Origin of the sequence: Saccharothrix espanaensis DSM 44229 (assembly GCF_000328705.1) — a bacterium.
Taxonomy (GTDB): domain Bacteria; phylum Actinomycetota; class Actinomycetes; order Mycobacteriales; family Pseudonocardiaceae; genus Actinosynnema; species Actinosynnema espanaense.
In genome coordinates, this window is sequence record NC_019673.1 from 4,408,106 (window position 1) to 5,330,851 (window position 922,746).

Annotated in this window: 746 protein-coding genes, 14 pseudogenes and 1 riboswitch (2 of these 761 only partly in view); of the genes and pseudogenes, 356 read left to right on the top strand and 404 right to left on the bottom strand. The window is 73.8% G+C overall.

Features of this window, described 5'->3' with window-relative positions; genetic code table 11:
- From BN6_RS19480 to BN6_RS49670, 4 genes are all read right to left on the bottom strand, one after another.
- Positions 1-2,032 carry the 5' portion of a YbcC family protein gene (locus BN6_RS19480; RefSeq protein WP_015101425.1) on the bottom strand. The gene continues 665 nt to the left of window position 1, outside the view, so 2,032 of the gene's 2,697 nt are visible here — the first part of the coding sequence; the start codon lies at positions 2,030-2,032; the stop codon falls past the left edge of the window.
- A complete protein-coding gene (locus BN6_RS19485) occupies positions 2,029-3,648 on the bottom strand; it encodes a SulP family inorganic anion transporter (RefSeq protein ID WP_015101426.1) in 1,620 nt (539 codons plus the stop codon). The genes BN6_RS19480 and BN6_RS19485 overlap by 4 nt, the downstream gene beginning before the upstream one ends.
- Positions 3,649-3,718: 70 nt before the next feature.
- Complete coding sequence (locus tag BN6_RS19490; protein WP_015101427.1) at positions 3,719-4,012, bottom strand: hypothetical protein; 294 nt, start codon at positions 4,010-4,012, stop codon at positions 3,719-3,721.
- Positions 4,013-4,447: 435 nt separating this feature from the next.
- The gene (locus BN6_RS49670; protein ID WP_015101428.1) at positions 4,448-5,977 is read right to left on the bottom strand and encodes a sigma-70 family RNA polymerase sigma factor; all 1,530 of its coding nucleotides are present in this window, start codon (positions 5,975-5,977) and stop codon (positions 4,448-4,450) included.
- Positions 5,978-6,200: 223 nt separating this feature from the next.
- Here BN6_RS49670 and BN6_RS19500 point away from each other — a divergent pair, with 223 nt between their 5' ends.
- Positions 6,201-7,166, top strand: a complete 966-nt coding sequence (locus tag BN6_RS19500) for an aldo/keto reductase (protein WP_015101429.1) — start codon at positions 6,201-6,203, stop codon at positions 7,164-7,166.
- Between the two features lie 29 nt (positions 7,167-7,195).
- Complete coding sequence (locus BN6_RS19505; protein ID WP_015101430.1) at positions 7,196-8,125, top strand: alpha/beta hydrolase; 930 nt, start codon at positions 7,196-7,198, stop codon at positions 8,123-8,125.
- A gap of 136 nt (positions 8,126-8,261) precedes the next feature.
- Here BN6_RS19505 and BN6_RS19510 read toward each other — a convergent pair whose 3' ends face one another.
- Positions 8,262-8,855 carry a TetR/AcrR family transcriptional regulator gene (locus tag BN6_RS19510; RefSeq protein WP_015101431.1) on the bottom strand — a complete coding sequence of 198 codons (594 nt, stop codon included), beginning with the start codon at positions 8,853-8,855 and terminating at the stop codon, positions 8,262-8,264.
- A gap of 484 nt (positions 8,856-9,339) precedes the next feature.
- Here BN6_RS19510 and BN6_RS19515 point away from each other — a divergent pair, with 484 nt between their 5' ends.
- The 4 genes from BN6_RS19515 to BN6_RS19530 all read left to right on the top strand — a co-directional run bounded on the left by BN6_RS19515 (position 9,340) and on the right by BN6_RS19530 (position 12,904).
- Positions 9,340-10,398: a sensor histidine kinase gene (locus BN6_RS19515; RefSeq protein WP_015101432.1), complete on the top strand. Its 1,059-nt coding sequence runs from the start codon at positions 9,340-9,342 to the stop codon at positions 10,396-10,398.
- Complete coding sequence (locus BN6_RS19520) at positions 10,386-11,531, top strand: hypothetical protein (protein WP_231905342.1); 1,146 nt, start codon at positions 10,386-10,388, stop codon at positions 11,529-11,531. Before BN6_RS19515 ends, BN6_RS19520 begins: the two co-directional genes overlap by 13 nt.
- Positions 11,516-12,166: a response regulator transcription factor gene (locus tag BN6_RS19525; RefSeq protein WP_015101434.1), complete on the top strand. Its 651-nt coding sequence runs from the start codon at positions 11,516-11,518 to the stop codon at positions 12,164-12,166. The genes BN6_RS19520 and BN6_RS19525 overlap by 16 nt, the downstream gene beginning before the upstream one ends.
- Before the next feature lie 90 nt (positions 12,167-12,256).
- On the top strand, positions 12,257-12,904 hold the full coding sequence (locus BN6_RS19530; protein WP_015101435.1) for a hypothetical protein: 648 nt from the start codon (positions 12,257-12,259) through the stop codon (positions 12,902-12,904).
- 74 nt (positions 12,905-12,978) lie between these two features.
- On the opposite strand, the gene BN6_RS19535 is transcribed toward BN6_RS19530, so the two are convergent.
- Complete coding sequence (locus tag BN6_RS19535; RefSeq protein WP_015101436.1) at positions 12,979-13,575, bottom strand: phosphoribosylanthranilate isomerase; 597 nt, start codon at positions 13,573-13,575, stop codon at positions 12,979-12,981.
- Positions 13,576-13,867: 292 nt separating this feature from the next.
- On the opposite strand from BN6_RS19535, the gene BN6_RS19540 reads away from it, so the two are divergent.
- From BN6_RS19540 to BN6_RS19550, 3 genes are all read left to right on the top strand, one after another.
- Complete coding sequence (locus BN6_RS19540) at positions 13,868-16,282, top strand: DUF7617 domain-containing protein (RefSeq protein ID WP_231905343.1); 2,415 nt, start codon at positions 13,868-13,870, stop codon at positions 16,280-16,282.
- A gap of 290 nt (positions 16,283-16,572) precedes the next feature.
- Complete coding sequence (locus BN6_RS42140; RefSeq protein WP_051075649.1) at positions 16,573-17,109, top strand: GrpB family protein; 537 nt, start codon at positions 16,573-16,575, stop codon at positions 17,107-17,109.
- Positions 17,110-17,220: 111 nt separating this feature from the next.
- A complete protein-coding gene (locus BN6_RS19550; RefSeq protein WP_015101439.1) occupies positions 17,221-17,817 on the top strand; it encodes a hypothetical protein in 597 nt (198 codons plus the stop codon).
- Between the two features lie 9 nt (positions 17,818-17,826).
- Here BN6_RS19550 and BN6_RS19555 read toward each other — a convergent pair whose 3' ends face one another.
- The 4 genes from BN6_RS19555 to BN6_RS19570 are packed head-to-tail and all read right to left on the bottom strand — an operon-like array spanning position 17,827 to position 22,970.
- Positions 17,827-20,322 carry a CHAT domain-containing protein gene (locus BN6_RS19555; protein ID WP_231905344.1) on the bottom strand — a complete coding sequence of 832 codons (2,496 nt, stop codon included), beginning with the start codon at positions 20,320-20,322 and terminating at the stop codon, positions 17,827-17,829.
- A gap of 5 nt (positions 20,323-20,327) precedes the next feature.
- Positions 20,328-20,810 (bottom strand): hypothetical protein, encoded by a 483-nt coding sequence (locus BN6_RS19560; RefSeq protein WP_015101441.1) that lies wholly within the window; start codon positions 20,808-20,810, stop codon positions 20,328-20,330.
- On the bottom strand, positions 20,807-21,418 hold the full coding sequence (locus tag BN6_RS19565) for an RNA polymerase sigma factor (protein WP_015101442.1): 612 nt from the start codon (positions 21,416-21,418) through the stop codon (positions 20,807-20,809). The genes BN6_RS19560 and BN6_RS19565 overlap by 4 nt, the downstream gene beginning before the upstream one ends.
- Positions 21,399-22,970, bottom strand: coding sequence for a S8 family serine peptidase (locus tag BN6_RS19570; protein WP_015101443.1), 1,572 nt, complete (start codon positions 22,968-22,970; stop codon positions 21,399-21,401). Before BN6_RS19570 ends, BN6_RS19565 begins: the two co-directional genes overlap by 20 nt.
- 195 nt (positions 22,971-23,165) lie before the next feature.
- Here BN6_RS19570 and BN6_RS19575 point away from each other — a divergent pair, with 195 nt between their 5' ends.
- The 3 genes from BN6_RS19575 to BN6_RS19585 all read left to right on the top strand — a co-directional run bounded on the left by BN6_RS19575 (position 23,166) and on the right by BN6_RS19585 (position 25,994).
- The gene (locus BN6_RS19575; RefSeq protein ID WP_041313318.1) at positions 23,166-24,905 is read left to right on the top strand and encodes a LamG-like jellyroll fold domain-containing protein; all 1,740 of its coding nucleotides are present in this window, start codon (positions 23,166-23,168) and stop codon (positions 24,903-24,905) included.
- An 85-nt stretch (positions 24,906-24,990) separates the two neighbouring features.
- A complete protein-coding gene (locus BN6_RS19580) occupies positions 24,991-25,548 on the top strand; it encodes a CGNR zinc finger domain-containing protein (protein ID WP_041313322.1) in 558 nt (185 codons plus the stop codon).
- The gene (locus BN6_RS19585) at positions 25,545-25,994 is read left to right on the top strand and encodes a protein-tyrosine phosphatase family protein (RefSeq protein ID WP_015101446.1); all 450 of its coding nucleotides are present in this window, start codon (positions 25,545-25,547) and stop codon (positions 25,992-25,994) included. Before BN6_RS19580 ends, BN6_RS19585 begins: the two co-directional genes overlap by 4 nt.
- Here BN6_RS19585 and BN6_RS19590 read toward each other — a convergent pair.
- On the bottom strand, positions 25,982-27,154 hold the full coding sequence (locus BN6_RS19590) for an erythromycin esterase family protein (protein WP_015101447.1): 1,173 nt from the start codon (positions 27,152-27,154) through the stop codon (positions 25,982-25,984). The two genes, BN6_RS19585 and BN6_RS19590, sit on opposite strands and share 13 nt — an antisense overlap.
- Positions 27,155-27,286: 132 nt before the next feature.
- Here BN6_RS19590 and BN6_RS19595 point away from each other — a divergent pair, with 132 nt between their 5' ends.
- Entirely contained in the window at positions 27,287-27,841 is a 555-nt protein-coding gene (locus BN6_RS19595) for a sugar O-acetyltransferase (RefSeq protein WP_041313325.1), read from the top strand.
- A gap of 16 nt (positions 27,842-27,857) precedes the next feature.
- Here the strand turns inward: BN6_RS19595 and BN6_RS19600 are convergent, their stop codons facing one another.
- Positions 27,858-28,076, bottom strand: a complete 219-nt coding sequence (locus BN6_RS19600) for a hypothetical protein (RefSeq protein WP_148302934.1) — start codon at positions 28,074-28,076, stop codon at positions 27,858-27,860.
- Positions 28,077-28,326: 250 nt separating this feature from the next.
- Between BN6_RS19600 and BN6_RS19605 the strand changes: the two genes are divergently transcribed.
- Positions 28,327-29,274, top strand: a complete 948-nt coding sequence (locus BN6_RS19605; protein WP_148302935.1) for an AraC family transcriptional regulator — start codon at positions 28,327-28,329, stop codon at positions 29,272-29,274.
- Here BN6_RS19605 and BN6_RS19610 read toward each other — a convergent pair.
- Positions 29,167-30,036 carry an NAD(P)-dependent oxidoreductase gene (locus tag BN6_RS19610; protein ID WP_015101451.1) on the bottom strand — a complete coding sequence of 290 codons (870 nt, stop codon included), beginning with the start codon at positions 30,034-30,036 and terminating at the stop codon, positions 29,167-29,169. The genes BN6_RS19605 and BN6_RS19610 overlap by 108 nt on opposite strands.
- Positions 30,037-30,220: 184 nt before the next feature.
- Here BN6_RS19610 and BN6_RS19615 point away from each other — a divergent pair, with 184 nt between their 5' ends.
- Positions 30,221-30,964, top strand: a complete 744-nt coding sequence (locus BN6_RS19615) for a polysaccharide deacetylase family protein (RefSeq protein ID WP_015101452.1) — start codon at positions 30,221-30,223, stop codon at positions 30,962-30,964.
- A 76-nt stretch (positions 30,965-31,040) separates the two neighbouring features.
- Positions 31,041-31,430: a hypothetical protein gene (locus BN6_RS19620; protein ID WP_015101453.1), complete on the top strand. Its 390-nt coding sequence runs from the start codon at positions 31,041-31,043 to the stop codon at positions 31,428-31,430.
- A gap of 115 nt (positions 31,431-31,545) precedes the next feature.
- On the opposite strand, the gene BN6_RS19625 is transcribed toward BN6_RS19620, so the two are convergent.
- Positions 31,546-32,274: a TetR/AcrR family transcriptional regulator gene (locus BN6_RS19625; protein WP_015101454.1), complete on the bottom strand. Its 729-nt coding sequence runs from the start codon at positions 32,272-32,274 to the stop codon at positions 31,546-31,548.
- 62 nt (positions 32,275-32,336) lie between these two features.
- On the opposite strand from BN6_RS19625, the gene BN6_RS19630 reads away from it, so the two are divergent.
- A complete protein-coding gene (locus tag BN6_RS19630) occupies positions 32,337-33,905 on the top strand; it encodes an MFS transporter (RefSeq protein WP_015101455.1) in 1,569 nt (522 codons plus the stop codon).
- A 3-nt stretch (positions 33,906-33,908) separates the two neighbouring features.
- On the opposite strand, the gene BN6_RS19635 is transcribed toward BN6_RS19630, so the two are convergent.
- From BN6_RS19635 to BN6_RS19655, 5 genes are read right to left on the bottom strand one after another with little or no spacing between them, the layout of a single operon-like run.
- The gene (locus BN6_RS19635; RefSeq protein WP_015101456.1) at positions 33,909-34,799 is read right to left on the bottom strand and encodes a PaaX family transcriptional regulator; all 891 of its coding nucleotides are present in this window, start codon (positions 34,797-34,799) and stop codon (positions 33,909-33,911) included.
- Between the two features lie 4 nt (positions 34,800-34,803).
- Positions 34,804-36,444 (bottom strand): AMP-binding protein, encoded by a 1,641-nt coding sequence (locus tag BN6_RS19640; RefSeq protein ID WP_015101457.1) that lies wholly within the window; start codon positions 36,442-36,444, stop codon positions 34,804-34,806.
- Positions 36,445-36,492: 48 nt separating this feature from the next.
- Positions 36,493-37,263, bottom strand: coding sequence for a maleate cis-trans isomerase family protein (locus BN6_RS19645; protein WP_015101458.1), 771 nt, complete (start codon positions 37,261-37,263; stop codon positions 36,493-36,495).
- Positions 37,260-38,150, bottom strand: a complete 891-nt coding sequence (locus tag BN6_RS19650) for a fumarylacetoacetate hydrolase family protein (protein WP_015101459.1) — start codon at positions 38,148-38,150, stop codon at positions 37,260-37,262. The genes BN6_RS19645 and BN6_RS19650 overlap by 4 nt, the downstream gene beginning before the upstream one ends.
- 37 nt (positions 38,151-38,187) lie before the next feature.
- The gene (locus tag BN6_RS19655; protein WP_015101460.1) at positions 38,188-39,306 is read right to left on the bottom strand and encodes a cupin domain-containing protein; all 1,119 of its coding nucleotides are present in this window, start codon (positions 39,304-39,306) and stop codon (positions 38,188-38,190) included.
- 98 nt (positions 39,307-39,404) lie between these two features.
- Between BN6_RS19655 and BN6_RS19660 the strand changes: the two genes are divergently transcribed.
- The 8 genes from BN6_RS19660 to BN6_RS19695 all read left to right on the top strand — a co-directional run bounded on the left by BN6_RS19660 (position 39,405) and on the right by BN6_RS19695 (position 47,766).
- A complete protein-coding gene (locus tag BN6_RS19660) occupies positions 39,405-39,824 on the top strand; it encodes an acyl-CoA thioesterase (RefSeq protein ID WP_015101461.1) in 420 nt (139 codons plus the stop codon).
- Positions 39,821-42,142 carry an oxidoreductase gene (locus BN6_RS19665; protein WP_015101462.1) on the top strand — a complete coding sequence of 774 codons (2,322 nt, stop codon included), beginning with the start codon at positions 39,821-39,823 and terminating at the stop codon, positions 42,140-42,142. Before BN6_RS19660 ends, BN6_RS19665 begins: the two co-directional genes overlap by 4 nt.
- 24 nt (positions 42,143-42,166) lie before the next feature.
- The gene (locus tag BN6_RS19670; protein ID WP_015101463.1) at positions 42,167-43,186 is read left to right on the top strand and encodes a carbon-nitrogen hydrolase family protein; all 1,020 of its coding nucleotides are present in this window, start codon (positions 42,167-42,169) and stop codon (positions 43,184-43,186) included.
- 28 nt (positions 43,187-43,214) lie between these two features.
- Positions 43,215-44,312: a hypothetical protein gene (locus BN6_RS19675; protein WP_015101464.1), complete on the top strand. Its 1,098-nt coding sequence runs from the start codon at positions 43,215-43,217 to the stop codon at positions 44,310-44,312.
- Positions 44,313-44,392: 80 nt separating this feature from the next.
- The gene (locus BN6_RS19680; RefSeq protein WP_015101465.1) at positions 44,393-45,037 is read left to right on the top strand and encodes a hypothetical protein; all 645 of its coding nucleotides are present in this window, start codon (positions 44,393-44,395) and stop codon (positions 45,035-45,037) included.
- Between the two features lie 104 nt (positions 45,038-45,141).
- Positions 45,142-46,368 (top strand): amidohydrolase, encoded by a 1,227-nt coding sequence (locus BN6_RS19685; protein WP_015101466.1) that lies wholly within the window; start codon positions 45,142-45,144, stop codon positions 46,366-46,368.
- 10 nt (positions 46,369-46,378) lie between these two features.
- Positions 46,379-46,603: a hypothetical protein gene (locus tag BN6_RS19690; RefSeq protein WP_015101467.1), complete on the top strand. Its 225-nt coding sequence runs from the start codon at positions 46,379-46,381 to the stop codon at positions 46,601-46,603.
- 71 nt (positions 46,604-46,674) lie between these two features.
- On the top strand, positions 46,675-47,766 hold the full coding sequence (locus BN6_RS19695) for a MerR family transcriptional regulator (RefSeq protein ID WP_015101468.1): 1,092 nt from the start codon (positions 46,675-46,677) through the stop codon (positions 47,764-47,766).
- An 8-nt stretch (positions 47,767-47,774) separates the two neighbouring features.
- Here the strand turns inward: BN6_RS19695 and BN6_RS19700 are convergent, their stop codons facing one another.
- Together BN6_RS19700 and BN6_RS19705 are read right to left on the bottom strand one after the other, a co-directional pair.
- Positions 47,775-48,824 carry an amidohydrolase family protein gene (locus BN6_RS19700; protein ID WP_015101469.1) on the bottom strand — a complete coding sequence of 350 codons (1,050 nt, stop codon included), beginning with the start codon at positions 48,822-48,824 and terminating at the stop codon, positions 47,775-47,777.
- A 46-nt stretch (positions 48,825-48,870) separates the two neighbouring features.
- Positions 48,871-50,043: an MFS transporter gene (locus BN6_RS19705; RefSeq protein WP_041317412.1), complete on the bottom strand. Its 1,173-nt coding sequence runs from the start codon at positions 50,041-50,043 to the stop codon at positions 48,871-48,873.
- A gap of 171 nt (positions 50,044-50,214) precedes the next feature.
- Between BN6_RS19705 and BN6_RS19710 the strand changes: the two genes are divergently transcribed.
- Positions 50,215-51,372: an ROK family transcriptional regulator gene (locus BN6_RS19710; RefSeq protein ID WP_015101471.1), complete on the top strand. Its 1,158-nt coding sequence runs from the start codon at positions 50,215-50,217 to the stop codon at positions 51,370-51,372.
- 52 nt (positions 51,373-51,424) lie between these two features.
- On the opposite strand, the gene BN6_RS19715 is transcribed toward BN6_RS19710, so the two are convergent.
- Positions 51,425-52,375 (bottom strand): cytochrome P450, encoded by a 951-nt coding sequence (locus BN6_RS19715; RefSeq protein ID WP_231905345.1) that lies wholly within the window; start codon positions 52,373-52,375, stop codon positions 51,425-51,427.
- Between the two features lie 330 nt (positions 52,376-52,705).
- Between BN6_RS19715 and BN6_RS19720 the strand changes: the two genes are divergently transcribed.
- Positions 52,706-53,215 (top strand): MarR family winged helix-turn-helix transcriptional regulator, encoded by a 510-nt coding sequence (locus tag BN6_RS19720; RefSeq protein ID WP_015101473.1) that lies wholly within the window; start codon positions 52,706-52,708, stop codon positions 53,213-53,215.
- Positions 53,216-53,519: 304 nt separating this feature from the next.
- Here the strand turns inward: BN6_RS19720 and BN6_RS43930 are convergent, their stop codons facing one another.
- The 6 genes from BN6_RS43930 to BN6_RS19750 all read right to left on the bottom strand — a co-directional run bounded on the left by BN6_RS43930 (position 53,520) and on the right by BN6_RS19750 (position 60,584).
- Entirely contained in the window at positions 53,520-54,158 is a 639-nt protein-coding gene (locus tag BN6_RS43930) for a restriction endonuclease (protein ID WP_015101474.1), read from the bottom strand.
- Between the two features lie 71 nt (positions 54,159-54,229).
- A complete protein-coding gene (locus tag BN6_RS19730; RefSeq protein WP_041313336.1) occupies positions 54,230-54,547 on the bottom strand; it encodes a hypothetical protein in 318 nt (105 codons plus the stop codon).
- A gap of 82 nt (positions 54,548-54,629) precedes the next feature.
- Complete coding sequence (locus BN6_RS19735; protein ID WP_015101476.1) at positions 54,630-55,568, bottom strand: PLP-dependent cysteine synthase family protein; 939 nt, start codon at positions 55,566-55,568, stop codon at positions 54,630-54,632.
- 64 nt (positions 55,569-55,632) lie between these two features.
- Positions 55,633-57,462: an ABC transporter ATP-binding protein gene (locus BN6_RS19740; RefSeq protein ID WP_015101477.1), complete on the bottom strand. Its 1,830-nt coding sequence runs from the start codon at positions 57,460-57,462 to the stop codon at positions 55,633-55,635.
- Between the two features lie 132 nt (positions 57,463-57,594).
- A complete protein-coding gene (locus tag BN6_RS19745; protein WP_015101478.1) occupies positions 57,595-59,907 on the bottom strand; it encodes an ABC transporter permease in 2,313 nt (770 codons plus the stop codon).
- Positions 59,904-60,584: an ABC transporter ATP-binding protein gene (locus BN6_RS19750; protein ID WP_015101479.1), complete on the bottom strand. Its 681-nt coding sequence runs from the start codon at positions 60,582-60,584 to the stop codon at positions 59,904-59,906. Before BN6_RS19750 ends, BN6_RS19745 begins: the two co-directional genes overlap by 4 nt.
- 204 nt (positions 60,585-60,788) lie before the next feature.
- Here BN6_RS19750 and BN6_RS19755 point away from each other — a divergent pair, with 204 nt between their 5' ends.
- Together BN6_RS19755 and BN6_RS19760 are read left to right on the top strand one after the other, a co-directional pair.
- On the top strand, positions 60,789-62,081 hold the full coding sequence (locus BN6_RS19755; protein WP_051076008.1) for a sensor histidine kinase: 1,293 nt from the start codon (positions 60,789-60,791) through the stop codon (positions 62,079-62,081).
- Entirely contained in the window at positions 62,078-62,734 is a 657-nt protein-coding gene (locus BN6_RS19760) for a response regulator (protein WP_015101481.1), read from the top strand. Before BN6_RS19755 ends, BN6_RS19760 begins: the two co-directional genes overlap by 4 nt.
- A 132-nt stretch (positions 62,735-62,866) precedes the next feature.
- Here the strand turns inward: BN6_RS19760 and BN6_RS19765 are convergent, their stop codons facing one another.
- The 4 genes from BN6_RS19765 to BN6_RS42145 form a co-directional block, all read right to left on the bottom strand.
- Positions 62,867-63,073 (bottom strand): DUF4287 domain-containing protein, encoded by a 207-nt coding sequence (locus BN6_RS19765; RefSeq protein WP_015101482.1) that lies wholly within the window; start codon positions 63,071-63,073, stop codon positions 62,867-62,869.
- Entirely contained in the window at positions 63,070-63,885 is an 816-nt protein-coding gene (locus BN6_RS19770) for a siderophore-interacting protein (RefSeq protein ID WP_015101483.1), read from the bottom strand. The genes BN6_RS19765 and BN6_RS19770 overlap by 4 nt, the downstream gene beginning before the upstream one ends.
- Before the next feature lie 327 nt (positions 63,886-64,212).
- Positions 64,213-64,620, bottom strand: coding sequence for an MmcQ/YjbR family DNA-binding protein (locus BN6_RS19775; protein WP_015101484.1), 408 nt, complete (start codon positions 64,618-64,620; stop codon positions 64,213-64,215).
- A 133-nt stretch (positions 64,621-64,753) separates the two neighbouring features.
- Positions 64,754-65,734 (bottom strand): peptidoglycan-binding protein, encoded by a 981-nt coding sequence (locus BN6_RS42145; RefSeq protein ID WP_015101485.1) that lies wholly within the window; start codon positions 65,732-65,734, stop codon positions 64,754-64,756.
- 287 nt (positions 65,735-66,021) lie between these two features.
- Here BN6_RS42145 and BN6_RS19790 point away from each other — a divergent pair, with 287 nt between their 5' ends.
- Complete coding sequence (locus BN6_RS19790; RefSeq protein WP_041313340.1) at positions 66,022-67,107, top strand: tetratricopeptide repeat protein; 1,086 nt, start codon at positions 66,022-66,024, stop codon at positions 67,105-67,107.
- Positions 67,108-67,163: 56 nt separating this feature from the next.
- Here BN6_RS19790 and BN6_RS19795 read toward each other — a convergent pair whose 3' ends face one another.
- Entirely contained in the window at positions 67,164-68,234 is a 1,071-nt protein-coding gene (locus BN6_RS19795) for a Fic family protein (protein WP_015101487.1), read from the bottom strand.
- Between the two features lie 671 nt (positions 68,235-68,905).
- On the opposite strand from BN6_RS19795, the gene BN6_RS19800 reads away from it, so the two are divergent.
- The 18 genes and pseudogenes from BN6_RS19800 (at position 68,906) to BN6_RS19880 (ending at position 96,549) form a co-directional block, all read left to right on the top strand.
- Positions 68,906-69,754 carry a DUF4132 domain-containing protein gene (locus tag BN6_RS19800; RefSeq protein ID WP_015101488.1) on the top strand — a complete coding sequence of 283 codons (849 nt, stop codon included), beginning with the start codon at positions 68,906-68,908 and terminating at the stop codon, positions 69,752-69,754.
- Positions 69,751-74,550 (top strand): hypothetical protein, encoded by a 4,800-nt coding sequence (locus tag BN6_RS19805; RefSeq protein ID WP_015101489.1) that lies wholly within the window; start codon positions 69,751-69,753, stop codon positions 74,548-74,550. Before BN6_RS19800 ends, BN6_RS19805 begins: the two co-directional genes overlap by 4 nt.
- The gene (locus BN6_RS19810; protein WP_015101490.1) at positions 74,547-75,689 is read left to right on the top strand and encodes an ATP-binding protein; all 1,143 of its coding nucleotides are present in this window, start codon (positions 74,547-74,549) and stop codon (positions 75,687-75,689) included. The genes BN6_RS19805 and BN6_RS19810 overlap by 4 nt, the downstream gene beginning before the upstream one ends.
- A complete protein-coding gene (locus BN6_RS19815) occupies positions 75,670-79,623 on the top strand; it encodes a vWA domain-containing protein (protein WP_015101491.1) in 3,954 nt (1,317 codons plus the stop codon). The genes BN6_RS19810 and BN6_RS19815 overlap by 20 nt, the downstream gene beginning before the upstream one ends.
- Complete coding sequence (locus tag BN6_RS19820; RefSeq protein ID WP_015101492.1) at positions 79,620-81,485, top strand: hypothetical protein; 1,866 nt, start codon at positions 79,620-79,622, stop codon at positions 81,483-81,485. The genes BN6_RS19815 and BN6_RS19820 overlap by 4 nt, the downstream gene beginning before the upstream one ends.
- Before the next feature lie 645 nt (positions 81,486-82,130).
- The gene (locus BN6_RS19825) at positions 82,131-83,426 is read left to right on the top strand and encodes a putative glycoside hydrolase family 15 protein (RefSeq protein ID WP_015101493.1); all 1,296 of its coding nucleotides are present in this window, start codon (positions 82,131-82,133) and stop codon (positions 83,424-83,426) included.
- A gap of 31 nt (positions 83,427-83,457) precedes the next feature.
- Positions 83,458-84,414, top strand: a complete 957-nt coding sequence (locus BN6_RS19830) for a VOC family protein (protein ID WP_041313349.1) — start codon at positions 83,458-83,460, stop codon at positions 84,412-84,414.
- A 235-nt stretch (positions 84,415-84,649) separates the two neighbouring features.
- A complete protein-coding gene (locus BN6_RS19835; RefSeq protein WP_015101495.1) occupies positions 84,650-85,921 on the top strand; it encodes a helix-turn-helix transcriptional regulator in 1,272 nt (423 codons plus the stop codon).
- 619 nt (positions 85,922-86,540) lie between these two features.
- Positions 86,541-87,992, top strand: coding sequence for an FAD-dependent monooxygenase (locus tag BN6_RS19840; protein ID WP_015101497.1), 1,452 nt, complete (start codon positions 86,541-86,543; stop codon positions 87,990-87,992).
- A gap of 15 nt (positions 87,993-88,007) precedes the next feature.
- A pseudogene (locus BN6_RS50255) lies at positions 88,008-88,559 on the top strand (TcmI family type II polyketide cyclase); the annotation flags it as partial.
- A 35-nt stretch (positions 88,560-88,594) separates the two neighbouring features.
- Positions 88,595-89,179, top strand: a pseudogene (locus BN6_RS50260) (FAD-dependent monooxygenase); the annotation flags it as partial.
- A gap of 52 nt (positions 89,180-89,231) precedes the next feature.
- Entirely contained in the window at positions 89,232-90,209 is a 978-nt protein-coding gene (locus BN6_RS45820; protein WP_015101500.1) for an SDR family NAD(P)-dependent oxidoreductase, read from the top strand.
- 66 nt (positions 90,210-90,275) lie between these two features.
- A complete protein-coding gene (locus BN6_RS19855) occupies positions 90,276-91,262 on the top strand; it encodes an LLM class flavin-dependent oxidoreductase (RefSeq protein WP_015101501.1) in 987 nt (328 codons plus the stop codon).
- A 36-nt stretch (positions 91,263-91,298) separates the two neighbouring features.
- Positions 91,299-92,147, top strand: a complete 849-nt coding sequence (locus tag BN6_RS19860) for a TIGR03621 family F420-dependent LLM class oxidoreductase (protein WP_015101502.1) — start codon at positions 91,299-91,301, stop codon at positions 92,145-92,147.
- 62 nt (positions 92,148-92,209) lie between these two features.
- The gene (locus tag BN6_RS19865; RefSeq protein WP_015101503.1) at positions 92,210-93,037 is read left to right on the top strand and encodes an SDR family NAD(P)-dependent oxidoreductase; all 828 of its coding nucleotides are present in this window, start codon (positions 92,210-92,212) and stop codon (positions 93,035-93,037) included.
- 100 nt (positions 93,038-93,137) lie between these two features.
- Positions 93,138-93,935, top strand: coding sequence for an SDR family NAD(P)-dependent oxidoreductase (locus BN6_RS19870; protein WP_015101504.1), 798 nt, complete (start codon positions 93,138-93,140; stop codon positions 93,933-93,935).
- 43 nt (positions 93,936-93,978) lie between these two features.
- Complete coding sequence (locus BN6_RS19875) at positions 93,979-95,037, top strand: methyltransferase (RefSeq protein WP_051075653.1); 1,059 nt, start codon at positions 93,979-93,981, stop codon at positions 95,035-95,037.
- Positions 95,038-95,115: 78 nt separating this feature from the next.
- The gene (locus tag BN6_RS19880; RefSeq protein ID WP_015101506.1) at positions 95,116-96,549 is read left to right on the top strand and encodes a LuxR C-terminal-related transcriptional regulator; all 1,434 of its coding nucleotides are present in this window, start codon (positions 95,116-95,118) and stop codon (positions 96,547-96,549) included.
- Here BN6_RS19880 and BN6_RS19885 read toward each other — a convergent pair.
- The 4 genes from BN6_RS19885 to BN6_RS19900 form a co-directional block, all read right to left on the bottom strand.
- Positions 96,521-97,663, bottom strand: a complete 1,143-nt coding sequence (locus BN6_RS19885) for an AraC-like ligand-binding domain-containing protein (RefSeq protein ID WP_015101507.1) — start codon at positions 97,661-97,663, stop codon at positions 96,521-96,523. The genes BN6_RS19880 and BN6_RS19885 overlap by 29 nt on opposite strands.
- A gap of 199 nt (positions 97,664-97,862) precedes the next feature.
- On the bottom strand, positions 97,863-100,070 hold the full coding sequence (locus BN6_RS46805) for a glycosyltransferase family protein (protein WP_015101508.1): 2,208 nt from the start codon (positions 100,068-100,070) through the stop codon (positions 97,863-97,865).
- Positions 100,067-100,483, bottom strand: coding sequence for a GtrA family protein (locus BN6_RS19895; protein WP_015101509.1), 417 nt, complete (start codon positions 100,481-100,483; stop codon positions 100,067-100,069). Before BN6_RS19895 ends, BN6_RS46805 begins: the two co-directional genes overlap by 4 nt.
- A complete protein-coding gene (locus BN6_RS19900; protein WP_015101510.1) occupies positions 100,480-101,505 on the bottom strand; it encodes a glycosyltransferase family 2 protein in 1,026 nt (341 codons plus the stop codon). Before BN6_RS19900 ends, BN6_RS19895 begins: the two co-directional genes overlap by 4 nt.
- Positions 101,506-101,702: 197 nt before the next feature.
- On the opposite strand from BN6_RS19900, the gene BN6_RS19905 reads away from it, so the two are divergent.
- Positions 101,703-103,532, top strand: a complete 1,830-nt coding sequence (locus BN6_RS19905) for a PIG-L family deacetylase (RefSeq protein WP_158509412.1) — start codon at positions 101,703-101,705, stop codon at positions 103,530-103,532.
- Between the two features lie 119 nt (positions 103,533-103,651).
- Here BN6_RS19905 and BN6_RS19910 read toward each other — a convergent pair whose 3' ends face one another.
- Complete coding sequence (locus BN6_RS19910; RefSeq protein ID WP_015101512.1) at positions 103,652-106,294, bottom strand: CHAT domain-containing protein; 2,643 nt, start codon at positions 106,292-106,294, stop codon at positions 103,652-103,654.
- Between the two features lie 110 nt (positions 106,295-106,404).
- On the opposite strand from BN6_RS19910, the gene BN6_RS19915 reads away from it, so the two are divergent.
- From BN6_RS19915 to BN6_RS19925, 3 genes are all read left to right on the top strand, one after another.
- On the top strand, positions 106,405-107,565 hold the full coding sequence (locus BN6_RS19915) for a S8 family peptidase (protein ID WP_015101513.1): 1,161 nt from the start codon (positions 106,405-106,407) through the stop codon (positions 107,563-107,565).
- 23 nt (positions 107,566-107,588) lie between these two features.
- Positions 107,589-108,011 (top strand): hypothetical protein, encoded by a 423-nt coding sequence (locus tag BN6_RS19920; protein ID WP_148302937.1) that lies wholly within the window; start codon positions 107,589-107,591, stop codon positions 108,009-108,011.
- Between the two features lie 107 nt (positions 108,012-108,118).
- Positions 108,119-109,099: a pirin family protein gene (locus BN6_RS19925; RefSeq protein WP_041317448.1), complete on the top strand. Its 981-nt coding sequence runs from the start codon at positions 108,119-108,121 to the stop codon at positions 109,097-109,099.
- Positions 109,100-109,141: 42 nt separating this feature from the next.
- Here the strand turns inward: BN6_RS19925 and BN6_RS19930 are convergent, their stop codons facing one another.
- On the bottom strand, positions 109,142-110,746 hold the full coding sequence (locus BN6_RS19930) for a sulfatase-like hydrolase/transferase (RefSeq protein ID WP_015101516.1): 1,605 nt from the start codon (positions 110,744-110,746) through the stop codon (positions 109,142-109,144).
- Between the two features lie 77 nt (positions 110,747-110,823).
- Between BN6_RS19930 and BN6_RS19935 the strand changes: the two genes are divergently transcribed.
- Positions 110,824-111,507, top strand: coding sequence for a RibD family protein (locus tag BN6_RS19935; RefSeq protein ID WP_015101517.1), 684 nt, complete (start codon positions 110,824-110,826; stop codon positions 111,505-111,507).
- Here the strand turns inward: BN6_RS19935 and BN6_RS19940 are convergent.
- Together BN6_RS19940 and BN6_RS19945 are read right to left on the bottom strand one after the other, a co-directional pair.
- On the bottom strand, positions 111,477-111,896 hold the full coding sequence (locus tag BN6_RS19940; RefSeq protein WP_015101518.1) for a DoxX family protein: 420 nt from the start codon (positions 111,894-111,896) through the stop codon (positions 111,477-111,479). The two genes, BN6_RS19935 and BN6_RS19940, sit on opposite strands and share 31 nt — an antisense overlap.
- On the bottom strand, positions 111,889-112,638 hold the full coding sequence (locus BN6_RS19945; RefSeq protein ID WP_015101519.1) for a CDP-alcohol phosphatidyltransferase family protein: 750 nt from the start codon (positions 112,636-112,638) through the stop codon (positions 111,889-111,891). Before BN6_RS19945 ends, BN6_RS19940 begins: the two co-directional genes overlap by 8 nt.
- A 36-nt stretch (positions 112,639-112,674) precedes the next feature.
- Between BN6_RS19945 and BN6_RS19950 the strand changes: the two genes are divergently transcribed.
- Both BN6_RS19950 and BN6_RS19955 read left to right on the top strand, forming a co-directional pair.
- On the top strand, positions 112,675-113,655 hold the full coding sequence (locus BN6_RS19950; protein ID WP_015101520.1) for a zinc-dependent alcohol dehydrogenase: 981 nt from the start codon (positions 112,675-112,677) through the stop codon (positions 113,653-113,655).
- Entirely contained in the window at positions 113,645-114,334 is a 690-nt protein-coding gene (locus BN6_RS19955; protein ID WP_015101521.1) for a creatininase family protein, read from the top strand. Before BN6_RS19950 ends, BN6_RS19955 begins: the two co-directional genes overlap by 11 nt.
- On the opposite strand, the gene BN6_RS19960 is transcribed toward BN6_RS19955, so the two are convergent.
- From BN6_RS19960 to BN6_RS19975, 4 genes are read right to left on the bottom strand one after another with little or no spacing between them, the layout of a single operon-like run.
- On the bottom strand, positions 114,263-115,231 hold the full coding sequence (locus BN6_RS19960) for a lysylphosphatidylglycerol synthase transmembrane domain-containing protein (RefSeq protein WP_015101522.1): 969 nt from the start codon (positions 115,229-115,231) through the stop codon (positions 114,263-114,265). The two genes, BN6_RS19955 and BN6_RS19960, sit on opposite strands and share 72 nt — an antisense overlap.
- A 22-nt stretch (positions 115,232-115,253) precedes the next feature.
- Positions 115,254-116,030 (bottom strand): class I SAM-dependent methyltransferase, encoded by a 777-nt coding sequence (locus BN6_RS19965; RefSeq protein WP_015101523.1) that lies wholly within the window; start codon positions 116,028-116,030, stop codon positions 115,254-115,256.
- The gene (locus tag BN6_RS19970; protein ID WP_015101524.1) at positions 116,027-117,022 is read right to left on the bottom strand and encodes a glycosyltransferase family 4 protein; all 996 of its coding nucleotides are present in this window, start codon (positions 117,020-117,022) and stop codon (positions 116,027-116,029) included. Before BN6_RS19970 ends, BN6_RS19965 begins: the two co-directional genes overlap by 4 nt.
- Positions 117,019-117,417, bottom strand: a complete 399-nt coding sequence (locus BN6_RS19975; protein WP_041317455.1) for a 6-pyruvoyl trahydropterin synthase family protein — start codon at positions 117,415-117,417, stop codon at positions 117,019-117,021. The genes BN6_RS19970 and BN6_RS19975 overlap by 4 nt, the downstream gene beginning before the upstream one ends.
- 92 nt (positions 117,418-117,509) lie before the next feature.
- Here BN6_RS19975 and ribA point away from each other — a divergent pair, with 92 nt between their 5' ends.
- Positions 117,510-118,154 (top strand): GTP cyclohydrolase II, encoded by a 645-nt coding sequence (ribA, locus tag BN6_RS19980; RefSeq protein WP_015101526.1) that lies wholly within the window; start codon positions 117,510-117,512, stop codon positions 118,152-118,154.
- A gap of 52 nt (positions 118,155-118,206) precedes the next feature.
- Here the strand turns inward: ribA and atpB are convergent, their stop codons facing one another.
- A complete protein-coding gene (atpB, locus tag BN6_RS19985) occupies positions 118,207-118,974 on the bottom strand; it encodes a F0F1 ATP synthase subunit A (RefSeq protein ID WP_015101527.1) in 768 nt (255 codons plus the stop codon).
- Between the two features lie 221 nt (positions 118,975-119,195).
- Here atpB and BN6_RS19990 point away from each other — a divergent pair, with 221 nt between their 5' ends.
- From BN6_RS19990 to BN6_RS20020, 7 genes are all read left to right on the top strand, one after another.
- A complete protein-coding gene (locus tag BN6_RS19990; RefSeq protein WP_015101528.1) occupies positions 119,196-120,641 on the top strand; it encodes a phenylacetate--CoA ligase family protein in 1,446 nt (481 codons plus the stop codon).
- A gap of 90 nt (positions 120,642-120,731) precedes the next feature.
- A complete protein-coding gene (locus BN6_RS19995; RefSeq protein WP_015101529.1) occupies positions 120,732-121,241 on the top strand; it encodes a GNAT family N-acetyltransferase in 510 nt (169 codons plus the stop codon).
- A 297-nt stretch (positions 121,242-121,538) separates the two neighbouring features.
- Complete coding sequence (locus tag BN6_RS20000; RefSeq protein WP_015101530.1) at positions 121,539-122,288, top strand: AfsR/SARP family transcriptional regulator; 750 nt, start codon at positions 121,539-121,541, stop codon at positions 122,286-122,288.
- Positions 122,289-122,371: 83 nt separating this feature from the next.
- Positions 122,372-122,563 (top strand): DUF6229 family protein, encoded by a 192-nt coding sequence (locus BN6_RS20005; protein ID WP_015101531.1) that lies wholly within the window; start codon positions 122,372-122,374, stop codon positions 122,561-122,563.
- Positions 122,564-122,570: 7 nt separating this feature from the next.
- The gene (locus BN6_RS20010; protein WP_015101532.1) at positions 122,571-125,414 is read left to right on the top strand and encodes a type 2 lanthipeptide synthetase LanM family protein; all 2,844 of its coding nucleotides are present in this window, start codon (positions 122,571-122,573) and stop codon (positions 125,412-125,414) included.
- Positions 125,411-127,336, top strand: coding sequence for an ABC transporter ATP-binding protein (locus BN6_RS20015; RefSeq protein ID WP_015101533.1), 1,926 nt, complete (start codon positions 125,411-125,413; stop codon positions 127,334-127,336). Before BN6_RS20010 ends, BN6_RS20015 begins: the two co-directional genes overlap by 4 nt.
- Complete coding sequence (locus BN6_RS20020; protein WP_051075654.1) at positions 127,329-128,654, top strand: FAD-binding oxidoreductase; 1,326 nt, start codon at positions 127,329-127,331, stop codon at positions 128,652-128,654. Before BN6_RS20015 ends, BN6_RS20020 begins: the two co-directional genes overlap by 8 nt.
- A 59-nt stretch (positions 128,655-128,713) precedes the next feature.
- Here the strand turns inward: BN6_RS20020 and BN6_RS20025 are convergent, their stop codons facing one another.
- Both BN6_RS20025 and BN6_RS20030 read right to left on the bottom strand, forming a co-directional pair.
- Positions 128,714-129,577 (bottom strand): geranyl diphosphate 2-C-methyltransferase, encoded by an 864-nt coding sequence (locus BN6_RS20025; protein ID WP_015101535.1) that lies wholly within the window; start codon positions 129,575-129,577, stop codon positions 128,714-128,716.
- A 430-nt stretch (positions 129,578-130,007) separates the two neighbouring features.
- A complete protein-coding gene (locus BN6_RS20030) occupies positions 130,008-130,841 on the bottom strand; it encodes a class I SAM-dependent methyltransferase (RefSeq protein ID WP_041313365.1) in 834 nt (277 codons plus the stop codon).
- A 131-nt stretch (positions 130,842-130,972) separates the two neighbouring features.
- Here BN6_RS20030 and BN6_RS20035 point away from each other — a divergent pair, with 131 nt between their 5' ends.
- Complete coding sequence (locus tag BN6_RS20035) at positions 130,973-131,938, top strand: hypothetical protein (RefSeq protein ID WP_015101537.1); 966 nt, start codon at positions 130,973-130,975, stop codon at positions 131,936-131,938.
- A gap of 307 nt (positions 131,939-132,245) precedes the next feature.
- On the top strand, positions 132,246-135,560 hold the full coding sequence (locus tag BN6_RS20040; protein ID WP_015101538.1) for a DUF4082 domain-containing protein: 3,315 nt from the start codon (positions 132,246-132,248) through the stop codon (positions 135,558-135,560).
- Positions 135,561-135,675: 115 nt separating this feature from the next.
- Here BN6_RS20040 and BN6_RS20045 read toward each other — a convergent pair whose 3' ends face one another.
- Together BN6_RS20045 and BN6_RS20050 are read right to left on the bottom strand one after the other, a co-directional pair.
- Positions 135,676-136,101 carry an Hsp20/alpha crystallin family protein gene (locus tag BN6_RS20045; RefSeq protein WP_015101539.1) on the bottom strand — a complete coding sequence of 142 codons (426 nt, stop codon included), beginning with the start codon at positions 136,099-136,101 and terminating at the stop codon, positions 135,676-135,678.
- A 99-nt stretch (positions 136,102-136,200) separates the two neighbouring features.
- Positions 136,201-137,400, bottom strand: a complete 1,200-nt coding sequence (locus BN6_RS20050) for an MFS transporter (protein ID WP_015101540.1) — start codon at positions 137,398-137,400, stop codon at positions 136,201-136,203.
- Between the two features lie 458 nt (positions 137,401-137,858).
- Here BN6_RS20050 and BN6_RS47920 point away from each other — a divergent pair, with 458 nt between their 5' ends.
- Positions 137,859-139,364, top strand: coding sequence for a hypothetical protein (locus tag BN6_RS47920; RefSeq protein ID WP_015101542.1), 1,506 nt, complete (start codon positions 137,859-137,861; stop codon positions 139,362-139,364).
- On the top strand, positions 139,361-140,539 hold the full coding sequence (locus BN6_RS48940; RefSeq protein ID WP_041313371.1) for an FAD-binding protein: 1,179 nt from the start codon (positions 139,361-139,363) through the stop codon (positions 140,537-140,539). Before BN6_RS47920 ends, BN6_RS48940 begins: the two co-directional genes overlap by 4 nt.
- 73 nt (positions 140,540-140,612) lie before the next feature.
- Here the strand turns inward: BN6_RS48940 and BN6_RS48945 are convergent, their stop codons facing one another.
- On the bottom strand, positions 140,613-141,230 hold the full coding sequence (locus tag BN6_RS48945; protein ID WP_015101544.1) for a sigma factor-like helix-turn-helix DNA-binding protein: 618 nt from the start codon (positions 141,228-141,230) through the stop codon (positions 140,613-140,615).
- Between the two features lie 28 nt (positions 141,231-141,258).
- Entirely contained in the window at positions 141,259-143,166 is a 1,908-nt protein-coding gene (locus BN6_RS48950) for a Crp/Fnr family transcriptional regulator (protein WP_015101545.1), read from the bottom strand.
- A gap of 523 nt (positions 143,167-143,689) precedes the next feature.
- Between BN6_RS48950 and BN6_RS20075 the strand changes: the two genes are divergently transcribed.
- On the top strand, positions 143,690-146,767 hold the full coding sequence (locus BN6_RS20075; RefSeq protein WP_041313373.1) for a BTAD domain-containing putative transcriptional regulator: 3,078 nt from the start codon (positions 143,690-143,692) through the stop codon (positions 146,765-146,767).
- 143 nt (positions 146,768-146,910) lie between these two features.
- Here the strand turns inward: BN6_RS20075 and BN6_RS20080 are convergent, their stop codons facing one another.
- The gene (locus BN6_RS20080; protein WP_015101547.1) at positions 146,911-147,717 is read right to left on the bottom strand and encodes an ABC transporter permease; all 807 of its coding nucleotides are present in this window, start codon (positions 147,715-147,717) and stop codon (positions 146,911-146,913) included.
- On the bottom strand, positions 147,714-148,664 hold the full coding sequence (locus tag BN6_RS20085; protein ID WP_015101548.1) for a daunorubicin resistance protein DrrA family ABC transporter ATP-binding protein: 951 nt from the start codon (positions 148,662-148,664) through the stop codon (positions 147,714-147,716). Before BN6_RS20085 ends, BN6_RS20080 begins: the two co-directional genes overlap by 4 nt.
- Positions 148,665-148,855: 191 nt before the next feature.
- Here BN6_RS20085 and BN6_RS49680 point away from each other — a divergent pair, with 191 nt between their 5' ends.
- The 5 genes from BN6_RS49680 to BN6_RS20105 all read left to right on the top strand — a co-directional run bounded on the left by BN6_RS49680 (position 148,856) and on the right by BN6_RS20105 (position 154,307).
- A complete protein-coding gene (locus BN6_RS49680; protein WP_269454346.1) occupies positions 148,856-148,990 on the top strand; it encodes a hypothetical protein in 135 nt (44 codons plus the stop codon).
- A gap of 70 nt (positions 148,991-149,060) precedes the next feature.
- Positions 149,061-149,831, top strand: a complete 771-nt coding sequence (locus BN6_RS20090; RefSeq protein ID WP_015101549.1) for a VOC family protein — start codon at positions 149,061-149,063, stop codon at positions 149,829-149,831.
- 318 nt (positions 149,832-150,149) lie between these two features.
- A complete protein-coding gene (locus BN6_RS20095; protein WP_015101550.1) occupies positions 150,150-151,214 on the top strand; it encodes an ACP synthase in 1,065 nt (354 codons plus the stop codon).
- A 3-nt stretch (positions 151,215-151,217) separates the two neighbouring features.
- On the top strand, positions 151,218-152,612 hold the full coding sequence (locus BN6_RS20100) for an acyl-CoA reductase (RefSeq protein WP_015101551.1): 1,395 nt from the start codon (positions 151,218-151,220) through the stop codon (positions 152,610-152,612).
- A gap of 87 nt (positions 152,613-152,699) precedes the next feature.
- The gene (locus BN6_RS20105; protein WP_015101552.1) at positions 152,700-154,307 is read left to right on the top strand and encodes a methyltransferase; all 1,608 of its coding nucleotides are present in this window, start codon (positions 152,700-152,702) and stop codon (positions 154,305-154,307) included.
- A gap of 187 nt (positions 154,308-154,494) precedes the next feature.
- On the opposite strand, the gene BN6_RS45830 is transcribed toward BN6_RS20105, so the two are convergent.
- Positions 154,495-154,683, bottom strand: a complete 189-nt coding sequence (locus BN6_RS45830) for a hypothetical protein (protein ID WP_015101553.1) — start codon at positions 154,681-154,683, stop codon at positions 154,495-154,497.
- Between the two features lie 128 nt (positions 154,684-154,811).
- Between BN6_RS45830 and BN6_RS20110 the strand changes: the two genes are divergently transcribed.
- The 3 genes from BN6_RS20110 (at position 154,812) to BN6_RS20120 (ending at position 157,502) form a co-directional block, all read left to right on the top strand.
- Positions 154,812-155,990, top strand: coding sequence for a sugar efflux transporter (locus tag BN6_RS20110; RefSeq protein ID WP_063641820.1), 1,179 nt, complete (start codon positions 154,812-154,814; stop codon positions 155,988-155,990).
- A 129-nt stretch (positions 155,991-156,119) separates the two neighbouring features.
- Positions 156,120-156,806, top strand: a complete 687-nt coding sequence (locus BN6_RS20115; protein ID WP_015101556.1) for a hypothetical protein — start codon at positions 156,120-156,122, stop codon at positions 156,804-156,806.
- 42 nt (positions 156,807-156,848) lie between these two features.
- Entirely contained in the window at positions 156,849-157,502 is a 654-nt protein-coding gene (locus BN6_RS20120) for a maleylpyruvate isomerase N-terminal domain-containing protein (protein WP_041317478.1), read from the top strand.
- A 48-nt stretch (positions 157,503-157,550) separates the two neighbouring features.
- Here BN6_RS20120 and BN6_RS50400 read toward each other — a convergent pair.
- From BN6_RS50400 to BN6_RS20145, 6 genes and pseudogenes are all read right to left on the bottom strand, one after another.
- Positions 157,551-157,640, bottom strand: a pseudogene (locus tag BN6_RS50400) (IS982 family transposase); the annotation flags it as partial.
- On the bottom strand, positions 157,641-158,459 hold the full coding sequence (locus tag BN6_RS20125; RefSeq protein ID WP_015101558.1) for an ECF transporter S component: 819 nt from the start codon (positions 158,457-158,459) through the stop codon (positions 157,641-157,643).
- Complete coding sequence (locus BN6_RS20130) at positions 158,456-160,075, bottom strand: ABC transporter ATP-binding protein (RefSeq protein WP_015101559.1); 1,620 nt, start codon at positions 160,073-160,075, stop codon at positions 158,456-158,458. The genes BN6_RS20125 and BN6_RS20130 overlap by 4 nt, the downstream gene beginning before the upstream one ends.
- Positions 160,072-161,148: a CbiQ family ECF transporter T component gene (locus BN6_RS20135; RefSeq protein WP_015101560.1), complete on the bottom strand. Its 1,077-nt coding sequence runs from the start codon at positions 161,146-161,148 to the stop codon at positions 160,072-160,074. Before BN6_RS20135 ends, BN6_RS20130 begins: the two co-directional genes overlap by 4 nt.
- Positions 161,145-161,972, bottom strand: a complete 828-nt coding sequence (locus BN6_RS47930) for a hypothetical protein (protein ID WP_015101561.1) — start codon at positions 161,970-161,972, stop codon at positions 161,145-161,147. The genes BN6_RS20135 and BN6_RS47930 overlap by 4 nt, the downstream gene beginning before the upstream one ends.
- A 22-nt stretch (positions 161,973-161,994) precedes the next feature.
- On the bottom strand, positions 161,995-163,314 hold the full coding sequence (locus tag BN6_RS20145) for a prenyltransferase/squalene oxidase repeat-containing protein (protein ID WP_015101562.1): 1,320 nt from the start codon (positions 163,312-163,314) through the stop codon (positions 161,995-161,997).
- A gap of 115 nt (positions 163,315-163,429) precedes the next feature.
- Positions 163,430-163,500: riboswitch (cobalamin riboswitch) on the bottom strand.
- A gap of 137 nt (positions 163,501-163,637) precedes the next feature.
- Between BN6_RS20145 and BN6_RS20150 the strand changes: the two genes are divergently transcribed.
- Complete coding sequence (locus tag BN6_RS20150) at positions 163,638-164,891, top strand: cytochrome P450 (protein ID WP_041313377.1); 1,254 nt, start codon at positions 163,638-163,640, stop codon at positions 164,889-164,891.
- A 45-nt stretch (positions 164,892-164,936) separates the two neighbouring features.
- Here the strand turns inward: BN6_RS20150 and BN6_RS20155 are convergent, their stop codons facing one another.
- Complete coding sequence (locus tag BN6_RS20155) at positions 164,937-165,857, bottom strand: cobalamin-binding protein (protein ID WP_231905349.1); 921 nt, start codon at positions 165,855-165,857, stop codon at positions 164,937-164,939.
- Positions 165,858-165,951: 94 nt separating this feature from the next.
- Here BN6_RS20155 and BN6_RS20160 point away from each other — a divergent pair, with 94 nt between their 5' ends.
- The 3 genes from BN6_RS20160 (at position 165,952) to BN6_RS20170 (ending at position 170,580) form a co-directional block, all read left to right on the top strand.
- Entirely contained in the window at positions 165,952-166,878 is a 927-nt protein-coding gene (locus tag BN6_RS20160) for a DMT family transporter (RefSeq protein ID WP_041317487.1), read from the top strand.
- Between the two features lie 114 nt (positions 166,879-166,992).
- Entirely contained in the window at positions 166,993-168,171 is a 1,179-nt protein-coding gene (locus BN6_RS20165; protein WP_015101566.1) for a S8 family peptidase, read from the top strand.
- Positions 168,172-168,285: 114 nt separating this feature from the next.
- Positions 168,286-170,580, top strand: a complete 2,295-nt coding sequence (locus BN6_RS20170) for a PEP/pyruvate-binding domain-containing protein (protein WP_015101567.1) — start codon at positions 168,286-168,288, stop codon at positions 170,578-170,580.
- 184 nt (positions 170,581-170,764) lie between these two features.
- Here BN6_RS20170 and BN6_RS20175 read toward each other — a convergent pair whose 3' ends face one another.
- Positions 170,765-171,931 carry a 4-hydroxybenzoate 3-monooxygenase gene (locus BN6_RS20175; protein WP_015101568.1) on the bottom strand — a complete coding sequence of 389 codons (1,167 nt, stop codon included), beginning with the start codon at positions 171,929-171,931 and terminating at the stop codon, positions 170,765-170,767.
- A 208-nt stretch (positions 171,932-172,139) separates the two neighbouring features.
- On the bottom strand, positions 172,140-172,886 hold the full coding sequence (locus BN6_RS20180) for an IclR family transcriptional regulator (RefSeq protein ID WP_015101569.1): 747 nt from the start codon (positions 172,884-172,886) through the stop codon (positions 172,140-172,142).
- A gap of 204 nt (positions 172,887-173,090) precedes the next feature.
- On the opposite strand from BN6_RS20180, the gene BN6_RS20185 reads away from it, so the two are divergent.
- Positions 173,091-173,903 carry an RNA ligase family protein gene (locus BN6_RS20185; RefSeq protein WP_197540289.1) on the top strand — a complete coding sequence of 271 codons (813 nt, stop codon included), beginning with the start codon at positions 173,091-173,093 and terminating at the stop codon, positions 173,901-173,903.
- A gap of 73 nt (positions 173,904-173,976) precedes the next feature.
- On the opposite strand, the gene BN6_RS20190 is transcribed toward BN6_RS20185, so the two are convergent.
- Positions 173,977-174,807, bottom strand: coding sequence for a siderophore-interacting protein (locus tag BN6_RS20190; protein WP_231905350.1), 831 nt, complete (start codon positions 174,805-174,807; stop codon positions 173,977-173,979).
- Positions 174,808-174,833: 26 nt separating this feature from the next.
- Positions 174,834-177,098, bottom strand: a complete 2,265-nt coding sequence (locus BN6_RS20195) for an ATP-binding cassette domain-containing protein (protein WP_015101572.1) — start codon at positions 177,096-177,098, stop codon at positions 174,834-174,836.
- Positions 177,099-177,170: 72 nt separating this feature from the next.
- On the opposite strand from BN6_RS20195, the gene BN6_RS20200 reads away from it, so the two are divergent.
- Together BN6_RS20200 and BN6_RS20205 are read left to right on the top strand one after the other, a co-directional pair.
- Positions 177,171-177,959, top strand: a complete 789-nt coding sequence (locus BN6_RS20200) for a TetR/AcrR family transcriptional regulator (RefSeq protein ID WP_015101573.1) — start codon at positions 177,171-177,173, stop codon at positions 177,957-177,959.
- A 164-nt stretch (positions 177,960-178,123) separates the two neighbouring features.
- Positions 178,124-178,906, top strand: a complete 783-nt coding sequence (locus BN6_RS20205) for a putative protein N(5)-glutamine methyltransferase (RefSeq protein WP_041313383.1) — start codon at positions 178,124-178,126, stop codon at positions 178,904-178,906.
- Here the strand turns inward: BN6_RS20205 and BN6_RS47935 are convergent.
- Together BN6_RS47935 and BN6_RS20215 are read right to left on the bottom strand one after the other, a co-directional pair.
- Positions 178,881-179,804, bottom strand: a complete 924-nt coding sequence (locus BN6_RS47935) for a GNAT family N-acetyltransferase (protein WP_197540290.1) — start codon at positions 179,802-179,804, stop codon at positions 178,881-178,883. The genes BN6_RS20205 and BN6_RS47935 overlap by 26 nt on opposite strands.
- On the bottom strand, positions 179,801-180,955 hold the full coding sequence (locus BN6_RS20215; RefSeq protein WP_015101576.1) for a winged helix DNA-binding domain-containing protein: 1,155 nt from the start codon (positions 180,953-180,955) through the stop codon (positions 179,801-179,803). The genes BN6_RS47935 and BN6_RS20215 overlap by 4 nt, the downstream gene beginning before the upstream one ends.
- 61 nt (positions 180,956-181,016) lie before the next feature.
- Here BN6_RS20215 and BN6_RS20220 point away from each other — a divergent pair, with 61 nt between their 5' ends.
- The 3 genes from BN6_RS20220 to BN6_RS20230 all read left to right on the top strand — a co-directional run bounded on the left by BN6_RS20220 (position 181,017) and on the right by BN6_RS20230 (position 185,402).
- On the top strand, positions 181,017-181,598 hold the full coding sequence (locus BN6_RS20220) for a PadR family transcriptional regulator (RefSeq protein WP_015101577.1): 582 nt from the start codon (positions 181,017-181,019) through the stop codon (positions 181,596-181,598).
- Between the two features lie 142 nt (positions 181,599-181,740).
- Positions 181,741-184,308 (top strand): DEAD/DEAH box helicase, encoded by a 2,568-nt coding sequence (locus BN6_RS20225; protein WP_015101578.1) that lies wholly within the window; start codon positions 181,741-181,743, stop codon positions 184,306-184,308.
- A complete protein-coding gene (locus BN6_RS20230) occupies positions 184,305-185,402 on the top strand; it encodes an SWIM zinc finger family protein (protein WP_015101579.1) in 1,098 nt (365 codons plus the stop codon). Before BN6_RS20225 ends, BN6_RS20230 begins: the two co-directional genes overlap by 4 nt.
- Before the next feature lie 54 nt (positions 185,403-185,456).
- On the opposite strand, the gene BN6_RS20235 is transcribed toward BN6_RS20230, so the two are convergent.
- Positions 185,457-185,669 carry a DUF5703 family protein gene (locus BN6_RS20235; RefSeq protein WP_015101580.1) on the bottom strand — a complete coding sequence of 71 codons (213 nt, stop codon included), beginning with the start codon at positions 185,667-185,669 and terminating at the stop codon, positions 185,457-185,459.
- Positions 185,666-186,655 carry a YncE family protein gene (locus BN6_RS20240; RefSeq protein ID WP_148302939.1) on the bottom strand — a complete coding sequence of 330 codons (990 nt, stop codon included), beginning with the start codon at positions 186,653-186,655 and terminating at the stop codon, positions 185,666-185,668. Before BN6_RS20240 ends, BN6_RS20235 begins: the two co-directional genes overlap by 4 nt.
- Positions 186,656-186,831: 176 nt before the next feature.
- On the opposite strand from BN6_RS20240, the gene BN6_RS20245 reads away from it, so the two are divergent.
- Positions 186,832-187,902 (top strand): M48 family metalloprotease, encoded by a 1,071-nt coding sequence (locus tag BN6_RS20245; protein WP_015101582.1) that lies wholly within the window; start codon positions 186,832-186,834, stop codon positions 187,900-187,902.
- 58 nt (positions 187,903-187,960) lie between these two features.
- Here BN6_RS20245 and BN6_RS20250 read toward each other — a convergent pair whose 3' ends face one another.
- Complete coding sequence (locus BN6_RS20250; RefSeq protein WP_015101583.1) at positions 187,961-188,926, bottom strand: aldo/keto reductase; 966 nt, start codon at positions 188,924-188,926, stop codon at positions 187,961-187,963.
- A 215-nt stretch (positions 188,927-189,141) separates the two neighbouring features.
- On the opposite strand from BN6_RS20250, the gene BN6_RS20255 reads away from it, so the two are divergent.
- From BN6_RS20255 to BN6_RS20265, 3 genes are read left to right on the top strand one after another with little or no spacing between them, the layout of a single operon-like run.
- Entirely contained in the window at positions 189,142-190,191 is a 1,050-nt protein-coding gene (locus BN6_RS20255; RefSeq protein WP_041313390.1) for an LLM class F420-dependent oxidoreductase, read from the top strand.
- A complete protein-coding gene (locus tag BN6_RS20260; protein WP_015101585.1) occupies positions 190,188-191,012 on the top strand; it encodes an undecaprenyl-diphosphate phosphatase in 825 nt (274 codons plus the stop codon). The genes BN6_RS20255 and BN6_RS20260 overlap by 4 nt, the downstream gene beginning before the upstream one ends.
- Before the next feature lie 9 nt (positions 191,013-191,021).
- Positions 191,022-191,732 (top strand): histidine phosphatase family protein, encoded by a 711-nt coding sequence (locus tag BN6_RS20265; protein WP_015101586.1) that lies wholly within the window; start codon positions 191,022-191,024, stop codon positions 191,730-191,732.
- Positions 191,733-192,089: 357 nt separating this feature from the next.
- Here the strand turns inward: BN6_RS20265 and BN6_RS20270 are convergent, their stop codons facing one another.
- A complete protein-coding gene (locus BN6_RS20270) occupies positions 192,090-193,262 on the bottom strand; it encodes a site-specific integrase (protein WP_015101587.1) in 1,173 nt (390 codons plus the stop codon).
- A 68-nt stretch (positions 193,263-193,330) separates the two neighbouring features.
- On the opposite strand from BN6_RS20270, the gene BN6_RS20275 reads away from it, so the two are divergent.
- Positions 193,331-193,639 carry an ArsR/SmtB family transcription factor gene (locus BN6_RS20275; protein ID WP_015101588.1) on the top strand — a complete coding sequence of 103 codons (309 nt, stop codon included), beginning with the start codon at positions 193,331-193,333 and terminating at the stop codon, positions 193,637-193,639.
- A 79-nt stretch (positions 193,640-193,718) separates the two neighbouring features.
- Here the strand turns inward: BN6_RS20275 and BN6_RS20280 are convergent, their stop codons facing one another.
- The 4 genes from BN6_RS20280 to BN6_RS47940 form a co-directional block, all read right to left on the bottom strand.
- Positions 193,719-194,441, bottom strand: a complete 723-nt coding sequence (locus BN6_RS20280; RefSeq protein WP_015101589.1) for an MBL fold metallo-hydrolase — start codon at positions 194,439-194,441, stop codon at positions 193,719-193,721.
- Positions 194,438-195,412 carry a hypothetical protein gene (locus BN6_RS20285; RefSeq protein ID WP_148302940.1) on the bottom strand — a complete coding sequence of 325 codons (975 nt, stop codon included), beginning with the start codon at positions 195,410-195,412 and terminating at the stop codon, positions 194,438-194,440. Before BN6_RS20285 ends, BN6_RS20280 begins: the two co-directional genes overlap by 4 nt.
- Positions 195,413-195,704: 292 nt before the next feature.
- Positions 195,705-196,886, bottom strand: a complete 1,182-nt coding sequence (locus tag BN6_RS20290) for an RNA polymerase sigma factor (RefSeq protein WP_015101591.1) — start codon at positions 196,884-196,886, stop codon at positions 195,705-195,707.
- A complete protein-coding gene (locus BN6_RS47940) occupies positions 196,883-197,254 on the bottom strand; it encodes a YciI family protein (protein ID WP_015101592.1) in 372 nt (123 codons plus the stop codon). The genes BN6_RS20290 and BN6_RS47940 overlap by 4 nt, the downstream gene beginning before the upstream one ends.
- 107 nt (positions 197,255-197,361) lie before the next feature.
- Here BN6_RS47940 and BN6_RS20300 point away from each other — a divergent pair, with 107 nt between their 5' ends.
- Positions 197,362-197,796: a YybH family protein gene (locus BN6_RS20300; protein WP_015101593.1), complete on the top strand. Its 435-nt coding sequence runs from the start codon at positions 197,362-197,364 to the stop codon at positions 197,794-197,796.
- A gap of 38 nt (positions 197,797-197,834) precedes the next feature.
- On the opposite strand, the gene pdxR is transcribed toward BN6_RS20300, so the two are convergent.
- Positions 197,835-199,214, bottom strand: coding sequence for a MocR-like pyridoxine biosynthesis transcription factor PdxR (gene pdxR / locus BN6_RS20305; protein WP_015101594.1), 1,380 nt, complete (start codon positions 199,212-199,214; stop codon positions 197,835-197,837).
- Between the two features lie 46 nt (positions 199,215-199,260).
- Here pdxR and BN6_RS20310 point away from each other — a divergent pair, with 46 nt between their 5' ends.
- The 3 genes from BN6_RS20310 to hrpA all read left to right on the top strand — a co-directional run bounded on the left by BN6_RS20310 (position 199,261) and on the right by hrpA (position 204,407).
- Positions 199,261-199,701, top strand: coding sequence for a carboxymuconolactone decarboxylase family protein (locus tag BN6_RS20310; RefSeq protein WP_015101595.1), 441 nt, complete (start codon positions 199,261-199,263; stop codon positions 199,699-199,701).
- Positions 199,698-200,438 carry an isocitrate lyase/PEP mutase family protein gene (locus tag BN6_RS20315; protein WP_015101596.1) on the top strand — a complete coding sequence of 247 codons (741 nt, stop codon included), beginning with the start codon at positions 199,698-199,700 and terminating at the stop codon, positions 200,436-200,438. Before BN6_RS20310 ends, BN6_RS20315 begins: the two co-directional genes overlap by 4 nt.
- A gap of 66 nt (positions 200,439-200,504) precedes the next feature.
- Positions 200,505-204,407, top strand: a complete 3,903-nt coding sequence (gene hrpA / locus BN6_RS20320; RefSeq protein WP_015101597.1) for an ATP-dependent RNA helicase HrpA — start codon at positions 200,505-200,507, stop codon at positions 204,405-204,407.
- On the opposite strand, the gene BN6_RS20325 is transcribed toward hrpA, so the two are convergent.
- From BN6_RS20325 to BN6_RS20340, 4 genes are all read right to left on the bottom strand, one after another.
- On the bottom strand, positions 204,404-204,967 hold the full coding sequence (locus tag BN6_RS20325; RefSeq protein ID WP_041313396.1) for a GNAT family N-acetyltransferase: 564 nt from the start codon (positions 204,965-204,967) through the stop codon (positions 204,404-204,406). The genes hrpA and BN6_RS20325 overlap by 4 nt on opposite strands.
- 54 nt (positions 204,968-205,021) lie before the next feature.
- Positions 205,022-206,473 (bottom strand): amidase, encoded by a 1,452-nt coding sequence (locus tag BN6_RS20330; protein ID WP_015101599.1) that lies wholly within the window; start codon positions 206,471-206,473, stop codon positions 205,022-205,024.
- Positions 206,474-206,576: 103 nt separating this feature from the next.
- Positions 206,577-207,062 (bottom strand): MarR family winged helix-turn-helix transcriptional regulator, encoded by a 486-nt coding sequence (locus BN6_RS20335; protein ID WP_041313399.1) that lies wholly within the window; start codon positions 207,060-207,062, stop codon positions 206,577-206,579.
- A 351-nt stretch (positions 207,063-207,413) separates the two neighbouring features.
- Positions 207,414-207,896 (bottom strand): MarR family transcriptional regulator, encoded by a 483-nt coding sequence (locus tag BN6_RS20340; protein WP_015101601.1) that lies wholly within the window; start codon positions 207,894-207,896, stop codon positions 207,414-207,416.
- A 58-nt stretch (positions 207,897-207,954) separates the two neighbouring features.
- On the opposite strand from BN6_RS20340, the gene BN6_RS20345 reads away from it, so the two are divergent.
- Positions 207,955-208,809: an SDR family oxidoreductase gene (locus tag BN6_RS20345; RefSeq protein WP_015101602.1), complete on the top strand. Its 855-nt coding sequence runs from the start codon at positions 207,955-207,957 to the stop codon at positions 208,807-208,809.
- A 58-nt stretch (positions 208,810-208,867) separates the two neighbouring features.
- On the opposite strand, the gene BN6_RS20350 is transcribed toward BN6_RS20345, so the two are convergent.
- The 8 genes from BN6_RS20350 to BN6_RS20385 all read right to left on the bottom strand — a co-directional run bounded on the left by BN6_RS20350 (position 208,868) and on the right by BN6_RS20385 (position 218,294).
- Positions 208,868-209,554, bottom strand: coding sequence for a S1 family peptidase (locus BN6_RS20350; RefSeq protein WP_015101603.1), 687 nt, complete (start codon positions 209,552-209,554; stop codon positions 208,868-208,870).
- A gap of 116 nt (positions 209,555-209,670) precedes the next feature.
- Positions 209,671-210,318: an FHA domain-containing protein gene (locus BN6_RS20355; protein WP_015101604.1), complete on the bottom strand. Its 648-nt coding sequence runs from the start codon at positions 210,316-210,318 to the stop codon at positions 209,671-209,673.
- Complete coding sequence (locus BN6_RS20360; protein ID WP_015101605.1) at positions 210,318-211,613, bottom strand: vWA domain-containing protein; 1,296 nt, start codon at positions 211,611-211,613, stop codon at positions 210,318-210,320. The genes BN6_RS20355 and BN6_RS20360 overlap by 1 nt, the downstream gene beginning before the upstream one ends.
- Positions 211,603-212,721 (bottom strand): PP2C family serine/threonine-protein phosphatase, encoded by a 1,119-nt coding sequence (locus tag BN6_RS20365; protein ID WP_148302941.1) that lies wholly within the window; start codon positions 212,719-212,721, stop codon positions 211,603-211,605. Before BN6_RS20365 ends, BN6_RS20360 begins: the two co-directional genes overlap by 11 nt.
- Positions 212,722-212,723: 2 nt before the next feature.
- Positions 212,724-214,955: a serine/threonine-protein kinase gene (locus BN6_RS20370; protein ID WP_015101607.1), complete on the bottom strand. Its 2,232-nt coding sequence runs from the start codon at positions 214,953-214,955 to the stop codon at positions 212,724-212,726.
- Entirely contained in the window at positions 214,952-216,088 is a 1,137-nt protein-coding gene (locus tag BN6_RS20375; RefSeq protein ID WP_158509413.1) for a hypothetical protein, read from the bottom strand. The genes BN6_RS20370 and BN6_RS20375 overlap by 4 nt, the downstream gene beginning before the upstream one ends.
- Positions 216,040-217,020: a glutamate ABC transporter substrate-binding protein gene (locus BN6_RS20380; protein ID WP_015101609.1), complete on the bottom strand. Its 981-nt coding sequence runs from the start codon at positions 217,018-217,020 to the stop codon at positions 216,040-216,042. The genes BN6_RS20375 and BN6_RS20380 overlap by 49 nt, the downstream gene beginning before the upstream one ends.
- Entirely contained in the window at positions 217,017-218,294 is a 1,278-nt protein-coding gene (locus BN6_RS20385; RefSeq protein ID WP_041313402.1) for a hypothetical protein, read from the bottom strand. The genes BN6_RS20380 and BN6_RS20385 overlap by 4 nt, the downstream gene beginning before the upstream one ends.
- Positions 218,295-218,426: 132 nt before the next feature.
- Here BN6_RS20385 and BN6_RS20390 point away from each other — a divergent pair, with 132 nt between their 5' ends.
- Positions 218,427-219,167, top strand: coding sequence for a metallophosphoesterase (locus BN6_RS20390; RefSeq protein WP_148303361.1), 741 nt, complete (start codon positions 218,427-218,429; stop codon positions 219,165-219,167).
- 15 nt (positions 219,168-219,182) lie between these two features.
- On the opposite strand, the gene BN6_RS20395 is transcribed toward BN6_RS20390, so the two are convergent.
- Positions 219,183-219,683 (bottom strand): NADAR family protein, encoded by a 501-nt coding sequence (locus tag BN6_RS20395; RefSeq protein ID WP_231905351.1) that lies wholly within the window; start codon positions 219,681-219,683, stop codon positions 219,183-219,185.
- Positions 219,684-219,736: 53 nt separating this feature from the next.
- Here BN6_RS20395 and BN6_RS20400 point away from each other — a divergent pair, with 53 nt between their 5' ends.
- The gene (locus BN6_RS20400; protein WP_015101613.1) at positions 219,737-220,426 is read left to right on the top strand and encodes a hypothetical protein; all 690 of its coding nucleotides are present in this window, start codon (positions 219,737-219,739) and stop codon (positions 220,424-220,426) included.
- Between the two features lie 257 nt (positions 220,427-220,683).
- Here BN6_RS20400 and BN6_RS20405 read toward each other — a convergent pair whose 3' ends face one another.
- Positions 220,684-221,262: a pyridoxamine 5'-phosphate oxidase family protein gene (locus tag BN6_RS20405; protein ID WP_015101614.1), complete on the bottom strand. Its 579-nt coding sequence runs from the start codon at positions 221,260-221,262 to the stop codon at positions 220,684-220,686.
- Between the two features lie 114 nt (positions 221,263-221,376).
- On the opposite strand from BN6_RS20405, the gene BN6_RS20410 reads away from it, so the two are divergent.
- Positions 221,377-222,420, top strand: coding sequence for a threonine aldolase family protein (locus BN6_RS20410; RefSeq protein WP_015101615.1), 1,044 nt, complete (start codon positions 221,377-221,379; stop codon positions 222,418-222,420).
- 151 nt (positions 222,421-222,571) lie between these two features.
- Here BN6_RS20410 and BN6_RS20415 read toward each other — a convergent pair whose 3' ends face one another.
- From BN6_RS20415 to BN6_RS20460, 10 genes are all read right to left on the bottom strand, one after another.
- Positions 222,572-223,534: a zinc-binding dehydrogenase gene (locus tag BN6_RS20415; RefSeq protein ID WP_041317505.1), complete on the bottom strand. Its 963-nt coding sequence runs from the start codon at positions 223,532-223,534 to the stop codon at positions 222,572-222,574.
- Between the two features lie 5 nt (positions 223,535-223,539).
- Positions 223,540-223,980, bottom strand: coding sequence for a MarR family winged helix-turn-helix transcriptional regulator (locus tag BN6_RS20420; protein ID WP_041313412.1), 441 nt, complete (start codon positions 223,978-223,980; stop codon positions 223,540-223,542).
- Positions 223,981-224,005: 25 nt separating this feature from the next.
- The gene (locus BN6_RS20425; RefSeq protein ID WP_015101618.1) at positions 224,006-224,623 is read right to left on the bottom strand and encodes a GyrI-like domain-containing protein; all 618 of its coding nucleotides are present in this window, start codon (positions 224,621-224,623) and stop codon (positions 224,006-224,008) included.
- On the bottom strand, positions 224,623-225,183 hold the full coding sequence (locus BN6_RS20430) for a PadR family transcriptional regulator (protein ID WP_015101619.1): 561 nt from the start codon (positions 225,181-225,183) through the stop codon (positions 224,623-224,625). The genes BN6_RS20425 and BN6_RS20430 overlap by 1 nt, the downstream gene beginning before the upstream one ends.
- Positions 225,184-225,225: 42 nt before the next feature.
- Entirely contained in the window at positions 225,226-226,311 is a 1,086-nt protein-coding gene (locus BN6_RS20435; RefSeq protein WP_015101620.1) for a winged helix DNA-binding domain-containing protein, read from the bottom strand.
- Entirely contained in the window at positions 226,308-227,396 is a 1,089-nt protein-coding gene (locus BN6_RS20440) for an epoxide hydrolase family protein (protein WP_041313415.1), read from the bottom strand. Before BN6_RS20440 ends, BN6_RS20435 begins: the two co-directional genes overlap by 4 nt.
- Positions 227,397-227,511: 115 nt before the next feature.
- Positions 227,512-227,988 carry a GNAT family N-acetyltransferase gene (locus tag BN6_RS20445; RefSeq protein ID WP_085983511.1) on the bottom strand — a complete coding sequence of 159 codons (477 nt, stop codon included), beginning with the start codon at positions 227,986-227,988 and terminating at the stop codon, positions 227,512-227,514.
- A complete protein-coding gene (locus BN6_RS42160) occupies positions 227,985-228,578 on the bottom strand; it encodes a DUF4328 domain-containing protein (RefSeq protein ID WP_148302942.1) in 594 nt (197 codons plus the stop codon). Before BN6_RS42160 ends, BN6_RS20445 begins: the two co-directional genes overlap by 4 nt.
- A gap of 40 nt (positions 228,579-228,618) precedes the next feature.
- On the bottom strand, positions 228,619-229,434 hold the full coding sequence (locus BN6_RS20455) for a nitroreductase/quinone reductase family protein (protein WP_015101624.1): 816 nt from the start codon (positions 229,432-229,434) through the stop codon (positions 228,619-228,621).
- Positions 229,435-229,626: 192 nt separating this feature from the next.
- Entirely contained in the window at positions 229,627-230,214 is a 588-nt protein-coding gene (locus tag BN6_RS20460; protein WP_015101625.1) for a TetR/AcrR family transcriptional regulator, read from the bottom strand.
- Positions 230,215-230,303: 89 nt separating this feature from the next.
- Here BN6_RS20460 and BN6_RS20465 point away from each other — a divergent pair, with 89 nt between their 5' ends.
- A complete protein-coding gene (locus tag BN6_RS20465; RefSeq protein ID WP_051075657.1) occupies positions 230,304-231,515 on the top strand; it encodes an MFS transporter in 1,212 nt (403 codons plus the stop codon).
- Positions 231,516-231,569: 54 nt separating this feature from the next.
- Here BN6_RS20465 and BN6_RS20470 read toward each other — a convergent pair whose 3' ends face one another.
- The 4 genes from BN6_RS20470 to BN6_RS20485 are packed head-to-tail and all read right to left on the bottom strand — an operon-like array spanning position 231,570 to position 233,846.
- Positions 231,570-232,358, bottom strand: coding sequence for a hypothetical protein (locus BN6_RS20470; protein ID WP_041313419.1), 789 nt, complete (start codon positions 232,356-232,358; stop codon positions 231,570-231,572).
- A gap of 11 nt (positions 232,359-232,369) precedes the next feature.
- Complete coding sequence (locus BN6_RS20475) at positions 232,370-232,684, bottom strand: hypothetical protein (protein WP_015101628.1); 315 nt, start codon at positions 232,682-232,684, stop codon at positions 232,370-232,372.
- 18 nt (positions 232,685-232,702) lie between these two features.
- Positions 232,703-233,422: a hypothetical protein gene (locus BN6_RS20480; protein ID WP_041313422.1), complete on the bottom strand. Its 720-nt coding sequence runs from the start codon at positions 233,420-233,422 to the stop codon at positions 232,703-232,705.
- A 34-nt stretch (positions 233,423-233,456) separates the two neighbouring features.
- On the bottom strand, positions 233,457-233,846 hold the full coding sequence (locus tag BN6_RS20485) for a hypothetical protein (protein ID WP_015101630.1): 390 nt from the start codon (positions 233,844-233,846) through the stop codon (positions 233,457-233,459).
- A gap of 446 nt (positions 233,847-234,292) precedes the next feature.
- On the opposite strand from BN6_RS20485, the gene BN6_RS20490 reads away from it, so the two are divergent.
- The 3 genes from BN6_RS20490 to BN6_RS20500 all read left to right on the top strand — a co-directional run bounded on the left by BN6_RS20490 (position 234,293) and on the right by BN6_RS20500 (position 236,970).
- Complete coding sequence (locus BN6_RS20490) at positions 234,293-234,514, top strand: hypothetical protein (RefSeq protein ID WP_015101631.1); 222 nt, start codon at positions 234,293-234,295, stop codon at positions 234,512-234,514.
- Positions 234,515-234,602: 88 nt separating this feature from the next.
- A complete protein-coding gene (locus BN6_RS20495) occupies positions 234,603-235,607 on the top strand; it encodes a hypothetical protein (protein ID WP_041313427.1) in 1,005 nt (334 codons plus the stop codon).
- A 256-nt stretch (positions 235,608-235,863) separates the two neighbouring features.
- Positions 235,864-236,970 carry a S1 family peptidase gene (locus tag BN6_RS20500; RefSeq protein ID WP_015101633.1) on the top strand — a complete coding sequence of 369 codons (1,107 nt, stop codon included), beginning with the start codon at positions 235,864-235,866 and terminating at the stop codon, positions 236,968-236,970.
- Positions 236,971-237,126: 156 nt separating this feature from the next.
- On the opposite strand, the gene rox (BN6_RS20505) is transcribed toward BN6_RS20500, so the two are convergent.
- The 3 genes from rox (BN6_RS20505) to BN6_RS20515 form a co-directional block, all read right to left on the bottom strand.
- The gene (gene rox / locus BN6_RS20505; protein ID WP_015101634.1) at positions 237,127-238,554 is read right to left on the bottom strand and encodes a rifampin monooxygenase; all 1,428 of its coding nucleotides are present in this window, start codon (positions 238,552-238,554) and stop codon (positions 237,127-237,129) included.
- A 226-nt stretch (positions 238,555-238,780) separates the two neighbouring features.
- A complete protein-coding gene (locus tag BN6_RS20510; RefSeq protein ID WP_231905352.1) occupies positions 238,781-239,155 on the bottom strand; it encodes a type 2 periplasmic-binding domain-containing protein in 375 nt (124 codons plus the stop codon).
- 69 nt (positions 239,156-239,224) lie between these two features.
- Positions 239,225-239,806 (bottom strand): YbhB/YbcL family Raf kinase inhibitor-like protein, encoded by a 582-nt coding sequence (locus BN6_RS20515; protein WP_015101636.1) that lies wholly within the window; start codon positions 239,804-239,806, stop codon positions 239,225-239,227.
- Between the two features lie 305 nt (positions 239,807-240,111).
- Between BN6_RS20515 and BN6_RS20520 the strand changes: the two genes are divergently transcribed.
- Complete coding sequence (locus BN6_RS20520; protein WP_015101637.1) at positions 240,112-241,272, top strand: hypothetical protein; 1,161 nt, start codon at positions 240,112-240,114, stop codon at positions 241,270-241,272.
- On the opposite strand, the gene BN6_RS20525 is transcribed toward BN6_RS20520, so the two are convergent.
- From BN6_RS20525 to BN6_RS48955, 4 genes are all read right to left on the bottom strand, one after another.
- A complete protein-coding gene (locus BN6_RS20525; RefSeq protein WP_015101638.1) occupies positions 241,269-242,432 on the bottom strand; it encodes an FAD-dependent monooxygenase in 1,164 nt (387 codons plus the stop codon). The genes BN6_RS20520 and BN6_RS20525 overlap by 4 nt on opposite strands.
- A complete protein-coding gene (locus tag BN6_RS20530) occupies positions 242,429-242,950 on the bottom strand; it encodes a TetR/AcrR family transcriptional regulator (protein WP_015101639.1) in 522 nt (173 codons plus the stop codon). Before BN6_RS20530 ends, BN6_RS20525 begins: the two co-directional genes overlap by 4 nt.
- Positions 242,951-243,007: 57 nt before the next feature.
- Complete coding sequence (locus BN6_RS20535) at positions 243,008-244,078, bottom strand: winged helix DNA-binding domain-containing protein (RefSeq protein ID WP_041313435.1); 1,071 nt, start codon at positions 244,076-244,078, stop codon at positions 243,008-243,010.
- Positions 244,079-244,227: 149 nt separating this feature from the next.
- A complete protein-coding gene (locus tag BN6_RS48955; RefSeq protein WP_158509414.1) occupies positions 244,228-244,365 on the bottom strand; it encodes a hypothetical protein in 138 nt (45 codons plus the stop codon).
- A gap of 459 nt (positions 244,366-244,824) precedes the next feature.
- Here BN6_RS48955 and BN6_RS48960 point away from each other — a divergent pair, with 459 nt between their 5' ends.
- Positions 244,825-245,430: a helix-turn-helix transcriptional regulator gene (locus BN6_RS48960; protein WP_051075659.1), complete on the top strand. Its 606-nt coding sequence runs from the start codon at positions 244,825-244,827 to the stop codon at positions 245,428-245,430.
- On the opposite strand, the gene BN6_RS20545 is transcribed toward BN6_RS48960, so the two are convergent.
- Positions 245,411-246,745, bottom strand: a complete 1,335-nt coding sequence (locus BN6_RS20545) for a serine hydroxymethyltransferase (RefSeq protein ID WP_015101642.1) — start codon at positions 246,743-246,745, stop codon at positions 245,411-245,413. The two genes, BN6_RS48960 and BN6_RS20545, sit on opposite strands and share 20 nt — an antisense overlap.
- Positions 246,746-246,819: 74 nt before the next feature.
- Here BN6_RS20545 and BN6_RS20550 point away from each other — a divergent pair, with 74 nt between their 5' ends.
- Positions 246,820-247,662, top strand: a complete 843-nt coding sequence (locus BN6_RS20550) for a PucR family transcriptional regulator (protein WP_015101643.1) — start codon at positions 246,820-246,822, stop codon at positions 247,660-247,662.
- Between the two features lie 48 nt (positions 247,663-247,710).
- On the top strand, positions 247,711-248,340 hold the full coding sequence (locus BN6_RS20555) for an AAA family ATPase (RefSeq protein ID WP_015101644.1): 630 nt from the start codon (positions 247,711-247,713) through the stop codon (positions 248,338-248,340).
- Positions 248,341-248,371: 31 nt separating this feature from the next.
- Here BN6_RS20555 and BN6_RS20560 read toward each other — a convergent pair whose 3' ends face one another.
- On the bottom strand, positions 248,372-248,905 hold the full coding sequence (locus BN6_RS20560; RefSeq protein ID WP_041313438.1) for a hypothetical protein: 534 nt from the start codon (positions 248,903-248,905) through the stop codon (positions 248,372-248,374).
- 593 nt (positions 248,906-249,498) lie between these two features.
- Between BN6_RS20560 and BN6_RS20565 the strand changes: the two genes are divergently transcribed.
- Positions 249,499-249,936, top strand: a complete 438-nt coding sequence (locus BN6_RS20565; RefSeq protein ID WP_041313440.1) for a MarR family winged helix-turn-helix transcriptional regulator — start codon at positions 249,499-249,501, stop codon at positions 249,934-249,936.
- 10 nt (positions 249,937-249,946) lie between these two features.
- Here BN6_RS20565 and BN6_RS20570 read toward each other — a convergent pair whose 3' ends face one another.
- From BN6_RS20570 to BN6_RS20600, 7 genes are all read right to left on the bottom strand, one after another.
- The gene (locus BN6_RS20570; protein WP_015101647.1) at positions 249,947-251,233 is read right to left on the bottom strand and encodes a M20/M25/M40 family metallo-hydrolase; all 1,287 of its coding nucleotides are present in this window, start codon (positions 251,231-251,233) and stop codon (positions 249,947-249,949) included.
- Entirely contained in the window at positions 251,226-252,053 is an 828-nt protein-coding gene (locus tag BN6_RS20575) for a M55 family metallopeptidase (protein WP_015101648.1), read from the bottom strand. Before BN6_RS20575 ends, BN6_RS20570 begins: the two co-directional genes overlap by 8 nt.
- A 332-nt stretch (positions 252,054-252,385) precedes the next feature.
- Positions 252,386-253,609: an alpha/beta hydrolase gene (locus BN6_RS20580; RefSeq protein WP_015101649.1), complete on the bottom strand. Its 1,224-nt coding sequence runs from the start codon at positions 253,607-253,609 to the stop codon at positions 252,386-252,388.
- A 128-nt stretch (positions 253,610-253,737) separates the two neighbouring features.
- Entirely contained in the window at positions 253,738-254,319 is a 582-nt protein-coding gene (locus BN6_RS20585; RefSeq protein WP_231905353.1) for a GNAT family N-acetyltransferase, read from the bottom strand.
- A gap of 18 nt (positions 254,320-254,337) precedes the next feature.
- Positions 254,338-255,549: an acyl-CoA dehydrogenase family protein gene (locus tag BN6_RS20590; protein ID WP_015101651.1), complete on the bottom strand. Its 1,212-nt coding sequence runs from the start codon at positions 255,547-255,549 to the stop codon at positions 254,338-254,340.
- Complete coding sequence (locus tag BN6_RS20595) at positions 255,549-256,583, bottom strand: phosphotransferase family protein (RefSeq protein ID WP_015101652.1); 1,035 nt, start codon at positions 256,581-256,583, stop codon at positions 255,549-255,551. Before BN6_RS20595 ends, BN6_RS20590 begins: the two co-directional genes overlap by 1 nt.
- Positions 256,580-257,227, bottom strand: a complete 648-nt coding sequence (locus BN6_RS20600; protein WP_015101653.1) for an HAD family hydrolase — start codon at positions 257,225-257,227, stop codon at positions 256,580-256,582. The genes BN6_RS20595 and BN6_RS20600 overlap by 4 nt, the downstream gene beginning before the upstream one ends.
- A gap of 136 nt (positions 257,228-257,363) precedes the next feature.
- Between BN6_RS20600 and BN6_RS20605 the strand changes: the two genes are divergently transcribed.
- Positions 257,364-258,194 carry an NmrA family NAD(P)-binding protein gene (locus BN6_RS20605; RefSeq protein WP_041313445.1) on the top strand — a complete coding sequence of 277 codons (831 nt, stop codon included), beginning with the start codon at positions 257,364-257,366 and terminating at the stop codon, positions 258,192-258,194.
- A 75-nt stretch (positions 258,195-258,269) separates the two neighbouring features.
- On the opposite strand, the pseudogene BN6_RS50045 reads toward BN6_RS20605, so the two are convergent.
- A pseudogene (locus BN6_RS50045) lies at positions 258,270-258,884 on the bottom strand (DUF6886 family protein); the annotation flags it as partial.
- Here BN6_RS50045 and BN6_RS20610 point away from each other — a divergent pair.
- From BN6_RS20610 to BN6_RS20620, 3 genes are all read left to right on the top strand, one after another.
- Entirely contained in the window at positions 258,846-259,955 is a 1,110-nt protein-coding gene (locus BN6_RS20610) for a hypothetical protein (protein WP_015101655.1), read from the top strand. The pseudogene BN6_RS50045 and the gene BN6_RS20610 overlap by 39 nt on opposite strands.
- A gap of 4 nt (positions 259,956-259,959) precedes the next feature.
- The gene (locus BN6_RS47945) at positions 259,960-260,463 is read left to right on the top strand and encodes a hypothetical protein (RefSeq protein ID WP_051075661.1); all 504 of its coding nucleotides are present in this window, start codon (positions 259,960-259,962) and stop codon (positions 260,461-260,463) included.
- 193 nt (positions 260,464-260,656) lie between these two features.
- Positions 260,657-262,228: an outer membrane protein assembly factor BamB family protein gene (locus BN6_RS20620; RefSeq protein WP_148302944.1), complete on the top strand. Its 1,572-nt coding sequence runs from the start codon at positions 260,657-260,659 to the stop codon at positions 262,226-262,228.
- 76 nt (positions 262,229-262,304) lie between these two features.
- Here BN6_RS20620 and BN6_RS20625 read toward each other — a convergent pair whose 3' ends face one another.
- Both BN6_RS20625 and BN6_RS20630 read right to left on the bottom strand, forming a co-directional pair.
- Entirely contained in the window at positions 262,305-263,174 is an 870-nt protein-coding gene (locus tag BN6_RS20625; protein WP_015101657.1) for a S66 peptidase family protein, read from the bottom strand.
- The gene (locus BN6_RS20630) at positions 263,171-265,087 is read right to left on the bottom strand and encodes a dipeptidyl-peptidase 5 (protein WP_015101658.1); all 1,917 of its coding nucleotides are present in this window, start codon (positions 265,085-265,087) and stop codon (positions 263,171-263,173) included. The genes BN6_RS20625 and BN6_RS20630 overlap by 4 nt, the downstream gene beginning before the upstream one ends.
- Positions 265,088-265,217: 130 nt before the next feature.
- Here BN6_RS20630 and BN6_RS20635 point away from each other — a divergent pair, with 130 nt between their 5' ends.
- The 8 genes from BN6_RS20635 to BN6_RS20670 all read left to right on the top strand — a co-directional run bounded on the left by BN6_RS20635 (position 265,218) and on the right by BN6_RS20670 (position 271,545).
- Positions 265,218-265,784, top strand: coding sequence for a DUF3090 domain-containing protein (locus tag BN6_RS20635; protein WP_015101659.1), 567 nt, complete (start codon positions 265,218-265,220; stop codon positions 265,782-265,784).
- A gap of 7 nt (positions 265,785-265,791) precedes the next feature.
- Positions 265,792-266,586, top strand: coding sequence for an SCO1664 family protein (locus BN6_RS20640; RefSeq protein ID WP_015101660.1), 795 nt, complete (start codon positions 265,792-265,794; stop codon positions 266,584-266,586).
- A gap of 19 nt (positions 266,587-266,605) precedes the next feature.
- Entirely contained in the window at positions 266,606-267,082 is a 477-nt protein-coding gene (locus tag BN6_RS20645) for a GNAT family N-acetyltransferase (protein WP_015101661.1), read from the top strand.
- A 62-nt stretch (positions 267,083-267,144) separates the two neighbouring features.
- Positions 267,145-267,924 (top strand): aminoglycoside phosphotransferase family protein, encoded by a 780-nt coding sequence (locus tag BN6_RS20650; protein WP_015101662.1) that lies wholly within the window; start codon positions 267,145-267,147, stop codon positions 267,922-267,924.
- 19 nt (positions 267,925-267,943) lie between these two features.
- Positions 267,944-268,762 (top strand): DUF3097 domain-containing protein, encoded by an 819-nt coding sequence (locus BN6_RS20655; protein ID WP_015101663.1) that lies wholly within the window; start codon positions 267,944-267,946, stop codon positions 268,760-268,762.
- Positions 268,763-268,796: 34 nt separating this feature from the next.
- The gene (locus BN6_RS20660; protein WP_015101664.1) at positions 268,797-269,222 is read left to right on the top strand and encodes an NfeD family protein; all 426 of its coding nucleotides are present in this window, start codon (positions 268,797-268,799) and stop codon (positions 269,220-269,222) included.
- Between the two features lie 23 nt (positions 269,223-269,245).
- The gene (locus BN6_RS20665) at positions 269,246-270,499 is read left to right on the top strand and encodes an SPFH domain-containing protein (protein WP_015101665.1); all 1,254 of its coding nucleotides are present in this window, start codon (positions 269,246-269,248) and stop codon (positions 270,497-270,499) included.
- Between the two features lie 158 nt (positions 270,500-270,657).
- On the top strand, positions 270,658-271,545 hold the full coding sequence (locus tag BN6_RS20670; protein WP_148302945.1) for a hypothetical protein: 888 nt from the start codon (positions 270,658-270,660) through the stop codon (positions 271,543-271,545).
- A 38-nt stretch (positions 271,546-271,583) separates the two neighbouring features.
- Here BN6_RS20670 and BN6_RS20675 read toward each other — a convergent pair whose 3' ends face one another.
- Both BN6_RS20675 and BN6_RS49685 read right to left on the bottom strand, forming a co-directional pair.
- The gene (locus BN6_RS20675; RefSeq protein WP_015101667.1) at positions 271,584-272,960 is read right to left on the bottom strand and encodes an amidase family protein; all 1,377 of its coding nucleotides are present in this window, start codon (positions 272,958-272,960) and stop codon (positions 271,584-271,586) included.
- 24 nt (positions 272,961-272,984) lie between these two features.
- A complete protein-coding gene (locus BN6_RS49685; protein ID WP_015101668.1) occupies positions 272,985-273,371 on the bottom strand; it encodes a DUF1707 SHOCT-like domain-containing protein in 387 nt (128 codons plus the stop codon).
- A gap of 101 nt (positions 273,372-273,472) precedes the next feature.
- Between BN6_RS49685 and BN6_RS20685 the strand changes: the two genes are divergently transcribed.
- Positions 273,473-274,345 carry a pentapeptide repeat-containing protein gene (locus BN6_RS20685; RefSeq protein WP_148302946.1) on the top strand — a complete coding sequence of 291 codons (873 nt, stop codon included), beginning with the start codon at positions 273,473-273,475 and terminating at the stop codon, positions 274,343-274,345.
- An 87-nt stretch (positions 274,346-274,432) separates the two neighbouring features.
- On the opposite strand, the gene BN6_RS20690 is transcribed toward BN6_RS20685, so the two are convergent.
- On the bottom strand, positions 274,433-275,068 hold the full coding sequence (locus tag BN6_RS20690) for a TetR/AcrR family transcriptional regulator (RefSeq protein ID WP_015101670.1): 636 nt from the start codon (positions 275,066-275,068) through the stop codon (positions 274,433-274,435).
- Positions 275,069-275,267: 199 nt separating this feature from the next.
- Here BN6_RS20690 and BN6_RS20695 point away from each other — a divergent pair, with 199 nt between their 5' ends.
- Positions 275,268-275,783 (top strand): CGNR zinc finger domain-containing protein, encoded by a 516-nt coding sequence (locus BN6_RS20695; protein ID WP_041313450.1) that lies wholly within the window; start codon positions 275,268-275,270, stop codon positions 275,781-275,783.
- Positions 275,784-275,823: 40 nt separating this feature from the next.
- Here BN6_RS20695 and BN6_RS45855 read toward each other — a convergent pair whose 3' ends face one another.
- The gene (locus BN6_RS45855) at positions 275,824-276,126 is read right to left on the bottom strand and encodes a hypothetical protein (protein WP_015101672.1); all 303 of its coding nucleotides are present in this window, start codon (positions 276,124-276,126) and stop codon (positions 275,824-275,826) included.
- Complete coding sequence (locus BN6_RS20705; RefSeq protein ID WP_015101673.1) at positions 276,123-276,788, bottom strand: PadR family transcriptional regulator; 666 nt, start codon at positions 276,786-276,788, stop codon at positions 276,123-276,125. Before BN6_RS20705 ends, BN6_RS45855 begins: the two co-directional genes overlap by 4 nt.
- 62 nt (positions 276,789-276,850) lie before the next feature.
- Between BN6_RS20705 and BN6_RS20710 the strand changes: the two genes are divergently transcribed.
- The gene (locus tag BN6_RS20710; protein WP_015101674.1) at positions 276,851-277,549 is read left to right on the top strand and encodes an alpha/beta fold hydrolase; all 699 of its coding nucleotides are present in this window, start codon (positions 276,851-276,853) and stop codon (positions 277,547-277,549) included.
- Positions 277,534-278,250: an SDR family oxidoreductase gene (locus BN6_RS20715; RefSeq protein ID WP_015101675.1), complete on the top strand. Its 717-nt coding sequence runs from the start codon at positions 277,534-277,536 to the stop codon at positions 278,248-278,250. Before BN6_RS20710 ends, BN6_RS20715 begins: the two co-directional genes overlap by 16 nt.
- A gap of 91 nt (positions 278,251-278,341) precedes the next feature.
- On the opposite strand, the gene map is transcribed toward BN6_RS20715, so the two are convergent.
- Complete coding sequence (gene map, locus BN6_RS20720) at positions 278,342-279,136, bottom strand: type I methionyl aminopeptidase (protein ID WP_015101676.1); 795 nt, start codon at positions 279,134-279,136, stop codon at positions 278,342-278,344.
- Between the two features lie 47 nt (positions 279,137-279,183).
- Here map and BN6_RS20725 point away from each other — a divergent pair, with 47 nt between their 5' ends.
- Together BN6_RS20725 and BN6_RS20730 are read left to right on the top strand one after the other, a co-directional pair.
- A complete protein-coding gene (locus BN6_RS20725) occupies positions 279,184-279,447 on the top strand; it encodes a helix-turn-helix domain-containing protein (RefSeq protein WP_015101677.1) in 264 nt (87 codons plus the stop codon).
- A gap of 2 nt (positions 279,448-279,449) precedes the next feature.
- The gene (locus BN6_RS20730) at positions 279,450-280,064 is read left to right on the top strand and encodes a class I SAM-dependent methyltransferase (RefSeq protein ID WP_015101678.1); all 615 of its coding nucleotides are present in this window, start codon (positions 279,450-279,452) and stop codon (positions 280,062-280,064) included.
- A gap of 89 nt (positions 280,065-280,153) precedes the next feature.
- Here the strand turns inward: BN6_RS20730 and pip are convergent, their stop codons facing one another.
- Positions 280,154-281,110, bottom strand: a complete 957-nt coding sequence (gene pip / locus BN6_RS20735; RefSeq protein WP_015101679.1) for a prolyl aminopeptidase — start codon at positions 281,108-281,110, stop codon at positions 280,154-280,156.
- A gap of 46 nt (positions 281,111-281,156) precedes the next feature.
- On the opposite strand from pip, the gene BN6_RS20740 reads away from it, so the two are divergent.
- The gene (locus tag BN6_RS20740; protein WP_041313454.1) at positions 281,157-281,639 is read left to right on the top strand and encodes a MarR family winged helix-turn-helix transcriptional regulator; all 483 of its coding nucleotides are present in this window, start codon (positions 281,157-281,159) and stop codon (positions 281,637-281,639) included.
- Here BN6_RS20740 and BN6_RS20745 read toward each other — a convergent pair.
- Entirely contained in the window at positions 281,627-282,589 is a 963-nt protein-coding gene (locus BN6_RS20745; protein WP_015101681.1) for a helix-turn-helix transcriptional regulator, read from the bottom strand. The genes BN6_RS20740 and BN6_RS20745 overlap by 13 nt on opposite strands.
- Positions 282,590-282,705: 116 nt before the next feature.
- Here BN6_RS20745 and BN6_RS20750 point away from each other — a divergent pair, with 116 nt between their 5' ends.
- From BN6_RS20750 to BN6_RS20785, 8 genes are all read left to right on the top strand, one after another.
- A complete protein-coding gene (locus BN6_RS20750; RefSeq protein ID WP_015101682.1) occupies positions 282,706-283,137 on the top strand; it encodes a VOC family protein in 432 nt (143 codons plus the stop codon).
- Between the two features lie 671 nt (positions 283,138-283,808).
- Positions 283,809-284,810: a tyrosine-type recombinase/integrase gene (locus BN6_RS20755; RefSeq protein ID WP_051075663.1), complete on the top strand. Its 1,002-nt coding sequence runs from the start codon at positions 283,809-283,811 to the stop codon at positions 284,808-284,810.
- Positions 284,811-284,886: 76 nt separating this feature from the next.
- Entirely contained in the window at positions 284,887-285,681 is a 795-nt protein-coding gene (gene ku, locus BN6_RS20760; RefSeq protein WP_015101684.1) for a non-homologous end joining protein Ku, read from the top strand.
- Between the two features lie 119 nt (positions 285,682-285,800).
- Positions 285,801-286,697 (top strand): non-homologous end joining protein Ku, encoded by an 897-nt coding sequence (gene ku / locus BN6_RS20765; RefSeq protein WP_015101685.1) that lies wholly within the window; start codon positions 285,801-285,803, stop codon positions 286,695-286,697.
- Between the two features lie 11 nt (positions 286,698-286,708).
- A complete protein-coding gene (ligD, locus tag BN6_RS20770; RefSeq protein WP_015101686.1) occupies positions 286,709-288,187 on the top strand; it encodes a non-homologous end-joining DNA ligase in 1,479 nt (492 codons plus the stop codon).
- Positions 288,159-289,058: a non-homologous end-joining DNA ligase gene (gene ligD, locus BN6_RS20775; RefSeq protein WP_041313457.1), complete on the top strand. Its 900-nt coding sequence runs from the start codon at positions 288,159-288,161 to the stop codon at positions 289,056-289,058. Before ligD (BN6_RS20770) ends, ligD (BN6_RS20775) begins: the two co-directional genes overlap by 29 nt.
- 261 nt (positions 289,059-289,319) lie before the next feature.
- Positions 289,320-292,304: a BTAD domain-containing putative transcriptional regulator gene (locus BN6_RS49690; RefSeq protein ID WP_051076015.1), complete on the top strand. Its 2,985-nt coding sequence runs from the start codon at positions 289,320-289,322 to the stop codon at positions 292,302-292,304.
- Between the two features lie 31 nt (positions 292,305-292,335).
- Entirely contained in the window at positions 292,336-293,862 is a 1,527-nt protein-coding gene (locus tag BN6_RS20785) for a DHA2 family efflux MFS transporter permease subunit (RefSeq protein WP_041317535.1), read from the top strand.
- A gap of 59 nt (positions 293,863-293,921) precedes the next feature.
- Here the strand turns inward: BN6_RS20785 and BN6_RS20790 are convergent, their stop codons facing one another.
- On the bottom strand, positions 293,922-294,764 hold the full coding sequence (locus BN6_RS20790; protein WP_041313462.1) for an alpha/beta fold hydrolase: 843 nt from the start codon (positions 294,762-294,764) through the stop codon (positions 293,922-293,924).
- 27 nt (positions 294,765-294,791) lie between these two features.
- On the opposite strand from BN6_RS20790, the gene BN6_RS20795 reads away from it, so the two are divergent.
- Positions 294,792-295,313 carry a PPOX class F420-dependent oxidoreductase gene (locus BN6_RS20795; protein ID WP_015101691.1) on the top strand — a complete coding sequence of 174 codons (522 nt, stop codon included), beginning with the start codon at positions 294,792-294,794 and terminating at the stop codon, positions 295,311-295,313.
- Here BN6_RS20795 and BN6_RS20800 read toward each other — a convergent pair.
- The 3 genes from BN6_RS20800 to BN6_RS20810 form a co-directional block, all read right to left on the bottom strand.
- A complete protein-coding gene (locus BN6_RS20800) occupies positions 295,310-296,017 on the bottom strand; it encodes a VOC family protein (protein WP_015101692.1) in 708 nt (235 codons plus the stop codon). The two genes, BN6_RS20795 and BN6_RS20800, sit on opposite strands and share 4 nt — an antisense overlap.
- Positions 296,018-296,068: 51 nt before the next feature.
- The gene (locus BN6_RS20805; protein ID WP_231904714.1) at positions 296,069-298,099 is read right to left on the bottom strand and encodes a putative bifunctional diguanylate cyclase/phosphodiesterase; all 2,031 of its coding nucleotides are present in this window, start codon (positions 298,097-298,099) and stop codon (positions 296,069-296,071) included.
- A gap of 112 nt (positions 298,100-298,211) precedes the next feature.
- The gene (locus BN6_RS20810; RefSeq protein ID WP_041313464.1) at positions 298,212-298,568 is read right to left on the bottom strand and encodes a hypothetical protein; all 357 of its coding nucleotides are present in this window, start codon (positions 298,566-298,568) and stop codon (positions 298,212-298,214) included.
- A gap of 67 nt (positions 298,569-298,635) precedes the next feature.
- Here BN6_RS20810 and BN6_RS20815 point away from each other — a divergent pair, with 67 nt between their 5' ends.
- Together BN6_RS20815 and BN6_RS20820 are read left to right on the top strand one after the other, a co-directional pair.
- Entirely contained in the window at positions 298,636-299,412 is a 777-nt protein-coding gene (locus tag BN6_RS20815) for a glycerophosphodiester phosphodiesterase family protein (RefSeq protein WP_041313467.1), read from the top strand.
- Positions 299,413-299,473: 61 nt separating this feature from the next.
- On the top strand, positions 299,474-300,871 hold the full coding sequence (locus tag BN6_RS20820; protein ID WP_015101696.1) for an MFS transporter: 1,398 nt from the start codon (positions 299,474-299,476) through the stop codon (positions 300,869-300,871).
- Between the two features lie 36 nt (positions 300,872-300,907).
- Here the strand turns inward: BN6_RS20820 and BN6_RS20825 are convergent, their stop codons facing one another.
- Together BN6_RS20825 and BN6_RS20830 are read right to left on the bottom strand one after the other, a co-directional pair.
- On the bottom strand, positions 300,908-301,606 hold the full coding sequence (locus BN6_RS20825) for a hypothetical protein (protein WP_015101697.1): 699 nt from the start codon (positions 301,604-301,606) through the stop codon (positions 300,908-300,910).
- A complete protein-coding gene (locus BN6_RS20830) occupies positions 301,603-301,917 on the bottom strand; it encodes a PadR family transcriptional regulator (RefSeq protein ID WP_015101698.1) in 315 nt (104 codons plus the stop codon). The genes BN6_RS20825 and BN6_RS20830 overlap by 4 nt, the downstream gene beginning before the upstream one ends.
- Before the next feature lie 253 nt (positions 301,918-302,170).
- On the opposite strand from BN6_RS20830, the gene BN6_RS20835 reads away from it, so the two are divergent.
- Both BN6_RS20835 and BN6_RS20840 read left to right on the top strand, forming a co-directional pair.
- Positions 302,171-302,488: a hypothetical protein gene (locus BN6_RS20835; protein ID WP_041313472.1), complete on the top strand. Its 318-nt coding sequence runs from the start codon at positions 302,171-302,173 to the stop codon at positions 302,486-302,488.
- Positions 302,489-302,601: 113 nt separating this feature from the next.
- Positions 302,602-303,318, top strand: coding sequence for a thymidine kinase (locus BN6_RS20840; protein ID WP_041313475.1), 717 nt, complete (start codon positions 302,602-302,604; stop codon positions 303,316-303,318).
- 43 nt (positions 303,319-303,361) lie between these two features.
- On the opposite strand, the gene BN6_RS20845 is transcribed toward BN6_RS20840, so the two are convergent.
- Positions 303,362-304,438 carry an SGNH/GDSL hydrolase family protein gene (locus BN6_RS20845; protein ID WP_197540164.1) on the bottom strand — a complete coding sequence of 359 codons (1,077 nt, stop codon included), beginning with the start codon at positions 304,436-304,438 and terminating at the stop codon, positions 303,362-303,364.
- 249 nt (positions 304,439-304,687) lie between these two features.
- Positions 304,688-304,840 carry a hypothetical protein gene (locus BN6_RS46815; protein WP_158509415.1) on the bottom strand — a complete coding sequence of 51 codons (153 nt, stop codon included), beginning with the start codon at positions 304,838-304,840 and terminating at the stop codon, positions 304,688-304,690.
- Positions 304,841-305,139: 299 nt separating this feature from the next.
- Between BN6_RS46815 and BN6_RS20850 the strand changes: the two genes are divergently transcribed.
- Positions 305,140-305,607, top strand: a complete 468-nt coding sequence (locus tag BN6_RS20850; protein WP_041317547.1) for an NUDIX domain-containing protein — start codon at positions 305,140-305,142, stop codon at positions 305,605-305,607.
- Positions 305,608-306,088: 481 nt separating this feature from the next.
- Positions 306,089-306,433 (top strand): RNA polymerase-binding protein RbpA, encoded by a 345-nt coding sequence (locus BN6_RS20855; RefSeq protein ID WP_015101702.1) that lies wholly within the window; start codon positions 306,089-306,091, stop codon positions 306,431-306,433.
- Between the two features lie 63 nt (positions 306,434-306,496).
- Here BN6_RS20855 and BN6_RS20860 read toward each other — a convergent pair whose 3' ends face one another.
- The 3 genes from BN6_RS20860 to BN6_RS20870 form a co-directional block, all read right to left on the bottom strand.
- Positions 306,497-307,288, bottom strand: coding sequence for a polyprenol monophosphomannose synthase (locus BN6_RS20860; protein ID WP_015101703.1), 792 nt, complete (start codon positions 307,286-307,288; stop codon positions 306,497-306,499).
- Positions 307,263-308,882: an apolipoprotein N-acyltransferase gene (lnt, locus tag BN6_RS20865; RefSeq protein ID WP_148302948.1), complete on the bottom strand. Its 1,620-nt coding sequence runs from the start codon at positions 308,880-308,882 to the stop codon at positions 307,263-307,265. Before lnt ends, BN6_RS20860 begins: the two co-directional genes overlap by 26 nt.
- A 174-nt stretch (positions 308,883-309,056) precedes the next feature.
- A complete protein-coding gene (locus BN6_RS20870) occupies positions 309,057-309,533 on the bottom strand; it encodes a GNAT family N-acetyltransferase (protein ID WP_015101705.1) in 477 nt (158 codons plus the stop codon).
- A 230-nt stretch (positions 309,534-309,763) separates the two neighbouring features.
- Between BN6_RS20870 and BN6_RS20875 the strand changes: the two genes are divergently transcribed.
- Positions 309,764-309,940: a PspC domain-containing protein gene (locus BN6_RS20875; protein WP_015101706.1), complete on the top strand. Its 177-nt coding sequence runs from the start codon at positions 309,764-309,766 to the stop codon at positions 309,938-309,940.
- On the opposite strand, the gene BN6_RS20880 is transcribed toward BN6_RS20875, so the two are convergent.
- Complete coding sequence (locus tag BN6_RS20880) at positions 309,934-310,686, bottom strand: TetR/AcrR family transcriptional regulator (protein WP_015101707.1); 753 nt, start codon at positions 310,684-310,686, stop codon at positions 309,934-309,936. The genes BN6_RS20875 and BN6_RS20880 overlap by 7 nt on opposite strands.
- A 16-nt stretch (positions 310,687-310,702) precedes the next feature.
- Entirely contained in the window at positions 310,703-311,056 is a 354-nt protein-coding gene (locus BN6_RS20885) for a GntR family transcriptional regulator (protein WP_015101708.1), read from the bottom strand.
- Between the two features lie 109 nt (positions 311,057-311,165).
- Between BN6_RS20885 and BN6_RS20890 the strand changes: the two genes are divergently transcribed.
- On the top strand, positions 311,166-313,130 hold the full coding sequence (locus BN6_RS20890) for a UvrD-helicase domain-containing protein (RefSeq protein ID WP_015101709.1): 1,965 nt from the start codon (positions 311,166-311,168) through the stop codon (positions 313,128-313,130).
- Between the two features lie 157 nt (positions 313,131-313,287).
- Here BN6_RS20890 and kal read toward each other — a convergent pair whose 3' ends face one another.
- From kal to BN6_RS20920, 7 genes are all read right to left on the bottom strand, one after another.
- A complete protein-coding gene (kal, locus tag BN6_RS20895; RefSeq protein WP_015101710.1) occupies positions 313,288-313,680 on the bottom strand; it encodes a 3-aminobutyryl-CoA ammonia lyase in 393 nt (130 codons plus the stop codon).
- Positions 313,677-314,429, bottom strand: a complete 753-nt coding sequence (gene kamE, locus BN6_RS20900; RefSeq protein ID WP_015101711.1) for a lysine 5,6-aminomutase subunit beta — start codon at positions 314,427-314,429, stop codon at positions 313,677-313,679. The genes kal and kamE overlap by 4 nt, the downstream gene beginning before the upstream one ends.
- Positions 314,426-315,991, bottom strand: a complete 1,566-nt coding sequence (gene kamD / locus BN6_RS20905; protein ID WP_015101712.1) for a lysine 5,6-aminomutase subunit alpha — start codon at positions 315,989-315,991, stop codon at positions 314,426-314,428. Before kamD ends, kamE begins: the two co-directional genes overlap by 4 nt.
- A gap of 18 nt (positions 315,992-316,009) precedes the next feature.
- Positions 316,010-317,590 carry an amidohydrolase gene (locus BN6_RS47950; protein ID WP_041313484.1) on the bottom strand — a complete coding sequence of 527 codons (1,581 nt, stop codon included), beginning with the start codon at positions 317,588-317,590 and terminating at the stop codon, positions 316,010-316,012.
- Between the two features lie 5 nt (positions 317,591-317,595).
- Positions 317,596-318,609 (bottom strand): L-erythro-3,5-diaminohexanoate dehydrogenase, encoded by a 1,014-nt coding sequence (kdd, locus tag BN6_RS47955; protein WP_015101714.1) that lies wholly within the window; start codon positions 318,607-318,609, stop codon positions 317,596-317,598.
- A gap of 166 nt (positions 318,610-318,775) precedes the next feature.
- Entirely contained in the window at positions 318,776-318,943 is a 168-nt protein-coding gene (locus tag BN6_RS43965; protein WP_015101715.1) for a DUF397 domain-containing protein, read from the bottom strand.
- Complete coding sequence (locus tag BN6_RS20920; protein WP_041313487.1) at positions 318,912-319,790, bottom strand: helix-turn-helix domain-containing protein; 879 nt, start codon at positions 319,788-319,790, stop codon at positions 318,912-318,914. The genes BN6_RS43965 and BN6_RS20920 overlap by 32 nt, the downstream gene beginning before the upstream one ends.
- Positions 319,791-319,913: 123 nt before the next feature.
- On the opposite strand from BN6_RS20920, the gene BN6_RS20925 reads away from it, so the two are divergent.
- Positions 319,914-320,264, top strand: a complete 351-nt coding sequence (locus tag BN6_RS20925) for a hypothetical protein (protein WP_015101717.1) — start codon at positions 319,914-319,916, stop codon at positions 320,262-320,264.
- On the opposite strand, the gene BN6_RS20930 is transcribed toward BN6_RS20925, so the two are convergent.
- The 3 genes from BN6_RS20930 to BN6_RS20940 are packed head-to-tail and all read right to left on the bottom strand — an operon-like array spanning position 320,201 to position 323,197.
- Positions 320,201-321,682 carry a tripartite tricarboxylate transporter permease gene (locus BN6_RS20930; RefSeq protein WP_015101718.1) on the bottom strand — a complete coding sequence of 494 codons (1,482 nt, stop codon included), beginning with the start codon at positions 321,680-321,682 and terminating at the stop codon, positions 320,201-320,203. The two genes, BN6_RS20925 and BN6_RS20930, sit on opposite strands and share 64 nt — an antisense overlap.
- Entirely contained in the window at positions 321,675-322,223 is a 549-nt protein-coding gene (locus BN6_RS20935; RefSeq protein WP_015101719.1) for a tripartite tricarboxylate transporter TctB family protein, read from the bottom strand. The genes BN6_RS20930 and BN6_RS20935 overlap by 8 nt, the downstream gene beginning before the upstream one ends.
- A complete protein-coding gene (locus BN6_RS20940) occupies positions 322,220-323,197 on the bottom strand; it encodes a Bug family tripartite tricarboxylate transporter substrate binding protein (RefSeq protein WP_015101720.1) in 978 nt (325 codons plus the stop codon). The genes BN6_RS20935 and BN6_RS20940 overlap by 4 nt, the downstream gene beginning before the upstream one ends.
- Before the next feature lie 154 nt (positions 323,198-323,351).
- Between BN6_RS20940 and BN6_RS20945 the strand changes: the two genes are divergently transcribed.
- Together BN6_RS20945 and BN6_RS20950 are read left to right on the top strand one after the other, a co-directional pair.
- A complete protein-coding gene (locus BN6_RS20945) occupies positions 323,352-324,926 on the top strand; it encodes an ATP-binding protein (protein ID WP_231904715.1) in 1,575 nt (524 codons plus the stop codon).
- Positions 324,923-325,594, top strand: coding sequence for a response regulator (locus BN6_RS20950; RefSeq protein ID WP_015101722.1), 672 nt, complete (start codon positions 324,923-324,925; stop codon positions 325,592-325,594). Before BN6_RS20945 ends, BN6_RS20950 begins: the two co-directional genes overlap by 4 nt.
- A gap of 4 nt (positions 325,595-325,598) precedes the next feature.
- On the opposite strand, the gene BN6_RS20955 is transcribed toward BN6_RS20950, so the two are convergent.
- Positions 325,599-325,901, bottom strand: a complete 303-nt coding sequence (locus BN6_RS20955) for a hypothetical protein (RefSeq protein ID WP_015101723.1) — start codon at positions 325,899-325,901, stop codon at positions 325,599-325,601.
- Between the two features lie 221 nt (positions 325,902-326,122).
- On the opposite strand from BN6_RS20955, the gene BN6_RS20960 reads away from it, so the two are divergent.
- A complete protein-coding gene (locus BN6_RS20960; protein WP_148302949.1) occupies positions 326,123-326,335 on the top strand; it encodes a hypothetical protein in 213 nt (70 codons plus the stop codon).
- 280 nt (positions 326,336-326,615) lie between these two features.
- Here the strand turns inward: BN6_RS20960 and BN6_RS20965 are convergent, their stop codons facing one another.
- Positions 326,616-327,152 (bottom strand): FxsA family protein, encoded by a 537-nt coding sequence (locus tag BN6_RS20965; protein ID WP_015101725.1) that lies wholly within the window; start codon positions 327,150-327,152, stop codon positions 326,616-326,618.
- 107 nt (positions 327,153-327,259) lie between these two features.
- On the opposite strand from BN6_RS20965, the gene BN6_RS20970 reads away from it, so the two are divergent.
- Positions 327,260-328,642: a KamA family radical SAM protein gene (locus BN6_RS20970; RefSeq protein ID WP_015101726.1), complete on the top strand. Its 1,383-nt coding sequence runs from the start codon at positions 327,260-327,262 to the stop codon at positions 328,640-328,642.
- 20 nt (positions 328,643-328,662) lie between these two features.
- Here BN6_RS20970 and BN6_RS20975 read toward each other — a convergent pair whose 3' ends face one another.
- Both BN6_RS20975 and BN6_RS20980 read right to left on the bottom strand, forming a co-directional pair.
- Positions 328,663-329,913, bottom strand: coding sequence for an MFS transporter (locus BN6_RS20975; RefSeq protein ID WP_015101727.1), 1,251 nt, complete (start codon positions 329,911-329,913; stop codon positions 328,663-328,665).
- 57 nt (positions 329,914-329,970) lie between these two features.
- A complete protein-coding gene (locus BN6_RS20980; RefSeq protein WP_051075666.1) occupies positions 329,971-330,771 on the bottom strand; it encodes a CPBP family intramembrane glutamic endopeptidase in 801 nt (266 codons plus the stop codon).
- A gap of 133 nt (positions 330,772-330,904) precedes the next feature.
- Between BN6_RS20980 and BN6_RS20985 the strand changes: the two genes are divergently transcribed.
- A complete protein-coding gene (locus tag BN6_RS20985) occupies positions 330,905-332,152 on the top strand; it encodes a sensor histidine kinase (RefSeq protein WP_041313494.1) in 1,248 nt (415 codons plus the stop codon).
- Positions 332,143-332,772: a response regulator gene (locus tag BN6_RS20990; RefSeq protein ID WP_148303368.1), complete on the top strand. Its 630-nt coding sequence runs from the start codon at positions 332,143-332,145 to the stop codon at positions 332,770-332,772. Before BN6_RS20985 ends, BN6_RS20990 begins: the two co-directional genes overlap by 10 nt.
- A 7-nt stretch (positions 332,773-332,779) precedes the next feature.
- On the opposite strand, the gene BN6_RS20995 is transcribed toward BN6_RS20990, so the two are convergent.
- Positions 332,780-333,997 (bottom strand): MFS transporter, encoded by a 1,218-nt coding sequence (locus BN6_RS20995; RefSeq protein ID WP_015101731.1) that lies wholly within the window; start codon positions 333,995-333,997, stop codon positions 332,780-332,782.
- 294 nt (positions 333,998-334,291) lie between these two features.
- The gene (locus tag BN6_RS21000) at positions 334,292-335,092 is read right to left on the bottom strand and encodes an isocitrate lyase/PEP mutase family protein (RefSeq protein WP_015101733.1); all 801 of its coding nucleotides are present in this window, start codon (positions 335,090-335,092) and stop codon (positions 334,292-334,294) included.
- Between the two features lie 151 nt (positions 335,093-335,243).
- Between BN6_RS21000 and BN6_RS21005 the strand changes: the two genes are divergently transcribed.
- Positions 335,244-336,617, top strand: a complete 1,374-nt coding sequence (locus tag BN6_RS21005; protein WP_148302950.1) for an AlkA N-terminal domain-containing protein — start codon at positions 335,244-335,246, stop codon at positions 336,615-336,617.
- Here the strand turns inward: BN6_RS21005 and BN6_RS21010 are convergent.
- Positions 336,568-337,761, bottom strand: coding sequence for an esterase-like activity of phytase family protein (locus tag BN6_RS21010; protein WP_015101735.1), 1,194 nt, complete (start codon positions 337,759-337,761; stop codon positions 336,568-336,570). The genes BN6_RS21005 and BN6_RS21010 overlap by 50 nt on opposite strands.
- Positions 337,762-338,015: 254 nt before the next feature.
- On the opposite strand from BN6_RS21010, the gene BN6_RS21015 reads away from it, so the two are divergent.
- Positions 338,016-338,957 (top strand): alpha/beta hydrolase family protein, encoded by a 942-nt coding sequence (locus BN6_RS21015; RefSeq protein ID WP_197540165.1) that lies wholly within the window; start codon positions 338,016-338,018, stop codon positions 338,955-338,957.
- 17 nt (positions 338,958-338,974) lie between these two features.
- Here BN6_RS21015 and BN6_RS21020 read toward each other — a convergent pair whose 3' ends face one another.
- From BN6_RS21020 to BN6_RS21035, 4 genes are read right to left on the bottom strand one after another with little or no spacing between them, the layout of a single operon-like run.
- Complete coding sequence (locus BN6_RS21020; protein WP_015101737.1) at positions 338,975-339,565, bottom strand: hypothetical protein; 591 nt, start codon at positions 339,563-339,565, stop codon at positions 338,975-338,977.
- The gene (locus tag BN6_RS21025) at positions 339,562-341,178 is read right to left on the bottom strand and encodes a vWA domain-containing protein (protein WP_015101738.1); all 1,617 of its coding nucleotides are present in this window, start codon (positions 341,176-341,178) and stop codon (positions 339,562-339,564) included. Before BN6_RS21025 ends, BN6_RS21020 begins: the two co-directional genes overlap by 4 nt.
- Entirely contained in the window at positions 341,175-342,329 is a 1,155-nt protein-coding gene (locus BN6_RS21030) for a toxic anion resistance protein (protein ID WP_015101739.1), read from the bottom strand. Before BN6_RS21030 ends, BN6_RS21025 begins: the two co-directional genes overlap by 4 nt.
- Positions 342,329-343,414: a hypothetical protein gene (locus BN6_RS21035; RefSeq protein WP_041317567.1), complete on the bottom strand. Its 1,086-nt coding sequence runs from the start codon at positions 343,412-343,414 to the stop codon at positions 342,329-342,331. Before BN6_RS21035 ends, BN6_RS21030 begins: the two co-directional genes overlap by 1 nt.
- 852 nt (positions 343,415-344,266) lie before the next feature.
- Here BN6_RS21035 and BN6_RS21040 point away from each other — a divergent pair.
- Entirely contained in the window at positions 344,267-344,881 is a 615-nt protein-coding gene (locus BN6_RS21040) for a flavodoxin family protein (protein WP_041313498.1), read from the top strand.
- Positions 344,882-344,993: 112 nt separating this feature from the next.
- On the opposite strand, the gene BN6_RS42175 is transcribed toward BN6_RS21040, so the two are convergent.
- Positions 344,994-345,500 carry an SPW repeat protein gene (locus BN6_RS42175; protein WP_015101742.1) on the bottom strand — a complete coding sequence of 169 codons (507 nt, stop codon included), beginning with the start codon at positions 345,498-345,500 and terminating at the stop codon, positions 344,994-344,996.
- A gap of 162 nt (positions 345,501-345,662) precedes the next feature.
- Between BN6_RS42175 and BN6_RS21050 the strand changes: the two genes are divergently transcribed.
- From BN6_RS21050 to BN6_RS21060, 3 genes are read left to right on the top strand one after another with little or no spacing between them, the layout of a single operon-like run.
- Positions 345,663-346,217, top strand: coding sequence for a nucleotidyltransferase family protein (locus BN6_RS21050; protein ID WP_015101743.1), 555 nt, complete (start codon positions 345,663-345,665; stop codon positions 346,215-346,217).
- The gene (locus BN6_RS47440; RefSeq protein ID WP_015101744.1) at positions 346,214-346,462 is read left to right on the top strand and encodes a BON domain-containing protein; all 249 of its coding nucleotides are present in this window, start codon (positions 346,214-346,216) and stop codon (positions 346,460-346,462) included. Before BN6_RS21050 ends, BN6_RS47440 begins: the two co-directional genes overlap by 4 nt.
- Entirely contained in the window at positions 346,459-347,190 is a 732-nt protein-coding gene (locus BN6_RS21060) for a metallophosphoesterase family protein (protein ID WP_015101745.1), read from the top strand. The genes BN6_RS47440 and BN6_RS21060 overlap by 4 nt, the downstream gene beginning before the upstream one ends.
- 12 nt (positions 347,191-347,202) lie before the next feature.
- Here BN6_RS21060 and BN6_RS21065 read toward each other — a convergent pair whose 3' ends face one another.
- Both BN6_RS21065 and BN6_RS21070 read right to left on the bottom strand, forming a co-directional pair.
- Positions 347,203-347,511: an STAS domain-containing protein gene (locus tag BN6_RS21065; RefSeq protein ID WP_015101746.1), complete on the bottom strand. Its 309-nt coding sequence runs from the start codon at positions 347,509-347,511 to the stop codon at positions 347,203-347,205.
- A complete protein-coding gene (locus tag BN6_RS21070) occupies positions 347,508-351,680 on the bottom strand; it encodes a SpoIIE family protein phosphatase (RefSeq protein ID WP_015101747.1) in 4,173 nt (1,390 codons plus the stop codon). The genes BN6_RS21065 and BN6_RS21070 overlap by 4 nt, the downstream gene beginning before the upstream one ends.
- Positions 351,681-352,010: 330 nt before the next feature.
- Here BN6_RS21070 and BN6_RS21075 point away from each other — a divergent pair, with 330 nt between their 5' ends.
- On the top strand, positions 352,011-352,367 hold the full coding sequence (locus tag BN6_RS21075; protein WP_015101748.1) for an STAS domain-containing protein: 357 nt from the start codon (positions 352,011-352,013) through the stop codon (positions 352,365-352,367).
- Between the two features lie 139 nt (positions 352,368-352,506).
- Positions 352,507-353,094, top strand: a pseudogene (locus BN6_RS48985) (AraC family transcriptional regulator); the annotation flags it as partial.
- A 62-nt stretch (positions 353,095-353,156) separates the two neighbouring features.
- Here the strand turns inward: BN6_RS48985 and BN6_RS21080 are convergent.
- The 3 genes from BN6_RS21080 to BN6_RS21090 all read right to left on the bottom strand — a co-directional run bounded on the left by BN6_RS21080 (position 353,157) and on the right by BN6_RS21090 (position 357,966).
- Positions 353,157-354,161: a LacI family DNA-binding transcriptional regulator gene (locus BN6_RS21080; RefSeq protein ID WP_041317575.1), complete on the bottom strand. Its 1,005-nt coding sequence runs from the start codon at positions 354,159-354,161 to the stop codon at positions 353,157-353,159.
- A gap of 392 nt (positions 354,162-354,553) precedes the next feature.
- Positions 354,554-355,693, bottom strand: coding sequence for a trypsin-like serine protease (locus BN6_RS21085; protein ID WP_015101751.1), 1,140 nt, complete (start codon positions 355,691-355,693; stop codon positions 354,554-354,556).
- A 269-nt stretch (positions 355,694-355,962) separates the two neighbouring features.
- Positions 355,963-357,966: a neutral/alkaline ceramidase gene (locus tag BN6_RS21090; RefSeq protein ID WP_015101752.1), complete on the bottom strand. Its 2,004-nt coding sequence runs from the start codon at positions 357,964-357,966 to the stop codon at positions 355,963-355,965.
- A gap of 339 nt (positions 357,967-358,305) precedes the next feature.
- Between BN6_RS21090 and BN6_RS21095 the strand changes: the two genes are divergently transcribed.
- From BN6_RS21095 to BN6_RS21105, 3 genes and pseudogenes are all read left to right on the top strand, one after another.
- Positions 358,306-359,466 (top strand): MFS transporter, encoded by a 1,161-nt coding sequence (locus tag BN6_RS21095; protein ID WP_041317578.1) that lies wholly within the window; start codon positions 358,306-358,308, stop codon positions 359,464-359,466.
- A gap of 148 nt (positions 359,467-359,614) precedes the next feature.
- Positions 359,615-360,574, top strand: a complete 960-nt coding sequence (gene ligD / locus BN6_RS21100; RefSeq protein ID WP_041317581.1) for a non-homologous end-joining DNA ligase — start codon at positions 359,615-359,617, stop codon at positions 360,572-360,574.
- A gap of 185 nt (positions 360,575-360,759) precedes the next feature.
- Positions 360,760-360,971, top strand: a pseudogene (locus BN6_RS21105) (IS481 family transposase); the annotation flags it as partial.
- A gap of 47 nt (positions 360,972-361,018) precedes the next feature.
- Here BN6_RS21105 and ppk2 read toward each other — a convergent pair.
- The gene (ppk2, locus tag BN6_RS21110; protein WP_015101755.1) at positions 361,019-361,843 is read right to left on the bottom strand and encodes a polyphosphate kinase 2; all 825 of its coding nucleotides are present in this window, start codon (positions 361,841-361,843) and stop codon (positions 361,019-361,021) included.
- A gap of 84 nt (positions 361,844-361,927) precedes the next feature.
- On the opposite strand from ppk2, the gene BN6_RS21115 reads away from it, so the two are divergent.
- Both BN6_RS21115 and BN6_RS21120 read left to right on the top strand, forming a co-directional pair.
- Positions 361,928-363,412 carry an AAA family ATPase gene (locus BN6_RS21115; RefSeq protein ID WP_015101756.1) on the top strand — a complete coding sequence of 495 codons (1,485 nt, stop codon included), beginning with the start codon at positions 361,928-361,930 and terminating at the stop codon, positions 363,410-363,412.
- 121 nt (positions 363,413-363,533) lie between these two features.
- Positions 363,534-364,751: a cytochrome P450 gene (locus tag BN6_RS21120; RefSeq protein ID WP_197540166.1), complete on the top strand. Its 1,218-nt coding sequence runs from the start codon at positions 363,534-363,536 to the stop codon at positions 364,749-364,751.
- Positions 364,752-364,856: 105 nt separating this feature from the next.
- Here BN6_RS21120 and BN6_RS21125 read toward each other — a convergent pair whose 3' ends face one another.
- Positions 364,857-365,384 (bottom strand): flavoprotein, encoded by a 528-nt coding sequence (locus BN6_RS21125; RefSeq protein ID WP_015101758.1) that lies wholly within the window; start codon positions 365,382-365,384, stop codon positions 364,857-364,859.
- Complete coding sequence (locus tag BN6_RS21130) at positions 365,381-366,592, bottom strand: helix-turn-helix domain-containing protein (RefSeq protein ID WP_015101759.1); 1,212 nt, start codon at positions 366,590-366,592, stop codon at positions 365,381-365,383. The genes BN6_RS21125 and BN6_RS21130 overlap by 4 nt, the downstream gene beginning before the upstream one ends.
- Positions 366,593-366,751: 159 nt before the next feature.
- Here BN6_RS21130 and BN6_RS21135 point away from each other — a divergent pair, with 159 nt between their 5' ends.
- From BN6_RS21135 to BN6_RS49695, 3 genes are read left to right on the top strand one after another with little or no spacing between them, the layout of a single operon-like run.
- A complete protein-coding gene (locus tag BN6_RS21135; RefSeq protein ID WP_148302952.1) occupies positions 366,752-366,991 on the top strand; it encodes a hypothetical protein in 240 nt (79 codons plus the stop codon).
- A gap of 7 nt (positions 366,992-366,998) precedes the next feature.
- Entirely contained in the window at positions 366,999-367,286 is a 288-nt protein-coding gene (locus BN6_RS21140) for a hypothetical protein (RefSeq protein ID WP_015101761.1), read from the top strand.
- Between the two features lie 31 nt (positions 367,287-367,317).
- Complete coding sequence (locus BN6_RS49695) at positions 367,318-367,452, top strand: hypothetical protein (protein ID WP_269454267.1); 135 nt, start codon at positions 367,318-367,320, stop codon at positions 367,450-367,452.
- 553 nt (positions 367,453-368,005) lie between these two features.
- On the opposite strand, the gene BN6_RS21145 is transcribed toward BN6_RS49695, so the two are convergent.
- Positions 368,006-368,932 carry an AraC family transcriptional regulator gene (locus BN6_RS21145; RefSeq protein ID WP_051075668.1) on the bottom strand — a complete coding sequence of 309 codons (927 nt, stop codon included), beginning with the start codon at positions 368,930-368,932 and terminating at the stop codon, positions 368,006-368,008.
- A gap of 94 nt (positions 368,933-369,026) precedes the next feature.
- On the opposite strand from BN6_RS21145, the gene BN6_RS21150 reads away from it, so the two are divergent.
- Positions 369,027-369,851 (top strand): NmrA family NAD(P)-binding protein, encoded by an 825-nt coding sequence (locus tag BN6_RS21150; RefSeq protein ID WP_015101764.1) that lies wholly within the window; start codon positions 369,027-369,029, stop codon positions 369,849-369,851.
- 258 nt (positions 369,852-370,109) lie between these two features.
- Positions 370,110-370,685: a helix-turn-helix domain-containing protein gene (locus BN6_RS21155; RefSeq protein ID WP_015101765.1), complete on the top strand. Its 576-nt coding sequence runs from the start codon at positions 370,110-370,112 to the stop codon at positions 370,683-370,685.
- A 32-nt stretch (positions 370,686-370,717) separates the two neighbouring features.
- On the opposite strand, the gene BN6_RS21160 is transcribed toward BN6_RS21155, so the two are convergent.
- From BN6_RS21160 to BN6_RS21170, 3 genes are all read right to left on the bottom strand, one after another.
- Positions 370,718-371,344, bottom strand: a complete 627-nt coding sequence (locus tag BN6_RS21160) for a class I SAM-dependent methyltransferase (protein ID WP_015101766.1) — start codon at positions 371,342-371,344, stop codon at positions 370,718-370,720.
- A 67-nt stretch (positions 371,345-371,411) separates the two neighbouring features.
- Positions 371,412-371,936, bottom strand: coding sequence for a hypothetical protein (locus tag BN6_RS21165; protein ID WP_015101767.1), 525 nt, complete (start codon positions 371,934-371,936; stop codon positions 371,412-371,414).
- 36 nt (positions 371,937-371,972) lie between these two features.
- Complete coding sequence (locus BN6_RS21170) at positions 371,973-372,908, bottom strand: FAD-dependent oxidoreductase (protein ID WP_041313512.1); 936 nt, start codon at positions 372,906-372,908, stop codon at positions 371,973-371,975.
- A gap of 308 nt (positions 372,909-373,216) precedes the next feature.
- On the opposite strand from BN6_RS21170, the gene BN6_RS21175 reads away from it, so the two are divergent.
- Together BN6_RS21175 and BN6_RS21180 are read left to right on the top strand one after the other, a co-directional pair.
- Positions 373,217-374,272, top strand: a complete 1,056-nt coding sequence (locus BN6_RS21175; RefSeq protein WP_015101769.1) for a chitinase — start codon at positions 373,217-373,219, stop codon at positions 374,270-374,272.
- 122 nt (positions 374,273-374,394) lie between these two features.
- Positions 374,395-375,063, top strand: coding sequence for an HNH endonuclease family protein (locus BN6_RS21180; protein ID WP_015101770.1), 669 nt, complete (start codon positions 374,395-374,397; stop codon positions 375,061-375,063).
- A gap of 304 nt (positions 375,064-375,367) precedes the next feature.
- Here BN6_RS21180 and BN6_RS21185 read toward each other — a convergent pair whose 3' ends face one another.
- From BN6_RS21185 to BN6_RS21195, 3 genes are all read right to left on the bottom strand, one after another.
- The gene (locus BN6_RS21185; RefSeq protein ID WP_015101771.1) at positions 375,368-376,999 is read right to left on the bottom strand and encodes an amidohydrolase; all 1,632 of its coding nucleotides are present in this window, start codon (positions 376,997-376,999) and stop codon (positions 375,368-375,370) included.
- Positions 377,000-377,186: 187 nt separating this feature from the next.
- Positions 377,187-378,353 (bottom strand): MFS transporter, encoded by a 1,167-nt coding sequence (locus BN6_RS21190; RefSeq protein WP_015101772.1) that lies wholly within the window; start codon positions 378,351-378,353, stop codon positions 377,187-377,189.
- Positions 378,354-378,389: 36 nt separating this feature from the next.
- A complete protein-coding gene (locus BN6_RS21195) occupies positions 378,390-379,160 on the bottom strand; it encodes a nucleoside phosphorylase (RefSeq protein WP_015101773.1) in 771 nt (256 codons plus the stop codon).
- Positions 379,161-379,290: 130 nt separating this feature from the next.
- On the opposite strand from BN6_RS21195, the gene BN6_RS21200 reads away from it, so the two are divergent.
- From BN6_RS21200 to BN6_RS21220, 5 genes are read left to right on the top strand one after another with little or no spacing between them, the layout of a single operon-like run.
- Positions 379,291-380,037: an FCD domain-containing protein gene (locus BN6_RS21200; RefSeq protein ID WP_015101774.1), complete on the top strand. Its 747-nt coding sequence runs from the start codon at positions 379,291-379,293 to the stop codon at positions 380,035-380,037.
- 54 nt (positions 380,038-380,091) lie between these two features.
- Entirely contained in the window at positions 380,092-381,135 is a 1,044-nt protein-coding gene (locus BN6_RS21205; protein ID WP_015101775.1) for an ABC transporter substrate-binding protein, read from the top strand.
- Between the two features lie 25 nt (positions 381,136-381,160).
- Positions 381,161-381,988: an ABC transporter ATP-binding protein gene (locus BN6_RS21210; RefSeq protein WP_015101776.1), complete on the top strand. Its 828-nt coding sequence runs from the start codon at positions 381,161-381,163 to the stop codon at positions 381,986-381,988.
- Complete coding sequence (locus BN6_RS21215; RefSeq protein ID WP_015101777.1) at positions 381,985-383,580, top strand: ABC transporter permease; 1,596 nt, start codon at positions 381,985-381,987, stop codon at positions 383,578-383,580. Before BN6_RS21210 ends, BN6_RS21215 begins: the two co-directional genes overlap by 4 nt.
- A gap of 48 nt (positions 383,581-383,628) precedes the next feature.
- Positions 383,629-384,831, top strand: coding sequence for an amidohydrolase (locus BN6_RS21220; protein WP_015101778.1), 1,203 nt, complete (start codon positions 383,629-383,631; stop codon positions 384,829-384,831).
- A gap of 51 nt (positions 384,832-384,882) precedes the next feature.
- On the opposite strand, the gene BN6_RS21225 is transcribed toward BN6_RS21220, so the two are convergent.
- Both BN6_RS21225 and BN6_RS21230 read right to left on the bottom strand, forming a co-directional pair.
- Positions 384,883-385,254 carry an STAS domain-containing protein gene (locus BN6_RS21225; RefSeq protein WP_015101779.1) on the bottom strand — a complete coding sequence of 124 codons (372 nt, stop codon included), beginning with the start codon at positions 385,252-385,254 and terminating at the stop codon, positions 384,883-384,885.
- A 189-nt stretch (positions 385,255-385,443) separates the two neighbouring features.
- Complete coding sequence (locus tag BN6_RS21230) at positions 385,444-386,550, bottom strand: DUF4037 domain-containing protein (RefSeq protein WP_041317593.1); 1,107 nt, start codon at positions 386,548-386,550, stop codon at positions 385,444-385,446.
- Positions 386,551-386,892: 342 nt separating this feature from the next.
- Between BN6_RS21230 and BN6_RS50270 the strand changes: the two genes are divergently transcribed.
- The 10 genes from BN6_RS50270 to BN6_RS21275 all read left to right on the top strand — a co-directional run bounded on the left by BN6_RS50270 (position 386,893) and on the right by BN6_RS21275 (position 395,264).
- On the top strand, positions 386,893-386,970 hold the full coding sequence (locus BN6_RS50270) for a putative leader peptide (protein ID WP_360946510.1): 78 nt from the start codon (positions 386,893-386,895) through the stop codon (positions 386,968-386,970).
- A gap of 122 nt (positions 386,971-387,092) precedes the next feature.
- Positions 387,093-388,109: an NrtA/SsuA/CpmA family ABC transporter substrate-binding protein gene (locus tag BN6_RS21235; RefSeq protein WP_015101781.1), complete on the top strand. Its 1,017-nt coding sequence runs from the start codon at positions 387,093-387,095 to the stop codon at positions 388,107-388,109.
- A gap of 11 nt (positions 388,110-388,120) precedes the next feature.
- Complete coding sequence (locus BN6_RS21240; RefSeq protein WP_197540167.1) at positions 388,121-388,951, top strand: ABC transporter permease; 831 nt, start codon at positions 388,121-388,123, stop codon at positions 388,949-388,951.
- A complete protein-coding gene (locus BN6_RS21245) occupies positions 388,948-389,685 on the top strand; it encodes an ABC transporter ATP-binding protein (RefSeq protein ID WP_015101783.1) in 738 nt (245 codons plus the stop codon). Before BN6_RS21240 ends, BN6_RS21245 begins: the two co-directional genes overlap by 4 nt.
- Positions 389,666-390,688 carry an ABC transporter substrate-binding protein gene (locus BN6_RS21250; RefSeq protein ID WP_015101784.1) on the top strand — a complete coding sequence of 341 codons (1,023 nt, stop codon included), beginning with the start codon at positions 389,666-389,668 and terminating at the stop codon, positions 390,686-390,688. Before BN6_RS21245 ends, BN6_RS21250 begins: the two co-directional genes overlap by 20 nt.
- The gene (locus BN6_RS21255) at positions 390,685-391,587 is read left to right on the top strand and encodes an LLM class flavin-dependent oxidoreductase (RefSeq protein WP_015101785.1); all 903 of its coding nucleotides are present in this window, start codon (positions 390,685-390,687) and stop codon (positions 391,585-391,587) included. Before BN6_RS21250 ends, BN6_RS21255 begins: the two co-directional genes overlap by 4 nt.
- A 1-nt stretch (position 391,588) precedes the next feature.
- Entirely contained in the window at positions 391,589-392,770 is a 1,182-nt protein-coding gene (locus tag BN6_RS21260) for an LLM class flavin-dependent oxidoreductase (RefSeq protein ID WP_015101786.1), read from the top strand.
- Between the two features lie 27 nt (positions 392,771-392,797).
- Positions 392,798-393,556: an IclR family transcriptional regulator gene (locus BN6_RS21265; RefSeq protein WP_015101787.1), complete on the top strand. Its 759-nt coding sequence runs from the start codon at positions 392,798-392,800 to the stop codon at positions 393,554-393,556.
- 67 nt (positions 393,557-393,623) lie between these two features.
- On the top strand, positions 393,624-394,565 hold the full coding sequence (locus tag BN6_RS21270; protein ID WP_015101788.1) for an ABC transporter substrate-binding protein: 942 nt from the start codon (positions 393,624-393,626) through the stop codon (positions 394,563-394,565).
- A gap of 93 nt (positions 394,566-394,658) precedes the next feature.
- Positions 394,659-395,264, top strand: coding sequence for a nitroreductase family protein (locus tag BN6_RS21275; RefSeq protein WP_231904717.1), 606 nt, complete (start codon positions 394,659-394,661; stop codon positions 395,262-395,264).
- A 92-nt stretch (positions 395,265-395,356) separates the two neighbouring features.
- Here the strand turns inward: BN6_RS21275 and BN6_RS21280 are convergent, their stop codons facing one another.
- A complete protein-coding gene (locus BN6_RS21280; protein WP_015101790.1) occupies positions 395,357-395,863 on the bottom strand; it encodes a hypothetical protein in 507 nt (168 codons plus the stop codon).
- 328 nt (positions 395,864-396,191) lie between these two features.
- Here BN6_RS21280 and BN6_RS21290 point away from each other — a divergent pair, with 328 nt between their 5' ends.
- The 5 genes from BN6_RS21290 to BN6_RS21310 all read left to right on the top strand — a co-directional run bounded on the left by BN6_RS21290 (position 396,192) and on the right by BN6_RS21310 (position 400,806).
- Positions 396,192-397,187 carry a hypothetical protein gene (locus tag BN6_RS21290; protein ID WP_015101791.1) on the top strand — a complete coding sequence of 332 codons (996 nt, stop codon included), beginning with the start codon at positions 396,192-396,194 and terminating at the stop codon, positions 397,185-397,187.
- A gap of 248 nt (positions 397,188-397,435) precedes the next feature.
- Positions 397,436-398,896, top strand: a complete 1,461-nt coding sequence (locus tag BN6_RS21295; RefSeq protein ID WP_015101792.1) for an aldehyde dehydrogenase family protein — start codon at positions 397,436-397,438, stop codon at positions 398,894-398,896.
- 331 nt (positions 398,897-399,227) lie between these two features.
- Positions 399,228-399,566, top strand: coding sequence for an ArsR/SmtB family transcription factor (locus BN6_RS21300; RefSeq protein WP_015101793.1), 339 nt, complete (start codon positions 399,228-399,230; stop codon positions 399,564-399,566).
- Positions 399,566-399,850, top strand: a complete 285-nt coding sequence (locus BN6_RS21305; RefSeq protein WP_015101794.1) for a hypothetical protein — start codon at positions 399,566-399,568, stop codon at positions 399,848-399,850. Before BN6_RS21300 ends, BN6_RS21305 begins: the two co-directional genes overlap by 1 nt.
- Positions 399,847-400,806, top strand: coding sequence for an NAD(P)-dependent alcohol dehydrogenase (locus BN6_RS21310; RefSeq protein WP_015101795.1), 960 nt, complete (start codon positions 399,847-399,849; stop codon positions 400,804-400,806). The genes BN6_RS21305 and BN6_RS21310 overlap by 4 nt, the downstream gene beginning before the upstream one ends.
- A 145-nt stretch (positions 400,807-400,951) precedes the next feature.
- On the opposite strand, the gene BN6_RS21315 is transcribed toward BN6_RS21310, so the two are convergent.
- Together BN6_RS21315 and BN6_RS21320 are read right to left on the bottom strand one after the other, a co-directional pair.
- Complete coding sequence (locus BN6_RS21315) at positions 400,952-402,256, bottom strand: RNA polymerase sigma factor (RefSeq protein WP_015101796.1); 1,305 nt, start codon at positions 402,254-402,256, stop codon at positions 400,952-400,954.
- Positions 402,257-402,347: 91 nt separating this feature from the next.
- On the bottom strand, positions 402,348-402,707 hold the full coding sequence (locus tag BN6_RS21320) for a YciI family protein (protein WP_041317599.1): 360 nt from the start codon (positions 402,705-402,707) through the stop codon (positions 402,348-402,350).
- Positions 402,708-402,825: 118 nt separating this feature from the next.
- On the opposite strand from BN6_RS21320, the gene BN6_RS42180 reads away from it, so the two are divergent.
- Positions 402,826-403,344: a DUF6069 family protein gene (locus tag BN6_RS42180; protein WP_015101798.1), complete on the top strand. Its 519-nt coding sequence runs from the start codon at positions 402,826-402,828 to the stop codon at positions 403,342-403,344.
- A 38-nt stretch (positions 403,345-403,382) separates the two neighbouring features.
- On the opposite strand, the gene BN6_RS21330 is transcribed toward BN6_RS42180, so the two are convergent.
- Positions 403,383-404,450 (bottom strand): serine hydrolase domain-containing protein, encoded by a 1,068-nt coding sequence (locus BN6_RS21330; protein WP_051075670.1) that lies wholly within the window; start codon positions 404,448-404,450, stop codon positions 403,383-403,385.
- Positions 404,451-404,711: 261 nt separating this feature from the next.
- Between BN6_RS21330 and BN6_RS21335 the strand changes: the two genes are divergently transcribed.
- The 4 genes from BN6_RS21335 to BN6_RS21350 are packed head-to-tail and all read left to right on the top strand — an operon-like array spanning position 404,712 to position 408,615.
- Positions 404,712-405,710, top strand: coding sequence for a protein kinase family protein (locus BN6_RS21335; RefSeq protein ID WP_015101800.1), 999 nt, complete (start codon positions 404,712-404,714; stop codon positions 405,708-405,710).
- Between the two features lie 3 nt (positions 405,711-405,713).
- On the top strand, positions 405,714-406,703 hold the full coding sequence (locus tag BN6_RS21340) for a hypothetical protein (protein WP_015101801.1): 990 nt from the start codon (positions 405,714-405,716) through the stop codon (positions 406,701-406,703).
- Positions 406,700-407,950: an adenylosuccinate synthetase gene (locus BN6_RS21345; RefSeq protein ID WP_015101802.1), complete on the top strand. Its 1,251-nt coding sequence runs from the start codon at positions 406,700-406,702 to the stop codon at positions 407,948-407,950. Before BN6_RS21340 ends, BN6_RS21345 begins: the two co-directional genes overlap by 4 nt.
- Before the next feature lie 20 nt (positions 407,951-407,970).
- Positions 407,971-408,615, top strand: coding sequence for an NUDIX domain-containing protein (locus tag BN6_RS21350; protein ID WP_015101803.1), 645 nt, complete (start codon positions 407,971-407,973; stop codon positions 408,613-408,615).
- Between the two features lie 138 nt (positions 408,616-408,753).
- Here the strand turns inward: BN6_RS21350 and BN6_RS21355 are convergent, their stop codons facing one another.
- Positions 408,754-410,244, bottom strand: a complete 1,491-nt coding sequence (locus tag BN6_RS21355) for an amidase (RefSeq protein ID WP_015101804.1) — start codon at positions 410,242-410,244, stop codon at positions 408,754-408,756.
- Between the two features lie 514 nt (positions 410,245-410,758).
- Here BN6_RS21355 and BN6_RS21360 point away from each other — a divergent pair.
- From BN6_RS21360 to BN6_RS21385, 6 genes are all read left to right on the top strand, one after another.
- Positions 410,759-413,395, top strand: a complete 2,637-nt coding sequence (locus BN6_RS21360) for a LuxR C-terminal-related transcriptional regulator (protein WP_015101805.1) — start codon at positions 410,759-410,761, stop codon at positions 413,393-413,395.
- Positions 413,396-413,583: 188 nt separating this feature from the next.
- On the top strand, positions 413,584-414,483 hold the full coding sequence (locus tag BN6_RS21365) for an ANTAR domain-containing protein (RefSeq protein WP_015101806.1): 900 nt from the start codon (positions 413,584-413,586) through the stop codon (positions 414,481-414,483).
- A gap of 476 nt (positions 414,484-414,959) precedes the next feature.
- Positions 414,960-415,763 carry a PP2C family protein-serine/threonine phosphatase gene (locus BN6_RS21370; protein WP_041313531.1) on the top strand — a complete coding sequence of 268 codons (804 nt, stop codon included), beginning with the start codon at positions 414,960-414,962 and terminating at the stop codon, positions 415,761-415,763.
- A 589-nt stretch (positions 415,764-416,352) separates the two neighbouring features.
- The gene (locus BN6_RS21375) at positions 416,353-418,854 is read left to right on the top strand and encodes an HAD-IC family P-type ATPase (RefSeq protein WP_084672912.1); all 2,502 of its coding nucleotides are present in this window, start codon (positions 416,353-416,355) and stop codon (positions 418,852-418,854) included.
- 257 nt (positions 418,855-419,111) lie between these two features.
- On the top strand, positions 419,112-420,707 hold the full coding sequence (gene rox, locus BN6_RS21380) for a rifampin monooxygenase (RefSeq protein WP_041313534.1): 1,596 nt from the start codon (positions 419,112-419,114) through the stop codon (positions 420,705-420,707).
- A 401-nt stretch (positions 420,708-421,108) separates the two neighbouring features.
- A complete protein-coding gene (locus tag BN6_RS21385) occupies positions 421,109-423,178 on the top strand; it encodes a diguanylate cyclase (protein WP_015101810.1) in 2,070 nt (689 codons plus the stop codon).
- On the opposite strand, the gene BN6_RS21390 is transcribed toward BN6_RS21385, so the two are convergent.
- Positions 423,175-423,837 carry a thiaminase II/PqqC family protein gene (locus BN6_RS21390; RefSeq protein ID WP_015101811.1) on the bottom strand — a complete coding sequence of 221 codons (663 nt, stop codon included), beginning with the start codon at positions 423,835-423,837 and terminating at the stop codon, positions 423,175-423,177. The two genes, BN6_RS21385 and BN6_RS21390, sit on opposite strands and share 4 nt — an antisense overlap.
- A gap of 92 nt (positions 423,838-423,929) precedes the next feature.
- Here BN6_RS21390 and BN6_RS21395 point away from each other — a divergent pair, with 92 nt between their 5' ends.
- Positions 423,930-424,370, top strand: a complete 441-nt coding sequence (locus BN6_RS21395) for a GNAT family N-acetyltransferase (protein ID WP_015101812.1) — start codon at positions 423,930-423,932, stop codon at positions 424,368-424,370.
- Positions 424,371-424,636: 266 nt separating this feature from the next.
- Here BN6_RS21395 and BN6_RS21400 read toward each other — a convergent pair whose 3' ends face one another.
- On the bottom strand, positions 424,637-425,233 hold the full coding sequence (locus BN6_RS21400; protein WP_015101813.1) for a TetR/AcrR family transcriptional regulator: 597 nt from the start codon (positions 425,231-425,233) through the stop codon (positions 424,637-424,639).
- An 87-nt stretch (positions 425,234-425,320) separates the two neighbouring features.
- On the opposite strand from BN6_RS21400, the gene BN6_RS21405 reads away from it, so the two are divergent.
- The 3 genes from BN6_RS21405 (at position 425,321) to BN6_RS21415 (ending at position 430,148) form a co-directional block, all read left to right on the top strand.
- On the top strand, positions 425,321-427,051 hold the full coding sequence (locus BN6_RS21405) for an ABC transporter ATP-binding protein (RefSeq protein ID WP_041317605.1): 1,731 nt from the start codon (positions 425,321-425,323) through the stop codon (positions 427,049-427,051).
- Entirely contained in the window at positions 427,048-428,898 is a 1,851-nt protein-coding gene (locus tag BN6_RS21410; protein WP_015101815.1) for an ABC transporter ATP-binding protein, read from the top strand. Before BN6_RS21405 ends, BN6_RS21410 begins: the two co-directional genes overlap by 4 nt.
- A 206-nt stretch (positions 428,899-429,104) precedes the next feature.
- Positions 429,105-430,148, top strand: a complete 1,044-nt coding sequence (locus BN6_RS21415) for a serine hydrolase domain-containing protein (protein WP_015101816.1) — start codon at positions 429,105-429,107, stop codon at positions 430,146-430,148.
- 48 nt (positions 430,149-430,196) lie between these two features.
- On the opposite strand, the gene BN6_RS21420 is transcribed toward BN6_RS21415, so the two are convergent.
- A complete protein-coding gene (locus BN6_RS21420) occupies positions 430,197-431,111 on the bottom strand; it encodes an SDR family oxidoreductase (protein ID WP_015101817.1) in 915 nt (304 codons plus the stop codon).
- A gap of 75 nt (positions 431,112-431,186) precedes the next feature.
- Between BN6_RS21420 and BN6_RS21425 the strand changes: the two genes are divergently transcribed.
- Positions 431,187-431,744 carry a TetR/AcrR family transcriptional regulator gene (locus BN6_RS21425; RefSeq protein ID WP_015101818.1) on the top strand — a complete coding sequence of 186 codons (558 nt, stop codon included), beginning with the start codon at positions 431,187-431,189 and terminating at the stop codon, positions 431,742-431,744.
- Positions 431,745-431,850: 106 nt separating this feature from the next.
- Here BN6_RS21425 and BN6_RS21430 read toward each other — a convergent pair whose 3' ends face one another.
- From BN6_RS21430 to BN6_RS21440, 3 genes are all read right to left on the bottom strand, one after another.
- On the bottom strand, positions 431,851-432,267 hold the full coding sequence (locus BN6_RS21430; protein ID WP_015101819.1) for a nitroreductase family deazaflavin-dependent oxidoreductase: 417 nt from the start codon (positions 432,265-432,267) through the stop codon (positions 431,851-431,853).
- On the bottom strand, positions 432,264-432,809 hold the full coding sequence (locus tag BN6_RS21435; RefSeq protein WP_197540168.1) for a TetR/AcrR family transcriptional regulator: 546 nt from the start codon (positions 432,807-432,809) through the stop codon (positions 432,264-432,266). Before BN6_RS21435 ends, BN6_RS21430 begins: the two co-directional genes overlap by 4 nt.
- Before the next feature lie 80 nt (positions 432,810-432,889).
- On the bottom strand, positions 432,890-433,645 hold the full coding sequence (locus tag BN6_RS21440; protein WP_063641821.1) for an SDR family oxidoreductase: 756 nt from the start codon (positions 433,643-433,645) through the stop codon (positions 432,890-432,892).
- A 273-nt stretch (positions 433,646-433,918) separates the two neighbouring features.
- Here BN6_RS21440 and BN6_RS42185 point away from each other — a divergent pair, with 273 nt between their 5' ends.
- Together BN6_RS42185 and BN6_RS21450 are read left to right on the top strand one after the other, a co-directional pair.
- A complete protein-coding gene (locus BN6_RS42185; protein WP_051075672.1) occupies positions 433,919-434,635 on the top strand; it encodes a peptidase inhibitor family I36 protein in 717 nt (238 codons plus the stop codon).
- A gap of 259 nt (positions 434,636-434,894) precedes the next feature.
- Positions 434,895-435,281 carry an SH3 domain-containing protein gene (locus BN6_RS21450; RefSeq protein WP_015101823.1) on the top strand — a complete coding sequence of 129 codons (387 nt, stop codon included), beginning with the start codon at positions 434,895-434,897 and terminating at the stop codon, positions 435,279-435,281.
- Positions 435,282-435,344: 63 nt separating this feature from the next.
- On the opposite strand, the gene BN6_RS21455 is transcribed toward BN6_RS21450, so the two are convergent.
- Both BN6_RS21455 and BN6_RS21460 read right to left on the bottom strand, forming a co-directional pair.
- Complete coding sequence (locus BN6_RS21455; protein ID WP_015101824.1) at positions 435,345-435,968, bottom strand: helix-turn-helix domain-containing protein; 624 nt, start codon at positions 435,966-435,968, stop codon at positions 435,345-435,347.
- A 42-nt stretch (positions 435,969-436,010) separates the two neighbouring features.
- A complete protein-coding gene (locus BN6_RS21460) occupies positions 436,011-436,463 on the bottom strand; it encodes a GNAT family N-acetyltransferase (RefSeq protein ID WP_015101825.1) in 453 nt (150 codons plus the stop codon).
- Positions 436,464-436,609: 146 nt separating this feature from the next.
- On the opposite strand from BN6_RS21460, the gene BN6_RS21465 reads away from it, so the two are divergent.
- Positions 436,610-437,887, top strand: coding sequence for a sensor histidine kinase (locus BN6_RS21465; protein ID WP_148302955.1), 1,278 nt, complete (start codon positions 436,610-436,612; stop codon positions 437,885-437,887).
- Positions 437,875-438,525 carry a response regulator transcription factor gene (locus BN6_RS21470; RefSeq protein ID WP_041313543.1) on the top strand — a complete coding sequence of 217 codons (651 nt, stop codon included), beginning with the start codon at positions 437,875-437,877 and terminating at the stop codon, positions 438,523-438,525. Before BN6_RS21465 ends, BN6_RS21470 begins: the two co-directional genes overlap by 13 nt.
- 91 nt (positions 438,526-438,616) lie before the next feature.
- Here the strand turns inward: BN6_RS21470 and BN6_RS21475 are convergent, their stop codons facing one another.
- Positions 438,617-439,483: an SDR family oxidoreductase gene (locus BN6_RS21475; RefSeq protein ID WP_015101828.1), complete on the bottom strand. Its 867-nt coding sequence runs from the start codon at positions 439,481-439,483 to the stop codon at positions 438,617-438,619.
- Between the two features lie 182 nt (positions 439,484-439,665).
- Here BN6_RS21475 and BN6_RS21480 point away from each other — a divergent pair, with 182 nt between their 5' ends.
- Positions 439,666-441,387 carry a hypothetical protein gene (locus BN6_RS21480; RefSeq protein ID WP_015101829.1) on the top strand — a complete coding sequence of 574 codons (1,722 nt, stop codon included), beginning with the start codon at positions 439,666-439,668 and terminating at the stop codon, positions 441,385-441,387.
- Between the two features lie 42 nt (positions 441,388-441,429).
- Here the strand turns inward: BN6_RS21480 and BN6_RS21485 are convergent, their stop codons facing one another.
- Complete coding sequence (locus BN6_RS21485) at positions 441,430-442,644, bottom strand: MFS transporter (protein WP_015101830.1); 1,215 nt, start codon at positions 442,642-442,644, stop codon at positions 441,430-441,432.
- Between the two features lie 104 nt (positions 442,645-442,748).
- Here BN6_RS21485 and BN6_RS21490 point away from each other — a divergent pair, with 104 nt between their 5' ends.
- A complete protein-coding gene (locus BN6_RS21490; RefSeq protein ID WP_015101831.1) occupies positions 442,749-443,711 on the top strand; it encodes a LysR family transcriptional regulator in 963 nt (320 codons plus the stop codon).
- Here the strand turns inward: BN6_RS21490 and BN6_RS21495 are convergent.
- Both BN6_RS21495 and BN6_RS21500 read right to left on the bottom strand, forming a co-directional pair.
- Positions 443,647-444,663 (bottom strand): NAD(P)/FAD-dependent oxidoreductase, encoded by a 1,017-nt coding sequence (locus BN6_RS21495; RefSeq protein ID WP_015101832.1) that lies wholly within the window; start codon positions 444,661-444,663, stop codon positions 443,647-443,649. The genes BN6_RS21490 and BN6_RS21495 overlap by 65 nt on opposite strands.
- Positions 444,664-444,739: 76 nt before the next feature.
- Positions 444,740-445,318: a TetR/AcrR family transcriptional regulator gene (locus BN6_RS21500; RefSeq protein ID WP_015101833.1), complete on the bottom strand. Its 579-nt coding sequence runs from the start codon at positions 445,316-445,318 to the stop codon at positions 444,740-444,742.
- A gap of 57 nt (positions 445,319-445,375) precedes the next feature.
- Between BN6_RS21500 and BN6_RS21505 the strand changes: the two genes are divergently transcribed.
- From BN6_RS21505 to BN6_RS42190, 4 genes are all read left to right on the top strand, one after another.
- Positions 445,376-446,329 (top strand): SDR family NAD(P)-dependent oxidoreductase, encoded by a 954-nt coding sequence (locus tag BN6_RS21505; RefSeq protein WP_015101834.1) that lies wholly within the window; start codon positions 445,376-445,378, stop codon positions 446,327-446,329.
- Positions 446,326-447,453, top strand: a complete 1,128-nt coding sequence (locus tag BN6_RS21510; protein ID WP_015101835.1) for an FAD-dependent oxidoreductase — start codon at positions 446,326-446,328, stop codon at positions 447,451-447,453. The genes BN6_RS21505 and BN6_RS21510 overlap by 4 nt, the downstream gene beginning before the upstream one ends.
- 192 nt (positions 447,454-447,645) lie before the next feature.
- Entirely contained in the window at positions 447,646-448,473 is an 828-nt protein-coding gene (locus BN6_RS21515) for a DUF4253 domain-containing protein (protein ID WP_015101836.1), read from the top strand.
- Positions 448,464-449,150 (top strand): pentapeptide repeat-containing protein, encoded by a 687-nt coding sequence (locus BN6_RS42190; protein ID WP_148302956.1) that lies wholly within the window; start codon positions 448,464-448,466, stop codon positions 449,148-449,150. Before BN6_RS21515 ends, BN6_RS42190 begins: the two co-directional genes overlap by 10 nt.
- Here BN6_RS42190 and BN6_RS21525 read toward each other — a convergent pair.
- Positions 449,077-449,598: a winged helix-turn-helix transcriptional regulator gene (locus tag BN6_RS21525; protein WP_015101838.1), complete on the bottom strand. Its 522-nt coding sequence runs from the start codon at positions 449,596-449,598 to the stop codon at positions 449,077-449,079. The genes BN6_RS42190 and BN6_RS21525 overlap by 74 nt on opposite strands.
- 90 nt (positions 449,599-449,688) lie before the next feature.
- Between BN6_RS21525 and BN6_RS21530 the strand changes: the two genes are divergently transcribed.
- On the top strand, positions 449,689-450,468 hold the full coding sequence (locus BN6_RS21530) for a DUF899 domain-containing protein (protein WP_015101839.1): 780 nt from the start codon (positions 449,689-449,691) through the stop codon (positions 450,466-450,468).
- 23 nt (positions 450,469-450,491) lie between these two features.
- Here the strand turns inward: BN6_RS21530 and BN6_RS46820 are convergent, their stop codons facing one another.
- Entirely contained in the window at positions 450,492-451,373 is an 882-nt protein-coding gene (locus BN6_RS46820) for a hypothetical protein (protein ID WP_015101840.1), read from the bottom strand.
- Between the two features lie 106 nt (positions 451,374-451,479).
- On the opposite strand from BN6_RS46820, the gene BN6_RS21540 reads away from it, so the two are divergent.
- From BN6_RS21540 to BN6_RS21560, 5 genes and pseudogenes are all read left to right on the top strand, one after another.
- Positions 451,480-452,019 (top strand): RICIN domain-containing protein, encoded by a 540-nt coding sequence (locus BN6_RS21540; protein WP_015101841.1) that lies wholly within the window; start codon positions 451,480-451,482, stop codon positions 452,017-452,019.
- A gap of 99 nt (positions 452,020-452,118) precedes the next feature.
- Positions 452,119-453,034, top strand: a pseudogene (locus tag BN6_RS21545) (nucleotide disphospho-sugar-binding domain-containing protein); the annotation flags it as partial.
- A gap of 88 nt (positions 453,035-453,122) precedes the next feature.
- A complete protein-coding gene (locus tag BN6_RS21550; protein ID WP_015101843.1) occupies positions 453,123-453,752 on the top strand; it encodes a class I SAM-dependent DNA methyltransferase in 630 nt (209 codons plus the stop codon).
- Between the two features lie 187 nt (positions 453,753-453,939).
- The gene (locus tag BN6_RS21555; protein ID WP_015101844.1) at positions 453,940-454,800 is read left to right on the top strand and encodes an NYN domain-containing protein; all 861 of its coding nucleotides are present in this window, start codon (positions 453,940-453,942) and stop codon (positions 454,798-454,800) included.
- A gap of 27 nt (positions 454,801-454,827) precedes the next feature.
- Entirely contained in the window at positions 454,828-455,793 is a 966-nt protein-coding gene (locus BN6_RS21560; RefSeq protein WP_015101845.1) for a glycosyltransferase, read from the top strand.
- 148 nt (positions 455,794-455,941) lie between these two features.
- On the opposite strand, the gene BN6_RS21565 is transcribed toward BN6_RS21560, so the two are convergent.
- From BN6_RS21565 to BN6_RS44945, 8 genes are all read right to left on the bottom strand, one after another.
- Positions 455,942-456,484: a dihydrofolate reductase family protein gene (locus BN6_RS21565; RefSeq protein ID WP_015101846.1), complete on the bottom strand. Its 543-nt coding sequence runs from the start codon at positions 456,482-456,484 to the stop codon at positions 455,942-455,944.
- A 119-nt stretch (positions 456,485-456,603) separates the two neighbouring features.
- Positions 456,604-456,789 (bottom strand): helix-turn-helix domain-containing protein, encoded by a 186-nt coding sequence (locus BN6_RS48990; protein WP_084672913.1) that lies wholly within the window; start codon positions 456,787-456,789, stop codon positions 456,604-456,606.
- Positions 456,790-456,813: 24 nt separating this feature from the next.
- Positions 456,814-456,942 (bottom strand): hypothetical protein, encoded by a 129-nt coding sequence (locus BN6_RS49700; RefSeq protein WP_269454268.1) that lies wholly within the window; start codon positions 456,940-456,942, stop codon positions 456,814-456,816.
- Entirely contained in the window at positions 456,939-457,592 is a 654-nt protein-coding gene (locus BN6_RS21570) for a hypothetical protein (protein ID WP_231904719.1), read from the bottom strand. The genes BN6_RS49700 and BN6_RS21570 overlap by 4 nt, the downstream gene beginning before the upstream one ends.
- A 130-nt stretch (positions 457,593-457,722) precedes the next feature.
- Entirely contained in the window at positions 457,723-458,013 is a 291-nt protein-coding gene (locus tag BN6_RS21575; protein ID WP_015101849.1) for a DUF4235 domain-containing protein, read from the bottom strand.
- Positions 458,010-458,456 (bottom strand): DUF3618 domain-containing protein, encoded by a 447-nt coding sequence (locus tag BN6_RS42195; protein ID WP_015101850.1) that lies wholly within the window; start codon positions 458,454-458,456, stop codon positions 458,010-458,012. Before BN6_RS42195 ends, BN6_RS21575 begins: the two co-directional genes overlap by 4 nt.
- Positions 458,453-458,839: a phage holin family protein gene (locus BN6_RS44940; protein WP_231904720.1), complete on the bottom strand. Its 387-nt coding sequence runs from the start codon at positions 458,837-458,839 to the stop codon at positions 458,453-458,455. The genes BN6_RS42195 and BN6_RS44940 overlap by 4 nt, the downstream gene beginning before the upstream one ends.
- A gap of 89 nt (positions 458,840-458,928) precedes the next feature.
- Positions 458,929-459,855, bottom strand: coding sequence for a DMT family transporter (locus tag BN6_RS44945; RefSeq protein ID WP_041313557.1), 927 nt, complete (start codon positions 459,853-459,855; stop codon positions 458,929-458,931).
- A gap of 37 nt (positions 459,856-459,892) precedes the next feature.
- Here BN6_RS44945 and BN6_RS21595 point away from each other — a divergent pair, with 37 nt between their 5' ends.
- Positions 459,893-461,293 carry an aminotransferase-like domain-containing protein gene (locus tag BN6_RS21595; protein ID WP_041313561.1) on the top strand — a complete coding sequence of 467 codons (1,401 nt, stop codon included), beginning with the start codon at positions 459,893-459,895 and terminating at the stop codon, positions 461,291-461,293.
- A 175-nt stretch (positions 461,294-461,468) separates the two neighbouring features.
- Here the strand turns inward: BN6_RS21595 and BN6_RS21600 are convergent, their stop codons facing one another.
- Together BN6_RS21600 and BN6_RS21605 are read right to left on the bottom strand one after the other, a co-directional pair.
- The gene (locus BN6_RS21600) at positions 461,469-463,061 is read right to left on the bottom strand and encodes an amidohydrolase (RefSeq protein ID WP_015101854.1); all 1,593 of its coding nucleotides are present in this window, start codon (positions 463,059-463,061) and stop codon (positions 461,469-461,471) included.
- Positions 463,058-464,587: an APC family permease gene (locus tag BN6_RS21605; protein ID WP_015101855.1), complete on the bottom strand. Its 1,530-nt coding sequence runs from the start codon at positions 464,585-464,587 to the stop codon at positions 463,058-463,060. The genes BN6_RS21600 and BN6_RS21605 overlap by 4 nt, the downstream gene beginning before the upstream one ends.
- A gap of 131 nt (positions 464,588-464,718) precedes the next feature.
- Between BN6_RS21605 and BN6_RS47970 the strand changes: the two genes are divergently transcribed.
- The 5 genes from BN6_RS47970 (at position 464,719) to BN6_RS21625 (ending at position 470,025) form a co-directional block, all read left to right on the top strand.
- Positions 464,719-465,075, top strand: a complete 357-nt coding sequence (locus BN6_RS47970; protein WP_197540169.1) for a PucR family transcriptional regulator ligand-binding domain-containing protein — start codon at positions 464,719-464,721, stop codon at positions 465,073-465,075.
- Positions 465,006-466,223, top strand: coding sequence for a helix-turn-helix domain-containing protein (locus tag BN6_RS21610; protein WP_197540170.1), 1,218 nt, complete (start codon positions 465,006-465,008; stop codon positions 466,221-466,223). Before BN6_RS47970 ends, BN6_RS21610 begins: the two co-directional genes overlap by 70 nt.
- A 147-nt stretch (positions 466,224-466,370) precedes the next feature.
- Entirely contained in the window at positions 466,371-467,666 is a 1,296-nt protein-coding gene (locus BN6_RS21615) for a flavin monoamine oxidase family protein (protein WP_015101858.1), read from the top strand.
- Complete coding sequence (gene speB / locus BN6_RS21620) at positions 467,666-468,604, top strand: agmatinase (protein ID WP_015101859.1); 939 nt, start codon at positions 467,666-467,668, stop codon at positions 468,602-468,604. The genes BN6_RS21615 and speB overlap by 1 nt, the downstream gene beginning before the upstream one ends.
- On the top strand, positions 468,601-470,025 hold the full coding sequence (locus BN6_RS21625; RefSeq protein WP_015101860.1) for a gamma-aminobutyraldehyde dehydrogenase: 1,425 nt from the start codon (positions 468,601-468,603) through the stop codon (positions 470,023-470,025). Before speB ends, BN6_RS21625 begins: the two co-directional genes overlap by 4 nt.
- A 23-nt stretch (positions 470,026-470,048) precedes the next feature.
- On the opposite strand, the gene BN6_RS21630 is transcribed toward BN6_RS21625, so the two are convergent.
- The gene (locus BN6_RS21630) at positions 470,049-470,438 is read right to left on the bottom strand and encodes a bacteriophage spanin2 family protein (RefSeq protein ID WP_015101861.1); all 390 of its coding nucleotides are present in this window, start codon (positions 470,436-470,438) and stop codon (positions 470,049-470,051) included.
- A gap of 220 nt (positions 470,439-470,658) precedes the next feature.
- Between BN6_RS21630 and BN6_RS21635 the strand changes: the two genes are divergently transcribed.
- A complete protein-coding gene (locus BN6_RS21635) occupies positions 470,659-471,813 on the top strand; it encodes an epoxide hydrolase family protein (RefSeq protein ID WP_015101862.1) in 1,155 nt (384 codons plus the stop codon).
- Between the two features lie 324 nt (positions 471,814-472,137).
- Here the strand turns inward: BN6_RS21635 and BN6_RS21640 are convergent, their stop codons facing one another.
- Together BN6_RS21640 and BN6_RS21645 are read right to left on the bottom strand one after the other, a co-directional pair.
- A complete protein-coding gene (locus BN6_RS21640; protein ID WP_231904721.1) occupies positions 472,138-472,701 on the bottom strand; it encodes a M15 family metallopeptidase in 564 nt (187 codons plus the stop codon).
- 177 nt (positions 472,702-472,878) lie between these two features.
- Positions 472,879-474,279, bottom strand: coding sequence for a serine hydrolase domain-containing protein (locus tag BN6_RS21645; RefSeq protein ID WP_231904722.1), 1,401 nt, complete (start codon positions 474,277-474,279; stop codon positions 472,879-472,881).
- A gap of 86 nt (positions 474,280-474,365) precedes the next feature.
- Between BN6_RS21645 and BN6_RS21650 the strand changes: the two genes are divergently transcribed.
- Positions 474,366-475,043, top strand: coding sequence for a TetR/AcrR family transcriptional regulator (locus tag BN6_RS21650; protein ID WP_015101865.1), 678 nt, complete (start codon positions 474,366-474,368; stop codon positions 475,041-475,043).
- A gap of 17 nt (positions 475,044-475,060) precedes the next feature.
- Here BN6_RS21650 and BN6_RS21655 read toward each other — a convergent pair whose 3' ends face one another.
- Positions 475,061-475,309: a hypothetical protein gene (locus tag BN6_RS21655; protein ID WP_041313565.1), complete on the bottom strand. Its 249-nt coding sequence runs from the start codon at positions 475,307-475,309 to the stop codon at positions 475,061-475,063.
- Positions 475,310-475,556: 247 nt separating this feature from the next.
- Between BN6_RS21655 and BN6_RS21660 the strand changes: the two genes are divergently transcribed.
- Positions 475,557-476,156: a helix-turn-helix domain-containing protein gene (locus BN6_RS21660; protein ID WP_041313568.1), complete on the top strand. Its 600-nt coding sequence runs from the start codon at positions 475,557-475,559 to the stop codon at positions 476,154-476,156.
- A 9-nt stretch (positions 476,157-476,165) separates the two neighbouring features.
- On the opposite strand, the gene BN6_RS21665 is transcribed toward BN6_RS21660, so the two are convergent.
- Positions 476,166-479,678: a tetratricopeptide repeat protein gene (locus BN6_RS21665; RefSeq protein WP_015101867.1), complete on the bottom strand. Its 3,513-nt coding sequence runs from the start codon at positions 479,676-479,678 to the stop codon at positions 476,166-476,168.
- 368 nt (positions 479,679-480,046) lie between these two features.
- Here BN6_RS21665 and BN6_RS21670 point away from each other — a divergent pair, with 368 nt between their 5' ends.
- The 4 genes from BN6_RS21670 to BN6_RS21685 all read left to right on the top strand — a co-directional run bounded on the left by BN6_RS21670 (position 480,047) and on the right by BN6_RS21685 (position 485,316).
- Entirely contained in the window at positions 480,047-482,620 is a 2,574-nt protein-coding gene (locus tag BN6_RS21670; RefSeq protein ID WP_015101868.1) for an XRE family transcriptional regulator, read from the top strand.
- A complete protein-coding gene (locus tag BN6_RS42200) occupies positions 482,617-483,495 on the top strand; it encodes a hypothetical protein (RefSeq protein ID WP_015101869.1) in 879 nt (292 codons plus the stop codon). The genes BN6_RS21670 and BN6_RS42200 overlap by 4 nt, the downstream gene beginning before the upstream one ends.
- A gap of 109 nt (positions 483,496-483,604) precedes the next feature.
- Entirely contained in the window at positions 483,605-484,690 is a 1,086-nt protein-coding gene (locus BN6_RS21680; RefSeq protein WP_015101870.1) for an S-(hydroxymethyl)mycothiol dehydrogenase, read from the top strand.
- Positions 484,687-485,316 carry an MBL fold metallo-hydrolase gene (locus BN6_RS21685; protein ID WP_041317628.1) on the top strand — a complete coding sequence of 210 codons (630 nt, stop codon included), beginning with the start codon at positions 484,687-484,689 and terminating at the stop codon, positions 485,314-485,316. The genes BN6_RS21680 and BN6_RS21685 overlap by 4 nt, the downstream gene beginning before the upstream one ends.
- Before the next feature lie 234 nt (positions 485,317-485,550).
- Here the strand turns inward: BN6_RS21685 and ligA are convergent, their stop codons facing one another.
- Positions 485,551-487,542, bottom strand: coding sequence for an NAD-dependent DNA ligase LigA (gene ligA / locus BN6_RS21690; RefSeq protein ID WP_015101872.1), 1,992 nt, complete (start codon positions 487,540-487,542; stop codon positions 485,551-485,553).
- A 106-nt stretch (positions 487,543-487,648) separates the two neighbouring features.
- Entirely contained in the window at positions 487,649-488,386 is a 738-nt protein-coding gene (locus BN6_RS21695) for an acetoacetate decarboxylase (protein ID WP_041313571.1), read from the bottom strand.
- Between the two features lie 124 nt (positions 488,387-488,510).
- Here BN6_RS21695 and BN6_RS21700 point away from each other — a divergent pair, with 124 nt between their 5' ends.
- Complete coding sequence (locus BN6_RS21700; protein ID WP_041313573.1) at positions 488,511-489,380, top strand: 3-hydroxyacyl-CoA dehydrogenase family protein; 870 nt, start codon at positions 488,511-488,513, stop codon at positions 489,378-489,380.
- Between the two features lie 10 nt (positions 489,381-489,390).
- Positions 489,391-489,990 (top strand): TetR/AcrR family transcriptional regulator, encoded by a 600-nt coding sequence (locus BN6_RS21705; protein ID WP_041313576.1) that lies wholly within the window; start codon positions 489,391-489,393, stop codon positions 489,988-489,990.
- 70 nt (positions 489,991-490,060) lie between these two features.
- On the opposite strand, the gene BN6_RS21710 is transcribed toward BN6_RS21705, so the two are convergent.
- From BN6_RS21710 to BN6_RS21720, 3 genes are read right to left on the bottom strand one after another with little or no spacing between them, the layout of a single operon-like run.
- The gene (locus BN6_RS21710; RefSeq protein WP_015101876.1) at positions 490,061-490,582 is read right to left on the bottom strand and encodes a (2Fe-2S)-binding protein; all 522 of its coding nucleotides are present in this window, start codon (positions 490,580-490,582) and stop codon (positions 490,061-490,063) included.
- Positions 490,579-491,424, bottom strand: a complete 846-nt coding sequence (locus BN6_RS21715) for an FAD binding domain-containing protein (protein WP_015101877.1) — start codon at positions 491,422-491,424, stop codon at positions 490,579-490,581. Before BN6_RS21715 ends, BN6_RS21710 begins: the two co-directional genes overlap by 4 nt.
- Positions 491,421-493,769: a xanthine dehydrogenase family protein molybdopterin-binding subunit gene (locus BN6_RS21720; protein WP_015101878.1), complete on the bottom strand. Its 2,349-nt coding sequence runs from the start codon at positions 493,767-493,769 to the stop codon at positions 491,421-491,423. Before BN6_RS21720 ends, BN6_RS21715 begins: the two co-directional genes overlap by 4 nt.
- A gap of 278 nt (positions 493,770-494,047) precedes the next feature.
- Between BN6_RS21720 and BN6_RS21725 the strand changes: the two genes are divergently transcribed.
- Complete coding sequence (locus tag BN6_RS21725; protein ID WP_015101879.1) at positions 494,048-494,419, top strand: hypothetical protein; 372 nt, start codon at positions 494,048-494,050, stop codon at positions 494,417-494,419.
- Between the two features lie 578 nt (positions 494,420-494,997).
- Positions 494,998-495,234: pseudogene (locus BN6_RS21730) on the top strand (catalase/peroxidase HPI); the annotation flags it as partial.
- Between the two features lie 72 nt (positions 495,235-495,306).
- On the opposite strand, the gene BN6_RS21735 reads toward BN6_RS21730, so the two are convergent.
- The 4 genes from BN6_RS21735 to BN6_RS21750 all read right to left on the bottom strand — a co-directional run bounded on the left by BN6_RS21735 (position 495,307) and on the right by BN6_RS21750 (position 498,735).
- The gene (locus tag BN6_RS21735; protein ID WP_015101881.1) at positions 495,307-496,323 is read right to left on the bottom strand and encodes a DUF2330 domain-containing protein; all 1,017 of its coding nucleotides are present in this window, start codon (positions 496,321-496,323) and stop codon (positions 495,307-495,309) included.
- Positions 496,324-496,393: 70 nt separating this feature from the next.
- Positions 496,394-497,236, bottom strand: coding sequence for an SMI1/KNR4 family protein (locus BN6_RS21740; protein WP_015101882.1), 843 nt, complete (start codon positions 497,234-497,236; stop codon positions 496,394-496,396).
- Between the two features lie 21 nt (positions 497,237-497,257).
- Positions 497,258-497,764 carry a hypothetical protein gene (locus BN6_RS21745; protein ID WP_041313579.1) on the bottom strand — a complete coding sequence of 169 codons (507 nt, stop codon included), beginning with the start codon at positions 497,762-497,764 and terminating at the stop codon, positions 497,258-497,260.
- Between the two features lie 125 nt (positions 497,765-497,889).
- Positions 497,890-498,735, bottom strand: coding sequence for a siderophore-interacting protein (locus tag BN6_RS21750; protein WP_015101884.1), 846 nt, complete (start codon positions 498,733-498,735; stop codon positions 497,890-497,892).
- Between the two features lie 305 nt (positions 498,736-499,040).
- Between BN6_RS21750 and BN6_RS42205 the strand changes: the two genes are divergently transcribed.
- Entirely contained in the window at positions 499,041-500,408 is a 1,368-nt protein-coding gene (locus BN6_RS42205; RefSeq protein ID WP_015101885.1) for an oxygenase MpaB family protein, read from the top strand.
- On the opposite strand, the gene BN6_RS21760 is transcribed toward BN6_RS42205, so the two are convergent.
- Positions 500,356-501,687, bottom strand: coding sequence for a cysteine desulfurase (locus BN6_RS21760; RefSeq protein ID WP_015101886.1), 1,332 nt, complete (start codon positions 501,685-501,687; stop codon positions 500,356-500,358). The two genes, BN6_RS42205 and BN6_RS21760, sit on opposite strands and share 53 nt — an antisense overlap.
- On the bottom strand, positions 501,674-503,053 hold the full coding sequence (locus BN6_RS21765) for a family 2B encapsulin nanocompartment shell protein (protein ID WP_015101887.1): 1,380 nt from the start codon (positions 503,051-503,053) through the stop codon (positions 501,674-501,676). Before BN6_RS21765 ends, BN6_RS21760 begins: the two co-directional genes overlap by 14 nt.
- Positions 503,054-503,454: 401 nt before the next feature.
- Between BN6_RS21765 and BN6_RS21770 the strand changes: the two genes are divergently transcribed.
- On the top strand, positions 503,455-504,612 hold the full coding sequence (locus tag BN6_RS21770) for an ABC transporter ATP-binding protein (RefSeq protein ID WP_015101888.1): 1,158 nt from the start codon (positions 503,455-503,457) through the stop codon (positions 504,610-504,612).
- 10 nt (positions 504,613-504,622) lie between these two features.
- Here BN6_RS21770 and BN6_RS21775 read toward each other — a convergent pair whose 3' ends face one another.
- Complete coding sequence (locus BN6_RS21775; RefSeq protein WP_015101889.1) at positions 504,623-505,015, bottom strand: hypothetical protein; 393 nt, start codon at positions 505,013-505,015, stop codon at positions 504,623-504,625.
- Positions 505,016-505,169: 154 nt separating this feature from the next.
- Between BN6_RS21775 and BN6_RS21780 the strand changes: the two genes are divergently transcribed.
- Positions 505,170-505,559 (top strand): hypothetical protein, encoded by a 390-nt coding sequence (locus BN6_RS21780; RefSeq protein ID WP_015101890.1) that lies wholly within the window; start codon positions 505,170-505,172, stop codon positions 505,557-505,559.
- Positions 505,560-505,638: 79 nt separating this feature from the next.
- Here the strand turns inward: BN6_RS21780 and BN6_RS21785 are convergent, their stop codons facing one another.
- The 3 genes from BN6_RS21785 to BN6_RS21795 all read right to left on the bottom strand — a co-directional run bounded on the left by BN6_RS21785 (position 505,639) and on the right by BN6_RS21795 (position 507,609).
- Complete coding sequence (locus BN6_RS21785) at positions 505,639-506,631, bottom strand: glutathione S-transferase family protein (protein ID WP_197540368.1); 993 nt, start codon at positions 506,629-506,631, stop codon at positions 505,639-505,641.
- Between the two features lie 140 nt (positions 506,632-506,771).
- Positions 506,772-507,152 carry a hypothetical protein gene (locus BN6_RS21790; RefSeq protein WP_148302959.1) on the bottom strand — a complete coding sequence of 127 codons (381 nt, stop codon included), beginning with the start codon at positions 507,150-507,152 and terminating at the stop codon, positions 506,772-506,774.
- 82 nt (positions 507,153-507,234) lie between these two features.
- On the bottom strand, positions 507,235-507,609 hold the full coding sequence (locus tag BN6_RS21795) for a hypothetical protein (protein ID WP_015101893.1): 375 nt from the start codon (positions 507,607-507,609) through the stop codon (positions 507,235-507,237).
- A gap of 956 nt (positions 507,610-508,565) precedes the next feature.
- Between BN6_RS21795 and BN6_RS42210 the strand changes: the two genes are divergently transcribed.
- Both BN6_RS42210 and BN6_RS21805 read left to right on the top strand, forming a co-directional pair.
- The gene (locus BN6_RS42210; RefSeq protein ID WP_051075675.1) at positions 508,566-508,955 is read left to right on the top strand and encodes a tyrosinase family oxidase copper chaperone; all 390 of its coding nucleotides are present in this window, start codon (positions 508,566-508,568) and stop codon (positions 508,953-508,955) included.
- A gap of 25 nt (positions 508,956-508,980) precedes the next feature.
- Positions 508,981-509,799, top strand: coding sequence for a tyrosinase family protein (locus BN6_RS21805; protein ID WP_015101895.1), 819 nt, complete (start codon positions 508,981-508,983; stop codon positions 509,797-509,799).
- A gap of 117 nt (positions 509,800-509,916) precedes the next feature.
- On the opposite strand, the gene BN6_RS21810 is transcribed toward BN6_RS21805, so the two are convergent.
- The 3 genes from BN6_RS21810 to BN6_RS21820 all read right to left on the bottom strand — a co-directional run bounded on the left by BN6_RS21810 (position 509,917) and on the right by BN6_RS21820 (position 514,414).
- The gene (locus BN6_RS21810; protein ID WP_041313584.1) at positions 509,917-510,852 is read right to left on the bottom strand and encodes an ankyrin repeat domain-containing protein; all 936 of its coding nucleotides are present in this window, start codon (positions 510,850-510,852) and stop codon (positions 509,917-509,919) included.
- Between the two features lie 139 nt (positions 510,853-510,991).
- Entirely contained in the window at positions 510,992-512,608 is a 1,617-nt protein-coding gene (locus BN6_RS47975) for a putative Ig domain-containing protein (RefSeq protein WP_015101897.1), read from the bottom strand.
- A gap of 480 nt (positions 512,609-513,088) precedes the next feature.
- Positions 513,089-514,414: a cytochrome P450 gene (locus BN6_RS21820; RefSeq protein WP_015101898.1), complete on the bottom strand. Its 1,326-nt coding sequence runs from the start codon at positions 514,412-514,414 to the stop codon at positions 513,089-513,091.
- 157 nt (positions 514,415-514,571) lie between these two features.
- Here BN6_RS21820 and BN6_RS21825 point away from each other — a divergent pair, with 157 nt between their 5' ends.
- Positions 514,572-515,225 (top strand): hypothetical protein, encoded by a 654-nt coding sequence (locus BN6_RS21825; protein WP_041313587.1) that lies wholly within the window; start codon positions 514,572-514,574, stop codon positions 515,223-515,225.
- Positions 515,226-515,265: 40 nt separating this feature from the next.
- Here the strand turns inward: BN6_RS21825 and BN6_RS46825 are convergent, their stop codons facing one another.
- The 5 genes from BN6_RS46825 to BN6_RS21850 all read right to left on the bottom strand — a co-directional run bounded on the left by BN6_RS46825 (position 515,266) and on the right by BN6_RS21850 (position 519,546).
- A complete protein-coding gene (locus tag BN6_RS46825; RefSeq protein ID WP_015101900.1) occupies positions 515,266-515,886 on the bottom strand; it encodes a hypothetical protein in 621 nt (206 codons plus the stop codon).
- A gap of 30 nt (positions 515,887-515,916) precedes the next feature.
- On the bottom strand, positions 515,917-517,290 hold the full coding sequence (locus BN6_RS21835) for a permease prefix domain 1-containing protein (RefSeq protein ID WP_015101901.1): 1,374 nt from the start codon (positions 517,288-517,290) through the stop codon (positions 515,917-515,919).
- Positions 517,287-517,661 carry a PadR family transcriptional regulator gene (locus BN6_RS21840; RefSeq protein WP_015101902.1) on the bottom strand — a complete coding sequence of 125 codons (375 nt, stop codon included), beginning with the start codon at positions 517,659-517,661 and terminating at the stop codon, positions 517,287-517,289. The genes BN6_RS21835 and BN6_RS21840 overlap by 4 nt, the downstream gene beginning before the upstream one ends.
- Positions 517,662-517,876: 215 nt before the next feature.
- Complete coding sequence (locus BN6_RS21845) at positions 517,877-518,743, bottom strand: Vgb family protein (RefSeq protein ID WP_015101903.1); 867 nt, start codon at positions 518,741-518,743, stop codon at positions 517,877-517,879.
- A gap of 35 nt (positions 518,744-518,778) precedes the next feature.
- Positions 518,779-519,546 carry an SDR family oxidoreductase gene (locus tag BN6_RS21850; RefSeq protein ID WP_015101904.1) on the bottom strand — a complete coding sequence of 256 codons (768 nt, stop codon included), beginning with the start codon at positions 519,544-519,546 and terminating at the stop codon, positions 518,779-518,781.
- Positions 519,547-519,711: 165 nt separating this feature from the next.
- Here BN6_RS21850 and BN6_RS21855 point away from each other — a divergent pair, with 165 nt between their 5' ends.
- Positions 519,712-520,638, top strand: a complete 927-nt coding sequence (locus BN6_RS21855) for an RNA polymerase sigma-70 factor (RefSeq protein ID WP_015101905.1) — start codon at positions 519,712-519,714, stop codon at positions 520,636-520,638.
- 43 nt (positions 520,639-520,681) lie between these two features.
- On the opposite strand, the gene BN6_RS21860 is transcribed toward BN6_RS21855, so the two are convergent.
- Genes BN6_RS21860 through BN6_RS21875 form a run of 4 tightly spaced genes read right to left on the bottom strand, consistent with a single transcriptional unit; the run spans position 520,682 to position 525,918 of the window.
- Complete coding sequence (locus BN6_RS21860) at positions 520,682-522,454, bottom strand: dipeptide ABC transporter ATP-binding protein (protein ID WP_015101906.1); 1,773 nt, start codon at positions 522,452-522,454, stop codon at positions 520,682-520,684.
- A 1-nt stretch (position 522,455) separates the two neighbouring features.
- Positions 522,456-523,313 (bottom strand): ABC transporter permease, encoded by an 858-nt coding sequence (locus BN6_RS21865; RefSeq protein ID WP_015101907.1) that lies wholly within the window; start codon positions 523,311-523,313, stop codon positions 522,456-522,458.
- Positions 523,310-524,302: an ABC transporter permease gene (locus BN6_RS21870; protein ID WP_015101908.1), complete on the bottom strand. Its 993-nt coding sequence runs from the start codon at positions 524,300-524,302 to the stop codon at positions 523,310-523,312. The genes BN6_RS21865 and BN6_RS21870 overlap by 4 nt, the downstream gene beginning before the upstream one ends.
- Positions 524,303-524,358: 56 nt before the next feature.
- Positions 524,359-525,918, bottom strand: a complete 1,560-nt coding sequence (locus BN6_RS21875; protein ID WP_015101909.1) for an ABC transporter substrate-binding protein — start codon at positions 525,916-525,918, stop codon at positions 524,359-524,361.
- A 206-nt stretch (positions 525,919-526,124) separates the two neighbouring features.
- Here BN6_RS21875 and BN6_RS21880 point away from each other — a divergent pair, with 206 nt between their 5' ends.
- Positions 526,125-526,589 (top strand): cupin domain-containing protein, encoded by a 465-nt coding sequence (locus tag BN6_RS21880; RefSeq protein WP_015101910.1) that lies wholly within the window; start codon positions 526,125-526,127, stop codon positions 526,587-526,589.
- Between the two features lie 102 nt (positions 526,590-526,691).
- Here BN6_RS21880 and BN6_RS21885 read toward each other — a convergent pair whose 3' ends face one another.
- From BN6_RS21885 to BN6_RS21895, 3 genes are all read right to left on the bottom strand, one after another.
- Complete coding sequence (locus BN6_RS21885) at positions 526,692-527,708, bottom strand: LacI family DNA-binding transcriptional regulator (RefSeq protein ID WP_015101911.1); 1,017 nt, start codon at positions 527,706-527,708, stop codon at positions 526,692-526,694.
- A gap of 192 nt (positions 527,709-527,900) precedes the next feature.
- On the bottom strand, positions 527,901-528,485 hold the full coding sequence (locus BN6_RS21890; protein ID WP_015101912.1) for an isochorismatase family protein: 585 nt from the start codon (positions 528,483-528,485) through the stop codon (positions 527,901-527,903).
- Positions 528,486-528,594: 109 nt separating this feature from the next.
- On the bottom strand, positions 528,595-529,227 hold the full coding sequence (locus tag BN6_RS21895; RefSeq protein WP_015101913.1) for an HAD family hydrolase: 633 nt from the start codon (positions 529,225-529,227) through the stop codon (positions 528,595-528,597).
- A 235-nt stretch (positions 529,228-529,462) separates the two neighbouring features.
- Here BN6_RS21895 and BN6_RS21900 point away from each other — a divergent pair, with 235 nt between their 5' ends.
- The 9 genes from BN6_RS21900 (at position 529,463) to BN6_RS21940 (ending at position 539,750) form a co-directional block, all read left to right on the top strand.
- A complete protein-coding gene (locus tag BN6_RS21900) occupies positions 529,463-531,526 on the top strand; it encodes a M6 family metalloprotease domain-containing protein (protein ID WP_408005248.1) in 2,064 nt (687 codons plus the stop codon).
- Between the two features lie 772 nt (positions 531,527-532,298).
- On the top strand, positions 532,299-533,048 hold the full coding sequence (locus BN6_RS21905; protein WP_231904723.1) for a YqcI/YcgG family protein: 750 nt from the start codon (positions 532,299-532,301) through the stop codon (positions 533,046-533,048).
- Between the two features lie 55 nt (positions 533,049-533,103).
- A complete protein-coding gene (locus tag BN6_RS21910; protein WP_015101917.1) occupies positions 533,104-533,925 on the top strand; it encodes an arginase family protein in 822 nt (273 codons plus the stop codon).
- Positions 533,922-534,764 carry a diaminopimelate epimerase gene (gene dapF, locus BN6_RS21915; protein ID WP_015101918.1) on the top strand — a complete coding sequence of 281 codons (843 nt, stop codon included), beginning with the start codon at positions 533,922-533,924 and terminating at the stop codon, positions 534,762-534,764. Before BN6_RS21910 ends, dapF begins: the two co-directional genes overlap by 4 nt.
- Positions 534,751-535,728 (top strand): cysteine synthase A, encoded by a 978-nt coding sequence (gene cysK / locus BN6_RS21920; protein WP_015101919.1) that lies wholly within the window; start codon positions 534,751-534,753, stop codon positions 535,726-535,728. The genes dapF and cysK overlap by 14 nt, the downstream gene beginning before the upstream one ends.
- Positions 535,729-535,778: 50 nt before the next feature.
- Positions 535,779-536,936 carry a homoserine O-acetyltransferase MetX gene (gene metX / locus BN6_RS21925; protein WP_015101920.1) on the top strand — a complete coding sequence of 386 codons (1,158 nt, stop codon included), beginning with the start codon at positions 535,779-535,781 and terminating at the stop codon, positions 536,934-536,936.
- 27 nt (positions 536,937-536,963) lie between these two features.
- On the top strand, positions 536,964-537,710 hold the full coding sequence (locus BN6_RS21930) for an SDR family oxidoreductase (RefSeq protein WP_015101921.1): 747 nt from the start codon (positions 536,964-536,966) through the stop codon (positions 537,708-537,710).
- Positions 537,707-538,606, top strand: coding sequence for an ATP-grasp domain-containing protein (locus BN6_RS21935; RefSeq protein ID WP_015101922.1), 900 nt, complete (start codon positions 537,707-537,709; stop codon positions 538,604-538,606). Before BN6_RS21930 ends, BN6_RS21935 begins: the two co-directional genes overlap by 4 nt.
- 235 nt (positions 538,607-538,841) lie before the next feature.
- Entirely contained in the window at positions 538,842-539,750 is a 909-nt protein-coding gene (locus tag BN6_RS21940; protein ID WP_015101923.1) for a DMT family transporter, read from the top strand.
- A gap of 4 nt (positions 539,751-539,754) precedes the next feature.
- On the opposite strand, the gene BN6_RS21945 is transcribed toward BN6_RS21940, so the two are convergent.
- On the bottom strand, positions 539,755-540,303 hold the full coding sequence (locus tag BN6_RS21945) for an ArsR/SmtB family transcription factor (protein ID WP_051075676.1): 549 nt from the start codon (positions 540,301-540,303) through the stop codon (positions 539,755-539,757).
- A 446-nt stretch (positions 540,304-540,749) separates the two neighbouring features.
- Between BN6_RS21945 and BN6_RS21950 the strand changes: the two genes are divergently transcribed.
- Positions 540,750-541,505: a hypothetical protein gene (locus BN6_RS21950; protein ID WP_015101925.1), complete on the top strand. Its 756-nt coding sequence runs from the start codon at positions 540,750-540,752 to the stop codon at positions 541,503-541,505.
- Here BN6_RS21950 and BN6_RS21955 read toward each other — a convergent pair.
- Positions 541,474-542,679: an MFS transporter gene (locus BN6_RS21955; RefSeq protein WP_015101926.1), complete on the bottom strand. Its 1,206-nt coding sequence runs from the start codon at positions 542,677-542,679 to the stop codon at positions 541,474-541,476. The two genes, BN6_RS21950 and BN6_RS21955, sit on opposite strands and share 32 nt — an antisense overlap.
- 375 nt (positions 542,680-543,054) lie before the next feature.
- On the opposite strand from BN6_RS21955, the gene BN6_RS21960 reads away from it, so the two are divergent.
- The 3 genes from BN6_RS21960 to BN6_RS21970 are packed head-to-tail and all read left to right on the top strand — an operon-like array spanning position 543,055 to position 546,027.
- A complete protein-coding gene (locus tag BN6_RS21960) occupies positions 543,055-543,927 on the top strand; it encodes an LPD16 domain-containing protein (RefSeq protein WP_015101927.1) in 873 nt (290 codons plus the stop codon).
- A gap of 13 nt (positions 543,928-543,940) precedes the next feature.
- The gene (locus BN6_RS21965) at positions 543,941-545,083 is read left to right on the top strand and encodes a cysteine desulfurase family protein (protein WP_015101928.1); all 1,143 of its coding nucleotides are present in this window, start codon (positions 543,941-543,943) and stop codon (positions 545,081-545,083) included.
- 2 nt (positions 545,084-545,085) lie between these two features.
- Positions 545,086-546,027, top strand: coding sequence for a D-alanine--D-alanine ligase family protein (locus BN6_RS21970; RefSeq protein WP_015101929.1), 942 nt, complete (start codon positions 545,086-545,088; stop codon positions 546,025-546,027).
- 288 nt (positions 546,028-546,315) lie between these two features.
- On the opposite strand, the gene BN6_RS21975 is transcribed toward BN6_RS21970, so the two are convergent.
- A complete protein-coding gene (locus BN6_RS21975; protein WP_015101931.1) occupies positions 546,316-548,616 on the bottom strand; it encodes an excinuclease ABC subunit UvrA in 2,301 nt (766 codons plus the stop codon).
- A gap of 118 nt (positions 548,617-548,734) precedes the next feature.
- On the opposite strand from BN6_RS21975, the gene BN6_RS45885 reads away from it, so the two are divergent.
- Positions 548,735-549,067: a hypothetical protein gene (locus BN6_RS45885; RefSeq protein ID WP_015101932.1), complete on the top strand. Its 333-nt coding sequence runs from the start codon at positions 548,735-548,737 to the stop codon at positions 549,065-549,067.
- A gap of 27 nt (positions 549,068-549,094) precedes the next feature.
- On the opposite strand, the gene BN6_RS21985 is transcribed toward BN6_RS45885, so the two are convergent.
- On the bottom strand, positions 549,095-550,108 hold the full coding sequence (locus BN6_RS21985) for a helix-turn-helix transcriptional regulator (protein ID WP_015101933.1): 1,014 nt from the start codon (positions 550,106-550,108) through the stop codon (positions 549,095-549,097).
- 272 nt (positions 550,109-550,380) lie between these two features.
- On the opposite strand from BN6_RS21985, the gene BN6_RS21990 reads away from it, so the two are divergent.
- Positions 550,381-551,259, top strand: coding sequence for an alpha/beta fold hydrolase (locus BN6_RS21990; protein WP_231904724.1), 879 nt, complete (start codon positions 550,381-550,383; stop codon positions 551,257-551,259).
- Positions 551,260-551,385: 126 nt separating this feature from the next.
- Complete coding sequence (locus BN6_RS49705) at positions 551,386-551,514, top strand: hypothetical protein (RefSeq protein WP_269454270.1); 129 nt, start codon at positions 551,386-551,388, stop codon at positions 551,512-551,514.
- Between the two features lie 86 nt (positions 551,515-551,600).
- On the opposite strand, the gene BN6_RS47980 is transcribed toward BN6_RS49705, so the two are convergent.
- Both BN6_RS47980 and BN6_RS22000 read right to left on the bottom strand, forming a co-directional pair.
- Complete coding sequence (locus BN6_RS47980) at positions 551,601-551,855, bottom strand: hypothetical protein (protein WP_015101935.1); 255 nt, start codon at positions 551,853-551,855, stop codon at positions 551,601-551,603.
- A gap of 611 nt (positions 551,856-552,466) precedes the next feature.
- Positions 552,467-552,655, bottom strand: coding sequence for a hypothetical protein (locus BN6_RS22000; RefSeq protein ID WP_041313603.1), 189 nt, complete (start codon positions 552,653-552,655; stop codon positions 552,467-552,469).
- Positions 552,656-552,862: 207 nt separating this feature from the next.
- Here BN6_RS22000 and BN6_RS22005 point away from each other — a divergent pair, with 207 nt between their 5' ends.
- From BN6_RS22005 to BN6_RS22025, 5 genes are all read left to right on the top strand, one after another.
- A complete protein-coding gene (locus BN6_RS22005; RefSeq protein ID WP_015101937.1) occupies positions 552,863-553,546 on the top strand; it encodes a response regulator transcription factor in 684 nt (227 codons plus the stop codon).
- Entirely contained in the window at positions 553,543-554,913 is a 1,371-nt protein-coding gene (locus BN6_RS22010) for a HAMP domain-containing sensor histidine kinase (RefSeq protein ID WP_015101938.1), read from the top strand. The genes BN6_RS22005 and BN6_RS22010 overlap by 4 nt, the downstream gene beginning before the upstream one ends.
- Entirely contained in the window at positions 554,910-555,119 is a 210-nt protein-coding gene (locus BN6_RS22015; RefSeq protein ID WP_041313605.1) for a hypothetical protein, read from the top strand. Before BN6_RS22010 ends, BN6_RS22015 begins: the two co-directional genes overlap by 4 nt.
- Before the next feature lie 83 nt (positions 555,120-555,202).
- Positions 555,203-555,427 (top strand): hypothetical protein, encoded by a 225-nt coding sequence (locus BN6_RS22020; protein ID WP_015101939.1) that lies wholly within the window; start codon positions 555,203-555,205, stop codon positions 555,425-555,427.
- Between the two features lie 370 nt (positions 555,428-555,797).
- Positions 555,798-557,288, top strand: coding sequence for a SulP family inorganic anion transporter (locus BN6_RS22025; RefSeq protein WP_041313608.1), 1,491 nt, complete (start codon positions 555,798-555,800; stop codon positions 557,286-557,288).
- Between the two features lie 75 nt (positions 557,289-557,363).
- On the opposite strand, the gene BN6_RS22030 is transcribed toward BN6_RS22025, so the two are convergent.
- A complete protein-coding gene (locus BN6_RS22030) occupies positions 557,364-558,458 on the bottom strand; it encodes an acetate/propionate family kinase (protein ID WP_015101941.1) in 1,095 nt (364 codons plus the stop codon).
- A 51-nt stretch (positions 558,459-558,509) separates the two neighbouring features.
- On the bottom strand, positions 558,510-559,478 hold the full coding sequence (locus tag BN6_RS22035) for a Ppx/GppA phosphatase family protein (RefSeq protein WP_015101942.1): 969 nt from the start codon (positions 559,476-559,478) through the stop codon (positions 558,510-558,512).
- Positions 559,479-559,709: 231 nt separating this feature from the next.
- Between BN6_RS22035 and BN6_RS22040 the strand changes: the two genes are divergently transcribed.
- The gene (locus BN6_RS22040) at positions 559,710-559,955 is read left to right on the top strand and encodes a hypothetical protein (RefSeq protein ID WP_015101943.1); all 246 of its coding nucleotides are present in this window, start codon (positions 559,710-559,712) and stop codon (positions 559,953-559,955) included.
- 5 nt (positions 559,956-559,960) lie between these two features.
- Here the strand turns inward: BN6_RS22040 and BN6_RS22045 are convergent, their stop codons facing one another.
- Entirely contained in the window at positions 559,961-560,719 is a 759-nt protein-coding gene (locus BN6_RS22045; protein ID WP_408005249.1) for a GAF and ANTAR domain-containing protein, read from the bottom strand.
- Between the two features lie 75 nt (positions 560,720-560,794).
- On the opposite strand from BN6_RS22045, the gene BN6_RS22050 reads away from it, so the two are divergent.
- Positions 560,795-562,420: a RecQ family ATP-dependent DNA helicase gene (locus BN6_RS22050; RefSeq protein ID WP_015101945.1), complete on the top strand. Its 1,626-nt coding sequence runs from the start codon at positions 560,795-560,797 to the stop codon at positions 562,418-562,420.
- 89 nt (positions 562,421-562,509) lie between these two features.
- Here BN6_RS22050 and BN6_RS22055 read toward each other — a convergent pair whose 3' ends face one another.
- Positions 562,510-562,986 (bottom strand): MSMEG_6728 family protein, encoded by a 477-nt coding sequence (locus tag BN6_RS22055; RefSeq protein WP_015101946.1) that lies wholly within the window; start codon positions 562,984-562,986, stop codon positions 562,510-562,512.
- 282 nt (positions 562,987-563,268) lie between these two features.
- On the opposite strand from BN6_RS22055, the gene BN6_RS22060 reads away from it, so the two are divergent.
- Together BN6_RS22060 and BN6_RS22065 are read left to right on the top strand one after the other, a co-directional pair.
- Entirely contained in the window at positions 563,269-564,048 is a 780-nt protein-coding gene (locus BN6_RS22060; protein WP_015101947.1) for a class I SAM-dependent methyltransferase, read from the top strand.
- On the top strand, positions 564,045-564,548 hold the full coding sequence (locus tag BN6_RS22065; protein WP_015101948.1) for a pyridoxamine 5'-phosphate oxidase family protein: 504 nt from the start codon (positions 564,045-564,047) through the stop codon (positions 564,546-564,548). Before BN6_RS22060 ends, BN6_RS22065 begins: the two co-directional genes overlap by 4 nt.
- 7 nt (positions 564,549-564,555) lie before the next feature.
- Here the strand turns inward: BN6_RS22065 and BN6_RS22070 are convergent, their stop codons facing one another.
- Positions 564,556-565,911: a hypothetical protein gene (locus BN6_RS22070; RefSeq protein WP_015101949.1), complete on the bottom strand. Its 1,356-nt coding sequence runs from the start codon at positions 565,909-565,911 to the stop codon at positions 564,556-564,558.
- A gap of 480 nt (positions 565,912-566,391) precedes the next feature.
- On the opposite strand from BN6_RS22070, the gene BN6_RS22075 reads away from it, so the two are divergent.
- The 3 genes from BN6_RS22075 to BN6_RS22085 all read left to right on the top strand — a co-directional run bounded on the left by BN6_RS22075 (position 566,392) and on the right by BN6_RS22085 (position 576,192).
- Positions 566,392-572,613 carry a non-ribosomal peptide synthetase gene (locus BN6_RS22075; protein WP_051075678.1) on the top strand — a complete coding sequence of 2,074 codons (6,222 nt, stop codon included), beginning with the start codon at positions 566,392-566,394 and terminating at the stop codon, positions 572,611-572,613.
- 19 nt (positions 572,614-572,632) lie between these two features.
- A complete protein-coding gene (locus BN6_RS22080) occupies positions 572,633-572,851 on the top strand; it encodes an MbtH family protein (protein ID WP_015101951.1) in 219 nt (72 codons plus the stop codon).
- A gap of 1,079 nt (positions 572,852-573,930) precedes the next feature.
- Positions 573,931-576,192, top strand: coding sequence for a hypothetical protein (locus BN6_RS22085; protein ID WP_041313618.1), 2,262 nt, complete (start codon positions 573,931-573,933; stop codon positions 576,190-576,192).
- A gap of 317 nt (positions 576,193-576,509) precedes the next feature.
- On the opposite strand, the gene BN6_RS22090 is transcribed toward BN6_RS22085, so the two are convergent.
- Positions 576,510-577,625: a Dyp-type peroxidase gene (locus tag BN6_RS22090; RefSeq protein WP_015101955.1), complete on the bottom strand. Its 1,116-nt coding sequence runs from the start codon at positions 577,623-577,625 to the stop codon at positions 576,510-576,512.
- Between the two features lie 82 nt (positions 577,626-577,707).
- Here BN6_RS22090 and BN6_RS22095 point away from each other — a divergent pair, with 82 nt between their 5' ends.
- The 4 genes from BN6_RS22095 to BN6_RS22110 all read left to right on the top strand — a co-directional run bounded on the left by BN6_RS22095 (position 577,708) and on the right by BN6_RS22110 (position 582,630).
- A complete protein-coding gene (locus BN6_RS22095; protein WP_015101956.1) occupies positions 577,708-579,018 on the top strand; it encodes a right-handed parallel beta-helix repeat-containing protein in 1,311 nt (436 codons plus the stop codon).
- Positions 579,015-579,743 carry a hypothetical protein gene (locus tag BN6_RS22100; RefSeq protein ID WP_015101957.1) on the top strand — a complete coding sequence of 243 codons (729 nt, stop codon included), beginning with the start codon at positions 579,015-579,017 and terminating at the stop codon, positions 579,741-579,743. Before BN6_RS22095 ends, BN6_RS22100 begins: the two co-directional genes overlap by 4 nt.
- A gap of 1,141 nt (positions 579,744-580,884) precedes the next feature.
- On the top strand, positions 580,885-582,168 hold the full coding sequence (locus BN6_RS22105; RefSeq protein ID WP_197540171.1) for a hypothetical protein: 1,284 nt from the start codon (positions 580,885-580,887) through the stop codon (positions 582,166-582,168).
- A gap of 33 nt (positions 582,169-582,201) precedes the next feature.
- Complete coding sequence (locus tag BN6_RS22110) at positions 582,202-582,630, top strand: hypothetical protein (RefSeq protein ID WP_015101960.1); 429 nt, start codon at positions 582,202-582,204, stop codon at positions 582,628-582,630.
- Between the two features lie 746 nt (positions 582,631-583,376).
- Here the strand turns inward: BN6_RS22110 and BN6_RS22115 are convergent.
- Positions 583,377-584,261: a DUF2268 domain-containing protein gene (locus BN6_RS22115; RefSeq protein ID WP_015101961.1), complete on the bottom strand. Its 885-nt coding sequence runs from the start codon at positions 584,259-584,261 to the stop codon at positions 583,377-583,379.
- A 312-nt stretch (positions 584,262-584,573) separates the two neighbouring features.
- On the opposite strand from BN6_RS22115, the gene BN6_RS22120 reads away from it, so the two are divergent.
- On the top strand, positions 584,574-586,097 hold the full coding sequence (locus BN6_RS22120) for a spherulation-specific family 4 protein (RefSeq protein ID WP_015101962.1): 1,524 nt from the start codon (positions 584,574-584,576) through the stop codon (positions 586,095-586,097).
- Positions 586,098-586,106: 9 nt separating this feature from the next.
- Here BN6_RS22120 and BN6_RS22125 read toward each other — a convergent pair whose 3' ends face one another.
- From BN6_RS22125 to BN6_RS22145, 5 genes are read right to left on the bottom strand one after another with little or no spacing between them, the layout of a single operon-like run.
- On the bottom strand, positions 586,107-586,883 hold the full coding sequence (locus tag BN6_RS22125) for an ABC transporter ATP-binding protein (RefSeq protein ID WP_015101963.1): 777 nt from the start codon (positions 586,881-586,883) through the stop codon (positions 586,107-586,109).
- The gene (locus BN6_RS22130; protein ID WP_015101964.1) at positions 586,880-587,929 is read right to left on the bottom strand and encodes a FecCD family ABC transporter permease; all 1,050 of its coding nucleotides are present in this window, start codon (positions 587,927-587,929) and stop codon (positions 586,880-586,882) included. The genes BN6_RS22125 and BN6_RS22130 overlap by 4 nt, the downstream gene beginning before the upstream one ends.
- A complete protein-coding gene (locus BN6_RS22135; protein WP_015101965.1) occupies positions 587,926-588,924 on the bottom strand; it encodes a FecCD family ABC transporter permease in 999 nt (332 codons plus the stop codon). Before BN6_RS22135 ends, BN6_RS22130 begins: the two co-directional genes overlap by 4 nt.
- Complete coding sequence (locus BN6_RS22140) at positions 588,921-589,922, bottom strand: ABC transporter substrate-binding protein (RefSeq protein WP_015101966.1); 1,002 nt, start codon at positions 589,920-589,922, stop codon at positions 588,921-588,923. The genes BN6_RS22135 and BN6_RS22140 overlap by 4 nt, the downstream gene beginning before the upstream one ends.
- Positions 589,923-589,974: 52 nt before the next feature.
- Positions 589,975-590,898 (bottom strand): siderophore-interacting protein, encoded by a 924-nt coding sequence (locus tag BN6_RS22145; protein ID WP_015101967.1) that lies wholly within the window; start codon positions 590,896-590,898, stop codon positions 589,975-589,977.
- Between the two features lie 337 nt (positions 590,899-591,235).
- Here BN6_RS22145 and BN6_RS22150 point away from each other — a divergent pair, with 337 nt between their 5' ends.
- A complete protein-coding gene (locus BN6_RS22150) occupies positions 591,236-591,781 on the top strand; it encodes an isochorismatase family protein (protein WP_084672723.1) in 546 nt (181 codons plus the stop codon).
- A 68-nt stretch (positions 591,782-591,849) separates the two neighbouring features.
- Here BN6_RS22150 and BN6_RS22155 read toward each other — a convergent pair whose 3' ends face one another.
- From BN6_RS22155 to BN6_RS22175, 5 genes are all read right to left on the bottom strand, one after another.
- Entirely contained in the window at positions 591,850-592,452 is a 603-nt protein-coding gene (locus BN6_RS22155; protein WP_015101969.1) for a hypothetical protein, read from the bottom strand.
- A complete protein-coding gene (locus BN6_RS22160) occupies positions 592,449-593,189 on the bottom strand; it encodes a hypothetical protein (protein ID WP_015101970.1) in 741 nt (246 codons plus the stop codon). The genes BN6_RS22155 and BN6_RS22160 overlap by 4 nt, the downstream gene beginning before the upstream one ends.
- 3 nt (positions 593,190-593,192) lie before the next feature.
- Positions 593,193-594,701: a WXG100 family type VII secretion target gene (locus tag BN6_RS22165; RefSeq protein WP_015101971.1), complete on the bottom strand. Its 1,509-nt coding sequence runs from the start codon at positions 594,699-594,701 to the stop codon at positions 593,193-593,195.
- A 28-nt stretch (positions 594,702-594,729) separates the two neighbouring features.
- Positions 594,730-595,302, bottom strand: coding sequence for a YbaB/EbfC family nucleoid-associated protein (locus tag BN6_RS47450; protein WP_015101972.1), 573 nt, complete (start codon positions 595,300-595,302; stop codon positions 594,730-594,732).
- Positions 595,303-595,466: 164 nt separating this feature from the next.
- The gene (locus tag BN6_RS22175) at positions 595,467-596,363 is read right to left on the bottom strand and encodes a LysR family transcriptional regulator (RefSeq protein ID WP_041313626.1); all 897 of its coding nucleotides are present in this window, start codon (positions 596,361-596,363) and stop codon (positions 595,467-595,469) included.
- Positions 596,364-596,519: 156 nt separating this feature from the next.
- Here BN6_RS22175 and BN6_RS22180 point away from each other — a divergent pair, with 156 nt between their 5' ends.
- Entirely contained in the window at positions 596,520-597,965 is a 1,446-nt protein-coding gene (locus BN6_RS22180; RefSeq protein WP_015101974.1) for an MFS transporter, read from the top strand.
- Positions 597,966-597,978: 13 nt separating this feature from the next.
- Here the strand turns inward: BN6_RS22180 and BN6_RS22185 are convergent, their stop codons facing one another.
- Positions 597,979-599,226: an MFS transporter gene (locus BN6_RS22185; protein ID WP_051075681.1), complete on the bottom strand. Its 1,248-nt coding sequence runs from the start codon at positions 599,224-599,226 to the stop codon at positions 597,979-597,981.
- Positions 599,223-599,573: a ClpX C4-type zinc finger protein gene (locus tag BN6_RS22190; protein WP_041313628.1), complete on the bottom strand. Its 351-nt coding sequence runs from the start codon at positions 599,571-599,573 to the stop codon at positions 599,223-599,225. The genes BN6_RS22185 and BN6_RS22190 overlap by 4 nt, the downstream gene beginning before the upstream one ends.
- A gap of 671 nt (positions 599,574-600,244) precedes the next feature.
- On the opposite strand from BN6_RS22190, the gene BN6_RS22195 reads away from it, so the two are divergent.
- Genes BN6_RS22195 through BN6_RS22220 form a run of 6 tightly spaced genes read left to right on the top strand, consistent with a single transcriptional unit; the run spans position 600,245 to position 615,173 of the window.
- Positions 600,245-606,937 carry a type I polyketide synthase gene (locus tag BN6_RS22195; RefSeq protein WP_015101977.1) on the top strand — a complete coding sequence of 2,231 codons (6,693 nt, stop codon included), beginning with the start codon at positions 600,245-600,247 and terminating at the stop codon, positions 606,935-606,937.
- Positions 606,934-611,154, top strand: coding sequence for a beta-ketoacyl synthase N-terminal-like domain-containing protein (locus BN6_RS22200; protein ID WP_015101978.1), 4,221 nt, complete (start codon positions 606,934-606,936; stop codon positions 611,152-611,154). The genes BN6_RS22195 and BN6_RS22200 overlap by 4 nt, the downstream gene beginning before the upstream one ends.
- The gene (locus tag BN6_RS22205; protein ID WP_041313631.1) at positions 611,151-611,453 is read left to right on the top strand and encodes an acyl carrier protein; all 303 of its coding nucleotides are present in this window, start codon (positions 611,151-611,153) and stop codon (positions 611,451-611,453) included. The genes BN6_RS22200 and BN6_RS22205 overlap by 4 nt, the downstream gene beginning before the upstream one ends.
- Positions 611,453-612,250 carry an alpha/beta fold hydrolase gene (locus tag BN6_RS22210; RefSeq protein ID WP_015101980.1) on the top strand — a complete coding sequence of 266 codons (798 nt, stop codon included), beginning with the start codon at positions 611,453-611,455 and terminating at the stop codon, positions 612,248-612,250. Before BN6_RS22205 ends, BN6_RS22210 begins: the two co-directional genes overlap by 1 nt.
- The gene (locus BN6_RS22215; protein ID WP_015101981.1) at positions 612,247-613,416 is read left to right on the top strand and encodes a glycosyltransferase; all 1,170 of its coding nucleotides are present in this window, start codon (positions 612,247-612,249) and stop codon (positions 613,414-613,416) included. The genes BN6_RS22210 and BN6_RS22215 overlap by 4 nt, the downstream gene beginning before the upstream one ends.
- Before the next feature lie 23 nt (positions 613,417-613,439).
- On the top strand, positions 613,440-615,173 hold the full coding sequence (locus tag BN6_RS22220; protein ID WP_015101982.1) for an ABC transporter ATP-binding protein: 1,734 nt from the start codon (positions 613,440-613,442) through the stop codon (positions 615,171-615,173).
- Positions 615,174-615,237: 64 nt separating this feature from the next.
- Here the strand turns inward: BN6_RS22220 and BN6_RS22225 are convergent, their stop codons facing one another.
- The 14 genes from BN6_RS22225 to fabD (BN6_RS22290) form a co-directional block, all read right to left on the bottom strand.
- The gene (locus BN6_RS22225) at positions 615,238-616,053 is read right to left on the bottom strand and encodes an SGNH/GDSL hydrolase family protein (protein ID WP_015101983.1); all 816 of its coding nucleotides are present in this window, start codon (positions 616,051-616,053) and stop codon (positions 615,238-615,240) included.
- Positions 616,054-616,566: 513 nt separating this feature from the next.
- The gene (locus BN6_RS22230; protein ID WP_148302962.1) at positions 616,567-618,483 is read right to left on the bottom strand and encodes a KedN5 family methylcobalamin-dependent radical SAM C-methyltransferase; all 1,917 of its coding nucleotides are present in this window, start codon (positions 618,481-618,483) and stop codon (positions 616,567-616,569) included.
- Between the two features lie 41 nt (positions 618,484-618,524).
- Positions 618,525-619,265, bottom strand: a complete 741-nt coding sequence (locus BN6_RS22235; RefSeq protein WP_015101985.1) for a class I SAM-dependent DNA methyltransferase — start codon at positions 619,263-619,265, stop codon at positions 618,525-618,527.
- Positions 619,266-619,441: 176 nt separating this feature from the next.
- A complete protein-coding gene (locus tag BN6_RS22240) occupies positions 619,442-620,992 on the bottom strand; it encodes an ABC transporter ATP-binding protein (protein ID WP_015101986.1) in 1,551 nt (516 codons plus the stop codon).
- Positions 620,989-621,780, bottom strand: a complete 792-nt coding sequence (locus BN6_RS22245) for an ABC transporter permease (protein WP_015101987.1) — start codon at positions 621,778-621,780, stop codon at positions 620,989-620,991. Before BN6_RS22245 ends, BN6_RS22240 begins: the two co-directional genes overlap by 4 nt.
- Positions 621,777-622,733, bottom strand: a complete 957-nt coding sequence (locus BN6_RS22250; RefSeq protein WP_041313635.1) for an ABC transporter permease — start codon at positions 622,731-622,733, stop codon at positions 621,777-621,779. The genes BN6_RS22245 and BN6_RS22250 overlap by 4 nt, the downstream gene beginning before the upstream one ends.
- A complete protein-coding gene (locus tag BN6_RS22255) occupies positions 622,730-624,223 on the bottom strand; it encodes an ABC transporter substrate-binding protein (RefSeq protein WP_197540172.1) in 1,494 nt (497 codons plus the stop codon). Before BN6_RS22255 ends, BN6_RS22250 begins: the two co-directional genes overlap by 4 nt.
- Positions 624,224-624,374: 151 nt before the next feature.
- Positions 624,375-625,589: an NAD(P)/FAD-dependent oxidoreductase gene (locus BN6_RS22260; protein WP_015101990.1), complete on the bottom strand. Its 1,215-nt coding sequence runs from the start codon at positions 625,587-625,589 to the stop codon at positions 624,375-624,377.
- A gap of 6 nt (positions 625,590-625,595) precedes the next feature.
- Positions 625,596-626,825, bottom strand: coding sequence for a beta-ketoacyl synthase N-terminal-like domain-containing protein (locus tag BN6_RS22265; RefSeq protein WP_015101991.1), 1,230 nt, complete (start codon positions 626,823-626,825; stop codon positions 625,596-625,598).
- Positions 626,822-627,052: a phosphopantetheine-binding protein gene (locus BN6_RS22270; protein WP_015101992.1), complete on the bottom strand. Its 231-nt coding sequence runs from the start codon at positions 627,050-627,052 to the stop codon at positions 626,822-626,824. The genes BN6_RS22265 and BN6_RS22270 overlap by 4 nt, the downstream gene beginning before the upstream one ends.
- On the bottom strand, positions 627,049-628,005 hold the full coding sequence (locus BN6_RS22275) for a chlorinating enzyme (protein WP_015101993.1): 957 nt from the start codon (positions 628,003-628,005) through the stop codon (positions 627,049-627,051). The genes BN6_RS22270 and BN6_RS22275 overlap by 4 nt, the downstream gene beginning before the upstream one ends.
- Before the next feature lies 1 nt (position 628,006).
- Complete coding sequence (locus BN6_RS22280) at positions 628,007-629,809, bottom strand: non-ribosomal peptide synthetase (RefSeq protein ID WP_015101994.1); 1,803 nt, start codon at positions 629,807-629,809, stop codon at positions 628,007-628,009.
- A gap of 3 nt (positions 629,810-629,812) precedes the next feature.
- Complete coding sequence (locus BN6_RS22285; RefSeq protein WP_015101995.1) at positions 629,813-630,754, bottom strand: DUF6039 family protein; 942 nt, start codon at positions 630,752-630,754, stop codon at positions 629,813-629,815.
- Between the two features lie 58 nt (positions 630,755-630,812).
- Complete coding sequence (fabD, locus tag BN6_RS22290) at positions 630,813-633,110, bottom strand: ACP S-malonyltransferase (RefSeq protein ID WP_231904726.1); 2,298 nt, start codon at positions 633,108-633,110, stop codon at positions 630,813-630,815.
- 114 nt (positions 633,111-633,224) lie between these two features.
- On the opposite strand from fabD (BN6_RS22290), the gene BN6_RS22295 reads away from it, so the two are divergent.
- Both BN6_RS22295 and BN6_RS22300 read left to right on the top strand, forming a co-directional pair.
- Positions 633,225-639,896 carry a non-ribosomal peptide synthetase gene (locus BN6_RS22295; protein ID WP_015101997.1) on the top strand — a complete coding sequence of 2,224 codons (6,672 nt, stop codon included), beginning with the start codon at positions 633,225-633,227 and terminating at the stop codon, positions 639,894-639,896.
- On the top strand, positions 639,893-640,624 hold the full coding sequence (locus BN6_RS22300; RefSeq protein WP_041313638.1) for a thioesterase II family protein: 732 nt from the start codon (positions 639,893-639,895) through the stop codon (positions 640,622-640,624). The genes BN6_RS22295 and BN6_RS22300 overlap by 4 nt, the downstream gene beginning before the upstream one ends.
- A 122-nt stretch (positions 640,625-640,746) precedes the next feature.
- On the opposite strand, the gene bioA is transcribed toward BN6_RS22300, so the two are convergent.
- The gene (bioA, locus tag BN6_RS22305) at positions 640,747-642,111 is read right to left on the bottom strand and encodes an adenosylmethionine--8-amino-7-oxononanoate transaminase (RefSeq protein ID WP_041313641.1); all 1,365 of its coding nucleotides are present in this window, start codon (positions 642,109-642,111) and stop codon (positions 640,747-640,749) included.
- A 411-nt stretch (positions 642,112-642,522) separates the two neighbouring features.
- On the opposite strand from bioA, the gene BN6_RS22310 reads away from it, so the two are divergent.
- The 3 genes from BN6_RS22310 to BN6_RS22320 all read left to right on the top strand — a co-directional run bounded on the left by BN6_RS22310 (position 642,523) and on the right by BN6_RS22320 (position 645,606).
- Positions 642,523-643,761 carry a cytochrome P450 family protein gene (locus BN6_RS22310; RefSeq protein WP_015102000.1) on the top strand — a complete coding sequence of 413 codons (1,239 nt, stop codon included), beginning with the start codon at positions 642,523-642,525 and terminating at the stop codon, positions 643,759-643,761.
- Positions 643,762-643,855: 94 nt separating this feature from the next.
- Positions 643,856-644,806 (top strand): daunorubicin resistance protein DrrA family ABC transporter ATP-binding protein, encoded by a 951-nt coding sequence (locus BN6_RS22315; protein WP_041313644.1) that lies wholly within the window; start codon positions 643,856-643,858, stop codon positions 644,804-644,806.
- Complete coding sequence (locus tag BN6_RS22320) at positions 644,803-645,606, top strand: ABC transporter permease (protein ID WP_015102002.1); 804 nt, start codon at positions 644,803-644,805, stop codon at positions 645,604-645,606. The genes BN6_RS22315 and BN6_RS22320 overlap by 4 nt, the downstream gene beginning before the upstream one ends.
- 270 nt (positions 645,607-645,876) lie before the next feature.
- On the opposite strand, the gene BN6_RS22325 is transcribed toward BN6_RS22320, so the two are convergent.
- The 7 genes from BN6_RS22325 to BN6_RS22355 form a co-directional block, all read right to left on the bottom strand.
- A complete protein-coding gene (locus BN6_RS22325; protein WP_015102003.1) occupies positions 645,877-647,127 on the bottom strand; it encodes a zinc metalloprotease in 1,251 nt (416 codons plus the stop codon).
- Positions 647,128-647,291: 164 nt separating this feature from the next.
- Positions 647,292-648,455: an alpha/beta fold hydrolase gene (locus tag BN6_RS22330; protein WP_148302963.1), complete on the bottom strand. Its 1,164-nt coding sequence runs from the start codon at positions 648,453-648,455 to the stop codon at positions 647,292-647,294.
- Positions 648,452-649,690, bottom strand: a complete 1,239-nt coding sequence (locus BN6_RS22335) for a hydroxymethylglutaryl-CoA synthase family protein (RefSeq protein WP_015102005.1) — start codon at positions 649,688-649,690, stop codon at positions 648,452-648,454. Before BN6_RS22335 ends, BN6_RS22330 begins: the two co-directional genes overlap by 4 nt.
- On the bottom strand, positions 649,687-649,965 hold the full coding sequence (locus BN6_RS22340) for an acyl carrier protein (protein ID WP_015102006.1): 279 nt from the start codon (positions 649,963-649,965) through the stop codon (positions 649,687-649,689). The genes BN6_RS22335 and BN6_RS22340 overlap by 4 nt, the downstream gene beginning before the upstream one ends.
- Positions 649,965-650,903 (bottom strand): LnmK family bifunctional acyltransferase/decarboxylase, encoded by a 939-nt coding sequence (locus tag BN6_RS22345; protein WP_015102007.1) that lies wholly within the window; start codon positions 650,901-650,903, stop codon positions 649,965-649,967. Before BN6_RS22345 ends, BN6_RS22340 begins: the two co-directional genes overlap by 1 nt.
- Positions 650,900-670,984 (bottom strand): SDR family NAD(P)-dependent oxidoreductase, encoded by a 20,085-nt coding sequence (locus BN6_RS22350; protein WP_148302964.1) that lies wholly within the window; start codon positions 670,982-670,984, stop codon positions 650,900-650,902. Before BN6_RS22350 ends, BN6_RS22345 begins: the two co-directional genes overlap by 4 nt.
- Before the next feature lie 28 nt (positions 670,985-671,012).
- On the bottom strand, positions 671,013-676,745 hold the full coding sequence (locus BN6_RS22355) for an SDR family NAD(P)-dependent oxidoreductase (RefSeq protein ID WP_148302965.1): 5,733 nt from the start codon (positions 676,743-676,745) through the stop codon (positions 671,013-671,015).
- Positions 676,746-676,943: 198 nt separating this feature from the next.
- Here BN6_RS22355 and BN6_RS22360 point away from each other — a divergent pair, with 198 nt between their 5' ends.
- Genes BN6_RS22360 through fabD (BN6_RS22375) form a run of 4 tightly spaced genes read left to right on the top strand, consistent with a single transcriptional unit; the run spans position 676,944 to position 682,050 of the window.
- Positions 676,944-677,837, top strand: coding sequence for a DUF6039 family protein (locus tag BN6_RS22360; RefSeq protein WP_041317703.1), 894 nt, complete (start codon positions 676,944-676,946; stop codon positions 677,835-677,837).
- On the top strand, positions 677,830-679,068 hold the full coding sequence (locus tag BN6_RS22365) for a hydroxymethylglutaryl-CoA synthase family protein (protein WP_015102011.1): 1,239 nt from the start codon (positions 677,830-677,832) through the stop codon (positions 679,066-679,068). Before BN6_RS22360 ends, BN6_RS22365 begins: the two co-directional genes overlap by 8 nt.
- The gene (locus tag BN6_RS22370) at positions 679,068-679,823 is read left to right on the top strand and encodes an enoyl-CoA hydratase-related protein (protein WP_041317707.1); all 756 of its coding nucleotides are present in this window, start codon (positions 679,068-679,070) and stop codon (positions 679,821-679,823) included. The genes BN6_RS22365 and BN6_RS22370 overlap by 1 nt, the downstream gene beginning before the upstream one ends.
- 1 nt (position 679,824) lies before the next feature.
- Positions 679,825-682,050 carry an ACP S-malonyltransferase gene (gene fabD, locus BN6_RS22375; RefSeq protein ID WP_015102013.1) on the top strand — a complete coding sequence of 742 codons (2,226 nt, stop codon included), beginning with the start codon at positions 679,825-679,827 and terminating at the stop codon, positions 682,048-682,050.
- A gap of 37 nt (positions 682,051-682,087) precedes the next feature.
- Here the strand turns inward: fabD (BN6_RS22375) and BN6_RS22380 are convergent, their stop codons facing one another.
- Complete coding sequence (locus BN6_RS22380) at positions 682,088-682,627, bottom strand: DUF1697 domain-containing protein (protein WP_041313647.1); 540 nt, start codon at positions 682,625-682,627, stop codon at positions 682,088-682,090.
- A gap of 239 nt (positions 682,628-682,866) precedes the next feature.
- Between BN6_RS22380 and BN6_RS22385 the strand changes: the two genes are divergently transcribed.
- From BN6_RS22385 to BN6_RS22400, 4 genes are all read left to right on the top strand, one after another.
- Positions 682,867-684,369: a class I adenylate-forming enzyme family protein gene (locus BN6_RS22385; RefSeq protein WP_015102015.1), complete on the top strand. Its 1,503-nt coding sequence runs from the start codon at positions 682,867-682,869 to the stop codon at positions 684,367-684,369.
- Between the two features lie 133 nt (positions 684,370-684,502).
- Positions 684,503-685,315 (top strand): Crp/Fnr family transcriptional regulator, encoded by an 813-nt coding sequence (locus BN6_RS22390; protein WP_015102016.1) that lies wholly within the window; start codon positions 684,503-684,505, stop codon positions 685,313-685,315.
- 73 nt (positions 685,316-685,388) lie between these two features.
- On the top strand, positions 685,389-685,754 hold the full coding sequence (locus BN6_RS22395) for a VOC family protein (RefSeq protein WP_015102017.1): 366 nt from the start codon (positions 685,389-685,391) through the stop codon (positions 685,752-685,754).
- 39 nt (positions 685,755-685,793) lie between these two features.
- The gene (locus tag BN6_RS22400; protein ID WP_015102018.1) at positions 685,794-686,204 is read left to right on the top strand and encodes a DUF3224 domain-containing protein; all 411 of its coding nucleotides are present in this window, start codon (positions 685,794-685,796) and stop codon (positions 686,202-686,204) included.
- A 126-nt stretch (positions 686,205-686,330) separates the two neighbouring features.
- Here the strand turns inward: BN6_RS22400 and BN6_RS22405 are convergent, their stop codons facing one another.
- Positions 686,331-687,275: an RNA polymerase sigma-70 factor gene (locus BN6_RS22405; protein WP_015102019.1), complete on the bottom strand. Its 945-nt coding sequence runs from the start codon at positions 687,273-687,275 to the stop codon at positions 686,331-686,333.
- Positions 687,276-687,447: 172 nt separating this feature from the next.
- On the opposite strand from BN6_RS22405, the gene BN6_RS22410 reads away from it, so the two are divergent.
- Complete coding sequence (locus tag BN6_RS22410) at positions 687,448-687,933, top strand: carboxymuconolactone decarboxylase family protein (RefSeq protein WP_041313650.1); 486 nt, start codon at positions 687,448-687,450, stop codon at positions 687,931-687,933.
- Here the strand turns inward: BN6_RS22410 and BN6_RS50050 are convergent.
- Entirely contained in the window at positions 687,872-688,321 is a 450-nt protein-coding gene (locus tag BN6_RS50050) for a hypothetical protein (RefSeq protein WP_331712588.1), read from the bottom strand. The two genes, BN6_RS22410 and BN6_RS50050, sit on opposite strands and share 62 nt — an antisense overlap.
- A gap of 301 nt (positions 688,322-688,622) precedes the next feature.
- Between BN6_RS50050 and BN6_RS22415 the strand changes: the two genes are divergently transcribed.
- Positions 688,623-689,333 (top strand): Crp/Fnr family transcriptional regulator, encoded by a 711-nt coding sequence (locus tag BN6_RS22415; protein ID WP_015102022.1) that lies wholly within the window; start codon positions 688,623-688,625, stop codon positions 689,331-689,333.
- A 185-nt stretch (positions 689,334-689,518) separates the two neighbouring features.
- Here BN6_RS22415 and BN6_RS49710 read toward each other — a convergent pair whose 3' ends face one another.
- A complete protein-coding gene (locus BN6_RS49710; protein ID WP_015102023.1) occupies positions 689,519-691,153 on the bottom strand; it encodes a hypothetical protein in 1,635 nt (544 codons plus the stop codon).
- Between the two features lie 244 nt (positions 691,154-691,397).
- Between BN6_RS49710 and BN6_RS22425 the strand changes: the two genes are divergently transcribed.
- The gene (locus tag BN6_RS22425) at positions 691,398-692,309 is read left to right on the top strand and encodes a PfkB family carbohydrate kinase (protein WP_084672728.1); all 912 of its coding nucleotides are present in this window, start codon (positions 691,398-691,400) and stop codon (positions 692,307-692,309) included.
- Complete coding sequence (gene surE / locus BN6_RS22430) at positions 692,306-693,043, top strand: 5'/3'-nucleotidase SurE (RefSeq protein ID WP_015102025.1); 738 nt, start codon at positions 692,306-692,308, stop codon at positions 693,041-693,043. The genes BN6_RS22425 and surE overlap by 4 nt, the downstream gene beginning before the upstream one ends.
- 129 nt (positions 693,044-693,172) lie before the next feature.
- Here the strand turns inward: surE and BN6_RS22435 are convergent, their stop codons facing one another.
- On the bottom strand, positions 693,173-694,999 hold the full coding sequence (locus BN6_RS22435; protein WP_015102026.1) for an ABC transporter family substrate-binding protein: 1,827 nt from the start codon (positions 694,997-694,999) through the stop codon (positions 693,173-693,175).
- A gap of 656 nt (positions 695,000-695,655) precedes the next feature.
- Here BN6_RS22435 and BN6_RS22440 point away from each other — a divergent pair.
- Positions 695,656-696,471 carry a metalloregulator ArsR/SmtB family transcription factor gene (locus tag BN6_RS22440; protein ID WP_015102028.1) on the top strand — a complete coding sequence of 272 codons (816 nt, stop codon included), beginning with the start codon at positions 695,656-695,658 and terminating at the stop codon, positions 696,469-696,471.
- Positions 696,468-697,067 carry a dihydrofolate reductase family protein gene (locus BN6_RS22445; RefSeq protein WP_015102029.1) on the top strand — a complete coding sequence of 200 codons (600 nt, stop codon included), beginning with the start codon at positions 696,468-696,470 and terminating at the stop codon, positions 697,065-697,067. The genes BN6_RS22440 and BN6_RS22445 overlap by 4 nt, the downstream gene beginning before the upstream one ends.
- 6 nt (positions 697,068-697,073) lie before the next feature.
- Here the strand turns inward: BN6_RS22445 and BN6_RS22450 are convergent, their stop codons facing one another.
- Entirely contained in the window at positions 697,074-698,036 is a 963-nt protein-coding gene (locus tag BN6_RS22450; RefSeq protein ID WP_015102030.1) for a helix-turn-helix transcriptional regulator, read from the bottom strand.
- Positions 698,037-698,098: 62 nt separating this feature from the next.
- Between BN6_RS22450 and BN6_RS22455 the strand changes: the two genes are divergently transcribed.
- Positions 698,099-699,310, top strand: coding sequence for an epoxide hydrolase family protein (locus BN6_RS22455; RefSeq protein WP_015102031.1), 1,212 nt, complete (start codon positions 698,099-698,101; stop codon positions 699,308-699,310).
- Positions 699,311-699,430: 120 nt separating this feature from the next.
- Here the strand turns inward: BN6_RS22455 and BN6_RS22460 are convergent, their stop codons facing one another.
- From BN6_RS22460 to BN6_RS22475, 4 genes are all read right to left on the bottom strand, one after another.
- Positions 699,431-699,922, bottom strand: coding sequence for an RICIN domain-containing protein (locus BN6_RS22460; RefSeq protein ID WP_015102032.1), 492 nt, complete (start codon positions 699,920-699,922; stop codon positions 699,431-699,433).
- Between the two features lie 14 nt (positions 699,923-699,936).
- Complete coding sequence (locus tag BN6_RS22465) at positions 699,937-700,461, bottom strand: RICIN domain-containing protein (RefSeq protein ID WP_015102033.1); 525 nt, start codon at positions 700,459-700,461, stop codon at positions 699,937-699,939.
- Between the two features lie 17 nt (positions 700,462-700,478).
- Positions 700,479-700,979 carry an RICIN domain-containing protein gene (locus BN6_RS22470; RefSeq protein ID WP_015102034.1) on the bottom strand — a complete coding sequence of 167 codons (501 nt, stop codon included), beginning with the start codon at positions 700,977-700,979 and terminating at the stop codon, positions 700,479-700,481.
- Between the two features lie 369 nt (positions 700,980-701,348).
- Positions 701,349-701,684, bottom strand: a complete 336-nt coding sequence (locus tag BN6_RS22475; protein WP_015102035.1) for a cupin domain-containing protein — start codon at positions 701,682-701,684, stop codon at positions 701,349-701,351.
- A gap of 71 nt (positions 701,685-701,755) precedes the next feature.
- Between BN6_RS22475 and BN6_RS22480 the strand changes: the two genes are divergently transcribed.
- The gene (locus tag BN6_RS22480) at positions 701,756-702,691 is read left to right on the top strand and encodes a GlxA family transcriptional regulator (protein WP_015102036.1); all 936 of its coding nucleotides are present in this window, start codon (positions 701,756-701,758) and stop codon (positions 702,689-702,691) included.
- 105 nt (positions 702,692-702,796) lie between these two features.
- On the opposite strand, the gene BN6_RS22485 is transcribed toward BN6_RS22480, so the two are convergent.
- The 5 genes from BN6_RS22485 to BN6_RS22505 all read right to left on the bottom strand — a co-directional run bounded on the left by BN6_RS22485 (position 702,797) and on the right by BN6_RS22505 (position 707,753).
- Positions 702,797-704,413: a thiamine pyrophosphate-binding protein gene (locus BN6_RS22485; protein ID WP_015102037.1), complete on the bottom strand. Its 1,617-nt coding sequence runs from the start codon at positions 704,411-704,413 to the stop codon at positions 702,797-702,799.
- Complete coding sequence (locus BN6_RS22490) at positions 704,410-705,171, bottom strand: cyclase family protein (protein WP_015102038.1); 762 nt, start codon at positions 705,169-705,171, stop codon at positions 704,410-704,412. The genes BN6_RS22485 and BN6_RS22490 overlap by 4 nt, the downstream gene beginning before the upstream one ends.
- Before the next feature lie 298 nt (positions 705,172-705,469).
- On the bottom strand, positions 705,470-706,171 hold the full coding sequence (locus BN6_RS22495) for a cupin domain-containing protein (protein ID WP_015102039.1): 702 nt from the start codon (positions 706,169-706,171) through the stop codon (positions 705,470-705,472).
- Positions 706,168-706,599, bottom strand: coding sequence for an OsmC family peroxiredoxin (locus tag BN6_RS22500; protein WP_051075682.1), 432 nt, complete (start codon positions 706,597-706,599; stop codon positions 706,168-706,170). The genes BN6_RS22495 and BN6_RS22500 overlap by 4 nt, the downstream gene beginning before the upstream one ends.
- Before the next feature lie 2 nt (positions 706,600-706,601).
- Positions 706,602-707,753 (bottom strand): aminotransferase class V-fold PLP-dependent enzyme, encoded by a 1,152-nt coding sequence (locus tag BN6_RS22505; protein ID WP_015102041.1) that lies wholly within the window; start codon positions 707,751-707,753, stop codon positions 706,602-706,604.
- Between the two features lie 137 nt (positions 707,754-707,890).
- Between BN6_RS22505 and BN6_RS22510 the strand changes: the two genes are divergently transcribed.
- Positions 707,891-709,309 (top strand): amino acid permease, encoded by a 1,419-nt coding sequence (locus tag BN6_RS22510; RefSeq protein ID WP_015102042.1) that lies wholly within the window; start codon positions 707,891-707,893, stop codon positions 709,307-709,309.
- Here the strand turns inward: BN6_RS22510 and BN6_RS22515 are convergent.
- Genes BN6_RS22515 through BN6_RS22550 form a run of 8 tightly spaced genes read right to left on the bottom strand, consistent with a single transcriptional unit; the run spans position 709,290 to position 716,706 of the window.
- Positions 709,290-709,823, bottom strand: coding sequence for an XRE family transcriptional regulator (locus tag BN6_RS22515; protein ID WP_041313659.1), 534 nt, complete (start codon positions 709,821-709,823; stop codon positions 709,290-709,292). The genes BN6_RS22510 and BN6_RS22515 overlap by 20 nt on opposite strands.
- A 46-nt stretch (positions 709,824-709,869) precedes the next feature.
- Positions 709,870-710,868 (bottom strand): LLM class flavin-dependent oxidoreductase, encoded by a 999-nt coding sequence (locus BN6_RS22520; RefSeq protein ID WP_015102044.1) that lies wholly within the window; start codon positions 710,866-710,868, stop codon positions 709,870-709,872.
- The gene (locus BN6_RS22525; RefSeq protein WP_015102045.1) at positions 710,844-711,746 is read right to left on the bottom strand and encodes an ABC transporter permease; all 903 of its coding nucleotides are present in this window, start codon (positions 711,744-711,746) and stop codon (positions 710,844-710,846) included. The genes BN6_RS22520 and BN6_RS22525 overlap by 25 nt, the downstream gene beginning before the upstream one ends.
- The gene (locus BN6_RS22530) at positions 711,743-712,738 is read right to left on the bottom strand and encodes an ABC transporter permease (RefSeq protein ID WP_015102046.1); all 996 of its coding nucleotides are present in this window, start codon (positions 712,736-712,738) and stop codon (positions 711,743-711,745) included. Before BN6_RS22530 ends, BN6_RS22525 begins: the two co-directional genes overlap by 4 nt.
- A gap of 3 nt (positions 712,739-712,741) precedes the next feature.
- The gene (locus BN6_RS22535) at positions 712,742-713,128 is read right to left on the bottom strand and encodes a hypothetical protein (RefSeq protein WP_015102047.1); all 387 of its coding nucleotides are present in this window, start codon (positions 713,126-713,128) and stop codon (positions 712,742-712,744) included.
- 2 nt (positions 713,129-713,130) lie between these two features.
- Positions 713,131-714,738 carry an ABC transporter substrate-binding protein gene (locus tag BN6_RS22540; RefSeq protein WP_015102048.1) on the bottom strand — a complete coding sequence of 536 codons (1,608 nt, stop codon included), beginning with the start codon at positions 714,736-714,738 and terminating at the stop codon, positions 713,131-713,133.
- Entirely contained in the window at positions 714,735-715,724 is a 990-nt protein-coding gene (locus BN6_RS22545; RefSeq protein ID WP_015102049.1) for an ABC transporter ATP-binding protein, read from the bottom strand. The genes BN6_RS22540 and BN6_RS22545 overlap by 4 nt, the downstream gene beginning before the upstream one ends.
- The gene (locus BN6_RS22550) at positions 715,717-716,706 is read right to left on the bottom strand and encodes an ABC transporter ATP-binding protein (protein WP_015102050.1); all 990 of its coding nucleotides are present in this window, start codon (positions 716,704-716,706) and stop codon (positions 715,717-715,719) included. The genes BN6_RS22545 and BN6_RS22550 overlap by 8 nt, the downstream gene beginning before the upstream one ends.
- Before the next feature lie 340 nt (positions 716,707-717,046).
- Between BN6_RS22550 and BN6_RS22555 the strand changes: the two genes are divergently transcribed.
- Positions 717,047-717,760, top strand: a complete 714-nt coding sequence (locus BN6_RS22555; RefSeq protein WP_015102051.1) for an aminoglycoside phosphotransferase family protein — start codon at positions 717,047-717,049, stop codon at positions 717,758-717,760.
- Positions 717,761-717,863: 103 nt separating this feature from the next.
- Here BN6_RS22555 and BN6_RS22560 read toward each other — a convergent pair whose 3' ends face one another.
- A complete protein-coding gene (locus tag BN6_RS22560; RefSeq protein WP_231904728.1) occupies positions 717,864-718,835 on the bottom strand; it encodes a serine hydrolase in 972 nt (323 codons plus the stop codon).
- Positions 718,836-719,104: 269 nt separating this feature from the next.
- Here BN6_RS22560 and BN6_RS22565 point away from each other — a divergent pair, with 269 nt between their 5' ends.
- The 5 genes from BN6_RS22565 (at position 719,105) to BN6_RS22585 (ending at position 723,691) form a co-directional block, all read left to right on the top strand.
- On the top strand, positions 719,105-720,277 hold the full coding sequence (locus BN6_RS22565; RefSeq protein ID WP_015102053.1) for an ATP-binding protein: 1,173 nt from the start codon (positions 719,105-719,107) through the stop codon (positions 720,275-720,277).
- 5 nt (positions 720,278-720,282) lie between these two features.
- Positions 720,283-721,035, top strand: coding sequence for a response regulator (locus BN6_RS22570; RefSeq protein WP_148302968.1), 753 nt, complete (start codon positions 720,283-720,285; stop codon positions 721,033-721,035).
- Positions 721,032-721,460 carry a hypothetical protein gene (locus BN6_RS22575; RefSeq protein ID WP_015102054.1) on the top strand — a complete coding sequence of 143 codons (429 nt, stop codon included), beginning with the start codon at positions 721,032-721,034 and terminating at the stop codon, positions 721,458-721,460. Before BN6_RS22570 ends, BN6_RS22575 begins: the two co-directional genes overlap by 4 nt.
- 134 nt (positions 721,461-721,594) lie before the next feature.
- The gene (locus tag BN6_RS22580; RefSeq protein ID WP_015102055.1) at positions 721,595-721,981 is read left to right on the top strand and encodes a hypothetical protein; all 387 of its coding nucleotides are present in this window, start codon (positions 721,595-721,597) and stop codon (positions 721,979-721,981) included.
- A gap of 150 nt (positions 721,982-722,131) precedes the next feature.
- Positions 722,132-723,691: an MFS transporter gene (locus tag BN6_RS22585; RefSeq protein ID WP_015102056.1), complete on the top strand. Its 1,560-nt coding sequence runs from the start codon at positions 722,132-722,134 to the stop codon at positions 723,689-723,691.
- Positions 723,692-723,749: 58 nt separating this feature from the next.
- Here the strand turns inward: BN6_RS22585 and BN6_RS22590 are convergent, their stop codons facing one another.
- Positions 723,750-724,106: a VOC family protein gene (locus tag BN6_RS22590; protein WP_041313664.1), complete on the bottom strand. Its 357-nt coding sequence runs from the start codon at positions 724,104-724,106 to the stop codon at positions 723,750-723,752.
- A gap of 125 nt (positions 724,107-724,231) precedes the next feature.
- Here BN6_RS22590 and BN6_RS50055 point away from each other — a divergent pair.
- Positions 724,232-724,285: pseudogene (locus BN6_RS50055) on the top strand (hypothetical protein); the annotation flags it as partial.
- Positions 724,286-724,322: 37 nt separating this feature from the next.
- On the opposite strand, the gene BN6_RS45905 reads toward BN6_RS50055, so the two are convergent.
- A complete protein-coding gene (locus BN6_RS45905; protein ID WP_015102058.1) occupies positions 724,323-724,613 on the bottom strand; it encodes a hypothetical protein in 291 nt (96 codons plus the stop codon).
- 322 nt (positions 724,614-724,935) lie between these two features.
- On the opposite strand from BN6_RS45905, the gene BN6_RS46830 reads away from it, so the two are divergent.
- Together BN6_RS46830 and BN6_RS22600 are read left to right on the top strand one after the other, a co-directional pair.
- Positions 724,936-725,103, top strand: a complete 168-nt coding sequence (locus tag BN6_RS46830) for a hypothetical protein (protein ID WP_015102059.1) — start codon at positions 724,936-724,938, stop codon at positions 725,101-725,103.
- A 468-nt stretch (positions 725,104-725,571) separates the two neighbouring features.
- The gene (locus BN6_RS22600; protein WP_015102060.1) at positions 725,572-726,732 is read left to right on the top strand and encodes a hypothetical protein; all 1,161 of its coding nucleotides are present in this window, start codon (positions 725,572-725,574) and stop codon (positions 726,730-726,732) included.
- Positions 726,733-726,826: 94 nt separating this feature from the next.
- On the opposite strand, the gene BN6_RS50060 is transcribed toward BN6_RS22600, so the two are convergent.
- The 6 genes from BN6_RS50060 to BN6_RS22635 form a co-directional block, all read right to left on the bottom strand.
- Positions 726,827-727,027, bottom strand: a complete 201-nt coding sequence (locus tag BN6_RS50060; RefSeq protein ID WP_331712589.1) for a hypothetical protein — start codon at positions 727,025-727,027, stop codon at positions 726,827-726,829.
- Between the two features lie 305 nt (positions 727,028-727,332).
- Entirely contained in the window at positions 727,333-727,827 is a 495-nt protein-coding gene (locus BN6_RS22610) for an RICIN domain-containing protein (RefSeq protein ID WP_148302969.1), read from the bottom strand.
- A 637-nt stretch (positions 727,828-728,464) separates the two neighbouring features.
- A complete protein-coding gene (locus BN6_RS22615; RefSeq protein WP_015102064.1) occupies positions 728,465-730,003 on the bottom strand; it encodes an FAD-dependent monooxygenase in 1,539 nt (512 codons plus the stop codon).
- A gap of 448 nt (positions 730,004-730,451) precedes the next feature.
- A complete protein-coding gene (locus tag BN6_RS22625) occupies positions 730,452-731,744 on the bottom strand; it encodes a tetratricopeptide repeat protein (protein WP_015102066.1) in 1,293 nt (430 codons plus the stop codon).
- Positions 731,741-733,369: a hypothetical protein gene (locus BN6_RS42225; protein WP_015102067.1), complete on the bottom strand. Its 1,629-nt coding sequence runs from the start codon at positions 733,367-733,369 to the stop codon at positions 731,741-731,743. The genes BN6_RS22625 and BN6_RS42225 overlap by 4 nt, the downstream gene beginning before the upstream one ends.
- A 105-nt stretch (positions 733,370-733,474) precedes the next feature.
- On the bottom strand, positions 733,475-735,424 hold the full coding sequence (locus BN6_RS22635) for an FAD-dependent oxidoreductase (RefSeq protein ID WP_015102068.1): 1,950 nt from the start codon (positions 735,422-735,424) through the stop codon (positions 733,475-733,477).
- Between the two features lie 319 nt (positions 735,425-735,743).
- On the opposite strand from BN6_RS22635, the gene BN6_RS22640 reads away from it, so the two are divergent.
- A complete protein-coding gene (locus BN6_RS22640; protein WP_015102069.1) occupies positions 735,744-736,538 on the top strand; it encodes an SDR family NAD(P)-dependent oxidoreductase in 795 nt (264 codons plus the stop codon).
- Between the two features lie 29 nt (positions 736,539-736,567).
- Here the strand turns inward: BN6_RS22640 and mmsA are convergent, their stop codons facing one another.
- From mmsA to BN6_RS22660, 4 genes are all read right to left on the bottom strand, one after another.
- Complete coding sequence (gene mmsA / locus BN6_RS22645) at positions 736,568-738,067, bottom strand: CoA-acylating methylmalonate-semialdehyde dehydrogenase (RefSeq protein WP_015102070.1); 1,500 nt, start codon at positions 738,065-738,067, stop codon at positions 736,568-736,570.
- On the bottom strand, positions 738,064-739,017 hold the full coding sequence (locus tag BN6_RS22650) for an alpha/beta hydrolase (RefSeq protein WP_015102071.1): 954 nt from the start codon (positions 739,015-739,017) through the stop codon (positions 738,064-738,066). The genes mmsA and BN6_RS22650 overlap by 4 nt, the downstream gene beginning before the upstream one ends.
- 65 nt (positions 739,018-739,082) lie before the next feature.
- Positions 739,083-740,426: an amidohydrolase family protein gene (locus tag BN6_RS22655; protein ID WP_015102072.1), complete on the bottom strand. Its 1,344-nt coding sequence runs from the start codon at positions 740,424-740,426 to the stop codon at positions 739,083-739,085.
- A 23-nt stretch (positions 740,427-740,449) separates the two neighbouring features.
- Positions 740,450-741,961 carry an FAD-dependent oxidoreductase gene (locus BN6_RS22660; RefSeq protein ID WP_015102073.1) on the bottom strand — a complete coding sequence of 504 codons (1,512 nt, stop codon included), beginning with the start codon at positions 741,959-741,961 and terminating at the stop codon, positions 740,450-740,452.
- Between the two features lie 252 nt (positions 741,962-742,213).
- Here BN6_RS22660 and BN6_RS22665 point away from each other — a divergent pair, with 252 nt between their 5' ends.
- Positions 742,214-743,074: an IclR family transcriptional regulator domain-containing protein gene (locus BN6_RS22665; protein ID WP_015102074.1), complete on the top strand. Its 861-nt coding sequence runs from the start codon at positions 742,214-742,216 to the stop codon at positions 743,072-743,074.
- On the opposite strand, the gene BN6_RS22670 is transcribed toward BN6_RS22665, so the two are convergent.
- The 3 genes from BN6_RS22670 to BN6_RS22680 all read right to left on the bottom strand — a co-directional run bounded on the left by BN6_RS22670 (position 743,017) and on the right by BN6_RS22680 (position 745,906).
- Positions 743,017-744,075: a maleylacetate reductase gene (locus tag BN6_RS22670; RefSeq protein ID WP_015102075.1), complete on the bottom strand. Its 1,059-nt coding sequence runs from the start codon at positions 744,073-744,075 to the stop codon at positions 743,017-743,019. The genes BN6_RS22665 and BN6_RS22670 overlap by 58 nt on opposite strands.
- Entirely contained in the window at positions 744,072-744,974 is a 903-nt protein-coding gene (locus tag BN6_RS22675) for an intradiol ring-cleavage dioxygenase (protein WP_015102076.1), read from the bottom strand. Before BN6_RS22675 ends, BN6_RS22670 begins: the two co-directional genes overlap by 4 nt.
- Before the next feature lie 152 nt (positions 744,975-745,126).
- Complete coding sequence (locus BN6_RS22680) at positions 745,127-745,906, bottom strand: IclR family transcriptional regulator (protein ID WP_041313672.1); 780 nt, start codon at positions 745,904-745,906, stop codon at positions 745,127-745,129.
- 175 nt (positions 745,907-746,081) lie between these two features.
- Here BN6_RS22680 and BN6_RS22685 point away from each other — a divergent pair, with 175 nt between their 5' ends.
- From BN6_RS22685 to BN6_RS22700, 4 genes are all read left to right on the top strand, one after another.
- On the top strand, positions 746,082-747,296 hold the full coding sequence (locus BN6_RS22685) for an FAD-dependent monooxygenase (protein ID WP_015102078.1): 1,215 nt from the start codon (positions 746,082-746,084) through the stop codon (positions 747,294-747,296).
- A 148-nt stretch (positions 747,297-747,444) separates the two neighbouring features.
- Positions 747,445-748,059 carry a hypothetical protein gene (locus BN6_RS22690; RefSeq protein WP_015102079.1) on the top strand — a complete coding sequence of 205 codons (615 nt, stop codon included), beginning with the start codon at positions 747,445-747,447 and terminating at the stop codon, positions 748,057-748,059.
- Positions 748,056-749,051, top strand: coding sequence for an amidohydrolase family protein (locus BN6_RS22695; RefSeq protein ID WP_015102080.1), 996 nt, complete (start codon positions 748,056-748,058; stop codon positions 749,049-749,051). The genes BN6_RS22690 and BN6_RS22695 overlap by 4 nt, the downstream gene beginning before the upstream one ends.
- A gap of 10 nt (positions 749,052-749,061) precedes the next feature.
- Positions 749,062-750,288 carry an MFS transporter gene (locus BN6_RS22700; protein ID WP_015102081.1) on the top strand — a complete coding sequence of 409 codons (1,227 nt, stop codon included), beginning with the start codon at positions 749,062-749,064 and terminating at the stop codon, positions 750,286-750,288.
- 30 nt (positions 750,289-750,318) lie between these two features.
- Here BN6_RS22700 and BN6_RS43010 read toward each other — a convergent pair.
- From BN6_RS43010 to BN6_RS22765, 13 genes and pseudogenes are all read right to left on the bottom strand, one after another.
- Positions 750,319-750,851: pseudogene (locus BN6_RS43010) on the bottom strand (rRNA adenine N-6-methyltransferase family protein).
- A 148-nt stretch (positions 750,852-750,999) separates the two neighbouring features.
- Entirely contained in the window at positions 751,000-751,860 is an 861-nt protein-coding gene (locus BN6_RS22710; RefSeq protein ID WP_063641825.1) for a hypothetical protein, read from the bottom strand.
- Positions 751,861-752,106: 246 nt separating this feature from the next.
- Entirely contained in the window at positions 752,107-752,994 is an 888-nt protein-coding gene (locus tag BN6_RS22715) for a lipase family protein (RefSeq protein ID WP_015102085.1), read from the bottom strand.
- Between the two features lie 219 nt (positions 752,995-753,213).
- Positions 753,214-754,674, bottom strand: a complete 1,461-nt coding sequence (locus tag BN6_RS22720; RefSeq protein WP_015102086.1) for an alpha-amylase family glycosyl hydrolase — start codon at positions 754,672-754,674, stop codon at positions 753,214-753,216.
- The gene (locus BN6_RS22725) at positions 754,671-757,388 is read right to left on the bottom strand and encodes an MGH1-like glycoside hydrolase domain-containing protein (RefSeq protein ID WP_015102087.1); all 2,718 of its coding nucleotides are present in this window, start codon (positions 757,386-757,388) and stop codon (positions 754,671-754,673) included. Before BN6_RS22725 ends, BN6_RS22720 begins: the two co-directional genes overlap by 4 nt.
- The gene (locus BN6_RS22730) at positions 757,385-757,816 is read right to left on the bottom strand and encodes a DUF7144 family membrane protein (RefSeq protein ID WP_015102088.1); all 432 of its coding nucleotides are present in this window, start codon (positions 757,814-757,816) and stop codon (positions 757,385-757,387) included. The genes BN6_RS22725 and BN6_RS22730 overlap by 4 nt, the downstream gene beginning before the upstream one ends.
- Positions 757,817-758,039: 223 nt before the next feature.
- Entirely contained in the window at positions 758,040-758,870 is an 831-nt protein-coding gene (locus tag BN6_RS22735) for an ion transporter (RefSeq protein ID WP_015102089.1), read from the bottom strand.
- A gap of 52 nt (positions 758,871-758,922) precedes the next feature.
- Positions 758,923-761,175 carry a COG1361 family protein gene (locus tag BN6_RS22740; RefSeq protein ID WP_015102090.1) on the bottom strand — a complete coding sequence of 751 codons (2,253 nt, stop codon included), beginning with the start codon at positions 761,173-761,175 and terminating at the stop codon, positions 758,923-758,925.
- A 258-nt stretch (positions 761,176-761,433) separates the two neighbouring features.
- Complete coding sequence (locus BN6_RS22745; protein ID WP_148302970.1) at positions 761,434-765,528, bottom strand: CHAT domain-containing protein; 4,095 nt, start codon at positions 765,526-765,528, stop codon at positions 761,434-761,436.
- Positions 765,529-765,539: 11 nt separating this feature from the next.
- Positions 765,540-766,043: a hypothetical protein gene (locus BN6_RS22750; RefSeq protein ID WP_015102092.1), complete on the bottom strand. Its 504-nt coding sequence runs from the start codon at positions 766,041-766,043 to the stop codon at positions 765,540-765,542.
- On the bottom strand, positions 766,036-766,215 hold the full coding sequence (locus BN6_RS22755) for a hypothetical protein (RefSeq protein ID WP_015102093.1): 180 nt from the start codon (positions 766,213-766,215) through the stop codon (positions 766,036-766,038). The genes BN6_RS22750 and BN6_RS22755 overlap by 8 nt, the downstream gene beginning before the upstream one ends.
- Positions 766,216-766,293: 78 nt before the next feature.
- Positions 766,294-767,379: an AI-2E family transporter gene (locus tag BN6_RS22760; protein ID WP_015102094.1), complete on the bottom strand. Its 1,086-nt coding sequence runs from the start codon at positions 767,377-767,379 to the stop codon at positions 766,294-766,296.
- A 129-nt stretch (positions 767,380-767,508) separates the two neighbouring features.
- Positions 767,509-767,730, bottom strand: coding sequence for a hypothetical protein (locus BN6_RS22765; RefSeq protein WP_015102095.1), 222 nt, complete (start codon positions 767,728-767,730; stop codon positions 767,509-767,511).
- Positions 767,731-768,079: 349 nt separating this feature from the next.
- On the opposite strand from BN6_RS22765, the gene BN6_RS22770 reads away from it, so the two are divergent.
- The gene (locus BN6_RS22770; protein ID WP_148302971.1) at positions 768,080-769,021 is read left to right on the top strand and encodes an alpha/beta fold hydrolase; all 942 of its coding nucleotides are present in this window, start codon (positions 768,080-768,082) and stop codon (positions 769,019-769,021) included.
- Positions 769,022-769,058: 37 nt separating this feature from the next.
- Here BN6_RS22770 and BN6_RS22775 read toward each other — a convergent pair whose 3' ends face one another.
- The 7 genes from BN6_RS22775 to fes all read right to left on the bottom strand — a co-directional run bounded on the left by BN6_RS22775 (position 769,059) and on the right by fes (position 776,162).
- Positions 769,059-770,306: a styrene monooxygenase/indole monooxygenase family protein gene (locus tag BN6_RS22775; protein ID WP_015102097.1), complete on the bottom strand. Its 1,248-nt coding sequence runs from the start codon at positions 770,304-770,306 to the stop codon at positions 769,059-769,061.
- Between the two features lie 37 nt (positions 770,307-770,343).
- The gene (locus BN6_RS22780; protein WP_015102098.1) at positions 770,344-770,934 is read right to left on the bottom strand and encodes a GTP-binding protein; all 591 of its coding nucleotides are present in this window, start codon (positions 770,932-770,934) and stop codon (positions 770,344-770,346) included.
- Positions 770,915-771,274 (bottom strand): DUF742 domain-containing protein, encoded by a 360-nt coding sequence (locus BN6_RS22785; protein ID WP_015102099.1) that lies wholly within the window; start codon positions 771,272-771,274, stop codon positions 770,915-770,917. Before BN6_RS22785 ends, BN6_RS22780 begins: the two co-directional genes overlap by 20 nt.
- Before the next feature lie 19 nt (positions 771,275-771,293).
- Complete coding sequence (locus BN6_RS22790; RefSeq protein ID WP_015102100.1) at positions 771,294-771,737, bottom strand: roadblock/LC7 domain-containing protein; 444 nt, start codon at positions 771,735-771,737, stop codon at positions 771,294-771,296.
- Complete coding sequence (locus BN6_RS22795; protein WP_015102101.1) at positions 771,734-772,915, bottom strand: sensor histidine kinase; 1,182 nt, start codon at positions 772,913-772,915, stop codon at positions 771,734-771,736. The genes BN6_RS22790 and BN6_RS22795 overlap by 4 nt, the downstream gene beginning before the upstream one ends.
- 245 nt (positions 772,916-773,160) lie before the next feature.
- Positions 773,161-774,804: an ABC-F family ATP-binding cassette domain-containing protein gene (locus BN6_RS22800; protein ID WP_015102102.1), complete on the bottom strand. Its 1,644-nt coding sequence runs from the start codon at positions 774,802-774,804 to the stop codon at positions 773,161-773,163.
- A 176-nt stretch (positions 774,805-774,980) separates the two neighbouring features.
- Positions 774,981-776,162 (bottom strand): enterochelin esterase, encoded by a 1,182-nt coding sequence (gene fes, locus BN6_RS22805; protein WP_051075685.1) that lies wholly within the window; start codon positions 776,160-776,162, stop codon positions 774,981-774,983.
- A 334-nt stretch (positions 776,163-776,496) separates the two neighbouring features.
- Between fes and BN6_RS22810 the strand changes: the two genes are divergently transcribed.
- A complete protein-coding gene (locus BN6_RS22810; RefSeq protein ID WP_015102104.1) occupies positions 776,497-777,036 on the top strand; it encodes a hypothetical protein in 540 nt (179 codons plus the stop codon).
- 104 nt (positions 777,037-777,140) lie between these two features.
- On the opposite strand, the gene BN6_RS22815 is transcribed toward BN6_RS22810, so the two are convergent.
- Together BN6_RS22815 and BN6_RS22820 are read right to left on the bottom strand one after the other, a co-directional pair.
- A complete protein-coding gene (locus BN6_RS22815; RefSeq protein WP_015102105.1) occupies positions 777,141-777,500 on the bottom strand; it encodes a hypothetical protein in 360 nt (119 codons plus the stop codon).
- A gap of 31 nt (positions 777,501-777,531) precedes the next feature.
- Positions 777,532-778,212 carry an SRPBCC family protein gene (locus BN6_RS22820; RefSeq protein ID WP_015102106.1) on the bottom strand — a complete coding sequence of 227 codons (681 nt, stop codon included), beginning with the start codon at positions 778,210-778,212 and terminating at the stop codon, positions 777,532-777,534.
- A gap of 260 nt (positions 778,213-778,472) precedes the next feature.
- Here BN6_RS22820 and BN6_RS22825 point away from each other — a divergent pair, with 260 nt between their 5' ends.
- Positions 778,473-781,088 carry an ATP-binding protein gene (locus tag BN6_RS22825; RefSeq protein WP_041317751.1) on the top strand — a complete coding sequence of 872 codons (2,616 nt, stop codon included), beginning with the start codon at positions 778,473-778,475 and terminating at the stop codon, positions 781,086-781,088.
- Between the two features lie 21 nt (positions 781,089-781,109).
- Here BN6_RS22825 and BN6_RS22830 read toward each other — a convergent pair whose 3' ends face one another.
- The 8 genes and pseudogenes from BN6_RS22830 to BN6_RS22865 all read right to left on the bottom strand — a co-directional run.
- Positions 781,110-782,261 carry a S8 family peptidase gene (locus BN6_RS22830; RefSeq protein WP_015102108.1) on the bottom strand — a complete coding sequence of 384 codons (1,152 nt, stop codon included), beginning with the start codon at positions 782,259-782,261 and terminating at the stop codon, positions 781,110-781,112.
- 220 nt (positions 782,262-782,481) lie between these two features.
- A complete protein-coding gene (locus BN6_RS22835; RefSeq protein WP_015102109.1) occupies positions 782,482-783,669 on the bottom strand; it encodes a cytochrome P450 in 1,188 nt (395 codons plus the stop codon).
- Between the two features lie 37 nt (positions 783,670-783,706).
- Positions 783,707-785,041, bottom strand: a complete 1,335-nt coding sequence (locus tag BN6_RS22840; protein ID WP_197540173.1) for a flavin monoamine oxidase family protein — start codon at positions 785,039-785,041, stop codon at positions 783,707-783,709.
- A 336-nt stretch (positions 785,042-785,377) separates the two neighbouring features.
- On the bottom strand, positions 785,378-786,271 hold the full coding sequence (locus BN6_RS22845; RefSeq protein WP_015102111.1) for an NAD(P)-dependent oxidoreductase: 894 nt from the start codon (positions 786,269-786,271) through the stop codon (positions 785,378-785,380).
- A 112-nt stretch (positions 786,272-786,383) separates the two neighbouring features.
- On the bottom strand, positions 786,384-786,812 hold the full coding sequence (locus BN6_RS22850) for a YybH family protein (protein ID WP_197540174.1): 429 nt from the start codon (positions 786,810-786,812) through the stop codon (positions 786,384-786,386).
- 202 nt (positions 786,813-787,014) lie between these two features.
- The gene (locus BN6_RS22855) at positions 787,015-788,274 is read right to left on the bottom strand and encodes an FAD-dependent oxidoreductase (protein ID WP_015102113.1); all 1,260 of its coding nucleotides are present in this window, start codon (positions 788,272-788,274) and stop codon (positions 787,015-787,017) included.
- 7 nt (positions 788,275-788,281) lie between these two features.
- Positions 788,282-793,816, bottom strand: a pseudogene (locus tag BN6_RS22860) (thioester reductase domain-containing protein); the annotation flags it as partial.
- A gap of 66 nt (positions 793,817-793,882) precedes the next feature.
- A pseudogene (locus BN6_RS22865) lies at positions 793,883-798,520 on the bottom strand (type I polyketide synthase); the annotation flags it as partial.
- Positions 798,521-798,814: 294 nt separating this feature from the next.
- Here BN6_RS22865 and BN6_RS22870 point away from each other — a divergent pair.
- From BN6_RS22870 to BN6_RS22880, 3 genes are all read left to right on the top strand, one after another.
- A complete protein-coding gene (locus BN6_RS22870; protein ID WP_015102116.1) occupies positions 798,815-800,404 on the top strand; it encodes an aspartate aminotransferase family protein in 1,590 nt (529 codons plus the stop codon).
- Positions 800,405-800,461: 57 nt separating this feature from the next.
- Positions 800,462-817,171, top strand: a complete 16,710-nt coding sequence (locus tag BN6_RS49005; RefSeq protein WP_051075686.1) for a type I polyketide synthase — start codon at positions 800,462-800,464, stop codon at positions 817,169-817,171.
- A gap of 174 nt (positions 817,172-817,345) precedes the next feature.
- Positions 817,346-817,702, top strand: coding sequence for a nuclear transport factor 2 family protein (locus tag BN6_RS22880; RefSeq protein WP_015102118.1), 357 nt, complete (start codon positions 817,346-817,348; stop codon positions 817,700-817,702).
- Here BN6_RS22880 and BN6_RS42240 read toward each other — a convergent pair.
- The 14 genes and pseudogenes from BN6_RS42240 to BN6_RS22945 all read right to left on the bottom strand — a co-directional run bounded on the left by BN6_RS42240 (position 817,689) and on the right by BN6_RS22945 (position 858,866).
- Positions 817,689-819,893: an AfsR/SARP family transcriptional regulator gene (locus BN6_RS42240; RefSeq protein WP_015102119.1), complete on the bottom strand. Its 2,205-nt coding sequence runs from the start codon at positions 819,891-819,893 to the stop codon at positions 817,689-817,691. The genes BN6_RS22880 and BN6_RS42240 overlap by 14 nt on opposite strands.
- Before the next feature lie 692 nt (positions 819,894-820,585).
- Positions 820,586-822,340, bottom strand: coding sequence for a dipeptide ABC transporter ATP-binding protein (locus tag BN6_RS22890; protein WP_015102120.1), 1,755 nt, complete (start codon positions 822,338-822,340; stop codon positions 820,586-820,588).
- Positions 822,337-823,152 (bottom strand): ABC transporter permease, encoded by an 816-nt coding sequence (locus tag BN6_RS22895; protein ID WP_015102121.1) that lies wholly within the window; start codon positions 823,150-823,152, stop codon positions 822,337-822,339. The genes BN6_RS22890 and BN6_RS22895 overlap by 4 nt, the downstream gene beginning before the upstream one ends.
- Before the next feature lie 5 nt (positions 823,153-823,157).
- Positions 823,158-824,093 (bottom strand): ABC transporter permease, encoded by a 936-nt coding sequence (locus tag BN6_RS22900; protein WP_015102122.1) that lies wholly within the window; start codon positions 824,091-824,093, stop codon positions 823,158-823,160.
- Positions 824,090-825,760 (bottom strand): ABC transporter substrate-binding protein, encoded by a 1,671-nt coding sequence (locus tag BN6_RS22905; protein ID WP_015102123.1) that lies wholly within the window; start codon positions 825,758-825,760, stop codon positions 824,090-824,092. The genes BN6_RS22900 and BN6_RS22905 overlap by 4 nt, the downstream gene beginning before the upstream one ends.
- A gap of 172 nt (positions 825,761-825,932) precedes the next feature.
- Entirely contained in the window at positions 825,933-826,385 is a 453-nt protein-coding gene (locus BN6_RS22910; protein WP_015102124.1) for a nuclear transport factor 2 family protein, read from the bottom strand.
- Positions 826,382-826,780, bottom strand: a complete 399-nt coding sequence (locus BN6_RS22915; protein ID WP_015102125.1) for an ester cyclase — start codon at positions 826,778-826,780, stop codon at positions 826,382-826,384. The genes BN6_RS22910 and BN6_RS22915 overlap by 4 nt, the downstream gene beginning before the upstream one ends.
- 31 nt (positions 826,781-826,811) lie before the next feature.
- Positions 826,812-827,603, bottom strand: coding sequence for an SDR family NAD(P)-dependent oxidoreductase (locus BN6_RS22920; RefSeq protein ID WP_173430494.1), 792 nt, complete (start codon positions 827,601-827,603; stop codon positions 826,812-826,814).
- Positions 827,604-827,686: 83 nt separating this feature from the next.
- Positions 827,687-833,701: pseudogene (locus tag BN6_RS22925) on the bottom strand (SDR family NAD(P)-dependent oxidoreductase); the annotation flags it as partial.
- Position 833,702: 1 nt separating this feature from the next.
- On the bottom strand, positions 833,703-841,934 hold the full coding sequence (locus tag BN6_RS22930) for a type I polyketide synthase (protein WP_015102128.1): 8,232 nt from the start codon (positions 841,932-841,934) through the stop codon (positions 833,703-833,705).
- Positions 841,935-841,964: 30 nt separating this feature from the next.
- Positions 841,965-846,734: pseudogene (locus BN6_RS49715) on the bottom strand (type I polyketide synthase); the annotation flags it as partial.
- Between the two features lie 60 nt (positions 846,735-846,794).
- A complete protein-coding gene (locus tag BN6_RS22935) occupies positions 846,795-854,735 on the bottom strand; it encodes a type I polyketide synthase (protein ID WP_015102130.1) in 7,941 nt (2,646 codons plus the stop codon).
- Positions 854,736-854,825: 90 nt separating this feature from the next.
- Positions 854,826-857,078 carry a helix-turn-helix transcriptional regulator gene (locus BN6_RS42250; protein WP_148302973.1) on the bottom strand — a complete coding sequence of 751 codons (2,253 nt, stop codon included), beginning with the start codon at positions 857,076-857,078 and terminating at the stop codon, positions 854,826-854,828.
- Positions 857,079-857,783: 705 nt separating this feature from the next.
- Positions 857,784-858,866 (bottom strand): FAD-dependent oxidoreductase, encoded by a 1,083-nt coding sequence (locus BN6_RS22945; protein WP_041313685.1) that lies wholly within the window; start codon positions 858,864-858,866, stop codon positions 857,784-857,786.
- Between the two features lie 144 nt (positions 858,867-859,010).
- Here BN6_RS22945 and BN6_RS42255 point away from each other — a divergent pair, with 144 nt between their 5' ends.
- From BN6_RS42255 to BN6_RS22960, 3 genes are all read left to right on the top strand, one after another.
- On the top strand, positions 859,011-859,391 hold the full coding sequence (locus BN6_RS42255) for a hypothetical protein (protein ID WP_051075688.1): 381 nt from the start codon (positions 859,011-859,013) through the stop codon (positions 859,389-859,391).
- A gap of 103 nt (positions 859,392-859,494) precedes the next feature.
- Complete coding sequence (locus tag BN6_RS22955) at positions 859,495-860,169, top strand: DUF6766 family protein (protein WP_015102134.1); 675 nt, start codon at positions 859,495-859,497, stop codon at positions 860,167-860,169.
- A 51-nt stretch (positions 860,170-860,220) separates the two neighbouring features.
- Positions 860,221-860,592, top strand: a complete 372-nt coding sequence (locus BN6_RS22960) for an STAS domain-containing protein (RefSeq protein ID WP_015102135.1) — start codon at positions 860,221-860,223, stop codon at positions 860,590-860,592.
- Positions 860,593-860,747: 155 nt separating this feature from the next.
- Here BN6_RS22960 and BN6_RS22965 read toward each other — a convergent pair whose 3' ends face one another.
- The 3 genes from BN6_RS22965 to BN6_RS22975 all read right to left on the bottom strand — a co-directional run bounded on the left by BN6_RS22965 (position 860,748) and on the right by BN6_RS22975 (position 863,191).
- The gene (locus BN6_RS22965) at positions 860,748-862,376 is read right to left on the bottom strand and encodes an MFS transporter (protein ID WP_015102136.1); all 1,629 of its coding nucleotides are present in this window, start codon (positions 862,374-862,376) and stop codon (positions 860,748-860,750) included.
- A gap of 100 nt (positions 862,377-862,476) precedes the next feature.
- Positions 862,477-862,950 carry an STAS domain-containing protein gene (locus tag BN6_RS42260; protein WP_015102137.1) on the bottom strand — a complete coding sequence of 158 codons (474 nt, stop codon included), beginning with the start codon at positions 862,948-862,950 and terminating at the stop codon, positions 862,477-862,479.
- Between the two features lie 43 nt (positions 862,951-862,993).
- Positions 862,994-863,191: a hypothetical protein gene (locus tag BN6_RS22975; protein ID WP_041313688.1), complete on the bottom strand. Its 198-nt coding sequence runs from the start codon at positions 863,189-863,191 to the stop codon at positions 862,994-862,996.
- A 152-nt stretch (positions 863,192-863,343) separates the two neighbouring features.
- Here BN6_RS22975 and BN6_RS22980 point away from each other — a divergent pair, with 152 nt between their 5' ends.
- Both BN6_RS22980 and BN6_RS22985 read left to right on the top strand, forming a co-directional pair.
- Positions 863,344-864,534 (top strand): cytochrome P450, encoded by a 1,191-nt coding sequence (locus tag BN6_RS22980; protein ID WP_015102138.1) that lies wholly within the window; start codon positions 863,344-863,346, stop codon positions 864,532-864,534.
- A 70-nt stretch (positions 864,535-864,604) separates the two neighbouring features.
- Positions 864,605-865,921 (top strand): sodium:proton exchanger, encoded by a 1,317-nt coding sequence (locus BN6_RS22985; RefSeq protein ID WP_041313690.1) that lies wholly within the window; start codon positions 864,605-864,607, stop codon positions 865,919-865,921.
- A 31-nt stretch (positions 865,922-865,952) separates the two neighbouring features.
- Here BN6_RS22985 and BN6_RS22990 read toward each other — a convergent pair whose 3' ends face one another.
- On the bottom strand, positions 865,953-866,915 hold the full coding sequence (locus BN6_RS22990; protein WP_015102140.1) for a DNA topoisomerase IB: 963 nt from the start codon (positions 866,913-866,915) through the stop codon (positions 865,953-865,955).
- Positions 866,916-867,054: 139 nt separating this feature from the next.
- Positions 867,055-867,339: a hypothetical protein gene (locus BN6_RS48020; protein WP_197540175.1), complete on the bottom strand. Its 285-nt coding sequence runs from the start codon at positions 867,337-867,339 to the stop codon at positions 867,055-867,057.
- A gap of 131 nt (positions 867,340-867,470) precedes the next feature.
- Here BN6_RS48020 and BN6_RS48025 point away from each other — a divergent pair, with 131 nt between their 5' ends.
- On the top strand, positions 867,471-867,857 hold the full coding sequence (locus BN6_RS48025; protein WP_015102141.1) for a hypothetical protein: 387 nt from the start codon (positions 867,471-867,473) through the stop codon (positions 867,855-867,857).
- 29 nt (positions 867,858-867,886) lie between these two features.
- Positions 867,887-868,393, top strand: coding sequence for a GNAT family N-acetyltransferase (locus BN6_RS23000; RefSeq protein ID WP_015102142.1), 507 nt, complete (start codon positions 867,887-867,889; stop codon positions 868,391-868,393).
- Between the two features lie 46 nt (positions 868,394-868,439).
- On the opposite strand, the gene BN6_RS23005 is transcribed toward BN6_RS23000, so the two are convergent.
- A complete protein-coding gene (locus BN6_RS23005) occupies positions 868,440-869,261 on the bottom strand; it encodes a S1 family peptidase (RefSeq protein WP_015102143.1) in 822 nt (273 codons plus the stop codon).
- A 331-nt stretch (positions 869,262-869,592) separates the two neighbouring features.
- Between BN6_RS23005 and BN6_RS23010 the strand changes: the two genes are divergently transcribed.
- Together BN6_RS23010 and BN6_RS23015 are read left to right on the top strand one after the other, a co-directional pair.
- On the top strand, positions 869,593-870,021 hold the full coding sequence (locus BN6_RS23010; protein WP_051076023.1) for a GtrA family protein: 429 nt from the start codon (positions 869,593-869,595) through the stop codon (positions 870,019-870,021).
- Between the two features lie 54 nt (positions 870,022-870,075).
- A complete protein-coding gene (locus BN6_RS23015; RefSeq protein ID WP_051075689.1) occupies positions 870,076-871,506 on the top strand; it encodes a hypothetical protein in 1,431 nt (476 codons plus the stop codon).
- A 3-nt stretch (positions 871,507-871,509) separates the two neighbouring features.
- Here BN6_RS23015 and BN6_RS23020 read toward each other — a convergent pair whose 3' ends face one another.
- Positions 871,510-872,184, bottom strand: coding sequence for a TetR/AcrR family transcriptional regulator (locus tag BN6_RS23020; protein ID WP_015102146.1), 675 nt, complete (start codon positions 872,182-872,184; stop codon positions 871,510-871,512).
- 103 nt (positions 872,185-872,287) lie between these two features.
- On the opposite strand from BN6_RS23020, the gene BN6_RS23025 reads away from it, so the two are divergent.
- The 3 genes from BN6_RS23025 to BN6_RS23035 all read left to right on the top strand — a co-directional run bounded on the left by BN6_RS23025 (position 872,288) and on the right by BN6_RS23035 (position 874,920).
- A complete protein-coding gene (locus BN6_RS23025) occupies positions 872,288-873,013 on the top strand; it encodes an NAD(P)-dependent oxidoreductase (RefSeq protein ID WP_015102147.1) in 726 nt (241 codons plus the stop codon).
- A complete protein-coding gene (locus BN6_RS23030) occupies positions 873,010-873,681 on the top strand; it encodes a DUF4386 domain-containing protein (RefSeq protein WP_015102148.1) in 672 nt (223 codons plus the stop codon). Before BN6_RS23025 ends, BN6_RS23030 begins: the two co-directional genes overlap by 4 nt.
- Positions 873,682-873,873: 192 nt before the next feature.
- Positions 873,874-874,920, top strand: coding sequence for a S1C family serine protease (locus BN6_RS23035; protein WP_231904729.1), 1,047 nt, complete (start codon positions 873,874-873,876; stop codon positions 874,918-874,920).
- A 229-nt stretch (positions 874,921-875,149) separates the two neighbouring features.
- Here BN6_RS23035 and BN6_RS23040 read toward each other — a convergent pair whose 3' ends face one another.
- The 4 genes from BN6_RS23040 to BN6_RS23055 form a co-directional block, all read right to left on the bottom strand.
- Positions 875,150-876,382, bottom strand: a complete 1,233-nt coding sequence (locus BN6_RS23040) for a macrolide family glycosyltransferase (protein WP_015102151.1) — start codon at positions 876,380-876,382, stop codon at positions 875,150-875,152.
- An 8-nt stretch (positions 876,383-876,390) separates the two neighbouring features.
- A complete protein-coding gene (locus BN6_RS23045) occupies positions 876,391-877,611 on the bottom strand; it encodes a DegT/DnrJ/EryC1/StrS family aminotransferase (protein WP_015102152.1) in 1,221 nt (406 codons plus the stop codon).
- The gene (locus tag BN6_RS23050) at positions 877,608-878,792 is read right to left on the bottom strand and encodes a cytochrome P450 (protein ID WP_015102153.1); all 1,185 of its coding nucleotides are present in this window, start codon (positions 878,790-878,792) and stop codon (positions 877,608-877,610) included. Before BN6_RS23050 ends, BN6_RS23045 begins: the two co-directional genes overlap by 4 nt.
- Positions 878,793-878,950: 158 nt before the next feature.
- Positions 878,951-882,592 carry an nSTAND1 domain-containing NTPase gene (locus tag BN6_RS23055; protein WP_015102154.1) on the bottom strand — a complete coding sequence of 1,214 codons (3,642 nt, stop codon included), beginning with the start codon at positions 882,590-882,592 and terminating at the stop codon, positions 878,951-878,953.
- 99 nt (positions 882,593-882,691) lie between these two features.
- On the opposite strand from BN6_RS23055, the gene BN6_RS23060 reads away from it, so the two are divergent.
- From BN6_RS23060 to BN6_RS23080, 5 genes are read left to right on the top strand one after another with little or no spacing between them, the layout of a single operon-like run.
- Positions 882,692-889,606, top strand: a complete 6,915-nt coding sequence (locus BN6_RS23060) for an amino acid adenylation domain-containing protein (RefSeq protein ID WP_041317784.1) — start codon at positions 882,692-882,694, stop codon at positions 889,604-889,606.
- Positions 889,603-890,688 (top strand): FAD-dependent monooxygenase, encoded by a 1,086-nt coding sequence (locus BN6_RS23065; RefSeq protein WP_015102156.1) that lies wholly within the window; start codon positions 889,603-889,605, stop codon positions 890,686-890,688. Before BN6_RS23060 ends, BN6_RS23065 begins: the two co-directional genes overlap by 4 nt.
- Positions 890,685-891,959, top strand: coding sequence for a phthiocerol/phthiodiolone dimycocerosyl transferase family protein (locus tag BN6_RS23070; protein ID WP_015102157.1), 1,275 nt, complete (start codon positions 890,685-890,687; stop codon positions 891,957-891,959). Before BN6_RS23065 ends, BN6_RS23070 begins: the two co-directional genes overlap by 4 nt.
- Positions 891,956-892,801: an SDR family NAD(P)-dependent oxidoreductase gene (locus tag BN6_RS23075; RefSeq protein ID WP_015102158.1), complete on the top strand. Its 846-nt coding sequence runs from the start codon at positions 891,956-891,958 to the stop codon at positions 892,799-892,801. The genes BN6_RS23070 and BN6_RS23075 overlap by 4 nt, the downstream gene beginning before the upstream one ends.
- A gap of 24 nt (positions 892,802-892,825) precedes the next feature.
- On the top strand, positions 892,826-894,100 hold the full coding sequence (locus BN6_RS23080) for a cytochrome P450 (protein ID WP_015102159.1): 1,275 nt from the start codon (positions 892,826-892,828) through the stop codon (positions 894,098-894,100).
- Positions 894,101-894,208: 108 nt separating this feature from the next.
- Here BN6_RS23080 and BN6_RS23085 read toward each other — a convergent pair whose 3' ends face one another.
- Positions 894,209-894,643, bottom strand: coding sequence for a hypothetical protein (locus BN6_RS23085; RefSeq protein WP_148302974.1), 435 nt, complete (start codon positions 894,641-894,643; stop codon positions 894,209-894,211).
- A 452-nt stretch (positions 894,644-895,095) separates the two neighbouring features.
- Between BN6_RS23085 and BN6_RS42265 the strand changes: the two genes are divergently transcribed.
- The 5 genes from BN6_RS42265 to BN6_RS23110 all read left to right on the top strand — a co-directional run bounded on the left by BN6_RS42265 (position 895,096) and on the right by BN6_RS23110 (position 901,589).
- Positions 895,096-897,288 carry an RICIN domain-containing protein gene (locus BN6_RS42265; RefSeq protein ID WP_015102161.1) on the top strand — a complete coding sequence of 731 codons (2,193 nt, stop codon included), beginning with the start codon at positions 895,096-895,098 and terminating at the stop codon, positions 897,286-897,288.
- Between the two features lie 337 nt (positions 897,289-897,625).
- Positions 897,626-899,134, top strand: coding sequence for a methyltransferase domain-containing protein (locus BN6_RS42270; protein WP_015102162.1), 1,509 nt, complete (start codon positions 897,626-897,628; stop codon positions 899,132-899,134).
- A 408-nt stretch (positions 899,135-899,542) separates the two neighbouring features.
- Positions 899,543-900,193, top strand: coding sequence for a hypothetical protein (locus BN6_RS23100; RefSeq protein WP_015102163.1), 651 nt, complete (start codon positions 899,543-899,545; stop codon positions 900,191-900,193).
- 176 nt (positions 900,194-900,369) lie between these two features.
- Positions 900,370-901,002 (top strand): ClpP family protease, encoded by a 633-nt coding sequence (locus tag BN6_RS23105; protein ID WP_015102164.1) that lies wholly within the window; start codon positions 900,370-900,372, stop codon positions 901,000-901,002.
- Positions 900,999-901,589, top strand: a complete 591-nt coding sequence (locus BN6_RS23110) for a ClpP family protease (protein ID WP_015102165.1) — start codon at positions 900,999-901,001, stop codon at positions 901,587-901,589. Before BN6_RS23105 ends, BN6_RS23110 begins: the two co-directional genes overlap by 4 nt.
- A 10-nt stretch (positions 901,590-901,599) precedes the next feature.
- On the opposite strand, the gene BN6_RS23115 is transcribed toward BN6_RS23110, so the two are convergent.
- The 4 genes from BN6_RS23115 to BN6_RS49030 form a co-directional block, all read right to left on the bottom strand.
- Positions 901,600-901,959, bottom strand: coding sequence for a helix-turn-helix domain-containing protein (locus tag BN6_RS23115; protein ID WP_015102166.1), 360 nt, complete (start codon positions 901,957-901,959; stop codon positions 901,600-901,602).
- A gap of 152 nt (positions 901,960-902,111) precedes the next feature.
- Positions 902,112-902,678, bottom strand: a complete 567-nt coding sequence (locus tag BN6_RS49020) for a flavin monoamine oxidase family protein (protein ID WP_015102167.1) — start codon at positions 902,676-902,678, stop codon at positions 902,112-902,114.
- Positions 902,578-902,949: a hypothetical protein gene (locus BN6_RS49025; protein WP_015102168.1), complete on the bottom strand. Its 372-nt coding sequence runs from the start codon at positions 902,947-902,949 to the stop codon at positions 902,578-902,580. Before BN6_RS49025 ends, BN6_RS49020 begins: the two co-directional genes overlap by 101 nt.
- Positions 902,950-903,110: 161 nt before the next feature.
- On the bottom strand, positions 903,111-903,326 hold the full coding sequence (locus tag BN6_RS49030) for a hypothetical protein (RefSeq protein WP_051075692.1): 216 nt from the start codon (positions 903,324-903,326) through the stop codon (positions 903,111-903,113).
- A gap of 557 nt (positions 903,327-903,883) precedes the next feature.
- Here BN6_RS49030 and BN6_RS23125 point away from each other — a divergent pair.
- Entirely contained in the window at positions 903,884-904,429 is a 546-nt protein-coding gene (locus BN6_RS23125) for a DUF4360 domain-containing protein (RefSeq protein ID WP_051075693.1), read from the top strand.
- A gap of 225 nt (positions 904,430-904,654) precedes the next feature.
- On the top strand, positions 904,655-905,737 hold the full coding sequence (locus tag BN6_RS23130; protein WP_015102170.1) for a branched-chain amino acid aminotransferase: 1,083 nt from the start codon (positions 904,655-904,657) through the stop codon (positions 905,735-905,737).
- Between the two features lie 32 nt (positions 905,738-905,769).
- On the opposite strand, the gene BN6_RS23135 is transcribed toward BN6_RS23130, so the two are convergent.
- The 10 genes in view from BN6_RS23135 to BN6_RS23180 are tightly spaced (at most 26 nt apart) and all read right to left on the bottom strand, a layout consistent with a single transcriptional unit that may run on beyond the window.
- Positions 905,770-906,903 carry a hypothetical protein gene (locus tag BN6_RS23135; protein ID WP_041313693.1) on the bottom strand — a complete coding sequence of 378 codons (1,134 nt, stop codon included), beginning with the start codon at positions 906,901-906,903 and terminating at the stop codon, positions 905,770-905,772.
- Positions 906,900-907,541, bottom strand: coding sequence for an HAD family hydrolase (locus BN6_RS23140; RefSeq protein ID WP_051075694.1), 642 nt, complete (start codon positions 907,539-907,541; stop codon positions 906,900-906,902). The genes BN6_RS23135 and BN6_RS23140 overlap by 4 nt, the downstream gene beginning before the upstream one ends.
- Positions 907,542-907,548: 7 nt before the next feature.
- Positions 907,549-908,748 carry an ATP-grasp domain-containing protein gene (locus BN6_RS23145; protein WP_051075695.1) on the bottom strand — a complete coding sequence of 400 codons (1,200 nt, stop codon included), beginning with the start codon at positions 908,746-908,748 and terminating at the stop codon, positions 907,549-907,551.
- On the bottom strand, positions 908,745-910,256 hold the full coding sequence (locus tag BN6_RS23150; protein ID WP_041313695.1) for an AMP-binding protein: 1,512 nt from the start codon (positions 910,254-910,256) through the stop codon (positions 908,745-908,747). The genes BN6_RS23145 and BN6_RS23150 overlap by 4 nt, the downstream gene beginning before the upstream one ends.
- Entirely contained in the window at positions 910,253-911,578 is a 1,326-nt protein-coding gene (locus BN6_RS23155; RefSeq protein WP_231904730.1) for an enoyl-CoA hydratase/isomerase family protein, read from the bottom strand. The genes BN6_RS23150 and BN6_RS23155 overlap by 4 nt, the downstream gene beginning before the upstream one ends.
- Before the next feature lie 26 nt (positions 911,579-911,604).
- Positions 911,605-914,496, bottom strand: a complete 2,892-nt coding sequence (locus tag BN6_RS23160; RefSeq protein WP_015102176.1) for a non-ribosomal peptide synthetase — start codon at positions 914,494-914,496, stop codon at positions 911,605-911,607.
- Entirely contained in the window at positions 914,493-915,716 is a 1,224-nt protein-coding gene (locus BN6_RS23165) for an MFS transporter (RefSeq protein ID WP_015102177.1), read from the bottom strand. The genes BN6_RS23160 and BN6_RS23165 overlap by 4 nt, the downstream gene beginning before the upstream one ends.
- Positions 915,709-919,662: a non-ribosomal peptide synthetase gene (locus BN6_RS23170; protein WP_051075696.1), complete on the bottom strand. Its 3,954-nt coding sequence runs from the start codon at positions 919,660-919,662 to the stop codon at positions 915,709-915,711. Before BN6_RS23170 ends, BN6_RS23165 begins: the two co-directional genes overlap by 8 nt.
- Positions 919,659-920,846, bottom strand: coding sequence for a MupA/Atu3671 family FMN-dependent luciferase-like monooxygenase (locus tag BN6_RS23175; RefSeq protein WP_041313697.1), 1,188 nt, complete (start codon positions 920,844-920,846; stop codon positions 919,659-919,661). Before BN6_RS23175 ends, BN6_RS23170 begins: the two co-directional genes overlap by 4 nt.
- On the bottom strand, positions 920,839-922,746 hold the 3' portion of the coding sequence (locus BN6_RS23180) for a type I polyketide synthase (protein ID WP_015102180.1). Its footprint extends 2,277 nt past the window's final position; the window shows 1,908 of its 4,185 coding nt (coding positions 2,278-4,185); the start codon falls outside the window, past its right edge — the gene reads right to left on this strand; its stop codon occupies positions 920,839-920,841. The genes BN6_RS23175 and BN6_RS23180 overlap by 8 nt, the downstream gene beginning before the upstream one ends.

Sequence of the window (922,746 nt, forward strand, 5' to 3'; positions counted from 1 at the left end):
GGGCGTCTTCCGGCGCCAGGTCCGGCGGCGCGGACTCGAAGCGGCGGCACCGCTCGTGCGCGGCCAGCGCGCACGCCTCGGCGAGCGCGACCTTGGCCGCCCGCAACGGTTCCGCGTGCCCGGCGGGCACCAGGTCCTCGTCGTAGTAGGTCATCGTGTCGTCGCACGTGTTGTGGTAGCCGCCGACGAACCACGTGCCCTCAGGGATCACGGTCCCGCGTTCGGCCAGTCCTCTCCGGACGGCGGGGTCGTTGGCCATGGCGGCGAACGCCCGCGCGTTCGGCCCGCCCCGACCGCCGCCGGTCGCGCCGCAGTCGTGCGCCGACTCGTGCGGGTTGTTCAGGCTGGACGACCCGTGCCCGACGATCAGCACGACGGGCGCGAGCCCCCGGCTCAACCCGGTGGTGCGCAGCACGGTCGAGACGATGTCGGTCATCTCGGCGGGCGGGAACTCCATCACCAGCCGGGTCGGCGCGGCCGGCGCGGGCCGGTGCGACCAGCGGTGCGCGGCGCGCGGGAACAGGCAGCGCCCGACCAGCGAGGCCAGCCCGGTGACGCCGAGCGCGACACTGGCCAGCCCGCCCCGGGCCAGGGTCCGGCTGCCGACCGACACCGACCGGGTCCACCGGGCCTTGAGCCGGCGGGGTGCGCGGCCGGGGGTGATCGGCTGCTCGACCACCGCGTGCCGGGGCGTGACCACCACCGGGCACAGCGGGCGCGGGCGGACGTCGGCCACGCCCCGGTAGTTCATCGCCACGCCGAAGAACCCGGCGAAGCCGAAGGTCTCCACCGCGGGGCAGCACTCCTCCAGGTGCCGGCGGACCGACTCCTCGCGCTCGTCGAGGCAGAACACCGCCTGGAACGCGGGCGTCCCGGCGGGCACGGCCAGCCGCTGGTGGGCGGCCAGCCCGTCGAGCACGCCGATCCGGTGCCGCCGCTCGTAGGCCAGGTGCAGCAGCCGGCGGCGCTCGACCTCGTCGCAGCCGTCCACCACGCCGAGCCACGTCGCGGCCCGGTCGTGGTCGGCCAGCGGCACGTCCATCAGCCGGGCCAGCGCGAACGCCTCGTAGACCAGCTCCAGCCCCGGCCGGGGCGCGGCGTCCTCGACCGGGGCGGCGGTGGCCAGGACGTGCCGGGTGGCGAACACGTCGAGGGTGAGCTGCACGGCCAGGTAGTCGGCCAGTGCGGCGGGCCGGGGCCCGACCGGCGCGCGGTCGGGCCGCACCTCGAACTGCCGCACCATGCCTGCCCAGCCCCGCAACGACAGCAGGGTGGCGGTGACCACCGCGCCGCGGTCCTGTTCGGACACCCCGAGCGCGTCCAGCGCCCAGGCGACCGTGCGCTCGGCCGACCAGCCGGCCTGGTCGCGCAGGCCCGCCGGGAGGCCGCGCAGGAACGGGTCCGGCGGGCCGCCCGCCCGGCCGTAGAGGGCGCGGAAGGCGGCCAGCAGCCCGCTCTCGCGCTCGGGCATCGACCAGGAGGCCACGCCCTGGTCCAGGAATGCGGCGGTGAGCCGGATCAGCAGCGGGTGCACCAGGTGGTCCGGGTCGACGCCGGTCCGGGCGACCACCCGGTCACGCGGGCGCGGCGGGCTCGCCGGCACGGCGGGTTCGGGTGCCGCCCCGCGTAGCAGGTCCCAGCGCGGGTCCACCGCGTCCACGGCGTCGGTCTCGGCCAGCAGCCAGTGCAGAGCGGGGCCGCGCGGCACCTCGACGTGGTGGCGCAGCCGGGTTTCGTGGAAGCGGCGCAGGGTCGGCCCGCCGGGCACCACCGGCACCCCGTCGTCCACCACCTCGGCCGCCACCACGGCGTCCAGGTCGTCGGGGGTGATCCGGCCGGCCGCCAGGAAGCCGTGGAACGCGGCCTCGCTCAGGTACGGCTCGGTGCCGAACACCTCGGCCGCGCGGGTGACCGCGTCGGGGAAGGGCAGGTGCTCGAACGCGTGCAGGGTGTTGTGGTGCACGAACGCCTGTAGCGGTCCCTGCTCGGGCAGCAGCTCGGCGGCGCGGGCCACCAGGTCGGCGATGGTCATCGCGGCCGCCGGCGGGTGGCGTGCGGATCGTCGGAGGCGGCGGTCAGCCCGTCGAGGCCCTCGACGGTGAGCGTCGCCGAGGGCAGCTCGCGGGCCAGTTCGTCCAGCCGGGCCAGGAAGGTGTGGTCGACCAGCGCGACGTCCCGGACGTCCACGACGACCTCGGTGATCTCCGGCCCGGCCTGGCCGATCAGCCTGCGCACCGGCAGCAGCGCGGGGAAGATCGCCGCGTCCCGCAGCCGGATCCGCAGCACCGACCCGACGGTGGTGGCCTGCGGGCGGGGCACGAACGCGCCCGGCCGCACGCCGCGCGCCAGGTGCAGCACCAGCTTGAGCGCCAGGCCCGAGGCCACGCCGACCAGCAGGTCGGTGGCCAGTGTGACGACCAGCGTGGTGAGGAACAGCACGAGCTGGTCCCAGCCGATCCTGGCGACGTGCCGGATCTCTCGGGGGGAGGCCAGCCGGAAGCCGGTGTAGACCAGCATGGCGGCCAGCGCGGCGAGCGGGATGGTCTGCACCACGCCGGGGATCAGCGCCACGAACAACAGCAGGATCGCGCCGTGGCAGACGTTGGACCAGCGCGTCTTCGCGCCGGAGTCCAGGTTGGCCTTGCTGCGCACGATCTCGGAGATCATCGGCAGGCCGCCGATCAGCGCGGAGGCGAGGTTGCCGGTGCCGACCGCGAGCAGGTCGCGGTTGACGTCGGAGGTGCGCTTGGCCGGGTCCATCGCGTCGACCGCGAGCACGGTCAGCGTCGACTCGATGGTGCCGATCAGCGAGAACATCACGATGTACTGGAGGGACGTGCCGCTGAACACCTGGGAGAAGTCGGGGAAGGTGATCGCGTCCAGCAGCGAGCCCGGCAGCCGCACCAGGTGCTCCGGCCCGAGGTGGTGGTCCGCGCCCAGGAACGTGTAGTCGTGCGGCCGGTCCAGGTGCAGCCAGAGGCCCAGCGGGATGGCCACCGCCGGCACGACCAGCGGCGCGGGCACGAGCTTGCTCCACCGGGCGCGCACCAGCGGCAGCCCGAACAGCAGCAGCAGCGACAGCGCGCCGACCAGCAGGATGAGCGGGTTGGCGTGCACCAGGCTGTGCGGGATCTCGGCGAGCAGCCCGAACGGCGAGTCGGCGGTGGGCTTGACCCCCAGCGCCACGTGCGCCTGCTTGGCGATGATGATCACGCCGATCGCGGCGAGCATGCCGTGCACCACCGAGGGCGACATGGCGATGCCGACGCCCGCGGCCCGGAGCAGGCCGAACACGATCTGGACCAGCGCGGCGACCACGCCGACCGCCAGCGCCCGCCGGTAGCCCGCGACCAGGTCGCCCTGGCCCAGGTCGTGCACGCTGCCGACGGCGATCACGATCAGCCCGGCGGCCGGGCCCTTGATGGTCAGCGGCGCGCCGCCGAGCAGGCCGCCCAGGACGCCGCCGATGATGGCCGTGACCACGCCCGCGATCGGCGGGAACCCGCTGGCCACCGCGATGCCCAGGCACAGCGGGAGGGCGATGAGGGCGACCAGGAAACCGGACTTCAGGTCGGATTTCGGTGGTCGGCGGGTCGCCGGGGCGGGCGGTCGACCGGTTTGCCTGGTTCCACGGGATTGGCCCGGCATCGGATTTGTCCTTTTTTGGGCGCGTCAGGGACACCGCGGTCGTCCTTTAGACGGCGGTGAGGTGGGGGATTCAGCGCCCGGTCGGCGGTCCGCGGGCGACCCGGCTGTCGACGCGGGTGGCGGTCGGCGTCACGGGGACGGCGACGGCCGAGCGGACGTGATTCCGCTGGAGCGCGACGGCGGGTGCGGCGGGGGTGACCTCGTCCGCGAAGCCCAGGTCGAGATGGGGGTGCGGGAGGGTTTTGACCTCGACCTGGAGGTAGTGCCCGGCGGCCGCGGGGGATCCGGCGGCGGCCGCGTGCCCGACCCCGACCACCAGGAAGGTCCCGAGCAGCGCGGCGACGAGCAGGGCGAGAGCGCGCACGAAAACCTCCCCTGGAGATGTCGGTGATTTGGCAGTGCGGTCGCGCGGAATCGCTGACCGCAATCCGGGCAAGCCGTTCGATCATCGGGGACGCGCGGAACGGCCGTCAAGAGCCTGAAGTCGTCAATTGACAGAAGGCGACGGTACTACTGCGACAGGCGTAGTCCGGAACAAAGCCGATTGTTACGGCATTGGGTGGAACGCGTCGGAAATCTGCCCTGTTTCGTTTTCGGTGGGCCGGATCGGCCGGTTGGCGCACGCCGATCGGCGGCCGGTCAATGGGAGGCGAGAGGACCCCGAAGAACTTTCACGTGCTGGGAAAACGCATTCCCGGACCGCGACCTGCGACGGCGTTGCGAACCGTGTGCATTCCGGCCGATCAAGTCGCTCGGCGCGCGTCGATTCGCCGGTCGGCGCTCGGAATCGGTCGGCCGGCTACTTCGGGCGGATCTCCAGCGGGATCGAGACCGGCGCGGACACCGGCCCCGCGCCGACCGTGCCGGTGACCGGTCCGCCGGTCGCCGTCGGCCCGGCCAGCAGGCGGAACACGAACACCACCGATTCGCCGCCGGCCAGCGGGCGACCGGCCGAACAGGTCACCGTGCCCCTGCCGGCCGGGCAGCCGACGCGGGCCTGCGCGCCGTCCAGCCCGACCAGCGGCCCGTGCCGCAGGGCGTTGCCCGGCCCGACCACCTGCACGCCCTCGGGCAGGTCGAGCACCAGCGCGGGCGCGGGCACCGGGGTCGTCCCGGCGTTGCGGACGGTGATCGGCAGGTCGGTCGGCGGCCCTCCGGTGCCCAGCGCGAACCCTTCCGGCGCGGTCGGCACCAACTCCGGCGCGGTCGGCACGACGGTCGTGGTGGTGGGCGGTCCGTCGGACGCCGTGGGGGACGCCGTGGGGGACACCGTGCCCGAGGCCGGCGCGGACGTGGTCACGCCCGCCGATCCCGTTGTGGGCACCGGGTTCGCGGACGTCGGCGCGGTCGTGGTGGGTCGCGCCGACGTGGACGGGCGGTCCACCCCGGCCTCCGGCAGCACCGGCTCCGGGCCCGCACCCCACACCAGCGCGGTCACCACCGCCGTCGTGGCCGCGCCGGCGGCCAGCCAGTGCGACGTCGCGGCCACCGGGCCCGCCTTGGCCGCCCCGGTGGTCGCGGCCAGGTAGCCGGCCGTCCCCGCGCCCAGCACCAGCGGCGCGACGACCGCGCGCAGCGTGCCGTTCACGTCGGCCAGCTCCGCGGCCAGCGCCCGGCACTGCGCGCACCCGTCCAGGTGGGCCTCGACCTGGGTGTTCTCCCTCAGCGTGAGGCCGCGCCGGGTCCACGCGCCCAACCTGGTCACGGTCGCCCGGCAGCGGCCCGACGGGTTGTGCGCCAGGTGCGCCTGTAAGTACGCCTTCTTCAAGCCCTCACGGGCCCGGTGCGCCAGCGCGGAGACGCCGTTGCTGGTCAACCCGAGCAGCGGCGCGACCTGGGCGGGGGACTGGCCCTCGATCTCGGTCTGCCAGAGCACCGCCTGCCACCGCTCCGGCAGGCTCGCGAACGCCCGGGACGCCAGGAACCGCTCCAGCGTCGCCACCGCCGGGTCGTGGAACGGCACCGAGGTGGTCCGCTCGACGCCGGACACCGCCGCCACGTCCTCGGTCAGCCGCAGCGGCCGGTCCCGCCGGGTCCGGTCGTAGGCGGTGTGCCGCAGCGCGGTGAGCAGGTAGGCGCGGAACGCCTCGTCCGGGCCGCCCCCGGCGCGCAGCACGTCGAGCACCTTCGCGAACGCGTCGGAGACCAGGTCGTCGGCCTCGGCGGCGGAGCGGGACAGCGTGCGGGCCAGGTTGCGGGCGGCGTCCACGTGCCGCTCGAACAGCTGCCCGTAGGCGCTGATCGTGCCGGTGCGCACCGCTGTGATCAGCTCGGCGTCCGAGGCGGTCGGCCCAGGCCGCGGGTCCTGCTCGTCTGGCTGGCCGATCACCGGACGTCTCCCTCTGGGCACCTTGGGTGAGCGATGTCCTTCGGGACCATATAGACCCCTGCCCGCGCCGGTGTGGGGTACTCGGGAAAACGGTGCGGCGCGGGCTTCCGGGCTCGTCGGGGCCGGGCGGCCGGCACCGGGGGTGAAGTCGGCGGCGGTCTGCCGCTTTTTCGTCTATGGGTGTAGACTAAACCCACTTTTCGGCCGCTAGTGAGGAGTGTCCATGGGCGAGGCGTCCCGCGTTCCGGTCCGTCAGCTGGGTCCCGGCGGCCCGCAGGTGCCGCTGTTCGGCCTCGGCTCGTGGAACACCTGGGACCGGATGGAGTTCGACGACGCGGTCGCCCTCCTGCGGCACGCGGTGGACGCCGGCGTGACCCTGTTCGACGTCGCGCACTACAACATGGGCCCGCACGCCGAGCAGGCGCGCACGGACATCATCTTCGGCGAGGCGGTGCGCGCCGCCGGGATCGCCCGCGAGGACTACCACCTGTGCGGCAAGCTGTGGCTCTGGGAGTACCCGACCACCAGCTTCGCCCAGCAGATGGACACCTCGCTGGAGCGCATCGGCGTGGCGAAGGCCGACAGCGTCGTGGTCGGCGACTACATGTCCCCGCCCGACATCCCGTCGATCGTCACCGACGTCGAGGAGCAGCTCCAGGCCGGCAGGTTCGACACCTGGGGCGTGAACAACTGGGTCGCCGGCGACCTGGAGGCGGCGCTCGCGTTCGCCGACAAGGAGGGCCTCACCCCGCCGTCCTTCGCGCAGCTCAAGTACAGCATCGCCCGCCGGTCCATGGCCGAGGGCCCGTTCTACGCCGAGCACTTCACCTCCGGCCGGCTGGTGCTGCAGGCCTCCGACGTGTTCGAGGGCGGCATCCTGGCCGGGCGCAAGTTCCCCGAGCGCAAGATCGGCGCGGACCCCGGTGGCATCCGGGACGCCATCCGCGAGGCGGCCGACCGGGTGGCCGAGGTGGCGCGGCGCTACGACGCGACCGCTGCCCAGGTCGCGGTCGCCTTCTGCCTGACCAACCCGGCCGTCGCCAACGTGCTGTTCGGCGTCAGCAGGCTCGCCCAGCTCGAGGACAACCTGGGCGCGCTGCGCCTGGTCGCCGAGCACGGCGCGGACCTGCGCGCCGAGCTCGACCCGCTGTGGACCGACCGCGAGGTCAACGCCGACGGGTCCTGGTGACCACCTACCGCACGAGGAGGACCGGTCCGATGCCCCTCGACCCCGCGGTGGTCGAACTGCTCGCGGCGGCTCCCGAGCCGCCGGCGGGCGCGGCCCCGCAGACGCCGGCCGAGATCCGCGCCGCGTTCGACGCGATGGTCGTGGTGCCCGCGGACCTGCCGCGGGTGCGGTCGGTCACCGACCTGGCCGTGCCTGGCCCGGCCGGCGACCTCCGGGTGCGCCTGTACCTGCCCGAGGTCGCGGGGCCGGTGCCGCTGTTCGTGTGGATGCACGGCGGCGGCTGGACGTTGGGCGGCATCGAGGAGAACGAAGCGGCCAACCGCCGGGTGTGCCGCGACGCGGGCGTCGCGGTCGCCTCGGTGGAGTACCGGCTGGCCCCCGAGGACCCGTACCCGGCCGCGCCGGAGGACTGCTACGCGGTGCTGACCTGGTTGGCGCGCAACGGTCACCGGCACGGCGTCGACGCCTCCCGGATCGCGGTGGGCGGCGAGAGCGCGGGCGGCAACCTGGCCACCGTCCTGACCATGCTCAGCCGGGACCGGGGCGGGCCCCGGATCACCGCGCAGGTGCTGGTCTGCCCGGTGACCGCGCACCCCGCCGACGACGGGCTGGCGTCCTACGCGGACTGCGCCCGGGGCTTCGGCATGACCGCCGACTCGATGCGGTTCTTCTTCCGGCAGTACCCGTCCTCGCCCCGGGACCTGGACGACCCGTACCTGCTGCCGTCGCGCTCCAAGGACCTCACCGGCCTGCCGCCGGCGCTGGTGCTGACCGCCGAGTACGACGTGCTGCGGTCGGAGGGGGAGCAGTACGCCGACCGGTTGGCGCGGGCCGGCGTGCCGACGACCTACAAGCAGTACGACGGCCAGATCCACGGTTTCTACGGCCTGTACCCGGATCTGCCGGCCTCCCCGCTGTCGCACGCCGACGTGGTCGAGTTCCTGACCGGCGTGTTCTGAGCCGACGGCAGCGGGCCGTCCCCCCGACCCGGCCCGCTGCCGTCGTTCCACCGCCTCGCGAGGACCGGGCCTGCGGGATCGGGCCTGCGGGATCGGGCCTGCGGGATCGGGCCCGAAAGGATCGGGCAGCGCGGGATCAGGCGGCGGCGAGCCGGGCGAAGAACGTGTCCAGGTGCTGCCGCTGGAGCTTGCGGGTCGAGAACTTCGGTCCCACCAGGCTCATCACGTTGGCCCCGGCGGTCACCAGCACGATCTCGTCCACCAGTTGGTCGTCCGGCGTCGCGGTGCGGATGTCGCCGTCGGCCCGGCCGCGCCGGATGTGCTCGTGCAGGAAACCCCGCCACACCTTGAGGTGCTCCTGGTAGCGGGCGTTGAGGTGCTTGTTGGACAACGACATCTCCCAGAACGCCATGAGCACCCGGCCGGCCGTGACGCGCTTGGCGTCCAGCGGCATCGAGCCGTAGCACATGGCGCGCAACGCCTCCACGCCCGAGCTGTCGGTCAGCGAGCCGGCCATGTGCTTGTGCATCATGGACAGCGCGCGGTCGAAAGTGGCCTCCACCAACGCGTCCTTGGTGGCGAAGTACCGCTTCAGCGCGCCGTTGGCGAACCCGGCGGCGGTGGCTATCTCCCGCATCGTCGCGGCTTCCAGTCCGCCGCGGACGATCAGGCCCCAAGTCACGTCCACGATGTGCTCGCGGCGTTCGTCGTGGTCGATGACCTTGGGCATCGGGCTCCTCCGAGTGCGGCGGTTTAGTCTACGGGCGTAGTATATCCGGCGGCGGGTCGGTCTCCCGCTGGGTGGAACACCCGGTGGGACCGGGAGTGCGGCGGATCAGCGCGGCGGGCAGGCCATCTCCACGCCGCCGAGCGCGACCCCGAGGAGTGAGGACCCCGCCGGCACGCTGCGGCCGACCAGTTCGCAGCCGGCCATGCCGGCGATGGTGACCTCGGTGACCGACTCGGCGTCGGGCGCGCTCGGCGGCTTGCCGGATCGCTGCTCGGCGTTCCGCCGGGCGTCGGTGATCGTGGCCGGCAGGCAGCCGACGTGCCGCAGGTGGCGAACGTCCGTTGTGGACGGGACTGCGACGGTACAGGGCGACGATCCGCCGTGGCGTCGTGCAATTCGCGCGTGACTGGCTGGGCACGGGCGGCAGTGGTGAACCGCACCGGTGGATCCGAGGGTCGTTCGGCTCCTGGGTTAAAGTCTGCCGGTGGCGGGGCAGGTCGAAGCGGAGTTCCTGGCGGCTATCGGGCGGTTCGCCGGACCCGTTCGCGGGGCCGGTGTGGTGCTGCTGAGCGCTTTCGGCGTGGCCTCGGCCGCCGACGACGGGCTGCCGCTCGCGTTCGCCCTGCTCGGGCTGATGGTCGTGGGCGCGGTCGCGGACTTCGTCGGCGGGCGCCGGGTCGCGCTGGTGTTCGCCGTGGTCCGGGTGGTCGCGGTGGTCGCCGCGCAGGGCGAACTCGGCGGCGAGGCCCGGCTGTGGGCGCTGAACGTGCTGACCACCACCGCCATCACCCTGCAGTGGGAGTGGGGGCCGGAGGTCGCCGTGCCGGTCACCGCCGCGCTGCTCGGCGGGTGGCTGTGGTGGGCCGGGTTCGACGGCGCGGTGGTGCTGCGGGTGGTCGTGGAGTGCTCGCTGGCCCGGCTGGCGTTCGTGGTGGTCCGGCGCTCCACCCGGCGGGTCGACGTCTCGCGCGTGCGGCGGGCCGAGGCCGAGCGCGCCGAAGCGCTGGCCGCCGAACGCCGGGCGCGCGAACGCGAGTACCTGGCCCTGCTGCACGACACCGCGTCCGCCACGTTCCTGGTGGTCGCGACGGAGGGCATCGACCCCGACGCGGTCGCCGGCTACGCGCGCCGCGACCTCGCGCTGCTGACCGGCACCGCCGAGGCCCAGGACAGCCTGGTCGACGTCGGCACGTCGCTACGAGCCGTAGCCGACCGCTCGCCACTGCGCGTCGACACCCGCACCGAACCCGCCACGGTTCCCGCCTCGGTGGCGTTGGCCATGGTCAGAGCCGTGCGCGAGGCGCTGGTCAACGTCGAGCGGCACGCCGGCACCGGGCACGCCGAACTGGCCGTCCGCGCCGCCGCCGACCGGGTCGTGGTCACCGTCGCCGACCGGGGCCCGGGGTTCGACCCCGACCGGGTCTCCGGGCACCGGCGCGGGATCAGCGGGTCGATCGTCGCCCGGATGGCCGGGGTCGGCGGCGTCGCGGCGGTCACGTCGGCGGCGGGCGGCACCACCGTGCGGTTGGCGTGGCCGGCGTGACGGCGGGCGAGCAGGTCTTCGCGAGCATCCGGCTGGTGCTGCTCGGCGCCGTGGCGGTGCTCCAGCTCGGGTTGTCGTTGCCGCCACTGCTGGCCTACGAACACGGGCCGGGCGCGTCGGTGGCGTTCGTGGTGCTGGCCCTGGTCCCGCTGGTCTGCGCGGGCTGGATCACGCGGCGGCGTCCGCTGCCGCGCGTGGTCGTCGCCGGCGGGGTGGTGGCGGTGCTGGGGGCGTCGGTGCTCGCCACGGCCGCGCTGCCGGCCGACGGGCACTTCGGGGCCGCGCACTGGTCGTTCGGGCTGGTCGGGTGGCACCTGCTGATGCTGCTCGCGGACCGGGTGCCGGCGCTGCTGGCCGCGTTCGGCGCGCACCTGGCCGCCGGGATCGCGCAGTTCGTGCTGGCCGGCCCGCCGGACCGGGTGTCGATCGGCGCGGCGGGCGTGGTCGTGCTCGGCGTGACCAGCTTCCAGCTCGGCGTCCTGCTGCTGGCCCGGGTGCTGCTGCGCACCGCGCGGCAGGCCGCCGAGCTGGCGGCGGAGCAGGAGCGGGCCGCCACCCGGGCCGCGCTCGCCGAGCAGTGGGCGCAGGACCTGCGGGCCGGGTTCGCGGGCGGGCTGGGCACGACGCTGCCGCTGCTCGCCGACCTGGCCGACGGCGTGCTGGACCCCCGGGCCGAGGACACCCGGCGGCGGTGCGCGTTCGCGGCGACCCAGTTGCGGCGGCTGTTCGCCGAGCACGACGAGGTGCCCGACCCGCTGGTGCACGAGGTGGCGGCCTGCGTGGACGTGGCCGAGCGGCGTGGTCTGTCGGTGTCGCTGGCGGTCAGCGGGTCGGTCGTGCCGGTGCCCACGGAGGTGCGGCGCGAACTGACCGGACCGGTGGCGTCGGCGCTGTCGGCGGCCCGTCGACGCGCGCGGGTGAGCCTGCTGCGCACCGACGGCGAGGTGCGGCTCGCGGTGATCGCCGACGCGGCCCCCGAGGCCGGTCCGGGCCCGGCGACGGGCACGGGGACAGACCCGGAAGTGGACCCGAAAGTGGACCCGGGCGTGGACGGGGTGTCGGGGCGGGTCGACGTCCGGTCCGACACCTACGGTGGGCAGACCCGGATGGAGGCACGATGGCGGACGAGCTGAGCGCGGTGGTGGTGGACGACCACCCGGCCGTGCGCGCCGGGGTCGCCTACTGGCTGTCCTCCGGGGACCCGCCGGTCCGGGTGGTCGCCGAGGGCGAGGACGTGCGGGTCGCCTGGCTGGACGAGGGCGCGGACGCCGACGTGGTGATCCTCGACCTGCACCTGGGCGGGCCGACGCCCGTGCTGGGCGACCTGCGCCGGCTGGTCGAGGCGGGCCGGCGGGTGGTCGTCTACTCGATGCGGGCCGACGACGAGATCGCGCTGCAGTGCCTGGAGCTGGGCGCGCTGTGCTACCTGACCAAGGCCGAGGGCGCGGACCACCTGGTGCCCGCCACCCACGCGGCGGCGCGGGGCCGGCCCTACACGCCGCCGTCGCTGGCCGGCGCGCTGGCCGGGGACCGCTCGGAGACCCGGCCCGCGCTGTCCGCGCGGGAGGCCGAGGTGCTGGTGGAGTGGTTCCAGTCGGAGTCCAAGGACTTCGTCGCCCGGCGGCTGGGCATCTCGGTCAGCACGGTCAACTCGCACCTGGAGCGGATCCGGATCAAGTACGCGCTGATCGGCCGGGAGGCGCCGACCAAGGCGGCCCTGGTGGCGCGGGCGATCCAGGACGGGCTGATCGGCGTGGACGACCTGTGACCGGCTTGTGGTGCGAACGACCGACAGCGCGGACCGGCCGACGGGGCTAGCTTGCGAGGCAGGTCCCACTAGTCCATTAGGAGTCATGCCTTGACGCACGCCCGTGGCGCCCTGTTCATCGCCGCCGGAGCGGCGGCCCTGCTGCTGTCCGCCTGCGGCAGCACGACGGACGGTGTCGCCACGCCCGGCACCACCGCGGCCACCGCGACCTCCGCCGCCGAAACCTCCTCCGCCGCCGCGAGCACGACCAAGAGCGGCTCCGCGGACATGACCGCCGAGGTGTCCGAGGACGTCACCAAGCCCGGCACCAAGCTCAAGGTGGGTGACCGCGCCGTCGTGCCGTTCAAGTACGGCACCCAGAAGACCGGCACCATCGCCCTCACGGTCACCGCGATCGAGGAGGGGTCCAACGCGGACCTGGCCAAGTTCGGCGACAAGGCCAAGGGCATCACGCCGGTCTACATCCGGGTGACGGTGGAGAACGTCGGCGGCACCGACCTCGCGCACAGCTCGCTGAGCCTGCGCGCGCTCGGCGCGGACGGCAAGGGCACCGGCGTGATCATCAGCGGCGACACCGACCAGTGCGAGTCGGAGACCGCCGGCAAGGACTTCACCAAGGCGGGCGCGAAGTACGAGACCTGCGTCCTTCAGGGCACCCGTGAGGGCACCAAGGCCCCGTCGGCGAGCTACAACAACGGCGACGGCTACGACAAGTCCCCGCTGGTCTGGCAGGGCTGATCCGGCCGGCGCGCGGGCGGTCCGGGCCGAGACCGGTCCGGACCGCCCGCGTCGTCGTGCGGGGGAGTCCCGGCTCAGGCGCGGGCGGCGGCGACGAACTCGCGCATCAGGCCGTGGTCCTTCACGCCCCGGCTAGACTCGATGCCGCTGGACACGTCGACGCCCCACGGCCGGGCTTGCGCCACCGCCGCGCCGACGTTGGCCACGCCGAGCCCGCCCGCGAGCAGCCACCGCCCCGCGGGCCTCGCCCCGTCCAGGGCCGCCAGGTCCCACCGGTGCCCGGACCCGGCCACCGGTGAGTCGAGCAGCAGCATCTCCTCGCCGAACGCGCCGACCCGCACGTCGGTGCCCGGGATCAGCGCCACCGCCCGGACCAGCCGGGTGCCGGCTGCCGCGACCTCGTCGAACGCCTCTCTCGGGTACTCGCCGTGCAGCTGCACCGCGCCGACCCCGGACGCTTCGGCCACCCGGCGCACCTCCGCCGCCGGCACACCGCTGAACACGCCCACCGTCAGCACGCCCTCGGGCACCTCGCGCACCAGCCGCCGCCCGGTGTCCAGGTCGACCTGGCGCGCGCTGGTGCTGAACACGAACCCGACCGCGTCCGCCCCGGCTGTCACGGCGACCTCGACATCGGCGGCGGTGCGCAGCCCGCACAGCTTCACGTACATGCGCCGAACCCTATCGCCGCCGGCCGGGCGGACGGCGGGTTGCTCCGCATCGCGACGCCGGCCGCACATCGCGTGATCGTCCTCGCCCCACCGTAGAGAAAAGTGTCGCGGTCCCGCGAATTCGGGTCTGCGGTTGCGCCGATGGGGCATCGCCGATCGGCACCGGAGTGAGGGCGGTTGTCCTGCCCGCCCCGCCGTTCCTACGTTGCCACTGGGGAGTGCGGGTTCCGTCCGGTACGGCGAGAAACGAGGCATGACCATGCGAAGAGGCAGGTCGAGAACGTTCCGGATAGTGCTGGTGCCCCTGTTGGCCGCGGCCGGAGTGGTGGTGCCGGCCGCCACACCGGCGAGCACGCAGCCGCTCGCCGCGTCCACCCTGACGAAATCCGTGCGGACCGCGTCGAGCCCCGCGGCCCACGGCGCGACGGCGTCCTGGACGCTGTCCTACGACAACAACTCGCCCGCCGTCGGCGCGGCCACGATCACCGACCCGATCACCGCCGGGCACACCTACGTCCCCGGCTCGCTGAAGGCCCCGCAGGGCTGGACGCCGCAGTGGTCCACGAACGGAACCGCCTTCCAGGACACCGAGCCCGCGTCCGGCACGGTCGCCGTCCGCGCGGCGAACCCGGTCGCCCGGCCGGACGGCACCGCCCTGGCCAGCGAGCTCACCCCGCCGGTCCAAGCCGCCGCCACCGCGACCGGCGGCGACGGGTTCACCCCGCTGCTGCACCGCACGGCGACGGGGTCGTTGCAGGCGTGGAACATCTTCCACCACGCGGCCACCACCCAGCCGAAGGTCGTGTGCAGCGAACCGGCCACCGGCGCCCTGTGCGCCGGCGGCCCGTGGCCCAAGACGCTCAACACGGCGGTCGGCCCGTTGCAGGGCGGCTCCGCCGGTGACATCGCCAGCCCGCTGGAGCCGCAGTACGTGCGCGACCCGGGCAACTCCGCGCTGGTCTACTACGCGGCGGTCACCGAGACGTCGGTCGGCGTCGGCTGCCTCGACCTGGAGAACGCGGCGAACTGCGGCTACTGGCCGCTGCTCGCGTCCGGCGGCTCGCCGGTGGCGGTGAACAACCTGGCCGGGCTGGTCGAGGTCGCCGGCAACCTCTACGGCGTCGCCACGACCGGCGCGGTGACGTGCTGGACGATGTCGTCCAAGACCGCGTGCCCCGGCCAGCCGTTCGCGCCGATCGTGCCGCCCAACGGCTCGAACCCCGGCCTGCCCGCCTCCCTCTACCTCGGCGCGATGACCGTGGTGTCCGGCAAGGTGTTCGCGTCCTCGTCGCCGCAGGCGGGGCTCGCGCCCGAACTGGGCTGCTTCGACCCGGCGACCGGTTCCGCGTGCTCCGGGTGGGCGTCCTCGCGGCCGGTCGGACCGGCGAACAACTACACCTACAACGCCTACACCGCCTACAACACGGCCGGTGCGCCGGTGGGCGCGTGCGCCAGCACGACCGGCGGCACGAACGTGACCACCTGCTTCACCACGGCGGGCGGCGCGCTGGCGTCGCCGCCGTCGATGACCGGGCTGGCCGGCGGCGTGCTGGTGTTCAACCCCGAGGTCGTGGTGGGGCTCGACGGCCACACCCGCGGCTACTTCGGCATCTGGGGCGGCCCGTACGCGGGCGCGACCATCTGCCACGACTGGACGACCGGCGCGGGCTGCGCCGGCTTCCCGAACCCGGCCTCGCACCCGACGGTCAACGGCGGCGCGACCCGTGACTACGGCTACGCGTACGACTCGACCACCCAGTGCCTGATCGGGCTGGGCGACGCGGGCGTGCTGTTCTCGCTCGACCCCGCCACGGGCGCTTCGCCGTGCGTGCGCAGCGGCGCGGCGGTCACCCTGACCCCGTCGTCGTACTACTGCGACGGCGGCACCGGCCATGTCACCGGCTACCTGTCGGCGAAGCTGGCCGGCATCACCCCGGCGAACGTCGACTTCGCCGCGTCCAGCGTGACCGTGGTGAACCAGAACGGGACGACCGTGCCCACGCCCGGGTTCGCGCCCGACGGCTCGGTCGACCTGACCGGCGTCTCGGCGAGCACCCACACGTCGTTGACCGTGACCGCGAGGCTGGTCCTCACCAGCGGCGCGGACTTCGGCGGCGGGGCGCGGCCGAACCTGGTGGTGGACTTCGCGGGCGACGACCCGCAGGTGTGCTTCCAGACCACGCTGGCCACCACGTGCACGGTGACCGACGTGGCGAACACGGCCAACGGCACCGACGGGGCCGGCGCGTTCACGTCGAACGCGGTGTCGGTGCCGATCGCGCCGGGACCGGCCTGCCAGCCGGTGGTGCGGGTGGACAAGGAGATCTGCGCGTCGCACACCCCGTCGCACTGCGGACCCGGCGGAGTCGGGCCGTGGGTGAAGCAGACGCCCGTGGGCCTGCTCGGGGCGTTGTTCGGCACGGCCCGGTGGCGCATCACGATCACCAACGACGGCCCGGTGCCGATCGACAACGCGACCGTGTACGACGCGCAGGAGCCGTCCTGCGAGACGGCGGGCGGCACGTTCAGCCTGGCCCCCGGCCAGTCGAAGCAGGTGTACTGCTCGACCTACGCGGTGCTGACGCTGTTCCCGGTCGAGAACTACGCCAAGGCGCAGTACACCCCGCGGAACTCGCCGCCGGGCACCCAACCCACCTACTCGCCGTACTCGTCGGCGAAGGCGTGCGCCCTGCTCTGCAACCTCTGACCCGCCCCGATCCGCTGCCCCACGGCCGGCCCGCGACCCTGCACCGCGGGCCGGCCGCGGCGCGTCGGCCCGTCGAGTCCACGATGGACGGCACCGCTCGCCGGCGAGCCCGCTCGGCCCTCCACAGCCCCGGTGATCCGCGGTGCGGTGCCGGCAGCGCCGGTCGACCGGGGAGCACGCCCGGGAATCGTTGGTATTTCTGCTTGTCGCGTGCCGCTGACCGGCCACAATGGTCGCCGGCCGCGATATTGCGGGGTGCGCCCCCGGGCGGGCTGCCTACGATGGATCGGGTGATCCCCGTGCGCGGCCGCTACGACTACACCGTCGAACTCGTGCCCTACGACGACGGGGTCGTCGCGCAGTACGAACAGGACCGGGCGGTGGTGTCCGGGGTGCTCGGCCTGCTGGCGCGGGAGATCGAGCCGATCGGCAGCAGGCTCGTGCCGGGCATCTGGGCGAAGCCGATCATGGACTTGCTGGTGCTCGTCGGCGACCGGGACGCGCCGCGCGCGGCGTCCCGCCTCGCCCGCCGGGGGTTCCACAAGATCCCGCTCGCCGAGCTGTCCCGCACCATGCTGCGCCGCTACCGGCTCGGCACCGGCGAACCCGACCTGCACGTCCACCTGGTGGGCCCGGCGGTCTGGGCGGCCAGCCCGGAACGGGAGTTCTACCGGCTGCTGCGCGAACGCCCGGCCGCCGCCGAGGCGTACTCGGCGGTCAAGCGCCTGGCGCTGGAGATCAGCGGCGGCGACCCCCAGCGGTACAGCGCGGTGAAGGGCCAGTTCATCGAGTGGTTGGCGACGACCGTGCACCCCGGCCGCCCCTGACCCGCGCGTGGTCGAGGCGCGCCGGTCGGGGAGCGGCTACCGTTTCCCGCAGTCGTCGCGGGGCCGGCACGTCGCCGCGGGCTGACCGTCCACTGCGGATCGGAGGGTGCGGTGCTGTTCTCGGCGGTGGTGCTGGACGGGATCGTCGCGGGTCGGATCGACCTGGCGTTCCGGCGGTGGCGGCGGCCCGACGTGCGGGCCGGTTCGCGGATCACCACGGCCGCCGGTGTGGTCGGGATCGGCGAGGTGGCCGTGGTGGAGCCCGCCGACGTGCCGGACGCGGACGTCGCGCGGGCCGGGTTCGCCGACCGGGCGTCGTTCGAGCGCAGCCTGCGGGCGGGGGAGGACCGGCGGCTCTACCGGGTCGAGGTGCGGCACGTCGGGGAGGACCCGAGGGTGGCGCTGCGCGACGCCGACGACCTGGCCGACGACGAGCTGGCCGCTGTCGTGGCCGGGTTGCGCGGGCTGGACGCCCGCAGCGGGCGCGGCGCGTGGACCGCCGACGTGCTCGCGCTGATCGCCGACCGTCCCGGCGTGCGCGCGGCGGACCTGGCCGAACAGGTCGGCCGCGAGGTGCCGAAGTTCAAGTCCGACGTGCGCACTCTGAAGTCCCGCGGCCTCACGGAGAGCCTGGAGACCGGCTACCGCCTGTCCGCACGCGGCCGGCGCGTGCTCGACCACCTGCGTCGAGCCGACCAGCCCGGGTGAGAGGCGGGTTCAGCCGCCCCAGCCGTGGCAGACGAACGGCATCAGCCACTCGGCCTCGGTGGCGTCGGCCAGCGCTTTGCCCGGTGGGACGCCACGGGTGAGCGCGTGGTGGTAGGAGGTCATCACGTCGACGGCCGCGTGGTCGTCGACGCGGGCGACGCTGGAGACCACGGTCCGGCTGCCGCTGTAGAGCAGGGCGGCGGTGAAGCCGAGGATCTCGTCACCGGTGCGCACGACCGCCTGCCCGATGTCGCACGAGGACAGCACGACGTGGTCGGGCACCGCGGCGAGCTGGTGCACGTCGTGCGCCATCAGCGGCCCGTCGACCAGGTCCAGCCGGGAGAACAGGACGTTCTCCTGCTCATGGTGGCCGTGCGAGGCGAAGTGCGCCAGGCCGCTGCGGTTGACCGCGTGCAGGGTGTTGGCGACGGTCGCGTCCGCGCCGTCGAGCACCGTGCTGTCCGGGTAGATCCGCGCCAACCGGTGCACCTCGTCCGACGAGTGCTCCAGGTTGGGGCCGCTGACCAGCAGGACCGGGCCGGTCGGCCGGACGGCCCGTTTCGCGGCCACCCACGCCGACGGCGACGGGGTCACCGTCACCGGCCGCCCGCGCAGCGCGTCGAGCAGGCTCCACGGCATCGCCGACAGCGCGCCGGTGGGCACCAGCACGAGGTCGCGGTCGCCGACGACGGCGAGCAGCGGGGTGAGCACGTGGTCGGTGACGATCGCCAGCTGTCGCCGGATCGAGGTGTGGATCACCCGTTCGATGGTGGCCGGGAGGCTGCGCCCGCAGGCCGCGTCGAGGTCGCTGCGCAGCCGGGCGATCGCCTCGAACACCGTCCCCGGGTCGCCCAGGCCGAGCAGGTCGGCCTGCCGGTCGCCGATCACCTGCGCCAGCAGCCGGTCGCCGTGGGTCAGGAAGACGACCATCGCGCTGCCCGCGTCCGCCAGTTCCGCCTTCACCTCGGCGAACCCGACCTCGGCGTGGCGTTCGCCGGAGCCGTCCGTGCGCCAGCCCTTGGCCCGGATCTCGCGCTCGATCTGCCGGGCCCGCCGCAGCGCGTCGAGGTCGTGGCTGCCGCGCAGCTCGGCGGTGCGCACCTCCCGGGCGGCCGCGCGCAGCTCGGCGACCGCGTCCACGGTCTGCTCGTCGGCGGGCGTGCGGACCGGCGGGAACCGGAACGCCTGCGCGCGGGAGCGTTCCAGCCAGCGGTAGACGACCTCCGGCCGGCCGTTGTCCAGCGCCGCCGCGAGGCCGACCCGGGCCAGTTCGCCGCCCAGCGACGTGGTGCCGGTCTGCAGGTCCAGGCTGCCGAACCGGGCGCGGTGCTCGCGCAGCAGCTCCAGCCCGGTGCGCGCCTCGGCGAACGTGCGCCGCTGGTCACCCTCGGCGGCCCCCAGCTCGGCCAGCGCCAGCCGGCGCAGCAGCCGGGTGGCCAGCGGCGCTCCCGGCCGGTCCCGCCCGGCCAGCTCGGCGCGGGCCAGGTCGGCCCGGCCGCAGGCGGTGTGGGCCCGCGCGGACAGCAGCGCGGCCTCGTCGGCGTCGTTGCGCAGGCCCAGCGACCGCAGCCGCCCGGCCAGCCGGGACGCCGCGCGGGCCACCCGGACGGTGCCGCGGCCGGCGGTGAAGTCCGCGCGCAGCACGGCCAGCTCGGCGACCCCGGCCCAGGTGTCGTTGCGCCGCCGCCGGAAGTGCAGCCGGGCCCGCGCCGCCCACCGGCGGGCCTCCGACGGGTCGCCGGCGGCCAGCTTCGCCCGCGCCATGGTCAGCTCGGCCTCGGCGTGCTCGTGGCCCATCCGCAGTTCGGGGACCTGGCGCAGGAAGGTGTCCAGCTCGGTGGCCGCCTCACTGGGCAGGCCCGCCGCGAGCAGCGCCCGCGCCCGGTCGCCCGCCAGCACCGCGAGCATCCCCTGCCCCTGCGCCGCGTACACCTCGGCGGCGATGTCGAAGTCCCGCAGCGCGCCCGGGATGTCGCCGGTCAGCACCCGGCACTGGCCGCGCCCGTGCACGGCTTTCGCGACCGTGCGCGGCATCCCGTCGTCGGGCCCGAGCGAGCCGCCGATCCGCGCGCACAGGTCGAGGTCGGCCAGCGCGAGCCGGACCCGGCCCGCGATCTGGTGCAGCATCCCGCGGTTGAGCAGCACCCGGGCCAGCGCCGCCCGCTGGTCGGTGCGCCGCAACCGCTGGATCGTGTCGTCGAACAGCGCCAGCGCGTCGTCCAGCCGGCCGGTCATCAGCAGCACCAGGGCACGCTGCGAGAGCAGCAGGTGCCGGTCGTCGGCCGACACGACCTGCTCGGCGTCGTCCAGCAGCTCCAGCGCGCGGCCGGTGTTGCCCCGCGCCACCTCGGCGGCGGCGAGCGTGCCGAGCATCCGCGCGGTCTGCGACGGGGTCGCCTCGCCCAGCCGCAGCGCGTCCCGGAGCCGACGCGCCCCGACCGCGGGCCGACCGCTGTTTATCTCCTCGATCGCGCGCTCATGCAGTGTCCGCACACGGTCGCTCACCGGGCCTATAGTGTCATTGTCGGTGTGCTCACGGCACCGGACCGCCCTTCCGGCCGGATCACGAACTGCATCAGCCCCGAGGGCACCCGGTCCAGCGAGAACCGGCCTTCCTCGTCCGAGCGCGTCCGCAGCGGCCCGGCCGCGGTGCGCACCTCCACCGGGTGCGCCGCCGGCGGCGAGATCCACCCGTCGATGCGCACCGTGCCGTCGCCCCGCGCCTGCACGTTCACCAGGAAGTCCAGCGTCTCGCCGGTGAAGGTGATCAGCCGGGACCGCACGTCGCCGCGCGCGCCGGCGAGCTCGTGGTGCTCGGCGATCCGCACCACCTCGACGTCGACCTCCTCCAACTGGACGGCGAAGCGCACCAGGTCGACCAGGTCGCCGGGCACCGGGTCGAGCGACTCGTAGAGCCAGCGGACCTCGCGCAGGATGCCGAGGTCCAGTTCGTCCAGTTCGCCGCGCGGGCTGTCCGGGTCGACCGGGGTCAACGCCAGCTCCCCTCTTGGTCGGCCAGGAGTTGCTTGCGGAGCTGGGCCAGGCACCGGCCGCGGGTCGGGCCGATGCTGCCGCGCGGCATCCCGAGCGCGGCGCTGATCTCGGAGTAGTCCGCGCGGCCGACGAACGCCACGACCCGCAGCAGCTCGCGGCAGCGGTGCGACAGCCGCCCGACCGCCGCCCACAGCCGGGTCCGGCGGTCGGCGAAGACCGCCTCCTCGTCGGGCCTCGGTCCCGGGTCGGGCAGTTCCTCGTCGGGCGCGATGCCGACCAGGTCGTGGCCACGCTGCTCGTCGCGCAGGCTCCAGGACTCCCGCTTGGTCACGGTGACCAGCCACGCGGTCAGCGCGCGCGGCGACTGGATGTCGGCCATCGCGCCGAGCAGCCGCAGCCACGCGGTCTGCACCGCGTCGCCGGCGCGCTCGCGGTCGAGCCCCTGCGCCCGCGCCACCTGCCACAGCACCGGGGTGAGCACCTCCACGATCCGGCCGAGCGACTCCCGGTCGCCGTCCCGGGCGGACACGAACAGCCCGGCAAGCCCCTCGTAGTCCTCGAAGGGCTTGCCACCCGCCGGGTGGCGGTCAGACCTCGTACTGCTCATAGCACCGTTCCAGTGCCGCCCAGGCCCGCTTGACCACGGTCTCCTGGTCGACCGCGGCCAGGCTGAGCCCGGTGTCCGCCGCCGCCACGTCGATCAGCGCGTTGGCCACCGCCGCCGCGGCCAGCGGCGTGGCGAAGGACGTGCCGTCCCACACCGCGAACCCGCTGCGGAAGTCGTCCGGGTCCAGGCCGCTGCGGTGCTCGTCGGCCAGTTCCGGCTGGCGCGGCCCGCTCACGTCGGTGGGGAACGTGCTGACCACGCCCGCCCCGGTGGCCCAGCAGGTGACCCACGCGCCGTCGTTGGAGAAGCTCGCCTTGGTGTCGTTGGGGTTCAGCGCCCCGACGCTGATCACGCCGGGACCCGCGCCGGGCAGGTCCGGCAGGTCGGCGAACGCCGCCGGGTAGAACCGCCGGCCGGTGGAGTTGTTGCCCGACGCCGCCAGCACCAGCACGCCCTGCTCGGTGAGCCGGCGCACCACCTCGGCCAGGTGGGTGGTGTAGCGGGAGTCGGCGGGCGACTCGTCGAGGTAGCCCAGCGACAGCGACACCACGTCGACCATGTCCCCGGGCCGGTCCTCGCGGCGCGCCCGGTCGACCCGCCGGGAGATCTCCTCCAGCGCGGCGATCACGTCCGAGCCGTAGGCGACGCCGTCGCTGTGCATGACCCGGATGGCCAGCACGTCGGCGTTCGGCGCGGCCTGCCGGATGATGCCCGCGATGAACGTGCCGTGCCCGGTGTTGCTGTCCACGTCGCGGATCAGGCTCTCCGAGACGACCGGGCTGTCCCAGTAGTCCAGCAGGGACGGGGCGGCGACGGCGTTGTCCCGGATCGCCCGCTGGGCCTCGTCCAGCACGGAGATGAAGCCGTCGGCCGGCGGCGGCGCGGACCGGTCGGCGATGTCGAACCACGGGTGCGGTCCGATGCCGGAGTCCAGCACGGCCACCACGGGCCGGCGGGTGAACCGGTCGCCGAGTTCGTCCCGGCGCGGCGGCTCGACCGCGATCGCGACCGGCACCCGCGACGAGCCCGACGGTGAGCGGCGGTAGGAGCCGGTCACCTGGTCGCTGTTGGTGTCCCACGGCGTGCCGTTGATCGTCACGGCGCTGAACACCAGGTGCTCCAACGAGATCCGGCGGACCAGGTCCCAGTCGAGCACGTCGTCGGCGGCGGCCCGCAGCCGTTGCAGCGCGGCCCACGAGTCGACGTCGTGGTCCCGTCCGGTCAGCGCGCGCAGCGCCACCGGGCGGGCCGACGCGCCACCGCCGGACCGCGGGACCTCCAGGTCGTACCCCGCGGCGTTGAGCACGGCGCGGACCGCGCCGATCGCGGCCGGGTCGCACAGCACGTCGTCGGGGACGAGCAGGACCCGCGGCCGGTACGCGGTGGTCCGCGGCCGGGCTCCACCGGCCGCCTCGGCCCGGCGCGGGTCCAGGACGCGGCCCTCGTGCCGGTCCAGCAACTCCGCCGGCACCCGCAGCTTGACCGCGGGCTCGTAGTCGGGTCCCCCCACCTGCCGCGCGCCCAGCCGCCTTCGGATGAACTGGATCGCCACTAAGCCCCTCCTGTCTCGCGGTGACACCTTCCCCCGTTCCTGTCCGACACGTGTGCCGTTCGGCCCTCTCGAATACGCCTGGGTGATAACGAACGGGTAACGGGCGTGCGTGGGGGTGCGCCCGACCGGCAGGTAGTGAGGAAGATTCACGTCTGGTTCGCCGGGCGTTGTCGAGGGCTGCCTAGCATCCCGCCCATGACCACCCGCCGCACGTTTCTGCTGGGTACCGGGGCTGCCGCCGCGGGAACACTGGTCGCGACTACCGCGACCGCGCCCGCCTCCGCCGAGCCCGAGACGCGGTCCGCCCGCCCGGACGCCGACCGCGACCGGTTCACCATCGCGGTCATCCCGGACACCCAGTACCTGTTCGACCAGGACCGGGGCGACGCCGAACCGCTGGACGCGGCGCTGCGCCACCTGGTCAACCGGACCTCGGCGGACAACATCGTGTTCACCGCGCACCTGGGCGACCTCACCGAGAACGGCTCGAAGAGCGAGATCGAGGACGTCGGCCGGTCGTTCCGGGCGCTGGACCGGCGGCGGGTCGGCTACAGCGTGCTGGCCGGCAACCACGACCTCGACTCGCGCACCGACGACCAGCGCGGGCGCACGCCGTACCTGGACGAGTTCGGGCCGCGCCGGTTCCGCGACTCGCCGACCTTCCGCGGCGCGAGCCCCGACGGCTACAACAGCTACCACGTGTTCCGCGCGGCCGGCCGGGAGTGGCTGGTGCTCGCGCTGGACTGGCGGATGTCGGACAAGGGCTTCGCCTGGGCCCGGGGCGTGCTGGCCCGGCACCCGAAGCTGCCCGCCGTGCTGACCACGCACGAGTTCGTGCACGCGGGCGGCGACGGCAAGGCGGAGCTGTCCGACTACGGCCGCCGGCTGTGGGAGGGCCTGGTCAAGGACCACGACCAGATCTTCCTGACCCTCAACGGCCACTTCTGGCCGCCCGCCCGGTCGGTGCTGACCAACGCCGCCGGCCACGACGTCCACGTGCACATCACCAACTACCAGGACCGCTACTACGGCGGCAGCGCGATGATCCGGCTCTACGAGTTCGACCTGGCGCGCAACACCATCGACGTGCGCACCTACTCGCCGTGGCTGCTCGGCAAGCGCTCGCTCAACACCTTGGAGCGCAGGGAGGTCGAGCTGACCGGCGACGCCGACCGGTTCAGCGTCCCGATCGACTTCGAGCAGCGGTTCGCGGGCTTCGCGCCGGTCCCGGTCCGCCCGGAACGGCCGGTGCGGCAGCTGCTCGTGCCCGGCACGGTCGCCTACTGGCGGGCCGACTCGCTCAAGGACCTGTCCGGCAACGGCAACGACCTGCGCCAGGTCGGCACGCTCACCGCGACCACCGAGCACCACCGCGACTCGCCCAGCCGGGCCAGCCGGTTCTTCGGCAAGGAGGGCTACCTGTCCACGGTGGACAGCGCCCCGCTCAACCGGCTGACCTTCGAGCGCGGGTACACCGTCGAGGCGTTCATCAAGCTGCCGGCGGGTTTCGACCACCCGTGGTGCGGTCTGCTGACCAAGCTCGCGCCCGGGGCCGCCGCCGGCAAGACCGGCGACGACCCGAAGGAGCCGCTGTGCACGCTGAACGTGGCGGGCGGCGGCGGGCTGCAGTGGGCGGTGTTCCCGAAGAACCGCGACGGGATGTCGACCAACTGGGGTCACGAGCTGGCCGAGGACACCTGGTGGCACGTCGCGGTGGTCAACGACGGCCGGCACACCAAGCTCTACGTCGAGGGCTCCGAGCTGCTGCGCAACCCGTCGACGCCGGCCACCGGCATCGCCACGGCGGGCGACCCGTGGCTGGTCGGGGCGTACGCGTACGACCGGATCGTGGAGAAGTCATTCCACGGCTGGCTCGGCGAGGTGCGGATCGTGGACCGGGCGCTGCCCACCGAGCGGTTCCTCACCGCGCGCTGACCGTCGCACGGATCGGCGCACGAATCGGCGCACGGTCCGTCGAGTAAGGGCTATAGTCCTCCTGTATCACTTACAGGGGGTGTTTGTGGAAGTGCCTATCGCGGACTACCCGGCGGGGGCGGCGCTGGCGACCGACCTGGTCACCACGTCGCCCACGGTCCGGGGCGTCGACGCCCTGCCGGACCCGGACGCGCTGGCCGGCCTGCTCGCCCGGCACGGGATCGACGCGGAGCCGCCGACCGCCGACGACGTCTTCGCGGTGCGGCTGCTGCGCTTCGACGTGCGCGGCATCGTGGAGACCGAGACCGTCGAGCAGGCCGTCGCGGGAGCCGGCGTGCTGATCGGGCGTGCCGCGCTCGGTCCCGTGCTGCGCCGCGACGCCGAAGAGCGCTGGCAGTGGCACGTTCCGACGGAACCCGGCGCGCCGCTCGCCGACCGGCTCGCCGCCGTCATCGGCGTCGCCCTGCTCGGCGTGGTCCGCTCGCTGGGCCACGACCGGTTCCGGGCGTGCGCCGCGCCGGGGTGCCGGGGCGTGTTCGTCGACGCCAGCCGCGCGGGCCGCCGCCGGTACTGCACGCCGGAGCTGTGCGGGAACCGGGTCAACGTGGCCAACCACCGCAGGCGCCAGGAGGCGACCCGATGAGCACCCCACCGCTGACCGGCTCGTTCGCCCTGCCCGACGGCACGCGGGTGCGCGGCCGGGGCCTGCGCCACCCGCGCCCGGCGGGCCCGTTGCCCGGCTACGGCCTCTACCTGGGCACCGACCGGCTGCGCGCGCGCCACGACGACGGTCTGACCTGGCCGCACGAGTGGCTGGACTGGCCGGACTTCCGGCTGCCGCGCGACCGGGACCTGGCGGTCCGCCGGATCCGCGCCCTGCACGACCGGGCCCGGTCCGGCGAGCCGGTGGAGGTGGCGTGCGACGGCGGGATCGGGCGCACCGGCACGGTCGTGGCGTGCCTGGCGGTGCTGTCCGGCGTCGACCCGGCCGACGCGGTCGCCTGGGCCCGCGAGCACCACCACCGCCGCGCGGTCGAAACGCCGTGGCAGCGGCGCTGGGTGGCCGGGTTCCCCGCTCAACCGGAGTGAGCGGCTTCGCGGAGCATGAGCACGGCGTCGTAGTCGTCCGGCCGCGCCGGGTCGAGCGGGAAGTGCGAGTGGTTGCCGGTGCTGCGCGGCCGTGCCGCCCGGGGGAGGTCCCGGGCGGCGACGAGCCGGGCTGTTCCGGGCAGCGCCGCGAGCACGCCCTCGACGGTGTCCGGTTCCGGCGCGGGGATCCCGTGGTGCTCGGCCGTGCCGATCGCGGAGCCGATCACGGCGTAGTCGTCGCCGAGGCGGTGCGCGACCAATGCGCCCGCGCTGTGCCAGCGCAGGTCCAGGTCGCCGAGCCGCCAGTGCACCACGCCCCGGTGCAGGTGCTGGTTGTGCGCGAAGACCAGCGTCGGCGCGTCCAGGGCCAGCAGGTTCTCGGCCATCATCGTGTCCCGCACCGACAGCAGGCGGGCCACCCGGTCCGGCGAGTCCTCCGCCATGCCCGCGTGGTAGGCGAGCAGGCCGGCGGCCGTGCGGGCGGCCAGTTCCGCGTCCCGCAGGTCGTCGGGCTCGGCGGCGGACTCCGGGGTTCGGCCGGCCAGCAGCCACCGCAGGTCGTCGGTGATCAGCCGGAGTTCGCGGGCCTCGGCGGACCCGCCGACCGAGCGCGCCGGGTCCAGCGCGGCGGCCGGATCGTTCCAGCGGGCGTCCGCGCCCAGCAGGGCGTCGATCCGGTCCCAGGTCACCGGCAGGTGGTCCACGCGCGCGTCGAGGAAGCGGTGCAGCGCGGCCAGCGCCGTACGGGGGCTGTCGGCGCCCATCATCTCGATCGGCGCGTCGAACCCGTGGAACCGCACCGGTTCGTCGGCGGTCCGGTTGTGCTCGGCGAGCAGCCGGACCAGTTCGCGGTTGGCGGGACAGCCTCCGAACGTGTGGGTGAACCCGTGCCGCATGACGTGGTCGAGGTCGCCTCGGCCGTGCCGGACGTAGTCGTCCACGAGCCTGGCGTGCAGGCAGCTGCTCTCGATCGCGATGGCCCGGAAACCGGCGTGCGCGACGAGGTGGGCGAGCAGGGCGTTGCGGTAGCGGAGGAACTCGTCCTCGCCGTGCATCGGCTCGCCGAAGGCCAACAGGCGGGGCAGGTGCGGGAGGACCCGTTCGACGGCGGGTCCGAATCCGTGCGGGCCGTCGACCGGGACGCCTGCCGGGTGGGTCATGAGATCTCCGATCGTGAAGGACTCCTTTCACCGTATCGTTGATGTTTCTGTTGAAGCTTTCGTCCGCGGTGCAGGGCTTGTAGCGGCTCAACCCTCAACCGCGGGTGAAGACCGTCCGGAAAGGACAGTGGTGTGGGCGAACAGCGGGACCGGATGTTGCGCGGCGAGTGGTACCTCGACGAACCGGACCTGGTCGAGCAACGCCGGAACTGCCGGCGCGTGCTCGACCGGTTCAACGCGACCGGGCCCGACGACGACGCCGAGCGTGGGCGGATCCTCGACGGCCTGTTCGCCGCGTTCGGCCCCGGCTCCGTCGTGCTGCCGCGCTTCCAGTGCAGCTACGGCTCGCTGATCGCCATCGGTGCCGACACCTTCGTCAACACCGACGCCCTGTTCATGGACGACGCGCGGATCACGATCGGCTCCGACGTCCGGATCGGCCCCCGGACGCAACTGCTCACGGCGCTGCACCCGGTGGAGGACCACGAGCGCCGCCGCGCCGGGTGGGAACGCGCCGCCCCCATCACGATCGGCGACAACGCGTGGCTCGGCGGCGGTGTGATCGTCTGCCCGGGTGTGACCATCGGCCCGAACACCGTGGTCGGCGCGGGCAGCGTCGTGGTCCGCGACCTGCCGGACCACGCGCTGGCCGCCGGCAACCCGGCGCGGACCATCCGACGGCTCTGACCCGCGCCCGGCCGGATCAGGTCATGGGTAACTGGAAGAACACCAGGTAGAGCAGGACCAGCAGACCGATCACCCCCACCGTGGCGCGGACCAGTTGCCGCATCCACGTGCCGAACACCTTGCCCAGGCGGCTGCGGGAGTGGGAGAAGTAGGCGTGGGCCTCACTGGCGCTGTTGAGGCGGATACCGACGAACAGGCCGGCGCCGAGGACGAGCAACAAGACGAACGTGGACACGATCAACCTCTTCCGGATGACGATCGGCTGGAACGCGCGCTGTGCGGCGGATCGGCACAGTCGCGTGCCGACCGCTCGGCCACGGCCGGGGGACACCGTCGTCCAGGGACCTGTGGCCCGATCAGGGGGGCCACGCCGGGAATGGCGTCGGTGGGGAAGTCGACGCCACGGTCGACACCTCGCCTAGTCTGACCCGCATCGGGAGGCTGGTATGCGTAATTTCGCGGTGTCGGGGCAGAAGACACCCCTGATGTCGGGTATCGGACACGCCGCGCGGCTGCGCTTCGGCGGCGGGGCGGCCGGCATCGAGCGGATGGAGGCCGCGCTGGTCGGCACCGCGTTCGAACCGCACCGGCACGACACCTACGCGATCGGCGTGACGCTCGCGGGCGTGCAGACCTTCCGCTACCGCGGCGAGCAGCGGCACTGCCTGCCCGGCCAGTGGCACGTCCTGCACCCCGACGAACCGCACGACGGCGCGGCGGGCACCGAACTCGGGTTCGGCTACCGGATCCTGTACCTGGACCCGGCGCTGGTGCAGGACGCGCTGGGCGGGCGGCCGCTGCCGTTCGTGGCCGATCCGGTGATCCGACCGGCGCGGGTGGGCGCGGCCGTCGCGAACTGGCTGCGGCACATCGACGACCCGCTGGACGACGTGGAGGCCGCCGAGATCACCGCGTCCGTCGCGGACCTGCTGCGCGCGCACGGCACCGACCCGGTGCGCGGCCGGGCGGCGCTGGACCTCGACGCGGTGCGCCGGGTGCGGGCGCTGCTGCGCGACGACTTCGCCCACCCCCACCGCGCCGCCGACCTGGAACGGGTGTCCGGGCTGGACCGGTGGTCGCTGGCCCGCCAGTTCCGCGCGGCGTTCGGCACCAGCCCGACCCGGTTCCGCACCATGCGCCAGCTCGACGCGGCGCGCCGGTCGCTGGGCGCGGGCGTGCCGCCGGCGGAGGTCGCCGCGGCGGTCGGGTTCGCCGACCAGAGCCACCTCACCCGGATGTTCAAGCGCGCCTACGGGGTGACGCCGGCCGCGTGGACGGCCGCCGTGCGCGGTGGAGCGGCCCGGGTCGGGCCGGTGCCGGGCGGGTCAGCCGCGGGCCCGGATCGCGTGCACCACGCCGGCCATGTCCTCACCGCCGCGGCCGAGCGCGACGGCCTCGCCGAACAGCGCGTGGCAGACGTCCAGCAGCGGTGAGGCGACCCCGGCGGCGCGGGCGGCCTCGGCGATCAGCCGGTTGTTCTTCAGCACGTCGGTGATCGAGGCCTGCACGGCGAACTCGCCGGCCAGCAGCTTCGCCGCCTTCGCCCGCGACACCGCGGACGCCATCGGCCCGGCGTCGAGGATCCGGGTCAGCAGCGCCGGGTCCAGCTTGTGCGCCTCGGCGAACCCGTACGCCTCGGCCAGCCCGGTGACCATGGTGATCAGGAACAGGTTGACCGCGAACTTCATCAGCAGCGCGCCCGGCACCGGCCCGCAGTCCACCACCTCGGCGCACATCGGCGCGAGCAGCGGCCGGACCCGGTCCACGTCGGTGTCCGCGCCGGACAGCATCGCCACCAGCGAGCCCTGCTCGGCCGGCCCGCGCGACCCGGAGACCGGCGCCTCGACGTACGCCCCGCCCGCGGCGGCCACGTCGGCGGCGAGGGCGTGCGAGTAGTCCGCCGGCATCGTGCCCATCTGCACGACCGTCCGCCCGCGGCACCGCGCGCCGAACCCGGCGCCGCCGCGGTCCAGCACCGCGTCCACCGCCGCCTCGTCGGCCAGCATCAGCAGCACGACGTCGGCCCGGCCGAACACCTCGTCGGGTCCGGTGGCGACGTGCGCGCCGGCGTCGGCGAGCGGGGCGCACCGGGCGGCGGTGCGGTTCCAGACGGTGAGCGGGACGCCCGCGCGGGCGAGGTTGAGGGCCATGGGCTGTCCCATGACGCCCAGTCCGATGAATCCGAGTTCGACCACGGGGGAGTTCTAGCCGCCGCCGGCGCGGCCCGTCTTGAACGTTTGTGCGCGCCCGACCCGCGCCAGACCTGCGCCAGACCTGCGCCAGACCTGCGCCAGACCTGCGCCAGACCCGCGCCGGACCCGCGTCGGACCCGCGCTGGACCCGCGCCGGCCACGGACCGTGATCCGCCAGGATGGCTCGATGCGACTGTTCCCGCGCACCCCGAAGGCCCGTCGGTGGGCGGTGGCCCTGCTCGTGGTGGCCGTCCTGGTGCCGGTGGGCGCGGTGGGGCTGACGGTGGTGGTCAACGCGCGGTCGTTCCAGCTGTTCGGCGAGATCACCCACCGCGTGGAGACCGATGCGAAGGTGGTCGCGCTGACCTTCGACGACGGACCGGACCCGGCGGGCACCCGGCCGATGCTGGCGGTGCTGGCGGCCAAGGACGTGCGCGGCACGTTCTACCTGACCGGCCGGGAGCTCTCCGCGCACCCGGAACTCGGCCGGGCGGTGGCCGAGGCGGGCCACGAGATCGGCAACCACTCGTACTCGCACGAGCGGATGGTGTTCGTGACGCCGGGGTGGGTGGCCGAGGAGGTGGAGGAGACCGATTCGCTGATCCGCTCCACCGGCTACACCGGCCCGATCACCTTCCGCCCGCCGCACGGCAAGAAGCTGATCGCCCTCCCGCGCTACCTCGCCGAGCATGGCCGCCGGACCGTCACCTGGGACGTGGAGACCGACTCGGGACCCGACCAGCCGGCCAGCGCCGACGAGCTGGCCCGCCGGACCGTGGAGCAGGTGCGGCCGGGGTCGATCGTGCTGCTGCACGGCATGTACGCCGGTCGTGGCGTGACCCGGGACGCGATCGGCCCGATCATCGACCTCCTGCGCGACCGCGGCTACCGGTTCGCGACGGTCTCCGAGCTGCTCGCGCGGGCGCGCTGAGCGCAGGCGGCACTCCTTCCAGGCCGGCCGCCGCCCGCGTGCCGGGCGGTGATCATCCGGAACGTAGGGTTGTTCCATGAGCGGATACACCGACCAGGAGAGCCGGACTCTGCGCACGGCCGTCTACGGGGCGATGGTGCTCGTGTCGGTGGCCGAGGAGGGCGCGCTGGACGAGGAGAGCCACGCCGGCATCAGGGCGATGGCCGCCCTGCCGCCACGGGTGCGCGACGCCGTCGACTCGGGTGCGCCGGAACTGCCCCAGGGCTCGATCGAGGACGTGGAGGCCGGCGTGCTCGCGGCGTTGCGCGGGTCCATGGCGTTCCTGGCCGCCCAGTCCCCGGACGAGGCCGACGCGTTCGCGCTCGCCGTCGTCACGATGTGCGAGCGGGTCGCGTCGGCGGACGGCGATGTGGGCCGGGCGGAGAGCGCCGTGGTCGGCCGGGTCCGCGCCGCGCTCGGTCGCTGAAGATCGGTCGCTGAAGATCGGTCGCTGAAGATCGGTCGCTGAGGATCGGTCGCTGAGGATCGGTCGCTGAGGATCGGGTGCTGAAGATCGGCGCTGAGGGGCCGGGGTTCGGGGGTCAGTCCGGTGTGCGGTTCGCGCGGGACTCGACCAGGGTCTGGATGCCGTCCAGGAGGCGTTGCAGGCCGAACTCGAACTGGTCGCCCGACCACGGGGCCACGCCCGCTTGGAGCACCCGCAGCAGGCTCGGGTACTGGGTGAAGTCGACCAGTTCGCCCAGCACGCGGTTGCGCTCGGCGGTCTGGTCGGGTGACCGGGACCCGTCCTGCTCGTCCTCGGTGCGCTGGCGCGCCAGGCCGCGCACGTAGGCGTCGACCGACTCGATCACGGCCATCTTCTCGGCCTCGGTCAGCCCGGTGTCCGCCAGCACGGCCAGCGCGGAGTCCATCCACCGCAGCATGTTCGGGCCCGGCGCGGCCACCGTGCTCACCAACCGCAGGGTCCACGGGTGCGCCCGGAACGCGACCCAGTCGGCGCGCGCCCAGGCTTCGAGCTTCGCGCGCCAGTCGCCCGGCCAGTCGTCGGGCAGCGGGTCCTGCGCGCCGATCGCGTCGAGCATCAGGGCTTCGAGCTCGGCCTTGCCGGGCAGGTAGGTGTAGAGCGACGCGGTGCCGACGCCGAGGGCGGTCGCGACCCGGCGCATGGACAGCGCGGCCAGGCCCTCGGTCTCGGCGACCTCGATCGCCACCGCGACGATCCGGTCCATGGACAGGCCGCGCTGCGGGCCGCGACTGGGCCGCCGGCGGTCGCCCCACAGCAGCTGGAGGGCCTGGTTCTTTGCGTTCATGGCGAAACTCAGTATACCGTTCGGAGTAGGTCGAACGGTGTTCGGAGTTTGGGGGGCGAGAGGTGACTGCGGGGGTGGTGCGCCGCCGGCGGGAGCGGCAGGCGCTGTGGGCGGCCACGTTGACCAACGGGCCCAACGAGCTGATCGACTTCGTGCTGCCGCTGTGGGCAGGGGCCGCGCTCGGCCTCAGCGCCACCGAGGTCGGGGTGCTCACGGCCGTGGAGATGGCGGTGTCGGTGCTGGTCCGGCCGGTCGCCGGGGTGCTCGCCGACCGGTACGAGCGGAGGTACGTGGCGGCGCTGGGCGCGTTGCTGTACGCGGTGTCGTGCGCCGGGTACGCGGTGGCGGGCGAGGTGGCCATGGCCTACGGGGCGGCGGCGGTCGGCGGCGCGGGCGGCGCGCTGCTCTGGGTCAGCGTGCGCGCGATGGTCAGCGAGCGGCTGGACGAGGACTCCGGGGTGTTCCCGAGGCTGCTCTCCGCCGAGGAGACCGGCTCGTGGGTCGCGTTCGTGGCCGGGCTGACGCTGCTCGGCGTGATCGGGTTCGGCGGGCTGTTCTGGCTGTGCGCGGCGGCGTGCCTGCTGGCCGCCGGGCTGCTGCTGGCCGCGCCGAAACGCCCCGGACGGGTCGGCGCGCCGGTGGCCGGGGGACTGGGCGCGGTCGGCCGGCGGCTGCGGCCGATGCTGTTCGCGGTGGCGATGACCATGGCCGCCGAGGCCGCCGTCTCGCTGCTGTTGCTGCTGCACCTGCAACGCGGGTTCGGCCTGGAGGTCGTCCAGATCGCGTACGTGTTCCTGCCCGGGGCCATCGCGATGAGCGTCGCGGCGGGGTACCTGCACCGGTACGTGGTCCGGTTCGGGCGGTCCCGGGTGCTGACGGCCGCGTCGCTGGCCAGTTGCGCGTTCGCGGTGAGCCTCGCCTGGGCGCCGAGCCCGTACGTGATCGCCGGGCTGTGGGTGCTCAGCGGGCTGGCGTGGGCGGCGGTGATACCGGTCCAGCAGGCCGTGATCGCCGAGGCGTCGGGCGACCAGGTCGGGCGCGGCATGGGTGTCTACGAGTCGGCGTGCCTGGTCGGCGCGCTGGTCGGCAGCCTGGTGGCGGGGGCGCTGTACGACGGCGCGAACTGGGCGGTGGCGTGCCTGGTGGCGGCAGGGCTGATCCTGGCGGGCGCGGTCGTCGTGCCCCGCGCGGTGCGCCGGCTCGGCGTCACCGAGTTTCCGCCACCGGCCGAGAACAACGACGACGAGCCCGCGTCCGGTCCGGTCGAACAGGACACCGGGGACACGTCGGCGGACGAACCCGGCGTGGCGAAGGACGAACCCGGAACGGCGGTGGACGAGGTCGGTGGGGCGAAGGACGAGCCCGCCAAGCTGTGGGCCGACCTGGCGGTGCACGCGGTCCTGTTCGCGGCGACGCAGGCCGGGTTGGCGTTCTACGACTTGTCGTGGGTGCGCGACCTGGTCACCCGCGACCTCGGCACGGTGCTGCTCGGCCAGGTCCCGCGTGACGGCGTGGCGGCGTTCGTCTACGGCGCGGGCCGGTTCTGGGCGATCGTCCTGCTGATCGATCTGGTGTGGACGGTCTACCGAGCACTGCGCCGCCGTTCCACGACGGACCGGGGCACGGGCTGAGGCTCAGCCGGAGACCGTGCGCTCGCCGAACGCGCGGGCGGGCCCCTCCAGCCGGTCCTGGAGGCTGAAGAACAGGTCCGCGGCGCGGATGCCGATCCACTCCGGCGGCAGCAGCTCCTCGGGCAGGCCGGGGTCGAGGTAGGGCAGTCGCCGCCAGTCGGTGAGCAGCCGGACGTAGTCGGCGAACGCGGCCCGCTCGTCCACCGCCGGCCCGCCCGGGGCCGACGCGTCCCGCGCGGGCAGGTCGCGCCACCGCCGCAGCGAGGGGCCGTGCTCGGTCAGGAACGCCGAGTACAGCCCCTCCAGCTGGTCGAGGTCCCACCACCGGCGGACCTTGCCGGCCAGGTCGCCGAACGCCAGGTGGTCGGCGCGGAACAAATCGGCGTAGCCGTGCAGGTCCTGGCTGCGCAGGATGTCGGCGGTCGGCTCGTGCAGGTGCGCGGGCGCGATCCACACTCCCGGCGCGGCGGTGCCGAACCCCAGCCTGCTCAGCTGGGAGCGCAGCAGGTGCCGCTTGTGCCGCTCGGACTCGGGCACCGAGAACACCGCGAGCAGCCAGCCGTCGGCCGGCGTCGCCCGCTTGCGCCGGAAGATCCGGTGGTCGCCTTCGTCCAGGATGGCCAGACCGCCGGGCGACAGGGCGTACCCGGCCGCGCCGTCGCGGCGCTGCGCCAGCAGCACGTCCCGCCGCTTGAGCCGGGAGATCGACGACCGGACCGCGGCCTCGTCGATGTCGAGCAGGCCGAGCAGGCCGACCACCGAGGCGACCGACAGCCACCCGCCGTGGTCACGGGAGAACAGGCCGTAGAGCGTCACGATGAACTGCCGGGGCTGGGCCGCCTTCGCGTAGCTCTCGCCGTCGGCGAACCCGGCCTCGCCCGATCCCGTCGTCACGGCGTCACGGTATCAGTGCGTCACCGGCGGTGATCGCGCCCGGCGACCGCTCCCGGACCTGCGCGCGCAGCTTGAACCGCTGCACCTTCCCGCTCGGCGTCTTGGGCAGCTCGGCCACGAACTCGACGCGCCGCGGGTACTTGTACGGCGCGATCACCGACTTCACGAACGCCTGGAGCTCGGCGGCCTTCGCCGGGTCGGCCGGCGCGCCCGCCCGCAGCACGACGAACGCGTGCGCGATCGCGCCCCGGTCGGGATCGGGCGCGCCGACCACGGCGGTCTCGGCGACGTCCGGGTGGTCCAGCAGCGCCGCCTCCACCTCCGGCCCGGCGATGTTGTAGCCCGAGGAGATGATCATGTCGTCGTTGCGGGCCTGGAACCAGAAGTAGCCGTCGGCGTCGCGGACGTAGGTGTCCCCGGTCAGGTTCCAGCCGTCGCGCACGTAGTCGAGCTGGCGCGGGTCGGCCAGGTACCGGCACCCGGTGGGCCCCTTCACCGCGAGCCGGCCGGGCACGCCGTCGGGCGCGGGGTTGCCGTCCTCGTCCAGCACGGCGGCCCGGAACCCGGGCACGGCCTTGCCGGTCGCGCCGGGCCGGATGTCGTCGTCGGCGGCGGAGATGAAGATGTGCAGCAGCTCGGTGCCGCCGATGCCGTTGATGATCCGCAGCCCGGTCTCCCGGCGGAAGTGCTCCCAGGTGGACGGTGGCAGGTGCTCGCCCGCCGACACGCAGCGCCGCAGCCCGGCCAACTCGCGGGCCTTCCCGGCGGCGAGCATCGCCTTGTACGCGGTGGGCGCGGTGAACAGCACGGTCACGCCGTGCGCGGCGACGGTGTCGGCCAGCTCCTCGGGCGTGGCCCGCTCTACCAGGAACGTCGACGCGCCGAACCGCATCGGGAACACCACCAGCCCGCCCAGCCCGAACGTGAAGCCGATCGGCGGCGTGCCGGTGAACACGTCGTCCGGCTCGGGCTTGAGCACGTGCCGGGCGAACGTGTCGGCGCACGCCAGCACGTCGCGGTGGTAGTGCATGGTGGCCTTGGGCCGGCCGGTCGTGCCGGAGGTGGGCGCGAGCAGCGCCACGTCGTCGGCGGCCGTGTCGACGCTCGCGAAGCTGTCCGGTTTGGCCGTGCAGCGCGCGACCAGGTCGTCCGGCCCGTCGCCGCCGTAGAGCAGGCTGGGCACGCCGTCGGGCAGGTCGGTGGCGAACCGGTGGTCGGACAGCACCAGCCCGGTCGCGGTCAGCGCGACCAGTTCGGCGATCTCCTTGGCCCGCAGCAGCGGCATGACCGTGACCGCGACCCCGCCCGCCTTCACCACGGCCAGCCACGCGGCGACCGTCCACGGGTTGTTGGGGCCGCGCAGCATCACCCGGTTGCCGGGGCGCAGGCCGAACTCGTCGACCAGCACGTGCGCGATCCGGCTGCTGCGCGCGTCGAGCTCGCCGTAGGTCCAGGTCTCGTCGGTGGTGCGCAGGCACGGGCGGTCCGCGCCGAAGCGGGCGATCGCGCCGTCGAGCAGGGCCACCGCGCAGTTGAGCCGGTCCGGGTAGTGCAGTTCGGGGAGGTCGAACACGAAGTCCGGCTGCTGCGCGGGCGGCGGCAGGTGATCCCGGCAGAACGTGTCGACGTGGGCGGATCTGTGCATCGGCAGCACTCCTTTCCGGAGTGTCGGGACGCTGAGCGGGAGGGTACGTCAGGACAGCCGGGGCGCGTCGGCGTAGCCGCCGGCGAGCAGCGTGCCCGCGCCGGGGGCGTGGGCGGGCAGGTCGAGCGCGCGCATGAGCTGGTGGGCGGTCGCGATCGAGGCGGAGAGCACCGGTTTGCCGAGCTCCTGCTCCACGATCTCGACGGTTTCCAGCGACGGCATCTGCACGCACGCCGAGAGCACGATCGCGTCGGCGTCCCGGTGGTCGAGCGCGGCGGCGATGCCGACGAGGTTCTTCGGGTCGTGCGCGGCGACGTCGAGGTTGTCCGGGATCTCCAGCGCGGTGTAGTCGGCGACCTCGACACCTTCGTCGCGGATGTAGCCGACCACGGTCTCGGTGAGCGGCTTGAGGTACGGGCAGACCACCGTGATGGACCGCGCGCCGATCAGGTGCAGCGCGGTGACCAGGGCTCCGGCGCTGGTCACGACCGGTGCCGGCGCGCCGTTCTCGGCGGCGATCGCGGCCAGGTTGCGCTCGGAGGTGCGGTGGTAGCCCCGGCCGAGGCTCATGATCGCGACCAGGCACGCGTAGCCGAGCACGTCCACCCGCGCGTCGGACAACTCGGCGGCGCAGCGCCCCGAGTCGGCGTCCATCGCGGCCAGCTCCTCCTCGCGCACGTGCTTCATGCGCATCCGGCTGGAGTGGAAGGTGAACCGCTCGGGCGCGACGGCCTCGCGCGCCCGGAAGATGGCCGGGATCTCGGTTTCCATGGTCACGTTGGAGCTCGGCACGATCTGGCCGATCCGGAAGGTCCTCATCGGACGTCCACCACCGGGTTGCGCAGCGTGCCGATCCGCTCGACGGTCGCCTCCACCACGTCGCCGGGCCACAGCCACACCTGCGGCGTGCGCCCCGCGCCGACGCCGGCGGGCGTGCCGGTGGCGATCACGTCGCCCGGTTCCAGCGTGATGCCGGCGCTGATGTCGGCGATCAGCTCGGGGATCCGGAACAGCATGTACTTCGTGCTGGACTTCTGCCGCACCTCGCCGTTGACCTTCAACGACAGCTCCAGCGCGTGCGGGTCGGGGATCTCGTCGGCGGTGCGCAGGGCCGGGCCGAACGGCGCGTAGGTGTCCTGGCCCTTGGAGAAGAACCACAGCCCGCCCCGGCGCTGGTCGCGCGCGCTGATGTCGTTGAGCACGCTGTAGCCGAACACGTGCTCCAGCGCGCGTTCGGCCGGGACGCGCTTGGCGGTCCTGCCGATCACCACGGCCAGTTCGCACTCCCAGTCGAGCTGCTGGGTGAGGTGGCCGTTGTGCTCGATCGCCTCTTCGGGGCCGATCACGGCGGTGGCGGGCTTGGCGAACAGCACCGGCCGCTGCGGCAGTTCCTGGGCGGTGTCCAGCGCGCGGGCCGACTCGGCGACGTGCTCGGTGTAGTTGAGGCCGACCGCGACGATCTTGCCGGGGCGCAGCGGGGCGTGCAGCGCCACGGCGTCGAGCGGGTGCGTGGCGGCGGCCGGGACCGGCCCGTCGAGCAGGGCCGCGACGGCGCCGGCCGCGTCCTGGCGCACGACGTCGAGCAGCCCGCCGGGGTCGGGCGCGGACCGGGCGGCGGCGAGCGCGCCGACGTCGACGACGTCGGACTCCCGCTGTACGCCGAGGCGGTGCGGCCCGCCGTCGGTGGAGAAGGTGACCAGCAGCATGGGGGTGTCCGTCCTGGAACGTCTCTGGTGGGGGTGCTCAGGCGACCGGCTGGTGGCCGTCGTTGTCCTGGTAGGCCTCTTCGCGGAAGAACCCGAGGGCCCGCATGACCGGGAAGTCGTTGAACGAGAACAGGCAGGCGTCGTCGGACCGGCTGGCGTTGGCGTGCTCGTGCCACGCCCAGGACGGGACGCAGAAGATGTCGCCCTCGGTCCAGTCGATGCGCTGCCCGGCCACGATCGAGGTGCCGCTGCCCTTGGCCGCGGTGTAGATCTTGGAGCCGACCTGGCGGTGCGCCAGCGTCGACTCGCCCGCCCGCAGCAGCTGCATGTGGGCGCTCATGGTCGGCATGACCGAGCCGCCGGTCAGCGGGTTGCTGTACTCCATGATGATGCCGTCGTACGGGGAGCCGTCGGTGGCCTTGGCGGCGTTGAGCAGCGCCTCGTAGGTGGTCTCCCACGGGTAGGCGAGCAGCGGCGAGTGGTTCTTGTGCCACGTGTCGCCGAACGGTCGCAGCTGGCCCGCGCCGTAGACGTGCAGGGAGGAGTTCGTGATCCCCTCCTGCTTCTGGTAGATGTCCGGGTGCACCTCGTAGAACGGCGCGTCCAGGGCGTTGACCAGCGGGATGTCCAGGCCGTCCTGCCAGATGACCGGCCCGTCGGTGCCCTCGGTGCCCTCGTTGCCGTGCTCGTGCCAGGTCCAGTTGGGCGTGATCGCGAAGTCCCGCGGCCCGACCTTGAGCTTCTGGCCGTCGACGATCGTCCACGCGCCGGTGCCCTCGATCACGAACCGGAGCGCGGCGGCCTGGTGCCGGTGCGCGGTCATCGACTCGCCGGGCCCCATGATCTGCAGACCGCTGTAGAGCAGGCCCACGGTCGCGGCGATGTCGCGGCGCTGCGGGTTGTACAGCGCGACCACGCGGCGGCCCGCGTCGTCGCCGCTGACCAGCCGCAGCGCTTCCAGCACCAGCGGGCGCAGCTCCTGGTAGCTCCACTTCACCGGCACGGACTGCGGCTGCGGGTACCACGGCTCGATCTTGTTCGCGATGGTCCACAGCGCGCCGGCGTCGAGGCGCTCCAGCTTGTCGTAGTAGGCGTGCAGGTCGGCGGTGTCGGTCACGCGAGCGCGGCCAAGCACGTCATCGCTGTAGGTCGTCATGGCAGCTCCTCGCCACTCTGAGCGATATCTCGTTGTCTTGACGAGCGTCAACATTCCGCAATACGGTTCGCGGTGTCAAGAGTCCTGGAGGAGCAGCCATGGCGACACCGGATCTCCGGCCCGAGGTGACGATCGAGCGCCGCGTCGAGTGGCACGACACCGACGCCGCCGGCCACCAGCACCACTCCGCGATCCTGCGCTGGGTGGAGCACGCCGAGGCGGAACTGCTGCGCGGCCTGGGCCTGGCCCGCCTGTTCGGGCGCTCGCCGCGGGTGCGGCACGAGGTGAACTACCGGTCCCGGCTGTGGTTCGGCGAGACCGTCCGCGCCCGGCTGGCCGTCGTCCGCGTCGGCCGGACCTCGCTGCACTACGAGTTCACCGTGCACGGCGAGTCCGGCATGGCGGCCGACGGCACGCTGGTGATCGCCCACGTCGAACCCGACGCGCCCGGCGCGACGCCGTGGCCCGACGACGTGCGCTCCGCCCTGGCGGGCCCCGTGGAAGCGGGCCGCCGATGAGGATCGCGGTCATCGGCGGCGGCCCCGGCGGGCTGTACTTCGCGGCGCTGGCCAAGCGGCTGGACCCGACGCGGGAGATCACCGTGTGGGAGCGCAACGCGGCCGACGACACGTTCGGCTTCGGCGTCGTGTTCTCCGACGAGACGCTGGACGGCATCGCCGGCGCCGACCCGGTCATCGCCGCCGCCATGGAAGCCGAGTTCGCGCGCTGGAGCGACATCGACGTCCACTACCGGGGCGTGGTGCGGACCTCCGGCGGCCACGGGTTCGCCGCGATCGAGCGCAAGCGGCTGCTCCAGCTGCTCCGCCGGCGCTGCGCCGAACTCGGCGTGGACCTGCGGTTCTCCACCCTCGCGCCGGACGTCGACGCGCTGCGCCGCGACCACGACCTGGTGGTGGCGGCCGACGGCGTGAACTCGGCGACCCGCGCCAAGTACGCCGACGTGTTCCGGCCGTCGCTGGACGAGCGCCACTGCCGGTACATGTGGCTGGCCACCGACCGCGTGCTGGAGGCGTTCACGTTCCTGGTGCGCGAGACCGGGCACGGCCCGGTGCAGGTGCACGCCTACCCGTTCAGCGCCGACCGCAGCACGGTCATCGTCGAGCTGACCGAGGGCACCTGGCGCGCCGCCGGTTTCGCCGGGCTCGGCCGGGACCTGCCGCCGGGGCGCAGCGACGAGGAGAGCGTGGCCCGGTGCGCCGCGCTGCTCGGCGACTTCCTCGACGGGCACGCGCTGCTGACCAACAACTCCAAGTGGGTCCGGTTCACCACCGTGCGCAACGCGACCTGGCGGCACGACAACCTGGTGCTGCTCGGCGACGCCGCGCACACCGCCCACTTCTCCATCGGCTCGGGCACCAAGCTCGCCATGGAGGACGCCCTGGCGCTGGCCGCCGCGCTGGAGCACACCGCCGGGACCGGGGCCGCGCTGGAGCGCTACGAGGCCGAGCGCCGCCCGGTCGTGGAGTCCACCCAGCGTGCCGCGCAGGCCAGCCTGGAGTGGTTCGAGACCATCGACCACGCCGTGGGCCAGGAACCCGACCAGTTCGCGTTCAACCTGCTCACCCGCAGCCGCCGGGTCACCTACGACAACCTCCGGCTGCGCGACCCCGACTACATCGCCGCCCTCGACCGCTGGTTCGACACCGGCCAGGACGTGCCGACCCCGCCGCTGTTCCAGCCGTTCGCGCTGGGCGGGCTGACCCTGCGCAACCGGGTGGTGTCCGCGCCGGTCGCGCTCTACCACGCCGCCGACGGCGTGCCGGGCGACGCGGAACTGCTGCACGTGGCCGGGAAGGCGTTGGGCGGCAGCGGGTTGGTGCTCGCCGGCATGACGGCGGTCAGCGCCGCCGGCCGGGTGACGCCGGCCTGCCCCGGGCTCTACACCGACGAGCAGGTGGCCGCCTGGCGGCGCGTCACCGACGCCGTGCACGAGCTCAGCGGGGCGCTGATCGGCGTGCAGCTCAACCACGGCGGCCGCAAGGGGTCGACCGCCGTGCCCACCACCGGGTCGTTGGGCGGACCGCTGGCGGACGGGTGGGAGACCGTCGGGCCGTCGCCGCTGGCCTACCGGGGGCTGCCCGCACCGCGCGAGCTGACCGAACGCGAACTGCACGTGCTGGCCGAGGAGTTCGCGGCGGCCGCCGCACGGGCCGACGCGGCCGGGTTCGACGTGCTGGAGATCCAGGCGGGGCACGGGTTCCTGCTCTCGACGTTCCTCTCCCCGCTGACCAACCAGCGCACCGACCGCTACGGCGGCGGCCTCGACGGGCGGCTCGCGTTCCCGCTCGCCGTGCTCGACGCCGTCCGCGCGGTGTGGCGCAAACCGCTGCTGGCCAGGATCTCCGCCTGCGACTGGGCACCCGGCGGGACGACCGTCGAGGACGCGGTGCGCGTCGCCGCCGCGTTCGCCGAGCACGGCGTGGACGCGGTGGACGTGTCCAGCGGCGAGGTCGTGCCGCACGAGCGGCCCGCGTACGGGCGCGGCTACCAGACCCCGTTCGCCGCGCGGATCCGCTCCGCCACGGGCGTCGCGACGATCGCGGTCGGCGGCATCTCCGGCTACGACGACGCCAACTCGGTGCTGCTGGCCGGACGGGCGGACCTGGTCGCCGTCGGCCGCGCCCACCTGCACGACCCGGCGTGGACCCTGCACGCCGCCGCCGACCTCGACTACACCGGCCCCGGCGCGCCCTGGCCGCCGATGCACGCCGCCGGCCGGGCGAAACCGCCCTCGGCGGGCCGGGCCCGGCCCTCGCTCGCGCTGCGCCCCGCCGAACCCGAACCCGTGCACCAGCGCTGGCTGCCCGGCCGCTAGGGACGTCTCAGGCAGGAGAGAACCATGGACGACTTCCCGTGCTTCACGGCCGCCGCGGTCCAGGCCGCCCCGGTCTACCTCGACCCGGCCGCCACCGCGGCCAAGGCCGCGTCGATCATCCACGAGGCCGCCGGGCGGGGCGCGGAACTCGTGGTGTTCCCGGAGGTGTTCGTCGCCGGATACCCGTACTGGAACTGGACGATGAACCCGGTCGCCGGGTCCCCGCTGTACGAACGGCTCTACCGCGCGTCGATCGACGTGCCCGGACCGCACGTCGACACGCTGCGCGCCGCCGCTGCCGCCACCGGCACGACGGTCGTGATCGGCGTCAACGAGCGCGGCCGGCACAGCCTGGGCGTGCTCTACAACACCGTGCTCACCATCGGCCCGGACGGTTCGCTGATCGGCCGGCACCGCAAGCTCGTGCCGACGTGGGCGGAGAAGCTCACCTGGACACCGGGCGACGGCAGCACCGTCGTCGTGCACCGGACCCCGATCGGCCCGCTCGGCGTGCTGGCGTGCGGCGAGAACACCAACACGCTGGCCCGGTTCTCCCTGCTGGCGCAAGGGGAGCTGGTGCACGCGGCGAACTACATCGCGCTGCCGGTCGCCCCCGCCGACTACGACATGGCCCAGGCCATCGCGATCCGCACCGCCGCGCACGCGTTCGAGGGCAAGGTGTTCTCCGTCGTGGCCTGCTCCACGATCACCGAGGAGATGATCGAGGTCGCGGCCGGCGACGACGCGGAGACCGCGCGCCGGATGCGCCGGCCGAACAGCGCCCTGTCCGGGATCTTCGGCCCGGACGGCAACCCGGTCACCGAACCGCTGGTCGACGACGAGGGCATCGTCTACGCCGAGATCGACCTGGCCCGCTGCATCCAGCCCAAGCAGATGCACGACATCATCGGCCACTACAACCGGTTCGACGTGTTCCGCCTGCACCACAACACCTCCCCGACCACGCCGCTGGTCCACGAGCCGGTCCCGCCGGTCCCGCTGCAAGGTCCGTGGACGCCGGACGAGCCGGACCGGACTGGCTAACCTGGGGCACGACGAAGGGGGAGCGGTCGTGCGAGTCCTGTACGAGGGCCAGGTGTGGGTGCACTACGGGCAGTTCTCGGTGGAGAGCACCGACGGGTTCCCGGAGATGGGGGAGTGCTTCGGCGGGCAGCGCAACGGCCTGTGCGGGGCGGCGTCGCCGGGCAACCTGTTCCTGATCACCGGCACCCACACCGGCGAGGTGGGGTTCGTCGTGGAGTCGCACGACGGCCCGCCGCCGCTCGACGAGGGGTGGGAAGAGGTCGTGGAGGTGCCGTTCCGGCCGGTCGGCGAGATGCACCTGGTCGGCTGGGCGGCGGAGTGGTCCGCGCCGCTGGACCTGCCCGTGACCGACTACCGGGTGCGCTACAGCGCGATCGGCATGGACCGCGAGCAGAACGGCCTGGAGGAGGACCCGGAGCGGGAGCGCTACCTCCTGCAGTTCTGGCCCGCCCCGCCCGCGCCCGACGAGGTCGTCCGGCTCACCGGGGAGCAGGCCGCCTACTGGCACCGGTTCGCCAGTGAACAGCCGCCGCCGCCGACGCCCGAGCAGAAGGCCGAAGCGCTGCGGGCCGCCGAAGCCGAACGCCGGCGCGCGGCGGAGGAAGCCCTGCTGGAGACGGAGAAGCGCGACTGGGGCGGCACGCTCCCGGCCGACGACCTGCGGGCGTTGCGCGGCCGGTCGGCCAAGGGCCTGGCGGCGTACGACCGGCCGCTGGTGGACGCGCTCGCGGCAGCGCCGGAACCCGACCAGCGGGCGATCGCCCGGTGGGCGGTCCGCCGGGCCTACGCGGAGGCGGGGATCGCCGGGCTGCCGTGGATCGCGTCGGCGTTGGACGTGCTGGACCGGGGCGGACCGCCGCCCGCGCCGTTCGACGACGACCGGGCCGCGTGGCAGGCGCTGATGGACGATCCGGCCCGGCCGTCGACGGTCATCACCACGCTCGACGGGACCAGCGACAACTTCCTCCAGCAGGCCATGGCGTTCCCGGCGATCTTCCACGCCACCGGGGACGACCCGCTGTCCGCTGTGGTCGAAGCGGTGTGGACGGCGGCGTCGACCATGGGGCGCGGACGGCAGGACGTGCTGTTCGCCGACCTGCGCGCGGCGTTCCCGACCCTGGGCTGAGCGGGGTTCGTCCGCGCCGGTGGAACCGTTGTCGTGAAACGGGATCGGCGGCGCGGACAGCCGGGCTAGGGTGCCTGGTTGTGAAGCCGGATCTGAGCACCCTGCGGGCCGCGGTCGTCGCCTTCGGCGGCGGCACCGAGCCGGAGAAGTCGTGGACGGTGCTGCTGGCCGCCACCGCACCGGCCATCGACCTCGCGCTGCCCGCGCACCGCGAGGCCGCGCACCGCTGGCTCAACGCGTGGGGCTGCCGCATCCGCTACCCGAAAGCCGGCGAGCCGCCGGTGTTCGACACCGCCCTCGCGGCCTGGTGGGAAAGGTGGCACGCCGCGCTGCCGACCGCGCGGACCCGGCTCGGCGGCCTGGCCGACGAGCAGATCGCCGAACTCGGCGCGTGCTTCGCCGACCTGGTCGCCACCCCGGCCGCCGCCACCCGCTCACTCGGCCCGACCGCCGCCGCGAAGCTGCTGTTCGCCCTGCGCCCCAACAGCTTGATGCCGTGGGACGACCTGATCGCGCAGAAACTGCACGGCGCACGCGACGGGACCGCGGACGTCGCGCACCTCACCCTGGGCCGGACCTGGGCGGTGGAGCTGCTGGCCGAGGCCGGCACCGACGAACCCGACCTGGTCGCCCAACTCGGCCGTCCCGGCCGCTCGCTGGCGAAGGTGCTCGACGAGTACTGCTACCTCGTGCACACCCGCGAGTGGTCGGCTGCGGCCGGCTAGTCGCACTGCCAGCGCAGGATCGTGCAGCTCCGTCTGGCGCGGCGGCCACCGCCGCGCCGGTCCGACATGTTGCCGGCCGGCCGGAACACGCTGATAGTGATCGGGTGAACCTCGATGATCTCTACCGCGACCTGCACCAGCACCCGGAACTCGGCTTCGCCGAGACGCGCACGGCGGCGATCGCCGCGCGGGAACTGCGCGCCGCCGGGTTCGAGACCACCGAGGGGATCGGTGTCACCGGTGTCGTGGGGGTGCTGCGCAACGGCGACGGGCCCACCGCCCTGCTGCGCGCCGACATGGACGCCCTGCCGGTCGCCGAGCGCACCGGGCTCCCGTACGCCAGCACGGTCGTCGTGGACAAGGACGGCCACTCGGTCCCGGTGATGCACGCCTGCGGGCACGACGTGCACGTGACCTGCCTGGTCGGCGCGGCCCGCGAGCTGGCGGCCTCCCGTGAGACGTGGCGCGGCACCGTGCTCGCGGTGTTCCAGCCCGCCGAGGAGCTGGGCGGCGGCGCGCAGGGCATGGTCGACGACGGCCTGTTCGACCGGGTCGGCACGCCGGACGTGGTGCTGGGCCAGCACGTCGCGCCGATCCCGGCGGGCATGATCGGGCTGCGGCCGGGGCCGGCGTTCGCCGCCGCGGACACCCTGAAGGTGACCCTGTACGGCGAGGGCGGGCACGGGTCGCGGCCGGAGGCGGCGGTCGACCCGGTGGTGATGGCGGCGGCCACCGTGCTGCGGTTGCAGACCGTGGTGTCGCGGGAGGTCTCCGGCCTGGACACGGCCGTGGTGACGGTCGGGGCGATCAAGGCGGGCACGGTCGCCAACATCATCCCGGACTCGGCCGAGCTGCTGCTGAGCGTGCGCTCCTACACGCCGGCCGTCCGGGACCGGGTGCTGGCCGCGATCGAGCGGATCGTGCGGGCCGAGGCGGCGGCGTCCGGCGCGACCCGGGACCCGGAGATCACCTTCGTCTCGGGCTACCCGGCCGTGGTTAACGACCCGGCCGCGGCGGCGCGCACCCGGACCGCGCTCGCCTCGGTGGTGACCGACCCGCGGGTGGTCGACCCCGGCCCGGTGACCGGCAGCGAGGACGTGGGCGTGTTCGCCACGGCCGCCGGCGTGCCGCTGGTCTACTGGCTGCTGGGTGGCGCGGACCCGGCCGCGTTCGCCGGCGCGACGTCGGCCGGCACGCTGCGCGAGATGGCCGCGGGCCTGCCCGCGAACCACTCGCCGCTCTACGCCCCGGTGATCAGCCCCACGCTGGAGATCGGCGTGGCGGCCCTCGTCTCGGCCGCCCGCACCTGGCTGCCGGTGACCGCCGGCTAGGGTGGGCGGCATGGGGGAACGAGAGATCCAGGAAATCCGGATCGGCGTCTACGCCACCGAGGAACAGGCCCGGGAGCTGGTCGAGCGGTTCATGCTCGTGCTCTGCCCGGACCCGGAGCACGCCGGGCCGTGCCCGGTGCCGTGGAGCATCGGGCTCGCACCCGGCGAGGCGCTGACCGACGACCCGTACCCGGGGCTGGTCGAGCAGTTCCGGATCGAGCACGGCGAGGGTTGACCTTCACCCCGGGGCAAGCCGCACGGTGGTGGCAGCCGGGCGTGGCGCCCGGTCGGGGAAGGGGTGGGGGAGTGGAACTGCTCACCATCGGCGAGTTCGCGCGGGCGTCACGGCTCTCGCCCAAGGCGTTGCGGCTCTACGACGAGCTGGGGCTGCTGCCGCCGGCGCGGGTGGACCCGCGCTCGGGCTACCGGTTCTACTCGCCGGACCAGTTGGAGCGGGCGCGCCTGGTGGCGTGGCTGCGCCGGCTGGGGATGCCGCTGGCCCGGATCCGGTCGGTGTGCGCACTGGACCGGGCCGGGGCGGCGGCCGAGGTGCGGGCCTACTGGGCGCGGGTCGAGGCCGACACCGCCGCCCGGCGCGACCTCGCCGCCTTCCTCGTGGCCCAGCTGTCGGGGGCCCGGGACCCAGGGGAGGAACCTGCCATGACCGTGGCACTGAAGTACGCGCTGCGCACCGATCGCGGCCTCGTCCGCGACTCCGACCAGGACTTCGGCTACGCGGGCGAACGCCTGCTGGCCGTGGCCGACGGGTTCGGTTCGCGAGGCGGGCCGGTGAGCGCGATGGCCATCGACGCGGTGGCCCCGCTGGACACCGCGATCCCGGTGGACGACCTGCTCGACGCCCTGTCCGACGCCGTGCGGCGGGCCGGGACCGCCGTCGGCGACTACCTGTCGGCGCACCAGGAGCAGGAGTGCAGCGGGACCACGTTGACCGCACTGGTGCTGTCCGGTTCGCGGCTCGGTCTGGTGCACGTCGGGGACGGGCGGGTGTACCTGCTGCGCGGCGGCGACCTGTTCCTGATCACGCACGACCACACGGCCGTGTGGTCGCTGATCGCCGAAGGCCGGCTCACCGAGGAGGAGGCGGCCGGCCACCCGCAGCGGTCGCTGCTGGTCCGGGCGCTGCACGGCCGGGCGGTGGAGCCGGACCTGGCGCTGCACGACGCCGTGCCCGGCGACCGGTACCTGCTGTGCTCGGACGGCCTGCACACCGTCGTCGCCCGTGACGACCTGCGGGACGTGCTGCGCGAGGCCCCCGACCCGCAGGAGGCGACCCGCCGGCTGGTGGACCTGGCCAACGCGAACGGCGGCCCGGACAACGTGGTGTGCGTGGTCGCCGACGTGGTGCCCGGAGTGGTTGCGGACGTGGTGGCGACCTAGTCGTTGCGTCAGGGGCGCACGCGCACGGGGCGTCCGCGCAGCACCACCGCGATCGGGTGTTCCAACTGGTCGAGGTCGCCGCGCGGGTCCTCGGCGTACACCACGGCGTCCGCGGGCGCGCCCGGCACCAGGCCCGGCAAGCCCAGGTAGGCGCGGGCGTCCCAGGACGCGGCGGCCAGTGCGTCGTGCGGGCGCACCCCGGCGGCGGCCAGCGCGCGCACCTCGTCCGCGATCCGCCCGTGCGGCACCGAATCCGTGCCCGCCAGCAGCCGCACGCCCGCCTCGGCCGCGGCGGCCACCAGACCGGGGTGGGCCCGCGCGGCGGCGACCCGCGCGGGGTTGCGGTCAGCCTCCGGGCGTTGCAGCATCCGGTGCAGGCCCGCCTGGGCCAGCGACAGCGTCGGTGTCAGCGCGATGCCGCGCTCGGCGATGCGGGTCAACAGGTCCGGGTCGAGCGCCGTGCCGTGCTCGATCGAGTCCACGCCGGCCTCGACCGCGGCCGCGCCGCCCTCGGCGTGCTGGCTGTGCACCGCCAGCCGGCCGCCGACGGCGTGCACCGCCTCGGCCGTCGCGGTCAGCACCGAGACCGGGACGACCTCGTCCTCGGCGCGCCAGTCGGCGACGACCTTCGCCCACCCGCTCCGGGCCGCCTGGGCGGCCGCGACCGAGGGCAGGTCGGCGTGGTCGACCCGGCGGCCCCAGCCGTCGATGAACTGGCCGTTCTGGGCCAGCCACGGCCCGGCGTGCCACGCGCGAGGCGTGTCCGGGTCGGTGCCGAACCAGTCCGGCGGGTCGCCCGCCAGGCCGGGGGCCCGGATCGCCGTCACGCCCGCGTCCACGTGGCGTTCGAGGTGGTCGCGCAGCATGTCGTCGTCGAACCGCTGCCCGAACTCCTCCACCCCGGGGTGGGTGTGCGCGTCGACCAGGCCCGGCAGCAGCCAGCCCTCGGCGACGAGCACGGCGTCACCGACCGGCTCGGTAGTCCACCGGTCGCCGTCCGCGTACAGGTCGACGTGTTCGCCGTGCGGCAGGGCACGGCCCCGAATCCGGATCACCACCCGGCCACTCTAGGACCGCCTGGAGAAGATTTCCGTTGGTATGGCGTCACTTACGTCGATCGCCGGGGCGCAGCACCCCCGCGAACGCGACCAGCCCGCACGCCAGGACGGTGACCACGATGAACGACACGGTCAGCGACGTCGCCTGGGCTATCCCGCCGATCAGCGACGGGGCCACCAGGCTGGAGGTGTAGGTGACGGTCGCGACGCCCGCGATGGCCCGGCTCGGGTTCGACCCGCTGCGCCCGGCGGCGGCGAACGCCAGCGGCACCACCACCGCGATGCCCAGGCCCAGCAGGCCGAAGCCGCCGATCGCCGCCGCCGGGTTCGGCGCGAGCACCACCAGCAGACCGCCGGCTGCGGCGACCAGCCCGCCCGCGCGGACCGCGCGCACCGCGCCGATCCGGTCCACCACCGCGTCGCCCGCGATCCGGGCCACCGCCATGGTCAGCGCGAACCCGGTGGTGGACGCGGCGGCCAGGCCCGCCGACGTGCCCAGCACGTCCCGCAGGTAGACCGCCGACCAGTCCAGGCTCGCGCCCTCGGCGAACACCGCGCAGAACCCGACCGCGCCGATCAGCAGGGCGGACTTCGGGGGCAGGGTGAACCTCGGCGGCGGCTCCTCGTCGACCTCGGGCCGCACGTCCAGCACCCGCCGGGTCACCGCGAGACCGACCGCGGTCAGCACCAGGGCCGCCACCAGGTGGTGCAGCGGCGCGGCGACCTCGAAGTGCGCGGCGGCGGTGCCGGCGGCCGAGCCGAGCAGCGCGCCGACGCTCCACATCCCGTGCAGGCCGGACATGATCGAGCGGCCCAGCCGGGCCTCGACCTCCACGCCGATGGCGTTCATCGTGACGTCGGAGGTGCCCGCGCACGCGCCGAACACGAACAGCGCCAGGCACAGCGTGAGCAGGTTCGGGGCCAACGAGGGCAGGATCAGCGCGAGGGTCCACAGTGCGAGCAGGCCGCGCAGGGTCGCCTTGCTGCCGAACCGGTGGCCCAGCCGCGCGGCGAACGGCATGACCAGCGCCGAACCGATCGCCGGGAACGCCAGCGCCAGCCCGAGCTGCCCGGCGCTGAGCCCGGCGTGCTCCTGGATCCACGGCACCCGCGTGGCGAACGACCCCAGCACCGCGCCGTGGACGCCGAACACGGCCCCGATCGCGACCCGGGCCCGCCGCGCCTCCTGCGCGCCGCCGACCGCCACCGTCTCGTTCACGTAGCCACCCCTCCCCAGAGTGTCGACCGCCACCCGCCCGCCGAAACCCGTGCGGTCCACGAGCGGTCGCCGCGGGCACCGTGGAACCGGCGCGGGCGACGGGTGCCGAAATTATCAGGAAGGTTTCCTGAAAGAAAGGTCGACGGCCTCCGATCTGCGAAGATCGCCGGTATGCCCGCATCACCGAGCGCCGCTCGTGCGATCAACGACCGGGAGGCGCTGCGCCTCCTGCGGTCCGGCCCGCTGACCGCCGCCGACCTCACCCGGCTCACCGGCCTGTCCCGCCCCACCGTCGCCGACCTGGTCCGCCGGCTCGGTGACGCGGGCCTGGTCACCGTGGTCGGCGAGGCCGACGTGCGCCGGCGCGGGCCGAACGCCCAGCTCTACGGCATCGTCCGGACCCGCGCCCACGTCGCCGCGCTGGACGTCCGCACGCACAGCGTCTCCGTCGTCGTCGCGGACCTGCTCGGCGAGGTGCTGGCGGAGGCGTCGACGCCGATCGGCCCGGCCACCACCACCGAGCACGCCGTGGCCCGCACGCTCACGCTGCTCACCGACACCGCGCTCGAAGCGGGCGCGCCGACGCTGCACTCCGTCGGCATCGGCGTGCCCGGCCTGGTCGACCCGCGCACCGGCGACCTGCGCGGCATCGCGGGCCTGCCCCGGTGGCACGGCGAGGTACTGGCCGAACTACGTGCCCGACTGGCCGGCCGGCTCCTGGTGGAGAACGAGACCAGCGTGGCCGCCGTCGCCGAACACCGCCTGGGCGCCACCCGCGACCTAGACACGTTCGCCCTGCTCTGGCTCGGTCACGGCACCGGCGCGGCGCTCGTGGTCAACGGCGGCCTGCACCGGGGCGCGTCCGGCGGCGCGGGCGAACTCGGCTTCCTACCGGTCCCCGGCCGGCCCTGGCCCGCCGGCGGCGGCTTCCACGGCCTGGCGTGCTCGGCGGCCATCGCCGAACTCGCCACCGAGCACGGGCTGGTGTCGTCGTCGCTCGTGCCGTCGTCGGACCTGCCGGGCGCGGCGGCGGTGCGCGACGCCGTGACGACCGGCGCGGACGGTTTCCTCGACGCCCTGGCCGACCGCGTCGCCGTGGGCGCGGCGTCGATCGCGGCCGTGCTCGACCCGGGGTGCGTGGTGCTGGGCGGCGAGATCGGCCGGGCGGGCGGCGAGGACCTGGCGGGCCGGGTCGCCGACCGGCTGTCGGCGGCCTCGCCCATCACCACCACCGTGCGGCCCAGCGCACTGGGTGGCGAGGCGGTGCTGCGCGGCGCGTTGCTTACCGCGTGCGAATCGGCACAGGATGACGTGTTCGCGACGGTCTGACCACCCCAGCACCCCCCTGCTCCAGCACCCCCCGGGCCCTATCAACACCCCCTTACTCCAACACCACCGGCAGCGCCGTGAGCCGGCTGCCCAGGATTCCGCCGGGGCCGGTGTGCCGGAGGTCGTCGAGCGGCACGGCCAGGCGCGCGCCGGGGTAGTCCGACCGCAGCACCGCCACCACCGCGCGCAGCTCCAGCAGGGCGAGCTGCGCGCCGACGCAGAAGTGGGGACCCGCGCCGAAGGTCAGGTCGTCGGCGCGGGTCGGATCGGCGTTGACGGCCTCGACGTCCACCAGCACGGGGGAGTGCGCGGGCAGCCGCTCGCCCGCCAGGTGGAGTTCGGCGGTGGTGAACCGCCACAGCGTGTACGGGGCGGGCGGGTGCCGGCGCAGGACGTCCCGGACGAAGTCGGCTTCCGTTGCCGCGCCGGGCTTTTCGGCGAGTGCGTGGGCGATGGTGAAGCCCAGCGAGGCGTCCGTGGTGAGCTGGCCGGCGAAGATCAGGCTGAACAGGTGGTAGCGCACCTGCTGCCGGGTCGTGCCGGGCGGGACGCGGTCGCGCAGCTCGGCAGCCAGGCCGTCGTGGGCCAGCCCTTCCTCGGCCACGGCCTCCAGCTCGGCGATCGCCGTGGTCGAGTCGCCGGTGACCAGCAGCCGGCACGCGGCGGCGGCCCGGTCGACGTGCGCGAGCGGGACGCCGAGCAGGTCCAGCAGCACGGTCAGCGGGTAGCGGGTGGTGAAGTCGGCCATCAGGTCGACCTCGCGAGGCAGGTCCGCGAGCAGCTGGCGGGCGGTGTCGTGGACGCGCTCGGCGTTGTCAAACACCCGCTTCGCGCTCAACAACGGGGCGTGGGCGCGGCGGAGCAGGGCGTGCTCGGCCCCGTCGAGCGTGGTCAACGCGGGCTGCTCGGCAGCCGTCCGCTCCAGGCCGGCCAGGTGGGGGTCCCACGGCGCGGCGGCCGGGTCCTTGACGATCCGAGGATCGGCGAGCACAACCCGCGCCAACTCGGCATCCCGAACGATCCACACCGACCCGCCCGCCGGCGCTTCGACCCGAACGACAGGCCCGGCACGGCGCGAAGTGCGCTCCGGGTCCGTTTCGGTGATCCCGCGATTCACGGCGGCGAAGTGGCGCACCAGAACTCCCCCAATGGTAGCTTCATTCTGAAGTAGCTTCATGATGAAGCTAATCTGCCCGCCGGTACGTTGTCAACGCACGCGATCAAGCACACGCGTCCAGGCGCACACGTTCAGACCCACGCCTTCAGACACACGCGATCAGGCGCACACGTTCAGACACACGCGATCAAGACACATGCGAACAAGGGATTGGCGATGGACGAGCCCGGCGAACGCGCCGCGCGACTGCTGGACGGCCTGCGCACGTTCGGCGCGAACTACACCGACTTCACCGCCCGCTTCGCGACCTGGCTCGGCCTGCACGCCACCGACGCCACCGCGCTCGCCGAGATCCTCTACGCCGAGGACCAGGGCACCCCGCTCACCCCGACCAGGCTCAGCGAACGCCTGGCCCTCACCACCGGGGCGACCACGAACCTGCTCAACCGGCTGGAAAAGCTCGGCCACGTCGTACGCACCCGCGAGCACACCGACCGACGCATGGTCACCCTGCGCAGCAGCCCCGACATCGAAGCACCCGCCCGGCAGTTCTTCGGCCCGCTGGCCGGCCACCTGGACACCCTCGTCGCCCAGTACCAACCCGACCAACTGGACCTGATCGAGAACTTCCTCGACCGCCTGCGCGACACCATGGCCGCCGCCGTCGCCGACCCACCCCCGGTCCGCCCGTCGATCGCCGAGCCGAACACCACCTCCCGGCCGTGACGACGCGGCGCCGGATGCGCAACGTGGGCCGACACGCCCGCCCCGTCCGCACCGCGCCCCTCCGCGCTGGTCTCAGACGACCGGTGCCGAAGCGTTGGCGCGGGGCGTTGCGGTGTGGCGCTGTGGTGTGGCGCTGTGGTGGGTCGCCGGAGTCGCCTCCGTGCCTATTTAGGCTCATGCTGCGAACCCATCTCCAGGTTGTCACGATCCACGCGCTTCACCTGAACGAGCGACGAGTTTCTAGGCGGTGGTGGGGTTGTGAGGTTCGTGGGGGCGGCAACCGGTGGGCTGGGGTGCGTTGGGGTCAGAGCAGGTGTTTGCGTCGGGGTGTGGGTGGGGATGGTAGGCCGGTGGCGCGGGGTGCTGTTCCGGAGTGGGCCCATCTTGCCAGTAGGGTTCGGTCTACCAGGGTTATCCCGGTTGCCTGGGCCACGTCGCGGGCCGGTCTCGTGTAGCTCGTCGTGGTGATCATCAGGGCGTGGTGGGCGCCGTGCAGGGCGCGGGCGGTTCCGGCGAAGCGTTGTACGTCCGGGCTTCTTACCTTCGAGATCTCCGGGTTGTAGCGCTTGCACTGCACCACGATCCGCCGGCCGAGTGGACATCGGGCCACCACGTCCGCGCCTGCGTCACCCGATCGGCCGACTACGTGGACGTCCGTGCACCCCGATCGGCTCAGCAGCCGTGCCGTCCACTGCTCGAACTCGGGCCCGCTCATCCCGTCGGTCGACGCGATGTGCCTGTCCCGCTCCGCCTGCACCCTCCGCCGCTGCGCCCGGTCGCGCCACCACCACACGCCGAACCCGACCGACGCGAGCACCACCAGGCCGCCGCCGACCGCGAACGGCACGGGGTGTTCCGCCGCCAACCTGAACAGCACCAGCACGGCCGCCACCATCGCGGCCGCCGCCCAGCCCGATCTCCGCTTCTTCTTCCGTCGCCCCATCTCGCCCCCCGACCTCCCAGCGTGGACGGTGGTCGCCGACCACCACCAGATGCCGTTGGGGTGACACGACCTCACGGTCGGTCGAGGACGTTCGGGACGGAGAGTGCGGCTCCCCGGCTCAGGACGGCGTACCGGGCACGGGCACCGAGCCGAGCGGTCACTTCGGTGTGCAGGAGTTCGACTTCGGCCACTTCGACGGTCGGCACCGGCACGCCCAGTGCGTGACACAGCAACGTCGCCGCGAAGACGGCATCCTCCTGGTCGTATAGATCGGAGTGCCCGTGCAATGCCCTGTCCAGCAAGGTTCCTCCTGGCACGACCGACGCGACCGACGCGACGGACACGGCGGACACGGCGGACACGGCGGACACGGCGGACGCGACCGACACCGCGATTCCCAATAGCGGCGTTGCGCCCTCCACGGTGTCGTGCCTGCGGGAGAGCGGAGTCCGGTTGTCGCGTCGACCGGTGTCAGGCCCGCCAGTCCCCGGTGCGGGTGAAGTGCTCCAGTACGGCGGCGTGCGGGCTCGGGTCCAATCCCTTGGCCGACACCCACTCGTCGTCGTAGTACGTCGTCGCGTAAGGAGTTCCCGAGTCGGCCGCGACCAGCACCACCGGGCCAGGCGTGCCCTCGTCGCGCATCCGGTGCAGCAGGTGGCACGCGCCCCGCAGCGCCGCGCTGGTCGACGGTCCGGCCCGCAGTCCGGCGGCCGCCAGGTGTCGCATGGCCGCGATGCCGACCGCGTCCGGCACCGGGATGACCAGGTCGACCACCGCGGGCTCGATCTGGGGCCGCCCGATGCCCTGGACCCTGGAGGGCATCCCTGTGCCGTAGTCCGGACTGTCGGTGACCCAGCCCGGGAAGTAGGCCGAGTTCTCCGGGTCCACCACGGCGACCCGGGTGGTCGCCCCGCGCCGCCGCAGGTGCCGGCCGACCACGTGGGAACTCGCGCCCGTGCCGACACCGAGCACGATCCACGCCGGCTCCGGCACCTCGTGCAGGATCTCGGTGACCAGGTCCGCCGGCTCGTGCGCGTCGACGGCGGGCCCCAGCCGCGCCAGGTGGTCGAGGTAGTGGCCGCCGGCCGCGAGTTCCCGGGCCCGGTCGTAGACGGCGAGCGGCGGGTCGACCGCGACGCAGACCTCGCCGTGCTGCTCGATCCGCGCTCGCTTGGCCGCCGACGTACGCGCCGGCACCACGGCCGTGAACGGCAGTCCGAGCAGCCGCGCGAAGTACGCCTCGGCCACCGCGATGTTGCCGCCGGCCGCGTCGACCAGCGGTGTGTCCTCGGTGATCAGCCCGCGCGTCAGGCCGTCGGGGAACAGGCTGCGGGCGAACCCGTGCTTGACGCTGCCGGTGGGCCGGTGCGACTCGTCCTTGGCGAACAGCCCGTCCACCAGCACCGGCACCAGCGGGGTCCCCGCTCGGCGGCCCGTTCCGCGCTCAGTGCGGCGAGCGCGCGGTCGGCCCAGCTCACGTGACGACGTCGGTCAGCTCGTCGTCGTCGGCGAGGAAGCCGCCCGACTGGTGGTGCCACAGGCGGGCGTACGGGCCTTGGGCGCGGAGCAGGTCGTCGTGCGTGCCCTGTTCCAGGACGCGACCCTCGTCCAGCACGATCAGGCGGTCCATCCGGACGACGGTGCTCAGGCGGTGGGCGACGACCAGCGCGGTGCGGTCCTCCATCAGCCGCCACAGGGCTTCCTGCACCAGGATCTCGTTCTCCGAGTCCAGGGCGCTGGTCGCCTCGTCGAGCAGCAGGATCGGGGCGTCGCGCAGGATCGCGCGGGCCAGGGCCACCCGCTGGCGCTGGCCGCCGGACAGCTTCACGCCGCGTTCGCCGACCAGGGTGTCGAAGCCCTCGGGCAGGTTGTCGGCGAACTCCGTCACGTGCGCGGCCTCGGCGGCGCGGCGGATGTCGGCCTCGGTCGCGCCGGGCCGGGCGAACGCGATGTTCTCGCGCAGCGTCCGGTGGAACATGGCGGGCTCCTGCGGCACGTACGCGATCAGGCTGCGCAGGTCTTCCTGGCGCAGGCCCGCGATGTCCTGGCCGCCGACCAGGATCCGGCCGCCGTCGACGTCCATCAGCCGCAGCAGCAGGCGGGTCAGCGTGCTCTTGCCGCCGCCGGACCGGCCGACCAGGCCGACCCGGTGCCCGCTGGGGATCTCCAGCTCCAGGCGGTCGAACAGCGGGCGGCCGGCGGTGTGGGCGAAGGTGACCCGGTCGAACCGGACGTCCGCGCCCTGCGGCCGCAGCGGTTCGGGCGCGGGCGGGTCGAGGACGGTGGGCGGGCTGAGCAGCAGTTCGGTGAACTGCGCGGCTTCGGTGAGCGAGCTCTCCAGCCGGCGGTAGACCTGGTTGAACTCGAACATGATCCGGGTGGCGTTGGAGAAGTAGGCGAAGGTCACCATGATCGCCTCGACGCCCAGCCGGCCGTCGGCCAGCCCGACCGCGACCAGCAGGCCCAGCGCGTTGGTGAGCACCGACATCGGCGCGACCACCGTGTCGATGCGCAGGTTCCCGTAGTCCCACGACCGCAGCGTGAGGGTGCGCTGCTCGGCGACGCGGGCCCGGTGCTCGGCGGCCTCCCGGCGTTCGGCGGCGAACGCGCGGACCGTCTCCATGTTGGTCAGCGTGTCGGCGACGTGGCCGGACACGCGGGCGATCGCGGCTTCCCGTTGGTCCACCAGCTGCTGCCGGCGGCGCACCAGCGGCGCGATCACCAGGCCGGTGAGCGCGAGCAGGCCCAGCAGGATCACCACCAGCAGCGGGTCGTAGCGCCACAGCACGACCGAGGCGAACACCAGCGGGACGACGTTGGCGATCACCGAGAACGCCAGGGTGTCGACGAACTCCTCGAACCGCGAGGAGAAGCTGAGCACCCGCTTGGTCAGCGAGCCCGCGAAGTTGTCGTGGAAGAACGCCGCGTCCTTGGCCAGCAGCTCCTCCATGCCGTCCACGCACAGCCGCTCGATGCCCCGGCCGTCGGTGCGGTTGAGGCAGTGCAGGCCGACCCGCCAGAGCACTTCGGCGAGCAGCAGCAGGCCGGCGAAGCCCAGCACGTAGGGCAGGACGGTCGCCAGGTCGCTCGACGCACCGCCGGCCAGCGCCCCCACCAGCGAGGCCACCACCAGCGGGGCGAGGTAGTGCAGGGCGGTGTTGCCCAGCGCGGGCAGCAGCAGGCCCGGGATGGAGTTGCGCCGCTGGCGGGCCAACTCCCGGGTGTAGCGGCGCAGGGCGAGCAGCACCGCCTTCCGGCGGGCGGGTGAACCACGATCGGCGCCGGAGATTCCGGGCACGGCCATTCGTCGCCCTCCAGGACGTGGGGATGCGGGTGCGTCCCCCATGCTGCCCCAGCGACGGCGAGCGCGGCGATCGAATATCGGTTCGGTCCTCTGTGGACGGTGCGGTGCCGGGTGGGTGCCCGGCACCGCCGCTCACTCGGCGCGCAGCGCGTTCGCGGTGCGGGTGCGCGCGGCCCACCCGGCGGGCAGCAACGACCCGAGGACCGCGATCAGCAGGCCACCGACCACGAACAGCGCGAGTTCGGCCGGGTGGTACACCGCGTACGCCGACGCCGGCAGTTCGGTGCCGGCGCTGCGGCCCATCGCGGGCACGATCGCCTCGTGCAGCGCCACCCCGACCGGCACGCCGATGACCCCGCCGACCAGCCCGGTCGGCACGATCGAGCACACCACCATCAGCACGGTCTGCCGGGGCGTCATGCCCAGTGCCTTGTGGACGCCCAGGTCGCGCACCCGTTCCCGGGTGTCGAGCAGCACCGTGTTGAGCACGCCCAGGCCGGCGACCACGACCAGCATCAGGGTCAGCACCGCGGTCAGGCCGCCGATCAGGACCAGCGTGTCGCTGAAACCCGCCGTGCGGCCCGGCCGCGCGTCCGAGCCCAGCGGTGCCAACGCGGCGTTGAGCCCGGCCAGGTAGGCGTCGAGGTCGGTGCCGGGCTCGGTGGTGACGTGGAAGCTGGTCGGCCGCGTCTCGCTGAACGACGCCGCGTCCGCGAACACCTGGAGGCCGTCGTGGCGGGTGTCGAACACCTCGCCGACGATCCGCAGCCGCACCGACCGGTCCCGCTCCCGCACCGTCAGCGTGTCGCCGACCCGCTTGCCGCTGGTGAACAGGAACGCCGAGGGCACCACGGCTTCGCCCGGCGCGCGGAACCACGTCCCGGAGATCAGGTGGTAGTTGCTGTGCGAGGTGTCGCCGGAGAACCCGAGCGCCAGCACCGATCCCGCCACGCCGGGCACGGTCGCCCGGGTCCGGGTGATGCCGTAGCGGGCGGCGGTGCCGGGCTGGGCGTCGATCGCGGCGGCGACCGCGCCGGCGTCGACCGCGCGGGTGGCCGGGGGAGCCGTGCCGGGCTCCGGGCGCGCGGTGGGCGGGGTGGCCAGGCCGCCCGGTCCCGACCCGCCGATCGCCACGTCGGTCGCGTCCGGCCGCCGGGCGGTCTCCAGCGCGCTGAGCGACGAGCCGAGCCCGACCGCGAACGTGACCGCCGTCGTCCCGAACACCACCGCCGCGACCAGCCCCAACGCCCGCGCGGGCCGGGCGAACGGGCGGACCAGGCCCAGCCCGGCGGGCCTGTGCAGGGGCAGCCGCGCGGCCACCCGGCCGGCCCACCGGCCCCGGCCGGGCCGGGGTGTGCGGCCGACGGCGAGCGCGTCCACGGTGCGCAGCCGCCCGGCCCGCCACGCGGCGGCCAACCCGGTCACCGCCACCACGCCCAGCGCGCCCACCACGACGAGCGCGTCCACCAGCGGGTCGACCGGCCGCACGGTCGTCCCGAACACCTCGCCGGTGTCCGCCAGCACCGGGAGGGCCAGCAGGTTCCCGGCGACCACGCCCAGCGCGGTGCCGATCGCCGCCGGGATCAGCGCCTGCCCCAGGTACGCCCGCACCACCTGCGCCGGGGTGAACCCGAGCGCCTTGAGCACCCCGATCCGGCGGGTGCCCGAGGCGACCGCGCCCGCCACCACGTTGCCGACCACCAGCACCGACATGACCAGCCCCAGCACCCCGAACGCGACCAGGAACGGCACGAACACGGCCGTCTCGCGCACCAGGTCGTGCCGCACGACCAACCACGACCGGCCCTCGACGAACCCACCGCCGGCGGCCTTGATCGCGGCGATGCCGGCGTCGACCCGCTCGGTGGTGTCGGCCGCCGCGAGCCGGTACAGCACCTGGTAGCCCTCGGGGGTGGCCAGCACGTCGGGCAGCACCCACGCCTCGGCGGTCCGGCCCACCGACCGGGCCACGCCGACCACGGTCAGCGTCGCGTCCAGCTCGGCGAACCGGATCTCCTTGCCCAGCAACCGTTCCGCGCCCGTCCCGCCGCCGGCCAGCACGATCTCGCCCGGCCCGGACACCCACCGCCCGGCCGACACCGCGACCACGTCGACCGGCCCGCCCGGGTCTGCCCGGCCGACGACCGCCAGCGGCGCGCGGTCCGTCCCGAGCCCGTCCGGGGTGGCCGTCACGGTCGGGAACGGCCCGGCCGTCGCCGTCACCTCCGGCAGCGCCGCCGGCCTCGGCTCCCCGGTGTACTGGGCGGTGACGTGCGCGCCGCGCTGCTCGGCGAACGCCGTGTCGAACGGCGCGCTGGACGCCACCAGCAGCGACCCGCCCAGCACCGACGCGGTCACCGCCATCATCGTGGCCAGCCCGATCACCACCGCCTGCACGCGGCGGCGTCCCACCCCGGAGCGCACCACACGACCCAGCGCGCTCATCGGGCGTCCTCCTCGGTGACGCGCCCGTCCACGATCCGGATCGTCCGGTTCGTGCACGCCTTGGCCAGCTCCAGGTCGTGGGTGACCACGACCAGCGTCTGCCCCTCGGCGTTGAGCCCGGCCAGCAGCGCGCTGACCTCCTCGCCGGACGCGGAGTCCAACGCCCCGGTCGGCTCGTCGGCCAGCAGCAGCGCGGGCCGGTTCACCAGCGCGCGGGCCACCGCCACCCGCTGCCGCTCGCCCCCGGAAAGCCGGCCCGGGTAGGCGTCGGCGTGCCGGTCCACGCCCAGCGCGGCGAGCAGCTCCGCCGTCCGCCGGCGGGCCTCGGCGCGGGAGACGCCCGCGAGTTGGGCGGGCAACGCCACGTTGTCCGCCACGGTCAGGTCGTCGAGCAGGTTGAAGAACTGGAACACCAGGCCGACCCGCTGCCGCCGGTAGCGGGCGGCGGCGGCCTCGCCCAGCCGGTCCACCCGCACCCCGTCGGCGGTCACCGTGCCCTCGTCCGGCCGGTCCAGTCCCGCGATCAGGTTCAGCAGGGTCGACTTGCCGCTGCCGGACGGCCCGAGCACCGCCACCGCCTCACCGGCCCGGACGGTCAGCGCCGCGTCGTGCAGGGCGGGCGGTCCGCCGTCGTACCTGCGGCTGACCTCCCGCAGTTCGATCACCGGCGTGGTCATGCGCTCTCCTCGGTTCGAGCCGTCCTTCGGTGCGGTCGAAGCTAGGAGCGCGGCCGGTCCGGCCGCGTCGGTCGCCGGAGCGGTTTCCGGTACCGCGCCGGGATGATGGCGGGCGGCGTCATCCTCGCGGCGTAGTCCGGGCGAGTAGCCGGACCGGCAGCGGTGCCGATGCCCGGCCGGGTGGGCGTCGGCGAGAATGGCCCGGTGCGCGAGTGGCTGGTGGACCGGGCGAGGGCCGGGTGGGCGGCGTTGTCCCGGACGACCGGGCCGCCGCCGCTGCCGACCACCCGCAACCGGGTGTTCGACGCGCTGCTCGCGCTGCTGGTGGCCCTGCTGTCGATCGAGTACGCGACCTCCGGCGTGGACGTGCGCGCACCGGTGATCTTCCTGCCGGAGCCGCTGCTGCCCGATTTCCGGGTGCTGCCGCCCGACCACCCGGAGGAGCGGGTCGGGCCGGTGCTGCTCGCGCTGGTCGCGTCGGTGTCGCTGACCGCGCGCCGGCGGTACCCGCTGGCCGTGCTGTGGGTCGTGACCGCGATGACCGTGCTGGCCTCCGGCGACGAGGCCCGGCTGACGTTCTACGCCGTCGTGATCGCCGTCTACAGCGCCGCCCTCTACTCGCAGTACCGGGTGGCGACGCTGCTGGGCGTGGGGTCGGCGGTGGCGGCGGCCTACGCGCTCGGCGACTCGCGGCTGCCGGCCGTGCCGCAGGAGTACCTCGCGCTGCTGATCGTGGTGCCGATCGCGTTCGCCGCCAACGGGATGCGCACGTGGAAGCTGCGCACCGACGAAGGGCTGGCGCAGATGTCGGCGCTGGAGGAGGAGCAGGCGGAGGCGCTGCGCCGCGCGGTCGAGCACGAACGCGCCCGCATCGCCCGCGAGCTGCACGACGTGGTGACCCACAACGTGAGCGTGATGGTCATCCAAGCCGGCGCGGCGCGCAAGGTCATGGCCGCCGACCCCGACCAGGCCCGGGAGGCGCTGCTCGCGGTCGAAGCGGGCGGCCGGGCCGCGATGTCCGAGCTGCGGCACGTGATGGGCCTGCTCGCCCCGGACGACGAGGCGGCCGACCCGCTGGCCCCACAACCCGGCCTGGAGCAGGTGGCGGCGCTGGTGCAGCGGGTGCGCGGCACCGGCCTGCCGGTGGAACTGGACGTCGCCGGCACGCCGCGCGCCCTGCCGCCCGGGATCGGGCTGGCGGCCTACCGGGTGGTGCAGGAGGCGTTGACCAACACCGTGAAGCACGCCGCCGGCGCGTCCGCGTCGGTGCTGGTCGAGTACCGGCCGGACCGGCTCAGGGTCGAGGTCACCGACACCGGCGGGCGGCCGGGCGCGGCGACCGGCACCGGGCGGGGCCTGATCGGGCTGCGCGAACGGCTCAGCGTCTACGGTGGCACCCTCCGGACCGGGCCGCGCACCGCCGGCGGGTTCCGGGTGACCGCCCTGATCCCCTTGGACCTGATCCCCTCGGACCTGATCCCCTTGGAGGAGTCGTGACCCGCGTCGTGATCGCGGACGACCAGCTGCTGGTCCGCACCGGTTTCCGGATGATCCTGACCGCGGACGGCATCGACGTCGTGGGCGAGGCCACCACCGGCGCGGAGGCCGTCGACGCGGTCCGCCGCACCAGGCCCGACGTGGTGCTGATGGACATCCGGATGCCCGAGCTCGACGGGCTGGAGGCGACCCGCCGCATCCTGACCGGCGCGCCGGGGGAGCCCCGCGTGGTCATCCTGACCACCTTCGACCTGGACCACTACGTCTACGCGGCGCTGTCGGCGGGCGCGAGCGGGTTCCTGCTCAAGGACGTGACGCCGGAACACCTGGTCTCGGCGATCCGCATGGTCCGCGCGGGCGACGCGCTGCTCGCGCCGACGATCACCCGGCGGCTGGTGGAGCGCTTCGCCCACCGCGACACCGGTGTCGTGCACCGCGACCTGGCCTCGCTCACGCCGCGCGAGCTGGAGGTGCTGCGGCTGCTGGCCCAGGGGTTGAGCAACGCCGAACTGGCCGCCCGGCTGCACCTGTCCGAGGCGACGGTGAAGACGCACGTGGCGCGCATCCTGGCCAAGCTCGACCTGCGCGACCGGGTACAGGCGGTGATCGTCGCCTACGAGACCGGCCTGGTGAGCCCGACCGCGCCGGCCTGAAGCCCCTGGTGGCTGACGGAGAAGGCTTCGGTGGCGTGCGATTCCGGGACGCGGTCGGGGAAACCGCCGTCCTGCCGGTCACCCGTCGCCTCCCGTTCGGATCCCGCCCCGGTGCCGGATCCGAACGGGGTCCTACTTGCCTTCGGCGAGCGTGTGCGCGACCAGGGCGTTGGCGTGGCCGTGGCCCAGGCCGTGCTCGGTCTTGAGCCAGGAGACCAGCTCCAGGTGCTTGGTCAGCGGGGAGGACCGGATGAGGTCCTGCCACTCGGCGATCGGCTTGCCGTACTTCTTCTCGATCGACGGGAAGTAGCTCGCCGGACCCCGCACCGCGTCGCTCACGCCGGCTTCTCCTGCTCCTGCTCGACCTGCCGGTTCCAGTCCGTCTTGGTGGACTGCCAGCCGTCCTCGTCCTTGCCCAGCCGCCAGTAGCCCGAGATGGACAGCTGGTCGCGCTCCAGCCCGCGCTCCAGTCGCAGGTGGCCGCGCAGCCCCTTGACCATGTTCGCCTCGCCGTGCACGAACACGTGCGCCCGGCCGGGCGGGAACTCCAGCGAGCGCACGGCCGCCACGACGGCGTCGCCGCGCGGACCGCCGGCCCGGTGCAGCCAGACCACGTCGAACGGCGCGTCCTGCTCGTCGTCCGGGCCCTCGACCTCGGCGAACACCCGCACGACGGCGTCGGCGGGCAGCGCGTCGAGGGCGGCGGCGATGGCCGGCCAGGCGCTCTCGTCGCCGGCCAGCAGGTGCCAGTCCGCGGCCGGATCCGGTGCGTAGCCGCCGCCGGGGCCGGCGAAGTGCAGCACGTCGCCGGGCTGGGCCTTCCGCGCCCACGGCCCCGCCACGCCGGAATCACCGTGGGTGACGAAGTCGATCCACAGCTCGCGGGCCTGCTCATCCCAACGGCGGATCGTGTAGGTGCGGGTGCGGGGCCACTGCTCGCGCGGCATCGTCTCGCGGATGGTGTCCGGGTCGAACGGCTCGGGGTAGGTCACGTCCTGTTGCGGGAACTGGAGCTTCACGTAGCTGTCGGTGTGCGGGCCCACCGCGAACTCGGCCAACCCGTCGCCGCCCAGCACCACCCGCACCATGTCGGGTGCGATCTGCTCGGTCCGCACCACGCGACCGCTCTTCACCCGTGATCGCTCGGCCATCGGCTCTCCTGCTCCTGTGCGTCCCAACACTCCCGGTGTCCACCGTACGTCGGACGTCCACCGTCCGGCGTAGCGCCCGCCGTTTCCGGCACCGCGCGGTTCCTGCCGTGAGTCTACGGTCGTAGCCTCACCGGACGTAGTTTGTGGCTGCCAGGCTGTCGGCCCCCACCGGCGGATTTCGGCCAGACCTCGGACCCGACCCGCGCGGCCGGGAAGCCGGCCGGCTCGTCGTCCAGCCAGGCCGGCGGCCGCGCGCGGGGTACCGCAACGTTTACGTCCGACAGCAGGAGCCCGCGTGCCATTTCCCCCGTTGAAGGGACCGGCTCGTCAGGCCGGTCGGTCCACCCGGTCGGCGAGCTTCTTCGGCGCGGACGCGCAGAAGCTCTCCACGAGCAGTTCGCCGACCTCGTCCCAGTCGGTGTCGGCGTCGAGGACCAGGCCGACCACGTTCGCCGCCCACCGCGGCTTGAAGAACGGGTGCGGCGCGATGCTCAACGCGACCAGTTCCGGCCCGGTGGCCCGGAAGGTGAGCACGCTGCCCGAGTCCAGTCCCGACGCCTCGGCGTAGGACGCGGGCTTGCCGCCGTCGACCTCCAGCAGGTGCGCGAACGTCCGCTGCCCGACCCGCCACCGGGTGCCCCGCCAGGCCCGCTCCTCGACCGCCTCCGGCAGCCCCGCGCACCGCGTCCGCACGCGCGCCAGGAACTCCTCCGGCACGTCCGGGTAATCCGCCACGTCGATCCTCCCCAGGTTCCGAACGCCGATTATCCCCAGTGGACGGTCGATTCGGGAGAGGGCGGAACTGTCGGTCCACGACGACCCGGACGTAAGGACCTCGCGCCACACGGCGGCCTCACGACGTGCGTGGTCACGTGATGGGTTGTTCGCAGTGCCATCGGCTGAAGTCGCCGGTCCGCCGCCACACCGCGCGCGCCATCTGGATGTTGCGTTCCGGGTCCAGCGCCGCGTTGTGGTCGCTGCGGAAGTCGAACAGCACTTCGTGGTCGTTGAGCTGGAACAACCCCCAGTCGCGGGTCTTGTCGGGGCGGCCGTAGATCCACATCGGGTCCAGCCGGGACAGGCAGTTCGCCAGCCGCACCGCTTGGTCGGGTTGCTCGGCGAACACCTCGCGCAGCCGGTGTTCGACCTGCTCCGGCGACCACGACGTGATCGTGCGGTGGCGGGCCAGCTCGTCCATCGTCGGCTGGTCGGCGATCCCGGTCGGTGGCAGCCCGGAGAGCTGCTGGAACGCCACCACCCGCATCTTCGTGTACGGCCCGAAGCGACCGTCGGCGGGCAGCGCGAACCCGGTGCGCTGGAGGGCGACCTGCAAGTCCTTGACGCACAAACCGTTGTCCCCCATGCCCAGCGGGTCGGCGCACCGCTCCGGCGAGCCGGCCGCCTGCAACCCGAACGACAACACCCCCGCCACCACTGCCCCGATCACCGCCCGCCGCGCCCGGGAACCCGCCCGCCGAGGCTCGGCCGGGCGGACGTCCGCTGTCCGTGGGCTCACTGTCCCCGAGCTGGTCTTCCGAGGACTGGTCTCCTTGGCGGCCGCGTCACCGACGGCGAGCCGCCGCCGCGCCGCGACCCACCGCGCGACCTCGGGTTCGTCGGCACCGCACGCCCGGACGTACGTCGTCACCAACGCCTCACGCGGCAACGACTCCCGGCCGAGCGCGGTGGCGATCGTGGTGTGCGGCAACACGTCCCCACGCGCCCGTGCGGCGGCCTCCACCTGGCGGAACGTGAGCCCGCACCACACGCGCAAGACCCGCAGGGCGGCCATGAACTCACTGGCGGTCGCGGCAGCGGCAGGGTCGGGCCTCGACTCGTCATCCCCCATGCCGCGATGTTGTCAGCACGGGACAGGCGCCTCCAGCGGCCGAACGGTGGGCCTGGTGCGGCCGCCATAGCACCCGCCGGCACTAGGCCGGATGGTTGAAGTTGGGGGTATTCCACGTCGGTAAGCCGATCGGAAGCGCTGGTCACGGTGGGTGCCGGGGCGAGGCGGTCCGATCGGTGCTCCACGGGGCGGCGCCAGACTGCATGATCGGGGCGGGTCGGCGGAGCGGAAGGCGGCGCCGGACGGCTGAGGAGTGGTTGCGGGTGGCTGGAACGTCGGACGGACCGGTGGTCCGGAGCGATCTGCTGTGTGCCTTCCAGGTCCTCGGTGCGGACGTGCTGCCGGTGCGGGTGCTCGCGGTCGGTGCGGATGTCGACCTGTGGCAGATCGACGACACCCTCGCCGCCCGCGAACCGACCGGCCCCCTCCACGCGGTCGACGGCGGCCGGTTCGCGGTGCGGCCCGCGCTGTCACTGGTCGCCCGACCTCGGGACGACCGCGCGGTGCGGGTGGCCCGGCGGATCGGCGACGACTTCCTGGTGGCCCTGGACACCTGCCGGGACGTCGTCGGTGGGGCGCTGTTCGGGTTCGACCACGAGCCGGCGCGGCTGGTCCTGCCCGCCGTCGGGTTCGCCGACCGTGCCGCTGCGAAGGCGTGGCTGTCCGGGCACCGCGACCTGCTCGCGGCCGCGGTCCGGGCGTGTTGCCGGGCGGGCTGCCATGACCTGTCCGTCGCGCTGGCGGCGCGGATCTGGGCCTTGCCGGCACCGGACCCCGACCTGGAGTGGGCGCACGAGGTCTCGCGGTGGGGCGCGGAGTCCGCGATCGAGGCGCGCCGGCCCGACGCGCTGGCCGGGCTGCTCGCGGCGGGTGCCCGGTGGTTCGCGGACGCGGGCGACTTCGTGACGGCCGAACTGCACGGCATCCGCGAGTCGCGGACCCGCCGGCGGATCGGCGCGCCGTTCGGGATCGCCGACGCGCTGTGGCGGCGGGCCGCGATCTACCGCCGCTGGGGCCGCCCGCACTTCGCGCTGGACTGCTACCGCGAACTGGCGGCGGACTACCAGGAGCAGGGTGACCGGCAGGGGTCGGCGCGGGCGTCGGCGGCGACCGGCGTGACGCTGCTGGAGTCACGCCGGCCGGAAGCCGCGACCGAGCAGTTCGAGCAGGCGCTGCGCCTCTACGACAGGGTGTCCGGCGCGCCACCGGCCGAACGCGCCTCGGTGCTGGAGCACCTCGGGCGCGCGCTGTGGGCGTTGGGGGAGCACGGGACGGCGCTGCGGCGGCTGGACCAGGCGTTGAGCCTGCTGGCCCACGTGGACGAGCCGGCCGCCGACCGGATCCGACGACTCCGCGCCGACCTCGAGCGCTGACCGGACAGCGCAGACCGGAAAGCACTGACCGGGCAAGCGCTGACCGGGGGAGCGCGTCAGCCGAACACGGCACCGTCGCGTTCGGACTGCTCGACCGGGCGTTCCGTGGTGAGCAGCCGGACCACCGGGCGGCACACGAAGACCTTGTTGTACAGCCGGTCGTCCAGGCTGGTGAGAACGCCGAGTTCGACCAGCCGCCGGGTGACCTGGGTGGCCGTCTTGGCGGTGACCCCGTAGCGGTCGGCCAGCGTCCGGTGGGTCAGCATCGGCGTGGTGACCAGGTCGCCCGCGACCCGGCGCAGGCTCGGCGGCTTCGGCGCGACGGCCAGGTGCGCGCGGCGCAGCCCGTCCAGCTCGTCCACCAGGCTGAGCTGGGCGAGCGCCTGGGCGCGCAGGCCGTCGGCGAAGAACCCGATCCACTCGTGCAGCGGCCCGCCGCGCACCACGGCCCGGACGCGGTCGCGGTACTCGCGGTGGTGCGTGTCGAGCCAGAACGACATCGGCAGGATCTGGTCCCGGAGCAGGCCGGTGCGCACCATCTCCAGCGAGCTGAACAGGCGTGCCACGTGCCCGTTGGCCTCGGGGAAGGGCCGCAGCCGTTCGAGGTGCAGGTGGGCCAGGGCGATCCGGGCCACCCGGGACAGCGGGCCCGGCGCGCGCACGCCCGCGGCCCAGGCCGCCAACGCGGTCCGCTGCGGCAGCGCCGCCCCGCTCGGCTCGGAGCTGGTCAGGATCGCGCTGATCTCGCCGAGCAGCGCCGGGTCCACCGGCCCGCCCGCCGCGACCCGTTCGGTGCCGTGCGCGGAGGCCAGGACGAACCGGCCGATCGGGTGCCGGCCGAGCAGGTCGGCCAGGGCGACCCGGTCGCCGGGCGCGCGGGGGACCAGCAGGTGGAACATCAGCGCCTCCACCAGGTCGGCGTCCTCGCCGGCCAGCGCGCCGGAGCTGCGGGCGTCGCGGATCCGGGTGCACAGCACGAGGGTGGAGCGGTCGGTGAAGCGTTGCGCGCTCTCGTTGAGGCTGCCCAGCGCGTATTCGGCTTCGGCCAGCGCCCGGTGGGTCCGAGTGGGGAGCACCAGGTCGAGGGGTTCCACCCGGGCGCGGTCAGCGGGTGGTGCGGTGTTCATGGCGCGCAGACTGGCCTATGTGGAGGGACCGCATCAAATGCCGGGAAATGGGCGCGCGGAGGTCCGATTCGCTCTCGGTGCACGTGCATCAGGGCGTGCAAATGCACGTGCATTTCGTGCCGTTCTTGATCCGGCCCTGGTCGGCGCGGGTGTGGTCGGCGGACGCTGGTGGGCGGCGGCCCCGGCCGGCCTTCGTTCCGACCTGGTCGTGACCGGGCCCCAGCGTCCCTGCCGGCGCCGTTCGTCGCCGGATCGGCGCTCTCTCTTCACTCGGTCGAGTGTTCATCCGATCCTCGATTCGGTCCATAGTGGAATATCGTCGAACGGCTGACCGCAAGGCTGCGGGAATTGCCCGGATTCCCATTCCGACAAATCGCCGGACGTGCTGCGGCCGCTGCGGAATGCCGTTGCCGAAAGGACTCCAGGGTTCCCGGCTTCGTCCCGGGCGGCCCGGGTCGGGCGACGGCCGCCCGGACGACGGTCGCGAACTACGTCCGGCTCCGGCGAAACCAACGGCCGCGCGGCTGCGTCGAACCCGCGCGCGGCGGGTGCCGCGGGCCCCGCCGGTGATCACGGCGGGGTTGCGAAACGGCTGGTACGCGGCTTTTGTCGGTGCTCGTCGTTAGCCTCCGCCCATCAAGTTCGATCACGACTTTTTCGCAGGAGGAAACGTGGGCTGGCTCGCCGCCGCGTCCGGGTACCAGGTGCGGCTTGGGGAAGGGGGGCGCGTCCAGGCCCGCAACGCCAAGGGCAAAGCGCTGTCCTCGGTGCCCGCGTCCATCAAGGACGATCCACAGGTGGTGCAGCTGCGCCAGCTCGCGGAGTGGCTGGCGCGGCACGAGGCGGAGTGCCTGTCCGCTGTGGACGGCTGGATGGTGCGGTCGCTCCCGGTGCCCAGCGCCCTGATCGTCGAGGTGTGGCCGGACGAGGCGTGGGCCGCCGCGCTGCGCGACCTCGTGGTGGTGGCCGACGGCGAGGTCGGCTTCCTGCGCGACGCCGACGCCGAGCGCGGCCTGGGCGTGGTCACTGTGGACGGTGACACCGTGCGGCGGCGTCCCGAGACGGTGTCCATCCCGCACCCGGTCCTGCTGGAGGACTTGGAGGAGCTGCGCGAGTTCGGCGCGGAGCTGGGCGTCGAGCAGAAGGTCCAGCAGCTGTTCCGGCAGACCTTCGCGCGCCGGCCGCACGCGGCCGGCAAGACCTCCGTGGACGATTTCTCCGGCGCCAAGTTCGAGCAGCTCAACCACGCGCTGGGTCGGTGCCGCACGCTCGGCTACCCGGTGCGCGGCGGCGACGCGGTGTACTCGGCGTTCGAGGACGGCCGGGTGGTCGAGGCGCGGTTCTGGATCGGCTCGGACTACCCCGAGGGCGAGACCTGGACCGGCGGGCTGAGCTGGACGCTGGACAACGGGGTGGGGCTGCCGCTGTCGGAGGTCGGGCCGGTCGCGTGGTCCGAGGGAATGCGCATGGCCTCGGCGGTCCACGCCGGCCGCGTCGTCGAGGAGGCGGTGTCCCGGTGAGTACGGACGAGAAGGCGCTCATCGGCGCGGGCGCGGTGCTGCCGGGCACGACCGCCGAGGGCGAGGACCGCGACACGATCACCGCCCGCCGGTACCGGCACGCGGCGCTCGAAGACCGCGTCGTGGTCCGCCTGGTGCCCGCGGTCCTCGGTCGCGCCGAAGACCTGACCTGCGAGTTCCTCGGGTTCGGCGAGCCGGAACGGGTCGCCGAGGTCGGCACCGGCCGGCGCGAGGCGCTCGGCTTCCCGGCCTGGGCCCTGGTCAACGACCCGGCCAACGCCCACCACGCGCTCAACCTGGTCAAGGACGTGGAGCGGCTGGCCCGCACCGCCAAGTCCCGGGCCGGTGCCGCCAAGGACGGCTTCACCGCGCTGGGCGAGATGCTCGGCCGGTCCGCGCCGCACTTCCTGCCCACCTTCTACGAGCAGGCCGGCCGGATCTTCCTCCAGCACGGCAACCACACCTACGCCGCGAGCATGTTCGGCAAGGCGCGCGAGGCGGAGGAGGTGCACGACCTCCAGGCCGACCCGGAGCGCATCCGCGAGGTGTTCCTGGAGTTCGCCTTCGCCGGCGCGCTGACCGCGAAGGCGCTGTCCGCGCACTCCAAGGGCCTGGCCCGCAAGTACGAGCCGGAGCCGGCGTACGAGCTGTTCGTGACGCTGTGCGTGGAGCGCACCCGCGGCGGCCTGCCGCCGTACACCGGGATGCCGGAGGACCTGCGCCGGCTCGCCAAGGCGGCCAAGCGCGACCTGAAGGAGGAGGACGAGCGGCTGCTGCGCGCGGTCCTGGAGAGCGCGTCGGTGAGCCGCGCGGGCGTCGCGTTCTGGAAGTCCTACCGGGAGTCGCTGGTGCGGCTGGCGACCCGGGACGAGGAGATCCGGGCGACGCTGCTGACCTTCGTGCCCGCGTCGGTCGCCGCCCTGGACACCTGGCTGGAGATCCTGGCCGCGTGCGGCGCGACCCGCGCGCTGGTCGAGCCCGGCACCGAGGTCGACGCCGCGGGCTGGCTGGCGTCGGTGATCTCGGTCCGCGACAGCGGCTGGCGCTCCACCGGCCGCTCCACCGTCGTGCTCGACCTGGTCGAGGCGATGGCGCCCCGGCTGGCCGCCGACGGCGTGCCGGTCAAGGCGCTGGTCGGCTGGCGGCAGGACGAGCTGGACCTGCTCGACGTGCTGGTGGCGCACGGCGTGCCGATCCAGCCGATCGACCGCGACGAGGTCAGCGTGAACGTGTCGGACTGGCTGTCCGACGAGGGCGAGGGCCGCCGCGACCTGACGGCGCTGGCCGGGGACGATTTCCTCGGCCGCGGCCTGGGCCAGGGCCTGGTCGACTACCTGCGCAACGCGGCCCGCAAGAACGTCGTCGCCGCCGACGTGCTGACCGCCGCGGTGTCCGTGCCGGGCCTGCGCCGGGCGCTGCGTGACTGGATCACCCGCAAGACCGCGACGTCCGCCGCCGGCCTGCCCGCGCTGGGCGACCACCTCGACGCGCTGACCGTGCTCCGGCTGCCCGAGGCGTTCGCCGACGTCCCGGAGGCCGCCGACGCGCTGGCCGCCACCGACGTCGCCGCCGCCCTGCACCACACCCTGCGCACCGGTCTGTTCGACGAGCTGGGCTGGCCCGCGCTGGAGGAGGCGGTCGCCCGGCTGTCCGCCGAGAAGCCGGCCAAGGACGAGGAGACCGCGATCGCCGGCGAGGGCTGGCCGGCGCTGGTGCTGCGGCGCGGCGAGACGTTCGTGGTGGCCGGTCCCGACGGCGTGCTGGCCGAGCACGTGGCGCGCATCCCGGCCGACGACCGGCACTCGTGGGGCTACAGCCCGAACGCGGTGTGGTTCGACGGGACGCTGCTGGTCCGCTGGCACGGGTCGGACGACGGGCGGGCGTACTGGAGCGACGCGCCCGACCACGTCTTCGACCCGGACCCGGGCACCAGCCCGTACTACCGGCGCGAGCAGGCCTTCCCGTCGATCGCGCTGCCCGACGGCTCCCGGTTCGCCGGCCGCCGCGCGGCGCGGCCGGGCGACACCGTGATCACCCAGGGGCGTCAGGCTTACGGTGACGGCACGTCGCAGTGGACCTACGTGTGGCGCGAGAACGAATGGCGCTGGAGCGAGGTCGACCCGGCGACCGGCGAACTCGGCCGGTCGAGCCTGCCCCGCTTCCTGGAGGACTTCGCCGCCGACGGCGCGAAGCTCGAACTCGCGCGGTGCGACCTGCGGCCGGCCGACCCGGCGACGGCGGGCAGCCCGCTGGGCGCGGCGGGTGGTCTGCACGGCTGGCGGGTGCGGAAGGAGGCCGACGGCTCCTGGCTGGGGGAGGGCGTCGACGGCCGCCGGGCCCGACTGCCCAGGGGGTCGAGCAGGCCCGCCGGCGTGCTGACCGTGCCGGGTGGCCGGCTGGTGCTGGCCACCGACGACGACTCGGCGAACCTGCTCGACGACGAGGGCGTCCTGCTCGGCACCGTCCGCTACGGCGACAAGCACGACAAGTACGCCGCCGGCACGCCGTTGGTGCCGCCGCTGGACTGGTGGCACCTGCTGCGACCGCGTGACGAGGCCGGTTCCGCCGCGCTGCGCGCGGTGACCCGCAAGGCCGTGGACTCGATGCTCGCGGCGGCCCTGGCCGAGCAGGGCGAGAAGAAGAGCCGGCGCAAGCGGCTGCTCGCCCTGGTCCGCGGCGAGCGCGACGACCTGGCGGCGGCGGTCGGTGACGCGCTGCCCGGCCTCACCGACCCGGCGCTGCTCGCGGGCGTGCTGGACGTGGTCCGGCGGGCCGCGAAGCTGCTGCGCGGCTACCGGGCCTACGCCGAGATCGCGGCGGGCGCGCGCAAGGTCGACCCGGCGATCTTCGCCCCGGCCGGCGCGGTGGTCGGCGAGGACGACGTGACCGCGGCGTTGAGCTGGTTCGGCAACAACCGTTCCAGCCGCACGAACCTGCGCACCACCCTGCCCGAGCTGCTGGCGGCCCTCGCCGAGACGGCGGCCCGGCCGAAGCCGGAGGAGCGGGCCCTGCCCGAGACGACCGCCGCCGGGTGGGTCGACCTGCTGCCCGTGCTGGGCTCGGTCGCGCACCGCGCGGCGTCCCCGCTGACCTCGGACGAGGTCCGCGAGGCGGCGGTGCTGGTGCTCCGGTCGGTCGCGGACAGCGGCCTGGCCGCGGGCACCGGCCACTGGCGTCGGGTCGGCGTGGTGGTGCCGAACGGCGAGGCCAAGCCGCTGCACCGGGTCATCCCGGTCAAGGACGGCTTCCTCGCCCTGGTCGCCGAGCAGTGGCGGCGCGACGCGCCCAACCGCTACGACGGCGTCCAGTTCACCCGCACCCCCGGCACGTTCGACCTGCCGCGCAAGTGGAAGATCGACTACGCCGAGGAGATCCGCCCGGGCTTCGGCCCGGAGCGGATCACCAGGTTCCTGGCGGTGCTCGCCGAGCGCGGCCCGGCGCCGTGGCACCCGGAGGCGGTGCCCGCGCTGGCGGAGGCGACCGGCCTGGGCACGGCCGTGGCCACCGTGCTGCTGGCGGGCATGTCCGGTGTGGACCGGTGGGACGCGGCGTACCTGTCCGCCGACGAGCGGCGGCGGATCGACCTGTCCGCGGCGGGGGCGAAGACCGCCAAGGAGCGGCTGCGGCCGCTGTCCGACGACTTCCGGCACCGCCTGCTGGACGCGTCGGTGCCCGCCGACCCGGCCGACCTGTGGACCACCGGCCCGGACACCGCGGCCGTCGCCGAGGTGTGGATCGCGGCCCAGGGCCGCCGCCGCTCGGTGCCCGACGACGTGCTGGCCGACGCGTCGAAGCTGCTGACGGTGTCCGACCCGGGCGAGTACGTCACCGCCCTGCTCGACCCGGAGAACGTCGTCTGGCTCAACGAGGTCAGCGAGACGCGGATCAAGGGCGCGGCCATGGAGGGCTACCACCGCGACGGGTTCAGCGAGTTCAGGCTCAGGGCCGTGCCGCAGGCGTTGTTGTGGCTGGCCTACCGCCTCCCGGCGGGCTCGCCGCTGCGCACCGGCCTGACCCGGGCGCTGGCGCTGGCCCGGCAGGGGGTGGCCGACCCGAAGTTCGGCCTCGACCTGGGCGGCTGGGTCCACCACGAGGGGCTGCACGCCCTGCTCGGCTTCGCCATGCCCGCGGTGGGCGAGGCCGTGCACCACAAGGACTGGCTGCACCTGCTGGGCACGTACGAGGAGTACTGCCGGGTGGTGGTGCGGCCCGGTCGGGTCGGGCCCGAGGACCGCGACGTGCTCGCCGCCCTGATCGAGCTGACCAGCTCGCAGGAAGTCGGGCAGGCGCTGGCCCTGCTCGGCGACCCGGCCGTGGCGGCGGCGTGCGCCGTGCCGCCGACCGGTGACCCGCAGGCCTACCACCAGGTCCCGGCCCCGGAGCTGGTGGCCGAGGTGGTCGGGAGGTTCGGCCTGGGCGAGGACGCGGCCGCGCTCTACCTCCAGCTGCTCGCGCTGCCCGACCCGACCGACGCGAACGTGGCCCGGTGGACCGGCTGGAAGCCCGCGCGGCTGCGCAAGGCGCGGACCGAGCTGGCCGAGACCGACCTGGTGCTGACCGCGAAACGGGCCCGCGCGGGCCGTTCGCTGTTCCTGCCCGGCGGGTGGCTCGCGCTGTCGAGCCCGCACCTGCCGCTGGAGTCGTGGAAGGCGCCGATGTTCGGCTTCACCCGCCACCCGCAGGGTGTGGTGGTGCCCCGCGAGCCCGTCGCCGACCTGTTCGTTCGCGCTTGGCGGCGCGTGCTGGACGGCGACACGCCCGCCTACGAGGAGCTCAAGACCGGAGGACGCAGGTGACCGCCGCACGGCAGATCGACCCGGCCGAGGACGCGCACGCCGAGGAGCTGGCGTTCCTGGCCGCCTACGACGACGGCCGCAAGCCGCCCGGCTGGCGGCTCACGCCACGCGCGGTCGTCACCTTCATCACCGGCAGCGCGGGCGACGCGCTGGCGCTGCCCAAGCCGGTGGCGGGCCTGCCGACCCGGTTGGTGATCAGCGCCAAGTTCGTCGGCGAGCGGGCGCTGGTGGAACGCGCGGTCGTCACGCTGGCGGGCGAGCGCGGGCTGCTGCTGGTCGGCGAGCCCGGCACGGCCAAGTCCATGCTGTCCGAACTGCTCGCCGCCGCCGTGTGCGGCAGCAGCCAGCTCACCGTGCAGGGCACCGCCGGCACCACCGAGGACCAGCTGCGCTACGGCTGGAACTACGCGATGCTGCTCGCCGAGGGCCCGAGCCCGCGCGCGCTGGTGCCCTCGCCGGTGCTGACCGCGATGCGGACCGGCGGCGTGGTGCGGGTGGAAGAGGTCACCCGCTGCCTGCCCGAGGTGCAGGACGCCCTGGTGTCGATCCTGTCCGACCGGCGGATCTCGGTGCCCGAGCTGTCCGGCACGGACGGCTCGACGGTGCACGCCGCGCCGGGCTTCACCGTGATCGCCACCGCGAACCTGCGCGACCGGGGCGTGTCGGAGATGTCGGCCGCCCTCAAGCGCCGGTTCAACTTCGAGGCGGTCGGCCCGATCGGCGACCTCGCCGCCGAGACCGACCTGGTCCGCCGGCAGGCCACGGCGGCGCTGGACCGCGTGCAGGCGCCGTTCGCGGTGGACGACGTGGTGCTGGAGGTCCTGGTCACGGCGTTCCGCGACCTGCGCAACGGGATCTCGGAAGAGGGCTGGGCGGTCGAGCGGCCCTCCACCGTGATGAGCACCGCCGAGGCGGTGTCGGTGGCGACCTCGCTGGGACTGGCCGACGCCTACTTCCCCGGCGACCGCGACCCGCTGTCGCTGCTGCCCGGTCACCTGCTCGGCGTGGTCCGCAAGGACGACCCGGGCGACGCGGCCCGGCTGCTGGGCTACTGGGACGGCGCGGTGCGCCGCCGCGCCGAGACCGGCGCACGCACCTGGCGCAGGCTGTGGGAGCTCCGTGACGTCCTCGACGCCTGACCCCACCGTGGTCCGGAACGGTTCGTGGTCCGCCGACGCGCACTCCGCGTCGGCGGGCCCGCCCGCTACCGTTGCCGCGCGAGCCTTCCCGCCCGATCCCGCGCCTGCCGCCGCCGTGCCGTCGTCGCGCCGTGCCCTGTCGTCCTCGGTCCGCACCGCTGAGAACAACAGCGCTGGGAACAACGGCGCCGGGGACAACAGCGCTGGGAACAACGGCGCCGGGGACAACAGCGCTGGGGATAACGACGCTCAGCACAATGACGCTGCGGCGGAGTCCGGCGGGGCGTCGGCGGGCGGCGTCGGGTCGTTCGTCAGCGGGCCGGCGGAGGACGACCTGGCCGTCGCCGAGCGGCTGGCCGGTCACCGCGAGCCGTACCTGATCGGGGTGCGGCACCACTCGCCTGCCCTCGCCGCCGTGGTGCCCGAGCTGCTCGAAGCGGCCGATCCCGAACTGCTGCTGATCGAACTGCCGGAGGAGCTCGGCGAGTGGCTGCCGCACCTGGCCGACCCGCAGCTCACCGCGCCGGTCGCGCTGTCCGGCGCGCGGCGCGGCGGGGGGAGCCTGGCGTTCTACCCGTTCGCCGACTTCTCGCCGGAGCTGGCCGCGATCCGCTGGGCCTACCGCAACGGTGTGGAGGTCCGTCCGTGCGACCTCCCGCTGGCGGCCCGTGACGGCGGCCACTCGGGCTCCGGTCCGGGGGTGTCGCCGCTGGCCGACGCCCTGCGCCGGTCGGTGACCGGCCGCGACGGCGACGACCTGTGGGACCGGCTGGTCGAGGCGTCCGCACCGGGTCAGACCGCCGAGGCGGTCCGGCGGGCGGCGCTGCTGGTCGGGTGGGCGCTGCGCCGGGACGCCTCCGGCGGGTCCGGTGTGGACCGGTTCGACCTGCGCCGCGAGGAGTGGATGCGGCGGGCGGTGGCCCGTGCGGACGGGCGTCGGGTCGCCGCGGTGATCGGGTCGTTCCACGCTGCCGCCCTGCTGGACGGCCCGGCCGCGCCGGACGACGTGCCCGCCGACCAGGACGTGGTGACCTCGCTCGTCCCGTACGGCTTCGCGCTGCTCGACGAGCGGTCCGGCTACCCGGCGGGCATTCGCGACCCGGAGTGGCAGCAGGCGGTCCTGGAGGCCGGGGGCGATCCGGCGGCGGTCGAGTTCGCCGCCGCCTCGGTGATCGTGCGGATCTGCTCGCGTGTCCGGGAGCTCGGCCACCCGGCCGGGCCCGGCGAGGCCCGCGAGGCGCTCCGGCTGGCGATCGACCTGGCCCGGTTGCGCGGGCTGCCCGCGCCGGGGCGTGGCGAGGTGGTGGAGGCGGTGCAGAGCGTGCTGACCCACGCCGAACCGCTCGGCCGGGGCCGGGTCGTCGCCCGCGCCGCCGGCGACGTCCTGGTGGGCCGCCGGTCCGGCGTGCTCGCCCCGGGCACGCCGCGATCCGGCCTGGCCCCGGCGGTCGAGACCGTGCTCGCCGAGCTGCGGCTGCCGGGCCCGGACGCGCGGGAACCGGCGACGCTCCGCCTCGACCCGCTGCGCTCGGACCTGGACGCGCGCCGCGAGATCACGTTGCGCCGCCTGGGGGTGCTGGGTGTGCCCTACGCCGAGCACACGGCGACCACGGGTGTCGGTGGCGGTGACGCGTTGACCACCCGCTGGACCGCGACGTGGACCCCGTCCACGGCGGCAACGCTGCCGGTGGCCGGGCTGTGGGGCCCGACGCTCGACCAGGCCGCCCTCGGGCGGTTGCGGGCCCGACGGGCGGAGCGGGAGCGGGTCGCCGGCCACACGCCGGCCGACGTGCTGGCCGACCTGGCGGACGCCGCCGCGTGCGGCCTGCCCGAACTGGTGCGGGAAGTGCTGTCCGACGTCGGGACGGTGCTGCCGGGTGCCGGGACATTGCGGGACCTGCTCGCGGGCCTGGACCTGCTGGACCGGTTGCGCGCGGGCCACGTGCCCGGCACGCCGGCGGGTGTGCTCGACGAACACCCGCTGCTGGCCCGGGAACTGGAGACGGCGGCGGTCGCCCAGGTGGCGGGTCTGGCCGGCTCCGAGGACCCGGCGGACGCGCACGCCCTGGTCGAGCTGGGCCAGCGGCACGACCTGCGCGGGACCGGCATCCGGCTGGCCGCGACCCTGCGGCACCTGGCCGACGAGGGCGTCCCGCTGATCGCGGGCGCGGCCGGTGCGGCCCGGGTCCTGCTCGGGCTCGCGACCCCCGCCGAACTGGGCGGGCGGATCGCCTCTTGGATCGACACCGCGACCACGCCGGACCGCCGGCTGGTGCTCAAGCAGGGGCTGACCGGCGTCCTGGCGGCGGCGACTCCGCTGCTGGAGACGACCGAAGCCCTCGAACCGCTGCTGGCCCGGGTGGAAGCGCTGGGGGACAAGGACTTCCTGCAACGCCTGCCCGCGTTGCGGGGAGCGTTCACCTCCATCGGCCCGGCCGCGCGGGGCCGGGTGCTGGCGGTGGTCGAGCAGCGCACCGGTGACCGCGTGGACGCCCACGGGGCCGTCGACCCGGAACTGCTCGCCGTCTGGCTGGACGCCGAGCACACCGCGGCGCAAGCGCTGCGAAGCCACCACCTCACGCGCCCGAAACTGTCCACAAAGGATGAAGAATCGCCGCCCGAAGCGCAGATGACGGCCAGCGGTGACACGGACATCACGACCACTGCCGAGTCCCGTCCGCCGACCACGGACTCACCACACACTGCGGATTCACCACCCGCTGCGAACCCTTCGTCCACTCTGGACAAGGCGGTCGCTGTGGACGGTCCTTCCGCGGCGGAGGGTGCGGCCGGTGTCGACGGGCCGATCGTGGATGACGGCGTTGCGGAGCCGGGGTCGCTGACCGCCGCGCTGCGGTGGCGGCTGGTCCTCGGCACGCGCGGCGACCGCCCGGCCGGGGGTGCGCGGTACGCCGCCGCCCTGGACGAGCTTTACGGGCTGGAACGGGGCGAGGGCGCGGTGACCGGCGGCGGTCTCGGTGCGGACTTGTCCGCTCCGTTCCCGGACGTCCGGGAGTGGTCGGACGAACTGGTCGCCCTGTTCGGCGACCGGGTCCGGGAAGAGGTGCTGGCCGCCGCCGCGGAAGGCGGTCGGCTGGAGGCCGCGCTGGAGATCGACGCGGCGTCGGTGCGGCCGTCGGTCGAACTGCTGCGCAGCGTCCTCTCGCTGGCCGGCGGGCTCTCCGAACACGCGCTGGCCCGCCTGCGGCCGTTGGTGGAGCGGCTGGTCCGGGAGCTCACCGCGCAGTTGGCCAACCGGGTGCGCCCGGCGCTGACCGGCATCCAACTGCCGGTGCCGACCCGCCGGCCGGGCGGCAAGCTCGACCTGCCGCGCACCCTGCGGGCGAACCTGGCCACGGCGCGCCGCGACCAGGACGGCCGGGTGCTGGTCGTGCCGGAACGCCCGGTGTTCCGCACCAGGGGCCGGCGGTCGGCGGACTGGCGGCTGGTGCTCGTGGTGGACGTGTCGGGCTCGATGGAGGCGTCCACGGTCTGGTCGGCCCTCACCGCCGCGGTGTTCGCCGGGGTGCCGTCGCTGTCGACGCACTTCCTGGCGTTCTCCACGGAGGTGGTCGACCTGACCGACCGGGTCTCCGACCCGCTGTCGCTGCTGCTGGAGGTGCGGGTCGGCGGTGGCACGCACATCGCGGGCGCGCTGCGGCACGCCCGCTCGATGGTGACCGTGCCGGAACGGACGATGGTCGTGCTGGTCAGCGACTTCGAGGAGGGAGGGCCGGTGTCGTCACTGGTCGGGCAGGTGCGCGAACTGGTGTCCTCCGGGGTGACGGTGCTGGGCTGCGCGAGCTTGGACGACAAGGGCGTCGCGCGCTACTCGACGTCGGTGGCGGGCGCGCTGGTGGCGGCCGGGATGCCGGTCGCCGCGCTGAGCCCGCCCGAACTGGCCCGCTGGGTGGGGGAGAAGGTGCGCGGATGACCCTGCCCCCGGTGGCACCCGCGGTGGTGGCGGACGTGCTCGACGCGCTCCCACCCCGGCTGCGCAAGCGGATCGACACCGCGCTGGACAAGGCGGCGGCGTGGGAGGTGACGGCGTCGGGCGAGTCGGCGCGAGCCGAACTGGACGCCGACACCACCTTGACCTGGACCCTGGTCGCCGGCGCGTTGACCACCGCCGACGACCTGGTGTGCAGCTGCCTGCTCGCGCCTCGGTGCCTGCACCGCGGCGTGGCGGTGGCGGCCGCCCCGATCGCGGCCGACGCACCGGCCGACGACCCCGCCGACCCGCCGCCCGACCAGGTACACGACGGGCCGCCCGGCTCGACACCCGGCGGCACCGCGACGGCTGGCGGCACCGCGACGGCCGGCAGCACCGCGCCAGGTGCGATGACCGGCCTGGCTGGGACGGGCGTGGCAGGCGGTGTGGCGGAGGCGCTGCCCGAACTGCCCGTCGCCGTGACGGCGGGCGAACGTGGTGCCGCGACGGCGTTGTGGGAGGCGTGCACAACGGTCCTGCGCGCGGGTGCGCAGGGCAGTGGCGCGGTGGTGCGGGCCGAGCTGCTTCGGGCCGTGCACACCGCGCGGGTCGTCGGCCTGCACCGGGCGTCGGCGGCCGGGCTGCGGATCGCCTCGGCGCTGGCCGGGGCGCGGGCGGGCGACTCGACGTTCGACCGCGAAGTCCTCACCGCCGAACTGGTGGACCTGCTGCTGCTGTGCCACGACCTGCGCACCGCGCCGGAGGCCACGTCCGAACTGCGCGGCACGGCCCGCCGCGAGTACCGCCCGATCGGCTCGCTGCGGCTGTACGGGCTGTGCACCGAGGCCGTGGTCACCACCTCCGGCTACGGCGGCGTGGTCACGCACCTCGTGGACGACGCGGGCGGGCTCTGGACCGTCCCGGCGATCATGCCGGGCGGGCCGGAGCGGGTGTCGGCTGCCGCCGGTGGCCCGGTGGCGGTCGGCGAGTCCGGGCTCTCCCACCGCGAACTGGGTCGGGTGGGTCTGCTGCTGGCGGGCGGCACGGCCTCGCCGGACCGGCGGCTCGGCGCGGGCAAGGCGGTCCGGGCGGTGCGGGCGTCCGGCGTGAGGTGGGACGCCGACCCGCCGGCGCGGCTGTGGGCCGAACCGGTGGTCGACCAGGTGACCCGCGCCTTCCAGGCGGGCACCCGGCCGGACACCCACCGCCCGGCGGGCGCGGACCTGCTGTTCGTCGAGGGCACGGTGCTCGGCGCGGCGGGCAGCGCGCTGCGCCTGGCGACGGCGGCCGGCACGCTGGACCTGATCGGCGACGGCGACCGCACGCGGGAGAACCTGCGCGTGCTGGCCACCGCCGGCGGCGTCGACCTGCGGTTCGTGGCCCGGCTCCGGCCGGACCGGCCGGGTACCGCGGTAGCCCTGGCCGTCTCCGGCGACCTGGCGCTGCCCGCCGACCTGCAAGGGCACGTCGACCTGGGGCTGGACCGGCTGCAACGCTCGCACGTCAGGGGTGACGCGCGCGACCTGCCGCCGCGCCCCGAGCCGACCGACCGGGTGCCGCCGCCGCTGCGGCCGCTGGAGAACGTCCTGCACCGCGTGACGTTGGGCGGCCGGGCGGTGGCCGCCGTCGCGTCGGCCTCGCGCGACATCGCCACGTTGTCGCGCAACGGTCTCACCACGACCGCCGACCTCCTGGCCGACCTCGCGCTCTCCGCCCGCGACCGGGAGCGCGACGCGTTCGGCCGGGTGGTGCGCGACGCCGGCGACGCGTTCCCCACGGCGTGGCTGCGGGCCGGCCTGCACGTCCGCGAGTTCACCCGCACCGTCGCACGCCGATCGTGGCTCGACGCGGTGAGTCCGGTGTAACCCGACCTCGGCCCCGGTGCGCGCCGCCGATCCACCGGCGCGCCCCGGGCATCCGGCCGGTTGGACGTCGGCCGGATGCCGGCGGGCCGGTCCTGGCGTGGATCGGGGTGCATCGGCGTCCTCCTGCGGGAGGCCGACTCCTTATCCGCTGTTCGCGTGTTCGCTTCGGCCGCCTGTCCTCGCGCATCCGTGTCGGGTGGCGTGTCGAACGCGTCGAACGCACTGCCCGACACCACCGCAGTGGGCCGAACGTGGTAGTCCGGTCCGCGCCGGGGTTCGCGATCCCACTCCCCGTAGGCACGCCCGATCCGTGCCCGCCCATCGCCGCGGTTTTGGCGACCCCGTCATACCAGGCGTTTTCCCGGATTGAGCTTGCGGGATGCCCCTGATTCACGGTTCAAACCGCATTTCCGGCCTTTGTCCACTGTCGTGGGAATTCTTTCCACGGTGCCGCGCGCAAGGTTCGGCGAAGGTGGCTCGGGTATCCGCAGCACAGTGGACAGGGCGGGTTCGACCGCGCCGGGCTGTGAGGATCGCCACGCTCCCGGGGCCGCTGACCTGCGTCATCGGCGAAAGCGGACACAGTCTCACATTCGGCGGCCGCAGTCGCCGGGATCGGGTGGCGAGCGTTCGGCGAGGTGAACCATGACCAGTTTCCAATCCGAGTCCATGGGCGGGCGGCGTGGCCGTGGACGGTTGACCGGGCTGCTCGGGGTGGTCGCCGTCACGGCGGCACTGGTGGTCGTGCCCGGCACGACGGCGAATGCGGTAGGAACTCCTACCGTGGACGGACGCGCGGACAGCTATGGCGGAGTGGGGGACGCGCAGTCGTTCTGGCTGCACCTCAACAGCACGCCGGTGAGCGATTCGATGGCGGCGACCGAGGCGAAGCGGCACAAGTACGTCGTGCTCAACGCGTGGGAGGGCGGCCTGCTCAAGAAGCTCAAGGCGAGCAATCCGAAGGTGCAGGTCTACGTCTACAAAGACCTCTCCTCGACCCGCAGTTACGCCTGCAAGGGCGGCGTGGACGACAAGTACCTGCCGGCCGGGGTCGGCTACTGCGCCGCCGACCAGAACCACCCCGAGTGGTTCCTGCTCGGGCCGACCGGCAAGCGGTTGGAGTACAGCGGGTACTCCGGGCACTGGCAGATGGACGTCGGCAACACCACCTACCAGAACGCCTGGGCGGCAAACGTGATCGCGGACGCCCGGGTGACCGGGTTCGACGGCGTGTTCATGGACAACGCGCTCTTCCCGTGCGACGCCTACCACGAGGGTGTCTGCCCGCCGAAGTACCCGACCGACGCGAAGTTCCAGAGCGCCTACAAGTCGATGCTGGCCAACCTGAAGGCACGGTTCGCCGGGGCGAACCTGAAGACGGTCGCGAACCTCTCCAACGCGCGACTGCACAACGGGGCGTGGGACGCCTACACCGAGCACCTCGACGGTGGTTTCGACGAGTGGTGGCTGACGTTCGACAACAGGAACCTGCTGCCCGAGTACGACCAGGGCTGGAGCCGCCAGGTCGCGGAGATCGCCTCGAACGAGGCGCGCGGCAAGATCACCCTGGTCCAGCCGCACTTCAGCCCCGGCCAGGATCGGCCGCAGCGCTACGCGATGGCCAGCTACCTGCTGGCGCTGGGCGACAAGGCCGCGATCTCCGAGATCGAGAACACCGACGACTACGGCGACCCGACCGCGCGCAGCGCCATGTACGACTGGAACCTGGGCAGGGCCTCCGGCGCGTACCGCTCGGTGTCGCCCAACGTGTTCCGGCGCGATTTCGCCTGCGGCACGGTCATCGTGAACGCCAACAAGGACAAGACCGAACCGGTGCGCCTCAAGCTCGGCACGAGCTACACCGACGAGCGCGGCGCGAAGGTCTCCTCGGTGACCTTGGCCGGCACGTCCGGAACCATCCTGCGCAAGACCTGCGCGTAGGCCGGCCGCGGGTCGGGATACGTTGGTCCGCATGGCTTCCGACATCACCGGTCTGCACCACGTCGGGCACGTCGTGCGGGACTTGGCCGAGGCGCTGGACCTCTATCGGCGTCTCGGCTTCGACGTGCCGCCGCCCGCCTACCCCGCGATGGTCCCGCCGGGCGGTTCCGCGCCGGAGCCGTTCGGGGCGGCCAACACGCACGCCGACTTCGCCCGTGACTTCGTCGAGGTGGCGACCTGCGTCGGCGAGGGCGCACGGATTCCCGAGGACGCGAAGATCGTCCCGCTGCAGGCCCCGCCGGACGTGCTGCCGGTGCTCCTCGACCGGATCGCCGCGACCAGCGCCAACCTGGCGGTGTGCCTCAAGCGGTTCGAGGGTCTGCACATCCTGATGTTCTCCTCCTCCGACGTCGACGCCACGGCCGCGCGCCTCGCCGACGTCGGCGTGCGCCACGGCGGGGTCAACACCGTGCGACGGCCGGTGCGAGCCGACGTGGTGGAAGCCGTGCGGTACTTGGAGATCGACGGTGACCAGCCGGGGCTGGAGGCGGAGGGCCGCATCGGCGTGGTGGCCGACCTCGACCAGGAGATCCAGTCGACCCGCGTGCGGGAGCACCCCAATGGCGCGGTGGCGTTGCTGGAGGCCGTGCTGTGCGTGCCCGAGGCGGACCTGGACGCGGTGGAGCGGCGCTATGCCCGGTATCTGGACGTCGAGCCGGTGCGCGAGGGCGTGACCCGGGTGTTTCCGCTCGGCGCGGCGCGGTTGAGCTTGGTGGCGGACGGCGATCTCGGCGCGCTGCTTCCGGGCGAACGGCCGGTGGCATCCCCGGCTGTCGTGGCCTTCACGGTGGGGGTGGCGGACCTGTCGGTTACCGCCCGCCACCTCCGCGCGCAGTCCTGCCCGTTCCGGATGGCCGAAACGGGTGACTTGTTCGTGCCGGCCGAGTCGGCGCTCGGGGCGGCCGTAATCTTCCGGGAGATGGCCTGAGATCGGCCGCGCACCGCCCGGCCGGGCCGCGGCAGGCATCGACCCTGCCGTCCGGCACCGACCGGCGACCACGTTCCCACCAGGCTGCCGCGGGCCTGGTCGCGCTGGAACTCGGTGTCCGACCGATCTACGGTGAGTTGTACGGGGTCGACTGAGAGTGACCGCGCTGGGTGGGTGGGCGTCCTGGCCCGGCACGGCGCGGACGGTCGGCCGGACCTGTGCGAGGGGGAGCGCGATGGGTGATCCGGGGGTCCGGCCACCGCTGTGGGGAGCCGGCGGGGCTGTGCCGTTGGACGAGTTCCTCCCGTTGGGGCGACCTCGGAACCGCGCCGCCGGCCCGGTCGGACCGGCCCGTCCGCCGCACCGCTGCGCCGCCGAACAGGCGCTGTGCCTGTTGATGGCCGGGCGGGACTGGGCGGCCGCGGTCCGGTGCGCGGAGGAGGCGCTGGCCGACGACGTGTGCCGGCGCGCCGAGCTGTGCGTGGCGCGGGCGCTGTCGACGCTGGTCTACGGCGGGGAGCTGGTGACCGCCGACGAGCACAGCCTGGCGCTCGCGGCCCGGCCGGAGACCGCCGGGGTGGTCGCCCTGCTGCGCGCCCGGCTGGCCCGGCTGTGCGGTGACGTCGACCGGGCGCACGACCTGCTGGGCGCGCTGGCGGGGTCCGACGCGGGGCTGGGCACCCGGGTCGTGGCGGCCTGCTGGGCGGTCGAGCTGCTGGCCGAGTGCGGCGAGGTGGATCGCGCGCGGGCGTTGGCGGCCGAGCACGGGCTGGACCGGGTGCCGGCCGCCGGTGCTGCGTGCCGCCCGGTGCTGCTGGCCGCGCGGGGCGCGCTGGCGATGGCGGCGGACCGGTACGACGCCGCGGCGGCGGACTACCTGGAGTGCGGGCGCGAGCTGACCGCGCGGGGCGTGCTGAACCCGGCGGTGCTGCCGTGGCGCGGCGAGGCGGCGCTGGCTGCGTTCGCCGCCGGGCGGTGCGGTCTGGCTTCTTCACTGGCCCGGCAGGAGTACGCGGCGGCGGTGTCGTGGGGCGAGTCGCGGACCGTGGGACGCGCGCTGTCGGCGGTGGCGATCGTGGACGCGCGCGGCCGGGAGGTGGAGCTGCTCGGAGAGGCCGGCCAACTGCTCGAACTCGCGCAGGCGTGGCCGGAACTGGGCCGGGTGAGCTACGAGCTGGGCGTCCGGCTGGCCGCCCGCGGCGACGTGCCGGCGGCCCGGCAGCGGCTGGAGCGGGCGCGGGGGCTGGCGCTGCGGGTCGGTGACGCGGGCCGGGCCGCGCGGGCGGAGCGGGCGCTGGTCGACCTTGCGCCGGCCCGCCGCCCGGCGCTGACCCGACAGCAGGCCCGAATCGCCCGACTGGCCATCGCGGGTTACTCCAACAAGGAGATCGCGGCGAAACTCTTCCTGGCGCTGCGCACCGTGGAGTTCCACCTTTCCAGCGCCTACGACAAGCTCGGGATCGCCGGCCGGCGGGAACTGCGCACGGCTCTCGTCGACTGCGCCTGAACACCTCGGCGGTCGGTCCGACAAGCCGCCGACTTCGGGTTCGCGCAATACCGGCGCGCCCCGCACCGGCGGGCTTGCGCTATTTGCGCGCGCCCGCGTGGCCGGTGCCACAATCGTGCCGCCACCGGTTTGCGGGTGACCCGTAGGTTCCCGGTCGGACCCTTGTCGCCGGCCGATCGACCGTGCCAACATCGATGTCAGGGAAAACCAGGTCCTGGCGAAGTTCATTCCACTGCGGCGCGGTATCGGCGCTCCGCGAAAAACAGCGGAAAGGGTCGGCGATGTCCGACGAACCGGATCTGACCACTCGGCTGGAACTGCTCGCCGAACGGGTGCGCGACCTGGAGGACGGGCGCGGCCACGCACGACCGCTCCGGGCCGCCGGTCGGCCCGCGCGCCGGCGAACCGCTTTCCGGAATGCGCCGGGCGGGGCTTCCGGCCGCCGCCGGGTCCCGCGTCGGGTCGCCGGCGTGCGGGCGGCAGAACAATCCGGTTGATTCGCCGGGTGGCCTTTGGACACCCGTCGGGGATGCCCGGTCGTTCGGTCGGGAAGAAGTGCCCGGACGACCGCCGTGGTGAATCGCCCGGTGCTGCGCGGACTGTTCGAAGGGAGGGTGGAATGGACGCTTCGGTGGTGGTCGTCGGGGCCGGTCCGACCGGTCTCGTGCTGGCCGGGGAATTGCGCTTGGCGGGCGTCGACGTGATCGTGCTGGAAAAGCTGCCGGCGCCGACCGGTGAATCGCGCGGAATCGGGTTCACCATCCGCACCGCGGAGGTGTTCGACCAGCGCGGCCTGCTGCCCCGGTTCGGGGAGGTGGAGACCGGGGAATTCGGGCACTTCGGCGGTGTCCCGCTGGACCTGGGGGTGCTCGGCACGGCCCGGCGGGCGGCCAAGACCGTCCCGCAGGCCACGACCGAGGCCGTGCTGGAGCGCTGGGCGCACGGCCTGGGCGCGGACATCCGGCGTGGCGTGGAGGTCGTCGGGTGCACCGAGGACGCGGCCGGCGTGGACGTGCGCGCGGCGGGCACCGACCGACCGCTGCGCGCTCGCTACCTGGTCGGCTGCGACGGCGGCCGCAGCACGGTCCGCGCGCTCGCCGGGTTCGACTTCCCCGGCACGGACGCCACCACCGAACTGCTGCTGGCCGACGTGCGCGGCGTCGAGGTCGAACCGAGGATGGTCGGCGAGCAGGTGCCCGGCGGCGTGGTGCTGGCCGCGCGGCTGCCCGACGGCACCCACCGGGTCGTCGTCGGCGAGCACGGCGCGCCGCCGCGCCGCCGGTCCGACCCGCCGGACTTCGCCGAGGTGGCCGAGGTCTGGCAGCGGCTCACCGGCACCGACATCGGGCACGCCGAACCGGTGTGGGTGAGCGCGTTCGGCGACGCCGCCCGCCTGGTCACCGAATACCGGCGCGGCCGGGTGCTGCTCGCCGGCGACGCCGCCCACGTGCACCTGCCCGCCGGCGGCCAGGGCATGAACACCGGCATCCAGGACGCGGTGAACCTGGGCTGGAAGCTCGGCGCGGTCCTGCGCGGCGCCGCACCACCGTCCCTTGTGGACACCTACCACGACGAGCGGCACGCGGTGGGCGAGGCGTTGCTGGCCGACGCCCGAGCGCAGGGCGCGCTCATCCTGGGCGGTGAGCGGGTCGCTCCGGTGCGCGACGTGCTGGCCGAACTGCTGCGCTACCCGGAGGTCGAGGCCCACCTCGCCGCGCGGGTCAGCGGCCTGGACATCCGCTACGACGTCGGTGGCGGCCCGAACCCGTTGCTGGGCCTGCGGATGCCGCACCTGGACCTGTCCCGCGACGGCCGCCGCACCGGTAGCACCGAACTGCTCAGGACCGGCCGCGGTGTGCTGCTCGACCTGGCCGACAACGCCGTGCTGCGCGGCCGGGCGCGGCCGTGGGCCGACCGGATCGACATCGTCACCGCGACACCGCTCGCACCCGTCGCCGGTGACACGGCGGCTGTGCTGCTGCGGCCCGACGGTCACGTCGCCTGGGCCGCGCCCGGAAGCCACCACGACCTGCCGATGGCCCTGGACCGCTGGTTCGGGCCGGCCGGCTGACCCGACGGAGGGACGATGCACAGCACCCTGATCGTGGCCCGGATGCGGCCGGAGTCGGCGGACGAGGTCGCCGCCCTGTTCACCGAGTTCGACCGGTCCGGGATGCCGCACCGGATGGGCAGCCGCCGCATCACCTCCTTCGACCCCGCCCCGTTCCGCTCGCGGGTGGCGGCCGAGGTGGACTTCGACCCCGAGGCGCACGGCCTGACCCCGCGCGAGATCCGCCGGATGGACCGCGCGGCCCAGTTCGCCGTGGTCACCGCGCGGGAGGCGGTGCTCGACAGCGGGCTGGACCTGGCGGCGCCGGCCCCCGGCCGGATCGGCGTGACGATCGGCGCGACCACGGGGCTGGACCACGAGTACGCCGTGCCGCACCTCTACAACTACCTGGTGCCCAGTTCGTTCGCGACGGAGGTGGCGTGGGCGGTCGGCGCGGCAGGGCCGGGGGCGGTCGTGTCCACCGGCTGCACGTCCGGTCTGGACGCGGTGGGGTATGCGGCCGAGGTGATCCGCGAGGGCGCGGCAGACGTGGTGGTCGCGGGCGCGACCGACGCCCCGCGCCCACCACCGAGTCACGCGCCTCGATCCTGCACACCCGCACCATGGAGCTGTTGGCCGACCGGCACGTCCTGGGCGGGCCGGGCCGGCTGCCCGGCGGCGGACCGGGTCACTTCGGCGGCCTGCCGCTGGACCTGGCCGAGGCCGACCCCGGCCACCGGTTCGCCGGCCGGTGGAAGTGCCCGCAGACCGTGCTGGAGCGGGTGTTGGGCCGGCGGGCCGCCGCGCTGGGCGCGCGGGTCCGGCGCGGCGCCGGGCTGGCCGAGCGAGGCGACCACGTCGAGGCCGAGGTGGTGGTGGCCGGGGAGCGCCGCCGGGTCGCCGCGGCCTACCTGGCCGGCTGCGACGGGCAGGACAGCGCGGTGCGGGTGCTGGGCGGCTTCGACTTTCCCGGCGCGGACGCCGCCCGTGAGCTGCTCCGGGCCGACGTCGAGGGCCTGGCCATCCCGGATCGCCGGTTCGAGCGGCACCCGCACGGCCTGGCCACGGCGTGGCGTCGGCCGGACGGCAGCACCCGGGTGATGGTCCACGTGTTCGGCGCGAGCCCGCGCCCGCGCACGCCGGACTTCGCCGAGATCGCCGCCGCCTGGCGGCACGTGACCGGCGAGGACATCGCGCACGGCCGGCCGACGTGGCTCGACGCGTTCGACGACGAGCACCGGCAGGCCGCCGGCTACCGGCGTGGCCGGGGCGCGGACCCTGGCCGGCGTCCGGGCCCAGGCACTGCTCCTGCTCGGCGGGCCGGAGGTCGAGCCGCTGCGCGCCGCGTTCACCGACCTGGTGCGGTTCGACGTCGTCCGCGCGCACCTCGCCCGCACGATCAGCGGCCCCGACCGGCCACACACCCCCGGCGTGACCCCGGGCGTGACCGCAGAGGTGGAGGAGACCGGCATGGGCAGGCTCGACGGCAGGACCGCGCTGGTCACCGGCTCCAGCCGGGGCATCGGCCGGGCCACCGCGCAGCGGTTGGCGCAAGAGGGCGCGCTGGTCGCGGTCCACTACGGGGTCGACGGGGACGCGGCGGCCGAGACCGTGGCGCGGATCGAGAAGGACGGCGGGCGGGCGTTCGCGGTGCGCGCCGAACTCGGCCGGCCGGGCGACGTGCACGAGCTGTTCCTCGGTCTGGAGCAGGGGTTGCGCGAGCGCACCGGCAGCACCGCGCTGGACGTCGTGGTGAACAACGCGGGCGCGCAGACGCCCGCCGGGGTCGCGCCCGAGGACGTGACGCCGGAGGAGTTCGACCGGCTGTTCGCGGTCAACGCCAAGGCCCCGTTCTTCCTCGTCCAGCGGGCGTTGCCGCTGCTGTCCGCTGGCGGCCGGATCGTCACCATCTCCTCGGGCCTGACCCGGGTGGCCAATCCCGGACAGGTGGCGTACGCGATGTCCAAGGGCGCCGTCGAGCAGCTCACCCTGCACCTCGCCCGGCACCTCGCGCCGCGCGGCATCACGGTGAACACGGTCGCGCCGGGCATCACCGACAACGGCAGCGCGGTGTTCGACGACCCCGAGGCGGTGGGGGCGATGGCCCGGCTGTCCGCGTTCAACCGGGTCGGGCAGGCGCGTGACGTCGCCGACGTGGTGGCGTTCCTGGCCAGTGACGACGCCCGGTGGATCACCGGCGCGTTCATCGACGCCACCGGCGGAACGCTGCTCGGCTGACCACCCGTCCCGACGGCGCGGACCCCGCGCGCCCGCCTCCAGCGCCCACCCTGAACGGAGACCACGATGGACGTCGGATTCCTCTTCGACCTGCGCAACCCGGCCCGGTGGGAACGGCCGTGGGCCGACCACTACGCGCGGTCGCTGGAGCTGTGTGAAGAGGCGGACCGGTGCGGTGCGGGCGGGGTGTGGTTCAGCGAGCACCACCTGTTCGCCGACGGCTACCTGCCGCAGCCGCTCACGTTCGCGGCCGCCGCGGCGGCCCGGACCCGCAACGTCCGGATCGGCACGGCCGTGGCGCTGCCCGCGCTGCGCGCACCCGCCCAGCTCGCCGAAGAGGCCGCGGTGGTGGACCTGATCAGCGGCGGGCGGCTCGAACTCGGCGTCGGCGCCGGGTACCGGGCGCCCGAGTTCGCGCTGTTCGGGGCCGACCCCGGCCGGCGGTTCGCCGAGACCGAGCGGGTGGTCCGGGAGGTGCGCCGGCTGTGGGAGCCCGGCGGCGTCACGCCCCGGCCGCTGCAGGACCCGGTGCCGCTGTGGGGCGGCTTCTACGGCCCGCGCGGCGCGCGGCTGGCCGGCCGGTTGGGCATGGGCCTGCTGCACATCTCGGCGGAGGTGTTCCGGCACTACCGGGTCGGCCTGGTCGAGGGCGGCCACGACCCGGCGACCGCGCGGGTCGCCGGCCTGCTGCCGGTGCTGCTGGCCGACGACCCGGACGCCGCGTGGCACCGGGTCGCGCCGCACCTGGCGCACCAGCAGGACACCTACCGGCGGGGCTCGGTCGAGGGCACCGGCCGGCCGGTGCCGCCGCCGGTCGGGATCGGCCCGACCCGCGAGCGGCGGGCGGACGGCCCGTGGGGCGCGCTGGAGGTGATGACCCCGGAGGAGGCCGTCGAGCGGATCCACCAGCGCACCGAGGGGCTCGCGGTGCGGCACCTCGTGTTCTGGGCGAGCGTCGCGGCGATGCCGGACGACCTGGTCGTGCGGCACGTCGAGCTGGTGAGCCGACGGCTCCCGCCGCTGCTCGCCGCCCGGGAGCCCGCCCGTGCCTGAGCGCGTCCCCGTGCCGATCCCCGAGAGGCGGGTTCCGTGACCACTGACGACCTCCGACCGTTCCGGTTCGCCCTGTGCCTCTACACGCCCGTCGAGCGCGCGGATTGGGTGCGCAAGGTGAGGCTGGCCGAGGAACTCGGCTACGACGTGGTGTCCGTGCCCGACCACCTGGGCAGCGCCGCCCCGCTGCCGACGCTCGTGCTCGCGGCCGAGGCGACCGAACGGGTGCGGCTCGCGACCCACGTGCTCAACACGACCCTCTACCGGCCCGAGGTGCTGGCACGGGACGTCGAGGCCCTCGACCGGTACTGCGGCGGCCGGGTCGAGATCGGGTTGGGCGCGGGCTGGGCGCGGGCCGAGTTCGACGCGGCCGGCCTGCCGTGGACACCAGCCGCCGAACGGGTCGCGCACCTGGAGCGGACCGTCGCGCTGCTGCGGGCGCGGCCCGGACCGCCGCTGATGATCGCCGGCCGGGGCGACCGGGTGCTCCGGCTGGCCGCCGCGCGGGCCGACGTGGTCGCGTTCACCGGCACCACCCGCGTGCCCGACGGCGAGCGGCTGCGGCTGGGCGGTCCGGCGGAGGTCGCGGGCCGGGTCGAATTCGTCCGGGAACTGCTCGGCGAGCGCATCCGCGAGGTCGAGCTGAACATTACCGTGCACCGCGTCCTGCCATCCGGACCAGGGCACCGGATCACCGATCTGTGGCAGAATGATCTCGACCTCAGCGCCGCCCAGTCGGTCGAATCACCGTCATTGCTGGTCGGCCCGCCGGATGAATGCGCGGAGCAGCTCCGCGCGGCGCGGAAGAGATTCGGTTTCAGCTACTTCACCGTCCTGGAACCCGAGATGATGTCGTTCGCCCGGGTCATCGAGGCACTGCGGTGAACGGCCGATCACGGCCACCGGGATGACACCGATCCACCGCGATCACCACCAGGGAGCACGGCTTGACCAAGACCTACGTGATCACCGGTGCCACCGACGGCATCGGTGCGGCGGTGGCGCGCGAGCTGTTCACCCGAGGGGACCACGTGGTCGCCCTCGGGACGAACCCGGCGAAGGGCGCGGCGCTGGTCCGCGCCGCCGAGGGCGCACCGGGCACCGTCGAGTTCGTCCAGGCCGACCTCAGCCTGGTGGCCACCAGCCGGCGGGTGGTCGCCTCGATCCTGCGCGACCACCCGCGCGTCGACGGCCTGGTGCTGTGCGCGCGCCACTTCCGCAGCTACCGGTCGGTCACCGCGGAGGGCTTCGAGGACAACTTCGCGCTGTTCTACCTGAGCAGGCTGCTGTTCGGGTACGGGCTGCGGCCCGCGCTGGAGCGGGCCGACCGCCCGGTGATCGTCAACGTCGCCGGCCCCGGCCACGACACCCCGGTGACGTGGGACGACCTGCAGAGCGCCCGGGACTACGACGGCGTGCGGGCGATGTTCCTCAGCGGCCGGCTGGACGACCTGCTCGGCGTGGAGTTCGCCCGGCGGCACGGCGACGGGCCGGTCCGCTACGTGCTGTTCCACCCGGGGACCACGGCCACCGGGTTCGTCGGCGAGTTCGACCCGGCGACGGCGGCGTTCGTGGAGCAGCAGAAGGCATTGGCGAAACCGGCCACCGAAGTGGTGCCGCCGATCGTCCGTTTGCTGGACGACCCGCCGGCCGCGCCGTTGACCGCCTACACCATGTACCGCGAACTCCCGCTGACCGGCGGGCTGTTCTCGCCGGCCGATGCGCGGCGGCTCGCGGAAATCACCGGACAACTGCTGGACGCGGTGCGCGGATAACGCACCGAGCCCTCGGGCGCGGGCCGCGCGGGCAATTCCGCCGGCCCGCCCGGGGACGCCCCGGAGAGCTCCGGGCACCGACACGACAGGGGGTTTCGGCGTGGATTCGGGACTGATCGGGCGGCGCGCGCTGGTGACGGGGTCGAGTTCGGGGATCGGGGCCGCGATCGCCGAGGTGCTGGCGGCCGAGGGCGCGGACGTGGTGGTGCACGGCCGGGACCGGGCCCGCGCGGAGGAGGTGGCGCGCAGCGTGCGCGGGCACGGCCGGCGGGTGGACGTGGCGCTCGGCGACCTGGCCACCGACGAGGGCGCGCGGGAGGTGGTCCGCGCGGTGGCCGCGGGCGGTGTCGTCGACGTGCTGGTCAACAACGCGGGCGGCAGCGACCTGGTCTCCTGGGACGCCGCCACGCCCGAGTTGTGGGCGCGGTCGTACCAGGTCAACGTGGTGTCCGCGGTGCGGATGATCCAGGCGTTCGTGCCCGGGATGCGGGAGCGCGGCTGGGGCCGGGTGGTCCAGGTAGGCGGCGGGCTGGCCGTGCAGCCGATGCCGGTGCAGCCGCAGTACTGCGCCGCGCTGGCCGCCCGGCACAACCTCGCCGTCTCGCTCGCCCGCGACCTCCAGGGCACCGGCGTGACCTCGAACGTGGTCTCGCCCGGCGCGATCCTGGTCGACTACATGCGCGAGTGGCTGCGCGAGATGGCGCCCGAACGCGGCTGGGGCACCGAGATCGCCGAGATCGAGCAGCGGGCCGCGCGGGAGTGGGCGCCCAACGACATCGGCCGGTACGGGACCCCGGCCGAGGTGGCCGGCGCGGTGGCCTACCTGGTGAGCCCGGTCGCCGACTACGTCACCGGCGCGGTGCTCCGGGTGGACGGCGGCTACGTCAGGTCGTGCTGAGCTCGTGCCGGGGTGTCGCCGGAGCAGGGGAGTGGAGACCGCAATGGGTGGCGAACAGCAGTCGGAGAACACCGGGCCCGCGCCCGTGCTGCCCCGCGCGGCACTGGCCGACCCGCGCGGCCTGGTGCTGCACCTGGCCGCGGTGAAGTGGGCGCTGGGGGCGATCCGCGCGTTCGTCCGGCTGGGCGTGGCCGACCACCTGGTGGCGGGCCCGGCCACGGCGGCCGACCTCGCCCGCGCGGTCGGCGTGGACGCGTCCCGGCTGGGCCGGGTGCTCGCCGCCGTCGCCACGGCCGGCGTGCTGGACGAGGACGCGGGCGGCCGGTTCGCGCTCACCCCGGCGTCGGACGGGCTGCGGACCGGTGGCGCGGGCGGGTTCCGCGACATCCTGCTGTTGCTCACCGACCCGCTGCTGTGGCGGCCCCACGAGGACGTGGCGCACACCGTGCGGACCGGTCAGACCGCGTTCGAGCACCTCTACGGCGAGCCGTTCTACGACCACCTGCGCGCCGACGACGCGGCCTCCGCGCTGTTCGACCGGGCGATGGCGCAGATCGACGGCCCGGAGACCTTCGCGCTGTTCGACGGCGTGGAGTTCCGGCGGATCGCCGACGTCGGCGGCGGGCGCGGCAGCTTCCTGGCCGAACTGCTGCGGCGCAACCCCGGCCGCGAGGGCGCGGTGTGCGACCACCCGCTGGCGATCGCCGGCGCGGCCGAGGAGTTCCGCCGGTGCGGGGTGGCGGACCGGGCGGTGGCGATCGAGGCCGACTTCTTCCGGGCGGTGCCGCCGGGGTTCGACACCTACCTGGTCAAGCGCTCGCTGCAGAACTGGGACGACCCGGCCGCGGTGCGCGCGTTGCGCACGGTCCGGGCGGCGGTCGGGGACGACGCCGGGGCCCGCCTGCTGATCGTCAACCACGTCCTGGCCGGACCGGGCGTGCCGGACCCGGGCAAGCTCTCCGACGTCGAGATGATGGCCGTGCTCGGCGGCCGGGAGCGCACGTGGGCGGACTGGACCCGGCTCGCCGCCGACGCCGGGTTCGCGCCGCGCGGCGAGCCCGCGCCCGGCCGGCTGACCCTGCTGACCTTCCGCCCGACCTGATCGCCCGCCGCGAGCCCAGACCGTCCCGACACACCGAAACCCCCGGCCGGCGGTGCGCGGCCGGGGGGATGGGGGTACGTGGTGGAGCACGACGTCCAACCGGTCGGCCCGGGAGCGGGACCGGTCGAGCGCGGGCTGCCCGCCGCCGGCCGGGGCGTGCCGTCCCTGGACCAGGTGCGCCGGGCGCGGGCCGAACTGGTCGAGCGGGGCCGCTGGGGCGAGGCCGACGAGATCGTCCGCGAGGTGGTCGAGGTGGTCCTCGCCGGCGGAGCCCCGGCCGACCAGTCCGGCACGCACCTGGACGGCCTGGTCTACCTGCCGGGCGGCCCCGCGCCCGACACCGCGCCGCGCGGGGGGATCCCCGAGGAGCAGCGGCTGGCGGTCCGGGCCGTCCAGCTCGCGAACCGGGGCACGGACCGGGCGCGGACGCTGGCCACCGCGCGCCGGCTGCTCGCCCTGCCGGGGTGGCGCGGCGCGGGCGCGTTCTGGTGCGGCGTCCTGGTCCTGGGCTACGGCGGCCGGCTCGACGAGGCGCGGGAGCGGTGCGCCCGCGCCCTGCGCGACACCGGGGCGCCGGGCGCGCGCGGCGTGGTCGCCCTGCTGGCCGCCCGGCTGACGTGGTCGGCGGGCGACCCGGCCGGCGCGGCCCGCGAGCTGTCCCAATCGGTACGGCGCGAGGTCGGTGAGCAGGTCCGCGGCGTCGCGGTCGCCTGGCTGGTCGCCGCCCTGGTCGACCTCGGCGAACTCGACCGCGCGCACGACCTGCTGCTGGAGCACGACTTCGGCGGCGGTCTGACCGGCGTGCGGGACCGCGCGGAGCTGTTCCTGGCGCGCGGCGGCCTGCACGTCGCGCGGGGCCGGCTCGACCGCGCCCTGGAGGACTACCTCGACTGCGGCCGGGAACTGGCCCGGTGGGGCGTGAGCAACCCGGCCGTCGCCCCGTGGCGGTCGCGGGCCGCGGTGTGCGCGAACGCGCTGAACCGCACGGACCTCGCCCGCGCGCTGGTGTCCAAGGAGCTGGCGGCGGCGCGGCGCTGGGGCAACCCCCGGCTGATCGGCCTGGTGTCGCACGCGGCGGCGGTCGTGGCGGGGTCGGACCCGGAGGCGTTGCGCGCGGCGGCGACCGCGCTGGAAGGCGACCACGCGCTGGGCGAATCGCTGTACGCCCGCTACGACCTGGCGCTCGCGCTGGGCACCCGGGACCGGTACGCCGAGGCGCGCGAGACCCTGGAACAGGTGCGCGACACGGCCCGGCGCACCGGCTACCGGCTGTGCGCCGACCGCGCCGAGGCCGCGCTGACCCGGATGACCACCCTCGACGGGGCCGGTGGGCTGACCCGCCAGGAGCGCAAGATCGGCGAGCTGGCCCGCACCGGGCGCAGCAACCGGGAGATCGCCGAAGAGCAGTACCTGACCGTGCGGACCGTCGAGTTCCACCTGTCGCGGGTCTACCGCAAGCTCGGCATCGCCGGCCGCCGCGACCTCAGGACGATCCTGACACCCCTGACCTGACCTCGGTTGTCCTGACCTCTGGCGCCCTGGTCCCGGGTGCCCTGGTCCCGGGTGCCCTGGTCCCGGGTGCCCTGGTCTCTGGTGCCCTGGTCTCTGGTGCCCTGATCCCGGCAGCCCTGGCCTCGGTGCCGAACGCCGCCCGCGTGCGCAGCGCGTGCCGCCGGTACTCGGCCGGGCTGATCCCGTACGCGGCGCGGAAGGCGCGGCTGACGTGCGGCGCGTCCAGCAGCCCCCACCGGGCGGCGACGGCGGCCACCGTGCGGCTCGCCAGCTGCGGGTTCTCCAGGTCCTGCCGGATGCGGTCCAGCCGGCGGGCCCGGATCCACGACGACAGCGGCTGGTCCTGCCCGGAGAACAGCCGGTGGACGTAGCGCACCGACACGCGGTGGGCCCGCGCGACCGTGCGCGGCGACAGGTCGGGATCGGACAGGTTGGCCTCGCAGTAGGCGAGCATCCGGTCCAGCAGCGGCGCGCGACCGGCCACCGGCACCTCCCGCCCGGCGAACACCAGCGCGATCATGTCGACCAGCGAGTCGGCCAGCCGGAGCCCGCCCTGCCCGGACCCGGCGGTCGCGACGCCGTCGAGCTCGTCGGCCAGGCCGGTGAAGAAGCCCGCGACCAACCGCCGCACGCCCCGCCCGGTCGCCTTCGGCGTGGCGACGACCTGTCGCAGCACGTCGGCGTCGGAGGCGAAGTACGAGCGGGGGCAGGTGACCACGATGGTGCGGAAGTCGTCCTGGGGGCGCAGCGCCGGGTCATGGTGCACCAGCGTGTAGGGCCGGGTCGTGTCGTAGATGGCCATGTCGCCGGGCAGCATCACGTTGCGCCGGCCGTCCTGCGCGACGACCATCCGGCCCGAGACCTGCAGGGCGACCTTGTACACGTCGTTGTCGGTGGAGCTGATCTGCCGGCGGTCCCGGCGCACCGTGCACGCCGACGTGCGCAGGTCCGACACCAGCAGCCCGCCGACCTGCTCGGCGCGGATGCCCGCCCACATCCGGCCGGGGTCGTTGGCGGTGATGGCCAACGGCGCGAACGCCGTCGACGCGGCGGTCTGGAACTCCTCCAGGCGCTGTTCGGGCGTACCGGTGGGATCCGTGGCGAAGTGGGCCAACTCGTCACCTGCCTCCGTACCGTCCTCACCACGGTACTGCGCGTGCCCGGACGAGTACGCGGAACGACAAGAACGGGTGCGCCGGCAGGCGGTCCGGCGGCGCGAAGCGGCCGTACGGTGGCCACGCGGTCGCGCTGGGGGTGGCCGACCGGGCGGGCGGCACCGGCGGTGGAGGGGTGCGCCGGTGCCGCCCGCCTGGCTACGCGTCGGCCCGTTCCCGGCCAGTGGGCTCGCGATCAGCGGGCTCGTGGTCGGCGGGCTCGTGGTCGGCGTCCACCAGGGGCGCCGGGTCCGGTCGGCGGGAGCGCCACCGCAGGAACCCGGAGTACGCCACGACGGCCAACAGGCCCAGCAGGGCGAGCGCGGTGCCCAGCGGGAGACCGGGCGGCGTCCACCGGAGCGTGACCTGCCCGGCCTCGACGTCGGCCGGCAGGTCGACCACGAGCAGGCCCGCCGGACCCTGCCGCCCGGTCAGCTCCCGCCCGTCCAGCTCCACCCGGTAGCCGGGCCACGCCAGCCGCGCGAACACCAGCGACCCGGCCTGCCCGCGCGGCTTGGTGAACCGCACCGACTCGTCCCGGTCGTCCGGCGAGGTGTCCTCGGTGACCCGCACCCCCGCCGTGGCGTGCGAGAGTCGCCCGTCCGGCCAGGGCAGCGGCTGCTCGCGGCTGAGCACGGTCACCGTCTCCGAGCGGAAGGACACCCGCCAGCCCGGCGGCGGCTGGACGTCCGGGCGGACGGAGTTGTCCACGCCGACGCTGCCCGCCCGGATCAGGTCGACCAGCGGCCGGCCGTCCAGGTCGGTCGGCGCGAAGATCCGGTCGAAGCTGCCCGCGCACGTGTTGCCGTGGTAGACCATGCAGGTCGCGCTCGCGAAGTCGCGGAACTGCAACCCGGTGTACGAGCCGACCGACGACAGCCCGGCGACCAGCCCGACGTTGCCCGGCAGCACGCTGCCCACCGGGAACGTGGTGCCCTCGTGCGGCGGCGTCTGCGCGCGCAACTCGGTGATCGACCGCGGGTAGTTGTGCACGGCCACGTCCCCGTTGAACGGGAACCACGCCGTCTGCGCCACCAGCCCGGCGGCGACCCCGACCACCAGCACGCCGTACATGGCGGCCAGCCGTCGCCGCGCCAGCCAGAGCGCGAGCACGATCCCGACGACCAGCAGCGCCAACGAGATCACGTGGTGCCGCCACTGCCACGGCCCGGCCGAGAACGTCAGGTACGCGGAGAGCACCAGCGCGCCCGCCGTGAGCAGCGCCCGCCGCCGGAAGTGGTCGAGCTTCGGCCCGCCGGTCAGCACGACCGCGAACAGCACGCCCAGCGCGAGGTAGACGACCTCCAAGTGCCGCAACGGGAACCGGAACATCCACATGTTCGACGGCCCGACCGCCAGCAGCACGTACACCGCCGCGACCGCGAACACCCCGGCCAGCGGCCGCCACCGCTCGCGCAACCGGCTCCAGTGCAGCCACGGCAGCAGCGGCACGATGAACCACGCGAAGTACACCGACGGCGTGATCATCCGGATGCTGTGGCCGAACCCGCGGACCATCGGCTGGTGGCTGGCCATGCTCAGGCTCAGCAGGTCCGACAGCCGGGGCATCAGCACACCGTCGCTGGCGAAGCCCTGGCCCGCGCGGGTGGTCACCGCCGAACTGCCCAGCAGCGGCAGGTACACCAGCGGCACCAGCAACGCCACCAGCCCGCCCACCACGAGCAGCCGCGGCAGCGCCGGGCGGTCACCCCTGACCCACGACTCGACCAGCAGCGCCGCCATCACCACGCACACGCCCAGCAGCCCGTACGGGTTGCCCGTGGTCACCGCGAGCGCGCCGAACAGGAACGCCCACAGCGGGCTGCCCGCGCCGCGCGCCATCCGCCGCGCCGCCCACCAGGTGAACGGCAGCCAGGTGAACGCCATCAACCCGGCCGCCCACGTCGCGGCGTCGTAGTAGAGGGTGAACCCGCTGAACGGCAGTGCGATCGCGATCACCGCGGCGGGCCCGCGCCCCGCGCCGTACTCCCGGCACAGCAGGTACGCGCCCAGCGCCAGCAGCACCAGGAACTCGGTCTTCACCACGACCGCGGCCACCGCCAGGTCGTCGAACTGGTTGACCAGCACGAAGTTCGCCAGGTTGACCGGGTTCCAGATGCCGAACAGCGCCTCGGCGGCGAAGTTGCCGCCCATCCAGTTGTCCACGTCCAGCAGCGGCGGCCAGTCGCCCTCCAGCAGCCGCCCGCCCAGGTAGTGCCAGGTGGGCAGGAACTGGACCGCGCTGTCGTCCCACACGTAGAACAACCGGTTGCGCAAGAACGGGATCTGCGCGATCAACACCACGGCGGCACACACACCGAACGCGACCAGCGGACCCCGCGCCGATCGTCGGACGAGCGTCGTCACGACGTCCGTTCCTCTTCCTTGACCAGTGGCGCGGCCTGCCCGGGACGACCCAGGAGCACGAACTGCGCGACGATGAACGTGAACGGGATCGCCACCACCGCCGCGAGCAGCGGTGCGATCCGCTGGTCCACGTGCAGCCACGTGACCAGCGCGTACAACCCCGCCGTGGTGACGACGAAGTTCGTCACGTTGGACAGCGGGAACAGCAGGAACGTCCGCAGCGACGGCGTCGTGCGGAACGTGAAGTAGCAGTTGAGGAAGTACGACCCGACCATGGCCAGCAGGAACGCGGCCACGTGCGCGGCCAGGTACGGGAACGCCAGGCCCAGCAGCAGGTACAGGCCGTAGTAGACGCCGGTGTTGACCACGCCGACGAGTCCGAAGCGGATGATCCGGCCGAGCTTGCCGGTCACCGCGCGGTCCGCTCGGTGAACGGACCGGCCACGACCTCGCCCATGACCTCCACCGCGTGCTCGGCGACGTCGCGGCCCAGCGGCAGGGTGACCGGGGTGGGCCCGGTGCCCGCGGACTCCTTGACCAGGAAGTGCGGCCGGCGCTTGGACTCGGAGTAGATCCGGCCGACGTACTCGCCGATCACGCCCAGGAACAGCAGTTGCAGGCCGCCCAGCACGAGCACGCCGCACATCAGGGTGACGTAGCCGGGGACGTCGACGCCGTGCCACACCGCGTTCACCAGCACCCAGATCGCATACCCGAACGCGATCGCGGTGACCAGCGCGCCGAGGTAGATCGCGACCCGCAGCGGTTTGGAGTTGAACGAGACCACGCCGTCTATGCCGTAGTTGAACAGTTTGCGCAACGTCCAACTGCTGTTGCCGTTCCGGCGGACCACGTTGTCGTAGTCGATGACCGCGGTGTCGAAGCCGATCCAGGAGAACAGCCCTTTGGAGAACCGGTTGTACTCGCCCAGCGACAGCAGCGCCTGGACCGCGCGCCGGCTGAGCACCCGGAAATCACCGACGCCGTTCTGGAGTTCGACGTCGATCACCTTGTTGATGAGCTTGTAGTACACGGTGGACACGAGTGTGCGCACCCGCGCCTCACCTCGCCGGGTGCGCCGCGCGATCACCTGGTCGTAGCCGGTGCCGATCAGGGCGACCATCCGCTCCAGCAGTTCGGGCGGGTGCTGGAGGTCGGCGTCCATGATGGCCACCAGGTCGCCGGTCGCGTGGCCGAGGCCGGCCAGCATGGCGGCCTCCTTGCCGAAGTTCCGGCTCAGCGCCAGGTACTTGAACCGCTGGTCGCGTTCCGCGAGCAGGCGCAGCCGGGGCAGGGTGCCGTCCGTGCTGCCGTCGTCGACGAGCAGGACCTCGAAGTCCTCGCCCACCGACGGGAGCGTGCGCATCAGCGCCGCGTAGAGATCTTCCAGCCCGGCTTCCTCGTTGAAGCACGGGACCACCACCGAGATGCGCACAAGTCCCCTCGAAACCCCTCAAGACACCGCTGTGCCGATCCGACCGATCGCCGCTCGACCCCACCTGTCAACGACGCTCGGCAGCGCGGTCGCGTTGCAAGACGTCGCGTTGGTCACCGGTTTCCGCGCTATCGCCTTCCTGTCGGTAGCCTGTCCGTCGCAGCAGGGGTGGAATGCGACTTGGGGGCAGTGGTTTCATGGCGCTTGCAAGGCCGTTCGCACTGCTCGTGGCTTTGGCGCTGGCGGTGCTGGTGGCCTGCGGCGACCCTACCGCACCGCCCGCGACGGCCGACGAGGTCGCTTACCTCCAGGTCGTCGCGCACCACGACGACGACCTGTTGTTCATGAATCCCGACGTCCGTGACGGGGTGCGTTCCGGGCACCGCCTGATGACGGTGTTCCTCACCGCCGGCGAAGCCGAGGAACCGGACGCGAACGGCTACTCGGCGGCCCGCCAGGCGGGTGCCCGCGCCGCCTACGCGCGGATGGCCGGCGTGCCCGACGAGTGGGACGGCTCGGCCATGGCGCTGGCCGGCGGGCGCACCGCCGAGCGCTACTCGCTCAAGTCGCGGCCGCGGGTGGCGCTGGTCTTCCTGAACCTGCCCGAGGACGCCGACCCGCGCGCGGCCGGCGGCCGGGGCGCGTTGAGCCGGCTGTGGCGGGACCGGGGCGGCTGGGTGTCGGTGGACACCCTGGTGCCGACCGGCGGCCAGGTCGCGGAGCCGTCCCGGTACACCGGCAACGGCTTGGTCAAGGTGCTGGCGAAGCTGATGGAGGGGTTCCGCCCGACGGTGCTGCGCACCCAGGACCCCGACCCGGACCCGGACTACCCGTTCTGGTTGCCCCTGCACGACCACCCCGACCACGTGATGAGCGCCCGGTTCGCGGAGGCGGCGGCGCGGAGCTACCGGCGGTCGCCGGACCGCCCGGCGCTGTCGGTGGTCGGCTACCGGGACTACAACATCGAGGACGCCCCGGCGAACCTGGGCCCGGAGCAGCAGAACGACAAGATCGGCCACTTCGGCGAGTACCAGAAGCACGACAAACTGGCGCACGGCCCCGCGTACGACCGCTGGTCGCGCCGCATGTACTACCGGTGGGACCGGGGCACGGCGTGGGTGGGGCAGGCGCCGGACGGGCGGCTGCACGCGTTCGCCGTGCGCGGCAAGGACGTCATCGGGTGGCGGCAGGCCGGCGACCGCTGGGAGAGCGCCGCCGTGGACCGCCCGGACGGCCCGCTCGCGGCGGGTCTGGCGGTCGGTCGGGGCGTCGGCGGGCTCACGGTGTGCGGGCGGCGGCTGGACAACGACGGTATGACCTGCCGCGACGACCGGGGGTGGGTCGGCCTGGGCAGCCCGGACCCGGGTGACGCGCGGGTGGGCGTCCCGGCCGTGGCCGCGCACCGGGACGGGCGGCTGGCGCTGTTCGTGCGGGACGCGCGGGGCGGGGTGAGCCGGGTCGAGCAGGACGGCGACGGCCGCTGGGGCTCGTGGGACCGGCTCGGCGGCGCGGACGTGCGCGACGGGTTGAGCGCGGTGCCCGGCCCGGACGGCGCGCCGGAGGTGTACGCGGCCACGGCCACGTCGGTGCTGCGGTGGGCGGGTGGCTGGGACTCGTCGTTCCCGGCGGTCGCCCCGGCCGGCGCGCCGGTCGCGGTGGCCGACGCCGGCGGCACGACGGTCGTGGTGCCGGTGGCCGACACCGGCGAGGTGCTGCGCGCCACCCGCACCGGCGGGGCGTGGTCGGCTCCGGTGCGCGGCCCGGGACCCGGTGGTCCTGGCCGGCCGGCGGCGGTGTCGGCGGACGGTGCGGTGGTGGTGGTCGGGCGGGCCGGCGACGGCGGCGTGACCACGGACGCGTCCGGCGCGTGGGCCGGGATCGGCGGCACGCCGCTGGACTACCCGGCGGCGGCGGTGGACCCGGCGGGCCGGCTGGTCGTGCTGCTGGTCGGACCGGACGGCCGGCTGCACACCTCGGTGCGGGCCGAGCGGGGCGGCGCGTTCGGCCCGTGGCAGGCCACGCCCTAGCCGGCGCGGCCTCCGAGCCCTCGGCCAAACCGGACAGCAGCCGGCCCGAACCCGGTTCGCCCCTGAGGAGCGTTGCCCCAGCCGGTGCAGGAGTGCGGCCAGGGCGCGGTCGAACGCCCTCAGCCCGCGCCGACGCAGACGAAACCGGCGGCGGCCGGGTTGTCGGCGGCCACGGCGAGTTGAGCCGAGGCGAGGGCGTTCGCGGGCGGTTCGCCGGCCGCCAGGCCGCGGTGCACGGCGGTCATCAGAGCTTTCGTGTCCGCGTCCGGCACCGGCACGGCGGCGGCGATCACCCGGGCCGCCCCGCGTTCGATGAACGTCGCGGCGAGGCCGAGCAGCTCGTCACCGGAGCACACCACGGACCGGCCGACGTCGCACGCCGCCAGCACCACCGTGTCCGGCACCCGTTCGAGCTGTTGCACGTCATGCACGATCAGCTGCCCGTCGTGCAGTCGCAGCGCCGAGAACAGCGGGTTGTCCACGGCCAGCACGCCGTGTGTGGCGAGATGTGCGGTCCGGGCGCCGGCCAGCGCGGCCAGCACCGCGTCCACCGTGGCCGCGCCGTCCACCAGCGCGGTGACGCCGTGCACGGCCGCGACGCCCAGCGCCTCCTCGCGCGCGCCGGGCAGCCCCGGACCGGCGGCCACCACCACGCCGCCGGTGCCGGGCGTGCGGGTCGCCGCCCGGTGCCACAGCGCGGCCGACGGCGACACCGAGACCGGGCGGCCCGCGCAGGACGGCAGCACCGACCACGGCAGGCTGTGCAGGACGCCGGTCGGCACCACGACCAGCGGCCGGTCGCCGACGCCGACCGGGTCGAGCAGCAGGCGCTCCAGCCGGGCGGCGGTGTCGCGCAGCAGCCGGGCCGCGCGCGGCCCGGTGCGGCGCAGCGCGAACGGCACCCGGTCCAGCAGGTCGGCGACCTCCGCCGCCGAGCCCAGCGGGTGCGCGCGCAGCCGCCCGGCCACCAGCGACACCGCCAGCAGCCGGTCGTCGACCTGCACGTACTCCACCAGCGCCCGCTCACCCAGCGCCCGGCCCAGTTCGGCCGGCGACACCAGCCGGCCCGGGGTGGACTCGGCGCGCAGCAGCCGGCTGCGGTCGCGGACCTGCCGCTCCAGCGTGACCTGGCGGGCGACCAGCCGCGCGGTGGGCGTGCCCTCGGTGCGGGCCCGTTCCAGTTCGCCGGTGGTGGCCCGCAGGCGGGGCAGCAGCGCGGCGAGCCCGGGATCGGCGGGCGGGCGGACCGGGCGGTGCAGCAGCCGGCCGGCCCGGCCGCGTTCGGCCCACTGGAACACGGCGCCCGCCCCGCCGCCCGCCAGCGCCACCCGCAGGCCCAGCTCGACCAGGTCGGCGCGGTGCGCGGCGGAGTAGGCGCGCAGGTCGGACGCGCCGAGCGCGGCGTGGTGCTCGTCCAACACCCGCAGCCCGGCCCGTGCGGCGGAGGCCGCGCCGCGCCGGTCGCCGGAGCGCTCGCGCAGCAGCGCCTCGGCGTACCAGCCGCGGGCGCGCAACGCGGCCGGGCCGTGCCGGCGGGTGCGGGCCGCCTCGGTCAGGTGGCCGACCGCGAGCGCCGGGCGGCCCCGCAGGTCGGCGAGCCGGGCGGCGTCCAGCCGGGCCTGCGCGGCGGCCGACGGGCGGCCGTTCGCGGCCAGCGTCACGACCATCGCCTCCGCCTGCCGCACGGTCGTCCGGCCGCCGCCCGGTCCGGTGCCCAGTTCCGCGCCCAGTCCGGTGCCCAGTCCGGTGGCCAGTTCTGCGCCCAGTTCTGCGCCCAGTTCTGCCCGCAGCACGGCCGACCGGGCCAGCGCGGCCCACCCCGGCCGGTCCTGCCGGGTGAACGCGCGCAGCGCGCCCGAGCCGTGCCCGGCGGCCGTCGCCCAGTCCCGTTCCAGCAGCGCGGCCTGCGCCAGCAGCAACAGCATCTCCGGCACCCGCAGCCGGCGGTTCTCCCGGTGGAACGCCTCGGCGGCGCGCTCGGCGGCGACCCGCGCCTCGGCCACCAGCCCCACCGACAGCAGCAGCTCGGCCCGGTCCTGCAACACCGGGGCGGTCTGCCCGCCGTGCCGGCCGATCACGTCCTCGGCGCGGGCGAGGTGCGCCAGCGCCGCCGGCACGTCACCGCGCAGCCCGGCGACGAACCCGAGGTTCTCCGCGACGATCCCGACCACCAAGTGCCGGCCCAGCTCGCGGGCCAGCGCGCCGGCCTCGGCCAGGTCGCGCTCGGCGGCGTCGAAGTCGTGCCGCTCGGCCTGCAGGATGCCCCGGTTGAGCAGCACCCGTTGCAGCGCCAGCCGGTCGTCGCCGCGCCGCAGCACCGCCTCGGCCGCCTGGTAGTCGGCGAACGCCGCGTCCAGCCGGCCCGCGTGGTAGCGGATCACCGCCCGCTGGGCGCGCGCCTTGGCCCCGGCGTGTCCGGTGAGGACGGTCAGCGCCGCGTCGATCTCGCGCAGCGCGGAGCGCGTGTCACCCCGCTGCGCCAAGGCGAAGGCGAGCTTCATCCGGCTTTCCGCGGCGAGCTCGGGCCACCTCGGCGCGCCGTGCCGCACCGAGCTGCGCAGGTGCCGGATCGCCGAGCCGACCTCGCCGCACTGCTGCAGCGCGTGCCCCCACGCCTGTTCGGCCAGCGCGGACGCCTCGCCGTCACGTTCCCGCACGGCGCGCAGCAGCGCCTGCTCGGCGGCGGCCGCGGCCCGCGCCGGGTCCCGGTCGGCCAGCCCGACCGCGTCGTGCGCCTGCTGGAGGGCGGAGTCCGGCGGCATCCGCCAAGACTGCCCCGCGCGAATCCCGGCCGCCAACGCATTTCGGCGAGACCATGCGGCATCCACACCACGTGGACCCCGGAACAGACGCCGAACCCGAGAGGACAGCCATGGACGACCTGCGGCCCGACATCCCGCTCGCCACGGTGCCCGACGAGCTGATCGTCGACCTGCGCGAGATCGACCTCGTGGAGGCCGCCCTCACCGCGCTGCACCTCGACTCGCTGCGGGTGGCCGAGTTGGCGGTGTTCGACCTCGCCCGGCTGCGGCTGTGGCACCGGTCCCAGCAGGCCGGCGGCGAGCCGGTACCGGTGACCGACGTCGACCCGCTGCTGGCGGAGCTGCGCCGGCTGTTCGCGGCGGAGTGCGGCGGCTGGAACCCCGTGCTGGGCAAGAACCGGTTCGTCAGCAGCCAGTTCGGCGCCTACCCGCAGACCCAGTCGATGGCAGGGGAGTTCGAGCCGGAGCCCGCCGACCGGCCGGACCCGGTGCCCGAGGCGCGACCGGACGGCGGCGCGGGCGTGCGGGTGGGCGTGCTCGACACCCGGCTCTACCGCCACCCCGACCTGGCCGGGCACTACGAGACCCCGGACGCCGGGACCGGCTTCGACCAGCACGACGCCGACCCGATCCCGTGGGAGGACGGGCACGCCGCGTTCGTCACCGGTCTGATCGCCGCCCACGCGCCCAAGGCCGAGATCGTCGTGCGGGACGTGCTGGACTCCGACGGCCGGGCCACCGCGTGGGACACCGTGGCGGCGATGGCCCGGTTCCGCAAGGACGGCATCCACATCCTCAACCTCGCGCTGGGCTGCCGCGCGCACCACGGCCCGCCGCTGGTGGTGCAGCGGGCGATCGAGCGGCTCACCCCGGACATGCTGATCGTGGCGGCGGCCGGCAACCACGGGCAGGTCGACGGCCTCTGGCACGACATCACCCGGCGCTCGGCGACGTGGCCGGCGGCGTTGCCGGGCGTGGTCGCCGTCGGCGGTCGCACGGCCGACGACGCGCTCGCGCCGTACAGCCCGCTACTGCCGTGGGTGACGTGCACGGCACCGGGCAACGCGGTCAGCACCTACCTGGACGGGCGGGTGCGGCGGCGGCACGACTTGGCGGACTTCCACGGCTACGCGAGCTGGAAGGGCACCTCGATCGCCACCTCCGTGGTGAGCGGGATGGTCGCGGCCCGGACCAGGCCCGGCGAGGTGTCCGCGGCGCAGGCGTTGGCCGCGCTGCTCGCGGAGGCAACGGTGGTCCGCCCGGCCGGCTGAGGTCGTTCTGCTAGACCAGTGGTGTGGATGCACGGGTGTGGCGGGCGGTGGCGGGCGGGTGCACGGTGGCGGCGCTGGTGGTGCCGTGGGCGTCGGTGGGGCAGGTGCCCATTCGGTTGGTGCACCTGCCGTGGTGGCCGGTCTACGTCGGCCTGGCGGTCGTTATGCACGTGGTCGTGGTGCGGTGGCCGAGGGCGGTGGCAGGCGGCCTCGTCGCCTGCGCCGCCTCGGCGTCGGCCGCGCTGGTCGTGTTGTCCGGCCACCCGCACGCGCGCCCGCTGCCCGAGGGCTCGGTGAGTTCGCTGCTGTTCAGCCGGCCGGGGGTCGGGTGGATGTTCGCCGTGGCGGCGGCGATCGTCACCGCCTGGTCACTGCTGCGCTCCGCGCGCCACCCGCGCGGAGTGGACCCGCAAGCGCCGTCGGAGGACGTGGACTTCCCGGTCTGACCCGACGTGCCCGGGACGGGTGGAGGTGCCTGCCCATGGAAACGCCTGGAGGTGCTTCTACCCGCAACTACAGTGGGTGGGGTGACGTGCCGAGCGGGGACGACCCGATGAGCAACACCGAGACCGACCCCGCCGAGGTGGTGTGCGCCGCCACGGCCGGTGCCGCGGCGCGGGTCGAGGTCCTCGAACCCCGGGACGTGCCGCTGGGCGGCCCGCGTGCGATGACCGTCCGCCGCACGCTGCCGCAGCGCGGCCGGTCCATGGTCGGCGCCTGGTGCTTCGCCGACCACTACGGCCCCGACGACGTGTCGGCGACCGGTGGGATGGACGTCGCGCCGCACCCGCACACCGGCTTGCAGACGGTGAGCTGGCTGTTCAGCGGCGAGATCGAGCACCGCGACAGCCTGGGCGTGCACGCGGTCGTGCGGCCGGGCGAGCTGAACCTGATGACCGGCGGGCACGGGATCTGCCACTCCGAGGTGTCGCTGCCCGGGACGACCGTGCTGCACGGCGTGCAGCTGTGGGTCGCCCTGCCCGACGCCCACCGCGACGCGCCCCGCGACTTCCAGCACCACCGCCCCGAGCCGATCGCCCTGCCCGGCGCGACCGTCCGGGTGTTCCTCGGAACGCTGGCCGGCCACACCTCGCCCGTGCGCACGTTCACGCCGTTGCTCGGCGCGGAACTGGTCCTGGAGCCGGGGGTGGGCGTCGAACTGGCGGTCGACCCGCGCCACGAGCACGGCGTGCTGGTCGACCAGGGCGAGGTCGAGCTGTCGGGCGTCCGGGTGCGCCGCGCCGAACTCGGTTGCACCGCCCCGGGCGCCGGGACGCTGACCCTGGCGAACCCCGGCCCGCAACCGGCCCGCGCGATGTTGCTGGGCGGTGAGCCGTTCGGCGAGGAGATCGTGATGTGGTGGAACTTCGTCGCCCGCGACCACGACGAGATCGCCCACCACCGCGCGGAGTGGCAGGCCGGCACCGAGCGCTTCGGCCAGGTCACCGGCTACCCTGGCGCCCGTCTCCCGGCCCCGCCCCTGCCGACCGGTCGGCTGCGTCCCCGGAGCAACCCGCCGCTGCCCCCACGCTGACGGCCGGTGCCGCGCCGGCCGCCGGGGGATCGGCGACCGCCGCTACCCGGCGGCGGGGCCGAACGCGGTCAGGAACCGGTCGCGGAAGGACTCCATCGGCCACGTCGGGGCGTGCGGGCCGGGTCGGAGGCCGGCGTCCCACCGCCAGTCGGCGATCCGGTCGAGGACCGCCGGGTCCTTCGCCACGACGCCGATCGGCACGTCCCGGCCCGCGCCGCCGCCGGTCACCACCTGGGCCGGCTGGTGGTCACCGAGGAACACCACCACGAGATCGTCGTCGCGGTGGTTCTCCACGTACGACACGAGGGTGCCCAGCGAGTACTCGACCGACCGGCGGTAGTCGGCGCGCACGTCCGCCGGGTCGCGGGTGAAGATCGACTCCGGCGCTCCGGTGCCCGAGGGCATCGAGCCGTACACCGAGCCGTCGCCCAGGTCCGCCCAGTCGACCGGCGAGGGCACCGGCGTCCACGGGGCGTGGCTGCCGACCAGGGCGATGGTGGCCATCACCGGGTCCGGCGACCCGCCCTCGGCGCGGTCGAACGCGGCGAGGGTGAACTGGTCGGGCGTGGTGGCGTAGCCGAACCTCGGGCCCCGGTAGCCGAGGTCGCCGGCCGCCATGATCCGCCGGTAGCCGAAGAACTCGCCTTCCGGCCACGCCTGCGTGATCCCCGGCAGCACTCCGACGGTCCGCCAACCGGCCCGCCCGAACGCCGCGTTGAGCGTCACCCGGTCGCTGCCCACCAGGTTCCGGTACCGCTGCTGGTTGTCGATCCGCAGCCCGGACAACAGGGTCGCCTGCGCCAGCCAACTGCCGCCGCCCGCCGTGGGCGAGGTCAGGAAACCGCTGCGCGCGGAGAACCCGGCCGCCGCCAACCGGCGCGTGCCGGCGTCGAGCACGCCGGCCACCGACAGCTCCGGATCCTCGACGGCCGAGCGCCCGTAGCTCTCCACGAACACCACCACGACCTCCTTGCCCCGCAACGCGGTCAGCAGCCGGTCGCCCGGCACGTCCCGGAACGCGTCCAGCGCGGACTCGGCGGCGAACGCCTCCTGGTCGCCCAACCCGTCACGCACCTGCCGCGCGTGGTCGTAGACGAACTCGGCGGCACTGGTCGAGGTGAGCGGGACGCCCGTCCCGGCCAGCGTGATCCACACCGCGGCCGACACCAGCACGACCCGGGTGGTGACCGCCCGCCGCCGGTCGGCGAGCCGGGCCAGCCGCACCACCGAGCACGCCACCAGCGTGATCAGCCCGAGCGCCACCAGCACCGCCCCGACCACCACGCCGACCGCGCCCGCCGGGCCGCCGGTCACCGCCACGAAGTCCACCGCCGGCCCGAGCAGCGGCCAGTCCAGCACCAGGTCGAACGGCCGGTACAGCACCACGTCGAACCCGATGTCGAGGACCTTCACCACGGCCAGCAGTCCCAGGAACACCCCACCGGCCCACGCCGCGACCCACCGCCACCGCACCGGCAGCACGAGCACCAGCAGCACGCCCAGCAGCGCCTCGACCGGGACCCGCAGGAACGCCGACCAGGTGAACCTCTCCAGGTCCGCCGGCGCGAGCAGGACGACCGCCACCAGCAGCACGGCGCACCCGGTGGCCGTCCACCACCCGACCCGCCGCCACGTGCCACCCGTCATCGCCCGTCCTCCAGTGTCGCCACGACAGGCAAACGCGTGGACGGCCCGTCCGGTTCAGGGGTCGGTACGGTGAACCGGTGATTCGACCGCACGTGCTGCTCAGCGTCGCCGTGAGCGTCGACGGCTACATAGACGACCGGGGCGCGGAGCGCTTCCCGCTGTCCAACGCCGAGGACTTCGACCACGTGGACCGCCTGCGCGCCGAGTCCGACGCGATCCTGGTCGGCGCGGAGACGATCCGCCGCGACAACCCGCGCCTGCTGGTCAACGACCCCGGCCGGCGTGCCGCGCGGGTCGCGGCCGGCCGGCCGGAGTACCCGTTGAAGGTCACCGTCACGCGGTCCGGGGACCTCGCGCCGGACCTGAACTTCTGGCACCACGGCGGCGAGAAGCGGGTCTACACCACCGATTCCGGCTTCCCGGTCGCGTCGGTGGCGCTGGCCGGCCTCGCGTCGGTCGCCGCGCTCGGCCCGGCGGTCGACTTCGCCGCCCTGCTCGACGACCTGGGCGCGCTCGGGATCGGGCGGCTGATGGTGGAGGGCGGCGGGCACGTGCACACCGCGTTCCTCGCCGCCGGCCTGGCCGACGAGATCCGGATGGCGGTCGCGCCGATGCTGATCGGCCAGGCCGCCGCGCCGAGGTTCGTGCGCCCGGCGGCGTTCCCCGGCGGCCCGGCCCGGCGGTTCCACCTCGACGGCGTCGAGGTCCTGGGCGACGTCGCGGTGCTGCGCTACTTCCCGAAGCGGTCCGGCGCGAGCTGAGCGAGCAGGGCGCGGATCGTGTCGCGGCGGAGGAACGCGATCACCGCCGCGGCGGCCAGCAGGATCAGCGGCAGCGTGGCGTCGCCCTTGGCGAGCAGGAACAACTCGGTGCCGACCGCGCCCGCCATCACCCCGACCAGGCCGAGTGCGGCGAGCCCGCACAGCCGGGGCACCAGCAGCCCCAGCGCGCCCGCGATCTCCAACGTCCCGGTGAGGTAGCGCAGCCACTGCCCGAACCCGATCTCCTCGAACTTCTGCACGAAGTCGTCACCGAACAGCAGGTACCCGCTGTAGACGAAGTAGGCGGCGAGCGCTACCTGCGCCACCCACAACGCGATGTCGCCGACGCGCGCGGTCGTGGACCGGGCGGGCGCGGTCTGCTCAGACATGGGAGTACTCCTTCACCACAACGGCCTCAGCGGCCACTCGATCCCTGGTCCGCCAGAGCCCGGCCACGTCCCGGCCGAACGACCACCCCAGCGCGGCCAGCGCGAGCTCCACCAGGACGGTCGCGAACGGCACCGCGCCGGACGCGGCGACGACCAGCAGCACCCCCTGCACAGCCGCGACGGCCTTGCGCGCAAAGCTCGGCGGCAGCTCCCCGCGCAACCACGGCGCCACCCACGACACCGCGACGAACACGTACCGCATCAACCCGATCGCCAGCACCCACAGCCCGGACGACAGCGCCACGTGGACGCTGAGCACGAGGATCAGGAACGCGTCGACCTCCATGTCGAACCGCGCCCCCATCGGCGAGGCGGTGCCGGTGCGGCGGGCCACCCGACCGTCCACGAAGTCCAGCGACAGCGCCACGGCGGCGAACACCACCAGCAGCCCGACCGGGACGTCCTCGCCCATCCGATCGGCCACCAGCGCGGCCACCGCGCCCACCAGGACGCCGCGGGCGAGCGTGACCCGGTCGGCCGGGCCGGGGGAGCGCACCCCGGCGCGCACCATCGCCGCGGCCAGCAGGACCCAGGTCGCCAGGCCGTAGGCGGTGCCCGCCAGCCAGCCCGGCGGTCCGAGCCCGACGGTGCCGCCGAGCACGCCCAGCAGCAGGACCTGCGCGCCCGCCCAGACGGCGTGTTCCGGCACGGCCGGCGCGGCGGTGTGCTGAAGTGTGATCATCGGTGCCCCTCATGACCCGTTTTCGGAGGTTGCCGGATGACACGCGCCGCACGGGCACTGTGGTTCACCTCGGCCGGGAAATGTTCGATCCGGTCCGGGCCGCTGCCCGATCCAGGGCCGGGCGAGGTGCTGGTGCGCACCCTGCACACGGCGGTCAGCCGGGGCACCGAGACCCTGGTCCTGAACGGCTCGGTGCCCGCCAACCAGCACTCCGCGATGCGCGCGCCGTTCCAGGAGGGCGGGTTCCCGTTCCCGGTGAAGTACGGGTACCTCAACGTCGGGGTGGTCGAGCAGGGCCCGGCCGCGCTGCTCGGCCGCACGGTGTTCTGCCTGTACCCGCACCAGACCCGGTACGTCGTCCCGGACCACGCCGTCACGCCCGTCCCCGACGCGGTCCCGGCACAGCGCGCCGTGCTCGCCGGCACGGTGGAGACCGCCGTGAACGCCCTGTGGGACGCCCGGCCGATGGTCGGCGACCGGATCGCCGTGGTCGGCGGCGGCATGGTCGGCTGCTCGGTGGCGGCGCTGCTGGCGCGGCTGCCCGGCGCACGGGTCCAGCTGGTCGACGTCGACCCGGCCCGCCGCACGACCGCCGCCGCGCTCGGCGTGGACTTCGCGACGCCCGAGGAGGCCACCGGCGGGCTGGACCTGGTGGTGCACGCCAGCGCGTCGGAGGCGGGCCTGGAGACGTCGCTGGGCCTGCTCCGGCCGGAGGGGGTGGTGCTGGAGCTGAGCTGGTACGGCGCGCGGCGGGTCGGCGTCGCGCTGGGCGAGCACTTCCACTCCCGCCGGCTGTCCGTGCGGGCCAGCCAGGTCGGCGTGGTCGGCCGCCCGGACCGCACCCACGCCGAACGCCTCGCGCTCGCCCTGGACCTGCTCGCCGACCCGGCGTTCGACGCGCTGATCACCGGCGCGAGCCCGTTCGACGACCTGCCGGCCGTGCTGCCCCGGCTGGCGTCGGGCGACCTCGCCGCGCTGTGCCACCGGATTGACTACGGTCACGCCCATGACCGGTGACCCGCTGCCCCGCGCCACGACCGCCGACGTCCGGGAGCGCGGCGCGCGGGTCGCCGTGCTGCCGGTGGGCAGCTTCGAGCAGCACGGCCCGCACCTGCCGCTGGTCACCGACACCGTGGTGGCCTGCGCCATCGCCGAGCGGATCGCCGCCGAGCACCCGGTGCTGCTGTTGCCGCCGATCACCATCTCCTGCTCGCACGAGCACGCCGCGTGGCCCGGCACGGTGAGCATCTCGGCCCGCACCCTGTACGCCGTGGTCACCGACATCGCCGAGTCGCTGCGCCGGTCCGGCGTGCCGAAGCTGGTGCTGGTCAACGCGCACGGCGGCAACTACGTGCTGTCGAACGTGGTGCAGGAGGCCGAGGGCCTGGCGCTGTTCCCGGAGCGCTCCGACTGGCACGCCGCCCGCGCCGCCGCCGGCCTGGCGACCTCCGGGCAGAGCGACATGCACGCCGGGGAGCTGGAGACCTCGATCCTGCTGCACGTCCGCCCGGACCTGGTCGGTCCGGACCGGGTCGACCACCTGGCCGAGGACCGCCCGCACCTGCTGACCCACGGCCTGCACCGCTACTCCGGGTCCGGCGTGGTGGGCCGGCCGTCGCTGGCGTCAGCCGACAAGGGCCGGCACCTGCTGGACAGCCTGGCCGGCTCGTTCGCGGGCCACCTGGCGGCGCTGTGAGCCGGGAACCAGGGTGAGCACCCCCGGCAGCGCGGCGACCAGCGCCAGCACCCCGTAGACCACGGCGGTGGTCACGCCCTGCGCCGCGCCCAGCCCGGCCGCCCCGAACGCCACCGCCAGGAACGCCTCGCGCGGCCCGAACCCGCCGATGTTCACCGGCACCGCCATCACCAGCAGCGCGAGCACGACCAGCGGGACCAGTCGGCCCAGCGGCGCGGTCGAGCCGGCCGCCCGCGCGGCGACCACGAACAGCGCGACGTGCCCGGCCACCGCCACCGCGGACAGAGCCGCGACCCGGGGCAGCGCGTACCGGGTGAGCAGCGCGCGGCGCGCGTCGGAGAACGTCCGGCCCAGCACCGCGCGGACCTTCGGCACCCGGCTCGCGACCACAGTGCCGGCCACCGCGCCGACCACCGCGCCGACCACCAGGACCGCAACGGCGGACACCACGACACCGGGCCGGACGTCGACCGCCACCGGCCGCGCGACCAGCACCGCGACCGCGACCAGCACCAGCACGACCTGCCCGGCGAACCGCTCGAACACCACCGCCCGCACGCCCCGGCCGACATCGCCGGACTGCTGGCCGTGGGAGACCGCGCGGTGCACGTCGCCGAGCACGCCGGCGGGCAGCACCGCGTTGAGCAGCAGGCTGCGGTAGTAGTCGGAGACGGCGCTGCCGAGCGTGAGCGGCAGGCCGAGCCCGCGCGCCACCACGCACCACCGCCACGCGCCGCACACCGTGGTCAGCAGCCCGATCCCGAGGGCCGCGACCACCGACCACGGGTCGACCGCCCGCAGCCCGTCGAGGAACGCCGCCGACCCCAGCCGCCACCCCAGCACCACCAGGATGCCGACCGCCGCCACCAGCCGCAGCCACGGCCACACCCGCGTCACGACGACCCCTCCGGCCGGGTCGTCACGGCACCGCCAGGAGATCGGTGTGGTGCACCACGGTCCGCAGCCCGCCGGCGAGCCTGCGCCGCAGGTAGTCGGGCGCGTCGGCGGCCAGCGCCGGGTCCTGCTCGACGGCCGCGCCGACCCAGCCGCGCAGCCACTCGGCGGTCAGCGCGGCCTGGTCGGGGCCCAGCCGCCACGGGCTCGGCCTGGTCTCGACCCGCGCGCCGAGCGCCGTGAACGCCTCCTCGGCGGCCGCCGCCGCACCGGGCCCGAGCAGGCCGTCCCGGCGCTGGTGGTCGTTGAACGCGTCGCGCAGCCGCGCGTCGAGCGGCTCGGCCGGGTCGAACTCGACGCGACCGGTCACGGTGAGGGTCAGCAGAGCGGGCACACCCGCTCCTACGCACGCCGCCGCCAACCCGTTCACCTGCTCCCGGGTCAGCACGTCGAGCAGCGCCGACGCCGTCACCAGCGACGCGCCCGCCAGGTCGGCGGCCCGCAACGCGCCGAGGTCGCCCGCCACCGTCCGCGCCGTCACGCCCGGCCCGGTCACCGTCGCACCCGCCACGGCCAGCAGCCGGGGGTCCCGGTCGTGCAGCACCCAGTGCTGCGCGCCGGCCAGCCGCGCGGAGAGCCACCGCCCCATCGATCCCGTGCCACACCCCAGATCACGGACGAGGACCGGGTTCCGGTTCAGCACGATCTCGCGGGCCCGGTCCGCCAGTTCGGCGCTGCGCGCGGCGGCGTCCGCCGGTTCGCGCAGGGCCAGCCACTCCGGGGCGAAACCAGGGGAGGTCATGTCCGCAGACTAGCCAGCACCGCGGCCAGCCCGAGGACCGTTTCCTCCCACGTGGACAGCTCGCGCCGGCGGGCGCGGGCGGCGTCGCGCAGCCCGGCGCGCGTCCGGGCGGAGTCGAACCAGCGGCGCAGCGCGTCCGCCAGCGAGGCCGCGTCACCGGGCAGCAGCCACCCGCCGTCGCCCAAGGCGTCCGGGACTGCGCTGGCCAGCACCGGGATCCCGCGCGCCAGCGCCTCGGCCACCGCCATCCCGTAGGTCTCGGCGCGGGACGGCAGCACGAACAGGTCGGCCGCCGCGTAGGCCGCGTCGAGGTCCGCCCCGAGCAGCGGCCCGACCAGGTCGATCCGCTCCGCCAGACCGTGCCGGGCGATCGCGGCGCGCACCGACCGGGCGTGCCCGGGGTCCGCCGGCCCGGCGCAGACGCAGGTCCACGGCCGGTCGGCGACCCGGGCCAAGGCCTCGACCAGCACGTCGTGGCCCTTGCGCGGGGTGATCGACGCGACGCAGAGCAAACTCGACACCCCGTCGCCGCCGGGGGCGAGCGGCGCGGGGTCGACGCCGGGCGCGACCACGTGCACGCGGCCCAGCCCGTGGTGGGCGGCCAGGCGTTCGCCCGCCGCCGCGCCGGTCGCCACGACCGCGTGCACGGCGCGCAGGCAGGCCCGCTCGGCGGCGTCCAGTTCGGCCGCCACCGCCGGGTCCAACCCGGTCTCCTCGGCCAGTGGCAGGTGCACCAGCACGGCCAGCCGCAGCCGGTCGGCGTGCGGTGTGACGACCTCGGGCACCCCGCACGCCACCAGCCCGTCGAGCAGCACCGGCGCGCCGTCCGGCAGGCCGGCCAACGCCCGGTGCAGCGCCGCGCGGGCGGCGTCGTCCGGGCGTGGCCAGGCACCGGCGACGACGACCGGCCGCAGCCCGCCGCCGGCCCGCCGGTTGTAGGTGTTGCCGCCGCTGGGGGTCCGGCTGTCCGGGACGACGAAGTGCCCGGTCACAGGTCCCGTTCGTAGCTCGCCCAGGCCACGTGCGACTCGTGCAGCGAGACCTCGATGCCGGACAGGCCGTGCGCGCCCACGCCGAGCGCGCCCGCGCGCACCCGGTCCGCCAGCCGGTCGGCGATGTGCTTGGCCAGGAACTCGGTCGAGGTGTTGATCCCGGCGAACTCGGGTACCTCGTCCAGGTTCCGGTAGTTCAGGTCGGCCAGCACCGCGCGCAACTCCTGGGTGGCCAGTCCGATGTCGACTACGATGTTGTCCTGGTCCAGTTCGACCCGTTTGAACCGGGCGTCCACGACGAACGTTGCTCCATGCAGGCGTTGTGCCGGACCGAAGACCTCGCCGCTGAAGCTGTGCGCGACCATCACGTGGTCGCGGACGGTGATGCTGAACAGGGTGACCTCCACGGGGTGAGCGATCCGCCGGTGCAACCTCCGACCCGAGCGTAGCCAACGCCGGGTCGGGAGTCGGGTGATGAGGGGGGCGGATGCACGAGCGAGTCTTCGGCGAGGCCGAGGTCGCCGAGTCGGACCTGGTGACGCGGCGGGGCACGTTCCGGGCGGTGGCGTTCCGGGCGGACGGGCACGAGCACCTGGCGCTGGTGCTCGGCCGGGTCCGGCTGCGGGCGGACGTGCTGGTGCGCGTCCACTCGGAGTGCATGACCGGCGACATCTTCGGCGCGCTGCGCTGCGAGTGCGGCGAGCAGCTGGACGCCGCGATGGACGCCGTCGTGCGCGAGGGCAGCGGTGTCCTGGTGTACCTGCGCGGCCACGAGGGCCGGGGCATCGGCCTGGTCGAGAAGGTCCGCACTCACGTCCTGCAGGACGAGCGCGGCTTGGACACGATCGACTCGGCCACCGAACTCGGCCTGCCGGTCGACGTCCGGGACTACCGGCCGGCGGCGCTGGTGCTGCGGCACCTGCGGGTGCGGTCCGTGCGGCTGCTGTCGAACAACCCGGACAAGATCCAGGCGTTGGAGGACAACGGCATCCCGGTCACCGCCCGGGTGCCGCTGCTGATGGCGCCCAACGAGCACAACCTCGGCTACCTGACGGCCAAGCGCGACCGCCTCGGCCACGACCTGCCGCAGGTCGCCGGCCACCAGGACCTGCTGCGCGCCGTCGACGGCTGAACCCGCTGACCGCTGAACCCGCTGACCCCGGGCCCGCCGAGGTTCGGCGGGTTCAGTGGTCAGCGGCGAGCGCGCGCCCGATGTAGTGGGCGCTGAGCGTGGCGAAGATGTAGGCCTGGAGCACCTGGATCAGCGCCTCCAGCAGGGTGATCGCGATGGCCAGCGCGAAACTGAGCAACGACACCGGTTTCACCAGTGGGCCGGCGTGCAACAGCAGGAATTCGCCGCCGAGCACGAATACCACCACCAGCAGGTGTCCGGCGAACATCGCCGCGAACACCCGGATGGCCAGGGTCACCGGGTCGAAGAAGAACTTCAGGATGATCTCGGTCGGGATCAGCAGGAACCAGAGCACCGGTTTCGGCACGCCCGGGTAGCTGAACTGGTTGCGCAGGTAGCCGCGCAGGCCGTGCCGCCGGATGCCGACCACGTGATAGGTGGGGAAGACCAGCAGGATGGCCAGCGCGGCCGGGAACCCGATGTGCGCCATGGTCGGGAACTGGATGAGCGGGATGATCCCGAAGATGTTGTTGACCAGCACGAACGTGAACAGCGACAGGATGAACGGCACGTACGGCGCGAAGTCCTTGCCGCCGATCTGCTCACGCGCGATGGTGTTGCGGCCGAAGTCGTAGATCGTTTCGGCGGCGAACTGGAGCCGGTTCGGCACAATCGTCAGCCGGCGCGCGGTGATCAGGAAGAATCCGGCGATGATGAAGGTCGACAGGACGACCAGGATCATCGGTTTGGTGACCCACCCGACGATTTCCGGCGGGAACAGGTCCCGGGCTCCGGGTGGGGTGAAGGTGTTGTCGGCCATGGGCGCCCCCCGTCCAAGGTCTTGGTCCGGACTTTACCGGACGGTGATCCGGCGTCCAGGGCCTGCCCGGTGATTTCCCGGTCGGCGGACAAGCCGCCGGAAACGCCCTGGGCACCCCGCCGCCCGGCCGCCCGGACCGGGTCGTCGCGGGTCGTCGCGGGTGCGGTTCGCCGCCGGGCGGGTGATCCCGCGGCGCTCCCCGGCGTTCTAGGGTTGGCGGCATGGACGCCGACAGGCCGGGCCGGGTTGCCGAGGGGTTCCGGTCGTTCTTCGCCGACGACCGGGTGCCGGAGTCGGTGCTGGAGCTGTTCCACCGGGTCGCCGCGACCGTGCCCGCGTACCGGAAGTTCTTGGCGGAGCACGGGGTCGACCCGGAGCGCGTGGTCACCCTGGACGACTTCCGCCGGCTGCCGCCGACCGACAAGGACAACTACCACCGCCGCTACCCGCTGCCGGAGCTGTGCCGGGACGGCCGGCTCGACGGGTGCGACCTGGTCGCGGTGTCGTCCGGGTCGAGCGGGCGGCCGACCGCGTGGCCGCGTTCCCTGGTCGACGAACTGGCCATCACCCGCCGGTTCGAGCAGGTGTTCCGCGACGCGTTCCGGGCCCACGAGCGCAGCACGCTGGCCGTGGTGTGCTTCCCGCTCGGCACGTGGGTCGGCGGCCTGTTCACGACGGCGTGCGTGCGGCACCTGGCCGCGAAGGGCTACCCGATCACGGCGGTCGCGCCGGGCAACAACAAGGCCGAGATCCTGCGCGTGCTGCCGGAACTGGCCGGCCACTTCGAGCAGGTGGTGCTCATGGGCTACCCGCCGTTCGTGAAGGACGTGGTCGACTCGGCGCACTTCGACCCGGCGGGGTTCGACTGGGCGGCGCACGACGTGAAGCTGGTGCTGGCGGGGGAGGTGTTCAGCGAACAGTGGCGCACCCTGGTGGCGGGGCGGCTGGGCATCGCCGACCCGGTGCGCGCCACGGCGTCGCTGTACGGCACGGCGGACGCCGGCGTGCTGGGCAACGAGACACCGCTGTCGGTGTCGGTGCGCCGTTTCCTGGCCGGTCGCCCGGACCTGGCGCGCGAGCTGTTCGGCGGGTCGCGGCTGCCCACGCTCGTCCAGTACGACCCGGCGAGCCGGTTCTTCGAGGAAGCCGACGGGACGCTGCTGTTCTCCGGCGACAACGGCATACCGCTGATCCGCTACCACATCGCCGACGAGGGCGGCCTGGTGTCCTCAGTGGACATGCGGGAGTTCCTGGCGCGCAACGGGTGCACGATCCCGTTCGACAACGAACTGCCGTTCGTCTTCGTGTTCGGGCGGTCGCTGTTCACGGTCTCGTACTTCGGGGCGAACGTGTACCCGGAGAACGTCTCGGTCGGTCTGGAGCAGCCCGGCGTCAGCGACCTGGTGACCGGGAAGTTCGTGCTGGAGGCGGTGTCCGACGCGGACGAGGACGCCGCGCTGCGGGTCACCGTCGAGCTGGCACCCGGCCGCACCGGGGACCCCGGTGTCATCGCGGAGTCGATCCGCGCGCACCTGGTGCGGCTCAACAGCGAGTTCGCGCACTACGTCCCGGCCGAACGGCAACTGCCGCAGGTGGTCCTGCGCCCCGCCGGCGACCCGGAGCACTTCCCGGTCGGGGTGAAGCACCGCTACACCCGTGCCCGCTGAGCGCCGGCGGCCGTCCACAGTGGCCGGGGCGTTCCGGTCTCCCGGTCGACGTAGAGTCGGGGCCTGACTGTTCGAGCGCAGGGGGACGTGGTGGAGATCCGTCGTGGTGGGCCGGCCGACCTGGCCGTGCTGTTGGCGATGCTGGACGGCGCGGTGGCGTGGCTGGACGCCTCCGGGCGCACCGGCCAGTGGGGCAGCCGGCCGTGGTCGGCGGACCAGAAGCGGGCCGGGCGGGTCGCCGACCGGGTCCGCGAGGACGTGGTGTGGGTGGCCGAGGTCGACGGCGAGCCGGCCGGCGTCCTGACCCACTCGGGGCGGGCCCCGGAGTACGTGCCCGCCGCCGACGAGCCCGAGCTGTACGTGCGGATCCTGGTCACCTCGCGCGCGTTCACCGGACGCGGGGTGGGCGGCGCGCTGCTCGACCACGCCCGCGACCAGGCCCGAGCACAGGGCGTCGGCCTGGTCCGGGTCGACTGCTACGCGGGCGGCGACGGCCAGTTGGTCCGCTACTACGAGCGCAGCGGTTTCACGGCGGTCGAGAAGTTCACGGTCGAGGACTGGCCGGGGCAGCTCCTGGCCGACCGGGTCACCGCTTCCTGAGCCGCCGCCCCCGGTCCTGGTCGGCGAATCCCGTTGCGGTCACGGGAAAACCGATCCAGAGCGACGCCCCGTGATGGTCCGGAACCGGTGCGTAGTCGGGCTGGGTCCGTTGGGGGACACCGGTTTCACCCCGCGCTGATCGCCCGGACGAGGTCGGGGTTGAGCCGGTTGGGTGCGCGCCGCGCGGGTTGTGCTTCGTCAGACCGCAGCAACCCGGGCCCGCCCCGTTCCCGTCCGCACCCGTGGCGCGCATCGTCGCAGGACCGAAGTCCCGGCGGGCGAGGGGAGTGGGTCGGCATGGCGGTTCTGGTGCTGGGACGGCCGGCGGTCCGGGTCGGCGGGGTGGTCCGCCACCCGGCGCGGCGGATGGTGCGGATCCTGCTGGGCGTGCTGGCGGTGCGGGCCAACCGGGCGCTGCCGCTGGAGTGGATCATCGACGCCCTGTGGCCGGTCCGGCCGCCCGCGTCGGCCGCCGCGAACGTGCGCAACCACCTCGCGGAGCTGCGCCGGCTGCTGGGCGAGGTCGACCCGGACGGGCCGGGCATCGTCACCTCGCGCACCGGGTACGTCCTCGCCGCCGACCCGGACGTGGTGGACGTGACGCAGTTCCAGGCGCTCCTCGCCGAAGGCCGCGAGCTGCGCGCGTGCGGCGCGGACGCGGCGGCGGCGCGCTGCCTGACCCGCGCGGTGGGCCTGTGGCGCGGCCCGGTGATGGCCGGTGCGCCGGTCCCGGACGTGGTGCGGCCGGACGTGACCGTGCTGGACGAGCAGCGGCTGTGCGCGATCGAGGACCTGGCGGAGGTGCGGCTGGCGCTGGGCTGCGCGTTCGACCTCGTGCCGGCGCTGGCCGGCCTGGTGGTGGAGCACCCGCTGCGGGAGCGGTTGTGGCGCAACCTGGTCGGCGCGCTCGCGGCGGCCGGCCGGCGCACCGAGGCGCTGGCCGTCTACCACCGGCTGGTGCGGGTGCTGGACTCCGAACTCGGCGTGGCCCCGAGCGCGGCGACCGCCGAGCTGTACGAGGCCGTTCGGCGCGACCGGCGCGACTGAACGCCGGAAGGCCACTTCGCCGTGTGCGCTCCCGTGTGCAGAGCATTTCTACACTCGCCGCTCCTGCTGAGGAAGGAGTACGGATGACTGCCGCACTGCTGCTCGACGCCGAGGAGATGGTGGCCCGCTGGCGGGCCGGTCTGGACGAGTCGGACAACCCGGCCGGCCCGCTGTTCGCCAACGGCGAGTTCGCCGAGGGCGACATCGTGGCGTGCAACCCGCCGGGCAGCCGCTGCTCGTCGTGCACGGCGTCCCGCCCGGTGTACTGCTGCTGACCCCGGTATGACCCGCGACGAGGTCGGCGAACTCGACCGAACCCTGGAATGGCTGCTCGGCCCGGCGACGGACCGGTTGTCCCGCCGGCTGGCCGAGGTCGCCGGCCTCGGCGCGCCCGAGGCGCGGGCCCTGCTCGACGCCGCCCGCGAGGTCCTGCTGGACGTGGTGCGGCGCAAGGTGATCCGCGTGCTCGTCCTGGAGCTGAACGCCGCCCGCGTCACCGGCGCGCTGACCGCCGACGACCCGGCCGGCCGGTGGGCGCAGTTCCTCGCGCACGCCGCCGAGGAGTCCTACTGGCACGGTCTGACCCGGCACTACCCGCACCTGGTCGGCCGGCTGCGGGCGACCGTCGAGAACCGGGTGGCCGCGATCGCGACCCTGGCCGGGCGCTTCGCCGAGGACCGGCCCCGGCTGGCCGCGCTGCTCGGCGCGGACGCGGGCGAGCTGCGCAAGGTCGAGTTCGGCGCGGGCGACAGCCACCGCGGCGGCCACTCGGTCACCCTGGTGCACTGCACCGGCGGCACGGTGGTCTACAAGCCACGCCCGATGGAGGTCGACCAGCGGCTGGCCGGCCTGCTGGCGGTGCTGACCGCCGGCGACCGGTACCCGATCCGGGTGCCGGCGGCGGTCGTGCGGGACGGCTACGGCTGGGCCGGGCACGTCGACCACCGGTACTGCGCGACCGAGGACGAGCTGGCCGCGTTCTACACCGCCCTGGGCCACTGGCTGGCCGTGATGCGCCTGGTGTCCGGGACCGACCTGCACGCCGAGAACATCATCGCCTGCGGCCCGGTGCCGGTCGTGGTGGACTGCGAGAGCGTCTTCACGCCCCGCCCGCCGCACCCGCCGACCGGCGCGGGCGAGGCCACCGACCGGGTCGCCGAACAGCTCAACCGGACCGTGCTGCGCACCGGCCTGCTGCCCGGCCGGGGCGCGGGGCTGGGGTGGCGCGGCGTGGACGGCTCGGCGATGGGCGGCCTGCCCGGCGAGCAGCCCGACATCGGCCTGCCGGACCTGGTGGGCGCGGGCACCGACACCGCCCGGGTGGCGATCGTGCCGCAGCAGCTCCCGCCGACCCGCAACCTGCCCAGCCCGCACCCGAGGCTGGCCCACCACTGGCCGCGGGTGGTGGCCGGGTTCGACGCGATGGCCGAGCGGATCACCCGGCTGGACCGGGCGGGCGCGCTGGAGCCGCTGCTGGCGGGGTTCGCCGACTGCGTGGTCCGGGTGATCGTCCGGGACACCGAGTCCTACACCGAGCTGGCCCGGATGCTGTGGCACCCGGCCGGCCTGCACGACCAGGCCGCCGCCGAGGGCAGGGCCCGCGCGCTGCTGGCCCGGCACTCGATGAACACCCGGGGACCCGGCGACCCGGACGTGCACGCCGCCGAGGTGGCCGAACTGCTGGTCGGCGACATCCCGGTGTTCACCACCACCCCGGCCGAGGGCTGGCTGCACACCCCCGGCGGGCTGGTCTGCGGTCCGCGGGTGGACCAGGTCGCGCTCGCGCTGGAGAACTGGCGCACCGCCGACCTGGGGCTGGAGCGCCGGGTCACGCACGCCGCCCTGGTCAGCGCCTACCTCAACCAGGGCGCGGAACCGGAGCTCGGCCGGCTGCCCGCGCCGCCGCCCGACCGGACCGGCCTGGACCGGCGGCGGCGGGCGCTGGCCGCCGGCCTGGTGCGCGAACTGGCCGGCGAGGCGGTCCGCGGCGCGGACGGCACGGCCACCTGGTTCGCGCCGATCCTGGACCGCTCCGGCTGGCAGACCACGCCGCTGACCCCGGACCTGTACGGCGGGACGCTCGGCGTCGCCGTGCTGCTGGCCGGCTACCGGCACGAGGTCGCGGCGGGCCGCGCGGACGCCGTGGACGGGGTGGCGGAGCTGCTGGCCGGGACCGTGCGCACGGCACGGCTGACCCAGCGGTGGTGGGCCGAGCAGGCCGAGCACACCCGCCGCCGACCCGACCCGACCGGCGGCTACATCGGCCTGGGCTCGCAGATCTGGTGCTGGCTCGCGCTGGACCGGCTCGGGCTCGCCGCCGACGACGAGGGCGACCCCGTGCCGGACGCGCTGTTCCTGGCCCGCCAGCTGCCCGCCGCGATCGCCGCGAGCGAAGGCCCGGACCTGGTCGTCGGCACGGCCGGCGCGATCGTGCCGCTGCTCCTGCTGGCCGAGCGGACCGGTGACGACCAGTGGGTCGACCTGGCCGCGCACGCCGGCCGCGCGCTCGTCGCGGACGCGGTGGTGACCGGTGGGCGGGCGCACTGGCCCGCCCCGAACTGGCCGGGCGGCATCGGCGGCTTCGCCCACGGCGCGACCGGCATCGGGTGGGCGCTGGGCCGGCTCGCCGAGGTGACCGGGGAACGCCGGTTCGCCGACCTCGCGCGCGGAGCCGCCGCCTACGAGGAGACCTGGTACAGCGCGGAGCGCGGGGCGTGGATGGACCCGCGCGAGCCCGACACCGTCGCCGCCGCCTGGTGCCACGGCGCGATCGGCGTCGGCCTGGCCACCGACGACCCGGAGGTGCTGCGGCGGGCGGCGTCCTCCGCGCTGCGCGACGGCATCGGCTGGACGCACACCCTGTGCCACGGCGACCTGGGCACCTGGGAGCTGCTGACCGCGGCGCTCGCGGCCGGCGTGGCACCGGACGGGCTGGACCGGGCCGGGCTGGACGCGATGGTGCTGGGCAGCCTGGAGGCCAACGGCCCCACCACGGGCCTGGCGCGCGAGGTGTACTCGCCGAGCATCATGTCCGGGTCCGGCGGCATCGCCTACCAGTTGCTGCGGATGCACCCGGACAGCGACCTGCCGTCCGTGCTGCTGTTGGGCGACGGGCCGGCGCGGTGACCGGGGAACCCGACCCGCGCGAGGGCGCGCTGGTCACCCCGCACTGGCAGTTGGACGATGCCGACCGCGCGCCGCGCCGCACCCTGCGCGGCCTGCCGTCGGCCACCTGGCCGGTGCTGGCGATGATCCGGCGCGCCGCGCCCGGTCCCGCGCTCGCCGTCGTGGTGATGCAGGTGGTGTCCGGGCTGGCGGCGGCGTTCGGCCTGTTCGCCACGACCGGCGTGCTCACCGAGCTGCTGGCGAGCGGGGCGGCCGGGGACCGGATCGTCGCCGCCCTGCCGCAGCTGGTGCTGGTGGGCGCGGCGTTCGGGCTGCGCGGCGCGATGGACGTCGGTGTCGCGCTGGCGCACGCCCGGATCACGCCCGCCGTGCGCCGGCTGGCCGAGGAACGCCTGTACTCGGCGAGCCTGGGCGCGGACCTCGCGTCGTTCGACGACTCCCGGTTCTACGACCGGATGCACCGCGCCCGCGACCGCGGCCTGTTCTTCCTGGAACGCGCCGCGGACAACCTGGTCGAGCTGATCGGGTCGCTGCTGGGCATCGCGGCGGCGGCCGGCAGCCTGGTCGTGCTGCACCCCGCGCTGCTCCCGGTGCTGCTGCTGGCGGTCATTCCGGACGGGTGGGCGGTGCAGCGCGCGGCGCGGCTGGCGTACGCGAGCGTCGGGCGCACCGTGGCGCTGGACCGGCGGGTGCAGATGGTGTCGGACCTGGCCACCGAACGCGAACCGGCCGCCGAGATCCGGGCCTACCGGGCGGAGCCGTTCGTGCTGCACGAGTACCGCGTGGCGGCGGACCCGCTGCGGGACGAGGAGGTCCGGCTGGCCACCGCGCAGGCCAGGGTGCGCGGCATCGGCCGCGCGCTGGCCGGTGTCGGCCTCGCGGTGACCTACGTGGTGCTGGGCCTGCTGGTCCGCTACGGCTGGGTGCCGCTCGCCGTCGCGGGTACCGCGGTGATCGCGATCCGGGTCGCCACCACCGCCCTGAACCGGTTGGTGCTGGCCGCGAACCAGTTGGTGGAGCAGGGCATGTACGTCGCCGACTACCAGGACTTCCTGGCCGCTGTTCCCGATTCCTCAGCACCCGATTCCGCTGCTCCCGATCCCTCAGCCCCCGACTCTGCCGCGGGAAAGCCGCCCGGCGCGGGTCCGCCGCCGTTGGACCCCGGCCGGGTCGTGCTCGACCACGTCACGTTCAGCTACCCGGAGAGCGCCCGGACCGCCGTCCGCGACGTCACCCTGACCATCGAGCCGGGCGAGACCGTCGCGCTGGTCGGCGAGAACGGCTCCGGCAAGACCACGCTGGCCAAGCTGATCGCGGGCCTGTACCCGCCGACGTCCGGCCGGGTGCGGTGGGGCGGGCGGGACCTGGCCGACGTGGACCGCCGGCAGGCCGCCGACCGGGTGATGATGGTGCTGCAGGACCCGATCCGCTGGCCGCACACCGCGCGGGTCAACGTCCGCGTCGGCCGGCACGAGCGCCCCGACCCGGCCGGCGCGGCGGTGCGGTCGGCGGCCGGGCAGTCCGGTGCCGACGAGGTCGTGGCGGGCCTGCCCGACGAGTGGGAGACGTTGCTGTCCAAGCAGTTCCGGGGCGGCGTGGAGCTGTCCGGCGGGCAGTGGCAGCGGCTCGCCGTGGCGCGCGGGCTCTACCGCGACGCGCCGCTGCTGATCTGGGACGAGCCGACCGCGCCGCTGGACGCCAAGGCCGAGTTCGCGGTGTACGAGTCGTTGCGCGCGCTGGCCGCCGACCGGACCGTCGTGCTGATCACCCACCGGCTGGCCAGCGTGCGGCACGCCGACCGGATCCTCCTGCTGCACGAGGGGGAACTGGTGGAGCAGGGCACGCACGCGGCGTTGCTCGCCGCCGGCGGCCGGTACGCCGAGCTGTACGAGCTGCAGAGCCGGATGTACGCCGATGCTTGACCTGGTGACGCCGCGGGACGAGCGCTACGCCCTGTCCCGCACCCAGTTCATCGGCCGGCCGGTCGAGGTGCTGCCGCGCGCGGTGGCCCGGTGCGGGTCGGCCGGCGAGGTGGTCGAGGCGCTGGCTTTCGCGCGCTCGCGCGGGCTGCCGTTCGCGATCCGGGGCGGCGGGCACAGCAACGCCTGCCACTCCAGCACGTCCGGGCTGCTGGTCGACGTGACGCCGGCCGACCGGATCACCGTGGCCGACGGGCTGGTCACGGTCGGCGGCGGCGTCCGGATCGGCCGGCTGGCGCGGGCGCTGGCCCCGCTGGGACGGCTGGTCCCGACCGGGTCGTGCCCCTCGGTCGGGGTGGTGGGGGCGGCGCTGGGCGGCGGGTTCGGCAGCCACGGCCGGCTGCACGGGCTGACCTGCGACGCGCTGGTCGGGGCCGAGGTCGTGCTGGCCGACGGCCGGGTGGTCGGGACGGCCGGCGAGCCGGACCTGCTGTGGGCGTTGCGCGGGGCCGGCGGCGGTCTCGGCGTGGTGACCTCGGCGACCTTCCGCACGGTGGCGGCGCTGCCCCGCACGCACTTCCGCCTGGAGTGGGGGTTCGAGCACGCCGCCGCCCTGGTCGCGTGGTGGCAGCGGTGGGCACCGGGCGCGCCGGACGGCGTCTCGGCCGAACTCGTGCTGCTGGGCCCGCAGTACCCCGAGGAGCCGCCGGTGGCGCTGCTGATCGGCGCGGCACCGGACCGGGCGGCGGTGCAGGCGTTCGCCGACGACTTCGGCCGGCCCGCCGTCGCCGAGATCGCCGACCTGTCGGCGGCCGACGCGGCGCTGCTGCACGCGACCCCGTACTCCGCCGTCGCGCACGACCCGTCGGAGATCCCACTGGTGCACGACCGTCCCGGGCTGTCCACCGCGACCACCGGGTTCTTCGCCCGGCCGCTGCCCGATGACGCGGTGGCGGCGCTGCTGGCGCACTTCACCGCCGACCGGGTGATGGGGGAGTTGCGGGAGGTGGCGTTCACGCCGTGGGGCGGCGGGTACGCCCGGACCCCCGGCGACGCCACCGCGTTCGGCCACCGCGACCCGGCGTTCCTGGTCAAGCACACGGTCCTGGTCGGTCCGGGCGGCGCGGCCCGCCGGGGCGAGGTCGTGCTGGCGCGGGCGCGGGCGGGCCGAGACCTGCTGCGCCCCTGGGGGACGGGCGGCGCGTACGTCAACTTCCCCGAGCCGGGCCTGCCCGACCACGCCTACCACGGGGCGAACGCCGCGCGCGTGCGCGCGGTGAAGGCGCACTACGACCCGGGCGGCGCGTTCCGACCCGGGTGAACCGACTGGGGTGAACCGACTGGGGTGACCGGGGACGGGCCCCGGCCACCCCGGGTGACTCAGCGGCGGCCCGGCACCCGGTCCGCGACGATCATCAGGTAGTGGAAGCTGCCCTCGCGGTACGCGGTCAGGAACGACGACTCGACGCCCGTGGCCACCGACGACCTCTCCCGCAGTTCCCAGTACGGGATGGTGTGCGGGGTCAGGTCGACGACCTCGATCGGCACCAGGTTGTTGGCCGCCATCGCCTTGAAGTACGCGCTGCGCGGGTGGACGCTGCACGTGTACCGCTCGTCGATCTGGCTGACCGCCTTCGACCGGCCGCCGGTCAGGTCGTTGTAGCAGCCGGTGATGCAGACGTACCGGCCACCGGGCGCGACCAGCCGGGAGAATTCACCGAACAGGTCGAACAGGTCGACGTACATGGTGGTCTCATTGGTCCACACCCCGCGGAATGCGCCGGTCTCGAAACCGGTGTCGAGCATGTTCCGGAAGTGGAACCGGACCTGGTCCGCGACACCCCACTTGGCGGCCTGGTTGTTGGCGAATTCGACCTGCTTCTCCGAGATGGACACGCCGTCCACCCGGCAGCCGTACCGCCGGTTGGTCATGATGCTGGTGCCGCCGCGACCCGAACCGCCGTCCAGCAGCCGGTCCTGCGGGCCGGTCCCCGCGAACCGGTCGATCAGGAAGTCGGCCTGGGCGGTCTCCAGCCGGTGCAGCTCGGCGATCACCCGTGCGTCACGGGTCTCCTCGGGTCCTACCAGCACGGACTCGTCGTAGGGGCCGATGCCGTAGTGGTGGTGGTAGATCCCGTCGACCTCGCCGAGCCGGATGTTCACCGGGTCCCGTTCGGCGTTCCAGTACGCCGCGACGGACCGCTGGTAGTCGGTGCGCAGGACACCGGGAGCGACAGTGGTCATGGGCGGGTGTTCTCCTTTTTCGTTCGCGCCGATGCGCAACACGATTGCCGGCGAATACAAATGCGGTGAATCGATGTGGAGTGCTGTTTATTCCTCGGTCGCGACCGTGCTCGACGCTAGCATCGGCTATTTGACCGTGTACAGTCACCCGAATGGGTAAGGCGGTGGGCCGAACCGGCGGCCTGCTCCGGTCGGCGCGCCGGCAATACCCGATTCGGTCAACAGGCCGCATTCCGGGGACGGACCGTATTCGTCCGGCCCGGTCCCGGCGGCCCCCGGGACGCCGCGGCGGCGGCACTGCGGGCGCGGTGCCGCCCGGACGGCCGCGCCGGTGGTGACCACGAGTACCGGCCGCGGCTCGGGGTGGCCGGTGCCGGAAGCACCACCGGCCACCCCCGTCTGCCGCAACGGCCCGGCCCCGGCGGACGGGTCAGGCCGAGCCGGTGGCGGTGAGCAGGAACGCGGGCGAGGACCAGTAGTCGAACAGCGGCGTGATCTCCACGTCGGCGAACCCGGCGCGGGTCACCTGCGCGACCCAGGCGGCGGCCGGCTGCTCCCAGGTGGAGCGCACCGCGCCGGGCAGCAGCTGCCCGGTCAGCACCGGCATCAGGAACCCCTGCGCGACGAGGTCGCGGTCGTCGTCGTACTTGGCCAGCCCGCGCTCGTAGGTCTCGGCGAGGAACTCCAGCCGCCGCTGGGGCGACAGGTCGGGCACGTCGAACTCGACCACGGCCAGCGTCCCGACGTGCGGGGCGAGGGCGGCCAGGACCGCGTCGCGGACGTCGTGCGGGAGCGCGTGCAGCGCGAACGTCGACTGGGCCACGTCGTGCCGCCCGGGTCCGGTCACGAACTCCTCGACCCCGGTGTTGCGCGCGTCCACGACCAGCCCGTCGGGCAGCCGCTCGACGGCGGTCCGCAGCAACGCCGTGGACGGCTCCACCACGGTGACCCGGGGCCGGTGGCCGGCCAGTGCGGGCACCAACGCCCGCCCGTCGCCGCACCCGACGTCCAGCAGCGCGCCGGGCCGCACCCGGTCGTAGAGCGCGGTCAACGCCCCGCTCACCGCTTCGTACAGCCCGACGTTCCCGCCGCCGTCGATGAACGCCTGGAACGCGGCCGGCCGGTCGTACACCGTCCCGTCCGCGTCACTGCCCAGGTACTCCGCCAACGCGGTGCCGAGCGGTGAACCGACCCGGGCCGCGAACTCGCGCGCCCGGTCCCGTTCACCGGCGGTCAGCGCCCCCAACGCAGAAATGATCGTCACCGGCCCAGCTTCGCAAACCCGTCGACCCGTCGTGGCCGGCGGTTGCTCCATCGGTGCGACCCGGTGGAAATCGGGCGGGAGTTGGGGGAACGTCGAAGGGAGTCGGCTCTCGGTCCGTGGAGGTGGCGGTCGTGGCGCGTGTCCGTTTGGTTCCGGGAGGCCGTGAAGTGGACCTCGACTGCCTTTCCGCCGCCGACCGTTGCGCGATAGTGGCGTTGCGCGGCGAAGTGCGGCGCGGTGATCGGGTGCTGCTCTGCCTCGAACAGCCCGAAGACGACGAGTTGTTCGTGCGGGAGGTCGACGGCCGGTATTTCGCGAGCCACTTCGCGGGCGGGCGGCCCGGTTCGCACGGCGCGCACGAGATCGTGGCGGAGACCGACGAGCACCAGCGGCAGCGGGAGTACTGGTACCGCGCGGGGCAGGATGCCGAGTTCTCCAGCGAGAGGTCCTTTCGCACGTCCGCCGGGAACGTGCTCGACGTGGCGATCCACGGCCGGACGCGTACCGGCGTGCAACTCGAACACTCCCGCCTCACCGCGGCGGTCGCGCACCAGCGCACCACGCGTGCGGGTCGGGCCGGCTGGTTGTCGTTGTGGTTCACCGCCGCCGACCGTGTCCCGAAGTGGTTCCACCGGGTGCCGTCGGTGGGCTGCAACCACATCGCGTGGGACGCCCTGCCGCCCAGGGGCACCGCGCAGGCGACGGGGCTGAAGAAGGTGCAGGCCGTCAAGTGCACCGTCCACGACTTCGGCGGCAAGTGCCCGGCCGGGAAGCACCGTCCCTGCGGCAGGTTCCACCCGCAGTTCGTCGCGTGGCACCAGGTCACGTTGGACAAGGTGGCCTACTTCGTCCCGTCCGGGCGCGCGGTGCCGCTGCTGACCCCGCGCCGCGAGGTCGTCCTGGTGCCGCCGGAAGGGCTCGCGCTCTACGAGTCGCTTACCGGACGATCCGCCCGCTACGCCGCCGAAAAGTTCTCGCATTCCGCGGTGCGGTGCGAACAATGCGACAACGCCCTGTTGTGGATCCGTCCGGGCCGGGTCCGCTGCGAACAGTGCGATCCGATCATGAATCTTCCTCGCTCTCCCTACCCGCTCTGACCGCGCGCACGGCGCAGGCCGCAGTTCGGCGTTTTCCGCACTGATGCGGGAGTCTCGCCTCACCTGCGGTTCTTCGCGCGGGGATCACCCGCGCGGTGCCGGCCTGCCGCTGTAGGGGCTAGCGGCCACTGGCGCAGGTGGCCCCGGGAGCCACCGGGGGAATGGCGGAAGTTGCTGTGCCGCAAGTGTTCTCACCCTTGCTGTCCTTTGGTCCAATCGGCCTTCCCGGTAACGGCCCGCACTGCGCCACCGATGCCCGGCGTGGAACCGGGGCCGCGTGGCCTTGGGGGAGAGGCAGGAAAAAGCCATGTCCTTATCCGGTGCCTTCCGGCACAGATCCACCGCGGCGTGGGCACGGCTGCTCGCAGTCGTCGTCTTCGCCGCTGTCCTGGTCCCGGCGGTGGCCGTGCCGCGGGCCGTGGCGGAGGCGGTGGCGGCGGCTCCGGCGGTCGGGTTCACCGAGGTTCCGTCCGGCGCCTCGGTCGGCGAGCCCTACACGTTCTCCGGCACGGTCGGCGAGCCCGCGGCGGTCGCCGCGGTGGAGGTCTCCACGGACGGCGGCGCGCTGTGGCGGCCGGCCGGCTGGTCGGCCGGGGCGACCACGTGGACCTCCCGCTACACGCCCACCACCTCCGGCCAGGCGCAACTGCGGGTCCGGGCGCTCGACGCAGCCCAGGCCACGGTGAGCACCGCGTCGGCGACGCCCTCCGTCGCGCCGCGCACCTGCCCGTGCGGCCTGTGGGGTGACACGGACGCGCCGGGCGTCCCCGACCTCAGCGACGGCGCTGCCGTCGAACTGGGGCTGAAGTGGCGGTCCTCCACGTCCGGGTTCGTGCGCGGCGTCCGCTTCTACAAGGGGCCCGGCAACACCGGCACGCACACCGGCAGCCTGTGGAGCACCACCGGGGTCCGGTTGGCCACCGGCACCTTCACCAACGAGACGGCCGGCGGCTGGCAGACGCTGCTGTTCCCGTCGCCGGTCGAGGTCGAGGCCAACCGGACCCACGTCGTGTCCTACCTGTCGCCCACCGGGCACTTCTCCGCCGACACCGGCTACTTCGCCCAGTCCGCCCGCTACCTGGAGCCGTTGACCGGCGAGCGGTCCACGCCCGGCAACGGCAACGGCGTGTTCCACCCCGGCGGCGGTTTCCCCGACCAGACGGCGCAGGACGCCAACTACTGGGTCGACGTGGTGTGGGCGACCGAGCCCGGCGTCGACACCCGCGCGCCGGCGCTGACCGGCACCTCGCCGGTCGGCGGGGCGGGCAGCGTCGCGCTGTCCACGGCGTTGACCGCCTCCTACGACGAGGTGGTCGACCCGGCCGCCGTCGAGTTCTCGCTGACCGGCCCGGCGGGCCCGGTCACCGGTTCCACGACGGTGATCGGCGGCGGCTCCACCGCGCGGTTCGCGCCCTCCGCCGCGCTCACCGCCAGCACCACCTACACCGCCCAGGCGCGCGTCCGCGACGCCGTCGGCAACCCGACCGACTCGCACAGCTGGGTGTTCACCACCGGCGCGACCCGGCCGGCGGCCTGCCCGTGCACCGTCTGGGACGACTTCGCCACCCCGCTCGAACCGGCCACCGGCGACCCGGCGGCCGTCGAGCTCGGGGTGAAGGTCCAGTTCAACGGCCGGGGCGAGGTGTTGGGCGTCCGGTTCTACAAGGGCGCGGGCAACACCGGCACGCACACCGGCTCGTTCTGGTCGTCGACCGGCCTGCTGCTGGCTACCGGCACGTTCGCCGACGAGACCACGACCGGCTGGCAGACCCTGACGTTCCTCAACCCGGTGACCGTGCAGGCCAACACGACCTACGTCGTGTCGTACTTCGCGCCCCACGGCCGTTACGCGGTCGACCCGGACTTCTTCCGCGACCCGGCGGGCTACGGCGGCATCCGCGCGTTGCAGACCGGCGTGGACGGGGCCAACGGCGTGTTCCGCTACGGCGGCGGCTTCCCGACCGCGAGCCACAACCAGAACAACTACTGGGTCGACGTGATCTACCGCAACGGCCTCAACGGCGACCGCACCCCGCCGACCCTGGTCGCCGGCACGCCCGCCACGGACGCCACGGGCGTGCCCGTCGGCCGGTCGGTGTCGTTGACCTACAGCGAACCGATCGACCCGGCGTCGCCGCAGGTGTGGCTGACCGACCCGGGCGGCGTGAAGCTGCTCGGCACGTCACGGCTGTCCGAAGACCTGAAGACGGTCGTCTGGACGCCCAACGGCCGGCTGGCACCCGGGACGCGCTACACCGTGAACGCGCTCGCGGCCGACGTCAACGGCAACTCCTCCGCCACCACGTCGTGGTCGTTCACCACGCAGACCCGGGCCGACTGCCCGTGCTCGCTGTTCAGCACCGCGACCGTGCCGACCACGCAGTCCGTGGCCAGCCCGGTCTCCTCGGAGTTGGGCGTGCGGTTCCAGGCCGTCTACAACGGCAAGGTGACCGGCGTCCGGTTCTACAAGGGCGCGGCCAACACCGGTACGCACACCGGCACGCTGTGGGCCGCCAACGGCACGCGGCTGGCCACCGGCACGTTCGTCGACGAGACCACCGCCGGGTGGCAGACGCTGGCGTTCGCGACGCCGGTCGACATCCGCGCGGGCCAGGTCTACGTGGCGTCCTACACCGCCCCCAACGGCCAGTACGCCCTGGAGTCGAGCTTCTTCCAGCCGCGCGGCGTCGACTCGCCGCCGTTGTCGGCCGACCGCAACAACGGGGACAGCCCCAACGGCGTCTACGCGACCGGCGGAGCGTTCCCGACCACCAGCTACAACGGCAACCAGTACTGGGTGGACGTGGTCTTCACGTTCAGCGGCGACGTCGTGCCCCCGGTGCACAGCAGCCACACGCCGTTGACCGACGCCACCGAGGTCGACCTCACCGGCCCCGTCACCGCGTCCTTCGACGAGCCGATCGACCTGACGAACACCACGGTCACCGTCACCGACGGCGGTGGCGCGCGGATCGCGGGCAAGCTCACCCGCACACCGGACGGCCACACGGTCGTCTGGACGCCCGACGCGCGCCTGTCGGCCAACACCCGGCACACGGTCGTGGTCCGCGCCGCCGACGAGACGGCGAACTACGAGCCGCAGCCCACGACGTGGCGGTTCACCACCACGTCGACGCAGGAATGTCCGTGCTCGCTGTTCAGCAGCGCGGCCGTGCCCGATCTCGCGTGGGAACCGCTCGTCCACTACAACAACGTCGGGATCAGGTTCGCGCCGACCGTCGACGGCACGGTGACCGGCGTGAAGTTCCACAAGACCGGGTGGAACCCGGGCCCGCACACCGGCTCGCTGTGGGCGGTGGACGGCACCCGCCTGGCCACGGGCACCTTCACCGAGGAGACCGCGACCGGCTGGCAGACCCTCACGTTCGAGACGCCGGTGCCGGTGACCGCCGGAACGGACTACGTCGCGAGCTACACACCGGGCGCGCACCCGTCGCGGAGCAGGACCTACTTCGACGGGTACCGGGTGGACTCACCGCCGCTGACCACCCCGGCGACCGGGCCGACCTCGTACTACGCCGACGACAACGGGATGCCGACGATCTCGGCGGGAACGACGAACTTCTGGCTCGACGTGGTCTTCCGGCCGACCACGCGGTGAGCGACAAGGGATGACGCGCGCGGGCCCCGGAGGACGCTCGTCCTCCGGGGCCCGTCGTCGTGCGGCGTGCCAACCGGTCGTCACGCGGGGCGTCGGCCGGCCGACGCGCGGAGTGTCAGGCGTCGATCTGCTTGGCCTCGACGTCCCCGGTGACCGCGATCTTGCGCGGCTTCGCGCGCTCGGCGACGGGGATCCGCAGGGTCAGCACGCCGGTCTCGTAGTTGGCCCGGATCCGCTCGGCGTCCAGCGCCTCACCGAGGAAGAGCTGCCGGCTGAACTGCCCGCGCGGCCGTTCGGCCACCTGGTACTCGCGGTCGCCGGCGGCGGGGCGCTCGGCGCGCACGGTCAGCACGTTGCGCTCCACGTCGAGGTCGATCGACTCGGCGTGGACGCCCGGCAGGTCGAACTGGACGACGAACTCCTCGCCGTCGCGGTAGGCGTCCATCGGCACGGGGGCGGGACGCGCGGAGGTCCCGTTCGCACCGAAGAACTGCTGGGTGAGCCGGTCGAGCTCGCGGAACGGGTCGGTGCGCATCAACATCGTCACAGGTTCCTTCCACACCAGTCGGTCATGGTCGCGGCGGGTCGTCCGCGCCGCTCGTAGTTGCCAACGACCGACTCAACTTTCTTGTTCCCGTCCTTACAAGATTTTTGCCGACCGCTCTACCAGTACCGATACCCCGGCAACGGCCAGCCCGGCGAGGCTCAGCGCGACGCCGACCCATGCGGTCGACGTGTAGCCCCACCCGGCGGTGATCGCCAGACCGCCCAGCCACGCGCCCGCGCCGTTGGCGATGTTGAGCGCCGAGTGGTTCGACGAGGACGCCAGCGACGGTGCGTCCGGCGAGGCGTCCATCAGCCGGATCTGTAGCGCGGAGGCCAGCACCTGGGACACGAACCCGAGCAGGAACACCAGGCCGAACGCCATCACGGCGTTGGTCGCGGTCAGGCCGAACAGCGCCAGCACCGCGGTCACCGAGACCAGCGCGCCGAACACCGTTCCCATCACCGAGCGGTCCACCAACCGGCCGCCGAGCGTCGCGCCGACCGTCATGCCCAGCCCGAACACCGCCAGCATCCACGGCACCGCGCCGCCGGGCAGCCCCGTCACCTCGGTGGTCAGCGGCGCGATGTAGGAGTAGACGGCGAACATCCCGCCGAACCCGACCATGCCCGTGACCAGCGCGAACCACACCTGCGGGCGGCGGAACGCGCGCAGTTCGGCCCCCACGCCCGCGTTGCGCGCGGCGGGCACGTGCGGCAGCCACCGGGCCAGCGCGAGGGTGGTCACGACCGCGATCACGGCCACCGCCACGTACGCCGCGCGCCACCCGATCTCCCGGCCGGCGGCGGTCGCCACCGGCACGCCGAGCAGGTTCGCCAAGGTCAGCCCGACCATCACCCGGGCCACGGCGGTGCCGCGCCGCTCCGGCGGCACGAGGGAGGTGGCCACTACGGCGGCGATGCCGAAGTACGCGCCGTGCGGCAGGCCCGCGACGAACCGGGCGACCATCAGCAGGCCCGCGTTCGGGGCCAGCGCGGAGAGCGCGTTGCCGGTGGCCAGCGCGACGGTCAGCGCGAGGAGCAGGCCCTTGCGGGGCAGTTTCGCGCCCAGGGAGGCGATCAGCGGCGCGCCGACGACGACGCCGAGCGCGTAGAAGCTGATCGAGTGCCCGGCCGTCGGGATGGAGATGTCGAAGGTGCCCGCCATCTGCGGCAGCAGGCCCATGGTGGCGAACTCGGTGGTGCCGATCGCGAACCCGCCCAGGGCCAGGGCGGCCATCGCGGGCAGTCCGCCCCGGACGGCGGGCGCGGTGGACTCGGCGGTGGTGGCGGTCATCTCGCTCCCGTGGACGTGTCCCGTGTCGGCGCTGACCGCGACCGTTGGCGAATGGTGAGCACGATTGGTTAGCAACTGAAACGATTCTACCGGCCATTTCACCGGCCTCGGCCGTGCCGGTGCTCACAGCGTCGACGCGGTCGAGGTCCTGTCGTCGCTGATCGGCAGGGCGACCTGGTCCGCATCCGCGCCCGCGAGCCGGTCGGCCCGCGTTCTGCCCGGACTCCGAGCACCGCGGGCAACGGCGTCTGCTCCACGGAGAACCCTGCCGCCGCGCTTGGCGTTCGTGCCGTTCGCGCACGGCGCGCGCAAGCGCATCGGCCACCGGTTCAGCCTCGTGGAGGGCACTCTGGCGTCGGCGTCCGGCGTGGCGCGGTGTCCGCCGTGATCCGCCCGCGGCGGCTGCGGATGAGGGCCACCGCCCGCACGGTCGGGTGGTCCACCAATAGGGTCTGGGGGTGCCCATCGCATTCGACACGACCGGCCTCCAGCAGCAGGACCCGACGACCTGGGTGAACCCGGCGACCGGCGACCGGGTGAGCCTCCAGTACTTCGACCTGGTCCCGGACCTGCCGGCCGCGTTGGAGGACCTCCCCGGGCTGCGGCACGACCTGGCGGTGATCTACGGCGAGTCCGGCTGCCTCATCGAGGCGCACACCCTGCTGCTCGGCGGCGTGCCCGCGCTGTTCCAGGTGCTCAAGCTGCCCATCCCGAACCAGCCGAGCGGGCAGGTGTTCGTCGCGTCGTTCACCGTGCCGCGCGCCGGCTCCAGCGCGGTGCTGATGACGCAGGCGGTCGAGCGCGGCACGACCGGCGTGCGCGAGGCCGTCCTGGCGGCCCGGGTCGGCTTCGAGCGGTGGCTCATGCCGCACCCGTACGCGCCGGAGCTGAAGGGCCGGCTGCCATTCCACGCCGGCGACGACCCCCGCTTCGACCAGGAGTTCGCCGACCACCCGCTGACCCGGGTCCGGGCCTGGGCGCACCACGTGATCCGGACCGGCACCGTCGACCCGAGGTTCGCCGCCCTCCCGCCGTTCCCCGGCCCCGCCGCACCACCCGCACCCCCGCAGGCGGCACCGCCACAGCCGCTTGCTCCCCAGCAGCCGCCCGTGCCCCAGCAACCCGTCCAGCAGCAACCCGTCCAGCAGCAACCCGTCCAGCAGCAACCCGTCCAGCAGCAACCCGTCCAGCAGCAACCCGTCCAGCAGCAGCCCGTCCAGCAGCAGCCCGTTCAGCAGCAGCCGGTTCAGCAGGCCGCGCCGGCGACGGCCCCGGTGGCCGGTCCCGGGCCGGCGGTGGGGTCGACGCTGACCACGGTCGTGCCCGGCATCCCGATCGGCGGCTACCTGCCGCTGTGGGTGGGCGCGGAGTGCACGTTCTGGCGGATGCACGACCCGGCCGCCGTGCTCGACCTGCTCGGCCGGGGTCTGCTGGCGCGCAGCCCGTTGGGGGAGACCAGGTTCCGCGACCTGGTGGCGCTCGACCCGGACTCCTCCACCATCGTGCTGCTCAACCGCTACCGCTCCGACGACGGCGACATCGCCGCCGGCGTGGCCGAGTTGAGCCGGGTCAGCGGCCAGGAGGCCGACGACGGGATGAACCAGACCACGCTGGTCGACGCCTTCCAGTGGGTCGGCCAGGTCAGCGCGGCGGCCGCCGGGCGCGGCGAGTGCGTCACCGTCGAACCCGGTCAGCACGACGGCGAGATCCAGGAGCCGTACGTGCTGCTGGTCGTCCAGGAGTACGAGGGGCAACGGCTGTCGGTGGTGCAGACCGCGCCCGCCCCGCCCGCCGACGTGCCGCTGTGGGAAGGCCGGGCGTCGATGAGCGGCCCGGCCACGCCCGAGTCGATCGCCTCCGGCGGCCTGCTCGCGATGTACGCGATGGACACCTGGGGCGTGCACCCGCTGCACCTGTGCCTGACCTTCGGCCCGGTGCCGAACCTGGTGCGCGGAACCGGGTGATCACGAACTGGGCGGGCACGCTCGCCTTCACCCCGCGCCGCGTCGAGTCGCCGGACTCGGTGGACGCGCTGCGCCGGGTGGTCGCCGGTTCCGCCGCCGTGCGTGTGCTCGGCGCGGGGCACTCGTTCCGCCCGCTGGTGGTCACCACCGGCACGCTGATCAAGCTCGACGCCCTGCCGGCCGCGTTCACCGCCGGTCCGCGCGCGGTACGGGTCGGGGCGGGCGTCCGGCTGGCCGAACTCACCGCGCGGCTGCACGCCCACGGCCTCGCGCTGCCCGTCATGCCGTCCCTGCCGCACATCACGGTGGCGGGCGCGGTCGCGACGGCCACGCACGGCTCCGGCGACGCCCTGCGCCCGCTGTCCGACCTGGTCGAGTCGCTCGACCTGGTCACGGCGGACGGCGGCCTGGTCGTGCTGCGCCGGGGCGACCCGGAGTTCGGCGGCGCGGTGGTGTCGCTGGGCGAACTGGGCGTCGTGGTGGCGCTGGAACTCGCCGTGGTCCCGGCGTTCGACGTCGAGCAGCGGGTCTACGAGGACGTGCCGTTCGCCGTCCTGGTCGAGCGGTTCGACGAGGTGTTCGCGAGCGCCTACAGCGTCAGCGCGTTCACCAGGTGGCGGGGCGACGCCCGGCTGTGGGTGAAGCGCCGGGTCGCCGACCCGCCCGCCGACCTGGCGTGGGCCGGGCGGGAGGCGCGCGGCCCCCGGCACCCGGTGGACGGTCAGCCGGCGCGGCACTGCACGCCGCAGGCGGGGGAGCCGGGACCGTGGCACGAACGGCTCCCGCACTTCCGCGCCGGGTTCACCCCCAGCGTCGGCCGGGAACTCCAGTCCGAGTGGTTCGTGGCCCGCGAGCACGCCGTCGCGGCGCTGACCGCCGTGGCCGCGCTGGGGATCGGCGACCTCCTGCTGGTCTCGGAGCTCCGCACCGTCGCGGCGGACGACCAGTGGCTCAGTCCGGTCCACCAACGGTCGAGCGTCGCCCTGCACTTCACCTGGCGGCAGGACGACGCCGTGCCCGCGGAGATCGACCGGGTCGAGCGCGCGCTCGCGCCGTGGACGCCCCGACCGCACCCGGCGAAGCTGTTCCACCGCACTGACCCGACGCCGCGCCGGTTCGCCGACCTCCGGGCCCGGCTGGACCCGGCCGGGAAGTTCCGCGCGTCCGACGGCTGACCCGGCCCGGTGCCCTCGACGCCGTCAGAGGTCCAGCCCGTCAGAGGTCCAACCCGTCTGGGGCCCAGCACGGTCAGGTCGAGGTGCCCGAGCCGGGTGAAGTCGGCCAGGATGTCCATGGCGTTGACCAGGCCGACCGCGCCGTTGACCAGTGCCGGGCGGGCGTACAGCGCGAGCTTGGCGAACATGAGCGCGCGGCCCGCGACCTCCGGTGCGCCGCGCACCACCGAGGACATGTCGGGCTTGAGCGCGTCGAAGTCGCCGCCAGGAACGCGTCGACCACCTCGCGTTGGCGGCTCACGTCGTCCGGCGCCGGCGCGCCGGTCCGCACCCGCCGCCGCGCGCGACTGGCGAGTTGGCGCGCGGCGGTCGGGGTGCGGCCGACGATCGGTGCGATCTCGTCGAAGGAGACGCCGAACAGGTCGTGCAGGACGAACGCCAGCCGTTCGGCCGGTTTCAGCGTCTCCAGCACGACCAGCAGGGCGAGCCCGACCGGGTCGGCGACGACCGCCGCGTGCCCCGGGTCGTCGGCGCTGGTGACCACCGGGTCGGGCAGGTGCACCTCCAGCGGGTCCTCCCGGCGCGACGTGCGCGAGCGCAGCATGTCCAGGCAGACCCGGCCCACCACGGTGGTCAGCCACAGTCGTCTTCCTCCGATCGCGGTGCCGTCACCCCACCTGACGGACGGCACCGCCCCGATGTGACCGGGGGAGATCAGATCACCTGAGCCGGGCGAACCTCCGCAGGTGGTCGAGGTCCGGCACCAGGACGTCCCGCCGGTAGTGGCTGACCACGACGCCGGCCTTGCGCAGGTCGCTGAACGCCTTCTCGGCGGTGCGCGGCTTCATCCCGGCCATCGAGGCGAGCTCGACCTTGGTCAGCGGGATGCCGAGCGTCCAGCCGCCGCGCTCCTCGCGCCCGTAGGAGCCGACCAGCTCGGCCAGCACCCGGGCGACGCGTTCGGCGGCGGTGTGCGACAGGAAGTCCCGGCGGCGCTTGTTGGCCCAGCGGAGCTGGTCGTCGATCACGCTGATCAGCTCGACGAACATGTCGTTGCGGCGGTGCAGGAACGCCATCAGCTCGGCGCTGGTGATCAGCTTCGCCACGACGTCGCCGCAGGTCACGACGGTCGCCGAGCGCGGCTTGTGGTCCAGTGCCGCCATCTCGCCGACCAGGTCGCCCGCGACCCGGATGGCCAGCACGGCGGTGTCCCCGGCCTCGTCGGTGACCTGCACCTTCACCACGCCGTCGAGCAGCAGGAACGCGTGCGTGTCGTGCGCGTCCTGCTCGATGAGCTCCCGGTCGGCGGCGTAGCGCACCACCGTGCCGACGGTCAGCAGCTCCTGCCGGGTGTGGTCGCGCAGCCGGCCGAGCAGGCTGTGGTCGGGCCACTGGGGGTCGGTGGCCAGGCCCGAGCCGGGCGCGAGCAGCCGCGGCGGGTACTGCCGGGGGACCGCGCCCCGGGTCAGCGGGATGGCGGGCTTGGAGCGGGCGAGCAGCCGGGCGGCCTCCTCGACCGGCACGTGCACGTCCTCCAGCGCCCGGCGCGCGCCGAACTCGCCGGCCTGGGCCTCGCACGCCCGCAGCTGGCGGGCCAGCAGCCGGGCCGCCGGGTGCGACGTGCCGTGGATCGCGCAGGCCCGACCGGCCGCCGTGCGCACGGTGTCCAGCGCGCGCCGGGCCTGGGCCGGTGCGCCCTCGACCCGGGCGACCTCCAGTTCGGCGGCGGCCAGGTTCGACTGGGCGACCAGGGCGTTGGGGTGGTCCGGCCCGAGCTTGGCGACCGCGAGGTCGGCCGCGCCGCGCAGGCTGGGCAGCACGAGCTGCGCCTGCGCGGCGGAGCGCCGCACGCGGGCCAGCTCGAACTCGGCGGAGGCCAGGTTGGCGCGCGCCACGAGGGACTGCGGGTGGTGCGGGCCCAGCGCGGAGGTGGTCCGGTCGGTGGCCTCGCGCAGGTCGGCCAGGGCTTCGCCGACGTGGTCGGCCCCGCCCTGGTCGCGGGCGATCTGGAACCGGGCGGAGCGGAGGTTGATCAGCACGGTCAGCGTCTGCGGGTGGTCCGCGCCGAGCGTGGCGGTGGTGCGGCGGAGGTCGTCCTCGAGGGTGTCCGGGTCGTCCCCGAGGTCGGCGAGCAGGTCCGGCGAGGCCGGCAGGTGCTCGCCCACGGCGGTGGGCATGCGCTCCGCGTGGGCGCGCGCGACGCCGACGCCGATCGCGGCCGCCAGCGGGGCGGCGACGGGCTCGCCGGACCACTTGCCGCTCTCGGCGAGGACGTGCGTGGTGGCCATGGTGGCGGCACCGCCGGTCCACGGCCCGGCGATGTGCCGGCCGACCAGGTCGGACCGGCCGCGCGCGACCGCGACCAGCGCGCGCTGGTCGCGCACCTTGGCGGCTTCGTCGCTGCCCGGGTCGACCAGGTCGAGCATCGCGTCCAGCAGTTCCTCGCCGGCGTCGGCCGAGCCGATCCGGGTCAACGCGACCACGCACCGCAGCAGGCGGTCGACGTGGCGACGGGCGGTGATGGCGTCGAGCGTGTCCGCGAGCTCGACCGCCAGGTGGCGGGCCTCCCGCCGGTCCGGTGCGGATCGGGCCAGGACGGTTTCGAGTTCGACCACTCGGCTGTTCATTCCGGCACTCCAGGTGGCTGGTGGTTAGCATCCGGGGGGCATGGGGGCCGAGTCGTACTGCCGGCGTGGAATCGGTCCCCACAGCGCGGATATCGCGGTCTATGACGCTTCGTTAGCCCGACCGGTGACATCGTTACGGTAAGAATGGTCGGACGTTCGCCCGGGGCCGCAATAGTGCGGACGTGATCCCCCGCTATTCGTCGTCTGGGTCTGATATGAGCGATCGGGACGAATACCACGGTCCGCATTGGTAGCGCTCCCATGCAGTCTGCCCTGCGCGGCGTCGAAGCCCCAGCGTCGTGGTCGTGCGTCCAGTCGGGAATGTCGAGCGGGATTCGGCGACTGTAGTCACTGTCCGTGAACCGGGTCGGCGGAAGTGGGGGCGGTCGAGCTATTACCGATAAGTACTCATGAAATTCTCACGTGTTGTGCGTGCGTTGGTCACCCTTGTTCCGCTGCGCCGCGTGATCGCCGAAGACCACCCCGACGGAGCAACGCACCCGCACGTGGCACAGTTGGCCCCATGCGGGTGGGGGTGCTGGGGCCGTTGGCGGTCACCGTCGACGGCGCGCCGGTCGAGGTCGGTGGTTCGCGGGTGCGCGCGCTGCTCGTCCGGCTCGCGCTCGGCGTCGGCCGGACCGTCACCGTGGAGGAGCTGGCCGACGCGCTCTGGCCGGAGGACAAGCCCGCCGACGAGGTGGGCGCGGTGCGCTCGCTGGTCTCCCGGCTGCGCCGCGCCCTGCCCGACCCGGCCGCCCTGCGCTCGGCGCACAGCGGCTACTGCCTGGACCTCCCGCCGGACGCGGTCGACGCCCACCTGTTCGACCGGCTGGCCCGCGAGGCGCGGCGCGCCCTGGCCGCCGGCGACCCCCCGACGGCCCGCCGGCTCGGCCGCGAGGCGCTGGACCTGTGGCGCGGGCCGGCGCTCGCCGACGTGGCGGGCCTGCCGTTCGCGGTCGGCCACGTCGCGGGCCTGGACGAGGCCCGGCTGGCCGCGTTCGAGGACGTCGCCGCCGCCGAGCTGGCCGCCGGCGACGGCCGGCACCTGGTCGCCGACCTGACCGAGCTGGCCGCCCGGCACCCGCTGCGCGAGCGGGTGCAAGCGCTGCTGCTGCGCGCGCTGTTCGCGGCCGGCCGCCCGGCCGAGGCGCTGGCCGGGTACGAGGAGGTCCGCCGCCGGCTGGCCGACGAGCTCGGCGCGGACCCCGGCCCCGAGCTGCGCGCGACGCACCGGGAGCTGCTCCGGGCCGAACCGCCCGACCAGCCCCGCACCGGCAACCTGCGGATGCCGCTGACCAGCTTCCTGGGCCGGGCGGGCGACCTGGAGCGGGTCGCCGACCTGCTGGGCCGGCACCGGCTGGTCACCCTGGTCGGCCCCGGCGGCGCGGGCAAGACCCGGCTGGCCACCACCGCCGCCGCCCGGCTGCCGCAGGTCGTCTGGCTGGTGGAGCTGGCCCCGGTGACCGACCAGGGCGACGTGGCGGCCGCCGTGCTCGGCGCGCTGGGCCAGCGCGAGCTGCGCACCGCGCAACGCCCGGTCGGCCGGCTGGACGCGATGGGCCGGCTGGTGGAGTCGCTCTCGCGCACCGAGGCCGTGCTCGTGCTGGACAACTGCGAGCACCTGGTGGACGCCGCCGCCCGGTTCGCCGACGAGCTGCTGGGCCGCTGCCCGCTGCTGCGCGTGCTGGCCACCAGCCGCGAACCGCTGGGCGTGTTCGGCGAGGCGATCGTGCCGGTGCCGCCGCTGGACGACACCACCGCCGTGCGGCTGCTCGCCGAGCGCGCCGCCGCCGTGCGCCCCGGGTTCGAGGTCACCGACGCCAACCGGCCGGTGCTGGCCGAGACCTGCCGCCGGCTCGACGGCCTGCCGCTGGCCATCGAGCTGGCCGCCGCCCGGCTGCGGTCGCTGTCGCCCGAGCAGCTCGCCGGCCGGCTGGACGACCGGTTCCGGCTGCTCACCGGCGGCAGCCGCACCGCGATGCCGCGCCACCAGACGCTGCGCGCGGTCGTGGCGTGGAGCTGGGACCTGCTCGACGACGCGGAACGCGCGTTCGCCGAGCGGCTGGCCGTCTTCCCCGCCGGCATCGACCTGGAAGCCGCCGAGCACCTGGTCGGCGAGGACGCGTTCGACCTGCTCACCGCCCTGGTCGACAAGTCGCTGCTGCACCCGGTCGACGGCGGGCGCTACCGGATGCTGGAGACGATCCGCGAGTACGGCCTGGAGCGGCTCGGCGAGCGCGGCTGGATCGGCGCGGCCCGGACCGCCCACGCCGAGTACTACCGGGACTTCGCCGAACTCGCCGAACCGCACGTGCGCGGCAAGGAGCAGCTGGCGTGGATCGCCCGGCTCGACGCCGAGCGGGACAACGTGCTGGCCGCCCTGCACTTCGCGGCCGACAGCGGCGACGCGGACACCGCGGTCCGGATCGCGGCGGCGATGAGCATGTTCTGGACCGTGCGCGGCAACCGGGCCGACTCGGTCGGCTGGCTCCGACTGGCGCTGGACGTGCCGGGGGAGTCGCGCCGGGTGGCCCGGCAGGTGGTGGCGGCGTTCCTGCTGCTCAACAACGCGATCTCGGGCGGGTTCCGCAACCTGGACGAGCAGGTGCCGCAGATGCAGGCGCTGGCCGAGTCGGTCGAGCCCGACCACCCGGTGCTGGTGCTGCTGGAACCGCTGGTCGGGCTGTTCCTGGACCGGACCGACCAGGCGCTGGCGGCGATCGACGCCCGGCTGGACCACCCGGACCCGTGGACCCGGGCGATGCTGTGGGCGGTGCGCGGCGCGCTGCGGGAGAACGTCGGCGACATGGCCGGCGCCCGCGAGGACATCGAGGTGGCCATCACCGGCTTCCGCGAGGTCGGCGACCGCTTCGGCCTGTCCCAGGCGCTGACCGGCGTGGCCGAGGCGCGGCTGGCGTTCGGCGACGCGCAGGGGGCGCGGGCGGCGCTGGAGGAGTCCGTGCGGATGCTGCGCGAACTCGACCCCGACGACGACGTCACGCACGAGCGCGTCCAGCTCGCCTGGATCCACGCGCTGCTCGGCGACGTCGAGCGGGCGAAGGAGGAGGGCCGCCGGCTCAGCCGGCCCTCGCCGGGGCCGTGGTCCGCGCGCGGGGCGGCGTTCGCCCGGGTCATGCTCGGCGACCTGGCCCGGTACGAGGGCGACCTGGCGGAGGCGGGCCGGCAGTACGAGACGGCGTCGGTGCTGCTGTCCGAGGCGCCGTTCGTCGTGCCGCAGTTCGTGGCGCTGATGCGCGCCGCGCACGCCCAGTTGGCCGTCGCGCGCGGCGAACCGGCGACGGAACTGGTGCGCGAGGGCGCGGAGCAGGCCCAGTTGTCCCAGGACATGCCGGTGTTGGCGCGGGTGGCGGTGGCGGGCGCGGCGGTGCGGCTGTCCGAAGGCGACTCGTCGGCGGCGGCCACCCTGCTCGGCGCGGCCGAGCAGTTGCGCGGCGCGCCGGACGCGCTGCACCTGGACGTCGTGCGGCTGTCCGAAAAGCTGCGTGCGGACCTGGGCGACGCCGCGTTCGACCTGGCCTACGCATCCGGCCGCGCGATGGACCGCGAGACCGCGATCGCCCTGACCACCCTGCCCGACTGACCTACCCCACGCGCGAGGCCGCGCTTCGGGCAAGAGGTTCGCGCGGCCAGGCTTCGAACCCACCGGCCCGGAGCGGGGGACTCTCGCGCGCAAACACGCGTCGAGCCGGCCCTCAGCGGAAGGCCGGCTCGGACGGGCGCGGGTCAGGCGCGGCGGCGGTACGCGCGGACCGCCAGCGGGGCGAACACGACCACGAACACGGCCGACCACAGCAGCGTCCACAGCACCGGTCCCGCCACCGGGCCGCCGATCATCAGGCCGCGCGCCGCGTCCATCACGTGCGTGATCGGGTTGACCTCGACCCACGACCGCAGCCACGACGGCAGCGTGTCCGCCGGCGCGATCATGCTGGTGCCGAAGGTCAGCGGGAACAGCACCAGGAACGCGATGCCCTGCACCGCCCCCGGCTCCCGGACCAGCATGCCCACCAGGACGAACGCCCAGCTCAGGCTGAACGCGAACAGGATCACCAGCAGGCACGCGGCCAGCGCCGGCAGGAACCCGGTCTCCACCCGGAAGCCCAGGATCGAGCCGAACACCAGCAGCGACACCACCGCCACCACGTACCGGATCAGGTCGCCCAGCACCGAGCCGATCAGCGGCGCGGACCGGCCGATCGGCAGGCTGCGGAACCGGTCGAACACGCCCTTGCCGATGTCGGTGTTCAGGTTCACGCCGGTCGCCATGCCGCCGAACAGCGTGGTCTGCACCATGATCGCGGGCAGCAGCGTCTGGAGGTAGTCGTGCGTGGAGCCCGCCACCGCGCCGCCCAGCAGGTACACGAACAGCACCACGAAGATGACCGGCTGCAACGTGACGTCGAGCAGCTGCTCGGGCGTGCGCACCGTCTTGATCAGGCTGCGCTTGGCCAGCGCCAGGCTGTGCCGGGCCAGCCCGAACCGCCGGTGCTCGACCCGTGCCGGGATGGTGCGTTGCGCGGTCATGGTCATGCCGCGTCCTCCTCTTCGGTGTGCCGCCCGGTGAGCGTGAAGAAGACCTCGTCCAAGCTCGGCAGCCGCAGCGACAGCTCCGTCACCGAGATCCCCAGCACGTCGAGCCGCTTGACCACCTCGGTGAAGGCGGCGTCGCCCTCCACCGGCACGGTCACCACGCCCCGGCTCGGCGACTCGGGCTGGTTGCCCGACACCGCGGCCAGCACGGCGGCGGCGTCGGCGAGCCGGGCCTGGTCGGCGGGGCGGACCAGGATGGTCTGGCCGCCGACCACGCTCTTGAGCGAGGCGGGCGTGCCGTGCGCGATGACCCGGCCGTGGTCGATCACCGAGATCTCGTCGGCCAGCGCGTCGGCCTCCTCCAGGTACTGGGTGGTCAGCAGCACGGTCGCGCCGTCCGCGACCAGCGTGCGCACCACGTTCCAGATGTCGTCGCGCTTGGCCGGGTCCAGACCCGTGGTGGGCTCGTCCAGGTAGATCACGTCCGGCCGGCCGACCAGGCTCGCGGCCAGGTCCAGCCGCCGCCGCATCCCGCCGGAGTAGGTCTTGGCGGGCCGCCCGGCGGCCTCGGCCAGGTCGAAGTCGGCGAGCAGCTCGGCCGCCCGCGCCTTGGCCTCGGCCGTGCGCAGGTTCAGCAGCTGCCCGATCAGCACCAGGTTCTGGGTGCCGGTGAGGTCCTCGTCGACCGACGCGTACTGGCCGGTCAGCCCGATCATCCGGCGCACCTTGGCGGCGTCGCGGACCACGTCGAGCCCGCCGACGGCGGCCCGGCCCTCGTCGGGGCGCAGCAGCGTCGCGAGGATCCGGACCGCCGTCGTCTTGCCCGCGCCGTTGGGCCCGAGCACCCCCAGCACCGTGCCGGTCCGGGCGGCCAGGTCGATGCCGGCCAGCGCGGTGGTCTTGCCGTACCGCTTGACCAGGCCCTCCGCTTCGAAGGCGTAACTCATCTCGTCTGCACGTCCTCTCGTCGGGGGAGAGCGTGCGCGGCGGGCATGTCATCGACCGGGCAGACGCGTGTCAGGCCGTGCCACGACCTGCCCGCGCCCTGGCACGGGGGTCCTCAGTGGACGCGACCCCGCACGTCCGCCCTTCGCAGTGGCCACAGTGGATCCCCCGGCTCCGGTGATCGGGTGCACTGGTGCGCGAGGCTCGCGCGACGATGTCGGCCGTCCTCGCCCTGGCCACGATCGTCGCGCGGTGGGACTCCACCCGGCGCACCCGGACCGCCACCCCGGCCGGCCGGGACCGGAGCGGGGCCGGTCCGGTGAGGTGACCCGTGACCTACGGCCACGGCGTCCCCTAGCGTGGTGCCCGCCCGGAACCTCTCGCAGAGAAGGTGAACCTTGCTCACCACCAACTACACCCCCGGCGTGCCCAACTGGATCGACCTCGGCAGTCCCGACATCGACGGGGCGGTCGCGTTCTACACCGGGGTGTTCGGCTGGGAATTCCAGTCCCTGGGCCCGGAAGCGGGCGGCTACGGCTTCTTCCGGCAGGACGGGAGGACCGTCGCCGCGCTCGGCCCGCTGACCGACGGCGAGGCGGTCGCCGCGTGGACCGTCTACTTCCAGACCGCCGACGCCGACGCCACCGCGAAAGCCGTGGTCGAGGCGGGCGGCAAGGTGCGGGTGGACCCGTTCGACGTGTTCACCAACGGCCGGATGGCCCAGCTCACCGATCCCGGCGAGGCGGAGTTCGCCATCTGGCAGCCCGGCGACACCGACGGCCTGGACCTGGTCGGCGCACTCGGCTCGCTGAGCTGGGTCGAACTCCAGAGCCCGGACGTCGAGGCGGCCCAGGCGTTCTACCGCGCCGTGCTCGGCTGGACCGCGGCGCGGACGCCGGTCGCGGGCGGCCAGTACACCGTGTTCACCCCCGCCGGCGGCGGCGAGAACAGCGAGGTCGCCGGGGTGGCCGAGGTGCCGGAGGGACACCCGCCGCACTGGCTGCCCTACTTCGAGGTGGCCGACGTCGACGCGGCGGCGGTGCGGACCGAGGAGTTCGGCGGCACGGTCGTGCTGCCGGCGGTCGACGTCGACGGCGTGGGCCGGCTCGCGTGGCTGGCCGACCGGTACAGCGCCAAGTTCGCGGTCGTCACCAGCGTCCCGGCCTGACCTGGGACAGCCGGGGACCCGCCGCCGGGGTCCCCGGCGACAGTCGTAGCGCCGGACCCGCGTCCGGCCGAAGCTGTTGCTCTGCGTGACGAACTGAGACGCCTTCGCTACCCGCTGTGTCCGCAATTCCAGGGGTAGTGCGTTCAGGGGACGTTGCTTGTTGGTCGAGACCACCCGTTGCTAGCGTGCCGACGTCGCTGCCCGGCCGGGATGGACACCAGGACTGCGCCACGGCGCCCACCTGGACAGATGTGCCACCACATCGCACCCCCGCGCGTCCGTCGGGGGTTGTTCCCGACCACCGCAGGAAGGCAGTCGATGACCGTCGCGCACGACGACCCGCACGTGACCGGGCTGTTCGAGCGGATGGCCGCCCTGGTCACCGACCAGGCCGGCGATCCGGCCGCGATCCACGAGGAGCTCACCGAACTGGCCGTGGCCAACGCCCCGGACGTGGCGCGGTACTGGAAGCAGGTCGGCACCGGGGTGGGGGTGCCCGACACCGCCTACAAGGACGGCGGCCCGCACCTGTTCCCGGACGAGCCGCCGGTGCGGGTGTTCCGGACCAGCGGGACGACCGGCTCGGTCCGGGGCGTGGTCCGCTACTCCCGGCTCGGCCTGGTGCTCAAGGGTCTGGCGGTCAAGGCCAACGCCCGCCGCCACCTCCTGGTCGACGGGGTGAGACCCGTCGTGGTCCGGTTCGCGCCGACCGAGCGGGCCGCGCCGGACATGGCCATCGCGTTCGACATGGCCCGCATCCAGGAGGAGTGCGGCGACCCGGAGCTGAGCACGGCGGTGATCGGCGCGTCCGGTGTGGACTACCCGCTGCTGGCCCGGACGCTGGACGCGGCGGTCGCCACGGGACGCCCGGTGGTGCTGATCGGCGCGACCTTCGCCTTCGTCAACATCTGCGACCGGCTGGAGGCCGAGGGCCGGCGGTGGGAGCTGCCGGCCGGGTCGCGGATGTACGACGGCGGCGGGTTCAAGGGCCGCTCCCGCGTGGTGCCGGTGGACGAGCTGCGCGCCACCGTCCGCCGGGTGTTCGGCGTCGGGGGCTTCGGCAACATCTTCGGCATGACCGAGCTGGCCAACCAGCACTTCGACGGCGCGGACGTGCCGGTCGGACCGCTGGGGGAGCGGCCCAAGGAGTCGCGGCCGGTCGCCGGGCCCCGGGTCCGCGACCCGCGCACCCGCGAGTACCTCGCGCACGGCCCGGGACTGCTGGAGATCACCGACCTGTCGTTGCTGGACCGCCCGCACGTCCTGCTGACCGGCGACGTCGGCATCGCCACCGCGCACGGCGTCGCGATCGCCGGGCGGATCGCGGGCAGCACCAGCCGGGGCTGCTCGCTGTCGCTGGACGAGATGACCGGGGGCCGCTGACCGATGAGCGTGTCCTGGATCCCCGAGCACGTCACGGGCCCGACCGAGCCGTTCACCCTCACTTCCGGGCCGCACGCGTGGCACGGCGCGCGCCCCACCGACTGGGCCGCAGTCGGAGCCGACCTGCGCCGGGCGCATGAACGGCTGCGCGAACTGCCGGTGCGCCGGATCGTCGACGCCCTCGACCTGGCCGCCGCGCGCTGGGCCGACCGCGACTTCCCGGAGCGCCGCGCGGCCGTGGCCGCCGCCGCGCAGGTCACCGGCATGTCCACCGAGACCGTGGACCGCGCCCTGGACTCCGAACTGGGCACCCTGCGCGCACCGTCGCTGATCGCCGCCCTGCAACGGGAACTGGGCGACCCGGAGGTGCTCGACGGCTTCCGCGCCGGCACCACCGCGATCGGCCCCCGGGTGGTGCTGGCGGTGTTCTCCGGCAACGTCCCCGGCCTGCCCGCCCGGTCGCTGGCGCGGGCGCTGCTGGTGAAGGCCGCGCTGATCGCGAAGATCCCGGCCAAGGAACCGAACTTCACCGCCGCGTTCCTGCGCACGCTGCACGAGGTGCAGCCGCTGCTGGCCGACGCCGTGGTGGCGACCTACTGGGGGCGGGCCGACGACGCCACGATGTCCGCCGCGCTGGAGCAGGCCGACGCCGTCGTCGCCTACGGCAGCGACCAGGCGTGCGCGGCGGTCCGGGCGAAGGTCGCGCCGCACCAGATCTACGAGGAGCACGGCCACAAGCTGTCGTTCGGCGTGATCGGCGACGAGTACTTCCGGCTGCACGGTCCGGTGGAGGTGGCCCGCCGGATCGCCGCCGACTGCAGCGACCTCGACCAGCACGCCTGCCTGTCCCCGCAGGTCTACCTGGTGGCCGCGCCGCACGCCCGTGCGGTGGCCGAGCACGTGGCGCACGCGATGCGCCGCACCGCCGCGGACTGTCCACCCGGGACGGTGGCCGACCACGACGCGACCGTGCTGCAACACCGCAGGCTGGTCGCCGAGTGGCGGGCGGCGAGCACGCCCACCGGCGAGGTGTGGGCCGCCGACGGTCTGGAGTGGACCGTCGTGCTGGACGACGAGCTGCTCCCGCTCAGCGGCGCGGGCAACCGGGTGGCGCGGATCGTCGCGGTGCCCGACGTGGCCGCCGCGGTGGACGTCATGCGGCCTTACGCCCGTTACCTGCAAAACGTCGGATTGGGTGCGGTGGGCGAGGAGTTCCGGCGTGCCGCCGAAGAACTCGCCCGGCTCGGGGCCAGCCGCCTGGCCGAACCGGGCACGATGAGCCGAGCCGGCATGGAATGGCGGCACGACGGCCAGCCGCGCATCGCGGGCCTGCTGCGCTGGTGCGACGTGGAGCACGGCAACTGGTCCACCGCGGTGCCGGCGGGGGTCGTACCCTGATCCCGCAGTCGCACGGAATTTTTCGTCGTGCACGGGTCCCCGCCCCGCGCGGGCGGGGCCCGGTCATCGCTGGGGGAAGGGACGACAATGTCCACATTGGGCACTGGTGCGCGCTTCGGGCTGGGAGAGCAGGACGTCCGCCGCATCGCGGACACCGTGGAGTTCGTCCGCGCGACACCGACCGGTGACGCGCTCGACGCCGTGCTGCCGGGGACGGACCTGGCTCGCCACCTCGACTTCGTGCACAGCGCTTTACTCGTCACCGCGCCGTCGGCCGACGACGTCGTGGCGGGTCTGGTGGAGCTGGGCGTGACGCCGCGCGAGCCGACGCCGAGCGTCGTGGTGCGCGACCGGTTGGCGCGCCGGCTGGGCCGTGCCGACCTGGACGTGCGGATCGTGCGCGGCGAGGTCGGGACCGGGTCGCGGGAGCTGGAGCTGTTCGTGCTGTGCGGCGACTTCCCGGCGGTGCCGGGCGGCGAGGACGAGTCGCACCTGGCGTTCCGCGCGCTCAGCGACGACGACGTGGTGCTGCGCGGGGTGTACGAGTCGCTGGTCGACGCGGGGCTGGTCGCGGACGGCGGCGGGTACAACAAGCACGAGGACGTGACCGTCCTGTACTTCCGCGGCGAGCGGCGGATGGAGCTGACCGTGCCGGGGCAGCGGGAGTCGTTGCTGCTGCGCCACGTCGGCCGGCCCGACCAGGCCAAGCGGGACATGCTGCACCTGATGAGCGGCGCGTGGCGGACCCGGTCGCTGGCCGTCGCGGCGGAGTTGGGCGTGGCCGACCTGATGGCCGACGGCGCGCGCACGACCGCCGAACTCGCCGCCGGGACGGGGTCGGTGCCCGACAACCTGCACCGGGTGCTGCGGTACCTGGCCGCGCTGGGCGTCTTCGGCGTCGACGGCGACTCGTGGACGCTGACCCCGTTGGGCGAGCTGTTGCGCAGCGACGTCGACGGGTCGCAGCGCGACCTGGCGCGGCTGTACGGCGGGATGTTCTACCGGTCGTTCGGCGCGCTGGAGCACACCGTGCGGACGGGGGAGTCGGCGTTCACGCACGTGTTCGGCGCGGACCCGTTCGACCACTTCGCGGCGAACCCGGCGGACGCCCGGCTGTTCGAGAGCGCGATGGCCTCCGCCACGGCGTTCCTCAAGATCGTCCCGGCGGCGCTGGACCTGCCCGCCGAGGGGCTCGTGGTGGACGTGGCGGGCGGCGACGGCCACCTGCTGGGGTTCGTGCTACAGGCCGTGCCGGGGTTGCACGGGGTGCTGTTCGACCGACCGCACGTGATGGAGTCGGCGCGGGCGGTGCTGACCGGCTACGGGTGCGCAGAGCGGGTCGGGTTCGCGTCGGGGGACTTCTTCGCCGACCCGGTGCCGTCGGGCGGGGCGGTGTACCTGCTGTCCCGGATCCTGCACGACTGGGACGACGAGAGGTGCGCGGTGATCCTGGCCAATGTCCGAGCGGCCGCCGAGCCGGGCACGCCGCTGGTGATCATCGAGCGCCCAATCCCGGAATCGCACCTGGAGATGCTGCCGCTGGCGTGGGACGTGCACATGATGGTGAACAACGTCCACGGCCGTGAGCGCACCCTGGGGGAGTACCGGGAACTGTTGTGCGCCAACGGTTTTGAGCTGGTCGAGAGTCGGCCGCTGCCGTTGGACATGGCGGTGCTGGTGGCGCGGGCGATCTGATCTTCTATTCGCTTTATGACTTCAGTGCTGAATAAAAGTGACTACCTGTCGGTCATCGGCTGGTGGTGCTCGTCGTGGGCTTTCCGAACACCGCCCGCATCGATGCGCCTGGTGGTGCGGCAGGGTCCGGTGAGACGTCCGGCGTCACCGGGGGGCGGGCGTGCCGCCACGTCCGGTGCCGGTGGGCCTACTGGCTGTCGCGCTCGGCGGACGGCCGTTCGAAGCGGCTGCCGCGGGTTCTGCGCAGCGACTCGAAGTGGCCGTGGTTGCGCGCGACGGTGAGCCGGTCGCGCAGCCGCGCCACGGCCAGGCGGAGCCGGGACTCGACCTCCACCGGGTCTACTTCGTTCTCCGGATCGGTGCCTCGATGGTTCACCTGGCTGCATTACCCGAGGTTGCCGTGTGCCAAACAGCCGCTCCGGTTGGTCCGGGTGACCGTGCTCACGGTCCAGTGGTCGGGAATGCGTTTCGTCGCGGGGTGGGCGGGTGAGCAGGATTGGCGGCGTGGCCGCTGTGACTGAAACCGTCGTCCCGTCCGGTCCCCGTTCGTTCCTGCCGTTGTTGGCGGTGAGCCTGCTGACCGGGGTCGGGTACGCGCTGGCGGGTCCGTTCCTGTCGTTGTTCCTGATCAAGGAGTTGGGGGCGGGTCCGTTCGCGGTGGGCGCGTTCCTGTTGGCGATGCCGTTGGCGGCGGTGGCGGTGAGCACGGTGCTCGGCCGGTGGTCGGACGGCCGGGCGGTGCGGCGCGACTTGATCGTGTCGGCGTCGCTGGCGGGCGCGGCGGCGTTCGGGCTGTTCGCGGTGCTGCGGAACTACTGGCTGTTGCTGGTGGTGGCGTTGTCGTTGTCGGCGGTGGCGTCGTGCCTGATGCCGCAGACGTTCGCCTACGCGCGGCAGTCGTTGGAGCGGTCGGGTTCGGGGCGCGGGGCGTTCGCGATCAGCGCGGTGCGGACGATGGTGTCGGTGTCGTGGGTGGCGGGTCCGCCGGTGGCGGCGCTGCTGATCGACGCGAGCGGGTTCACCGGGCTGTTCGTGGTGGCGGCGGGGGTGTACCTGGTCGCGGCGGTGGTGACGGCGTTGACGTTGCCGGAGCTGGGGGTCGGCGGGGCGGAGTCGACGCCGGCGGCGGGGTCGGGGCTGCGGCGGGAGGTGGTGCTCTCGGCGGTGGCGTTCGTGCTGTTGCAGGGTGCGACGTCGGTGGGGGTGTACGCGCTGCCGCTGTACCTGACCGACGTGCTGGGCGGGTCGACGTCGGACGCGGGGCTGGTGCTGGGGTTGTGCGCGGCGTTGGAGATCCCGTTCATGCTGGGGTTCGGTGCGCTGGCGATGCGGGTCGACTACCGGCGGCTGGTGTTGGCCGGTGGCGCGTTGGCGTTGGCGTACTACGGGGTGATGGTGGTGACGACGGCGACGTGGCAGGTGGCGGCGGCGCAGGTGTTGCACGCCGTGGTGATCTCGGCGGTGATGGGCGTGGGGATCTCGTACTTCCAGGACCTCGTGCCGGATCGGCCGGGGTACGCGACGACGATGTTCACCAACACGGCGAAGGTCAGTGCGATGCTGGCGGGCCCGTTGTTGGCGTTGTCGCAGGTGCTGGGGTATCGCAGCGCGTACGCGATCGGGTTGGGCCTGTCGGTGGTGGGGCTGGGGTTGTTGCTGGTGGCCCGGCCGCGGTCGGGGTGACGGGGCGGATCGGCCCGCGAGGTTGCCGCCGGCGCGCGTAGTGGTGCGATCGACCCCGGCTTGTCCGCTGTTCGAGGGAGACGCCGGCTGCTCCGGTTGCTAGACCTGTGCCCTCGGGGAGGGGGCGGGATGCCGGGTTCGGACGGTCGGCGGATCGGTGGCAAGGGCGGCGGGAGCAGCAAGGGCAAGCCGAAGGGCGCGGGTGGTGCGGCCGCGGTGGTGCTGGCGGGTGCGGTGGCGATGGGCGCGGTCGGCTCCGGTGGGCTGGGCGGGGCCGGTGGTGGTGCGGGTGGGGGAGTGGCGGACGGTGCGGCCGCGCGGAGCGTGTCGGCGCGGAAGGTCGAGGGGCAGCGGGCGGCGCGCAAGGGTGATGTGGAGGGCGCGTGGCAGCGGCTGGGTATGCGGGGCTGGCGGCAGACCGTGAAGCAGCAGGCGGAGTGCGTGGTTGCGTCGTTCGGGCGGGTGCAGGAGTACTTCCGGGGGACGCGGTGCGCGTCGATGGACCGGGTGTTGTTCGCGGTGGTGGACGGTGCGGGGAACACCGCGGTGGTGTCGGTGGTGTGGGTCGGGTTCGGGTCGGCCGGTGACGCGGCCGGGTTCAAGTCGGTGATCGACCAGCACGGCAGCGGTGACGTGAGGCCGTTGGGCGGCGCGGCGCTGGGGTTGGCGGAGGTGTCGTTCACGGGGCTGAACTACGGGTCGGACCGGGACGGGAAGACCGTGGTGGTGGCGGAGGCGGAGCGGATCGGGGGCTCGGTGGACCCGGCGGTGCTGGACGCGCTGGCGGAGGTGGCGGCCTGCCTGCCCCGGCCGTGAATGCGGTTGTCGGCTGTCGCGGCCCGGCAATACGGTGCCGTGGTGGATCTTTTCGCGGACTCGTGGGCGGCGTTGCTGACGGCGGTGGCCGAGACCCCGGACGAGGACTTCGGCGCGCCGTCGGGCTGCGCCGGGTGGCTGGTGCGGGACCTGGTGTGCCACCTGGTGATCGACGCGCAGGACGTGCTGATCACGCTGGCCACGCCGGTCGACGCGGAGCCGACCGTGGACGCGGTGACGTACTGGAACCTGGTCGCGCCGCCGACCGGCGACGATCCGTTGGACGCGTTGATCCCCCGGCTGGCGGCGGCCTACGGCGACCCGGCGTTGCTCAAGTTCCACTTGGACGACGTGGGGTCGGCGGCCGGGCGCGCGGCGGCGCTCGCGGATCCGGTCGTCCGGGTCGGCACGCGGGACGAGGTGCTGACGGTGGCCGACTACCTGTCGGCGTACGTGCTGGAGTGGACGTTGCACCACCTGGACCTGGTCGCGCACCGTCCGTCGGCGGCGGGCCCGTCGGAGCGGGCGCTCGCCGCGGCCCGGTCGGCGCTGGAGCGGATCGCCGGTGTCACGTTCCCGGCGTCGTTGCCCGACCGGGACGTCCTGCTGGTCGGCACCGGCCGTCGCGGGCCGACGGACGCGGAGGTGGCGGCGTTGGGCGGGATCGCCGAGCGGCTGCCGTTCGTGGTGGGCTGATCAGGTTCAGTCGGCTTTTGACGGCGGGCGGGGTTCGTGGTCGCAGTTGGCCCGGCCGGCCAGTTCGGAGCGTTTGACCGTCGGGCGGGACCGGCCGCACTCGACCGGGGTGGGGTCCACGATCCAGCCCGGGTCGGTTCACCGGTCGGTCGTCACAGACTGATCTTGACCACCCTTCGTCAAGGCGGTCTGGAAGGCGGCTTTGCGGGCGGCGCGGCGCAGGGTGCGCAGCAGGACGGGGCCGGTGACCAGGACCAGGACGGTGGTGGTGACGGCGCGGCCGATGTCCCAGCCCAGCGAGGTGGCGAGGCTGAACGCGACGAGCCGCACGAGGTTGTCGAGGAGGGCGCCGCCGGGCTGGAACGACAGGCCGGTGCTGCCGGCGGAGAGCGCGAACGGCCAGAACGACAGGTTCAGCAGCAGACCGTAGAGCAGGGACGCTAGGGCGGCGTAGCCGGCGAGCAGGGCGAGTTCGGCGCGGCCGGTCAGCCGGGGGAGCAGGCCCGCGCCGAGGGCGACCCAGGCGGCGGCGAGCATCTGGTAGGGCAGCCACGGTCCGATGCCGCCGGTCAGCAGCGCGGAGGCGAACAGCATCGTGTTGCCCAGGACGAACCCGAAGCCCGGACCGAACACCCGGCCGCCGAGGACGAGCAGGAAGAACACGGTCTCGATGCCGGCGGTGCCCGCGCCGAGCGGCCGGATCGCCGCGCCGAGCGCGGAGAGCACGCCGAGCATGGCGATGGCCTTGGCGTCCATGCCGCCTTCGCTGATCTCGGCCAGCACGACGGCCAGCACCAGCGGGAGCAGCAGCGCGAAGGTCCAGGGGGCGTCGGTGCCGTGGGCGATGCCGGCGGCGGGGTCGACCAGCAGCGGCCAGCCGAACGCGGCGACGCCGATGATCCCGGACGCGGCCAGGGCGAGGGTGGCGCGGGGGCGCAGCCGGACGGGGGCGGTCATCGGCCGGCCAGGGCGGTGGCGACGTCGGCGACGGTGAGCCACCGGCCGAGGATCTTGGCGACCTGCGGGGAGAAGGTGGGGGAGGCGGTGACGACGTCGCGGGTCGGGCCGTCGGCGACGGTCTCGCCGTCGGCCAGCACGACGACGCGGGTGGCGTACTCGGCGACGAACTCCACGTCGTGGGTGGCCAGCACGATGGCGTGGCCGTCGTCGGCGAGGGAGCGCAGGGCGTCGGCGAGGCGGGTCTTGGCGGGGTAGTCGAGGCCGCGGGTGGGTTCGTCGAGCAGCACGGCGCGGGGGCGCGGGGTCAGCGCGACGGCGAGAACGAGCGCGAGGCGTTGGCCCTCGGACAGGTCGCGGGGGTGCCGGTCGCCGGGGATGGCGGGTGCGAGCCGGTCGAGCAGGTCGCGGCAGGTGCCGGCGGGGCGGCCGGACTCGCGGTCGGCCTGGTCGCACTCGGCGCTGACGGTGTGCAGGTAGAGCAGGTCGGCGGGCTGTTGGGGGACCAGCCCGACGGCTTGCCTGCGGGGTGCGGGTTTGAGGCGGGCGGGGTCGGTGCCGTCGATGGTGACGGTGCCGCCGGAGCGCTTGCCGGTGCCTTGCAGCGCCCACAGCAGGCTGGACTTGCCGCTGCCGTTGCGGCCCATGACGGCGACGCGTTCGCCCGCGCCGACGCGGAGGGTGACGCCGCGCAGGGCGTCGACGCCGCCGTAGCGGACGCGCAGGTCGTGGGAGTGCAGGAGGTCCGGGCCGGGGTTGGCGGCGGGCGCGGGGGTTGGCACTGGAGCGGGCATCGGGTCGGGGTCGCCGAGCCGGTCGCGCAGGGGTGCGGCGAGGCGGCGGGCGTCGCGGATGGAGACCGGGACGGGGTGCCAGCCGGCGAGTCGGGCCAGCCGGACGACCGGCGGGGCGACCGGGGCGTCGGCCAGGACGGTGCCGGGGTCGCCAGCGACGGGCGGCCGGTCGCCGGGCAGCCAGACGACCCGGTCGGCGTACTGGGCGACGCGTTCCAGGCGGTGTTCGGCGACCAGGACGGTCATGCCGAGGTCGTGGACGAGGCGGTGCAGGGCGGCGAGCACGTCCTCGGCCGCGCCGGGGTCCAGCGCGGAGGTGGGTTCGTCGAGGACCAGCACGCGGGGGTGGGCGGTGAGGGCCGCGCCGACGGCGACGCGCTGCTGCTGGCCGCCGGAGAGCGTGGTCAGGGGCCGGTCGCGCAGGTCGGCGAGGCCGAGCAGGTCGAGGGTCTCCTCGACGCGCTTGCGCATCACCGGGTTGGGCAGGCCGAGCGATTCCATCGAGTAGGCGAGTTCGTCCTCGACGGAGTCGGTGACGAACCCGGCCTGCGGGTCCTGGGTGACCAGGCCGACGACGTCGGCGAGCTCGCGCGGCGGGTGGGTGGCCGTGTCGCGGCCGTCGACCAGGACGCGGCCGGTGAGGGTGCCGCCGGTGAAGTGCGGGACCAGGCCGTTGACCGCCCGCAGCAGGGTCGACTTGCCCGCTCCGGTGCGGCCGACGACCAGGCAGAACTCGCCTTCCGGGACGTGCAGGTCCACCCCGGACAGGGTGGGCGCGGGCGCGTCGGGGTAGGTGACGGTGACGTTCTCGAACCGGATCATGGTTTCTTCCGTTGGGCGATCAGCACGGGCGCGAGCGCGCAGAGCAGGCCGAGCGCGGGCAGCGGCGGGAGGGCCGGTGCCGTCAGCGGCACGGTGGCCGGGGTCAGCGCGTCGCCGCCGAGGTGCGCCGGGGCGAGCAGGGTGGCCAGGGCGGCGGCCGCTCCGGCGGCGACGACGAGCAGTTCGCGCGGTCCCCACGTGTCGGGCCGGTAGCGGCTGCGCCGGACCCGCCGGGACCCGGTCCACAGGCCGGCCACGGCGAGGGCCGCGCCCAGGGCCAGCACGGGCGCGCCGACCAGGGCGGGCGCGGTGCTGTCGAGCAGGCCGTAGGCGCCGACGCACAGCCCGGCCAGGCCGCCCAGGACGAGCGCGCCGGTGAGGATCCGGGCGGACGCGGGCAGGCCGGCGTTGCGGCCGTAGCCGCGCGAGTCCATGGCGGCGGCCAGCACCAGGGACCGTTCGAAGGCGTCCTCCAGCACCGGGGCCATCAGGACCTTGACCGCGCGCACGCCGCGCGGGGCGTCGCCGCGCAGGGTGCGGGCCCGCCGCACCGAGCGGGCGGAGGCCACCAGTTGCGGGGCGACGGTCATCGCGACCACGACGGCGACGCTGACCTCGTAGAGCGCGGCGGGCAGCGAGCGGAGCAGGCGTTTGGCGTTGGCCAGGGCGTTGGCCGCGCCGACGCAGCACAGCAGGGTGGCCAGCTGGAGGCCCTGGCACAGCGCGAACACCAGCCCTTCGGCGGTGACCGGGCCGCCGAGCCGGATGCCGCTCGCCCAGCCGGGCAGCGGCACCTCGGGCAGGGTGAGCAGGGTGGTGGGTCCGCCGACGCCGCCGAGCACGACGTGGAACAGCACCCGGACGGCGATCACGACGAGCCCGAACTTGAGGAACACGCCGTAGGAGTCCGCCCACGGCGTGTCGTCGCGGCAGGTGACGGCGACCAGGCCGGCGACGGCGATCACCAGGCCGAGCAGCAGCGGGTTGGTGGTGCGGCCGGCGACGACGGCGAGCGCCACCGCCCACAGCCACCACGCGCCGGGGTGCAGCGCGCGGCCGCGGGTCCCGCTCACTCGGCGCGTCGGCGGCGCGCGGTCCACAGGCCGAGGCCGGCGAGCACGGCGATCACCGCGATGCCGACGACGAGTCCGGTGGTGCCGCCGGGGGTCGGGCTCTGGTCGGCGACGGGGGTGGTGCCGGCCGTGGTCGCGCCGCCGGTCGGTCGGTCCGACGCGGTCGTGGACGTGCCCGCGGTCGTCGAGGTGGTGCCGGCCGTGGTGCTCGCTGTGGTGGTGGCGGGGTCGCCGGTGGTCGTGGTCGGCGGGCCCGGCTGTGCCGGTGGGGGTGGCTGGGCCGGTTGGCCGGGTTGTGCGGGCTGCCCCGGTGGGGCGGGGGTGCCGGGCTGGGCCGGGCGTGGTTCCGGCTGGGGCGCGGGCGGTTCGGGGCGGGCGGGTGCGGGTGGTGCGATGCCGGGCCGGCCGCCCGCGCCGAACGCCCAGCCCTCGACGCCGCCGGGCGCGGGGTCGTGGGCGGCCGCGCCGGTGTCGCTGTACCCCCACGAGCCGCCCGGCTCGCCGCGCCAGTACGACCAGTAGGCGTCGGTGGGCGCGGGGTTCACGCACGGGTCGGACGTGGGCACGTTGTCGATCCGGCAGACGAACCCGGCGGACCGGCTCGCGAACTGGTAGCCGAACCCGGCCGCGCCCAGGGCCGCCAGGCCGCTGGCCGGGTCGCCGGGGGCGCAGCCGGTGCGCACCCCGCCGCCGAGCGCGCGGAAGTCGACGACCACGGTCACGCCGGAGCAGTCGGCGGCCGCCGCCGGGGCGGGCAGTGCCACGCCCAGTACGGCGAGCACGGCGGCGGCGGACAGGGCGGCGATCCTGGTGGCGGTCCTCACGACGTGGACCGGGTCGCGCCGGTCACCGCCGCACCGCCGCGGCCCGCCGGCGCGCCACGACCAGCGCGAGCCCGCCGGTCAGGACGAGCAGCGCGCCCAGCAGCACCGCCGGGCCGGCCTCGACGCCGGTGCGGGCCAGGGTGCCCGAGCCGGTCACGACGAACCCGGCGGCCGGCGTGGTCGTCGTCGTGGTCGTCGTGGTGGTGGTGTCCTCGACGGGCGGGGCGGTCGTGGTCGTCGTGGTGGGTTCGGTGGTGGTCGTCGTGGGCTCGGCGCACTCCAGGACGGGCGCGGCGGGCTTGTCACCGGCCGAGGAGATCTCGGCGAGTCCGGTGCCGACCAGGCCGAGCACGGCCTGGCTCGTGACGCGGACCGCGATGGCGGGGTTGAAACCCTTGGCGTCCAAGGCGATCGCGCCCGCTGCGGGGTCACCGCAGCCGACCTGGAGACCGGCCAGGTAGCCGGCGGCCTTGTCGGCGGCGGCCGTGCGCCCGCCGACCCGCAGCGCCTGCGCGGCCAGCCCGGTGCTGTTGGCGTTGGAGGCCGCACCCGGGCCGCCTTGGGCGTCGTCGCCGAAGCCGCCGTCGGCGGGGTCCTGCCGCTTGACGAGCCAGTCCAAGCCCTTGGCCGCGGCGGCGATCGCGGTGTCGGTGACGGTGTCGCCGGCGGTGTCGGTGTTGCCGGCGGCGAGCAGCGCCTGCACGGCCATGCCGGTGGCGTCGGCCTGCGCGGTGCAGGTGGGCTTGCCGATGTCGAGCGGGAACCCGCCGTCCGGGCACGCGGTGCCGGCCAGGAAGGTCACCGCGTTCGCCGGGGCGTCACCGTGCCGGGCGAGCGTGATCACCGCGAGCGACTGGGTGAAGGTGTTGCTGTAGTCGCCCCACTGGGACTGGTCGGCGAACCGGCCCGACGCGGTCCGCAGCGCGGTGAGCCCGGCGATCAGGTCGACGCCGCCGACGCTGGTCGGGTCGCCGCCCTGGGCGAGCACGGCCAGGGCGAGCTTCGCGTGCGCCCCGGCGTACTTCGAGGCGGACGGGTCGGTGGTGTAGGCGGCCACGTTCGCGGGCGCGGTCAGCCAGGACAACGCCTTGCCGGCGCCGGCCTGCGCGACGCCGGCCGCGTCGAAGGCCAGCAGGGCGTCGATGGTCAGCCCGTGGTCGGGGTAGGCGACGCCGTTGAACTCGGTCTCCATCCGCTCGCCGGCCACGAGCCGGCCCGACAGCCAGCCCGCGGCGGCTTCGGCCGGTGACTTCGTGGTGACCGGCGCGGCCTGCGCGGCGGGGGCCGCGACGAGCGCGGACAGCGCGACGGCGACTGCGACGGCGGTCCTTCTCAACGGCATGGCCGGCCTTTCCAGCGGTCGGGGCGCGCGCGGCGGACCCCGGACAGCCGTGACCGACCTCCCCAGGCTCCGACCCGGTGACCTCGACGGGTGTCGGGAGCTTCACGCGCACGCAGGGTGGTCGGGCTCGCCCCGATGAGGGGGCCTACCGTTGCGGGTCAGCGCCGGATTTCGACCGGCTTCCCCCGATGCGGGCGCGATTGCCGATCGTCGCCTCACCCGGCCTGACGTGTCAATCCGCCTGTGGCGCGATGCTGCTCACCCGTACGTACGGTTACCGTCGATCAGATCAACCGGGGGAAGAGGGGTGTGGAATGGCGACTATGGCGTCCGTGCGCGACGGCTTGGTGGCGTGGGTCGCACGGCGTTCGGTCACGCGGTGGCTCATGGGCAGGATCGGTTCGCGCGCGTTGTCGCTGCTCCCGGACGGTGCGCTGGTCCCGTTGAAGCGGGACGGGCTCGTCCCGGCGGCCGAGTTGGAGCGGATGCGGGAGGCCGGCCCGATCCACCGGCTGCCGATGCCGTTCGGCGTGAAGGTGTGGTTGGTCACGGGCCAACCCGAGGCCAAAAAAGTGCTTTCCGACACAGATGCGTTCAGCAACGACTACGCGCGGCTGGGCGCGGCGGTCGGCATCGAGCAGACGCCGGGCGGCCTCGGGTTCGCCGACCCGCCCGACCACACCCGGCTGCGCAAGCTGCTCACGCCCGAGTTCACCATGCGCCGGCTGTCCCGGCTGGTGCCCCGCATCGACGAGATCGTCACCGAGCGGCTGGACGCGATGGCCGCCGCGGACGGGCCGGTGGACCTGGTCCGGGAGTTCGCGCTGCCGATCCCGTCGCTGACGATCTGCGAGCTGCTCGGCGTGCCCTACGCCGACCGCGACCGGTTCCAGGAGCTGGCGGCGGCCCGGTTCGACCTGTTCGGCGGCGCGAACTCGGCGCTGGGCGCGATCTCCGAGTCGCTGAAGTACATGGAGCAGATCGTCCGCCGGGAACGCCGCGAGCCCGGTGAGGGCCTGCTCGGCATGATCATCCGCGAGCACGGCGACGAGGTCACCGACGAGGAGCTGGCGGGCCTGGCCGACGGCGTGCTCACCGGCGGGTTCGACACCACCGCGAGCATGCTGGCGCTGGGCGCGATCGTGCTGATGAGCGACCCGGCCGCGCGGGCCGCGGTGAAGGACGACGACCGGGCCGTGGCCCCGGTGGTGGAGGAGCTGCTGCGGCACCTGAGCGTGGTGCAGGTGGCGTTCCCCCGGTTCGCCAAGCGCGACCTGGTGATCGCCGACACCGAGATCGGCGAGGGCGACGTGGTGGTGGTCTCGCTGGCCGCCGCCAACCGCGAGGGGCTCGACCGGCTGGAGTTCGACGCGGCCCGCAAGGTCTCGGCGCACCTGGCGTTCGGCTACGGGGCGCACCGCTGCGTCGGCGCGGAGCTGGCCCGGATGGAGCTGCGCGCCGCCTACCCCGCGCTGCTGCGCCGGTTCCCGGACCTGCGCTTCGCCGAGGACCGCCCGTCGTTCCGCGCGGCGTCCATCGTGCACGGCGTGGACACCCTCATGGTCCACACCCGCTGACCGCCCGGGAGGCGGCCCGTCGTTCGCGGCGGGCCGCCTTTCGCGTCACCGCACCCGGCGGGCCTGCGAGCGGTCGACGGGCGCGCCGACCGACACGCCGTGCAGCACGTGCGCCAGCACCTCCGCGCCGCGCACCACACGCGGGCCGGGCCGGTTGAAGTACGACGGACCGTCGAGCACCCACGTCGGCGCGCCCAGCTCCGCCCACCCCGGCCGCGAGGTCAGCACGGTCAGCTCCGCCTCGGTGCGGTCCGGCGGGAACCCGCACGGCAGCACCAGCACCACGTCCGGCCGGGCGTCGAGGACGGCCCGCCAGTCCACCGCCGAGGTGTGCTCGCCGGGCGCGGCCAGCAGCGGCTCGCCGCCGGCGCACGCGATCTGCTCGGGCACCCAGTGCCCGGCCGGCCACACCGGGTCCAGCCACTCGATCGCCACCACCCGGGGCCGGGGCCGCCCGGCCACCGCCGCGCCCACCGCCGCCCACCGCTCCCGCAGCGCCGCCTCGCGCCGGGCCGCGACCGCCGGCACGCCCAGCACCTCGCCGACCCGGCGCAGGCAGTCCAGCACCTCGTCCACGGTGGACGGTTCCAGGCTGAGCACCCGGGGCCCGGCGTCGAGCACCCGGACCGCCTCGGACACCCGCCGGTAGGACACCGCGCACACCTCGCACAGGTCCTGGGTCAGCACCAGGTCGGGCGCGAGCCGCGCGAGCAGCGCCTCGTCCAGCCCGTAGAGCGAGGAGCCCCGGTGCGCCGGCCCGCCGCGCACCGCCGCCGAGATCTCCCGGCTGCCCATCCGGTCCTGGTCGATCCCGGTCGAGGTGACCACCGGCACCGACGCCACCGACGCCGGCCAGTCGCACTCGTGGGTCCGGCCGACCAGCGCGTCGGCGAACCCCAGTTCGGCGACCAGGTCGGTGGCGGCGGGCAGCAGGGAGACGATCCGCATGACCCCATCCTCGACCATGAAGCAGAGCTTAACGCAGGTGAACAAGCCTTCACTGTTCTTAACATGATTCGTGGGGCACGGTGGAGCCGTGCTGAACCGTTCCGTGGTGCGGATGGGACTGCTGGCCCTGCTGTGGGGGTCGGTGTTCCTGTGGATCGAACTCGCCCTCACCGGCCTGACCCCGGTCCAGATCACCGTGATCCGCTGCGCGCTGGGCACCGCCGTGCTGCTCGTGCTCGCCGGGTTCGGCCGCCAGAAGCTGCCGCGCGACCAGGCGACCTGGGGGCACCTGGTCGTCGCGGCGCTGTTCTGCAACGCCCTGCCGTTCGTGCTGTTCGGCATCGGCCAGCAGACCGTGGACTCCGGCGTCGCCGGCGTCCTCAACGCCACCACCCCGCTGTGGTCGGTGCTCATCGGACTGGCCCTGCGCACCGAGCCCCGGCTCACCCCGGCCCGGGTCGGCGGCCTGGTCCTCGGCTTCGCCGGGGTCGTGCTGATCTTCGCGCCCTGGCAGCGGGACGGCCTGGCGAGCTGGGGCGCGCTCGCCCTGCTCGGCGCGGCCGCCAGCTACGCCGTCGCGTTCACCTACATGGGGCGCACGCTGGTCGGCCGGGCCGGGCCGATGGCGATCTCGGCCGGCCAAATGGCGGCCGCCACCGGCCTGAGCGCGCTCGGCCTGCCGCTGTCCGGGCCCGCCCACCCCAACGCCACCGCGCTGGTCGCCGTCGTGATCCTCGGCGTGTTCGGCACCGGGTTCACCTTCGTGCTCAACTACCGGATCATCGAGGAGGAGGGCGCCACCAGCGCGGCCACCGTCGGCTACCTGCTGCCCGTCGTGTCGGTCGGCCTCGGCGCGCTCGTGCTCGGCGAGCCGCTCACGCCCCGGATCGTGGCCGGCATGGCGGTGGTGCTGCTCGGCGTCGCCCTGACCCGGTCGGCCGCCGCCAAGCCGCCACAAGAAGGGTCCGCTCCGCGCCCGTCGCCGGTTTTGCCCACTGAGCGTGACCAGCCCGGCGGCCATTCGACCGAACCCCGTTGACCATGGCATAACTGCTGGTCAGGCTGCTGTGTTGCGGCTCGTTCGAGTGCCTGTCCGCCCCGTCAACCCTGCGTCGGGGCGCGCTCGGGCGAGCCTCGCCGAAGGAGCCGGACCGTGCGTCCTCCCCTCACGTCCCTCGCCGTGCTCGCCGCCGTCGCCACGACGGCCGGCCTCACCGCGGGCGTCGCCTCCGCAGCACCGCACCAGGCGCCGATCGTCAGCCCGGCGGCCACCGCGACCGCCACCCCCATCCCCGGCAGCTACATCGTCACCCTGAACCGGCAGTCCCGCAGCGCCACCGCCGCGGCCGCCGCGGCCGGCGTCACCCCGACCCGCGTGTACGACTCCGCGTTCACCGGGTTCGCCGCCACCCTCACCCCGAACCAACTGCGCAAGCTCAGCCGCGACCCGGCCGTGCGGCTCATCGAGCAGGACCTGCTCGTCACCGACGCCCTCGACACCACCCAGCCCAGCCCGCCGTCGTGGGGCATCGACCGCGTCGACCAGAAGAACCTGCCCTTGTCTGCCAGCTACACCTACACCGCCACCGGCGCGGGCGTGCACGCCTACATCATCGACACCGGCATCACGCCCAGCCACCCCGACTACGGCGGCCGCGCCACGTTCGACCACAACGCCATCGACACCAACAACACCGACTGCCAGGGTCACGGCACGCACGTCGCCGGCACCATCGGCTCCCAGACCTACGGCGTGGCCAAGGGCGTCCGGCTGCACGGCGTGAAGATGATGAACTGCGCCGGCAGCACCACCACCAGCGCCGCGATCGGCGCGGTCGACTGGGTCACCCGCAACGCCCAGAAACCCGCCGTGGCCAACACCTCCTGGAACTACCCGGCCACCGCGAGCCTGGAGACCGCGATCCGGAACATGATCGCCTCCGGGGTCTTCCTGGCCACCTCGGCGGGCAACACCGGCGGCAACTCCTGCGACCGGCTGCCCCGCAAGGTGGAGACCGCGAGCGTGGTGGCCTCCACGGAACGCACCGACGCCCGCTCGTCGTTCTCCAGCACCGGGTCCTGCGTCGACCTCTACGCGCCCGGCAGCGCGATCATCTCCACCCTGCGCACCGGGGCCACCGGCTCCATGAGCGGCACCTCCATGGCCACCCCGCACGTCGCCGGCGTCGCCGCGCTCTACAAGTCCCGCTACGGCGACCAGCCGTCGGCGACCGTGCACAACTGGCTCACCACCAACGCCACGCCCAACGTGGTCAGCGGCGGCACGACCGGCGGCACGGTCAACCGCCTGCTGTTCACCGCCGGCCTGTGAACCTCCCCGGCGCGCGGGCTCGCTCCCGCGCGCCGGGGCACACCCAGCGCCGGACCCCGTGCGGGACAACGCGACCTGAGCGGGCTCTCAGCGGGAACGTGCCAGGATCGGCGCATGGGGGAACCACCACTCGTACTGCCGCTGGCCGATCCGGCGGCCGAACCCGACCTCGTCGGCGGCAAGGGCGCGTCGCTGGCCCGGCTCGTCCGGGCCGGCCTGCCGGTGCCCGACGGCTTCCACGTCACCACGCACGCCTACCGGCTCGCCGACGAGGGCCGGGAGATGCCGCCCGAGGTCGAGGCGGCGATCCTGGCCGCCCTGCCCGAGGGGCCGCTGGCCGTGCGCTCCTCGGCCACCGCCGAAGACCTGCCGGACCTGTCGTTCGCCGGCCAGCACGACACCTTCCTCGACGTGCGCGGCCCGGACGTGGTCGACGCCGTGCGGCGCTGCTGGGCGTCGCTGCGGACCGACCGCGCCGTGCGGTACCGCGCCCGCAACGGCATCACCGAGACCGCCATGGCCGTCGTCGTGCAGCGCCTCGTGCCCGCCGACGCCGCCGGCGTCCTGTTCACCGCGAACCCGGTCACCGGCGCCCGGGACGAGACCGTCGTCAACGCCGCACCCGGCCTCGGCGAGGCCCTGGTCGGCGGCGAGGTGACCCCCGAGTCCCACGTCGTGCGCCAGGGCGTCGTGAGGTCGACGGGCGACCTGCTCGACGAGGCGCAGGTGCTCGAACTCGCCCGGCTCGGCGCGCGCATCCAGCGGCTGCACGGCGGCCCGGTCGACGTCGAGTGGGCGCGCCACGACGGCCGGTTCGCGATCCTGCAGGCCCGGCCGGTGACCGCCCTGCCCGAGGTCTGGAACGACAGCCTGCGCGGCGACTACCTGTGGACGTGCGCCAACCTCGGCGAAGCCGTGCCGAGCGTGATGACCCCGGCCACCTGGTCGATCGCCCAGGCCCTGGGCCAGCCGCCGATCGCCGGGCACCCCACGACCGGCAACATCGGCGGCCGGTTCTACCTCAACATCAGCGCCGCCCTGGCCGTGGGCACCGCGCTCGGCCTCGGCCGGCTCATGCGCCGGCTCGCCGAGCACGTGTTCGGCCGCCTCCCGGAGGGCGTCGAGGTGCCCCGGCTCCCGCTGTCCCGGGTGGCGACGCTGCGCGCCGCGGTCGCCGCGATCGGCCCGTTCCTCAAGGAGAACCGCGACCACAAGCGGCGCATCGGCGGCCTGCTCGCCGCCGCGCCCGCCCGCGCCGAAGACCTGCGGGCCCGCATCGCCGCCACGGCGACGGCCGCCGACCTGCGCGCCCTCTGGACCTCGGACGTGCGGCGCCTGCTGCACGACGAGATCCGGGTCTACGACGCCGGCGCGCGGATCGGCCTGGGCGCGAACGCGAAGCTGCGCCGCACCCTCGACCGCCTGGTGGGGGAGCGCGACGCCACCGCGCTGCTGACCGGCGCGCACGGCACGTCCGGCGAACTGGCCAGCCTCGGCCCGCTGCTCGCGCTGTCCCGGCTGCGCCGCGGCGAACTCGACCGCGAGAGCTACCTGCGCGACTGGGGCCACCGGTTCGCCGACGAGTTCGAGGTGTCGGTGCCCCGGCCCGCCGAGGACCCGACCTGGCTGGACCGCCGGCTCGCCGACACCGGCCCCGACCCGCACGACCTGCTGGCCGGGCAGGCCGCCGCCCGGGAGGGCGCCTGGCGGCGGCTGGTCGCGGGCCACCCCGCTCGGGCCGCCGCCCTGCGGCGCCGGCTGGCCGCGCTCGCCGAGTCCACCCGGGCCCGCGAACGCGCCCGCTCGGAGATGGTGCGCGGGTTCGCGGTGCTGCGCGCGTTCCTGGTCCGGGCCAGCGAGCTGACCGGCCACGACGCGTTCTTCTTGGCCCTGCCCGAAACCCTCGCGGTGCTGGCCGGCGACCCCGCGCCGGCCACCGCCATCCCGGCCCGCCGCGCCGCCCACCACCGCTACCGGGCCCTGCCGCGCTACCCGACGGTGATCCTCGGCCGCTTCGACCCGGAGTCGTGGGCCGCCGACCCGGACCGCCGCACCGACGTCCACGCGCCCTCGGCCGCACCGGCCGGCGACGGGGTGTCCGGCTTCCCCGGCTCGGCCGGCGTGGCCGAGGGCGTGGCCAGGGTGCTCGCGACCGTGGACGACGGCGACGCCCTGCGCCCCGGCGAGATCCTGGTGACGACGGTGACCAACATCGGCTGGACCCCGCTGTTCCCGCGCGTGGCGGCGGTGGTCACCGACATCGGCGCGCCGCTCTCGCACGCCGCGATCGTGGCCCGCGAACTCGGCATCCCGGCCGTCGTCGGCTGCGGCAACGCCACCACCCGCATCCGCACCGGCGACCGCATCCGCGTGGACGGCACCCGCGGCACCGTCACCACCCTGCCCTGACCCGCACCCCGACCACCCGCACCCCGACCACCCGCACCCCGACCACCCGCACCCCGACCACCCGCACCCCGGCCCGTCGTCACGACGGCCCGCCCACCGCGGCGAGGCGGTCCGACTCCGCCGCGCGGTGGGCGGCCGTCCGCTGTGGGGTCCTGCGGTTCGGGGCGTCGACCGGCGCGGTGGGTCAGGCGGTGTGGCCGGTGTCGTGGGGGAGCCCGACGTAGTTCTCGGCGAGGCTCGTCGCGGCAGCCTCCGAGGAGCAGACGTAAGCCAGTTGGGCCAGTTGCAGCTGCTGGTCCAACTCGTCGCCCGAAGTGTGCAGCATCGACGTCATCCACCACGAGAAGTGCGTGCACCGCCAGACCCGGCGCAGCGCCCGGTCCTCGTACCCGTCGAGCAGGTCCGTCCGCCCCTCGGCGAAGAACGCGCCCAGCGCCTCGGTCAGCACCGCGACGTCGGCCACCGCCAGGTTCAGCCCCTTCGCGCCGGTCGGCGGCACGATGTGCGCCGCGTCGCCGACCAGGAACAGCCGACCGTGCCGCATCGGCGTGCTGACGAAGCTGCGCATCGGCGTGACGCCCTTGTCCACGATCGGCCCCGTCCCCAGGGACCACCCGTCCAGGCCCAGCCGCACCCCGAGCTCGTCCCAGATCCGGTCGTCGGACCAGTCCTCCACCCGCTCGCCCGGTGCCACCTGGAGGTACAGCCGGCTCAACCGCGGCGACCTCATGCTGTGCATCGCGAACCCGCGCGGGTGCCACGCGTAGATCAGCTCGTCGGTCGACGGCGGCACCTCGGCCAGGATCCCCAGCCACGCGTACGGGTACTCGCGCTCCCACGCGCGCCCCGCCGGGATGGTCGGCCGGCTTACCCCGTGGAACCCGTCCGCGCCCACGACCACGTCGGCCTGGACCACCCGGGGCGTGCCCTCGGCGTCCACGAAGGACAGCCGTGGCCGGTCGGTGTCCACGTCGTGCAGCGCGGTGTCGGTCACCTCGAACCACACGTCGTCGCCGCGCACCCCGAGCAGGTCCTTGACCACCTCGGTCTGCCCGTAGATCCACACCGACCGCCCGGTGAGCGCCCGGAAGTCGATCCGGTGCCGCTCGCCCGGCCACTGGAGGTGGATGCCGTCGTGCCGCATCCCGTGCTCGCGCAACCGGTCGCCGAGCCCGGAGGCCACCAGCAGGTCCACCGTGTCCTGCTCCAGCACCCCGGCCCGGATCCGGGCCTCGACGTAGGCCCGCGAGCGGTTCTCCACCACGACCGAGTCCACACCCCGCAACGACAGCAAGTGGGACAGCAACAACCCGGCCGGCCCGGCGCCGACGATGGCGACCTGTGTGCGCATGGGAGAAGGGTGGTGCAGAAGATCGGCCACGAACAGCTTCCGGTGCCACTCAGTGGCAGACTTCCCGGTTCGCGAACCCCGGCCGCGATCCCGCCACGCGATCAGCCCGGTCCGCGAACGCGACCGTCCCGGCCCGCGCGCGGACGGCCCTTCCGGCACGGCGAAGCGTGCCGCGCGGGCGGTGGGGCGACGGACCGGGGGAGCGGGGTCAGCGCAGGGCGCGGGAGATGCCGCCGGCCGCGACGCGCAGCGGGGCCAGGTGGCGGGTCGGGTCCTTCCGGGTCGCCATCACCAGGCCGATCGACGCCACCACCGCGCCCTCGGCGTCGACCACGGGCACCGCCACCGAGCACGTGCCCAGCGTCATCTCCTGGACGGTCCGCGCGTAGCCGCGCCGCCGCACCTCGCCCAGTTCGCGCACCAGCCGACCCGGTTCGGTGATCGTGTACGGGGTCACCTTCGCCGCGCCCGCGACCACCTCGGCCACCACCTCCGGGGGCGAGTGCGCCAGCAGCACCTTGCCGACCCCGGTGGCGTGCAGCGGCAGCCGGCCGCCGGGGCGGCTCACCAGCGGCACGGACGCCCGGCCGTGCAGGCGTTCCAGGTAGAGCGCCGCGTCACCGTCGCGCACCGCCAGGTGCACGTTCTCCCGCGTCGCCTCGTACAGGTCTTGGAGGAACGGCAGCGCCACGTCCCGCAGGTCGCCCTGCACCCGGGCCAGCAGGCCGAGTTGCCAGAGCCTGCGCCCCACCACGTACCGGCGGTCGGGGAGGCGTTCGAGCACTTCCTCCGCGACGAGGTCGGCGGCGAGCCGCCGGGTGGTCGACAGCGGCAGGCCACAGCGCCGGGACAGCTCGCCGAGCGGGAGGCCGTCGCGGGAGCCGTCGAACGCGGAGAGCACGTCCAGCGCCTTGGCCATCACCCCGCGCCCCGGCTGGGTCGAACCTCCGGCCATGAGCGCCTCCCGCCGAAAAACCTACCCCACGCCCAGGTCGTCCGGCACGGACCACGACGTATTCCGCCATTGATCATGATGACTTCAGTGTGGAATAAAATCAATCATTCACTCCGGTGATCAGCCCCGTAAGACCACGAGCCAGCCAGGACAGGCCTGAATATCTGTTTTGCCAACTGGCACAACCGCCGTATGGTTCGGGCCGTGGACGACGGCAGAGGTCGGGGCAGGCCCCGCAAGGACCCGGAACGCCTGGCCCGCTGGACACCGCCCGAAGGGTGGTCCCGGCTGGTCGCCTGGATCTCCCCGGAGGAGAAGCGGGCGCTCAAGCACGCCGCGGCGGACGCGGGCGTGCCGGTCGCCGAACTGGTCCGGTCGTTGGCCGGGGTGCTCGCCTCCGGTGCCGTTACCCACGTCGAACTGATCGACCGAGCGGTGAGAGGCAGACCTGCGATGGAGAAGATCCCCACGTTGTTCGAGCGGGACGACCGGTTCCGCGTCGTGGACCGGCCGCGTGCCGAGTGCGCGTGGGTCTTCGCCGGCGAGGGTGTGGGCACCGAGAAGCTGGACGGGACCAACGTGCGGCTGACCGTGCGCTCCGGGCACCTGGTGCGGGTCGAGAAGCGGCGCAACCCGGGCAAGGAGCAGAAGCTGCTCGGGATCGTGGACGGCTGGTACGTCGACACCTCGCCCGACGCCGCCGACGACAAGTGGGTCCTCGCGGCGGCCGGCAACACCGACGTGACCGGCTGGGCGGACGGCGAGCACTCGTGCGAGGCGCTCGGGCCGCGCATCCAGGGCAACCCGCTCGGGCTGGCCGACCACCTGTGCGTGCCGTTCGACGTGGCCGCGCCGGTGTACGAGCAGGCGCCGCGCGGCTACCGCGAGCTGGCCGCCTACCTGGCGGGTCTGGAGAGCCGGTTCTCGCCGGGGAACCTGGCGGAGGGGATCGTGTTCCACCACCCGGACGGGCGGCGGGCGAAGATCAAGCGCAAGGATTTCCCGAAGGCGGCCTGACGCCCCACGTCCGCACCCCGGGTCGGGGGTGCGGACGCGGCGGCCGGTCAGCCGGTGCCGGCAGCAGTGCCGGTCAGTCGGCGGCGACGCGCTCCTGGGCTTCGGCGAGGTCGTCGTCGGTGGGCGGGTCGTCCTGGGTGAGGGCGAGCCGCCAGTAGCCGGTGAACTCGATCCGGCGCTTGTCCAGGCCCCGGTCGTCGAGCAGGTGGCGGCGCAGCGCGCGGACGGCGTCCGCCTCGCCGGCCAGCCAGGCGTACCCGCTGCCGGCGGGCAGGTCGGCGGCGCGCACGGCGTCGAGCAGGGCCGTGCCGCGGCCGGGCGGCACGGCGGCGCGGTGCACCCAGTGCAGGTCGAGGGTGGCGGCGGTGTCCAGCCGCTGCTGTTCGGCCGGGCCGCCGACTTCGACGTATGCGATGACGTGCGCGCCGGCGGGGAGTGCGGCGAGGTGGCTCGCGATCGCCGGGATCGCGGTCTCGTCGCCCGCGAGGAGCAGCCAGTCGTGCTTGGCCAGTGGCCGCCGGTAGACCGCCGACGGGCCGTAGCGGCCCAGGGTGTCGCCGGGTTTCGCGGTGCGGGCCCAGCGGGTGGCGGGGCCGGCGTCGGCGTGCAGCACGAAGTCGACGTCGATCTCGCCGGTGTCCGGGTGGTGCTCGCGGACGGTGTAGCTGCGCATCCACGGGCGCTCGGCCTCGGGGAGGGCGCGGTAGGCCTGGTACCAGCTCATGCCGTACTTGTCGCCGCGCGCGGTCACCAGGTCGGGGACCGGGTGGCCGGGCTTGGGGAACAGGAGCTTGAGCTGCTGGTCGGGCCAGGTGGTGAAGTCGTCGAGGCCGTCCCCGGTGAACCGCACGCGCAGGACGTGCGGGGTGACCGGGTGGACGGCGGTGACGTGCAGGAGCGGCACGGGCTGGGGGTTCCTCACGGGTCCGGTCAGGGGCGGGTCACGTAGGCGCGCAGGTGTCGGGCGGTGAGGGTATCGGCGTCGGCGACGAGGTCGGCGGGCGAGCCGGTGAACACGATCCGGCCGCCGTCGTGGCCGGCGCCGGGGCCGAGGTCGATGATCCAGTCGGCGTGGGCCATCACGGCCTGGTGGTGCTCGATGACGATGACGGTGTTGCCGTCGTCCACGAGCCGGTCGAGCAGGGCGAGCAGCTTGTCGACGTCGGCCAGGTGCAGCCCGGTGGTGGGCTCGTCCAGGACGTAGGTGGAGGCCTTCTCGCCCATGTGGATGGCGAGCTTGAGGCGCTGGCGCTCGCCGCCGGACAGGGTGGTGAGCGGCTGGCCGAGGGACAGGTAGCCCAGGCCGACGTCGACCAGGCGGTCCAGGACGGCCTTGGCCTGCTTCTCGGTGAAGAAGTCGCGGGCTTCGGCGACGGGCATGGCGAGCACCTCGCTGATGTCCTTGCCGCGCAGCCGGTGGCCGAGGACCTCGGCGGTGAACCGCTTGCCGCCGCACTCCTCGCAGGTGGTGGCGACGCCGGCCATCATGGCGAGGTCGGTGTAGATGACGCCCAGGCCCTTGCACCGGGGGCAGGCGCCTTCGGAGTTGGCGCTGAACAGGGCGGCCTTGACGCCGTTGGCCTTGGCGAACGCCGTGCGGACGTGGTCGAGCAGGCCGGTGTAGGTGGCCGGGTTGCTGCGCCGGGAGCCGCGGATGGGCGACTGGTCGACGGTGACGACGTCGGCGCGGGTGGCCAGGGAGCCGTGGATGAGCGAGCTCTTGCCGGAGCCGGCGACGCCGGTGACGACGGTGAGCACGCCCAGCGGGATGTCGACCGAGACGTTGTGCAGGTTGTGCAGGGTGGCGCCGGTGATGGCGAGCTGCCCGGTGGGGGTGCGGGTCTCGGTGCGCAGCCGGGCGCGGTGGTCGAGGTGGCGGCCGGTGAGGGTGTCGGAGGCGCGCAGGGCGGCGACGTCGCCGGTGAAGCAGATCTCGCCGCCACCGCGGCCCGCGCCGGGGCCGAGGTCCACGACGTGGTCGGCGATCTCGATGGTCTCGGGCTTGTGCTCGACCACCAGGACGGTGTTGCCCTTGTCGCGCAGGCGCAGGAGCAGGTCGTTCATCCGCTGGATGTCGTGCGGGTGCAGGCCGACGGTGGGTTCGTCGAAGACGTAGGTGACGTCGGTGAGGGCGCTGCCGAGGTGGCGGACCATCTTGACGCGCTGGGCCTCGCCGCCGGAGAGGGTGGCGGACTGGCGGTCGAGGCTGAGGTAGCCCAGGCCGATCTCGACCAGGGAGTCCAGGGTGTCGCGCAGGCCCGCGATCATCGGGGCGACCGAGTCGTCCTCGATCTTGGCGACCCAGGCGGCGAGGTCGCTGATCTGCATGGCCGAGCAGTCGGCGATGTTGGCGTCGCCGATGCGGGAGGCCAGGGCGGCCTGGTTGAGGCGCGCGCCGCCGCAGGAGGGGCAGGGGGCGAAGGTGACGGCCCGGTCGACGAAGGCGCGGATGTGGGGCTGGAGGGATTCGCGGTCCTTGCCGAGGTAGAGGCGCTGGACCTTGACCACGAGCCCTTCGTAGCTGAGGCTGTTCTTGCCGATCTTGACCTTGGTGTTCTCCTTGTGCAGGAAGTCGGCCCACTGCTGGTCGGTGTAGTCCTGGAGCTTGGTGTCGGGGTCGACGAACCCGGAGTTGGCGTAGACCTGCACGTACCAGTTGTCCGGCGTGAAGCCGGGAACCGTGATCGCGCCCTCGTTGAGCGACTTGGTGCGGTCGACCAGCTCGTCCACGTCGATGGTGGAGATCCGGCCGAGCCCTTCGCACTCGGGGCACATGCCCTCGGGCAGGTTGAAGCTGAACGCGCCGGAGGTGCCGACGTGCGGCGTGCCGAGGCGGCTGAACAGGATGCGCAGCATGGTGTGGGCGTCGGTGGCGGTGCCGACGGTGCTGCGGGAGTTGGCTCCCATGCGTTCCTGGTCGACGACGATGGCGGCGCTGAGGTTGCGCAGGCCGTCGACGTCGGGGCGGCCGAGGCTGGGCATGAAGGACTGGACGAACGCGGTGTAGGTCTCGTTGATCAGGCGCTGCGACTCGGCGGCGATGGTGCCGAACACGAGCGACGACTTGCCGGAGCCGGAGACGCCGGTGAAGACGGTGAGCCGGCGCTTGGGGATGTCGACGCTGATGTCCTTGAGGTTGTTCTCGCGTGCGCCCCGGACTTCGATCACGTCGTGGCTGTCGGCGGCGGTGCCCATGTCTTGCTTCCCCCTGGTTTGTTTATGCCGTAAAGTCCCGGATAGGTTAGTTTATGGCGTAAGGAGTGGCAAGTGGTGGTGTTCGCCGGACAAGGGGACGCGCGCCGGTCGATGTCGCTGCTGTGGCGGTCGGCCGGGGACGGTGGGACCCGCCCGGGGCCCAGACCCGGGCTCACCGTCGACGCCATCGTGGACGCCGCGATCGCGGTCGCCGACGAGCACGGCATGGCGGCGCTGTCCATGCGCGCGGTGGGCGAGCGGCTCGGGCGCACGGCGATGGCGCTCTACACCTACGTGCCGAACAAGGCCGAGCTGGTCGACCTGATGTACGACAAGGTCCTGGGGCAGCTGCCGGGGGAGTACCCGTCGGCGGAGGGGTGGCGGCCGGCGCTGGCGGCGTGGGCGGCCGACGTGCGCGCCTTCTACCTGGAGCACCCGTGGGTGTTGCAGGTCTCGCAGGCACGGCCGGTGCTCGGGCCCAATGAGTTCGCGATGCTGGAGACGCTGCTGCGGGTCCTGCGCGGCACGGGCCTGGCGCCGTCGGTGCTGCGCGGGGTGGTCGGCGCGGTCACCCAGTTCGTGCGCGGCGCGGCCGGGGTGATCGCCGACGCCCGGCAGGCGGCGCGCGAGACCGGCGTGTCCGACGAGGAGTGGTGGTTCGCCCGCTCGCCGCTGCTGGCGGAGTTCGCCGACGGGCTGGCCGAGCGGTTCCCGCTGTCGACGTGGATCGGCGAGGTCGACCCGCCCGCCGCCGACGACTGCACGCCCTACCTGGAGCGGGACGCCGAGTGGAACTTCACGGTGGGGCTGGGGGTGCTCTCGGACGGGATCGAGGCGACGATCGCCCGGTCGGTCGGGTAGGGGCCGGCCGGTGGGATCGGGCCGGTGGGATAAGGTCCGCGGGCCTGTCGGATCCGAGTGCGGGGAGGTGAGACCCATTTCCGTGGTGACGGTCGGGTCGTCCCTCTCGACGCCGGGGTTGCGCTGAGCGTCGGGGACGCCGTGGATGTGCGAAAGGCGTTCTCTTGTCCGGTGATGATTTCCCGTTGGTGGTCGCGCGGCTGAGGGCCGCCGGGTGCGTGTTCGCCGAGGACGAGGCCCGGTTGCTGCTGGAGTCCGCGGGCCCGGTCCCGCTGGCCGAGCTGGTGGACCGCCGGGTCGCGGGCCTGCCGCTGGAGCAGGTGCTCGGGTGGGCGGAGTTCCGCGGGCTGCGGGTCGCGGTCGAGCCGGGCGTGTTCGTGCCGCGCCGGCGGACCGGGTTCCTGGTGGAGTGCGCGGTCGCCGAGGTGTGGCCCGGCGCGGTGGTGGTGGACCTGTGCTGCGGGTCCGGCGCGGTGGGCGCGGCGCTGGTCGCCGAGTCGGCGGTGCGGCTCTACGCGGCCGACGTCGACCCGGCCGCGGTGCGGTGCGCGCGGCGCAACGTCGACCCGGACCGGGTGTTCGAGGGCGACCTGTTCGCGGCGCTGCCCGACCGGCTGCGCGGGCGGCTGGACGTGGTGGTGGCCAACGCGCCGTACGTGCCGACGTCGGTGATCGGCACCATGCCGCCGGAGGCCCGCGACCACGAACCGCTGGTCGCGCTGGACGGCGGCCACGACGGGCTGGCCGTGCAGCGCCGGGTGGTCGCCGACGCCCCGGCGTGGCTCGCGCCCGGCGGCGCGCTGCTGGTGGAGACCGGCGAACGGCTCGCGCCCGGCACGCTCGCGGCGTTCCGGGCGGCCGGGTTCGACGCCGCGGTGCGCCGGTCGGCGGAGGTGGACGCGACCGTCGTGGTCGGGCGGGCTACGCGCCGACCACCCCGTCGCTGAGCTCGCGCACCACGTCGAGCTGGCCCAGGTGCCGGGCGTACTCCTGCACCAGGTGGAACAGGATCCAGGCCAGCGTGGGCCGGGGGATCGCGTCCGCCTCCCACGACACCGCCACGTCGGCGAGGTCGGCGGCGGCCGCGATCTTTCGGGACCGCTCGCACTGCTCGCGGTAGAACGCCGTGACGGTCTCGAAGGTGTCGCCCTCCTCCAGCACCCACTCGGCGTCGCGCACGTCCGGGTTGCCGCGCGGGTGCTCGACCTCCTCGCCCGCGAAGCACCACCGCAGCCAGCGCAGCTCCACGTACGCCAGGTGCTTGACCAGGGCCAGTGGGGTCCAGCCCGAGGGCACCCGGCTGGTCCGCAGGTCGTGCTCGGACATGCCGTCGAGCTTGCGCAGCAGGGTGTCGCGGTAGAAGTCCAGGTACTCGACCACCAGGCGGGCCGGGTCGGCGAGGTCCGTGGCGGGCTCGTGGGGAACCCGGATCTCGGCGTGCACCCGCTCGCCGGTCACGGTGAGCGCCGCGCCGACCCGGCGCAGCACGGTCAGGGCGCCGGTGTTGCCGGTGGTCGTCTCGGCGTGGACGGTGGCGATCCCCCGGCCGGTGGCCTTCGTCACGACCTTGCACAGCGCGGTCAGCCCGACGCCGCGGCCGCGCGCCGAGCGGGCCACCCACAGGCCGGTCTCGCCGGTGTCGGTCAGCCGGATCATGCCGAGGGTGCGGTCGCCCTCGGTGATCTCGTAGGCGTGCTGCCGGAAGCCCCGGTAGAAGTCGCGGAACTCCTCGGCGCGGTCGGGTCGCCAGCCCGGCGGCATCACGTCCGCCGGGTCGGCGTCGGTCGCGGCGAGCGCGAGCAGTCGTTCCAGGCCGTCGTCGTCCAGCGGGCGCAGGCCGATCACCGGATCAGCTCCTTCTCCAGAGGTGCGGGGAACCGCGAGAGCACGCGGATCCCGTCGGTCCACTCGGCCAGCCGGGCCGCTTCGCGGTCGATCGCGTCGGTGGCCTCGCGGCCCACGTCGAGCAGGGGGCGCCAGACGACCTCGCCGTCCTTGCGCTGCGCCCACCCGCCGACCACGGCGCCGTCCACCCAGACGGTGGGGCCGACGTTGCCCGAGTAGTCGAACAGCGCGGGCCGCAGGTCCGGGGCGAGGTACCAGTCCCGGGCCTGCCAGCCCATCGCGGTCGGGTCCAGGGCGGGCAGCAGCGCCACCCACGGGGCCGGCTCGGGCGCGTCGAGGTCGCCGGGCAGCACGTACCCGGTGCCGCCGGCCAGGGCGACCTGCTCCGCGCCGACCTCGGCCAGCGCCTTGCGGACCGCGCCGAGCGTCCAGCCGGTCCACCACTTCAGGTCGGCCTCGGTGCCGGGGCCGTAGCGGGCCAGCCACCGCCGGACCAGCTCGGCCTGGGCCCGGGACACGTCCATCGCGGGCCACGGCGTGCCGGGCTCCCACCGGAACTGGCTACTGATCCACGTGCCGCGCGGCCGGCCGCGGCGCAGCAGCCCGTCGGCGGCGAGCACCCGCAGGACCCGGCTGGACACGTTCTGCCGCACCTCGTAGGGCTTGCCGGGGGAGAGCACCACCTGCTCCAGCAGCGCGGGCACGTCCTGGCCCAGCTCGACGGCGGTGGCCGTGCCCCGGGCGGCGAGCGCGGCGAGCACGGCCCGCTCGACCTCGGCGAGCCGGGCGGCGTCCCAGCCGACGCCGTCGGCGAGGTACTTCAGCAGCCCGACGCGTTCCTTGGCGGCGATCTGCCGCGCGGCGGCGGCGTCGACCACCGGGGCGGACTCGGCGGTGACGACGAACATGGTCCGCCGCATGCACAGCAGCCGCACCAGCGTGCGGTCCCGGTAGAGCGCGTCCTCCACGGCCTGGACGGACGGTTCGGTCAGGCGGGCGCGCGCGGACAGGAACACCGAGGCGGGGTCGGAGGCGTGCAGCCCGACGAGCGCGTCGGCGACCTCGCGCACGGTCGGCGCGGGCGCGGCGAGAAGATGGCGCGCGCCCAGCCGGGCGCGCCGCTGGTCGTCGGAGATCACGGCGGGGGTCACCCGGACATCCTCGCCCGCCTACCCTGATCGCGGAAACCGGATTCGGCGGGACAGGAACACGATGTCGGCGACGAGGTTGCTGGTCCTCGGGGTGGTGCGCGGGTACGGCCGCGCACACGGCTACCTGATCGGCAACGACCTGATGTCCTGGCGGGCGGGGGAGTGGGCCAACGTCAAGTGGGGTTCGCTCTACCACGCGCTCAAGCAGCTCACCAAGGACGGCTGCCTGACCGACGAGACGGTGCCGCCCGCCCGCACCGACTACACCCTGACCGCCAAGGGCGAGCAGGAGTTCCAGCGGCTGCTGCGCGACGCGCTGCGCCGCCCGGAGACCCGGCCGGACACGCTGGCCGCCGGGCTGGCGATGCTGCCGTCGCTGACCCGCGAGGACGCGGTGGCGCTGCTGCGCGAACGGCTGGCCGCCCTGGAGGCGCGGCGGGACGAGGCCCGCGAGGAGGCGGCGGCGCGGGCCGACCCGTCGCACGTGCGGGAGCTGTTCGGGCTGTGGGAGCACACGGCGGACAGCGGCGCGGAGTGGACGCGGGGGCTGCTGGAGCGGCTGGAGGCGGGCGCGTACCCGATGTCCGGCGAGCCGGACTCGCCCGGAGCACCCGGCAGCTGGGTTATACTCAAACTTGAGTAGCTGAGGGGGAGCGCTGAACACCGGTCTCGAACGCTGCGCGGTCGTCTTCGAACCCGCCGATCCACCCCGCCTGTCCTCGCTGGCCTTCTACGGCGACGACCTGCCCGAACCCGAGCCCGGCGGAAGCCTCGGCGACCTCGTCGTGGCCCGCCCCGACGGCAGCCGGCAGCGCGTCGCGGCCGTGCGCCTGCCGGTCGCGGACGCCGTGCCGCTGCTGTCCCGGGCCCGCCGCGACCCGCACGCCCACCCCGCCGCCGCGTTCTGGGGCGCGGCCGTCGTCGTCGCGCTCCAGCTGGTCGCCCGCGGCCGGGTCCGGCCCGCCGTCACCGAGGGCGACTTCGACGCCTGGCGGCTCGGCCCGTTCGACACCGCCGACACCCGCCGCGTGCACGACCTCGCCGCCGCCATGCCCGCGCACGCCCGTGCCGTGCCGCTGCCCGGCCGCGACCCGCTGGAACTCCCCGAGGCCGAACCGCTGCTGCGCGCCTTCCTCGACGCCATCGCCGACACCATGCCGCGCGGCGCGGCCGCCGTGCACGCCGCCGGCGGGCCCGCGTTCGCCGCCGTGGCCCCGCAGCGGGTGCCGCACCTGCGCGGCTGGGCCGACCAGGGCGTGCGCGTTTCGTTGCGGCTGGAGGGGCTGGAGTCGTTCCGCGCGGTCGTCCAGGTGCACAGCCTCGCCGACCCGACCAGCGTGCTCGACGCCGCGCGGCTGTGGGCCGGGCCGGACCGCCGCGCCCAGGCCGACGCCATGGTCGGCGTCCGCCGGGCCGCCCGCGCCTGGCCGCCGCTGGAACGCCTGCTCGACCTGCCGGTGCCCGACGAGGTGGCGCTGCTGGACTCCGACGTCGAGCACCTGCTGCGCGAGGGCGCGGTCCGGCTGGCCGCCGTCGGCGTCGACGTGCACTGGCCCAAGGACCTGGTGCGCGACCTGTCCGCGAAGGTCGTGCTCGGCGGCGAGACCGGCGACCGGCCCTCCTTCTTCGGCCCGGACCGGCTGACCAGCGTCAACTGGCAGCTCGCGCTCGGCGACGACCCGCTGACCCCCGAGGAGCTCGACCAGCTCGCCGAGGCGCACCGGCCGGTCGTGCGGCTGCGCGACCGGTGGACCCTGGTCGACCCCGAACTGGCCCGCAAGGCCCGCGAACGCGACCTCAAGCCGGTGGCCGCCATCGACGCGCTGGGCGCCGCGCTGACCGGCGTCACCGAGATCGACGGCGAACAGGTCGCCGTGGCCACCACCGGCTGGCTCGCCGACCTGCGCGCCAAGCTGGACCTGCTCGACACCGAACCGGTGGAGCAGCCCGCGCGACTCCGGGCCACCCTGCGCGACTACCAGGTGCGCGGCCTGCGCTGGCTGGACCGGATGACCTCGCTGGGCCTGGGCGGGTGCCTGGCCGACGACATGGGCCTGGGCAAGACCATCACGCTGATCGCCCTGCACCTGCTGCGCGCGCACGGCCCCGGCGGGCCCACGCTCGTGGTGTGCCCGGCGTCGCTGCTGGGCAACTGGCAGCGCGAGATCGAGCGGTTCGCGCCCGGCACGCCCGTGCGCCGCTACCACGGCGCGGGTCGCGAAGTCGCCCACGAGGGGTTCGTGCTCACCACCTACGGCACCATGCGGCTGGACGCGGGCCGGCTCGCCGACGTGGAGTGGGGCCTGGTCGTCGCCGACGAGGCGCAGCACGTCAAGAACCCGTCCTCGGACACCGCCAAGGCGCTGCGCCGCATCCCGGCCCAGGCCCGGGTGGCGCTGACCGGCACGCCGGTCGAGAACACCCTCACCGAGCTGTGGGCCGTGCTCGACTGGACCACCCCCGGCCTGCTGGGCACCCTGCCCGCGTTCAAGGCCCGCTGGGCCAAGCCGATCGAGGCCGACCACGACCACGCGGCCGCCGCCCGGTTCGCCGCGCTGATCAGGCCGTTCCTGCTGCGCCGGCGCAAGTCCGACCCCGGTATCGCCCCCGAGCTGCCGCCCAAGACCGAGACCGACCAGCCGGTCGCGCTCACCCGCGAGCAGGCCGCCCTGTACGAGGCGGTGGTCCGCGAGCTGATGGCCGAGGTCGCCGACGCCGACGGGATGGCCCGCCGCGGCAAGATCGTCAAGCTGCTCACCGCCCTCAAGCAGGTCTGCAACCACCCCGCCCAGTACCTCAAGGAGGGCGAGCCGACGCTCGCCGGGCGCTCCGGCAAGCTCGAACTGCTCGACGAGCTGGTCGACACGATCCTGGCCGAGGGCGGCGCGGTGCTGGTGTTCACCCAGTACGTGGCGATGGCCCGGCTGATCGCCAAGCACCTGGCCGCGCGCGGCGTGGGCAGCCAGCTGCTGCACGGCGGCACGCCCGTCCCGGCCCGCGAGGAGATGGTGCGCCGCTTCCAGGCGGGCGAGGACCCGGTGTTCCTGCTCTCGCTCAAAGCCGCTGGCACCGGCCTCAACCTCACCCGCGCCGACCACGTCGTGCACTACGACCGCTGGTGGAACCCGGCCGTGGAGGACCAGGCCACCGACCGCGCCTACCGGATCGGCCAGACCCGCCCGGTGCAGGTGCACCGGCTCATCGCCGAGGGCACCATCGAGGACCGGATCGCCGAGATGCTGCGCGCCAAGCGCGGCCTCGCCGACGCCGTGCTCTCCCGCGGCGAGGCCGCGTTCACCGAGCTGACCGACGACGAACTGGCCAACCTGGTCGAGCTGAGGGGTGGCGCGTGACCGAGCGGGTCAAGGGGTTCCCCGCGTTCGGCAAGGGCGCGCGGCAGGCCCGCTCCTGGTGGGGCCGCGCCTGGTCGCAGGCCGTCGAGGACACCTCGCTGGACCAGGCCCCGCTGCGGCAGGGCCGCAAGTACGCCAACGCCGGGCTGGTCGGCACCATCACGGTCAGCCCCGGCCTGCTCGCGGCGACCGTCTACGACACCGAGGACACCTACCGCACCACCGTGCGGCTGGCCCCGTTCACCGACGCCGAGTGGGACCGGTTCCTCGGCCAGGTCGCGGCCAAGGCCGGGCACCTGGCCGCGCTGCTGGACCGCGAGATGCCCCGCGAGCTGGTCGAGGCCGCCGCCGACGCCGGCGTGCAGCTGCTGCCCGGCATCGGCGACCTCGACCCGGAGTGCACCTGCCCCGGCTGGGAGCTGCCCTGCCGGCACGCCGCCGCGCTGTGCCACCAGGCCGCGTGGCTGCTCGACGCCGACCCGTGGGTGCTGCTCCTGCTGCGCGGCCGCGCCCAGGACGAGGTGGTCGCCGGGGCCCGGCCCGCCGCCGGCGTCCTGGCCGTCGACGCCTACGCCGCGCCCGCCGTCGACCTGCCCGACGACCCGCCACCGGCCGAGCTGGGCCCGCTGCCCGAGTTCGAACCCGCGCCCGGCCTCGACGTCGAAGCGCTGTCGCTGCTCGTCGCCGACGCCGCCGGCAAGGCCCGCGAGCTGCTGGCCACCGGCCGGCTGCCGGTGCTCGACGAGCGCCGCGACCGGATCCGGATGGCCGCGGGCCACCCCGGGCTGGCCGCCCGGCTGCCCGCCGCGCCGCGCGAGGTCGCCGCGTGGCGGCAGGGCGGGGAGGCCGGGCTGGAGGTGCTGGAGGAGGCGTGGACGCCGGCGAAGGCCGAGGCGAACCGCGCGCACGCCGCGTGGCGCGACGCCGAGCTGCCCGAGGCGCGGGTGTGGCGCAACCGGTGGACCGTGCGCGACCGGCAACTGCGCTACGGCCGGGACGGCCGCTGGTACCCGTACCGCTCGCGGTCGGGCGGGTGGGAGCCCGCGGGCCCCGCCGGACGTGACCCGGCGGCCGCGCTCACCGAGCCCGGCTGAACCACCACACCTGTGGTACCACGGGTGTGGTGTGCGGCACTGACCTGCGGAAATCTAGGTGATCACGTCGGGCAGCGCGGCGGCCGTCCGCTTGCGGCGCAGCCACACCTTGCGGGAGCCGTCGACGAACAGCAGGGTCCGGGCCAGCTCCCACCCCGAGAACTCCGCGTGGATCGCGAGTTGCGTCGTCGCCGTGCGACGGGAGACACCGGCCGGCAGCCGCAACGGCCGGTACTCCCAATCCCCGTCGACCACCGCTTCGGTCATGTTCCGATCACCTGCATCCCTTGGCCGTCCCCGGACGCGACGAACACGCGCCCGCTGCCTGGATCAACCGCCACCGAATCCGGCTGGCGGACCGTGGCGAACCGGTGCTTCTCCACCGGCTCCCCGCCCGCGACGTCGAACGCCACCACCTGGTTGAGCTCGGTGAGCGTGATCCACACCAGGTCGCGTCGCGGGTCGTAGGCCATGCCGTAGGGCGCGCCGGGCACCGGGTAGCGCTGCCGCATGATCAGCGGGTCGACCGAGAACGCCATCAGCTCGCCGCCGCGGGTGTCCACCACCAGCACCCGGCCGTAGCGGTCGGCCACCATCGAGGTCGCGCCGTCACCCGCGCGCAGCCCCGCGCCCAGCTTCGGGCCGCCGTCCGGGTCCGCGTCGGCGGACAGCCGCAGGTCGAACACGGCGCTGCGCGGCCGGTCCAGCACCACGGCCTCGTCGCCCACGCCGACCACCTGGTCCGGGCTGGACACCCCGGTCACCACCCGGTCGTCCACGCCGACCAGCTTGGCGTCCCGGCGGGCCACCACCGTCCGGCCCGCCACCACGGCCACGTCCACCGGTCCGCCGTCGACCTTCCGCTCGGCGGTCGTGCCGTCCGCCCGCACGGTGACCACGACCCCGCTGCCGGGCACCGGGGCCTCCACGGCACCGTCCAGCGCCGTCAGCCGCTCGGCCGGGCCGGGCAGCGGCACCACCGTCGGTCCGGCCAGCGTGTCCAGCGGGTACAGCAGCACCGAGGGCGGCTCGGCCACGGCCACCGCGACCCGGTCGCCGGCCACCACGACCGCCGTCGCGCGGCCCAGCGGCAGCACCGCACCCTCGGGCGTGCCGGACTGCGCGGGCGAGCGCGCGGGCCGGGCCGGTTCCAGCGAGTTCGCTATCTGGAGCGGGTCACCGGAGTTCCCCTCGGTGGAGCAGCCGGAGAGCAGCGCGGTTCCGGTGAGCACTACCGCGGCCAGTCGGCGCAACGTCGAACCTCCAGCTAACCCGAACGCGAATCGTCCTCCCAGCATCCATCACGAATCCACCATCGTCACGCGGGGGGGAGGGTGTTGTCGTTGGTCCGGGAGGGTGGTAGTCGGCCGCCACCCGTACCCCCACCGGCCTTTTCGCGACTATCCCAGGTGAACGGGAGGCGTCGCGGATGACGGTCGAGGAGTTGCGGACCAGGCACGTGGAACTGCTGCGGGACCGGCGGGTGGTGGACCACCTCGACCCGGTGCGCAAGGGGGCCGAACACGCCGCCCACCGCTACCACACGTGGACCCAGGTGGCCGGCGAACCGGTCCGGACCAGGCTGGAACGCCTCGCCGACGTGCGCGACCGGCCCGCCGCGTACCGGCGCGCCCACCTGCACACCCTGCAACGCACGCTCGACGCCCTCCAGCCGGAGGTGCTGCACCTGGCCCGCGCGGCGGGCTGGACGGTCACCACGCCCGTCCTGGCCGGCGTGTTCCCCACCGGCACCCTCGACGGCCTGTGCGTGCCGGTGCCCGGCCGGGGCGTGCTCGTGCTGGTCAACAGCGGGCTGCCGGACCTGGTCGGCGCTGTGCTGAAGATCATGACCGGGGCGCTGCCGAACTACGGCACGCCGCCCCTGCTCAGCTCCGAGCAGGCGTCCTACGCGCTGGCCGAGGCGATCAACGCCTACCTGTACGGCAACGGCGCGGTGGAGGCCCAGCCGCTGCCCGAGCTCTCCGGCCAGCGGCTGGCCCTGGTCGGGCTGATGCTGCGCCGGGCCACCCAGTTCGTCGTCGCCCACGAGATCGGCCACGTGCTGGCCGGCCACCTGGTCAACGCGCGCCGCTGGACCGACCCGAACACCCCGGTCGGGGCGCTGGACGCGCAGTCGGTGGGCTGGCCGCGCGAGCACGAGGCGGACCGGATCGCCGCGATGATCATGCTGCACACCCTGGACGACCTGGCCCCGCGCGAACTCGACGTCCACGAGCCGTGCCTGGTCGCAGCGGTGCTGCTGGTGCTGTTCCTGCACGAGGTGGTGGACCGGCTGGCCGACGAGCGCGGCCTGGTCGTCCCGTTCGCGGGCACCCACCCGCCCCCGGTGCGCCGCATCCAGTCGGTCGTGGAACACCTCGCCGAGCGAGTCCGCACCCCCCGTGCCCTCGACCTGGCCGCCGACGTCGCCACCTGGCTGGAGGACCAGCTCGCCGGCGTCCGCGAGTGGTTCCGCCTGGCCGACGAGGTGCGGATCTGACCGCACGCCCCGCCACCGCCGCACGCCCCGACCCGGAGGACCGCCGCGTGCGGCGGCGCTAGCCCATCGGGCGCTCGGGGTAGCCGAACTCCACCGCGCTCACGTCGTCCAGCGCCGCGCGGATCGCCGGCGGCAGGGTCAGGTCCTCGGCGGCCAGCGAGCCCAGCAGCTGGTTGGTGTCCCGCGCGCCCACCACCGGCGCGACCACGCCCGGCCGGTCGCGCACCCACGCCAGCGCCACGCACAGCGGGGAGGTGCCCAGGCCGTCCGCCGCCGTCGCCACCGCCTGCACGATCCGCGCCGCCCGTTCCGTGCGGTGCTGCTCCACGTACCCGGCGAGGTGCGCCGACGCGCCCCGCGAGTCCGACGGGGTGCCGTTGCGGTACTTGCCGGTCAGCACTCCCCGGCCCAGCGGGGCCCACGGCAGCAGGCCGATGCCGTGGTGCTCGGCGGCCGGCGCGACCTCGCGCTCCACGCCGCGCTCCAGCAGCGAGTACTCGACCTGCGTGGACACGATCCGGGTGTGGCCGGGCAGCGCGGCGGCCGTGCCCAGCTGCCAGCCCGAGTAGTTCGAGACGCCCGCGTAGCGCACCTTGCCCGACGCGACGGCGGCGTCCAGCGCCGACAGCGTCTCCTCCAGCGGCACGGCGTGGTCCCACGCGTGCAACTGCCACAGGTCGACGTGCTCGACGCCCAGGCGGCGCAGGGAACCGTCCAGCGCGGACAGCAGCGCACCGCGCGACGCGCCACCGCCGAACGGGCCGTCGTTGCGCCGGGCCACCGCCTTGGTGGCGATCACCAGCTCTTCGCGCGGCACCACCTCGCTCAGCAGGCCGCCCAGGATCTGCTCGCTGTCGCCTTCGGCGTACACGTCGGCGGTGTCCACGAGCGTGCCGCCCGCCTCGGTGAACGCCAGCAGCTGGGTGGCGGCCTCGTCCGCGTCGGTGTCGCGGCCCCAGCTCATCGTGCCCAGGGCCGTCCGGGACACCCGCAGTCCGCTGCGGCCGAGGTATCGCTGTTCCACACGACGGAGCCTAAAGGGTGATCGTCGCGCGGGTGGCGCGCGGTGCCTTCCCGCCCGCGCGTGTTCACCCGCACGGGTAAGGCCGGGAAAACGGCGTGCGCCATTCCCGGAAATCGCCGGTCGGGGTGACTGCCGGGCGTTCTCGGAAATGCTCCGCCACGCCGTCGGGGACGCCCTCTGGCGCACTCGGTTACCCGCCGGTAGGGTCCGGTCCCGTGCGACTGGGACTGAACCTCGGGTACTGGGGCGCGGGCAACGACGCCGCGAACCTCGAACTGGCCAAGGAAGCCGACCGACTGGGCTACGCGGTGGTGTGGGCCGCCGAGGCCTACGGCTCCGACGTGCCCACCGTGCTGGCCTGGGTGGCCGCGCAGACCGAGCGCATCGACGTAGGCAGCGCGATCCTCCAGATCCCGGCCCGGACGCCGGCCACCGCCGCGATGACCGCCGCCACCCTCGACACGCTCTCCGGGGGCCGGTTCCGGATGGGGCTGGGCGTGTCCGGGCCGCAGGTCTCGGAGGGCTGGCACGGCGTGCGCTTCGACAAACCGCTGGGCCGCACCCGCGAGTACGTCGACATCGTGCGCACCGCGCTGCGCCGGGAACGGCTGCGCTACGACGGCGAGCACTACACGCTGCCGCTGCCCGACGGCCCCGGCAAGGCGCTCACCCTGACCGTGCACCCGGTGCGCGAGCACATCCCGATCTACCTGGCCTCGATCGGCCCGAAGAACGTCGAGCTGACCGGCGAGATCGCGGACGGCTGGCTGGGCATCTTCTTCTCCCCGGAGCACTCCGGGGCCTCGCTGGAGGCGTTGCGGAAAGGCCGGGAGAAAGCGGGCAGGACGCTCGACGGGTTCGACGTCGTGCCCACCGTCCCGCTGTTCGTCGGCGACGACTGGCGGGCCTGCGCGGACCGCGTCCGGCCGTACGCGGCGCTGTACGTGGGCGGCATGGGCAGCCGGGAGAAGAACTTCTACAACGACCTGGCGGTCCGGATGGGCTTCGCCGCCGAGGCCGCCGAGGTCCAGGACAAGTACCTGGCCAGGGACTACGACGGCGCGATGGCCGCGCTGCCGGTCGACTTCCTGGACTCGACCTCGCTGCTCGGACCGCGCGAGCGGATCGCCGAGCGGATGCGGGCCTACGCGCAAGCGGGGGTCACCACACTGACCATCTCGCCCATGCTGCAAGATCTTGAGCAGGGGATCGCGGCACTGCGTACCGCGTCCGAGGCTTTGGATCTGGCAGGAGTGGGTAGTTGAGCTGGTTGCAGGCTCTGGTCCTCGGACTCGTCCAAGGACTGACGGAATTCCTGCCTATTTCCTCGTCGGCGCACGTGAGGATCGTGTCCACGCTGTTCTTCGGCAACGACGCCGGCGCGTCGTTCACCGCGGTGATCCAGCTCGGCACCGAGTTGGCGGTGCTGATCTACTTCGCCAAGGACATCGGCAACTTCATCGCCGCCTGGTTCAAGGGGCTGTTCAGCAAGGCCGCGCGGCGGACCGAGGACTACCGGATGGCCTGGTACGTGATCATCGGGTCGGTCCCGATCTCGGTGCTGGGCTACATCTTCAAGGACGAGATCCGCAGCTCGCTGCGCAACCTGTGGATCACCGCGACGGTGCTGGTGGTGTTCGGCCTGCTGCTGGGCCTGGCCGACCACTTCGCCAAGCACATCCGCACCAAGCTGGAGCTCAAGGACGCGGTCGGCATGGGCCTGGCGCAGGCGCTGGCCCTGATCCCGGGCGTGTCCCGCTCCGGCGGCACGCTCACCGCGGGCCTGTTCCTCGGCCTGGACCGGGCCGCCGCCGCCCGCTACTCGTTCCTGCTGGCGCTGCCGGCGGTGTTCGGGGCGGGCATCTTCTCCATCCCGGACGTGCTGGACCGCTCCGAGCCGAACGCCGCGTCGGTGCCGCAGATGATCGTGGCGACGATCGTGGCGTTCGCGGTCGGCTACGCCACCATCGCGTGGCTGCTGCGCTACGTCTCCAAGCACAGCTACTCGGCGTTCGTCTGGTACCGGCTGCTGCTGGGCATCATGCTCATGGGCCTGCTGTCGATGGGGCTGCTCAACCCGACATAGGGTGGGGCGGTGGCCACCGTGATCCTGCTCCGACACGCCCGTTCCACCGCCAACGGATCGGGCGTGCTCGCCGGTCGCCAACCGGGCGTCCGGCTCGCCGAGCGCGGCGAGGAGCAGGCGGCGAAGCTGGTCGAGCGGCTCGCCGGGATCCCGGTCGACGCGGTGGTCACCTCGCCGCTGGAGCGCTGCCGGCAGACCCTCGCGCCGCTGCTGGCCGAGCGCGGCCTGGACGCCGCGGTCGAGCCGGACCTGGCCGAGGTCGAGTACGGCGAGTGGACCGGCCGCGAGCTCAAGGACCTGCTCAAGGAACCGCTGTGGCAGGTCGTGCAGCAGCACCCGTCCGCCGCGGTGTTCCCCGGCGGTGAGGGGCTGGCGACCGTGCAGGCGCGCGCGGTGGCCGCGATCCGCGCCCACGACGCCCGGGTCACCGCCGAGTTCGGGCCGCGCGCGGTGTGGGTGGCGTGCAGCCACGGCGACGTGATCAAGGCGGTGCTCGCCGACGCCCTGGGCGTGCACCTCGACGGCTTCCAGCGGATCGTGGTGGACCCGGCGTCGGTGTCGGTGGTCCAGTACACCGAGACCCGCCCGTTCGTCCTGCGGGTCAACGACAACGGCGGCGACCTGTCCGGGCTCGTGCCGCCCCCGGCCCAGCCCCACGAGCCCGCGGCGCCGGCCGCGCTGTCCTCGGACGCTGTCGTCGGCGGCACCACGGGGGCGTAAGAGCGCCGTAAGACTCACGTGTGGCCCCCGGACAGTGCAGGGTAGTCCGGGGGCCACCGGTCGGGCGGCGGAACGCCATCGGCCGGGGCGGTCGACCAAGTGAACTGATCGTATGGGCGTTAATGCGGGGGTAAATCCCCTCTTTAGACGCGAACAGTTCTCACATTTAGCCCGGCGGCGCAGGTCAGACTTCTGCGGAACACTCGCAAATCTAGCAAAACCGCAGCTCAAACTATGTGGAAACACCACGGAAACAAATCCTGGCAAGTGCCCTGACGGCCTATTTCGTTGCGCTGTTCGGTTGCGTCCGGATGCAGGGTGGGTGTTTACAGTTAACAACCGGCCGTGCGCTGTGCGTCACAGTCCGAGACGGGTGACAGCGTTGTCCTCCAACGGGTTCGCCGTCCGGATGTAGCGGTGCACGGTCCGCGGGTTGGTCCAGCGGCCCTGGCGCATGATCTCCCGGTCGCTCGCGCCGCCGAGCGCGGCCTGCGTGGCGAACCCGGCGCGCAGCGAGTGGCCGCCGAACAGCGCCGGGTCCAGACCGGCCTTCGAGGCGTACCGCTTCACCACGTCCGAGACCGCCTTGTCCGACATCGACCGCACGCCCAGCCGGCCGTGCCGGCTCACCGCCGGGAACAGCGGCCCGGTGAGCCGCTGCGGCCGGTAGGAGTGGCAGCGGTGGGTGTGCGGGGTCTCCGGCTCGTCCTCCAGCAGGGCCCTCGGGTCGGCCGCGGTCAGCACGTCCACCCAGTCGGCGAACGCGCACACCGGGCACGTCGGCCGGCGCGCGCCGCGCGGCAGCACCACCCGCTGCCGGTGCGCACCGGTCTGGTCGGTCTTGGTGACACCCAGCTCCACCAGCAGCAGCGGCTCGTGCGTGCGCGGGTCGACGTCGACGGTGACGTCCTCCAGCGCCAGTGCGGCGAGTTCGCTGCGCCGCAGGGCGCCCGCGAACCCGACCAGCAGCAGCAGCGCGTCCCGCCGGCGGGCCGGTCCGCTCGGCCAGCCGGGCGCGGGGCGTTCGGCGAGCAGCGCCTCCAGGGTCTCCAGCAGCACCGGGCGCTTGCGGCGGGGCTGCTCGCGGCGGGTCCGCCGGATGCCGCGCAGGGTCAGCCGGACGACGTCGGCGCGGGTGGGGGAGGGCAGGCCGCCGGCGGCGTGCACAGCGGCGATCGCGGCCGCCTTGCGCTCCAGCGTGGACGGGCTGAACGCGGGGGAGCCGTCCGGCTTCACGCCCCGCGCCGCCACCGCCAGGTACACCGCGACGTCCACCGGGTCCGCGGGCAGCGCCTGGCGGCCCTCGCGCTCGCACCACGCGGCCCACGCCACCCAGTCGGAGCGGTAGGCGCGCAACGTGTTGGGGGACTGGGCGGCGTGCAGGTACTCCGCCAGCGCGGCGGCCTGCTCGTCGTCGAAGCGGCGGCGCACCTGGGCCAGCGCGGCCACGTCGACCAGGGCCGGGTGGGTGACGCGATCAAGCCCGGCACGCACCGGCTCCGGCAGGCTCACGCTGATCATCCTGTTCATTCGGTGGAATAAATCATTTCAGTGCAGACTGGAATCAATTCTTGACAGTGGTCGCTACGATCCCGCACATGCGCGCTCTCCAACACCCGGACGTGGAGGACCTGAGCCTGCCCGCGGTGCTGAGCGCGCTGGCCGACCCGGTGCGGCTGCGGATCGTCGCCGAGCTGGCGCGCTCCGGCGGGATCGTGTGCGGGCAGTTCGACGTGCCGGTCAGCATGTCGACGCTGTCGCACCACCTGAAGGTGCTGCGCGAAGCGGGCGTGCTCCGGGTGACACCGCAGGGCAGCTACCGCACGCACGAGTTGCGGATCGCGGACATGGAACGCCGGTTCCCCGGCGTGCTGGACTCGATCACCCGGGCCATCGCGGTCGCTTGAGCGTCGTCGCGTTCGCCGCGGCGGGTTGCCTCATCGCTCCAGTATCGCGCGGGAGCCCGCGCCGTGGCCGGGCCGGTGGTCAGCCGACCTGGTGGGTCTCGTGGTCGTGGGCGGCGGGCGCGCCGGCGCGTTCGGTGGCCTGGGCCTCGGTGAGGGTGTGGCCGATGTGGGTGATCAGCAGCCGGCCGGCCGAGCGGGCGGCGTCGGCGGCGTCCTCCGGGGTGCAGTGCACGGGGGACGGGTCGGTGCCGTCGGCTTCGCAGAGCAGCAGGTCCGCGCCGGCGGCCAGGGCGTGCAGGGCGGGGCACGGGCCGGTGTCGCCGGAGTAGGCCAGGGTGCGGTCGCCGTGGGTGGCGCGCAGGCCGAACGCGGGCAGGCCGTGCTGGACGGCGTGGCTGGTGAGGGTGAGGTCGCCGACGTCGGCGCGGTGGCCGTCGTGCAGTTCGTGGACCTCGAACGCGGCGTGCGCGGGGTTGGGGCCGGTGCTCGCGAGGAACGTTTCGAGGCGGTGGGCGAGTCCGGGCGGCCCGTAGAGGGGGAGCGGCCGGGTGGGGGTTAGGTCGGCGTGCAGCAGGGCGTAGTAGGTGGGCAGCAGGTCGGCGGTGTGGTCGGCGTGGGTGTGCGAGATCCAGACGGCGTCGAGCCGGTCGGGTGTGGTGTGGCGTTGGAGGTTGGCCAGGCTGCCGGGTCCGGCGTCGACCCAGACCCGGGTGGTGGGGGTGCTCAGCAGGTAGCCGGAGCAGGCGCGGTCGGGGCGCGGGTAGGGGGTGGCGGTGCCCAGGGCGGTGAGGGTGAAGGTCACGGGGCAGTGTGCCGCAGGACGTGCACGCCCGCCGCGGTCTTGAGGTAGGCCCAGGTGGTGGTGCCGTTGGTGGCCAGGCCGACGTGCGAGGCCGAGGCGCGGGTGAGGTCGTCGGGCAGGGGGACGCGGGCCCAGTCCTGGCCGGTCCAGCGGTGGTAGGCGGGGCGGGTCTCGAAGCTGCGCCGGCCGGCGCGGACGCCCCAGGTCCAGCCGGGTGCGACGCCGTGCAGGCTGAGCCGGTCGTGGTCGGCGGGTGCGGGCACGGGCTGCCAGCGGTGGCCGTCGTAGTGGTGGATGTGCAGGCCGTCGGTGTCGTGGGTGTGGGCCAGCCACAGGTCGTCGGGCGCGGTGGCGGCGAGGCCGGTGATGTGGCCGTGGTCGGGGCGGGGGCCGTGCAGGTCGGTCCAGGTGGTGCCGTCCCAGTGGATGAGGACGGGGTACTCGTAGGTGGCGGCCCCGGCCCCGGTGAGCCCGCCGCCGCCGGCCCAGACGTCGTCGGGTGCGGCGGCGGTGATGGCGTGCAGGGTTTCCCGGGACGAGGTGAGGGTGCTGGAGCGGGTCCACTCCAGGCCGTCCCAGTGCAGGGTGTCGCTGCCCGCGCCGACGATGTGGACGTCGTCGGGTGCGATGGCGGTGACGGCTTTGGCCCACGGGATGGCGGGGGTGTCGACGGTGTGCCAGCCGACGCCGTCGTAGTGCAGGACGAGGGGGCGGCCGGCGCTGTTGCCGACGGCCCACACATCGTCGGGCGCGGTGGCGGAGATGCCGGCGAGGCTGGCGGCGGAGGGGAGTCCGGGCAGGGTCTCCTCGGTCCAGTCGACGCCGGTCCAGCGCAGGACGAGCGGTGTGGAGGGTCGGCTGGTGAACACGCCGGTGGTGCCGGCGAGCCAGGCGTGGTCGGTCGCGGTGATGGCCAGATCGGCCAGTGCGGTGCTGGGCGGGAGTGCCGGCACCGGCACGGGTCGGAACAACTCGTCTCCCCCTCGATGGGTCCCCCGACGCATCGCAGGCTCCACCTCACCAGGCTCCGGGTGGTCCGGTATCCGCCGAACGGCGGTTTGTGGTTGGGGCGAAAGGCGTGTGGTCCTCACGGACGGTGGTCGTCCGCGGTGTCTGTCGATGCTGTTCGTAAAGGTGCTTGCCTCTACGTGTACTCGGGTCGGCGTGTGGTGGGAGTGGCGTGGTGCACGCGGCGGTGGGGGAGCACGAGCGCGTGTTGTGGGTGAAGGCGGAGTTGTTCGTGGTGCAGGGCCGGGAGGCGGGTCAGGTGCGGGCGCGGGATTCGAGGTAGCGGCGTTCGGGGAGGCTCAGGGTGGCGCGGGCGGCGCGGGCGTAGTGGGTTCGGGCGGTGTCGTGGTCGCCTGCCAGGTCGAGCAGGTGGGCGCGGACGGCGTGCACGCGGTGGTGGTCGGCCAGGGCCGGGTCGGTTTCGGCGTCGGACAGCTGGGCCAGGGCGGTGGTCGGGCCGTGGACCATGGCGGTGGCGACGATCCGGTTCAGGGTGACCATCGGGCCTGGCGTGATGCTGTGCAGCAGGTCGTAGAGGGTGAGGATCTGCCGCCAGTCGGTGTCCCGCGCGGTCGGGGCCTCGGCGTGCACGGCGGCGATGGCGGCCTGTAGCTGGTAGGGGCCGATCGGCTGGGTGGCCAGCGCGTCGGTGACCAGGCGGGTGCCTTCGGCGATGGCGGCGGCGTCCCAGCGGGTCCGGTCCTGGTCGGCCAGCGGGACGAGCGCGCCGTCCGGGGTGGTGCGGGCGGGGCGGCGGGCGTCGGTGAGCAGCATCAGGGCCAGCAGGCCGGCGGTTTCGCCGTCGTGGGGGAGCCGGCGGGCCAGTCGGATGGCCTCGGCGGTGAGGTCGACGCGGTAGAGGGCGTCGCCGGAGCCGGCCGTGTGGCCTTCGGTGAACACCAGGTAGAGCACGTGGCGGACGGCGTCGAGGCGGTCTTCGCGCTCGTCGTCGGGCGGCAGGGCGAACCGCGCGCCGCGCACCTTCTGCTTGGCACGGCTGATCCGCTGGGCGATGGTGGCCTCGGGGACGAGGAACGCGCGGGCGATCTCGGCGGTGGTGAGCCCGCCGACCGCGCGCAGCGTGAGCGCGACCCGCGAGGGCGGGGTGAGCGCCGGGTGGCAGCACAGCAGGAACAGGGTGAGCGTGTCGTCCTCGCCGGACGCGGGTTCCGGGTCGGGCGGGGCGAGGGCGTGCACGGTCTCCTCGCGGCGGCGGCGGGCGGTGTCGGCGCGCCACGCCTCGATGCGCCGGCGGGACGCGACGGTGATCAGCCAGCCCTTGGGGTTGGCCGGGACGCCGTCGGCGGGCCACTGGGTGGCGGCGGCGACCAGCGCTTCCTGCACGGCGTCCTCGCACTCGTCGAACCCGCCGTGGTGGCGGACGACGGCGGTCAGCACCTGCGGCGCGAGGTCCCGCAGGAGGGTCTCCAGGCTCACAGCTCGAAGTCCGCCAACGACATCACCGGCCGCACCTCGACCAGGCCGAAGCGGGCCTCCGGGACGCGCCAGGCGATCTCCACGGCGCGCTCGGCGTTCTCGACGTCGACCAGGTAGAACCCGGCGAGCAGCTCCTTGGCCTCGGCGAAGGGCCCGTCGGTGGTGGTGGCCTGGCCGTCGCGGACGACCAGCCGCCGGGTGAGCGACGGGTCGGCGAGGGCTTCGGAGACGACGAGCTCGCCGCTGTCGGCCAGGTCCTCGTCGAGCCGGGCGTACCCGTCGAGCCCGGCGGCGCGCTCCTGCGCGGGCAGGCCGTCCCAGATGGCGCGGGACTCGGGGTTGCCGTAGATCAGGATCAGGTACTTCACCGGGGCTCCGAAAATTTGTTCGTGGGGTCGTGTCGAGAACCGGCGTCCAGCTTCTACGTCCGGGGTGAGCGGCGCTCGACGGGGGTGCCGGTGCGGAGAGGACGATCATGGCTGACGGGACGCGGATCCGGGAACTGGTGGCACGGCGCGCGGAGGCGATGCGGTCGGGGGACGCGGCGGCGCTGACGGCGGACTACCTGCCGGAGGCGGTGGCGTTCACGCTGGCCCCGCCGTTGCGGCACGCCGCGCCGGAGTTGACCGACCCGGCGACGCTGACGGCGTGGTTCACGAACTTCGACGGCGCGGTGGACTACGAGGTGCGGGACGTGGAGGTCGTGGCAGGCGGCGGGGTGGCGTTCTGCCACTCGCTGCACCGGCTGTCGGCGGTGCCCCGGGGCGGGAGCGGGGCGTTCGTGCTGTGGTTCCGCTCGACGTTGGGCCTTCGCGAGGTCGACGGGCGGTGGCGGATCGCGCACGAGCACGCGTCGACCCCGTTCCACATGGACGGGACGATGGCCGCCGCCGTCGACCTCACGCCCTGACCTCGGTGCTGCCGGCCCGTGCGGCGCACACGTCGGGTTCAGGGACGTGCCGCGAGCACGCGGGCCAGGGCGTGCAGGGCCGGGCGGTAGGCGTGTTCGGCGGGGGTGCCGTAGCCGATGATCAAGCCCTGCGGGGCGGCCGGGTCGCGCTGGTGGTGGTGGTCGCCGAGCCGGCCGAACGCCAGGCCGTGCTCGGCCGCGGCGGCGGTCGCGGCCTGCTCGTCGGGGTGGTGCACCAGGGCGTGCAGGCCGGCGGACACGCCGTGCGCGGTGTGCTCGCGCAGGCAGTCGACCAGCAGGTCGCGGCGTCGCCGGTAGCGCAGCCGGGAGGCCCGGATGTGCCGGTCGTAGCCGTGGCCGGTGATCAGGTCGGCCAGGGTGAGCTGGCCCAGCGCCTCGGTCTGGTGGTCGGCGTGCCGCTTGGCGTCGGCCACCGGGTCCACCAGCCGGGGCGGTAGCACCAGCCAGCCGAGCCGGACGCCGGGACCGAGGGTCTTGGACACGCTGCCCGCGTAGACGACGTGGTCGGGCGCGGTGCCCTGGACCGCGCCCACGGGCTGCCGGTCGTAGCGGTACTCGCCGTCGTAGTCGTCCTCGACGACGACGGCGCCGGTCGCGCGCGCCCAGGCCACGAGGGCGTGCCTGCGGGCGGGGTGCAGGGTGACGCCGGTCGGGTACTGGTGGGCCGGGGTGACCACGGCGGCGGCCACGTCCGGCAGCGAGTGCGCGCCGTCGCCGTCGACCGGCAGCGGCACGACTTCGCGTCCAGCGCGGCGCACCACCTCGCGGTGGAAGGCCAGGCCCGGGTCCTCCATGGCGACCGGCCCGTCCAACACGCCGGCCAGCAGCGACAGGCCCTGCACGTACCCGGCGGTGATCACGATGTGCGCCGGGTCGGCCTGCACACCCCGGGTGCGCCCGAGGTAGCCGGCCAGCGCGCGGCGCAGCTCGATCCGGCCGCGCGGGTCGGAGTAGCCGTGCGCCTCGGCCGGCGCGGAGGTCAGGGCGCGGCGGGCGGAGCGCAGCCAGTCGGCGGTCGGGAACGCGGTCACGTCGGGGTTGCCGGGACGCAGGTCGAAGCGCGGCGCGGTGGCGTCGCGGCCGGGCGTCGGGGCGTTGGTCCGGGGCCGGGTGAGCGCCGCGACCTGGGTTCCCGCGCCGCGCCGCGCGGTCAGGTACCCCTCGGCCACGAGCTGGTCGTAGGCGGCGGCGACGGTGTTGCGGGCCAGGCCGAGTTCGACGGCCAGCCGGCGGGTGGCGGGCAGCCGGGCGCCGGGCGCGAGGCGCCCGTCCCGGATCGCGGCGCGCAGCGCGTGCTCCAGCCCGGCGCGCCGGCCGGTGGCCGGGTCCAGCTCCAGGTGGAGGTCGACCCCCGCGCCCGGGTCCGGCGAACGCTCAGTGGACCAGTCTTGCGGCACGGCATTGGACCCTAGCAAGGAGCCAATGCCGCCCTAGGGTCGGATCATGACGATCCGACTGTCGGTGGCGGACCTGACGCCGACGACGCTGGAGGCGATGCAGGGCCTCTCCACAGCGTCGAAGAAGAACTCGCTCGACCCGAGGCTCCAGGAACTGGTGAAGGTGCGGGCCTCCCAGGTCAACGGCTGCGCCTACTGCGTCGACCTGCACACCGGCGAGGCGCGCGCGGCCGGTGAGCAGCAGCAGCGGCTGGACCTGCTGCCGGTGTGGCGGGAGGCGCCCGGGTTCAGCGACCGGGAACGCGCCGCGCTCGCCCTGGCCGAAGCCGTGACCAAACTGCCCGACGGGGTGCCCGAGGACGTGTGGACCGAGGCGGCCGAGCGGTTCGAGGAGCAGGAGCTGACCGAACTGCTGTGGGTGATCGCCACCATCAACACCTGGAACCGGATGGTCGCCACCACCCGCGCCTGGCAGGTGTCGCGGTGAGCCGCGCCGCTCTCGCCGCCGCGCTGCGCGCCCTGCACGTGCCGGGCGACCCGGTCGTGCTGCCGAACGTGTGGGACGCGGCGTCCGCGCGGGTCGTCGCCGCCGCGTTCCCGGCCGTGGCCACGGCCAGCGCCGCGGTCTCGGCGTCGCTGGGCTTCCCGGACGGCGAGGGGCTGCCCGCCGACGAGGCGTTCGCCGCGGTCGCCCGGGTGGTGCGCGCGGTGGACGTGCCGGTGACCGCCGACGTCGAGCGCGGCTACCGGCTGCCGCCCGCCGAGATCGCGGCGCGGCTGGCCGACGCGGGCGCGGTCGGCTGCAACCTGGAGGACTCCGACCCGGCCACCTCGGCGCTGCTGCCGCTCGCCGAGCAGGTGGAATTCCTGGGCGCGGTCCGCGCCGCCGACCCGGACCTGGTGCTCAACGCGCGGGTCGACGTGTTCCTGCGGCCGGATCCGTCGTTCGAGGCCGGCGTGGAGCGCGGGCGCGCCTACCTGGCGGCCGGCGCGGACTGCGTCTACCCGATCGGGCTGGCCGCGGACCGGGTCGCCGAGTACTGCCGGGCGGTGGCCGGACCGGTCAACCTCGCGCACGTCCCCGGCGGCCCGACGCCCGCCGGGCTCGGCGCGCTCGGGGTGGCCCGGGTCAGCTTCGGGCCCGGCCTGCACCGCCTGCTCACCGCCCGGCTGGAGGCGCTGGTGGCGGGCATCCGCGAGGGCGGTTCGCCCTACCGGCCGTGACCCGCGTCGCGGGCGGGGGATATTCGGGGGCCCCGTCCGCGACGCACCACTATTCTGATCGGCAGCATGAACACCACCGCGCACTCCGACCTGCACCGACGCCTGTCCGACCTGATGTCGGGGGACCAGCGGCGGCTGGGCCGTCGGCTCGACGGGGCGCGCCGGGTCCGCGACGAGCAGGCCCGCGCCGCCGTCCACGCCGAGATCGCCGCCGAGATCGAGCAGGCCGAGCTGCGCGTCGCGCTGCGCCGCGCCGCCGTGCCCAAGATCACCTACCCGGGCGAGCTGCCGGTCAGCGCGCGCAAGGACGACATCGCCGCGCTGATCCGCGACCACCAGGTGGTGATCGTCGCCGGCGAGACCGGGTCGGGCAAGACCACCCAGATCCCCAAGATCTGCCTGGAGCTCGGCCGGGGCGTGCTCGGCCAGATCGGCCACACCCAGCCGCGCCGGCTGGCCGCCCGCACGGTGGCCGAGCGGGTCGCCCAGGAGCTGGGCACCCAGCTGGGCCAGGCGGTGGGCTACAAGGTCCGGTTCACCGACCAGTCCGGCGACGAGACGCTGGTCAAGCTGATGACCGACGGCATCCTGCTGGCCGAGATCCAGACCGACCGGACGCTGTCGCGCTACGACACGATCATCATCGACGAGGCGCACGAGCGCAGCCTCAACGTCGACTTCCTGCTCGGCTACCTCAAGCAGCTGCTGCCCCGCCGGCCCGACCTCAAGGTCGTCATCACCTCCGCCACGATCGACCCGGAGCGGTTCTCCCGGCACTTCGCCGACGCCCCGATCATCGAGGTGTCCGGCCGCACCTACCCGGTCGAGGTGCGCTACCGGCCGGTCGTGGACCCCGACGACCCCGACGCCGACCCGGACCGCGACCAGACCCAGGCGGTGTGCGACGCGGTCCGCGAACTCCAGGCCGAGGGCCCCGGCGACGTGCTGGTGTTCCTCTCCGGCGAGCGGGAGATCCGCGACACCGCCGACGCGCTGGCCGCGCTGGGCCTGCCCCACACCGAGATCCTGCCGCTGTACGCGCGGCTGTCCTTCGGCGAGCAGCACAAGGTGTTCCAGTCGCACCGCGGCCGCCGGGTGGTGCTGGCCACCAACGTCGCCGAGACGTCGCTGACCGTGCCCGGCATCAAGTACGTGGTCGACCCGGGCACCGCCCGGATCTCCCGCTACAGCAACCGGCTCAAGGTGCAGCGGCTGCCCATCGAGCCGATCTCGCAGGCGTCGGCCAACCAGCGCAAGGGCCGCTGCGGCCGGGTCTCGGCGGGCATCTGCGTGCGGCTCTACAGCGAGGACTCCTTCGACGCCCGCCCCGAGTTCACCGACCCGGAGATCCTGCGCACCAACCTCGCGTCGGTGATCCTGCAGATGACCGCGATCGGCTTGGGCGACATCGCCGCGTTCCCGTTCATCGACCCGCCCGAGGCGCGCAACATCAACGACGGCGTGCAGCTGCTCCACGAGCTGGGCGCGATCGTGCCCGCCGAGCAGAAGCTCACCCCGCTGGGCCGCAAGCTCGCCCAGCTCCCGGTCGACCCGCGGCTGGCCCGGATGGTGATCGAGGCCGACCGCAACGGGTGCGTGCGCGAGGTGATGGTGATCGCCTCCGCGCTGTCCATCCAGGACCCGCGCGAACGCCCGTCGGACAAGCAGCAGGCCGCCGACGAGCAGCACAACCGGTTCAAGGACCCGGACTCGGACTTCGTCGCCTACCTCAACCTGTGGCAGTACCTGCGCGAGCAGCAGAAGGCGCTGTCGTCCAACCAGTTCCGCAGGCTGTGCCGCGCCGAGTTCCTCAACTACCTGCGGGTCCGCGAGTGGCAGGACATCTACTCCCAGCTCCGGCAGGTCGCCAAGACCCTCGGCGTGCACGTCAACGAGCAGCCGGCCGAGCCGCGCGCGGTGCACCTGTCGCTGCTGTCCGGGCTGCTGTCGCACATCGGGCTCAAGGACGTGGTCAAGCGCGACCCGGGCAAGCGCCAGTCCTCGGAGTACCTCGGCGCGCGCAACGCCAAGTTCGCGATCTTCCCCGGCTCGGCGCTGTTCCGGAAGCCGCCGCAGTGGGTGATGGCCGCCGAACTGGTCGAGACCTCCCGGCTGTGGGGCCGGATCGTCGCCCGGATCGAACCGGAGTGGGCCGAGGGCCTCGCCGAGCACCTGGTCAAGCGCAGCTACAGCGAACCGCACTGGGAAGCCAAGCGCGGCGCGGTGATGGCCATGGAGAAGGTGACGCTCTACGGCGTGCCGATCGTCGGCGCGCGCAAGGTGAACTACGGGCAGATCGACCCGGGCCTGTGCCGCGAGCTGTTCATCCGGCACGCCCTGGTGCAGGGCGAGTGGACCACCCACCACAAGTTCTTCCACCACAACCGGGCGCTGCTCGACGAGGTCGCCGAGCTGGAGAACCGGGCGCGCCGCCGGGACATCGTGGTCGACGACGACACCCTCTACGAGTTCTACGACCAGCGGGTCGGCGAGGACGTGGTGTCCGCCCGGCACTTCGACACCTGGTGGAAGAAGACCCGGCACACCCAGCCCGACCTGCTCACCTTCGACAAGCAGATGCTGGTCAACGACCGGGCCCAGGTCACCCCCGAGGCCTACCCCGACGAGCTGACCCGGGGCGGCGTCGCGCTGCCGCTGACCTACCGGTTCGAGCCCGGCACCGCCGTCGACGGCGTCACCGTCCGGCTGCCGCTGCCCGCCCTGACCACCGTGCCCGACGACGCCCTGTCCTGGCAGGTGCCGGGGTTGCGCACGGAACTGGTCGTGGCGCTGATCCGGTCGCTGCCCAAACCGGTGCGGCGCAACTTCGTGCCGGTGCCCGACGTGGCCGCCGCCGCGCTGTCGCGCATCGACGCCGACGAGCCGCTGCTGCCCGCCCTGGAACGGGAGCTGCGCGCGCTGACCGGCGTGGTCGTGCCCCGCGAGGAGTGGCAGCTCGACCAGGTGCCCGAGCACCTCAAGCTCACCTTCCAGGTGGTGGACGAGAACAACCGGGAACTCGCCCAGGGCAAGGACCTCGCCGCGCTCAAGCAGCAGCTGCGCGGGCAGCTCCGGGAGACCCTGGCCGCCGCCGCGTCGAACCTGACCCGCACCGGGCTGACCACGTGGGACCTCGACGAGCTGCCCAAGACCGTGCAGCGGCGGCAGTCCGGGATCGTCGTCACCGCCTACCCGGCGCTGGTCGACAAGGGCGACAGCGTCGCGGTGGAGATCCTCGACACGCCCGGTCGGCAGGCCGCCGCGATGCGCCGGGGCACCCGCCGGCTGCTGCTGCTCGCCGTCCCCTCGCCGGTCAAGCTGCTCCAGCGCGGCCTGACCAACGCCGAGAAGCTCACCCTCACCCGCAACCCGCACGGCGGTGTCGCCGCGCTGCTCGCGGACTGCATCAGCGCCGCCGTCGATCACCTGGTCACCTCGGCCGGCGGGCCCGCGTGGAACGCCAAGGGCTTCACCCGGCTCACCGAGTACGTCCGCAAGTACCTGGGGGAGACGGTCTTCGACGTCGTCCGCGAGGTCCGCAACGTGCTCGACGCCGCCCAGGAGGTCGAACTGCGCCTGGCCGGGGTCAAGGGCGCGGTCTACGACGAGTCCGTCGCCGACGTCCGCGCCCAGCTCAAGGGCCTGGTGCACAACGGTTTCGTCACCGAGGCGGGCGCGGCCCGACTGTCCGACCTGCACCGCTACCTGCAGGGCATCGCCCGGCGGCTGGAGAAGCTGCCCGAGAACGTGCGCCGCGACCAGGACTGGATGGACCGCGTCCACCAGGTCCACGCCGAGTACCGCGACCTCAAGGCCCGGCTGCCCGCCGACGAGCCGCACCCCGAGCTCGACGAGGTCCGGTGGATGATCGAGGAGCTCCGGCTGAGCTACTTCGCCCAGACCATCCCCACCCGCTACACGGTGTCCGACAAGCGGGTGTTCAAGGCGCTCGACGCGGTGCCCCGCTAGTGCTCCCACGCGGCCCGGGTGATCGCGTACTCGACCTCGCCGTGCTCCGCGCCGGGCACGGGCTCGTCGTCGTGCCCGGCGGAGGCGAACGCGCGCGTGAACGTGAGCCCCACGGCGGACATCGTCGCGCGTGACGCGGCGTTGACCGCCAGGGTCTGCCCGAAGATCCGGTCCAACCCCACCTCGGCGAAGCCGTAGCGGACCAGTTCGCGCGCGCCCTCGCCCGCGAACCCGCGCCGCCACCTCGCCCGCAGCACCCGGAAGCCGAGATCGGCCTCGCCCGCGACGACGGGCTGGTCCGGCCCGTGCGGCGGCCGCAGCAGCCACCAGCCGACGAACCCGTCCTCGGCGAACCCCACCCAGTAGCCCAGGCCGGGCAGCTCATCGGCGGCGGCCAGCCGCCGCCGATGAGCTGCCCGCGCCTCGGCGCGCGACAGCGCCCGTCCGGTGAGGTGGCGCATCACCTCGGGATCGGCGTCCAGCCCGACCTCCAGGTCGAGGTGCTCCTCGGCCAGCGGAACGAGGGTGAGCCGCGCCGTGCGCAAGGTGGGTTGACCCATGACTCCGATCGTCGCAGCGCGCGCAACCGGATTACTCCCGCGCCGGGGCCGCCGCTACCTCGGTGCCCGGAAGCCGCCGATCCGCTGTTCGAGCAGTTCGGCCAGCCGCAGCGGCGTGCGGTCCTCGAACATCGGACCGACGAGCTGCACCCCCACCGGCAGGCCGTCGGGGGACAGGCCCGCCGGGACGGCGGTGGCGGGCAGGCCGGGCATGGTGGCCAGACCGGCCCAGACGAGCTGGTCGAAGAACGGGTGCCCGACGCCGTCGATGTCGACCCGGCGGCCCAGCAGGTCGGGGTCGTGGTCGTGCGGGAACGCCGGAGTCGGCGTGATCGGGCACACGACGGCGTCGAACTCGGCGAAGAACCGCCGCCAGCCGTGCCGGTGGAGCTCGCGGCGGTTGTTCGCCTCCATCCAGTCGCGGTGGCTGAACACCATCCCGCGCAGCCGCGCCGCGTCCAGCCCCTGGTCGTCCGCGCCCAGGCCGGCGGCGAGGGCGCGCAGCTGGTCGTACTCCTGGACGGGGAAACGTGCGACGGAGCCCGAGAACAGCAACTGCGTGTAGAGCGTCGCGGCTTCGGCCAGGTCGGGCAGCAGCGGGCTGTGCCGTTCGACGCGGGCACCGCCGTCGACGAGCGCGTCCGCCACCCGGTTCACGCCCGCCCGCACAGCGGACCCGGTCGGCAGGAACGGGTGCTCGTCGAGGACCAGGACCCGGAAGTCGCTCAGCCGCTCGTGGCGCGCGGGCGGCAGGGCCAACGCGTAGGCCACGCCGAGCGTGAGCGGGTCCGGCCCGGCCATCACGTCGAGCAGCAGCGCGAGGTCGCGGGCGGTGCGCGCCATCGGACCGGCGACGGCGAGGTCCAGCTCGACCGGCAGCGCCGGCCCGGGAGGCGGGACCATGCCGCGGCTCGCCACCAGCCCGAGCGTCGGCTTGTGCGCGTAGACACCGCAGAAATGCGCCGGCGTGCGCAATGAGCCGCCGATATCGGTACCGAGCGACAACGCGCCGAATCCCGCCGCCAAGGCCGCCGCCGACCCGCCGGAAGACCCGCCCGGCGTACGACCGTGGTCCCACGGATTGTTGGTGGTGCCGTAGATCTCGTTGAAACTCTGCAGATCCTGCAACCCCAAAGGCACATTGGTCTTGCCGAGCACCACCGCCCCGGCGGCCTTGACCCTCGACACCTGCACCGCGTCCTCGGCCGGCACGTGGTCGCGGTGCGCCGGCATACCCCAGGTCGTGGGCAGCCCGGCCAGGTCGTAGGACTCCTTGACCGTCACCGGAACACCCAGCAGCGGTCGATCCTCACCGCGCGCACGCGCCTGGTCGGCACGGCGCGCGGCGGCCCGCGCCCGGTCGAAGTCCGGTACGCAGATGGCGTTGATCGCCTTGTCGTCCCGCTCGATACGGTCAATCGCCTGATCGGTCAGCTCCACCGACGACACGTCACCGGCGCGCATGGCGGCCACGAGTTCTTCTGCCGTCGCAAGATTCCACTCCATGAATCCGACCGTATAGGCGGTTGGAGCGAGCCATAAAATGCCGATTCGCACAACGGGGTGGCGCTGCGGAAAGCCGACTGCCGGCGGTGGCCTCGGGCAGGTGCTACTCGAACCGCTCCAGCAGGGTGCGCAGCGCGCCCGCCACCGCTTCCTGCGTCGGCGGGTCCAGCGGCTCCAGCAACGTCGCGCAGCGCGCCATGTGGGCGGCCAGCATCGAGTCGACCCGTTCCCGGCCCTGGTCGGTCAGCCGGATCCGCACCACCCGGCGGTCGGCCCGGTCCGGCACCCGCAGCACCAGCCCCTTGGCCGCCATCCGGTCGATGCGGTTGGTGATCGCGCCGGCGGTGACCAGCGCGGCGTTGAGGAACGCGCCGGCGGTCAACCCGTCCGCCGCGCCCGCCCGCCGCAACGTCGTGAGCACCTCGAACTCACCCGGTTCCAGGTCGAAGTGCGCCAGGAACTCCTTCATCTCCCGCTCCACCAGCCGGGACAGCCGGGCCACCCGCCCCAGCACGGCCATCGGCGACGTGTCCACGTCCGGCCGTTCCACCCGCCACTGCGCCAACACCAGATCGACCGCGTCGCCCACCGCGAAACCCCTCCCCGTGGCCTCAAGCATTCGACGTCGAATGGGTTCGGCGCAATGAGTTTCGCACGAAACTATCACCGCCGGACACCGGGCCTCCCCACCCGTGCCGGGTGAACCCCGGACGTCCTCACCACCATGTTCCAACCCGCGAGGCCCGCGCGGGCCGTTTCGCCGGGATCCGGCCCCGGCGACGACGGCGCAGGTGGCACGGGGTGGCCGTGAATCAGCGGCGGCGACCCGGACCCGGAAAACCGTGAATGCGACGAAATTCATTCGCCGACCGGCCGACGATACCGCCGAAAAGCGCAACAAATGGAGCCATCCGGCCGAACAGGTGTCCGCGCGGACTCGTCAGCCCTGCCGGCCCAGGTCTTCGGTGGCCGCGCGGCCGGCCTCGGTGGTGCGGCGCAGGAAGTCCGCCAGGAGCGCCAGTTGTTCCTCGTCGTAGTCGGCGAGCAGGTCGTCCATCGCGGTGCTCATCCCCGCGTACAGGCCGTACAGCTCGGCGCTGCGGTCCTTGAGCGCGCGCACGAGCACCGCGCGCCGGTCCGTGCCCTCCGGGTCGCGTTCGCGCGCCACCCAGCCGCCGCGCTGCAGGCGGTCCAGGATGCCGGTCACCGTCGCGGGGTGCAGGCCCGCGCGGCGGGCCAGGGCGGAGGGCGTCAGGGGGCCGTGCTCCAGGACCAGTTCCAGGCAGTCCAGGTCGCCGTCGCGCAGTTCGAGCCGGGCTCCGACCTGGTGGTTGAGCAGCGAGAGCTGGTTGCGCAGGGCGCGCAGCGAACCCTTGATCCCGGTGACCGACCGCCGCCGCCCGCCAGATTCTATGGAACTCATATGATATGTTCTCCGTATCTTATCTCTCTCCGTCGAAGCGTAACCGGGGGACCACCACATGACCGTGCTCGTCACCGGCGCGACCGGAACCGTCGGCCGCCCGCTGGTCCACCACCTGCTCGCCGCCGGGCACCGGGTCCGCGCGCTGACCCGCGACCCCGCCCGCGCCGCCCTGCCCGCCGGCGTCGAGGTCGTGCGGGGCGACACCACCGACACCGGGTCCCTGCACGCCGCGTTCGCCGGCGTCACCGCCGCCCACCTGATCAACTTCGGCCACACCTACCGGCCCCTGGCCAACGGGCCCGAGATCGTGGCCGCCGCCGAAGCCGCCGGCGTCCGCCGCGTCACCCTGCTCGGCGGCTGGGCCGAGGGCAGCCTCGAACCCGCCGTGCGGGCCGGCGGCCTGGAGTGGACGCACCTGCGGCCCGGCGAGTTCATGGCCAACACGCTCGCCGACTGGGGTCCCGTGCTGCGCGCCGGCGACACGATCAGCGAGCCCTACGCCGACCGGCCCACCACCCCCGTGCACGAGGCCGACATCGCCGCCGTCGCGTTCACCGCGCTCACCGAGGACGGCCACCACGGCCGGACCTACGCCCTGACCGGCCCGGAGGTCGTCACGCCCCGGACCAAGCTCGAACTGCTCGGCCGGGCCACCGGCCGCGACCTGACCTTCGACGAACTCACCCCCGACCAGGCCCGCGCCCGCTGGACCGCCCAGCGGCCCGCCCTCCAGATCTTCCAGGTCGCCCCCGGCGGCCCCGCCGACCAGGCCGACTTCGTGCTGCGCCTCTACGGCGACATCCCCGCCGCCGGCCGCACCCCCACCGACACGGTCGAACGCGTCACCGGCCGGCCCGCCCGCACCTTCGCCCAGTGGGCCGCCGAGAACGCCGCCGCGTTCCACGCCTGACGCCGGGCACGAAGGGTGCCGTGCGGGAGGGGAACCGCACGGCACCGGGGCACGGGGGTCAGGACGCCAGTTGGGTGTCGATCCACGCCTTGTGCTGGTGGGTGCCGGTGTAGAGGGTGGTGCCCGCGCACTCCGCGTCCCAGTCGCCCGCGCCGTGCGTCTCGCCCACCAACTGCCACTCCTCCTGGTACCAGACCACCGCCGGGCCGCCCGAATCGCCGTGGCACGCCGAGTGCGCCTTGTCACCCGACACGCACACGTCCTTCGGTCCCGCTCCGCCGCACTCGTCGTAGGCCAGCGCGATCAGGTCGATCTCCTGCAACGCCACCGGCGTCACGCAGTCCGGCCACGACGTGCACCCCCAGCCGAGCAGCCGCACCGACGAGCCCACCGACGGCCACCCCGGCGCGCGCTTCACCGGCGTCTTGGTCGACGCCTTCGCCAGCCGCATCATCGTCAGGTCGGTGCCCGCCCGGTCGACCTTGCGGTCGATCCGGATGACCTCGCCGCCGGAGTCGTTGCGCAGCGAGCCGATCCGGGCCGACCCCGCCGCGCCGCAGTGCGTCGCCGTCACCAGCCAGGTCGGCGACACCAGGCTCGCGCCGCACCCGTTGCTCAGCGCCACCATGAACGAGTAGGCCGTGGTCGCGGCGCGCCCACCGATGATGCGCGGGTCGGCCGCGGCGTTGCCCGCCGTCGCGAACAACGCCACCAGAGCGAGCAGTGCTGACCCGATTCTCCTCATGACACCAGGCTTGCACCCGTCTTGACCTGCGGAAACACTGGTCACCCGGCGGGTCGTCGGAGATGACCGGCCCGGGTGAACCCGGCCGGCCGGCGGTGCCGCACGGTCACCGGCCGCTACTCCGAATGGTGCAACGTGATGGTCGTCCACGCTCCGACGTGGACGCGGTCGCCGGCGGCCAGCCGGCGGGGCCGGTTCGGCTTCACCGGCTCCTCCTCGTCGTTGACCGTCGTCCCGTTCGTCGAGCCCAGGTCCACCACCGACCACTCGCCGTCGGCCGACACCAGCAGCGCGTGGCTGTGCGACACCCCGGGGTCCTCCGGCGGGCCGACCAGGTCCACGGTCGGGAAGATCCCGCGCGACCGGCTGCGCCGCCCGATCGTCACCTGCGGCCCGACCAGGTCGAACCGGCGGGGCGGGCAGAACTCCGGGAACTCCACGGCCGCCGCGTCCGGGCCGCCCACCGCCACCACCCGCAGGTGGTACGCGCGGTCCGCCTCGACCGTCGCGTGCCACCGGGCCCTGGCCGGGGCGGCGACGACCGGCGCCGGCGTCGGGTCGCCGGCGGGCGCCGGGGCCAGCGAGTCGTGCCCGCACTCCTCGCAGAACCGGCCCGGCCGGGCCGCGCCGCACGCCGCGCACGTCTCCTCGGCGGCCGGCGCGGCGCTCGGAGCCGGGCTCGACGCGGCGGCGTCCAGCGGCGTGCCGCACACGTCGCAGTAGTCGTCGGTGGCCGAGGCGTGGCCGGCCGGGCAGGTGGCCATCAGCGGTCCTTCCCGACCCGCTTGGTCACCGTCGAACGGGTGTCCAGCGTCATCTCGTCCACGTCCGCGACCCGCGCCCGCAGCTTCACCGTGCCGGTCGCCGGGTCCTTCACCTCCACCACCTTGGCCAGCAGCTTGGCCGTGCCGGTGTTGCCCGACTCGTGCGCCAGCTTCACCGCGCGCCCCAGCCGGGCCGTCGCGGTCTCCGCGTCGCCGGACTTGCGCGCCTCCAGACCCTCCTGGATCGCCTCCGCCAACTCGGCCTGCCCGGTGTAGTGCGCCACCTCCGGGCTGATCCGGGTGGACAGCCCCGAGTCGTCGGTCCACACCGCCAGCACCCGGCCCTGGCCCAGCACGTCGCCGTCCGGACCCACCAGGCTCACCCGGCCCGCCAGCATCCGGTCGCCGACGTTGCCGGCCTTGACCTCGACGCACAGGTGGTAGTCGCGGCTCTCCACGCCGCTCCACGCGCCGGTCGGGTAGTCGCCGGTGCGCGGCGCGGCCTCCACCCGCCGGTCGGTCAGGTCCAGCAGCCCCGGCGAGGCCTGCTTGAGGAACTTGACCCGCGCCCCCTCCGGCGTCCACAGCTGCAGCGCCACGTCGGCCACCGCCTTGTCCATCGCGGTCGCCGTCATCGCCCGGAAGTCCTCGGCCAGCCCCTCCGGCTCGGCCACGATGTCCACCGTGCCCAGCAGCGCCTCGGAGATCCGGCGCAGCTCCGCCACCTGCCAGTCGGTGCCCACGCCCCGGCAGTCGCCGGTGAACCGGCCCGCGACCTGGTCGAGCACCTTGGTCAGCTGCTGCGGCGACTCGTGCTGGTTCTGCCCGTCGGTCAGCAGGATCACGTGCCGCGGCCCGCTGTCGTGCCCCTCGAACACCCGCTGCGCCAGCAGCAGCCACTGGCCCATCGCCGTGCCGCCGTCGGCCTGGAGCCGGGCGACCGCGCGCTTGGCCGCCGACCGGCTCGCCGCCGACGCGACCACCAGGCCGGCCGCGTGCGGGTAGACCATCTCGGCCTGGTCGGTGCCCGCGACCACGGCGAACTTCACGCCGTCGCGCAGGGTGTCGATCGCCACCTCGGTGGCCCGCTTCGCGGCGGTGAGCTTGGCCGGCGGGTACCGCATCGACCCGGACGTGTCCACGATGATCACCTGCGCGGCGTCCGCGTCCGGCACGACCGGGGCGGCGTCCCCGGCCTGGCCGGTCGCCGACACGGTGAGGATGGCGTTCACCTCCGCCGCGCCCTCCGGCAGGAACTCGTTCTGGAACACCTCGACGGCGAACTCAAGCGCCATGCCCACCCCGCAGTTGAAGGACGACGACCGTGATGTTGTCGTGCCCACCGGATTTCAACGCGACCTCCACCAGCTCGCGCGCCACCTCGACCGGGGCGACCCCGCGCGGCAGCACGGCCAGCAGGTCCTCCGGTTCCGGCAGGTAGTTCCACAGCCCGTCGCTGCACAGCACCAGCAACCCGGGCGTCTGCACCCGGAAGGTCACCGTCCGCGGCGCGTCCAGGCCCGAGTCCGCGCCCAGCCACCGCGACAGCACGTGCGCCCGCCGGTCGGTGAGCGCCTCCTCCTCGGTCAGCACGCCCTCCGCGACCAGTTGCGCCGCCCAGGTGTCGTCCGTGGTCAGCCGCGCCGCGCCGGTCTCGGCCACCAGGTAGGCGCGCGAGTCGCCGACCCAGCCGACCGTCGCGGTCTCGTCGGTCACCACCGCCGAGACGAACGTGCACGAGGGCGCGACCTCCTCGGCGCCCGGTCGGGCCAGCCGGCCCACCGCGGCGTCCGCCGACAGCGCCGCGTCCCCGGTCGCCTCCTCCAGGTCGGCGCCCGACTGCACGGCCGTGAGCAGCACGTCCAGCGCCACGTCCACCGCGAGCTGGGAGGCCTGCTCGGCGCGCTCGGAGGAGGCGACCCCGTCGCACACCACCGCCGCCACGCCCCGGGCGCGGGCCCGGCCGAACGCCATCGAGTCCTCGTTGCGCTGCCGGCGGCGGCCCCGGTCGCTCACCCCGGCCAGGCCGGGCAGCACGAACTCCACCCGGTCGCGCACCGGGTGCCGGGCCCGGCCGCACTGCCCGCAGAACCCCTCCGCGTCGAACGCGCCGCCGCAGCCGCACGTCCGCTCGGCGAGCGAGTCCGGGCCGCCCACCGGGGTCCGCTGGACCCGCAGGTTGCGGCCGCACTCCTCGCAGAAGCGGTCCTGCGCCGAGACCGGTGCCGCGCACGCCGGGCACGCCTCCCGCGACGAGACCTCCCGTGAGGAGCCTTCCCGTGAAGAGCCTTCTCGGGACGAGACCTCGCCCGCGGGGGGCTTGTCGGCGGCGGGGGAGAGGTCGCCGGGGACCTCGTCGGGCGGCAGGTCCCCGGCAGCGGGGTCCCGGGGTGACGATTCCATGTTCACACCAACGTCCTGGGCCGGACCGCGTTCGCGCGGTCGACGAGAGCGATGCGCTCCTCGGGGGTGTCCGCCAGCCGCGCGAGCTGCCGGTAGCAGCGCTCCAGGCCCGAACGCAGCCCGGTCTCGCTGACCTCGCAGTCCAACAGCCGCCCGGCCGGAGCGGAACCGGCGGCGGGCAGCGCGTCCAGCGCCGTGCGCAGCAGCTCCGCGGTCAGGTCCGCGCGGCGCGCCAGGTCGAGCACCAGCCCGGACAGCCGGGTGCCCGCCGCGACCACGTCCGCCAGCGCGCCACCGGCCTGCGCCCGCACCGCCGCCACCTGCGCCGCCACGTGGTGGCTGGAGGTGTCGGGCACCGCGTGCAGCACGTCCACCGCCGCGGCCCGCTCGCCGTCGGCCAGCAGCACCCGCGCCAACCCGAACGCCGCGCTCACGTAGGCGTGGTCGGTGCGCCACACCACCCGGTAGAACCGGGCCGCCTCCGCCAGGTCGCCCGCCAGCTCCGCGCACGCCGCCAGCGCCAGCTTCGGCGCGGTCTCGCCCGGCACCACGTCGCACACCTGCCCGAACGCCGCCCGCGCCTGCGGGAGCCGGTCGCGCACCAGCGCCGCCAGCCCCCGGTACCAGCCGGGCCGCCAGTCGTCCGGCGCGGGCAGTTGCGGGTCGTCCGGGTCGAACAGCGACGGTGTCGCCAACTGGTCCAGCTCCGCCGACGCGTCGTCCACCCGGCCGCCCTCGATCAGCGCCCGCACCACCTGCAACCGCACCTCGACGGTCTGCACCGGGGCCGCCCGCAGCGCCGTCACGAGCTGGTCCGGGTCGCCCGTGGTGGCGGTGGCGAGGAACCCGGCCGCCGGGTCGGCCGCGTCCACCTGCGGCACCGGCAGCCCGGCCGCCACCGACCGCGCGTCCGGCGCGCCGGCCACGCCGAACGCCCGCCGCTCGGGCGTGAACTGGCGCGACAGGCCCGGCCGGGGCACCTCGTCGGACTGCGCCAGCACCTCCCGCAGCACGCCGGTGAGCTGCTCGGCCATCTCCTCGGCGGAGGCGAAGCGCTGGTCCGGGTCGCGGTGGGTGGCCCGCCGCAGGAACCGGTGGAACGAGTCGTGCCGCGCCAGCACCGGCTGGTCCTCCGGCGCGGGCAGCGACTCCTGGTGGGCGCGGCGGAAGTCGAACGGGAAGCTCATCACCGCCAGCGCCCGGCCCACCGTGTACAGGTCGGAGGCCACCGACGGGCCGGTCGAGCCGATCTCCGGCGCCTGGTAGCCGATCGTGCCGTAGATGGCGGAGTGCCGGTCGTCCACCCGCCGCACGGCACCGAGGTCGATCAACTTGAGCTGCTCCTCGGTCTGGATCACGTTGTCGGGCTTGAAGTCGCAGTACAGCAGGCCCACGCCGTGCAGGTAGCCCAGCGCGGGCAGCACCTCCAGCGCGTAGGCGATGGCCTGGGCGACCGGCAGCGCCTCGCGGCCCGAGCCGTCCGCCCGCAGCGCCTTGATCATGTCCTTGACCGACGTGCCGCCGACGTACTCCATCACGATGTAGTCGACCAGCTCGCCGGACTGGCGGTCGGCGTGCCGCACGAAGTTGTGGATCTCCACGATGTTCGGGTGCGACACCTCGGCCAGGAACTGCCGCTCGGCGATCGCCGCCGCCACCGCGTCCGCGTCGTCGGAGTCCAGCAGGCCCTTGAGCACCACCCACCGGTTGCTCACCGCGTGGTCCAGGGCGAGGTAGATCCAGCCGAGCCCGCCGTGCGCCAGGCACCCCAGCACCTCGTACTGCTCGTGCAGCATCTCGCCGGGCGCGAGCTTGGGCGTGAACGAGTAGTGGTGGCCGCAGTGCGCGCAGAACCCCTCCACGCGGCCCGGCCGGCCCTCGCGGCCCCGGCCGACCTCCTTGCCGCAGCTGGAGCAGAACCGCTTGGCCTCCGGCACCTCCGGGTCGGCCAGCACCGCCGTCTTCGGGTCGCGGGCGGGCACCCGGGGCACCTCGACCAGGCCCGCGCCCAGCCGGCCCCGGCTCGACGAGCGGGTCGAGGACCGCCGCGAGCGGCCACCCGACGACGTCGACGTGGACGCCGTCCACGGTGCCGTTCCCGGACCGGTCTCCCGGCCGGTGGCCGCGCCGGTGCCGCTGGTGCCCGCCGGCAGCGGGGCCTCCATGCCGCACCGGTCGCAGAACCCGTCCTGTTCGATCGTGCCGCCGCACGCCGACCGTGCACACGTCCTCATCGCGCAGCCTCCGTCCGGTCCTGCACCGCGCGCTGGTAGCGCGCCACCGCCACCGTGCCGGCCCGCAGGTCGCACGGCACGGCGTGCAGCACGTCCCGCGCCGCCCGGTGCAGCGCGGCCAGCGCGGCGTCCTCGGCGTGCCCGCGCGCGGTCGCCTTCGCCCGGTAGGCGTCCAACCGCCCCCGCAGCTCCGCCCGCCGCTCCACCGATCCCGCCAACTGCGCCGCCACCGCCCTCGTCCGCTCCAGCACCGCGGCCGCCGCCGACTCCACCTCGGTCAACTCCCGCTCCCGCACCTCAGGAAAACGCAACCGGAGCCCGGCCAGCGCCCCCGCCGGCCCGGAAACTTCCGGTGTCGCCGGGTGCTCCCCGGCGATCTCGGCGACCACCACGACCCGCAACGCCACCACCTCGTCCCGCACCGCGCCCGCCTCCGCCAGGACCGCCGTCACCGCGGCCACCCGCGCGGCGAACCCCTCCAGCAGCGCGGCCACCCCGGCCGCCCGGTCGGCCAGCCCGGCGGCGGCCGCGTCCGGGGTCAGCGGATCGGCCACCGCCCGCGCGTGCGCCGCCGCCACCTCCGCCCGCAGCGCCCGGACCGTTCCGGACTCGGCGAGCCCGGCCAGCCTGCCCGCCACCGGGTCCAGCACCGCCAACCGGGCCGACCACGCGGCGTGCACCTCGTCGAACAACGCGGTCAGCTCGGCGTACCGGTGCTTCATCCGGGTGACCAGCTCGGCCAGCGTGATCCGCTCGGCGGCCACCGCCGGGCTGGTCAGCGTGCGCGCCGGCGGTGGTGCGGCCAGCACCACCTCGGGCCCGGTCAGCAGTCGCCGCCGCTCCGCCGCGTCGCGGGTCGCACCCGCCTGCGCCAGCACCGCCCGGTAGGCGTCGAACCACTCCCACAGCCCGACCATCGCCGCGTTCGCCGACTCCCAGCGCCGCGCGGTCTCCCCGGCCAGCGTGGTGCCGCGCAGCAGCCGGTGACCGGGGTGGTCGTCCATGGCCAGCAGCGACTGCGCCACCCGGTCGCTCTCCGCGCGGAGCCTGGCCAGCTCCGCCTCACCGCCACCCGCGTCCACGCTCAGTCCCGGTAGTTCGCGACCGGCGGCGCGGGCGGGTCGCCCAGCCACCGGCCGTGGATCGACGCCCACGTGCCGTTCGCGCGCAGCTGCTCCAGCAGCGCGTTGACGAACCGCACGAAGTCCTCGTCCTGCTTGGGGAACGCCATCCCGTACGGCTCGGCGGTGAACTGCGGGCCGACCACCTTGGTGTACGGGTCCTGCGCGGCGAACCCGGCCAGGATCGTGTTGTCGGTGGAGATCGCGTCCACCTGGCCCTGCTGGAGCATCACCAGGCAGTCGGTCCAGTTCGGCACCGCCACCGCGATCGGCTTGGCCGCCGCGGTGGCCACGTTCACCAGCGAGCTGGACCCCTTGGTCGCGCAGACCCTCCGCCCGCCCAGCGACTCGATGCCGGTCACGTCCGACGTGCTGGGCACCAGCACCCGCTGCCCGGCCTGGTAGTAGACCGACGAGAACGCCACCTTCTGCCACCGCTCGCAGTTGACCGTCATGGTGCGCACCACGATGTCCACCTCGCGGTCCTCCAGCGCGGGGATCCGCTGCTCGGAGGTCAGCACCTTGAAGTTGATCCGGGTCGGGTCGCCGAAGAGCGCCTTCGCGACCTCGCGCGCCATGTCGACGTCGAAGCCCTCCAGCTCGCCGGAGAACGGGTTGCGGAACCCCATCAGGTAGGTGTTCTGGTCCACGCCGACGGTCAGCCGGCCCTTCTCCAGGATCCGCGCCATGGTCGACCCGGCGGGCACCTGCCCGGCGGCCGGCAGCGGACCGGCCGGCCGCAGGCTCGCCGTGGCGTCGCACGACGGGTCGGCCGCCGCGGCCGCGCTCGGCGGCGCGGTCAGCTCCTCCACCCCCGTCGGTTTCGGCGGCGGCGCCGAGCTCCCGCCGATCTCCGGCGCGCCGCTGGGCACCGCGCCGCAGCCGGCCACCAGCGCCAGCACCGCGGCCGCCCCGACGACCGCACGTCCCCACCGCCCGCTCATCGGTACTCCTTCAGCCGCTGCCACAGTCCCGCCGTGGACGCCACCACCGCGATGAGCGCCAGCAGCACCACCGCCGGCACCGCGCCGGACAACGCGCCCCGCGCCCGCGCGATCGTGCCGGTCAGCTCCTCGCGCGACCGGTCCAGCCCGGACACCAGGTCCTTCTCCAGCGCGTTGAACGCGACCGCCGCCTCGCCCTTGCCCAGCGCCAGCCCCACGGCGCCGACGAAGTCACCGCCGTCATCGGCCTCCCGGACCCGCTGGTGGGCCTGCTGCCACTGCCCGAGGTTGGTCGTCGCGGTGCTCGGCAACGCCGAGAGCCGCACCAGCCCGGCGTCGTGCACCAGCCGGTCGAGGTCCTTGGACGCCTGGGCGAACCGCTCCTCGTAGCTCTTCCCGCTGCCGCGCGCCACCAGCGTCAGCGTCTCGTCGCCGCGCGCCGAGAGGGTCGTGATCCGGGCCCGCGCCACGATGTCGGTGACCTTCGCGTCGTCCTCGCTGGCGGACGCCAGCGCGACCACGACCGACGACGCGATCACCACCCACAGCAGCGAGACCACGCACGCCGCCGTGGCCGCGACCAGGCCCACGTTGAACACCCGGTTGGTCTTGCGGGTCAGGTAGCGCTGCACGAGCACCAGGCCGGTGATCAGCAGCGCGCCGAGCAGGAACTCCAGCCACGGCAGCGTCGCCGCGCCGTCCAGGTCGCGCATCACGTTGCCGGTCTCGGCGCTGTAGAGCTGCTGCGCGGCGGGCAGCAACGCATCCCGCATCAGGAACGACGCCTCCCGCAGGTAGGCCGCGCCCACCGGGTTGCCCTGCCGGTTGTGCGCCCGCGCCGTCTCCACCAGTCCGGTGTAGACCGGGAGCCGGCCCGACAGCGTCGACAGCGGGCCGGCGAGCTCGGGGGAGCGGGTGATCTCCCCGGTCGCGGTGGACAGCGCCGCCGCGGCCCGCGCCACGTCCGCCTCGTACCGCTGCCGCAGGTCCGGCGACTCGACACCACCCGACAGGAACGCGCTGGCCGCCGTGGCGTCCGCGTCCGCCATCGACCGGTAGACCTCCTGGGCGGCGTAGGCCAGCGGCTCGCTGCGGTCGGCCAACGCCTCCAGGGCGTCCGACCGGCGCTGCACCGACGCCGCCGTCAACGCGCCCACCAGCAACGTCGCCGCGATCAGCAGCAGCGCCAGCAGGCTCAACCGGCCCGGCGTGCTGCGCGCGAGCCCGGTCACCCGGCTGACCGCCCCGCGGTTCCGCTGAGCTTCGACCAGCACGACCGCCCCCTTTCCGAGGTGATCGGCGCCACTCGCCGCACCGTTAGCGTAGATCGTCAAGGGCGTGCGGGGGGCCGGTTCGCGCGACTGGGGCCGCGATCCCGCAGCCCCGTAACTAGGCTCGACGCCGTGATGGTCATCGCCCACCTCAGCGACACCCACTTCGACGGCGACCCGCGCGCCACCGACCGGGCCCGCCGGGTCATGGACTACCTCGACGCCCTGCCCGGACCGCTGCACGCGATCCTCGTCAGCGGAGACATCGCCGACCACGGCCTCACCCCCGAGTACGAACTGGCCCGAGCACACCTGGTGTCCACGAAGGTCCCCGTGTTGCTGCTGCCGGGCAACCACGACGTGCGGGGAAACTTCCGGGAAGTGCTGCTGGGCGAAGCGCCCGGCGAGGGCCTGGGCGAAGGTCCGGTCAACCGGGTCGTGCGGGTCGGCGGGACGGTGTTCGCGCTGTGCGACTCCAGCATCCCCGGCCGCTCGGACGGGCTGCTGGAGGACGGCACGCTGGCGTGGCTGGACAAGGTGCTGGCGCGCGGCGCGCCGACCCTGGTGTGCCTGCACCACCCGCCGATCACCGTGCACGAGCCCACCATCGACCGGATCCGGCTGGGCCAGGCCGACCGGCTCGCCGAGGTGCTGACCCGGCACGACAACGCGCTGGCCGTGCTGTGCGGCCACGCCCACACCGGCGCGACCTCCACGTTCGCCGGCCGCCCGGTGCTGGTCGCGCCCGGCGTCGTGTCGACCCTGCTGCTGCCCTGGGAGTCCACCCGGGTCGTGGACCGCGACCTGCCGCCCGCGCTCGCGTTCCACGTGCTGGCCGACGGCCGGATCACCACCCACTACCGCGTCGTGCCCTGAGCACCGCGGAGGTGCTCACGCCCGGAGCCGGCGGCGCACCTCCATCAGCGCCTCGCCCAGCAGGTTCAGGCCCTGCCACGCGGCCGGGTCGGTCGCCCGCTCGTCGTCGGCGGCCAGCCCGATGCCCCACACCCGGTCCACCGGGCTGGCCTCCACCAGCAGCCGCTCGCCGGTCGAGAGCAGGAACTCGCGCGCGGTGTCGTGCGCGGTGAACTTCGCCAGGTTCCCGCGCACCACGATGTCCAGCCGGTGCGCCTCCCAGGTGGCCGGGTCGAAGCCGCGGACCTCCCGGCCCAGGGCCTTGGCCTCGCCGGGGGTCCGCGCGGCCAGTACCCGCTCGGCGATCCCGGCGTCGCCGAACAGGTCGGCCTTGCCCGCCATCATGAAGTGCTCGGCGGTCCGGTAGGAGCGGCCGTCGACGGTGAACGCTCCCTCCCACCACTGGCTCAGGCATTCCTTGCCGACCCGGTCGGGCGCGCTCGGCGTATGGCCCCAAAAGAACACGAACTTCGTCACCTGTTCACGATCGCAGATGGCAACCTCGGGCCCGCTCGCGCGTCCTGCTGGTCATGCGAGTGATCATCGTCCTCGTCGCGCTGCTCGCGGCGGGCTGCACGGCCGATCCGAACCGGTTCATCGCGCCCATGACCAAGGAGGACCTGCTGCGCGACCTGCCGCAGCGGATGCGCGACGCGCACACCGTCCGGTTCACCTCCCGCCGCTCCGACGACGCCGACCGCGCGCCGACCACGGGCGCGCTGCGCTGGGACGGCGACGACCTGGACCTGAGCACCGACGACGGCGCCGGCGCCACCGTGCTGCTCGACGGCGTCGTCTACGACCGGCTGCCGCCGACGGTCGACGTGACCCTGCCCGAGGGCAAGACCTGGGTCCGTTCCGACCGCGCAGCCACCGACCGGTTCGCCACCGGCAACAAGGCCGCCCGCGACGCCCTGCCGACGTGGTGGAGCCCGACCCGGGGGCTGGACCGGGCCGGTGACCAGGTCGCCCTCACCGAACGCTCGGACCAGCCGCTGGACAACGAGCACACCACCCGCTACACGTTCGGCCACCAGGACCGCGTGTACCGGCTGTGGATCGACGACCGCGGCCTCCCGGTCCGGGTCGAGGTCGACCGCGCCGCCCAAGACGGCAGCCCGGTCACCGACACCACCGACTACCGGGACTGGGGCGGCGCGGTCGCCATCGACGCCCCGCCCGCCGACCTGACCTGCGGATCGGCCGAGGTCCAGTTCTGACCTGGCGCCCCACGTGACGTGAGGTCCCGCCGTCGCGTTCAGCCGGTACCGAAGCGCCGGCGAGCCGTCCAGGGCCTGCGGGACCACGGTGCGGGCCCTGCGGGATCGGCCTGTTGACGCCCGCCGGGCACACCCCGGCGGGCGTCAGCCGTTACGACGAGGCGTTCCAGCGGGCGACGCCGGCCGGCTCAAGACCCGCGTCGCGGCCGGCCCCGCACGCCCGTCCGAGCCGGTCCCGCCACCGCGGTGGAACGTGCCTACGGTCGGGCCGGCAGCGGGAGGGGAAGGGCGGGCAGGCCGTCGATGCTGTGGCCGTTGTGGTCCTTCTTGTCGCAGTACTCGACGAACTCCTCGTCCGACTTGCGGCCGAAGTAGTCGGCGTGGAGGGTGCGCTCCTCGCGGTAGTCCATGAACGGCACCGCGTACCCGCACGTGTCGCTGACCAGCTTCGCGGTCACCACCACGACCGCGCGCAGCGCCGGCCCGTCGGCCTCGCCGAACCCGGCGACCAGGTCGGCGAAGCGCGGGTCGTCGCGGAACACCGGCTCGCCGGTGCCGTGCACCCGGACGATCTTCGGCGGGCCGTCGAACGCGCACCACATCAGCGTGATCCGGCCGTTCTCCCGCAGGTGCGCGATCGTTTCGGCGTGGCTGCCGCCGAAGTCGAGGTAGGCCACCCGCTGCTCGTCGAGCACCCGCAGCGTCCCGGCCCGGCCCTTGGGCGAGACGTTGACGTGCCCGTCGGCGGCCAGCGGCGCGCTGGCCGTGAAGAACACCGGCTGCGCCTCGATGAACGCGCGCAGCCGGCCGTCGATCCGTTCGTAGGTCTTCCCCATGCCCGCCAGTATCGCCGCCGTCGACCCGGAACACCCCCGGTCGTCCCACGTCTCGGACGCGCGGACCGGAAACCCGTTGCCGACCGGCCCGGGGCCCGGCGAGACTTGCCGATCATGGCACCCGAGATCCGGCGGTCCCTCGTCCTGCACTCCCGGCTGCGCCGCGACCCGCACACCGTGCTGCGCCGGATGCTCGACCGGGTGCCGCCCGGCACCGAGCCGACCGCGCCGGTCGCCGAACTGGAACGCCGGATCGCCGCGCTGCTGGGCAAACCGGCCGCCCTGTTCTTCCCCTCGGGCACGATGGCGCAGCAGACCGCGCTGCGGGTGCACGCCGACCGCCGGGGCCGCCGCACGTTCGCCGCCCACCCGCTGACCCACCTGGCGACGTGGGAGGAGCAGGGCCACGCCGCCGTGCACCACCTCGTGCACCGCCCGGTCGGCGACCACCACGAACTGATCACGCTGCACGAGCTGCGCGCGATCCGGGAACCCCTGGCCGCACTGCTGCTGGAACTCCCGCAGCGCGAGATCGGCGGCCTGCTGCCCGCCTGGGACGACCTGGTCGCGCAGACCGCGTGGGCGCGCGAGACCGGCGCGGCGGCCCACCTCGACGGTGCCCGGCTGTGGGAGGCGCAGCCCTCCTACGGCCGCCCGCTCGACGCGATCGCGGCCCTGTTCGACACCGTCTACGTGTCGCTCTACAAGGGGCTCGAAGGGCGGCGCGGCGCGGTCCTGGCGGGCGAGCAGGACGTGATGGACCAGGCGTCGGTGTGGCGCAGGCGGCTCGGCGGCAACCTGCCCGACGCGTGGCCCGACGCCGTGGCCGCGCTGATCGGCCTGGACGAGACCCTGCCGCGGATGGCCGAGTTCCTCGACCACGCCCGCGCCATCGCCGCCGCGATCAACGCCGACGGCTACGCCCGCACCCGCCCCGAGGTGCCCCAGTCCTCCCTGTTCCATGTCCTGCTGCCGGTGTCCGGGGACATCGCCGCGGCGGCGGCGCGGGAGCTGCTGGCCGAGACCGGGATCGAGCTGCCGACCCACACCCGCCGCACCGGCCTGCCCGACTGGTGCGCGCTGGAGCTGAGCATCGGCGCGACCGCCACCGAGTTCACCCCGGCCGAGGTCGCGGACCTGGTCCGCCGGCTGCGCTGAGTGCGCGCGCCGGCGTGCCCGCGCGGACGCGGCCCCGGGACAGCGCGCCCACCGGGCCCGGCGCGCCCTCCCGCCCCTCGACCCCGGCTGCCGCGCCCGCCCGGTTCGGCACCACCGCGCAACGCGGCGTGATCGCGGGGACAGGCCGTCCCTAGGGGAGCCCGACGAGCTTGCCCACCTGGCGGTTGTGCTCCAGGTCGTCGTGCGCGCGCCGGATGTCTGCCATCGGGTAGACCGTCACCGGGCCGGGGGAGGACGTGCCGTCGACCAGCCGGTCGAGGTACTGCTGGAGGACCTCGGCGGGCAGGTCGGAGCTCTCCCCGCCGTACGCGGTCAGCCGCACGCCCTTGGGCAGGTAGCCGATGGGGTAGAAGTCCGGCACGATCCACTCGTCGGACAGCATCCCGGTGAAGCACACCGTGCCGTGCACCCAGGTGGCGGCCAGCGTGTCCGGCAGGGTCGGCGTGCCGACCAGTTCCAGCGCCGCGTCCACCCCGTCCGGGAACAGCTCGCGCACCCGGGCGGCGACGCGGCCGTCGTCCACCAGCGGGTGGTCGACGCCGTGCGCGCGCAGCGCGTCCAGCCGGCTCTCGCTGCGGGTCGTGGCCAGCACCGTCGCGCCGATCTCCCGGGCCAGCGTCGTGGTGGCGAACCCCAGCGCCGACGTGCCGCCCCGGATCAGCAGCGTCTGCCCGGCCCGCAGGTCCAGGCCGGTGGTCAGCGAGCCGTACGCGGTCTGCAGCGTCTCGGGCACCGCGCCCAGCACCTCCCACGGCAGGTCCGAGCGAAACGGGACCAGCAGGTCGCGCGGCACCACCACGTACTCGGCGTACCCGCCGTCGAACACCCGGCCCATCCCGCCCATCATCGCCGCGACCTGCTGCCCGCGCGGCAGGTCGCAGTCACTGTCCACGACGCCCACCGCCTCGATGCCGGGCACGCGCGGGAACACCACGCCCTGCGCCAGGCCGAGCCGGGTGTGCAGCTCGGACCGGTTGAGGCCGAACGCGCCGACCTTGATCCGCACCCACCCGGCCGGCGGCTCGGGCACCGGGCGCTGCACGACGGACAGGTTCTCCACCGGGCCCGGCCCGCTGAGCACGACCGCGCGCATCACCGTCACGAGTGGTGCTCCAGCACCTTGGTCAACATCCGCACGAGTTCCTCCCGTTCCCCGCCCGCCAGGGGTGCGAGCAGCGCGTCCTGCGCGCCGGCCAGCACGTCGGCCAGGTGCCGCAGGTGCGCGGCGCCCGCCTCGGTGAGCGTCACGACGTTGCGCCGCCGGTCGCCCGGGTCGGGCGCGCGCTGCACGAACCCGCGCTCGGACAGCTCGTTCACCGTCGCGACCACGTCGCTGCGGTCCACCCCGCCGCGCCGGCCGAGGTCGGCCTGGCTGGCCGGCCCGAACTCCTCCAGCGCCGCGAGCAGCGAGTAGTGGTAGCGCCGCGCGCCCTGCGCGCCGAGCCCCTCGGTCACCAGCCGCTGCGCCACCACCGCGACCGAGTTCAGCAGCCAGCTCGGTGTGTCGCGCAGCCGCGCGGGGGCACCCCTGGAATCCATGCGGCGGAGTCTAACCACTTGTTGGTCACGCCAACGATCGAACAGGTTGGCGCAGCACCGTCTTCAGCTTGGCCGGCTCGGTCCGGCGCGGGTCGCCCAGGTAGACCTCGTGGTGCAGCCCGCCGAAGTCCAGCCCGTTCGCCGCCAGGAACCGGTCGTGCAGCTCGGCCAGCAACGGCGCTTCGTCGTCGTAAGGCCCCACGTGCAGGGCCTGCGCGCTGCGGCCCTCGTGCAACGTCAACCAGCGCACGTCGGGGATGGCCGGCAGCTTCTTCTTCGCCGACGCCGTTCGCACGGCCTCCTCGACGGCCGCGGGCGTGATCCACTCGGGCTGGCCGATGAGCATCGTCCAGTGCCACGAGTCCTTCGCGCCCACGGTGAATGCCGTCGGGTCGTCGGCCCACCACAGCCCTTCCAGCGGCCCCACCACGAAGTCTTGGCCCTCGCTCTTGGCCGTGAACTTCAGCGTGTACGCCACGGCGTAGAGCGCCTCCACGGCCTCTATGTACGCGGTCGCGGTGTTGGGGTTGCCGGTCCCGTCGACCGCGATGAACCGCTGTTCGGGCACGTCCACCAACGCCCACGCGGTGTTCTTCGGCGCGTAGAACTCCTTGAGTTCGCGCTTGAGGTCGTAAGGCGGCATCAGCGTTCTCCTGTTTCCAGCGCGGCCCGGTAGTCCGACAGCCAGGCCTGTTCGGCGGCGAGTTGGCGCACCGAGTAGTCGAAGATCGCGCGGACGAAGTCCGGTGCGGGACGCCCGGCGGCGGCCCGCACCTCGCGCTCCCGCTCGGCCAGGGCGGCGGCCCGGCGCTCCAGCGCGGGCAGCAGCCGCTCGCGGGGGACCGCCGGCAGGTTCGCCAGGCCGACCAGCACCGGCGGGAACACCGGTCGCGGCGTGGCGATCGCCTCCTCGGCGGCCTCCGCGCACGCCGCGCGCCCCTCGTCGGTGGCGGCGAACACCTTGCGCCGGCCACCTCCCGAGACGCCCCCCGAGACGCCTTCGGTGCCGGTCGCGGTGCTCGCCTCGGCCACCAGACCCCGGTCCCGCAACCGGCCCAGCAGGTAGTAGATCGAGCTGAACCCGATCTCGGTCCACTCCCGCATCCCGCGCTCGGCGATCACCTCGTCCAGCTCGTAGCCGTGCCGGGGCTGCTCCACGAGCAGGCCGAGCAGGGTCAGTTCGGCGGGTGTCAACGCGACCATGCGGCCTACTCTAGTACTAGAACTCCAGTACTGGAACACCGGTCACGCGTGCGGTCCCGCCGTCACCGGCCCCAGTACCAGTTCCGGCCGCCCCTCCAGGAACTCGCCGACCCGCTCCACCGCCGCGTCCAGCCCGCGCCGCTGCCCGGCCGTCAACCCGACCAACGCCTCCACCGTCACCGTGATCCGACTGCCCGACCGCTTCTGGTGCCACACCCCGGCCACCACGCCGTCGACCAGCAGCACCGGGTAGTTCCCGGCCTGGCCCCGGTTGAGCGCCCGCTCCCACGCCGCCCCGGGGAACAGGTCCGCACGCGGGTGGCTGCCCACCACGAACGCGTCGAAGTACGGCAGCAGCAGCACCCCGCGCGGCGGCTCGTCGGACCACTCCACGTCGTCGCGCACGACGAACCCGCCCGGCACCTCCTCGACGTCGGCCCGCGCGAACACGTCGTTGACCCACCGCTGCGGCGCGCTCAACCACCGCGCGAAGTGCGCGGGCGTCGCCGGGCCGTAGGCGTGCAGGTAGCGGTGCAGCAGCCGCACGGGCCCCTCGGGGTCGGGAGCAACACCGGGCAACCACCGCTGCGGGCTCGTGTACGCCGTCTTACGGCCCTTGTTCGGCGCGAAGCACATCGCGCCCCGATAGGTCGCCGGGACCATGGCCGCCATCCAGCGCGGCCACTTGTCCTGGAACGCCTCCATCACCCGCTCTCCCGCCCACGGGCCGAGCCGCGCCACCACCTCGTCGGTCAGCTCGTCCGCGGTGAGCTCGGCGTCGCGCAGCGCGTCCGCGATCGCCGCCACCACCTCGTCGACCTGCGGGTCGGTCAGCACCGACGTGCGTTCGAGCAGCGGTTCCTGCGCGCCCAGCCACATCGGCAGGTCCTCGGTGGGCAGCAGGTGCACGGTCCCGCGCGGCCCCCGGGTCTTCACCAGCGCCCGGTCCACCCACAGCGCGTCGCGCACCTGGTCGCGGGTGATGCCCGGGATGCGCAGCCCGATCGACAGTTCCGCCGCCGACATCACCTGGGCGTGCGCACCGCACATCGCGCGCACCACCTCGGCGGGCGTGGTGCCCGGGACAGTCAGCGCGTGCCGGGCCATCCTGCGCGCGACGACGTTCACCGGCCCACCTTCGCGAAGAACACCGACAGGTCCGCCGCGAACACGCCCGGCACCTCCATCGCCACGAAGTGCCCACCCGGCCGTGCCTCCGGCCAGTGCACGATGTCGTTGTGCCGCTCGGCCAGCCGCCGGAACCCCGGCGGTCCGCTGTACAGGCCGGTCGGCACCGCGCGCTGCCCCCTCGGCCAGCGGAACCGGTCGGTGCCGTACATGAACCACGACGACGACCCGGACGTGCCGGTCAACCAGTACAGGGTCACGTTGGTCAGGATGAGGTCGAGGTCGATGGCCCGCTCGGGCACCTCCGCGGTGGGCGTGAACTCCTGGAGCTTCTGGGTCAGCCACGCCAGCAGACCCACCGGCCAGTCGTTCCAGCCGTGCGCGAAGGTCTGCGGCGCGGCCCGCAGCAGCGAGTGGTGGTCCACGGCCCCGCGCGACCACTCCGCCATCCGAGCGAAGAACCCGGCCTCTTCCTCGGTCAGGTCGTCGTCGTCATCGTCGGGGAACCCGAGCCCGCCGTTGACGTACACGCCGACCACGTTGTCCGGTGCCGCCACCGCCACCTCCGGCGCGATGTACGCGCCAAGGTCGCCGCCCTGCACCCCGTAGCGGTCGTAGCCGAGCCGCTCCATCAGCGCCGCGAACACCCGGCCCGCCGCCGTCACGTCGAACCCCTCGCCCGGGGCCTGTGAGAAGCCGAACCCGGGGATGCTCGGGATCACCAGGTGGAACGCCCGCAGGTGCCCGATCGCGGCCGCGAACTCCACGAACGAGTTGGGCCAGCCGTGCACCAGCAGCAGCGGCAGCGCGTCCGGGTTCGCCGAGCGGACGTGCAGGAAGTGCACTTCCAGCCCGTCGATCGAGGTGGTGAACTGCGGGAAGGCGTTGAGCCGCGCTTCCTGCGCGCGCCAGTCGAACCCGGTGCGCCAGTGGTCTGCCAGCTCCCGCAGGTAGTCCACCGGCACGCCCCGGCTCCACCCGCCACCGGGCAGCGGTGCCGCCCACCGGGTGCGGTCCAGCCGGTCGCGCAGGTCGTCCAGGTCGGCCTGCGGGATGTCGATGCGGAACGGTCGGATCTCGGTCATGAGGACCACGCTAAACACCGACTAGGGCAGATCACGTCCTAGATCGGCTTCGCTCACCGGGCAGGTGTCGCTGATCTACGACCGGCCCGAGCGGTTGGCGTTCGTCGCCCGCAGCTCACGGCGTTCCTGGCCGGCTGAACTGGGCGACCAGCAGGCCGGGCACCGCCTCGAACGTGCCGGTCGGCCGGAACCCGAGCGCCTCGTACAGGACGATCGCGGGCGCGTTCGCCGCGCCCGTGGCCACCGTCGCCGGGCCGCCCTCAGCCAGCACCGCAGACACCAGCGCCCGGCCCAGGCCGCACCGGAAGTGGTCGGGGTCCACGCACAGGCGGTCGATGTCGAGCACACCGTCCACCCGCGACCACGCGACGAACCCGGCCACCTCGCCGTCGACGTGCGCGCCCAGCCACCGCACCGGCCGGGCGCGCATCTCCTGCCACGTCTCCGACAGCGCCGGGATCGCCGTCGACCCGATCAGCGCGGCCTCCACCCGGTAGGCCCGCAGGCCGATCCAGTGCACGGCCCGCGCGACAACCTCGTCGGTCACGTCCAACTCGGCGAGGTCCAATTCGGCGAGGTCCGGCTCGATCACGCCGCACGCTCCACAGTGGACACATCTTGCCACGACGAGATCCGCCGCACGACGACCGTGAGGCACGCCGCCGCGCCGGCTGCGACCACCGGGAACACCGCCCCGAACCGCACCACGGTCCGCATCGTGTCCGGATCGGACACGGCCAGGATCGAGACCAGGAAGTGCGCGTTCGTGCCCAGGTCGTAGAGCAGCCACAACCCCCACCACCAGTTGACCACCGACCGCCGCGCCCGCTCGGGCGGCGGAGCGGAGGCCGCCCAGACGTCGGCCACGACCCGCCGCGGGACCCACAGGCCGACGACCGGCAGCCACCCCCACACCACCCACCGCTGCCCGTACCGGTGCGGCGAGCCCTCGACGGCGGACCGGGCCTGCCACAGCCACGCCACCACCAGGATCACCGCAGCCGGTCCCGACACCAGCCACACCGCGTTCACGCCGTCCATCAGCGCCGAGAGCACCGGGTCCGGCTCGTCGACGGCGAACAGGAACAGCCAGTCCCAGGCGGCGAACACGACGTCCACCGCCACGACCACCCAGACGGACACGATCACCGCGACGCCCAAGCCGCGCACGTTCTGCAACACCCCGGCCCCCAATGCGAAGGGCCGCACCCTACCCGGGAGGTCAGGAGTCCAGCAGCGGGATCAGCTGTTCCTCCTCGTAGCGCAGGTGCTCCTCCAGTTCGGCGATGAGCCCGTCGACCCGCGCGAGCAGGCCGTCCCCGTCGCCGCCGACGACCTCCCGCAACTCGGTCAGCAGCACCGAGATCCGCTCGTGCTCCTCGTGGAGCCGGTCGAGCACGGCGGCGATCTCCGGGTACCGGCCGCCCAGCGCGGGGAACATCCCGCCGTCCTCCACCCGGTGGTGGAACTCCATGCCCTGGCAGAAGGTCAGGCAGTTCACCCGCAGCTGCGCGCCCAGCCGGGGCCCGGACGACGCCACCTCGGCGCGGATGGTGGCCAGCTCGCGGCGGAACGCGTCGTGCACGACGCGCAGCCCCTCGCCCATCGACTTCACGTCCGGCGGCCCGGGAACGGTCTGCTCCAGCGCCACCACCGGGATCACCCGCCGCGTCTTGGCCTGGTACTCGCCCCAGCCGGGGTCGGCCTCCACCGCCCGCGCGAACAGCCGGTCGCGTTCCTCGCCGGTCAGCACGGTGGCCTTGGCCTGGTAGGTGAACACCCCGTCCTCGACCGTCGCGACCGGGTCGGCGACCAGGTTGTGGTACCAGTCGGGGTGCTTGTCGGCCCCGCCCGCCGACCCGATCACCAGGATCCGGTCGCCGTCGGGCAGGTACCCCAGCGGGTTGGTGTGCGGGCGGCCGCTGCGGGCGCCGGTGGTGGTCAGCAGGATCAGCCGGGCGTCGGCGAACCAGCCGCCGACCTTGCCCCGGTTCGCCCGGAACTCCTCGATGACCTGCTGGTTGAAATCAAGTGCCACAGGTGTTTCCTCCTCCGGATCGACAAGAACGAACGTCGTCCGCGTGCCGGCGCGGTGTCCGGAGGAAAACGGCGGGCCCCTGGCCCGCCCCGTGCTCAAACCTGAGCCGGGTGCCCGTCTCGGTAATGGCTCAAGGCCGACCCGGCAGTCACGGGAGCAACCCTAGCAGGGCCTCGCCGCCCGGTGATCGGGTTACCGCGCGCCGGCGACCAGCGACCGGACCGCCCACGCGAAATCGTCGTCCTCGGGCGTGCGGTCGTGCAGGTGGCCGAACGGGTGGGCGTTGAGCAGGTGGCCCAGCAGCAGGTGCCACAACGCCCGGTAGGCGCGCAGCGCGTCCACCTCGGACAGACCGGTCGCGCGCAGGTCGGCCACGCAGTGCTCGGCGATGGGCCGGGCGTCGTCGAGCGCGTACTCGCCGCCGGCGATGACGTGCGGACCCCACGGGTGCGCGGTGAGGTAGTCGCGCATCGCCTGCCACTGCGCCAGAACACGGTCGACGGGGGCCAGGTCGGCGTTGTCGACCAGCGGGTAGCCCGACGCCAGGTCGCCCGCGAGGAGCGTGAGCAACTCGTCCCGGTCGGCGATGTGGCGGTACAGCGACGCCTGCCCCGCGCCGAGTTCGCGGGCGACGCGGCGCAGCGTGAGCTCGGCCAGGCCCTCCTGGTCGGCCACCCGCCGGGCGGCTTCGACGATGCCGGCGCGGCTGAGCAGCCGGGGCCGGCCGGGCGGACGCGGCGGGTCCGGCGGGTCCGGTGGACGTGGCGGGTCGCCTGGCACGTGACCGACTCCTCTTTGCGAACGCAGTTCGCAAAAGTGTAGCCTCCGATTTTGCGAACGACGTTCGCAAACCTGTGGAGGGGGAGCTCATGGACGTCCCGGCGCACCGGCCCCCGGCGGCCGTGCTCACCGCGCTCTCGCTGGCCGTGCTGTCCTATGGGCTGATGCAGACGATGCTCGTCCCGGCCATCGGCGCGGTGCAGCGCGACCTGGACACCGGCCCGGCTGCGGCGTCGTGGGCGGTGCTCTCCGCGCCGCTGCTCGCCGGAGCCCTGCTCACCCCACCCGCCGGGTGGCTGGCCGACCGGTACGGCCGCAAGCGGGTGCTGCTGTGCGCCCTGGCCCTGCACCTGGCGGGCACGCTCGGCGCGATCTCCGCGCCCGACATCGGCGCCCTCATCGCGTGCCGCGCGGTGCAGGGCGTCAGCCTCGCCCTGCTGCCGCTCTCGCTCGCCGTCGTGCGCGAAGCCGTGCCGGCCGACCGCGTGCCGTTCGGCGTCGCCCTGCTGGCCGGGCTGTTCACCGGCACCGCCGGGGCCGGGCTGCTGCTCGGCGGCCTGCTGTCCGATCACGCCTCGTGGCGGTGGCTGTTCGTCGTCGGCGCGGTGGTCGTGACAGCGGCGCTGGCCGCGACGGCGGCGTTCGTCCCGGCGCGGCGGCCCGCGCCGCGCGCGCCCGGCGGCGTCCGGTCGTTGCTGACCCACCGGCCGCTGGCCATCGCCCACCTGGGCGCGTTCCTGCTGGGCGTCAACCAGTTCATGCTCTACGCGCTGCTGCCCCGGCTCGCCGAGTCCACCGCCGGGCACGGCTTCGGCGCGACCGTCACCGGTGCGGCGCTGATGCTGCTGCCCGGCACGCTGATCACCATCCCGGTGAGCTGGTCGGTGGCCCGGATCGGCCGCGCCGTCGGCACCCGCGTCCCGTTCGCGGCGGGTCTGGCGCTGGCCGCCGGTGGAGCGGCGCTGCTCGCGTTCGTGCACGGCAGCCTCGTGCAGGTCGGCGCGGTCTACCTGATCAGCAGTGTCGGCTACGGCCTGGCCATGGCGGCACTGCCGCGCCTGGTCGACGAGGCCAGCCCGCCGGCGCACTCCGGCGCGGCGAACAGCGTCAACGCCGTCGCCCGCACCATCGGCGGCGCGATCGGGGGACAGGTGGCCGCGTTCGCGCTCGCCGCGTTCACCGTCCCGGCGACCACGATCCCGACCGACACCGCCTACGTGGTCGCGTTCCTGGTCGCCGCCGCCGTCCTGGTGCCCGCCGTCCTGATCGCCCGCCTGCGCACCACGCCGGTGTCGCGGTAGCCGACCACACCGGACCCTCTCGCGACACCGGCGCACCGGTCCCGCGATCCGAGGTCAGCGGTTCAGGGACCAGTCGGCGTCGCCGTCGGCCACCGAGCCGTCGCCGAAGGACGCGGTGGTCGGGTTCGGCCACTTGCCGCCGGGGAAGAAGGAGGTGTCGACCACCTCTCCGTGCAGGCCGATCAGCTGCTGCGCCTGGGTGCCCAGCGCCGCGGTCAGCGCGGCGACCGCCGCCCAGATCAGCCCGCTGTTGACCCCCGCCTCCTCGACCACCAGCGCCGCACCCGCCCACGAGAACACCGCCGAGCCGAACGCCGCGATGGCGGTGATCATCGCGGCGATGAACTTCACCACGATCACCGCTATCGCCACGTAGAAAGTCAGCCCCACCCCGGCGCAGACCTGCAACGCGGTCGCGGTCTTGTCCGCGATCGTGGCGATCTTCGCGGCGGCGTCGCCCTGCGGTTTGACCACGCCCTTGTACGCGGTGGCCGCCGGGCCCGTCCACGACGTGGCCGCCGGCATCGCCTCGGGCTTGAGCTGACCGGTCACGCCGTTGGCCACGCCCCGGACGTCCTGCCAGTCGAAGGCGTAGGAGAAGAACGAGACCGGTGCCGCCACGCCCTTGAGCACGTCGGTGATCTTGTCCCAGATCCACCGCGCCAACTCGGTGATCTTCGTGGCGCACCACAGGATCGCGTCCTTGATGAAACCCGGGAGGTACCAGTGGTCGACGGCCGCGTGCGCCGCCCCGGGCACCTCGCCGATCTTCGTGGACAGGCTCGCCATCCCCTCGTTGATCTTCTTGACCGTCTCGGCGAACTGCGCCTCGCTGAAGCCCACGACCAGCCCTCCTAGTAGATCCCGCGCATCCGGTGCACGCCGGCGGTTTCCTCGTCGTCGTAGGTGTCCGCGACAGCGCGCAGGGTGGTGCCGATGTCGGTCATCGCCCGCGTCGCCTCCCGCGACCGCTCCACGACCTGGTCCATCACCTGGTGGTAGGTGTCGAAGACGACCTGGAAGAGGCCGGCCTCGACGCGGTCGAGGCGCAGCGCGTCGACCATGGGCACGATCGCGCCCATCCGGGCCGACTGGTCGTCCCACACCCCGGCCTCGGCGCGCAGCCCGTCGGTCGCGGCCTTCACCTGCTCCTTGCTCGGCGGTGTCATGCCCGCCCCCTTCCTGCCTCAGTCGGCGAGCTTGCGCGGGTCCGAGAGCAACGCCATGGCCTCGCCGAACAGCCGGTCCAACGGTCCGGTGGACGCCGGGGGCGCGGGCAGGTCGGCCAGGCCGCGCCGGGCGGCGGCCAGCGCCTCGCCGAGCGCGTTCATCAGGCTCGCGGCGCTCTGCGCGCCGACCCAGCGCTCGTCGGCGGTGCACGAGGTCAGGCCGGTGGGCGACAACGTCACCGTCAGCTTCCCGCTGCGGTCCGCGCCGGTCGCGCCCCCGGACGTCGGCAGCCCGGCGAACGCGTCCACGTCGTCGAACGCCTTCAAAGCGTCCTCCACGACCTCGCCGAGCGGGCGCGGCGCGACCTCCGGGACGGGCGCGCGCAACGCGGGCGGGATCCGTCCGGTCGCGGCGGCGTCGACCCGGTCGGCGCGCTGCTGCCACCCGTCGGCGGCCATCGACCTGGTCCACGTCTCCATCCGGTCGGCCACGGCCGCCTGGAACGCCTCCAGCACCGCGCCGCCGAACCCGGCGGGCGTGATCCGCCGGTCCCAGCCGGTGTCGACGCGGAACGACGTGGGCAGGCCGTCCGGCCCGAGCACCACGTGCACGGTGCCGGAGCCGTCCGCCCCCTCGGCCCGCGTCGGGGCGTGTGCCCGCGCGCCGTCGAGCAGTTCGCGCACGGTGGCCGCGTACTCCTGCACGCGGGCCAGTTGGCGCATCAAGTCATCGGTCACCCTGTCCGCCTTTTCGTCGTTCGCGCACCGGCCGTCAGGAACCGGAACGCCTGATCTGAATTCCGAGCGGAACAACCAGCAGCCACGCCGCGAGCAGAACGAATCCGATTCCCGGAGCGCTCTGCAGCTGGATCAGCGCCACAACGCCGACGGCGGCGAACACCACGGCGAGCAGCAGCACCACACCGGACCGGGGACCGCGCGCCAACCGGGCGCCCCGCAGCGCGGCGACCATCGCGCCGAGCAGCACCACCATCGCGGAGGCGATCATCGGCGTCGCCGCCGCCCGACCGAGTACTGCCTGGTCAGCGGCCAGCTGCCCGGTCCACCAGACGAGCAGCGCGGTGGCCAGCAGGACTTCGGCCATCGCCGCGCAGGTCAACGCCGTGGTGAGTCGGTTGCGGTGGTCGCGGGCGCTGGTCATGGAGGACTCCGCTCGGTCCGGCGTGACGGCCACGGAGGAACATAGCGCCGTAGCGCACACCGATTGAGCCTTTCCACCACATCGGGAAGGTGATCACCCGATTGCGTCCGAAGAATGCGGAAGAGCCCGCTCGAATGGTGTACCCGTCGCCGCGAATAAGCCGATGACAAATGCGGTGGAATTGATGGTGCGGCGTCCCCCCAAGTCGCCGGTCAGCCGCCGGCGTCAGGCGTGGCGTGGGCTCGGCGAGGTGGGCCGTCATGGTCGTGTTGAGGTCGGCCACGAACCCCTCGACCCGCTCCAGCAGCTCCGGCGGGTAGTGCGCCATCGCGACGTCCAACCGGCGGGCGAGCGAGCCGAAGAACTCGTCCGCCCGCTGCTGGATGTGCGCGCCGCTGTGCAGGGTGATCACCGCCGGTCGGCGTGCTCGCGGGTGCGGGTTCGTCATGGCGATCGGGGGAGCGGTCAGCGGAGCCCTGCCGGCCGACCGGATCGGTCGCAAGGTGCTCCAGGTCGGGCCGCTGGTCCAGCTGCCGGCGCGGCCCTCCAGGACCGGCGACTTCGCCGGCGCGTTCCAGCGCGCCCTGCTCGTCCAGGCGTGCCTGCTGGTGGCGTTCCTGGCGATCACCTTCCCGCTGCCCCGGAAGGGCCGGTCCGAGGCCGAGTAGCACGGCTCCAGCGCCGCCGGGTGACCCGCGAGCCGTGGCGTCAACGCATCAGTTGACGGATCGACCCGTCAATCGATACGTTGACGCCATGGTCGACCATCTCGACACCGCACCCGAACACGACCCGACGAGGGAACTGGTGGCCCGCTACTTCCACGGCCGGCAGCGCAGCCGCCTCGTGGACGAGCTGCTCCTGGCCGCCACGACCACCGCACCACCCGGCCTGGACTCGCCCGACGGCGAACCCCGGACGACCGAGACCACCGCGGCCGCCCTGCGCCTGGTCCCGACCGTCCGCGGCGACCTCGACCGGGCCGAGGTCACGCTGATCGAGTCGATCATGGATCGCGGGTGGACCTGGGAACAGCTGGGAGCGGCGTACGGCGAACGGTCCAAGCAGGCCATGCAGCAGCACTACCGCCGCAAGGGCGGCCGGCGCAGCTGGCCCGGGACCGAACGGCTGCGCCCCGCCCCCCGGTCGATCGAGTCCTCCCCGCACCGGCTGACCGCCGCGGAGCTGGACCCGAAGGACGTGGAGGTGGTCCGGGCGGCCATCGCGCACCTGATGGCCACCACCTACGACGTCGCCGGCGAGCACGTCGCCGACGGGGCGTGGGCCGGGTTCGACCCGGAGGCCGACGTCTCCGAGCAGATCGCCACGATCGGCCTGGAGGTCCTGCCCCGGCTGGAGGTCGCATGCCGCGCCGTCGCAGAAGGCATCACCGCGATGGTCGACGCGGCCTGGAACCGGCGCGACCCGGACCGCGAAGCGCGCCGACGCCTGTCGTGGACCGAACGGCTCAAGGACAGCCAGCAGGACCTGGCCCAGTGGCTCGAACGGGCCGGCCACGGCGTGCCCCGGGTGGACCGCCCGCTGGTCCTCGGGCAGCGCAACCGGGTCCACGACGACCACGTCGAGGTCGACCCCGCGCACGCCGACGACCTCCGCGCCGCGATCGACCACACCCTGATCCGCCTCCGCCTGCACCGCGACACCGTCGACCAGGTGATGACCGAACTCGGCCGCCGCCAGGCCGAACTCACACCGCCGGAAAGCGACCCGCCGACCGACCGGCCGACACCCCGACCGTGATCGAACGATTCCGCATTCGACGCGAATTCGACGTGACCTAGCCTCCCCATTGGGAGCGGTGGCAAAAGTTTACATTTTAACAGTTCTCGACGGCCGATCGCGTTCTTTGCGACTAAAGGCGGTACCGGGGTGGGGCGCGCGGGGAACAGTCTGGGGTGCGCCGGAATTGTCCGGTGCCGGGCGGCGAACACCACCCGGCACAACCCACTGATCGGCGCGGTCCCCCCGCGCTTCCCTGTGAAAGTGAGTTGCCGGTATGCGCAAGATCGTCAACGGGCGGCGCCTGGCCGCCCGGTCCGCCATCACCCTGGTCGCCGGTGTCCTGACCGCCGGCATCACGGCCGCCCCGGCGGCCGGGATCGAGGGGTACGCGACCGAGGTCGCGCAGTCCGCGATCGCCGACATGAGCACGCGAGAGGGGATCTCGCCCGCCGCAGCGGCCGAGATCCTGCGCACGCAGGACGCCAGTGCGCGCACCCTGGGTCAGCTCAGCGACCGCCTGGGCGACCGGGTCGCGGGCGGCTACCTCGACGCCAACGGCAAGCCGGTGGTGAACGTGCTGGACGCGGCCACCGCCGAGCAGGTCCGCGCGTCCGGGGCCGAGGCCAAGCTGGTGCGGCACTCCAGCCAGGCGCTGGCCTCCGCCCAGAGCACCCTCGAATCGGTGCCCGCGGTGACCCACACCTCGGTCGGCCTGGACCCGAAGACCAACCAGGTCGTGCTCAGCGTGTCCAGCGCGGCCAAGGGCGGCGACCTGGCCGCGCTGCTGCGCACCGCCCGTCAGCTCGGCGACCGCGTGCGGGTCGAGCGGGTCACCGGTGAGATGACCCTGGCCATCCTCAACGGCGAGGCCATCACCGGCGGCGGCACCCGCTGCTCGGTCGGCTTCAACACCAACAAGGGCGGGCAGAACTACATCGTGGACGCCGGGCACTGCACCCGCGCGGTGTCCCAGTGGAACGTCGGGCCGTCGCAGGGGGCCAGCTTCCCCACCAACGACTACGGCCTGATCCGCAACACCACCGGCAGCGCCCCCGGCGCGGTCTCGCTCTACAACGGCTCCAGCCAGAAGATCAGCTCGCACGCGCCGGCCACGGTCGGCCAGCGGATCCAGAAGAGCGGCAGCACCACGCGGCTCACCTCGGGTTCGGTGCAGCGGCTCAACGTCACGGTGAACTACTCCGAGGGCGCGGTGCGCGAGCTGATCCAGACCAACGCGCTGGCCAACCCCGGCGACTCGGGCGGCTGCCTGTTCGCCGGCAGCGTCGGCCTGGGCATCACCTCCGGCAAGGGCAGCGGCACCTCGTACTACCAGCCGGTCGCGGAGGCCCTGACCGCCTACGGCGTCACGCTCAACCCCTGATAGCGGGCGGGTGAGACAAAGCGCGGGTGGAATCAGCCGGGAAAATGGCCGATCCCACCCGCGCTGCGCACCACGAATGCGCGTCCGACCGGGTCGAACCCATTCACGGAATCCGCCGACCGGCGGCGGGGAACACCCCGGACGGCGGCCGGACGATCAGTGGACGGCGGTCCCGAACCACGTCGGCAGGTGGTCGAGCAAATCCTGCTGGTCGTCGCCGACCCACGCCACGTGGCCGTCCGGCCGCAGCAACACGGCGGGCACGTCGAGTTCCTCGCTGACCTCCACCACGTGGTCGACCCGGTCCTGCCAGCCGGCCACCGAGAGCCGCCCGGTCTGGTCGAGCAGCAGCCCGCGACCGGCGTGCATCAGCCCGTAGAGCCGGCCCCGCTTGAGCGCCACGTCCCGCAGCCGCCGGCCGAGCAGCGGATGCCCCGCGCCGAAGTCGTAGCGGACCGAGATCGCGGTGATCTTCTCGATCAGGTACCGGTTGACCTCCTCGAACTCCACCAGCTCGGCCAGCAGCCGGCGCACCGCCTGCGGCCCCGGCTCCAGCGACATCAACTGCCACTGCGCGCGGGTGTTGTCCAGCACGGCGGCCGCCACCGGACGCCGCTCGGACTCGTAGGAGTCCAGCAGCCCGGCCGGTGCCCAGCCGTCGATCTCGGCGGCCAGCTTCCACCCCAGGTTGAACGCGTCCTGCACACCGAGGTTGAGCCCCTGCCCACCGGTCGGCGGGTGGATGTGCGCCGCGTCGCCCGCCAGCAGCACCCGGCCGACCAGGTAGCGCTCCGCCAGCCGGGTGGCGTCGCCGAAGCGCGAGAGCCAGCGCGGCGAGTGCACGCCGAAGTCGGTGCCCGCCAACGCCAGCAACTGCCGCTTGACCTCGTCGAGCGTCGGCGGGACGGCCCGGTCCTCGGCCACCCCCGCCGCGGGCACCAGCACCCGGTACACCCCGTCGCCCAGCGGCATCGCGCCGAACCGCAACTGCGTCTTGCGGACCTCGGCCATCACCTCGGCCAGCGTCTCGGGCGACGCGGTCAACTCCATCTCGCCCAGCAGCGTCTCCTCCCGGGACGGCTCGCCGGGGAAGCCGACGCCGAGCAGCTTGCGCACCGCGCTGCGCCCGCCGTCACAGCCGACGAGGTAGCGCGCCCGCAGCTGCGTGCCGTCGGCCAGGTCGACGGTCACCCCGCGCTCGTCCTGGTCGAGCCCGACCACCTCGCACCCGCGCCGGATCTGCACGCCGACCTCGGTGGCGTGCTCGGTGAGCAGCCGCTCGGTGACGGTCTGCGGGATGCCCAGGACGTAGCCGTGCGCGGTGTCCATCCGCTCGGGCCACGCGGCGCTGAGACCGGCGAAGAACCCGCCGACCATGTGCTTCTTGCCGTGCGCGAGGAACCGGTCCAGCAGCCCGCGCTGGTCCATCACCTCGATGCTGCGCACGTGCAGGCCCAACGACCGGACGTACGGGGTCGGCTCCGGTTCCTTCTCCAGCACGACCACCTCGACGCCGTGCAGCCGCAACTCGCTCGCCACCATCAACCCGGTCGGCCCGCCGCCGGCCACGATCACGTCAAACATGAAACCCCCCGCTCACCACAACCGCGTTCCGGTCGACTGCTCCACCTGCGGCCCCGCGTCCCGCGAGACCCCTGTCGACTGCTTCAGACCTACGTCGCACGTCCCTGATTTCCGCTGGTTCCGGCATCGGCGGGAGATTCTGCGGCACCACCGGGGTCTTGCCGCAAGCCCCCCGGTGCGCTATATGTTGATAGTGGCGGGAAGTGTTCGCACTTCCGGCCATTCTCTATATGCGCGTCGGCTGATCCTCCCGCGCCGGCCGGAGCACCCGGCGCACGGCGGCGCGCAGCCACTGATGCCCGCCGTCGGCGGTGTGCCGCAGGTGCCAGGCCATGCCGATCGTCAGCGGTGGCAACGGAAACGGGATCTCCAGCAGGTGCAGACCCAGCACGCGCGCCGCGTCGCTCAGCGGTGACGGCGGCTCGCCCGGCAACGCCGTCGGCACCAGGCGTCCGGGCAGGACGGCGCTGACCCGCCGGGTGAGCTTGTGCTCGGCCGGGGCCAGACTGGCCACCGGGTTCCGCCCCAGTGGTGCACGCAGACCCTCAACCCCGCCGTGCTCGTCACGCCGCAGGCCGCCGATGCCCACTGATCCCACCACCGAGTCGCCGCACCACCTGACGGCACCGGCGCGCCGCCCCACCGCGATCGGTGGGGCGGCGCCGTGGTGTCACGACTCGCCGGTGATCCTGGCCGAGCCGATCGACGCCGCCGCGATCGCCCTGGCGGCCGTCTGGATGGAGGAGTTGGAGTTCAGGTTGGTCAGCGACGCCCGGTTGAGCGCGTGCACGACGAACTCGTAGGTGTTCACCGTCGAGGGCGAGCACGGGCCCTGGTAGCCGAACAGGCTGGCGCTGCCCCGGTAGTAGATCTGCCGGGACCCCGAGGGGACCGGCGGCTGGTAGACGTGCTGGACGTTCTGGGGCAACGAGGTCGTCGCCACCGGGATGTCGTAGATGATCCAGTGGAGGAGGTTGGCGTTGTCGAGGTCACGCATGACGATCGCGTAGCTCTGCGCGGCCGCCGGCGCGCCCGACCAGGCCAGGGGTGGGGACTCGTTCTTCTTGGCGGGGTCGTTGCCGCCGCCACTGGTGCACTCGTGCACCTTCGGCATGACGCCGCCGTTGGCGAAAGCGGTGCTGGACAGCGCGAACGCGTTCCGGTCCGCCGACGCCGCCGACGCGGCGACGGGGGAGAGGCCGGCGGCCGTCACGACGGCCACGGCGAGCAGCGCGATTCTGGTGCTTCTCACTGGAGGCTCCCGAGGTACTTGTGGTCCCTTTGGTCCGTCCGTGGAGCGGGTTCCTACGCGCGGCGGTCCGACCAGCGTATTCATCCGGCATTCCGGCGACCATCCTCACCGCCCCATCCCCACCGCGATATGGAGCGGCGTACGCGACAGGACAGCAGCTCACCCGCCCGCTGGCGGCCTCCAATCGGACCGAAATGCTGACTTCCGATAAGGTTTACTTATCGAAAGTAAGCATTTCGTCGGTTCATAGCGTTGCGTTGCGTCCGATAACGTTCGAGATGACGTTATTCTGCTACGATATTGCCGTGACGACGACCGAGAACCTCGCCTCGACCTGCAACTACCCCGGCTGCACGCGGCCGGTGCTGCGGGGTGGTGGACCGGGGCGGCCGGCCGAGTACTGCGACCTGGCGGAGCACACCCGGTGGCGGGCGTGGCGGGAGCGGCAGCGGTTGGCCCAGGAAGCGGAGGTGGAGTCCGAGGTCGTCACCGTGACGAAAGGGCCCCATGGGATTACCGCGGGCAAGATCAGGGCTGAAGACTTGCTGGAGCGGTTCCGGGTGCTCGCTGAGCAGATGTCGGCGACGTTGACCGGGGCCGTCGGCGAGCTCTCCGCCATCGCCGATCCGAGCGTGGCCGAGAGTCAGGTGCAGGCCGCGGAATCCGAGGCGGCGCGCAAGGTCGCCGAGGCGGAAGCCGCGGTGGCCAAGGCCGAACGGCGGCGGCAGGCCGCCGAGCAGGCGCGCGCGGCGGCCGAGGCCACCACCGAGGACGCCGTCCGGGCCGCCGAGCAGGCCGAACAAGACGCCGCCACCGCCTACGCGCAACGTGACGAGGCACGCGCCGAGGCCACCGCCGCCGTGCAACGCGCCGAGAGCGAGATCGCCGCCGCCCGGACCGAGGCCGCGACTGCCGTCGACCAGATCCGGCGCGACTGCGCCACCCAGGTCGACCAGGCCCAGGCCGACGCCGTCGCGCACGCCGAGCGTGCCCGACGCCAGGCCGCCAAGGAGATCGAGCAGGCCCAGGCCACCGCCCGTGACGAGGTCGCCCGCGCCCGGACCGAAGCCGAGGCGGCCGTGGCCCGCGCGGCGGCCGACGCGGCCGCGCACGTCGACCGGGCCCGTGCGGAAGCCGACGCGCTCGTCGCCCGCGCCCGGGAGGACGCCGCCGCCCAGATCGAGCGGATCACCGAGATCGCCCGGCGGGACGCCGAGGCCGCGGCCCAGGCCCGTGCCGACGCCGAACGGGCCGGGCAAGCCGCCGCGGACGCCCGTGCCGAACTCGACCGGGCCCGCGGCGAGCTGGACTCCGCGCGCCAGGCCCACCAGGCCCGGTTGGACGAGGCCGAGCGGGTCACCCGGGAACGGGTCGCGGCGCTGGAGGAGGCCCGGGTCCAGACGTTGGCGCGCGCCGAACGGGCCGAGGCGCAGCTGGACCGCGTCCTGGCCGAAACACGCGGCTAGCTGTCGCCGGACCGGGTCCGCTGGTCGCCGACCAGCGCGGTGGGCTTGCCGACCAGGCTCACCGCGATCCGGCGGTCCACCCACGGCAGCTTCGCCAACCGCATCGCGACCCGGCGGGCCCGCAGCCGTGCCTGCGTGGCCGGCAGGAACCACCGCGCCCCGGAGCGGGCGATCCGCTGCTTGTCCAGCACGACCGGACGCCACCGCCGTTCGTAGCCGGCCAGGTCGGTCAGGTTCTCCGCCAGCACGAACGCCCCGCCCATCCCCAGCGACGCGCCCTGCCCGGCCAGCAGTGACACCGCGCCGCACGCGTCCCCGACCAGCACCACCCGGCCGCTGCTCCACCGCGGCATCTCGATCTGCGCGACCTGGTCGTAGTAGATCTCCGGCGGGCAGCGTTCCAGCACCGTCGGCACGATCCAGCCCAACGTCGCGTACGCCGCGCGCACCGCCGCGCGGGGGTCGTCCGGCCGGGTGGGGTCCGGGGTGCGGTGCACGGTGAACGCGGCGACCCGGCCGTCGCGCAGGCCGTAGCAGCCGACCTGCCGGCCGACGGTGTCGGTGAGGCAGAACCGGCCGGCGACCAGGCGGTGGATCTCCGGGTCCTCGAAGACGAACGCCGCGGTGTGGAACCCCAGGTAGCGGAAGTACTCCGCTTCCGGGCCGAACACCAGGCCGCGCACGGTGGAGTGGATGCCGTCCGCGCCGACCAGCAGGTCCGCGTCCAGCGCCGTCCCGTCGGACAGGCGCACGGACACGCCGTCGGCGCGGTTGTCGACGGCGGTGACGGCCGCGCCGAACCGCACCCGGACGCCCGGCGGCAGCGCGGTGCGCAGGACGTGCTCGATGTCGGGGCGCATGATGCTGGTCATCCGCCCGTCCAGGGACCGGGCGAACCGCTCGAAGCTCAGGCCGACCCGACGGCGGCCGTGCTCGTCGTGGTAGCCGGCCTCGATGAAGTGGTAGCCGAGTTCGTGGACGCGGGGCAGCAGGCCCATCCGCTCGGCGGTGTCGTAGCCCGGCCCGAAGAAGTCGATCATGTAGCCCTCGGGGCGCGGGCCGGCGGCCTTCTCCACGACCTCGACGGTGTGGCCGAGCGCGCCGAGCCGGCCTGCCAGCGTGAGGCCGGCGATGCCCGCGCCGCTGATCACGACCTTCATCGCAGCACCCGCCCGAGCACGGGGACGACCAGGTCGACGGTCAGGTCGGGGTCCAGGGCGCGGTGCAGCAGGACGCCGTCGAGGGCGGCGGCGAGCACGGCGGCGGTGGCCCGCGGTGTCGGCACGTCGTGGGCGGCCAGCCAGTCGGCGACGGTGTGCCGGAACTCGGCCAGCACCTCGCCGACCGCCTGGCGCAGGTCGTCGTGGCGGGTGGCGGCCAGGTAGGTCTCGATGAACAGCTCCTGCCCGTCGACCTCGTCCAGGGCGGTGAGGATCGCGGCGAGCGCCTCCTCGGGGGTGGCCGCGGTGGCGAGCAGGGTGGGCAGTCCGGCGAGCGCGGCGCGCAGCGCGCCGGTCGCGGCTTCGACCAGGACGGCCCGCGTCGAGTCGAAGTGGTAGTGCACCACGCCGGACCCGACGCCGGCCCGGTCGGCCAGCACTCTGGTGCTGACCGCCCCCCAGCCCTTTTCCGCGATGAGTTCCGCGGCCGCGTCGAGCAGCCGTTGTCGGACGGTCATCCGCTACCTCCGAACGTCGTTTTGGACGATCGTACTGGACGATCGTCCAAAACGGGTTCAGGCGGCGATCCGGACCTCGCCCCCGACGCCCGCGAACGCCAGCAGCCGCTCGCCCTCGGCCAGCACGTCGGCCCGCTGCGCGTCCGTCAACGGCCGGAAGACCTGCACGTCGAGGCCCTGCGCGAGCTTCCAGACTCCGTTGACGAACCCGTCCACGAGCAGGGTCGCCTTGCCGCCGATCACGATCCCGCGCCGGTAGTCCTCGGTGGAGATGACCCGGGTCCGGTCGTCGTGGCCGAGCAGCACGTTGTCGAACTCGGGCAGGAACCGCACCGGGGCCGGGGTGTCCGGGTCGGGCAGCGGGCCCTCGGGCACGTCGTAGAGCTCGCGGCCCGTCTCGTCGGTGAGCACCCGCAGGCCCAGACCGGGCAGCACGTCTTTGAGCCGGGTCAGCCCCGACCACAGCTGCACGTCCTTCACCGTCGCCGGCCCGAACGCCGCGAGGTAGCGGCGGACGAACCCGGCCAGGTCCTCGTGCTCCCCGACCGCGCCGAGCCACCGCGCCGCCTGCGCCCACACCGCCTGGCCCGACCGCCCCCACACCCCGCGCGGCGGCAGTTGGACCACCGGCAGCAGGTAGGTCACGGCGTGACCGAGCGATTCGGCGTCCAGCTCCGGCCACCGCTCGGCGAGCGCCCGGCCCAGGTCGGGACGGGTGCGGGGCCGTTCGGCGAGCAGCCGCGCGCCTTCGCGCACGAGCTCGTCCGGGTCGAGCCCGGCCAGCACCGCGCGGAATGGCGAGGAGGTGAACCGGCGGCGCAGCATGGCCCGCAGCACGGGTTCGACGCGGGCGTGGTCGGCGGCGGTGACCAGGTGGATGGTGGCCCGTTGCAGCGGGGCGCGCACCACCTTGCCGTCGGCCACGAGTTCGCCGAGCGAGTCGGGCGTGAAGTCCCGCAGGCGCGACCACAGGCCGTAGTACGGCGCGGGCGGCTCCTGGGCCTGCATCCCGACGAGGTGGTCCACGGCGTCGGGCACCGTCAGGTCGGAGCGCTCCAGCAGCAGCTGCCGGTGCAACAGGGCGCGGTTGAGGCCGCGCAGCGTGATCACCGGGAGTCCCCCGGCCACGTGCGGACGTCTTGGGCGTGCAACGCGGGTGCCTCCATCACGGGCGAGTGGCCGCCGGTGGTCGTGCCCGGTCCGGCGGCGTGTCCCCGGGATCGTAGATCGGCCGGGTGCCGGGATCGGCGTGGTCGCGGCAGTTGCCGGCGGGCGGTTCAGGGCCGGGTGTCGGTCGACCGGTCCGCGCGCGTCGCCGCGCGGTGTTCGCAGCGGCGGCGGCGGATCCGCTTGCGCTGCTCGTCGCGACCCCGGCGCTGCTGGTCCCGAGGGGTTTTCGGTTCGGATGGGTGCATGCGACGACGGTGCCGGATGAGGGCGGGCGCGGGACATCCCGAAAACTCGGGGGTCCACGTTCGGGTGGAGTCGCGTGCGGACGACAGCCGGCCGGGCCACACTCGGGAAGGTGACGTCGTGGGGGGAACGACTGTCGTGCGACCTGAGGGACGGCGTTCGGCAACGGGTGGGTGCGGCCGAGCTGGGGCGGCTGGTGTCCGAGGCCGTCGCGCCGTGGGTGCCGCACGACGGGCTGCGGCTGGCGGGCACGACCCCGTCGACCGGGCTGCGGACGGGTCCGTTCAGCTTCTGGCACGGGTGCCCGCCGGAGCTGGGGCGGGAGCTGCTGCTGGGCTACTACCGCGCCTGCCACGGCGGGGTGGTGGTCCCGTCCCGGGCCTCGGTGGCGGAGGCGGCCGGGGTGCTGGAGCTGCGGGTGCTGGTGCAGGACCAGCGCGGGGTGTGGGGCCGCGCTGGGGTTGCTGCGCTTCGGCGGGCGGCCGTTCGACGGCGAGGACGCCCGGCGGGTGGGCGGGCTGGCGCGGGAGCTGTCCGCGGTGCTGCGGGCCTACGTGACCTCCGGTCCGCTGGTGCCCGAGGTCCCGGCGCTGCCGCCGGCGGTGCTGGTGCTCGGCGCGGACCACCGGGTGCGCTCGGCGACGGCGCCCGCGCGGGCCTGGCGGGAGCAGCTGCGGGCCGCGCGGGTGGCGGTGCCGTGGATCGGCGAGGCGTTCCTGGAAGGGCTGTCGCTGCTGGCCCGCCGGGGTGACCCGGTGGTGGTCGCCCCCGCTGTCGGGCACGGCCGGTGGGTGGCCTTCCACGGGCAGCGGCTGTCCCCCGAGGAGGTGGCGGTGGTGTTCGAGACGGCGTCCGGGCCGCGCCTGCTGCCGGCGTTCTGCGAGTGGTACGGGATCACGCCGCGCGAGCGGCAGGTGCTGGCCGACGTCTACGACGGGGCCGCGCCCAAGAACATCGCGCGCCGCCGGGGCCTGTCCGTGCACACGGTCAACGACCACCTCAAGGCCGTGTTCCGCAAGACCGGCGCCGGCGGGCGCGACGAGCTGGTCACGGCGTTCGCCGGGTGACCTCCCGGTCGTTGACCTCGCGGCGCAGCGCGATCGCGTCGGCGCGGACGCGGTCGGGTGCCTCGTGGTCGAGCAGGGCGCGGCGCAGCAGGGCCGCGATCGCCGGCTGGTCGGCGGGGGTGAAGCCGCGCCGGGTGATCTCCTGGGTGCCGATCCGCAGCCCGCGCAGCCCCTCGTCGGGGCGCTGCCAGGGCAGGCCGATGCCGCTGAGGTAGACGCCCGCCTCGCCGAGCAGCAGGCCGGCCCGCTCGCCGCCGCCGAGGTCCAGGGCGTCGACGGCGACGTGGTGCGAGCGGGTGAACTCGCCGTCGCGGCGCGCGACGGTGAACCCGTGGTCGTGCAGCGAGCGGGCCAGCACCTGGGCGTTGGCCAGGCACGCCGAGGCGTAGCCGCCGCCGCGTTCGGCCAGTTCGGCGGCGGTCACGGCGAGCGCGCCCAGCCGGCCGGCGTCGTAGTTGGCCAGCAGCCCCGGGTAGGCGACGGTGGAGACCCGCTCGGCCAGGTCCGGGTCGCGGGTGACGACGCAGCCGCCGGACGGGCCGCCGAAGGACTTGTAGGTGGAGAAGGTGAGCACGTGCGCGCCTTCGTGCAGCGGGCGCTGGAAGACCTTTCCCGCGACCAGGCCGGCCATGTGGGAGGCGTCGTAGAGCAGGATCGCGCCGACCTCGTCGCAGGCCGCGCGCACGGCGGCCACGTCGTGCGGGAACAGCATCATGCTCGCGCCGATGACGACGATCCGGGGCCGGTGCACGCGCAGGAAGCCGGGCAGCGCGGCGTGGTCGAGGTCGAGCCGGTCCGGGTCGTAGGGCAGGTCCACGACGGTCAGGCCGCGCACCGCCGGGACGCCCTGCGCGTGGTGGCTGGCGTGGCCGCCGGCGGCTTCGGGCAGCACGGCGATCTTGTCGCCGGGGCGGGCGAACGCGGTGTAGACGGCCAGGTTGGCCAGCGTCGCGCTCTGCAGCCGGACCTCGGCGTAGGTGCCTTCCATCAGGTCGGCGACCAGCAGCGGGGCCAGGACTTCGAGGGTGTCCAGGTGTTCCAGCCCCACCTGGTACTTCTCGCCCGGCCAGCCCATGCTGGGCCGGCTGGACACGCTGGGCAGGTTCGCGGCGGCCGCGGCGGGGCTGAGCACGTTGGTGCCCGCGTAGAGCACGATGCCGTCGTCGTCGACCTGCGTGCCGTGCGCCCGCAGGGCGTTGCGGACGGTGTCGGTGACGCCGGCCGCGCTCAGGTCGGCGGACACGGCGGTTTCCACCTCGGCCAGGCGGTGTTGCGCGCGCGGCGAGGCCCACGGGGCGATCCTGCTGTTGGTCACGCGTCCGACGCTAGGGTCCGCCGGTGGCGGCCGGCGACCGCGCGAGGTCGTGACTGTTTCCTACAATTGTCGAAATGCAGGAGTTGCTGGACGACTTGTCGCGGGTGCTGGGGCGCGGTGTCTCGGTGGACGACGTGTCCGGCCGGGTGGTGGCGCACAGCGCGCAGACCGACGAGGTCGACGCGGCGCGGGTGCGCGCGATCCTGACCCGGCGGGTGCCGCCGGAGGTGGCGGCGTGGCAGGAGCGGCACGGCGCGTCGTCGTCGGCCGGACCGGTGCGGGTGCCCGCGAACGAGGAGCTGGGCTTCCAGGAGCGGGTCGGGTTCCCGTTGCGGCACAACGGGCTGCTCGTCGGCTACCTGTGGGTGCTGGGCGAGGTGGACCCGGCGGCCGTGGTGGGGCACCTGCCCGCGCTGGCCGCCGGGATCGGGGTGGGGGAGCGCGCGCCGATCCGCGTGGTGGTGGCGTTGGAGCCGAGGTCGGTGCGCACCGTGCCGGCCGCCGAGCCGGTGCCGGAGCCGCCCGGCCCGGTCGGGGTGAGCGACCCGCACCCGCCGGACCGCGCGGGCGAGGCCTACCAGCAGGCGCTGGCGGCGGCGGAGCTGTCGCGGCTGGACCCGGCGCTGCCCCGGGTGGCGCGCTGGGCGGACCTGGGCGCGTACCGGCTGCTGTTGGGCGCGTCGCCGGACGGCGTGCTCGCGGGCCTGTCGGAGGTGCTGCTGACCACCTTGGAGTGCTACCTGGACTCGGGGTGCGACGCGCGGGCCACGGCGGACGCGCTGCACCTGCACCGCACCAGCCTGTACTACCGGCTGGGCCGGATCGAGGCGGTGACGGCGCGATCCTTGTCGGACGGCACGGCGCGGCTGGAGCTGCACCTGGCGCTCAAGCTGGTGCGGTTGGCGCGCCGCCCGTGAGAGCGTCCTGTCCTGAAGTGGCGGGCCGTTTCGTGATAACCAGGAGTCATGCTCCTGTGGATCAACGGCCCGTTCGGCGGTGGGAAGACCCAGACGGCGCACGAGTTGGCGCGGCGGCTGCCCGGCAGCCACGTCTGCGACCCGGAGGTGGTCGGGTTCGGCCTGCACAAGATGACGCCGCCGGCGCTGCGCGGCGACTTCCAGGACCTCCCGGCGTGGCGGCAGGGCGTGTTCGAGGTGCTCGACCTGGCGCTGTCCAAGCAGGACGGCACGGTGATCGCGCCGATGACGGTGATCGAGCCCGCGTACTTCGCGGAGATCGTGGGCCGGTTGCGCGACCGGGGCCACGACGTGCGGCACTTCGCGCTGCTGGCGTCCCGCGAGGTCGTGCTGGACCGGTTGCGGGAACGGGTGTTCGGGCACGTCACGCAGGTGCTGCTGGGCAAGGCCGCGCCGCTGCGCCGGGAGAGCTGGGCGGTGCGGGCGCTGGACAAGTGCCTGGACCGGTTGGCCGGGCCGGAGTTCGCCGAGCACCTGTGGACCGACGACATCACCGTGGCGCAGGTCGCCGACCGGATCGCCGAGTCGGCCGGGCTGGCGCTGACCCCGTACACCGACGGCCCGCTGCGCGGCCGGGTGCGCCGCGCCTGGGTGGGCGTGCGACACATCCGGTTCTAGCCGGTCGCGGGTCCGCCCCGCCCGGGGGTGACTACAGGTGGCGGGCGAGGAAGTCCACGACGTGCCGGCGGACCAGCGGCAACGGATCGCCGGTGCCGACCGGCGCGGCGCAGTCCCCGGCGGTCATCAAGCCCGCGTCGCGCAGTTGCGGGGCGAGCGCGGCGTAGTCGGACAGGCCCCAGTGGGCGGCGTCGGCGAGCCAGACGAGCTCGGTGGTGTCGAGCCGGGCCAACGGCAGCCACGTCCGGTCCAGCCGCGCGTCCCGGAACCCGTCCGTGCCCAGCAGCAGCAACGGCCGGTCGAGCCCGTGCCGCGCGACCGGCAGCAGCTCACCGGTGCCGGCGGGGAGGTGGTCGAGGTAGCCCTCCAGGTCGACCCCGGCCCGGATCCGCCGGTCCCGGGCGTGTCGCCGCCGGCACCTGACGGTCCGGCGGCGCTGTCGCCCGCACGCGCCGGTCGGGCGGCGGCGTCGATGACGAAACCGGCGGCGCGGGCCGGTCCGGCGCACCCGGCCGTCCGGGTACACGATCTCGCTGGAGTCGCCGGGGTGGTCAACGGTGACCACGACCCGGCCGCGGGTGGAGCGCCGGAGTGCGCGTAGTGCCGCACGGACGTCCAGTCGACGCCTGCAGTGGGCAGTTCCGGGTGCAGGTACACGGCGTCGAGCCGGACGAAGATCGCCGCCGCGCTGGCGGTCACGGCGAGTTCGCGCGGCTCCCCGTTCCACGGGTCGGCGCGCAGCGGGTCGAGCAGGGTCAGCGTGGCGACTCCGACCGGATGTGGTCCGGTGGGCGCGGGCAGTGCGTACATGGTTTCCCCGCCGCCCACGGCAGCGCGATCAGCTCCGGTGCAGCACCGCGATTCCCGCCGAAGCCGATGCGCCCCAGGTGGTCGGTGAAGACGCGGCGGGCGTCGGGCGGTCCAGGCCGAGCGGGACGGCGATGTCCTGTTAGGGCACCAAGTCGGCCACAGCCACCCACCGTCCACTCCGGACACGGGGTCGAGTGCACCCGGTGGACGTCGCGAGCAGGTCGGCGCGGCTGCTCCGCCGCTGGTTGACGGCGTGGCATAGGGCTTGGCGATGCAACACCGACCGACTCCGGATTTGGGCCGATACACTGCCCACTTTGATCAGTTTCTCTGACTATCGTCAAAGGAGTGACGTTGGCGGACCCCAACATCGGCCTGCTGCTCTACATCCCCTACCGGGAACTGGAGAACCGGGTGTTCGCGGCCCTGGCGGAGGCCGGGTTCGACGACATCACCACCGCCCAGGCGCGAATCTTCCAGCGGGTCGGCCCCCACGGCTCGCGGCTGACCGAACTGGCCGAGGCGGCCCAGGTCACCAAGCAGACCGCGGGCTTCCTGGTCGACCAGCTCGAACGCGCCGGGTACGTCGAGCGCACCCCGGACCCGACCGACGCGCGCGCCCGGCTGGTGCGGATCGCGCAGCGCGGGCTGACCGCGATGCCGATCGCCGGCGCGGTGATCGCCGACGTCGAGGCCGAGTGGACCGCCCACCTGGGGCAGCGCCGGATGGCGGCGTTGCGCGACGCGCTGGCCAGGCTGCGCGAGGTCACCGACTCGTACCTGTAGCCCTGGTGGGTCAGGAGGACAGGAAGCGGTCCAGCACGCGCGCGCCGAAGCGGAGTCCTTCGACGGGCACCCGCTCGTCCACGCCGTGCGCCATCGCGCGGTAGTCGTAGCCCTCGGGCAGGGAGAGCGGCGCGAAGCCGTAGCAGTCGATGCCCAGGCGGGTGAACGCCTTGGCGTCGGTGCCGCCGCCCATGCAGTACGGCACGACGATCGCGTCCGGGTCCTCGCCGCGCAGCGCGTCGGCCATCGCGTCGAACCACGGCGAGTCGATCGGGGCCTGCACGGGCGGCTGGTCCTCCAGGAACTCCCGGGTCACGTGCGGGCCGAGGACGGCGTCGAGCGAGGCCAGCAGCTCGTCCACGGTGCCCGGCAGGGTCCGCACGTCGACTTCGGCGGTCGCGGTGCCGGGGATGACGTTGACCTTGTAGCCGGCGTTCAGCACGGTCGGCGTGGTGCTGTTGCGCACGGTCGACTCGGCCAGCGCCGCGGCCGGGCCGAGCCGGGCGAGCGTGCCGTCCACGTCGGCCAGGTCGACCTCGACGCCCAGCGCCTCCCCGGTGCGTTCCAGGAACGCCCGCACGGTGGCGGTCAGCCGCACCGGGTGGTCCAGCGCGGCGATCCGGCCGAGCGCGCCGACCAGGTGCACCACGGCGTTGTCGGTGTTGCGCCGCGAACCGTGGCCGGCCCGGCCGCGCGCGGTCAGGCGCAGGTGCGACGAGCCGCGTTCGGCGGTGCCGATCGGGTAGAGCCGCCGCTCGCCCACCCGGTGGGAGAAGCCGCCGGACTCGCTGATCGCGGCCGTGACGCCGGTGAAGTAGTCGCGCTGGTGCTCCACGAGCCAGTTCGCGCCGTAGTCGCCCTTGTCCTCCTCGTCGGCGACGAACGCCAGCACGATGTCGCGGCGGGGCCGGCGGCCCTCGCGGGACCAGCCGCCGATCACCGACAGGACCATGGCGACCATGTCCTTCATGTCGACCGCGCCGCGCCCCCACAGGAAGCCGTCGCGCTCGACGCCCGCGAACGGCGGGACGCTCCACTCGGCCGGGTCGGCGGGCACCACGTCGAGGTGGGCCTGCACGAGCAGCGCCGGCAGTCCCGGTTCGCTGCCGGGCACGCGGGCCAGCACGTTGGAGCGGCGGGGCGCGGGTTCCAGGACGCACGCGGGCACGCCCAGGTCGTCCAGGTGGGTGGCGACGAACTCGGCGGCCTCGCGCTCGCCGGCCGCCGTGCCGCCGCCGTGGTTGGTCGTGTCGAACCGCAGCAGCGCCGCGCACAGGTCGACGACGTCCTCAGCCATAGATGCCCTCCACCGCCGTCCCGGCGATCGCGGTGACGACCTTGAACGCCTGCATCGCCAGGGTCATGGACGCGGCGTCGAAACCGATCCGCCGCGGACTGACGAGCTCCACCGTAGGCACCACGGCGGCAGCCGCCGCGAGGTGGGTGGCATCGAACTCGACCTCGACGCGGTGCGGCGCGACCGTGGTGTCGCCGCGCCCGGCGCGGGCGAGGGCGGACTCGGTCGCGGCGGTGATCAGTTCGGCGGTGACCTGCGGCGGCGCGCACACCGCGGCGTAGCGGCTCACGCAGTCCTTGACCGCGACCAGTTCGGCGGTCGGCGCGTAGTCGCGGGCGTCGTCGCAGGTGCGGTCGTCGCCGGTGACCAGCAGCACGGGCACGCCGTGCTCGCGGGCCAGCGCGGCGTTGAGCCGGCCCTCGCTCGCGGGCACGCCGTCGAGCCACACGCCGGTGACCGAGTTCTCCAGGTAGGTGTGGGCGAGCACGCCTTCCTGGCCCGCGCCCGCGTGGTAGCCGAGGAGCACCACGCCGTCCACGCCGGAGTCGACGCCCTGCATCATCGACAGCGGCTTGTGGCGGCCGGTGAGCAGCCGGGCGCGGGTGTCCAGCTCTTCGAGCAGGACGTTGCGCTGGCTCGAGTGCGCCTCGTTGACCAGGACGTCCGTCGCGCCGCCGGCGAACGCCCCGGCGACGCAGGCGTTCACGTCACCGGTGAGCAGCCGCCGGAACCGCTGCCACGGCTCGGTGCCGGGCACGACGTCGGCGGTGCAGGTGACTCCCGTCGCCCCCTCCATGTCGGCGGAGATCAAGATCCTCATGGCGACACCGTACCGGCGGGAGGTCACCCGTTCGCACGTCCGGGCTTCGGTTCGTCAATCCTTGACCGGTCACGTGCGGGCCGTTCCGAGGCTCCGAGGTGTCGGCCGCCGACACGGCGTTGAGCTGCGGTTGCACCGGCCGCCCGGACGGGCCGGGGCGTCGGTGGTCGACGTCGTCGGAGTGCGTCACGGCGGCGGGCGGGGGTTCCTCCTCGGTGGGATCAGGGACGCGGTGGGCAGCGGTGTTCCTGGCGGGTGGGATCGGGTTGCCGGCGCGCTGGTCGGTCGGGGCGGTGTCCGGCGGTCTTTGGGGCGGATGACGTCCATCGTGGTCACCGGACGAACCGGACGACGCGGTGGCGCGGTGACGGCGCGTCGAGCAGGTGGTGGTCCCGGCCGCGCAGGTGCAGGTCGAAGAACGCCCTGAGGTAGGTGCGGCGGGCGGCCAGGACCGAGGCCGGGTCGGCGGTGCCGAGGGCGGGCGCGAAGTGGTCGGTGGGCAGGTCGAGGCCGCGCACGACCTGGGGCAGCACGGTCTGCAAGTCGGTGAGCCAGGCGTGCCCGCCCTCGCGCACCTCCAGTTCCCGCCGCCACCCGCGCAGCCCGGTCCACTGCCGGTCCCACAGCGGGTCGCGGTCGACCGCGCCGGGCAGCACCGCCAGCACCGGCCCGTCCAGCCCGTCCTCCACGACGGTGGTGATCGGCGCGGTCCCGTCGGGGGTGGGCCAGCCGACGGCGGAGTCGCCGACCGCCGCCGCAGCCACCCTGGGGTCGTCGTGCGCCAGTTGCAGCGCGGCCAGGCCCGCGCCGGTGCCGCCGCCGACCACGCCCACCGGGCCGGTGCGCAGCGACCGGCGCAGCGGCTCGGGCAGGCCCGGCGCGGCGCCGAGGGCGTCGAGCGCGAACCGGGCGTCGGCGACCCGGCTCCGGTAGATGGTGCGGACGTAGGCGAAGAAGGCGGGGCTGGTGACCTCCGCGCCGGGCGGCGGGAGGGCGGCGTCGTGCACGGGGACGAGCCGGTCGGGGAACCGGACCGGTGTCTCGTAGGTCGGGTCGGTCGCTACCACGACGTAGCCGTGACTGGCCAGGTCTTCCATCACGGTGCGCACCGCGCCCAGGCTGAACCAGTGGCCGAGGGTCACCAGCACGACGGGGCCGGGCAGCGGGTGGGCGTCGAACCGGGAGTACGAGCGCGCGCCGGCCCAGTCGACCAGGCCGGGCGGTAAGTCGCCCATCAGGCCCTGCATCACGGTCTCGGCGTGCTCGACCCAGCCCGGGGTGAGCCACGGCGCGGGCGGGCCGCCGCCGCGCGCGGGATAGGTGACGGTGGCCATCAGCTCCCGGTAGGGCTGGTCGGTGACGTACGGGTCGGCCCGGCTGCGGTCGACCAGGTGCGTGCTGGTGGTGCCGACGGCGTACGGGCCGCTCGGCGCGGGCAGCCGCAGGCGGACGCGGTCGCGCGCGGAGGCGGTGGCGGGCGACAAGGCGGTCGCCGGCAGCAGGGCGGTGGTGGCGAGGGCCGCGAGCGCGGTGCGGCGGCTGAGGGTCGGTTCCACGGGTCTCTCCTCGGTTCCGGGGTCGGATTGGTGATCGACACCGAGGATGCCCGTCACAACCTGTGAATGTACTGAGACACTGAGAGACCGCTGAGGGGTGACCGGTGACGCTGAGGGATTTTCGCCTGTTAGGCCGAACAGCTCTCAGTGTTGATCCAAATGGCGGCCGCTGCCCGGCGGCTTGGCGACCGCTGGTGGCGGGCCCCGTGCGGAACGGGAGGACTACGGCAGGGGCTCTCCCACCGCTGTTCGCCGTCCTCGACGGTGTCGGTGAGCAGCAGGCCGACCCGCCGGGCGACCGCGGCCGACGCGGCGTGGTCGGGGTGCACGTGGGCGGTGAACCGGGTGATGCCGGCGGCGCGCAGCGCGTCGACCACGAGCCCGGCCGCCTCCTGGGCGAAGCCGAGGCCCTGGTGGGCGGTGCCGACGACCCACGCGAGTTCGGCGGCGGGTCGTGCGGTGTCGACGGTGGCCTGGACGTACCCGACGGCGTGGCCGGTGTCGCGGCGGCGCACCACCCAGTTGAGCCACCACTGGCCGCCGTCGGCGGATCGGCCCCGCACCTGTCGGGCGTAGGTCCGGCTCAGGTCGTCCACGGTCGGTGGCTCGCCGCCGGTGAACGTGTAGAGCTCCGGCGCGGCCAGCACGACCGCCATCTCCTCGGCGTGTCCGACGCGCAGCGGTTCGAGGAGGAGGCGGTCGCTGCTCACGGGTTCTGCGTGCACGCCTTACAGGTACTTCCTCAGCTCCCTCTTGGCCAGCGACATCCGGTGCACCTCGTCGGGCCCGTCGGCCAGTCGCAGCGTGCGGGCCTGCGCCCACAGGTCGGCCAGCGGGTAGTCCTGGCTGACGCCGCCCGCGCCGTGCGCCTGGATCGCCTTGTCCAGCACCCACTCGGCCATCAGCGGCGTGCCGATCTTGATGGCCTGGATCTCGGTGTGCGCGCCCTTGTTGCCCACGGTGTCCATCAGCCACGCGGTCTTGAGCACCAGCAGCCGGGCCTGTTCGACGCGGACGCGGGATTCGGCGATCCACTCCTGGACCACGCCCTGGTGGGCGAGGGGCTTGCCGAACGCGACCCGTGCGACCGCGCGGCGGCACATCAGCTCCAAGGCGCGTTCGGCGATGCCGATCAGCCTCATGCAGTGGTGGATGCGGCCGGGCCCGAGTCGTGCCTGGGCGATCGCGAAACCCTCGCCCTCGCCGCCGATGAGGTTCTCGGCGGGCACCCGCACGTCCTCGAACACGATCTCGGCGTGGCCACCGTGCGCGGCGTCGGTGTAGCCGAACACGTGCATCCCGCGCTCGACGCGCACGCCCGGCGTGTCACGGGGAACGAGCATCATGGCCTGCTGACGGTGGCGTTCGGCGTCCGGGTCGGTCTTGCCCATGACGATGAACACGGCGCACTCGGGGTTCATCGCGCCGGAGGACCACCACTTGCGGCCGTTGATCACGTAGTGGTCGCCGTCGCGTTCGATCCGGGTGGCGATGGTGGTGGCGTCGGAGGAGGCGACGTCGGGTTCGGTCATGCAGAACGCCGAGCGGATCTCGCCGTCGAGCAGGGGCCGCAGCCACCGCCGCTTCTGCTCCTCGGTGCCGAACATGGCCAGCACCTCCATGTTGCCGGTGTCCGGCGCGGCGCAGTTGAGCGCCTCGGGGGCCAGGTGCGGGCTGCGGCCGGTGATCTCGGCCAGCGGCGCGTACTGGAGGTTGGTCAAGCCGCCGCCGTGCTCGGGGTCGGGCAGGAACAGGTTCCACAGGCCCTGGCGGCGGGCCTCGGCCTTGAGGTCGGCCAGGACGGCGGGCCGGGCCCACGGGTCGGCGGCGTCGGCGAGCTGCGCGGCGGCCACGGGTTCGGCCGGGTGGACGAACTCGTCCATGAAGCGCAGCAGCCTGGCGCGCAGGTCCTCGGTGGTGGCGTCGTAGCCGAAGTCCATCAGTTCTCCCCTGCGGTGGCGGCGAGCCCCTGCCGGACCAGGGGCAGGGTGAGTCGGCCGATCCGGTCGAATCCCGCCCCGACGGTCTTGCCGGTGGTGAAGCGGTAGTGGATGCCTTCGAGGATCACGGCGAGCTTGAAGTAGGCGAACGCGGTGTACCAGCCCAGTCCGGAGACGTCCGCGCCGCTGCGCCGGGCGTAGCGCTCGACCAGGTCGTCGGCGGAGGCGAAGCCGGGCAGCGCGGACACGGTGCCGGTGATCGGGTCGTCGGCCAGGCCGAGCCCGGTCCAGTAGACGCGCAGCAGGCCGAGGTCGGCCAGCGGGTCGCCGAGGGTGGCCATCTCCCAGTCGAGCACGGCGCTGATCGCCGGCGGGTCGTCGGTGACCAGGACGTTGTCCAGCCGGTAGTCGCCGTGCACGATCGCGGCCCGGCGGGTGTCGGGGACGGTGGCGGCGAGCCGGTCGCGCAGGTCGTCGACGCCGGGCAGGTCGCGGCTGCGGGAGGACTCCAGCTGCTTGGCCCACCGGGCGACCTGGCGGCGCAGGAACCCGTCGGGACGGCCGAAGTCGCCCAGGCCGACCGCGTCCGGGTCGACGGCGTGCAGGTCGGCCAGCACGTCCACGAGCCGCGCGGACAGGGCGGCGGCCGTGTCGGGGGTCAGCCACGGGCACTGGTCGCGGTGTCGCAGCGCGACGCCGGGCACCTCCTGCATGAGGTAGAACGGCGCGCCGATCACGTCGGGGTCGGTGCACAGGTGCTCGGTCGCGGGCACCGGCACGGCGCTGCCGGCCAGCGCGGTGATGACGCGGTGCTCGCGGGCCATGTCGTGCGCGGTGGCCAGCACGTGGCCCAGCGGCGGGCGGCGCAGCACCCAGCGGGAGGTGCCGTCGGTGAGCCGGTAGGTGAGGTTGGAGCGGCCGCCGGGGATGAGTTCGGCGGTCAGCGGCGGGGTGCCGAGGTGGGCGGCGAGGCGGCCCAGGTCCAGGCCGGGCAGGCCGGTGCCGGGCTGGACGGGGTCGGTTCGGTCGGTCATGCGGCGGCTCCCAGCAGGGCGGCGAGGACGGCGCGGGTGGACTCGGCGTCGGTGTGCCGGTGGGCGTGCAGGCCGACGGCGCGGGCCGCGTCGACGTTGGCGGGGGCGTCGTCGACGAACGCGCAGCGGTGCGCGGGCAGGCCGATGACCTCGAGGGTGTGGGCGAAGATCTTCGGGTCGGGTTTGCGCAGCCCGACGCGGCCGCTGATGACCACGGTGTCGAACAGTTCCAGCAGGAGTTCCTCGGGGTAGCCCTCGCCCCAGCTGTTGGACAGCAGCACCGTGCGCAGGCCGCGGGCGCGCAGGTCGCGGACGAGGTCGACCATCGCCGGGTCGGTCTGCGCCGCGCCGAACATGCGGCGCAGCAGGCCGTGGGCGGGGATCGCCGCGCCGCCGGGGGTGCGCAGCTCGGCGGCCAGCAGGCGTTCGAACTCGGCGACCGGCAGGTGGCCGGTCTCCAGCCGGGAAACCGGGTTGTCGGGGGCGGCGTCGCGGCCCATCCACGCGCGGATGGTCGTGCCGTAGCGCTCGCGGTCGATGTCCTCGCGGTGCAGCCAGTCCTCGATGAAGGTGGGCACGGAGACGGTGAGCACGCCGCCCCAGTCCAGCACCACCGCGTCGATCGGCCGTTCGGGGTCCGCCACGTCGCGAGGGTACCGACCGGTCGGTATGGAGGCAACCCGCACTGGTCCGGAAAAGTCGCAGAACGTGAATGACTCATTCATGTTCGGAAATGCGAATGGGGCGTTCGCGTTCGACTGGTATGGTTTTGTTGCATTCATGGGTCCAATTTTGGTCACGGGTGCGACGGGCACCGTGGGTGGCAGTGTGGTGCGGCAGTTGTCGGCGGCGGGGGTCGAGGTGCGGGCGCTGACCCGTGACCCGTCCAGGGCGGTGCTGCCGGCGGGGGTCGAGGTGGTGGCGGGGTCGTTCGCGGAGCCGTCGTCGCTGCTCCCGGCGTTACGCGGGGTGTCGCGGGTGCACCTGGTGTCGACCGACGGCGACGGTCCGGAGATCATGGACGTGCTGGTGCGGGCGGGCGTGGAGCGGGTGACCCACCTGGGGCACGACGACCCGTCGCGGTCGGACGACGATCCGTTCGAGTCGTGGCACCGGCGGTACCGGAAAGCGGTCGAGGCGTCCGGGTTGGCGTGGACGCACCTGTTCCCCGGCGAGTTCATGGCGAACACCCGGGAATGGATCGGGTCGGTGCGGGCGGAGAGCGTCGTGCGCGCGCCGTTCGGCGACTGGGCGACCGCGCTGGTACACGAGGACGACATCGCGGCGATCGTGGTGAAGGCGCTGCTGGAGGACGGCCACGCGGGGCGGACCTACCGGCCGACCGGGCCGGAGCCGGTGGTGCGGCGGGACGCGGCGCGGCTGATCGGCGAGGCGGTGGGCCGGCCGGTGCGGTTCGAGGAGCTCACCCCGGACCAGGCGCGCGAGCACTGGCGCGGGGTCTACCCGCCGGAGGTCGTGGAGTGGTTCCTGGAGCTGGGCGGGCAGTCCGACGGCATGGGCTGGGTGTCGCCGGACGTGCCGCAGGTACTGGGCCGGCCGGGGCGGACCTACGCGCGGTGGACCCGTGACCACGCCGCCGAGTTCGCCTAGCCGCCGGTCCGCCCCGGCTGCTCGCGGCCGGCCGGGGCGGGGCGGGGCGGGCGGGGCGGGGCGGGCGTTGCGCAGCCGGATCCCGCTGAATCGCAGGCCGCGGCCGGCGACCTCGTCCCAGAACGGCCACAGGTTGGTCCGCACCCGCAGTTCGATGCCGGCCCGCTCGTGCAGGTCGAACAGGTCGCCGACCCGCTCGGCCGGGCCCAGCGGGCGGACCGGGCGGGTGGCGACCACGGCGCTGTCGCCGAAGGGCCGGAACGCGGCGGCGTCGAACCGGTAGGCGTAGAGGGTGACGGTGCGGATGCGGGTCAGCCAGCCGTACTCGACGGCGTGCACCCGCTCCGCGCCCAGCCACGCCCGGTCCTGCTCCGGGGTGTCGAGGCCGGCCCAGGCCATGACGCGCGGGCAGTCGCGCGGGAACCAGTAGGCGGGCGCGAGGTCGTGGTCGACCGCCCACACGTACGCCTCGGGCTGGCGGGCGGTCGCGGCGACGTGCGGCACGAACCGGGTGATCGTGGGGTCTTCGGAGAAGTGCAGCACTTCGCCGGGAACGGGGCGCATGGTCGGCCAGTGTCGCCGAACCCGCGGCGCGCGGTCGACCGGAAATCCGGTGGCGCGCGGTCCGGGCGGCGCGGTGGGATCGGGTGCGTGCCCGGATCGCTGCTGGTGAACTTCGTGTACTGCCATCCCGTCGGTCACGTGGTGGAGGCGTTGCACCTGTGCCACGGCCACCACCGCGCCGATCCGGGCCTGCGGATCGGCTTGGTGCTCAACGCGGCGACCCCGGTGGAGTTGGCGCGGCTGTGCCCGTTCGTGGCGCAGGCGCACGCGGTCGAGGTCGACGTGGGCGACGGGTCGGCGGACTTCTCCGGGCAGCTCGCCGCGATCGCCCGCGACTGGGACCAGGTGGTGGAGGACGAGCGCGCCGACTCGCAGCGGGAGGTGTTCCCCGGCCTGGCCGCCTACTACCGGCAGTCCCGCCGGCACTTCCGGCCCGCCGGCGCGCGGTTCCCGTACGCGGCGGGCGAGGCGTTCCGGCTGCCGATCGCCCGCGACAGCGCAGACGGCGACAGCGCAGACGGCGATCGGGCGGACGGCGACGGGGTGCGGATCGCGGTGCTGCCGGGCGGTAGCGGACCGCGTCGGCAGTACCCGTCGGTGCGGTCGTGGCGGCTGGTGCTCGACGCGCTGGCCGACCGGTTCCCCGGCGCTGAGTTCGTGCTCGTCGGCAAGCTGCGCGCGGACGGGCGGACCAGCACGTCGTTCGGCCGCGCGGAGTTCGCCGAGCTGTTGGGCGCGGTGCGCTCGGTGGACGCGGTGGACCTGCCGCTGGTCGACCAGCTCGCCCGGGTCGCCTCGTCGGACGTGCTGGTCTCGCCGCACTCCGGGTTCGCGATGGCCGCCTTGGCGGTGGGCACGCCGTGGCTGGCCATCTCGGGCAACCGGTGGCCGGAGTACTACTTCCCGGGCACCCCGTTCTACAGCGTGCTGCCCGACCTGGCCCGGTTCCCCGCGTTCGGCCGGTTCGCCGAGGAGCCCGAGCCGGTGCACGACGACGGGCCCCGGTCGCCGAGCATGTCCTTCGCGCGGATCGCCGCGGACCTGCCGGAGATCGTCGAGGGTGCGGCGCGGCTCGTGGAGCGGCGCTGGGACTTCGACACGGCGCTGGCCGACCACGTGCGCCGGGCGGTCGCGCTGGGGCTGGGGGACACGATGTGGTCGGTGGACGACGTGCACCGCCGGCACCTGCCACAGTAGGCCGGTGATCGGGGACTACGAGACCGTGCGCGAGGCGGTCGACGGCGAGGGCGACGTGCTGGCGGCGCTGGAGCTGCTGCGGCGGTTGAAGGCGGAGCTGACCGGGTGGGAGCCCCGGCTGATCGAGGCGGCCCGCGCGGGGGGCACGAGCTGGGCGCGGCTGGCCCCGGCGCTGGGGGTGGCCAGCCGGCAGGCGGCCGAGCGCCGCTACCTGCGGCTGCGCCAGGACCTGGGCGACACCGCCGAGGGCCGGGTGCGGGCCGAGCGGGACCGGCGGGCCGGTGAGCGGGCGGTGGCCGCGTGGGCGCGGGAGCACGCCGGGGAGCTGCGGGACCTGGGCGGCCGGGTGGCGGTGGTGGACGTGCGGGTGCGGGAGGCGTTGGCGGCGCAGGACGTCGTGGCGCTGCTGGGCCCGCTGTCGGCGGCGGCGGACCGGGTCGGCGACCCGGCGCTGGTCGAGGAGATCCGGGCGCTCGCGGCGCGGGCGGAGCGGGCCCGCGCGCGGTGACCTCCGGGAGCCTCGCGCGCCGAGGGTAGCGGCTGCCGGGGTGGGCGCGGATCAACCGATCGGTGGGCGGCGGGGTCGACCTTCTCCCGACCCGATCCGGTCCTTTCGCTGATTCTGCGGCACCCCGCGCGCTGCCAAGGTGGACGGGACCGGACCATCGACAGGGGGAGTGATGGGTTTTCCCAAGCGTGCCATGGCTTTAGTCGCGGTGGCGTCGGCTGTCGCCCTGCTGGGCGCCGGGGCGACGGCCGCCTCGCCCCGGCGCGACGGCGACTGGGCCACGTGGCAGAAGGACGCGGCCGGGTCGCGGCACAACGCGGCGGAGTGGCGGATCACGCCGCACAACGTCAAGAACCTCAAGCTCAAGTGGGCGTTCGCCTACCAGAAGTCCGAGTCGCCGGTGCGCAGCCAGCCGGCGATCGTCGACGGGGTCGCCTACTTCGGCGGCCCGGACGGCAAGTTCTACGCCCGTGACGCCAGGACCGGCGCGCAGCGCTGGACCACCGACCTGTCCGGCATCGCGCCCGGCCCGCGGGCCGCGGTCCCGTGGGACGGGCCCGCGGTGGCCGACGGCCGGGTCTACTTCGGCGACGTGCGCGGCTACCTGTACTCGCTGGACCAGCGGACCGGCCGGGTGGTGTGGGCCAAGCAGGTCGACGCGCACCCGGCGGCGACGGTGACCAGCTCGCCGATCGTGCACGACGGCAAGGTCTACGTCGGCACGTCCAGCGGCGAGAACGCCGACCCGGACCCCGACCACAGCCGCGCCTACCCATGCTGCACGTTCCGCGGCCACGTCGACGCGCTCGACGCCCGCACCGGCGAACTGGTGTGGCGGCACTACACGGTGCCCGAGCCGAAGCCGGTGGGCACGTGGCCCTCGGGCGCGACCCGCTACGAGCCCTCCGGCGCGGGCGTGTGGTCCTCGCCGACCATCGACCCGCGCACCGGCACCCTGTACGTGGGCACCGGGCAGAACTACACGGGCAGCGCGGGCGACTTCGACACGCTGCTGGCGCTCGACGTCCGGTCGGGCGCGGTGAAGTGGCGCAACCAGGTGACCAAGGCCGACACGTGGCGGGGTCTGTGCAACGACCCCTCGCCGCAGGGCTGGTGCCCGGGTCTGGCGGACGGGTCGGCGCTGGACTACGACATCGGCGCGACGCCGAACCTGTTCACCGTCAACGGCCGCACGCTGGTCGGCGTCGGCCAGAAGGTCGGGGTCTACCACGTGTTCGACGCCACCACCGGCGAGGTCGTGTGGCGGCGGCAGCTGGGCGTGCCGCTGCCCAGCGGCGGCATCTCGGGCATCCAGTGGGGCACCAGCTTCGACGGCCGGCGGCTCTACATCGCGACCTACTTCGCCGGTCCGGGCACGCTGTTCGCGGTGGACCCGGGCACCGGCGCGGTGCTGTGGGAGACCCCGCACCCGGCGGACGGCTGCACCACCGGCGGCGCGGCGGACCACCCCGACGTGTGCACCCTGGCGCACGGCCCGGCGGTCTCGTCCAGCCCCGGCGTGGTCTACGAGGGCAGCAACGACGGCAAGCTGCGCGCCTACTCGGCGCACACCGGCCGGGTGCTGTGGACCTTCGACACGGTCCGCGACTTCGCCACCGTCAACGGGCTGCCCGGCCGGGGCGGGGCGATCTCCGGCGGCGGCGGGGGCGCGGTGATCTCGCACGGGATGGTGTACGTGCAGGCCGGGTACTGGCCCACCTACCCCAACCCGGGCGGCAGCGTGCTGCTCGCCTTCGGTCTCTGACCGGCCGGTGGCCCGCGTCCGGACGCGGGCCACCGGTCACACCACCGGGGTCACGCCCTGGAGTCACTCACCGGAGTCACTCACCGGAATCACTCACTGGGGTGACCACGCCGGCGTCGGCGTCGAGGTCCATGGGCACGCCCAGCGGCACGGTGTGCTGCCCGGCGCAGTGCCCGAACCGGACCGAGCCGAGCACCGGCACGCCGAGCCCGCCCAGCCGGTCCCACAGCACTGCGTCGACGGCCTCGACCGGGCGGCACCCGGTCCACGAGCCGAGCACGATCCCGGCGACCTGGTCGAACCAGCCGCCGCGCAGCAGGTCGGTGAGCAGCCGGTCGAGCCGGTAGGGCTCCTCGCCGACGTCCTCCAGCCACGCGATCGCCCCGTCCGGCGGCGGCGCGCCCAGCAGGCTCACCGTGCCGCCGACCGCGATCCCCCGCGCCCGCCCGCCGACCACGGTCGTCCCGCGCAGGACGGCGGGTTCGCCGAACAGGGCGCGGCGCAGCAGGTCGCGGGCGGTCGGGTCGTGCACGAACGCGGCGGTGGCCGGCATCGGCCCGAACCAGGTCGGCACGCCGGCCCGCCACAGCGGCTCGTGCAGCACGGTGATGTCGCTGGACCCGAGGAACACCTTCGGGGTGCGGGCGGCGGCCGCCCAGTCGATCCGGTCCACGATCCGCCGGCTGCCGTACCCGCCGCGCGCGCACAGCACCGCGGCCACGTCCGGGTCGTGCCACGCATCGCTCAGGTCGGCCGCCCGGTCGGCGTCGGTGCCGGCCAGGTGCGGCAGGTCCGGGTGGACGTCGAGGGCGTGCGGCGCGACCCGCACGTCCAGGCCCCAGGTGGTCAGCCACGCGACCCCGGCGTGCAGCAGCCCGGCCGGCACGGGGCCGGCCGGGCTGACCACGGTCACGCGGTCGCCCGCCCGCAGCGGGCGCGGTGTCACGTGCGCAGCTCCAGCACGGGCACCCCGGCGGGCACGAACCCGAACACCTGCCCGTAGAAGGACAGCTCGGCCTCCAGCGCGGCCACGATCGACTCGGCCTTGCGGAACCCGTGCTGCTCGCCCTCGAAGGTCAGGTAGGCGTGCGGGATGCCGGTGCCGTCCAGCGCGGCGACGAACCGGTCGGCCTGCTCGGGCGGGCAGATCTCGTCCTCCAGGCCCTGCAGCAGCAGCACCGGCCCGTTGAGCCGGTCGACCCGGTTGGACGGGGACCGCTCGGCGTACCGGTCGGCGGTCTCCGGCCACGCCCCGACCAGGCCCTCGACGTAGCGGGACTCGAAGTCGTGGGTCTCGCCGCCGTCACCGGTCCAGCCGCGCAGGTCCAGGATCGGGAACGCCACCATCCCGCACCGGTAGGTCTTGACGCTGGTCATCGACGCCGCCGAGGTCCACCCGCCGGCGCTGCCGCCCCGGATGCCCAGGCGCGCGCCGTCGGCGGTGCCCTCGTCGGCCAGGGCCTGCGCGACCGCGGCGCAGTCGTTGACGTCGACCACGCCCCACTGCTCGCGCAGCCGCTCGCGGAAGGCCCGGCCGTAGCCGGTGGAGCCGCCGTAGTTGACCGACACGACACCGATGCCGCGGCTGGTGAAGTACGCGATGTCGACGTCCAGCGCGGCCACCGACCGGCCGGTCGGGCCGCCGTGGACGTGCACGACGTAGGGCGGGCGCTCGTCGTCGGGGCCGGCGAACCCCGGGTTGGTCGGCGGGTAGACGTAGGCCGGGACGTCCTGCCCCTCGGGCCCGGTGAACACGCGCTCCCGCGGCACCGGCAGGTAGTCGGCGGGCGGCAGCGACGCGGGGTGCTCGGTGAGCCGGGTCAGCTCGCCGGTGGACAGGTCGAGGGTGACCACGGTGGCCTCCTCGCGCGGACCGGCCGCGCCGGACACCACGACCCCGCCGTGCACGGCCAGGTGCGCCTGCCACACCGGCAGGTCGACCTCGACGTCGGTGACGGTGCCGCTGCGCTCGTCGAGCACGGCCAGCGCGCCGGAGCGCAGCACCAGGTAGCGGCCCTGGTCGAGGGCCGCGAACCAGCGGTTGCCCAACCGCCACATCGGGCCGCCGAGCTCCTCCGGGCAGGGCGCGAGGTTCTTCTTCGCCCCGTCCAGCGAGATCCGGAACAGGTTCCACCAGCCGTCGGGGTCGGTCAGCGCGAGCAGCTCGCGGCCTTCCCACTCGACCTGGCAGACGGCTTCGCGCGGCCCGCCGGCGAGCACCCGGTGGGTGTCGGAACCGACCTCGGCGACGCACAGCTCGGTGCCGTCCCACGGCATGTCCGGGTGGTTCCAGCCGATCCACGCCACGTGCGTGCCGTCCGGGGACAGCCGGGGGCCGGTCATGAAGTGGTGGCTGGCGGCGAGCACGCGCGGCGCGGACCCGTCCACGGGCAGCGCGACCAGGTCGCGGCGCACGTCGGTGCGGGCGTCGCCGGTGACGGTCTCGCGCACGCACCACACCTCGCCGGCGGGCCCGGCGGTCAGGTCGGCGTAGCGGATGCCGTGCCGGCGGTCGGGTTCGGGGCTGATCGGCACCGGGTCGGGGTCGTCCGGGTCGAACAGGTAGACGCGCTGGTCGTCCCAGTTGGTGAACGCGACGCGCTCCCCGTCCGGTGTGTCCAGCACCACCCACGGCCGGCCGCCGTACTCGTGCACGCGGTTGCGCACGTTCCACGGCGGGGGCAGCAAGTCCTGTCCGTCGCGCACCAGCGCGACCCGGCCGTCCTGCGCGGGGCGTCCCTCGGCCCACCAGACCCGACCCCGGTGCAGGTCGACCCAGTGCAGGCCGCCACCGGCGGCGGCCGCGTCGGCCGCCCCGATGGGCGATGTCCATGTTCCGTACGGTGCGATCTTCACCACGGACGCGACCCTAGTACCCGCCCCGGCGGCCCGGTCAGCGCCGATCGGCTCCGGGCGGTTCTCCACAGATGACGCAATGCCGGGGGGAGGGCTGCCGATCTTGTCCGCGTGGCCTAGGGTCGTTGGTGTCATGGCACGGGTCATCCACGTATTCCGCCAGCCCGACCGGTTCGTCGCCGGCACCGTCGGGCAACCTGGCGAGCGCACGTTCTACCTCCAGGCCTCCGAGGAGGCCCGGCTGGTCAGCGTGGCGCTGGAGAAGCAACAGGTCGCCGTCCTCGCCGAGCGCATCGGCTCGCTGCTGGAGGAGGTGCACCGGCGGTTCGGCGCGGAGGTCCCCGAGGCGGTACCCGACGACCTCCGGGACACCGAACCCCTCACGCCGCCGGTCGAGGAGGAGTTCAAGGTCGGCACGATGGGGCTGGGCTGGGACGCGGAGTCCCGGGCGGTCGTCATCGAGCTGCTCGCGATCACCGAGGAGGAGGTCGACGAGGCCGTGGTCCTCGACGACACCGAGGAGGGCCCGGACGCGGTGCGGGTGTTCCTGTCGCCGGTGGAGGCGCGGGCGTTCGCCGAACGCGCCGACCGGGTGGTGCGCGCGGGCCGCAAGCCGTGCCCGCTGTGCTCGGAGCCGCTGGACCCCGAGGGTCACGTCTGCCCCAGGCAGAACGGCTACCGGCGCGCGGACGAGGGCTGACCGCGGCGTGCGGCCCGGTGACGAGGGCGCCCTGGAGCTGGTGCGGCACGGCCGGATCGAGGTCCGGGGCCGGCTGGTGGACGCGTCCAACGCGACGCTGCTGGGCACGATCGTCCTGGACGGCGTGACGGCGCAGTGCGTCTACAAGCCGGTGCGCGGCGAGCGCCCGCTGTGGGACTTCCCCGACGGCACGCTCGCCGGCCGCGAGGTGGCCACCTACCTGGTGTCGGAGGCGGCCGGGTTCGGCCTGGTGCCGCCGACGGTGCTGCGGCCGGGCCCGTTCGGCCCCGGCATGGTGCAGCTGTGGGTGGAGACCCGCGAGGACGACGACCTGGTGGACATCGTCCCGGTGGACCAGGTGCTGCCGGGGTGGCGTTCGGTGCTGCGCGCGCACGACCGGTTCGGCGACCCGGCGGTGCTGGTGCACGCCGACCACCCCCGGGTGCGGCTGATGGCGGCGTTCGACGTGGCGGTGAACAACGCCGACCGCAAGGGCGGCCACGTGCTGCACGCGACCGACGGCGCGGTCTACGGCGTGGACCACGGGATCTGCCTGCACTCCGACGACAAGCTGCGCACGGTGCTGTGGGGCTGGCTGGGCGAGGCGCTGCCCGCCGACGCGGCGGAGGCGCTGCGCCGGTTGCGGTCGTGCCTGGACGGCCCGCTGGGCGAGGAGCTGCACGAGCACCTGACCCGCGCGGAGGTGCGCGCGCTGGCCGAGCGGGTGGACAAGCTGCTGGCGGCCGGGGTGTACCCGGAACCGTCGAACGAGTGGCCGTCAATACCGTGGCCGGCGTTCTGACGGTGGTCTAATCGGGCGGGTGAGCAGTGTTCGACTCCGCGAGGTGACCGAGTCCGACGTGCTGGAGTTCTTCGAGCACCAGCGCGACCCCGAGGCCAACCGCATGGCGGCCTTCGGCGCGGCCGACCCGACCGACCGGGCGGCGTTCCTGGTGCGGTGGGCGCGGATCCTGGCCGACGACGCGGTGCTGACCCGCACGATCGAGTTCGACGGCCGGGTGGTCGGGCACGTGGCGCGGTTCCGCCAGTTCGGCGAGCCCGAGGTGACGTACTGGATCGACCGCGCCTACTGGGGGCTGGGGCTGGCCACGGCGGCGTTGACCGAGTACCTGGCGCTGGACCCGGTGCGCCCGCTGTACGCGCGGGCCGCGGTGGACAACCTGGGGTCGTTGCGGGTGCTGGACAAGTGCGGGTTCGTCGCGGTCGGCGAGGACGTGGGGTTCGCCGAGGGGCGCGGCGAGGACGTCGAGGAGTTCATCCTCCGCCTCGACGCCTGACCGGGCTCGACGCCTTGCCGGACCGGTGGCGCTCCGGTTCCCCCGCCTCGTAGGTTGGGATCATGACCTCGACGGTGCGGGCCCGGCTGGTGAAGCGGTTCGGGCCGGGTGTGCGGCCGTGGCTGGACGGGCTGCCGGACCTGGTGGCGACGCTGTGCGCGCGGTGGGCGCTGACGCCGGAGCGGGAGCTGACCGGCAACACCTCGCACACCCTGCTGTGCCGGCGCGGCGGCACACCGGTGGTGCTCAAGCTGACCCCGGAGCCGGAGATCGCGGCCCAGGAGGCGGCGGCGCTGCGCGCGTGGGAGCCGGTCCCGGAGGTGGTGGCGCTGCTGGAGCACGACGTGGCCGCCGGCGCGCTGCTGCTGGAGGGCCTGGAGCCGGGCACGCCCGCCGCCTGCGGGCCCGCCTACCTCGACGTGCTGACCGCCCTGCACGTCCCGGCCCCGGCCGGGTTCATCCCGCTGACCGAACGGCTGGACTTCATGTACGCGCACGCGGCGCGTGGCAGGCCGGGCGACTACTCGGCCGCGCACGCCGCGGCCAGGGCGCTGGCGCTGGACCCGGTGCCGGCCGTGCTGCTGCACGGCGACCTGCACTTGCGCAACGTGCTCGACGCGGGCGCGCGCGGCCTGGTCGCGATCGACCCGCGGCCGTGCGTCGGCGACGCGGCGTTCGACGCGGCCGACTTCGTGTTCGCCGCCCCGGACTGGGAGACCGGCCTGGCGGCGCTGGACGGCGTGGTGGACGTGGCGCGGGCCGAGGCGTGGTGCCACGCGCTGAAGGTGTTCCTGCCCGCCTTCGCCCCGGACGGCGCGCCTGCGGGTCATCCGACCGGGTGAGCGGCTAGCGTCGCGGGTCGTGCGATCACAGGACTACGGGCGGGACGTGCTGGCGGGGCCGAAGAAGCGGAAGGTGCCCTCGGTCGCGGCCGAACCCGGGCTGGTCGTGGAGGACCCGGCGTCGGGGTTCTGCGGCGAGGTGGTGCGCTTCGAGTACGGCAAGGTCGTGCTGGAGGACCGGCACGGCCGGGAGCGGCTGTTCCCGCTGCTGCCCGCCGGGTTCCTGCTCGACGGCAAGCCGGTGACCCTGGTGAAGCCGGTCGCCGCGCCCGCCCCGACCCGGGCGGTGTCGGCGTCGGGCTCGGTCAGGGTCGAGGGGCTGCGCGCGCGGACGGCGAAGGACAGCCGGATCTGGGTCGAGGGCGTGCACGACGCCGAGCTGGTGGAACGGGTGTGGGGCCACGACCTGCGGGTCGAGGGTGTCGTGGTGGAGCCGCTGGACGGCGTGGACGTGCTGGCCGACCGGGTCGCGGTGTTCGGCACCGGCCCGCGCCGCCGGCTGGGCGTGCTGGTGGACCACCTGGTCGAGGGTTCCAAGGAGTCGCGGCTGGTGGCCCGGGTCCGCGACCCGCACGTCATGGTCACCGGCCACCCGTACGTGGACATCTGGCAGGCGGTGAAGCCGTCCTCGGTCGGGATCGCCGCGTGGCCGGTGGTGCCGCGCGGCACGCCGTGGAAGGAAGGCGTGTGCGCGGCGCTGGGCTGGGGCGAGAGCTGGGAGGGCTGGCGGCGGGTGCTGGCCGCCGTGCACGGGTTCCGCGACCTGGAGACGCCGCTGATCGGCGCGGTGGAGCGGCTGATCGACTTCGTCACCGAGCCGGACCTCGACCGTTCGTGACCTTCCCGGGCGCGCGGGGTGCGAGGATGGTCGCGTGGCCGCGTTGATCTGGTTGGTGCTCGGGGTGCTGCTGGTGGCCGCCGAGATCCTGTCCGGCGACTTCGTGCTGGTCATGCTCGGCGTCGCGGCGCTGGGCGCGGCCGGGGTGTCGGCGCTGGGCGTGGGCGAGGTGCTGGCCGCGGTGGCGTTCGGGGTGGCCGCGCTGGGTCTGATCGCGGGCGCGCGGCCGGCGCTCAAGCGCAGGCTGACCGCCGGGCACGAGCTGACCTCGGGTGTGCAGGCGCTGGTGGGCGGCCCCGCGATCGTGGTGTCCACTGTGGACGCGCACGGCGGTAGGGTGCGCATCGGCGGCGAGGTGTGGTCGGCGCGGTCGCTGGACCACACGGTCCTCGAACCGGGCGCCGAAGTCACTGTTGTCGAGATCTCGGGCGCGACCGCCGTGGTGATGTCCGGGTCCTGAAGTGGGAAGGGACGGAACTTGAGTTGACCACCACGTTGATCGTCGTCGCGGTCCTGGTGCTGTTCGTGCTGATCGTCACGGTGAAGTCGGTGCTGGTGATCCCGCAGGCCACCGCCGCGGTGATCGAGCGGCTGGGCCGCTACCGCACGACCGCCGCGCCCGGCCTGAACATCCTGGTCCCGTTCTTCGACCGGGTGCGGGCCCGGATCGACCTGCGCGAGCAGGTGGTGTCGTTCCCGCCGCAGCCGGTGATCACCCAGGACAACCTGACGGTGTCCATCGACACGGTCGTGTACTTCCAGGTGACCGACCCGCGCGCGGCGGTGTACGAGATCTCCAACTACATCGTCGGTGTGGAGCAGTTGGCGACCACGACGCTGCGCAACCTGGTCGGCGGGATGAGCCTGGAGGAGACGCTGACCTCCCGCGACCAGATCAACAACCAGCTGCGCGGGGTGTTGGACGAGGCGACCGGGCGCTGGGGCATCCGGGTGGCGCGGGTGGAGCTCAAGGCGATCGACCCGCCGCCGTCGATCCAGGACTCGATGGAGAAGCAGATGCGCGCCGACCGGGAGAAGCGCGCGATGATCCTGACCGCGGAGGGCCAGCGGGAGTCGGCGATCAAGTCCGCGGAGGGCCAGAAGCAGGCCGCGATCCTCTCGGCGGAGGGCGCGAAGCAGGCGGCGATCCTGTCCGCCGAGGCGGAGCGGCAGTCCCGGATCCTCAAGGCGCAGGGTGAGCGGGCGGCCCGCTACCTGCAGGCGCAGGGCCAGGCGAAGGCGATCGAGAAGGTGTTCGCGGCGATCAAGGCGGGCAAGCCGACGCCGGAGGTGCTGGCCTACCAGTACCTGCAGACGCTGCCGCAGATGGCGCAGGGCGACGCGAACAAGGTGTGGCTGGTGCCGTCGGACTACGGCAAGGCGCTGGAGGGTTTCGCGCGGATGCTGGGCAAGCCCGGCGACGACGGCGTGTTCCGCTACGAGCCGCCCGCCTACGAGCCGCCGACCACCTCGCCGGAGGAGGACGACCCGGCGGTGGCGGACTGGTTCGACACCGCGCCGGACCCGGCGGTGGCCGAGGCGGTGCGCGCGGCGGAGGCGGTGGCGCGGCAGGAGGTGCCCAGCCCGCTGGGCACCCACCGGCCGGCGCCGGTGGAGCCGGGCGCGGAGCGGGCCGGGCTGCCGGGCGTGTCCGGGGTGCCGGGCATCGCGGGCGGGCAGCCGGAGGCGTCGGGCGGGTCGGGTGGGTTGGAGCCGCCGCGGTCGCCGCACGAGTAGCTCTCCGCGTTCTTCGGTGTTCGGGGGCGGTCGGCCGGGTTCGGGCCGATCGCCCCTTTTTGTGCAGCGATGCCGATCACGGCGGGGCACCGGGGTGGAGCATCGCTGCACAGGGGTCGGTGCGGTTGGATGTGCCGGTGCCCCCGTTACCCGATCGAGTGAATTTCTGGTTGGACCGGCCCGATCTTCCGTGGGCGCGGCGCTGGGACGGGCTGACGGCGGTCGTGGCGGACCTGTCGACGCTGGTGCGCACGGGCCCGGGGTCGCGGCGGGTCGTCGAACAGGTGGTGGAGCTGCTGGTGGCAGGCACGGCCCGGCACCGGGCGCACCGGGCGGCGCTGTGCGAGCTGGTGGACCGGGTGCTGGACCTGCACGCGGTGGCGTGCGGCGTCGACCCGCCGTCGCCGGCGGAACTGGCCGACTGGCTGCTGCACGTGCAGACCGGGTTCACCGAGCCGCCGGAGGTGCGGCTGGCCCCGTACGCGGCGGCGCTGGGGCCGACCGGCCTGGCCCGGTACCGGGCGGAGGCGGTGGCGCGGTTCTCGACGCTGCCGGTGATCGGGTTCGGCCGGACCGGCCGCTACGACCGGGAGCGGTGGGCGCTGCTGCGGGTGGTGGAGGAGCTGGCCGAGCACGTCGGCGACGTGGACCTGCAGGTGCTGGTGCTGGCCCGGGACCTGTCGTCGGGCTGGCACTACCTGCAGGTGGCGACCGTGCTGCGGGAAGCCGGGCGCACCGAGGACGCGCTGGAGTGGGTGGGGCGCGGCCTGCGGGCGACCGGCGGTCGGGGCGCGGCGGGCCGGCTGGTGGACCTGGCGGTGGACGAGTGCCTGCGGCTGGGGTGGCGGGAGCGGGCGGTGCGGTGGCGGCGGCGGGCGTTCCTGGCGTGGCCGTCGGTGGAGACCTTCGACCGGCTGCGCGCCCTGGTGTCGGGTTCGGGCGGGTGGGCCGCGCTGCGTGCGGACGTGCTGGCCCAAGCGCGCCGCGACGGCGACCCGGCCGTGGTGGACGAGCTGCTGGCCCGGCTGTCCGAGCACGACCTCTGACCGGTCCGGAACTCACGGACGGTCCGGCGTTGTCGGGGTCAGTCGGTGTAGTCGGGTGGGCGGCGGTCGGTCCACGGGCGGGCGCGTTCGAGCTGGGCGGCGGCGGCCAGCACGGTGTTCTCGTCGTGGGCGGGCCCGACGAGCTGCACGGCCAGCGGCAGGCCGGTGCGGGTGTGCCCGGCGGGGACGGCGGCGGCCGGGTTGCCCGCGATGTTCCACAGCGGCAGGAAGGTGGTCATCCGGGCGGCGGCGAGCAGGGCGGGCACGGTGCCGCGCTGCCGCCACTCGCCGATGCGCAGCGGCGGCCGGGTGAGCACGGGGGTGAGCAGCAGGTCGTGGTCGGCGAAGACCCGGTTGGCGTGGGCGGTGAGCCCGGCGGCCTGGGCGTGGGCGGCGCGCACGGCGGCGGCGGGCAGGGCTCGGCCGAGCGCGACGACCTGGCGGGTGCGCCGGTCGAGCCGCTCGGGGTGGTCCAGGGCGGCCCCGCTGGTGGCGGCGCTGTGCAGGTAGCGGGCGGCGAACCCGGTGGAGCCGGCGAGGTCGTGCATCTCCGGGTCGAGCCGGGTGACGTCGTGGCCCAGGTCGGTGAGCAGGCCCGCGGTGTCCAGGACGGCGTCGCGGACCTCGCCCGCGACCGGGATGCCGGGCCCCCAGGGGCGCAGCGACACCACGACCCGCAGCCGGCGCGGGTCGGCGGCGACGGCGGCGGTGTGGCCGTGGCCGGGGGCCAGCACGTCGAGCAGCAGGGCCGCGTCGCGGACGTGCCGGGTGATCGGCCCGGCGGCGACCAGCCCGCCCCACACCGGCCGGTCCAGCGGCACGTGGTCGCGGTGCGGTTTGAGCCCGAACAGGCCCGTGCACGCCGAGGGGATGCGCACCGAGCCGGCGCCGTCGGTGCCGATCGCGGCCCCGACCAGCCCGGCGGCCACGGCGGCGGCCGACCCGCCGCTGGACCCGCCCGGCGAGTGCCCGGCCGACCACGGGTTGCGGGTCGCGCCGGCCCAGCTGCTCTCGGTGTGCGGCCACAGCCCGAGTTCGGGCATCCGGGTGCGGCCGACGACCACGGCCCCGGCGGCGCGCAGCCGGACGACGATCGTGCAGTCGGCGGCGGCGACCTGGTCGACGGCGGCGGTGCCGGTGGTGGTGGGCAGCCCGGCGATCGCGAGGTCCTCCTTGACCGCGACGGGCACGCCGAGCAGCGGGGCGTGCTCGCCCGCGGCGCGCCGGGCGTCGGCCCGCCGCGCGGCGTCGAGGGCCTGCTCGGCGAACACGACCCGGAACGCGTTGAGCTCCCGGTCGTGGCGGTCGATGCGGCGCAGGCACTCGGCGACCAGGTCGCGGGAGTCCAGTTCGCCGGCGCGCAGCAGCTCGGCCTGTCGGGCGGCGCCCGCGAAGCACGCGTCGGTCAGGTCCATGGCCGCACCCTAGGGCAGGACCGCTCAGGCCGGCCGGTGACGCGCGCTGTGCCTGGCGCGCAGCCGTGCCACCAGCAACGCCACGAGCAGCAGCGGCCACGGGAACGGCAGCGGCGAGGCGATCCAGGCGACGAGCAGCAGCACTGCGAGGACGGCGGGCAGCGGCGGGCGGTGTCCGGACCGGCCGCGCCGGGACGCGGGCTGCGGCGCGGCCGGTGGGGCGTGGTCGGCGGGCAGGTCGAGGGTGAGGGGCGCGAGGTCGGCGCGGTGGACGGCGGCGTAGGCGGTGGCGATGCGCTCGTCGGCTTCGGCGAGGGTGAGCCGGCCTTCGCCGACGGCCTCGCGCAGCCGGGCGACGACGTGCTCGCGTTCGGGGTCGGAGGCCCGCACGGCGGTATCGGGAGTGCTCATGCCACCCGATACTCCGCGCGGGAGCGGCGCGCGGCGTCCGTTCCGAAGCGGTGACGCGGACTACGTAGGCCGACGTACGCGGCCAGGGCATGATCGGTGTCATGCCGACGTGGGTCATGTGGCTGGCGGTCGCGCTGGTGGTCGCCGCCGTGGTGGTGCGGCACCACCGGCGGTCGCAGGCCGACACTCTGCTGGACGAGCACGCCCGTCGCCGCACCGGGGGCGGGCCGACGCCGGTGTCGGTGTGGCGGGAGGCCAACCGGCGGTTCCGGGCGGGCGAGCGGGAGGGGCTGCTGCTGCTCGCCGAGATCGGCCGCACGCTGCCGCGTCGCCGCCAGGACGTGGTGGACACGTGGCTGGCGGCGTTGCGCGGCGGGGTGAGCCGGGGGCTGGACTCGCCGTGGCGCACGGCGGTGCAGCGGGAGCTGGTGGCGCACCTGCGGCCGGGCGACGACTACTGGCCGGGGATGGACGTGCACGCGGCGGGCGCGATCCTGGTGGACTTCGACCTGTCGGGCTGCCGGGTGGGCGCGGTGGACTTCACCGGGGCGGTGTTCGTCGGCGACGCCCGGTTCGCGGCGATGACGGTGACCGGCGAGGCGAGGTTCGACGGGGCCCGGTTCCTGCGGCACGCGGTGTTCACCGACGCGCTGTTCGCCCGCTCGGCGTCGTTGGCGCTGGTGGTGTTCACCGGGAACCTGGCGTTCGCCGGGGTGCAGGTGGCGCGCGAGGCGCGGCTGCGGGCCTCGAAGATCTCCGGTCGCGCGGACCTGCGGCGGGCGGAGTTCGGCGGGTCGGCGGATTTCGCGGAGGTGTTCTTCGGCGGCCGGGCGCTGTTCGGCGAGGTGGTGTTCCACCAGGACGCGGTGTTCTCGCGGTCGTGGTTCCGGGGCTGGACGGACGTGAACTCGGCGCTGATCGGCGAGGCGGCCGAGTTCGGCGGCGTCCGCTTCGGCCACCGCGTGCTGCACTGAGGACGTGCGCTGAGGACGTGCGCTGAGGGCGTGCGCCGCGGTGAGGTCGTGGACGGCTCCGAAGTCGACCGCCGGGTCCTTCCGGGGTCAGCCGGCCTGGGCCCGGCCGTCGGGGCGTCCGGCGCGGGCGACGGCGGGCACGGCGGCCTTGAACAGGCCCAGGCCCAGCGCGTACGGGTCGTCCAGGCCGGTGGCGCGCAGCGCTTCGCCGGGTAGGGCGAGCAGCGATACCGCGACGCCCAGGAAGTAGGCGTCGAGCAGCCCGGCGTCGCGGGCCGAGGACGGCAGCCCGGCGGCCCGGTGCAGGTCAGCGCCCGCTTCGGCGTTGGCGACCACCATGCGTCCCAGCGCTTCGCGCACTCCGGGCCGGCGCACCGCCTCCAGGTAGAGCTCGACCATGGCGAGCAGCTGGGTGGGGTCGTCGGCGACCGCGCGGCGCAGCAGGGCCGGGTAGAGCTCGGCGACCTCGGCCGGCGAGATGTCCTCGGGGGTGGTGGCCGCGAGCCGGGCGACGGCCTCGGCGTGCAGGTCGGTCATCCGCCCGGCCGCGGCGCGCAGCAGGGACTCGCGGGTGGGGAAGTAGTTCTTGGTGGTGCCCTGCGGGACGCCCGCCGCCCGGTCCACCGCGCGGTGCGTGAGCCCTCGACCGCCCTCGGCGGCCAGGACCGAGATCACGGTGTCGCACAGCAGTTCACGGCGGGTCGTCGCGCGGCGGGTCGTCACGGGGACGGGACCTTAGCCGATCTTGGCCGGCCGGCCGTCGCCACCACCCGTCCCGCGTCCAGCACCAGCCACACCCCGCACACGCAGCGCACATAGGCGACGCGGCCGTGGGTGGAGGCGGGGTAGGCGGGTTCGGAGGCGGGCCAGCCGCAGGAGGGGCATCTGGTGGTCACACCGGTCAGCGTGGTGTCATGGTTCAGTGCATTTCAACCCTTACGGCGGGACGGCGGCGCAACTGGCCGCGGCGCTGGTCAACGTCGCCCCCGACAGCACGGCGGACGACCTGGTGGCGATGCTGCGCGAGCAGCGCTACAAGCCGGTCGGGACGCTCGACGCGTTCCAGGCCCGGCAGTTGACGGCGTGGGCGCGCCGGCTGGAGCCGGTGTTCGCGGGCACCGTCGACCGGGTCGCCCACCTCAACGCGCTGCTGGCCGAGACCGCCGCCCGCCCCTACATCTCCACCCACGACGACCGTCCGCCGCACCTGCACTTCGCGCCGGAGACCGAGACGACGCTGGTCCGGGTGCGGGCGTTCACCGCGGCGGGCCTGGCGCACGTGGTGTGCGAGGAGCCCGACCGGCTGGGCCGCTGCGGACGCGAGGGCTGCGGGACCGTCTACGTCGACACCTCCCGCAACGGCCGCCGCCGGTACTGCACCACGCGCTGCGCCAACCGGATGCAGGTGGCGCGCCACCGGGAGCGGCGCGCGTCGTGAGCCGTGAAGTCGGGAATCGGGTGGTGGGGAGTCGGGGCGGTCAGGAGTCGGGGTGGCTCGTGACGCCGAGCTCGGCGGCGATCTCGGCGAGCCGCGCGGTCAGGCCGCGGGCCAGGTTCGCGCGGTAGCCGATGAACAGCCGGTTCGCCAGGGGGACGGCCCACCGGCCGCGGGTGGCGACGTTGTGGACCCGGTGCACGACCCGGGTCCCGCGCGGGTGCGGCTCGGTGACGAACTCGCCCCGGTACCACCAGCCGCCCTGCACGGGTTCGGGCAGGTAGGGGGCGATCCGGTCGGCGGTGGTCGCGATGACGCCGGCGACCTCGAACAGGGGTCTGCTCACCGCTGGTCCTCCTCGTGGGTGCGCGCGGCCGGGGCCGCGGGGGTGTCGCGGAGGTCGCCGGTGGCGTCGCCGCGGTGCAGGTCGTGCCAGAACTCGTGGCCGCCGAGGGTCCCGGCGCGGGCGGAGTCGGCGAACCAGCGGGTCCAGTCGCGTTCGGCGCGCAGCATCGCCTGGCGGTGGTCGAGCTCGATCCAGGCCAGCTGGGGCAGGCCCATCGCGGCGAGGTCGGCCTTGACGGTGTCGAGCGCGGTGACCTGGTCGTCCAGGGTGGCGGCGCGGCGTTCGCACAGCGCGATGGCCTCGTCGGGCGGGAGCAGGCCGATCAGCGCGACACCGGCCTCGAACCGGGGGTACTCCTTGACCGGCACGGCGATCAGGTCGCGCAGCCAGTCGTGCAGTTCGGCGCGGCCGGTGTCGGTGAGCCGGTAGACGGTGCGCTCCGGCCGGTTGCCCTCCCGGGTGGCGGCGCCGGCCTCGAGGAAACCGTGCGCGCGCAGGCTGTCGACCACCGTGTACAGCGACCCGTAGGTGAGTTTGACGCTGCCTTCCTGGTGGCGTTCGCGCAGGGTGGACGCCATCTCGTAGGGGTGCATGTCGCGTTCGCGCAGCAGCCCCAGCACGGCCAGGGCCAGCGGATTCGTCCGTCGGTAGGGCTTGGGCATCGTTATACTCGCTTCCGTATATCCGGTTACGAGTATAGCGCCCGGGACGTAGGTTCTCCGGTATGACGATCACAGGGACCGCCGCCGGTGTGCCGTACGTAGCGCTGCCACCACGCACCGGCGGACGACTGGTACTGGTGTGGCACCTGATCGGCGAGCCCGCCACCCCGCAGGACATGGCGAAGGCGCTGCCGCTGACCGGGGTGGACGCCTGGCGCGTCTACCTGCCGCTGCCCGCGCCCCCGCAGACCGGCGACGCCGTCACCGACTTCTACGCCCCCCTGGTCACCACCGCCGTCGACCAGGTCGCGCCGGTCGTGGCCGCCCTGCGCGCCGAACTCGGCTGCGACGACGGCCCGGTCGACCTGGTCGGCGGCTCCGCCGGCGGCCACATCGCCCTGCTCACCGCCCTCGACGCCGTCGTGCCGGTGCGGCGCGTGGCGGCGCTCAACCCGGCCGTGAGCGCGCAGGCCGTTGTCCAGGCCTCGATCGACGCCGGCCTCCTGGCCTCCTACGACTGGACACCCGCCGCCACCGAGGCCGCACGGCCGCTGGACGTGCTCGCCCGCGCGGACCAGTTGCGCGCCCCGCTGCTCGTGGTCCGTGGCGAACACGAGTACCCCGCGTTCCGGCCCGTTCAGGACCGCCTGCACGCCGCCGTGCCCGGGTCGAAGCTGGTCGACGTCCCGGACCTCCCGCACATGCTCGTGACGCAGCTGGACGTCGTGGAACGAGAGGTCGTGACGTGGCTCAACGCTTGACCGTGGTGACCGGCGGCAGCCGGGGGATCGGCGCGGCCACCGTGCGCCGACTGGCCGCTGCCGGCCACCGGGTGGTGATCGGCTACCGCGCGGCGACCGACGAGGCCGAGGCACTGGCCGCCGAGGTGGGCGGCCTGGCCGTGCGGGCCGAGGTGTCCTCGCCGGCCGACGTCGACGCGCTGTTCGACGCGGCGGCCGCACTCGGGCAGGTGACCGGCGTGGTGGTCAACGCCGGCATCACCAGCCCGGTCGGCACCCTGGCCGAGACCGAGATCTCCGACCTGCGCCGGGTCGTGGACGTCAACGTGCTCGGCGCGCTGCTGTGCGCGCGCCGCGCCGCCCGTGACCTGGTGGCGGGCGGCGCGATCGTGTCCGTCTCGTCCGCCGCGGCGACCCTGGGCAGCCCGGGGGAGTACGTGCACTACGCGGCGAGCAAGGCCGCCGTGGACGCGCTGACCGTCGGCCTGGCCAAGGAACTGGGCCCACGCGGGATCCGCGTCAACGCCGTCGCCGCCGGCACCGTGCACACCGCGATCCACGAACTGTCCGGCGTCCCCGACCGGCCGCAACGCGTCGCGTCCGCCATCCCACTGGGCCGGGCCGGACAACCCGACGAGATCGCCGCCGCGATCGCCTGGCTGCTCGGCGACGACGCCTCCTTCACCACCGGCGCGATCCTCCGCGTCGCCGGCGGCCTGTAGGCGGCAGCGCCGGTGACGCTTGAACGGAACAGGGGAGTGGTCGGCCACCGTCCTTTCCCGCACGGAGCGTGATGCCCTTGAACGTCGTCGGTCAGGACGTGGTGGACGCCGCGGGCAGGCGGGGCGCGGTCAGCACGCGGGGACCGTCGTCGGTGACCGCCACCGAGTGCTCGACGTGCGCCGCCCGGCTGCCGTCCGAGGTGAGCAGCGACCACCCGTCCTCGGCCTCGTAGTACGGGTCGCGGCCGCCGGAGTGGAACATCGGCTCGATCGCGATCGCCATCCCGGCCCGCAGCGTCAGCCCGCGACCCGGCCGGCCCTCGTTCGGCACGCCCGGCGACTCGTGCATGGCCCGCCCGATGCCGTGACCGCCGAAGTCCGAGGGCATCCCGTACCCGGCGGCCCGCCCGATCCGGCCGACCGCCGCCGACACGTCACCCAGCTTCGCGCCCGGCACCGCCGCGGCGATCCCGGCGGCCAGCGCGCGCTCGGTGGTCTCGATCAGCGCCAGGTCCGCCGGGGCGGCGGTGCCGACCACGAAGCTGATCGCCGAGTCGCCGTGCCACCCGTCGAGGTGCGCGCCGCAGTCGATGCTGACCAGGTCGCCGTCGCGCAGCCGGTAGCCGGTGGGGATGCCGTGCACGATCACGTCGTTGACCGACGCGCAGATGTAGCCCGGGAACGGCGTGGTCGCGAACGACGGCTGGTAGCCCAGGAACGACGAGCCCGCGCCCGCGCCGCGGATGACGTCGGCGGCCACCTCGTCCAGTTCCAGCAGCGACACCCCGATCCGGGCGTGGTCGCGGACGGCGGCCAGCGCGTCGGCGACGACCAGGCCGGCCGCGCGCATCGCGTCCAGCTCCGCGGGGGTTTTGAGCTCGATCACCAGAGTGCTCCCTACCGTGATAGTTATACCGGTATTACTATCACAACATGGTGCGCCAACCACTCACCCCGTCCGACCACGCCCGCGGCGAACGACTCGGCGAAGCCCTCCGCCAGGCCCGCGGCGACCGCAGCATGGTCCAGGTCGCCACCGCCGCCGGCATCTCCGTGGAAACCCTCCGCAAGATCGAACGCGGCCGGATCCCCACCCCCGCCTTCTTCACCGTCGCCGCCCTCGCCGACGCCGTCGGACTCTCCCTCGACGCCCTGTGCCGCAACCTCGACGAACCCCGCCAGGCCGGCGCGGCCTGACCGTGCGGGACTTCGTCCACCACCACACCACACCCCGACCCGTCCCGCTCGCGCCCGAGATCCTCCTGCACACCGCCACCGACATCACCGCCCTCTGGGAGAGCACCGGCCGCCCCGAACCACCCTTCTGGGCCTTCCCCTGGGCAGGCGGCCAAGCACTGGCCCGCCACCTCCTCGACCACCCCGGCACCACCGCCGGCAAACACGTCCTCGACCTCGCCGCCGGCTCCGGACTCGTCGCCCTCGCCGCCGCCCGCACCGGCGCGACCACCGTCACCGCCAACGACATCGACCCGCTCGCCGGCACCGCCATCGCCCTCAACGCCGAGGCCAACCACCTCACCGTCGACATCGTCATCGCCGACCTGCTCGACACCGACCCCGCGCACGACGTCGTCCTCGCCGGAGACGTCTTCTACGACCGCGACATGGCCGCCCGCGTCCTGCCCTACCTGCTGCGCGCCCACCGCGCGGGCGCCACCGTCCTGGTCGGCGACCCCCAGCGCGCCCACCGCCCCCGCGACGGCTTCCACCAGGTCGGCACCTACCACGTGCCCGTCCCGCACGACCTCGAAGGCACCGACCACCGCACCACCCTCGTCTGGCGACCCCACTAGACGTAGAGGCCCGGACGTCGGTGACGCCGGTGTGTGTCGGCCGGACGAAGACAGGGGAGGCCCGCCCGGGGCGAACCTCCCCACCACGCCTACCGGCGCGCGAACTTGTCCGTCGCCGCCAGGATCGCCTCCATCATCCCGCCGTCCTGCACGCTGTGCGCCGCGCCGTGCACCACCACCAGCTCCGCGTCCGGCCACGCCCGGTCCAGCTCCCACGCCGTGTGCAACGGCCCCTGCATGTCCAACCGGCCGTGCACCAACACCGCCGGAATACCGTGCAACCGGCCGATGTCCCGCAACACCTGACCGTCCTCCAACCACGCGAAGTGGCGGAAGTAGTGCGCCGTGATCCGCGCGAACGCGTGCCGCCACCGCGGATCCGACTCCCGCGGCGCCGGCGTGTGGTCCGGGTCCATCGACACGATCGACCCCTCCCACGCACACCAGTCGTCGGCCGCCTTCTGCCGCACCGCCGGATCAGCGTCGTTCAACAACGCGTCGTACGCCGCCACCAGGTCCACCGACCCCTCCGGCGCACCCCGCCGGAACCGGTCGTACTCCTCCGGGAAGAACCGCCCCAACCCGCCGTAGAGCCACTCGAGCTCCGAGTACCGGCCCGACGTGATCGCCACCATCACGATCTCCGTCACCCGCTCCGGGAACGACTCCGCGTAGTGCAACCCCAACGTGCACCCCCACGAACCCCCGAACACCATCCACCGCTCGACACCCAGGTGCTCCCGCAACAACTCGATGTCGCGCACCAGGTGCGCCGTCGTGTTCACCGACAGATCCGTACCGTGGTCCGCCGCGTGCGGCAGACTCCGCCCCGAACCCCGCTGGTCGAACAACACGATCCGGTACAGCGACGGGTCGAACCTCCGCCGCATGACGGGGGAGCAGCCCGTGCCCGGCCCGCCGTGCAGACCCACCACCGGCTTGCCCTCCGGGTTCCCGCACACCTCCCAGTACACGAGGTTGCCGTCACCCACATCGAGCATCCCGTGCTCGTACGGCTCAATCTCCGGATACACCCTCGACACCATCCCCACGTCGCGCGGCAAATTACAACAGCGCTGTTACATTAGGGGAGTGGCAGACAACCCCACCACCGACTTCCTCGGCACCCGCCTCCGACACCTGCTCGAACAACTCGACGGCGACGTCGCCCGCACCTACACCGACCTCGGCCTGCCCGGCTTCCGCCCCCGCTACACCCCGATCATCCGCCTGGTCGACACCCAAGGCCCCCAATCACTCCGCCAACTCGCCACCACCATCGGCGTCACCCACTCCGCCGTCAGCCAGACCGCCAACCAGATGCGCCGCGACGGCTACGTCGAACTCCGCACCGGCACCGACGCCCGCCACCGCATCGTCCACCTCACCGACCACACCCGAACCCTGCTCCCCACCCTCTACGCCGAGTGGGACGCCACCAACGCCGCCACCCGCCAACTCGACGCCGAACTCCCACACCCCCTCAGCGACCTCGTCGAACGCACGCTCCAAGCCCTCGCCGACAAATCCATGCACCACCGCATCCGAGACCACCTCCCACCTCACACCCCGTAACGCGCCACCAACTCCGCACCCAACCGCGCCAACTCCACCCGCACCCCCTCCGACTCCACCACCTCCACCACCGCACCCCACCCCGCCAAGTGCTGCGCGATCATCAACGGCGACGGAGCCCACACCCGCACCCGAGCCCGACCCCCGCCCTCCTCCACCACCTCGCAATGCCGCCCGAACTGGCTGCGCAACACCGACACCAACCGCGCCGGCACCACCACCACGGCCACCGACGCCGTCTGCCGCCCCTCCACCTCCGCCACCACACCACCCCACGCCGCCGACAACTCGAACCCCGCCGGACGCACCGCCTCCTCCTCGGTCACCACCACCTCCACCACCCGATCCACCCGGAACGTCCGCCGACCCGCCTCCGTACCCGCGACCAGGTACCAAACGCCCCCCTTCTCCACCAACCCCAACGGATCCACCACCCGCACCGACGCCTCACCCGACCGCTTCGCGTACGACAACCGCACCCGACGCCGCCGCACCACAGCCCCCTGCAACACCCCCACCACCCCCGACTCCCCAATAGCCGACTCCCCAGCAGCCGACTCCTGCGCGCCCCACCGCGCCGGATCCAGCACCACCGCCTCCGCCGCGGCCTGCGCATCCGCCCGGAACGTCTCCGGCAACGCCCGCACCAACTTCCGCAACGCCGCCTTCGCCGCACCCGACACCGCCGCCGCCGGCCCCACCAACAAGAACAACGCCTGCGCCTCCGCCGCCGACAACCCCGACAGATCCGTCCGCGCCCGCCCCACCAACCGCCAACCACCACCACGCCCCGCCTGTGGGTACACCGGGATCCCCGCCGCCGACAACGCCTCCAGATCCCGACGCGCCGTCGCCACCGACACCTCCAACTCGGCCGCCAGCTCCGCCGCCGTCACCCGACCCCGCGCCTGCATCAGCAACAACACCGCCACCAGACGATCCGCACGCATGAACCACAGTCTCCCCGGAAAAGTGCTCAGGAGATGCGCACTTAACCCACCAGGCTGGTCCACGACAGACACCACCGGACCAGCCACGAGGTCCGCCGGACCAGGGGAGACCCACCATGTTGCGAGGCTTCACCACCGTCAGCTACTACGCCGACGACCTCGACGCCGCCGAAGCCTGGTACACCCGCTTCCTCGGCACCGAGCCCTACTACCGCGTCCCCGGCGGCTACCTCGAATTCCGCATCGGCGACTACCAGCACGAACTCGGCATCATCCACAGCGCCTACGCCACCCAGGACGTCGAGGGCGGCCCCGCCGGGCAGATCATCTTCTGGGCCGTCGACGACCTCGACGCCACGCTCGACCGACTCCAGGCACTCGGCGCGACCCTCCACGCCGCACCACGCGACCACGGCGGCAGCGGCTACATCACCGCCAGCGTCATCGACCCGTTCGGCAACATCCTCGGCGTCATGGCCAACCCGCACTACCAAGCCATCCTCGCCAACATCAAAGCGGGCACCCACTTCGCCGAATCGAACACCTGATCGAACAGCGCGGGGGATCCGGCGAACCGCACAACATCACCGAACATCGCCATCAGCGCGCCCACACGACTCGGCACACCGGCCGTGACGAAGAACGACGCGGGGAGCAACAGCGCGACACGGCGGCACGCGCGGGCGGCGGGCGTTGGCCGTCGAGCGTTCGGACCGGAGGCGCAGGAACCCAGGGGGACGGCCGGCGGACCGCTCTCGGACCTCCCGAACGTTCTACTTAACATAATGTCGATTATCGGCGTTACGGCAGGAGCCGCTGACCGGGCCCAGGAAACGTCACGTGACGTTTCTACGGTGGTGTGGCCGGATGGCGGGACAACGCCGTCCCGACGCCCTGGCAGCCGATGATCATGCCTGCGGGCTCCCGGGGCTTGACGTGACGCGTTGTCGAGTCGCCGGCAGCCGCCGAGCCGTCACCAGCGGCACGGGCGTGCGTGACGACGAACGAAGCACGGACATGTCCGGGCGGGCGTCCGGCGAAGTGTCGAGAGCGGTCAGGTCCCCCGGTGAGCCGACTGCGGGCCGAGAGCCGCCTCCAAGCCCCCGTGGACCCTTCCGGACGGGTGTGTGATGGATAATCGGCATTATCCATCACTTGTTGAATATCGGGCGGCGGGATCATCACGGGGGACGGACGGCCGCGCCGGATTGTCGGTGCTGTGCGGTATGAAGATCCAATGCGCGTTCTCGCCGCTCAGGAGTCGTTCTTCCTCGCCCGCCGCCCCCGGAAGGACTCCCCCCACACCACGGCCGCCTACCGGCGCGACCTGGCGGGGATCACGACGCTGCTCGCCGAGGTGTGCTCCACTCCCCCTGACGGGCTGGAGATCGCCCACCTGACGGCCGGGAACCTGCGGGCGGCGTTCGGGGTGTTCGCCGACACGCACGCCAAGAGCTCGGTGTTGCGCGCCTGGTCGACGTGGAACCAGTTCCTGACGTTCTGCGTGGCGGAGGACCTGGTGCCGGGCAACCCGATGGGCGCGGTGGCGCGGCCGAAGACCCCTCCCCTGGTCCCGAAGCCGTTGCGTGGCGAGGACACGCCGGAGCGGTTGTTGACGGCGGCGGCGGAGGGTGCGCGGCAGGGACGTGACCCGTGGCCGGAGCGTGATGTGCTGGTGCTGGCGTTGGGGCTCGTGGCGGGGTTGCGGTCGGCGGAGATGCGGACGTTGACGCTGGCGTCGGTGGTGGGTCGGCCGGGTGAGCGGCGGTTGCACGTGGCGGGCAAGGGGAACCGGGACCGGTCGGTGCCGATCGAGCCGGCGATGGACCGGATCATCGAGCAGTACCTGGGGTCGTGCCGGTCGCGGTTCCCGCAGGGGCGGTTCGACCGGGGTTCGGCGTTGTTGCGGGACCGGCACGGGGAGCCGATCGGGCGGGGTGGGTTGGAGTACCTGGTGCGGTCGTGCTTCCGGTGGGCGGGGTTGCACGACCGGGTGCCGTCGGGGGCGAACCTGCACGCGTTGCGGCACACGTTCGCGACGCGGTTGGCGGAGGACGGGGCGTCGGCGTCGGAGATCATGGCGTTGTTGGGTCATGCGTCGTTGGCGACGTCGCAGAACTACATCGAGGCGACGGCGCGGGAGCGTCGGGCGGCGGCTGCGGGGAATCGGACGTACGTGTCGTTGTCGCGGTTGCCGGGTCAGGCCGTGGAGTCGGAGTAGGGCTGCTCCCCTGGTGTCTGTGGGCTGTCCGGGTGACTTGGGTGTGTCTGGGTTCGCACGGGTGTACGCAGGTCGTATGAGGGCGGTGTGGCGTGGTGCGGTGGCGTTCGGGTTGGTGACGTTCCCGGTGCGGTTGTTCTCGGCTACGGGTTCGCACGGGTTGCGGTTCCACCAGGTGCATCGGGCTGATGGTGGGCGGGTTCGGCATCGGCGGGTGTGTTCGGTGTGCGCGGAGGAGGTGCCGTTGGCGGAGGTGGTGAAGGGTTTCGAGTTGCCGGATGGGCGGTTGGCGTTGTTCGAGGCCGCTGATTTCGCGGGGTTGTCGGTGGGGTCGGGTCGGGTGATCGAGGTGGTGCAGTTCGCGCGGGCGGACGAGGTGGATCCGATTTTTCTGCACCGGTCGTTCTACGTGGAGCCGGAGCGGTCGGCGGTGGGGTCGTACTGCTTGTTGCGGGATGTGTTGGAGCGGTCTTTTCGGGTGGCGGTGGTGAAGGTGGTGATCCGGCGGCGGGAGGCGGTGGCGGTGGTGCGGCCGCGGGGTCGGGTGTTGGTGTTGCAGACGTTGTTGTGGCCGGATGAGGTGCGGGAGCCGGATTTCGGTGTGGTTGACGTGGCGGTGGAGTCGCGGTTGCCGGAGGTGCGGGTGGCGGCGTCGTTGGTGGAGTCGATGACGGCGGCGTTGGATTTGTCGGTGTTCTCGGACGGGTATCGGGATGCGGTGGCGGGGTTGGTGGCGGAGCGGGCGGCGGGTGCGGTGATCCCGGTGTCGCGGGCTCCGGAGGAGACGGGTGGTGGGGAGCTGTTGGGGGTGTTGCGGCGGAGTCTGGAGCGGGTGCGGTCGGGGCGTGGGGGGCGGGATCGGGTGGAGTAGTGGTGGGGCTGTCCGGGGGTGTGGGGCGGGGGTTCGGGTGGTGGCGGCTCGTGCCTGGGGTTGGTCCGTTCGGGTGACGTGCTAGTGCGGAATTCCTCGTGGGCGGGTACGCACGTGGGATGAGGTCCGTGTGGCGCGGGGCGATCTCCTTCGGGCTGGTCACGATCGGTGTCCGGTTGTACACGGCCACGGAGGAGCACGACTTCCGGTTTCACCAGGTGCACCGGGAGGACGGTGGGCGGATCCGCTACAAGCGGGTGTGCCAGGTGTGTGGCGAGGAAGTGGCGTTCGCGGACATCGCCAAGGGTTATGAGTTGGATGACGGCCGGTTGGTCGTGATGGAGAACGAGGATTTCGAGAAGTTGCCGGTCAACACCGATCATGCGATCGACGTGTTGGAGTTCGTGCCGGTGGAGGAGATCGATCCGATCTATTTCCAGAAGTGCTATTACTTGGAGCCGGACAAGGCGGCGGCGCGGCCGTATGTGTTGTTGCGGACGGCGTTGGAGCAGTCGGGTCAGTTGGCGGTGGTGAAGATCACGATTCGTCAGCGGGAGACGTTGGCGATGTTGCGGGCCCGTGAGGATCTGCTGGTGATGCACACGATGTTGTGGCCGGATGAGGTGCGGAAGCCGGAGTTCGATTTCCTGGACGGCGATGTCGAGGTGCGGCCGCAGGAGTTGCGGATGGCGTCGTCGTTGGTGGAGAGCATGGCGGGGTCGTTCGACCCGGGTGATTTTTCGGATGATTACACGGTGGCGTTGCAGAAGATGATCGAGGCGAAGGCGGAGGGTGCGGAGCTGCCGGAGCGGCCGGAGTCGGAGGACTCGGGTGAGGTGATCGACTTGATGACGGCGTTGGAGCGCAGTGTGGAGCAGGCGCGGTCGGCGCGGGGTGAGTCGGGCGGCAAGTCGGGGAAGGCGTCGCCGCGCAAGTCGTCGCGGTCGTCGTCGTCGCGGTCGTCGGGTGGGAAGTCGGAGAAGGCGGCGCCGAAGAAGAAGGCGAAGCCCGCGTAGGGGCGCGCGGGATGTCCGGGGACCTGTCGGAGTACCGGAGCAAGCGGGTTGTGGGGCGGACGCCGGAGCCGTTGCCGGCGGTGGAGGCGCTGCTCCCCCGTGGTTCTGATGACACGTTCGTGATCCAGGAGCACCACGCGTCGAGCCTGCACTGGGATGTGCGGTTGGAGCGGGGTGGGGTGTTGGTGTCGTGGGCGGTGCCGAAGGGGTTGCCGGCGGAGCCGGGGACGATCCGGTTGGCGGTGCGCACGGAGGACCACCCGGTGGAGTACGCGTCGTTCGAGGGGGTGATCCCGAAGGGCGAGTACGGGGCGGGGCGGATGTTCGTGTGGGACCGGGGTCGGTACGAGACGGTGAAGTGGAGTGACCGCGAGGTCGACGTGGTGTTGCACGGGTCGCGGATCGAGGGTGAGTTCGTGTTCTTCCGGCGGGGGTCGTCGGGGGGCGGGGGTTCGGGCCGGGACTGGATGGTGCGGCGGCGGCACGAGGCGGTGCGGCCGGACTGGGTGGCGTTGCCGGAGTGGGTGGAGCCGATGTTGGCGACGGCGGCGTCGGGGTTGCCGGCGCGGCCGGAGGAGTTCGCGTTCGAGTTCAAGTGGGACGGGGTGCGGGCGGTCGCGCGGGTGGAGGGTGGCCGGTTGCGGTTGGTGTCGCGGTCGGGTGTGGACATCACGGCGGTGTACCCGGAGTTGCAGGGGTTGGGTGGGGCGTTGGGGTCGACGCAGGTGTTGTTGGACGGTGAGGTGGTGGCGTTCGCGGGTGGGCGGCCGAGTTTCGGGGCGTTGCAGCAGCGGTTGCAGGCGAGCGCGGCGCAGGCGCGGCGGTTGGCGGCGCGGGTGCCGGTGACGTTCCTGGTGTTCGACGTGCTGCACCTGGACGGGGCGTCGACGGTGGGGTTGCCGTACGCGCGGCGGCGGGAGTTGTTGGAGGGGTTGGGGTTGGTGGGGCCGCACTGGCTGGTGCCGCGGGCTTTTCCGGGTGCGGGGGCGGAGGTGTTGGCGGCGAGTCGGGAGCAGGGCCTGGAGGGGGTGGTGGCCAAGCGGCTGGATTCGCGTTATGTGCCGGGTGTGCGGTCGGCGTGGTGGTTGAAGATCACGGACGTGGCGGCGCAGGAGGTGGTGATCGGCGGGTGGCGGCCGGGTGGGGGCAGGCGGGCGGGGTTGGTGGGGTCGTTGTTGTTGGGGGTGCCGGACGGGGCGGGTCTGGTGTTCGTGGGGTCGGTGGGGACGGGGTTCGGCGAGGCGGAGTTGCCGGGGTTGACCGAGCGGTTGCGGGGGTTGGAGGTGTCGCGGTCGCCGTTCTCGTCGGAGGTGCCGCGGGAGCGGGCGCGGGGTGCGCGGTGGGTGCGTCCGGTGTTGGTGGGTGAGGTGGTGCACCGGCAGTGGACGGCGGAGGGGCGGATGCGGTTTCCGACGTGGCGGGGGTTGCGGCCGGATCGGGTGCCGGAGGAGGTGCGGCGGGGTGGCGGGGACGGTGGTGCGGGTCGGTGAGCGGCGGGTGCGGCTGACGAACCTGGACAAGGTGCTGTACCCGGAGGTGGGGTTCTCCAAGGCGGAGGTGGTGGACTACTACACGCGGATCGCGCCGGTGCTGCTCCCCCACCTGGCGGGTCGGCCGTTGACGGTGCGGCGGTTCCCGGACGGGGTGGCCGGGGAGTCGTTCTTCGAGAAGAACGCGCCGTCGCACGCGCCGGGGTGGGTGCGGACGGTGCGGATCGGGACGCCGGGGTCGTCGCGTGGTGCGGAGTACGCGGATTTCGTGGTGGTGGAGGAGTTGGCGACGCTGGTGTGGTTGGCGAACCTGGCGGCGTTGGAGTTGCACGTGCCGCAGTGGGTGGTGGGTGCGCGTGGGGCTCGGCACTCCCCCGATCTGCTGGTGTTCGACTTGGATCCGGGTGCGCCGGCGACGGTGGTGGAGTGCTGCCGGGTGGCGGAGCGGTTGCGGGTGGTGTTGGTGGGTGACGGGTTGTCGCCGGTGGTGAAGACGTCGGGGTCGAAGGGGTTGCAGGTGTACGCGCCGGTGCGGGTGTCCTCTCCGGGGCGGACTTCGGAGTACGCGAAGGCGGTGGCGCGGCGGTTGGCGGCGGAGTCGCCGGAGGGTGTGGTGTGGTCGATGGTGCGGGCGGCGCGGAAGGGGAAGGTGTTGATCGACTGGTCGCAGAACAACCCGGCGAAGACGACGGTGGCCCCGTACTCGTTGCGGGCGCGTCCGGTGCCGTCGGTGTCGACTCCGGTGACGTGGGACGAGGTGGCGGGGTGTCGGTCGCCGGAGGAGTTGGTGTTCGTGGCGGACGAGGTGCGGGCTCGGGTGGCGCGTGGGGGCGACTTGTTCGTGGTGGGTGATGCGGTGGGGTTGCCGTGACGGGCCGGGTGGTGTTGGTGGGGTACGACTCGGCGTGGCCGGGGTTGTTCGAGCGGGAGGCGGCGCGGGTGCGGGGCGAGCGGGGTCTTCTCCGCTGTCTCGGGGGTGCCGCTCGACGAGGTGGGCGCGGTTTCGGGGCGTGATCGCCGCTTGGGCGGGCTGTGGGTTCGTGATCGTGTTGTGTCGCGGGTCGATTCCGCGTCGGTGGGATGTGTGGGTGGGGAACAATCCTGGCGCGTGAGGTTTGGTGTGCTGGGTCCGATGGTGGTGCGGCGTGCCGATGGGACCGAGGTCCCGGTCGGTGGGCCGCGGTTGCGGGCGTTGTTGGCGGTGTTGGTGATCGACGCCGGGCGGGTCGTGGGGGTGGATCGGCTGGTCGACGCCCTGTACGGGCAGGCGCCGCCGGTGGGGGTGGGCAACGCGGTGCAGTCGCAGGTGTCGCGGTTGCGGTCGTTGCTCGACGTGGAGGTGGAGCGCTCCCCCGCCGGGTATCGGCTGGTGGTGGATCCGGGTGAGGTGGACGCGCTGCGGTTCGAGGAGTTGGTGGCGCGCGGGTCGGCGGGTGAGGCGTTGGCGTTGTGGCGCGGCCCGGCTTTGCGGGACGTGGGTGATGCCCCGTTCGCGCCGGTCGCCGCGGCGCGGTGGGAGGAGTTGCGGCTGCGGGCGGTGGAGGAGCACGACGTCGCGTCGGTGGCGTTGTTGCGGGAGTTGGTGGACGGGTTCCCGCTGCGGGAGCGGCTGGTGGCCCGGTTGGTGCGGGCGTTGCACCGGGAGGGCCGGCAGGCCGAGGCGTTGGCGCTGGTGGAGCGGACGCGGCGGGTGTTGGCCGAGGAGTTGGGTGCCGACCCCTCCCCCGAGCTGGCCGCCGCGCACCTGGAGGTGGTGCGGGGTGAGCGGTCGCCGGCGCGGCACGTGCTGCCCTCCCAGCTGACCAGTTTCGTGGGGCGGGCGCGGGAGGTGCGGCTGGTCGGCGAGGCGTTGGCGGCGGGCCGGCTGGTGACGTTGTCGGGGCCTGGCGGGGCGGGCAAGACGCGGCTGGCGGTGGAGGTGGCGTCGGCGGATCCGGGTGATGTGTTCTTCGTGGACCTGGCTCCGCTGGGGGTGGGTGGGGACGTGCCGCGGGCGGTGGAGGCGGCGTTGGGGTTGCGCGAGGACGGGGTGCGGGCGGGGTCGTCGCCGGTGGACCGGTTGGTGGCGGCGTTGGCGGAGCGGTCGGTGCTGGTGGTGTTGGACAACTGCGAGCACGTGGTGGCCGACGCGGCGGCGCTGGTGGGCCGGTTGTTGTCGGCGTGCCCGGGGTTGCGGGTGTTGGCGACGAGCCGGGAGGCGCTGGGGATCACCGGCGAGTCGGTGCGGCCGGTGCCGCCGCTGCCGGTGGACGACGCGGGGTCGGCGGGGGTGCGGTTGTTCGCCGATCGGGCGGCGGCGGTGAACCCGTCGTTCGTGCTGGACCCGGTGACCGGGCCGTTGGTGGTGGAGATCTGCCGGGCGTTGGAGGGGATGCCGCTGGCGATCGAGCTGGCGGCGGCGCGGGTGCGGTCGTTGCCGGTGGCGGAGGTGGCGGCCCGGTTGGGTGACCGGTTCCGGTTGTTGTCGCGCGGGTCGCGGGCGGCGGCGGCGCGGCACCGGACGTTGCACGCGGTCGTGGAGTGGAGCTGGGAGCTGCTCGACGCGGACGAGCAGGCGTTGGCGCGGCGGATGACGGTGTTCTCCGGCGGGGTGACGGTGGACGCGGCGGCCGCGGTGTGCGGGGTGCCCGACGCCGACGAGCTGCTGCCGTCGCTGGTGGACAAGTCGCTGGTGGAGGTGTCGGGGCGGCGGTTTCGGATGTTGGACACGATCCGCGAGTTCTGCGCGCTGCGGCTGGTGGAGGCCGGTGAGCGGGACGGGGTGCTGCGGGCGCACGCGCGGTGGCTGCTGGGGTTGGCGGTGGAGGCGTCGCCGCACCTGTTGCGCGCCGAGCAGCTGGGGTGGTTGGCGCGGCTGGCGGAGGAGCACGAGAACTTCAAGGCGGCGGTGCGGTGGGCGGCGGGGGCCGACCACGCGCTGGCGTTGCGGTTGACCGCGGAGCTGGGCTGGTACTTCTGGGTGCGGGGGTTGCGCACCGAGGGGTCGGCGCTGGCGGGTGAGGTGGTGGCGGCGGTCGGCGCGACCGCTCCCCCGGGGTTGGCCGAGGAGTACCTGCTGTGCGCGTTGGCGGCGTCGTCGACCGGGACGCGCGAGCAGGACTTGCCGGGTGCGCCGTCGCCGAGGCAGGAGGTGGCGGAGGGCCTGTTCGAGGGGCCGCCGACGCGGCCGTTCCTGACGATGCTGTGGGGCATGTCCTACGGGGTGCCGGACGTGGACACGCCGTCGTTGGACGCGCGGCGGGGCAACCTGATCGGCCCGGACCCGTGGTCGGCGGCGTTGGCGCAGGTGGGGTTGGCGATGCAGTACCTGTACGCGGGGCGGCCGGAGGCGGCGCGGCGGGAGCACCTGCGGTCGCTGGCGGGGTTCCGGGCGTTGGGCGAGCGGTGGGGCATGTCGATGGTGCTGGCGCAGCTCGCGGAGGTGACGCGGGCGGCCGGGGACGGGGACGAGGCGGTCGGCTACCTGGACGAGGCGTTGGAGCTGTCGGGGGCGTTCGGGTCGACCGCGCACACCGCGAGCCTGTTGGTGCAGCGGGCGGAGTGGGCGTGCCACCGGGGCGAGTTCGACGCGGCGTGGCCGGACCTGGAGCGGGCGGCGGGGTTGGCCCGGTCGCAGGGCGCGGTGGAGACGTTGGCGCAGGTCCGGTTGGGGATGGCGGAGGTGTGCCGGTACCGGGGGGACCTGGTCGGGGCGCGGGCGTGGTGCGAGGAGGCGCTGCGGGTGTGCCCGTCGGGGTGGTTCGGGCCCGAGGAGGTGCGGGCGATGATCGCGGTGGCGGTGGGGCGGGTGGCGTTGGCCGAGGGTGATCCGGTGGGGGCGCGGGCGGCGTTGGACCGGGCGGTGGAGTCGGGGGCGGAGTGGGGCAACCCGGTGATCGTGGCGCGGGCGGCGGACGGGCGGGCGGCGTTGGCGTTGGCCGAGGGCGACCTGGAGTGCGCGGCGCTGCTGGTCGGGGCGGCGGCCGGGTTGCGGGGCGCGGTCGCGGTGCTGGACCCGGACGCGGCGCGGACGCGGCGGGCGGTGCGGGCCGCGCTGGGTGACGCGGTGTTCGAGGCGGTGTCGGGGCGCGGGGCGCGGCTGGGCCGGGACGGGGTGCTGTCAGCGCTTCGTGCGTGAGCGGTGCGCGGCCGCGGGCAGGCTGCGGCGCATGACGAGCGAGACCCGCAAGTGGGGCACCTTGGTGTTGGGGTGTCTGGCGATGCTGTTGTTGGCGGTCGACCTGACCGTGCTGCACCTGGCGGTGCCGGCGCTGGTGGCCGATCTGGGGCCGTCGGCCACGCAGGTGCTGTGGATCGCCGACGCCTACGGGTTCGCGCTGGCCGGGCTGCTGGTGACGATGGGCAACCTGGGCGACCGGTGGGGCCGCAAGCGGCTGCTGCTGGTGGGGGCGGCCGGGTTCGGGGTGGCGTCGGTGTGCACGGCGTACGCGCCGACGCCGGAGTTGTTGATCGTGGCGCGGGCGCTGCTGGGGGTGGCGGGCGCGACGATCATGCCGTCGACGCTGTCGATCATCCGCAACGTGTTCACCGACGCGCGGGAGCGCACGACCGCGGTGGGGATCTGGAGCGGGGTGGGCGCGGCCGGGTTCGCGGTGGGGCCGATCGTGGGCGGGCTGCTGCTGGACCGGTTCTGGTGGGGGTCGGTGTTCCTGGTCAACGTGCCGGTGGTGGCGTTGATCGTCGGGTTGGGCGTGGTGCTGCTGCCGGAGTCGCGCAACCCGAGTCCGGGCCGGTTGGACCTGTTGTCGGTGGTGCTGTCGGTGGTGGGCGTGGTGGCGGTGGTGTACGCGGTGAAGGAGGCGGCGCACGACGGGTTCGGCGTTGGGGTGGTGGTCGCGGCCGTGGTGGGGGTGGCGGCGGTGGTGGTGTTCGGGCGGCGGCAGACGCGGCTGGAGGAGCCGTTGATCGACGTGCGGCTGTTCGCGGTGCGGGCGTTCTCGGCGTCGATCGGGGCGACGCTGGTGGCGATGTTCGCGAGCTTGTCGCTGTCGCTGGTGTTGGCGCAGTACCTGCAACTGGTGTTGGGGTGGACGCCGTTGCAGGCCGGGCTGGGCGGGTTGCCGGGCGGGGTGTGCGGCGCGGTCGGCGGCGGGCTGGCCGGGGTGCTGGTGACGCGGTGGGGCCGGGCGGCGGTGGTGGCGTGCGGGCTGGGGTTGACCGCGGTCGGGTTCGGGCTGTTCGCGGCGGTGCTGTCGGTCGACGCGACGTTCTGGGCGATGCTGCCCGCGATGGTCGTCTACGGGACCGGGGTGGGGTTCGCGTTCGCGGTCACCAACGACACGGTGCTGGCGTCGGTGCCCCGGGAGCGGGCCGGCGCGGCGGCGTCGATCGCCGAGACGGCGACCGAGATGGGCGGGGCGTTGGGGATCGCGGTGCTGGGCAGCGTGCTGGGCGCGGTGTACCGGGGTGACCTGGTGCTGCCGGCGGGGGTGCCGGCCGAGGCGGGCGAGTCGCTGGCGGCCACGCTGCACGCGGCGGCGGGCCTGCCGGGCGAGGTCGCGGGGCCGCTGGCGGCGGCGGCGCGGGCGGCGTTCGTGGACGGCGCGGCGACGAGCATGTGGGTGTGCGCGGGCGTGTTGGTGGTGTTGGCGGTGGTCGCGGGCCGGGTGCTGCGCCCGGTGCCGAAGGTGATCGACGACCCGGGTGTCGGGGACCCCCGCCCGGTGGCGTCTTGAGAACGTGACCGGCCGGCCGGGTGCGGGGCGTTCGAGGGGCGCGCCCCGCACCCGCCGGGTCAGCGGGACAGGAAGGCGGCGATCGTGTCGACCAGGCAGCGCGGGTCGTCCAGCCACGGGAAGTGGCCCGCGTCGGGCACCTCGGCGTAGGCCGCGCCCGGGATCAGCGCCGCGAGCTGCCTGACCAGGTGCGGCGGCGACAGCGGGTCGGCGCCGCCCGCGAGGGCGAGGGTCGGCACGCGCAGCGCGGCCAGGGCGGCGCGGGTCCGGTCGGGGTCGAACGCGCCCGGCGCGCGGTAGCCGGCCTGGGCGTCGGGGTTGCGTTCGCTCTCCTCGGCTTCGGCGTGCGCGTGGGCCGCCTCGTCCCAGCGGCCGTAGAACAGCGGCGCGGCGGCCAGCCGGTTCTCGCGGGTGTCCTCGCCGCCGCTCCACGCCAGCAGCGCGCGCACCGCGTCGGCCTGCCACGGCTGGTGGGCGACGGTCGCGGCGTGGTCGGCCCAGTCCTGTTCGGTGGCGGCCAGGCCGACGGCGGACAGCGCCGGGGTGAGCAGGATCAGGCTCGAGGGCCGGTCGGGGTGCTGTTCGGCGTAGGCGATCGCGATCCCCGCCCCGGCGGAGTGGCCGAGCAGGTCGACCCGGTCCAGGCCGAGGTGGGCGCGCAGCGCCTCGACGTCGGCGGCCAGCCGGTCGCGCCGGTAGGACGCCGGGTCGGCCGGGGCCGCGGAGTCGCCGGTACCGCGGTTGTCCAGCAGCACCAGCTGCCGGTGCGCGCCCAGACCTCCGAGGTCGCCGAGGTAGCGGGAGGCGCGGCCCGGCCCGCCCGGCACGCACAGCAGCGGGTCGCCGGAGCCGGTCAGGTGGTAGGCCGATTCGGTACCGTCGTGGGTCGTGAAGCGGGGCACGGCCCCATCCTCTCCTAGGCTGGTCCGATGCCGAGGATCGCCACCGCGCGCACACCGGACCGCGACGGGCTGCTGGAGTTCCTGCGCCCCCGCCACCGCGCCCTGCTGGTCACCACCCGCCGGGACGGGCGGCCCCAGGTCTCGCCGGTGACGTGCGGGGTCGACGCGGCGGGCCGGATCGTGGTGGCCAGCTACCCGGCGCGCGCCAAGGCCCGCAACGCCCGCCGTGACGAGCGGGTCGTGCTGTGCGTGCTCTCCGACGACTGGGACGGCCCGCACGTACAGGTCGACGGCCGTGCGGAGGTGCTGGGCCTGCCCGAGGCGGTCGAGCCGCTGGTGGACTACTACCGGGCGGTCGCCGGCGAGCACCCCGACTGGGACGACTACCGGGCGGCGATGCAGCGCCAGGGCAAGGTCCTGATCCGGGTCGAGATCGACCGGTGGGGCCCGATCGCCACCGGCGGCTTCCCTACCCCGAACCCCGGCACCCCGGACGGTGTGCCGTCGGACCCGAAACCCGGCGACGACGACCCCGACCGGGCCGGTTAGGGCGTGTGCCAGGCGCCGCCCCAGCCGGCCGGGTCCTGCAGGACGGCGAACCGGGCGCCCGACGGGTCCTCCAGCACCGCCACCCGGCCGGTGGGCCGCTCGCCCGGCGGCACGACCACCCGGCCCCCGGTCTCGGCCGCCACCGCCGCGGTCTTGTCCGTGTCGGGCACCGCGAAGAAGCACGTCCAACGCTGGTCGCCCTCGCCCGCCAGCCGGCCCGCGACCGCCCGCTGCTCCGCGGCCGTGTCGTAGACGGTGTACGGCTCGTCCGGGGTGCGGCAGCGCCAGCCCAGCTCCCCGGTCCAGTAGTCGTCGTCGGCCCCGAAGGGCGTGTCCGAGGACGTGCCGGAGGGCGTGTCCGAGGAGACGACAGGGGACGTGGCGGAGAACTCCGCCCAGCACGGCTCCCCCGCGCGCGGCGGCGGCGCCCACGGCCCGTGCAGCACCCGCCCCCGGTCGACCGCCGCGCCGTCGCGCAGCCCGCGCGGGTCCGGCCCGGCGAACACCACCCGGAAGCCGTCGCCGCCCGGCAGCACCCGCACGGCCAGCCGGTCGCCCACCCAGCCGGAGAACACCCCGCCCGGCTCGGCGATGACGACCCAGCCGAGCAGGTGGGCGTAGAAGTCGGCGACCGGCTCGGGGTCGGCGGTGGTCAGCTCGACGCGGCGCACACCGCGCACGGGGCTGCTGGAAGGACCGGTCACGGGATTCCCCTCGGCGGCGGGATCGGGGCGCGGCTGATCACGGCGGGGTGATCAGGAACGCGCCCTATCCTCCGCACCCGCCGACGGTGTCGACAATGCTCCGTTCGGCGTCACCGGCGCGGCCGAAAGGATCTGCGCCAGCGGCACCGGGCGGCCCAGGTGGAACCCCTGCCCCACCCGCACCCCCAGCCCGATCAGCGTGGCGACCTGCGCGGGCCGCTCCACCCACTCCGCCACCGCCGAGAGCCCCAGGCCGCGCGCGATCTCCACGATCCCGGCCACCAGCACCGCGTCCGTCGACCGCTCGTCGATCCCGCGCACGAACTCGCCGTCGATCTTGATCCCGGTGATCGGCAGGTGCTTGAGGTGCACGAACGAGCCGAACCCGGAACCGAAGTCGTCCAGCGTGATCCGGCAGCCGAACCCGCGCAGCTGCACGGCCAACGCGCGCGCCGCGTCCAGGTTCGTCACCGCCGCGGTCTCGGTGATCTCCAGCCCCAACCGGCCCGGCGCCACCCCCGCGGTGGCGAGCCGGTCCAGCACGAACCCGCCGAAGTCCTCGTCCTCCAACGTCCGACCCGACACGTTCACGTTGAACCGCAGGTCCAGGTCGGGGTGCCGGACCAGCGTGTCGATCGCCGTCGACAGCACCCACCGGTCGATGTCGAGCACCAGGTTCGACCGCTCCGCCTCCGGCAGGAACTCCGCCGGCCCCAACCGCGGCTCCTGCCCGTCCTCCAGGCGCAGCAACAGCTCGTGGCCCAACGTCCGACCGGTCGACAGCTGCACCATCGGCATCGCGTGCAACGCCAACCCGCCGCCGTCCAACGCCGCCCGCAGCCGGTCCATCACCGACACCCGCTTCGCGGTGTCCGCGTAGTGCCCCGGCTCGTACACCGTCACCCGGTTGCGGCCCGCCGCCTTCGACGCGTACAGCGCCAGATCGGCGTTGGCCAGCACCAGCTCCCACGTGTCGCCCGACCCGTACTCCGCCACCCCCGTCGACACCGTCACGTGCGCCGACGCCGCCACCAGCGGCAGCGACGCCACCGCGTCGCGCAGCCCGTCCGCCACCACCGCGGCCTCCGCCGCCGAACACCCCGGCAGCACCACCGCGAACTCGTCACCGCCCAGCCGGCCGATCGTCTGCGGCGGCGACAACCGCGACCGCAACGCCCCCGCCAACGTCTTCATCAACCGGTCGCCCACCGCGTGCCCACGCAGGTCGTTGACGTCCTTGAAGTTGTCCAGGTCCAGCAGCAGCAACGCCCCCGACCCGCCCGCGCCCAACCGGCGCTCCAGCTCACGGGTCACCGCGCGCCGGTTCGCCAACCCCGTCAACGGGTCCTGCTCGGCCAACGCCCGCAGCTCGTCGTGCACGCGGCGCGCACCGGTGATGTCGTGCGCCGTGCCCAACGCCCGCACCGGCGTCCCGTCCCCGTCCAGCACGAACTCGCCGAAGCACTCGAACCAGCGCTCCGGGCGCCGGCCGGCCACCACCACCCGGTGGGTGTAGGAGAAGCCCGCGCCCGAGCGCATCGCCTCCTCCAACGCCGCCCGCACCGTCGCGAGGTCCTCCGGGTGCACCAGCGAGGCGTAGGAGCCGAAGTCCATCCTCGTGCCCGGCGGCAGCCCGAACATCTCCAGCAGCGTGTCCGACCACACCACGCAGTCCTCGGCGATGTGCCACTCCCACGTGCCCATCCGGCCCGACACCTGGGCCCGGCGCAACGCGTCCGCCTCGTGCGTGGCCTCCAGCTCTCGGTCCCGCCACGCCGTCACGTCGGCCACCCGGTAGAGCAGCCCACCGTCGCGCTCCAACGGCTGGCAGGTCACCTCCAGCCACCGGTGGTCCTCCCGCACCGCGCCCGCCGCCAACAGCGCCAGCCCCGACCGGGGCCGCTCGGGCACCCCGGGCAGCAACGCGGGCAGCGACCGGCCGGCCACCCGGTCCACCGCGACACCCAGGATCCGCGCCAACGCCGGGTTCACCCAGCGCAGCACACCCTCGCCGTCGGTCACACCGAAACCCACATCGGCCCGGTCGAGCACCTCCCGGTGCAACGCGCCGTCGCCGTCCACGACCCCTCCTCGCCACCCCGCCGGCAATGATGGTCGAGTCCGCGCACCACGGGCAAGCCGACGCCCGCACACCCGCCGCGCGGACCACCGCCGACCCGGCCGCACACCGACCTCAGCGCAGCCGCTCCAGACCACGCGCGTTGTCCACCAGCTCCTGCGCCAACCGCCCCAGCTCCGCCGCGTCCGCACCGTCCGACGCCGCCGTGGCCACGTCCTCCGCCGCGCACCGCAACTGGAACAACCGGTCCTGCAGGTCCGCCAGCTCCGCCGCCGACAACACCACCGCGTCCTCGGGCAGCCCACCCCGCTGCACCGCCGCACGCCGCTCGTAGGCCCGCTGCCGGCACGGCTGCGCGCAGTACCGGCGGGGCCGCCCGATCCGCCCGCTGTCGGGCAGCCGACGGCCGCACCAGGCGCAGTGCCTGGCCTCCTCCCGACGCGACCCGACGATCTCGGTCACCAGCTCCATGGCGCGCGACGGTATCCCGCTACCCACCGGTCACCCCCACGCCACGCCGCCAAGGCAGACTCCACCCGTGACCGCGAACCACCCGTACCTGTCCGGACCGCACCCGAGGCCCTACGCCCACCGCGGCTGGCACCTCGACGACCTGGACGGCATGGAGAACTCGCTCGCGGCGTTCCGGCGCGCCACCACCGAGGGGTACCGCTACCTGGAGACCGACGTGCACGCCACCGCCGACGGTGTCGTCGTCGTGCACCACGACGACACCCTCGACCGCACCACCGACGGCGTCGGCCCCGTCGCCGGCCAACCGTGGTCCGCCGTCTCCCGCGCCAAGGTCGGCGGCCGCGAACCGGTCACCCGGCTCGCCGACCTGCTCGAAGAACTCCCCGACGCGCTGCTCAACATCGACGTCAAGGCCGACCACGCCGTCGGGCCCGTCATCGACCTGCTGCGCGCCACCGACACCCTGCACCGGGTGTGCCTGGCCTCGTTCTCCGACGCCCGCCTGGCCCGCCTGCGCCGGCTGGCCGGACCCGACCTGCTCACCTCCATGGGACCCCGCTCGGCGGGCTCGCTGTGGGCCACCGGCCGGGTGCCCGCGCTGCGCCTGCCGGTCACCGGCCGCATCGCCCAGGTGCCCGCCACCCAAGGCCGCCTCACCGTCGTCGACGAGCGGTTCGTGCGCGCCGCCCACCGCCGCGGCCTGGAGGTCCACGTGTGGACCATCGACACCGCCGAGCAGATGACCGCCCTGCTCGACATCGGCGTCGACGGCCTGGTGAGCGACCGCCCCGACGTCCTGCGTGACGTGCTCAAGGCGCGCGGGGCATGGGCCGGCGACTGATTGGCAACAGCTTGGCGGTGATCACCACGGCGGTGTGGGCGGGGAAGTACAGTCCCCGCCCATGAGCGTGGCCGACAGCCCTGCACCCGCGATCGACCGCAAGCGGGAACAACGCGGATGGATCTGGTACGACTGGGCCAACCAGGTCTTCCCCACATCCGTGATCACCGTCTTCCTCTCCGGCTACCTCACCGCCGTCGCCAAGGAAGCCGCCCGCGAGGACGTCGCCCGCAACGGGCCCGACGCCTGCGCCACCAGCTCGCTGCAACAGTGCGACATCTCGGTGTTCGGCGGGTACGTGCCCGCCGGGTCGCTGTGGGGCTACCTGCTGTCCATCGCCACCGTCGTGCAGGTCCTCGTCCTGCCCATCATGGGCGCCATCGCCGACCGCACCCAGAACAAGCGCCGGATGCTCGCCTGGACCGCGTTCCTCGGCGCGGCCGCCACCGCCTCGCTCGCCTTCGTCGGCGGCACCAACTGGCAGCTGGGCATCGCGCTGTTCATCCTCGCCAACATGAGCTACGGCTCGTCGGTCGTCGTCTACTACGCGTTCCTGCCCGAGATCGCCACCCCCGACGAGCGCGACGCCGTCTCCTCGCGCGGCTGGGCGTTCGGCTACCTCGGCGGCGGGCTCGCCCTGGCCGTCCAGCTCGGCCTGTTCATCGGCCACGACGCCATCGGCATCGGCGAAGGCGTCGCCGTGCGCATCGGGTTCGTCATGTCCGGCCTGTGGTGGGCCGCCTTCACCCTCATCCCGCTGGCCCACCTCAAGCGCCACCGGGAGCCCCACGGCGGCGAGTCCGGCGCGTCGGTGATCACCGCCGGGTTCCGCGAACTGCGCCAGACCCTGCGCCAGGCCAAGACCTTCCCGCTCACCCTCGCCTTCCTGGGCACCTACCTGATCTACACCGACGGCATCGCCACCGTCGCCAACGTCTCCGCCCAGTACGGCCGCGACGAGCTCAAGCTCGACGAGACCGTGCTCATCGCCACCATCCTGATCGTCCAGTTCGTCGCCTTCGCCGGAGCCGTCATCCACGGCCGGATGGCCCGCCGGTGGGGCGCCAAGCGCACCATCATGATCAGCCTCGTGGTGTGGATCGGCGTCATCGGCGCGGCCTACTTCGTCCAGGCCGGCCAGCAGGTCCAGTTCTACCTGCTCGCCGTCGGCATCGGCATCGTCCTGGGCGGCACCAACGCGCTGTCCCGCTCGCTGTTCTCCCAGATGATCCCGCCCGGCCGGGAAGCCCAGTACTTCTCCCTCTACGAGGTCGGCGAGCGCTCCACCTCGTGGCTGGGCCCGCTGGTGTTCGCCGGCGTCGGCCAGGCCACCGGCTCCTTCCGGCTCGCGATCATCTCGCTGGTCGTCTTCTTCGTCGTCGGTTTCGTGCTGCTGATCTTCGTCCCGGTCCGCAAGGCGATCGTCGCCTCCGGCAACCCGGTCCCGGCCAAGGTGTGAACCGGTGGGCTGCCCCGGCAGCCCACCGGCTCCGGCTCACGCCGACGACGTCTCCTCGGGCACGGCCACCCACGGCCGGAACACGACCACCACAGCCGTGGTGGTCAGCCACACGGCCGCCCACGTCACCAGCGACAACGGCACGACGAAGGCGGTCGCCGCGCCCACCAGCACACCCGCGACCGCGGCACCCACCCACCTCGCCTGTGGTACCCGAGGCGCCTCGGAGTGCAGGCCCAGCCACACCGCGGCGGCCGTCACCCACATCGGCAGCACCGTCGCCGCCGCCCACCAGGCCACCCCGGGGTCGGTCAGCGGCAGGGTCGCCACCACGAGCACCACCAGCACCAGCCACCGCGCCCAGCCCAGCCGCCCGGTCACCACCGCCGCGAACACCGCGACCAGCAGCGCGTCGTACCAGAGCACCGGGACATCCCCGGAGCGCGACGTCGACACCGCCGACTGCGCCGAGAGCACCAGGTGCCCGACCAGCCCGGCCAGCGCCACCAGCCGCGTCACGTCCCCCGCCCGGCTGCGCGGCCGGAACCGGACCCGCACCGCCAGCCCCGCCGTCGCGACCGCCTCGCCCCACCCGGGCCAGCCGTGCTCCCGGTCCAGCCCGTCGTCCCGGTCGGTCAGGAACAGCCCGACCATCTCCTCCTCCCGCTCCGCCCGGTACCAGCGGGGCAGCACCCGCAGCAGCGCCCGGTACCGGCGTTCCAGGTTCGACCTCACCGCGCCTCCCTCGCCCGCAGCACCGACGACGCGGCCCGCACGTTCGCCGACAGCCGCGCCACCTCGGCCGACAGAACCCGCACCCCGGCGTCGGTCAACCGGTAGTAGCGGCGCAGCCGGCCCTGGTGGACCTCTTCCCGGTCCCGCACCGCCCACCCGTCGGCGACCATCCGGTCCAGCACGCCGTAGAGCGTGCCGACCCGCAGCACCACCCGGCCCTCGGACAGGACTTCCACCGACCGCACGATCGCGTACCCGTGCAACGGCTCCTCGGCCAACGCCGTGAGCACCAAGAACGCCTGCTCTGACATACCCCTCACACCGCAGGTTATATCGCAAAGCGTTATATCTCGTCCAGACGTGGTCGGTGTCGTGGCTTGGTTGTAGTCGTAACGAGGCTTGTGTTTCGGGCGACAGTTCCTGGAGGTTTATTCTTGGTTGTTACTGAAACAATAGAGCGTAGTAGCAACACGCAGGCCGGTGATCCCGGCTTCGCCGCGGACCGAGGTTCCGCGTTGATGCCCCTACCGACGTCGTCCGACGGCCTGGCTCGACGCGGAGGCAGTGGCGGCGGCCCTGAGCGAGCCGGTGGCCGTGGTCGACTCCCCCGTCCTGGACCGCTGCGTGCGATTCCTGGGGCAGCCCCTGCCGACCGGCACGTACGCGGCCGCCGAGGTGGTGGCCTCGTCGTCGATCGACCGGGTCGACCCGGTCGGCGTGCCGCTGTCCCCCGACGACCCGGTGGAGACGCTGCGCTTCCTACGTCCGCCGCGCGCCTGGACCGGGTCGACACCGCCCGCGAGCACTGCCAGGCCCTCGACCACTACCGTTCGCTGCCTCCAGCGCTGCGGCAAGACCAGCACTTCCACGGCAGCGGTGTAGGGACCGTCCTCCGATTGGGTCTCAGGGTTGTCCCACTGGAACTCGATCACCCGTTCGACCGACTTGCGTCCTTACGTCACCTGGCCACACCACGCCGACTAAGGTGGCCCGCCGTGGAGCCGACGAACCCCCGCACCGACCCGACCGACGCCCTGTCCTCCGTGCCCGCGGCCGGGGCACGACGCGGCGTCGCCCCCACCGGCCGGCTGCGCTTCTTCTTCGGCCCGATGGACTGCGGCAAGTCCACCCTCGCCCTCCAGATCGACCACAACCAGGCCCGCCAGGGCCGCAGCGGCCTCCTGCTGGTCCGCCACGACCGGTCCGGCACCCCCACCATCTCCAGCCGGATGGGCCTGGCCCGCAACGCCGTCGAGGTCCACGAGGACATGGACCTGTGCGCGCTGGTCCGGGAGCACTGGGCGGCCGGCACCCGGGTCGACTACGTCATCGTCGACGAGGCCCAGTTCCTGTCCCCCGGCCAGGTCGACCAGCTCGCCGAACTCGCCGACGACGCCCAGCTCGACGTCTACTGCTTCGGCCTGGCCACCGACTTCCGCAGCGCCATGTTCCCCGGCTCCCGCCGGCTGTTCGAACTCGCCGACGAGCTCAGCGCCATCCAGGTCGAGGTGCTGTGCTGGTGCGGCCACCCCGGCCGGTTCAACGCCCGCGTCCACGACGGCGACCTCGTCCGCGCCGGCGACACCGTCCTGGTCGCCGACACCGCCCAGACCGCCGCCGAGGTCCGCTACCAGGTCCTGTGCCGGCGGCACTACCGCACCGGCGAACTCGGCCCCAGCCCCGTCGACAACCGCCAGCTCAGCCTCACCTGACCCCGGTGCGGGCTGTCGACCGACAGCCCGCACCGGGCGCGGATCACCCGCCGATCGCCGCGCGCACCGCCACCTCGACCCGGATCGCGGTGTCGGCGTGGCTCTGGCGGTTGGGGTGCACGATCGTCGCGCGCGTGCCCTCGGGGCAGGACAGCTCGAACGTCAGCGGCGGGGCAGCCAACTCCAGCGACGCGGGCCAGTAGTCCTCGGCCGCGCCGCACACCCCCTCCACCCACTTCGCGCCGACCGGCGCGCACACGTCGTGCCCCTCGCTCGACGTCGCCGTGTCGACGAACACGTACCCGTGGTCGACCAGGTCGGTGACGTCCTCGATGATCGAGTTCAGCTCCGCGAGCACCGAGTGCAACCACTCGATGTCGCCCTTGGTCATCGACAACGCCGTGTCGTTCACCGTCGCCGAGAACTGGGTGGCGTCCGCCCGGTCGCAGCCGGCCGCGTCCTGCGGGAACACCACCGGGTAGCCGACCGTGACGACCTTCGCGTCCGGCGCCTTCCCGTGCACCGCCTCCAGCAGGTCCACGTACTCCCGGAACACCCGCTGGAAGATCTCCCGGACCGGCTCCGGCGCGAAGATCGGGTGGCCGTTCTCGTAGGCGTCCCGGCACGGGGTCGCGTCGTCGGGCTGGTCGGTGCCCAGCAGCAGGCAGGCCGCCACCATCGACGCCACCGGCAGGCTGTTCCCGCCGACCCCGATCGTGATCACGTCGGTGCCCGCGTCGACCCGGTCGAGCTGGGCGGCCACCGCCGGCCAGCCGTCGGCCGGTGGCCGCACCGGGCTGACCGGCTGCTGGCGGGCGCTGTGCACGTCCTCGATCGTCGCGGCGCCGCAGCTCACGTCGGTCAGCCGCACCTCCCGCGCGCCCGCCGCGAGCCGCCGGGACACCACATCGGGGTAGGAGTCCGCGGTCCGGTCGCAGCCGTCCCGCCCGGCACCGCCCAACGGCGGCGTCGGCGTGCCGACGAACACGCCCGCCGTGTACGAATCGCCCAGCGCCACCCACCGCACCGGCTCCGGCGCGGCCCCCGCCGCGAACGGGCCCACCACCACCAACACCGACACCAGCACGCCCAGCGAGCCCAGCCTGGAACGTCGAGACACCACGGACCTCCGATCACCTCGGCCGACAACGCCGGGCCGGAGACGTGCACCGGCCCGCCCCCATGCAACGGGCCGGCACGGCGACGCGAGGGCCGGCACCCGCGACTCCACCCGGACGTGTCCGCACCGCCCCGACGCCGGGTACCGGCCCGGACGAGAACGCCACGCCGTGCGCAGCGATCGGGAAGACCTCCGGGCACCGAACCGCGCCGGGGACGGGCCACGCCCCCGACGCGTCACCGCTCGGACTCACCTCATCGACGCGTGGCACGCCTCCACCGCGGTCGGCGGCTCCACCGCCGCCACCGCCAACTCGTCCGCACACGCCGGGAAGTCGCCGCCCTCACCGATCCGGCCCGGGGTCGTCCCGTCGACCACGGCCAAGGCACGCACGCCCGTCATCCCAACGACCTCCTCCACGGGACACCCGTCGTTCCGCGGATGTCCACAACAGACTCGGCAGGACGCGGCACCCCCACACCACCCCCGCCCGGCCATCACCGGACCGCGCACGCCGACCACACGCCCGGGGCACGGCGCCCGCCCCCGCCGATCACCGAGCGGATCGCCGTCACCCCGGCGTGCGGTGCGGAAGCCCGAAGCGGCACTCGGCCGGGGCGGGCGCCGGCGACGTCCAACCGCCGTGCACCCCACCGGACTCGCCCGGCACCGCGCCGGCACGACCCGCCACACTGTCCGGCGTGACTGGGAAGATCAGCGCCGGGATCCTGCTGCACCGCCGCACCCCCGACGGCGTCGAAGTGCTCATCGGCCACATGGGCGGCCCGTTCTGGGCGCGCAAGGACGCCGGGGCCTGGTCGGTGCCCAAGGGCGAGCCGGAGGGCGACGAGCCGCTGGAGGCCACCGCCCGCCGCGAGTTCGCCGAGGAACTGGGCCTGCCGGTCCCCCACGGCGACCTGGTGCCCCTGGGCGAGGTCCGGCAGTCCGGCGGCAAGACCGTGCACGTGTGGGCGCTGGAGGGCGACCTGGACCCCGCCCTGGTCGTCCCGGGCACCTTCGAGCTGGAGTGGCCCAGGGGCTCCGGCTCGGTCCGCGAGTACCCCGAGGTCGACCGGGTCGCCTGGGTGCCTCTGGCCGAAGCGGGTCCGAAGCTCGTCACGGCCCAGCGCGTGTTCCTGGAGCGGCTCGCCGACCAGCTCGGAAGCTGATCTTTAAGTCCACACTGAAATCATTGGTGGAATAAAAGAGGCGGGCCAACGTTTGGGTGCGGACCGGACGGGTGACCCCGGGAGATGGTCGCCACGCTGCACGATCGTGCGGGTACGCAGCGTGTCGACTGTGCTGAAGGCCACCGAACTAACTTTCCGTAACCACAAGGATGACAGCCGTCACTACCGCCGAGTTAAACCCGCTGCAACATCGCCCTACGTGTTCGGTCTAAGCTGTCGCAGCCGCACACTTTCTGCCGGTACTGCTCCATCCGTGTGATGAAGTAGCCCGACAGCTTGATAACGCGTCACGATCCAGCCGCGATTGCATCCCTTAGGAGGAAGCCTTCGTTGACGGGTGAAAGACGTCACTGTGGGCGACCATGACCGTAAAGCCGGGAACGAACGGAGCAGTCCGATCGTTGCACTCGGTGAGCACCAGCCTGGGCCCCGGCCCTGAGCCGAGCGAAAGGACACCGCCATGGCCGACCGCGTTCTACGGGGTAGCCGGCTCGGAGCAGTCAGCTACGAGACCGACCGCAATCACGACCTCGCCCCGCGCCGGTCGGTGCGGTACGCCTGCCCCAAGAACCACGACTTCGAGGTTCCGTTCTCCGACGACGCCGAGATCCCGCACACCTGGGAGTGTCGTCTCCACGGGACGGAATCCAAGATCATCGACGGCGCCGAGCCGGAGGCGAAGAAGGTCAAGCCGCCGCGCACGCACTGGGACATGCTCCTGGAGCGCCGCACCATCCCGGAGCTGGAGGAGCTCCTGGACGAGCGGCTGGAGGAGTTGAAGGGACGGCGCACCCGCACCGCCTGACCGCCCGGCACCCGCCGGAAGGGGCCCGCCGAGACGCTCGGCGGGCCCCTTCTCGCACCTCGGCTAGCGGTTCGCGCCGGTCTTCGGCTTGGGCGCGAACAGGTCCCGCAGCTGCGTGTAGCGGCGGCGCAGACCCCACTTCGTGACCCGGAGCAGGGCCTCCCGGACGATGTTGCCGCTCATCTTCGACTCGCCCAGCTCACGCTCGGTGAACGTGATCGGCACCTCGACCACCCGGTAGCCCAGCTCGATGGCCCGCCACGCCAGGTCGATCTGGAAGCAGTAGCCCTGCGAGGCCACCGTGTCCAGCTTCAGCCGGCGCAGCACCTCGGACCGGAACGCCCGGTACCCGCCGGTGATGTCCTTCACACTCGTGCCCAGCGCGACCTGCGAGAACACGTTGCCGCCGCGCGAGATGAGCTGCCGGTGCCACGGCCAGTTCACCGTGCTGCCGCCCGGCACGTACCGCGACCCCAGCACCAGGTGCGAGTCGCGCAGCGCGTCCAGCAGCCGCGGCAGGTCCTCCGGCGCGTGCGACCCGTCCGCGTCCATCTCCACCACGACGCCGTAGCCGTGCTCCAGCGCCCACTTGAAGCCCGCCACGTAGGCAGCGCCCAGCCCGGCCTTCTCGGTGCGGTGCATCACGTGCACGCGGTCGTCCGCGGCGGCCATCTCGTCGGCCAGCTCCCCCGTCCCGTCCGGGCTGCCGTCGTCGACCACGAGGGCGTGCACCTTCGGCAGCGCCGCGTGCAGCCGCTTCACGATCTTCCCGATGTTGTCCCGCTCGTTGTAGGTCGGGATCACCACCAGCACCGGCCCGAGCTCGCGGTCAGGCTGCGCCTGCTGGTCCGCCATCCGTTTCCTCCTCGCCGGTCCCCGCACCAGGGGCCGGACGCGATCCTCGTCGTTGCACTGTTCGTTGCACTGTCAAGCCGAACGCCACGGCCAGCAGGCCCAGAGCGGTCATCACCCACTCGGGCCACGCGCCGAACCGGGTGGCCAGCGTAGCCTCCCCGCGCAGCGGCAGCTCCGCCACCAACGCGTCGGGGGTGAACATCCCGGTACGGGCGGTGACCGCCCCGTCGGGCTGGACGATGGCGCTCACGCCGCTGGTCGCCGCGACGACCACGGCCTTGCCGTGCTCCACCGCCCGCACCCGCGACATGGCCAGCTGCTGGTAGGTCATCTCGGTGAAGCCGAACGTGGCGTTGTTCGTCGGGATCGCGATGAGGTCCGCGCCGGCGAGCACCGAATCGCGCACCACGCCGTCGAACGCGACCTCGTAGCAGGTGTCGATGGCCACCTTCGCCGGGCCCATCGCGAAGCCCTCCGGGTCGGTGCCCGGCTGGAACGTCCCGGCCCGGTCCACCGTCTCGCTGAAGATCCGGAAGAACGACCGCATCGGCATCGTCTCGCCGAAGGGCTGGAGCTGCCGCTTGGTGTAGCTGTCGACCGGGCCCTTCTCCGGGTCCCACAGCACGACGGTGTTGCGCGGCAGGTTGTCCGACCGGTCCACGACCACCGCGCCGACCGCGATCGGGGCCTTGATCCGCTTGGCCGCCCGGTCGATCTGCGCGGCGGCGTCGGCGTTGCGGAACGGGTCGATGTCAGAGGAGTTCTCCGGCCAGATCACGATGTCGGGCTGCCGCTGGGTGCCGTCGGCCACCGCCTGGGCCAGCTCCAGCGTCCGGTCCACGTGGTTGTCCAGCACCGCCCGGCGCTGGGCGTTGAAGTCCAGCCCGGCCCGCGGCACGTTGCCCTGGATCGCCGCGACCACGACCGTGCCCCGGTCGGGCGCGGTGCCGACGAACGGGACCGTCACCAGCGCGCCCGCCAGCGGCAGCACCGCCAGGGGCAGCGCGAGCTTCCAGTTCCGTCCCAGCCACGCCAGCGAGAACCCGGTCAGCGCCACCGCGAACCCGACCAGCGGGGCCCCGCCGAGCGAGGCCAGCGGCAGGTACCAGCCCTCGGGCTGGCCGAACGCGATCTTGCCCCACGGGAAGCCGCCGAACGGCACCACGCCGCGCAGGCACTCGTCACCCACCCACAGCAGCGCCATCCACAGCGGCGCGCCCGGCAGCGTCGAGACCCGCGCCATCAGCATCGTGCCCAGGCCGATCATCACCGCGCACAGCAGCGCCAGCGGCAGCCAGGCGACCAGCCCGACGAACTCCCCGGTCCAGCGCAGCAGCGGCACCATGAACCCCAGGCCCCACACCACCCCGAACCCGAACCCCGCGCGCATCCGCCGGCCGTGCAGCAGCACGCCGAGCACGGCGAACCCGATCGGCGCGAGCCACCACGCGGTGCGCGGCGGGAAGCTGAGGAACACCAGCCCGCCCCCGACCGCCGCGAGCACGATCCGCAGCAGCGTGCCGCGCACGTCACGGCGACGGGCGGGCGGGGTGTCGGCGGCGGACTGACCCGGCGCGATGGGGGGAGCGACCACGCGACCAGCGTACGAGGACGAGGTGAAGTCAGGGACAACGACCGCCGCTAACCCGCCGGCGCCCCTCCGGCTCCTCCCGACTTCCCCCACGATGCCCGATTCGCCCCGCCGCGCCCGCACCCGACCTTCGCCGGACCGAGGGGGCGGCCTCGTCGCGAGGGTCAGTCGCGAGGGTCAGTCGAGGCGCAGGACGGTCTCCTCGATCTCGGCGTCCCGGGCCGACGCGTAGGAGACCTCGGTGCCGATCACCGTGAAGCCCGCCTTCTCCAGGACCCTGAGCGACCCGAGGTTGTCGCTCGCGGCGCGGGCGTGCAAGGGCCGCCGGACCTCCACCTCGTCGAGGAACAGCGCCAGGGCGCGGCCGGCGATCCCCTGCCCCCAGACCGCACGGTCGATCCAGTAGGTGATCTCGGTGTCGCCCTCCACCACGAAGCCGGAGATGGTGCCGACGAGGTGTCCGTCACGGGTCACCGCGCGCAGCACGACGTCGGCGGACGTCCTCACCTTCGCCAGGTGGGCGTCGAACGCCTCGCGGTCGTCGGGGTCCTTCGCGGTGAACGCGGCCATCCGGACCGACTCCGGGTCGCGCAGCTGGTCGAACAGGGCGTCTAGGTCGGAATCCTCGACCGACCGCAGTGCCACCTCTACCACTGACGTCCTCCTCACACCGGCCTCGCGCCGGCCTCGGACCGGCGGCGCAACCTAGCAGCGGCCACCGACAATCCCGGCTCACGCGGCCCCGTCCACGAGCCCCGAAGGTTGCGTGCGGGTGACCAGGGGCACGGGACCCCTGCCGGGGTAGGGGTAGCAGGAGGGCGAAGATCAGGGTTCGCCCCAATGCGGGCGGCGTCGTGATGGCGCATCGTGGAGTCATGACCACGATGACCAGGCCTCGTAACCAGCGGATGATCGCGGGTGTGTGCGCGGGACTGGCCGAGCGGTTCGGTTGGCAGCCGAACACCGTCCGGCTGATCGCCCTGCTCTCCTGCCTGCTGCCCGGACCGCAGTTCGTGCTCTACCTCGTGCTGTGGGTGATCATGCCCAAGCGCGACTACTGACGGGACACCACCAGCGCCTCCACGCCGTCGAGCACGCGCTCCAGGCCGAACTCGAACGCGTGCTCGCCCGAGTAGGCCGACCCGTGCGCCTCCCCCGCCGCCGCGCCCACCCGGGCCGCGGTGGGGAACCGCTCCGGGTCGAACACGCGGGCCAGGAACGGCGCGGCGGCGCGCCACCACTGCTCGTCGGTCAGCCCGGTGCGCTGCTCGACCTGCGCCGCCTCCACCGCGAGCCGCGCGGACGCCCGCACGTGCCCGAGCACCAGGCCCAGCACGGCGTCCATCTCCACGTCGGACAGCCCGATGCCGTCGACCGCGCCCAGCTCGTAGTCGTACTTCGCCGCCACGTTCGGGCCCAGCACGGCGCGGTTGGTCGCGACCTCCAGCAGCCACGGGTGGCGCAGGTGCAGCGCCCAGTTCTCCCGGGCGACCCGGGTCAGCCGGCCGCGCCACCCGCCGGGAACGTCGTGCGGGCGGGCGGTCTCGCCGTGCACGGTGTCCACCATGACGTCGATCAGCTCGGCCTTGCCCGGCACGTAGGTGTAGAGCGACATCGTGCCCACGCCCAGCTTGTCCGCGACCCGGCGCATGGACAGCGCGCCGAGCCCCTCCGCGTCGGCCAGGGCGACCGCGACCGCCACGATCCGGTCCACGCCGAGGTCCTTGCGCGCGGTGGGCGAGGTGGTGCGCCAGAGCACCGAGAGGGTGCGGGCCGGGTCTCCCCCGCCGCTGCGTCCGTTCGCCACCCGACCACACTACTGATCAATCCGCGAGTGCCGCCCGGACGATGTCCAGCGCCTCGTCGGCCGTGAGCCCCTGTTCGCGCGCCGTGGACGCGTACCCGCGCGCCGCGCGCAGCACCCGTTCCCGGCTGCGCTCCCCCGCCGCGCTGACCACCGTCCCGGCTCTGCCCCGGGTCTCGATGAGACCCGCCTCCTCCAACTCGCGGTAGGCGCGGGCCACCGTGTTCACCGCGATGCCCAGCTCCGCGGCCAGCGCGCGGACGGTGGGCAGCCGGGTGCCCACGGCCAGCTCCCGGTCGGTGATCTTGCGGGCGAACTGGGACCGCACCTGCTCGTAGGGCGGCACCGGGGAAACCGGATCGAGACTGATCACGGAGTCGATACTGGCAGAGACCCCGGTGCGCAGAACGACGCCGTCCGGCTGACGGAGCCGAAAAGAACAAGACTGTTTCCCGGCTCCGGCGTGCGGGACGCTGCCCCGCGTGCCGCACGACGACCGCCACCAGGCCGAGATCGCCCACGAGCAGTCCTACCTGGACCTGCTCCACGAACACCTGGACCTGCTGCGGGCCCGGGACCCGGCCGACCGCGACCGCCTGGACGCCGTCGGGCACGGCCTGTGCTTCGGCCGCCTGGACGGTCCGGGCGGCACCCTGTACATCGGCCGGATCGGCCTGTTCGACGGTGACGACCCGCTGCTGGTCGACTGGCGCGCCCCGGCCGCCCGGCCGTTCTACACCGCGACCGCCGCCGCGCCCGAGGGCGTGCGCCGACGCCGCCGCATCACCACCCGGGGCCGCACGGTCGTGGCGGTGGACGACGAGCTGCTCGACGGGCTCGACGGGGACGGCCTGGCCGGGGACGCCGCGCTGCTCGCCGCCGTCACGGCCGGGCGCGGCGAGCGGATGGCCGACATCGTCACGACCCTGCGCGCCGAGCAGGACCGGATCGTGCGCAGCGAGCACCCCGGCGTCCTGGTCGTGGAAGGCGGGCCCGGCACCGGCAAGACCGCGGTCGCGCTGCACCGGGTCGCCTACCTGCTCTACCGGCACCGCCACCTGCTCGCGCGCGGCGTGCTCGTGGTCGGGCCGAGCCCGGTGTTCCTCGACTACATCGGCCAGGTCCTGCCCGGACTGGGCGAGGACCACGTGGTCACCGCGACCGTGGCCGACCTCGTGCCGGGTGTCGTGCCCGTCCCGGACGAATCGGCCGAGGACGCTGAGGCCAAGGGCGACGCGCGGGTGACGGACCTGCTCGCGGCGGCGGTCCGGGACCGGGTGACGATCCCGGACGGGTCGTGCGAGGTCCGGTTCGAGGGGCACGTCGTGCGGCTCGGGGCGGCGCGGGTGCGGCAGGCGGCCGACCGGGCGTGGCGGTCCGGGCTGCCGCACAACCAGGCCCGGCTGGTGTTCGAGCGCGAGGTGGTCGAGGCGCTGGCGCGCCTGCTCGCCGAGCGGATGGAGCACGTGCTGCTGACCGACTCGGGCGAGGCGCTCGACGGCGGCGCGGCGGACGGCTCGCTGAGCGCGGCGGACCTGCGCGCGCTGGCCGCCGCCGGGGTGGTGGTCGACCCGGACGACACCGGGCCGCGGCCGCTGCTGTCCGAGGACGACCTGGCCGACCTGCGGGCGGGGCTGCTCGCCGACCGGGGCGTCCGGGCGCTGGTCGCGGCCTGGTGGCCGGTGCTGACCCCGGAGGAGGTGGTGGGCGGGCTGTTCCCGCCGCGACGCGGGTGGACCTTGTCGGACGTGCCGCTGCTCGACGAGGCGGCGGCCCTGCTCGGCACCGGCCGGCGGGACGGTGGTGGCACGGTCGCCGAGCGCGCGGCGGCGGACCGGACGTGGACCTACGGGCACGTGGTCGTGGACGAGGCGCAGGAGCTCTCGGCCATGGCGTGGCGGATGGTGATGCGCCGCTGCCCGTCCCGGTCGATGACCGTGGTGGGCGACCTGGCGCAGACCGGCTCGCCCGCCGGGGCCACGTCGTGGGCGGACGTGCTGGGGCCGCACGTCGGCGACCGGTGGCGGTGCGAGCGGTTGACCGTGAACTACCGGACACCCGCCGAGATGATGGCCGCGGCGGCGGCCGTCCTGCCCGGGATCACGCCGCCCACGTCGGTCCGCTCGGCGCCGACGCCGCCGTGGCGGGTGCGCGCCGACGACGTGCCGGCGGCCGTCGCGGAACTCGTCGCCCGGCAGGAGGGCCGGATCGCGGTGATCGCGCCGGAGCCGCTCGACGTGCCCGCCCCCGTGTTCACCCCGACCGAGGCCAAGGGTTTGGAGTTCGACGTGGTGATCGTGGTGGACCCGGCCCGCGTCCTGGCCGCGCCGCGCGGCCGCAACGACCTGTACGTGGCGATGACCAGGGCAACCCGCCTGCTGGTGGTCGTCCACCCCGGGCCGCCGCCCGCCGAGATCGCCGCGCTCCCGCTCGCCCCCGGGCGGTGACCGGCCCGGCCGGCCGTTGTCCTTCTCAGCCGTTGTCCTTCCGCAGCAGCGGCCGGCTCACCTCGGCGAACCGTGCCAGGACCGTCCGGTCGCGCCGAGCGCGCCGACCGCGCCACGCCGTTGCTTCACCACGTGGGCCATCTCTGCGGCAGGATGGTCAGCCGCGCGGCGGTGCCACCACGGTCCCCCGGGCCCGGGTGACGACGACCGGCGGGTCCAGCACGTCGGCGGCGGACGGTCCGCGGTCCGGGGCGGAGCGGCACACCACGCGGGCCTCGAAGTCGATCTCGCGGGACCGGGTGCCGACCCGGACCAGGGTCGCGGTCGCCTCGATCACGTCACCGGCCTGGATCGGGGCGGTGAACTCGACGGTCGAGTAGCCCGCGAACAGGCCCTCGTCGGCGTCGGTGCGGATGAGCAGCTCGGTGGCCACGTCGCCGAACAGGCCGAGCCCGTACGCGCCGTCGACCAGGTTGCCGCCGTAGTGCGCGTGCGAGTGCGGCACGTAGCGGCGGTGGGTGACGCTGAACCCCACGGTCGGACCGGTCACACTGTCACTTCCTTCTTGGTCTGCACGGCGTGCACCAGGTAACTCGCCACCTCGCCGGGCGTCGTGCCGCGGCTGAACACGCGGTCCACGCCCAGCTCCCCCGCCATCAGCGGGTCGAACCTCGGGCCGCCCGCGATCAGCAGCGGCCGGCGCGCGCCCATCGCCTCGCGGAACGCCGCCGACATCTCCTGGGTGTTGAGGATGTGCGCGTCGCGCTGGGTCACCACCTGCGACACCAGCACCGCGTCGGCCTTCTCGCTGCGGGCCCGGCGCACCAGCTCCGGCACCGAGACCTGCGCGCCCAGGTTCACCACCTTCAGCTCCCGGTAGTACTCCAGGCCCTTCTCGCCGGCGAACCCCTTGATGTTGAGGATCGCGTCGATGCCGACCGTGTGCGCGTCGGTGCCGATGCACCCGCCGACCACGACCAGCTTGCGGCGCAACAGCTTCTTCACGGTCGTGTTCACCTCGGACGGCGACAGCAGCGGGTACTCCCGCTCGATCACGCGCACCTCGTCGAGGTCCACGACGTGCTTGACCGACCCGTAGACGACGAAGAACGTGAAGTCCGCGCCGATCGGGTGCGAGTGCACGACCATGGCCGGGTCGATGCCCATCTTGTTCGCCAGCTGCTGCGCCGCGCCGTCGGCCTTGGGCCCGAACGGCACCGGGAGGGTGAACGACGTCTGCACCATCCCGTCGCCGGTGGTGTCGCCGTACGGCCGGACGTGGCGCTTGCCCTCGGTCACGGTGCCTCCAGCAGTTCCGCGGCCGGGTTGCAGTAGCCCTCGGCCTTCGCCACCACGCCGTCCGCGCCCTTGCCGGCGTGCGCGGGGCGTTTCATCAGCCCGAACGTGCCGTCCGCGATCGCCTCGAGCAGCCCGTCGGCGACGATCCGCTCCAGCAGGTCGACGGCCTCGCCGAGCACCTGGTGGGCGCGTTTGACGATCAGCCCGTCCGGGGCCGGCCGGAAGTCCTCGCGCAGGCTGCCCGCCGCGTCGAGCACGTACCGGACGTTGGCCAGCGCCAGGTCCCGGTCGGACAGGAACGGGGTCACCACGGCCTCGGTCATCATGCCCACCAGCAGGATGGACTGGCCGGTGAGCACGCCCGCCAGGTTGAAGAACCCGTCGAGCAGGTAGCCGTTGAACACGTCGCCGGTCATGTGCTTGGTCGGCGGCATCCACTTCAGCGGCGCGTCCGGGAACAGCTCGCGGGCCAGCAGCGCGTGCGCCAGCTCCAGCCGGAACGACTCGGGCACCTTCGGGTTGATCTCGAACGCGTGCCCGAGGCCCAGCAGCCGGTCGGGCAGCCCGGCCTCGTGCGCGAAGTGCTCGTTGAGCAGCTGCGAGACGGTGACGGTGTGCGCGGCGTCCACGGCGTCGGCGGTGGTGAGGTAGTTGTCCTCGCCGGTGTTGATGATGATCCCGGCGCGGGCGTGCACCTGGCGGGAGAACCGCTGGTCCACGAACGTGCGGATCGGGTTGATGTCGCGGAACAGGATCCCGTACATCGAGTCGTTGAGCATCATGTCCAGGCGCTGCAGGCCCGCCAGGACCGCGATCTCGGGCATGCACAGGCCCGACGCGTAGTTGGTCAGCCGCACGTAGCGGCCGACCTCCTTGGACACCTCGTCCAGCGCGGCCCGCATGATCCGGAAGTTCTCCTGCGTGGCGTAGGTGCCCGCGAACCCGTGGTGGGTCGCGCCTTCGGGTACGTAGTCCAGCAGCGACTGCCCGGTGGAGCGGATCACCGCGATGACGTCCGCGCCCGCGCGGGCCGCGTTCTGCGCCTGGACCACGTCCTCGTCGATGTCGCCGGTCGCGACGATCAGGTAGATCCACGGTCGTTGCGCGGGGTCGCCGAGCCGGGCCACGAGCTTGTCGCGCTGGAGCCGGTTGCGGTCCACCGTGCGCAGCCCCCTGGTGACGGCCGTGCGGGCGTGCTTCTCGGCGCGGGCCCGGTCCTTGCCGGTCGGGACCGCGTACTGGACCTGGCCGGCGGCGGTGGCCTCGGCCAGTTCGGTGAGCGAGCCGAGGTCGTGCTCCTTGAGGGCGTGGAACGCGGGCAGCACCACGCCGTGCTCCAGCCCGCAGTGCTCGCGGACGGTGTCGACGACCCGGTTGACCCACGGCACGTCACCGGCGCGGTGCGTGGAGTCCGCGCCGGTGATGCCGGCCAACCGCAGCGTCGCGCGCTCGACCGCGACCGTCGTGTGCGCCTTCGCGATGGCCACCACGGGCTCGGCGGCCTTCGCGGCCAGCCTGCGCGCCGTGGCGACCACTGTCGGGTCGAGGTCGAGCAACGCCATCGTCACTCCCTTTCGCGGTTATCGGTCCCGGGCCGGCGGGGCGTCCCGGTCGAAGATCGTCCGGCCGCGCAGCACGGTGCGCCGGCACGTGGGCGGCTCGTCCAGCGACGGCAGGCCCGGCACGCCCGAGCGGGGGTCGGTCGACCAGCGCTGGACGCGTGAGTCCGGGGTGCTGACCTCCAGTTCTCCGGCCTCCCACACCGCGTACGTGGCGGGCGCGCCCGGCTGCAACGTGCCGGTGATCCCGTCGTCCACGCCGGCCGCGCGCCACCCGCCTCGGGTGTGGGCGGTGAAAGCGGCGCGCGGCGAGATGCCGAACCCGTCGGTGCGGTGGTGCACGGCGGCGCGGATCGCGGCCCACGGGTCCACGACCGTCACCGGGGCGTCCGAGCCGAGCGCGAGGACCAGGCCGGCGCTCGCCAACTGCGAGAACGGGTTGAGCGCCGTTCCCCGCTGCACACCCAGCCGCTGGACGTACATGCCGGACGGGCCGCCCCACTCGTGGTCGAACAGCGGCTGCACGGACGCGACCACGCCCCACGAGCCGAGTTTCGCGGCCTGTGCGGCGTTGATCATCTCGACGTGTTCCAAGCGGTGCCTGCGCGCGGCCAGCGCGGGTACGCCGACCACGGCGGCGGCCTTCTCGAAGCCTTCGACCACGGCGTCCACGGCGGCGTCGCCGATGACGTGGAAACCGCCCTGGAGACCGGCTTCCGTGCACGCCACGAGGTGCGCGGCGATCTCGTCGGCCGTCAGGTACAGCGCGCCCGTGGTGTCGGCGTCGGCGTAAGGCGCGCACAACGCGGCCGTGCGCGAACCCAGCGCGCCGTCCACGAACAGGTCGCCGGCCAGACCGCGCACGGGCAGGTCGACGGGCTCCAGCGAACCCCAGTACCCGACCACGTCCGGGCCGTCGGTCCGGGCGAGCAGGTCGGCGAGGTCCTCGACGCTGGAGATGTCCGGCCCGGCGCACTCGTGCACCGACGCGATCCCGCGCGACGCCGCGTGCGCCAGGAACGCCTCCTGCGCGGCCCGGCGCCGCTCCACCGGGATGGCGTCCTTGGCCGCGCCCCGCACGTGGTGGTGCGACGCGCGCGACAGCGGGCCGTCGGGCGTCCAGCCGTCGGCGTCACGTGCGGCGGGCGCGAGGTCGACCAGCGCGGAGGACGCCAGCGCCGAGTGCACGTCGATCCGCGACAGGTAGACCACCGCGCCGCGCGCCGCGTCGTCCAGTTCGGCGCGGGTCGGCGGCCGGTTCTCCGGCCAGCGGGTCTCGTCCCAGCCGTGGCCCCAGATCAGCGGGCCGTCGGCGGCGCGGACGGCGTCGAGCAGTTCGGTCAGCGAACCGCACCGGGTCAGGTCCAGCCCGGTCAGCAGGAGGCCGGCGGAGGTGGCGTGCACGTGCGCGTCCACGAACGCCGGCGCGACCCACGCGCCCGCCAGGTCCACGACCTCGGCGTCGGGGTGCAGCGCGCGGCCCACGGAGTCCTGGCCCAGCCACACCACGGTGCCGTCGGTGACCGCCATCGCGGTGGCGTCCGACGAGGTCGGGGAGTGGATCCGGCCCCCGACGAGGAGGGTGGTGGCAGCGGCGTTCACAGTAGTCACGCCTGAGCAGTCTGCCGGTGTTCGAACAGCGCCCGCACGGCAGGTTCGGCCCGGACCAGGTCCAGCGCGAACGCCGCGTGACCTGGCACATAGCCGTTGCCGACGAGCATCTCCACGTCCGCCGCGAGCCCCTCGGCCCCCAGGGCGGCGGCGGAGAACGACGTGGCCATCGAGAAGAACACGACCACCCCGCCGTTCGCGGTGGCCAGGATCGCGCCGTGCTCGCACCCCGGCACGTCGACGCACACGACGGTCACGTCCACGGGCGTCCCGACCGCCTCCAGCACCGCGACCGGGTCGCGCGCGTCGGCCACCACGACCGCGTCGGCCAGGCCCGACGCGCGGACCAGGCCGGCTTCGGCCTCGGTCGGCACCAGCGCCACCAGCCGGGAAGCACCGGCCCGGCGCGCGGCGACCAGCGACAGCGACCCGGACTTGCCGCCACCGCCGAGCACGAGCACGGACTCCGCCGCCCGCCGGCGCACCACCCGGTCGGTGAGGGCGGGCGCGCCGCACACGTCGAGCACCGACAGGGCGAGTTCGTCGGACAGGTCGTCGGGCAGCACCGCGGCGATGGACCGGCCGAACAGCACGGCCGTGCCCGCGCACGGGACCTGCTCGGTGGTGCCGTCCCAGCCGGCCAGGTCGTCGGTGATGCGCAGCGGCGTGAGGGTGAGCGAGACCAGGGTGGCGATCCGGTCGCCGGCCTTGAGCCCCAGCGGCGAGCGGGGGCCGGCGGCGCGGACGGTGCCCAGCAGCATCCCGCCCGACCCGGTGACCGGGTTCTGCATCTTGCCGCGCTCGGCCACGATCTCCAGCACCGCCCGCCGCACGTCCGCTCCGTGCTGCTCGCGGAGCTGCCGGAACGACGCCGCGTCGAGGTTGAGCCGCTCGACGTCGACCAGGACCTCGTCCGCGCCGCACTCCGGTGTCGCGTCGAGCCGCCACGCCTGCTGCGGCAGCACGCCGACGGGCTCGACGACTCGGTGCAGACCGTACGGCGAGGTCATGGAAATCCTTCGGTCGAGAGCGGCACGACCAGGATATCTTCACGTGGAACATCAAGTTTGCGCAAGTATTGGGACGGATGTGGGCCGGCCACCGGGCGCGGACGAGCCCGCACGGAGCGAGCACTTCCGACACCCGGTGGCCGGGGCACGAGAGCCCGACGACCGCTCAGCGAGCCGCCGACACGAATCGCCGCAGAGCCGCCGAACCGCCGAACCGCAACGCGGGCCCGTGAGGCTGCTTGGAATCCCGGACCGCGCTCAAGTCGCCACGCACTTCCACGCAATTCCCGTTCGGACCGGATCTACTGGACTTGCGCCACCGAGGTGGGTTCACCCGTTCCCTTCCTCTCCTCCGCGTGCCGGGCGATGAGTCCGGCCGTCTCGTCGGCGCTCATGGACACCTCCGCGAGCCGCTCGACCGCGACCTGGAACCCTTCGACATCGGCCTTCTCCTGGGCGAAGACCATGCTCACCCGGTTCTCCAACTGGATGATCGTCTCGCCCTCGCCCACGGTGAGCAATGAGAACGGGCCGGCCATCGAGTCGTTCCAGCCCTCGTCGAGCCGGAAGGCGCGCAGCTCGACGTTGGGCAGTTCGGCCATCTTGAGCAGGTGGGCGAGCTGTTCGGCGTGGTCGGCCGGGTCGCCGAACCGCTGGCGGAAGACGTGTTCGGCGACGTAGGCGGTGTAGCGGACCGGGCGCGCCCTGGTGAGGATGTCGCGGCGGCCCATGCGCAGCGCCACGCGCGGCTCGATCTCGGGTTCCGGGACGGCGCCGCCGCGCATGATCGCGCGGGCGTAGCCGTTGACCTGGAGCAGGCCCGGCACGACGAGCGGGCTGACGTCGACGATGCCGGTGGCCAGTTGCTCGATCTGGATCAGGGCGTCGAGCTGTGCGCGCTGTTCGGGGAGGCTGACCGCGACCCACGTGGAGCCGGTGGCGGGTTCGTCGCGGGCCAGGTCGAGGATTTCCTCGCGGTCCACGCCGTGCACGCCTATCGCGTCGAGGATGGCGGTGACCGCCTCCTCGCTCGGCGGGCGCTCGCCGGACTCGTGCCGGGTCATCGTGCCGGGGTGGATCCCGGTCCTCTGGCACACCACCCGTTGGGTCAGGCCGGCCGCTTCGCGAGCCGCGCGGATCTTCGCGCCGAGCGCCATGGCTTTCGCCGTGCTGCGGATCATGCGGCCCAGCTTAGGGATGGCAAACGGGCCTCCTGGTACACCTGATCGAGGTATTGACACGTCCGTTGCGCAAACCGGACACTGGTCGCGCAAACCGGACGTCACCACCGGAGGATACCGCTCATGAATGCCCACCCCACCACCGCCACCCCTTGCCACGACCCGGGGTTCGCCCAGTTCCTCGCCGCGCTCGCGGTCGAGGAGGCCCCTCGCCTCTTCGCGGTCGCCGTGGAATACGACGACCGCGAAGACACCTACATCGCCGCCTACGGGCTGGCGTTCGCCGACCGCTCGGAGGTCGTCTCGACCGAGGGCGGCTTCTACGCGACCCTCCAGAAACCCGAGAACGCGCTGGTGTTTTTCACCGAACAGGGTGAGGCCACCCCGCACCTGCTCTGGCTGCCGCCGGCTCAGGAGCGCCGCCGCACCCCCACCACCGCCGCCAGTACGAGCACCAGCGCCAGCACCGCGTAGGCCGCTGCCGCGAACGGGCTGGTCACCAACGCCGACAGGTCGCCCTCGCTGATCTGCAACGTCCGGCGCACCTGCTCCTCCGCCATCGGCCCGAGGATCAACCCGACCACCAGCGGCGCGACCGGGTAGCCGTGCCGCCGCATGAAGAACCCGACGACACCGATCACCAGCAGCACCACCAGGTCGTCCACGACGAAGTTCACCGCGTAGGTGCCCAGCGCCGCGAACAGCAGGATCCCCGCGTACAGGTACGGGCGCGGGATCTGCAGCACCTTCACCCAGATCTTCACCAGCGGCAGGTTGAGCACCAGCAGCATCACGTTGCCGATGTACAGCGACGCGATCAGCGCCCAGACCATCCCGGAGTTGGTGGTGAACAGCAGGGGCCCCGGCTGGATGCCGTAGCTCTGGAACGCCGCCACGATCACCGCCGCCGTCGCCGTGGTCGGCAGGCCCAGCGTCAGCAACGGCACCAGAACGCCGGCCGCCGCCGCGTTGTTCGCGGCCTCCGGCCCGGCCACCCCTTCGATCGCGCCCTTGCCGAACTCCTCGGGCCGCTTCGAGAGCTTCTTCTCCGCCGCGTAGGACAGGAACGTCGAGACGTCCGCGCCGCCGGCCGGCACCGTGCCGATCGGGAAGCCGATGAACGTCCCGCGCAGCCACGGCTTCCACGAACGCGACCAGAACTCGCGGGTGAACCACGTGCCGCCGACCGGCACGACCTCGACCGGGCCGTGCCGCAGGCGCGAGGCCACGTACAGCGCCTCACCCACGGCGAACACCCCGACCGCGACCACCACGACGTCGATCCCGTCCGCCAGCGTCGACACCCCGAGGGTGAACCGCTGCTGCCCGGACAGCGTGTCGGTGCCGACCAGGCCCAGGAACAGGCCCAGTCCCAGCGACGCCGGCCCGCGCACCGGCGACGAGCCGAGCAGCGCGGCGACCGTGGTGAACGCGACGACCATCAGCGCCACGTAGTCCGCCGGGCCCAGCGTCACCGCCACGTCGGCGATGATCGGGGCCAGCAGCGTGAGCAGCACCGTGGCGATCGTGCCCGCCACGAACGAGCCGATCGCCGCCGTGGCCAGGGCCGCCGCGCCCCTGCCCGCCCGCGCCATCCGGTTGCCCTCCAGCGCGGTGACGATGGAGGACGACTCGCCCGGCGTGTTGAGCAGGATCGACGTGGTCGACCCGCCGTACATGCCGCCGTAGTAGATCCCGGCGAAGATGATCAGCGCCGCGGTCGGTTCGAGCGTGTAGGTCAGCGGCAGCAGCAGCGCCACCGTCATCGCCGGGCCGATGCCCGGCAGCACACCCACGGCGGTGCCGAGGGTGACGCCCAGCAGGGCGTAGAGCAGGTACTCGGGCTGCGCGGCGGTCGCGAAGCCCTCCAGCAGGGCGGTGAGGCTACCCATCGAGGAGCGGCACCCCTTCGAAGATCCCGGCGGGCAGCGACAGGCCCAGGCCCGACGCGAACACCACCTGCACCACCAGCGCGAGCGCCACGCCGACGGCGAGCGCCTTCCACCACACCGCGCCCAACGTCCACGCCGCGCCGCCGAACAGCGCCGCCGCCGCGACCGGCCAGCCGACCAGGTCGATCAGCGCCAGGTGCGCCACCAGGATCGCGACCAGCTTGGCGACGGTGACCCAGTCGGTGCGCACGCCGCTGTCGACGTCCTCCGCCTCCTCCGCCTCGCCGAGCCGGCCCCGCGCGGTGGCCACGACCGCCGCCACGCCGGTCACCACGAGCAGCGCGCCCACCGCGTACGGGAAGGCCCGGGGGCCGAGCCCGCCGGCCGCACCGCGCGCGGCGATCGTGGTGGCGTCGACCAGGGTGAACACGCCCAGCGCGGTGACCAGGCCGCCGAAGACGTACTCCTCGACCTGCGCGGACAGCGCCCGGCCCGCTCGTTCGGGTCCGGTCGGCTCGGGTCCGGTCCGTTCGGGGGTCACTTGACCAGGCCGATGTCCTGGAGCACCGGCTTGATCCGGCCGATCTCCACGGTGAGGAACTTGGCGAACTCGTGGCCGGTGAGGAACGTGTCGGTCCAGCCCTTCTTCTTCAGCTCCTCCTGCCACTGCGGGCTGCCGTGCATGTCGGTGACCAGCTTGACCAGGCGGTCCTTCGCGGCCGGCGAGATCGAACCCGGCGCGACGACACCGCGCCAGTTGATCAGCTCGACGCCGGTCCCGAGGTTCTTGAACGTCGGCGCGCCGAGGTCGGGGTGCGGCTGCGGGCCGGAGGTGCCCAGGGCGCGCAGCATGCCCGCCTTGATCTGCTCCCGGTACTCGCCGACGCCGGAGATGCCCGCGTCGACCTTCCTGCCCAGCAGCGCGGCCAGCGACTCGCCGCCACCGGAGTACGGCACGTAGTTGAGCTTCGCGGAGTCGATGCCCTTCGCCTTGAGCAGCAGCGCGGCCAGGATGTGGTCGGTGCCGCCGGCCGAGCCGCCGGTGACCGAGACGCCCTGGCCCTTCTCGTCGATCGCCTTGAGCAGGTCCTCGATGGTCCGGTGCGGCGAGTCGGCCGGCACCACGACCACCTCGTCCTCGGCGGTGAGCCGGGCGATCGGGGTGGTGTCCTCCAGCCGCTTGTCCACGCCGTTGGTCTCCACCGCGCCGACCATGACCAGGCCGGTGACCATCAGGAACGTCTCGGACCTCTCGTTGGCGAGCTTGCGCAGCCCGACCGTGCCGCCCGCGCCGCCGACGTTGGCGACCTGCGCGGACCTGACCAGGTCCGCCCCGGTGATCGCGGCCTGCATGGACCGCGCGGTCTGGTCCCAGCCGCCGCCCGGGTCGGCCGGGGCCATGATCTCCAGCTTGGCGATGTCCCCGCCCGCTGGGTTCGCGCCTCCCCCGCCGCACCCCGCGAGCACGAGACCGGCGACCACGGCCGAGACCAGTCGGGTGTGCTGTCCTGCCATCGGATCCTCCACGTTCCCCACCAGGGCTTCGTCGCCCCGGATGGGCGGGAACGGTAGGAGCGCGGAGCGGGTGCGGTAAGGCATCGGTCGTAAGGGTTGTATTGGTCGTTTAGGTCGTGGCCCGGCTCACACGCGATAGGTCAGAATGCGACCCATGCGTCGCCGTTCCGTCCCGTTGGGGGTGTTCCTGCTGGTCTTGCAGGTGGTCATCGTGCTGGCGACCACCTGTGCCGCCGGGCTGCTCGCGGCGAAGCTGCAGAGCGACCGGATCCGGGAGTCCTACAAGGACCGGATGCTGTCGGTCGCGGAGAGCGTGGCCCGGCTGCCGACCGTGGTGCAGGCGTTCGACGAGCCGGACCCGGCCGCGACGATCCAGCCGCTGGCCGAGCTGATCCGCCAGGCGTCCAGCGTCACCTACGTCGTGGTCACCGACCGCCACGGCGTCCGCTACGCCCACCCGGACCCCGACCGCATAGGGGAACGCGTCTCCACCGACCCGGGCTCGGCGCTGTCGGGCACGGTGTTCGTGGGCACCGAGACCGGCACGCTGGGCACGTCGCTGCGGGCGAAGGTGCCGGTCCGGGCCGACGACGGGGAGATCATCGGCATGGCGTCGGTGGGCATCCTGGAGAGCGAGCTGTCCGCCGACCTGGCCGAGGACCTGCCCGAGCTGATCGGCTGGCTGGCCGGGGCGGCGCTGATCGGCGTGCTGGGCGCGGCGCTGGTCACCCAGGCGGTGCGGCGGCGGACGTTCAAGCTCGAACCGGCCGAGATCGCGCAACTGCTGGAGACCCGCGACGCGATGCTGCACGGCATCCGCGAGGGCGTGGTCGCGGTGGACGAGCGGGAGCGGCTCGACCTGGTCAACGACGAGGCGATGCGGCTGCTCGGGCTCCGCGCCGACCCCACCGGGCGGCCCGCCGCCGAGGTGCTGGAGGACGGCGGCCTGCTCGACCTGGCGCGCGGCCGCGACGACGTGGCCGACCGGCTGGTGCTGGCCGGCGAACGGGTGCTGGTCGCGAACCGGATGACCGCCAAGACCCACGGCCGGCCGGTCGGCGTCGTGCTGACCCTGCGCGACCGGACCGAGCTGCACGACGCGCTGCGCCAGCTCGACGGGCAGCGGACGGTGACCGAGGTCCTGCGCGCGCAGGCGCACGAGTTCTCCAACCACCTGCACGTCATCGGCGGGCTGGTCGAGCTGGACCGGCGCGCGGACGCCGTGGCCTACATCGAACGGGTCGGCGGCGCGGGCTCGGTGACCTCGGACATCATCGAGGGGGCGGTGGCCGACCCGGCGCTGGCGGCCCTGCTGCTGGCCAAGTCGTCCACCGCGCACGAGCGCGGCGTGGCGCTGCGGCTGGACCCGACCTCGGCGGTCGACACCCGGACCGGCGACGACGCGCTGACCGTGCTGGGCAACCTGGTCGACAACGCGGTGGACGCCGTGGACACCGGCGGCACGGTCCGGGTGCTGGTGCGGGCGTCGGAGGACGGGGTGCGGGTGGTCGTGGACGACGACGGGCCGGGCGTCGCCGAGTCGCAGCGCGGGCGGATCTTCACCCTCGGCGTGAGCTCCAAGGCACCCGGCGGCGCGCACGGGCGCGGGATCGGGTTGGCGCTGGTGTCCCGGGTGGTGACCCGGCGCAGCGGGCGGGTGGAGATCTCCGACTCGGAGCTGGGCGGGGCGTCGTTCGACGTGTGGCTGCCGGAAGCGGGTGTCCGATGAGCGTGCGCACCCTGGTCGTGGACGACGATTTCGCGGTCGCGGCCGTCCACCGGGGGTTCCTGGAAGCCCTGCCGGAGTTCAGCGTGGTCGGCGAGGCGCACGGTGGCGGCGAGGCGCTGCGCGCGGTCGAGGCGCTGCGGCCGGACCTGGTGCTGCTCGACATCCACCTGCCCGACCTCTCCGGGCTGGAGGTGCTGGCCCGGCTGCGCGGGCGCAGCGGGCCGCCGGTGGACGTGATCGCGGTGACGGCGGCGCGCGAGCGCGAGACCGTGCGCCAGGCGATGTCCCGGGGCGTCGACCACTACCTGGTCAAACCGTTCACCCGGACCGCGTTCCAGGACCGGATGCGGCAGTACCTGGCGCGGCGGACCGAGGTCCAGCGGCTGGGCCAGTGGCTCGACCAGGACGAGGTCGACCGGCTGCTCCAGCACCGGCCCCGGTCGGTCGCCCTACCCAAGGGCCTGTCGGCGGTGACGCTGCGGCTGGTGACCGACGCGCTGCGCGACTGCGCCGGCGACCTGTCGGCCCAGGAGGTCGGCGAACGCGCCGGGATGTCCCGGGTCAGCGCGCGCCGGTACCTCGAACACCTGGTCACGGTGGGAAAGGCGGAAGTCCAGCCGCGCTACGGCATGGCCAACCGCCCCTCCCACGGCTACCGGCTCACCTGACAGGTCAGCCCGTCCGCTCGCAGTCGTACCCGACGATCACGCCCTGGCCGCCCGGGTGGCCGTGCTGGCACAGGAAGGTGCGGTAAGGGCCCTGGACGTAGAACGGCTCCCCGATCGGCCCGTTCGGTTGCGGACGACAGCCGTACGCGGTCAACTCGTCGCCGCGGTCCTGGATCCGCTGGCACTGGAAGGTCGGCTCGTAGAGCCCCGGCTCAGCGGCGGCGAGCGCGGGCAGCGCGCCGAGGGTGGCGGTCAACGCTCCGGCGGCCAGCAGGCCGGCGGTGAGGCGTCGGGTCAAGTTCGACATGGATCACTCCTGGGTTCGTGAGGTGGGCCCCGAACCGGGTCGGGACCCGCCGGAACACCGTCCCGGCCCTTCGAACACACCACCGCCCGCGGCCGGCCGCAGAGTGCGACGCGGCAACCATCCGCGCAGGTGAACGGCCCACTCCCACCAGGTGACCGGAGCTGCCACAGCCCGTTACCCGGATGGCGCGGCCGGCGCGGGGTGGGGCGAGACTGGCGGTCGTGAGCTTCGCCGCCCACGCCCGCCGGGTGCGCGACCCGGGACTGCCGCTGCGTCACCGGGTGTCGGCGCTGCGCTCGTGCGTGGTCGTGCACGGGCCGTTCGGCCACCACGGCACGCTCGCCTTCCTCGAACTGGAGGCCGGGCCGTTCCACCGCGACGAGCGGGCACTGCTGCGGGCACCGGCGGTGCTCGAAGACCTGCGGGCGCGGTGATCCGGCCGCGGGCACGCGCTATCGGCTGCGGCTCTGGGACGCGCGTGGCGGTCGACGCCGACCCGCTGGACCTGGCCGTTCGGCGGTGCGTGCGGGCCTGCGTGAACGGACGGTTCGGCGAGGAGGAGCACGCGCTGCTCACGACGTGCGTCACGGAGATCGGGCGGCTCGCGGACCGGGCGGTCGGCCCCGCCGAGTACCGGCGGGGTGCCGTGCTGCGGGAGGTGACGGAACTGGTCGGCGAGGTCCTGGTCCAGGACGGTTCAGGGGGTCAGGGGGCTCAGGGCAGTTCGGTGCGGGGTGCCGGGCGCACGGCGTCGGGCCGGAGGTCGACCACCGCGCCGTCCACCACGACTCCGTCGACCGTCGAGCCCCCGACCGGGCCGGTGACCACGTCACCGTCGATCACCACGCCGCCGGCGGTCGGCGGGCGGCCGTAGCGCAGGTTCAGCACCATCTCGCGCTCGCGCTGCTCGGCCCGCCGGGCGATGCGCTTGCTGATCAGCCGCCGGGTGGGCGGGAACAGCAGGAACAGGCCCAGGACGTCGCTGAGGAAGCCGGGCACCAGGATCAGGAAGCCGGCCGCGGCGATGAGCACGCCGTCGGCGATCTCCTGGTGCGGCCGGCGGCGGTTGCGCAGCGCCTCGGAGAACGCGGCCATCGTCCGCGCGCCTTCCCGGCGCATCAGCACCGAGCCGACCACCCCGCCCAGGACGAGCAGCCCGAGGGTGGGCAGGAACCCCCACGCCCCGAAGGCCGCCACGAGGGCGGTGATCTCGACGGCCAGACCGATGAGCACTACGGCGAACACGCGCATACCCCCTCAACGAACGAACTGGCCAAAACACTCCCTGCCGAAATATTTACGGCGATCACGGCATCTGGCAGCATATCTTCACGCCACTACTCGGGTAGGGAGCATGGATGACTGCGCTACACGACGTCGTGCCCGCGCTGCACCGGCCTGACCTCCAGCCGTACACCTACGCTCGGCGGGAGCTCGTCGAGCCCGACTGGCGGCGGTTCCCGGGGTGGCGGGACGTGACCGACGCCCAGTGGCGAGACGCCCAGTGGCAGCGCGCCAACTGCGTGAAGAACGTCAAGCAGCTGCGCGCGCTCCTGGGCGACCTGCTCGCCGAGCGGTTCTACGAGGAGCTGGCGGCCGACCAGTCGGACCTGGCCACCATGTCGATGCTGGTGCCGCCGCAGATGGTCAACACCATGGCACCGGACGCCGCGCCGGCCGACTTCACCGACGCGTTCTTCGCCGACCCGATCCGGCGCTACATGATCCCGGTCCGCTCCGACCGCGACCCGGAGTGGCCCAACCACCCGCACTCCGCGCGGGACTCGCTGCACGAGGCCGAGATGTGGGTGGTCGAGGGCCTGACCCACCGCTACCCCACCAAGGTGCTCGCCGAACTGGTGTCGACCTGCCCCCAGTACTGCGGCCACTGCACCCGGATGGACCTGGTCGGCAACTCCACCCCGCAGGTGCAGAAGCACAAACTGCTGCTCAAGCCGGTGGACCGGCAGGAGCAGATGATCGACTACCTCAAGCGCACACCGGGCGTGCGGGACGTGGTCGTCTCCGGCGGCGACGTGGCCAACGTGCCGTGGCCGCAGCTGGAGTCGTTCCTGATGCGGCTGCTCGACATCGACACCGTGCGGGACGTGCGGCTGGCCACCAAGGCGCTGGCCGGGCTGCCCCAGCACTGGCTTCAGCCCAAGGTGGTCGAGGGTCTGGAGCGGGTCGCCCGCACCGCCGCCCGGCGCGGCGTCAACCTGGCCATCCACACCCACGTCAACCACGCGCAGTCGGTGACCCCGTTGGTCGCCGAGGCGGCGCGGACCGCGCTGGAGGTCGGCGTCCGGGACGTGCGCAACCAGGGCGTGCTGATGAAGGGCGTCAACGCCACCGCGGACGACCTGCTGGACCTGTGCTTCGCGTTGCAGGGCGAGGCGAACATCCTCCCGTACTACTTCTACATGTGCGACATGATCCCCAACGCCGAGCACTGGCGGGTCGCGGTGTGGGAGGCGCAGGAGCTCCAGCACGCGATCATGGGCTACCTGCCGGGCTACGCGACGCCGCGGATCGTGTGCGACGTGCCGTACGTCGGCAAGCGGTGGGTGCACCAGCTCGCCGACTACGACCGCGAGCGCGGCATCTCGTACTGGACCAAGAACTACCGGACCGGGATCGAGCTGGAGGACGCCGACGCGCTGGACCGGCGCTACCCCTACTACGACCCGATCGCCACGCTCGGCGAAGCGGGCCGCCGCTGGTGGGCCGCCCAGGAGTAGACCCAGGAGTAGGCCCAGGGTCACCCGGTCGCCGACGGCCCGGGAGCACTCTGCTGCCCGGGTCGGGGCGTGGGCGTGTCGGTCGGTGGAGTCGTTCTGCCGGCTTTGCGCAGCATGACCAGCGCGAGCGCCGCGCACAGCAGCGTCACGCCGCACGCCGTCCAGACCGCCGCCGACCACGAGATGCCCAGCAGCGCCGGACCGGCCAGCGCGCCCGCGAAGGACGCCGCCGCCTCCCCCATGAACAGCGCCGCGCCGACCCGGCCGAGGATCGCGTTCGGCGTGGCCCGTTGCAGGACGGTCTGCGTCCCGACCAGGGTCGTCGACCCGGCCAGCCCGACCACGACCGCCGCCGCGACGGCGTAGGGCACCGAGGTGGCGGAGAACAGCAGGCCGAACCCGGCCGCCGTCACCGCGAGCGCGCCGGCGAGCAGGTGCGCCGGGTGCAGGCGGTCGGTGAGCAGCCGGGTCGCCGGCGCGCCGAGCAGGAAGCCCACGCCCAGCCCGGACAGCACCACGCCGGTCTCGCCGGTACCGCCGAGCACCTGCACGCCGAACGGCACGACCAGGCTGCTCAACGTCGCGTTCGCGCCCAGGAACACCGTGTTGACCAGCAACAACGCCCGGGGGATCGGGGTGCGGCGGAGGAACGCCCAGCCCTCCCGCAGATCCGCCAGGCCGCCGCCGGACCGGCCGGGCGCGCCCCGGCGGGAGGTGGCGACGATCGCGGCGGCCGAGACCAGGTAGCTGACCACGTCCAGCCACACCAGCGGGGCGAACCCGGCCAGCGCCAGCAGCACCCCGCCCAGCGGCGCGCCGACCAGCCGGACCGTGCCGTCGGTGGCCGCGTTCACGGCGTTCGCGCCGGCCAGCAGCGTGCCGGTGCCGACGACGGCCGGGGTGTGCGCCTGGGCGGCGGGCCGGAACGCCACCGAACCGACGCTCTCCACCACCAGCGCCAGGTACACCAGCCAGACCTCGCCCGGCCCGTCCGCGAACAGCAGCGCCGCGATCGCCACCGCGCGCAGCAGGTCGGCGCAGACCATCACCCGGCGGCGGTCCCACCGGTCGACCACCACCCCGGCGACCGGGCCGAGCACCAGCGGCGCGAGGAACTCGGCGGCCAGCGTGAGGCCGGCCGCCACCACCGACCCGGTCAGCTCCAGCACGTGCGCCGGGACGGCCACCACCAGCAGCCACGTGCCGAGCTGACTGGCCGCGCGGCCGAACCAGAGCAGCCGGAAGTCCTTGACCCGTAACGCGTCCAGCACGCCAGACCCCCCGGTCCGTCCGAGGTTCGCGATGCTCCCGGCGTAGGCCGGCCGGTGTCAACCGACCCGGTCGTGCAGCCGGCCGGTGAGCACGATCCAGCCGGCCGCCAGCGCGAGCGGCACGGTCATCACCACCGTGGTCGTGGTGGCGTCCAGGTGCTCCCCCAGCACCGCGCCGGTGAGCAGCGCCAGCACCATGTTGTTGCCCGCGTGCGCCAGGCTCGCCGGCCACACCGTGCCGCTGCTGATCCGCAGCCACCCCAGGATCACCTCCTGGCACAGGAACGACACCGTCCACACCGCCAGGCCCACCACGACGTTGCCGAACTCGATGTACCCGAAGAACGCCAGCGGGTAGTGCCACACCGCCCAGATCAGGCCGGTGGCCAGGGTCGCGGCCACCGGGCGGTCCGGCACCAGGCGCAGCCGCAGGTAGCTGGTCCAGCCGAACTCCTCGCCCCAGTAGACCGGCGTCAGCAGCGGGACGATGAGCACCAGCACGCCGACGAACGCCCACTCGCCGGCGGTCGGCCACGCCGGTTGCCACAGCCCGCACGCCGCCGCCGTCGCCAGCATCACGACCACCAGCGCGAACGGGCCCAGCCACGCCGCCAGGTAGTGCCGCCACGCCTGCCTCAGCCGCAGCGCCAGGCCCGCGTCGGCGAACCCCTCGCGGGTGACCCAGCGGCGCACCACGAACGCCGCGAGCGCCGGCGCGAACCCGAAGGGCAGCTGCACCAACGGGTTGGTCAGGGAGAAGCCCAACAGCCACGCGCCGGCCATGCCGGCCCACGCGAAGCCGAAGGAGATCAGCAAGAACGCCGGGACACCTCGGGTCCCGGCCTGGGTGATCGTCATGCCACCACAAGATCAGCGGGGACCGGGGCGTGGCACTACGCGTGGCGGGTGTCTTGAGGTGGGGGTAGGTCCACCTCCAAGACTCCACGCAGGCCGGCGGACAACGGCCGTGCCGTTGCCTACCGTTGCCCGGGTGAGCGACAAGAACCTGGGGAATGCCTTGCGGCACCGCCGCTTCCTGCTCGGGCGGTGGCCGTGGCGGGCGTTCGCGTACGTGCTGGGCACACCGCTGCTGGTGATCGTCGCGGCCGTGCCGGTCGGGGCGCTCAGCGCGCCGGTGATGGCCACGTTCTCGCCCGGCATGTCGGGCAGCTCCCGTGCGGCGCTGTTCGTCGTGGGACTGGTGGTGCTGTTCCTGGGCCTGCCGTGGGTGGCCCGGCCGCTGGCGCGGGTCGAGCGGCGGCGGCTGCGGCTGGTCGACCCGGACACCCGCGACCGCCCGTCGCCGCGCGGCTACCGGGACCCGGCCACCTGGCTGGAGGTCGGCTACACCGCCCTGCTGGTCACCGTCGGCACCGTGGTCTACGGGGGCGCGTTCCTGCTCGCGGGCCTGCCGCTGGTGTTCCTGTCCGCGCCGCTGGTGCTGGAGATGACCAACGGGCCGATCGCGCTGGGGTTCACGCCGATCGTGACCGTGGAGGACGCGCTCGGGTACGCGGCGATCGGGCTGGTGCTGCTGCCGTTCGTGCCTTACGCCGCCGGGCTGCTCGCCGCGGGGCACGCGGCCGTCGCGCGATCGCTGCTGCTCGGCGACCTGGAACTGGTCGAGGTGACCCGGTCGCGGGCGAGGCTGGTCGACTCGTTCGACGCCGAGCGCCGGCGGATCGAGCGGGACCTGCACGACGGGGCGCAGGAGAAGCTGGTCAGCCTCACCCTGCGGCTGGGGATGGCGCGGCTGGACGTGCCCGAGGACTCCCCCGCCCACCGCAACGTGGTCGCCGCCCACGAGCAGGCCAAGCAGTTGATGGCCGACCTGCGCGAGCTGGTGCGCGGCATCCACCCGAAGGTGCTCGCCGACCGGGGCCTGGTGGCCGCGCTGGAGGACCTCGCGGGCCGCAGCCCCGTCCCGGTCGCGGTCACCGCCGACGTGCGCCGGCTGCCCTCGCACCTGGAGTCGACCGCGTACTTCGTGGTCGCCGAGGCGCTGACCAACGTGGCCCGGCACAGCGGCGCGGACTCGGCGACGGTCACCGCGGCCGAGCGGGACGGCTCGCTGGTGGTCGAGGTGGCCGACGACGGCCGCGGCGGGGCGGTGCCGGGCGGCGGCTTGGCCGGGCTGGCCGACCGGGTCGCGGTGGTGGACGGCAGGATGGCGCTGTCGAGCCCGGTCGGCGGACCGACCCTGCTGCGCGTGGAGCTGCCTTGTCACCGATCCGAGTAGTGCTCGCCGAGGACGGGGTCCTGCTGCGCGAAGGGCTGGCGGGCCTGCTCGACCGGTTCGGCCTGCCGGTCGTGGCGGCGGTGGGCGACGCCGAGGCGTTGGTGGCGGCGGTGCGGCGCGAGCGACCGGACCTCGTGGTGACCGACATCCGGATGCCGCCGGGGTTCGGCGACGAAGGGCTGCGCGCGGCGGTCGCGCTGCGCCGGGAGCGCCCGGGGCTGCCGGTCGTCGCGCTGAGCCAGTACGTCGAGCGCGGGTACGCCGTCGAGCTGATCGACACCCCCGGCGGGGTCGGCTACCTGCTCAAGGACCGGGTGGCCGACGTCGAGGAGTTCGTCGGCGTGCTGCGCCGGGTCGCCGCCGGCGCGACCGTGGTCGACCCCGACGTGGTGCGGCAGCTGCTCGCCCGCAGCCCGCTGACCCGGCTGTCCCCGCGCGAGCGGGAGGTGCTGGCGCTGATCGCCGAGGGCAGCTCCAACGCCGCGATCGCGCGCCGGCTCGTGGTCAGCGACGGGGCGGTGGTCAAGCACGTCGGCAACATCCTGGCCAAGCTCGACCTGCCGCCCGACGACGACACCAACCGGCGCGTCCTGGCGGTGCTGGCCCACCTGCGCGGCTGAGCGGCCGTCAGCCCAACACCCCGGCGGGCAACGTCGAGCGCAGCCGCAGCACCGCCGGCACGGTCGCCGCGCACGCCACCGCCAGGACCGACCACAGCACGGCGTTGCCCGCGCTGAGCAGACCGGCCATCAGCACCGGCGCGGCGACCTGCGCGACACCCCACGACAACTGGAACAGCCCGCTCGCCCGGCCCGCCAGGTGCGGTGGGGCCGCTGCGGCGGCCGCGGCCGTGGCGGTCGGTGCGAAGACCGCCTCCGCCACCGACACCAGGACGCTGAACCCGAGGATGACGACCACCGCCGCCGGGGCCGGCAGCGCGGTCAGCGGGGCCAGCGCGGCGAACGACACCGCGAACAGCACCCCGCCGAACACCAACGCCCTAGCGCGGCTCCACCGGGCGACGAACGCCGTGATCGGCCGTTGCCCCACCACGATCACCACCGTGCCGACCACGACCGCGGCTCCCGGGATCCACTGTGGACCGTGCAGCACGTCGAACACGACCAGCGGCAGCACCGTGAACTTGGCGACGCTCGCCAGCGCGAACAGCACGTGCGTCGCGCAGAACGCCACGTACGGGCGCTCCCGCGCCAACTCCCGCCACCCCGCCTTCACCGGCACGGTCGAACTCGGTGGCCCGATGACGTTCGGCAACCCGAGCAGCAGCAGGGCCGCGACGGCGAAGCTGGCGGCGTTCGCCCACGCCAGCACGTCGTACAGGGCGGCACCCGCGACGCCGGGCAGCACCGCCGCGCAGGCCGCGCCGATCCCCGCTCCGGCGAACCGCGCGACGGTCTGCGTGCCCAGCACCTTCTCCACGTCACGGCCGTTGGTCAGGGCGGTCACCATCGGGGCGTTGGCGGTCCAGAACAGCCGGTCGCCGACGCTGACGGCGGCCGCGAGCACGACCACCTGCCACCCGCCGGACACGAAGGGGTAGCACAGGAAGCAGCCGAACCGGAGCACGTTGCCCGCCACCAGCACCCGCGCGAACCCCAGCCGGTCGGCCGCCGCGCCGACGAACGGCACCGACGCCAACCCGGCGAACCCGCCCGCCGTGAGCGCCGCGCCCGCCTCGACCAGCCCCAGGCCGCGCCCGTGCACGAGGAACAGCAGGGCGAAGGGCACCCACAGCCCGCTGCCGACGGCGTCGATCACCGTCGAGGCGACGAACCTCCGCCGCGCCCCACGCGCGATCACGTCCTCCGGAGCGGCAAAGGACATGGCGAGGGGAAGCCCTTCCGATCGGCCGGTGACCGGGCCGGCGCGCCCGGACGGGAGGACCGCTGAATGATCCGGGGCTCGCGTGGGCGCGCACAACCGCATTTCCGTTCCGCCGGTCAGGCGGTCGCGCCGGTCACCGGGCCGGTGGGCCGGTGGGAAGGACGTGCTGGAGTACTGGATCCCGGCCGAGGACCTGGATGAGTTCGACGCCCACATCGTCGGGCCGATCGTGTGCGAGGCCGAGTACACCGGCTGAGCCTCGGTCCGCCCGGTGTGGGCGGACCAGCGCGTCGGCTACGCGTCGCGGCCGGACAGCAGGCCGTTGAGGCGGCCGTAGTCGATCTCGCCGCCGACCGTGTAGGTGCCCTCGGTGAGCAGCTCGACGGCCGAGCGGTGCGCCGCGGAGTACGCGGCCGCGGCGAGGCCCTGGCCGACGCTGACCCGGGCCACGCCCAGCGACGCCAGCTCCGCGACGGTCGGCGACCCCCCGCCCGCCAGGACGTTGAGCGGCGCGTCGAGGTTCTTGGCCAGCTCCGCGATCGTCTCCGGGTCGGCGACACCCGGCACGAACACGCCGTTCGCGCCCGCCGCCAGGTACGCCTCCGCGCGGCGCAGGGTGTCCGCGACCGACGCGTCGCCGAAGAAGTACACGTCGACGCGGGCGTTGACGAACAGGTCGACGCCCGCGTCCCGCGCGGCCCGGCGGATCGTCGCGATCCGCTCCGCGTGGACCTCGGCGTCCAGCAGGCGGGCGTCCGCGCTGTCCTCGATGTTGATCCCGACCACACCGGTCGCCAGTACCCGCGCGACGGTCTCCGCCAGGTCCTCGCCGTAGCCGCCCTCGATGTCGGCGGTGACCGGGACGTCGACCGCGGCGGTGATCCGGGACAGCGCGGCCAGCGCGGTGGCCCGGTCCAGCCGGCCGCCGTCCGGCTTGCCCAGGCTCCACGAGAGGCCGGCGCTGGTGGTGGCGACCGCGCGGGCCCCCGCGTCCTCGACCAGCCGCGCCGACGCGGCGTCCCACGCGTTCGGCAGGACCAGGACGGGGCCGGTGTGCAGCGCGTGGAAGGCCGTGGCGTTGTCCTGCTGGGACATCAGATTCGCTCCGGTGGTGGTTCGGGGTGTGGCTGTCGCGCACCAGCCTGGCGGATCCGGCGGCGGGCCGTCTGGCCGGATTCGGACATCACCGTCGGCGGTGTCGGTGATCCGGCCGGCGGCGGACCGGGCGATCGGCTAGACCTGGGTGGTGACAACGTATTCGGCGGTGGTGACGACCGGGATCTACTGCCGGCCCGGCTGCGGCGCGGCACCGAGGGCGGAGAACGTCCGCACGTTCGCGCTGCCGGCGGCGGCCGAGGCGGCGGGCTTCCGGGCGTGCCTGCGCTGCCGGCCCTACCGGGTGGCCGGTCCGATCGCGGCGGACGCGCCCGCGCTGGTCTGCCGGGCGGTGCAGCAGATCATCGCCGGCGCGCTGGACACCGGGTCGGAGGCGGAGCTGGCGGGCCGGCTGGCGTTGTCGGCCCGGCACCTGCGGCGGTTGTTCCACGACCACCTCGGGACGACCCCGGACCAGTTCGCCCGGTCGCGGCGCGCGCACTTCGCCCGGCGGCTGCTGGACGACTCGGACCTGACCGTCACCGACATCGCGTTCTCGTCCGGGTTCGGCAGCCTGCGCCAGTTCAACCGGACGATGGCCGAGGTGTTCCGGGCGTCGCCGTCGCAACTGCGGCACCGGCGGCGCAAGACCGACCGGCTCGCGGCGGACGGCGGGCTGACCGTGCGGCTGCCGTTCCCGGCCCCCTACGACTGGGACGCCATGGCGGCGTTGCTGGCCGCGCGCGCCGTGCCAGGGGTGGAGTCCGTGCGGGACGGCGTGTACCGGCGGACGGTCGTCCTCGACGGCGATCCGGGGGTGCTGGAGGTGCGGGCGGGCGGTGAGGACCATTTGTTGCTGCGGGCGCACCTGCCGTACTGGGAGGGCGTGATCCACGTCGTGGAGCGGGTCTCGCGGATGGTCGGGGCCGACACCGACGTGGCACCGGCGGTCGAGGCGCTGTCCGCCGACCCGGTGCTCGGGCCGCTGGTGGCGGCCCGCCCCGGAGTGCGGGTGCCGGGCGCGTGGGGGCCGTTCGAACTGGCGGTCGCGATGGTCGCGCCGGACGCCGTGGGCCGGATCGTGCGGCGGTACGGGCAGCCGGTGGCCGGACTCGGGTACGGGCTGACCCACCTGTTCCGGGCCGCCGAAGTGCTCGCCGGCGGCGATGCGCTCTCTGACGGCGACGTGCCCGCCGTGGTGCGGGAGCTGGCCGGGCGGGTGGAGTCGGGTGAACTGCTGCTCGACGGGCAGGACGACCTGTCCACCGTGCCTGGCGTGACCCCCGACCAGGCGGCGTGGATCGCGCTGCGGCTGGGCGACCGCGACGCGCTGCCCGCCGGCGCCCTGCGCCGAGCCGGTCCCCGCGTGGACGCGCGCTCGGCGCAGGACTGGCGACCGTGGCGGGCACTCGCCGCCGTCCACCTGATCGCCGCCGGACAGCCCCAGCCGGTCCGGGCCGGACCCGCCGGTCGGGCTAGCGACCGAGGACGCGGGGGTCGGCGTGCAGGCGTTCGGCGAGCTTGACGGTGATGAACTCGTTGTCGTCCGCCTTCCCCGCGACCCGGCTGGCGGAGAACGGGAAGTTGTTGTCGTTCAGCACGGCCAACGTCTGGTCGTCGAGCACCAGCACGCTCTCGACGGTCGGGAACGGGAAGCGGAACGGGCTGCCGAAACCGGCCAGGTGGCGCGGGTTGGCCAGGTTGAGCAGGTCGGCGACGAGCGTCTTGTCGAGCTTGCCGTCGCGGTCCCGGTCGCGCTTGTCGGCCAGGTAGACCTTCTTCACCTTCGCGTCGACGCCCGCGTTCGCGTCCCGCTCGATCACCAGCAGGCGGTTGCGGTCCACCGCGACGGCCTCGCCGATGGCGTGCTCGGTCGAGTCCATCGCGTACGCCCACCGGGTGTCGGTGAACCGGCCCGCGGCCAGGTCGAACTCGTACAGGCGCAGCGTGCCCGGCTCGTCACCGGCGACCGTGCCCTCCAGCAGGGCGTTGAGGGTGCGGCGGTCGGGCGAGAGCGCGAGACCCTCGAAACCCTTGCTACCGCCGATGTTCGGGGCGCCCGCCGGGTTGCCGGGCGCGAACACGCCGGGCGTCGGCACCGGCGGCGAGAGCAACCGGCCGGCGCGGTCGAAGTGCAGCAGGTACGGGCCGAACTCGTCGCCGGTCCAGAACGAGCCGTCGGCGAGCCGGACCATCGACTCCACGTCGAAGTCCGCGCCGGTGAGCACCCGGTCGAGGCGGGTCAGCGGGAACGGGACGTGGCCGTTCGGGTCGGTGAGGGTGACGCCGCCGACCACGTCGACCCGGCCGGTGCCGAAGTCCGGCCTGATGCGGTGCACCCGCAGGGCGAAGTCGGCGCTGTTGGCCTTGCTGCCGTAGCCGTTGTCCGACAGCACGTCGTAGCTGCCGTCGCCGTTGCGCAGCACGGCGCTGAAGCCCTGCACGGGCTGGTCGGCGAACGGCGGCGTGATCCCGTTGACCGGGGCGGTGCCCAACGCGGCACCGGACGGTTCACTGGCGGGCAGGTAGGTTTCGGCGGGCAGGGACGCGAAGCGGGTCAGCGTCGCCGGCCCGAAATCGCCCCGGCGGTCGGTCGGCGAGGCTTCGCCGGGCACCGCCACCGCGACCAGTGCGAGCACGGACAGTCCGACGACGAGAGGTCTCCTCATGGGTGTTCCGATCTCCCCGTGGCGCGGCCCTGCGGCACGCGCGGCGGGACGGAACGCTAGGCGGGCGAGGTGAACGCGGAGTGGACGCGGCCCGCGCGCGCCCGAACGAAGGCCACGCCCGGTATCCCGGTTGACCGGCACCGGACACTGGGCGTTGTGCGAGGTGGCGGACCGGTCCGGCACCTCGCGACGCCACCGCCGGCGCTGCGCCGGTGGTCGTCGTCGGGCCAGGGGGAGTCTTGTCAGGGGGAGTCTTGTCAGGGGAAGCCTTGTCGGAGAACGTCACCTTCACCAACGCCGGGGTGGTGCTGGCCGGTTCGCTAAGCCTGCCCGAGGGCGGCGCGCCGGTGCCGGGCGTGGTCATGGTCGGCGGGTCGGGGCCGTCCGACCGGGACAACGACACGCACTTCCCGCCCATCCGACGCCACCTGGTCGACGCCGGGATCGCCGTGCTGTCCTACGACAAGCGCGGCGTCGGCGGGTCGTCCGGCGACTGGCTCGACGCGACGATCGACGACCTGGCCTCCGACGCGGCCGCCGCGCTGGACTTCCTGCGCGCGCGGCCGGAAGTGCGCGGCGAGGCCGCCGGGCTGTTCGGGCACAGCGAAGGCGGCTGGGTCGTCCTGCGCGCCACCGCGCTGCGCGACGACGTGCCGTGGGTGGTCACCAACGGCGGACCCGGCACGACACCGGCCGTCCAGGACCGCTACGACCTGGCCAACGCCCTGCGGCGGACCGAGGGGATCACCGACGACGAGGTGGACGCCGCGCTGGCCGGCTACGACCGGGTCGTCGAGGCCGGGCGACGTGACGCCGACTTCGCCGAGGCGGCCCGGATCGCCCAGTCCCCGCCCACGGCGTTCTCCGAGCACGCCGCCGAGGTGGACGAGCGCCTCTGGCGGTTCCTCAAGCGCAAGCAGGACCACGACCCGATCCCGGACGCGCTGCTGCTGCGCTGCCCGCACCTGGTGATCTTCGGAGCGGCCGACCACGTGGTCCCGGTCGCCGACAGCGTCCACCTGTTCACCACCGCCGCCTGCGACCCCCGGCGCGACCCCCGGGCGACGCTGACCGTCGAGGTGTTCCCCGGTGCCGACCACCGCGTCCAGACCGACGGCGGCACCCGCCTGGCCCCCGGCTACCTCGGTGCCCTGACCCGCTGGATCACCGCTCGTACCGACGAGCAGGCCGCTTGAACCCGTGAGCTGCCGCGTCACTCGCCCTGGTCGCGCAGGTAGCGGGTGTGGTCGGCCTGCTGGTTCACGTCGCCCGCGTAGAACCGCTCGGCCAGCTGGTGGGCCTGCCGCTCCAGCAGGCCGAGCTGGGTGACCAGCTCCTCCCCCGCGCTCGGCTCGCCGCCGGTCCGCCGCTTCACCGCGAACCACCACGGCAGGTTCAGGTAGGTCTGCACCGACAGCGGCAGGTCGGTGCGCGCCAACCGCACCAGCGTGTGCCGCAGGTCCGGGTTGGCGGCCAGCCGCGCGGGCCGGGACAGCATGTCGCCCAGCACGTCGGCGATCCGGCGCACCGCGTCCACGGTGGACTCGGGCATCCGGGACGCCTGCCCGGCCACCTCACCCACCAGGGTGGCCAGCCCCTCCCGGACCTGCCCGGCCTCGGTCGCCGCGTCGACCGGCACCAGCCGGACCTTCTCCGGCGGCGCGACCAGCGCGCCCGCCGCGTACAGGGCGGCCACGACCAGCGGCCACCACGGGCCGACCACGCCGGTCAGGTGCAGGACGACGCCGACCAGCCCGCCGACGCAGCCGACGAGGTTCTTGGTCGAGCCCAGGTAGCGCGTCATTGGTACCCGCGGATCTCCTGGAACACCTCGGACAGCTCGGCCTTGCGGGCGTCGAAGACCTTGCCGCCGGTCATCGTCGCCACCTGCGACAGCTCGTCGCTGCTGCCCTCGCCGAACAGCACGGTGAACACCGGCACCGACCGCACCGCATCCGGCACGTCGGGGAAGTTCCGCCGGAACGCGGCGAAGTCCGAGCCGTTGGCGTTCTCGCCGTCGGTCATCAGCACGATCGAGTTGAACCGGTCCGGGTCGGCCGCGACCACCGGCTCCAGCACCTGGTAGGCCCGCGACAGGCTGTCGTAGATCGCGGTGCCGCCGTTGGCGTCCAGCGACTGCGCGAAGTCCTTGATCTCGGCGAGGGTGACCTCCGGGTGCTGCTCGGGCACGGTGAACACGCGCGGTGGCAGCGGCGCGGTGCTGAACGGCAGGATGGTCACCTCCTCCCGGTTGCGGAAGCCGCGGAACCGGCCGGTCAGCGTGCCGTCCGCGCCGGTCAGGCCGACCAGGGCGGAGCGCAGCGCGTCGATCCGGTCGCCTTCCATCGAGCCCGACGTGTCCACCACGTACAGCGTGCGCGAGGGCCGCCGGATCTTGTTGAAGTAGGCCGACAGCAGCGCTTCCACCGCGTCCTGGGTGGCCGGGAAGGGCAGCTCCACCAGGTCCTTGCGGGCGAACTGGCTGCCGAGTCCGACGCCCGGCACGACCGGGCGGCGCTGGGTGGTCTCCATGATCCGGCGCTGCGCGTCGGGCGTGCGCAGGTGGTCGGAGAGCTTCTGGTGGGCCTGCCGCGCGTCGTCGTTCGCGGCGGTCAGCAGGGTGAGCGGGTAGTCGGCGGTGATCACGCCGTCGCTCGGGTAGACCAGGGTGAGCGGCTCGGGGAGGTTCCCGGCGTTGTTCATCGACAGCAGCACCGACTCGTAGTTGATCAGGCCGTCGATCTTCTGTCCGGCGTCCTGGCCCGCCGCCCGGCGCTGGTAGGCCTCCGACAGCCAGCCCGACGAGCCCGCCGAGAGGGCTTGGGCGCTGAAGAACTCGGTCAGCTTCGGTGTCACCGCGGCGATCTGCGCCGCGTCCACCGCGTTGCCCGCGCCCGCGAGCGCCGACGCCACCCCGACCAGCGCGGAGAACCCGGAGTTCGACGCCGACGGGTCGGTCATGCCGTAGCTGAACGCCTTGCGCCCGGCCTCGGCGGCGATCTCGCCCCAGCCGACCTGCCGGTCGGCCCACCCCAGGCGCTGCGCGGCGGAGGTGGCCAGGCCCAGCACGACCGGCGAGTTCATGATCTTGACCTGGTTGCCCAGCCGCTTGGCGGCGTCCGGGATGCCCGACAGGTACCGGTTGGAGGAGAACCACACCGCGTCGTACTTGCCGTCCACCGAGCCGTTCGCGAGCTGCTCCGCGCCCTCCAGCGTGCCCGCGAAGCTGAACTTCACCGTCACCCCGGTCGCCTTGGCGGCCTCCTCCAGCACCGGCTGGAGGTCGGCCAGCTCGCTGCCCGCGAGCACCCGCAGCACGCCCGGCTCGGGCGGACCGGCCGGCTGCGCCGGGTCCGCGTCGTCGGAGCACCCGGCCAGCAGCAGCGCCGCCAGCCCGAGCGCGAGAGCTTTTCTCATCGGTCCCCCTCGGCGGTGGTCGCGTCGTGCGACCGGCGCAGGTGTTCTTCGGCGCGGCGGATCTCGCCGGACAGCGACTCGACGGTGGCCGACATGGTGCGCACGGCGTCGGCCCGGAAGCCGTCGACGGCGTCGATCGCGGCGTAGATCCGCTCGAACGACGCCCGGATCGTCACCACGGCCACCGCCGGGTCCGCGCTCGCCCGGCGGATCTCGGCGCTCTGCAGGTCGAGCAGCTCGGAGTTGGCCCGGATCAGGCCGTCGGTGGTGGCCTGGAGCGCGGCGACCTCGTCCAGCACGTCGCGCTGGCTGGCCAGCGCGCCGCTGACCAGCAGCGCGACCCGCAGCGCGGCGACCGTCGTGGACACCGCCCGTTCCACGCCCCGGATCAGCTCGTCGTTGTTGCGGCGCACCAGGTCCAGCGCCAGGTAGCCCTGCGCGCTGACGGCGAGCTGGGTCAGCAGGTCCTGGTGGCGCTGCCGGATCGGGTACTGCGCGTCGGCGCGCAACGCCCGCGCCCGCAGCGGGTCGGTCAGGTCGAACACGCCTGCCTGGCGGTCCACCGCGCCGTCGACGGCTTCGGCGAACGCGGCGGCCTCGGTGAGCCGGCCCATCGTGCGCCACAGCCGCTCCCGCTCGCCCTTGATGGCGGCGTTGTCCCGGCGCAGCACGTCTTGGCGCTGCCGCAGGTCCACGACGAGCGCGTTCACCGGCTCGTTCGCGGCGCGGTAGCGGTCGAGGGCCTTCTTGGCGGCGTTGGCGGCCGGGAACATCCCGAGCAGCTTGCGGCCGGTGAGCGGCAGCTTGGCCGGGTCGAGCTCGGCGACCGTGCGGCGCAGCCCGGACAGGCTGGTGGTCACGTGCTCCTGCGGCGAGGCGGTGTCGCGCAGCGCCCGCACCGAGCGGTCCAGCATCGCGCCGGCCACGCCGGCCGCCGCCCGCATGTCGGCCTCGCCGACCGCGAGCAGCTCGTCGAGCGCCTCGGTGAACTCCGGCGACCGCACGTCGAGGCGCTGCAACCGGGTCGCGAACTCGTCGGCGCGGCGCGCGATGTCGTCACGGGCGGCCTGGTCGAGGGCGATCAGGCCCGCCGCGCGCTCGACCGGGATCGCCGCCACCGGCTCCGGCGGGGTCAGGGTGAACTCGTCCATCAGTAGCGCTTCTTCACCTCGTCGAGCAGCCGTTCCAAGGTCTCGAACGACGGCGGCTCGACGGTGTCCACCAGATCGGCCGGGGCCGACGCCCCGGCCTGCGCCACGGCCTCGGCGAACAGCTTCGGGTCGGTGGTGCGGAAGCCGTGCGACGCGGCCAGCCGGCCCAGTCCGGGGTCGGTGGACAGCAACTGCCCGACGCGGTCGCCGTTGCCCGACAACGGGACCAGCGTGTGCTTGGAGTAGACGGTCGGCGCGGGGTAGAGCATCCGCATGTCCGGCCGGATCGAGCCGTCACCGCGCACCTGGCGGCCCAGGAACTGCGACTCGTAGATCAGGGCCAGCGGGGTCTTGCCCATGCCGGCGGACAGGTAGTCCTCGAACGGGCCTTCGGTGCTGTTCTGCGTGTACCCCTGGTCCAGGAACAGCCTGGCCACGTCCGGCAGCACCTTGGCCTCCTGCTCGGGGCTGCTCACCACGGCGTTGCCGTTGGCCACGAACGACGCGATCGCCAGGTACATCGCGGCGGAGTTCGACTCGCGCGGGTCGGTCGTGGTGACCAGGACGTTCTTGCGGGCCGGGTAGGCGGTGTTGCCGGGCAGCTGGTCCCAGCGGGTGCCGGCCTTGGCCAGCTCCAGGTACCGGGGGACGTCGAGGACCTGGTAGTCGCCCGCGCCCTTGCGCACCACGCCGGCGGCGGTGAGCAGCCCGACGATCGGCTCGAACGTGGCGACGGCCATCGGCGACTGGAACGGCGTGTGGACCGCGGTCACCTTGCGGTCGCGCTGGATCTTCTGCGCGGCGGGCGAGGAGGACGGGAACGCGAACTCGTACTTGCCCAGGTCGACGGTGGTGGCGAGCTGGCGGGACCCGGCGGTGTCGACCTCGATCCTCAGGCCGTGCCGGGCGAACGCGTCGACCACCCGCTGATCGGTGAAGAACGCCTGCTTCTCCGACCCGATCACGCCCCGGACGGTGGTCAGGTCGCCGGCGGTCGCGCCGTCGTCCTCCCGGCCCCACACGATCACGGCCACGACGGCGAGAACCAACACCACCGCCAAGCCGACGGACACCTGGCGCTTCACGACGTTCACCTGCCCCCTCGTCCCCCATCCGGGTGTGATCATCCACTTCGCTCCGGTCGTTTGACGCGCCATCGGGACAGCACACCGTGAACGCTCGATGAACAACAGACGTCGATTCACTCGGCGGTGCCGATTCGGTCGCACACCGTGACTCCGATTGGCGGAACCGGTCGCCGCCCCTCCCCCGCCCCCGGCTCCCCGGCAGCGTCGACGCCGAGGAAGGGAGGCCCCGCGTCAGCCGACATGGACACCGACGCCGTGCAGCGGATCGTTCACGCCGGTCAAGGTCGAACCCGCCGACATCCGCCACGCCTGGCGCGACGACGCAGGCACGACCTTCGCCACGCGCGTCACCGAGAGTCCCAGCAGACCGAGGTCGCCCGGGTCAGTGCCTTGCAGCTACAGCGCTTCGCCGACGTCGTCGCCATGTACGGGCGCAAGCGGATCACCGACGCTGCCGGATCCGCGACCTGCCGGCGGAGGACGGGAACCCATTCTCCGCCCTGGCGGACCAGACCCAGGCCGTCCACGACTGGTACCACCTGGTCAAGACCGAGGGGCCGAGATCCGGCTCGACGCGTGATCCAACATCTACTACGGCTACGTCGGCACCCGGGCCGGCTTCGACTCGGCCACCCTGCACGCCGGGGCCGACCTCGCCGACGAGTGGTCGGTCCAACTGGGCATCGACCTGGCCCACCACCGCCGAGAACTACGACGACCTGGTCGCGACGGGCATCATCCGGCCGCTCTGACCCGGCCCGGCAGCGTGGGCGGCCGTCGGGTTACCCGCACGGGTGGCACCGGCGGCGGGCGTGGTTGGGGTGGACGTCGGTGGGTACTGACAAGACCATGAGCGACTCCCTTCGCGCGCTGGCCCTGGTGTGCAGCCTCAAGCCCTCGCCCGCCAAGTCCAGCAGCCAACTCCTCGCCCAGCAGGTCCTCGACGAACTGGCCACCCACGACGTGGCGGGCGAGATCGTGCGGGTGGTGGACCACGACGTCAAACCCAGCGTCGAGACGGACGCGGGCGACGGCGACGAGTGGCCCGACCTGCGTGAACGGGTGCTGAAGGCGGACATCCTGATCATCGCCACCCCGACCTGGATGGGCCACATGTCCAGCATCGCGCAGCGCGTCCTCGAACGGCTCGACGCCGAGCTGTCCGAACAGGACGAGCAGGGCCGCCCGCACCTGTTCGACAAGGTCGCGGTGGCCGCCGTGGTCGGCAACGAGGACGGAGCCCACAAGATCATCGCCGACCTGTTCCAAGCCCTCAACGACGTCGGCTACACCGTGCCGGCGCAGGGCGGCACCTACTGGAACGGCGAGGCGATGGGCTCGGTCGACTACCAGGACCTCGACTCGACCCCCGAAGCGGTCGCCTCCACCACCAAGACCCTGGCCTTCAACGCGGCCCACCTGGCCCGCCTGCTGCGCGCCAACCAGTACCCCGCCTCCTCCTGACCGGTCTCAGGTCTGCCTGGTGGCCGGTCGAACCGCGGATGACGGACCCGAGACGGCGGGTTGGGCCCCGATGTCTGGGCGGGTTCGTGCCCGCCCGGACCGCACCAATGCACTAGGCACGCTCACGACGGCGGTAGGTCCACCAAGCGCTGAGCAGCGACGCCGCGGTGATCACGGCACCCACGGCCACGACGTTCACCGCGGCCGTCGCCGAGCGCGGCCACGTCTCGTAGCCCAGGGTGACCGGCGCGAACAGCAGCCAGATGCCGACCGCCGCGGTCACCAGGCTCAGCCAGGCCAGGTAGCGCGGTGCGACCATCCGGACCAGGGCCAGGACCGCGACGGTGGCCCCCAGCACGATGTCGTGCCAGTAGCCGACGAACCCCCTGGCCTCCGGCGCGTAGTCCAGGGCGACGGGGGCGATGGCCAGCCACGCGCCCGCCACGAACACGACTCCGCTGCACAGGCTGTCGGCGGTGGGCGACTTCGGGTCGTCCAGCAGAGTCTTGCCTTGGGGGTGGGCGATCGGCTGGTGCCCGGCCGCGCTGATCGGTGTCGGGTCGGGCGCGTTGGCGTCCCGCTCCATCGGCAGGCCCCGCCCCGGTGTCAGATCCGTCATCACTCCTCCTCCGTGCGCAGGTCCCCCCGGGGTTTCCCGCCCGGTACGGCCCTGAACCGCACGCCGACGCCCGTCCGGCGGACACGCGCCGAGGCCGAGCCGTCGTGCCTGCCGGGTGCGTGCGCGCGGTGTGAAGCGCCGCCTCTCGGGGTAGCCGGGACCATGAGCGGCGTTCAAGACGAGTTGTTGCGCACGTTGGTCAAGGTGGCCAAAGCACTGCGCGACCAAGAGATCCCGTTCGCGTTGACGGGCGGATGCGCGGTCTACGCGAGAGGCGGTCCGGCGACCGAGCACGACGTCGACATCCTGGTGCGCGAAGAAGACGCCAAACCCGCGGTGAGCGCGTTGGTGGCGGCCGGGATGCGGGCCGCCGACGCGCCCGAGGACTGGCTGCTCAAGGTCTACGACGGCGATTCGTTGGTGGACCTGCTGTTCCGCCCCAACGAACTGGCCGTCACCGACGCCACGCTGGCCCGCGCGGAAGAACTCCCGGTCAGCTCCGCGACGCTGCCGGTGATGCCCGCGACCGACGTGATGATCAGCAAGCTCCTCGTGCTCGACGGGCACCGGTGCGACTTCAGCGAACTGCTGCCCTTCGCCCGTGCGCTGCGCGAGCAGATCGACTGGCCGCGCGTGATCGAGGCGACCGAGCACTCCCCTTACGCCGCGGCGTTCCTCGTGCTGACCGAACGACTCGACCTCAGGAGCACGCCATGACCGCCGAGCAGTACCTGTCCGCCCGACTCCGCCGGGCGTTGGCCGAAGACCCCCGGACCACGGAGCTGGGCGTGCGGGTGACCGTGCGCGGCGACAACGTGCTGCTGTCCGGTGACGTGGCCTGCGCCGAGCGGCGCGCGGAGCTGGAGGCGGTGATCCGCGAGGTGGCACCGGAGCTGACGGTGCTGGACGACGTCCGGGTGGTGCCGGCGGGCGAGCCCGAGGGCCGGGAGGAGCTGCGATGATCCGGGTCGGAGCGGTCGGGGACGTGCACCTCGGCGAGGATTCACGCGGTCTGCTGCGGCCGGCGCTGGAGAAGATCGGCGAGCACGCCGACGTGCTGCTGCTGGCGGGTGACCTGACCCGGCACGGCACGGTCGCCGAGGCGCGGGTGGTGGCCGACGAGTTCGGCGGGCTGCCGGTGCCCGTCGTCGCGGTGCTGGGCAACCACGACCACCACGACGACCACCCGGCCGAGCTCACCGAGGTGCTGCGGGACGCGGGGCTGGTGGTGCTGGAGGGCGAGACCGCGACCTTCGACGTCGACGGGCACACGGTGGGCGTCGCGGGCGTGAAGGGGTTCGGCGGCGGGTTCGCGGGCAAGTGCGGCAGCGCGTTCGGCGAACCGGAGATGAAGGCGTTCATCAACCACACCGCGGGGATCGCCGAACGCCTGGAGAGCGCGCTGGGCAGCCTCGACACCGACGTGAAGGTCGCGCTGACCCACTACTCCCCCGTGCCGGACACCCTGCGCGGCGAGCCGCCCGAGATCTACCCGTTCCTCGGGTCCTACCTGCTCGGCGAGGCGATCGACGCGACCGGCACCGACCTGGCCGTGCACGGTCACGCGCACTTCGGCGTCGAGCACGGCATGACCCCGGCCGGCGTGCGCGTGCGCAACGTCGCCCAGCCGATCATCCGCTCCGCGTACACCGTCTACTGCATCGAACCCGCGGCCGTCGCGAAAGTCTGACGGCGCGAGGGACTACGCGTCCGCGTCCGGCTTCTCCAGGACGCGGACCGTGGTCACCTCGACCAGCCCCGAGACGGTCATGACGGGCTCCAGCAGCGGTGTGGCGACCAGTTCGATGCGGTCGGCGTGGGCGAACAGGACGCTCAAGCCCGCGCTGTCGAGGTACTCCACCCCGGTCAGGTCGACCACCAGCCGGCCCGGGGTGTCGTCGAGGGCGGCGGTGAGGGCCGTGGTGTTGCTCATGTCGATCTCGCCCACGACCTTCAGGTACGCGGTCCCGTCCGGGCGGCGGCCGGGGGTGAGGATGAGCGGTGTCGTCATCGGGGGATCCTCAGGTGCATGTCGACGGTGGTGCCCGCCGGGCCGGGGGTGACGGTGACCTGCTCCATCATCGCCCGCATCACCGCGACGCCGCGACCGCGGTGCGCGTTGAGCTCCGGCTCGGGGGTCTTCCAGCGGCCGGCGTCGGCCACCTTCAGGTAGAGGTCGCCGACCAGCGCCTCCGCCCGCAGCCGGACGGCCTCGCCGGGCGCGCCCCGGTAGCCGTGCTCGATGGCGTTGGCGCACGCCTCGCCGGCGGCGACCAGGACGCTCTGCACGGTCTGCGGGGGCAGGCCGCACTTGGTCAGCCAGGAGCGCAGCGTCTGGCGGACCGGCGCGAGCTGCCCGGACTCGGCGGCGAAGGTCAGGTCGAGCGGCACCGGGTGGCGGTAGAGCAGCAGGGCGACGTCGTCGTCGTAGCCGCCGTCCGGTGCCAGCCGGGCCATCACCTGGCTCGCCAGGTCGTCCAGGGCGGCCTCGCGGCCCTGCTGGACGGCCTCGCCGGCCTCGTCGATGCCGACCGTCAGCGGCCGGCGGCGGCGCTCCACCAGGCCGTCGGTGTACATCAGCAGGGTCGCCCGGGGCGGCACCGTGCACTCGGCCTCCGGCCGCGGCGCCCCCGGCCGCACGGCCAGCGGGACCGACCGCCCCTGGTCGAGCAGGCCGGTGGCACCGTCCGGGTGGGCGAGGATGGCGGGCGGGTGGCCGGCGCTGGAGTAGGTCAGCAGCCCCGTCTCCGGGTTCAGCACGCCGCAGAACACCGTCGTGCACATCGCGCCGGGCAGGCTCGCCGCGAAGTGGTCCAGCGCCATCAGCGTGCGGGCCGGGCCGACCTCCTGCAACAGCAGCGCCCGGCAGGCGCTGCGCAGCTGACCCATGACGGCGGCGGCTTTCAGGCCCCGGCCGACGCAGTCGCCGACGACGATCCCGATCCGGCCCTCCGACAGCGCCACCGTGTCGTACCAGTCGCCGCCGATCTCCAGCGGACGGGCGGCGGGCTCGTACCGGACCGCGAAGCCCTCGGGCAGGCTGGACGGGCCGAGGATCGCGCGCTGCAGCGCCAGGGCGGTCTCGCGCTGCTGGTCGATCTGGTGGGCGCGGGTCAGCCCTTGGGCGAGGTGCCCGGACAGCAGGGACAGCAGCAGTTCGTCCTCGGCGCTGAACGGCCGGTCCTCGTCCAGGTCCAACCGCAGCACCATGGTGCCCTCGGGGTGCTCCAGGGTGATGCCGACGCCGGTCGCGCCGTCGGTGACCGGGCTCAGGCCGGGCCGCTCGCGCAGCGCGGTGAAGCCCTCCCGGCGGTGGTCGCTCAGGGCGTCCCAGGTCAGCTCGGGGTCGGTGGCGGTCAGCGCCGGCGCCCCCCGGTCGGTGAACACCACCGCCGCGACACCCCGGGCGCGCCACAGGTCCCGGAACTCCGCCAGGGCCCCGGCCACCGCCTCGGACAGGCTCGACGCCTCGGACAGCCGGATGCTCAACGCCGCCAGCGCGTTGTCGCGCTGGATCGCGTGGTGCTCGGCGGTGACGTCGCGGAAGGTGCCCACGACGACGGTCCGCCCGGTGTCGGGGTCCTCGGCGGGGTTGAACGTGACGCCGAGCCACAGCCGGCGACCGTCGCGGTGGTTCACCGGGATCGTGTAGCTGCCCGGCCGCCGGGCGCGCAGCCCGCTGAACGCCTCGGCGACCTGCCGGTGCCCCTCCGGGTCGGTCGCGGCGTCCGGCCACCACGGCTGCGCCGGGGCGTAGGGCAGGCCGTCCGGGCCGTAGCCCAGGATGTCGGCGAACGCCGAGTTGACCTCGATCACGGTGCCGTCCTCGTCGCAGACGAAGAACGCCTCCTGCAACGAGTCGATCAGCGCGGTGCGCCACCGCGCGTGGTGGTTGCGCAGCCGGGACAGCTCCACGTTCGCCCGGACCCTGGCCAGCAGCTCGGCCGCCGCGAACGGCTTGACCAGGTAGTCGTCGGCACCGGCCTGGAGGCCCTCGATCGACGCCTCCTGACCGGCGCGGGCGGACAGCAGCAGCACCGGCACCGCCGCCGTGCGCGGGTCGGCCCGCAGCGCCGCCACCAGGGCCAGGCCGTCCAGCCGGGGCATCATCACGTCGCTGACGACCAGGTCCGGCGGCCGGGTGCGGACCGCTTCGAGGGCTTCGACCCCGTCGGCGACGGTGCGGGCCGCGTAGCCGGCACCGGTCAGCAGGCGGGTCAGGTACTCCCGCATGTCGGCGTTGTCGTCGGCGACCAGCACCGTCGCGGGGGCCTTCGGGCCCTGCCCGGTCCCGCTCCCCGCGTGCGGCCACGCGACCTCGTCGATCACCTGGCCGGTGTCCTCCTCGGGCAGCCAGCGCAACGCCTCCCGCAGGTACGGGTCGGCCGTGGCGGACACGGCGGCGGGGGACGTGGCGGGTGCGACGGACCCGGCCGGCAGGTGGGCCGAGCCGAACCGCAGGCGGATGGTGAACCGGGTCCCCCGGCCCTGCTCGCTGTCGGCGACGATCGTGCCGCCGTGCAGGCCCACCAGCTCCTGCACCAGCGCCAGGCCGATGCCGCTGCCCTCGTTGGAGCGCGCACGGACGTTCTCGATGCGGTGGAAGCGCTCGAACAGCCGGGGCATCTCCTCGGCCGGCACGCCGATGCCGGTGTCCTCGACGGTCACCACGGCCTCGCCGCCCTCGGCGCGCACCGAGATCCCGACCGAGCCCGCGAAGGTGAACTTCAGCGCGTTGCTCAGCAGGTTGAGCACCACCTTCTCCCACATGCCCCGGTCGATGAGCACCGGCTCGGGCAGCGGCGGGCAGTCCACGACGTAGGTCAGCCCGGCCTTGTCGATCGCCGAGCGGAACACGCCGGCCAGTTCGGCGGTGGCGGCCGCCAGGTCGACCGGCTCGTAGCGCGCCTGCATCCGGCCGGCCTCGATGCGCGAGAAGTCCAGCAGGGTGTTGACCAGCTTGCCCAGCCGCAGGCCGTTGCGGCGGACCACCTCCAGCTCCTCGCTCGCCCGGACGTCGGTGTGCGCCAACCGGTCGCGCAGCTCCTCCACCGGACCCATGATCAGCGTCAGCGGGGTGCGGAACTCGTGGCTGATGTTGGAGAAGAACGCGGTCTTGGCCCGGTCCAGCTCGGCCAGCTCCTCCGCCCGCCGCTGCTGGGCCTGGTAGCTGCGGGCCGCGGCGATCCCGGCCGCCACGTGCCCGGCGACCAGCTCCACGAACCCGCGGTAGCCCTCGTCCAGGGGCCGGTAGCGGTTGAGCCCCACCACGACGAACCCGTGCGGCGCGGCACCTTGCTGCTGGAGCGGCGCGAGCAGCGCCTGGGTGGGCGGCTCGTCCCAGGCCCCGTTCGGCAGCCCGGCGAACACCGGGCCGTCCAGCGCCACCAGCGCGGACTCGCCGTGCGCCGGCGTGGCGATCGGCCACGGCCCGTCCCGGCCGTCGGCGGCCAGCGTCGCCGGGGCCGCCGGGTGGTCCGGGGCGATCCCGGTCGCGGCGGCCAGGGCGGCGGAGCCGTCGTCCTCGAACAGGTAGGTCAGGGTGAAGGGCAGGTCCCAGCCGTTGCGGTCCAACTGCCGGCCGGAGAACGCGAGGGTCTCCCGGTCGGTGCGCACCACGCTGGGGTCCGAGCCGAGGTCGCGCAGGGTCGCCATCCGCCGCTCGCCGATGACCCGGTCGGTGTCCTCGCTGACCACGCACAACATGCCCACCACGGCGCCGTCGTCGTCGCGCAGGGGGCTGTAGGAGAACGTGTGGTAGGTCTCCTCCGGGTAGCCGGAGCGCTCCAGGAACAGCAGCAGCGCCTCGTCCCAGGTCGCCTTGCCGCTGGTCAGCACGGTCTCGATGCGGGGACCGATGTCCTGCCAGATCTCCGCCCACACCTCCGTCGCGGGCCGGCCCAGCGCCCACGGGTACTTGCGGCCCAGGGTGTCGCGGCGGTACGCGGAGTTGCAGAAGAACGTCAGCTCCGGGCCCCACGCCAGCCACATCGGGAACCGCGACGACAGCAGGATGCTCACCGCCGTGCGCAGGCTCTGCGACCAGGTGCCCGGCGCGCCCAGCGGGGTCGCCGACCAGTCCACCGCGGCCAGGTCCCGGCCGACCTCGTCCTCCACCGCGAACACGTCCACCCCGCCGGCCGCCGGCGGTTCGTGCTCAGCGTCGCCGGACCGCACCACGGGGCACCCCTTCGTCCACACCGGGCCTGGCCAGGGGTCCACGCCCCGGCGCACGTGCCGCCGGGTCCCCGCCGTCGCGGCGGCCCGGTGACATGATCCTTAGAATAGGTGAGCGGTCCCGGACCCGCGCACGACGCTGCACGTGACACCGGGGCGTCGACCGGGCGCGGGAGGGGTTGGGGTCACAATGGCGGACGGGCGGCACCGCGGACCTCCTCCACCGCTCGACGGTCATCGGCCGGTCGCGGTGTACCACCCCCGGCACCCGGGAAACCCAGACCGCGGCACCGCCAGACCGGCACCAGCACCACCCATCGCACAGGAGACCCGGTGAACGATCCCGCCCTTTCCGTCGAACCCGACCGGTCCTGCGCAGGTCTCACCGTGCTGCGGGTGGGCGGCGAGCTCGACCTCGACACCACGCCCCAACTGCTCGAAGCCCTGGACGAGGTCCCGCTCGGCGCCGACGAGGGGCTCGTCGTGGAGCTGGCCCGCCTCGCGTACTGCGACTCCACCGGCATCACCGCGCTGATCACCGCCCACCAGCGCGCGCAGGCGGCCGGCGGCTCGTTCAGCCTGGCGGGCGTCACCCCCGACCTGATGCGGGTGTTCCACATCGTCGGGCTCGACCAGCTGTTCACCTTCCACCCCACCGTCGACGAGGCCGTCCAGTCCCGTCAGGCGTGACGCCGCCCCTGGCCGACGGGGTGCCGCCGGAGTCGTCCCGGGAGTACGGCCGGGACTGGCCGAGCGTCGCGCACACGATGGTCGGCTCAAGCGCTTGGACAACCTCCAGGAGTGCGTCGAGGCGGTGATCCGCGACGGCGTGCCCGGCGACCTGGTGGAGACCGGGGTGTGGCGCGGCGGCGCGTCGATCTTCATGCGCGCGGTGCGCCGAGGCGGTGCACGCCTACCGCGACGTGCACGGCATCACCGAGCCCCTGGTGGACGTCGACGGCGGCGCGGCTTGCTGGCGGCGCGGCTGACCGTTCGGGCGTTCGGCGGGGGTCCCCGGCGCGGTGGAGGTGATGGTCCCCGGCCGGGAGAGCGTCCGCGACTACCGGACGACCCCGTCGTGGAGCAGGTCGTGCGCGCACTGCCCGCCGCCGGCGGCGGGCAGTGCGCGCACGACCTCTGCGCGGAGTCCGCCGCCGCGTTCCTGGTGACGTGGGGTGTGCACGAACGGCCGCCGGGGCCCGAGCACGCGGCGGTCCGCGCGGGCATCGCCGTCATGCGGGAACGACTGGACCAACCGCTGACGCTGGCCGACGTCGCCGCCGAAGCCCACCTGAGCCCGTACCACTTCATCCGGGTCTTCCGGGCGGCTACCGGCCTGACGCCGCGCCGGTACCTCACCCGGCTGCGGATCGAACAGGCCCGGCGGCTGCTGTCCGACAACACCCTCACCGTCGGCCAGGTCGCCGAAACCGACCGGAGGTCACCGAAACTGACGGAGGTCGCCGATCCGCGGGCCGGTCAGCTCGACTCGCGGACGACGAGATCCGGCGTGAACAGGACCTGGCGGTGCTCGTGCTCGCGCGGGGCCATAGTCTCGGCCAGGACCAGGCTCGCCGCCGTGCGGCCGATCAGCTCGCGCGGCTGGTGCACCGACGTGAGCGGCACGGCGGCGGCCGCGGCGAACTCGATGTCGTCGTAGCCGACCACCGCGACGTCCTCCGGGACCCGCACACCGGCCCGCAGCAGCACCTGCAGCACGCCCAGGGCCATCAGGTCGTTGGCGCAGAACATCGCGTCCGGGCGGTGCGCGCGGGCCACCAGGTCCTGGGCGGCGAGCCGGCCCGACGCCACGGTCATCGCGGGCATCCGGACCTCTTCCAGGCACGCCGGGTCGAGGCCCGCCAGCCGCACGGCGTCCGCCGCGCCCCGGTGCCGCTGCCGGGCCTGGTGCTGCCGGGACGGGCCGTTGACCATCGCGATCCGGCGGTGCCCGCGCGCCAGCAGGTGGGCCACCGCGAGCTCGCCGCCGGCTCGGTCGTCGACGGCGACCGAGCACAGGCCCGGGTCGTCGGTCGGGTGGTCCAGCAGCACCACCGAGACGCCGCGCTCGCGCAGCCGGCGCACCGCGGCGAGGTCGGCGTCCACGGGGGTGATCAGCACGCCGTGCACCCGCTGCTCGGCCAGCAGCTCCACGTGCCGGGCCTCGCGGTGCGCGGACTCGTCGCTGTTGCACAGGATCACCGCGTGCCCGGCCTCGCTGGCGGTGTTCTCGACGCCGCGCGCCACGTCGGTGAAGAACGGGTTGCCGACGTCGAGCACCACCAGGCCGATCGCGCGGGGCGTGCCGGAGCGCAGCTGGCGGGCGGCGTCGTTGCGGACGAAGCCGAGTTCGACGATCGCGCCCAGCACCCGGTCCCGGGTCGCGGGCGCGACCACCTCCGGGCGGTTGAGGACGTTGGACACCGTGCCGACCGACACGTTCGCCCTCGACGCCACGTCCCGGATGCTCGCCGCAACCACCACCACGCCTCCTCGCCGGAACTGTGAAAACCGGGAGTGTAGCCACGGGTAGCGCTCCCAGACCGAGTTCCGCCGCACTGCTCGGCGAGGGGGAAACCCGCTGGTCACGCAACGGGGCTCCGGTCGTGCACGTGCATCCGCCCGAGACGTCCGCCGACCCGGCCGCACGCCGGGGCCGGCGACGCTTCGGCCCATCGGCGAGTGGTGCGTCCGGCCCAGACCGGACAGCACTCCACAGCCGCGACGGGACGGCGTCGTCACCGTGCGCGGCGGGGTCGTGACACAGCGCGTGGGAGAAGGCGCGACCCGGCTCACGGAAGGAGAAGGGCGGGTATTTCGGAAATGCCGGAATGCGGTGGCACCGGTCGGTGCCACCGCATTTCACCGGGGGTCGGTCAGGAAGTGGTGAGGGTGACGCCGTAGTAGTTCGCCGCGTCGACCACCGGCTGGTAGTAGGAATACGAACCGGTGGCGTTGGAGCCCTGGTTCCACCCGCAGTCGTGGCCGTCGGACGGGCCGCCCGAGGTCATGCCCTGGGCGGTGTTGCCGGAGATGTACGCGCCGCCGCTGTCACCGCCCTCGGTGCACACGGTCGAGCGGGCCAGGCCCCGGGTGGAGGTGGACTCGCCGGAGTAGCGGACGGTCTGGTTGTAGGCCGACACCTTGCCGCAGGTCCAGCCGGTGGTGTTGCCCGCCTTGCAGAGCGTCGCGCCGACCGCCGCCTTGGACATGCCCTTCACGGCGACCGTCGTGCCCTTCCGGGTGTCGACGTAGCCGCGGCCGGTGTCCTCGGGGTCGATGCTCATCAGGCCCATGTCGTAGGACGGGAACCGGGTGGCGATCCCCTTGCCGATGTGGGTGCCGTTGGCGTCCAGGATGTCCGGGTTGCCCTCGACGCAGTGACCGGCCGTGAGCAGCACCTTCGCCCCGTTGCGGGTGCCCGGGAAGCCGAGCGAGCAGTTCGTGCCGGGCACCAGGTCCATGATCCGGCCGGGCACCACGTCGGCCTGCGGGGCGAGCCGGGCGGCCCCGCGCTCGACCGCCACGCCGTCGATCCGGGACAGCGTCGCGACCAGCGCGGACGTGGCGTCGGGCTCGACGGTGACCAGGACCCGGTCGCCGACCACGTCCGGTCCCCAGGCCTGGACCTGGCCGAGGTCCGCGCCGATGGCCCGCTCGACCCGCGCGGTCAGCGCGTCCAAGGCGCGTTCGCCGCGCGCGGCCGTGCGCGGGGTGAGGCCGGCCGCGGCGACGGCGGCCGGGTCGGAGGTGTTGGCGACGAGCCGGCCGGCCCGGTCGAAGAACGCGCCGTCGATCTGCACGCCCCGCGTGCGGAGGTCGGCCAACGCCCTGGTCAGGTCGTGCTCCCGGTCGAGGCGGGCGGCGGCGTCCCGGGGCGAGGAGCCCTGGTCGGCAGCCAGGGCGGCGAGCATCGCCGGGTCGTACTCGGGTGCCGCGGCGGCGTTCGGGGTCAGCAGGGCAGCGCCGAACGCGGCGCCCACGGTCGCGAGGACGCCAATGGTGCGGATGTTCATTTTTGTCGTCTTTCATCGCAGGGTTGACGAAATTGACATGCGGAACTCAATGCGGAGGTACGCCCGAAACAACTGCGGAGTTCTCCGGGCGGCAGGTGTCCGGCGAATTCTCCGGACCGCCGTCACGCTAGCTCCCGGAAACGGCCACGCCCACCTACGAAAGTAGGCGATTGGTTCCACCGGGTGACCGCGCGCTTTCCCGCCGGCACCGGCTCCTCGCGGTGGCGTTGTGATCTCGTGTCGATGCGAACGGCCGTCGCCGGGGGTGGTCAGCCCACCGTGAACGTGCGGCTGGTGCCGGTGAACGGGCTGATCGCGCCGGTCCAGCCGCTCTTCCAGTCGCCGTGGTGCACCAGCCGGTACCGGCCCGCCGCCGTGCCGGCCGGGATGTCCCAGGTGACGGTGGCCTCCGAGTTCGCCACGCCGACGCGCTTCCACCGGTAGCGGGTGGTCCAGTCGCCGTCGTCGGCGACGCGGGTCCACCGGCCGTTCACGAGCCGCTGCACCTCCAGGAACGTGCCGTTGCGGTGCAGGTCGTTCTTGGGGTGCCCGGTCACGAACACGGCCGTCGCCGTCTCGCCGGGGCGGTAGGACGCGGCGGGTTCGGTGAGCACCTGGCCGAACCGGTGCCACAGCGCCTTGTCGTCGAACACCACGCCGGTCTGCAGGTCGAGGTCGGTGAACGGCGGCTTCCCGGGCGTCGGACCGGCCACGACCGGCGTGCCGGCCCGCAGCGCGGCCGCGAGCCGGCCGAACTCCTGCTGGTAGGCGGGGGTGGTGTTGCGACCGAACAGGGTCGAGCCGCCCTCGTACTGCTGGGCGTCGTACTCCTCGGGCGTGGTGACGTACTGGCTGTAGTCGTTGGCGTAGCCCTGGATCAGCACGTCCTGCACCGGCACGCCGAGTTCGGCGGCGACGCCGGTCCGGATCCGCAGCCCGGCCACGATGGTCACCTCGCCGGGCACCGCGACCAGGTGCAGCTGCCCCAGCTTGACGATCTGCAGCGGCAGCACGTTCGGCGTGGCCTGGACGAGACCGGTCGGCACCAGGGACGCCTTGGGGTACTGGCAGTCCTTCAGCCACTGCGGCACCTCGACGTGCAGCGGTTCCAGCAGCGCCTTGAGCGGGTTCTGCATGCCTTCGGTGAACCCGGGGATCGCCGGGCCGTCCTCGACGCTGCCCGCGATGGTGGACGCGCCGACCACCCCCGAGCACGTGGTGCCCGCGCGGCCGTCCGGGGTGTAGCGGCCGTCGACGGCGACCGAACCCATGTCCACGAACCGCATCCGGTGGTCGACGCTTCCGGTGACGGCGGTCTGCGGGCCGGTGAAGATCTGCTGCGCCTTGCGGTTCTGGCGCTCGCCGATGATCCGGGTGTTGTCCACCTCGTCCTCGGTGGGGCCGGAGCCGGGGCGCAGGTTGAGGTTCGGCGACATGTCGCCGGCGTTGGTGTTGGGGAACGCCGCCACGAACCCGGGCCGGTCGTCGAGGTAGCGCACGCCCTGGTCGTCGTGCTCCCACTGGTAGGAGGCGTACCCCTTGTTGTCCGGGCTGATCAGGGTGTTCTCGTTGGTCATCGACGTGTTGTGGGTGGCGAACCAGCTGATCGCGCCGACGTCGCGGCCGTTCTGGCGGAACTTGAGCACGGTCATCGCCGGGTCGATCGCCGCCGGGAACCGCCCCTTGTCGGGGTTGCGCTCGAACGCGACCCGCGAGCGGTTGACGCTGGCGTCGGTGAGCTCACCGCGCCCCAGCGACAGCGAGCCGGGCGCGAGGTCCTCGTGGGCGGCCACGACCGACTCGGTGATGCCGTCCACGATCGCGTCGAGGGTCTGCCGCTGCATCCCGAGGACGGACAGGTTGTAGGCGAGGTTGTGCGAGAACCCGCCGGGGCCGGCGTGCGTGTGGGTCGCGGAGAGCAGGACGTTCTCCCGCGTGTACAGGCCGCCGTACCGGGCTTGGAGCTTGGTGAGCACGGCTTCCTGCACGGCCCGGAAGATCATGGCCAGGTCGGCGTTGACGTAGGCGACCCGCTTGCCGGTGGACCGGTCGACCACGACGTAGGCGCGGGAGCGCTGGCGCTGGTGGATGCCGCTGGTCTTCTGGTCGAACTTCGAGTAGCCCATCATGCCGTTCTCGGCGGCCGCGCCGGTCACGTCGGAGATGCCCCGGCCGACCAGGTAGGGCTCGGGCCCGGCCTGCGCGGTGGGCGGTCCGGCGAGCAGGAGCGCCCCGGCCAGGCAGGCCACCACCGTCGCGACAGTCGTCCGCATGCACCGCTCCCCGAGTTACGCGAAACCGTTTCACTTTTACTGGACAGTAGGTGATCGGGGCCACAGGGGGCAAGGGCGCGGGCGGCCACATCGGGCGGCAGCGGTGCCGCGGTGATCTCCGGCGGGCCGCGCTGAGCCCCGACGAGCACGACGAGGCCCGGCAGGTGACGTCCGTTCGGTCGGCCTTCATCTACGTCACCCGACCGATGTTTCCGCGCCGCCGCGGATCCATCGTTGGTAGCACGCCTCAACGGCGCACCAGATGCCCGCACAACGTTGTGCGGGGCCTCTCCGGAAGGTGCCGCGCATGATTCTCTCCCCGCTGTGCGCGGTGTCCTGATGCCCGCCGTGTCCCCTCGGACGTACGCGCTCGCCACGGGCACGGTCGCGGCGGGCACCAGCGGGTACGTCGTGGCGGCGGTGCTCGGCGGCATCGCCGAGAGGTTCGCCGTGTCCATCGCGGTGGCCGGGCAGGTGATCACCGTGTTCGCCCTCGCCTACGCGGTGGGGTCGCCGCTGCTGGCCGTCGCGACGGCCGGTGTGGAACGCCGTGCGCTGCTCGTGACCGCTCTCCTGGTCACGGCGGTGGGCAACGCGGCTTCGGCGTGGGCACCCGATTTCGGGCTGCTGCTCGCCTTTCGGGTGGTCGCGGCGTGCGGCGCGGCGTCGACCACCCCCGCGGCGACGGCCGTCGCGGCCTCCCTGCACCCGTCGGGCACGCGGGCGCGGGCGATGGCCGTCGTCACCGGGGGCTTGACCGCCGCCACCATGCTGGGCGTCCCGGCCGGCCGGGCGGTCGCCGGGCAGGGCGGCTACCAGGGGGCGTTCCTGCTGGTGGCGGCGTTGTGCGTGGTCGCCGCGGTGGTGATCCGGGTCGCGGTCCCGGCCGTCCCGCCGGGCCCGGCGGCCGGGCTGCGCGACCGGGTGCGGGCGTTGGGCGACCCGGTGGTGCGGTGGCTGCTGGTGGTGTCGCTGTTGGCGTGCCTGGCGACGTTCGCCGTCTACGGCTACCTCGACCCGGTGCTGGACGACGCCGCCGCGCCGTGGCTGCTGCTGGCCTACGGGGTCGGCGGGGTGGTCGGCAACGTCGTGGGCGGGGTGGCGGCCGACCGGTTCGGGCCGCGCACGCCGCTGCTGGTGGCGCTGGCCGGGTCGTCGGCGGTGCTGGCGCTGCTGCCGACCGCGTTGGCGTCGCCGGTCGGGGCGGTGGCGGCGATGGCCGCGTGGGGCGCGCTGTTCTGGGCGTTCAACCCGCCGTTGATGGCGTTGCTGGTGGAGGTGTGCCCGGAGCGGGCCGGGGTGCTGCTGGCGCTCAACGCGTCGGCCATCTACTTCGGCATCGCGGGGGCGGGAGTGCTCGGTGCAGCGGTGGCGTCGGTCGCCTCCGTGTCCACCGTGCCGCTGGTCGGCGCGCTGCTCGGCGTGTGCGCGCTGCTGGTGGCGGCCGGTGTGCCGGCACCGGTGAGATGCGTGGTCGGGGTGGTCCGGCGGAGCACCTGAGCACCGCCGGACCCGCACGGTGGCCGAGTTCGACTTCGCCGCCACCGTGCCCGACCACGCTCGCAGTAAGGAGTCGGCGCACCGGACTGGCAGCCGGTGCGCCGACGAAAGCGCGCTGACCGGCCCGATCCGGGTTAGGTTTCCCGGCATGGGCCAGTCGCCTGCGGTGGAGTTGGAGGTCGGGGACCGCGCTGTGCGGATCTCCAACCCGGATCGCGTCTACTTCCCGGCGCGCGGCGAGACCAAGCTGGACCTCGCCCGGTACTACCTGTCGGTCGGCGACGGCATCGTCCGCGCGCTGCGCGACCGGCCGTGCATGATGCACCGGTTCCCGTCCGGGGTGACCGGCGAGAAGGTGCACCAGAAACGGTTGCCGGGCGGCGCGCCGCCGTGGGTGCGGACCGTGCGGGTGCACTTCCCCCGGTACAACCGGCACGCCGACGAGCTGTGCGTCACCGACATCGCGGACGTGGTGTGGGCGGTGCAGATGTCGACCGTGGAGTTCCACCCGTGGAACTCGCGGCGGGCCGACACCGAGAAGCCCGACGAGTGGCGCATCGACCTCGACCCGATGCCGGACTGCCCGTTCTCCCGCGTCCAGCGGGTTGCCGGCGTGGTGGAGGAGGTGCTGGCCGAGCTGGGCGCGGTCGGGTGGCCCAAGACCTCCGGCGGCAGCGGGCTGCACGTGTACGTGCGGATCGAACCGCAGTGGGGGTTCCGGGAGGTGCGGCGGGCGGCGTTGGCGTTCGCGCGGGAGGTAGAGCGGCGCGCGCCCCGCGACGTGACCACGACGTGGTGGCGGCGCGACCGCGACCCGCGCAGCCTGTTCATCGACTACAACCAGAACGCCCGCGACCACACGATCGCCAGCGCGTACTCGGTGCGCGGCGTACCGGAGGCGACCGTGTCCACACCGCTGCGCTGGGACGAGGTGGCCGACGTCGACCCGCGCGATTTCACGATCGCGACCGTGCCGGCCCGGTTCGCCGAACTGGGAGACCTGCACGCGGGCATCGATGACGCGGTGTTCTCCTTGGAGCCACTGCTGGAGTGGGCGGACCGGGACGGCGAGGAACCCCCGGAAGCCCAGGACGCCGCCGAGGACTAGGGCGGGTCCACAGCGGCGGCGACCGGCCACTCCGACCGTGCCGCTTTCGGGCCAGTCGCCCCACGCTTGCGGCGCCTGGCAGCCAGCGCACCGCCGGTGCGGACCTGCCAGACGTCGCCGTCACGAGTGTCGCCGTGGCGAGGCGTAGGGGCGGTGTGGAAGCGGCCGGAGGTCGCCAGAGCGCTGCGGGCATGGCTGATCAATCCTCGTGCCCGTTGTCGAGCCGCGCCGGACCCCGGCCCGGACCGAACGGCGGATCGTCAAGGTCCGGTTGGCGCGGCGGCGGGGACCGGCGCGGATCGCGTATCTGCCGGGGCTGGTGCCCTCGACCGTGCACCGGGTCCTGACCCGCTGCGGCATGGCCCGGCCCGGTCACGTCGATCGCGCGACCGGCCGGTACGCCGCTATGAACGCGCCTGTTCCCAACCTCTCCGGTCAGTACGGCTAGCCGGCGTTGTGGAGGACCTTCGCCGCGTGGTCCGGGGCCTCCCTCTCGATCTCGCGCGGCGGCCGGACGTACGTGCCGCGGCCCTTGGGGCGCTTGGGCAGCACCAGCTTCGGCCGCTTGACCGGCTCCCACGGCAGGGTGTCCAGCAGGTGCGCGATCATGTTGAGCCGCGCTTTGCGCTTGTCCTCCGCCTCCACCACGGTCCACGGCGCGACCTCGGTGTCGGTGTGCACCAGCATGTCGTCCTTGGCCCGCGAGTAGTCGTCCCAGCGGGTGATCGACTCCAGGTCCATCGGCGAGAGCTTCCACTGCTTGAGCGGGTTCTCCTGCCGTTCCCGGAACCGCTTCTCCTGCTCGGCGTCGCTGACCGAGAACCAGTACTTGCGCAGCAGGATCCCGTCGTCCACCAGCAGTTCCTCGAAGATCGGGCACTGCCGGAGGAACCGCTGGTACTCCTGCGGCGTGCAGAACCCCATCACCCGCTCGACGCCCGCGCGGTTGTACCAGCTGCGGTCCAGCAGCACGATCTCGCCGGCCGCCGGCAGGTGGTCGACGTAGCGCTGGAAGTACCACTGGGTGCGTTCGCGCCCGGTCGGCGCGGGCAGCGCCACGATCCGGCAGACGCGCGGGTTGAGGTGCTCGGAGACCCGCTTGATCGTGCCGCCCTTGCCCGCCGCGTCCCGCCCCTCGAAGACCACCACGACCCGCGCGCCGGACGCCTTCACCCACTCCTGCATCTGCACCAGCTCACCTTGCAGGCGCAGCAGCTCGTTCTCGTACAGCTCCTTCGGGTACCGCTTCGCCGTGGTCTTCTTCGCCATGGCGGACAGGGTCGCAAACCGTCTTCGCATCGGCCAGACGAGGCCCCGCCGGATGGGCCATGATGGGTCGCGGGGGTGACCGACATGGGGGATTTGACGGGTGACGACGCCCGTGCGCTGGCCGCGAGCCTGCGGCGGTTGTTCCAGGCCACCGCGTCCGTCGTGGACCAGGACGGGGCCGCCGAGCCGCTGGTCGCCAAGGTGACCGCGCACCTGGGCGACGACCTGCGCGACGTGCTGTCGGTGGCGACGAAGTTCGAGCCGTGGGAGCACGTCAACGTGCAGCGCGGGGTGGACGCCTACCTCGCCGAGCACACGCCGGAGCCGGACTGGTTCGGCGTGACCGGATCGCACCGCGGCCACGAGGACCTGCTGTCGCTGCTGGTCACGGCCCGCCACCAGCGGGTGTACCAGCTCGGCGCGCCGGAGTACGCGACGGCCGCGGCGGGGCCCGCCGAGAGCGTGGAGGTGGTCCAGGTCGGCCTGGTCGCCACGCACGCGCCGGACGGCACTCCGGTCGTGCTCGGGATGCGCGGCGCGGTGATGGAGTACGGGCAGCCCGCCTGCCGGCTGGAGGTGCTGGCGACCGACCGGGCGGCGGCCCGCGCGGTGGGCGCGGAGGTCGAGCGGCTGATGCGGGAGCACGACGTGTTCCGCCGCCAGGTCCTGGTGTTCGGGGTCAGCGAGCACCGGGGCAACGAACTGCTCAGCTTCCTGCCCCGGCCGGCGCTGGACGCCGACGCGGTGGTGCTGCCCGACGGCGTGCTGGAGTCGATCGAGCGGCACGTGGTCGGCATCGCCGAGCACTCCGAGCGGCTGCGCGCGGCCGGGCAGCACCTCAAGCGCGGCCTGCTGCTGCACGGCCCGCCCGGCACCGGCAAGACGCACACCGTGCGGTACCTGATGAGCCGGATGGCCGACTGCACGGTGATCCTGCTGACCGGCCCGGCGATGCGGCTGATCAGCCAGGCGGCGGCGCTGGCCCGCCGGCTCCAGCCCGCGCTGCTCGTGGTGGAGGACGTCGACCTGGTGGCGATGGACCGGGGCTACTCCCCCAGCGGCAACCCGATGCTGTTCGCGCTGCTGGAGGCGATGGACGGGGTCGGCGCGGACGCCGACGTGACGTTCGTGCTCACCACCAACCGGGTCGAGGAGCTGGAAAGGGCGCTGGCCGACCGGCCGGGCCGGGTCGACCTGGCGGTGGAGGTGCCCCGGCCGGACGCGGCGGGCCGGCGGCGGCTGCTGGAGCTCTACGGGCGGGGTGTGGACCTGCGCGCCGACTTGGTGCCGGTGGTCGCCGCGACGGAGGGCGTCACGGCGTCGTTCATCAAGGAACTGCTGCGCCGGGCCGTGCTGGAGGCGGTGCGGGCGGAGGGCGAGGCGGGCGGCGAGGCGGGCGGCGAAGGCGTGCCGGTGGTCGGTGACGAGCTGGCCGGGTTGGCGCGCGAGATGACCGACGAGCGGCGGTCGTTGACCAGCGTGCTGCTCGGCGGGAGGCCCGCGTCCGGGCCACCCGGCGCGGCCGGGCCACCGGTGCCGGGACTGGCCGGCGGCCCGGCGTACGGGTAGCCATTGCGGTTGTCGTCGTAGTGGGGGCTGGGATCCGGCCGTGTCCGCTGGTCCGGATGCGCCCGGATTTTCCCTCGTCTGGCCCGCAGAAGCGCGAAGGATGTTCGGCGAGACTGCGATCATGAGCGATTCAGCGATCGCGGTCCCGTCCTACGACCTGTTCGCACCGGACGTGGCCGCCGACCCCCACCCGCTGCTGCACCGCATCCGCGCGGAGAGCCCGCTGAGCTGGGTGCCGGAGCTGCACGGCTACCTGCTCACCCGGCACGCGGACATCGTCGCGACCCTGAAGGACCGGCGGTTCACCAACGCCAACCTGGGCCAGGGCCTGGACCGGCTCAGCCAGGCCGAGCGCGACGAGCTCACGCCGCTGCTCCGGTCGATCGCGCTGTGGATGGGCCACACGAACGAGGACGACCACGTCCGGTTCCAGCAGCTCCTCAAGCGCTACTTCACCCCCGCCACCGTGAACGGCCTGCGGCCGCGGGTGCGGCAGCTGACCGAGGAGCTGATCGACGCGGTGGCCGCCACCGGCCGGATGGAGGTCGTGGCGGATCTCGCCTACCCGTTGCCCGCCAACGTGATCGCCGAGATGCTCGGGATGCCGACCACCGAGCGCGAGCGGTTGCAGGCGTGGTCGAGGGACATCCTGGCGATCTTCACGCGGGCCGACGTCGAGCGGCTGCGGCAGTGCCAGCGCAGCGTCCTGGAGATGCAGGACTACCTGCGCGGGCTGGTGGCGCAGCGGCGGGCCGAGCCGCGCGAGGACCTGCTCAGCATGTTCGCCGCCGCCGAGCGCGAGGGCGTGGTGACCGAGGACGAGATCGTGGCGAACTGCGTGCTGCTGCTGTTCGCGGGCCACGAGACGACCGCCAACCTGATCGCCAACGGCCTGGTGCTGCTGTTCGAGAACCCCGACCAGTTCGCGCTGCTGCGGGAGCGCCGCGAGCTGATGCCGTCGGCGGTCGAGGAGATGCTGCGGTGCGGCGGCCCGGCCACCACGATCGTCCGGGTCACCGCCGAGCCGGTCGAGGTCGCGGGCCACGAACTGCCGCCGGGCGAGCTGGTGTACCTGGCGATGCTCGCGGGCAACCGCGACCCCGAGGTGTTCGACGACCCGGACCGCTTCGACATCACCCGCAAACCCAACCGGCACACGGCGTTCGGGCTCGGCGCGTTCTACTGCCTGGGCGCGGCCCTGGCCCGGATGGAGACCGACGTCTGCTTCAGCACGCTGCTCGACCGCATCCCCGACCTCCGCCCGGCCTACGACACCCCGGACCGCGCCCTCACCCCGCCCCTGGGCAGCCGGCTGGCCACGCTCGACGTGACGTTCTGAGCCGTCCGGTCGGCCCGTGCCGCAACCACCGGCACGGGCCGACCGTGAGGGGCGCTCGCGTACCCGGCCCGGCTACCCAGCCGTGATGCAGACATGTCCGGGGCGCTAGTCGACACTGTCGAGGACCACGTGCCAGGGGTAGTCGGCCATGACGCGGCCCCCGTGCCGAGGCGGATGTGGTTGGAAGCCTCCGTCGCCGAAGAGCACCGTGACTTCGGAGGCTCGCAGGGCGTCGATGCTGCGGTGCAGGACGAGGTTGGCGGCCAGTGCGGTGTTGACGAAGGGCAGGACGGCGATGGGGACGCCGAGGCCGGTGAGTTCGGCGAGTTGGGTCAGGACGTAGGTGTCGGCGATGCCCGCTGCCCATTTGTTGATGGTGTTGTAGGTGGCGGGGGCGACGATGACGGCGTCCGGCTTGGGCAGGGCGGGTTGGCCTTGGCGTTGGTAGCCGGTGCGCACCGGGTGGCCGGTGAGGTGTTCGAGCTTGTCGAGGTCCAGGAAGTGTTCGACGGCTGCGGGTGTGGCTACGCAGTAGACCGACCAGCCCCTGTCCTGGGCCTGGGTGATGGCGACGTCGATGTGGTCGGCCGGGCCGGCGCCGCAGATCATCAGGTACAGGACACGTTCGGTCATGCGGGGACTCCGGCTCGGTCGGCGATCTGCCTGGCCTGGCGGGCGGGCTCGCCCGTGGTGGTGGACAGCAGGGTCCGGAGCAGGTTGTGGACCACTGGGCGGCAGCGGACTTCTTGTGGGGCGGTGCGTTCGGCTTGGGCCAGGGCGCGGGTGGCTTCGGCGTACTTGCCGCGGTGGGTGTTGGCCTGGGCCAGGTCGAGCAGGTGGTTGGCGCGGCGTTCCGGCGAGAGCGCGCTTAGGGCGCTGGTCGGGATGGTGGCGGCGAGGTGGAGGGCCTGCTCTGCTTCGTAGAGGCGGACCAGGGCCGAGACGCGGTGGATGGCCACGTTGGTGCGGCCGAAGTAGGTGCGGTGGTCGTCGTGGTGGGGTTCCATGCGCTCAGCGGCCTGCGTGGCTTCCTGGTGCATGGTCATGGCCAGTGCGGCGTCGTCCTGTTCGGCTGCGGAGATCGCGGCGGCGAGGTAGAGCATCCCGTAGAGGGCCAGCAGGGAGTTGGGGTAGCGGGGGACCTCGGGGCGCATCCGGTCGGTCATGCCCAGGAGGGCGTCGATGGCTTCGGCGCGTTGCCTGGCGGCGGTCATGGCTCGGGCGACGCTGCGGGTGGCTCGGGCCTGAGACCACATGTCGTCCACCTCCAGGGCCGTGTACATCGCGCGGTCGGCCGCCAGCCAGGCCAGGTCGTGGCTCTCGAACTTGAGCAGCATCGACGACGCCAGGCGGTAGGAGGTGACGAGGATGCGGTGGGTGTCGACCTGGTCGGCGGCTGCGGCGGTGAGGGTGGCGGTTTGTGCGGCTTCCAGCAGCGTGGGGAGGTGTTGGGCGATCGTCGTGAAGTGCGACGACGCCCAGGCGTGGTCCAGGTACTCGGCCTGACGGGCCAGGTGGCCTACTGCGGGCGGTTCGTGGGCGGGCCTGACCAGGCTCGGGTAGCGGCCCAGAGCCGAGCGGATGGCGGAGACCTCGGTGGCGTCCACGCAGTCCGCCGCGCGGATTGCCGTCGGGGTGTCGGTGAGGACGTCGGGGTCGACGGAGAGCGCCTCGGCCACCAGTTCGATGGTGGGGATGCGGGTGAGGTCGCGTTCGCCGGTTTCGATCTTGTCGAGCCAGGACGTCGACCTGCCGATCATGTCGGCGAACTGCTTGCGCCCGAGGTTGCGGCGCAGGCGCCAGTAGCGGACGCGCTTGCCGATCTCGCCGGGGTCCGGCATGTGGCCTCCCTGCGGCAGTCTTGGCCTGGCCAGGTCAGGGTAGCTGGCGGAGGGTTACACATTTTGTACGACTTGTGACGCTCAGTCGCTCCTACCTTGGCCACCGCTAGTCGACTTCGAGTGGCGTCGATCCGGATCAGGGCCGGGGTGGGGTGCGCGGTGACCAAGGACGAGTTGCTGTTCAACACCTGGTTGAGCAGCGTGAACACGCGGCTCGGGCGGTACGTCGTGCGATTGATGGAGGAGAGCGTGCACGTCGTGCGGCCTGGTGAGGAATCGCGGTACCGGGATCAGCTGGGAGTGGTTGAGGTCGAGTTGGCCCAGGACCTCACCGAGCTGGCTCGGGCTATCGCAGGCAAAGCCGCAGGCGAGTCGTACTCGCTCGACGGCCGGCGGTGAGGTCGCGGTGGCGCACACGGTTCGGCTGCGGCGGCGGGAGTTCGCCAACGCGGCGAAGCTGGCGGGGTTTCGGTCGGACTACGCGTTGGCGAAGGCGATGGGTGTCAACCGGTCGACGGTCGCCCGCGTGCTGGGCGGCGGGCTTCGGCCTGGGCCGATGTTCATCGGCAGCGCGTTGAACGCTCTCGCTCCGTTGGAGTTCGGTGACCTGTTCGAGGTGGTGCGCGTCGACCCCGTCCCTGTTCCCGGCGTTGATCAGAAGGTCACAGCAGGGAGACAACGCAGTGCCTGGTAGCGCGTCGGACATACCACCGAGCGAGGAACTGTTGGCGGCGTCGGATCACGCCGAGTTGGGGTGGTCGGTCCTCCCCGGCGCGGTGTGGGACGAGGGCCGGTTCCTCGTCGTGGGCGGCGGGCTGGGTGTCGTCTCGGTGTACGAATCGCTGGTCGACCCATCCTGAACCACTCGTGGACGGCACGACGTTCGCGGACGTGGTTCCCAGCCTCGGGAAGGACGCGGCGTGAGTGAGGTGGCAGAGGTCCGGCCGGAGCGTGGCACGTTCGCGGGTCACATGCTCGTCGTTGCGCGCGAGGACACGCCGACGCCAACTCCGTCGAAGGCGACTTCCGGCTGTCGTCGCGGAGTGCCGAGAGCGCCTTGGCCGTGTTCGGTTCGAGCACTGGCCTGGTCGAGGTCCAGCGGCTGCACCTCGTCTGGCTGGATGGTGCGACCTCGAACGTGCCCCGTTCGTAGTCCGCCGCTGCCAAGCGGCGGCCGTGCGCTTGGCATGAGCAAGCTTGTACGGGGGCGGGCGCGCCGGTGCCCACTTCCGCACAACGCGGCTCAGCGACCTCTGCCGTCGGACGGGTATCTGCAGCGGAGCTCGGCGGCGTGCTTGCCCTTGGCCGGAGGCTCGCCGATCACGGGGTCGGTCCGCGTGAGGACTCGGACGGGTCGATCGCCGCCTGCGCTTACCAGCTCTAACGAACCCGCGCACCGGCCGGCGTTCCGCCCTACTGTCGCCGACCGGGCTGCTGCTCTGCAGCGGCGATGTGGTGGCGAACAACCGCAGCGGCGCGAACTGACTCGCGGTGCTCGCTGGGCGAGTGGCCGCGCAGCCGTTTGAACGCGACGCTGAGCGCGAACGTCGTGCCGTAGCCGACCCGGCGGGCGATCGCGCCGACCGTCAGGTCCGTGTCGGTGAGCAGGTCGGCGGCCAGCGAGATGCGCCAGTCCGCCAGGTGCGCCATCGGCGGTTCGCCGGTCCGTGCGGTGAACCGTCGGGCCAGGCCCGCTCGGGACACCTGGCAGCGGGCGGCCAGTTCGGCGACCGTCCACGGGTGCGCGGGGTCCTCGTGCAGCAGGTCCAGCGCCCGGTCCACCAGCGGGTCCCCGGTCGACCGGTACCAGGCCGGTGCCGCGCGGTCGCCGTCGAACCAGGCACGCAGGGCGGACACCAGCACGAGGTCCAGCAGCCGGTCGAGGACGACCTGCCAGCCGGGGCGCGCGGCGGTGATCTCGGCCGACACGGCGGCCAGCAGCGGCGTGGGGCAGTCGGCGTCCGACACGACCAGCACGTCCGGCAGGGCGCGCCGCAGCCGCTCCGGCAACGGCCCCGCGAACGCGCCGCTGACCAGCACCGCCGGCCCGTCACCGGGACCCCAGTCGCAGTACCGGTCCTCCCCCACCACCTCGCTCGGCGGCGTGGTCGGGTCGTCGGCGAGGACGAACGGCGTCCCGCCCCGGACGACCGCGATGTCCCCGGCCGCCACCCGGAGCGGTCGCCCGCGCACGACCCACGCCTCTCCGGCGAGCACCGCGCCGACGGTCAGCTCGGCGCGGGCGGTGAACTTCAGGGACCACGGCGGCACCAGCGCCGAGCGGCTGAACACAGCACCGCGCGCCCGGACACCGTCGAGCAGGTCGGCGAGCACATCCACGACCGCCAGATTAGACCCGAACTTAGACGAACAGACATCGATCTGATTCTTTGAGCCATCGTACGTCGCACCGCGCCGGGTTTGACTGGTCGTCGTGACCAACCATCCGATCCTCGTCCTCGGCGGCACGGGCAAAGCCGGCCGGCGCGTCGCGGCCCGCCTGCGCGCCCTCGACGTCCCCGTCCGCGTGCCGACCCGCTCCGGCCCCCTCCCGTTCGACTGGACCGACGACACCACCTGGCCCGCCGCGCTCGCCGGGGCGCGGGCGGTGTTCGTGGTGCCGTTCGACGGCCTGCTGCTGACCCGGCCGTTCGTGGCCCGCGCGGTGGCGGCAGGCGTCGAACGGATCGTGCTGCTGTCCGGCCGGGGCCTCGACGTGCCCGACTACCCGCAGATCACGTCCGGTGCGACGCACTCCGACGGGGAGGCGGCGGTGCGGGCAGCGGACGTGGCGTGGACCGTGCTGCGGCCGACGTGGTTCGCGCAGAACTTCAGCGAGGGCTTCTTCCGGGACGCGGTCGCGGCGGGCGACCTGCGCCTGCCGGCGGGCGACGGCGCGGTGGGCTTCGTCGACGCCGACGACATCGCCGACGTCGCGGTGGCCGCCCTCACCGGGTCGGGGCACGGCGGCCACACCTACGAGCTGTCCGGGCCGCGCGCGTTGAGCATGGCCGAAGCCGCCGCCGAGATCGCCACCGCGACCGGTCGGCCGGTCCGCTACACGGCACTGGACCTGGCGACCTACCGCGCCGAGCTCGTCGCGGCCGGCTGGCCGGAGTCCGATGCGCGGGAACTCGGCCTGGTGGTGACGGCCGTGCGCGACGGGCTGGACGCCTACCTCTCGGACGGCGTCGAGCGGGCACTGGGCCGCCCGCCCCGGGACTTCACCGCCTTCGCGGCCGCCGCCACCTGGCCGTGAAACCCGCTCGACGGCACGGGCGGGCGGGCTGATGCTGTCGGGCACCCGTACTGGCGGCGCGAGCCGGCGGACGAGGCGACCGCCCGCGCGTGCCACGCCGCGACGACGGACGAGTTCCGGCCGCCCCGCAGCTGCGGGCCGAACTGACCACCGCTCCCCTGCCGGACGTGCGAGTACCTGGGGTGGGGCGTCTTCGCCCTGATCGACCGGGCCTGAGCCCGGTTGCAAGGCGGCTTGCCGGTTCGGCAAGCTGGGGGCATGGACGAGCTGGAGGACGTGCTCAAGGCGGTGGGCCCGCGGCTGCGGGCGATCAGGAGGCAGCGCGGGGTGACCCTGGCCGACCTCGCCACCGCCACCGGCATCTCGGAGAGCACCCTGTCCCGACTGGAGAGCGGGCAGCGGCGGGCCAACCTGGAGCTGCTGCTGCCCCTCGCCAGGGCGCACGGGGTGCCGCTCGACGAACTGGTGGGCGCGCCGAACACCGGCGACCCCAGGGTGCACATGCGGCCGCTGCGGCGCGGGAACCGGACGATCATCCCGCTGACCCGGCGCGCCGGCGGCCTCCAAGCGTACAAGATGATCATCCCCGGCGGCCGGGCGCAGGTGGAGCCGGAGTTGCGCGTGCACGAGGGCTACGAGTGGCTCTACGTGCTCGACGGCACGCTCCGGCTGCTGCTCGGCGACCAGGACCTGGCGCTCAAGCCGGGCGAGGCCGCCGAGTTCGACACCCACGTGCCGCACTACTTCGAGGCCGCGGACGACAAGCCCGTCGAACTGCTGACCCTGTTCGGCCAGCAGGGCGAACGGGCCCACGTCCGCGCCCGCTCCAAGTAGCGCGGGACCGGCTCCGGACAGTGCGGGGCCGGCTAGGGCAGCCGGCGGATCCGCAGGACGTTGTCGTCGCGGTGGCCGGGGTTGCCGTCGGGGTCGGCCATCTCCCGCCGGACGACCTCGTCGGTCTCGACCTGCCAGCCCTCGCCCAGGTCGAGCGACCGGAGCACCTCGGCCGTGGTCGGCAGCACGATGTCGCCGTGCGGGTGCTCGGTCACCCAGGACGGCCAGCCGGCGTGCCCGCCGATCACCAGCACGCCGCCGGGAGCGACCGCGTCGGCCGCGTGCCGCAGGATGCCACCGCGCTCGCCCTCCACCGCCACCGGCGAGTGCAGGTACTGGGCGGACACCAGGTCGAACTCGCCGGCCGGGAACGTCTCGCCGAGGTCGTGCCGCTCGAACGCGACCAGGTCGGCGACCCCGGCTCCGGCCGCGCGGGCGGCGGCCCGGCCGAGCGCGGTCGCGGACACGTCCACACCCAGCACCCGCCAGCCCTGGCGGGCCAGCCAGACCACGTCCCCGCCCTCCGCGCACCCCAGGTCCAGCGCGGTGCCGGGGGTGAGCCCGGCGACCTCGCGCACCAGCAACGGGTTCGGCTCGCCGCTCCACACCTGGTCCCGGTCCAGGTAGAAGCCCTCCCAGAACTGCTCGGTCGTCGTCATGGCCGAACTGTGCACCGGGCCCGCGCGACCGCACCACAAAACTTGCCGGTCCGGCAAGATCGACGCGCTACGGGCGCGGGGTGAGCACCGCGACCTCGGTGATCCGGTGCAGGAACTCCGGGGTCGCCGCGCCCTTCACGTTCTCCGCTTCGGCGACCACGACGGTGGTGTTGAACTGCTCCGAGTCGTAGTGGTGGGCGGTGAAGGTGATGTCGCTCATCAGCAGCAGCCGCGCGGACAGCGGCGTGATGTCGCCGGTCCCGTAGATGTCCTCCACCCGCCGGAACTCGGTGGCCACGGCGCGGTCGCCGAACTCCACCCACGCCACCGACACCGCGACGAGCGAGCCCTTGTCGTCGGCCAGGGTGAACAGCAGCCGGCTCAGCGACCGGCACGGCGCCGCCGTGAGCAGGTCCTTCACCTGGCCGAACGAGTTGGCCACGCAGTCCTGGTCGGTGCGGCTGGTCTGCTCGACGACCTTGAGGCCCAGCTCGCGCCACGCGTCGTCGTCGGGTTGGCCGGCGACGCTGTTGGCGCCCACGGCGACCGCACCGGCCATCGCCGCCGCCGCGACCACACCACCGACGCCCACGCGCGTCCCCTTCCGCCACCCACGACACTTCCCGGGTCAGGGGCCGCTCAAACCGACCACGTCGGCCGCGCAGCCCCAGGACAGTGTCACACCCGCGCCGCCGTGCCCGTAGCAGCTGATCAGGACCTGCCCCGACCGTGTCACCCGGTCGAGGCGCACCGACGGCCGGGTCGGGCGCAACCCGACCGCGCGCGACACGACGGGCGCGTCCCGCAGGCTCGGCACCAGCGCGACCACCCGGTCCAGCACGGCCCGCTCCACGCCCGCGTCGTGGCCGAGCCCGGTCTCGCCGCGCTCGGCGGTGCCGCCGCACACCACGTCGTGGCCGCGCGGGATGGCGTAGGTCATGCCGCCCGGGTTGTCGTCGTCCACCACCCACCGGGTGAGTCCGGGGTTGGCGAGCCGGACGACCTGCCCGCGCACGGGCTCGACGGTGGGGTCGTCCACCAGGTCACCGGAGCGCAGCCCGGCCGCCACCACGACGGTCGGCTGCGGCAGGTCCGCCGGCCGCGACACCCGCGCCCGCCGGAACACCACCCCGGCCCCGGCACACCGCGCGGCCAGCCAGTCGAGGTAGGCCGCCGTGTCGACCACCGGCACCGAGCACACCACCCCCGACACGACGCCGTCGGGCAGTTCCCCGGGCTCGGCGGCGCGGCGGTCCGGCACCAGGGCCGTCCACGACAGGTCCGGGTCGCGGTCCCGGTGCAGGACGATCCCCTCGCGCCACCACACACCGGTTCCCGGCCGGTCGGCCAGCTCCGCGAACCGGGCGAGCGACACCCGCGCCCACCGGAGCACGGCGTCGGCGGGCGCGGCCAGGTAGGGGAACCACAGGCCGCCCGCCACCGCCGACACCGTCCCGCCCGGTGCCAGGTCCGCGACCACCTCCACCCGGTGCCCCGCCTCGGCCAACCCCAGCGCGCAGGTCAGCCCGATCACCCCGCCGCCGACCACCGCGATGTCACCCATGTGACCGTCGTACCAGCCGGGGCGGCCCGCCAGGTTCCGCCGATCGCCGGGTTGTGACCGCCCCCGCCGGCCTGCTTCCATGGGGTTTCCGATAGATCACTTCTGGCGGCGCAAACCAGCGGGCCTCCGCTGGGGGCCAGACAGCGAGAACCCCGGAGGTTCGAGCGCTGCCCAGGAGAACCCCTCTCCGGCACCACGGCACGGCCCGTCGCGTCCCTGACAACGCCGCGGGCGGTCGAACCTCGCCGAAAAACGACCATTGGCGGTGCCGTCCCTGTGCACACGGGCCGCCGAGAAGGAGTCGGGACATGATTCGTCGGCTTGCACGACTGCTCGCCGCCGGCGCGGCGGTGCTGCTCACCGCCTCGCTGACCACCGGGGCGAGCGCGGCGCCGGTGGCCGAGGACACCTGCCCGGTGAAGTCCAGGCCCACCGGCAAGGTGCTGCACGGGTACTGGGAGAACTGGGACGGCGCCAAGAACGGCGTGCACCCGCCGCTGGGCTGGATCCCCATCACCGACCAGCGCATCCGGGACAACGGGTACAACGTCATCAACGCGGCGTTCCCGGTGATCCTCAACGACGGCACCGTGCTGTGGGAAGACGGCATGGACGCCACCGTCAAGGTGGCCACGCCCGCCGAGATGTGCGCGGCCAAGGCCGCCGGCCTGACCATCCTGATGTCGATCGGCGGCGCGACCGCCGGGATCGACCTGAACTCGACCGCGGTGGCCGACAAGTTCGTCAACACGGTGGTGCCGATCCTGCAGAAGTACAACTTCGACGGCATCGACATCGACGTGGAGACCGGCCTGGTGGGCGGCGGCAACATCAACACGCTGTCCCCCTCGCAGGCGAACCTGATCCGGATCATCGACGGCGTGCTCGCCCGGATGCCGTCCAACTTCGGCCTGACCATGGCGCCGGAGACGGCGTACGTGACCGGCGGCAGCGTGGTCTACGGCTCGATCTGGGGCGCGTACCTGCCGGTCATCAAGAAGTACGCCGACAACGGGCGGCTGTGGTGGCTGAACATGCAGTACTACAACGGCAGCATGTACGGCTGTAGCGGTGACTCGTACCAGGCGGGCACCGTGCAGGGCTTCACCGCGCAGACCAACTGCCTGAACAAGGGGCTGGTCATCCAGGGCACGACGATCAAGGTGCCGTTCGACAAGCAGGTGCCGGGTCTGCCGGCGCAGCCGGGCGCGGGCGGCGGCTACATGTCCACCGGCCTGGTCTCCCAGGCGTACAACACCTACGGCGGCCAGCTGAAGGGTCTGATGACCTGGTCGATCAACTGGGACGGCTCGAAGGGCTGGACGTTCGGGCGCAACGTGAAGGCGTTGCAGGGCCGCCGCTGACCCGACCCCGGCCGATCACCGCGCGCCCTTGCGGCGCAACGTGATCGGCCGTTCGGCGGCGTTCGGGGACCGGCTCCTCCGGGAACCCGGTGGGTGCTGAACCCACCCCCTCGGAGGAGCCGATGTCCCGGCGCGCGTTGACCGTGCTGTTCGCCGTCCTGCTGACCGGTTGCGGCACGTTCCCCGCCGCCACCGGCGGTTCCGGCGCGGAGAAGGTCCCCACCGGGACGCCGGACGCGGCGACCGCCCGCGCCCGGCTGGCCGAACTGCCGGTGGCCGAACCCGGTCGTCTCGACGGCTACGTCCGGGACTGCGACAAGGGCGCGGCGTGCGTGTTCGGCCAGCCCTGGTTCGACGTGGACGGTGACGGCTGCGACCAGCGCAGCCAGGTGCTCGCGCGTGACCTGGTGGACGTCAAGGTCAAGGAAGGCCGCTGCGCGGTCACGTCCGGCACGCTGTACGACCCGTACACCGGGGAGACGATCACCAGCGTGTCCAAGATCCAGATCGACCACGTCGTGCCGTTGGCCGAGATGTGGCGCAGCGGCGCGTCCGCGTGGACCCCCGAACGCCGCACGGCCGCCGCCAACGACCTGCGCAACCTCGTTGCCGTGCAGGGGAAGGCGAACCAGTCCAAAGGGGACAAGACGCCGGACGAGTGGATGCCGCCGAGCCCCGGCTACGCCTGCGCGTACGCCCGGATCTACGTGGGCGTCAAAGCCGACTTCGGGCTGACCGTGAGCACCCCGGAACGCACCGCGCTGGAGCAGACCCTGACCCCCTGTCCCTGATCCGCCGCGCCGGCGTCGAACGGACGTGGAGGTTCGGGGGGTCGTGGTTCCGGACGTCCGGGTGGTGCGGGATTCGTTGCGCGAGAAGAGTTTTTTGCCCCGGTCGGCTCGTGTCCCGGTTCGACCAGGTCGCCGAGGCGCTCGCCGGCGACTCCCTGGTGCACGGCGACTTCCACAGCCAATCCGTCCACCTGGGACCCACCCGCTGACCGCGCACCTGGGGCGCTGAGGGGGTAGGACCGGGACCGGGACGTGCTCGGCCGACTCCGGCCACGGGACGTCCCGTGGCCGAAGTCAACCGTGGTCAGCGCTTGAAGACCTGGCGGCCGGCGAACCAGGTCTCGGTCACCGCCGTCGTGTAGAGGTCGCCGATCGCGCTCTCGAACGGGTTGCGGTCCAGGATCACGAAGTCGGCGGACTTGCCGGGGGTCAGCGACCCGGTCACGTCGTCCACGCCCATCGCGCGGGCCCCGGACAGGGTGAACGCCTCGACGGCTTCGGTGAGCGTGATCGCCTGCTCGGGCCACAGCGCGCCTGGGTGCGCGCCCGCCGGGTCCTGCCGGGTGACCAGGCCCTGGATGCCCTCCCACGCGTTGGGCGACTCGCTGACCGGCCAGTCCGACCCGCCCGCGACCAGCGCGCCGCTGTCGAGCAGCGACCGGTTGGGCTGCATCCGGGACGCGCGGTCGGCGGGCAGCACGTTCGCGATCGCCGACGGGATCACCCCGGGCACCCACAGGAACGGCGAGATGTCCGCGGCGACGCCCAGCGCGCCGAACCGGGCCAGGTCGTCGGGGTGCACGAACTGCCCGTGCGCCACCTGGAACCTGGTCTCGGTGTGGCCTTCGCCGCGCAGCTTCTCGACCGCGTCGAGGGTCGCGCGGACCGCGGCGTCGCCGGTGCAGTGGATCTTGGCGGAGAGCCCGGCGGTCGCGGCGGCGCGCAACCAGCCCTCCAGCTCGGCCGGCGGCATGGTCGGCGCGCCGTGGAAGCACGCGCCGTGCACGTCGTCGGGCAGGTAGGGCTCCAGGAACGCGGCGGTGCGGGTGGGCGGGACGCCGTCGAGGAAGATCTTCACGAAGTCCGGCCGGTGGTGCTCGCCGCGGTAGCGCCCGGCCAGCGCCATCAGCTCCGAGCCGATCGGGTCGAAGCCGAAGATGGGGTCGTTGACCAGAAGCGACGACACCACCCAGGCGGCCAGTTCACCGGCGTCGTCCAGCGTCTTGAGCGCGTTGAGGATGTCGACCGAGACGCCGGCGTCCTGGAACGCGGTGATGCCGTAGGAGTGCAGGACGCCGATCGCGTGCCGGGACGCCCGCGCGTGCTGCTCCTCGGTCAGCGTGCCGGTCTTCCGCACCGCCCGCTCGACCTGCACGCCCGCCGCCTCCAGCAGCACGCCGGTGGGCGCGCCGGTGGCCGGGTCGCGCACGATCACGCCGCCCGCCGGGTCCGGGGTCGCCGCGGTCACGCCGGCCAGTTCCAGCGCCCGGCTGCTCACCCACCGGTTGTGCCTGCTGTCGTCGGTGAGCATGACCGGCCGGCCGGCCGCCGCCGCGTCCAGCGCGTGCCGGGCCGACTCCCGCGACAGCGTCTCGACCAGCGTCGACGCCCACGCGCCGCCGACCACCCACTCGTCCGGGCCGAGGTCGCGCGACCAGTCGCGGACCGCGTCGAGGATCGCCTCGAAGCCGTGGTCGCCGCCGAACCCGAGCTCGAACAGCGCGGACCGCCCGGCCAGCGCGTGGTGGTTGTGCACGTCGACCAGGCCGGGCATGACGAACGCGCCGCCCAGGTCGCGGACCTCGGTGCCCGGTCCGGGCACGACCTCGTCGAGCGAGAGCACGCGGCCACCTTCGACGGCCAGCGTCGTGGCGTGGGGGCGCGCGCTGTCGACCGTGTGGACCGTCGCGTTGGTGAGGATCAGATCGGCTGCCAAGGTACGGGCACTCCCGGTCGGGTCGCGGAAAACCGGAGTTCGGGCCCGCACGGCGAGCGCGGCCGGCGCCAACTCCGCTGACCCCGGCAGTCTTGGCGTGCCGCGGCCGCCGCGGAACCGGCGTGCACCGCGCCGTGCGGCACCGGACAAGAAGGATGCACTGACGACCAACCACCCGCCACCCGGGTCAGGCCGACGGTGCCCACCCGCGCCGCCCGGCGGCGAACGACAGGACCACCTGGAGGGCGCACACGCCGATCAGGACCAGGATCGGGACCGACCACGAGCCGGTCACGTCGCGCAGCACGCCGACCAGCAGCGGCCCGCCGGCGGCGAGCAGGTAGCCGCCACCCTGGGCCAGCGCGGACAGCGCGGCGGTGTCGGCGGGCGTCCGGGTCCGCAGCCCGAACAGCGCCAGGGTCAGCGGGAACACCCCGCCGCCCACGCCGATCAGCACCGCCCACAGCCACGGCGCGGTCGCCGGCGCGGTGAGCAGCCCGGTGAGCCCCAGCACCTCGAACGCGGTCAGGACCGCGCCGAGGCAGCCCTGGGCGCGCAACCGGGACGCCAGGACCGGGACCGCGAAGTACACCGGCACCCCGGCGAGCACGCTGACCGACAGCAGCACGCCGGCCTGGCCCGGGGAGAACCCGGCGTCGTGGTAGATCGCGGGCAGCCAGGCCATCACCACGAACGCGAGCAGCGACTGGGTGGCGAACAGCAGCGTCACCGCCCACGCGACCGGGCTGCGCAGCACGGCCCGGACCGACGTCGCCGTCCCGCCGGCCCGGCCGGACCGGCGGGTCTGCGGCAGCCAGAGCAACAGGGCCACGGCGGCGGGCACGGACCACGCGGCCAGCCCGCCGCGCCAGCCGCCGGCGATCGCGCCCACGGGGACGGTCGCCGCGGCCCCGACCGCCGCGCCGACCGACATCACCGCGCTGTACGCGCCGGTGACCTCCCCGACGCGGTGCGGGAACTCCTCCTTGACCACCACCGGGACCAGCACGTTCGCCGTGGCGATCCCGGCGCACGCGAGGACCGTGCCGACCAGCAGCGCGCCCTCGCCGCCGGCCACCCGGACCACCAGGCCGACGAGCAGCACGCCGACGCCGAGCCCGAGCCCGGCCGCCGCGCCGAGCCGCCGCACCACCCGGGGCGTGGCCACCGCCACGACGCCGAAGCACAGGACCGGCAGGGTCGCGACGGTCGACGCGACGACGGACGACATCCCCAGGTCGGCGCGCGCCTGGTCGAGCACCGCGCCCAGGCTGGTGACGGCGACCCGCAGGTTCGCGGCGATCAGCACGACCCCGACCAGGACGGCGAGCACCCCGGCCGGCGGCCGGCTCATCGTCGCCGGAGGGCGGGTCGCCGCGCGCCGACGTGGTCACGCCGCACCGGCGGCACCCGCCTCGACGTGAGCGGCGACAAGCCGGCGCAGCGCCCCGACGGCGGTGGCGAACAGCGGTTCCACGGCCGGCGCGGGCCCGCCGTCACGGATGGCGTCCTCGCTCCACATCAGCACGACACCGCCGGTCCGCACGTCGAGCACGGACCCGACGACGAGGACCGCCGCGGTCTCCATCTCGGAGCTGATCGCCCCGCCCCGGCGCCAGATGTCGAGGCGTTCGACCAGCGCCGCGGCGAGCGGCATCCGCTCGGGTTCCATCTCGCCGTAGTAGGAGTCCTTGGTGTGCACGATTCCGCGCCGGTGCGGCACTCCCCCGGCGACCGCCGCTTCCTGGAGGGCCAGCACCACGTCGATCGACGCCACGGCGGGGAACTCGACGGGCAGGTACTGCCGGGTGGTCCCCTCGTCGCGGATCGCGGCGGTGACGACGGCCAGTTCCCCGTTGCCGATGTCGGGCCGCAGCGAACCGGACACGCCGACGCGGATCATCGTGTGGACGCCGAGCGCGGCCAGTTCCTCCACCGCGAGCGCGGTCGACGGCCCGCCGACGCCGGTCGAGGTGACCACGACGGTCTCGCGGTCGAGGGTCCCGCGCCAGGTCTCGAACTCACGGTTGCGAGCGACGAAGACGGGGTCGTCGAGGTGCGCGGCGAGTGCGGCGACGTGGTCGGGGTTGTTCGGCAGCAGCGCGTAGCCGCCGACGTCCCCGGCGGTGAGGTGCAGGTGGTGGGCGCGGCCGTCGGCCATGGTTCCTCCCAGGGGGTGCGTCACGATCAACTGATCACAGTCAGGATTCACGCACGTTCGTCAGTATTGACGGACACACTAGGCGGCTATTACCTTCCCCACAACAACTTGACGACGAGGGAGCCGGAGCGTGCACCACACGCCACCGATCGAATCCGCACTGCTGGCCGCCATGAGCGCGCAAGCGGGCCCGATGGGCGCCCGCGCGGCGCTGGTACACCTGCGGGACAAGGGGTTCGAGGTCAGCGAGTCGACCATCAGCCGACTGCTGCGGGAGCTGGACGACCGGGCGCTGACCGCGTCGCTGGGCAAGAAGGGCCGGGTGCTGACCGAGGAGGGCCGGCGGGCCGCCGCCAACCTCCTGCTCGACAGCAGGCGGGCGTCCAACTTCGCCGACGCCCTCAACCTGCGCGACGTCCACGACCTGGTGGACCACCTGGCGGGGCGACGGGGGATCGAGCGGGAAGCCGCCCGCGCCGCCGCCCTGCGGGCCCGGCCCGAGGAGGTGGCGCGGCTGCACGAGATGGTCGAGACCTCCGGGTCCGGGCGCTGGCAGGAGCGGCTGGGCTTCCACCGCTCCATCGGCGAGGTCTCGCACAACAAGCAGATCCAGGCCATCACCACCACGTTGTTCGACGAACGCCTCGACCCGCTGGAACACCTGCTGGTGCTGATCGGGATCAAGCAGGAAGCACTGGTGCGCTGGGACGAGGAGCACCGCGCCATCGTGGCGGCCATCTCGGCCCGGGACCCGGACCGCGCCGAGGACCTGATGGTCGTCCACCTCGACGGGATGATCCGGGACACCGAGCTGTTCGCCGACGGCGGCAACGCCCACGTCATCCACGCGGTACTCGCCGAGATCGAGTCCACGTGACCACCGCGTCCCGCCCACCCGGGTGAGCGGGACGCACATCGTTCGGGAGCGCAGATGAACCGGATCCTCTTGCAGCACGGGACGAGCCGCCACGGGATGAGCCGCCGCTCGTTCCTGCGGACCACGGGGCGGGGCGCGTCGGCCGCGGCCGGCCTCTGGCTGGCCGGCTGCGGCGTGGGCGGCGACGGCGGCACCGCCGGGGGTCGGGTGTCGGTGAAACTGGGCTGGATCCCGAACATCGAGTACTCCGGCATCTTCGTCGGCGTCGCGGACGGGCTCTACGCCAAGCGCGGCCTGGAGGTCGAGGTCGTGCCCGGCGGGCCGAACTCGCCGGTGGCCCCGCTGGTCACCACGAGCCGGGTGGACGTCGGCATCGAGGCGATCCCGGAGAACGTGGCCACCGCCGTGGCCGGGGGCGCCAAGCTCAAGATCGTCGGGGCCGGCCTGCGCAAGAGCCCGGAGTGCTGGATCTCGTTGGCCGACAAGGCGATCACCGAGCCCAAGCAGATCGAGGGCAAGAAGCTCGGGATCACGTTGGCGGGCAAGAACACCGCCTTGGTGTTCCTGAAGCGCAACGGCGTCGACCCGGACAAGGTCACCCTGGTGCCCATCCAGTTCGACCCCGCTCCCCTGGCGGCCCGCGAGGTCGACGCGATCTGGGGGTTCGCGTCGAACCAGCCGGTGGCGCTGGGCCTGCGCGGCATCGAGACCCACGTGATGCCGTTGGCCGACTACGGCTTCAACCGGATGCAGAGCGTGTTCTTCGTGTCGCAGGCGACCTTGGACGACCCGGTCGCGCGGGAGAACGCCCGCAAGTTCCTGCTCGGCAGCCGGGACGGCTGGGACGCCGCGCTCAAGAGCCACCAGCGCGCGGCGGAGGTGACGGTCGAGAAGTACGGCAAGGACCTCGGCCTCAAGCTGGACGAGCAGCTCAAGGCGCTGTCCGCGATGGCCCCGTACGTCACCTCGGCCGACCTGGTCGACCAGGGTCTGCTCTGGATGCCCGAATCGCTCGTCGAAGAGACCATCGCCAGCCTGGGCAGCATCGGCATCACCGCCGACAAGTCGTTGTTCACCAACGAACTGCTGCAGGGGTGACGCGGTGCCGGACCGGAGGGAAGCCATGCTCGGAGCCAGGACGCGGGTCGACGCCGGACCCGCCGGCGGCGCGACGCCGGCCGACGGGATCGCCGTCGAGGGGTTGGCCAAGACCTTCCTCGGCGACTCGGCGCCGGTGGAAGCGTTGCGGGACTTCACCTACCGCTCGCGACGGGGTGAGTTCGTCGGCCTGCTCGGCCCGTCGGGATGTGGGAAGTCCACGGTCCTGCGGGTGCTCGCCGACCTGGAGGTGCCGACCGCCGGCACCGTCACCGTCCACGGCGACACGCCCCGGCAGCTGCGCGAGCGGCACGGCATCGGCGTCGCCTTCCAGGACGCCGGGCTGCTGCCGTGGCGCACGGTGGAGGCGAACATCCGGCTGCCGCTGGAGGTCGCGGGCCGCAAGGACGAACAGGAGGTCGCCGACCTGATCAAGCTGGTCGGGCTGACCGGGTTCGAGAAGGCCCGCCCGTCCCAGCTCTCCGGCGGCATGCGACAGCGCGTCTCGCTGGCGCGGTCCCTGGTGACCCGCCCGGAACTGCTCCTGCTCGACGAGCCGTTCGGCGCGCTGGACGACCTGACCCGCCAGCGGCTCAACTTCGAGCTCCAGCGGATCTGGTCGGAGCGCGGCACGACCACCGTGCTGGTCACCCACGGCATCGCGGAGGCCGTGCTGCTGTCGGACACCGTCGTGCTGATGTCCCCGCGCCCCGGCACGATCATGGAGATCGTCCCCGTCGACCTGCCCCGCCCGAGGACGGCGGGAGTCCTGCTGGACAAGGCGTTCCACGCGCTGTGCGACGAACTGGCCCGGAAGCTGTTCGCGGGCGGCGAAGACGGGACGCCGAAGTGACCGCCGCGGTGCTGCGCCGCGCCGCCGCGCCCGTCCTGACGGTGGCGGCGCTGCTCCTGCTGTGGCAGGCCGCCTCGTCGTCGGGCACCCTGGCGGCGGTGGTGCCCTCGCCGCTGGACGTCCTGCGGCAGATGGGCGCCGACGCGGACTACTACCCGCAGAACGCGGCCGCCACCATGGCCACCGCGGGGCAGGGTTACCTGTGGGGCAACGGTATCGCGATCGCCCTGGCGCTGTGCACGCTCCCCTTCCCCCGGGTGCAGGCGTTCCTGGAACGGGTCGCGGTCGGCGCGATCGCGCTGCCGCTGATCGCCATCGCACCGCTGCTCGCGATCGCGTTCCCGGGCAACGTCCCCAGCGTCATCCTCGCCGCGCAGGCCGTCGTGTTCACCACCCTGGTCGCGACCGTGCTCGGCCTCACCAGCGTGGACAAGACGTCGGTCGAGGTGATCCGGGCGTCCGGCGGCTCGGAGTGGACGGTCATCCGCAAGGTCCGGCTGCCCGCCGCGGTCCCGAGCTGCGTCGCCGGCCTCCAGGTGGCCGCACCGAGCGCCATCCTGGGCGCGATCATCGGCGAGTACATGGGCGGCACCCGCGGGCTCGGGGTCGCGATGATCCAGGCCCAGGGCGCGTTCGACATCCCGCGGGCGTGGGGGCTGGCGATCGTCACGTCGGTGCTGGCCGCGGCGGCGTTCCTGGTGCTGCCCGCCGTGACCCGGCTGGTGCTGCCGTGGACCCGGTCCGCCGACACCGTGCTGGGCGCCCGCGCGCAGCGCCGGGCGCGCACCGTGGACGGCCGGTTCTCCGGGCTGCGCCGGCTGGTCGTGGCCGTGGTCTCCACGGTCGTCGGGGTCGTGGTGGCCTGGTGGCTGCTCGTGCTGGTGGTGCCCGGCGGAGCGGCCGTGGCGCGCGGCCCGGTCGAGGTCTACCGCTACTTCGCCGACGGCGCGACGCGGCTGGTCACCTCCGACGGCGAGACCCAGGGCGCGGTGTCGTACCTGCTCTCGTCGTTGGGGCAGACGGTCGTGGACGCGGGCATCGGGTTCGCCGCCGGTCTCCTGCTCGCCGTGGTGACGGCCGTGGCCGCTCACGAGTTCCCGCTGGTCGAACGGGTCCTGATGCCGATCTCGATCGCCCTGCGGTCGGTGCCGATCGTCGCCGCGATGCCGTTGCTGGCGCTGGTGTTCGGGCGCGGCGTGGTCGCGGTGACCGTGCTCATCGCGGTGATGACGTTCTTCCCCGTGCTGGTGAACCTCCTGCTGGCGATGAAGGCCGTGCCGCGCAGCGCCCGCGACCTGTTCAGCGCGGTCGGGGCCGGCCGCCGACAACGGGTCGCCAAGCTGCTGATCCCGTACGCGCTGCCGGCGCTGCTCGCGTCGGTGAAGGTCGCGCTGCCGCTGTCGGTGGGCGCGGCGATGGTGGCCGAGTGGCTGGCCACCGGGCACGGCCTGGGGGCGTCGATGACCGTCGCCGCCACGCTGTCCGACTACGACTTCGTGTGGGGCGGGGTCGCCGTGGTGCTGCTGGTCTCCCTGGCGGCGTACCACGTCGCGAACGCGCTGGAGGACTCCGCGCTGCGCCGACTCGAATGACCCGCCCCCGCCCCCGGACCCGAACGACGCCGGAATGAGGAAACCCGCATGAGCAGAACCTTCCTGTCCAACGGACGGATCAACGGTGTCGGCGACCCGCAGGTCGTCACCGTCACCGACGGCGTGATCACCGCCGTCGGCCCGTCCCTCCCGGCCGACCTCGGCCCCGCCGACCACGTGGAGGAGCTCGACGGCCAGATCGTCCTGCCGGGCTTCGTCGACGGCCACGCGCACGCCGACAAGAGCCTGTGGGGCGAGCCGTGGGCGCGCCGCGACTCCGCGCCGATCACCATGGACCAGATGTTCGAGGACACGGTCCGGCAGTGGGAGGCGACCACGACGCCGGTGGCCGAGCGCGCCGGGGCGTTCCTGGAGAAGTGCGTGACCTACGGGTCGACGTCGATCAGGACGTTCGTCGACGTCGCGCCGGAGATCGGGCTCGACGGCCTGCACGGTGTGCTGGAGGTGCGCGACCGGCTCGCCGGCCTGACCGACCTGCAGGTCGTGGCGTTCCCCCAGCTCGGCGTGCTGCGCCGGCCCGGCACCGCCGAACTGCTCGACCAGGCGCTGCGCGAGGGCGCGAACGCGGTCGGCGGGCTCGACCCGGCGGGCGTGGACGGCGACGCGGCCCGGCAGCTCGACATCGTGTTCGGCCTGGCCGAGAAGCACCAGGTGCCGGTGGACTTCCACCTGCACGAGTCCGGCGAGCTCGGCATCTGGCTCATCGAGCGGATCGCCGAGCGGGTCAAGGCGCTCGGGATGCGGGGCAGGGTGAGCCTGTGCGACGTGTTCAGCCTGGCCGAGCCGACCCCGCCGCAACTGGAGCACCTCGGCACCCTGCTGGCCGACGCCGGCATCACCGTCGCCGTGGGCGTGCACGGCCTGCTCCCGGTGCCGGACGTGAAGCGCCTGCACGCGATGGGCGTCCCGCTGTGCCTGGGCTCGGACTCCTCGCGCAGCCTCTGGTCGCCGTGGGGCGACGGCGACATCCTGTCCCGGGCGATGTTCATGGCCTACAAGTGCTACTGGCGCCGCGACGAAGACCTGGAGTTCGCCGTGGAGATCGCCACCCGCCTGGGCCGGGACGCCCTCGGCTTCGACCGCTGCGACGTCTCGGTCGGCGACCCGGCCGACCTGGTCGTGCTCCCGGGCGAGGCCATCGGCGAGATCGTGGTGAGCCCGCCCCGGCGCACCCTGGTGATGAAGCGCGGCAGGATCGTCGCCCGCGACGGTGAGCTCACGCGCTCGTGACCCACGGCACCGGCTCTCCTCGCGAGAGCCGGTGCCGGCGGGTACCGGCGATCAGGAACCGGGCTCGGCCACCGCCCGGACGGCGTCGTCCACCGAGTCGTGCAACGGCAACAGGGTGGACATCGCGGTGACCTCCAGCGACCGCCGCACCGCGCGACCGGCCACCACGTGGACCGGTGGACAACCGGCGACGGCACTGCGCTCCCGCAGGTGGGCCAGCGCCGCGATCCCGGACGAGGCGAAGAACGTCACCCCCGACAGGTCCACCACCAGCGCCGTCGGCGCGCCCTCCAGCAGCGAGACGCCCCGGTCGCGCAGCCCGTCGCTGTTGGACATGTCCACCTCGCCGACCACGCGCAACACCACCACCTGCCCGCGCTCCTCGACGGATACGCCGGACGCGGACGCGTCAGATCCACTCATGGTGGACATCCTGCCTGCCCGACGCGGCGCAGGCGACACGGACGGACGAAGGCTTCGTCACCCAACGCCACCCACGGTGGGTGTGCGGCGCTACTCGCGACGGCCGGTGGCCGTTTCCAGGAGCAGTCTCGACCCGACGACCACGCCCTCCCGGGAACTTGGAGGTGCCCCATTTCGGCGATGCCGGTATCAGGGCGCTTCGGTTCGGTCGGGAAGGACCGCTTGGGCAAGGCGTCGGGTGAGGGTACGGCGTCCGAGGGCGTCGGTGCTGTCGACGAACTGGTCGATGGCTCCGGTCAACGGCAGGTGGCGCAGGGTCGGGTCGTGGATGGTCGTGATCAGGGCCGCGGTGAAGCGCTCGGCGTGCAGCACCCGATAGGGCCGGTCGTGGAACGGGCGAGTGCGGGCGTCGACCGGTTCGGTGAGTCCGGTCTCGTTGTGCAGGGCGGCGACGGCTTCGTAGGCGGTGGCCAGGTGGTGCTCACGGTCGTGCCAGTCGGTGGCCGCCACGGCGGCGGTGAGGACCGGTGCCAGCCGTTCGGCGCACGGCAGGCGGGCGAAGGCGCTGCCGAGCCACTTGCCGTAGGGCGGGTAGACCTGGTTGAGCAGCAGGCACAGGCGGATCAGGTCGCGGGCCAGGCGTGCGGTGACGATCGCCGATCCGAGGTCGTCGCCGACGTCACCGCAGCGTCCGACGAAGGGTTCTTCCTGGCTGATGCGTTGCCACTGGCAGGCCAGCAGGTAGCGCCACACGTCGTCGGGATACCAGGCCAGCCGGCGCCGGACCGGGTGCAGCTGGTCCAGACCGTCGTGGAAGACCTGACCGGCGGTGAGTTCGGCCAGCGCCTGGGCGGGGGTGGCCAACCAGTCGAGCGTGGTGATCCCGTGCCGGGGGTCGAAGCCGAGGTGGCCGGTCAGCCAGGCACCCGGTTCGGTCACCACGACGCCGTGCTGGATGGGTCCGCGCGCCGGCCGCAGGTGGCGGGTGCCGTGGTCCCCGATCGGGACCAGGTTGGTCGAGTAGCCGGCGATGCCGGTGGGCAACCGTTCGGCGAGCACGTCGGAGATCGCGGCGCCGTGTTCGGCGAGATCGTCGGGGCGCAGGAACAGTTGCAGGCGCGGTCCCCAGTCGTGGTCGGTGGAGCGCGCGGTGTCGAACCCGAGCACCTCGGAGCCGGGACCGATCAAGGCCGCGGTGTGGGTCAGGCCGGGAAAGTGCCGGGACAGCAGGGGACGCACCGCCTCGTGGTAGAGACGCCCCGACAGTTCCACACCCGAGACAAACGCTGGAGGCACGCCGAGAGGGTGCCCGACGAGGTGCACGTCCCGCGACCGGATTTCAGGTCGGGGTGGTCGGGGCGCCCCGACGTGCTGCTGCTGGACGAGGTGACCTCCGCGCTGGACGCGGAGCCGGGGCCCGGGACGTCTCCGACCGGGTGCTGATGTTCAACAAGGGCCGGATCACGAGCGCCGCGCCGGCCGGTCCCGTGCCGGGCGGTGCGGCGCGGGCGTTTACCACCATGTGGAAGGCGAGAGCGTAGACGAGGGAAATATCCCCTGGTCAGAGGTATTTCCATGATGCGGGAAGCTCCGCGGCGCGGTTGACCGGCCGCCGCCGGCGTCCCTAGCGTTCCGGTCATGAGGCTGCCCCGGCTGACCACGCGTCAGCACGTCGACCTGCTCCGGGTCGCCAGCGCGCTGTGTCTGCCGCGCTGAGCGACACCTCCTCCCCCGGCCGCTGAAGGCCGCGCCCGGCCACCGGTTCGCGGCGTCCTCGGCGACCCCCTTTCCCCTTCCCCGCACCGGTTTCCTCCTGACAAGGAGTGGCAGGCACACTCATGGGTTCTTTCGCGCGCTCCAAGATCTCCCGGACAGCCGTACTCGGCATCGCCGCGGTCCTCACGGCCGCGCTCGCGGCGTGCGGCGGCCAGGCCGACGCCGGGTCCGGGCAGGTCGTGGTCAAGCTGGTCGACCCCGGCAACTACGGCCCGCTCGCGTACGCCAAGAAGAACAACAGCTTCGACGGCCCGCTGGCCAAGCTCAACGCGAAGGTCGAGTGGGGCGGCACGTACGCGTCGTTCACCGCGACCACCGACGCGATCCACTCCGGCGCGGTGAACTTCGCCGAAGGGGCCTTCTCCCCCGCGCTGGGCTACCTCGCCACCTCCGACGACATCAAGATCGTCGCGGTGAAGGACGTGGTGACCGACCAGCGGGCCGGGGCCGGTGACGGGCTGATCGTGCCCCCGGACAGTCCCATCAAGACGGTGCAGGACCTGCGCGGCAAGCGGGTGGCGGTGAACAAGGCCGGGCGCGGCGAGTACCTGCTGCTGCTCGCGCTCGAGCAGGCGGGCATCCCGGCCGACCAGGTGCAGCGCGTCCACCTGCAGCAGGACCAGGCCGCGTCGGCGTTCTCCAGCGGGCAGGTGGACGCCTGGGTCGCCATCGTGCGGGCGTTCCCGCAGGCGGTGGCCAAGGGCGCGCGGGTGGTGTTCCGGGGCCGGGACCTGCCCTCGGACGACCTGAACATGTTCGTCGCCCGCACCGACCTGCTGGCCAGGAACCCCGAGGTGGTCCGGACGTTGATCCAGGTGCTGTCCGAACTGGACGAGCGGGAGAAGGCGGAGCCGGAGAAGTTCCAGAACGTCTTCGCCGACCAGGGCCCGGCGGCGGCCACCGGTTTGCAGCTGGAGAACAACATCGCCATCGGCCGCTACGACAACGTCCTGCGCCTGCCCAAGCCCGACGACGAGGTCCGGCTGACCGGTGTGTCCACGGTGTTCACCGAGAACAAGGTGCTGCCCGGCAACGCCGACCCGAAGAAGGCGTTCTACGACTGGGGCGGCGCCAAGTGACGGTGACGCCGGTGCGCCCGGCCCCGGCGGTGGCCGGGCTCGAAGCGCCGGAGTTCCTCGGCGAGAAGACCCGCAACCGGTGGGTGTCGCTGGTGCTGCGGGTCAGCGTTCCCGCGCTGATCCTGGTGGCGTGGTGGTACACGACCAGCCGCGGCCTGGTGTCCACCGAGGTGCTGGCCTCGCCCGGCCAGGTGGTGCGGGCGTTCTGGGAGCTGCTGGACACCGGGCAGCTGTGGGACTACGGGCTGGCGTCGTTCCAGCGGGCCGGGCTCGGCGTCGGCATCGGGGTCAGCGTCGCGCTGGTGCTCGGCCTGGTCGCCGGGCTGACCCGGCTCGGCGAGGAACTGGTCGACGCGACCGTGCAGATCATCCGGGTGGTGCCGTTCCTGGCCCTGGTGCCGCTGTTCATCTCGTGGTTCGGCGTGGACGAGGCGTTCAAGGTGGCGCTGATCGCGGTGTCCTCCGCCTCGCCCATGTACGCCTACACCTACCTGGGGGTGCGCTCGGTGGACCGCAAGGTGGTCGAGGCGGTGCGCGGGTTCGGGCTCGGCGGCTGGCGGCTGGCGCTCGGCGTGATCGTGCCCAGCGCGCTGCCCAACATCCTGATGGCGCTGCGGATCTGCCTGGGCATCAGCCTGGTCGGCCTGATCGCGGCCGAGCAGGTCGGTGCCACCGAGGGGATCGGCTACCTGGTGACGCTCGCGCAGCAGTACTACCGCAACGACTACATGGTGCTGTGCATCGTGATCTACGCGCTGATCGGGATCGGGGTGGACCTGGTGATCAGGTTGGTGGAGCGGACCGCCATGCCGTGGCGGCGGCACGGGACGGCGAGCGGATGAGCGACGCCGTGGTGCGGTTGCGCGGCATCCGCAAGGGTTTCGGGGCCAAGCGGGTGCTCGACGGGATCGACCTGGACATCGCGCCGGGCGAGTTCGTCGCGCTGCTCGGGCCCAGCGGCACCGGCAAGACCACGCTGCTGCGGCTGCTGTCCGGGCTCCAGCGCGCCGACGCCGGAACCGTGCTGGTGCCCCGCGTGCGGACCGTCGTGTACCAGGAGCCGCGCCTGGTGCAGGCCCGCCGCGTGCTGGCCAACGTCACGATCGGCCAGCGCGGCAAGGCGGCCCGCGAACCGGGGCTCGCGGCGCTGGCCGAGGTGGGGCTCGCGGACAAGGCGCGCAGTTGGCCCGCCACGCTGTCCGGCGGTGAGGCGCAACGGGTCGCGCTGGCCCGTGCGCTGGTCCGCCAGCCCGAACTGCTGCTGCTCGACGAGCCGTTCGCCGCGCTGGACGCCCTGACCCGCCTGCAGATGCAGGAACTCGTCGCCGAGCTGTGCGCCCGGCACCGCCCGGCGGTGCTGCTGGTGACGCACGACGTGGACGAGGCGCTGCTGCTCGCCGATCGCGCGATCGTGCTGCGGGACGGCGGTTTCGCGCTCGACCGGCGGATCGACGTGCCCCGGCCGCGCGACCGCGACGACCGCGCCGTGATCGCCCACCGCAAGGACTACCTCGCCGCGCTCGGCGTCTCCGCCGACCGTTCTCCCAGGAGCACCCATGAGCACACCGACGCTTGAGCAGGACCGGATCTGGTACACCCGCTGCCCGGTGCCCACGGCCAGCGGTCTCGCCTACAACCTGGGCTGGCTGGCCGAGGAGTTCGCCGCCGACGGCCTGGAGGTCGGCGTGCTCCAGGACGCGCCGCCGGAGATCGCCGCCCGGCACTTCGACCACCGGCTGGTGGGGCTGTTCCGCGAGGGCGGCAACGTGCCCGCGCTGGTCGCCAGGTCCGAGGGCGCGCCGACCCGGCTGATCGGCCTGACCTGGATCGACGAGTCGCAGGTGATCGTGGTCCGGCCGGACTCCGGCATCACCGCGCCGGATCACCTGGCGGGCCGGCGGGTCGCGCTGCCGGAGTTCGCCGCCGACCGGGCCCGCAGCTTCCCCCGCGCGATGGCGCTGCACGGCTTCGCCGGGGCGCTCGGCACGGCCGGGCTGACCACCGCGGACGTCACGTTCGTGGAGGTGCCGACCGGGCTGGGCGAGGTGGGCCGCGACGCGCGCGGCGGCGGCTCGCTGTTCGGGATCGAGGCGCTGGCCCGGGGCGAGGTCGACGCCGTCTACGTCAAGGGCGCGCAGGCCGCCGAACAGGCCGCCGCGCACGGCCTGGTGACCGGGATCGACCTGGACTCGTTCCCGGACCGGCGGTTCCGGGTGAACAACGGCACGCCCCGGCCGATCACCGTGCACGAGCGGATCCTGGCCGAACGGCCGGACCTGGTGGCCCGGTTCCTGGCCCGGACGCTGCGCGCGGCGGACTGGGCGGCGGGCAACCTCGACCGGGTGCGCGAGATCCTGGCCCGGGAGACCCGGTCCGGCGCGGACGGCGTGGCCGCCGCCTACCGGGACGGGTTCCACAAGTCGCTGCACCCCGACCTGTCCACCGACCGGCTGGACCTGCTGACCCGGCAGAAGGACTTCCTGCTCACGCACGGGTTCCTGGCCCGGGACGTGGACGTGCGGGCGTGGGCCGCGCACGAGCCGCTGGCCGAGGCCCAGGCGCTGCTGGAGGAGCGATGACCCGGATCATCTGGAGCATCCCGACCCGGGGTGACGGCCCGCGCGCCAGGGGGTGGGAGCCCGCGCCGGCGCTGCCGGCGACCGTCCGGGACGGTCGGGTCGGCGGGCCCGCGTTCACCCCGTTCGACTACCTGCACCAGATCTCCCGGGCGGCCGAGCTCGGCGGGCTGGCCGGGGTGTACGTGCCCTACGACCCGCTGGGCGAGGAGTCGCTGGTGGTGTCCGGCTCGCTCGGCCGCGACAGCCGGCACCTGGAGGTGGTGGCCGGGTTCGCCGCGGGCATCGCGACCCCGGTCTACGCGGCGAAGCTCTCCGCGACGCTGCAACGGGCGTTCGGCGGGCGGCTGGCCTGGCGGCTGGCGGTCGACCTCGACGAGCGCCTCCAGCGCACCCAGGGCGACTTCGTCACCGGGACGGACCGCTACGCGCGGGCGGCGGAGTTCCTGACCGTGGCGAAAGCCGTGTGGCACGGGCAGGACGTGGACTACACCGGCCGGTTCTACGAGGTCGTCAAGGGCGGTTTCACCGGGCCGCTGGCCGGGCTGCCGTTCCCGACCGTCTACCTGTCGGGCACGTCCGACGAGGCGTTGGCGCTGTCGGCCGAGCACGCCGACGTGCACGTGTTCGACCTGGCCCCGGACGACGAGCTGGACCGGCACCTGGCCAAGCTCGACGGGCGGGTCCGGCGGGCGTTGCAGGCCACCGTGCACACCCGCGAGGAGGAGTCGGAGCTGTCCGGCGCGCCGGGTCTGCGGGGCACGTACGAGCAGGTCGCGGACCAGGTCCTGGCCTACCGCGACCGGGGTTTCGACACCTTCTTCCTGGCCGCCGACCCCCGGCTCGAAGAGGTGCTGCGGATCGCGCAGCACGTGCGTCCGCTGCTCGTGGGAAGGGCCTGACATGGCGATCGACATCTGGTGGCGGATCGGGATGGCGGGCGACCCGAGTTCGCTGCGCACCGCGCACCGCCAGTCCCGGGGCGACTGGGCCCCACCCGGACCGGACAGCATCACGCCGGGCCTGCGCGACGGCGAACCGGACGGCTACGGCCTGCTCGACTACCTGGTGCAGACCGCGCGGGCGGCGGAGGGCCTCGGGTTCCACGGCGGGCTGCTGCCCTCGTTCCCCGGCACCGACGACCCGTGGGCCGTGGCCTCCGCGCTGGCCCGGGAGACCAAGACCTACAAGTTCATGGTCGCCTTCCAGCCCGGGTTCCTCAACCCGGTGCAGGCCGCGCGGATGACCGCGAGCCTGCACCGCGCCACCGGCGGTCGGGTCACCTACAACATCATCACCGGTGGCGGCGGGCCGCCGCAGCTGTGGTGGGGCGACAAGGTCGCGCACGACGACCGCTACGCCCGCACGTCGGAGTTCCTCGACGTGCTGCGCGGCGTGTGGGACGGCGGGCCGTTCGACTTCGACGGCCGGTTCTACCGGGTCGAGGGCGGCGGGCTGCCCGGCCCGCTGGCCGGGCTGACCTTCCCGGAGGTGTACTTCTCCGGCTCGTCGCCGGCCGCGATCGAGGCCGCCGGGCGTCACGCCGACTACTACCTGTCGTGGCTGGAGCCGGTCGAGGCGCTGCGGGCCAAGTTCGACGCGGTCCGCGCGCGCAGCCTGTCGCCCAAGTTCGCCGTGCGGGTGGACGTCCTGGCCCGGGAGACCGCCGAAGAAGCCTGGGCGGACATCGAGCGCGGCTGGCGGCACGTGCGGCCGGAAGCGGTGCGGGCGCAGCTCTCCCGCGACGGCGGCGACTCGTTCGGCGTGCGCCGGGCGGTGTCGTTCCAGCCGGAGTCGTTCACCGGGTTCCGCGATTTCGAGGTGGCCCCCAACGTGTTCGCCGGGCTGGCGCTGATGCGGCCGGGGCCGGCGTTCGGCCTGGTCGGCAGCTACGAGCAGGTCGCCGAGCGGCTCGACGAGCTGATCGACCTGGGCGTGGACTCGCTCATCCTGGCGGGCGGGCCGCACCTGGAGGAGGCCTACCGGGTCGCCGAGGGCGTGCTGCCGCTGCTGCGGGGCAGGCTGGGCGAGCCTGCCCCGCAGCACGAGCGCGGGCGCACCGAGCCGGTGACGTCGAGTGCGTAGCGCCGGCACCGGCCGGGGAGACCGGTGATGGCGACGAGCGCGGCCGCGCCGGGAGCGCAGGCCGTGCACCGGGCGCTCGGCGTGCTCCAGTGCTTCCGCCACAACGGCCCCGAGCTGGGTGTCACCGACATCGCCAAGGCCATGGAACTGCCGATCAGCACCGCGCACCGGCTGGTGCTCGCGCTGGTCGCGGCCGGGTTCCTGGAGCGCGACCCGGACACCGCGCGGTACCGGCTCGGCACGACCGTCGCCGAGCTGGGCCAGCTGCACTACCTCCAGCACGGCCTGCACAAGCTGGAACCGGTGCTCGACCGGCTGGCCCGCACCACCAAGGCCTCCGCCAGCATCTCGGTGCGCAGCGGGCACGACGCGCTGGTGCTGATCGGCGGCCTGGGCGGCGCGGAGCTCTCCGACGGCGTCCGTGCGCCGCTGCACACCACCGCCATGGGCAAGGTGCTGCTGGCGTGGGCACCGCCCGGCGAGGACGACCTCGACGCGTTGCCCGAGCTGGTCCGGCCGACCGACCGGACCATCGGCAGCCGCGACGAGCTGCGCGGGGAGCTGGACCGCGTGCGCGCGGCCGGGTACGCGCTCAACAACGGGGAGAGCGAGGTCGGCGTCCGGTCGGTCGCGGTGCCGGTGCTCGACGCCGACGGCTTCAGCTACGCGGCGCTGACCCTGCGGGCCACCCCGGAACTGATCACCGACGACCGCGTCCGCTGGTTCGTCGACCAGGCGCTGGCCCGGGTGGACCGGGTCGCCGCGCTGCTGCTCCCCTCGCTCTGACCCCTCTTCCGCTTGTCACCCGGCGCGCGTGCGCCGGGTGTCCACCGCACTCTCACGGAGGTCCGCGATGACCGTTCGGGTGGGATTCTTCCCGCACAACAACTCGCTGTTCGTGCTGCGGCACAACGGCATCCTGGAGCGCAGGCTGCCCGATGTCAGCTGGGTCGACCTGCGCGCGCTCCCGCAGGGCGAGCGGCCCGACCCGCGCTCGGGCCTGCCGACCGTGCACAGCGACCAGTTGTTCGCCGAGGGCGGCTACGACGTGATCGGCACCGGCTTCACCCCGCCGATCACCGCGCTGGGCGCCGGCCACGACGTCGTCTACCTCGGCGTCTCCGGGCCGCGCACGGAGAACGGCCGGATCGTGGTGCGCGCCGACTCGCCGATCCGGGAGGTCGCCGACCTGCGCGGCCACCGGGTCGGCATCGCGCACGGCTCGTGGCAGACCACCCTGCTGCTGTTCGCCCTGGACGAGGCCCGGCTGTCCTGGGCCGACGTCGAGCCCGTCGACACCGGGGCGGACGCGGCGCGGCTGTTCCTCGACGGCGAGATCGACGCGTGGACCGGCTCCTACCCCGACCTGGACCGGGTGGAGGCGCAGACCGGGCTGCGCACCCTGGTCGCGACCGAGGGCCTGTTCAGCCACCCGTCGCTGTGGTTCACCAGCCGCGAGTTCGCCGAGAACAACCGGGACGAGGTGGCGGCGATCGTGGAGTCGTTGCAGGAGTCCGACCGGTGGATCACCGAGAACCCCCGGGCCGCGGCGCAGTACTTCGTGGACGACGCGGCGGCGCGGGGCGTGGACGCCGACCTCGACTCGTGGGAGCGCGCGCTGCGCACCCGGCCGTTCGGGGTGAACCCGGTGGACGAGAAGTTCCTGGACGAGCAGCAGCGGGCCGCCGACCTGCTGGCCGCCAACGGTCTGCTCCCGCGCACGGTGAACGTCCGGCACGCGGTGCTGCCGTGGGTGAACGACCTGGTCGCCGGCACGCTCGCGGCCCGCGCCTGACCGCGCCGGTCCCGGCGTCGGTGGTGCGCCGACGCCGGGACCCGTCGTCCGCTCGCCGGCGACCGGCGTCCGGGGCTAGCGTGGGGTCCCTGGGTGGCGGCGAACGGGGGGCTCGTGGATTTCCAGGACGTGGTGCGGCGCAGGCGGATGGTGCGCAAGTTCACCGAGGAGCCGGTGTCCGAGGAGAGCCTGCGGCGGATCCTGCGCAACGCGACGCGCGGGCCGTCCGCCGGGTTCGCCCAGGGCCAGGCGTTCCTGGTGCTGCGCGGGCCGGAACTGGCCCGGTTCTACGACCGGATCACGCTGCTGACCTCGCCGTCGGTCACGTCCGCGCCGGTGGTCGTGATCCCGTTCGCGGTGAAGAACGCCTACCTCGACCGGTACGAGGAGCCGGACAAGGGCTGGACCGACCGCTCCGAACAGCGGTGGCCGATCCCGTTCTGGTACGTCGACACCGGCATGGCGGCGCTGCTCGTCCTGCAGACCGCGGTGGCCGAAGGGCTGGGCGCGGTGTACTTCGGGTTCGCCGCCGAGGACTTCGCCACCCTCCGCGCCGAGTTCGGCGTGCCGGCCGACCACGAGCCGATCGGGGCCATCGCGATCGGCCACGACGCCGACGAGCCGATCTCCGAGGGAGCCTCCCCGCGCACCCGCGACCGCCGGCCGTTCGAGGAGGTCGTGCACTTCGGGCACTGGTAGCCCTCCCGCGCGACGACGCGGTCCGGCACGCCCGCCGCTGGAACGGTGTCGGGTCCTTCGGGGGTCCGCCGCCGGCGCGGAGGGGCCGGTGGTCAGCCGCCGTGGTCGCGGAGGATCTCGCGGCGCTGGCGGTCGGTCCAGTGGAAGCGGACCGAGGCCAGGGTGTCGTCGGCGGCGAGGCCGAACACGACCGCGTCACCCCGGTGCGTCACGGGTTCGCGGTCGCCGATGCGGATGTCGAACGCGTCCGGGTAGGCGGTGAAGGCCAGGGCGCGGTCGTCGCCGAGCGCCAACTGCGGGCCCAGGGCGGCCAGGTCGCAGACCGGCAGGACGTCGTCCGGCGGCGTCCCCGGGCAGGGCGCGTTCCCTGCGCTCTCGGCGATCGCGGTCACCGAGATGGCCGCGAGCTCGACCAGCACCCCGGACGAGCGGTCGAACTTCAGCTCCAGGTGGGCGTTCATGCCGCCGCCCACCTGGTAGTAGGCGGGGGCGTCGGTCATCCGGCGGTAGCCGGGCCAGGTCAGCGTGAACGGCACGTATACGTCCAGCTCGACGTCCGGAGCGCCCGAACCCGGCGCGAAGCCGGAGACCTTCAGCACCGACGACCACCGCGGCTGTCGACCTCGACCAGCGAGACCCCGCTCATCACCACTCCCGTCCGGTCGAACCGGGCGACCCGGAGATCACCACCGAAGACGTCGGCCACCCGCCGACTGTAGTACCGACCGGCGTGCGGGGTGGCCGGGGCGGTCGCGCCCGGTGCGACCGGCCGGTCCGCCGGTGCGCTAAAGTCGAAGCCCGGCAAGGAGTTCGGGATCGGACCTGGACCACCGCCGGCACTCCTGGGAGCACCTGCCACCGCTCCCCCACCCCCAGCTTCCCGCGCCCGCCGGCGCGCCCTGTCGCGACCGGTCGAAAGGGATCCCCGTGACCATCTACTCCCAGCACCCCAGCCGCGGCAAGATCCAGGTGCTCGCCACCTACCGCAGTCCCGGGGGCGTCGTCTCGGCGACCGTGACCAGCCTCGACGACACCACGCTGGCGACGCCGATCGTCGACGCGCTCAACCGGATCTCCGCCTGCGCCACCGTGCCGGTCGGCGTGCACGACAACCGCGACGGCCGGTTCGAGCACTACCCGTCCGACCACCTGGCCGCGCTCACCGAACCGGGCGTCCGCCGCGACCTGCTCACCGGCGCCCACAGCCTCTGGTACGAGTACGTCAAGGCGCTCCTGCACGACTCCCTGCTCTACCTGGACGAGTGCACCGACCACGTGCCCGACCCGGTGCGGCTGGCGATCAACGCCGAGCTCGAAGCGGAGGCGCGCGGGCTGCGCGAGGCCGTGGCCGAGTTCACCGAGGGGATCGAGCCGTTCGCGGCGCCGAACCGGCGGGTCTGGGACTTCGAGGCCCCGTTCGTGTCGTTCGGCGACGTCGACGGGCTCGGCGGCGAGGCCCGCCGGCGGCTGGACGACGCCGAGCGCGACCTGCACGTCGACCAGGTCCGCAACTCCGCCGCCGACCTGCGGCTGCTGCTGGACGCCTACACCCGCTGCGACAACGACGAGGCCCGGCTGCTGGTCGAGGAGTTCTCGATCACCGACGACCCGTTCGACGAGGGCCCGGACCGCTTGTTCCTCGCCGTGGAGGCACCGCTGCCCGGCGGCGCGCACGGCCGCGCGGACTGGGGCGTCGAGGTCTGCCGGTGGGTGGCCGACGACCCGGAGGACGAGGACAGCGGCGCGACCGGGGAACCCGTCCTGCGCTGCGGTCGGACCACGCCGCCGTCCGCGGCGGAGCTGGCCGAACTGCTCGACGGCAGCGGCGGCAGCACGCGGCGGCTGGCCGAGTGGGCGGGGACGCCCGTCGGCGAGGCGCTCCCGGGCACGGCGTTCGTGGTGACGAAGCGGTACGAGGTCTGACACCCCGTGACCGGTCCGCGGATCCGGTCCACGTCGGCGGGCCCGGCGGCCGGCGTTGGTCGTGGTGGCGGCCACGTCACCGGTCGGCCACGTCACCAGTCGGCTGTGACGGGGTCGGCTATGACGGGAGTCGGCCGTGAAGGCGTGCGCGCAGGGCCAAATGGCGGACGCGTTGGCACAAGTGCGGCGGGGCCTGCGGTCCGTATGCTGGCCGACCAACCCCTGCTGTGGTCCGGAGGCGCTGAACCATGACCATCCACCGTGACCTGCTGATCGCCGGCTCCGACGTGCCCGCGACGTCAGGCCGCACCGTCGAGGACGTCAACCCGTACACCGGCGAGGTCTACGCGACCGTCGCCGCCGCCGGCCCCGCGGACGTGACGGCCGCGGTGGCCGCCGCCGACGCCGCGTTCGCCGAGTGGGCGGCGGTCCGGCCGTTCGCCCGGCGCAAGATCCTGCTCGACGCCGCCGACCTGCTGGACTCCCGCGCCGAGCAGGCCGTGGAGCTGATGGCGGGCGAGGCCGGCGGCACCCGCCGGTGGGCGATGTTCAACGTCTTCCTGGCCGCCAACATCCTGCGCGAGGCCGCCGCGTCGGTCACCGCGCCGCTGGGCGAGGTGCTCTCCGCGCAGGAGCCCGGCGCGCTCGGGCTGGCCGTGCGGGAGCCGGTGGGCGTGGTGGCGGCGTTCGCGCCGTGGAACGCGCCGCTGATCCTGGGCGTCCGGGCGTTCGCCGCGCCGATCGCGGCCGGCAACACGGTCGTGCTCAAGCCCAGCGAGGAGGCACCGCTGGCGTCCGGGCTGTTCCTGGGCGACGTGCTGCGCGACGCCGGGCTGCCCGCCGGGGTGCTCAACGTGGTCACCAACGACCCGGCGGACGCCGCCGAGGTCGCCGAGGCGCTGATCGCCGACCCCCGGGTGCGGGTGGTCAACTTCACCGGCTCCACCGGCGTCGGCCGGATCATCGGCACGCACGCGGCCCGCCACCTCAAGCCCGCCGTGCTGGAACTGGGCGGCAAGAACGCCATCATCGTGCTGGACGACGCCGACCTGGGGCACGCGGTCGACGCGGCGGTGTTCGGGGTGTTCATGAACTCCGGCCAGATCTGCATGTCCGGCGACCGGGTGCTGGTGCACGAGCGGATCGCGGCGGAGTTCACCGAGCGGTTCGTGGCGAAGATCGCCTCGCTGCCGCACGGCGACCCGACCGACCCGGCGACGGTGGTCGGCCCGCTGGTCAACACCGGGTCGGCGACGCGGGTCGCGGCGCTCGTGCGGGACGCCCGGGACAAGGGCGCGACCGTGCTGACCGGCGGCGAGGAGCCCGTCGGCGCGCTGCACCGGGCGACCGTGCTGACCGGGGTCACCGCCGACATGGACCTGAACTACGGCGAGGCGTTCGGGCCGGTGTGCGTGCTGGAGACGTTCGCGTCCGACGACGAGGCCGTGGCCCGCGCCAACGACACCGAGCACGGCCTCACCTGCGGGATCCTCACCGAGAACGGCACCCGGGGGCTGTCCCTGGCCCGCCGGGTGAAGACGGGGATCGTGCACGTCAACGACCAGTCGGTGGGCGACGAGCCGCAGGCCCCGTTCGGCGGGGTGAAGTCCAGCGGCTACGGGCGGTTCGGCGGCCGGTGGGGCGTCGAGGCGTTCACCACGACCCGCTGGATCACCTTGGCGACCGAGCACGCGCACTACCCGTTCTGATCCCGGGCGCACGACAGGCGGGCCGTTCGCTTCGGCGGGCGGCCCGCACGCATGTCCACCGATCGCGCAGTTCGCCGCAGAACTCGCTGGAGCAGGATTCCGGGCCGGCCTGGGCGCGCTGAGCGCCGCCAATGCAGATCTCGGTGCGCCGGCCCAGCACTGCGACACGATCCCCCGCCCTTCGGCGACCCGCGGCCGAACCGGCCGGCGGGCTATTCGGCCCTGTGACGGGCCGCCGACGCGTGGCGAAGAACTTCGGCCCGACCCCTGTGGTGTCGTGCTACGGTTTCACGTGTAAGGAAATTCTGACACGTGAAGGGATACCCTGAACATGACGCGGCCGACCGGTGACGACCTGGTCGAGGTCCTGGCCGCCCTCGCCAACCCGCTGCGGCTGCGGATCGTCGCGACGCTCGCCGGCGGCCGGGACTACGTCAGCCACCTGGCCCGCGAGATCGGCATCAGCCGCCCCCTGCTGCACATGCACCTCCAGCGACTGGAGGCGGCCGGCCTGGTGGTCGGCACGCTCGAACTGTCCGCGGACGGCAAAGCCATGAAGTACTACGAGGTCGCCGAGTTCGACGTGCGCCTCACCGCCTCGACCCTCGCCGAGGCGGCCCAGACCCTCACCGACCCCGAGAAGGGTCCCGGACGCAAGGAGCGTTCCTGATGCACCTCAGCGCGGAGGGGCCCACGACGTGGCCCGACGCGGCCCTCACCATCGGACTGCTGTTCCTGGCCGTGGTCACCGTCCTGTACCTGTTCCAGAGCCTGCTCGACATCCGCAAGACCAAGATCAGGGCCGACCAGGAGGAGCAGCTCAGACAGCTCGTCGGCCGCTACGAGCAGCTTGCCGAGAAGACCCTCGACGCCCAGCAGCGCACCGCCGCCGACGTGGCCGAGCTGCGCACCCGGACGGCGTCGATCGAGCAGATCCTGCGGACCGTCGAGTGAAGGCCGCGACGCAGGGCGCCTACGGCGGCCCGGACGTGCTGGAGCTGACCGACCTCCCCACCCCGACCCCCGGCGACGGCGAGGTCCTGGTGCGGGTGCGGGCGGCGTCGCTGAACTACGCCGACTGGCTGTTCCTCACCGGCACGCCGTACGTGCTGCGGCTCGCGGCGGGCGTGCGGCGGCCCCGCAACCCGGTGCGGGGCACGGACCTGGCCGGCGTGGTCGAGGCGGTGGGGCCGGGCGTGACGGCGCACCGGCCGGGCGACGAGGTGCTCGGGGAGGGTGTGGGCGCGTTCGCCGAGTACGCCGTGGCGAAGGTGGCGAAGCTGGTCGCCAAACCCGCGGCCCTCACGTTCGAGCAGGCGGCGGCGCTGCCGATGGCCGGGCTCACCGCGCTGCACGGCCTGCGCGCGGCGCAGGTCAAGGCCGGCGACCGGGTGCTGGTCAACGGTGCGGCGGGCGGCGTGGGGTCGTTCGCGGTGCAGCTCGCCCGACACCAAGGGTGTGTCGTGACGGCGGTGTGCGGCGGGTCGGACGAGCTGCTGCGATCGGTCGGCGTGGACGACGTGATCGACTACCGCAGCCGGGACTTTACCCGCGAGGACAGCCGGTACGACGTCGTCTTCGACAACGTCGCCAACCACTCGCTGACCAACCTGTGCCGGGTGCTGACCAGGCACGGCACCCTGCTGCCCAACAGCGGGCGCGGCGGCCGGTGGCTGGGCAGCCTGCCCCGGATCGTGCGCGGGACGGTCACCTCGCTGCTGGTCAGCCAGCGGGTGAAGACCTTCCTGTCGACCGCGAACACCGCCGACCTCGCCGAACTCGTCGCGCTGGCCGAGTCCGGCGCGGTCGTGCCGCTGGTCGGCCGGACCTATCCCCTGGCGCAGGTCGCCGACGCGTTCGCCCACCTCGGCGCGGGCCACGCCCGGGGCAAGGTCGTCATCTCCGGCTGACCGGCGCGCGCCGGTCAGGGCCTGGTGACCGGGCTTCGAGCGTGTCTTGTCAGCCGACGGGGACGCGACGCCGTCGGTGTGGCCGTCGTCGGTGGTGGTTCGGCTCCGGCCGAGGTGACCGCTGTCAGTGAGGAGACCACTACCGTCAGTGCGGCGAAGAGCGCGTGTCGTCATCGTCCACCCCCGTGGGTACCAGTCGTCGGGTTCCGGTTGCGGGTTGCGGTCGGTGTGCGGCTTCCAGGCGGTTGGCCTGGTCGGTGAGGTGGCGGCGTTCCGGGGCGCTGGTCGCGCGGCGGGCGGCGTCGCGGTAGGCGGTGGCGGCTCCCCCGTGGTCTCCGGACTGTTCGAGCAGGTGCGCGCGGACGGCGTGCAGGCGGTGGTGGTCGGCCAGGCGCTTGTCCCGGGCCAGGTCGGCGAGCAGGTCCAAGGCCGCCTGGGGACCGTGCACGACCCCGACCGCGACCGCGCGGTTGAGCGTGGTCATCGGGTTGGGCGCGGCCAGTTCGAGCAGCTCGTAGAGCGCCAGGACCTGCGGCCAGTCGGTCTCCTCCGCGCTGCGGGCCTCGGTGTGCACGGCGGCGATCGCGGCCTGGAGCTGGTACGGGCCGACCTGGCCGCGCGGCAGGGTGCGGCTGATCAGTTCCAAGCCCTCGGTCACCAGGTCGCGGTCCCACCGGGTGCGGTCCTGGTCGGCCAGCGGCACCAGGCCGCCGTCCGGCGCGGTGCGGGCCGGCCGGCGGGCGTCGGTGAGCAGCATCAGCGCGAGCAGGCCCGCCACCTCGGCGTCCTCGGGCAGCAGGCCGGCCAGCCAGCGGGTCAGCCGGATGGCCTCGTCGGACAGCGCGGGCGCGGTCAGGTCCGCGCCGTCGGTGGTGGTGTGCCCCTCGCTGAACACCAGGTACAGCACGTGCAGCACGGCACGCAGGCGTTCGGCGCGGTCGCGCGCCGACAACGCGCCGAAACCGGTGCCCTTGATGGTCTGCTTGGCGCGGCTGATCCGCTGCGCCATGGTGCTCTCCGGCACCAGGAACGCCGCGGCGATCTGCGCGGTGGTCAGGCCGCCGACCGCGCGCAGGGTCAGCGCCACCCGGCTGGGGTCCGACAGGTCCGGGTGGCAGCACAGGAACACCAGCGCCAGCGAATCGTCCCGGTCGTGGTCGGCGTCGGCGGGCCGGGCGAGCAGTTCGGCCTGCGGCGTCACGGCCAACTCGCGCTTGCGGCGCGCCTGCTCGGAGCGGACGTGGTCGACCAGCCGCCGCGCGGCGACGGTGATCAGCCAGCCGCGCGGGTTGTCCGGCACGCCGGCCGGCCACTGGGTGGCGGCGTCGAGCATCGCCTCCTGCACGGCGTCCTCGCAGGCGTCGAAGACGCCGTACCGGCGCACGAGCGCGCCGAGGACCTGCGGCGCGAGTTCGCGCAGCAGGTCCTCGACCCGGTGTGGCCCGGTCACCGCGCCCCCGTCACGACATGCCCCATCACGACAACCACATGCCCGGTCACAACGAGCCGAGTCACAGCGAGCCGCGTCACGACGAGCCTGGTCACGGTTGCGGGGACTCGTGCAGGATCGGCCACAGCTCCACCGGGTCGACGTCGGCGAACGGGATGTCGGCGGCGATCTCCTCCGCGCGTTCCTGGCTCGCCACGTCCAGCAGGTAGAAGCTGGCGATGTACTCCTTGGTCTCGATGTAGGGCCCGTCGGTCACGGCGGCGACGCCGTTCTCCCGGCGGACCAGCTTCGCGGTCACCGCGTCGCCCAGCCCGTACGCGCCGAGCAGTTCGCCGCTCTCCCGGTACCGGGCGTTGAACGCCTCCTGCCTGGCGATCGCCTCGGGCCACTCCTCGGCCGGGAACGAGTCCCACTTCTCCTGGTTGCCGTAGATCATCAGCAGGTACTTCACGTCGGTCGTCCTCTCGCTCCGCACACCCCGCGGCGTGCTGTCGACCCCCAGTCGGAGCACACCACGCCGTTCTCGACATCGCCGCCGGAAAAACTGCCCGGAACTTCTTCCCGCCCCGATGTCGAGCGCCGCCGGGTCGGCGACGACCCCTGGTCGACCCACCCGGAACCAACCCCGAGGAGCGACCACGACCACCACCGACGTCCGACCGATCTGGCTGGTCGGAGCACTCGCCGGGCTCGCCGGTGCGGCGGCCGCGGAAGTCTACGGCCTGCCGGCGCGGCTGGTCGGCGTGCCGATGGCGGCGGGCGGTGCGGGCGCGGCGGCGGCCGAGCCGATCACCGTCGGCATGTTCGCGATGGGCACCCTGATCTGCACGTTCTGGGGCACGCTGCCGGCCGTCGCGCTGGGCCGGTGGGCCCGCCGCGACCCGGCGCGGACCTGGACGTGGGTCACCGTGGCGCTGACCGCGGTGTCGATGGCCGGTCCGCTGACCGCCGGTGCCACGGCGTGGTCGACGAAGGTGATGCTGCTCGGCTCTCACATCGTCGCGGCGGCCGTGGTCATCCCGCTGGTGGCACGTCGTCTTCGGACCACGCGGCGCCCTGTGCCGGGGACAGCACAGAGCCCCGCGTGATCGCGGCGGCCACCGCGTCAGCCGTCAGCTGTCGGCCGTCAGCAGAAGACTTCCTCCATCAGGGCTTGCCGGCCGGTGACGGAGCCGAAGTCCCACGCCCAGCTCACCGCGAAGGTCATCCTCGTGCCGGTGTCACGGCTGCTCGCGACCGTGCTGGAGTAGCCGAGGATCCGCCCGTTGTGGCCCCACACCGGGATTCCGCAGGACAGCTCGTAGAAGCTGACGCCCAGCCCGCTGCCCTCGACGGCGGTCAGCATCTCCCGCAGTCGGGCGGGGCGCACCAGGCGGCCGTCGAGCAGCGCGTCCAGGAAGCGGTTCAGGTCGGCGGTGGTGGAGATCATCTCGCCCGCCGCCCAGCTGAAGGACGGGTCGTACTCGGTGACGTCCAGCGCCTGGTCGTCGAACCGGAGGTAGGCGCGGGCGTGCGGGCCGGGGATCTGCGTCCGGGTGCCCGGCAACGACGTCGAGCGCAGACCGAGCGGACGCAGGATGCGCGCGGTGACCGCGTCGCCGTAGGGGCGGCCGGTGATCCGCTCGACCAGCATCCCGGCCAGGACGTAGTTGGTGTTGGAGTAGCCGGAAGCGGTGCCGGGCGCGAAGTCCAGGGGCTCGTCGGCGATCAGCGCGACCAGTTCGCCCGGGGTGAACGGGCGGGTGCCGGCGTCGTCGGGCAGCCAGGCCAGGTAGTCGGGTACGCCGCTGGTGTGCTGGAGCAGGTGCCGGACGGTGACGCCGTCGCCGTGGGCGAGCAGGCCGGGCAGGTACCGCGCGACGGGCGCGTCCAACTCCAGCCGCCTTTCGTCCACCAGCTGCAGCACGACGGTGGCGACGAAGGTCTTGGTGATGCTCGCGATCCGGAACCGGCCGTCGACCGGGACGGGTTCGGGCGAGTCGGCCTCGGCCGTGCCCGCACGGGCGGTGAACTCGCGCCGCCCGTCCGCGATCCGCACCTGGACCCCTTGCGCGCCGGTGCGGACCATCTCGTCCAGCACCCGCTGCACCACCCGGCGGTCGATCCGGTCCTCGTCCGGCGCTGCCCCGGCCACGCCGGTCCCGGCCACGACCAAGCCCACGGCGGCAGCCAAGGCGACAGCTCTGCTGGTCATCAACATCGTCCCCTCCCCAGTCGACGTCGAAGGCTCCAGGTTGCCCTGCGCACCGACCGGCGCGCGTCACCCTCGGGTCGGCGGTCCGGCACGACTTCCGACTGACCTCTTGTGGCCGCGCCCGGCCGAGACCGGACGGCCCACGAGCGGTGGCCGACAACGCCCCTGACTCCCCGTTCGGGTCAGGCGCAGCGCCCGTTCGAGAGCAGTCCCGGTCACACCCGGTTGCCAAACCAGGTTTGAGTCAGTTAGACTCAAACCATGTTCACGAGGGAAGAGGCGCTCGAGCTGGTCGAGGGGACCACACCGGTCGACCTGTTCGGACCGGTCGCCCCGGAACGCCGGAAGGAAGCGCAGCGGCGGTACCGGGGGCTGGCCGCCGCCCTGCACCCCGACCGGGTCGCCCCGGACGACTGCCGGGCGCACGCCGCGTCGGCCGACCTGACCCGCCTCTACCACGAGTGGCAGCACACCGGGCCGGTCGTCCTGCGCACCAGGCGCGGCAGCTACGAGGTCGCCGGGCGGCACGCCGTGGGCAGCGTCGCGAACGTCTACCGCACCGACGGCCCGCCCGTGGTGAAGATCGTGCGGAACCCGGCGATGAACCCGTTGCTGCGCGCCGAGTGGGACGCGCTGCGGGTGCTGCGGCGGTTCACCGACGAGCACGACTGGCTGCGCCCGTACTACCCGCGCCTGGTGGACACCGGGGACGCGCTGCGGGGCGAGCGGGCCTTCACCGTGCTCGAACCGCTGGTCGACGGGTTCGTGACGCTCGCGGACGTGAAGCGGGCGTTCCCGGGCGGGCTCGACGGGCGCGACTACGCGTGGATGCACCGCAGGTTGCTGCGGGCCGTCGCGGGCGCGCACCGCAACGGCGTGGTGCACGGGGCGATCGTCTCCGACAACGTGCTGGTGCACCCCGAGCAGCACGGGATCGTGCTCGCCGGGTGGACCTTCGCGGTGAGCGACGGTCAGCCGCCGCTGGCCACCGCGAAGACGATCGACTACCCGCCCGAGATCAGGGCGGGACGCCCGATGACCACCGCCACCGACGTCCACATGGCACACACGCTCATGCTGGACCTGTTGGCGGGCAACGAGACCCGACAGCGACGGTTCGCCCTCGGGTGCACGCAGGACGACCCGGGCCGCCGCCCGGACGCGGCCGATCTGCTCGGCGAGTACGACGAACTGCTCGATGAACTCTACGGCGCACGGGTGTTCCGCCCGTTCGCGCTGCCGAACCGGACAGGAGCCTGAACCATGGGACACGGCAAGTGGGACGACAACGCCTACGCGGCGGCCAAGACCTTCCGCGCGGCCAAGGGGATCGACGACTTCGGCTACACCGCGAAGCTGCGCTCGCAGCCGGCCGACAAGTGGACCGCCGACCCGTCGATGGACCCGCTGGGCGTCACCGCGCGGGAGTGCCGGGACTCGCCCGACCACGCCGACTCGACGCCCATCGCGGTGCTGTTCGACGTGACGGGCTCGATGGGCCAGGTGCCCAAGATCATGCAGCGCAAGCTCGGCAAGCTGCACGGCCTGTTGCAGCGCAAGGGTTACCTCGCCGACCCGCAGCTGATGTTCGGCGGCATCGGTGACGCCGACAGCGACCGGGTGCCGTTGCAGGTCGGGCAGTTCGAGTCGGACAACCGGATGGACGAGCAGCTGCGCACCATCTTCCTGGAGGGCAACGGCGGCGGGCAGAAGAGCGAGTCCTACGAACTGGCCGCGTACTTCGTGGCCCGGCACGTGGCGACCGACGCCTGGCAGAAGCGGGGCCGCAAGGGCTACCTGTTCCTGATCGGCGACGAGCTCAACAAGCCCCGGCTGGAGGCCCGGCACATCCGCCGGATCATCGGCGACGACGTGCGCCAGGACATCGACCCGGCGTCGGTGTACCGGGAGCTGAGCCGCAAGTGGCACGTCTACTTCGTGCTGCCCAACCAGTCGTCGTACTACAACGACCCGCAGATCGCCGAGCACTGGCGCGACCTGCTGGGCCAGAACTTCCTCAAGCTGGAGGACCCGGGCGCGGTGTGCGAGCTGATCGCCGCCACCATCGGGATGGAGGAGCGCGTGGTGGACCTCGACCAGGCGCTGGTCGACCTGGCCGAGGTCGGCTCGGTCGCCGAGCGGGACGCGGTGGGCAAGGCGCTGGTGCAGGTCGGCGCGAAGACCGCCCTGGCCGGGACCACGTCGGCGCTGCCGCCGGGGCTCGACGGCCCGGACGACGTCACCCTGTCATGACGGCGCTCGGGAGCGGGGGGCACGTCATCGTCGTCGGGCTCGGGTTCGGCGACGAGGGCAAGGGCGCGGTGGTCGACGCGCTGTGCCGGGACGGGTCGGTGTCGGCGGTCGTGCGGTTCAACGGCGGCGCGCAGGCCGCGCACAACGTGGTCGCGGACGGCCGGCACCACACGTTCAGCCAGTTCGGGTCGGGCACGCTCGCGGGTGTGCCCACCCTGCTGTCGCGGCACGTGCTGGTGGAGCCGATCGCGCTGGCCGCCGAGTCGCGGGAGCTGGCGGCACTGGGCGTGGCCGACCCGCTGGGCCTGGTCTCGGTCGACGCCCGCGCGCTGCTCACCACGCCGCTGCACGTGGCGGCCAACCGGGCGCGGGAGGACGCGCGCGGCGCGGGGCGGCACGGCTCGTGCGGCAAGGGCATCGGCGAGACGGTCTGGTACTCGCTGCTCGCCGACGCCCGGCCCGGTGACGTCGTGGAGCACCAGGAAGTCCTGGGCACGCCCGGCGAAGCGCCGAGGGTCGGGGACTGCGCGTCGCCGGGGGTGTTGCGGCGCAAGCTCGACGCGCTGGCCCGGTTCTACGAGCCGCTGGTCGGCGACGGGTTCCGGGTCGACGAACTGGTGGAGCTGTACCGGGCGTTCGCGGACGCCGTGCGCGTGGTCGACGGCGACGAGGTGGGGCGGCTGGCCGATCGCGGGCGGGTGGTGTTCGAAGGGGCGCAAGGGGTTCTGCTGGACGAGACCCACGGCTTCCACCCGCACACCACGTGGTCCACGGTGACGCCGCGCAACGCGCGTGAACTGCTCGGCGGGCGTCCGGCGCGGGTGCTGGGGGTGACCCGCACCTACCAGACGCGGCACGGCGCGGGCCCGCTGCCGACCGAGGACGCGGCGGTGCTGGAGCGGTTCCCGGAGCGGCACAACGGGACCGGCGCGTACCAGGGGGCGTGGCGGGCCGGGCACCTCGACGCGGTGCTGCTGCGGTACGCGATCGGGCTGTGCGGGGTGGACGCGCTGGCCCTCACGCACCTGGACGCGCGGGACCTGTCGGTCGCCTCGGCCTACCGGGTCGGGCGCGGGCTGGTGACCCGGTTGACCTCGTCGGTGCTGCCGGCGGGATCGGTGCCGGTGCTGGAGTCGCTGGCCGACCCGGTGGCGTGGCTGGAGCGGGCGACCGGGCTGCCGGTGGAGGTCGAGGGGCGCGGCCCGGACCGGGCGGACTACCGCGTGCGCGTTCCGGTCGCTGGTTGACGTGCGGGAGAATCGCGCCCATGGCGAGGATCGAGTCGACGTTGGTCTCGGTGGACGTGCTCACCCTGCGGTTCGACGCGCGGGCGCGGGCGGTGCTGCTGGCCGTCGCGCCGCGCGGGTCCGACCCGTTCGCCGGGGCGTTGGCGCTGCCGGGCGTGCTGCTGGGGCGCGGTGAGCGGCTGCGCGACGCGGCGCTGCGGGCGGTGACCGGCAAGCTCGGGCTCGACGGGTCGGCGGTGACCGCCACCGGGCAGTTGGCGACCTTCGACGAGCCGTCGCGCGACCCGCGCGGGCCGACGCTGTCGGTCGCGCTGTGGGCGACGGTCGACCCGGCGGCACCCGCCTCGGGCCCGATCTGGACGCCGCCGGCCGAGGTGCCCGCGCTGGCGTTCGACCACGACCGGATCGTGGCCGACTGCCGGCCGATGCTGGCCGACCGGCTGTGGCGGGACGTGCCGTTCACGGCGGGCCTGCTGGGCCGGGAGTTCACCACGGCGCAGGCGCTGGACGTGACCGAGTCGCTCACCGGCGACCGCCCGTACCCGGCCAACCTGGGCCGCACGATGGACCGCGTACCCGGTCTGGAGCGCACCGAGCAGCACGCGGCCGCCCTGCCCAAGGGCGGGCGGCCACCGCTGGTCTGGCGCTGGACCTCGACCGGCTGAGCCCCATCGACCGGCTGAGCCCCGACGACCGGCTGAGCCCCGACGACCGGCTGGGCCCCGACGACCGGCTGGGCCCAGCCGAACCCGCTGGGCCCCGACGATCAGCTGGGCGCCCCGATGACCGGCGCGCCGGTCGGGTCAGGGCAGGGTGGTCAGGTAGCGCGGGGCCCGGCGGGCGTGGGTGAGCTGTTCGAACGCCGCCGCGAACCGCAGGACCTTCGCGTCGGCGCGGTGGCCCGCCATGAAGGACACGCCGACCGGCAGCGGCCCGGCGAAGCCCGCCGGCACCGACACGTTCGGGTAGCCCGCCGCCGCGGCCGGGGTCGAGGTGCCCAGCACGTAGGCGTCGCCCGCGGCGTAGTCGGTCTTCCAGGCCGGCGAGTTGGTCGGGGCCATGATCACGTCCAGCCGCTGCCCGGCCAGCACCTCGTCGATCGACCGCCGGGCCAGGGTGGTCGCGGTGCGGCGCTGCTCCTGGTAGGCCGGGTCGGTCAGCGGGGGCGCGTCGCGGGCGGCGAGGAAGAGCTCCTGGCCGAACCGGCTCAGCTCGACCGGGTCCCGCTCGTTGAACGCGATCAGGTCGGCGACGGTCCGGAAGCGGCCGGGCCGGGTGGCCAGGTAGCGCTCCAGGTCGTGCTTGAACTCCGCGGTCAGCGCCGGGAACTCGACCGCGTCGATCTGGTCCTGGTAGGGCAGGTCGACGTCGACCACGGTCGCCCCGGCGCGCCGCAGCGCGTCCACCGACCGCTGCACCACCAGGTCGGCCTCCGGGCTGGCACCAGCCTTGCGCCACACGCCGATCCGCGCGCCGCGCAGCGCGTTCCCGCCCGCGGAGCCGGCCGCCGCGTAGTCGCCGCCGCCGAGCGCGGACATCAGGATCGCCGCGTCCACGACGTGCCGCGCCATCGGCCCGGCGGTGTCCTGCTCGGTCGAGAGCGGCACCACTCCCCTGCCGCTGACCAGGCCCAGCGTCGGTTTGAGGCCGACCACGCCGTTCTGCCCGGCGGGGCAGACGATCGACCCGTCGGTCTCGGTGCCGACCGCCACCTGGGCCAGCGACGCGGCGACCGCCGCGCCCGACCCCGACGACGAGCCGCACGGGTTGCGGTCGAGCACGTGCGGGTTGTTCGTCTGGCCGCCCACCGCCGACCAGCCCGACGTCGAGCGGGTGGACCGGAAGTTGGCCCACTCCGACAGGTTCACCTTGCCGAGGATCACCGCGCCGGCCTCGCGCAGCCGGGTGACCAGCTCGGCGTCCTGGCGGGGCGGCACGGTCAACGCGCGCGAACCGGCCGTGCTCGCCAGGCCCCCGGTGTCGATGTTGTCCTTGAGCAGCACCGGGATGCCGTCCATCCGGCTGAGCGTCCGGCCCTGCGCGCGCCGCCGGTCGCTGGCCGCCGCCTGGTCGAGCGCGGTCGGGTCCAGGGCGAGCACGGACCGGACCCGGCCGTCCACCTGGTGGATGCGGCGCAGGTAGGCCCTGGTCAGGTCGACGGCGGTCAGGGTGCCCGCGTCCATCCGGCGGGCCAGGTGCGGGATGGTGGCCCGGTCCAGGTCCAGCACGGGCGCGGCCTGGGCGGGCGGCGCGACGAGGAGCACGGCGACGGCCGCCGCGAGCAGTGATCGCATGGGCTCCAGTCCAGACCTGTCGCCGGCGGCGGTAAACCCGCCATTGGTCGGTGCGTGCGGCCAGGATTCCGGGTGGCGTGGACGGAGACCCGCCGGACGGGCGGCGCGGGCGAGGTGGTCAGGCTCGCCCGGGTCGTGTCGCCCGCCGCCCGGCGGGTCTCCGGGGGAAGCGGCGGGGGTTGCGCGCCCCGCCGCCTGGTCTGTTCACGCTCAAGCCCACCAGCCGCCGCACCGCCGCGCCTCACCTGAGGAGGGTGATGCCGATCAGCACGGCCACCCGGTTCGGTTGAAGATCAGCCGCGGGCGGTCGACCACGATCGACACCGCCCACGACGAGAGGAGTCCACATGGGACACAACGCCCTCTCGGCCCGCTCCGGGGCCACGACCGTGGCCACCGGCCCCCACTTCCCTTGGCACCGCCGGGTTCCCCGTGCCGGAACCCCCCGGACCGATCGTCGTCGGCCCGGGGCCGTCGGGCAGCGGTGCAGCGTCGAATCAGGAGACGAAGGACCATGCCGGAACACGAGCTCACCGCAGCGCCCGACGCGGACCCGGCCTCGCCGCCGGTCGCGCCGCCGAAGCTGCGGGCGCCCGCCACCGCACCAGCGCCCGTCCCCCGCGACCGGCTGCTCGACGCGCTGGACGAGCACACCTCGGCCGCGCACCGCCCGCCGCCGCTGACCGTGGTGTGCGCGCCGGCGGGTGCGGGCAAGACGACGCTGCTGGCACTGTGGGCCCGCAGACTCGCCGAACGCCGCGCGGCGGACCCGCTCGCGCCGTTCCCGGCGTGGGTGACGCTGGACGCGCACGACAACGACCCGGCGCACCTGTGGGCGGCGGTCCGCGAGGCGCTGGCCGCCGCCGGCTGCCACGGCCTGCCGCCCGCCGGCGACGGCTTCCCGGAATCGCTGATCACCGCGTTCGACACCGTCACCACCCCGGTGTGCCTGGTGCTGGACGACGCCCACGAGCTGACCGGGCCGGAGTCGGTGCGCGGCCTGGCGCTGCTGGCCCGGCACACGCCCGACCGGCTGCGGCTGGTGCTCGTCTCGCGCACCCCGCCACCGCTGCACCTGTCGCGGCTGCGCGTCGAGGGCCGGCTGCGCGAGGTGCAGGCCGTGGAACTGGCGTTCACCGCGGCGGAGGCGGCCGTCCTGCTGGGCAACCACCACATCGAGCTCGCGCCGGACGAGCTGGACGTGCTGCTGCGGCACACCGAGGGCTGGGCGGTCGGCCTGCGGCTGGCCGCGATGTCGCTGACCACCCGGGGCCGCCCGTCGTTCCCCGCCGACGACCGGACCGTGGCGGACTACCTCAACGAGGAGGTGCTCGACCACCACCCCGAGCACGTGCGCCGGTTCCTGCTGTCCACCAGCGTGTGCGACGCGGTCACCCCGGACCTGGCGACCGCGCTGTCCGACCGGTGCGACTCCGGCGAGATCCTCGACCGGCTGGACCGGGCCAACGCCCTGGTCAGCCGGGTGGACGAACCCGGCCAGTGGTACCGGGTGCACCCGGTGCTGCGGGCGTTCCTGGGCGGCGAGCTGGCCCGCACCCGGCCGTCGGCGCGGCGCCGGCTGCACCGGGTGGCCGCCGAGTGGCACCGCGACCACGGCCGGCCGCTGACCGCGCTGGAGCACGCCCTGTCCGGCGACCACCGGGACCTGGCGGGCGACCTGGTCGAGCAGACCGGCCTGGGCGTGGTGCTGCGCGGCGACGCCGACCGGCTGCACGACCTGCTCGGCCGGCTGCCCGGCCACCTGCCGGCCCGCCCCGGCGTCGCCCTGGTCGCCGCGACCGCCGCGCTGGAGGAGTGCGACGTGCCGGCCGCCGACCGGGCGCTGGAGCGGATGGACGAGTCGCCCCGGCTGCTGCGCTCGGAGGTGCTGCGGGCGTTCCACAGCGCGGTCCTGGTGCAGCGCGGCAGGTTCCCGGACCCGCCGACACCGCAGGACGGGCCCGGCCGGCCGCCGATGGGCCGCAGCGGCGACCCCGACCTGGACGTGCTCGCGCTGCTCAGCCACGGGGTCGCCGCGCTGCGCCGAGGCGCGCACACCTCCGCCGAGGAGGGGTTGCGGCGGGCGCTGGACCTGGCGCTGCGCGGCGGGTTGGACTACGCGGCGCTGCACTGCCAGGTCCACTTGGCGGTGATCGCGGCGGCCCGGGGCGACCTGCCGCTGGTCGAGGAGCGGGCGCGGCACGCGGTCGAGTTCGCCGCCGAACGGCACTGGGCGGGCCGGCCCGCCCTGGTGATGGCGTACGTGCTCTTGGGGCTGCGCAGCCACTTGCGCTACGACCGCGAACGCGCGAAGCGGTTCGCCCGGTTGGCCGTCGACCACCTGCCGGAGGGCGCCGACACCACCACCGCGTTAGCGGCGGCCAGCCTGCACGCGGTGGTGTCGTTCGACGACGCCGACGACCCGCACGCCGTGGTGGCCAAGCTGCGCGGCCAGTGGGGCGCGGTCGACGACCGGTCGGTGGCCGCTCCCCTGCTGGCCTACGTCGCGCCCACCGCGCAGCGGATGGCGTTGCGGGTCGGGGAACTCGGGTGGGCCGTCGAACTCGCCGAACGGGCGTCCGCCGCGCTGGGCGCGGGCGGCGAGACCGCCCTGTTGCAGGCGGTCGTGCAGGCCCACCGGGCCCGCTCCGGGCAGGCCCGCCGGCTGCTGGAACCGTTGCTGCGCGGAGAGCTGCGGACCGTCGCGGCCACCACGCCGGTCGAGGCGTGGCTGCTGGAGGCGGTGCTGGTGGACCGGGCGGGCGACCGGCACCGGGCGCACGAGGCGCTGGCCAAGGCGCTCGCCCTGGCCGAGCCGATCGGCGTTGTGCGGCCGTTCGTCAACGCGGGTGCGCCGGTGCGCGACCTGCTCGGCGTGGGCGTCGGCCGGTTCGGGCGGCTGGACCGGTTCGCGGGCGCGGTGATGCCCGCGCTGCCCGCGCAGGCGTCCGGGCACGTCGACCCGCTGACCAACCGCGAACTGGATCTGCTGGTGGAACTGCCGTCGATGCGCACCACCGAGGAGATCGCCGACTCGATGTACGTGTCGGTCAACACCGTGAAGACCCACCTGCGCGGCATCTACCGCAAGTTGGGCGTCAGCCAGCGGCGCGACGCCGTGCTCGTGGCCCGGCAGCGCGGCCTCCTCTGAGGGGCACCGCGGCCGGCGGGACGACGAGGTCCCCGCCACGGGCCGCGTTCGGTCAGTCACCCGCCGTGGGCGAGGCGCGGAGGTGCGCGGACCGGGACGGTACGTGTCGAGGCGTCACCCGAGGGGTCGAAGCGCCACCCGGAGGCCCGGGGCGGCAGGTCGGGGCGTCGCTACCCGAAGGAGGAACCATGGACTCGTTCCGGCTGGACGACGTGCTGGGGGCGGTGGTGCGCGGCCTGCGCGGCGCGGTGCCCGGCCTGGTGGGCGCGGACGTCGCCGTGCTGTACCCGTCCCGGCCGCACCACCGGCCGGTGGTGCTCGCCGAGCACGGCGTGGGCGGCGCGCTGGAGGACGTGCAGTCCCGGGTGCGCGGCGGGCCGACCCGGGACGCCGCCGCCGGCGGCAAGCCCGTGGTCAGCGCCGACCTGTGGCGCGACGAGCGGTGGCCGGGGCTCGACCTGGACCGGGCGTGCCGGATGTTCCCCCGTCGCCGCGCCGCGCTGCGCGAGGTGCGCGGCGCGACGGCGCTGCCGGGACTGCGGGACAACGGCGGCCTGGTCGTGCTCACCGCCTACGGCAACCGGCCGGCCGACGACGCGACGCTGGACGTCCTGTCCCGGTACGAACGGCTGGTGGCGTCGGCGATCGCGACCGTGTCCGCGTCGGCGGGCACCGAGGAGCGCACCGGGCGGGTGCTGGCAGTGCTGCACCACCGGGCCCTGGTGGACCAGGCGAAGGGCATCGTGATGGCCCGCTGCCGCACCGACGCCGACACCGCGTGGGCGCTGCTGCACGAGGTCAGCGCCCGCGCCGGGGCCGAGCCGTCGGCCGTAGCGGTGGAACTGGTGGACGAGGTGGTGGACCGGCCGTGCCCGTTCGGGGCGCGCGCCGTGGGCGAACCCAAGGCACGCCGCATCGCACGCGAGCTGTGGGCCGCCATCGGCACCGACCCCGGCACGCCCCACCGCCCGTCCACTCCGGACACGACGGTGGCCTCCGACGAGACGGCCTCCGAGGACGCGACCGATGACGCGACCGATGACGCGCTCGATGACGCGACTGGAGCGATGGCCGTCGAGCACGCCTGATTCCGGTCGTGCTCGACGTCAGACCCGGCCTGGGGCGAGGCTCCCCAGGACCAGGCGGTGCGGGGCCAGGCTGCGCCGGTTCGGGTGGCGCCGGTCCGGGTGGCGCCGGTTCGGGTGGCGCGGTCGAGCAGCGAGCCGTCCCAGCCGCTCGCCGCGCCCGGCAGGTAGCGCAGGTGGTAGCCGGGCGGGCCGGCGCGCAGGGCGGCGGAGTTGAAGTCCGCGTCGGCGGGGTCGTCGGTCAGCGGCGAGACGACCAGGTAGCTGCCGTGGTCGAACGCGAAGTAGTACCGGCGGCCGTCGACCGTCAACGACTCGATACCGGCGACGTGCCCGACACGTCCGTCCAGGGCCAGGAGGTCCACCGGAGCATGATCGCGGGAAACCAAGGGCGACTGACAGGGAACTCACAGGCTGCCCTCAGCATCCGAACGGACCATCGAGGTCAGAGCACCGACTCCGCGCATCGGAGGGCCGCCATGACCGTCCTCGACCACCTGGTCCGTCCCGACGTCCCGACCACCGGCTGGGCCACCGCCCAGGGCCGGCGGCGGGTGGCCGCCGACGCCGCCACCGCACGCACCGCCACGGCGACCGGCAGGTTCGCGATCGCCGTGGCCGACGGCATCGGCGACATCCCGGAAGCCGTGCAGGCCGCCCGTCTGGCCGTGGAGGTCGCCGCCGACGAGGCGTGGGGTGCCGACGTCATGGGGGTCCCGCCCGCCGTCCGCCACGCCTTGGACCGCGCGACGCCGACCGTGCCCATCAGCAGGCTCCCCGACGAGGCAACCGCAGTCATCCCATCCCGGGTCGCTCGTCCGGCACCGCCCTCGGACGCCCGTTCCGGCGACACGACGTACGTGGTGGCGGCGGGCGACCGCCACCACGGCTGGTCGGTGACCTGGGTGGGCGACTGCCGCGCGTACTTCGTCCCCTTGGTCCCGGACACCCCGGCGGGCCACGGACCTGCGGTCCTGCTCACCGCGGACCACACGATCGGCCAGTACCTCAGGGAACGTGGGGTGAACGCGAACCCGAGCCTCGACCGGGTAGTCACCACCACGGCGCGCAAGGGCGTACCGGGCTACGCGGCGGGCCCGCCCGGCGCAGGCCGCCTGGTGCTGCTGACCAACGGCGTCCATCACCAACTCGACGCCGAGGACATCGCCCGCATCGCCGCTTCGGTGGGCGACCCGGCCGAAGCCGCCCGCCTCCTGGTAGCCGCCGCACTGGACTCGGGCGGCACCGACAACGCCGCCGCAGCAGTCGCCGACCTGCGGTGACACCCGATCGGGTGAAGAACCTCAAAATACGTACGGAAACACTGTTCCCGTCACTCGGTTTGAATACCGACCGCCTCGAACCCCACCAGACCATGAACCCCAAGCCCCCACCCTGACGCCACCCCCACCAGCCCACCCCACAGCCCCCACCCCACAGGCCCCCGCCGACACAGGGACCCACTCCGCGATCACCCGGCCTGGTTGCCCGCCACGCGCGATAGCCGCCACGCGCAGGCAGCCGCCACGCGCGACAGCCGCTGCGCGCAGTCAGCGAGCGTGCGCACGGGCAGGGGCCGTCTGCGGGCAGGGGCCATCTGCGGGCCAACGGGTGGGGACGGGTGTGTGAGGCCCGTCGGCACCGCCGATCCGACGGGGATCGACGTGCAGCCGTGCGCGCCTCGTGCCATCGTCCGCCGCAGCCCGTACCGGGCATCGTCTTCTGCTGTCGCCGCATGCCGTTGACGTCCGGCGACGCCTGCGCGCGCGGTGGACCCCGAAGTCACCGGGGGCGGTTGGCGACACGCGCACCCGGCCGGGCGCGATCACCTCCCCGAGGGCAGGATGGCCCTCGGAACTGGTGGAGGTGGGGATGTCCGAGAGCTCCGTGCTGGTCACAGCAGACGCCCGGGAAGGGGGTCTGACGAGCGCTCAGGTCGCCGAACGGGTCGCCGACGGGCGCACGAACGCGGTCGGCGCGCAGACCAGCCGCAGCACGGCCCAGATCATCCGGGCCAACGTCGTCACCCCGTTCAACGGCCTGCTGCTCGCGCTGTTCATCGTCATCCTCACCACCGGACGTTGGCAGAACGGGCTGTTCGGGCTGGTGATCGTCGCCAACACGGCCATCGGCGTGTTCCAGGAGCTGCGCGCCAAGCGCACCCTCGACCGGCTCGCCGTGCTCAACGCGCCGCACGCCCGGGTCGTCCGCGACGGCACGACCTCCGAGATCGAGGTGGCCGGCGTCGTCGCCGACGACCTGATCGAGCTGCGCACCGGCGACCAGGTCGTGGCCGACGGCACGGTCACCGGGTCGACCGGGCTGGAGATCGACGAATCGCTGCTCACCGGCGAGTCCGACCCGATCCACAAAACCGTCGGCGACGAGGTGCGCTCCGGTTCGATCGTGGTCGCCGGCACCGGCCGGTTCCAGGCCACCCACGTCGGCGCGGACGCCTACGCCACCCGGCTCACCGCCGAGGCCCGCCAGTTCACCGTCGTGCGCTCGGAGCTGGTCGCCGGCACGAACAAGCTGCTGCGCTGGATCTCGTTGATGATGCTCGTCGTCGCACCGCTGCTGCTGTGGAGCCAGTTCCGCGTCCCGGACACCGAAGGCTGGCAGGACGCCGCCACGGGCGCGGTCGCCGCACTGGTCGGCATGGTCCCCGAAGGTCTCGTGCTGCTGACCAGTCTCGCGTTCATGATCGCCGCCATGTCGTTGGCGCGCAAGGAAACCCTCGTCCAGGAGCTGCCAGCGGTCGAGGTGCTCGCGCGCGTCGACACGGTGTGCCTGGACAAGACCGGCACCCTCACGCACGGCGACATCGTCTTCGACCGCCTGGTCACAGCGAAGGACAGCAACAACAAGGACAGCGGCAAGGGCAACAGCCACGAGAGCGACAGCGGCAAGGGCGACGGCGGCAGCGGCAGCGGCAGCGGCAGCAAGGACGGTGACAGCAACGACGGCGGTAGCCAGGAGGACCGGGAGGTTCGCGAGGCGCTCGCGCTGTGCGCGGCGGCTCCCGACGCCAATGCGACCTCCAGCGCGCTGGCCGCCGAGTTCACCGACCCGACCTGGCGCAACGCCGGCGGCATCCCGTTCTCCTCGGCCCGCAAGTGGTCCGCCGTCGTCGCCGAGGACCACGGGACGTGGGTGCTCGGCGCGCCCGAGATGGTCTTCCCCGACGCCGGCGACAACCCGCTGCTGGCCACCGCCGCCGACATCGCCGGCGAAGGCCGCCGCGTCCTGGTCCTGGCCCACACCACCGCCCCCGCCACCGGCACCGACCTGCCCGCCGACCTCACCGCCCGCGCGCTGGTGGTGCTCGCCGAGCACGTCCGCGACGACGCCGCCGACACCCTGCGCTACTTCACCGAGCAGGGCGTCGCGCTCAAGGTCATCTCCGGCGACAACCCGCGCACGGTCGGCGCGGTCGCCGTCCAGGTCGGGCTGCCGGGCATCAGCCACGCCACCGAGGCCGTCGACGCCCGCACCCTGCCCGAGGACCCCGACGAACTCGCCGACGTCCTGGAGCACAACGCCGTCTTCGGCCGCGTGACACCGCAGCAGAAACGCGCCATCGTCGGCGCGCTGCAACGCCGCGGCCACGTCGTCGCGATGACCGGCGACGGCGTCAACGACGCCATGGCGCTCAAGGACGCCGACATCGGCGTCGCCATGGGCAACGGGGCCGCCGCGACCCGCGCGGTCGCCCAACTCGTCCTGCTCGACAGCCGGTTCGCGCACCTGCCCGACGTCGTCGCCGAAGGCCGCCGGGTGATCGCCAACATCGAACGGGCCGCGAACCTGTTCCTGGTCAAGAACGTCTACTCGCTGGTCCTCGCGCTGATCGTGGTCGCCACCTCGCTGGCCTACCCGCTGGCCCCGATCCAGCTCACCCTGATCTCGGCGGTCACCATCGGCATCCCGGGCTTCATCCTCGCCCTTGCGCCCAACAGCCGCCGCTACGTCCCGGGCTTCCTCGGCCGGGTGCTCCGGCTCGCGGTGCCCACCGGCGCGGTGATCGGCCTGGCCGCGTTCGCCGGGTACCTCACCATCCGGGGTCTGGAGCCCACCGCGGGCCGGACGGCCGCCCAGACCGTCGCCACGATCGTGGTCGCCATCGCCTCGCTGTGGACGCTGTCCCTGCTGGCCCGCCCGTTCACCGCGTGGAAGATCGCCCTCATCGCCGCGCTGGCCGGCGCGTTCGCGCTCATCCTCGCCATCCCGGTGCTGGGCAACGGCATCTTCCTGCTCGACGTGACACCGCAGCGCCTGGTCGTCGGTGCCGCCATCGGCGCGGCCGCCGCCTTCCTGGTCGAGATCATCGGCCGCGTCATCCTCCGCCCCGTCCAGGACGCCACGACCGCGTGACGCGCCGCGCCGGCCGGGCAGTTCACCCCCGGCACGGCCGGCGCCCTGCTCGTCGTGATCACGTTGACGGGAAAAGGATTCGACGCGGCCGTTGGCGATCTTGTAGCTTGCTGCCGACCGTGACACGGCCCGAGGAGGTGAGACCCATGAACGCAGCAGCGATGTGGGTGCTCCCCCCTGCCGTCACGGTCGGGTGATCGATGTAGGTGTCGCCGGGAGCGCCTCGACAACAGGGCACTCCCGGAAGGCAACAGCTGATGAACCCTCCACAGGTCACCGCCGAACCGTCGTCGGACGACACGGTCGCGCACGACTCCACCGAGCCCAACTCCACCGAGCCCAACTCCACCGGGCCCAACCCCACCGGGCCCAACCCCACGGGGACCAAGCGCGACTCCGCAGCGAGTGAGACCGACCGCCCGCCCCTCGCCTTCGACGTGATCATCGCCGGGTGCGGGCCGACCGGCGCGATGCTGGCCGCCGAGCTGCGCCTGCACGACGTGCGGGTCCTCGTGCTGGAGAAGGAGACCGAGCCCGCCTCGTTCGTCCGGATCGTCGGCCTGCACATGCGCAGCCTCGAACTGATGGCGATGCGCGGACTGCTGGAGCGCCTCGTCGGGCAGGGCAGGCAGCGGCCGGCCGCCGGGTTCTTCGCCGCCATCGCCAAACCCGCGCCGCAGGGCGTGGACTCCGCGCACAACTACCTGCTGGGCATCCCGCAGCCCGTCGTCGTGGACGCCCTCGAACAACACGCGACCCACCTGGGTGCGCAGATACGGCACGGCAGCACCGTGGCCGGGTTCGAGCAGGACGACGAGGGCGTGACCGTCGAACTGGCCGACGGCGAACGCCTGCGAGCGCGCTTCCTCGTCGGCTGCGACGGCGGGCGCAGCACGGTGCGCAAGCTGCTCGGCGTCGGCTTCCCCGGCGAGCCCACGCGCAACGAGACGCTGATGGGCGAGATGGGAGTGGGCGTGCCGCACGAGGAGATCGCCGCCAAGGTCGCCGAGATCCACCAGACCGACAAGGCGTTCAGCCTCGCCCCCTTCGGCCAGGGGGTGTACCGCGTCGTGGTCCCCGCCGCCAGCGTCGGCGACCGCACGGAACCGCCCACCCTCGAAGACTTCAAGCGGCAACTGCGGGCCGTCGCCGGAACGGACTTCGGGGTGCACTCGCCGCGCTGGTTGTCCCGCTTCGGGGACGCCACCCGGCTGGCCGAGCGGTACCGGGTCGGGCGGGTGCTGCTGGCCGGCGACGCGGCCCACATCCACCCGCCGATCGGCGGGCAGGGCCTCAACCTGGGCGTCCAGGACGCGGTCAACCTCGGCTGGAAGCTGGCCGCACAGGTCCGGGGCTGGGCGCCGGAGACCCTGCTGGACACCTACCAGGCCGAACGCCACCCGGTGGCCGAGGACGTGCTGGACAACACCCGCGCCCAGGCGGAACTGCTGTCGCCCGAACCGGGCGCGCAGGCCGTGCGCCGGCTGCTCACCGAGCTGATGGACTTCAACGAGGTGAACCGCCACCTGCTCGAGAAGATCACCGCGATCGGCATCCGCTACGACTTCGGCGCGGGCCACGACCTGCTCGGCCGCCGCCTGCCCGACCTCGACGTGAAGCAGGGCCGCCTCTACGACCTGCTGCACCACGGCCGGGGCCTGCTGCTGGACCGCACCGAACGCCTGACCACCGGCGGTTGGTCGGACCGGGTCGACCACCTCCCCGACGCCACTGCGGCACTGGACGTCCCGTGCGTCCTGCTCCGCCCGGACGGCCACGTCGCCTGGGTCGGCCACGACCAGCAGGACCTGGACGAGCACCTCTCCCGCTGGTTCGGCGCGCCCGTCACCTGATCCCCGTGCTGCCCTGACGCCCGCAGGCGGCCGTGAGCCCTCCTCACGGCCGCTTGTCCGAGTTGAACGCCTGGGGTCGTCGGGCCCACAACCCGTAATTCACTTCATTCTACACTGAAGTTATAGAGCGGAATATTCCACCGGAAGATCAGCCGCTTTCCCGGCGGCCCGGAATTCACGCGGCAATATGAGGAGGCTTCGTAGAATTCGCCCCCTGCGCCCGGTGGACCAGCGCGAATGCCATTACAGCGGGCAATCGGATCCCGGCTGGTTAACACGAATGGACCAGTCGACCGGCTTTCCCCGCATCGCGTGGGTACGGCATGATCCAACGACGGTGGACGCCGCCCCTGCCGCTCCAGGCCGACCACCACCACCCAGGCGACACGCGGAGTTCATCGATGAGTGCGAACGGCCCCCGCCCGACCTCGGGCAGGGCCTGGCTCGGCTACCTCACCGCCGGGCTGGTGGCGATCGCCTGCTACTACGCGATCCCCCGGGAGGGCTTCGGGGTCGCCGCCCGCGTGATCATGTACTGCCTGACCAGCACGTCGGCCGCCGTCGTCGTGCTGTGGACCGCGCTGCGCCTGCGCACCGGCGCGCGCCTGCCGTGGCTGCTGCTCGGGTTGAGCCAGGTCGTCTACTCGATCGCCGACTGCACCTTCTACGTCAACCACTACCTGCTCGGCCTGACCGGCTACCCGTCCCTGGCCGACGTGTTCTACCTGGGGCACTACCCGCTGGCGGTGGCCGCGCTGCTGCTGCTCATCCGCCGCCGCACGCCCGGCCGCGACGTGCAGAGCGCGCTGGACGCCTCTGTGCTGGCGGTCGTCGCCGCGATGCTGTCCTGGCTCTACCTGATCGGCCCTCGCGCCAGGCTCGACCAGCCGGTGCTGGTGACCGCGGCGTCGGTCGCCTACCCGGTGATGGACCTGGCGCTGCTCGCCGTGGCGATCCGGCTGTTCCTGGGCACCGGCAAGCGCTCCGGCTCGTTCGCGCTGCTCGCGACGAACCTGCTGGCCATCCTCACCGCCGACACGCTCTACGTGGTGCAGCAGCTCAACGGCACCTACCACGCGGGCAACTTCCTCGACGCCATCTGGCTGGGCGGCAACCTGGCGCTGGGCGCGGCGGCGCTGCACCCGACCCGGTCGGCGGTCGCCGAGCCCACGGCGGTGCGGGAGGACGTGCTGGGGCCCGGCCGGATCGCCGCGCTGTGCGCCGCCGCCCTGACCGCGCCCGCGATGCTGGTCGTGCGGCACGCCACCGGGAACACCCACGACATCCCGGTGGTCGCCGCCGCGTGCGCGATGCTGTTCGTGCTGGTGATCGCCCGGTTGGCGGTGCTGGTCGCGGACCAGCGGCGGCTGGCCATCACCGACGCGCTGACCGGCCTGCACACCCGGCGGTTCTTCGTCGCCCAACTGCCGATCGAGGTCGAGCGGGCCCGGCGCGCGGGCGGGTCGGTGGCGGTGTTCATCGCCGACGTCGACCGGTTCAAGTCCATCAACGACGGGCACGGCCACCCGGCGGGCGACCAGGCGCTGGTGGAGATCGCCGACCGGCTGCGCCGCGCGGCGCGGGCCGGTGACGTGGTGGCGCGCTACGGCGGCGAGGAGTTCGCCCTGCTGGTGCCCGGCGCGAGCCCGGCCGAGCTGGCCGCCATCGCGCAGCGGCTGCGCGACAGCGTGGCGGGCAGCCCGATCGAGGTGACCGACTCGGTGTGGCTCGCGGCGACGGTGTCGATCGGCGCGGCCTGCTACCCCGAGCACGCGGGCGACCCGGCCGAGGTGATCGCCGCCGCGGACCGCTCGCTGTACGCGGCCAAGGTCTCGGGCCGGGACCGGGCGGTGGTCGGCGCGGTCCGCCCGGAGTCCGACCCGGTGATGCTGGAGCACCTGTGCCGGGTCGCCGACCAGGTCGACCTGAAGCTGTCCGCGCCGCACAACAGCCGCGCGGTGGGCCGGTGGACCCGCCTGCTGGCCGCCGAGCTGGGCCACGACGAGCACGCGGTGAAGGTCGCGGGCCTGGCGGGCCGGCTGCACGACATCGGCAAGATCGTCGTCCCGGACGCGGTGCTGACCAAGCCGTCCGCGCTGGACGGCCAGGAGTGGCAGCTGATGCGCGCGCACGCCGACCACGGCTTCCGGCTGGCCGACACGGTGCCGGGGTTCTTCCCGGTGGCGCGGGCGATCCGGCAGCACCACGAGCGCTACGACGGCAGCGGCTACCCGCAGGGCCTGGTGGGCGGCGCGATCCGCTGGGAGGCCCGGCTGGTCGCGGTGTGCGACGTGTGGGCGGCGATGCTGACCGACCGCCCGCACCGCCGGGCGCTGTCGGTCGAGGCGGCCCGCGACGAGCTCCGGGCCGGGCGCGGCTCGCGCTACGACCCGGACGTCGTGGACCTGTTCCTCGACCTGCACGCGGCGGGCCGGATCGACTCGCCGGCCGCCGGCCGGGTGGCCGGCTAGCGCGCGCTCAGGTCGGCCAGGGTGTTCCAGAACATCAGCTCGTAGCCCTGGAGCAGGCGAACCAGTTCGACCGCGCCGCGGAAGGACACCCCGGCGTCGATCCCGGCCTGCACCGCCGCCAGTCCCTGCTGCGCCAGCTCGGGCGCGGGCGTGCCGAAGAAGTCGAAGAACGCGCGGGCGTCCTCGTCGAAGCCGTAGTGCTCGCGCAGCGCCTCGGCGATCGCCGCGCAGTACTCGCCGAACGCCGCGAAGTTGGTCAGCATGGCCACCGCCGCGACCGCCGGTTCCGCGTTGAGCGCCAGCCACGCCACGTAGGCCGCGTACGCCTGGCACCCCGGCCGGGGCCGGTAGGCGCGCACGGCGACCTCGTCGAACCCGGCCGCCGCGGCGAGCGGGGGCAGCAGCGGCAGGGCGAGGGCCTCGCCCTGGGACAGGCTGGTGAAGAACCCGCGCCCGGCGGGCTCGTCCGCCCGGGAGGCCAGGGTGAGGAAGCTGCGCCAGTCCGCCGGCACGATCCGGCTCTCCTCGGCGGCCAGCGCGCCGATCACCGGCAACGGCACCTCGCCGCGCGCGATCAGCGGGATGAACCGGTTCACCCCGTGCTCGTCCGCGACTTCCTTCCGGATCTTGTCGAGCAGTTCCTGCGCCGAGTGGGCCATCGCTCGCTCTCCCCTGCACACCATGGGTTTCGTCGGGGCCAGCGTAGGTCAAGATCGTTCCCCCGGGACCGCACAACCCGTAGGGTGTCCGCATGATCGGTGTCGGACCGCTGGAGCCGGACGACCGTCCCGCCTGGGCCGAACTCTTCCTCGGCTACAACGAGTTCTACGGCCGCGCGCTGCCGCCCGACGCCCTGGAGCGCGCCTGGCGGGAGTTCCACCTGGGACACCGGATGCACGCGCTGGGCGCCCGGCTGGACGGCGCACTGGTCGGCATCGCCCACTTCCTGGTGCACCCCAGCACCACCTCACCGGACGCCTGCTACCTCCAGGACCTGTTCACCTCGCCGGGAGCGCGCGGCCGGGGCGTGGGGCGGGCGCTGATCGACGCGGTCGAGGAGTGGGCCCGCGCCCACGAGTGCTCGCGCCTGTACTGGCACACCAAAGAGGACAACCACACCGCGCGCCGGCTCTACGACCAGGTGGCCGAGAACCGGGGCTTCATCGCTTACGTGATCCCGTTCCAGTCCTGACCCGGCCCCGTCGCCGACGTCGAGGGCCACATCCGGGCTCGGCGCGCCCACCAGCGGCGGGGCCGGCGTCCCGCGGGACGGGGTGTGGTGCGGCGGGGTCGGGAGCCAGGGTGCCTGGGGTGCACCGGCTCGACCGAGCCCCGCCGCGGACTGGACGACCCTCCCCCGGCCGCCGGTGTCCGGGCCGCGCACGGCCCGCGAGAACTGTGCGGCACACCGCTTGAGAAATTCTTGAATCCCGCGCAACCGGCTCGTCAAGCGGCTCGTCAACCGGCCCGCAGCCCGCGCAGCAGGGGCAGGTAGACCTCGTCCACCAGCTCGGCGATGGTCGTCTCGTCCAGCGTCTGGCCGCACATGAAGTACTCGTTGCGCACCAGGTCCAGCGGCGCGCGCAGCGCCCGCAGCGGCACCTCGACCGGCGGCAGCTCGCCGCGCCGCACGGCCCGGTCCACGACCGTGCGGACCGCCTCGGTCAGCGGCGAGGGCTGGGTCAGGCGCGAGCGGAGCAGTTCGGCGACCTCGGGGTGGCGGAACGCCTCGGCCATCACGCCGGCGATCATCCCGCTCATCATGCTCCCGGTCCGCAACGCGATGCGGTCGAACACGGCTAGCATGTCGGTGCGCAACGACCCGGTGTCGGGCACGCCCTTGGCCGCCGGAACCCGCTGGTTCCACGCGGCCAGGGCGAGTTCGGCCCGGTTCTTCCAACGGCGGTACAGGACGGGCTTGCTGGTGCCGGCCCGCGCCGCGACGCCTTCCACGGTGAACCGGGCGTAGCCGAGTTCGCTCAGTTCGGCCCAGGCGGCGTCGAGGATGGCCTGTTCCAGTTCCGCCCCGCGGCGGCGCGACTTCGGCTCCGACACCCTACTCCTAAGATACGTTGCGTTTCTTATTCGACAGGTCTACCGTGCCCCACCGTAAGACACGGCACGTATCTTATGGGGGAAACGTTGCTAAACCGCCTACTCCGGACATACCTCCGTCCGTACCGGCGTGAGCTGATCATCGTGCTGGTGCTCCAGTGCGTCGGCACCGTCGCGTCGCTCTACCTGCCCAGCCTCAACGCCGACATCATCGACTTCGGCATCGCCCGCGGCGACAACGACTACATCCTGGCCACCGGCGGGTGGATGCTCGGGGTCACGCTGGTGCAGATCGGGTGCTCCGCCGGCGCGGTCTTCTACAGCGCCCGCACGGCCATGGCGTTCGGCCGGGACGTGCGCTCGGCCGTGTTCCACCGGGTGGGCGAGTTCTCCGCCCGCGAGGTCAACGCGTTCGGCCCGTCCTCGCTGATCACCCGCACCACCAACGACGTGCAGCAGGTTCAGCTGCTGGTGGTGATGGTGTGCACGATCCTGGTCACCGCGCCGATCATGTGCGCGGCGGGCATCGTGATGGCGCTGCGCGAGGACGTCGGGCTGTCCTGGCTGCTCGCGGTGTGCGTGCCGGCCATGATCATCGGGATCGGTCTGATCGTGATCCGCATGGTGCCGCAGTTCCGGCTCATGCAGGAGCGCATCGACGCGGTCAACCGGGTGCTGCGCGAGCAGCTCTCCGGCATCCGGGTGGTCCGGGCGTTCGTCCGCGAACCGGCCGAGACCAGGCGGTTCGCCGACGCCAACGCCGCGCTCACCGACACCGCGCTCAAGGTCGGCCGGCTGCAGGCGCTGATCTTCCCGGTCGTCATGCTGATGTTCAACGGCTCCAGCGTCGCCGTCATGTGGTTCGGGGCGCAGCGGCTGGACACCGGGGAGATGCAGATCGGCGCGCTGACCGCGTTCCTCAGCTACCTGATGCAGATCCTGATGTCGGTCATGATGGCCACCTTCATCTCCATGATGGTGCCGCGCGCCTCGGTCTGCGCGGAGCGGATCAACGAGGTGCTCGACACCGACTCCTCGGTGACCCCGCCGCTCGCCCCGGTGCGCGAACTGCCCGGGACGGCCGCCGTGGAGTTCCGGCACGCCGAGTTCCGCTACCCGGGCGCGGCCGAACCGGTGCTGCGCGACATCTCCTTCCGCGCCGAGGCCGGCCGCACCACCGCGATCATCGGCAGCACCGGCGCGGGCAAGACCACGCTGCTCTCGCTGGTACCCCGGCTGATCGACGTCACCGGCGGCGAGGTCCTGGTCAACGGCGCGGACGTGCGCGAACTCGCCCCGGACGTGCTGTGCGACCGGCTCGGCCTGGTGCCGCAGCGGCCGTACCTGTTCACCGGCACGGTCGCGAGCAACCTGCGCTACGGCAAGCCGGACGCGACCGACGACGAGCTGTGGTCGGCGCTGGAGATCGCCCAGGCGCGCGACTTCGTGGAGCAGATGGGCGGGCTGGAGTCGAGCATCGCCCAGGGCGGCACGAACGTCTCGGGCGGCCAGCGGCAGCGGCTGTCCATCGCGCGGGCCCTGGTCCGCCGGCCGGACGTCTACCTGTTCGACGACGCGTTCTCCGCGCTCGACCTGGCCACCGACGCCCGGCTGCGCGCCGCGCTGCGGCCGCACACCGCCAAGTCGGTGGTGATCGTCGTCGCGCAGCGCGTGTCCACCATCATCGACGCCGAGCGGATCGTGGTCCTGGACAACGGGTCCGTGGTCGGCGTCGGCACCCACCAGGAACTGCTGGACACGTGCCCCACCTACGTGGAGATCGTCCAGTCGCAGCTCAGTTCGGAGCAGGCCGCATGAGCGCACCCACCACGAACCGGCCCACCCCCGCCCGGATGGGCGGCGGCTTCCCCGGCGCGGGCATCCCGATGGGCAAGGCCGAGAACTTCGGGCCGTCGGCGAAACGACTGGTCCGCCGGATGAGCGGGGAGCGGGCCGCGCTGTCGGCGGTGCTCGCCCTCGGCGTGATCAGCGTCGCGTTCGCCGTGGCGGGCCCGAAGATCCTCGGGTACGCCACCGACATCATCTTCGACGGCGTGCTGCGGCGGGTCGGCGGGCAGCCCGGCGGCATCGACTTCACCGCCCTGGGCGAGGCGCTCGGCTGGGTCTCCGGCCTGTACCTGGCGTCCTCGGCGTTCGGCTGGGTGCAGGGGCGGATCCTCAACAAGGTGGTGCAGCGGTTCGTCTACCGGCTGCGCGCCGAGGTCGAGGACAAGCTGCACCGGCTGCCGCTGCGCTACTTCGACGGGCAGCCGCGCGGCGAGCTGCTCTCCCGGGTCACCAACGACATCGACAACGTCTCGACCACCCTCCAGCAGACGCTGAGCCAGCTGCTCACCTCGCTGCTGACGGTGATCGGCGTGCTGGTGATGATGGTGACCATCTCGCCGCTGCTGGCGCTGATCGCGCTGGCCCTGATCCCGCTGTCGGTGATCGCCACCAGCCGGATCCGCAAGCGGTCGCAGAAGCTGTTCATCGCCCAGTGGAAGCACACCGGGCAGCTCAACGCGCACATCGAGGAGTCCTTCACCGGCCACCAGCTGGTCAAGGTGTTCGGCCGGCAGCGCGAGTCCGAGGAGGAGTTCCGCCGCCGCAACGACGAGCTGCTGGAGTCGTCGCTGGGGGCGCAGTTCATCTCCGGCCTGATCATGCCGGTGATGATGTTCCTGTCCAACATCAGCTACGTGGCGGTGGCCGTGGTGGGCGGTCTGCGAATCACCTCCGGCGCGATGTCGCTGGGCGAGGTGCAGGCGTTCATCCAGTACTCGCGCCAGTTCGCGCAGCCGCTGACCCAGGTGGCGTCGATGGCGAACCTGATGCAGTCCGGCGTGGCCTCCGCCGAGCGGGTGTTCGAGCTGCTCGACGCCGAGGAGGAGGAACCGGACCCGGCGCAGGCCGCGGTGCCCGGCGAACGGCGCGGCCGGGTGGAGTTCCACGACGTGGCGTTCTCCTACAAGCCGGAGCAGCCGCTGATCCGGGACCTGTCGCTGGTGGCCGAACCCGGCCACACCATCGCGATCGTCGGCCCGACCGGTGCCGGCAAGACGACGCTGGTCAACCTGATCATGCGGTTCTACGAGCTCGACGCCGGCCGGATCACCCTCGACGGCGTGGACATCACCGCGCTGCGCCGCCAGGACCTGCGGGCCCAGACCGGCATGGTGCTGCAGGACACCTGGCTGTTCGGCGGCACGATCCGGGACAACATCGCCTACGGCAACCCGGACGCGACCGAGGAGCAGGTGCTGGCCGCGGCGCGGGCGACCTACGTGGACCGGTTCGTCCGGACCCTGCCGGACGGCTACGACACGGTGATCGACGAGGAGGGCTCGAACGTCAGCGCGGGCGAGAAGCAGCTGATCACCATCGCGCGCGCGTTCCTGGCCGACCCGTCGCTGCTGATCCTGGACGAGGCGACCAGTTCGGTGGACACCCGCACCGAGTCGCTGGTGCAGCACGCGATGGCCGCGCTGCGCTCGTCGCGCACCAGCTTCGTCATCGCCCACCGGCTGTCCACGATCCGCGACGCCGATTTGATCCTGGTGATGGAGTCGGGCCGGATCGTCGAGCAGGGCACGCACGAGGAGCTGATCGCCCTGGACGGCGCGTACCAGCGGCTGTACTCGGCGCAGTTCGCCGCGGTCTGACCCGGCGGGAGTGTCCCGCGTGCGCACGCGGGACACTTCCACCGCCGACCGGTCGGTGCGCCGAAGTGCGCGGCACGTCCCTGAGCCGGCTGGGTGTCTTCCCCGATCCCGGCGAGCCCGATCCCCTAGTCCCCCGGGTGGTTTCGCCGACGCTCGCCGGCGGTGAGGCTGGAGCGACGGATTCGCGTTGCGTGGAGGGGATTATCGTGAAATCAACGATGCTCGGCGTGGTCGTCGTGGCGGCGCTGGCGGTCTCGGGTGCGGGGGTCGCGTCGGCCGCCCCGTCGTCCTGGCAGTCCATGCTGGACGGCCTGGTGGCGGAGGGCGCGGTCGGGGTCACCGCCGAGGTGCGGGACGGCGCGGGGCTGTGGCGCGGCAGCGCCGGCGTGACGGAGGCGGGTGGGCCGCGGCCGCCGGTGGACGGGCGGTTCCGGGCCGGGAGCGTCACCAAGTCGTTCACCGCGACCGTGGTTCTGCAACTGGTCGACGAGGGCCGGGTGGCGTTGACCGACAGCGTGCAACGACTGGTGCCGGGTCTGCTGCCGCCGGGGCGGATCACCGTGCAGGACCTGGTGGGCCACACCAGCGGGTTGCCGGAGTACGGCCTGGCGTTGCTGGACACCGACGGCGTGCCGCTCCAGCGGTGGCGGACGTGGACGCCGGAGGAGCTGGTCCGCACCGCCCTGCGGGTCGCGGATCCCGAACCGCCCGGGAAGTTCGGGTACACCAACACCGATTACGTGCTGCTCGGCCTGGTCATCGAGAAGGTGACCGGCCGTTCGCACCGGCACGAGGTGGAGCGGCGGATCCTGCGACCGCTGGGGTTGGCCGACACCCGGGTCCCGGGGGCGTTCCCGTTCGTGACGGGGCCGCACGCGCGCGGCCACGTGGTGGCCGGCGGGAGGACCGTGGAGTACACCGCCGTCAACCCGACGCTGTTCGGCGCGGCGGGCGAGATCGTCTCGACCACAGCGGACTTGAACCGCTTCTACACCGGGCTGTTGGACGGGCGGCTGCTGCGCGACCCGGAGTTGGCGAAGATGAAGGCGAACGGCCTGGGCATGGAGCACGCGTACTTCGACCGGTGCCGGCAGTCGATGTACGGGCACGGCGGCGGAGTCCCCGGCTACAACGTGGTGAGCTTCCAGAGCGAGGACACCACCCGCCGGATCACGGTGTCGTGGACCGGCCGCACCACCGCCTCGATGAGCCCGCTCCTGACGTCGATGCTGGCGAAGGCCGCCTGCTGATCCGCCGGTGACGCGGCGGCACGGGTGCCGCTCCCCCACCCACGCTGGTCAGGAGTCCTGCACAAGTGACTGACCGGTGGACCTGCTCGCCGCTTCGGTGCCCCGCACGGCGAGCAGGTCCGCGTGGTCGGCGAGGAACCGCTCGAACGTGCGGGGGTCGCGGCCGGTCACGTCCCGCACGGTGGTGGTCGTGGTGTCCTGCGCGCCGGCGCCGACCTCGGCGAACAGCTCGGCGATGTCGGCCGCGAAGTCGGCGGGCAGGCCCTGGCCGGTGAGCCGGGCGGCCAACTCGTCGGGCGGCAGGTCGACGTAGCGGATGGTGCGGCCGGTCACGGCGGAGAGCCGGGCGGCGATGTGGCGGTGGTCGATCGCCTCGGGGCCGGTGAGCGCGAAGTCCTCGTTCCAGCGGGTGCCGGTGAGCAGTTCGGCGGCGACGGCGGCGATGTCGCGGCAGTCGACGTAGGCCACGCCCGCGTCGCCGTACGCGCCGAGGATGTCGCCGTCCTCGGTGACCAGGGCGGCGCCGGTGACGAAGTTCTGCATGAAGCCGGTGGGCTGGAGCACCGCCCAGTCCAGCCCGGAGGCGCGCAGGTGCCGCTCGGCCTCCCAGTGCGCGCCCAGGGCGAGCTTGCCGCCGTGGCGGGGCTTCCAGACCGACACCTTGACCACGGCCGACACGCCGGCCCGGACGGCCGCGTCGATCACCGTGCGCTGCCGGCGGGCGATGGGCTGCTCCCCCGGCCCGGCGGTCACACCGGTGCTGTTGAGGAACAGCCGGTCGACGCCGGTCAGCGCGGCGGTGATCGAGTCCGGGTCGTCGAAGTCGCCGACGACGTGGTCACAGCCCAGCTCCGCGCCCTTGGCCGCGCTGCGCACCAAAGCCCGGAACGGCACGCCGCGACCGGTCAGCTCTCCCACGAGAGACCGACCGATGGTGCCGGTGGCACCGGTGACCAGGATCATCCTCACCACTCCAGTTAAACTCGAGGGCACCTCGACCTACTAGATCGAGGGTGCCTCGACTTGGAGTGGACGTCAATGCCCCAGCCCGAGAAACGTCGTGCCGACGCCCGCCGCAACCGCGAGCGCCTCCTGGCCGCGGCGGACGCGGCATTCGGTGAACACGGCACCACGGCGTCCCTGGAGGCCGTGGCGCGCCGGGCCGGAGTCGCGATCGGCACCCTCTACGGCCACTTCCCCACCCGGCGCGCGCTGATCGGCGCGCTCCTGCACGACCGGCACGAAGCGCTGCTCGCGCTGGCCGGGCACCTGCGGGAGACCGTGCCGCCCGCGCAGGCGCTGGAACGGTGGATCGAGGCGGTGGTCGCCCACGCCGCGACCTACCGGGGCCTGGCCGCGGAACTGACCGGCGGCGCCGACGACACCGCCTCGGAACTGGCCGACGCCTGCCACCGGATGACCGACGCGAGCCAGGCGTTCGTGACCACCGCGCGGGAAGCCGGCGCGATCCGCGCGGAGGTCACCGGGGCGGACGTGTTCGCGTTGATCAACGCGGCGGCGTGGCTGCGCGAGCACACCTCGGCCGAGCGGTCCGAACGGTTGGTGCGCTTCACCGTCGACGGCCTGCGCCCGTGAGGCCGGCTACCGGGCTCGCCGACGGCAGCTCGCGCTGACACCGTCGCACCCCACTGCCGGCCGGCTCCGGACCGCGAGTCTCCGGAGTCGGCGGCGTGGGGTGGGATCAGCGTTCGAGGACCACGACCGGGATCAGGCGATCGGTCTTCTGCTCGTAGTCGGCGAAGCCGGGCGCGTGCGCGACCATGCCGGCGTAGAGGCGGTCGCGTTCCGCGCGGTCCTCGACCACCGAGGCGGTGGCCTCGAACTTCTCCTCCCCCACCTCCACGATCACCTTCGGGTCGGCCAGCAGGTTGTGGTACCAGGCCGGGTTCTTCGGCGCGCCGGCGTACGAGGCCGCGACCACCAGGCGGTCGCCGTCGCGGGTGTAGACCAGCGGCGTGAGGCGCGGCTCGCCGCTCTTCGCGCCCACCGTGGTGAGCAGCAGGAGGTCTCGCCCCTCGAACGGGCCGCCCACCACGCCCTTGTTGGCGCGGAACTCGGCGGCGATCTGCTGGTTGAAGTTGCGGCGTTCCTCGGTCATGCGGAGTCGTCCTCTCGTGGTGGTGTCGTGTGGCGCAGGCCGTCGCGGAGCACGCCGATCACCGGTTCCAGCGGCCCGCCTTCGTGGACCATGCAGCCGGTCAGCAGCGCTTTCACGTCGGCGTAGCAGACGTCCGGCCGGACCGCCCCGGCCTCCTGGGCACGGGCGAGCAGCGCGCGGGTCCGCCCTTCGACGTCCCGCCGCTCCCCGCACCCGCCGGTCAGCTCCCGCGCCAGCCCGCGGTGCGCCGCGCCCGACCGCACCAGGGACCCGAGGAACGCGAAGAACGCGCCACCCGGGTCCTCGCTCGCGGCCAGGGCGTCGGCCTCGGCCACCAGGTCCGCCGTGAGGGTCCGCAGCACGGCGGTGACCAGGTCGTCCTTCGTGGGGAAGTGCCGGCTGACGGTCCCGGTGCCGACGCCCGCGCGCCGCGCGATCTCGTGCACCGGCACCGACAAGCCCTCGGTCGCGAACACGTGCGCCGCGACCTCCAGCACCCGAGCCCGGTTGCGCCGCGCGTCGGCGCGCAACGGTCGTTCCACCACGCCCTCCGACGGCTGACACGGCTAACCGGGACACTCGTCCCGATTGTACCGAGCGATTCGCACGTCCCACCCCCCGGTCACCCGGCCGGGTAGCGCTCGTCCAGCCACTCGCCGAAGGACTCGCCGGCGATCACGGCGTCCGGCCCGGGGAGCAGAGCGCCGGCCGCCAACCGCGCCTGGTCCGGGTCGTCCCCGGCGGGCACCTCCTCGACCCGCATTGCCGCGCCCCGCCGCTCGACGAGCAGGCGCACCGCGTCGACCAGCCGGAACTCCTCCGGCCCGGCGATGTCGACCAGCGCCGGCACGTCCTCCACCAGCACTGCTTCGACCACCTTCTCGGCCACCGCGCGGGACGAGACCAGTTGCGCGCGCACCTCCGGCACGCGGGCCACGTCGCCCTCGGTGGTCCACTCCAGCACCATGCCGGGGAACTCGTGGAACTGCGCCGCCCGCACGACCCGCACCGGCACCCGCCCCTCCGCCAGCGCCCGCTCCTGCGCGAGCTTCCCGGCGTAGTGGCCGGAGGTGAACGGGTCGATGCCGATGATCGAGACCAGCACGATCCGCCGCACCCCCGCCGCCGCGCCCTCCCGCTGGAGGTTGCGCGCGGACGTGCCGAAGAAGTCCACCACCACGTCGGTGTCCTGCGACGACACGTTCACCGCGTCCACCACGACCTCCACGCCGGCCAACGCCGCCGCGAGCCCTTCGCCGGTGTAGACGTCCACCCCGGCCGAACGGGCGATCGGCACCACGTCGTGCCCCCGCCGCCCCAGGACGTCGACCACGACCGCGCCGATCCGCCCGTTCGCTCCCACAACCGCGACCTTCACCGTCACTCCTCCGGATTCCCGATGCTCCCGCGAACCCGACGAAACGGGAGGACGCGGCGTGACAACGGAACCAGGTGATCGCGGTCACCCCCGACGGATCGCCGGTTCAGGTGAACCGCTTGTCAACGTGTTCCCGTGGCACACCTTCCCTGTCACCGTTGCCGCACGCGGTCCGACCCTGCCGGTCGAGGCGTACGACACCGCCCGGCCGGCCAACCCGTCGCGTGGGAGAACGATGGGCAACGAGACAACCGGAACCGGGCGCCGGGGCGGGTGGCCAAAGCTCCCGAGGGCGCCGGCCCGGCGGCCGTCTTCGCCCGGCGGTTGTGGGAGCTCAAGCAACGCGCGGGTGACCCGTCCTACGACTCCATGCGCAAGGACCACGGCGCGCTGGCCTCGAAATCGGCGTTGTCGGCGGCGGCGCGCGGCGCGCAGCTGCCGTCCTGGGAGACCACCTGGGAGTTCGTCCGATCGCTCGCGGTCGGCGTGCTCGGCCAGGACGAGCAGCGCGTTCACGCGACGTGGCGACAGCGGTGGGACCAGGCGGCCGCCGCGGTCCTGGCCCAGGCCGCGCCGGTGGAACGCCCGCCGGCGGCACCGTGGATCAGGCGGCGCAAGTGGTGGCTGCTGGGCGCGGTCGCCGCGATCGTGATCGGGGTGCTGCTGGTCACCGCGTCGCGATCGCGGCCGGAACACCCGACGCCGACGACGATCGCCGAACCGTGCGAGGCGACGTGGCTGTGCCTGTACCGGAACACCGGCTTCGACGACATGAACTTCCGGACCCAGCGGCAGAACATGTGCTGGCGGCTCGCCGACTACCACTTGCAGGACGCGGTCTTCTCCTACGACAACAACCTGCCCATCACCGCGCACTTCTACGACTCGGCGAAGAACCGGGTCGGGGACATCCGCGCCGGCGACAGCAGTCCGGACAGCTCGGCCCTGCCCGGCGCATTCTGGTTCTGCACCGGCTCCGCCCGGCCGTGACGTGACTGCCCACTGCTCCAAGCCAAATCGCTGAACTGCGTTTATACCGGGATTTGGCCATAGTCGAAACACCGCCGGGAAGTGCTCTTCCCCCACCGTCGGAGCGCGTCATACGGTTGGCCGGCCGGATACCCCGGCGATGAATGGGCCACCGACAGGACCGGCCCTGGACTTTATCACCGCCGGGACAGCACAACGGCGACGAGCCGCCCGAAAAGGCGCGGCCATCGGGAACGACCATCCGAAAATGGTGACGACGATGAACAAGACACTGTCCGCGATCACCCTGGCGACAACCCTGTTCGGCTGCGCGACGCTCGGCGGCGTCGCCGGAGCGGATCCCGCTCCGGCGGCCGGCCTCCAGTCCCCGGCCGACCGGACCTCGATCGCGGCGGCGCGCTGCGCCGGCTACGGCTGGGTCATCTCCAACACCGACGGGCTGCACGTGCGATCCGGCCCTGGTACCAACTACGACATCCTCGTCACGGTGAACCGCGGCCACCGGCTGTCCTGCTTCCCGGTGGTGGCCGGTGGGCGGTACACCGCCTGCGGGACGACCGACGCCAACGGCTGGATCCCGGTCGACCGGGACGGCAACGCCCGTATCGACGGCTACGTGGCGAGCACCTGCGTCCGGGACGCCTGACGACCTCCGCGAGAAACCCGGGACCCGGGCGGGGATACGGCCACAGCGCGATCCCCGTCCGGGCTACCGTCCACTGTGGACTTGACTCTGCGGCACGGCGCCGGGCTGACGGGCGGTGCGCGCCCGGACGTGGGCGCGCTCGCCCTGCGGTCCGAACAGGACGAGCGTCTCCACGGCGCGGCCGTCGGACGAGCCGAGCCAGTGCGGCAGCGCGGTGTCGAACTCGGCGGCCTCGCCGGCGGCCAGCACCAGGTCGCGGTCGCCGACCACCAGCCGCAGCCGGCCGTCGAGGACGTACACCCACTCGTAGCCGCCGTGGGTCTGCGGCGTCGGTTCGGCCGGCTCCCGCCGGCTCGGGATGAGCATCTTGAACGCCTGCACCCCGCCCGCCCGGCTGGTGAGCGGGATGAACGTCATGCCGTGGCGGTGGATCGGTCGCAAGTGGATCCGCGGGTCGCCGGTGCGCGGCGCGCCGACGAGGTCGTCCAGCGGCACCCCGTACACGCGGGCCAGCGGCAGCAGCAACTCCAGGGTGGGCCTGCGGTCGCCGCTCTCCAGCCGGGACAGGGTGCTCTCCGACGTGCCGGTCTCGGTCGACAGGTCGGCCAGGGTCAGCCCGCGCCGCTTGCGCAGGGCGCGCAGCCGGGGGCCGACCGCCGCGAGCACCGGTTCCGTCTCGTCCGCCACGACACCCGATCCTGCCACGCCGGGGCGCGGCCGACCGGGCGGTCAGCGCGGCCCGACGTCGAACGCGAGCTCCGGCCGTTCCCAGGTGACCTTGGGCGGCCGGGCCGGGACCACGCCCACCCGGCGGGCGCCCATCCGCCGGTAGAACCCCTCGGCCGGCGGGTGCGACACGACCTTGACCGTGGTCAGGCCCCGCGCGCGGGCCTGCTCCAGCAGGTGGCCGACCAGCCGCGCGCCCAGGCCCGCGCCCTGCGCCCGGTCCGCGACGAACAGCATGTCCAGCTCCGCCGGGTCGGTGATCAGGCTGTAGAAGCCGAGCACCTCGCCCGCCGCCCCGGCCAGGAACGTCGGGTGCGCGCGCACGTGCTCGGCGGTCACCCGGAAGTCGTGCAGGATCGAGGCGTACTCGCCGCTGTAGGCGGAACACCCGTGCATGAGGGTGGTCAACGCCTCGGCGTCCTCCGGACCGGCCGGCACGATCTCGACGGTGCTCACGCCGCCACCCTAGCGACGTGGAGCCGCGGCACGGGTGGCGAACGCCCGCCGGTCCACAAGGGAGTGACCGCCCCCTCGTCCGCCGCACCCCCTCCGCCGGGTTACCCTGGGTCACCTGGAGTTTCGAGGAGACGGGCGAGCACGGTGTGAGCGGGGAGAACGCGCGGGTCGGCCGGTGGGCCGGTCTTCGGCACCGCCTGCGCGACGCGATCCGCTCGTGCGGCTACCTGGTCGTCGGGTTCGGCACCTCCCTGGTCTCGCTGCTCGCGCTGACGGTGCTGCCCGCACTGACCGTCGTGCTGGGCCTGCTGCTGGTCGGCGTGTTCGGCATCCCCCGGCTGGCCGGCGCGCTGCGCGTGCTGATCGGCTTCGACCGCCGCCGGGTGGCGCGCTACCTCGGCGTCGAGGTGCCCGTCCCCTACCGCCCGCTGGAGGGCCCGGCGTCGGTCCGGCTGGCCACCACCCTGTCCGACCCGGCCACCCGCCGCGACCTCGTCTGGCTGCTGTTCCACGCCGTGGTCGGGATTCCGCTCGGCATCATCGGGCTCACCCTGTCGCTGGGCACCGTGTTCGGGCTCACCATCCCGCTGTGGTGGTACCTGCTCCCGGCGGACAAGCCGGTCAGCATGATCCACCAGATCACCTCCTGGCCCACCGCGCTCAGCTCGTTCGGCCAGGGCGTCGCGTACGTGGTGATCGCGCTGCTGATCGCGCCACCGCTGGCCCGGCTGCACGCCCGGGTCGGCCGGCGGCTGCTCTCACCGGGGCGCGGCGGCCGGGTCCGGCTGGCCGAGCAGGTCGCGCGGCTGTCGGTGAGCCGGGCCGCCGCGCTCGACGCGCACGGCATGGAGCTGCGGCGGATCGAGGGCGCGCTGCACGACGACACGCAGAACCGGATCGTCGCGGTGTCGATGCACCTGGGCATGGTGGAAAGCGCGTTGCGCCGCGATCCGGAGACCGCCCTGCCGCTCGTGCTGCGCGCGCAGGACGCCGCGACGGACGCGCTGGCCGGCCTGCGCGAGGTGGTGCGCGGCATCTACCCGCCGATCCTGGCCGACCGGGGCCTGGACGGGGCGCTGACGTCGCTGGCGTCGCACTCGGGGGTGCCGTGCGAGCTGGACGTGGTGGACGTGCCGCGCGCGCCGACGGCCGTGGAGGCGGCGGCGTACTACGTGGTGTCGGAGGCCCTGACCAACGTGTCCAAGCACAGCGGCGCCCGCTCGGTGCGGGTCCGCGTGGCCGGCGCGAAGGGCAACCTGCGGATCACCGTCACCGACGACGGGCTGGGCGGCGCGGCCGAGGGCCAGGGCCGGGGGCTGACCGGGATGCGCCGCCGGGTCGAGGCGTTCTCCGGGGCGATGTCGCTGACCAGCCCGCCCGGCGGCCCCACCGTGCTGGAAGTGGTGCTGCCGTGCGCGTCCTGATCGTCGAGGACGACGCCCTGCTGCGCGAAGGGCTGACCCTGCTGCTGCGGTCCGAGGGGGTCGAGGTGACCGGCACCGCCGAGACCGCCGACGACTTCCTCGACGCGCTGGCCGGCGGGCTGCCGGACGTGGCGGTGGTCGACGTGCGCCTGCCGCCGACCTACCGCGACGAGGGCCTGCGCGCGGCGGTCGAGGCCCGTCGCCGGCACCCGGGCCTGCCGGTGCTGGTGCTCTCCGCGCATGTCGAGCACAGCTACGCGTTGGAGCTGCTCTCCGGCGGCGGCAAGGTCGGCTACCTGCTCAAGGAGCGGGTGGGCCGGGTGGCGAAGTTCCTCGATGCGCTGCACCGCGTGGTCGGCGGCGGCACCGCCATCGACTCCGAGGTGATCGCCCAGCTGCTCACCCGGCGGCAGCGCGGCACCGAGCTGAAACGGCTGAGCAACCGCGAGCGCGAGGTGCTGGCGCTGATGGCCGAGGGCCAGGACAACACCGAGATCGCCGGGTCCCTGGCGGTGTCGGACACGGCGGTGGCCAAGCACATCCGCAACGTCTTCGCGAAGCTCGACCTCCAGCAGAGCGAGGGCGGCCACCGCCGCGTGCCGGCGGTGCTCGCCTACCTCCAAGGCGCACCGCGCTGACCCCCGACCAGTCAGGTCAGCGCAGTGTCGACCGGCTCTGGGCAGGTCGGTTTTGGGCAGGTCGGCGCAGTGTCGGTCGGTTTCGGGCTTGTCAGCTCTGGGCGGCGCGCACCACGTCGGCCAGGGGCGTGGCGGGGTGGCCGGTGAGGCGTTCGACGTCCTTGGTCACCTCGGCCAGTTCGCCCTTGGCGATGGCGGTGTAGGTGGAGACCCACGCGTCGAGCATCCAGTCCGGGGCCTTGTACGGCGCACGCGACAGGTACGCCTCCTCGACGGTTTCCCGCTCGTAGACCGCCGGGCGGCCGGTGACCTCGGTCAGGATCGCGGTCACCTCGTCCAGGGTCAGCGCCTGCGGCCCGGTCAGGCTGTACACCGCGCCCGCGTGCTCCGGGGCGGCCAGCAGCACGGCGACGGCGGCCTCGGCGATGTCGTCCAGCGCGACCACGGAGACCCGGCCGTCCTCGGCGGGACCCCGGATCACCCCGTCCTGGCCCGCCATCGACGGCATCAGGTCGGCGTACATGTTGTCCCGCAAGAACGTGTGCGCCAGACCGCTCGCCCGGATGTGCTGCTCGGTCGCGTGGTGGTCGCGCGCCAGCGTGAAGGTCGCGTCCGGCGACGCGCCGAAGAACGAGATGTAGACCAGGTGCGCCACGCCCGCGTCGACCGCCGCGTCCACGAACGCCCGGTGCAGGTCGACCCGGTCGGCCGTCTCCGGTGCCGACACCATCAGCACCCGCTCGACGCCCTCCAGGGCGGCCCGGACCGCCGCGCGGTCGCCGTAGTCGCCGGGCACGGCCGTCGCGCCCGGCAGTTCCGGCGCACGGGCCGGGTCGCGCAGCAGGAGTCGTTGCGGCACACCGGCTTCGGCGAGCCGGCAGGCGACGCGGCCACCCAGCCGTCCGGTCGCGCCGGTGACCGCGACGGGGGCGTCGGAACGGGTGGGCTGCTCGGTCATGCGGGCTCCCTGCGGGTCGTGCGTCGGCGGTGCGCCCGTCCGGGCGGGCACACCGAGCAGGCTAGTCGGACCGACCGGTTCCGGCAGGGCCGGTCCACGTCCCGCCGATCCGGCGTTGTGCGCCGGTCCCGAGAGGAGAACGCTGGGTGGCTCCCGCGGAACCCGACGAGAGGAACAACCGCATGTCCCGCTTATGCCAGTCGACCGGAGCGCTCCTGCTCACCGCCCTGCTGGCCCTGGGGGTGTCGGTGGGACCGGCCGCCGCCCAGACCACCGACCCACCCGAGACCTCCAGACCCGCCCCGACCGACACCACCACCCCGCAATCCCCCACCACCGAAACGCCGATCCCGGTACCCACGACCCCGGCACCGACGCCCGCGCCCCCGTACCCACCGGACCCGGCGCCACCGGGATCCACGCCGACCGCGCCCGTCGAGCCGCCGACCGCGGCGGCCCCGGAAGCCGGCGTCGACCTGCGGATCGCGGTGGTGTACGACAAGCCCGCCTACTACGCGCACGAGGTCGTCCGGGCGCGCGCGACGGTGACCAACGTCGGAACGGCGACCGCCACCGGCGTGGGCGTCACGTCGACCGGCAACATCGACAGCAACTACTGGTCCGGCTTCGGCTGGCCGGGTGTCACGCTGGAACCGGGCCAGTCCGCCCAGGGCACGGCGAGCGGCTACGCGCACTACCCGGAGCGCGGGGAGGTCCGGCTCGTCGTCACGACGACCGCCGCCGAGCCCGACGCCTCCCCCGCGGACAACACCGTCACCGCCGCGGTCCCGATCAGCATCGTGCGCGGCACCTACTCGGGCGTCGTGTACCTCGACACCAACGGCAGCGGCACGATGGACCCCGGTGAGCGGGCGGCCGGCTTCGGGATCCGGTTGCAGGGCGGCCACCCGTGGGGTTCCTACACGGTCCACACCGATTCGAACGGGCGTTTCACCGCCACCGTGCCGGTCGGTCGGTACGTCGTGGAGTTCGCCGGCTCCGAGTGGTGGTTCCCGCCGACCGGGGTCGAGATCGACGACGTCGACGACCCGGACGTGCTGCTCCGCGGCGCCGGCCGGGTGGAGGGGCAGATCACCGCGACCGCCGCGTTCACCAAGCCGGCCTACGCCCAGGACGACATCTCCGTCCTCGCGCTGACCTTGACCAACTCCGGCCCCACGGCCGTCCCCGAGCTCAAGGCGACCTGCTGGTCCATCTACGGCGTGCTGGTCGACCTCGGTGAGCTCGGCAGCGAGCAGGGCACCAGCGTGCCCGGCGGCACGTCGCGGACCTACCCCGTCACCTTCCGGGTCACGCCCGAGGCGGCGCGGGCCGGGCACCTGCGGGTGGACTGCACCGTCGGCGCGCCGCCGAACGGCAACGGCGCGATCAGGGTCGAGGCGGTGGCCCGGGTGCCCGGCGCGCACGCGGACCGGGCCGTCGGACGCCTGCTGCGCCTGCTGCCCCGCGGCGTCACGTGCGCCATGTGCCCGCCGGCCGCCGAACCGCTGACCGGGGTGAAGGTGTACCTGCGCAACCAGGTCACCGGCCAGGTGGTCGCCCGCGCGGTGAGCGGTCTGCAGGGCAGCTTCGAGTTCCACGACCTGCCCGCCGACCTGTACGACTTCGGCGTGGTCGGCCCGTGGAAGGCGACCGGGCCGTTCGAGGTGCGGGCCGGTGACAACGGCGGGAACCCGACGATCGTCTACGTCGAGTCCGCTCCCGACCAGCCCGACCCGGACCAGCTCGACCCGGGTGCCGGACCTCCGCCGGGAGGCGCGCCCGCGCACGACCCGGACGCCCTGGCCGCGACCGGCGTCGGGGTCGGCTGGCTCGCGCTGTCCGGCCTGCTGTCCCTGGTGGCCGGTGTCGCGCTGGTGAGCCGGCTCGGCAGGCGCGCCTGACCGCACTCCCGCCCGGCCGGTCGACGCGGCCGGGCGGGGGTGTCAGTGCCGCCGCGCGAAGTCGGGCTCCGGCACGGGGTCCGCGCGGGGCAGCAGGAACGGGGTCGCCAGCAGCAGGATCCCGGCCGTCAGGACCGCCTCGCGAACACCGACCATCGCCGCCAGCACGCCCCACAGCGCCGTCAGGGCGGCGGTGGTCAGGGCGCTGGTGACCGACCACGCCGCCAGCGTGCGGGCGACCCGGTCCGCGCCGGTCCGCTCCAGCCGGTGGGTGGCGAACACCGGGTTGAACACGCCCACGCAGGTCACCAGTCCGAACTGGACGACGAGGACGAGCACCAGCCCGCCCGGTCCGGGCCCGACGAAGGCCAGGCCCAGCGACCAGCACGCGCGCAACGTCCCGGCGACGCGCAGCACGCGGTGCGCCCCGAACCGCGCGACCAGCGGCCGGGCCAGCCGCGCGCCGACCAGCCCGCCCAGGCACGGCAGCCCGAACGCGAGCCCGTACTCCCAGGCCGAGAACCCCAGCGGGCCGAGCATGAGCAGCGCGACCGGCGGCGCGATCGCCATGATCAGGCCGTTGACCAGCAGGGTGTTGCCGAACAACGGCCGCAGCGTCGGGTGCCGCAGGACGTGCCGCCAGCCTTCGAGCAGGTCGCCGACGCGCAGCCGCTCGCCGGCCCGCGCCGGCGGCGGCTCGGCACCGCCGATCGCCCGGATCCCGATGGCCGACAGCAGGTAGCTCGCAGCGTTCGCGGCGACCGTGACCACCGGGCCGAACACCCCGACCGCCAGGCCGCCCAGTGGCGGCCCCAGCGCGGTGGCGGTCCACGTCGTGGCCTCGAACCGGCCGTTCGCGATCAGCAGGTCTTCCTTGCCCACCAACGACTTCAGGTAGGCGCCACTGGCCGCCCGGAACGCGATGTCCGAGGCCGCGACCACCACCGACACCACCACGAGCTGACCGAAACCCAACCACCCGGCCAGGTGTGCCACCGGCACGCTCGCCACCGCCGCGAACCGGACCAGGTCGGTCGCGACCATCACCGGGCGCTTGCGGCGGAACTCCACCCACGGCCCCAGCGGCACCGCCACGACCGCGCCCACCGCACGTCCGACCGCCGCCAGCGCCGACACCTCGACCGGCCCGGCGTGCAGCACCAGGACCGCTATGAGGGTGAAGGCGTCGAACGCGAGGCACGCGCCGAACGTGCTCACCGCGAACGACGCCCACAGCCACCCGAACCGCCGTCCCATCCCCCACCTCCGGACGAGATCCAAGCGACCGGACGGCCGGTGCGGCAAACAACCCCGCGGGCACCGGGGCACAACCGGCGGTTGTGCGGCTAGGGTCCTGCGGCGTGGATCTCGCTGCCGTGCGCACCTTCGTCGCCGTAGTGGACGAGGGCCGGTTCCAGCGGGCCGCCGAGGACCTGGCGATCAGCCAGCAGGCGGTGTCCAAGCGGATCGCCGCGCTGGAGAAGGAACTCGGCGTGCGGCTGTTCACCCGGACCGCGCAGGGCGCGCGGCTGTCGGCGGACGGCGAGGCGTTCCTGCCCCACGCCCGGGACCTGCTCGACGCCGCCGGGCGGGCGGTGGCGTCGGTCCGGCCCGAACGGCGGGCGCTGCGGGTGGACGTGATCGGCCGCAAGCTCGCGCCGGCCGACCTGCTGCGCGACTTCCACCGCGCGCACCCCGAGGTCGAGCTGCACGTGGTGACCCTGCACGACGCCGACGCCGCGACCGCCGCCCTGCTCGCCGGCACGGTCGACGCCTCGTTCCGGGCGGCGGGCGCGCTGCCGCCCGGCATCGAGGCGGTCCGGGTGCTCGACGAGCCGATCCAGCTGCTCACCGGCCCGCGCCACGAGTTCGCCGAGGCGGGCGCGGTGCGGCCGGCCGACCTCGCCGGCCGGCGGATCTGGATGCCCGGGATCGCGGGCACCGAGTGGGGCGAGTTCTACGAGGGGCTCGCCGCCGAGTTCGGGTTCACGCTCGACCCGGTCGGCCCGCACTACGGCACCGAGCCGCTGCTGGACGTGATCACGCGCTCGGCGGACCTGGCGGCGTTCGTGGGCGGGCAGACCCGGCTGCTCCGGGCGCCCGAGCACGACCTGCGCCGGGTCGACCTGCACCACCCGACGCCGGTCTACCCGCACTCGGTGCTGTGGCGGGCGGGCAACCCGCACCCGGCACTGGCCGCGCTGCGCGGGTACCTGGGCTCCCGGCCCGCCCTGCCGGACAGCTGGGCGCCCGGCCCGCTCAGCGGCCGTGCGGACGCTCGCCCGGCACCGCCGCACCCTCCCGGGCCCCGGAACCCGCGGTGACCGGGTCCCGGTAGGCGTCGACGGCCAGTCGGGTCTCCTCCGCGACCAGGTCGGCGTTGATCTGCGCGCCGGCCATGGCACCGGCGGCGGCGGCCGCGCCGACCTGCGCGGCCAGGTCGGCCGAGTTTCCCGCGACCCAGACACCGTGCACGTCGGTCCGGCCCGTCGGGTCGGCGGCCAGGTGCTCGCCCGCCCCGGACGGGTGCTCGACCGGGTGCAGCCCGATCGCGCGCAGGAAGCCGACCCGGGCGACCATGCGCGGCGCGACCACCAGCGCGTCGCGGGCGACCACCGTGCCGTCGGCCAGTCGCACGCCGGTCAGCCGGTCGTCGGCGACCTCGACGGCCGCGACCTGCCCGGCCACGATCCGGATGCCGCGCGCGGCCAGCCGTTCGGTCTCGTCGGCAGCGGGTTCCGCGCCGTTGGCGAAGTAGGTGACGTCATCGGTGAGTTGCCGGAACAGCAACGCCTGGTGGACCGACATCGGCCCGCCGGCCAGCACGCCGACCGCCCGGTCCCGGACCTCGTAGCCGTGGCAGTACGGGCAGTGCAGGACCTCGCGCCCCCACCGCTCGCGCAGCCCCGGCACGGCCGGCAGCTCGTCCACCAGGCCGGTGGCGACCAGCAGCCGCCGCGCGCGGACCGCGCGCCCGTCGGCCAGCGTCACGGCGAACCCGTCGTCGGCGAAGGCCACCGCGTCGACCCGGCCGGGCACGACGTGGCCGCCGTAGGATCGGACCTCGTCCCGTCCGCGCGCCAGCAGTTCGGCCGGCGGGGTCCCCTCCCGGCCGAGCAGTCCGTGCACGCCGTCGGCGGGGGCGTTGCGGGGCTCGCCGGCGTCGACCACCACCACCGAGCGCCGCGAGCGGGCCAGCATCAAAGCCCCGTTCAAGCCGGCCGCCCCGCCGCCGACCACCACCACGTCATAGCTGTCACCCAGCTGATCGGTCATCACGACCACCTCCGCGACCCACCTTGCGACCCGGCCGCGAGTTCCGCACGTTTTGTTGCCGTTCCGGCAAGTGGCCTCAGAGGTCCGGCCACCCCGCGCGGAGGTGGGCGAAGGCGGTGCGCAGCGCGGCCCGGGGGTCGGGCTCCAGGGCCGCGAGGTCCGGGACCTCCAGCACGAACCGGGCGAGCAGGCGCAGCGAGAGCTCCGCCGGGTCGCCGCCGGTCTCCTCGGCGATCACCCGGGCGAGCACCGCCTCGTTGTCGGTCCAGAGCTTGCGGGCGTGGGCGCGCAGCGCGGGGGTCTCGACCACGAGCCGGGTGCGCCGCCGGTGGTCGGGGTCCAGGTCTGCCGCGAACGGGCCGCGGGTGGCCAGGAAGTCGCGCAGGGCGTCGAGGACCGACCCGCCCGCGGGCCGGTCGCGCACCGCCGCGGTCAGCGCCTCGGCGCGCTCGCCGCCGTCACCGAGGACGAGCGCCTCCTTGCCGCCGGGGAAGTGCACGAACAGCGTGGAGACGGCCGTGTCGGCGGCGGCGGCGATCTCGGCGACGGTGACCTGGTCGAACCCGCGCTCCAGGAACAGCCGCAGCGCCGCGTCGGCCAGCGCCTGCCTGGTCGCCGCCTTCTTGCGCGCACGCCGGCCCGGGATCTCCGCCATGCCGACCACCCTAACAAACCCGAGGCGCTCCAAAATCATACTGATTGCAAACTCGGAATGATTCCGACTATGGTCGGTGGCGTGACCAGAGCAGACAGCGTGTGGGACGTCCACCGACTCCCGCGCGCCGACGACCGGACGTTCCTGGTGACCGGGGGCAACGCGGGCATCGGCTACTTCGTCGCCGAACAGCTCGCCGGGACCGGGGCGGAGGTGGTGCTCGGCAGCCGGGACCCGGCGAAGGCGCGGGCCGCGATGGCGGCGATCCGCGCGCAGGTCCCCGACGCGCGGCTGCGGCACCTCCCGCTCGACCTCGCCGACCTCCCGCGCACCACCGGGTGGCCCGACCGGCTCGACGCCGTCGTGCTCAACGCCGGGGTCCTGCTCGACGACCCGCGCCGCCGGGAGATCCCGGACGGCCACGAGCTGATGTTCGCGACCAACCACCTCGGGCACTTCGGGCTGACCGCCCTGCTGGCCCCGGTGCTCACGCCGGACGCGCGGATCGTCACCACCGGCAGCTTCACCGCGAAGTCCGAGCACCTCGACTTCGCCGACCTGGAGAGCACGCGGGACTACCGGCCCAAACCCGCCTACGCGCGGTCGAAGCTCGCGCAGATGCTGACCGGTTTCGAACTCGACCGCCGGCTGCGCGCCGCCGGGTCGGCCGTCCGCAGCGTCGTGACCCACCCCGGCGGGGCGCTCGACGGCCTCACCCCGGCCCGACCGGCCGTGCACGCCGGCCGGTCGGCGCGCACCCTGCCGGCCGCCCTCCTGCTGCACGGCAAGCACGCCGGCGCGTGGACCTCGGTGCGGGCCGTGCTGGACCCGACCGTCGAGGGCGGCGACCTCTGGGGCCCCCGGTTCCTCGGGTTCCGGGGCCGGCCGCACCGCGAGCGCGTGCGCGGACCGCTGGCCGACCTCGACGCCGCCGCCCGGCTGTGGGCGATCAGCGCCGAACTGACCGGCACCGACCCCGACTTCCCCGCACAGACCGGAGCCCCCCGATGACCCACCACAACGTCGCCGTCGTCGGTGCGGGCCTGAGCGGTCTCACGCTCGCCCGCGTCCTGCACCGCCACGGCGTCGACGCCGCCGTCTACGAACAGGAACCGTCACGGCACACCCGCGCACAAGGCGGGATGCTCGACATCCACGACGACACCGGAGCCGTCGCGCTGCACGCCGCCGGCCTGCACGACGAGTTCCGCGCGCTGGTGCTGCCCAAGGGCCAGGAGACCCGCGTCCTGGACCGGCACGGCGTGGTGCACCTCGCCGAGCAGGACGACGGCACCGGCGACCGGCCCGAGATCGACCGGGGCCACCTGCGCGACCTCCTGCTCGACGCGCTGCCCGCCGGCACCGTCCGCTGGGGCGCGAGAGTCCGCACCGCACAACGGATCGGCGACCACCACGAGGTGACCCTGGCGGACGGCACCACGTTCAGCACCGACCTCCTGGTCGGCGCGGACGGCGCGTGGTCCCGGATCCGGCCGCTCGTCTCCCCCGCGACGCCCGCCTACACCGGTGTGTCCTTCGTCGAACTCGACCTGCCCGACGCCGACGCCCGCCACCCGGCGGCGGCGGCCCTGGTCGGCGGCGGCATGATGTTCGCCCTCGGTGCGGGCCAAGGCTTCCTGGCGCACCGCGAGTCCGGCGGCGACGTGCACGTCTACGCCGCGCTCACCGTTCCCGAGGAGTGGATCGCCGGCGTCGACTTCGCCGACACCGCCGCCGCCAAGGCGGTGCTGCTGGACCGGTTCGCCGACTGGGACGCGAGCCTGCGGGCGGTGATCGCCGACGCCGAGGGCGACCTGGTCCCCCGCCCGATCCACGCCCTGCCGGTCGGCCACCGCTGGGACCACGTCCCCGGCGTGACCCTGCTCGGCGACGCCGCGCACCTGATGTCGCCGTTCGCCGGCGAGGGCGCGAACCTGGCGATGCTCGACGGTGCCGGACTCGGCCTGGCCCTGGCCGCACACCCCGGCGACCCCGACGAAGCCGTCACCGCCTACGAAACCGCGCTGTTCCCGCGCGGCGAGTCCTCCGCCGCGGCCTCTGCCGCAGGGCAGGCCGCCTGCTTCCGCGACGACGCACCGCAGGGCCTGCTCGACCTGTTCGCGGCCCACCGCTGACGCCGGCCCGTTCAAGCAGTTCCACCAGCGCCGAGCCCGGTGCCAGCCAACGAGTTCAGGGTCCAGTCCACCGGATCGGCTGCGCCGCGTCGCGCTGCGACCGGTTCTCCACGCCGAGATCGCGCGTCCGTCCACACGTGACAGCAGGGGTGCCACGCGGGGCACGCCGCACGGCCACCTAACATCCGTGAGGTGACCTCGGAAACATCGCCCGACCTCGCCGCCTTGTTCCCCGACGCGGACGCCCGTCGACCGCTGTCGATCCCGTTGCCGCCGGGGCGGCTGGTGGTGCCCGAGGACGAGGAACGCCCGGTGCTCTGGCTCAGCGACGCGCCTCCGAGGCTCGACCTGTGGCGGCGGTTGCGCGCCGAGCACCCCGAGTCCGGCCTGTGGCCGCTGATGCTGGAACCGCTGCACGACAACGAGGAGTTCCGCCCCTGGGGCGTCGGCGAACTCGCCACGGCCGGGATGTCCTCGCCGGACGGCCACGACGCCGAGGCGCTGCTGTCCCGCTGGTGGGCCGGCCACACCTCGGGCGAGAGCCCCGAGGACGACCAGCGCGGGCTGACCGCGCCGTTCGGCCGGCAGTGGCCGGGCCTGGCCGCACCCTCGGCCGGCACCGCGGACCCCGGCGCGGAGGCCGACGACGTGGCCGAGGTCCTGGGGTCGGTCCTCGACTCGATGCGGCTGGGCCTGGTGGCCGCCGGGCGCGGCGCGGACGCGCTGACCGCCGTCGGCTGGACCGGTCCGGTCAACTACACCGGCGACACGGCCGAGATCTCCGCCGTCGTGCGCGGGTGGGAGGACCGCTTCGGCGCGCGGGTGGTCGGGGTCGGCTTCGCCACGCTGTACCTCAGCGTCGCGAACCGACCGGCCACGATGGAGGACGCGCTCCGCGTCGCCGCCGAGCACTTCGCGTTCTGCCCGGACAACTTCTGGCAGGGCCGCAGGTCCGAGACGCTGACCACCTACGCCGAACGACTCCTGTCCGACGAGGGCTGGACCTTCTGGTGGGACTAGGTCCGTTGCCGCGCAACGGAACGGGGGCGCGGGCGTGGCGCGTCCGGTGGGACGGCGAGCGGACGGCCGCTGTCATGGCCGGGCTGCGCGCTGATCTGGCGCACCGCCGGTCGTCGCCGAAAGCGCCGTTCGACCCGCCCGCGTCCCCGTTCGGCACCACCCCGGGCGGTCTGCTCGACTACCGGGGTCTGCGGTTGACCGAGCCGATCCGGCACGCGCGGGTCGAGGGCGTGGACTTCGCCGCCGGCACGCTCGCCGACGGCGGCCAGTTCGACTCGGACTTCACGTCGTGCGTGTTCGACCAGGCGGTGCTGCGCGGCACGTTCTTGGGCCGTTCGTTCACGCGGTGCTCGTTCCGCGAAGCGAGGTTGGACCGCTGCCGGCTGCCCGCGACGTTCACCGACTGCTCGTTCGCCGGCGCACGTCTGCGGGGCGTGGTCGCGTCCGGTCAGACGTTCACCCGGTGCGATTTCACCGGGGCGCAACTGCACCGCAGCCACTTCGACCACTGCACGTTCATCGACTGCTCGTTCGACGGCATCACGACCGGCCTCGCCTCGATGGGCGGCAGCACGTTCGTCGGCGAGGTCGACTTGGGCCTGTTCACCGGCACGGTCCTGGACCACGTCCGGCACGATCCAGCACCGCCTGGTACGCGGCCTCCATCCGCTCCCTGACGGTCGGGCCGGCCGGCGCGGGCGCCAGCCGCGTGCCGAGGTGGTCTTCCCGCAGTTCGTCCATGAACACCTCCCACAGCGGCGGGCCGCCGGCGACGAGCACGCCCGTGCGCGCGGCGTACTGCTCGGCCACCGGGAGGTGCCGCGCGCCCCACGCGCTGATCTGGACGAGTACCGGCACCAGCTGGATCGCCCGCTCGGTCAGGCTGTAGACGACCTTCTGCTTGTGCGACGGGTCGCCGGCCCGGGTCAGCAGCCCGTGCTCGACCAGCGCGGCCAGCCGGTCGGTGAGGATGTTCGAGGAGATCCGCTCCGGCCCGCCGAGCAGTTCGCGGAAGTGCCGGGCACCCCCGAAGACGACGTCCCGGAGCACCAGCAGGGTCCAGCGGTCGCCGAAGACCTCCAGCGACAGGTTGACCGGGCACGTCGACCGGACGTCCTTGCGCACCGGACCCACCTCCGCACCGGTTGCGTTCTCGAACCAGTCTCCCCTACCGTGGGACCACTTGCAAAACGAGATCAGTTCGAGGAGGCCCGGATGTCCCTGCCCGAGATCGTGTCCCGTTCCGACTGGCTCGCCGCCCGCATCCAGCTGCTGGCCCAGGAGAAGGCCCTCACCAAGGCGCGCGACCGGCTCAACGCCGAGCGCCGCCGGCTGCCCATGGTCCGGGTCGACAAGCCCTACGCGTTCGTCGGGCCGGACGGCGAGGTCGGCCTGCTCGACCTGTTCGAGGGCCGGTCGCAGCTCGTGCTGCACCACTTCATGTGGACCTACGACATCGACGCCGAAGGGCGTGAACACCCCCGTGACGTCGCCTGTTCGAGCTGCTCGACGACCGCGGACGGCATCGCCGGCCTGACCCAGCTCCACGTCCGCGACACCACGCTGGTCGCCGTCTCGCGCGGGCCGTACGACAAGATCGCCGCGTTCCGCGAGCGGATGGGGTGGAACTTCCCCTGGTACTCCTCCGCCGGCAGCGACTTCAACCACGACTTCCACGCCACCGTGGACGAGAGGTCCGCACCGGTCCTGCTCAACTACCGCACCGAGGCCGAACTGGCGGAAGCCGGCACGCCGTGGTCGGCGGCCCGGCGCGGCGACTACCCCGGCCTGAGCGCCTTCCTCCGTGACGGCGACACCGTCTACCACACGTACTCGACGTTCGCCCGGGGCATCGAATCGGCCGTCGGCGTGAGCCACTACCTCGACCTGACCGCCCTCGGCCGCCAGGAACCGTGGGAGGAGCCGAAGGGACGCGCCGTCCCGCTCGGCCTCCACGCCGGCGGCCCGGAGATCCGGCTCCCCGACGAGTACTGACCTGCCGCCACCAGGCCGCAGGCTCAGGCGCAGCACCGCACGGTCACGCCGACCACGCGGGCGCCGTCCGGCAACTGCTCGATGAACGGCGACCTGCCCGCCGCCGCGAGTTGGTGCAGACGATCATCCTCGGCCTCCCCCACCACCACGGCGTAAGCGCCGAAAACCCCGTGCTGGGCGGGATCGACGTACAACGTGCCGGTCCACGAACGTCCAGACACCGTCGTCGGCCCCACGAGGTAGTACTTGCACGCCGAGATGGCGTGCAGTAGCAGCCACGGTGGACGTTCGCCGGGCGCGAGGTCGACCGTGCCGCCCGCCTCGACGGAGTCGCCCGTGACCACGGTGTCCGACGCCGGCGAGCCCATCGTCAGGCCGTCGGTCGCCACCCGGTCCGGCGATGTGGCGCAGGACGACTGCCGCACCGGTTCGGACCGCCAGGCACCGGCTGCGACGGCCACCCCGCCCGCCACCGCGGCCACGGCGACGGCGACGGCGACGGCGAGCCAGGCGATGCGCGCCCTGCTCCACCGACGACGTCGTTCGACGGCCGGAGTGACCGGTTCCCCGGCACCGATGCCGGCTTCGACCAGCCGCGTGCGGGCCCGCAGCCACGCGTCGACGTCGGCGTCCACGGGTAAGCCGCCCCTCCGTTCCACGCTCAACGCGCACGCGACGACGATCGTCCGCACGGATCTGGCGTCGACCTCCTGTTCTTTGTCGGCGATTTTCCGACCGACCGTGGCATCGGAGGTGCTTTCGGCTCCCCGACTCCGCGCGATCGCGTCGACGGACATTCGTTCAATCGCGAGCGCGGTCACCTCCGACCGCTTCATCAGCTTTTTCAACGCGCCGCGGAACTCCCGCCAGGTCGTCGGGTCGCCGGGCAGCCCAGGTTGGTCCATGGGCCCAGCCTCCCACGTGTTCCCACCCCTTCCCACGGCGTTGACCAGTCGGTTCACCGCCGAGACAGTGGCTCGAACTGTTCAGCTGGGATGAGGGAGGGGTTCCGTGCTCAGGAAACTGTGGACCATGGTCGCGGTGGCCGTATTCAGCGCGGTGATACCGGCGGGCACCGCACTCGCCGATGATGAAGTCGTGTACATCGTGAGCCGCGCCAACAACCGGTGCCTGGACGCCACCGCGCAATGGAACGGGGTGAACGGCACGCCGATCCAGCTCTGGGACTGCTACCCACCGACCCAGTACAACCAGATGTGGCGGATCCACTGGGTCTCCGACTACGAGTTCCAGCTGATCGGCGTCGCCAGCGGCCGGTGCCTCGACGCGACCGGCATGGGCACCGCCGCCGGCACCCGGCTGCAACTGTGGGACTGCCTCGGCCCGAACCAGCGCAACCAGATCTGGAAGTCGTTGTCCACCAACACACCCGGCTACCGGTGGATCATGGGGCAGCACTCGGCCAAGGTCGTGGACGCGGTCGCCAACCAGACCGGCTCCAACGGCACCCCGGTGCAGCTCTGGCACCTGATCGGCGACGAGACGCAGACCAACCAGCGGTGGGCCTTCAAGCGTCCCGGCGACTTCTGAGGTGACCGGCGAGCCGGGCCGTCGCGCCTGGCTCGCCCTTCGCCGCGGCGAAGGCGGAATTCGGCCTGAGGCCGGGACCTGGGGAAACGGGGATCGAACGTGCGGGTGCTGTTGACGACACGGGGATCGCGCGGAGACGTCGAACCGCTCGCCGGGCTCGCGGTGGCGCTGCGGGAACTCGGCACGGAAGCGACGGTGTGCGCGCCGCCGGACGAGGAGTTCGCGGTGCCGCTGGAACGGGTCGACGTGCCGCTGGTGCCGCTGGGCCCGACGGTGCGCTCGGTCGTCGCCGGGCCGAAGCCGCCGACGGCGCAGGACGCGTTCCGGCTCGCTCCCGCGCTGGTCGCCGCGCGGTTCGAGGTGCCCGGCGCGGCGGCACGCGGGTGCGACGCGCTGCCGGCGACCGGTCTGATGCCGGCCGGGGCGCGGGACGTGGCCGAGAAGCAGGGCATCCCGTACGTGCTCGCGTGCTTCCACCTGCTCGGGCTGCCGTCGCGGCACTTCGCGCCGGGTGCCCGGCCGGGCACCCCGTCGCCGGAGGGCGAGACCGACCACCGGGTGCTGTGGGAGCAGGACGCGCAGCGGGTCAACGCCCTGTACGGCGAGGCGCTCGACAGCCATCGGGCGGCGATCAGCCTGCCGCCGGTGGACAACGTCCGCGACCACGTCCTGACCGGCCGGCCGTGGCCGGCGGCGGACCCGGTGCTGTGCCCGTCGCAGGGCATGACGGAACTCGACGTCGTGCAGACCGGCGCGTGGATCCTGACCGACGACCGCCCGGGGCTGGGCGGGCCTGGCCGCGATCGACGACGCCGACGACTGCTTCACCGTCGGCGAGGTCAACCAGCAGGCGCTGTTCCGCCGGGTGGCGGCGGTCGTGCACCACGGCGGCGCGGGCACCACGACGACGGCGGCCCGAGCCGGTGCGCCCCAGGTGATCGTGCCCCGGATCGCGGACCAGCCGTACTGGGCGGCTCGCGTGGCGGAGTTGGGCGTCGGCGTGGCGCACGAGGGCTCGACGTCGGCCGGTGACCATCAGATGGGCCGATCTGAACGATGCCCCACGCCACCCGGTCACCCAAGAGCCGCTTAGGGTTTTGCCCGTGACCGATCCCGAGACCAGGGCGGCTTACGACGCCGTTGCCGCCCTCTACGCCGAACTGTTCAGCGACGTTCTGGAGACCTTGCCGTTGGAACGCGCGCTGCTGGGCGCGTTCGCCGAACTCGTGCGGGTCCACGACGCCGGGCCGATCGCCGACATCGGCTGCGGGCCCGGCCACGTGACCGCGCACCTGCACGGGCTCGGGGCGAGCACGTTCGGCATCGACCTCTCCCCGGAGATGGTCGCGCTGGCCCGGCAAGCCCATCCGGGCCTGCGGTTCGACGTGGGTTCGATGACCGCCCTGGACCTCGCCGACGGGGTCCTGGGCGGCATCCTCGCGTCCTACTCGACCATCCACACCCGACCGGAGCACCTGCCGGCCGTGTTCGCCGAGTTCGAGCGGGTGCTGGCACCGGGCGGCCACCTGCTGCTCGGGTTCTTCGCCGGCGACGACCCGCTGCCGCGGGAGTTCGACCACAAGGTCGCGCCCGCCTACCGGTGGTCCCCGGACAGCCTCGCGGACCTGTTGCGCCAAGCCGGGTTCGCCGAGGTCGGCCGGCTGCGGCGGGAGCCCTTCGAGCACGAGCGGCAGTTCCACCAGGCCCAGCTGCTGGTCCGCAAGAACCCCTGACCGCCGTGCCCACCCCGCCGGCTGCCCGTTCGCCTGGCCTGGTCACGGGGCCGCCGATACCAGGTCGAGAGGCACTGCCGCCGGGGTGGGAGTCCACTGTGGCCGTACCGGATCGCCCTCCACACCGGACGGGCTCGTGGAGCGGGTGTCGTGCTCGGGTTCGGCGCGGTGCGGGTAAACTGGGGCGGTGGGGGAAGGCGCGCGCATCGGGGTGTTCTACGACGGGACGTGGTTCGCCTACCTGAGCGATTTCTACGCCACCGAGCACCCACGGGCGGCACGGATCGCGTTGGACGGGTTCCACGACTCGCTGCGCTGGTACGTCCACACCGAGACGGGGCTGCCGCTCGACGTCTGCACCGTGGAAGAGGCGCACTACGTCCGTGGGCGGATCGACACGCCCGCCACGTCGTTCGACGCCGCGCTCGCGGTGGCCGGGATCGTCCGGCACGACCTCCCGCTGCACGGCGGCAAGGAGAAGGGCGTCGACGTCCACTTCGCGCTCGAAGTCTGGGAGCGCGCCACCACCGCGCGGTTGCAGTGGGTGGTGCTGGTCACCGGCGACTCGGACTTCACCCCGCTGGCCACCCGGCTGACGGCGCGCGGCATCCGGGTGGTCGTTCCGGTGGTGGACATCCGTTCGTCGCCGCTCCCGCCCGCGTGGACGCCGCGCACCGCCGCGCCGCTGCGGGCCGCTGCCAGTCGGACGCCGGGGTTCGACGCGCTGTTCGCGCCCGCCGACCGTGCCGACTACCCGCTGCGGCCGCCGTTCGTCCGCTCCGCCGGGGTGGCGGCGTCGGCGGTGGGCTCGCCGCGCGGACGCCGGCGCGGCACGGTGACCGGGTGGCGGGCCGGGCAGCCGCACGGGTTCATCACCGACACGCGCGGCGGGTCGTGGTTCGTCTCCAGCGACGACCTGCCGGACGGCCGTTCGGCGCTGGCCACCGGCACGCCGGTGTCGTTCACCGGCTCGCCGACGCCGAACCCGGGCCGCAAGTACCCCCGGGCGTACTCGGTCCAGCCCGAACCGGCCGACCGGCGGGCGTGAGCACCGGCACGCGTAGGTTCTGCGGCCATGCGCGTGCTCTTCGCCAGTCTCGCCTCGGTCGGCCACACCTACCCGTTGATCCCGCTCGCGATCGCCGCCCGCGACGCCGGGCACGAGGTGCACTTCGCCGCCGGCGAGGACGTGCACGGGCCGTTGGCGGCGCACGGGCTGCGGCCCTTCCGCCCGGCGGACTCGTTCTACGAGATCTACGCCGAGGACCTCGCGCCGGAGCTGGCGCGGCTGCGGCCGGACCTGGTCGTGCACGAGTGGGGGCTGCCGGGTGCGGCCGACGCCGCCCGCGCCGCCGGGATCCCCGGTCTCTGGCACGGTTTCGGCCGGATGTTCCCGGCCGGCATCGGGCTGGAACGGCCCGCGCCGGGCCGCCCGCACCTCGACATCTGCCCGCCGTCGTTGCAGGACCCGGACTTCCTGGCGACCGCCGAACGGATCCCGCTGCGGCCGGTCGCGTTCTGCGAACCCGGCGCGCTGCCCGAGAGGGGCGGGCCGCCGCTGGTCTACCTGACGCTCGGCACCGCGTTCGGCACCCCTGAGGTCCTCGCCACGGCCATCCGGGGGCTGGCGGCGTTGGGCGCGCAGGTCGTGGTCGCGACCGGGCGAGTCCCGGTGGAACAGGTCGGGCCTGTGCCGGGCAACGTCATCCTTCGGCCCTGGGTGCCGCAAGCGGACCTGTGGCCGCACGTCGACGTGGTGGTGCACCACGGCGGCAGCGGCACGACGTTGGGTGCGCTCGCCGCCGGCGTGCCGCAGTTGTTCCTGCCGCAGGGAGCCGACCAGTTCGCCAACGCCGACGCGGTCTGCGTGGCGGGTGCCGGGCTTCGCCTGCTCGGCGACGAACTGAGCGCGGACGCCGTCGCCGACCACGTGCGGGCCCTCCGGCGCGGGTACCGGGACGCGGCGCGCGCGATCGCCGAGGAGATCGCCCGCATGCCGTCACCGGACGAGGTGGCCCGCGCCCTGCCGGACCTCGCCTAGGACGTCCGCTGTGGTCACCGGGTGGACGGCCGGGTGACCACAGCGTCCGGCGCACGGCCGGAGCGCCGCCAGTGCCCTTCGCGGGAGGGCACCGGCGGCGGCGGTGGCGCGAAGCCGGAGAGCTGTACCGAAGCTAGCCGGCAGAGGGCTACGACTGCTTGCGCACGCGGAAGCGGAGCATCGTGACGGCACCGGACTGGGTGTTGGCGAACGGTTCCAGCTCGACCCGGTCGAGGCTGGGGGGCGAGAAGCGGACGCCGTCGCCGAGCAGCACCGGCAGGACGTACACCAGGATCTCGTCCACGAGACCGCGTCCCAGGCACTGGGCGGCCACGTCCGCGCCGAGGATCTCCAGGTTCTTGCCGCCCGCGGCGGCGCGGGCGGTGGCGACGGCTTCCTCGATGCCACAGGTGAGGAACGTGACGGTGGGGTCCGGTTCGTCGGGCGGTTGGTGGGTGAGGACGAACTGCACCCCGCCGTCGTAAGCGGTGTCCTGCGGGGCCATGCCCTTGGCGACCTCGTAGGTGCCCCGACCCACGAGCATCGCGCCCGTGGCCGCCATGACCTCCGGGAACACGTCCGGGGTGAGGTGCTCGCCGATCCAGTCCATCGCGTGGCCGCGACCGGCGATGAAGCCGTCGAGCGACATCGCCCTGTTCACGACCACCTTGCCGGTGTCCACATCACTCATGCGCCTGCTCCCCCGTTCTCGCGAGCCCGAGTGCCGGATCATAGTTGCGGGCAGGCGGGAGCGACGTGATCGGTCGCGGTCGCCGCGTCAGCCGAGTGCCTCACGGCGGGCAATTCGGATCAGTCGGACCGGCGGCGGTGGCCCAGTTTCGCGCGGATGTTCTCCAGGTGGCGGTTGACCGTGCGGACCGCGATGCCCAGGGTGTCGGCGATCTCGCGGTTGTCGTAACCCTTGGCCAGGCAGCGCAGGACGTCCCGCTCGCGGTCGGTGAGCGGCGGGGTGCCCTGGTGGAGTTCGCCGATCAGGTGCGCCGTACCGGCGAAGTGCGGTCAGAACCGGATCAGGCTGTTCGGTCGGCCGTCGTACCAGTGCCACTCCTCGGTCACCGCCTCCAGGACCGTGCCCAGCCGGGCCTTGAGCAGCGCGGTGGTTCGGGGGCCGTCGTCGGGGGTGATCACCGCTGTGGTGCCGGCCAGTGCTCGTGGCAGCGGTCGACGTGCAGTTCCGCAGAGGGGTTGCGTTGGTGCGCAGCGCTCATCTTCCACTGGCCCAACGTGATTTCCGTGCAGCAGTACGTTTCGGGGTGTCCTACGACCTGGGCCGGGCCGTCCTCGGCCAGCCCGCGCACGCGGTCGGCTTCGCGCTCGTAGGCGAGCCGACTGCCGACAAGGAACAACGTGTCCGCGGCGACGGCCCAGCGGAGGTGGTCCTTGAACTCGCGGTGGTTGTCCGTCCGGTGCTCCTCGCGGGAGAACACCGGGAAGGCGTTGGGCGGGAGCGTCACCGTGTGCGCGGCGGATGGGGCGAGACGGGCCCGCACCTGCTTCCACCGCGACACCGGGAACCGGAGGCTGTGGTGCAGCAGCACGAGGTCGAGCTTGCGGCCCTCGCCGCCGTAGTCCTCGCCGCAGGTGGGAGCACCCGACCGCACCGGCAGGTAGACCAGGCTGCGGGGTGAGCGGGCGGCCGGCCACCAGGCGAACGCGAGGTCCACCGTGGCGGCCTTGTCGACCGCCAGCCGAGGGCCGTACCGACCCTCGTACAGCGACGCGTGGACGACCGGGTGCTCAGGCCGGATCACCCGGTAGCTGTCACGGCCCAACCGCACGGCACTGACCCTCGTCCGCCACTGCCGTCCCGCCAGCCGCACCCCGTCACCCCTTCGCCGGTCCCGTTCGGCGACACGGTAGACACCGCCGCCGACCGGTGACCAGCGAATTGCACGCCGCACCCGTCCGTCAGGACTTGTCGTCGTCCCCGGTGTCCCCCGGCCACTCGCCGGTCACCTTGTCGAACAGGGTCGCCCCACCTCGGTCCACGGCGGCCTTCACCAGGCCGAACACCGCGCCTTGGAGGGTCGCCGCGAACAGCACCTCGCCCCAGCCCCGGTCCTTGCGGTTCGCGGCCGGCGGCTCGTCGTCGCCGCTGACCAGCTTCCACAGGTGCCCGGACAGCCGGCCGGCCACCAGACCGCCGGCCACGCCGAGCAGCGGGCCCAGCGGTTTGTACAGCACCCGGATCAGGCTCATCGGCCCCTCCTGACCAGCCACGTCACCAGCAGCACCGCCGCGATGAGCCCGCCGACCACAGCCGCCGGACGTCGGCCCGCCTGTTCCCGGACCAGCACGACCTTCTCCTGCACGGGCGGCGGCAGCGACTCCACGGCGTGTGCGGCGGCGGCGGTTGCCTTGTGCGCCAACGAGTCCGCGGCCAGTTGCGTCTCGGCGGCGGCCCGGGTCACGGCCTGACCGGCCCGCGCCTTCGCCTCCCCGGCGGCTTCCTTCGCCTTCGTCTTCGCCTCCCCGGCGGCTTCCTTCGCCTTGTCGACGCCGTCGTGCACGCTCTCCTTGACCCGGGCGGGCACGTCGGCCTTGTGCGCCAGCGCTTCGACCGTGTCGCCCAGCTCCCGGCGGGTCTTCTCGATGTCCGCGCGCAGCTGCGCGGTGTCGTCGGGGATGTCCTTGCCGCTCATCGGTGCGCCCTCTCCGTCACGGTCGAAATGTCCCGCTTCACGCCTTCGATGGCTTCCTCCGGCAGCGGCGGCGTCCCTTCGGTGACCTGCTTGCGGCCCAGCAGCACGAGCACGCCGGCCACGAGGAAGACCAGCGCGGCCACCACGAAGGCCGCCGCCCAGGCGGGCAGCACCAGGGCGAGGGTCAGCACCAGCCCGGCGACGACCGTGCCGACGCCGAACCACGCGAGCACCCCGGCGGCACCCATCAACCCGACGCCGAGCCCGACGTGCTTGCCCTTCTCGCTGATCTCGGCCACGGCGAGCCGGATCTCCTCACGCACCAACCGACTCGTCTGCCGAGTCACGTCGCGCACCAGGTCACTGGTCGACGTCTCGGACACGACCTGCTCCTCTCCGTCCACGGGTCCGCAGCGCAGGTCATCGCGGCGGCTGCGGCACCACGCCGACGGGATACCCCGAATGACGCAGTTCACCCCTCCCGGTCCACCGGGAGTCCCTGACCCGTCCCGACCTGAGTCGCTCCGAGCCGCGCGCGGACCGCGACGGCGGCACAGGCGATCACCGCGACACCGCCGAGCGCGGTCGACCACGTGAGCTGTTCGCCCAGCAGCAGCGCGGCCCAACAGATCGTCATCACGGGTTGGACGAGCTGGACTTGGCTCACCTGCGCCATCGGCCCGATCGCGAGACCGCGGTACCAGGCGAAGAAACCCAGGAACATGCTCACCACGGCGAGGTAGCCGAACGCGGCCCACTCGCCCGGGGTGCCGGTCGGCGGCTGCCGGACGACCGCGAAGCCCGCCAACGCGGCCATCAGCGGCGCGGAGAGCACCAGCGCCCACGACACCGTCTGCCACGCCCCGAGTTCGCGGGCGAGCAGCCCGCCCTCCGCGTAGCCGATCCCGGCGGCGAGGACCGCGCCGAGCAGGAGCAGGTCGGACCAGTGCGGGCCGCCGATCCCGTCGCCCCGCAGCGAGGCGAACACGACGGCGGCGGCCGCCCCCACCGCCGCCATGACCCAGAACGACCTCGGCGGGCGTTCGCGCCCGCGCAGCACCGCTATCACGGCGGTGACCGCGGGCAGCAGCGCGATCACGACGGCGCTGTGCCCCGCCGACGCGCTGGTGAGCGCGAACGAGGTCAGCAGCGGGAACCCGACGACCACTCCCCCGGCGACCACCGCGAGCCGGGCCCACTGGCCCCCTCGGGGCAGGCGCTGCCGGGTGGCCGCCAGCGCGCCGGCGGCGAGCACCGCCGCGACGACCGCGCGGCCGGAGCCGACGAACAGCGGCGACATCCCGCCGCCGACGACGACCCGGGTGAACGGCACGGTGAACGAGAACGCCGCGACCCCGACCAGGCCCCATCCCAGACCCGCCCGGGACGGCGATAGCACGGCCGCCCGGCTGAGCGTAGCGCTACTATTGCCACTCATGTCGGACGATAGCAGTGCACGGATCGCGGCCGGCGTGCGCGACTGGGTCGCGGCCGCCGCGCCGGGTGCGAAGCTGCCCTCCACGCGCGCCCTGGTCGCGCGGTACGCGGCGAGCCCGGTCACCGTGCAGAAGGCGCTGCGGACCCTGGCCGCCCAAGGTCTGATCGAAAGCCGGCCTGGCGTGGGAACTTTCGTGCGCGCGGTGCGCACGACCCGCCCGAACGACTACGGCTGGCAGACCGCGGCGCTCGGCTCGCCCGGCTTCCGGGCCACCCAACGCTCCACGGCGCTGCGGACCACCCCGAACGACGTGATCGCGTTGCACTCCGGCTACCCGGACCGGGAACTGCTACCCGAACGGCTCGTCCGGGCCGCGTTCACCCGGGCCGCGCGCGGTGACGCCGCCGTCACCCGACCGCCGACCGCGGGACTCCCGGAGTTGCAGGCGTGGTTCGCCACCGAGCTGGGCGCGTTCGGCGGTGCTCCCCCGTCACCCGGCGAGGTCGTCGTCTTCCCCGGCAGCCAGAGCGCGCTGTGCACCGTCTTCCGCGCCCTCGTCGGCCCGGAGCGCCCCCTGCTGGTGGAGTCCCCGACCTACTGGGGCGCGCTGCTGGCCGCCGCGCAGTCGGGCGTGCGGGTCGTGCCCGTGCCGAGCAGTGCGCACGGGCCCGACCCGGACGAGCTGGCCCGCGCGTTCTCCCGGACCGGGGCGCGGGCGTTCTACGCCCAGCCGAACTTCGCCAACCCCACCGGGGCGCAGTGGTCGCCCGACCTGGCCGAGAAGGTGCTCGACGTCGTGCGCCGGCACGGGGCCTTCCTGGTCGAGGACGACTGGGCGCACGACTTCGGCATCACCGCCGACCCGGTCCCGCTCGCCGCCCGCGACGACGGCGGGCACGTCGTCTACCTGCGCTCGTTGACCAAGAGCGTCTCGCCGGCGGTGCGGGTGGCCGGGATCGTCGCCCGCGGCCCGGCCCGGGAGCGGATCCTGGCCGACGTCGAGGCGGTGTCCATGTACGTCAGCGGCGTGCTCCAGGCGGTGGCGCTGGACGTGGTCACCCAGCCCGCCTGGCGGACCCACCGGCGCGACTCGCGCCACCGGCTCGCCGCCCGCCGTGACCTGATGGTCGCGGCCCTGCACGAGCACGTCCCGGCCGCCCGGCTGGAGGCCGTGCCGCACGGCGGGCTCAACCTCTGGGTGCGCCTGCCCGACGGCACCGACCTGGCCCGGCTGGTCCGCGACTGCGACGCCGCCGGCGTGGTGGTCGCACCCGGCAACGAGTGGTTCCCGGCCGAACCGACCGGCGCCTACCTGCGGCTCAACTACTCCGGCCCGAACCCCGGCGCCTTCCCCGACGGCGTCCGTACCGTCGGGAGTGCGCTGGCCCGGCAGACCTGACCACAGCCGTCGGTGCTGACAGCTGCTCAGGAAGGAGTCGGCCGGCAAACGCACCCGCCTGATCCACCCAGGCGCGTGCTCCGCGCACGTCGTCGCTGCCGGCGGCCTCCCCCGGGTCGCCGGCAGCGCAGGGCGGTCACGATGACGGAGCCGCCCGCCGTCCCGGTTCGTCGGGCTACCCGGCCCGGTGCGCGACCCGGCCCGCGACCACGGTCAGCTCGACCGGCAGGTCCGCCAGTTCCTCGGCCGGCACGGTCAGCGGGTCGCCGCGGAACACCGTGAGGTCGGCGCGGAAACCCTCCCGGATCCGCCCGGCGACCTGTTCCTCACCGCTGCCGTAGGCGGCCCACGTGGTGTAGCCGGCCAGGCTCTGGCGCGCGGTGAGCGCCTGGTCCGCGCCGACCGGCGCACGACCGTGCTCGGCGGCGGGGCGGCGCAGCCGGGCCCCGGCCATCACCACCCGGGGGTCGTAGCCGGCGACCGGCCAGTCCGAGCCCAGCGCGACGCGGCCGCCCGCGCGCACGATGTCGGCGCACCGCCAGCCGTGCCCGCAGCGGTCCGGGCCCAGCCGCTCGGACCAGTTGTCGGTGTGGTCGGGCAGCGTCCAGTCCAGGTGCGTGGGCTGCATCGAGGCGACGACGTCGAGGCCGGCGAACCGGGTGACGTCGTCGTCGGCGAGCAGTTCGGCGTGCTCGACGCGGTGCCGGCCGCGCGCCGGGCGGCCGACGGCCTGGTAGGTGTCCAGGGCCTCGGTCACCGCGCGGTCGCCGATGGCGTGGGTGAAGCTGGGCAGGCCGAGCGCGGCGGCCCGGCGCACCGCGTCCCGGTACCGGCCCAGGTCCGTCCACATCGGACGGGTGCCGTCGCCGGCGCAGTCCGGGTGCCCCAGCCAGGCCGAGCCGCCGTCGATGGTGCCGTCGAGGAAGAACTTGACCGCACCCGTCCGCCACAGCTTGGCGCGGTCGTCGGCCCGTGCGCCGCGCAGGGCGTCGAGGGTCTCCTCGATCCGGGCCGGGAACATCCACGGGGCGCGCAGCACCCGCAGCGGCAGCCGGCCCTGCGCCTCCAGCGCGTCGAGGACGGCCTCGGTGCCGGCCCACGAGTCGGGGACGTGGATCGCGGTGATGCCGCAGGCGGCCTGGTCGGCGAACAGGTCGGCGGCCAGTCGGGCGATGTGCTCGGTGGACGGGCTCGGGACGGCCGCGTAGCCGTGCAGCACGGCGGACATCTCGTGCAGCTGCCCGGTGGGCACGCCGTCCTCGTCCACCACGATCTCGGAGCGGTCGCCGAAGTCGATCGGCCCCGTGATGCCGGCCAGGTGCAACGCCCGCGTGCTCATCAGGGCGGTGTGGGAGTCGGCGAGCCACAGGAACGCGGGCCGGCCCGCCACCGCGTCGTCCAGGAACTGCCGGGGCCGGTCGGGCAGCGCCGGGTACTCGACGCCGTTCACGACCACCCAGCCGTCCGGCGGCAGCCCGTCGGCGGCGCGGCGCAGCAGGTCGCGCAGTCGCACCGGGGTGGTGAGCCCGGCCGCGTCCACGCCCCCGGCGTCGGCGACGCCGTGCAGCGGGTGCTGGTGCGAGTCGACCAGGCCCGGCGTGACGACCAGACCGGACCCGTCGACCACCTCGGTGCGCGAGCCGATCGGCAGGTCGTCGCCGACGGCCACGACCAGCCCGTCGCGGACGGCGACCGCACTGGCGAGGGGCCGCTGCGGGTCCATCGTGTGGACGGTGGCCCCGAGGATCACCAAATCGGCGGCGGTCATCGGTCGATTCCTTCCACGCGGGTCGCGAACGAGGCGCTGACCAGCACTTTATCCTGGGGACGGGCGATCAGCAGGTACAGCAGGCCGGCCAGCACGACCACCGCCGACACCAGCGGGGCCGCCCAGATCTGGTACCAGGGCGCGCCGACCGGGGCGAGGATGGCCCGGGGCCACGCGATGTTGACGAACTCGAAGCCCAGCCACCCCACCGCCAGGGCGTTGATCACGGTGCCGGTCCGGCCCAGCCGCACGTACCCGGCCGGCACCCACGTGCCGCGCAGCCGGGCGATCAGCGCCGCCAGCGCGGTCAGGAAGAACGTCAGGTAGAGCACCGCCGTGCCGAACGCGATCAGGCTGCCGATGGCCGCGCTGTTCACCGCCAGCAGCAGCCCGGCGCAGCCCACGACCGTCACCGCCACGACCGCGCCGATGGGCACCTGCCGGCGGCTGACCGCGGACATCAGCCGCGACAGCGGCAGCACGCCGTCGCGGGCCATCGAGTAGACGCCCCGGGCCGTCGAGCCCTGCGAGGCCAGTCCGCAGGCGAAGAACGCGACCACCACGACGACCACGAACGGCTTGGCCGACCAGCTCCCGAACGAGGCGATCACCGCCGTCGACACCGGGTCCGGGTCGAGGCCGGCGACCACCGAGGGCAGGTCCGGGTGGACCAGCGTGGTGGCGAACGCGTTCAGGATCACCAGCGCGCCGACGCTGAGCAGCGCCCACCAGATCGCCCGCGGCACGTGCCGGGCGGCGTTGCGGGTCTCCTCGGAGGTGGCGACGCAGGCGTCGAACCCGATGAACGCCCACCCGCCGACGGCCAGCGCGGCGAGCAGCGCGGCCGGCACCGAGCCGGCCGAGCCGGCCTCCGCGCCCAGGGTGGCGGTCAGGATCGAGAACGGCTGCTCGCGGAACGCCAGCAGCAGCACCACCCCGATCAGCACCGACGCGACGGCCTCGGCGGCGACGCCGAGCGCGAGCACGCGGCGCAGCACGTCGATGCCGAACGTGTTGACCAGCGCGCACACCACGATGAACCCGGCGGCCACGGCCACCAGCAGGTTGGGCGTGGGGGTGATGCCGAACAGCCCCAGGATCCACGGCGCGGACAGGTAGCCGATGGTGGTGTTGGCGACCAGCGGCCCGCACAGCGACAGCCACCCGGTCATCCAGGCGAACCCGGGCCCGATCAGCCGGCGGGACCACTGGTAGGCCCCGCCGGAGACCGGGAACTCCGAGGCGAGTTCGGAGTAGACGGTCAGCAGCAGGCACTGGCCGAGCAGGCAGACCGGCAGCGCCCACACCCAGGCGGGGCCGGCCACCGTCATGCCGACCAGCACCACCGCGTAGAGCCCGACCACCGGCGAGACGGTCGCGAAGCCCATCCCGATGTTGCCCAGCACGCCCAGCCGCCGGCTCAACCGCTGCTCGTAGCCCAGCGCCCGGAGCCGGGCGTCGTCGGCCGCGGTCTCCGGGTTGGCCGCCGGCGGCGGGGCGGTTCTGCTGGTCGGGTCTTCGATCACGGCGGGGCCTCCTGCGGTGTCCTGGAGCGGACTGAGACGCTGATCACGTGGAGTGGGACGGTAGGTGGGCGGGACCGGGCCCGTCGATGGACGTGGCGGTGAACTTCCCGCGCAGGGTGGACACTGTGTCCATGCCGCTCACCGTGAACGCCCTGCTGGCCGTGCGCGACCTGCACCTGGCGCTGGTCGCCGGCGCGACCGGGCGGGACCGGGTGATCGAGGCCGCGCACGTCTCGGAGCTGGCCCGGCCCGGCGAGTGGCTGCACGGCGGTGAACTGCTGATGACGGCCGGTGTGGTGCTGCCGACCGACCCGGAGTCGTGCCGGGGGTACGTGCGGGACGTGGTGGACGGCGGCGCGGCGGCGCTCGGGTTCGGCGTCGGCCACGGCCAGCCCCACCTCGCGCCGCCCGCGCGCTGGTGGCCGCCGCCGAGGAGGCCGGGCTGCCGCTGCTGGTGGTGCCGGACGAGGTGCCGTTCATCGCGGTGACCAAGGCGGTGTTCGCGGCGCTCGCGGCCGAGGACCGGCGCGCGTTGGAGCACACCGTCGACGTGCAGCGCCGGCTCACCGTCGCCGCGACCTCCGGCGGCCTCGACGCGATCCTCAAGGTGTGGCTGGACGCGACCGGCCGCGCCGCCGTGGTGACCGACCTGCTCGGCCGGGAGCTGGCCGGCGTCGGCCCCGCCGCCCGCCCGCTGCTCGCCGCCGGGCGCACCGTGCTGGACGAGGTGGGCGCGCGCGGCCTGCTGGGCAGCGCGTCCGTGGCGGTGGACGGGCTGACCGTGGGCGTGCAGCCGATCGGCGCCCGCCGGCTGCGCGGGCACCTGCTGCTGGCCCGCCCGCCGCAGCCCACGCCCGGCACCGCGGACGCCGCGCTGGTGTCGCTGCTGACGCTGGAGCTGGAACGCCGCCACCTGGCCGACGAGCCGCGCCGGCGGGCCGGTGCGGAGGCGACGGCCCGGCTGCTCGCCGGGATGCCCGACGACCAGGCCGCCGCGACCCTCGCCGCGTTCGGCCTGTCCGCGCCCTCGGTGCGCGGCCTCGCCGTGCGGGCCCGGCCCGACGACACCGCGGAACTCGCGGCCGACCTGGCGCTCGTGCTGCCCGGCGGTCTGGTCCGGTCCTCCGGCGACACGGTCGAGGCGCTGGTGGTGGACGAGGTCGACGTCCCGGCGCTGCTCGACCGGTTCGCGCCCGGACGCCCGGCCGGGATCGGCGCGGCGCTGCGGCCCGGCGCGGCGGCGGTGTCGCTTCGGCAGGCACGGGCGCTGGTGGCGACCAGCAGCCGGCTCGGCCGGCCGGCGGAGGCCGGCGAGCACAGCACCAGCCGACTGCTGCTCACGCTCGGACCGCCGGAGCTGCTGGCGTCGTTCGCCGACACCGTGCTGGCGCCGATCGACGCCGCCGACCCGCGCGGGCAGCTCCTGGCGACCCTGCGGGTGTGGCTGGACGCGAACGGCGCGTGGGACGTCACCGCCCAGCGCCTGGGCGTCCACCGGCACACGGTCCGCAACCGCGTCGACCGGATCGAGCAGCTCACCGGGCGTGCGCTGGCCACCGCGTCCACGCGCTACGAGCTGTGGCTCGCGCTGGAGGCACGGGACGCTCTCTCCTACGCGAGCCCGACCCGCCCCTGACCTGGGCGCGCCCGGCCTGGACGTCGCGGCGGGTTCCGGCCGTGAAGTTGGACGTGGCGTCGATCGACCCGGCGGCGGGGCGACCGTAGTTTCGCCGACACGGCCCGCAGCGGCGCGCCGTGCACGGTGACAGGAGGCGGGTGCTCGATGGGTTCTCCGGAAGTCGATGTCGCGATCGTGGGTGCCGGGTTCGCCGGGCTGACGGCCGCGCATGACCTGGCGGCGGCCGGGCGCGCGGTACGCGTGCTGGAGGCGCGGGGCCGGATCGGCGGCCGCACCTGGTACCGCACCGACCTGGTCGACGGGGTCGGGCTGGAGATGGGCGGCACGTGGATCGTCCCGGAGCAGACCTTCGTCACCGACGAGGTGCGCCGGTACGGCATCGCGGTGTCCGACAGCGAACTGCCCGAGCGGATGACCTGGTCGGACCGGGGCAGCGTGCTGACCTCGCTGCTCCCGGTGCCGCCCGCCGAACTCGAAGACCTGGAGCACGCGGTCCGCGCGCTGGTCGCCGCCGGCGCGCGGCTCGACGTGGACCGCCCGCTGGCCGAGCAGGGCCTCGCCGACCTCGACGTGCCGATCCGCGAGTGGGCGGACGCGGCCGGGCTGCGCGGCAACGCCCGCGAGCTGCTGATCTCGTGGTTCTGCGGGTGCGGCAACGCCTCCGCCGACACCGGCTCCGCGCTGGACGTGCTGCGCTGGCTCGCCGCGATGGGCAACTCGGTGTGGGGCATGGTCCGGGCCAGCGTGCTCGGGCAGACCTTCGACTCCGGGACCGCCGCCCTGGCCGAGGCGATCGCGCACGACAGCGGCGCGGAGATCCTGCTCAACGCGCCCGTGCGGTCGATTCGCCAGGAGGCCGACCACGTCGTCCTGGTCCACGACGGCGGGCAGCTCACGGCCCGCCGGGTGCTGGTGACCGTGCCGCTCGGGGTGTTGCGGCACATCGACTTCCGGCCCGCGCTGTCGCCCGGCAAGCTCGCCGTCTCCACCGAGAACCACGCGGGGCAGGGCCAGAAGGTGTGGGCGGTGGCCCGCGACGTGCCGCCGGACCTGAGCGGCTACGGCTGGGGCACCGCGTTCGACTACGTCGGCGCGATGAAGACCCTGCCCGAGGGCGTGCTGCTGGTGTGCTTCGCGCCGGAGCACGACCGGGTGGACGGCAACGACCCGGCGGACGTGCAGCGCGCGGTCCGCGAGTTCGCGCCGGACGCCGTGGTCGTCGCCACCGCCACCCACGAGTGGGTGGACGACGAGTGGTCGCGCGGCACGTGGACGACGTTCCGGGCCGGCCAGATCTCCCGCTACGAGCAGGACCTCGCCGTCCCCGAGGGCCTGGTGCACTTCGCGGGCGCGCACACCGCGCGGCGGTGGCCGGGGTTCATCGACGGCGCGATCGACAGCGGCCGGCGCGCCGCCGCCGAGTTGCTGGCGGTGCTGTGATGCCGATCGGCCCCGCCGACGCCACCCGGATCCCGCGCTACGCCGGGGACAGCACCTTCGCCCGGCTGCCCCGGCTGACCGACCTGCCCGACGCCGACGTGCTGGTGTGGGGCGTGCCGTTCGACGCGGGCGTCAGCTACCGGCCGGGTGCCCGGTTCGGGCCGGCGCACGTGCGGCAGAGCTCGCGCCTGCTGCGGCCCTACAACCCGGCGCTGGACGTGGAGCCGTTCACCGCGCGGCAGGTCGCCGACGCCGGGGACGTCGGGGTCAACCCGTTCGACATCGGCGAGGCGGTGGCCACGATCGAGGCGGCGGCCCGCGAGCTGGGCGGGACCCGGCGCAGGCTGCTCACGATCGGCGGCGACCACACCATCGCGCTGCCGCTGCTGCGCGTGCAGCACGAGCGGCACGGACCGGTGGCGGTGCTGCACTTCGACGCGCACCTCGACACCTGGGACACCTACTTCGGCGCCGCCTACACCCACGGCACACCGTTCCGCCGGGCCGGCGAGGAGGGGCTGGTCGACGCCGACCACTCGGTGCACGTCGGCATCCGGGGCCCGCTGTACTCGAAGCTGGACCTGGCCGAGAGCGAGGAGCTCGGGTTCACCGCCGTGCACGCCCGCGACTTCGCCCGGCAGCCGATCGACGCGATCATCGACCGGGTCCGGGCCCGGCTGGGCGACCGGCCGGTGTACGTCTCGGTCGACATCGACGTGCTCGACCCGGGTTTCGCGCCGGGCACCGGGACCCCGGAAGCGGGCGGCCTGTCCAGCCGTGAACTGCTGGAGGTGCTGCGCGGCCTGTCCGGGCTCAACGTGGTGGGCGCGGACCTCGTGGAGGTCTCCCCGGCCTACGACCACGCCGAGATCACCGGAATCGCCGCCGCCCACGTGCTCTACGAACTGCTGTCCGTGCTGCCCGAGGAGGAGCGGTGACCGACGCCGTGCACAACGTCATCGGCGGGCAGACCCGCGAAACGATCGCCGGGGCGACCACGGAACTGGTCGACCCCAGCACCGGCGAGGTCTGCGACACCGCACCACTGTCCACTGTGGAGGACGTCGACGCCGCTTATCGCGCGGCCGTCGACGCTTTCGAGGTGTGGCGCGACACCACGCCGGGGCAGCGCCAAGTCGCGTTGCTGCGGTGCGCGGACGCGCTGGAGCGCCGTGCGGCGGAGTTCGTCGCCGCCGAGTGCCGCGACACCGGCAAGCCGACCGCGACCACGCTGTCCGACGAGGTGCTGGCCGCCGTGGACGCGCTGCGGTTCTTCGCCGGCGCGGCGCGGGTGCTGCCCGGTGTCGGCGCGACCGAGTACGCGCCCGGCCACACCTCCTACGTGCGACGTGAGCCGGTGGGCGTGGTCGGTCAGGTCGCGCCGTGGAACTACCCGTTGCTCATGGCGATGTGGAAGATCGCGCCCGCGCTGGCGGCGGGCAACACGGTGGTGCTCAAGCCCGCCGACACCACCCCGGTGACCGCGGTGATGTTCGGGGTGCTGGCGGCCGAGTTCCTGCCTGCGGGCGTGCTCAACGTCGTGTGCGGCGACCGCGACACGGGTCGTGCGGTGGTGGCCCACCCGGCCGCCGCGATGGTGTCGATCACCGGGTCGACCCGGGCAGGCGTGGAGGTGGCCCGCAGCGCGGCCGACCGGGTCGCCCGCACGCACCTGGAACTGGGCGGCAACGCGCCCGTGGTCGTGTTCGCCGACGCGGACCTCGACGCGGCAGTGGAGGGGATCGTCGCGACGGGCTTCTTCAACGCCGGGCAGGACTGCACGGCGGCGTCCCGGGTCCTGGTCGACCGCCGCGTGCACGACGAGTTCGCCGCCCGCTTGGCCGAACGAGCCAGGACCGTCCACACCGGACCACCGAGCGACCCGACCGCCCACTACGGCCCGCTGAACAACGCCGACCAGTTCGCCCGCGTCCGCGCCATCCTCGACGGCCTGCCCGACCACGCCCGGATCACCGCCGGCGGCGAGGCCGTGGGCGAGCGCGGCTACTTCCTCGCGCCGACGGTCGTCACCGGGGTCCGGCAGGACGACGCCGTGGTCCAACAGGAGAACTTCGGCCCGGTGCTGACCGTGCAGCCGTTCACCGACGAGGCCCACGCGCTGCGGTTGGCGTGCGGGGTGGAGCAAGGACTGGCCGCGAGCGTGTGGACCAGCGACCACGGACGTGCGCTGCGCATGTCGGCCCGGCTTGACTTCGGCTGCGTGTGGATCAACACCCACATGGTCCTGGTGCCCGAGATGCCGCACGGCGGGTTCAAGCAGTCCGGCTACGGGAAGGACCTCTCGCAGTACAGCCTGGAGGAGTACACGCGCGTGAAGCACGTGATGCACAAACTCTGACGGCCGGGTCCCGGGCTTCCGGGTCACGGGGCGCAGGCGCTGGTGAGCGCGGCCACCTGGTCGGCCTTGGTGGCGAGCCAGGCGGCCGGGCGGCCGACCAGGTCGTCCACGGTGACGTCGCGCAGCGTCGCGGCGAGCGCGGCGATGGCCTGGTTGACGGTGGTGTCGGCGGCCGACGCGGCGAGGTCGGTCAGCGAGTTCGCGGCGTCGTGCGCGCTGCTCACCGCCCGCTCCGGCGACCCGGCGTCGAAGATCCGCCCGGCCTGGGACAGCGCGTCGGCGCACACCTGCACGGTGGTCGCGGTGTTGGAGATGGCGTTGGCGGTGTTCGCGACTTCCTGTGCGGCACCGCAGCCGCTCAGGACGACGGCGAGGGTGGCAGCGGACAACGCGACAGCGACAGGGGAACGCATCAGGACTCCTCCGGCTCAACCGAACCAGAGGTCTCCCCGGTCGTCGCGAGGCGACGACGTCGTGACCGAGCCGCTGTGGAGCGGCCGTAATGACGATCACGAACCGGGCGGGTACTCCCCTCCGCACCACAAGCATCCGACACTCCCGGCCTCCACGTCAAGCGACCACCACTACTAATCCAGGACCGAACCTGTCCGCAATGGTTCCTAACCTGGTCACATGACCGACGAGATCACCCCCTTCCGCATCGGGGTCCCGCAGCGCGACCTCGACGACCTGCGCGACCGGCTGGCCGCGACCCGGTGGCCGGCCCCGCTTCCGGGCGACGGCTGGGACACCGGCGTGCCGACCGCCTGGCTCCGCGACCTCGCCGAGTACTGGCGCACCGGCTACGACTGGCGGGCCGCCGAGGCGGAACTCAACCGGCACCCGCAGTTCACCACCGTGATCGACGGGCAGCGCGTGCACTTCCTGCACGTCCGCTCCCCCGAGCCGGACGCGTTCCCGCTGGTGCTCACGCACGGCTGGCCCGGTTCGGTGGTCGAGTTCCTGGACCTGATCGGGCCGCTCACCGACCCCCGGGCACACGGCGGCGACCCCGCCCACGCGTTCCACGTCGTCATCCCGTCGCTGCCGGGTTTCGGCTTCTCCGGTCCCACGGCGGACGGCGGCTGGGACGTCGAGCGGATCGCCCGCGCGTGGGCGGAACTGATGCGGCGGCTGGGCTACGAGCGCTACGGCGCGCACGGCGGTGACATCGGCGCGGCGGTGAGCCCGGAGCTGGGCCGGGTCGCCCCGGACCGCGTCGCGGGCGTCCACGTCAACGGCGGCCCCGGCCCGCTCCCGCCGTTGCCGCTGTCAGAGGAGGACACCGCCGCGCTGACCGACCTCGAACGCGACCGGATCCGGCGGATCGAGGCGTTCATGCAGGAGGAGTTCGGCTACATCTCGATCCAGTCGACGCGTCCGCAGACCCTCGCGCACGGCCTGGTCGACTCCCCCGCCGGGCAGCTCGCGTGGATCATGGACAAGTTCCGCGAGTGGACCCACCCGCGCGACGTCGACCCCGACAAGATCATCGACCGCGACCGGTTGCTCACCAACGTGATGATCTACTGGCTGACCGGAACGGCGGGTTCGGCGGCGTACGTCGGCTACGCGCAACAGCAGTCGTGGGGCGTGGTGCCGGAGAACTCCGGCGTACCCACCGGCGTGATCGTGTTCGCGCACGACGTGGCGATCCGCCGCTACTCGGAAGCGGAGAACACCATCACGCGCTGGGTCGACGTCAACCGGGGCGGCCACTTCGCCGCCCTCGAAGAACCCGAACTGCTCCTAGCCGACATCCGCGAGTTCTTCGCCAAAATCCGCTGACACACCGCCTTGCCGACAATCACCAAGTCGCCCACCCCCAATCCTCCTCACACCGATCCTCTTCGCACCGCGTCCTTCGGTGGCCGGATGCCCCCCGCCCCCTGGTCCTGGCATCCGTTAGCACCGGGTCGGCGGTGTCAAGGGTGCCCGTAGGGCATCGCGCAGCGACGCGAAGCGCCCTTGATGCCGTCGGCCCGGTGTTAAAGAATCAGACCTCCAGGGGGACGGGCCACCGACCAAACAGTGGCCTCCGCCGACACCGGCACCGGCACCGGCACCGAAATCCAACCCGTCACGGCCTCACCACAACCTCAAGCTGACGGGTCACCCGGACGCATCGTTGCGCTGCAACGGACATAGGCCACCAGGCGTGGTCAGAAGCTCGAAGTGCCACATCTCGTTCGCGTAGGTCTGGCAGAGCCCGTAGTCCGCGCCGTGACGGGTGAGCCAGTCGGCGGCGTCCGTTGGGCCGATGTCGATCGCCTTGCCGACCACATGCTCGGACGTCTCCGGCGTGCTGACGAACCGGCGCGCTTCCTCGACGCTGCCGAACCTGGCTACGGCCTCGTCCAGCAGCCGCTGCTGGTAGGCCTTGCTCCGCCACCCCGACGTGACGCGCAACTCGATCCCCGCCGCCCCCGCATCCACCGCAGCCGCGCGCACCGCCGCCAGCAGGGCGGGGTCCAGCTTGCGGAGGGCGGCATGCCCAGTCTCGGTCAGTGCGATGCTGGTGTTGTCGGGAATGCTCCCGTCCTCCTCGGCCCGCCCCGCCGAGTGCCCGGCGGCACCCTTCCCCGAGAACCCCGCCGCACAGCCCGTCAACGCCACGGCAACCACCCCGACCACCGCCACCAAGGCCCGCCGCCCACCACCGACCCGTTCGCGCACCCCTTGGCAGGACATGTCTTCCTCACTGGTAGAGCCGGAAACCAACCCCTCCGACCCTGCCCGCGAGATATCCGCACCCCATGCCCGCAATGTCCGCGTTCTGCAACGACCCACACCCGCACCAGCACCCACACGGGCCCCACCACCCGCATCAGCACCCGCGCCGACTGCGCCGGGTCAGGCGCGGACGAAGAGGCGGCCGGCAAGGTCGATGCCGACGACCGTGCCGCTCTCGTCGCGGCTGAAGTAGCCCCGCTGGCCCTGGAGACCGCCTTCGACAAGCACGTACTCGTCGCCATCGCCGGGCAGGAAGCCGATCGCGGCCGGCGGGTAGTCCGGGGGCATCTCGGTCTCCGACGCGGCCCGGACCTCCGGCTTGATCCCGACTTCCAGGGTCAGGCCGGTGCCGTCGGTGGCGATGTCGAGGAACATCGCGTCGCCCTGGTAGCGGCCCGCGACCTCGCGCGCCCGCGCCTCATCGTGCGGGATCGGCTGCGGGTCGCGCTCGACCACGCCGAGGTGGTGCTCCAGCGCCCAGCGGACGACGTCCTGGTTGAAGCGAAAGCCGTCCGGGCCGACGTTGGACAGGGAGACGACCGCGAAGTTCCGCTCGGGCACGATGAGCAGTTCGGCGAACTGGCCGTTGCCCGACCCGCCGTGGCCGATGGTGCGGACGCCGTCGACGCCGCGCAGGAACCACGAGATGCCGACGCCGTCACCGAGGGTGCTGGCGCGCATCTCGACGGTTCGCTCCCGCATCCGCCGCAGGGCGTCGGCGGACAGCACCCCGTCCACCTCCCCGAGGTGGAACCGGGCCCAGCGCAGCAGGTCGGCGACCGACGACACGATCCCGCCACCCGGGTTGTTGCCGCGCGCGCCGGCCCGCCACGCCGCCCACGGGCGCGCGGGGCGCAACACCCCGTCCGCGTCGGGGTTGTGGCCCACGGCGAACTTGCGGACCATCACCTCGTCGATCTCGAAGACCGTGTCGGTCAGCCCGAGCGGCTCCAGGACCAGGGCGGCCACGGCCTTCTCGTAGCTCATGCCGGTGACGTTCTCGATGACCCGCCCGGCCAGGTTGTAGCCCGCCTGGCTGTAGGACGCGCGGGTGCCGGGCGGCGCGATCGTGGCCAGCCGGGACAGCCGGGCCACGAACCCGGCCAGGGAGTCGTCGTCACCGTCGGCGTCGATCAGGTTCCAGTCCAGCCCGGCGGTGTGGTTGAGCAGGTTACCCACGGTGATCCGGGCGGCGGTCGACTCGTCGGCGAGCACGAGGTCGGGGACGTACCGGCGCACCGGGGCGTCCAGGTCGACCCGGCCCTCCTCGGCCAGCCGGATCAGCGCGGTCCCGGTGAAGGTCTTGGTCACCGACGCGAGGTGGAACAGCGTGTGCTCGTCCACCGGCGCCGGGTTGTCCAGGTTGGTCACGCCGTGGGCCGCGTAGAGCTCCCGGCCGCCCACCAGCACCCCGACCGCCGCACCCGGGACGCGGTACTCCCCCGCCTTCGCCGCGACGAACCCGGCCAGCGCCTGCGCGGACTGCTTCTCCTGCGACATCATGCTCCCCCTTGCGCTCACTTGAACTAAGTACAAGTCAGACCCTAGAAGTCACTTGAACAAAGTGCAAGTCTCCGCCTGAACTTAGTTCAACTAGGCTGTCGACCATGCCGCGAGACACCCTGACCGCAGACCAGATCGTCCGCGCCGCCATCGACCTGCTCGACGACGAGGGACTCGACGGCCTCAACATGCGCAGCCTGGGCAAACGCCTCGACTCGGCGGCGACCGCGATCTACTGGCACATCAAGACCAAGGACGACCTGGTCCGGCTGGCCGGCGACGCGATCTGGACCGAGGTCGACCTGCCCGACCCGGACACCACCGACTGGCGCGCCGCGGCCACCGCCATGGCCGTCAGCGTGCACGCGATGCTCACCCGGCACCCGTGGCTGGGCCAGGCGTTCGGCAGCCACCTGCTCTACGGCCACGGCAAGTCCCGCCACGACGACCACAGCCTGGCCCTCTACGAAAAGGCCGGCTTCGCCCCGGCCGACGCCGACCGCGCCGCGGCCACCGTGTTCCTCTTCGTGCTGGGCAGCGCCCTGGGACCCGCCGCGCACGTCTCGCTGACCCGCCGGCTGACCAAGAACGGCGGCGACCCGGAAGAGCTGATGGCCGACACGATGGCACGGGCGACCGAGATCGCCCAGCAGTTCCCCCGCCTGCGCGAACGGATCGAGACCACGGACTACCTCGGCGCACCCGACAACAGCTTCGAGTTCGGCCTCACCGCCATCCTCGACGGCTTCGAAGCCCGCCTGGCCACCGGCACTCCCGGCTGACCTCGGCCGGCGGGACGCTACCGCCCGACCCGCGTCCCGTGCAGCACGTACCTGATCGCGGCCATCGAGATGTCGTGCCGGTTGTGCACGATCCGGTAGTGCTCGTGGATGCGCTCCGCGTCCCAGCCCGGACGCCGGCCCAACGACAGGATGTCGTCCTGGACGTCCTGCGCCGGCAGGCTCGGCTTCGGACCCCGGTCCGGCGGCCGGTCCTCGCTGCGGATGTCGTACTCGCCCCGCCTGCTGGTGTCGTCGTCATAGACCATGCGCACCGCCCCCTCGCTGTGCCGCGCCGGACGGCCCTGACGGTAGGAACGGCGATGTGCGCAGGTCCATGACATGTTGTCGGGCAGGAACCTGACAGCGGACGGCGGGTTCAGGACGGGGTGGCGACAGCCCGCGCGGCGATCACGGCATGATCTCCGAGCCTTTGCTGAGATTGTCCGTCGAGCCCCGCTCGGAGCCGAACGCCGGCGGTACCCGTGGTCGCCGGGGAAGGGATCCCCTGTACCGGTGGTCGCCCGCATCGCGGTTGTCGACCCGCTGCCGCTGTTCCGGCAGGGGGTCGCCTCGGTCCTGTCGGCGGCCGGGCACTCCGTGGAGACACCGACCGACGTCAGCCTGTGGCTGCGCCGCGCCAAGTCCTCCGTGGTGCTGCTGACCGTGCGGTCCGAGCGCGACTGGGACCTGCTCGACCGGCTGTGCGGCGCGGCCGGGCACCACCTGGTGATCGCGGTGCTGGACGCGGAGTCTGCCGTCCTGGGCGCACGTGCGGTGCGGACCGGGGCACGGTCGGTGCTCGCCCGAGACGTCGCCGCCGACACGCTGCGCCAGACCGTGGAGGCGACGATCGGCGGCCAGGCCGTGATGCCCGCCGACGTGGCCGCCGCGCTGGCCGGCGGTACCCCGCCCAACGGGCAGCGCGCCCTGTCCGCCGAGCAGCTCTCGTGGTTGCGGCAGTTGGCGAGTGGTTCCACGGTGACGCAGATGGCCGATCGGGCCGGCTACTCGGAACGGGCGATGTTCCGCCTGTTGCAGGCCGTGTACCGACAGATGGGAGTGCGGACGCGGCTGGAGGCGATCATGCGCGCGCAGGAGTCGGGCTGGTTGTGAGCCCGCGCGTCAGAGGGCGTCCAGGGCGCGCCCGAGCAGGCCCTGGTCGTCCAGTTCTCCGATCAGGAACCGCAACCGGTCGACCAGTGCGGGCGGGGTCCGCCGCCGCGTCCTGCCGAGCACCTCGACGGCCGGGGCGAGATCCGCCCCGTCCACCAGGTGCAGTCCGCAGAGCGCGTAGCCGCGGAAGTCCCAGGCCGCGAAGTCGTCGCCGTCGAGAGCGGTGCGGGCGGTCGACTCGTCCAGCAGCGCGCGGAACCGGCGGCTCGCCGTCGCCCGGTCGCCCTTCTGGTAGGACGCCAGGCCGAGCAGCGCGAGCACGACCAGCGAACGCCCTTCGGTTCGGTAGGGGAGCGCTTGCTCGATCTCGCTCCAGGCGTGCTCGCGACGGCCCGTCTTCAGGTAGACCAGGCAGAGCGTGGTCCGCGCCTGCAACAGGGTGACCGGGTCGTGGTGGCGCAACGCCTCGTCCACGGCGGTCAGCGCCGCCGCTTGCGCCAACTCGAACTCGCCTTGGTGGACCAGCAGGGTGGCGCGCCCGTCCAGGCAGGAGGTCCGCAGCCACGATCCGCCGAGTTCGGTCGCCGCCAGCTTCGCGAGTTCGACGTATCGCGTCGCCTCGACCGCGTCACCCCGCTCCCCGAACCACCGCGCGAGCTTGAGCATGAGGGCGACACCGCGGGACTCCGCGTGGTCGCGTGCCGACCGGGTGTCCGGGTAGTCGGGTCGTCGCGGCAGCTCAAGCGCCTCCACCGCGTGCCGCACGGCGTCCTCGTAGCGCCCCTGACGCCGGTCGCAGTCCGCGATGCCCTCCAGCGCGCCCATCAGGATCACCGGGTCGTCCAGCCGGCGGGCGTCGTCGCGCGCCAGCTCGAAGTAGCCGAGGGCGCGGTTCGTGTCGCTCCACTGCCAGTACAGCGCCGCGAGGTTGACCCGGATCTTCGCCTGGCTGATCTCGTCACGGCGGGCGGTCGCGAGGGCGAACGCCCGCCCATAGGCCGATGCGGCCTCGTCGAACCGCCCGTAGGTCGTGTAGATGATCGCCAACGCGTTGTGGTTGGCCAGTTCCAGGTGGTCATCCCCCAGCCGGCCGCGAACCTCTTGGCGTGGCTTGAGCAGCAGGTGGGCGGCGTTCCACTCGCTGAGCACGTCGTGGATCAACTCGATCACGTTGTACGCCGACGCGTGTTTGCGCCCCCTGAGCAGCGCGGTGAGCTCCGCGAAGTGGACGCGGAGGTCTTCCACGCTCCGGGGATCGTTGTTCTGGAGGAAGGTCAGCTGTGTCGCCGCGAGGAAGTACAGGGTGCCGCGCGCTTCCTCGCTCGGCAGGTGGTCGAGCACCAGACGGGCGTCCTGCGCGGGAATGACGTACTGGTCGGGCGGCGCACGCCGGATGACGCGCCCGGCCACCAGAGTCGACAAGGCGCGCCGGACGTCGTCCGGGGGTACGTCGCCGAGCAGCCCGACGACGGCGGTGTCCGGAACCGGGGTGTCGAGCGCCGCGAGGGCGTGCAGCACCCGGCTTTCGGCCGGCGCGAGCCCCTCCAGGAGCAGGCCGGTCAGGTAGCCCGGCACGGATTTCCTGGGCTGCGGTGCCAGCAGGGCCGCGAGGGCCCGCAGGTCGATCGCGGTCTTCGCCACCGCGACCACCGCGTGGGCCAGTTCGGCATAACGGGGGTTGCCCTGCATCCGGTCGTACAGCGCGCGGCGCGTCTGCTCGGGCAAGCTCGTGTGGTCCCACCGGCTGTCGTCGTCCAGACCGGCGAGGTGGTGCAGGAAGTACTCGTAGGGCAGCTTGTCCAGGTAGAGGGGCGCTTCGGCGGTCGGCCACGTGCCGGCGGCGGGCGAGGCGAGCTCTTGCTGGGTCGCCAGCAGGACGGTGACGCGGTGGCCGGGCCTGGTCGCGAGCATCTCCAGGGCCTCGTCGAGGTCCGGGTCCACCAGCTTGCCGGTGTCCGGGTCCAGCAGGTTCTCCGCGGAGTCCACCGCGACCACCACCGGCGACTCGCCCAGCCGCCGCAGCGTCGCCTCCAGCCGCACCAGCGACGACCTGCCGTACTGGGGCGCGGGCAGCGCCTCCGACGTGCCCTCCACGTAGTCGATCAGCGTCCCGGTGTCCAGCCGTGCCACGGCGTCGGTCTCGTGCCGGCAGATCCGTGCCGGGAACCGCCCGAGGTCCCGCGCGGGCGCGCCGTCCAAGGCGACGTCGAGGAGCTTCGTCTTGCCGATGCCGCGCAGCCCGCGCAGCACGGTGACCCCCCACGGACCGTCGGACAGCCGGGTCCGCAGGGCGAGGAGGTCGGACTTGCGGTCGACCAGCGGACCGGGCAGTTCCCGGTTCGAGGACCCGAGGGCGCTCGGCGGCACGGCCGGCTCGACCCGCTCTGCACGTCCGAGCGTTCGCTGGTACGCCTCCGCCGCCGTCGCCGCCAAGTGGAAGCACCATTCCTTCGCGGCGTCCTCCTCGCGGGTGCGGATCCGCCGACCGAGGTGCATCAGGGCGGCACCCACCAGCGACAGCAGGCACTGCTGCCGCCATTCCGCGCCCAGGCCCTTCTTCAACTTCGGCGCGGACGACTCGTGGACCGCCGCGCTGAGCCTGCGCAGGTACTCGTACCGGGGCGTGACGTCGTCCGCGTCCGGGTCCACCAGCACCCGGGAGAGCTTCAGCCGCGTCGAGGCCTTGAACGACTCGAACTCGTCCAGCGCGAGCGTGACCAGCAGGTGCATCGGGTCGCGCGCGAGCGGGGCGTCGGTGGCGAACCGGTCGTAGTCGATCAGGACGAACGAGTCGGCGTCGACGGTGGGCTCTTTCGGCACGAGGATGTTGCGGCCGTTGAGGTCGCCGTGTGCTTTGCCGACGATGAAGTCGTGCGTCCGGCGGCCCGCCGCCGTGTCCGCGACGAGCGTGAACGGGTTGGCCAGCGCACCCGGCCAGCCGTGCCGGGTGACGCGCTCCTCGGTCCCGTCGACGGCGATGCCCGCCGCGTGCGCCCACCGCCAGACCTCGGTCCGACGCCGGCGCAGGATGTCACCGAGCACGTCGGCCACCGCGCGCCGCGGCATCGGGGTGCGGTCCTTGTTCCAGTCGCGCACGACCGAGCGGACGATCGTGCCGCAGTGATCGGGGAAGTCCTTGTCCTCGATCAGGGAGGTCAGCGCGCCGACCGTGGCGATGTTGCCACCCGCGACCCGCAGGAAGACCGCCCGCCAGTCGCCCAGCGGCAGGGCTTGGCGCTCGACCTTGGCCAGCCGCTTGGTGAAGGACTTCGAGGCGCTCCACGCGGCCTGCGTGTTCGAGATCCGCCGCTCGCCGTCGGCTCGGAAGAACTTCAGGACCAGCTGGTCGACGTCGTCGAGCCCCCGGCGCAGCACGCGGGCGACCGGTTCCCCGCTGCGGCCGTCGGTGAACCACTCCTTGTGGTCCAGGGTGAAGTCCTGGCCGGCCAGCCAGTCCTCCAGCGCGTCCACCACCCCCTCGGGCAGTTCGTCCCAGGCTTCCCGGTCGCCGAGACGCCCCATGCCCCCTCCTGACGGCCGACGTCACTGCCCCAGCGAATCTAGACGCCGCGCCCGGTCCGGCGAATCCGCCCGTGGGGTGGTCGGACGCCTTCAACCGTACGGACTTGTCCGACCTGACCTCCCGCGCTCGGACCGATCACGCGCCGGGCGGATCGTTGACCGCGTTGCCCGACGACGAAGGAGCGCCATGACCGGTCGACCCGGCAGCCACCCCACGCCCCGGACCCACCCGGTCCCGTCAGCCGAGCCCGGCGGCACGGGGCCGTCGTGCCCGCGTGGGCTGCCGCCGTCACGCACCGCCCGTCGCGTCGCGCCCACTCGATCCGCCCGCCGCACCGCGCCCGCCCGTGACGTCGAGGAGGTGGCCGATGTCCGACCCGGCACGCGTCGCCACCCGTGACGACTTCGGCCGCGAACTGGGCCTGCTGCGGGAGGCGGCCGGGCTGACCGTCCGGGGTCTCGCCGGGGCGATCGGCGTGCCGGCGAGCACGCTCGGCGGCTACTTCACCGGAGCCCACCTGCCTCGACCCGGCAGCACCGCCTTCCGCGACCTGCTGCGCGCGTGCGGGGTAACGGACGGTGCGGCGGCCGACGCCTGGGTGCTGGCGCTGCGCCGGGCCCGGGTGGTGCGGCCGGAACCCGCGCCCGAGCCGCCGCCGGGTCCCGCCGGTTCGCCGGAGATCGTCGTGTCGACCCGCGCGCCCGTGGACCGGCTCGCGCGCCAGCCCCGACCGCGGGGCCGGGACGATCTGCTCGACCGGCTCTCGGCGGTGTTGCGCGAACCAGGCGACGGCTGCCGGACACACGTGCTGCACGGGCTCGGCGGCTGCGGCAAGAGCACCGCGGCCCTGGCCCTGGCCCGTCTGGCGGAGCGGCGGGGCGTCCAGGTGTGGTGGGTGTCGGCCGGTGATCCCGCCCTGTTCACCGCGAGCGTGCACGCGGTCGCGGTGGAACTCGGGATCGCGCCCGAGCAATTGCGCCTGGGCAGCTTGCCCGACCGGGTGTGGGCGGGCCTCGTCGCGTACGAGCGGCCGTGGCTGCTGGTCTTCGACGAGGCCGACGAGCCGTCCCGGCTGGCCCTGCCGGGCGCGGTTGTGTCCGACGGCAACGGCTGGCTGCGGCCGGGCGTCCCGGCGCACGGCGCGGTGCTGGTCACCACCCGCAACAGGGCCCCCGAGCACTGGGCCGCGGTCGACCGGCGGTGGCTGCGGCTGCACGCGGTCGACACCCTGTCCCCCGACGACGGCGCGCGTGTCCTGCTCGAACTGGCCGGGGAGGCCGCGGGCGACCTCGCGGCGGCCCGCCGGCTGTCCACCAGGCTGGGCGGCCTGCCGCTCGCGCTGCGCCTCGCCGGCCACTACCTCCGGGAGGTCACTGCCATGCCGCCGAACTTCGCTGATCGAGGCGACCCCGCGAACTTCGACGAGTACGCCGCGGCGATGGACGAGGGCAAGCACGACGACCTCCTCGACGCGCGGCCCGACGCCGGCCACCGCGAGACCATCGGACGCACCTGGGAGCTCTCGCTGGACATGCTCGCCAACACCGGGGCACCGGAGGCCCGCCCGGTCCTGCGGCTGCTGTCCTGCCTGCGATCTGCACCGGTCCCGGTCGACCTGCTGCGCGCCGACGTCCTCGCGGCCTCGCCGCTGTTCCCCGCGCTCACCGCGCGCCGGTTGTGGCACGCGATCACCGAACTGATCAACGTCGGCCTGGTCGACCGCCGGCCCACCGGGGACGGGAGCGCCGAGTCGCTCGTCCTGCACCCACTGGTGCGCGAGGCGTCGCGGCGTCAGGACGACATGGCCGGCGACGCGGCGGCCTACCTGGCGCTGCTGGCCTCGCTCCTGTCGCACGCGGTGCGCGACCTGGACCCGAAACACCCGTCCTCGTGGGCGCGCTGGTCGGCGCTGGCCGTGCACTGCCCGGCACCGCTGGACCTGGTCGTGGAACGGGGGCCGGGCCAGGTGCGCGACGCCACCGCCGTACTGCGGCCGGCGCTGGCCGCAGCACGGTACCTGCGCGCGGCGGGCCACCCGTCCCAGGCGGTCGAGGAGTGCGCTGCGGTGCTCTCCGCCGCACGGGGACTGCTGGACCGAGACCACCCCGTCACCCTCGCGCTGCACCACGAACAGGGCCGCAGCCGCTACGAGGCCGGTCGTTACGACCAGGCCAAGCGCGACCTGCACGACGTGCTGGAGCGGCGTCGTCGGGTGTTGGGCGGTGATCACCCGGACACCGCGACCACGCTCCACTACCTGGGTCGTGTCCTGCTCGACCACGACCTGGTCGACTTCGCCGAGCGCTACTTCGCCGAAGCTCTCGACATCCGTCGCCGGACTCTCGGTGACCGCCACCCGGACACACTGACCAGCTTGAACAACATGGCCGCCGTTCACCTGGAGCGCGGCCGGTCGGCCGGGGACGACACCGGGCGCGGCGAACTGGACGCCGCCGACACCCTGCTCCAGCAGGTACTGGCGGCCCGCCGGGAGGCGCTCGGCGACGAGCACCCGGCCACTCTGGTCACCCACTACCACCTGTGCCGGTTGGCGCAGGAGCGCGGTGATCTCGACCTCGCCGAGCGGCTGCTGCGCCGGCTCGCCGACGTCGGCGCGCGGGTCCTCGGACCGGCGCACCGGCGCACGTTGGGCGCCCGCCAACTGCTGGCTGACGTCCGTCACTCCCAGGGTGACGCGGCGGAGGCCGGCGAGCTGACCCGGGACGTCCTGCGGACGCGTGACCGGATGCTCGGCTGCGACCACCCGGCGACCCTGGTGTCCCGCCACCGGCTGGCCCTGCTGCTGCGCGAGCGCGGCGAGGTCGAGCAGGCTTGTGTGCTCCTGACCGCCGTCGTGGCCGATCGGCACCGCGTGCTCGGTGCGCGGCACCAGGAGACCTGCCGCGCTTCGGCAGATCTGGCCGCGTTGGAGGAGTCATGACAGACGTGCCGCGCGACCTGACTGCCCCCGTCGACGCACGGGTCCTCCGGTTCCGCGACCGGGACACCGTGCCGGCCGGCGGGCCGGAAGCGCTGTTGGCCGGCGGTGTCGACCCCACGACGCTGCTGAGAATGCGAACGCGACTCTGCTCCGTCGAGTGCCTGCTGCTCTCGCGTCTGGTGGAGGAGCACGTCGTGGCCCACCAGGTCGTCGTGGAGCCGACCGTGTGGGTACCCCGCCAGGTGACCGCTGCCGACTTGGTGCTCCCCACCCAGGCCCGCCGGTCCGTGGCCCCCGCCGCGGGGGACGACCCGTCGTCACCGGGCAGGCGGGCGCGGCGGCCGTTGCGGATGGGGTTCGTTGTGGACGTCGTCGGCTACGGCGCACGCACGGCGCGGCTGCGGGCGTTGGCTCAGCGCCGGGTTTCCGAACTGAACTCGGCCGTGCTGGAGCACCTGGGCGTCGATCTGCGGGACGTCGACCACCAGGGAACCGGGGACGGCGTGCTCGTGTTCCTGCCGCCCCACGTGGACGTGCCGTGGACGGTGCCCCGGCTGCTGCGCGGCTGGTGGGACCTGTTGCACGAGGACAACGAGCTGTACACGGACCGGTTGCGGCTGCGCATGGCGGTGGCGCTCGGCCCGGTCGCCCCCGGACCGCTGGGATTCGTCGGCCCGCCCGCGACGACGGCGGGGCGACTGCTGGACAGCGAGGTGCTGCGGGCCGCACTGGCCGAGGAGCAGGCCACCGACCTTGCGGTACTGGTGTCCGACGCGGTGCACTCCTTCGCCGTCGACCCGGCCGACCCCGCGTTCACCCGCCGCCCGGTCGGGGTGAAGGACTACCGCGCCGACGGGTGGCTGTGGGTCGGATGACCGGTGGCGGGTGGCGTGTTCCATTGTGGAGGGGCGAGGGGCGGTTTTCGCGTGCACGGGGGCGTGGCATAGAACAGACTCGGACTGCACGCATTCGAGGAGGAACTTCGTGGCTCAGACGGTTCGCGGCGTGGTCGCACGGGGCAAGGGCGCTCCGGTCGAGGTGGTGGACGTCGTCGTCCCCGACCCCGGTCCGGGCGAGGCCGTGGTGAAGGTGCAGGCCTGCGGGGTCTGCCACACCGACCTGCACTACCGGGAGGGCGGCATCAACGACGAGTTCCCGTTCCTGCTCGGCCACGAGGCGGCCGGGGTCGTGGAGTCGGTCGGCGCGGGTGTCACCGACCTCGCGCCGGGTGATTTCGTGGTGCTCAACTGGCGGGCGGTCTGCGGCACGTGCCGGGCCTGCCTCAAGGGCAAGCCCTGGTACTGCTTCGCCACCCACAACGCGTCCCAGCCGATGACGCTGGCCAACGGCACGCCGCTGTCGCCGGCGCTGGGCATCGGGGCGTTCGCGGAGAAGACGCTGGTGCACAGCGGGCAGTGCACGAAGGTCGACCGGAAGGCGTCGCCGACCGTGGCCGGGCTGCTCGGCTGCGGCGTGATGGCCGGGTTCGGCGCGGCGGTCAACACCGGCAACGTCTCGCGCGGGGACAGCGTCGCCGTCATCGGCTGCGGCGGGGTCGGCAACGCGGCGGTGGCCGGTGCCCGGCTCGCCGGGGCCACCACGATCGTCGCGGTCGACATCGACCCCCGGAAGCTGGAGTGGGCGCGCGGCCTGGGCGCGACGCACACGGTGGACGCCTCGGCCGAGGACGCCGTGGCGCGCGTCCAGGAGCTGACCGGCGGGTTCGGCGCGGACGTGGTGATCGACGCGGTGGGCCGACCGGAGACGTGGCGGCAGGCGTTCTACGCCCGCGACCTGGCCGGGACCGTGGTCCTGGTGGGCGTGCCGACGCCGGACATGCGGATCGACATGCCGCTGATCGACTTCTTCTCGCGCGGCGGCGCGCTCAAGTCGTCCTGGTACGGCGACTGCCTGCCGTCCCGCGACTTCCCGTACATGATCGACCTGTACCTCCAGGGCCGGCTCGACCTCGACGCGTTCGTCAGCGAGACCATCGCGCTGGACGACGTGGAGGCGGCGTTCGCGAAGATGCACCACGGCGACGTGCTGCGTTCGGTGGTGGTGTTCTGATGGCCCGCGTCGACCACGGCGTCACGCGCGGCACGTTCAGCCTCGACGGGCAGACCTTCGACGTCGACAACAACGTGTGGGTGATCGGCGACGACGCGGAGTGCGTGATCATCGACGCGCCGCACGACGTCGACAAGATCCTGCACGTGGTGGGCGGTCGCGAGGTGAAGGCGATCCTGGCCACGCACGCGCACGACGACCACGTCCGGGTCGCCCCCGCCCTGGCCGCCGCGACCGGTGCCCCGGTCCTGCTGCACCCGGCCGACCGGGTGCTCTGGGACCTGGTCCACCCGACGGTCGCCCCGGACGGCGACCTGGCCGACGGGCAGGTCGTGGAGATCGCGGGCACCGCCCTGCACGTCCTGCACACCCCGGGCCACGCGCCCGGCGCGTGCTGCTTCCACGCCCCGGAGCTGGGCGCGGTCTTCACCGGCGACACCCTGTTCCACGGCGGTCCGGGCGCGACCGGCCGCTCGTACTCGGACTTCGACACCATCATCGAGTCGATCACCCAGCGCCTGCTGGTGCTCCCGGAGCACACCGTCGTGCACACCGGGCACGGCGACGACACCACGATCGGAGCCGAGGCCCCGCACCTCGGGGACTGGATCACCCGCGCGGGCTGACCGCGCGACGCCTGGCGGGCCCGGCGGCGGGTCGCTCCCGCCGCCGGGCCCGCCAAGGCGAACACCACCGGCTCCGGCCGGTCTCCCCCCGCAGGACCGCAGCAGCAGGACCGCAGCAGGAGGACGGCCGGAGGACGGGCCGCCGGCGGGCCGCAGCGGGTGCGGATACCCGACGAGGCCGGACGAGGCGGGCCATCCGTCCAGACCGCTGTGGACGGATGGCGGGCAGCGGGGTCAGGCGATGCCGGCGGCGATCAGGAGGGGCCAGATCTCGCCCTGGTCCACGACCGCGACTTCGAGCTTCTCGGCCTTGGTGAGCTTGCCCTCACCGACGTCCGCGCCGGTGATCAGCATGTCGGTGTTCGCCGAGACCGAGGACGCGGTGGTCGCGCCGGCCTTCTCGCACATCCGCTGGAACGTCGGGCGCGGGATCTTCTCGCCCGAGCGCGGGTCGCTGATCGAGCCGGTGATGACGACCGTCTTGCCCGCCAGCGGCGCGTCGGAGGCGACGACCGGGGGCAGGTCCTCCTCGCGCACGTCGAGCGAGACCTCCTGCTCCCGCAACCGCTCCAGCTCCGGGCGCAGCCGGGTCAGGTGCTCGGTGAGCGACGCGGCGACCTTCGGGCCGATGTCCTCCACGGCCACCAGGCGCTCCTCGCCGGCGTCGGCGACCTCCTCCAGCGAGCCGAACCCGGCGCGGCACAGCCGGGCGGCGGTGCCCTCGGAGGCCATCGGGATGGCCAGGCCGATCAGCGCGCGGCGCAGGCCGACGGCGCGGCTGGTCGCGATGGAGTCGATCATCCGCTGGGCAGAGGTCTCGCCGATCCGGTCGAACTCCAGCAGCTGCTCCTTGGTCAGGGTGTAGAAGTCCGACGGGCGCTCCAGGATCCCGGCCTCGGCCAGCCGCTCGATCCACACCGGACCGACCGCCTCGATGTCGGCCGCCGGGCGGGACGCCCAGTGGATCAGCCGGCGCACGGTCTGCGCCGGGCAGGCCACGTTGGTGCAGAACAGCTCCCGGCTGTTGCCCTGCTCGACCACCGCCTGCCCGCACGACGGGCAGGCGACCGGCGGCACGATCTCCTGCTCCGCGCCGGTGCGCGCGGCCGGGTCGAGAACGCCTGCCACGAACGGGATCACGTCGCCCGCGCGGCGGATCAGCACCGTGTCGCCGATCATCACGTCCCGGGCGCGGATCACCTCCTGGTTGGCCAGCGTCGCCTTGGTCACCGTCGTCCCGCCGACGAACACCGGCTCCAGGTGCGCGACCGGCACGATCTTGCCCGTCTTGCCGACGTCCCAGACCACATCGGACAGCACGGTGGTCTTCTCCTCGGCGGCGAACTTGAACGCCAGCGCGCCGCGCGGCGAGTTCGAGCGCGTCCCGGCGGCGGCGAACGCGTCCCGGTTGGCCAGCCGCAGCACCGCGCCGTCCAGGTCGTAGTCGAGGTCGTTGCGCCGGGTCTCGATCTCGCCGATGACCGCCTGCGCCGACTCCGCGTCGTCGCAGTGCCGCATGTCGGCCACGTCGAACCCGAGCGCGCGCAGGCCGTGCTCCAGGTCGGCCGCGGCACCGCCCTCGGAGGTGTCGAGGTCGAACGCGAAGTACTGCATCCGCCGCCCGGCGACCGTGGCCGGGTCCTTGGCGCGCAGCGTGCCGGCGGCGGCGTTGCGCGGGTTGATCAGCGGCTTGTCGACGTGCGCGGCGTTGTAGGCGGCGAACGTCGAGCGCAGCATCACCGCCTCGCCGCGCACCTCGACCCGGCCGGGCGCGTCGACCCGCTCCGGCACGCCGTCGACCATCGCGCGCACCAGCGGTGTCACGTCGTCGCCGGTCGTCCCGTCGCCCCGGGTGACCGCGCGGGCCAGCCGGCCGTTCTCGTAGACCAGGGCCAGCGACAGGCCGTCGAGCTTGGGCATGACCACTACCGACTGACCGGGGAACCGGTCGAAGAACGCGGCGACCTGCTCGGGCCTGGTCGCCTTCTCCAGCGACAGCATCGGCCGCGAGTGCCGGACCGGGGCGTGCAGCACCGCCGGCGCGCCCACCTGCTCCAGCGGGTTCGGATCGGGCGCGAGCTCCGGGTTGGCCTCCACCAGGCCCCGCAGCTCGTCCTCGATCACGTCGTACTCGGCGTCCGCCACCAACGGCGTGCCCTGGTAGTACGCCTCGCGCAGCGCCACGATCCGGTCGGCGAGTCCTTGGATCCGTTCCCCAACATTCACGGCGTACAAGTTACCCGCGACCACCGACAATCCACCGCACCACGCTCGGGTGACCGACCCGAACGCGCTGGTCCGGGCACCGCCGGCGTGGTATCCGGCGCGATCTTCAGGCGCGCAGGAAGTCGTGCACCGGCACGACCGGGGCCAGCGTGAGGTCGGTCAGCACGTGGGAGGCCGACACGACCTCCAGCACCGGCAGGTCGGCCAGCGGTGCCATGACGTGGGCCAGCAGTTGCAGGCGCGCCGGGCCCTGCCACGCCTGCTTGACGGTGATGTCGGTGATCTCGGTGCGGACCAGGTCGCACACGCGCAGGCCGCCGGAGTAGTCGGGGGTGCTCTTGACCGCGAACGTCGGCACGGCGATCTGGGCGCGCGCCTGGTCGTGGTCCAGCGGCTGGTGCTTGTAGGCCATGGTGGCGGTCGCGACGCGTTGGCTGCCGTAGTCCAGCGTGCCGACCAGCGCACCGTCCTCTGCGAACAGTCGCGGGCGGCCGCCGGTCTTGGGGTAGGCGGACAGCTCCCGTCCGGCGAGGATCGCGCCGACGTTGTCGAGGTGCATCGCGTGCAGGTACTCGCCGTCCTCGCCGTCGAAGCGGACCGCGACGACCTGCCCGGCTTCGGTGTACGGGCCGTAGCCGTCGACGTCGCCCATGCGCATGACCTCGAACCGCACCAGCGGCTCGACGACCTCCAGCGGCTCGGGCACCACGGCCCGCAGCGCGTCCGGGTCGGTGCGGTAGACGACGTTGAGGTACTCCCGGTCCACGAACCGGGTGGCGCGCAGCGGGTAGGGCGGCGCTGTCAGCGGGGTCACGGGGTGGCGGAGGAGCTTGTCAGTGTGCATGTCGGCCTCCGAAGAGTACAGTCTGTATCGGATACATACCGTACTCGTTCTAGCCGGGGCCGCGCCCGGGTGTGGCCGCCGGAACACGCTCCCCGCGCGGGGAGCACCCGAAGGAGTGATCCCGATGAGCTTCGCCGTGCCCACCGACCACCGGACCCGCCCGGCCGCCGTCATCGGCGCGGGCACCCTGGGACGGCGGATCGCCCTGATGCTCGCCACCCGCGGCGGCGAGGTGCGCGTCTACGACCCGGCCGGGCCGCAGCGCGAGGCCACCGTCGACTACGTCCGGCAGAACCTCGACGCCGTCACCGCCCGCATCCCCGACGGCACCCCCGGCACCGTGTCGGCCACCGACGACCTCGCCGCCGCCGTCGCGGACGCGTGGCTGGTCGTGGAAGCCGTTCCCGAGCGGCTGGACCTCAAGACCCGGGTCTTCGGGCAGTTGGACGAACTCGCCCCGGCCGACGCGGTGCTCGCCAGCAACTCGTCGTCCTACGCCAGCAGGCTGTTCCTCGACCGCGTCGAGCACCCGGAACGCGTGCTCAACGTGCACTTCTACATGCCGCCCACGCAGAACGCGGTCGACGTGATGTCCAGCGGCAAGACCGACCGGGACGTGCTCGACTTCATGATGGCGACCTTGCCGGAGTACGGCGTGCACCCCTTCGAGGCGCGCAAGGAGAGCACCGGGTTCATCTTCAACAGGGTGTGGGCGGCCATCAAGCGCGAATGCCTCGAACTGGTGGCGGAGGGCGTCTCCACCCCGCACGACGTCGACGGCATGTTCCAGGTCAACACCGGCATGAAAGGCGGTCCTTTCCGGATGATGGACCAGGTGGGGCTCGACGTCGTGCTGGACATCGAGGAGCACTACGCGGCCGAGCACCCGGAGTACCCGGAAGGTCCCCGGGTGCTGCTGCGCGACTACATTGACCGCGGACGCCTCGGGGTCAAGAGCGGCGCCGGGTTCTACGACGACTACCCCACGCCCTGACGGGAGGCCGATGCCGAAGTCGCCCACGAAGACCCGCCCGAAAACCGTGACGGCGTTGATGAACAGCGCCCGTGCGCTGTTCGTCGAACGCGGCTTCCACGCGACGTCCATCAGCGACATCTGCGGGCACGCGGGCTTGACGCGGGGCGCCTTCTACTCCAACTACCGCGACAAGGAACAACTGTTCCTGGCGCTGTTCGACGTCGAGGCCGACCGGGTGCTGTCCGACATGGCCCAGGCCGTCGCCGAGGTCTCCCCCGGCGCCGACCCGGTCCGGCACATCATCGACCGGGTCGGCGCGCACCGGCGGGAGAACCACCGGTGGTTCCTGGTGTCCATGGAGTTCACGCTGCACGCCGCCCGCACGCCCGAACTGGCCGCCGAACTCGCCCCGCACGAGGACCGGCTGACCACCGGGATGGCCGACCTGCTCGTCCGGTCGCTGCCGAACCTGACCCCCGACCACGCCCGCGACGTGGCCCGCCTGCTCACCGCGCTGCACGAGGGCACCACGGCCCAGGAACTCATCCACGGCAGCACCGCCACCGCGTTCCGGGACCGGCTCCTGTCCGACTTGATCGGCACGCTGGCCGCCGGCCGCACGCCCTGACGTCGGCGGCGGCCCGAGGGCGGCCCTCCGCCCCGTCGCGGGCGCGGCTGCCGCAAGCGGTTCCGCGCCATCACGACCCGGCGGACACGCCCTGGCTCCCGGGACCGGCGGTGCCCGGCGGCCCGTCCGCGCGCCGCCGGTTCTCGTCGCGGGCCGCGGCGATCGCCTTCACGATCGCGTTGTAGCCGGTGCAGCGGCACAGGTTGCCGGTGATCGCGGTGCGGATCTCGGCTTCGGTCGGTGTCGGGTTGTCGCGCAGCAGTTCCGTGGCCACCGCGAGCATCCCGGGCGTGCAGAAACCGCATTGCAGCGCGTGGTGGCGGCGGAACGACTCCTGGAGCGGGTTCAGCTCCGTGGTCGCCAGGCCCTCCACAGTCATCACCTCGCTGCCTTCCGCCTGGGCCGCCAGGACGCAGCACGACCGGGCCGTAGCGCCGTCCAGCAGGACCGTGCACGAGCCGCACGCGCCGTGCTCGCAGCCCACGTGCACACCGGTGAAACCCACGTCGTGGCGGAGGAAGTCGGCGAGCGTGCGGCGGGGTTCGCAGTCCGCCTCCTGCGCGCGGCCGTTCACCGTGACGCTGATCTTCACTCGGTCACCGCCTGTCGTAGTGCCCTGCGGGTCAGCACGGCCGTCATGTCGCGCCGGTACGCGGCCGGCGCGTGCACGTCGTCGACCGGGTCTGTCTCGGCCGCCGCCGCTTCGGCCGCCGCCTCCAGCACGTCCGGAGTCGGGACCGCGCCGCGCAGCAGGCGCTCGGCGGCGTGCGCGCGGATCGGCGTGGGTGCCGCGCCGGCCACCGCGACACGGGCGTCGGTCACGACGCCGTCGGCCGACACCAGCGACGTGAAGACCGCCGCCAGCGCCAGGTCGTCGGGGCGGCGGCTCAGCTCGGCCATGCCGTGGCGGGCGGTCGACGGCAGCAGCGGGACGCGGATCGCGGTGAGCAGCTCATCGGCGGCGAGCGCGGTGCGGTGCGGGCCGAGGAAGAAGTCACGGGCGTCGATCGTCCTGGTGCCGGCCGGACCGTGCGCGGTGAACACCGCGTCCGCCGCGAGCAGGACGGCCGGGAGCTCGGCCGCCGGGTCGGCGTGCGCGACGCTGCCGCCGACCGTGCCCCGGTTGCGCACGGACACGTTCGCGACGTGGGTCAGGGCTTCGGCCAGCAACGGCGCGGCCAGGCGCACGACCGGCGACGTCTCGGCGGCGCGGAGCCGGGTCAGCGCGCCGAGCACGAGCGCGGTGGCGGTCCGCTCGACGCCGGCCAGCGGCAGCCAGGACACGTCGACCACGAGCGCGGGCCGCCGGGCCCGCAGGTTCAGCAGCGGCACCAGGCTCTGGCCGCCCGCCAGCACGGCGGAGCCAGGTCCGAGGGCCGCCACCGCTTCGGCCACGGAGGACGGGCGCAGGTACTCGAAGGGCGCGGCCTTCACCGGCCACCTCCCGCTCGAATCGCCGCCAGCAGGTCCGGCGGCGTGATCGGCAACCCGGTGATGCGCACCCCGAACTCCGCGAGCGCGTCCTCCACGGCGTGCGCGATCGCCGCGCCGCCACCGATCACCCCGGCCTCGCCGGCACCCTTGAACCCGCCGGGGACGTGCTCGGCGGGCGTCTCCAGGTGCGAGATCCCGATCGGCGGCACCACCGCCGCGGTCGGCAGCAGGTACTCGGCGAACGACCGGGTCAGCGCCTCGCCGGACGGGCCGTACGCCAGCCGTTCGTACAGCGCGCCGCCGATGGCCTGCACCGCGCCGCCGGCCAGTTGGCCCTCGACGATCATCGGGTTGATCACCGTGCCGCAGTCGTGCGCGATGAGGTAGCCGAGCAGGTTCACCACGCCGGTCTCCACGTCGACCGAGGCGAGCACGGCCGTGCAGCCGAACGCGGTGACGACGTTGACCGGGTCGTAGACCTCGCGCTCGTGCAGCGTCGGCTCCTCGTCCTCGGGCAGCACGCCGGCGGGCCGCCGGTAGGCCGCGTCGCCGATCGCGGCGAAGCTCACCGCCGAGCCCGGCGCGCCCGCGACCGACACCACGCCGTCGGCGATCACCAGGTCGGCCGGCGAGGCTTCGAGGATGTGCGCGGCGATGCGCAACACCTTGGCGCGCAACCTGGTCGCCGCGTTGAGCACCGCCGCCCCGCCGACCGCCGCCGCCCGGCTCGCCGCCGTGCCGTACCCGGTGTAGGGGCTGGAGTCGGTGTCGCCCGCCACGACCGAGACGTGGTCCAGCGGGACGTCCAAGGCGTGCGCGGCGACCTGCGCCAACGCCGTGTGGATGCCCTGGCCCATCGACGTCTGTCCGGTGTGGACGGTGACGTGCCCGGTGGAGTCGATGCGCACCACGGCTTCGTCGAACCCGGAGTGGTCCAGCCCGGCCAGGTTCACGATCCGGGACGGCGCGAACCCGGCCACCTCGTTCTGGAACGAGTACCCGACGCCGACGTGCGCGCCGCCGGCCCGCGCCTCGGCCACGAAATCCGCCCACCCGGCCTGCCGCACGGCGTCCAGGCAGAGGTCCAGGCACTCGGCGTAACGGCCGCTGTCATAGACGAAAACGGGACTCTGGTAGGGGAACTCGGTCACGAAGTTGCGCCGCCGCACGTCGTGCGGGTCGAGTCCGAGCCGCCGGGCCAGCGCCTCGACCATGTGCTCGTGCACGAAGTTCGCCTTCGGCAGCCCGTAACCCCGGTACGAGCCGTACGGCGTCTTGTTGGTGAGGACGGCGACCACGTTCATCTCGTACGCCGGGATCGCGTACGGCCCGGTCATGACGGCCGCGGCCGTCCAGCACGGGCTGACGCCGACGGTGCTGAAGTTCGCGCCGAGCACGCCGTGCAAGGTGCCGCGCAGCCCGGTGATCGTGCCGTCGGCACGGGCCGCGATCTCGACGTCGATGTGCTGCTCGCGCGAGTGCACGGTGGCGACGAAGCTCTCCCGCCGGTCCTCGACCAGCTTCACCGGCCGTCCCGCCGCCCGGGACAGGACGGCGGCCACCACCTCGTCGCCGTAGAAGTCGAACTTGTTGCCGAACCCGCCGCCGATGTCCGGCACGCGCACCCGCACCTTGTCCACCGAGAGCCCCAGCACCTCGGCGAACAGTTCACGGGCCAGGTGCGGCGCCTGGGTGTTGAGCCACACGTCCAGGCGTGCGGTGAACGGGTCCCACGTCGCCACGACGCCGCGCGTCTCCAGCGGCGTGCCCATCTGGCGGGCGAACCGGAACGACTCGCGCAGCACCACGTCCGCCGCCGCGAACGCCGCTCCGACATCGCCCTGCGCCACCACGGTGCGGCCCGCGACGTTGTCCGGCCAGTCCTCGTGCAGGCGCGGCGCGTCCGGGGCCAGCGCCTGCTCCAGCGTCGTGACGGCGGCCAGCGGCGCGTACTCGACCTCGACCAGTTCCAGCGCGTCCTCGGCGGTGGCCCGGTCGACCGCCGCCACGGCCGCCACACCGTGGCCGGGGTAGAGGACCTTCCCGACGGCGAGCGGGTAGGCGACCGGCTGCGGCGCGTCCGGCGAGAGCCGCCACACCACCGGTTGCGGCCGGCGCACCACCGACCGCACGTCCGCGCCGGTCACGACGGCGAAGACGCCGGGGTGCGCGGCCGCCGCCGCCGTGTCGACCCGGACGATCCGGGCGTGCGGGTGCGGACTGCGCAGGACGGCCGCCTCCAGCACGCCCGGCGGCCGGATGTCGTCGATGTACACCGCGCGCCCGGTGAGCATGCGCACGTCCTCCGCGCGGCTCACCCGCGCGCCGATCAGCCCACCGCCCACGCCTCACCCCCGGTCGTCGCCGACCTCCACCCTGGCACCGATCTGCGGTCGCGGGGAATCACGCAGACGGTTACAAGCGCCGTCCGATCGCGTCGCCCGCCCCGCCGCCGAACGGCGGTCACGACGGACAGCGGTCACGAAGGGGCGCGGGACAGTCCACTTCGGACCGTCGAGCCGCGAACGGCCTTTCGGCGGTACTGCGACTTCACCGGATCGACTTTTATGAACCCCGTCGAACCGGACCCGACGACAACTATCGCGCTTCGCCAGGGAGAATAATGAACACTGCCACCACCCGCCGGATCGGAATGGCCGCGCTGGCCTTCGCAGCCGTCGCGGCATCGGTCGTCGCGGGCAATTCAGCGGCTGCGGCGCAAGCCGGGGGCCCGACCGCGGACGGCGTCGGCACCAGCGGTCTGCACAGGTCCTGGGCGTGCAGCCCACCGGCCGGTTTCACCTGGTCGGCCGTGCGGATCAACACCAATTGCGCCTGGCGCTTCGAGTACTACCTGCTCGACCCGGTGAACTACAACCTGACCGGGGTCTACGCCTGCAACATTCCATCCGGCTACACCTACACCGCGTCCCGGCAGGGCAACAACTGCTCCACCTCCGGATCCAGCTACGAATACCGACTGGCGAAAGCCTGACCGAGTCGGACAATCGGCCGCAGCGCATTCCCCGCCGAACGACGGCTTCACCAGCACGATCCCATCGGCCAGGTCGACTCCGGCGGCGACCGCCCACGCCAGGTCGCCGCGCGGGGTGAAGGAGCCCTGGACTGGGTTGCCCGCCCCCTACCGACCGCAGTGACAGCCTGGCCCCGCCACTGGTCCACGCGGCGGCGACCGAGGCGTGAGGGCCGGGCCTGTCCACCCGGCCCGGCCCCCGGCGCTGGTGGGGCTCGCACCCAAGGTATTGATGAGCCTCGAAGTCGCGAGCCACGACGCCCACACCACGACGGGCACCGGTTCGCGCGTCGAACTCCGCCGGGCACTGGCCCGCTGATCGGGCCGCCGCGTTCTGCGCCACGCTCCGAAGTGGATCCCGAGGCCTCGCCGCCGGGGCGCGTCGCGTCAACTGTGTCCTTCGTCTACTCGCGCAGACTTGATTGACTCCAGAAATTGAACAACACTGCGGCGCGTGCCCACGGCGTCCGACTTCGAGCAGTTGCTGCGCGGGGCGTCGCTGCGCGTGACAAGCCCTCGGATGGCCGTGCTCTCCGCGGATGGGCATCGAGTGGAAGCCGACCTCGCGCGAGGCGGAGACCTTCGAGGGCCGCGACCGCGCCACCGGCGAGGTCAGGTGGACCGGCAGCCGGGTCGACCTGGTGTTCGGCTCGAACTCCGAGCTGCGGGCGGTGGCCGAGGTCTGCGCGAGCGACGACTCGCAGGCGAAGTTCGTGCGGGACTTCGTGGCCGCGTGGGACAAGGTCATGAACCTGGACAGGTTCGACGTCGCGTGACCGCCGCCGTCCGGACCGGCCGCCCCTCGGCCGGTCCGGACGGCGGTCCGTCCACTGTGGAGCTTCGGGGGATCAGGCGGCTTTCCTGCTGCGCCGCCAGAGGAAGAACGCCACACCCGCCGCGACGACCAGCGCGCCGCCGACAGGGATCAGGACGTTGGCCGGCGGCCACGGCGACCGGACGATCTTGACGACCTCGACCACCGCGCGGTAGGGCTCGTCGGTCGAGGCGCGGGTGATCCGGACGTCGTCGGTGATGTGCTCCGGCCGGAACTCGCCGTCGTAGCGGGTCAGGAAGCGCGGGGTGGTCAGCAGCGCGGACAGCTTCGGGTGCTGCGCGTCCGGCTCCAAGCGACCCGCGAAGGTCAGCTCCGGCGCGTCGCCCTTCGGCGCGGGGTTGCCGATGTCGACGCGGTGGTCCGCCAGCACGTACAGGCGCAGCGGCTGGACCTGCTCCGCGGTCTTCGACAGCCGCATCGGGTAGATCGGGGTGTCGGTCTCGAAGGTCAGGCGCATCGGCGGCAGGCCGTCGGAGAGGCTGCCGGACGCCGGTGACAGTCGCACCGCGACGACCAGCCAGCCCTCCGCCAGGTAGGGTTGCAGCGCCCCACCCAGCTTCTCGGGCAGCGTGAAGTCGTTGGTCCCCAACCACTCCGTCACGGCGGACACGTCGGTGCCGCTGAGCTGGGCCACGTCGTAAGGCCCGACGTCGACCCGGTCCACGACCGTCGCGCCGCGCCCGGGTGCCGAGCCGCCGACGCCGTCACCTTGCACGACGACCTCGCGCTCCACCGTGTCCGGGCGGCTGACCTGGTCGAGTTCGGTGAACAGCCCGCCGTCGGCGACCTCGAACCGGGCGCGCGCGGGCACCGGCATCAGGAACGCCGCCTGCTTCGCCTCGGACCGGGTCTGCACCGCCAGGGTGATCGACTCCGTGCGCCCGTTCACCTCGACCAGCGCTGTTTCCTGTTGCGTGCGCAGCTTGTCGTTCGCGACGAACGCACCACAAGCACACGCCCCCGACACCGCCGGGTTGACCACCACCAAGGCAGCGGCGACCGCCACCACCGCCGCGATCCGAGCCGTCATTCGACCTTGAGCCACGCCACGTCCGACGCCCTCGGCGGCCTTTCGGTTCCGCTCCGGGGGACGCCCGCGGTCAGTCGGACCAGACCGGTTCGCCCTCGATGGTCCGTGCCGAGAGCACGTCGCAGCCCATCTCCCGGACGGCGGCGAGGATCACCGCGCGGGCCCCGACCTCGTCCCCCGGCGGGAACGCCACGCGGACCTGGTGCCCGTAGCAGTTCTCGTAGGTGAGCCGCCAGTCCCGGTCGACGGCCTTGAAGTGGTCCTGCCGGTTGCCCTCGCCGTCGTCGAACCCACCCCGGTCCGCGGTCGGGTGCAGCGCGTCGCGCAGGATCCGCAGGCGATCCCCGTGCGAACCCTCGCCTTCGGACAGTCGGACGTGGACGTGCGACAGCTCGCGGTGGGCGTCGAACCACGGCACGGCGGGCGGGGCGCCCAGCAGCGGGACGTCCAGCCGCCCGCTGAGGTAGCCGTGCAACAGCCCGACCGCGCCGACTTCGTAGCGGGCGGCACCACTGCGGGGGTTCCACACCACGGTCGGCCAGTCGTCGGGCTCGCCTTCGGTGAGCCAGCACAGCGCGTCGCCGTTGCCGGTGAGCGCCCACTCCAGCAGGCCGCCGGGCTCGGGGTGCAGCGGGTGCGGGACGTCCTCGGGCCACTCCTCCCGGTGCTCGCCGAAGACCTCGATCAGGCCGAGCCCGCGCGCGACCAGGCCGCCCGGCCCCTGGTCGGTGGGGAACGGGCTCAACAGCCCGATGTCGCCGAACCCGCCCGTGCCGTAGCGGGCGGTCAGCGCGGCGAAGTCGGACGGCAGGCGCAGCCCCAGTGCCGCTTGCGCGGCCCGCCAGTCACCCTCCGCGCCGACCGGCGACGCCGGGGGCGGTACCAGCGATACCAGGTCGTCGATGGTGGTCACGCCGGGCAACCCTACCGACCGTCACGGCCCGCGCAGGAACGGGCGTGCCGCGCCGTTGAGGCGGTCGACCGTCGAGCCGAACTCCGCCGTGGGCAAGGACACCGCGAACGACCACCCGCGTTCTCCCCTGTCCTTGGAGCCGCGCCGCCGCCTGATCGGCGTCTCGTGCAGGGAGCCGTTCGCACTCAGCAGGTAGATGGCGTCGCTGTCCCCGACGCCGTCGGGTGTCGGCAACGGGCGCGTCTCGAACCGCACGACCTCGTTCCACGGCACCACGTACGCGCGCTTCTGCGCGTTGTAGATCAAGACGCCACGCGGGCCCAGGTAGACACCGGCGCGCGCCGATCGCCACACCGTGAACCCGGCGGATCCGAGGAACAGGAACAGGAAAGCGGTCCCTCCGACCTCACCGGCCTGCACCAGGAACACACCCGCGCCGATCGCGGCGGCGACCAGGCCGACCTCGGCCGGCCCGACCACGTCCCAGGTCACCTTCCCGTTCGGCACCACCCGCAGCCACTCCCCCATGCGGGCAGCATCTGCCACCGATCGGACGGGCGCAATCGACCGGAGGACGGATCGCCCCGCACCTGCGCCACAACACGTCGGCAGGCCCGGACCCACCCGAACGCCGCCTGGTTCTTCGGGCCCGGTCAGTCCTCGTCCGGCTCGTGGGCGGTGTCCTCGGACCGGCCCACCCGCCAGTAGCCGCCGAAGCAGACCCGCTTGCGGTCCACCCCGAGGTCGGTGACGAAGTGCCGGCGCAGCTCGCGGACCAGGCTCGACTCGCCGGCCAGCCACACGTACCCGGGCCCGTCCGGCAGCACCGCCGCGCGCACGGCCGCCGACAGGGCGGAAGCACCGGAGCCGCGCACCAGCCAGGTGACCGAGACGCCGGCGGGCAGCGCCCAGTCCACCCGGTCGCCCTCGGCGGGCACTTCGAGGAAGACCTGCGCCGCGGCGTCGGCGGGCAGCGCCTCGACGATGTTCGAGATGGCCGGCAGCGCCGTCTCGTCCCCCACCACCACCTGCCACCCGGTGTCCGCCGGTGGCACGTAGTCCGCGCCGATGCGCTCGCCGGCGCGGTAGCCGGGGTACCGCCGGTCCGGGGCGAGCAGGACGGCCCGGTCGCCGGGCGTCACGACGCCCGCCCAGCGGGAGGCGGGGCCGGTGTCGCCGTGCCGGACGAAGTCGACGTCGATCTCGCCGTCGCGCGCGGCCCGGATCGTGTAGGTGCGCATGATCGGCCGCTCGGCCTCGGCCAGCTCCCGGTAGCGGGCGTACCAGTCGGGTCCTCGCGGCACGTCCGGGACGACCTCGCCGGGGCGCGGCAGGAAGACCTTGATCCGCTGGTCGGGGCCGCTGGTGGTGATGTCGCGCAGCCCCTCGCCGCCGAACGTGACCCGCACCAGGCTGGCACCGACCGACCGCACGGCCAGCACCTCGGCGTCGAAGTGCCGGAAGGGCTCGACCTCGACCTCGGTCGTCGTGACAGACATCAGCGCTACCCCGCCTCTCCTCGGACCGGGTGCGCACTACCCGTGCCACCACCCGACCCATGAAGGGTAGCCTAACCTTCACAACCACTGGATCACCGCGGCCCCGGCGCCCGGACAGTCGCTTGTGGACGCGGACCACCGCGGAACGCCCACGGCCGGCAGAACGCCCCGACGACCTCACGGGCTGTCGCCGTGCGTGACCGCAGAGCACGCTGACGGGGTCTTGCCGGTCACCCCGACGATCATCGACGATGCGGGCAGCCTGCTCTCGACCGGGCTCCCACCACCTCGGAGGTACCTCCCGGATGACCACTCAGGAGACGCTCGGACCGGGCTCGGCCACCTGGGACCGCCTCGGCCAGTGGCGCTACCTGCTGGTGGCCCACCGGACCCTGGTCCTGCAGGCCGCGCACCCGCAGATCGGCGCGGCGGTGTCCCAGTTCTCGGTCTACACCGCCCGGCCGTGGCGGCGCTACCAGCGCACCGTGGAGAGCCTCCTGACCTACGTCTACGGCACCGCCGCGGAACGCCGCCGCGAACTGGCCCGGCTGGAACGGCTGCACAGCCGGATGCGGGGGACCGACGCGCACGGCCGCCCGTTCACCGCCACCGACAACGCCGCCCGCGCCTGGGTGCACCTGACCCTGTTCGAGGGCGTCGTCACCCTCTACGAACTCGGCGGCGACGCGCTCTCCCCCGAGGAGGTCCGCCGGTTCTACGCCGAGTGGTGCGGCCTGGGCCGGCTGTTCGGGCTGGCCGAGGGCGACCAGCCCGCGACGCTGGAGGAGTTCCGCGAGTACTTCGACCGCATGGTGGCCGAGGAGCTGGAGGACAACGGGACCGTGCGGGACCTGTTGTCCGGCAGCATCTTCCGGATCCCGGTGCCCGGCGGGCTGCCGCTGCCGGAGGTGGTGTGGTCGCCGGTGCGGTACGTGATGGTCTCCGCCGCCGTGCAGGCCACCCAGGCGACGCTGCCCGAGGTGTACCGGCGCCGGCTGCGGCTGACCAGCCCGCCCGGCGCCGGCCTGGTCGTGTCCGGGGTGCACCGCGCCATCCGCACGGTCATGGACCTGGTGCCCAAGCCGTGGCGCTACCTGCCGTACGCCTCGGCCGCGATCAGGGCCACCGGCGAGGTCCGCGCCCGGCCGGGCAGCGCGCCCGAGGAGTTCTTCACCACGATCCTGGACCAGAGCGGCGACGGCGTGCTGCGGTGGGCGGACCTGCTCGGCATGGCCCGCGAGCTGAGCACCCACCTCGACCTCGACGCGGCCGACGAGGACGAGGTGCACGCCGCGTTCGACTCGTGGTGGCGGCAGCTGGTCACCGCCACCGGCACCCCGCCCGACGACGGGGTGGCCCTGGCCGCCTACCGCGCCGCGCTGGCCGACGGCCGCTACCCCGGCCCGGCCGACCCGGCCGAGGGGCACGGCCGGGTCGCCGACGTGATCTGCCGGCTGATCGACCGCAACGACGACGGCCAGGTGAGCCCCGCCGAGTACGCCCGGCTGCTCGCCGACAGCCCGCGCCGCCGCGAACTGGTGCTCGCGCTGAGCTCGCTGGACGGCGACGGCGACGGCACCCTGCACACCGAGGAGTTCCGGGGCGCGTTGACCGCCTTCCTCACCGGTCGCGACGACCTGGCCGCCGCCCGCCTGCTGCTGGGCCGGGTCTGACCCCGCCGGCCACGAACTCCAGCACCGCCCCGACCAGCGCGTCCACCTCGTCGGTGGTGTTGTAGAAGGCCGGCGACGCGCGCACGGTCACCGCCTCGCCCAACGCGGCCAGGGTGGGCTGGGCGCAGTGGTGGCCCACCCGCACCGCGATCCCCCGCCGGTCGAGGTGGGCCGCGAGGGCGACCGGGTCGGTGCCGTCGACCAGGAACGAGTGCACGGCGACCCGGCCCGGCGCAGCGCCGAACAGCCGCAGCCCCGGCACCTCGGCGAGCGCCCGGCACGCGTGCTCGGCCAGGTGCCGCTCGTGCGCCCGCACCCGCTCGCGGTCCAGCCCGCGCAGGTAGTCCACGGCCGCGCCGAGGCCGACCGCGCCGGCGATGTCGGCGGTGCCCGCCTCCATCCGGTGCGGTTGGCCGGCGAAGGTGGACCCGCCGAACGTCACGCGGTCGATCATGTTGCCGCCGGTCTGCCACGGCCCCATGGTCGCGAGCACCTCGCGCTTGGCGTAGAGCACGCCGATCCCGGTCGGCGCGAACATCTTGTGCCCGGACAGCACGTAGAAGTCGACGTCGAGGGCCCGGACGTCCACCGGGAAGTGCCCGACCGCCTGCGCGCCGTCGACCAGCACGCGCGCGCCGTACCGGTGGGCCAGCGCGACCATCTCGCGGATCGGCGGGACGGTGCCCAGGACGTTGGACGCGTGGGTGACCGCGACGAGCGCCGTCCGCTGGCTGAGCAGCGCGCGGAACGCGTCGAGGTCCAGCGCGCCGGTCGCGTCGATCGGGACGACCTTGAGCGTCGCCCGCCGACGCCGCGCGAGCTGTTGCCACGGAACGATGTTCGCGTGGTGCTCCAGCTCGGTGAGCACGATCTCGTCGCCCGCCCGGACCTCCGCCTCGCCCCAGCTGCCGGCGACGAGGTTGACCGCCTCGGTGGTGCCGCGCACGAACACCACCTCCTCCGGTCCGCCCGCGCCCAGGAACGCCGCGACCTTCGCCCGCGCGCCCTCGTACGCCTCGGTCGCCCGGCGGGCGAGCGCGTGCGCGCCGCGGTGGACGTTGGAGTTGTCGTGCAGGTAGTAGTCCACAAGGGACTCCACGACGGCGAGCGGCTTCTGCGTGGTGGCCGCGTTGTCCAGCCACACCAACGGGTTCCCGTCGACCGGCCGGTGCAGGATCGGGAAGTCCCGGCGGATCGCCGCGACCGGGAAGTCCGCGGCGCGCGGGGCCGGGACCCGCGCCGGGACCGACTCCCGCAGCCAGTACCTAGCGGTAGTCATGGTAGTTGCCGACCTCGACGTTCTCCAGCATCCCGATCGCGTCGTCCACCAGGACCGCCGCCGAGAAGTAGGACGACACCAGGAAGGACTTGATGCCCCGCTGGTCCAGCCCCATCGGCTCGACCGTGACGCCGGGCTCCCGCTCGTTGTCCAGCGCCGCCGGGCGCAGGCCCACCACGCCCTGGTGCTCCTCGCCGACGCGCAGCAGCAGGATGCTGGTCGTGCCGCCCGCGCTGCCGTCGAGCGGGATCTTGTCGCTGGGCAGCAGCGGGACGCCGCGCCAGGTGATCATGGGGCTGCCGAACACGTCCAGCACCGCGGGCGGCACCCCGCGCCGGGTGCACTCGCGGCCGAACGCGGCGATCGCCGCCGGGTGGGCCAGGAAGAACGCCGGTTTCTTCCAGACCAGCCGGAGCAGCTCGTCCAGGTCGTCGGGCGTCGGCGGGCCGGTCCGGGTGTGCACCCGCTGGGCGAGCGTGACGTTGTGCAGCAGGCCGAAGTCCCGGTTGGTCAGGATCTCGGCCTCCTGCGCCTCGCGCGCGGCCTCGACGGTCAACCGGACCTGCTGGTCGTACTGGTTCATCGGCGCGTTGTAGAGGTCGCCGACCCGGCTGTGCACCTGGAGCACGGTCTGCGCCACGCTGAGCTCGTACTCGCGCGGGTCGTCGGTGTACTCGACGAAGGTGCGCGGCAGCAGCGGCTCCCCGTCGTGGCCCGCCACCAGGGACACCTTCGCCTCGCCGGACCCGGCCCGCTCCCCCGGCCCGGCCCGCAGCCGCCCGTCGAGCCGGGGTTCGCGGGCGGCGAACTCGGCCAGCCGGGACCGTTCGAGGACCAGCAGGTGGCACGGCGTCGCGGTGCGCGCCTCGACCGTCCACGGGCCGCAGACGGCGAAGGCGTCCGCGTCGAAGAAGTCCCCGGTGCCGGCCACACCGGTCAGCGCGTCCTGCCCGGAGGCCGACGTGCCGTGGCACTCCACCCGTCCGCTGACCACCAGGTGCAGGCGGGTGGCCCGGTCGCCCGAGGTGAGCAGCGCGCCCGGCCCGACCACCTCGGCGGTGAAGGCCGCGGCGACGTCTTCGAGCAGCGCCGGCGGGCAGTCCCGGAGGAACCACAGCTCGCGCAGGTCCTCGGGCACCGGGCGCGGGTCGGCACCGGGCGAGGTGCTGATCCGGCCGTCGCCGACGCGGTAGTCGACGAGCTGGTTGACCCGGTAGGCGCCGGCTTCGAGGTCGACCCACGGCAACGCCCGCAACAGGTACCGGGGTGTGATCGCCCGCATCTGGGGCACGCTCTTGGTCGTTGTGGCGAGTGTCCGGGCCGCGCGGGTGGACAGGCTCGACCGCGGTTCGACCGTTCTCGTCACAAAATCCTCCGTATTCGCCGTGCGCCGATTGCCGCTTCTCGCGGCACGTGGTCGGGGTGACGCACAGCATCGGGCCGAACCCGGTGTGACGGCAAATCATCCGCCGACCACGACCGTCCACACGGGACGCCGGACCCGGCGCGGTCGGGACGCTGCGCCGACCGAGCGGCGCGGCCGGACCCGGCCGCCCACCCCGGACTCATCCGATAGGCGGTGGCGCGCGTCGCACATCTCACCCGCGGTGGGAGCCCGGGACCCCGCGCACCCGCCCGGGTGAACAATGCCGGCAAGCGGTTTCCCGTCCCACTGTCCGGACCGGATGCCGGCCGGGTGCACGAGGTGCCCGCGGGAGGGGCACCGGCGATTACCGGCGGCGGCCGGTCGCGGTGGATGATCGGCGCATGCCGTCGACCTCCACCCGTTCCCGGGTCCGCAAGACCGAGCACTGGTTCGTCGGCGACGGCACGCCCACGATGATCGAGGGCTACGGCTTCGACAGCCACGTGCTGCCCCGGATGCTGCCCGCCCTGGGCCTGGTGACGCTGGCGAGCCTCGCGTGGCTGGTGCCGCTCAAGTCGGCCGGCGCCCAACGCTGGTACCTGCTGGCCGTCGTGCTCGGGGCGACGGTGGCCACGTGGGTCGCGTTGCGCCTGGTCGTCCGCCGGCTGCCCCGCTTGTCCCGCCCCGCGCGCGTGCTGGTCCTCGTGGTGTACGCGGTGATGCCGGTCGCCGTCCCGCTGCTCCAGCTCGTCGTCGACGACACCGTGACACCGCCGGCCGGCAGCGCGGTGGGCCTGCTGGGGTTCGTGATCTTCTTCGCCGCCGTGTTCGCGGGCACGCTGCTGGCCACCACGTACGGCCTGGGCCGGCTGCTGCGCCGGGCCGTCCGGCACACCGTCTACGACCTGCGCAACAGCGTGCAGCTGCTGGGCCGCGCGCTGCCGGCGATGCTGTTCGTGACCCTCTTCCTGTTCTTCACCGGCGAGCTGTGGCAGGCCATGAACAACTTCGCGTGGTGGCGGCTCACCCTCGTGGTGGTGCTCTTCGGCGCGATCACGGTGCTGGCCGCCGCCGCGCGCCTGCGCGACGAGACCGGCCGGGTGGAGCAGGAGCTGAGCCCGGAGCGGCTGACCGCCGCCTGCCTGGGCACGCCGCTGGCGGGCGTCGCGATCACCGAACCCCTGCGCCCCACCCCGTTGACCGGCCGGCAGAACCGCAACCTGCTGCTCATGCTTGCGACCCGCCAGCTCGTGCAGGCCGCGCTGGTGGGGCTCGCGCTGTTCGCGTTCTTCCTGGTGCTGGGCCTGCTGGTGGTCACACCGGAGACCGCCGAGCAGTGGATCGGCTCGCCGCCGAACTACTCCAAGTGGCTGCCGGCGATCCCGACGGCCATGCTGCGCAACGCGACGTTGTTCGCCGCGTTCGGCAGCATGTACTTCGCGATCACCTCGATGAGCGACGCGGACCACCGCAAGCAGTTCTTCGCGCCGATCATCGACGAGGTGGAGCGCACGCTGGCCGTCCGCGCCGTCTACCTGTCCCTGCGCGACCGGGCGTGACCCTGGAGCGTCAGAACCGGTGGATCGGCAGGTTGGACTCGCCCAGCAGCGCCACGGCCAGCCCGTGTTTCTCGGCCAGCGCCAACCACAGGTCGACGGCCTGCCGCTCCTGACCGTGCGAGTGCTCGCCGTACACGATCCGGGGGCCGAAGGTGAAGATCGCCGCCATCGGGTCGGTGTCCACCAGCTCGTCGAACTCCGCGCTGGTCTCGCCGTCCTCGGGCCGTTCGGCGGCGCTGACGGTCACCGCCAGGTCCCGGTAGAACGCCTGGAGCTTCGGCGACACGACCGACACGTCCGCCCCGGGGTGGGCGTCGAAGTAGTCGTGCTGGTCGCCGTACCAGGCTTCCCAGCCGTCGTCGTCGGTGTCGGCCGACTCGAACGCGGCGATGTCGTAGGTCATGGACCTCGGACCCGGGCCGCCGCCGACCCGTTCCCGACGCCCGGCCCGAACCCGCTTCCCGGCGTCGTGACGCGCGTCACCCCTGATCGCTCCCGCCGACGAGGGCGGCCGGGGCACCGCGAGGGGCCGACGAGATCGTCCTTAGGCTGAACGCATGATCTTCTACACCGATGCCGAGAGCCGGACCCTGCGCAAGGCCGTCTTCGGCGTGATGGTGCTGGTGTCGCACGCCGACCCCGGCCCCGTGCTGGAGGAGCGCTACGCCGGTCTGCGGGCCCTCACCCACCTGTCGCCGGAGTTGCGCGGCGTGCTGCACGCCTCCCGCCCCGACCTCCCCCCGGTCCCCGACGCCGAACTGGAGGAGCAGGTCGTGCAGGCGCTGGTGGCGTCGCTGAAGATCCTCACCGCCAAGGCCCCCGCGGACGCCGCCACGTTCCCGGCCGCCGTCGAGGCGATCTGCCACGAGGTGGCCGCCGCCGACGGCCAGGTGGCCGAGGTCGAGGCCGCGGTGACCGCCAAGGTGCGCGCCGCCCTCAACGGCTGACGCCGCGCGCCCGCACCTCCGGCAGGCCCGCACCTCCGGCAGGCCCGCACCCCAGGTCGGCGCGGGCCGTGCGCCGGGGTCAGCGCGGGCCGTGCGCGGGGTCGACGCGTTCGCCCTCGCGGACCGGTCCCGGCGGGGTGCCGTCGCCGAAGGGCCGCCCGCCCAGCGCCTCGCGGCCGTGCGGCGTCACCCAGCCCGACAGGTCCGGGCCCTTGGGCACGATCCGCGACGGGTTGATGTCGGTGTGCACGACGTAGTAGTGCTGCTTGATCTGGACGAAGTCGACCGTGTCGCCGAAACCGGGTGTCTGGAACAGGTCGCGGGCGTAGGCCCACAGGTTCGGCTGCTCGCTGAGCTTGTTCCGGTTGCACTTGAAGTGCCCGTGGTAAACCGGGTCGAAGCGGACCAGCGTGGTGAACAGCCGCACGTCCGCCTCGGTGATCGTGTCGCCGACCAGGTAGCGGCGGTCGGCGAGGCGCTCCTCCAGCCAGTCCAAGGCGGTCCACAGCCGGTCGTACGCCTCGTCGTAGGCCTCCTGGCTGCCCGCGAAGCCGCACCGGTAGACGCCGTTGTTGACCTCGGTGAAGACCCGCCGGTTCACCTCGTCGATCTCGTCGCGGTGCGCGGCGGGCAGCAGGTCCGGCGCGCCCTCGCGGTGGAACGCCCGCCACTGCGTCGACAGGTCGAGGGTGATCTGCGCGAAGTCGTTGGTGACCACCGCGCCGGTCGCGGTGTCCACGATCGCGGGCACGGTGATGCCGCGCGGGTACTCCGGGTCGCGGGCGAAGTACGCCTCCTGGAGGCGCTCGATGCCCAGCACCGGGTCCCGGCCGCCCGGGTCGAGGTCGAAGGTCCACGACCGGGCGTCGTGCGTCGGGCCGGGCAGGCCCAGCGAGATCGCGTCCTCCAGCCCCAGCAGCCGGCGCACGATGATCGCCCGGTTCGCCCACGGGCAGGCCCGCGCCGCGACCAGCCGGTACCGGCCGGGCTCCACCGGGAAGCCGTCCCGGACGTCGGTCGTGATCCGGGTCGTGATGTACCGGGAGTCCCTGGTGAACTCCTTGCCCTTCACCGAATAGGTCCCGCCTGTGCTGTGCTCCGGGTGCTCGCTCACACCGTCGAGCCTACGACGTTGTCGCCGCGCCGCAGCCCGACCGCCGGGCGGCCGCCCGCCGCCGAGGTCGGCGGGCGGGCGGCCGGTGGTCGGCGAGGTCAGTTGCTGACCAGCAGCAGGTACCCGGAGGCCGTGCCGATGACGCACTGGTAGTCGGCCCAGACGCCGCCGTTCACGCCGTTGTCGCCCGCCGCCTCGCACGTGGGCTCGTCGGCGAAGGTGGCGATGTAGACGTCGTCGAACGAGCCGTAGGTCGGCTCCACGAACAGGCCGTAGTCGATGAAGATCGGGTTGCACGCGTAGTCGGCGAACACCCCGCCGGTCACCCCGTTGCCCCCGGCGGTCTCGCACGGGCCCTGCGGGGCCGAGAACACGAAGATGTCCGGGTCCGGCGCGGCCTGGGCCGTCGCGGCGGAGACCGTGAAGAGGGCGGCGAAGGCCGCGAGAAGGGTCGCGAGAAGGCGCACTCGTCGGTTCATGTGGATTCCTCCAGCGTCTTTGCGGGATCGGCGTAACACGAACGAGCGGGTGGCGGCCCGGGGTCCCGGACGGCCACCGGAGTCACCAGCGGTCGACGAGCAGGGTCCAGCCGACGATGCCGAACTGGCAGTAGTAGGCGCTCCACGCGCCGTTGGTCACGCCGTTGGTCCCGACGGTCTCGCAGACGGCCTCCGCGTCGGTGAAGACCGGGACACCCGCGAGCAGGTCGGGGCTCGGGTCGACCAGCGTGCTGTAGCCGCCGAATCCGCTCTTGCACTCGTAGCTGTCGAACACGTCGTTGGCGACGCCACCGTCGCCGATTTTCTGGCAGAGCGCCTCGGTGCCGGTGTAGAGGTGGACGGTGTTGGGGGCGGCCTGCGCGATCCCTCCGGTGAGCGCGAGGGTGGCCGCGCTCGCGGTCACCACGGCGCCCAGCACGCGCGCGAGCTTTGTCATGTCGACTCTCCCACAATGTCGGATTCGACGGACCGGCGCCGCGGGGCAGCACCTGAACCGACGTTAACAGCGGATTACCGGTAACCGTCCAGCCATTCTTGTCGACTGTGAAACACCCACTGCGGAATCAACTGCAACACCACCGGAACATGCTGGTGACAGTCCTCGTAGCCAGGCATATGTGAGCTGCGTCACGCACCGTAGTAACAGTTTAGACAGTCACTTGCGGGGGTACACCGGCCAGCATTCGCAGGACGCGGTGGACCATCTGTCGCAACGCTGTGACACAACCGGACGGTGCCGACACCGCGCATTCGCGAGACATCCAGGTCAGCGCCCCCCAGGCCGCCCAGTCTCCCTACGTCAGCGGCGGTCGGACCTGCTCCGACGTGCCCGAACCGGCGGGCCGGCCCCACCAGGCCCGCCGGCGCTCGACCCACCTCGGGCGGGGTGTTCGCGCTCATTCCGCCCACCCGGTCCGCACGACGCCCCGCCGGCCGGGGCGGAAAGCAGGCGCACCGCGCACCCTGTCCTTTCGGCTTGGTGCAGCCGGCCGGACGGACAGGTTCCCGGAATACCGGAGAACCGATCCGTGCGGGTTTCCGAACTCAGTGGTTCCGCAGGCGGCACGCGGTGGTGCGCATTCTACCGAGCCGCGTCGCAGCAGTGGCGGGCGCCGTCCGAATACCGGACGCAAGACTGCTTGACAGCCGTCGAGAACTGCCGATGAATAACGATTTGACGCCCCGCGCGCACTTCTACCGACGGATCCGGACGACGACAAGGTGATCGCCACCACCTGTTTAACACTTTACCGCCGGCAGATCGCCTAGTTGGCGGCTCTTTCACAGAAATGTCCGCTGATAATGTCGGGACCGCGGTGCTTCCAGGGGGAGCTGAAGGCCGCCCTTCGGATTGTTCGCGCCGCGTTCACCACACAGACAGGTGGCACACACATGCATGTCCACAGGGACGGTTCCGACAAGGCGGTCGGCCGGAGACGATTCCTCGTCGGCGGTCTGGTCGGCGGTGGCGTCGCGGTCGCCGCCGGCGCCGGGCTGATCGGGCTGGGTTCCAGCGCGCAGGCCGTGACGCTGGAGGAGTTCGACGAGATCTACGAGGGCCGGCGGATCAAGGGGTGGGCGGTCAAGGACGCCGACGACCCGCGCAGCGAGGCGACCGTCGACGGCGACGCGCTGCACGTCATGCGCAACGGCGACGGCACGTTCACCACGTCGGTGAACCACTACGAGTCGTTCGACTCCCTCAAGACCGCGACCCGGCACGCCGTGGACACCCTCGGCGGGCTGAGGCCGGAAACCCAACTGGCCCACCACGGCCGTTGATCCGGGTACAGGACAGGGGGAGATCATGGGGATCCGCAAGAACCAGCAGAACCTGACCGCCACCGAGCGGTCCAACTTCGTCAACGCGTTGCTCACGCTCAAGCAGAACGGCCGCTACGACCTGTTCGTGCGGCTGCACATCGACCGGGCCAACGGCGACAGCGACTGGGGGCTGCGGATCGGGCACCGCTCGCCGTCGTTCCTGCCGTGGCACCGCCGGTACCTGATCGAGTTCGAGCAGGCACTCCAGGAGGTCAACCCGTCGGTCACCATCCCGTACTGGGACTGGACGACCGCCGGCAGCACGTCCACGCTGTGGGCCAACGACTTCTTGGGCCCGAACGGGACGTCGGCGACCAACTGGCGGGTCAACGCCGGCCCGTTCGCCCAGTCCACCGGCCAGTGGACGCTCACCGTGCGCAGCGACTCGGCCAACTACCTGCGCCGCAACTTCGGCTCCGGCGGGCTGCAACTGCCCTCGGCGAGCGACGTGAACTCCGTCCTGGGGCTGACGACCTACGACACCTCGCCGTGGAACAGCACCTCGATCAACAGCTTCCGCAACTACCTGGAGGGCTTCCGCGGCCCGAACCTGCACAACCGGGTGCACAACTGGGTCAACGGCACGATGGCGGGCTTCGGCTCGCCCAACGACCCCGTCTTCTGGCTGCACCACTGCAACGTCGACCGCCTGTGGTCGCAGTGGCAGGCCCAGCACCCCGGGAGCACCTACCTGCCCACCGCGGGGACGGCGAACGTGGTGGACCTCAACGAGGCGATGAACCCGTGGACCACCACGCCGAACGACATGCTCAACCACAGCGCGGTGTACACCTACCAGTGACGGCCGCGCCCCCGACCGGGGGCGGCCGCCGCTGACCACGTCGATGACCTCGCGACCACCCGGTCGCGAGGTCATCGACGCACCCGCGACCATCCACAACGGACAGACGCGGGCTCATCACGTCACGTCGGGATCCGCCAGGGAGAGCAACACGGCCTCCACCGCAGCGTGGCCGGCGGACGCCCGGTAGACCTCGACCTGGGCACGCCGGTGCCGGCACCACGCGAGCGGGGTGCCGCCGAACTCCGCTTCGGTGCGACCGGGGTCGGCGCCGAGCGCCAGCAGGTGGGCGACGGACTCCGGCTTGCCGTGCCAGGCCGCCCAGTGCAGCGCGGTCTGCCCCGACCCGTCCACCGAGTCGTCCACGGCCACCCCGTTCGACACCACCCAGTCGACCACCGCCGACCGCCCGTTCACCGCGGCCGCCCGCAGTGCGAGGACCCGCTGCGCCGCCGTCGCGTCAGACCACTGCTCGCGCACCGGCCCGAGGTCCCCCGCACCGGCCGCCTCGACCACCCCGGCCGGCTCCGCGCCCGCCGCCACCAGCAGGTCGGCCACGTCGGTGTTGCCGTACTCGACGGCGTGCGCCAACGCCGTGCCGCCCGCGACGGCGTACCCGACCGCCCGCAGGTCCGCGCCCGCGTCGACCAGCACCCGCGCCAGCTCGACCTCGCCGTACGACGCGGCGGTGATCAGCGGCGTCTCCCGCACGTCGGCCGGCCCGTCCGCCGGCGCGCCGGCGGCGAGCAGCACGCGGGCCACCCCGCCGACCCGGTCGTGGTCGAGGATCCCGTGGAACCGGGCCGCCCCGAGGTAGTTCAGCAGGCAGGCCCCGGTGCTCCCGGCGAACCTCGAACTCATCCCGCCGCCGGCCACCTCGGGCCGTCCGGCGACCAGACCGCGCAACCGCTCGACGTCCCCGTCCGCGATCGCACGCTTCACCCCGACCGCCAGCGCGAGTTCGGCGACCGACCCGAACCCGTACCGGGCGGCCTCGGCCGGGTCGGACCGGATCGAGTCCAGCTCACGGGCTTCCGGCAACAGGTCCACCATCGGGCGCTCCTCGGGTCGACCGCGTCCTGCGACACGGGGTTCCATTGTCCCGACAAACCGCTGCGGCGGGCGCGGACCATTCGCACCCACCGCAGCGGTCACTGCCCGGGACCTCCCGGTCGGACGACTCGCCCGACGCCTAGGAGACGGTCCAGGTGAACGTCGTCTGCGCGGGCCCGGTGTAGCTGTCGCTGGCGTACACGGTGACCGTGTAGGTGCCGGCGGTGGTCGGGGTCCCCGAGATCACGCCGGTCGCCGGCGCGAGGGTCAGCCCCGGCGGCAGGCCGGTCGCCCAGAACGTCAGCGGGTCGTCGTCGCCGTCCCACGCCTGGAGCGCCAGGCTGGTCGGCACCGTCCGGGTCGCCTGGCGCGGGCCCGGGTAGGCGACCCGCTCCGGGAAGTTCACGTTCGCCAGGTAGTTGCCGACCGCGGTCAGCAGGTTGGGCAGCGGGCCGATGTGCTGGGTGCCGCTCTGCGCCGTGCCGGTCGCGATCAGGATCTCCCGGGCCTCGGCGGGCGAGAGCGTCTCGCCGTTCGCCTCGGCCACGCTGAGCAGCGACGCCAACGCCGACGCGACGACCGGCGACGCGCTCGACGTGCCGGAGAAGTACGCGGTGTACTTGTCGTTCGCACCGGTGCCGTGCAGGTCGCCGTAGCCGGTGGTGGTGACGCACTCGCCCCAGCCCTGCAGGTCGACCCTGGTGCCGTAGTTGGAGAAGCCCAGCTTCGAGCGGGGCGTGCCGGTGCAGCCCGGGGCCGCGCCCGCGCCGACGATGATCGCGCCGGAGTCCGGCTTGTCGGCCGGGAAGCGCGGGCCGAAGCACGCGTTGTTGAGGTCCTGGTTGCCGTTGCCGCCGGCCTCCACGACGTGCCGCCCGGACTGCACGACGGTGACGATCGCGTCGTACACCGAGTCCCACACCTCCATGGGTGCCCAGTCGGCGCAGTAGGTGACGTGCTGCTCGATCAGCAGGACGTCACCGACGCCGACGCCCGCGCCGGCCGTGAGCAGCGCGTTGGCCAGGTCGTAGCCGTTCTCCTGGCTGACCACGTTGGTGTAGTGCAGGCCCGCTTCGGGCACCAGGCCGGTCACGCCGAAGGTGTTGGCGTCCGCGCCGATCACGCCGGTGACCGCGGTGCCGTGGTCGATGCTGGTCGGCGTGAAGTCCGGCGTGCCGTTGGCGATCAGCGCCCCGGGCAGCCGCAGCTTCGACAGGTCCTCGTGCTGGCTGTTCCAGTTGCGCTCCAGGTCGACGACCTTGACGTTGCCGCCCTTGCCGCCCGGCTTGGTGTGCGCGTAGTCCGCGTCGATCCCGCCGCTGGTGACCGGGTCGGCGTAGACCTGCTGGCCGGCGAAGTTCGGCGTGACCGGGTCACTGCCCTCCGGCTGCGGGTAGGCCACCTCGACCCGGCCGGACGCGGTGAGCTCCCGCGCGGCGGCCTTGGCGTCGACACCGGGCGCGAGCCGCACCCGCTGCCACCGCTCCAACCCCGGTGCCTGCGCCGCTTTGGCACCCACCGGCCGCAGCGCGGCCAATTTCTCGTCCAGCCGGGAGAACAGCGGCCGCACCGACGCGATCTCGCGCTCGTCCAACACCTGCCCCACCGCGGCGACGCCGACCCCGGCGGCCAGCTTCACCTCCAACACCGCGCCCGGTCCGGCCGGCGCCGCGGCGGCGGCGGGCGCGGACAGGGCGACGTTCCCGGCGCTCAGCACGAGCGCGACGGTCAGCAGTGACAACGACTTCTTCCGCACAGAGTTGCCCCCATCTCAGAAAACCACCGGTGAGGACGGGCGGAAACCACGGCGGAGCGCCATCGACGCGCGCGGAACCACACCGCCGGTCAAGGCGGTGCACGATCCCGATCCCCCGTGTATGTCCCCCGTTAACGCCCCAGTGGTTCCACTTCAGCGCACATCGCCGTCGATGTCCAGCGCCGGGGATCACCCAACTCGTCCAGACCACCGGACTCGGCTACGCGTTACCGAACTCCCCGCGCCGGCCGACGCCTTTCCTTGCGCCGTGGGGAACTTGCGCGCGCACCGGGGTTCAGGACTCGTTGTACCGGGCCTCGTGCCGCCGGATCACCGGGTCGGTGCCGACCACGTTGACGGTGTGGTCCGCAACCCTTCCCGCAGCGGACACCAAGTCGCCGACCCGGGACCCGCGCACCGGCCCGCTGGAGCAGGACCGGTGACCACGACGTGGGCAGTAAGCCGCTCCCGTGCGGGGACTCACCCGTCCAGCGGCTCCGCTGTGCGCACTGGGGTGATGGTGGCGGTGAGCGGGCCGTCGGGGCGGACGGTGACGCCGAACGTCGGCGCGGGGGTGGTGTGCGGAACGACGGTGAACGCGGGCAGGAGGGTCTCCAGCAGCAGGGTCATCTCGCGCAGGCCGAACTGGACGCCCAGGCAGGTCCGGGGACCCAGGCCGAACGGGTAGTACGCGCCGGGGGCCGGGCGGGGCGCGGTGGCGGCGAAGCGGTCCGGGCGGAAGCGCTCGGGGTCGGGCCACGCGGTGTCGTCGCGGTGGGTCAGGTAGGGGCTGGTGAGGATGGTGGTGCCGGCCTCGACGCGGTAGCCGGCCAGGACGTCCTCGCGCTCGGCGTGGCGGGGCATGATCCACGCCGCCGGGTAGAGCCGCAGCGTCTCGCTGATCAGGGCGCGGATCGCGGTGCCGCGCTCGGCCGAGCCGGGTGGCGTTGCCAGGGCACGGTCGCGTTCGGCGGGGTTCTCGTGCAGCAGCAGGAACAGCCAGCTCAACGTGGTGGCGGTGGTCTCGTAACCGGCCGCCAGCAGGGTCACCAGCTCGTCCCGGATCAGCCGCTCGGTGTACTCGGGGTGCTCCTCGGCCGCCGCGAGCAGGACGTGCAGCAGGCTCGGGCCGGGCCACTCGCGGGCGGCGGCGATGGCACGGGCGGCGACGGCGTCGATCTGGGCGAGCTCGGCGGTGAGGTCGGGCGGGGCCTCGCCGGTGGCGGGCGCGAACGCGGGCAGCGCCGCGACCATCCGCCCGGCGGCCAGGAACTCCCGGTGGGTGGTCGGGTCCAGCGGCCGGCCGGTCATCGACCGCCAGATCACGTCGAGCGAGAAGTGCCGCATGTCGGCGGCGACGTCCCGGGGCTCGCCGGTCCGCGCGGCTCCGGTCCAGCGGGCGGCGATCTCGGCGACGGCGTCGCGCATCAGCCCGTCGTACCGGCGCACGCCCTGGCCGGTGAACTGCGCCTGCATCACCCGCCGCTGGGTGCGCCACCGCTCGCCGCTCGCCGCGATCATGCCGTCGCCGAGCACGGCCTTGAGCCGGTGCGAGCGCTTGACGTAGCGGTCCGGGTGCAGGGCGAGCACGTGGTGCACCGCCTCGGGCGCGGTGACCAGCACCACCCGCCGGTCGCCGAGCCGGAACCCGCTCACCCCGCCGAGCCGGCGCACGGCGGTCAGCAGGTCGACCAGCTCACCGCCGGACTCCCGCCAGCGCGCGACGGCGGCGGGGTCGAGCTCGGGGACGGCGGTGCCGGGCGCTGCGGTGTCAGGCGGTGCGGTGTCGGGCGCTGCGGTGTCCAAGGCGTCTCCTGCTCGATCCGGAACACCGCGACTATAACGCACCGTAGTCACGTGATCACGAGCCGCTCGGGCGGTTCCGGCGCTCCACTGCGGACGGTACCCGCCACGCCGGGAATGGCCTGGCCGCACCGGTCACCGCCGGTTAGTTTGGCCGGGGATGACGGTGGAGATCGCGTGCGACGAGTCCGGCTCCGAGGGCGAGAAGCTCGTCGGCGGCGTCACGGCGGTGTTCGCGCACGCGTCGGTCCGCCTCGACCCGGCCGACGCGGCGGCGTGCCTGGCCGAGCTGCGCGACCGGATCCGGTCGCCGGCGCTGGAGTACAAGGCCAACCACCTGCTGCGCCCCAAGCACCGGCCGACGCTGCTGTGGCTGCTCGGCCCGGCCGGTCCGGTGCTCGGCCACGCCTACGTGCAACTGGTCGACAAGCGCGCTTTCCTGCTGCACCACCTGGGCCACACCCCGCCCGGCCCGCTGGAGCCCTACAACGACGCGCTGCGCGCCCGTGGCCCGCACGGCAGCCTGGACCCGTTGTTCCCGGCGATCGTGCGCGCCGTCCGGCACTGGGGCGACGACGTGACGGTCCGCCACGACTTCCACCCGACCCTGACGGCCTCGCGGATCGCCCGGCTGCACGACGCCGCTCCCGGGCTGCGCGAGCTGACCCTGGTCGACTCGCGCGCCGACCACCGCGTCCAAGTCGCCGATTTCGTCGCGGGCGTCGCCCGGCGCATCGCCGAGGAGGAGTCCCGCGGCCACCCCGACCCGGAGGTCGCCCGCCTGCTGCGGCCCTACGTGATCGGCGTGCGGTGAATCCGGGACCGAACCCTGGATGCCCGCCGCCGCAAGGGTTTCACGCGTAGTCCAGCACCAGCCCCGCGCCGGCGGCGAGGGCGGCACCGGCGGCGGCCACGAGCGCGCGGATACCGGCGGCGCGGGGGTCGTCGGGCGGGAGGGCGAGCACCCCTGCGAGGTGGCGTGCTTCGGCGATCAGCCGGGACGCCGAGGGCACCACCCCGCCGGGTGCGCGGTTGTCCCGCACCACCGGAGCGAAGTCGACCGGCGAGCACACCACGGGTTCGCCGCTGTGGTGCAGGAAGTGGTCGAACGCGTCGAGCCGCCCGGTGCCGGTGATCCCGGGCGGGGCACCGAGCCGGCCGCGCGCGGCGGTGTGCTCGGGGCCGCGCTCCCACACCGCGCCGAGCACCGGGTCGTGGAACAGCGCGCTCTCGTCGGCCGGACCGTCGCCCGGCACCTCGCCGGAGGTCGCCCACCGTGCGGCGGCCAGCCGCAGCGCGGCGACGACCGGCCCGTCCACCCGGCCGACGTGCGCCGGCGCGTCCTCGGGCTCCGCCCAGGCCGCGAACGGGTAGTCCGCCGCCACCGAGCACGTGCCGGTGACGACGTCCGCGTAGTGCTCCGCCGACGCGAGGTCCGGCAGCCGCGCGGGCCCGACCAGCAGCACGAGGTGCACGATCGGAGCCTACGCGGCCACCGGGACCGGTCAGAGGTAGCCGAACACCGGCGGGAAGACCAGCACGACCACCCACGCCCACCCGGCGAACACCGGCAGGTAGCTGATCTGCCACCGCTCCAGCGCCGCGAACGGCGCGCGCCCGCGGACCAGCCGGAACAGCAGCCAGGCCGACCAGACCAGGTTGGCCAGCAGGAGGACGTTCTCGCCCAGTGCGGCCGCCTTGTTCGGCGTGGTGCCGTACTCGCTGATCCGCCCGAGGACCTCCAGCAGCACCAGCACGTCGATGGCCAGCGCGCTCACCACGAGGGCGAGTTGCAGCTTGTCGAACAGCACCGGCGGGCCGAGCGGGTCGCGGGCCGAGATGGAGTAGAGCAGCAGCCCCAGCACGACCACCAGCAGCAGGTCGAACATGATCAGCGCTTCCCGCTCGACGTCGATGCCGCCGCCGGCGAACGCGAAGGTCACCAGGAAACCCAGCAGCACCGCGGTGAACAGCGGGGTGAACAGCCGGGTGAGCACCGGGGCGATGTTCTCCACGACGCTCTGCTTGGCCTCCACGAGCCACCCGGCGACCACGGCCGCCGCCACGCCGCCGCAGGGCACGAGCCATTGCCCCACCAGCGTTTCCGAGGAGATCCCGATGGCCTTGAACGTCCCGGTGGTGAACAGGACCAGCACCCCGCCGCCGAGCGCGATCAGCACGTAGTAGACGAACCACTCCCCGGTGAACCGGACGAAGTCCATCCGGCGGCGCGGTGAGCGCAGGTCGTCGGACACGTAGGCCAGCCCGACCACGAACCACAGCGCGATCGGCAGGTGGATGGCGGAGAGCACGAGCGACTGCGAGTCCTCCGCGAGCGGGTAGGCGTTGGCCGCCACCGCGCCGAGCGCGAACAACGCCAGCAGCACGCCGATCACCGGCCGCGCCGCCCGCCGCCGCCAGGCCAGGAACGCCGCCAGCCAGGGCAGCGCGAACAGGCCGATGTTCGGCGCGTAGAACGCCGGGTCGTCCTCCAGGTCCACGCCGAACAGCTCCGGCACCTTGACCGACACCGCCGCGCCCACCGCGCAGGCCACCATCGCGACCAGGTCGCGCCGGGAGCGGCTGGCGGCGGCCGGGCTGTCGGTGTCGCCGGTCAGCACGAGCTGCTTCCACAACCGTTCCGAGTGCTCGCGGGCGAACTCGCGGGACAGCTCGTCCAGGCTGCCCATCCGCTTGACGGCCACCAGGAACGCCTCGTCGGCGTGCAGGCCGGCGGCGACGAGTTCGTCGACCGACCCGCGCAGGTGGTCTTCGAGTTCGTCGGCGTCGGCGCGCCGCAGCTCCGGGCGGCGCTGGACGTAGTGCCGCCACTGGTCGAACTGGTCGGCCAGCTCGTCCCGGTCCTCCGACGCGGTCATGCCAGACCTCCCCGCGCGATCCCGGTGAACGGCCGGAAGTCGCCGGCGCCCGGCCAGATCTCCTTGAGCGCGCTCACCACCGTGGCCCACTGGCGGCGCTGCTCGGCGAGCTCGGCCAGACCGTTCGGGGTGATGCGGTAGTACTTGCGCCGCCGCTCCCCCGCGACCGACTGCCAGTTCGACTCGACGTGCCCGAGGCGTTCCAGCCGGTGCAGCAGCGGGTAGAGCAGCCCCTCGGTCCAGTCGAGCTCCCCGCCGGAGAGCTCGTTGATCCGCCGCAGGATGGCGTAGCCGTAGCTGTCCCCCTCGGTCAGGATGCCCAGCACCATCGGCGTGGCCGAGGCCGCCACCAGATCTTTCGTGACCTTCACTTGCCTCCCGCTCTCCCTCAATACCTAGAACCGTGAGGCATAGTAGTTCTAGGTATCGCGACGGCGCAACAAGCCCCACGCCGGGTCGGGATGCCTCGGCGATCGTGGCCTGCTCTGCGGTGGACCGGGCGCCGCACGTCCGCCGTTCGCGGCGAACTGGTCTCAGCAGCCGCAGCGCGAGCGCCGCTGCCCGACATAGGCGGGGGCCTGCGAAGTCAGGGGGTGAGGCGGGCGATCGTGCCGGACTCCAGGGCGACCCAGACGACCCCGTCCGGACCGACGGCGACGCCGTGCGGCTCCGCGCCGGGCAGGGCGTGCGTCTCGACCGCGCCGTCCGGGGTGATCCGGCCGACCCGACCGGACGCCCACTCGGTGAACCAGCACGAGCCGTCCGGCGCGGCGGCGATCGCGTGCGGGCGGGCCGCCCGGTCCGGCAGCGGGAACTCGGTGATCCGGCCGTCCGACGTGATCCGGCCGACCTGCCCCGCGCCGATCTCCACGAACCACAGCGCGTCCGAGGTCGCGGTGATGCCCACCGGGGCCGCCTCGGCGGTGGGCAGCGGGTGGGTGGTGACCTCGCCGGCCGTCGTCACCCGGCCGATCGCGTTCGCCTGGTTGAGGGCGAACCACAGCGCGCCGTCCGGCCCCGACGCGATCATCGCCGGGAAACCGCCGCCGGGCACGTCGAACCAGGCGACCTCGCCGCCGGTCGTGATCCGGCCGACCCGACCGGTGTTCATCGCGGTGCACCACAGCGCGCCGTCCGGTCCGGCGGTCAGCCCGAACGGCCCGGCGTCGGGCACGTCGTGCGCGGTGACCGCGCCGTCGGCCGAGATCCGCCCGATCCGGTGCCCGGCGGACTCGGTGAACCACACCGCCCCGTCCGGACCGACCACCGGCACCGACGGGCGGCCCGCCGGGTCCGGCAGCGCGAACGCGGTGTGCCCGCCGGCCGGGTCCAGCCGCCCGATCCGGCCGTGGTGCACCTCGGTGAACCACACCGCGCCGTCCGGCGCGACGGTGATCCCGTACGGTCCCGCGCCCGGCCCGCCCACCGGGAACTCCACGATCGACACGGCCACGCGTCCCCCCTCGTCCGACGATCTTGGAGGCGATGTTACGGAACGCGCCGGTCCCGGCGGGTGGTCCGGGTCAGCCAGTCGGCCAGTCGGGTCTCGCCGATCAGCGCGCCGGGGCCGGGCAGCAGGGTGCCGGCCTCCAGCGGGGTGCCGAAGTAGCGGGCCGCCGGGTCGGTCACGACCGTGCGCGGGTCGTGGCGGGCGGTCAGCACGGTCCGGATCCAGCCGTCCATGCCGAACACCTCGGGGCCGCCGATCTCCACCGAGCCGTCCAACGGCGTCCCGACCGCCGTCCGGGCCACGGCCCCGGCCACGTCGGCGGCGGCCACCGGCTGCACGCCGCCGTCCGGCAGGGTCACCACGCCGTCGGCGGTCGCCGAGTCCGCGATCCCGCCGGCGAACTCGAAGAACTGGGTGGCGTGCACCAGCGAGTGGCGCAGCCCGGACTCCCGGATCAGCCCCTCCTGCACGACCTTCGCCCGCAGGTACCCCGACTCCGGCGCGCGCTCGGCGCCCACGACGGACAGCGCGACGTAGTGCCCGACGCCCGCGCCCCGCGCCGCCGCGACCAGGTTGGTGGTGGCGGTGCGGAAGAACTCCAGCACGTCGGCGTCGGCGAACGACGGCGAGTTCGACACGTCGACCAGCACGTCCGCCCCCGCCAGGACCGCCGCCAGCCCCTCGCCGGTGATCGTGTCGACGCCGGTCGACGGTGCCGCCGCCACGGCCTCGTGCCCGTGCTCGCCCAGCCGGGTGACGACGGTGGACCCGATCAGGCCGGTCCCGCCGATCACGACGACCTTCATGGTGACTCCTTCCGGTCGGCGCCCGGCCGTTCCAGGCGCCCGACAACCAGGACAGGGCGGCGGCGCGGTTCGTGACGTGGCCGCTGTCACGAACGGGCCCGCCGCCCTGTCCTCGTGGTGGAGCCCACCGGGCACCGGCCGCCGCCACTAGGATCGGGGAGGATCGTGTCGCCGACGAGTTGGGCACTGCTGGAGGACGTCTCGACCATGGCGGAGACCGTCGGCGGGGACCTCGACCGGGCGACCGCGGTGTTCGCCGAGGTCCGGCCCCGGCTGTTCGGCATCGCCTACCGGATGCTGGGCAGCGCCGCGGACGCCGAGGACCTCGTCCAGGAGGTGTGGCTGCGCTGGCAGGCCGCCGACCGGTCCGCCGTGCGCGACCCGCTCGCCTACCTGGCCACCGCCACCACCCGGCTGGCCATCAACGCCGGGCGGACCGCTCGGGCGCGGCACGAGGTCTACGCCGGCCCGTGGCTGCCCGAACCCGTCGACACCTCCGCCGACCCGCAACTGGGGGCCGAGCGGGACGCCGCGCTCCAGGTGGCCGTGCTGTTCCTGCTGGAGAAGCTCACGCCGACCCAGCGGGCGGCGTACGTGCTGCGGGAGGCGTTCGGCTACTCCTACGCCGAGATCGCCGAGATCGTCCAGGCCACCGAGACCTCCGCGCGCCAGCTCGTCAGCCGGGCGCGCCGGCAGCTCGCCGACGGCAGGCGCGCCCCGGTGACCGGTTCCGAGCAGCGCCGGCTGCTGACCGCGTTCGTGGCGGCGGCGCGGCAGGGCGACCTGGCCGCGCTGGAGGAGCTGTTCGCCGCCGACGTGGTGAGCTACTCCGACGGCGGCGGCGTGGTGCGGGCCTCGCGCATCCCGGTCGCCGGCGCGGCCACCGTGGCGAAGTACGTCCGCGCGTTCGCCGGCCACTTCTGGACGGGCGTCGAGATCTCGTGGGCGACGGTCAACGGCGAGAGCGCCGCGCTGCTCAGCCGCGACGGCCGGGTCTTCACGGTGCTCACCGTCGCGGTCACGGCGGACGGCATCGACCGGATCTTCTGGATGATGAACCCGGACAAGCTCGCCGCGGTCGGCCGCACCTGACAACGGCACGGCCGACCACGACGGTCGGCTGCACGACGGTCGGCTACACGGGCTCGAACGCGTCGGGCACGTCGAGCGTGGCGGCCATGAGCGCCCGCGTGTAGGGGTGCGAGGGCGCCGAGAGCACGGCACCGGTCGCCCCCGACTCCACGACCCGCCCGCCGTTGAGCACGACAACGCTGTCCGCGATGCTGCGCACCACCGCCAGGTTGTGCGTCACGAAGATCATCGACAACCCGTCGTCGAGCAGCGAGCGCAGCAGCTCCACCACGGACGCCTGCACCGACACGTCCAGCGCGGAGGTCACCTCGTCGCAGATGAGCAGCTTCGGCTCGCACACCAGGGCGCGCGCGATGGCGACCCGCTGGCGCTGCCCGCCGGACAGCTCGGCCGGGTAGCGGTCGGCCAGGGCCGAGGGGATCTCGACGCGTTCGAGGGCCTCCCGCACCCGCCGCCGGCCCTCGCCCGCCCCCACGCCGAAGTAGTGGCGCAGCGGCACCAGCAGGCTGCTCTCCACGCTGCGGTGCGGGTTGAGCGAGCCGTAGGGGTTCTGGAAGACGTACTGCACCTCGCGGCGGGTCTCCTTGTCCCGCGCGCCCGCGCCGGCCGGGATCGACCGGCCCTCGAAGGTCAGCACGCCGTCCTGCTCCTCGTGCAGGCCCACCAGGCAGCGCGACAGCGTGGTCTTGCCGCTGCCCGACTCGCCGACCAGCGCCAGGCACCGGCCCCGGGCCAGGCCGAACGACACGTCGAACAGGATCTGCCGGCCGCCGTAGCCGGCGTCGAGCCCGGCGACGGCGAACACGTCCTGTTCCCCGGAGTCGACGGCGTGCGGCTCGTGCGGCGGCGGTGGGACGCGGGGTGTCCGCGCCACCTCCTCCGTGCGCAGGCACCGCGCCAGCGTGCCCGTGGGTCCGGGCACGAGTTCGGGCCGGGTCGTGGCGCACGCGGCTGCGACGTGCCCGCACCTCGGCGCGAACACGCACCCCGTGCGTTCCTCGCCGGCGTTCGGCGCGCGTCCCGGGATCGGCACGAGCCGGTGCCGGTGGGTGGCGGACGGGACGGAACCCAGCAGGGCGCGCGTGTAGGGGTGGGCGGCGCGGACGAGCACGTCCCGGTCGGTGCCGCTCTCGACCACCTCACCGCCGTACATGACGGTGACGTGGTCGGCGACGTCGGCGACCACGGCGAGGTCGTGCGACACGTAGATCGCCGCCATGTCGTGCTCCCGGCACAGGTCGCGCACCATCTCCAGCACGCGGGCCTGGGTGGAGACGTCCAGCCCGGTGGTCGGCTCGTCGAGCACGATCAGCCGGGGCCCGGCCGCGACCGCCATCGCGATGGCGACCCGCTGCTGCTGACCGCCGGAGAGCTGTCGGGGCCGGCGCTTGAGGAACGCGTCGTCGCCCGGCAGTCCCACCGCCTCCAGCAGCGGCCGCACCCGCGCCAGCGCCTCCCGCCGGGGCGCGAGCACCCCTTCGGTGAGCTGGGTCGCCAGGCTCAGACCCGGGTTGAGCGCGGTCGCCGGGTCCTGCGGGACGTAGGCGACCCGGCTGCCCCGCGCGCGGCGCAACTCGGCCGCCGGCAACGAGAGCAGGTCGACGCCGTCGACCACCACCCGGCCGCCGGTGATCCGCGCGCCCCGGCGGGCGTACCCGAGCAGGGCGAGCGCGAGCGTGCTCTTGCCGGAGCCCGACTCGCCGACCACGCCCAGCACCTCGCCCCGGCCGAGCTCGAACCCGATGTCCTCCACGATCGGCCGGCCGGTGGCGGCCACCACGACCGTGACACCGGAGACCTGGACCTCTGCGGCCACCTCAGTCCTTCCCTTCCGTGCGACCGACCGCCCGCGCGACGGACTCGGCGACCAGGTTGCCCCCGAGCGCCATCATCAGGATCAGCGCGATGGGCGCCAGGACCGGCAGGGGCGCGATGGGCAGCCCGTCCTGGTTCTCGCCGACCATCAGGCCCCAGTCGGCCGCCGGCGGCGCGATGCCGAACCCGAGGTAGCTCAGCGACGCGATCGCCGAGACCGCCCAGACCAGCCGCATGCCGGCCTCCACCATCAGCGGCGAGGTCACGCCGGGCAGCACCTCGCGGAGCAGGATCCGCGCCGGCGGCAGCCCGTTCGCCCTGGCCCACAGCACGTACTCGCTGCCGATCACCGGCAGCGCCGCTCCGCGCAGCACCCGGGAGACACCAGGGACGAACGCCACGCCGACGAGCACGGCGGTCAACACCGTGCCGCGCCCGAGCATCGACACGAACAGCAGCACGAAGATGATCTCGGGGAAGCTCAGCAGCACGTCCATGGCGCGCATGAGCACCGTGTCGACCGCTCCGCCGAGGTAAGCGGCGGTGAGGCCGACCAGTCCGCCGAGCAGGACGCCGAGCACGGCGGCCAGGATCGCCATCCAGGTCAGGTCGACGCCGCCGTGCAGCAGCCGGCTGAGCACGTCGCGGCCGAGGATGTCGGTGCCCAGCGGGAACTCCGCGCTCGGACCGGCCAACGGCTGCCCCACGATCGCGTCCGGCGCGCGCGGGGCCAGGAACGGCCCGAGGACGACCAGCAGGCCGACCACCGCGAGCAGCGCCAGCCCGAGCCGGGCCTGGCCGGTGCGCACGGCGCGGCCCAGCACCGAACGGCCGGGAGTGCGCTCGACGGTCGCCGTCATCGCGACCTCCCCACGACCGCGAACACGTCCGCGAGGAGGTTGAACAGGTAGTACGCCGTCGCCAGGATCAGGATGCACGCCTGCATGACGGGCAGGTCGTGCGAGTTCACCGCGCCGACCACCGCCGTCCCGAGACCGGGGTAGGAGTAGACGTACTCCACCACGACGACGCCGGTGATCGTGACGGCCGCGACCAGGCCGGCCGCCGGGAGGCTCGCCGCGACGGCGTTGGGCAGGGCGTGCCGGAACAGGATCCGCCGGCCGGTGAGCCCCTTCAGCGTCGCCATCTGGACGTACTCGCTGTTCATGGCGTCGATGAACGAGGCGCGGACCAGGCGCCCCAGGTACATGACGCCCATCAGGGTCAGGGTGGTGATCGGCAGGACCAGTTCCGCCGGGTACCACCAGGGCAGGTCGCCGGGCGGGATGGTCGAGACGCCCGGCAGCACCCCGAGGACCGAGGTGGCGAAGAAGGCGATCAGCAGCATCCCGACCACGAACGCGGGGAGCGCGGTGAACAGCGAGGACACCGCGACGAAAGCCTTGTCCAGCGCGCTGTCCCGGCGGTGCGCGGTGAAGACGCCGACGACCACGGACAGCGGCAGGATCAGCAGCAGGGAGGCGAACCCCAGGGTGAAGGAGTTGAACACCCGCGGCCCGACCAGGTCCGCCACGGGTTCGCCGTTCTCCAGCGACGTCCCCATCTGCCCGGTGAGCATCCCGGAGAGCCAGTTCCAGTACTGCGCGGGCAGCGAGGCGTCCAGCCCGAGTTGCCGGCGCAGCGCGGCGACCTGGTCGGCGGTCGCGTCCTTGCCGAGGATGATCCGGGCGACGTCGCCCGGCAGCGCCTGCGTGACCAGGAAGAGCAGCAGCGACACCAGGACCAGCACGAGCACGCCGAGCGCGAGCCGGTGCGCCAGCCACCGGGCGGTCGTGCGCGGCGGTGGGCCGGGGTGGGGAACGCGTGTCCGCGTCGTCGGTGAGGACATGACAACCTTCGTTCGCGTGCGGGGAGGGCCGGACGCCCTTCGCGCGGGGGTGGGGTTCAGCTGCCGACCGTCACGTTGGTGAGGAAGGACAGCGGACGGCCGCTGACGTCGGTCACCAGACCGCGGACGGTGCTGCGGTAGGGCATCAGCACGTTGACGAACGCGGGCGTGATCATCGACCCCTGCTCGTTCTCGATGCGGTGCATCCGGTTCATGATCGAGCACTGCTCCTGGCCGGTGGCCTGGAAGAGCTCGTCGGCCAGTGCGACGAACCCGGGGTTGTCCCAGTGCGTCGCGTTGCCGACCCGGCCGGGCAGCAGCGTCCCGATCACGGTCGGCAGGTACGGGGTGGGGTTGAAGTCGATGAACACCGGCCACTGGCCCCACTTCGACAGGAACTCCGGCACGGTGACCACCTTGACCTCGACCCGCACGCCCGCCTTGGCGGCGTTCTCGGCGAACACCTGGGCCAGTTCCTGCATCCCGGGCAGCAGCCCGTCGGTCGCGATGGCGAACGACAACGTGCTCTGGCCGGCTTCGGCGAGCAGCGCCCTGGCCCGCTCGACGTCCTGCCTGCGCTGGGGGATCTCCGGCGACGGGCACTGCGGCGTGCCGGCCTCGTGGTCGTTGGCCACCCGCGCGTAGCCGCCGAAAGCGTTGGACACCACCTGGTCCCGGTCGACGAGCAGGCGCAGCGCCTGGCGCACCCGGGGGTCGTCGAACGGCGCGACCGCGGTGTTGAGGCCGATCCGCAGGGTGTAGTCGCCCTTGCTGTCGAGCAGCTCGATGTCGTCCTTGTCCCCCAACGACTTCGCGATGGTCGGGGTGGCGCCGGAGGCGATGTCGACCTGGTTGGACAGCAGGGCGTTGGCCTGCGCCTGCTGGCTCGGGAACTCGGTGATGTCGACCGCGGCGACCTTGGGCTTGTCGCCCCAGTAGTCGGCGAACCGGGCGAGCGTCGACTGCCGCCCGGCGGTGAAGGTCCGCACCGAGAACGGTCCGGTGCCGATCGGCGCGGCGGGCACCGACCCCGCCTTGGTCATCGGCAGCAGGATGTTCGCCCAGATCTCCTTGAAGGGCCCGAAGGGCTTGCTCAAGCCGACCTCGACGGTGGTCGGGTCGACCGCCTCGACGGCGGCCGGGTCGATCCGCTCGATGAACGCCAGCCCCTGCGCGGCGTGCTCGGGGTCGCGCAGGTACTTGATGCTGGCCACGACGTCGGCGGAGGTGAAGTCGCTGCCGTCGCTGAACTTCACGCCGGGGCGCAGCTTGACCGTCCACCGCGTCAGGTCGGCGTTCGGGGTCATCTCGGTGGCCAGCGCCCACTCGACCTTGCCCTCGGGGCTCAGCCGGGTCAACCCCTCGTAGAGCAGCGCGCTGCGCAGCTGCTGGGTCGGACTCTGGTTGCTCGCATAGGGGTTGAGCGTCTCGCCGACGTCGGTGGCGGCGGCGATGCGCAGCGTGCCGCCGTCGCCGTCGCCGGCGCCGGACCGCGCCGGCGGCGCGCACCCCGCGAGCGCGGCGGCGACGAGCACGGCGGTGGCGGCGACCAGCCGGGAGGGGCGGCGGCCGCCCGGCACGGCGGGGAACGCGGGGCGTGGGGGTCTGCGCGACACTGGGCGGCTCCGGTCTCGGTGGCGGGCGAGGGCCAGTTCTAAGCGCTTAGATCACGCTCCGACGGATGGCCCGGAATGAACTGGGCCACACAGTACGTCCGCCACCGATGGCAGGGAAGGGGACTTGAGTGACTTTTCTAATCGATTAGAGCCTTGCTAGCGTCGTGGTCGAACCCCCAGCCAGCCACCCCGGAGGACGAACGACGATGACCAGCCCGTACGAGCGCCTGTTCGTGAGGAAGATGCCGAACTGCCTGGCCGACCTCGTCAACGAAGGGGACGGCAGCGGCATCCCGGACCCGGACAACGTGGGCGAGGCGCTCGCCCTGATGCGCTCGCAGGAGGTCCCGGAGAGCAAGGTCCACCTGACCTACACGTGGATCAACCCGTGCGACGAGCCGGTGCAGTGGGTCAAGGAGCACGTGCACGACTACGACGAGGTCCTGATCTGGCACGGCAACGACCCGGAGAACGTCGACGACCTCGGGGCCGAGATCTACTTCGACATCGAGGGCATCCGGCACACGGTCACCACCAGCGGCTCGGTCTACATCCCGGCGGGCGTGCGGCACTGCCCGCTCGGCTTCACCCGGGTCGACCGCCCGTTCCGCTTCAGCGCGCTGTCGCTGAGCCCGAACTACGGGTCCGACGAGCACACGCCCAAGCCGTAGGGCGTGCCCGGTCGCGCCGGCCCCCCGCCCGCCCTCGGCGGGGCCGGCGCGCCCACGTCAGCCGCCTGGTGCGCCCACGTCAGCCGGTCCGGTGCGACCACGTCAGCCGGCCCGGTGCGGGCACCCGCACGTCACGCCGATGCTCAGCGCGCCGTCCAGCACCACCGGCACGCCGGGGTTCCCGCCCTCGTAGAAGGTCTCGTCCAGCGCGTCGAACGCGCGGACCGCGAACTGCTCGAACGGGAGGCTGACGGTGGTCAGCGGGAAGCTGCCGAGCCGGGCCTCCCGGACGCCGTCGAAGCCCACCACCGCGAGGTCGTCGGGCACCCGCAACCCCAGGCTCGTCGCCGTGCGGATGGTGACCAGCGCCTGCTCGTCGGTCGTCGCGTAGATCGCGCGGGGCCGGTCGGCGCTCTCGATCACCTGCCGCACCACCCGGCCCGCCTCGACCCGGTCGAACGGGGCCCGGACCAGCCGGTCCCGGGTGGACAGCCCGGCATCGCGCATCGCCTGCCGCCAACCACCTTCACGGCCGACCGCCGGACCTTCCCCGATCTCGCCGGCAACGCACACCACGTCTTCGTAGCCGTGGTCGAGCAGGTGCCGCACGACGAGTTCCGCGCCTTGGAAGTCGTTGAAGGTCACGCTCGGCGAACTCGTGTCGGGCGCGGCCCACTGCAGGTAGACGCGCGGTGTCTCGTCGTTCTGGCGGGGGCGCTCGCCGGTGGTCACGAAGATCCCGCGCGGGCGCAGCTCCGAGAACGCCTCGCCGTACTCCTCGCCGAGCGACGAGCCGTAACCGGTGTTGCCCAGCAGCGTGAGCAGCCCCCGGCGACGCCCCTCCGCCTCGACGCAGCGCGACAACTCGCCGTAGAAGGCGTTCGCGGTGTCGGGCACCAGCAGGCCGATCAGGTTGGACCGGCCGCCGCTGAGCGCCCCGGCCAGCGGGTTGCGCCGGTAGCCGAGCATCCGGATGGCTTCCTCGACCTTGATCCGGGTCTTGTCCGAGACCGGCCGGGGGCCGCCGTTGAGCACGTAGCTGACGACCGCCGTCGACGTCCCGGCGAGCCGGCCGACGTCGAGGAGGGTGGGCCGACGCGACGCCTTCTTGGCTCCCACGCTGCCGCTCCCCCGTCACGTCCCGCGGCCACCCCGGCGTAGGCGTCCCGCCGCCCGTGACGTGGCCACGCCACTACTTTAGAGCACACCGGCCCGCCCCCGCCCCGACCGCCGCCGCCTCCACTGTGGACCACCGAACCGAGGATCCACCGGACCGGGACCACCGGACTGGGGACCACCGGCACCAGCGCGTCAGGCCGGGATGAGTCCGGCGACGATCGGTTGGAGCTTGCGCCCCGCGGGCGAGCCCCAGTGCCGGGCGAGCGTCGTCAGGATCAGGTTGGTGGTGGTGATCCCCGCGCCCGCCGCCGCCATCCGGCGCACGGCGATGTCGTCGGCCTGCCAGGTGGTCGAACCGCCGGCGTCCGCGACGACCTCCACCCGGTAGCCCGCCTCCAGCGCCGTCACGGTGGGGTGCACGGTGCAGACGTCGTTGGTCACCCCGGCGACGATCAGGTCCCGCCGCCCGGTCGCCTCGACCGCCGCCGCGAAGTCGGGGTCCTCCATGGCGTCGACCGCTCCCGAGCGCCGGACGCGGGCGGCGTACTCCTCGGGCGCGACCTCCCGGAACTCCTCCGCCAACGGGCCCTGGACCTCCTCCTCCAGCGACGTGGTCAGCACCAGCGGCAGGTCGAGCGCCTTGGCGGCCTTGGCCAGGGCCAACGCGTTGCGCTTGAGCCGCGCCGGATCCGTCGAGCGGACCCAGCCCATCGTGCCGACCTGGTGGTCGATGAGCACGACCGCGCTGCTCTCGGGCGTGAACAACCGGACAGCCATGGCTCCCCCTTCACTCGGTGACCACTCCACGCTACGACCACGGCCCCGCTCGCCGCACCGGCCGCTGACCTGCAATCCCTTGCGCGGCCCCGATTCCAGGACAGTGCGGTCAGCTCTTGGTCGGCGCGGACAGCGCGTCGAACCAGGAAGCCTCCGGGGTCTGCGGCGGCGCGCGGTGCAGGTGGACGGCCTCGATGCCCGCCGCACGGGCGGCCGTGAGGTCGGCGCGCGTACCACCGACGAACCCGCACGACCCGGCCGGGAACGCGCGCTCGCGCACCGCCAGCGTGATCAGGTCCGGGGCCGGCGGCAGCACGGCGGGGTCCGGCCCGGCCCGGCCGACGACGTGCCGCACGTGTTCGGCCAGCCCGTGCAGCACCAGGAACGCCCGCACGACCTCGGCGTCCAGCGCGGTCACCACGGTGATCTGGGTGCCCGCCGCGACGAGCGCGGCCAACGCCTCGCGGACGCCGGGCACGAGCCGGGCGACGGCCACGAGTTCGTGCTCCATCCGGCACAGGTGCGCGTAGACCGCCCGCGCGGTCGCCGGGCCGATCGTCGCCGCGTGGGCCAGGACGACGTACAGGTCATCGGTCCGCGCCACCTCGCGCGGCAGCCCGCCGTCCTCGATGAGCACCCGCAACCGGTCCGCGAACCCCTGCGCGGCCGGCAGTCCGACGATCGGCCCGTCGAACGACACCAGCACGTGATCCCGTTCCGCCAACAACTTCTCCGCCCCCACCGCGCCCCCTCCGCCGGTACCCGGCGACCAGCATGCCGTCCCGCCCGCCTCCTGTCAGCCGTCACGGGAAGTCACCGCCGAGCTGACGCGACGTGGGCGGCGAATGCCGTCAACTGACAACGGGTTCGCGAGCCGTACCGGGCGATTGACGGCCGTTAGCGTGTGTGGATCACACCTCGGAGGTGGCATGTATCACACACGGGTTCGTCGTAGGCACAGGCGCACTGTGCTCGTGGTGGCCGCGCTGTTCTCGGTCGCCGCGCTGACCGCGGGCAACGCCGGCGCGCTCGCCGCCCCTCCCGACGGGCCGGAACACCCCTGGCAGTACGACCACTGGCCGCAGCAGCAGCCGTGGCAGCAGACCCGGGACACCGCGCGGGTGGCGGCGCAGGCCGGCTTCCCCGGTCCCGTCGACCCGCAGAACTGGGTCAACCCGGACCACATGACGTGGGAGCGCGACTACCGGAAGGTCCCCGGCACGAACTGGGCCGACCCGTCGGTCAAGGGCTCGGTCCGGACGTTCAAGGGCGCGCTGGTGCTGCTGGACTACCCGAACCAGCCGTTCGTGGTGACCCAGCCGAAGGCGTCCACGGTGTTCGGCAACCCCAGCGCCGAGGCCCACGACATCCCGCGCGACGGGGTCGCGCAGTTCTACCGCGACTTCCTCAACAAGCCCGGCGCGCTCAACCGCGGCCACACCGTGCACGAGTACTGGATGGAGGACTCGGGCGGGCGCTACGGCGTCGACCTGGCCTCGTTCGGCCCGTACACCATGCCGGGCAAGGACCACGAGTACGCGATGGAGTTCCAGTCCGCCGCCGACTGCCCGGCCGGCGACCGGTGCGACCGCGACATCCGCACCGACGGCCGCGCCGCCTGGGTGGCCGACGTCGGGGCCCAGGTCCCCGCCGGGTTCGACTTCGTCTACTTCCTGTCCGCGGGCCAGGACGAGTCGGGCACCTGGCAGGAGTTCGGGATGATGAAGTTCCCGACCAAGCAGGACGTGCCGGACGCGTTCGGCCCGCCCGACCCGGCCCTGCCGAACTCCTCCAGCACCCGTTACGTGGACTGGACGTCGTGGGCGGCGGGCTCCAGCATCTGGCCCAACGCCGGCGGCGGGTCCTCGACCCAGGCCGAGAGCTCGGGCCAGGGCGTGTACGCGCACGAGCTGAGCCACCTGCTGGGCATCGGCGACAACTACAACAACCCGTACGGCAACCCGCCGCGCCGCGCGTACACCGGGATCTGGGACATGCTCTCCCGAGGCTCGTTCAACGGCCCCGGCGGGCCGCACTCGCGCTGGGTCATCCCGGCGACGGCGGGCGCGTCGATGGGCGCGCAGCACGTGCTGCGCAACAAGATCAAGCTCGGCATCGTGGACGAGCGCAACGTGCTCCGGCTGTCCCGCGAGGCGCTCGACGAGTCCGGCCTGGTGGTCGCCAAGGTCACCGCGCGGACCGTCCAGGCCGGGTCGACGGGGCTCTCCGGGGTCAACGTCGCGCTGGGCACCGGCGACCTGTCCCCCGCCTGCGACATCCGGACCGACCCGCTGTGCGACGGCGGCGGCTACCAGAACTACACGGTCGAGGTCGTGGACCGGATGGGCTCGGACTCGTTCACGCCGGACGCGGGCGTGCTGCTGGCCAAGACCAAGAACGAGGACCGCGCGCCGTTCGCGTGGGTGGTCGACGCCAACCCGCAGGACATCGGCATGACCGACTACGTGCTGCCGGACGGGCGCAAGGTGCCGATCACGGTCGGCGACTACCGGCAGCTGTCGGACGCGCTGTTCCACGCCGGCACCGACTCGGGCAGCGAGTACGAGTACGTCGACCAGGCCAACCGGCTGCACTTCTACGTGCTCGACGTCAAGCGCGACGGCCAGGGCGTGCTGTCCTACACCGTCGCGATCCGGTCGCTGGACGGCGCGGGCCCGCAGAAGCGGGGCGTGCGGGTCCTGCCGACCGCCGGCCGCACCGGCCGGGACGGCGTGGCGACCTGCGAGTTCCCGCTGTTCAACACCGGGCGCGGGGCGACCCCGGCCGGGGAGCACCCGGAGGACGTCGCCCAGTACCTCGACGGCGACGTCTACCGCGTCTCGGCCCAGGCGCACGGCAGGGGCTGGTCGGTCTCGGTGCCCAACGCGCTGGCGTCGGCCAAGGCCGGCCGGCAGGTCCAGGTGCCGGTGCACGTGAAGCGGGACGGCGGGCCGCTGCTGACCAAGGTGACCCTGAAGGCCACCTCGGAGAGCGACCCGACCAAGACGGCGACCGCCACCTGCCTGGTGCTCGGCCACTGACCGGCCAGTCCTTCGGGTAGCCGCAGTCCCGCCCGGCGCGGGTCGAGCGGCGTCACCGGGAACACCGCACGCGGTCCCCGGTCGACCTTCCGCCGCACGGGGGCGCGAAGATCGACCGGGGACCGCGTTGTTCCGCGCGGGTCGGCGACCGCGTCCGATATCGCCGCGGATTCACCGTTGACACAACATCACCCGATTCCCGGAGCCCGCGTTCCGCAGAGCGTCACGGCGGCGGTGACGATTCAACCGAACGGGTTCGGACCGGACGTTCCCGGCACCGGCGGCCCGGTCGCGGGTATGCGATCCGCACCGCCCGCCCGTTTCGCCGGGTCCGACGGCAGAAACTTCCGGACCGGGCCACCCTTTCGCGCATAGCCGAATTCCAACCGGATTGGGATGACGGCCAATGCGCCGGACCGGCCCACCGCGCGCCCGGCGGTTATGCCACGCGGTTGACATCCCGTTGTACCCGGTCGTAGCTTCTGGGTGCTGAAGCGCGGAGGTCCCGCCGCGATTGTCGGGAGTAGTGGATGTCCTTTCGTTTTTGCCAGACCGTGATCACCTGATCTTTCCCGGCCGGCTCGCGCAGACCTGTTCGGGCTGCGCGGAAACCGTCCGCTTCATCGCCTCCGCCGCGGTGCGCACGGCATCCGCGCACGTCTTCGCAGTGGCAGCGGGATTCCTTCGAGGATTCCCGCAGCGCTGGTGCGCGCCGTGCCGACCGCGTCGGACCGAACGAAAGCCCGCCCTGTGCTGACGGATGGAAGCCTCAGTGATCAAGACGAATGAGCACGCCAAACTGATCTCCCAGGCGCGTGTCGGCGACGACGCGAGCGGGTGGTCCCGCACCGCTTTCGGCGAGATCGCGGACCGGCTCACCGAACCGGATTTCCCCTGTGTTTTCTCGAAGAACGCCTTCCGGAAGCAGATCGTCCAGTTCCTGTTCGTGCCGGATGCCGGCAGCGACGGGATCCGGCACCTGGCCGACGGGCTGCTGGAGTACGTCGAGCTGTCCCGCCGCTGGGACGGCCGGCTCGATTCGGCCAGTCCGCTGGTCGTGGTTTTCGGGCCGGCCGCGGTGAATGCGCGGTCGGTGGCCGACTACCACGCTTTCGGCTGGCAGGTGCTCTCCGCGCTGCACGACCTCGACCCGGCCGGGTGGCCGGAGGGGATCGGCACCGATCCCGATTCCGAGGGCTGGTCCATGTGCTTCGACGGCATGCCGCTGTTCGTCAACATGAGCAACCCGGCGCACCGGGTCCGCCGCAGCCGCAACCTCGGCGGGCACTTCGCGCTGGTGGTCAACCCGCGTGAGCGGTTCGACGTCTTCGCCGGCGACACGCCCAGCGGCCGGCGGGTCCGGGCGAACATCCGCGAGCGGGTCGAGCGCTACGACGGCACGCCGCACTCGTGGCAGCTCGGTTCCTACGCGGACGGCGAGCTCGAGTGGCGGCAGTACGGGCTGATCGAGGAGAACGCCGAGCGCACCGACCGGTGCCCGTTCACGTTCCGCCGCGCCTGACGTCGACTCGGCGGTGGAACGGACAGTCGGTGCAACAGACAGGGAGTGCTGGTCGATGATTGATCTTGTTGTGTCCCAGGGCCGGGTGGCCGACCGGGCGGCGCGGATGATCGAGGGCGCGGCGCGCACCGCGCGGGCCCTGGAGGACCGCTACGGCGTCAAGGGCGAGTTCATCGGGGAGCCCGCGCCGGCGGTCGTGGACGACTGGACCCAGAGCCTGCCCCAGGCGCAGGACACGCTGGTCGGGCTGCGGCGGGCGGTGGAGGCCAGCTTCCGGGCCGGGAACGTGCCGGTGATGGTCGCCAACACCTGCTCGGCGAGCCTGGCCACGCTGCCGGTCGTGGCCCGGGAGCACCCGGACGCCGTGGTGCTCTACATCGACGCGCACGGCGACTTCAACACCCCGCAGACCACGGACTCCGGCTACCTGGGCGGCATGGTGCTGTCGGCCGCGTGCGGGCTCTGGGACAGCGGGCACGGTTCCGGGCTGCGGCCCGAGCGGGCCGTGCTGGTCGGGACCCGCGACGTCGACGCCGCCGAGCGCGAGCTGCTGGACCGGGCCGGGGTCCGGGTCATCCCGCCCGAGGAGGCGTCCGCGGCCAACGTCCTGGCGGCCGTCGGCGACGCCCGGGTGTGGGTGCACATCGACTGGGACGTGCTGGACCCGGCGTACCTGCCCGCCGACTACGTCGTGCCGGACGGGATGTCGCCCGCCCAGATCCGGGCGATCTTCGCGGCCATCCCGCCGGAGCGGCTGGTCGGCGTCGAGGTGGCGGAGTTCAACGCGCCGCTGGACGACCAGGCCGCCGCCGAGGGGGTCGCCACCATCCTGGACATGCTCGCGCCCGTCTTCGAGGCGCGGGCGGGCGCCCGGTGACCTCCCTGCCGTTCAGCAAGATGCACGGTGCCGGCAACGACTTCGTCGTGCTCGACCTGCGCGACGCGGCCGACCCCTCGCCGGAGCTGTGCCGCGCGCTGGCGGACCGGCACACCGGGGTCGGCTGCGACCTGGTCCTGGGCGTCGCGCCCCCGCGCACCGCGGACGCCGTCGCGTCCTACCGGATCTGGACCGCCGACGGCTCCCCCTCCCCGCAGTGCGGCAACGGGGCCCGGTGCGTCGCGGCCTGGGTGGTGCGCGCCGGGCTGGCACCGGGCACCGGCTTCGTGCTCGACAGCCCGGCCGGCACCCACCAGGTGGACGTGCTGGACGACGGCGGGTTCCGGGTCGTGCTGGCGGTGCCGCGGTTCGCACCCGACGACGTCCCGCTGACCGGCTTCGACGCCGAGCAGGACCGGTACGAGGCCGAGGTGGGCGGGAGGAGGCTGAGCTTCGCCGCCGCGTCGGTCGGCAACCCGCACGCCGTGATCGAGGTCGACGACGTCGGTACCGCACCCGTCGCCGACGTCGGCCCGGCCCTGCAGGGCTCGGGTCTGTTCCCGCCGACGGTCAACGTCGGCTTCGTCGAGGTCGTCTCCCCGGAGCGGATCCGCCTGCGCGTGTTCGAGTACGGCGCGGGCGAGACCCTGGCCTGCGGCAGCGGCGCGTGCGCCGCGGCCGCCGTGCTGATCCGGCAGGGGCGCGTCAAGCGCGACCTCGTCGTCTCCCTCCCGGGCGGTGACCTCCACGTCGAGTGGCCCGACCCGTCCGCACCGATCGCCCTGGCCGGCCCGGCCGTCTTCTCCTTCGAAGGACAGTTCCCCCATGCCGCTCTATGACAGCATCCTCGACACCATCGGCCGCACGCCCATCGTCCGGCTCAACCGGCTCTCCCCCGGCCACGCCACGGTCTACGTCAAGGTCGAGTCGTTCAACCCGGGCGGCTCGGTCAAGGACCGGCTGGCGCTGGCCGTCATCCTCGACGCCGAGGAGAAGGGGCTGCTCAAGCCCGGCGACACGATCGCCGAGTGCACCTCCGGCAACGTCGGCATCGCGCTGGCGATGGTCGCCGCCGCCCGCGGCTACAAGTTCGTGGCGCTGATGGGCGACACGTACTCGGTGGAGCGGCGCAAGCTGATCCGCGCGTACGGCGGCAAGGTCATCCTGTTCCCCGGCAGCGAGGGCAGCGCGGGCGGCAACCGCCGGGCGGACGAGCTGGCCGAGAAGTACGGCTGGTTCCGCGCCAACCAGTTCGACAACCAGGCCAACCCCGCCTACCACCGGGAGACCACCGCGGCGGAGATCCTCGCCGACTTCGCGGGCAAGCGGCTGGACTACTTCGTCACCGGCTTCGGCACCACCGGCACGCTCACCGGCGTGGGCCAGATGCTCAAGCTCGCCCGGCCCGGGGTGCGCGTCATCGCCACCGAACCGGAGAACGCCGCGGTGCTGTCCGGCAAGGAGTGGAGCGTCCACAAGATCCAGGGCTGGTCGCCCAACTTCGTGCCCAGCCTGCTGGACCGGACCGTCATCGACGAGCTGATCACCGTCAACGAGGACGAGGGGCGCGACATCGCGCGCCGGCTGGCCGTCGAGGAGGGCATCTTCGCGGGCATCTCCGCCGGCGCCACGCTCGCCACGGCGTTGCGCGTGGCCGAGACCGCGCCGGAGGGCTCCGTGCTGCTGGCGATGCTGCCCGACACCGGCGAGCGCTACCTGTCCACGTTCCTGTTCGACGGGGTGAGCGAGGAGTCCGACGACGAGTGGCTGGCGTCGCTGGAGCCGGCCCCGCGCGACACCTGATCGGACACCCCCACCCCGAGCGGGCACCCGAGCGGAACAGGAGCAGGCGCATGGCAGAGTTCGTCCCCCCGGCAACGCGCTTCGTCGACCTGCCCGCGCCCTTCCGGATGAGGCGCGGCGGCGTGCTGCACGGCGCGCGCATCGGCTACGAGACGGTCGGCGAGCTGAACCCGGCCGGTGACAACGCGGTGCTGATCCTCACCGGGCTCTCGCCCAGCGCGCACGTCGCCGCGCACCCGGACAACCCCGCCCCCGGCTGGTGGGAGGCGATGGTGGGGCCGGGCAAACCGGTCGACACCAACCGCTGGCACGTCGTCTGCGTCAACTCGCTGGGCAGCTGCATGGGCTCGACCGGGCCGCCGTCGCCGGACCCGGCCACCGGCGAGCCCTACCGGCTGCGGTTCCCCGACCTGTCCGTGGAGGACATCGCGGACGCGGCGGCCGCGGCGGTGCGCGCGCTGGGCTACGAACGGCTGGCGTGCGTCATCGGCGCGTCCATGGGCGGCATGAGCGCGCTGGCGTTGTTGACCCGGCACCCCGAGCTGACCCGCAACCACGTCAACATCTCCTCGGCGGTCCACTCGCTGCCGTTCTCCATCGCCGTGCGCTCCCTCCAGCGCGAGGCCATCCACACCGACCCGCGCTGGGACCTGGGCCGCTACGACGAGGAGAGCTACCCGGACCGCGGCATGCTCATGGCCCGCAAGCTGGGCATGATGACCTACCGGTCGGCCGACGAGTGGGACACCCGGTTCGGGCGGACGCGCGTGGCCCCAGAACGGGGCCCAGAACCGAGTTCAGCGCCGGGCTTCGAACCGGGCCCGGAACCGGCCACCGCGCCGTTCGGCGCCGAGTTCGAGGTGGAGCGCTACCTGGAGTGCCACGCCCAGCGCTTCACCCGCCGGTTCGACCCGAACAGCTACCTCTACCTCAGCCGCAGCATGGACTGGTTCGACCTCGGCGAGTCGTGCGGCGGCACCGCCGAGGAGGCGCTCGCCGCGCTGCGCCTGGACAAGGCCCTGGTGATCGGCGTGCAGACCGACCTGCTGTTCCCGCTGCGCCAGCAGCGCCAGATCGTCGAGGGGCTCAGCGCCGGCAGCGCCGACGTCGGGTTCCTGGCGCTGGAATCGCCGCAGGGTCACGACGCCTTCCTGGTCGACACCGCGCGCTTCGGACCGCCGGTGTCGAAGTTCCTGTTCGAGCTGTGACCACCCCCGGAACGGAAAGAGCCCGACTTGACCGCACACCAGCCGAAAACAGCGCTCGTCACCGGGGCCAACCGCGGGATCGGCCGCGAGATCGCGCGCCAGCTCGCCGGGCACGGGATCCACGTGCTGCTCTCCGGGCGCGACCGCGACGCCGTCACCGGGGCGGCGCGGGCCCTGCGCGGCGAGGGCCTCGACGTCGAACCGCTCGTGCTCGACGTGACGAGCTCCGAGAGCATCAGCGCCGCCGCGGCGGAGGTCGAACTGCGGCACGGCAGCCTCGACATCCTGGTCAACAACGCGGGCGTCCGGGTCGAGCAGTACGGCAAGAAGCCGTCGGAGCAGTCGCTGCGGGAGTGGCGGGAAACCTTCGACACCAACCTGTTCGGCGTGGTCGAGGTGACCATCGCCTTCCTGCCGCTGATCCGCCGCTCGCCGGCCGGCCGCATCGTCAACGTCGCCAGCATGCTCGCGTCGCTGACCCGGCACAGCGACGTCGGGTCGTACACCTACAGCGACACGTTCAAGGCGCTGCCCGCCTACAGCGCGTCCAAGAGCGGGGTCAACTCGTGGACCGTGCACCTGGCCTACGAGCTGCGTGACACGCCGATCAAGGTGAACTCGGTGCACCCCGGCTACACCAAGACCGACATGAACGACGGCGCGGGCGACCTCGACGTCCAGACCGGCGCCCGGACCGGCGTCGGCATGGCCCTGCTCGACGACGACGGGCCGACCGGCAGCTACGTGCACATGGGGGAAGTGGTGCCCTGGTGAAGACCGTCGCGCTCGTCACCGACGAGATCAGCCTGCCCATCGACCACGACATGCCCCCGCTGCTGCACGCGTGCCGGGCGGCGGGCCTGGTGCCCGAGGTGTGCGACTGGTACGACACCTCGGTCGACTGGTCGCGGTTCGACGCCGTCGTGCCACGCTCGCCGTGGACCTACGTGGACCGCCTGCCGGACTTCCTCGCCTGGTGCGAGGAAGTCGACGCCGCCACGCTCCTGCTCAACCCCCTGGCGATCGCGCGGTGGGTGCTGGACAAGCACTACGTCGCCGACCTCGCCGCCCGGGGCGTGCCGGTCGTGCCGACCAGGTTCGTCGCGCCCGGCACCGACCCGCTCCCGGTGGTGCGCGAGGTCCTCGCCGAGCACCAGGGCGCCAAGGAGGTCGTGGTCAAGCCGACCATCGGCGCGTACTCCAAGAACGTCCAGCGGTTCGCCCGGCCGCTGGTGGAGGAGGCCGCCCGGTACGCGGGCAAGCTGCTGGACAACGGCGCCCACGTGATGGTCCAGCCCTACTTCGAGTCGGTCGACCGGCACGGGGAGACCGACCTGATCTTCTTCGAGGAGGAGTTCAGCCACTCCATCCGCAAGGACGCGATGCTCAGCCCGGACGGCACGGTGAACGTGCCGACGCTGGACACCCGCACGCCGCGCGAGGCCGACGCCGAGGAGCGGGCGGTCGCGCTGGCCGCGCTCGACGCGGCGGCGTCGCACCTGGGCATCGAGCGGCCCCTGCTCTACGGGCGGGTGGACCTGATCCGCGACGACGACGGCCGCCCGGTGGTGCTGGAACTCGACCTCTGCGAGCCGTCGCTCAACCTGCCCTTCACCGACACCGGCGCGACGCGGTTCGCCGAGGCGTTGGCGAGGCGGCTGGGGTCGTAGTGCGGTCACCGCGCCCGGCGTCGGACGGCGCGCTGCTCGCCGTGCGCGGATCCCCCGCCGGGCGCGGATTCCCCGCCACGCGCGGGTTTTCCGCCGTCCACGTGGGGCCGGCTGCGGTAGCGCGCGCCCGACAGCCGCACCAGGTCGCGGTGCGGGCAATCCGCGCTATTGCGGCAAGAAACTCGTTGACCGCGTGAGAACGCCGACCAATTCCTGCTGACTGCTACGGTGGACCATGAAAACGGATAGTAGCGCTACCGCTCCTATCGGAGTATCACCACTGTCGAAGCGCCAAGGCACCATCTACGCCTCGCTGGCCGTGCTGACCTTCTCCTTCAGCTTCCCCGGAACGGTGTGGGCGCTCGACGGGTTCGGCCCGTGGAGCGCCGCCGGCGTGCGCGGCGTGCTGGCCGCGCTGATCGCGCTCGCGGCACTGCTGGCCACCCGCGCCCCGCTCCCGGCGCGCTCCGACTGGCCCGCGCTCGCCGTGGTCGCCGGCGGCTGCGCGGTCGGCTTCCCGCTGCTGACGACGCTCGCGCTGCAAACCTCGTCCACGGCGCACTCGGCGGTGGTGATCGGCGCGCTGCCGATGGCCACCGCGGTGATCTCCGCGCTGCTGACCAAGCGCTACCCGTCCGCCCTGTTCTGGGGCGCGGCGGGGACCGGCGCGGCGGCCGTCATCGGGTTCACCCTGGCGCAGAACAACGGCATGCCCACCGTCGCCGACCTCTACCTGTTCGCCTCGCTGGTGGTCTGCGCGGCCGGCTACGCCGAGGGCGGCCGGCTGTCGGCGCACATGCCGGGGTGGCGGGTGATCGCGTGGGGCGTCGTGCTCGCCGCGCCGGTGAACCTCGCCGTGTCGGCGGTCGCGCTGGTGCAGGAACCGGTGCACCTCACCGTGAAGGCCGTCGCCGGGATGGCCTACATCGCCGCGATCTCGCAGTTCGGCTCGTTCGTCCTGTGGTACCGGGGAATGGGGCTCATCGGCGTGGTCCGGGCGAGCCAGCTCCAGCTCGCCCAGCCGCTGCTGACGCTCGTGTGGTCCGTCCTGCTGCTCGGGGAGCTCCTGAGCCCGGCCGTCCCGATCACCGCCGTCGTCGTGCTCGCCTGCATCGTGGTCACGCAACGCGCGAGAGCCTCCTGACCGGTCAGCCGTCCCGCAGGGGCGATTCGGTCAGGATCCGCCAGCCCAGACCGGTCAGCCGGTGCCGGACCGCGCCGCCGTCGCGGCGTGAGGCGATGAGCCCGACCTTGCGCAGCTCCGTCGCGCCCTGGGAGGCGGTGGAGGGGCTGACCGCCAACCGCTGCGCCAGGTCGGACGTGGTGCTCTCCTGCCGCAGCGCGTGCAGGATGCGCACCCGGGTGCGCCCGAAGACGCCCGTCAGCGCGTCGAGCCGCTCCTCGTCCGGCCGCGGCGCGGGCCCGAGCGGGCAGCACAGCGTCGCGGGCCGGTCGCCCTCCTCGGTCAGGGTCGGTTCCGAGCACCCGGCACCCAGGACGACCACGAGGCCGCGGCCGTCGAGGTGGACGTCCCGCTCCGGGTGCCGGTTCACCAGCAGCGTCGGCGGACACCACCGGACGTCCGGGTGCACCCGGTTGAGCGCCTCCTCCAGGCAGGCCCCGGCCAGGTCCTCGGGGAAGGCACCGCCGAACCGGACCCTGGCGAGGTCGGTGAGGCCGAAGTGCACCCTCAGCATCTTCTCCCCCAAGAATGCGACACACCGCGTCGGCGATCGGGCCGACGCACGTCCGCGAGTCAGCATACCCAGCGACCCGACTGTTTCCAGAGGTGCCCGCGCGGTCCGCCGAGAGGCGAATTGTCCACCCTGGTAACAGGCCCGCGATTCACTCGTTCGGCGGCCCGTAAACGATCTTCGTCCCGCTTTCTGAATTAATCGAGAAGGGAGCGGCCGAACCCCGGCACCGAAGGGGTCCGCAGGTGGGTGCGCTGAACGGTGGCTTTCCGCGCCTACCACCGGGGTGTAGTGCCGGCCAGGTATCTCCATCTGCGACAAATCAATTCCGGCACACCACCGGACACCCGGTCGACCGTTAGCTGCGCAAGTACGAAGTAGAATTCAGCAAGAATTGACCGACCCGCCGCCGAACGGCCGCACGGCCAGGGCCGCTACAGTCCCCGGACGTGAACAGCGCAGAACCCCTCCCGCCCACCACCGGGACGCCGGATCCGGAGGTGCCGGGACAGGGTTGGCCCGGCGGGCGGTACGCGCCGCGCATCACCGAGCACTCGTTCGTCTGCCAGTTCGACACGCTGGCGGTGCCCGACCTCGCCAAGCGCATGTGCGGCCCGGCCTCCGCGGCGATGGTGCTGGCCCACCAGGGGCTCCTCGGCGACCAGTGGCGCGCGGCCGGCTCGCTCGCCCCGTTCGTGCGCCACGTGATCGACGCGCACGTCGACGGCGCGACCGACGTGCTGCGCCGCCGGTACACCGGGCACGGCCAGGAGTTCGACGTCACCGTGCGGCGGGTCGCCCAGCCCGACACCTGCGTGGACGGCGCGCTGGTCCGACGCCCGGACGACCGGGTCGAGCGCGGCGACGAGGCCCGGTTCACCCCCGCGTTCACCATGGTCGGCGGCTACGACCACCGGTTCTCCGCCGCGCTGTTCGGGACGTTCGGGGTGGCCGCCCGCCTGCACCGGCTCGACGTGCGGGAGTTGGCGGCGCAGTTCGACCGCGGCGAGCTGGACTTCTTCCTGGCCTCCGTGCGCGGCGCGCTCTACGAGGGCAGCCACGTGGTGGTCGTGGACGGCTACCGCGACGGCGTGTTCACGGTGGTGGACCCCTCCGACCCCGTCTACCGCGCGGCGGTGCGCTTCTTCCCCGAGGAGACCATGGCGCACCTGTTCAACGGGTTCGGGACGGCGGTCCTGAGGTGACCCCGGCGATCACGCCCAGCAGCGCGAGCGAGACCACGGCGGCGGCCACCCCCAGCCCCCGGTAGCCCCACGCGGTGACCGCCGCGCCGGCCGCCACGCCGCCCAGCGCGCCGCCGACGTTCATCACCATGTCCGAGAACCCCTGCACGGTGGCGCGCGAGGCGGCCGGGACCGACTCGCCGAGCAGCGCGGACCCGGCGACGAGCCCGCAGCACCAGCCGATGCCGAGCACGGTCAGGCCGACCGCCAACAGCACCAGGTCGTGCCCGTGCGCGCCCGCGACCAGCAGCCCCGACACCGTGAGCAGGACGGCACCGGCCGCCAGCACGACACGGCGTCCGCGCCGGTCGGCCGCCCAGCCGACCAGCGGGCTCAGCGCGTACATCCCGGCGATGTGCAGGCTCATCACCAGGCCGATCGCGGTCAGCGACGCGGCGCCGTGCCCCATGTGGACCGGGGTCATCGACATGACGCCGAACATCACCGCCTGGCCGACCACCAGGGCCGTCAGCGCCACCAGGGCCGGGCGCGACCCGCGCACCGCCCGCCACGCGCCGGGGCCCCGGACCGGCGTGGCGGCCACCGGCGCCCGGCGGTCCAGGCCGACCAGGACGGTCAGCGCCGCCAGGCCGTAGGCCAGCGCCGACACCAGGAACGGGCCCGCGGCCGGGGCGAGGCCGAGCGCGGACGCCGCCCACCGGCCGGGTGCGGCGAGGTTGGGGCCCAGCACGCTGCCGACCGTGGTGGCCCAGACGACCAGCGACAAGTCGCGCGCGCGACGCCCGGGAGGGGCGTCGTCGGCGGCGGCGAACCTGGCCGCGAGGATCGCCGTCGTCCCGCTGCCGAACAGGACCAGACCCACGAGCAGGAACGGCCAACTGCCGGCGGCGGCGCTGCACGCGGCGAGGAGGGCGCCCAGCGCCCCGACCCCGTGCGCGGCCGCCAGCGACAACCGGCGGCCGGCGCGCGCCGCGACCACACCCGCCGGGACGGCGAACAGCGCGGCACCCAGCACGGCACTCGGCTGCGCGAGGCCGGCCAGGGCGTCCGAGCCCGACAGGTCGCGCACCGCGAGGGCGCCGACCACGATCCCCGTGGCGACCCCGATCCCGCCGAGCACCTGCGCCGCGGCGAGCACTCCGAGAACGCGCGTCCGCGTGACCGATGATTGCACCGGTCCACTGTCCCAGAGCTCCCCGGCCGCGCGCCGCACTTTTCGCGATCACCCGGAATAATCTTCGGTACTCCGTTCGGGTGCCGACTCTGTCGGTGTCCGAACATTGCAGACCCGTGGCCTCCATGTTACGTTGGAAACGCTTCGGCGAATGGGTGGTCGACCCGATCACCGCACTCGGTCGAACTGTCGACAGGGGTTATCCACCCAAGGTCTTCCACTGGGGAATTCCGTTTTCCGACCGCCGGTCCGCGCTTCTCCGCCGGATGTTCCGCGAGCGGACACCGGCCGACCGTCCGGGAAACTCATGGCGAACAATCCCCCGGCGCAGGTGGAACCGAATCAGCCGCAATCGGGAACTGGGGAGGCACGGCCATGATGAAGAAGCACACCATCATCGCCTCGGAGGAGGAGTTACACGAGTTCGTCCGCGACGAACTCGCCGAACGCGTGTCGGACGACCTGGTGATCATGGGTGGGCACTACATGCTGTTCGCCGACGAGGACTCCGACGCGCTGGTGCCCGGCATCATCGAGGAGCAGGCGTCGGAGACCATGCGCACGCGGATCGAGCGGCGCGTCGGCATCTTCCCCGGCTACACCTGGGACCTGGCCGTGGAACTGGCCGAGAAGCACGCGGGCCAGTTCGCCGACACCCGGCTGCTGCTGCTGGTCAACGACTGGCAGTACGTGCCGACGCGAGGCCGGTCGGCGAGCGAGTTGCGGGCCGAGCACTTCGCCGGCATGGACGCGCTGCCCGCCCGCTTCCGCGAAACGCTCGCCCGCTCGTCGGTGCTCTCCGAGGCCAACGTGCTCGCCAGCCGCAAGCACCCACTGGTCTTCCCGGAGACCTGGCTCAAGTACCGCTTCCAGAAGAGCGCGGACAAGCTCGTCAAGCAGGGCAGGCTGGAGAAGCGCCTGCTGGAGACCGGCCGCGCGGGCGACGCCGAGGTCTCCTTCCTCGACGCCGACGGCAACTACCGCACGCTGATCAGCTGCGGCGTCACCGGGTGCGCGGGCGAGATCACCGAGATGATCTCCGAGGTGCACCGCGCCGGCCACCGCACGCTGCTGATCTTCGCGCCGGGCGAGTGCTTCGCCCCGGTGCGCACGGGCGTCGAGATCGCCTTGGAGCTCTACGGCCTGACCGGTATGCACGTGCTCGTCGCCGACCCCGGTGGCAGCGGCGAGATGTCCGTGGCGGAGATCTACGGCAAGACGGTCAACGCCGTCTCGTTCCGGTCCTGAGGCGGTCCCCGCGATGCACACCGTCTACTTGGACAACTGCGCGACCACCCGGTGTCGCGACGAGGTCGTGGAAGTGATGCTGCCGCTGCTGGGCGAGCAGTTCGGCAACCCGTCCTCCGCGCACGTGATGGGCCGGCTCGCCCGCCGTGAGGTGGACCGGGGCGTCGCGGCCGTCGCGCGCTTCGTCAACGCCGACCCGGCCGAGCTGACCATCACCTCGGGTGCCACCGAGAGCAACAACCTCGTCATGCTCGGCGCGTTCGAGCTGCACGAGCGGGCACCGGCCAACGTCGTGACGAGCCCGCTGGCCCACAAGTCCACGTTGGAGGTGGCGAAGGAACTGGCCCGGCGCGGCGTCGAGGTCCGCACCGCGCCGGTGTCGCGCAGCGGGCAGGTCGACCTCCGCGCGCTGCGCGGACTGGTCGACGACAACACCCGGCTGGTGACGGTGGACTGGGTGAACTCGGAGATCGGCACCGTGCAGGACGTCCCCGCGATAGCGGAGGTCTGCCGCGCGCACGACACCCTGCTGCACGTCGACGCGGTGCAGGCGGCCGGCCGGATCCCGATCGACGTGGCGGCCCTCGGGGTGGACGCGCTGTCCCTGTCCGCGCACAAGGTGTACGGCCCCAAGGGGATCGGGGCGCTGTACGTGCGCGCGTCCCGGCAGCACCGCATCCGCCCGCTGTCCTTCGGCGGCGGGCAGAACCGCCTGCGCAGCGGCACCCTGCCCACCCACCTGATCGTCGGCTTCGCCCGCGCCTGCGACCTGGCGCGGCAGGAGCTGGCGGCGAACACCGAGCGCGCCCGGTGGCTGCGCCAGATCGTCTGCGACCGGGTGTTCGCGGCGGTGCCGGGCGCGAAGCTGAACAACGACCCCGAGGTCAGCGTGCCGCACATCATCAACGTCTCCTTCCCCGGCGTCACCGGGGAGAGCCTGGTGTCGAGCCTGTCGAAGGTCGCGATCTCGACCGGCTCGGCGTGCAACTCCACCTCGCTGCAACCCTCGCACGTGCTCAAGGGCATCGGGCTGGACGACGCGGACGCCAACAGCGCCGTCCGGATCAGCCTCGACCCGACGATGGACGAGGCCGACCTCCGCTACGGCCTCGACGTGCTGTGCGACCGCGTCCTGGCGCTGCGACAGGAGTTCTGAGCATGGCGACGCGAGAGGTCCTGGTCATCGCGGGCGGCACGTCCTCCGAGAGCGAGGTCTCCCTCAAGAGCGGCCGACGGCTGCTGGAGGGCGCGCACGCCCTCGGACTGCGCGCCGAGCTGGCGGTCGTCGAGTCCCCGGCGGACGTGGCGGCGTTGCCGCTCGGCGCGGGCGACCTCGTCCTGATCGGCCTGCACGGCGGCTTCGGCGAGGACGGCCGCCTCCAGGCGTACCTCGACGTGCTGGGCGTCCGGTACAACGGTGCGGGCCACCGGGCGAGCGCCGTCGGCATGGACAAGGTGCTGACCAAACAGGTCGCGGCGTCGATCGGCATCGACACGGCACCGTGCGCGCTGCTGTCGGCGCACAGCGGTCCGCCGGCGTTCGCGGACGTCGCGCGGACGCTCGGCCTGCCGTTCGTGGTGAAGCCGCGTGCCCAGGGGTGCAGCGTCGACCTCGCCCTGGTGGAGGACGAGGCCGGGTACACCGACGCGGTGGCCGCCGCGATGCGACACGACGGCCGAGCGGTCGCCGAGCACTACGTGGACGGCGTGGAGACCACCGTCGGCCTGCTGGCCGGCGAGATCCTGCCGGCCGTCGAGATCGGCTTCGAGGGCAAGCTGTTCGACCACGCCACCAAGTTCGTCCCCGGCAGGTCCGAGTACCGACCGTCCACCCTGCCCCGGGCCGTCCAGGAGCGGTTGGCGGAGCAGTCGGCCGCGCTGTTCCGCGAACTCGACATCACCGACTACGGGCGGGTGGACTACGTCGTGCCTCCCTCCGGCACCCCCGTGCTGCTGGAGATCAACACTCTGCCCGGCATGACGAACATGAGCGTCTACGTGTACGCCTGCACGGCGGCCGGACTGTCCTATGAGGACATGCTGAGCCGGATCATCAAGGCGGTGGAGGCCAAACAACACCAACCACGCCCGGAGAGGTGAGCCGCCGGGCTCGGCCCGCTCGTGGGCCGCGTCGCGCGGCCCGGATGTGCGAGGTGCCGATCACCGCGCGGTCCCAGTCCAGACTGCCGGCCGAGTGCGGCTCCGCGAACAGCAGCCCGTGCAACCGGGACCAGACGCCGGCCTCGTTCCAGCCACGCGGCCGTCGCCGGCAGGTCATCACGGAACCGACGCCCAGCTCCTGCGGGAAAACTCCCGCTGGCTGCCGGTATACAGCACGAACAGAACGCCCCGCAGGCCGCGCACCGCCGAGCCAGGAAACTTCGGGGCTCAGTGCGCCGCCCGGGTCGCCGCCGCGAGCGCCACGCCGGTGAGCGAGTCCCGGCGTGCGGCGAGTTCGGCGGGTGGGCCCTCGAAGACGAGTCGGCCGCCTTCGGAGCCCGCGCCGGGGCCGATGTCGATGACGTGGTCGGCGCGGGCGACGACGCGCATGTTGTGCTCCACCACGACGAACGTCGCTCCCCCGTCGATCAGGTCGTCGAAGAGCGTGGTGATGGTGTCGACGTCGTCGGGGTGCAGGCCCGTCGTCGGTTCGTCCAGCACGATCCGGTCGGCCCGGTCGCGCCTCGGGTCGCTGAGGTGCCGGGCCAGCAGGAGTCGCTGCTTCTCCCCGCCGGACAGGGTGTCGAGCGAGCGGCCCACCGCCAGGTAGCCGAGTCCCGTGCGCCGCATCCACGACATCGCGCTCGCGATCCCCGCGTGGTCGGCGAACAGCGCCGCGATGTCGGCGGGCACCGCGGCGAGCACGTCCGCGACGGACATCCCGTCCAGCTTCGCCGACAGGGCGGTGTCGTTGAAACGCAGCCCGCCGCACTCGTCGCACGGTGTCGAGACGTCGTCCAGGAACGCCAACTCGGTGGTGATGTGCCCCTTGCCCTTGCACGTGGGGCACGCGCCACGACCGTTGAAGCTGAACCACGAGGGATCGAGCCCCGACGCCGCGCTGAACGCGCCGCGCACGGCATCGGCCACACCCAGCACGGTCAACGACATCGACCGGACGCCGCCGCGCAACGGTTCCTGGCCGACGACCGTGAAGTCCGGGTGTTGGCGCGGTAGCTCGATCGTCGCGAACGAGCTCTTCCCGGATCCGGCGACGCCGGTCACCGCGGTGAGCACACCGAGCGGCACGTCGACGTCGAACCCGGTCAAGTTGTGCGAACGGGCGTCGGTCACCCGCACGGTGCTGTGCGCCGACCGCGGCACCGGCCGCAGGATCAGGGGCTCGGCGAGCAACCGGCCGGTGATCGTCCCGCTGTCGCGCAGCCCGCGCGGTGTGCCCTCGAACTCGATCCGGCCCCCGTCGGCCCCGGCGCCGGGGCCGAGGTCCACGACGTGATCGGCGACGGCGATCACCTGCGGGTGGTGCTCCACGACGAGGATCGTGTTGCCGCGGTCGCGCAGTCGCTTCAGCAGCGCGACCAAGCGCTGGATGTCGGCGGGGTGCAGGCCGGCGCTCGGCTCGTCGAAGACGTAGGTCACGTCGGTGAGGGCGCTGCCGAGGTGCCGCACGATCTTCACCCGCTGCGCCTCGCCGCCCGACAGCGTAGAGGATTCCCGGTCCAGGGTGAGGTAGCCGAGGCCGACCGAGAGCAGGGCGTCCAGCACGTGGCGGACGCCCTTGAGCGCCGGGGCCACGCGCGGGTCCGCGAAGTGGTCGAGCAGGGCACGGAGGTCCGAGACGGACATCCCCACCCAGTCCACGATGGACCGGCCGTCGACAAGGCTCGCCCGCGCCGCCGCGTTCAGGCGCGCGCCCCGGCAGTCCGGGCACCGGTGCGTGGTGACCAGCTGGTCGAGCTCGGCGCGGACGGACGCGGACATCTTGGAGCGCCCCTGCTTGAAGTAGACGTCGCGCATCCGGGTGACCACCCCGTCGAAGCGGGCGGTCGTCGGGAACTGCGGGTCGGGGTTGTCCAGCTTGACCTGGTCGGCGTAGAGGAAGAGGTCCATCTCGGCCGGTGTGTAGTCCTTGAGCGGCTTCGACCGGTCGAACAGGCCGGCGTGGGCGAAGCGCTTCCACCGGTACACCCCCGGGCGGAACACGCTGAAGCGCACCGGTCCCTCGTCGATGTTCTTCTCCGGGTCGATGAGCTCGTCCACGTCGATGTCGAAGACGGTGCCGAGCCCCTCGCACGTAGGGCACATCCCGGACGGGTCGTTGAACGAGTAGGCCGGCGAGTACCCCGCCGACGGTTCGCCGATCCGGGAGAACACCAGCCGCAGCAGCGATGCCAGATCGGTGGCGGTGGCGACGGTGGAGCGCGCGTTGCCGGTGAACCGGCGCTGGTCGATGAGGACCGTGAACGTCAGGCCGTCCATCGCCTGCACCTCGGGCGCGGGCAGCTGCGGCAGCCGGGCCCGGATGAACGTCGAGTAGGAGTCGTTCACGAGCCTCTGCGACTCCGCGGCGATCGTGTCGAGCACGAGCGACGACTTGCCGGATCCGGACACCCCGGTGAACACGGTCAGCAAGTGCTTGGGCACCTCTAGTGAGACGTCGCGGAGATTGTTCGTGCGGGCTCCGGTGACGACGATCGGGGCACCGCCGGCGGATTCGACTGAGGCCATGACCGAACGCTACTGGGTGTGCGGAATGGACGCCGGTCTGGTCGACCTGGTGCCCCGCCGGACGTTCCGCCGACCACACCCGCTGGTATCCGACCTTTCGCGGAGATAGCCTGGCGCGGTGGAATGGCGACGACACGGCGAGCGGCACCTGGTCGGCGCGGCCCTGAAAGGCGATCGGACGGTCCACCAGCCGGACGCCCGTCGGCCCCGGTGCCCGTGGTGCTCGATCAGGCTGCGGCCCAGGCGGGTGCTGGAGGGCTGGGACCCGGGCAGCCGGCGCACCATCCACGCCTGCCTGGAGTGCGACGGCTCGTGGTGCGTGGTCGACAACCCCGGCGAACTGGTGGACGCGCTGGCCGCCTACTCGCGCGCCCGGCGGGACGGGAACGAGCAGCTGCGGGCCGGAGTGGACGGACGGCTGCGCGCACTGTCGCTGACCGTACCGGCCTGACCCTTCGCTTCAGCGCACCACAGGGTTTCACAAGTCCATAGTGGACTCTTCGTCAGCCGGCGTGCGCGTCGGCCTCGACAGAGTGGGAGGGTTGCCGCCGTATCGCGCGACGAGCGCGTTGCCGATCGAGGCCAGGTGGTCCAGCACGCCCGGAGGGCCGGTCACCTCCAGCCATTCGACCAGCCCGGCGAGCTCGCCGGCGAGCGCGTACTCGTTGTAGCCGCGGATCACGACCTCGATGCGGCCGTCGGTCGTGGACCCTCCTACTTCCAGCCGGTCGCCGAGCACCATCCGGAGCCGGCTCATCCCGTCGGGCGTGCACAGCGCCTGCATCTCCAGGGGCGTCCGCCTGCGGTCGACCTCGTCGGCGATCTCGCGCCAGCTCGCGGCGAGGTCGAAGTCCTCGGGTCGCCGCACGGGTTCGCCGGTCGGGTCGACCGACGACACGCGGTCGACCCGGAAGGTCCGCCGGCCGGCCTCGGTGGCAGCGACGAGGTACCACCACGGTCCTTTCGCCACGATGCCCAGCGGGTGGGCGGTTCGCTCGCTTTCGCCGCCGTCGCGGTCGCGGTAACCCAGCCGCACCTGGACGCCGCGGATCACCGCGTCCTGGAGTTCGTCGAGGAAGTGGGGCGTTCGGCGCTCGACCCGGCTGGACCCCCATCGTTGCGGGTCCACGACCAACGACGACGACGCCGCCTCGGCCTGCACCCGGAAGGGTTCCGGCAGTGCCTGGACGAGCTTGCGCAGAGCGGCTTTCACGGCCGGCGTCGCGGCCGAGGCCTGGCCGGCGACCAGGAACAGGGCGCGGGCCTCGCTCGCGGTCAACCCGGACAGGTCGGTGCGGGCACCGCCCACGAGGCGCCAGCCGCCGCCCCGGCCCTGCATGGAGTACACCGGCACCCCGGCCATGGCCAGGGCGTCGAGGTCGCGGCGGGCGGTGCGCTCGGACACCTCCAGCTCGCGGGCGATCTCTGCCGCTGTCGCCTGCTCACGCCGTTGCAGCAGGAGGAGGGTGGCCACCAGCCGGTCGGTTCGCACGCCGCCCAGACTTCCACAACAAACCGGTCATGGGGTGACCGGTTTGGTCGGCACGATGGTGCCATGACCTCACCGGCGGGACCCGCCGCCCACGACCACCTCGACCCTCCGCCCGTCGGAAGCGCGCCGACGCTGCCTTCGGGAACCCTCCCCGCCTGATCCAGGAAAGACGACGAGGAAACACCATGGTCAACCCGACCGATTTTCCCGAGCCCACCCTTGTTCCAGTCAACGGGGTCGAACTCGAAGTCTTCGAGGCAGGCCGTGAAAACGTGGGAAATCCCATCGTGCTCTGCCACGGCTGGCCGGAGCACGCTTTTTCCTGGCGCTACCAGGTGCCCGTTCTGGCCGCGGCGGGCTACCACGTGATCGTCCCGAACCAGCGGGGTTACGGGAACTCGTCCCGCCCGGCCGAGGTGACGGACTACGACATCGAACACCTGACCGGTGATCTCGTCGCACTTCTCGACCACTACGGCTACGAAAAGGCGACCTTCGTCGGCCACGACTGGGGTGCGAACGTCGTCTGGGGACTGACCCTGCTGCACCCGACCCGTGTCGACAAAGTGATCAACCTGAGCCTGCCCTACCCCGAACGTGGCGAAACGCCCTGGATCGAGTTCATGGAACAAGTGCTCGGCGGCGACTTCTACTTCGTCCACTTCAACCGACAGCCCGGCGTCGCGGACGCCGTGTTCGACCAGAACACGTCCCGGTTCCTGCGCAACCTGTACCGGAAGAACGAGCCCGCCAGGGCACCTCAGCCGGGCATGGCGTTGATCGACCTGGCCAGGGCGGAAGCACCACTCGGCGAGCCGCTGATGAGCGACGGTGAACTGGCCGTCTTCGTCTCCGCCTTCGAGTCGACGGGGTTCACCGGCAGCGTGAACTGGTACCGCAACCTCGACCGCAACTGGCACCTGCTGGCGGACGCGGACCCGATCATCCACCAGCCCGTTCTCATGATCTACGGCGACCGGGACATGGTGGCGAAGTCGGCGAACCTGGCGGAGTTCGTACCCGGCGTGGAGGTGGTCAGCCTGGATTCCGGCCACTGGATCCAGCAAGAGAAGCCGGAGGAGACGAACCAGGCGATTCTGAAGTGGCTGGAACAGCAGGCCGTCACGTCGCGCCTCGTCCAGCGGCCCTGACCGGGTGACGAATCCCGGCGTCCGACCCACCTGATCGTCGCCGCTCGACCAGTCGGCCCGCCGACTGGTCGAGCTCGTGGCGCGGGCACAGTCGCGAGGATTTCCCCCTTCCCGTCGATGTAGTCGATGAGCACGTCCGACCGTTCCTCGATGGCCGCCGCCAACAACGCCACCGCAGTCGTCGTCAACTCCCGGTTCCGCGACCGCACGATCGGCCTGCCCGCGTCCAGCAGCGCGCCCACCCGGTCGAGGTGAGCAGCGAACGAACCGTTGTCCACGCCGGGATTCCGCCCAGGATTACGACGGTGTCGAGTTGCCGGCGCGCAGAGGCACCGCCGGTCTCAGGTGAGCGTGGTGCTGCGGAAGGTGTCCAGGGTCGCGTGTGGTGGCGCCCATTTCGGTTGGGGGTGCGGTGTTCCGGCGGCCAGGAGGTAGGGCGGGGTGTGGCCGATGTTGTCCAGGCCCAGTCGGTCGGCGCCGGTGAACATCGTGTGCGTCGGGTTGTCCGTGGCGGCTTCGGCGGCGTGCGACGCGGTGTTCGCGAGGGCGGCCCGGTCTGCCGGCCTGTCCGCCTCATCGGTTTCGGCCTTCGGCAAGCAGCGCCCCGGCTTCGTGCAGGGTCTGCACCGCCTCTTCGACGGTGTCCCAAGACGCGGACCGGCGTTCGAAGGCGGCGTGGCGGATCGCCACGCGAGGTCAGGGGCCCTGGCCGCGACGAGCGGGACCCGACCCCATCCAGTGACAAGCAGGCACCGGCACCGTTCCCAGGCTGCCGGACCGTTGACCTTCCGTCATGTTCCGCGCGCCATCGGGTTCTCCGAGGGCTCCATCGAATGACAAGGCGCAACCGGGCGAGCACGCGACGCCACCCCTCGCCGAACGCGAACATTTGTCAGACGTCCAGTACTGGCCACGCTTTCGCGATCAACGACATGGACAGCGGCTCACAACGACGTTTCCGTGCGCCGGGTTCGCGGTATCGCCGCCGAGTTCGTCCTGGTCGCGCCGGCGCAGGAGGCGTCCGCACAGGAACTCGAACACCAGCGGAACCGTCCACTGAGGACTGTTCCGGTGGGTAAACCGGTGAACGGCCCGCCTCGTCGTCGTGGTCCCAGCGCAGCACGACCATCACGGCCGTCGACGTCCGGAACGGACCGCGGGGCGTCGCCGTGCCGAGCGGGCCCATGCGGTCGCCGGTGAAGTGGGGTCAGTCGGCGCAGCGGCGGCAGCTGTGCGGTCCGATCTGGCGGTCGCGCCCGCGCCAGCCCGCGCCGAGCGCCCTCGCCCACAACGCCTGCCACGCTCTCGGCGGGTGGTCGCCGTCGAACGCCCGGCCGCAGCTGTCGCAGATCAGGAGGAGGGTGGCCGGGTCGTGTTCACCGGGTATCGCGGTCACAGCGGGATGCGTCGACTTTCCTGGCAGGTACGTTGTCCGGCGGGCACCGGCGATCGGCACCCGGTGGTCGCACCGGGATCATGGCGGCGCGCGCGTCCACTGTGGCGGACAACCACGCCGATCAACCTTGCGATCGGCTTGCGATCGGCGGCGGACGCGGCAGTCTGGTGGCGAACTGCTCCGGGCGGGCGTAAAGATCGGCGGGACATGGACTACTCGGTACTGCTGGTCGAGGACGACGAGCACATCAGGCAGGCGCTCGGGCTCGCGCTGGGCGACGAGGGGTTCGCCGTGTCGGACGCGGTCTCCGGCGAGGACGCGCTGCGCGTGCTCGACCACGGGTCCTACGACGTGGTGCTGCTGGACCTCATGCTCCCCGGCGTGGACGGGCTGGAGGTGTGCCGGACGTTGCGGGCGCGCGGCGACCTGCCGATCATCATCGTGACCGCCCGCGCCGACACCGCCGACGTGATCGCCGGGCTGGAGGCGGGCGCGGACGACTACGTCACCAAACCGCTGGCGGCCGACGTGCTGGCGGCGCGCATCCGGGCGCTGCTGCGGCGGCGCGGGGGCGGGCGGCAGGACGAGGTGCTGCGGTTCGGCGGGCTGGAGGTCCGCCCGGACGTGGGGACCGTGCACCGCGCCGGCGTCGAGGTGCACCTGACCCGGACCGAGTTCCGGCTGCTGGTGGAGCTGGGGTCGGCGGCGGGCCGGATCGTCACGCGGGAACAGCTGCTGCAACGGGTGTGGGGCTACGACTACTTCGGCGACACCCGCCTGCTGGACGTGCACATCCGCCGGTTGCGCCGCAAGGTCGAACCCGACCCGGACGACCCGACCCTGGTGCTCACGGTCCGGGGCTCGGGGTACCGGATCGACCCGGACCGGTGACCCGGCTGCCGCGCCTGACCGTGCGCTGGCGGGTCGCCACCGCCCTCGGCCTGGTCTCGCTGCTGGTCACCAGCGCACTGGCGTTCGGGGTGTGGAACCTGACCTCGGGCTACATGCTGCGCCAGCGGGAGCAGAGCGCCATCAGGCAGGCCGAGGCCAACGCCCGTCTGGTCGACCGGTCGCTGCGCAACGGCTCGGAGGGGCTCACCGAGCTGCTGACCGGCCTGACCAGCGGCCCGGACTCGACCGTGCTGCTGTACCGCCCCGGCGAGGTGCTCACCAGCGGCCGGCAGATCGACACCGACGACGTCCCGCGCCGCCTGGTCGACCTGGGCAGGCGCAACACCCCGGCCGCGCAGCGGCTCGTCGTGGACGGCATCCCGGTGCTGGCCGTGTCGCTGCCGATCACGTCGGCGGACGGCGCGTACGTGGAACTCGCGCCGCTGGTGCAGCTCGACCGGACGTTCCGGTTCCTCAGCGCGCTGCTGGTCGCGGGCACGGTGCTGGTCAGCCTGCTCGGGGTGGCGCTGGGCTCGTGGGCGAGCCGGCGGGCGCTGCGCCCGCTGACCGAGCTGACCCGCGCGGCGTCCCGGATCGCGGGCGGCGACCTGCGGGCGCGGCTGCCGGCGCAGACCGACCCGGACCTCACGTCGCTGGCCGTCACGTTCAACGCCACCGCCGACGCGCTGGAGCAGCGCGTGCTCAAGGACGCCCGGTTCGCGGGCGACGTCAGCCACGAGCTGCGCTCCCCGCTCACCACCATGGTCAACGCGGCGGCGGTCCTGCGCCGGCGGCGCGCGGAAGTGCCCGGGACCGCTGGGAAGGCCCTGGAGCTGCTGACCTCGGAAGTGGACCGGTTCGCCCGGATGGTGGTCGACCTGCTGGAGATCTCCCGCACCGACCAGCAGACCGAGGACCTCGCGCTGGAACCGATCGACGTCGCGGTGCTGGTGCGCAACGTCGTCGCGGCACGTCCCGGGCGGCCGGTCGAGGTCGAGGCGGACCCGTCGCCGGCGTACGTGCTGGGCGACCGGCGTCGGCTGGACCGGGTCGTGGCCAACCTGCTGGACAACGCCGAACGCCACGCGGGCGGCGCGGTGCGGGTCGCGGTCCTGCGCCGCGCGGAGGTCGTCCGGCTGGAGGTGGACGACGCCGGACCGGGCGTGCCGGAGGAGCTGCGGGAACGCATCTTCGACCGGTTCGACCGCGGCGCGCGCGCCGGGAGCCGCGGCGGCGACACCGGCAGCGGCCTCGGGCTGGCGCTGGTCGCCCAGCACGTCCAACGCCACCACGGCGCGGTGTGGACCGAGCCGCGGCCCGGCGGTGGAGCCCGTTTCGTGGTCGAGATCCCGGAGGCCGGCCAATGAGGATCACCGCGGTGCTGCTGGCCGTCGCGCTCACCGGGTGCGGCGTCACCGCGCAGGACGAGCCCACCCCGCTGGTCACCTCGTCGGGGGGACCGGTCGCCACCCCCACGCTGACCCAGCGCCCGGACCCGCCGTCGTCCAGTCCCACGACGACCACGACGACCACGACGACCCCGGCCACCACACCCACCACGAGCGGCGGGTGACCGATCGTCAGCCACTCGTCAGGTCCACCACCAGGGGGTTCCGCCCATGATGGGCAGCACCCACTCACCCGGACGGGGTAGCCATGCGTCCTGAGGACTTCGCCGGCGACCTGCTCTGCACGCAGGTCGCCACCCGACTCGCCGCCCAGTTCAGCGCGATGCTGTCGCGCAAGGTCGTGACGGCGACCGTCCTGCGGGCCCGCGCCGACCTGCACGGCCAGGTCGTGCCGGAGGCCCTGGGCGAGATGCTGCACAGGTTGGCCCACCACCGGCTCGGCGTCCTGTGCGTGCCGGCGAGGGCGACGTGACCGGCCCGGACGGCTTCCAGCTCCGGTAGCGCCACCAGCGCCGCCAGCGCCGCCAGCGCCGTCACGCGGCACGACGACGCCGAGAATCGTCAGCCGATCGTCAGGATCAGACGGCGCGACGCACGTCACACTGGTGGTGCGACTCGCGACGCGGGGCCGCGATGCGAGTCGCACCACAACTTCGTCCAGGACGCTCCGCAGCCTCGTGGAGCGTCCTGGGCACGCAGGATCGGCATCGACCCAGTAGGGCCACCCCAAGTAGGGCCGGCAGGGCCGGGGCATGGCGGCGCTATGCTGCTGGAACTCGTGCGAGCCCCGACGGTGTGACTCCGCCCGCCTTCCTGTGGACTCGCCTTCCCGAAAGCAGCTGATGTCGCTCTCCACCCCCGCGCGCGTCCGTCGGCCCCGCCCCGCCTGGCTGTCGCCCGCCGTGTTCCGCACCGAGGCCCTGTCCGGGCTGGTGGTCGCGCTGGCGCTGATCCCCGAGGCGGTGTCGTTCTCGATCATCGCGGGGGTCGATCCCCGGCTGGGGCTGTTCGCCTCGTTCACCATGGCCGTCACGATCGCGTTCACCGGCGGCCGGCCCGCCATGATCTCGGCGGCCACCGGCGCGGTCGCCCTGGTGGTCGCGCCGCTGGTCCACACCCACGGTGTGCAGTACCTGCTGGCCGCGGTGGTGCTCGGCGGCGTGTTCCAGGTGCTGCTGGCGGTCGCCGGGGTGGCCAGGCTGATGCGGTTCCTGCCGCGCAGCGTGATGGTCGGCTTCGTCAACGCGCTGGCCATCCTGATCTTCCTCGCGCAACTGCCCTACCTGACCGGCGTCCAGTGGCCGGTCTACGCGCTGCTCGCGGTGGGCCTGGTGATCATGGTCGGGCTGCCCCGGCTGACGCAGGTCGTGCCCGCGCCGCTGGTGGCGATCATCGCGCTCACGACGTTCACGCTGGTCGCGGGCGTATCGGTGCCCACGGTCGGCGACGAGGGCGCGCTGCCGGACAGCCTTCCCGTGCCCGGTGTCCCCGACGTGCCGCTCACCCTGGAGACCCTGCGGATCGTGGCGCCCTACGCGCTCGCCGTGGCCCTGGTCGGGCTGCTGGAGTCGCTGATGACCGCGAAGCTGGTCGACGGCATCACCGACACCCGCTCCGACAAGACGCGCGAGTCGTGGGGTCAGGGCGTGGCCAACGTCGTCACCGGCGTGTTCGGCGGCATGGGCGGCTGCGCGATGATCGGCCAGACGATGATCAACGTCCGGTCCGGCGCGCGCACCAGGCTGTCCACGTTCCTGGCCGGCGTGTTCCTGCTGGTGCTGGTCGTGGTGCTGGGCGACGTCGTCGCGCTGATCCCGATGGCGGCGCTGGTCGGGGTGATGGTCATGGTGTCGGTCGGCACGTTCGACTGGCACAGCGTGCGGCCCTCGACGCTGCGCCGGATGCCCAAGAGCGAGACGGCGGTGATGGTCGTGACCGTCGTCGCCACGGTCACCACCCACAACCTGGCGATCGGCGTCGTGGCCGGGGTGCTGACCGCCATGGTGCTGTTCGCCCGCCGCGTCGCGCACCTGGTCACCGTCGAGGGCACGCCGTCCTCGGACGGGACCGCGAAGGTCTACCGCGTCACCGGGCAGTTGTTCTTCGCCTCCAGCAACGACCTGGTCTTCCGGTTCGACTACCCGCACGACCCGGCGACCGTGGTGATCGACCTGAGCGGAGCGCAGATCTGGGACGCGTCCACGGTCGCCGCCCTCGACGCCATCACCGCCAAGTACGCGGCCCGGGGCACCGAGGTCACCATCACCGGCATGGACGCCCACAGCGCCGAACGCCACGCCAGGCTCGCCGGCAACCTCGGCGACACGCACTGACGACCGACTGCTCCGCCGTACCAGCGCGCCCTCGCCGTCCTGGCGGATGCCGCTTCCGGTACCCGTCCGCACCGTTCACAACGCCGTCAGGGTGTCGCGGCAGAGTTGCAGTTCCTCGCGCGGGCGCACCACCAGCACCGGCACGGCGGCACCGGGTGGGCTGACCAGCCCGTCTGCTCCCGGGTCCGGCGTCAAGTCCTGCGGGACGCCCAACAGCGACAGCCCGGCCACGACGTCGGCCCGCACCTCCGGCTGGTCCCAGCCGATCTCGCCGGTGAACACCAGGGCGTCGATCCGGTCGAGCGAGGTGGCCGCCGCGGCGATCTCACGTCGCACGCGGTGGGCGAACACGCGCAGTGCCAGCGCCGCGGCGGGGTCCCGGTCCGCGGCGGCGACCAGGTCGCGGGTGTCGCCCGACCGGCCACCGGACAGCCCGAGCAGACCGGACTCGTGGTTGAGGCCGTGTTCGAGGGTGTCGAGGTCGAGGTGTCCCCCGCGCAGCAGCCACAGCAGCAGGCCGGGGTCGACGCTGCCCGAGCGCTTGGACATCGGCACGCCTTCCAGCGGGGTGAACCCCATGGAGGTGTCGACGCTGCGCCCGTCGCGCACCGCGCACACCGAGCAGCCACCACCCAGGTGGGTCAGCAGCACGCTGAGCCCGCCCGCCGGCCGGTCGAGCAGTTCGGCCGTGCGGTTCAGCGCCCACCGGTAGGACAGGCCGTGGAAGCCGTAGCGGCGCAGGCCGTGCCGCTCACGCCACGCGGCGGGCAACGGGTAGGTGACCGCGACCTCGGGCAGCTCGGCGTGGAACGCGGTGTCCGGGCACAGCACGTGCGGCACGTCGGGCAGGCGCTCGCGCAGCACGTCCAGCAGCCGCAACGCGGGCGGCACGTGCAACGGGGCCAGGTCCTCCGCGCGCCGGGCCGCGTCGAGCGCGTCGTCGTCCACGAGGGTCGGGGCGCGCAGGTCAGGGCCGCCGTGCACGAGCCGGTGGCCGACCGCGACGACGTCCTGTGCGCCGCTCAGCAGGGCGTCCAGCGCGGTGCGGGCCTCGTCGGAGTCGGGCGGCTGCTCGACCTCGGCGGAGTCCAGAACCTCCTCGCGCCCGGTGTCGACCAGGTGCGCCTTGAGGCTGTTCGAGCCCGCGTTGACGGTCAGGACGGAACTCATGCGCGCCACCTCCTGGCTGTGATTCCCTCGCGCGGGTAGAGGCCCTGATGGTTACGCGACCGCGCAGGCGTCGCCCTCCGCGCAGCGCGGCGGTTGTTCGGACAACGTGATGAGCAGGCCCTCTTTCGTGGACCACGGGCAGATGTCCACGACGTCGTGCCCGGTGGCGACCATCAGGGCTCGGGCGACCACGGCGCCCGCCACCGCCTGGCCCGCCCGGTGGCGGGAGATGCCGGGCAGTCGAGCGCGGTCGGCGGCCGGGAGTTCCGCCAGGCGCGGCACCCACCCCGCCAGATCGGCGGCGGCCAGCCGGCGGGGCACGAGCGGGCCGTCGCGCTGGGGTCGGGCACCGGCGAGCCGGGCGAGTTGCTGGAACAGCTTCGAGCAGCCCACCGCGCGACCGGTCCGTGCCCTGTCGACCGCGTCGGGCGGCATGGCCTCGCGGATCCTGCGCGCCAGGGTGTCGCCGAACGCGCGCAGCCCGTCGCGGGCGGGCTTGCCGCCGCGCTCCCACTCACGGGTCAGGGTGCGTGCGCCCAGCGGGAGGGAATGCGCGAACGCCGGTGCCGCCCCGTCGCCCACCGCGATCTCCACCGTGCCGCCGCCCACGTCCAGCACGGTGAGCGGACCGGCCGACCAGCCGAACCAGCGCCTCGCCGCCAGGTAGGACAGCTCGGCCTCCCGGCGGCCCGACATCCTGCGCAACTCCACCCCCGTACGTGCCTCCACCGCCGCCACGACGGCGTCCGCGTTCGTCGCGTCGCGCACCACCGACGTGACGAATGGCAGGAACGTGTCCACACCGCTACGTCTCACCAGCCGCTGCGACTCGCGGACGGCCGAGGCGATCCGGGCCACCCCGTCCCGACTGACCCGTCCGGAGAAGTCCACCGCGCGGTCCAGCCGGAGACGCACCTTGTGCGAGACGAGTGGGTCTAACAGCGCACCATCTCGTACGACGACCAGGTGCGCGCTGAAGCATCCGACGTCGAGAACCGCGACTGTGCCTCCCGATGGCATGAGTCCTCCTCGCATGCTGCGCCGAAGAGAACCAGATACCCACTTTCGCCCGGGTCAAACCGGACAGTTCGGACAGGTTGCCACGACTTTCGGCTCCACTACGCGTCGTAGTGGCTCGGGGGTGCCGTCCGGAGCAGCGGATGGCCACCATTGGCACCACGGCAGACGCGCAGGACAGGGCGTTCGCTCGCCGCATGGCGTTTCCGGTCCGACTGGAGGACGGTTGGACCCATGAGCAGCGGTCCGTCCGAGCAAGCCCGCGAAGCCGAGGCACGGCGCGTGGTCGACCGGATGCTGCGCCGGGCCGCGTTGCACGAGGCAATCGGCATCTTGCAGGTGTGGAACTCCTGCGGACCGCAGCAGGCCCGTGACGACCTGCACCACAGCACCAGCCAGGACACCGAGGCCCACCGCGTGATCGCCGCCGTGGACGCCACAGCCGACGGTCGGGACGACCCCGACCTGAGCTGGGAGTAACCCCGTTACCCGACCCGTTCGACCACCGCGTGCGGGTCCAGCGAACCGTCGGTCAACGCCCGCGCCACCTCCGACACCGGCACACCCGTCCGCACGCTGTAACGCTCCAGAACCGCCCGCGCGTCCTCCGGCCCGCCCGACAAGACAGCCAGCAGCACCCCCACCGCCTGGCTCACCAAGGCCCGGTCGTGCAACGCCGCCACCGTCCGCTCCGCCAACCGCTCCACCCGACGCGGCCCACGCTCCTGGCTCAACCCCAACACCGCCAGATCCGCCAACCCCTGACCCCGCCGCACCACCCGCTCCGGCAACCTCGTCGGCACCGTGTAGAGCAGATTCACCCCACCCACCGCCCGACCCAACAACCGCATCGGAAACGCGTAGACCGCCCGGTAACCCTCCCGCAGAGCAGCCTCCGCGAACTCCGGCCACCGCCCCCGAACCCCCTCGAAGTCGTCCACCGCCACGACCGCGTCGTCCCTGATGCTGTCCACACACGGACCCTCGCGAAGCTGGGCCTGCAACAACTCCACGAACCGGGCCCGCTCGTCCGACGCCGCCGCCACCTCCACACCACCACGCGGATCCACCACCAACACCCCCACCGCGTCCGCCCCCAACACGGCCGCACACGCCCCCACCACCGCACGCAACACCGTCAACCCGTCATGACGAGCCGTCAACAAAGCCGTGATCCCCACGACATGGTCATCGAAATCCCGCGACGGCACACTCACCCGGCCAGCATAAGGCCGACCGATCACCCGGACCGCACAGCGCCGCCGGTTTCCGATGTGGTGGACGGGTTTCCGGTTGATCGGTGGTGGTACGTCTTGGCGGTGACGACCTCCGGCGAGGACCTCAGACGACTGGCAGCCGACACGTTCGGGTGGTCGCGGTTGCGCGCCGAGCAGATCGAGGCGATGGAGCACGTGGTCGCCGGACGGGACGTGCTGGTCGTGCTGCCGACCGGGGCCGGCAAGTCGGCGATCTACCAGGTGCCGGCCCTGGTCCTCGACGGCCCCACGGTGGTGGTGTCGCCGCTGATCGCCCTCCAGCACGACCAGGTGGAGAGCATCGGGGACAGTCGTGCGCCCGAGGCGGTGGCGGTGAACTCGGCCCAACCCGACGGCGAGCGGCAGGCGGCGTGGCAGGCGCTGCGCCGGGGTGCGGCGCAGTACGTGTTCCTGTCGCCGGAGCAGTTGGCCGACGAGGGGCGGGTGGCGCGGCTGGCCGGGCTCGGGGTGTCGTTGCTCGTGGTCGACGAGGCGCACTGCGTCTCGTCGTGGGGTCACGACTTCCGGCCGGACTACCTGCGCCTGGGTTCGGTGGTCGAGCGACTGGGCCGGCCGACGGTGCTGGCGCTGACGGCGACCGCCGCGCCACCGGTGCGCCGCGACATCGTGGCGCGGCTGGGTCTGCGGGAGCACCGGGAGGTCGTCGCGAGCTTCGACCGGCCCGAACTGCACCTGGCCGTGGAGCGGTTCTCCGACGACGCGGCCAAACGCGCGGCCGTCGTGGGCCGGGTGCGGGAGCGGGACGGCTGCGGGCTGGTCTACGTGGCCAGCCGGAAGGACACCGAGTACTACGCCGCCGAACTCGGCGCGGCCGGGGTCCGGGTGGCGGGCTACCACGCGGGGATGAAGGCGGCGGACCGGGAGCGGGCGCACCAGGCGTTCCTGGACGGCGACGTGGACGTGGTGGTGGCCACCTCCGCGTTCGGGATGGGCATCGACAAACCCGATGTCCGGTTCGTGCTGCACGCGTCGGTGCCCGATTCCCTGGACTCCTACTACCAGCAGATCGGGCGCGCGGGACGGGACGGCGACCCGGCCGCGGCGGTGCTGTTCTACCGGCCGGAAGACCTGCACCTGCAACGGTTCCTCACGTCCGGGAAGGCACCGGAGGACACCCTGGGCGCGGTCGTCGGCTCGCTGCACGAGCACGACGGCCCCGTTCCGCGGGCCACGTTGGCGCGGGAGGTCGACGCCCCGCCGGCCCGCCGGACCCGGGCGGTCAACCTGCTGGAGGAGGTCGGGGCCGTGGTCGAGGACGAGCGGGGCCGCCTCGCCGTGAACCGGGACGTCACCGCCGCCGAAGCCGTCGAACAGGCCGTCGAGGCCGAACAGGCGCACCGGCGGCTGGTGCGCTCCCGCGTCGCGATGCTGCGCGCCTACGCCGAGACCACCGGGTGCCGTCGCCAGCACCTGCTGGGCTACTTCGGCGAGCAGCTGTCGGAGCCGTGCGGCAACTGCGACACCTGCGACTCCGGCACCGCGGCCCGGCGGGTCCCGGGAACCTCCGCGTTCGCGCTCGACAGCCGCGTGGGACACCCGCTGTGGGGAACCGGGGTGGTGATGTCGATCGAGGAAGACCGCATGACCGTCCTGTTCGACGCGGTGGGCTACAAGACCCTCTCGCTGCGGGCGGTGCAGGAGAACAACCTGCTCAGCAAAGGCGCGTGACCCTGTCCACAGTCGCCGCACAGGTCCGACCGGGAGGGGGTCCCGGTCTTGCGCCGGCGTGACCGCGACGCAGTGCCTGTGCTCGGAGGTCACGCGACGCGGCGGGCGCGGTCGGAGGCGGGCCACACGTAGGGCAGGTCGGGCGGCACGTCGGGGAACAGCGGCCCGTAGTGGGCCGGATCCTTGCGCACCAGGGCCGATCGGTGGCTGCGGTGCACGCCGTCGTCTCCCAGCCACGGCGGCAGGTCACCCGCCGCCGCCAACTCCGCCTGACCGCGCACCTCCACCGCGCCGAGGGCGGCGGTGAGATCGGTGCGCAAGGTCGCGGCGCACGTGTCGGCGTGCCCGAGGACGCACCACGCGGCACAGATCTCCAGGCCGTACCGGACCAGCGCCTCCTCGTACCCGGCCCACATCCCGACCGCGGGGTGGTGCCGCCAGCCGTAGCCGGGCACGACCAAGCCGCGCAGCACCTGGATGGCCTCGACCCGCTGCTTGCCCAGCCGCCTCTTGTCCAGCGCCCTCGCGGTCGCGGCGAAGTCCGGGTGGGGCAGGAAGGTCTGCACGGCTACCGGGCCCTCGTCAGACACGTCGTGGACCACGAGGCGCGCGCAGCGGACCAGGAACCGCGGCCCTTGCTCGACGGTGCTGTGCTCATGACCACCGGGGTACCCGTTCCGAGCCGGTCAACCGGATCGGTCCACCCGCAGCCGTCACCCGATCGTGGCTCTTTCCCCGCGGCCGTGCAACACGTTCAACTTATCGGCGACGCGGCGGCGTTGCCTTGGTCGCGACAGGCGGTTTCGCTGGTTGCGACAGGTTCCCGACTTCCCGGAGCGCTGGCACCGATGACCCAGTTCGACGAGCTCGGACGCATGTACGACGACTCGGCCGAGTTGCCGTGGCGCAAGCACATGGAGATGTTCACGGTCCTGAAGCTGATGGGCGACCTCACGGACGCCGCCGTGCTCGACATCGGCTGTGGTTCGGGCGCTTACGCCCGCGCCATCCGGGCCCGAGGCGCGAAGCGGGTCCTGGCCTTGGACGAGTCCGAGGGGATGATCGCCCACGCCCTGGCCCGGGAGCGGGACGAGCGGCTGGGGATCGAGTACCTCTGCGGACCGCTGCCCGAAGCGGAGCGGGGCCGGTTCGACATCGTGCTCGCCGTGTACGTACTTCCGTACGCGACGACCGTGGAGCAGCTCTCGGCCATGTGCCAGTCGGCTTTCACGGCGCTGCGGCCGGGCGGGCGGTTCATCACCCTCGTGCTCCACCCGCACTCGACGGACGAGCCGGACTACTACCGGCGCTACGGGTTCCGGCTGTTCTCCGACCACCCCGAGGTCGACGGTGCCCCGGTCACGCTCGAACTCCAGCTCGGCGACCACCGCGTCACGGTCAGCGCTCGGTACTGGACCCCACACACGGTGGAGGAAGCGATGCGCACCGCGGGCTTCCGCACCGCGGTGTGGCACCGGCACGACGTCGATCCCGATGCGGTGGCCGAGCACGGGGAGGAGTACTGGCGGCCCTACCTGGACCGGCCGCACGCGGCGATCATCGAGTGCGGGAAGGCCGGCGACGCGAAAGCCGCCACCGCGCCGGGCGGACCGGAGGTGACAGGGTGACCGGCCACGACGACGCAGCCGCCCGCAGCACGGCGTTGCTCGACGGTGCCCGCTACCTGACCCTCGCGACCACCGGGGACGACGGGCCCTGGGCGTCCACGGTCAACTTCGTCGCACTGCGCGGGCCGCTGCGCCTGGTCTGGTACTCGTCGCGGTCCGCGCGGCACTCCAGGAACATCGCGGCGCACCCCGTCGTGGCCGCCTCGATGTTCATGACCGGCCTGCCCGGCTTCGGCCTCGACGGCGCGCAGCTCGTGGGCCGGTGCACCGCGCTGGAGGACGTGACCGAGCGGTTCCGCCGGCGCTTCTACGAGCTGGACTTCCCGGACGAGGAGGTCCGGGACTCGGTGGCGCTGCCCCTGGCGGAGTTCACCGGGGACGGCCACCGCCGCTTCTACGTGCTGGAGGTCCGGCAGTGGTGGTTGCTGGACGTCGCCAGGTGGCTCGCGGACAAGGAGGACACCCGGTTCGAGCTGCCGAACGCGCCGGACCTGCGATGACGAGCCGTCAGGTGGAGAGCCGGTCGATGCGGTCGATGGTGTCGGCGACGACGGCGGTCTCCCGGTGCGGAGACAGCTTGCGGTGCAGCGAAAGGAGGATCGCCCTGATCCGGGCGGACTCCATGTGCGGGTAGTCGTCCAGGAAACTGCCCCAGGTGGCGCACGCCTGCTCGAACCGGCCGCCGCGGAGTTGGATCTTGGCGAGCAGGTCGGTGGTCAGCATCCGCCATCGCCGATCGACCGCGGCGCGGTGGCGGAGGGACCGGCGCAGTGCGGCCTCGGCACCGGTCCAGTCCCGGGCGCAGGCCCGGACCAGCCCGATCCGGTGCGCCAGGTCCGCCCGGCCCTCGAACACCTCGGTCGAGTCGCCCGCCGGGTTCTCCCCCAGGCGGCGCTCGGCCCGTGCCAGGCAGTCGAGGGCGGCCCGGCGGTCGGACAGCGCGGCGTGGGCGACGGCGGCCCGGCCGAGGAGTCCGGCGTGGACGGTCGCCGGCAGCAGGGTGTCCGACACCTGGTCCAGGAAGGACTCCGTCAGCGCGACGGCGTGCCGGTGGTGGCCCAGGAACCACGCCTGGGTGCTCATCCGCTGCACCACGGCGAGGTAGCCGACCAGATCGCCCGCTTCGACGGACAGGGCCAGTGCGCTGCGGTAGTAGCGCTGCGCCAAGTGGTGGTGCAGGTCGTCGACGCACATGGCTCCGATCAGGCAGGTCAACTCGGCCACGGCGCCGAGCAGCGCACCCCGGAACCGGTCGCCCGCACCCGCCTCCAGCCAGGACGTCACGTCCGTCGCCAGGTAGGCGGCCGACGTGAGCCGGCCCCGGCCGAACTTCCGGTGCGCGAGTTCGAGCGTGGCGGTGGTGGCGCGGAGGGCTGCCACGGCGTCGGGGCCGGCCATGGCGATTTCGTTGCGCGGTGCCCACACCGCGCTGCTCCCGCCCGGCTGCCCGGCAGGCCACCCGGGCGCGGACGCCCAGTCCACCCGGTACGGTACCTCCCGCAGCGTCGCCCGGTCGCCGGCGTCCAGGTGCGCCGTCGCGAGCAGGAAGAGCGCCTGGGTGCCGGCCGGGTCCTCGGCCGACGCGCGGCGAGCGGGCGCGGTGCCGCCGGCCAGGCCGACGGCCGAGATCGTGACCGGTCGGCCGAGCCTGCGGGACAGCGCTTCCGCGATGAAGTCCGGCACCGGTGGGCGTGGTCTGCTCCCGGAGAGCCAGTGCGACACCGTGGTTCGGTCGTAGGTGAGGTCGACGCACGACTCACCGGCCACCCGGTTCACCGCCTGCGCCAGGTTGTGGTTGGTGAGCCCCGCTTCGCGCATCAGCGAGCGGAGCGACTCGTTGGGGTGATTCCGACGCGTGGACACGACTCACCTCGCCGCCAAGCCCTGGCGCGACGGCACCTCGCCCGTCGGCGTCGCGCGCGCCGCGGTTGTCGTCCCCGGCAGCCCGTCGGGATGCCCGGGACCGGATCTCCGGTGCGGGCCAGCATACGGCCATCCCGGTGCGACCCACGGGTGAACTCGCCCCTCCTCCTTGGCCCACAAGGGCTTTCTCTTCTGGTCTGGCCCCGGTCCGCCGCCGGCTGTCCCACGAACAGCCGCCCCCCGAAGGGGGACCGCGGGTCGCCTGGGGCCACCCGCGGTCGCCGCCGACGGTGATCGGTCCCCGCACGACGACGGCGAACGCACAAGGTTGTTCAACCGGTTCATCAGGTCCCGGTCTCCCGGTCGTTGCCGCGTCCGCCGAGCGGGCGGTCCACTGGAGCAACGGTGGTCGGAGGACCGTGTCCGCGGAGGTGGGTTGTGACCGAAGTGCTGCGCGCTCCAGATCCCGTAGGTCTCCCGGTGGGACGGGAGTCACTGGTCGCACTGTTCGACAGACAGGCGCGCGACACCCCGCACGCCGTCGCGGTGGTCGGCCCGGAAGGCGTCACCACCTACCGGGAACTCGACTCGAAGGCCACTCGCCTGGCCCGGCTGCTCGTGGCGCGCGGTGTCGGCCGCGGCGACACCGTGGCGCTGGGACTCCCGAGGTCGGTCGAGTACGTCGTCTCGGTGCTGGCCGTGGTGAAGGCGGGTGCCGCCTACCTGCCGCTGGACCAGGAGTACCCGGCCCGGCGGATCGCCCTGATGATCGAGGACGGCCGACCCTCGGCCGCCGTGAGCACGAGCGGCGTCGCCGACCACCTGCGGGCGAGCATCGAGCGCGCGGGCGTGCCCACGGTCGTGCTGGACGACGCCCACGACGTCCGAGCCCTGGCCGGGACGTCGGAAGAGCAGTTCACCGACGACCGGACCGGGGAGCCGGTCACCGCCGCCGACCCGGCGTACGTGATGTACACGTCGGGGTCTTCGGGACGGCCGAAAGGGGTCGTGGCCACGCACGCGAACGTCATCGCCCTGGCCGCCGACCGGCTCTTCGCCCGTTCCGCCCACCGCAGCGTGCTCGCCCACTCACCGCAGTGCTTCGACGCCTCGACCTACGAGCTGTGGGTGCCGCTGCTCCGGGGCGGCCGCATCGTGCTCGCGCCGGGCCCGCTGGACGCCGACACCCTGGAAAGCCTGACCGCGGCGCACGGCGTGTCGGCGGTCTTCGTCACCCCGGCGTTGTTCAACGCCATAGTCGAGCACCGGCCAAGTGCCTTCGCGGGGTTGCGCGACGTGCTGGTCGGTGGTGATGCGTGCGACCCGACCACCATCCGCCGGTTCCTGGACACCTGCCCTGGTATCGCGCTGCACAACGGGTACGGACCGACCGAGACGACGACCTTCGCGACCCGGCATCGCGTGTCGCGGGCCGACGTGGCGGACGGCAGTGTGCCCATCGGCCGACCTCTGGACGGCGCACGGGTGTTGGTCCTCGACGACCGGCTGCGGCCGGTGGCAGCCGGCGGGACCGGTGAGCTGTACGTGACGGGCCTGGGCGTGGCCAGGGGCTACCTGCGGCGACCGGAGTTGACCGCCGCCCGGTTCGTCGCCTGCCCCGACGGGGAGCCGGGAGCGCGCATGTACCGCACCGGCGACCTGGTGCGGGTGCGCGACGACGGGGTCCTGGAATTCCTCGGTCGCGCCGACGACCAGATCAAGGTGCGCGGGCACCGCATCGAGCCCGCCGAGGTGGAGGCGGCGCTGACAGCGTCGGACGGTGTCACGCGCGCCGTCGTCGTGGCGCACGAGTCACGACCGGGGCACAAGCGGCTGGTGGGGTACGTCGTCGCGAACGAGGACGTCGACCTCGCGGGCCTGCGTTCCCGGTTGCGTGGCACCCTGCCCGACCACCTGGTGCCCGACGAGCTGGTCGCCGTCGCGGAACTCCCGATGACCGTGCACGGCAAGGTGGACCGCCGGGCGCTGTCGCTGCTGTCCCCACCCAGGCCGGGCCGGGCGGCGGAGACCGCGGCCCGCAACCGGACCGAGCGCAGGCTCGCCGAGATCTGGGAGTCGCTGGGGCTCCCGCCGATCGGCCTGGCCGAGGACTTCCTGGACGTCGGCGCCCACTCGCTCGACCTCGCGCGCTTCGTCTACGCCGTGCGCCGGGTCACGCGCGACGCGCTGCCGTTGAGCATCGTCTACGAGGCTTCCAGCCTGGCCGCGCTGGCCGGGGAGTTGCGCGGCCGCTCCTCGTCCGCCGAGGACACCGAGGACGGTGACGAGTGGCTGCCGCCGCTGCGCCGCGCGGACCGCCCCGATCGGATGCCGTTGTCCGCCGGTCAGTTCCGGTTCTGGCACCTCGACCAGCTCGGTGGCACCACCGCCTACCACGTGCCGCTGACGGTGCAGCTGAGCGGACCGGTGGACGCCGACGCCCTCCGGCGGGCGCTGGCCGACGTGGCCGCACGGCACGAGCCCCTGCGGACGGTCTTCGCCGTGCACGACGCGGAACCCGTCGCCGAGATCCTGCCCGCCGAGTCGGCACACCCCGACCTGGCCGTGCGGGACGTCGAACCCGGCGAGCTGGCCGAGGTGATCAGACTTTCGGTGGCGCGGCCCTTCGACCTCACCCGCGACCTGGTGATCCGGGCCGACCTCCTGCGCACCGGGCCGGCGGACTCGGTCCTGCTGCTCGTGGTCCACCACATCGCCTGCGACGGCTGGTCGATCACGCCGCTGTGCCGCGACCTCGAAACCGCCTACCGCGCCCGGTCCGGGGGCGGTGCTCCGCGCTTCCGGGACCTGCCGATCCAGTACGGCGACTACGCGCTGTGGCAGCGGGAGCTGTTCGGGGACGGAACGAACCCGACCGGCGTGGCCGCCAGGCAACTCGACTTCTGGCAGCGGACGTTGGAGGGGCTGCCCGCGGAACTCGCCGACCACGCGGACCGCCCCAGGTCCGCCGACGCCGACGTGGCGACGCTGACCACGAGGTGGCCCAGGCGGCTGCACGAGTCGCTGCACGCCTTGGCGCGCAACAGCGGCAGCACGCTGTTCATGGTGCTGCAGGCCGGCTTCGCCGCCGTGCTGACGCGGCGCGGCGCGGGCACCGACCTCCCCCTGGGCACGGTGGTGGCGGGGCGCGACGACCCGACGACCGAAGACCTGGTCGGGTTCTTCGTCAACTCGCTCGTGCTGCGCGTCGACACGTCGGGTGACCCGGCGTTCGGGGAACTCGTCGAGCGGGTGCGCGGTACGACGCTGGCCGCGTTCGACCACCGTGACGTGCCTTTCGACCAGGTGGTCGAACACCTGCGCCCGGAACGCGTGCCAGGGCGGAACCCGCTGTTCCAATCCGTGCTGGTCCTGCAGAACACGCCGTGGCCCGAACTCGACCTCACCGGCACCCCGGCGGCGGTGGACATGGTCGCCGGCCAGGGCACCAAGTTCGACCTGTACCTGGAGTTCTGGGAGCGCCACGAGGACTCCGGCGCGCGGGACGGCTTGACGTGCCACGTGGAGTACGACACAAGCATGTTCGACCGGGCGACGGTCGTCGGGCTGCTCGACGAGCTGCGGGTTCTGCTGACCGCCGTCGCCGCCGACCCGTCGCCGCCGCTGAGCGCGTTGCCGTCCGCCGCGGCGGCCACCCCGGAACTCCGCCACCGCACGCCGGCGCAGGTGTTCGAGCAACAGGCGGCGCGGCAGCCGCGTGCGGTGGCCCTGAACACGCCGGACGGGATGTGGACCTACCGGGAGCTCAACGAGAGGTCCAACGGGCTCGCCCGGCTCCTGGTGGCCCGCGGCGCGCGGCCGGATCGCCTGGTCGCCGTCGCGCTGCCCCGGTCGGCCGACCAGGTGGTGGCGACCCTCGCCGCGGTCAAGGCGGGCGCGGGGTACCTGCCGCTCGACCTGGACCGCCCCTCCGAGCACACCTCGCGGATCCTCGCCGACACCGCACCGGCGACGGTGCTGTGCGCGGCCGCGCAGCTCGACGGGCTGCCCTCGCACCTGCGGGCGAACGCACTGGTGATCGACTCCCCGGAGGTCGAACGGGAGTGGGCCGGGCAGCCGGTCGGAGACCTGACCGACGCGGACCGCCTGGCCCCCTGCTCGCCGACCGACGTCGCGTACGTGATGTACACGTCGGGCTCGACGGGCAGGCCCAAAGGTGTCGTGATCACCCAGGCGGGCGTGACCGCGTTCGCGCTGGACAGCCGGTTCGGCAGCGGGCCCACCCGGATGCTGCTGCACTCGCCCCACGGCTTCGACGCCTCGACCTACGAGCTGTGGGTGCCGTTGCTGCACGGCCGCCAGGTGGTGATCGCCCCGCCGGGTCCGCTCGACCTCGCGACCCTGGTCCGGTGCATCGTGGACAACCGGGTGACGGTGCTGTTCCTGACCGCGGCGCTGTTCCACGTCATCGCCCACGAGGAGCCGCAGGCCCTGGCGGGGGTGAAGGAGGTCTGGACGGGCGGTGAGGCCGTGCCCGCGTCGGCGGTGCGGCAGGTGCTCGACGCCTGCCCCGGCACCGCGGTGGTCGACGGCTACGGGCCCACCGAGGCGACCGTCTTCATCACCTGCCACCGGATGGACGCGGTGGAGGAGGTGAGCGATCCCGTCGCGATCGGCCGCCCGCTGGACGCCATGAACGCCCAGGTGCTGGACGGGCACCTCGACCCCGTGCCCGTCGATGGGACGGGCGAGCTCTACGTCACCGGAGTCGGGGTGGCGCGGGGCTACGTCGACCAGCCCGCCGTGACCGCCGCCCACTTCGTCGCCTGCCCGTTCGGGCCGCCGGGCGAGCGCATGTACCGGACCGGCGACCTGGTGCGGGTGCGTCCCGACGGCGTCCTCGTGGTGCTCGGTCGGGTCGACCGCCAGCTCAAGGTGCGCGGCCACCGGATCGAACCCGAGGAGGTCGAGGCCGCGATGCGCCGGCACCCCCTGGTGTCCCGGTGCGCCGTCGTCGCCCACGGGGAATCGGCCGCCGGTCGGCTCCTGGTCGGGTACTACTCGCCGACCGCGGACCTGGACCCCTCGGACCTGCGCGCCCACCTCGTCGCGCTGCTGGCCCGGCACCTGGTGCCGGACGTCCTGCTCCCGATCGAGGACATGCCGCTGGGCCCCAACCAGAAGCTCGACCGGGCCGCCCTCGCCGCCCGGCCACTGCCCCGCCGCGGTGCGGCCGCACCCGCCGCGGCCGACGACGTCGCCGGCCGGGTCGGCGAGCTGTGGGCGGACGTCCTGGGCGACGGCCACGCCGACGGGGACTTCTTCGCCTCGGGCGGGAGTTCGCTGTCGGCCACCCGCCTGGTCGCCCAGCTCACCCGTGCCTTCCGACTGCGCGCCGAGGACGGCAAGGTCCTGCTGCGCACGCTCCTGGAGTCGCCCACCGCCGACGCGCTGGTCGAGGTGCTGCGCCCCCTCACCTCCGCGCCGGCGGACCCCGAGGTGGCCGGCCGGCAACGGGAGGTGCCGGACTTCGACGCCGAGACCCGCCTGCGGCCGGACCTGCGACCGCCCACGCCCGCCGTCCCGCCGGCGCGGCCCCGCCACACCCTGCTGACCGGGGCGACCGGGTTCATCGGCTCGCACCTGCTGCGCGAACTGCTCGACCGCACCGACACCACCGTGCACTGCTTGGTGCGGGCCGAGGACGACACCCGGGCCCGGCAACGCGTGATCGGCTCCTTGCGCGCCTACGGCCTCGACGCGGACGGGTTCGACTCGTCCAGGATCGTCGCCGTTTGCGGCAACCTGGCGGTCGACCACTTCGACCTGGACCGCGACCAGTACGCGCGCCTCGTCCGGGACATCGACGCGATCTACCACAACGGGGCGTGGGTGAACTTCCTCTACCCCTACTCGGCGCTGCGCGAGATCAACGTCGAGGGCACCCGGCGGATCATCGAGTTGGCGGCGGCCGGCCGATCCACCCCGGTGCACTACATCTCCACCCAGGCGGTCTTCTCGGCGGCGGGCCAGGCCGGCGTCCGCGCGGTGGACGAGACGACCGCACCGTCCCACCCGGCGCAGCTCTACCAGGGCTACACCGAGACGAAGTGGGCGGCGGAGGAACTCGTCCGCCGGGCCGGGGCCCTCGGCCTGCCCTACACGATCCACCGCCCGCACGACGTGACCGCGCACAGCGTCAGCGGCAGGTGGAAGACCGAGGGCTTCCTGTGCTCCCTGATCAAGGCGTTCGTCGAGCTCGGCGCGGCTCCCGGGCTGCGGTTGCCGATGGACTTCACGCCGGTCGACGTGGTCGCCCGCTCGATCGTGGAACTGACCGACCGGCTCCCGGCCGACGGTTCCGCGTACCACCTCAGCAACCCGCGTTACGCGCTGCTGGACCAGTTGGTGCACCAGCTCAACGTGGCGGGGCACCGCGTCGAGACGGTGGCGCCGCAGGAGTGGGTCCGCCGGCTGGTCGAGCACGGCGAACGCCGGCCGCAGGCGGCGATCTCACCGTTCATCCCCCTGTTCGTCGAGCGGTGGGGGCCCGACCGGGTCGCGGTCATCGACCTCTACGTCGAGGGCCGGATGCCGCTGCTGGGCAGCGAGCGGACCTGGGCCGCGGTGGACCGCCTCACCGGCGAGTCCTGCCCGCCGACCGAGGACCTGCTCCCCGGCTGCGTCGAGGTGCTCACCGACACCGGCTTCCTCCCCGCCCCGTCCCCGCCGTCCCGCTGAACCGCCACGGAGGTCCGCTGTGGAACCGAACCCGTTCGAGGACCGGGACGCGACGTTCTCCGTCCTGGTCAACCACGAGGGCGCGCACTCGCTGTGGCCGTCGTTCGCCGAGATCCCCGAGGGGTGGACCGTCACCTTGGCCGACCGGCCACGCGACCAGTGCGACGCGTACGTCATCGAGCACTGGACGGACAGCGGCCTGCACAGCACGCCGACCGCCGACCAGGAGATCACCTGAGCCGGTGGTCACGACGGGCACCCTCACGCCACGTCCGATCGACGGCGATACAGCTCCGACCGACGAGCCGCTTCATGCTCTCGTGCAAGCACTCCGAAGAACTCATTCCCGCCTATTCAGCACCAGCCGACGCCAACCGCCTCCGGAGCCGACGGCCACCGACTTCGGCGGAACTGCTGCGGCGCGCCGCACGTGCCCTCGACCTGGTCGACACTGCCGACCCGCTCCATCACGCCACCTCGGCCTCCACATGCTCGCCCGTTCCCATGCCGATCATCAAATATGCTCGGTGCTGAGAATCCATTCCTTGCGCCTGCCGTTGGGAGAGCGGGTCAGGACGTCGTTCGGATATCCGTCGAGTGAACTTTCAGGCGCCGAGAACTGACCGAGAGTGGCCACTGGCGGCAACCGGGGTCCACCGGTCGTGTGGTTTGCGTAGGCGACTCAAGGGTGATCTCTTTCGACCTCGATGCGCAGTCGCGTGAACGGGCGCCCAGTCGAGACGGCAAAGGTCGTCGGGCACGGTGACTAGCTGCATTCGGTGCCCGGTGAGATTGGTTCGTCTTGCCCCTCCTGGGCGAATGGGGATTTCCGGGACGTCGGGCGACGCCTCTCCCACCCACCGGTCGCCTCGACCCAGTCGGCAACGACAGCCGTGGGTAGCAGAAAGATGATCCTGCATACATCGGTCCAGGCCGAGGTGAAAGGCTCGGCGACCGTGAAGGATCCGAACAGGCGAAGGGTCACCCGTGCCAGTGAACGAGACGCGAACTCCTCTCTCAATCGGATCGAAGACAGATCGCGATCCGTCGCAGCCGATGATCGACCAAGAAGTGCCACGAACGGCGGACCGTTCCCCGTCGGCATGAAAAGCCCTGATGATCAGGCGAGCCGTGCAGCTCTGATGTTGGCTGATGGGCGGCACCCGGAGTGGTGTCGTCACCAGCATAGCAGAAGGAGCGCACGGCAGGATGAGAAAGCGAAAAGTACTCACGGCGTTGACAGTGGCCGCCACAATCGCGGCAACACTTCCCGTAGTCGCCCATGCAGAAGGATTCCACACGGTCAAGGTCAAGGTGGTGGACGACTACAACGGCAATGGCAAGGCCGACGACGACGAGGTGAAGACCGGCGGCATCAAAGACGTCGAGTTCGAAGTCCTGATACCCGACCCGGACGGTTCGGGCGACAAGCCGTACTCGCCCGAACCGCCGCCGAAGACCGACGCGAACGGCCAAGCCGAGGTCAAGATCCCGATCGACGACTATGGTTCCGCCAATGCGATCATCAGGGTCAAGAAGAGTTCCCTGGGCGCGCGCCAGGCTGGTTTCGCGAGCAGTCAGGGCCTGCGCCCGATCGACCTGTACGTGACAGCGGGAACGAGGACCGAGCAGCTGATCTCACTGTGGAACCCGGCGAAGTACTGCTCCGTCGACTCCTACCTGGTGACCGCCTGCCAGTTGTCGCACGGCAAGGACAACGAGTTGCCGACCTTGGTCAAGATCGGCAACAAGTGGCGGGGCGACAAGTTCAACCTGAAGACCGAGAAGGAAGACGGCAAAGAAACCCCGATCATCCTGGCCAAGAAGAAGGACACCGGAGTCGTCTACGGGATAGCCCACCAGAAGAGCAAGAAGAGAATCTTCTCCGGCGCCTTCGCCAAACGCTTCGCGCCGTACGGCCCCGGCGGCTCGGGAGCGATCTATGTCACCGACGTGTCCACCGAGGACGAAACCACGAAGGTCTTCGACAAGTTGCCGGCGGGATCGACGCAGCACGCCAAGGAACCGCCTGCGGGCACGTTGTCCTTCAACCCGAACACGGAGGAGTACGATCATGCGGACCGCACTTTCGTCCAGGCGGTCGGCCGGGAGAGTCTGGGCGATATCGAGATCTCCGCTGACGAGAAGCAGTTGTTCGTGGTCAACATGTACGACCGGACGCTCAATGCGTACGACATAAGCGGGGACAGCGCCGGGAAGCCGACCACCACGAAGATCGAGTACTCGGGGTGCGCGAAGGCCGACGACTGGCGACCCATGGCCCTCGGCACGGGGGACAACACGCTATACGTCGGCGGCGTGTGCTCCGCCGAGACGGACCGGAAGGCCGAAGACCTCAAGGCCGTCGTCCTCCAGTACGACTACTCGACCCAGAACGCGAAGTTCACCCCTGTATTGCAACACCCTTTGACCTACAAACGCGGTTACTCCTGGACGGCGAGGTCCAAGGATCCCACAAAGCCCGCGGACTGGAACCCGTGGTCGAAAGCCGCCGATGACTTCCCGTACGAATATCTGCGGATGTCCACGTACCCCGAGCCCATGCTGGCCGATATCGAAGTGGAGTCCGGCGGACATCTGGTGCTTGGTTTCCGAGACCGTTTCGGCGACCTGACCGGGGTCGACATCTCCGACCCGAAGACAAAGGACTCGATCCAACAAGGCGCCGCCGCCGGTGACATCATCAGGGTGTGCGCGGCAGGCGGGAAGTTCATCTGGGAGGGCGAGTCGGGGTGTGAAACCCACAACGCGCTGAGCGCGGACCCGCCGCACAAGGAGTTCTACGTCGGAGACAACTTCAACCGCAACGGCGGCGCCCACCAAGAAACCGCCTTGGGCGCCCTCGCGCTGGCCAATTCCGAGAAGAGAATCGCCGCCACGCATCTGGACCCGATAGAGACGACCTACTCGAATGGAATCGGGTGGCATGATCGGGCCACCGGCGAACGCGACCCGCGGAACGACAGTTACGGAATCATCCACTGGAACGACAACCTCCTGGCACCCAGTGCGCCGTTCGGCAAGGCCAACGGTCTGGCCGACTTGGAATACATCTGCGACGAAGCCCCGATACAAATCGGAAACCGGGTGTGGGAGGACTTCTACCGGGGCCTGCAGAACGCTCGCGAGTACAAGGGCCTAAAAGACATCACGGTGACGCTGTACGAGGCGGAGAGCCAGGGCGACGGTGATGCCAAGGTCAAGGACAGGCTCGACTCGACGAAGACCGACAAGGACGGCGAGTACTACTTCCCATCGCCGGAGATGGCCGGCAAGTTGAAGCTCAAGCCCGATACCTGGTACGTGGTCGAGTTCGACCGGTCTTCGGCGACGAATCTCAAGTCCGGCGACTGGACCATCGCTGCGGACCATCCCGACGATGAACCGACGCGCAATTCCGACATAGCGTTCGACGCGAACGGCACGAAGATCCCCAAGGGCGATGAACAGGTCAAGAAAGCACCCAAGGTGCGGGCCAAGGGCAAAACCGGCGGTCCGGGATCGGTGAACCACGACATCGATGCGGGCTACGACCCCAACGGCAACCCATCGTCCTGACCCGGATGCAGCACCGTGGCCGCCCGCTCCGATCTGCGGGGCGGGCGGTCAGGCAGGCGCGCGGCCAGCCAGAACCCTGACGAAACCGGTCGAGGCCGCGGCAGAGGTCCTACGGCAAGCAGTGGGTTCACGCCGACCCCCGCACGATGCGCAGCCCTCCCCCGTCAGGTCTTCGTTGCATCAAATGCGACCCATATCCGTCCGTCGTAGGTTCCTGCGCGATCTCGCCTGCCACCAGGTGACACAGGTGGTCGACCGCCTGCGACGAGAGTGCGCCTGACGCCACCCGCTCAGTCCTGGAAGTGGTACGGGGGCGCTCAAGCCAGCAGGTGATGCCCCAGAACGCGGTCAGGAGTGGGCCCGGGGAGTACGAGGAAGGTGGCGGTGGCGGTGGCGGTGGTGAAGTCGAGAAGGTCGTCGGCCTGGTCGAGGCGGTGTTGGGTGGCGGTGTAGGTGCGCAGGTCTCGTTGGTAGGAGATGAACAGCAGGCCGGTGTCGCCGGGACCGTTGTCGTAGGTGTAGCTGCGGCGGAGCATGGTGCCGCTGCCGGTGGCTGCGGGGTTGGCGCGGCGGACGTGGGCCGTGGTGGGAATGACGTAGCGGCCGTCGGGGGTCTTGGCGGACAGGTCGACGTGGTCGGTGGTGGTGCCGCCGGTGAGCGGCGTTCCGTCGGCGCGGTGCCGGCCGATGACGGCTTCCTGGCGGTCGAGGGGCTCGGCGAGGAAGCGGGGGAGGTCGACGCGCAGCCGGCGGACGACGGCGATCGTGCCGCCCGCCACCGCCGGGGGTGCGTCGAGCCAGACCTCGCGGTCGACGTCCTCGGGGGTTCGTGGGACTTCGATGCCGTCCAGGAAGCCAAGGAGGTTTCGGCCGAGGCCTTGATCCCCCGTTGGTGGGCGGAAGCCGCGTTGTGACCAGCGTGGTGCGCCCAGTTCGTGGGCGACGAGGGTTTCGGCGGCGGTGAGGGTCAGGGGGTTGCCGGCGCAGGTCTGGATCATCAGGTCGCCGCCCCGGGCGGTGTCGGGGATGTCTTCGCGGGTGAACGCGGGCAGATCCCGCGCGCCGGGCAGGGTGGGGTCGAGAGCGCTGATCAGGCGGGGGCCGAGTCCGACGGTGATGGTGAGGTCGCCCGGGGGCAGTCCGCCGAGTCGGGGGTCCTGTCCGCCGGTGGTGGCGCGGATGATGTCGGTGAGGCGGCTCAGCAGTGCGGCCAGGTCGTGATCGTGGACGTCGTGGACGGACAGGCCGAGGAATTGCTGGGGCGGGTCGGGGCGGTCGATACCGGCCTGTGTGCGGCCGTGCATCGCGACCGGTGCCCCTGACGGGTCACGGGTGTCCACTGTGGTGCTCTGGCGGCACGCGGACAGCGACGCCAGAGCCGCCAGACCACCGGCGACAACGCCTCGGCGGGTGAATTCCGATCTGTCACGCACGGTGCCCAGTTTGTCACGCTACGATGAACGCGCTGGCCCGCAACCCGCTACTCATTCCGGTGAACCGCGTCAGGAGATCCCGGTGACTCGCCTTCGCGACTTCGTGCTGCCCCTGCTGGTCGTTCTGACAGCGGCTACGGCGTGCACCACCGGGACGGCAGAGTCCGGAACCGCGCCGGGGACCATCCGCGTGCCGCAGGACGAGGCGACTATCGGGTCCGCCGTGGACCGGGCACGGCCGGGCGACGTGGTCCTGGTGTCGCCCGGTGTCTACCGCGAAAGCGTGCGCATCCGCACCGATCACGTGACGTTGCGGGGGACCGACCGCAACGGGGTGGTGATCGACGGCGAGGGGCGGCGGCGGCACGGCGTGGTGGTGACCGCGCCGGCGGTGGCGGTGGAGAACCTGACCGTGCGCGACCACCTGCTCAACGGCGTGCTGTTCACCGGCGCCACTCGCGACGGCAGCGAGCCCGACGTCCGGGGCAACGACGGCTACCAGCGGCTGGACCCGGAGAAGTCCCCGCCGCTGCAAGGCTTCCGCGTCCGGTACGTGACCGCCGCGAACAACGGGCTGTACGGGATCTACGCCTTCAACGCCCGACAAGGCACCATCGAGCACAACTACGCCTCCGGCAGCTCCGACTCCGGCATCTACGTGGGGCAGTGCAAGCCCTGCCACATCCTGGTGGCCGACAACGTCGCCGAGTACAACGCCGTCGGCTACGAGGGGACCAACGCCGGCACCGGGTTGTGGGTGCTGCGCAACCGGTTCACCCACAACAGGGTCGGGCTGACGGTCAACTCCGACTACCTGGAGGCGTTCCGGCCCCAGGAGAACTCGGTGATCGCGGGCAACCTCGTCGCCGACAACGCCGAGGCGCAGACCCCGCACCAGGCCGACGGCGGGTTCGGCATCGGGATCGGGATCGGCGGCGGGCAGCGCAACACCGTGGTCCGCAACCTCGTTCGAGGTCACCCGCGCGCCGGGCTGATGCTGGCGGCCACCGAGGACATCCCCGCCGCGGGCAACACGATCGAGGCCAACGTGTTCACCGGCAACGCCGCGGATCTCGCCAACGTCGCCACCGCCCGCGCGCCCAGCCGGGACAACTGCCTGCGCCACAACACCTTCACCACCACCTACCCGCCGGACCTCCCGGTCGACCGGTGCCTGCGCGAGGGTGCCGAACTGCCCGCCGCCCCCGCTCCGCGAACTCCCGAAGCGCCCGCCGGGATTCCCTTCCGCGACGTACCGCTCCCGCCACCCCAGCCGCAACTGCCCGACACCGCGCCCACCCCGGTGGAAGGGCCATCGGCCGTACCGCCGCTGGACCGGGTCGGCCTACCCGATCCCACCTTGCTCGCCGAGAACAGCAGGAGCCGACCGTGATCCGCAGGTTGCTCACCACCGTGGCCACCGCTCTGCTCCTGGCCGGCTGCGCGGGCCAGGATGCGCCGACCGCGCCGACCGACAACCCCCGACCACTCACCGCCGATGAAGCCGAGCGGATCTCGTTGGCGCGCTTCGCCAACTACCAGCGCGGTCGCGGCGTGATCACCGGCGTCATCCCCCACGCCGGCCACGAGTTCCACCTCACCGCCCGGGTCGACTGGCGCGACCACCGCGGTTACGGCACCGTCCACACCGCCAAACCCACCGGCGAGCGCCAGGACTTCCTGCTCCAGTGGACGCCTCAGGCCGTCGCGGTGATCCCGGGCTGGTCCGGTGGCCTGCCCGACCAGCCCCCGGACACCGCGGACTGGCGGCCCCGCCCGCTGGACGCCAGGCACAACCCCATCGACGCGGCCCTGCTGATGACCCTCAACCTCGCCCTCGACCGGCCCGAGAACGCCCAACTGCTCGCCCAGAGCGACGCCCGCTGGCTGCGCTCGGAACACGTGGGCGACACCGACCTCATGGTCGTCTCCGGCCCCAGCCCGGCCAGTTCCCGCGCCACCTCCGACGCCGCGCCGCAAGGCCGCATCCGCTACTGGATCAACGGCGAGGGCACGATGCGCCGCCTCACCGCACCCCTCGGACAACACGGCGACCTGGTCACCCTCGACCTCCTCGACAAGGACACCCCGCAGATCCCGCCCTTCACCTGGCGGTGACCGGTCGGCCGAAGACCAACAGGCAGGCGAGGACGGTGAACGCCCACACCGCTGGGGACGAACAGCACCAGGTAGGTGCCGGTGTCGCGCTGGATGTCGACCTCGGCGACGTACTGGCTGTAGTGGGTACCCGCCGACATCACCGTCGGTGGCGTGCTCCTGGTCTCCAGGAGGCCGTCGTTGCCGCCGTAGGCGGGCGCCCGGGAAGCGGAACTACGAGCCTGGCGGGCCGACTCGGATCCAGCCGTCCGGTGGACCTGCGACGGCACCGGCGTGCACACCACGACGAGGAACGGGAACGACCACTCCCCGCACTACCCGCGCCAGCCCGCCCAGCAACTGCCGTCCACCTTGTCGGTGATCTCGTAGCCCTGGTCAGCCAGGTACGCGGTGCAGTCATCCGGATGGGCCTGCGCAGGCATCGCCACGAGCACGGGCAACGCGACGTGGCACCAGACCACCTGCGCACGGCACGGCACTCCACCCAGGCGCTCGACGGGGTGACCCCACCCACCCTCGCCCGACACGGTGAGCGTGATCGACGGCGCAGGCGAACCGCGGTTCAGCGACCTCGGACTACTCCCAGCAATCACCCGGCACCACAAGGCCGACGTTCACCCGTCAACGCCCTGATCAGACCCAGCGGAGAGCGGCGCTGTGCCGCCCCAGACCGCTGTGACTGACCGCGATGCCACGAGGACCAAAGCCACCGGGACGACGCAGCCGAGTCAGGAGGTGGCTGCGGCTTCGCCGGACGGCTGCGATGAGTCGGTCACAACGGGCGAGTTCGCGTCTTGCTCGGACGGGATCCGATCGGCGGCGGAGAGGTGGATACCCTCCCTTGGCCTTCCTCTTTCCGCTCAATTGCGGTAAGCCCGGAGTTCGCCGGACCGCTCCGCGTGCATCTGGGCAATCGCGTTCGATTCGGCCGACCGGTCGTAGCGGAAGTGCCAGATGTGACTGTGTGCAGGGCGCCGACTTACCCCATCGGGGGTTTGGCCACACCTTCCAGGTAAGCGTCTTGATGTCGACCGTGGCCGCCGGGCACGATGGTGTGGACGTTCCGACCTCTCCGTGATCCCGGATCCCGCCGAAGCACAATCGGGATCAGGACGCTTCCTGCGCGGCTTGGATCTGCCGTGTGCCGATCACCGAGGTGGTGCCCCACTCCTTCCGATCGGCCGAGTCCGGTTCGGCAGCGAATGCGACGCCGACGGAACAGCAGGACCGAATTATTTGCGACCAAGAAGGGAGAATCGTGACCGATCAGAACCCGATAGGGTCTACCTACAAGCCGACGAGGTTCCTGCGGCACCCGCTGACTGGACGAAACCAGGAAGAACTCGCCATCCCGGCGAAGGCCCCCTCGATCCTCAGGTGGGCGGACCGCAAATGGGGAAACACCCCGATCTCCGAATACGTGAAGGCGAAGGACCGGACCGGTGCGTACCTCACACCGATCGGCTTCTCACTCAACAGGACGATCTACGGACAGTACCCTGCGAACGTGCCGAACGCGCACGACCGGGGGTGGCTCGCCTACCTGAACATGGGCGTGCCGTTGATCGAGGAACGCAGAGACATCGCCCAACCTCCGCCCGAGGTGATCTCCGAACAGGTCTACGTCAACCGCAACAACATCATGCCGCCGGTCGAGTGGACGAACACCGTTCAGTTCTCAGTCTCCAACACGATCAGCTGGTCGCTGTCGGGGCAGGTGCAGCTCACGTTCGGAGCGAAGACCTCCGCGCAGCTGCAGACGCAACTGCAGAAGAGTCTGCAGAAGAGCAGCACGACGACAGCGTCGCAGACCAACATCGCGCACAACCACAAGGACAACCAGGGTGCCCAAGTCCAGATGCGTGGAGATGCGACCAACACGACGTCCGCAACCACCACCGCTACTGGTTCCGCCACCGGGACCGGAGAGTTGTCCGCCCAGCTCATGCTGGGAATCACGGCTTCCGTCAGCGGTTCGCTGAGCACTTCGTGGACCCAGACCTCGTCGCTCAAGGGTCCGGTCAAGTCCCGTGCGGTCGTGCGGGCCACGCAAAGGCGTCAGGTGCGGAGGTACGACTACGAGATCCCCATCGTCTTCGCCGGTCATGTCGCTTTGCACTACAAGGCCGAGGTGGACCCCACCACCATCCCGCAACACTTCCCCACCATGGACGCGGGGGAACGGAGGCGCGTGCAGAACCTCGACCCGAACCATTCCGGTTCGGGTCCGTACTGGGTCCAGACGGTCGTGTTCCCGGTCGAAGTCCTCGGGCTGGTCGACTACGGCGAGCAGTTCACCCAGGTAGGTCGGGCGGAAGTCGCCTCAGTCCTTGCCGGCGAGCACGAGGTGTTCGAACTCGAACCCCTGCAGCAGGGCAACCGCTTCGGGGCCACCGACGCACCGCTCTACAAGCCCAAGCCGTGACCCGCGACCACCAGGACGCCCAGGAGGCGAACCATGACCTACCAGAACATCTTCGACGGGGGCAAGGGCCAGGCGCTGTCCGCCGAAAAAGCCGCACAAACCCTCCGCAAGGAGATCCCCGGAGCCGTCGACCCGGACATCGATCCGGAACTGCTGACGGGCATTCCGCAGAAGGCGCGCGACCCCAAGATCGTGAACGAGCTGTCACCCGTCGCCCTGGAAATAGCCGGTAGGTTCCTGGAACCACTTTTCAAGAGCACTCAGAAGGCGGCCGTGGACCAACTCGCCGCGAGCAACGACCCGAAGACGACGTCGACCATGGCGTCGTCCACTCTGCAGGAGGTGGCGACGCAGGTGAAGGCAACTGTCAACGCTTCTGACGAACCGAAGATGCCGGCCACGGTCGACAACCTGAAGCCTCCCAAGGTCGACGTGCCGAAGAAGCCGCCCCTGCCCACCTGAGGCCGGACGGAGCACAGCTGAGCGTGCGGATTCGCAGCCCGCCCGGATACCGGCGTCGATCAGGACGACACCGGGCTGACGAGTCCACGTAGGCAAGGGCGCTTCCAGCGACGTCGCACTGCCCGGCACCCGCGAGGATGTCCTACCGTCGGTCGCGCTGGGAGCGTCCCACAACGCCGCCGTCCGTCGTCCCCCAGCCGGCCCGACCGGAACGTCGCCGACAGGCGCGCGTGGTCTCGGAGCCTCCCGCCGGACAACGACTGTGTCGAAGTGGCCTTCGGGCCGGCCGGGCGCCGGCGAGGTCAGCGTGACCAGGCAAGGCTGCGCCTGGTCCACGTGGGCCGAGTGGCCGTGGTCGGGGTTTCGGCGGCCCAACGTGCACAACGCCGTCTGCACACCTGCACGTCTGGACGGCCATCGCGACGTTGCCGGCGGTGGTGGCGGACGTGTGGTGTTCACCAGTTTGTCGTCGCGAGCCACCCGTGAGCGGACAGCCGTGGTCGAACCGTGGATGATCCCGAAAAGTGGTGTCGACGGTGGCGCATGGGTCGTTGCCGCAGTCAGTGCTATCGGGTCGGTTCCAGCGCTCGCCTTTCAGCGATGACGATGTGGTGATGCCGGGACTCAAGCAGGGCTTGTTGACCGGTTCACCGAGGTGGTCGACCAAGCCGTGTCTGCCGTGCCCGACCTCGCCTCCCAGGCACTGCTGCCGACTACACCAACCGGAACCGTGTCGGAGTGCCCGGTCAGGCGTGCCGCAGGGCGACGTCGATGATCTCCTTGCTGTCGGCCAGGAGGGCCTCTGCGGCGGTGTGGCCGGTTGTGGAGAGGTAGGTGTCGACCAGGCGGTTGCCTGCCGCGTAGCCGGCACCGGTGGGCAGGCCGACGGGGGTTGCTCCGTAGCGCAGGGCGGTCTCGTCGCCGTGGACCCAGGCCGCGAAGTTCTGCATTCCGGTCACCTCCAGGCCGGAGACGACCTTGGCGAACACCGCGTCGTCGTCGCGGTGCGGTACGCCGATCCGGGTGCGGCCCAGGTCGTCGCCGTACAGCTGGCGGGCGAAGGCGTCGGCCAGCCCCTCGGACACCACGTGCTCCCCCACCGTGACCGTTGCCGGGTCCCAGATCACGACGCCGCTGCCGTAGCGCAGGTTGTGGTTCAGCTCGTGGACCGCCGTCGCCTCCAGCCGGGCCAGGTTCTCCGGGTAGGGCCAGAAGTTCAGGAACACGTAGCCGGGCGTGCTGCCGTTGGCCGTCATGCCCAGGTTCGGTCCCATGAAGTGGGGGTCGCCGGGGTCGCCGAGCACGATCAGCACCGTGATGTCCGGGACCGCGAGGTCGGGTGTCGCCGCGAGCTGCACGGCCAGCGCGTCCTCCAGCGCACGCCCGATCCGTCCCCACGCGTCGGCGCCCTCCAACGCGTCCAACGCCTCCAGGCACCGCCGCTCGTCGCGGTCCAGCGGGAAGCCCGACGCCATCCGGTGCATCGCGACGAGGTCGACCTCGCCCGGGAAGTGGCGGTACATCCCGGCGGCGGGTTCCAGCACCGCCCGCAGGAGCGCGGGCCGGTCGGCCGGCGTCGCCCGCAGGACCTCCCGGATGGCGGGGCCGGTGTCGAGGACCGTGATCGTCATGTCGGGCACGGTAGAGGTTCCAGTTACTGGAAGTTCAAGCCCGTTCACGGCCGGGAGGTCCGAGCCCGCCAATCGTCCTCTGTGTGCACGGCGTCAGGGAATAGTCCACGGGGCACGGCATCGGCGGGTTACCGTCCACAGCGGACGTGCGGCCGGGTTCGCTCTCGCACATCACCGGAACGTGTGATGGCGGTTGGGCCAGCCGGGTGAGGGTTGGTCCCGCTGCCCGCGCTCGGTGCCGACGGGCGGCGCAGCGGGGCCCGGCTTTCCGCGTGATTGCCCGCACGACGGCGGTGGCCAAGACTGGCGACCATGGCTAGCCCGAGTTCCGCTCTGGCCCGAGTCGGCGCGGTGGTCGCGGCGGTATCCCTGCTGACGCCCGCCCCCGCGACCGCCGTGACGCCCCAGCAGGCCGCGATCCCCGCCTACTGGAGCCCGGCCGACCCCGACGGACTGACCACCTTCCGCCGCTTGGCGCAGAACCGGCCCACCACCGGTCTGGTGGTCCTCAACGGCAGCCTGAGCAGACCCGAGGCACCGTTCTCCCCGGCGTGGGCGGAGGCGATCGAGGCGGTGCACGACTCCGGCGCGCGGGTGCTGGTCTACGTCGACACCGGGTACTTCGGCGTCGACCTGGGCCAGGGCGCGCACCAGACCCGCAACGGCGAGACCACGCCCGAGGCGTGGGCCGCGCAGATCCGCCAGGACGTCGACGAGTGGTACGCGCTCTACGGCGGGTACGGCGTGGACGGCGTGTTCCTGGACCAGGTGCTGCACGTCTGCGGCCCGGACGGCGAGTACGCCGCCCGTTACGCCGCCCTCCGCGACCACGTCCTGGCGACGCACCCGCACGCCCACGTCGCCATCAACCCCGGCACCGACACCGAGCAGTGCTACGACGGCGTCGCCGACACGATCCTGTCGTTCGAGGGCGACCACGGGTCGTACCTGGCGCACGTCCCGCCCGAGTGGGAGAAGGCGCACCCCGGCCGGGAGAAGTTCTGGCACCTGGTCTACGACGTGCCGACCGAGCAGGACATGGCCGCCGTCGTCGCCCGTTCGAAGGCCGGCGGCGCGGACTACGTCTACGTCACCGACCGTCCCTTCAGCCCGTCCACCTGGGACTTCCTGACCAGCTACTGGAACGCCGAACTGGGCGCGATCGCGGGCGTGGTCGACACCCGTCCGCCGGCCGCCCCGCGCGGGCTCGGCGCGCAGGCCGCGTCCGGCCAGGTGGTGCTGCGGTGGCGTCCGGCGGTGGACAACGTCGCGGTGGCCGACTACGAGGTGCTCCGGGACGGGGAACCGGTCGGCACCACCTACGACACCGCCTTCACCGCCGCCGACCTGCTGCCCGACACCTCCTACGAGTTCACGGTGCGGGCGCGCGACGTCGCGGGCAACACCTCCGCGCCGAGCGCACCGGTCACCGCGACCACGCCACCGGCGGCCGTGCTGGGCGCGAACGCGTGCCTGGGCCCCACGACCGCCCGCTACCGGGCGACGTTCACCAGGGACTTCCCGCACCGCCGGGTGTTCATCGACGCCGACGACAACCCGTCCACCGGCTGGTCGCTGCCACCGGGACTGCCCGCCGGCGCGGACCACCTGATCGAGAACGGCACGCTGTTCCGCTACACCGGCCCGGACTGGCAGTGGGAGCAGGTCGCCGACGTCGAGCAGGAGCGCGACGGGCAGGAGGTCACCTGGTGGGTGCCCGCGACCGCGTTCGGCGCGGCGGCGGGCACCCAGGTCCTGGTGTTCAACGGCTACGACGGGCAGGACGAGTACAGCGCCGTCGTCACCGCCCACCCGACCGAGGAGGACTGCCGCTGAACGCAGGGCCTACAGCGTCGGCACCACCATCGGCGTGCCCGTCACGGGGTCGGGGACGACGACGCTGGGCAGGTCGAACACCTGCTTCATCAGGTCGCTGTCCACGACGTCGGACGGCGCGCCCTCGGCGACGACCCGGCCGTCCTTCATCGCGACGAGGTGGTCGGCGTAGCGCGACGCCTGGTTGATGTCGTGCAGCACGGCGACCACCGTGCGGCCCTCGTCGCGCAGCCCGGCCAGCAGCGACAGCAGCTGGTACTGGTGGGTGATGTCGAGGAACGACGTCGGCTCGTCGAGCAGCAGGTGCGAGGTGTCCTGGGCCAGCACCATCGCCACCCACACCCGCTGCCGCTGCCCGCCGGACAGCTCCTGCACGGGCCGGTCGGCGAGGTCGGCCACGCCCGCGACGTCCATCGCCCCGGCCACGGTGGTCTCGTCGGCGGGCGACCACGAGGAGAGCAGGGACTGGTGCGGGAACCGGCCGCGCGCGACCAGTTGCCGCACCCGGATGTCCTCGGGCGCGACGGGCTCCTGCGGCAGGAAGCCCAGCCGGCGGGCGAGGGCCTTGCTCTGGTACGAGCCGATCTCGCGGTCGTCGAAGACCACCGTGCCCTCGGTCGGGCGCAGCAGCCGGACGAACGCGCGCAGCAGCGTCGACTTGCCGCACGCGTTCGGGCCGACGATGGCGGTGAAGGCACCGTCGGGGACGTCGACGGTCAGCCGCGTGGACACCACGCGGTCGCCGTAGCGCAGAGTCACGTCCCGGGCGGACAAGAGCGCTGTCACCTGCGTCGGACCTCCTTGGCGAGCAACCACATCAGGTAGCAGCCGCCGATCGCGGTGCTGATCACCCCGACCGGGAGCGCGACCGGCGCGAGCAGCGCCTGCGCGGCCAGGTCGGCGCCCAGCAACAGGGCCGCGCCGGTCAGCGCGGCGGGGAGCACGGGGACGCCGGGCGCGCCGGCCAGCCGGCGGCCGATCTGCGGCGCGGCGAGCGCGATGAACGCGATCGGGCCGGCCACCGCCGTCACGGTCGCCGTGCAGCCCACGCCGATGAGCACCAACCGCAGCCGCAACGGCTCCAGCCGCACGCCGGTGGTCACCGCGACGTCCGGGCCCAGCGCCGCCTGCTGCGCGGCGCGCGACTGGACCGCGAGCAGCACCAGCAGCACGGCGATGACCGCCAGCGGGATGGTCAGGTCGCCCCAGCCGACGCCGTTCAACGAGCCCGCGCTCCAGCCGACGGCCGCGATCGCGACCTCCAGCTCGGCGCGCAGCACGATCCACGAGTTCAGGGCGGTCAGCGTGGCGTTGACCGCGATGCCGATCACCACCAGCCGCAGCCCGGACACCCCGCCGCCCAGCGACAGCAGGTAGACCACGGCCGCGGTGAGCAGACCGCCCACCAGCGAGCTGAGCGCGAGCTGCGCGGGCGAGCCGGACAGCACGGTGATCGCGATCAGCGCCCCGGTGTACGCGCCGGCGTCGAGCCCGATCACGTCGGGGCTGCCCATGGGGTTGCGGGTGATGTTCTGGAACACCGCGCCGGCCGCGCCGAGCGCCGCGCCGAACGCGACCGCCGCCAGCACCCTCGGCAACCGCCACTCGCGGATCACCACGTTCGAGCCGCCGCGCGCGCCGGTCAGCGCGTCCAACACCTTCGCCGGGCTCGCCCACGTCGGGCCGTAGCACAGGCCGACCAGGCCCAGCCCGAGGATCAGCAGCACCAGCACCGCCACCAGCACCAGCAGCCGGCGTTCGACCAGCAGCGAGACCCGTCCCGCGCGCAGCGCCAGCGCGGTGGTCCCGGACGTCTTCGCGGTGCCGTTCACAGGGCCGCCGCCCCGTACCGCCGCACGGCCCACACCAGCACCGGGCCGCCGAGGAACGCGGTCACGATCGCCACCGGCACCTCGCCGGTGGGCAGCAGGACGCGCGACCCGATGTCGGACACCAGCAGCAGCACCGGGCCGAGCACGACGGCGAACGCCATCGCCCACGGCACGGACGCGCCCGCCAGCCGCCGCGCCACGTGCGGCACCATCAGGCCGACGAACAGGATCGGTCCGGCGATCGCCGTCGCGGTGCCGGCCAGCACGGTGATCAGCACCAGCGAGGCGGCCCGCACCCTGGTCACGCTCGCGCCGAGCCCGTGCGCCGTGCTCTCGCCGAGCGCGATCACGTCGAGCTGCCTGCCCAGCAGCAGCGCGGCCACCAGGGCCACCGCGATCACCGACAGCGGCAGCGCGTTCGGCGCCTGCTCGCGGCCGGCCAGCGAGCCGACCGCCCAGAAGCGGTACTCGTCGAAGACGTCGGGGAGCATCAGCCGCAGCCCCAGCGACGCGCCGGCCAGCACCGAGCTCAGCGCCACCCCGGTGAGCACCAGGCGCAGCGGCGAGCCCCGGCCGACCGAGTAGACCAGCAGCGTCGCCACGACCGCGCCGAGCACGGCCACCACGACCTCGCCCAGCGCCGTCGCGGTCAGGCCGAGCGCCGAGCCGACGGTGATCGCGAAGCCGGAGCCCGCCGTCACGCCGAGCACGCCCGGCTCGGCCAGCGGGTTGCGGGACAGCACCTGCACCAGCAGGCCCGCCGCGGCGAGCGCGGCGCCCGCGCCGAGGGCCAGGACGGCGCGCGGCACCCGGATGTCGCGGACCACGACGTGGTCGCTCGACCCGTCGAAGGCGAACAGCGCCCGGACGACGTCGGCGGGTGCGATCGCGTGCGCGCCGACGCCGACGCTGACCACCGCCACGACGGCCAGCACGGCCAGGGCGGTGATCAGCACGGCGGTCAGCGCGCCGGGTCCTCGGCGCGCGGTCCTCACTTCGTCAGCAACGGCGCGAACGCCTCGTCCGCCGCGTCGAGGGTCTTCATCGCCGACCGGTAGGTGGCGGCCTCGGTGTAGCGCAGCGGGTAGGTCTTGCCCGCCTTCACGGCCGGCAGCTCCTTCCACAGCGGCGAGTCGAGCACGTACTGGACCGGCGGCGGGACGGAGCCGTCCGGCTTGACCGAGTAGGTGATGGCGGTGGCCTCGGCGAGGGCGGTCGGCAGCTCCTCGATCGACGGGTACTCGCTGACCGCGGCCGAGCCGTTGCCCTTGACCTTCACCTCGCCGTAGTACTTCGCGCCCAGGTCCTCGGCGATGTTGGTGCCCCACGAGCCGTTGAACTCGCGCTGGAAGTTGCCCTTGGCGACCTCGCCGTACGCGCCCACGTGGGCGAGCTTGAGGCCGGGCAGCACCGAGGCGTACTTCTCGGTCAGCTTCTTGGACTTGGCCTGGTACTCGTCGCGGACGGCGTCGAACTCGGTGAGCGAGCCCGCCGCGTCGGCCTGCTTGCGGGACAGCTCGCGCCACATCGACGGCACCGACGGGCCGATCGCCACGACCGGGGCGATGTCCTGCAACCGCTTGAGGTCGATGTCGGCCAGCACCGGCTTGGGCACGCCGATGACGATCAGGTCCGGGTCGGCCTGGGCGATCGCCTCGTAGTTCGTCTCGGCGGCGGTCTCGCCGGCGATCTTCGGCGTCTCCTCGTAGCGCTTGCGGTCCTCGTCGCTCATCAGCGGGATGCCGCGCTGCCAGGTCGAGATCCCGACGATCGGCGCGTCGGCCTCCAGCATCGCGGGCACGGCGTAGCCGGTGGCCACGACGCGCTTGGGCGACACCGGGATGGTGATGTCACCGTTGTCCGCGGTGAACACCCGGGTCTGCGCCTCGGCCGCCGGGGCCGCGTCGGTGCCGGCGGAGGAACCGCAGCCGGCCACGACGGCGAGGGAGAGCGCGAGCGCGCCGACGAGTCGGGGGGATCTGGCGATGGACATGCGTGTTTCCTTGCTGTTGCGGTGCTTTCGGGGGTCTGTCGGTTCCGGGGAGCTAGTGGTCGTCGTGCTCGTCACCGTGCTCGTGCTCGTGGTCGTGCTCGTGGTCGTGACCGTGCTCGTGCTCGTGGTCGTCGTCGAAGTCCTCGACACCGCGCTTCCAGTAGCCGGTGATGTCGTGGTCCTTCTTGCCCAGGCCGAGCTCGTCGCGGACCCAGCGGCGCAGCGGCTTGATCGAGCCGGCCTCGCCCGCGACCCACACGTAGGCGCGTTCGCCTTCGGGGACGACGACCTCGCGCACGGCGTCGGCCAGCGCGGTGCCCACGCCGGGCGGCACGTCGCCGCGGTGCAGCCAGCGCACCTCGACGTTCGCGGGCGCGTCCAGCGCGATCTCCTCGTCGGGGCCGGCGACCTCGATGAACGCCCAGCCGGCCGCGTCGCGCGGCAGCTCCTCCAGCCAGCGCGCGAGGGCGGGCAGGGCGGTGATGTCGCCCGCGAGCACGTACCGGTCGTAGTTGTGCGGCACGATCAGGCCGCCGGGCGGGCCCGCGACGTGCACGGTGTCGCCGGGGCGGGCGGCGGCGGCCCACTCCGAGCCGAGCCCGCCGGCGTGCAGGGCCACGTCGATGTCCAGCTCGCCGGTCGCCGGGTCGTAGCGGCGCACGGTGTACTCGCGCGAGGTCGGCAGCGGCTTGGGCCAGCGCAGCATGAGACCATCGCGCTCGGGCAGGCGCAGCACGCCGTCCTCGCCCGGGAACAGGAGCTTCACGTGCTCGTCGGGCGCGTGGGCCTGGAAACCCTCGGTGCCCGGCCGGCCCAGCGTGACGCGCAGCAGACCGGAGCCGACCATCGCGGTGCGCACGACGGTGGCCTCGCGGACGTGGATCGGGTAGCCGACCTTCTCCGCCGAGGTGCCGGCGCGGACCTCGGCGATGCGCTCCAGGTACCGGTCGCGGTGGTCGGTGCGCGGGGCCGTCACGCCGACCCCCGGACGAGGTCGACGGTGTTCGCGATGCTCAACTCGGCGCTCCTGGGCGGATCGGGGAGGTGTGGTGGACGGCGAATCCCTTTCCACACCAACGGAAGTCGCGGTAGTCCGATCGACGGGCACGCCCCGGCCGGCTACTTAGCTGAAGCTAACCTAAGTGCCCGGTTCGGGTCCAGCACCACCCCGCCGGATTTCGTGACATAAGCCACCCGTCGCCGGTGATCAGCCGGGAACGGGCCGTGACGACAGCCGTCCCGCCGCGCGGTGCGGCCGGTACGGGAACACGCTTCGCGACCGGGTGGGTGCGGTCCGGATAGGCTTCGGCGGTATGACCGACGCGCTGGTGATCGTCGACATGCAGGAACTGATGATCCCGCTGGTCTGGCGGGGCGAGGAGCTGGCCGGCCGGATCGCCGCCCTGGCCCGTGCGGCGAAGCGGGCCGGCGCGCCGGTGCTCGCGGTGCAGCAGATCGGGGCCAGGGGCACGGCCTTCGACCCCGACTCCCCCGGCACCCGGTTGAGCGCCCGCCTGGGCCTCGACCGGATCGACGCGGTGGTCCGCAAGTCCGCGACGGACTCGTTCTACCGCACCGACCTCGCGGCGTCGCTGGCCGCGCGCGACGTGCGCACGATCGTGCTGGCCGGTGTCGCCACGGACTACTGCGTCGACGCGACCGCGCGCTCCGCGCTGAGCCACGACTTGAACGTCGTGCTGGTCGGCGACGGCCACGCACCGGCCGCGAACGGCGACCCGGAGGCCGGCCTGACGGCGGAGCAGGTCATCGCCCACCACAACCGGGTCCTGAGCAAGGCCATCCACCCCGGCGGGACGCTGCGCGTGCTCCCGGCCTCACATGTCGTGTTCTCCCCGTGAGCGTGAGGCACCGGCCGGAGCGGTGCCGGATGGTCGACGCGCCACCGCTGCCGAACCCGCGGCCGGTGTCAGCCGGTGGTGGCGCGGGTGTGGGCCCGGGTGATCCTCTGGGCGGACAGGGAGTCCCTGAGGTGCAGGACCGAGCCGTCCGTGAAGGTCAGGCGCACGACCGGGGGCACGCCCAGGCTGTTGCCGAGGAACACGGCGTCCAGTGCGGTCAGGTGGTTCGCGGGCAGTTCGGCGTAGGTGGTGAAGACCGTCTGCGGGTCCTTCTGGAGCAGCTTGGTCGGGTACACGGCGGCCACCCGGCGGTCGCTGACGACCAGGCGGGCCTGGCCCCGGCTGTGCGCGAAGTGGTCGGCCAGCCGGATCGCGGCGTCGGCGGGACCGCTCGCCACGGCGAAGCAGCCCACCGTCCGGTCGTCCACCCAGTCGACGTCCGGGTCCGCCGTGACGTGCTCGGTCGGCAACGGCCAGTGGTCCTTGCCCAGGTCCAGTTCCGGCACGTCGCCGAGCGGGCGGTGGGGCACCCGGACGTCCGGGCCGATCCGGGCCGCGGTGTGGGCCGGGATCGGCGGCAGGCCCAGCAGCAGGCGTTCACCGGGCGCCAGCCAGAACTGCGCGAGTTCACGCTCGACGGTCTCGTCCTCGGCGTTGAGCGGCTTGCTCATCGGGCACCGTTCGTCAGGTCGAGCGCCCGGCGCGCGGAACCCTCGTCCGGGAACAGGAAGTCCACCCCGGAACCGTCCACGAAGGACACCCGCAGGCACGGGCGGGACTCGCGCGCGAACGGCGTGATCGAGGCGATGCGCGCGCGGGGGAACTCGTGCAGGACGGTCACCTCGGGCAGCGGCACCGGTTGTCCCGACGTGTTGCGGCCGTGGTCGTGGTGGCTGCCGGCGATGATCCGGGCGGCGTCGACGCCGAAGTCCACCACCCCCTTGCCGAAGCTCACCGCCTTGCCCAGCAACGACTTGCGCGGTTCGGCGGCCGGTTCCGGGTCCCACGTGCGGGCGACGACGAGCCGTTGGGCGGTCAGCACCCACAGCACCACCCCGCGCTTGCCCGGCGCGAACGGGATCGACGGGACCGCCTGGTGGGCCAGGCACCCGGGCCCTGGCCCGAACAGCAGGTGGTCGGGCGGGGGCGGCTTGTCCAAGCCCGTCACGTCGTCGCCGCCGAGCAGGGCCGCGCCGACCACGTCGAGGGTGAACCCGCCCACGCCCCGACCCACCGCGCGCACGCCCCGGCCGAGCAGGCTCTTGCTCGGGTTGCCGACCGCGTCCAAGCCCTCGACGTCGAGGTAGAACGCGGTCCGGTTGACCGCCCACAGCAGCTGCTCGCCGGGACGGCAGACCCGCAGCCGGGCGATCAGCCCCGGTCCGGGCAGCGACTCGAAGTTGCCCATGGCCTACTCGTACTCGAAGCCGCGGTTCACGGTGTCCTGCCGCTCCTCGTCCGACGACGGGTCCTGCCCCTTGTTGTAGCCGTACTTGACACCCTGCTCGACGGCCAGGCCCGGCGCGTTCTCCATGATGCCGTTGGTGACGGCGGTGGGCACGTGGGTGGTGCCGCTGAGCCCGGCGGTGCGCAGACCGGCCTCGGCGAGGTTGGTGGTCAGCGCGTTGGCGCCCTCGCCGTCGACGCCGTAGCGTGCCGCGAACCGGTTGCCGGTCTTGGACGCCATGGTCGCGGCCTCCTCGACGCCGTCCACCACCCGCCCCTCGGCGTTGGCCTTGGTGACGATCTTGGCCAGCGGGTTGGCGTCGATCCGGCGGGCCAGCCACTGCTGCGCCATGTTGCCGTCGCGCAGGCCCTCGGCCCGTTCCACCAGGTTCTTGAGCGGGCCCTTGCGCAGCTTCTGCAGCATGTCCTCCAGCCGCTTGATCAGCGGCATCAGCTTGCGCAGCAGCTGGCTGGCCTTGAGCCCCAGCCGCCCGCCCGCGATCGAGACCTGCGCGGTGGTCGCCGCGCCCGCCGCGCCGAGCGAGCCGCCGGCGGTGATCCAGGACGCGGCGATGGCGGCCAGCCACTCGATGATCAGGCCCATCACCAGCTCTTGCAGGATGTCGACGCAGATCTCCACGAACGCGTCGAACAGGTCGGCGGCCAGCTCCAGGATCTGCTGGAGGCCGCGGACCTCGTTCGCGAACGCCTTCGAGCCCTCCGCGAACTCGCCCATCTGCTGCCGGAACTTGTCGCCGGCCGTGCCCCGCCACGCCTCGGCGGTGGAGTCGGCGCGGCCCTTCTCGTGCTCGCCCGCCCGGTCCAGCCACTCCGCGACCTTCGACCAGCCCTGCGCGGTGCTGCGCATCTGCTCCGGGTCGCCGATGGCCGGTTCCAGCACCAGTTCCACGATCGGGCTGATCACGATGCCGATCAGGAAGCCCAGGCCGTTGTCGAGGAACGACTGGCCGGGGCTCATCACCAGTTGGAGCTGCTCCATCCGGGCGTTCACGGCGGCGATGGCCACGTCCGGCGGGCTGCTCGCGCGGGCCACGTCGCCGGCCGTGCTGACCCACGAGCTGCCGTAGCCCGCGTTCTGCTCCAGGAAGCTCTTGCGCTTGCCGTCGCCGGCGCTGTTGAGGTCGCCCAGCCCGCCGGGGCCGCCCAGGCCGTTGCCCAGGTCGGTGAACGCCGACCGGATGAGGTCCTCGACCTCCAGGTAGGTCTGCGCGGTCTGGTCGGCGCGCTCGGCGACGCCCTCCATGAACGTCTTCGCCTTGCCGGCCATGTCCTGGCACTCCTGGAGGCTGTCGAAGTACGCGAACGCCATCAGCTCGCCCAGCGGGCCGAAGCAGTCGTCGGACACGCGCGCCTGTTCCAGCAGCGTGGCCAACTGCTCGAAGTTGCCCGCCGCCTCCCGCGAGCCCTTGCCGTGCGCGAGCAGCGCGGCGCTGTCGACGTCGTAGCCGGTCACCGATCCCCCGTCAGCTGTTGGTCGAGCACTACCTCAAGATCGAGCCGAAGCCCTCGTCGTCGTCTCCGACTGGCGGAGCGGCCGCGCGGTTCCGCGTGACCGGCGGCACACCCGGCCGGCTCTGCTGCCACGCGGGCTGCGGCGGCCCGGCCGGCGGCGCGGCGGGCGGCGGTGCGTGCGGCGGCGCGTGCGGCCCGGTCTGCGCGGCGGGCGGCACGCCGGGCGCGGTGCCGGGCACCGGGTCCGGGCCGAGCGGCTGGATCGGCGAGTGCGCGTTGAACGCCTCGCTGAACTGGGCCGTCTTGTCGCCGAGCACCGGGCCGATGGTGTCCTGCAACGCCTGTGCGGCGTGCTGGGTCGCCTGCCGGATGGTGGCCAGGATCTCCTGCTGGAGCTGCGTGTGGCTCAGCCGCATGGCGTTGGGCCCCAGTTGCAGGCCGAGGACCGCACCCGAGGGCGCGACCGTGACCACCACCGAGCCGTCCGCGCTGCGCGCCTGCCCGCGCAGCTCGGCGAGCTTGTCCTTGATCTGGGCGACCTTGCCCGCCTGCTCCTGGAACGAGCGGATGGCGTCGTCCAGCCGTGCCCTGCGATCCGGCACCTGTCTTCCCCCTAGTCACCACAGGCGCTACTCCATCGGGTCCAACGGTAGCAATCCTCGGGTCCCGGCGGGCGCGGAACGGGGGTAGTCGGCCGCGCACCCCGTGGCAGAACCGGTTTTTTCGGGTGAATCGCCCACCGGTCCGTCCACCGTGGACCGGGCCGTCACCGGTGGGCGTGGCGCAGCGTGTCGCGCAGCCAGCGCTGGGCCGGGTCGGCGTCGAGCCGGGCGTGCCAGAACAGCCGCACGTCGAGCGCCGGCAGGTCGGCGGGGACCGGGAACCGGTGCAGGCCCAGGCGCGGGCCGAGCTCGGCGGCCAGGCGTTCGGGGACCAGGCCGACGTAGTCGCTCGACGCCACCAGCAGCACGGCCACGGCGAACGTCGGCACGACCGCGGCGACGCGGCGGTGCAGGCCCGCCTGCCCGAGGACGTCGTCCAGCGGCCCGCGAGCACGTCCCCGGCGTGACGCCGACACGTGGGGGTGCCGGCACAGCTGCGCCAACGTCGGCCGGCGGTGCCGCCCCAGCGGGCTGTCGGCGCGCACGACCCCGACCATCCGCTCGCGGTAGAGGTCGGCGGCCCGCAGGTCGGGGGCCACGACGTCACCCACGCCGATGTCGAGGTCGACCGAGCCGTCCCGCAGCGCCTCCGTGCTCTCGCTGCCCTCCGCGACGAAGCGCAGGACCACTCCCGGCGCGACGGCCGCGGTCGCCTTGACCGCCGCCGTCGCCAGGGTCGCGGCCACGCCGTCGTTGATGCGGATGGTGAAGGTGCGGTCCAGGTCGGCGACCGAGACCTCGCGGTCGGCGCTGACCAGGGCCGCCGCCTCGTCCAGCAGGGAGCGCACCCGCGGCGCGACGCGCAGCGCGAACGGCGTCGGCGCCATCCCGCGCCCCGCGCGCACCAGGATCGGGTCGCCCATCGCCCGCCGCAGCCGGCCCAGCGCCCGGCTGGTCGCCGGGATCGACAGGTGCAGGCGCTCGGAGGCGGCCGTGACACCGCCCTCCCGGAGCAGGGCGTCGAACACGCGCAGGAGGTTCAGGTCGAGCTGTTCGGGCACAGTTGCATCGTACGCAAGTCTGTATGGCAAATGTTGCGTGGCACGGCGGGTACGGGTCTCTTTAGCGTCGTCGTCATGGAACCGAACACCCTGATCAGCGACCGTTCTCCGACCGCACGCGGCCGACCGGTCCCGAGGCGGGGCCTGGTGGCCGTCATGTGCGCCTGTGTGGTGCTCGTCGTCGGGATGGTCGCCGCGATCAACCTCGCCGTGCCCCTGCTCGCCTCCAGCGCGCTGCGCCCCTCCGCGTCGGCGCTGGTCTGGATCGTCGACGTCTACGTGATCTTCTTCGCCTGCCTGGTGATCCCCGGCGGGGCGGCGGGCGACCGCTTCGGGCGCAAGGGGGTCGTGCTCGCGGGCCTCGGGCTGTTCGCGGCGGGCTCGCTGGTGTCGGCGGCGGCGCCGGACGTGGCCGTCCTGCTGGTCGGCCGGGCGGTCACCGGGATCGGGGCCGCCGCCGTGCTGCCCAACACGCTCGCCGTGCTGCTGCACGCCGTCCCCGCCGCGCGCACGGGCGCGACCATCGCCACCTGGGCGTCGATGACCGGGATCGGCGGGGTGCTCGGCAACGTCGGCGGCGGGGCGGTCCTGTCGGGCGGGTCGTGGCGCTGGCTGTTCATCGCCGCCGTCCCGGTCGCGCTGGCGCTCGTCGCGCTGGTGGCGCGGATCGCCCCGGTGTCACCGCGCCACGACCGCCGGCTCGACCCGCTGGGCGCGGTGCTGCTGGTCGGCGCGTCGGTCGCGCTGCTGCTGGGCATCGTGCAGGGTCCGGAAGCCGGCTGGGGCAGTCCGGTCGTCATCGGCGGGTTCGGCTGCGCCGCCGTGCTGTTCACGGTGTGGACGGTGGTGGAGCTGAGGGTCGAGCACCCGCTGTTCGACCCCCGGCTGTTGCGCGACCCGGCGCTGCGCAGCGCCTGCCTGGGCATGACGACGGTCTTCTTCGGGATGTTCGCGCTGTTCTACGTCAACGCGTCGTTCCTCCAGTACGGCAAGGGGTTCGACGTCCTGCTGACCGGGCTCGGGATCATCCCGCTGACGGTGCCGATCATCCTGGGCGGCCGGCACGTCGGACGCCTGTCCGGGCGGATCGGTCTCGACGCGACCACCGCGCTCGCGTTCGCGTTCGTCGGCGGCGGGCTGCTCGGGTTGTCCACCAGCGACGCCCAGACCCCGTACGCCGCCTACGCCGGGTGGCTGGTGGCCACCGGGATCGGGGTGACGCTGGCGCTCCCGACGCTCTCCGGCGTCATCGCCGGGTCGCTGCCGCCCGATCGCGCCGGGGTCGGCACCGGCCTCCAAGCGACCACCCGCGAGTTCGGCAGCGCGCTCGGCGTCGCGGTCATCGGCACCGTGCTGACCGCGCGGTTCGTCGCCGCGCTGCCCCCGGACATCCGCGCCGACCACGACCCTCGGACCGTCGCCCAGGCTCTCGCCACGACCACGGCCGAGCGCGCGCACGAGGTCGTCACCGCGTTCGTCTCGGCGACGGGCGGCGCGCTGCGGGTGATCGGCGTGGCGGTGCTGGTCCTGGGCGCGCTCGTCGTCGGGGAGTCCCTGCTGTCCCGGTCGACCCGCGAACCGTCGCGGGCCGGGCAGCGATAGGTCGCACCGGCACTCACCCGACCGTCGAGGCGTCGGCCGGTGGCCGGTCGAGGGCACGGAGCCGGCCGGTCCCGGTGGCCACGACCGACAGCCCCACCACCCAGGCGGCGAAGACCAGTGACGTGGCGCGCGGTGTGCCGAGATCGAGCAGCACGCCGACCGCCGCGCCGCCGACCGGCACCGCGGCCCAGATCAGCAGGCTGAACGCGGTGCCGACCCGGCCGCGCAGGTGGTCGGGCGTGACCTCCAGCTGGAAGCTGAGCGCGGCGATCCCGAAGCACGGCATGGACACCGAGAACAGCGCCAGCACCACCCCGACCACGATGGGCGCGGTCGAGAACGCCGGCACCACCCACAGCGCGCCTTGCAGCCACAACACCGACAGCAGCAGGCCACCCAGCCCGAGCCGGTCCTTCAGGCGCGGCGCGACCAGCGCACCGATCACCCCGCCGATGCCGAGCGCGGAGAACAGCACGCCGATCGTGGCCGACGACGCGCCCGAGTCGCGCACCACGACGATGGCCACCAGGGTGACGCCGGAGATCGCCAGTTGCAGGCCGGCGGCGGTGAGCGCGATCAGCCGGAGCGCCGCGTGGTTCCACAGCCACCGCACACCCGCCACGACCTCGGCCCGCAACGAGCCGCGCGGCGTCGAACCCGCGCTCGGCGAGTCGCCATCGCGGAAGTCGGTGCGCACGAACGCCAGGCAGAGCGCCGAGACGAGGAACGACAGCGCGTCGACGAGGAACGGCAGGCCGCGGGCGAACTGGAGCAGCACGCCGCCGATCGGACCCGCGACCACCCCGCACGCCGACTGCGCGGTCCCCTGGGCCGACACCGCGGCGGTCAGCTGCTCCTTGCGCACGACGTTCGGCAGGCACGCGCCTTCCGCGGCGTTGAAGAACACGTAGAGCACTCCCCCGAGGAAGCCCGCGACGAACACGTGCACGGGGGTGAGCACGCCGAGCGCCAACGCCACCGGGATGGTCGCCATGTTCACCGCCCGCGCCAGGTCGCAGGCGATCATCGTGCGCTTGCGGTTCCAGCGGTCCGCCAGCGCGCCCGCGACCAGCCCGAACAGCAGGTACGGCACCGCGCGCACGGCGGCGAGCGCGCCGGCGGCCGTCGGCGACCCGGTGAGCGCGAGCATCAGCAGCGGGTAGGCGAGCTGGGAGACGCCGTTGCCGAACTCCGAGAGCGCCTGCCCGCTCCACACCAGCCGGAAGTCCCGGTTGCGCCAGATCGACGGGCCGGCCGTCACCGCGCGAACCGCTCCCACGCCGACTGGCGGGTCATCCCCAGTGCGGTGCCGATGTCGGCCCACGTCACCCCGCGCGTCCGCAGCTCGGAGACGCGTTCGCGCAAGCCCACCTCGATCCGCGACGCGGTCGCGGCGATCCGCGGCAGGTGCGCGAGCAGCTGCTCGTCGGTCATCACCGACCACTCCGGCACGCCCGCCTCGACCTCCGACCGATCGGCGTCGAGGATGTCGACGCACTTGGCGACGCATTCGTCGCAGATGTGGATCCCCGGGCCCGCGATCACCTTCCGGACCTCCGCCGCGGGCTTGCCGCAGAACGAGCACCACGGCGAGAACGCCTCCGGCATGCCGACCACCTCCCGCTGTTGTCAGGCGCTGCCTGACAACGCCGGATGGTAGGGCCGGCGGTCCGACCTATACAACCCCGGCGAATCCGGAGACTGCGCGATCGCACCCACTACCGAACACCGGCGGTGTGGCCCGTCCCGCATACCACCGGACGTGGCCACGCCGGCGGCGGCGACGTGGCCGGACCGGCTCGCCGGACACCGTCGCCGACGGCTCAACTCCGTTACGGGCAACGGCCTCGCGGGTTCGGTCGCGGCCGGGCGCGGCGGGGGCGGGCGGGCTGGCCGACAGCGATCGCCGCGGTATGGGGGCGGGGTTCGTTACCGCCGGGTACCGCTCATGTCCACCCCCCGAAGGAGGCGGGTCCGTCCGGCGGGTGCGGAGAACCCTCCAACGGCGCAGGGGTCCCGCCGCCGATCGTGTGTGCGCTCGGTCATAGTTCCCGGGTTTCTCGTGATAGTTCGATGTCCGGGCTGTGAAGCCCCCGTGTCATCGCGGGAGCGGGCACCCGCGCTGTCCGGCAACTGCGCAGATGGGCGACGTCACGTGGAAACCGGCACCGCCCGGTTCCACACCGCGCAGCACGAAGGTTCGGGGCGTTGACGCGACGCACCGCGCTGCCTTGACTACCCGATGTCATCGGCCGGCTCGTGTCGAATGGGAGTGGCGGATGCGGACGAACCCCTGCGAGCTGGTCATCGCGGTCAACCCGGTGCACCACCCGGCACCCCGGCTGACCGCGACCGCGGCCCGCGCGGGCGGCCTCGGTGTGCTGGAGCTGTCCACGAGCGACCCTCGGGCAGCCGCCGACGCGCTGGACCGCGCCGCGCGGTGGACCGCCGGGCGCTTCGGCGTGCGCGTGCGGCCCGGCTGCGCGGTGCCCGACCTGCCCGACGCGGCCGACACCGTGCTGCTGGCCGACCCGGCGCGCACCGCCGCCGACTTCCCCGGCCGGCGGGTGCTGGTCGAGGTGGTCGACCTCGCCGAGGCGCGCGCCGCCGTGGCCGCCGGCGCGGCCGGGCTGGTCGTGCGCGGCCGGGAGGCCGGCGGCCGGGTCGGCGGGCTGAGCACGTTCGTGCTGCTGCAACAGGTCCTCGCCGCCGTGTCGATACCGGTGTGGGCGGCGGGCGGCATCGGGCCGCACACCGCCGCCGCCGCGGTCGCGGGCGGCGCCGCCGGCGTCGTGCTGGACACCCAGCTCGCGCTGTTCGCCGACGCCGGGCTGCCCGCCGAGCTGACCGCCGCGCTGGACGGGCTGGACGGCTCGGAAACCGTCGTGCACCAGGGGTACCGGGTGCTGCGCCGGCGCGGTCCGGGCGCGCCCGCGCTGCCCGCCGACGGGATCGCCGAGCGGCTCGGCCCCGACCTGCGCACCCAGTACCAGCCGGTCGGCCAGGACGTGGCGCTGGCCGCCGCCTTCGCCCGCCGCTGGCGCGACGCCGGCGCGGCCGTGCGCGGGGTGCGGGACGCGGTGCTCGCCGCGCTGGCCGACGACGTGGCCGCGCGGGTCCTCGCACCCGGCTCGACCGGGGCGCGCCGGCTCGGCACCGCGCTGCCCGTCGTGCAGGGGCCGATGACCCGGGTCAGCGACAGCCCCGGGTTCGCCGCGGCCGTCGCCGACGACGGCGGCCTGCCGTTCCTGGCGCTCGCGCTGTCCGGCCCGGAGCAGACCCGCGACCTGCTCACAGGCACCCGCGACGCGCTCGGCGACCGGCCGTGGGGCGTGGGCGTGCTCGGGTTCGCCGCCGAGGACGTGCGCGCCGCGCAGCTCGCCGTGGTCAAGGAGGTCCGGCCGACCCACGCGATCATCGCGGGCGGGCGGCCCGCGCAGGCCGCCGACCTGGAGGCGTCGGGCGTCTCGGCGTTCCTGCACGTGCCCTCGCCGGGCCTGCTGCGCCAGTTCCTCGCGGCGGGCGCGCGCAAGTTCGTGTTCGAGGGCGCGGAGTGCGGCGGCCACGTGGGCCCGCGGCACAGCTTCCCGCTGTGGGAGTCCCAGGTGGACGTCCTGCTCGAACACCTCGCCGGGGGCGCCGGCGAAGACCTCACGGTGCTGTTCGCGGGCGGCGTCCACGACGAGCGGTCGGCCGCCATGGTCGCCGCGCTGGCCGCGCCGCTGGCCCGCGCCGGGGTCGGCGTCGGCGTGCTGATGGGCACCGCCTACCTGTTCACCGAGGAGGCCGTGGGCACCGGCGCGATCGGCCCGGTGTTCCAGCGCCACGTCGTCGCCGCCGACCGCACCGACCTGCTGGAGACCGCGCCCGGCCACGCCACCCGGTGCGTGCGCAGCGGTTTCACCGAGGACTTCACGGCGTTGCGCGACGACCTGCGCGGCGCGGGCGTGCCCGAGCGCGAGGCGTGGGACCGGCTGGAGCGCTTCAACGTCGGCCGGCTGCGGGTGGCCAGCAAGGGCATCGAGCGGGTCGGCGACGACCTGCGGCCCGTGCCGGCGGAGCGGCAGGCGGCCGAGGGCATGTTCATGGCCGGTGACGTGAGCGTGCTGCGCCACGACGTCACCACGATCGCCGGGCTGCACGAGTCGGTGGGCGCGGGGGCGTCCCGGTGGCTGGCCGATCGCCTCGCCGCGCTGCGCGCCGACCTGGTCGAGCCGGTGACCGAGCCGGAGCCCGCGCCGCTGCGGGTCGCGGTGATCGGGATGGCGTGCGTGTTCCCCGGCGCGAGCGGCCTGGACTCGTTCTGGGCCAACGTCCTGTCCGGCGCCGACAGCGTCACCGAGGTCCCGGCGCAGCGCTGGGACGCGGAGCTGTACTACGACCCGGACGGCACCGGCGAGCGCACACCGTCGCGGTGGGGCGGGTTCCTGCCGCGCATCCCGTTCGACCCGCTGGCCTACGGCATCCCGCCCGCGTCGCTGGGCGCGATCGAGCCCGTGCAGCTGCTGGCGCTGGAGATGTCGCGCCGGGCGCTGGAGGACGCGGGCTACCCGCACACGGGCGCGGACCACCGCCGCACGTCCGTGGTGTTCGGCGCGGAGGCGGGCAGCGACCTGTCCAACGCCACCACGCTGCGGACCGTCCTGCCCTCCTACACCGGCACCCTGCCCCCGGCCCTGGACGCCCAACTCCCCCGGCTCACCGAGGACTCGTTCCCCGGAATGCTGGCCAACGTCATCGCGGGCCGGGTCGCCAACCGGCTCGACCTCGGCGGCGCGAACTACACCGTCGACGCGGCCTGCGCGTCGTCGCTGACCGCCGTCGACGTGGCCTGCAAGGAGCTGGTCACCGGAACCAGCGACCTGGTCGTGTGCGGCGGCGCGGACCTGCACAACGGCATCAACGACTACCTGCTCTTCTCCTCGGTGCACGCGCTGTCGCCCAGCGGGCGCTCGGCCACGTTCGACCGGTCCGCCGACGGCATCGCGCTGGGCGAGGGCGTGGCGTGCGTGGTGCTCAAGCGCCTGGACGACGCCGTCCGCGACGGCGACCGGGTGTACGCGGTGATCGACGGCGTCGGCAGCGCCAGCGACGGCCGCGCGCTCGGCCTGACCGCCCCGCGCCCCGAGGGCCAGCGCGCCGCGCTCGCCCGCGCCTACCGGATGGCCGGGGTGTCCCCCGCCCGGGTCGGCCTGGTGGAGGCGCACGGCACCGGCACGGTCGTCGGCGACCGGACCGAGCTGCGCACCCTGACCGAGGTGTTCACCGAGGCGGGCGCGGAGGTCGGGTCGTGCGCGCTGGGCTCGGTGAAGTCCCAGATCGGGCACACCAAGTGCGCGGCGGGGCTGGCCGGGCTGATCAAGGCGGCGCTGGCCGTGCACCACGGCGTGCGCCCGCCGACGCTGCACCTGAGCGAGCCCAACCCGGAGTGGGACGCCGGGCGCAGCCCGTTCGCCTTCCACACCGCAGCCCGGCCGTGGGCCGCGCCGGCCGCCGAGCGGATCGCCGGGGTGAGCGCGTTCGGGTTCGGCGGCACCAACTTCCACGTCGTCCTGCGCGCCCACGACCAGGCACCCGCCGCGCACGCGCTGCACGAGTGGCCCGCCGAGCTGTTCCTGTTCCGGGGCACCGATCCGGCGGCTGCCGGACGTGCCGCGGCGGCGTTGCTCGACCAGGTCGAGGCCACGCCCGCGGCGCGGTTGCGGGACTTCGCGCGCGGCGCGGCGACCAAGGCGGACGTCGCCGCGGCACGGGGCGACCGGGTCTGGCTGGCCGTGGTGGCCGCCGACGTGGCCCAGTTGCGGGAACGGCTGCGGACCGCCGCGTCCGGTGTCGGCGAGGGCGTGTTCGCCGCCGACGTCGAGGAGACCGCGCTGACCGGCTCGCTCGCGTTCCTCTACCCCGGGCAGGGCAGCCAGCGGCCCGGGATGCTGGCCGACCTGCTGGTGGCCTTCCCCGAGCTGCACCGGTACCTGGAGCTGGGCCGGCCGTGGGCGGACGCGCTCTACCCGCCGGCCGCGTTCGACCCGGAGTCCCGGGCCGCGCAGCACGCCCGGATCACCGACACCGCCGTCGCCCAGCCCGCGCTCGGCGTGGTGGAACTGGCCGCCACGGACCTGCTCGCCGCGGTCGGCGTGCGGCCGGACGCGGTGGCCGGGCACAGCTACGGCGAACTGGTCGCGCTGGCCGCCGCCGGCGTGTTCGACCCGGCCGACCTGCTCGCCGCCAGCGCCGCCCGCGCCGAGGCGATCCTGGCCCAGGTGCGCGACGGCGACCCCGGCACGATGGCGGCGGTGTCCGGGCCGGCCGAGCAGGTGGCGGCCGTGCTGCGGGACGCGGGCCTGCCCGTGGTGGCGGCGAACCGGAACTCGCCGGAGCAGACCGTGGTGTCCGGGCCGACGGACGCGGTGGCGTCGGCGGTGGTGGCGTTGCGGGCGGCCGGGTGGTCGGCCAAGCCGCTCCCGGTGGCGTGCGCGTTCCACAGCCCGCTGGTCGCGGGCGCGGGCGCGGTGTTCCGCCGGGTGCTCGACGGGCTGCCGCTGCGCGCGCCGACCGTGCCGGTGTGGGCCAACCGGACCGCCGAGACCTACCCGGGCTCCGCCGACGCGGTGCGCGCCGGGCTGGCCGCCCAGATCGGCGCACCGGTCCGGTTCGCCGAGCAGGTCGAGGCCATGCACGCGGCCGGCGTGCGGGTGTTCGTCGAGGTCGGCCCCGGTCGGGTGCTCAGCGGCCTGGTGTCGGCGGTGCTCGGCGACCGGCCGCACCGGGTGGTGCACCTGGGCACCGGCCTGCCCGGCTTCCTCACCGCCCTGGCCCGGCTCGCGGTCGCCGGGGTGGACGTGCGGACCGGGCCGCTGGTGCGCGGCCGGGACGCCGCGGACCCGTCCGCCGTACCGGCACCGCCCGGGTGGACCGTCGACGGCCACCTGGTGCGGCGCGCGGACGGCACCAGCCAACCCGGCGCGCTGCGCCCCGCCCAACGGATCTCGGAGCCGATCGTGCCCCCACACCAGCCCCAGTCGTCCGATGCGCTGGTCGCCGACTTCCTGCGCACCAGCCGCGAGATGATCGCCGCGCAGCGCGACGTGCTGATGACCTACTTCGGCGCGACCGGGGTGGCCGCGCCGCCCGTCGCGCGGGCGCTGGAGGCGGTGCCCGCGCCGGTCGCGCACGCCGTGCTGGAGGCGGTCGCCCCGCAGGTCACCCCGGCGGCGCTCGCCGAGGCCCCGGCCGCGTCGGGCCCGATGGACGTGCTGCGGACCGTGGTGGAGGTGGTGGCCGAGCGCACCGGCTACCCGGTGGAGATGGTCGAGCCCGGCCTGGACCTGGAGGCCGACCTCAGCGTCGACTCGATCAAGCGGGCCGAGATCGCGGGCGAGATCGCCACCCGGCTGGGGCTCGACGCCGGCGCGGGCGAGGCCCTCGAAGCGCTCACCGCCGCCCGGACCGCCGCCGCCATCGCCGACCTCATCGAACAGCGCCGGTCGGCCGTGCCGGGTGTGGCTGTCTCGAACGAACCGGGCGCGAACGAACCAGGCACGAACGAACCAGGCACGGACGTCGGGCCGGCCGACGCCGAGGCGCTGGTCATCGCGCCGCAGCGGCTGGTGTTCGAGGAGCACGACCTCGCCGGGCCCGCCCGGGACGTGCGCGGCACGCGGGTCGTGGTCGTCGGCGCGCGGGACGACGCCGTGGCCGAGGCGCTGCGGGCCGCCGGCGTCGAGACCGGTGCCGAGGTCGCGGGCGCGTTCGTCGTGCACCTGGGCTCGCTCGACGCCGACGAGTCGCCGCTGCCCGAGGAGTTCCCGCGCATCCAGTCGCTGCTCGCGGCCGGGCCGCGCGGCCTGCTGGCGGTGGACCGGCGCGAGGTCGGCGCGGTGTCCGGGCTGCGCGGGTTCTTCCGCACGGTGGCCCGCGAGTACCCGGACCTGGTCGCCACGCTGGTCGAGGTGCCGGCCGACGCCGGGCCGGCCGCGGTGGCCGCCGCGCTGGTCGCCGAACTCGCCGCCGCCGACCACGAACCCGTGGTGCTCGCCGGGCCCGGCAGCCGGCGCGGCCTGCGGCTGACCGTGATTTACCTCGGTCCGGTCGCCGCCGCCGGTGCCGGTCCGGCGGGCGACGGCGCGGCCGAGGCCGACGCCGCCGGGCTGGACCGCGACGCCGTCGTGCTGCTGGCCGGCGGCGCGCGCGGGATCACCGCCCGGTTCGCCCGCGCGCTGGCCGCGGCCGGGCGCTGCAAGCTCGAACTGCTCGGCCGCACGCCCGCGCCGACCGGCCCGGAGGACGCCGACCTCGCCGGCGCGGCCGACCGCGCCGCGCTGCGCGCCGCGTTCCTGGCCCGGGGCCTGACCTCGCCCGCCGAGGTCGAACGGGCGGTGGGCGCGGCCGTCGCCGAGCGGGAGGTCCGCACCACCCTGGCCGACCTGGGCGACCTGGCCCGCTACCACTCGGTGGACGTGCTCGACGCCGAAGCGGTGCGCGCCACCGTGAAGCGGGTGCACGACGAGCACGGCCGGCTGGACGCGGTGGTCTACGCGGCGGGCGTGATCGAGGACAAGCTGATCGAGGCCAAGTCGGTCGAGTCGTTCAGGCGGGTGTTCGGGACCAAGGTGGACGGCGCGCGCACGCTGCTCGACGCGGTCGACGCGCTGCCCGACGGCCCCCGGTACGCGGTGCTGTTCGGCAGCATCGCCGCCGCGCTGGGCAACCGGGGCCAGTGCGACTACGCCGCGGCCAACGACGCGCTGGAGGAACTGGGCCGGCGCTGGTCGCGTCCCGGCCGGCGCGGCCTGACCGTCCACTGGGGACCGTGGGCGGGCGGCGGCATGGTCTCGCCGGAGCTGGCCCGCTCCTACGCCGCGCGCGGCGTCGCGCTGATCGACCCCGAGGAGGGGCCGCTGAGCCTGCTGCGGGAACTGGCCTGGGGTCCGGCCGACGTGCACGCCGTCGTCAGCTCCGCGTCCGGCTGGTGACCGCGGTGACGCCGGTCGCGATCGTCGGGATGGCGGTGCTGTTCCCCGGCGCGCCCGACCTGGACTCCTTCTGGCGCAACATCTCCGGTGGGGTCGACGCGATCACCGACGTGCCCGCCGACCGCTGGGACGACGAGTTCCACGACCCCGCCCAGCGCCGCGCGGACCGCGTCTACACCCGGCGCGGCGGGTTCGTGGAGGCGTCGGTCGACGTGGCCGCGTTCGGCGTCATGCCCGCGTCGGTGCCCGGCACCGAACCCGACCAGCTGATCGCGTTGCAGGTGGCGGCGGACGCGGTGGCCGACGCCGGCGGCGACACCGCGCTGCCCGCGGACCGGCGGCGGGCCGGGGTGATCCTCGGCCGGGGCGGCTACCTGACGCCCGGCCTGGTGCGGCTGGACCAGCGGGTGCGCAGCGCCAACCAGGTCGTGCGGACGCTGCGCGAGCTGGTGCCCGAGCTGGACGACGAGCGGCTGGAGCGGGTGCGGGCGGCGTTCGCCGCGCAGCTCGGCCCCGAGGCACCCGAGTCGGCCATCGGCCTGGTGCCCAACCTCGCCGCGTCCCGCGTCGCGAACCGGCTCGACCTGCGCGGCCCCGCCTACACGGTGGACGCGGCCTGCGCGTCGTCGCTGGTGGCGGTGGACCACGCGGTGCGCGAGCTGGACAGCGGCCGGTGTGACGTGGTGCTGGCCGGCGGCGTGCACCACTGCCACGACATCACGCTGTGGAGCGTGTTCAGCCAGCTCGGGGCGCTGTCCCGGAGCGGCCGGATCCGGCCGTTCCACCGCGACGCCGACGGCGTGCTGATCGGCGAGGGCACCGGTGTGGTGGTGCTCAAGCGGCTTGCCGACGCCGAGCGCGACGGCGACCGGGTCTACGCGGTGATCGCCGGGACCGGCGTGGCCGGCGACGGCCGGTCGGCGAGCCTGCTCAACCCGGACCCCGGCGGCCAGGCGAACGCGGTGCGGCAGGCGTGGACGGCGGCCGGGCTGGACCCGCGCGCCCCCGACGCGCTGGGCCTGCTGGAGGCGCACGGCACGGCCACCCCCGCCGGCGACGCGGCCGAGCTGCGGACGTTGGCCGAGGTGTTCGGCCCGGCGACCGGGCCGCGCGCGGCGCTGGGCTCGGTGAAGTCGATGATCGGCCACACCATGCCGGCCGCCGGCGTGGCCGGGCTGGTCAAGGCGGCGCTGGCGGTGCACCACGGCGTGCTGCCGCCGACCCTGCACTGCGACGACCCGCACCCGGCGCTGGCCGGCACCCGCTTCAGCACGCCCGACCGGGCCCGGCCGTGGGACCGCCCGGACAGCGGCGCGCCCCGCCGGGCCGGGGTCAACGCGTTCGGGTTCGGCGGCATCAACGCCCACGTGGTGCTGACCGAGCCCGCCACCCGGACCGCGCCGGTGGTGGTGCGCGAGCCGACCAGGGTGCTGCGGCTGGCCGCCGCCACCACGGCGGACCTGCTGGCGGCGTTGACCGACTCCCCGCAAGGCCTGGACGAGCGGGCCGACGTGCGCGAGCCGGTGCGCCTGGGCGTGGTCGACCCGACGCCGCGCAAGCTCGCCCTGGCGCGCAAGGCCGTGGCCAAGGGCGTGCCGTGGCGCGGGCGCGGGGACGTGTGGTTCAGCCCGGAACCGCTCGGCGGCCGCACGGCGTTCCTGTTCCCCGGGCTGGAGGCCGAGTTCGAGCCGGAGGTGGCCGACGTCGCCGCCCGGTTCGGGCTGCCGTGGTCCGGCGGGCAGGTGCGGGTCGGCGACGTCGGGCGGCACGGCGCGGCGGTCTTCCAGGTCGGCCGGCTGCTGGACGCGGCGCTGCGCCGGCTCGGCGTGCGGCCCGACGCGGTCGCCGGGCACAGCGTGGGCGAGTGGACCGCGATGGCGGCGGGCGGCATCCACGCGGCCGACGAGGTCGACGCCTTCCTCGCCGCGTTCGACCCGGAGTCGCTGCACGTGCCGGGTCTGGCGTTCGCGGTGATCGGCACGTCGGCCGAGAAGGTCACCGCCGTGCTGGCCGAGCACCCGAACGTCGTGCTCTCCCACGACAACGCGCCCAACCAGGCGATGGTGTGCGGTCCGGAGCCCGAGGTGGACGAGGTGGTGCGCCGGTTCCGGGCGGAGGCGGTGATCGCCCGGGTGCTGCCGTTCCGCTCCGGTTTCCACACCCCGATGCTCGCGCCCTACCTCGACCCGATCCGCGACGCCGCCCAGCGCTACGGCCTCCACCGGCCGACGACCCCGGTGTGGTCGGCGACCACCGCCGCCCCGTTCCCGGCCGACCCGGCCGGCGTGCGCGCGCTGTTCGTGCGGCACCTGCTGGAGCCGGTCCGGTTCCGGCCGCTGGTGCGGGCGCTGCACGCGGCCGGGTTCCGCACGTTCGTGCAGCTCGGCGCGGGTCAGCTCGGGTCGCTGGTGGGCGACACGCTGGCCGGCGAGGAGCACCTGGTGGTCTCCGCGCACGGCGGCCTGGCCCAGTTGCGGCGGGTGGTGACCGCGCTGTGGGTGCACGGCCGCCCCGCCGACGCCGGCCCCCTGCTGCCGCCGCGCCGCTCCACCCGGACCCGGCTCGACCTCGGCAGCGCCCTGGTGTCCCTGCCCGCCGCCGAACGGATCGTGCTGACCTCCGCGCCGGACGCGTCGACCTGGCCGGCCGACGACCCGGTCGCGGCGGAGCTGTCCGCCCTGCTGCGCGACACCGCCGGCCTGGCTGCCGATCTCATCACCGCGCGCACCACCGCGCCCACCACCGCGCCCACCACCGCGCGCACCACCGTGCCATCGCGGCAAGCGCCCCCACCTCTCGTGCCGGCGCAAGCCCCTCCCGACGCGCCACAGGTGCTGCGGGTGGGGCTGGAGGAGTTCCCGTACCTGCGGGACCACTGCTTCTTCCGGCAGCGCCCCGGCTGGCCCGACGCGGCCGACAGCTGGCCGGTCGTCCCCGCCACGACCGTCATCGCGCACCTGACGGCGATCGCCGAGCGGACCGCGCCCGGCACCCGCGCCACCGCCGTCCACGACGTGCGGCTGACCAAGTGGATCACCGCGACCCCCGGCGCGGACATCCCGGTCACGACGGTCCACCGCTCCCCCACCGAGGTCGAGGTGGGCCTGACCGGCTTCTCCCAGGCCGTCGTCACGCTCGCCGGGCGGTACCCGCCCGCGCCGCCGCCGTGGCCCGTCGACGAGCCCGAACGCACCCCGGACCTGCCCGCCCGCGGTCTCTACGACGAGCGCTGGATGTTCCACGGCCCGCTGTTCCAGGGCGTCACCGAGCTGACCGCGATCGGCGACCGGCACGTCCGGGGCACGCTGGCCGCCCTGCCGACGCCGGGCGCGCTGCTGGACAACGTCGGCCAGCTGCTCGGCTACTGGGTGATGGCGGTCCTGCCGGACCGCACCACCGTCTTCCCGGTGCGGCTGGACCGGATCGCCTTCCACGGCCCGCAGCCCGCGGCGCACCACGAGCTGCACTGCCACGTGAAGATCACCGCCGTCACCGACGCCACGGTCACCGCCGACGTCCAGCTCCACCACGAGGGCCGGGTGTGGGCGGAGATCACCGGCTGGACCGACCGCCGCTTCGACACCGACGCCGGCATCCGGGCCGTGGACCGGTTCCCCGGCTCCCACACCCTGTCCACCCCGCACGACGAGGGCTGGGCCGTCGTGCACGAGCGCTGGCCCGACCTGGCGACCCGCGAACTGGTCATGCGCAACATGCTCGGCGGCGCGGAACGCACCGCCTACGACACCTGCCCGCCGAACGTGAAGCGCCGCTGGCTGCTCGGCCGCATCGCCGCCAAGGACGCCGCCCGCGCGCTGCTGTGGCGGGAGGGCGCGGGCGAGGTCTACCCGGCCGAGATCGCGGTGGACGACCCGCCGCGGCTGCGCGGCGTGCACGGCCGGGACGTGTCCGGCGTCCTGGTCGACCTGGCGCACTGCGCGGAGGTCGGCGTCGCCATCGCCCGGCGCGGCCCGTGCGGCATCGACGTCCGGGAGGCCGCCCCCGACGCCCGGCACGACGCCGCGCTCGCCGCCGTCGCCAAGCTCGCCGGCGCGCCCGGCCGGGTGGTGGCCGACGACGGCGACCGGCTGCGCGTCGCGGCCGGCGGCCGGGAGCACACCGTGGGCGTGCGCGCCCTCGCCAACCCGCCCGGCCTGCCCGCACGGGAGTACGTGGTCGCGTGGACACCAGCGGAGCAACCAGGAGAGGGATCATGAGCACCGACACGACCGCGGCCGACCCGGCGACCGTGCTGGCCGACATCACGGGGATGCTCCGCGACCTGCTGGAGGAGCACGGTCTGCCGGACGCCGACATCACCCGGGGGTCGACCTTCCACGGCGACCTGGAGCTGGAGAGCATCGACCTGGTGACGCTGTCGGCGTCGCTGCGCGAGCACTACGGCGACCGGGTCAACTTCGCCGAGTTCGTCGCCGACCTGGAGCTGGACGAGATCATCGGCCTCACCGTCGGCGAACTGGTGGACCACGTGGTCACCTCGCTGCGGGCCGCGTGATGGCCAAGGTCCGCACCGGCGCGATCACCACGCACGTGCAGCGGCTGCCGGCCGCCGGCGGCGACCCGGACGCGCCGCTGGTGGTGTTCGTGCACGGGCTGCTCACCGACAGCCTCGCCAGCTACTACTTCACCGTCGGCCCGCAGGTCGCCGCGGCCGGCGTCGACGTGCTGATGTACGACCTGCGCGGGCACGGCCGCAGCGACCGCCCGGCCACCGGCTACCGGCTGGAGCACTTCGTGCAGGACCTGGTGCTGCTGCTCGACGCGCTGGGCGAGACCCGGCCCGTGCACGTGGTCGGCAACTCCTTCGGCGGCACGGTCGCGACGGCCCTGGCCGCGTGGCACCCGGACCTGGTGGCCACGGTCACCATGATCGAGGGCGAGCCGCCGGTGGCCGGCTGGACCGGGCGGATGCGGGACGCGCTCACCCGCGCCAGGGCCAACATGGTCAGCCCCGAGGCCCTGGACTGGATCGAGGCCACCTACGGCCGGCACACCGCGAAGCTCGCCCGGGGCGCGGCCCGCATCCTGGAGAGCACGACGGTCGCCGAGGACGTGCCGCTCAGCCGGGTGATCGACGACGACCTGAGCGCGCTGACCCGCCCGCTGCTGGCCGTCTTCGGCGACGTGTCCGGGCTGTGCCGGCAGGTCCCGGGGCTGGCGGCGTCGGTCCCCGGCTGCCGCACGGTCGTGCTGGCCGACCAGGACCACTCGGTGCTCGTGGAACGGCCGCACGAGACGCGCGACCTGCTGCTGGACTGGGTGCGCGCGCACCACGCGGTGGCGTCCCGGTGAGCAGGTTCCTCTTCGTCGTGCCGCCGCTGGTCGGCCACGTCAACCCGCTCGCGGCGGTGGCGGCGGAGCTGACCGCGCGCGGCCACGAGGTGGCCTGGGCCGGGCACGCCGACCTGCTGCGCCGGCTGGTCGGGCCGGCCGCCCCGGTGCACGACTGCGCGCTGCCCGACACCGACCTGCTGCACCGGCCGCCGGAGCTGACCGGGCCCGCCGCGTTCCGGTTCCTGTGGCAGGACTTCTTCGTGCCGCTGGCCGACGCGATGGCCCCCGGCGTGGCCGCCGCCGTCGAGAGGGTGCGGCCGGACCTGGTCGTGGCCGACCAGCACGCGGTGGCCGGGTCGCTGGTGGCCGAGCGGCTGGGCGTGCCGTGCGCGACCTCCGCCAGCACGTCCGCCGAGCTGGTCGACCCGCTGGCCGGACTGCCCAAGGTGGCCGCCTGGCTGGCCGCGCTGCTGGCCGACCTGCGCCGCCGGGTCGGCGACCCGACCGCCACCCACGACCCGCGCCACCCGCCCGCCGGCGTGGTCGCGTTCACCACCGCCGACCTGGTGGGCGAGGTCGCGCTGCCGCCCGGTGTGCGGATGGTCGGGCCGGCGATCGCGCCCCGGCCGGCGGGCGGATTCCCGTGGGACCGCCTCGACCCGGGCCGCCGCACGGTGCTGGTCAGCCTGGGCACCGCGAACGTCGACGCGGGCGAGCGGTTCCTGCGCGTGGCCGTGGCGGCGCTGGCCGCGCGCCCGCACGTGCAGGGTGTCGTGGTCGATCCCGGCGGTGTGCTGGGTCACGTGCCGGAGGCCGTCGTCGTGCCGCACGTGCCGCAGTTGGAGTTGCTGGCCCGGTGCGCGGCGGTCGTGTGCCACTCCGGGCACAACACCGTGTGCGAGTCCCTGTGGCACGGCGTGCCGCTCGTGCTCGCCCCGATCCGGGACGACCAGCCCGTGGTCGCGGGTCAGGTCGTGGCCGCCGGCGCGGGCGTGCGGGTCCGGTTCGGCCGGGTCACCGCCGAGGGGCTCGGCGACGCGCTGGACACCGTGCTCTCCCCCGCGTCCGGCCACCGCGACGCGGCGCGGTCGGTCGGCCGGTCGTTCCGCGCGGCCGGCGGCGCACCCGCCGCGGCCGACCACCTGGCCGCGCTGGCGGCGCGGTCGCCCGTCCGCACCGCCTGACCCAGTCCTCCCGGGGGAACACGATGACGAGTCCGTTCCGCGTGCTGCTCGGCCACACCCGCCCGCACCGCGCGGTCCTGACCGGCAGCCTGCTGCTGGTGCTGGCGGCGGGCGCGTCCGGGCTGGTGCAGCCGCTGGTGGCGCAGGACGTGCTGGAGGCGCTGGCCACCGGCGGGTCGGTGCTGGCACCGGTGCTGCTGCTGGCCGGGCTGGTGGTGCTGGGCGCGGCGCTGACCGGCGTGCAGTCGTGGTGGCAGCAGCGCACCGCCGAGCACGTGGTCCGCGAGGTCCGGCGGGACCTGGTGTTCCGGCTGGTCCGGCTGCGGGTGCCGGAGCTGGACAGCCGCGCGCCCGGCGACCTGACCGCCCGGGTGACCTCGGACAGCACGTTGTTGCAGAACGCCGCCACCGAAGGGCTGGTGCTGGTCGCCAACGGCGTGCTGACCACGCTGGGCGCGGTGGTGATGATGGGCGTCGTGCACCTGGGCCTGCTCGGCGTCACCGCCGGGGTGATCGTCGGGGTCGCGCTGGTGCTGCTGGTGGTGCTGCCCCGGATCCGGCTCGCGGTGGCGCGGGCGCAGGAGTCGCTGGGCGCGGTCGGCGCGGCGCTGGACCGGGCGCTGGGCGCGGCCCGCACGGTGAAGGCCAACGGTGCCGAGGCGCGGGAGACCGCGCTCGCCGGGGCGGCCGTCGACCGGGCGCACGCCGCCGGGCTGGTCGGCGCGCGGTACGTGGCCGTGGTCAAGGTGCTGACCGGCGTGGCGATCCAGGGCGCGTTCCTGGCCGTGCTGGGGGTCGGCGGGGCGCTGGTCGCGGCCGGGTCGATGAGCGCGCCGGAGCTGATCGCGTTCCTGCTCTACGTGTTCTACCTGGCCTCGCCGATCGGCTCGCTGGCCGCCGGGCTCGGGATGCTCCAGCAGGGGTTGGGCGCGGTCGGCCGGATCGAGGAGGTGCGGCGGATGCCCGTGGAGGAGGACGTCGACCTCGTCGTGCCCGCGCCGCACGGCCCGCCGCCCGCCGTGGAGTTCGCCGGCGTCGAGTTCGCCTACCCCGGCCGCGGCCCCGCGCTGCGCGGCGTGTCGTGGACCGCCCGGCCCGGCGCGCGCACCGCCCTGGTGGGCCTGTCCGGCGCGGGCAAGACGACGATGTTCGCGCTCCTGCAACGGTTCTACGAGCCGACCGGCGGCACCGTCCGGGTCGGCGGGGTCGACATCGCCACGATGTCGCGCGCCGAGCTGCGCCGGCTCATCGCGTACGTGGAGCAGGACTCGCCGGTCATGGCGGGCACCCTGCGCGACAACCTGCTCTACGCCAACCCGGACGCCACCGACGCGGAGATCGCCGAGGCCCTGCGGGTCACCCGGCTGACCGGGTTCGTGGACCGGCTGGACGCGGGCCTGGGCACCGAGGTGGGCACGCGCGGCGTGACGCTGTCCGGCGGGGAGCGCCAGCGGCTGGCCATCGCACGGGCCCTGCTGCGCAAGCCCCGCGTGCTGCTGCTGGACGAGGCCACCGCCCAACTCGACGCCCGCAACGAGAACGCGCTGCGGGAGGCCGTCGACCAGGTGGCCCGGGACTGCACGGTCATCCTGATCGCGCACCGGCTGTCCACTGTGACCGATGCCGACCGGATCGTGCTGCTGGAGCACGGTGTGGTGCGCGCGTCGGGCACCCACGCCGAACTGGTCGAGCAGGACGAGCTGTACCGGGAACTGGCCGCGACCCAACTGCTCGTCACGGCGGTCCCCGGTGTCTGACAACGCCTTGTGCGACAGGGAGACCGGGCGGGGCGTCCGCAGTGGACGGACGCCCCGCCGCGGATCACGCCTTCGCGCTGGTGGCGAGCGAGTTCAGCGCCGCGTAGTAGCCGTCGCGGTGACCCGCCGCGTTCGGGTGGTAGGACTCGTTGATCTTGTCCCACTCCAGGCTGGTGACCCACTTGGTGCCGCTGGTGCACAGGGCGTGCGAGTCGAAGATCGGGCGGGCGTCGAGGAAGGTGAAGCCCGCCTCGGCCGCGCGCTGGGCCATGATCGCGGCCAGGGTGTCGGCGGCCGAGTTCAGCGCGGCGCGCTCGGTGTCGCTGAGCCCGAAGATGCCGCAGTTGCCGCCGATCTTGTACAGCCGCGGGTAGCCGACCACGATGACCCGGGCCGCCGGGGCCTTGGCCCGCACCAGCCCGTACACCTGGGCCAGGCCCGGCGAGAGGTAGGCGACGGCGGCCTGCTTGGCCAGTTCCACGCCCTTGAGGCAGTCCTTGTCGTCGATGGTCAGGATGCAGTTGGTGAGCACGTCGACGAACCGGACGTCGTTGCCGCCGACCTGGATGGTGACCAGGGTGGTGTCGGCGGTCAGCAGCGGGATCTGGTTGCTGACGACCTCGGTCGTGGTGGCCCCGGAGCAGGCGGCCTCGACGAACCGGGTGGTCGGGTGCGCCGCCGCCCAGAGGCGCGGGTAGGTCAGCGGGCCGCGGCGGCAGGCGTCGTTCGGGTTGTCGTAGGTGCGGGTGCCCGGGGCGGTGGTGTAGGAGTCGCCGATGGCGACGTACTTGCCCGCGAGGGGGGCGGCCTGCGCCGGCGTGGCGAGGGCCGCGGTGGCGAACAGCGCCAGCAGTGCGGGGATCAGGGCCCGTGCGCGCATGGGATCTCGTCTCCGTGGAGTCGGGGTGGAGTGTTGACCCCTCATGCGTAACAGTTGATATTGTGGGATAATACCTCACAATTGGTACTTAATAGTGAACTTTTCACACTTGGTGCGGACTTCGGCCCCGGAAGGCTCAGCACCGGCTCAGCCCACTGGCCCAACCGGACCGGATCCCACCATCGGACGGGCGTTTTCCGGCCGGCTCAAGGAAGATCGCGCACGGCGCGGTCACCGGCAGGGGTAGGACGACCGGCCCGCACCGGCTCGCCGCGGACGACCCACGCGGATACCGGAACTGCGGACGTTGTTCACCGGCAAGGGGAATACGCCTTGCCGAACCCGTCGGGGACGGGTGTTCACCCGGGACTCACCCGGACATGGCGCCGGACCGGGCGGGGGACGATGCCCGCCCGGTCCGGACGTGCCGGGTCGGCCACGCCATTCCTACCGCCGACCCGGCGGTCGACCGCCACGCTCGCGCGGGCGTCGAGTCTGCTGTGGACCAACCGGTCAGGATGCCTCCGCGCACAGGTCGAACGGCGCACCCGCCGGCCGGGGCTCGCCCATGAAGTGCATGATCTCCTCGTGGTTGGTCGACATCACCGCGTTCAGCGCGCTGGTGCGGTAGTAGATGTCCAGGCCCGTCGGGCACGGCGTGAGGTCCGGCCGCTCGTCGGCGCGCAGCAGCGCCAGCGCGGCCGGGACGTTGTGGTCGAACCGGACGTCCCCGCGCACGTAGTAGTCGACGCCGTCGACCACCACCAGCGGCAGGTCCGTCGGCTCGCACACCGGGTGGGTCATCAGGTCGTAGCGGTAGACCGACGAGAGGAACGAGCGCAGCTCCGCCGGCACGTTCGGCAGCACCGCCTGCTCCCACCACAGTTCCAGCGCCCGCCTGCCCTCCGCCGTGGTGAACAGGTAGCCGATCGCCTTCGCGTACGCCGGCGCGCCGCCGCCGTGGCCGCGCGCCGCCGCCTCGCGCAGCGGCAGCGCCTCCGGGCAGGACGTCGTGTCCGCCCAGTCAGCGAGGCTGTTGAGCACCTGTGACTGCTTCCAGCCCGCCAGCTCGCGCAACGGCAGCCAGCAGTGCCGCAGCACCGCGTTCTCCGCGATCACCCGGGCCCAGAACAGGAAGCGCTGCATCCGGGCGTTGTCGGCGAAGGTCATCGTCCGGTGCGCCAGCACGTACTCGAAGTCGTCGTGGTCACCGCGCAGCGCGATGATCCCGTGCAGCTCCTTGTTGGACGAGTACTCGGTGTTGGGCAGCAGCATGATCGGGTACACCGCGATCCGCGACACGTGCCGGGCCAGCTCGTCGTAGCCCTCCAGGAACGACTCGGCGGTCTCGCCGGGCGCGCCCCAGATCAGCTCCGCGTAGCAGTCCATCCCCTCCTTGTTGAGCCACTCGACCAGGTCGCGCCAGTCGTTGACCTTCATGTTGCGCCGCCGCATGGCGGTCAGCGCGTCGGCGTTGAGCGACTGGAGGGCCAGGGTGAACGAGCTGCGCAGGCCCGCTTCCTTCATCCGGCGCACGATGTCGTAGAAGACCTTCGACTTGTTCTTCGCCCAGGAACTCTCGAACGCGCGCGGGAAGCCGTGCTGCCGCTTGATCTCGATCAGGTCGTCGACCAGCTCGACATCGATGGGCAGCATGCCGAAGTTCGCGTCGCACGCGACGATCGTGTGCACGCCGAGCTTCGCGAACAGCTCCAGCTCCGCCTTGAGCCGCTCCCGGGAGAACGCCCGCACCCGCTGCCCGACCGCGCCGCCCCAGTAGCAGAACGAGCACTTGTAGGGGCAGCCCCGGTTGGTCTCGATCAGCGCCACGTCGTAGCGGAACTGGCCGTTGGCGTCGAGCAGGTCGATCGCTCCGGTGAGGAACGGCGACGGGATGGTGTCGAGGTCGTCGATGCGCGGCCGTTCGGCGTTGGTCACGACCTCGGCGGCCGGTCCGCGCCACGATACGCCCAGCACGTCGGACAGGTCGGCGTGGGCACCGGACAGGCGGGCGCGCAGCAGCTCCACGAAGGTCAGCTCGCCCTCGCCGTTGACCACCACGTCCACGCTCGGGAACAACCGGAACACCCGGTCGGCCTGCTCGCTGACGTGGGTGCCGCCGAAGAGCACCCACCCGTCCGGGTTGAGCTGCTTGAAGGTGGCGGCCAGCGCGCCGAACGCCCGCTGGTTCCAGCCGAACACCGAGAACGCCAGCACGTCCGGCGGGTCGCCCGCGAACAGCCGGTTGGCCATCTCGCCGTGGGTCACCCGGCCGCGGAAGTTGCAGATCTCGATCCGCACCCGGTCCCGCAGCACCGGATCGGCGAGGGCCATCGCCTTGAGGTAGCCCGATGCCAGCGGCATCGACTCCAACGGCATGTCCCAGACCCCTTGCTGGACCAGGACAACCCTGAGCTGAGAAGCGGACACGCCCACCTCCGCGTGGGGAGAAGCGTCGGGATCGACGGGGGTCAGGCCTTGCGGTAGATCGAGATGTGCCGCTCGTGCGAGTCGCGCAGCGGTGCGCCGGACCAGTCCGACCACCGCGATTCGAGGGTCATCCCGGCCAAGCGCGCCATCAGGTCCAGCTCGGAGGGCATGATGGTGCGGATGTGCATGGGGAAGAACCGCACGCCCTGCTCGCTGAGGATCGCGAACTGGATGGACGAGCGCTGGGTCATCCGCTCGCGGCGGGTGAAGGTGAGGACCACGTGGTCCTTCTCCACCCGCACGGTCTGGGTGCGCTGGTTGCGGTCGTAGCGCGACGGGTCCGGGATCGAGCACTGGGTGACGAACCGGCCGCCGGGCTCGAGCACCGCCGCGACCCGCTCGAAGCACCGGATCTGGTGCTCCTGGTCGGTGATGAACGGCAGGGTGTCGAACACCGCGTAGGCCAGCGAGTAGGTGTGCGGCACGGAGAAGTCGGTGAAGTCCTGCTTGAACAGCGTCACCTTGTCGCCGCCGGGCTTGGCCCGCAACTGGTCCAGCATGCCCTCGGACATGTCGATGCCGTGGACCTCGATCCCCTTCTGCGCCAACGGGACCGCTACCCGCCCGGTGCCCACCCCCAGTTCCAGCAAGGGCCCTTCACCCGCGTTGTCGGCCAACCACTGGATGGTCTCCTCGGTGTCGCCCGGGTCGCCCGCCCAGCCGGTCTCGTCGAACAGCCCGGCGATCGCGTCGCCGTAGGTCGAGAGGTCGAAGCCTTCCACGGTGTTCTCCTTCCCCCGTCCGGAAACGGGATGTCGCTGGGGAATCCTCGGTGACCGGGGCGGTGCGGCGCTGCCCCGTTGTGAGCACCGCCGGCGCGCGCCTGCGGTGCGGTGCTTCGGTCCCGGCCGTTCGGAGTGGACGGTCGGGTCGCCGCCGTCGGGTCTGCGCCGTCGGGTCAGCGGGCCGGCGAGGCGAGGCCGCCGGCCGCGTCGACCAGGGCGCGGGTCGCGGCGTGCACGGGGTGGCCGAGCACCTCGGCGACCGGCCCCTCCTCCACCACCCGGCCCCGGTCCAGCACCAGCACGCGGTCGGCGTTGCGGGCGATCACGCCCAGGTCGTGGGTCACCGTCAGCACCGCCAGGCCCAGCTCCCCGCGCAGCGAGTCGAGCAGTTCCAGCACCGACGCGGCCACCTGCACGTCCAGGTTGGAGGTCACCTCGTCGCAGATCAGCACGTCCGCGCCGGCCGCCAGCGCGCGGGCGATGGCCACCCGCTGCCGCTGCCCGCCGGAGAGCTGCCGGGGCAGCCGGTCGGCCAGCTCACCGGCCAGCCCCACCAGGTCCAGCAGCCGCCGGGTCTCGGCGCGCACCGCGTCGGCGGGCCGGGCCCGGTGCAGCCGGACCACGCGGCCGATCGCCGCGCCGACCGTGCGGCGCGGGTTGAGCGAGCCGGTGGCGTCCTGCGGGATGAGCTGGATGCGCCGGCGCTGGTCCACCGGCCGGCCGCGCAGCACGGGCGCGATCACCTCGCCCGCCAGCGACACCTGTCCGGCGCGGGGCTTGAGGATGCCCGCGACGCACTGGGCCAGCGTGGTCTTGCCGCAGCCCGAGGACCCCAGCAGCGCCAGCGACTCGCCCCGGTGCAGGGTCAGCGACACCCCGTCCAGCACGACCTTGCGGCCGCGCGCCGCGACCAGGCCGGCGACCTCCAGCACCACCGGGCCCGGTGCCCGGGGCGGTGGCCGCCGCTCGACCTCGACCCGCAGGTCCGGGACGGCGGCGAGCAGCTCCCTGGTGTACGGCTCGGCGGGCCGGCCGAGCACCTGCTCCGTGCCGGCGTGCTCGACCACCTCGCCGCCGCGCAGCACCACCAGCCGGTCGGTCATCCGGGCCGCCGCGCCGAGGTCGTGGGTGATGAACACGACGGCCAGCCCGCGCCGCAGCGCGAGCTCCGCGAGCTGGTCCAGCACGAGCCTGCGCATCGGCCCGTCCAGGCCGGTGGTCGGCTCGTCCAGGATCAGCCCGCGCGGGTCGCCGGCGGTGAACCGGGCCAGCGCCAGCCGCTGCTGCTGGCCGCCGGAGAGCTGGTGCGGGTAGCGGCGGACGAACTCGGCGTCGCCGGGCAGCCCGACCTCCACCAGCCGTCGGGAGACCGCCTCCGCCGAGCGGTCCACGGCCGGTTCGCGCAGCTGCCGGGCGATCCGCATGGTCGGGGTGAGCGCGGACGGCGGGTCCTGTGGCAGGTAGGACAGCACCCGGCGGCGCAGCTCCCGGCGTTCGGCCGGGGTCGCGGTGAGCACGTCGCGGCCGTCCACCCGGACCTGGCCCCGCACCACCCGCAGGCCCGGCCGGACGGCGCCGACCAGCGCCAGGGCGAGGGTCGTCTTGCCCGCGCCGGACTCGCCGACGACACCGACCCGCTCCCCCGCGCCGATGGCGAGGGTGAGCCCGGCCAGCACCGGGTGGCCCTCGGCGTTCTCGACCCGCAGGTCGTCGACCTCGATCACCGCAGCACCTTCCCGACCAGGCGGTCCAGCCCGAGGTTCGCGGCGACCGTCAGCACGCCCAACAGCACGGCGGGCACCGCGACGCCCCACGGCGTCAACCGGATGCCCTCGACGTTCTCGCTGATCATGGCTCCCCAGTTCGGGCCGCCCGAGCCGAAGCCGAGGAACCCGACGGCGGCGGTCAGGGTGACCGCGATGGCCAGCCGGGTGCCGAAGTCGGCCAGCACCGGGCGGGCGATGTTGGGCAGGATCTCCCGCACGATCACCGAGAAGTGTGAGTCCCCGGTGGCGTACGCGGCCACGACGTAGCCGTCCTCCACGGCGTGCAGCGTCTCGGCCCGGGTCACCCGCGACACGAACGGCGTGCCGGTCAGCACCACCGCCGCGGTGATCGTCGTCGCGCTGTAGCCCCAGCCGTTGAGCAGCACCAGCAGGATCAGCACCGGCGGCAGCCCCAGCAGCAGGTGGTCCAGCCGGGACACCACCGCGTCGGCCACGCCGCCGAAGTAGCCGCCGACCAGGCCGAGCACCAGCCCGAGGGCGGTGGCCAGCACGGTCGCCACCACCGGCACGGTCACCAGCGCCTGGCCGCCCGCCAGCACCCGGGCCAGGACGTCCCGGCCGGTGCTGTCGGTGCCCAGCGGGCTGTCCGCCGTCGGGGCGGTGTAGGGCAGGCCGGTGATCCGCTCCGGGTCGTCGACCAGGGACGGCCCGAACACCGCGATCCCGAGCACCAGCGCGACGCCCAGGACGGCGAGCACGCCCAGCGCCCAGCGCACGGCCCTCACCGGGCCGCCACCCTCAGCCGCGGGTCGGCCAGCAGCACCAGCAGGTCGGCCAGCACGAACGAGACGATGATGATCGCCGCGAGCAGCAGCCCGACGCCCTCCAGCACGGCCGTGTCGTGGTTGCGCACCGCCGCCACCAGGGTCTGCGACAGGCCGGGGTAGTTGAACACGATCTCCACCACGGCCGTGCCGCCGAACAGCCCGCTGAGCAGCCACGCGAAGGCGTGCGCGCACGGCGGCACGGTCGCCGGCAGCAGGTGCCGCCACACCACGGTCCGTTCCGGCAGACCGGCCAGCCGGGCGGCCTCCACGTGCGGCAGCCCGTCGGCGTCGATCACCGCCGCCCGCACGATCCGGCCCGCCCAGGCCGCGCCGAACAGGGTCAGCGCCACCACGGGCAGCACCAGGATGTCCGGCTTGTCCAACGGCGTGCCGCCCAGCGGCGGCAACGAGATCGCGGGCAGGATCGGCACCAGGTCGGCGAACACCAGCACCAGCAGCCCGGCCGTGACGAACTGCGGGATCGACACCGCGACCACCGACACCGCCGACAGCGCCCGGTCCGCCCGCCCGCCCCGGCGCAGCCCCGACACCAGGCCGATCAGCATCGCCAGCGGGACCGTCACCGCGGCCGTGATCCCGACCAGCAGGCCGGTCGCGCCCAACGGCTCGGCGACGATCTCGGTCACCGGCTCGCCGGACATCACGCTGGTGCCCAGGTCGAACCGGACCGCGCCGGCCAGCCAGTCCAGGAACCGCACCGGCCACGGCCGGTCCAGCCCCAGCTCCAGCCGGCGGGCGACGACGTCCTCCGCCGTGGCGTCGAGCCCGAGCGACGACGCGGCGGCGTCGCCGGGCAGCACCTCCGAGGCCGCGAACAGCACCACCGCGACGGCGAGGAGCGTCGCGGTGGTGGCCGCCACCCTGCGGGCGAGGAAGAGCAGCGCGGTCACGCCGGTCCGGTCGCCCGGTCGAACAACTGCACGGACTGCTCGATCCGCACGCCGCCGATGCCGGCGCGGCTCGCGTCCAACTGCTCCTGGAAGCCCCACAGGACGTCGCCGCCCTGCTCGTAGAACTCCTTCTGCAGCTCGCCGAACGCCTTGCCGCGCGCGGCGTCCTCCGGCGTGGCCTGGGCCTTGGCCAGCTTGGCCTGGTAGTCCGCCGACGTGCCGGTGACGTTGAACGGGGCCTTGCCGTGGGTCACCGCGGACAGGTGCACCGCGGCGGGCCGGTTGACGTAGTAGAACGCCTGGAACGGGTGCGTGGCCAGGGTGGTGATGTCGGCGTAGAACGCGTCGACCGACAGCTCCTCCAGCGTCAGCTCGACACCGGCCTCCTTGAGCTGCTGCACGAGCAGCTTGCTGGCGTTCATCATGCCCGCGACCAGCTCGCCGGTGCGCAGGGTCAGCTTGGTGACCCCGGCCTCGGCGAACAGCGCGCGGGCCTGGTCGAGGTCGCGCTTGCGCTCGGCCAGGTCGGCGTAGCCGGGCAGGTTCTTGCCCACCACGTCGTCCGCGGTCGAGCCCTGGCCGAGCAGGGCGTTGTCCACCAACGCCTTGCGGTCCACGGCCAGCCGCACGGCCTTGCGCACCTTGGGGTTGTCGAACGGCGCGAGCTTCTGGTTCATCGCGAACGACAGCGCGTTGGAGTTCGCCGCGCCGCCCCGGATGATCGTCAGCGCCGTGTTGGCCGTCTCGGTCTTCGCGCCGGTGGCGCTGATGCCGATCGCGTAGTCCACCTGGCCCGCCTTGAGCGCCGAGAGCCGGGCGGCGGCGTCCGCGACGCCGACGATCCGCAGCTCGCCGACGGTCGGCTTGCCGCCCCAGTACTGCTCGTTGGCGACCAGCTTGGTGGTGGTGCCGTTGCGCTCGGCCAGCTTGTACGGGCCGGAGCCGATCGGCTTGGAGAACTCGGTCATGCCCTCCGGGAACACCGGCGAGAACACGATCAGCACCGACTCCTTGAAGTCGCCGCGCGGCACCAGCAGCGGCACCTTCACCGTCAGCTCGTCCACGGCGGTGACACCGGGCAGGTTCACCATGGCGTACACCGAGGCGCGGTTGCTCGGCTTGGTGCCCACCGTGCGCAGGCTGTGCACCACGTCGGCGGCCCGCACCGGCTTGCCGTCGTGGAAGGTCACGCCCGAGCGGATCTTGATCGTCCACTCCGAAGCGTCCGCGTTGGGCGTGACCGACTCGGCGAGCTGGTACTTGTACTCGCCCTTGTCCAGCACCATCAGCGAGTCGTAGACGTGCCGCATCACGATCAGCGTCGCACCGATGCTGGTGGCGAGCGGGTTGCCCGCCTCGCTGTCGGTGACGGCGTGCGGCGCGCTGACCGAGAGCGTGGCGAGCGGCTTGCCCGCCTGGCCGGACTGCCCGGCGGCGGCGGGCGTCTCCGCGTTGCCGCCGCCGCAGGAGGACAGCAGTGGCGCACCCACTGCGGTCGCTCCGGCGAGAAGGCTCAGGCGTAGCAGTGCACGACGGTCGAATCCCTGGCCTTGAACCACTGTTCCTCCAAGTTCACGAGCACGCGGCGCGGTAGGGGGCGCCACGCCCGGAACGCTCGCTGACCGCCGCCCCGGTGTCTGCTCAAAAAGCGGCAGTGCTCTCCGACGCCGCGGCACCGGCCATGAGCGCCATCAGCTCGGGGGTGTACAGCTCGCGCACCGACACGATCCCGGCGACCGCGTCGAAGTAGCGGGTGGTCAGCTCGGGGCTGGTGCCGATCGCGCCGAGCAGCGCCCGCCGCTTGGGCCGCGCCTCCTCCTGGGCGATGAGCAGGGTGGCCGCGTAGTTCTCGGTCAGCCGCTCCTCGCGCAGCCGGTCGTACTCGGCGGCGGCCGCGTCCTGCCGCTCCCGGTCGCCCAGCGCGTCGCCGACGGTCTCCACGAGCAGTTCGGCCTGCATCAGGGCGTCGGAGATGCCCCGGGCGGTCAGCGAGTCCTTGTGGTGCCCGGCGTCGCCGACCAGCGCCCAACCGGGGCCGTGCGCGCGGCGGAAGAAGTTCTGCTGGTCGCCGGTGCCGTGCAGCTTGCCGACCTGCTCGGCACCCTCGACCTGGGCCCACAGCTCGGGCGCGTTGACCCGGACCAGCTCCTGGTAGGACGCGAACGCGTCGCGCCGGATCTCGTCGAACCGGTGCTGGGGCGCGTAGGCGGCGACCAGGACGGCGTCGTCGTTGGTCGGCACGGCCGACACCCAGCCGGTGTCGCCCTCGTACATCTCGAAGTGCGTCTTCGGCCCGCGCCAGAACGTGTAGTAGGCGCACGTCAGCGGCGGGTGTTCGGCGGTCTTCTCCGCGCCGACCAGCTCGGCCACCGCCGAGCGCATCCCGTCCGCGCCGACGACCAGCGCGGCGTCCTCGCGGGACGAGCCGCGCGCGCTCTCACACCGCACGCCCACGACCCGGTCGCCGTCGCGGTACAGCTCGGTCACCCGGCAGTCGTCGCGGAACTCCACGCCCGCCGCCACGGCCGCGTCGACCAGGATGCGGTCCAGGAGCTCCCGGCGCGGCGCGTACGCGGCCCGCTGGCCGTCCACGCCGCTGCAACAGCCCTCCACCCGGGTGTCGCCCAGCTCGTAGACGACGTGGTCCAGCGGCGGGCAGCCCGTGGCGCGCACCGCGTCGAGCACACCCCACTTCGCCAGCCGCGCCACGCCCGGCTGCTGGATGTAGAGGGTCGAGAGCTTGTCGGACGGGAACTTGGCGCGGTCCACCAGCAGGACCCGCCGGCCCGCGCGGGCGAACAGCAGTGCGGTCGGTGCGCCCGCGCAGCGCGCGCCGACCACGATCACGTCGTACATGGGTCCTCAGCCTCCATCGGGGACACCGGCGAAGACCACGGCGGAGTTGATGCCGCCGAAGCCGAAGCCGTTGGACAGCGCCCACCGCAGCCGGGCGGGCTCGGCGTCGGCCCCGACGAACCGGACGCGGTCGTCCAGCGGTCGGGTCAGGTTCGCGTTGGGGTGGACGAAGCCGCCGGTGAGCTGGGCGACGGTGGCCACCGCCTCGACCACGCCCGCCGAGGCCAGGCAGTGGCCGGTCAACCCCTTGGTGGAGTTGACCCACGGCCGGGAGACCGCGTCGCCCAGGGCCAGCCCCAGCGCGGCGACCTCGGTCTCGTCGCCGAGCCGGGACGCCGTGCCGTGGGCGTTGACGTAGTCCAGCTCCCCCGGTCCGACGCCCGCCGCGCGCAGTGCGGCGCGGATGACCCGCGCCTCGCCGGCCGCGTCCGGGTCGGCCAGCCGGTTGCCGTCGAGCCCGAGCGCCACCCCGGCCACGCTCGCCCGCACCGGCACGCCCCGCCGGCGCGCGGACGCGGCCGACTCCAGCACCAGCGCCGCCGCCGCCTCGCCCGGCACGAAGCCGCGCCGGTCGGCGTCGAACGGCCGGCACGCCGCCCTCGGGTCGCCGTCGACCGCCAGCGCGCCGAGCGTGGCGAAACCCCTGCGGTGCAGCGGGGTCAGCTCGACCAGCGGGCCGACCACGACGCAGCAGTCCACCACGCCGGAGGCGACCAGGCGCGCGCCGTGCACGATCCCGACGTTGCCGCTGGCCGACGCGCCGCCGACGGTGTAGCCCTCGCCGGTGGCGGACAGCACCTCGCTGATGGTGCCGACGTGGTCGGTGTCCAGCGAGTGCAGCGCGAACCGCGCCGGCAGGTACTCCGGCCGGTCCGCGTAGGACTCGCGCAGGTCGTGCGTGTAGCGGTCGGTCAGGTTGTGGCCGGCCACGACCACGCCGACCCGATCGCCCGGCACGTCCGGCAGCCCGGCCGACACCCACGCCTGCAACACCGCCGCGACGGCCGCCGCGACCGGCCGGGGCGACCGGCCCGCCGCGCGCAACGCCCTGCCGCGCAACGGTTCCGGCACGCCGTCGAGCGCGTCCCGCAAGGTGAAGCCGACCAGCGGCGCGCACAGCCCGTTGCCGCTGTCGGTGATGCCGGCGCGGCCCTCGCGCAGCGCGGCGGTGAACGCCGGGACGTCCGCGCCCAGGGAGCAGACGATCCCGGTGCCCACCACCGCGGGTGGGCTCACAGATGCTTCCCCAGCAGCGCGACGATCGTGTCGATGTCGTTGACGTCCTGGAACTCCGCGATCGGCACGACCACGCCGAGCCGCTCCATCGCGAGCGTCACCACCTCGGCCCGGTCGATGCTGGTGCAGCCGAGGTCGAGCAGCGTCCGGCCGGGCCGGACCGCCGCCGGGTCGGTGTCCGGGACGACCTCCAGCAGGCTGTCGCGGACCGCGTCGAAGACGGTCACGCCCGGCCCACCCCGGGGCGGACCCGCGTGGTGAACGGGTGTCCCTGCGTGGTCTCGGTGGCCACCCGGTTGTTCGGGTTGTCGTTGTCGCCGGCGACGATCACCGTGCCCCAGCGCTCCAGCGACACCGAGCCGCCGTACTCCTCGATCTGGTCGGTGTCCGGGTAGACGTCGACCGAGGTCGGCACGTACCGGCCGGCGAAGCCCAGCCGCATCTCCTCGGTGCGCCCGGCGTGCGGCAGCGAGGCGTGCATGAGGGTGGACCAGAACATGATGGCCTGGCCGGGCCGCATCACCATGGACACGGCCTGGCCCTCGTCGGGCTTCCAGTCCGGGTCGATCTGGAGCTCGCGGTAGTCGTAGCCGAAGAAGCCCCGGCGGACGCCCTCCTTCTCCCTGGCGTTGATGGTGTCCGGGTCGTAGTGCATCCGCTTGGTCTCGTCGTAGAACATGGTCTGGTGGGTGCCCGGGATGAACTGGAGGCAGCCGGTCTCCTCGTTCGCCTCGGTGAACGCCGTCCACACGGTGAGCGTGCCGCCGAAGTCCTCCGCGTCGCCCGGCCAGACGATCTGCGGCTTGCCCGAGGCGTTGGCGAAGGTGTCGGCCTGGTGCCAGTCGGTGCCCTCGTCGCCGGGGTACTTGGGGAAGAACTCCGAGCGCCAGCACTGCACCTTCGGGCCCAGCACGCTGGCCACCCGGTCCACGATCCGCGGGTTGCAGATGTGGTCGGCCAGGAAGGCGTTGTCCAGGTGTCGGTCGTAGTTGGAGATGTTGGTGTTGCCCGACTCCGCCGCGCCGTCGCGGTAGGCCGCGTGCGCGCGGTCGAGCAGCCGCAAGCGTTCCCGCCGCCAGCGGGCCTTCATCTCCTCGATCTCGTAGACGTCGAACGGGCCGAAGTACCCGTTGCGGTGGAAGTCGTTCAGCTCCTGCTCACTGAGCGTGAAGTCACTCATGTCAGCCTCCCACTTCCTGTAGTGCGCCCGGACGGCGCGTTGACCCGACCACGTCCGAGAGACAGGCGATGGTGGGCTCCTCCAGCTCGGCGCCGGTCAGCGCGAGGTCGAACCGGTTGTTGACCATGGCGATGACGCGGGCCAGCGAGAGCGAGGTGGCCCCGTGGTCGAACAGGTCGCCGTCCACGGGCACGTCGCGCACCAGTACCTCGTCCACGATCGCCTTGACCGCCGTCGCGGTCGGGTCGGCCGCGGTGTGCGCGGCGACGGTTGCCGGCCGGGTCTCGGTGAGCGCGACGAGCGCGTCCACGTCGGCCTTGCCCTGCGCGGTGACCGGGATGTCGTCCACCACGTGGAACCGGGAGGGCCGCAGGTAGCCGGGCAGGTCGGCGACGGCGGCGGTCAGCTCCGCCTCGGTCGGCGCGACCGGGTCCGGCGCGGGCGGCGGCGCGACGTAGGCGACCAGCCGCACGTCGCCGTCGCCGAAGTCGCGCGCGGTGACCAGCGCGGTGCCGACCCGGGCGCAGGACAGCAGCCGGGCCTCCACCTCGCCGGGCTCGACCCGGTAGCCGCGCACCTTGAGCTGGCGGTCGACCCGGCCGAGGTAGACCAGTTCGCCGTCGACCAGGGCGGCGCTGTCGCCGGAGCGGTACCAGCGCTGCCCGTCGAGCACCACGAACCGCTGCGCGGTCAGCTCGGGCCGGTTCAGGTAGCCCCGGGCCACGCCGGTGCCGGCGACGAACAGCTCGCCGGGCTCGCCGTCGGGCACCGGCCGGCCGTCGGCGGTGCGCGGCTCGACCCGCAGGCCGGGCAGCGCCACCCCGATCGGGCTGACCGAGGGGTGCTCCAGGTCGGCGGCGGTGATCCGGCGGTGCGTCGCGTGCACCGTGATCTCGGTGATGCCGTACATGTTGACCAGCACCGGCGAGGAGTCGCCGCGCCGGCCGATCCACGGCGCGAGCACGGCCACGTCGAGCCGCTCGCCGCCGAACACCACCAGCCGCAGCGACAGCTCGGCGGGCGGGCCGGCCGCCGCGTCGGCCGCGACCAGGCCGCGGAAGGCCGACGGGGTCTGGCTGAGCACCGTGACGCGTTCGCGGCGCAGCAGGTCGAGCATCAGCGCGGGCGTGCGGGTCACCTGCGCCGGCACCACCACGAGCTTGCAGCCGAACAGCAGCGCGCCCCACATCTCCCACACCGAGAAGTCGAAGCCGACCGAGTGGAACATGGTCCACACGTCGAGTTCGTCGAACTCGTACAGCTCGCCCGCCCGCTCCAGCAGCGCGACGGCCGACCGGTGCTCCACCTCGACGCCCTTGGGCGCGCCGGTGGAACCGGAGGTGTAGATGACGTAGGCGACGTCGGACGGCTCGGCGGCCTCCGACGGCGCTTCGACCGCGGTCGGGTCGTCGCTCTCGTCGGCGTCGCTCCACAGCACCGGGCCGGACCAGTCGGCCAGCGCGTCGGCGGTCCGGATCGCCGCGACGGTGAGCGCCACCTCGCTGTCGGACAGCACGTGCGCCACCCGGCCGGCCGGGTTCTCCGGGTCGACCGGGACGTAGGCGGCACCGGCCTTGACCACCGCCAGGACCGTGACGACCAGGCAGATGGACCGGTCGACGCACACGCCGACCCGGCTGCCCCGGCCCACGCCGCACCGGCGCAGCCGCTCGGCCAGCACGGTCGACCGCGCGTCGAGTTCGGCGTAGGTGATCTGCTCGGTCCCGCAGCTCACCGCGACCCGCCGGGGCGACTGCGCCGCGCGCCGGGAGAACGCCTCGTGCAGGCAGTCGGTGTCGGCCATGCCTCACTCCTCCGTCTTGGTGGCGTACATCCCCCAGTGCTGGGGGGTGAGCGCGAGGTCGGTCAGGCTGCTCTGGACGAACATCCGGTCCCAGCCGCCGCCGCCCTTCTCCTCGGCGATCCACTGGCGGGTGAAGACCTCGCGGGTCTCCGGGTCGCTCATCGCCCGCACGCCCATGAGCGTGTAGTAGGAGCTCAGCGACTTGAGGTGGATGAAGTGGTGGATGCGGTCGGACCGGCCGAACGCCTCCTCGTAGAGGTAGATCGTGGCGTGGCCGGCGAGGACCTTGTTCCAGCTCTCGCACAGCGCGCGGGAGAACGCCCGGCCCTCGGCGCGGTACTCGTACTTCAGCTCGCCGACGCGGTGCATGATGATCCCGCAGTTGCCGGAGTTGAGCTGCTCGTCGGCCGGCACCGAGGTCTGCGACTGCGCGACGGGCACGACGAACGTGGCCGCGCCGTCACCGTCGCTGGACACCGAGTCCGGAGTGGACTCCGAGGTGCCGTACATGCCGAACGCGGACGGGATGAGCACGGTCTCCCGCAGCGGGCCGTCGAACAGCCGGTCCCACCCGCCGCCGCCGCGCTCGTCCGGGACCCGTTGGCGCAGCACGATGTCGCGCCAGCCGACGTCCTGGGTGCCCATCTGGACCAGGGTCTCGTAGGCGTAGAGGGACTTGATGTGCAACAGCCAGTGCAGCCGGTCCTTCGTGCCGAAGGTCTCCTCGTAGACGAAGACGGTCACGATCCCGGCGTAGTTGGTGTTGAGGTACTCCGACAGCTCGCGGGCGAACAGCCTGCCCTCCGAGCGGAACTCCGGCCGCAACTGCCCGACGCGCTCCACGACGACGCCGGCGTTGCCCGAGTGCAGGATCGCGTGGCGGGCGATCGACGTCTGGTCCTGCGCCGTCGGCAGGACGAACGGCGGGCTCGATGTTGTTGTCATCGAAGGCTCCTCGGCTCTCAGTGTCGGCTTCGGGGGTGCGGCTGACGCCCCGGCCACGCTAACGACGGGGTCCGGCCGGGCTCTGCTCATTACTGGTCACCGCCCCGCGCGGGAGCTTCGGCGCCGCACTTCCTGGCGCCGCCCTTCCGGCGCTGCCGTTCCGGCGCTGCCCTTCCTGCGCAAGCACGTCCGCCGCGCCGCGCATGAGCAGCCCGGCGACCCGGTCGACGTGCCGCGCGCGCCAGTCGGCCAGTTCCGTGCCGTGCACCAGGCGGTTGAACGCGCCGATCGCCGGTCCGGTGTGGACCTGGAAGCTCGCGCGGTCACCGGGGTCGCCGCGCAGCGCGGCGGCGGAGGTGTGCGCGAAGTACCAGCGGAACGCCAGCGCGGTGCGGCGCCGGGGGTCTGCGGTCTCGACCAGTTCGGCACGACCGGTGTCGCGGTAGTGCTGTTCGGTGTCCCGCCAGACCTCGGCGAACGTGCGGCGGAACGTGGTGCGCTCGACGCTGTCGCGGATCCGCTGCGGGATCTCGTCCCAGCACCCGTGCCGTTGGTAGAGCTGGAAGAGCTGGTTCGCGCGTGCGGCGAACATCGTGCCCCGGCGCAGCACTTGGACGCGTGCGCCGGTCTCGAACATGTCGCCCGCGGGCGCGTACGCGGTGTCCTGCACGCCGGCTTCCGCCAGCAGGTCCTTGACCAGGTCGGAGGTCGCGGCCTCGGGTGTGGCCTGGTTGACCGACCCGGTGACCACGAAGTCCGCGCCGAGCACGAACGCGGCGGCCACGGCGGTGGGCGTGCCCAGCCCGCCGGCGGCCCCGACCCGGACGCGTTTGGCGTAGCCGTGCCCGACCATCGCGCGGTCGCGCAGCAGGACCAGGTCGGGCACGACGGTCAGCGCCGGGCGGGCGTCGGTGTGCCCGGCGGAGTCGGCTTCGGCGCACAGGTCACCGGCGACCGGGAGCCGGCGCGCGGCGTGCGCCTCCTCGCGGGTGAGCGCGCCGGAGCGGACCAGGTCGTCGAGCAGCGCGGGCGGCGGTGGGGCCAGGAAGGCTTCGGCCACTTCGGGGCGTGAGACCTTGGCCAGGAGGTTGCGCACGGCGACGGGCGTGCCGTCCGGGGTGGTGTGCGCGCCGGCGAACCGGAAGCGCACCAGCGGGGCCGTGACCCCGGTGAACCCGGCCGCCTCGACGTGCCGGACGTCCGCGCGCACGTACAGGTCGGCCAGCCGCCGCTCCAGCGCCGGGTTGTCGGGCATGGCCAGCAGGTTCATCCCGAACCGGCCCGGTCCGGGCGCGGCGGTCAGCTCGTCCAGCGCGCGTTCCACCTCGTCGTGGGCGAGCCCGCCCGCGCCGAAGAAGCCGAGCAGGCCCGCCTCGCCCATCCGGCGCACCAGCGCCACCGAGGCGATGCCCCGGAACATCGAGCCGGACAGGTAGGCCCAGCGCACGCCGTAGTCGGCGCGGAACGCCGCGTCGCCCAGGGTTTCCGGGCCGGGCGGCGCGGGCAGCGCCTCGGCGACCGGCCGCCACAGGTCGGTGAGCACGCGGCCGGGGCCCAGCTCGCGGACCGACCGCACGCCGGCGGCGGCCAGCCCGTCCATGGTCTCGCGCCACCGGACCGGGCTGCGCACCTGGAGCGCCAGCAGGTCGCCGATCAGCGCCGGGTCGTGCGGCCGGGCGGTCACGTTGGAGAACACCGGCACCTCGGGCGGCGCGAACCGCACCCCGGCCAGCACCTCCTCGAACTCGCGCGCGGCGGCGCGCATGTACCGGGAGTGGAAGGCGGCGGTGACGGCCAGCGGCACGCACCGGCCGGCCTTCGCGGCGCGGACGGCGGCCGTCGCCGCGGCCAGCGAGTCCGGCGGCCCGGACAGCACGACCTGGGTGGCGGAGTTGTCGTTGGCCACGTCCACGTCGTCCACGCCCGCCTCGGCCAGCAGCCCGCGCAGCCGGTCCGGGCGCACGCCCACCACGGCCACCATGCCGCCGCCGGAGGCCCGGGACATCACCTCGCCACGCCGGCACACCAGCGTCAGCGCGGTCTCGAAGTCCAGGCAGCCGGCGGCGAACAGCGCGTTGTACTCGCCGAGGCTGTGCCCGGCCAGGAAGTCCGGCGGACCCTCGTCGCGCACGGCGAGGTAGCTCAGGGCGTTGACGACGAACAGCGCGGGCTGCGCGTAGCGCGTGTCCCGCAGGAGGTTGTCGGGGTCCTCTTGGCACAGGCGCGCGACCGGCAGCCCGAGGACCCGGTCGGCGGTGGCGCGGTGCTCGGGGAAGCGGTCGAACAGCTCGCCGCCCATCCCCCGGCGCTGCGCGCCCTGCCCCGGGAACACCCAGGCGGTTTTCGGCGTGGACACGCCTGGACTGTCCTGCCCCGGGCCGGGCGCGGGCTGCCCAAGGTTGAGCAGCACCACGCCGGCGGACCCGCTTAGCGTGGGCCGACACCGTCCGACGTCGGAGCGGGGAGCCACATGGACGACCAGGCCGGCGTCGCCGACGCCATCACGACCATCCTCGGGGTGCTCGCGCGCGTGCTGCCGCCGGGCACCCCGGTGGCGGCCGACACCCCGCTGGTGACGCTCGGCCTCGGGTCGCTCGCCGCCGCGCGGGTGCTGCTGGAGGTCGGCTCGGCGCTGGGCGCGGAGCTGCCGATGGACGCCACCCGCACGTGCCGCGACGCGCGGGAGCTGGCGGCGCTCGCGGTCGGCTCGCGCAACCACGGCGGGCTGCGCCCGCAGGTGCGGGCCACGCCGTCGGCGCGCCACGAGCCGTTCCCGCTGACCCCGTTGCAGGAGGCGTACCTGCTGGGCAAGAGCCTGGGCGCGGACGGGATCGGCTGCCACGTCTACCGCGAGTTCGCGGTGCCGGACCTGGACCTCGACCGGCTGCGCGCGGCGTGGGGCAGGCTGGTCGAGCACCACGACGCGCTGCGCCTGGTGACGACCGCCGATGGCCGGCAGCGGATCGTGCCGGACGCGCCGCCGTGGACGATGCCGGTGCACGACGACGTCCTGGCCGTGCGGAACCGGCTGTCGCACCGCGCGTACCGCGCCGACGAGAGTCCGCTGTGGAGCGTCGAGGCCACCCGGAACCCGGACGGCTCGGGCGTGCTGCACTTGAGCGTGGACGCGCTCGTCACCGACGGCGCGGGGCTGGAACTGCTCGTGGACCAGCTCCGGGCGTGCTACGACGACCCGGCGTGCGTGCTGCCCGGCGGCGGTTTCGGGGTTCGGGACCTCGTAGTCGCGCTCGGCGAGCACCAGTCCGGTGACACCTGCCGGGCGAGTTTGGGCTACTGGATGGACCGGCTGCGCGACCTGCCGCCCGGTCCCGCGCTGCCGGCCGGCGACACCCCGCCGGACAACCGGCGGACCCCGCACACGGCCGAGCTGACGCCGCGCGAGTGGGCGGCGGTGCGGGACTGGGCGGCCGAGGCCGGCGTGTCGGCGACCTCGCTGGTGCTGACCGTGTTCACCGAGGCGCTTCAGCGGGTGTGCGACGAGCCGAAGTTCTCCCTGGTGCTCACCACCAGCAGCAGGCTCGTGCTGCCGGCCGCGGCGGACACCGTGGTCGGCCCGTTCACCTCGACCGCGATCTTCGTCGCCGAACCGTCCGCCGGGCTGCCGCTGACCGAGGCCGCGAAGCGGGTGCACGGTCGGCTGCGCCGCGACCTGGACCACGCGGCCGTGCCCGGCGTCGCGGTGCTGCGGGCGATGCGCGCGCAACGGCTGCCGGTCCCCGACGCCCTGCCGGTCGTGTTCACCAGCTTGATCGGCGTCGGCGGGGGCAAGGCGGAAGGGTCATACGCGCTCAGCCAGACCACCGGCGTCACGCTCGACGCGCAGGTTGCCGAACGTGACGGCGGTCTGGTCGTGCGCTGGGACGTGGTGGACAGCGCCTTCCGACCCGGTGTGGTCGAAGGCGCGTTCGGGTGGTTCGTGAACGCGTTGCGCTGGCTGTGGCCCGGCACCGCAACCGCGCCCCGACCGCTCAACGACCTCCAGCAGGCGTACTTCGTGGCCCGCTCGACCGACGGCGTCGGCCCGTGGTCGGGGTGCCAGGTGTGCCACGGCTTCCGCGTCGAGCACCTCGACCTGCCCCGACTGGAAGCCGCGTGGCTGGGCCTGCTCGCCGACCACGAGGTGCTGCGGACCGTCGTCACCCACGACGGGACGCTGGCCGTGCACGACACCGCGCCGGACCGCTGGCACATCCCGGTGTCGACCGGCGACGTGCAGCAGGACATGGTCAGCCGCGCCTACCCGCTCGGCCGGTTGCCGCAGGGCGAGCTTCGGGTCACCCGGGACGACGACGGCCTGACCGTCCACATCGCGCTGGACCTGCTGGTCGCCGACGGTCGCAGCATCCACCTGCTGATGCGCGAGCTGATGCGCCGCTACTGCGACCCCACCGCACCGGCGCTGCAAGCCGCGCCCTACGCCGAGTTCGTCGCCACTCGAAAGGAACTCCGGGCCGGGCCGGAGCACGCGCCCGCTCGACAGCACTGGCGCGACCGGTTCGCCGCGCTGCCGTCCGGGCCGCCGCTGGGGCCGTTGACCGGCCCACGCACCCGGCTCACCGCGACGGTCACGGGGTGGTCGCGTTGCCGGGAACGCGCACAGGCGCGCGGGCTGAGCCTGGACGCCGTGGTGATCACGGCGCTCACCGAAGCGCTGGGCACGCACTTCGCCGACGACTTCGCGGTGCCGCTGGTCCGCTGGGCGCGGGCGGTGGAGCGGTTCCGGCCCGCCGAGGTGACCGCGCTGAGCTGGGTGCCCAGGGCCGAGCCCGGCCTGCCGTTCGCGGAGGCCGCCCGGCGGACCGACGCGGTGATCGCCGCCGACACCGCCGCCGACGCGGCGTCCGGCCTGGCCGAGCTGCGCACCGTCGTGCTGCGCCGGCGGCGGACCGGCGAGTTCGGCTACCCGGTGGTGTGCACCGGGCTGCTGGAGCTGGCCGACGCGCCGCTGCCGCCCGGGATCGAGCCCGGCCCGTGGCTGACCTGCACGCCGGACGTGGGGCTGGACTGCATCGCCGTGGACGAGGGCGGTGACGAGCTACGGCTGTTCTGGGACGCCGTGCGCGGTGCGGTGCCCGACGACGTCCTGACCGGGATCTTCGCCGCCTACCAGGAGATCCTGCGTCGGCTGGGCGCGGACGAGGACGCCTGGACGGCCGACCGGGGCCGTGAGGCGGAGCGCGAACTCGTGCTGCGCACGTGGAACGACACCGCTCGGGACTTCCCGCACGACGGCCCGGTGCACCTGCTGTTCGAGGAGCAGGCCCGGATCCGGCCGGACGCGGTCACCGTGCGCGGGCGCGGGCGCGGCGGCACGACCACCTACCGGGAGCTCAACGCCACCGCGAACCGGATCGCGGCCCGGCTGAAGCAGGCCGGGGTCGGCCCGGAGTCCGTGGTCGGCCTGTCGATCGCGCGCGGCCCGCTCATGGTGGCGGCGGTGTTCGGCGTGCTCAAGGCGGGCGGGGCGTACCTGCCGGTGGAACCGTCGATGCCGGCCGCGCGGGCCGCGACGATGCTGGCCGACGCGGGCGCGGTCGCCCTGGTCACGACCTCCGACCTCGACCCGCCCGCCGACGGGCGGCCCGTGGTGCACGCCGACCGGCTCGGCGACGCCGTCGAGCCCGACCCCGCGCCGGCCGTCGACGAGAACGCCACCGCCTACGTCATCTTCACGTCGGGCAGCACCGGGCGGCCCAAGGGCGTCGCGGTAAACCACCGGGCGGTGCACAACCTGCTGCACTGGACCCGGCGCACGTTCGGCTTCGGGCCCGCCGACCTCGGCCTGTGCGTGACCTCCCTCGGATTCGACCTGTCGGTGTTCGACCTGCTGGGGCTGCTCGGGTTCGGCGCGTCGGTGTACGTCGCCGACGCCGAGCAGCAGCGCGACCCGGCGCTGCTGCTCGACGTGCTGCTCGACGAGCCGATCACCTTCTGGAACTCCGCCCCCACCACGCTCGCGCACGTCGCGCCGCTGATGGCCGCGCACCGCGGCGGCCCCCGGACCCGGGACCTGCGGCTGGTGTTCCTCAGCGGCGACTACACGCCGCTGGGCCTGCCCGGCGAGCTGCGCGCCTGCTTCACCGGCGCGGACGTGATCAGCCTGGGCGGGGCGACCGAGGCCACCGTCTGGTCTAACTGGTTCCGGGTCGGCGAGATCGACCCCGAGTGGCACTCGATCCCGTACGGCCGGCCGATCGACAACGCCCGCTACTACGTGCTCGACGCCGACCGCGAGCCGTGCCGGATCGGCCAGGAGGGCGACCTGTACATCGCGGGCGAGGTGCTCAGCCTCGGCTACCGCAACCGCCCGGAGCTGACCCGGGAGCGGTTCGTGCCGTGCCCGTTCGAGCCCGGCGCGCTGATGTACCGGACCGGCGACCGGGCCAGCTTCTTCCCGGACGGCAACATCCGGTTCCTGGGCCGGGCCGACCACCAGGTGAAGATCCGGGGCTTCCGGGTCGAGCCGGGCGAGATCGAGCACCGCCTGCGCACCCACCCCGCCGTGAAGGACGCGGTGGTCGTGCCCCGGGACGAGAACGGCGAGCGCAAGCTGGTCGCCTACGTCGTGCCGATGCCGGGCGCGGCGCCGGCGGCGAAGGAACTGCGCACCCACACGGCCGAGACCCTGCCGGACTACATGGTGCCCAACCACATCGCCGTCCTCGACCGCCTCCCGGCCACCGCCAACGGCAAGCTCGACCGCGACGCCCTCCCCTGGCCGCTACCCCCCGCACCTTCCACCGCACCCGAACCGACGGCGGTGGTGCCCGAACCAGCACTGCCCGAGCCGGCAGTGCCCGAGCCGGTGCCCGTTCCGGCGACGCCGGTGGTGGCGGAACCAGGACCGGCGGCCGAGGACCTGCGCGGGATGCTGACCGCGCTGCTCGGCGAACTGGTCGGCGAAGCGGTGGACCCGGCAGCGGACCTGTGGGACCAGGGCGCGACCTCGTTCACCATGGTCCAGGTGTCGACACGCCTCCAAGAGCGGTTCGGCACGCGCGTTCCCGTCGCCGTCCTGTTGGACAACCCGACGATCGACGGCATCGCGGCGCACGTCGCCTCCGTGGTCGGCCTCCCCACGACCGCCACCGATCCGACCACCGCACCGCCCACCGCACCGCCCACTGCCGAGCCGACGCCCGAACCCACGGCCACGCCCGTGCCGGACGTCGCCACCGAACCCGTGGTGGACGTGCTGTCCCCCACCGACCGAGCCGCGTTCGCCACCGCGCGCTGGGACCTGCGCGACGACGGCACGTCACTCCCGCTGCCCGACACCCGGCCCGACGAACACCTCTACCGGTGGCGCGGCACCCGGCGCGACTTCCGCCCCGACCCGGTGCCCTTCACGGCCCTGACCTCGCTGCTGGCGCTGCTGCGCCCACTGCCGGACGGCGACCGGCGCCGCCGCCTCTACCCGTCCGCCGGCGACACGTACGGCGTCCAGGTCTACGTCCACGTCGCGGACGACCGGGTGTCCGGTGTGGACAGTGGCGTCTACTACTACCACCCCGACGAGCACGCGCTGCGCCGGATCTCCGACGGTTCCGACCTGGGCCGGTCGGCGCACTTCGTCTACAACCGGCCGGTGTACGACCGGGCCGCGTTCGAGATCTTCCTGGTGGGACAGGCGAAAGCCGTGCGTCCCCTGTACGGCGAGGAGTCCGAGCGGTTCCTGGCCCTGGAGGCGGGCTACCTGGGCCAGCTGCTGATGTCCGGACAGGCCGCGCACGGGCTGGGGCTGTGCCCGGTCGGTGCGGTGGCCGTCGACCCGGTGCGCCGGGCGTTGCGGCTCGACCAGGACCACGTGTTCCTCCAGTCGTTCCTCGGTGGCGCGGTCGACCACGTCACCGGGCCGGCCGAAACCGGGCCGGCAGGCACCGGGAAAGCCGGCACCGGGTCGGCCGAGGTGGCGGTGGTCGGGATGGCGGGCCGGTACCCGGAGGCCGACGACCTCGACGCGCTGTGGCGCAACCTGCTCGACGGCCGGTGCTCGGTCGCCGCCCCGCCCGCCGCGCGCGGCGACGGCCCGGCGGGCGGCTACCTGCGGGACGTGGAGTCGTTCGACAGCGCGGTGTTCGGCATCGCGCCCGCCGAGGCGGCGACCCTCGACCCGCAGTTGCGGCTGCTGCTGGAAGTGGTGTGGGTGTGCCTGGAGGACGCCGGCCACACGTCGGCGTCGCTGGGCCGGGTCGGGGTGTTCGTCGGGCTGATGTGGCACGACCACCGGCTGGTCGGCAACGACCGGTGGCGGGCCGAGGGCTCGGCGCGGATCTCCGGCACCGGGTCGGAGGTGGCCAACCGGGTGTCGCACGTGTTCGACTTCCGCGGGCCGAGCCTGGCCGTGGACACCTCGTGCTCGTCGTCGCTCACCGCGCTCCAACTGGCTGTGGAGAGCCTGCGGCGCGGTGACTGCGACGCGGCCGTGGTCGGCGCGGCGAACCTCCTGCTGCACCCGTACCACGCCTCCGTGCTGCGCGGGCTGGACCTGGTGGCCGAGACGCCGGGCCGGGCGCTGGACGCCGAGGCGGCCGGGTGGTCTCCCGGGGAGGCGGTGGGCGCGGTGCTGCTGCGCCGGCTGGCCGACGCGCGGGCGGACGGCGACACCGTGCACGGCGTCGTGGAAAGCGCGTGGGTCGGGCACACCGGCGGCACCGGCCGGTTCGGCACGCCGGACGTGGCGACGCTGACCGCGTCCCTGTCGCGCGCGCTCGACCAGGCGGGCCTGACCCCCGACGACATCGGGTACGTGGAGTGCGCGGCGTCCGGCGCGGCGCTGTCCGACGCCGCCGAGGTCGAAGCCGTCGGCCGGCTGTTCGGCGACCGCGCCCCGGTGCCGGCGGGCACCCTCAAGCCCAACCTCGGGCACGCCGAGGCCGCGTCGGGCCTGGCGCAGCTCACGAAGGTCCTGCTGCAACTGCGGCACGGCGCGCTCGCACCGACGTTGCTGTCCGACCGCCCCACGGCGCTGGTGGACCTCGACGGCCTGCCGATCACGTTCGTCACCGAGCCGGCGCCGTGGACCGGGACGCCGCTGCGCGCCCTGGTCAACGCGGTCGGGGCGACCGGCTCGGTCGGCCACGTCGTGCTCCGCTCCCCCGAACCGGAAGAGGACCGATGACCTGGATCAAACCGCCGACCGCGCCGGACACGCCGGTGCTGCTGTACTGCGTCGCGCACGCGGGCGGCGGGGCCGGGTTCTTCCGGACGTGGCCGGGGTTGCTCGCGCCGGAGGTCGGGGTGTGCCCGGTGGTCCTGCCGGGTCGGGAAACCCGCCTGCGCGAAACTCCGCTGACGACCGTCGCGGACATCGCCACCCCCTTGGCGGAGGCCATCAAGGCGCACGCGGACCGGCCTTACGCGCTGTTCGGGCACAGCATGGGCTCGGTGGTCGCCTACGAGGTGGCCCGACGGCTGACCACCGCGCCACGCCCGCCGCTGCGGCTGTTCGTGTCCGGGCGGCGGGCACCGCACCTGCCGGCCCGGCGCGCGCCGCTGCACCCGTTGCGGCAGGACGAGTTCGTGCACGCGGTGGCGAAGATGGGCGGCACGCCGCGCGAACTGCTGGACCAGCACGACCTGATGCGGATGTTCCTGCCCGGCCTGCGCGCGGACTTCACCGTCAACGAGACCTACGCGCCCCTGCCCGGCCCGGTGCTCGACTGCCCGGTGTCGGCGCTGACCGGCGACACCGACCCGGAGGTCACCGTGCCGGAGGTGCGGGCGTGGGCGGACGCCACCGTGGGCCCGTTCAGCCTGCGCGTGTTCCCCGGCGGCCACTTCTACCACTCGGACCTGCCCGACGCCCTGGCCGACGCGTTCCGCACCGACCTGACCGTCCGCCCCTGAGCCCCGACCACCGCGCGTCCGACAATCGTCCCAGCGCAAGGCTCGACACGCACCCGACAAACGCACGACGACCCCGGTCCGCCACCTCACGCGGTGGCGGACCGGGGTCGTCGTGGACGGGGTCAGGCGTCGGACAGCGAGGCCACGACCTCCGAGGTGGCCTGGTGCAGGATCCCCATCATCTGGCGCACGTGGTCCTCCGTCATCGCCAGCGGCGGCACGATGACGATCGTGTCGCTGGGCGCGGAGTGGATGATCATGCCGAGCTCGCGGCACCGCGCGGTGATCCGGGTCGCCACGCCCAGGTCCCACGGGAACGGCTCGCGCGTCTCCTCGTCCTGCACCAGCTCGATCGCCGCGAGCATGCCGCACTGGCGGATGTCGCCGACGTGCGGGATCTCCCGGAACTTGGCCAGCTCGTCGGCCAGCACCACGGCCAGCTCGCGGCCGTGGGCGATCACGTCGTCCTTCTCGAACAGGTCGAGGCTGGCCAGCGCGACCGCGACCGCCATCGGGTTGCCCGAGTAGGTGTGGCCGGACAGCAGCATCTTGCCGTCGCCGCGGAACGCGTCGAACACCTCACCGGTCGCCATCGTGGCGGCCAGCGGCATGTAGCCGCCGGTGAGGCCCTTGCCCACGCACAGGATGTCCGGCTTCACGCCGTCGGCCTCGCAGGCGAACATCGGCCCGGTGCGGCCGAAGCCGGTGCCCAGCTCGTCGGCGATCAGCAGCACGCCGTGCTTGCGGGCGATCTCGGCGACCCGCGCCAGGTGCCCGTCACGCGCCACGACCATGCCGCTGACGTTCTGCACGCGCGGTTCGACGAGCACGGCCGCGATCTCGTGGCCCTCGCGCTCCAAGACCTCTTCCAGCGTGTCGGCGCACGCGAGCGAGCAGTTGTTGTTGCACAGCCCGCAGCGGTAGGCGTAAGGCTGCGCGAACGCGCTCGTCTCCCGCAGCAGCGGCTGGTAGAAGTTCTTCAGGATGGTCATCTGGCCGACCGACAGCGCGCCGACCGTGTCGCCGTGGAACGCGCCGGTCATCGACACGAACTTGTTGCGCTGCGGCTCGCCCTTGAAGACCCAGTACGAGAACGCCATCTTCATGGCCGTCTCGACCGCGCTGGACCCGCTCTCCAGGAACAGCACCCGCTCGATGCCCTCGGGGGCGAGGTGCACCAGCCGCGCCGCCAGCTCGGCCGCGCCGGGGTGGGTCATGCCGTACAGCGTGGTGTGGGCGATCTTGGTGGCCTGCGCGACGATCGCGTCGTTGAGCTCGCGGCGCTGGTGCCCGTGGATGTTCACGCCCAACGACGACCCGGCGTCGAGGTAGCGGTTCCCGTCGGAGTCGACCAGGTACACGCCCTCGCCGTGGTCGATCACCAGCGGCGTCGCCTTGAGGTAGTCGTCGGTCGGTGTGTAGGGGTGCCAGACGTGCTGCCGGTCCAGCGTCCGCAGGCGTTCGGTCTCGGTCATGTCCTTGTCCATGCGTCGCGCTCCGATGGTGGGATCGAGTTCGAGGCTCGGGCAATACCAACCGCTCCCGTGCGGTTCCGTCTGCGCAAGACTGCGCAGCACCGCCCGGCCCGCGACCCGCGCCGCGCCCGCAGGTGTCGGCTCCACGCCGGGATCCCGAGGTGATCACGCAGCAGACCGCCGCGCCGGCACCGGCCGCACACCGTCGGGTCCGCCGGCCGGAAGCCCGATCCGGACTCAGGCCGCCGACCGCCGTGCCGGTCCCGCCCGAGCACGACCGTTCGGCGACGGGCCGTGCCTCCCGGCGTCGTGGACACCCCGAGTGCTCAATGGTGAGCAGAGGACGAAGGAGACGTGTCGCGATGCTCTTGACGCGGTCGGGACGCCCCTGCCGCTGCTCTCGACGCCAGAAGGGGACGCCTCGTGACGACCTCCGAACACCTCGACCTCGTCTCGCCGCAGTCCCGGGCGAACGCCTACGCGACCTACGCGGGGCTGCGCGCGGAGGCACCGATCTCCAAGGTCCGGATGCCCACCGGGCAGGACGTCTGGATGATCACCCGCTACCAGGAGTGCGTCGACTTCCTCGGCGACTACCACCGCTTCAAGACCAGTCCGACCGTGCTGCCCGAGGGCGTGGAGATGCCCGCGCTGCCCGAGGCCGTGCTGCGGCTGCTGGGCGGCAGCATGGGCGCCATCGACCCGCCGGAGCACACCCGCCAGCGCCGGCTCGTCCAGTCGGCGTTCACGCCCCAGTACGTCGAACGGCTGCGGCCGGCCGTGCAGGCGATCGCCGACTCGCTGGTCGACGGTCTGCTGGCCGCCGACGAGCGGACCTTCGACCTGGTCGAGCAGTTCGCGATCCCGCTGCCGCTGACCGTCATGTCCGACATGCTGGGCATCCCGCGCGAGGACCGCGACCGGTTCCGGCTGTGGTCGGAGCTGCTGCTCTCGCTGGACCCGACCTCCGCGCAGTCCGCGCCGCAGGGCATGAACCCGGCCGAGGTGATGGCCGAGATCGAGAAGTTCGTCGGCTACCTCGACGCGCTGATCCAGGGCAAGCGCGCCAACCCCGGTGACGACCTGATCTCCGGCATGACCGCCGCCGAGGCCGACGGCGAGAAGATGACCGACGACGAGCTGCTCAAGATGGTGGCGCTGCTCGTGGTCGGCGGGCTGGGCACCACCCAGCACCTGATCGGCAACATGCTGCTCGCGCTGTTCCGCAGCCCCGACCAGCTCGCGCTGCTGCGGGAGAACCCGGACCTGGCGGCGTCCGCCGTCGAGGAGATGCTGCGCTACCACGGTTCCATCGAGATCAGCTTCCCGCGCTTCGCCGCCGAGGACACCGAGATCGCGGGCACCCCGATCCGGCGCGGCGAGATGGTGATCGCGGTGCTGGCCGCGGCCGACCGCGACCCCGAGCGGTTCCCGCTGCCGGACAAGCTCGACATCACCCGCGCGCAGAACCGGCACCTGGCGTTCGGCCGGGGCGCGCACATGTGCCTGGGCGCGCCGCTGGCCCGGGTGGAGGGCCAGGTCGCGCTGAACACGCTGCTGGCCCGGATGCCCGAGCTGCGCCCCGCGGTCGACCTGGACGACGTGGCGTGGCGGCCCGGCCTCACCCTGCGCGGCGTGGTCGACCTGCCGGTCACGTACTGACGCGCCCCCACCGGGGACGTCCGGCCGATCGGGACTCGCAGGGGTGTTCGGTCGGCCCGTCACCGGTCGCACACCCCCCGAGAAAGGAAGTTCCGTGACCGACGCGATCGTCGCCGAGGGCCTGCGCAAGCGGTTCGACAAGGTGACCGCGCTCGACGGGCTGGACATGGTGGTGCCGGAGGGCACCATCACCGGACTGCTCGGACCCAACGGCGCGGGCAAGAGCACCGCGGTGCGCCTGCTGACGACCCTGTTGACCCCGGACGAGGGCCGGGCGGAGGTGGCCGGGCTCGACGTCGTCACGCAGGCCGCCGAGGTCCGCCAGGCGATCAGCCTGTCCGGTCAGCACACCGCCGTGGACGCCAACCTGACCGGCTTCGAGAACCTGGAGATGCTCGGCGAGCTGCTGCACCTCGGGCGGCGCGGGGCGCGCGAGCGGGCCGACGAGCTGCTGGCGCGGTTCGACCTGGTGGAGGCGGCGGGCCGGCGGGCCAAGGAGTACTCCGGCGGGATGCGCCGCCGGCTGGACCTGGCCGCGTCGCTGATCCGCACGCCCCGGGTGCTGTTCCTCGACGAGCCGACCACCGGGCTGGACACCCGCAGCCGGATGGGCCTGTGGGACACCATCGGCGAGCTGGTGGCGGGCGGCACCACGCTGCTGCTGACCACCCAGTACCTGGAGGAGGCCGACCGGCTGGCCGACCAGATCGTGGTGGTCGACGGCGGCCGGGTGGTCGCCCGGGGCACCCCGCACGAGCTCAAGCGCCGGGTGTCCGGCGAGCGGCTGGAGATCACCCTCGCGCCGGGTGCCGACGCGGCCGTGGCCGAGCGGGCGCTGTCCGGTGTCGGGACCGGCGCGGTGACCGTGGACGACCTGGGCCGGCTGCTCAGCGTGCCCGTGGAGGACGGCATGGAGGCGCTGCTGGCCGGTGCGCAGGCGCTGCGCGCGGCGGGCGTCCCGGTGGTCGACGCGGCGGTGCGCACGCCGACCCTGGACGACGTCTTCCTCGCCCTCACCGACAAAGAGAAAGAGCACAGCGAATGAGCACCCTGGGCGTGGCGTTCCACGAGGGCGCCGTGGTGGCCAAGCGCAACCTGCGGATGATCGTGCGGGTCCCCGACCTGCTGGTGAACGCGGCCGTCGCGCCGATCATGATGACCCTGCTGTTCGGGTTCATCATCGGCGGCGCGATCGACCTCGACGGCGCGTCCTACCGGGAGTACCTGATGGACGGCATCTTCGTGCAGGCCGTGCTGTTCTCGGCGGTGAACACCGGCACGGTGATCGCCTCCGACATCACGACCGGCATCGTGGACCGCCTGCGGTCGATGCCGATCTCGCGCTCGGCGGTCCTGTTCGGCCGGACGTCGAGCGACGTGGTCAACAACCTGGTGGTGGTCCTGGTGACCGCCGTGCTCGGCCTGATCATCGGCTGGCGGGTGCGCACGTCGCTGGTGGACGCGCTGCTGGGCTTCGTGGTGCTGCTGGTGTTCGCCTACGCGCTGTCGTGGCTGATGGCCGTGGTGGGCCTGGCGATGCGGGCGCCGGAGGCGGTCAGCAGCGTCGGCTTCACCATCGCGATCCCGCTGGGCTTCCTGTCCAACGCCTACGTGCCGATCCACACCATGCCGGGCGTGATCCAGCCCATCGCGGAGTGGAACCCGATCTCGGCGGTGGTGCAGGCGCTGCGCGACCTGTTCGGCAACATGCCGGCGAGCGCGCCGCGCCCCGACGCCTGGCCGTTGCAGAACCCGGTCACGGCGTCGCTGCTGTGGATCGTGGTCCTGCTGGCCCTGTTCATCCCGCTGGCCATCCGCCAGTACTGGAAGGCCGTCGCCCGCTAGACCCGCGCAACGCAGGGAGCCCGACCGCCGCACCGGCGGTCGGGCTCCCTGCGTCGGCGGGCAGGATCGCGATGGCCGAGAGCGACCGTCGGATCGACAGCGACTTCCCGCTCCTGTCGCTGATCTGAGCGGGCACGGTCCTCGACGCGAAAACCCCCGCCTCGGCGAGGGTGAAGACACGGCGTTCGACGTGCGGCCTCCGACGCCGACCCGGACGAGTCGGCGTCGGAGCTGGTCGACCGCCTCTTGGGCGGCTGACGGCCCTCGCGCTCACTCCACCAGCACGCGGTCCGGGGCACGGCGGCGGGCGCGGGAGGAGCGGATCAGCGAGCGGACCCACAGCACGATCCCGCCGAAGTCGAGCAGGAACGTCAGCAGGGCGAACGCGAGGAGGTCGGCCCAGGTGAAGGTCCCGGTGACCGGCTCGCCCGAGAAGAACGCGACGACCCGGCCGCCGTAGAACAGCAGCAGCGGGATGGTCAGCCCGAACAGGGTGGCCAGCGACAGGACCCGGCCCAGCACCCACACCACCGAGAACACCCGGATCGCCCGCATCTCGCGCCGCTCGATGCCGGTCTGGTCGATCAGCGGCCGGCGGCGCACGCGGCGGACGAGGTTGCGCAGGTACACGCCCGTGTCGGCCATCAGGCTGCGGGTGTCGAGCGCGGTCGCGATCACGTAGTACAGGTCGGTGCGCAGGAAGACGAACGTCTGCCACAGCAACCGGATGAAGTAGGTGAACAGCACGCCGGCCAGCACCGTGCGCACCGGCGCGGCCAGGCCGAGCACGCCGGCCCGGTCGAGCCACACGACGATGAACAGCAGGGCCGCGCCGAGCACGTCCACGATCATCCCGGCGAGCAGGGCGAGGTAGCGGGCGCGCTTGGGCGCGAGCCAGATCCCGGACATGTCGGTCTGCGCGACGATCGCGTACATCTGGTTGCCGATGGTCATCCGGGCCGACACGCCGGCGGCGCGGGCCGCGACGACGTGGGCCAGCTCGTGCACGACCACGCCGATGGTGGCGATGGCGATCACGCCCCACAGGTAGGCCCAGAAGTGGTCGTGGAACATCAGGCTGGACGAGCCGGGCAGCGCCCGCGGGTCCAGGAACGCCAGCACGACGGCGGTCGCCACGACCAGGCCGGCCACGACCGCGACCGGCGCGGAGAACCAGCGCCGGGCCGCTCGCGGGGACAGCCCGTCGAGGTTCCACGCCCGCTTGGGCCGGCCGTCGCGGGCCTGCTCCAGCTCGGCGTCCTGGGGCGCGACGAAGCCCTCCCCCGCCAACTCCTCCAAAAACTCCTCCGCGTCGGGGCTCTCGCCGTGGCGCTCCTCGTAGCGGCGGACGGCCTCGGCCAGCGGCACGCCCTCGCGCAGCCACTCCAGCAGGTCGAGCCCCTCGGTCGGGATGGACAGGTAGACCTGGCGCTGGTCGTCGCCGATGACGGCGTGGTCGTCCTCGCGCCGGGAGGAGTACGGCCGGACCTGGACCGTCGCCTCCATGGGGAACCGGGACACCGGGATACCTCCTCACGGGGACGTGCGCGGACGGGAGGTGCGGCCCTCCCGTCCGCGCACGCGGTTTCAGGGTCAGACCGGCTGGTTCCCGCACGCCACGGAGGCGCTGGCCTTGACGGACTCCAGCTTGCGGACGACCAGCTTCTTCTTCGCCGCGGTCTTGTTCATGACGTACTTCCTTCCTGTAGGGGGTGGTGCTCCTCCGGCGGGACGCCGGGGGTCCGTGGGTCCGCGAGGAACCGCAGGGCGAGGTCCACCACGTGCGGTTCGGCGCGGAACAGCGACAGGTGGTCGCCGTGCGGCAGGACGGTCAGGGTCGCGCCGGCCAGCCGGTCGGCGACCACGCGCGACCCGTCGGGGTGCGCGGTGGCGTCGTCCTCGCTGGTGACGACGAGCGTGCGGTGGCCGATGCCCAGGTGCGGGCGGAGGTCGGCGGCCATGATGTGCCCGTTGAGCACGCAGTACCGGTGCAACAGGTCGGGCCGCGCGTACGGGTAGACGACGAGGTGCGCGAGCAGCGGCGGCGCGACGCCGAGCATGGTGTGCGCGAGGACGGCGTGCACGGACGCGGCCTGCTTCTCGCTGTCGGCGGCCATCGCCATGAGCGCTTGGAGGTTGCGCTGGTGGTCGGTCTTGGGGCTGTCGTCGCCGAGGTCGAAGTCGCCGTGCCACAGGCTCAGCGACGACACCCGGTCGGGGGCGCGGTCGGCGGCGACGACGGCCAGCACCGCGCCGCCGCACAGCCCGAGCAGGTGGGCCTCGGCGAGGCCGAGGTGGTCCATGACCGCGAACAGGTCGTCCACCTGGGTCGGCACGTCAGCCGGGCCCGCCGGGCCGTCGGTGAACAGCTCGCGGGTCTCGGACACCACGACGAAGTGCTCTTGGGCCAACGGCCGCAGCCAGCCCTCGACCAGCCGGGCGGGCATCCCGCACGCCGACACGACGACCACGGCCGGCCGGGTCGGGTCGCCCGCGGTGTAGGTGGGCAGGACCGCGCCGCCGGCCGCCGGGACGTCCACCCGCTTGGTCCAGCCGGTGAAGTCGGCGGCCCGCGCGGCGGCCACCGCGGTCCCGACGTCCTGGCCGGCGGCGGGCCGGTCGGCCAGCCCGAGGAACCCGCTGAGCACCCGTTCGAACGGGCCGAGCCCGCCGGCGTCGGCCACCGCCGTGAGCGGCGGCAGGTCCAGCCGGCGCACCAGGTCGGCCAGCAGGTCGGCGGTGCCCGGGTCGGCGCAGTGCACCCGCACCGGTTGCGGCAGCACGGACAGCAGCGGCTGCGCGGCCAGCAGCGCGGTGGTCAGCTGTCCGGCGGTGACGGGGTCGTTCACGCGGCACCCACTCCGATCCAGTCGTAACGGCGGTGATGGCCGCGCACACCCGTGCACGCCAGCAGCGTGCGCGGCAGCCGGACCCGGTCCAGCAGCACCTTGTGCCGGTGCGGGTCGATGTCCCGGTCGGCCACCGGGACCAGGCAGTCCGCGGTCTCGGCGAGCAGCTCCCGGTACTCGGCGAAGGTCAGCTCGCAGCGGGCGGCCAGGTGGTCGCCGATCCGCATCCGGCCGACGGCGGCGACCGACGAGGCGTCCACCACGCCGCTGTAGAACTCCGAGGCGCAGCCCGACCCGTAGGAGTAGAGGCCGACCCGGACCGGCTCGGTCGGGCGCAGGTGGTCGATCAGGCTGGCCAGTGCCAGGTACACCGAGCCGGAGCACAGGTTGCCGACCAGCCTCGGGTACTCCAGCGCGGGCGCGACCCGGCGCGCGAAGTCCGCCGCGATGTCCGCGATCCCGTTCTCCCGGGCCAGTTTGCGGTGCGCGGCGCGGACGATCCCGGCGAACGGCGTGTGCATCGCCAAGCCGGCGAACGTCGACCCGAACTCCGCGCCCGCCACCTTGGCCGAGTAGTCGGCGAAGCAGCTGGTCAGGCAGTCGAGGTAGGCGAACAGCGACTTGTCCGCGTCGGCGATGTCGAACGTGGGTGCCGGGCGGGCCGAGTCGAGGGTTTCGTAGCTGTGCACGCCGAACGCGCCCAGGTCGACGTCCAGCACGTGCGGCCGGTCGCCGAGCAGCACGGCCGCCGCCCCGGTGCCCATGGCCGGTTCGGTGTACTGCGAGTCCTCGCCCACCAGCGACACGTCGGTCGCGATCACCAGCGCCTTCGCCCCCGGCGACAGGCCGGCGGCCAGGTAGCCGCAGGCGAGCTGGAGGGCGGCGGTCGCGGCGTAGCAGGCCTGCTTGACCTCCAGCACCCGGCACCGCCTGCTCAGCCCCAGGTGCTCGTGCACGTAGGAGGCGACGGACTTGCTGTAGTCGAGCCCCGACTCGGTGGAGGTGACGACCAGTTCGATCCGGTCGCGGTCGGCCGGGTCGAGGGCGTCCACGACCGGCTTGGCGGCGTTGACCGCGTGCGTCACCGGGTCCTCGAACGGCAGCGCCACGGACTTGGCGCTCATCATCAGGTTGTCCAGCCGCCCGGGGTCCAGGCCCCGGCCCGCGAACAGCGCGGGCACCGGGATCGCCGCGACCCCGCAGTAGGCGTTGAGCGCCTCGATGCCGACGTTCACCGGCCGCCCACCTCGCACAGGAAGGCCACCAGGTGGTCGAGGTCGCGGATGTCGCCGAAGCTCGCCAGCGGCTCGGTGACGCGCAGCCTGGCGCAGACGCCCATGATGATCTCGACCCGTTCGACGGAGTCCGCGCCCAGGTCGCGCAGGTGTCGGTCACCGCCGATCCGGGCCGGGTCCAGCGCGGGCAGGATCTCCGCGATCACCTCGTGCAGCACCTGCCGCACACCCGCCTCGGCCGCTTCCGGCACGGTCCCCTCCGCTCTGCCCGTCATCACGCCACCACCCCGGTCTTGACCTGCTGCTCGGCCACCGCGATCGGCCGGCCGGTGTCCCGGTCGGCGAGCACCGCGCGGACCGTCTCGTCGGCGCCCGGCACGTCGCCGCCGGGCTCCCTGCTCAGCCGGACCCGCAGCACCGCGCCCGCGTCGGCGTTGCCCAGGTAGGCGATGCGCTGGTCGAGCACGACCCGGCCGAGGAACCCCGCGTCGCTGCCGCCCCGGTACCGCCACAGCCGCACCAGCGCCCAGTCCACGATGGAGAAGTAGGCGGCGAAGTACAGCAGCCCCACGCCGTTGAGGTCGCGGCTGACGTCGATCGGGTAGTCCACGACCAGCCGCGACCGCTCGTCCGCGGGCGGTTCGGCGGTCATGAGCGCCCGCAGTCGTGCGTGCGCGCGGCGCGGCGAGTGTTCGGGCGGCAGCGCCGACAGGTGCTCGTGCCGGAAGTCGACCGGCGAGGCGCTGCGCAGGTCCTCGTTGCCGCCGGACGCACCGCGCACCACCCAGCGGTTGAAGTTCTGCGCGTACAGGCAATCCGGCTCGTCGAACGCGAAGAACGCGGCCGGGTCGACGTGCTCGGGCGCGCCCGTGCCGCGTCGGATCCGGTGCAGGGTCAACACCGACTCGCTGCCGAACCCGAACACCCGCGAGTCGACGCGCAGCAGGTCGCCGAACGTCAGGCCGCGCACGTGCAACGACTCGCTGCCCCGAACGTGGAAGTAGTGGAACGCCAGGTAGGTCGGCGCGCCTCGGCCGTCACGCGCGGTGTAGGCGTTGGTGCCGCACACTGTGCTGACGGTGTCCCACGTCCAGTCGCCGATCTGGCCGACGAACAGCGAGCCGGACCCGCACATGCCGGGCCGGATCACGGTCGTGCGCGTGGTCGCGTCCGGGCCGGTCGCGACCAGTTCCGGGGTGAGCTGCGCGGTCATGCCCGCACCTCCGAGACGGAGTGCTCGGCGACGAACGCCGCCAGCACCCGGTTGCACCGCGACGGGCTCGTCACGTAGGGGAAGTGCCCCGCGTCGGAGATCTCGGCGTACCGCGCGCCGGGGATCGCGCCGTGCAGCAGGTGCGCGGTCTTGAGCGGGATCACCGTGTCGTGCCTGCCCTGCATGACCAGCGTCGGCACGGACACCTCGTCGAGCCGGGACAGCAGGTCGGGCCGCGCGGCGAACACGTCGAGGTAGCGCAGGCCGATCTGCGGGCTCATGCTCTCGCAGCGCAGCAGCAGCTCCTCCACCGCCGCCCGCTCCCGCTTGAGCCGGCTCGACCCGCCGCCCTCGATGGTCCGGTCCAGGTCCTCGGCCGCGACGACCGCCAGCCGGTTGATCTCGCCGACCCGGTTGCCGATCTTGTAGGAGCTGCCCAGCAGCGACAGCGTCGCCGTCCCGGCCGGGAAGTCCAGCGCGTAGGTCAACGCGACCAGGCCGCCGAAGGACGCGCCGACCACGTGCACCGGGCCGTCGATCCCCAGCTCCCGCAACGCTTCCCGCTCCAGGGCGGCCAATCCCGACAGGGTGATGTCCGGGGCGGCGGCGGTCGCGCCGACCCCGGGGTGGTGGACGCTGACGACGAGGTTCGTCCGGGACAGCCCGGCGAACTGGTGGGCGAACACGCCCGCCCCGATGTTGAACGGGTGCATCAGCAGCACCGGCTCGCCCGCGCCGGCCGTGAACACCTCGACCTCCGTGCCCGCCACCGACACCACCGACCGCCGGACGGCCGGGCAGTGCTCGCGCAGCACGGCTTCGTTGTCGTCACCGGGTTTGCGCTCGTCGCGCAGCGCGTGCCGGACGTCCTCGGGCACCCGCGCGACGGGCTGGTAGACCGCGCGGGCCGCGTCGCCGGGCGTGCGCAGACCGCCCGTGACCAGCTCCGGCACCGAGTCGGTGCGCAGGCGGGCGATCCGGTCGACGACCGGGGCCACGTCCCCCGGCCCGAACCCGACCGGCACGGCCAGCCGGACCGCTCCCGCGCCGGCGGCCAGGTGCGGCGCGCCCCGCACGCCCGCGCCCTGGTAGAGCCAGGCCAGCGACGACATCACCGCGTGCTCCTGCGCGGCGAACGCCGGCATCGCGGCCACGTCGACCAGCACGCAGTGCCCGCCGACCGGCTCCACCAGTGGGATCCCGGCCTCGCGCAGGCCGGCTCCCAGCGCCTCGACGGCCGCCATCCGGCGGCGGACCGCCGTGCCGACCCAGTCCCGGTCGGCCACCGCGGCGGCGATCTGGTTGCGGGCCGTGAGGTCGACGTCCCAGCCGCGCCGCCGGACGTCCTCGTGCAGCCGGGCCGCCAGTTCGGGGTCGTTGGTGGCGATCAGGCCGCCCGCCGCGACGCCGAAGTCCTTGGAGAGGCTGAAGGTCGCGGTGTCGGCGAGCGAGAGCAGGTCGCGGACCGCCGACCACGGGTCGTCCGGCGCGAGGAACACGCCGTTCTCCACGATCCGGGTGGCGTCCAGGACGAGCGGCACCCCGCGCTCCCGGGTGATCCGCCGGACCTCGCGCAGCTCGGCCAGGCCGATCGGCTGCCCGCCACCGGCGTTGGTGGAGGTCTCCACGACGACGAACGAGGTCCGGTCGTCGATCGCGGCGGCGATGGCATCGGGGTCGAGCCGCCGGCCGTCACCCACCGCCTTCGGTTCGAAACCCACGTCGGTGAGCGAGAGCAGCCAGGTCGGGAACGCCTGCGCGTGCGGCACGTTCCCGCGCGGGCCGGGGAACCCCCGGCACAGCATGGCTTCCGCCGACCGGCCGGACCGGGTGGGCAGGACGTCGGTGAACGGCAGCCAGTCGTGCGAGGTCAGTTCGGGCGTCGGCAACTTGGCGAGCTGCCGGGCGCGCTCGGCCACGAAGTCCTCGGCGCGCTCGGCCCACGAGTCGGTCACCAGGTCGACCGGCACCAGCCCGGTCGGCACGGTGAGCGCGTTGTGCCCGTGCGCCGCCAACACCGCCGCCCTTCCCGCCTCGGTCGCGACATCCCCACCGGTCGCGACCGGAGCCGTGCGAACCGGCGCGGGCGGGCTCGGCCGGGCCGGGGCCGTGGCGGCGGGTGCGGCTGCGGTCGATCCGTTCGACGCGTGCGCCGGGCGGCTCCGCGTGGTGGCCGTGAGCTCGACGGGGGTGGTGTCCGTGGCACGCTCGGGCTTCGTGGCGGTCAGCTCCGGGTTCGCGATCATCAGGATCACGTCGGTGACCGAGGTCCGGTCGCCGGTCGCCGGGCTGCACAGGTAGATCGGGGTGTTGGTGGTCCGGAACTTGTTCTTGAACTGGAAGTTGCCGGAGCCGAACACGCCCACCGAGTGCAGTTCCTCGATCGCCTCGGACACCTCCGGGTCGGCGTTGGGCGATTCGCTGATCGCCACGCCGAAGCTCGCGCCGAAGCTGAACGACGTGCAGCCCTCCGCCGCCGTCGTCGCGATGATCTCCACGATCGCGTGCTCCAGCCCGCCCGCCGGCATCGAGTCCGGGTAGAACTCCAGGTCCAGCAGGTAGCCCTGCTCGGACGGGATGCGGGTGACGATGATCGCGTTCACCAGTTCGCCGTCCACCGAGGTCAGGAACATCCGGTGCCGGGGGTCGAGCCGGCCGGTGCGGATCTCCTCGCGCACCACGCCGACGTACGGGTTGACCATCTGCTTGTGGTCGCCCCACGAGTCCATCAGCGCGACGATCCGGCCGTCCGTCGCCGGGTCGTCGCCCACCCGGTACTCCTCGGTGCGCACCGCCCCGGCCCGCTCGAACCGGCCGAGCAGGTAGCGCAAGCGGCTCATCCGCCCGCCCGACGTGGTGAACGTCGACAGGTCGTCCAACCGCTGCACCGCGCCGAACGGCGTCGCGGTCACCGGCTCCCCCGCGACCTCGGTCAGGTGCGCCAACGACAGGAAGTTCGGCCGCAGCCCGGTGCGCCGCGCCCACGCCATCCAGTCCGCGACCAGGTCGTGGAAGTGGTCCATGGCACCGACGAAGCTCCACGCGAACAGGTCGTCGCCGCGCACCGAGAAGTTCACGTACCCCTCGCGGGCCGTGTCGAGGAACGCGTACGGCGCGATGTCACGGCCGGCGAGGCCGCCTTCCTTGGCGTACCGGCGATCCAGGTCGGACACCAGGTCGCGCAACCTGCCCAGGCCGGGCAGGTTCCGCTTGAGGTAGATGACGGGTTCGCCGTCGACCACGGCCGGCGACTCGATGCTGCGGTCACCGCGTTGCGACGGCTGCCCGGCCCGTGCCGCCCGGCCCGCGAGGAACTCGGTCAGCTCGGCCATCGTGGGCCGGTCGAACAGCAGGGTCTTGGGCAGCGCGCCGTACCGGTTCTCCAGCGCACCGACCGCGCGCAGCATGTCGAACGACGTCAACCCGTTGTCCGCGAACGACAAACCCCGGTCGAGCGGCCGTTCCAACGCCTCCTCCACGATCTCCGCCACACTCGGCCCCGGCACGACCTCAGGTGCCGCCACAACCTCGGGCACCGAAGCGGGCTCGGGCGCAGCGGGAAGCGGCGGGGGCTGGGAAGCGGCACCTTCGATGAGTGCTGCCAAGGCGTCCACGGTGTCGTGCTCGTAGAGCTGGGCAGCCGTCAGCTCGACGTCGAACGCGGCCATCAGCGACCGGGCCAGCTCCATCCGGAAGATCGAGTCCAGCCCGAGGTCGGAGAACGCGGTGTCGGCGGCGATCTCGTCCACGGCGGTGCCCAGCACGGCGGCCACGCTCTCCCGGATCACCCGCGCCACCTGTCCGTCCACAAAGGGTTTTTCAGGCTCGGCCGCAACGACCGGGACGACCACCGGTGCCGGGCCCTCCGGCTCGAAGTCCACCAGGTTGGGCAGCACCACGGCCGGCGCGGAGCCGTTCGCGACGGGTGGGCTGAGGGCGGGCGCGGAACCGTTGGGGCGCAGGGCGGCCGGGTCCCGCAGGACGAGTTTGCGCTCCGGGCGCACGATCTGGTCGAACCAGAACGGGGTCGCGGCGAACGGCGGCACGGGGGCCGAGATCAGCCGTGGCCGGGCCTCCCAGCGCGCCGACCAGTCCACATCGGCCCCGCCCAGCCAGGTCGACGTCTCGTCGTCCAGCCGGGGTTCGGCGCTGCCGGTCAGCACCGCGACCGCCTCCGCCCGGTCCGCGACGACCGCCGCGAACCGGTGGCCGAGCGCCTCACGGCCGGTCGCCAGGGTGTGGCAGAGCCGGCCCAGGTCGCGGTCGTGCGCCAGGAACCGGGCGACCCGGCTCCGGTACTCGGCGAGCGCCTCGGCGGAGTCCGCCGACAGCACCAGCGGCCACGGCCCGACGGCGGACGGCGAAGCGGGTTCGGTCACCGACTCCACCACCACGTGCGCGTTGGTGCCGCCGAAGCCGAACGAGCTGACGCCCGCCACCCGGTCGCCGGTCCACGGCGTGCGTTGCGCGACGACCCGGAACGGCGTGCCGTCCAGCCGCACGTACGGGTTGGGCTTGTCCTGGTGCAGCGTCGGCGGCAGTTCGCCGTGCCGCAGCGCCAGCAGCACCTTGAGCAGGCCCGCGATACCGGCCGCGGCTTCGAGGTGGCCGATGTTGGTCTTCACCGCGCCCAGGCCGATCCGGGCGTCGACCCCGGCGAACGCCTTCTTCAGGCCCTCGACCTCGATCGGGTCGCCGAGCCGGGTGCCGGTGCCGTGCGCCTCCACGTAGGACACCCGGGCCGGGTCGACGCCGGCGGTCTCGTAGGCCCGCGCGATCACCCTGGCCTGCGCCTCCGGGTTGGGCGCGGTCAGCGACGGCCCGCGGCCGGCGTGGTTGACCGCGCTGCCCCGGATGACCGCGATCACCTGGTCGCCGTCGGCGAGCGCGGCGCGCAACGGCTTGAGCACCACGACACCGCAGCCCTCGCCACGCCCGTAGCCGGCGGCGGCGTCGTCGAACGTGCGGCACCGGCCGTCCTCGCTGAGCATCCCGGACGACTGGAAGGCGACGAACAGCCCCGGGCTGAGCAGCACGTTGACCCCACCGGCGAGCGCGACATCGCACTCCCCCGACCGCAGCGCCCGCACGGCGTGGTGCACCGCGACCAGCGAGCTGGAGCACGCGGTGTCGATCGCCTCGCTGGGGCCGCGCAGGTCGAGCAGGTAGGAGACCCGGTTGGCCAGGATGCAGTCCGCCAGGCCGCTGGCGGTGTGCGCTTCGACCGGCACGCCGTGCGCGTGCAGCAGGTCGTCGTAGTCGCACGCCGAGACACCGACGAACAGCCCGGTCTCGGTGCCCGCGAGGCGTTCCGGGTGGTAGCCCGCGTCGGCGACGGCCTGCCACGCGGTGTGCAGGAACAGCCGCTGCTGCGGGTCCATCAATGCGGCCTCGCGCGGCGAGATCCCGAAGCGCCGGGCGTCGAACGACCGCACGTCGTCCAGGAAGCCCGCCGAGACACTCGCCACGGCCGGGTCGCGGCGCAGGTCGACCCGGTCCTCGGGCACCGGCCGCACCAGGTCGTCACCGGCGACGAGGTGCTGCCAGAACGCGTCGAGGTCGGGCGATCCGGGCAGCACCCCCGCCATGCCGATCACGGCGATCACGTCGTCCTCCGGCCCGGCCGCGCTCACCGGCGCTTCCGGTCCGACGGCAGTCACGTCCGGTCCGGCGGCCGTCACATCCGGTTCGACGGCGGTCACCGGGAGGTCGTCGGGTACAGAAGCGTCGAACCCGTCGAGGCCACGCAGGTACTCGGCGAAGTCGGCCAGGGTCGGGCACTCGTAGAGCACGGTCGGCAGCAGGTCCAGCCCGAACCGCTCGTTGACCTCGTTGATCAGGCCGGTCAGCGAGATCGAGTCGAAGCCCAGGTCGAGCAGCGCGATGTCGGGCTCGATCTCCTCGGGCTCCACCAGCAGGAACCCGGCCGCGAGAGCGCGCAGCCCGGCGTCGAGGTCGACCGGCGCGGGTCGCGCGGCGACCACCGCCGGACGCTCGCCGACGGGTTCGGCCGCCGGGCGGACCACGGCGACGACCGGGTCCGGTCCGGACACCAGCCGGTCGAAGGCGCGCAGCGCGTCGGCGGTGCCGAGCGGTTCGCTGCCCCAGCGGCGGGCGAACAGCCGGCGGGTCTGGTCGTCCACGGCCATCCCGCCGTCCGCCCACAGCGGCCAGCACACCGAGACCAGGCCGGGCGTCGCGGCGGCGAACTCGTCCAGGTAGGCGTTGGCGTAGGCGTAGTCGACCTGGCCGAGGTTGCCGGTGCGCGCCGCGACCGACGAGAACAGGGCGAAGAACTCCAGCGGCTCGTCGCCGAGCGCGGCGACCAGGTTCCGCACGCCCCGCACCTTCGGCGCGAGCACGGCGTCGACCTGGTCGGCGGACTTCGACAGGGCCCGTGCGTCGTCGTGCACCCCGGCGGCGTGCACGACGCCGTCGATCCGCCCGTAGCGGGCCTTCACCTCGGCCACGAGCCGTCGAACGTCCTGTGCCACGGCCACGTCCGCCACGGACCGACCAGCGACCACCACGGCCTTCGGGGCACGGGTGGCGCGCAGGTGCTCGGCGACGTGCCCGCCGATCGCGCCGGTGCCGCCGACGACCAGGTACACACCGCCGGAACGCGGCTGCGGCCGTGCCGCCGGGCGGAACCCGACCATCCGGCGCACCTGCCGCACCCCGTCGACGTACCGGACCTCGTCCACCCGGGCTTCGGGCGCGCCGGTCACGTGCCGCAGTTCGTCCGGGTGCGGCTCACCGCCGTGCACCACGAGCCCGGAGAAACCGCTGTGCTCCAACGCGAGCGTGCGCAGCGCGGCGGCCACCGCCGCGTACGCGGGCCGCGCGTCGGGGCACACGACGACAATGCGCAGCAGCCCGGCCGGGTCCTGCGACAGGGCCGCCGACGCCGCTCGCAGCACTGCATGCAGCGACTGCCCGATCTCGTCCACGAGCCCTTCGGCATCGACGGAGGGCCGCAGCACGATCACGGCCGGCGAGTCAGAACCGTTGGCCGACAACGCTTCCGGCACCCACTCCGGACGCAGGTAGGTGCACGGGTCGTCGTCCGCGACCGCCACGACCCGCAGGCCGTCCACGGCGAGCAACACCCGTCCGCCCTCGTCGGCGATGCGCAGGTCGAACCGGCGTTCCCCGGTGGGCGCGGCGGTTTCGACCGCGTGCACCAGGGTGCGCGTGGGCAGCGGACCGGCGCAGGTGAGAGCGGCGAACCCGACCGGGAGCTGGGTCCGGGCCGGCCCGGGGAGGGCTGCCAGCGCTTGGAAAGCGCCGTCCAGCACCAGGATCCGGTGATCGGCCTCGATGCGGACGAGCACCTCGCCGTCGCCGACGCGCACTTCCCGCAGCACGCGCATCCGCTCGCCGTGGTCGAGTCCTCCGGCGCGCAGCCCCGCGTAGAGGTCGGCCGGTTCGACTTCGGTCGCGCAGCGGGCCCGCAGTCCCGTCAGGTCCAGGACTTCGGTCAACGGGCGCGCGGCGGTGTGCCGGCCGGCGGCGACGGTGATCGGGCCCGACGTGACGGTGAACGTGCCGTCCGCGAGGTCGGCCCTCGGCTCCGGCCGGGAGTCGACGTGCAGCGGCTCGGGCCACCGCACGTCGTGCAGGGTGAACGACGTGCCCAGTTCGGCGCACACCGGTTCCAGCGCGGCCGCGCCCGGCAGGACCCGCCGGCCGGCGACCCGGTGCGCGGTCAGCCACGGCCGGTCGTCGGGCTCGGGCAGCCACAGCCGTTGCCGGGTGAACGGGTAGGGCGGCAACGGGACCCGGTCCGGGCGGACCGGCCACGTGCGTCGCCAGTCCACCGCCACGCCGTGGGTCCACAGCTCCGCCAGGCGGTCGATGTCGTTCGCCGTCACCAGGTCGGCCACGGCGTCGGCGGTGACCAGGTCACGGCCCGGGAAGTCGTCGCCGGCCGTGCCACGCCGCACGTCCCCGGCACGCAGCCGGGCGGGCAGTTCGGCCGGGTCGGACACGACCACGGCGAGCCGGTGCGCCAGTTCGGCGCGGCCGACCTGGGTCGTCCACGCCAGGGACGCCAGGCCCGGGGCGTGCCGCTCGACGTGGTCGGCGACGGCCGACGCCAGGGCGTCCAGCTCGGCCGGGGTGCGCGCGGACAGCAGGACGGCGTGCCGGCCGGTGTCGTCCACGCCGGGCCGTTCCGGGGTCTCGTGGCCGGACAGGACCAGGTGCGCGTTCGCCCCGCCCGCGCCGAACGAGCTGACCCCGGCCCGCCGTGGCGCGGGCCACGGGGTCGCCGCGGTCGGCAGCGAGAACCCGGCGGGCAGGTCGATGCGCGGGTTGACGGTGTCCAGCGCGGCGCAGGGCGCGATGGTGCCGTGTTCGAGCTGGAGCACCACCTTGGTCAGGCCCGCGATGCCCGCCGCGCCTTCCAGGTGGCCGATGTTGGCCTTGACCGAGCCGACCGCGCAGCGTCCGTCGTCGCCCAGCGCCTTGGCCAGCCCGGTGATCTCGATCGGGTCGCCCAGCGCGGTGCCCGTGCCGTGCGCCTCGACGTAGCCGACGCTGCCGGGTTCCGCCCCGGCCGCGGCCAGCGCCCGCACGACGAGTTCGGCCTGCGCGGCCGGGTTGGGCACGGTGTAGCCGGCGGTCTTGCCGCCCGCGTTGACCGCGCCGCCCTCGATGACGGCCCGGATCCGGTCGCCGTCGCGCAGCGCGGCGGCCAACGGCTTGAGCAGCACCGCGCCGACGCCCTCGCCCGGCACGAACCCGTCCGCGCGCTCGTCGAACACCTTGCACGCGCCGTCGCGCGCCAGCATCGTCATGGACGACAGGGCGATCAGGTGCGCCGGGTGCAGCACGAGGTTCACGCCGCCCGCGATCGCCATCTCGCACTCGCCGCGCCGGATGCTCTCGCACGCCAGGTGCACGGCGGTGAGCGACGACGAGCAGGCCGAGTCGACCGCGAAGCTCGGCCCGGTGAGGTCGAGCGCGTAGGAGACCCGGTTGGCGATCGACCAGTACGCGGAGTGCCCGTCGGTGAAGCGCCCGCGCGGCCAGCCGGTGGCGGCGGCGATGCGGCCGTACGAGCCGTACATCGTGCCGACGAACACGCCGGTGTCGCGGACCTTCTCGGCACCGAGGTAACCGGTGCCCTCCAGCAGCAGCCAGGAGGTCTCCAGGAACAGGCGTTCCTGCGGGTCCATCGCGGCGGCGTCCTTGGGCAGGATGCCGAAGAACGCCGGGTCGAACCGGTCGACGTCGGCCAGGAACCCGCCCCAGCGCCCGTAGGTGTGCTGCGGCTTGCCCTTCTGCGGGTCGAAGTGCTCCCGCCAGTCCCAGCGGTCGGCGGGCACCTCGGTGATGGAGGCGACCCCGGCGACCAGGTTGCCCCAGAACTCGTCCAGGTCCCGCGCACCGGGGTAGCGCCCGGCCAACCCGACGACCGCGATCCGCTCCCCGTCATCACGCTTCCCGTCATCGCGCGCGACGGCCTCGCGCGCGACGGTCTCGTGCGTCACGACACGCGTCACGGCCGGAACCGGTGTGGCCGGGGGCGCGGCGACGGTGGCCGGAGCGGGGGTGAGGACGGCGGCGAGGGCCGCCGCGTGCTCGGTGGCCAGGTGGGCGGCCAGGTGTCCGATGGTCAGGTGCTCGAACAGCAGGGTGGCGGGCAGGTCGCCCAGGTCCGCCTCGAACCGGCGGACGATCCGCTGGCTGACCAGCGAGTCGACCCCGAAGTTCTCGAACGTCAGGGTGTCGTCCAGGTCGGCCGGCCGGAACTTGAGCACCTCGGCGAACACCCGGCGCACGTAGTCGCGGACCGCCGCGCCCGACGGCGGCGCACCCGCCGTCGCGACCAGGACGCACTGCTCCTGCTCGTCGTCGGCGCAGCCGGGCATCCCCAGCACCCGCATCGACAGCCCGGCCTCGCCGAGCGCGGACCGCCAGCCCGCCGGCGACAGCAGCGGCGAGTGCGGCAGCCGGCGGTGCGCGTCGGCGAACCGCCACCAGCCGGGCAGCAGCCCGAACGTCGCGGTGAGGAAGTCCGACGTGCGGGTGACCTCGTTGACCAGCAGCACGCCGCCGGGCCGCAGGAGGGCGCGGGCGTGCCGCAGGACCTGGACCACGTCCCGTGTCGCGTGCAGGACGTTCGTGGCCAGCACGACGTCGTACGTGCCGGGCGTGAAGCCCTGCGCGACGGGGTCTGCCTCGACGTCGAAGACCCGGAACGCGGCGTTGGGGAACCGCGCACCGAACTCCTCCTCGCCGGAACGCAGGAACGCCGTCGACACGTCGGTGTAGTCGTAGTGCGCGCCACCGGCGGCGGGCAGGGCGAACGCCGTGCCCGCTCCCGTGCCCGCGCCGATCTCCAGCACGCGCGGCGCGTCCGTGCGCCCGACGGCCCGCGCGAGTTCGTCGGCCATCAGCCGGTGGTAGAAGTCGGCCGCGCGCTGCCCCTGGTACACCGCGCCGACGAGGTCGGTCGACCCTCCCGGGAACAGCACCTCGGTCGGCGGCGTGCGCCCGTCCAGCACGCCGGGCAGGCCCTCCGTGCAGCGGTTGAGCAGTTCGACGTGCGGGGTGAGGTCGGGGTGCAGCGCGAGGACGTCCGCCGCGCTCAGACCTGCGACCGGAGCCGTCGCGGCGGCGGCCACCGCGCGGTGCAGCGGTGTGTCGCCCGCCGGGACGTCGGCGGCGCGCAGCAGGTCGCGGGCCAGGCCGTCGAGCGCGGCGAACGCGGCCCGTGACCGCGCCAAGTCGTCCTCGGGTTGCGGCTCGGTCTGCGGCGACCGCACGCCCAGCAGGGCCAAGCCGTCCGGGGTGCCCTTGAGCACCGCCACCTGCGGGTGGTCGCCCGCGAGCACGTGCTCCAGCGCGGTTACGCCCTCGGCCGGCTCGATCGACTCGATGCCGAGCGCGGCGAACCGGGCGATGTAGTCGGCCCGCGCGACGATCCCGACCGTGCCCCAGAAACCCCAGTTGACGAGCTTCACCGGCACGCCGGCGTGGTGCAGGGCCAGCGCGTAGGAGTCCTCGAACGCCGTCGCGGCGGCGTAGTTGCCCTGGCCGGGCGCGGGCACGAACGCCATCGCCGACGAGAAGACGGCCAGGAAGTCCAGCGGCTCGTCCCGCAACGCCGCCGCGAACGCCGCCAGGCCGGCGGTCTTGGGCCGCAGCACGGCGAGCAGGTCGTCCTCGGTCATCGTCGCGAGCGACCGGTCCCGCAGGGTGATCGCGGAGTGGAACGCGCCGTTCACCGGGCCGAACACCCGGCGCACCTCCTCGACCGCGCCCCGCACGGCCCGCGCGTCGCCCGCGTCGGCCGTGAAGTAGCGGACGTTGTCGCCGAACTCGGCGGCCAGCGCGCCGATCCGGGTGTCCTCGACGGACCGGCCCAGCCACGCCACCCGGGCGTTCCGGGTCTGGACCAGGTGCCGCGTGACCTCGACACCGATCCCGCCCGCGCCGCCCAGCAGCACGTACACGCCGCCCTCGCGCAACGGCGAGCCGATGGGTTCGGGGGCCGGTTCGAGCACGCGGACCAGCCGGCGGTCGCCGCGCAACGCCACGAGCCGGTCCTCGCCGTGCTCGCGGCGGACGGCGTCCGCGTAACCGGCCGGATCCCCCTCGCCGACGTCCACGCAGGTGACCGACCACTCCGGGTACTCGGCCGCGATCGCGTTCGCCAGACCGACCAGGCCGGCCGCGTGCGGGTGCACGGGCTCCCCGTCGACCGCCTGGGTGCCGGCCACGACGAACGTCAACGCCAGCGGACCACGCCCCGCGCCGGTCTCGACCAGGTGCCGCACCAGCCGGAACGCGTGCAGCACCGACCGGTCGTCCTCGGCCGGCGAGGTCGGGTCGTCGGGTCGGGCCAGCACGAACACCGAGTCGAAACGGCCTTCGGGCAGTTCGCCGAGCGGCACCGACAGGTCGGGGCGCAGCGCCCCGGCGAGCGCGGCGTCGGCGGCCGTGTGCACGACCGCGACCCGGCCGGTCGGGCGCACGGGCGGCGTCGCGGCCGGACGCCACGCGGGGACGTGCAGCAGCCCGGTGCGTTCGGCGGCGGGGCGCAGGGCGACCCCGTCGAGCCGGGCCCGGACCACGCCCGCCAGGTCGGTCAGCACCACGTCGAACCGGTGCGCGGAGCGGCGGGTGACGTGCACCCGCGCGGCGGCCGGCAGGTCGCGGTCGACGTGCGCGGAGTCGATCGCGAACGGCAGCAGCGGGCGGGGTTCCTCGGTCAGCAGGGCGGCGATGGCCTGCATCGCGCCATCGAGCACCTGCACGTCGTCGCCGGCGCGGGCGTGCAGGGTGGCCAGTGCTTCGCCGTCCCCGACCGCGACGCCGGACAGCACCCGGAACGTCGGCCCGTACCGCAGGCCGACCCGGTCGAACGCCGCGTACAGCGCGTCGCCCGGCACGTGGCGCGGGCAGCGGGCCTCGACGGCGGCGAGGTCGAGCGGCGGTTCGGCGGCCGGTGCCGGACGGGGGTCGGCAACGGCGTGCACCTGGTCGCCCGAGGTCAGCTCGACCCGGCCGGCGGTGGCCAGGCCGAGCACCACCGGGCCGGTCACCCGGACCGGCTTGAGCCACGTCACGGCCGCCACGCTCGGCGCGGCCCCGGTCGCGAGCCGCAGGAACAGCGCGCCGGGCAGCGTCGGCACGCCGTCCACGACGTGGTCGGCGACCACCGGGTCACCCGGGTCGACCCGCACGTCCCCGACCCAGAACCGGTCCCGGGCGAACGGGTACGCGGGCAGCGGGACCCGGCGGCCCCGGCTGACCGGCTCCCAGTCCACGTCCTCGCCGGCGGCCCAGCGACGGGCCAGGTCGTGATTCGCCGAGGTGTCTCTTGAGATGTCTCTTGGGGTGCCGTGCTCCAACTGCCGCACCAGGTCGGCGATGTCGTCGGCGACGAACGCGACCCGTGCGGTGAGGTGGGCGCGCCCCAGCGCGAGGGTGGTGGCGACGTCGTGCAACGCCACGCCCGAGGTCTTCAGGTGCGCGGCCAGCCGGTCGAGCCGGGCGCGCAGCGCTTCCGCCGTCCGCGCGGACACCGGCACCACCGCCGGACCCCGGACGTCACAGTCCGGGCGGGTGGGCGCTTCGCCGACCACGACGTGGCAGTTCGTGCCGCTGAACCCGAACGAGCTCACGCCCGCCGCCAAGTGCTCGCCCGACCACGGGGTGAGCTCGCGGACCACCGGCAGGCCGGGGATCGGGTCGCGCACGCCGGGGGTCGGCGGGAGCTGCCGGTGCCGCAGGGACAGCAGGACCTTCAGCACGCCCGCGATGCCCGCGCTCATCGTCGTGTGGCCGATGTTCGCCTTCACCGAGCCCAGCGCGCAGTCCGGCGCGACGACCTGGCGCAGCGCCTTGACCTCGATCGGGTCGCCGAGGTGGGTGCCGGTGCCGTGCGCTTCGACGTAGGACACCGCCGCGCCGGCCCGCGCGTGGACCTCGCGCAGCAGAGCGGCCTGGGAGGTCGCGCTCGGCGCGGTGATGCCGTTGGTGCGCCCGTCCCCGTTGACCCCGCTCGCGAGGATCACCCCGTGCACGTGGTCGCCGTCGGCCAGCGCCCGGTCCAACCGCTTGAGCAGCACCGCGCCGACACCTTCGCCGAGCACGATGCCGTCGGCCGACTCGTCGAACGGCAGGCACCGGCCCGCCGGCGACAGCATCCCGGTCTGGCTGGTCCACACCTGCATCCGCGGCGTGCACATGACCGCCACCCCGCCCGCCAGCGCGGTGTCGCAGTCGCCGGACCGGATGCTCTCGCAGGCCAGGTGCACGGCGGTCAGCGACGACGAGCACGCGGTGTCGATCGCCATCGTCGGGCCGGTCAGGTCGAGCAGGTAGGCGATCCGGGCGGGCAGGATGGAGCTGGCCGTGCCCAGGAACGCCTCACTGGTCGTGCCGACCCCGGCGGCGTCGAGCAGGCGGGAGTAGTCGCCGGCGGCGCAGCCGACGAACACGCCGCACCGCAGGGGCCGCCCGGCGTGGCCGGCGTCCTCCAACGCGGCCCAGGCCTGTTCCAGGAACAGCCGCTGCTGCGGGTCCATCGCCTCGGCTTCCAGCGGCGAGACCCGGAACAGCCCGGCGTCGAACGCGTCCACGTCGTCGAGCAGCGCGGCCCACCGGCTGCGGGTGGTGTCGGTGCGGGACGGGTCGGGGTCGTAGAGCGAGGACAGGTCCCACCGCGAGCGCGGCACCTCGCGGATGGAGGACACCCCGGCGACGAGGTTGCGCCAGAACGCGTCGAGGTCGGGCGCGTCCGGGAACCGCCCCGCCATCCCGATCACCGCGATCGGCACGGCCTCACCACTACCGGACGCCACCGCGTCCGGCACCGCCACGGCCGGCACCGCCACGGCCAGCGTGGGCACGGCCGGCTTGGGCACGGCCGGCGTGCGAGCGGATGCGCGTGGCGGCGAGTCTTCGCGGGGTGTGAGGCTGATGAGGAGGTCCGGCGGCCCGGAACGTTCGGCGGGCAGCGTGGCGTGGACCGCCGGCACGGTCAGCGTCAACGCCGAGGGTGCCGGTCGGCGCGGCGGATCGGCGGACACCGGAGGCTCGACGCGCGGCTGCGGCGCGACGGGGAGCGGGGCGGTCGCCTGGGCGCGCAGCGCGGCCTTTTCCCCCGCCGCCGTCAGGACCGCGCCGACAAGGTCGGGCAGCGTCGGGTGGTCGTAGACCGCGACCGAGTCGAGTTCGGTCCCGAACCGCCGGTTCAGGTCGCGGACCAGTTCCACCGCGCCGATCGAGTCCAGCCCCAGGTCGGAGAAGCTGCGCGACGCCCCGATCTCGTCCGGTTCCAGGTACAGCAGGGCTCCCAGGATCTCCCGGATCGCCGAGCCCACCCCAGATTCGTCCACCCCAGATTCGTCCACCCCAGAACCGTCCACACCGGAACCATCCACTTCCGGAGTCTCCACAGCGGGTTCGTGGTCGCCGGTGGCGCGGAAGCCGTCCACCTTCGCGAAGTGCTCGCGCACCATCGCCGCCGAGTCCTCGCCCAGCACCTGCCGGTGCATCCGGACCTCGCTGGCGATGATCTCCGGCAGGTCGCGCAGCACCCGGCCCGCCAACTCGTCCTTCAACACCCGGATCACCGCGGCCGGCCGGTCCGCCATCGACCTGGCCAGGTCCAGCGCCGTCGGCAGCACCTCGGCGCGCGGCAGCACGGTCACGTTCACGCCGCGCCGCAGCAGTTCGCCGCCGGTCAGCGAACGCCCGGTCAGCAACATCTCCTTGGCCAGCGCGGCACCGAAACGCTGCTCCAGCACGTAAGTCGCGCCCATGCCGGGCGTGAACCCGTACTTCGCGAAGTTCGCGCTGTAAACGGACTCCTCGCTCAGCACGACGACGTCGCCGTAGCACGCGAACGCCAGCCCGCCGCCGGACGCGTGCCCGGACGCGGCCACGACGACCGGCCGCGTGCACTTCAGCATCCCGTCGTAGATGAACGACGCGTCGGTGAACGTCCCAGCGCCCTCGGCGAGCGTCCGCAGCGCTTCCGGTGTGCCGCCCATGCTGAACACCGTGCCGCTGCCCGTCACCACGACGGCGCGCACGTCGTCGCGTTGCTCGATCTCGCCGAACACCGCCTTGAGACCGTCCAACAAGCCGGGGGTGAACATCGGCGACCGCATCACCACCAACGCGATCCCGTGCTCCAGCACCCGGAACTCCAGTTCCGGCCCATCGTCCGCAGTCGGCTCCACCGCAACCTCGGCATCCGGCAACTCAACAACCGGCAACTCGACAACCGGTACCCCGACCACGGGAACCTCAGGGACAGGAGCAACTAGGCGCGGGGACTTGCTCGCGGCCCACGCTCCGATCCAACAACGCTCCTCCACCAACGGATAGCCCGGCAGCGGGACCCGCCGGCGCGGTTCGCCCCGATGGCACTCGGCCCACGGCACGGCACCTCCGCCGACCCAGTGCCGGGCCACGTCGAGCAGCCGACCGGCGCGGAACAGCGCGACCGGGTCACCGGCCGCGGTCGAGCCGTCCAGCACGACGTCCGGACTTTCCTCACCCCGCCCGAACTTCTCCAGCGCGACCCTCAACGCGGCCGAGCCGGACGCCACGACAGCCAACCGCACCGGCATCGCCGTACGGCCGACCTGGGTCGTGTAGGCGATGTCCGCGATCGGCCCGTCGACCGGCAGCGCCGACACCGGCACGTCGCCGGTGATGCCCGCCAACGCGCCCGCGCCGACCAGCTCCACCACGTCCGACACGTCCAGCCCCAGATCACCGAGCGACGCCGAACCGTCCACTTCGGACGCCCCGACGCCCAGCAGTGCGGCCACCGCTTCGACCGCCGAGCCGGACGGCAGCCCGCCGGCCAGAACGGTCGCGTACGCCCGGAGTTCTTCGGCGTTGCGCGCGGACAGGACGACGAGCGCCGGCCCCGCAGTGGTCGGCGGCGGCTCGGGCACGAACTCCTCCACCAGGACGTGCGCGTTCGTCCCGCCCGCCCCGAACGCGCTCACCCCGGCCCGCAGAACCGGACCCTGCCACGGTTCCAGCGCCCGCTGTACCCGAAATGGCGTGGCCGCGAAGTCGATGTGCGGGTTGGTCTCTTCGGCGTGCAGGGACGGCGCAAGTGCCCGGTGCCGCAACTGGAGCAGCACCTTGGTCAACCCGGCGACGCCGGCCGCGCCCTCCAAGTGCCCCACGGACGACTTGACCGACCCGATCGCGCACGACCCGGCGGGCAGCGGCGTGCCCGCGAACGCCTGCCGCAGGCCCTCCACCTCGATCGGGTCGCCGAGTGACGTTCCGGTGCCGTGCGCCTCGACGTACCCCACGCTCGACGGGTCCCAGCCCGCCGTGTCCAGCGCACGCCGGATCAGCGCGGCCTGCGACCCCGGACTGGGCACGGTCGCGCCGGCCGTGCGCCCGGTGTGGTTGAGCGCGGTCGCCCGGATCACGCCGTGCACGTGGTCGCCGTCGGCCAGCGCCCGGTCCAACCGCTTGAGCAGCACCGCGCCGACACCTTCGCCGGGGACGTACCCGGTGCCGTCCCGGCCGAACGCGCGGCACCGGCCGTCGACCGACAGCCACTGGCCTTGCGCGAGCTGGAGGTACTTCTGGGGGTGCACGGTCACGTTCACGCCGCCCGCGAGCGCCATCGTGCACTCCCCGCGCCGGATGCTCTCCACGGCAAGGTGCACGGCGGTCAGCGACGACGAGCACGCGGTGTCGACCGCCAGGCTCGGCCCGGTCAGGTCGAACGTGTGGGACACCCGGTTCGCGATCGAGCAGTGCATGGCGTGCGGCGCGACGCCGTCCTCCGCGCCCTGCACGAGCTGGTAGTGGTTCCACATGACGCCCGCGTAGACGCCGACGACCTCGCCGGCCAGCGACTCCGGCGGGTGGCCGGCGTTCTCCAGCGTGCGCAGGCACGTGGTGAGGAACAGGCGCTCCTGCGGGTCCATCCGCTCGGCGTCGCGGCGCGAGATCCCGAAGAACTCGGGCGCGAACAGGTCCACGCCGTCGAGGAACCCGCCCCACTTGCCGTAGGTGCGACCGGGAACGCCCTTGGCGGGGTCGAACAGCGCGTCGTGGTCCCACCGGTCGGCCGGCACCTCGGTGACGCAGTCCCGCCCGGCGGCGAGGTTGCGCCAGAACTCGTCCACGTCCCGCGCCCCGGGGTACCGACCCGCCACCCCGATGACGGCAATAGCGTCCTCATCCCCGGTAACAGCAACGTTTTCACGCACGGCGACCTGCGCGGCGACCAGCACGGGCTCGGCGACCGGCACGGGCGTCGGCTCGACGGGGGTGGGAGCCGGGCCGGTGGCGGCGGGCAGCAGGGTGCGGATCCGGTCGGGTTCGCCGTGCAGCACGACCAGCGAGCGGTGCGGGGCGGCCAGCACGCCGTGCAGGACGGCGAGCCCTTCCCGCGCGGGCAAGGGGATTCGGCCGGTCGTCTCCCTCGACCGCCGCACCACGTCGTCGGTGACGGCCATGCCGCCGTCGGCCCACAGCGGCCAGCCGATGACGACCGTCCGGCCGGCGCGTTCGACGTGCTCGGTGCACGCGTTGGCGTAGGCGTAGGCGGCCTGCCCGAGGTTGGCGATCGACGCCGAGGCGGACGAGAACACCGCGAGGAAGTCCAGCCCGTCCTGCGCGGTGGCCGCGTCGAGGTGGCGCAGCCCGTCGACCTTCGGCGCGGCCACGGCCGCCAGGTCCGCCGGGGTGCCCCGGAAGAACAACCCGTCACGGCGGATGCCGGCGCAGTGGAACACACCGTCGATGCGGCCGAACCGGGCGCGCACGGCGTCCACCGCCCGCCGCACCTGGTCGGCGTCGGTCACGTCGGCGGTCACCACGTGGACCTGGCCGCCGGCGCGTTCGAGGGCTTCGACCAGGCCAGGGTCGGGCGCGGTGCGCGACAGCAGGCCGATCCTGGCCCGGTGGCGGCGGGTGAGGTCTTCGGCGAGCAGCCGCGCCAGGCCGCCGGAACCGCCGGTGATCAGGTAGACGCCTTCGTCGCGCAGCGGACGTGCCGCGTGGTCGAGCGTGACCTCACGCCAGCGTCGCACGTGCCGCGTTCCCGCGCGGTAGCGCACTTCGGGCTCGACGTCGCAGGCGAGTTCCGCGCGCGCCGCCCGTGCGATGTCTTCGGGCCGGTCCACGTGCACGAACCGGCAGCGCAACCCCGGAACCTCGGCCGACACCGTGCGGGCCAGCGCGCCGGTGCCGGCCCGTTCGGGCGTCAACGGGGCGGCGGTCACCACGAGCAGGTCCCGCGGGCCGGCGTCGACCAGGGCGGACGCGGCCGACCACAGTGCGGCGGCCGGGTCGTCGGACACCACCACGACCGCGCCGGGAATCTCCGGCAGGTCGCGCAGTCCGGCCGCCGTCGCGACCGCCGAGCCCAGTCCGGGCACCGGTGCGTCCGCGACCACCGCGACGTCGCCGTGGTGCGCACCCTCGCCCGCGACCGGAACCCATTCGTCCACAAAGGACAGAGTGCTGCCGTCGGAGGGCTTGATCACGTGGTTGGCGGACAGGTGGGCGGCGAGCGCGTCGATCGTGCTGTGCTCGAACAGCAGCGTCGGGTAGAGCTGCTCGCCGACCAGGTCCTCCAGCCGGCCGGTGAGCCCCAACAGCGCCACGGAGTCCAGCCCGAGGTCGTAGAAGCCGGTCCCGGTGGCGACCTGGTCGACGGGGCGGCCGAGCACGTCCGCGACGAGCGCGCGCAGCTGCCCGGCGAGGTCGCCCGCCGGGCGGGCCACCTCGTCCAGCAGCCGGTGCACCAACCCCGGCTCCCGGATCCGCTTGCAGGTCAGGCCGGTGAACGACGCGAGGAACCGGCCGTCCACGTCGTGCACGGTGTAGTCGGTGGTGACGACGTCGCCGGACGGGGCCAGCCGCTCCGGCGCGGCCACGTGCACCAGGCAGGTCTCGGGCAGCGGCTCGGGCGCGCGCAGCTCGCGGACGAACATCGGCACGAACGGGTCGTCGGTGGGCATGGCGAGCTGCCCGAACCCGGCCAGCGTGGTCGCGTCCAGCGAGGCCGGGTGCAGGTGGAACTCGTGCGCCGGGTCGCTCACCTCGCGGGTCAGCTCGGCCAGCAGCCGGCCGCCGCCCAGGTGCAGCGCCCCCCGGCACTTCATCGGCGCGCCGTGCTCGATGCCCTCCCGCACGGCCCGCCGGTAGAGCGTCGCGACGTCGTCGCGCCCGGTGGCGGTGGCCCGCACGGCGGCCGGGTCCAGCGGCGCGGGCAGCGGCTCGTCGGTCAGGCAGACCAGGCCGTGCGCGTTGTCGTGCCAGCCTGACACCGGCTCGCCGGCGCGCAACCAGCGGCTGCGCACGGTGAACGGCCGGCCGGCCGCGCCCTCGTCGCCGACGGTCAGCAAGATCTCGCGGTCGTAGCCCTCGGTCGTGACGATCGCCTCGGCCAGCACGGTGTCGCGCACGCACAGCCGGCTGCGGTCCCAGCCGGCCGCCACCGCGGCCCGGTAGACCAGGTCGAAGAACACCACCCCGGGCATGACGGACACGCCGTGCAGCCGGTGGTTCTCCATGACGAAATCGCCGTGGGTCAACACCATGCGGCATTCGAAGCCTGCCATCGCGTCCTCCTTCCGGTCTGCGGGGTGGTCAGTCACGGGTCACGAGGTCGAACCGCATCAACGAGGCGACCAGCGGCGGCGCACCCCGTTCGTCAGCCGGCGGTACGGGCGCACCACCCGGGTCCGGCGCAGCCGGACTTCCCGACGCGGCAGGCGGTTGCGGTGCCGGCCCGGCGTCGAGCCACAGCCGCTTGCGGTGGAAGACCGGCCGGGCCAGCGGGGCGCGGACCGGCGTGTGCGGCGGGGCCGCGCTGGCGACCAGGTGGGCGTTCGTGCCACCGAGGCCGAACGAGCTGACCCCCGCGACCCGGTCCCGCCCGGCGGGCCAGTCGGTCGGCGCGGTGGTCGGGCGCAACGGCGAGCGGGCGAAGTCGAACCTCGGGTTCGGCGTCGCGCAGTGCAGGGTCGCCGGGATCCGGCCGTGTTCGAGCGCGAGCACGACCTTCACCAACCCGGCCATGCCCGCCGCGCTGAGCAGGTGGCCCAGGTTGGACTTCACGCTGCCGATCTCGATCGGGCCGGGCACCCCGCCGAACACCTCGTTGAGCGCGCGCAGCTCGATCGGGTCGCCGATCAACGTGCCGGTGCCGTGCGCCTCCAGCATGGCGACGTCGGCCGGCGCACGTCCGGCGGTGGCCAGGGCCTGCCGCACGACGTCGGCCTGCGCCACGGGGTTGGGCGTGGTGACGCCCATCGTGCGGCCGTCGTTGTTGACCGCCACCGACTCGATCACCGCGTGCACCCGGTCGCCGTCCGCGAGCGCCGCGGCCAGCGGCTTGAGCAGCAGCACCCCACAGCCCTCGGCGGGCACGAACCCGTCCGCGCGCTGGTCGAACGTCCAGCACCGCCCGGTCGGCGACAACGCGCGGGCCGCGCTCAGGTCGAGGTACGACTCGTGGTCGAGCAGCACCTCCACCCCGGCGACGACCGCGAGCTCCGACTCGCCGGCGAGCAGGCTACGGCACGCGACCTGCACCGCCACCAGCGACGACGAACACGCGCTGTCCACGACCAGGTTCGGCCCGCGGAAGTCGAACTGGTGCGCGACCCTGGCCGCGATGAAGTTCTGGTCGGAGCGCAGCACGTCGGCTCGCGCGGGCACCCTGCGCCCGTACTCGGACAGCCGCGCGCCCACGACCACTGCGACCCGTCGCCCCCGCACCTCCTCCACGGTGTGACCGGACTCGGCCAGGCACTCGGCCGTGCCCTCCAGCACCATCCGGATCGCCGGGTCGAGGCACCGGGCCTCGTCGTCGGCCATGCCGAAGTACCCGGGGTCGAACCACTCGATGTCGTCGACGAACCCGCCCCACTTGCTGATCGAGCGGCCCAGGCCGGGTTCGGGCGACCACCAGCGGTCCACGTCCCACCGGGACGCGGGCACCTCGGTGACCGCCGACCGGCCGCCCGCCAGGTTGTCCCAGAACGTCGCGGGGTCGTTGGCACCGGGGAACCGGCACGCCAGCCCGACGACCGCCACCCGCCCGTCCACGGCCGGCACCACGGCCCGCGCGGGAGCCGTCACGACCGGAGCCACAACAGGCGCGACAGGCGCGACAGGCGCGATAGGCGCGATAGGCGCGATAGGCGCTGACGCGACAGGCACCGTCACAACGGGGGCGTCGGTGGTGAGGTCCAGCCCGAGGTGGTCGGAGAGTCGTTCCAAGGTCGGGTGCAGCAACAGGGTGGCCGGGTCCAGTGGCCGGCCCAGCCGGTCTTCGATGCGCACCAGCAGCTCGCCGAGCAGCACCGAGTCCACCCCGAGGTCGCCGAACTCGGCGGACGGGTCGAGGTCGCGCTCGGGGATGCCGAGCGCCTCGGTGAACAACCCGACCAGCCACCGTCCGGCCACCGCGCCCTCCGCGACCGGTTCGGCCGCGACGGGCACCGGCACGACGGGTTCGGGCTGGTCCGGTGCCGGAGGCCGGGTGCCGGGGCGTGCGGTGATCAAGGAGTCGAGGTCCGGCGCGGCGCCCAACGGCGGGCACGGCAGTAGCACGTCGCCCACCGGCAGCGCCAGCACCCGGTCGACCACGCGCAGCCCGGCCGCGTCGTCCAAGGGCCCGATCCCGGCCGGCGCGCACGGGTTGGGCAGCGCGCTGGTCGAGCCGGTCTGCGCCCACTGCGGCCAGTCCACGGCCCGGAACTCGGTGCGCCCGGACCGGATCAGCCCGCGCACCAGGTCGTCCACGGCCATGTTCGCCGCCGCGTAGTCGCTCACGCCGGCCGCCAGCGACGGGACCGTGGAGCACACCGAGGAGAACACCAGGAAGAAGTCCAGCCGGTCGTGCTCGCACAACCGCGTCAGCGTCTCGAACCCGTCGAGCTTCGGCGCGAGCACCGCCCGCACGTCGGAGACGTCCTTGTGCACGAACGCCGGCGCGCCCCGCGTGGCCACACCCGCGCAGTGCACGACCCCGCGCAACGGTCCGAGCTCCGACCGCACCCGGTCCAGGAACCCCTGCACCCCGGCGAACCCGCCACTGTGCCGGAGCACCCTGGCTCCCCTGGCGCGCAACGCATTCGCCACGTCGTCCGAGTCGCGCACGCCGATCAGGGCGACCGCCCGCGCACCGCGCTCGACCAGGTGCCCCGCGACCAGCGCACCCGTGCCCCGCGTGCCACCGGTCACCAGGTAGACGCCGGTCGGGTCGCACTCGGGTGACGACCAGGGCGCGGCCACCGCTTCCAGGCGCGGCCGGTGGCGGACACCACCCCGGTAGCGGACTTCGCCGAACGGTTCGGCGCTCCCCCACTCGGCCAGGATCTCGTGGTGCGCTTCGGCGCGGTCGGTGTCCAGGACCGTGGCGTCGACCCGCGCGTACTCCGCGCCGAGCGAACGCACGAATCCTGCCGTGCGCACGTCGTCACTGGCGACGTGGATGATTCGCAGTGCGGCACGCGGGCGTTCGGACAGCAGCCCGCGCAGCACCGCGACCCTGGTCTCCCAACCGGGTCCGCCGGGCAACGAGACCAGTCCGCCCACGTCCGGCGTCCGCGCCAGTACGGCGGCCAACTCGAACTCGTCCCGGACGGCCGTCGCACCGAGCGCCGCGACCGTGGCCGGGTCGCCGCCCAGGCACAGCACGACGCCGTTCCTCGCCACCGCCGCAGGCACCGGTTGCGGTGTCCAAGTCTTGCGGTACAACGGTGTTTCGGCCGCCGCACGCTCCGGGAGCCAGCACCGGACCCCGGCGAACGGGTAGGTCGGCAGCTCCACCACGACCCGGCCGGGCGCGTGCAGCCGCTCCCAGTCCACGTGACCGCCCGCCACCCAGTGCCGCGCGAGGGCGGCGGGCGAAGCGTTGTCCGGCAGGGCATCCGACGGGTCGACCGAGGCCGGCGCGCGGCCGAGCAGCACCCTGGCGTCGGTGCGGTAGGACGCCAGGCACTCGCCCAGCTCCGCCACGTCCTCCACGACCACGGCGAGCCGCTGCCGCAACGGTTCCCGCCCGACTTGGAGGGTGAAGGCGATGTCCGCGAGCGCCGGTCTGCCGCCGGCCAGCAGCGCGGTGGCGTGGTCGGCCGCCGATCCGGCGAACTCGCCGGACGCGATCCGCCGCAACGCTTCCAGCAGCCGCTCCGGTCCTGGCGCGTCATCGGCGCGCAGGTGGGCGAGCAACCGCTGGACCATCTCGTCGAGCCGGTCCGCGTCGTACGCCGAGAGCACCACGACCTGCGGCCCGGCCGGTGCGGGAGCCGGCACGACAGCGGGCGGCGCGGCCACCACGGCGTGCGCGATGGTGCCGCCCGCGCCGAACGAGCTGATCCCGGCGACCTTCGGCCCGGTCCACTCGGCGCGATCACGCTGGAGCCGGAAGGGGACGCTGTCCCAGTCGATCCCGGGGTTGAGCTCGCCGGCGTGCAGGGAGGACGCGAGCGTCCCGTGCCGCAGTTGCAGCACGACCTTGGTGAGCCCGGCGAGCCCGGCGGCGGCCTCGGCGTGGCCGATGACCGACTTCACCGAGCCGATCGGCACGCTGCCCGCCGGCAGGTCGCCGAACGCCCGGGTCAGGCCGTCGACCTCCACCGGGTCACCGAGCGCGGTGCCCGCGCCGTGCGCCTCGACGTAGCCGATCCCGGCCGGTTCGGTGCGGGCGTCACGCAGCGCGCGGCGCACCACGTCGGCCTGCGCGGCGGGGCTCGGGACGATGTAACCGTTGGTGCGCCCGGCGTGCACGACGGACGTGCCGCGGATGACGGCGTGCACGCGGTCGCCGTCGGCCAGCGCGCGTTCCAGCGGCTTGAGCACGACCACGGCCACGCCCTCGGCCGGCACGAACCCGTCGCCGCCCGCGCCGAAGCTGCGGCACCGGTGGTCGCCCGAGGTCAGCGACATCCGGCTCTGCTGGATGAACTTGTTGGGGTGCAGGGACAGGCTCACCGCGCCCGCGATGGCCACCTCGCTCTCGCCGCGCCGCAGGCAGCCGACCGCGAGGTCCAGCGCGACCAGGGCGGAGGAGCACATCGTGTCCACGGTCAGGCTGGGCCCGCGCAGGTCGAAGAAGTAGGAGACCCGGTTGGCGATGCCGCCCAGCGTCGCGCCGGAGTCCTGCGGCGAGCCCAGGAGGGTCTGCTCCGCGCCGAAGATCGGGTACTCGTTCCACATCGCGCCCGCGTAGACCGCGACCGACGAGCGGTGCCGGTCGCGCAGCCGGGTGCGCGGGTAGCCGGCGTGCTCCAGCGCCTCCCAGGTCACTTCGAGGAACTGCCGCTCCTGCGGGTCCATGAGCGCCGCGTCGCGCGGGGTGATGCCGAACAGCAGCGGGTCGAACCGGTCGACGCCGTCGAGGTAGCCGCCCTCCATCAGGTGCACCGGCCAGCCGGGACGCGCGCGGTCGGCGGGGTGCGGCGTCACGCAGTCCCGCCCGCCTTCGAGGTTCGCCCAGAACTCCCGCAACCCCCGCGACTGCGGGAACCGGCAGGAGAGCCCGACAACGGCGATCTCTCCACCTCCGGCAGCGGGCTCCGTTGGGCGGGCCGGGGCTTCGGCCGGTTGCGGCACGGTGACCGGCCTGGCCGGCTCGCGCACGGCGGTCGGGTCGCTGTCGTCGGGGTCGCTGTCGTCGGGGTCGCTGTCATCGGGGGCGGTGTGGCCGTGGGCGGCCAGGGCGGCGGCGACCGCGGCAAGCGTGGCGTGCTCGAAGAACAGCGTGCGGGAGCGTTCGCCGAGGTCCCGCTCCAGCCGTGCGTTCACCTTGCTGATCACGAAGGACGACAGGCCCTGGTCGGTCAGCGGCACCCGCGCGCCGACCGACGACTCCGCGATCCCGGACTCCTCGGCGTAGGCGCGGACCAGGTAGCGCAGCAGCGCCGACTCGCCGGCCGGTGCGTCGGCCGTGAACGGGTAGGTCGGCAGCGGCACCCGGCGGCCGGGCACGGGCCAGTACCGCCGCCAGTCGACGGCACGTCCCGCGACCCACTCGACCGCCGCGTCCGCGTCGGTTTCCGGTTCGGGGCCGGGCGGCACGGCACCGGCCGTGCCGGGCACGACCACCCCGTGCACCACCGAGGCGTCCTCCCGGTCCGCCAGGAACGCGCTCAGCCCGTCGAGCAGGCCGCGCAGGTCGTGGCACCGCACGGCCAGCCGGTGCGCCAGCGGCGTCCGGCCGACCTGCGAGGTGTAGGCGACGTCGGTCAGCGCGGGCGGCTCGGCCGGGCCGGCGAGGTGGTCGCGCAGGCGCTCGGCGCAGCGGCGCAGCCGTTCGTGCCCGGCGGCCGACAGCACGACCGCACGCGGGTTTGCGAGTGGTTGCGTCACGAACACCTGCCCCGTCCGACGAAGGCGTCCGGCCGGCGGATCGCGGCCGACGACCACGCTAGGCAGCCCGCGCCCGGCCAACCGCTCAACACTGAGCAGCCGCACGCGGTTGCTCCGGGGGCTCAGTGTTGAGCAGAAACCCCGAGCGTCCCGCCCGTACAACCAGGGCGTCGCGGACAACCGATGAGGAGAGAGCCGATGACCACCACCCTTGGTCCCCCGCAGGCGCTGCACCAGTCGTCGCTGCCGCTGGAACGGGTCCTGCACTCCACCAACTCCGGGTTCATCCTGCACCGGGTGGGACAGCTCGCCTACGAGTTCGCGGCCGAGGGCCGCCGGTTCAGCGTCGACCTGCTGCGCTACATCAACGAGTCCCAGGAGGGTGTCGCCACGTCGTTCGCGTTCGAGGAGGCGTTCGGCGTCCGCGACCGGCTGCACTGGTTCATCCACCTGAAAACCCCGGCGGACTACGCGATCCTGCTCAACATGGTCGACCACGACCTGGAGTTCCGGCGGATCTCCGACGACGACCGGCTGCCGCACAAGGGCGGCGGCAACTGGGACAAGATGTTCCTGCACCGCAGCCTGCACGAGGACGTCCTGGTGCCACAGCACGGGATGGACCACGACGACGACGACGATGACGACGACCACCACGGCGGTGGGACGTTCGTGCCGCCCGCGTCGTCCCAGCTCAGCCAGCCGCCGGAGCTGCGGCTCAACTCCGCCACGGCGGGCGCGATCGTCGTGCGCACCTCGGACGTGAAGTACGAGCTGCGCGAGGAGGGCCGGATGTTCCTCGCGCACTGGCAGCACTACGTCAACGAGAAGCTGGCGGGCAAGGTCACCGCGACCCTCTACGAGCAGACGTGGGGCCAGCAGGACCACCTGTGGCAGCTCATCCACCTCAAGTCCGCCGAGGACTACCACGAGTTGCAGGCGCTGGAGCGCGGCCGGGAGATGACCGCCGAGATCTTCGAGCGGCAGCGTATCCACGAGACCAAGGGCGGCGGCACCTGGGACAAGCTGTTCATCCCCGCCAGCATCAAGGACACCCTGCTGCTGCCGCACGCGCCGAACAGCGATGGCTGAGCCGGTCGGGATCGAGGACGTCAACGTCTACCCGGGCCGGGCCCGGGTGGACGTGCGGGCGTTGTTCGAGGCGGGCGGCCTGGACCTGAGCCGGTTCGCGAACCTGATGATGGAGCACCGCTCGGTGAACCTGCCGTGCGAGGACCAGGTGACCAACGCGGTCAACGCCGCCAAGCCCCTGGTCGACGCCCTCGATCCCGGCCGCCGCGACTCGATCGAGCTGGTGGTGGTCGCCACCGAGTCCGGGTTGGACTTCGGCAAACCGCTGAGCACCTACGTGCACCAGCAGCTCGGGCTCGGCCCGGCCTGCCGGTCGTTCGAGGTCAAGCACGCCTGCTACGGCGGGACGGCGGCGTTGCAGACCGCGGCGGCGCTGGTCGCGGCCAGCCCGGTGCCCGACGCGCGGGCGCTGGTCGTCTCGACCGACATCGCGAGCCCGTCCTCCGGGGGCAGCTACTGGGAGCCCTCGGAGGGCGCGGGCGCGGTGGCGCTGCTGGTCGGCCGCGACCCGGCCGTGCTGCGGCTCGACGTCGGCGCGAACGGCTACCACACCCAGGAGGTGATGGACACCCTGCGGCCCCGGCCGGACTTCGACGTCGTCAACTCCGACCTGTCGCTGCTGGCGTACCTGAACTGCCTGGAGCAGTCGTTCGCGGGCTACCGGCGGCGGGTGGCGGGCGCGGACATCGTGGACACGTTCGACTACCTCGCCTTCCACATCCCGTTCGCGGGCATGGTGAAGGGTGCGCACCGCACGTTGTTGCGGCGCACCAAGGGCTGGGACCGGGCGGCGATCGACGCGGACTTCGACCGGCGGATGGCCCCGTCGCTGCTGCACACCACCAAGGTCGGCAACCTGTACTCCGGGTCGCTCTACCTGGCGCTGTGCTCGCTGATCGACCACGCGGACTTCGGCGCGGCGCGCCGGGTCGGGATGTTCTCCTACGGTTCGGGCTGCGGCTCGGAGTTCTACAGCGGGGTGGTCTCCGAGCGGGCCCGGGACCGGTTGGCGGCCCGCCCGATCGAGAAGGCGCTCGCCGAGCGGCGGGAGCTGACCGTGGCCGAGTTCCGGGCCCTGGACGGGTTCCTGGGCGACCGGGCGTTCGGCACCCGGGACGCGGTGCTCGACACCACGCCCTACCAGTCCATCGTGGACAGTCACTTCGCCGGCCGCGGCCTGCTGCTGCTGGACCGCATCGAGGACTTCCACCGAGTCTACCGGTGGAGCTGATGGCACCGCGGACGATCACGGTGGCCGGGGAGCCCGGCCTGACCCGGATCACCCTGGCCCGACCGGACCAGGGCAACGGCATAGACGACGTCGTGATCGGCGAGCTGCACGCGGCGCTCGACGCCGCCGAACGCGACACCGAACGCCCGGTCGTCGTGCTGTGCGGCCGGGACGGCGTGTTCAGCGACGGCATGAACTTCGCAGCCGCCGCCGACAACGACGCCTCCGACGGCGGCGCGGCGTTCTTCGACCTGTTGCGGCGCTTCACCACCGTGCCGCGGGTGGTGGTCGCCCAGGTGGACGGGAAGGTCGCGGGCGGCGGTGTCGGGCTGGTCGCCGCCGCCGACCTGGTGCACGCCACCGAGCGCAGCACGTTCGCGCTGCCGGAAGCGCTGTGGGGGTTGCTGCCCTGCTGCGTGCTGCCGTTCCTGGTGCGCCGCATCGGTTTCCAGAAGGCGTACGCGGCGACGTTGAGCACCCAGGCCGTGTCGGCGCGGGAAGCGCACCGCGTCCACCTCGTGGACGAGCTGACCGAACGGCCCGAGGTCGCGTTGCGGCAGTTGGTGTTCCGGCTGACCCGGCTCGACCCGGCGGTGGTCGGCGACGCGAAGAGGTACTTCGGCGGGTTCTCCGGGATCGACGACGGCGCGAAGGCGCGGGCGGTCGGCGAGTTCTCCCGGCTCATGTCGTCACCGGCGGTGCGCGGGCGGATCTCGGCTTTCGTCCACCACGGCCGCTACCCGTGGGAGCGCTGAGATGACGCGGGCGTGGGTGTTCCCCGGCCAGGGGTCGCAGAAGCAGGGCATGGGCGCGGACCTGTTCGACCGGTTCCCGGCCGAGGTCGCGGTGGCCGACCGGGTGATCGGCCTGCCGCTGCGCGAGCTGTGCGCCGACGTGCGCGGCGAGTACCTCGACAAGACCCGGTACGTGCAGCCGGCCGTGTTCGCGGTGACCACGCTGGCCGGCCGCGCGGCGCTGGCGGCCGGCCCGCCGCCCGACCTCGCCGCCGGGCACAGCCTGGGCGAGTACGCCGCGCTGCACCTGGCCGGGTGCCTGGACTTCGAGACCGCGCTGCGGCTGGTGGTCCGGCGCGGCGAGCTGATGGGCGAGGCCCGGGGCGGCGCGATGCTCGCCGTGCTCGGCCTGCCGAGGGCCCGGGTCGAGGCGGTGCTGGCCGAGGTCGAGGACGTGGACCTGGCCAACGACAACCTGCCCGACCAGGTGGTGCTGGCGGGCAGCCGCGACGGCGTGCGGGCGGTGATCGAGGCCGTGCGGCGGCTCGGCGCGGGGCGCTGCGTTCCGCTGGCGGTGAGCATCGCCGCGCACTCCCGGTTCATGGCCGACGCCGCGGCGCGGTTCGCCGACGTGCTGCGCGAGGTCCGGTTCGCACCACCGGCGTTCCCAGTGCTGGCCAACGTGACGGCCGAGCCGCACCACCGGGACACCATCGCCGACCTCCTGCGCCGCCACTTCACCCAGCCGGTGCGGTGGTGGGACACCCAGTGCCGGCTGGCCCGCGCGGGCGTGGCCGAACCGGTCGAGATCGGCCCCGGCGAGGTCCTGACCAAGATGTGGCGCCGCGCCGCGCCCGTCCTGCCCCCACCGGACTCCCCCACCGTCCACACTCCACCGGTCCCCACACCGCTGGCCCACATCCCCCTGGCCCACACCCCGCCGGTTCCCACACCGACCGTCCACCCCCGCTCGTCGCCTGTGCCCGCGCAGCCCCCGGAGGCGTCGGAGTTCCGGAAATCACCCGACCCCGAAGTGTCGGGATCACCCGATCCCGAAGTGATCCCGCACCGGCCGGCGGCCGCCGGAGCGCCCGGTTCCGCCGCCCTGCGCGCCGACTACGGCGTCCGGCACGCCTGCCTGGCGGGCTCCCTGGACCACGGCGTCACCTCGCCCGCCCTGGTGCGCCGGCTGTCCGACGCCGGCCTGCTGGGCTTCCATGGCACCCGAGGGCTCGCCGTCGACGCCGTCCGCCGGGCCTTGGACGAACTGCGGCACGTCGCCCGCTACGGCATGGCGTGGCCGACCGGTGTGGACGAACCCGCGATCGCCGACCTCTACCTGGCGCACGGCGTCCGGCACGTCGAGGTCGCCGGGGCGCACGCTGGCGTCTCCCCCGACCTCGTCCGGTTCCGGTTCGCCGACGGCCCGCGCCAGGTCCTGGTGCGCGTCGCGGACCCGGCCACCGCCGCCCGCTTCCTCAAGCCCGCCGACCCCGCCGTGCTGCGCGCGCTGGTCGCCGAAGGTCGCCTCACCGCACGGGACGCGTCAGCGGCGGCGGGGCTGCCGGTCGCCACCGACATCGCCGTGGAGCGGGACTGGCCGGCCGTCCTGCCCGCCGTGCCCAAGGCGGGCGGGGCGCGCGTCGGCGTCGCCGGCGTCGGAACGCCGTCCGCCGTTGCCGCCGCGTTCACGCTGGGCGCGGACTTCGTGCTCACCACGACGGTCAACCAGGCCACGCCGGAAGCCGCCACGTCGGACGCCGCCAAGGACCTGCTGGCCGCGCTGGACGTCGCCGACACCCGCGACGCGCCGGACCCGGACCTGTTCGAACTGGGCGGACGCGCCCCGGTCGCGCGCAAGGGCACGTTGTACGCCGCGCGTGCCGAACGCCTGTACCGGCTCTACCTCAGGCACGACCGGATCGAGGACGTCCCGGCCGCCGACCGCGCCGAGCTGGAGCGCACGCACTTCGGGCGGCCACTGGACGAAGTGTGGTCCGGGCTGGGGGTGCGCGCCCGGGACGACCGGCACCGCCTGGCGCTGGTGTTCGCCGCCTACTGCCGGGAGGCCACGGCGGCGGCGCTCGCGGGCGTCGCCGGGCAGCGCCTGAACTACCGGGTGCCCAGCGGCCCGGACGTGGGCGCGTTCAACGGTTTCGCCGCCGGCACGCCGCTCGCGCACTGGCGGGCCCGGCACCCCGACCTGATCGCCGAGGAGCTGATGTCGCGCACCGGACCGGGCCGCTAGCCGACCCGATGCGACCCGACCGCGCCGGGTCGGGCCGTTAGCCGGCGACCAGCTCGGTCAGCTTGAGCACGGACTTCCAGTTGCGGGTCGTGCTCACCGTGCCGGTCTTCCGCTCCACGAACACGTTCTGCAGCTTGGTGCGGCCGTAACCGCCAGGAACGTGCAAGAAGATCTCGCGGCCGAGCAGGGTCAGCACGCCCGTTTCACCCGGGGGCGGGACCAGCGCGGCCGCCTTGTCGGCGGCGGGCACCGCGTCGAGGAACGTGACGTGCAGCTTGGTCAGGTCGTCCTCGACGTCGAGGTACGGGTTGGCGGCGACGATCGCCTTCATCTCGTCGTGCGAGCGCACCAGCACCGGGACGTCCTTGCCCCACTTGTCCGAGATCCCGCGCCGGATCCGCGCCACCACCTCGGCTTCGTCGTCGGTGTCCGCGTCGAGCACGACGTTGCCGCTCTGGATGTAGGTCTGCACGTCGGAGAACCCGCTGTCGGCCAGCACCTGGCGCAGTTCGACCATCGCCATGGAGCTGCCGCCGCCGATGTTCACGGCCCGGAGGAGTGCGACGAAGCGCGTCATGGCGCAGATCATAACCACAGCTCCGGCCGCACCGGTCGAACCCGGCCGGCCGCTCAACTCTGAGCAGACCACGCCACCCGGGCGGACGTAGAAACCGTGTCAGCAGCCAGTTGGCGGCCGAGGGAGGGGGACCTGGTGGCACCAGTGGACAGCGGACGCGACACCCGATGTCGGGCGACGCCGCCGCCGACGAACCCGTCCTCCCGGTCGCACGTGACTCCCCGGACCGAGGAGACCCCATGAGCGTTCCCACCTCCGCACTCGTCGTGCCCGACCTGCTGCGCCTGCGGGCCGAGCAGTTGCCCGCGCGCGAAGCCATCAACGTCCGGGGGTTGCGCACGATCACCTACGGGGACTGGGACGCCCGCTCCAACGCGGTGGCGCACGGCCTGCTGGCGCGCATCGGCGGGAGGGGCCGGGGCGTGCGGGTCGCCCTGCTCTACAGCGGCGACGACTGGATCGACTACGCGATCGCCTACTTCGGCGTGCTCAAGGCGGGTGCGACCGCGATGCACGTCAACGACTCGCTGCCGGTGGCGGAACTGGAACGCCGTTTCGCCCAGTGCGAGGTCGTCGGCGTGATCCACGGCGCGCCCATCACCTGGGAGGGCACGGCGGACCGCTGGTCGCTGACCACCGCCGACCTGGACTCCGGGGACCACTCCGCGCCCGAGGTGGACATCCGGCCCGTCGACATCGCCGACATCCTCTACACCTCCGGCACCACCGGGCCCGCGAAGCCGTTCACCAACCCGCACGGCACGCCCACCTACGGGCGCGGGTCGGCCGCGCTGGGCACCTTGGACGACACCGCGCCGCTGCTGGCCCCGATGCCCATGGGCACCACGTCGAGCTCGACGACCGTGGCGGTGCTGGCCACCACCACGCCGTCACCGTTGATCGTCTGTTCACCCGACGACCCCGAGGAGTTGGCCCGCCTGGTGGCCGAGCACGGCTGCGGCACGGTCATCCTCACGCCGTGGACGGCAATCCGGCTGATGGCCATCCGCCCGCACGAGCGCTACGACCTGAGCAGCGTCAAGAGCATCGGCAACGCCTCCGCGCCGATGCCGCCGCGCATCGCCCGGGAGCTGCTGCGAGCGATGCCGAATGCGGTCATCAACAGTGCCTATGCCCAATCCGAGGCGGTACCTGCCATCATGCTGGGCACGGTCGACCCGGACCGGCCGATGTCGGTGGGCCGGGTGGGCCGGGGCACCGAGATGGTGGTGGTGGACGAGCACGGCGATCCCGTGCCCACCGGCGAGCTGGGCGAGATCTGGCTGCGCAGCGAGGCGCCCAAGAGGCTCTACCTCGACCCGGGGCTCAACGAGAAGGTGCACGCCGGTGGCTGGACCCGCACCCGGGACCTGGGGCGGGCCACCGAGGACGGCGAGCTGTTCCTGTTCGACCGCAAGGTGGACGCCATCACGACGTCCGGGCGGCTGGTGTCGTCGCTGGAGGTGGAGGCGGCGGTCTACGAGCACCCGGCCGTGCGCGAGGCGACCGTGATCGGCCTGCCCGACGAGGAGCGGGGGCAGGCGGTGACCGCGGTCGTGGTCCTCGACGGCACCGCGGACGACGCGGAGCTGCTCGGGTTCCTCGCCCGCCGGCTGGAGCCCCACCAGGTCCCGGCCAGGATCCACCGGTTGCCGGCACTGCCCCGCGGCGGCACCGGCAAGGTGCTGAAGTTCGAGTTGCGCCGGACCCTGGCGCGCAATACTCCATACGGCGGGGAATAAGAAAACCGGATGGCCCCATAAAGATTGCCGGGTCATGGATTTTCGGATCGCAACGCGACAGGCTCCGGGTACGATGGAAATAGTGAACACACATCGCCGACAGGCTTCGACATCACTGCCTTAGGGGGGCTGGTTGAGCACTTCAACTGGTGTCCACGAATTCTGTAGTCGGCTCAGCACCGCGTTGGCGCGGGAACCGACGCTGGCCAACCGGACGCACGTTCCCAAAGGCGGGACCGTCTACAATTCCGGCGACCGCGACCAGCGCATGTACATCGTCGAGGTCGGTCAGCTCAAGACCATGACCACGGCGGCGGACGGCAAGCAGTGCCTGCTCTCCATCCACACACCGCGCGACACGTTCGGCGAACTCGGTCTTCTCGACGGCCCGCGCCAGGAGACCGCGATCGCGATGAAGCACAGCGTGCTGCGCCAGATCAACTACGCGAAGCTGTTGGCCATCCTGGCCGAAGACGAGCTGATGAACCGCCATTTCACCCACTTCCTGATGAGTCGGATGCTCGACCAGCAGCTGACCATCACCCAACTGGTCACCATGGACAGCGAGCACCGGCTCGCGGCCACCCTGCTGCGCATCGCGCGCAAGCTCGGCAGGAGGGCGCCGACCGGGGTCTACATCGACATCCGGCTGACCCAGGAGGACCTGTCGAGCATGGTCGGCACGACCCGGTCGCGGGTCGGGCTGTTCCTGAAGAACTTCCGGGAGAACCGGCTCCTCGACCCGCTGCCCGGCGGCTTCATGCTGGTGCGGGAGGAGGCGCTGGCCGCGTACGTGGAGCGCGACCTGGAAGCCGCCCTGACCACGCCGGCGGTGCCCGAGCAGGAGTGCCGGTCGGTGGCGAACCAGTCCCACTACGACCTCCGCCACCCCGGCCGGCGACCCGCGAGCAGGCTGGGGACGTCGACGATCGAGCGCCTTGGCTAGGCTGCGGCGCATTGCTACAATTCCGCCCGGAAATTACATGCTCATCAATAGACCTCACCTCCCAGGGGGATGAATGGCTGTCGGTCGCTGGGCCGCGGTGACCCTCGACTGCGCGAATATCGCGGAGTTGGTGGATTTCTACCGGGACGCCGCCGGGCTGGACCCGGTGCACGTGTCGGAGAAGGGCGCCTTCCTCGCCAACGGCGACGGCGTCGCGCTCGCGATGCAGCGGGTGGACGACTACCGGGCTCCGGAGTGGCCGGCCCAGACCGTTCCCCAGCAGCTGCACCTGGACCTGGCCGTCGAGGACCTCGACAAGGCCGAGGCCGAGCTGCTGGCCCTGGGTGCGACGAAGCCCGCGGACCAGCCGGACGGGGCGAAGTGGCGGGTCTACCTCGACCCCGCCGGGCACCCGTTCTGCGCCTCGGTGTGGGACTGAAGGCGCCGGAGTCCGTTCCACGGAAAGAGAAGAGACATCGTGAGCAACACCGCAACGGCATCCTTTACCCTGGACTCGTGGGACGAGGACGAGTGGCAGGAATCCCCTGACGGCATGAAGTTCTCACGCGCGAGCGTGACGAAGACGTTCAGCGGCGAGCTGGAAGGCACCAGCCGCGCGCAGTTCCTCTTCGCGTACGGCCAGGGCGGCGCGGGCTACGTGGGCCACGAGCGGTTGGACGTGGCCGTCAACGGCAACAAGGGCACGTTCGTCCTCCAGCACCAGGCGGTCGGCCTGATCAGCGACGAGGGGGGCGCGGAGTGGCACATCGTGCCGGGCACGGGCACCGACGACCTCGCCGGGATCCAGGGCACCGCCACCATGCGCAAGCTGCCGGAGGGCGGTCACACGTTCACCCTGACCTACGAGATCCTCGACGAGATCGCCTGACCGCGGTCCTCCACGACGATTTCGGCGAACCCCGCGATCATTGTCCACAATGGACACAAGGTCGCGGGGTTCTGCTTTCCCGGTCGCGCCGACCGTCGATCCACCATGGACGGTCGACCGCGGGTGTCAGCGGTGCAGGGCCGTCTCCTGCTCCATCCGGGACAGCTTCTCCGGGTTGCGCACGGCGTAGATCCCGGTGACCAGGCCGTCATCGATGCGCACCGCCAGCACGGTGTCGAGTTCGCCGTCGATCCGCAGCACCAGCGCCGGGTGCCCGTTGACCTGCGCCGGCCACAGCGACAGCGGGGCGGGGACCTTGCGCAGCCCGCCGGCGAGCAGGCGGGACACCTTGTCCGCGCCCACGACCGGCCGCGGCACGGCCTGCTTGACGCCGCCGCCGTCGCCCACCAGGACGACGTCCGGCGCGAGCAGGTCGAGCAGCCCCTTCAGGTCGCCGGTCTCGATGGCGTGCTGGAACGCCGCGAGCGCGTCCCGGGTCTCGGCCGGGGAGACCGACCCGCGCGGCCGGCGCGCGGCGACGTGCGCCCGCGCCCGGTGCGCGACCTGGCGGACGGCGGCGGGGGTCTTGTCCACCGCCGCCGCGATCTCGTCGTAGCCCAGGTCGAACACCTCGCGCAGCACGAACACCGCGCGTTCGGTCGGCGCGAGCGTCTCCAGCACCAGCAGCATCGCCATCGAGACGCTGTCGGCCAGTTCGACGTCGTCGGCGACGTCGGGCGCGGTCAGCAGCGGCTCGGGCAGCCACGAGCCGACGTAGGACTCCTTGCGCCGGCCCATCGTCCGCAGCCGGCCCAGTGCCTGGCGGGTGGTGATCCGGACCAGGTAGGCGCGTTGCTCCCGCACGGTGTCGAGGTCGACGCCGACCCACCGCAGCCAGGTCTCCTGGAGGACGTCCTCCGCGTCGGCGGCCGAGCCGAGCATCTCGTAGGCCACCGTGAACAGCAGGTTGCGGTGGGCCAGGAACACCGCAGTAGCACGGTCCGGACGATCGTCGCGCACGCGATCGCCCTGCGCGCGCTCGTCGGGTGTGCCGTTCGACCTGCCGGACATGGGCGGCCCCCTCTCCACTCGCGATCCGAGACTCCCACCAGACACCGGCCACCGCCGTTCTGTGACACCCGGGCGCGGTGGTGTGCGTCACGCGCCCGCACCTGTCACAGGACCGGTGCGGCCGGCATCTGGTGGTCGTCAAGCACGCGACACCACGAGTGAGGACGACGCCATGGAAGCCCGGATCAACTTGTTCGACAACGAGGTCGCCGCCAAGTTCGCCAAGCGGTTCATCGGCGCGGGTCTGGTGATCGAGCAGTCGACGCTGCCCAAGCAGACCCAGGAGCTGGTCAAGATCCGGGCCAGCCAGATCAACGGCTGCGGCTTCTGCACCGACATGCACACCAAGGAGGCCACCGCCGCCGGGGAGGCCGCGGTCCGGCTGAACCTGATCGCCGTGTGGCGCGAGGCCACCGTGTTCACCGAGCCCGAGCGGGCCGCGCTGGCGCTCGCCGAGGAGGGCACCCGGCTCGCCGACACCCACCACGGCGTGTCGGACGAGACCTGGGCGAAGGTGCGCGAGCACTTCGACGACGAGCAGGTCGCCGCGCTGATCTCGCTGGTCGCGCTGATCAACGCGGCCAACCGGATCAACGTCATCGTGCGCAGCCCGGCGGGTTCGTACGAGCCCGGCATGTTCGCCGCGATGGCGAAGTGACCCGCGGCGGGCCGTCGGCGGTGAACCCGAACCGCACCGAGGCGGCGGGCAGGCCGGTCGCGGAGATCGACCAGCACGAGCGCATCCAGTCCAGGTAGGTCCCGCTCGGCACGCCCGCGACCTCCGGCGGGTACGGCAGCCGCACGTCGAACGGCGGCACCTGGCTGACCACGGTGACCCCGCCGACGACAGCGGGTGGCGCGGGTCGGGCGGGCTGAGCACCCGCATCAGCAGCGCCGCGTCCGGCACCGTGCGCCGCGTTGCGCAGCGAGCGGTCGAGTCCTTGTGCACGACGGGCAGGCCGCCGGGCGTGCTCGACGGCCAGGGTTACGATCGCGTTCACCGCCGGGTTCACCCGCTCGACCCGGTCCAGGTGGGCATCGAGCACCTCCCGGGCCGACACCTCCCGGCGGGCAGGAAGCACAGGTCGGACATGGCTTCGGGGTCGTGCTCTCCGGGGCGGGGCGGTGGCCGTGACCGGGACGAGCACGACGTCGTCCGACGGTGCCAGTGCACGTCCGAGGCGTCCAGCACGACCGCACACGGTCCGGTCCGGTGGCCTTCACGACGTGCCGTCGGGCCGGCGAACCCGGAGATCTCGGACATCGGGGCGACTAAGGCTCCGCCGAGTGGTGGAATGGTCCGTAACGGGTGCCACACGGCAGGCGGAGTGCGCAGGGGGCGGGGACGTGGAGAGTGAGCGGCCGGATCGCGGCTTGCTGGGTCGGCTGTCGGAGGTCACGGCGTCCGCGCTGCTCGCCCTCGGCGACCCGGTCGCCTGGGGGCCCGGCGACACGGTGTTCCGCGAGGGCGCGGAGGACGGCCACGCCGCGCTCCTGCTCACCGGCGCGGTCACGGTGTGGGCGACCGGGGTGGAGGGCGGGCCGACGCTGCTCGCGGTGCGCTCCGCCGGCGACCTGGTCGGCGAGATGGCGGCGCTGGACGGCAAACCGCGCTCGGCGACGGTGACGGCGTGCGGCGCGGTCACCGCCCGGCTGATCCCGCAGCACCAGCTGCTGGACCTGCTCGACCGGCACCGCGGGGTGCTGGCCGAGCTGGCCAGGGCGAGCGTCGACCACCTCCGCTGGTCCAACGACCTGCGCCGGGCCATGCCGCACCAGGCGTCGACCCGGATCGCCCGGGTGCTGGTGCACCTGGTCACCCGGCACGGCCGGCGGACCGCCGACGGCGGCTGGACGCTGGACCTCCCGCTGACCAACATCGAGCTGGCCTCGATCGCCGGCATGAAGCCGCGCACCGCCGAGAAGGCGTTCAGCGACCTGCGCGACTGCGGCGCGGTGCGGGCCAGCGCGCGCCGCATCGTCCTGGTCCCCGACCTCGCCCGGCTGCGCACCATCGCCGCGGGCCACCAGCAGGCGCCCGACGACGACGGCGAGTGAGCACACGGGCCGCCCCGACGTCGCCGGCCGAGCACGTCCTCGGTGCGGAACGCGCCGTCCGGCCGGTCCACCCGGACGGCCGACGTCACCGGCCGCACCGTCGCCCGCCAGGTGGCCGACCAGGCAGCGATCCGGGACGCGGACCGGCTGGTCCTGGTCGGGCAGTCCTGGGGCGGGTCGCGGGGTCAGCAGGCGACGAAGTCGCACTGGTCGGGCTGGTTCCCGCTGATCCGGTTGTCCACCAGTTCGATCGACGGCGGGTCGGGGACGTACCAGGTCGCGCCGACGCCGCCGCCGGTCCCGCGGTTCCCGGGGTCGCCGCCGTGGCCCCCGGTCGCCCGGCTCGGTGCGCCCTTGCCGCCCTCGCCGGTGGCGTTGCCCGTGACCACCACGCCTTCCAGGTGCGCGCTGCGCTTGCGGTCCACGTGGACGCCCGCGCCCTCGCCGCTGCGCCCACCCGCGCCGCCGTGGCCGAGCCGCAGGTCCGAGCCGCCGCGCCCGCTCGCGCCGCCGTCCGCGCCGTGGCCGGTGCGGTTGCCGGCGATCCGGCCGCCCGCGATCCACACCACCGGGTTCGCCGGTCCCTGGCCCAGCGCGATGCCGCCGCCGTCGCCACTGGCACCGCCGACCGCGCCGCTGCCGGCCAGGCCGTCCGGCGCGCCGCCGCGCCCACCCGCGCCGCCGTCACCGCCGCGCCCACCCGCGCCGCCGTCACCGCCGCGCCCGCCCGCGCCGCCGTCGCCGGTGCGGTTGTCCACGACGACGACCCGGTCCAGGGTGACCGGGCCGTTCGAGCGCGCCACGATGCCGCCGCCCCGACCGCCCTGACCGCCGGCCCGGGACTCCCGGCCGCCCCAGATGCCGCCGCCGGCACCGCCCGCGACGCCGCGCCCACCCGCGCCCGCGTCACCCGACGGCCCGCCGTCCCCGGTGCCGTTGCGGGTGACGACGGTGTCGACGACGGTGAGCACGCCGCTGCTGTCGATCGCGCCGGCGTCACCGCCCGGACCGCCGAAGCCCATCTTCCCGCCGCGCCCGCCCGTCCCGGTGGTCGAAGCGCCGCCCGGCGCGCCGTGCGCACCCGCCCCGCCCCGGCCCGTGCGGTTGCCTTCGAGGGTGCTGCCGACCACGGTGAGGGAGCCGCTGCTGACGATCGCGCCGCCGTGCCCGCCACTGCCGCCGTCGCCGCCCTCGCCGCCGTCCGCGCCCGCCGCCGGGGCCGCGCCGCCGTCGGCACCTCGCGCGCCCCTGCCGGTGGTGTTGTCCTTGAGCACGGACTGCCGCACGACCAGCGTGCCGGTGTTGGCCACCGCGCCGCCGGAACCACCGGAACCACCCGCCGCGCCGGCGGGCACGGGCGCGGCGGGCGCGCCGTCACCGGTCCGGTTGCCCACCAGCGTCGACCGGGCGAGCAGCACCTGACCGGCGTTGTCGATCGCCCCGCCGGAGCCGCCCGACCCGCCGGGCGCGGCCGCGTCGGTGGTGTGCCCACCGGTCACCGTGATCCCGTCGAGGGTCAACGAGCCCCCCTGCGCCACCTGGAAGATCCGGAACCGGGGCGCGCGCGGGTCGCGCCTGATCGTGGTGTCGCGGCCGGTGAGCGTGAGCGACTCGGTGATCACCGGGAAGCCGTTGTCCCCGATCGGTCTGGCGAGCGTGTAGGTGCAGCCCGGGGCCAGCGCGAGTTGGCCGCCCAGCTCCGTCACCGCCTCGACCAACGCGGCCGTGTCGCACGGGACCGCGACCGAGGCCGACGCGGGAACGTCGACCAGGCCGAACCCCGCGACGAGCACGACGACACCCGAGATCCGTGTGATCATGGCCGCTCCCCTCTTCCACGTCCCCCCGAGCCTTGCCCGTCGCGCGCGGCCGGGGAATCCACGGAACGGCCGAACCCCGTTGCACCACCGGACATTCGACCGTATTCCAGGTTGCACGGATCGCGGTCCACTGTGGACGTCGGTACGGTGGCCCGCGACGGGAGGACCCGACGCCCGGCACGTTCGGCACCGAAGGGGTGTAAAGCGGGCAAAACGGGTAAAGGAGCCCATGGCGACAGGGAGAGTGGCGGTGTTCGCACCGTCTCCGCAGTTGACGGTGACGGTCGAGGTGCTGGACGACAAGCCGGACATCCACGTGCACGCGGGCGGGCAGGGGGTGTGGCAGTCCCGGATGATCAAGTCGCTGGGCGTGGACGTCGTGCTGTGCGCGGCCCTCGGCGGCGAGACCGGGCAGGTGCTGCGCCACCTCGTCGGCGTGGACCTCGTCTCGCGCGAGGTCACCGCGCGCAACGGGGCCTACGTGCACGACCGCCGCGACGGCGCGCGCGACCCGGTCGTGGCGATGCCGGCCGACGCGCTGTCCCGGCACGAGCTGGACGACCTGTACGAGATGACCCTGGTCGAAGGGCTGCGCGCGGGCGTCGCCGTGCTCAGCGGACCCGCCGCCGACGACGAGCCGGTGCCGGACTCGGTCTACGAGCGGCTGACCCGCGACCTGCGCGACAACGGCTGCCAGGTGGTGGTCGACCTGTCCGGCGGACGGCTGGCCGCCGCGCTGGCCGGCGGCCCGACGGTGGTCAAGGTCAGCCACGAGGAACTGGTGTCCGACGGGCTGGCCGACTCCGACGCGCTGCCCGATTTGGCGAGGGCGTGCCGCCGGATGGCCGAGCAGGGGGTCCGCGCGGTCGTGGTGTCCCGGGCCGCGGCGGAGACGCTGGCCATGTACGACGACGGTTTCGTCCTGGTAGAACCACCCCGGATGTCCACTGTGGACACCCGAGGTGGCGGCGACTCGATGACCGCGGGCCTGGCCGCCGGGCTGGCCGAGGGCCTGTCGATGGAGGACGCGCTCAAGCTCGGCGCGGCGGCGGGCGCGGTCAACGTGATGCGGCACGGCCTGGGCTCGGGCAGCGGCGAGGTGGTGCGGGAACTGGCCGGCCGGGTGAAACTGGAGCGGTGGGAGGACAACACGTGAGAGCGCTGATCACCAACGACGACGGCATCGGCTCGGCGGGCCTGGCCGCTCTGGCCCGCGCGGCGCTGGAGCACGGCTGGACGACGGTCGTGGCCGCGCCCGCGCGCGAGTCCAGCGGCACCAGCGCGGGCCTGACCGCGGCCGAGGACGAGCGGCGGGTGGCGGTCGAGCGGCGCGAACTGGCCGGGCTGCCGGACGTGCCGGCCTACGCGGTGGCGGCGCACCCCGCCTTCATCGCGCTGGTGGCCGCGCAGGGCGCGTTCGGCGGCGCGCCGGACGTCGTGCTCTCCGGCGTGAACCGGGGCGCGAACGTCGGCCGGGCGGTGCTGCACTCCGGCACCGTCGGCGCGGCCCTGACCGCGTCGCTCAACGGCGCGCGCTCGCTGGCCGTCTCGCTCGACGTCGGGCTGGAGCCGCAGGTGGAGCACTGGGCGACCGCGGTCGCGGTGGCCGCCGGCCTGTTCGACCGGCTGGCCGCCCTGCCGGCCGGCACGACGCTCAACCTCAACGTGCCCAACCGGCCGGCGGTCGGACCGCCGCGACGGGCGTCGCTGGCGGAGTTCGGCATGGTCCGCAGCCGGGTCAAGGAGGCCGACGACGGCTCGATCACGCTCACGTCGGTGGTCGTGGAGGGCGAACTGCCGCCGGGCAGCGACGCGGCCGTGCTCGCCGAGGGCCACCCGACGCTGACCCCGCTGCGGTCGGTGACCGAGGACCCGGACCTGGACGTGTGACCCGCCCGAAAGCGCGAACGGCCCGGACGTGTGACCAGTCCGGAACTGCGAACGGCCCGAAATGTGACCGGCCCGACCGGGAGAGCGGTCGGGCCGGGCGGGCCCCGCGCACGGGGCCGGGGTCCGGTGCTACTTCTTGCGCTGCCAGGCGTACAGGTTCCAGGTGATGCCGCCACCGAGCCCCACGTAGGAGATCGGGGAGATGTCAGCCGAGCTGGCCGAGAAGTCGGTCAGCTGGAACAGCGGGACGCTGTGCAGGTCGTTGCGCATCTCCTTGTCGATGTCGTTCATCATCTGGGTGCGCTTCTGGTAGTCCAGCTCGCCGTTCGCGGCCTTCCACTTCTCGGTCACGACGGCCGAGTCGTAGTTGTTGTAGTTGCCCGTGCCGCCCTTGGACTTCTGGGCGTAGTTGCCGTACGCACCGGCCTTCAGCGGCTGGCCGACCCACGCGAACAGCGCGGCGTCGAACTCGGACGCCGGGAGGCGCTTGTCGTTGAAGTCGGCGGCCTGGTCGTCGATGATCTCGATACCGGCCTGGCGGCACTTGTCCTGAAGGATCCGGACGGTGTCGGCACGGCGCTGCACGGTCTTGTGGCCGAGCTTGAACGACGCCCGGTACTCGCCCTTGGCGAAGATGCCGTCGCCGCCCTGCTTCCAGCCGGCGTCCTCCAGCGTCTTCTTCGAGGCGGCCACGTCACCGTTGCCGACGTCGGAGTAGTGGTCCTCGTAGCCGACCTCGTTCGGCATGAACACGAACGAGCCCAGCGGCTTGGCGTTCTGGTCCACGTCCTTGATCAGCTTGTCGACCAGGTCCTCGCGGTCGAAGCACTGGGCGATGGCCAGGCGCAGTTCCTTGTTGTTCTTGAACAGCGGCCGGTCCATGTTGAAGTCGACGTGCTCGTAGGTCTGGCCACCGGCCGCGTAGACCTCGTAAGCACTGTCGCCGCGCAGCTGCTGGGCCACGGCCGGCTCCGCCTGCGGCGCGATCGCCACGACTTCCTTGTTCTGCAACTGCTGGGCCGCGGACTGCGGGTCCGAGTTGGTCTTGAGCACGACCTTGGAGGCGGAGGGCTTCTCGCCCCACCACTTCGGGTTGCGCACGAGGACCGTCTGGTCCTTCAGGTCCGAGGACTCGATCAGGTACGGGCCGCCGGACAGCGCCACGTCGGCCTTGAAGCCCAGCCAGCCCGTGGTGTAGAACTCGGCGACCTTCTTGACCGTGTCGTCGTTCTGGGACGGCAGCACCTTGGTGATGTCCGCGACGCCGGTCTTGTCCTCCAGCACGTGCGACGGCAGCAGGCCGTCGCTACCGACCTGGGAGAACAGCGCGCGGTAGTCCGCGAACGGCTTGTCCTTGAAGAACGAGGTCGTGATCGTCTTGCCCTCGTCCGAGCACTCGAGCTTCTCGATGTTCTCGTAGCCCGTGGGCGAGGTGTCGAAGATCGAGGCCTCGGAGCCGTCCTCGCCCTTCGTGGTGGCCTTGCTCGTGGCCGCCAGCCACTTCAGGTGGAAGTCACCGCAGTCGATCGGCTTCCCGTCCGACCACACCGCCGCCTTGTTCACCTTCCACTCGATGACCTGGGGGTCGCTCGAGGTGACCTTGATCGACTCCATCAGGTCGCCGTCGACCTTGATGACGAACTTGCCGTCGACCAGGTCCACCAGGTACGGCGAAGGCTGCACGTTCGACAGCGCGATGGTGCTGGAGAAGTTGTTCGTCGCGCCGAGGTTGTTGTTGTAGTTGTGGAAGTTCTCCTCGATGGCGACCGCGATCTCGCCGATGTCGTCCACCTTGGGACGCTTGAACAGCTCGTCCTGGCCACCGATCTTGCCCGGGTCCGCGTTCTGCAACGGGCCCTGGTCGCCGGCACCGTCGGTGCCGCCGCCACACGCCCCCAGCAGCAACGTCGCACTCGCGAGCAGCGCGAGCGCCGGCACCGCCCTTGATCGCCTCATTGATCTGCACCCTCCCCGTGCCGACTCCGACACAATCGGTCGAATTGCCGCAAGTCGGCCACGAACACTGCATACACAAACGAGATGACCTTAGCACCGCGTCGCTGTGACGCATTCGACAGCGATGCCCACCCTTCGTCCGGCGGACAAGGCCGACCCCGCGCAGAGAAGCGTTTCCGCAGGTGGGATCGGGTTCCGGGGCCAGTCCACGGCACCTTGGAGACAACTGTCAGGCGGCGATGTTCGGACATTCCCGGCCGATCCCGGACAACGTGCGGGGTCGCCCCGGAGCCGGTACCCTGCCGACCCCCGCGTATCCGTCACGTCACCGTCCGTCGCCTGTCGCTAGGAATTGACCACTGCCGGGCGACCCCGAATGTGATTTCCCACACCAAAGGCGTACACATTAACTTCACCGCACTTCCCCGGCCGTTTCCCCGCCTTATCACGAAGGCTGCGGCCAGTCACCCGAATAATGCGCCGCGCGATCTCCTCCGACCGGGCCGACCACCCCCACCCCCGAACGGCCTCCCCTGGCGCGACCGCCCAGCCCGGCGACGCGCCCTCGCTCCGACCCGGCAGGCGCACCGGGACCAAGGTGGTGCTCGGAAGATATTCCTTGACACGAATATTCTGGTGGGTGAATACTTCGGCCCGTGGAACGGATCGCCTCAGCACTCGGGGACTCGGCGCGGTGGCGCATCGTGGAACTGCTGGCCGAGCGGCCCCGGTCGGTCGGCGAACTGGCCGAGTTGACCGGCGCACGCCAGCCGCAGACCACCAAGCACCTCCAGACCCTCGCCCGCGCCGGACTCGTCACCGTGCACCCGCTCGGGCAGCGCCGCGTCTACGCGCTCGAACCCGAGCCCCTGGCGGCGCTGGCCGGCCGGGTGCGGGACCTGGTCGCGACCGCGGCGGCGCACGCGGGCGAACGCGACGTGGTCGCGCGGTACCGAGCCGCCATCGAGGCCGAGTCCGCGCTCGCGGACCGGGACCGGTGGGCGGACGGCCGCGCGTTCACGTTCGAGCGCGTGCTGGCCGCCGCACGTGACGTCGTGTGGCGGCACTGGGTCGAGCCGGACCTGCTCGCGTCCTGGTGGGCCCCGCCGTCGATGACCGTCACCGACTGCGCCCTCGAACCGCGGGCCGGTGGGCGCGCCGTCCTGGAGTACCGCGACGCCGAGGGGCGGTACCGCTCCGAGGGCACCGTCCACGCCGCGCGGCGTGGCGAGCACCTCGACTTCGACCTCTCGGTGCTCGACGCCGCCGGAGCGGTCTCGTTCACCGGCCACTACGACCTGACGCTCACCGACGCCCCGGACGGCACCCGGCTGCGGCTCGACCTGCGCATCACCGGGACCACCGTCGAGGCCGTCCCCCACATCGCCGGCATCGGCACCGGCTGGGGCCAGGTGCTGGACCACCTCGCCGCCGCCGTCACCACCCACACCCCGAAGGAACCACGACCATGAGCGACACGACCAGCCGCCGGGTGACCGCCAACCTCGGCCTCACCCTCGACGGGCGCTACAACGGCCCCGGCGGGCCCGGCGACCTCGGTGCGATCGTCCCGTACGCGACCACCGAGGTCGCCCGGGAGCACTTGACCCGCATCTGGGAGACCGCGACGACCGCCGTGCTCGGCAGGCGCAACGCCGAGGGCTTCCTGGGCTACTGGCCGACGGTCGCCGCCGACCAGAACGCCGACCCCCGTGATCGCGGCTACGCGAAGTGGTTGGTGGACGTGGAGAAGGTGGTCTTCTCCACCACCCTGACCGAAGCCCCGTGGGACCGCACCCGGGTGGTGAACGCCCCGGCCGCCGAGGTCGTGGCCGCCCTCAAGGCCACCGACGGCGGCGACATCCTGGTCAACAGCAGCCCGAGCGTCATCAAGGCGCTGCTCGCCGCCGACCTGCTCGACCGGCTGTACCTGATGGTCTGCCCCGAGATCGCCGGCGGCGGGCAGCGCCTGTTCGACGACGGCCTGCCGGCCTCGAAGTGGGTGCTCGCCCACCACGAGACCGGCACGTCGGGCGAGACCGCGATGGTCTACGACCGGGCGCGCTGACGCCCGTCAGCGCTCGCCGAGCGCGTCGAGGCAGCGCCGCGCCTGCCGCCGGAACGCGCCTGCCAGTTCGGGCGGGCCGCTGACCAGGGTGAAGTCCGCCTGCACCGAGGTGATCATCCACACCAGGTCGGTAGCCGTCTCGGCGCCGAGGTGCAGCAGGCAGGAGGTCGAGTCGACGGCTTCGACCGCGCCCATCCCCGGCCACACCCGACCCGCCACGGCGTCGGCCGGCTCGTGCAGGCGCACGGTGGCCTGGCACGCCCAGGCGCGCGCCGAGAGCCGGTCCGCCAGGTAGGCCGCCACGTCGTCGTAGGGCAGGTCGCGCGGGGTGAACCGGGGGCCGGCGGGCGGGCGCGGGTCGAGCCGGTCCACCCGAAAGGTGCGCCAGTCGTCGCGGTCGACGTCGAACGCGACCAGGTACCAGTGCCGGCCGAAGTTGACCAGGCTGTACGGCTCCGCGTTCCGACGGGACGCCCCGCCGCGCGGGCCGGTGTAGTCGAACCGGAGCCGTTCGTGGCGTCGGCAGGCGTCGGCGATGGTCATCAGGGTGTCGGCGGAGACTTGGGGGCCCGGTGCGACCCCGGCCCGCACGGTCGCGGTCTGCACGGTGTTCACCCGGTGGCGCAGCCGGGAGGGCAGCACCTGTTCCAGCTTGGTGAGCGCGCGCAGCGCCGTCTCCTCGATGCCCGCGACGGAACTGCTCGTGGCGGTGCGCAGCCCGACGGCCACCGCCACTGCCTCGTCGTCGTCCAGCAGCAGCGGCGGCAGGGCCGCTCCCGCGCCCAGCCGGTAGCCGGGCGCGCCTTGCAGGGCGTGCACCGGGTAGCCGAGTTCGCGCAGGCGTTCCACGTCCCGGCGCACGGTCCGCGCCGTGACGCCGAGGCGTTCGGCCAGGTCGGTGCCCGACCAGTCACGGTGCGCCTGGAGCAGCGACAGGAGTTTCAGCAGGCGGGCGGAGGTTTCCAGCACGGGTCCATCGTGCCCGACGCTTAGGACCGGAGCTGACCTAACCGGCTCCTAGCGTGGTCGGCATGACACAGGACATCCGCCCCTTCTCCGTCGACATCGCGCAGGCCGACCTCGACGACCTGGCCACCCGCCTGGCCGCGACCCGGTGGCCCACCGAGCTGCCCGGGGTCGGCTGGAGCCGGGGCGTGCCGGTCGACTACCTGCGGGAGCTCGCGGACTACTGGCGGACCGGCTTCGACTGGCGCGCGCAGGAGGCCGCGCTCAACGCGCACCCGCAGTTCACCACCGAGATCGACGGCCAGCGCCTGCACTTCCTGCACGTGCGCTCGCCCGAGGCCGGGGCCACCCCGCTGGTCCTGCTGCACGGCTGGCCGGGCGCGGTGACCGACTTCCTCGACGTGATCGGGCCGCTGTCGGACCCGGCGGCGCACGGCGGCGACCCGGCCGACGCCTTCCACCTGGTGATCCCGTCGCTGCCCGGCTTCGGCTTCTCCACGCCGCTGGCCGGGCCGGGCATGAACGCCGAGAAGATCGGCGGGCTGCTCGCCCGGCTGATGGCGGGCCTCGGGTACGACCGCTACGGCGTGCAGGGCTACGACACCGGCTCGTGGGTCGCGCCGCAGATCGGCAAGCAGGCCCCGGAGCACGTGCTCGGCGTGCACGTCAACGCGATGATCTCGTTCCCGGTCGGCGTCGAGGGCGAACTGGACGACCTGTCCGAGGCCGACCAGCGCCGGTGGGACTCGATGCAGACGTTCAACGACGGCTACCTCCAGTGCAACTCCAAGCGCCCGCAGACGGTCGCCTACGGCCTGCACGACTCGCCGGTCGGGCAGCTCGCGTGGATCGTGGAGAAGTACAAGGAGCTGACCATGCCGGAGGACGGCCTGCCGGAGCAGAGCGTGGACCGCGACCGGATGCTGGCGACCATCTCGCTGTACTGGTTCACCGGCACGGCGGGCTCCTCGGCCCAGATCTACTACGAGGAGATCTCCGCGAACGACTGGACCGGCACGACGGGCGACTGGTCCGGCGAGGCCGGCGGCGCGACGGACTGGACCGGCGAGGCCGGCGAGTGGGCCGGCGCGGCGCGGTCCGGGGTGCCCACCGGTGTGCTGGTGTCCGCGCACGACGTCACCGTGCGGCGCTGGGCCGAGCGCGATCACGACATCGTGCACTGGACCGAACTCGACCACGGCGGGCACTTCCTGTCCCTGGAGGCCCCCGCGACGCTGGTCGAGGACGTGCGGGTGTTCTTCCGGAAGGTGCGCTGACGTGCGCGCCCGCGGGATCGCGGTGCCGATCCCGCGGGCGCCACCGCCGACCCGGTGAGGTCCGCGCGGAACCGCCGGTGGCGAGGTGCCACCGGCGGTCGTCGTGCCGGGTGTGCCGCGCTACACGTTGGTGATGTACCAGGACTGGTGGCGCCGCTCGCCGCTGTACTGCCGGTCCCAGAGCTGGACCTTGGTGCCGGAGCCGAAGCCGTGGACGTCCCACACCAAGCCTGGGTACTGGACGCTCTTGACCACGTAGCCCGGCGAGGCCAGGTCGAGCTGCCAGCGCTGGCCCGGGTGCCCGGTGCACTGCGCGCGCTCCAGCGAAGCGCCCTTGCCCCACCGGCCGTCGACGCACCAGTAGTCACTGGTCCGGATCTCGTAGGTCTCCGTGTCGTGGTACAGGACCAGGAAGAACTTCTGGTTCGGCTGGCCGTTGCACCCCCAGACCTGCACCCACGGGCCGGCACCGCCCGCGTAGACGTCCAGGCACCGCCCGTCCAGGACGCTGCTCAGCACCCGGTTCCCGTCGGCGTGGGCCGTGCCGCCGACGGCGACCAGCGCCGCCAGGCCCGCCGTCAGCGCCACGAGCAGTCGGAACAGCTTGCTCATCTGCGATCCTCCCCTCAGACCCGCTCGAACTTCCAGCTCTGGTTCAGGCCGCCGTTGTAGTTCCAGAGCTGGACCTTCGTGCCCGTGCCGTGGGCGTGGACGTCCCACACCAGGTTCGGGTACTGGACGCTCTTGACGAGGAACCCACCGGTCAGCGAGTTGGCGTGCAGGACCCACCGCTGGCCCACGTGGCCGGTGCACGGCGCGCGCTCCAACGAGGAACCCTCGCCCCACCGGCCGTCGACGCACCAGTAGTCACTGGTCCGGATCTCGCTGGTGCCGTCCGGGTACTCGACCCGGAAGAACGTCTGGTTGGGCTGACCGTTGCAGTTCCACAGCTGCACCCACGGCCCGGCACCGCCCGCGAACACGTCCAGGCACCGCCAGTCGTACAGCGAGTGCAGCCGCACGTCACCGGCGAGCACCCCGACGTCGGACTGCTCGGCCGCCGCCTGCGGTGACGCCCCGGCCGTGCCGGTGGACGACACCAGCGCCGCCAGCGCCACCGCCACCACGGCGAACAAGCGCCAAGTCCTCATGCGTGCTCCCCCGCCGCTCATACCGACTGGAAGTTCCAGAACTGGTTCAACTGGCCGTTGTAGTCCCACAGCTGCACCTTGGTCCCGGAGCCGCTGCCGTAGACGTCCCACACCAGGTTCGGGTACTGCGCGCTCTTGGCCAGCAGGCCCGGCTTGCCCGGCACGGTGTCGAACCTCCACCGCTGGCCGATGCTCCCGTTGCACTGCGCGCGCTCCAGCGACGCGCCCTTGCCCCAGCGACCGTCGACGCACCAGTAGTCATTCGTGCGGATCTCGGCGGTGCCTTCGGGGTAGAGCACGTAGTAGAACTTCTGGTTGGCCTGGCCGTTGCAGTTCCACAGCTGCACCCACGGTCCGGCGCCGCCCGCGTAGACGTCCAGGCACCGGTTGTCGTGCGCCGAGTGGAGCACGTACCCGCTCGCGAGCGGCTTCACCTCCGCGTTGGCCTGTCCCCCGGACACCGCCAGCACCGACAACCCGAACAACATCCCCGCCAGCAGGCGGGAGAACTTCTTCATCTGGGTCCATCCCCTCGTTGCGCCAGGTGCGCTTCCCCCTGGCGGTTCGGACCCATCCACGCTCCCAGCGGACCATTACCCGGACCTTGCACGGTCCTTGCACGGGCACCGTCCTCCCAGGTGGGCGGCCCGGCCGAGGTCCAGGCGGTCGGCCGGGCACGCGAGAACCGCCGGTGGCGGGGGCCACCGACGGTCGTCCCGCTACAGCGGTCGGCACGCGTGCACCGGACACCTGGCGCACACCGGCCGCACACCGGCTGGAGGTCCCAGAACGGGTTCGGCCGCTCGTGGCAGTTCAACGGCCGGCCTGACCTGGCGTGATCCTCTCCGATCTACCACTGAACTACAGGTCCACTGTGGAGGGACGAGCTAGCCCTCCGGGTAGAAGACGAACAGCGTGCAGCCGGTCGTGGTCGAGGGCACGTGCCACGAGCCGGCGGGGGCGTGCAGGAACGTGCCGGCCGGGTAGTCGCGCGCGCCGTCGTTGAACGTGCCGGCGACGACGTAGACCTCCTCCGGGCCCGGTTCGTGGACGTCGCGGTGCGGCCACGACGTGCCGGGGTCCATCTCCAGCACGTTGGCGTGCGCCCCGGTCGTGCCAGTCCACAGTGGACGGACCCGGATCCCGGGGAACAGTTCGCGCACGGGGGATTCGTCGACGGAGACGGCGGTGTAGCCCTCTTGGGCGATGATCTCTGGGTGCATACCGTCACCGTGCCGCGCGCGGACCACGCCGCGACAGTGGCGACAAAGACACCATGGGGTACATTCCTGCCATGCATCGAGTGGTGGCCCTGGTGCGGCCGGTGCAGTCGACGTTCGAGCTGGGGTGCGCCGCAGAGGTCTTCGGCACGCCCCGGGCCGGGGTGCCGCGGCACTACGAGTTCGAGGTGTGCACCGAGACCCCCGGCCCGGTGCCGACGTCGGCCGGGTACTCGATGTCCGTGACGCACGGCCTGTCCGCGCTGGCGTCCGCGGACACCGTCCTCATCCCGGGCTGGACGCCGGTGGACGCGCCGCTGCCCGACCGCGTGCGTCGCGCGCTGCTGCGGGCGCACGGACGCGGGGCGCGGCTGGTCACGATCTGCACCGGGGCGTTCGCCCTGGCCCGCACCGGGCTGCTGGACGGCCGTTCGGCCACCGTCCACTGGGCGCGCGCCGCGCAGTTGCAGCGCGAGTTCCCCCGGGTCCGGGTCGAGCCGGACGTGCTCTACGTCGACCACGGTGACGTCGCCACGAGCGCCGGGGCCGGCGCGGGCATCGACCTGTGCCTGCACCTGGTCCGACGCGACCACGGGGCCGCGCACGCCGCCCTCGTCGCGCGGCACATGGTGATGCCGCCGCACCGCGACGGCGGCCAGGCCCAGTACGCGCCGGCCCCACCGCCCTCGGACGAGCTGGACGGCCTGCTGGAGTGGGCCGGCGCGCGCCTCGGCACGCCGCTGTCGGTAGCCGACCTGGCCGGACACCTCAACGTCTCGCCGCGCACCCTGGCCCGCCGCTTCGCCGACCGGCTCGGCACCACGCCCGGCGGGTGGCTGCTGGCCCGTCGCGTCGCCGAGGCGCGCGACCTGCTGGAACGCACGGACCTGCCCGTCGAGGCGATCGCGACCCGGGTCGGCCTCACCTCGGCGGTCAACCTCCGCCGCCGCTTCCGCGCCCGGGTCGGCACCACCCCCGGCGCCTACCGACGGGCGTTCCGCACCCCCTGAGCCCCGCCGCCGGTGAACGCGCCGCCCGACCGGCTTGCGCGACCATCGCGGCCATCCTCGTCCTGCACCACGTCGAGACCCACCGTCAACCACGACGACGAAGGCTCAGTGGCCCCGGAACGCCTCCTCCAGCCACCAGGACGCCCGGCCCGTGGTGACCTTGGCGTCGATCAGCAGCGGGGTGTCGCGCGGGCCGTCGAGCCACTCGGTCAGGCCGGCGAGGTCGTCACGCCGGCGCACGGTCAGCGCCGTGCAGCCGAACCCGCGCCCGATGGCGGCCAGGTCGGTGTCGGCGAAGCGCACGGTGTCCAGCGGGTGGCCGCCGGGCCCGAAGTGGTGGATCTCGGCGCCGTACCCGCTGTCGTTGTACACCACCACGACCATCGGCAGGCCGAGCCGGACCACGGTCTCCAGCTCGGCGATGCCCATCAGGCCGCCGCCGTCGCCCAGCGCGGCGACCGGCAGCCGGTCCGGCCGGGCCAGGGCCGCGCCGATGGTGGTGGCCAGGCCCAGGCCGATCGACTGGAACGCCTGGGTGAAGCAGAACCCGCGTTCGTCGGGCACCGCGAGGTACCCGCTCGGGTAGCCCATGAAGTTGCCCGAGTCGACGCCGACCACCCGCTCGGCCGGCAGCAGATCGTCCAGCCGGGCGGACAGCGTGCGCGGGTCGATCCGGTCCACTTCGGACTCCTCGACGTGCGGGACGTCGCGCCAGCGCCCGGTCAGCGCGATCCGCGACGCCAGCTCGGGCGTGCGGTAGCCCGGTGCCGGCTCGACCCGCACGGCGGCGGCGACCTCCCGCACGTCACCGACCACGCCCAGGTCGACGGAGCGGTGCGCGCCGAGCGCCGCCGCGTCGAGGTCGACCTGCACCACGGTGGCCTCGGGCCCGAGCAGGCTGCCGTGCCGCGTGGTCCACATGTTCAGCGCACACCCCCAGCCGACCACGAGGTCCGCGCCGCTGATCAGCTCGACCGCCAGCGGGGTGGCGAAGCCGCCGGAGATGCCCAGCGACCAGGGGTTGCCGGTGAACAGACCGTTGGCCACCGCGGAGGTCGCCAGCAGCGCGCCGCACGTCTCGGCGAGGCTTTCCAGCTCCGCGCGGGCGTGCCGGGCGCCCCGGCCGGCGACGAACACCGGGCGCCGGGCGCGGGCGATGGCCGCCGCGAGCGCTTCGACCGACGTGGCGTCGGGCGCGGGCGGGACGTGCGGCGGCACGGGCTCGGGCGCGCCGGCCGGTGCGGGTTCGGACTGGAGGTCGAGCGGCAGGTTGAGCACGACGGTGCGGCGTTCGTGCGTGGCCCGGCGGACCGCCCGCACCACCGCGTCCACGGCGGACCCGGCGGAGGTGACGCGTTCGGCGACCGCGCCGACGGAGGTGGCCAGCGCCGCCTGGTCGACGAAGAAGTTCGAGTGCGGCGAGGTGACCTCGGCGGCCAGCACGACCATCGGCGTGCGGCTCTTGGCGGCCTCGGCGATCCCGGTCATCGCGTTGGTCAGCCCGCACCCCTGGTGCACCGACAGCACCCCGAGCCGGCCGCTGGTGCGCGCGTACGCGTCCGCCATCGTGGCCGCGCCGCCCTCGTGCCGGGCCGCGACGTACCGCGCTCCCCCGGCGACCAGGGCGTTGGTGACGTGGAAGTTCCCGCTGCCGACCACGCCGAAGACGTGGTCGGCACCGAGATCGGCCAGCGCGCGGCCGACGGCGTCCGCGACGGTCATCGTTCGACCAGGGCCAGCACCCGGCTCGGGCTGCCCGAGCCGCCGACGATCGGCAGCGGCGCGGTGAGCACCACCGCGCCGGTCGGCGGCAGGGCCGCGAGGTTGCGCAACTGGGTCAGGCCGTACTTGCCCGCGCCCAGGAGGTAGGAGTGGCAGGGGAAAGCGGGCTCGAACGAGTGCGCGGCCCCCGCGTCGGTGCCCACCGTCTCGACGCCGACGCCGATCACCGGGGACTCCTCGGCGAGCCAGCGGGCGCACGCCGGCGAGATGCCGGGGCTGTGGCCGCCGTTGACGAACTCCTCCTGGCTCTCGCCGCGCACGTCCCACCCGGTCCGGTAGAGCAGCCAGCCGCCGTCGGGCAGCGGGCCGTGCTCCTGCTGCCACTGCCGCACGTGCTCGACCTCCAGCAGGAAGTCCGGGTCCTGCGCGGCCTGCGCGGAGAAGTCCAGCACCACCGCGGGGGCGATGAGCTTGCCGGGCGCGACCTGGGAGACGTCCTCGCCGTCCCGGGCGGTCACCCAGTGCACCGGCGCGTCGAAGTGGGTACCGGTGTGCTCACCGGTGTGGATGTCGTTCCAGTACCAGGCCGGTCCCCGGTCGTCGTAGCGGCTGATCTCCTCCAGCCGGAACGGGATCGTGTTCGCGAACGGCTCGGGGAGCTGCAACAGCGGGGTGCCCGCGTGCAGCGGAGCGGTCAGGTCGACGACCTCGACCCGTCCCGAACCGAGCGCGCCGAGCAGGTCGGACAGAATCGCCATCAGCCTCTCCCATCTCACGGAACTTGGACCGCCGCGCCTCACCGGTCGCGGTCCTGGTCAGGACGTTGGGGACCGCTCGACGCGCGAGCGTACTTTGCCTTACGCCACACGACATGTCACGCGCCCGGGGCTCTCCGGCGTGCCGCCCGGACCCGCCCGGCGAGCCCGCCGACCGGACGTGCCCGCCGAGATCACTTGCCGGACGTGTCTGCCGAGCGTGCCGGGCGCACGTGCCCGGTGGACTTGCCGGGCGAACGTGCTTGCCGGGCGTGCCTGGCGGGTGTGCCACGAGGGGTGGTCAGGCGGGCATGTTCTCCGAGGGGCTGCCCGCCGGCACGAACACGCCGAGCAGGCGGAGGAAGCCCTCGTCGCCCAGGTTCTCCACCAGGTGGTGGACGCCGGCCGGCAGGTAGAAGCACGTGCCCGCGCCGACCGTGGACGTCACGCCCGCGATCTCCACCTGCCCGGTCCCGGACAGCACGAACACCATCTCGCTGTACGGGTGGAAGTGCATCGGGGTGCGCAGCGTCGGGATGTAGCCGACGAACTGGGTCACGCCCGAGCACCCCTTCTCGGGGTCGAACAGGGTCTGGTACTCGCGGTCGCTCACCGCGTCCTGCTTGACCTGGTCGGCCAGGTCGATCCACGCGCGACGGTCGCCGCACGCCACGTCCGCGTGCTGCTCGGCCGAGACCGACACCAGCACGACCTCGCTGTCGGTGGTGATCTCGTAGGTGTCCTCCCCCACGACGAGCACGGCGAGTTCGGCGCGCAGCGCGTGGCTCTCCCCGTTGACGTGCAGCGCCCCCTCGCCGGAGAGCACGAACAGGGTCTCCAGCCGGCCGGCACCGGGCGAGCGCGGCTTCGACCGGCCGGCGCGCACGTGGTAGACCGCCTGCCGCAGCCCGTTCTCGTCGTCCCGGTGGGTGTCCCGGACGTCCACGGTGTCACCGTCCGCACAGGACGGTTCGACCTCGCTGTAGTGGAAGACCTTGCTCACGACCGCACCTCGACCTTCAACGTGACGTCGGCGTTGTAGAGCAGTCGCACCGGGCAGGTGCGCTCGGCCTGTTCCGCCATCTCCAGGACCCGCTCCTCGGCCGCGCCCGGCGCGTGGACGACGCAGGACAGCTCGACGGTGGGGATGCGGAAGCCCTCGGGCGTCTGCACGAGGTGGACGACGGCGACCGCGTCGACCGACTCGACCGGCGTGCCGGCCTCCTCCGCCAGGTTCGCCAGCGACATCGAGAAGCACCCGGCCAGCGCGGAGCCGAGCAGCTCCTCGGGGTTGGTCGCGGGCTCGTCGCCGACCCGGCTGCGCAGGCTGAACGGCAGGGACGCGCCGCGCCGGCCGAGGTCGAGCGTGCCGCTGCCGGTGGACGCCGGGCCGTGCCAGCTCGCTCGGGAGGACTTGCGGATGTGCAGCACCTTCAGGCTCCTCGGTTCGTCGCGCGGTAGTCGGCGATCGCCGAGCACACCGCGTCCACATCGGACTCGTCGTTGAAGTAGTGGAAGGCCAAGCGCAGCACCGTTCCGCGCGGCGCGGCGGCGATGCGGCGGGTGGCCAGGTAGGCGGCCAGGGCGTTGGGGTCGTCGTCGAGCAGGGCGACCTGGGGGCCGGGGTGGGTTGGGTCGCGCGGTGCCCAGACCCGTTCGCCCGCCTCGACCAGTCGGCCGGTGGTCAGCGCCGCCAGCCCGCCGACGTGCCGCTCGACGTCGTGCGCGTCGACCCGGGACAGCAGCCGCATCCCGGCGTTGGCGGCGTAGACCGCGGGGATGCCCGGCGTGCCGGTCTCGAACCGGCGCGCCTGGGTCGGGTAGTCGACCGTGCGCGGGTCGAACCGGAACGGGTCGACCCGGCCGAACCAGCCGGTGAGCTGCGGCGGCAGGTCGTCGGCCAGGCCGCCCCGGGCGTAGAGGAACGCGACGCCCGGCAGCCCCAGCAGGTACTTGAGCGCGCCGGAGACCAGGTAGTCGCAGTCGAGTTCGCGGACGTCGACCGGGAGCACCCCGGCGCCCTGGTAGGCGTCGACGAAGACCCGCGCGCCGACCTCGTGCGCCTTGCGGACCGCCTCGCGCACCGGCAACCGCGCGCCGTTGCGGTAGGAGGCGATCGGCACCGACACCAGGCCGGTCCGCTCGTCGATCGCGGCGAGCAGCTCCTCGGTGTCCACGCAGGCGTCCCGCTCGGGCACGTGGGTCACCTGCGCGCCCCGCGCCGCCTGCGCCACCCAGATGTGCCCGACCGAGGGGAACTCCATGTCGGTGGTCACGATCCCGGGCCGCGCCGACCAGTCCTTTGTGGACGCTACCTGGTAGGCGCCGTCGGAAGCGCAGTGCACCACGGCGATCTCGTCGGGATCGGCGTTGACCAGTGCGGCGAACCGCCGCCGCGCCTGGTCCACCTCGGCCATCCACAGGTCCCACGGCGCGGCGTGCTCGCGCATGGTGAAGGTCATCTCGGACAGGGCGGTCAGCAGTTCGCCGGACAGCGCGCCCTGGCTGCAACTGGCCAGGTGCACGGTGTCGGCCAGGACGGGGAAGCACTCCCGGAACTGGCGGCTGGTGAGTTTCGCTGGCATGACACCTCAAAACTTTTAGTGTGACTAAACGATGGTAGGTAGCCTCGCCGAGCCAAGTCAAGCCGGGCGTTGACACCGCACCGGCCCGGCCGGAGACTCCCCTGGATCCCTTCCCCCACCGGACTCCGGCAGGTGCCATGACGCCCCCGCGCGCGACCCCGCCACCGACCGACGATCCCGACCCCGCCGGGCTGTGGCGCGCGCTGACCGGGCGGCAGGTCGGCATGATCGGCCTCGGCGGCGCGATCGGCACCGGCCTGTTCCTCGGTTCGGGCCTGGCCATCTCGCGCGCCGGGCCGGCGACGATCGTGGCCTACGCGGTGTGCGCGCTGGTCGCGTTCGTCATCGCGTGGGCGCTGGCCGAGATGGTCGTGGTGCACCCGCGTGCCGGGTCGTTCGGGGCCGTCGCCCACCAGTACCTCGGACCGCCGGCGGGGTTCGTGCAGCGCTGGACCTACTGGACGATCCAGGTGATCGCGGTCGGCGGCGAGGTCGTCGCGGCCGGGCTCTACGTGCGGTTCTGGTGGCCGCAACTGCCGTTGTGGCTGCTGACCGCCGTGTTCTCGGCGGTCCTGCTCGGCGCGAACGCGCTCGCCGTCCGGTTCTTCGGGACGGTCGAGTACTGGTTCGCGATGGTCAAGGTGGTCGCGATCGTCGTGTTCATCGGCCTGGGCGTCGTCCTGATCACCGTCGGCCTGCCCCACTCGCCCGCCACCGGGCTGACGAACCTGACCGCGCACGGTGGTTTCCTCCCCGGGGGGATCAACGGGCTGTTCCTCGCCATGGTCTTCGTGCTGTTCAGCTACATCGGCACCGAAGTGGTCGCGGTGACCGCCGCGGAGTCCGAGCGGCCCGAGCGGGACATCCCCCGCGCCGCGCGGCGGATGGTGCTGCGGCTGGTGCTGTTCTACGTGCTGGCCATCGCGGTCGTGCTGACCGTCGTGCCGTGGGAGGTGACCGCGCAGGGCGGCACGGTCGACACCAGCCCGTTCGTGCGGGTGTTCGAGAGCGCCGGTGTCCCCGCCGCGGCGGCGATCACCAACTTCGTCGTGCTGACGGCCGCGCTGTCCAGCGCGAACACCAACCTGTACCTCTCCACCCGCATGGTGCACTCGCTCGCGGGCGACGGCTTCGCGCCGGCGTGGGCGGGCCGGCTGAGCCCGTCGGGGGTGCCCCGCAACGCGCTCGGCCTGGCCGCGCTCGGCCTCGCCCTGGCCGCCGCGCTCTCCGCGACCGCGGCGGACACGGCCTACCTGGTGCTGTTCGGGATCTCGGTGTTCGGCGCGCTGGTGGTGTGGATCATGATCCTGGTGACCCACTGGAAGTTCCGCCGCTCCGCGCGCCCCGCGTCCCCGGTCCGGTTGTGGGGCGCGCCCGTCACCAGCGGGCTGGCCGCGCTGTTCCTGGCCGCCGTGCTGGTGTCCACAGCGTTCGTCGACGGCCTCGACACCGCCTGGTCGGCCGGTGTCCCGTTCTTCGCCTTCCTGGTCGTGGCCTACCTGGTGATCGCCCGCCGGCGGGCCCGCGCCGGCGGTGTCAGTAGCTCGGGGGCGTGACGGACAGCAGGAACCGGACCGGCTTGGTCGTCTCGTTGAGGTAGCGGTGCGGCAGCCGGGAGTCGAAGCTCCCGCTGTCGCCCGGCTTCAGCTCGTACCGCTCGCCGTCGACCTCCAGCACGAGCCGTCCGGTCAGCACCACCACGCACTCGTCGGACGGGTGGCTCCAGCCCGACTCCGAGGACACCGCGCCCGGTTCCAGCAGCCCCTCCAGCACCTCGATCTTGCCGACGCCGGCCGACACCCGCTGGTAGACCAAGCCGCCCTGCGGCGAGCGGATGTCCATCCGGCGGTCCTTGCGCACCACCGCGACCCGCTCCAGGTCGGTGTCCTGGAAGAGGTTGAACACCGGGGTGTCCAACGCCCGCGCGATCTTGCGAACGGTCTCCAGGCTCGGGTCGGTGATCCCGCGCTCGACCTGGCTGATCAACCCGACCGACACGTCGGCCGCCTTCGCCAGCTCGGTCGCCGTCATCGACCGCGCCGCGCGCAGCTCCCGAATCCGCTCGCCCATCACGGTAGGTGCTCTCCCATCGTCGTCGATCCGGCTCAGACAGTAGTCAACTCAACGCCGGCAGCACCCGCTCACCCAGCAAACGGATCGCCGCGTCCGGGTCGGGACCGAGCGGGCCGCCGATGCTGAGCTGGGTGACGCCCGCGTCGACCAGCCCGCGCAACCGGACCGCGACCTCGTCCGGCGTGCCGACGACCGCCAGCCGCAGCATGTCGTCGGTGACGAGCCGCGCCGCCGCCTCGACGCCGTCGGCCGCCAGCGCGGCCGTGACCGGGGCGAAGTCCGCCGGGCTCAGGCCGACCACCGCGAGCTCGTGCTCGGACAGGTACGGCCCGAAGAACGCGATCGTCGGCCGGATCAGGTCGCCCGCCGCGGCCGGGTCGTCGGCGACCGACACCCAGACGCAGCCCGCGACGTCCACTTCGGACGGATCGCGGCCCGCCGCCACCGCACCGGCCCGGATCCAGCCGACCACCTCGGCGGCGGTCTCCGGCGGGAACAGGATGGGCAGCACGCCGTCGCCGTACCCGCCCGCGGCGGTGAGGAACTCCTCGCCGTAGGCCGTGACGTGCAGCGGGATCCGCGACCGGTGCGGCGTGAAGCCGAGCGCGCACCCCGGCTGCCACCGGTAGTGCTCGCCGTCGGTCGGCGCGTCCTGCCCGGCGATCAGCGCCCGGACCAGCCGGACCGCCTCGGCCGTGCGGCCGGGGATGGTCGAGCCGTCGAGGCCGATCTTCGGGACCATCCCGTCGGTGTGCGAGCCGATCCCGGCCAGCGCCCGCCCGCCGGAGAGCAGGTCGAGCGTGCCCAGGTGGGCGGCGATCTCCGACGGGTCGACGGTGGCCGGGTTCATGCCGAGCGCGCCGATGTGGATGCGCGAGGTGCGCAGCGCCACGGCGGTGCACAACGACCACGTGTGCAGCATGAACGGGTCGCTCGCGAACCACACCTGGTCGAACCCGGCCTCCTCGGCCGTGACGGCCAGGTCGACCAGTTCGGCCGGTCCGCCGACGAACTGGGTCAGCCGGATGCTGGTGAGGACCACTTCTGACGCACCTTTCGCTTCTGGCCGCCCGAACCCCGGGCGAGCCGGTCCCCGACGTTGTCGCCGAGGATGGTGAACGCGAGCACGACCACCGCGATGGCCAGGCCCGGGAACAGCGAGTACCACCAGGCGTCGAGCAGGAACCCGAGGCCGTCACTGGTCATCACGCCCCACTCCGGTGTCGGCGGCCGCGCCCCCAGGCCCAGGAACCCGAGCCCGGCACTGGCCAGGATCACGAACCCGACGTCCGTGGTGGCCAGCACGACCACCGGCCCCATCGCGTTGGGCAGCACGTGCCGCAGCAGGATGCGCCGGGTCGGCACACCGAGCACGATCGCGCTGTCCACGTAGGGCCGTCGCCGGACCGAGACGACCTGCCCGCGCATCAGCCGGGCGTAGGAGGGCCACCACACCGCCGCCAACGCGATCGTGGTGTTGACCAGGCTCGGTTGCAGCGCGACCACGACCACCATCGGCAGCAGGATGTAGGGCACCGAGAGGAACACGTCGGTGATCCGCATGATCACCTCGTCCACCCAGCCGCCCCGGAAGCCCGCGACCAGCCCGAGCCCGCCCCCGACGACGGTGGAGAACAGCACCACCGACACGCCGATCGCCAGCGAGATGCCCGCCCCGTGCACGATCCGGCTGAACACGTCCCGACCGTTGTTGTCGGTGCCCAGCAGGTGGTCGGCCGAGGGCGACCGGAAGGTGGCACCGAGGTCGATCGCGTTCGGGTCGTACGGCGCGATCACCCCCGGGATGAACGCCATCAGCACCGTCAGGCCCAGCACGCCGAGCGCGATCGCCGTGGACGGCCGCCACCCGGACAGCCTGAGCCGGAAGCGCAGCCGGCGCGGCAGCTCCGCCGTGGTCATGACAGCCGCACCTTCGGGTCGAGCGCCGCGTGCAGCACGTCCACCAGCAGGTTGACCACGAGGAACGCGACGGTCGCCACGAGGGTCACCCCCATCACGGAGTTGTAGTCCAGCACGGTGATCGCGTCGTAGGCGTAGCGCCCGACGCCCGGCCACTTGAAGATCTTCTCCACCAGCACCGAACCGCCGAGCAGGTAGCCGAACGCGAGGCCGGTGACGGTGACCACCGGCATCATCGCGTTGCGCAGGGCGTGCACGTACACCACCCGGAACTCGGGGACGCCCTTCGCCCGCGCGGTGGCGACGTACGGCTCGGCCAGCGCTTCCAGCATCGACGCCCTGGTGGTCCGCATGATCCGGGCCAACGTCGGCAGGGCCAGCGTGGTGGCGGGCAGCACCAGGTGGTGCAGCACGTCGAGGAAGCCCGCGCCGTCACCGCGCAGGATCGCGTCCAGCGACGCGAACCCGGTGATCCGGTCGATCCCGCCGCCCTGCCCTTCGCTGGGCAGCCAGCCGAGCTGGGCGTAGAAGACCACCACCAGCACGATGCCGACCCAGAACACCGGCACCGCGACCCCGGCCAGGCTGAGCACCCGCCCCAGGTGGTCGAACACCCCGCCCCGGCGGGTCGCCGCGAGGACGCCGAGCGGGATGCCCAGCGCCAGCGCGACGACCAGCGAGGCGACGGTCAGCTCGATCGTCGCGGGCAGCGCGTCCACCAGGTTCACCAGCACCGGCTGCGCGTTGGTCAGCGAGTCGCCGAGGTCGCCGCGCACCAGCCGTTCCAGGTACAGGCCGAACTGGGTCAGCAGCGGCTGGTCCAGCCCGGCCTGCTCGCGGATGCGCTGGACGGCCTCCTCGCTCGCGTTCAGCCCGGCCAGCACCCGCGCCGGGTCGCCCGGGACGATGTGCGTGAGCAGGAACGTGATCGCCGAGACCGCCAGCACCAGCGGTACGGCGATCAACGCCCGCAGCAGTACGAACCGGCCCATGGACTACGACCGCGACTGGCCGGGGAGCCAGAGCCCGCGCTCGACCGGCTCCCAGAAGTTCAGCGTCACGTTGTCCAGGAACGGCTCGTACGGGTCGACCTTCTTGTACTCCGCGTACGGCCCGGACCAGTCCTTGCGGCGCTCCTTGTACGCCCGCCGCTCGGCTTCCGAGTGGTACTCGAACAGCAGGGTGTACCGGCCGGTCGGCGTCAGCGTCGCCGGGTCGACCTCGTGGTAGTAGGACGCGCCCTTCCACTCCGGGAACAGCTCGGCCCGGTGGTCGGCCACCCAGCGGAACCAGGTCCGCATCCCCTCGTGGTACTCGGCCGGGTCCACCCCTTCGCGGATGTTCCACGACTCGACCTCGATGATGCTGTTGTCCTCTGCCATGCTCAGTCCTTCCCCACGGTGAACAGGTCCGGCCGCGACAGCGCGGATTCCTTGTAGTTGCTGATGTTCTTGCGCACCGCCCGGCGGTCGACGTCCTGGTACAGCGGCAGCCACGGGGCGTCCTGGCTGATCTGGGCGGACGCCGCGAGCCAGTCCGCGTCCTGCGCCTGCTTGTCGGCCGAGCCGCGGGCCCGGTCGAGCAGCGTGTCGACCTTGTCGTTGCGGTAGTGCGCGAGGTTGCCCTCCACCGACTGGGACGCCTTGCCGTGCAACTTGCCGTAGAGCAACGCGTCCGGGCTGGCGTAGTTCAAGGTGGACTTCCACGAGAAGAACGGCAGCTCGCCCTTGCCGACCTTGTCGATGATGGTGGACAGCGGGAGCTCGCCGATCGCGCACTCGATGCCGACCTCCTTCAGGTTGGCCTGCATCACCTCCGCGATCTGCTTCAACGTGCCGTAGCCCGGCACGTAGGTGCTGTCGATCTTCAGGCCGTTGGCGTGCCCGGCCTGCGCGAGCAGTTCCTTGGCCTTGGCGACGTCGCGCTTGTAGACCACGACGTCCTTGTTGTCGTTGTACCCGTCGATCAGGCTGCCCGGGATCGGGCCGCGCAGCGGGATCCCGCTCTCCTTCACGACGTTGGCCATGATCGCCTCGTGGTCGATCGCGTAGCAGATCGCCTGGCGCACGCGCACGTCGTCGAACGGGGCCTGCTCGGTCTGGAAGATCCAGTAGGTGATGTCCAGCAGCGGCGTGGCCAGCACGGTGACGTCGTCGCGCTGCGCGAGCCGTTCGATCAGGTTCACCGGCAGGTTGCCGACCACGTCGAGGTCGCCGCGCTCGATCTGGAGGGCGGCCGTCGACGGCTCCACCGGCGAGTTGAACAGCACCCCGGCCAGCTTCGGCCGGCCGCGCCAGTGGCTGTCCGACGCCTTGAGCTCGATCACCTGGTTCGGCGTCCAGCGGACGAACTGGAACGCGCCGCTGCCCGCCATGTTGCGGGCCAGGTACTTCGCCGCCGTCGGGTCGGCCTGCGTCTTGTTCGCCGCGACCACGGCCGGGTTGACCACCGAGCCGACCGCGTCGAGGGCGAGCGTGCGCAGGAACGGCGAGAACGGCGCGTCCAGCGTGATGACGACGGTGCCCGCGTCCTTGGCGACGATGTTGCCCGGCTTGACGTGGTCCACCAGCAGGTCGCTCGCGCCCTGCCCGACCTCCATCGTGCGGCGCAGCGAGGCGACCACGGCGGCGGCGTCGAGCACCGTGCCGTCCGAGAACTTCACGCCCTGGCGCAGGTGGAAGGTGTGGCCGATGCCGTCCGGCGTGACCTCCCAGCGCTCGGCGAGGCCGGCGGAGACGTCCTTGCCGTCACCGGTGAGCTCCAGCAGCCGGTCGTAGACGTTGTGGATCACGATGCCGGAGTTGGACTCGCCGGTGGAGGCCGGGTCGAGTCCCTTGGGCTCGGCGGACAACGCGTACCTGAGCGTGCCGCCCCCACCGGACTGGGTCGTGCGGGTGTCGGCGCAGGCGGAGGCGAACGGGACGAGCAGCGCGGCGCCTCCGGCCGCGCGCAGGAAACCCCGCCGGTTCAGGGGTGGGTGGTGACCGGTCACGATTGTCCCTCCGTGGGGATGTGCGAGCGGCGGATCTGGGGGAACAGGCAGGCGGCCGAGTGGGTCGGCGAGACCGCGGCCAGGTCGGGCAGGCGCTGCCCGCACTCCGACCGGGCGTGCGGGCAGCGCGGGCGGAAGTGGCAGCCCGCGGGCGGGTTCATCGGGCTGGGCGCCTCGCCGTCGAGCCGGGCGGGACGGCCCGGGGTCAGCGTGGGGATCGAGGCGAGCAGGGCTTGGGTGTAGGGGTGCTGCGGAGTGTCGAAGATCTCCTGCGCGGTACCGGATTCCACGATCCGGCCCAGGTACATGACCGCGACGCGGTCGGCGATCTGGCGCACCACCGCCAGGTCGTGGCTGATGAAGACGTAGGAGATGCCGAGGTCGGCCTGCAACCGGCGCAGCAGGGCGATGATCTGCGCCTGCACCGACACGTCGAGCGCGGAGGTCGGCTCGTCGCAGATCAGCACCGCGGGGTGCGGCGCGAGGGCGCGGGCGATCGCGACCCGCTGCCGCTGCCCGCCGGAGAGCTGCCGGGGGTGGTGCCCGGCCATGGCGGGGTCGAGGCCGACCCGGTCGAGCAGTTCGGCCACGGCGGCGCGCGCCGACCCGACGCCGTCGGGCAGGCCGTGCACCTCGTACGCCTCGCCGACCAGGTCGCCGATGCTCATCCTCGGGTTCAGCGAGGCGAACGGGTCCTGGAAGACCATCTGGATCCGCTTGCGCCGGGGCCTGCGCCGGCGTTCCGACAGCCCGGCGAGGTCGACGTCGTCGAGCACGACCCGGCCGGACGTCGGCTCCTCCAGGCACACCAGCGTTCGGGCCAAGGTGGACTTCCCGCACCCCGACTCGCCGACCAGGGCCAGCGTCTCGCCCCGGCCCAGCTCGAAGCTGACGTCGTGCACCGCGCGGACCACGCCGCGCTTGCGTCCATTTCGGACGTTGTAGTGCTTGACGACGTTCTCCGCCCGCAGCAACGAATCAGGCACCGGCCACCTCCTCCGCGCGGTGGCACGCGACCAGGGAACCGTCCGCCAAACCGCGCAGCACTGGCTGTTCGACGCGGCAGACGTCGACGGCGAACCGGCAGCGCGAGGCGAACGCGCACCCCTCGGGCAGCGCCGCCGGGTCCGGCGGGGAGCCGGGGATGGAGCCCAGGTCGTCGACCCGGCGCTCCACCCGGGGCACGGACTCCAGCAGAGAAATCGTGTACGGGTGTCGCGGCGAGCGGTAAAGCCGTTCCAGGGCACCGGTTTCGACAACCTGTCCGGCGTACATCACCGCGCCCCGGGACGCGACCTGGGCGGCCACGGCGAGGTCGTGGGTGATCAGCACGAGCGCGGTTTCGTACTCCTGGCGCAGTTCTTGGAGCAGGTCGATGATCTGGGCCTGCACCGTGACGTCGAGCGCCGTGGTCGGCTCGTCGGCGAGCAGGAGCTCCGGACCGAGCGCGACCGCCATCGCGATCACCACGCGCTGGCGCATCCCGCCCGAGAGCTGGTGCGGGTACTCCTTGGCGCGCCGCTTGGCATCCGGGATGCCGACCTTGGAGATGAGGTCGGTCGCCCGCTCCCGCGCGGCCTTCTTCGACGCGCCGGCGTGCACGCGGAACATCTCGGCGATCTGGTCGCCCACGGTGAACGAGGGGTTCAGCGCGGTCTGCGCGTCCTGGAACACCATCGCCATCTTGCTGCCGCACAACGCCCGGCGGCGCTTGGCGGGCAGGGCGAGCACGTCCTCGCCCCGGTAGACGATCCGGCCGGCCACCTCGGTTCCCGGGTCGAGCAGTCCCATCACCGCACGGGCGGTGGCGGTCTTGCCACAACCCGACTCGCCGAGCACGGCCACGGATTCCTTGGCGGACAGGGAGAACGACACCCCGCGCACAGCGGGGACCTCCCGTTCGCCGTGGAAGGTCACGCGCAGGTTCTCGATCGCGAGCAGTGCGGTGTCGGAAGTGGACTCGTTCATGCCGCCTCCACCCTTGCAGATTTTGGGAAGGCTAAATCCGTTTAGCTACACTGTCAACGCCTGGTGGCGGCGCGTCGACGCCGAGCCCGCACCGGGGCACCGCGCCCAGCGCCGGCCACCGCCGGCGGCACCACCCGACGACCAGCCGTTTGTGCTGGTCACGCCCCCAGTCTGGGCGATGGGCGTGGGCCGATCGTGTTCAGGCGGTAACCCGGTGCACAGGCGTGGTCGGGCCCGAGCACGGTGTCGGATTCCGACCCGGGCTCTCCTCACTGGTGATCGGCGAGCCCAGGCCAGGAGTCCGTTGACGGTCGCGGCGGCCCGAGGTGATGATCTGCCCATGAGCGAGGAATTCCTGGCGGGTGGGCACAGCGCGGACGAGGTCGTCCGCATCGGCGACACCGTGCACCGCGCCCCGGCTTCCCCCTTCGCCGCCCGCGTCCTCTCCCACCTGGAGTCCGTCGGCTACCCGTACGCCCCACGCCACCTGGGCGTGGACGACCGGGGCCGCGACGTCCTGACCCACCTCCCCGGCCGGACCACCGACCACCCGACGCAACGTGCCGAGGGCGCCTACGCCCGAGGCGGCGAAATGCTCCGCGCCCTGCACGACGCCACCGCCGGCCACCCCCTCGCCGGCGGCGCGGAGTGCGTCGTCCACGGCGATCCCGGCCCGTTCAACACGATCTTCCGGGACGGCACCCCGGTGGCCTTCATCGACTGGTCCGGCTGCGCCCCGGGCACCCGGCTGGACGACGTGGCCTACCTGGCGTGGACGTGGTGCGTCCAGAGCCAGGGCAACGTGCCGATCGCCGACCAGGCCGCGCACTTGAGGGAACTGCGCGACGGCTACGGCGACATCGGCCCGGACGACCTCGTCGCGGCGATGGTCGGACGACAGACCCGGATCGTGGACCACGAAACCACGAACCGCGACGACCCGAGCCTGACCGCCACGCGCCGTGAGCACGCCGAGAACGCCATCAGGTGGGCCGCCTCCGACCGCGCCCTGATCCTCGAACACCGGGAGTTGCTGCTCGCTGCCCTGCGCTGACGCCGATGCGGCGGGCCGGCCGCCAGTGCGTGCGCCACGGTCAGGCTGCGGCGCGAGCGCCGCAGGTCGCAGGTCGCTGAAACTGTCGTTGGAAGCGCGGTCGTCAGAAGCGGTCGGCGAACAGGATCCGGGCGACCTCGGTGTCGGTCGCCCGGCCCTCGTCGTAGCCGCCTTCGCCGGCGAGGTCGTTCATCACGGCCACCGTGTAGCGCTCGCCCGGCCCGACGAACCCGACCGTGTTCACCACCCAGCCGGTGTCCTCCTCCGACCAGCCGTCCTTGGTGCCCGGACTCGCCGACGGCCCCGCGCCCCACACGCCCCACTGCTGGTCCGGGCCCACCGCGCGCATCTGCCCGACCACGTAGGAGCGGTCCTCGGCGGACAGGTTGGACAGCACGTAGCCGATCAGCCGGTCCAGGTCGTCGGTCGTGCACTTCTGGAGGCCCCAGTAGGGCGACGACGGGTTGGCGGGCACCAGCGAGGTCAGGCCGTAGGCCGGGAACGCGGCGTTGAACACCCGCCGGTCCGCGCCCGCGTACCGGGACCACAGCGCGTCGGCCGCGTCATCGTCCGAGTCGTGCAGCATCGCGGTGATCAGCGCGTGGTCCTCGCCGGTCAGCGAGATCCCGCCGGCGTGGTCGCGCCGGAGCAGGTCGACGGCCATCGCGAGCTTGATGGTGGAGGCGGTCCACACCAGGTCGCCGGCGTGCTCGTTGCGCCACACCGCACCGGTCTGGCGGTCGCGCACCACGACGCCCACGCTGCCGGGCCGGCTCGCGACGTACCGCTTCACGGCCCCGATCCGGCGTTGCAGGTCGCAGTCGAACCCGGAGGCCGGCAGCGGGCAGTCCTCCGCCTTCGCCTCGGTCGTCACGACCGTCGGCGACGGCACCACGGTGGTCGTCGGCACGGACGACGACGGCGGCAACGGCGAGGGCGACGACGAGGGCGCTTCGGAAGTGGTCGAGGTCCGGGCCGGTAACGACGATGACGGAGCCGCGGACTGGGCCGCGTCACCGCACGCGGCGACCGTCAACGCGCAGGCGACCACGACCAGCCAAGCACGCAGATGCACCACGGCAGGTTACGTGGACCGCCCCATCCCGTCGACCGTCGTCCCCTCGCCAAGAAGATCCCGCCGCCTCCACCACGTGCGAAGCACGGGCAGTCACGTCAGATCACCAGAAGTAGCCAGCCGGGGTGCCGGCACGGCCTCGTGCGGCCACCCGTCGGCGAGCACACCCGGTAACGGCAGTTTTACGGAGTCGCGGTCGGGGCCTGCGGTTACGACTGGTGGGCCGCGCGCGCGACCGGCGCGGCACAGCCGAGCCAGCGGAGTTCCCCGTGCCGTTCAGTCCCACCGCGCCCTTCGTGCCGAGACCGCCCGACGTCGAACTCCTGGCGGCGACGACCAACAAGCTGATCAAGCCGTTCGAGGCGGTCGTCCTGCTCCTCCAAGCGACGAACCTCGTCATGAGCGCCGTCAACGACCGGTACCGCGACGGCGCGTTGCCGGTCGTGCTCGCGCTCGGCCTGCTCCACCTGGTGTTGGCGGTGCTGGTCGTGTACCGGCGCGGACCGCTCACTCGCGGGCACGCGTGGACGTTCGTCAGGATCGCGATGATCTTCGTCGTGCAGCTCCTGCTGGCGCACCTGCTGGCACCCGGCGACTTCGCCGCGTACGGCAACGGCGTGCCGATGGGCAACTACGCCCTGATCCCGTTGACGGTCTTCGCCTTCTACCCGTGGGACGGGTTCCGCAACCCCTTGCGGCGTCGGGTGATCGAGTGCGGGTTGGTCGTGACGATCGTGCTGCACCCACTGCTGATCATCGGGCTCTCGCACCACTGGGAGTTCACTGGCGCGCACGTGCGCAGCGTGGTGCAGTACGCGGTCTGGGCAGTCGTGTGGTTCCTGACCGGCAAGGGGATCGCGTGGCTGTGCCGCATCGCCGTGCGGGTGGAGACCGAGGCGCTCACCCGCAGCTACGAGGTGGCGCTGGGCGATTTCCACTCCCACGTCGAGAGCGCCGCCCGCCGGATCGACGCCGGGCACGACCCCCGGCAGGTGGGCCGGGAACTGCGCGAGACCACCTACACCCGGCGCAGGCAGCTGCTCCTCCAAGAGCACAACGTGGGAGCGGTCGACATCGTCAAGAACGCGGTCCGCCTGCACGGCGACCGGTTGACGCTGCTGTCCTCGCCCCGCCTCGGCGCGCTGACCATCCCGCGCGACCGCGCGATCGTGCTGGAGCAGGGGCTCGCCGACCTGCTCAAGAACGTGGTCGACCACGGCGGTGGCGCGGTGGCGCTCGACTTCGCGCTGGAGGGCGACACGATGGTCTTCGACGTGCGCGACAACGGCCCCGGGCTGACGCCCGAGACGTTCGCCGAGCCGGACAGCGGCGTGCAGCGCCTGCGGCGCAGGCTGCTGGAGCTGGGTGGAGACCTGCTCCTGCGGGACCGCGCCGCCGGCACGGCGATCCGGCTCACCCTCCCGCTGCGCGCGGCCGGGTGAGCGCGGTGCGCATCCTGATCATCGAGGACGAGGGCATGGCCGCCCAGATGGCGGTCACCGAGCTCGGCGGCGCGCTGCCGTGCGAGGTGACCGTGGTGGCCGACCCGGTCGAGGCCCTTGTCCGGCTGCACCGCGAACGCTTCGACGTCGCCGTCGTGGACATGCTCTACCAAGCGCACTCGGTGGAGTTCGAACGGCGACGCCGACGGGGCCGGGTGCGGCTCACCGATGCCCGGCTGCACCTGAGCGGCCTGGCGGTGCTCAGAGCGGCCCACACCGCGTCCCCGGCGACGAGGACGGTGTTGTGGACCAACGGCGAACCGAACCGGCGGCTGCACATGATGTTCGCCCACGAACAGCTCGGCTGCCGGGTCATGTGTCCCAAGGACGCGGTGGGGAAGCTCTCCACCGCGGTGCGCGCCGCCGTGCGGGACCGCGAGCTGATCGACCCGGTGCTGGGGATGTACTTCCCGCTCCCCTCCTCACCGACGTTGGGCGAGACGTTCTTCACGTCGAGCACGAGACTCGCGGTGTGGCGGGCCATGGCGCTGGGCGTGCACGAGCACACCGCCATCGGGAAGATCGCCGGGGTCACCGCCGGGACCATCCGCCGGGGCATGGACGGCCTCCGCGCGCGGCTGGTGGCGTTCGACCCCGGTTGCACCCTGGACGGTCCGCCGACCGCCGAGGTCGTCCGCTACGCGAGCCAGAACTGGCAGTTCTTCCTCGACGACACGGTGAGGGAGTTCCACCGATGACCCAGCACGGCACCGGGTCCACGCGGCGGCCGGCGGTCGCGTGGCTCCCCTACCTCCTGCTAGCGGCGCTCCTGTCGACGTGGGTCGTCCTCGCCGCCACGCTCCCCGTGGCGGGCAACCGCCAACTGACCATCGACGTGTCCTGCACCTCGGGGAACCCGCCGGTCGGCGTGTGGGTGGAGTCCGCCTCGGGCGGCTCGTGGTGGGCCGAGGAGGGCAGGCCGGGCCCGGCCGCCGCGACGCGCTTCACGTTCCAGCAGGCGTTCACCGGCGAGTACCGGGTGGACGTCGGGTGCGGTGGCACCGCCGAGCACTGGGGCGTCGCCGCCACGTCGGCCGGCGGTTCCGCCCCGTACCGGCGGCTGGTCTGCGACGACGAGAACCTCGCCGGCACCGCGACCGGCGGTTGCCGGGACCGGCCGTGACCCCCGGTCCGCCGTAGCGCACCGGTGGCCGTGGGAGCGTCCACATTTGTCCGTTCTCGCGGCGTTCCGGGCCGACCAGAGTTCCAGGTGAGAGGAGCGCACCCGGCGCCCCCACCAGCGGAGGAACCCCGACGATGAACACTCTCACCCGGCTGCTCGCCACCGCCGCCGCCACGGCGGCGCTGCCACTCGCGATGACGCTCACCGCCCCGGCCGCCAATGCCGCGACCGGCGACGGCGAGGTCACCGCCCAGTACGCCACGATGCTCGTCCAGTCGGGCGCGGCGGCGCGCTCCAACGCCTACCTGAACAACACGTTCCTGGGTTGGGTGACCGCCGACCCCGGCTCGGACCACCAGGTGTCCTGGGTGTCCTGCTGGAAGGACGGCGACTGGGCCACCGGCAACTACTCCAGCAACCGCTGGTTCAAGGCCTACGTCACGCACACCGGCGGCGCGACCCAGTGGGCCTTCGTCCACTCCTCGTACGTGACCAACCAGTCCCCGGTCGGCGTCTGCTGACACCTGCCACCCGTTGCGGCGGCGGTCGGACACCCCCGGGTGCCCGACCGCCGCCGCGGTGCGTGTCGAGAACGGGCGGGCGGCTCCGACTTGTCCGCGACAACGGGCCGCCGGCGCGCGGGCCACCGCTGGACAGGGAAGGTCACCGTCATGAACGACGTCATCCCGGCACGGGCCGGGCGGCGGGAGTGGATCGCGCTCGGCGTGCTCGCGCTGCCGGCGCTGCTGGTCTCCATCGACGTCTACGTCCTGCTCCTCGCCCTCCCCCACCTGAGCACGGACCTGGGCGCGAGCACCGTCGAGCAGCTCTGGATCACCGACGGCTACGGGTTCCTGCTGGCCGGGTTCGTGATCACGATGGGCCGGCTCGGCGACCGGGTCGGCCGGCGCCGGCTGCTGCTGGTCGGGGCCGCCGCGTTCGGCGCCGCCTCGGTCGTCGCGGCCTGGTCGACCAGCCCGGCGATGCTGATCGCGGCGCGCGGCGCGCTCGGCGTGGCCGGCGCGATCGTGGCACCGTCGACCCTCTCGCTGATCCGCACGCTGTTCCGGGACCCGCGGCAGCTGGGACTGGCGATCGGGATCTGGGGGATGTGCTTCTCGGCCGGGGCGGTGATCGGGCCGGTGGTCGGCGGCGCGCTGCTGTCGCACTTCTGGTGGGGCTCGGTCTTCCTGCTCGGGGTGCCGGCCATGGCGCTGCTGCTCGCGGTGGGCCCGGTCCTGCTGCCCGAGCACCGCGAGCCGGACCCGGGCGGGCTCGACCTGGTCAGCGTCGGGCTGTCGCTGGTCGCGGTGATCCCGGCGGTGTACGGGCTCAAGGAACTGGCCGAGGACGGCTGGCAGGCGGCTCCGGTCACGGGGCTGGTGACCGGGGTCGTCTTCGGCGTCGCGTTCGTCCGCCGGCAGCGGCGGTTGGAGCACCCGCTGCTCGACCTGCGGCTGTTCGCGAACCGGTCGTTCAGCACCGCGTTGGGCGGCATGGTCGCCGGCACGATGCTGATGGGCGCCATCATGCTGTTCATCACCCAGGACTTGCAGTCGGTCGAGGGGCTTTCGCCGTTCGAGGCGGGCTTGTGGATGATGCCCGCCGTCGTGGTCAACGCGCTGTCGTTCGTCGTGTCGCCGATCCTCGCCCGCCGGTTCCGGCCCGCGCACGTGATCGGCGGCGGGCTGGCGATCTCGGTGTCCGGCCTGGTCGTGCTCACCCAGACCGACCCGACGTCGGGGCCGACCACCCTGGCCACCGGGTTCGCCCTGCTCTTCCTCGGGGCCGGGCCGCTGGTGACGCTGAGCGTGCACCTGGTCATGGCCTCCTCGCCGGCGGCGAGGGCCGGCTCCGCGGCCGCGCTCAACGAGACCGGCGGCCAGTTCGGCTTCGCGTTCGGGCTCGCCGCGCTGGGCAGCGTCGGCGCGGCCGTCTACGACAGCCGGTTCACCCCGCCGAGCCGGGTTCCGGCCGACGCCGCCGACGCCGCGCGGGAGGGCCTGGCCGAGGCGGTGGTGGCCGCCCGCGACCTGCCGGCGGACCTGGCCGCCGAACTCCTCGCGCCGGCCCGGGAGGCGTTCGTCGCCGGGCTGCACCTGGTGGCCGCGATCAGCGCGGGGGCGCTCGCCGTCGTCGCGGTGCTGATCGTCCGCCTGCTGCGCGCGGTGCCCCCGATCGGGGCGGCCGACGAGCGGGCCGCGCCGGCAGAGGTGCCGGCGGTGGACTAGAACCGCCCGGCGGTCGGCGGGCCCGGCCGGACCCCTCGCCCCGGCCGGGCCTGCCGGGTCAGCTCCGGCAGAGGCAGAACGGGTGCCCGGCGGGGTCGAGGAAGACCCGGAAGGACGTGCCGGGCTGGTGCGGGTGCTTGGTCGCGCCGAGTTCGAGCACGGCCGCCTCGGCGGTGTCGAGGTCGTCCACGACGACGTCGAGGTGCATCTGCTGGGGCACGTCCTGGGACGGCCACACCGGCGGCTTGTAGTCGGCCACCCGCTGGAAGGAGATGCACTGGCCTTCCTCGGACCGGATGTCGATCCAGTCGGCGGACGGGTCGATCTTCCACTCCAGGATCGCGTTGTAGAAGTTCGCGAGCACCTCGGGGTCGGGGCAGTCGATGACGAAGCTGGGGAACCGTGCGATTGCCATGCGGGTCATCGTAAAAGCCGTTCCGGACGATCGCCGTCCGGATTGCGTCGTGGCGGTGGCGACCCGGCGGTTCCGGTCACATCGGCGGCTTCCTGACGCGGGCGCTCACCGCCGCCGGGCACCAGGTGGTCGTGCTCGGCCGGCACAGCGGCGTGCGCTGGGACAGCCGGACCGCCGGCGCGTGGACCGCCGAAGTCGACGGCGCCGACGCGGTGGTCAACCTCGCGGGCCGCAGCGTGAGTCCGCCCAGGAGATCGCCGCACAGCTCGGGTGCCGGGAAACGACCGTGCGCAGCCAGATCCACCGCGTGCGCAACGTCGTGCGCATCGACCTCACGGCCAGCGCCCCCGACTTCCAGGAAACCTCATGAGCGACCTGCGCACCCTCCACGATGCCTTCGCCGAGTTGGAGCGGCGCGGCGGGCGTCGTCGCGGTGTGGCGGGTGCCGGGCGACTCCGGCACGTACGTCGTCGATTCGCCGACCACCTCGTCGTCCGTACCCTCCACGGCGGCAACCCGGTCCCGACCTCGCCGGATGACCTGATCGCCCGCTTCAAGGTGGTGCTCGGCGACACCGCGACGTTCGAGGCGACCAGCAAGAACAGCGTGCCGAGGACTTCGCGGTCCGCGCAGCCGGGAATCGGGATGGGTCGTGCTACTGGAGCCGATAAGCCCGGCCGACAGCGCCGGCGCGTTCGTCGGCGGGACCCTGACCTCCGCAGGCGTCACCGGGAGCTTCTGCTGATGATCGGCCCCACCGAGTCCCAGCCCGACGGCTTCCGCCTGGTCACCGGCACCGCGTGGCCGGCTCCCGGGCGCGGTGTCGCACATGGCGTGCCTCAAGCGGCCCGACGGGACGATGGTCCTCATGAACGTCGGCAACCAGGAGGACCCCCAAGGCGCCGCGCTCAACTCGCCGGGCGGCGAGATCTACTCGCCACAACCGCCGCTGACCCCGGACCAGGTCAAGGCGATCATCACCTCCGACAAGTGGTGACGAACTTCGTGCCTGCCACCCGGCGCGTGCGGGAGCGCCCGCCGGCCGTCCCGGTTCGCCGCTGCCGCCGGCGCCGACAGGTCGGCGGCCGTGCCCGGCACGACGCACTGGTACGGCGCGGTCGGCGGTGCAGCCGGCCGGGTGCGCGGCGGTCGGGTCGTGAAGGACCGACTGGAGGATTACTCGGCTCCCACCGCCGTGGGACACTTCTCTGGCCCGGGACGAGAACGTGCTCCTCGCGGCCAGGGGGATTCCACACATGTCCCCAGGCGCCTCCGAGCAGGACGACGAGGATGCTCAAGACCAGGTGGAACCACTGCGGCAGGCGCATGCCCACCAGCCGGTCGAACCGCATCATGGCCCGCCGCCGAGCAGGAACACCGTACCGGAACGTTGTCCGTCGAGATCGACCGACGAGTTCGCCCATCGCCACCTGCTCGTCGGAATACGCTGCGAAAGGTGTGAGCGATGAGGAGACGGCTGATGATCGGTTTGTTGTCGGCGGGGGTGGTCGCCGCGCTCAGCACGTCACCGGCGGCTGCCGCCGGAGCACCCGTGATCACCGAGTTGGGCACCCTCCCCGGCCACACCGACAGCAACGTCTCGGGGCTCACCGACACCGGCACGGTCATCGGACAGTCGTTCGACGGGTTGTGGTGGAAGCCCACGACCGCCCGCGCGGTGAAGTGGAGCCGCACCGGCGCCGTCACCGCCCTGCCCACCCGGCCCGGGGACCCCAACCCGCACAGCAGGGCCGTCGACATCAACGAGGCGGGCACCGCCACCGGCTACACCTACGGCGGGCCGGACTACCACGGCCTGCGCTGGAACGCGGACGGCACCTTCACCGAGCTGCACCCGCTGCCCGGCGACAGCTCCAGCCGCCCGGTCGCCATCTCCGCGGACGGGACCGTCATCGGCGAGTCGTTCGGGCCGTACCGCTCCTACCGCGCGGTGCGCTGGGCCCCCGACGCCACGATCACGCTGCTGCCCATCCCGCCCGGACAGACCGACTCGACACCCCGGATGATCAACGACCGCAACACGATCATCGGCGGCTCGTACAACTGGGTGCAGCAGTCGTACACGCTGCGGTGGAACCCCGACGGCACGTACACCGACATCAGCGGGCTCATCTCCGGCCCGTTGGCCATGAACAACGCGGGGACGATCACCGGCATCTTCGCGGGCCGGGGCTACAACGAAACCGTCCGGGTGCACGCGGACGGCAGCCGTGACGAGCTCGGTTGGTCGGCGGCACCCGGCGCGATCAACGCCGGCGGTACCGCCGTGGGCGGCTACGCGGGCGACGAGGAGTACCGGCACGCGATGCGGTGGGCACCCGACGGCACCGTGACCGAACTGCCGAAGCTGCCCTCCGACACGGACTCCTGGGCGGACGCCGTCAACGACGCGAACATCGCGGTCGGCACCTCCTCCGTGTACCTGGACGAGCACATGACGGAGACGCACGCCGTGTACTGGAAGGCCGATGGGAAGGTCACGGCACTGCCTTTCCTGCCCGGCGGGAAGAGCAGCAACGCGAGCCGCATCAACACCTCGGGCACCATCGCCGGAGGTGCCAAGACGGCGAGCGGACACCTGCGGGCCGTCATCTGGCGCCTGTGATCCCAGCGGCACGCTCCTGGACCCAGTGGGTCGGCAGCAAGTGCTGTCGCACCGGGTCGCGGGCTCGCGTTCCACAAAAGGACACGGCACCCGGTCACGTGATGCGGCGGGCACGGTCGGATCCAGGCCACCCGTAGGACAGGTCCGGCGGCACATCGGGGAACAGCGGTCCATAGTGGACTCGATCCTTGCGCACCAGGGCAGAGCGGTGGCTGCGGCGCACGTCGTCGTCGCCCAGCCACAGCGGCAGGTCGCCCGTCGCGGCCAACTCCGCCTGACCTCGCACCTCGACCACCCCGAGCACCGCAACCGGGCACGACCAGGCCGCGCAAGACCTGGATCGCCTCGACCCGCTGCTTGCCCGACCGGCGGACGTCCAGCGCGCCGGCGGTCACCGCGAAGTCAGGACGGGGAAGCAACGTCTGCATGCCCACCGGGTATCCGTCAGGGACGATGCCGACCCCGAGCCGCGTCCGCCCGCAGAACTCACCAGCTGTCGGCCGCGAACGACAGGCAGCCCCGGCGCTCGCTCGCGGGCCGGTCACGCCGGCGTGGTGGCCCGAGGTGGCGGATGGCGGCAGATCCGCCACCTCGCGGGCGCTACTGGACGATGCGCCAGTCGGTGAGGCCGCTCGAGCACAGGTCCAAGGTCAGCCGGGTGTCGAGACCGCCGGGTGCGGCCAGGCAGAACCCGGTCTTGACGTGCTTGAACCGCACCGGACTACCCGACAGCAGGGTGAAGTCCTGGTTGTCGTCCGCACCGGGCCGGCAGTGGTATTCGGTGACCTTCGCACCGCGCTCCACCGAGCCGAAGAAGGGCACGTCCATGCACAGTTTGTCGGAGATGTTCTGAATGGCGAACGATTCACTGCCGGGATCGGCGTAGATCAGCCGCCAGGTCTGGTTGTCGCCCGGCCCCGGGCGGCAGTGCCACTGGTTCACCGGGCCGTCGACCGTCCCCGGACCGAAGTCGGGCAGGTCAGCGCAGTAGCCGGTGCGTGAGTTCTGGATCATGAAGTTGCCGGCCGGCGGCACCGGGCCATCCGCCTGGGCGCCCGCGATCGCCGGTGCCAGGAATCCGAGAGCAGCGGCCACCGTGACCGGCGAGCGCCTCACCGCCGGCGCGGCCCGCGACCCGGCGGACTCCTCCCACTCGCGCCTGGCTGTCTCGCCCAGCGGCCGGTACCTGCTCAGCGCCGGGCGGGTGTGGCACCCCTACGGCTGCCTCGCGGTCTACGACTTGCACCGGGCGTTGGCCGAACCCACCACCCTCGACTCCCACGGCGACGTGTTCGGTCTGCGGGGCCTGATCCAGGAGGAGGTCGCCGGCGCGTGTTTCGTCGACGACGTCGTGGTCTCCACCGGCGAGCGGGGAGGTGCTCGCGGGAATGGCCCGAGCTCGCCACGGGCGGGGCGGACAGCGCGATCGTGTGGGCGACCAGGTGACGATCGTCCATCTCGGTCGACCACGGCGGGAGGTCGGGCGGTCAGCGGTCGAGGGGCTTGCGGGCCTCGATGAAACCGCTGTCCGAGCCGACCTGCTGCGAGAAAGTAAGTGCCGTCGGCGAACGGGAGCGGCGGCCGGTCCTCTTCTGCCACCACGAAAACGCCCTTGGCCCGCAGGTTCCGCTGAGCCCGTGCGAGGGTCGGCGGCCACGACTCGGTCGCGACCATCGCCCGCGCGGCCCGCTGCGGCACCCCGGCCGGCACCGCCGGTCCTCAGCACGGGCCCTCAGGGCGCGTCCGCCGGGCTCGCGGGTGCGCCGAACCAGCGGGACAGGGCGGCGCGGAGCGCGGGCTCGGCGGTGGCGGCCGGTTCGCCGGTGGTCGCGGCCCAGGCGACGTGGGCGTCCGGCCGGATCAGCAGGGCGTCGGCCGGGCGGTCCGGGAGCTCGGCGGTGCGCACGTCGACGCGGTGCCGCCACGGGCCGGCGACCTCGCGCAGGTCCGGGCGGTCGGCGAGGTCGAGCAGGACGGGCCGGGCGGCGTCCGCGCCACCGACCGCACGCAGGGCGACGTCCGGGGCGAACGTGCCGGTCAGGACGTGCGCACCGGGGTCGGGCGGCGGGTAGCGGAGGTCGGTGCCGGCGATGAGGGCCCCCAGGCGCAGCAGCGGCTGTTCGTCGGTCAGCAGCTCCTGGAAGACCTCCCGCAGCGCCACGGCGGCGTCGTCCCGGCCGCGCCTGAGCGCTACCTGGGCCTGGGTGTGCAGCATCGTGCGCGCACCGGCGTGGCGGCGTTCGGCGTCGTAGGTGTCCAGCAGGCCCGGCGGTGCCCAGCCGGCGAGGTCGGCGGCCAGCTTCCAGGCGAGGTTGGCCGCGTCGAGCAGGCCCGCGTTGAGGCCCACGCCGGTGGACGGGAACAGGTGGGCCGCGTCGCCGGCGAGCAGGACCCGGCCGGCCCGGTACCGCTCGGCCTGCCGCGCCTGCATCCGGTAGCGCGACAGCCGGACCACCCGGCCCAGCGGCAGGGTCCCGCCGAGCACGCGGCGGACGCTGTCCTGGAACTCGGCCTCGGTCAGCGGCGCGTCGTCGGCCTCGACGGGCCCGTCCTCGGTGGTCAGCACGAGCACCACCTGCTCGTCGAGCGGCCCGAACCCGAACAGGCCGGTCGCCGTCCGGGTGAACCCGGTCCGGACCGGCCCCAGGCCGGGGACGTCGAGGTCGCCGTCGGCCGAGCGGGTCACCGAGTCGGCCAGGGTGACCTGGCCCAACCGGTTGACCTCGGGGTAGGTGGTGCCGGGGAACGGGATGCCGGCCAGCTCGCGGATCCGGCTGTATCCGCCGTCGCAGCCCACCAGGTACCGGGCGGTGACCCGGTACGGCCCGTCCGGGCCGCGCACGTCCGCGCCCACCCCGGCGTCGTCCTCGGTGAACCCGACCACCTCCTGGCCGCGCCGCACGTCGGCCCCGAAGTCACGGGCGCGCTCGTCGAGCAGGCGTTCGAGTTCCGGCTGCGGCAGCGTCAGCCCGCGCAGCGGCGGTTCCGCCAGGCCGGAGAAGTCCACGTGCACGTCGCCGAACGGGTACCGGGGCGCGGGGTGGCTGGGGCCCGCCGCGGCTGCCTCGAACCGGTCCAGCAGACCGCGGTGGTCGAGCAGCCGCAGGACCTGCCCGCCCAGGCCGTTGGCCTTGGGCACGTCCGGGAGTCGGGGTTGCCGCTCCAGGACCAGCGGCCGCACCCCGGCCAGGCGCAGTTCACCGGCCAGCATCAACCCGGTCGGCCCGGCCCCCACCACGATCACGTCGGCGTCCATCTCCGGCACACGCACGTCTGCATCCCCATTTCCCCAGGTCCTGGCTTCGAGCGAGGATTCTGCGGCACCGACCGGGCCTTGCCGCAAGCCCCCCGCTGCGCTATAAGTTGGAAGAGAACAAAGCGGGCCAACACCTTTTCCGCGATCCTCTGTGGACTGGACGCTCCCCGGGCCGTGACCGGCGTACGGTCGTCGGGGTGACCGGCGACCTCCTGCACCGTGCGCTCACCGACCCCGACGGCCGCGTTCGACCGGTCGGCCGCGCGGTTCGCCCGCGATCACGCATCCTGGACCACGCCGGGGATCAGCTTCGAAGAGCTGCTGGTGAGCCGGCCGACAAGGTGTCCGAAAGGCGGGTACCGGACCCCGGAACAGTCGGCCCTCCACCGGATCGGTGCGGACGCACCCCGCCGGCTCACCTTCCAGGCGGGCTACCCCATCGACTGACAGCGGCACCTCGTGGCTAGGAGTGGACCTCGCACGGGCAGGTGAGCGGGCCGCGGTCGGGTCGTCGGCGAGGTTCGGCTTTCTGCCGCACGAACGCCCACGCGTATTCGACCGCGCCGCGCACCGCGCGCAACCCGTTGCCGCGTCGGAGGAATCGCAGCCACACCCCGACCGCCGCCACGCCGCTGCGGGCCGCCCGAACGTAGGAACGTCGGCGCAGCAACAGGTTTGCCCGGTACAGCTCGAACAGCAGCGCGCCACGGCGGTAGCCGCCCTCCCGCGCGCCGCGCACCGCGTTGTCCAGCAACGCCAACGCTTCGTCGTACCGACCGCGCCGGATCTCCAGCCGTGACACCGCGGCGTCCAGGATGGCGTGGGCGGCGGTGTTGTGGCGCAGGCGGGAGAAGGTGCGGCGGGCTGCGGCGAAGTGGGCTTCCGCCTGGTCGTACCCGCCGCCGACGACCAGGATCTCCCCGATGGCGATGTGGTAGAAGCCGCTCTTGCGCTCGTACTCGGCGTGGGTGGCGTACCGGTAGTCCAACGCCTCGACCAGGTTCGCCAACGCTTCTTCGTCACGGCCGAGCATGTGCAGGACCCGCCCGCCGTAGTGGTGGGCGCGCGCCTGGGCCCGTGCGGTGCGGTAGGAATCGGCCGGCGCGTCGACCGCGAGCGCCGCCTGGTAGTGGCCCAGCGCGGTGCGCAGTCCACCTTGGACGTAGTGCAGGTTTCCCAGGCACACGTACACCTGCGGCAGCCGGTGGCGGCAGTCCGGGTCGGCGGTGCACGTGCCGAGGCAGCGTTCCAGCAGGCCCGACGCGGCCGCGTACTCGGTCAGGTCTATCGCGAACTGGGCCCGCACGAGGTCGACCTCCACCCGGTCCAGCGGGGTGCGGCACGCGGCCACCGCCCGGCCCAGCTCGGCCCGGCGCGACTCGTCGCCCCCGGTGACGCGCGAGTAGTAGGACGCCTTGGCCACGTGCGCCGGCCACGCCGAGCGGCCCGCCGACGCCAGCAGCGCGGCCGCCGACTCCAGCACGCCGGGGAAGTCGGCCACGCCGGTCCGGTCGCCCTGCTCGATCGCGCTGATCGCCAGCTCGGTCAGCCGCTCCACGAACCGGGACAGCACCGGACCGTCGACCACGACCCGGTGCCGGCCCACGTTGTCCAGGTCGTTGACCATCGCCTGGAGCACGTCCTCGGGGACGTCGTCGTGCGAGCCGCGCGCGGACCGCTCGAACGAGCGCCGCACCGCGTCGTGCAGCCGCTGCGGGTTCGCGCCGCCGTACCCCCGGAACGACCTCGGGCTCATCGCGGCCGCGTGTACTCGTAGAGCAGGCTGTGGATCGAGTACCGCGAGTTCAGCCGGGTCGCCTGCACCAGCCCGAGGTCGAGCGCCGACCGCAGGGTCGCGTCGAACACCTCCGCGGCCAGCCCGCAGATGTCGCGCAGCTCCTCCCCCGCCATCTCGTCGCCCCGCCGCTTCACGCAGAACGCGGTGATCAGCGCCTGGGCGTTCACCTCGCCCGCGACCAGTTCCAGCTCGGCCAGCGACCGGTCGAACAGGTGGTCCTTGACCCGCTGCCCGAGCCCCGCGCCCGGCTGCCCGGACAGCTCGGTCGCGACCCGGTCCAGCGGCAGACCGGTCGACAGGTAGTGCCCGACCACCAGCTTGAGCAGGTACGGGTTGCCCTCCGTGACCCCCACGACCGGCAGCAGCAGGTCGCGCGGCGCGCCCGCGAGCTGACCGTCGTCCCGGCCGATGTGCCGGACCAGCGCGATCGAGTCGTCCTCCGACAAGCCCCGGACGGTGTGCTGCTGGACCAGGCCGCTCGGGTCGTCGACCCGGCTGCGGCTGGTCACCACGAGCTTGTGCGGGCGCACCAGGCCGAACCGGTGCAGCCGCTGCACCAGCGCGGACGCCTGGCGCACCGTCTCGACGTTGTCCACCACCGTGACGATCGGCGGGTGCCCGGCCAGCGCGTCGCGGAACCCGTCGCCCCACTGCCGGGGGTTGGGGCCCAGCGCCACGTCCAGCTGGTCGGCGAGGTCGACCACCGCCTCCATCCACCACGCCCGCGCGTCCGGGTCGTCGTCCTCGGGGGCGTCGCCGCGCACCGTGGTCCACAGCACCCGGTCGACCAGGCCGTCACGGTGCGCCCGGTCCACGGCCTCGAACGTGACGGTCGTCTTGCCGACGCCGCCGGAGCCGCGCACGGCGAGGATCCACGAGCCGGTCGGGTTGGCGATCGCCTCGCGCACCCCGGCGGTCGCCGCGTCCGCCCCGAACAGCCGGTCGTGGTTGACCGCCGCCCGGTCGCGCCAGCCGCCCTCGGCCGGCGGCGGCACCGGGTGGCCGGGGACGTGCAGCCAGCCCACCAGCCGGCTCTCCTTCACCCGCGCCTCCACCCGGTGGTAGGTCTCGGGATCGACGTCCGGGTGCCCCTGCGCCACCACGTCCTCGTGGAAGCGCTCGGAGACGATCGCCGCCACGGTGACCTCGCGCGGGGCGGCGGCCAGGGCGGCGCGCAGCGGCGGGGCGTCGAGCAGGCGGGCCAGCAGGACCAGCGGGCGGCCGGTGTAGCCGAAGTCGTCCAGGACCACGTCCGCGTCGTGCACGGCCACCCGCACCCGCATCCGCTCGGACTCGGGCACCCGGTCGTTGTGCGCGCGCAGCGCGGCGTCCAACGCGCCCAGGACCGGGTGCAGCAGCAGCCGCTTGGGGTGGTGGTCGGGCACGGCGACGACCAGGCCGTCACCCCGGTCGTGCTCGTGGCAGCCGCTCCAGTCGATGCCCGCGGCCGCGAACGCCGAGCCGAGGTGCTCGCGCAGCGCCCGCCGCATCGCCACCGAGGCGGCGTTGTGCCGGCGGGGATCCGCGGACCGCTCGATGTCGACCGCGAACAGCGCCCGGTGTTCGGGTTCCAGCACGACCATGCCCCCAGACCCTAGGCCCGGACGGGGGTCCGCCGGCGGAATTCACCCGGCCGGTCGTCACCTGCGCCGCCGAAGTGCGGTCACGGCCGGCGGCGGACCGCGTTGTCACTGTGGACCGCTGCCGTGAAGTCGTTGTGCGCCAGGCAGGGCGACCGTGCCCAGGGCGCTCTCCAACTGCTCCCAGCGGGCCACCAGGTTGGTGATCATGAGCATCATGACGTCCGGGAAGGCGTAGAGGAACGTCTTGTAGCGGTAGTGGTCCAGGAAGAACGCGCGGACCTCGCCCACGGCGGTGACGGTGCTGGTGCGGGCGTTGAAGAACAGGTCGTGGCCGCCCAGCAGCGCGCCGGCCGACAGCACCGCGTGCTCGTAGATGCCGCCGAAGTCGACGCTGACCTCACCGGCGGAGATCAGGTAGATGCCGTGGGCGGCGGCGTCCTCGCGGCACAGGACGTCACCGGGGGCGAAGCCGACCTCGTCGAACATCGAGGCGAGCGTGTCCAGCTCGGTGCCGACCAGGGGCTCGAAGACGCGCACGCCGTACGGGTCGACGCTCGTCTTCAGGCAGGCGACGCGGTCGGCGAGCTCGGCCTCGGAGAGGTGGCCCATCCGCATTCCCGCGAAGCGCTTCATCCGGTCGATGTCGCGCCGCTGCCGGCGCGAGATCTCGGCGGTGGGCGGCTTGTAGAGCGCGGTGTTCCCGCTGATCCGCGCGGCCTCGCGCAGGCCCGACTCGTAGGCGCTGTGCACGCAGCCCCAGTGGTGGCTGTTGGTCGCCTCGCCCGCGAAGAACAGGTTCTCGCCGACCGGTTCGCCGAGGGTCTGGAGGTCGCGCGGCGAGCCGTCGACGCCGATGCAGGCGTACGAGCCCCGGGCGAACGGGTCGGCCGACCACGCGGTGCGCGTGATGTGCGTGGGCGTGGGCGTGTCGGGGCCGAACATGTCCTGGACGACGGTGGTCGTGTACGCGGCGACCTCGTCGTCCGACCAGGTCTCCAGCTCACGGCCGAGCGACGCGCCCAGCAGCAGCACCAGGGTGGCGCGGCCGTGCGACTTCCACATGCTGATCACGACCGTGGGGTAGCGGTCGGCCTCCCGGCACAGGTAGCCGAACACGTACTGGTCGGCCGGCCAGAACGGCTCCCGGTAGTGCAGCGCGATCTTGTTCAGGGTGCCGAAGCCGAGCCGTGCGACGGCCGCGCGCTTCGCCTCGGGCAGCGCGGGCCCGAACGTCACCGCGCCGCTCTTGAGGACGCCCAGCGGCAGGGTGACCAGCACCTTGTCGGCCAGGAAGTCGCCGTGGTCGGTGGCCACCCGCACCGGCTCGCCGGCGCCGCCCCGCTCGACCCGGGTCACGACGTGCTCCAGGCGGACGTCCAGCCCGTCGGCGAGGGCCTCCACCACCGACTGGTAGCCGTCGCGCAGGACGCTGTCCCCGTAGCCGTAGACCAGGTAGCCGTCTTCCCAGAACTTGTGCGAGAGCTTGCCGGCGTCCTCGGCGACGTCCTCCCGCAGGATCACGTTCAGGTGATAACGGATACCCCGTTCGTCCTCGTCGGAGAAATCACCGGACGCGATGATCTCGTTGACGGCGTCGGCCAGCGAGATATCGGGCAGCTCCCGTTTCCGGGCGAGGTCGGCCCGCTGTTCGAGTTCGTGCAGCACGCCGTCGGCGAGTTCGAGCATGCGGTTCTTCAGCGCGTGGCCGAGGGCCCGCCCGTCCGGCCCGATCAGCCGCAGCCGGTCGAACCCGCCGGTGTAGGCGCTGTCGCCGCCGACGTAGCCGTACGGGAGCTCCAGGCTCTCCACCAACTCGGTGATGGGGTTGCCGTCGGTGCCGTGGATCCAGTGCGCGCCCAGGTCGACGCCGTCGTGGTCGGTCCAGATGCGACCGCCGACGCGGTCGCGCGCCTCCACGACGGTGACCGGGTGCCCGAGGTCGCGCAGGGCGCGCGCGGCGGCCAGCCCGGCGATCCCGGCTCCGATCACCAGCACCGAGGGCGGTCCGGCCGGCGGGCGGTCATTCGGCCGGTCTTCCGGTTGGTGGTCCGTCATCGGAATGCGCCACGTCCTTCCTCGTAAGACCACAGCGCGGAAGACGCCACGACACTCCAGTGCGGCACTTTTGGGCTCGGGCGATTCCCTTCGATAAGGGGAGTCCTGACGTTAGCACAGGGCCCCGGACCCCTAAATATCACTAAAGAGTGAAACCATTCCGGCCACTGAATACGGTACGTAATCGACGGTCGGTGTCGGGATCACGACAGCGCGGGCGGTGATGCTCCGGGGCCGCGTCGACCGCGATCGGATGCCGGGACGGGAAGCGCGTGGTTTCGTGATCAGCGACAGGGATGACGGCGACGAGAGGACCCGGATGCACCTCGACCTGACCGGCAGGACGGCGTTGGTCACCGGCTCCACGCAGGGCATCGGCGAGGCGATCGCCACCGCCCTGGCCCGTGCCGGGGCGCGGACCGCGGTCAACGGGCGCAAGCCCGGGGCGGTGGCCGAGGCCGTGGCACGGATCCGGGCCGAGGTGCCCGGCGCGGACCTGGTGGAGGCCGTCGGCGACGTGGCGACGGCGGACGGGGTCCACGGTCTGCGGTCGTCGCTGCCCGAGGTCGACGTCCTGGTCAACAACGTTGGCATCTTCGGCGCGCGGCCGGCGCTGGAGATCACCGACGACGAGTGGCGGCGCTACTTCGAGGTCAACGTGCTCTCCGCCGTCCGGCTGACGCGCGCCTACCTGCCCGGGATGACCGGGCGCGGCTGGGGCCGGGTCCAGTACATCGCCAGCGACTCGGCCCTGGTGATCCCGGCCGAGATGATCCACTACGGGGTGTCCAAGACGGCGCTGCTGGGCGTGTCGCGCGGGTTCGCCAAGGAGGCCGCCGGGACCGGCGTGACGGTCAACAGCGTCATCGCCGGCCCCACGCACACCGGTGGGGTCGAGGAGTTCGTCTACCAACTGGTGGACAAGGACCTGCCGTGGGACCGGGCGCAGCGCGAGTTCATGCGGCTGCACCGCCCCCAGTCCCTGCTCGGCCGGCTGATCGAACCCGAGGAGATCGCCAACCTCGTCGTCTACCTCAGCTCCCCGCAGTCCTCCGCCACGACCGGCGCGGCGGTCCGGGTCGACGGCGGTTACGTGGACTCCATCGTGCCGTGACCGGTCGTCCCGTGGCCGAGGCGGGCGCTTCACTCGGTGGTCGGGAAGCCCAGGTCGATCCCGCCGTCGGCGCGCTCCGGCCAACGGCTGGTGACGACCTTGCCGCGGGTGAAGAAGTGCACGCCCTCGGTGCCGTGCGCGTGGGTGTCGCCGAACAGCGAGTCCTTCCAGCCGCCGAAGCTGTAGTACGCCATCGGCACCGGGACGGGGACGTTGACGCCGACCATGCCGACCTCGACCTCCCGCCGGAACCTCCGGGCAGCGCCGCCGGCACGGGTGAACACGCACGCCCCGTTGCCGAAGGGGTTGGCGTTGACCAGTTCCAGCGCCTCGTCGTAGGTGTCGACCCGGACCACCGACAGCACCGGCCCGAAGACCTCGTCGGTGTAGACGCTCATCCCCGGCGTGACGTGGTCGAGCAGGGTGGGGCCGAGCCAGAAGCCGCCCGCCGGGCCGTCCGGCCGGACGTCGCGGCCGTCGAGCACGACCCGCGCGCCGGCCCGCGCGCCCGCGTCGACGTAGCCGGCGACCCGGTCGCGGTGCTGCCCGGTCACCAGCGGGCCCATGTCGTTGGCGCGGGTGCCGTCGCCGGTCCTGATCCGGGCGGCCCGCTCGGCGATCGCGGCGACCAGCGGGTCTGCCACGCCGCCGACCGCGACGACCACGCTGACCGCCATGCAACGCTCCCCCGCCGACCCGAACCCGGCGTTCACGGCGGCGTCGGCGGCGGCGGCGAGGTCCGCGTCGGGCAGCACCACCATGTGGTTCTTCGCGCCGCCGAGGGCCTGCACCCGCTTGCCGTGCGCGGTCGCGGTCGTGTGGACGTGCCGGGCGACCGGCGTGGACCCGACGAACGACGCCGCCTTGATGTCCGGGTGGGTGAGCAGTCCATCGACGGCGGTCCGGTCGCCGTGCAGGACGTTGAACACGCCAGGCGGCAGTCCCGCCTCGGCCAGCAGCCGGGCCAGGGCGTTCGCCGCCGACGGCGTCTTCTCGCTCGGCTTGAGCACCACCGTGTTGCCCGCCGCGATCGCGATCGGCACGAACCACAGCGGGACCATCACCGGGAAGTTGAACGGGGTGACGACGGCGACCGGGCCGAGCGGTTGGCGGACCGAGCACAGGTCGACGCCGGTGGAAGCGTTCTCCGTCATCGCGCCCTTGAGCAGGTGCGCCGCGCCGCAGGCGAACTCGACCACCTCCTGGCCCCGGCTGATCTCGCCGAGCGCGTCGGCGAGCACCTTGCCGTGCTCGGCGGTGATCAGCCCGGCCAGCTCGGGTTTGCCCCGCTCCAGCAGTTCCCGGAACCGGAACAGGATCCGGGTGCGCTTGGTGAGCGAGAGGTCGCGCCAGGCCGGGAAGGCGGCGACGGCGGAGGCGACGGCGGCCCGGGTGTCGGCGGCGTCGGCCAGCGCGACCCGGCCGGTGACCTCGCCGGTAGCCGGGTCGGTCACCGGCGCGGTCGCCGTGCCGCTGCCCCGGTGGGCCCGGCCGTCGATCCAGTGCCGCACGGACGGGGCGGTGGTCATGAGCGGTCCTCCGCACCGGGCGCGACGAGGAGGGCCGCGAACTCAGCGGTCAGCTCGGCCACGGCGGCGTCGGCGGCCGGTGCCAGGCCGGGCATCCCGAAGAAGGGGTGGATGAGGCCGGGGTAGACGCGCAGCGCGGTGGGCACGCCGGCGCGCAGGAGCTCTGCCGCGTAGACGATCCCGTCGTCGCACAGCGGGTCGAACCCGGCCACGCCGACGACGGCGGGTGCGACACCGGCGAGGTCGGCCGCGAGCGCCGGCGAGGCACGCGGGTCCGCCGCGCGGGCGTCGTCGTCGGCGAGGTAGCCGCGCCGGATGACGGCCAGGTCGGCGCGGGTCAGGAAGAGCCCCTCGCCGTTGCGGGCCTCCGACGGGTAGCAGGCGGTGAAGTCGGTGACCGGGGAGGCCAGCAGTTGCCCGGCGACCGGGATCCCCGCGTCCCGGGCCGCGATCGCGGTGACCGCCGCCAGGTTGGCGCCCGAGCTCTCGCCGGCCAGGCCGATCCGGCGGGCGTCGCCGCCCAGGTCGTCGACGAACTCCGCGGCCCACCGCAGCGCCCGCTCCGCGTCCTCGACGGCGGCCGGGAACGGGTGCTCGGGGGCGAGCCGGTAGTCCACCGACACCACGCAGGCGTTCAGGTCGTGCGCGAGCCGGTGGGCCACGTCCCGCATCAGGTGGGCGCTGCCCATGGTGAAGCCGCCGGGGTGGAAGTAGAGGACGGTCGGCACCGGCCCGGTACGCCCGGCCGGCCGGACGAGGAGCAGCGGCAGGTGTCCGACACGCACCTCCTCGACGCCGCCGACCGGGGCGAAGGCCGCCGGGTCCCAGTGGTCTTCGATCGCGGCCCGCATCCGTTCGCGCCTCTCGCCGGGCGTGCCGGCGAACCCGGCCGGCGCGCCGGCCGACCGGAGCGCGGCCAGGAAGCCGGCGATGTTCGGGTCCAGTGACATGGGGTCCTCTCAGCAGTGGAACTCTCGGGAGTGGGACTTCGGCGGTTCCGGCGGGGAACTCGGCGTCAGGCGCCGAGCAGGTGGTGGTGCGACGCCAGCGCGAGCGCGCGGACGCGGTCCAGTACGTCGCCGACCAAGCGGCCGGCGCGTTTGCGGACGACACCGTCGACCAGGACGGTGTCGACGTTGCCGGGGTGGGCGGAGGACACCAGGGCGGCCACGGGGTCGGTCACCGGGAAGAGGTTGGCGTCGGTCGCGCGGACCAGCACGACGTCCGCGCGTTTGCCCGGCGTGAGGCTGCCGACCTGGCCGCCGAGCCCCAGCGCGTCGGCACCGCCCCGGGTGGCCAGGGCGAACGCCTCGTGCACGCCGAACGGGGCGAGCCGGTCGGCGAACCGGGAACGGCCTTCGGCGAGCTGGCTGCGGTGGGCGGCCAGGCCCACCCGCAGCTGGGTGAACAGGTCGGCCGCGCCGAAGGTCTCGGTGTCGCTGCTCAGGCCGGCGTCGATGCCGAACGCCCGCACCCGGTCCAGCGGGGTGTGCCCGATGCCGGGGAAGGACTGCTCGTGCTGGGGCGCGAGGGACACCGACGCGCCGCACCCGGCGATCATCGCGAACTCCTCGTCGCTCGATTCGCTGCAGTGCACGAAGTTCAGGTCCGGGCCGAGCAGGCCGGCGCGGTGCATCCGCGCGATCGCCGCCACCGCGCCGTGTTCCGGGCCGCACCCCATGTGGATGGACGTGCGGATGCCGAGGTCGCGCGCCATGGCGAGGTCCTGCGCCGTCACGTCCATCGTGGACAGCTCCGGGCCGCGGCCGGCGAGCTGCAACGTCACCAGCGCGCCGTCGTCGGCCAGCAGCTCGCGGCGGATCCGGCGGACGTCGTCGGTGTGCGGCCGCGAGCTGTCGGCGATCCACGCCGGGAGGTCGACCAGCGGCCAGCCGTGGCCGAAGACGGCGCGGATCCCGGCGTCGCGCAGCGCCGCGATGGCGTGGTCGCTGTGCTCGGGCGAGTTCTGCACGTGCGACCAGTCCATCAGCGTGGTCGTGCCCGCGTCGAGGGCGGACAGCGCGCCCAGCAGGGTGCCCGCGTAGACGTCCTCGGGGCGGTAGCGCGGGCCGAGCCGGCCGAACATCTCGCCGAAGTAGGCTCGCAGGTCGAGTTCGGTGCACCGGTGCCGGACGGCGGACTGCCAGGTGTGCTTGTGGGTGTCCACGAGACCGGGCAGCACGATCATGTCGGTGGCGTCGAGCACTTCGGCGCCGTCGTGGTCGAGGTCCGGTCCGACGCGGGCGATCAGGTTGTCCTCGATGAGCACGTCGCAGCCGGCGGCGGTGCCGAGCGCCGGGTCTCCGGTGACGACGTGGCCGTTGGTGATCACGGTGCGTCGTGGTGTGCGGTCGGGCATCGCGGGTCCTCGTTCCGGTGCGGTCATCGGCCGACGGCCGACGGGTGCGGTTCGGCGGTCGCCAGGCACAGCGCCGCCCGGTGGGCGTCGAGCACCTCCTCGTCGGTCGGGCGGACGTCCCAGGCGCGCGCGACGTAGGCGTCCGGCCGGATCAGCGCCGTCGTGGCACCGGCCAGTTCCCGGGGCAGGACCCCGACCCGCGTGGTGGTGATCGCCGCGGGCAGCGCTCGGCCGCCGGTGGTGTCGACCAGGACGAACCCGGCGTCCTTGGCCACCTCGACGTAGCTGGTGCCGGGGTCGACCGGGAAGTCGTCGACGCGGGTGCCGTCGGCGCGGTGCGGGTCGGACGCGCGGTGGTAGGAGGTGCCGAAGCCGCTGAGCCGGTCCCGCAGGACCGCGTTGACCTCGGGTACCGGGACCAGTTCGCGTTCCACGAAGTCCTTCAGCGCGAGGCCGCCGGGCGAGAAGTCGAAGTGCAGGGCGCACTGCGCGGCCACGTCGTCCATCAGCGCTTCGAGCACGGGGTGGCGTTCGTCGTGGTAGGTGTCGAGCAGGGCGTCGGGCGCTTGGCCGGTGGCGGCGCGGCCCAGCTTCCAGCCGAGGTTGAAGGCGTCCTGGATGCAGTAGTTCATCCCGATGCCGCTGGCCGGGTAGTGCACCCTGGTCGCCTCGCCGACCAGCAGCACGCGGCCGCTGCGGAACGCGGGCACCCGGAGGTGGGCGTCGCCGTAGCGGGAGAGCCACCGCGCGGTGGTGATGTCGAAGTCGGTGCCGAAGATCAGCCGCAGGGACTCCCGGACCTCCGGGATGGTGACCGGTTCGGTCTTGGGCACGTGCCGGCGGTGCTCGGCGACGATGATGAACCGGGTGGTGCCCCGGCCGAACGGGTAGGCCAGCACCCAGCCGTGCTCGTTGCGCCGCATCCGCATCGACGCCTGCCACGGGAAGGCCAGGTCCGCGTCGACCGCGACGGCGGTCATCCGGGTCGGGTGGCCTTCGAACGGGATGCCGGCGGCAGCCCGCACGAGGCTGCGCGCGCCGTCCGCGCCGACCAGGTAGGGCGCGGTCAGCTCGACCGGCGCTCCCCCGGCGTCGAGGGCGGCGACGGTGACCCGGTCGGCGTGCGCGGTGTGGCCGGTGTAGGTGACGCCCCGGCGGAAGTCGACCCCCTGGTCCAGCGCCCACTCGGCGAGCAGGTGCTCGGTGGTCATCTGCGGCAGGATCAGGGCGTAGGGGAACTTGCTGTCCAACTGGTCGTACCGCAGGCCGGAGAGCCCGGCGTACATGTACCGCGGCACCTCGAAGTCCGGCCGCCACCGGCCCGCCGCCGCGCGGAACCTCCCCATCAGGCCGCGGGCGTCGAGCAGTTCGAGCACGCGCGGCTGGATCACGCCGGCGCGGGAGTGGGTGTCCTCGGTGCGCCGCTCCAGCACGACGACGTGGGCTCCGGCGCGGGCGGCCTCGGCGGCGGCGGTCAGACCGGCCGGGCCGCCACCGACGATGACGACATCGGCTGACGGGGCGCTGTTCGGCATGGGATGTCCTCCACTACGACCGGTGTGCGGTCAGATGTCCGCTAGGCGGTCATCGGCCGCCGCGAAGAAGGATGCGACTTCCGCACGGCACTGTCAAGAACGAATGAACAAGACTTTTTCTTTGCATCAAAGGCTTTACTTTCAATCCAACGCAGGCCGAGCAGGCGGACGGGTGTCCGCTGGACGGCCGCCGGACGCGACGGCCGGCCGGCGCGGCTAGGCTGACGTCCGATCTCCGAGGAAGGGAGTGCGATGCCCCGCGACGACGCCGGCCCCGACTTCATCGAGGCCCTGGCGCGCGGCCTCGACGTGCTGAAGTGCTTCGGCACGCGCCCCGCGCCCCTGTCGCTGACCGAGATAGCGACCGCGACCGGCCTGGCCCGGCCGACGACCCGCCGGATCGTGCTCACGCTCGAACACCTGGGCTACGTCCGGTCCACGCCCGACGGCGTGACCCTCACGCCCCGCGTGCTGGAACTCGGCGTCGCCTACACCCTGTCCACCGGCCTGTGGGAGGTCGCGCGGCCCCACCTGACCGCCCTGGTCGAGCAGACCGACCAGGCCGCTTCCATCGCGCAGCTGGACGGCTCGGACATCCTGTACGTGGCCCGCGTGGAAGCTCCCAAGGTGGTCTCGGTCAACGTCACGGTGGGCACCCGCTTCCCCGCCGCCGGCACCGCGCTCGGCAAGGTCCTGCTCGCCGCCCTGGCCGCCGACGACCTCCGCGCCGCGCTGGCCACGCCCGGCCGCTCGACCGTCCGCCCACGCCGGACCAGGTCCGACGCCGAGCTGGAAGCCGAACTGCGCGAGGTCCGCGCGCGCGGCTGGGCCTCGACCGACGAGGAGGTCGCGCTCGGCGTGCGGGCCGTCGCCGCACCGCTGCGCGACGGGGACGGGCGGATCACGGCGGCGGTCAACATCGCCGCCATCACCGCCGAGGTCGGCCACCGGGAGCTGATCGAGGACCTGCTGCCGCTGCTGCTGCGGACCGCCGGGGCGATCGGCCGCGACTTCGACCTGGTCCACGCCGCTCCGCAACGGGTCGTCCGCCGCGCTCAGCCGGGCGGCTCTCCGCGCCAGGCGGCGCGGAGCAGTTCCGCCACTCCCTCGTAGGTCACCGGCGCGGGGTTCGCGTACGGGTCCCGCAGGGCCTGTTCCGCGATCCGCCCGATGTCCGACTCGGCCATCCCCAGCTCGCGCAGCGACCGCGGCGCGCCGAGCTCCCCGGCGAGGTCCCACAGCCGGCGTGCCGGGTCGCGGGTGCTCCAGGCGCGGGACAGGGCGTCGACCGCGTCGGGGGCGGCGTCCTGGTTGTAGGCCAGCACGTGGGGCAGGACGACGGTGTGCGTCGGGGCGTGCGGGAGGTCGAGCGTGCCGCCCAGCGCGTGGCAGAGCTTGTGGTGCAACGACATCGTCGTGGCACCGAGGCACGCGCCGCACAGCCACGACCCGTACAGCGCGGCCGTGCGGGCTGCGAAGTCACCGACCGCGACGCCCGGCAGCGCCTCGGCCATCGCCCGCGCCCCCTCCTGCGCCATCAGGGAGACGATCGGCGAGCGGTCGGGGGCGTAGAGCGCCTCGACGGCGTGCGCGATCGCGTTGAAGCCACTGGTGATCGACAGCCCGACCGGCAGTCCGACGGTCAGTTCGGGGTCGTAGAGGACGCTGACCGGCAGCACCTTGCGGTCCTTGCCGGTGCGCTTGCGCCCGTTCTCGGTGAGGCCCCACACCGGGGTCATCTCCGAGCCCGCGTAGGTGGTCGGCACCGCGACGACCGGCAGGCCGTGCTCCAGCGCGACCGCCTTGCCCAGCCCGATCGCCGACCCGCCGCCGACCGCGACGCAGCTGTCCGCGCCGAGGTCGGCCGCCCGGTCCCGGGCACGGCGGGCCACCTCGACCGGGACGTGCATCCGCGCTTCGGCGAGCACCCCCGCCGAGTGCGCGCCCAGCGCGCGGGAGATCGCCCGGCCGGTCTCCTCCTGCTCCGGCGAGCACAGGACCAGGGCCCGGCGCAGGCCCAGCACGCCGATCTCCGCGGGCAGTTCCTCGACCACGCCCGCGCCGAAGCGCACCCGCATCGGGGCGGCGTCGTAGGTGAACGGGTGCACGGTCATCGCGCACCGTCCGAGGGGCTCAGCACGACGTCGAAGTGCACGCCGCGGAACGGGTTCGGCAGTCCCTCCGCCGCAGCCCGCTCCGGGTCGTCCACCAGCGGGAACTCGCGCACCAGACTGGGTTTGACGCCGAACACGGCGTCCGAGCCGAGGTACGGGGTGCCCGCGACGAACAGGTGCGTGGTCACCGTGCGGTAGCCGGGCGCGGACACCTCGAAGTGGATGTGCGCCGGGCGGTTGGGGTGCCGGGCGGTCGCCGCCAGCAGTTGTCCGACCGGGCCGTCCGCCGGGATCGGGTAGTGGCGCGGCACGATCGACCGGAACCGGAACCGCCCGTCGCCGTCGGCGGTGAACAGGCCGCGCAGGTTGCGGTGCGGCTGCACGTCGGGCTGCTGCACGTCGTAGAAGCCCTCGTCGTTGGCCTGCCAGACATCTACCTGCGCGCCCGGCACCGGCCGCCCGTCGGCACCGCTCACGCTGCCGGTCACCAGGCACGGCGTGCCCAGCCCGTCCTCGGCGATGGTGGCGCCGAGTTCGCGCCGGGGCGAGGCGACGACGTGGAAAGGGCCCTCCACAGTGGACTCGGTGAGCCCGTCGACGGCCCGGTTGTTGATCGTCTCGACCAGCATCGACACCCCGAGGACGTCGGAGAGCAGGATGAACTCCTGCCGGGTGTCGGTGCAGGTCTGACCGGTCCGGGTGAGGAACCCGATCGCCGCCGCCCACTCCTCCCCGGTCAGCTCGACGTCCTTGACGAAGTCGTGCAGGTGCCGCACCAGCGAGGTGAGCACGTGGCGCAGGCGCGGGTCCGGCGTGCCGGCGAAGCTCGCCGCGACCACCTCCGCCGACCGCTCCTCGCCGAACAGCTCGCTCGCCGGGGGGTCGTCCCGTTCGGGCATGGTCTCGTCCTCCTGGTCCTCTCGGGGTGGGCACGAAAGCCCGGTGGCACCGGCACTTCCCGCCCCGGGCCGCAGGCCCGGCAGGCCGCGCGGCCGAGTGTCGCCGCGACCGGCCGGCCGGGCCAGCGCGGTGTCCGTTCAATGGACGGCCGTCAGGTGCCGCGAACCCGGGTGCCCGGCCGCCACCCGAGCACGCGCGAGATGCCCAGACCGCCGGCGACCAGCGACGGCAGCGCCGCCTGGTGCTTGACCGAGCCGGTGCGCACCACCACCGACAGCGCCGCGACGACCGCACCGTCGCCGTCCACGATCCGGGTCGCGACCGAGTCCGCGCCGGTGGTCAGCTCGCCCCGGACGTTCGCGGTGCCGGTGCGGCGGCACTCGGCGAGCTCGCTGCGCAGGACCGTCGGGTCGACCACCGTCCGAGGCGTGAAGCGGCGCAGGGTGCCCGACAGCACGCCGTCGATCAGGCCGCTCCCGCCGTGGGCCAGCAGGACCTTGCCCACGCCCGAGCAGTGCAACGGCAGCCGGCCGCCGACCTGCGAGACCAGTCCGGGCGCGCGCGGGGCGGAGAGCCGTTCGATGATCACGGCGTCGGTGCCCTCCAGCACGGCGAGCTGCACGTGCTGGCGCAGGGCCGTGTAGAGGTCTTCCATGAACGGCTGGGCGCTGGTGCGCAACGCCTCGGTGAGCGGGGCCAGCGTCCCGAGCTGCCACAGCCGCAGGCCGATCGTGAAGCGGCCGTCGTGGTCACGGCTGAGCGCGCCCGCCTCGGTCAGCTCCACGGCCAGCCGGCGCACGGTGGCGTGCGGCAGGCCGGTTCGGCGCACCAGGTCGGCGAGGCTGAGCGCGGTCTGGTCGGGCTGGAAGGCGAACAACACCTCCAGCAGGCGGGAGCTGACGCTCCGGCCGGGCTCGTTGGTGCGGGGCACGGCACGCCTCCCTGTCCATCGACCGGGTCCTCGAACGGCCCTCGGCGGGCCGTCGGCTGGTCTTCCGAAGACGAGTATGTCCATAGGATGACCCATCCCGCGAGTTCGCCCGGTCCTTCCGCCCACCATGGCGTGGTCACCGGGAAGCCCACGACCGCGAGAGCCGAGGACCGAGATGTCCGGGTCGAACACACCGAGGATCGCGATCCTCGGCGGCGGGATCGGCGGTCTGGCCGCCGCCGCGTTCCTGCGCCGCGCCGGGCTGCGCAGCACCGTCTACGAGCAGGCGCCGGCGCTGGCGGAGGTCGGTGCCGGCCTGGTGGTCGCGCCGAACGCCGCCCGCCTCCTGCGCCGGCTCGGCGTGCTGGAGGAGCTGGCGCGCCGCGCGGTCCGGCTGGACGTCGGCTGGGAGTTCCGGCGCTGGCGGGACGGGGCGGTCCTGTCGGCCGAAGACCTCGCCTCGGCGTGCGAGCGCCTCTACGGCGAGCACACCTACACCGCGCACCGGGCCGACCTGCTGGAGGTCATCAAGAGCGCCGTCGCGCCGGGGACCGTCCGGCTCGGCCGGCGCTGCACGGCGCTGACCGTGCGCGACGGCCGCCCGTCGCTGCGGTTCGCGGACGGCGAGGTGGTGGAGGTCGACGTCGTCATCGGGGCGGACGGCGTGCACTCGGTGGTGCGCGGCGCGATCACCGAACCCCGGCCGCCGGCGTACTCGGGCCTGTGCGCCTTCCGCGCCCTCGTACCCGCGCGGGACGCGCCACCGTTCGCCCTGCGGCCCGCGCAGGCGCTCTGGCTCGGGCCGGGCCGACACCTGGTGCACTACCCGATCTCCGCGGGGAAGTTCGTGAACCTCGTGGCATTCGCGCCTGCCGGCGAGGACTCGGTGGAGTCGTGGACGGCGCGGGCGACGGTCGAGGAGTTCCTGCGCGAGTTCGCCGGGTGGGACCCCAGACTGCTCGACCTCGTGCGGGCGGCGCAGACACCGGGCCGGTGGACGCTGCTCGACCGCGCACCGCTGGCGCGGTGGAGCCGGGGCCCGGTCACGCTGCTCGGTGACGCCGCGCACCCCATGTTCCCGTTCTTCGCCCAGGGGTCCGCGCAGGCGATCGAGGACGCGGCCGTGCTGGCGCGGTGCCTGGCGGAGGACACCGCCGACCCGGTCGCGGCGCTGGCCCGGTACGAGGCACTGCGCCTGTCCCGCACGACCAGGCTCCAGGAGGTGAGCCACGGGCGCTCGCACCTCAACCACCTCCCCGACGGGCCGGAGCAGCGGGCGCGCGACCGGTCCTTCGCCGAAGCCGACCCGCTGGTGGCCAACGGGTGGATCTACCAGTACGACCCCGACCAGCGCACCGCCCCCATGGTCGCTCAGGCCGACAGGCCCTGATCGGAACGGCGTCCTGCCCGAACGTCCTTTGTGGAGCAACAGGGCGTTCATCCATCGGACACCGTGCTGACGGCCCGCCGGCCGTCGCGGACAGTCTGTGCAACCACTCGCGGCACCGTGGCCGCGACAGTTCTCGAGGAGTGCGGAGATGAAGGTATTCGATGTGCGGGACATCCCGACGGGTGTCGACGCCGCGCTCGCGGTCGTGGAGAACCCCCGGCACCGGCACGTGTTGAAGAACTACCGGCGGCACGCGTTGCTGGAGGTGTCCGGGCTGTGGGAGGACATCCTCATCCCGACGATGACCGTCGAGCACCCCCTCTACCGGCTCACCGAGCGCGGCCGGACCCTGGTGTGCGACGGCATGGACGAGGTCCGCGGGCTCTACGCGGACATCGTCGGGCGCGGGGTCAACGTCTTCGGCGCGCTGGAGGAGGAGGTCGCCGTGTCGGACTACGGGATCTTCATCGAGGCGGTCTTCGCCCAGGTGGTGCGCGGCACCGATCCGGCGCTCGCGGACGAGGGCGTCGACCCGGCCGGCGTCTACCAGGTCTCGCACCGGTTCGCCGCCGCCTGGCCGTACCGCGACGGCCGCCTGGTGGGCGAGTTCGTCTACGACGACACCGGCAGTTGGCGGGTGGACGAGGTGCCGCCGTCCGCGCTGCTCACCCCGGCGCAGGCCCGTGCGGCACTGGCCCCCTACCTCGCGCAGAGCCCGCTGTCGGAGATCGAGGAAGGTCTCCGGTTGTTCCGGGACGCGTGAACACCGTGACCCCGGAACCGGTGGACGCGGCCGGCCCGTACGTGGACGTCCACGCGCACTTCTCGATGCCGAGCACGGCGGACGAGCGCACGCGTGCGTGGCAGGCCATGCTGGCGCAGGGCATCTACTTCCGCGAACCGCACGAGTGGTCACCGGAACAAGCTCTGTCCTACATGGACTCCTCCGGCACGGCCGTGCAGTTGCTGAGCAACATCCCGACCAGTCTGCCCGCGCTCCGGGCGTCGAACGACTACGGGGCGTCGCTCGTCGCGGAGCACCCGTCGCGGTTCGGCCTGCTGGCGGCCCTGCCCACCGACGACCCGTCGGCGGCGGTGGCGGAGGCCCGACGCGCCAGGGACGTCCTGGGCGCGGACGGTTTCGCCGTGACGACGAACTACCGCGGCGTCCACCTCGGCGACGACTCCCTTGCCCCGTTGTGGCAGCAGCTCGACGAGTGGGGCTCGGCGGTGTTCGTCCACCCGGACGCGCGCCGACCGCCGACCCTCGACCACCCGGCGCCGCTGTACGAGGTGGCCTTCGACACCGCCCGGACCGTCTTCGACATGGTGTTCCGCCGGACGTTCGCCCGCCACCCCGGCATCACGTTCGTGATCGCGCACTGCGGGGGCGCGTTCCCCGCGCTGACCGGGCGGCTCCGGTTGCTCGGCGACGAATCGTGGGTGCCCCAGGGGATCACCGCGCACGACGTCGACGCGCAGGTCTCCACCCTCTACGTCGACACCGCGGCCACCGCCTTCGCGCCGTCGCTGCTCCCGGCCGTGGCGGCGGTCGGAGCCGACCACATCGTCTACGGCAGCGACTGGGGAGCACCGTGCACGACCCCGGCGACCGCCGAGGCGAACCGGGCGAGCCTCGCGGACTGCGGGGCCCTGTCGCCCGCCCAGGCCGCCGGTGTCCGGGACCGGGCGCTCGACCTGTTCCCCGACGTGGCACGGCGGTCGGGCCGCCCGGCCGGTCGGCCCAACCTGTGAGGAGACCTCCATGTCCACCACCGGGCTCGTCGCGCACGACGCCGACCCCGCCGGCCGACGCCGGCAGAACACCCTCGTCACCATCATGTTCTTCGCGGCCGGGATCGTGTTCCTGGACCGCTTCGGGATCACCTTCCTGTTCCCGCAGATCGGCGCGGAACTCCAGCTGACCAACAGCCAGCTCGGCTCGCTGGTCTCGATCACGGCGATCACCTGGGCGATCTCCAGCCTGATCTTCTCGGTGCTCTCGGACCGGTTCGGCGGCCGGGTCAAGTGGCTGATCGTGACCAGCCTGGTCCTGTTCTCCTGCGCGGTCGCCCTGATCGGGCTGGCCCGCGACTACGAGACGATGCTGCTGTTCCGCGCGGTCATCGGGTTCTGCGAGGGCCCGGCGATCCCGCTGATCCAAGGTGCGGTCGCACGGGCCGCGGCACCCGGCAGGCGCGGCCGCGACCTGGGCGTCGTCATCGCCGGCACGCTGGTCATCGGCAGCGCGCTGGCACCGGGGATCATGATCGGGCTCGCCGCGGCGGCCGGCTGGCGGCCGGCGTTCGCCCTGGTCGCCGTGCCGGGGATCGTGGTGGCGGTCCTGGTGGCGGTGTTCATGCGCGAGGACCGGGCCGCCGAGGGCCCGCACCGGGTGCGGGCCCGCGACTTCCGCCAGGTGCTGACCAACCGCAACGTCCTGCTGGCGCTCGTGGGCACCACCGTGTGCATCGGTTCCAGCATCGGCTTCGGCACGTTCGTGCCGGTGTTCCTCGCCGGCGCGGGCCACTCCCCCGGCACGTCCACGCTCGTGCTCACGGTGTACGGCCTGGTGATCGCGCTGGGCAACGTCGTCGCCCCGGCGGTGTCCGACCGCTTCGGGCGCAGGCCGGCCCTGTTCGCGGCCGCGCTGTGCAGCGGGCTGGTGCCGCTGTTCTTCGTGCTGTTCGTGGATTCGGTGCCGTTGCTGCTGGTGTCGATGGTGGTCGGGCTGATGGCGGGAGGGTCGCTGACGCTGATCGCCTACGTGGTGCCGGGCGAGTCCGTCCCGCCGGAGCTGATGGCCACCGCGTTCGCCCTCCAGATCGCGGTCGGCGAGACGGTGGGCGGAACGCTGGGGCCGCAGATCGGTGGCGCGATCGCCGATGCCACGCACAGCCTGACCAACACCCTGCTGCTCTACGGCGCGGCACCGGTCGTGCTGGCCGTGGTCGCCCTGCTGATCAGGGAGACCGCCCCGCGCCGGGGGTGACTTCCGACGCGGAAAGCAGTCCGCAATGGGCTACAGAGGACCCCCGGTCCGCCCGGTCAGGTGGAACAGGTCGGCCCACTGCGGTGCGGTGAGGCTCTTGGGGAGGGCGGTGGGCAGCAGGCGGTGGTGCCTCGTCCACTGCCGGAGCGCCGGCCGGGAGATGTCCGGGGCCGCGGCGGCGACACCGGGGCGGGGCCGGAACGCCGCCGCCGGGACGCGGCGGACCAGCCGGAAGTCGAACCACGGCCACCACTGCGCCGTCATCAGGGTCGCGCCGCCCACACCGGCCCGGCGGCGCGCCACCTCCTACTGCACCAGCAGCACGGCGTCGGTCCAGGCCCGACCAGCCGGGCCAACCGCGCGGCCCGCCGCCGGTCGACCTCCACGGCGGTCAGCGGCCGGCCCAGCCGGTGCAGCGGCCGGGTCAGCGCGCCGTCGCCCGCGCCGATCTCGACGATCGGACCGCCGGTGGCCGCGACGAGGTCCACGATCGTGCCGATCACGTCGTGGTCGATCAGGAAGTTCTGGCCCAGCTCGCGCCGGCCGGGGTGGGGGGTGCGCACAGGATCTCCGCTGCGTCGAGGTCAGCCGGGCAGCGCACAACGGCGCGCCGGGCACGGACTCGGTGCGGCGGCGGATCTTCGGGGACGCCGAAGCTGCCGGCCACTGCGCCGCAACCGGTTTTCGGGTCCGGACGGCACGTGCCGCCGGTCAGATCCACAGCGAGCCGCCGGCGGACTCGTCGTCGGTGCCCAGCACCGGGTACTCGCACCGGGGTGACAGGCAGTCGACCGCTTCGACCTTGTGGCCGATGAACGCGCCCCGCGTCTCGGGCGCGGCGCGCAACACGACCTTGCCGGCGGTGACCCGGCCCAGGTCGTAGAGCGCGGAGTCGAACGGGCCGTCGTCGCCCGGGTCCGCGGCGGAGGAGGCCAGGACCACGCCGGCCCCGGTGATGTGGATGTCGGAGATGTGCCGGACGTGCTCGACCGGGAACGGCACCCGGACCGTCGCCGCCGCGGTCGGCCCGAAGGTGAGGCCCGCCAGGTCCAGCGGGGCGGAGTACAGCGTCGCGGGACGCTCGTCCTGGCCCCGGTCCGCCCAGAGCGCCACGAACCCGGAGCCGCTGCGGGTCAGCGCGAAGCTCTCGTAGTTGTCGCCGGCCTGCCCGGCCGGCAGGTGGAACGTCCGCAGCACGGTCGCCCGCAGGTCGCGGACCCGCAGGTGGAACCCGTTGCCGAGGCTGTCCACCGCGAGGAACTCGTCACCGGCCCCCGACGGGTACTGCTCGATCGCCTCCAGGTCGACCGGCTCCGGGCCGTCCCACCGCACCGGCCGCACCGCGACCACCCGCCCCCGGCGCAGCTCCGCCCGCGCCAGCCGGTTCTCGCCGGGGTTCTTGTTGTCCCGCACCACGAGCGCCGAGAACGCGCCGGGCACCACCCCGGTCACCGCCACGCCGCTGACCCCCGCCGTGATCCCCTCGCCGATCCGCTGCCAGCCGATCCCCGACGGGGGCTGGGCCGACGCCCCGCCGACCAGGGCCGCACACGTCGCCACAACGGTGGCCAACCCGACAACGATCCGGACAGGGTGCATCGCACAACCTCCACAGCCGACTGGGAACGCTCGGCGGGTCCGGTGCGCCCACCGCCGTAGATCGTCACCCACAGCGGCGGGGTCGTTGGCGCGAAAGGAACTTCGTCAGCCGTCCAGGGTCCGGATTCACCGCTACCGGTGACAGTGGCGAACCGACAGTGGCGAACCGATCGTGGCGAACCGATCGTGGCGAACCGATCGTGGCGAAGTCCCGCCCGGTCAGCCGGCGGGGCTCTTCAGGGGGTTGCCCCGCAGCACGCCGCCCTTCGGCGCGTCGTCCTTCGGCTCATCGAACGCGTTGCTCTTGAGGGCTTCGAGGTAGCGGTCCATGAGGTGGTCGCGGACGCCGTCGCTCGCCGGGGCGAACGCGTCCGCGGTCAGGCCCTTGGCCCGGTCGGCGACACCGCCGAGCGTCGACATCTCCTCGCGGATCTTCCCGCCGGAGTCGATGTAGTGCAGGGTCTCGACGTGGTGGAACGCGGGCTCGGGCGGCACCTGCGGGACGATGTCGTTGTTGTTGACGAACCGGTGCGTGCGGTCCCGGAAAGCCTCGTCGTGCGCCTTGGCCAGCACCCGGTCGCACACGCGGGGCTGGCCGAAGGTGTAGACGCCGTCCGGCAGCAGCCTGGGTTCCTCGAAGTGCAGCCGCATCCCGGCGAGCGCGGCGAGCGCCCCGCCCAGGCTGTGCCCGGTGAACCAGATGGTCTGGTCGTTGTCGCGCAACTCGGTGATGGCGTCACGGACCTGCGGGTAGATCGACTGGAGCGCCTCGCCGAACCCGTAGTGCACGAACCCGTGCCCGTCCGGTCCCGGCCACGGCGGCGTCGTGGTGTCGGAGAGCCAGTCCTTGATCTGCGCGGGCTCGGTGCCCCGGAACGCCGTGACGATCATCCGGTCGCTGGCCGCCGTGTACGCCTGGGTGTCCTGGAGCGGGAACGGTGGGCGGAAGGTCGTCTCGTGGTGCCGCACCCGGTCGAAGCCCCAGTCGTGCGCGGTCTGCTCGACGGTCTCGGGCGGCTGGTAGGCGAGCTTGGCGGCCTCGGCCAGCCAGTAGGCGTGGGGCAGGCCGTACGCGGTGGCGGCGTGGTCGAATGCTTGGACCGACATCGTGGGTCTCCTCACGGTTCCGACAGCAGGAGTCCCGACCCGTTCTAGCCGCCCCGGCGCCGGCCTGCTCCGCCGAACCGATCACACCACCCGCCCGTGCCCGCCCGGTTCACCCGCACGTGGCACGGCCCAGGAGTAGACCCGCCGCCACGAGCAGACCCCGTGCGTGCACGCTTGTCCCGGAGTGCCCGGTCGCCGCGCGGCGACCGGGCACCGCCGTCACACGTCGACCGACACGACGTGGTGGCCCCACGGCGGGAGGTCGACGTAGAGGCCGTCGGTGGACAGGGCCTGGCCGTCGCGGTGGAAGGTGTCGTCGCGCAGCAGTTCCCGGAACACCGGGGTCGTGTCGGCGAGATCGGTCCACGGCAGGACCACCCGGCCCTGGGACGCGACCGGCGAGAGGTTGACCACGACCAGCGTGCGCGCGTCCGGGGCGGTCCACGACCAGGCCAGCAGGTTGTCGCGGGTCCGGTTGTCCGGCCAGCCCCGGAGGTCCAGAAGCTGCCAGGTGCCCCGGCGGACCTCGTTCGCGACGCCCACCAGCCGGTGGTGCCACGCCGCCAGCCCGGTGTCGTCGGGTTCGTCCGGGGCGCGGTCGAGGAACACCGGGACCCGAGTGCGCCGGCCCTCGAACTGGCCTTCGTGCCACAGCGTCCCGCCGGGCAGGGTGGCCAGGACGACCGCCGTCGCCGGCACGGCCTCGCGCGGCAGCCGGGACGCCGCGCGCGGTTCGTCGTGGTTCTCCAGGAACCTCAGCAGCCGGGACTGGTAGACCGGGTCGGCGCGCAGGTGGTCACGCACCCCGTTCGGGTCGAGCCCGGTGACGCGGTCGTAGAGGCGCTTGTCGTAGCAGAGGTCGAAACCCTGCTGCTGGAGCGTCCACTCCAGGTCCCAGTACGCCTCGGCGATCAGCAGCGTGTCCGGGTGGCGGGTGCGCAGCTCGCCGAGCACCTCCGGCCAGAACTCCGTCTCCGGCGGCGGTCCGGTGCGCCCGCGCCACGTCCGCGCGAACACGTCGTTGGTGGGCAACATCGCCATGTCGCACCGGATCGCGTCGCAGTGGCCGGCGATGTCGGACAGCGTCCGCACGGTCGCGGCGCGCATGGCCGGCGAGAAGGCGTCGAGCTGCACCACGTCCGGCCACGGCGGGAAGTACGGGTCGCGGCCCCGCGCCAGGACCCGGCCGCCCACCGCGAGCCACGCCTCCGGGTCGTCCACCAGGTCCCGGTGGCTGCCCCGCACGAACAGCTCCGGCGACTCGGTGACCCACGGGTGGTCCGGCGCGACGTGGTTGGGCACGTAGTCCAGCACCAGCAACGCACCCCGGCGGGCCAGCGCCGCGCGCGCCTTCCACAGCCCCGAACGCCCGCCGAACCGCTCGTCCACCTCGTACCGCCGCACGCAGTACGGCGACCCGATCACGTCGTCGTCCCGCAGGTCCGGCAACGCCCGCCGGAACGACTGGCGCGTGCCCGCGTCCACCAGGGCGAGCCCGGCGGCGCTGCGCTCCCACACGCCCATCAGCCACACCGCGTCGATGCCCGGCCGCACCACGGCGTCCCACGCCTCGTCCGGCACGTCGCCGAGCGTCACCGGCCGGCCGAGGCCGCGGGAGAGGCCACCGAGCCACACCGCGGTGTTCACCTCGTGCACCACGGGCTGCGTCGGGGCGCTCATCGGCGCGCTCCGCGGAACAGCAGCGGCAGCAACGCCACCGTCCCGGTCCACCCGGTCTGGTGGCTCGCGCCGAGCCCGGCCCCGTTGTCGCCGTGGAAGTACTCGTGGAACAGCACCAGGTCCCGCCAGTGCGGGTCGTCGCGCAGCCGGCGGTCGCCGCCGTGCGCGGGCCGGCCTTCGGCACCGGGCAGGAACAGCCGGACGAGCCGGGCGGAGATCTCCTCGGCCACCTCGCGCAGCGTCAGCCACCGGTCCGAGCCGGTGGGGCACTCCACCCGGAACTCGTCGCCGAAGTGCTCGTGCAGGTTCAGCAAGCCGCGCACCACCATCAGGTTGAGCGGGAACCAGACCGGTCCCCGCCAGTTGGAGTTGCCGCCGAACATGCCGTTGTCGGACTCGGCGGGCAGGTAGGCCACCCGGTGCTCCTGACCGTCCACGGTGAACACGTACGGGTGCTCGCGGTGCCACCGGGACAGTGACCGGATGCCGTGCGGGCTCAGGAACTCCTCCTCGTCGAGCATCCGGGCGAGGATGCGCCGCAGCCGCTCCTCGTCGAACAGCGCGAACAGGACCGGACCGGTGCCGTGCGCCTGCTCGCCGTGCCGCCACAGCGCGGCGGTCACCGCCGGGTGCCGGTCGAGGAACTCCACCGTGCCGCGCACGAGTTCGGGGTGCCGCTCGCGCACCGAGCCGTCCACGACGGTCGCCGCGGCCAGCGGCACGAGCCCCACCGCGGACCGCACCTTCAACGGGACGGAACTGCCGTCCGGGCGGCGCAGGACGTCGTAGAAGAACCCGTCCTCCTCGTCCCACAAGCCGACGCCGTCCGGCCCGACGTGCCGGGTGGCCGCCGCGATCCACGCGAAGTTCTCCAGCAGCGACTGCGCCTGGTCGACGTAGGCCGGGTCGTCGCGGGCCAGTTCCAGCGCCATCCTGGTCAGGCTCTGGCAGAACAGCGCCATCCACGCCGTGCCGTCGGCCTGGTCGAGGTGGCCCCCGGTCGGCAGCGGCGCGCTGCGGTCGAACACGCCGATGTTGTCCAGCCCGAGGAACCCGCCCTGGAACACGTTGCGGCCGTCGACGTCCTTGCGGTTGAGCCACCAGTCGAACTCGCGCAGCAGCCGGGGGAAGACCCGCGCGAGGAACGCCCGGTCACCCTCGCCGCGGGTGGCTTTCTCGTACTCGTACAGGAACAGCGCGGCCCACGCGTGCAGCGGCGGGTTGGCGTCGCCGAAGTTCCACTCGTAGGCCGGGACCTGGCCGTTGGGGTGCTGGTAGCGCCGGTCCAGCAGGAGTTCGACCTGGTGCTTGGCGGTCGCCGGGTCCACCACCGCCAGCGCCACCGCGTGGAACGCCAGGTCCCACGCGGCGAACCACGGGTACTCCCACTTGTCCGGCATCGAGATGACGTCCTCGGCGACCAGGTGCCGCCAGTCGTGGTCGGCCGACGACGAACGGGCCAACGGGTCCGCGCCCCGCTCGGTGAGCCACCGCTCGACGTCGAAGGCGTAGTACTGCCGGGACCACAGCATCCCGGCCAACGCCTTGCGCGCCACCGACCGCTCGTCGTCGGACAGGTCGCCCGCGAGCACGTCGGCGTAGAACTCGTCGGCCTCGGCGATCCGGCCGGCGATCACCTGGTCGAAGTCCGCGAACGGGTCCGCGCCCTGCCGGCCCGCGCTCTTCCGGTCGGGGTCGGTCTGGCCCGCGTTATTGCGGTCGGGGTCGGTCTGGTCGGTGTCGGTCTGGTCGGTGAGCCGGACGCGGACGGTCGCGCTGCCGCCGGCCGGGACGTCCAGCACGCAGACCGCCGCGGCCTTGGTGCCGATACCGCTCGGGTCGACGGCCGACATGTCCCCGTGCACCACGGCGCGGTGGATGCCGTCCTTGACGTACGGGGTCTCGTTGGGCGAGCCGAAGACCCGTTCGTCGTCGGTCTCGTTGCCGGTGACCAGGAGCGCGGCCGGCGGGTCGACGGACAGCAGCCGGGTGCCGAGGCCGCCGCCCTCCGCCCGCACGGTCCCGTCCGCGGCGACCAGCACCGGTCGTTCCGACTCCCCGGCCCACGACCAGGTGTGGCGGAACCACAGCGTGGGCAGGACGTGCAGGCGTGCGGCGTCCGGCCCCCGGTTGTGGGCGGTGACGCGCATCAGCACGTCGTCGGGGCCTGCTTTGGCGTACTCCACGACGACGTCGAAGTAGCGGTCGTCGTCGAAGATCCCCGTGTCGGTCAGCTCGTACTCGAACTCGGTCCGGTCGCGCGCGGCGTTGACCGAGACCAGTTCCTCGTAGGGGAACTCCCGTTGTGGGTACTTGTAGAGCATCTTGAGGTAGGACGCGGTGGGCGTCGCATCGAGGTGGAAGTAGCACTCCTTCACGTCCTCGCCGTGGTTGCCCTCGGAGTTCGTCAGGCCGAAAAGCCGCTCCTTGAGGAACGGGTCCGCACCGTTCCACAGCGCGAGCGCCAGGCACAGCCGCTGTCGGTCGTCGCTGACGCCCGCCAGCCCGTCCTCGCCCCACCGGTAGGCGCGGTAGCGGGCCTGGTCGTGGGTGAACGACGACCATGCGTCGGCTGCGCTGCCGCCCTCGCGCACGGTCCCCCACTGCCGGTCGGAAAGGTAAGGGCCCCAACGACGCCACGGCACGCCGGCATCCGCTTCCTCCAGCCGACGCCGCTCCGCCTTGACGCGCTTGCGCTTCGCCGCCCCGCTCACCGGTCACCGGTCATCTCGTTGCCGTGCACCACAACGGCCCAGACGACGACCACGCACAGCGTGATCACGATGGTCGACCACCACGGCTGGACCGATACGAAACCCAGTTGCACCACCGCGTTCACCGCGGCGAACAGCACCGCGACCACGCGCGCCCACGCCGCCCCGGTCCACAGCCCGGCCCCGGCGAACGCGACCAGCAGGCCGACCACCAGGTGCGTCCACCCCCAGCCGGTGAGGTCGAGCACCAGCGTGCTCTCCGGCCCGACGACGTAGTACTGGTCGTCCAGCAACGCGACCAGGCCCTCGATCACGGTGAACGACCCGATGACGAGCATCATGATGCCCGCGAACCCGATCCACCCCAGCCACGGGCCGGATTTCGGCCGTACTCCCGCCCACGCGGTGCGCTGCGTCTCCTGCGCCATGTCCGCTCCCTCCAGTCGATGGACCACGTGTCCACCGTGGTGGGTGCACCACGCCCTCTCCTCGCCCGTCGCGGACGAATTCGCCCCGGGACCGGACCGCCGGCCCCGGCTCGGCCCGAACTCGCGCCCGCGCCGTCGCCGTTGTGTCGCATCGGGCGGCACCAGGCCGGCCGAGAACCGGGGCGTGCTTCACCCGGTGCGGGCGACCGCTACCGGCGGCCGGTCACTGCGCGCGCCCGGCCGGCTCGCCGGCTGAAGTTTCGCTTTGCAGCGTCCGGATTTCCGCGCGCACGGCCCTGATCTCCTCCAGGAGCGCCGCCGAGGTCACCGCGTCCGACTCCGCCCGAGGTGCCGGGACCTGGGGGCGCGTCAGTTCGCTCACTTCCGACTCCATCGCGCTGCACACCACGGCGATGAACAGGTTGAGCATGGTGAAGGTGCCGACGAGCAGGTAGCAGAGGAAGAAGATCCACGCGAGCGGGTACTCGGTCATCACCTCGCGCATCACGTCCGACCAGCCGTCGCCGGTGGTGATCTGCACCAGCGTGAGCACCGTGGTGCCGAGGTCGCCGAACGCGGGACTGCGCTCGCCGAACAGGGTCGTCGCCATCACGCCGCCGACGTAGAGCAGCAGCGACAGCAGGCCGGCGAGGGCCACTATGCCGGGCACCGCGTTGACCAGCGCGCTGATCACCCGTCGCATGCTCGGCACCATCGACACCAACCGCAGCGCGCGCAGGATCCGCAACGAGCGCAGCACCGCCATCGACTGGCCGAACGGCAACAGCGACACGCCGACGATCACGAAGTCGAACCAGTTCCACGAACTGCGGAAGAACCGCGCACCGTGCGCGTAGATCCGGGCCGCCAGCTCCACCGTGAACACCGCCAGAGCGGTCTGGTCGATCAGGTCCAGCAGGCCACCGAACCTGCCGACCACGCTGTCCGAGGTCTGCAGGCCCAGAACCACCGCGTTGACGACGATGACGGCGATGATCGCCTGCTGAAAGCTCTCGTTGTCCACGATCGCGCGGACACGGCTGCGGAATCCCATTGCCTCTCCTGTAACACGTGCTGCATCGGGTACGACGGACCGGCGTGCGCGTTCACGAGCGCCGCGCCGCGGCCAAGGCCGACGCCGTGACGACCATGACGGCCATCCCGGCGGCGACGGCGACCAACGCGATCGCGGGCTTGTCGGCGGGCGGGGCGTCGCGCACGGCGTAGACCTGTTCTCGCGCAACGGGTTCGGCCGGCAGCCGCTGCGCGGGCGGTGCCGACGCGGGCTCTCGCACCGCCGGCGTCTCCCGCCCGGGTGCCGGCCGCACCGCCACCCGGACCGGTGTGGACGCGGACCGGCGCACCTCTTGCGGCGTCACTCCGGTGATCCGAGGCGCGCCGACTGCGGTCAGGTCGGTGATCAGGCTTTGCTCCAGCACGACGTCGCACGTGTAGGTCACGGCCTCGCCCGCCGCCAGTTCGCCGATCGGCCGGCGGCAGGCGGCGGGTTCCCCCTCCACGGCCACGTCGTGGAACGCGACCCGGCTCGGGTTGCCGACCCGCACGGTGATCGCGACGGGCTCGCCGACGCCGACGGTGTCCGCCGACCACACCGCGGACACCGTCAGCAGCGGGTGCACCACCGAGAAGTCGGCGGTCGCCGAGGCCGTGGCCGCGAGACCCAGCCCGTCCGAAGCGGTGACCGTCACGGTGTCGGTCACGGGGTCGGTCACGGGGTCGGTCCCGGCGGCGGCCCCGGGCTCGACCCGGCAGGTGAAGGTGGCGGTCCGCCCCGGCTCGACGGTGCCGGCGTCGGCCCGGTCGCACGGGTCCAGCACGTCGTGGTCGATCCGCAGCCCCGACAGCGGGGTGTCGCCGGTGTTCTCCACGCGCACGTCGAGGGCGACCTGGTGGTCTTCTACGACGGTGTCGGGATCGAAGCTCTGGGAGACCCGCAGCGCCGGGCGCAGCACCTCGACCGGGGCGGCGGCGGTGGTGGCCAGCCGGTCGCCGGCCAGGCTGCTGCCGGTGACCTCGACGGTGACCCGGTGGTCGTCCGACCCCACCCGGGTCCGGCAGGTGGTGGTCGCCGACGCGCCGCCCGCCAGCTCGTCGGGCAGCGGGCCGCAGTCCGACCCGCCGATCCGCGCCGCCAGGTCGCGGGCGGGCGCTTCACCGGTGTTGGCGACCCGGACGGTGTGGTCCACGCTCTCGCCGGCGTGCGCGGCCGGCCTGTCGGGGCTGATCGTGGCGGCGAGTTCGGGCAGCGGCATCGAGACGGCCAGGCCCTGCAACAGGTAGGCGTCCGCGCGGGTGACCAGGTCGACCACCGTGGCCGAACCGCTCGGCGCGGGCACCTGCACGACCTTCGCGTCCACGCTCAGGTTGTTGACCGGGTGGGGGTCGCCCTGCGCGTAGCCGGCGAAGAAGTTCTCCGCCCCGCCGGCCGGGTCCGCCTGGGGCTGTCCGCCGACCAGCACCAGGTCGCCGGCCTGCGCCCAGTCCCCTTCGTAGGCGGTCACGCCGATCCGGGCGCGACCGCCGGTCGGGCGCGGCGCGTCGAGCCGGACGGTCACCCGCTGCGGCTTCGACAGCACGCGGACGTGCCCGCCGTGCAGCGTCACGTGCCGGGGCGCGGGTGCCTGCTGGTGCGCCCGGTCGAACGACCAGACCACCGTGAGCGTCCACCCGGCGAAGCAGTCCCGGCCCTGCGGCGTCCAGATGTTCCCGACCGTCACCGGGATCGGCCGGCCGGTCGCCACCGCGCGGAACTCGGCGGTGACGTCCGCCTGCGCGCTGTAGAACTGCTGGTCGTCGCGCCCCAGCGAGCCGAGGCCGTCACTGGCGTAGGTGAACCGGCCGGGGCCGAGCACCGCCTTCGTCCCGGCCACCGCCAGGACCGGGGCCTGGCCCGCGGCCGTGCCGGGCGGCTGTTCGCCGCCCCGGCCGCACGGCGCGGTCGGGGACGCGCCGGTCGTGCCGGCCCAGCCGAGCTTGGCGTAGGCGACCGACGCGCCCGCCGGGACCTCCAGTGACGCGGTGGACGAGTTGTAGGTCGCCGGGTCGTCGTCCTCGTCGGTCCACGTCATCCAGTGGCCGTTGTTCTGCGCCGAGACGCCGGTCCCGCGTCGGGTCTGCGCCTCGCGGCACAGGCGCGCCGGGAACTGGGCCTCGTGCCGGTCGTCGTCGGGAGGACAGCCCAGCACCGCGTTGCCGATCACCGCCACGTCGCCGTGCACGGTCCGGTCGAAGTCCACCGGCAGCGCCTGCCGCGGCGGGTTCTCGGCGGCGCCGACCGGCGTGGCGATCCACAGCACCAACGCGGACGCCGACAGGCACCACAGTCGTCCGGCCCGCATGCGTCTCCTGATCTCGTCCAACGGCCGGCACACTGAAGCACATTCGGCCCGCCGGCGTCGGCGGTCCGCCAGGCGGTGGCGGCGGGCCGTGCGCTACCACGCCCACCCGGCCCCTGACGGGCGTCACTCAGGGGAATGACGGGCGTGATGATGGTGGGCGCGGCGTGTCCAAGATCGTCAGGACCACCACCCGACGGGCGCGAAGATGACCACTACGAGTGGATTCACCGGGAAGTACCGCTGGAACGGCCGCCGGCCTCAGCGCGCCAGGTACTCCAGGACCGTGATCACCACCGCGAAGTCCGCCGGATTGGCCAGCACGTCGGCCGCCTCGGGCACGAAGTCGCCAGCCAGGACGTGCTCCAGCACGCTCGCCAGCGGCGCGTCGTCCGGGTCGGCGAGCATCCGGTCGAGGTCCTCGCGGGCGCGTTGGGCGGCCGCCGCGTTCGACTCGCCCACCGCCTTCACCAGGTCGCCCATCAGCGGGCCGAACGACATCGCCGGCCACAGCTCGGTCCGGACCGGGTCGCGACCGGTGACCGCGTCGAGCAGCCGGTTCACCACGGCGGTGTCCACGTCGTCCAGCCCGGCCGGGTCGACCTCGTCGGCCCCCGCGCGGATCCGCCGGAACGCGGCCAGCCGCGGTCGGTCCGAAGCGGACGGTTCCAGGTAGGGGTCGACGTAGGCGGCGGCCTTCTCGTTGCCCTGCCGCGCGGCCACGATCCCGGCCACGAGCGGTTCCCACATGGCCAGGATCGGCACGTACGACCGGGTGCGCCCGGCGATCACGCGCGCCCGCGCGAGCACGTCCGCCAGCGCCTGCCCGAGTTCGTCGGGCCCGGCGAGCCGGCCGAGCAGTCCGCCCAGGTCGACACCGGGCACCGCGTCCACCACCCGGCACAGCGCGGCGACGTCGGCCGGGAGGGCGTCGGTACCGCCCAGCTTCCGGACGGCGAGCGCCAGGTCCTCGACCGAGCCGGCCTCGGTGAGGCCGCCCGCGAAGCGCGACAGCAGCGCGGCGGCCAGGTGGTGCGCCGCCCCGCCGACCGGGTCGTCCGCGTGCCGGCCCAGGTCGGTGCCGTGGCAGTGGTGCGTCACGGCCAGGCTGCCGGGGTCGCCGGCCGCGTAGCCGTAGCGCAACGCGTCGTGCTGGAGGGTCAGCGCGACCTCGCCGTGGCCGCGCTGGGACTCGGCGGTCGCCAGCGCGGCCACCGTGGCCGACAACCGGCGCAGGTCACGCGCCTGCTCGAAGATGGCGCGCGCCCCGCGCAGGTGCTCGACCGCTTCGTCCAAGCGCCCCAACCGCTTGAGCGCGCTGCTCGCGTTGACCAGGTCCTCGGCGATGTCCGCCGGCGACGCGCCGCGCGCCCGCTTGCCGGCGATCGTGGCGTCGACGAGGTCCAGCGCGAGCGCGTGCCGGTCGAGTTGGCCGGCGGCCCACGCGGCGGCGTTGAGCAGGACCTCCCTGGCCTCCCAGCGCGGCGTGCCGGCCGCATCCCGCTCCGGCAGGGCGTCGGCGGCGTCGAGCAGTTCGAGGGCTTCGTCGAGCACCTCCTCGGCGCGGCCCGACTCCAGCAGCAGTTGCAGGTGGTTGCCGCGGTGCACCAGCCGCATCACCGGCCCGACGTCCGCCCCGTCCCGGAGGGCGTGCAGGCGTTCGGTGAGGCGAAGGGCCTCCTCGACGTCCCCCGCCTGCCGCCGGTACCCGATGAGGGCGTTGAGCGCGACGCCCGTGGACTCGGCGTCGCGGGCGAGTTCCAGCGCCCGGCGGACGTGCCGCTCGGCCGCGACCGGGTCGGTGTGGCCGACCATCCGCGCCAGCACGGTCAGCGCGCTCGACTCCTTCGCGCCGCCCGCGCTCACGGCGGCGATCCGGCGCAGCAGCGGCAGGGCGAGGGCTCGGACCGCCGGCGAGTCGTCACGGTGCAGTGCCTGGTCGAGGAACCCGATCGACACCGCGATCTGGCCCCGGCGCAGCAGGTACGGGCTCGCGGCCAGCGCGGCCCGGCTGACCAGCGCGCCGCCGGCGGTCGTGGACTCCTGCTCGCGGGCGTCGGCGAAGACCCGCAGCCAGCAGTCGATCAGGGCTTCGTCCATCGCCTCCCGCGCCGCGTCGTCCACGTCCTCCCGACCGATCCCGGCCACGACCGGGTGCACGCCGTACTCGACGCCGCCGTCCGGTGCGGTGCGGACCGCCACCAGCCCGGCCTCGGCCAGGGCCGGCGGTCCGGCGTCGAGCACGGCCGGGTCGACGCCGAGTCCGCCGGCGATGCCCGCCCACGCCCGCCGGAGCACGAAGCCCGTGCGGTCGTGCTCTTCGACGTGGCACAGCACCCGGAACACCGCGCGGGCACCGTCGTCCAGCGCGGCGACGACCCGCCGCGTCCACGCCCGCAGGACCTCGGTGAAGTCCGCGCCGTCGAGGGCCAGCAGGCCGGCGAACCCGCTCGGGTCGGCGGCCTGACCGTCGGCCAGTTCGAGCAGCTTGGGGTGCCCGGAGGTCGCGGTCAGCACCTCGCCCGCGAGCCGGCGCGCGGCACCGGCCGACAAGCCCGGCGCACGGCCGGCGACCAGCGCGCCGAGCCGGGGCAGTTGCCGGGCCAGCAGCAGGGCCTCGTCCACGGTGAGCAGGTCGACCGCCTCGCGCCGGACGCGGGGGTCGAGGTCGCGCGGCACGCGGCGGCTGGACAGCGCCAGCCGGCTCGGGCCGCCGTGCGCGGACAAGGCCGCCACGAGCGCCGCCCACCGGGCGTCCCGCCACGCGCCCTTCTCGTCCAGCAGCGACTCGGCGTTGTCGAGGACGACCAGCACCCGGCGTGCCGCGCAGGACTCCACGAGCGCGGGCAGCGCGGCGGTGAACCGGTCGGCGTCGTCGCACAGGTGCACCAGGCCCAGGCCGGGCAGTGCGGCCTCCAGCGCGAACACCAGGCGCACCAACGTGTCGTGGAGGTCGGCGTCCTCGTCGGGGGCCTTGAACCACACGACGTCGTCGAACGCGTCGACGTGGGTGTGCGCGAGTTCCAGCGCGCACGCGGACTTCCCGCTGCCGGGCATGCCGTGGAACACCACGCCGGCCATCCCGCTCAGCGGTGCCAGCGCGGCACTGGCCCGCGCCATCACCGCGACCCGGCCGACGAACCGCTCCTGCTGACGCGGGAGCCCCGCCGGGGACCGGCCGGCGTCGGTGGCAGCGGGCGGGGCGGGCAGTCGCAGGTCGACCGCGGTGCCGCCGAACAGGGCGGGTGTCACCGGGGACAGCGCGGGGCTGGTGGGCGTCGCCGGGAACGCGGCGGCCTCCCGCACGGCGTCGGCCAGCGCGATCGGCAGCGGCACGCCGTCGCCGACCAGCCGCCGGTACAGCCGGTGCGCGAGGTCGGTGGCGAACGCGTCGGTCACCGGGTAGCGCATGGCCAGCACCGCGCACCCGAGCCGCTCGACCAGTTCCGCGGCCAGCCCGCCCGCAGCCGGCCCACCCGCAGCCGGCCGGTCCTCGGCCCGCGCATCGGCCGCCTTCGGCAGCCCGAGCAGGCGGCGCTGCTCGGCGGTCGCCGACCAGCACGCCGACACCGCGACGAGCCCCAACCGGCCGCGCGCCGGGGCCAGCAGGGCGGCCAGCTCGTCCGCCGACACGGCGTCCGGGCCGCCGGCCGCGGTCTCCATCAGCAGCTCGCCGGGAGCGCCGTGGCCGGAGATGTGCACCAGGTCCCACCCCTCGGGGTCGGCCAGCACCTCCCGCAGGCGGTCGCGGGTCGCGCCGTACTGGAGCACCCGCAGGTCCACCGCGCGGCCCTGGGCGCGGATCTTGCGGAACAGGTCGTCCAGCGCCTGCCGCTCGGCACGCAGGTTCAGCGGCTGCCGGCCGTCCGGCACGCTGAACAGCCCGAGCACCCGCACTCCCTGCTTCGGTGTCCCGGGAAGTGCGGCGGGCTCGGGCGGTGCGGCGGGCGGGCCGGCGTGCACGAAGCAGACACCGTGCAGCACCAGCGGTTTCCCGTCGACGTGGGCCAGCTCCAGCGGCAGCGGGACGTCGCCGTGGGCCACCACCCGCACAGCCACCGGGCCGCACGCCACGGCGGCGGCCGCGACCGGTCCCAGCACCTCGTCGCCGACCCACGCCCCGAGTGCGGCCACGATCTCCGCCTCGTGCGCCACCCGCCGGTCCGGCGCGGCGCGCCACCGCAGGTAGGCGTGCGGATCGCGGAACGCCTCGAACTGCCAGGACCGCTCGTCCAACCGCACCTCGTGCTCGGCCACGACGGCACCGGCCGCGTCCAGCAGCACCCAGCGCCACCGGGCGTCGCCGTCGACCTCGTGTGCTTCCAAGGTCAGTGTCTTCACGATGTCCTGGCTCATCGGGTCCGGGTTCACAGCGTTCCGATCGCGACCACGCTGATGGTCGCCGCGAGCATCGCGACGCCCAGTGCCTCCGCCGTCATCGCGGACAGCAGGACCAGGGCGCGCCGGTCGTTGGCGCGGCGCAACGACTCCAGCAGTCTCGCGCGGGTCGCGGTCACCCGCGCCCGTGCCGTGGCGTCGTCGTCCTCCCAGTGCTCGCGCATGGTGTCGGCCAGCACCAACGGGTTCGCCGACCGGTGCCGCAGCGGGGCGTTCACGCCGAGCCCGCCGATCGCACCGAGGACCAGGGTCACCGCGCCGCCCACCAACAAGCACACCGCCGCGGCGGACAACGGGATGGCGTCGCGCTGGCGGAACAGCGCTAGCGCGCCGACGCCGAAAGCGGCCAGCGCCCCGCACGAGGTGATCACGGCCAACCCGCGCTGCTCCAAGGAGTTCTTGCGCGTCTCCTCGGCGGCGAGCTGGTCCTGCATGAAGTCCGCGTAGACCGAGCCGCGCGAGTCGTCAGCCATCCCGGAACACGCTCTCGTCCAGCGGGAACCCGTCCCACGGGTCCTCCTCGGGCTTCGCGACCGCCGCGGTCGCCTCGGGCTTCGCGACGACCGCGGTCGCCTCGCGCTCCGAGTCCTCGTCGTCCCGCCCACCGACCCGCTCGCTGATGACCCACCTCTTCCCCCGCACCATCGAGTGGCCGAGTCTAGGACAGCGGGAAAGTGAGGCGCGTACACATGATCCCCGGGTTTCGAGGGCGCCTGGAGCGGGTCACGCCGGTGGTCGGGCCGGCTCGGGCTCGGGGTCGTGCGGAGGGCTGCCGGACAGCAGCGAGGAGAGCCAGCGGGTGTCCGGGTCGACGTCGAGCAGGAGCGCTTTCGCCAGCAGGGTCAGCGGAATCGCCAGCACCGCGCCGACCGGGCCGAACACGAACGACCAGAACACCAGCGACAGGAAGGTCAAGGTGAGCGAGAGGTCCACGGCGTTGCCCACGTAACCGGGCTGGAGCACCGACTGGATCAGGAAGTTGATCAGGACGTACACCGCCACGACGACCGCCATCAGGCGCGGCCCGCCCTCCAGCAGGGCGAGCACGGCGGGCGGCACGACGCCGATCACGAAACCGATGTTCGGGATGTAGTTGGTGACGAACGAGAGCAGCCCCCACAACAGGGCCGAGGGCACCCCGACCAGCCACAGGAACACCCCGTCGACCACCGCGACGACGAGGCCGAACACGGTGGTGACGACGAGGTAGCGGCGCGTGCCGCGGGCGAACCCGCCCAGGGCGCGCACCACCGGGGCGCGCCGGCCGTCGACGCGGGCCAGCCGCCGGGTGAAGTGGTGGGCGTCCAAGCCCATGAACAACACCACGAACAGCAGGAAGATCAGGCTGGAGAACGTTTCCGCGATGCCCAGGAGCAGGTCGGCGACCAGCCCGGCGACCCGGCCGAACGACAGCTCGCCCAGCGCCGCGCGCACCTGCTCCGGGCCGACGCCGAAGGTCGCGAGCCAGTGCCGCAGGTCGACGCCCAGTTCGGCGATCCGGTCCTGGTACTCGGGCAGGACCGCGCCGAGCCGGGCGAGGGAGACCGCGAACGCCAGCGCCATCCCGACGATGAAGCCGAACACGGCCAGCAGGGTCAGCGCCACCGCGAGCCACCGCGGCACGCCCCGGCGCTGGAGGACCGCCGTGAGCGGGTGGACACCGATCACCACCACCAGGGCCAGCAGGACCGGCGCGAGGACGGACGCGAACTGGCGCAACGCGAGGATCGCGACCAGCAGCCCGGCACTCCCGACGACCACGGTCAGCCCCCGGGGCAGGGTGACGCCCGGCGGCGCGTTCTCGGACATGGCGGACTCCTCGGGTCGACGACGTCCCCGAGATCGTCGGACCCGGCACCGCGAACCGGCATCGCCCGCCGGGGATGAGCCCGCCGGGGATCGCCTTCAGGTGGTCCGCGGTTCAGGCCGGGCGGCCGGTCACGTGAGGCGGTCGATGTTGCGGAGCGCTTTGGCGTAGCCGTTCTCGTCGCCGGCGTGGCGGAAGACCCGGGCGGCAAGCCGGAAGCAGTCCACGGCCTTGGGTAGGTCGTCCAGTTCGGCGAGTTCGGCCCCGGCGTTGAGCGCGGCGTTGCCCGCGTACGCGTGATCGCCGACGGCTACCAGGAGGTCGTGCGCCCTGAGGTACTGGACCGCCGCCATGCCGTGGTCTCCGGCCGCGTGCAGGTCGTCGGCAGCGACTGGCGGTCCCGCGCGTCTCGTCCCGTCACCTGGTCGCCTCCGGCACCCGTCGTCGTGGACCGGGCGGCGCAGTGGTCCGGCCGCCTGCCGTCGACCGGTACATCGTCGTGGCGGTCGAGGCGTTTCAGGTCGCGCGAACGGGTTGGCGCACAAGGCCGAACGGCCCACGCGGCGAGGGTGCGGGCGAGGAGGAGCCGGGCCCCTACTGCACCGGGAGGTCCCTCGGCATCATGGGGCACGCCGCCGGGCCGGGTCGGCGGCGTGCCCCTCGCGACGGGGGCGCACCGGGCAGACCACCCAGGAGTCCGACATGACGAGCCCCGCGGACCGCGGCCGGGTCGCCCGGCGCACGGTCCTCGCCTCCACCCTCGCCTGTACGGCCGTCGATGCCGCGGCTTCCGGGGACGTGTGCGCGCCGATCCGGCCGGTGCCGGTGCCGGACCAGGTGCCCGCCCGGGAGGGGTTCGTGGACGTGGTCGGCGGGCGGTTGTGGTTCTGGGACACCGGGGGCGATGGGCCGGCGGTCGTCCTGGTGCACCCCGGCAGCGGGAGCGCGCTGTCGTGGCCCCACCAGCAACCGGTGTTCGCCCGCGCCGGGTACCGGGTGATCGCCTACTCGCGGCGCGGCCACTACCGGTCGTCCCCGCCGGAACCGGGAAACCCCGGTGTGGGCGCGGACGACCTGCACGCCGTGGTCCGGCACCTCGGGCTGCGGCGGTTCCACCTGCTCGGCGCGGCGCTGGGCGGGTTCTACGCGACCGACTACGCGCTGCTGCGCCCCCACCGGCTGCTCAGCCTGGTGATCGTGAGCAGCTTCATGGGCATCTCCGACCCGGAGTACCTGCGGGTCACCGGGCTCCTGCGGCCGCCGGGGTTCGGCGACCTGCCGCACGAGTTCCGGGAGCTGGGCCCGTCCTACCGCGCGGCCGACGAGGAGGGCGCGCGGCGGTGGAGGGAGATCTCCGAGCGCTCGCTGGGCGGGCGCGCCGTCGAGTTCCAAGACCTGTCCGAGCCGATCACCTGGGCCAGGCTGGCGACCCTGTCGGTGCGGGCCCTGATCGTCACCGGCGACGCCGACCTCTACCTCCCGCCGCCGATCCTGGCGATGATCACCGCTCACCTGCCCGACGCCGACGCGCTGGTGTACGGGCAGGTCGGGCACTCGGCGAACTGGGAGCGGCCGGTGGAGTTCAACCGGGACGTGCTGCGCTTCTGGTCCGGCGGCCGGTTCCACGGCGGCCCCTGCCGCTGACCACGCGGCACCGGCGGGCCGCCGGTGCCGCGCCGGGTCAGCCGCCGGTGACCGAGGTGAGGTAGCGGTCGGCCGATTCCGGGTCGTAGAACCACTGCGCCAGGTCCGACGGGTCGGCGAAGGCGTTGACGAACCGGCCCGCCACGGCCGGGACGTCCCGGGCCGTGCCGAAGATCCGCATGATGTGCTCCGGCGGCGGCTGGAGCATCGCGTTGGTCCAGGTCGTCGCGTGCCGGGCGTCGTCCCAGTAGGACTCGAACACCTCCGTCATCCACGCCTCGTCGAACGGCTCGCCGCCGCGCGCCAGGATGCTGTCCAGGTAGGACGCCGCGCACTTGGCCGCGTTGTTGGAACCCTGGCCGGTGATCGGGTCGTTGGCCACCACCACGTCCGCCATGCCCAGCACCCGCCCGCCCGACGGCAGCACACCGACCGGCTTGCGCACGACCGGCGCGTAGGCCCCGGTCAACGTCGCCCGCGCGTCGGTCAGCTCCACCGAGCCGCACCGCTCGTACTCCCACGGCACGAACTCCCGCACCAGGTCCAGCATCCGCCGCAGGTGCTCGGCGGGGCCGGGACGGTCGTCCCAGCAGTCCAACTGGCCGCCGGGGACGCCTTCGAAGAACAGGATGTCGCACGGACCGCTGAGCGTCAGGGCGGGGATGACGAACAGCTCGCCGACCCCGGGCACGGCGTTGAACCGCACCACGTGCTCCTCCGGGTGCTCGGGCCGCGGCGCGAGGCCGTGCACGTAGGCCACGGACAGGATCCGCTGCGGCGCGGTGTAAGGGGAGCGTCCGGCGTCACGGCTGAACGCCTGCACCAGCTCCCCCTTGCCGGCCGCGACCACGACCAGGTCGTACATCCGCGTCAACGAGTTCAGGTCGGCGGTGGTCACCCCGTGGTAGACGACGTTGCCGCCGCGGTCCTCCAGCAGTTCCAGCCAGCCGGCCATCTTCACCCGCTGGTCCACCGACTGCGCGCGCTCGTCCAGCCGGGCCCACCAGTCCAGCGCCCGGACCCGGCCGCCGCGCTCGTCGGGCGCGGCCACCGACAGGCCGATGCCCGTCACGTCCGGCGCGTGCCCCGCCCACAGGTCCAGGCCGAGGTCGCGCTCGTGCGCGAGCGACGGGCCGAACATGCACTGGGTCGACATCACCCGGCCGGCCCGGATCTCCTCCGGCGTCCGCGCCGACATCACCGTGACGTCGTACCCGTTCGCGACCAGCCCTAACGCGAGTTGCAGCCCCGACTGGCCGGCCCCCACGACGAGCACCTTCCGCATTCCCGCCAACCTCTCCGCAGTCGTTCGAGTGGGTCGTTCACGCCGGACCGTAGGACGGGGCGAGCGACATCGTGTGCGACACCAGGCCCCGCAACGCCGCGGCCACGGAGGAGCGCTCGCGGGCGTCGCAGGTGATCACGGGGACCTCCGCGGACAGTGCCAGAGCCTCCCGGACGTCGTCGAGGTCGTGCGCCAGCAGACCGTCGAACAGGTTCACCGCGACCACGAACGGCAGGTCCGAGTCGTTCTCGAAGTAGTTGATCGCGGCGAACGACTCGGCCAGCCGGCGGGTGTCGACCAGCACGATCGCGCCGAGCGCGCCGCGCGCCAGGTCGTCCCACATGAACCAGAACCGCGCCTGACCCGGCGTGCCGAACAGGAACAGCACCAGGTCGTCGCTCAGCGCCAGCCGGCCGAAGTCCATCGCGACCGTGGTGGTGACCTTGTCGCTGTCGGGGTCCACCGGGTCCACCCCGTGCGACGCCTCGGTCATCCACGCCTCGGTGTTGATCGGCGGCACCTCGGACACCGAGCCCACGAACGTCGTCTTGCCGACCCCGAAGCCGCCGGCGACCACGATCTTCGCCGAGATCGTCAGCGGACCGGCGTCAAACGCGCCTGAGCCCATCCAGAATCCTCTCCAACAGCGGCAGGTCGTAGTGGTACTCGTGCCCGGTCGGGTGCACGTACACCAGGTCCTGGCTGATCAGGTCGCTGAGCAGCACCCGGATCACGCCGAGCGGGATGTCCAGGTGCGCCGACAGCTCCGCCACCGAGGTGCGCTCCCGGACGTGCTCGTAGAGCGCCTGGGCCTCGGGCATCAGCAGCGCGCCCGCCTGCGGGTCGTAGCGGGGCACCGACACCAGTGTCTCCACCAGCAGCAGGTGCCGGGGACGTGTCCTGCCCCGGGTGATGGCATACGGGCGGACCCGGGTGCTGCGCATCGTCGGTGTGGAACCGGTGACCACTGCGCTCCTCCTCCTGCCCTCACGCGCCGGGACGTCGTGAGGTCACCGTGCGCCGCATGTCGGCCCGCCGCTGAGGGGTCAGCGCGTGGCCGGCGTTGTCGACGAACTTGGTCATCTCGTAGCCGATGACCTTCATGTCGCAGCCCGGCGCGGTCAGCACGCCGAGCCCCGCCTCCACCCCGATGTCCATGAACAGGAAATAGCCGTCGGTGAGCCGCACGACGATCTGCTCGCACGTGCCCTTGTGGAACATCGTCGCGGCGGCGCGGGCCAGGTTCAACATCCCGCTGGAGATCGCCGCGAGCTGCTCGGCCGCGTCCTGCCCCACCGAGTCCGACGCGACCAGCGAGAGCCCGTCCGCGGACAGGATCAGCGCGTGCGTCACACCGTGCACGCGTGCGACGAAGTCGTTGATCAGCCAGCTGAAGTCCGACGCCGGGGAAGCGTGGTGGTCGGTCGTCACTCGGTCGGTTCCTCGCGGTGTGCGTCGGGGTGCTCGTCGGGCAGGGTGCCGCGGGCCGCCCGCTCGCCCTCGCCCAGGGCGGTCAGGTCGTCGAACACGTCGGGGCCGGTGGCCAGGTCGCGGGGCCGGGGTGGGGCCGGCTCGCCACCGCCGCGCAGGCTGGTGGGCACCCGTCTGGGCAGGCCCTTGTCCGTCACGCCGGCCGTGACGCCGGTCGCGCGCGGCGCGTCGGGCGCGGGCCGGCGGGAGTCGAGCGCGGGCCGGCGGGCGTCGGGCACCTCGGCCGGCACCCTGCTCGCGGGCTCCGCGCGGCGGGTGAACGAGACCTGCGGGGCTTCGCGGACCAGCCCGGCGGGCAGCAGGACGCAGGCGATCGTGCCGTGCGGGACGCGGTCGTCCAGCCAGACCCGCAGGCCGTGCTTGTCGGCCAGCCGGCGCACCACGGCGAGCCCCATGTGCCCGACCGCCGCGCGGTCCAGCACCGGCGCGGTGGACAGCCGGTCGTTGAGCTCGGCCAGCCGCTGTGCGGGCAGCCCGATCCCGGAGTCCTCCACCCGCACCAGGACGCTGCCCTGCTCGGTGAAGTGCGCGCTCACCGTCACCGTCGAGTGCGGCGGGGACTGCGCGGTGGCGTTGTCCAGCAGCTCGGTGAGCAGCCGGCTGACGTCGTCGGCCGCGAGCCCGACGACCGCGAGCTGCGCCACCCGACCGATCTCGACCCGCCGGTACTGCTCGATGGCGGACAGCGCGGCGCGCACGACGTCGACCAGCGAGGAGTTCTCGCCGGTGGCGGCACCGGCCTCCTCGCCGGCCAGCACGCGCAGGTTCTCGGCGTTGCGGCGCAGCCGGGTGGCCAGGTGGTCGAGCTTGTAGAGCCGGGCCAGCGCGTCGGGGTCCTGCTCCTCGGCCTCCATCCGCTCCAGCTCGGCGAGCAGCGAGTCCACCAGGTTGAGGTCGCGCAGCGCGATCCCGGCGAACACGTCGGAGAGCACGTCGTCGCGCCGCGCGCCGGTCGGCTCGGCGAGCGCGGCCGGCGCGGCGGCCGTCGACGGCGTGCCCGGCGTGGCCGCGTGCCTCGGCTCGCGGCGGGGTTCGAGGAACTCCACGACGGTGCCACGCGCCTGGTCCAGCAACGATCTGGCACCGTGCTTGCGGTACTGGTCAACCAGTGACCGCATTCTGCTCACCACAGGCGCTCCGCAAGGACGTCATGGGCCAACACCGCGTCAACCATAGTCACGCTCAGGTTATGGTCAAGACGGAGGGTGACGCTAGACGCTCGATCGGGTGCACAAAGTGACGCCTGACGTGCGGGGATGATCACTCGCAGATATCATCGCCGGACGCTGCGCAACTCCACTCACCCGGCGTGACACCCGGCTGCCGAGCCGGCGACGTCGGTGGGTGACGCCGCCGGCGCGGCTCAGAGCGCGAGCCGGGGCCAGGTCCCGGTGTCGCGCAGCAGCTGCCGGTCGTGCGTGGCGATGACGACCGCGGCCGGGGTCGACCCGAGCGCGGCGGTCAGCTCGTCCACCAGCGCGGCCGACAGGTGGTTGGTCGGCTCGTCGAGCAGCAGCACGTGCGGCCGGTCGGCCAGCACCAGGGCCAGGTCCAGCCGTCGGCGGGCACCGACCGACAGCTCCGCCACCGGCCGGTGCACGTCGTGCCCGGCCAGCAGGCCCAGCTCGGCCAGACCCGGCGCGGCCGAGCCCGGCGCGGCAGGACCCGGCGCGGCAGCACCCGGTGCGGCCAGGCCCGCTCGGACCACGCGCTCGTCGTAGAGCGCCGCCGCGGTGCGGGTGCCCGGCGGTTCGGACTCCTGGCCCAGCCACCCGACCCGCACCGGTCGGGCGCGGGTGACGCCGCCCGTGCTCGGTGCCGACTCCCCCGCCAGCACCGCCAGCAGCGTCGACTTGCCGGCGCCGTTCGGGCCGGTGACCACGAGCCGGTCCCCGGCGTGCAGCGCCAGGTCCACCGGGCGGTCGAGCCGGCCCGCGACGGTCACGCCGACCGCCCGCAGCAGCGTCGCGCCGCCGTGGCCGGGCAGGTCGGGCAGGGCGAACCGGGTCGGCGGCGGCGGGACCGCCACCACGTGCGCGGCCAGGTCCTCCTGCCGCCGGTGCACGGCCCGGACCAGGCCGGGCGCGCGGGTGGCGCGGGTGTGCCTGCCGTGCCCCTTGTCCGGCCGCCAGTTGTCCCGCAGCCGGTTGCGCGCCGCCGACAGGTCGTCGGCCAGCCGCTGCCGCTCGGCGACCTGCTCGGCGTGCAGCGACTCCCAGCGGGCGCGCTCGGCCCGGCGGGCGTCGACGTAGCCCGCGTAGCCGCCGCCGTACACCCGCGGCCGGCCGTCGCTGGACGGGTCGAGGTCGAGCACCGAGGTGGCCACGTCGGCGAGCAGCGCCCGGTCGTGGCTGACCAGCACGACCACGCCGGGGTGCGCGCGCAGCCGCTCGGTGAGGTGGTCGAGCCCGGCCGCGTCGAGGTGGTTGGTCGGCTCGTCGAGCAGCAGGACCCGGTGCCCCGCGCCGAGCAGGCAGGCCAGCCGCACCCGGTGGCGCTGCCCGACCGAGAGCGTGCCCAGCGGGCGGGAGCGGTCGTCCACGGCGTCCAGCGCGGCCAACGAGACCGCCACCCGCCGGTCGGCGTCCCAGGCGTCGAGCGCCTCAGCCTCGGCGAGCGCGGCGGAGTAGGCGTCGGCCGCGCCGGGCCGGTCCTCGGCGAGCGCCTCGGCGGCGTCGTCCAGGCGGGCCAGGGCACCGCGCACGGCGGCGAGTTCGAGGTCGACCAGCGCGCCGACGGTGTCGGCCGGGCCGAGCGGGAGCTGCTGGTCGGCCACGCCCGTCGAGCCGGCGCGGTGCACCTCGCCCCGGTCGACGGGCAGGTCGCCGGCGAGCACCCGGAGCAGGGTGGTCTTGCCGCGACCGTTCTCCCCGACCACGGCGACCCGGTCACCGCTCGCGGCGACGAGGTCGACCCCGGCCAGCACGGGCCGGCCGCCGAACGAGACGTGGACACCGGACACCCGGACGTGCGCGGCCCGCGCGGGGGCGAACGAGAGTTCGGACATGGGGGAACTGCCTCCAACGAGAGGTGATGCGCGGAAAGGACGAACTCGGCACCGCGAACCCGCGGCACCGTGGAGGCGTCGTCCCTCAGAGGTAGAACTGCTCGTGCATCACGCCCACCACGGTAGGCCGGCCGAGGGCCGTGGTCACCCGGATTTCGGTCCGGCGGCCGGGCGGGTCACCACTCGGCGGTGAGGTCGAGCAGGGCGGTGATCAGCCCGACCTGCCACCACGCCTGGTCGTGGCCGCCGTAGTATTCCACTGTGGACACACTGTGACCCTTGTCCGCCAACGCGTCCCGTACGCGGCCGACGATCTGGGGCATGCCCCACTCCTGGGTGCCGACCTGGAGGACCACCCGCAGTGCCCGGGTCGCTTCCGGGCAGTGGCTCGCTTCCCGGCAGTGGGACAGCCAGGTGGTGCCCGAGGTGTCGCCGGGCCACCAGAACGAGCCGGACTGCGCGATCACGGTGCCGAACCGGTCGGCGCGGGACAGGGCCGCGTGGGTGGCGGCCAGACCGCCGAGGCTCTGGCCCGCCACGATCGTCCGCGCCGGGTCGGGCCGCAGGCCCAGCTCGTCCAGCAGCGCGACCAGGTGGCCGGGGTAGGCCGGGTCGCAGGTCAGGTCGGCGGTGCGGCCGGCCGCGGACGGGCCGACCATGACGGTGGTCAGGGCAGGCAGCCGGCCGGCGGCGGTCAGCGCGTCGAGGGTCGGGGCGATCGGGTGCTCCCGCGCCCACACGTCGCCGTCGAGCAGCACCAGCACCGGGCCGCCGTCGGCGGGGCCGTGCACCCAGACCGGGCGGGTGCCGGGCAGTTCGCGCGGCGGCTCGGCGGGGGCGTCCACCCAGAACCGGGCGGGAGCGGCGTCCAGCCCGGCGACGGAGAACGTCCGCCCGGTGTGCCGGCCGCGCAGCGGCGTGCGGTTGAACGGGTCGGGTTCGGCGTGGCGCATCAGCTCGTCGCGGTGGTGCCGGCCGCTCAGGGCGGGCAGGTCGGTGAGCGGGCCGAGTTGGTAGGAGCACCGCCAGTCGGCGCGCAGCCGGAACGTCGCGTGCCAGACGTCAGTGCCGGGCAGGCGGGCCAAGGACGTCGCCGCGAGGTCGTCGTAATCGGTGAACTTGTTGGCGTGCAACACGACCGTGCGCACCGGGAGGCCCGCCACCGGGCGGTCGCGCCACAGGAACGTCACCGCGCGGTGGTCGGGGTGGCCCGACGGGTCCGGCTCGACCACGGGCGTGCCCACCTCGGCGACCCGCCGCCAGAACTCGTCGGTCCGGCCGGGGCGCGCCGTGGCGACGAACCGGGAGGCCACCGCCGTGACGGGTTCGGATCGGGGGAACTCCGGCCGGCTGGACACGACCGGCGACCCTACCCCGGTGCCCCGCGCGGGCCGGGGCGGAGGGCGTCCGGAGAATTGATTCCAGCTCGTCGCGTATTTCTGGGCAATCGCGGAGAACGGTCGGCGGAACCGCATTTGTGCGCCGGCGAAAGCTTCATCCTCTTGGTCTATCGCAGGCACGACCATTCAGCCCTAACGTGAAGACCGGTACGACGGAAGGCAGCACCGGCAGCCATCCGGAGACCAATTCACCCCTTTCCAGAAGAACACCTCGCAGCGGCCCGCCCCAATGCCGCAGTCGAGTTCCGCGCGCACTTTTTCCCGGAACACTCCCCCGGAAGGAAAGCACCCCATGAAGAGCTTCCGCTCGTCCCTGGCCGTCATCGCCGTCGCCCTCACGGCGGTCGCCACGACCGTGGCGCTCGCCCAGACCAACGTCGGCACCGCCCAACCCGGCGTAGCGGGTGACCAGGGCGTCTCGCACCTGAACTCCCAGGTCGACCTGCCGGCCGGGGCCTGGGTCGACACCCCGCTGACGGTCTCGCTGCCCTTCTCCGGCACCTACGAGCTCGACGCGGACGTCCGCGGCCGGCTGTCCGGCACGCCCTCGGTCAACACCTACATCACCGCGCGGCTGTGGAACGCCACCACGAACACCGCCGTGCCGCAGAGCGAGCGGCTGGTCAACCAGATCATCGACCACAACGTGGGGGACGCCGCGACCGGCAACAACCAGACCGCGCCGATCAGCGAGGTGGTCCACGTCGACGGGCCCACGACGATCCGGTTGCAGGCCCGGCGGATCGACGCGGTCGGTGCGGCCGCCATCGCGCAGATCTACTCCGACGGCGCGGGCTACACCTCGCTGCGCTTCGACCGGGTCGCTCCCTGACCCACTGCCGCAACGGCGGATCGGGCAGCCGGCGTCCGCCGCGCTGCCCTATCCCGCGGCCGCCTCCGGCGCATTCCCGCATTCAACACGCCGGAAATCCGGCGCTATTCCGCTTTGTTCCGACGCCGACCAAGGTGATAGGCGACGGCGACCGCGACACCGGCCACGGCGACCAGCGCGGCGAATGCCGGGTGCAGGTCCCGGGAAAGGCTCGGCGCGCGCTCCGGCCCGATCGCCCAGAGGGCCAGTGGAATGGCGTAGGCCACGGCGAGGGCGACGGCCCAGGGTCGGAGCGCCCGCAGATCCCGGTCGTGCAGCACGCCGATCAGCACGACCAGGACCGGCACGATCCCGATCATGGCGAACTGGCCGACGATGAACACCGGCACCGCCCAGGCGGCCATCACGACGGGCAGCGAGGTGCCGCGGGCGGTGTCGCCGCGGTGCGGGGTCGTGGTGGTCACTGGTTCCTCCTCCCAGCGGGCGGGGTCAGTCCTACCGGGGGCAGTCGCGGGCCTCGGCGGTGGTCTTGAGGTCGGTCAGCCACGCCTTGAGACCTTCGCCGAGGAAGTACTCGGAGGTGGGCACGTCGGCCTCGACCTGGTCGCCGGCCCACGTCTCCTCGGTGCGCACGAGCACACCACCGGGAACCTTGGTGAAGGTCCAGACGTGCACGCCCCGGTCGATGGTCAGCCCCTCGCCGATCGCCGGCCCGGTCCAGCGGACGCACCTGTTGTGCCGGAGCTGGCCGACGGTGGAGGTGATGGTCAGGGTGGTGGCGGGAGTGGTGGCCGTGGGCGGCACCGGGGTGGTCCACCGGAACCGCGCGCCGGCCCGCAGCGCGCCGTGGTCCAGGCGCTCGGCGGTGGCGACCGGCGGCTGCCAGGACGGCCAGGCCGCCACGTCGGTCTGCAGGTCCCAGATCGTGCCCAGCGGCGCGTCGATCAGCTTCTCGGTGCGGTAGCGGATCTTGGCCGCGGGGTCGACGCCCTCGCCGCGGCAGGTCAGCGGCCCGTCGCCGGCGGGCGGCTCGGTGGTGGCCTGGGCCGGCGCGACACCGGCGACGAGCAGGCCGGCGGCCAGCGGGAGCGCCGCCAGGGCGGCACGGACCCCGGGCCGGCGGGCGGCGGAGCGGGCCTGCGGGGCGGACGGCGTGCTGCCGGTGGTGCCGGTCATGGTCCATCTCCTCGTTCGACGGTCTGGTGGGCCGGTGCCGGGTGGTGACCGGCGTCGTTCGGTGTGATCCCACGATGTCGCGGGACGGGGGTCGTTCGCGTCGGTGGACATCACCTATCCGGCAGCAGGCGATGCCGAGCCGGCCGGGCGTGACGCGCGCCACTCGCGCCGCCGGTCCGTGGCGGAACGGGCCGTTCGCGTCGGCGGTCGTCGCCCACCCACTGGAATCGATCCCCGAAGTCGGCCATGATCGGTCGCCCATGGACGGTGTGCTCGGGCGGCGGGACGAGACGTCGCGACTTCAGGCGCTGCTGGACGAGGCGGGGCGGTCGCACGGCGGTGCCGTGGTCGTGCACGGGGAACCCGGCATCGGCAAGAGCGCCCTGCTGGACCACGTGGCCGGGTCCGCGCCCGGTTTCCTGGTCGTGCGGGCTTCCGGGGCCGAGTTCGAGACCGAGCTGCCGTACTCCGCGCTGCACCAGCTGTGCGTTCCGGTGCTGGAGCACGTGGAAGCGCTCCCACCGCGGCACCGCGACGCGCTGCGGGTCGCGTTCGGGCTGGCGGCCGGCACCCCCGACCCGTTCCTGGCCGGCGCGGCCACGCTGGGCCTGCTGCTCGAACCCGACCGGCCGCTGCTCTGCCTGGTCGACGACGCCCAGTGGCTCGACCGGGCGTCGGCGCGGGCGCTGGCGTTCGTCGCCCGCCGGGTGGCCGCCGAGCGGGTGGCGGTGGTGTTCGCCGCGCGGGAGTGCCCGCCGGAACTGGCCGCGCTGCCGCGGGTCGGCATCCGGCCGCTGGGCGAGCGCGACGGGCGCGCGCTGCTGGCCCGCGAGATCCGCGCGCCGCTGGACGAGCAGGTCCGCGACCGCGTGCTGGCCGAGGCGCGCGGCAACCCGCTGGCCCTGGTCGAACTGGCCCGCACCGCCGGGATCGGCGGGCTGGCCGGTGGCTACGACCTGCCCGCGCCCGCCGCCGCCGAGCGCAGCTTCCGGGCCCGCCTGACCGGGGTGTCGCCCGAGGTGCGGCTGCTGCTGACCGTCGCCGCCGCCGAACCGGTGGGCGATCCCGGCCTGCTGTGGCGGGCCGCGGCCCTGCTGGGCGTCGAGGAGGCCGCAGCGCGGGACGTGCCGCTGGTCGAGATCGGCACCCGCGTGCGGTTCGTGCACCCGCTGGCCCGCTCGGCGGTCTACCGGGCCGCGACCGAGTCGGACCTGCGCCGCGCGCACGGCGCCCTGGCCCGGGTCAGCGACCCGCTGGACGACCCCGACCGGGTCGCCTGGCACCGCGCGCTGGCCTCGGTCGGCCCGGACGAGGACGTGGCCGCCGCACTGGTCGACTCGGCGTCGCGCGCGCGGGCCCGGGGCGGGATGGCCGCCGCCGCGGCGTTCCTGGAGCGCGCCGCCGCGCTCACCCCCGAACCCGGCCCGCGGGTCGACCGGCTGCTGGCCGCGGCCGAGGCCAAGCTGTCCGCCGGGGACTTCGACGCGGCCGCCGGCCTGCTGACCTCGGTGCGCCCCGACGACCCGCGCGCCGACCTGGTGCGCGGCCGGATCTCCTTCGCCCGCTTCCGGGGCGAGGACGTGCCCACCGCGCACCTCCTGCGGGCCGCCGCGACGCTGGCCGACAAGGAGCCGGCCGAGGCCCGGACGACCTACCTCGACGCGATCGAGATGGGCATCATCACCGGCGGGCTGCCCACCGTGATCGACGCGGCGCGGACCGCGCCACCGGCACCTGGGCCGCCGCGCGGCTCCGACGTCGTGCTGGCCGGCATGGTGGCGCTGGCCGACCACGGCCACCACGCCGCCGCCGAGTTCCTGCGCCCCGTCGTGGCCGACGGCGACGACCCGGCGTGGACCCGCTGGCCGACGCTCGGGTTCCTGCTCGCCATCGAGTTCTGGGACGCCGAGGCCACCCGCGCCATCGCCGCCCGCAGCACCGCCTCCGGCCGGGGGTCGGGCTCGTTCCACCTGCTGCCGATCGGGCTGGCCATGCTCGCCACGGCCACCGCCCACCTCGGCGACTTCGGCGCGGCCAAGGAGATGGTGTCCGAGGAGGAGGCGATCGCGGAGGCCACCGGGGCCGCCCCGCTGGTCTACCCCCGGCTGCACCTGGCCGCCCTGCACGGCCGGCGCGCCGAGGCGGAGGAGCTGTTCGCCCGGGTCGGGCCGCACATGAGCCTGAGCGTGCAGTACGCGACGGCCGTGCTGGACAACGGCCTCGCCGACTACCCGGCCGCACTGGACGCCGCCCGGCGGGCCGTGGCGACCGGCGACCTCGGGCTGGCGGGCCTGGCCCTGCCCGAACTGGTCGAGGCCGCGGTGCGCTGCGGCCGGGCGGACGAGGCGCGGGCCGCGCTCGCCACCCTGGCCGAGCGCACCGGCGCGGGCGGGCAGCCGTGGGGGCTGGGCATCGGGGCCTACGCGCGGGCGCTCGTGGACGACGACGAAGAGGACTACCGCCGGGCCGTCGCGCTGCTGGAGGCCGGTCCGATGCGGGTCTGGCGCGGGCGCGCCCACCTGGTCTACGGCGAGTGGCTGCGCCGCCAGGGCCGACGCCGCGACGCCCGCGCCGAACTGCGCCAGGCCCACGAGCTGTTCGCCGGCCTGGGCGCGGAGGCGTTCGCGGCACGGGCGGCGGGCGAACTGCGCGCCACCGGCGAACGCGCCCGCAGCCGCACGGCACCGACCTCCGACGCGCTCACCGTGCAGGAGGTGCACATCGCGCGCCTGGTCGCCGACGGCGCGACGTCCAAAGAGGTGGCCGCCAAGCTGTTCGTCAGCCCGCGCACGGTCGACGCCCACCTGCGCAACATCTTCCGCAAGCTCGCCATCACCTCACGCCGCCGGCTGCGCGACCTGCCCGCCATCCGCTGAGCGGGCCGGGTGCTCGCGCGGTCAGAGGCCGCCGGTGTTCAGCAGCAGGTTGGGGCTCGACGGCGAGACCTCCAGGGTGTCCTTCGTGGCCTGCCGGGTCAGCCAGGTCGCGATGCTCTCCGGGTCCGCCTCGGGGTTCTTCGCCAGGTACAGCGCGACGACGCCGGCCACGTGCGGGGACGCCATCGACGTGCCGCTGAGCGCGACGCCGCCACCGCCGAGCCGGGCCGACGTGATCGCCTTGCCCGGGGCGTACAGCGACAGGCACGTGCCGTAGTTGGAGAAGTCGGCCTGCCGGTCGGTCCGGTCGGTCGCGCCGACGGTGACGGCTCCACTCGCGCTGGCCGGGGAGCTGTCGCACGCGTCGACGGCGTCGTTGCCGGCGGCCACGACCGGCAGCACGCCCTTGGCGGCCAAAGCGTTCACGGTGGCGTTGAGCGCCTCGGACCGCGGGCCGCCGAGGGATCCGTTCAGCACGGCGGGTCCGTTGGCGTGCCGGGCGACCCAGTCCAGACCGGCGATCAACCCCGAGTTCTCGCCCTGCCCGTCGCAGTCCAGCACGCGCACGCCGACGAGCGAGACCTTGCGGGCCACGCCGTAGGTCGTGCCGCCGACGGTGCCGGCGACGTGCGTGCCGTGGCCGTGGCAGTCCGCGCCGTCCTGGCCGTCGTCCACCGCGTCGAAGCCGGGCTTCGCGCGCCCGCCGAACTCGCGGTGGCCGTGGTCGATCCCGGTGTCCAGGATGTAGGCGGTGACGCCCGCGCCGGTGCCCTTCGGGCTGAACCTGCCGTCCAGCGGCAGGTCGGCCTGGTCGATCCGGTCCAGCCCCCAGCTGGGCACGGCGTCGGCGGTGATCTCGGCGTCCTCCTCGACCGCGTCGACGGAGGCCAGCCCGCGCACCGCCGCCAGCTGCGCCGGGGTGAGCCGGGCGGCGAAACCGCGCACCACCGAGGTGTAGGTGAACATCGCCTCGACGCCGATGAGCTGGCCCACGACGGCCGCCGGGTCCTGGCCCCGTTCGAGCGTGACGATGTACTGGCCGGGGACGGCGGCGGTCGAGCGCAGCAGCGGCGCGGGGGCCGTGCGGTCCGGTGTCGCGACCGCGCCGGGTGTGCCGCACAGCGAGGTCAGCAGCACGGATGCCGCGATCGTGGCTCGCGAGAGCTTGCGCATTCGAAACCCCGTTTCGGTGCGTGCGCGCTCCACCGGTGGCGAAGCGAACGCTGCGATTCGTCCCGTCAGGTCTCCTTTCGTCCCACGACGACGCCGGCTTGAGGTGATTCACCCGGCACGGCGAGACCCACAACCCGTGCGGGGTCGGCCGTTGCCTCGTCCGGGGTCCACCGGCGGTCGCCGATGACTCAGGGCGAGGACGGGGCGGGTTCGGCGGCGATCAGCCGGACACCCGCACCGGCAGCCGCCGGGGGCAGATGATCTGCATCGGGTTCTCGAACTCCACCCCGGCCGGGTGGTCGACGGCGATGTGGTCGAAGCGGTCGAACAGCGCGTTGAGCGCGATCCCGACCTCCAGCCGGGCGAGCGGGGCACCCAGGCAGAAGTGCACGCCCTGGCCGAACGCGAGGTGCCCGCCGGTGGCGCGGTGGAGGTCGAAGCGGTCCGGGTCCGGGAAGCGCACCGCGTCGCGGTTGGCCGCCCCGACCCACAGGGTGACCAGCTCGCCCCGGCCGACCGGGTGGCCGCCCAGCTCGGTCTCGGCGGTGGTCACCCGCGCCATCCGGGAGAACGGCGGGTACAGCCGCATCAGCTCCTCGATCGCGCCGGGCAGCAGGGCGCGGTCCCGGCGCACGGCGGCGAACGCCTCCGGGTGGCGGTCGAGGGTGAGGATCGCGTTGCCGATCAGCGCCATGGACGCCGCGTGGCCCGCGAACAGGGTCAGGCCGACCAGCCCGATCAGGTAGCCGTCGCGCAGCGGCTCGCCGTCGATCGTGGCCCGGGTCAGGACGCCGAGCAGGTCGTCGGACGGGTTCGCGCGCCGCCGCCGCACGTGCCCGAGGATGTACTCGTTCATCTCCCGGATCGCCGGCGCGACCTCGTTCTCCATCACCTCGGGCGGCACGGTCGCCGCGTCGAGCGCGCCCAGCGCGTCACCCCACGCCCGGTAGAGCGGCACGTCCTCGGCGGGCAGCCCGAGCATCTCGGCGACCACGATGATCGGCAGCGGGTAGGCGACCGCGTCGATCAGGTCGAAGCTGCCCGCACCGGACACCCCGTCGAGCAGCGCGTCGACGGTCTTGCCGATCCGGTCGGACAGCACCGCCACCACGCGCGGGGTGAACGCCTGGCTGATCACCTGGCGCAGCTTGCGGTGGTGCGGCGGGTCGTTGGTGACCAGGTTGCCGGTCAGGAACAGGTCGAGGTCGGCCTGCGGCCGGTTGAACAGCCGCACCGTGTCCGAGGAGAAGGTCTTCGGGTCGGTGAGGACGCGGGTGATGTCGGCGTGGCGGAACAGCTGCCAGCCGTACTCGTCGTCGTGGTGCACCGGGTTGCGCTCGTGCATCTCGCGGAACCAGGCGAACAGCGAGTCCACCGGTGCGGTAGCGGAGTCGTCGGTCGCCGTCATGGTGCACCCCTGTCCTGGTTCTGCCGCCGGGTCGTGGTCACAGGCCGAAGAGCGAGCGGTAGACCTTCCGGTCGACCTGCGGCACCGCCAGGCCCCGGGTGTCCGGCACGGCGGACGGCGACGGCGCCAGGGTCGGCGAACCGGCCACCCGCAGACCCGACTCGATCGCGCCGTCCATGTACCCGATCCAGCCCAGGGCGAGGTCGTCACCGCAGAACTTGACCCGGCCGAGCGGCTGGTTGAGCGCCCGGTGCAGCCTGGTCAGCTGGAGCGGGCGGCGGAACGCCGGCCCGCCCAGCGAGAACTCGTCGGCCTGCCAGTCGGTCACGGTGTAGCCGCGCAGGGCCGCGTCGGGCAGGACCGTCCGCACCGCCGCCTCGACCTGCGCGTGGTTGCCGACGTCGAACCCGGTGTCCACGGTGAACGCCACGACGGGCGCGTTGTCGTTGAGCCGGCCCATGATCGCGAACGGGAAGCCCTCGGGCGCCTCGGCGATGAACCGGTCGGCCGGGGTCGCCAGGTCCAGCCACAGCTTCTTCTGCCGCGGCACGCCGTAGCCCTGGGTGGTCGCGTCCCGGTGCGCCTGCGGCAGCGCCGGGCTGAAGGCGATGTTCTTCCAGACGTTGACCGGCACGGCCATCACGACCTCGGCGGCGGTGTAGGTCACCCCGGTCCGGGTGACCACCTTGACGCCGCCGCTGTGCTGGGTGACCGAGGAGACCGGGGAGCCGAGCTTGAGGTCCGGCTTGCCGTCGGCCAGGATCGCCGTCGCCAGCGCGATGGTGCCCCGTTCCACCCGGAAGGTGTTGATCCCGGAGAAACCGGTGTAGTTCCAGCCCGCGAGCGCCCACCACTGGGCGAGCTGGAGCATCGAGCCGCGCGCGGACGGCGCGCCGTAGAGCCCGGTGGTGCTGGTCATCCGGACCTCGTCGGCCGGCGGGTGGGCGAGCTGGTCGAGCCGGTCGCGCAGGGACAGCCGGTCCAGCGGCGTGATCAGGTCCTCGCGGGTGAACGGCGCGTAGGGCTGGGGGAAGTAGTCCCGCGCGCCCTCGAAGAACGGCGTGAACAGCTCGCCCTGCCGGGTGTAGGCGGTGACCGGGTCGGACTCGGTGAACCCGGTCGGCGTCGGCATGAGCACCCGCTCGGGCCCGGCGTCGGCCACGACCGCGAGGCCGTAGCGCGCGATCTCGCGCCAGACGTGCGGCTGGAGCGGGTCGACCCAGGTCCCGCCGCGCTCGATCTCGTAGCCGTTGAACCGGTCGGTCCACGTCCGGCCGCCGATCCGGTCGCGTGCTTCGAGCACGAGGACCGAACGACCCTTCCTGCGCAGTTCGCGGGCCGCCACGAGGCCCGCCAGACCGGCGCCGACCACGATCGTGTCGTAACCGCGGCGGTGGTCGACATCGTTTTCTCCGGCGGCCTCGGCTGGTGCCGGCAGACCCGCGCCGAACGCTGCTCCGGTGATGGCCAGTCCTCCTGCCTTGAACGCGGACCGCCTCGATAACGACCCGCGCGAAGCGGTGCTTTCCGGGCTACCGCCGTTGCTCGACATGCATTGACCCCAGTGTAAGAGTGCGTGGTGGATTCTTCGAGGTGTTTTCGGGATTTCCCGGAACTACCGGTGGTTCACGTGAAGCCGGGAACCCGGATCGCGGCGGACGCGATCCGGGTTCCCGGCTCCGGTATTTCAGGTGTGCTGCGGAAAAGATCAGGCGGACGGCGCGCGGAACTGCTTGATCAACGCCGCGTAGCTGTCCTCGGCGTGCCCGCCCGCCACCGCGCGACCGGCCAGTTCCAGGAAGAACCTGGGCAGTTCGGCGTTCACGCCGAGCGCCTTGCTCTCCTCCAGCAGGTGCTGCATGCCGCCCACGTGCACGTTGACGGTGGCGTCGGTGGCCGGGTACTCGCCCGCGTCGATCTGCGGCGCGTACGCGGCGACGTAGTCCGCCGTCACGTTGATCGCGGTCGCGGCCATGCCCGCGAACGTCGTCGCCTTGACGTTCGCGGTGCCCAGCAGCGCCGCGGCGTGCAGGAAGCTGTTGAGCACGCCCCACATGATGGTCAGGACGGCCATGTCGTAGAGCGCCGACAGGCCGTGGTCCTCGTCGAGGTAGACCGTGGCCGCCTCACCGAGCACCGCCAGGGTGGCCTGGTGCTCCTCGAACGCGGCCTTCGGCCCGGCGTAGAGCAGGGTCGCCTCGTCGGTGCCGATCCCCTGCGGCAGCGCCAGGATCGCGCCGTCGAGGTAGGTCGCGTCCAGCTTGGCCGCCCACTCGGCGGTGTCCCGGGCCTGGCTGGAACTGGCCGTGGTCAGGTTGACCAGGGTGCGGCCGGCCAGCGCCGGGCCGACCGGGTCCAGCAGCGCGTGCACGGCGTCGTAGTCCGAGACGCAGACGACGACGAGCGGGCTCGCCTCGACCGCGGCCTGGACCGAGTCGGCGAGGGTCGCCCCGGCGGCGACCAGGTCGTCGGCCTTGCCGGCCGAGCGGTTCCAGACGGTGGTGGGGTGACCCTTCGCGACGAAGGCCGCGGCCAGGGCGTGGCCCATCAGGCCCAGGCCGACGACGGTGACCGGCGATTCGGAGGCTGAAACGGTGGACACAGGTACTTCTCCGTATCTCGTGCGACTTCCGCCGCGTTGGGGGTGCTCGTGCGCTCGCCGGTCCCGGGTGGCGGCGCGGAGCGGGAGGGCCCGCCGCGGCCGGTTCCCGGGGTCAGGTGCGGTCGGTGTCCCCGGTGTCCCCGGTGTCCTCGGTGTCCTCGGCGGCCCACGGGCCGCTGACGCCGAAGGGGTTGTCCACGACGTAGCGCCAGTAGCCGTCCTCGCCCTGGTGCAGCACGTCGATGGCCACGCCCTCCAGCGATTCCGGCTCGCCGTTCTCGTCGAGCAGGTCCATCTGCCACTCGACCACCAGCTGCGCGGTGCGGCCGACCACCAGCTGCTGCCGGACGACCGCTTCCACGGACGGTTTGCGGACCTTCAGGAATTCGACCAGGTAATCCCGGCGGGGCTGGCCGCGCAGCGGGTTCCCGGGCTCCCACACGCCGACGGCGTCTTCGGTGTACATCGCGTTGACCGCCGCCGCGTCACCGGAGTTGAAAGCGATCCCGAAGGCTTCCTGGTGCTTTTCGATGTCGGTCACCAAAGTGTAATCACGGTCGGTCACGGCGCATTTGCTCCATTCGGGTCGGCCGCACCTGCACAACTCTGTTTCCCACGCTACCAGCGAATGTCCATCGTTCCGGTCTTGCGCCGGTAATCCGAACGGGGTGCGACTCGACCGCCCGAATTACCGGAGCAAGACCACTGCCGGGACGAGTGGCGTTCGTGGCGCGTCCGGTCGACTACCCGGCGTGCGACGGCTCGGCGTGGCCCGAGGCGCGGGCCACCGCCGCCTGGACCTCCGGGGCCACCAGGGCCGCGGAGGGGTCGAGCAGGAACGCCACGCGCGCGCAGGCGATCAGCAGGTCGCCGTCGCGCGTCGCCGCGTCCAGCAATTGGTCGACGGCCGTGGCGGTGAGTTCGGCGAAGAACGCGGCCGGGTCCGGGGTTCCGGTCCGGGCCAGGTGGTCGCGCAGCACCTCGGCCCCGACCGCCGCCATGCCCTGCCCGTAGACGGGGTTGAAGCTGCACACCGCGTCGCCGAGGACGAGCAGCCCGGCGGGGAACGACGCCATCCGCTCGTAGCGGCGGCGCAGGTTCGCCGGGAACCGGTAGGACAGCGGGTCGCCGAGCCGCTCCTGGTCGTGCACCACGTCGTAGATGTCCGTGCCGGCCAACAACTCCGGGAAGTCGTGGAAGCCCGCGACGTCGTGCGGCGTGTACGCGCCGGCGAAGCCGTGGCCGGTGACCACCGCACAGCCGTCCTCGACCTTGGCGCACAGCGCGCCGCGCGGCACCGCCGCCGTGCCGCCGATGTCGATGGAGACCTCGCCGGCCATCCGGTCGCCGGCCAGCCGGTGGTACTGGGTGGTGTAGCCGACGTTGACGGCGAGCTGCTCCTCTTCCACCGCCGGGTAGCCGGACTCGGTGAGCCACGCGAGGGTCCGGGTGCGCCGCCCGGTCGCGTCGACCACCAGGTCCGCGGCCAGGTCGCGCCGCTCGCCGCCGCGCTCGACCCGCACGCCCACCACCGCGGACCGGTCCGGCGTGGTCAGCGGTTCCACGACGTCCGTGCGCTCCCAGAAGGTCACGTTGTCCAGTGCCCGCACCCGCGCGCGCACCCGCCGCTCCAGGTGCGGCCGGCTGACCGACAGCAGCGGTAGGCCCGAGTGCGGCTTGGGCATCCGCTGCCCGTTGACCACCCACCGCACGTTCGCGGTGCCGTCGCCGGCGACCGCGCCGTTCGAGGTCGGCTCCTCGGTGATGCCCGGCAGCAGGTCCTCCAGCGCGAGCAGGCCGGCGGCCGGCAGGTCGTGCAGGTGCGCGCCGTGCGGGACGCCCCGCCGGGTGGTGCTGTGGCCCTCGGCGGTGTCGTCGGCGGCCAGGTCGTCGCGGTCGACCACCAGCACCTCGGCGTACCGGTCGGCGAGCACTCGCGCGGCGAGCAGCCCGGCCATGCTCGCCCCGAGCACGATCACCCGGTCACGGTCAGCTTCTTCCACGGTGCCGTCACTCTCCTGAACGGGCGGCGCGGGACGGGAAGTAGCCCGCACGGACGAAGAACTCCACGTACTTGTCGAACAGCTCCCGGTCGACCGGCGGGCACTCGACCCCGGTGCCGCGCAGGGCCTCCTCGGTGCCCGAGACGTCGATCGGCGGGTAGGTGGCCCGGCCGCCGCCGGCGTTCATCCCCTCGAACGAGTCCAGCAGCGGGACGATCGCGTTCGCCCGGTCCGCGCGCACCCGGTCGGTCCACGACGCCCAGTCCAGCTTCGGCAGGTCGTACCCGGCGGCCCGCAGGTGGCCGACGAACCCGGTGAACGTCTGGTCCTGCGGGTTGTAGAGGTGGAAGGTGCGGTTCGCGGCGTCCGGCCGCGTCGAGAGCACCACGATCGCCGAGCTGACGTAGTCCACCGGGACCATGTGGACGACGCCGGCCAGGCTGTCGGGCACCGCACCGGCCTCCAGCAGCCCCTTGAGGCTCAACCAGACGAAGTCCTTGGTCTGGCACGCGCCGGTCACCGAGTCGCCGCACACCACGTCCACCCGGTAGACCGACACCGGCAGCCCGCGCTCCCGGGCGAGTTCGATCACCTGCTCGGCCACCCACTTGCTCCGCAGGTAGCCGTTGTGCAGCAGGTGCGCGGGCCCGGTGGGGTCGGTCGCGCCGGCCGGGGTGGTGTCGGGGCCGGGCGCCGGGAAGACGCCGGTCGTGGAGACGTGGTGCACCGGCACGGTCCGGTGCGCGGCGGCCAGCCGCAGCACCTCGCGCGTGCCGCCGACGTTGCCCGCCGCCAGTTCGGCGTAGGGCCGCAGCCAGCTCACCGTCGCACCGGCGTGGTAGACCACGTCGACCCGGCGGGCGAGGTCGTCGAACGCGTCCTCGGTCAGGCCCAGGCCCGGTGCGGCCAGGTCGCCGACGTGGACCGCGATCCGGTCCGGGTCGACCTCGCCGCCGACCTGGTACCAGGCCAGGTTCTCGTGCAGCCGGCGGGTCGCGTCGGCGTGGTCGGCGCCCCGCACCAGGCAGTGCACGGTGGCCGTGGTCGACCGCATCAGGTCGCGCAGCAGGAACGCGCCGACGAACCCGGTCGCGCCGGTCAGCAGGACCTCGGCCGGGTCCGCGGCCACCCGGTGGACCACGGCGGCCGGCCGGACGTCCGGGTCGAGGTGGACCTGCGCGGCGAAGTCGACCTCGGCCGCACCCCGCGCTCCCCCGCTGCCCAGCACCGCGCACAGGTGGTCCACCAGCTCCTTCGGGGTGGGGTGCTCGAAGATCAGCGACGGCGACAGCGTGCGCCCGGTGGCGTCGGCCAGCCGGTTGCGCAGCTCCACCGAGGTGAGCGAGTCGAACCCGAGGTCGGCGAAGGACTGGTGCTCCTCGACCGCGTCCGGCGCGGAGTGCCCGAGGACGAAGGCGACTTCGCGGCGGACGAACTCCGAGACCAGGTCGCGGCGGTGCGCCGGCGGCAGGTCGGCCGGTTCGTCCGCCAGGAGACCGGTCGGGGCTTGCGCGCCCGGGACCAGCCGGCGCAGCAGCAGCGGCGACCGGGTGCCGGCGGCCCGCACGGCGGCCGGGTCCACCGGGGTGACGACCAGGTCGGGCCGGCCGGTGCGCAGCGCGAGGTCGAGCAGCGCCGGCCCGGTGGCCGCGGTGATGGCGAGCAGGCCGGAACGGGCGATCCGGTCCAGGTCGGCCCGGGTCAGGTGCCTGCTCAGGCCGCCCTCGTGCGCCCACAGCCCCCAGGCCAGCGAGGTCGCCGGCAGCCCGAGCCCGGCCCGGTGGCCCGCCAGCGCGTCGAGGAAGGTGTTGGCGGCGGCGTAGCCCGCCTGGCCCGCGCCGCCGATGATCCCGGCCACCGACGAGAACAGCACGAAGGCGTCCAGGTCGTGGTCGAGGGTCAGCTCGTGCAGGTGCCACGCGGCGTGCACCTTGGGTCGCAGCACGGCGGCCAGCCGGTCCGGGGTGAGGTCGGGGACCAGGCCGTCGTCGAGCACGCCGGCGGCGTGCACGACCCCCGTCAGCGGGTGTTCGTCCGGGACGGTGGCGAGCAGGGCGGCGAGCGCGTCCCGGTCGGCGAGGTCGCACGCTTCGACGCGCACGTCCGCGCCGAGCCGGGCCAGGTCGGCGGCCAGGGCGTCGGCGCCGGCCGCCGCCGGTCCCCGGCGGCTGACCAGCAGCAGCCGCGACACGCCGTGCGCGCGGACCAGGTGGCGGGCGAACACCCCGCCGAGCGCGCCGGTCCCGCCGGTGATCAGCACGGTGCCGTCGGCCCGCCAGCGGACGCCGGCGGCTCCCGGTGCGACGGGTGCCAGGCCCGGGACGAGGACCTGACCGGCCCGGATCGCGACCTGGGGTTCACCGGAGGCCACGGCCGCCGGCAGCGCCGCCGCGGAGTCCGGGTGCTCGTCCAGGTCGACCAGCACCACCCGGTCCGGCGCTTCGGACTGCGTGGACCGCAGCAGGCCCCAGAGCGGCGCGGCGACGAGGTCGTGCGGCGCGCCGTGTCCGGTGGACACCGCCCCGCGGGTCAGGACGACCAGCGGCGTGTCGGCGCTGCGCTCGTCCGCGAGCCACGACTGCACCAGCGCCAACGCATCCTGCGTGGCCGTCTCGGCGCGCCGGGGCACGTCACCGCCGGTGGGGAACACCATCGGGACGAGCAGCGCGTCGAACGAGGTGGCCGACGCCAGCGCGGCCGCCGGGTCCGCGAACACCTCCCCCACTTCGAGGTCCGGTCCGCGCACTGTCGCCAGGATCGGCGGCGTGACCGGTCGGGACGTGGTGAGCGGCGTCCAGTCGAGGCCCAGCACCGAGTCCCGCGGATCCGGCTCGGTCGTGGCGACCGGGGCGGGTTCCAGCCAGAACCGCTCCCGCTGGAACGGGTAGGTCGGCAGGTCCACCGGCCGCGCCCCGGTGCCGGCGAAGAACGCCGGCCAGTCGACGGCGACCCCGGCGGACCAGAGCCCGCCCAGCGCCGCGACCACGTCGTGCGCCTCGGCCCGCGCGGTGCGCACGGCGGGCACGGGGGTGATCCCGGTGCTCTCGGCGACCATCGCCGAGAGCACGCCGGCCGGGCCCAGTTCGAGGGCGACGGTCACGCCGTGGTCGGCGAGGGTGCGCGTCGCGTCGTGGAAGCGGACCGCCTGCCGGGTCTGGTCGACCCAGTACCCCGGGGATCGCAGCTGCTCCTCGGTGGCGACGCGGCCGGTCACCGTCGACACGATCGGGATGGTCGGCGCGCCGAACGCGACCTCGCGCAGCACCCGGCCGAACTCGTCCAGCACCGGGTCCATCAGCGGCGAGTGGAACGCGTGGCGCACGATCAGCCGCTTGGCTCGTCGGCCCCGGGACCGGACCGTCTCCCCGATCTCCTCCACTGCGGCGCGGTCGCCGGACACCACCGTCGACATCGGGCCGTTGACGGCCGCGACCGCCGCCCGCCCGCCGGGCCGCAGCAGGGCCGTGACCTCGTCCTCGGTTGCCTCCAGCGCGACCATCGCGCCGCCCTCGGGCAGCGCCTGCATCAACCGGCCGCGCGCGGCGACCACGGCCGCCGCGTCCGGCAGCGACAGCACTCCGGCCACGTGCGCGGCGGCCAGTTCGCCGATCGAGTGGCCGGCCAGGAAGTCCGGGCGGACGCCCCACGCCTGGAACAGCCGGAACAGCGCGACCTCCAGCGCGAACAGCGCCGGTTGGGCGTACCCGGTCTCGGACAGCCGGTGCTCGTCGTCGACCACCTCGCGCAGCGGGTGGTCCAGGTGCGGGTCCAGCTGGGCCGACACCGCGTCGAACGCCTCGGCGAACGCCGGGAACTCCTCGTGCAGCCGGCGGCCCATGGCGACCCGTTGCGAGCCCTGGCCGGTGAACAGGAACCCGAGCTTCCCCTTGCCCGGCGCGGCTTCGCGGCCCCCGCCTTCGGCGATCGGGCGCAGGGCGGCGAGCAGTGCGGCGGTGTCCGACCCGACCACCGCCGCCCGGTGCGGCAGGGCGGCCCGGGTCGTGGCCGCCGAGAAGGCGATGTCCAGAGTGGACAGACCGGGATCGTTGTCGAGCAGGGCGATCAGGTTGCGCGCCTGGGCGGCCAGGGCCGGCCGGGACCTGGCCGACAACGGCACCGGGAGGAACGCCGGTGCCGACACCGGGATCCCGGGCGCCGCCGCGTCCGGTGCCTGCTCCAGGATCAGGTGCGCGTTCGTGCCGCTGACGCCGAACGACGACACCGCCGCCCGGCGCGGCCGGTCCGCCGCCGGCCACGCGCGGTGCTCGGTGAGCAGCTCGACCGATCCCGCCGACCAGTCCACCAGCGGGGTCGGCGCGTCGACGTGCAGCGTGCGGGGCAGTGCGCCGTGCCGCAGCGCCTGGACCATCTTGATCACCCCGCCCACGCCGGCGGCGGCCACCGAGTGCCCGATGTTGGACTTCAGCGAACCCAGGTACAGCGGGCGTTCCGGCGGGTGCGCGGTGCCGTAGGTGGCCAGCAGCGCCTGCGCCTCGATCGGGTCGCCGAGCCGGGTGCCGGTGCCGTGCGCCTCGACCACGTCCACGTCCGCCGCGTCCAGCCGCGCGCCGGCCAGCGCCGTGCGGATCACCCGCTCCTGGGACGGGCCGCTGGGCGCGGTGAGCCCGTTGGAGGCACCGTCGGAGTTGACCGCCGACCCGCGCAGCACGGCCAGCACCCGGTGCCCGTCGGCCAGGGCGTCGCCGAGCCGTTGCAGCAGGACCAGCCCGACGCCCTCGGACCAGCTCGTGCCGTCCGCGCCGGCGGCGAAGGACTTGCACCGGCCGTCCGGGGCCAGGCCGCGCTGCCGGGAGAAGTCCACGAACCCACCCGGCGTGCCGGCCACCGTCACGCCGCCGGCCAGCGCCAGCCGCGACTCGCCGGTGCGCAGCGACTGCGCCGCCAGGTGCATCGCGACCAGCGACGACGAGCACGCCGTGTCCACGGTCATCGACGGGCCCTCGAACCCGAACGAGTAGGAAAGCCGGCCCGACACGACGCTGCCGAGCTTGCCGGTGAGCAGGTAGCCCTCGAACTCCTCGGGGCCGGCCAGCCCCAGGTAGGACTGCTCCACCGCGCCGACGAAGACGCCGACGTCGGTGCCCTTCAGCGACGTCGGGTCGATGCTCGCGTGCTCGAAGGTCTCCCACGCGGTCTCCAGCAGCACGCGCTGCTGCGGGTCCATCGAGAGCGCCTCGCGCGGCGAGATCCCGAAGAACGCGGCGTCGAACTCGGTGGCCCCGGCCAGGAAGCCGCCCTCGCGCGTGTAGGTGGTGCCCGGCACGTCCGGGTCGGGGTCGTAGAGCGCGTCGACGTCCCAGCCCCGGTCGGCGGGGAACCCGGTGATGCCGTCGCGCCCGTCCACCACCAGCCGCCACAGGTCGTCGGCCGAGCGCACGCCGCCCGGGTAGCGGCAGGCCATGCCCACGATCGCGACCGGTTCGGCGCGACCGGACTCCAGCTCCGCGATGCGCTGCCGGGCCTTGCTCAGGTCGGCGGTCACCCATTTCAGGTAGTCCGCGAGCTTCTTCTCATCCGCCATGGGGTGCGCTACCTGTTCTGGGACGGTCTGTTCGGGACGGTCTGTTCGGGACGGTCTGGCGGGGCATCAGTTCTTGGCCCGGCCGAGCTCGTTGTCGATGAACTCGAACAGCTCGGCGGTCGAGGCCGAGTCGAGCGCGCCGGCCGGGTCGGCGAAGGCCCCGTCGCCCGGCTTCCCGCCGGTCTCCAGCCACCGGGACAGCAGGGTCTGCAACCGGACGGTGATCTCGTCGTGGTCGTCCACGTCGCCGGTCACCAGCACGTCCTCCAGCCGGTCCAGCGCGGCGAGCACGGTGGACCTCGGCGGCTGCCCGCCGTCCGAGGCGAGCCGGGAGAGCATGAACACGGCCAGCTTCGCGGGCGTCGGGTGGTCGAACACCGCCGTGGCCGGCAGCGGGACGCCGGTGACCGCGGCCAGCCGGTTGCGCATCTCCACGGCGGTGAGCGAGTCGAACCCGAGCTCCCGGAACGGCTGCTCCGGGTCGATCACGGTCGGGTCGGCCAGGCCGAGCACGGCCGCGACCCCACCGCGCACCACGTCGAGCACGAACTCCGCGCGCGCGGCACCGTCCAGTTCGGACAGTCGCTGCGCCACCGAGACCCCGGCCCCGGCCGGCGCCTGACGGCCGCGCGGCGGCACCAGGGTCCGCAGCAGCGGCGGCACCCGGTCCAGCGCGCGCAGCACGTCGAGGTCCAGCGGGGTGACGGTCACCGCGGGCCGGGCCACCGACAGGGCGGCGTCGAACAGCGCCATCGCTTCCGGCGCGCCGATCGGGCGGAAGCCGTCGCGGGCGTACCGGGCGCGGTCCAGGTCGCCGAGCCCGGCGTTGATGCCGCCCTCGACGTCCCACAGGCCCCAGGCCAGCGAGGTCGCCGGCAGGCCGTGCGCGCGGCGGTGCTGGGCGAGGCCGTCGAGGAACGCGCTCGCGGCGGCGTAGTTCGCCTGGCCCGGCCCGCCGAACAGGCCGACCGTCGAGGAGAACACCACGAACGCCGACAGGTCCGCGTCCCGGGTCAGCTCGTGCAGGTGCCACGCGCCGTCGGCCTTGGGCCGCAGGACGGCGTCCACCTGTTCGGCCGTCAACGCCGGGAGCAGGCCGTTGTCCAGCACGCCCGCCGCGTGCACGACCCCGGTCAGCGGCCGGTCGGCGGGGATGTCGGCGAGCAGCGCGGCCAGGGCGTCCCGGTCGGCCACGTCGCAGGCGGCGATCCGCACGGTCGCGCCGAGCGCGGTCAGCCCGGTGCGCAGGTCCTTGGCCCCCGCCGCGCCGGTGCGGCCGACCAGCAGCAGGTGCGTGACGCCGTGCGCGGTGACCAGGTGGCGGGCCACGGCGGAGCCGAGCACGCCGGTGCCGCCGGTGACCAGGACCGTGCCGGCCGGGTTCCACACCGGGCCGGAGCGCACCTCGGACGGGCGCAGCCGGGTCAGCCGCGGGACGAGGAGCCGCCCGGTCCGGACGGCGGCCTGCGGTTCGTCGGCGGCCAGCAGCGCGGCGAGCAGGGCCGGCTCCACGACCGGCCCGGCAGCGGTGTCGGTGTCGGCGGGAGTGTCGGCGGCGGTGTCCAGGAGCAGGATCCGGTCGGGTGCCTCGGCCTGCGCGGAGCGGATCAGCCCCCACACTGCGGCGGCGGTCGGGTCGGGAGCTTCGCCGTCCGCCGCGGCGACCGCGCCTCTGGTGACGACGACCAGCCGGACGCCGGCGAACCGCTCGTCGGCCGTCCACTCCCGGACCAGGGCCAGCGCCCGGTGGACCAGCGCCGGGTCCGGTGCCGGCGGGGCGATTGCCGGCGGGGCGATCAGGGCCTGGACCGGGGTCGTCGCCAACGACTCCGCGAAGGCCGCGAGGTCCGGGTAGGACGGCGCCTCGGGCGCGGAGTCCCCGAGCGTCGCCCAGGTCGTCGGCCGGGCGGAGGGTTCGAGCACGTCCGGGGTCCAGACGACGTGGTGCAGCGCGCCGAGCGGGTCCGGCCCGTCGGGTCGCACGTCGGGCGCGGCGGCCGGTTCCAGCCAGTACCGGTCGCGCTGGAACGGGTAGGTCGGCAGGTCGACCGGCCGCGCGCCGGTCCCAGCGAAGAAGGCCGGCCAGTCGACCGGCACGCCCCGCGCGTGCAGCACGCCCAGCGCGTGGACCACCGTGCGCGCCTCCGGCTGGCCCTTGCGCATCGCGGGCACCGCCACCGCGTGGTCGACGCTCGCGGCGGCCATCGCCGAGAGGACCCCGTCCGGGCCCAGTTCCAGCAGCGTGGTCACGCCCTCCGCCTCCAGGGTGCGCACCGCGTCCACGAACCGCACCGGCTCGCGGATCTGCTCCACCCAGTAGTCCGGCGAGGTCCACCCGTCGCCGGTCTCCACCCGGCCGGTCACCGTGGAGACGATCCCGAACCTCGGCCGGTGGAAGGTCAACCCCTTGGCGATCAGGCGGAACTCGTCGAGCACCGGGTCCATCCGGGGCGAGTGCGAGGCGCGCAGGATCGGCAGCACCTTGGTCGACCGGCCCCGCTGCCGCCAGATCTCCGCGACGGCGTGCACGGCGTCCTCGTCGCCGGAGAGCACCACCGCGCGCGGGCCGTTGATCGTGCCGATCACCGCGCGCCCGCCCTCGTCCAGGGTTTCGCGCACCTCGTCCTCGGTCGCCTCCACGGCCACCATCGCGCCGCCTTCGGGCAGCGACCGCATCAACCGACCGCGCGCGGTCACCAGGACGGCGGCGTCGGACAGCGACAGCACGCCCGCGAGGTGCGCGGCGATCAGCTCGCCCGTCGAGTGGCCCACCAGGTAGTCCGGGCGCACGCCCCACGTCTCGTAGAGGCGGAACAGCGCCACGCCGACCGCGAAGAGCGCGGCGAGGGTGTAGTCGATCTGGTCCAGCTCGTCGCCGGACTCGATCACCGAGCGCAGCGGGCGCGGCAGGTGCTCGTCCAGCGCCGCGCAGACCTCCTCGAAGGCCGCGGCGAACGCCGGGAACGACTCGACCAGCTCGCGCGCCATGCCGATGCGCTGGGCGCCGCCGCCGGTGAACATGAACGCGACCCGGCCGTCGTCCTTGGCGCCCACCACCGTGCCGGTGTCCTCGGCGGCCAGCGCGGCGAGGCCGGCGCGCAGCTCGGCGCGGTCCGCCGCGAACGCCACGGCCCGGTGCCGCAGCGCCGACCGGGTGGTGGCCAGCGACCAGGACAGGTCGAGCAGGTCCTCGTCGGCGGCGAGCGCGCCGATCCGCTCGGCCTGGGCCCGCAGCGCCGGGCCGGACCGGGCCGAGAGCACGAACGGCAGCACCGGGGCCGGTGCCACGACGGGAGCCGCCGGTCCGGGTTCCGCCGCCGGGCCGGCCGGCGGTTCCTGCTCCACGATGACGTGCGCGTTGGTCCCGCTGAACCCGAACGCCGAGACGGCGGCCCGGCGCGGCCGGTCCGACCCCGGCCAGTCCTGCTGCTCGGTGAGCAGCGCCAGCGCGCCGGTGCCCCAGTCGACGTGCGGCGTGGGCTCGGCGGCGTGCAGCGTCCGGGGCAGCACGCCGTGCCGGATCGCCTGGACCATCTTGATGACGCCGCCGACGCCGGCGGCGGCCTGCGTGTGCCCGATGTTCGACTTGAGCGACCCCAGCCGCACCGGCCGGTCGGCCGGGCGGTCGCGGCCGTAGGTGGCCAGCAGGGCGTTGGCCTCGATCGGGTCGCCCAGCGGCGTCCCGGTGCCGTGCGCCTCGACCACGTCGACGTCGGCGGCGGACAGGCCGGCGGCGGCCAGCGCCGCGCGGATCACCCGCTCCTGGGCCGGGCCGTTGGGGGCGCTGAGCCCGTTGCTCGCGCCGTCCTGGTTCATCGCCGACCCGGTGATCACGGCGAGCACCCGGTGGCCGTGGCGCCGGGCGTCGGAGAGGCGTTCGACCAGCAGCAGCCCGGCGCCCTCGGCCCAGCCGGTGCCGTCGGCGGCGGCCGCGAAGGACTTGCAGCGGCCGTCGGCGGACAGCCCGCGCAGCCGGGAGAACTCGACGAACGCCCGCGGCGTGGACATCACCGTCACGCCGCCGGCCAGGGCCAGGTCGCACTCGCCCCGGCGCAGCGCCGCCGCCGCCAGGTGGATGGCGACCAGGGACGACGAGCACGCCGTGTCGACGGTGACCGCCGGGCCCTCCAGCCCGAAGACGTAGGCCAGCCGGCCCGAGGCGACGCTGCCCGCGCTGCCGCTGTAGAGGTAGCCCTCGAACTCCTCCGGCGGCAGGTGCGGGCGCGAGCCGTAGTCGTGGTACATCGACCCGACGAACACGCCGGTCCGGCTGCCGCGCACCGAGTCGGCGGCGATCCCGGCCCGTTCGAAGCTCTCCCAGGCCGTTTCCAGCAGCAGCCGCTGCTGCGGGTCGGTGGCCAGCGCCTCGCGCGGCGACATGCCGAAGAACTCCGGGTCGAACCGGTCCGCGTCGTGCAGGAACCCGCCCTGGTCGGTGTAGGACCGGCCGACCACGTCCGGATCGGGGTGGTAGAGCCGGTCCAGCGGCCAGCCCCGGTGCTCGGGGAACGCGGTCACCGCGTCGACGCCGTCGGCGACGAGCCGCCAGAGCCGTTCCGGCGAGGTGACGCCGCCGGGGTACCGGCACGCCATCCCGACGATCGCGATCGGCTCCCGCTCCCGCTCCTCGATCTCGCGCAGCCGGCGTCGGCCGGCGTGGGCGTCGGCGACCGCCCGCTTCAGGTACTGGCGCAATTGCTCCTGATCGGTGCTCACGCGTGCTCAGCCCCCAGGATCGTCCCAGGAGGGGCACCCGCCGGTTTCTCGGTACCGCGCACGGTCGGCCGTCCTTTCCCGGAGAACTCGTCAAGGCGATTCACGGCTGCCCGCAGTGTCCACCGAATGCACTCGCGATCCGGTAATCACCCGGTCTCGACCGGCCCGGGGCCTTCCGGTGAGTGCGGGCTGATGCGCTGGTGAGCGCCGGATTACAGGCCCGCCAGAGGCCGTCGGTAGGGTCCGGACAGGTGCATCATCGACGGTGGGGAACCGAATAGAATGAGTTCCGGGAACGACGGTCGCGAACTCGCCGAAGGGTATCTCGGCGGGCTGCTGGAATCACTCGGACTGGGCGTCCACTATTCCCGGGCGGAGCGGGACGCGCTGTTCTACCGGGACGCGGCGGGGGCCGAGGTCGCGGTGCTCGACCTGGTCGGCGGATACGGCTCGACCATCGTCGGGCACAACCACCCGGAGATCGTCCGGTACGCGAAACAACTGCTCGACCAAGGCGTCCCGGTGCACGCGCAGTTCTCCCGGCACCCGTACGCCAACGACCTCGCGGGCAGGCTCAACACCATCCTGCACCGCGAGTTCGGCACCACCGAGGCGTACTCCGCGCTCTTCGCCAACAGCGGCGCGGAGGCCGTCGAGATCGCGATGAAGCACGCCGAGTTCGACCGGGTGGCGAAGCTGACCGCGCTCACCGCCGAGATCGGGCGCGGCGTCGAGGCGGCCCGCGCCGCGATCGACCGGGGCGCGGTGGTCGCGGTGGACGAGGCGTACCACCGCCTGGGCGTGGCCGCCGGGGTGTCCCCCGGTGCCGCGCCGGAGGCGGTGGTCGCCGCGATCGTCCGGGTCAACGGCGAGCGCGCGACGGCCGCGCCGATCTTCCTGGCCCCGGAGGGTTCGTTCCACGGCAAGCTGGTCGGCAGCGTGCAGCTCACCCACAACGCCGGGTTCCGGGAGCCGTTCCGGTCGATGGCCGCGCAGTGCCGGTTCGTGCCGGTGCACGAGCCGGAGGCGCTGGCCAAGGCCGTCGAGTCGGCCCGCACGACGCTGTTCGACCTGGTCGTGGCGGCCGGCGGGGTCCGGGTCGTGGAGCGCGACCTGCCGGTGATCGCCGCGTTCATCCTAGAACCGGTGCAGGGCGAGGCCGGGATCAGGCCGTTCGACCGGGAGACCGCGCAGCGGATCCAGCGGGTGTGCGCGGCGGTCGACTGCCCGATCATCGTCGACGAGGTGCAGAGCGGCATGGGCCGCACCGGCGCGTTCTTCGCCAGTTCGCACCTGGGCCTGCGAGGCGACTACTACACGCTGGCCAAGAGCCTGGGCGGCGGGCTCGCCAAGGCCGCGCTGACCCTGATCCGCGATTCCCGCTACCACCGGGAATTCGAACTGGCGCACAGTTCGACGTTCGCCAAGGACGCTTTCTCCACGTTGATCGCCGGCCGGGTGGTCGACCTGCTGGAAGCCGACGACGGCGCTTTGTACCGGTTGGCGGCGGAACGCGGCGAGCGCCTGACGGCGATGCTGCGGACCCTTCAGGACGAATTCGGCACGGTGGTCGAGGACGTCCGCGGCGCGGGCCTGATGATCGGCCTGGAATTCCGCGACCGGTCCGATTCGCCGTCCGGGATCATCGCCGAGCAGTCCCGCGCGGGCCTGCTCGGCTACCTGCTGTCCGGTTACCTGCTGCGCGTGCACGCCATTCGGGTGCTGCCGACCGCCAGTGCCACGAACACCCTGCGGATCGAACCGTCGGTGTACGTGACCGACGACGACATCGCCCTGCTGGAAAAAGGGCTGCGCGGTCTGCTCGTCGTGCTGCGGGAGCACGACGGGGCCGCGCTGCTGCCCGCGGCCTAGAACCGACCGCGCTCCGCTTCGCGACCGGCTGGACCCCTGAGGGAAAGAGCTACTGAGATGACGACATGGCACGACGGTGGCGAAGGCGGCCGCGACGAGCAGGTGGCGATCGTCGGGGTGTCCTGCCGGCTGCCCGGGGCGACCGGGCCCGCGGCGTTCTGGGACCTGCTGAGCAGCGGTCGCAGCGCGGTGACCGAGGTCCCGGCCGACCGGCGGGACGGGATCTCCGGCCCGCTCCGGCCGGCCGGCGGCACCCGGTTCGGCGCGTTCCTGGACGCGGTCGGCGACTTCGACGCCGGGTTCTTCGGGATCTCGGCACGCGAGGCCGCGGCGATGGACCCCCAGCAGCGGTTGGTGCTGGAACTGGCCTGGGCGGCGTTGGAGGACGCCGGGATCGTCCCCGCCGACCTGGCCGGCAGCACCGCGTCGGTGTTCGTCGGCTCGTTGCGCGACGACTACGCCGGACTCGTGCTCAGCGGCGGCGACGGCGCGATCACCCAGCACACCAACACCGGCACGCACCGGGCGATCATCGCCAACCGGGTCTCCTACGCCCTGGACCTGCGCGGGCCGAGCGTCGTGGTGGACACCGCGCAGTCGTCGTCGCTGGTCGCGGTGCACCTGGCCGCGCAGAGCGTCCGGTCGGGCGAGTCGCCGGTGGCGATCGCGGCCGGCGTGAACCTCAACCTGCTGCCGGAGGGCGCACTCGGCGCGCAGCGCTTCGGCGGGCTGTCGCCGGACGGGCACAGCTACGTGTTCGACGCCAGGGCCAACGGCTACGTCCGCGGCGAGGGGGCGGCGGTCGTCGTGCTCAAGCCGCTGTCCGCCGCCCTGGCCGACGGGGACGACGTCTACGCGGTCGTCCGGGGCAGCGCGGTCAACAACGACGGGGCCACCCGGGGCCTGACCGTGCCGAACCCGCAAGCCCAGGAACGGGTGGTGCGGGCCGCGTTGCGGCGCGCCGGCCTCACCCCGGAGCAGGTGCAGTACGTGGAGCTGCACGGCACCGGGACTCCGGTCGGCGACCCGGTCGAGGCCGCCGCCCTGGGCGCGGTGTTCGCCGGCCGGGCGGGCGGGGCCGACCCGCTGCCGGTCGGGTCGGTGAAGACCAACATCGCCCACCTCGAAGGGGCCGCCGGGATCGCCGGCCTGCTCAAGGCCGTGCTCGGCATCCGGCACCGCCGGCTGCCCGCCGGCCTGGACTTCGCCACCGCCCACCCGGACATCCCGCTGGCCGAGCTGGGGCTGCGGGTCACCACCGACCTGGCCGACTGGCCGCACCCGGACCGGCCGCTGGTCGCCGGGGTCTCCTCGTTCGGCATGGGCGGCACGAACGCGCACGTGGTCCTGGCCGAACCGCCCGCCCGCGCCGCGGACCTCCCGGCCGGTGAGCCGGAGACCCGGCTGGTCCCGGTGCCCGTGACCGGGAAGACGCCCGCCGGGCTGCGGGCGCACGCCGCCCTGCTGCGCGACACCGCCGGCACGCCGCACGACCTCGGGTTCTCGCTGGCGACGACCAGGACGGCGTTGCGGCACCGGGCCGTCGTCCTGGCCGCGACCGCCGAACAGCTCCGCGCCGGCCTCGACGCGGTGGCCAACGGCACGACCGCGCCGAACGTCGTGTCCGACGGCGACCACGCCGGCGACGCGCTGACCGCGCTGGCGGCCGACTTCGTCCGGGGCGAGGACGTCGACTGGGCGGCGGCGTACGCGGGGGTCCGCGCCACGCGGGTCCGGCTGCCCGGCTACCCGTTCCAGCGGGAGCGGTTCTGGACCGGCGAACACCGTGCGCCAGCCGCCGGTCCCGGCATGTCCAACTCCGCCGGTCCCGGCATATCCGACTCCGGCACGTCCGACCCGGCCGGCCTGGTCACGGCGCAGGTGGCGGCGGCGCTCGGGGCGGGCGACCCGGACGCGGTGGACCTGGACAGCACGTTCCGCGACCTCGGTTTCTCGTCGCTGATGACCGTCGAGCTGATCGAGGACCTGGCCGCCGCCACCGGGCGGTCGTTGGCGAGCGGACTGCTGTTCGACCACCCGACGCCCCGCGACCTGATCGCCCACTTCGCCGAGGTCGGGATCGAGCCGGGCCGGCACGCGCCCCGCCCGCTCCCCCGGTCGGCCGGCGCGCGCGACCGGGACGAGGACGCGATCGCGATCGTCGGCATGGCGTGCCGGTTCCCGGGCGGGATCGAGTCCCCGGAAGACCTGTGGCGGGTGGTGGCCGAGGAGCGGGACGTGGTCGGCCCGTTCCCGACCGATCGGGGCTGGCAGCCGGGCGAGGGGTACTCCCGGGTCGGCGGGTTCCTCGACACCGCGGCCGAGTTCGACGCGGCGTTCTTCGGGATCTCGCCCCGCGAGGCGCTGGCCATGGACCCGCAGCAGCGGGTCCTGCTGCAAACCTCGCAGGAGGCGCTGGAACGGGCCGGGATCGACCCGAGGTCGTGGCGCGGCAGCCGGACCGGCGTGTTCGTCGGCGGCACCGCGGCCGACTACGGCCCGCGGATGCACGAGGCCGGCGACGACACCAAGGGCTACGTGCTGACCGGCACGACGACCAGCGTGCTCTCCGGCCGGATCGCCTACCAGTTCGGGTTCGTCGGCCCGACCCTCACCGTCGACACGGCGTGCTCGTCGTCGCTGGTCGCCCTGCACCTGGCGGTCCGGGCGCTGCGCGCCGGCGAGGCGTCCGCGGCGCTGGCGGGCGGCGTGACGGTGATGGCCACGCCGGGCATGTTCGAGGAGTTCTCCCGGCAGCACGGCCTGGCCGGGGACGGGCGGTGCAAGCCGTTCTCGGCCGACGCCGACGGCACCGGCTGGGCCGAGGGCGCGGGCGTGCTGGTGCTGGAGCGGCTGGCCGACGCCCGGCGGGCCGGGCGTCCGGTGCTCGCCGTGATCCGGGGCAGCGCGATCAACTCCGACGGCGCGTCCAACGGCCTGACCGCGCCCAGCGGCCGGTCCCAGCAGCGGCTGATCACCGCCGCGCTGGCCGACGCCGACCTGGCCGGCTCCGAGGTCGACCTGCTGGAGGCGCACGGCACCGGCACCTCGCTGGGCGACCCGATCGAGGCCGACGCGGTGCTGGCCACCTACGGGCAGGACCGCGACGTCCCGCTGTACCTGGGTTCGCTGAAGTCGAACATCGGCCACGCCCAGGCGGCGGCCGGGGTCGCGGGCGTGATCAAGGTCGTGCAGGCGATGCGGCACCGGGTGCTGCCGCGCACTTTGCACGCCGACGTCCCCACCCCCCGGGTGGACTGGGCGTCCGGCCGGGTCGAGGTGCTGACCGGCGCGCGGGAGTGGCGGTCGGAGCGGCCGTTGCGCGGCGCGGTGTCCGCGTTCGGGATCAGCGGCACGAACGCCCACGTCGTGCTGGAGCAGGGCGAGAAGTCGCCGACCGCGCTGGTGTTCACCGGTCAGGGCGCGCAGCGGGCCGGGATGGGCCGCGAGCTGTACGCGGAGTTCCCGGTGTTCGCGCGCGCCCTGGACGAGGTCTGCGCCGAGTTCGACCCGTACCTGGACCGGCCGCTCAGGGACGTGATGTTCGACGTCGGAGCCGCCGACGAGCTGAACCGGACCGCTTTCACGCAGCCGGCGCTGTTCGCGTTCGAGGTGGCGTTGGCGGCGCTGGCCGCCGCGCACGGCCTCGTCCCCGACCTGCTCGCCGGGCACTCCGTCGGCGAACTGGCCGCCGCCCACGTGGCCGGGGTGTTCTCGTTGCCGGACGCGGCGAAGCTGGTCGCCGCGCGCGGCCGGCTGATGCAGCGGGCCCGGTCCGGCGGGGCGATGATCGCGGTGGAGGCCACCGCGGCCGAGGTGGTCGGCACGCTGGTCGACGGGGTCGTGGTGGCCGCGGTGAACGGCCCGGTGTCGGTCGTGCTCGCCGGGGACGCCGACGCCGCCGAGGCGGTGGCCGCCGGGTGGCGGGAGCGCGGGCGGCGGGTCACCCGGCTCACCGTCAGCCACGCCTTCCACTCCCCGCACATGGACGACGTGCTCGACGAGTTCCGGGCGGTGGCCGGGTCGGTCGACCACCGGCCGCCGCGGATCCCGGTGGTGTCCACGGTGACCGGGCGGGCGCTGCCGGCCGACGTGAGCGGGTACGCCGAGCACTGGGTGGCCCAGATCCGCGGCACCGTGCGGTTCCACGACGCCGTCACGGCGTTGCGCGACGCCGGCGTGGTGGTGTTCGCCGAGATCGGCCCGTCGGCCGCGCTGACCCCGCTGATCAGGTCGGCCGGGGTCACCCGGGTCGTGCCGCTGGGCCGCTCGGCCGGGTCGGAGCCGGCGGTCTTCGCCGCGGGCCTGGCCCGGGTGCGCGGCGAGGAGCCCACGCACCCGTTCCGCCGGGACCGGTACTGGCTGCCGCCGCGCCCGGCGCGCGGCACGTCCGGCCACCCGCTGCTGGACTCGGTGGTGGAGCTGGTCGACCGGGACGAGGTGGTGCTGGCGGGCGCGCTGTCGCTGCCCGACTTCCCGTGGCTGGCCGGGCACGTGGTGGCCGGCGCCGCCCTGCTGCCCGGCACGGCCTTGCTGGACCTGGCGCTGTTCGCGGGCGAGCGGGTCGGGCTGCCCGAGGTGGCCGACCTGACGTTGGAGAGCCCGCTCGGGCTGCCCGGTTCGGGCGCGGTCGAGGTCCAGGTCACCGTGCGGGACCGGCGGGTGGCGATCCACTCGCGGCCGGCGGGGGACCGGGAGTGGACCCGGCACGCGTCCGGGCTGCTGGCCGAAGGCGCGCCGGTCGACCCGGCCGACCGGCTGGACTGGCCGCCCGCCGGCGACCCGGTGCCGGTCGAGGACGCCTACGAGCTGCTGGCCGGGCGTGGGTACGCCTACACCGGCCTGTTCCAGGGGTTGCGGGAGGTGTACCGGGACGGCGACACCGTCTACGTCGAAGCCCGGCTGCCCGACGAGCACCTCGGCGCGGACCCCGGTTTCCTGCTCCACCCGGCCCTCGTGGACGCGGTGCTGCACCCGATCGTGCTGGGTCTGGTCGACGGCGGCGAGGGGCTGCGCCTGCCGTTCGCGTGGAGCGGGGTGCGGGTGCACGGCGGGGTCGTCGGCGGGGCGGTGGTGCGGGCCCGGATCACCCCGACCGGCGGCGACGGCTACGAACTGCTGCTCGCCGACGCGACGGGCGCACCGGTCGCCGTGGTCGACGGGCTGGCCTTCCGGGTGTCGGCGGGTTCCGCGACCGTCCCGCTGTACGAACTGGGCTGGCAGCCCGTGGCCGGCGGCACCGCCGGCCTGGTCCCGACCGTGGTCGACGTCGTCCCGACCGACGACCCGACGGCCGCCGTCGCCCGGTACCTGCGGGCGATCCGGGAGTGGGTGGCCACCGAGCGCGACCCGGCCGAACGGCTGGTGCTGCGCACGCGCGGCGCGGTGGCCGTCGAACCCGGGCAGCCCGTCACCGACCTGGCCGCCGCCGCGGTGTGGGGGCTGGTGCGCACCGCGCAGAGCGAGCACCCGGACCGGCTGGTCGTGGTGGACACCGACACCGACACCGACCCCGACACCGACCCCGACGCCGACGCACCGGAGGACGCGGTGGTGGCGGCGGTGCGGACCGGGGAGCCGCAGGTCGCCGTGCGCGACGGCGTCCTGCTGGTCCCCCGGCTGGCCAAGGCCGCCGCGCGCGGCACGACCGGGCCCGGACTCGGCTGGGACCCCGACGGCACGGTCCTGATCACCGGCGGGACCGGCGGGTTGGGCGCGCTGGTCGCCCGGCACCTGCACCACCGGCACGGCCTGCGCAACCTGCTGCTGGTCAGCAGGCGTGGCCCGGACGCGCCCGGTGCGGCCGGGCTGGCGGCGGAGCTGCCCGGCGCGCGGGTGGTCGCCCTCGACGTGACCGACCGGGCGGCGCTGGCCGGTCTGCTCGCCGACGAGCCGCTCACCGCCGTGATCCACACCGCCGGGCTGCTGGCCGACGCCACGATCTCGGCGTTGACCGAGGAGCGGATCGGCGCGGTCATGGCGGTCAAGGCGGACGCCGCGCGGCACCTGCACGAGCTGACCGCGGACCGCAGGCTCGACGCGTTCGTGCTGTTCTCCTCGATCTCCGGCCTGCTCGGCACGCCCGGCCAGGCCAACTACGCCGCCGCCAACAGCTACCTCGACGCGCTGGCCGCGCACCGCCGGGCCGCCGGGCTGCCCGGCACGTCGCTGGCCTGGGGCCTGTGGCAGGAGGGCATGGGGCAGGGGCTCGGCGAGGCCGACCTCGGCCGGTGGACCCGGTCCGGGGTGACGCCGCTGACCGCCGCGCAGGGGCTCGCCCTGTTCGACCGCGCGGTGTCCGGGGACGTGGCGCTGCCGGTGCCCGCGATCCTGCACCCGGCCCGGCTCGCCGACCCCGTGCCGGCGCTGCTGGCCGATCTGGTCCGACGGCGGCGAGCACCCGCCGCCGCCGAACCCGCCGGGACCGCGCTTACCGGGCCGGCGCTCACCGGGAAGCGGGCCGTCGAGCTGGTCCGGGCGACGGCGGCCGCCGTCCTCGGGCTGGGCGACCCGAACGCGGTCGACCCGGCCAAGGCGTTCCGGGAACAGGGGTTCGACTCGCTGGCCGGGGTCGACCTGCGCAACCGGCTGATCGCGGCCACCGGCCGGCAGCTCCCGGCCACCCTCGTCTTCGACCACCCGACGCCGCTGGCGCTGGCCGCGTTCCTCGCCGAGGGCGCGGCACCGCCCGGTGGCGCGACCCGCGCGGTGCGGGCCCGGACCGACGAGCCGATCGCGATCGTCGGCATGGCCTGCCGGTTCCCCGGCGGGGTGCGCTCGGCCGACGACCTGTGGCGGCTGGTGCTCGACGGCCGGGACGCGATCTCGGAGTTCCCGACCAACCGGGGCTGGGACCTCGACGGGCTGCACCACCCCGACCCGGACCGCGCCGGCACCAGCCACACCCGGCACGGCGGGTTCCTGCACGACGCGGACCTGTTCGACGCGGCGTTCTTCGACATGTCGCCGCGCGAGGCCCTGGCCACCGACCCGCAGCAGCGGCTGCTGCTGGAAACGGCGTGGGAGACCTTCGAGGACGCCGGGATCGACCCGGCCGTCCTGCGCGGGAGCCGGACCGGCGTGTTCACCGGCGTGATGTACGACGACTACGCCTCCCGGCTGCCCGGCACGCCCCGGGAGGTCGAGGGCTTCCTGCTGGCGGGCAACACCTCCAGCGTGGTCTCCGGCCGGCTGGCCTACACCTACGGCCTGGAGGGGCCGGCGATCACGGTCGACACGGCGTGCTCGTCGTCGCTGGTCGCGCTGCACCTGGCCGCGAACGCGCTGCGCTCGGGCGAGGTCGACCTGGCGCTGGCGGGCGGCGTCACGGTGATGGCCGGGCCGAGCACGTTCGTCGAGTTCTCCCGGCAGAACGGGCTGTCGGCGGACGGCCGGTGCAAGTCGTTCTCCGCCGACGCCGACGGCACCGGCTGGTCCGAGGGCGTCGGTCTGCTGCTGGTCGAACGCCTCTCCGACGCCCGTCGCGACGGGCACCGGGTGCTGGCCGTGCTGCGCGGCTCGGCGGTCAACTCCGACGGGGCCTCCAACGGCCTGACCGCGCCGAACGGGCCCGCCCAGGAGCGGGTGATCCGCGCGGCGCTGGCCGCCGCCGGGCTGACCGGCGCGGACGTCGACCTGGTCGAGGCGCACGGCACCGGCACCCGGCTGGGCGACCCGATCGAGGCCCAAGCGCTGCTGGCCACCTACGGCCAGGACCGGGCCGAGCCGGTCCGGCTGGGGTCGCTGAAGTCCAACCTCGGGCACGCCCAGGCCGCCGCCGGGGTCGGCGGGGTGATCAAGGTGGTGCAGGCGCTGCGGCACGGCGTCCAGCCGCGCACGCTGCACCTCGGCGAGCCGTCGCCGCACGTGGACTGGTCCGCGGGCGCGGTCGAGCCGCTCGCCGAGCAGCGGGACTGGCCCGACCGGGGCCGGCCGCGCCGGGCGGCGGTGTCGGCGTTCGGGATCAGCGGCACCAACGCCCACGTGATCCTCGAACAGGCCGGGGACACCGCCGGTCCGACCCGGACGGCGGCCGAGCTGTCGGTTCCCGGCGACCGGCCGGAGGCGGGCCCGCCGGTGCTGCCGCTGGTGCTCTCGGCCCGCACCGAGCAGGCCCTGCGCGCGCGGGCCGCGCACCTGCGGACCCACCTGGACGAGCACCCGGACCTCGACCTGGTCGACGTCGCCGCGACCCTGGCGACCCGGCGCGCCCGGCTGGACCAGCGGGCCGTCGTGCTCGGCGCGGACCGGGACGCCCTGCTGCGCGGCCTCGACGCCGTCGCGGCCGGGGCACCAGGTCCGGGCGTGGTCCAGGGCGGCGGGCCGGGGCGCGGCGCGACGGCGTTCCTGTTCACCGGGCAGGGCGCGCAGCGCACCGGGATGGGGCGCGAGCTCTACGAGCGGTCGCCGGTCTACCGGGCCGCGCTCGACGAGGTGTGCGCGCACCTGGACCCGGTGCTCGACCGGCCGCTGCGCACGGTCCTGTTCGCGGAGCCGGACAGCGCGGACTCGGCCCTGCTCGACCAGACCGCGTTCACCCAGGCGGCGCTGTTCGCGGTCGAGGTGGCGCTGCACCGGTTCGCCGGGCACTACGGCGTCACCCCGGACTACCTGCTCGGGCACTCGGTCGGCGAGGTGGTCGCGGCGCACGTGGCCGGGGTGTTCGACCTGGCCGACGCCTGCCGGCTGGTCGCCGCGCGCGGTGCCGCGATGCAGTCGGCCCGGGACGACGGGACGATGGCCGCGCTGGAGGCGACCGAGCGCGAGGTGCTCGACTCGCTGCCGGCCGGGGCGACGATCGCCGGGGTGAACGGCCCGCGCGCGGTCGTGGTGTCCGGTGACCACGCCGCCGTCACCGCGATGGTCGAGCGGTGGTCGGGCCAGGGCCGGCGGACCCGCCGGCTCGCGGTCAGCCACGCCTTCCACTCGCCGCACCTGGACGAGGTGCTGGCGGGCTTGCGGGCCGCGCTGGACACCGTCACCTTCCACGAGCCGCAGATCCCGGTCGTGTCGAACGTGACCGGCGAGATCGCTTCCGCCGGCCTGCTCACCTCGCCGGACTACTGGGTGTCCCACGTCCGCGAGGCCGTCCGGTTCTTCGACGGCGTGCGGGCGCTGCGCGGTGCCGGGGTCACCGACTTCGTCGAACTGGGCCCGGACGCGGTGCTGTCGGCGCTGGCCTCCCAGGCGATCGCCGACGACGAGGGGGTGGGCGTCTCGGTCCCGTTGCTGCGGTCGGGCCGCGGTGACGTCGAGGCGGTGTTCGCCGCGTTCGGCGCGCTGCACGTGCGGGGCGTGCCGGTCGACTGGTCGGCGGCGTTCCCGGCGACCGGGCTGGTGCCGTTGCCGCGCTACCCGTTCCAGCACCGCCGGTACTGGCTGGAGGCGCCGTCCTCGGCGCACCCGCTGCTGGGCACGGCGGTGGACCTGGTCGACGGCGGGACCGTGCTGAGCGGCGAAGTCGGTGCCGCCGGGTGGCTGGGCGACCACCGGATCCGCGGTGCGGCGGTCGTCCCCGGCACGGCGCTGCTGGACCTGGTGCTGCACGCCGGGGCCCTGGTGGGCTGTCCGGCGGTGGCCGAGCTGACCGTGACCGCGCCGGTGGTGCTGCCCGACGACGGGGCCACGTCGCTCCAGGTCCGGGTGGAGGCCGCCGACCCGGGCGGCGGCCGCGCGGTGGTCGTCCACGCGCGGCCGGCGGGCGGGACCGGCGAGTGGACCCGGCACGCCCACGGGCTGCTGGTCGCCGAGCGGCAGGCTCCGCCGGCCGAGCCGGGACCGGCCGGGACCGAGGTCGACCTGGCCGGGGTGTACGAGCGGTTGCGGGAGCACGGCTACCACTACGGCCCGGCGTTCCGGAACCTCCAGACCGTGCACCACGACGGTGACGACCGGTTCGTCGAGGTGGAACTGCCGGCCCGGTACCGCGGCGAGGCGGGCCGGTACGGCGTGCACCCGGCCCTGCTCGACGCCGTGCTGCACGTGCTGCTGCCCGGCGTGGTCGACGCCGGCGCGGTGCCGGTGCTGCCGTTCTCCTGGGCCGGGGTGACCCGGCACTCGACCGGCGCGACGGCGGTGAACGCGCGGGTCACGGTCAGCGGGAACACCGCCGCCCTGGCCGTCTTCGACCAGAACGGGCACGCGGTGCTGACCGTGGACGAGCTGGTCCTGCTGCCCGTCGGCGGGAGCTCTTCACCCACCGGGACGCACACCGTGCGCTGGCGGGAGGCCGGCGAGCCCGCCGGGTCCGCCGAACCCGCTGTGCCCGCCCTGCCCGTTGTGCCACACCGGGTGCCGGTCCCGGCCGGGCCGGACGTCCCGGCGGCGGCCAAGGCCGCGGTGCGGCAGGTGCTCGGCGAACTCCGGGAGGCGCTGGCCGGGGACGACGGCAGCCGGCACGCGTTCGTGATCGGCCCGGACCTGGCGCACGCCGCCGTGCGCGGCCTGGTCCGCAGCGCCCAGGCGGAGAACCCCGGCCGGTTCGTGCTGGTCGAGGCCGACGGGTCGGTGACCGAGGACCGGCTGGCCGCCGTGCTGCGGACCGCCGAGCCGGAGGTGGCGATCCGGGGCGGCCGGGTCCTGGTGCCCCGGCTGACCCGCCCGGCCGGTGGCCCGGCCGGCACTCCCCCGGTCGCCTGGTCCGCCGGCCCGGTGCTGGTCACCGGGGCGACCGGCACCCTCGGCGCGGTGCTGGCCCGGCACCTGGTGGTCCGGCACGGGGTGCGGAGCCTGGTGCTGGTCAGCCGGCGCGGTGCGGCCGCGCCCGGTGCGGCCGAACTGCGGGACGACCTCGTCGCGCTCGGTGCGGCGGTGAGCCTGGTGGCCGCCGACGTGACCGACCGGCAGGCCCTGGAACGGGTCTTCGCCGACCACGAACCGGCCGCGGTGGTGCACACGGCGGGAGTGGTCGCCGATGCCACGCTGACCGGTCTGACCGACGACCGGCTCGACGCGGTGCTGCGCCCGAAGGTGGACGCGGCCTGGCACCTGCACGAACTGGCCGGCGACAGGCCGCTGGTCCTCTACTCCTCGGTCGCCGGGCTGCTCGGCACCGCCGGGCAGGCGAACTACGCGGCGGCCAACACGTTCCTGGACGCGCTCGCCGAGCACCGCCGTGCGCTCGGCCTGCCGGCGGTGTCGCTGGCGTGGGGCCTGTGGGCGCGGTCCAGCGGCATCTCCGGGCAGCTGACCGACGCGGACCTCCAGCGGCTGGCCCGCTCGGGCCTGCGCCCGCTGGAGACCGCCGAGGCGCTCGACCTGTTCGACGCCGCCGTCGACGCGGGTCCCGCCGTGCTCGCCCTGACCCGGTTCGACCGGGCCGCGCTCCGGGGCCGGTCCGACCTCCCCGCGCTGCTGCGCGACCTGGCCGGGCCGGCGACGGGCGCGGCCCGCGTCGACGTGCCCGAGGAGGCGTCCCCGGTGGTCGACACCGAGGACTTCCCGACGCTCGTCCGCGAGCAGGTCGCCGCGGTCCTGGGGCACGCCGAGGCGAGCGAGGTCGAGGAGCACCGATCGTTCAGCGAACTCGGCTTCGACTCGCTGACCGCCGTCGAGCTGCGCAACCAGCTCGGGACCGCGCTCGGCCGGCGGCTCTCGCCGACCGTCGTGTTCGACCACCCCACCCCGGCCGCGCTGGCCGAGCACCTGCGCGGTCTCGTGGTGGCCGCCGAACCCCGTGCCGACGCCGTCCGGCCGGTCGCCGCGACCGGCCACGACGAGCCGATCGCGATCGTCGGGATGGCCTGCCGCTACCCCGGCGGCGTCGCCTCGCCCGACGACCTCTGGCGGCTGGTCGCCGAAGGCCGGGACGCCACCTCGGGGTTCCCGGTGAACCGGGGGTGGCCGGCCGACCTGCACCACCCGGACCCGGACCACCCCGGCACCTCCACCACCGACCGGGGCGGGTTCCTGCACGACGCCGACCTGTTCGACGCGGAGTTCTTCGGCCTGTCACCGCGCGAGGCGCTCGCAGTGGACCCGCAGCAGCGGCACCTGCTGGAAACCACCTGGGAGGCCGTGGAGCACGCGGGCCTGGACCCGCAGGCGCTGCGCGGCAGCCGGACCGGCGTGTTCGTCGGGGTCATGTACAGCGACTACGGGTCCCGGCCGGACCTGCCGCCGGACGGCGTGCAGGGCTACCTCTACAGCGGCAGCGCGGGCAGCATCGCCTCCGGCCGGCTGGCCTACACCTTCGGGTTCGAGGGGCCGACCCTCACCGTGGACACCGCGTGCTCGTCGTCGCTGGTCGCGGTGCACCTGGCCGCGAGCGCGCTGCGGCGCGGCGAGTGCGACCTCGCGGTGGCCGGCGGCGCGACGGTGATGTCCACGCCGACGCCGTTCGTGGAGTTCTCCCGGCTGCGCGGGCTGGCCCCGGACGGCCGGTGCAAGTCGTTCTCCGACGACGCCGACGGCACCGGCTGGTCCGAGGGCGCGGGCATGCTGCTGCTGGCGAAGCTGTCCGACGCGCGGCGCGACGGGCACCGGGTGCTGGCCGTGCTGCGCGGCTCGGCGGTCAACTCCGACGGCGCGTCCAACGGCCTGACCGCACCGAACGGACCCGCCCAGGAACGGGTGATCCGGGCCGCGCTGGACGCCGCCGACCTGCGCCCGGCCGAGGTCGACCTGGTCGAGGCGCACGGCACCGGCACCACGCTCGGCGACCCGATCGAGGCGCGGGCGCTGTTCGCCACCTACGGGCGGGACCGGGCCAACCCGGTGCTGCTGGGGTCGCTGAAGTCCAACCTCGGGCACACCCAGGCGGCGGCGGGCGTCGGCGGGATCATCAAGGTGGTGCAGGCCATGCGGCACGGGATCGCCCCGGCGACCCTGCACGTGGGCACCCCCTCCCGGCACGTCGACTGGTCGGCGGGCCAGGTCGAACTGCTGACCGCCGCACGGGAGTGGCCGCGCGGGGACCGCCCCCGCCGGGCCGCGGTGTCCTCCTTCGGGTTCGGCGGCACCAACGCGCACGTGGTCGTCGAGGAGGCCGAGCCGGACCCGGTCGCCGCGCCTGCGACCGGACCCGCGCTGTGGGTGCTGTCCGCCCGCAGCCCACAAGCCTTGGCGGACCAGGTCGATCGGGTCGCGGCACTGTCCACTCCGGACGCCCTGTACACCTTGGCCACCCGGTCCGCGATGCCCTACCGGATCGCCGCGACCGAACCGAGGGCCCTGCGCGACGCGGTCCCGGTGCGGGCGGCGGGCGGTCGGCTGGCGTTCGCGTTCACCGGGCAGGGCACGCAACGGATCGGCATGGGACTCGAACTGGCCGCCGCGCACCCGGTGTTCGCCGAGGCGTTCGACGCGGTCCTCGCGCACTTCGACGCCCCGCTGCGCACTCGGGTGCGGGACGCGATCGCCTCCGGGGAGGGACTGGCCGAGACCGGCACGGCGCAGCCCGCGCTGTTCGCCGTCGAGGTGGCGCTGTTCCGGCTGGTCGAGTCCTGGGGCATCCGGCCGGACCTGGTGCTGGGCCACTCGGTCGGCGAACTGGCCGCCGCGCACGCGGCCGGGGTGCTCGCCCTGCCGGACGCGGCCAAGCTGGTCGCCGCCCGGGGCCGGCTCATGCAGGCGCTGCCGCGCGGCGGCGCGATGGTCGCCGTCGAGGCGTCGCCGGGTGGGCTCGACGGGGTGGACCTGCCCGCCGGGGTGGCGGTCGCCGCCGTCAACGGGCCGTCCTCGATCGTGCTGTCCGGCGTCGAGGAGGCGGTGGTGTCCTTCGTGGCGCGGCAGTTCGGCGGCCGGCGCACCAAGCGGCTGACCGTCAGCCACGCGTTCCACTCGCCGGCGATGGAGCCGATGCTGGCCGACTTCCGGGCGGTCGCCCGGGAACTCGTCTACCGCGCCCCGACCGTCCCGGCGGTCTCCACGGTCACCGGGCGGCACGCCGGGGGCTGGACCGACCCGGAGTACTGGGTGGACCAGGTCCGGGCGACCGTGCGGTTCCACGACGCGGTGCGCGCCGCGTCGGACGAGGGCGTGCGGACGGTCCTGGAGGTCGGCCCGGACGCGGTGCTCACCGGCATGGTCGCGGCGGGCTTCCCGGCCGACGACCCGGGCGGCCCGGTGGCCGTGCCGCTGGTCCGGGCGGGCCGGGCCGAGCCGGAGACCGTCGTGGCGGCGCTCGGCGCGCTGTTCACCCGGGGCGTCGTGATCGACTGGCGCGCGGTGTTCCCCGGCGCGCGGGCCGTCGACGCGCCCACCTACGCCTTCCAGCGCAAGCGGTTCTGGCTGCGCCCGACCGGGCGGGCCGACGTGGCCGGTGCCGGTCTGCGCGGCGCGGAGCACCCGCTGCTGGGCGCGGCGGTCGACCTCGCCACCGGCGGCGGCGGTGTCACGGTGTCGACCGGGCGGCTGTCGCTCTCCACGCACCCGTGGCTGGCCGACCACCGGATCGGGGACGCCGCGGTCGTGCCCGGCGCCGCCCTGGTCGAACTGGCCGCGTCGCTGGGCGCGGTGGCGCAGTTGACCGTCACCGCACCGGTGGTCGTGCCGGAAGTCGGCGCGCTCACCCTCCAGGTGGTGGTCGACGGTGCCGACATCACGATCCACTCGCGGGCCGGCGACGACGGCCCGTGGACCGAGCACGCCGTCGGCACGTTCTCCGGCGGCCGGGCCGTGCCGGAAGCCGAGCCGTGGCCGACCGACCTGGCCGAGGTGGACCTCACCGGCATGTACGAGCGGGTCGCCGGGCACGGCTACCGGTACGGCCCCGCCCTCCGGGGCCTGCGGGCGCTGTGGCGGCACGACGGCGAGCTGTTCGCCGAGGTCGAGGCACCGCCGGCGCTCGGGTCGACCGCCGGGTTCGCCGTGCACCCGGCGCTGCTGGACGCGGTCCTGCACCCGCTGCTGCCCGGCGTCGCGGACGACCGGCCGGCCGCGCTGCCGTTCGCCTGGTCCGGGGTGCGCGTGCACGCCGGGCCCGGCGGGGCTGTTCTGCGGGCCCGGATCACCCCCGAGGGCGCGGATTCGGTGCGCCTGCTGGTGACCGACGAGCAGGGACGCGTCGTGGTCGAGGTGGACGAACTGGCGCTGCGCCCGCTCACCGGCCCGCTCACCGGCCCGCTGACCGGCTCGGACCTCGTCCACGCCCCGGTCTGGCAGCCGGTGCCCGACGCGCCGGGTGCCGGGGCGGCGCTCGTCGTTCTTCGCGACGACGTCGTGCTGGTCCCGTCCGGTGCGGGAGATCTGCCGCAGCGGGCCCGGGACGCGGTCCACCACGTGCTCGGCGTGCTGCGGGAGCGGCTGGCCGCCGACACCGGACGCGGGCTCGCCGTGGTGGTCGGCCCCGACCTCGCGCACGCCGGCGTGTGCGGCCTGGTGCTCAGCGCCGCGACCGAGCACCCGGGCCGGGTCGTGCTGGTGGACCACCCGGGGTGGGACGGTGCGGCCGACGTCCGGGAGCCCGTCGCGGACCTGCTGGCGCGGGTCGACCGCGGTGCCGAGCCGCAGGTGCGGGTCGACGGCGGGCAGGTGCTCGTCCGGCGGCTGGTGCGGCAGCGGCACGTCGCCGAGTCGGGGCCCGGGGTCGACTGGAGCGCGGGCACCGTGCTGGTCACCGGCGCGAGCGGCGCGCTGGGCGGGGAACTGGCCCGGCACCTGGTGACCCGGCACGGCGCGCGGTCGCTGCTGCTGGTCAGCCGGAGCGGGGTCGCCCCGGAGCACCTCGGTGACGTCGAGGTCGTCGCGGCGGCGTGCGACGTCACCGACCGCGCCGCGCTGGCCGACCTCGTCGCGCGGCACCGCCCGGTCGCCTTCGTCCACGCCGCCGGGACGCTGGCCGACGGCACGCTCGACGGGCTCGCCGCCGACCAGGTCGACGCCGTGCTCCGGCCGAAGGTCGACGCGGCCTGGCACCTGCACGAGCTGGCCGGCGACAAGCCGCTGGTCCTGTACTCCTCGGTCGCCGGCCTGCTCGGCACCGCCGGCCAGGCGAACTACGCGGCGGCCAACACCTTCCTGGACGCCCTGGCCGAGCACCGCCACGCGCTCGGCCTGCCCACCGTCTCGCTGGCGTGGGGGCTGTGGGAGGCCGGGATGGGCGGCGGCCTGGCCGAGGCGGACCGGCGGCGGATCCGCGCGCTGGGGCTGCGCCCGATCGCGGTGGCCGAGGCGCTGGCCGCGTTCGACTTCGCCACGTCGGCGAGCGCCGACTCGGCGGTCGCCGGCGGGCGGACCCCGGTGTTCGCCGTGACCGGGGTCGACCGGGCGGCGCTGGGTGCCGCGCCGAACCCGCCCGCGGTGCTGCGCGACCTCGCACCGCGTCCCCGGCGGGCCGCGGTGGTCGCCGACCGGCCGGGTCCCACCGAACCCGGTGACGAGGTCCGGTGGGACCGGCCGGGTGCCGTGCTGGACCTGGTCCGCCGCGAGGCCGCCACGGCGCTCGGGCACGACGGCGTCTCGGCGATCGGCTCGGACGTGCCGTTCACCGAGCTGGGCTTCGACTCGTTGACGGCGGTCGAGCTGCGCAACCGGCTGGCCGCGCTGACCGGGGAACGCCTGCCGGCCACCCTGGTGTTCGACCACCCGACACCGGTCGCACTGGCCGAGAACCTGCGCGGGATCGTCGCGGCCCGGCGGTCGGCACCGCTGCTCGACCAGGTCGAGGCGCTGATCCGGGACGGTGGGCTGGACGCGGCGGCGATCGCCCGGCTGCGGGAGCTGGTCGGGGTCGCGCCCGCCGCGCCGTCCTTCGCGGAGCAGTTCGGCCGCGAGCTGGACGACGTGGCCGACGAGGACCTGTTCGCCTTGGTGGACGAACTGGACTGAGCCCCGCGAAACGATGCGGAAAACGGGGTGCGGTGCGGCCGGAAATCGCACGCACCGCACCCGAAGAGATCGGCGCCGGCCACCCTTCGCACTATGCTGACCATTGCGCCGACCGCCGGTCGGCGTATCACCCCGCCGCCGGAATCACCACTCCCGCTGATAGGATCCGGAGCCATGGACGAGAAGTCCGTCACCGAACTGGTCGGCCGGTACATCGCGATCTGGAACGAATCGGACGACCGGGCGCGGCGGGCCTTGCTGGACGACGTCTTCACCCCGGGCGCGACCTACGTCGACCCGAACACCGCCGCCGAGGGCGCACCGGCGATCGACCGGTACATCGCCGCCGCGCAGCGCAACTTCGGCGGGATGAGCTTCACCTTCGGCGAGGTGCTGACCCACCACGACGCGGTGCACTTCGCGTGGCAGGTCGGCCCGGCGGGCGGCGCGCCCGTGGTGGGCGGATTCGACGTGGCGTGGCTCGACGGCGGTCGGATCGCCCGGTTGTACGGATTCTTCACCGGCTGCTGAACTGCTTCACGGCCACCGAATCGCCCGCCTGGTGGTCGCCGGGAAAGGAATTCGTGCCGACCACCAGGGGCAGCGCCCGGAGCAACCGGGCCCTTTTTGCCGAACCCGAGCCGGGCCCGCCGAAAATGCGGTGGAAGATTCGCCAGGTCGATTCGGTGATGCACTCGCCGATGGTGCCGAGCAGGTTCTCGAACAGCCGGGCGACCGCGTCCACGGACAGCGGTTCGAGCAGGATCCGGGTGCTGTTGGGCTGCGCCAGGCCCCACTGCGGGAACCGGCGGTGGAAGTTCTCGTTCGCGCACGCCACCACCAGCAGCATCCCGGACCGGCTGCACGACCCGAGCCGCTCGAAGAAGCCCCGGGTCGCCTCGTCGGCCAGGTGCAGGTCGTCCACCGCGATGACGACCGGCCGCCGCTGGGCGAACTCGCGCACGACGTCCTCCGCGTCGTGCACCGGCCGGGCCGGGTCGTGGTCGGGCGAGCGCAACTGCCGCAGCACCGCCGACGGGTCGATGCTCACCGAGCGGCTGACCCGGTAGCGCACGATCAGCGGCACCGGCCGGCCGGTGTCCTCCAGCAGCCGGCAGAACTCCATCAGCAGCCGGCTCTTGCCGGTGCCGTGACCGCCCAGGATGGTCACCAGGTGCGGGATGCTGCGCCGCTCGACCCGCTCGAACATCCGCTGGAGGATCTCCATCTCGTGCTCGCGGTCCATGAACGGCTTGGTGTCGACCGGGTAGTCCACCGACGGCGCCTCGGCGACCCAGTACGGCACCTCGCCGCCGGCGGTGGCCAGGTAGGACACCTGGTCGGCGGTCAGCGACCGGGTGCGGTCGGACACCCAGATCATCCCGACCGGGACCTGCGGGAAGATCTCCCAGCACTGGTCCAGCAGCGTCCCGTTGGCCGAGACCCGGCTCTTGCGCGGCGACGCGTCGGCGTGCCACTGGAGGTCTCCGGTCGCCACCATCGCCCGGATGGTCAGGCCGTGCTTGTGCTCGTCGGAGACGTCCAGGCTGTCGCGCAGCAGCAGGGCGAGCTGGGTGGCCTTGGCGGCGCTCTCGCGCGGGTCGGCGAAGTCGAACAGGGCGATCGTCGCCGAGCCGACCGACGCGAGGATCTCGCCGCCGCAGCACTCCACGCCGGTCCGGACCAGGGTGTGGATCCCGTCGAGCAGCTCGTCCACGCCGACCGGGTGGGTGCTGCTCGCCCCGGCACCGACGTGCGCCCGGACGATCATGACCGTCGCCTCGCGCCGGTGCGACGGCGGCGGGGCCGGCACCGCGACGCCCGGCGTGCCCAGCAGGTCGCGCAGGAACTCGTCGTCGGCGGCCGAGTCGGGGGCGGAGTCGGGGGCGAGCCACGACGCCAGGTCGGCGGGCCGGCCGGCGGGCACCTCGTCCGGCGCGGCGGCCGGGCCGCGCTCGTCCAGCGCCGGGTCCTGCGACAGGATCCGCTGCTGGAGGTAGCGCAGCCACGGCCCGGGTTCCAGGCCGAACCGGTCCACCAGCTCGGCGTGCGTGCGGCTGTAGACGTTCAGCGCCTCGGTCTGCCGGCCGGACCGGTACAGGGCCAGCATGAGCAGGCCGCGGGCCCGTTCCCGCAGCGGCTCGGTCTCCACCATCTTCTCGATGCCGCCGATCACCTCGCGGTGCCGGCCGGACTCGATCTCGGCCTCGAAGTACAGCTCCCGGGCGTCGGTGCGGGCGTTCTCCACGATGGTCGACTCGGGCCAGACCAGGCCGACCTCGGCGAGGTCGGCCAGCACGTCACCGCGCCACAGGTCCAGCGCGTCGCGCAGGATGCCGGCGGCCTCCGCCGGCAGGCCGTTGGCCATCTTCTTGCGGCCCAGCTCCAACTGCCGGTAGAAGGCGTGGACGTCGACCAGGTCCTCGTCCACGCTGAGCAGGTAGCCGGGCGACTGGGTGATCAGCGCCGGCACGGCGGCACCCGCGCGCAGCGCGCCCAGCACCGACCGGAGCGACCAGACCGAGTTCTGCAGGATCTTGCGCGCGGTGACCGGCGGCGCGTCGTCCGACCACAGCGATTCCACCAATCGGCTGGCGGCGACCACCTGGTTCGGTTCGAGCAGCAGCCGGCCGAGCAGCGCGCGTTGTTTCACCCCGCCGAGCGCGGCCCGTTCGTCGTCGCGGATGACCTCCAGCGGACCGAGCAGTCGAAACTGAATCATGATTTCTCCCCCAAGTACTCATGATGGCGAATCGGCCCCGGCTGCCCGCGCGCATCGGTCGCGGAGTGGGTGGCACCGCCCCGCGGCAATTCGCGGCCAGACGATTCGGGCGGAGTTCCCGCCACACGGCGGACGACGCCGGCCACGCGGAGGGCCCGACGTCACGGGGAGGGGTGCCCGCGACGGGACAGGCGTTCCGGGCTGGTCAGCGGCGCGCTGTTCGAGCAGGCCGGCCGTGGTGCGGAACCGGTCGACCCGGCCCGCCACCCGACGGCGACCCTACCGGCGGCGCGGCTGTCGCGACCGGGCCCTGAGATCCAGCGCACAAAGACGCACCCGGTCGAATGCGAGAATTGTTCGGCGTTGTTGCTGCCGTGGTGGAACCACGTACTCACCCCCAGAGCACACCCACAACACAGTCGCGACGCGAAGCGAAACAATCGCCGAGCGCCGCCGGCGGTGCCAACCCCCGCTGACCAGACCGCTTCCCGCGCAAATTACCACGCGAAATCCATTCAGCACAACCGCCCATTCAGTCGGATCGACTGCGCCGCGGTCCATTGCCACTGCCGCGGCCGGGCACCCTCCGGGGCCGGCCGCCACCGGGTCGATCCAACCAAACTCCGCCACCGGTCGGCCGTGTTCGGCGGCACCCGGGCCCGGCGCGCGCCCACCGCGCGCCCACCGCGCGGTCACCGGCCGGGCACACCCACCGGGATGGCCGTCGCGGCGAGCAGTTCACGGGTGTAAGGGTGCGCCGGTCGGTCGAAGATGTCGTCCACCGGCCCGGTCTCCACGATCCCGCCGCCGGTCATCACCGCGACCCGGTCGCTCACGTGCCGGACCACGCCCAGGTCGTGGGAGATGAACAGCAGCGCCGCGCCGGTCTCGCGGCGCAGGTCCAGCAGCAGGTCGAGGATCTGCGCCTGCACCGAGACGTCCAGCGCCGAGACGGGTTCGTCGCAGACCAGCACGTCCGGCTCGGTGCCCAGGGCGCGGGCCACCGACACCCGCTGGCGCTGCCCGCCGGAGAGCTCGCGGGGGCGGCGGTCCAGCAGCGCGCGGGACAGGCCGACCTGGTCGAGGAGCTCGGCGACCCGGTCCCGGCGGTCCCGGCCCCGCCGGCCGGTGCGGGCGACGGCTTCGGCGATCAGGCGTCGCACCGTGTACCGGGGGTCGAACGAGCCCAGCGGGTCCTGGTGGACGGTCTGGATCCGGGTGCGGCGGGCCCGCCGGGCGCGTTCGGGCAGCCCGCTCCACCGCTCGCCCAGGAACCGGACCTCGCCCGCGTCGGGGGTGGTGAACCCGAGGGCGATGCGGGCCGCGGTGGTCTTGCCGGAGCCGGACTCGCCCACCAGACCGAGGGTTTCGCCGCGGCGGAGGGTGAACGACACGTCCTTGACCGCGTCGTACCAGGACCGGTCGGGCGCGCGGAAGCGCTTCGACACGCCGACGACCTCGACCAGCGGCTCACCGATCACCGGGGGCGGGGCGGCGGTGAGGTCGACCGGCACGGGCGCGGCCGGGGCCGGGTACCAGCAGCGGGGGCCGGGGACGGGCTCGGGCAGCGCGGTGCGGCAGCGGTCGTCGGCACGGGCGCAGCGGGCGGCGAACGGGCAGCCGTCCGGGCCAGGCGCGGGGTTGTCCGGCGGGGTGGTCGACAGCCGGACGCCGCGCGGGCGCGTTCCGGGCACCGCCGCGATCAACGCCTGCGTGTACGGGTGGCACGGGTCTTCCAGCACGTCGCGGACGGGACCGTGCTCGACGACCACGCCGCCGTACATCACCGCGATCCGGTCGGCGATGCCCGCGACCACCGACAGGTCGTGGCTGATCAGCAGCAGGGCGGTGCCCTCGTCCTTCAGGCCGCGCAGCAGCCGCAGGACCTGGGCCTGCACCGTCACGTCCAGCGCGGTGGTCGGCTCGTCGGCGATCAGCAGGCGCGGCCGGGCCGCCAGCGCCGAGGCGATCAGGGCGCGCTGGCGCAGGCCGCCGGAGAGCTGGTGCGGGTGCTGGCGGGCCCGCCGGTCCGGCTCCGGGACCCCCACGCCGGTGAGCAGCTCGCGCACCCGCGCGGGGCGTTCGGCCCGGTCCACGACGCCGTGCACGCGCAGCGCCTCGCCGATCTCCGCGCCCACGGTGCGCAGCGGGTCCAGCGACACCAGGGCGTCTTGGAGGACAAGGCCGATCTCGCGGCCCCGCACCCGCCGCCAGCCCGCCTCCCCGACGCCGGTCAGGTCGCGCCCGTCGAACGACAGGGTGCCCGCGCGGACGGTCGCCGTGTCGCCGGCCAGGCCGACCAGCGACCGCGCGGTGACGCTCTTGCCGGAGCCGGACTCGCCGACGATCGCCAGGCACTCCCCCGCGTCCAGCGTGAACGACGCGCCGCGCACCGCGCGCACGCCGGGGAAGGTGACGTCGAGTCCTTCGACGACGAGCAGGCTCATCCGGACGTCCTCCTGGTGAACGCCGCCTGGAGCCGGCGGCCTACGACGTTGACCGACACCACGGCCACCGTGATCGCCGCGCCGGGGAACACGGCGGTCCACCAGGCGACGGCGAGGAGCTTGCGGCCCGAGGACAGCATCGAGCCCCACTCCGGTTCCGGCGGGCGGGCCCCGAGGCCGAGGAAGCTCAGGCCGGACACCGCGATGATGGCGGTGCCGAAGCCGATCGTGGCGAGCACGAGCAGCGGGCCGAGCGCGTTGGGCAGCACGTGCCGCGCGATCAGCACGGCCCGCGGCAGCCCGAGCCCGACGGCCGCCTCCACGTACCCGGAGCGGCGGACCACCAGCGCCTCGGCCCGGACCATCCGGGCGTAGCCGGGAACGAGCGCGACCGCGATGGCGATCATGGTGTTGCCGGGTCCCGCGCCGAGCACGGTGATGACCAGCAGCGCCAGCATCAGCTCCGGCAACGAGAGCAGCACGTCGGCGAGCCGCATCAGCGCGGTGTCGGTCGCGGTGCCGCCGAGCGCGGCGGTGATGCCGAGCAGCGCGCCGACCGTGACCGCGATGAGGATCGCGCCCAGGCCGACCGACAGCGACGAGCGCGCGCCGTGCACGACGCGGGCGAACACGTCGCGGCCGAGCTCGTCGGTGCCGAACCAGTGCCCGGCGCCGGGCGGCAGCAGCGCGTCGACCGGGGCCGGGTCGATCGGCGACGCGGCGGTGAACCAGCCGGGCGCGACGGCCGCCAGCGCCAGCACGACGACGACGGCACCGCTGGTCAGCACTGCTGCGCGGGGGATCCTGCGCACGCGGGTCACCTCGTCCGCAGCCGGGGGTCGACCGCCAGGTAGAGCAGGTCGACCAGGGTGGAGATCACGACGAACACCAGCGCCGACAGCAGCACCAGGCCGATCACCAGCGGCATGTCCTTGTTGGTGACGGCCTGCAGCGTCAGCGCGCCGATGCCGGGGCGGCCGAACACGGCCTCGACCAGCACCGCGCCGCCCAGCAGCGAGCCGGTGAGCCAGCCGGCCAGGGTGACCAGCGGGATGGCGGCGTGCCGCAGCGCGTGCCGGGCGCGCACGGCGGTCCGGCTCAGGCCGCGGGCGCGGGCGGTCACCGAGAACGGTTCGGCCAGCGCGGCTTCCAGACCTTCGCGCAGCACCTGGGAGAGCACGCCCGCCACCGGCAGCGCCAGGGTCAGCGCGGGCAGCACGAGCGCGGAGAGGTCCTGCGCCCCGGAGACCGGGAACCACCGCAGCGAGAACGAGAACGCCGACAGCAGCAGGATCCCGACCCAGTACGGCGGGCTGGACACGGCGAGCAGTTCCCAGCCCGAGGCCAGCCCCTTGGCCACCCGGCCGCGACCGGCCGCGCCGATCGCGGACCCGACCGAGACCGCCGCGGCGAGCACCAGGGCGGCCAGGGCGAGCGCGGCGGTCGGGCCGGCCTGGTCGGCGATCAGGTCGACCACCGGCCGCTGCAACTGGTAGGACCGGCCCAGGTCGCCGGTGGCCAGCCGGCCGACGTAGTGCAGGTACTGCACGACGACCGGCTGGTCCAGCCCGTACTCGGCCCGGATGGCCTGCTGCACCTGCGCGGACGCCTGGGTGGCCGGCCCCAGGATGATGGCGACCGGGTCGCCCGGGATGAGTTGCAGCGCGGCGAACGCGAGGCTGGCCGCGCCCAGCAGGACGGCGAGCGCGGCCAGGACCCGGTTCGCGGCTCCGCGCAGGAGCGGGCGGATCACCTCTGGTCGAGCCAGACGTCGTAGAAGCCGAGCCGGGCGTCCCGGGTGTAGGCCAGGCCGCGCACCGACTTGCCGACGCCCGCGGAGTTCACCGGCGTGTACACCGGCAGCACCAGGGCCAGGTCGACCACGGACCGCTGCTGCACCTTGGCGTAGGACTCGGCGCGGGCGGCCGGGTCGGCGGTGGCGCGGCCGGCCTCGGTCAGCCGGTCCAGCTCGTCGTCCTTGGTGAAGGTGGCGTTCTGGCCGCCCTTGCCGGGTTGGCTGGCGCTGTTGAAGAACAGCCACAGCACGTCGGGCTCGAACCGGTTCCAGCTGTAGTCGGTGAAGTCGCCCTCGCCGCCGTAGACCTGCTTGATGAACGTGCCGATGTCGGGCTGGTCGCGGACCACCTCGACGCCGACCTTCTTCAGGTCCGCCTGGAACGCCTGCCCCAGCACGTCACGCTGCTCGCGCAGGTACGGCGGCGGCATCAGCGGCCACTTGACGACCAGCCGCGCGCCGTTCCTGGTGCGGTAGCCGTCGGAGTCCCTGGTGGTCCAGCCGGCCTGGTCGAGCAGCTTGCCCGCCTCCGCCTGGTCGAAGCGGACGCTGTTGTCCAGCTTGGCGTCGTAGCCGGTGGTGCTGGGCGACAACGGGCTCCACGCCCGCTTGTACTGTCCGAAGTAGACGGTCTTGACGCCCTGGTCGACGTCGATGGCGCGCTGGACGGCCTTGCGCACCAGCGGGTCGTCGAACGGGGCCTTCGAGGCGTTGAGGTAGAGGTTGTAGTTGCCGCCGGGGATGTCGCTCTTGAGCAGCGTGACGTCCGGGTTGGCTTCCAAGGTGCGGATGTCGACCGGCGCGATGGCGCGGGCGACGTGGATCTGGCCGCTGGTGAGCGCGCCCACCCGGACCGAGTCCTCGGCCAGGAACCGCACGGTCAGCTTGTCCAGGTAGGCCGCGCCGGTGTGCGCGGAGCCCTCGGGACCCCAGTTGTAGTCCGGGTTCTTGCCCAGGACGATGCTCTGGCCCTTGGTGTAGGCGGTGAAGGTGAACGGCCCGGTGCCCACGGCGACCGGTCCGCCGCCGGCGAGCTTGTCGGCGTTGTCCGCCAACGCCTTCGGCGAGTAGAACCCGAGGTAGGTGGTGCTCGCGCCTTGCAGGAACGGCGCGAACGGGGCGGTGAAGGTCACCTTCACCGTGCGCGGGTCGACCACCTCGGTGCCCGCGTACGGGCCGAGCAGGCTGGCCGCGAGCTGCGACTTGGTGGCGGGGTCGGCGATCCGGTCGAAGTTCGCCTTCACGGCGGCGGCGTCGAACGGAGTGCCGTCGGTGAACTCGACGCCGTCGCGCAGGTGGAACGTGTACGACCTGAGGTCGGGCGCGATCTCCCACGAGGTGGCCAACCAGGGCGTGAAGCGGCCCTCGGCGTCGACCGACACCAGCGAGTCGAACACGTTGCGCAGGATCTCGCCGGTGATGTCCTGCGGGCTGACGTGCACGTCGAACGAGACGGGCTCGCTGTCCACGGCGAAGGTCAGCTCGCCGCCCGGCACCGGGTTCGCCGCCGGGCCGGGTCCGGCACCCGCCCCGCCGCCGCACGCGGCGAGGGCGAGCACGAGACCGCAGACCAGGGCGGCGACCCGGCGCGACGGGGACTCTACGGTGGCTCTGCGCCTGGGCATGGTGGGGTGCTCCACAACGTCGGTTGCCTGATTTCCCTTGGGCGGCAACGAGAATCCGCCACAGGGCTGAACCGACCGTAGTCCGGGGATCCGAAGTGGAGGCACCCCTGCCCACCCCTAGCGCCCCCTACTCGCCGCGGGTGCCCCTGGACCGGGGCACCCGCGGCCGGGGTCAGGGCAGCCAGCGGGCCAGGACCTCGTCGGGCACCGGGACGACCGGGCCGCGCGGGAAGCGCGGCACCGAGATGCGCAGCGCGATCCGCCAGCCCGCCCAGGTGCGGTGGAACTCGTCGAGGTAGTCGCCGTTGGTCACGCCGCCGTCGGCCAGGACGGCCAGGTAGCGGCTGCGCACCCGCAGCACGTCCGGCGGGTCGTCGGGCGCGCGGGTGACCACCGAGTCCAGCGTGTGGTGGTCGACCCGGTCGGGTCCGATGGCCACCGCGAACTCGCGGATGGCGTCGAGCCCGCGCACCTCGCGGCCGGTGCCCATGGTCAGCCGGATCACCGCGTCCTCGGTGAACACCAGCGGGAACCGGTCGAGGTCGCGGTTGTCGAACACGTGCGGGAACAGCGCGCACACCTGGTCGACGGCCGCGATCTCCTCCCGGGTCGGCGCGGCGCTCACGGCGTGACCTGCTGGAGGATGCCGAGCCGGTCGGGCAGCACGCGGTAGCGCACGACCTGGCCGTCGCGGAAGGTGAGGTGGCTGACGCTGTGGCCGACGAACCGCCGGCCGGTGCCGGGGACGCCGAACATGTTCCCCCGGTGGACGCCGTCCATCCGCCAGTACACGACGACCCGGTCGTCCTCGGCGACCAGCTCGGTGATGGTGGTCCTGACGTCCTCCACCGTCTCCCACAGCCAGGTCGCGTGCTGCCGGAACCCGTCGCGGCCCTGGCCGCCCGCGGCCTCGTCCACCGCGTCCTCGGCGATGATCTCGTCGACCACGTCGAGCCGGCGCTGGTTGACGAACTCCTCGTAGTACCGCCGGGCGACTTCCTTGTTGACCTCGATGCTCACTGCACGCCTTTCTCGCTCGGGGGGGTGGTGGTCAGCTCGGGGGTTCGCCGAAGACGGACGGCGGGAGCAGGATGCCGCCGTTGGCCGACAGGCCGCCGTCGACCGACAGCACGGTCCCGGTGATGTAGGAGGCGGCGGAGGAGGTGAGGAAGAAGATCGCCTCGGCCTGCTCGCGCGGCTGCGCCCAGCGCCCGAGCGGGATGCGCCGGGCGATGGTCTTGCCGAACGTCGGGTGGTCGACCTGGGACCGGGTCATCGGGGTGACCGTGCCGCCGGGGGCGATCGCGTTGATCCGGATGTTCTCCGGCGCGTAGTCGATCGCCGCGCCGCGCACCAGGTTGATCTGGGCGGCCTTCGCGGCGTTGTAGGCCCACGTCGACGGGTCGCCGCGCAGCCCGGACACCGAGGCGGTGACCACGATCGCGCCACCGCCCGAGGCGCGCAGCGCCGGTGCCGCGCCCCGGATGCCCGCCGCCGCGCCGATCACGTTGACGGTGAGCACCTCGGCGAGCCGTTCGAGCGCGCCGGGCGACTCCAGCGGGCCGCCGCCGCCGTAGCCCGCGTTGAGCACGGCCGCGTCGAGCCGGCCGAAGCGCTCCAGCGCGGCGCCGGCCGCCTCGGCGTTGGTGCGCTCGCGGGCGACGTCGCCGATCACGGTCGCCACGTCCGGCCGGTCGGCCAGGTCGGCGAGGCCGCGCGGCGAGATGTCGACCGCGACGGCGTTCCAGCCGCGCTCGGTGTACAGGTCGAGGGTGGCGCGACCGATGCCGGAGCCGGCACCCGTCACGATCACGACCCGGGTCGGCTCTTCTGGTGTGGACACTGGGTTCGTCCGGTCCTCTCGTTGTTCTCGGTTCTGGGTCTGTCGGTTCTGGGTCTGTCGGTTCTGGGCGGGCCGTCGGCCGCTCAGCCGAAGGTGGTGATCCAGTCGCGCACCGCGCGCAGGGTCGTCTCGGCGTGCTCCTCCAGCACGGTGAAGTGGTCGCCGGGCACGTCGACCACCTCGTGCGGCAGCGGCCAGGACGCCCGCCAGTCGTGCGGGCCGTCGGTGACCGTGCCGCGCAACGGTTGCGCCGCGCGGATGAGCAGGGTGCGACCCCGGATCGGCCGCGGTGCCCAGTCCGCCAGGATGCGGCCGTAGCCGCCCATCGCGGTGAGACTGGTGTCGCTCCACACCATCCGGTAGCGCTCGATCCGCTCCAGCATCCCGTCCAGCATCGCCTGGAGCCACCAGTCCCGGAATCCGGGCAGCTTCGGGCTCTCGATCAGGTAGGAGTCGATCAGGACTTGACCCAGCGGCACGATTCCGGCACCCTCCAGCGCCGCGGCGACGGCGTTGGCGATGCAGCCGCCCATGGACCGGCCGACGATGACGAACGGCGCGTCGCCGACCCACGCCTGGACGCTCTCGGCGTGCATCCGGACGTAGGTGTCCTCGCTGTCGGGCAGCGCGTCGGTGTCGCGGTACCCGGGCGAGGGCACGACGAGCACGTCCCGCTCACCGGCCATGCTGTGCCCGAAGCGGGCGTACTCGTGCGCGCCGGAGATCGCGCTGACCGCCGGGAACAGCACCAGCTTCACCCGGCCGGGCCCGGCCGCGAGCTGGATCGGCGGGAGCACGTGGTCGGGGGTCTGCTCGGCGGTGAACGCGGCGCGCAGGTGCGAGGCGACGCCGATGATCTCGGCGGCGGCCGGGTACTGCCCGCTGCCGGCCAGCGCCCGGTAGAGCGTCGCCAGCGGGCCCTGCCGGTCGTCGCCGGCCGGTGCGGGCGGGGCGTCGGCCAGGTCGCCCAGCGCGGTGTCGAGGTGGGCGGCGAGCGCGGCCGGGTCCGGGTGGTCGAAGGTCGCGGTGGCGGGCAGCCGCAGGCCGGTGCCGGTGTCCAGGCGGTTGCGCAGCTCCACCGAGGTCAGCGAGTCCAGCCCGAGGTCGGCGAACGGCCGGTCCGGTTCGACCGCGTCGATCCCGGTGCCCAGCACGGCCGCGGCCTCGGCGCGGACCAGGTCGAGCAGCGCGGCGCGGCGGGCGTCCGGGTCGAGCCCGGTGAGCCGGGCGCGCAGGCCGGGCGCGTCCGCGGTGCTGCTCGCGGCCCGCCGGGACGGCCGGACCAGGCCGCGCAGCACGGCCGGCACCGCCGACGGGCGGGCCCGGACGGCGGCCAGGTCGAGCGGCGCGGGCGCCAGGGTGGGCCGGTCCAGCCGGAGCGCGGCGTCCAGCAGCGCGGTGCCCTGCTCGTCGCCGATCAGCCGGAGCCCGGCGCGCGCGGACCGGGCCAGGTCGGCCTCGGTGAGGTGCCCGGTGGTGCCGCTCGGGGTCGCCCACTGGCCCCACGACAGCGAGGTGGCCGCCAGCCCGACGCTCGCCCGGTGCACGGCCAGCGCGTCGAGGAACGTGTTCGCGGCGGCGTACGCGCCCTGCCCCGGCCCGCCCAGCACGGCGGCGACCGAGGAGTACAGGACGAACGCGGCGAGGTCGTGCTGCCGGGTGAGGTCGTGCAGGTGCCACGCGGCGTCGGCCTTCGGGGCCAGCACGGCGTCGACCTGCTCGGCGGTCAGGGTGTCCAGGGTGGCGTCCGCGACGACGCCGGCGGTGTGCACGACGGCGGTCAGCGGGTGCTCGTCCGGGATCGCGGCGAGCACGGCCGCCAGGAACTCCCGGTCGGCGACGTCGCCGGCGGCGACGGTGACGTGCGCGCCCGCCTCGGCCAGTTCGGCCAGCAGCTCGGGCGCGCCGGGGGTGGCCGCGCCGCGCCGGCCGACCAGGACCAGCCGGCGCACGCCGCGCGCGCGGACGGCGTGCCGGGCGGCGATCGCGCCGAGCACGCCGAACCCGCCGGTGATCAGCGCGGTGCCGGCCGGGTCCCACGCCCGGCCGCCGGTCTCCGGCGCGGCGACCCGGGCGAGCCGGGGCACCAGGACCCGGCCGGCCCGCACCGCGACCTGGGGTTCGTCCAGCCCCAGCACGGCCGGGTCGAACACGTCGCCGGCGCCGAGGTCGACCAGGGCGATCCGGCCCGGCCGCTCGGACTGGGCGCTGCGCAGCAGGCCGAGCAACGGCGCGGTGACGCCGTCGGGCAGGTCGCCGGCCACGGCGGTGAGCGCTTCCCGGGTGACGACCACCAGCAGCCGGTCGCCGTCGTCGGCGAGCCGCTCCCGCACCTGGCCGACGACGTCGAGCAGCCGGGCCCGGACCTCGCCCGGCAGCGCGGTGCCGCCGACCCGGGGCGCGCGCGGCACCTCCAGCACGTCGTGCGCGGGCACCGGGCCCGGCTCGCCCGCGTCGGTCCACGCCAGCTCGAACAGGGTGTCCTGGTTGGCGGCGCGGGCGGCGGCCAGCCGGTCCTCGGTGATCAGCCGCGACCGCAGGGCGTCGACCGAGACGACCGGCGCGCCGGACGGGTCGACGGCGTGCAGCGCCAGCGAGTCGCCGCCGGTCAGCGTCAGCCGCACCCGCAACGACCGCGCGCCGGAGGCGTGCAGCCGCACCCCCTGGTAGGCGAACGGGAGCCGGTTGGTGCCGGGCGGGTTGGCGGCCAGGTCGTGGTGCGCGGGCACGTGCAGCGCGGCGTCGAACAGCGCGGGGTGCAGGCCGAAGTCCTGGGCCCGCGCGGTGTCCGGCAGGTCGAGTTCGGCGTAGAACGTGTCGCCGGAGCGCCACGCGGTCCGCACGCCCTGGAACACCGGCCCGTAGTGGAGGCCGGCCGCGTCGAGTTCGGCGTAGAGGTCGGCGGTGTCGACGGGGTCGGCGGCGGGCGGCCAGGTGAGCGCGGGGTGCGCGGCCGGGGTGCGCGCGGTGAGCGTCCCGGTGGCGTGGGTGGTCCACTCGGCGGTGGTTTCCGCGTCGCCCGGCCTGGAGTGCACGGCGAACGCGCGGTGCTCGGACCCGTCCGGCTCGTCCACGACGACCTGCACCCGCACGGTCCCGCGCGCGGGCACCACGAGCGGCGTCGCCACGACCAGTTCGGCCACGGTGGTCGCGCCGACCTCGTCGCCCGCGCGGACGGCGAGGTCGAGCAGGGCCGTGCCGGGCAGGATCACCGTGCCCCGGACGGCGTGGTCGACCAGCCACGGGTGGCTGCGCACCGACAGCGCGCCGGTGAGCACGACCCCGCCGGACGGCAGCCCGACGACCGTGCCGAGCAGCGGGTGGGCGGCGGTCTCCGCGCCGGGCGGGCGGACGACGTCGGCGACCCAGTAGCGGTCGCGCTGGAAGGCGTAGGTGGGCAGGGTGACGGCGCGCGGGTCGTGCTCGGCGAACACCGCCGGCCAGTCGACGCGCGCACCCCGCGCGTGGGCCAGGCCGAGCGCGGCGAGCGCGGTCGCGGTCTCCGGCCGGTCCCGGCGCAACGCGGGCAGCGCCCGCACGGGCCGGTCGGGGAGGGCGTCCCGGACCAGGGCGGTGAGCACGCCGTCGGGGCCGAGTTCGAGGAACGTGCGCACGCCCGCGTCCGCGAGGTGCCCGGCGACGTCGGCGAAGCGCACCGCGCCGCGCACGTGCCGCACCCAGTAGTCGGCGGTGGCGATCTCGGCGGGGTCGGCGACCGCGCCGGTCAGGTTGGACACGACGGGCAGCGTCGGCGGGTGGTAGGCGAGCCCTTCGGCGACGGCCCGGAACGGCTCCAGCACGGGCTCGACGAGCGGCGAGTGGAACGCGTGCGACACGGCGAGCTTCCGGGTGCGGCGGCCGAGCGCGGCGAACTGCCCGGCGATGTCCTCAACGGCTTCGGCGACGCCGGAGACCACGACGGAGGTGGGGCCGTTGACGGCGGCGACGCCGACCTCGTGCTCCCGCCCGGCGAGCAGCGGCAGCACCTCGTCCTCACCGGCCTGCACGGCGGTCATCCCCCCGCCGGCGGGCAGCGCGGCCATCAGCCGGGCCCGCGCGGCGACCAGCGCGGCGGCGTCGGGCAGCGACAGCACGCCCGCGACGTGCGCGGCGGCGATCTCGCCGATCGAGTGCCCGGTCACGTAGTCCGGTGTCAGGCCCCACGACTCGAACAGCCGGTAGAGCGCGACCTCGACGGCGAACAGGGCGGGCTGGGTGTGCCCGGTGTCGTTCAGCTCGCCGTTGTCGGTCTCGGCGAACAGGATGTCCCGCAACGACCGGGTCCCGTCGCCTTGTTTGTCCACTTCGGACACCACGGCGTCGAGCGCGGCGGCGAACTCGGGGTGCGCGGCGTACAGCTCTCGGCCCATGCCGAAGCGCTGCGCGCCCTGCCCGGTGAACAGCACGGCAAGACCGCCGCCGGGCGTGCCGGTCACCACGTCGGCGGCCTGCCCCTCACGGGCCAGCACGTCGAGCCCGGCCAGCAGCGCGGCCCGGTCGGCGGCCACGACGACCCCGCGCCTGGGCAGCGCGGTGCGCGTGGTGGCCAGCGAGAAGGCGAGGTCGGCGAGCCGCTGCCCGGGGTGGTCCTCGACGTGCCGGGCCAGGGTGGCGGCCTGCGCGGCGAGACCGGCGGCCGTGCGGGCGGAGAGCACCACGGGCACCGGTGCGCCGCTCTCCCCCGGCTCCGGCAACGGTTCCGGGAGCGGTTCGGGCAGCGGTTCGGGCACGGGGGGCTGTTCGATGATGGCGTGCGCGTTGGTGCCGCTGACGCCGAAGGAGGAGATCCCGGCGCGGCGCGGGCGGCCGGTCTCCGGCCACGGCCGGGCCTCGGTGAGCAGCCGGACCGTGCCCGCCGACCAGTCCACGTGCGGGGTCGGCTCGTCGACGTGCAGGGTGCGCGGCAGCACGCCGTGCTTGAGCGCGCCGATCAGCTTGACGATCCCGGCGACGCCGGCGGCGGCCTGGGTGTGGCCGATGTTGGACTTGAGCGAGCCCAGCCACAGCGGCCGGTCCTCGGGGCGGTCCGGCCCGTAGGCGGCGATGATCGCGCCCGCCTCGATCGGGTCGCCCAGCACGGTCCCGGTGCCGTGCGCCTCGACCACGTCGACGTCGGCGGGGCCCAGCCGGGCGGCGGCGAGCGCGGCCCGGATCACCCGCTGCTGCGCGCCGCCGTTGGGCGCGGTCAGCCCGTTGGACGCGCCGTCCTGGTTCACCGCCGTGCCGCGCACGACGGCCAGCACCTCGCGGCCGGCGCGCTGCGCGTCGGAGAGCCGTTCCACCAGCAGCCAGCCCACGCCCTCGGCCCACCCGGTGCCGTCGGCGGCGGCGGCGAACGCCTTGCACCGGCCGTCCGGGGACAGCCCGCGCTGCCGGGAGAACTCGACGAACCCGAACGGGGTGGCCATCAGCGACGCGGCCCCGACCAGCGCCAGGTCGGACTCCCCCGCCCGCAGCGACTGCACGGCCAGGTGCAGCGCGACCAGCGACGACGAGCACGCCGTGTCGACGGTGACCGCCGGGCCCTCGAACCCGAAGGTGTAGGCGACCCGGCCGGACGCGACGCTGCGCAGCGTGTTGGTGCCCAGGTAGCCCTCGACCTCGGCCGGGGTGGCGGCGCGCGGGGTGTAGTCCTCGCCCGCGATCCCGGCGAACACCGCGGTGCGGGTGCCGCGCAGCGCCGCCGGGTCGAGCCCGGCGCGCTCCAGCACCTCCCACGCGGTTTCCAGCAGCAGCCGGTGCTGCGGGTCGGTGGCCAGCGCCTCGCGCGGCGAGATGCCGAAGAACTCGGCGTCGAAGTCCGGGACGCCGTCGATGAACCCGCCCTCGCGGGTGGTGGACGTGCCCAGCGCGTCGGGGTCGGGGTCGTAGACGCCGTCGAGGTCCCAGCCCCGGTCGGCGGGGAACCCGGTGATCGCGTCCGTCCCGGCCGCGACGAGGTCCCAGAGCTGTTCCGGGGAGCGGACGCCGCCGGGCAGCCGGCAGGACGCCGCGGTGATCGCGATCGGCTCGCGCCTGCTCGACTCCAGCTCGCGCACCCGCTGTTGCGCCCGTTGGGAGTCCGCGAGCGCCCGCTTGAGGTACTCGCGGAGCTTCTCGTCACTCGCCATGGTCGACCCGCTCCTCGGTGTTGTGGTCCATGAACGCGAACAGCTCGTCGTCGGTGGCCGCGTCGAGGTCGAAGCCGTCGACGACGGGCGTGCCCAGCCGGTCGACCAGGGCCCGCAGCCGGGCCGCCAGCTCCGGGTTGTCGCCGGCGGCGAACACCGCCTCCAGGTAGTCCACCGACGCGTCGGCGCTGGGGAACCGGTCGACCTCGCCGCCGCCGAGCTCGGCCACCAGGTAGTCGGCGATGGCGGTCGGCGTGGGGTGGTCGAACACCAGCGTGGCGGGCAGGGCCAGGCCGGTCGCCGCGCCGAGCCGGTTGCGCAGGTCGACGGCGGTCAGCGAGTCCATCCCCAGCTCCCGGAACGGTTTCCCGTCGGCCAGCCTGGTGGGGTCGCCGTGCCCGAGCACGGTCGCGGTCTCGCCGCGCACCAGGTCGAGCACGGCGGCGGCCCGCTCGTCCGGGGTGAGCCCGGCGAGCCCGCGCACCAGCCGGGTGCCGGCCGCCGGGTCGGGCGCGGGCAGGTCGGCCCGCGCCCGCCCGGCGGCGGTGGCCTGGCCGAGCCAGTAGTGGGCCCGCTGGAACGGGTAGGTGGGCAGCGCGGTGCTCCCGGCCGGGCCGGTCGTCGCCGCCCAGTCGACGGCCACGCCGCGCACCCACAGCTCGGCGGCCGAGCGGCGGAACCGGTCGAGCCCGCCCTCGTCGCGGCGCAGCGAACCCGCCACGACCGGCGTGCCCGTCCCGGCCGCCTCGACGGTGTCCTGCACGCCCGTGGTGAGCAGCGGGTGCGGACTGATCTCCACGAACACCTCGTGGCCGGCTTCGGCGAGGCCGCGCACGGCCTCCTCCAAGCGCACGGTCCGGCGCAGATTCGTGTACCAGTACTCGGCGTCCAGCCCGGCGGTGTCGATCCAGTCGGCGGTGACCGTGGAGAACAGCGGGATGTCGGAGGTGCGCGGCGCGATGTCGGCCAGGGCGGCGAGGATCTCGTCCCGGATCGGTTCGACGTGGGCGGAGTGCGACGCGTAGTCGACCGCGATCGTGCGCGCCCGCAGGCCCTCGGCGGTCGCGGCGACGACGATCTCGGCGAGCGCGTCCGGTTCCCCGGCGATCACGACGGCGGTCGGGCCGTTGACGGCGGCCACCGACACCCGGTCGCCGTACGGGGCGATCCGCTCGGCCACCAGCTCGACGGGCAGCGTGAGCGAGGCCATGCCGCCCTGCCCGGACAACGCCGTGATCGCCTTGCTGCGCAGCGCGACCACCCGCGCACCGTCCACAAGGGACAGAGCGCCGGCGACCGTGGCGGCGGCGATCTCACCCTGGCTGTGCCCGACGACGGCGTCCGGGGTGACGCCGTGCGCCTCCCACAGCGCCGCCAACGACACCATCACCGCCCACAGCAACGGCTGCACGACGTCCACCCGGTCCAGGCCCGGCGCGCCGCGCAGCACCTCGACCGGCGAGAAGTCGACCAGCGGGGCCAGGGCGGCGGCGCACTCGGCGAACCGGGCGGCGAACGCCGGCGCGGTGTCCAGCAGCTCCACGCCCATCGCCGGCCACTGCGAGCCCTGGCCGGGGAAGACGAACGCGGTCCGGCCCGGCGTGCCGGCGGTGCCGGTGACCAGGTTCGGCGCGGACCGGCCGGCCGACAGCGCGGCCAGCCCGGTGGCGTGGTCGCCGACGACGACCGCCCGCTCGGCGAACGCCGTGCGCCCCGGCAGGGCCGCCGCGACCGCCGCCGCGTCGAGCTTCGCCAGCGACTCGCCCCACGCGGCGAGCGCGTCCGGGGTCCGGGCGGAGAGTGCCCACGGCAGCGCCGGCCCGGCCGGCACCGGTTCGGCGGGCACGGGCTCGGGGTCGCCCTCCTCGATGATGACGTGCGCGTTGGTGCCGCTGACGCCGAACGACGACACCCCGGCCCGGCGCGGGCGGCCGGTCACCGGCCACGGCCGCGCCTCGGTGAGCAGCTCGACCGACCCGGCGGACCAGTCGACGTGCGGGCTGGGCTCGTCCACGTGCAGGGTCCGGGGCAGCAGGTCGTGCCGGAACGCCTGGAGCACCTTGATGATCCCGGCCGCGCCCGCCGCCGCCTGGGTGTGCCCGATGTTGGACTTGAGCGACCCCAGGTAGAGCGGGTCGCCGGTGCGGTCGCGGCCGTAGGTGGCGATCAGCGCCTGCGCCTCGATCGGGTCGCCGAGGGTGGTGCCGGTGCCGTGGCCCTCGACCACGTCCACGTCCGACGGCGTCAGCCCGGCGTTGGCCAGCGCCTGCCGGATCACCCGCTGCTGGGCCGGCCCGTTGGGCGCGGTGAGGCCGTTGGACGCGCCGTCCTGGTTGACCGCCGTGCCGCGCACGACCCCGAGCACCCGGTGGCCGTTGCGGCGGGCGTCGGAAAGCCGTTCGACCAGCAGCAGGCCGACGCCCTCGGCCCAGCCGGTCCCGTCGGCGGCGCCCGCGTAGGCCTTGCACCGGCCGTCCGCCGAGAGCCCGCGCTGCCGGGAGAACTCGACGAACACCGACGGCGTCGCCATGATCGCGACCCCGCCCGCCAGCGCCAGGTCGCTCTCGCCCGTCCGCAGCGACTGCACGGCCAGGTGCAGCGCGACCAGCGACGACGAGCACGCCGTGTCCACCGTGACGGCCGGGCCCTCGAAGCCGAAGGTGTAGGCGATCCGGCCGGACGCGACGCTGCCGGCCGACCCGTTGGCGACGAACCCCTCCAGGTTCGCGGGCGCTTCGCCGACACGGGGCGCGTAGTCCTGGTACATCACGCCCGCGAACACGCCGGTCCGGGAGCCGCGCAACGAGGTCGGGTCGATGCCCGCGCCCTCGACGGCCTCCCACGCGGTTTCCAGCAGCAGCCGCTGCTGCGGGTCGGTGGCCAGCGCCTCGCGCGGCGAGATGCCGAAGAACTCGGCGTCGAAGTCGCCCGCGTCGTGCAGGAACCCGCCGTGCCGGGTGTAGGACGTGCCCACCCGGTCCGGGTCGGGGTCGTAGAGGGCGTCGAGGTCCCAGCCCCGGTCGTCCGGGAAGCCGGTGACCGCGTCACGGCCGTCGCGCACGAGTTCCCACAGGTCGTCCGCCGAGGCGACGCCGCCGGGCAGCCGGCACGCCACGCCGACGATCGCGATCGGCTCGTCCACCCGCGCGGTCGGGGCGACCGGCGCGCGCACGGCGGTGGGCCCGGCGGCGGGCACGGTGGCGGGCAGCAGTTCGGCGAGCAGGTGCTCGACCAGGTCGGCCGAGGTCGGGTGGTCGAAGGCGAGGGTCGCGGGCAGCCGCAGCCCGGTCGCCGCGCCGAGCCGGTTGCGCAGCTCGACGGTCGTCAGCGAGTCCAGCCCGAGGTCGCGGAACGCCTTCCCGGGCCCGATGGCGGACGGCGCGGCACCCAGCACCACGGCCACCTCGGTCCGCACCAACTCCAGCAGCGCGGCCGCCCGTGCCGGCTGGTCGAGGCCGGCGAGCCGTTCGGTGAGCGACAGGGTGACGGCGTCGGTCGCGGCGGCTCGCCGGGCCGGGCGCACCAGCCCGCGCAGCAACGCCGGCACGGTGCCCGCGCGGCGGACGGCCGCCAGGTCCAGCGGGGCCGGGACCACGACCGGGTCGGCCAGCCGGGTCGCGGTGTCGAACAGGGCGAGACCGCCGGCGGTGTCGATCCGCCGGATGCCCGCGCGGGCGTTGCGGGCGTGGTCGGCGGCGGTGAGGTGGCCGCTGATCCCGCTCGCCCGCTCCCACATGCCCCACGCCAGCGACCGCGCGGGCAGCCCGAGGCCCGCCCGGTGCTCGGCCAGCGCGTCGAGGAACGTGTTCGCGGCGGCGTACGCGCCCTGCCCGCCGCTGCCGAGCACCCCGGCCACGGAGGAGAACAGGACGAACGCGGCCAGGTCGCCGGTCAGCTCGTGCAGGTGCCAGGCGGCGTCCACCTTGGGCCGCAGCACGGCCGCGGCGCGTTCCGGGGTGAGCGCGCCGATCACGCCGTCGTCCACCACGCCCGCCGTGTGCAGGACCGCGGTGAGCGGGTGCTCGGCGGGGATCGCGGCGAGCACGCCGGCGAGCGCGGCCCGGTCGGCGGCGTCGACGGCCGCCACGGTGACCCGCGCGCCGAGCGCGGTCAGCTCGGCGACCAGGTCGGCCGCGCCGGGCGTGTCCGCGCCTCGGCGGCCCAGCAGGAGCAGGTGCCGGGCCCCGTGCGCGACGACGGCGTGCCGGGCGAACTCGGCCCCGAGCGCGCCCAGGCCGCCGGTGATCAGGACGGTGCCCGCCGGGTCCCACGGCCGGGCCGGGCCGGGGTCGGCGGCGCGGGCCAGCCGGGGCACCGACACCTGCCCGGCGCGGACCCGGAGCTGCGGCTCGTCGCCGAAGTCGGGCAGCACGTCGGAATCGCTGTCCAGCAGCACGACCCGGCCCGGCTGCTCGGTCTGCGCGGCCCGCACCAGGCCCCGCACCGGGGCGTGCGCGAGCCCGTCACGGACCCGGACGACCAGCGTCCGCTCGTCGTCGCCCGCCAGGTGGTCGCGCAGACCCGCCAGCACGGCGGCGGTCGAGGTGTGCGCGTCGGCGATCACGTCACCGGTCGGCGCGGGCGCGTCGAGCACGACGACCGGGGTCCGGCCGGGTTCGACCGGGCCCAGCGGCGTCCAGTCCACGGTGAACAGCGCGTCGCGCGGGCCGGCTCCGCCCAGCTCGCCCGCGTCGACCAGCCGGGTGCGCAGGCCCGCCACGGCGACCACCGGGTTGCCCTGCGGGTCGGCGGCGAGCAGGGCGATCTCGTCGCCCGCGGTGGTGAGCCTGACCCGCAGCGCGGTCGCCCCGGCGGCGTGCACGCGGACGCCACGCCACGCGAACGGCAGCCGGTTGCGGCCGGGCGGGGTGGTGGCCAGGGTGTCGTGGGCGGCGGGGTGCAGGGCGGCGTCGAGCAGGGCCGGGTGCACGCCGAACCCGTCCACGTCACCGGCGGTCACCTCGGCGTAGAGGGTGTTGCCGTCCTTCCACAGCGCCCGCACGCCCTGGAACACCGGCCCGTAGGCCAGTCCGGCGTCGGCCAGGGCCCGGTAGAACCCGGTGGTGTCGACCGGTTCGGCGGCGGGCGGCCACGCGTCGAGCCGTTCCGGCGCGGCCCCGGTGGGCGCGAGCCTGCCGTGCGCGTGCGCGGTCCAGTCGTGGTCGCCCTCGGGGCGGGAGTGCACGGCCACGCTCCGCCGTCCGCCGCCGTCCGGCGCGCCGACGGCCACCTGCACCTGCACGGCCCGTTCGCCCAGCGGCAGCGGGGCCTCGACGACCAGTTCCTCCAGCACGTCCGCGCCGACCTCGTCGCCCGCGCGGATCGCCAGCTCCACGAACGCGGTGCCCGGCACCAGGACCGTCGTGCCCACGGCGTGGTCGGCCAGCCACGGCTGGGTGCGCAGCGCGAGCCGGCCGGTCAGCAGCAGCCCGCCGTCGTCGGCGAGCGCGACGGCCGCGCCCAGCAGCGGGTGGTCGACCGGGGCGAGGCCGAACCCGGCGGCGTCGGCCGGTGTCGTGTCCGGGTCGAGCCAGAAGCGGTCCCGCTGGAACGGGTAGGTCGGCAGGTCCGCCCGGCGCGCGCCGGGGAACACCGCCGACCGGTCCACGCCGAGCCCGCGCACGTGCGCGGTGGCCAACGCGGTGGCGACGGACAGCACCTCCGGTCGGTCGCCGCGCAGGGCGGGCACCAGCACGGCGTCCGGCGCGCTGTCGGCGGCCAACGCGGTGAGCACCGCGTCCGGCCCGATCTCCACGAACGTGTCGACGCCCGCCGCCACCAGGTGGGCGACGGCGTCGGCGAAGCGCACCGCGCGCCGGGCGTGCCGCACCCAGTAGTCCGGGTCGGCGAGTTCCGCGCTCACCGCGCCGCCGGTCACCGCCGACACGACCGGGATCTCCGGCGTCGCCGCGAGCACCTGCGCCACCACCGCCCGGAATTCCGCGAGCACGGGTTCCACCAGTGGCGAGTGGAAGGCGTGCGACACGGTCAGGCGCTTGGTCTTGCGCCCGGTCGCGGCCACCCGCTCGGCGACCGCGAGCACGGCGGCTTCGGCACCCGACACGACGACGGCCTGCGGACCGTTGACCGCCGCGACGTCCACATCGGACAGACCGTCGAGCAGTTCCCGCACCGAGTCCTCGTCGGCCGCCAGCGCCACCATCGCGCCACCGGCCGGGAGCGAGCGCATCAGCCGGCCCCGGGCCGCGACGACCTTGGCCGCGTCGGCGAGCGACCACACGCCGGCGACGTGCGCGGCGGCCAGTTCGCCGATCGAGTGGCCGGTGACGAAGTCCGGCCGCACACCCCAGGACTCCAGCAGCCGGTAGAGCGCGACCTCGACCGCGAACACCCCGGCCTGGGTGTACATCGTGTCGTCCAGCGAGCCCTCGCCGGTCCCGAACACCACCGCGGCGACGCTCGTGCCCAGCTCCCGGTCCAGTTCGGTGACGGCGGCGTCGAACGCCGCCGCGAACACCGGGTACGCCTCGTACAGCTCACGGCCCATGCCGACCCGCTGCGCACCCTGCCCGGTGAACAGGAACGCCGACGCGCCGCCGGCCGTCCCGCGCACGACGGCGGCGGAGGACTCCCCCGCCGCCAACGCCCGCAGCCCGTCGTCCAGCGCGGCCCGGTCGGCACCGAGCACCACGGCCCGTTCGGCGAGCAGCGCCCGCCCGGCCAGCTCGAACCCGACGTCGGCGGGATCGCCGGCCACGTCGGCGAGCCGCCGGGCCTGCGCCGCCAGCGCTGCCGGCGTGTGCCCGGACACCACCCACGGCACGATCAGCGGACGCGTGGCGACGACCTCGTCCGCGGTCTCGGGGGCGAGGGCTTCGGCGACCTCGGGGGCTTCTTCGATGATCACGTGCGCGTTGGTGCCGCTGACCCCGAACGCCGACACGCCCGCGCGCCTCGGGTGCTCGCCCGCCGGCCACGGCCGGTCCCGCTCCAGCACCCGCACCTCGCCGCCGGACCAGTCCACGTGCGAGGTCGGCCGGTCGACGTGCAGGGTGCGCGGCAGGACGCCGTGCCGCAGCGCCTCGACCACCTTGATGATCCCGGCGACCCCGGCCGCCGCCTGGGTGTGCCCGAGGTTCGACTTCACCGACCCCAGCCACAGCGGCCGGTCGGCGGACCGGCCGCGCCCGTAGGCGGCCAGCAGCGCGTTCGCCTCGATCGGGTCGCCCAGCCGGGTGCCGGTGCCGTGCGCCTCCACGACGTCCACGTCGGACGGTTCCAGCCGGGCCTCGGCCAGCGCGGCGCGGATGACCCGCTCCTGCGACGGCCCGTTGGGCGCGGTCAGGCCGTTGGACGCGCCGTCCTGGTTGACCGCGCTGCCCCGCACGACGGCGAGCACCCGGTGACCGTTGCGCACCGCGTCGGACAGCCGTTCCAGCAGCAGCACCCCGACGCCCTCGCCCCAGCCGGTGCCGTCGGCGGCGTCGGCGAACGGCTTGCACCGGCCGTCGACGGCGAGGCCGCGCTGCCGGGAGAACTCCACGAACGACGACGGCGAGGCCATCACCGTGACGCCGCCGGCCAGCGCGAGCGACGATTCGCCCGAGCGCAGCGACTTCGCCGCCAGGTGCAGCGCGACCAGCGACGACGAGCACGCGGTGTCGACGGTGATCGCCGGCCCCTCCAGCCCGAAGGTGTAGGCGATCCGGCCCGAGGCCACGCTGGCGGCCGTGCCGACCGAGAGGTAGCCCTCGACCGACGCCGGGGTGGTCGGCAGCCGGGCCGCGTAGTCCTGCCCGTTGACGCCGACGAACACGCCGACGTCGGTGCCGCGCAGCGCGTCCGGGTCCAGACCGGCCCGCTCGACCGCCTCCCACGTGGTTTCCAGCAGCAGCCGGTGCTGCGGGTCGGTGGCCAGGGCCTCGCGCGGCGAGATGCCGAAGAACTCGGCGTCGAAGTCGGCGACCCGGTCGAGGAACGCGCCGTGCCGGGTGTGCGAGGTGCCGGGCCGGTCCGGGTCGGCGTCGTGCAGGGCGGCCAGGTCCCAGCCCCGGTCGCCGGGGAACGGCCCGACCGCGTCACCGCCCGCCGCGACCAGCCGCCACAGGTCCTCCGGGGTGTCCACGCCGCCGGGGAACCGGCAGGCGGTGCCGATGATCGCGATCGGCTCGTGCCGGACCGCGTGGAGCCGGTCGCGGGTGCCGGTCAGTTCCGCGGTCACCTTCAGCAGGAGCTGCCGGATCCGGTCGTCGCTGCTCATCTGGGCGTGCCTTTCGCTCTGCTCGACCGGTCAGGAGATGCCGAGGGTGGTGCTGATGAAGGCGGCGAGCTCGTCGTCGTCGGCGTGCTCCAGCTCCGCCACCGAGGTCGGGGCCGGGGTGTCCCAGCCCGCGATCAGCTCGCGCAGCCGGGCCGCCGCGAGCGCCCGGCTCGCCGGGTCCGCGCCCGCCGCCGCCTCCACCAGCGCGTCGACGGCCGAGTCGACCGACGCCGCCGGGGCGGGAGCCAGTCCGGCGTCGAGGTGGGCGGCGACGGCGACCGGCGTCGGGTGGTCGAACACCAGGGTCGACGGCAGCCGCAGCCCGGTGCGCGTGCCCAGTCTGGTGCGCAGTTCCAGCGCGGACAGCGAGTCGAAGCCCTGGTCGCGGAAGCTGCGCTCGGCCTCGACCGCGGCGAGGTCGCGGCCCTGCACGGCCGCGGTCTCCGCGCGCACCAGCGCGACCAGCCGCGCGGTCCGCTCGGCCGCGCCGAGCCCGGGCAGCTCGCGCAGGAAGGCGTCCCCGCCGGGCTCCGCCGCCGCGGCCTGGCCGCCCGGCTCGGCACCGGTCAGCTCGGCGACCAGCGGGACCGGGCCGGCCAGCGCCCGCCAGTCGACCTCGGCGACCACCACGGCGGTCTCGTCGGCGTCGAGCACCGGCCCGAGGGCGGTGACCGCCAGCTCCGGCGGCAGCGCGGTGAGCCCGAAGCGGGCCAGCACCCGGTCCACCTCGGCGTCGACGATGCCGTCACCCGCCCACTGGCCCCACGCGACGGCCGTGCCGGGCAGCCCGGCGGCGCGCCGGCGGGCGGCGAGCGCGTCGAGGTAGGCGTTGCCGGGCGCGTAGTTGCCCTGGCCGGCCGTGCCTCGCACGCCCGCCAGCGACGAGAACAGCACGAACGCCGACAGGTCCACGTCCCGGGTCAGCTCGTCCAGCGCCCGTGCGCCGCCGACCTTCGCCGCGAGGGCGTTGGCGACCCGCTGCGGGGTGAGTTCGCCCAGCAGGGCGTCGTCCAGCACGGCGGCGGTGTGCACGACGGCGTCGAGTGGGTGCTCGGCCGGGATGGCGGCGAGCACGCCGGCGAGCGCGGCCCGGTCCGCCACGTCGGCCGCCACCACGTCCACCTCGGCACCCAGCGCGGTCAGCTCGGCGACCAGCTCGGCGGCCCCGGGTGCGGCCGGCCCGCGCCTGCTGACCAGCAGCAGCCGGGGCGCGCCGCGCTCGGCCAGCCACGCCGCGACGCGCGCGCCGAGCCCGCCGGTCCCGCCGGTGACCAGGGTGGTGCCGCGCGGCCGCCAGAGCCGGGTGGTCGGCTCGGCGGGCGCGCGGACGATCCGCCGGGCGAGGACGCCCTCGGCGCGGACCGCCAGCTCGCTCTCGCCGCCGGCGAGGGCGGCGGCCAGCCGGTCCCACGCGGCGGCGTCGGCGTCGACGGGCAGGTCGACAAGCCCGCCCCACCGGCCGGGGTGCTCGGCCCCGGCGATCAGCCCGACGCCCCACAGCAGGGCGTGGTCCGGGTCGGCGTCCGCGCCGCGTTGGACCGCGACCGCGCCCCGGGTGACGACCCACAGCGGCGCGTCGACCGGGTCGAGGGCGCGCAGCAGGTCGAGCGTCGCGGTGTGCGCGGCCGGTACCCCGGGGTGGTCCGGGTGGTCGCCCTTGGTCAGCGACAGCAGCGACAGCACGCCCGCGACCCGTTCGGTCCCGGTCACCTCGGTCGCCACCCGCACGTCCGCGCCGCGCGCGGTCAACGCCCGCTCGGCCGCCGCCACCCACTGGTGGCCCGCCGGGGGCGCGACCAGCAGCCAGGTGCCGGACAGCCGGCCCGCCGGGTCGGGGGTGGACCGCCAGACGACCCGGTGCCGCCAGGCGTCGACCCGCTCGGCGTCGGACCGCTCGGCGAGCCAGGTGGTCAGCGCGGGCAGGACGGCCGACACCGGGCCGTGCAGCGCCTCGTCGCCGAGTTCGGCGGCCAGCCCCGCCGGGTCGCCCGCGCGGACCAGGTCCCAGAACCGCCCGCCGGTCGCCGCCGGCGTCGTGGCCGAGCCGGCGGCGACGCTGGCGTCGAGCCAGAACCTGGTGCGCTGGAACGGGTAGGTGGGCAGGTCGACCCGCCGCGCGCCGGGGAACACCGCCGCCCAGTCGACGGCGGCACCGCCGGCGTGGGCCGCGCCCAGCGCGGCGACCACCGCCGGGGCCTCCGGGCGGTCGCGGCGCAGGGCGGCGACCGCCCGGACCGGCGCGTCCCGCAGGCTCTGCCGGGCCATCGCGGTAAGCACCGCGTCCGGCCCGAGCTCGACCAGGGTGGTCGCGCCGCGCCCGCGCAGGGTGTCCACCGCGTCGCCGAACCGGACCGCCTCGCGCACGTGCCGCACCCAGTAGCCGGGGTCGGCCAGCTCCGCCGCCGTCGCGACCGCGCCGGTCAGCGCGGACACGACGGTGATCGCCGGTGCCCGGTAGGTCAGCTTCTCCGCGACCGCGCGGAACTCGGCGAGCACGGGCTCGACCAGCGGCGAGTGGAACGCGTGCGAGACCCGCAGCCGCTTGGTGCGCACCCCGTCGCCGGCGAACCGGGCGGCGACGGCGAGCACCGCCGCCTCGTCACCGGACACCACGACGGACGTGGGACCGTTGACCGCCGCAATGTCCACAGTGGACAACCCGGCGAGCGCTGCCCGCACCCGCGCCTCGGTCGCCTCGACGGCGACCATCGCGCCGCCTGCGGGCAACGACGCCATCAGCCGGCCGCGCGCCGCGACCAGCGTCGCCGCGTCGGCGAGCGACCACACGCCCGCGACGTGCGCGGCGGCCAGTTCGCCGATCGAGTGGCCCGCGACGAAGTCCGGCCGCACACCCCACGACTCGAACAGCCGGAACAACGCGACCTCGACCGCGAACAGCCCAGTCTGCGTGTAGACCGTGTCGTCCAACGCGTCCGACGGCACGCCCTCCGCCCCGAACACCACATCGGCCACCGAGTAGGGCCCCGGATAGGACCCTGAGTAGGACGCTGGGGCGCCCAACGCCCGGTCCAGCTCGGTGACGGCGGCGTCGAACGCCGCCGCGAACACCGGGTACGCCTCGTACAGCTCACGTCCCATGCCGACCCGCTGCGCACCCTGCCCGGTGAACAGGAACGCCGACGCGCCAGCGGACCGCGCGGTCACCGCGCCGGACCCGTCGGCCAACGACCGCAGCCCGTCGACCAGCTGCGCCCGGTCGGCCCCGACCACGACGGCCCGCTGCGCCAACGCCGCCCGCGTCGTGGCCAGCGAGAACCCGAGGTCGGCGAGCGGCACACCGCCCTCGACCACCGGCAGCACCCGCGCCGCCAGCGCCCGCAGCCCGGCCTCGGTCGCGCCGGAGAGCACCAGCGGCACGACCGGCGGCACGTCGTCGGCGATCTCCGCAGCGGCGACCGGTTCGGCCTGCTCGACGATGACGTGCGCGTTCGTGCCGCTCACCCCGAACGACGACACCGCCGCGCGGCGCGGACGCCCGGTCTCCGGCCACGGCCGGGCGGACTCCAGCAGCCGCACCCCGCTGCCCGCCCAGTCCACGTGCGTGGTCGGCGCGTCGACGTGCAGGGTCTTGGGCAGCACGCCGCGCCGCACCGCCTCGACCACCTTGATGATCCCGGCGACCCCGGCCGCCGCCAGGGCGTGCCCGATGTTCGACTTCATCGACCCCAGGTACAGCGGCTCGCCCGCGCGGTCCGCGCCGTAGGTCGCGATCAGCGCCTGCGCCTCGACCGGGTCGCCCAGCCGGGTGCCGGTGCCGTGCGCCTCCACGGCGTCCACATCGGACGGTTCCAGGCCGGCGGCGGCCAGCGCCGAGCGGATCACCCGCTGCTGCGACCGGCCGTTGGGCGCGGTGAGCTGGGTGCTGCGGCCGTCCTGGTTGACCGCCGAACCACGCAGCACGGCCAGCACCGGGTGCCCCTTGGCGCGGGCGTCGGAGAGCCGTTCCAGCACGAGCACGCCGACGCCCTCGGACCACGCCGTCCCGTCGGCGGAGTCGGAGAACGCCTTGCAGCGCCCGTCCGGGGCGAGGCCGCGCTGCCGGGAGAACTCCACGAACACGCCCGGACCGCCGAGCACGGTCGCGCCGCCCGCGACCGCGAGCGAGGTCTCCCCCGACCGCAGCGCCTGGATCGCCAGGTGCACGGCGACCAGCGACGACGAGCACGCGGTGTCGACGGTGACCGCCGGGCCCTCCAGCCCGAACGTGTAGGCGATCCGGCCGGACGCCACGCTGGTGGTCGTGCCGGTGAGCATGTACCCGTCGGTGTCCTGCGCGGGCTTGTGGTGCAGGCTCGGGCCGTACTCCTGGGCGATGACACCGACGAAGACTCCGGCGTCGCTGCCGCGCAAGGTGTCCGGGTCGATGCCCGCGCGCTCGAACGCCTCCCAGGTGGTTTCCAGCAGCAGCCGCTGCTGCGGGTCGGCGGCGAGCGCCTCGCGCGGCGGGATGCCGAAGAAGTCCGCGTCGAAGTCGCCCGCGTCGTACAGGAAACCGCCCCGGCGGGTGTAGGACTTGCCGCTGCGCGCCGGGTCCGGGTCGTACAGGTCGGGGTCCCAGCCCCGGTCGGTCGGCAGCGGGCCGGTGCCGTCGCGACCCTCGGCGAGCAGCCGCCACAGCGCTTCCGGCGAGTCGACGCCGCCGGGCAGCCGGCAGGCCGTGCCGACGACGGCGATCGGCTCGGTGGCGGCGGCGGTCACGTCCGCCAGCCGCTGCCGGGTCTGCCGCAGCACGGCCGTGACCTTGGCCAGGTAGTCGCGCAGCTTCTGCTCGTCGCTCACGGTGAGCCCCCTCAGGTCGGGTTCCGTTGGACAGCCGGGCCGGGCTGTCGTCGGGAAGGGTCAGGACAGCCGGAGTTCGGCGTCGATCAGGTCGAACAGCTCGTCGGTCCCCTCGACCGCCGGCACGGGCCCCGGGTCGAGCCCAGAATCGAGCCCTGTGTCGAGCCGGGACAGCAGGCCGCGCAGTCGGTCGACCACGGCCGCGCGCACCGCGTCGTCCAGCGGGTCGCCCAGCCGCTCGGCGAGCCGGTCCAGGTCGGCGACCACCGGCCCCGGCCCGGTGTCGGTGTCGGTGTCGTTGTCGGACGCGGTGGCCGGCGCGAGCAGTTCGCGCAGGAACACCGCGACGGCGGCCGGCGTCGGGTGGTCGAACACCAGGGTCGACGGCAGCCGCCGACCGACCCGGGCACCGAGCCGTTCGCGCAGCCGCATGGCGCTGAGCGAGTCGAAGCCGCCGTCGAGGAAACCCCGGTCCGGGTCGATCGCGTCGAACGACGGGTGCCCGAGCACGGCCGCGCCGGTCGACCGCACCAGCAGCAGCAGCGTCCGCTCCTGCTCGGCGGGCGTGAGCCCGGACAGGTCCTCGACGTCCGGCACGACCGCCGGCGGCGGCGTGCCGGCGCGCAGCAGCGGCGACACCACCCGGGCCGCGTCGAGCCGCGCCGCGACCACCACCGCGTCGGGACCGTCCAGCGCGGTGTCGAGCAGGTCGAGCGCGGCCCGCGCGGACAGCGGCAGCAGGCCGGCGGCCGGGTCACCGGCGGGCGGTCCCCAGGCGATCGAGGTCGCCGGGAGCCCGGCGGCGGCGCGCAGCCCGGCGATCCCGTCGAGGAACCCGTCCACGGCGGCGCGGTCCGGTCGTCCCGGGTCGCCCAGCACGCTCGCCGCCGACGTGTACAGCACGAATGCGGCCAGGTCGCCGGTCAGCTCGTGCAGGTGCCAGGCCGCGTCCACCCCGGCCTCCGGGTCGGCGTGCACGACGGCGGTCACCGGGCGAGCGAGCCCCGCGAGCAGGTCCGCGACGGCCGCCCGGTCGGCCAGGTCGACGGCCACCACCTCGGTGGCGGCCCCCAGCCCGGCCAGCTCGGCGACCAGGTCCGCCCCGCCGGCCCCGGTCAGCACCAAGTGCCGGATGCCGTGCCGGCGCACCAGGTGCCGGGCCACCTCGGCACCAGCACCGTGCGTACCGCCCGCGACCAGCACGGTGCCGTCCGGGTCGAGCGTCACCGCAGCGTCGTGATCGGGGTCGGTGGCGTCGAGGACCCGGACGAGGGTGGGCACCAGCACCTCGGCGCGGACCGCGAGCTGCCGCGCGCCGGTGGCCAGCGCGGCACCCAGACCGTCGAACCCGGTGCCCGGTGCGAGGTCGACCACGACCACCCGGTCCGGTGCCGATCGCGCCACACCCCACACCGCCGCACCGGCCGGGTCGGTCACCCGGTCCTGCGGGCCGGTGGCGACCGCGCCGCGTGTGACGAGCACGAGCGTCGTGTCCGGCGACCACCCCCGCACCAGGTCGAGCGCGGTGGACGTGAGCGCGCGCGCCCGTTCCACCGGGCCGCCGGCGGCCTCGATCTCGACCACCGCGAACCCGTGCCCGGGTCCGTGCTCGCCGAGCAACGCCCACGCGGCCTCGCCGTCCGCCCGCGGGGCGGGCACCCAGTCGATCCGGTAACCGCGCGCCTTGGCCGTGACGGGCCGCAGCACCAGCGAGTCGACGGCGAGCACGGGCGTCCCGCTCTGGTCGACGGCGTTGATCGACACCGAGTCGTCCCCGGTGGGCACGATCCGCACCCGCACGACCTCCGCGCCGGCGCTGTTCCCGGCGACCCCGCGCCACACCGACGGCACCAGCAGGCGGTCGTCGTCCAACCCGATACCCACCACGGCGTGCAGCACGGCGTCGAGCAACGCGTGCCGCTCGGCCTCGGCAGGCAGGCGCACCTCGGCGTACACGTGGTCGCCGTGCCGCCACGCCGCCGTCACGCCCGCGAACGCCGGCTCGTAGCCACGCCCGGCCAGCGCCGCGTACAGCCCCGCCACGTCGACCGGGCGCGCGTCCGCCGGCACCCGGAAGCCGTCGACCGGGCGCGAATCGGCGAGCACGCCCTCGGCGAGCCGGACCCAGTCGTCCCCGTCGCGCGAGTGCACCGAGACCGCCCGCACACCGTCCACTTCGGACTCGACGGCGACCTGCACCGACACCGCTCCGGCAGCGGCGGCCGGCGGGGCGTGCACGGTCAGCGAGGCGACGGTCGGCAGCCCGACCCGCGCCCCGGCGTGGGCGACCAGGTCGAGCAGCACCGCGCCGGTGACGGGGTGCCCGGGTCGCCCGGTCAGCACGACCCGGCCGTCCGCCAGGTCGACGGCCGCACCCAGCAGCGGGTGGCCGGCCTCGGCGAGCCCGGCGGCGGTCACGTCGGCGGGTGCCGGCGCGTCGAGCCAGTACCGCTGCCGCTGGAACGGGTAGGTCGGCAGGTCGACCCGCCGCGCGCCGGGGAACGCCGGCGTCCAGTCGACCGGGGTACCGGCGACGTGCAGGCCGCCCAACGCCTCCAGCCACGCGTGGGCGTCCGGCTGCCCGGAGCGCAGCGCCGCGACGGCCGTCGTGGCGTCGACCCCTTCGAGGGTGAGCGCGGTCAGCACGGGGTCGGGCCCGAGTTCGAGGTAAGTGCGCGCGCCCGCGTCGTGCAGGGCGCTCACGCCGTCGTGGAACCGGACCGCGCCGCGCAGGTGCGCGACCCAGTAGTCCGCCGTGGTCAACTCGCCCGGGGCGGCCAACCGCCCGTGCACGTTCGACACGACCGGGATCGCCGGTTCGGCGTAGGACAGCCCGGCGGCCACGGCGTGGAACGCGTCGAGCACCGGGTCAAGGTGCGCGGAGTGGAACGCGTGGCTGACCGGCAACCGCTTGGTCCGCCGACCGCGCTCCCGCCACCGGGCCGCCAGCGCGACGACGGCGTCCGCGTCGCCCGACACCACCACCGACGTGGGCCCGTTGACGGCGGCGAGGTCGACCCCGCCGCCCAGTTCGGGCGTGATCTCCTGCTCCGATGCTTGGATCGCGGCCATCGCGCCGACCGCCGTGACGCCCTGCATGAGCGCGCCGCGCGCGGCGACGAGCCGGGCCGCGTCGTCCAGGGTCATCACGCCGGCGACGTGCGCGGCGGCGATCTCGCCGACCGAGTGCCCGATCAGGAAGTCCGGCCGCACCCCGAACGACCCGGCGAGCGCGAACAGCGCCACTTCCAGCGCGAACAGGGCGGGCTGGGCGAACTCGGTGCGGTCGAGCAACACCGCGTCGGGCGTGCCGGGCTCGGCGAACAGCAGGTCGCGCACGGGCCGCGCGGTGTGCGCGTCGAGCGCGGCGGTCACCTCGTCGAGCGCGGCGGCGAACGCCGGGAACGCGGCGTGCAGCCCGCGTCCGACGCCGGGTCGCTGGCTGCCCTGACCGGTGAACAGGAACGCGGTCTTCCCGGTGCGCCCGGCGACCCCGACGGCGGTGGGGTCGCCGGACACCACGGCGTCGAGGCGCGCCGTGAACCCGTCAACGTCGGCGGCGACCAGGACGGCGCGGTGCTCGAACCGGGCCCGCGCGGTGGCCAGCGTGAAGCCGGTGTCCGCCAGGTCGCCGGCCGGGTGCGCGCGCAGCCGGGCCGCCAGGTCCCGCAACGCCTCCGCCGAACGGGCGGACAGCACCCACGGGACCGGCCCGGCTACCGGGGGCCGCTGCGGGAGGTCGGGCTCGGCGGGCGGCTCCTCCAGGATGAGGTGCGCGTTGGTGCCGCTGATCCCGAACGAGGACACCGCCGCGCGCCGGGGCCGGTCGACCTCGGGCCACGCGGTCGGCTCGGCGACCACGGTGACCGCGCCCGCCGTCCAGTCCACGTGCCGCGAGGGCCGGTCGACGTGCAGCGTCGCGGGGACGGTCCGCTCGCGCAGGGCGTGCACCATCTTGATCACGCCGGTCACGCCGGCCGCCGCCTGGGTGTGCCCGAGGTTCGACTTGGCCGAGCCCAGCAGCAGCGGCCGGCCGGCGCGCTGCCCGTAGGTCGCCAGGACCGCCTGCGCCTCGATCGGGTCGCCGAGCGCGGTGCCGGTGCCGTGCGCCTCCACGACGTCCACATCGGACGGTCCCAGCCCGGCGTCGGCCAGCGCCGCCCGGATCACCCGCTCCTGCGAGGGGCCGTTGGGCGCGGTCAGGCCGTTCGACGCGCCGTCCTGGTTCACCGCGCTGCCGCGCACCACGGCGAGCACCCGGTGCCCGTTCGCCCGCGCGTCGGACAGCCGCTCCAGCAGGACCAGGCCGACGCCCTCGGCCCACGCGGTGCCGTCGGCGGCGTCGGCGAACGGCTTGCACCGGCCGTCCGGCGCGAGGCCGCGCTGTCGGGAGAACTCGGTGAACAGGCCCGGCCGCGCCATCACCGTCACGCCGCCCGCCAGCGCCAGGTCGCACTCGCCGGCGTGCAGCGCCCGCACCGCCAGGTGCAGCGCGACCAGCGACGACGAGCAGGCCGTGTCGACGGTCAGCGCCGGCCCCTCGAACCCGAACACGTAGGACAGCCGCCCGGAGGCGACGCTGGTCAGGCTGCCGGTGAGGTTGTGGCCCTCGAAGCTCTCCGGCGTCTCGTGCAGGCGCGGCCCGTAGTCCTGGGCCATCGCGCCGACGAACACGCCGGTCCGGCTGCCGCGCAGCGCGACCGGGTCGATGCCCGCCCGCTCGACCACCTCCCAGGCCGCTTCCAGCAGCAGCCGCTGCTGCGGGTCGGTCACCGCCGCCTCGCGCGGGCCGAGCCCGAAGAACGCGGCGTCGAACCGGTCGGCGCCGGGCAGGAACCCGCCCTCGCGGGTGTAGGTGGTGCCGGGTCGCCGGGCCCGCGGGTCGTAGAGGGCGGCGAGGTCCCAGCCCCGGTCGGCCGGGAACGGCCCGATGGCGTCCACGCCGGCGGCGAGCAGGTCCCACAGGGCTTCCGGGGTGTCCGCGCCGCCCGGCCACCGCCCGCCGGCCGCGACCAGCACGACCGGGTCGTCGTCCACCCGCCGCCGGACGACCTCGGGCGCTGGCGCGCCGGCACCGTCGAGCAAGCGCGCCACGGCGACCGGGGTCGGGTGGTCGAAGGTCAGCGTCGAGGGCAGCCTGGCCCCGGTGACGTCGGCCAGCCGGTCGCGGAACTCGACCGCGCCGGCGGAGTCGAAGCCGAGGTCGCGGAAGGTCGCCGTCGGGTCGACCGCGTCGGCGTGCGGGTGCCCGAGCACGACCGCCGCCACCGCCAGCACGCTGTCCAGCGCCGATCCGCTCTTCGCGTCCACTGTGGACTCGACGGGCGCGGTCGTCGCGCGGACGACCTCGACGGTGGTGGTCGTGTCGAGCCAGTGCCGTTGACGCTGGAACGGGTAGGTAGGCAACGGGATCCGAGTGCCGCCGCCCACCGCCGCCCAGTCGACGTGGCCACCGCGCACGTGCACCCCGGCCAACGCCGTGAGGAACCGGGCGCTGCCGCCCTCGTCCCGGCGCAGCGACGCGGCGACCGTGATGTCCACGTCGGGCAGAGTGTCCGCGATGGCCCGCAACCCCGCCGCCAGGACCGGGTGCGGCGAGATCTCCACGAAGGAGGTGTGCCCGTCGTGGACGGCGGCGGCCACCGCGTCCGCGAACTCCACGGTCTGGCGCAGGTTGCGGTACCAGTAGTCGGCGGTCAGCAGCGAGGTGTCGAGCAGGCCGCCGGTGACCGTCGAGTAGAACGCGCTGTCCGCCGAGCGCGGCCGGATCCCGTGCGAGCCCACCCGGCCCAGCACCTCGGACAAGTTCTCCCGCAACGACTCCACCAGCGGCGAGTGCGACGCGTAGTCCACCGGGACGGTCCGCACGTCGACACCGTCCGCGCGGTAGCGGGCGACCAGTTCGGCCAGCGCCGCCGGCTCGCCGGACACGACGGTCGCGGTCGGCCCGTTCACGGCGGCGACCGCCAGCCGGTCGGCCCACGGCGTCAGCGCGGTCAGGACCCGGGTGACCGGGTGCGGCACCGAGACCATCCCGCCGGGTGCGGCGCTCGCGGCGATCACCCGGGCCCGCAGCGCGACCACGGCCGCCGCGTCCGCCAGCGACAGCGCGCCCGCCACGTGCGCGGCGGCGATCTCGCCCTGGGAGTGCCCGATCACCGCGTCGGGCCGCACACCGGCCGCGATCCACAGCTTCGCCAGCGACACCATCACGCCGAACAGCGCGGGCTGCACGACGTCGACCCGGTCCAGCGGCAGCCCGTCGCGCAGCAACTCCACCAGCGACCAGTCGACGTGCGGGCGCAGGGCGGCGTCCACCTCGGCGAGGTGCGCGGCGAACACCGGCGACCGCGCCAGCAGCCCGCCCGCCATGCCGACCCACTGCGATCCCTGCCCGGGGAACACGAACACCGTCCGGCCGGTCGCGGTGGCCGTGCCCGTCACCACGGCGGGCGACGGGCGTCCGGCGGCCAGGTCGCGCAGCGCGTCCACGAGCCCGGCGGCGTCGGTGCCCACCGCGACCGCGCGCCGGGAGAAGGCGGTCCGCGTGGTCGCCGCGGAGTGCGCGACGTCGGCGGGGTCGGCGTGCGCGAGCAGGTCGGCGAACCGCGCGGCCTGCGCCCGCAACGCGGCCTCCGTCTTCCCCGACACCGGCACGGCCACCGCACCCGGCACCAGGTTCCCGCCCGCCGCGGCACCGACGGCGGGGGTGTCGGCGGGGGCCGGGGCTTCGGTGAGGACGAGGTGCGCGTTGGTGCCGCCCATGCCCCACGAGCTGACGCCGGCGACGAGCGGGCGGTCCGGGTGCGGCCACGGGCCGGACTCGGTGGCCACCGCCAGCCGCAGCCCGGCGAGGTCGATGGCCGGGTGGGGGGTGGTGTGGTGCAGGCTCGCCGGGATCCGCCGCTCCCGGATGGCCAGCACCGCCTTGATCAGCCCGACGACGCCCGCCGCGCCCTCCAGGTGTCCGACGTTCGTCTTCGCCGAGCCGACCAGCAGGGTGTCGGGCCGGTCGCCGAGGGCCGCGCCGAGCGCGGCGGCCTCCAGCGGGTCGCCGACCTTCGTGCCGGTGCCGTGCAGCTCGACGTACTGGACGTCGGCGGGCGCGACCCCGGCGGCGGCGAGCGCGGCCCGGATCACGTCGCGCTGGGCGTCGGCCGAGGGCACGGTGAGGCCGGGGGTCGCGCCGTCGTTGTTGACCGCGCCGCCGAGGATGACCGCGTGCACCGGGTCGCCGGCCGCCAGCGCGTCGGCCAGCGGCTTGAGCACGACTACCCCGCCGCCCTCACCGCGCACGTACCCGTTGGCGCGCGCGTCGAACGCGTAGCCGACGCCGTCGGGCGAGAGGCCGCCGAACTCCTGCGCGGCGGCCGTGCTGTCCGGCGCCAGGTTGAGGTTCACCCCGCCCGCGAGGGCGATCCCGGTCTCGCCGCGCCGCAGGCTCTCGCACGCCAGGTGCACGGCCACCAGCGCGGAGGACTGGGCCGAGTCGACGGTCAGGCTGGGGCCGCGCAGACCGAGCACATAGGACACCCGGTTGGCGATCACACCGCGGTTGAGCCCCGGCAGGCTGTGCCGGGTCGGTCCGCCGTGCCGGGCGGCCAGGGTGGCGTAGTCGCCGCCGATCGCCCCGACGAACACCCCGGTCGGGGTGCCGGCCAACGCCGCCGGGACGATCCCGGCGTCCTCCAACGCCTCCCAGGCCAGTTCCAGCACCAGCCGCTGCTGCGGGTCGGCCGCCGCGGCTTCGGCGGGCCCGATCCCGAAGAACCCGGCGTCGAACCCGGCCACGTCCGGCAGCGCGCCGCCGAGCCGGGGCCCGCCGCCGGGCGCGGTGCCCCAGCGGTCGGCGGGCGTCGGGCCGATCGCGGCGGTCGCGGTGTCCAGCAACCGCCAGAACGCGGCCGGGTCGGCGGCACCGGGCAGCCGGCAGGCGAGTCCCACCACCGCGACGGCTCCGAGGTGACCCTGGGCGTACGGCCGGCGGTCGTCGATGGTCATCGCGCGCTCAACGCTCCTTCACCCCGGGGAGTCGGACGGGCGACGTGCGCCCGAGTCCACCCTGCGCGCGGGAAGGGAGGGGTTCACCCCCTAGGCACCCCTATGAACCCCTGGTTCCCCGGTGAGCCGGCCCAGCCGGCCCGGCAGTTCCGACCGCCGGCCGACGCCGAGCTTGCGGTAGATCCGGGTGAGGTGCTGTTCGACGGTGCTGACCGTGACGTACAGCTTGGCGGCGATCTGCCGGTTGCTCAAGCCCCGCGCGGCCAACCCGGCCACCTTGTGCTCGGCGGCGCTGAGCCCGGCGACGTCGTCCGGTCCGTCCACACCGGACTCGACGGGGGCCCGGTCGAGCAGCCGCGCCGCGCGGTCGGCGACGACCGCCCGCCCGGTGTCGGCGACGGCCCGGTAGGCGTCGCCGAGCTCGGCCGTCGCGGCGGCCAGCGCGAGCCGGTCGCCGGCCTGGCGCAGCACGTCGACCGCCTCCTCCAACAGCCGCGGCCGGTCGCGGTGGTCCGCGGCCGCCGCCCGGAGTCTCAGGCACAGCCCGCGCGTCCTGGACGGCCCGGGGTGCAGCCGCAGCAACTGCTCGTCGACCACGGCCCGCGCCGCGGAGGTCCGGCCCAGCTGGACGTGGGCCTCGGCGACGCCGAGCCGCCAGGGCACCAGGCCGGGCAGGTCGACCTCCCACCGCACGGCCAGTTCGCCGCAGCGCCGGAAGTCGGCCAGCGCCGCCTCCGGTCGCTTGGCCGCCAGCCGGTCCTGCCCGCGCGCCTCCAGGTAGGGCAGCGCGGCGACGCAGTCGAACACCGCGTCCGGCACCGGCACCGCCAGGTAGCGCGCGGCGTCCTCGACCTTGCCCAGGGCCAGTTTCGCCCGCACCAGGGTGGCCAGCGGCATCCCGACCGCGACCCCCCACTGCTCGACCGAGAAGTGGGTGAACGCCGCCCGCCCGCACCGCTCGGCCTCCTCGGCGTCACCCAGGCGCAGCGCGGTCTCGGCGCGGATGGCCGCGAACACGGCCTGCCACACCGGCCGGCAGCGGGTGGTCGTCTGCTCCACCAGCGGCACCGACCACCGGGCGGCCCGGTCCGCCCGGTCGGCGTAGACCAGGCCGGCCAGCGCGCCGGTCAGCGATTCCAGCGAGGACGGGGTGATCGCGCAGTCCCGCAGCACCTGCTCGGCCTGCTCGACGGCGTCGCCCGGGGTCTGCCGGCGCAGCAGGTCGGCCAGCACCCGCAGGCCGTCCGGCGCGGTGCCGGGGTCGCGCGGCACGTCCAGCGCCGCCCACCGGTCGCGCAGCGCCGGGAACCAGAACGAGAGCCAGTCGGCCATCCGCGCCGAGCCGGGCTGCTGGTCGAGCGCGGCGAGCCCGGCGGCGACCTCGCCGCGCCAGAACAGCCGGCTCGCCCGGCGCTGACCGTCCACCTTGGACGAACCCCGGGCCACCAGCACCTCGGTCTCGATGACCGGGTGCCGCAGCGCCCCGTCGACCACCAGCCCGGAGGCCGCCAGCGCCGCCACCGCGCCCGCGTCGGCCGGTCGTCCCTCGGCCAGCGCCGAGGCCGCCGCCACCGCCGCCGGCGCGAACCGGAACAGGCACCACCGCACGGCGCGGGCGAACGCCTGGCCCACCACCAGCCCGTCGGCACCCGCGCTGTCCGCGACGAGCGCCCGCACCAGCACCGGGTTGCCGCCGCTGGCCTGGTAGGCGGCGTCGGCCACGCGCTCGTCGCGGAACAGCTCGGTCAACGCCGCGCGGGTCAGCGGGGCCAGCTCGATCCACCGGTGGTAGGGCAGCCGCGCCAGCTCGCACTCGAACCGGGTGTCCGCCGGCCGGCCGGTGTCGCGCGCGCCGGTCAGCAGCAGCACCCGGGCCGTCCGCAACCGGCGCGCCAGGTACAGCAACCACTCCCGGGACTCGGGGTCGGCGTGGTGCACCTCGTCCACGGCCACCACGACCGGCCGGTCCTCGGCGAGGTCGAGCACCGCGTCCGCCAACCCCTTGAGGACCGCGGGCGGCACCCGCGCCCCGGCGGCGGTCGCGTGCGCGCCCTCGTCCAGCAGCCGGCACACCGCCCGCACCTCGTCGCGGTCGAGCGCGGCACCGTGGAAGAGCTGCCCGACGACCGCCAGCGGGAAGTCCCGCTCGGCCTCGGCCCCGCACGCGGCGAGCACCAGCGCGTCGCCGGCGTGCCGCAGGAACGTCTCGATCAGCTCGGTGCGCCCCACCGCCGGGGGCCCGGTGACCGTGACCACGACGCCTTCTCCCGCCGCACAACGCCGCAGCGCGGCGGTCAGCGTGCCGAATTCGCCAGTGCGCCCAACCAGGTGCATCTCGTCCATCTCCACGTCCGGGGTCGGCGGCGGTAGTCCGATCGGTGCCCCGGCCGCGCGAGGTCGACGGTGACGCGGGCACGGCGGGTCGACCGTCCCGCCGGGACGGTTCTAGGTGGTGGGGGTGGTCTCGCAGCAGTGCCGGCGCTCGCGGGAAGCACCGTGCCCGGTTGCCCGGCCGCGTTCACCGCGACCGGACCCGACCGGCCGCGAATCGCGGTGTGGCGTTCACACTTCTTGCTTGGACGGCAGGATACGAACTGGGCGGAGGCGCAGTCAACGCGAAGATCAACTCGTTCGGACCGGCCCACTCCGACACATTTTCCGGCCACTTCGACTCGTTCACGCAGAGCTTTCGGTCGCACGCGGAAAGCAACGGCAGACCGGCCGATTAGCCCGTTCCCCGCAACCGCCGTACACCCGTTCTCCGGCACCGGAGCCGCCCGGCCACCCCTGAACATCACCCGCGCATAACGTCCCACCCAATGGGCACAACCCCTATCCGACGACGTCTCGGATCGCGCGCCGACTGCCGTCCCAACCTGTGAACACCCTTGACGACAACAGCAAAAGCGCGCCACCACCCCACCCCCGGGCATTACGAAACCCAATGGGCGGTCATCAAGAATTCCGCAGTCGGCGAATCCGCGTCCCGGTGCGAATCGTTTCGGCCACAACCACCCTTTTCGGGCCGCACCCCATTCTCCGATGCGGTCACCGCGCCGGGACGGGCGCGACGTCGGGGAACGAGCCGTCGCCGAACATCACCCGGGACGCGGCGGCCCGGCCGAGCCGGGTCCGCAACACCGAGAACCCGACCTCGGCGGCGGCTGGCCTCCGCACGCCCGACAGGACGTCGCGCAGCAGCAGTCGGGTGCGGAACCGGGCACGCAACGCCGAGCCGTCGTAGTGCCGCAACACCGCCGCGTCACCGGTCCGCAGGTAGTCGCCCGCGACGGCGGCGGCGAGTTCCGCCATCCGCAGGCACGGGTCCAGCCCGCCGGCGGTCAGCGGCGACACCGCGCCGGCGGCGTCGCCCACCAGCAGCCCGGCGGCGCAGGCGATCCGCCGCAGCACGCCGTTGACCGGGATCGGCCCGCCGCGGCGGCGGACCGGCCCGACGGCCGGCGGCACGTCCGGGAACCGGGCGCGCAACGCCGCCAGCAGGCGCGGCAGCGGGCCGGGGAGCCGATCGGGCAGGCCCGCCAGGCCGAGGTGCGCGTGCTGCCCGTCGTCGACCAACCAGGCCAGGTAGCCGGGTGCCAGCGCCGGGTCGAGCACGCAGTGGAACGTCGGCACCGCGCCGCCGGCGTCGACCGGGAACACCTCCTCCACCCCGACGATCAGCCGCCGGTTGACGTCGAGCCCGAGCCGGCGCGCGACCGTCGACCGGGCCCCGTCCGCGCCGATGGTGAACCGGGCCGTGATCCCCGGCGCCGGGTAGGAGACGCCGAGCCGCACTCGCGCGCCCGCCGCCGTGGCCCGTGCCAACGCCTCCGCGTAGACCCCGGCCATGTCGGCGACGCGGTACTCGTCGTGCGGGCTGACCAACTCGACCGGTGCCCGCAGCGAGGGCGGGTAGAGCAGCACCCGGCGCACCGGCGGCCCCAGGTGCTGTTCGGGCAGCGCGAAGTCCCGCAACGTGCGCCGCACGAAGATCCCCGTGGTCCGGATGCCGACGTCCAGGCTGGTGCGGCGCTCGCACACGAGCACGTCGAAACCCTGCCGGGCCACCAGGCGCGCCGTGTGCAGCCCAGCGAGGCCGGCACCGACGACGAGCACGTCCACGGTCTCCATAGCGGCGGAAGGTAGCCACCGACGGCACCTCCGCACCCCCGCGACCACCACCCCTCCACCGAATCCGCCCAGGTCCTCCACGCGACCGGCCACTTGCGACACCGATGTGGTTTGAAACGCGGCGAAGTGCGACACCCTTGCCTGGTGAAGGTCACGCTGTGGGTGGCGTCGTGCGCGGTCGTGCTGGCGGGGTGCGCCTCGCCGGCGGCCCGGCAGGACGCCTCGGACACCGCCGCCCGCTTCCTCGCCGCCGCGCGCGACGGCGACACCGCCGCCGCGTGCGCGCTGCTCACCCCCCGGACCAGGGACGATCTCGCCTTCGCCGAAGGGCGTCCGTGCGCCGAAATGCTGCCCGCGGACCGCCTCGGCGGCACCGTGGAGGACGCCGACACCTGGTCCGACGAGGCCCGGGTCACCACCGACCAGGGCGCGGTCTACCTGACCGGTTTCGACTCCGGCTGGCTGGTCTCGGCGGCGGGCTGCCGGGCCGGCGACGACGAGCCCGACCAGTGCGCGGTGGGTTGACGTGCGCCGGGCGATCTTCGTCGTCTACCTGGCCGTCGTCCTCGCCGGCCTGGGCTACTTCCTCGTCGTCGGGTTGCTCCGGCTCTAGCACCGGGAGGCACGGGTGAAGCGGGTTCTGCGCGACAACGGCCTGGGCATCGCGTTCGGGCTGCTGTTCCTGGCCGCGCTCGTCGGCCAGGCGATCGCCGGGAACGCCGACTACAACGACCACCAGACCGCCTCGGGCGGGCAGAGCGCGTCCCTGGGCGAGTACGTCACCTCCAGCTCCTTCGCCGTGGACGTGGCCGAGAACTGGCAGTCGGAGTACCTCCAGTTCACCCTCTACATCTTCGCCACCGTCTGGCTGGTCCAGCGCGGCTCGCCGGAGTCCAAGACCACCGACCGGATCGGCGGCGAGACCGACGAGCAGCAGCAGCTCGGTCGGCACACCACACCGGACTCGCCGCCGTGGGCCCGTGCGGGCGGCCTGCGCACGGCGGTGTTCTCGAACTCGCTGGGCCTGGTCATGGGCGCGCTGTTCGTCCTGTCGTGGTTGGCGCAGTCGGTCGCCGGCGTGGTCGTGCGCAACGCCGAGCTCCTGGGCCGCCACCAGGCCCCGGTGAGCTGGCTCGAGTACCTCGGCAGCGCCGACTTCTGGAACCGCACCCTGCAGAACTGGCAGTCGGAGTTCCTGGCCATCGGCTCGATGGTCGTCCTGAGCATCTACCTGCGCCAACGCGGCTCCCCGGAGTCCAAGCCGGTCGGCGCGCCGCACGTGACCACCGACGAGTCGGGCTGACCCGGCATCGCGCCGGTTTGGCGAGGCACCCGACGCGGGAACCATGTCCGCATGTCCTCAGCGCACACACCGGTCGCCCGGATGGGCACCGAAACCCTCGGCGACGTGGTCGTGCTCCGGGTGGTCGGCGACGTCGACCTCGCCAACAGCGACCAGTTGCGCGACCTCGGCGTGAGCCTGCTCGACGGTGCCGCCGCCGCGCTCGTGCTCGACCTGACCGAGGTGGGCTTCTTCGCCTCCTCGGGCATCGCCGCGCTCGCCCACCTGCACGGCCACAACCGGGGCAACGGCCGGCACCCGATCCACGTCGCGGTCGGCGAGCACGTCCGGCGCACGCTCGAGATGACCGCCATGCACACGCTCCTGCCCCTGCACGACACCGCGGAACAGGCGCTGGACGCCGCCCGGGAGGACATCGACTGAGCGTCCCGACCGGCCGAACCACCTACCGGACGACCGCGCCGCAGCCCACCACCGGCTCGTCCGCGCTCGCCGCCACGACCGGGTTGCGCCCGCCGGTCGACGGCACCACGCCCGGCCGGCCCGCCGCGCGATGTCCGCCGGGTCGAGCCTCGCCGTCACGGCGGCCCGAGGCCGTTGCCGTCCGGTGGCGTCACCTCGTCCGGCGGCACCGCTTCCCGGTGGTCGGCCCAGAGCAGGTGGCGCACCCGGGGCGGCTCGGCGGCGAGGTCCCGGGCGATCAGCTCCACCTCGACCTCGGTGCCGGTGCCACGTTCGAGGTGTTGGCGCAGGTGCTCCTGCCAGGTGGCGACGGTGAACGTCTCCAGGTACAGCTCCGGGTCCTCGGAGTCGCGGAACAGGCCCCACTGCGTCGCCCCGGTCCGCCTGCGCGACCGGCCGACCTTCCGCATGACCTCGACGAACGCCGCCGCCCGCGCGCCGTCGACCCGCCACCGCACGGTCACCAGCACCGGGCCGCGGCCGACGTCGGCGAGTTCCGGCGGCGCGTCCCACAGGCTCGCCGGCGACGTGTCGAGCTGCCGCTCGGTCAGCGGCAGCAGCCGCGCCGCCACCACGACGACCAGCACCATCGCGACCGCCGGCACGACCAGCGCGCTGCGCACGCCCAGCACGTCGGCGACCGAGCCCCACAGCAGCGCCCCGACGGCCTGGCCGCCCATGAACACCAGCTGGTAGTAGGCCAGCGCCCGCGCCCTGGTCCACGCCGGGAGCAGGACCTGCGCGGTGGCGTTGAGCGTGGACAGCACGGCGATCCAGCCGGCCCCGGCCACCAGCATCGCGGGCACCGCGACCAGCACCGACGAGGTCAGCGCGGCCACCGCCAGCGCCACCGCGTACGCGCCGGTGGCGAGCGTGATCAACAGGTTCTTCCCAGTACGCCGCAGCAGCCGGGGCACCACGAACGCACCGCAGATCGCCCCGACCCCGACACTGCCGAGCAGCACGCCGTACCCGCCCGCGTCCAACCCCAGCGGACCGCGCGCGACGGCGGGCAGCAACGCCCACAACGCGCTGCCGAACACCACGAACAGCACCGACCGCACCAGCACCCGCCGGTACAGCGGCGCGCTGCGCACGTACCGCGCGCCCGTCCGCACGGCGGTCACCACGTGCTCCGCGCCCAACGGCCGGTGGTCGGAGGGCCGTCGCCACCGCCACAGCACCAGCAGCACGCCGAGGAACGACACGGTGTTGAACGCGAACGCGGCCTCCGGCCCGGCCGCCGCGATCAGCACGCCGCCCAGCGCGGGCCCGAGGGCGCGGCCGACGTTCATGTTCACGCCGTTGAGCAGCGCCGCGCGGGGGATCTCCGCGCGCGGCACCAGTTCCGGCTGGATGGCCTGGAACGACGGCATCGCCAGCGCCTGCCCGACGCCCATCAGCGCGATCAGCGCCAGCAACAGGGCCGGTGTGGTCCCGCCGGCCGCCGTGAGCCCGGCCAGGCCCGCCGCGCCGGCCAGCATCAGCGACTGGCCGCCGATCAGCACGCTGCGGCGGTCGAGGATGTCCCCGACCGCGCCGGACGGCACGACCAGCAGGAACACCGGCACCGTGGTCGCCGCCTGGACCAGCGCCACCTCCAGGGCTCCGCCGCCGAGGTCGCCCATCAGCCACTGCGCGCCCACGGTCTGCGCCCAGGTGCCGATGTTGGACGCGAACTGCGCCAGCCACAACGCCCGGTAGGCGGGCCGCCGCAGCGGTGCCCACGCCGAATCGCCGCCCATCCGCCTGGCCTCCGCCGCTCGGGGGTCTTGGGGTCCCGGGTGCGGTCATACCCCCGGAACGATCTCCCGACCAGCCGGAACCGCCCCGACGGGGCCGGTGTCAGCCCGCTTCGCGCCCTTCGACGGCCGAGCCGCCCGCGTCGGCACCGGGGTCGGGCTCGGCGAGCCGGGCCACGGCGGCGTCGATCGACGACACCACGGTCACCACGTGGTTGAGCGCCGTCGTCCACAGCAGGCGGACCAGCTTGTGGTCCTCGGCGAGCACCACGACCAGCTCGCGCCCGTCCTCGTGCAGCCGGTGGTGGGTGCGGATCAGCGCGGACAGCCCGACCGAGGCCAGGAAGCCCGCGGCGTCGAGGTCGACGGCGAGCATCCGCGCCTCCGACTCGGCGGTCAGCGCCAGCCCCTCGTCCAGCCCTTCGTCCAGGGCCGCCACCGTGGCCTGGTCGATGTCGCCCCCGACCGTGACCCGGACCACGCGCCCGTCGGCGACGGTGTCGACCCGCGCCCACGGCGTGCTGTCGGGTTCGGTGGTCTCGCTCGGCTCGGCCGGTGGTGTGGCGCTGTCGCCCACGTTCGCTCCTCGTTCTCTGTGACAGGTGGACTTCAAACGGAGATCACGCCGTCGTGCGGGCGCGTCGCTCCGCGATCGTGGAGGCGCTCCGGGCCCGTTCCGGCGGGCACGGCCACGGGGCCGCCACGTCCCGTTCCACCAGCGTAGACGTCTGGTCGCCGACCGGCGTGCCGAAGACACCCGGCGGGTCCGCGCGGCCTGAGACCCGTCCCGACGACAGCGCGTGCTCGATGCCGACCATGGCGCTCGGATACCCCGCTTCGGCGCGCCGAACCCTGGCCCAGCCGATCAGGGGATGCCGCCGCAGGCTCCCCTCCCGACGCGTTCACCCGACCGGGCGCGCGGCCACTCGTCCGTGGGTGTGCATCGGGCCGGCTTGGGTACCCGACCGCCATGGCCGTGGCATCCAGGTTGGACACCGTACGGGCGGTGACGCGAGTGCTGTTGCCGACCGTCGCCAAGGGAGTCGTCGTGCGGCGGCCGGCGGTGATGGGACTCGCCGAGCGCTTGCAGGTCGACGGGTCGGCCATCGCCACCATGCGCGCCCTGCGGGCTCGCTACGGGCCGGAGCCGCTGCGGTTGCGCATCACCGGGCGCAGCGTCGTGCTCCTGCTCGACCCGCACGACGTGGAGCGGGTCCTGGCCGAGTCGCCGGAGCCGTTCGCCCTGGCCACCCGGGAGAAGCGCGCCGCGCTGGAGCACTTCCAGCCGCACGGCTCGCTGGTGTCGCGAGGCCCGGCCCGCGACCGGCGGCGGCGGTTCAACGAGGAGGTGCTGCGCCCCGGCCGGATCGACGCCGCCGCCGTGGCCCGGGACGAGGCGGACCTGCTCGTCCGGCACGCCGCGAGCACCGGCGTCCTGGACTGGGAGGGGTTCGCCCAGGCGTGGTGGCGGTTGGCGCGCCGGATCGTGCTCGGGCTCGGCGCGCGCAACGACGACGCGCTCACCGACGACTTGAAGACGTTGCGGCAGCACGGGAACTGGGCCTACCTGCACCCGCGCCGGGACCGGTTGCGCGAGCGGTTCGACCGCCGGCTGCGCGCCCACCTCGACCGCGCCGAACCCGGCAGCCTCGCCTCGCTCGCCGACCCGGACGCCCTGCGGGAACAGGTGCCGCACTGGCTGTTCGCGTTCGACGCGGCGGGGATCGTGACCATGCGCGCCCTCGCGCTCGGCGGTGAGGGCGCGGCGGGCATCCTGGAAGCCGCGCGCCTGTGGCCGACCACACCGGTCATCCTCCGCGAGAGCACGCGGCCCACCCGCTGGCACGGCACCGTCCTGCCGCGCGGCACCACGTTCATCGTGTTCACGCCGTACTTCCACCGTGACCCGGACCGCCTGCCCTACGCCGACCGGTACGCGCCGGAGATCTGGCCGCACCCCGACGACCCGGCCCTGGTGCCGTTCAGCGCCGGCCCCGGCGTGTGCCCCGGCCGCGACCTGGTGCTGACCACCGCGGGCACGACGCTCGACGCGCTGCGCGCCGGCCTGTCGTTCCCGCACCTGGACGCGCCCCTCCCGGCCACGCTCGACCACTTCCGCCTGAGGTTCCCCGTCACCCGCTCCGCCCCGGCGCGCAGCTAGCAGCCGCACCCACCGACCGGGTGCGCCCCGAGGTGGATCCGCCGTGCACCCCCAGCCCGGAGGTCGACCCTTGTCCGACGAACGCCCGGCGTTCCCCGCACGCCTGCTGCTCGCCGCGGCGGTGGCCCTGCCCGGCGCCTACCTGGGCGCGGCGGACTACCTGGGCCTGCCGCACCCGCACCTGCCCGACCCAGTGGCCGCCGCCGTGTTCGGCCTCGCGATCGTCGGGGCCGCGTTCGTGCTGTCCTGGGCCGCGGAGGCCGCGCAGGTCGACGTCAGCGCGGGGGTGGCCATCGCCCTGCTCGCGCTGGTCGCCGTGCTCCCGGAGTACGCGGTCGACCTGGTGTTCACCTTCCAGGCGGGGCAGGAGTTCGCGCAGCAGGGGACGTGCACGCCGCCACCGGGCCAGGCCGACCCGTGCTCGCTCGCGCTGGCGAACATGACCGGGGCCAACCGGGTCCTGGTCGGCATCGGCTGGCCGCTGGTGGTGCTCGTGGCCGCGATCGCGGTGCGGCGGGCCAAGCACGACAGCGAGTCGACCCACCGGGGCCGGGTGGCGCTCCCGCCGGTGATGTCGGCCGAAGTCGTGTTCCTGGGCATCGCCACCCTGTACTCGCTGAGCCTGCCGCTGCGGTCGTCGCTGACCGTCGTGGACGGCGCGGTGCTGGTGGCGATCTTCGCCGGTTACGTGTGGCGGCTGTCCAAGGCACCGGTCGAGAAGCCGCACCTGCTGGGCGTGGCCGCGTGGGTGGGCGAGCGGGCGCGCGCGTCACGGCGGTGGTGGGTGACCGGCATGTTCGCCTTCGCCGGCCTGGTCATCCTGGCCACCGCCGAGCACTTCGCGACCCGCCTCGTGCAGACCGGCACCGGTCTGGGCGTCGACGAGTTCCTGCTGGTCCAGTGGGTCGCGCCGCTGTCCAGCGAGTCGCCGGAGCTGATCGTGGCCTGCCTCTACGCCGCGCGCCTGGCGGCGTCGCAGTCGCTGGGCACCCTGCTGTCCAGCAAGGTCAACCAGTGGACGCTGCTGGTCGGCACCATGCCGGTGGTGTTCGCGCTGTCCAGCGGCGGGTGGCACGGCCTGCCCCTGGACGACCACCAGCGGCTGGAACTGCTCGTCACCGCCGCCCAGTCGCTGTTCGCGATCAGCCTGCTGACCGACCTGGCGCTCACGACCGCGGGCGCGGTGACGCTGTTCGCGCTGTTCGCCGCCCAGTTCACGGCGAGCATCGTGCTCCCCGCCGAGACCAACAGGTTCGTCGTCCTCGGCCTCTCCGCGCTCTACGCCGGCTTGGCCATCGCCCAGTTGGTCCGCCGCCGACACCGTGCCCTGCGCACCGCCCGGGACGGCCTGCTGACCCCGCTCCCCCGACTGGCCGAGCGGCCCTGACCCTGCGGGCCCCGGTGCTGGACGACGCGGCTCAGGTGCTCAACAGCTCGACGACCGCCTTCTCCACGGTCTCCCGATCACCGTCCACGTCCGCCAGCACGACGCCCTTGCCGTACAGCTCCACCAACCGGGGGTCCACATAGGACTTGCGGGCGACCGCCGGGGTGTTGCCCAGGTGCTCGGAGACCTCCCGCATGACGGCCGCCTCCACCCGTTTGCGCCCGCGCTGCGACGACGGCCGCTCCGCGCGGGCCAGGGCCACCGCCGCCAGCACCATCGCGTGCCAGGTCCGCAGGTCCTTGACCGAGTACTCCTGCCCCACCAGGTCCTTGAACCGCTCGTTGGCCTCCTCCGCCGTCACCTCGCCCCCGGCGCGGTCCACCAGCAGCCGGTCGTCCCCGGACCGGCCCCGCCGCAGCACCTTCACCGCCCGCGCCAGGTCCTCGTCCACCACCCGGGTGCAGAACTCGATCCCGCCCTTGGCCGGGTAGCAGAAGTCCATGGCGGAGCCGCGCACCCCGACGTGCGAGCACAGCAGCGTGGTCACGCCGTGCGTTCCGTTGTCCTCGGCGGAGGACTCGCCACCGACCCGGAACACCCCGTGGTCCAACATGGCCAGAGCCACCGCCACGACCCGATCGTGCTCCCGTCCGCGCCCCCGCAACGCCCGTCCCACCTCGGCCCGGAACTCGGGCAGCAACGGCGCCAACGTCACCACCCGTTCGTACTTCTCCTCGTCCCGCTCCCGCCGCCACCGCTCGTGGTAGAGGTACTGCCGACGCCCGGCGGAGTCCGTGCCGACGGCCTGGAGGTGCCCGTTGGCGTGCGGGCAGATCCACACGTCGCGCCAGGCGGGCGGAATCGCCAAGGACTTGATGCGGGCCAGTTCGGCGGCGTCCGGGACGCTCCCGTCGGCACTCTCGTAACTGAACCCGCGCCCCCGCGCACGCCGCCGCCAACCAGGCCCGCCGGGGTCACTGCGCCGCAATCTCACCCTGGCGACATTCCCCGCCACCACGACGTGAAACGTCCGGGCTCCCCACCCCTTTCCGGTCGGGGCCGGCCCGCTCCGGTGGCCGGGCGTTGTCGGCCCTCGCTCCTACCATGGTGGCCATGGCCGACGACGTGCTCGACTACGCCCGACCCGGACCGTTCACGAGCCTGGCCCCGGCGCAGCTCCGGCTGGTCGAGAGCCTGCCGGAGGACCCCGTCGGGATCTGCGCCGCCGCGCAGGGGCTGGTCATCCAGCCCGCCGACGCCGTCGCGGCCGGGCTGCCGGAGGAGCGGATCGCGGAGAAGGAGATCCGGCCGGTGCACGAGTTGGTCGCCGTGCTGACGGCGCTCGACCCGGCGCCGCTGCACCAGGCCCGCGCCCCGCGGGCGCGGGTGGTCGGGACGTGCCGGCACTTCGCCACCATCGCCTGCGCGTTCCTGCGGGCGCGGGGGCATCCCCGCCCGGACCCGGTACGGCTTCGGGACCTGCTTCCAGGAGGGGCTCGGGCTCGACCACTCGATCACCGAGTACTGGCGGGCAGAGGAGGGCCGCTGGGTGCGGGTCGACACCGAGCACCTGGGCGGGGCCCACGTCGACCGCCCCGACGACCTCGCGCCGGGCGAGTTCCTGACCGGAGGGGAGGCGTGGGTGCGGTACCGCCGAGGGCTGGTCGACGGACGCGACTTCGGCGTGGCCGGTGTCGACCACGCCCGGGGGCCGGCCGAGATCAGCGGCAACGTGGTCCGCGACCTCGCGGCGCTGGGCAAGCGCGAAACCCTGAACTGGGACGAGTGGGGCCGGATGACCGCCGCCTACGAGGGCACGACCGGCCCCGACTACGACCTGCTCGTGGACGAGGTCGCCGAGGCCTGTGCCCGGGACGAGCCGGCGGCCCTGCTCCGGCTGTCCGCCCGGGACGAGTTGGCCTGCCCGATCAGGTGAGCACGAACGGATCCGGAGAGGAACACCGAATGCCCGACCTGATCGCGCCCACCACCCGGCTGCACAGCGCCTGGCTCGACGCGCACGCCGAGTGGGGGCCGGGCCTGCACGAGGACGGTTTCGGGCTGGCCCCGACCGACGAGGTCGACTCGCCGGCCGGGTTCGCGGCCTGGGTGGCGCGGCTGACCGCCGAGTCCGACCGGGCCACCTGCCGGTGGATCGTCGAGGACGGCCGGGTGCTCGGCGGGATCGCCTTGCGGCACCGGTGGGACGACCACGTGCGGTGGGCCGGCCACGTCGGCTTCGGCGTCCGGCCGACCGCACGGCGGCGCGGCGTGGCCGGGTGGGCGCTGGGGCGGATCCTGGTGGACGCGCGACGGGTCGGCCTGGACCGGGTGCTGGTGGTCTGCGCGACCGGCAACACCGCCTCGGCGAAGACGATCGAACGGCTCGGCGGCGTTTTCGAGGAGGTCCGCGACACCCAGTACGGCCCCGTGCGCCGCTACTGGATCGAGCTCGCCCGGCCCGGCGGGTGACCGGCGTCCCCTGTGGATGGACGCCGGCCACCGCGCCGGCCCGGGGTCAGCGGTTCGCGCGGATCGTCTCGTGGATCCAGCGGGCGTGGGCGGGCACGTTGGTGTAGAGGCCGGGCCCGTTGGCGCAGACCGCATCCGCGTCACCGGGGCCCGAGGTGGTGCCGATCAGCTCCCACCGGCCGCCCTTCCCGCGCTGCACCTGGGGGCCGCCGGAGTCGCCGACGCACGCCATCGCGCCGGGCTTGCGGCTGACCGTGCACAGCCGGGTCGGGTCGGCGTAGCCGGGCGCGCACTCGGACTCCGCGCCGCGACGGGTGTCGAGCTGCTGGAGCCGGTCGGGGAACACCGCCTTGGTGATGTCGACCGTGTCGAGCGTCGTGCCGAAGCCCAGCAGCCGGGTCGGGGTGCCGGGCGCGCCGGGGCGGGAGGCGATCCGGATCGGCTGCTGGAGGACCGGGCGGTCCAGCCGCACCAGCGCGATGTCGCCGCGGTTGGGCTGCCCCAGCCGGTAGTCCGGGTGGAGCACCGTGCGGTCGATGGCGCGCACGGAGCCGCCGGAGGTCCGCCGCTCACTGCCGATGCGGACGATCCCGTCGGGCACCGCACCGGTCCCCGCCGCGTCGACGCAGTGCGCGGCCGTGACCACCCACCGGGGGTGGATCAACGCCGCCCCGCAGACCCCCTTGACCCCGCCCAGCGCGGGCACGGTCTCCGGGATGGACGCCATGAACTGGTAGCGCTCGGTGGAGTCCTTCCCGTTGACGACGGCACTGGCGCCGCCGGTCGTCAAGGTCGTGCAGACCCCGACCGCCACGGCGACGGCGGCGGCCCGCAACAGGGTGCGGCGCATGGACTTCACTGTGGGCATCGGCTTCCTTCGTTCGGTGTTCGGTGTTCGGTGTTCGGTGTTCGGTGTTCGGTGTTCGGTGTTCGGTACGAGCATCGCCGCCCACCGCGCACCGCTCCATCCGGACACCTGGCCGGTCCCCGGTAGCCACCGCGCGACCGCCGGGGTGGTGCCTGCACCACCATCGGCCGACGGCCACGTCCGCGACGGCGAACGATCACCGAACCGGCCGGCTCCGGACGAAGTCCTGTTAACCCGGGCGTGTCACGGTGGCGACATGACCGTCGGTGACCAGGCCAACGCCAGCGACCGCCACCCCCCACCCGACGCCGGGCAGCGGTTCCACGCGTTGATGGAGACCGTCGTGCGCCGGCTGCCGTTCGGTCTGGCCCGCGTCGTCCCGCCGAGCCTGCTCGGTTTCGCGGTGATCAACGGCTTCACGTTCGCCGTCGACCTGCTGCTGCTCACGTTGCTGCACAGCGTCGTGGGGTTGCCGGTGCCGGTCAGCTTCACGATCGCCTACGTCCTGGCGTTCGGGCTGAGCTTCGTGCTCAACCGGGCGATGAACTTCCGCTCGCACGCACCGGTCGGGCCGCAGGCGGTGCTGTACGGGGTGGCGATCCTGGTCAACTACCTGGCGTTCATCCTCGGTGTCGGCAGCGGGCTCGCGGCGCTCGGCGTGCAGTACCACCTGTCCCGCCTCGCCGCCGGCATGTGCGAGGCCGTGTACATGTACTGCGTGATGCGCTGGGTCATCTTCCGCGACACCCGGACGCCCTGACCCGCCGGGAAACGCGGGTGCGCCCGGCCCTGGGGGTGCGCCAGGATCTCCCGTGTGGACGATCTGGAGCACGTGACCGCCTGGGCGCGGACGCCGGACCGGAGCGACGTGATGCCCGTGCTGGCACGGCTCGCCGACGACGACGTGGCCGGCGCGAGGGCGCTCGCCGCGCTGGCCGGCAACCCGCGTGCGGTGATCCACCTGGACGATGTCGTCCGGCGGGACTGGTGGTGGTGTTCGGCGCACCGCGAGGCGCGCGAGTTCCCCGTCCCGCGACGGCGGTTGGACGACCCCGCGCTGTCGCCGTTGGCGCTCGCGTTGGCGAGCGCGCACCGCGACGGCCGCGTGCGTGAGCGGGCCGTCGCGGCGATCGTGGCGCGACCGCTGCCCGACCTGGTGCCGTTCCTGGTGGTGCGCACCGCCGACTGGGTGCCGGAGGTGCGACGCAGGGCACGGGCGGGCCTCGCGCTCGTGCTGGACGACGAGCCCGGACTGCTGCCCTCCGCGCTCGGTGTCGGCCTGCGGGTCGAGGACTGGGGGCGGGGGTCGTTCGTCCAGCGGCAACTCGTCGCCGCCGCGGCGGCGACGGACCTGTCGCCGCTGCTGTCCTCGTCGGACCCGCAGGTGCGCTGGTTCGCCTTCACGCAGGGCCGGTGGCGTACCGATCGACTGGTCGACCTCGCGCTCACCGGCGCGCACGTCCGCCTGCGGGCGGGGGCGGCCGAGGCGGCGGCCCGGGAAGCGGTGTGGACCAACCGGGTCGCGCTGCTGCGGCGGCTGTCCGGGAGCGGGCACGCCGAGGTGCGGTCGCAGGCGCTCGCGGGCCTGACCCGCCTGGGGCACGACACCGAGGTGGCCGCATTCCTGGAGGACCGGTCGTCGCTGGTGCGTGCGCTGGCCAGGGCGTCGGCGGCGCGGATCGGCGTCGACCCGCTCGCGCACTACCGGTCGGTGGTGTCGCGCGGCGCGCTCGACGGGCTCGGCGAGATCGGCTCGGAGGCCGACGCCGGCTACCTCGTCGGGCTGTTCGGCCACCCGGTGCCGATGGTGCGCGCGCGTGCCGTGCGGGCGCTGCGGCTGCTGCGCGTCGAAATCGACGACGATGTGGTGCCGCTGCTGCGCGATCCGTCGCCCGCGGTCGTGCGGGAGGCGGCGCGGGCCGTGCGGCGGGTGCCGGACGGGTTGGTGTGGGAACTGCTGGCAGATGAACGGCCGGTGGTGCGCCGGGCGGGTTACCTGCTGGCCCAGCGGTCGTGCACGGCGGACTGGCTGCGCGCGGCGCTCACCGCCGCCGTCGACCCGGACCCGAAGCCGGCGCGGCGCGCGGTGGCCGACACCGTCCGCTTCGCGCGCCACACGCGAAAGTGGATGCTCGCGGACGAACTGCCGCGTGAGCACCTGCCGGAACTGCGCCGGCTGCTCGACCGGGCCGTGCCCGCGCTCGAAGCGGACGTGGTCGACCGGTTGCGCGCGCTGCTGGCGTGACCGCTACTGCCAGGCTTCACGTTGCCGGTCCAGCCCGTCGAGGATCAGGTCGAGCCCCACGTCGAACTCGGCGGTGTAGGCGTAACCGGGCTTGAGCGCGCGGTCCGCGATCGTCTCGGCGAGGTGCGGGAACTCCGCGTGGGGAAGCTCTCGCATGATCGAGCCCGCCACGTCCTCGAAGCCCGCCGACGAGGTGAACGGCAGGCTGAGTTCCTGGAGCGTGAACCCGTAGAGGTAGCTGTCCAGCACCGAGACCGCGTGCGCGGCGCCGGCGATCGAGAAGCCGCCTGAGCGCAGGCTGCCCAGCACCGCGTCGTGGTGGCGCAGGGTGGCGTGGCCGGGGTTGGTCCGGGAGTCCATCAGGCTGATCGCCCACGGGTGGCGGGTCAGCGCGCCGCGCATCGAGACCGCCCGCTGCCGCATCGCGGACCGCCAGTCGATGCCCGGCGCGGGGAGTTCGACCTCGCCGAACACGAGGTCCACCATGCCGTCGAGGATCAGGTCCTTGGTGCGGAAGTGGTGGTAGAGCGACATCGCCTCGACGCCGAGCCGCTCAGCGAGCTTGCGCATGCTCGGCACCCCGCTGCCCGCCTCGTCGGCGAGCGCGACCGCCGTGCGCAGCACCACCTCCTTGCTCAGCGCGGTGCGGCGCGGCGGGTCGGCCGGCGGCGTGACCACGGGGTCCTCCTTGTCCGGGACGGCTGCGCCCCTTGACAACCTTACACTGCAAGGTTGTACCTTACGGCGTAAGGGAGCCAGTCGGCGAGGCGAGGAGGCGGTCGTGGAGACGGGTTCGGACAGAGCCGGTGCGGGCAAGAGGGTGTGCGTGGTCGGCGCGTCCGGGAAGCTTGGTCAGTACCTGGTGCGCCACGCACTGGACCGGGGGTACGAGGTCGTGGGCGTGTGCCGCGAGCAGAGCGTGCCCAAGCTCGCCGGGTTCGAGGGGCGGATCACCGTCGTACCCGGGCCGACGAACGACCGCTCGGTCATCGCGCGGGCGGTGGACGGCTGCGACGCCGTGCTGACCGTGCTGGTGCCGTGGGGGCGCGACCACTACGCGTCCGGCACGGCGCAGGCCGTGCTCGACCACGCACGTCCGGGCGCACGCCTGGTGTTCTCGTGCGGCTGGCACATCAGCCGTGACGGCCAGGACGTGTACTCCCGCGGCTTCAAGGTGTACGCGGCGGTGTTCGGCCGGCTGGCGAAGCTCGCCGGGGTCGTGGACGTCGACGACCAGGTGGACGCCTGCCGCCGGGTCTTCGCCAGCGACACCGCGTGGACGGTCGTGCGCGGCAGTGACCTGGAGGAGGGCGAGAGCCAGGGCCTGCCGGTGTGGAGCGGGCACGTGGGCGATCCGGTTCTCGCGAGCAACCTGACCCGGCGCGTGGACTACTCCCGTTTCATGGTCGAAGCGGTCGAGGACGACACCCTGGTCCACCAGGCCCCGGCCGTCGTCGGCAGGCTCACCCCCTCGGCGCTGGCCCACGCCGAGCGGACCGGCCCGTGAGGACGCCCCGGACGCTCGCCCGGGTCACGGGCGTGCTGTACCTGCTCGTCGCGGTGTTCACCGGCTTCGCCGGCGTGGTGAACACGAGCGTCGTCGTGGAGGGCGACGCGGCGGCGACGGCCGACAACATCCGCGCGTCGGCGGGCCTGTACCGCCTCGGGTTCGTCAGCGAACTGGTGGGAGCGGTGGCTTTCCTGCTCACCGGCATGGCCCTGTACCTGCTGCTGAGGCACGTCGACAGGTTCGTGGCCGCCGCGCTGGTCGTCTTCGTCGCGGTCGGCGTCGCGCTGCAGACCCTCAACCTGCTCAACCAGAAGACGGCGCTCACCCTCGCGGTGGGCGGGGCCGACGCCGGTTCCGACCGGCTCACCGCGCTGTTCGCCGAGATGCAGCGCGACGGGTACCTCATCGCCCAGACGTACTTCGGCCTGTGGCTGCTCCCGCTGGGCTACCTGGTGCTGAAGTCGGACTACTTCCCCCGGCCGTTGGGCGTCCTGCTGATGGCCGGGTGCTGCGGCCACCTCGTGGACGTGTTCGGGCGCTTCCTGGCCCCCGGTTTCGGCGCGGCCGTCTCGCCGTTCGCGCTGGCCGCGGCGGCGGTCGCGGAACTCTCGTTCATCGGGTGGCTGCTGATCAAGGCGGTGCCCGGCTCACCGGTACCCGACTGAACAGAGACCAGGCCGGGTCGCGCCCGGTCACGAACCAGGGGCGGCGCAACGGGTCGTCCGGCACGGACACCAACGCACGCCCCCTGCCCCGCCATCCTGTTCCGGACGGGTGAATCCGGGATGTCGGGTGGCCGGTCCCCCGCACCTCACCTAGCGTCCGGAACAGGATCAGGGCGCACGCTGGAGGCGGTTGTGGACCGACACCTGGTGACGCGGATCGGCGTGGGCGTGGCGTGCGCGGCCGTGATCGCGGGCTGCACGCCCGGCGACACCGCGAGCACCGGCGGCGCCCAGGCGACCACGATCGAGGCGTCGGCGGCGGCGAGTTCGCTGGAGCAGGGCTACGAGCAGGTCGTGCACGACACCCTGCCGTCCGTCGTGCAGATCAACACCGAGGACGGCCTGGGCTCGGGCGTGCTCTACGACGACAAGGGCCACATCGTCACCAACGCGCACGTCGTCGGCCGGGAGACCCGGTTCCAGGTGTCGTTCGCCAACGACAGCACGCCCCGGTCGGCGACCCTGGTGGCCAGTCACCCGCCGGAGGACCTGGCGGTGATCAAGGTGGACGGGTCGCTGCCGTCGTCACCGGCGAAGTTCGGCGACTCCGGCCGGTTGCGGGTCGGGCAGCTGGTGCTCGCGATGGGCAACCCGCTCGGCCTGTCCAGCAGCGTGTCCAACGGGATCGTCTCGGCGCTGGGCCGCACGGTCGCCGAGCCCGCGAGCGCCGCCTCCCCCGGCACGACCATCGCCGACATGATCCAGACCTCCGCCGCCATCAACCCCGGCAACAGCGGCGGCGCGCTGGTGGACATGTCGGGCGCGGTCATCGGCATCCCGACCCTGGCCGCCACCGACCAGCAGCTGGGCGGCGCGGCGCCCGGGATCGGGTTCGCCATCTCGGTCAACACGGTCAAGCGCATCGCCGACCAGATCATCCGGGACGGCAAGGTCACCGAGTCCGGCCGCGCCGCGCTGGGCATCACCGGCCGCACCGTGATCGACCGCAGCCGCAAGGAGGTCGGCGTCGGCGTGGTCACGGTGGTCGACGGCGGTGCCGCGCAGAAGGCGGGCATCCGCGCCGGTGACGTGATCACGGAGGTGGGCGACACCGCCACCCCGGCCATCGCCGAGCTGAACCGGGTCCTGGCGGCCCGCAAACCGGGCGACCGGGTCCCGGTGGAAGTGCTGCGCGGCACCGGGAACACCACGATCGACGTGGTGCTCGGCGAACTCTGACCCACCGCGCGAACCCGACCGGCGTCGATCCGAGGGCGGCCCGTTCGCGCCGGCGGCCGGCCCGCCGAGGTGACCGACCCCGTCATCGAACCCCGGCGCCACCTGTGGGACTTCGCCGTCGACCGGGCCCCACGCGGCGAGAACGGGCGTTGCCTGGTGGCCGACAGGTTGTCCCTGATCCGGCTCGGTTGATCGACGTGCGCTGACCGGCTCGGCCATCGATTCGCCCTCACGCGGTATGTCCCCCACCTGGTGAACGTTCGTGGTCGACGCACCACCGGCGGTCCAGTCGGGCCTCGATGGCGTCGGCCGCGCGGGACGTGCCGCCGGCGGCGTGGACGTGGTCGCGCATCCGGGTGACGGCGGTGGCGATCTCGCGGTCGGCTGCCAGGTCCAGGACGGCTTGGCGCAGGTCGTCGGGGGCGATGCCGTCGAGGTCTACCAGGCGGCCCAGGCCGAGTTCGACCACGCGCTGCGCGTCCATGTCCTGTTCGGCGACCTCCGGTGCGAGCAGGAGGGGCGTGCCGGCGCGCAGGGCCGACATCACGCCGCCCAAGCCGCCGTTGGACAGGAACACCGCGGCGTGCTCCAGCACCGCCAACTGCGGCACCCACGGGTGGACCTCGAAGTTCGGCGGCAGGTCACCGAGGTCGCCGTCGTGCTCCGGGACGCCCAGGGTGACCACGACGTGCCAGTCCAGGTCGCCGAAGGCCCCGGCGAACAGGCGGAAGAAGTCCGGGCGCTGGTTGTGCACGGTGCCCAGCGAGATGAACAGCACCGGCCTGCCGCCCGCCGGCGGTTCCCACGTGCCGCCGAACACCGTCCCGTCGACGCACGGCCCGACGAACGCGTAGTTCCCGCCGAAGGAGTCCGCGTGCGGCTGGAACTCGCGCGGCACGAACACCAGGGCCAGGTCGGTCGGGGCGTTGAGCTCCCGCTCGTCGACGCCGTGCTCGGCGAACAGCGCGGCCAGGCCCGCCTCGATCCGGGCCGCCGCCGCCTCCCGCTCGCCCACCAGCAGCTCGCGGCGGCGCAGCGCGGGCCAGTCGAACGTGTCGTTGAACGCCAGGTTCGGGTGCGTCAGCACGGTCGGCACGCCCCACTCGCGGCCCAGCACGGCCGCCGCGCCGTACATCATCGGGTCGAACACGACGAGGTCGGGCGGCGCGTCGACCAGACCCTCCACATCGGACACCTGGCGCAGCCCTTCGAGGTAGAACTCCATGCACGCCAGCACGATCTCGGCGGTGTCGGCACGCGGACCGACCGCCGCCGGGATGGCGCTCAGGACGTCGTTGTAGCGCAGCAGCTCCAGCCCGGACCGCTCGACGTCGGCCGCGAAGTGCTCCGTCACGGCGTAGCCGACCCGGTGGCCGCGCCGGGCCAGCGCCTCGGCGATGGTCAGCGTCGGGTAGACGTGGCCGTACGCGGGCGCGCTGAGGAACAGGATGTGTGCGGGCATGGCTCTCCTCAGGTGAGGGCGGCGTGCACCTTGCGCACGGCCGCGGCGATGTCGTCGACGTCCTCGTCGGTGTAGTTCTCGTTCCAGAACAGGACGAGCAGGGTCTGCCCGAGCAGCCGCTCGGCGACCGGGCACAGGCCGGGCGGGTAGCTCCAGTCGTGCCGGGCGGGCGGGCTGGACAGCGGGAACCGGGAGCCGCCGTAGATCCGGCCGGACTCCAGCACGGCGGTGCGGTAGGCCGGCCGCTCGAACAGCCGGCCCTCGGCCGGGATCCCCTCGGCCCGCAGCGCCCGCGCCCACCGGTCGTTGCCGTCCGCGACGACCAGCGGGAACGACCAGAAGCTGTGGCCGCGCTGGTCGGGCAGCCGCACGCCCGGCAGGTCGCGCAACGCCGCCGCGAGCCGGCGCGCCGACGCCCGCCGCCGCGCCACCACCCCGGGCAGCCGCTGGAGCTGGACGCCCGCGACCGCGCCCTGCAACTCGGTCATCCGGTAGTTCATCCCGAACGACAGGTGCTCGCGGGTCGCCGAGTCGCGCGGCCGGCCCTTGTCGCCGAACAGCCGCAGGGCGCGGGCCAGCGCCGGGTCGGAGGTGACGGCCAGGCCGCCGTCGCCGCAGGTGATGTGCTTGTACTGCTGGAGGCTGAAGCAGCCGACGGCACCGACCGTGCCGGCCAGGCCCTCGGGGGTCTCGGTGAGCAGCGCCTGGGCGCAGTCCTCGACCACCGGGACGCCGAAGCCGGCCAGCTCCGCCACCGGGGCGGGCGCGCCGAGCAGGTGGACGGCCACGATGGCGCGGGTCCGGTCGGACAGGCAGCGCCGCACCGAGTCCGGGTCGAGGTTGCCGGTCAGCGGGTCGACGTCGGCGAACACCGGCACCGCGTTCTGGGCGAGGATCGCGATGATCGTGCCGAAGTCGGTGACCGGCGTGGTGATCACCTCGTCGCCGGGGTCGGGGTTCAGCGCGCCGATCGCCATGTGCAGCGCGGCGGTGCCCGAGCTGCACGCCACCGCGGCGGCCACGCCGTGCAGCCGGGCCATCGCCGCTTCCAGCCCGGCGACCCGCGTGCCGCCCACGGCGTTGAGCCGGCCGTCGGCCAGCACGGCGTCCACGGCCGCGCGCTCCTCCCGGCCGAACGTGCGCCCGGCCGCGTTCGTGGCGACCGGGAACGGGCGGGTGCGGACCGGCACGCCGCCGTGCACGGCCAGCGCGCCCAGCGCCGTGGTCATGCCCAGGCCACCGGGAGTGCGTGCACCCCGTAGACGACCATGGTGGTGCGCAACGGGACCTCGGCCGCGGGCACCGCCAGGCGCAGGTCCGGGAACCGGCGGAACAGCGCGGTCAACGCCGTGCGCAGCTCGATGCGGGCCAGTTGCAGCCCCGTGCACAGGTGCACGCCGCCGCCGAACGCGAGGTGGCCGGTGGCGTCGCGGGTCAGGTCCAGCTCGTCGGGCCGGTCGTAGCGGGCCGGGTCGCGGTTGGCCGCGGCCAGCGACAGGGTGACCGACTGCCCGGCCCGGACCAGCCGGCCGGCCACCTCGACGTCCTCCAGCGCGGTGCGCACCGGGCCGATGTGGCTGACCGTGAGGTAGCGCAGCAGCTCCTCGACGGCGGTGTCCGGGTCTGCGAGCAGCGCGGCCCGCTGCGCCGGGTTCTCCAGCAGCGCGAACGTGCCCAGCGCGAGGGTGTTCGAGGTGGTCTCGTGCCCGGCCATCAGCAGGATCATCGCGACGGTGACCAGTTCGCCGTCGGTGCAGCTCCCGTCGGCGACGAGCCGGCCCAGCAGGTCGTCGGCCGGGTGGTCGCGCTTGTCCGCGACGGCGCTGGTGAGGAAGTCCAGCATCGACGTCCACGCGGCGACGGTGTCCTGCTCGGAGGCGCTCAGGTCGAACAGGACCTCGGAGTCGTGCTGGAACCGCTCGTGCTCGGAGTAGGGCAGGCCGAGGATCTCGCACATCACCAGCGACGGCAGCGGCAGCGCGAAGGCGCGCACCAGGTCGACCGGGGAGCCGTGGTCGACCATCGCCTCCAGGTGCTCCTCGGCGATCTGCTCGATCCGGGGCACCAGCGGCGCGAGCCGGCGCGGGGTGAACTCCGGGCCGAGCAACCTGCGGTACCTGGTGTGCTCGGGCGGGTCGAGCCGGGTGAACATGCCCGGCAGCACCTCGGGGATCTCCACCCGGTCCATCGCCAGCGTCGGCCGCACCAGGTCGGCGCGGTGGCTGAAGCGCGGGTCGGTGAGCACCGTCCGGACCGCCGCGTGCCCGGTGGCGATCCACCCCTCGTGCCCGTCGGGGAAGGTGAACGGGGCGACGGTCCGCTGGGCGCGCAGCAGCCCCAGCGGCGCGGGCGGGTCGAACGGGCACGTGCGCTCGGTCGGAATCGCGGTCAGGCCGTGCTCGGTTGCCATTGCTCCCACTGTCCCTCCGGTCGGGGAGCCCGAGCCTGGCACGACAACGTAACCGCAGGTGGGGACCGGTGTTCGGGGGTTGTCGTTCGGCACCGGCCGGCCGAGCCGAACAATCACCCGGCAGCCCGACCCGGTACCAACGTCATGACCCGCAACAGCTAGCCGTCGCAGAGCGCCGGGCGGGGCTGGGAGCCCCGGAAGTCGACCGCCAGCGTGGTGCACAGCGCGGTCACGGCGGCGGTCGTGTCGGTGGTCCAGGTGGTGATCGTCCGGTCCCTGCCGACGCTGGCCAGGACCGCGCCGTCCGGGCTCCACGCCAGGTCGGTGACGGTCGCGGTGTGGCCCGAGAGGGTGGCCCAGCGGGTGCCGGTCGCCACGTCCCAGAGGGCCACCGTGTCGTTGTGGCCCAGTGAGGCCAGCAGCCGGCCGTCCGGGCTGAACACCAGGAACCCGAACTGCGCGGTCGGGTCGGTCAGCTCTCCGGTGCGCGCGCCGGTCCCGGTGTCCCAGATGACCACCCGGCCGGTCCCCTCGCGGTAGGCGGCGGCGGTCAGGCGGGTGCCGTCGGGGCTGTACTCGACCGACGTGACCTGGCCGTCGTCGATGGCCAGCTCGCCCCGGCGCTCGCCCGACGCGCTCCACAGCAGGACCTTCCCGGCCGCCGTGCCCACCGCGAGGCCCGTCCCGTCCGGCCGGTAGTCGAGGTCGAGGGCCGACTCGGCGGGCACGTCGCGGTGCTCGCCGGTCCGCACGTCGTGCAAGCGCACGGCGCGGCCGTCCACGATCATCGCCAACGTCCGCGAGTCCGGGCTGAACACCAGCTTCTCCACGACGTGCCCCTGCGCACCGGCGATCACCACGGCGGTCGGCGCGAGCGAGGCGGCGTCGCGCAGGACGACCTCGCCGCGGTGCGCGGTGGCGACCAGCGCGCCGTCCGGGCTGACCACCGGGCCGCGGGTGTCCAGCGAGGACGTGCCCGAGCCCGGCGAGGTCGCCAGCGGCGTGCGGGTCGCGCGGTCCCACAGCACCAGCCCGCCGTCCGCGCCGCTGCTGACCAGGGTGCGGCCGTCGGGGTGGAACGCGATGCCGCTGACCGTGTCGACGTGCCCGAGGAACGGCAGCCGCGCCCGGTCCCACAGCAGCGTGCTGCCGCCGGTGCTGCTGCCCACCAGGTAGCGGCTGTCCGGGCTGAACACCGCGCCGACCACCTTGTGGTTCTCGCTGCGCACCAGCTGCCCGAGCTTGGCGCGCTGCCGCACGTCCCACACGAACACGTCGCCGCCGACGTCCACCGACACCAGCCGCTCACCGGCCGCGTCGAACGCCACCCGCAGGACGCTGTCCACGTGGCCGAGCTCGGCGACCCGCCCACCGGTCGGGACGTCCCACAGGACCACCGCCCGGCCGGCCCCGGCGGTGGCCAGCGTGCGGCCGTCCCGGCTGACCGCGAGCGACGTCGGCGAGCCCGCGTCGACCACGCCGACCACCGCGCCGTCCCGCCAGAACGCCACCCGGCCGGCGTCGTCGACGAACACCACCCGCCCGTCGGCGGTGAACGCCACGTCGCCGCCGCCGGACAGCACCGCGACCGGGTCGACCCGGTCGGCGCTCCACAGCCGGGTCCCGGTCGCGCCGGAGGTCGCCAGCACCCGGCCGTCCGGGCTGAACCGGATTCGCCGCACCTGTCCCCCGGCGTTCCCGCGGGCCACGACCGACCGCCCGGCCACGTCCCACACGACGATCCGCCCGTCGGCGTCACCGAGCGCGAGCCGCGCGCCGTCCGGGCCGAACGCCGGGGTCAGCACCTGGCCGAAGTCGCCGACGACCTCGTCCACCCGGTCCCGCGCGGCGACGTCCCACAGCTCGACCCGGCCCGGCCCGCCCGGCGCGGCCAGCAGCCTGCTGTCCGGGGTGAACGCCTGCTCGGCGGCCACGTCGAACGGCGCGGGCAGCACGGCGTCGTAGTCGTGCCGGGAGGCGAGGCTGAGCACCGCGCTGCGGGCCTCGGCGGTCGGGTCGCTCCCGTAGGCCTCCAGGCTCTTGCGCAGGGCGGCGGGCACGTCCCGCCCGGCCAGCGCGCCGGCTTCGGCGGCCAGCCGCTGGGAGTCCGCGATCCGCCCCTGCCGCACCACCTCCGAGCCCTGCCGCACGACCACGAACGTGATCGCCGCCGAGACCACGAGCAGCACCGACAGGGCGGCGGTCAGCACCCGCAGCTGCCGGACGCGCCGCACGTGCAGCGCGTGGTCGCGCAGCTCGGTGCTGGAACTGGTGTCCAGGAAGGACTTCTCGCGGGCGGTCAGGCCGTCCTCCCGACCGTGCGCCCACTCGGCGGCGACCGCGAGCCGCACGCCCCGGTACAGCGCGCCGGGATCGCGGCCGACGGCCTCCCACGCGGCGGTGGCCTCGGTCAACTGGTGGTGCACCCGCAGACCGGCGCGGTCCTCGGCGAGCCAGCCGCGCAGCCGTGGCCAGTTGCGCAGCAACGCCTCGTGCGCGATCTCGACCGTGTCGCGGTCCACGGTGACCAGGCGCGCGCCCACCAGCGCGTCGAGCACGACGGCCAGGTCCGGGTCGTCGCCCAGTTCGTCGCGGCGCACCCGGCGCTTGCCGTCCTCGACGCCTTCGCCGAGCGTGGTCAGGCGCAGCAGCAGCCGTTGGGCCCGGCGCTGCCGGTCGGGGTCGAGGCCGGTGAAGACGCGTTCGGCGGTCTGCGCGATCGCGCCGTGGATGCCGCCGGCGGCCTCGTACCCGGCCAGCGTCAGCGCGTTGCCGCGCCGCCTTCGCCACGTCTCCAGCAGGGCGTGCGAGACCAGCGGCAGCATCCCCGGCTGACCGGTGGCGTCGGCGACGATCCGGGCCAGCAGGACGCCCTCGACGGTGCCGCCGACGGCCACCGCGGGCCGGCTGATCGCCTGCGACAGCTCGTCGCCGGTCATCGGCCCCACGACCACGTGCCCGCCGGCCAGCGCCTCGGCCAGCCTCGGGTCGGCGACGCAGTGGTGGTAGAAGTCGGCGCGCACGCCGAGCACGACGCGGCACCGGCTGTCCTGCCCGGCCGTGGCGCACAGCAGGGCCTCGATGAACGCCGAACGCCGCACCGGGTCGCCGCACAGCGTGAAGACCTCCTCGAACTGGTCCACCACCAGCAGCAGGTCGGTCTCGGCGGGCTGGTCGGCGAGCACCTCGGCGGCGATCCCGGCCAGCGCGGCCGGGTCGTCGGCCAGCGCCCGCAGCAGGTCGCCGTGGTCGCGGCCGGTCACCTGCTGAAGGTGCGAGGCGGTCTCCCACAACGGGTTCGCGCCCGGCGTGAGCAGCAGCGCCGGTCCCGCGGCCCGCGCCCGGGGCAGCACGCCGGCTCGCAGCAGCGACGACTTGCCCGCGCCGGACACCCCGAACACGGCCAGCAGCCGGTGCTCGGCCAGCCCGTCCAGCACGTCGCGGACCAGCCCGTCACGGCCGAAGAAGCGCGCGCTGTCGGCCTCCTCGTAGGCGGCCAGCCCCGCGTACGGGGAGTCGGCGGGGTCGCCGGCGGGCGCGGCCGAGGCCAGGTCGTGCCAGCGCCGCTCCCACTCGGCCACGTCGCCGCCGCACGCCCGGACGTAGCCCAGGGTCACCGGCAGGCTCGGCAGCCTGCGCCCGCCGGCGGCGTCGGACAGCGTCCCGGCCGAGTAGTGGGCGCGCCTGGCCAGCTCCCGGTACGGCGGCGAGCCGGCCCGTTCCCGCACCGCGCGCAACCCGGCCGCGAACCGCAGCAGGGCGTCGTCTCCGTCGTCCAGCGGTCGTTCCCGACGTGGCACAACGCACCTCCCCCAGAGGACCGCGTCATTGTTCCCACGTTGTCGTTCGGTGTCGAGAGCACGACACCGAACATCGTCCGGGCACTACGAATCGCTGCCGTGGACCCAACCGCGTTCGGACTGACCGCGTCCCAACGGGACATCTGGGCGGCGGGATCTCAGCTCCCGGACTCCGCCCAGCACACCTCCGTCGCGCTCGACCGGCTGACCGGCGAGGTCGACCCGACCGTCCTGACCGCCTGCCTGGACCGGGCGCTGGACCGCAACGACGCCCTGCGCCTGCGCTTCGCCGAGCACGACGGCGTGCCGCACCAGTGGTTCCACCCGGAGCCGGTGGTCGCCGAGGTGGTCGCGCTGCCCGGACGCGCCGAGTGCGAGGCGTGGATCGACGGGGTGTTCCAGCGGGTGTTCCCGCTGCACCGCTCGCCGATGGTGCGCGCCGCCGTGCTCAAGGAGGGCGACGACGCCGTGCGCCTGTGCGTCGCGGCGCACCACATCGTCGCCGACGGGTGGGCGCTGCACGAGATCATCACGCAGGTCGTGGCGGACTACGACCACGTGGTGCGCCACGGCACGCCGCTGGACGTGACGCCGCCGTCGTTCCGGGAGTTCGTGGAGCGCGACGCCGAGTACCGGTCCTCCCCCGCGTTCGAGCGCGACCGGGACTTCCACCGCGACGCCCTCGCCGAGGTCGAGCCCGCGCTGTTCCCGCTGCGGGCCCGCTCCGCGCCGCGCCGGTTCGCCCGGCACCGCTTCGAGTTGACCGAGCACCTGGTGGCGCGGATGCGTGCGGGCGGGCACTCGCCGTTCACGGTGGTGACCGCCGCGTTCGCGGCCTACCTGTCGCGGATCCTCGGCAGCGACGACGTCGTGCTGGGCGTGCCGGCCCTCAACCGCCGGACCGTGCGGGAGCGGCGGACCGTCGGCCAGTTCGCCACCACGATGCCGTTGGCGCTGCGCGTGTCCGGAACGTCGTCGCTGCGCGAACTCGCTACGGAGGTCCGCACCCGCACGTACGGGCTCAAGCGCCGGGAGCGCCTGTCGTTGGGCGACCTGCTGCGGGGCCTCCCGGCCGACGGCGTCGGGCCGCGCCGGCTGTTCGACGTGACGGTGTCGTACATGCACTACCCGCGCCGCTCACCGGTGCCCGGGGTCCACCGGGACATGGCGGGCCTGGGTCACGCGCACGAGCACGACGCGCTGGCGATCGTGCTGACCGAGTTCGACGACACCGGTCACATCGTCGTGGACCTGGAGTACGCGACCGACGTGTTCGACGCGGACTTCCCGGTCGAGGCGACCGCCCGGCACGTCCTGGCGCTGCTGGACCACGGGCTGTCGCCCAAGGAATCTCTTTCGAGCGAGCCGCCGGTCGCGTCGATCCCGATCCTGTCCGCCGCCGAACGCGCCCGCCTGGTCGGCCGGCCGTCGCCCGCGCGCGGTCGCGGGACCGTGCACGAGCGGTTCGAGCAGCAGGCCGCGCGCACACCCGACCGGCTCGCGCTGGTCGCCCCCGACGTGACCTACGCCGAACTGGACGCGCGGGCGCAGGCGGTGGCCGAGCGGTTGCGCGGGCTCGGGGTGGGCCGTGACGACCGGGTGGCCGTGCGGCTGGAACGCGGGCCGGAGCTGGTGGCCGCGTTGCTGGGGGTGCTGAAGGCGGGCGGCGCGTACCTGCCCGTCGACCCCTCCCACCCGGCCGACCGGCAGGAGTACCTGCTGACCGACAGCGGCGCCACCGCGCTGATCGACGCCACCGGGATCGAGCGCCTCGCCGCAGGAGCGGTGGCTGCGGAAGCCGGCGTCACGGGCGTGGGAGGCGCGCCCGCCGACGAGCGGTCGCTGGCCTACGTCCTCTACACGTCCGGGTCGACCGGACGGCCCAAGGGCGTGCAGGTCGAGCACCGGTCGGTGGCCAACCGGCTGGCGTGGATGCAGCACCGCTACCCGATCGGCGCGGACGACGTGCTGGTGCAGAAGACGCCGGTGACGTTCGACGTGTCGGTGTGGGAGCTGTTCTGGTGGTCGTTCGGCGGCGCTCGGGTGGCGTTGCTGCCACCGGGCGCGGAGAAGGACCCCCGTGCGGTCCTGGAGTTCATCGGCCGCCACGGCGTGACGGTCGTGCACTTCGTGCCGTCGATGTTCGGACCGTTCCTGGACGAGTGGGCGGCCCGGCCCGAGCTGGGCCGCTCGCTGCGCCGGGTCTTCTCCAGCGGCGAGGCGCTCACCCCGGACCTGGTGGCCCGGTTCGGCCGGATCGGCGGGGACGCCGCGCTGGTCAACCTCTACGGGCCGACCGAGGCGACGGTGGACGTGTCGTTCTACGACTGCCCGCCCGAACCGGACCGGGTGCCGATCGGCCGGGCCATCGACGGCATCCGGCTGGCCGTGCTCGACCGGCACGGCAACCCGCAGCCACCCGGCGCTCCGGGCGAGCTGTGCGTGACCGGGGTCGGCGTCGCGCGCGGCTACCTCGGCCGGCCGGAGCTGACCGCGCGGGCGTTCGTCGCCGACCCGTTCACCCCCGGTGAGCGGATGTACCGGACCGGGGACGTCGCGCGGTGGCTGGCCGACGGCGAGCTGGAGTACCTGGGCCGCGCCGACGAGCAGGTGAAGATCCGGGGCAACCGGGTGGAGCCCGGCGAGGTCCGGGCCTGGCTGACCCGGTTCCCCGGTGTCGTGGACGCCGCAGTGGTGTTGCGGGAGCAGCGCCTGGTCGCCTACTGCGTTGTCGAGAATCGGGAAGGTACCGAGAAGTCGGAAAGGGCTGGAAAGCCGGGAGGGGATGGGGAGCTGGACGTGGCCGCGATGCGCGCCCACCTGGCGGACCGGTTGCCGGAGCACCTGATCCCGTCGCTGTTCGTGCGGCTGGACCGGATCCCGTTGACCGCCAACGGGAAGCTGAACGCGAAGGCACTGCCCCGGCCGGTGGCCGCCACGCAGGACGCCCCACCGCACGACGACACCGAGGCCGCGTTGGCGCAGCTGTGGGCGCAGGTGCTGGGCGTGCCGTCGGTCGGCGTGCACGACAACTGGTTCGCGCTGGGCGGCGATTCGATCACCGTGTTGCGGCTGCGCGCACGGGCGGCGGCCGGTGGACTGCACTTCACGCCGTCCGACGTGCTCGCCCACCCCACGGTCGCGACGCTGGCGACGCGCGTCGCCGCCGTCTCGTGCGACGAGCCCGCGCCGGAGCCGTTCGAACTGGTGGCGGCCGTGGACCGGGCGGCGCTGGGCGATGCCGTCGACGCCCACCCCGTCACCGGCTTGCAGCTCGGACTGCTGTACCACAGCCGGGCGCAGGAGAATTCGGCTGTATATCACGACGTCTTCCGCTACTCGCTCGCGATGCCTTGGCGCGAGGCCGATTTCCGGCGGGCCCACGACACCGTCGTGCGCCGCCACCCCGTGCTGCGGTCGTCGTTCGACTTGGCGCGCTCGTTGCAGGTCGTGCACCCGACCATCCACAGTGGACTCGACGTCGTCGATCTGCGGTCGCTGGACGACGACGAGGCCGAGGTCGAGATCCGCAAGCACGTGGCGGACCGGCGGTTCCACCGCTACGAGTTCGACCGGCCGCCGCTGCACCACCTGCGCGCCCACATCCGGGCCGACCGGGTCGACCTGGTGTTCAGCTTCCACCACGCGATCCTCGACGGGTGGAGCGTGGCGACCGTGCTGCGCGAGCTGCTGGCGTGCTACCTCGGTGTCGGGGTGGCCGGCTCGCCCGGGGTGGTCGGCTTGCCCGGGGTGGCCGCCTCGCCCGCCCGGCACGTCCTCGCCGAACGCCGGGCGCTGGCGTCGCCGGAGCACGCCGCGCACTGGCGCGCGGTACTGGCGGGCACGTCTCCGGCGCAGGTCACCGCGTTCCGGCCGCACGTGCCGGCCGGTGCCGACGACCTCCTGGTGCGGCTGGTGGAACTGCCCGCCGGGCTGGACGACGAGGTGCGGGCTTTCGCCCACCGGCACGGCGTGCCACCGAAGTCGGTCCTGTTCACCGCGCACTGCCTGACCTTGCGGATGCGCCACCCGGAGCCCGTGGCCACCGGCCTGATCACGCACGGCCGCCACGACGACCAGACCGTCGGGTTGTTCCTCAACACCGTGCCGGTGCGGGTCGACCAGACGCCCCGGACGTGGGCGGACGCCGTGCTCGACGTGCACCGGCAGGAACGTGAGGGCCACCCGCACCGGCACTACCCGCTCAGCGCGATGCAGCGCGACCACGGCGGCGCGGTGCTGGAGACCGCGTTCAACCACATGCACCCGCACGTGCTGGACGACGTGCTCGCGGACGTGGGACTGCTCGGCTTCGAGGCGTGGGAGGAGACGAGCTTCGCGTTGCTGGTCAACACGATCGTGCACCCGGTCACCCGGCGGACGTGGCTGCGGGTGGACTGCGCGGCGACCACGTTCACCCCCGAGCAGGCCGATCTCGCGGTCGGGGACTACACCCGGGTCCTGACCCGGCTGCTGCGGCGGCCGGACGAGGAGGTGGATTTCGGCTTCCTCGCCGAGGACGCCCACGTGGTGACCACGATCGCCACCCGCCCGCCGGACGCCGTCGCGGTCGAGTTCGGCGCGCGGACGTGGACCTACCGGCAGCTCGACGCCGCCGCCGATCGGGTCGCCCGCGCCCTCGCCGCGGCCGGGTCCGGTCCCGGCACGCGGGTCGGCATCGGGCTGGAACGGTCGTTCGAGATGGTCGCGGTCGTGCTCGGCGTGGCCAAGGCGGGCGCGGCGTGCGTTCCGCTGGACCCGTCCTACCCCCGGCACCGCCGGGACGCGATGATCGCCAAGGCCCGCCCGGCGCTGACCATCACGACCCCGGCCGACGTCGAGGCGCTGCCGCACGACGCCCCGCCGACCACGCACGAACCGTCCTTGGACGACACCGCGTACGTGCTGTTCACGTCCGGTTCGACGGGCACCCCGAACGGCGTCGTCATGCCGCACCGGGCCTTGGCCAACCTGGTGCGCCACGGCCGTGCGGCCGCCACCGGCACGACCCTCCAGTACGCGCCGCTGAGCTTCGACGTGTCGTTCCAGGAGATCTTCTCGACCCTGTGCGCGGGCGGGACACTCCGGCTGGTGTCCGAAAGCGACAGACGTGACCCCAGGACGTTGATCGGCGTGCTGGACGGCGTGGACCGCGTGTTCCTGCCCTACGTGGCGCTCCAGCAACTGGCCGAAACCGCCGTCACGCTGAACCGGGTACCGGCGTCGCTGCGGACCGTCATCTCCTCCGGCGAGCAGCTGCGCGTGACCGACGAGATCCGCGCCCTGTGCGCCGGCCTGCCCGGCGTGGTGCTGGAGAACCAGTACGGCCCGACCGAGACCCACGTGGCCACCAGCTACGCCATGACCGGCGACTTCCCCGCCCTGCCGCCGATCGGCACACCCCTGGACGGTCTCCGCGCCGTGGTGCTGGACGAACGGCTGCGCCCCGTCCCACCCGGGACCCGGGGCGAGATCCACCTGGGCGGCAAGGGCCTGGCCACCGGCTACACCGACGACCCGGACCTGACGGCCCGCCGCTTCGTCACCGACCCGACCACCGGCACCCTGCTCTACCGCACCGGTGACATCGGCATGGCCCTGCCCACCGGTGACCTGGTGCACCTGGGCCGCGTCGACCACCAGGTCAAGATCCGCGGCTTCCGGGTGGAACCCGCCGAGGTCGAACTGGCGATCACCGCACTGGGCATCGCCGAGGTGGCCGTCCTCGGACACGACGACCACCTGATCGCCTACCTGGTCGACACCGCCGGCCACCAGGGCGACGGCGCAGGTCTGCGGGCCGCGTTGCGGGCCGCGCTGCCCGAGCACCTGGTGCCGACGCACTTCGTGTGGCTCCCCGGACTCCCCCGCACGCCCAGCGGCAAGCGGGACGACGCCGCGCTGCGCCGCACCACCCCGACCCGCCCGGCGACCACCACCCGACCGCCGGCCGACGGGCACGAGCGCGCGCTGACCGAGATCCTGGCCGATCTGCTCGACGTGCCCGGGATCGGCGCGCACGACGACTTCTTCGAGCACGGCGGCACGTCGCTGACCGCGATGCGCCTCGCCGTGGTCATCGAGAAGCGGTACGGCACGCACCTCCCGCTCGCCGCGCTCGTCGCCGCGCCCACCGCCGCGGCCCTCGCCGTCCGGCTGCGCGGCGAGCAGGCGACGTTCGACCCGCTGGTCCCGCTCCGCCCGCACGGCACCCGCCCGCCGCTGTTCCTGGTGCACCCCATCGGCGGCAACGTCCTGTGTTACCTCCCACTGGCCCGGCACCTGCCCGCCGACCGCCCCTGCTACGCGCTGCAGGCCGCCGGCTGCGACCCCGGCACCGAACCGCTGCGCACCGTTCCGGACCTGGCCCGCAGCTACCTCGACGCGATCCGCCGGGTCCACCCGACCGGCCCGTACGTGCTGGCGGGCTGGTCGTTCGGCGGGTTCGTGGCGTTCGAGATGGCCCGCCGGCTGCGTGCGGCCGGCACCGACGTGGAGCGGCTGGTGCTGCTAGATACCATCGCCCTCGCGCCGGGCCCCCGCGCCGACGTCGCGCCCGAGGTCCTGCTGGACTGGTTCGGCCGCGAACTCCTGTGGTCGCGCGACGAGCCCACCACCCCGCCGGACCTCGCCGGACCCGAGGCCGACCGGGTCGAGCGGCTCGCCGCGCGGGCGGTCGCCGCCGGGGTGCTGCCGCCCGGTGGGTCCGCCGCCGCGGTGCGCCGGCTGTTCCGGGTGTTCCAGGCCCACTGGCAGGCCACGCTGGCCTACCGGCCGGCGGTGCTGGCCGAGGACGTCGGGCTGGTCCGGGCCGCCGCGCCGCTGCCGGGTCCGCTGGAGCCGGCGCACCGGGCCGCCGGGACGCTGCACCGCGACCCGGCCAACGGGTGGGGCGGGCTGACCAGCGGCCGGCTCGACGTGGTGGACGTGCCCGGCGACCACCTGGACATGATGCGCGAACCGAACGTGCGCGCGGTCGCGCGGGCCCTGGCCGAACTGGTGGACGGCCGGTGAAGGCGCTGATCGCGGGCGCGGGCATCGGCGGGCTCGCGCTGGCGGCGGCGTTGCGCCGGGCCGGGGTCGAGGTGGAGGTCTACGAGCGGGCCGCGCGGTTGCGGCCGGCCGGCACCGGGCTGTCGGTGATGAGCAACGGGCTGGCCGCGCTGCGGTCGTGCGGGGTCCGGTTGGACGCCGGCCGGCCGATCGAGCGGTTCGAGCTGCTGACCCACGACGGCCGGCCGCTGCGGACCGTGCCGCTGGGGGTGACCACCGGGCGGCTCGGCGTGCCCAGCGTGTGCCTGAGCCGGGCCCACCTCCAGGCGGTGCTGCTGGCCGAGGCGGGGCCGGTCGAGCTGGGCGCGGCCGTCGAGGGGTTCGAGCCCGACGGGACGGGCGTGCGGGTGCGGGTGACCGGCGGCGAGGCCCGGGGTGACGTGCTGATCGGTGCGGACGGGTTCCACTCGGTGGTGCGCCGGCAGCTGGCCGGACCGGAGACGCCGCGCGACGCCCGGTACCGCTGCCTGCTGGCGACCACGTCGTTCCGCCACGAGCGGGTCACGCCGGGGTACGTCGGCCACTACTGGGGCCGGGGCCGGCGGTTCGGCCTGGTCGACCTCGGTGACCGGGTCTACTGGTGGGCGACCGGCAACGACGGCGTCGGCGACGGGTTCGCGGGGTGGGCGGAGGAGGTCGTGGCGACCGTCGCGGCCACCCCGGCCGACGACGTGGTCGAGGTGCGCGCGGCGGACCGGCCGTTCCTGCGGCGGTGGGGTGCCGGGCCGGTGACGTTGGTGGGCGACGCGGCGCACCCGATGCTGACCAGTCTCGCGCAGGGCGCGGGGATGGCGATCGAGGACGCCGCGGTGCTGGCCCACTGCCTGACCACCGCCGGCGACCCGCGACAGGCGTTGCGTGACTACGAGAACCGGCGACGGGCGCGGACCAGGGCGATGGTGCGCACGTCCCGGCTGCTGAGCCGGGTGGAGCAGGCCGACCGCGCGGCGTGGGTGCGCGACGCGGTGTTCCGGTTGTTGCCGACGCGGGTTCTGGTGCGCCAGAACGATTCCGCACTCACGTGGACGGGGAGCGCGTCGTGAACGAGGTGAACCGGCCGTTGAGCCCGGTCGAGCGCTGGTACCGGATCGCCGAGGAGTTCTCGGCGCTCAACGTCGTGGCACGGGTCCGGGTGCACGGCCAGTTGGACGTGCCGTTGCTGCGCAAGGGACTCGACGCGGTGCAGACCCGACATCCGTTGCTGCGGGCCACGATCACGCCCGGTGCCGACCCGGCGTTCGTCGCGGGCGCGCCGCCGATCCCGCTGCGGGAGGCGTCGGGCGACTGGGTGCGCGAGACCGACGAACGCGAACTGGCCGAACGGCTCGACTTGCACCGGGGACCGTTGGCGCGCGCGGTGGTCGTCGCTGTCGAACCGGGAGTGCATGACCTGCTGTTGACCGTGTCGCACTGCGTCGCCGACGCGATCACCGTGCTGTCGCTGGCGCGGGAGTGGGTGGAGTCGGCGGCCGGGCAGGTGTTCGGCGAGCTGCCCGCGCTGCCCGCACCGGAGGACCTGTTCCCGTCCCGGCACCGGGCGTTGCGCGGCACGGTCGGCGCGGCCGCCCGGGTCTTGTCCGACCAGCGGAAGCTGCGCCGGGCCGACGTGCGGCGGCTCGTGCCCACCGCACCGGTGCCCGACTCGGCGCGGCGCACCCGTCTGGTGCACCGGGAGTTGTCGCCCGAACAGTTGGAGGCGTTGCGGAACGCGTGCAGGCGGCACGGGTCGACCGTGCACGGCGCGCTCGCCGCGGCGATGGTCACGGCGGTCGCCCGCGACGCGGGCGTCACCGGGCCGTGCCACTACGGGATCGGGTCACCGATCGACTTCCGCGGCGAGGTCGGCGTGTCGGGCCAGGACGCCGGCGCGTACATCGCCACCGTCCCGTCGTTCGTCGCCTACCGCCCGGACGGCGATTTCTGGGACATGGCAACGGCTGTGAGCCGGGACTTGGCGCTGCGCCGGTCCCGGGGCGACCACTTCTCGGTGATCACCCTGCTGCGGTGGGCGTGCCCGTCGGGGCCGGCGGACAGCGAGGCGTTCCGCCGGGTCGTGGCGGCACGGGGGCCGGGCAACCTGTGCCTGTCCAACATCGGCGTCCACGACTTCCCCGACCGGATCGGGCCGTGGCGGCTGTCCGGCGCGCAGTTCACCACCGGCCTGTCGATCAGCGGCTACCTCGCGGCCACGGTGAACACCAGCCACGGCGCGCTGTTCTGGAACTTCTCGCACATCGACCACGCGGTGCCCGGCGACCGGGCCCGGCGGATCGCCGACCTGAGCGTCGCGACCGCACTGGAGGGGTTGGCATGACACGGATCTCGTCGGACGGCCGGGTGGTCGTCGTCACCGGGGCGTCCTCGGGCCTGGGCCGGGAGTGCGCGCTGCACCTGGACCGGCTGGGGGTGGAGGTGCGGGCGGGGGTGCGCCGCGAAGCCGACGGCCGTGCGCTGGAGGCCGCGTCCACCGGACGCCTGCGCGCGCTGCCGCTGGACGTCACCGACCCGGACTCGATCCGGGACGCGGTGAAGGCCGTCCGGGCCGTGTGGGGCGTGGTGAACAACGCCGGGACCTGCGTGCCGGCCCCGGTGGAATGCCTTTCGACGCAACGGTTGCGCGAGCAGTTGGAGATCAACGTCGTCGGCTCGGTCGCGGTGACCAGGGCGTTCCTGCCGCTGGTGCGCGAATCGCGCGGGCGGGTGGTGAACGTCAGCTCCGGGCTGGGGCGGGTCGCCTCGCCGTACCTCGGCGCGTACGCCGCCTCGCAGTTCGCCAAGGAGGCCCTCAGCGACGCCCTGCGGCGGGAGCTGCGGCCGTTCGGCGTCGCGGTGTCGGTGGTGGAACCGGGCGCGATCCGCACCCCGATCTGGGACAAGATCGCCGCCCAGGAGGCGGCCGTGGACGACGCGGAGCCCGAGGTCGCCGACCTGTACCGGCGGTCGTTCCGGCGTTTCCTGGCCGCCAACGACAAACGCGCCCGGTCCAGCCGGACCACGCCCCGGCGGTTCGCCGAAGCGGTCGAGCACGCCCTGCTCGCCACCCGGCCCAGGATCCGCTACCGGGTCGGGCCGGACGCCCGGTTGGCCGCCCTGATCGCCCGCCTGCTGCCCGACGCCGCCGTGGACGCGGCGTTCGCCAAGACCGCTTCCCGCTGACCGCCGACGCAGAACAGGACCGCCATGCGCACCCTGCAACTCCGGGCCATGCTGCTCGGCTTCGACGCCGTCACGCGCACCCGCGCGTGGCAGGGTGACCCGCTGGCCCGGGTCGTGTCGGCCAAGCCGGGCACCGACCCGTACCCGCTCTACGAACAGGCGCGCCGCCAGGGCCCGCTCAGCCGCAGCAAGCTCGGCCTGCACGTCACCGCGTCGCACCGGGTCGGCGACGCGATCCTGCGCGACCCGAGGTTCGGCGTCGACACCCGGGCCGCGTTGATGGACATGAAGGTGCTGCTGCGCGACGCCGAGGGCCGCCGCCCGATCCACCCGGTGGACGACTCGTTCATCGCCCTCGACCCGCCGCGGCACACCCGCCTGCGCCGGGCGGTCGCGCCGTGGTTCACGCCGCGCGCGATGCGCGAGCTGACCCCGACCGTGGAGAAGGTCGTCACCGAGTTCCTCGACGAGTTCGACGGCCGCGCGGAAGCCGAGCTGGTGCACGAGTTCGCCGCCCGCATCCCGATCCGGATCATCTGCGAGATGTTCGGCATCGCGGCGGTGGACTACCCGAGGTTCACCCGGTGGGGCGCGATCCTGGGGCCCACGCTGGACGGGGTCCGCTCGGTGGCCGAGCTGCGGCGGGTGCGCGAGACCCTGGTGGACGTGGAGGCGTTCTTCGCCGACCTGGTCGACCGGCGCCGCCGCCACCCGGGCGACGACCTGGTCAGCGGCGTCATCGAGGCGCACGCGGGTGCGACGGGCTGGGCGAGGGAGGACCTGCTGGCGACCGTGGAGCTGCTGATGCTCGCCGGCTACGAGACCACGCTCAACCTGATCGGCAACGCGGCGCTCGTCCTGCTCACCGACGACCGGGCGCGGGCGCGGCTGCTGGCCGACCCCGACATCGCGCCGAACCTGGTCGAAGAGGTGTTGCGCTGGGACTCCTCGGTGCAGTACACGGTCCGCGCGGCGACCGAACCGGCGACCGTCGAAGGCGTCGACCTGGCCCAGGGCGCGATGGTGGTCGTCCTGCTGGGCGGGGCGAACCGCGACCCGGAGGTGTTCCCCGACCCCGCGACGCTGGACCCGGACCGCCCCAACGCCCGCGACCACCTGTCGTTCTCCTCGGGCATCCACTACTGCGTCGGCGCGGGCCTGGCCCGGCTGGAGGCCGCGACGGCCGTGCGCCTGCTGTTCCGGCGGTTCCCCGACCTGCGCCTGTCCGGCCCGGTGCGACGGCTGCCGTCGCGCAACATCCGGGGCGCGATCAGGCTCCCGGTGCGCCTGCGCGGGTGACCCGCAGGCGCACGGGTGCGGCCGTCCCGGTGGGTCGCACCGGGACGGCCGCGAGGCGGTGCCGGCGTCGGCGCGGCCCTGCCTCGGGCCACGCCGCCGGTCACCGGGTCACACGCAGGAGTGCCCGATGACCGAAGGCTGCTCGAACGGGTCGGTCGGGTCGATGTAGCTGACCAGGTGCACGCAGATGTGGTCGATCGCGGGCGTGGTCTGCGGGTAGACGTTGAGGTCCTGCCAGGTGGTCCCGGCGTCGACCCACTTGCCCTCGCTGGGGTTGCTGTCCGCGACGCCCCCGGCGAACACGACGACGTCGGCGTAGACGTACCGGCGGTCGGTGCAGTCGACCGTCCAGCCGGCTTCACGCGCCGACGGGACGTTGTGGATGTTGGTGGTGACGCAGCCGCTCGCCGCGGCGGTCCCCGCCGCCGTCGCCGCGACCGACGGACCCGCCGTGACGGTGAGCGCGCCGGCCGCCATGGCCAGGGCCGCAACAGTGCGGACGGTGCGCCTGCGGGTGGTTGAGTGCCCCACGATGACCCCCATGGTGAGATTGGTCTGGACCTCTCCGAGTGTGCCGAGCACCCAGCGGCACACCTACCGCCATCCGGGGGCGTCGACCGTCACACCCCGCCACCCTTGCCAACCAACGCCTTGCCGTGGCAACGAAACGTTAACATTGTCCACAATGGACAATGGCAGCCGGCTCCGACCGCGCCACCGGGCATCATGACCACCTGCCCCGCCGGGCAGCCGCTGCCGACCGGCGGCGGCTCGTTGCAACAGAGCGGGTCGGCCACGCCCACCACGCCCGCCGCTGCCCGCCACCGGCCGGCCCGCGGCCCGGGATCCCGAAGTCCCGCACCGGCCGCGCGCGCCGACCGGTGTCGGGGAGAATTTTCTTCTCCGAGTGTAGACGATCTCTCCGGTGGGTAGTCGTGCTGCGATTTGTCGCCAGGCGCGGCGGTCGCCGCACCTCCACCGAGGGAGAACTCCTGATGAGACGACGATTACGGCTCGCACCGGTGGTGGCGCTGACCCTGCTGACCGGGGCGATCGCGGCACCGGTCGGCCCGGCCGGTGCCGCTCGGGCAGCTGCGGCTACGACGGTCGTCGCACTGCACTCCGGCAAGTGCCTCGACGTGCGCGGTGGCCCGCAAGCGGTCCACGACGGCGCGGTGATCGAGCAGTGGGAGTGCACCGGCGCGACCAACCAGAGCTGGACAGCGCGCGACGCGGGCAACGGGCGCATCCAGCTCGTCGCGCTGAACAGCGGCAAGTGCGTCCAGCCGATCGGGGGCGCGACCGCCAACCTCACCGGGCTGGAGCAGCGGACCTGCGACAGCACCGCGGCCCAGCAGTGGACCAAGCAGGCCACCGGCAGCGCCGGCCAGTACCGCTTCGTCCACGTGCCGAGCAACCGGTGCATCGACGTCCAGCGCGGCGAACCGACCGACGGCGCCCCGACCACGCTCTTCGACTGCTCCGGCAAGCCCAACCAGACCTGGACCACCGGGCCCTCGACCCGGCCCGCCACGGTGGAGGTCCGCGACGGCGAGTACTGGGCACTGCCGTCGCGGTACCCCGCCAAGAGCCCGCACGGCGGCCTCAACCAGATCTGGGGCCCGGCGATCACCTGGAGCCCGACCACCGACCTGCACTGGGTGGGCGCCTACTGGCGCGACCTCAACCCCGCCGAAGGGGTCTACCGGCGGGACCGGATCGACAGCACCACCGGCTCCTACTCCTACAGCCTCGACCAGCTCGGCGCGGCGGGCCGGACGGCGCTGATCTGGACGATCCTGGGCACCGTCGACAACACCGGCAAGCCGCACGCCCCGCAGTGGGTGCTCGACAAGTGCGCGGCGGCCGGAACACCGGTGAAGGTGGTCAACAACGGCTCGGCGCCGTGGGGCCTGGCGCTGTGGGACGCGTGCCCGCGCCGCGAGGTCGTCCGCTTCATCACCGGGATGTTCGGCCCCTACCGGACCGATGCGCGCGTCCGGTACGCCTACGCCACGACCTTCAACGACGGCGAGTTCTGGATGCCCAACAGCGTCTACCAGGACGCGGTCGGCAAGGGCCTGACCCCGGAGGTCCTGCGCACCTACGCGAAGGACATCATCGACGCGTGGGCAACGGCGGTCGGCCCGAAGAAGGTCGTCTGGACCAGCGCCGGCGAGTGGAACCTGCCCGGCGACACCGCGCCCGGAGCGCCGAAGTGGGTGTCGGAGTACGCGCTGCGGACCCTGGGCACGCAACTGCGCGAAGGCAACGGCGAGAGCGTCACCGCGCAGTTGCGGCAGCCGCTGATCGGCCAGGACACGACCGTCGTCCAGCCGACCCCGGTCGGCGCGCAACCCGGCCAGTCGCACCACTACCTGACCGCCAAGACGGTCCACGAGATCGGGCGCGACGGCATGTCGTTCTACGGCAACGAGTTCGAGATAGCGAACCTGGCCGGCGTGTTCGGCAACTACGACTACTACCGCCTGGCCGTGCTGAACATGCTGCGCAAGGGCCACAACTGGGCGGTCTTCCCGCACGACCTGCGCACCGGGGCCAACGACGCGGCCCACCCGCGGTTCGCCGCGCTGCGCGACTACTTCCGGCAGAGCGCCGGCTACCCGGTCACCACCTCGCCGGACGCCTGGGCGACCCTCCAGATGTCCTACGACGGCTGCTACAACGGCACCCGCCGCTACCACAACTACGAGAAGTTCCTGCTGCAACGCGACGTGGCGTCCGGCGGGCGCACGACCCTGACCGACCAGCACACCTGGGCCCCGGACCAGTACGGGTTCTGCAAGGTCGGCGAGGGCGGCTCGACCCAGCCGGCCGTGACGTACTTCGCCCGGCGCACCGACCACGCCAGCGGCAACGACCACATCTACTTCGACGTGGACAGCCGGTTCGCGCCGACGACCGAGCGCAGCTTCCGGATCGCGGTCACCTACCGCGACACCGGGACCGCGAGGTGGAGTCTCCAGTACAGCACGGCGACCGCCGCGACCGTCTCGACCCCGACTGTCGCCAACACCGGCTCGGGCACCCTGAAGACGGCGATCTTCACCCTTTCGGATGCGTCGTTCCGGGGTGCTCAACCAGCGGGAATGGACTTCCGCGTCTACAACGGGGGTTCGTCCGACGTCACCGTCCGCAGCGCCCGGGTGCTGCGCGGCGGTCCGTGAGCCGAGGCGGACCGGCAGCCCGGGGTGGACCTTCCGTCCACCCCGGGCGTCCCCCCGGACCGGATCCCGGTGCCGGTCGGCAACCGGCCCCGGCCGAGCGCCCGATCGGAGCAGTACCGCGACACGGACGGAACGGACACGCGCGGTAGGGGCGACCAGGCACGACGTCCCGGGGCGGCTCCCCCGGCACCGAGCTGCGGGCCTCGGCGGACGACCGGGTCTCACCAGGAGTGACGCCGGGAGCCGCCGCACGTCGGGCCGCAGGTGGTCCGATGTAGACGATCGGGCGACCCGTTCACGCGGGTCGGCCGGTGGAGCCGCCGTGTAACTTTCCACCGTGCACAGCGAACGCGACGGGTCCCCGGTCACCGACAGTGCCGACCCGGTGACCGAGACCCAGGAGAGCGGGCAACCCGAGGACTGGCCCGCCGTGGTTGACCGGGCCTACCGGTTGATCCTCGGCCGGCCCGGCGACCCGGACGGGGTGGCCCACTTCGTGACGGCCCTCGGTTCCGGCGGGGCGACCGTCGCGGACGTGTGCGCGAGCCTCGCGTCCTCGGCGGAGTTCGCCCAGCGCCTCGAACCGGACCCCGAACCCGAGCCGGACGCCGAGCAGGACGCCCCGGAGGCCGGGGACGACGAGGTCGCCGAGCCCGACCCCGACCTGATCGACGTGGCCGAGATGATCGCCAACGTCACGTTGGAGGAGCTCTCCGAGCGCGCCGAGGGCTACTTCCGCGCGGTGGCGGAGCCCGACGTCCTGCTGACCAAGCCGTTCCGCGAGGTGGGCGACGCGGCCGACCTGCTGACGACGTTCGGCCAGGTGCTGCGCGGCCTGCGCCCGTACCCCGGGATGCGGGTGCTCGACTTCGGGGCCGGGACGTGCTGGACCAGCCGCTACCTGACCCGCCTCGGGTGCCGGGTGGTGGCGCTGGACGTCTCGCCCACCGCGCTCGACCTCGGCCGGCGGCTGTTCGCCGAGCAGCCCGTGCCGGGCGCGCACCACGAGCCGGAGTTCCTGGTCTTCGACGGTCGGCGGATCGACCTGCCCGACGCCAGCGTGGACCGGATCCTGTCCTTCGACGCCTTCCACCACGTGCCCAACCCGGCCGAGGTGCTCCAGGAGATGGCCCGGGTCCTGCGCCCCGGCGGCATCGCCGCGTTCGCCGAGCCGGGCGACCGGCACTCGATCCAGCCGCAGTCGCAGTACGAGATGCGGCACTACGGCGTCATCGAGAACGACGTCGTGATCGAGGACGTCTGGGAGTGGGCGCGCGACGCCGGGTTCGTCGACCTGCGCCTGTGCCCGGTCGACACCGCGCCGAGCTGGGTCGACATCCCCACCTTCCGGGCCGTGGTCGCGGGCGGGGAGGAGGGCGACCACTTCGTGGCGCTGACCCGCGCGGCGATCGACGGCCGCCGGATGTTCGTGCTCCGGGTGGCGGGCGAGCAGGCCCCGGACAGCCGCGAGCAGCAGGGCCTGACCGCCGGCCTGGCCGTGGACGACGTGGCGCTCACCGCGGCCGGCGACACCACCGTGCTGACCGGCACCTGCCGGATCCGCAACACGGGCAGCCGGGTCTGGCTGCCGGCCGCCACCGGCTTCGGCGGGGTCAGCCTGGGCGTCCGCCTGCGCCAGGCCGACCTCACCACCCGCGACCTGGAGCGGCTCGCCCTGTCCGACAGCCCGATCGAGCCCGGCGAGGAGGTCGCGCTCCCGGTGCGGGTGGAGATCCCGACCGGGCCCGAACGCCCGGTGTCGGTGGAGTTCGACCTGGTGAGCGAGCGGGTCTGCTGGTTCAGCCTCAACGGCTCCCCCGTCGTCCGACTCCCCCTCACCCCCTGACCGGCCTCGGTGGCGCGACGTCCGACAGCGGCCGGGACCGTCTGGAGGCGGTCATCATCGACACTCGCGACGACCTCGGCGCGCTATCCCCCGCCGCCCTCGTCCTGCACGGCGGAACGTGAGGGCGCACGCCAGCGACCACCGCTCCTGGTGGACCCGGATCGCGGCGGTGGGAAGTCCCGATCTGTCTGCCGTGGACAGTGCGCAGACCGATCCGGACGGTCCCCGCCTTCGCTCTCCTGAGCGACCCGGCGGCGGCCACCGCCCTACGACCGGCCGTCGGACGGCGGGCTGGTCCGATCGGCGGACGGTCGGCCACACCGCCCGAATCCTTGGCACCACAGGCCGAATCGGCGCGATCACCGCCGCCCCGGTCGATGTGCTAGCTTCCGAGGAATGCGCGGAAGTGTGACGCTCGGTCGTGTAACGGTCGCGTTCGGCAAGGTAGTCGCGGCGTTCGTCTCCTTAGTGGCGTTTTCCCTCGTCGCCACCACCACCGTCGCCCACGCGGACGTCTCCGCGACCGGCGGCAGGCCGCCGACCAGACCGGGCTGCGAGTGCGCGACCCCGTCGATCGACCGGTTGCAGCAGTGGCTCGCTTCCGGCGAGGGCACGACGGTGCCGGCCACCGGCAGCCTGCTCGTGCGCCGGGGCAACGGTTACGCGGCCAAGGTGGCGTTCCTCAAGGCCGAGTGGCACGTGGTGGTCGTGTGGCTGGGCAACAAGTTCGAGGCGCAGGCCGATCTCTCCGGTTCGTCCGGTTTCTGGATGACCTACAGCGCGACCGACGACCTCTACGTCCAACTGCGACCGGCCTCGCAGTGGAGCGGCGGCGACAAGTGGCTCACGCTGGTGCCGTCCACCGGCGGGAAGCTGGTGCGGAAGTTCTTCCCGCTCACCCCCGACAAGTGGACCTGGCTGCCCGAACTGGGCAAGCCGGCGCACTCGTTCGCCTCCGCGCTGAGCGAGGCGCGCGGCCTGGTCTTCGTCGGCAAGACCGCCAACAAGATCGAGTTCCGCGAGCTGAAGATCGACGGCTACCGGCCGCCGTGCGTGTGAGCAAGCCCCCCGTCCGTCCACAGTAGACCCGACAGGCCCGCGTGCGCGCGGGCCTGTCGCGTCGACGGGGGTCGGCGCCCGTCAGCCTGGGGGGGCGGCGCCCGTCAGCCCTGGGCTGATCCGCCCACAGCAGAGATACCGGCGGACTCCGGCACCGGGGCGGCATCGTCTGGGGCATGACGACCACCGAGAGGCAGCCGCTGTTCGACCACCGGCTCCGCGAGCGATTCCTCAGTCAGCGGGTGCTGGTCCTCGACGGCGGGCTGGACGACGACAACGGGACCGTGCTCGCCACGCAGCTGCTCTCGCTCGCCGCGGACGATCCCGACAAGGACATCGCGCTGTGGATCCACTCGCCGGGCGGATCGGTCCCCGCGATGCTGGCCATCCGCGACGTGATGCGGCTCGTGCCGTGCGACGTGGCCACGCTCGCGCTCGGGCTGGCGTGCAGCGCCGGGCAGTTCCTGCTGTCCGCCGGCACCCCGGGCAAGCGCTTCGCCCTCCCGCACGCCCGCATCCTGATGCACCAGGGGTCGGCGGGCATCGGCGGGTCCGCGGTCGAGGTGGAGGTGCAGGCCGACGACCTGCGGTACACCCGGGACACCGTGCTCTCGCTCATCGCGCAGGACACCGGCCAGCCCATCGAGCAGATCTTCACCGACTCCCTGCACGACCGCTGGTTCACCACCGAGCAGGCCCGCGAGTACGGCTTCATCGACCACGTGGTCGAAGAGCTCGGCCAGGTCGTGCCGGTGCGCAGGCACGAACTCGGACTCGGACTCGGCAAGACGACGGGAGCACTCGCGTGAGCACCTACACCATCCCAAACGTGATCACCCGCGGCGTCGGCGGCGAGCGGATCATGGACGTCTACTCGCACCTGCTCTCGGAGCGGATCGTCTACCTCGGGACCGCGATCGACTCCGGCGTGGCCAACGCGCTGATCGCCCAACTGCTGTACCTGGAGGCGGACAACCCCGAGCGGGAGATCAACCTCTACATCAACTGCGAGGGCGGCGACCCGTCCGCGATGCTCGCGCTGTACGACACCATGCGCTACATCAAGGCACCGATGGTCACGACGTGCATCGGCCAGGCGGTCGCGGCCGGCGCGGTGCTGCTGGCGGCGGGCCGGGCCGGGCAGCGGTTCGTGCTGCCGCACACCAGGGTCGTGCTGCACCAGCCCGCGGCGCAGGGCCGGGGCACCATCCCGGACCTCATCCTGCAGGCCGACGAGGTCGTGCGGGTGCGCACCCAGCTGGAGGAGATCCTCTCCGCGCACACCGGGCACGAGGTCGCGCAACTGCGGCACGACACCGACCGCGACCGCGTGTTCGACGCGGCGGGCGCGGTCCGCTACGGCCTCGCGGACCACGTGCTGGAACACCGCACCTGAGGGCGTGGCCTCAGGCCGCCAGGAGCACCGGGCCCGCGGGACGGCGACCGACCGCGGGGCCCGCGATGCGGCGCTGCCGGATGCCGCCGGTGATGCCGACCAGCAACCCGGCCAGGTCGAGACCGAGCGCACCGGCCACCGCGGCGATCATCTCGCTCGACGGTTCCTTGAGCCCGCGCTCGATCTCGGACAGGTACTGCGGCGAGATCCCGGCCCGCTCGGCGACGTCGACCAGCCGCCCGCCCTGCTCCTCCCGAGTGGACCGCAGGCTCCGCCCGAGCACCTCGCGCCACAACGGCTCGGGCCTGGCCCCGGACTCGCGCCCCGAGGAGGCCGCACGGCTCCGGTGAAAGGGAAGGATCTCCGCCATGCGGTCATCCTGACACCCGCCCACCGCCGGCGAACCCCCGTTCCGCTCGCAGCGGAACACCCACCCGCCCACCACTCCGGTCGCCAGGCACCGGTTCCGCTCGCAGCGAACGCCGGCCGGTGCCACGACGAACCGGCGGCGGGGCGGGGGTGTCAGCCGGCGGCGACGCGGCGGTGGATCGCGGTGACCGCGTCACGGGCGGACAGGAAAGCGCCATTCTGCCAGGAGATCCAGTGGCTGAGCCAGTCGCCGGCGAAGTAGACCCGGCCGGCGGGCCGGGTCAGCAGCCGGTACTCGGGCAAGTCGGGGGAGGCCCACTCGACCCACCCGCCTTCGCTGAACGGCGTCCGCTTCCACCCCACCGAGAACGACGCCCGCACGTCGCGCCGGAACACGTCGCCGTAGATCTTCGCGCCCTGGTCGAGCGTCCGCCGGAGCCGGTCGTTGCGGGTGATCCCGCCGTAGAGCCGCAGGTCCTGCTCCCACCAGCGGCGACCGTACTCGATCCCGAGCTTGCCAACCGGGTACGGCACCGGGGTGACCGGCGCGGCGGTGACCTCCCGGCCGAGGTGCGGGATCCGGGCCAGCAGGTGCAGGGGCAGCGCGGCGACGCAGAAGTCACCGCGACCCACCCGGAGCACGCCGTGCCGGTCCCGGTAGCCGACCTCCACCCCGTCCTCCCGGTTGGTGATCGACCGGACCTCGCACCGGTACCGGATCCGGCCCGGCCCGGCCGCCGATGCTGCCGAAGGACTCCAGGAACGCGAGCAGGCGGTCCTTGTCCTCGGGCGACAGCTCGCCGTCCAGCGCGCCCCGGTCGGTGGGCTTGGCCGGCAGCTCCGAGAGGTAGCCGAAGGTGTCGGCCTTGGCCGCGCGCATCGTGGTGGCACGCGGGTCGACCGCGTCGTGGTAGAGGTGCGCGTCGGCGTTCTGGTCGGCGAAGGGCTCGATGGGGATCCCCAGCTCCCGGCAGTAGTCCAGGGTGATCATGGACTGGGCGATCCGCGCCGCCCCGGCGTTGAAGTACTCCCCCGAGGAGAACCCGGCGGTCTAAACGTGCCCGTCCAGGTCGCGCTCGCGGTCGCCGCCCCGCACGGTCCGCACCCGCCCGAGTGGTCCCGCGCCTCCAGGGCCACGCACTCGTACCCGGCCTAGCCCAACTCGTACGCCGTGGTCAACCCGGCGACCCCCGCACCGAGCACGACGACCCGCCGGCCGCGCGCGGCCGGATCCAGGTCGCCCGACCTCGGCGGCACGTACGGCGCGGCGGAGGCTTCGGGCGCCAACCCCAGCGCGCCCATCGTGTGGAACATCGGGCCCGCGCCGCCCGTCAAACCGACGGCCTCCAGGAAACGCCGGCGTGTCACAGCTGACCTCTGCACTCCCCCAGTCGACTACCCGCGTGTCGCCACGATCCGACCACCACACGCGGGCCGTCGTCCAGGGCTGGAAACGGTCGCTCAACGTCACATCACCACGAATATTCCTATAGCAGAGGGTTTTCTAGTCCTTTGTGGATGGAATGCCGCTGCTGGGACGCACGGGCCGGCACCCGGAAGGCACCCGCTGCCGATCTGTGCCGCCAACGGCCCGTTCCAGGTCGGCACGGCGTTGCGCGGTCGGATCTGTCAGGTCGGTGCCCTCGGGTCACGGGGTGGGGAGGTCGACCGCGCACCGCGGCGCGCTCCCCCATCCTCACCTGGGACCTCTGCCTGGGGGAACCGGTCACGAGGGCGGTGCCCGGTGAATGAGGGCAGGCACGATCGACCATCCGGTGGAGTACCGCCCCGGGCACTGCCGCTACCGTCTGGTGCGGCCGCCGCCGAGCACTCGTCCAGAGAGGTTCGTCATGCTGACCATGGCAGCGGCAACGCTCTTGGTCCTATCAACGGTGGTTCCCGCCGGCAGTGCCGACGATCCCGACGTGCCCGACACCCCGGGGCGGGTCGAGGTGGTGGCCGTCAACGGATCGGGTTGTCCCTCGGGCACGGCCGAGGCATCCGAGCACGGCGGGACCTTCAGCGTCACCTACGACGCCTTCGTCGCCCGCGCCGGCGGCGGCGCGGATCCGGTCGACGCCCGGAAGAACTGCCACCTCGGCATCCGGGCCGACCTGCCGCCGGGCTACACCTACGGCCTGGCCCGGACGTCCTACACGGGCTACGCCCACCTCGAAGCGGGAGCGACCGCGCTCAACCAGATCAGCTTCTACTTCCAGGGCTCGACCGCGAGCACCACGCTGGGCTTCCCCTACCGCGGCCCGATGTCAGAGCAGTGGCGGTCGGTCTACCGGCCGGCGGAGGGCGAGATCGACTACTCCCCCTGCGGTGACGCCCGGATCCTCAACATCAACGCGGAACTGCGGGTGGACCCCGGCAGCAGCAACCCGTCCCTGCGCAGCTACATCCGGGCGGAGTCCAGCCAGGGCTCGATCCGGGCGAGGCACGAGTTCGTCGTCAAACCCTGCTGATCGGCGAGGATTCCGGACAACCGGACCGCAACCCGGCAGCAAGATCCACAGAGGACCACCGGTCACGGCACCCCGGTGCCACGGGTGACCAGGCCCGGACCTCCGAAGCGGAGGTCCGGGCCTGGTCACGCCCGGCCGTGCCGGCACGGTCCGGGGCCGGGGTCGGGTGGAATCGCTTCGTCGCTCCGACGCCCGTCCGGCGGGTTCCCGCCCTAGGGTGGGAGGATGGGGATTGCCTGGAGCAGAACGGTTCTGGCCGACGAGCGGCGGCTGTCCGCCGCGGAGCTGGCGCGGCGGGTGGCCGCGCCCGGGTTCGGCGAGGTGACGACCGAGCACGTGGTGTCGTGCCGGTGGTCGGCGGAACGGGAGTGGCACGACGCCGAGGTGCTGCCCTACCAACCGGTTCCGATGGACCCGGCGATGGCGGGCCTGCACTACGGGCAGGTCGTGTTCGAGGGGCTCAAGGCGTACCGGCAGCCGGACGGGGCGGTGGCCGCGTTCCGGGCGGTCGAGCACGCCGAGCGGTTCCGGCGGTCGGCGGCCCGGCTGGCGATGCCCGAACCGCCGGTGGAGCTGTTCCTGGAGTCCTTGGCCGAACTCGTGGCCGCGGATCGGCGCTGGGTGCCCGCCGACGACAGCCAGAGCCTCTACCTGCGGCCGGTCCTGTACGGCACGGACGCGTCGCTGGCGTTGCGGCCCGCCGCCGGCTACCGGCTGCTGGTGCTGGCCCTGGTGGTCGAGAACTTCTTCGGCACCGACGCGCCGCCGGTGTCGGTGTGGGCGGGCAGCCGGTACGCGCGGGCCTCGGTCGGCGGGACCGGCGAGGCCAAGTGCGCGGGCAACTACGCCGGCGCGTTCGCCGCCCAGGTGGAGGCCGCCGAGCACGGCTGCCGGCAGGTGGTGTGGCTCGACGCCGCCGAACACCGGTGGGTCGAGGAGATGGGCGCGATGAACATCTTCTTCTGCTACGGCGACCGTCTGGTGACGCCGCCGCTGTCGGGCACGCTGCTGCCCGGCATCACCCGCGCGTCGGTGCTCGCGCTCGCCGCCGACCTCGGGCTGACCGTCGAGGAGAGGCGGGTGTCGCTGGCGGACTGGCGGGCCGACGCCACGTCCGGCGCGATGACCGAGGCGTTCGCCTGCGGCACCGCGGCCGTCGTGACGCCGATCGGGCGGGTGGTCGAGCGGGACGGCGGGTTCGCCGTGGGCACCGGGCCGGTGGCGGGCCGACTGCTGGCCGCGCTGACCGACGTGCAGCGCGGCCGAGTCGAGGACGTGCGGGGCTGGCGGTACCGGCTCGCCGAGTGACCGGATGACCCGGTCACCGGGTGGCCGCGCGGTCAGCTCGCCGAGGCGACCGCGCGGCCCCGGTAGACCTCGAACCGCTCGCGGATCTCCGCGGCCCGGCCCTCCGCCTCGTCCAGCCGCATCGTGCGGCACTCGTAGCCCAGCTCCGCGGTCAGCACCGCCATGGACGACGGTTCGAAGTGGGTGGTGCCGTCGGCGTCGATGGCGTCGATGCCGTCGTGCACCTGCCCGCTGAGGTTGACCGCGACGGCCTCCTCCAGCGACACGCTGTCCGGCAGCGCCGTCCGGATGCGTCCGCCCTCGATCGCGACCGGGTAGCCGCCCACCAGCCCGCCCGGTCCGGGCGCGTGCACCAGGGCGTCGCGGCGGTCGGCCAGCGGGACCAGCACGCTGAGCGCGGACGCGGCGGTCATCGCCTGGCCCGGCATCCCGCCGGTCCGCCGGTACTCCAGCGGCAGGCGCTTGAGCAGCGACGCGGTGTCCACCCGGTCGGTGAGGTCCTGCCCGCCGTGGCCGATGGTCAGCGCCATCCCGGCCCGGCCCGGGTCGCCCGCGCGGGAGAGCCGGTGCGACACGTAGTGGTGGGCCACCAGCCGCACGTCGACCTCGGGCACCGGCACGCCCAGCAGGTCGGCGGCGGCGACGCGGATGCCGGGCACGTTGTTGGCCACGTTGCCGATGCCGACGTCCGGCGACAGGCCGACCGAGGTAAGGATCGGGTGCACGGCGTCCGGGTAGGCCGCGTTGACCACGACCGCGCTCGTGCCGGACCGCCGGACCGCCTGCATCGCCTTGTGCACGGGCACCAGGTGCATCGGCAGCCACGGCCCGTAGTTGGCCGCGCGCAGCCGCTGGAACGACTCCCCCGGCAACGTCGTGATCACCCACCAGGACTGGAAGCTCGCCGCCAGGAACAGCACGTCCGGGTCGAACGCCGCGATGCACTCGGCGGTGCGGTCGATGTCGTTCAGGTCGGTCGTGGCGTGGTCCACCGTCGGGTGGTAGCCGCGTTGCAGCGCGCTGAACCGGCTGAGGTTCGCCGCGCGCAGCGTCGGGTCCTCCTCCCGGCCGACCAGCCGCACGTGCCGGTCGCCCGGTCCGTGCGCGAGCTCGTGGAACACCCGGCGACCGAGGTCGCCCGCACCCAGCACCATCACCTTGCTCATGAGCTTCTCCCCCCGTGCACCAGACCCGGCAGCGCGTGCATGGACGAGAACGTCGGCACGCCCGCCCGGTGCGGCGCTCGCACCGGAACCACGTTGAACTGCAACACCTTCATGCCGGCCGCCAGGGCGGCGTCCACCCCGACCAGGCTGTCCTCCACCACCAGGCACCGGTCGGCGGGCACGCCCTGGTCGCGGGCCGCCCACCGGAACAGCCCGGGGTCGGGCTTCCACGCGCCCGCCTCGTAGGCCGAGTACAGCCGGCCGTCGAAGTGGTCGATGATCCCGCAGTCCGAGAGCCGCTCCTTGATCAGCTCCAGCGGGCTGTTGGACGCCACGCACATCGGCACGTCGACCCGCGCCAGGGCTTCGCGCACCCCGGGCACCGGCTCCAGCGTGGAGCCGATCAGCTCGCGGCACTTGGCCCGCACGATCGGCACCGCGTCCGGCGGCGGCGGGCGGTGCGCCAGCCCCTCCAGCAGGTCGATGCACTCCTGCACCTTCTTGCCGGAGAACAACTCCTGCGCCTCGTGGTGCTCCAGGTGCACGCCCATCAGCGTGCCGAGGTAGGCCAGTGCGCCGTCCTCGGCGTCCTGGGTGTCGACCAGGACCCCGTCCAGGTCCAGGATCAGGAGGTCCACACCGTGCTCACCGGTAGTCAATCCAGTCCACCTCCTCGATCGCGGCGATCGTCTCCGCCAGTTGGTCGTGGTCGTCCACGCGGCCCAGCACCGACGCCGCGTGGCTGCGGGTGCCCATCCGCCAGTCGACCGACGCGCCGGGCGCGGTCAGCACCGCGATCCGCTCGACGTTCGGGGTGCGCCGCAGCCGGGCGACACCGCGCAGGGAACGCACTTCGGTCGCCCACAGCGGCGGGATGACGACGTAGTGGAACGCGATCGGCCCGTCGTAGCGCGGGGCCAGGTCGAAGTCCACGCCGACCGCCGAGCGCACGGCCACCGCCGCCGGGTCCGAGGTGGACGAGCGGATCGCGAGGTCGTCGACCCACGCGCCGAGCCGCCCGTTGACCTCGATGACCCGGGGCCCGGCCGCGGTGAGCTTGATCTCCACGTCCGCCATGCCCCGCCGGATGCCCAGCGCCCGCACCGCGCGGCACGCCAGGTCCTCGACCTCGCGGACCTCCTCGGGCGGCACGACGGACCGCCCGCCGTAGCCGCCGCGCTCCCGGAACGGCTCGGCCAGGGCGAACTTGCTCGTCACGAACACCGGCCGCACCTGCTCGCCGGTCGCCACGCAGTCCACGGCGATGTAGTCCGCCCACGGCCCGTCGGTCGGCCGACCGACGAGGACTTCCTCCAGCAGCACCGATTCCTCCGTGGCCAGCGCCTCGGCGGCCCACTGCCGGCACTCCTCCAACGTGTGCACGACGGTCGTGTTGCGGCTGCCCGCGCCCAGCACGGGTTTGATGATCGCGGGCACGCCGACGTGCGCCACGGCCTCGTCCACCTGGTCGACCGAGGTCAGCGTCCGGAACCGGATCGCCTCCAGGCCGGCTTGCGCGAACCGGGCGCGCTGCCGGTCCTTGCGGGTGATGGCGTCGATGTCGGCCGCCGCGTGGTAGGGCAGGTCCAGCGCTTCGGCGAGGGCGACGGTGGGCGCGAGCTGGTGCTCGCTGAACGTCACGATCCCGTCCGGCCGGTGGGCCTTGAGGTCGGTGACCGCGTCGGCGGGCACGACCGCGCCGACCAGCTCCAGCGTGGGCCGCATGGCCCGGCCGTGGTCGGAGTCGGCGACCGCGAACACCACCTCGCAGTCGATCTCGGCGGCGGCCTCGGCGATCCGGGTCGGCGCGAGGCTGCCGGTGTCGTAGACCACGACGAGCTTCACCCGAGCACCTCCGCGAGCTTGGTGCGGTCGGTCTTGCCGTTGTCGTTGAGCGGCAGCGTGTCCAGGTGCCGGACCCGGTCGGGCACCATGTGGGCCGGCACCTGCGCGCGCAGCCACAGGTCGAGGTCGGGGCCGGGCAGCGGGGTGCCGGTGTACCCGGCCCACAGCCGGGTCTCGCCGGCCTCGGTGACCGCGACGACGCCGGCCGCGACGATGTCGGGGTGCCGGTACAGCGCGGCCTCGACCTCGCCCAGCTCGACCCGGTGGCCCATGATCTTCACCTGGTGGTCGAGCCGGCCCCGGTGCACCATCTCCGTGCCCTCCCAGCGGATCCGGTCGCCGGTGCGGTACCAGAGGTCGCGGGTCGGCGGGCTGGTGCCGTCGTGGGGGACGGCGACCGAGCCTTCCTCGTAGCGCACGAACCGGCCGGCGTTCTCCCTCGGGTCCAGGTAGCCGTCGAACCGCTGCGGCCCGCGCAGGCAGAGTTCGCCGTCCTGGGCCGGCCGGCCGTCCTCGCCGAGCACCACGCCCTCCGACATCGGGTACATCCGCCCGATGGGGACGGTCGCGCCGCGCGCCCAGGCGTCCCGGTCGGCGAAGGGCACCTCGTACTCGGTGCAGGTGATGGTCACCTCGGTCGGCCCGTACAGGTTGTGGAACCTGCTCCGGGGCGCAACCTCGTGCCACATGTCGGCGTCCTGCACGGTCACCGGTTCCGCGCCGAACAGGCTGTGCCGCAACGTGGTGGCCTGCCCGCGGGGCAGGTTGCCGACCTGCTCGGCGACCCTGATCACCGACGGCACCGAGAACCAGTGCGTCAACCGGTTGCGCACGATGAAGTCGACCGGCCGGTAGAGGTCTTCCTTGTCGGGCACCACGAGCGTGGCGCCCGCGCCCCACGTGACGAACATGTCGAACGTCGAGGCGTCGAAGGTCAGGCCGAACACCTGGGACAGCCGGGAGTCCTCGTCGACCTCGTAGCGGCCGATGTTGTAGCCGACGTACGGGGCGATGCCGCGCTGGAGGATCGGCACGCCCTTGGGCTGCCCGGTCGAGCCGGAGGTGAACAGCACGTAGGCTTCCAGCTCCGGATCGGCCGGCACGTCGGGCAGCGCGCCGTCGCCGGTGGCGTCCAACCCGATCACGGTGGGCCGGAACCTCTTGGGCAGCGCGGCGAACACGTCCGCGCCGGGGTCGACCAGCGCGATCGTCACGCCGGCGCGCTGGGCGATGTCGAGGTTGCGGTCCCGCGGGTACTCGGGGTTGAGCGGCAGCACGCCCGCGCCGACCCGCTGGATCGCCAGCCACCCCGCGTAGGCGGTGAACTTCTTGGTGGACACCAGGGCGATCCGGGTCGGCGTCGGCCCCGGCACCGCCGTGATGGCCTTGGCCAGCGCGAGCGCCCGCTCCTCCAGCTCCGCGTAGGTCCACCGCCGGGACCCGATCTCCAGCGCGGTCCGGTCGGGGAACTTCCGCGCCGCCGCGTCGAACCACTCGTAGAGCGTCACCGCTTCCCCCCGGGGTGTCGGCCGACCCAGGTGCGTTCGAGGTTCGCCACCAGGTCGGGGCTGTGCAGCAGGCGGGCCTGCTCCAAGGCGTACCAGGACATGTACTCGCGGAAGCGGCCTTCCGGCTCCTCGAAGCGGCGCAGCATCCGCCGGTTGGCCAGTACCGCCGGGTCGGCCAGCGCGTCGGCGGCGGCCGTGGTGCGGGCGGCCAGCTCCCCCGCGTCCACGACCTCGTCGCACAGCGCGGCGGCTTCCGGCGTGCCGGCGTCCACCCGCCGGTCGCGGAAGATCATCTGCCGGGCCAGCCGCGGCCCGGACGCGCCGGGCAGCCGCAGGTTCGCCGCGCCGGGGATGATCCCCTCGCGCAGCGCGGGCAGCGTGAAGTACGCGCCCCGCTCGGCGATCACGTGGTCGAAGACCAGCAGGAGCTGCGCGCCGCCGCCGATGGCGAACGAGTCCACCACCGCGATCCACGGCTTCTCCACCGGGTCGGTCAGCCAGTCGTCCCGGTCGGTGACCAGGCCGCGGACGATCTTGTTGATGTAGCCCAGCTCCCGGCTCAGGAAGAAGTCCAGCAGGGAGATCTCGCCCTGGTAGAGCCGGGTGAGGTTGATGCCCGCGCCGAACACCCGGCGGCCCCGGTAGCGCGGGTGCTCCATCGTGCCGCCGCGCAGCACGCCGACGGCGGTGGCGTCGTCGAGCAGCACCAGGTCGACCGCGATCTCCAGCGCGGCCACGACGATGTCGTCCTCCGCGTTGAGGAACGGCAGGTTCTTCAGGTCGATCTCGGACACGCCGGCCACCCGCCGCACGGTGACCACGCCGAGGTCGGCGAACCCGGTGGAGCGGAAGGCGGGCAGCGCCACCATCGCCTGCGGCGTCGGCCGGCGCATCGCCTCGGTGAGCAGGTCGCCCGCGGTCGCGTCGCGCAGCAGGCCCCAGAAGAAGATCCCGAGGTCGACCTCGCGGCCCTCCTTGTCCGCCTGGGGCAGCACGCGTTCCCGCTCCTGCTGCGCCTTGGTCGGCACCAGGCCCGGCCACAGCTCGGTGGCCTGGTCGACCAGGTCGTGCAGGCGCAGCGGGGCGCGACCGCCGTCGGTCAGCTCGCCGTGCACCCGCTCGGCGTGCTGCTCGATGAACCTCCGGCGCACCAGGCGCGCGGCGTTGGTCACGGTGTGCGCGGCGCGCCGCTGCTCCGGGTCGCGCTCCGCCTTGGGCGGCAGCGCGGCCAGTTCGTCCTCCATCCGGGACAGGAAGGCCGCTGCGGCCGTGCCGTCCCGGTCGAAGCCACGACCGAGCGCGGGCGTGTCGTCGATTAGCACTGTCGGATCCCCCATGTGCTCCGGCGTTACCGGTGTTGTCGGGCCTTCCCGCGCGCTCGCAGCGCCTCCTGCCGGGCCCGGCCCCGATCGGCGGCGTCCGGTGCCGACGGCTCGGCCGTGCCCGCCAGGTGTTCGGCCATGGCGCGCACGGTCGGGTGCCGGAACAGGTCGGTGACGCCGACGTGCCGGTCGAACGCGATCCGCAGCTGCTCGCACAGCCGCACGAGCAGCAGCGAGTTGCCGCCCGCGTCGAAGAAGTTGTCCCGCACACCGACCGTCCGCCCCAGCACGGAGGTCCACGCCCGCGTGACGGTCTGCTCGGTGTCGGTGAGCGGGAGTTCTTCGCCCGCCTGGTCCGGTGTCTCGGCCAGCAGCCGCAGGACACCGTCCCGGTCGGGTTTCCCGCCGGGCAGCACGGGAAGCGTGTCCACCGTCCGCACGTGCGGCGGCACGGTGTAGTGCGGGAGCCGCTCGGCCAGCCACTCCCGCAGGTGCGGGGCCGACATGCCCTGCCGCACCACGGCCACGGCCACGGCGCCGTCCTCGCCGTCCTCGCCGTCGAACGCGTGCGCCCGCCGCACGGCCGGGTGCTCCAGCAGCACCGACTCGACCGCCGCGAGGTCGACCCGGCCGCTGCGCCGCACGACGTGCACGGTGCCGTCGGGGTCGCTGCGGGCGAGGTCGCCGGTGGCGAAGATCCGCTGCTCCGGGTCGAACGGGTCCGGGTGGAACCGCTCGTCGGTGGCCGCCGGGTCGTCCAGGTAGCCGCGTGCCAGGCCGTGGCCGCCGATGTGCAGCGCGCCGACGCTGCCGGGCGGCACCGGCCGCAGCCGCTCGTCGAGCACGTAGGCGCGCACGCCGTCCAGCGGTCGGCCGTCGACCAGCGCCACCGAGGTCTCGGCGGTGGCGTAGAGGTCCACGAACTCGTGCTGGGGCAACGCTTCGCGCAGCGAGGTCAGCGGTGTCCCGCCGGTCGTGACGATCGTGCGCACCGCGCCCGGCAGCCGCCCGGCCACGTGTTGCTCGGCTATCACGGCCGGGGTGCCGAACAGCGCCGGACCCGCGCCGAGCGTGCCGCCGGTGGTCAGCGGCGCGAGGACCTCGAACACCGTCGCCGCCCAGGCGAGCGGGCCGGCCATCGGCCAGGACGAGATGCCCTTCCAGCGCAGGGAGTTCACGAACGCCCGGTGCTCCACCACGACCGCCTGCGGGTCCTGGCCCGCTGTGGGCAGCACGAACGCGGCGTTGTCCGGCGTCACCGCCGAGGTCACCGGCCGGGCGGGCCAGACGTCCAGCCGCAGCACCGGGACCGACGAGGTGGCGAGCACCGGCTCGGTCCGCTCGTCGGCCAGCACGACCGCGAGCTCGTACTGCTCGGCCATGGCCCGCACCAGGTACGCGGGCAGCGCGGGGTCCAGCGGGACGCACACGCCGCCGGCCTTCAGCACGCCCAGCACGGCGGCCGGCACCATCGCGGACTTCCCCGCGCACACCCCGACCCGGACCTCCGGGCCCACGCCGAACTCGGCCAGCCGCGCGGCGACACCGGTGGCGACGTCGTCCAGCTCGCGGTAGGTCCACCGCCGGTCGGCGTCCACGGCGACGGCGTCGGGCCGCTCGGCGACCCGGTCGGCGAACAGCTCGTGCACGCACCGCCGCACGGGCGGCGACAGCGCGGCCCGCTGGTCGACACCGGCCGACCGGAGTTCGGAGACCCGCAGGTCGGGGTTCTCCCCCACCTGCCGCAGCACGACCTCCAGCCGTTCCAGCATCGAGTCCACAAGGGACCCGTCGAACAGGTCGACCCGGTAGTCGGCCACGACCTCCACGCCCCGCGCGGTCTCGGTGAGCCCGAAGGTCAGCTCGACCTTCTGGCTCTCCAACCGCATGTCCCGCCGGGTGAAGGTGACCTCGCCGACGGCGCGCGGCGCGGGTTGCACGGTGTGGGTGAACATCACCTGGAACACCGGGTGGTAGCTGGGATCGCGGGTGACGGCGAGCGCGGCGAGCACGTCCTCCAGCGGCAGGTCCGGGTGGTCGTGCGCGTCGAGGACGTCGTTGCGGACCCGTTGCACCACCTCGGCGAACGTCGGGTCGTCGCGCAGATCGGTGCGCAGCACCACCGGCTTGACCAGGTACCCGATGAGCCCGGCGTGCGCGGTGCTGTCGCGCCCGGACAACGCCATGCCCATCAGCACGTCGTCGTTGCCGTAGTGGGCCAGCACGACGTCACAGGCGGCTTTGAGCGCCATGTACGAGGTCGCCCGGCCCCGGCGGGCCACCTGGCGGACGCGGTCGACCACGTCGGCCGGGATCAGCCGCGCGCGGCGCTCCCCCCGGTGGTCGGTGGTCATCGGCCGGGGGCCGACCATCGGCAGGTCGATCACCGGCGGCGCGCCGGCGAGCCGGGTGATCCAGTACTCGCGGTCGTCGCCGGCCTCGGGCAGGTCGCCGAACCGCACGGGCAGGTCGGGCAGGTCGCCGCCGCCGTACAGGGTGACCAGCTCGGCCAGGAAGACGTCGAGCGACAGGCCGTCGATGACGATGTGGTGCACGTTGACCACGAGCCGGTGCCGGTCGGGCCCCAGGCGCAGCAGCAGGACCCGGAACGGCGGCGCGGCGGCCAGGTCGAACGGCTGCTGCCCGAACCGGTGGCCGTCCTCCTCGGTACCGTCCACAACGGACAGTTCGACCGGGGTGGCGGGCTCGACGACGTGCAGCCCGTCGACCACGCGGGAGCGCAGCGGCTCGTGCCGCCGCACGATCCCGGTCAGGCAACGGCCGAGCAGGTCCACGTCCAGCGGGCCGTCGACGTCCACCGCGAACGGGTGGTTGAAGAACGGGTCGCCGGGACGGATCCGGGACAGCGTCCACAGCCGGCGCGCGGCCGGGGACAGGGGGAACCGGTCTGCGCTCACGGGGTCGCCTCCAACTGCGGCGCGCGGCGGGCGGGGATCGCGAACGCCAAGGCGCACAACAGCAGCGCCACGCCCGCGTAGACGATCGAGTCGGCGACGCCCAGCCAGGTGGCGGTCAGCCCGCCCAGCGCGACGCCGATCACCATGCTGGTGGTCATCACCGAGTTGAGCAGCCCGACGCCGCGACCGCGCAGCACCTCGGGCAGGTCCCGCAGCACGGTGTTCGCGATCGGCACCTGGAACAGGCTTGACCCGAGCCCGGAGACCAGGCACCAGGCCAGCACGGCGGTGATGCCGAACTGGCCGCGCACCCACTCGGTGGGCGCGAGCACCACCAGCGACACGCCGAACAGCGCCACCGTGGCCAGCAGCAGCCCGCGCACCGGGTACCGGCGGACCATCATCGGCCCCAGCAGCGCGCCGAGCACCGCGCCGCCGCCGAACAGCGCGTGCGCGAGCCCGTACTCGGCGGCCGGCAGCCCGAAGACGGTCAGCAGCTGGGCGTTGAAGTTCGTGGTGAACAGGCCGAGCACGATCATCATCGGCACCAGGAAGGCGAACAGGAACCGCAGCGTCGGCACCCGCAGCACCTCGCGCAGCCCCTCGCGCAGCGCGGCCCAGTACCGCTGCGGCGGGGCGTCGGACACCGGCACCGTCTTGAGCACCTTCATGCTGCCCAGCAGCAGCGCCGACACCACGAACGTCCCGGCGTTGATCACCAGCACCACCGGCACGCTGCCGATCGCGATCAGCACGCCGCCCAGCGCCGGGCCCACCAGGTTCAGCGTGTGGTTGGTGCTCTGGAACAGCGCCACCGCCGACGGGATGCTGTGCGCGCCCACGATCGCCGGGATGGCCGCGATCCGGGCGGTCTCGAAGAACGTCTTGCCCAGGCCCTCCAGGAAGATCAGCACGAGCAGCAGCGTCGTGGAGTGCAGGGCCGGGATCATCGCCAGCACGATCGCCACCCGGGCCAGGTCGGAGCCGACCAGCAGCACCCGCTTGGGCAGCCGGTCGGTCAGCGGGCCGGCGAACACGCCCAGCACGCCCGTGGGCAGCAGTTGGGCGATGATCACCAGCGCGATCAGCGCCGTCGGCGCGTCGGTCAGCGTCGCGGCGACGTAGATCAGCGTGATCCGCGCCATCGCGTCACCGAGGAACGACGCCACCACCGCCAGCCAGTAGCGGATGTACGTGCTGTCCTTGAGAAGCTCAAACATCCGATGCCACCTCGTGCAACACGGCCGCCAGGTGCTGCACGAGCGGGGGCCGCATCACGGTGTAGTGATTGCCGGGGGACTCGCGCACGTCGAGGTCGCGGGCCAGCGAGTGCCACGTCCGGAACGCCGCCCGGTCCTCCTGCGCCGCGTGGATCAGCGTCACCCGCCCGTCGAGCGGGCGCGGCCGGTAGGCCCACAGCAGGCGCAGGTTGGCCACCCACAGCTCCAGCACGGCGCCGATCTGCTCGCGCCCCGCGTCCGGCGGCAGGTAGTCGCCCGCCCGCGCCACGGCCAGCAGGTACTCCAGGTGCTCCTCGTCGGACATGGCCCGCAGGTCCTCGATCGTGCGCCTGCCGTCAAGGTAGTCCCACTGGAGGTTGGCCGCCACGGCCTCGACGATCTGCGCCCGATCGGGTTCGGGGCCGTCCTCCAGGTCCGGCGGGTGCGATTCGATCAGCACCACCGAGACCTGCTCGCCCTGCTCCTCCAGCGCGTGCGCGACCGCGTAGGCGTTCGCGCCGCCGTAGCACCAGCCGGCCAGCGCGTAGGGGCCTTCGGGCTGCGTCCGGCGGACCAGGTCGGCGTAGGCGCGGGCGCGTTCCTCGAAGGTGGCGAACGGCGAGCGCCCGTCCCGGGGCGGCGGCGAGGCCAGCGCGTACAGCGGGCGGTCGGCCGGTTCGAGCAGCTTGGTGAACGGCATGTAGCAGACCACCTCGCTGCCCGCCGGGTGGGCGAAGAACAGCGGCGGCACATCGGGTTTGCCGGCCCGCAGCTCGATCAGGTGCGCCCGGTCCTCCTCCTGGTAGCCCTCGCGCAGCAGCCGCGCGAACCGCTCCACGGTCGCGCCCTGGAAGATCGCCGCCATCGGCAGGACCTGGCCGAACCGGCGCTCGATCTCCGCGATCAGGCGCAGCACCAGCAGCGAGTGGCCGCCGAGGTCGAAGAACCGGTCGTGCAGGCCGATCGGCCCGGTGCCCAGCACCTCCTCCCAGACCCGCGCCACCTCCAGCTCCACCGGGTCGCGCGGCGCGGCGTAGTCCTCGCCGCGCTGCACCGACGGCCGGGGCAGCGCGCGGCGGTCGACCTTGCCGCTGGTGGTCAGCTCGAACCGCGGCACCGGGACGACCGCGGTCGGCACCATGTAGTCCGGCAGCGAGTCGCGCACCAGGGCGCGCAGCTCGGCGGTGCGCAGCTCCGGGTTGTCGGTCTCCACGTAGCCGACCAGCCGCCGGTCGCCGGGCCGGTCCTCGCGGACGACGGCGACGGCGCGCCGCACGTCCGGGTGGTCGGCCAGGCGGGCCTCCACCTCGCCCAGCTCGATCCGGTAGCCGCGCAGCTTGACCTGGTCGTCGTCGCGGCCCAGGAACACCAGGCTGCCGTCGGCCCGCTGGCGGACCCGGTCGCCGGTGCGGTAGAGCCGCGCCCCGGGCCGGCCGGACAGGTGGTCGGGCACGAACCGCTCGGCGGTGGCGGCCGGCCGGCCGCGGTAGCCGCGCACCACGCCGTCGCCGCCCAGGAACAGCTCGCCGGGCACGCCGACGGGGACCGGCGCGAAGTTCTCGTCCAGCACGTAGGCCCGGGTGTTGGCCAGCGGCGTGCCGATCGAGATCACACCGTCGGCCAACCGCCAGGTGGTGGACCAGATGGTCGTCTCGGTCGGCCCGTACACGTTCCAGGTGCGGCCCTCGGCGAACCGGTCGGCCAGCGCCCGCGGCAGCGCCTCGCCGCCGACGACCACCCGCAGCCCTCCGTCGTGCCGCCAGCCCGCTTCGACCAGCAGGTGCCACGTCGCGGGCGTGGCCTGCATGACGGTCGCGCCGACCTCGGTCAGCAGGGCGGCCAGCGCCCGGCCGTCCTGCGCCCGCTCCTTGGTCACCACGACGCACCGGCCGCCGGTGACCAGCGGGCCGAACAGCTCCAGCCCGGCGATGTCGAACGACACCGAGGTGACGGCCGGGAGCACGTCGCCGGGCCCGAGCCCGATCTCGTCGGCCATCGCGAGCAGCAGGTTCGCCACGCCCCGGTGCGGGACCTCGACGCCCTTGGGCCGCCCGGTCGACCCGGACGTGTAGATCACGTAGGCGAGCCGCTCGCCGTCGGCGGGCGGCCGGCGGTAGGCCCCGGTGGCGGCCGGCAGTTCGGTGAGCACGATCCGCGCGCCCGCGTCCTCGGCCATGTCGGCACGGCGGCGTCGCGGGTGGTCGGGGTCCAGCGGCAGGTAGGCCGCGCCGGACATCAGCACGCCGAGCAGCGCCACGACCAGGTCGCAGGACCTGGGCAGGCACACCGCGACCACGTCGTCCGGGCCCGCGCCCTGTTCTTGGAGAGCGCCCGCGACCCGTTCGGCCGCCGTGACCAGCTCGCGGTAGGTCAGGCGGTGGTCCCCGCTCGACACGGCGACCGCGTCCGGCGTGCGCGCGGCCTGCCGGCGGACCAGCTCGTCCACGGTCAGGTCCGGCTCGCGCTCGACGTCCGTGCGGTTCCACTCCACCAGCTGGCGGCGCGCCTGCTCACCGTCCACGAGGGACAGCTCGCCGACCGGGCGGTCCGGCGCGGCGACCGCCTGCTCCAGCAGCCGGGTGAGCTGGTCGGCCATCCGGACGACGGTGTCCTGGTCGAACAGGTCGGTGTTGTACTCCAGCAGCCCCAGGAAGGCGTCGCCGCCCAGCGCCTCGTCGTCGAAGAAGCCCAGCGTGACGTCGTCCTTGGCGGTGTGGTTGTCCAGCAGCAGCGACTCCTGCGTCAGGCCGGGCAGCTCGCCGCGCTGCTCGTGGTGGAAGTCCACGAAGATGAACGTGGTCTGGTAGATCGGGTTGCGGCTCGGGTCGCGGTCCACGTCCAGCTCGTCCAGCAGCACGCCGAACGGGATGTCGTTGTGGTCGAATCCGCCGTACATCGTGGCGCGCGCGGACCTGACCAGCTCCCGGAAGCCCTCGCCGGGATCGACCCGCACGCGCAGCGGCAGCATGGTGAGGAAGTAGCCGATCAGCGGCTCGGTCTCGGGGCGGCTTCGGGTGGACGACGTGGTCGCCACGATGATGTCGCGTTGGCCGGTGAGCCGGTGCAGCAGCAACTGCCACGCGGCCATCAGCGCCACGTTGACGGTGACCGACTCGGCGCGGGCGAACTCCCGCACGGCGGCGGTCAGCCCGGCGGTGAGCCGGAACTGGTAGCGCGCGCCGTTGAACGTCTGCACGGGCGGGCGCGGCCGGTCGGTCGGCAGCTCCAGCACCAGTTCCGCGCCTTCGAGGTGCTTGGTCCAGTACGGCAGGTGGCGCGCGGCCACCTCGTCCCGGATCCACCCCGGCTGCCACTCGGCGTAGTCGCCGTACTGGATGGGCAGTTCCGGCAGCTCGGGCGCGCGGCCGGCGGTGAAGGCGGTGTAGTACTCCACCAGTTCGTCGGCGAAGATGCCCAGCGACGCCCGGTCCCACACCAGGTGGTCGATCGAGCCGACCATCAGGTGGTCGCGTTCGTCCAGCCGGTAGAGCACGACCCGGAACAGCGGGCCGGTCGCGATGTCGAACGGCACCCGGATCTCTTCCTCGGCCAGGCGCAGCACCTCCCGCTCGTCGGCGACCTCGACGTGCCGGATCGGCACGTCGACCCGGTCGTGCACGACGGCGACCGGCACGTTCTCGGCGAGCTCGTAGGTGGTGCGCAGCGACTCGTGCCGCTGCACGAACGCCGTCACCGACCGTTGCAGCGCGTCGGTGTCCAGCTCGCCGCGCAGGCGGGTGGCGAAGAAGATGTTGTAGGCCGGGTCGGTCGGGTCGAACTGGTGGATCAGCCAGATCCGCTCCTGGTCCAGCGTGAGCCGGTGGGTGCGGCCGGGCGCGCGGCGCGCGATCGCCGGCCGGCGCGCCGGGTCGCGGCGCATCCGCTGGTCGAGCAGTGCCCGCTGGGCCGGGGTGAGGCGGGCCAGCCGGTCCGACAGGTCGGTCACGTCCGGGCTCCTTGGTAGCGGTCCTTGAGTTCGGTCAGGTGGCGCAACCCGTCGAGCACGGCGGCCGGTTCCAGGCCGAAGTCGACCAGGCACGCCGCCTCGTCCACGCCGAGGTCCACCAGGTCCTCGACCAGCGACTCGCCCTTGTCCGGGGTGCCCAGCAGCGCGAGGCTCTCGAAGTAGCGGTCGAAGGTGGCGGCCAGCATCGCCTCGCGGCCGGCGTCGTCCAGCTGGTTGTACTGGCTGTCGAAGTTGCCCTGCTGCGCCAGGAACGTGCGCAGGTAGGCGATCAGCGGGCCGCGGACCTGCTCGCGCACCACGTCCTCGTCCGCGCCCAGGAACGTGTGCACCATCGCGGTGACCCGGCCGTCGGCGTGCCCGGCCTCCTTGAGCGCCTCGCGGTAGGCGGTGATCTTGTCCCGCAGGTCGGCGGGCCGCTGCGCGACCAGGCCGGTCAGCACGTTCGCGCCGATCTCGCCGGCCCGGACGAACGTGTCGACGCTGCCCTGCGAGGAGATCCACAGCGGCAGCCGGGCCTGGCGCGGGCGGGGCAGGGTGCGCACCGGCACGCCGTCGACGTCGACGGTCTCCCCGGCCCACAGCCGCTGGACGGTCTCGATGGCCGCGAACATGTCGTCCTTGCGGCTCGCGTAGCGCTCGCGCCCGCCGGGTGCGATCACGAAGTCGTTGGGGTGCCAGCCGGAGGCGCAGGCGATCGCCACCCGGCCGTCGGACAGGTTGTCCACCACCGACCACTCCTCGGCGATGCGCACCGGGTGGTGCAGCGGCACGGCGACGCTGCCGGCGCGGATCTGGATCCGCTCGGTGCGCACCGCGATGGCGGCGGCCAGCACCGACGGGTTCGGGTACAGGCCGCCGAAGTCCACGAAGTGCCGTTCGGGCACCCAGATCCCGGAGAAGCCGTTGCGGTCGGCGTACTCGGCGCTGTCGAGCAGCAGCCGGTAGTTGTTCGGCCCCTGCGCCGAGCCGTCGCCGGAGAAGAAGAACAGGCTGAACTCCATGGTGCTGGAGCCGCGCCGGGTGCGCCGGGGCGCGGTGGCGGCGGGCTTCGCGGTCGGCGCCGCCACGTCCCGGTCCCGCATCGCCTGTTCCAGCGCGGCGCGCTGGGCCGGGCTCAGCGACGACATCCGCTCCCGCAAGTGCCGGAGGCGATCGTCAGACATCGGAGTCTCCGTTCAGGCGGGCCGCGACCTCGTCCGGCGAGAGGTTCTCGATCTCGCGCAGCAGCGCGTCGAACTCGTCCAGCCCGATCGCCTCCGCCTGGTGCGACCGGATCGCCGACGCCAGCCCGGTGACCGTGGGCGCTTCGAAGATCGCGCTCATCGGCAGGTCGCCGTGCACCTGGCGGAGCCGGGAGACGATCTGGATGGCGAACAGCGAGTTGCCGCCCAGCTCGTAGAAGTCGTCGTCCGGGTCGATCCGGGCCACGCCCAGGGTCTCCCGCCAGATCGTGGCCACGCCGCGCGCCACCTCGTCGTCCGGCCACACCTGCGCCGGGTCCCAGTCGGCGTCCGCGTCGGTGTCGCCGCTGACCGCCGCCACGAACGCGGACGCGGTCAGCTCGTCCCTCTGCGCCAACGAGTCGCTGAAGTCCACAGTGGACACGATGAGCCGGTTCAGGCCGGCCGCCAGCGCGGCGCGGGCCAGCACCACCCCCTCGGTGGCGGTGATGCCCTCGGCCAGGCGCTGCCGGCGGAACCGCTCCCGCACCTCGGGCAGGTCGGCCATCTGCCGCTCCAGCCAGTCGTCCCAGGACCACTGCGCCCAGTCGACCACCACCCGGTTGCGGGCCGGCGCGTAGGCGTCCAGGAACGCCGCCGACGCGCAGTTCTCCACCTGGCCGAAGCCGCCCAGCACGCCCGTGGTGGACGAGCACAGCAGCACGAACTCCACGTCCGGCAGCGCCTCGTCGATCTCCAGCACCGCCGCGACGTGCGCGCTGAGCACCTGTTCGGCCTGCTCGCGGGTCTTGAGCGCGATCAGGCCCGCGCCCCGCACGTCGGCCGCGTGCACGACACCGCGGATGTCGTGGCGGCGGGCCAGGTCGGCGATCCGGCCGGGCTCGGCGGTGACGACCTTCGCGCCCGACCGCGTCATGTCCTCGGCGAACGCGCGGCCGAGCTCGCCGTCCACGCCGGTCACCAGGTAGGTGGCGCCCTTCTGCCACGCCCGCGCGTCGGGCAGCGCGACCGGCGCGTAGGAGCGCGCCCAGCGCTGGTCGCCGCGCAGCGCCACCTGCTCCTCGCGCTGCGGCGCGGACAGCTCGGCCAGCAGCTGGTCCACCAGCCGCCACAGGTCTTCACCGCTGCGGGGCAGCGTCACGTCCACGCTGTGGCACGTCACGTTGCCGTACTCCTGCGCCAGGACCGTCGCCGCGCCCAGCACGGTCGCGCGTTCCGGCATGAGCACCGGGCCGACGTCCTGGAGGTCGTTGGTCAGCACGTCGATCCGCACCGGGTCCGGCCCGAGGCCGCGCGCGAGGTCCAACAGGCCGTGGAAGCCGTCGTCCTGGCTGGTGCGGTACCGGGTGGCGGCGTCGGCCCCGCTCTCGGCCCGGATGCTCCGGGCGTGCACCACCCGGTCCGGCCGGAGGTCCGGCAGGTCGCCGCCGGGCGGGACGAGCGTGACCTCGCCGGGCAGTTCGGCGGCGAGCGCCTCGGCCACGCCCAGCCCGTCGGCCAGCACCAGCCACTTGGCGGGTGCGAGCTTGCCGCGCGCGGCCCGTGACGGCAGCCAGACCGGGGCCGACGCCCACCGCGACGGCTCCCGCCGCGGCGAGGCCACCACCGGGGTCACCAGGTGTTCACGCCGCTGGAACGGGTAGGTCGGCAGCGGCACCCGCGACCGGCGCTCGTCGCCGTGCAGCGCGGCCCAGTCGACCTCGCCGCCGTGCTCCCAGACCGTGGCCAGCGCCTCCAGCACCGTGCGGCCTTCCGGCTCGCCACGGCGCAGGGTCACCGCCGTGGCGGGGCGGGCCGGGTTGGCCCGGGACAGTCCGCTGAGGACGCTGCCCGGCCCGACCTCGACCAGCACGGCCGCGCCACGGGCCAGCACGGCGTCCAG

Excerpts from the sequence above, each read along its gene's own strand:
- BN6_RS19485 (WP_015101426.1), bottom strand. The coding sequence starts at position 3,648 with ATGCCGGGCCAATCCCGTGGAACCAGGCAAACCGGTCGACCGCCCGCC.
- BN6_RS19500 (WP_015101429.1), top strand. The coding sequence starts at position 6,201 with ATGGGCGAGGCGTCCCGCGTTCCGGTCCGTCAGCTGGGTCCCGGCGGC.
- BN6_RS19505 (WP_015101430.1), top strand. The coding sequence starts at position 7,196 with ATGCCCCTCGACCCCGCGGTGGTCGAACTGCTCGCGGCGGCTCCCGAG.
- BN6_RS19510 (WP_015101431.1), bottom strand. The coding sequence starts at position 8,855 with ATGCCCAAGGTCATCGACCACGACGAACGCCGCGAGCACATCGTGGAC.
- BN6_RS19525 (WP_015101434.1), top strand. The coding sequence starts at position 11,516 with ATGGCGGACGAGCTGAGCGCGGTGGTGGTGGACGACCACCCGGCCGTG.
- BN6_RS19535 (WP_015101436.1), bottom strand. The coding sequence starts at position 13,575 with ATGTACGTGAAGCTGTGCGGGCTGCGCACCGCCGCCGATGTCGAGGTC.
- BN6_RS19565 (WP_015101442.1), bottom strand. The coding sequence starts at position 21,418 with ATGAGCAGTACGAGGTCTGACCGCCACCCGGCGGGTGGCAAGCCCTTC.
- BN6_RS19575 (WP_041313318.1), top strand. The coding sequence starts at position 23,166 with ATGACCACCCGCCGCACGTTTCTGCTGGGTACCGGGGCTGCCGCCGCG.
- BN6_RS19585 (WP_015101446.1), top strand. The coding sequence starts at position 25,545 with ATGAGCACCCCACCGCTGACCGGCTCGTTCGCCCTGCCCGACGGCACG.
- BN6_RS19590 (WP_015101447.1), bottom strand. The coding sequence starts at position 27,154 with ATGACCCACCCGGCAGGCGTCCCGGTCGACGGCCCGCACGGATTCGGA.
- BN6_RS19605 (WP_148302935.1), top strand. The coding sequence starts at position 28,327 with ATGTCGGGTATCGGACACGCCGCGCGGCTGCGCTTCGGCGGCGGGGCG.
- BN6_RS19615 (WP_015101452.1), top strand. The coding sequence starts at position 30,221 with ATGCGACTGTTCCCGCGCACCCCGAAGGCCCGTCGGTGGGCGGTGGCC.
- BN6_RS19620 (WP_015101453.1), top strand. The coding sequence starts at position 31,041 with ATGAGCGGATACACCGACCAGGAGAGCCGGACTCTGCGCACGGCCGTC.
- BN6_RS19625 (WP_015101454.1), bottom strand. The coding sequence starts at position 32,274 with ATGAACGCAAAGAACCAGGCCCTCCAGCTGCTGTGGGGCGACCGCCGG.
- BN6_RS19640 (WP_015101457.1), bottom strand. The coding sequence starts at position 36,444 with ATGCACAGATCCGCCCACGTCGACACGTTCTGCCGGGATCACCTGCCG.
- BN6_RS19645 (WP_015101458.1), bottom strand. The coding sequence starts at position 37,263 with ATGAGGACCTTCCGGATCGGCCAGATCGTGCCGAGCTCCAACGTGACC.
- BN6_RS19650 (WP_015101459.1), bottom strand. The coding sequence starts at position 38,150 with ATGCTGCTGGTCACCTTCTCCACCGACGGCGGGCCGCACCGCCTCGGC.
- BN6_RS19655 (WP_015101460.1), bottom strand. The coding sequence starts at position 39,306 with ATGACGACCTACAGCGATGACGTGCTTGGCCGCGCTCGCGTGACCGAC.
- BN6_RS19660 (WP_015101461.1), top strand. The coding sequence starts at position 39,405 with ATGGCGACACCGGATCTCCGGCCCGAGGTGACGATCGAGCGCCGCGTC.
- BN6_RS19665 (WP_015101462.1), top strand. The coding sequence starts at position 39,821 with ATGAGGATCGCGGTCATCGGCGGCGGCCCCGGCGGGCTGTACTTCGCG.
- BN6_RS19670 (WP_015101463.1), top strand. The coding sequence starts at position 42,167 with ATGGACGACTTCCCGTGCTTCACGGCCGCCGCGGTCCAGGCCGCCCCG.
- BN6_RS19690 (WP_015101467.1), top strand. The coding sequence starts at position 46,379 with ATGGGGGAACGAGAGATCCAGGAAATCCGGATCGGCGTCTACGCCACC.
- BN6_RS19710 (WP_015101471.1), top strand. The coding sequence starts at position 50,215 with ATGCCCGCATCACCGAGCGCCGCTCGTGCGATCAACGACCGGGAGGCG.
- BN6_RS19720 (WP_015101473.1), top strand. The coding sequence starts at position 52,706 with ATGGACGAGCCCGGCGAACGCGCCGCGCGACTGCTGGACGGCCTGCGC.
- BN6_RS43930 (WP_015101474.1), bottom strand. The coding sequence starts at position 54,158 with ATGGGGCGACGGAAGAAGAAGCGGAGATCGGGCTGGGCGGCGGCCGCG.
- BN6_RS19740 (WP_015101477.1), bottom strand. The coding sequence starts at position 57,462 with ATGGCCGTGCCCGGAATCTCCGGCGCCGATCGTGGTTCACCCGCCCGC.
- BN6_RS19745 (WP_015101478.1), bottom strand. The coding sequence starts at position 59,907 with ATGAGCGCGCTGGGTCGTGTGGTGCGCTCCGGGGTGGGACGCCGCCGC.
- BN6_RS19750 (WP_015101479.1), bottom strand. The coding sequence starts at position 60,584 with ATGACCACGCCGGTGATCGAACTGCGGGAGGTCAGCCGCAGGTACGAC.
- BN6_RS19770 (WP_015101483.1), bottom strand. The coding sequence starts at position 63,885 with ATGGCCGAGCGATCACGGGTGAAGAGCGGTCGCGTGGTGCGGACCGAG.
- BN6_RS42145 (WP_015101485.1), bottom strand. The coding sequence starts at position 65,734 with ATGGGGGATGACGAGTCGAGGCCCGACCCTGCCGCTGCCGCGACCGCC.
- BN6_RS19795 (WP_015101487.1), bottom strand. The coding sequence starts at position 68,234 with ATGAACACCGCACCACCCGCTGACCGCGCCCGGGTGGAACCCCTCGAC.
- BN6_RS19820 (WP_015101492.1), top strand. The coding sequence starts at position 79,620 with ATGACCCTGCCCCCGGTGGCACCCGCGGTGGTGGCGGACGTGCTCGAC.
- BN6_RS19825 (WP_015101493.1), top strand. The coding sequence starts at position 82,131 with ATGACCAGTTTCCAATCCGAGTCCATGGGCGGGCGGCGTGGCCGTGGA.
- BN6_RS19830 (WP_041313349.1), top strand. The coding sequence starts at position 83,458 with ATGGCTTCCGACATCACCGGTCTGCACCACGTCGGGCACGTCGTGCGG.
- BN6_RS19835 (WP_015101495.1), top strand. The coding sequence starts at position 84,650 with ATGGGTGATCCGGGGGTCCGGCCACCGCTGTGGGGAGCCGGCGGGGCT.
- BN6_RS19840 (WP_015101497.1), top strand. The coding sequence starts at position 86,541 with ATGGACGCTTCGGTGGTGGTCGTCGGGGCCGGTCCGACCGGTCTCGTG.
- BN6_RS19855 (WP_015101501.1), top strand. The coding sequence starts at position 90,276 with ATGGACGTCGGATTCCTCTTCGACCTGCGCAACCCGGCCCGGTGGGAA.
- BN6_RS19875 (WP_051075653.1), top strand. The coding sequence starts at position 93,979 with ATGGGTGGCGAACAGCAGTCGGAGAACACCGGGCCCGCGCCCGTGCTG.
- BN6_RS19905 (WP_158509412.1), top strand. The coding sequence starts at position 101,703 with ATGGCGCTTGCAAGGCCGTTCGCACTGCTCGTGGCTTTGGCGCTGGCG.
- BN6_RS19910 (WP_015101512.1), bottom strand. The coding sequence starts at position 106,294 with ATGCCGCCGGACTCCGCCCTCCAGCAGGCGCACGACGCGGTCGGGCTG.
- BN6_RS19915 (WP_015101513.1), top strand. The coding sequence starts at position 106,405 with ATGGACGACCTGCGGCCCGACATCCCGCTCGCCACGGTGCCCGACGAG.
- BN6_RS19925 (WP_041317448.1), top strand. The coding sequence starts at position 108,119 with ATGAGCAACACCGAGACCGACCCCGCCGAGGTGGTGTGCGCCGCCACG.
- BN6_RS19930 (WP_015101516.1), bottom strand. The coding sequence starts at position 110,746 with ATGACGGGTGGCACGTGGCGGCGGGTCGGGTGGTGGACGGCCACCGGG.
- BN6_RS19940 (WP_015101518.1), bottom strand. The coding sequence starts at position 111,896 with ATGTCTGAGCAGACCGCGCCCGCCCGGTCCACGACCGCGCGCGTCGGC.
- BN6_RS19945 (WP_015101519.1), bottom strand. The coding sequence starts at position 112,638 with ATGATCACACTTCAGCACACCGCCGCGCCGGCCGTGCCGGAACACGCC.
- BN6_RS19950 (WP_015101520.1), top strand. The coding sequence starts at position 112,675 with ATGACACGCGCCGCACGGGCACTGTGGTTCACCTCGGCCGGGAAATGT.
- BN6_RS19955 (WP_015101521.1), top strand. The coding sequence starts at position 113,645 with ATGACCGGTGACCCGCTGCCCCGCGCCACGACCGCCGACGTCCGGGAG.
- BN6_RS19965 (WP_015101523.1), bottom strand. The coding sequence starts at position 116,030 with ATGACCTCCCCTGGTTTCGCCCCGGAGTGGCTGGCCCTGCGCGAACCG.
- ribA (WP_015101526.1), top strand. The coding sequence starts at position 117,510 with ATGCACGAGCGAGTCTTCGGCGAGGCCGAGGTCGCCGAGTCGGACCTG.
- atpB (WP_015101527.1), bottom strand. The coding sequence starts at position 118,974 with ATGGCCGACAACACCTTCACCCCACCCGGAGCCCGGGACCTGTTCCCG.
- BN6_RS19990 (WP_015101528.1), top strand. The coding sequence starts at position 119,196 with ATGGACGCCGACAGGCCGGGCCGGGTTGCCGAGGGGTTCCGGTCGTTC.
- BN6_RS20000 (WP_015101530.1), top strand. The coding sequence starts at position 121,539 with ATGGCGGTTCTGGTGCTGGGACGGCCGGCGGTCCGGGTCGGCGGGGTG.
- BN6_RS20005 (WP_015101531.1), top strand. The coding sequence starts at position 122,372 with ATGACTGCCGCACTGCTGCTCGACGCCGAGGAGATGGTGGCCCGCTGG.
- BN6_RS20010 (WP_015101532.1), top strand. The coding sequence starts at position 122,571 with ATGACCCGCGACGAGGTCGGCGAACTCGACCGAACCCTGGAATGGCTG.
- BN6_RS20020 (WP_051075654.1), top strand. The coding sequence starts at position 127,329 with ATGCTTGACCTGGTGACGCCGCGGGACGAGCGCTACGCCCTGTCCCGC.
- BN6_RS20025 (WP_015101535.1), bottom strand. The coding sequence starts at position 129,577 with ATGACCACTGTCGCTCCCGGTGTCCTGCGCACCGACTACCAGCGGTCC.
- BN6_RS20040 (WP_015101538.1), top strand. The coding sequence starts at position 132,246 with ATGTCCTTATCCGGTGCCTTCCGGCACAGATCCACCGCGGCGTGGGCA.
- BN6_RS20045 (WP_015101539.1), bottom strand. The coding sequence starts at position 136,101 with ATGTTGATGCGCACCGACCCGTTCCGCGAGCTCGACCGGCTCACCCAG.
- BN6_RS20050 (WP_015101540.1), bottom strand. The coding sequence starts at position 137,400 with ATGACCGCCACCACCGCCGAGTCCACCGCGCCCGCCGTCCGGGGCGGA.
- BN6_RS48950 (WP_015101545.1), bottom strand. The coding sequence starts at position 143,166 with ATGAACAGCCGAGTGGTCGAACTCGAAACCGTCCTGGCCCGATCCGCA.
- BN6_RS20075 (WP_041313373.1), top strand. The coding sequence starts at position 143,690 with ATGCGGGTGGGGGTGCTGGGGCCGTTGGCGGTCACCGTCGACGGCGCG.
- BN6_RS20080 (WP_015101547.1), bottom strand. The coding sequence starts at position 147,717 with ATGACCATGACCGCGCAACGCACCATCCCGGCACGGGTCGAGCACCGG.
- BN6_RS20085 (WP_015101548.1), bottom strand. The coding sequence starts at position 148,664 with ATGAGTTACGCCTTCGAAGCGGAGGGCCTGGTCAAGCGGTACGGCAAG.
- BN6_RS20095 (WP_015101550.1), top strand. The coding sequence starts at position 150,150 with ATGACCGTCGCGCACGACGACCCGCACGTGACCGGGCTGTTCGAGCGG.
- BN6_RS20100 (WP_015101551.1), top strand. The coding sequence starts at position 151,218 with ATGAGCGTGTCCTGGATCCCCGAGCACGTCACGGGCCCGACCGAGCCG.
- BN6_RS20105 (WP_015101552.1), top strand. The coding sequence starts at position 152,700 with ATGTCCACATTGGGCACTGGTGCGCGCTTCGGGCTGGGAGAGCAGGAC.
- BN6_RS20115 (WP_015101556.1), top strand. The coding sequence starts at position 156,120 with ATGCCGGGTTCGGACGGTCGGCGGATCGGTGGCAAGGGCGGCGGGAGC.
- BN6_RS20125 (WP_015101558.1), bottom strand. The coding sequence starts at position 158,459 with ATGACCGCCCCCGTCCGGCTGCGCCCCCGCGCCACCCTCGCCCTGGCC.
- BN6_RS20130 (WP_015101559.1), bottom strand. The coding sequence starts at position 160,075 with ATGATCCGGTTCGAGAACGTCACCGTCACCTACCCCGACGCGCCCGCG.
- BN6_RS20145 (WP_015101562.1), bottom strand. The coding sequence starts at position 163,314 with ATGCCGTTGAGAAGGACCGCCGTCGCAGTCGCCGTCGCGCTGTCCGCG.
- BN6_RS20150 (WP_041313377.1), top strand. The coding sequence starts at position 163,638 with ATGGCGTCCGTGCGCGACGGCTTGGTGGCGTGGGTCGCACGGCGTTCG.
- BN6_RS20155 (WP_231905349.1), bottom strand. The coding sequence starts at position 165,857 with ATGGTCGAGGATGGGGTCATGCGGATCGTCTCCCTGCTGCCCGCCGCC.
- BN6_RS20160 (WP_041317487.1), top strand. The coding sequence starts at position 165,952 with ATGGGACTGCTGGCCCTGCTGTGGGGGTCGGTGTTCCTGTGGATCGAA.
- BN6_RS20170 (WP_015101567.1), top strand. The coding sequence starts at position 168,286 with ATGGGGGAACCACCACTCGTACTGCCGCTGGCCGATCCGGCGGCCGAA.
- BN6_RS20175 (WP_015101568.1), bottom strand. The coding sequence starts at position 171,931 with ATGCGCACACAGGTCGCCATCGTCGGCGCCGGGCCGGCCGGGTTGTTG.
- BN6_RS20180 (WP_015101569.1), bottom strand. The coding sequence starts at position 172,886 with ATGGCCGGAGGTTCGACCCAGCCGGGGCGCGGGGTGATGGCCAAGGCG.
- BN6_RS20195 (WP_015101572.1), bottom strand. The coding sequence starts at position 177,098 with ATGGGCACCGCCGCCGACAGCCACGACGTGATCGAAGTCCGGGGCGCA.
- BN6_RS20220 (WP_015101577.1), top strand. The coding sequence starts at position 181,017 with ATGTCGGCGACGAGGTTGCTGGTCCTCGGGGTGGTGCGCGGGTACGGC.
- BN6_RS20235 (WP_015101580.1), bottom strand. The coding sequence starts at position 185,669 with ATGACCGAAGCGGTGGTCGACGGGGATTGGGAGTACCGGCCGTTGCGG.
- BN6_RS20245 (WP_015101582.1), top strand. The coding sequence starts at position 186,832 with ATGACGGTCGAGGAGTTGCGGACCAGGCACGTGGAACTGCTGCGGGAC.
- BN6_RS20270 (WP_015101587.1), bottom strand. The coding sequence starts at position 193,262 with ATGAACAGGATGATCAGCGTGAGCCTGCCGGAGCCGGTGCGTGCCGGG.
- BN6_RS20275 (WP_015101588.1), top strand. The coding sequence starts at position 193,331 with ATGCGCGCTCTCCAACACCCGGACGTGGAGGACCTGAGCCTGCCCGCG.
- BN6_RS20300 (WP_015101593.1), top strand. The coding sequence starts at position 197,362 with ATGGCTGACGGGACGCGGATCCGGGAACTGGTGGCACGGCGCGCGGAG.
- BN6_RS20310 (WP_015101595.1), top strand. The coding sequence starts at position 199,261 with ATGACGATCCGACTGTCGGTGGCGGACCTGACGCCGACGACGCTGGAG.
- hrpA (WP_015101597.1), top strand. The coding sequence starts at position 200,505 with ATGAACACCACCGCGCACTCCGACCTGCACCGACGCCTGTCCGACCTG.
- BN6_RS20325 (WP_041313396.1), bottom strand. The coding sequence starts at position 204,967 with ATGGGTCAACCCACCTTGCGCACGGCGCGGCTCACCCTCGTTCCGCTG.
- BN6_RS20330 (WP_015101599.1), bottom strand. The coding sequence starts at position 206,473 with ATGGAGTGGAATCTTGCGACGGCAGAAGAACTCGTGGCCGCCATGCGC.
- BN6_RS20340 (WP_015101601.1), bottom strand. The coding sequence starts at position 207,896 with ATGAGTTCCATAGAATCTGGCGGGCGGCGGCGGTCGGTCACCGGGATC.
- BN6_RS20345 (WP_015101602.1), top strand. The coding sequence starts at position 207,955 with ATGACCGTGCTCGTCACCGGCGCGACCGGAACCGTCGGCCGCCCGCTG.
- BN6_RS20350 (WP_015101603.1), bottom strand. The coding sequence starts at position 209,554 with ATGAGGAGAATCGGGTCAGCACTGCTCGCTCTGGTGGCGTTGTTCGCG.
- BN6_RS20355 (WP_015101604.1), bottom strand. The coding sequence starts at position 210,318 with ATGGCCACCTGCCCGGCCGGCCACGCCTCGGCCACCGACGACTACTGC.
- BN6_RS20360 (WP_015101605.1), bottom strand. The coding sequence starts at position 211,613 with ATGGCGCTTGAGTTCGCCGTCGAGGTGTTCCAGAACGAGTTCCTGCCG.
- BN6_RS20365 (WP_148302941.1), bottom strand. The coding sequence starts at position 212,721 with ATGGAATCGTCACCCCGGGACCCCGCTGCCGGGGACCTGCCGCCCGAC.
- BN6_RS20370 (WP_015101607.1), bottom strand. The coding sequence starts at position 214,955 with ATGAGGACGTGTGCACGGTCGGCGTGCGGCGGCACGATCGAACAGGAC.
- BN6_RS20380 (WP_015101609.1), bottom strand. The coding sequence starts at position 217,020 with ATGAGCGGGCGGTGGGGACGTGCGGTCGTCGGGGCGGCCGCGGTGCTG.
- BN6_RS20390 (WP_148303361.1), top strand. The coding sequence starts at position 218,427 with ATGGTCATCGCCCACCTCAGCGACACCCACTTCGACGGCGACCCGCGC.
- BN6_RS20400 (WP_015101613.1), top strand. The coding sequence starts at position 219,737 with ATGCGAGTGATCATCGTCCTCGTCGCGCTGCTCGCGGCGGGCTGCACG.
- BN6_RS20405 (WP_015101614.1), bottom strand. The coding sequence starts at position 221,262 with ATGGGGAAGACCTACGAACGGATCGACGGCCGGCTGCGCGCGTTCATC.
- BN6_RS20410 (WP_015101615.1), top strand. The coding sequence starts at position 221,377 with ATGGCACCCGAGATCCGGCGGTCCCTCGTCCTGCACTCCCGGCTGCGC.
- BN6_RS20415 (WP_041317505.1), bottom strand. The coding sequence starts at position 223,534 with ATGCGCGCGGTCGTGCTCAGCGGGCCGGGCCCGGTGGAGAACCTGTCC.
- BN6_RS20420 (WP_041313412.1), bottom strand. The coding sequence starts at position 223,980 with ATGGATTCCAGGGGTGCCCCCGCGCGGCTGCGCGACACACCGAGCTGG.
- BN6_RS20425 (WP_015101618.1), bottom strand. The coding sequence starts at position 224,623 with ATGCCGCCTTACGACCTCAAGCGCGAACTCAAGGAGTTCTACGCGCCG.
- BN6_RS20430 (WP_015101619.1), bottom strand. The coding sequence starts at position 225,183 with ATGGTCGCGTTGACACCCGCCGAACTGACCCTGCTCGGCCTGCTCGTG.
- BN6_RS20440 (WP_041313415.1), bottom strand. The coding sequence starts at position 227,396 with ATGACCGAGATCCGACCGTTCCGCATCGACATCCCGCAGGCCGACCTG.
- BN6_RS20465 (WP_051075657.1), top strand. The coding sequence starts at position 230,304 with ATGGACGTCCCGGCGCACCGGCCCCCGGCGGCCGTGCTCACCGCGCTC.
- BN6_RS20475 (WP_015101628.1), bottom strand. The coding sequence starts at position 232,684 with ATGACACCGCCGAGCAAGGAGCAGGTGAAGGCCGCGACCGACGGGCTG.
- BN6_RS20485 (WP_015101630.1), bottom strand. The coding sequence starts at position 233,846 with ATGACCAGCGCCCGCGACCACCGCAACCGACTCACCACGGCGTTGACC.
- BN6_RS20490 (WP_015101631.1), top strand. The coding sequence starts at position 234,293 with ATGGCGATCGGGGGAGCGGTCAGCGGAGCCCTGCCGGCCGACCGGATC.
- BN6_RS20495 (WP_041313427.1), top strand. The coding sequence starts at position 234,603 with ATGGTCGACCATCTCGACACCGCACCCGAACACGACCCGACGAGGGAA.
- BN6_RS20500 (WP_015101633.1), top strand. The coding sequence starts at position 235,864 with ATGCGCAAGATCGTCAACGGGCGGCGCCTGGCCGCCCGGTCCGCCATC.
- rox (WP_015101634.1), bottom strand. The coding sequence starts at position 238,554 with ATGTTTGACGTGATCGTGGCCGGCGGCGGGCCGACCGGGTTGATGGTG.
- BN6_RS20525 (WP_015101638.1), bottom strand. The coding sequence starts at position 242,432 with ATGAAGGTCGTGATCAGCGGCGCGGGCATCGCCGGCCTCACGCTGGCA.
- BN6_RS20530 (WP_015101639.1), bottom strand. The coding sequence starts at position 242,950 with ATGACCGTCCGACAACGGCTGCTCGACGCGGCCGCGGAACTCATCGCG.
- BN6_RS48955 (WP_158509414.1), bottom strand. The coding sequence starts at position 244,365 with ATGCACCCATCCGAACCGAAAACCCCTCGGGACCAGCAGCGCCGGGGT.
- BN6_RS20550 (WP_015101643.1), top strand. The coding sequence starts at position 246,820 with ATGCAGGAGTTGCTGGACGACTTGTCGCGGGTGCTGGGGCGCGGTGTC.
- BN6_RS20555 (WP_015101644.1), top strand. The coding sequence starts at position 247,711 with ATGCTCCTGTGGATCAACGGCCCGTTCGGCGGTGGGAAGACCCAGACG.
- BN6_RS20570 (WP_015101647.1), bottom strand. The coding sequence starts at position 251,233 with ATGGCTGAGGACGTCGTCGACCTGTGCGCGGCGCTGCTGCGGTTCGAC.
- BN6_RS20575 (WP_015101648.1), bottom strand. The coding sequence starts at position 252,053 with ATGAGGATCTTGATCTCCGCCGACATGGAGGGGGCGACGGGAGTCACC.
- BN6_RS20590 (WP_015101651.1), bottom strand. The coding sequence starts at position 255,549 with ATGGACTTCGGCTACGACGCCACCACCGAGGACCTGCGCGCCAGGCTG.
- BN6_RS20595 (WP_015101652.1), bottom strand. The coding sequence starts at position 256,583 with ATGACCGACCGAACCGACCCCGTCCAGCCCGGCACCGGCCTGCCCGGC.
- BN6_RS20605 (WP_041313445.1), top strand. The coding sequence starts at position 257,364 with ATGGGTCCAATTTTGGTCACGGGTGCGACGGGCACCGTGGGTGGCAGT.
- BN6_RS20620 (WP_148302944.1), top strand. The coding sequence starts at position 260,657 with ATGGCTTTAGTCGCGGTGGCGTCGGCTGTCGCCCTGCTGGGCGCCGGG.
- BN6_RS20635 (WP_015101659.1), top strand. The coding sequence starts at position 265,218 with ATGGCACGGGTCATCCACGTATTCCGCCAGCCCGACCGGTTCGTCGCC.
- BN6_RS20650 (WP_015101662.1), top strand. The coding sequence starts at position 267,145 with ATGACCTCGACGGTGCGGGCCCGGCTGGTGAAGCGGTTCGGGCCGGGT.
- BN6_RS20675 (WP_015101667.1), bottom strand. The coding sequence starts at position 272,960 with ATGGACCTGACCGACGCGTGCTTCGCGGGCGCCGCCCGACAGGCCGAG.
- BN6_RS49685 (WP_015101668.1), bottom strand. The coding sequence starts at position 273,371 with ATGAGCACTCCCGATACCGCCGTGCGGGCCTCCGACCCCGAACGCGAG.
- BN6_RS20685 (WP_148302946.1), top strand. The coding sequence starts at position 273,473 with ATGCCGACGTGGGTCATGTGGCTGGCGGTCGCGCTGGTGGTCGCCGCC.
- BN6_RS20705 (WP_015101673.1), bottom strand. The coding sequence starts at position 276,788 with ATGCCCAAGCCCTACCGACGGACGAATCCGCTGGCCCTGGCCGTGCTG.
- BN6_RS20710 (WP_015101674.1), top strand. The coding sequence starts at position 276,851 with ATGACGATCACAGGGACCGCCGCCGGTGTGCCGTACGTAGCGCTGCCA.
- BN6_RS20725 (WP_015101677.1), top strand. The coding sequence starts at position 279,184 with ATGGTGCGCCAACCACTCACCCCGTCCGACCACGCCCGCGGCGAACGA.
- pip (WP_015101679.1), bottom strand. The coding sequence starts at position 281,110 with ATGGTGTCGAGGGTGTATCCGGAGATTGAGCCGTACGAGCACGGGATG.
- BN6_RS20745 (WP_015101681.1), bottom strand. The coding sequence starts at position 282,589 with ATGCGTGCGGATCGTCTGGTGGCGGTGTTGTTGCTGATGCAGGCGCGG.
- BN6_RS20750 (WP_015101682.1), top strand. The coding sequence starts at position 282,706 with ATGTTGCGAGGCTTCACCACCGTCAGCTACTACGCCGACGACCTCGAC.
- ku (WP_015101684.1), top strand. The coding sequence starts at position 284,887 with ATGAGGGCGGTGTGGCGTGGTGCGGTGGCGTTCGGGTTGGTGACGTTC.
- ku (WP_015101685.1), top strand. The coding sequence starts at position 285,801 with ATGAGGTCCGTGTGGCGCGGGGCGATCTCCTTCGGGCTGGTCACGATC.
- ligD (WP_015101686.1), top strand. The coding sequence starts at position 286,709 with ATGTCCGGGGACCTGTCGGAGTACCGGAGCAAGCGGGTTGTGGGGCGG.
- BN6_RS49690 (WP_051076015.1), top strand. The coding sequence starts at position 289,320 with ATGGTGGTGCGGCGTGCCGATGGGACCGAGGTCCCGGTCGGTGGGCCG.
- BN6_RS20785 (WP_041317535.1), top strand. The coding sequence starts at position 292,336 with ATGACGAGCGAGACCCGCAAGTGGGGCACCTTGGTGTTGGGGTGTCTG.
- BN6_RS20795 (WP_015101691.1), top strand. The coding sequence starts at position 294,792 with ATGCCGAGGATCGCCACCGCGCGCACACCGGACCGCGACGGGCTGCTG.
- BN6_RS20810 (WP_041313464.1), bottom strand. The coding sequence starts at position 298,568 with ATGGAGCTGGTGACCGAGATCGTCGGGTCGCGTCGGGAGGAGGCCAGG.
- BN6_RS20820 (WP_015101696.1), top strand. The coding sequence starts at position 299,474 with ATGAGCGTGGCCGACAGCCCTGCACCCGCGATCGACCGCAAGCGGGAA.
- BN6_RS20830 (WP_015101698.1), bottom strand. The coding sequence starts at position 301,917 with ATGTCAGAGCAGGCGTTCTTGGTGCTCACGGCGTTGGCCGAGGAGCCG.
- BN6_RS46815 (WP_158509415.1), bottom strand. The coding sequence starts at position 304,840 with ATGACGGGCGTGCGTGCCTTGGCCGTGGTCGACGGGACGACCCCGGGC.
- BN6_RS20855 (WP_015101702.1), top strand. The coding sequence starts at position 306,089 with ATGGCCGACCGCGTTCTACGGGGTAGCCGGCTCGGAGCAGTCAGCTAC.
- BN6_RS20860 (WP_015101703.1), bottom strand. The coding sequence starts at position 307,288 with ATGGCGGACCAGCAGGCGCAGCCTGACCGCGAGCTCGGGCCGGTGCTG.
- BN6_RS20875 (WP_015101706.1), top strand. The coding sequence starts at position 309,764 with ATGACCAGGCCTCGTAACCAGCGGATGATCGCGGGTGTGTGCGCGGGA.
- kamD (WP_015101712.1), bottom strand. The coding sequence starts at position 315,991 with ATGGCGTTGCTCGACCTCGACCCGACAGTGGTCGCCACGGCGCGCAGG.
- kdd (WP_015101714.1), bottom strand. The coding sequence starts at position 318,609 with ATGACCTCGCCGTACGGTCTGCACCGAGTCGTCGAGCCCGTCGGCGTG.
- BN6_RS20920 (WP_041313487.1), bottom strand. The coding sequence starts at position 319,790 with ATGATCCGCAGCACGGCGAAAGCCATGGCGCTCGGCGCGAAGATCCGC.
- BN6_RS20925 (WP_015101717.1), top strand. The coding sequence starts at position 319,914 with ATGAATGCCCACCCCACCACCGCCACCCCTTGCCACGACCCGGGGTTC.
- BN6_RS20930 (WP_015101718.1), bottom strand. The coding sequence starts at position 321,682 with ATGGGTAGCCTCACCGCCCTGCTGGAGGGCTTCGCGACCGCCGCGCAG.
- BN6_RS20940 (WP_015101720.1), bottom strand. The coding sequence starts at position 323,197 with ATGGCAGGACAGCACACCCGACTGGTCTCGGCCGTGGTCGCCGGTCTC.
- BN6_RS20945 (WP_231904715.1), top strand. The coding sequence starts at position 323,352 with ATGCGTCGCCGTTCCGTCCCGTTGGGGGTGTTCCTGCTGGTCTTGCAG.
- BN6_RS20950 (WP_015101722.1), top strand. The coding sequence starts at position 324,923 with ATGAGCGTGCGCACCCTGGTCGTGGACGACGATTTCGCGGTCGCGGCC.
- BN6_RS20955 (WP_015101723.1), bottom strand. The coding sequence starts at position 325,901 with ATGTCGAACTTGACCCGACGCCTCACCGCCGGCCTGCTGGCCGCCGGA.
- BN6_RS20965 (WP_015101725.1), bottom strand. The coding sequence starts at position 327,152 with ATGCGCGTGTTCGCCGTAGTGCTCATCGGTCTGGCCGTCGAGATCACC.
- BN6_RS20970 (WP_015101726.1), top strand. The coding sequence starts at position 327,260 with ATGACTGCGCTACACGACGTCGTGCCCGCGCTGCACCGGCCTGACCTC.
- BN6_RS20980 (WP_051075666.1), bottom strand. The coding sequence starts at position 330,771 with ATGACGATCACCCAGGCCGGGACCCGAGGTGTCCCGGCGTTCTTGCTG.
- BN6_RS20995 (WP_015101731.1), bottom strand. The coding sequence starts at position 333,997 with ATGTCCTTTGCCGCTCCGGAGGACGTGATCGCGCGTGGGGCGCGGCGG.
- BN6_RS21000 (WP_015101733.1), bottom strand. The coding sequence starts at position 335,092 with ATGTCCCAGCAGGACAACGCCACGGCCTTCCACGCGCTGCACACCGGC.
- BN6_RS21010 (WP_015101735.1), bottom strand. The coding sequence starts at position 337,761 with ATGAGGAGACCTCTCGTCGTCGGACTGTCCGTGCTCGCACTGGTCGCG.
- BN6_RS21020 (WP_015101737.1), bottom strand. The coding sequence starts at position 339,565 with ATGACGCGCTACCTGGGCTCGACCAAGAACCTCGTCGGCTGCGTCGGC.
- BN6_RS21025 (WP_015101738.1), bottom strand. The coding sequence starts at position 341,178 with ATGAGAAAAGCTCTCGCGCTCGGGCTGGCGGCGCTGCTGCTGGCCGGG.
- BN6_RS21030 (WP_015101739.1), bottom strand. The coding sequence starts at position 342,329 with ATGGACGAGTTCACCCTGACCCCGCCGGAGCCGGTGGCGGCGATCCCG.
- BN6_RS21040 (WP_041313498.1), top strand. The coding sequence starts at position 344,267 with ATGAGCGACTCCCTTCGCGCGCTGGCCCTGGTGTGCAGCCTCAAGCCC.
- BN6_RS42175 (WP_015101742.1), bottom strand. The coding sequence starts at position 345,500 with ATGACGGATCTGACACCGGGGCGGGGCCTGCCGATGGAGCGGGACGCC.
- BN6_RS21050 (WP_015101743.1), top strand. The coding sequence starts at position 345,663 with ATGAGCGGCGTTCAAGACGAGTTGTTGCGCACGTTGGTCAAGGTGGCC.
- BN6_RS47440 (WP_015101744.1), top strand. The coding sequence starts at position 346,214 with ATGACCGCCGAGCAGTACCTGTCCGCCCGACTCCGCCGGGCGTTGGCC.
- BN6_RS21060 (WP_015101745.1), top strand. The coding sequence starts at position 346,459 with ATGATCCGGGTCGGAGCGGTCGGGGACGTGCACCTCGGCGAGGATTCA.
- BN6_RS21065 (WP_015101746.1), bottom strand. The coding sequence starts at position 347,511 with ATGACGACACCGCTCATCCTCACCCCCGGCCGCCGCCCGGACGGGACC.
- BN6_RS21085 (WP_015101751.1), bottom strand. The coding sequence starts at position 355,693 with ATGAACATCCGCACCATTGGCGTCCTCGCGACCGTGGGCGCCGCGTTC.
- BN6_RS21090 (WP_015101752.1), bottom strand. The coding sequence starts at position 357,966 with ATGCGGACGACTGTCGCGACGGTGGTGGCCTGCCTGGCCGGGGCGCTC.
- BN6_RS21095 (WP_041317578.1), top strand. The coding sequence starts at position 358,306 with ATGCCCGCCGTGTCCCCTCGGACGTACGCGCTCGCCACGGGCACGGTC.
- ligD (WP_041317581.1), top strand. The coding sequence starts at position 359,615 with ATGGGCCAGTCGCCTGCGGTGGAGTTGGAGGTCGGGGACCGCGCTGTG.
- ppk2 (WP_015101755.1), bottom strand. The coding sequence starts at position 361,843 with ATGGCGAAGAAGACCACGGCGAAGCGGTACCCGAAGGAGCTGTACGAG.
- BN6_RS21115 (WP_015101756.1), top strand. The coding sequence starts at position 361,928 with ATGGGGGATTTGACGGGTGACGACGCCCGTGCGCTGGCCGCGAGCCTG.
- BN6_RS21120 (WP_197540166.1), top strand. The coding sequence starts at position 363,534 with ATGAGCGATTCAGCGATCGCGGTCCCGTCCTACGACCTGTTCGCACCG.
- BN6_RS21125 (WP_015101758.1), bottom strand. The coding sequence starts at position 365,384 with ATGACCGAACGTGTCCTGTACCTGATGATCTGCGGCGCCGGCCCGGCC.
- BN6_RS21130 (WP_015101759.1), bottom strand. The coding sequence starts at position 366,592 with ATGCCGGACCCCGGCGAGATCGGCAAGCGCGTCCGCTACTGGCGCCTG.
- BN6_RS21155 (WP_015101765.1), top strand. The coding sequence starts at position 370,110 with ATGGACGAGCTGGAGGACGTGCTCAAGGCGGTGGGCCCGCGGCTGCGG.
- BN6_RS21160 (WP_015101766.1), bottom strand. The coding sequence starts at position 371,344 with ATGACGACGACCGAGCAGTTCTGGGAGGGCTTCTACCTGGACCGGGAC.
- BN6_RS21170 (WP_041313512.1), bottom strand. The coding sequence starts at position 372,908 with ATGGGTGACATCGCGGTGGTCGGCGGCGGGGTGATCGGGCTGACCTGC.
- BN6_RS21175 (WP_015101769.1), top strand. The coding sequence starts at position 373,217 with ATGATTCGTCGGCTTGCACGACTGCTCGCCGCCGGCGCGGCGGTGCTG.
- BN6_RS21180 (WP_015101770.1), top strand. The coding sequence starts at position 374,395 with ATGTCCCGGCGCGCGTTGACCGTGCTGTTCGCCGTCCTGCTGACCGGT.
- BN6_RS21190 (WP_015101772.1), bottom strand. The coding sequence starts at position 378,353 with ATGAGCCGGCCGCCGGCCGGGGTGCTCGCCGTCCTGGTCGGGGTCGTG.
- BN6_RS21195 (WP_015101773.1), bottom strand. The coding sequence starts at position 379,160 with ATGGCCGACGGCCGCGCCCACCACCTGCACCTCACCGCCGGGGACGTC.
- BN6_RS21205 (WP_015101775.1), top strand. The coding sequence starts at position 380,092 with ATGAACCGGATCCTCTTGCAGCACGGGACGAGCCGCCACGGGATGAGC.
- BN6_RS21210 (WP_015101776.1), top strand. The coding sequence starts at position 381,161 with ATGCTCGGAGCCAGGACGCGGGTCGACGCCGGACCCGCCGGCGGCGCG.
- BN6_RS21220 (WP_015101778.1), top strand. The coding sequence starts at position 383,629 with ATGAGCAGAACCTTCCTGTCCAACGGACGGATCAACGGTGTCGGCGAC.
- BN6_RS21225 (WP_015101779.1), bottom strand. The coding sequence starts at position 385,254 with ATGAGTGGATCTGACGCGTCCGCGTCCGGCGTATCCGTCGAGGAGCGC.
- BN6_RS50270 (WP_360946510.1), top strand. The coding sequence starts at position 386,893 with ATGAGGCTGCCCCGGCTGACCACGCGTCAGCACGTCGACCTGCTCCGG.
- BN6_RS21235 (WP_015101781.1), top strand. The coding sequence starts at position 387,093 with ATGGGTTCTTTCGCGCGCTCCAAGATCTCCCGGACAGCCGTACTCGGC.
- BN6_RS21245 (WP_015101783.1), top strand. The coding sequence starts at position 388,948 with ATGAGCGACGCCGTGGTGCGGTTGCGCGGCATCCGCAAGGGTTTCGGG.
- BN6_RS21250 (WP_015101784.1), top strand. The coding sequence starts at position 389,666 with ATGAGCACACCGACGCTTGAGCAGGACCGGATCTGGTACACCCGCTGC.
- BN6_RS21255 (WP_015101785.1), top strand. The coding sequence starts at position 390,685 with ATGACCCGGATCATCTGGAGCATCCCGACCCGGGGTGACGGCCCGCGC.
- BN6_RS21260 (WP_015101786.1), top strand. The coding sequence starts at position 391,589 with ATGGCGATCGACATCTGGTGGCGGATCGGGATGGCGGGCGACCCGAGT.
- BN6_RS21265 (WP_015101787.1), top strand. The coding sequence starts at position 392,798 with ATGGCGACGAGCGCGGCCGCGCCGGGAGCGCAGGCCGTGCACCGGGCG.
- BN6_RS21270 (WP_015101788.1), top strand. The coding sequence starts at position 393,624 with ATGACCGTTCGGGTGGGATTCTTCCCGCACAACAACTCGCTGTTCGTG.
- BN6_RS21295 (WP_015101792.1), top strand. The coding sequence starts at position 397,436 with ATGACCATCCACCGTGACCTGCTGATCGCCGGCTCCGACGTGCCCGCG.
- BN6_RS21300 (WP_015101793.1), top strand. The coding sequence starts at position 399,228 with ATGACGCGGCCGACCGGTGACGACCTGGTCGAGGTCCTGGCCGCCCTC.
- BN6_RS21305 (WP_015101794.1), top strand. The coding sequence starts at position 399,566 with ATGCACCTCAGCGCGGAGGGGCCCACGACGTGGCCCGACGCGGCCCTC.
- BN6_RS42180 (WP_015101798.1), top strand. The coding sequence starts at position 402,826 with ATGTCGAGCGCCGCCGGGTCGGCGACGACCCCTGGTCGACCCACCCGG.
- BN6_RS21330 (WP_051075670.1), bottom strand. The coding sequence starts at position 404,450 with ATGACCAGCAGAGCTGTCGCCTTGGCTGCCGCCGTGGGCTTGGTCGTG.
- BN6_RS21335 (WP_015101800.1), top strand. The coding sequence starts at position 404,712 with ATGTTCACGAGGGAAGAGGCGCTCGAGCTGGTCGAGGGGACCACACCG.
- BN6_RS21340 (WP_015101801.1), top strand. The coding sequence starts at position 405,714 with ATGGGACACGGCAAGTGGGACGACAACGCCTACGCGGCGGCCAAGACC.
- BN6_RS21345 (WP_015101802.1), top strand. The coding sequence starts at position 406,700 with ATGACGGCGCTCGGGAGCGGGGGGCACGTCATCGTCGTCGGGCTCGGG.
- BN6_RS21350 (WP_015101803.1), top strand. The coding sequence starts at position 407,971 with ATGGCGAGGATCGAGTCGACGTTGGTCTCGGTGGACGTGCTCACCCTG.
- BN6_RS21355 (WP_015101804.1), bottom strand. The coding sequence starts at position 410,244 with ATGCGATCACTGCTCGCGGCGGCCGTCGCCGTGCTCCTCGTCGCGCCG.
- BN6_RS21360 (WP_015101805.1), top strand. The coding sequence starts at position 410,759 with ATGCCGGAACACGAGCTCACCGCAGCGCCCGACGCGGACCCGGCCTCG.
- BN6_RS21365 (WP_015101806.1), top strand. The coding sequence starts at position 413,584 with ATGGACTCGTTCCGGCTGGACGACGTGCTGGGGGCGGTGGTGCGCGGC.
- BN6_RS21370 (WP_041313531.1), top strand. The coding sequence starts at position 414,960 with ATGACCGTCCTCGACCACCTGGTCCGTCCCGACGTCCCGACCACCGGC.
- BN6_RS21375 (WP_084672912.1), top strand. The coding sequence starts at position 416,353 with ATGTCCGAGAGCTCCGTGCTGGTCACAGCAGACGCCCGGGAAGGGGGT.
- rox (WP_041313534.1), top strand. The coding sequence starts at position 419,112 with ATGAACCCTCCACAGGTCACCGCCGAACCGTCGTCGGACGACACGGTC.
- BN6_RS21385 (WP_015101810.1), top strand. The coding sequence starts at position 421,109 with ATGAGTGCGAACGGCCCCCGCCCGACCTCGGGCAGGGCCTGGCTCGGC.
- BN6_RS21390 (WP_015101811.1), bottom strand. The coding sequence starts at position 423,837 with ATGGCCCACTCGGCGCAGGAACTGCTCGACAAGATCCGGAAGGAAGTC.
- BN6_RS21395 (WP_015101812.1), top strand. The coding sequence starts at position 423,930 with ATGATCGGTGTCGGACCGCTGGAGCCGGACGACCGTCCCGCCTGGGCC.
- BN6_RS21410 (WP_015101815.1), top strand. The coding sequence starts at position 427,048 with ATGAGCGCACCCACCACGAACCGGCCCACCCCCGCCCGGATGGGCGGC.
- BN6_RS21420 (WP_015101817.1), bottom strand. The coding sequence starts at position 431,111 with ATGATCCTGGTCACCGGTGCCACCGGCACCATCGGTCGGTCTCTCGTG.
- BN6_RS21425 (WP_015101818.1), top strand. The coding sequence starts at position 431,187 with ATGCCCCAGCCCGAGAAACGTCGTGCCGACGCCCGCCGCAACCGCGAG.
- BN6_RS21430 (WP_015101819.1), bottom strand. The coding sequence starts at position 432,267 with ATGACCGAGGAACGCCGCAACTTCAACCAGCAGATCGCCGCCGAGTTC.
- BN6_RS21450 (WP_015101823.1), top strand. The coding sequence starts at position 434,895 with ATGAACAAGACACTGTCCGCGATCACCCTGGCGACAACCCTGTTCGGC.
- BN6_RS21475 (WP_015101828.1), bottom strand. The coding sequence starts at position 439,483 with ATGACCGAGCAGCCCACCCGTTCCGACGCCCCCGTCGCGGTCACCGGC.
- BN6_RS21480 (WP_015101829.1), top strand. The coding sequence starts at position 439,666 with ATGTCCCGCTTATGCCAGTCGACCGGAGCGCTCCTGCTCACCGCCCTG.
- BN6_RS21485 (WP_015101830.1), bottom strand. The coding sequence starts at position 442,644 with ATGGGACGGCGGTTCGGGTGGCTGTGGGCGTCGTTCGCGGTGAGCACG.
- BN6_RS21495 (WP_015101832.1), bottom strand. The coding sequence starts at position 444,663 with ATGACCGATCAGCTGGGTGACAGCTATGACGTGGTGGTGGTCGGCGGC.
- BN6_RS21500 (WP_015101833.1), bottom strand. The coding sequence starts at position 445,318 with ATGGCGGAGATCCCGGGCCGGCGTGCGCGCAAGAAGGCGGCGACCAGG.
- BN6_RS21505 (WP_015101834.1), top strand. The coding sequence starts at position 445,376 with ATGATTCCGACTATGGTCGGTGGCGTGACCAGAGCAGACAGCGTGTGG.
- BN6_RS21510 (WP_015101835.1), top strand. The coding sequence starts at position 446,326 with ATGACCCACCACAACGTCGCCGTCGTCGGTGCGGGCCTGAGCGGTCTC.
- BN6_RS21530 (WP_015101839.1), top strand. The coding sequence starts at position 449,689 with ATGTCCCTGCCCGAGATCGTGTCCCGTTCCGACTGGCTCGCCGCCCGC.
- BN6_RS46820 (WP_015101840.1), bottom strand. The coding sequence starts at position 451,373 with ATGGACCAACCTGGGCTGCCCGGCGACCCGACGACCTGGCGGGAGTTC.
- BN6_RS21560 (WP_015101845.1), top strand. The coding sequence starts at position 454,828 with ATGCGCGTGCTCTTCGCCAGTCTCGCCTCGGTCGGCCACACCTACCCG.
- BN6_RS21565 (WP_015101846.1), bottom strand. The coding sequence starts at position 456,484 with ATGAGTGATGTGGACACCGGCAAGGTGGTCGTGAACAGGGCGATGTCG.
- BN6_RS21575 (WP_015101849.1), bottom strand. The coding sequence starts at position 458,013 with ATGAGCCTGATCCGGGTGCTGTACAAACCGCTGGGCCCGCTGCTCGGC.
- BN6_RS42195 (WP_015101850.1), bottom strand. The coding sequence starts at position 458,456 with ATGAGCGGCAAGGACATCCCCGACGACACCGCGCAGCTGCGCGCGGAC.
- BN6_RS21595 (WP_041313561.1), top strand. The coding sequence starts at position 459,893 with ATGTCGGACGATAGCAGTGCACGGATCGCGGCCGGCGTGCGCGACTGG.
- BN6_RS21600 (WP_015101854.1), bottom strand. The coding sequence starts at position 463,061 with ATGACCGCCGCCGATTTGGTGATCCTCGGGGCCACCGTCCACACGATG.
- BN6_RS47970 (WP_197540169.1), top strand. The coding sequence starts at position 464,719 with ATGCCGCTCACCGTGAACGCCCTGCTGGCCGTGCGCGACCTGCACCTG.
- BN6_RS21615 (WP_015101858.1), top strand. The coding sequence starts at position 466,371 with ATGGGTTCTCCGGAAGTCGATGTCGCGATCGTGGGTGCCGGGTTCGCC.
- speB (WP_015101859.1), top strand. The coding sequence starts at position 467,666 with ATGCCGATCGGCCCCGCCGACGCCACCCGGATCCCGCGCTACGCCGGG.
- BN6_RS21630 (WP_015101861.1), bottom strand. The coding sequence starts at position 470,438 with ATGCGTTCCCCTGTCGCTGTCGCGTTGTCCGCTGCCACCCTCGCCGTC.
- BN6_RS21635 (WP_015101862.1), top strand. The coding sequence starts at position 470,659 with ATGACCGACGAGATCACCCCCTTCCGCATCGGGGTCCCGCAGCGCGAC.
- BN6_RS21650 (WP_015101865.1), top strand. The coding sequence starts at position 474,366 with ATGCCGCGAGACACCCTGACCGCAGACCAGATCGTCCGCGCCGCCATC.
- BN6_RS21655 (WP_041313565.1), bottom strand. The coding sequence starts at position 475,309 with ATGGTCTATGACGACGACACCAGCAGGCGGGGCGAGTACGACATCCGC.
- BN6_RS21665 (WP_015101867.1), bottom strand. The coding sequence starts at position 479,678 with ATGGGGCGTCTCGGCGACCGGGAAGCCTGGGACGAACTGCCCGAGGGG.
- BN6_RS21670 (WP_015101868.1), top strand. The coding sequence starts at position 480,047 with ATGTCCGACCCGGCACGCGTCGCCACCCGTGACGACTTCGGCCGCGAA.
- BN6_RS42200 (WP_015101869.1), top strand. The coding sequence starts at position 482,617 with ATGACAGACGTGCCGCGCGACCTGACTGCCCCCGTCGACGCACGGGTC.
- BN6_RS21695 (WP_041313571.1), bottom strand. The coding sequence starts at position 488,386 with ATGCACACTGACAAGCTCCTCCGCCACCCCGTGACCCCGCTGACAGCG.
- BN6_RS21700 (WP_041313573.1), top strand. The coding sequence starts at position 488,511 with ATGAGCTTCGCCGTGCCCACCGACCACCGGACCCGCCCGGCCGCCGTC.
- BN6_RS21705 (WP_041313576.1), top strand. The coding sequence starts at position 489,391 with ATGCCGAAGTCGCCCACGAAGACCCGCCCGAAAACCGTGACGGCGTTG.
- BN6_RS21725 (WP_015101879.1), top strand. The coding sequence starts at position 494,048 with ATGAACACTGCCACCACCCGCCGGATCGGAATGGCCGCGCTGGCCTTC.
- BN6_RS21735 (WP_015101881.1), bottom strand. The coding sequence starts at position 496,323 with ATGACGGCTCGGATCGCGGCGGTGGTGGCGGTCGCCGCTGCCTTGGTG.
- BN6_RS21745 (WP_041313579.1), bottom strand. The coding sequence starts at position 497,764 with ATGGGGGAGTGGCTGCGGGTGGTGCCGAACGGGAAGGTGACCTGGGAC.
- BN6_RS21750 (WP_015101884.1), bottom strand. The coding sequence starts at position 498,735 with ATGTCTGTCACGACGACCGAGGTCGAGGTCGAGCCCTTCCGGCACTTC.
- BN6_RS42205 (WP_015101885.1), top strand. The coding sequence starts at position 499,041 with ATGACCACTCAGGAGACGCTCGGACCGGGCTCGGCCACCTGGGACCGC.
- BN6_RS21760 (WP_015101886.1), bottom strand. The coding sequence starts at position 501,687 with ATGACTACCGCTAGGTACTGGCTGCGGGAGTCGGTCCCGGCGCGGGTC.
- BN6_RS21770 (WP_015101888.1), top strand. The coding sequence starts at position 503,455 with ATGCCGTCGACCTCCACCCGTTCCCGGGTCCGCAAGACCGAGCACTGG.
- BN6_RS21775 (WP_015101889.1), bottom strand. The coding sequence starts at position 505,015 with ATGACCTACGACATCGCCGCGTTCGAGTCGGCCGACACCGACGACGAC.
- BN6_RS21780 (WP_015101890.1), top strand. The coding sequence starts at position 505,170 with ATGATCTTCTACACCGATGCCGAGAGCCGGACCCTGCGCAAGGCCGTC.
- BN6_RS21790 (WP_148302959.1), bottom strand. The coding sequence starts at position 507,152 with ATGAACCGACGAGTGCGCCTTCTCGCGACCCTTCTCGCGGCCTTCGCC.
- BN6_RS21795 (WP_015101893.1), bottom strand. The coding sequence starts at position 507,609 with ATGACAAAGCTCGCGCGCGTGCTGGGCGCCGTGGTGACCGCGAGCGCG.
- BN6_RS42210 (WP_051075675.1), top strand. The coding sequence starts at position 508,566 with ATGCATGTCCACAGGGACGGTTCCGACAAGGCGGTCGGCCGGAGACGA.
- BN6_RS21805 (WP_015101895.1), top strand. The coding sequence starts at position 508,981 with ATGGGGATCCGCAAGAACCAGCAGAACCTGACCGCCACCGAGCGGTCC.
- BN6_RS21810 (WP_041313584.1), bottom strand. The coding sequence starts at position 510,852 with ATGGTGGACCTGTTGCCGGAAGCCCGTGAGCTGGACTCGATCCGGTCC.
- BN6_RS21825 (WP_041313587.1), top strand. The coding sequence starts at position 514,572 with ATGACGGTGGAGATCGCGTGCGACGAGTCCGGCTCCGAGGGCGAGAAG.
- BN6_RS21835 (WP_015101901.1), bottom strand. The coding sequence starts at position 517,290 with ATGACCGCGTCGGAGGACCGGGACGAGCTGGCCGACCAGTTCGACCAG.
- BN6_RS21850 (WP_015101904.1), bottom strand. The coding sequence starts at position 519,546 with ATGAAGGTCGTCGTGATCGGCGGGACCGGCCTGATCGGGTCCACCGTC.
- BN6_RS21865 (WP_015101907.1), bottom strand. The coding sequence starts at position 523,313 with ATGACGGCGACCGTCGAGCGCACTCCCGGCCGTTCGGTGCTGGGCCGC.
- BN6_RS21870 (WP_015101908.1), bottom strand. The coding sequence starts at position 524,302 with ATGTCCTCACCGACGACGCGGACACGCGTTCCCCACCCCGGCCCACCG.
- BN6_RS21880 (WP_015101910.1), top strand. The coding sequence starts at position 526,125 with ATGACCAGCCCGTACGAGCGCCTGTTCGTGAGGAAGATGCCGAACTGC.
- BN6_RS21890 (WP_015101912.1), bottom strand. The coding sequence starts at position 528,485 with ATGGCTGTCCGGTTGTTCACGCCCGAGAGCAGCGCGGTCGTGCTCATC.
- BN6_RS21910 (WP_015101917.1), top strand. The coding sequence starts at position 533,104 with ATGATTGATCTTGTTGTGTCCCAGGGCCGGGTGGCCGACCGGGCGGCG.
- cysK (WP_015101919.1), top strand. The coding sequence starts at position 534,751 with ATGCCGCTCTATGACAGCATCCTCGACACCATCGGCCGCACGCCCATC.
- metX (WP_015101920.1), top strand. The coding sequence starts at position 535,779 with ATGGCAGAGTTCGTCCCCCCGGCAACGCGCTTCGTCGACCTGCCCGCG.
- BN6_RS21940 (WP_015101923.1), top strand. The coding sequence starts at position 538,842 with ATGAAAACGGATAGTAGCGCTACCGCTCCTATCGGAGTATCACCACTG.
- BN6_RS21945 (WP_051075676.1), bottom strand. The coding sequence starts at position 540,303 with ATGCTGAGGGTGCACTTCGGCCTCACCGACCTCGCCAGGGTCCGGTTC.
- BN6_RS21960 (WP_015101927.1), top strand. The coding sequence starts at position 543,055 with ATGATGAAGAAGCACACCATCATCGCCTCGGAGGAGGAGTTACACGAG.
- BN6_RS21965 (WP_015101928.1), top strand. The coding sequence starts at position 543,941 with ATGCACACCGTCTACTTGGACAACTGCGCGACCACCCGGTGTCGCGAC.
- BN6_RS21970 (WP_015101929.1), top strand. The coding sequence starts at position 545,086 with ATGGCGACGCGAGAGGTCCTGGTCATCGCGGGCGGCACGTCCTCCGAG.
- BN6_RS21975 (WP_015101931.1), bottom strand. The coding sequence starts at position 548,616 with ATGGCCTCAGTCGAATCCGCCGGCGGTGCCCCGATCGTCGTCACCGGA.
- BN6_RS49705 (WP_269454270.1), top strand. The coding sequence starts at position 551,386 with ATGAGCACGTCCGACCGTTCCTCGATGGCCGCCGCCAACAACGCCACC.
- BN6_RS22005 (WP_015101937.1), top strand. The coding sequence starts at position 552,863 with ATGGACTACTCGGTACTGCTGGTCGAGGACGACGAGCACATCAGGCAG.
- BN6_RS22015 (WP_041313605.1), top strand. The coding sequence starts at position 554,910 with ATGAGGATCACCGCGGTGCTGCTGGCCGTCGCGCTCACCGGGTGCGGC.
- BN6_RS22020 (WP_015101939.1), top strand. The coding sequence starts at position 555,203 with ATGCGTCCTGAGGACTTCGCCGGCGACCTGCTCTGCACGCAGGTCGCC.
- BN6_RS22025 (WP_041313608.1), top strand. The coding sequence starts at position 555,798 with ATGTCGCTCTCCACCCCCGCGCGCGTCCGTCGGCCCCGCCCCGCCTGG.
- BN6_RS22030 (WP_015101941.1), bottom strand. The coding sequence starts at position 558,458 with ATGAGTTCCGTCCTGACCGTCAACGCGGGCTCGAACAGCCTCAAGGCG.
- BN6_RS22035 (WP_015101942.1), bottom strand. The coding sequence starts at position 559,478 with ATGCCATCGGGAGGCACAGTCGCGGTTCTCGACGTCGGATGCTTCAGC.
- BN6_RS22040 (WP_015101943.1), top strand. The coding sequence starts at position 559,710 with ATGAGCAGCGGTCCGTCCGAGCAAGCCCGCGAAGCCGAGGCACGGCGC.
- BN6_RS22060 (WP_015101947.1), top strand. The coding sequence starts at position 563,269 with ATGACCCAGTTCGACGAGCTCGGACGCATGTACGACGACTCGGCCGAG.
- BN6_RS22110 (WP_015101960.1), top strand. The coding sequence starts at position 582,202 with ATGACCTACCAGAACATCTTCGACGGGGGCAAGGGCCAGGCGCTGTCC.
- BN6_RS22115 (WP_015101961.1), bottom strand. The coding sequence starts at position 584,261 with ATGACGATCACGGTCCTCGACACCGGCCCCGCCATCCGGGAGGTCCTG.
- BN6_RS22120 (WP_015101962.1), top strand. The coding sequence starts at position 584,574 with ATGGCTAGCCCGAGTTCCGCTCTGGCCCGAGTCGGCGCGGTGGTCGCG.
- BN6_RS22140 (WP_015101966.1), bottom strand. The coding sequence starts at position 589,922 with ATGTCCATCGCCAGATCCCCCCGACTCGTCGGCGCGCTCGCGCTCTCC.
- BN6_RS22150 (WP_084672723.1), top strand. The coding sequence starts at position 591,236 with ATGACCGACGCGCTGGTGATCGTCGACATGCAGGAACTGATGATCCCG.
- BN6_RS22155 (WP_015101969.1), bottom strand. The coding sequence starts at position 592,452 with ATGAGCAAGCCGCTCAACGCCGAGGACGAGACCGTCGAGCGTGAACTC.
- BN6_RS22160 (WP_015101970.1), bottom strand. The coding sequence starts at position 593,189 with ATGGGCAACTTCGAGTCGCTGCCCGGACCGGGGCTGATCGCCCGGCTG.
- BN6_RS22180 (WP_015101974.1), top strand. The coding sequence starts at position 596,520 with ATGTGCGCCTGTGTGGTGCTCGTCGTCGGGATGGTCGCCGCGATCAAC.
- BN6_RS22190 (WP_041313628.1), bottom strand. The coding sequence starts at position 599,573 with ATGCCGGAGGCGTTCTCGCCGTGGTGCTCGTTCTGCGGCAAGCCCGCG.
- BN6_RS22195 (WP_015101977.1), top strand. The coding sequence starts at position 600,245 with ATGCGGACGAACCCCTGCGAGCTGGTCATCGCGGTCAACCCGGTGCAC.
- BN6_RS22205 (WP_041313631.1), top strand. The coding sequence starts at position 611,151 with ATGAGCACCGACACGACCGCGGCCGACCCGGCGACCGTGCTGGCCGAC.
- BN6_RS22210 (WP_015101980.1), top strand. The coding sequence starts at position 611,453 with ATGGCCAAGGTCCGCACCGGCGCGATCACCACGCACGTGCAGCGGCTG.
- BN6_RS22220 (WP_015101982.1), top strand. The coding sequence starts at position 613,440 with ATGACGAGTCCGTTCCGCGTGCTGCTCGGCCACACCCGCCCGCACCGC.
- BN6_RS22225 (WP_015101983.1), bottom strand. The coding sequence starts at position 616,053 with ATGCGCGCACGGGCCCTGATCCCCGCACTGCTGGCGCTGTTCGCCACC.
- BN6_RS22260 (WP_015101990.1), bottom strand. The coding sequence starts at position 625,589 with ATGTACGACGTGATCGTGGTCGGCGCGCGCTGCGCGGGCGCACCGACC.
- BN6_RS22275 (WP_015101993.1), bottom strand. The coding sequence starts at position 628,005 with ATGAGTGACTTCACGCTCAGTGAGCAGGAGCTGAACGACTTCCACCGC.
- BN6_RS22280 (WP_015101994.1), bottom strand. The coding sequence starts at position 629,809 with ATGGCCGACACCGACTGCCTGCACGAGGCGTTCTCCCGGCGCGCGGCG.
- BN6_RS22285 (WP_015101995.1), bottom strand. The coding sequence starts at position 630,754 with ATGACAACAACATCGAGCCCGCCGTTCGTCCTGCCGACGGCGCAGGAC.
- BN6_RS22295 (WP_015101997.1), top strand. The coding sequence starts at position 633,225 with ATGGACGACCAGGCCGGCGTCGCCGACGCCATCACGACCATCCTCGGG.
- BN6_RS22300 (WP_041313638.1), top strand. The coding sequence starts at position 639,893 with ATGACCTGGATCAAACCGCCGACCGCGCCGGACACGCCGGTGCTGCTG.
- bioA (WP_041313641.1), bottom strand. The coding sequence starts at position 642,111 with ATGGACAAGGACATGACCGAGACCGAACGCCTGCGGACGCTGGACCGG.
- BN6_RS22320 (WP_015102002.1), top strand. The coding sequence starts at position 644,803 with ATGAGCACCCTGGGCGTGGCGTTCCACGAGGGCGCCGTGGTGGCCAAG.
- BN6_RS22340 (WP_015102006.1), bottom strand. The coding sequence starts at position 649,965 with ATGACGGGCAGAGCGGAGGGGACCGTGCCGGAAGCGGCCGAGGCGGGT.
- BN6_RS22345 (WP_015102007.1), bottom strand. The coding sequence starts at position 650,903 with ATGACCGCGCAGCTCACCCCGGAACTGGTCGCGACCGGCCCGGACGCG.
- BN6_RS22350 (WP_148302964.1), bottom strand. The coding sequence starts at position 670,984 with ATGGCAGGCTTCGAATGCCGCATGGTGTTGACCCACGGCGATTTCGTC.
- BN6_RS22360 (WP_041317703.1), top strand. The coding sequence starts at position 676,944 with ATGACCACCACCCTTGGTCCCCCGCAGGCGCTGCACCAGTCGTCGCTG.
- BN6_RS22365 (WP_015102011.1), top strand. The coding sequence starts at position 677,830 with ATGGCTGAGCCGGTCGGGATCGAGGACGTCAACGTCTACCCGGGCCGG.
- BN6_RS22370 (WP_041317707.1), top strand. The coding sequence starts at position 679,068 with ATGGCACCGCGGACGATCACGGTGGCCGGGGAGCCCGGCCTGACCCGG.
- fabD (WP_015102013.1), top strand. The coding sequence starts at position 679,825 with ATGACGCGGGCGTGGGTGTTCCCCGGCCAGGGGTCGCAGAAGCAGGGC.
- BN6_RS22380 (WP_041313647.1), bottom strand. The coding sequence starts at position 682,627 with ATGACGCGCTTCGTCGCACTCCTCCGGGCCGTGAACATCGGCGGCGGC.
- BN6_RS22385 (WP_015102015.1), top strand. The coding sequence starts at position 682,867 with ATGAGCGTTCCCACCTCCGCACTCGTCGTGCCCGACCTGCTGCGCCTG.
- BN6_RS22395 (WP_015102017.1), top strand. The coding sequence starts at position 685,389 with ATGGCTGTCGGTCGCTGGGCCGCGGTGACCCTCGACTGCGCGAATATC.
- BN6_RS22405 (WP_015102019.1), bottom strand. The coding sequence starts at position 687,275 with ATGTCCGGCAGGTCGAACGGCACACCCGACGAGCGCGCGCAGGGCGAT.
- BN6_RS22410 (WP_041313650.1), top strand. The coding sequence starts at position 687,448 with ATGGAAGCCCGGATCAACTTGTTCGACAACGAGGTCGCCGCCAAGTTC.
- BN6_RS49710 (WP_015102023.1), bottom strand. The coding sequence starts at position 691,153 with ATGATCACACGGATCTCGGGTGTCGTCGTGCTCGTCGCGGGGTTCGGC.
- BN6_RS22435 (WP_015102026.1), bottom strand. The coding sequence starts at position 694,999 with ATGAGGCGATCAAGGGCGGTGCCGGCGCTCGCGCTGCTCGCGAGTGCG.
- BN6_RS22445 (WP_015102029.1), top strand. The coding sequence starts at position 696,468 with ATGAGCGACACGACCAGCCGCCGGGTGACCGCCAACCTCGGCCTCACC.
- BN6_RS22455 (WP_015102031.1), top strand. The coding sequence starts at position 698,099 with ATGACACAGGACATCCGCCCCTTCTCCGTCGACATCGCGCAGGCCGAC.
- BN6_RS22460 (WP_015102032.1), bottom strand. The coding sequence starts at position 699,922 with ATGAGCAAGCTGTTCCGACTGCTCGTGGCGCTGACGGCGGGCCTGGCG.
- BN6_RS22465 (WP_015102033.1), bottom strand. The coding sequence starts at position 700,461 with ATGAGGACTTGGCGCTTGTTCGCCGTGGTGGCGGTGGCGCTGGCGGCG.
- BN6_RS22470 (WP_015102034.1), bottom strand. The coding sequence starts at position 700,979 with ATGAAGAAGTTCTCCCGCCTGCTGGCGGGGATGTTGTTCGGGTTGTCG.
- BN6_RS22475 (WP_015102035.1), bottom strand. The coding sequence starts at position 701,684 with ATGCACCCAGAGATCATCGCCCAAGAGGGCTACACCGCCGTCTCCGTC.
- BN6_RS22480 (WP_015102036.1), top strand. The coding sequence starts at position 701,756 with ATGCATCGAGTGGTGGCCCTGGTGCGGCCGGTGCAGTCGACGTTCGAG.
- BN6_RS22485 (WP_015102037.1), bottom strand. The coding sequence starts at position 704,413 with ATGACCGTCGCGGACGCCGTCGGCCGCGCGCTGGCCGATCTCGGTGCC.
- BN6_RS22490 (WP_015102038.1), bottom strand. The coding sequence starts at position 705,171 with ATGGCGATTCTGTCCGACCTGCTCGGCGCGCTCGGTTCGGGACGGGTC.
- BN6_RS22505 (WP_015102041.1), bottom strand. The coding sequence starts at position 707,753 with ATGCCAGCGAAACTCACCAGCCGCCAGTTCCGGGAGTGCTTCCCCGTC.
- BN6_RS22510 (WP_015102042.1), top strand. The coding sequence starts at position 707,891 with ATGACGCCCCCGCGCGCGACCCCGCCACCGACCGACGATCCCGACCCC.
- BN6_RS22515 (WP_041313659.1), bottom strand. The coding sequence starts at position 709,823 with ATGGGCGAGCGGATTCGGGAGCTGCGCGCGGCGCGGTCGATGACGGCG.
- BN6_RS22525 (WP_015102045.1), bottom strand. The coding sequence starts at position 711,746 with ATGACCACGGCGGAGCTGCCGCGCCGGCTGCGCTTCCGGCTCAGGCTG.
- BN6_RS22530 (WP_015102046.1), bottom strand. The coding sequence starts at position 712,738 with ATGGGCCGGTTCGTACTGCTGCGGGCGTTGATCGCCGTACCGCTGGTG.
- BN6_RS22535 (WP_015102047.1), bottom strand. The coding sequence starts at position 713,128 with ATGGCAGAGGACAACAGCATCATCGAGGTCGAGTCGTGGAACATCCGC.
- BN6_RS22550 (WP_015102050.1), bottom strand. The coding sequence starts at position 716,706 with ATGAACGAGTCCACTTCCGACACCGCACTGCTCGCGATCGAGAACCTG.
- BN6_RS22555 (WP_015102051.1), top strand. The coding sequence starts at position 717,047 with ATGAGCGAGGAATTCCTGGCGGGTGGGCACAGCGCGGACGAGGTCGTC.
- BN6_RS22575 (WP_015102054.1), top strand. The coding sequence starts at position 721,032 with ATGACCCAGCACGGCACCGGGTCCACGCGGCGGCCGGCGGTCGCGTGG.
- BN6_RS22580 (WP_015102055.1), top strand. The coding sequence starts at position 721,595 with ATGAACACTCTCACCCGGCTGCTCGCCACCGCCGCCGCCACGGCGGCG.
- BN6_RS22585 (WP_015102056.1), top strand. The coding sequence starts at position 722,132 with ATGAACGACGTCATCCCGGCACGGGCCGGGCGGCGGGAGTGGATCGCG.
- BN6_RS22590 (WP_041313664.1), bottom strand. The coding sequence starts at position 724,106 with ATGGCAATCGCACGGTTCCCCAGCTTCGTCATCGACTGCCCCGACCCC.
- BN6_RS46830 (WP_015102059.1), top strand. The coding sequence starts at position 724,936 with ATGGCGTGCCTCAAGCGGCCCGACGGGACGATGGTCCTCATGAACGTC.
- BN6_RS22600 (WP_015102060.1), top strand. The coding sequence starts at position 725,572 with ATGAGGAGACGGCTGATGATCGGTTTGTTGTCGGCGGGGGTGGTCGCC.
- BN6_RS22625 (WP_015102066.1), bottom strand. The coding sequence starts at position 731,744 with ATGAGCCCGAGGTCGTTCCGGGGGTACGGCGGCGCGAACCCGCAGCGG.
- BN6_RS42225 (WP_015102067.1), bottom strand. The coding sequence starts at position 733,369 with ATGGTCGTGCTGGAACCCGAACACCGGGCGCTGTTCGCGGTCGACATC.
- BN6_RS22635 (WP_015102068.1), bottom strand. The coding sequence starts at position 735,424 with ATGACGGACCACCAACCGGAAGACCGGCCGAATGACCGCCCGCCGGCC.
- BN6_RS22640 (WP_015102069.1), top strand. The coding sequence starts at position 735,744 with ATGCACCTCGACCTGACCGGCAGGACGGCGTTGGTCACCGGCTCCACG.
- mmsA (WP_015102070.1), bottom strand. The coding sequence starts at position 738,067 with ATGACCACCGCCCCGTCCGTGCGGCACTGGATCGACGGCCGGGCCCAC.
- BN6_RS22650 (WP_015102071.1), bottom strand. The coding sequence starts at position 739,017 with ATGTCACTGGACCCGAACATCGCCGGCTTCCTGGCCGCGCTCCGGTCG.
- BN6_RS22655 (WP_015102072.1), bottom strand. The coding sequence starts at position 740,426 with ATGCCCGACCGCACACCACGACGCACCGTGATCACCAACGGCCACGTC.
- BN6_RS22660 (WP_015102073.1), bottom strand. The coding sequence starts at position 741,961 with ATGCCGAACAGCGCCCCGTCAGCCGATGTCGTCATCGTCGGTGGCGGC.
- BN6_RS22665 (WP_015102074.1), top strand. The coding sequence starts at position 742,214 with ATGCCCCGCGACGACGCCGGCCCCGACTTCATCGAGGCCCTGGCGCGC.
- BN6_RS22670 (WP_015102075.1), bottom strand. The coding sequence starts at position 744,075 with ATGACCGTGCACCCGTTCACCTACGACGCCGCCCCGATGCGGGTGCGC.
- BN6_RS22675 (WP_015102076.1), bottom strand. The coding sequence starts at position 744,974 with ATGCCCGAACGGGACGACCCCCCGGCGAGCGAGCTGTTCGGCGAGGAG.
- BN6_RS22685 (WP_015102078.1), top strand. The coding sequence starts at position 746,082 with ATGTCCGGGTCGAACACACCGAGGATCGCGATCCTCGGCGGCGGGATC.
- BN6_RS22690 (WP_015102079.1), top strand. The coding sequence starts at position 747,445 with ATGAAGGTATTCGATGTGCGGGACATCCCGACGGGTGTCGACGCCGCG.
- BN6_RS22700 (WP_015102081.1), top strand. The coding sequence starts at position 749,062 with ATGTCCACCACCGGGCTCGTCGCGCACGACGCCGACCCCGCCGGCCGA.
- BN6_RS22715 (WP_015102085.1), bottom strand. The coding sequence starts at position 752,994 with ATGTCGGTCCAAGCATTCGACCACGCCGCCACCGCGTACGGCCTGCCC.
- BN6_RS22720 (WP_015102086.1), bottom strand. The coding sequence starts at position 754,674 with ATGAGCGCCCCGACGCAGCCCGTGGTGCACGAGGTGAACACCGCGGTG.
- BN6_RS22730 (WP_015102088.1), bottom strand. The coding sequence starts at position 757,816 with ATGGCGCAGGAGACGCAGCGCACCGCGTGGGCGGGAGTACGGCCGAAA.
- BN6_RS22735 (WP_015102089.1), bottom strand. The coding sequence starts at position 758,870 with ATGGGATTCCGCAGCCGTGTCCGCGCGATCGTGGACAACGAGAGCTTT.
- BN6_RS22740 (WP_015102090.1), bottom strand. The coding sequence starts at position 761,175 with ATGCGGGCCGGACGACTGTGGTGCCTGTCGGCGTCCGCGTTGGTGCTG.
- BN6_RS22745 (WP_148302970.1), bottom strand. The coding sequence starts at position 765,528 with ATGAGCCAGGACATCGTGAAGACACTGACCTTGGAAGCACACGAGGTC.
- BN6_RS22750 (WP_015102092.1), bottom strand. The coding sequence starts at position 766,043 with ATGGCTGACGACTCGCGCGGCTCGGTCTACGCGGACTTCATGCAGGAC.
- BN6_RS22755 (WP_015102093.1), bottom strand. The coding sequence starts at position 766,215 with ATGGTGCGGGGGAAGAGGTGGGTCATCAGCGAGCGGGTCGGTGGGCGG.
- BN6_RS22760 (WP_015102094.1), bottom strand. The coding sequence starts at position 767,379 with ATGTCCGAGAACGCGCCGCCGGGCGTCACCCTGCCCCGGGGGCTGACC.
- BN6_RS22765 (WP_015102095.1), bottom strand. The coding sequence starts at position 767,730 with ATGGCGGCGGTCCAGTACCTCAGGGCGCACGACCTCCTGGTAGCCGTC.
- BN6_RS22770 (WP_148302971.1), top strand. The coding sequence starts at position 768,080 with ATGACGAGCCCCGCGGACCGCGGCCGGGTCGCCCGGCGCACGGTCCTC.
- BN6_RS22775 (WP_015102097.1), bottom strand. The coding sequence starts at position 770,306 with ATGCGGAAGGTGCTCGTCGTGGGGGCCGGCCAGTCGGGGCTGCAACTC.
- BN6_RS22780 (WP_015102098.1), bottom strand. The coding sequence starts at position 770,934 with ATGGGCTCAGGCGCGTTTGACGCCGGTCCGCTGACGATCTCGGCGAAG.
- BN6_RS22795 (WP_015102101.1), bottom strand. The coding sequence starts at position 772,915 with ATGCGGTCACTGGTTGACCAGTACCGCAAGCACGGTGCCAGATCGTTG.
- BN6_RS22800 (WP_015102102.1), bottom strand. The coding sequence starts at position 774,804 with ATGTCCGAACTCTCGTTCGCCCCCGCGCGGGCCGCGCACGTCCGGGTG.
- BN6_RS22810 (WP_015102104.1), top strand. The coding sequence starts at position 776,497 with ATGAAGAGCTTCCGCTCGTCCCTGGCCGTCATCGCCGTCGCCCTCACG.
- BN6_RS22820 (WP_015102106.1), bottom strand. The coding sequence starts at position 778,212 with ATGACCGGCACCACCGGCAGCACGCCGTCCGCCCCGCAGGCCCGCTCC.
- BN6_RS22825 (WP_041317751.1), top strand. The coding sequence starts at position 778,473 with ATGGACGGTGTGCTCGGGCGGCGGGACGAGACGTCGCGACTTCAGGCG.
- BN6_RS22830 (WP_015102108.1), bottom strand. The coding sequence starts at position 782,261 with ATGCGCAAGCTCTCGCGAGCCACGATCGCGGCATCCGTGCTGCTGACC.
- BN6_RS22835 (WP_015102109.1), bottom strand. The coding sequence starts at position 783,669 with ATGACGGCGACCGACGACTCCGCTACCGCACCGGTGGACTCGCTGTTC.
- BN6_RS22870 (WP_015102116.1), top strand. The coding sequence starts at position 798,815 with ATGAGTTCCGGGAACGACGGTCGCGAACTCGCCGAAGGGTATCTCGGC.
- BN6_RS49005 (WP_051075686.1), top strand. The coding sequence starts at position 800,462 with ATGACGACATGGCACGACGGTGGCGAAGGCGGCCGCGACGAGCAGGTG.
- BN6_RS22880 (WP_015102118.1), top strand. The coding sequence starts at position 817,346 with ATGGACGAGAAGTCCGTCACCGAACTGGTCGGCCGGTACATCGCGATC.
- BN6_RS42240 (WP_015102119.1), bottom strand. The coding sequence starts at position 819,893 with ATGATTCAGTTTCGACTGCTCGGTCCGCTGGAGGTCATCCGCGACGAC.
- BN6_RS22890 (WP_015102120.1), bottom strand. The coding sequence starts at position 822,340 with ATGAGCCTGCTCGTCGTCGAAGGACTCGACGTCACCTTCCCCGGCGTG.
- BN6_RS22905 (WP_015102123.1), bottom strand. The coding sequence starts at position 825,760 with ATGCCCAGGCGCAGAGCCACCGTAGAGTCCCCGTCGCGCCGGGTCGCC.
- BN6_RS22930 (WP_015102128.1), bottom strand. The coding sequence starts at position 841,934 with ATGAGCAGCGACGACCGGATCCGGCAGCTCCTGCTGAAGGTGACCGCG.
- BN6_RS22935 (WP_015102130.1), bottom strand. The coding sequence starts at position 854,735 with ATGACCATCGACGACCGCCGGCCGTACGCCCAGGGTCACCTCGGAGCC.
- BN6_RS42250 (WP_148302973.1), bottom strand. The coding sequence starts at position 857,078 with ATGGACGAGATGCACCTGGTTGGGCGCACTGGCGAATTCGGCACGCTG.
- BN6_RS22945 (WP_041313685.1), bottom strand. The coding sequence starts at position 858,866 with ATGGAGACCGTGGACGTGCTCGTCGTCGGTGCCGGCCTCGCTGGGCTG.
- BN6_RS22960 (WP_015102135.1), top strand. The coding sequence starts at position 860,221 with ATGTCCTCAGCGCACACACCGGTCGCCCGGATGGGCACCGAAACCCTC.
- BN6_RS22965 (WP_015102136.1), bottom strand. The coding sequence starts at position 862,376 with ATGGGCGGCGATTCGGCGTGGGCACCGCTGCGGCGGCCCGCCTACCGG.
- BN6_RS22975 (WP_041313688.1), bottom strand. The coding sequence starts at position 863,191 with ATGGTCGGCATCGAGCACGCGCTGTCGTCGGGACGGGTCTCAGGCCGC.
- BN6_RS22980 (WP_015102138.1), top strand. The coding sequence starts at position 863,344 with ATGGCCGTGGCATCCAGGTTGGACACCGTACGGGCGGTGACGCGAGTG.
- BN6_RS48020 (WP_197540175.1), bottom strand. The coding sequence starts at position 867,339 with ATGGTGGCGAAGTGCCGGCACGTCCCGACCACCCGCGCCCGCGGGGCG.
- BN6_RS23000 (WP_015102142.1), top strand. The coding sequence starts at position 867,887 with ATGCCCGACCTGATCGCGCCCACCACCCGGCTGCACAGCGCCTGGCTC.
- BN6_RS23005 (WP_015102143.1), bottom strand. The coding sequence starts at position 869,261 with ATGCCCACAGTGAAGTCCATGCGCCGCACCCTGTTGCGGGCCGCCGCC.
- BN6_RS23010 (WP_051076023.1), top strand. The coding sequence starts at position 869,593 with ATGGAGACCGTCGTGCGCCGGCTGCCGTTCGGTCTGGCCCGCGTCGTC.
- BN6_RS23040 (WP_015102151.1), bottom strand. The coding sequence starts at position 876,382 with ATGCCCGCACACATCCTGTTCCTCAGCGCGCCCGCGTACGGCCACGTC.
- BN6_RS23045 (WP_015102152.1), bottom strand. The coding sequence starts at position 877,611 with ATGACCACGGCGCTGGGCGCGCTGGCCGTGCACGGCGGCGTGCCGGTC.
- BN6_RS23050 (WP_015102153.1), bottom strand. The coding sequence starts at position 878,792 with ATGGCAACCGAGCACGGCCTGACCGCGATTCCGACCGAGCGCACGTGC.
- BN6_RS23075 (WP_015102158.1), top strand. The coding sequence starts at position 891,956 with ATGACACGGATCTCGTCGGACGGCCGGGTGGTCGTCGTCACCGGGGCG.
- BN6_RS23080 (WP_015102159.1), top strand. The coding sequence starts at position 892,826 with ATGCGCACCCTGCAACTCCGGGCCATGCTGCTCGGCTTCGACGCCGTC.
- BN6_RS23085 (WP_148302974.1), bottom strand. The coding sequence starts at position 894,643 with ATGGGGGTCATCGTGGGGCACTCAACCACCCGCAGGCGCACCGTCCGC.
- BN6_RS42265 (WP_015102161.1), top strand. The coding sequence starts at position 895,096 with ATGAGACGACGATTACGGCTCGCACCGGTGGTGGCGCTGACCCTGCTG.
- BN6_RS23105 (WP_015102164.1), top strand. The coding sequence starts at position 900,370 with ATGACGACCACCGAGAGGCAGCCGCTGTTCGACCACCGGCTCCGCGAG.
- BN6_RS23115 (WP_015102166.1), bottom strand. The coding sequence starts at position 901,959 with ATGGCGGAGATCCTTCCCTTTCACCGGAGCCGTGCGGCCTCCTCGGGG.
- BN6_RS49025 (WP_015102168.1), bottom strand. The coding sequence starts at position 902,949 with ATGATCACCCTGGACTACTGCCGGGAGCTGGGGATCCCCATCGAGCCC.
- BN6_RS23130 (WP_015102170.1), top strand. The coding sequence starts at position 904,655 with ATGGGGATTGCCTGGAGCAGAACGGTTCTGGCCGACGAGCGGCGGCTG.
- BN6_RS23135 (WP_041313693.1), bottom strand. The coding sequence starts at position 906,903 with ATGAGCAAGGTGATGGTGCTGGGTGCGGGCGACCTCGGTCGCCGGGTG.
- BN6_RS23165 (WP_015102177.1), bottom strand. The coding sequence starts at position 915,716 with ATGTTTGAGCTTCTCAAGGACAGCACGTACATCCGCTACTGGCTGGCG.
- BN6_RS23175 (WP_041313697.1), bottom strand. The coding sequence starts at position 920,846 with ATGTCTGACGATCGCCTCCGGCACTTGCGGGAGCGGATGTCGTCGCTG.